At 36.3% G+C, this 922,746-nt stretch carries 822 protein-coding genes, 45 tRNA genes, 9 rRNA genes, 24 pseudogenes, 1 CRISPR repeat array, 3 riboswitches and 1 other annotated feature; of the genes and pseudogenes, 240 read left to right on the top strand and 660 right to left on the bottom strand.

What is annotated here, in order from left to right; all coding sequences use genetic code 11:
- Positions 1-71: 71 nt before the first annotated feature.
- From LN051_RS04475 to LN051_RS04465, 3 genes are all read right to left on the bottom strand, one after another.
- Positions 72-269: a hypothetical protein gene (locus LN051_RS04475; protein ID WP_229293357.1), complete on the bottom strand. Its 198-nt coding sequence runs from the start codon at positions 267-269 to the stop codon at positions 72-74.
- Between the two features lie 11 nt (positions 270-280).
- Positions 281-469: a hypothetical protein gene (locus tag LN051_RS04470; RefSeq protein WP_229293356.1), complete on the bottom strand. Its 189-nt coding sequence runs from the start codon at positions 467-469 to the stop codon at positions 281-283.
- Positions 470-644: 175 nt separating this feature from the next.
- Entirely contained in the window at positions 645-803 is a 159-nt protein-coding gene (locus LN051_RS04465; protein ID WP_229293355.1) for a hypothetical protein, read from the bottom strand.
- 730 nt (positions 804-1,533) lie between these two features.
- Between LN051_RS04465 and LN051_RS04460 the strand changes: the two are divergent.
- The 4 genes and pseudogenes from LN051_RS04460 to LN051_RS04445 all read left to right on the top strand — a co-directional run bounded on the left by LN051_RS04460 (position 1,534) and on the right by LN051_RS04445 (position 3,219).
- Positions 1,534-1,802: pseudogene (locus tag LN051_RS04460) on the top strand (helix-turn-helix domain-containing protein).
- 12 nt (positions 1,803-1,814) lie between these two features.
- A pseudogene (locus LN051_RS04455) lies at positions 1,815-2,278 on the top strand (ImmA/IrrE family metallo-endopeptidase).
- A 13-nt stretch (positions 2,279-2,291) separates the two neighbouring features.
- Entirely contained in the window at positions 2,292-2,723 is a 432-nt protein-coding gene (locus LN051_RS04450; protein WP_229293354.1) for a hypothetical protein, read from the top strand.
- Between the two features lie 91 nt (positions 2,724-2,814).
- On the top strand, positions 2,815-3,219 hold the full coding sequence (locus LN051_RS04445; RefSeq protein WP_229293353.1) for a hypothetical protein: 405 nt from the start codon (positions 2,815-2,817) through the stop codon (positions 3,217-3,219).
- A gap of 419 nt (positions 3,220-3,638) precedes the next feature.
- Here LN051_RS04445 and LN051_RS04440 read toward each other — a convergent pair.
- The 12 genes from LN051_RS04440 to hemE form a co-directional block, all read right to left on the bottom strand.
- Positions 3,639-3,727, bottom strand: a tRNA-Ser gene (locus LN051_RS04440).
- Between the two features lie 47 nt (positions 3,728-3,774).
- A tRNA-Glu gene (locus tag LN051_RS04435) sits at positions 3,775-3,846 on the bottom strand.
- Between the two features lies 1 nt (position 3,847).
- Positions 3,848-3,922, bottom strand: a tRNA-Asn gene (locus tag LN051_RS04430).
- A 10-nt stretch (positions 3,923-3,932) separates the two neighbouring features.
- A tRNA-Gly gene (locus LN051_RS04425) sits at positions 3,933-4,006 on the bottom strand.
- 13 nt (positions 4,007-4,019) lie between these two features.
- Positions 4,020-4,092: transfer RNA gene (locus LN051_RS04420), tRNA-His, on the bottom strand.
- 12 nt (positions 4,093-4,104) lie between these two features.
- A tRNA-Phe gene (locus LN051_RS04415) sits at positions 4,105-4,177 on the bottom strand.
- Positions 4,178-4,186: 9 nt separating this feature from the next.
- Positions 4,187-4,263 (bottom strand) — tRNA-Asp (locus LN051_RS04410).
- An 8-nt stretch (positions 4,264-4,271) separates the two neighbouring features.
- Positions 4,272-4,345, bottom strand: a tRNA-Met gene (locus LN051_RS04405).
- Positions 4,346-4,670: 325 nt separating this feature from the next.
- Entirely contained in the window at positions 4,671-5,225 is a 555-nt protein-coding gene (locus LN051_RS04400) for an RBBP9/YdeN family alpha/beta hydrolase (protein WP_229293352.1), read from the bottom strand.
- A 232-nt stretch (positions 5,226-5,457) separates the two neighbouring features.
- On the bottom strand, positions 5,458-6,855 hold the full coding sequence (hemY, locus tag LN051_RS04395; RefSeq protein ID WP_229293351.1) for a protoporphyrinogen oxidase: 1,398 nt from the start codon (positions 6,853-6,855) through the stop codon (positions 5,458-5,460).
- A 14-nt stretch (positions 6,856-6,869) separates the two neighbouring features.
- On the bottom strand, positions 6,870-7,793 hold the full coding sequence (gene hemH / locus LN051_RS04390; protein ID WP_229293350.1) for a ferrochelatase: 924 nt from the start codon (positions 7,791-7,793) through the stop codon (positions 6,870-6,872).
- A 22-nt stretch (positions 7,794-7,815) separates the two neighbouring features.
- Entirely contained in the window at positions 7,816-8,859 is a 1,044-nt protein-coding gene (gene hemE / locus LN051_RS04385; protein WP_229293349.1) for a uroporphyrinogen decarboxylase, read from the bottom strand.
- Positions 8,860-9,055: 196 nt separating this feature from the next.
- Between hemE and LN051_RS04380 the strand changes: the two genes are divergently transcribed.
- Positions 9,056-9,589: an antibiotic biosynthesis monooxygenase family protein gene (locus LN051_RS04380; protein ID WP_229293348.1), complete on the top strand. Its 534-nt coding sequence runs from the start codon at positions 9,056-9,058 to the stop codon at positions 9,587-9,589.
- Positions 9,590-9,634: 45 nt separating this feature from the next.
- On the opposite strand, the gene ecsB is transcribed toward LN051_RS04380, so the two are convergent.
- Together ecsB and ecsA are read right to left on the bottom strand one after the other, a co-directional pair.
- A complete protein-coding gene (gene ecsB / locus LN051_RS04375) occupies positions 9,635-10,849 on the bottom strand; it encodes an ABC transporter permease EcsB (RefSeq protein WP_229293347.1) in 1,215 nt (404 codons plus the stop codon).
- On the bottom strand, positions 10,846-11,583 hold the full coding sequence (ecsA, locus tag LN051_RS04370) for an ABC transporter ATP-binding protein EcsA (protein WP_229293346.1): 738 nt from the start codon (positions 11,581-11,583) through the stop codon (positions 10,846-10,848). Before ecsA ends, ecsB begins: the two co-directional genes overlap by 4 nt.
- 129 nt (positions 11,584-11,712) lie before the next feature.
- Here ecsA and LN051_RS04365 point away from each other — a divergent pair, with 129 nt between their 5' ends.
- The 5 genes from LN051_RS04365 to LN051_RS04345 all read left to right on the top strand — a co-directional run bounded on the left by LN051_RS04365 (position 11,713) and on the right by LN051_RS04345 (position 14,992).
- Positions 11,713-12,135: an HIT family protein gene (locus LN051_RS04365; RefSeq protein WP_229293345.1), complete on the top strand. Its 423-nt coding sequence runs from the start codon at positions 11,713-11,715 to the stop codon at positions 12,133-12,135.
- Positions 12,136-12,222: 87 nt separating this feature from the next.
- Entirely contained in the window at positions 12,223-12,573 is a 351-nt protein-coding gene (locus LN051_RS04360; RefSeq protein WP_229293344.1) for a YtxH domain-containing protein, read from the top strand.
- Positions 12,574-12,671: 98 nt separating this feature from the next.
- Positions 12,672-13,202, top strand: coding sequence for an HTH-type transcriptional regulator Hpr (locus LN051_RS04355; RefSeq protein ID WP_229293343.1), 531 nt, complete (start codon positions 12,672-12,674; stop codon positions 13,200-13,202).
- Positions 13,203-13,254: 52 nt separating this feature from the next.
- Positions 13,255-13,794: a DUF3267 domain-containing protein gene (locus tag LN051_RS04350; RefSeq protein ID WP_229293342.1), complete on the top strand. Its 540-nt coding sequence runs from the start codon at positions 13,255-13,257 to the stop codon at positions 13,792-13,794.
- A gap of 223 nt (positions 13,795-14,017) precedes the next feature.
- Positions 14,018-14,992, top strand: a complete 975-nt coding sequence (locus LN051_RS04345; RefSeq protein WP_229293341.1) for a foldase protein PrsA — start codon at positions 14,018-14,020, stop codon at positions 14,990-14,992.
- 74 nt (positions 14,993-15,066) lie between these two features.
- On the opposite strand, the gene yhaM is transcribed toward LN051_RS04345, so the two are convergent.
- From yhaM to xdrA, 6 genes are all read right to left on the bottom strand, one after another.
- The gene (yhaM, locus tag LN051_RS04340; RefSeq protein ID WP_229293340.1) at positions 15,067-16,008 is read right to left on the bottom strand and encodes a 3'-5' exoribonuclease YhaM; all 942 of its coding nucleotides are present in this window, start codon (positions 16,006-16,008) and stop codon (positions 15,067-15,069) included.
- Positions 16,009-16,026: 18 nt separating this feature from the next.
- Positions 16,027-18,954: an AAA family ATPase gene (locus LN051_RS04335; RefSeq protein WP_229293339.1), complete on the bottom strand. Its 2,928-nt coding sequence runs from the start codon at positions 18,952-18,954 to the stop codon at positions 16,027-16,029.
- Positions 18,955-18,957: 3 nt separating this feature from the next.
- Positions 18,958-20,145 carry a metallophosphoesterase family protein gene (locus LN051_RS04330; RefSeq protein WP_229293338.1) on the bottom strand — a complete coding sequence of 396 codons (1,188 nt, stop codon included), beginning with the start codon at positions 20,143-20,145 and terminating at the stop codon, positions 18,958-18,960.
- A gap of 232 nt (positions 20,146-20,377) precedes the next feature.
- Positions 20,378-20,722: a YlbF/YmcA family competence regulator gene (locus LN051_RS04325; RefSeq protein WP_229293337.1), complete on the bottom strand. Its 345-nt coding sequence runs from the start codon at positions 20,720-20,722 to the stop codon at positions 20,378-20,380.
- 87 nt (positions 20,723-20,809) lie between these two features.
- On the bottom strand, positions 20,810-21,940 hold the full coding sequence (locus LN051_RS04320; protein WP_229293336.1) for a DUF445 domain-containing protein: 1,131 nt from the start codon (positions 21,938-21,940) through the stop codon (positions 20,810-20,812).
- Between the two features lie 196 nt (positions 21,941-22,136).
- Positions 22,137-22,601: an XRE family transcriptional regulator XdrA gene (gene xdrA / locus LN051_RS04315; RefSeq protein WP_229293335.1), complete on the bottom strand. Its 465-nt coding sequence runs from the start codon at positions 22,599-22,601 to the stop codon at positions 22,137-22,139.
- 388 nt (positions 22,602-22,989) lie between these two features.
- Between xdrA and LN051_RS04310 the strand changes: the two genes are divergently transcribed.
- Positions 22,990-23,229 carry a hypothetical protein gene (locus LN051_RS04310; RefSeq protein ID WP_229293334.1) on the top strand — a complete coding sequence of 80 codons (240 nt, stop codon included), beginning with the start codon at positions 22,990-22,992 and terminating at the stop codon, positions 23,227-23,229.
- A 17-nt stretch (positions 23,230-23,246) separates the two neighbouring features.
- Here the strand turns inward: LN051_RS04310 and LN051_RS04305 are convergent, their stop codons facing one another.
- Positions 23,247-23,471 carry a DUF6007 family protein gene (locus LN051_RS04305; protein ID WP_229293333.1) on the bottom strand — a complete coding sequence of 75 codons (225 nt, stop codon included), beginning with the start codon at positions 23,469-23,471 and terminating at the stop codon, positions 23,247-23,249.
- Between the two features lie 440 nt (positions 23,472-23,911).
- Positions 23,912-25,306, bottom strand: coding sequence for a tryptophanase (locus LN051_RS04300; RefSeq protein WP_229293332.1), 1,395 nt, complete (start codon positions 25,304-25,306; stop codon positions 23,912-23,914).
- A 629-nt stretch (positions 25,307-25,935) separates the two neighbouring features.
- Here LN051_RS04300 and LN051_RS04295 point away from each other — a divergent pair.
- Together LN051_RS04295 and LN051_RS04290 are read left to right on the top strand one after the other, a co-directional pair.
- Entirely contained in the window at positions 25,936-26,421 is a 486-nt protein-coding gene (locus LN051_RS04295) for a hypothetical protein (RefSeq protein WP_229293331.1), read from the top strand.
- Positions 26,422-26,424: 3 nt separating this feature from the next.
- Entirely contained in the window at positions 26,425-26,616 is a 192-nt protein-coding gene (locus LN051_RS04290; RefSeq protein WP_229293330.1) for a hypothetical protein, read from the top strand.
- Positions 26,617-26,784: 168 nt separating this feature from the next.
- On the opposite strand, the gene LN051_RS04285 is transcribed toward LN051_RS04290, so the two are convergent.
- Positions 26,785-28,071, bottom strand: a complete 1,287-nt coding sequence (locus LN051_RS04285) for a dicarboxylate/amino acid:cation symporter (RefSeq protein ID WP_229293329.1) — start codon at positions 28,069-28,071, stop codon at positions 26,785-26,787.
- 417 nt (positions 28,072-28,488) lie between these two features.
- Here LN051_RS04285 and LN051_RS04280 point away from each other — a divergent pair, with 417 nt between their 5' ends.
- The 3 genes from LN051_RS04280 (at position 28,489) to LN051_RS04270 (ending at position 31,445) form a co-directional block, all read left to right on the top strand.
- On the top strand, positions 28,489-29,232 hold the full coding sequence (locus LN051_RS04280; RefSeq protein WP_229293328.1) for a trypsin-like serine peptidase: 744 nt from the start codon (positions 28,489-28,491) through the stop codon (positions 29,230-29,232).
- Between the two features lie 42 nt (positions 29,233-29,274).
- Complete coding sequence (locus tag LN051_RS04275; RefSeq protein WP_229293327.1) at positions 29,275-29,967, top strand: trypsin-like serine peptidase; 693 nt, start codon at positions 29,275-29,277, stop codon at positions 29,965-29,967.
- A gap of 608 nt (positions 29,968-30,575) precedes the next feature.
- Positions 30,576-31,445: a cation diffusion facilitator family transporter gene (locus LN051_RS04270; protein WP_229293326.1), complete on the top strand. Its 870-nt coding sequence runs from the start codon at positions 30,576-30,578 to the stop codon at positions 31,443-31,445.
- 117 nt (positions 31,446-31,562) lie between these two features.
- On the opposite strand, the gene LN051_RS04265 is transcribed toward LN051_RS04270, so the two are convergent.
- From LN051_RS04265 to LN051_RS04255, 3 genes are all read right to left on the bottom strand, one after another.
- A complete protein-coding gene (locus LN051_RS04265) occupies positions 31,563-34,277 on the bottom strand; it encodes a fibrinogen-binding adhesin SdrG C-terminal domain-containing protein (RefSeq protein ID WP_229293325.1) in 2,715 nt (904 codons plus the stop codon).
- Between the two features lie 339 nt (positions 34,278-34,616).
- Positions 34,617-35,243 (bottom strand): response regulator, encoded by a 627-nt coding sequence (locus tag LN051_RS04260; protein ID WP_229293324.1) that lies wholly within the window; start codon positions 35,241-35,243, stop codon positions 34,617-34,619.
- Positions 35,244-36,368: a GAF domain-containing sensor histidine kinase gene (locus LN051_RS04255; protein WP_229293323.1), complete on the bottom strand. Its 1,125-nt coding sequence runs from the start codon at positions 36,366-36,368 to the stop codon at positions 35,244-35,246. It lies immediately after the preceding gene.
- A 196-nt stretch (positions 36,369-36,564) separates the two neighbouring features.
- On the opposite strand from LN051_RS04255, the gene LN051_RS04250 reads away from it, so the two are divergent.
- Entirely contained in the window at positions 36,565-37,395 is an 831-nt protein-coding gene (locus tag LN051_RS04250; RefSeq protein ID WP_229293322.1) for an RluA family pseudouridine synthase, read from the top strand.
- A gap of 43 nt (positions 37,396-37,438) precedes the next feature.
- On the opposite strand, the gene LN051_RS04245 is transcribed toward LN051_RS04250, so the two are convergent.
- From LN051_RS04245 to bcp, 44 genes are all read right to left on the bottom strand, one after another.
- The gene (locus LN051_RS04245; protein WP_229293321.1) at positions 37,439-39,601 is read right to left on the bottom strand and encodes an RNA degradosome polyphosphate kinase; all 2,163 of its coding nucleotides are present in this window, start codon (positions 39,599-39,601) and stop codon (positions 37,439-37,441) included.
- 95 nt (positions 39,602-39,696) lie between these two features.
- Entirely contained in the window at positions 39,697-41,223 is a 1,527-nt protein-coding gene (ppx, locus tag LN051_RS04240) for an exopolyphosphatase (RefSeq protein WP_229293320.1), read from the bottom strand.
- 19 nt (positions 41,224-41,242) lie between these two features.
- On the bottom strand, positions 41,243-42,628 hold the full coding sequence (fumC, locus tag LN051_RS04235) for a class II fumarate hydratase (RefSeq protein ID WP_229293319.1): 1,386 nt from the start codon (positions 42,626-42,628) through the stop codon (positions 41,243-41,245).
- Between the two features lie 139 nt (positions 42,629-42,767).
- A complete protein-coding gene (locus tag LN051_RS04230) occupies positions 42,768-43,187 on the bottom strand; it encodes a hypothetical protein (protein WP_229293318.1) in 420 nt (139 codons plus the stop codon).
- A gap of 136 nt (positions 43,188-43,323) precedes the next feature.
- Entirely contained in the window at positions 43,324-43,479 is a 156-nt protein-coding gene (locus tag LN051_RS04225) for an SAS053 family DNA gyrase inhibitor (RefSeq protein WP_229293317.1), read from the bottom strand.
- Between the two features lie 19 nt (positions 43,480-43,498).
- Positions 43,499-44,098 carry a 6-phosphogluconolactonase gene (locus tag LN051_RS04220; protein ID WP_229293316.1) on the bottom strand — a complete coding sequence of 200 codons (600 nt, stop codon included), beginning with the start codon at positions 44,096-44,098 and terminating at the stop codon, positions 43,499-43,501.
- An 18-nt stretch (positions 44,099-44,116) separates the two neighbouring features.
- The gene (gene nagA / locus LN051_RS04215; protein WP_229293315.1) at positions 44,117-45,286 is read right to left on the bottom strand and encodes an N-acetylglucosamine-6-phosphate deacetylase; all 1,170 of its coding nucleotides are present in this window, start codon (positions 45,284-45,286) and stop codon (positions 44,117-44,119) included.
- A gap of 19 nt (positions 45,287-45,305) precedes the next feature.
- On the bottom strand, positions 45,306-45,776 hold the full coding sequence (gene trmL / locus LN051_RS04210; protein ID WP_229293314.1) for a tRNA (uridine(34)/cytosine(34)/5-carboxymethylaminomethyluridine(34)-2'-O)-methyltransferase TrmL: 471 nt from the start codon (positions 45,774-45,776) through the stop codon (positions 45,306-45,308).
- Entirely contained in the window at positions 45,773-46,906 is a 1,134-nt protein-coding gene (gene queG, locus LN051_RS04205; protein WP_229293313.1) for a tRNA epoxyqueuosine(34) reductase QueG, read from the bottom strand. The genes trmL and queG overlap by 4 nt, the downstream gene beginning before the upstream one ends.
- A 412-nt stretch (positions 46,907-47,318) precedes the next feature.
- On the bottom strand, positions 47,319-48,377 hold the full coding sequence (locus LN051_RS04200; protein ID WP_229293312.1) for a PTS sugar transporter subunit IIC: 1,059 nt from the start codon (positions 48,375-48,377) through the stop codon (positions 47,319-47,321).
- Positions 48,378-49,010: 633 nt separating this feature from the next.
- Complete coding sequence (gene lip / locus LN051_RS04195; RefSeq protein WP_274704574.1) at positions 49,011-50,312, bottom strand: YSIRK-targeted triacylglycerol lipase; 1,302 nt, start codon at positions 50,310-50,312, stop codon at positions 49,011-49,013.
- A 433-nt stretch (positions 50,313-50,745) separates the two neighbouring features.
- A tRNA-Leu gene (locus LN051_RS04190) sits at positions 50,746-50,829 on the bottom strand.
- Between the two features lie 39 nt (positions 50,830-50,868).
- Positions 50,869-50,943 (bottom strand) — tRNA-Gly (locus tag LN051_RS04185).
- A gap of 22 nt (positions 50,944-50,965) precedes the next feature.
- Positions 50,966-51,040: transfer RNA gene (locus LN051_RS04180), tRNA-Gly, on the bottom strand.
- Between the two features lie 21 nt (positions 51,041-51,061).
- Positions 51,062-51,135, bottom strand: a tRNA-Gly gene (locus LN051_RS04175).
- Between the two features lie 15 nt (positions 51,136-51,150).
- Positions 51,151-51,225 (bottom strand) — tRNA-Cys (locus LN051_RS04170).
- Positions 51,226-51,233: 8 nt separating this feature from the next.
- Positions 51,234-51,305: transfer RNA gene (locus LN051_RS04165), tRNA-Gln, on the bottom strand.
- 16 nt (positions 51,306-51,321) lie between these two features.
- Positions 51,322-51,394, bottom strand: a tRNA-His gene (locus LN051_RS04160).
- 2 nt (positions 51,395-51,396) lie between these two features.
- Positions 51,397-51,470, bottom strand: a tRNA-Trp gene (locus tag LN051_RS04155).
- 10 nt (positions 51,471-51,480) lie between these two features.
- Positions 51,481-51,564: transfer RNA gene (locus LN051_RS04150), tRNA-Tyr, on the bottom strand.
- 5 nt (positions 51,565-51,569) lie between these two features.
- Positions 51,570-51,645 (bottom strand) — tRNA-Thr (locus LN051_RS04145).
- A gap of 14 nt (positions 51,646-51,659) precedes the next feature.
- A tRNA-Phe gene (locus tag LN051_RS04140) sits at positions 51,660-51,735 on the bottom strand.
- 14 nt (positions 51,736-51,749) lie between these two features.
- Positions 51,750-51,826 (bottom strand) — tRNA-Asp (locus LN051_RS04135).
- A gap of 5 nt (positions 51,827-51,831) precedes the next feature.
- Positions 51,832-51,905 (bottom strand) — tRNA-Met (locus LN051_RS04130).
- Positions 51,906-51,925: 20 nt separating this feature from the next.
- Positions 51,926-52,018 (bottom strand) — tRNA-Ser (locus LN051_RS04125).
- Positions 52,019-52,027: 9 nt separating this feature from the next.
- A tRNA-Ile gene (locus tag LN051_RS04120) sits at positions 52,028-52,101 on the bottom strand.
- A gap of 29 nt (positions 52,102-52,130) precedes the next feature.
- Positions 52,131-52,204: transfer RNA gene (locus LN051_RS04115), tRNA-Met, on the bottom strand.
- 29 nt (positions 52,205-52,233) lie between these two features.
- A tRNA-Ala gene (locus LN051_RS04110) sits at positions 52,234-52,309 on the bottom strand.
- 25 nt (positions 52,310-52,334) lie between these two features.
- Positions 52,335-52,408, bottom strand: a tRNA-Pro gene (locus LN051_RS04105).
- A 14-nt stretch (positions 52,409-52,422) separates the two neighbouring features.
- A tRNA-Arg gene (locus LN051_RS04100) sits at positions 52,423-52,496 on the bottom strand.
- Positions 52,497-52,505: 9 nt separating this feature from the next.
- Positions 52,506-52,594, bottom strand: a tRNA-Leu gene (locus tag LN051_RS04095).
- 8 nt (positions 52,595-52,602) lie between these two features.
- Positions 52,603-52,677, bottom strand: a tRNA-Gly gene (locus LN051_RS04090).
- A gap of 4 nt (positions 52,678-52,681) precedes the next feature.
- Positions 52,682-52,763 (bottom strand) — tRNA-Leu (locus tag LN051_RS04085).
- A gap of 5 nt (positions 52,764-52,768) precedes the next feature.
- Positions 52,769-52,844 (bottom strand) — tRNA-Lys (locus tag LN051_RS04080).
- Positions 52,845-52,849: 5 nt separating this feature from the next.
- Positions 52,850-52,925: transfer RNA gene (locus tag LN051_RS04075), tRNA-Thr, on the bottom strand.
- An 8-nt stretch (positions 52,926-52,933) separates the two neighbouring features.
- Positions 52,934-53,009: transfer RNA gene (locus LN051_RS04070), tRNA-Val, on the bottom strand.
- An 8-nt stretch (positions 53,010-53,017) separates the two neighbouring features.
- Positions 53,018-53,132: ribosomal RNA gene (rrf, locus tag LN051_RS04065) — 5S ribosomal RNA — on the bottom strand.
- Positions 53,133-53,243: 111 nt separating this feature from the next.
- Positions 53,244-56,169: ribosomal RNA gene (locus LN051_RS04060) — 23S ribosomal RNA — on the bottom strand.
- A 290-nt stretch (positions 56,170-56,459) separates the two neighbouring features.
- Positions 56,460-56,535 (bottom strand) — tRNA-Ala (locus tag LN051_RS04055).
- A 17-nt stretch (positions 56,536-56,552) separates the two neighbouring features.
- Positions 56,553-56,629: transfer RNA gene (locus LN051_RS04050), tRNA-Ile, on the bottom strand.
- A gap of 84 nt (positions 56,630-56,713) precedes the next feature.
- Positions 56,714-58,264: ribosomal RNA gene (locus tag LN051_RS04045) — 16S ribosomal RNA — on the bottom strand.
- Together the 16S, 23S and 5S rRNA genes with 27 tRNA genes alongside form the textbook arrangement of a ribosomal RNA operon.
- Before the next feature lie 551 nt (positions 58,265-58,815).
- Positions 58,816-59,277 (bottom strand): peroxide-responsive transcriptional repressor PerR, encoded by a 462-nt coding sequence (perR, locus tag LN051_RS04040; RefSeq protein WP_229293311.1) that lies wholly within the window; start codon positions 59,275-59,277, stop codon positions 58,816-58,818.
- Between the two features lie 84 nt (positions 59,278-59,361).
- On the bottom strand, positions 59,362-60,312 hold the full coding sequence (locus LN051_RS04035) for a phosphoglycerate dehydrogenase (RefSeq protein WP_229293616.1): 951 nt from the start codon (positions 60,310-60,312) through the stop codon (positions 59,362-59,364).
- A gap of 5 nt (positions 60,313-60,317) precedes the next feature.
- Positions 60,318-60,776, bottom strand: a complete 459-nt coding sequence (bcp, locus tag LN051_RS04030) for a thioredoxin-dependent thiol peroxidase (protein WP_229293310.1) — start codon at positions 60,774-60,776, stop codon at positions 60,318-60,320.
- Between the two features lie 81 nt (positions 60,777-60,857).
- Here bcp and LN051_RS04025 point away from each other — a divergent pair, with 81 nt between their 5' ends.
- Entirely contained in the window at positions 60,858-62,153 is a 1,296-nt protein-coding gene (locus tag LN051_RS04025; RefSeq protein ID WP_229293615.1) for a glutamate-1-semialdehyde 2,1-aminomutase, read from the top strand.
- Positions 62,154-62,569: 416 nt separating this feature from the next.
- Positions 62,570-63,663, top strand: a pseudogene (locus tag LN051_RS04020) (FUSC family protein).
- Between the two features lie 150 nt (positions 63,664-63,813).
- Here the strand turns inward: LN051_RS04020 and LN051_RS04015 are convergent.
- The 4 genes from LN051_RS04015 to mutY form a co-directional block, all read right to left on the bottom strand.
- Positions 63,814-65,391, bottom strand: a complete 1,578-nt coding sequence (locus tag LN051_RS04015; RefSeq protein WP_229293309.1) for an FMN-binding glutamate synthase family protein — start codon at positions 65,389-65,391, stop codon at positions 63,814-63,816.
- Between the two features lie 170 nt (positions 65,392-65,561).
- Positions 65,562-67,298, bottom strand: a complete 1,737-nt coding sequence (locus tag LN051_RS04010) for an ABC transporter ATP-binding protein (protein WP_229293308.1) — start codon at positions 67,296-67,298, stop codon at positions 65,562-65,564.
- Between the two features lie 116 nt (positions 67,299-67,414).
- The gene (ntdP, locus tag LN051_RS04005) at positions 67,415-67,960 is read right to left on the bottom strand and encodes a nucleoside tri-diphosphate phosphatase (RefSeq protein ID WP_229293307.1); all 546 of its coding nucleotides are present in this window, start codon (positions 67,958-67,960) and stop codon (positions 67,415-67,417) included.
- A 57-nt stretch (positions 67,961-68,017) separates the two neighbouring features.
- Positions 68,018-69,070 (bottom strand): A/G-specific adenine glycosylase, encoded by a 1,053-nt coding sequence (mutY, locus tag LN051_RS04000; RefSeq protein ID WP_229293306.1) that lies wholly within the window; start codon positions 69,068-69,070, stop codon positions 68,018-68,020.
- Between the two features lie 89 nt (positions 69,071-69,159).
- Between mutY and LN051_RS03995 the strand changes: the two genes are divergently transcribed.
- On the top strand, positions 69,160-70,137 hold the full coding sequence (locus tag LN051_RS03995) for a metal-dependent hydrolase (RefSeq protein WP_229293305.1): 978 nt from the start codon (positions 69,160-69,162) through the stop codon (positions 70,135-70,137).
- Positions 70,138-70,304: 167 nt separating this feature from the next.
- On the opposite strand, the gene LN051_RS03990 is transcribed toward LN051_RS03995, so the two are convergent.
- From LN051_RS03990 to sgtB, 5 genes are all read right to left on the bottom strand, one after another.
- Positions 70,305-71,078, bottom strand: a complete 774-nt coding sequence (locus LN051_RS03990; RefSeq protein WP_229293304.1) for a teichoic acid translocation permease — start codon at positions 71,076-71,078, stop codon at positions 70,305-70,307.
- Between the two features lie 8 nt (positions 71,079-71,086).
- Positions 71,087-72,613, bottom strand: a complete 1,527-nt coding sequence (locus LN051_RS03985; protein WP_229293303.1) for an ATP-binding cassette domain-containing protein — start codon at positions 72,611-72,613, stop codon at positions 71,087-71,089.
- Between the two features lie 14 nt (positions 72,614-72,627).
- Positions 72,628-72,942, bottom strand: coding sequence for a YfhH family protein (locus tag LN051_RS03980; RefSeq protein ID WP_229293302.1), 315 nt, complete (start codon positions 72,940-72,942; stop codon positions 72,628-72,630).
- Positions 72,932-73,738, bottom strand: a complete 807-nt coding sequence (recX, locus tag LN051_RS03975) for a recombination regulator RecX (RefSeq protein ID WP_229293301.1) — start codon at positions 73,736-73,738, stop codon at positions 72,932-72,934. Before recX ends, LN051_RS03980 begins: the two co-directional genes overlap by 11 nt.
- A gap of 84 nt (positions 73,739-73,822) precedes the next feature.
- A complete protein-coding gene (sgtB, locus tag LN051_RS03970; protein ID WP_229293300.1) occupies positions 73,823-74,629 on the bottom strand; it encodes a monofunctional peptidoglycan glycosyltransferase SgtB in 807 nt (268 codons plus the stop codon).
- A gap of 166 nt (positions 74,630-74,795) precedes the next feature.
- Here sgtB and LN051_RS03965 point away from each other — a divergent pair, with 166 nt between their 5' ends.
- Entirely contained in the window at positions 74,796-76,541 is a 1,746-nt protein-coding gene (locus LN051_RS03965) for a pyruvate oxidase (protein ID WP_229293299.1), read from the top strand.
- A 114-nt stretch (positions 76,542-76,655) separates the two neighbouring features.
- On the opposite strand, the gene LN051_RS03960 is transcribed toward LN051_RS03965, so the two are convergent.
- Both LN051_RS03960 and LN051_RS03955 read right to left on the bottom strand, forming a co-directional pair.
- Positions 76,656-77,174, bottom strand: a complete 519-nt coding sequence (locus LN051_RS03960) for a type 1 glutamine amidotransferase domain-containing protein (RefSeq protein ID WP_229293298.1) — start codon at positions 77,172-77,174, stop codon at positions 76,656-76,658.
- 69 nt (positions 77,175-77,243) lie between these two features.
- Positions 77,244-77,405, bottom strand: a complete 162-nt coding sequence (locus LN051_RS03955; RefSeq protein ID WP_229293297.1) for an SE1561 family protein — start codon at positions 77,403-77,405, stop codon at positions 77,244-77,246.
- Between the two features lie 110 nt (positions 77,406-77,515).
- Here LN051_RS03955 and yfkAB point away from each other — a divergent pair, with 110 nt between their 5' ends.
- Positions 77,516-78,649 carry a radical SAM/CxCxxxxC motif protein YfkAB gene (gene yfkAB, locus LN051_RS03950; RefSeq protein ID WP_229293296.1) on the top strand — a complete coding sequence of 378 codons (1,134 nt, stop codon included), beginning with the start codon at positions 77,516-77,518 and terminating at the stop codon, positions 78,647-78,649.
- Between the two features lie 102 nt (positions 78,650-78,751).
- Here the strand turns inward: yfkAB and LN051_RS03945 are convergent, their stop codons facing one another.
- From LN051_RS03945 to LN051_RS03935, 3 genes are read right to left on the bottom strand one after another with little or no spacing between them, the layout of a single operon-like run.
- Complete coding sequence (locus tag LN051_RS03945) at positions 78,752-79,273, bottom strand: acyl-CoA thioesterase (RefSeq protein WP_229293295.1); 522 nt, start codon at positions 79,271-79,273, stop codon at positions 78,752-78,754.
- Between the two features lie 13 nt (positions 79,274-79,286).
- Positions 79,287-80,522, bottom strand: a complete 1,236-nt coding sequence (locus tag LN051_RS03940) for an aminopeptidase (protein WP_229293294.1) — start codon at positions 80,520-80,522, stop codon at positions 79,287-79,289.
- Positions 80,523-80,546: 24 nt separating this feature from the next.
- Entirely contained in the window at positions 80,547-80,756 is a 210-nt protein-coding gene (locus tag LN051_RS03935) for a DUF1128 domain-containing protein (RefSeq protein ID WP_229293293.1), read from the bottom strand.
- 141 nt (positions 80,757-80,897) lie between these two features.
- On the opposite strand from LN051_RS03935, the gene LN051_RS03930 reads away from it, so the two are divergent.
- The 4 genes from LN051_RS03930 to LN051_RS03915 all read left to right on the top strand — a co-directional run bounded on the left by LN051_RS03930 (position 80,898) and on the right by LN051_RS03915 (position 83,656).
- Positions 80,898-81,356 (top strand): low molecular weight protein-tyrosine-phosphatase, encoded by a 459-nt coding sequence (locus tag LN051_RS03930; RefSeq protein ID WP_229293292.1) that lies wholly within the window; start codon positions 80,898-80,900, stop codon positions 81,354-81,356.
- A gap of 5 nt (positions 81,357-81,361) precedes the next feature.
- The gene (locus LN051_RS03925) at positions 81,362-81,637 is read left to right on the top strand and encodes a YtxH domain-containing protein (protein WP_229293291.1); all 276 of its coding nucleotides are present in this window, start codon (positions 81,362-81,364) and stop codon (positions 81,635-81,637) included.
- Between the two features lie 144 nt (positions 81,638-81,781).
- Entirely contained in the window at positions 81,782-83,047 is a 1,266-nt protein-coding gene (locus LN051_RS03920) for a YihY/virulence factor BrkB family protein (protein ID WP_229293290.1), read from the top strand.
- Positions 83,048-83,089: 42 nt separating this feature from the next.
- Positions 83,090-83,656, top strand: coding sequence for a beta-class carbonic anhydrase (locus LN051_RS03915; RefSeq protein WP_229293289.1), 567 nt, complete (start codon positions 83,090-83,092; stop codon positions 83,654-83,656).
- A gap of 123 nt (positions 83,657-83,779) precedes the next feature.
- Here LN051_RS03915 and vraR read toward each other — a convergent pair whose 3' ends face one another.
- The 5 genes from vraR to map all read right to left on the bottom strand — a co-directional run bounded on the left by vraR (position 83,780) and on the right by map (position 87,396).
- Positions 83,780-84,409 carry a response regulator transcription factor VraR gene (vraR, locus tag LN051_RS03910; protein ID WP_229293288.1) on the bottom strand — a complete coding sequence of 210 codons (630 nt, stop codon included), beginning with the start codon at positions 84,407-84,409 and terminating at the stop codon, positions 83,780-83,782.
- Positions 84,399-85,442, bottom strand: coding sequence for a sensor histidine kinase (locus LN051_RS03905; RefSeq protein WP_229293287.1), 1,044 nt, complete (start codon positions 85,440-85,442; stop codon positions 84,399-84,401). The genes vraR and LN051_RS03905 overlap by 11 nt, the downstream gene beginning before the upstream one ends.
- Positions 85,439-86,140, bottom strand: a complete 702-nt coding sequence (gene vraT / locus LN051_RS03900) for a cell wall-active antibiotics response protein VraT (RefSeq protein ID WP_229293286.1) — start codon at positions 86,138-86,140, stop codon at positions 85,439-85,441. The genes LN051_RS03905 and vraT overlap by 4 nt, the downstream gene beginning before the upstream one ends.
- A 12-nt stretch (positions 86,141-86,152) precedes the next feature.
- Complete coding sequence (locus LN051_RS03895) at positions 86,153-86,542, bottom strand: hypothetical protein (RefSeq protein WP_229293285.1); 390 nt, start codon at positions 86,540-86,542, stop codon at positions 86,153-86,155.
- 95 nt (positions 86,543-86,637) lie between these two features.
- On the bottom strand, positions 86,638-87,396 hold the full coding sequence (gene map / locus LN051_RS03890; RefSeq protein ID WP_229293284.1) for a type I methionyl aminopeptidase: 759 nt from the start codon (positions 87,394-87,396) through the stop codon (positions 86,638-86,640).
- 249 nt (positions 87,397-87,645) lie between these two features.
- Here map and LN051_RS03885 point away from each other — a divergent pair, with 249 nt between their 5' ends.
- Positions 87,646-88,641, top strand: coding sequence for an FUSC family protein (locus LN051_RS03885; protein WP_229293283.1), 996 nt, complete (start codon positions 87,646-87,648; stop codon positions 88,639-88,641).
- A 42-nt stretch (positions 88,642-88,683) separates the two neighbouring features.
- Here the strand turns inward: LN051_RS03885 and gatD are convergent, their stop codons facing one another.
- The gene (gene gatD, locus LN051_RS03880; RefSeq protein WP_229293282.1) at positions 88,684-89,421 is read right to left on the bottom strand and encodes a lipid II isoglutaminyl synthase subunit GatD; all 738 of its coding nucleotides are present in this window, start codon (positions 89,419-89,421) and stop codon (positions 88,684-88,686) included.
- Positions 89,422-90,732, bottom strand: a complete 1,311-nt coding sequence (murT, locus tag LN051_RS03875) for a lipid II isoglutaminyl synthase subunit MurT (RefSeq protein ID WP_229293281.1) — start codon at positions 90,730-90,732, stop codon at positions 89,422-89,424.
- 150 nt (positions 90,733-90,882) lie between these two features.
- On the opposite strand from murT, the gene LN051_RS03870 reads away from it, so the two are divergent.
- Positions 90,883-91,386, top strand: a complete 504-nt coding sequence (locus LN051_RS03870) for a ferritin (protein ID WP_229293280.1) — start codon at positions 90,883-90,885, stop codon at positions 91,384-91,386.
- Positions 91,387-91,544: 158 nt separating this feature from the next.
- Positions 91,545-92,105: a 3'-5' exonuclease gene (locus LN051_RS03865; protein ID WP_229293279.1), complete on the top strand. Its 561-nt coding sequence runs from the start codon at positions 91,545-91,547 to the stop codon at positions 92,103-92,105.
- On the opposite strand, the gene dinB is transcribed toward LN051_RS03865, so the two are convergent.
- The 8 genes from dinB to gatC all read right to left on the bottom strand — a co-directional run bounded on the left by dinB (position 92,100) and on the right by gatC (position 101,378).
- Complete coding sequence (gene dinB, locus LN051_RS03860; protein WP_229293278.1) at positions 92,100-93,170, bottom strand: DNA polymerase IV; 1,071 nt, start codon at positions 93,168-93,170, stop codon at positions 92,100-92,102. The two genes, LN051_RS03865 and dinB, sit on opposite strands and share 6 nt — an antisense overlap.
- Positions 93,171-93,443: 273 nt before the next feature.
- Entirely contained in the window at positions 93,444-94,010 is a 567-nt protein-coding gene (locus LN051_RS03855) for a DUF3267 domain-containing protein (protein WP_229293277.1), read from the bottom strand.
- Positions 94,011-94,103: 93 nt separating this feature from the next.
- Positions 94,104-95,420, bottom strand: coding sequence for a carboxylesterase family protein (locus LN051_RS03850; RefSeq protein ID WP_229293276.1), 1,317 nt, complete (start codon positions 95,418-95,420; stop codon positions 94,104-94,106).
- A 15-nt stretch (positions 95,421-95,435) separates the two neighbouring features.
- Positions 95,436-96,800: a 23S rRNA (uracil(1939)-C(5))-methyltransferase RlmD gene (rlmD, locus tag LN051_RS03845; protein ID WP_229293275.1), complete on the bottom strand. Its 1,365-nt coding sequence runs from the start codon at positions 96,798-96,800 to the stop codon at positions 95,436-95,438.
- A 91-nt stretch (positions 96,801-96,891) separates the two neighbouring features.
- Positions 96,892-97,824, bottom strand: a complete 933-nt coding sequence (locus tag LN051_RS03840; RefSeq protein WP_229293274.1) for a diacylglycerol kinase — start codon at positions 97,822-97,824, stop codon at positions 96,892-96,894.
- A 347-nt stretch (positions 97,825-98,171) separates the two neighbouring features.
- The gene (gatB, locus tag LN051_RS03835; RefSeq protein ID WP_229293273.1) at positions 98,172-99,599 is read right to left on the bottom strand and encodes an Asp-tRNA(Asn)/Glu-tRNA(Gln) amidotransferase subunit GatB; all 1,428 of its coding nucleotides are present in this window, start codon (positions 99,597-99,599) and stop codon (positions 98,172-98,174) included.
- 13 nt (positions 99,600-99,612) lie between these two features.
- Positions 99,613-101,073, bottom strand: a complete 1,461-nt coding sequence (gene gatA / locus LN051_RS03830) for an Asp-tRNA(Asn)/Glu-tRNA(Gln) amidotransferase subunit GatA (protein ID WP_229293272.1) — start codon at positions 101,071-101,073, stop codon at positions 99,613-99,615.
- A 2-nt stretch (positions 101,074-101,075) separates the two neighbouring features.
- Entirely contained in the window at positions 101,076-101,378 is a 303-nt protein-coding gene (gene gatC / locus LN051_RS03825; protein WP_229293271.1) for an Asp-tRNA(Asn)/Glu-tRNA(Gln) amidotransferase subunit GatC, read from the bottom strand.
- A 507-nt stretch (positions 101,379-101,885) separates the two neighbouring features.
- Here gatC and putP point away from each other — a divergent pair.
- Entirely contained in the window at positions 101,886-103,430 is a 1,545-nt protein-coding gene (putP, locus tag LN051_RS03820) for a sodium/proline symporter PutP (protein WP_229293614.1), read from the top strand.
- A 274-nt stretch (positions 103,431-103,704) separates the two neighbouring features.
- Here the strand turns inward: putP and LN051_RS03815 are convergent, their stop codons facing one another.
- The 10 genes from LN051_RS03815 to LN051_RS03770 all read right to left on the bottom strand — a co-directional run bounded on the left by LN051_RS03815 (position 103,705) and on the right by LN051_RS03770 (position 115,082).
- Positions 103,705-104,901, bottom strand: coding sequence for a CamS family sex pheromone protein (locus LN051_RS03815; protein ID WP_229293270.1), 1,197 nt, complete (start codon positions 104,899-104,901; stop codon positions 103,705-103,707).
- Between the two features lie 14 nt (positions 104,902-104,915).
- Positions 104,916-106,916: an NAD-dependent DNA ligase LigA gene (gene ligA / locus LN051_RS03810; protein ID WP_229293269.1), complete on the bottom strand. Its 2,001-nt coding sequence runs from the start codon at positions 106,914-106,916 to the stop codon at positions 104,916-104,918.
- Positions 106,917-109,109 (bottom strand): DNA helicase PcrA, encoded by a 2,193-nt coding sequence (gene pcrA / locus LN051_RS03805; RefSeq protein ID WP_229293268.1) that lies wholly within the window; start codon positions 109,107-109,109, stop codon positions 106,917-106,919.
- Entirely contained in the window at positions 109,109-109,798 is a 690-nt protein-coding gene (gene pcrB / locus LN051_RS03800) for a heptaprenylglyceryl phosphate synthase (RefSeq protein WP_229293267.1), read from the bottom strand. Before pcrB ends, pcrA begins: the two co-directional genes overlap by 1 nt.
- Positions 109,799-109,956: 158 nt before the next feature.
- Positions 109,957-110,259, bottom strand: coding sequence for a YerC/YecD family TrpR-related protein (locus tag LN051_RS03795; RefSeq protein ID WP_229293266.1), 303 nt, complete (start codon positions 110,257-110,259; stop codon positions 109,957-109,959).
- Positions 110,260-110,328: 69 nt separating this feature from the next.
- Positions 110,329-111,624 carry an adenylosuccinate lyase gene (purB, locus tag LN051_RS03790; RefSeq protein WP_229293265.1) on the bottom strand — a complete coding sequence of 432 codons (1,296 nt, stop codon included), beginning with the start codon at positions 111,622-111,624 and terminating at the stop codon, positions 110,329-110,331.
- A gap of 368 nt (positions 111,625-111,992) precedes the next feature.
- Complete coding sequence (locus tag LN051_RS03785; protein ID WP_229293264.1) at positions 111,993-112,172, bottom strand: NETI motif-containing protein; 180 nt, start codon at positions 112,170-112,172, stop codon at positions 111,993-111,995.
- Positions 112,156-112,731: a DUF2179 domain-containing protein gene (locus LN051_RS03780; RefSeq protein ID WP_229293263.1), complete on the bottom strand. Its 576-nt coding sequence runs from the start codon at positions 112,729-112,731 to the stop codon at positions 112,156-112,158. Before LN051_RS03780 ends, LN051_RS03785 begins: the two co-directional genes overlap by 17 nt.
- A gap of 67 nt (positions 112,732-112,798) precedes the next feature.
- The gene (gene nadE, locus LN051_RS03775) at positions 112,799-113,620 is read right to left on the bottom strand and encodes an ammonia-dependent NAD(+) synthetase (protein WP_229293262.1); all 822 of its coding nucleotides are present in this window, start codon (positions 113,618-113,620) and stop codon (positions 112,799-112,801) included.
- Entirely contained in the window at positions 113,613-115,082 is a 1,470-nt protein-coding gene (locus LN051_RS03770) for a nicotinate phosphoribosyltransferase (protein ID WP_229293261.1), read from the bottom strand. Before LN051_RS03770 ends, nadE begins: the two co-directional genes overlap by 8 nt.
- Before the next feature lie 154 nt (positions 115,083-115,236).
- Here LN051_RS03770 and LN051_RS03765 point away from each other — a divergent pair, with 154 nt between their 5' ends.
- Positions 115,237-116,310: a nitric oxide synthase oxygenase gene (locus LN051_RS03765; RefSeq protein WP_229293260.1), complete on the top strand. Its 1,074-nt coding sequence runs from the start codon at positions 115,237-115,239 to the stop codon at positions 116,308-116,310.
- 43 nt (positions 116,311-116,353) lie between these two features.
- Positions 116,354-117,145, top strand: a complete 792-nt coding sequence (locus tag LN051_RS03760; RefSeq protein WP_229293259.1) for a prephenate dehydratase — start codon at positions 116,354-116,356, stop codon at positions 117,143-117,145.
- Between the two features lie 70 nt (positions 117,146-117,215).
- Here the strand turns inward: LN051_RS03760 and LN051_RS03755 are convergent, their stop codons facing one another.
- Positions 117,216-118,316, bottom strand: a complete 1,101-nt coding sequence (locus LN051_RS03755; protein ID WP_229293258.1) for a glycosyl hydrolase family 28-related protein — start codon at positions 118,314-118,316, stop codon at positions 117,216-117,218.
- An 82-nt stretch (positions 118,317-118,398) separates the two neighbouring features.
- Here LN051_RS03755 and LN051_RS03750 point away from each other — a divergent pair, with 82 nt between their 5' ends.
- The 4 genes from LN051_RS03750 (at position 118,399) to LN051_RS03735 (ending at position 121,800) form a co-directional block, all read left to right on the top strand.
- Entirely contained in the window at positions 118,399-118,950 is a 552-nt protein-coding gene (locus tag LN051_RS03750) for a cysteine hydrolase family protein (protein ID WP_229293257.1), read from the top strand.
- A 62-nt stretch (positions 118,951-119,012) separates the two neighbouring features.
- Positions 119,013-119,936 carry a manganese-dependent inorganic pyrophosphatase gene (locus LN051_RS03745; protein WP_229293256.1) on the top strand — a complete coding sequence of 308 codons (924 nt, stop codon included), beginning with the start codon at positions 119,013-119,015 and terminating at the stop codon, positions 119,934-119,936.
- A 20-nt stretch (positions 119,937-119,956) separates the two neighbouring features.
- A complete protein-coding gene (locus LN051_RS03740; RefSeq protein ID WP_229293255.1) occupies positions 119,957-120,238 on the top strand; it encodes a GNAT family N-acetyltransferase in 282 nt (93 codons plus the stop codon).
- 179 nt (positions 120,239-120,417) lie between these two features.
- Positions 120,418-121,800, top strand: a complete 1,383-nt coding sequence (locus LN051_RS03735; RefSeq protein WP_420853990.1) for an aldehyde dehydrogenase — start codon at positions 120,418-120,420, stop codon at positions 121,798-121,800.
- 59 nt (positions 121,801-121,859) lie between these two features.
- On the opposite strand, the gene pglS is transcribed toward LN051_RS03735, so the two are convergent.
- From pglS to LN051_RS03720, 3 genes are all read right to left on the bottom strand, one after another.
- A complete protein-coding gene (gene pglS / locus LN051_RS03730) occupies positions 121,860-122,900 on the bottom strand; it encodes a 6-phosphogluconolactonase (RefSeq protein ID WP_229293253.1) in 1,041 nt (346 codons plus the stop codon).
- A gap of 67 nt (positions 122,901-122,967) precedes the next feature.
- Positions 122,968-123,543 carry a hypothetical protein gene (locus tag LN051_RS03725; RefSeq protein WP_229293252.1) on the bottom strand — a complete coding sequence of 192 codons (576 nt, stop codon included), beginning with the start codon at positions 123,541-123,543 and terminating at the stop codon, positions 122,968-122,970.
- A gap of 117 nt (positions 123,544-123,660) precedes the next feature.
- A complete protein-coding gene (locus LN051_RS03720) occupies positions 123,661-123,834 on the bottom strand; it encodes a hypothetical protein (protein ID WP_229293251.1) in 174 nt (57 codons plus the stop codon).
- Between the two features lie 154 nt (positions 123,835-123,988).
- Between LN051_RS03720 and LN051_RS03715 the strand changes: the two genes are divergently transcribed.
- Positions 123,989-124,393, top strand: a complete 405-nt coding sequence (locus LN051_RS03715) for a hypothetical protein (protein WP_229293250.1) — start codon at positions 123,989-123,991, stop codon at positions 124,391-124,393.
- A gap of 276 nt (positions 124,394-124,669) precedes the next feature.
- Complete coding sequence (locus LN051_RS03710; RefSeq protein WP_229293249.1) at positions 124,670-125,710, top strand: C45 family autoproteolytic acyltransferase/hydrolase; 1,041 nt, start codon at positions 124,670-124,672, stop codon at positions 125,708-125,710.
- 67 nt (positions 125,711-125,777) lie between these two features.
- Here LN051_RS03710 and LN051_RS03705 read toward each other — a convergent pair whose 3' ends face one another.
- Together LN051_RS03705 and LN051_RS03700 are read right to left on the bottom strand one after the other, a co-directional pair.
- Positions 125,778-126,623 carry a DUF4097 family beta strand repeat-containing protein gene (locus LN051_RS03705; protein ID WP_229293248.1) on the bottom strand — a complete coding sequence of 282 codons (846 nt, stop codon included), beginning with the start codon at positions 126,621-126,623 and terminating at the stop codon, positions 125,778-125,780.
- On the bottom strand, positions 126,620-127,180 hold the full coding sequence (locus tag LN051_RS03700; protein WP_229293247.1) for an HAAS signaling domain-containing protein: 561 nt from the start codon (positions 127,178-127,180) through the stop codon (positions 126,620-126,622). The genes LN051_RS03705 and LN051_RS03700 overlap by 4 nt, the downstream gene beginning before the upstream one ends.
- A 186-nt stretch (positions 127,181-127,366) precedes the next feature.
- On the opposite strand from LN051_RS03700, the gene LN051_RS03695 reads away from it, so the two are divergent.
- On the top strand, positions 127,367-127,921 hold the full coding sequence (locus tag LN051_RS03695) for a thioredoxin family protein (RefSeq protein WP_229293246.1): 555 nt from the start codon (positions 127,367-127,369) through the stop codon (positions 127,919-127,921).
- Positions 127,922-128,069: 148 nt separating this feature from the next.
- Here LN051_RS03695 and LN051_RS03690 read toward each other — a convergent pair whose 3' ends face one another.
- From LN051_RS03690 to LN051_RS03650, 9 genes are all read right to left on the bottom strand, one after another.
- Positions 128,070-128,483 (bottom strand): DUF2188 domain-containing protein, encoded by a 414-nt coding sequence (locus LN051_RS03690; protein WP_229293245.1) that lies wholly within the window; start codon positions 128,481-128,483, stop codon positions 128,070-128,072.
- A gap of 49 nt (positions 128,484-128,532) precedes the next feature.
- A complete protein-coding gene (locus LN051_RS03685) occupies positions 128,533-129,894 on the bottom strand; it encodes a gluconate:H+ symporter (RefSeq protein WP_229293244.1) in 1,362 nt (453 codons plus the stop codon).
- A gap of 15 nt (positions 129,895-129,909) precedes the next feature.
- Positions 129,910-131,430, bottom strand: coding sequence for a gluconokinase (gene gntK, locus LN051_RS03680; RefSeq protein ID WP_229293243.1), 1,521 nt, complete (start codon positions 131,428-131,430; stop codon positions 129,910-129,912).
- 280 nt (positions 131,431-131,710) lie between these two features.
- Positions 131,711-132,439 (bottom strand): phenol-soluble modulin export ABC transporter permease subunit PmtD, encoded by a 729-nt coding sequence (pmtD, locus tag LN051_RS03675; RefSeq protein ID WP_229293242.1) that lies wholly within the window; start codon positions 132,437-132,439, stop codon positions 131,711-131,713.
- Positions 132,439-133,311 (bottom strand): phenol-soluble modulin export ABC transporter ATP-binding protein PmtC, encoded by an 873-nt coding sequence (gene pmtC / locus LN051_RS03670; RefSeq protein WP_229293241.1) that lies wholly within the window; start codon positions 133,309-133,311, stop codon positions 132,439-132,441. The genes pmtD and pmtC overlap by 1 nt, the downstream gene beginning before the upstream one ends.
- Before the next feature lie 13 nt (positions 133,312-133,324).
- Positions 133,325-133,972, bottom strand: a complete 648-nt coding sequence (pmtB, locus tag LN051_RS03665; protein WP_229293240.1) for a phenol-soluble modulin export ABC transporter permease subunit PmtB — start codon at positions 133,970-133,972, stop codon at positions 133,325-133,327.
- Positions 133,954-134,844 carry a phenol-soluble modulin export ABC transporter ATP-binding protein PmtA gene (gene pmtA / locus LN051_RS03660; protein ID WP_229293239.1) on the bottom strand — a complete coding sequence of 297 codons (891 nt, stop codon included), beginning with the start codon at positions 134,842-134,844 and terminating at the stop codon, positions 133,954-133,956. Before pmtA ends, pmtB begins: the two co-directional genes overlap by 19 nt.
- Positions 134,844-135,221, bottom strand: a complete 378-nt coding sequence (pmtR, locus tag LN051_RS03655; protein ID WP_229293238.1) for a PSM export ABC transporter transcriptional regulator PmtR — start codon at positions 135,219-135,221, stop codon at positions 134,844-134,846. Before pmtR ends, pmtA begins: the two co-directional genes overlap by 1 nt.
- 210 nt (positions 135,222-135,431) lie before the next feature.
- Positions 135,432-135,605 carry an SE1626 family protein gene (locus LN051_RS03650; RefSeq protein ID WP_229293613.1) on the bottom strand — a complete coding sequence of 58 codons (174 nt, stop codon included), beginning with the start codon at positions 135,603-135,605 and terminating at the stop codon, positions 135,432-135,434.
- 164 nt (positions 135,606-135,769) lie between these two features.
- Here LN051_RS03650 and LN051_RS03645 point away from each other — a divergent pair, with 164 nt between their 5' ends.
- The 3 genes from LN051_RS03645 (at position 135,770) to LN051_RS03635 (ending at position 138,493) form a co-directional block, all read left to right on the top strand.
- Entirely contained in the window at positions 135,770-137,059 is a 1,290-nt protein-coding gene (locus LN051_RS03645) for an aminotransferase class I/II-fold pyridoxal phosphate-dependent enzyme (protein ID WP_229293237.1), read from the top strand.
- Positions 137,060-137,142: 83 nt separating this feature from the next.
- The gene (locus tag LN051_RS03640; RefSeq protein ID WP_229293236.1) at positions 137,143-137,961 is read left to right on the top strand and encodes an SPL family radical SAM protein; all 819 of its coding nucleotides are present in this window, start codon (positions 137,143-137,145) and stop codon (positions 137,959-137,961) included.
- A 13-nt stretch (positions 137,962-137,974) separates the two neighbouring features.
- Complete coding sequence (locus LN051_RS03635; protein ID WP_229293235.1) at positions 137,975-138,493, top strand: methylated-DNA--[protein]-cysteine S-methyltransferase; 519 nt, start codon at positions 137,975-137,977, stop codon at positions 138,491-138,493.
- Between the two features lie 160 nt (positions 138,494-138,653).
- On the opposite strand, the gene LN051_RS03630 is transcribed toward LN051_RS03635, so the two are convergent.
- The 3 genes from LN051_RS03630 to groES all read right to left on the bottom strand — a co-directional run bounded on the left by LN051_RS03630 (position 138,654) and on the right by groES (position 141,543).
- Entirely contained in the window at positions 138,654-138,836 is a 183-nt protein-coding gene (locus tag LN051_RS03630) for a hypothetical protein (protein WP_420853989.1), read from the bottom strand.
- 722 nt (positions 138,837-139,558) lie between these two features.
- A complete protein-coding gene (groL, locus tag LN051_RS03625) occupies positions 139,559-141,178 on the bottom strand; it encodes a chaperonin GroEL (protein WP_229293234.1) in 1,620 nt (539 codons plus the stop codon).
- A 77-nt stretch (positions 141,179-141,255) separates the two neighbouring features.
- Positions 141,256-141,543, bottom strand: coding sequence for a co-chaperone GroES (gene groES, locus LN051_RS03620; RefSeq protein WP_229293233.1), 288 nt, complete (start codon positions 141,541-141,543; stop codon positions 141,256-141,258).
- A gap of 170 nt (positions 141,544-141,713) precedes the next feature.
- On the opposite strand from groES, the gene mroQ reads away from it, so the two are divergent.
- Entirely contained in the window at positions 141,714-142,469 is a 756-nt protein-coding gene (gene mroQ / locus LN051_RS03615) for an intramembrane glutamic endopeptidase MroQ (protein ID WP_229293232.1), read from the top strand.
- A 92-nt stretch (positions 142,470-142,561) separates the two neighbouring features.
- Here the strand turns inward: mroQ and LN051_RS03610 are convergent, their stop codons facing one another.
- Positions 142,562-143,554 (bottom strand): SdrH family protein, encoded by a 993-nt coding sequence (locus LN051_RS03610; RefSeq protein ID WP_229293231.1) that lies wholly within the window; start codon positions 143,552-143,554, stop codon positions 142,562-142,564.
- A gap of 181 nt (positions 143,555-143,735) precedes the next feature.
- Here LN051_RS03610 and LN051_RS03605 point away from each other — a divergent pair, with 181 nt between their 5' ends.
- The 5 genes from LN051_RS03605 to agrA all read left to right on the top strand — a co-directional run bounded on the left by LN051_RS03605 (position 143,736) and on the right by agrA (position 147,949).
- Positions 143,736-144,533, top strand: a complete 798-nt coding sequence (locus tag LN051_RS03605) for a carbon-nitrogen family hydrolase (RefSeq protein ID WP_229293230.1) — start codon at positions 143,736-143,738, stop codon at positions 144,531-144,533.
- Between the two features lie 651 nt (positions 144,534-145,184).
- Positions 145,185-145,748: an accessory gene regulator AgrB gene (locus tag LN051_RS03600; protein ID WP_229293229.1), complete on the top strand. Its 564-nt coding sequence runs from the start codon at positions 145,185-145,187 to the stop codon at positions 145,746-145,748.
- A gap of 2 nt (positions 145,749-145,750) precedes the next feature.
- Positions 145,751-145,885: a cyclic lactone autoinducer peptide AgrD gene (gene agrD / locus LN051_RS03595; protein WP_229293228.1), complete on the top strand. Its 135-nt coding sequence runs from the start codon at positions 145,751-145,753 to the stop codon at positions 145,883-145,885.
- Positions 145,886-145,907: 22 nt separating this feature from the next.
- Complete coding sequence (gene agrC, locus LN051_RS03590; RefSeq protein ID WP_420853988.1) at positions 145,908-147,206, top strand: quorum-sensing sensor histidine kinase AgrC; 1,299 nt, start codon at positions 145,908-145,910, stop codon at positions 147,204-147,206.
- Between the two features lie 14 nt (positions 147,207-147,220).
- Positions 147,221-147,949, top strand: a complete 729-nt coding sequence (agrA, locus tag LN051_RS03585; RefSeq protein ID WP_229293226.1) for a quorum-sensing response regulator AgrA — start codon at positions 147,221-147,223, stop codon at positions 147,947-147,949.
- A 98-nt stretch (positions 147,950-148,047) separates the two neighbouring features.
- Here the strand turns inward: agrA and LN051_RS03580 are convergent, their stop codons facing one another.
- The 4 genes from LN051_RS03580 to LN051_RS03565 all read right to left on the bottom strand — a co-directional run bounded on the left by LN051_RS03580 (position 148,048) and on the right by LN051_RS03565 (position 151,963).
- Positions 148,048-149,544 carry a sucrose-6-phosphate hydrolase gene (locus tag LN051_RS03580; RefSeq protein ID WP_229293225.1) on the bottom strand — a complete coding sequence of 499 codons (1,497 nt, stop codon included), beginning with the start codon at positions 149,542-149,544 and terminating at the stop codon, positions 148,048-148,050.
- 218 nt (positions 149,545-149,762) lie between these two features.
- Positions 149,763-149,987, bottom strand: coding sequence for a sulfurtransferase TusA family protein (locus tag LN051_RS03575; protein ID WP_229293224.1), 225 nt, complete (start codon positions 149,985-149,987; stop codon positions 149,763-149,765).
- Positions 149,988-150,008: 21 nt separating this feature from the next.
- Positions 150,009-151,091, bottom strand: coding sequence for a YeeE/YedE family protein (locus tag LN051_RS03570; protein ID WP_229293223.1), 1,083 nt, complete (start codon positions 151,089-151,091; stop codon positions 150,009-150,011).
- 224 nt (positions 151,092-151,315) lie between these two features.
- The gene (locus tag LN051_RS03565) at positions 151,316-151,963 is read right to left on the bottom strand and encodes a redox-sensing transcriptional repressor Rex (RefSeq protein WP_229293222.1); all 648 of its coding nucleotides are present in this window, start codon (positions 151,961-151,963) and stop codon (positions 151,316-151,318) included.
- A gap of 283 nt (positions 151,964-152,246) precedes the next feature.
- Between LN051_RS03565 and LN051_RS03560 the strand changes: the two genes are divergently transcribed.
- Both LN051_RS03560 and LN051_RS03555 read left to right on the top strand, forming a co-directional pair.
- Entirely contained in the window at positions 152,247-154,187 is a 1,941-nt protein-coding gene (locus tag LN051_RS03560) for an ABC-F family ATP-binding cassette domain-containing protein (RefSeq protein ID WP_229293221.1), read from the top strand.
- Between the two features lie 337 nt (positions 154,188-154,524).
- Complete coding sequence (locus tag LN051_RS03555; protein WP_229293220.1) at positions 154,525-156,153, top strand: MutS-related protein; 1,629 nt, start codon at positions 154,525-154,527, stop codon at positions 156,151-156,153.
- Here the strand turns inward: LN051_RS03555 and tsaD are convergent.
- Genes tsaD through tsaE form a run of 4 tightly spaced genes read right to left on the bottom strand, consistent with a single transcriptional unit; the run spans position 156,150 to position 158,734 of the window.
- Positions 156,150-157,196, bottom strand: a complete 1,047-nt coding sequence (gene tsaD / locus LN051_RS03550; RefSeq protein WP_229293219.1) for a tRNA (adenosine(37)-N6)-threonylcarbamoyltransferase complex transferase subunit TsaD — start codon at positions 157,194-157,196, stop codon at positions 156,150-156,152. The genes LN051_RS03555 and tsaD overlap by 4 nt on opposite strands.
- Entirely contained in the window at positions 157,193-157,657 is a 465-nt protein-coding gene (rimI, locus tag LN051_RS03545; protein WP_229293218.1) for a ribosomal protein S18-alanine N-acetyltransferase, read from the bottom strand. Before rimI ends, tsaD begins: the two co-directional genes overlap by 4 nt.
- Entirely contained in the window at positions 157,627-158,292 is a 666-nt protein-coding gene (gene tsaB / locus LN051_RS03540; RefSeq protein WP_229293217.1) for a tRNA (adenosine(37)-N6)-threonylcarbamoyltransferase complex dimerization subunit type 1 TsaB, read from the bottom strand. The genes rimI and tsaB overlap by 31 nt, the downstream gene beginning before the upstream one ends.
- Complete coding sequence (gene tsaE / locus LN051_RS03535) at positions 158,285-158,734, bottom strand: tRNA (adenosine(37)-N6)-threonylcarbamoyltransferase complex ATPase subunit type 1 TsaE (RefSeq protein WP_229293216.1); 450 nt, start codon at positions 158,732-158,734, stop codon at positions 158,285-158,287. Before tsaE ends, tsaB begins: the two co-directional genes overlap by 8 nt.
- Positions 158,735-159,150: 416 nt before the next feature.
- Between tsaE and ilvD the strand changes: the two genes are divergently transcribed.
- Genes ilvD through ilvA form a run of 9 tightly spaced genes read left to right on the top strand, consistent with a single transcriptional unit; the run spans position 159,151 to position 169,959 of the window.
- Positions 159,151-160,839, top strand: coding sequence for a dihydroxy-acid dehydratase (gene ilvD, locus LN051_RS03530; RefSeq protein ID WP_229293215.1), 1,689 nt, complete (start codon positions 159,151-159,153; stop codon positions 160,837-160,839).
- A gap of 3 nt (positions 160,840-160,842) precedes the next feature.
- Positions 160,843-162,612, top strand: a complete 1,770-nt coding sequence (gene ilvB / locus LN051_RS03525; RefSeq protein ID WP_420853987.1) for a biosynthetic-type acetolactate synthase large subunit — start codon at positions 160,843-160,845, stop codon at positions 162,610-162,612.
- Positions 162,609-163,082: an acetolactate synthase small subunit gene (gene ilvN / locus LN051_RS03520; RefSeq protein WP_229293213.1), complete on the top strand. Its 474-nt coding sequence runs from the start codon at positions 162,609-162,611 to the stop codon at positions 163,080-163,082. Before ilvB ends, ilvN begins: the two co-directional genes overlap by 4 nt.
- A gap of 36 nt (positions 163,083-163,118) precedes the next feature.
- Positions 163,119-164,123, top strand: coding sequence for a ketol-acid reductoisomerase (gene ilvC, locus LN051_RS03515; protein ID WP_229293212.1), 1,005 nt, complete (start codon positions 163,119-163,121; stop codon positions 164,121-164,123).
- A gap of 26 nt (positions 164,124-164,149) precedes the next feature.
- The gene (locus tag LN051_RS03510) at positions 164,150-165,676 is read left to right on the top strand and encodes a 2-isopropylmalate synthase (RefSeq protein WP_229293211.1); all 1,527 of its coding nucleotides are present in this window, start codon (positions 164,150-164,152) and stop codon (positions 165,674-165,676) included.
- Between the two features lie 4 nt (positions 165,677-165,680).
- Entirely contained in the window at positions 165,681-166,730 is a 1,050-nt protein-coding gene (gene leuB / locus LN051_RS03505) for a 3-isopropylmalate dehydrogenase (RefSeq protein WP_229293210.1), read from the top strand.
- A gap of 2 nt (positions 166,731-166,732) precedes the next feature.
- Entirely contained in the window at positions 166,733-168,109 is a 1,377-nt protein-coding gene (gene leuC, locus LN051_RS03500; protein WP_229293209.1) for a 3-isopropylmalate dehydratase large subunit, read from the top strand.
- Positions 168,109-168,678, top strand: coding sequence for a 3-isopropylmalate dehydratase small subunit (leuD, locus tag LN051_RS03495; protein WP_229293612.1), 570 nt, complete (start codon positions 168,109-168,111; stop codon positions 168,676-168,678). The genes leuC and leuD overlap by 1 nt, the downstream gene beginning before the upstream one ends.
- Positions 168,679-168,690: 12 nt before the next feature.
- Positions 168,691-169,959 (top strand): threonine ammonia-lyase IlvA, encoded by a 1,269-nt coding sequence (gene ilvA / locus LN051_RS03490; RefSeq protein ID WP_229293208.1) that lies wholly within the window; start codon positions 168,691-168,693, stop codon positions 169,957-169,959.
- A 94-nt stretch (positions 169,960-170,053) separates the two neighbouring features.
- On the opposite strand, the gene rrf (LN051_RS03485) is transcribed toward ilvA, so the two are convergent.
- From rrf (LN051_RS03485) to LN051_RS03385, 22 genes and pseudogenes are all read right to left on the bottom strand, one after another.
- Positions 170,054-170,168: ribosomal RNA gene (gene rrf, locus LN051_RS03485) — 5S ribosomal RNA — on the bottom strand.
- Between the two features lie 111 nt (positions 170,169-170,279).
- Positions 170,280-173,205, bottom strand: a 23S ribosomal RNA gene (locus LN051_RS03480).
- A 381-nt stretch (positions 173,206-173,586) separates the two neighbouring features.
- Positions 173,587-175,137: ribosomal RNA gene (locus LN051_RS03475) — 16S ribosomal RNA — on the bottom strand.
- Between the two features lie 132 nt (positions 175,138-175,269).
- Positions 175,270-175,343: transfer RNA gene (locus tag LN051_RS03470), tRNA-Gly, on the bottom strand.
- A 26-nt stretch (positions 175,344-175,369) separates the two neighbouring features.
- Positions 175,370-175,452: transfer RNA gene (locus LN051_RS03465), tRNA-Leu, on the bottom strand.
- A 352-nt stretch (positions 175,453-175,804) separates the two neighbouring features.
- On the bottom strand, positions 175,805-176,257 hold the full coding sequence (locus tag LN051_RS03460; RefSeq protein ID WP_229293207.1) for a SprT family protein: 453 nt from the start codon (positions 176,255-176,257) through the stop codon (positions 175,805-175,807).
- A complete protein-coding gene (locus LN051_RS03455; protein WP_229293206.1) occupies positions 176,250-178,400 on the bottom strand; it encodes a Tex family protein in 2,151 nt (716 codons plus the stop codon). Before LN051_RS03455 ends, LN051_RS03460 begins: the two co-directional genes overlap by 8 nt.
- A gap of 198 nt (positions 178,401-178,598) precedes the next feature.
- Positions 178,599-179,369, bottom strand: coding sequence for an RNA polymerase sigma factor SigB (sigB, locus tag LN051_RS03450; protein WP_229293205.1), 771 nt, complete (start codon positions 179,367-179,369; stop codon positions 178,599-178,601).
- On the bottom strand, positions 179,344-179,823 hold the full coding sequence (gene rsbW / locus LN051_RS03445; protein ID WP_229293204.1) for an anti-sigma B factor RsbW: 480 nt from the start codon (positions 179,821-179,823) through the stop codon (positions 179,344-179,346). Before rsbW ends, sigB begins: the two co-directional genes overlap by 26 nt.
- A gap of 2 nt (positions 179,824-179,825) precedes the next feature.
- The gene (locus LN051_RS03440) at positions 179,826-180,152 is read right to left on the bottom strand and encodes an anti-sigma factor antagonist (RefSeq protein WP_229293203.1); all 327 of its coding nucleotides are present in this window, start codon (positions 180,150-180,152) and stop codon (positions 179,826-179,828) included.
- Positions 180,153-180,232: 80 nt separating this feature from the next.
- Positions 180,233-181,006, bottom strand: a pseudogene (locus tag LN051_RS03435) (PP2C family protein-serine/threonine phosphatase); the annotation flags it as partial.
- Between the two features lie 3 nt (positions 181,007-181,009).
- Positions 181,010-181,237, bottom strand: a pseudogene (locus tag LN051_RS11490) (phosphatase RsbU N-terminal domain-containing protein); the annotation flags it as partial.
- Between the two features lie 57 nt (positions 181,238-181,294).
- Positions 181,295-181,648 carry a type II toxin-antitoxin system PemK/MazF family toxin gene (locus LN051_RS03430; protein WP_229293202.1) on the bottom strand — a complete coding sequence of 118 codons (354 nt, stop codon included), beginning with the start codon at positions 181,646-181,648 and terminating at the stop codon, positions 181,295-181,297.
- Complete coding sequence (mazE, locus tag LN051_RS03425; RefSeq protein ID WP_229293201.1) at positions 181,649-181,819, bottom strand: type II toxin-antitoxin system antitoxin MazE; 171 nt, start codon at positions 181,817-181,819, stop codon at positions 181,649-181,651.
- Positions 181,820-181,906: 87 nt separating this feature from the next.
- Complete coding sequence (alr, locus tag LN051_RS03420) at positions 181,907-183,055, bottom strand: alanine racemase (protein WP_229293200.1); 1,149 nt, start codon at positions 183,053-183,055, stop codon at positions 181,907-181,909.
- A gap of 172 nt (positions 183,056-183,227) precedes the next feature.
- Positions 183,228-183,578 (bottom strand): holo-ACP synthase, encoded by a 351-nt coding sequence (gene acpS / locus LN051_RS03415; RefSeq protein WP_229293199.1) that lies wholly within the window; start codon positions 183,576-183,578, stop codon positions 183,228-183,230.
- Positions 183,579-183,847: 269 nt separating this feature from the next.
- On the bottom strand, positions 183,848-184,369 hold the full coding sequence (locus tag LN051_RS03410) for a PH domain-containing protein (RefSeq protein ID WP_229293198.1): 522 nt from the start codon (positions 184,367-184,369) through the stop codon (positions 183,848-183,850).
- On the bottom strand, positions 184,353-185,855 hold the full coding sequence (locus LN051_RS03405) for a PH domain-containing protein (RefSeq protein ID WP_229293197.1): 1,503 nt from the start codon (positions 185,853-185,855) through the stop codon (positions 184,353-184,355). The genes LN051_RS03410 and LN051_RS03405 overlap by 17 nt, the downstream gene beginning before the upstream one ends.
- On the bottom strand, positions 185,845-186,318 hold the full coding sequence (locus tag LN051_RS03400; RefSeq protein WP_229293196.1) for a PH domain-containing protein: 474 nt from the start codon (positions 186,316-186,318) through the stop codon (positions 185,845-185,847). Before LN051_RS03400 ends, LN051_RS03405 begins: the two co-directional genes overlap by 11 nt.
- 311 nt (positions 186,319-186,629) lie before the next feature.
- Positions 186,630-188,117, bottom strand: coding sequence for a degradosome RNA helicase CshA (gene cshA, locus LN051_RS03395; protein ID WP_229293195.1), 1,488 nt, complete (start codon positions 188,115-188,117; stop codon positions 186,630-186,632).
- A gap of 249 nt (positions 188,118-188,366) precedes the next feature.
- Complete coding sequence (locus LN051_RS03390; RefSeq protein WP_229293194.1) at positions 188,367-189,737, bottom strand: UDP-N-acetylmuramoyl-tripeptide--D-alanyl-D-alanine ligase; 1,371 nt, start codon at positions 189,735-189,737, stop codon at positions 188,367-188,369.
- An 11-nt stretch (positions 189,738-189,748) separates the two neighbouring features.
- Complete coding sequence (locus LN051_RS03385) at positions 189,749-190,819, bottom strand: D-alanine--D-alanine ligase (RefSeq protein ID WP_229293193.1); 1,071 nt, start codon at positions 190,817-190,819, stop codon at positions 189,749-189,751.
- A gap of 164 nt (positions 190,820-190,983) precedes the next feature.
- Between LN051_RS03385 and LN051_RS03380 the strand changes: the two genes are divergently transcribed.
- Positions 190,984-192,198, top strand: a complete 1,215-nt coding sequence (locus LN051_RS03380) for an FtsW/RodA/SpoVE family cell cycle protein (RefSeq protein ID WP_229293192.1) — start codon at positions 190,984-190,986, stop codon at positions 192,196-192,198.
- 152 nt (positions 192,199-192,350) lie between these two features.
- On the opposite strand, the gene LN051_RS03375 is transcribed toward LN051_RS03380, so the two are convergent.
- The 5 genes from LN051_RS03375 to csoR all read right to left on the bottom strand — a co-directional run bounded on the left by LN051_RS03375 (position 192,351) and on the right by csoR (position 195,606).
- On the bottom strand, positions 192,351-192,491 hold the full coding sequence (locus LN051_RS03375) for an Lmo0850 family protein (protein ID WP_086375151.1): 141 nt from the start codon (positions 192,489-192,491) through the stop codon (positions 192,351-192,353).
- An 84-nt stretch (positions 192,492-192,575) separates the two neighbouring features.
- Positions 192,576-194,765, bottom strand: coding sequence for a heavy metal translocating P-type ATPase (locus LN051_RS03370; protein WP_229293191.1), 2,190 nt, complete (start codon positions 194,763-194,765; stop codon positions 192,576-192,578).
- Positions 194,766-194,874: 109 nt separating this feature from the next.
- Positions 194,875-195,078: a heavy-metal-associated domain-containing protein gene (locus LN051_RS03365; protein ID WP_229293190.1), complete on the bottom strand. Its 204-nt coding sequence runs from the start codon at positions 195,076-195,078 to the stop codon at positions 194,875-194,877.
- Between the two features lies 1 nt (position 195,079).
- A complete protein-coding gene (gene csoZ / locus LN051_RS03360; RefSeq protein WP_229293189.1) occupies positions 195,080-195,304 on the bottom strand; it encodes a putative copper chaperone CsoZ in 225 nt (74 codons plus the stop codon).
- A 14-nt stretch (positions 195,305-195,318) separates the two neighbouring features.
- The gene (gene csoR, locus LN051_RS03355) at positions 195,319-195,606 is read right to left on the bottom strand and encodes a copper-sensing transcriptional repressor CsoR (RefSeq protein ID WP_229293188.1); all 288 of its coding nucleotides are present in this window, start codon (positions 195,604-195,606) and stop codon (positions 195,319-195,321) included.
- 135 nt (positions 195,607-195,741) lie between these two features.
- On the opposite strand from csoR, the gene cls (LN051_RS03350) reads away from it, so the two are divergent.
- The 3 genes and pseudogenes from cls (LN051_RS03350) to LN051_RS03340 form a co-directional block, all read left to right on the top strand.
- Positions 195,742-197,232, top strand: coding sequence for a cardiolipin synthase (gene cls / locus LN051_RS03350; protein WP_229293187.1), 1,491 nt, complete (start codon positions 195,742-195,744; stop codon positions 197,230-197,232).
- A 12-nt stretch (positions 197,233-197,244) separates the two neighbouring features.
- Positions 197,245-197,877: an HD domain-containing protein gene (locus LN051_RS03345; RefSeq protein WP_229293186.1), complete on the top strand. Its 633-nt coding sequence runs from the start codon at positions 197,245-197,247 to the stop codon at positions 197,875-197,877.
- 183 nt (positions 197,878-198,060) lie between these two features.
- Positions 198,061-198,249: pseudogene (locus LN051_RS03340) on the top strand (transposase); the annotation flags it as partial.
- A 378-nt stretch (positions 198,250-198,627) separates the two neighbouring features.
- Here the strand turns inward: LN051_RS03340 and yidC (LN051_RS03335) are convergent.
- The 7 genes from yidC (LN051_RS03335) to LN051_RS03305 all read right to left on the bottom strand — a co-directional run bounded on the left by yidC (LN051_RS03335) (position 198,628) and on the right by LN051_RS03305 (position 204,366).
- Complete coding sequence (gene yidC, locus LN051_RS03335) at positions 198,628-199,494, bottom strand: membrane protein insertase YidC (protein WP_229293185.1); 867 nt, start codon at positions 199,492-199,494, stop codon at positions 198,628-198,630.
- 88 nt (positions 199,495-199,582) lie between these two features.
- A complete protein-coding gene (thiE, locus tag LN051_RS03330) occupies positions 199,583-200,221 on the bottom strand; it encodes a thiamine phosphate synthase (RefSeq protein ID WP_229293184.1) in 639 nt (212 codons plus the stop codon).
- 2 nt (positions 200,222-200,223) lie between these two features.
- Complete coding sequence (gene thiM / locus LN051_RS03325; RefSeq protein WP_229293183.1) at positions 200,224-201,018, bottom strand: hydroxyethylthiazole kinase; 795 nt, start codon at positions 201,016-201,018, stop codon at positions 200,224-200,226.
- 1 nt (position 201,019) lies between these two features.
- The gene (gene thiD, locus LN051_RS03320) at positions 201,020-201,826 is read right to left on the bottom strand and encodes a bifunctional hydroxymethylpyrimidine kinase/phosphomethylpyrimidine kinase (protein ID WP_229293182.1); all 807 of its coding nucleotides are present in this window, start codon (positions 201,824-201,826) and stop codon (positions 201,020-201,022) included.
- 4 nt (positions 201,827-201,830) lie between these two features.
- Positions 201,831-202,508 (bottom strand): thiaminase II, encoded by a 678-nt coding sequence (gene tenA, locus LN051_RS03315; RefSeq protein WP_229293181.1) that lies wholly within the window; start codon positions 202,506-202,508, stop codon positions 201,831-201,833.
- Positions 202,509-202,573: 65 nt separating this feature from the next.
- Positions 202,574-202,673, bottom strand: a riboswitch (TPP riboswitch).
- Positions 202,674-202,774: 101 nt separating this feature from the next.
- Entirely contained in the window at positions 202,775-203,518 is a 744-nt protein-coding gene (locus tag LN051_RS03310; RefSeq protein WP_229293180.1) for a LysM peptidoglycan-binding domain-containing protein, read from the bottom strand.
- Positions 203,519-204,048: 530 nt separating this feature from the next.
- Complete coding sequence (locus LN051_RS03305; protein WP_229293179.1) at positions 204,049-204,366, bottom strand: single-stranded DNA-binding protein; 318 nt, start codon at positions 204,364-204,366, stop codon at positions 204,049-204,051.
- 189 nt (positions 204,367-204,555) lie between these two features.
- Between LN051_RS03305 and LN051_RS03300 the strand changes: the two genes are divergently transcribed.
- Entirely contained in the window at positions 204,556-204,996 is a 441-nt protein-coding gene (locus LN051_RS03300; RefSeq protein WP_229293178.1) for a YwpF-like family protein, read from the top strand.
- 213 nt (positions 204,997-205,209) lie between these two features.
- Here the strand turns inward: LN051_RS03300 and fabZ are convergent, their stop codons facing one another.
- From fabZ to fdaB, 28 genes are all read right to left on the bottom strand, one after another.
- The gene (fabZ, locus tag LN051_RS03295; protein ID WP_229293177.1) at positions 205,210-205,650 is read right to left on the bottom strand and encodes a 3-hydroxyacyl-ACP dehydratase FabZ; all 441 of its coding nucleotides are present in this window, start codon (positions 205,648-205,650) and stop codon (positions 205,210-205,212) included.
- Between the two features lie 6 nt (positions 205,651-205,656).
- Positions 205,657-205,854 (bottom strand): DNA-directed RNA polymerase subunit beta, encoded by a 198-nt coding sequence (locus LN051_RS03290; protein WP_229293176.1) that lies wholly within the window; start codon positions 205,852-205,854, stop codon positions 205,657-205,659.
- A complete protein-coding gene (gene murA / locus LN051_RS03285; protein WP_229293175.1) occupies positions 205,841-207,112 on the bottom strand; it encodes a UDP-N-acetylglucosamine 1-carboxyvinyltransferase in 1,272 nt (423 codons plus the stop codon). The genes LN051_RS03290 and murA overlap by 14 nt, the downstream gene beginning before the upstream one ends.
- Positions 207,113-207,194: 82 nt before the next feature.
- Complete coding sequence (locus LN051_RS03280; protein WP_229293174.1) at positions 207,195-207,428, bottom strand: DUF1146 family protein; 234 nt, start codon at positions 207,426-207,428, stop codon at positions 207,195-207,197.
- Positions 207,429-207,687: 259 nt separating this feature from the next.
- Complete coding sequence (locus LN051_RS03275; RefSeq protein ID WP_229293173.1) at positions 207,688-208,092, bottom strand: F0F1 ATP synthase subunit epsilon; 405 nt, start codon at positions 208,090-208,092, stop codon at positions 207,688-207,690.
- Positions 208,093-208,114: 22 nt separating this feature from the next.
- Positions 208,115-209,527, bottom strand: coding sequence for a F0F1 ATP synthase subunit beta (gene atpD, locus LN051_RS03270; protein ID WP_229293172.1), 1,413 nt, complete (start codon positions 209,525-209,527; stop codon positions 208,115-208,117).
- Positions 209,528-209,551: 24 nt separating this feature from the next.
- Positions 209,552-210,418 carry an ATP synthase F1 subunit gamma gene (atpG, locus tag LN051_RS03265; RefSeq protein ID WP_229293171.1) on the bottom strand — a complete coding sequence of 289 codons (867 nt, stop codon included), beginning with the start codon at positions 210,416-210,418 and terminating at the stop codon, positions 209,552-209,554.
- A 34-nt stretch (positions 210,419-210,452) separates the two neighbouring features.
- Complete coding sequence (gene atpA, locus LN051_RS03260) at positions 210,453-211,961, bottom strand: F0F1 ATP synthase subunit alpha (protein WP_229293170.1); 1,509 nt, start codon at positions 211,959-211,961, stop codon at positions 210,453-210,455.
- 27 nt (positions 211,962-211,988) lie between these two features.
- Entirely contained in the window at positions 211,989-212,528 is a 540-nt protein-coding gene (locus tag LN051_RS03255; protein WP_229293169.1) for a F0F1 ATP synthase subunit delta, read from the bottom strand.
- Positions 212,528-213,034, bottom strand: coding sequence for a F0F1 ATP synthase subunit B (locus LN051_RS03250; RefSeq protein ID WP_229293610.1), 507 nt, complete (start codon positions 213,032-213,034; stop codon positions 212,528-212,530). Before LN051_RS03250 ends, LN051_RS03255 begins: the two co-directional genes overlap by 1 nt.
- 276 nt (positions 213,035-213,310) lie before the next feature.
- Entirely contained in the window at positions 213,311-213,532 is a 222-nt protein-coding gene (atpE, locus tag LN051_RS03245) for a F0F1 ATP synthase subunit C (protein ID WP_229293168.1), read from the bottom strand.
- Positions 213,533-213,571: 39 nt separating this feature from the next.
- Positions 213,572-214,294: a F0F1 ATP synthase subunit A gene (atpB, locus tag LN051_RS03240; protein WP_229293167.1), complete on the bottom strand. Its 723-nt coding sequence runs from the start codon at positions 214,292-214,294 to the stop codon at positions 213,572-213,574.
- Positions 214,295-214,312: 18 nt separating this feature from the next.
- Complete coding sequence (locus tag LN051_RS03235; RefSeq protein ID WP_229293166.1) at positions 214,313-214,678, bottom strand: hypothetical protein; 366 nt, start codon at positions 214,676-214,678, stop codon at positions 214,313-214,315.
- Positions 214,679-214,839: 161 nt separating this feature from the next.
- Positions 214,840-215,976 (bottom strand): non-hydrolyzing UDP-N-acetylglucosamine 2-epimerase, encoded by a 1,137-nt coding sequence (gene wecB / locus LN051_RS03230; protein ID WP_229293165.1) that lies wholly within the window; start codon positions 215,974-215,976, stop codon positions 214,840-214,842.
- A 27-nt stretch (positions 215,977-216,003) separates the two neighbouring features.
- Positions 216,004-216,633 (bottom strand): uracil phosphoribosyltransferase, encoded by a 630-nt coding sequence (gene upp / locus LN051_RS03225; protein ID WP_229293164.1) that lies wholly within the window; start codon positions 216,631-216,633, stop codon positions 216,004-216,006.
- A gap of 21 nt (positions 216,634-216,654) precedes the next feature.
- Positions 216,655-217,896 (bottom strand): serine hydroxymethyltransferase, encoded by a 1,242-nt coding sequence (gene glyA / locus LN051_RS03220; RefSeq protein ID WP_229293609.1) that lies wholly within the window; start codon positions 217,894-217,896, stop codon positions 216,655-216,657.
- A 25-nt stretch (positions 217,897-217,921) separates the two neighbouring features.
- On the bottom strand, positions 217,922-218,449 hold the full coding sequence (locus LN051_RS03215; RefSeq protein WP_229293163.1) for a TIGR01440 family protein: 528 nt from the start codon (positions 218,447-218,449) through the stop codon (positions 217,922-217,924).
- 125 nt (positions 218,450-218,574) lie between these two features.
- On the bottom strand, positions 218,575-218,994 hold the full coding sequence (locus tag LN051_RS03210; protein WP_274704572.1) for a low molecular weight protein arginine phosphatase: 420 nt from the start codon (positions 218,992-218,994) through the stop codon (positions 218,575-218,577).
- Positions 218,991-220,043 (bottom strand): L-threonylcarbamoyladenylate synthase, encoded by a 1,053-nt coding sequence (locus LN051_RS03205; protein WP_229293161.1) that lies wholly within the window; start codon positions 220,041-220,043, stop codon positions 218,991-218,993. Before LN051_RS03205 ends, LN051_RS03210 begins: the two co-directional genes overlap by 4 nt.
- Before the next feature lie 85 nt (positions 220,044-220,128).
- Positions 220,129-220,974, bottom strand: a complete 846-nt coding sequence (gene prmC, locus LN051_RS03200; protein WP_229293160.1) for a peptide chain release factor N(5)-glutamine methyltransferase — start codon at positions 220,972-220,974, stop codon at positions 220,129-220,131.
- Positions 220,961-222,037 (bottom strand): peptide chain release factor 1, encoded by a 1,077-nt coding sequence (gene prfA / locus LN051_RS03195; RefSeq protein WP_229293159.1) that lies wholly within the window; start codon positions 222,035-222,037, stop codon positions 220,961-220,963. Before prfA ends, prmC begins: the two co-directional genes overlap by 14 nt.
- Positions 222,037-222,639, bottom strand: coding sequence for a thymidine kinase (locus tag LN051_RS03190; RefSeq protein ID WP_229293608.1), 603 nt, complete (start codon positions 222,637-222,639; stop codon positions 222,037-222,039). Before LN051_RS03190 ends, prfA begins: the two co-directional genes overlap by 1 nt.
- Before the next feature lie 152 nt (positions 222,640-222,791).
- Positions 222,792-223,046 (bottom strand): type B 50S ribosomal protein L31, encoded by a 255-nt coding sequence (locus LN051_RS03185; protein ID WP_229293158.1) that lies wholly within the window; start codon positions 223,044-223,046, stop codon positions 222,792-222,794.
- A 120-nt stretch (positions 223,047-223,166) separates the two neighbouring features.
- On the bottom strand, positions 223,167-224,483 hold the full coding sequence (rho, locus tag LN051_RS03180; protein WP_229293157.1) for a transcription termination factor Rho: 1,317 nt from the start codon (positions 224,481-224,483) through the stop codon (positions 223,167-223,169).
- Between the two features lie 184 nt (positions 224,484-224,667).
- Entirely contained in the window at positions 224,668-226,095 is a 1,428-nt protein-coding gene (locus tag LN051_RS03175) for an aldehyde dehydrogenase family protein (protein ID WP_229293156.1), read from the bottom strand.
- Between the two features lie 344 nt (positions 226,096-226,439).
- Entirely contained in the window at positions 226,440-226,775 is a 336-nt protein-coding gene (locus LN051_RS03170) for a winged helix-turn-helix transcriptional regulator (protein WP_229293155.1), read from the bottom strand.
- Positions 226,776-226,821: 46 nt separating this feature from the next.
- Positions 226,822-228,087: a UDP-N-acetylglucosamine 1-carboxyvinyltransferase gene (locus tag LN051_RS03165; protein WP_229293154.1), complete on the bottom strand. Its 1,266-nt coding sequence runs from the start codon at positions 228,085-228,087 to the stop codon at positions 226,822-226,824.
- Between the two features lie 259 nt (positions 228,088-228,346).
- A complete protein-coding gene (gene fdaB, locus LN051_RS03160; protein WP_229293153.1) occupies positions 228,347-229,219 on the bottom strand; it encodes a class IIb fructose-bisphosphate aldolase FdaB in 873 nt (290 codons plus the stop codon).
- A 205-nt stretch (positions 229,220-229,424) separates the two neighbouring features.
- On the opposite strand from fdaB, the gene LN051_RS03155 reads away from it, so the two are divergent.
- Entirely contained in the window at positions 229,425-229,946 is a 522-nt protein-coding gene (locus tag LN051_RS03155) for a DUF2529 family protein (RefSeq protein ID WP_229293152.1), read from the top strand.
- 174 nt (positions 229,947-230,120) lie between these two features.
- Here LN051_RS03155 and LN051_RS03150 read toward each other — a convergent pair whose 3' ends face one another.
- The 3 genes from LN051_RS03150 to LN051_RS03140 all read right to left on the bottom strand — a co-directional run bounded on the left by LN051_RS03150 (position 230,121) and on the right by LN051_RS03140 (position 233,637).
- Positions 230,121-231,731 carry a CTP synthase gene (locus LN051_RS03150; protein WP_229293151.1) on the bottom strand — a complete coding sequence of 537 codons (1,611 nt, stop codon included), beginning with the start codon at positions 231,729-231,731 and terminating at the stop codon, positions 230,121-230,123.
- Positions 231,732-232,088: 357 nt separating this feature from the next.
- Entirely contained in the window at positions 232,089-232,619 is a 531-nt protein-coding gene (gene rpoE / locus LN051_RS03145) for a DNA-directed RNA polymerase subunit delta (protein WP_229293150.1), read from the bottom strand.
- A gap of 157 nt (positions 232,620-232,776) precedes the next feature.
- Positions 232,777-233,637 (bottom strand): GNAT family N-acetyltransferase, encoded by an 861-nt coding sequence (locus LN051_RS03140; protein ID WP_229293149.1) that lies wholly within the window; start codon positions 233,635-233,637, stop codon positions 232,777-232,779.
- 90 nt (positions 233,638-233,727) lie between these two features.
- On the opposite strand from LN051_RS03140, the gene LN051_RS03135 reads away from it, so the two are divergent.
- Positions 233,728-235,329 carry a BCCT family transporter gene (locus LN051_RS03135; RefSeq protein ID WP_229293148.1) on the top strand — a complete coding sequence of 534 codons (1,602 nt, stop codon included), beginning with the start codon at positions 233,728-233,730 and terminating at the stop codon, positions 235,327-235,329.
- Positions 235,330-235,415: 86 nt separating this feature from the next.
- Here the strand turns inward: LN051_RS03135 and LN051_RS03130 are convergent, their stop codons facing one another.
- On the bottom strand, positions 235,416-235,787 hold the full coding sequence (locus LN051_RS03130; RefSeq protein ID WP_229293147.1) for a VOC family protein: 372 nt from the start codon (positions 235,785-235,787) through the stop codon (positions 235,416-235,418).
- A gap of 107 nt (positions 235,788-235,894) precedes the next feature.
- Between LN051_RS03130 and coaW the strand changes: the two genes are divergently transcribed.
- Positions 235,895-236,692 (top strand): type II pantothenate kinase, encoded by a 798-nt coding sequence (coaW, locus tag LN051_RS03125; protein WP_229293146.1) that lies wholly within the window; start codon positions 235,895-235,897, stop codon positions 236,690-236,692.
- Between the two features lie 250 nt (positions 236,693-236,942).
- On the opposite strand, the gene LN051_RS03120 is transcribed toward coaW, so the two are convergent.
- From LN051_RS03120 to LN051_RS03110, 3 genes and pseudogenes are all read right to left on the bottom strand, one after another.
- Positions 236,943-237,614 carry a DUF2750 domain-containing protein gene (locus LN051_RS03120; protein WP_229293145.1) on the bottom strand — a complete coding sequence of 224 codons (672 nt, stop codon included), beginning with the start codon at positions 237,612-237,614 and terminating at the stop codon, positions 236,943-236,945.
- 98 nt (positions 237,615-237,712) lie between these two features.
- Positions 237,713-238,894, bottom strand: a pseudogene (ldmS, locus tag LN051_RS03115) (L-aspartate--L-methionine ligase LdmS).
- Entirely contained in the window at positions 238,895-240,016 is a 1,122-nt protein-coding gene (locus tag LN051_RS03110) for a M20 family metallopeptidase (protein WP_420854004.1), read from the bottom strand.
- Between the two features lie 475 nt (positions 240,017-240,491).
- Here LN051_RS03110 and LN051_RS03105 point away from each other — a divergent pair, with 475 nt between their 5' ends.
- Positions 240,492-240,965, top strand: a complete 474-nt coding sequence (locus tag LN051_RS03105; protein ID WP_229293143.1) for an S-ribosylhomocysteine lyase — start codon at positions 240,492-240,494, stop codon at positions 240,963-240,965.
- A 63-nt stretch (positions 240,966-241,028) separates the two neighbouring features.
- Here the strand turns inward: LN051_RS03105 and LN051_RS03100 are convergent, their stop codons facing one another.
- Positions 241,029-242,330 carry a pyrimidine-nucleoside phosphorylase gene (locus tag LN051_RS03100; protein WP_229293142.1) on the bottom strand — a complete coding sequence of 434 codons (1,302 nt, stop codon included), beginning with the start codon at positions 242,328-242,330 and terminating at the stop codon, positions 241,029-241,031.
- 213 nt (positions 242,331-242,543) lie between these two features.
- Here LN051_RS03100 and deoD point away from each other — a divergent pair, with 213 nt between their 5' ends.
- A complete protein-coding gene (deoD, locus tag LN051_RS03095; protein WP_229293141.1) occupies positions 242,544-243,254 on the top strand; it encodes a purine-nucleoside phosphorylase in 711 nt (236 codons plus the stop codon).
- 56 nt (positions 243,255-243,310) lie between these two features.
- Here the strand turns inward: deoD and LN051_RS03090 are convergent, their stop codons facing one another.
- From LN051_RS03090 to LN051_RS03065, 6 genes are all read right to left on the bottom strand, one after another.
- Positions 243,311-243,736, bottom strand: a complete 426-nt coding sequence (locus LN051_RS03090) for a thiol-disulfide oxidoreductase DCC family protein (RefSeq protein ID WP_229293140.1) — start codon at positions 243,734-243,736, stop codon at positions 243,311-243,313.
- A 113-nt stretch (positions 243,737-243,849) separates the two neighbouring features.
- On the bottom strand, positions 243,850-245,277 hold the full coding sequence (gene nhaC / locus LN051_RS03085; RefSeq protein WP_229293139.1) for a Na+/H+ antiporter NhaC: 1,428 nt from the start codon (positions 245,275-245,277) through the stop codon (positions 243,850-243,852).
- A gap of 381 nt (positions 245,278-245,658) precedes the next feature.
- Positions 245,659-247,023 carry an EVE domain-containing protein gene (locus LN051_RS03080; RefSeq protein ID WP_229293138.1) on the bottom strand — a complete coding sequence of 455 codons (1,365 nt, stop codon included), beginning with the start codon at positions 247,021-247,023 and terminating at the stop codon, positions 245,659-245,661.
- An 89-nt stretch (positions 247,024-247,112) separates the two neighbouring features.
- Positions 247,113-247,349, bottom strand: a complete 237-nt coding sequence (locus tag LN051_RS03075; protein WP_229293137.1) for a hypothetical protein — start codon at positions 247,347-247,349, stop codon at positions 247,113-247,115.
- 15 nt (positions 247,350-247,364) lie between these two features.
- Positions 247,365-248,303 carry a mannose-6-phosphate isomerase, class I gene (manA, locus tag LN051_RS03070; protein WP_229293136.1) on the bottom strand — a complete coding sequence of 313 codons (939 nt, stop codon included), beginning with the start codon at positions 248,301-248,303 and terminating at the stop codon, positions 247,365-247,367.
- A 172-nt stretch (positions 248,304-248,475) separates the two neighbouring features.
- The gene (locus LN051_RS03065) at positions 248,476-249,174 is read right to left on the bottom strand and encodes a FadR/GntR family transcriptional regulator (protein WP_229293135.1); all 699 of its coding nucleotides are present in this window, start codon (positions 249,172-249,174) and stop codon (positions 248,476-248,478) included.
- Positions 249,175-249,650: 476 nt separating this feature from the next.
- Here LN051_RS03065 and LN051_RS03060 point away from each other — a divergent pair, with 476 nt between their 5' ends.
- Together LN051_RS03060 and LN051_RS03055 are read left to right on the top strand one after the other, a co-directional pair.
- The gene (locus LN051_RS03060) at positions 249,651-250,424 is read left to right on the top strand and encodes a hypothetical protein (RefSeq protein ID WP_229293134.1); all 774 of its coding nucleotides are present in this window, start codon (positions 249,651-249,653) and stop codon (positions 250,422-250,424) included.
- Between the two features lie 506 nt (positions 250,425-250,930).
- The gene (locus LN051_RS03055; RefSeq protein WP_229293133.1) at positions 250,931-251,647 is read left to right on the top strand and encodes a hypothetical protein; all 717 of its coding nucleotides are present in this window, start codon (positions 250,931-250,933) and stop codon (positions 251,645-251,647) included.
- A 72-nt stretch (positions 251,648-251,719) separates the two neighbouring features.
- Here LN051_RS03055 and LN051_RS03050 read toward each other — a convergent pair whose 3' ends face one another.
- The 23 genes from LN051_RS03050 to LN051_RS02940 form a co-directional block, all read right to left on the bottom strand.
- Positions 251,720-252,571: an HAD family hydrolase gene (locus tag LN051_RS03050; RefSeq protein WP_229293132.1), complete on the bottom strand. Its 852-nt coding sequence runs from the start codon at positions 252,569-252,571 to the stop codon at positions 251,720-251,722.
- A 218-nt stretch (positions 252,572-252,789) separates the two neighbouring features.
- Positions 252,790-254,592, bottom strand: coding sequence for a glutamine--fructose-6-phosphate transaminase (isomerizing) (glmS, locus tag LN051_RS03045; protein ID WP_229293131.1), 1,803 nt, complete (start codon positions 254,590-254,592; stop codon positions 252,790-252,792).
- A 603-nt stretch (positions 254,593-255,195) separates the two neighbouring features.
- Entirely contained in the window at positions 255,196-256,545 is a 1,350-nt protein-coding gene (gene glmM, locus LN051_RS03040; protein ID WP_229293130.1) for a phosphoglucosamine mutase, read from the bottom strand.
- A gap of 27 nt (positions 256,546-256,572) precedes the next feature.
- Positions 256,573-257,505, bottom strand: coding sequence for a CdaR family protein (locus LN051_RS03035; RefSeq protein ID WP_229293129.1), 933 nt, complete (start codon positions 257,503-257,505; stop codon positions 256,573-256,575).
- Positions 257,506-258,312 carry a diadenylate cyclase CdaA gene (gene cdaA, locus LN051_RS03030; protein WP_229293128.1) on the bottom strand — a complete coding sequence of 269 codons (807 nt, stop codon included), beginning with the start codon at positions 258,310-258,312 and terminating at the stop codon, positions 257,506-257,508. It abuts the gene before it with no gap.
- Positions 258,313-258,476: 164 nt separating this feature from the next.
- A complete protein-coding gene (gene rocF, locus LN051_RS03025) occupies positions 258,477-259,382 on the bottom strand; it encodes an arginase (protein WP_229293127.1) in 906 nt (301 codons plus the stop codon).
- A gap of 292 nt (positions 259,383-259,674) precedes the next feature.
- Positions 259,675-259,747: transfer RNA gene (locus LN051_RS03020), tRNA-Lys, on the bottom strand.
- 3 nt (positions 259,748-259,750) lie between these two features.
- Positions 259,751-259,825 (bottom strand) — tRNA-Gln (locus LN051_RS03015).
- Between the two features lie 5 nt (positions 259,826-259,830).
- Positions 259,831-259,914: transfer RNA gene (locus LN051_RS03010), tRNA-Tyr, on the bottom strand.
- Between the two features lie 20 nt (positions 259,915-259,934).
- A tRNA-Val gene (locus LN051_RS03005) sits at positions 259,935-260,010 on the bottom strand.
- A 10-nt stretch (positions 260,011-260,020) separates the two neighbouring features.
- Positions 260,021-260,092 (bottom strand) — tRNA-Glu (locus tag LN051_RS03000).
- Between the two features lies 1 nt (position 260,093).
- Positions 260,094-260,168: transfer RNA gene (locus LN051_RS02995), tRNA-Asn, on the bottom strand.
- Between the two features lie 11 nt (positions 260,169-260,179).
- A 5S ribosomal RNA gene (rrf, locus tag LN051_RS02990) occupies positions 260,180-260,294 on the bottom strand.
- Between the two features lie 111 nt (positions 260,295-260,405).
- A 23S ribosomal RNA gene (locus LN051_RS02985) occupies positions 260,406-263,331 on the bottom strand.
- Between the two features lie 382 nt (positions 263,332-263,713).
- Positions 263,714-265,264, bottom strand: a 16S ribosomal RNA gene (locus LN051_RS02980).
- A gap of 589 nt (positions 265,265-265,853) precedes the next feature.
- Positions 265,854-266,918 (bottom strand): Mrp/NBP35 family ATP-binding protein, encoded by a 1,065-nt coding sequence (locus LN051_RS02975; protein ID WP_229293126.1) that lies wholly within the window; start codon positions 266,916-266,918, stop codon positions 265,854-265,856.
- Between the two features lie 90 nt (positions 266,919-267,008).
- Positions 267,009-268,451, bottom strand: coding sequence for an MDR family MFS transporter (locus LN051_RS02970; RefSeq protein WP_229293125.1), 1,443 nt, complete (start codon positions 268,449-268,451; stop codon positions 267,009-267,011).
- A gap of 399 nt (positions 268,452-268,850) precedes the next feature.
- Positions 268,851-269,318, bottom strand: a complete 468-nt coding sequence (locus LN051_RS02965) for a SepA family multidrug efflux transporter (protein WP_229293124.1) — start codon at positions 269,316-269,318, stop codon at positions 268,851-268,853.
- Positions 269,319-269,375: 57 nt separating this feature from the next.
- A complete protein-coding gene (sdrM, locus tag LN051_RS02960; protein ID WP_229293123.1) occupies positions 269,376-270,698 on the bottom strand; it encodes a multidrug efflux MFS transporter SdrM in 1,323 nt (440 codons plus the stop codon).
- Between the two features lie 104 nt (positions 270,699-270,802).
- Entirely contained in the window at positions 270,803-271,000 is a 198-nt protein-coding gene (locus LN051_RS02955; RefSeq protein ID WP_229293122.1) for a hypothetical protein, read from the bottom strand.
- Between the two features lie 12 nt (positions 271,001-271,012).
- Positions 271,013-271,699: a PAQR family membrane homeostasis protein TrhA gene (gene trhA / locus LN051_RS02950; protein WP_229293121.1), complete on the bottom strand. Its 687-nt coding sequence runs from the start codon at positions 271,697-271,699 to the stop codon at positions 271,013-271,015.
- Positions 271,700-271,710: 11 nt separating this feature from the next.
- Positions 271,711-272,901 (bottom strand): UTP--glucose-1-phosphate uridylyltransferase, encoded by a 1,191-nt coding sequence (locus tag LN051_RS02945; protein WP_229293120.1) that lies wholly within the window; start codon positions 272,899-272,901, stop codon positions 271,711-271,713.
- A gap of 48 nt (positions 272,902-272,949) precedes the next feature.
- A complete protein-coding gene (locus LN051_RS02940; protein ID WP_229293119.1) occupies positions 272,950-273,453 on the bottom strand; it encodes a metal-dependent hydrolase in 504 nt (167 codons plus the stop codon).
- Between the two features lie 185 nt (positions 273,454-273,638).
- On the opposite strand from LN051_RS02940, the gene LN051_RS02935 reads away from it, so the two are divergent.
- On the top strand, positions 273,639-273,899 hold the full coding sequence (locus LN051_RS02935; protein ID WP_229293118.1) for a SunI/YnzG family protein: 261 nt from the start codon (positions 273,639-273,641) through the stop codon (positions 273,897-273,899).
- A gap of 80 nt (positions 273,900-273,979) precedes the next feature.
- Here the strand turns inward: LN051_RS02935 and LN051_RS02930 are convergent, their stop codons facing one another.
- Together LN051_RS02930 and LN051_RS02925 are read right to left on the bottom strand one after the other, a co-directional pair.
- On the bottom strand, positions 273,980-275,038 hold the full coding sequence (locus tag LN051_RS02930; protein ID WP_229293117.1) for an alanine racemase: 1,059 nt from the start codon (positions 275,036-275,038) through the stop codon (positions 273,980-273,982).
- A 3-nt stretch (positions 275,039-275,041) separates the two neighbouring features.
- Complete coding sequence (locus LN051_RS02925; RefSeq protein WP_229293116.1) at positions 275,042-276,805, bottom strand: IucA/IucC family protein; 1,764 nt, start codon at positions 276,803-276,805, stop codon at positions 275,042-275,044.
- 897 nt (positions 276,806-277,702) lie between these two features.
- Here LN051_RS02925 and LN051_RS02920 point away from each other — a divergent pair.
- Both LN051_RS02920 and LN051_RS02915 read left to right on the top strand, forming a co-directional pair.
- Entirely contained in the window at positions 277,703-279,649 is a 1,947-nt protein-coding gene (locus LN051_RS02920; RefSeq protein ID WP_229293115.1) for an IucA/IucC family protein, read from the top strand.
- 120 nt (positions 279,650-279,769) lie between these two features.
- Positions 279,770-280,933 (top strand): MFS transporter, encoded by a 1,164-nt coding sequence (locus LN051_RS02915; RefSeq protein WP_229293114.1) that lies wholly within the window; start codon positions 279,770-279,772, stop codon positions 280,931-280,933.
- Between the two features lie 121 nt (positions 280,934-281,054).
- Here LN051_RS02915 and LN051_RS02910 read toward each other — a convergent pair whose 3' ends face one another.
- The 13 genes from LN051_RS02910 to LN051_RS02850 all read right to left on the bottom strand — a co-directional run bounded on the left by LN051_RS02910 (position 281,055) and on the right by LN051_RS02850 (position 293,468).
- Positions 281,055-282,596 (bottom strand): BCCT family transporter, encoded by a 1,542-nt coding sequence (locus tag LN051_RS02910; protein WP_229293113.1) that lies wholly within the window; start codon positions 282,594-282,596, stop codon positions 281,055-281,057.
- 73 nt (positions 282,597-282,669) lie between these two features.
- Positions 282,670-283,677, bottom strand: coding sequence for a zinc-binding alcohol dehydrogenase family protein (locus LN051_RS02905; protein ID WP_229293112.1), 1,008 nt, complete (start codon positions 283,675-283,677; stop codon positions 282,670-282,672).
- A gap of 181 nt (positions 283,678-283,858) precedes the next feature.
- A complete protein-coding gene (gene lacG / locus LN051_RS02900; RefSeq protein WP_229293111.1) occupies positions 283,859-285,262 on the bottom strand; it encodes a 6-phospho-beta-galactosidase in 1,404 nt (467 codons plus the stop codon).
- Positions 285,263-285,278: 16 nt separating this feature from the next.
- A complete protein-coding gene (locus LN051_RS02895; RefSeq protein ID WP_229293110.1) occupies positions 285,279-287,057 on the bottom strand; it encodes a lactose-specific PTS transporter subunit EIIC in 1,779 nt (592 codons plus the stop codon).
- A gap of 5 nt (positions 287,058-287,062) precedes the next feature.
- Positions 287,063-287,377, bottom strand: a complete 315-nt coding sequence (locus LN051_RS02890) for a PTS lactose/cellobiose transporter subunit IIA (RefSeq protein WP_229293109.1) — start codon at positions 287,375-287,377, stop codon at positions 287,063-287,065.
- A gap of 37 nt (positions 287,378-287,414) precedes the next feature.
- The gene (lacD, locus tag LN051_RS02885) at positions 287,415-288,386 is read right to left on the bottom strand and encodes a tagatose-bisphosphate aldolase (protein ID WP_229293108.1); all 972 of its coding nucleotides are present in this window, start codon (positions 288,384-288,386) and stop codon (positions 287,415-287,417) included.
- A 103-nt stretch (positions 288,387-288,489) separates the two neighbouring features.
- Positions 288,490-289,005: a galactose-6-phosphate isomerase subunit LacB gene (lacB, locus tag LN051_RS02880; RefSeq protein ID WP_229293107.1), complete on the bottom strand. Its 516-nt coding sequence runs from the start codon at positions 289,003-289,005 to the stop codon at positions 288,490-288,492.
- Positions 289,006-289,020: 15 nt separating this feature from the next.
- Entirely contained in the window at positions 289,021-289,449 is a 429-nt protein-coding gene (gene lacA / locus LN051_RS02875; RefSeq protein WP_229293106.1) for a galactose-6-phosphate isomerase subunit LacA, read from the bottom strand.
- A 299-nt stretch (positions 289,450-289,748) separates the two neighbouring features.
- The gene (locus LN051_RS02870; protein WP_229293607.1) at positions 289,749-290,501 is read right to left on the bottom strand and encodes a DeoR/GlpR family DNA-binding transcription regulator; all 753 of its coding nucleotides are present in this window, start codon (positions 290,499-290,501) and stop codon (positions 289,749-289,751) included.
- Positions 290,502-290,673: 172 nt separating this feature from the next.
- Positions 290,674-291,249, bottom strand: coding sequence for an STM3941 family protein (locus LN051_RS02865; RefSeq protein WP_229293105.1), 576 nt, complete (start codon positions 291,247-291,249; stop codon positions 290,674-290,676).
- A gap of 32 nt (positions 291,250-291,281) precedes the next feature.
- Entirely contained in the window at positions 291,282-291,908 is a 627-nt protein-coding gene (locus LN051_RS02860; RefSeq protein ID WP_229293104.1) for a lysophospholipid acyltransferase family protein, read from the bottom strand.
- A 17-nt stretch (positions 291,909-291,925) separates the two neighbouring features.
- Positions 291,926-292,864 carry a phosphatidate cytidylyltransferase gene (locus LN051_RS02855; protein WP_229293103.1) on the bottom strand — a complete coding sequence of 313 codons (939 nt, stop codon included), beginning with the start codon at positions 292,862-292,864 and terminating at the stop codon, positions 291,926-291,928.
- A complete protein-coding gene (locus tag LN051_RS02850) occupies positions 292,851-293,468 on the bottom strand; it encodes a CDP-alcohol phosphatidyltransferase family protein (RefSeq protein ID WP_229293102.1) in 618 nt (205 codons plus the stop codon). Before LN051_RS02850 ends, LN051_RS02855 begins: the two co-directional genes overlap by 14 nt.
- Positions 293,469-293,552: 84 nt before the next feature.
- Between LN051_RS02850 and LN051_RS02845 the strand changes: the two genes are divergently transcribed.
- A complete protein-coding gene (locus LN051_RS02845; RefSeq protein ID WP_229293101.1) occupies positions 293,553-294,122 on the top strand; it encodes a hypothetical protein in 570 nt (189 codons plus the stop codon).
- A gap of 130 nt (positions 294,123-294,252) precedes the next feature.
- On the opposite strand, the gene LN051_RS02840 is transcribed toward LN051_RS02845, so the two are convergent.
- The 11 genes and pseudogenes from LN051_RS02840 to LN051_RS11480 form a co-directional block, all read right to left on the bottom strand.
- Positions 294,253-294,408, bottom strand: coding sequence for a hypothetical protein (locus tag LN051_RS02840; RefSeq protein WP_229293100.1), 156 nt, complete (start codon positions 294,406-294,408; stop codon positions 294,253-294,255).
- Positions 294,409-294,837: 429 nt separating this feature from the next.
- A complete protein-coding gene (locus tag LN051_RS02835; protein WP_229293099.1) occupies positions 294,838-295,629 on the bottom strand; it encodes a Shedu anti-phage system protein SduA domain-containing protein in 792 nt (263 codons plus the stop codon).
- Positions 295,630-296,022: 393 nt separating this feature from the next.
- Entirely contained in the window at positions 296,023-297,642 is a 1,620-nt protein-coding gene (locus LN051_RS02830) for an ATP-binding protein (RefSeq protein ID WP_229293606.1), read from the bottom strand.
- Between the two features lies 1 nt (position 297,643).
- Positions 297,644-298,810, bottom strand: a complete 1,167-nt coding sequence (locus tag LN051_RS02825; protein ID WP_229293098.1) for an SIR2 family protein — start codon at positions 298,808-298,810, stop codon at positions 297,644-297,646.
- A 145-nt stretch (positions 298,811-298,955) separates the two neighbouring features.
- The gene (locus LN051_RS02820) at positions 298,956-299,720 is read right to left on the bottom strand and encodes a hypothetical protein (RefSeq protein WP_229293097.1); all 765 of its coding nucleotides are present in this window, start codon (positions 299,718-299,720) and stop codon (positions 298,956-298,958) included.
- A gap of 15 nt (positions 299,721-299,735) precedes the next feature.
- A complete protein-coding gene (locus tag LN051_RS02815) occupies positions 299,736-301,379 on the bottom strand; it encodes a restriction endonuclease (protein WP_229293096.1) in 1,644 nt (547 codons plus the stop codon).
- Positions 301,380-301,774: 395 nt separating this feature from the next.
- A complete protein-coding gene (locus LN051_RS11485) occupies positions 301,775-301,882 on the bottom strand; it encodes a DUF7695 domain-containing protein (protein WP_420853986.1) in 108 nt (35 codons plus the stop codon).
- A 128-nt stretch (positions 301,883-302,010) separates the two neighbouring features.
- Positions 302,011-302,292, bottom strand: coding sequence for a hypothetical protein (locus tag LN051_RS02810; protein WP_229293095.1), 282 nt, complete (start codon positions 302,290-302,292; stop codon positions 302,011-302,013).
- 2 nt (positions 302,293-302,294) lie between these two features.
- Positions 302,295-302,567 carry a hypothetical protein gene (locus tag LN051_RS02805; protein WP_229293094.1) on the bottom strand — a complete coding sequence of 91 codons (273 nt, stop codon included), beginning with the start codon at positions 302,565-302,567 and terminating at the stop codon, positions 302,295-302,297.
- Positions 302,568-302,870: 303 nt separating this feature from the next.
- On the bottom strand, positions 302,871-303,191 hold the full coding sequence (locus LN051_RS02800) for a hypothetical protein (RefSeq protein WP_229293093.1): 321 nt from the start codon (positions 303,189-303,191) through the stop codon (positions 302,871-302,873).
- A gap of 43 nt (positions 303,192-303,234) precedes the next feature.
- A pseudogene (locus LN051_RS11480) lies at positions 303,235-303,719 on the bottom strand (VapE domain-containing protein).
- Positions 303,720-303,751: 32 nt separating this feature from the next.
- Here LN051_RS11480 and LN051_RS02790 point away from each other — a divergent pair.
- A pseudogene (locus tag LN051_RS02790) lies at positions 303,752-303,874 on the top strand (IS3 family transposase); the annotation flags it as partial.
- A gap of 27 nt (positions 303,875-303,901) precedes the next feature.
- Positions 303,902-304,429 (top strand): site-specific integrase, encoded by a 528-nt coding sequence (locus tag LN051_RS02785; protein ID WP_229293091.1) that lies wholly within the window; start codon positions 303,902-303,904, stop codon positions 304,427-304,429.
- Positions 304,430-304,552: 123 nt separating this feature from the next.
- Here LN051_RS02785 and rpsI read toward each other — a convergent pair whose 3' ends face one another.
- The 37 genes from rpsI to LN051_RS02600 all read right to left on the bottom strand — a co-directional run bounded on the left by rpsI (position 304,553) and on the right by LN051_RS02600 (position 327,274).
- Positions 304,553-304,945: a 30S ribosomal protein S9 gene (gene rpsI, locus LN051_RS02780; RefSeq protein ID WP_002460040.1), complete on the bottom strand. Its 393-nt coding sequence runs from the start codon at positions 304,943-304,945 to the stop codon at positions 304,553-304,555.
- A gap of 19 nt (positions 304,946-304,964) precedes the next feature.
- On the bottom strand, positions 304,965-305,402 hold the full coding sequence (rplM, locus tag LN051_RS02775) for a 50S ribosomal protein L13 (RefSeq protein ID WP_037574745.1): 438 nt from the start codon (positions 305,400-305,402) through the stop codon (positions 304,965-304,967).
- Between the two features lie 221 nt (positions 305,403-305,623).
- Positions 305,624-306,421 carry a tRNA pseudouridine(38-40) synthase TruA gene (gene truA, locus LN051_RS02770; protein WP_229293605.1) on the bottom strand — a complete coding sequence of 266 codons (798 nt, stop codon included), beginning with the start codon at positions 306,419-306,421 and terminating at the stop codon, positions 305,624-305,626.
- 19 nt (positions 306,422-306,440) lie between these two features.
- Positions 306,441-307,244 carry an energy-coupling factor transporter transmembrane component T family protein gene (locus tag LN051_RS02765; RefSeq protein WP_229293090.1) on the bottom strand — a complete coding sequence of 268 codons (804 nt, stop codon included), beginning with the start codon at positions 307,242-307,244 and terminating at the stop codon, positions 306,441-306,443.
- Entirely contained in the window at positions 307,234-308,100 is an 867-nt protein-coding gene (locus LN051_RS02760; protein ID WP_229293089.1) for an energy-coupling factor transporter ATPase, read from the bottom strand. The genes LN051_RS02765 and LN051_RS02760 overlap by 11 nt, the downstream gene beginning before the upstream one ends.
- A complete protein-coding gene (locus tag LN051_RS02755; RefSeq protein ID WP_229293088.1) occupies positions 308,097-308,900 on the bottom strand; it encodes an energy-coupling factor transporter ATPase in 804 nt (267 codons plus the stop codon). The genes LN051_RS02760 and LN051_RS02755 overlap by 4 nt, the downstream gene beginning before the upstream one ends.
- 407 nt (positions 308,901-309,307) lie before the next feature.
- Positions 309,308-309,676, bottom strand: coding sequence for a 50S ribosomal protein L17 (gene rplQ / locus LN051_RS02750; RefSeq protein WP_229293087.1), 369 nt, complete (start codon positions 309,674-309,676; stop codon positions 309,308-309,310).
- A gap of 16 nt (positions 309,677-309,692) precedes the next feature.
- Entirely contained in the window at positions 309,693-310,637 is a 945-nt protein-coding gene (locus LN051_RS02745) for a DNA-directed RNA polymerase subunit alpha (protein ID WP_229293086.1), read from the bottom strand.
- Positions 310,638-310,720: 83 nt separating this feature from the next.
- Positions 310,721-311,110: a 30S ribosomal protein S11 gene (rpsK, locus tag LN051_RS02740; protein ID WP_014613235.1), complete on the bottom strand. Its 390-nt coding sequence runs from the start codon at positions 311,108-311,110 to the stop codon at positions 310,721-310,723.
- A gap of 24 nt (positions 311,111-311,134) precedes the next feature.
- A complete protein-coding gene (rpsM, locus tag LN051_RS02735) occupies positions 311,135-311,500 on the bottom strand; it encodes a 30S ribosomal protein S13 (protein ID WP_229293085.1) in 366 nt (121 codons plus the stop codon).
- Positions 311,501-311,522: 22 nt separating this feature from the next.
- On the bottom strand, positions 311,523-311,636 hold the full coding sequence (gene rpmJ / locus LN051_RS02730; protein ID WP_002509257.1) for a 50S ribosomal protein L36: 114 nt from the start codon (positions 311,634-311,636) through the stop codon (positions 311,523-311,525).
- Between the two features lie 32 nt (positions 311,637-311,668).
- Positions 311,669-311,887, bottom strand: coding sequence for a translation initiation factor IF-1 (infA, locus tag LN051_RS02725; protein ID WP_001118443.1), 219 nt, complete (start codon positions 311,885-311,887; stop codon positions 311,669-311,671).
- 167 nt (positions 311,888-312,054) lie between these two features.
- The gene (locus tag LN051_RS02720; RefSeq protein ID WP_229293084.1) at positions 312,055-312,705 is read right to left on the bottom strand and encodes an adenylate kinase; all 651 of its coding nucleotides are present in this window, start codon (positions 312,703-312,705) and stop codon (positions 312,055-312,057) included.
- 17 nt (positions 312,706-312,722) lie between these two features.
- Positions 312,723-314,015: a preprotein translocase subunit SecY gene (gene secY, locus LN051_RS02715; protein WP_229293083.1), complete on the bottom strand. Its 1,293-nt coding sequence runs from the start codon at positions 314,013-314,015 to the stop codon at positions 312,723-312,725.
- On the bottom strand, positions 314,015-314,455 hold the full coding sequence (rplO, locus tag LN051_RS02710) for a 50S ribosomal protein L15 (protein WP_037567130.1): 441 nt from the start codon (positions 314,453-314,455) through the stop codon (positions 314,015-314,017). Before rplO ends, secY begins: the two co-directional genes overlap by 1 nt.
- A 16-nt stretch (positions 314,456-314,471) precedes the next feature.
- Positions 314,472-314,651, bottom strand: a complete 180-nt coding sequence (rpmD, locus tag LN051_RS02705; protein WP_229293082.1) for a 50S ribosomal protein L30 — start codon at positions 314,649-314,651, stop codon at positions 314,472-314,474.
- Positions 314,652-314,668: 17 nt separating this feature from the next.
- On the bottom strand, positions 314,669-315,169 hold the full coding sequence (gene rpsE, locus LN051_RS02700) for a 30S ribosomal protein S5 (protein WP_229293081.1): 501 nt from the start codon (positions 315,167-315,169) through the stop codon (positions 314,669-314,671).
- 21 nt (positions 315,170-315,190) lie between these two features.
- Entirely contained in the window at positions 315,191-315,550 is a 360-nt protein-coding gene (gene rplR, locus LN051_RS02695) for a 50S ribosomal protein L18 (RefSeq protein ID WP_229293080.1), read from the bottom strand.
- A 30-nt stretch (positions 315,551-315,580) separates the two neighbouring features.
- A complete protein-coding gene (gene rplF / locus LN051_RS02690; protein WP_229293079.1) occupies positions 315,581-316,117 on the bottom strand; it encodes a 50S ribosomal protein L6 in 537 nt (178 codons plus the stop codon).
- A gap of 29 nt (positions 316,118-316,146) precedes the next feature.
- Positions 316,147-316,545, bottom strand: a complete 399-nt coding sequence (gene rpsH, locus LN051_RS02685; RefSeq protein ID WP_037574781.1) for a 30S ribosomal protein S8 — start codon at positions 316,543-316,545, stop codon at positions 316,147-316,149.
- Positions 316,546-316,576: 31 nt separating this feature from the next.
- Positions 316,577-316,762: a type Z 30S ribosomal protein S14 gene (locus LN051_RS02680; RefSeq protein ID WP_229293078.1), complete on the bottom strand. Its 186-nt coding sequence runs from the start codon at positions 316,760-316,762 to the stop codon at positions 316,577-316,579.
- Between the two features lie 21 nt (positions 316,763-316,783).
- A complete protein-coding gene (gene rplE, locus LN051_RS02675) occupies positions 316,784-317,323 on the bottom strand; it encodes a 50S ribosomal protein L5 (RefSeq protein WP_037574785.1) in 540 nt (179 codons plus the stop codon).
- Positions 317,324-317,347: 24 nt separating this feature from the next.
- Positions 317,348-317,665, bottom strand: a complete 318-nt coding sequence (gene rplX / locus LN051_RS02670; protein WP_037567116.1) for a 50S ribosomal protein L24 — start codon at positions 317,663-317,665, stop codon at positions 317,348-317,350.
- Positions 317,666-317,703: 38 nt separating this feature from the next.
- Complete coding sequence (gene rplN, locus LN051_RS02665; protein ID WP_014613222.1) at positions 317,704-318,072, bottom strand: 50S ribosomal protein L14; 369 nt, start codon at positions 318,070-318,072, stop codon at positions 317,704-317,706.
- A gap of 30 nt (positions 318,073-318,102) precedes the next feature.
- On the bottom strand, positions 318,103-318,366 hold the full coding sequence (rpsQ, locus tag LN051_RS02660) for a 30S ribosomal protein S17 (protein ID WP_037567114.1): 264 nt from the start codon (positions 318,364-318,366) through the stop codon (positions 318,103-318,105).
- A 24-nt stretch (positions 318,367-318,390) separates the two neighbouring features.
- Positions 318,391-318,600 carry a 50S ribosomal protein L29 gene (gene rpmC / locus LN051_RS02655; RefSeq protein WP_014613220.1) on the bottom strand — a complete coding sequence of 70 codons (210 nt, stop codon included), beginning with the start codon at positions 318,598-318,600 and terminating at the stop codon, positions 318,391-318,393.
- A complete protein-coding gene (gene rplP, locus LN051_RS02650) occupies positions 318,590-319,024 on the bottom strand; it encodes a 50S ribosomal protein L16 (RefSeq protein ID WP_037567112.1) in 435 nt (144 codons plus the stop codon). The genes rpmC and rplP overlap by 11 nt, the downstream gene beginning before the upstream one ends.
- Before the next feature lie 2 nt (positions 319,025-319,026).
- A complete protein-coding gene (rpsC, locus tag LN051_RS02645) occupies positions 319,027-319,680 on the bottom strand; it encodes a 30S ribosomal protein S3 (RefSeq protein WP_229293077.1) in 654 nt (217 codons plus the stop codon).
- A gap of 22 nt (positions 319,681-319,702) precedes the next feature.
- Positions 319,703-320,056, bottom strand: a complete 354-nt coding sequence (rplV, locus tag LN051_RS02640) for a 50S ribosomal protein L22 (protein WP_229293076.1) — start codon at positions 320,054-320,056, stop codon at positions 319,703-319,705.
- Positions 320,057-320,087: 31 nt separating this feature from the next.
- Positions 320,088-320,366 carry a 30S ribosomal protein S19 gene (gene rpsS / locus LN051_RS02635; RefSeq protein ID WP_014613216.1) on the bottom strand — a complete coding sequence of 93 codons (279 nt, stop codon included), beginning with the start codon at positions 320,364-320,366 and terminating at the stop codon, positions 320,088-320,090.
- A gap of 64 nt (positions 320,367-320,430) precedes the next feature.
- Positions 320,431-321,264 carry a 50S ribosomal protein L2 gene (gene rplB, locus LN051_RS02630; RefSeq protein WP_229293075.1) on the bottom strand — a complete coding sequence of 278 codons (834 nt, stop codon included), beginning with the start codon at positions 321,262-321,264 and terminating at the stop codon, positions 320,431-320,433.
- Positions 321,265-321,294: 30 nt separating this feature from the next.
- On the bottom strand, positions 321,295-321,570 hold the full coding sequence (gene rplW / locus LN051_RS02625) for a 50S ribosomal protein L23 (RefSeq protein ID WP_044359574.1): 276 nt from the start codon (positions 321,568-321,570) through the stop codon (positions 321,295-321,297).
- Complete coding sequence (gene rplD, locus LN051_RS02620) at positions 321,570-322,193, bottom strand: 50S ribosomal protein L4 (protein ID WP_229293074.1); 624 nt, start codon at positions 322,191-322,193, stop codon at positions 321,570-321,572. Before rplD ends, rplW begins: the two co-directional genes overlap by 1 nt.
- Positions 322,194-322,219: 26 nt before the next feature.
- A complete protein-coding gene (gene rplC, locus LN051_RS02615) occupies positions 322,220-322,879 on the bottom strand; it encodes a 50S ribosomal protein L3 (protein WP_229293073.1) in 660 nt (219 codons plus the stop codon).
- 27 nt (positions 322,880-322,906) lie between these two features.
- The gene (rpsJ, locus tag LN051_RS02610; RefSeq protein ID WP_001118667.1) at positions 322,907-323,215 is read right to left on the bottom strand and encodes a 30S ribosomal protein S10; all 309 of its coding nucleotides are present in this window, start codon (positions 323,213-323,215) and stop codon (positions 322,907-322,909) included.
- A 479-nt stretch (positions 323,216-323,694) separates the two neighbouring features.
- Positions 323,695-325,029: an NCS2 family permease gene (locus LN051_RS02605; protein WP_229293072.1), complete on the bottom strand. Its 1,335-nt coding sequence runs from the start codon at positions 325,027-325,029 to the stop codon at positions 323,695-323,697.
- 112 nt (positions 325,030-325,141) lie between these two features.
- Positions 325,142-327,274, bottom strand: coding sequence for a DNA topoisomerase III (locus tag LN051_RS02600; RefSeq protein ID WP_229293071.1), 2,133 nt, complete (start codon positions 327,272-327,274; stop codon positions 325,142-325,144).
- A gap of 121 nt (positions 327,275-327,395) precedes the next feature.
- Here LN051_RS02600 and LN051_RS02595 point away from each other — a divergent pair, with 121 nt between their 5' ends.
- Positions 327,396-328,256, top strand: coding sequence for a GNAT family N-acetyltransferase (locus tag LN051_RS02595; protein WP_229293070.1), 861 nt, complete (start codon positions 327,396-327,398; stop codon positions 328,254-328,256).
- A 144-nt stretch (positions 328,257-328,400) separates the two neighbouring features.
- On the opposite strand, the gene LN051_RS02590 is transcribed toward LN051_RS02595, so the two are convergent.
- A complete protein-coding gene (locus LN051_RS02590; RefSeq protein WP_229293069.1) occupies positions 328,401-329,315 on the bottom strand; it encodes an AEC family transporter in 915 nt (304 codons plus the stop codon).
- A gap of 146 nt (positions 329,316-329,461) precedes the next feature.
- Here LN051_RS02590 and LN051_RS02585 point away from each other — a divergent pair, with 146 nt between their 5' ends.
- On the top strand, positions 329,462-329,635 hold the full coding sequence (locus tag LN051_RS02585; RefSeq protein WP_229293068.1) for an SE1832 family protein: 174 nt from the start codon (positions 329,462-329,464) through the stop codon (positions 329,633-329,635).
- A gap of 44 nt (positions 329,636-329,679) precedes the next feature.
- Positions 329,680-329,997 (top strand): membrane stabilizing protein MspA, encoded by a 318-nt coding sequence (mspA, locus tag LN051_RS02580; protein WP_229293067.1) that lies wholly within the window; start codon positions 329,680-329,682, stop codon positions 329,995-329,997.
- 58 nt (positions 329,998-330,055) lie between these two features.
- Here the strand turns inward: mspA and LN051_RS02575 are convergent, their stop codons facing one another.
- The 3 genes from LN051_RS02575 to LN051_RS02565 form a co-directional block, all read right to left on the bottom strand.
- On the bottom strand, positions 330,056-331,210 hold the full coding sequence (locus tag LN051_RS02575; protein ID WP_229293066.1) for an aminotransferase class I/II-fold pyridoxal phosphate-dependent enzyme: 1,155 nt from the start codon (positions 331,208-331,210) through the stop codon (positions 330,056-330,058).
- A 201-nt stretch (positions 331,211-331,411) separates the two neighbouring features.
- On the bottom strand, positions 331,412-334,567 hold the full coding sequence (locus LN051_RS02570; protein ID WP_229293065.1) for an efflux RND transporter permease subunit: 3,156 nt from the start codon (positions 334,565-334,567) through the stop codon (positions 331,412-331,414).
- A gap of 173 nt (positions 334,568-334,740) precedes the next feature.
- Positions 334,741-335,991, bottom strand: a complete 1,251-nt coding sequence (locus LN051_RS02565; RefSeq protein ID WP_229293064.1) for a lipid II:glycine glycyltransferase FemX — start codon at positions 335,989-335,991, stop codon at positions 334,741-334,743.
- Positions 335,992-336,104: 113 nt separating this feature from the next.
- Between LN051_RS02565 and LN051_RS02560 the strand changes: the two genes are divergently transcribed.
- Entirely contained in the window at positions 336,105-336,359 is a 255-nt protein-coding gene (locus tag LN051_RS02560) for a hypothetical protein (RefSeq protein ID WP_229293063.1), read from the top strand.
- On the opposite strand, the gene LN051_RS02555 is transcribed toward LN051_RS02560, so the two are convergent.
- Positions 336,350-337,117, bottom strand: a complete 768-nt coding sequence (locus tag LN051_RS02555) for a VOC family protein (RefSeq protein WP_229293062.1) — start codon at positions 337,115-337,117, stop codon at positions 336,350-336,352. The two genes, LN051_RS02560 and LN051_RS02555, sit on opposite strands and share 10 nt — an antisense overlap.
- A gap of 184 nt (positions 337,118-337,301) precedes the next feature.
- On the opposite strand from LN051_RS02555, the gene LN051_RS02550 reads away from it, so the two are divergent.
- Together LN051_RS02550 and LN051_RS02545 are read left to right on the top strand one after the other, a co-directional pair.
- Positions 337,302-337,739: a MarR family winged helix-turn-helix transcriptional regulator gene (locus LN051_RS02550; protein ID WP_229293061.1), complete on the top strand. Its 438-nt coding sequence runs from the start codon at positions 337,302-337,304 to the stop codon at positions 337,737-337,739.
- Positions 337,740-338,001: 262 nt separating this feature from the next.
- The gene (locus LN051_RS02545; RefSeq protein ID WP_229293060.1) at positions 338,002-339,834 is read left to right on the top strand and encodes an endonuclease/exonuclease/phosphatase family protein; all 1,833 of its coding nucleotides are present in this window, start codon (positions 338,002-338,004) and stop codon (positions 339,832-339,834) included.
- 739 nt (positions 339,835-340,573) lie between these two features.
- Here LN051_RS02545 and moaA read toward each other — a convergent pair.
- From moaA to LN051_RS02515, 6 genes are read right to left on the bottom strand one after another with little or no spacing between them, the layout of a single operon-like run.
- Positions 340,574-341,596, bottom strand: coding sequence for a GTP 3',8-cyclase MoaA (moaA, locus tag LN051_RS02540; protein ID WP_229293059.1), 1,023 nt, complete (start codon positions 341,594-341,596; stop codon positions 340,574-340,576).
- 26 nt (positions 341,597-341,622) lie between these two features.
- Positions 341,623-342,222, bottom strand: a complete 600-nt coding sequence (gene mobA / locus LN051_RS02535; protein ID WP_229293058.1) for a molybdenum cofactor guanylyltransferase MobA — start codon at positions 342,220-342,222, stop codon at positions 341,623-341,625.
- The gene (gene moaD / locus LN051_RS02530) at positions 342,223-342,456 is read right to left on the bottom strand and encodes a molybdopterin converting factor subunit 1 (RefSeq protein WP_229293057.1); all 234 of its coding nucleotides are present in this window, start codon (positions 342,454-342,456) and stop codon (positions 342,223-342,225) included.
- A complete protein-coding gene (locus tag LN051_RS02525) occupies positions 342,453-342,908 on the bottom strand; it encodes a molybdenum cofactor biosynthesis protein MoaE (protein ID WP_229293056.1) in 456 nt (151 codons plus the stop codon). The genes moaD and LN051_RS02525 overlap by 4 nt, the downstream gene beginning before the upstream one ends.
- A 2-nt stretch (positions 342,909-342,910) precedes the next feature.
- Positions 342,911-343,390, bottom strand: coding sequence for a molybdopterin-guanine dinucleotide biosynthesis protein B (mobB, locus tag LN051_RS02520; RefSeq protein WP_229293055.1), 480 nt, complete (start codon positions 343,388-343,390; stop codon positions 342,911-342,913).
- Positions 343,387-344,646: a molybdopterin molybdotransferase MoeA gene (locus tag LN051_RS02515; RefSeq protein WP_229293054.1), complete on the bottom strand. Its 1,260-nt coding sequence runs from the start codon at positions 344,644-344,646 to the stop codon at positions 343,387-343,389. The genes mobB and LN051_RS02515 overlap by 4 nt, the downstream gene beginning before the upstream one ends.
- 68 nt (positions 344,647-344,714) lie before the next feature.
- Here LN051_RS02515 and moaC point away from each other — a divergent pair, with 68 nt between their 5' ends.
- The gene (moaC, locus tag LN051_RS02510; RefSeq protein WP_229293053.1) at positions 344,715-345,194 is read left to right on the top strand and encodes a cyclic pyranopterin monophosphate synthase MoaC; all 480 of its coding nucleotides are present in this window, start codon (positions 344,715-344,717) and stop codon (positions 345,192-345,194) included.
- An 82-nt stretch (positions 345,195-345,276) separates the two neighbouring features.
- Here moaC and LN051_RS02505 read toward each other — a convergent pair whose 3' ends face one another.
- The 5 genes from LN051_RS02505 to modA all read right to left on the bottom strand — a co-directional run bounded on the left by LN051_RS02505 (position 345,277) and on the right by modA (position 349,059).
- Complete coding sequence (locus LN051_RS02505) at positions 345,277-345,777, bottom strand: MogA/MoaB family molybdenum cofactor biosynthesis protein (RefSeq protein ID WP_229293052.1); 501 nt, start codon at positions 345,775-345,777, stop codon at positions 345,277-345,279.
- A 13-nt stretch (positions 345,778-345,790) separates the two neighbouring features.
- Entirely contained in the window at positions 345,791-346,795 is a 1,005-nt protein-coding gene (locus LN051_RS02500) for a ThiF family adenylyltransferase (protein ID WP_229293051.1), read from the bottom strand.
- Positions 346,796-347,011: 216 nt separating this feature from the next.
- A complete protein-coding gene (locus tag LN051_RS02495) occupies positions 347,012-347,620 on the bottom strand; it encodes an ATP-binding cassette domain-containing protein (RefSeq protein WP_229293050.1) in 609 nt (202 codons plus the stop codon).
- Positions 347,621-348,292, bottom strand: a complete 672-nt coding sequence (modB, locus tag LN051_RS02490; RefSeq protein WP_229293049.1) for a molybdate ABC transporter permease subunit — start codon at positions 348,290-348,292, stop codon at positions 347,621-347,623.
- 8 nt (positions 348,293-348,300) lie between these two features.
- Positions 348,301-349,059, bottom strand: a complete 759-nt coding sequence (gene modA / locus LN051_RS02485; RefSeq protein WP_229293048.1) for a molybdate ABC transporter substrate-binding protein — start codon at positions 349,057-349,059, stop codon at positions 348,301-348,303.
- A 186-nt stretch (positions 349,060-349,245) separates the two neighbouring features.
- Here modA and fdhD point away from each other — a divergent pair, with 186 nt between their 5' ends.
- Positions 349,246-350,070 carry a formate dehydrogenase accessory sulfurtransferase FdhD gene (gene fdhD, locus LN051_RS02480; RefSeq protein WP_229293047.1) on the top strand — a complete coding sequence of 275 codons (825 nt, stop codon included), beginning with the start codon at positions 349,246-349,248 and terminating at the stop codon, positions 350,068-350,070.
- 45 nt (positions 350,071-350,115) lie between these two features.
- On the opposite strand, the gene LN051_RS02475 is transcribed toward fdhD, so the two are convergent.
- The 4 genes from LN051_RS02475 to LN051_RS02460 all read right to left on the bottom strand — a co-directional run bounded on the left by LN051_RS02475 (position 350,116) and on the right by LN051_RS02460 (position 353,145).
- The gene (locus LN051_RS02475) at positions 350,116-350,883 is read right to left on the bottom strand and encodes a GNAT family N-acetyltransferase (protein ID WP_229293046.1); all 768 of its coding nucleotides are present in this window, start codon (positions 350,881-350,883) and stop codon (positions 350,116-350,118) included.
- 13 nt (positions 350,884-350,896) lie between these two features.
- A complete protein-coding gene (locus LN051_RS02470; RefSeq protein WP_229293045.1) occupies positions 350,897-351,454 on the bottom strand; it encodes a biotin transporter BioY in 558 nt (185 codons plus the stop codon).
- A 184-nt stretch (positions 351,455-351,638) separates the two neighbouring features.
- Positions 351,639-352,499, bottom strand: coding sequence for an ROK family protein (locus LN051_RS02465; protein ID WP_229293044.1), 861 nt, complete (start codon positions 352,497-352,499; stop codon positions 351,639-351,641).
- On the bottom strand, positions 352,480-353,145 hold the full coding sequence (locus LN051_RS02460; RefSeq protein ID WP_229293043.1) for a FadR/GntR family transcriptional regulator: 666 nt from the start codon (positions 353,143-353,145) through the stop codon (positions 352,480-352,482). The genes LN051_RS02465 and LN051_RS02460 overlap by 20 nt, the downstream gene beginning before the upstream one ends.
- Positions 353,146-353,294: 149 nt before the next feature.
- Here LN051_RS02460 and LN051_RS02455 point away from each other — a divergent pair, with 149 nt between their 5' ends.
- Together LN051_RS02455 and LN051_RS02450 are read left to right on the top strand one after the other, a co-directional pair.
- The gene (locus LN051_RS02455) at positions 353,295-354,176 is read left to right on the top strand and encodes an N-acetylneuraminate lyase (RefSeq protein WP_229293042.1); all 882 of its coding nucleotides are present in this window, start codon (positions 353,295-353,297) and stop codon (positions 354,174-354,176) included.
- A gap of 67 nt (positions 354,177-354,243) precedes the next feature.
- Entirely contained in the window at positions 354,244-355,758 is a 1,515-nt protein-coding gene (locus LN051_RS02450) for a sodium:solute symporter family protein (RefSeq protein ID WP_229293041.1), read from the top strand.
- 78 nt (positions 355,759-355,836) lie between these two features.
- On the opposite strand, the pseudogene LN051_RS02445 reads toward LN051_RS02450, so the two are convergent.
- From LN051_RS02445 to LN051_RS02415, 7 genes and pseudogenes are all read right to left on the bottom strand, one after another.
- Positions 355,837-356,751 (bottom strand): annotated as a pseudogene (locus LN051_RS02445) (ABC transporter substrate-binding protein).
- A gap of 432 nt (positions 356,752-357,183) precedes the next feature.
- Positions 357,184-357,570 (bottom strand): YbaN family protein, encoded by a 387-nt coding sequence (locus LN051_RS02440; protein WP_229293040.1) that lies wholly within the window; start codon positions 357,568-357,570, stop codon positions 357,184-357,186.
- Between the two features lie 96 nt (positions 357,571-357,666).
- Complete coding sequence (locus LN051_RS02435; protein WP_229293039.1) at positions 357,667-358,827, bottom strand: acyl-CoA dehydrogenase family protein; 1,161 nt, start codon at positions 358,825-358,827, stop codon at positions 357,667-357,669.
- A 229-nt stretch (positions 358,828-359,056) separates the two neighbouring features.
- Positions 359,057-359,380 (bottom strand): transcriptional regulator, SarA/Rot family, encoded by a 324-nt coding sequence (locus LN051_RS02430; RefSeq protein ID WP_229293604.1) that lies wholly within the window; start codon positions 359,378-359,380, stop codon positions 359,057-359,059.
- Positions 359,381-359,674: 294 nt separating this feature from the next.
- On the bottom strand, positions 359,675-360,028 hold the full coding sequence (locus LN051_RS02425; protein ID WP_229293603.1) for a DoxX family protein: 354 nt from the start codon (positions 360,026-360,028) through the stop codon (positions 359,675-359,677).
- A 17-nt stretch (positions 360,029-360,045) separates the two neighbouring features.
- A complete protein-coding gene (locus LN051_RS02420; protein WP_229293038.1) occupies positions 360,046-361,095 on the bottom strand; it encodes an LLM class flavin-dependent oxidoreductase in 1,050 nt (349 codons plus the stop codon).
- A gap of 240 nt (positions 361,096-361,335) precedes the next feature.
- Positions 361,336-361,659, bottom strand: coding sequence for a PH domain-containing protein (locus tag LN051_RS02415; protein ID WP_229293037.1), 324 nt, complete (start codon positions 361,657-361,659; stop codon positions 361,336-361,338).
- Positions 361,660-362,195: 536 nt separating this feature from the next.
- Here LN051_RS02415 and LN051_RS02410 point away from each other — a divergent pair.
- On the top strand, positions 362,196-362,909 hold the full coding sequence (locus LN051_RS02410; RefSeq protein WP_229293036.1) for a CHAP domain-containing protein: 714 nt from the start codon (positions 362,196-362,198) through the stop codon (positions 362,907-362,909).
- Between the two features lie 489 nt (positions 362,910-363,398).
- Here the strand turns inward: LN051_RS02410 and nhaC (LN051_RS02405) are convergent, their stop codons facing one another.
- Both nhaC (LN051_RS02405) and LN051_RS02400 read right to left on the bottom strand, forming a co-directional pair.
- Positions 363,399-364,823: a Na+/H+ antiporter NhaC gene (gene nhaC / locus LN051_RS02405; protein WP_229293035.1), complete on the bottom strand. Its 1,425-nt coding sequence runs from the start codon at positions 364,821-364,823 to the stop codon at positions 363,399-363,401.
- A gap of 20 nt (positions 364,824-364,843) precedes the next feature.
- Entirely contained in the window at positions 364,844-365,920 is a 1,077-nt protein-coding gene (locus tag LN051_RS02400) for an NAD/NADP-dependent octopine/nopaline dehydrogenase family protein (RefSeq protein ID WP_229293034.1), read from the bottom strand.
- 206 nt (positions 365,921-366,126) lie between these two features.
- On the opposite strand from LN051_RS02400, the gene LN051_RS02395 reads away from it, so the two are divergent.
- From LN051_RS02395 to LN051_RS02385, 3 genes are all read left to right on the top strand, one after another.
- Positions 366,127-366,504, top strand: a complete 378-nt coding sequence (locus tag LN051_RS02395; protein WP_229293033.1) for a DUF4870 domain-containing protein — start codon at positions 366,127-366,129, stop codon at positions 366,502-366,504.
- A gap of 424 nt (positions 366,505-366,928) precedes the next feature.
- Positions 366,929-367,498, top strand: coding sequence for a CHAP domain-containing protein (locus LN051_RS02390; RefSeq protein ID WP_229293032.1), 570 nt, complete (start codon positions 366,929-366,931; stop codon positions 367,496-367,498).
- A gap of 316 nt (positions 367,499-367,814) precedes the next feature.
- The gene (locus LN051_RS02385) at positions 367,815-368,771 is read left to right on the top strand and encodes an NAD(P)-dependent oxidoreductase (RefSeq protein ID WP_229293031.1); all 957 of its coding nucleotides are present in this window, start codon (positions 367,815-367,817) and stop codon (positions 368,769-368,771) included.
- Between the two features lie 165 nt (positions 368,772-368,936).
- On the opposite strand, the gene LN051_RS02380 is transcribed toward LN051_RS02385, so the two are convergent.
- The 7 genes from LN051_RS02380 to LN051_RS02350 all read right to left on the bottom strand — a co-directional run bounded on the left by LN051_RS02380 (position 368,937) and on the right by LN051_RS02350 (position 376,780).
- Positions 368,937-370,061 carry an FAD-dependent monooxygenase gene (locus LN051_RS02380; protein WP_229293030.1) on the bottom strand — a complete coding sequence of 375 codons (1,125 nt, stop codon included), beginning with the start codon at positions 370,059-370,061 and terminating at the stop codon, positions 368,937-368,939.
- Positions 370,062-370,146: 85 nt separating this feature from the next.
- Complete coding sequence (locus LN051_RS02375) at positions 370,147-370,929, bottom strand: N-acetylglucosaminidase (protein WP_229293029.1); 783 nt, start codon at positions 370,927-370,929, stop codon at positions 370,147-370,149.
- 27 nt (positions 370,930-370,956) lie between these two features.
- On the bottom strand, positions 370,957-371,199 hold the full coding sequence (locus LN051_RS02370) for a hypothetical protein (protein WP_229293028.1): 243 nt from the start codon (positions 371,197-371,199) through the stop codon (positions 370,957-370,959).
- A gap of 130 nt (positions 371,200-371,329) precedes the next feature.
- Positions 371,330-371,794 carry a helical membrane plugin domain-containing protein gene (locus LN051_RS02365; RefSeq protein ID WP_229293027.1) on the bottom strand — a complete coding sequence of 155 codons (465 nt, stop codon included), beginning with the start codon at positions 371,792-371,794 and terminating at the stop codon, positions 371,330-371,332.
- Positions 371,794-374,730: a formate dehydrogenase subunit alpha gene (gene fdhF, locus LN051_RS02360; RefSeq protein WP_229293026.1), complete on the bottom strand. Its 2,937-nt coding sequence runs from the start codon at positions 374,728-374,730 to the stop codon at positions 371,794-371,796. Before fdhF ends, LN051_RS02365 begins: the two co-directional genes overlap by 1 nt.
- 263 nt (positions 374,731-374,993) lie before the next feature.
- Entirely contained in the window at positions 374,994-375,947 is a 954-nt protein-coding gene (locus LN051_RS02355; RefSeq protein WP_229293602.1) for an LCP family glycopolymer transferase, read from the bottom strand.
- 80 nt (positions 375,948-376,027) lie between these two features.
- Positions 376,028-376,780, bottom strand: coding sequence for an inositol monophosphatase family protein (locus tag LN051_RS02350; RefSeq protein WP_420854003.1), 753 nt, complete (start codon positions 376,778-376,780; stop codon positions 376,028-376,030).
- Between the two features lie 565 nt (positions 376,781-377,345).
- On the opposite strand from LN051_RS02350, the gene LN051_RS02345 reads away from it, so the two are divergent.
- Positions 377,346-378,044, top strand: a complete 699-nt coding sequence (locus tag LN051_RS02345) for a helix-turn-helix transcriptional regulator (RefSeq protein ID WP_229293024.1) — start codon at positions 377,346-377,348, stop codon at positions 378,042-378,044.
- A gap of 107 nt (positions 378,045-378,151) precedes the next feature.
- On the opposite strand, the gene LN051_RS02340 is transcribed toward LN051_RS02345, so the two are convergent.
- Positions 378,152-379,039, bottom strand: a complete 888-nt coding sequence (locus tag LN051_RS02340; RefSeq protein ID WP_229293023.1) for a DMT family transporter — start codon at positions 379,037-379,039, stop codon at positions 378,152-378,154.
- Between the two features lie 140 nt (positions 379,040-379,179).
- Between LN051_RS02340 and LN051_RS02335 the strand changes: the two genes are divergently transcribed.
- Complete coding sequence (locus LN051_RS02335; RefSeq protein WP_229293022.1) at positions 379,180-379,995, top strand: LysR family transcriptional regulator; 816 nt, start codon at positions 379,180-379,182, stop codon at positions 379,993-379,995.
- Between the two features lie 99 nt (positions 379,996-380,094).
- Here the strand turns inward: LN051_RS02335 and LN051_RS02330 are convergent, their stop codons facing one another.
- Positions 380,095-380,823 (bottom strand): CPBP family intramembrane glutamic endopeptidase, encoded by a 729-nt coding sequence (locus LN051_RS02330; RefSeq protein ID WP_229293021.1) that lies wholly within the window; start codon positions 380,821-380,823, stop codon positions 380,095-380,097.
- 84 nt (positions 380,824-380,907) lie between these two features.
- Here LN051_RS02330 and LN051_RS02325 point away from each other — a divergent pair, with 84 nt between their 5' ends.
- From LN051_RS02325 to LN051_RS02310, 4 genes are all read left to right on the top strand, one after another.
- A complete protein-coding gene (locus tag LN051_RS02325) occupies positions 380,908-381,240 on the top strand; it encodes a hypothetical protein (RefSeq protein WP_229293020.1) in 333 nt (110 codons plus the stop codon).
- Positions 381,241-381,326: 86 nt separating this feature from the next.
- A complete protein-coding gene (locus LN051_RS02320) occupies positions 381,327-382,376 on the top strand; it encodes a MupG family TIM beta-alpha barrel fold protein (protein WP_229293019.1) in 1,050 nt (349 codons plus the stop codon).
- Between the two features lies 1 nt (position 382,377).
- A complete protein-coding gene (murQ, locus tag LN051_RS02315; protein WP_229293018.1) occupies positions 382,378-383,271 on the top strand; it encodes an N-acetylmuramic acid 6-phosphate etherase in 894 nt (297 codons plus the stop codon).
- 13 nt (positions 383,272-383,284) lie between these two features.
- Positions 383,285-384,694 (top strand): PTS transporter subunit EIIC, encoded by a 1,410-nt coding sequence (locus tag LN051_RS02310; protein ID WP_229293017.1) that lies wholly within the window; start codon positions 383,285-383,287, stop codon positions 384,692-384,694.
- 194 nt (positions 384,695-384,888) lie between these two features.
- Here the strand turns inward: LN051_RS02310 and LN051_RS02305 are convergent, their stop codons facing one another.
- Positions 384,889-386,280, bottom strand: coding sequence for an amino acid permease (locus tag LN051_RS02305; protein WP_229293016.1), 1,392 nt, complete (start codon positions 386,278-386,280; stop codon positions 384,889-384,891).
- Positions 386,281-386,637: 357 nt separating this feature from the next.
- Between LN051_RS02305 and LN051_RS02300 the strand changes: the two genes are divergently transcribed.
- From LN051_RS02300 to LN051_RS02290, 3 genes are read left to right on the top strand one after another with little or no spacing between them, the layout of a single operon-like run.
- Complete coding sequence (locus LN051_RS02300) at positions 386,638-387,468, top strand: formate/nitrite transporter family protein (RefSeq protein WP_229293015.1); 831 nt, start codon at positions 386,638-386,640, stop codon at positions 387,466-387,468.
- Between the two features lie 54 nt (positions 387,469-387,522).
- A complete protein-coding gene (locus LN051_RS02295; RefSeq protein ID WP_229293014.1) occupies positions 387,523-387,861 on the top strand; it encodes a hypothetical protein in 339 nt (112 codons plus the stop codon).
- 2 nt (positions 387,862-387,863) lie between these two features.
- A complete protein-coding gene (locus tag LN051_RS02290) occupies positions 387,864-388,046 on the top strand; it encodes a hypothetical protein (RefSeq protein WP_229293013.1) in 183 nt (60 codons plus the stop codon).
- A 193-nt stretch (positions 388,047-388,239) separates the two neighbouring features.
- Here the strand turns inward: LN051_RS02290 and LN051_RS02285 are convergent, their stop codons facing one another.
- From LN051_RS02285 to LN051_RS02270, 4 genes are all read right to left on the bottom strand, one after another.
- On the bottom strand, positions 388,240-388,416 hold the full coding sequence (locus LN051_RS02285) for a hypothetical protein (RefSeq protein WP_229293012.1): 177 nt from the start codon (positions 388,414-388,416) through the stop codon (positions 388,240-388,242).
- Complete coding sequence (locus LN051_RS02280) at positions 388,413-389,057, bottom strand: HAD-IA family hydrolase (RefSeq protein WP_229293011.1); 645 nt, start codon at positions 389,055-389,057, stop codon at positions 388,413-388,415. The genes LN051_RS02285 and LN051_RS02280 overlap by 4 nt, the downstream gene beginning before the upstream one ends.
- A 72-nt stretch (positions 389,058-389,129) precedes the next feature.
- Positions 389,130-389,399, bottom strand: coding sequence for a hypothetical protein (locus LN051_RS02275; protein WP_229293010.1), 270 nt, complete (start codon positions 389,397-389,399; stop codon positions 389,130-389,132).
- Between the two features lie 211 nt (positions 389,400-389,610).
- Positions 389,611-390,534, bottom strand: coding sequence for a bile acid:sodium symporter family protein (locus LN051_RS02270; RefSeq protein WP_229293009.1), 924 nt, complete (start codon positions 390,532-390,534; stop codon positions 389,611-389,613).
- A 179-nt stretch (positions 390,535-390,713) separates the two neighbouring features.
- Between LN051_RS02270 and LN051_RS02265 the strand changes: the two genes are divergently transcribed.
- Complete coding sequence (locus tag LN051_RS02265; protein WP_229293008.1) at positions 390,714-391,247, top strand: hypothetical protein; 534 nt, start codon at positions 390,714-390,716, stop codon at positions 391,245-391,247.
- 151 nt (positions 391,248-391,398) lie between these two features.
- Here LN051_RS02265 and LN051_RS02260 read toward each other — a convergent pair whose 3' ends face one another.
- The 5 genes from LN051_RS02260 to LN051_RS02240 form a co-directional block, all read right to left on the bottom strand.
- Positions 391,399-391,896: an SRPBCC family protein gene (locus tag LN051_RS02260; RefSeq protein ID WP_229293601.1), complete on the bottom strand. Its 498-nt coding sequence runs from the start codon at positions 391,894-391,896 to the stop codon at positions 391,399-391,401.
- A gap of 26 nt (positions 391,897-391,922) precedes the next feature.
- Positions 391,923-393,233 (bottom strand): Na+/H+ antiporter NhaC family protein, encoded by a 1,311-nt coding sequence (locus LN051_RS02255; RefSeq protein ID WP_229293007.1) that lies wholly within the window; start codon positions 393,231-393,233, stop codon positions 391,923-391,925.
- Positions 393,234-393,324: 91 nt separating this feature from the next.
- Positions 393,325-393,421: riboswitch (SAM riboswitch) on the bottom strand.
- A 647-nt stretch (positions 393,422-394,068) separates the two neighbouring features.
- Positions 394,069-395,304, bottom strand: coding sequence for an imidazolonepropionase (gene hutI, locus LN051_RS02250; protein WP_229293006.1), 1,236 nt, complete (start codon positions 395,302-395,304; stop codon positions 394,069-394,071).
- Positions 395,304-396,971 (bottom strand): urocanate hydratase, encoded by a 1,668-nt coding sequence (gene hutU / locus LN051_RS02245; protein WP_229293005.1) that lies wholly within the window; start codon positions 396,969-396,971, stop codon positions 395,304-395,306. The genes hutI and hutU overlap by 1 nt, the downstream gene beginning before the upstream one ends.
- Positions 396,972-396,989: 18 nt before the next feature.
- Positions 396,990-398,306 carry a YjiH family protein gene (locus LN051_RS02240; protein WP_229293004.1) on the bottom strand — a complete coding sequence of 439 codons (1,317 nt, stop codon included), beginning with the start codon at positions 398,304-398,306 and terminating at the stop codon, positions 396,990-396,992.
- Positions 398,307-398,509: 203 nt separating this feature from the next.
- Here LN051_RS02240 and LN051_RS02235 point away from each other — a divergent pair, with 203 nt between their 5' ends.
- Positions 398,510-399,388 (top strand): LysR family transcriptional regulator, encoded by an 879-nt coding sequence (locus LN051_RS02235; RefSeq protein ID WP_229293003.1) that lies wholly within the window; start codon positions 398,510-398,512, stop codon positions 399,386-399,388.
- An 85-nt stretch (positions 399,389-399,473) separates the two neighbouring features.
- On the opposite strand, the gene hutG is transcribed toward LN051_RS02235, so the two are convergent.
- Complete coding sequence (hutG, locus tag LN051_RS02230; RefSeq protein ID WP_229293002.1) at positions 399,474-400,403, bottom strand: formimidoylglutamase; 930 nt, start codon at positions 400,401-400,403, stop codon at positions 399,474-399,476.
- Positions 400,404-400,678: 275 nt separating this feature from the next.
- Between hutG and sdpC the strand changes: the two genes are divergently transcribed.
- Positions 400,679-401,704, top strand: coding sequence for a peptidoglycan release complex CPBP-like subunit SdpC (gene sdpC / locus LN051_RS02225; protein WP_229293001.1), 1,026 nt, complete (start codon positions 400,679-400,681; stop codon positions 401,702-401,704).
- 43 nt (positions 401,705-401,747) lie between these two features.
- Here the strand turns inward: sdpC and LN051_RS02220 are convergent, their stop codons facing one another.
- Positions 401,748-402,440: a ribose 5-phosphate isomerase A gene (locus LN051_RS02220; RefSeq protein WP_229293000.1), complete on the bottom strand. Its 693-nt coding sequence runs from the start codon at positions 402,438-402,440 to the stop codon at positions 401,748-401,750.
- Between the two features lie 127 nt (positions 402,441-402,567).
- Between LN051_RS02220 and LN051_RS02215 the strand changes: the two genes are divergently transcribed.
- Together LN051_RS02215 and LN051_RS02210 are read left to right on the top strand one after the other, a co-directional pair.
- Positions 402,568-403,218 carry an MOSC domain-containing protein gene (locus LN051_RS02215; RefSeq protein WP_229292999.1) on the top strand — a complete coding sequence of 217 codons (651 nt, stop codon included), beginning with the start codon at positions 402,568-402,570 and terminating at the stop codon, positions 403,216-403,218.
- 31 nt (positions 403,219-403,249) lie between these two features.
- Positions 403,250-403,717 carry an SRPBCC family protein gene (locus LN051_RS02210; RefSeq protein WP_229292998.1) on the top strand — a complete coding sequence of 156 codons (468 nt, stop codon included), beginning with the start codon at positions 403,250-403,252 and terminating at the stop codon, positions 403,715-403,717.
- 17 nt (positions 403,718-403,734) lie between these two features.
- Here LN051_RS02210 and LN051_RS02205 read toward each other — a convergent pair whose 3' ends face one another.
- The 5 genes from LN051_RS02205 to LN051_RS02185 all read right to left on the bottom strand — a co-directional run bounded on the left by LN051_RS02205 (position 403,735) and on the right by LN051_RS02185 (position 407,694).
- Entirely contained in the window at positions 403,735-403,965 is a 231-nt protein-coding gene (locus LN051_RS02205) for a helix-turn-helix transcriptional regulator (RefSeq protein WP_229292997.1), read from the bottom strand.
- An 86-nt stretch (positions 403,966-404,051) separates the two neighbouring features.
- Complete coding sequence (locus LN051_RS02200; protein WP_229293600.1) at positions 404,052-404,378, bottom strand: YnfA family protein; 327 nt, start codon at positions 404,376-404,378, stop codon at positions 404,052-404,054.
- A 174-nt stretch (positions 404,379-404,552) separates the two neighbouring features.
- Positions 404,553-405,791, bottom strand: a complete 1,239-nt coding sequence (locus LN051_RS02195; protein WP_229292996.1) for an ABC transporter permease — start codon at positions 405,789-405,791, stop codon at positions 404,553-404,555.
- On the bottom strand, positions 405,784-406,683 hold the full coding sequence (locus LN051_RS02190; protein WP_229292995.1) for an ABC transporter ATP-binding protein: 900 nt from the start codon (positions 406,681-406,683) through the stop codon (positions 405,784-405,786). The genes LN051_RS02195 and LN051_RS02190 overlap by 8 nt, the downstream gene beginning before the upstream one ends.
- Positions 406,684-406,998: 315 nt before the next feature.
- Complete coding sequence (locus tag LN051_RS02185) at positions 406,999-407,694, bottom strand: DUF805 domain-containing protein (protein WP_420854002.1); 696 nt, start codon at positions 407,692-407,694, stop codon at positions 406,999-407,001.
- Between the two features lie 261 nt (positions 407,695-407,955).
- Between LN051_RS02185 and LN051_RS02180 the strand changes: the two genes are divergently transcribed.
- The gene (locus LN051_RS02180) at positions 407,956-408,564 is read left to right on the top strand and encodes a DNA-3-methyladenine glycosylase (protein WP_229292993.1); all 609 of its coding nucleotides are present in this window, start codon (positions 407,956-407,958) and stop codon (positions 408,562-408,564) included.
- Between the two features lie 152 nt (positions 408,565-408,716).
- On the opposite strand, the gene LN051_RS02175 is transcribed toward LN051_RS02180, so the two are convergent.
- The 3 genes from LN051_RS02175 to LN051_RS02165 all read right to left on the bottom strand — a co-directional run bounded on the left by LN051_RS02175 (position 408,717) and on the right by LN051_RS02165 (position 414,170).
- Positions 408,717-411,113 carry a polysaccharide lyase 8 family protein gene (locus tag LN051_RS02175; RefSeq protein WP_229292992.1) on the bottom strand — a complete coding sequence of 799 codons (2,397 nt, stop codon included), beginning with the start codon at positions 411,111-411,113 and terminating at the stop codon, positions 408,717-408,719.
- 111 nt (positions 411,114-411,224) lie between these two features.
- Positions 411,225-412,592, bottom strand: coding sequence for a CitMHS family transporter (locus LN051_RS02170; RefSeq protein ID WP_229292991.1), 1,368 nt, complete (start codon positions 412,590-412,592; stop codon positions 411,225-411,227).
- A gap of 249 nt (positions 412,593-412,841) precedes the next feature.
- A complete protein-coding gene (locus LN051_RS02165; protein ID WP_229292990.1) occupies positions 412,842-414,170 on the bottom strand; it encodes a Na+/H+ antiporter NhaC family protein in 1,329 nt (442 codons plus the stop codon).
- A gap of 440 nt (positions 414,171-414,610) precedes the next feature.
- On the opposite strand from LN051_RS02165, the gene gltS reads away from it, so the two are divergent.
- Positions 414,611-415,822, top strand: coding sequence for a sodium/glutamate symporter (gltS, locus tag LN051_RS02160; RefSeq protein ID WP_229292989.1), 1,212 nt, complete (start codon positions 414,611-414,613; stop codon positions 415,820-415,822).
- A 39-nt stretch (positions 415,823-415,861) separates the two neighbouring features.
- On the opposite strand, the gene LN051_RS02155 is transcribed toward gltS, so the two are convergent.
- Positions 415,862-417,061, bottom strand: a complete 1,200-nt coding sequence (locus LN051_RS02155; RefSeq protein ID WP_229292988.1) for a GTP-binding protein — start codon at positions 417,059-417,061, stop codon at positions 415,862-415,864.
- Positions 417,062-417,213: 152 nt separating this feature from the next.
- Positions 417,214-418,248, bottom strand: coding sequence for a type 2 isopentenyl-diphosphate Delta-isomerase (gene fni / locus LN051_RS02150; RefSeq protein WP_229292987.1), 1,035 nt, complete (start codon positions 418,246-418,248; stop codon positions 417,214-417,216).
- Positions 418,249-418,373: 125 nt separating this feature from the next.
- Between fni and LN051_RS02145 the strand changes: the two genes are divergently transcribed.
- A complete protein-coding gene (locus LN051_RS02145; RefSeq protein ID WP_229292986.1) occupies positions 418,374-418,850 on the top strand; it encodes a thioesterase family protein in 477 nt (158 codons plus the stop codon).
- Positions 418,851-419,021: 171 nt separating this feature from the next.
- On the opposite strand, the gene LN051_RS02140 is transcribed toward LN051_RS02145, so the two are convergent.
- Positions 419,022-419,999 carry a PTS sugar transporter subunit IIC gene (locus LN051_RS02140; protein ID WP_229292985.1) on the bottom strand — a complete coding sequence of 326 codons (978 nt, stop codon included), beginning with the start codon at positions 419,997-419,999 and terminating at the stop codon, positions 419,022-419,024.
- On the opposite strand from LN051_RS02140, the pseudogene LN051_RS02135 reads away from it, so the two are divergent.
- Positions 419,962-420,057: pseudogene (locus tag LN051_RS02135) on the top strand (hypothetical protein); the annotation flags it as partial. The gene LN051_RS02140 and the pseudogene LN051_RS02135 overlap by 38 nt on opposite strands.
- A 623-nt stretch (positions 420,058-420,680) precedes the next feature.
- On the opposite strand, the gene LN051_RS02130 reads toward LN051_RS02135, so the two are convergent.
- Together LN051_RS02130 and LN051_RS02125 are read right to left on the bottom strand one after the other, a co-directional pair.
- A complete protein-coding gene (locus tag LN051_RS02130) occupies positions 420,681-421,586 on the bottom strand; it encodes an alpha/beta hydrolase fold domain-containing protein (RefSeq protein WP_229292984.1) in 906 nt (301 codons plus the stop codon).
- A gap of 54 nt (positions 421,587-421,640) precedes the next feature.
- A complete protein-coding gene (locus tag LN051_RS02125; protein WP_229292983.1) occupies positions 421,641-421,970 on the bottom strand; it encodes a thioredoxin family protein in 330 nt (109 codons plus the stop codon).
- Between the two features lie 113 nt (positions 421,971-422,083).
- Here LN051_RS02125 and LN051_RS02120 point away from each other — a divergent pair, with 113 nt between their 5' ends.
- A complete protein-coding gene (locus tag LN051_RS02120) occupies positions 422,084-422,707 on the top strand; it encodes a hypothetical protein (protein WP_229292982.1) in 624 nt (207 codons plus the stop codon).
- 68 nt (positions 422,708-422,775) lie between these two features.
- On the opposite strand, the gene LN051_RS02115 is transcribed toward LN051_RS02120, so the two are convergent.
- The 3 genes from LN051_RS02115 to LN051_RS02105 all read right to left on the bottom strand — a co-directional run bounded on the left by LN051_RS02115 (position 422,776) and on the right by LN051_RS02105 (position 425,433).
- Positions 422,776-423,333, bottom strand: coding sequence for a TetR/AcrR family transcriptional regulator (locus LN051_RS02115; protein WP_229292981.1), 558 nt, complete (start codon positions 423,331-423,333; stop codon positions 422,776-422,778).
- A gap of 373 nt (positions 423,334-423,706) precedes the next feature.
- Positions 423,707-424,825, bottom strand: a complete 1,119-nt coding sequence (locus tag LN051_RS02110; protein WP_229292980.1) for a TcaA second domain-containing protein — start codon at positions 424,823-424,825, stop codon at positions 423,707-423,709.
- Between the two features lie 149 nt (positions 424,826-424,974).
- Positions 424,975-425,433: a MarR family transcriptional regulator TcaR gene (locus tag LN051_RS02105; RefSeq protein ID WP_229292979.1), complete on the bottom strand. Its 459-nt coding sequence runs from the start codon at positions 425,431-425,433 to the stop codon at positions 424,975-424,977.
- Positions 425,434-425,723: 290 nt separating this feature from the next.
- On the opposite strand from LN051_RS02105, the gene LN051_RS02100 reads away from it, so the two are divergent.
- The 3 genes from LN051_RS02100 to LN051_RS02090 all read left to right on the top strand — a co-directional run bounded on the left by LN051_RS02100 (position 425,724) and on the right by LN051_RS02090 (position 429,242).
- The gene (locus LN051_RS02100) at positions 425,724-426,575 is read left to right on the top strand and encodes a YdcF family protein (protein WP_229292978.1); all 852 of its coding nucleotides are present in this window, start codon (positions 425,724-425,726) and stop codon (positions 426,573-426,575) included.
- A gap of 321 nt (positions 426,576-426,896) precedes the next feature.
- Positions 426,897-428,432, top strand: coding sequence for an AbgT family transporter (locus LN051_RS02095; RefSeq protein WP_229292977.1), 1,536 nt, complete (start codon positions 426,897-426,899; stop codon positions 428,430-428,432).
- A 129-nt stretch (positions 428,433-428,561) separates the two neighbouring features.
- Complete coding sequence (locus LN051_RS02090; protein WP_229292976.1) at positions 428,562-429,242, top strand: ATP-binding cassette domain-containing protein; 681 nt, start codon at positions 428,562-428,564, stop codon at positions 429,240-429,242.
- A gap of 876 nt (positions 429,243-430,118) precedes the next feature.
- On the opposite strand, the gene LN051_RS02085 is transcribed toward LN051_RS02090, so the two are convergent.
- Positions 430,119-430,790 carry an ABC transporter ATP-binding protein gene (locus LN051_RS02085; protein WP_229292975.1) on the bottom strand — a complete coding sequence of 224 codons (672 nt, stop codon included), beginning with the start codon at positions 430,788-430,790 and terminating at the stop codon, positions 430,119-430,121.
- Entirely contained in the window at positions 430,790-431,851 is a 1,062-nt protein-coding gene (locus tag LN051_RS02080) for an ABC transporter permease (RefSeq protein WP_229292974.1), read from the bottom strand. Before LN051_RS02080 ends, LN051_RS02085 begins: the two co-directional genes overlap by 1 nt.
- Before the next feature lie 178 nt (positions 431,852-432,029).
- Here LN051_RS02080 and LN051_RS02075 point away from each other — a divergent pair, with 178 nt between their 5' ends.
- Complete coding sequence (locus LN051_RS02075) at positions 432,030-432,707, top strand: response regulator transcription factor (RefSeq protein ID WP_229293599.1); 678 nt, start codon at positions 432,030-432,032, stop codon at positions 432,705-432,707.
- Positions 432,700-434,091: a sensor histidine kinase gene (locus LN051_RS02070; protein WP_229292973.1), complete on the top strand. Its 1,392-nt coding sequence runs from the start codon at positions 432,700-432,702 to the stop codon at positions 434,089-434,091. The genes LN051_RS02075 and LN051_RS02070 overlap by 8 nt, the downstream gene beginning before the upstream one ends.
- Before the next feature lie 78 nt (positions 434,092-434,169).
- On the opposite strand, the gene mqo is transcribed toward LN051_RS02070, so the two are convergent.
- Positions 434,170-435,672 carry a malate dehydrogenase (quinone) gene (mqo, locus tag LN051_RS02065; RefSeq protein ID WP_229292972.1) on the bottom strand — a complete coding sequence of 501 codons (1,503 nt, stop codon included), beginning with the start codon at positions 435,670-435,672 and terminating at the stop codon, positions 434,170-434,172.
- Between the two features lie 288 nt (positions 435,673-435,960).
- On the opposite strand from mqo, the gene LN051_RS02060 reads away from it, so the two are divergent.
- Positions 435,961-437,124 carry a glycosyltransferase family 4 protein gene (locus LN051_RS02060; protein ID WP_229292971.1) on the top strand — a complete coding sequence of 388 codons (1,164 nt, stop codon included), beginning with the start codon at positions 435,961-435,963 and terminating at the stop codon, positions 437,122-437,124.
- 56 nt (positions 437,125-437,180) lie between these two features.
- Here the strand turns inward: LN051_RS02060 and LN051_RS02055 are convergent, their stop codons facing one another.
- The 3 genes from LN051_RS02055 to LN051_RS02045 form a co-directional block, all read right to left on the bottom strand.
- Positions 437,181-438,782 (bottom strand): L-lactate permease, encoded by a 1,602-nt coding sequence (locus LN051_RS02055; protein ID WP_229292970.1) that lies wholly within the window; start codon positions 438,780-438,782, stop codon positions 437,181-437,183.
- Positions 438,783-439,044: 262 nt separating this feature from the next.
- A complete protein-coding gene (locus LN051_RS02050; protein WP_229292969.1) occupies positions 439,045-439,713 on the bottom strand; it encodes an LptM family lipoprotein in 669 nt (222 codons plus the stop codon).
- Between the two features lie 78 nt (positions 439,714-439,791).
- Positions 439,792-440,307 carry a GNAT family N-acetyltransferase gene (locus LN051_RS02045; RefSeq protein ID WP_229292968.1) on the bottom strand — a complete coding sequence of 172 codons (516 nt, stop codon included), beginning with the start codon at positions 440,305-440,307 and terminating at the stop codon, positions 439,792-439,794.
- 122 nt (positions 440,308-440,429) lie between these two features.
- Here LN051_RS02045 and LN051_RS02040 point away from each other — a divergent pair, with 122 nt between their 5' ends.
- From LN051_RS02040 to LN051_RS02030, 3 genes are all read left to right on the top strand, one after another.
- Complete coding sequence (locus LN051_RS02040; RefSeq protein WP_229292967.1) at positions 440,430-441,413, top strand: acrylyl-CoA reductase family protein; 984 nt, start codon at positions 440,430-440,432, stop codon at positions 441,411-441,413.
- 165 nt (positions 441,414-441,578) lie between these two features.
- Complete coding sequence (gene glcP / locus LN051_RS02035; RefSeq protein WP_229292966.1) at positions 441,579-442,919, top strand: glucose transporter GlcP; 1,341 nt, start codon at positions 441,579-441,581, stop codon at positions 442,917-442,919.
- Positions 442,920-443,049: 130 nt separating this feature from the next.
- The gene (locus tag LN051_RS02030) at positions 443,050-444,078 is read left to right on the top strand and encodes an NAD(P)/FAD-dependent oxidoreductase (protein ID WP_229292965.1); all 1,029 of its coding nucleotides are present in this window, start codon (positions 443,050-443,052) and stop codon (positions 444,076-444,078) included.
- 42 nt (positions 444,079-444,120) lie between these two features.
- Here LN051_RS02030 and LN051_RS02025 read toward each other — a convergent pair whose 3' ends face one another.
- The 4 genes from LN051_RS02025 to LN051_RS02010 form a co-directional block, all read right to left on the bottom strand.
- Positions 444,121-444,564, bottom strand: a complete 444-nt coding sequence (locus LN051_RS02025) for a DUF2871 domain-containing protein (RefSeq protein ID WP_229292964.1) — start codon at positions 444,562-444,564, stop codon at positions 444,121-444,123.
- Positions 444,565-444,630: 66 nt separating this feature from the next.
- Positions 444,631-445,260 carry a YcnI family protein gene (locus LN051_RS02020; RefSeq protein WP_229292963.1) on the bottom strand — a complete coding sequence of 210 codons (630 nt, stop codon included), beginning with the start codon at positions 445,258-445,260 and terminating at the stop codon, positions 444,631-444,633.
- A gap of 18 nt (positions 445,261-445,278) precedes the next feature.
- A complete protein-coding gene (locus LN051_RS02015) occupies positions 445,279-446,523 on the bottom strand; it encodes a copper resistance CopC/CopD family protein (protein ID WP_229292962.1) in 1,245 nt (414 codons plus the stop codon).
- Between the two features lie 201 nt (positions 446,524-446,724).
- Positions 446,725-448,386 (bottom strand): Na/Pi cotransporter family protein, encoded by a 1,662-nt coding sequence (locus tag LN051_RS02010; RefSeq protein ID WP_229293598.1) that lies wholly within the window; start codon positions 448,384-448,386, stop codon positions 446,725-446,727.
- Positions 448,387-449,088: 702 nt separating this feature from the next.
- Between LN051_RS02010 and LN051_RS02005 the strand changes: the two genes are divergently transcribed.
- The 4 genes from LN051_RS02005 to LN051_RS01990 all read left to right on the top strand — a co-directional run bounded on the left by LN051_RS02005 (position 449,089) and on the right by LN051_RS01990 (position 454,433).
- Complete coding sequence (locus tag LN051_RS02005) at positions 449,089-450,027, top strand: magnesium transporter CorA family protein (protein WP_229292961.1); 939 nt, start codon at positions 449,089-449,091, stop codon at positions 450,025-450,027.
- Between the two features lie 623 nt (positions 450,028-450,650).
- Entirely contained in the window at positions 450,651-452,777 is a 2,127-nt protein-coding gene (locus LN051_RS02000) for a helix-turn-helix domain-containing protein (protein ID WP_229292960.1), read from the top strand.
- Between the two features lie 88 nt (positions 452,778-452,865).
- Positions 452,866-453,735, top strand: a complete 870-nt coding sequence (gene galU, locus LN051_RS01995) for a UTP--glucose-1-phosphate uridylyltransferase GalU (protein ID WP_229292959.1) — start codon at positions 452,866-452,868, stop codon at positions 453,733-453,735.
- Between the two features lie 359 nt (positions 453,736-454,094).
- Positions 454,095-454,433, top strand: coding sequence for a DUF4889 domain-containing protein (locus LN051_RS01990; RefSeq protein WP_229292958.1), 339 nt, complete (start codon positions 454,095-454,097; stop codon positions 454,431-454,433).
- 52 nt (positions 454,434-454,485) lie between these two features.
- Here LN051_RS01990 and LN051_RS01985 read toward each other — a convergent pair whose 3' ends face one another.
- From LN051_RS01985 to LN051_RS01975, 3 genes are all read right to left on the bottom strand, one after another.
- Positions 454,486-455,388, bottom strand: a complete 903-nt coding sequence (locus LN051_RS01985; RefSeq protein ID WP_229293597.1) for an EamA family transporter — start codon at positions 455,386-455,388, stop codon at positions 454,486-454,488.
- Positions 455,389-455,554: 166 nt separating this feature from the next.
- Positions 455,555-456,628, bottom strand: a complete 1,074-nt coding sequence (locus LN051_RS01980) for a M42 family metallopeptidase (RefSeq protein WP_229292957.1) — start codon at positions 456,626-456,628, stop codon at positions 455,555-455,557.
- Between the two features lie 812 nt (positions 456,629-457,440).
- Positions 457,441-457,797 carry a DUF3139 domain-containing protein gene (locus LN051_RS01975; protein ID WP_229292956.1) on the bottom strand — a complete coding sequence of 119 codons (357 nt, stop codon included), beginning with the start codon at positions 457,795-457,797 and terminating at the stop codon, positions 457,441-457,443.
- 194 nt (positions 457,798-457,991) lie between these two features.
- Here LN051_RS01975 and LN051_RS01970 point away from each other — a divergent pair, with 194 nt between their 5' ends.
- On the top strand, positions 457,992-459,593 hold the full coding sequence (locus LN051_RS01970; RefSeq protein WP_229292955.1) for a M20/M25/M40 family metallo-hydrolase: 1,602 nt from the start codon (positions 457,992-457,994) through the stop codon (positions 459,591-459,593).
- Between the two features lie 74 nt (positions 459,594-459,667).
- Here the strand turns inward: LN051_RS01970 and LN051_RS01965 are convergent, their stop codons facing one another.
- From LN051_RS01965 to LN051_RS01865, 20 genes are all read right to left on the bottom strand, one after another.
- Positions 459,668-460,828 (bottom strand): nitrate/nitrite transporter, encoded by a 1,161-nt coding sequence (locus tag LN051_RS01965; RefSeq protein ID WP_229292954.1) that lies wholly within the window; start codon positions 460,826-460,828, stop codon positions 459,668-459,670.
- A 310-nt stretch (positions 460,829-461,138) separates the two neighbouring features.
- Positions 461,139-461,789, bottom strand: coding sequence for a nitrate respiration regulation response regulator NreC (gene nreC / locus LN051_RS01960; protein ID WP_229292953.1), 651 nt, complete (start codon positions 461,787-461,789; stop codon positions 461,139-461,141).
- A 2-nt stretch (positions 461,790-461,791) separates the two neighbouring features.
- Positions 461,792-462,850 (bottom strand): sensor histidine kinase, encoded by a 1,059-nt coding sequence (locus LN051_RS01955; protein ID WP_229292952.1) that lies wholly within the window; start codon positions 462,848-462,850, stop codon positions 461,792-461,794.
- Positions 462,850-463,311 (bottom strand): nitrate respiration regulation accessory nitrate sensor NreA, encoded by a 462-nt coding sequence (gene nreA, locus LN051_RS01950; RefSeq protein WP_229292951.1) that lies wholly within the window; start codon positions 463,309-463,311, stop codon positions 462,850-462,852. The genes LN051_RS01955 and nreA overlap by 1 nt, the downstream gene beginning before the upstream one ends.
- 20 nt (positions 463,312-463,331) lie before the next feature.
- The gene (narI, locus tag LN051_RS01945) at positions 463,332-464,009 is read right to left on the bottom strand and encodes a respiratory nitrate reductase subunit gamma (protein ID WP_229292950.1); all 678 of its coding nucleotides are present in this window, start codon (positions 464,007-464,009) and stop codon (positions 463,332-463,334) included.
- Entirely contained in the window at positions 464,002-464,577 is a 576-nt protein-coding gene (gene narJ, locus LN051_RS01940; protein WP_229292949.1) for a nitrate reductase molybdenum cofactor assembly chaperone, read from the bottom strand. Before narJ ends, narI begins: the two co-directional genes overlap by 8 nt.
- The gene (narH, locus tag LN051_RS01935; protein ID WP_229292948.1) at positions 464,570-466,126 is read right to left on the bottom strand and encodes a nitrate reductase subunit beta; all 1,557 of its coding nucleotides are present in this window, start codon (positions 466,124-466,126) and stop codon (positions 464,570-464,572) included. The genes narJ and narH overlap by 8 nt, the downstream gene beginning before the upstream one ends.
- Entirely contained in the window at positions 466,116-469,787 is a 3,672-nt protein-coding gene (locus LN051_RS01930; RefSeq protein ID WP_229292947.1) for a nitrate reductase subunit alpha, read from the bottom strand. The genes narH and LN051_RS01930 overlap by 11 nt, the downstream gene beginning before the upstream one ends.
- Before the next feature lie 269 nt (positions 469,788-470,056).
- A complete protein-coding gene (locus tag LN051_RS01920) occupies positions 470,057-472,447 on the bottom strand; it encodes a 5'-nucleotidase C-terminal domain-containing protein (RefSeq protein ID WP_274704569.1) in 2,391 nt (796 codons plus the stop codon).
- A 277-nt stretch (positions 472,448-472,724) separates the two neighbouring features.
- Entirely contained in the window at positions 472,725-473,678 is a 954-nt protein-coding gene (cobA, locus tag LN051_RS01915) for a uroporphyrinogen-III C-methyltransferase (RefSeq protein ID WP_229292946.1), read from the bottom strand.
- Positions 473,669-473,986, bottom strand: a complete 318-nt coding sequence (nirD, locus tag LN051_RS01910; RefSeq protein ID WP_229292945.1) for a nitrite reductase small subunit NirD — start codon at positions 473,984-473,986, stop codon at positions 473,669-473,671. Before nirD ends, cobA (LN051_RS01915) begins: the two co-directional genes overlap by 10 nt.
- A 2-nt stretch (positions 473,987-473,988) precedes the next feature.
- Positions 473,989-476,394, bottom strand: coding sequence for a nitrite reductase large subunit NirB (gene nirB, locus LN051_RS01905; RefSeq protein ID WP_229292944.1), 2,406 nt, complete (start codon positions 476,392-476,394; stop codon positions 473,989-473,991).
- Complete coding sequence (locus tag LN051_RS01900) at positions 476,387-476,848, bottom strand: precorrin-2 dehydrogenase/sirohydrochlorin ferrochelatase family protein (RefSeq protein ID WP_229292943.1); 462 nt, start codon at positions 476,846-476,848, stop codon at positions 476,387-476,389. Before LN051_RS01900 ends, nirB begins: the two co-directional genes overlap by 8 nt.
- A complete protein-coding gene (locus tag LN051_RS01895; protein ID WP_229292942.1) occupies positions 476,817-477,569 on the bottom strand; it encodes a sirohydrochlorin chelatase in 753 nt (250 codons plus the stop codon). The genes LN051_RS01900 and LN051_RS01895 overlap by 32 nt, the downstream gene beginning before the upstream one ends.
- Before the next feature lie 121 nt (positions 477,570-477,690).
- On the bottom strand, positions 477,691-478,236 hold the full coding sequence (locus LN051_RS01890) for a GNAT family N-acetyltransferase (protein ID WP_229292941.1): 546 nt from the start codon (positions 478,234-478,236) through the stop codon (positions 477,691-477,693).
- A gap of 105 nt (positions 478,237-478,341) precedes the next feature.
- Positions 478,342-479,160 carry a formate/nitrite transporter family protein gene (locus LN051_RS01885; protein ID WP_229292940.1) on the bottom strand — a complete coding sequence of 273 codons (819 nt, stop codon included), beginning with the start codon at positions 479,158-479,160 and terminating at the stop codon, positions 478,342-478,344.
- 236 nt (positions 479,161-479,396) lie between these two features.
- A complete protein-coding gene (locus LN051_RS01880) occupies positions 479,397-479,969 on the bottom strand; it encodes a hypothetical protein (protein ID WP_229292939.1) in 573 nt (190 codons plus the stop codon).
- 167 nt (positions 479,970-480,136) lie between these two features.
- Positions 480,137-481,663: an SLC13 family permease gene (locus LN051_RS01875; RefSeq protein ID WP_229292938.1), complete on the bottom strand. Its 1,527-nt coding sequence runs from the start codon at positions 481,661-481,663 to the stop codon at positions 480,137-480,139.
- A gap of 100 nt (positions 481,664-481,763) precedes the next feature.
- Positions 481,764-482,543, bottom strand: coding sequence for a nicotinamide riboside transporter PnuC (gene pnuC / locus LN051_RS01870; protein ID WP_229292937.1), 780 nt, complete (start codon positions 482,541-482,543; stop codon positions 481,764-481,766).
- An 18-nt stretch (positions 482,544-482,561) separates the two neighbouring features.
- Entirely contained in the window at positions 482,562-483,578 is a 1,017-nt protein-coding gene (locus LN051_RS01865; protein ID WP_229292936.1) for a PTS sugar transporter subunit IIC, read from the bottom strand.
- Positions 483,579-484,410: 832 nt separating this feature from the next.
- Here LN051_RS01865 and LN051_RS01860 point away from each other — a divergent pair.
- The 3 genes from LN051_RS01860 to sdaAA are packed head-to-tail and all read left to right on the top strand — an operon-like array spanning position 484,411 to position 487,049.
- A complete protein-coding gene (locus tag LN051_RS01860) occupies positions 484,411-485,442 on the top strand; it encodes a PTS sugar transporter subunit IIC (protein ID WP_229292935.1) in 1,032 nt (343 codons plus the stop codon).
- 14 nt (positions 485,443-485,456) lie between these two features.
- Positions 485,457-486,134: an L-serine ammonia-lyase, iron-sulfur-dependent subunit beta gene (gene sdaAB / locus LN051_RS01855; protein WP_229292934.1), complete on the top strand. Its 678-nt coding sequence runs from the start codon at positions 485,457-485,459 to the stop codon at positions 486,132-486,134.
- Between the two features lie 15 nt (positions 486,135-486,149).
- The gene (sdaAA, locus tag LN051_RS01850; protein ID WP_229292933.1) at positions 486,150-487,049 is read left to right on the top strand and encodes an L-serine ammonia-lyase, iron-sulfur-dependent, subunit alpha; all 900 of its coding nucleotides are present in this window, start codon (positions 486,150-486,152) and stop codon (positions 487,047-487,049) included.
- 58 nt (positions 487,050-487,107) lie between these two features.
- Here sdaAA and LN051_RS01845 read toward each other — a convergent pair whose 3' ends face one another.
- From LN051_RS01845 to opp4A, 7 genes are all read right to left on the bottom strand, one after another.
- The gene (locus tag LN051_RS01845; RefSeq protein WP_229292932.1) at positions 487,108-487,359 is read right to left on the bottom strand and encodes a hypothetical protein; all 252 of its coding nucleotides are present in this window, start codon (positions 487,357-487,359) and stop codon (positions 487,108-487,110) included.
- 212 nt (positions 487,360-487,571) lie between these two features.
- Positions 487,572-488,708 carry a hypothetical protein gene (locus tag LN051_RS01840; protein WP_229292931.1) on the bottom strand — a complete coding sequence of 379 codons (1,137 nt, stop codon included), beginning with the start codon at positions 488,706-488,708 and terminating at the stop codon, positions 487,572-487,574.
- Positions 488,709-488,938: 230 nt separating this feature from the next.
- Positions 488,939-489,832: an oligopeptide ABC transporter permease gene (gene opp4C / locus LN051_RS01835; protein ID WP_420853985.1), complete on the bottom strand. Its 894-nt coding sequence runs from the start codon at positions 489,830-489,832 to the stop codon at positions 488,939-488,941.
- Positions 489,833-489,842: 10 nt separating this feature from the next.
- A complete protein-coding gene (gene opp4B / locus LN051_RS01830) occupies positions 489,843-490,805 on the bottom strand; it encodes an oligopeptide ABC transporter permease (RefSeq protein WP_229292930.1) in 963 nt (320 codons plus the stop codon).
- The gene (locus LN051_RS01825; RefSeq protein WP_229292929.1) at positions 490,802-491,791 is read right to left on the bottom strand and encodes an ABC transporter ATP-binding protein; all 990 of its coding nucleotides are present in this window, start codon (positions 491,789-491,791) and stop codon (positions 490,802-490,804) included. Before LN051_RS01825 ends, opp4B begins: the two co-directional genes overlap by 4 nt.
- Positions 491,784-492,794, bottom strand: a complete 1,011-nt coding sequence (locus LN051_RS01820; protein ID WP_229293594.1) for an ABC transporter ATP-binding protein — start codon at positions 492,792-492,794, stop codon at positions 491,784-491,786. The genes LN051_RS01825 and LN051_RS01820 overlap by 8 nt, the downstream gene beginning before the upstream one ends.
- Before the next feature lie 173 nt (positions 492,795-492,967).
- Positions 492,968-494,689 carry an oligopeptide ABC transporter substrate-binding protein gene (gene opp4A / locus LN051_RS01815; RefSeq protein WP_229292928.1) on the bottom strand — a complete coding sequence of 574 codons (1,722 nt, stop codon included), beginning with the start codon at positions 494,687-494,689 and terminating at the stop codon, positions 492,968-492,970.
- Between the two features lie 657 nt (positions 494,690-495,346).
- On the opposite strand from opp4A, the gene pflB reads away from it, so the two are divergent.
- Both pflB and pflA read left to right on the top strand, forming a co-directional pair.
- The gene (pflB, locus tag LN051_RS01810; RefSeq protein WP_229293593.1) at positions 495,347-497,596 is read left to right on the top strand and encodes a formate C-acetyltransferase; all 2,250 of its coding nucleotides are present in this window, start codon (positions 495,347-495,349) and stop codon (positions 497,594-497,596) included.
- A gap of 50 nt (positions 497,597-497,646) precedes the next feature.
- Positions 497,647-498,411 (top strand): pyruvate formate-lyase-activating protein, encoded by a 765-nt coding sequence (gene pflA / locus LN051_RS01805; protein ID WP_229292927.1) that lies wholly within the window; start codon positions 497,647-497,649, stop codon positions 498,409-498,411.
- A 165-nt stretch (positions 498,412-498,576) separates the two neighbouring features.
- Here pflA and LN051_RS01800 read toward each other — a convergent pair whose 3' ends face one another.
- The 5 genes from LN051_RS01800 to LN051_RS01780 form a co-directional block, all read right to left on the bottom strand.
- Positions 498,577-499,647, bottom strand: a complete 1,071-nt coding sequence (locus LN051_RS01800) for a PTS sugar transporter subunit IIC (RefSeq protein WP_229292926.1) — start codon at positions 499,645-499,647, stop codon at positions 498,577-498,579.
- A 126-nt stretch (positions 499,648-499,773) separates the two neighbouring features.
- Positions 499,774-500,913 (bottom strand): glycerate kinase family protein, encoded by a 1,140-nt coding sequence (locus LN051_RS01795; RefSeq protein ID WP_229292925.1) that lies wholly within the window; start codon positions 500,911-500,913, stop codon positions 499,774-499,776.
- A 93-nt stretch (positions 500,914-501,006) separates the two neighbouring features.
- Positions 501,007-501,606: a class A sortase SrtA gene (gene srtA, locus LN051_RS01790; protein ID WP_229292924.1), complete on the bottom strand. Its 600-nt coding sequence runs from the start codon at positions 501,604-501,606 to the stop codon at positions 501,007-501,009.
- A 94-nt stretch (positions 501,607-501,700) separates the two neighbouring features.
- A complete protein-coding gene (locus LN051_RS01785; protein WP_229292923.1) occupies positions 501,701-502,984 on the bottom strand; it encodes a pyruvate MFS transporter in 1,284 nt (427 codons plus the stop codon).
- Between the two features lie 279 nt (positions 502,985-503,263).
- Positions 503,264-504,454, bottom strand: a complete 1,191-nt coding sequence (locus LN051_RS01780; protein ID WP_229292922.1) for an MFS transporter — start codon at positions 504,452-504,454, stop codon at positions 503,264-503,266.
- Between the two features lie 262 nt (positions 504,455-504,716).
- On the opposite strand from LN051_RS01780, the gene LN051_RS01775 reads away from it, so the two are divergent.
- The 5 genes and pseudogenes from LN051_RS01775 (at position 504,717) to LN051_RS01755 (ending at position 510,425) form a co-directional block, all read left to right on the top strand.
- Positions 504,717-506,675: a fructose-1,6-bisphosphatase gene (locus LN051_RS01775; RefSeq protein WP_229292921.1), complete on the top strand. Its 1,959-nt coding sequence runs from the start codon at positions 504,717-504,719 to the stop codon at positions 506,673-506,675.
- Between the two features lie 393 nt (positions 506,676-507,068).
- A complete protein-coding gene (locus LN051_RS01770) occupies positions 507,069-508,460 on the top strand; it encodes an alanine/glycine:cation symporter family protein (protein WP_229292920.1) in 1,392 nt (463 codons plus the stop codon).
- A gap of 239 nt (positions 508,461-508,699) precedes the next feature.
- A pseudogene (locus tag LN051_RS01765) lies at positions 508,700-509,128 on the top strand (pyridoxamine 5'-phosphate oxidase family protein).
- Positions 509,129-509,174: 46 nt separating this feature from the next.
- Positions 509,175-509,546 (top strand): VOC family protein, encoded by a 372-nt coding sequence (locus LN051_RS01760; protein WP_229292919.1) that lies wholly within the window; start codon positions 509,175-509,177, stop codon positions 509,544-509,546.
- 135 nt (positions 509,547-509,681) lie between these two features.
- Positions 509,682-510,425, top strand: a complete 744-nt coding sequence (locus LN051_RS01755) for a MerR family transcriptional regulator (RefSeq protein WP_229292918.1) — start codon at positions 509,682-509,684, stop codon at positions 510,423-510,425.
- Positions 510,426-510,540: 115 nt separating this feature from the next.
- On the opposite strand, the gene LN051_RS01750 is transcribed toward LN051_RS01755, so the two are convergent.
- Together LN051_RS01750 and LN051_RS01745 are read right to left on the bottom strand one after the other, a co-directional pair.
- The gene (locus LN051_RS01750; protein ID WP_420853984.1) at positions 510,541-512,319 is read right to left on the bottom strand and encodes an ABC transporter ATP-binding protein; all 1,779 of its coding nucleotides are present in this window, start codon (positions 512,317-512,319) and stop codon (positions 510,541-510,543) included.
- Complete coding sequence (locus tag LN051_RS01745) at positions 512,309-514,090, bottom strand: ABC transporter ATP-binding protein (RefSeq protein ID WP_229292917.1); 1,782 nt, start codon at positions 514,088-514,090, stop codon at positions 512,309-512,311. Before LN051_RS01745 ends, LN051_RS01750 begins: the two co-directional genes overlap by 11 nt.
- 135 nt (positions 514,091-514,225) lie before the next feature.
- On the opposite strand from LN051_RS01745, the gene LN051_RS01740 reads away from it, so the two are divergent.
- Positions 514,226-514,837: a GNAT family N-acetyltransferase gene (locus LN051_RS01740; protein WP_229292916.1), complete on the top strand. Its 612-nt coding sequence runs from the start codon at positions 514,226-514,228 to the stop codon at positions 514,835-514,837.
- Between the two features lie 37 nt (positions 514,838-514,874).
- Here the strand turns inward: LN051_RS01740 and LN051_RS01735 are convergent, their stop codons facing one another.
- Together LN051_RS01735 and LN051_RS01730 are read right to left on the bottom strand one after the other, a co-directional pair.
- Positions 514,875-516,143 carry a (Fe-S)-binding protein gene (locus tag LN051_RS01735; protein WP_229292915.1) on the bottom strand — a complete coding sequence of 423 codons (1,269 nt, stop codon included), beginning with the start codon at positions 516,141-516,143 and terminating at the stop codon, positions 514,875-514,877.
- Entirely contained in the window at positions 516,136-517,542 is a 1,407-nt protein-coding gene (locus tag LN051_RS01730; protein WP_229292914.1) for an FAD-binding oxidoreductase, read from the bottom strand. Before LN051_RS01730 ends, LN051_RS01735 begins: the two co-directional genes overlap by 8 nt.
- A gap of 158 nt (positions 517,543-517,700) precedes the next feature.
- Between LN051_RS01730 and LN051_RS01725 the strand changes: the two genes are divergently transcribed.
- Complete coding sequence (locus tag LN051_RS01725) at positions 517,701-518,129, top strand: 6-pyruvoyl trahydropterin synthase family protein (RefSeq protein WP_229292913.1); 429 nt, start codon at positions 517,701-517,703, stop codon at positions 518,127-518,129.
- Positions 518,130-518,178: 49 nt separating this feature from the next.
- Here the strand turns inward: LN051_RS01725 and LN051_RS01720 are convergent, their stop codons facing one another.
- The 9 genes from LN051_RS01720 to LN051_RS01680 form a co-directional block, all read right to left on the bottom strand.
- Positions 518,179-518,895 carry an HAD family hydrolase gene (locus LN051_RS01720; RefSeq protein WP_229292912.1) on the bottom strand — a complete coding sequence of 239 codons (717 nt, stop codon included), beginning with the start codon at positions 518,893-518,895 and terminating at the stop codon, positions 518,179-518,181.
- Positions 518,896-518,990: 95 nt separating this feature from the next.
- Positions 518,991-519,728 carry a tryptophan synthase subunit alpha gene (trpA, locus tag LN051_RS01715; RefSeq protein WP_229292911.1) on the bottom strand — a complete coding sequence of 246 codons (738 nt, stop codon included), beginning with the start codon at positions 519,726-519,728 and terminating at the stop codon, positions 518,991-518,993.
- Entirely contained in the window at positions 519,721-520,935 is a 1,215-nt protein-coding gene (gene trpB / locus LN051_RS01710) for a tryptophan synthase subunit beta (protein WP_229292910.1), read from the bottom strand. Before trpB ends, trpA begins: the two co-directional genes overlap by 8 nt.
- Positions 520,932-521,561 carry a phosphoribosylanthranilate isomerase gene (locus LN051_RS01705; protein WP_229292909.1) on the bottom strand — a complete coding sequence of 210 codons (630 nt, stop codon included), beginning with the start codon at positions 521,559-521,561 and terminating at the stop codon, positions 520,932-520,934. The genes trpB and LN051_RS01705 overlap by 4 nt, the downstream gene beginning before the upstream one ends.
- On the bottom strand, positions 521,552-522,343 hold the full coding sequence (gene trpC / locus LN051_RS01700; protein ID WP_229292908.1) for an indole-3-glycerol phosphate synthase TrpC: 792 nt from the start codon (positions 522,341-522,343) through the stop codon (positions 521,552-521,554). Before trpC ends, LN051_RS01705 begins: the two co-directional genes overlap by 10 nt.
- Positions 522,327-523,343 carry an anthranilate phosphoribosyltransferase gene (gene trpD / locus LN051_RS01695; protein WP_229292907.1) on the bottom strand — a complete coding sequence of 339 codons (1,017 nt, stop codon included), beginning with the start codon at positions 523,341-523,343 and terminating at the stop codon, positions 522,327-522,329. Before trpD ends, trpC begins: the two co-directional genes overlap by 17 nt.
- A complete protein-coding gene (locus tag LN051_RS01690) occupies positions 523,330-523,911 on the bottom strand; it encodes an anthranilate synthase component II (protein ID WP_229292906.1) in 582 nt (193 codons plus the stop codon). The genes trpD and LN051_RS01690 overlap by 14 nt, the downstream gene beginning before the upstream one ends.
- Positions 523,908-525,311, bottom strand: coding sequence for an anthranilate synthase component I (locus LN051_RS01685; RefSeq protein WP_229292905.1), 1,404 nt, complete (start codon positions 525,309-525,311; stop codon positions 523,908-523,910). Before LN051_RS01685 ends, LN051_RS01690 begins: the two co-directional genes overlap by 4 nt.
- A 670-nt stretch (positions 525,312-525,981) precedes the next feature.
- Positions 525,982-533,469, bottom strand: a complete 7,488-nt coding sequence (locus tag LN051_RS01680) for an Ig-like domain-containing protein (RefSeq protein ID WP_229292904.1) — start codon at positions 533,467-533,469, stop codon at positions 525,982-525,984.
- 421 nt (positions 533,470-533,890) lie between these two features.
- Here LN051_RS01680 and LN051_RS01675 point away from each other — a divergent pair, with 421 nt between their 5' ends.
- Positions 533,891-535,021 carry a sugar diacid recognition domain-containing protein gene (locus LN051_RS01675; RefSeq protein ID WP_229292903.1) on the top strand — a complete coding sequence of 377 codons (1,131 nt, stop codon included), beginning with the start codon at positions 533,891-533,893 and terminating at the stop codon, positions 535,019-535,021.
- 286 nt (positions 535,022-535,307) lie between these two features.
- A complete protein-coding gene (locus LN051_RS01670; RefSeq protein WP_229292902.1) occupies positions 535,308-535,709 on the top strand; it encodes a hypothetical protein in 402 nt (133 codons plus the stop codon).
- Positions 535,710-535,751: 42 nt separating this feature from the next.
- On the opposite strand, the gene LN051_RS01665 is transcribed toward LN051_RS01670, so the two are convergent.
- From LN051_RS01665 to LN051_RS01650, 4 genes are all read right to left on the bottom strand, one after another.
- The gene (locus LN051_RS01665; protein WP_229292901.1) at positions 535,752-536,138 is read right to left on the bottom strand and encodes an NUDIX hydrolase; all 387 of its coding nucleotides are present in this window, start codon (positions 536,136-536,138) and stop codon (positions 535,752-535,754) included.
- A 69-nt stretch (positions 536,139-536,207) separates the two neighbouring features.
- A complete protein-coding gene (locus LN051_RS01660) occupies positions 536,208-537,359 on the bottom strand; it encodes an FAD/NAD(P)-binding protein (protein WP_229292900.1) in 1,152 nt (383 codons plus the stop codon).
- A gap of 786 nt (positions 537,360-538,145) precedes the next feature.
- The gene (locus tag LN051_RS01655) at positions 538,146-539,597 is read right to left on the bottom strand and encodes a DUF6056 family protein (protein ID WP_229292899.1); all 1,452 of its coding nucleotides are present in this window, start codon (positions 539,595-539,597) and stop codon (positions 538,146-538,148) included.
- 254 nt (positions 539,598-539,851) lie between these two features.
- Positions 539,852-540,733, bottom strand: coding sequence for an SDR family oxidoreductase (locus LN051_RS01650; RefSeq protein WP_229292898.1), 882 nt, complete (start codon positions 540,731-540,733; stop codon positions 539,852-539,854).
- Positions 540,734-540,865: 132 nt separating this feature from the next.
- On the opposite strand from LN051_RS01650, the gene LN051_RS01645 reads away from it, so the two are divergent.
- On the top strand, positions 540,866-541,066 hold the full coding sequence (locus tag LN051_RS01645; RefSeq protein WP_229292897.1) for a VraH family peptide resistance protein: 201 nt from the start codon (positions 540,866-540,868) through the stop codon (positions 541,064-541,066).
- Between the two features lie 264 nt (positions 541,067-541,330).
- Here LN051_RS01645 and LN051_RS01640 read toward each other — a convergent pair whose 3' ends face one another.
- Both LN051_RS01640 and LN051_RS01635 read right to left on the bottom strand, forming a co-directional pair.
- A complete protein-coding gene (locus tag LN051_RS01640) occupies positions 541,331-542,482 on the bottom strand; it encodes a dicarboxylate/amino acid:cation symporter (RefSeq protein WP_229292896.1) in 1,152 nt (383 codons plus the stop codon).
- A gap of 345 nt (positions 542,483-542,827) precedes the next feature.
- Complete coding sequence (locus tag LN051_RS01635) at positions 542,828-543,958, bottom strand: hypothetical protein (RefSeq protein WP_229292895.1); 1,131 nt, start codon at positions 543,956-543,958, stop codon at positions 542,828-542,830.
- 257 nt (positions 543,959-544,215) lie between these two features.
- Here LN051_RS01635 and LN051_RS01630 point away from each other — a divergent pair, with 257 nt between their 5' ends.
- Together LN051_RS01630 and LN051_RS01625 are read left to right on the top strand one after the other, a co-directional pair.
- Positions 544,216-546,210 (top strand): catalase, encoded by a 1,995-nt coding sequence (locus tag LN051_RS01630; protein ID WP_229292894.1) that lies wholly within the window; start codon positions 544,216-544,218, stop codon positions 546,208-546,210.
- Positions 546,211-546,237: 27 nt separating this feature from the next.
- Positions 546,238-547,104 carry an SDR family oxidoreductase gene (locus tag LN051_RS01625; protein WP_229292893.1) on the top strand — a complete coding sequence of 289 codons (867 nt, stop codon included), beginning with the start codon at positions 546,238-546,240 and terminating at the stop codon, positions 547,102-547,104.
- A 75-nt stretch (positions 547,105-547,179) separates the two neighbouring features.
- Here LN051_RS01625 and LN051_RS01620 read toward each other — a convergent pair whose 3' ends face one another.
- Positions 547,180-551,745, bottom strand: a complete 4,566-nt coding sequence (locus LN051_RS01620; protein ID WP_229292892.1) for an Ig-like domain-containing protein — start codon at positions 551,743-551,745, stop codon at positions 547,180-547,182.
- A gap of 224 nt (positions 551,746-551,969) precedes the next feature.
- On the opposite strand from LN051_RS01620, the gene LN051_RS01615 reads away from it, so the two are divergent.
- Complete coding sequence (locus tag LN051_RS01615) at positions 551,970-552,179, top strand: hypothetical protein (RefSeq protein WP_229292891.1); 210 nt, start codon at positions 551,970-551,972, stop codon at positions 552,177-552,179.
- A 368-nt stretch (positions 552,180-552,547) separates the two neighbouring features.
- Here LN051_RS01615 and LN051_RS01610 read toward each other — a convergent pair whose 3' ends face one another.
- On the bottom strand, positions 552,548-553,015 hold the full coding sequence (locus LN051_RS01610) for a hypothetical protein (protein WP_229292890.1): 468 nt from the start codon (positions 553,013-553,015) through the stop codon (positions 552,548-552,550).
- A 436-nt stretch (positions 553,016-553,451) separates the two neighbouring features.
- Between LN051_RS01610 and LN051_RS01605 the strand changes: the two genes are divergently transcribed.
- A complete protein-coding gene (locus LN051_RS01605; RefSeq protein ID WP_229292889.1) occupies positions 553,452-554,066 on the top strand; it encodes a helix-turn-helix domain-containing protein in 615 nt (204 codons plus the stop codon).
- 121 nt (positions 554,067-554,187) lie between these two features.
- Here LN051_RS01605 and LN051_RS01600 read toward each other — a convergent pair whose 3' ends face one another.
- From LN051_RS01600 to LN051_RS01590, 3 genes are all read right to left on the bottom strand, one after another.
- The gene (locus LN051_RS01600) at positions 554,188-555,405 is read right to left on the bottom strand and encodes a Bcr/CflA family efflux MFS transporter (protein ID WP_229292888.1); all 1,218 of its coding nucleotides are present in this window, start codon (positions 555,403-555,405) and stop codon (positions 554,188-554,190) included.
- Positions 555,406-555,675: 270 nt separating this feature from the next.
- Positions 555,676-556,578 (bottom strand): alpha/beta fold hydrolase, encoded by a 903-nt coding sequence (locus tag LN051_RS01595; RefSeq protein WP_229292887.1) that lies wholly within the window; start codon positions 556,576-556,578, stop codon positions 555,676-555,678.
- Between the two features lie 114 nt (positions 556,579-556,692).
- Entirely contained in the window at positions 556,693-558,111 is a 1,419-nt protein-coding gene (locus tag LN051_RS01590; protein ID WP_229292886.1) for a phosphate--AMP phosphotransferase, read from the bottom strand.
- Between the two features lie 410 nt (positions 558,112-558,521).
- Here LN051_RS01590 and LN051_RS01585 point away from each other — a divergent pair, with 410 nt between their 5' ends.
- Positions 558,522-559,208, top strand: a complete 687-nt coding sequence (locus LN051_RS01585; RefSeq protein WP_229292885.1) for a transglycosylase family protein — start codon at positions 558,522-558,524, stop codon at positions 559,206-559,208.
- A 181-nt stretch (positions 559,209-559,389) separates the two neighbouring features.
- Here LN051_RS01585 and LN051_RS01580 read toward each other — a convergent pair whose 3' ends face one another.
- The 3 genes from LN051_RS01580 to LN051_RS01570 form a co-directional block, all read right to left on the bottom strand.
- Complete coding sequence (locus LN051_RS01580; protein WP_229292884.1) at positions 559,390-559,743, bottom strand: GNAT family N-acetyltransferase; 354 nt, start codon at positions 559,741-559,743, stop codon at positions 559,390-559,392.
- A 230-nt stretch (positions 559,744-559,973) separates the two neighbouring features.
- Positions 559,974-561,299 carry a YSIRK-targeted triacylglycerol lipase gene (gene lip / locus LN051_RS01575; protein WP_420853983.1) on the bottom strand — a complete coding sequence of 442 codons (1,326 nt, stop codon included), beginning with the start codon at positions 561,297-561,299 and terminating at the stop codon, positions 559,974-559,976.
- Positions 561,300-561,857: 558 nt separating this feature from the next.
- Positions 561,858-562,289, bottom strand: coding sequence for a MarR family winged helix-turn-helix transcriptional regulator (locus LN051_RS01570; RefSeq protein ID WP_229292883.1), 432 nt, complete (start codon positions 562,287-562,289; stop codon positions 561,858-561,860).
- Between the two features lie 133 nt (positions 562,290-562,422).
- On the opposite strand from LN051_RS01570, the gene LN051_RS01565 reads away from it, so the two are divergent.
- Both LN051_RS01565 and LN051_RS01560 read left to right on the top strand, forming a co-directional pair.
- Positions 562,423-563,043 carry a nitroreductase family protein gene (locus LN051_RS01565; protein ID WP_229292882.1) on the top strand — a complete coding sequence of 207 codons (621 nt, stop codon included), beginning with the start codon at positions 562,423-562,425 and terminating at the stop codon, positions 563,041-563,043.
- Positions 563,044-563,142: 99 nt separating this feature from the next.
- Complete coding sequence (locus tag LN051_RS01560; RefSeq protein ID WP_229292881.1) at positions 563,143-563,856, top strand: GTP pyrophosphokinase; 714 nt, start codon at positions 563,143-563,145, stop codon at positions 563,854-563,856.
- 44 nt (positions 563,857-563,900) lie between these two features.
- On the opposite strand, the gene LN051_RS01555 is transcribed toward LN051_RS01560, so the two are convergent.
- The 16 genes from LN051_RS01555 to LN051_RS01480 form a co-directional block, all read right to left on the bottom strand.
- On the bottom strand, positions 563,901-564,461 hold the full coding sequence (locus LN051_RS01555) for a M23 family metallopeptidase (protein WP_229292880.1): 561 nt from the start codon (positions 564,459-564,461) through the stop codon (positions 563,901-563,903).
- A gap of 272 nt (positions 564,462-564,733) precedes the next feature.
- A complete protein-coding gene (locus tag LN051_RS01550) occupies positions 564,734-565,570 on the bottom strand; it encodes a CHAP domain-containing protein (protein ID WP_229292879.1) in 837 nt (278 codons plus the stop codon).
- A gap of 783 nt (positions 565,571-566,353) precedes the next feature.
- Positions 566,354-567,388 (bottom strand): ferrated catecholamine ABC transporter substrate-binding lipoprotein SstD, encoded by a 1,035-nt coding sequence (locus tag LN051_RS01545; RefSeq protein WP_229292878.1) that lies wholly within the window; start codon positions 567,386-567,388, stop codon positions 566,354-566,356.
- 18 nt (positions 567,389-567,406) lie between these two features.
- The gene (locus tag LN051_RS01540) at positions 567,407-568,207 is read right to left on the bottom strand and encodes an iron ABC transporter ATP-binding protein (protein WP_229292877.1); all 801 of its coding nucleotides are present in this window, start codon (positions 568,205-568,207) and stop codon (positions 567,407-567,409) included.
- Positions 568,204-569,163 carry an iron chelate uptake ABC transporter family permease subunit gene (locus tag LN051_RS01535; RefSeq protein ID WP_229292876.1) on the bottom strand — a complete coding sequence of 320 codons (960 nt, stop codon included), beginning with the start codon at positions 569,161-569,163 and terminating at the stop codon, positions 568,204-568,206. Before LN051_RS01535 ends, LN051_RS01540 begins: the two co-directional genes overlap by 4 nt.
- Entirely contained in the window at positions 569,153-570,121 is a 969-nt protein-coding gene (locus LN051_RS01530; protein ID WP_229293591.1) for an ABC transporter permease, read from the bottom strand. The genes LN051_RS01535 and LN051_RS01530 overlap by 11 nt, the downstream gene beginning before the upstream one ends.
- A 152-nt stretch (positions 570,122-570,273) precedes the next feature.
- A complete protein-coding gene (locus LN051_RS01525) occupies positions 570,274-570,798 on the bottom strand; it encodes an SA1002 family membrane protein (RefSeq protein ID WP_229292875.1) in 525 nt (174 codons plus the stop codon).
- A 146-nt stretch (positions 570,799-570,944) separates the two neighbouring features.
- Positions 570,945-571,124: a hypothetical protein gene (locus LN051_RS01520; protein WP_229292874.1), complete on the bottom strand. Its 180-nt coding sequence runs from the start codon at positions 571,122-571,124 to the stop codon at positions 570,945-570,947.
- Between the two features lie 241 nt (positions 571,125-571,365).
- On the bottom strand, positions 571,366-571,788 hold the full coding sequence (locus LN051_RS01515) for a universal stress protein (protein WP_229292873.1): 423 nt from the start codon (positions 571,786-571,788) through the stop codon (positions 571,366-571,368).
- A gap of 301 nt (positions 571,789-572,089) precedes the next feature.
- Positions 572,090-572,989, bottom strand: coding sequence for a CobW family GTP-binding protein (locus LN051_RS01510; RefSeq protein WP_229292872.1), 900 nt, complete (start codon positions 572,987-572,989; stop codon positions 572,090-572,092).
- On the bottom strand, positions 572,989-573,534 hold the full coding sequence (dcd, locus tag LN051_RS01505; protein WP_229292871.1) for a dCTP deaminase: 546 nt from the start codon (positions 573,532-573,534) through the stop codon (positions 572,989-572,991). Before dcd ends, LN051_RS01510 begins: the two co-directional genes overlap by 1 nt.
- Before the next feature lie 292 nt (positions 573,535-573,826).
- Positions 573,827-574,372 carry a DUF5067 domain-containing protein gene (locus LN051_RS01500; protein WP_229292870.1) on the bottom strand — a complete coding sequence of 182 codons (546 nt, stop codon included), beginning with the start codon at positions 574,370-574,372 and terminating at the stop codon, positions 573,827-573,829.
- A gap of 15 nt (positions 574,373-574,387) precedes the next feature.
- Positions 574,388-574,939 (bottom strand): DUF5067 domain-containing protein, encoded by a 552-nt coding sequence (locus LN051_RS01495; RefSeq protein WP_229292869.1) that lies wholly within the window; start codon positions 574,937-574,939, stop codon positions 574,388-574,390.
- 193 nt (positions 574,940-575,132) lie between these two features.
- The gene (ureC, locus tag LN051_RS01490; protein WP_229292868.1) at positions 575,133-576,848 is read right to left on the bottom strand and encodes an urease subunit alpha; all 1,716 of its coding nucleotides are present in this window, start codon (positions 576,846-576,848) and stop codon (positions 575,133-575,135) included.
- Complete coding sequence (locus LN051_RS01485; RefSeq protein ID WP_229292867.1) at positions 576,845-577,201, bottom strand: urease subunit beta; 357 nt, start codon at positions 577,199-577,201, stop codon at positions 576,845-576,847. The genes ureC and LN051_RS01485 overlap by 4 nt, the downstream gene beginning before the upstream one ends.
- Positions 577,202-577,213: 12 nt before the next feature.
- Positions 577,214-577,516: an urease subunit gamma gene (locus LN051_RS01480; protein ID WP_229292866.1), complete on the bottom strand. Its 303-nt coding sequence runs from the start codon at positions 577,514-577,516 to the stop codon at positions 577,214-577,216.
- A gap of 247 nt (positions 577,517-577,763) precedes the next feature.
- Between LN051_RS01480 and yut the strand changes: the two genes are divergently transcribed.
- Entirely contained in the window at positions 577,764-578,675 is a 912-nt protein-coding gene (gene yut / locus LN051_RS01475; protein ID WP_229292865.1) for an urea transporter, read from the top strand.
- A 22-nt stretch (positions 578,676-578,697) separates the two neighbouring features.
- Here the strand turns inward: yut and LN051_RS01470 are convergent, their stop codons facing one another.
- From LN051_RS01470 to LN051_RS01450, 5 genes are all read right to left on the bottom strand, one after another.
- Entirely contained in the window at positions 578,698-579,633 is a 936-nt protein-coding gene (locus tag LN051_RS01470; protein ID WP_229292864.1) for a cation diffusion facilitator family transporter, read from the bottom strand.
- A 23-nt stretch (positions 579,634-579,656) separates the two neighbouring features.
- On the bottom strand, positions 579,657-579,794 hold the full coding sequence (locus LN051_RS01465; RefSeq protein ID WP_229292863.1) for a hypothetical protein: 138 nt from the start codon (positions 579,792-579,794) through the stop codon (positions 579,657-579,659).
- 165 nt (positions 579,795-579,959) lie between these two features.
- Positions 579,960-581,147: an ABC transporter permease gene (locus LN051_RS01460; RefSeq protein ID WP_229292862.1), complete on the bottom strand. Its 1,188-nt coding sequence runs from the start codon at positions 581,145-581,147 to the stop codon at positions 579,960-579,962.
- A complete protein-coding gene (locus LN051_RS01455) occupies positions 581,140-581,826 on the bottom strand; it encodes an ABC transporter ATP-binding protein (RefSeq protein ID WP_229292861.1) in 687 nt (228 codons plus the stop codon). Before LN051_RS01455 ends, LN051_RS01460 begins: the two co-directional genes overlap by 8 nt.
- Positions 581,823-582,884 carry an efflux RND transporter periplasmic adaptor subunit gene (locus LN051_RS01450; protein ID WP_229292860.1) on the bottom strand — a complete coding sequence of 354 codons (1,062 nt, stop codon included), beginning with the start codon at positions 582,882-582,884 and terminating at the stop codon, positions 581,823-581,825. Before LN051_RS01450 ends, LN051_RS01455 begins: the two co-directional genes overlap by 4 nt.
- Positions 582,885-583,287: 403 nt before the next feature.
- Here LN051_RS01450 and LN051_RS01445 point away from each other — a divergent pair, with 403 nt between their 5' ends.
- Positions 583,288-583,887, top strand: coding sequence for a hypothetical protein (locus LN051_RS01445; protein WP_229292859.1), 600 nt, complete (start codon positions 583,288-583,290; stop codon positions 583,885-583,887).
- A 39-nt stretch (positions 583,888-583,926) separates the two neighbouring features.
- Here the strand turns inward: LN051_RS01445 and LN051_RS01440 are convergent, their stop codons facing one another.
- Together LN051_RS01440 and LN051_RS01435 are read right to left on the bottom strand one after the other, a co-directional pair.
- Positions 583,927-584,400, bottom strand: coding sequence for a DUF1648 domain-containing protein (locus LN051_RS01440; RefSeq protein ID WP_229292858.1), 474 nt, complete (start codon positions 584,398-584,400; stop codon positions 583,927-583,929).
- Between the two features lie 30 nt (positions 584,401-584,430).
- A complete protein-coding gene (locus LN051_RS01435) occupies positions 584,431-585,294 on the bottom strand; it encodes a fructosamine kinase family protein (protein WP_229292857.1) in 864 nt (287 codons plus the stop codon).
- 158 nt (positions 585,295-585,452) lie between these two features.
- Here LN051_RS01435 and LN051_RS01430 point away from each other — a divergent pair, with 158 nt between their 5' ends.
- Positions 585,453-586,118 carry an NAD(P)H-dependent oxidoreductase gene (locus tag LN051_RS01430; protein WP_229292856.1) on the top strand — a complete coding sequence of 222 codons (666 nt, stop codon included), beginning with the start codon at positions 585,453-585,455 and terminating at the stop codon, positions 586,116-586,118.
- Between the two features lie 174 nt (positions 586,119-586,292).
- Here LN051_RS01430 and lip (LN051_RS01425) read toward each other — a convergent pair whose 3' ends face one another.
- On the bottom strand, positions 586,293-588,224 hold the full coding sequence (lip, locus tag LN051_RS01425) for a YSIRK-targeted triacylglycerol lipase (RefSeq protein ID WP_229292855.1): 1,932 nt from the start codon (positions 588,222-588,224) through the stop codon (positions 586,293-586,295).
- A gap of 264 nt (positions 588,225-588,488) precedes the next feature.
- Between lip (LN051_RS01425) and nagE the strand changes: the two genes are divergently transcribed.
- Positions 588,489-589,958 carry an N-acetylglucosamine-specific PTS transporter subunit IIBC gene (gene nagE / locus LN051_RS01420; RefSeq protein ID WP_229292854.1) on the top strand — a complete coding sequence of 490 codons (1,470 nt, stop codon included), beginning with the start codon at positions 588,489-588,491 and terminating at the stop codon, positions 589,956-589,958.
- Positions 589,959-590,092: 134 nt separating this feature from the next.
- Here nagE and LN051_RS01415 read toward each other — a convergent pair whose 3' ends face one another.
- Positions 590,093-591,574 carry a DUF6056 family protein gene (locus LN051_RS01415; RefSeq protein ID WP_229292853.1) on the bottom strand — a complete coding sequence of 494 codons (1,482 nt, stop codon included), beginning with the start codon at positions 591,572-591,574 and terminating at the stop codon, positions 590,093-590,095.
- Between the two features lie 22 nt (positions 591,575-591,596).
- The gene (locus tag LN051_RS01410) at positions 591,597-593,462 is read right to left on the bottom strand and encodes a glycosyltransferase family 2 protein (RefSeq protein WP_229292852.1); all 1,866 of its coding nucleotides are present in this window, start codon (positions 593,460-593,462) and stop codon (positions 591,597-591,599) included.
- A gap of 207 nt (positions 593,463-593,669) precedes the next feature.
- Here LN051_RS01410 and LN051_RS01405 point away from each other — a divergent pair, with 207 nt between their 5' ends.
- Entirely contained in the window at positions 593,670-595,844 is a 2,175-nt protein-coding gene (locus LN051_RS01405; RefSeq protein WP_229292851.1) for a bifunctional glycosyltransferase/CDP-glycerol:glycerophosphate glycerophosphotransferase, read from the top strand.
- Between the two features lie 227 nt (positions 595,845-596,071).
- Here LN051_RS01405 and LN051_RS01400 read toward each other — a convergent pair whose 3' ends face one another.
- The 7 genes from LN051_RS01400 to LN051_RS01370 form a co-directional block, all read right to left on the bottom strand.
- Entirely contained in the window at positions 596,072-596,761 is a 690-nt protein-coding gene (locus LN051_RS01400; protein ID WP_229292850.1) for an ABC transporter ATP-binding protein, read from the bottom strand.
- Positions 596,762-596,787: 26 nt separating this feature from the next.
- On the bottom strand, positions 596,788-597,534 hold the full coding sequence (locus LN051_RS01395; RefSeq protein ID WP_229292849.1) for an ATP-binding cassette domain-containing protein: 747 nt from the start codon (positions 597,532-597,534) through the stop codon (positions 596,788-596,790).
- Between the two features lies 1 nt (position 597,535).
- On the bottom strand, positions 597,536-598,339 hold the full coding sequence (gene nikC, locus LN051_RS01390; RefSeq protein ID WP_229292848.1) for a nickel transporter permease: 804 nt from the start codon (positions 598,337-598,339) through the stop codon (positions 597,536-597,538).
- Entirely contained in the window at positions 598,336-599,322 is a 987-nt protein-coding gene (gene nikB, locus LN051_RS01385) for a nickel ABC transporter permease (RefSeq protein WP_229292847.1), read from the bottom strand. The genes nikC and nikB overlap by 4 nt, the downstream gene beginning before the upstream one ends.
- Positions 599,312-600,799, bottom strand: a complete 1,488-nt coding sequence (gene nikA, locus LN051_RS01380; RefSeq protein WP_229292846.1) for a nickel ABC transporter substrate-binding protein — start codon at positions 600,797-600,799, stop codon at positions 599,312-599,314. Before nikA ends, nikB begins: the two co-directional genes overlap by 11 nt.
- Positions 600,800-600,929: 130 nt before the next feature.
- Positions 600,930-601,655, bottom strand: coding sequence for an epoxyqueuosine reductase QueH (locus tag LN051_RS01375; protein WP_229292845.1), 726 nt, complete (start codon positions 601,653-601,655; stop codon positions 600,930-600,932).
- Positions 601,656-602,067: 412 nt separating this feature from the next.
- The gene (locus tag LN051_RS01370) at positions 602,068-602,730 is read right to left on the bottom strand and encodes an IS6 family transposase (protein ID WP_229292844.1); all 663 of its coding nucleotides are present in this window, start codon (positions 602,728-602,730) and stop codon (positions 602,068-602,070) included.
- 212 nt (positions 602,731-602,942) lie between these two features.
- Here LN051_RS01370 and LN051_RS01365 point away from each other — a divergent pair, with 212 nt between their 5' ends.
- The 4 genes from LN051_RS01365 to LN051_RS01355 all read left to right on the top strand — a co-directional run bounded on the left by LN051_RS01365 (position 602,943) and on the right by LN051_RS01355 (position 604,723).
- Entirely contained in the window at positions 602,943-603,242 is a 300-nt protein-coding gene (locus LN051_RS01365) for a hypothetical protein (protein WP_229292843.1), read from the top strand.
- Positions 603,172-603,453, top strand: coding sequence for a helix-turn-helix domain-containing protein (locus LN051_RS11475; protein ID WP_420853982.1), 282 nt, complete (start codon positions 603,172-603,174; stop codon positions 603,451-603,453). Before LN051_RS01365 ends, LN051_RS11475 begins: the two co-directional genes overlap by 71 nt.
- A gap of 342 nt (positions 603,454-603,795) precedes the next feature.
- A complete protein-coding gene (locus tag LN051_RS01360; protein ID WP_274704568.1) occupies positions 603,796-604,023 on the top strand; it encodes a YozE family protein in 228 nt (75 codons plus the stop codon).
- 226 nt (positions 604,024-604,249) lie between these two features.
- Entirely contained in the window at positions 604,250-604,723 is a 474-nt protein-coding gene (locus LN051_RS01355; protein ID WP_229292841.1) for a hypothetical protein, read from the top strand.
- 136 nt (positions 604,724-604,859) lie between these two features.
- Here the strand turns inward: LN051_RS01355 and LN051_RS01350 are convergent, their stop codons facing one another.
- Both LN051_RS01350 and LN051_RS01345 read right to left on the bottom strand, forming a co-directional pair.
- On the bottom strand, positions 604,860-605,213 hold the full coding sequence (locus LN051_RS01350; protein ID WP_229292840.1) for a DUF2200 domain-containing protein: 354 nt from the start codon (positions 605,211-605,213) through the stop codon (positions 604,860-604,862).
- A 62-nt stretch (positions 605,214-605,275) separates the two neighbouring features.
- Positions 605,276-607,015 (bottom strand): YhgE/Pip domain-containing protein, encoded by a 1,740-nt coding sequence (locus tag LN051_RS01345; protein ID WP_229292839.1) that lies wholly within the window; start codon positions 607,013-607,015, stop codon positions 605,276-605,278.
- Between the two features lie 197 nt (positions 607,016-607,212).
- Here LN051_RS01345 and LN051_RS01340 point away from each other — a divergent pair, with 197 nt between their 5' ends.
- On the top strand, positions 607,213-608,535 hold the full coding sequence (locus tag LN051_RS01340) for a glucosaminidase domain-containing protein (RefSeq protein WP_229292838.1): 1,323 nt from the start codon (positions 607,213-607,215) through the stop codon (positions 608,533-608,535).
- Between the two features lie 99 nt (positions 608,536-608,634).
- Here the strand turns inward: LN051_RS01340 and LN051_RS01335 are convergent, their stop codons facing one another.
- The 8 genes from LN051_RS01335 to LN051_RS01300 all read right to left on the bottom strand — a co-directional run bounded on the left by LN051_RS01335 (position 608,635) and on the right by LN051_RS01300 (position 615,887).
- Positions 608,635-609,219 (bottom strand): hypothetical protein, encoded by a 585-nt coding sequence (locus LN051_RS01335; RefSeq protein ID WP_229292837.1) that lies wholly within the window; start codon positions 609,217-609,219, stop codon positions 608,635-608,637.
- Positions 609,220-609,362: 143 nt separating this feature from the next.
- Complete coding sequence (locus LN051_RS01330; protein WP_229292836.1) at positions 609,363-609,947, bottom strand: MFS transporter; 585 nt, start codon at positions 609,945-609,947, stop codon at positions 609,363-609,365.
- The gene (locus LN051_RS01325; protein WP_338061516.1) at positions 609,944-610,417 is read right to left on the bottom strand and encodes an MFS transporter; all 474 of its coding nucleotides are present in this window, start codon (positions 610,415-610,417) and stop codon (positions 609,944-609,946) included. The genes LN051_RS01330 and LN051_RS01325 overlap by 4 nt, the downstream gene beginning before the upstream one ends.
- Before the next feature lie 3 nt (positions 610,418-610,420).
- The gene (locus LN051_RS01320) at positions 610,421-610,558 is read right to left on the bottom strand and encodes a hypothetical protein (RefSeq protein ID WP_229292835.1); all 138 of its coding nucleotides are present in this window, start codon (positions 610,556-610,558) and stop codon (positions 610,421-610,423) included.
- 270 nt (positions 610,559-610,828) lie between these two features.
- Complete coding sequence (locus tag LN051_RS01315) at positions 610,829-612,796, bottom strand: fructose-specific PTS transporter subunit EIIC (protein ID WP_229292834.1); 1,968 nt, start codon at positions 612,794-612,796, stop codon at positions 610,829-610,831.
- Between the two features lie 186 nt (positions 612,797-612,982).
- Positions 612,983-613,705, bottom strand: a complete 723-nt coding sequence (locus tag LN051_RS01310; RefSeq protein ID WP_229292833.1) for a MerR family transcriptional regulator — start codon at positions 613,703-613,705, stop codon at positions 612,983-612,985.
- A 31-nt stretch (positions 613,706-613,736) separates the two neighbouring features.
- The gene (locus tag LN051_RS01305) at positions 613,737-614,693 is read right to left on the bottom strand and encodes an alpha/beta hydrolase (protein ID WP_229292832.1); all 957 of its coding nucleotides are present in this window, start codon (positions 614,691-614,693) and stop codon (positions 613,737-613,739) included.
- Between the two features lie 924 nt (positions 614,694-615,617).
- A complete protein-coding gene (locus LN051_RS01300; RefSeq protein WP_229292831.1) occupies positions 615,618-615,887 on the bottom strand; it encodes a hypothetical protein in 270 nt (89 codons plus the stop codon).
- Positions 615,888-616,143: 256 nt separating this feature from the next.
- On the opposite strand from LN051_RS01300, the gene LN051_RS01295 reads away from it, so the two are divergent.
- On the top strand, positions 616,144-616,992 hold the full coding sequence (locus LN051_RS01295; protein ID WP_229292830.1) for a class I SAM-dependent methyltransferase: 849 nt from the start codon (positions 616,144-616,146) through the stop codon (positions 616,990-616,992).
- Positions 616,993-617,194: 202 nt separating this feature from the next.
- A complete protein-coding gene (locus LN051_RS01290) occupies positions 617,195-617,545 on the top strand; it encodes a zinc ribbon domain-containing protein YjdM (protein WP_229292829.1) in 351 nt (116 codons plus the stop codon).
- 166 nt (positions 617,546-617,711) lie between these two features.
- Here the strand turns inward: LN051_RS01290 and LN051_RS01285 are convergent.
- From LN051_RS01285 to dhaK, 4 genes and pseudogenes are all read right to left on the bottom strand, one after another.
- A pseudogene (locus LN051_RS01285) lies at positions 617,712-618,952 on the bottom strand (aminoacyltransferase).
- 339 nt (positions 618,953-619,291) lie between these two features.
- Entirely contained in the window at positions 619,292-619,660 is a 369-nt protein-coding gene (dhaM, locus tag LN051_RS01280; protein ID WP_229292828.1) for a dihydroxyacetone kinase phosphoryl donor subunit DhaM, read from the bottom strand.
- A gap of 1 nt (position 619,661) precedes the next feature.
- On the bottom strand, positions 619,662-620,237 hold the full coding sequence (dhaL, locus tag LN051_RS01275) for a dihydroxyacetone kinase subunit DhaL (RefSeq protein ID WP_229292827.1): 576 nt from the start codon (positions 620,235-620,237) through the stop codon (positions 619,662-619,664).
- 13 nt (positions 620,238-620,250) lie between these two features.
- Positions 620,251-621,219 carry a dihydroxyacetone kinase subunit DhaK gene (gene dhaK, locus LN051_RS01270; RefSeq protein ID WP_229292826.1) on the bottom strand — a complete coding sequence of 323 codons (969 nt, stop codon included), beginning with the start codon at positions 621,217-621,219 and terminating at the stop codon, positions 620,251-620,253.
- 357 nt (positions 621,220-621,576) lie between these two features.
- On the opposite strand from dhaK, the gene LN051_RS01265 reads away from it, so the two are divergent.
- The 10 genes from LN051_RS01265 (at position 621,577) to glpT (ending at position 636,028) form a co-directional block, all read left to right on the top strand.
- Positions 621,577-622,299, top strand: a complete 723-nt coding sequence (locus LN051_RS01265) for a phosphoadenylyl-sulfate reductase (RefSeq protein WP_229292825.1) — start codon at positions 621,577-621,579, stop codon at positions 622,297-622,299.
- Positions 622,300-622,371: 72 nt separating this feature from the next.
- Positions 622,372-624,207 carry an assimilatory sulfite reductase (NADPH) flavoprotein subunit gene (locus LN051_RS01260; protein ID WP_229292824.1) on the top strand — a complete coding sequence of 612 codons (1,836 nt, stop codon included), beginning with the start codon at positions 622,372-622,374 and terminating at the stop codon, positions 624,205-624,207.
- A 49-nt stretch (positions 624,208-624,256) separates the two neighbouring features.
- Positions 624,257-625,984 (top strand): NADPH-dependent assimilatory sulfite reductase hemoprotein subunit, encoded by a 1,728-nt coding sequence (locus tag LN051_RS01255; protein ID WP_229292823.1) that lies wholly within the window; start codon positions 624,257-624,259, stop codon positions 625,982-625,984.
- Positions 625,985-625,997: 13 nt separating this feature from the next.
- Complete coding sequence (gene cobA, locus LN051_RS01250) at positions 625,998-626,765, top strand: uroporphyrinogen-III C-methyltransferase (protein ID WP_229292822.1); 768 nt, start codon at positions 625,998-626,000, stop codon at positions 626,763-626,765.
- A 35-nt stretch (positions 626,766-626,800) separates the two neighbouring features.
- Positions 626,801-627,697: a sulfite exporter TauE/SafE family protein gene (locus LN051_RS01245; protein WP_229292821.1), complete on the top strand. Its 897-nt coding sequence runs from the start codon at positions 626,801-626,803 to the stop codon at positions 627,695-627,697.
- Between the two features lie 4 nt (positions 627,698-627,701).
- Positions 627,702-628,892, top strand: a complete 1,191-nt coding sequence (gene sat, locus LN051_RS01240; protein ID WP_420853981.1) for a sulfate adenylyltransferase — start codon at positions 627,702-627,704, stop codon at positions 628,890-628,892.
- A 12-nt stretch (positions 628,893-628,904) separates the two neighbouring features.
- The gene (cysC, locus tag LN051_RS01235) at positions 628,905-629,513 is read left to right on the top strand and encodes an adenylyl-sulfate kinase (RefSeq protein ID WP_229292819.1); all 609 of its coding nucleotides are present in this window, start codon (positions 628,905-628,907) and stop codon (positions 629,511-629,513) included.
- 358 nt (positions 629,514-629,871) lie between these two features.
- On the top strand, positions 629,872-632,214 hold the full coding sequence (locus LN051_RS01230; protein WP_229292818.1) for a fibronectin-binding protein FnbA: 2,343 nt from the start codon (positions 629,872-629,874) through the stop codon (positions 632,212-632,214).
- A gap of 561 nt (positions 632,215-632,775) precedes the next feature.
- Positions 632,776-634,395, top strand: coding sequence for a poly(glycerol-phosphate) alpha-glucosyltransferase (locus LN051_RS01225; RefSeq protein ID WP_229292817.1), 1,620 nt, complete (start codon positions 632,776-632,778; stop codon positions 634,393-634,395).
- Between the two features lie 271 nt (positions 634,396-634,666).
- Positions 634,667-636,028 (top strand): glycerol-3-phosphate transporter, encoded by a 1,362-nt coding sequence (gene glpT, locus LN051_RS01220; RefSeq protein WP_229292816.1) that lies wholly within the window; start codon positions 634,667-634,669, stop codon positions 636,026-636,028.
- A gap of 116 nt (positions 636,029-636,144) precedes the next feature.
- Here glpT and deoB read toward each other — a convergent pair whose 3' ends face one another.
- The 4 genes and pseudogenes from deoB to argF (LN051_RS01200) form a co-directional block, all read right to left on the bottom strand.
- Positions 636,145-637,320 (bottom strand): phosphopentomutase, encoded by a 1,176-nt coding sequence (deoB, locus tag LN051_RS01215; protein WP_229292815.1) that lies wholly within the window; start codon positions 637,318-637,320, stop codon positions 636,145-636,147.
- A 35-nt stretch (positions 637,321-637,355) separates the two neighbouring features.
- Positions 637,356-638,018 carry a deoxyribose-phosphate aldolase gene (gene deoC / locus LN051_RS01210; RefSeq protein ID WP_229292814.1) on the bottom strand — a complete coding sequence of 221 codons (663 nt, stop codon included), beginning with the start codon at positions 638,016-638,018 and terminating at the stop codon, positions 637,356-637,358.
- A 392-nt stretch (positions 638,019-638,410) separates the two neighbouring features.
- Positions 638,411-639,187: pseudogene (locus LN051_RS01205) on the bottom strand (Csa1 family protein).
- Positions 639,188-639,462: 275 nt separating this feature from the next.
- The gene (argF, locus tag LN051_RS01200) at positions 639,463-640,464 is read right to left on the bottom strand and encodes an ornithine carbamoyltransferase (protein ID WP_229293589.1); all 1,002 of its coding nucleotides are present in this window, start codon (positions 640,462-640,464) and stop codon (positions 639,463-639,465) included.
- A 417-nt stretch (positions 640,465-640,881) separates the two neighbouring features.
- On the opposite strand from argF (LN051_RS01200), the gene LN051_RS01195 reads away from it, so the two are divergent.
- Positions 640,882-642,090 carry a cysteine protease staphopain gene (locus tag LN051_RS01195; RefSeq protein ID WP_229292813.1) on the top strand — a complete coding sequence of 403 codons (1,209 nt, stop codon included), beginning with the start codon at positions 640,882-640,884 and terminating at the stop codon, positions 642,088-642,090.
- Between the two features lie 24 nt (positions 642,091-642,114).
- A complete protein-coding gene (locus tag LN051_RS11470; RefSeq protein WP_420854001.1) occupies positions 642,115-642,432 on the top strand; it encodes a staphostatin A in 318 nt (105 codons plus the stop codon).
- A 910-nt stretch (positions 642,433-643,342) separates the two neighbouring features.
- Here the strand turns inward: LN051_RS11470 and betA are convergent.
- Both betA and betB read right to left on the bottom strand, forming a co-directional pair.
- Positions 643,343-645,037 (bottom strand): choline dehydrogenase, encoded by a 1,695-nt coding sequence (gene betA, locus LN051_RS01190; protein WP_229292812.1) that lies wholly within the window; start codon positions 645,035-645,037, stop codon positions 643,343-643,345.
- A gap of 21 nt (positions 645,038-645,058) precedes the next feature.
- Complete coding sequence (betB, locus tag LN051_RS01185) at positions 645,059-646,558, bottom strand: betaine-aldehyde dehydrogenase (RefSeq protein ID WP_229292811.1); 1,500 nt, start codon at positions 646,556-646,558, stop codon at positions 645,059-645,061.
- 216 nt (positions 646,559-646,774) lie between these two features.
- On the opposite strand from betB, the gene cudC reads away from it, so the two are divergent.
- The gene (gene cudC, locus LN051_RS01180) at positions 646,775-647,335 is read left to right on the top strand and encodes a choline uptake/conversion transcriptional regulator CudC (protein ID WP_229292810.1); all 561 of its coding nucleotides are present in this window, start codon (positions 646,775-646,777) and stop codon (positions 647,333-647,335) included.
- Positions 647,336-647,374: 39 nt separating this feature from the next.
- On the opposite strand, the gene LN051_RS01175 is transcribed toward cudC, so the two are convergent.
- Positions 647,375-648,994: a BCCT family transporter gene (locus LN051_RS01175; protein ID WP_229293588.1), complete on the bottom strand. Its 1,620-nt coding sequence runs from the start codon at positions 648,992-648,994 to the stop codon at positions 647,375-647,377.
- Positions 648,995-649,573: 579 nt separating this feature from the next.
- Here LN051_RS01175 and LN051_RS01170 point away from each other — a divergent pair.
- A complete protein-coding gene (locus LN051_RS01170) occupies positions 649,574-649,786 on the top strand; it encodes a hypothetical protein (RefSeq protein WP_229292809.1) in 213 nt (70 codons plus the stop codon).
- Here the strand turns inward: LN051_RS01170 and LN051_RS01165 are convergent.
- The 5 genes from LN051_RS01165 to LN051_RS01145 all read right to left on the bottom strand — a co-directional run bounded on the left by LN051_RS01165 (position 649,778) and on the right by LN051_RS01145 (position 655,657).
- Positions 649,778-650,014, bottom strand: coding sequence for a hypothetical protein (locus LN051_RS01165; RefSeq protein WP_229292808.1), 237 nt, complete (start codon positions 650,012-650,014; stop codon positions 649,778-649,780). The genes LN051_RS01170 and LN051_RS01165 overlap by 9 nt on opposite strands.
- 54 nt (positions 650,015-650,068) lie before the next feature.
- Positions 650,069-650,545, bottom strand: coding sequence for a GNAT family N-acetyltransferase (locus LN051_RS01160; RefSeq protein WP_229292807.1), 477 nt, complete (start codon positions 650,543-650,545; stop codon positions 650,069-650,071).
- A gap of 132 nt (positions 650,546-650,677) precedes the next feature.
- Positions 650,678-653,548 carry a DEAD/DEAH box helicase gene (locus LN051_RS01155; RefSeq protein WP_229292806.1) on the bottom strand — a complete coding sequence of 957 codons (2,871 nt, stop codon included), beginning with the start codon at positions 653,546-653,548 and terminating at the stop codon, positions 650,678-650,680.
- A 2-nt stretch (positions 653,549-653,550) separates the two neighbouring features.
- Complete coding sequence (locus LN051_RS01150; RefSeq protein WP_229292805.1) at positions 653,551-653,943, bottom strand: (deoxy)nucleoside triphosphate pyrophosphohydrolase; 393 nt, start codon at positions 653,941-653,943, stop codon at positions 653,551-653,553.
- A 265-nt stretch (positions 653,944-654,208) separates the two neighbouring features.
- Positions 654,209-655,657, bottom strand: a complete 1,449-nt coding sequence (locus tag LN051_RS01145; RefSeq protein WP_274704567.1) for an alkaline phosphatase — start codon at positions 655,655-655,657, stop codon at positions 654,209-654,211.
- Between the two features lie 214 nt (positions 655,658-655,871).
- Between LN051_RS01145 and LN051_RS01140 the strand changes: the two genes are divergently transcribed.
- Positions 655,872-656,525, top strand: coding sequence for a hypothetical protein (locus tag LN051_RS01140; RefSeq protein ID WP_229292804.1), 654 nt, complete (start codon positions 655,872-655,874; stop codon positions 656,523-656,525).
- A gap of 163 nt (positions 656,526-656,688) precedes the next feature.
- Here the strand turns inward: LN051_RS01140 and LN051_RS01135 are convergent, their stop codons facing one another.
- Both LN051_RS01135 and LN051_RS01130 read right to left on the bottom strand, forming a co-directional pair.
- Complete coding sequence (locus tag LN051_RS01135; RefSeq protein ID WP_229292803.1) at positions 656,689-657,306, bottom strand: DedA family protein; 618 nt, start codon at positions 657,304-657,306, stop codon at positions 656,689-656,691.
- Positions 657,307-657,444: 138 nt separating this feature from the next.
- The gene (locus tag LN051_RS01130; RefSeq protein WP_229292802.1) at positions 657,445-657,861 is read right to left on the bottom strand and encodes a hypothetical protein; all 417 of its coding nucleotides are present in this window, start codon (positions 657,859-657,861) and stop codon (positions 657,445-657,447) included.
- 270 nt (positions 657,862-658,131) lie between these two features.
- On the opposite strand from LN051_RS01130, the gene LN051_RS01125 reads away from it, so the two are divergent.
- Positions 658,132-658,392, top strand: a complete 261-nt coding sequence (locus LN051_RS01125) for a DUF2316 family protein (protein WP_229292801.1) — start codon at positions 658,132-658,134, stop codon at positions 658,390-658,392.
- Positions 658,393-658,579: 187 nt separating this feature from the next.
- Here the strand turns inward: LN051_RS01125 and LN051_RS01120 are convergent, their stop codons facing one another.
- Both LN051_RS01120 and LN051_RS01115 read right to left on the bottom strand, forming a co-directional pair.
- Positions 658,580-658,681 carry a type I toxin-antitoxin system Fst family toxin gene (locus LN051_RS01120; protein WP_229292800.1) on the bottom strand — a complete coding sequence of 34 codons (102 nt, stop codon included), beginning with the start codon at positions 658,679-658,681 and terminating at the stop codon, positions 658,580-658,582.
- Positions 658,682-659,010: 329 nt separating this feature from the next.
- Positions 659,011-659,874: pseudogene (locus tag LN051_RS01115) on the bottom strand (HoxN/HupN/NixA family nickel/cobalt transporter); the annotation flags it as partial.
- A 222-nt stretch (positions 659,875-660,096) separates the two neighbouring features.
- Between LN051_RS01115 and LN051_RS01110 the strand changes: the two are divergent.
- A complete protein-coding gene (locus LN051_RS01110; RefSeq protein WP_229292799.1) occupies positions 660,097-660,774 on the top strand; it encodes a response regulator transcription factor in 678 nt (225 codons plus the stop codon).
- A complete protein-coding gene (locus LN051_RS01105) occupies positions 660,767-662,236 on the top strand; it encodes a HAMP domain-containing sensor histidine kinase (RefSeq protein ID WP_229292798.1) in 1,470 nt (489 codons plus the stop codon). The genes LN051_RS01110 and LN051_RS01105 overlap by 8 nt, the downstream gene beginning before the upstream one ends.
- Before the next feature lie 292 nt (positions 662,237-662,528).
- Here LN051_RS01105 and LN051_RS01100 read toward each other — a convergent pair whose 3' ends face one another.
- Together LN051_RS01100 and cls (LN051_RS01095) are read right to left on the bottom strand one after the other, a co-directional pair.
- Entirely contained in the window at positions 662,529-662,960 is a 432-nt protein-coding gene (locus tag LN051_RS01100; RefSeq protein ID WP_229292797.1) for an antibiotic biosynthesis monooxygenase family protein, read from the bottom strand.
- A 200-nt stretch (positions 662,961-663,160) separates the two neighbouring features.
- Positions 663,161-664,651: a cardiolipin synthase gene (cls, locus tag LN051_RS01095; protein WP_229292796.1), complete on the bottom strand. Its 1,491-nt coding sequence runs from the start codon at positions 664,649-664,651 to the stop codon at positions 663,161-663,163.
- A gap of 220 nt (positions 664,652-664,871) precedes the next feature.
- Here cls (LN051_RS01095) and LN051_RS01090 point away from each other — a divergent pair, with 220 nt between their 5' ends.
- Both LN051_RS01090 and LN051_RS01085 read left to right on the top strand, forming a co-directional pair.
- Entirely contained in the window at positions 664,872-665,681 is an 810-nt protein-coding gene (locus tag LN051_RS01090; protein WP_229292795.1) for a DNA adenine methylase, read from the top strand.
- 9 nt (positions 665,682-665,690) lie between these two features.
- On the top strand, positions 665,691-666,473 hold the full coding sequence (locus tag LN051_RS01085) for a DNA-methyltransferase (protein WP_229292794.1): 783 nt from the start codon (positions 665,691-665,693) through the stop codon (positions 666,471-666,473).
- A gap of 42 nt (positions 666,474-666,515) precedes the next feature.
- Here the strand turns inward: LN051_RS01085 and LN051_RS01080 are convergent, their stop codons facing one another.
- The gene (locus tag LN051_RS01080; RefSeq protein ID WP_229292793.1) at positions 666,516-667,427 is read right to left on the bottom strand and encodes a type II restriction endonuclease; all 912 of its coding nucleotides are present in this window, start codon (positions 667,425-667,427) and stop codon (positions 666,516-666,518) included.
- A gap of 357 nt (positions 667,428-667,784) precedes the next feature.
- On the opposite strand from LN051_RS01080, the gene sph reads away from it, so the two are divergent.
- The 6 genes from sph (at position 667,785) to LN051_RS01050 (ending at position 674,016) form a co-directional block, all read left to right on the top strand.
- Positions 667,785-668,753, top strand: coding sequence for a sphingomyelin phosphodiesterase (sph, locus tag LN051_RS01075; RefSeq protein WP_420853980.1), 969 nt, complete (start codon positions 667,785-667,787; stop codon positions 668,751-668,753).
- Between the two features lie 706 nt (positions 668,754-669,459).
- Positions 669,460-670,620: a poly-gamma-glutamate synthase PgsB gene (gene pgsB, locus LN051_RS01070; RefSeq protein WP_229292792.1), complete on the top strand. Its 1,161-nt coding sequence runs from the start codon at positions 669,460-669,462 to the stop codon at positions 670,618-670,620.
- Between the two features lie 2 nt (positions 670,621-670,622).
- Complete coding sequence (gene pgsC, locus LN051_RS01065) at positions 670,623-671,075, top strand: poly-gamma-glutamate biosynthesis protein PgsC (RefSeq protein ID WP_229292791.1); 453 nt, start codon at positions 670,623-670,625, stop codon at positions 671,073-671,075.
- 14 nt (positions 671,076-671,089) lie between these two features.
- Positions 671,090-672,160, top strand: a complete 1,071-nt coding sequence (locus LN051_RS01060) for a CapA family protein (protein WP_229292790.1) — start codon at positions 671,090-671,092, stop codon at positions 672,158-672,160.
- Positions 672,150-672,434: a hypothetical protein gene (locus LN051_RS01055; protein ID WP_229292789.1), complete on the top strand. Its 285-nt coding sequence runs from the start codon at positions 672,150-672,152 to the stop codon at positions 672,432-672,434. The genes LN051_RS01060 and LN051_RS01055 overlap by 11 nt, the downstream gene beginning before the upstream one ends.
- A complete protein-coding gene (locus LN051_RS01050; protein ID WP_229292788.1) occupies positions 672,418-674,016 on the top strand; it encodes a gamma-glutamyltransferase in 1,599 nt (532 codons plus the stop codon). The genes LN051_RS01055 and LN051_RS01050 overlap by 17 nt, the downstream gene beginning before the upstream one ends.
- A gap of 81 nt (positions 674,017-674,097) precedes the next feature.
- Here the strand turns inward: LN051_RS01050 and LN051_RS01045 are convergent, their stop codons facing one another.
- The 3 genes from LN051_RS01045 to LN051_RS01035 form a co-directional block, all read right to left on the bottom strand.
- Entirely contained in the window at positions 674,098-674,298 is a 201-nt protein-coding gene (locus tag LN051_RS01045) for a hypothetical protein (RefSeq protein ID WP_229292787.1), read from the bottom strand.
- A 293-nt stretch (positions 674,299-674,591) separates the two neighbouring features.
- On the bottom strand, positions 674,592-677,195 hold the full coding sequence (locus tag LN051_RS01040) for a YfhO family protein (RefSeq protein WP_229292786.1): 2,604 nt from the start codon (positions 677,193-677,195) through the stop codon (positions 674,592-674,594).
- 226 nt (positions 677,196-677,421) lie between these two features.
- On the bottom strand, positions 677,422-678,129 hold the full coding sequence (locus tag LN051_RS01035; RefSeq protein WP_229292785.1) for a poly-gamma-glutamate hydrolase family protein: 708 nt from the start codon (positions 678,127-678,129) through the stop codon (positions 677,422-677,424).
- Between the two features lie 667 nt (positions 678,130-678,796).
- Between LN051_RS01035 and isaB (LN051_RS01030) the strand changes: the two genes are divergently transcribed.
- Positions 678,797-679,285 carry an immunodominant staphylococcal antigen IsaB family protein gene (gene isaB / locus LN051_RS01030; RefSeq protein WP_229292784.1) on the top strand — a complete coding sequence of 163 codons (489 nt, stop codon included), beginning with the start codon at positions 678,797-678,799 and terminating at the stop codon, positions 679,283-679,285.
- A 55-nt stretch (positions 679,286-679,340) separates the two neighbouring features.
- Here isaB (LN051_RS01030) and LN051_RS01025 read toward each other — a convergent pair whose 3' ends face one another.
- Positions 679,341-680,585, bottom strand: a complete 1,245-nt coding sequence (locus LN051_RS01025) for a mechanosensitive ion channel (RefSeq protein ID WP_229292783.1) — start codon at positions 680,583-680,585, stop codon at positions 679,341-679,343.
- Between the two features lie 116 nt (positions 680,586-680,701).
- Positions 680,702-681,886, bottom strand: a complete 1,185-nt coding sequence (locus tag LN051_RS01020; protein ID WP_229292782.1) for a YbfB/YjiJ family MFS transporter — start codon at positions 681,884-681,886, stop codon at positions 680,702-680,704.
- Positions 681,887-682,287: 401 nt separating this feature from the next.
- Between LN051_RS01020 and LN051_RS01015 the strand changes: the two genes are divergently transcribed.
- Positions 682,288-682,644 carry an aggregation-promoting factor C-terminal-like domain-containing protein gene (locus LN051_RS01015; protein ID WP_229292781.1) on the top strand — a complete coding sequence of 119 codons (357 nt, stop codon included), beginning with the start codon at positions 682,288-682,290 and terminating at the stop codon, positions 682,642-682,644.
- Positions 682,645-682,710: 66 nt separating this feature from the next.
- Here LN051_RS01015 and LN051_RS01010 read toward each other — a convergent pair whose 3' ends face one another.
- On the bottom strand, positions 682,711-684,306 hold the full coding sequence (locus LN051_RS01010) for an FGGY-family carbohydrate kinase (protein ID WP_229292780.1): 1,596 nt from the start codon (positions 684,304-684,306) through the stop codon (positions 682,711-682,713).
- A gap of 385 nt (positions 684,307-684,691) precedes the next feature.
- On the opposite strand from LN051_RS01010, the gene LN051_RS01005 reads away from it, so the two are divergent.
- On the top strand, positions 684,692-686,050 hold the full coding sequence (locus tag LN051_RS01005; protein ID WP_229292779.1) for an alanine/glycine:cation symporter family protein: 1,359 nt from the start codon (positions 684,692-684,694) through the stop codon (positions 686,048-686,050).
- 71 nt (positions 686,051-686,121) lie between these two features.
- Here the strand turns inward: LN051_RS01005 and LN051_RS01000 are convergent, their stop codons facing one another.
- Positions 686,122-686,751 (bottom strand): FMN-binding negative transcriptional regulator, encoded by a 630-nt coding sequence (locus tag LN051_RS01000; protein WP_229292778.1) that lies wholly within the window; start codon positions 686,749-686,751, stop codon positions 686,122-686,124.
- 115 nt (positions 686,752-686,866) lie between these two features.
- Entirely contained in the window at positions 686,867-688,252 is a 1,386-nt protein-coding gene (locus LN051_RS00995) for an MFS transporter (protein WP_229292777.1), read from the bottom strand.
- A gap of 279 nt (positions 688,253-688,531) precedes the next feature.
- Between LN051_RS00995 and LN051_RS00990 the strand changes: the two genes are divergently transcribed.
- Together LN051_RS00990 and LN051_RS00985 are read left to right on the top strand one after the other, a co-directional pair.
- Positions 688,532-689,470, top strand: a complete 939-nt coding sequence (locus LN051_RS00990; protein WP_229292776.1) for a ketopantoate reductase family protein — start codon at positions 688,532-688,534, stop codon at positions 689,468-689,470.
- Positions 689,471-689,931: 461 nt separating this feature from the next.
- Entirely contained in the window at positions 689,932-690,078 is a 147-nt protein-coding gene (locus tag LN051_RS00985) for a hypothetical protein (RefSeq protein WP_229292775.1), read from the top strand.
- Positions 690,079-691,295: 1,217 nt separating this feature from the next.
- Here LN051_RS00985 and LN051_RS00980 read toward each other — a convergent pair.
- The gene (locus tag LN051_RS00980) at positions 691,296-691,865 is read right to left on the bottom strand and encodes a hypothetical protein (RefSeq protein ID WP_229292774.1); all 570 of its coding nucleotides are present in this window, start codon (positions 691,863-691,865) and stop codon (positions 691,296-691,298) included.
- Between the two features lie 844 nt (positions 691,866-692,709).
- On the opposite strand from LN051_RS00980, the gene LN051_RS00975 reads away from it, so the two are divergent.
- Both LN051_RS00975 and LN051_RS00970 read left to right on the top strand, forming a co-directional pair.
- Entirely contained in the window at positions 692,710-694,500 is a 1,791-nt protein-coding gene (locus tag LN051_RS00975) for an acyltransferase family protein (protein ID WP_229292773.1), read from the top strand.
- A 329-nt stretch (positions 694,501-694,829) separates the two neighbouring features.
- Complete coding sequence (locus tag LN051_RS00970; RefSeq protein WP_229292772.1) at positions 694,830-695,537, top strand: hypothetical protein; 708 nt, start codon at positions 694,830-694,832, stop codon at positions 695,535-695,537.
- A gap of 110 nt (positions 695,538-695,647) precedes the next feature.
- Here the strand turns inward: LN051_RS00970 and LN051_RS00965 are convergent, their stop codons facing one another.
- The 7 genes from LN051_RS00965 to LN051_RS00935 form a co-directional block, all read right to left on the bottom strand.
- The gene (locus tag LN051_RS00965) at positions 695,648-696,448 is read right to left on the bottom strand and encodes an arylamine N-acetyltransferase family protein (RefSeq protein WP_229292771.1); all 801 of its coding nucleotides are present in this window, start codon (positions 696,446-696,448) and stop codon (positions 695,648-695,650) included.
- A gap of 266 nt (positions 696,449-696,714) precedes the next feature.
- A complete protein-coding gene (locus tag LN051_RS00960; protein ID WP_229292770.1) occupies positions 696,715-697,008 on the bottom strand; it encodes a hypothetical protein in 294 nt (97 codons plus the stop codon).
- Positions 697,009-697,012: 4 nt separating this feature from the next.
- Positions 697,013-697,339 (bottom strand): hypothetical protein, encoded by a 327-nt coding sequence (locus LN051_RS00955; protein ID WP_229292769.1) that lies wholly within the window; start codon positions 697,337-697,339, stop codon positions 697,013-697,015.
- On the bottom strand, positions 697,336-698,733 hold the full coding sequence (locus LN051_RS00950) for a hypothetical protein (RefSeq protein WP_229292768.1): 1,398 nt from the start codon (positions 698,731-698,733) through the stop codon (positions 697,336-697,338). Before LN051_RS00950 ends, LN051_RS00955 begins: the two co-directional genes overlap by 4 nt.
- Positions 698,730-699,482 (bottom strand): tandem-type lipoprotein, encoded by a 753-nt coding sequence (locus LN051_RS00945; protein WP_229292767.1) that lies wholly within the window; start codon positions 699,480-699,482, stop codon positions 698,730-698,732. The genes LN051_RS00950 and LN051_RS00945 overlap by 4 nt, the downstream gene beginning before the upstream one ends.
- Positions 699,483-699,521: 39 nt before the next feature.
- Positions 699,522-700,298 carry a tandem-type lipoprotein gene (locus tag LN051_RS00940; protein WP_229292766.1) on the bottom strand — a complete coding sequence of 259 codons (777 nt, stop codon included), beginning with the start codon at positions 700,296-700,298 and terminating at the stop codon, positions 699,522-699,524.
- Positions 700,299-700,303: 5 nt separating this feature from the next.
- Positions 700,304-701,044, bottom strand: coding sequence for a tandem-type lipoprotein (locus LN051_RS00935; RefSeq protein WP_229292765.1), 741 nt, complete (start codon positions 701,042-701,044; stop codon positions 700,304-700,306).
- Positions 701,045-701,279: 235 nt separating this feature from the next.
- Between LN051_RS00935 and LN051_RS00930 the strand changes: the two genes are divergently transcribed.
- Positions 701,280-702,173, top strand: a complete 894-nt coding sequence (locus LN051_RS00930) for a fructose bisphosphate aldolase (protein ID WP_229292764.1) — start codon at positions 701,280-701,282, stop codon at positions 702,171-702,173.
- Between the two features lie 44 nt (positions 702,174-702,217).
- Here the strand turns inward: LN051_RS00930 and LN051_RS00925 are convergent, their stop codons facing one another.
- Positions 702,218-703,222, bottom strand: coding sequence for a metal ABC transporter solute-binding protein, Zn/Mn family (locus tag LN051_RS00925; RefSeq protein WP_229292763.1), 1,005 nt, complete (start codon positions 703,220-703,222; stop codon positions 702,218-702,220).
- 194 nt (positions 703,223-703,416) lie between these two features.
- Here LN051_RS00925 and LN051_RS00920 point away from each other — a divergent pair, with 194 nt between their 5' ends.
- Positions 703,417-704,433, top strand: a complete 1,017-nt coding sequence (locus LN051_RS00920) for an alpha/beta hydrolase (protein ID WP_229292762.1) — start codon at positions 703,417-703,419, stop codon at positions 704,431-704,433.
- A 94-nt stretch (positions 704,434-704,527) separates the two neighbouring features.
- Here LN051_RS00920 and LN051_RS00915 read toward each other — a convergent pair whose 3' ends face one another.
- The 19 genes from LN051_RS00915 to LN051_RS00825 form a co-directional block, all read right to left on the bottom strand.
- On the bottom strand, positions 704,528-705,715 hold the full coding sequence (locus LN051_RS00915) for an MFS transporter (RefSeq protein WP_229292761.1): 1,188 nt from the start codon (positions 705,713-705,715) through the stop codon (positions 704,528-704,530).
- 329 nt (positions 705,716-706,044) lie between these two features.
- Entirely contained in the window at positions 706,045-706,746 is a 702-nt protein-coding gene (locus LN051_RS00910) for a type 1 glutamine amidotransferase domain-containing protein (protein WP_229292760.1), read from the bottom strand.
- A 295-nt stretch (positions 706,747-707,041) separates the two neighbouring features.
- On the bottom strand, positions 707,042-708,388 hold the full coding sequence (locus tag LN051_RS00905; protein WP_229292759.1) for a PTS ascorbate transporter subunit IIC: 1,347 nt from the start codon (positions 708,386-708,388) through the stop codon (positions 707,042-707,044).
- 18 nt (positions 708,389-708,406) lie between these two features.
- Entirely contained in the window at positions 708,407-708,691 is a 285-nt protein-coding gene (locus LN051_RS00900; RefSeq protein ID WP_229292758.1) for a PTS sugar transporter subunit IIB, read from the bottom strand.
- A 1-nt stretch (position 708,692) separates the two neighbouring features.
- Positions 708,693-709,136: a PTS sugar transporter subunit IIA gene (locus tag LN051_RS00895; RefSeq protein WP_229292757.1), complete on the bottom strand. Its 444-nt coding sequence runs from the start codon at positions 709,134-709,136 to the stop codon at positions 708,693-708,695.
- Positions 709,127-711,082, bottom strand: coding sequence for a BglG family transcription antiterminator (locus tag LN051_RS00890; RefSeq protein WP_229292756.1), 1,956 nt, complete (start codon positions 711,080-711,082; stop codon positions 709,127-709,129). Before LN051_RS00890 ends, LN051_RS00895 begins: the two co-directional genes overlap by 10 nt.
- Positions 711,083-711,373: 291 nt before the next feature.
- Positions 711,374-712,753, bottom strand: coding sequence for a YjiH family protein (locus tag LN051_RS00885; RefSeq protein ID WP_229292755.1), 1,380 nt, complete (start codon positions 712,751-712,753; stop codon positions 711,374-711,376).
- 519 nt (positions 712,754-713,272) lie between these two features.
- Positions 713,273-713,512, bottom strand: a complete 240-nt coding sequence (locus tag LN051_RS00880; protein WP_229292754.1) for a hypothetical protein — start codon at positions 713,510-713,512, stop codon at positions 713,273-713,275.
- A 137-nt stretch (positions 713,513-713,649) separates the two neighbouring features.
- The gene (locus LN051_RS00875; RefSeq protein WP_229293585.1) at positions 713,650-714,129 is read right to left on the bottom strand and encodes a peptide-methionine (S)-S-oxide reductase; all 480 of its coding nucleotides are present in this window, start codon (positions 714,127-714,129) and stop codon (positions 713,650-713,652) included.
- 184 nt (positions 714,130-714,313) lie between these two features.
- Entirely contained in the window at positions 714,314-716,278 is a 1,965-nt protein-coding gene (locus LN051_RS00870) for an acyltransferase family protein (protein ID WP_229292753.1), read from the bottom strand.
- A 780-nt stretch (positions 716,279-717,058) separates the two neighbouring features.
- Positions 717,059-717,973 carry a D-ribose ABC transporter substrate-binding protein gene (locus tag LN051_RS00865; protein ID WP_229292752.1) on the bottom strand — a complete coding sequence of 305 codons (915 nt, stop codon included), beginning with the start codon at positions 717,971-717,973 and terminating at the stop codon, positions 717,059-717,061.
- Positions 717,974-717,992: 19 nt separating this feature from the next.
- Positions 717,993-718,931 carry an ABC transporter permease subunit gene (locus LN051_RS00860; RefSeq protein ID WP_229292751.1) on the bottom strand — a complete coding sequence of 313 codons (939 nt, stop codon included), beginning with the start codon at positions 718,929-718,931 and terminating at the stop codon, positions 717,993-717,995.
- Positions 718,912-720,408: a sugar ABC transporter ATP-binding protein gene (locus tag LN051_RS00855; protein ID WP_229292750.1), complete on the bottom strand. Its 1,497-nt coding sequence runs from the start codon at positions 720,406-720,408 to the stop codon at positions 718,912-718,914. Before LN051_RS00855 ends, LN051_RS00860 begins: the two co-directional genes overlap by 20 nt.
- Before the next feature lie 12 nt (positions 720,409-720,420).
- Entirely contained in the window at positions 720,421-720,810 is a 390-nt protein-coding gene (rbsD, locus tag LN051_RS00850; RefSeq protein ID WP_229292749.1) for a D-ribose pyranase, read from the bottom strand.
- The gene (gene rbsK / locus LN051_RS00845) at positions 720,803-721,684 is read right to left on the bottom strand and encodes a ribokinase (RefSeq protein ID WP_229292748.1); all 882 of its coding nucleotides are present in this window, start codon (positions 721,682-721,684) and stop codon (positions 720,803-720,805) included. Before rbsK ends, rbsD begins: the two co-directional genes overlap by 8 nt.
- Positions 721,681-722,652 carry a LacI family DNA-binding transcriptional regulator gene (locus LN051_RS00840; protein WP_229292747.1) on the bottom strand — a complete coding sequence of 324 codons (972 nt, stop codon included), beginning with the start codon at positions 722,650-722,652 and terminating at the stop codon, positions 721,681-721,683. Before LN051_RS00840 ends, rbsK begins: the two co-directional genes overlap by 4 nt.
- A gap of 230 nt (positions 722,653-722,882) precedes the next feature.
- Positions 722,883-724,205, bottom strand: a complete 1,323-nt coding sequence (gene merA / locus LN051_RS00835; RefSeq protein WP_229292746.1) for a hypothiocyanous acid reductase MerA — start codon at positions 724,203-724,205, stop codon at positions 722,883-722,885.
- Entirely contained in the window at positions 724,205-724,630 is a 426-nt protein-coding gene (gene hypR / locus LN051_RS00830; protein ID WP_229292745.1) for a redox-sensitive transcriptional regulator HypR, read from the bottom strand. The genes merA and hypR overlap by 1 nt, the downstream gene beginning before the upstream one ends.
- A gap of 251 nt (positions 724,631-724,881) precedes the next feature.
- Positions 724,882-725,337, bottom strand: coding sequence for an AAA family ATPase (locus tag LN051_RS00825; RefSeq protein ID WP_229292744.1), 456 nt, complete (start codon positions 725,335-725,337; stop codon positions 724,882-724,884).
- A 324-nt stretch (positions 725,338-725,661) separates the two neighbouring features.
- Between LN051_RS00825 and fadX the strand changes: the two genes are divergently transcribed.
- The 9 genes from fadX (at position 725,662) to LN051_RS00775 (ending at position 736,129) form a co-directional block, all read left to right on the top strand.
- Entirely contained in the window at positions 725,662-727,239 is a 1,578-nt protein-coding gene (gene fadX, locus LN051_RS00820; protein WP_229292743.1) for a fatty acid degradation protein FadX, read from the top strand.
- Positions 727,240-727,335: 96 nt separating this feature from the next.
- Entirely contained in the window at positions 727,336-728,850 is a 1,515-nt protein-coding gene (gene fadD / locus LN051_RS00815) for a long-chain-fatty-acid--CoA ligase FadD (protein ID WP_229292742.1), read from the top strand.
- Positions 728,851-728,904: 54 nt separating this feature from the next.
- Entirely contained in the window at positions 728,905-730,113 is a 1,209-nt protein-coding gene (gene fadE / locus LN051_RS00810) for an acyl-CoA dehydrogenase FadE (protein WP_229292741.1), read from the top strand.
- Between the two features lie 33 nt (positions 730,114-730,146).
- Complete coding sequence (gene fadB / locus LN051_RS00805) at positions 730,147-732,408, top strand: 3-hydroxyacyl-CoA dehydrogenase/crotonase FadB (RefSeq protein WP_229292740.1); 2,262 nt, start codon at positions 730,147-730,149, stop codon at positions 732,406-732,408.
- 21 nt (positions 732,409-732,429) lie between these two features.
- Positions 732,430-733,620 carry a thiolase family protein gene (locus tag LN051_RS00800; RefSeq protein WP_229292739.1) on the top strand — a complete coding sequence of 397 codons (1,191 nt, stop codon included), beginning with the start codon at positions 732,430-732,432 and terminating at the stop codon, positions 733,618-733,620.
- 464 nt (positions 733,621-734,084) lie between these two features.
- The gene (locus LN051_RS00795; RefSeq protein WP_229292738.1) at positions 734,085-734,333 is read left to right on the top strand and encodes a hypothetical protein; all 249 of its coding nucleotides are present in this window, start codon (positions 734,085-734,087) and stop codon (positions 734,331-734,333) included.
- Between the two features lie 935 nt (positions 734,334-735,268).
- Positions 735,269-735,457, top strand: a complete 189-nt coding sequence (locus LN051_RS11465; protein WP_229292736.1) for a hypothetical protein — start codon at positions 735,269-735,271, stop codon at positions 735,455-735,457.
- A gap of 51 nt (positions 735,458-735,508) precedes the next feature.
- The gene (locus tag LN051_RS00780; protein WP_229292735.1) at positions 735,509-735,694 is read left to right on the top strand and encodes a hypothetical protein; all 186 of its coding nucleotides are present in this window, start codon (positions 735,509-735,511) and stop codon (positions 735,692-735,694) included.
- Positions 735,695-735,913: 219 nt separating this feature from the next.
- A complete protein-coding gene (locus LN051_RS00775; RefSeq protein ID WP_229292734.1) occupies positions 735,914-736,129 on the top strand; it encodes a hypothetical protein in 216 nt (71 codons plus the stop codon).
- 1,034 nt (positions 736,130-737,163) lie between these two features.
- On the opposite strand, the gene LN051_RS00770 is transcribed toward LN051_RS00775, so the two are convergent.
- The 11 genes and pseudogenes from LN051_RS00770 to LN051_RS11460 all read right to left on the bottom strand — a co-directional run.
- On the bottom strand, positions 737,164-737,337 hold the full coding sequence (locus LN051_RS00770) for a hypothetical protein (RefSeq protein WP_229292733.1): 174 nt from the start codon (positions 737,335-737,337) through the stop codon (positions 737,164-737,166).
- Positions 737,338-737,691: 354 nt separating this feature from the next.
- Positions 737,692-737,979: a PhzF family phenazine biosynthesis protein gene (locus tag LN051_RS00765; RefSeq protein ID WP_229292732.1), complete on the bottom strand. Its 288-nt coding sequence runs from the start codon at positions 737,977-737,979 to the stop codon at positions 737,692-737,694.
- 143 nt (positions 737,980-738,122) lie between these two features.
- Positions 738,123-739,463, bottom strand: a complete 1,341-nt coding sequence (gene gtfB / locus LN051_RS00760; protein ID WP_229292731.1) for an accessory Sec system glycosylation chaperone GtfB — start codon at positions 739,461-739,463, stop codon at positions 738,123-738,125.
- On the bottom strand, positions 739,456-740,964 hold the full coding sequence (gtfA, locus tag LN051_RS00755) for an accessory Sec system glycosyltransferase GtfA (RefSeq protein ID WP_229292730.1): 1,509 nt from the start codon (positions 740,962-740,964) through the stop codon (positions 739,456-739,458). Before gtfA ends, gtfB begins: the two co-directional genes overlap by 8 nt.
- Positions 740,965-740,979: 15 nt before the next feature.
- Positions 740,980-743,370 (bottom strand): accessory Sec system translocase SecA2, encoded by a 2,391-nt coding sequence (gene secA2 / locus LN051_RS00750; protein ID WP_229293584.1) that lies wholly within the window; start codon positions 743,368-743,370, stop codon positions 740,980-740,982.
- Positions 743,360-744,214, bottom strand: a complete 855-nt coding sequence (gene asp3 / locus LN051_RS00745) for an accessory Sec system protein Asp3 (RefSeq protein WP_229292729.1) — start codon at positions 744,212-744,214, stop codon at positions 743,360-743,362. The genes secA2 and asp3 overlap by 11 nt, the downstream gene beginning before the upstream one ends.
- A 42-nt stretch (positions 744,215-744,256) precedes the next feature.
- A complete protein-coding gene (asp2, locus tag LN051_RS00740; RefSeq protein WP_229292728.1) occupies positions 744,257-745,816 on the bottom strand; it encodes an accessory Sec system protein Asp2 in 1,560 nt (519 codons plus the stop codon).
- Complete coding sequence (gene asp1, locus LN051_RS00735; protein WP_229292727.1) at positions 745,806-747,362, bottom strand: accessory Sec system protein Asp1; 1,557 nt, start codon at positions 747,360-747,362, stop codon at positions 745,806-745,808. The genes asp2 and asp1 overlap by 11 nt, the downstream gene beginning before the upstream one ends.
- 10 nt (positions 747,363-747,372) lie before the next feature.
- Positions 747,373-748,596 carry an accessory Sec system protein translocase subunit SecY2 gene (gene secY2 / locus LN051_RS00730; protein ID WP_274704566.1) on the bottom strand — a complete coding sequence of 408 codons (1,224 nt, stop codon included), beginning with the start codon at positions 748,594-748,596 and terminating at the stop codon, positions 747,373-747,375.
- Between the two features lie 111 nt (positions 748,597-748,707).
- Positions 748,708-749,022, bottom strand: coding sequence for an LPXTG cell wall anchor domain-containing protein (locus LN051_RS11550; RefSeq protein WP_229293582.1), 315 nt, complete (start codon positions 749,020-749,022; stop codon positions 748,708-748,710).
- A 1,074-nt stretch (positions 749,023-750,096) separates the two neighbouring features.
- A pseudogene (locus LN051_RS11460) lies at positions 750,097-756,135 on the bottom strand (hypothetical protein); the annotation flags it as partial.
- A gap of 625 nt (positions 756,136-756,760) precedes the next feature.
- Here LN051_RS11460 and LN051_RS11410 point away from each other — a divergent pair.
- Positions 756,761-756,910: a hypothetical protein gene (locus LN051_RS11410; RefSeq protein ID WP_250646360.1), complete on the top strand. Its 150-nt coding sequence runs from the start codon at positions 756,761-756,763 to the stop codon at positions 756,908-756,910.
- A gap of 707 nt (positions 756,911-757,617) precedes the next feature.
- Here LN051_RS11410 and LN051_RS11455 read toward each other — a convergent pair.
- Positions 757,618-757,755: pseudogene (locus LN051_RS11455) on the bottom strand (KxYKxGKxW signal peptide domain-containing protein); the annotation flags it as partial.
- Between the two features lie 751 nt (positions 757,756-758,506).
- Here LN051_RS11455 and LN051_RS00715 point away from each other — a divergent pair.
- On the top strand, positions 758,507-760,099 hold the full coding sequence (locus LN051_RS00715) for an L-lactate permease (RefSeq protein WP_229292726.1): 1,593 nt from the start codon (positions 758,507-758,509) through the stop codon (positions 760,097-760,099).
- Between the two features lie 52 nt (positions 760,100-760,151).
- On the opposite strand, the gene LN051_RS00710 is transcribed toward LN051_RS00715, so the two are convergent.
- From LN051_RS00710 to bioD, 4 genes are read right to left on the bottom strand one after another with little or no spacing between them, the layout of a single operon-like run.
- On the bottom strand, positions 760,152-760,832 hold the full coding sequence (locus LN051_RS00710) for a 6-carboxyhexanoate--CoA ligase (RefSeq protein WP_229292725.1): 681 nt from the start codon (positions 760,830-760,832) through the stop codon (positions 760,152-760,154).
- Positions 760,825-761,937 (bottom strand): aminotransferase class I/II-fold pyridoxal phosphate-dependent enzyme, encoded by a 1,113-nt coding sequence (locus tag LN051_RS00705; protein WP_229292724.1) that lies wholly within the window; start codon positions 761,935-761,937, stop codon positions 760,825-760,827. Before LN051_RS00705 ends, LN051_RS00710 begins: the two co-directional genes overlap by 8 nt.
- 5 nt (positions 761,938-761,942) lie before the next feature.
- Positions 761,943-763,289, bottom strand: a complete 1,347-nt coding sequence (bioA, locus tag LN051_RS00700; RefSeq protein WP_229292723.1) for an adenosylmethionine--8-amino-7-oxononanoate transaminase — start codon at positions 763,287-763,289, stop codon at positions 761,943-761,945.
- Positions 763,264-763,956: a dethiobiotin synthase gene (gene bioD / locus LN051_RS00695; RefSeq protein ID WP_229292722.1), complete on the bottom strand. Its 693-nt coding sequence runs from the start codon at positions 763,954-763,956 to the stop codon at positions 763,264-763,266. The genes bioA and bioD overlap by 26 nt, the downstream gene beginning before the upstream one ends.
- A 213-nt stretch (positions 763,957-764,169) precedes the next feature.
- Here bioD and LN051_RS00690 point away from each other — a divergent pair, with 213 nt between their 5' ends.
- Positions 764,170-764,610, top strand: a complete 441-nt coding sequence (locus LN051_RS00690) for a LytTR family DNA-binding domain-containing protein (RefSeq protein WP_229292721.1) — start codon at positions 764,170-764,172, stop codon at positions 764,608-764,610.
- Positions 764,607-765,059 (top strand): DUF3021 domain-containing protein, encoded by a 453-nt coding sequence (locus tag LN051_RS00685; protein ID WP_229292720.1) that lies wholly within the window; start codon positions 764,607-764,609, stop codon positions 765,057-765,059. Before LN051_RS00690 ends, LN051_RS00685 begins: the two co-directional genes overlap by 4 nt.
- Before the next feature lie 31 nt (positions 765,060-765,090).
- Here LN051_RS00685 and uidA read toward each other — a convergent pair whose 3' ends face one another.
- From uidA to LN051_RS00645, 8 genes are all read right to left on the bottom strand, one after another.
- Positions 765,091-766,899 (bottom strand): beta-glucuronidase, encoded by a 1,809-nt coding sequence (gene uidA, locus LN051_RS00680; RefSeq protein WP_229292719.1) that lies wholly within the window; start codon positions 766,897-766,899, stop codon positions 765,091-765,093.
- A gap of 21 nt (positions 766,900-766,920) precedes the next feature.
- Positions 766,921-767,763 (bottom strand): SDR family oxidoreductase, encoded by an 843-nt coding sequence (locus tag LN051_RS00675; protein WP_229292718.1) that lies wholly within the window; start codon positions 767,761-767,763, stop codon positions 766,921-766,923.
- 11 nt (positions 767,764-767,774) lie between these two features.
- Complete coding sequence (gene uxuA / locus LN051_RS00670) at positions 767,775-768,821, bottom strand: mannonate dehydratase (RefSeq protein WP_229292717.1); 1,047 nt, start codon at positions 768,819-768,821, stop codon at positions 767,775-767,777.
- A 15-nt stretch (positions 768,822-768,836) separates the two neighbouring features.
- Complete coding sequence (gene uxaC / locus LN051_RS00665) at positions 768,837-770,240, bottom strand: glucuronate isomerase (protein ID WP_229292716.1); 1,404 nt, start codon at positions 770,238-770,240, stop codon at positions 768,837-768,839.
- A gap of 15 nt (positions 770,241-770,255) precedes the next feature.
- Positions 770,256-771,647 carry a glycoside-pentoside-hexuronide (GPH):cation symporter gene (locus LN051_RS00660; protein WP_420853999.1) on the bottom strand — a complete coding sequence of 464 codons (1,392 nt, stop codon included), beginning with the start codon at positions 771,645-771,647 and terminating at the stop codon, positions 770,256-770,258.
- Positions 771,648-771,674: 27 nt separating this feature from the next.
- Positions 771,675-772,688 (bottom strand): sugar kinase, encoded by a 1,014-nt coding sequence (locus tag LN051_RS00655; RefSeq protein WP_229292714.1) that lies wholly within the window; start codon positions 772,686-772,688, stop codon positions 771,675-771,677.
- 4 nt (positions 772,689-772,692) lie between these two features.
- Complete coding sequence (locus LN051_RS00650) at positions 772,693-773,319, bottom strand: bifunctional 2-keto-4-hydroxyglutarate aldolase/2-keto-3-deoxy-6-phosphogluconate aldolase (protein WP_229292713.1); 627 nt, start codon at positions 773,317-773,319, stop codon at positions 772,693-772,695.
- Positions 773,320-773,716: 397 nt separating this feature from the next.
- The gene (locus tag LN051_RS00645; RefSeq protein ID WP_338061515.1) at positions 773,717-774,940 is read right to left on the bottom strand and encodes a helix-turn-helix domain-containing protein; all 1,224 of its coding nucleotides are present in this window, start codon (positions 774,938-774,940) and stop codon (positions 773,717-773,719) included.
- A gap of 50 nt (positions 774,941-774,990) precedes the next feature.
- Here LN051_RS00645 and LN051_RS00640 point away from each other — a divergent pair, with 50 nt between their 5' ends.
- The 3 genes from LN051_RS00640 (at position 774,991) to LN051_RS00630 (ending at position 779,089) form a co-directional block, all read left to right on the top strand.
- The gene (locus LN051_RS00640; protein ID WP_229292712.1) at positions 774,991-775,839 is read left to right on the top strand and encodes an HAD family hydrolase; all 849 of its coding nucleotides are present in this window, start codon (positions 774,991-774,993) and stop codon (positions 775,837-775,839) included.
- Complete coding sequence (locus tag LN051_RS00635) at positions 775,840-777,564, top strand: glycoside hydrolase family 3 protein (protein WP_229292711.1); 1,725 nt, start codon at positions 775,840-775,842, stop codon at positions 777,562-777,564. It begins immediately after the preceding gene.
- Positions 777,565-777,766: 202 nt separating this feature from the next.
- Positions 777,767-779,089: an Nramp family divalent metal transporter gene (locus tag LN051_RS00630; RefSeq protein ID WP_229292710.1), complete on the top strand. Its 1,323-nt coding sequence runs from the start codon at positions 777,767-777,769 to the stop codon at positions 779,087-779,089.
- Between the two features lie 50 nt (positions 779,090-779,139).
- Here the strand turns inward: LN051_RS00630 and LN051_RS00625 are convergent, their stop codons facing one another.
- The 4 genes and pseudogenes from LN051_RS00625 to cas9 all read right to left on the bottom strand — a co-directional run bounded on the left by LN051_RS00625 (position 779,140) and on the right by cas9 (position 784,541).
- Entirely contained in the window at positions 779,140-780,141 is a 1,002-nt protein-coding gene (locus LN051_RS00625; RefSeq protein ID WP_229292709.1) for a hypothetical protein, read from the bottom strand.
- 14 nt (positions 780,142-780,155) lie between these two features.
- Complete coding sequence (cas2, locus tag LN051_RS00620) at positions 780,156-780,464, bottom strand: CRISPR-associated endonuclease Cas2 (protein WP_229292708.1); 309 nt, start codon at positions 780,462-780,464, stop codon at positions 780,156-780,158.
- A gap of 4 nt (positions 780,465-780,468) precedes the next feature.
- On the bottom strand, positions 780,469-781,371 hold the full coding sequence (gene cas1 / locus LN051_RS00615; RefSeq protein WP_229292707.1) for a type II CRISPR-associated endonuclease Cas1: 903 nt from the start codon (positions 781,369-781,371) through the stop codon (positions 780,469-780,471).
- A gap of 2 nt (positions 781,372-781,373) precedes the next feature.
- A pseudogene (gene cas9, locus LN051_RS00605) lies at positions 781,374-784,541 on the bottom strand (type II CRISPR RNA-guided endonuclease Cas9).
- 286 nt (positions 784,542-784,827) lie between these two features.
- Here cas9 and LN051_RS00600 point away from each other — a divergent pair.
- Both LN051_RS00600 and LN051_RS00595 read left to right on the top strand, forming a co-directional pair.
- A complete protein-coding gene (locus tag LN051_RS00600) occupies positions 784,828-785,244 on the top strand; it encodes a DUF1433 domain-containing protein (protein ID WP_229292706.1) in 417 nt (138 codons plus the stop codon).
- A gap of 158 nt (positions 785,245-785,402) precedes the next feature.
- Positions 785,403-785,834: a CRISPR direct-repeat array (repeat unit 36 nt; unit sequence GAATACCTTATACCTAAAATTACAGAGTACTAAAAC).
- 230 nt (positions 785,835-786,064) lie between these two features.
- Entirely contained in the window at positions 786,065-787,720 is a 1,656-nt protein-coding gene (locus LN051_RS00595; protein WP_229292705.1) for an FAD-binding dehydrogenase, read from the top strand.
- Positions 787,721-787,877: 157 nt separating this feature from the next.
- On the opposite strand, the gene mbcS is transcribed toward LN051_RS00595, so the two are convergent.
- Together mbcS and argF (LN051_RS00585) are read right to left on the bottom strand one after the other, a co-directional pair.
- Positions 787,878-789,458: an acyl-CoA synthetase MbcS gene (mbcS, locus tag LN051_RS00590; protein ID WP_229292704.1), complete on the bottom strand. Its 1,581-nt coding sequence runs from the start codon at positions 789,456-789,458 to the stop codon at positions 787,878-787,880.
- Positions 789,459-789,958: 500 nt separating this feature from the next.
- On the bottom strand, positions 789,959-790,966 hold the full coding sequence (argF, locus tag LN051_RS00585; protein ID WP_229293579.1) for an ornithine carbamoyltransferase: 1,008 nt from the start codon (positions 790,964-790,966) through the stop codon (positions 789,959-789,961).
- Between the two features lie 463 nt (positions 790,967-791,429).
- On the opposite strand from argF (LN051_RS00585), the gene spn reads away from it, so the two are divergent.
- The gene (gene spn, locus LN051_RS00580; RefSeq protein ID WP_229292703.1) at positions 791,430-791,750 is read left to right on the top strand and encodes an SPIN family peroxidase inhibitor; all 321 of its coding nucleotides are present in this window, start codon (positions 791,430-791,432) and stop codon (positions 791,748-791,750) included.
- Positions 791,751-791,910: 160 nt separating this feature from the next.
- On the opposite strand, the gene isaB (LN051_RS00575) is transcribed toward spn, so the two are convergent.
- The 6 genes from isaB (LN051_RS00575) to LN051_RS00550 form a co-directional block, all read right to left on the bottom strand.
- The gene (isaB, locus tag LN051_RS00575; protein WP_229292702.1) at positions 791,911-792,411 is read right to left on the bottom strand and encodes an immunodominant staphylococcal antigen IsaB family protein; all 501 of its coding nucleotides are present in this window, start codon (positions 792,409-792,411) and stop codon (positions 791,911-791,913) included.
- A gap of 282 nt (positions 792,412-792,693) precedes the next feature.
- The gene (locus LN051_RS00570; protein ID WP_229292701.1) at positions 792,694-794,493 is read right to left on the bottom strand and encodes an ABC transporter permease; all 1,800 of its coding nucleotides are present in this window, start codon (positions 794,491-794,493) and stop codon (positions 792,694-792,696) included.
- The gene (locus LN051_RS00565; protein WP_229292700.1) at positions 794,493-794,687 is read right to left on the bottom strand and encodes a hypothetical protein; all 195 of its coding nucleotides are present in this window, start codon (positions 794,685-794,687) and stop codon (positions 794,493-794,495) included. The genes LN051_RS00570 and LN051_RS00565 overlap by 1 nt, the downstream gene beginning before the upstream one ends.
- A 1-nt stretch (position 794,688) precedes the next feature.
- On the bottom strand, positions 794,689-795,438 hold the full coding sequence (locus tag LN051_RS00560) for an ABC transporter ATP-binding protein (protein WP_229292699.1): 750 nt from the start codon (positions 795,436-795,438) through the stop codon (positions 794,689-794,691).
- A 90-nt stretch (positions 795,439-795,528) separates the two neighbouring features.
- Positions 795,529-796,380, bottom strand: a complete 852-nt coding sequence (locus LN051_RS00555) for a sensor histidine kinase (protein WP_229293578.1) — start codon at positions 796,378-796,380, stop codon at positions 795,529-795,531.
- A 68-nt stretch (positions 796,381-796,448) separates the two neighbouring features.
- The gene (locus LN051_RS00550) at positions 796,449-797,114 is read right to left on the bottom strand and encodes a response regulator transcription factor (protein WP_229292698.1); all 666 of its coding nucleotides are present in this window, start codon (positions 797,112-797,114) and stop codon (positions 796,449-796,451) included.
- 131 nt (positions 797,115-797,245) lie between these two features.
- Here LN051_RS00550 and LN051_RS00545 point away from each other — a divergent pair, with 131 nt between their 5' ends.
- The 3 genes from LN051_RS00545 (at position 797,246) to LN051_RS00535 (ending at position 799,400) form a co-directional block, all read left to right on the top strand.
- A complete protein-coding gene (locus tag LN051_RS00545; protein ID WP_338061514.1) occupies positions 797,246-797,683 on the top strand; it encodes a VOC family protein in 438 nt (145 codons plus the stop codon).
- 333 nt (positions 797,684-798,016) lie between these two features.
- Entirely contained in the window at positions 798,017-798,289 is a 273-nt protein-coding gene (locus LN051_RS00540; RefSeq protein ID WP_229292697.1) for a hypothetical protein, read from the top strand.
- 343 nt (positions 798,290-798,632) lie between these two features.
- Complete coding sequence (locus LN051_RS00535; protein ID WP_229292696.1) at positions 798,633-799,400, top strand: hypothetical protein; 768 nt, start codon at positions 798,633-798,635, stop codon at positions 799,398-799,400.
- Positions 799,401-799,774: 374 nt separating this feature from the next.
- Here LN051_RS00535 and LN051_RS00530 read toward each other — a convergent pair whose 3' ends face one another.
- The 11 genes and pseudogenes from LN051_RS00530 to LN051_RS00480 form a co-directional block, all read right to left on the bottom strand.
- Positions 799,775-800,302, bottom strand: a complete 528-nt coding sequence (locus tag LN051_RS00530; RefSeq protein ID WP_229292695.1) for a tubby C-terminal domain-like protein — start codon at positions 800,300-800,302, stop codon at positions 799,775-799,777.
- Between the two features lie 59 nt (positions 800,303-800,361).
- On the bottom strand, positions 800,362-800,694 hold the full coding sequence (locus LN051_RS00525; protein ID WP_229292694.1) for a hypothetical protein: 333 nt from the start codon (positions 800,692-800,694) through the stop codon (positions 800,362-800,364).
- Positions 800,695-801,276: 582 nt separating this feature from the next.
- Positions 801,277-802,179, bottom strand: coding sequence for a sensor histidine kinase (locus tag LN051_RS00520; RefSeq protein WP_229292693.1), 903 nt, complete (start codon positions 802,177-802,179; stop codon positions 801,277-801,279).
- An 18-nt stretch (positions 802,180-802,197) separates the two neighbouring features.
- Entirely contained in the window at positions 802,198-802,947 is a 750-nt protein-coding gene (locus LN051_RS00515) for a hypothetical protein (protein ID WP_229292692.1), read from the bottom strand.
- Positions 802,940-803,854, bottom strand: coding sequence for an ABC transporter ATP-binding protein (locus tag LN051_RS00510; protein WP_229292691.1), 915 nt, complete (start codon positions 803,852-803,854; stop codon positions 802,940-802,942). The genes LN051_RS00515 and LN051_RS00510 overlap by 8 nt, the downstream gene beginning before the upstream one ends.
- Before the next feature lie 82 nt (positions 803,855-803,936).
- Positions 803,937-804,605 (bottom strand): response regulator transcription factor, encoded by a 669-nt coding sequence (locus LN051_RS00505; protein WP_229292690.1) that lies wholly within the window; start codon positions 804,603-804,605, stop codon positions 803,937-803,939.
- A gap of 102 nt (positions 804,606-804,707) precedes the next feature.
- Positions 804,708-805,871 carry an amidohydrolase gene (locus tag LN051_RS00500; protein ID WP_229292689.1) on the bottom strand — a complete coding sequence of 388 codons (1,164 nt, stop codon included), beginning with the start codon at positions 805,869-805,871 and terminating at the stop codon, positions 804,708-804,710.
- Between the two features lie 117 nt (positions 805,872-805,988).
- The gene (locus LN051_RS00495; protein ID WP_229292688.1) at positions 805,989-806,552 is read right to left on the bottom strand and encodes a DUF4064 domain-containing protein; all 564 of its coding nucleotides are present in this window, start codon (positions 806,550-806,552) and stop codon (positions 805,989-805,991) included.
- A gap of 166 nt (positions 806,553-806,718) precedes the next feature.
- Positions 806,719-807,246 (bottom strand): DUF4064 domain-containing protein, encoded by a 528-nt coding sequence (locus LN051_RS00490; RefSeq protein ID WP_229292687.1) that lies wholly within the window; start codon positions 807,244-807,246, stop codon positions 806,719-806,721.
- A gap of 361 nt (positions 807,247-807,607) precedes the next feature.
- A pseudogene (tnpA, locus tag LN051_RS00485) lies at positions 807,608-807,967 on the bottom strand (IS200/IS605 family transposase); the annotation flags it as partial.
- A gap of 286 nt (positions 807,968-808,253) precedes the next feature.
- Positions 808,254-808,532 (bottom strand): hypothetical protein, encoded by a 279-nt coding sequence (locus tag LN051_RS00480; protein ID WP_229292685.1) that lies wholly within the window; start codon positions 808,530-808,532, stop codon positions 808,254-808,256.
- 431 nt (positions 808,533-808,963) lie between these two features.
- Between LN051_RS00480 and LN051_RS00475 the strand changes: the two genes are divergently transcribed.
- From LN051_RS00475 to LN051_RS00465, 3 genes are all read left to right on the top strand, one after another.
- Positions 808,964-809,464 (top strand): isoprenylcysteine carboxyl methyltransferase family protein, encoded by a 501-nt coding sequence (locus LN051_RS00475; RefSeq protein ID WP_229292684.1) that lies wholly within the window; start codon positions 808,964-808,966, stop codon positions 809,462-809,464.
- A 159-nt stretch (positions 809,465-809,623) separates the two neighbouring features.
- Entirely contained in the window at positions 809,624-811,117 is a 1,494-nt protein-coding gene (gene lqo, locus LN051_RS00470) for an L-lactate dehydrogenase (quinone) (RefSeq protein WP_229292683.1), read from the top strand.
- Between the two features lie 16 nt (positions 811,118-811,133).
- On the top strand, positions 811,134-811,244 hold the full coding sequence (locus tag LN051_RS00465) for an SE2200 family small protein (RefSeq protein ID WP_229292682.1): 111 nt from the start codon (positions 811,134-811,136) through the stop codon (positions 811,242-811,244).
- Positions 811,245-811,317: 73 nt separating this feature from the next.
- On the opposite strand, the gene LN051_RS00460 is transcribed toward LN051_RS00465, so the two are convergent.
- Positions 811,318-812,451 (bottom strand): MFS transporter, encoded by a 1,134-nt coding sequence (locus tag LN051_RS00460; protein WP_229293576.1) that lies wholly within the window; start codon positions 812,449-812,451, stop codon positions 811,318-811,320.
- 320 nt (positions 812,452-812,771) lie between these two features.
- Between LN051_RS00460 and LN051_RS00455 the strand changes: the two genes are divergently transcribed.
- From LN051_RS00455 to LN051_RS00430, 6 genes are all read left to right on the top strand, one after another.
- Entirely contained in the window at positions 812,772-813,230 is a 459-nt protein-coding gene (locus LN051_RS00455; RefSeq protein WP_229292681.1) for an arginine repressor, read from the top strand.
- A gap of 241 nt (positions 813,231-813,471) precedes the next feature.
- A complete protein-coding gene (gene arcA / locus LN051_RS00450) occupies positions 813,472-814,704 on the top strand; it encodes an arginine deiminase (protein ID WP_229292680.1) in 1,233 nt (410 codons plus the stop codon).
- Positions 814,705-814,726: 22 nt separating this feature from the next.
- Positions 814,727-815,734, top strand: a complete 1,008-nt coding sequence (argF, locus tag LN051_RS00445) for an ornithine carbamoyltransferase (protein ID WP_229293575.1) — start codon at positions 814,727-814,729, stop codon at positions 815,732-815,734.
- An 85-nt stretch (positions 815,735-815,819) separates the two neighbouring features.
- Positions 815,820-817,238, top strand: a complete 1,419-nt coding sequence (arcD, locus tag LN051_RS00440; RefSeq protein ID WP_229292679.1) for an arginine-ornithine antiporter — start codon at positions 815,820-815,822, stop codon at positions 817,236-817,238.
- A gap of 16 nt (positions 817,239-817,254) precedes the next feature.
- Entirely contained in the window at positions 817,255-818,196 is a 942-nt protein-coding gene (gene arcC / locus LN051_RS00435) for a carbamate kinase (RefSeq protein WP_229292678.1), read from the top strand.
- Between the two features lie 21 nt (positions 818,197-818,217).
- A complete protein-coding gene (locus tag LN051_RS00430; RefSeq protein ID WP_229292677.1) occupies positions 818,218-818,922 on the top strand; it encodes a Crp/Fnr family transcriptional regulator in 705 nt (234 codons plus the stop codon).
- Positions 818,923-819,800: 878 nt separating this feature from the next.
- On the opposite strand, the gene LN051_RS00425 is transcribed toward LN051_RS00430, so the two are convergent.
- The 11 genes from LN051_RS00425 to LN051_RS00375 all read right to left on the bottom strand — a co-directional run bounded on the left by LN051_RS00425 (position 819,801) and on the right by LN051_RS00375 (position 830,332).
- The gene (locus LN051_RS00425; RefSeq protein ID WP_229292676.1) at positions 819,801-820,562 is read right to left on the bottom strand and encodes an alpha/beta hydrolase; all 762 of its coding nucleotides are present in this window, start codon (positions 820,560-820,562) and stop codon (positions 819,801-819,803) included.
- A gap of 15 nt (positions 820,563-820,577) precedes the next feature.
- Positions 820,578-821,255, bottom strand: a complete 678-nt coding sequence (locus LN051_RS00420) for an ABC transporter permease (protein ID WP_229292675.1) — start codon at positions 821,253-821,255, stop codon at positions 820,578-820,580.
- Complete coding sequence (locus LN051_RS00415; RefSeq protein WP_229292674.1) at positions 821,245-822,195, bottom strand: osmoprotectant ABC transporter substrate-binding protein; 951 nt, start codon at positions 822,193-822,195, stop codon at positions 821,245-821,247. Before LN051_RS00415 ends, LN051_RS00420 begins: the two co-directional genes overlap by 11 nt.
- Positions 822,196-822,211: 16 nt before the next feature.
- The gene (locus LN051_RS00410) at positions 822,212-822,847 is read right to left on the bottom strand and encodes an ABC transporter permease (protein ID WP_229292673.1); all 636 of its coding nucleotides are present in this window, start codon (positions 822,845-822,847) and stop codon (positions 822,212-822,214) included.
- Positions 822,844-824,022, bottom strand: a complete 1,179-nt coding sequence (locus LN051_RS00405) for a betaine/proline/choline family ABC transporter ATP-binding protein (RefSeq protein ID WP_229292672.1) — start codon at positions 824,020-824,022, stop codon at positions 822,844-822,846. The genes LN051_RS00410 and LN051_RS00405 overlap by 4 nt, the downstream gene beginning before the upstream one ends.
- Positions 824,023-824,361: 339 nt before the next feature.
- Positions 824,362-824,901 (bottom strand): TetR/AcrR family transcriptional regulator, encoded by a 540-nt coding sequence (locus LN051_RS00400; RefSeq protein ID WP_229292671.1) that lies wholly within the window; start codon positions 824,899-824,901, stop codon positions 824,362-824,364.
- A 237-nt stretch (positions 824,902-825,138) separates the two neighbouring features.
- Positions 825,139-825,858: a DUF3169 family protein gene (locus tag LN051_RS00395; protein ID WP_229292670.1), complete on the bottom strand. Its 720-nt coding sequence runs from the start codon at positions 825,856-825,858 to the stop codon at positions 825,139-825,141.
- The gene (locus LN051_RS00390; RefSeq protein ID WP_229292669.1) at positions 825,855-826,058 is read right to left on the bottom strand and encodes a helix-turn-helix transcriptional regulator; all 204 of its coding nucleotides are present in this window, start codon (positions 826,056-826,058) and stop codon (positions 825,855-825,857) included. Before LN051_RS00390 ends, LN051_RS00395 begins: the two co-directional genes overlap by 4 nt.
- 389 nt (positions 826,059-826,447) lie before the next feature.
- Complete coding sequence (locus tag LN051_RS00385; RefSeq protein ID WP_229292668.1) at positions 826,448-826,618, bottom strand: hypothetical protein; 171 nt, start codon at positions 826,616-826,618, stop codon at positions 826,448-826,450.
- Positions 826,619-826,978: 360 nt separating this feature from the next.
- Positions 826,979-827,149 (bottom strand): hypothetical protein, encoded by a 171-nt coding sequence (locus LN051_RS00380; RefSeq protein ID WP_229292667.1) that lies wholly within the window; start codon positions 827,147-827,149, stop codon positions 826,979-826,981.
- Between the two features lie 39 nt (positions 827,150-827,188).
- A complete protein-coding gene (locus LN051_RS00375; RefSeq protein WP_229292666.1) occupies positions 827,189-830,332 on the bottom strand; it encodes a DEAD/DEAH box helicase in 3,144 nt (1,047 codons plus the stop codon).
- A 222-nt stretch (positions 830,333-830,554) separates the two neighbouring features.
- Between LN051_RS00375 and LN051_RS00370 the strand changes: the two genes are divergently transcribed.
- Positions 830,555-831,289 (top strand): NAD-dependent protein deacylase, encoded by a 735-nt coding sequence (locus LN051_RS00370; protein ID WP_229292665.1) that lies wholly within the window; start codon positions 830,555-830,557, stop codon positions 831,287-831,289.
- Between the two features lie 99 nt (positions 831,290-831,388).
- On the opposite strand, the gene LN051_RS00365 is transcribed toward LN051_RS00370, so the two are convergent.
- The 3 genes from LN051_RS00365 to LN051_RS00355 all read right to left on the bottom strand — a co-directional run bounded on the left by LN051_RS00365 (position 831,389) and on the right by LN051_RS00355 (position 833,697).
- Complete coding sequence (locus tag LN051_RS00365; RefSeq protein WP_229292664.1) at positions 831,389-832,255, bottom strand: alpha/beta hydrolase; 867 nt, start codon at positions 832,253-832,255, stop codon at positions 831,389-831,391.
- A 191-nt stretch (positions 832,256-832,446) separates the two neighbouring features.
- Positions 832,447-832,935 (bottom strand): GNAT family N-acetyltransferase, encoded by a 489-nt coding sequence (locus LN051_RS00360; RefSeq protein ID WP_229292663.1) that lies wholly within the window; start codon positions 832,933-832,935, stop codon positions 832,447-832,449.
- A gap of 57 nt (positions 832,936-832,992) precedes the next feature.
- Complete coding sequence (locus LN051_RS00355; protein ID WP_229292662.1) at positions 832,993-833,697, bottom strand: GntR family transcriptional regulator; 705 nt, start codon at positions 833,695-833,697, stop codon at positions 832,993-832,995.
- A 177-nt stretch (positions 833,698-833,874) separates the two neighbouring features.
- On the opposite strand from LN051_RS00355, the gene LN051_RS00350 reads away from it, so the two are divergent.
- A complete protein-coding gene (locus LN051_RS00350) occupies positions 833,875-835,317 on the top strand; it encodes a 6-phospho-beta-glucosidase (RefSeq protein ID WP_229292661.1) in 1,443 nt (480 codons plus the stop codon).
- Positions 835,318-835,389: 72 nt separating this feature from the next.
- On the opposite strand, the gene LN051_RS00345 is transcribed toward LN051_RS00350, so the two are convergent.
- Complete coding sequence (locus LN051_RS00345; protein WP_229292660.1) at positions 835,390-836,199, bottom strand: alpha/beta hydrolase; 810 nt, start codon at positions 836,197-836,199, stop codon at positions 835,390-835,392.
- A 294-nt stretch (positions 836,200-836,493) separates the two neighbouring features.
- Positions 836,494-839,322, bottom strand: a complete 2,829-nt coding sequence (locus LN051_RS00340; protein WP_229292659.1) for a YhgE/Pip domain-containing protein — start codon at positions 839,320-839,322, stop codon at positions 836,494-836,496.
- A 208-nt stretch (positions 839,323-839,530) separates the two neighbouring features.
- On the opposite strand from LN051_RS00340, the gene LN051_RS00335 reads away from it, so the two are divergent.
- A complete protein-coding gene (locus LN051_RS00335) occupies positions 839,531-841,345 on the top strand; it encodes an amidase domain-containing protein (protein WP_229292658.1) in 1,815 nt (604 codons plus the stop codon).
- A 58-nt stretch (positions 841,346-841,403) separates the two neighbouring features.
- Here the strand turns inward: LN051_RS00335 and LN051_RS00330 are convergent, their stop codons facing one another.
- Positions 841,404-843,095 (bottom strand): hypothetical protein, encoded by a 1,692-nt coding sequence (locus LN051_RS00330; RefSeq protein ID WP_229292657.1) that lies wholly within the window; start codon positions 843,093-843,095, stop codon positions 841,404-841,406.
- A 238-nt stretch (positions 843,096-843,333) separates the two neighbouring features.
- On the opposite strand from LN051_RS00330, the gene LN051_RS00325 reads away from it, so the two are divergent.
- Positions 843,334-844,437 (top strand): helix-turn-helix domain-containing protein, encoded by a 1,104-nt coding sequence (locus LN051_RS00325; RefSeq protein WP_229292656.1) that lies wholly within the window; start codon positions 843,334-843,336, stop codon positions 844,435-844,437.
- Positions 844,434-845,078, top strand: coding sequence for a membrane protein insertase YidC (yidC, locus tag LN051_RS00320; protein ID WP_229292655.1), 645 nt, complete (start codon positions 844,434-844,436; stop codon positions 845,076-845,078). The genes LN051_RS00325 and yidC (LN051_RS00320) overlap by 4 nt, the downstream gene beginning before the upstream one ends.
- Positions 845,079-845,293: 215 nt before the next feature.
- Here yidC (LN051_RS00320) and LN051_RS00315 read toward each other — a convergent pair whose 3' ends face one another.
- Together LN051_RS00315 and LN051_RS00310 are read right to left on the bottom strand one after the other, a co-directional pair.
- Positions 845,294-845,866 carry a helix-turn-helix domain-containing protein gene (locus LN051_RS00315; RefSeq protein ID WP_229292654.1) on the bottom strand — a complete coding sequence of 191 codons (573 nt, stop codon included), beginning with the start codon at positions 845,864-845,866 and terminating at the stop codon, positions 845,294-845,296.
- A 192-nt stretch (positions 845,867-846,058) separates the two neighbouring features.
- Positions 846,059-846,184: pseudogene (locus LN051_RS00310) on the bottom strand (Csa1 family protein); the annotation flags it as partial.
- Positions 846,185-846,889: 705 nt separating this feature from the next.
- On the opposite strand from LN051_RS00310, the gene LN051_RS00305 reads away from it, so the two are divergent.
- Positions 846,890-850,297: an SdrD B-like domain-containing protein gene (locus tag LN051_RS00305; protein WP_229292653.1), complete on the top strand. Its 3,408-nt coding sequence runs from the start codon at positions 846,890-846,892 to the stop codon at positions 850,295-850,297.
- Between the two features lie 212 nt (positions 850,298-850,509).
- Here the strand turns inward: LN051_RS00305 and nrdG are convergent, their stop codons facing one another.
- From nrdG to LN051_RS00290, 3 genes are all read right to left on the bottom strand, one after another.
- Entirely contained in the window at positions 850,510-851,043 is a 534-nt protein-coding gene (gene nrdG, locus LN051_RS00300) for an anaerobic ribonucleoside-triphosphate reductase activating protein (protein ID WP_229292652.1), read from the bottom strand.
- A 1-nt stretch (position 851,044) separates the two neighbouring features.
- Positions 851,045-852,892: an anaerobic ribonucleoside-triphosphate reductase gene (gene nrdD, locus LN051_RS00295; protein ID WP_229293574.1), complete on the bottom strand. Its 1,848-nt coding sequence runs from the start codon at positions 852,890-852,892 to the stop codon at positions 851,045-851,047.
- Positions 852,893-853,154: 262 nt separating this feature from the next.
- The gene (locus LN051_RS00290) at positions 853,155-854,081 is read right to left on the bottom strand and encodes a lactate/malate family dehydrogenase (protein WP_229292651.1); all 927 of its coding nucleotides are present in this window, start codon (positions 854,079-854,081) and stop codon (positions 853,155-853,157) included.
- Positions 854,082-854,322: 241 nt separating this feature from the next.
- On the opposite strand from LN051_RS00290, the gene LN051_RS00285 reads away from it, so the two are divergent.
- Entirely contained in the window at positions 854,323-854,520 is a 198-nt protein-coding gene (locus LN051_RS00285) for a DUF6440 family protein (RefSeq protein WP_229292650.1), read from the top strand.
- Between the two features lie 460 nt (positions 854,521-854,980).
- Here the strand turns inward: LN051_RS00285 and LN051_RS00280 are convergent, their stop codons facing one another.
- The 11 genes and pseudogenes from LN051_RS00280 to sbnA all read right to left on the bottom strand — a co-directional run bounded on the left by LN051_RS00280 (position 854,981) and on the right by sbnA (position 868,323).
- Positions 854,981-855,874: a 5'-nucleotidase, lipoprotein e(P4) family gene (locus tag LN051_RS00280; RefSeq protein ID WP_229292649.1), complete on the bottom strand. Its 894-nt coding sequence runs from the start codon at positions 855,872-855,874 to the stop codon at positions 854,981-854,983.
- Between the two features lie 112 nt (positions 855,875-855,986).
- Positions 855,987-856,186: pseudogene (locus tag LN051_RS00275) on the bottom strand (IS6 family transposase); the annotation flags it as partial.
- 698 nt (positions 856,187-856,884) lie between these two features.
- Entirely contained in the window at positions 856,885-857,649 is a 765-nt protein-coding gene (gene sbnI, locus LN051_RS00270; protein ID WP_229292648.1) for a bifunctional transcriptional regulator/O-phospho-L-serine synthase SbnI, read from the bottom strand.
- The gene (locus tag LN051_RS00265) at positions 857,633-858,820 is read right to left on the bottom strand and encodes a type III PLP-dependent enzyme (protein ID WP_229293573.1); all 1,188 of its coding nucleotides are present in this window, start codon (positions 858,818-858,820) and stop codon (positions 857,633-857,635) included. Before LN051_RS00265 ends, sbnI begins: the two co-directional genes overlap by 17 nt.
- 80 nt (positions 858,821-858,900) lie before the next feature.
- Complete coding sequence (locus LN051_RS00260) at positions 858,901-859,677, bottom strand: HpcH/HpaI aldolase family protein (RefSeq protein ID WP_420853998.1); 777 nt, start codon at positions 859,675-859,677, stop codon at positions 858,901-858,903.
- Entirely contained in the window at positions 859,655-861,427 is a 1,773-nt protein-coding gene (gene sbnF, locus LN051_RS00255) for a staphyloferrin B biosynthesis protein SbnF (protein WP_229292646.1), read from the bottom strand. The genes LN051_RS00260 and sbnF overlap by 23 nt, the downstream gene beginning before the upstream one ends.
- Before the next feature lies 1 nt (position 861,428).
- The gene (locus tag LN051_RS00250) at positions 861,429-863,096 is read right to left on the bottom strand and encodes an IucA/IucC family protein (RefSeq protein WP_229293572.1); all 1,668 of its coding nucleotides are present in this window, start codon (positions 863,094-863,096) and stop codon (positions 861,429-861,431) included.
- Positions 863,086-864,360: an MFS transporter gene (locus tag LN051_RS00245; RefSeq protein ID WP_229292645.1), complete on the bottom strand. Its 1,275-nt coding sequence runs from the start codon at positions 864,358-864,360 to the stop codon at positions 863,086-863,088. Before LN051_RS00245 ends, LN051_RS00250 begins: the two co-directional genes overlap by 11 nt.
- Positions 864,353-866,119 (bottom strand): staphyloferrin B biosynthesis protein SbnC, encoded by a 1,767-nt coding sequence (sbnC, locus tag LN051_RS00240; RefSeq protein ID WP_229292644.1) that lies wholly within the window; start codon positions 866,117-866,119, stop codon positions 864,353-864,355. Before sbnC ends, LN051_RS00245 begins: the two co-directional genes overlap by 8 nt.
- Positions 866,120-866,170: 51 nt before the next feature.
- On the bottom strand, positions 866,171-867,181 hold the full coding sequence (sbnB, locus tag LN051_RS00235; protein ID WP_229292643.1) for a 2,3-diaminopropionate biosynthesis protein SbnB: 1,011 nt from the start codon (positions 867,179-867,181) through the stop codon (positions 866,171-866,173).
- 149 nt (positions 867,182-867,330) lie between these two features.
- A complete protein-coding gene (gene sbnA / locus LN051_RS00230; protein ID WP_229292642.1) occupies positions 867,331-868,323 on the bottom strand; it encodes a 2,3-diaminopropionate biosynthesis protein SbnA in 993 nt (330 codons plus the stop codon).
- A 218-nt stretch (positions 868,324-868,541) separates the two neighbouring features.
- Here sbnA and LN051_RS00225 point away from each other — a divergent pair, with 218 nt between their 5' ends.
- Genes LN051_RS00225 through LN051_RS00215 form a run of 3 tightly spaced genes read left to right on the top strand, consistent with a single transcriptional unit; the run spans position 868,542 to position 871,538 of the window.
- A complete protein-coding gene (locus LN051_RS00225; RefSeq protein ID WP_229293571.1) occupies positions 868,542-869,528 on the top strand; it encodes an ABC transporter substrate-binding protein in 987 nt (328 codons plus the stop codon).
- Positions 869,529-869,547: 19 nt separating this feature from the next.
- A complete protein-coding gene (locus LN051_RS00220) occupies positions 869,548-870,543 on the top strand; it encodes a FecCD family ABC transporter permease (RefSeq protein WP_229292641.1) in 996 nt (331 codons plus the stop codon).
- On the top strand, positions 870,540-871,538 hold the full coding sequence (locus tag LN051_RS00215; RefSeq protein ID WP_229292640.1) for a FecCD family ABC transporter permease: 999 nt from the start codon (positions 870,540-870,542) through the stop codon (positions 871,536-871,538). Before LN051_RS00220 ends, LN051_RS00215 begins: the two co-directional genes overlap by 4 nt.
- Positions 871,539-871,834: 296 nt before the next feature.
- On the opposite strand, the pseudogene LN051_RS00210 reads toward LN051_RS00215, so the two are convergent.
- The 3 genes and pseudogenes from LN051_RS00210 to LN051_RS00200 all read right to left on the bottom strand — a co-directional run.
- A pseudogene (locus tag LN051_RS00210) lies at positions 871,835-871,945 on the bottom strand (transposase); the annotation flags it as partial.
- 255 nt (positions 871,946-872,200) lie between these two features.
- Positions 872,201-872,905, bottom strand: coding sequence for a response regulator transcription factor (locus LN051_RS00205; protein ID WP_229292639.1), 705 nt, complete (start codon positions 872,903-872,905; stop codon positions 872,201-872,203).
- Positions 872,902-875,412 (bottom strand): sensor histidine kinase, encoded by a 2,511-nt coding sequence (locus LN051_RS00200; protein WP_229292638.1) that lies wholly within the window; start codon positions 875,410-875,412, stop codon positions 872,902-872,904. The genes LN051_RS00205 and LN051_RS00200 overlap by 4 nt, the downstream gene beginning before the upstream one ends.
- A gap of 279 nt (positions 875,413-875,691) precedes the next feature.
- Between LN051_RS00200 and LN051_RS11450 the strand changes: the two genes are divergently transcribed.
- The 4 genes from LN051_RS11450 to kdpC are packed head-to-tail and all read left to right on the top strand — an operon-like array spanning position 875,692 to position 880,044.
- The gene (locus LN051_RS11450) at positions 875,692-875,766 is read left to right on the top strand and encodes a potassium-transporting ATPase subunit F (protein WP_420853997.1); all 75 of its coding nucleotides are present in this window, start codon (positions 875,692-875,694) and stop codon (positions 875,764-875,766) included.
- 17 nt (positions 875,767-875,783) lie between these two features.
- Positions 875,784-877,442: a potassium-transporting ATPase subunit KdpA gene (kdpA, locus tag LN051_RS00195; protein ID WP_229292637.1), complete on the top strand. Its 1,659-nt coding sequence runs from the start codon at positions 875,784-875,786 to the stop codon at positions 877,440-877,442.
- Between the two features lie 11 nt (positions 877,443-877,453).
- Positions 877,454-879,448, top strand: coding sequence for a potassium-transporting ATPase subunit KdpB (kdpB, locus tag LN051_RS00190; protein WP_229292636.1), 1,995 nt, complete (start codon positions 877,454-877,456; stop codon positions 879,446-879,448).
- 14 nt (positions 879,449-879,462) lie between these two features.
- Positions 879,463-880,044, top strand: a complete 582-nt coding sequence (gene kdpC / locus LN051_RS00185) for a potassium-transporting ATPase subunit KdpC (RefSeq protein ID WP_229292635.1) — start codon at positions 879,463-879,465, stop codon at positions 880,042-880,044.
- A 409-nt stretch (positions 880,045-880,453) separates the two neighbouring features.
- Here kdpC and LN051_RS00180 read toward each other — a convergent pair whose 3' ends face one another.
- From LN051_RS00180 to LN051_RS00100, 18 genes and pseudogenes are all read right to left on the bottom strand, one after another.
- The gene (locus tag LN051_RS00180; protein ID WP_229292634.1) at positions 880,454-881,533 is read right to left on the bottom strand and encodes a hypothetical protein; all 1,080 of its coding nucleotides are present in this window, start codon (positions 881,531-881,533) and stop codon (positions 880,454-880,456) included.
- A gap of 867 nt (positions 881,534-882,400) precedes the next feature.
- Positions 882,401-882,952 carry a restriction endonuclease subunit S gene (locus LN051_RS00175; protein WP_476756119.1) on the bottom strand — a complete coding sequence of 184 codons (552 nt, stop codon included), beginning with the start codon at positions 882,950-882,952 and terminating at the stop codon, positions 882,401-882,403.
- 2 nt (positions 882,953-882,954) lie between these two features.
- Positions 882,955-883,144: pseudogene (locus LN051_RS11545) on the bottom strand (restriction endonuclease subunit S); the annotation flags it as partial.
- Between the two features lie 35 nt (positions 883,145-883,179).
- Complete coding sequence (locus LN051_RS00170) at positions 883,180-883,614, bottom strand: restriction endonuclease subunit S domain-containing protein (protein ID WP_250646359.1); 435 nt, start codon at positions 883,612-883,614, stop codon at positions 883,180-883,182.
- Positions 883,607-885,163: a type I restriction-modification system subunit M gene (locus LN051_RS00165; protein ID WP_229292633.1), complete on the bottom strand. Its 1,557-nt coding sequence runs from the start codon at positions 885,161-885,163 to the stop codon at positions 883,607-883,609. Before LN051_RS00165 ends, LN051_RS00170 begins: the two co-directional genes overlap by 8 nt.
- 114 nt (positions 885,164-885,277) lie before the next feature.
- Positions 885,278-888,070: a type I restriction endonuclease subunit R gene (locus tag LN051_RS00160; protein ID WP_229292632.1), complete on the bottom strand. Its 2,793-nt coding sequence runs from the start codon at positions 888,068-888,070 to the stop codon at positions 885,278-885,280.
- Between the two features lie 97 nt (positions 888,071-888,167).
- Positions 888,168-888,305, bottom strand: a pseudogene (locus LN051_RS00155) (IS3 family transposase); the annotation flags it as partial.
- 146 nt (positions 888,306-888,451) lie between these two features.
- The gene (locus tag LN051_RS00150; protein WP_229292631.1) at positions 888,452-889,465 is read right to left on the bottom strand and encodes a zinc-dependent alcohol dehydrogenase family protein; all 1,014 of its coding nucleotides are present in this window, start codon (positions 889,463-889,465) and stop codon (positions 888,452-888,454) included.
- Between the two features lie 95 nt (positions 889,466-889,560).
- A complete protein-coding gene (locus tag LN051_RS00145) occupies positions 889,561-889,863 on the bottom strand; it encodes an ArsR/SmtB family transcription factor (RefSeq protein ID WP_229292630.1) in 303 nt (100 codons plus the stop codon).
- A gap of 143 nt (positions 889,864-890,006) precedes the next feature.
- Positions 890,007-890,486: a 23S rRNA (pseudouridine(1915)-N(3))-methyltransferase RlmH gene (gene rlmH, locus LN051_RS00140; RefSeq protein ID WP_229292629.1), complete on the bottom strand. Its 480-nt coding sequence runs from the start codon at positions 890,484-890,486 to the stop codon at positions 890,007-890,009.
- A 755-nt stretch (positions 890,487-891,241) separates the two neighbouring features.
- Positions 891,242-892,534, bottom strand: a complete 1,293-nt coding sequence (arsB, locus tag LN051_RS00135; protein ID WP_229292628.1) for an arsenite efflux transporter membrane subunit ArsB — start codon at positions 892,532-892,534, stop codon at positions 891,242-891,244.
- A gap of 119 nt (positions 892,535-892,653) precedes the next feature.
- The gene (locus LN051_RS00130; protein ID WP_229292627.1) at positions 892,654-893,436 is read right to left on the bottom strand and encodes an MBL fold metallo-hydrolase; all 783 of its coding nucleotides are present in this window, start codon (positions 893,434-893,436) and stop codon (positions 892,654-892,656) included.
- A 27-nt stretch (positions 893,437-893,463) separates the two neighbouring features.
- Positions 893,464-894,240: a two-component system regulatory protein YycI gene (locus tag LN051_RS00125; RefSeq protein WP_229292626.1), complete on the bottom strand. Its 777-nt coding sequence runs from the start codon at positions 894,238-894,240 to the stop codon at positions 893,464-893,466.
- The gene (locus LN051_RS00120; protein WP_229292625.1) at positions 894,237-895,574 is read right to left on the bottom strand and encodes a YycH family regulatory protein; all 1,338 of its coding nucleotides are present in this window, start codon (positions 895,572-895,574) and stop codon (positions 894,237-894,239) included. Before LN051_RS00120 ends, LN051_RS00125 begins: the two co-directional genes overlap by 4 nt.
- Complete coding sequence (gene walK, locus LN051_RS00115; RefSeq protein WP_229292624.1) at positions 895,564-897,396, bottom strand: cell wall metabolism sensor histidine kinase WalK; 1,833 nt, start codon at positions 897,394-897,396, stop codon at positions 895,564-895,566. Before walK ends, LN051_RS00120 begins: the two co-directional genes overlap by 11 nt.
- Before the next feature lie 12 nt (positions 897,397-897,408).
- A complete protein-coding gene (gene yycF, locus LN051_RS00110) occupies positions 897,409-898,110 on the bottom strand; it encodes a response regulator YycF (protein ID WP_229292623.1) in 702 nt (233 codons plus the stop codon).
- Between the two features lie 251 nt (positions 898,111-898,361).
- Positions 898,362-898,435, bottom strand: a tRNA-Asp gene (locus LN051_RS00105).
- A gap of 6 nt (positions 898,436-898,441) precedes the next feature.
- Positions 898,442-898,516, bottom strand: a tRNA-Glu gene (locus tag LN051_RS00100).
- Between the two features lie 265 nt (positions 898,517-898,781).
- Between LN051_RS00100 and LN051_RS00095 the strand changes: the two genes are divergently transcribed.
- The gene (locus tag LN051_RS00095; protein WP_229292622.1) at positions 898,782-899,057 is read left to right on the top strand and encodes a YrhK family protein; all 276 of its coding nucleotides are present in this window, start codon (positions 898,782-898,784) and stop codon (positions 899,055-899,057) included.
- Positions 899,058-899,170: 113 nt separating this feature from the next.
- Here the strand turns inward: LN051_RS00095 and LN051_RS00090 are convergent, their stop codons facing one another.
- From LN051_RS00090 to hutH, 10 genes are all read right to left on the bottom strand, one after another.
- Positions 899,171-900,457: an adenylosuccinate synthase gene (locus LN051_RS00090; protein WP_229292621.1), complete on the bottom strand. Its 1,287-nt coding sequence runs from the start codon at positions 900,455-900,457 to the stop codon at positions 899,171-899,173.
- Between the two features lie 315 nt (positions 900,458-900,772).
- Positions 900,773-902,173, bottom strand: a complete 1,401-nt coding sequence (dnaB, locus tag LN051_RS00085) for a replicative DNA helicase (RefSeq protein WP_229292620.1) — start codon at positions 902,171-902,173, stop codon at positions 900,773-900,775.
- Positions 902,174-902,334: 161 nt separating this feature from the next.
- A complete protein-coding gene (rplI, locus tag LN051_RS00080) occupies positions 902,335-902,781 on the bottom strand; it encodes a 50S ribosomal protein L9 (RefSeq protein WP_229292619.1) in 447 nt (148 codons plus the stop codon).
- A complete protein-coding gene (locus LN051_RS00075; protein ID WP_229292618.1) occupies positions 902,778-904,745 on the bottom strand; it encodes a DHH family phosphoesterase in 1,968 nt (655 codons plus the stop codon). Before LN051_RS00075 ends, rplI begins: the two co-directional genes overlap by 4 nt.
- Positions 904,746-904,756: 11 nt before the next feature.
- A complete protein-coding gene (locus LN051_RS00070; RefSeq protein ID WP_229292617.1) occupies positions 904,757-905,695 on the bottom strand; it encodes a DUF2232 domain-containing protein in 939 nt (312 codons plus the stop codon).
- Positions 905,696-905,995: 300 nt separating this feature from the next.
- A complete protein-coding gene (gene metX, locus LN051_RS00065) occupies positions 905,996-906,961 on the bottom strand; it encodes a homoserine O-acetyltransferase MetX (RefSeq protein ID WP_229292616.1) in 966 nt (321 codons plus the stop codon).
- A 192-nt stretch (positions 906,962-907,153) separates the two neighbouring features.
- Positions 907,154-907,255: riboswitch (SAM riboswitch) on the bottom strand.
- A gap of 65 nt (positions 907,256-907,320) precedes the next feature.
- Positions 907,321-907,650 (bottom strand): AzlD domain-containing protein, encoded by a 330-nt coding sequence (locus LN051_RS00060; protein WP_229292615.1) that lies wholly within the window; start codon positions 907,648-907,650, stop codon positions 907,321-907,323.
- Positions 907,647-908,339, bottom strand: a complete 693-nt coding sequence (locus tag LN051_RS00055) for an AzlC family ABC transporter permease (RefSeq protein WP_229292614.1) — start codon at positions 908,337-908,339, stop codon at positions 907,647-907,649. Before LN051_RS00055 ends, LN051_RS00060 begins: the two co-directional genes overlap by 4 nt.
- 457 nt (positions 908,340-908,796) lie before the next feature.
- A complete protein-coding gene (serS, locus tag LN051_RS00050; protein WP_229292613.1) occupies positions 908,797-910,077 on the bottom strand; it encodes a serine--tRNA ligase in 1,281 nt (426 codons plus the stop codon).
- Positions 910,078-910,132: 55 nt separating this feature from the next.
- Positions 910,133-910,322 (bottom strand) — a binding site (T-box leader).
- A gap of 65 nt (positions 910,323-910,387) precedes the next feature.
- Positions 910,388-911,890: a histidine ammonia-lyase gene (hutH, locus tag LN051_RS00045; RefSeq protein ID WP_229292612.1), complete on the bottom strand. Its 1,503-nt coding sequence runs from the start codon at positions 911,888-911,890 to the stop codon at positions 910,388-910,390.
- Between the two features lie 273 nt (positions 911,891-912,163).
- On the opposite strand from hutH, the gene LN051_RS00040 reads away from it, so the two are divergent.
- Positions 912,164-912,976, top strand: coding sequence for an NAD(P)H-hydrate dehydratase (locus LN051_RS00040; RefSeq protein ID WP_229292611.1), 813 nt, complete (start codon positions 912,164-912,166; stop codon positions 912,974-912,976).
- A 73-nt stretch (positions 912,977-913,049) separates the two neighbouring features.
- Here LN051_RS00040 and gyrA read toward each other — a convergent pair whose 3' ends face one another.
- The 7 genes from gyrA to dnaA form a co-directional block, all read right to left on the bottom strand.
- Complete coding sequence (gyrA, locus tag LN051_RS00035) at positions 913,050-915,722, bottom strand: DNA gyrase subunit A (protein ID WP_229292610.1); 2,673 nt, start codon at positions 915,720-915,722, stop codon at positions 913,050-913,052.
- A 36-nt stretch (positions 915,723-915,758) separates the two neighbouring features.
- A complete protein-coding gene (gene gyrB / locus LN051_RS00030) occupies positions 915,759-917,690 on the bottom strand; it encodes a DNA topoisomerase (ATP-hydrolyzing) subunit B (RefSeq protein ID WP_229292609.1) in 1,932 nt (643 codons plus the stop codon).
- A gap of 12 nt (positions 917,691-917,702) precedes the next feature.
- Positions 917,703-918,818 (bottom strand): DNA replication/repair protein RecF, encoded by a 1,116-nt coding sequence (gene recF / locus LN051_RS00025; RefSeq protein WP_229292608.1) that lies wholly within the window; start codon positions 918,816-918,818, stop codon positions 917,703-917,705.
- The gene (locus LN051_RS00020) at positions 918,815-919,054 is read right to left on the bottom strand and encodes an RNA-binding S4 domain-containing protein (RefSeq protein WP_274704565.1); all 240 of its coding nucleotides are present in this window, start codon (positions 919,052-919,054) and stop codon (positions 918,815-918,817) included. The genes recF and LN051_RS00020 overlap by 4 nt, the downstream gene beginning before the upstream one ends.
- A 124-nt stretch (positions 919,055-919,178) precedes the next feature.
- The gene (locus tag LN051_RS00015; RefSeq protein ID WP_229292606.1) at positions 919,179-919,877 is read right to left on the bottom strand and encodes a DsbA family protein; all 699 of its coding nucleotides are present in this window, start codon (positions 919,875-919,877) and stop codon (positions 919,179-919,181) included.
- A gap of 212 nt (positions 919,878-920,089) precedes the next feature.
- A complete protein-coding gene (gene dnaN, locus LN051_RS00010; protein ID WP_229292605.1) occupies positions 920,090-921,223 on the bottom strand; it encodes a DNA polymerase III subunit beta in 1,134 nt (377 codons plus the stop codon).
- A gap of 182 nt (positions 921,224-921,405) precedes the next feature.
- Positions 921,406-922,746 (bottom strand): chromosomal replication initiator protein DnaA, encoded by a 1,341-nt coding sequence (gene dnaA, locus LN051_RS00005; protein WP_229292604.1) that lies wholly within the window; start codon positions 922,744-922,746, stop codon positions 921,406-921,408.

Below are 922,746 nucleotides of genomic sequence, written 5' to 3'. Positions count from 1 at the left end.
AGCATACACAAGTCTACGTGTTCACTAAAAATGATTAGGATAAGAGTAACTAGTATGTGTAATTATCGCTACTAAAGCCCTTTTCTTTTTATTTGTCTAACTAAAAATATAGTAATTAATATACCATTAATTATACTTACTCCTTTATATATAGGAGAGCTAAAAGTAACGAAAAAAACAGTCAGTAAAACTTCTAATATGAATAAAACGATAATAATAGCTAGTAAAACCTGTTGAGATTTAGGCATGTTATGTTTTTGTTTTTCCATAAAAATCTCCTTTATAAAACGATAAGTACAAAAGTATAGGCTACCGCATTAGCCACATTTTGATTGAACCCAAACTTATTAACTAAAATTTTGCTAATAGCGGTTTGTGCTTTTTCTTGAGAATTAGCGAGTAAATTTATAATCTGAGTCACTTTAGCATAATGAAACATGACTAATTCCGTTCCAGTCGAGTTTTCCACTTTTTTACAACAGCATCCCATGCAGCTCTAGCCATTTTTTCATAAGCGCTTGCATAGCTTTAGCAGCAGCTTTTGCTGTTAAAGTAATTTTCCTCATTCTTCTGTTTTTCTTATATTTTTCTTTAACAGGCGGGTCTATAAATTCACTAGAAGGTGTGGTTTCAATTGCTTTAATCTATGCTTCTTTGAATTTTATATACTCTTGTTGTTCATTTTCAAATTGTTTTTGAGAAATCGTAGCCGCATTAACCTGACCTCCATACACTAACACTACTTCTGATACAATTACAGATGATAATAATGCTATAATTTTAGAAAATTTCTTCATGCGCATCTATTCTCTCTCAAACATATACCCTATTATTTAATTTAACATACTAATAAATAATTTTAAATTTATCTTTAAATTGGATTATAGAACGCTTAATGAAACTTCGTAAATATAATAGTTCTCCCCCCTAATCTTTACTATATCCATTTGCTACTTCTCGTTCTTAATTTTTCAGCTTTATCTTCAGTATTACAAACAATGAAATAAACGCACGTTTTCATTAAACCTAGTACTTATTATTTAAAACTAATCCACCAAAAGTGTCTAGATAATCCTATTTAACTGTACTAATAATTTGTTCACCTATTGTTTTTAAAGCACCAAACAAATTATTCTTCACATCATATTTAACTGCCTCATCGTACAAATTAAAAATTTCGACAATCTTAACTTCACACTAGAATTCACTAGGTGTTACTGCGATTCTTTCAATATCATTAGACGCGAATACATAACTATTAGCCACCATCCCAACCTTGTAGATTTTACTTTGAATAAATTTATTAATTACTAAATCAACTGCATTATTATTAATCGTTATATCGGACTTATAAAGAAGAGTTAGTTTAGATAAGTATATTTCCTCCAAAAAAGGTTTCTACTCATATATTGTACTATTGCAAAAACATCGTTATAATCTAATTGTTCACAATTAAGAATAATTATTGAGTTCTGAGATACTAGAGCGTGAAAAATCATCACAATAATTGAGACAACATTGAGAGAATGAAATATGTCACTTAGTGATTTAGCTCGTCATGTAGGAGTTGCTATATCTGCTGGATAACGTTATTTAAACTCAACTAGAGAGTTCCCTTTAAACCGTGCGAAGATTTTGCAAAAGCTCTTGGTATCAGTACGGAATATTTACTTGATTTTGAAAAAAGTGAACAATACGCACAACCACAGCATCGTGTAGCTCATCTTGAAGGTGAATTAACTGACGAAGAGTGGCCACGTGTTTTAGATAAAGCAGATTTTATTAGAAGCAAACGCAAATAAAGGGTGTTTGGAATGGGATTATATGAAGAAACTTTAGCACAACATGATTATATCGAAGTGAGAGAGTCGGACATACTCCCAGAGGATTTACAAGGAGTTTGGTTAGGTGATTTAATTTTAATAAAACGTGATTTACCAGAAAGACAAAAAACTTAAAGTCTTTTCGAAGAACTTGCACATCACAAATTGATTCAAGGCAATATAGTTGACCTCTCTCAATTTAATAATGGGAAATTCAAAAACTACGCAAGACGGCATTCTTATGAAACTTCAATACCTTTAGAGGGTATAATTGATGCTTTTATGAATGGTATACATAATTTGTATGAGCTTGCTAATTTTTTGAAGTTACAGAAGGTCACGTACTAGATTGTATTGAACTTTATAAACGTAAATACGGTTTAAGTACTTTTAGTGGTGACTATTTAATACAATTTGAACTACTGAGAGTTTTTAAATATAAAAATATTAATTAAGGGGATGAAAAAAGTGAATTTTAAAAAAATAATTACAGTTTTATTATCATCGGCTTTATTACTATCAGCGTGTGGAGATGATGATAAAAAAGAAGAAACTAAAAAAGAAACTAAATCAAAAGGAAAGAAAGTCGAAAAAAATAAGCTAAAACAAAATGCAAAAGAAAACGAAGTCGAACAAAAAGTTACAAATGAAGAGCCATCAAGTGTACAAACAGAACAGCAACAATCACCTCAACAAGAGATCACTTACGAAGAACAAATGCGTGCTAACGCAGAAGTTGCAAAGAAAGAAGGTTATACAGGTATTCCTAATGGTGATGTAGGAATGATTGATTATGATGAAGTCGAAAGAATATTAGAGGAAAACAGAAACATTAATGAAAGCGAAGTCGGTGAAGCGCTTCCCCCTGAAGAAGAAGCAGCTATAATAGAACAACAGTAAAGATCATCAGAATCTGAAGGGTTAAAATTAGCATCAATTATATGAGGCGTTCCTCCCCCCCCTTTTATAAAATTATAAAGGAGTTTTTATTATGAAAAAAGTTTTATTTACCTTAATTGCATGTTTGTTTATTTTGAGCGCATGTGGAAATGACGAAAACAAGAAAGACGATAAAAAAAGTGAACCAAAACAAGAACAAAAAGATAAAAATAAGAAACGATCAAATGAAAATAATGAACAAAATGAGAAGTCTAATGAAGTAAATAATGAGAATACGCAAGAATATAATACACAAAATAATCAACAGCAAAATTTACAAAATCAACCTGTTCAACAACCAAATGATAATCAAGCAAATACTAATCTAAATGATGATCATGTTGTATCGCCAGGTTGGACTGAACAAGAACAACAAGCTGAATACGAAAAATATAAACAAGGCCAAAAAGAACAGATTGAAAATGGAATAGAACCCGGCGCCGAAGTGACAAATTAAAAAGCAATCACAAAAGTGTAAGCATTCTCACAAATTTTCCACCACTATTAATAAATACATTTTAATGGGTACCTCACCGTACCCTTATTATTTTTTACTTTTTTTGAGAAGGAATGGATAGGACATGCAGACAATACTACCACCCTATCGACGTATAGTCATTTATTAGAAGAAAGAAAAAGTGAAGAAGAAAACAAAACATTGAAAGCCTTGCGTAGCATGTGATTCAAAGAAACTTGGTCACAGCTTGTGACCAGAAATCTATTTGAGATAAAAAATCACTTTTCGTGACCATGATGTGGCCAAAATAAAAAGAAACGAATATTTACAGTTATTTACAAAAATAAAAAGAAACGCCGTAATATCAACGTTTCTTAGCAATTTAACTTATCAAATATTAACAGATACTTTCAAAAAAACGGAGAGTGAGGGATTCGAACCCTCGAGACGCTTGTGGCGCCTACACACTTTCCAGGCGTGCTCCTTCGGCCAACTCGGACAACTCTCCAAAATATAAAATAAAAAATCAGAAGCGATGTTTCACTTCTGATTTGATGACCCCTACGGGACTCGAACCCGTGTTACCGCCGTGAAAGGGCGGTGTCTTAACCGCTTGACCAAGGGGCCGTGGCTCCACAGGTAGGACTCGAACCTACGACCGATCGGTTAACAGCCGATAGCTCTACCACTGAGCTACTGTGGATTAATAAAAATGGAGCGGGTGATGGGAATCGAACCCACAACATCAGCTTGGAAGGCTGAGGTTTTGCCATTAAACTACACCCGCATTTCACGATAAGGGCGGCTGATGGGAATCGAACCCACGAATGTCGGAACCACAATCCGATGCGTTAACCACTTCGCCACAACCGCCGTGATTGAAAGTGGTTCAGGACGGAATCGAACCGCCGACACAAGGATTTTCAGTCCTTTGCTCTACCGACTGAGCTACTGAACCATATTATAATGGCGGTCCCGACGGGAATCGAACCCGCGATCTCCTGCGTGACAGGCAGGCGTGTTAAACCGCTCCACTACGGGACCTAAAACTATTGCGGGAGGCGGATTTGAACCACCGACCTTCGGGTTATGAGCCCGACGAGCTACCGAACTGCTCCATCCCGCGGTAATATTATTAAAATCGGCTACCTTTTAATAGTACCAATTTTCGTAATGAATGTCAACGTTTTTTTAAATTTATTTTAAAATTGTTAAGGAAAATAAATGGTGTCTTTTGCAATTTTTCAATTCGTACCATTGCTTCAAACCCTTACCTTAATCGGTTGACCTAAGCCTTACTGCGTTTGAACGCTTAAGACTTTCTTAGTATATATTTAGTTCTTTAAAAGGTCAACGCTTTTTCACAAAGAAAATGTGTAATTTCATCCCCTATGTAGTAAAAACTTCTCAATTCGTTTCGAATCATATCATTTTCATCTCTCAATGCCCTATCAGTCTAATTTTAAAATGATTTTCTGTTTAAGATAATTAAAGGTGTCATAGCCATCTACCTCACAAAAATGGCCACCTTTTTCAATCGTATACAATTTGGCATCTAAAACATTACTTAAATGTTGTGTATAAGCATACGGAACAATATAGTCATCTTTAGCTGCAATACAAAAACAATAATTCAGCTTTACTTTAAGTGTGTCATAATCAATCGTTTGATTTACAAATTCATCTAATTCTGGAAGTTGTTCTAATTCATCTTTAAAACCTGAAATAATTGCAATTCCTCCAATTAAAGGGATATCTAAATCATTAATAAATTTCAAAGTCGTGATTGCACCTAAACTATGCGCGACAAAAAGTGTATCACTGTTAACATGTGTCACTTGTTGTTGCATAGCCTCTAACCATTCTTCTACTCTCGGTGTATCTGGATTAGGAAACTTAACAATTGTGACATCATGCCCTTCAAGTTCTAAAGCATTTTTTAACCATTGAAACCAATGTTGATTTTCATCTGCTTGGTAACCATGTGCAATATAGACGTGTGTCATTCAAGTCATCTCCTTTTTAATACTTAATCAAATTTAAACCACAAGCGTTTGGGATTTAATCCAAAACGAGCGATAAAAAATTCTTAATACTCTGTTTGAAGTAATCACTTTAAAAAATAGCGCTTAGTTTATTAACCGATGCATACGTTTTAGTACTACTTTATGAAAATATAAATAAGCAAGACTTTAAACAAGCGTATCAAGCCTTGCTCATTACACAACGCGCTTAAATTTAAATTCTAGGGATAAGTCTTTCTACCGCATCTTGTGCTTGTTGAATACAGTCCGGTAATCCCACCGCTTCAAATGGCGCGCCCGTAATTTGAAGGTGCGGATATTCTTTATATATATGTTCTTGAATTTTCTTGATTTGGTTTATGTGACCTACATGGTATTGCGGACTTGCATGCGGCATTTTATTGACTATTGTAAAATCTGGTTCACCGTAAAATGTCATCATTTGAGATAAGTCTTTACGCGCAATATCAATCAATTCTTGATCCGTATGTGTTTCGACAATATCATCGCCTGGTTTACCGATGTATGCACGAATAAGCACCTTACCTTTCGGTGTCGTATGCGGCCATTTTTTTGTTGTCCATGTACATGCTGTTATAGCCGTATCGCTTGTTCTGGCAATTACGAACCCCGTTCCATTATGTGTGTTTTCGATGTTTTTTTCATCAAACGCAAAAACAATTGTTGCTACGGAAGAGGCTTCGAGTTGTTTAAAGTAATCAAAGCCTGGATCTGTATCAAACCATTGATGGAATACTTGATGCGGTGTTGCTACAATCACACCATTATAAAAGGTATTGCTTTCTGTATTTGTTTCTACATAGTAACCTTTTTGTTCAGCAATTAAATCCGTAACAGATGTTTTATATTTAAATTGAACATCATGACGCTTTAACCATAATTCTAGTTGTTTAATAAAATGAAAAAGACCATGTCGAAATTGTTTAAATTGGCCTTGTGGACCTTCAGAATTATGGTTTTCTTTTTTTTCACGTTCTAATCGCACTTTCTGCATGCCTTTGATAATACTTCCGTGTGTCTCTTCTAACGTTTTAAAGTTTGGAAAAGTGCTCATTAAACTTAATTCATCAATATTTGTGCCATAAATACCACTTAGTAAAGGTTCTATTAAGTTTTCTAAAATTTCATCTCCTAAGCGATATCTAAAAAAAGCACCTACCGACATATCTTCATCCATAGCCATTGGTTTGCGCTTCAAATCTTTTAATGCGCGTAATTTCCCTTTAAAAGAAATTAATTTTGTTGTCATAAACGGCTTTAAGTCTGTAGGTATGCCTAGTATTGAGCCGCCAGGAATTGGAAAAAGTTGATTGCGTGCATAAATATAGGATTGTCCTGTTTTATTCGTAATAATGTCTTCATCCGGTATACCAATATCTTTGGCAAGTTCTGTCATAATTGTTTTACGACCAAGATAAGATTCTGGCCCTAATTCAATCGTGTAACCGTCACGCTCTATGGTTTTTATTTTTCCCCCTGGTTGATCAGTCGATTCGTAAACCGTTACGTCTATGTGAGGATAATGCTTTTTGATAAAATATGCACTCGATAAGCCCGTAATTCCTGCGCCTATAATCGCAACTTTAGTCATATGGTTCACACTTTCTAATACAAATTTGTAATTTCATCCACAATCGCACCGATAAAAAGTGGATGTGTATCAGGCATCGGTGGTCGGTGATAAATAGCGCCTACTTCATCGCATACCCGTTTACATTCGTAATCGTTATCATAAAGGACTTCTAAATGCTCGGCAACAAACCCTACAGGTGCATAAATAAAATGTTGATATTTACCCTTTTGATAAAGTTCGCGTGTTAAATCTTGAACATCTGGCCCTAACCATGGTGTCCCTGTATTCCCTTCTGATTGCCAACCTGTCGCAACGTGATGAATTGCTGATTGCGTCTGTAAAGCTTTTGCTGTTTCCGCTAATTCAGACGGATACGGATCATTACTTTCTTTAATCATTCTTTCAGGTAAACTATGTGCTGAAACGACTAACATCGTTTTATCGTGTTCACTTTGTGGAATATTCGCCAATATTTCATTAACACGCATCGTCCAATACTCTGTAAACTTTGGTTGATTGTAATAGCGTTGAACATGATGAAGTTGAATGCCAAATTCGGCTGCTTTTTCATCTGCTCGTTTATTATATGCGCCTATAGAAAAGTTGGAATAATGCGGCGCCAATACAACCGTCACCGCTTCAGTAATACCGTCTTGATTCATTTTTGTCACTGCATCTTCGATAAAAGGATGAATATGTTTAAGACCAATATATAATTTGAATGTAACTGCTTCATAATGCTCGTTTAGAGTATCTCTTATCACTTCAGCTTGACGCTCTGTAATTTTCGCAAGTGGTGAAAGCCCCCCGATAGCTTCATAACGAGAAATGAGATCGTTCAACTCTTCCTCGCTAGGCTTGCGACCGCGACGTATGTCTGTATAATACGGCTCGATATCACTTTTTTGATACGGTGTTCCATACGCCATCACTAGTAAACCGACTTCTTTTTTCATCCAAATCCGTCCTTTTTCAACTCTATTTTAATTTTTCCCCTGTATAATCATGTACAAATTTTGATACACGTTGTAATGTTTCTGGTTTAACTTCAGGAAATACACCGTGACCTAAATTAAAAATATACTTACCATGGTTTAATCCTTGGTCTAAGATTGGCTTCAATCGTGCTTCAATAACCTCCCAAGGTGCAAGTAAAATACTTGGATCAAGATTACCTTGTACCGCCTTTGATACGCCCAATTGACCTGCTTGTTGAATAGATGTTCTCCAATCTAAACCTAAAACATCAATTGGCAGTTGATTCCACGACGTAATTAAATGGCTTGCCCCTACGCCAAATAATATGACTGGTACATTATAAGATTTGATCCCAGAAATTAATTTATCCATGCAAGGCTGAATATAGTAGTCATAATCAGCTTTATTCAAAATACCTACCCATGAATCGAACACTTGAATTAATTGCGCTCCCGCTTCTACTTGAGCACCAACGTAAGTCACTGACATTTCAGCAAGTGTATCCATCAACTTAAACCACGTTGCTTCATCACTGTACATAAGCGCTTTAGTTTTATTGTAATTTTTTGAAGGTCCTCCTTCAATCATGTAACTCGCCAATGTAAATGGTGCCCCTGTAAATCCGATAAGCGGCACATTTAATTTTTCCTGAGTTAATAATTTAATCGTATCTAATACATACGGTACATCTCGCTTAGGATCAATGTGTCCTAAACTTTCGACATCTGACATTTGTTTAATAGGATTTGAAATAACAGGTCCTATACCAGATTGAATCTCTACATCTACACCAATCGCTTTAAGTGGTGTCATAATATCTTTATATAAAACAGCAGCGTCTGTGTCATATTGTTCTACAGGTAAAGATGTAACATAGGCACACAGTTCAGGCTGATGCGTAATTTCAAATAATGAATATTTTTCTTTTAATTTTCGATATTCAGGTTGTGAACGCCCTGCTTGACGCATAAACCACACCGGCGTATGTGTGACTTGTTCCCCTTTTATCGCTTTTAATATCGTGTCATTAAACGGTATAACCATGAGAACCTCCTTCAAAAATTCATTCTTATCAACTATAGCACATTTGTGCATCATAACGCTTACATGGAACTCAAATGTCATAAAAGTTTAAAATCTCAAATAACACTTTTACAAACGATTCAAATGGGTAATATAAATTGTGGTCTTTTACATTTAAAAAAAGTATAATAAGTTCAATATTAAGGAGGGGAACACCATGAAACTCTATATCACTTATGGTACCTATGGTTATATACATCAAATTCAACTCAACAACAAAGACAGAAATTTACTCATTTTTGCTTCAGAAGACCGCTCTGTTTTGATGGAAGAGACAGAAAAAGAAAGTGTTTTCCAACAACCTAGAGCCTTCCGTTCATTATCTCGAGTTGGTGAAATTTCTGAAGATGATTTTCAAGCAGTTATTTCTATCCCAACTTCCGAAGATCATAAATATCAATTAGAAAAAAGACTCAACAGTTATTATCCAAATCTTGCCGATTTTGAAGGCTATAAAAGTTTCAGATTACTCAAACCTTTAAAAGACAATGTATATAAAGTGATGTTTGGATTTGAATCAAGAACAGCTTATGAAGATTTCAAAAAATCGTCAGTCTTTCGTAATCATTTTTCTAAAGATGCTGTACATTCTCTTGCTGGTGTTACAAGTACACATAGCTCTTATTTAGAACGTTATTTCTATCCAATTTCTGAAGAAGACATTTTACAACAGCAAGAATCAAATAATTAAAATATAAAGAGGCACGGATGAAAAATAATCCGTGCCTCTTTATGTTTAATCTCTAAGAAGCGTTTCTTGATATTTTAATTTTTTAATTGTAGATTTAACTGTTAAAATCCCCACAATAAAAAATAATGCAATGAAGTAAAAGCTTTGAGGATTTACCACTATATAAATCAAGCTTAATAACAGACCGACAATCACTACAGTATGATACAGAAATTTTTCATATCCTTTTATAACTAATAAATCAGAGACAGGCCAAACTTGTGGCCATAACCCATACGCCTCTTGTGTATAAAACTGTGACATTTGTAAAATAATAATGTACATGCCTAAAGCGCCAATCACAGCACTTACAATAGGCTGATGCAGCCACACCATTAATAAGGCAATAATCACAAATAACCGAATCGTTAAATGAAAGGCGTCTTTACCTCGCATAAAATTACGCTTAAAAAGATACAGGTACATCGCATTTTGATTGAACTGCTTCGGCTTTCTAAGAAAAACATCTAAATATTTGCGTCTTGCAGCTGGCGCTTCCAATCCTTTCACGTCCGTAAACATATTTACAAACTTATAATAATTAGAACGATGTTGTTTAGCCTGTTCAATCATAAAATGCCATGGAAAATGCCTTTTTTTATTATAACTTTTCAACAAATAAATAAGCACTAATATAGACACTATACTACCAAAAGCCATGTATGAATGGGCATCTAACCATACATAATAAGCAGAAAGCGAAAAGATGAATAGTACTAAATTAATTGTGACATTTTCTAAGCCACATAAAAACCATTGCCATCTTAAAACTAATCCCATATACGGCAAAATAATAGCAAGTATCGCTAGCACGATATATGTCACTAATTCGTTAGGGTGCAGTGCGTTCATCAACGGATAAGCCACTATCAAAACAATCATTTGTAATGGTATTCGCATAATATAACTTACATAAATACTTTGTTGAATATAGTGTCTCATCTGCTTTTCATAAGGAAGCAAAAAGAGTTGATCAGCATCTTGAAGTAGCGTTTTTAAAGGAAAAAGTGAAGTGACCGCTAAAACGACCGAGACAATAAGTGTGTAATTAATGCCCTTAGGAATCGAACGCAGCCACTCGCCATAACCTAAAATAAACGCGCCTAACAAAATAACGAGAAATACTGAAAAATGACCGTTAAAAATAAACTTATTGTAGTACCGCTTTTCTTTTAAATCATTTTGTCGTCGTGTTTGATACAACTTTTTGGCACTATTCATGATGAAGCTCCTCGTTGCGTCACTTCAATATAAATATCATCAAGCGTGCGATTCGGCATATTCGTTTGTGCTCGGAGTGCATCTAAGTCCCCCATTGCGACAATTTCACCTTGATCTAAAATAATAAACCGATCACAATATCTCTCAGCAGTTGCTAAAATATGCGTACTCATCAGCACAGTACGCCCTTCTTTTTTCTTTGTTTCCATTAAATCCAACATAGATTGTATGCCTAGTGGGTCTAGGCCTAAAAACGGCTCATCAATGATGTATAAATCAGGTTCAACAATAAAAGCACAAATAATCATGACTTTTTGTTTCATCCCTTTAGAAAAATGACTCGGGAATACATCCAATTGATCTTCTAATCGAAAAGTGTTTAACAACGGATGCGCACGACGCATTGCGGTTTCCGAATCAATACCATATGCCATTGCTGTCATTTCTATATGCTCTTTTAATGTCAACGTATCATAAATCACCGGAGATTCCGGAATATAAGATAAATGTTGACGGTACGCCTCTATATCTTCTTTAATATCAATATTTGAAATCGACATTTCTCCTTCCATTGGTGTTAATAAGCCAAGTAGATGTTTAATTGTTGTGCTCTTGCCAGCACCGTTAAGACCGATAAGCCCAACAATTTCTCCAGGTTGGAGTGAAAAATTAATGTTTTTTATAATGGGAGTTCTACCATAACCTCCCGTTAAATCAGTTACTTGTACAGTCATTATCCTGCACCTCCGTGAAACTTATTGTACAAAAAAACAGCTCATTTTACCATTTTTAAACGTCTTTCTCACATTACATGAATGTTAAACTAATGCTATAATAATTAAAAAATGATGGGAGCGAATACTATGTCAGAAACTATTTTTTCTAAAATCATCGATGGAGAAATCCCAAGTTATAAAGTTTATGAGAATGAATACGTATATGCCTTTTTAGATATTTCTCAACTTTCTAAAGGACATACTTTATTAATTCCAAAAAAGCCTTCCCCTAATATTTATGAAACAGATGCCGAAACGATGAAACATATTGGCGAGGCGTTACCTATTGTTGCGAACGCAATTAAAAAAGCTTTTAATCCAGACGGGTTAAATATCGTTCAAAATAATGGTGAATACGCGTCACAATCTGTATTCCATATTCATTTCCATCTCATTCCACGCTATGAAAATGACATGGACGGCTTTGATTATCAATGGGAAACGCATGAAGATGCTTTCGATGATAATGAAAAATCATCCATTGCTAAAGCAATTGCAGATCAGCTTTAAAACGAACCATACACTTCAACATACTTATGAATAAATATAGGTTATAATGGGTATGAAATATTAAAAGTGCTTCAGAGGAGGAAAAGTATGAGAGCCTTACAAATTACTTTAGGCCTTGCTGCAGGAGTAGCAACAGGACTCGGTATAGCATTAATGAAACGTGACAATCAAACACGTATTCAACATGCTACTGTTGAGCGTCCTAAATCAGAATTAGAAGTTGAAAATATTAAACGTAATTTCAACGATATTTTGAACTATGTCAATGATATTAAAACAGAAAGTAAAAGCGTAGCCGGCTCTATCGGTGATGAAGTTAAAACAATGATTGGTGAATTTCAATCGGATATCGACCCGAATATTAAACGATTACAATCGCACATTGAAAATTTACAGAATCGTGGCGAAGAAATTACAAATTTCCCGTCTAAAAAGTAAATTTGTAGTGTGTAACTACCAATAATTCGATATAATAGTATTAAAACATGATACCTAGGTATCATGTTTTTTTATAGTTTGAGAAAGGAGCGGTGACCTTGACTGAAAAACAAAAACAAATAGAGAGTATCCTTTTCACTCATAAGGCAGCTATGCTATCAAAAGTGATTTGGAAGAATGTTGAACGCGACTGGCAAAATTGGTTACGTCAATCAGGTATTACAATGAACGAACATCTGATTTTAATGACGATTTATGCATTCGGCCGCGTCACAATTTCTGATATTTCACGTTATGGTGTAATGCATGTTTCAACAGCTTACAACTTTGCTAAACGTCTTGAGCAACAAGGGCTTTTAACACTTGAAAAAGATACCAATGATAAGCGTAACACTTTTATACATTTAACCGATGAGGGTACAAAGCGCATCGAAGAAATATTTGAACAATATAACATCGAAAATAATACTGTATATCAAGCTTCTGAACAATTTAGTGCTGAAATGTTCCATAAACCTAATTTCAGTGACGCCCATTATTTAGTAGCCAAAATGTACGGCAAAGACTTTATCGACGATGTTAATGCATGTCATAACCACTTAAGAAAACATTTGCTTGACGCAGAGTAATTGAACGTAGATAATACAAGTTATCTATTACATGTTTAAAGGAGTATGTACGATGTTAAATTGCTCGCGCTCGATAGATATACATTCGCGATTTGGGTTACCACGTATTGCTTTTATTAGTTTTGTCACAATGGTCATTACATTTTTTATCAGCTTTGAAATTTTTCATTTTAGACATGATGTCCCATTAACAGACAAACATTTTTTATTTTTTCTGGTCTTATTATTTTTCTTATATCCAATTCATAAAGCTATACATTTATTAACGGTATTCCCTTACTTCAAGCATTTCCGAATGCACAAGTTAATCCGACACAGTTGGCTACCTTTTTATAATATCTACGTAGATAAGCCGATTAACAAAATATACTTTTGCATCTGTTTACTCATGCCTTTATTGACGATTACCTTAGCAATGGTTTTTCTCGCTCGTCAGTTTCCTGAGCACGGGCATTATGCAATGTTTTTACTCGCTTTAAACGCAGGATATTCTGTTATGGACGTACTTTATTTAAAAATCATTTTGTTTTCACGACAAGGAGATTACATAGAAGAGCATATCAATGGGTTTATGATACTCGAGAAAAAATAACAATGATGAAAAGCTTTATCTATTTCGAAAACGAAATTTAATATTTTTTGAACTCATTCAAAGTAGTGTAGAAAACTTTTAATATAAAGTTTCTATGCTACTTTTTCTGTTTTATGTAAAATTTCCTCGTAAAATAGTCGTAGATTTACCTTTCTTCTTTGGTATGATAACGACATTGTGGTAAGATAATTTGTGATAATTCAAAAATAAAGGAGCTAACACAATGAAGAAAGGTTTACAAAAAATGATTATCCCTATCACGGCAAGTGCAGTACTTTTAGGTGCCTGTGGTAACGATACACCCTCATCAAAAGATCAAACGCTCATTTCTTCAAAAGCTGGCGATGTTAAAGTAGAAGATGTGATGAAAGAAATTGGTAAAGATCAAATTGCGAGTAATTCATTCAAGGTACTATTAAGTAAGATTTTAAAAGATAAATACGAAGATAAAGTGAACGATGACGATATTGATAAACAAGTTGATCGTGAAGTTAAAAAATACGGTGGCAAAGATCAATTTGAAAGCTTGTTAAAACAACAAGGCATGACAATGGATAAATATAAAGAGCAACGTAAAATGGTGGAATATCAAAAAGCAATGTTAAATGAGAAAGTAGATATTTCAGACAAAGAAATTAAAGAAAACACTAAAAAAGCTTCACATATTTTAATTAAAGTGAAGCAAGACAAGCAAGATAAAGAAGGACTTTCTGACAAAGAAGCTAAAAAGAAAATTGATGACATTAAAAAACAATTGGACAAAAATCCAAAAGACTTTGATAGCATCGCTAAAAAAGAATCTATGGATTCAACTAAAGACAAAAACGGAAGCTTAGGTTATGTCATCAAAGGCCAAATGGTCAAACCATTTGAAGAAGCTTTATTCAAATTAAAAGATGGTGAAATTTCTGATGTAGTTAAAACTGACTACGGTTACCACATTATCCGAGCTGATAAAGCAACTGATTTTGATAAAGAAAAATCAAAACTCAAAGAAAAGTTCATCCAAAATAAGCTTCAAGACAAACCAGAAATTTTAACAGATGCTTATAAAAAATTATTAGACGAATATAAAGTCGACTACAAAGATAGCGACATTGAAAAAGCGATAGACGATAAAATCTTAAATCCAAAAGCCTTGAAAGAACAAGCTTCAAAAAGCGCGATGCAAGGTGGACAACAAAATATGGGCATGTAATACGCCTCAAAAAAGAAGGCTCGAACAATTTAGTGTTCGAGCCTTCTTTTAATGAATAGCGACTGATTCGTCGTTTAATCTAATTTTTCTGGTTTATAAAATTGTCTATTTTCAAGTCCAAAGATGCGTTCCGTAAATTGTCCTTTGTCAATCTTTTTAAATGCTTTATCGAACATATTCATACGTGCATCAATGTTATCAATCAAATTTAAAATTTCCGCTTCTTTAACATGCGGCAATTTAGGTGAACCATATTCTAATTTGCCATGATGTGAAAGGATTAAGTGACGCAATAATAAAACTTCTTCCCCATCAATGCCAAGCTCACGTGCTGCCTCTGCTACTTCGTCACTCGCAATTGAAATATGTCCTAGAAGATTCCCTTCTAGCGTATAACTCGTTGCGATTGGTCCAGAAAGTTCTCTCACTTTCCCCATATCATGCAAAATAACCCCACTGTATAATAAACTCTTATTTAAGTTTGGATAAATTTCGCATAAAGCTCTGGCAATTTGTAGCATCGTTAACACATGATAGCTTAAACCACTTACAAAATTGTGATGGTGTGAACTCGCAGCCGGAAACGTAAAGAACGCTTCTTCATGTTTGTGTAACAAATGACGTATAATACGTTGTAAATTCGCATTTTCAATCTCAAAAATAAATGATTGTAGTTCAGATTTAATTTCATTCGGTGGCATCGGCGCCCCATCTATAAAATCTTGAGTCTTCAAACCATCTGCTTCCGTCGCAACTCGAAATTGATTCACTTTCATTTGTTTACGCCCGCGGTAATTGATAACATCCCCTTTGACGTGAATAATCAATTCAGGTTTCAATGTAGCGATATCTTCTTTCGTTACTGTCCACACTTTCGCCTCAATTTCTCCACTTTTATCTTGAAGGTGCAAAGTCATATAATCCTTCCCTTGAGCTGTAACACCTTGCGTTGCCTTATGAACGAGGAAAAACTGGTTTACCGCATCCCCAGGTTGTAGTTTTTCTACATTTCTCATATAAAAACGCCTTTCTCACTAATGTTTCTCTATTTTTTCTAATGTTACCAATTGCTTAGCCGGTATATGGTTGTCTTTAGAACATGTAAAATATAACACTTGATAAGCCTCAGGCAGTGCTCTTAAATACTTCATCATTCGTGTACGACGTGTAGCATCGAAATGAGCGAAAGCATCGTCAATAATAATCGGTAAAGAATAATACGGTTTTAAAACTTTAATTAAGCTTAATCTCAATGAAATATACAATAATTCTTTTGTAGATTGACTTAATTCAATAGGCTGATACATTTGGCCATCTTTATGTTTAACCATCACTTGCTCATTTTGATATGTGACTTGTACATATTGACCTGCTGTGAGTTCGCTATAAATTTGTGTCGCTTCATTCACGACTTGAGGTAAGCGTTTGTCTTTAATTTGTTTAATATGTTCATCTACGAGTGCTTCTAAATAACTTAGAGCCGCCCAATCCTCAGCAGATTCATTTAATCGATTGCGCAATAATTGGTAACGATGACGAAGATGTCTTAACGTATCATCTGTTTCCATATGATTAATTTGCGCATTCAAATCACTTACTTCACTTTGTAACGTTAAAAATCTTTCGTTATAATCATCGATTTGAGAAGAAAGCTTTTCATATTCTTCTTCTAATTGAGCTGTCGTTTTCTCACTAAGTTTCGAACTTTCTTCATAACCATAATTTTGGTTTTCTAGATATTGTGTTAAATCATTAAAGCGAGATAAACGTTGATGATACGTTTGATAATTATCATGATGACGATAATAACTTTCCTCATCAATTGCGCCTATAAAGCTAAATAATTTTTGAATGATCGCTTTGTTTTCATTTAAACGATGATTTAAATGTTTCAATTCTTTTTCAAGCAACTGGATTTGCTCGTCATTACGTTGATATTGCGAACGATCATTGTGCGTACGTCCTACCCACTCTCTCACATCGTGGAAAAGCGTCTCATTATCTGAATTCGGTAAAACATCTGCAGTTTGTGCGTGTGCTTGATCATAAAATTGACTCAGTGTTGCTTTATGTTGTTGTTTCGTCACTTCTAACGATTGTAAATGTGCATGTTGTGATTTAATGTTATGAATCGTCATCATCGCATCTACTAATAAATCATCTGATAATTTATCCGAAACATGCATATCTACTTTCGCTTGAGTAATTTTTTGCGATACATGTTGTAAATCCGCTTCTGCTTCTTCTAGTTGCTGTGATAAATGCTGTTGTTTCGTTTTAAGAACGAGTAAATTTTGACGACGTTGTTGGATTTGATCACGTAACTGATATTGATCTGTTAAATCGAAATTCAAATCATATTCTTTCTCTAAGCGTCCGACTTCATTTTCAAGTTGTGCAATGTCTTCTGAAAAACGGCCGGCATAGTCTTCAGTTTTAGTTTTAACTACAAAACAACCTATCACAAATATAAGTGCTAAAATGGCAAAAACAGCAGCGAATACTATCGTTTGTGATACGAAAGAAAAGACGGCTAAACCTACTGAAATAATAGCTAATATTATCATTGCAATACGTAACGTGTTTTGCTGTTTTTCTTTTCGCTTTTGTTCTATGTCAAATGCTTCTTTCATTTTTGTAAAAAGCTGTTTCTTTTCACGTAATTCTAATGCACGTTTATCATATTCTTTTTTCTTCGCAAAATTTTCTTCAGAAACCAATTGGCTTTCCAATTCATTTATTTCTGATTCAGAAGATTGATAATCTACAGTTAAACTATCATAACTTTGTTGAAGTTGTTGTACAGAATGTGAGAGATCTCGTTTTTCTTTCAAAGCTTCACTTAAATGGCTTTTTTGTACTTCAGACGTATCCACATCAGCATGAATTGCTGTCCAACCAATGTTGGACATTAAACCATCTATTTGACGCTCCGTATTCTCAATTTCACGTTCAGTTTGTCTTAAATCTAACGTTTTTTGTTTGATCGTTTCTTCTTTTTTGGCAATCGCTTCAAGCGTTTGTGTTAAGTCCTCTGAAGGTAAGTACAATCCTTCATTTTCCCGAACTAATTGTTGGTATTTCTCATCTCTTAATCCAATATCTCGTTTTAATTGTTCCGTTTGAAATTTCGCATTTTCATAACGGTCAATACCTTGTTCTGGAAACTCTAATGGCTCTACATTTAAATCAGATTCTAAGCCTTTCCATTCTTGTACTTGATCATGTAAAGCAAGCTCTTTTTGTTTGGCTTCAAAAAAGCCAGTAAGTTGGCTTAAATTTGCTTTGACATGATCTAAACGGCGAGATGACTTGTCACGATCATCTGTTAAACGTTGATACGTTTCCAATTTCGCAGATTCTTCACGAATTTGAGCTTCGAGTTGTTTTAATTCTTCCACTTGTCTATTAATTTGTGGATTTTGCCCTGACTTTTTAAACAATGCTTGTTTCTTTTCATTAATTAAGTCACGCATTCCAATAAATTCAGTTGAGCCTAATGCACCTGCTTGCATTAAATAATTCTGAAGTTGTTGTTCATTCATATTTTGATGAATGTCTTGTAAGCCCATGACACTAAAAGAAAAAATATCTTGATATGTTCGCTTATTCATATAGTTAAGATGATGTTGAATCCAACTTTCATCTTTAATGGCACCATTTGGTAAAAAGACTTTTACGTCCCCTTGAGCACGCCCTTTAACACGTTCAACAACGACTTCTGAATTGTCATCCATTATAAGGGTCACACGTCCTCCATAATGGTTCCCCATGCGTGGTTCGAGTCGTGGTTCACTCTCACGTTTTGTAGGAAATCCAAATAAAACAGAATGAATAAATGCTTGAAGTGTGGATTTACCCGCTTCATTCTCACCATAGATTTCAGTGAAGTTAGCATTGAAGTCAACTTTACGTTGGACAAATTGACCATAGCCATAAATTTCAACTGATTTGATTTTCATGGTTTAGTTGCCCCCCTTTAATTCTGCGTCAATAATTTCTTCTGCACGCGCGATAAGTGCTTTACGATCTAAATCCGTAAATTTGTTAAGATAGCGAGAGGTCTTAGGATTCATATATAAATCGCTTAAAGCACGTTCAAACAACGCATCTTGGGATAACATTTCTTGAGAAAATTCTTTCATAATAGATGTTTTCTCAATATCTACATAGTTAACCGTTAACTCATCAATGAGTACAAAATGTTGTTCATTTTCTTCATATTCCGTAATCATTTCATTCAATTGTACTAATGTTTGTGGATCTATACGTTCATCCCCATGGACATCAAGACGCAAACGATAAAATGCTCTACCTTGTGGTCTAACACTATCTTTAAATGCTTGTATCATTTCATAGAGATGATGCTGATCGATTTGATCTGTTTCAATATTTGCTGATTCAAAGCGAATAAACTGCGTAGGTACAAAGCGTGTATGTAGTTCAACATGATCCCCTTCAGCAATTAAACATCCTTTTTCGCCTTGTTCATTAAAATGACGTCCCTGTATGTTGCCAGCATAATGGATTTGAGGTAAATCATTTAACTGTTGGCGTTTATGAATATGACCTAATGCCCAATAATGATACAACTTGGCATTTAAATCCTCTAAACGAAACTCTGTATAGCGCTCAGAAACACCAGATTTACTGTAAGTGCCGTGGAGTAAGCCAATATTAACAATCGAATGACTTTCACTTGTTGGATACTCATCAATTTTATTTTCATAACTTTCATTATGTTGATAACTAAAACCATGCAAATGAACATTTTCTCCATTTTTAGTAATGGTTTGATACGTTTCTACTTGATTAGAAAAAACAGTGACATTTTGAGGCCATTCCGACACTAAACTGTCTGAAAGTGGGTCGTGATTGCCATGAACAATATAAACAAAAATTTGTTCTTTGTTCAGTCTCTCGAATTGTTGCTTTAAAAATACTTCTGACTTTAGTGTACGGTTTTCAGAATCAAATAAATCACCAATAATAATCATGAAATCTACTTCTTCACGTAAAGCTAAATCAACAATCTTTTTAAAACTTTCATATGCACTATTTTCAACATCTTTAAGAATATTAGGACTTAAATATTGCTTGGAGGCAAATGGACTATCTAAATGTAAATCTGCGCAATGCAAAAATTTAACCATGAATGCATTCTCCTTTATAAAAATCTTAATCAAGTATTTTTAAATGTTATGTATTCATTTATTTTATCACATATATGAAGGTTTTTGCGATGACTTTCAAGCGTAAATCATCGCTATCACAATATTGACTCAATACATACTACTTCTTCTTTTTCGTGCTCCATATTCGTGACATAAAAAAACAGAGAGAATACATAAAGCATTCTCCCTGTTTTAACGAAACAATATACCTTTAGTCAGCGTAAATTTCGTCTAAAGGTTTTACGATGATTTGGTTGATTTCTTGGAATACTTGGCTCATTTTTTGTTCTGCAGCCATTAATTCAGAAATATTTTCGTCTTGTTCAATTTGTTGCGCTTGTTCTTGCGCTTTTTGTAAATCTTCTTCAGAGATTTCTTCACCTTGCATTTGTTTTTGTTGGAAACTTAATTGTGTTTCACGGAACTCATCAAATAATTTTTTAGAGTTTTCATTTTCGTTTACTTTAGCATATGCGTTTTGAATTGCTTTGTATTCATCACTTTCACGTAATGCTTGTTCTAATTTGTTTGCGTGATCATATAAATTTACAGCCATTGGAATCTCTCCTTAAGTTGTTTTGTTAGAAGATTGGATTAAACCTACCAATCTCACTCCTTGCTAACAATACCATATTTTGATGTGTTATACAAAAATTGCAATCAAACCTTGGAAAAATCCAATGATTCCTCCCAAAATAAACCCTAAAAGCATAATAAGTTTTAGTTCTTTGTTAGCAATTTCGAAAATTAATCTTTCAATGTAATCAAGATCAAAACGATCAATCTGTTCTTTAACTAAATTGGCAATATTGATTTTCTTTAAAATCAACGATAAACGTTGTGCTAACAGGTCAATAATTGTATTTGTAATTTTAGTTGCACCTTCATTTGAAAGATAGTCTAGCAACTGTGGTACTAGACGATTTAACGGTTGATGCACGTGCTTTTGAATATCAACTTGTCGCACTAACCCCTCTACAAATTGAGGCTTACTTTTAGCAAATTGCTCAGCAGACATAACTTCATTTATAGGTAATGATTTAAAACGTTCATATTCTGCTTCAATTTGTGCTTTTAAAATGCGTTGTGCTTTAGGATGATCTGCTAAGCGCAACAATTCAACTTGAATACGCTCAACAATCGCATCTTTCGTCATAAACATTTGTAATGCTGAAAAGATGCGACTTTTTTCAGTGAAAAAGGATTCAATCATTTCATACATATCTTGATAACCTTTATCTGAGGCGATATAAACTTTAGCTCTTTCTAACAAAAGCGAATCAACGTCACTAACTTTTTTATCCATCGCTTCAATGAGCGCTTGAGGCAGTACCTTTGCTACTTTTTCTGTTTGTACTTCATTATATTTTTGTTCGAGCCGTTCATCTAGAAAGCCGCTTAACCAAGGCGCTCCTCGCTTCGCTAAATCTATGTCAAAAGGTTCAACTAACGTTTGAAGTGTGACATGGTCACCTTTTAACGCATCAATTTGATGTTGAACAGTATGATAAATAGATGTGTGCACTTCATGACTTGCTAATTTTTCTCTAATTAAAGCTTCTGTTAATAAATGTTCTTCAACCACTTGCCCTATTTTCGTAGCAATTTCAGCTCTACGTTTAGGGACTAATCCAGGTGTAAAAGGGACACGTTTACCAAAGATATAATAAGGTTTAAACGGATGGAATAACATCTTTACAGCAATCATATTTGTGACGCCGCCAATCACTGCTCCGATTATCGTCATAAAAATGACTACAAGCAAGATTTTCATTTACATATCTCCTCTATCAATTTCTCATTAAGTACAATAAACAAGAACAGGACCTAAATTCAACTGTTTTGTTTACCTTTATACCGTCTTTAGTCTAGATTGTCACCCTATATAGCTGTATTTTTTTAAGTTCCATTCACTAAATAAGGGGATCGGTACACTACGTTGTCCGTCCCCTTTTAAATATATATGATATTTATGCGCGAATAAGATTCTCTTTCACATTACGTTGGAAATATGTCTCTGCTTCTCTTAATTTTGGTGTCCCGAAAACAGGTTGTTTTTCAGTATCTAATATACGGTACAGTTCACTGACTTTGTTACTTTGAAGGATAAATCCACCTTTTGTATCGATCGTATCCCAATAAATGTCACTAATTGTTGAATAATTAGGGTAAGCAGATTGTCCACGAGAAATCGTTTGAACCATTTCTAACGGATCACACCCAAATGTACTATTTAGTACTTCTGAGTCTCTGAATAATGAACAAATTGACACACATGTTGTCCAATTCGGTAAAACACGTTCTTTTTCAATTTGTACTAATGTTTTCTTTGATAAACCTATTGTTTGCGCCATTGTATCTTGCGTATATCCCGCTTCAATACGAACCATTTTGAACTTCATTTGAATTAAATCAGTAAAACTTTGTCTATCCATTACTATAACTACCTTTCTAGTTTAAAATTATCCGCACACAAGTAATTGCAATTCTACACAATTCTTGAAACACAAATTACATATTAATACAAAACACGACAAATGAAAAGAGCGTTTTTGTAGAAATATTATAATTTATAAATAGCCAAAATTGTCGCAAAAATCAAAAAGATAATTCATGTTGCACTTTATATAAAATCCCTTTATGACTTGTATTCACGCAATAATTATGCCTTTATAATCATTTTTACATAATCAAAAGCGTTGACTTCACATAAATATTATTATTCAATAAAATAGAAGTAACCAAAAAAATTGTAAATATTCTTATTTATTCATGTACATTTTATGAATTTAAAATGAATAGATATACATATTGAGGTGAATTATGTTTCTTATAATTATTTTATCTTTAATATTAGCGTGTCTTATAGTTATTGGTATTTTTCAAAGCACACATTGGCTATTTAACCTAAGCGCAGCAGCCATCACAATCGTTATATTCCTAACAGATTTATGGCTTAATAACTGGCATAACGAATCATTTAAAATCATTTTGCTCTGTTTAGTCATTATTATATTTGAATTTTATCATTTACAAGTTAAAATGCGACGTCAACGTAAATAACGTCACCTGTCTTGTGATTAACGCTTAGACTTTCTCTCTTTATATTTTTGAATGCACCAGTGTACTGTCGTGATTAAACCAATGCTCCAAAATATGACTATCAATAAATTGATTACAATAGCCCCGGGGAAATCATCCGGTAAATATGCTACGAGCAAAGCTGACGGGATTAATAAAATTAAATCGTACCAACCTATTTCCTTGAACACTTTGTCAAAGTCATCATGTTGAGGGCTTGTCATTAAAATCTCTCCTCATCCAAATATAAAAGCTTTTTAACGCTATTGATTGTATCGTTATTAAAAAGTTAGAGGTTAAGCAATGTCACATTGTTTAACCTCTTTTTGTTGTCAAAGTATCATCTTAGTATCTAATGCTTCCTTTGTCTTAGAAACTCATCTTATTACTTTTATTATAAGCAAGATTGCTTACTAATTACAGTGAATTCATTATGAACAATTTATTCAAGTGTTCTATTTAAACTTTGCCTACCACTTCTGAATAGCTAGAACCATTGATATTCTCAACTGCTATATCACTATTTGAATCGTTCAACTGACTGAAGTACTTCATAAAAATGTCGATAAAGCTTTTTTGCCTTATCGACATTTAAAAAATATAGTATATACACTTATTTTATTTATAAAAGTAATTGCTCTACGTATCTGGAAGCGCAGAATTCCTATTCATTGATTGGTTCTAGTTTAGCTTGGAAATGTCTCAATACTTTTGGTTCCCACGTAATACGGTAACCACGCTCTATTTTATTAGCGCGCTTGTTTATATTAATAAGCGCTTGAACAACAACATCAAGATGGGCTTTCGTATATACCATACGTGGGATAGCAAGACGCGTAAATTCAAATTCTGATTCGATTTGTTCTCCTGTGTCAGGATCGTTACCTAGCATATAAGAGCCTATATCACAAGTTCTGATTCCCGCTTCTTTATACAATTCAATCGCTAGCACTTGAGCTGGAAATTCATGATATGGAATATGTGGAAACATCGCTTTAGCATCTATGAAAATGCCATGACCCCCAACAGGACTTTGGTAAGCAATGCCAGCTTCGTCTAGTAGTTTAGCTACATATTCTAATTGTCCGACACGATAAGTTAAGTAATTAATATCTAAAGAAGACTCTATACCTACGCTGAGCGCTTCTAAATCACGACCAGACAATCCACCATAAGAAATAAAACCTTCATAGCTTATCGTTTGAGACTTTATTTGTTCTATTAATTCTGCATTATTTTCAGCGGTTCTAACTCCTAAGAGTCCCCCTATATTCACAATGCCATCTTTCTTCGCAGACATAATAAACATATCTGCATAACTAAACATTTCTTTAACAATTTCAGGAATAGAAAAATCTTTATATTTGGGTTCATCACGTTTGATAAAGTAAGCGTTTTCAGCGTAACGCGCAGCATCTAACACGAATGGGATATTATACTTTTTACATATATTAGACGTTTCTTGGATATTGCTAATAGAAACCGGTTGACCTCCCGCAGAGTTATTCGTGATTGTCATAACGACACATCCTACATTAGAAGCTTGATAATGTTTAATCATATTTTCTAACTCTTCGGTATTCATGTTACCTTTAAACTTTGTATTTTCTTGGATTTTCTTTGTTGAAGGGTGAATACAATCAATGGCGCGTGCATCCGTTAATTCTACATGAGCACGTGTCGTATCAAAGAAAGTATTCGAAATGGCTACTTTTCCTTTTTTTAGCAAAACCGGAAAGAGTACTTTTTCGGCAGCACGCCCTTGGTGCACCGGTTGTATGTAATCATAACCAAAGATTTCTTGCGCTTTATCAATTAAGCGATTATAACTTTTAGATCCAGCATAGGATTCATCGGCTTGCATGATATGTGCCCATTGGAGTTGACTCATTGCGCCTGTGCCAGAATCAGTCAGTAAGTCTATGTAGCAATCTTCGGAATTCAAATTAAATAAATTGTAGTTCGCTTCTTTTATCAGTTTTTCACGTTCTTCTAAAGTTGTTATTTTGATTGGTTCTACTACTTTAATCTTGAATGGTTCCGCAATGTATTTATCCATTTGAATAGCCCCTTTCTGTTAACGTAATAGTATCTAATTTTATTTGAAAATTCAAAAATAAAACGCTTATTTTAAAATATTTAATTTTTAATAATCATCCAAAATCTTTATTTTCAAGATCTCTACCCCTTTATTAATATTTAAGCCATCTCAAATTAATTCTACTCTTTATTAAGACTTATTACCCGTTAATAACTTGAAATAGATTCGGTCTCCTCTCCCTTATCCTAGTCATACAATCAACTCTTTTTTTCACTCTGCATAAATAATCAAATATCACCAATTTCCACTTCCATCAATCAAAATTAAAAACCTTAAAAACCTATATACTATTGCAGCTCAACCACCCATTACTAAAATTTTAATAAGCATTTTCCGCCCTTGAACAATCAATATTCTCTTAAAAATCTATTCGTTATTAATCAAAATTAAAAACCATTCGAAAATCTTTTATCATGTTTTAGACAGTTAGGAATTCTTTTTTCGTCCTAAATGTTTTTATCTCAAACCCTTAGGAATTGCGTCGCATTATTATACTTAAAATGTTATAGTGCCATAGTAATCAAAATTAAAGGAGCATTTATTTTCTTATGAAAAAAGGAATTCTTAAATGTGTAACAGCTCTAATTTTGACTACAGGAGTTGTGTCACATGCAACACCAATAACACATGCTGCTACTCAAGCAGATCACACTGGTAAGGTAAAGATTGCAAAAATTAATGATGCTCAATTCAAAGTAGCAATTAATAAGTATGCAACAGGTAAAGTAGTAGATGGAAAGGCTACTGTTACAGACAAAGCTACCAAAAAGTCAGAACAATTACCTACAACTGTTAAGACTAAAAATGGTGTTACAGCTAATATTGCTTACAAAATACATAATGGATACATCGTTGGTGATGTTATTCTTCCAGAGAATAAACAAATCACAACTTATAGCACTAATTGGAAAAAATGTGTCCTAGGAACAGGTGGAGGCGGAGGTGCCTTATCTGGAGCAACATACGTTGGAATGACTGCAACACCTATAGGAGTAGGAGCTGGTACAGCCATTGGCGCAACTATTGGGGCAGTTGGCGGTGGCTTAACTGGTGCTGCTACTTTCTGTTTCTAGTCTATGAGTTACGTTAAATTTATGTCGATTCTTGCCATTGGAATCGTGCTTATATCAATTGCAGCTCCATTTTTATTTGGAGTAATGGCTATCTTTTTTATAGCTCCACCTATTATGATGTTTTTCCTATATTTATTTAAAGACACCTTAGGTATCAGCACAGTCTTTGATAAAGATAAGGATAATAAAAAATAATTTGTTTTTAGGCAAGTTAACCTTCAAGGTGGCTTGCCTTTTAATATAAAAAGCCGACAAAGAATTAACGGCAGTGAACCCTATATACGACAATGGTATATAGGGTTCACTAGTTTAATTATTATTTAATTTTTGTAAAGTTTAGCGAATGTCTGTCTATTAATCAATTTATTCTGCATGTATATTACCTTTTAATTTTCTACCTTCATGTTCAGATAAAATTACTGCACATGCAGCATCGCCAGTAATGTTAACGGCTGTGCGTGTCATATCTAATAAACGGTCGATACCTAAAATGATACCAATCGCAGCTGGATTTAAACCAACAGCTGTTAATACCATTGCTAACATAATTAAACCGACACCTGGAACCCCTGCAGTACCTACAGAAGCTATTACCGCTATTGCAACAACGGTCACTAATTGAAGTAATGTTAAATCTGCTCCCATTAATTGTGCAATAAAAATCGTTGCTACACCTTGCATAATCGCTGTACCGTCCATATTAATGGTCGCTCCAAGCGGTTGCACGAAGGAAGCAATTTCTGGACGGACGCCCATACGCTTCGTACATTCCATCGAAACTGGTAATGCAGCATTTGAGCTTGATCCACCAAAACCAACTGTAATAGCTGGAATAAAGCCTTTAAAAAATTCAATTGGACTTTTCCTTGCTAATAATTTGATTGCGCCGCCATAAACTACAAAGAAATGAATGAATAACGCGGCTAATACAACGATAAAGTAAAGCCCTAATTGTCTCATCGCACCGAATCCTGCACCTGTAAATGCATGTGCAACTAAACCAAATGTTCCAATGGGTGCGAACACATTCATAATCATTGAGATAATGTACATGAGCACTTCATTAAACTGCTCGAAGAATTTATGTACAATTTTCCCTTTTTCACCTACCATCATAATACCGATACCGATGAAAATCGCAAACGTAATAATTTGCAACATGTTGCCTTCAGTCATTGCTTGAACGGCATTTTTAGGAAAGAAATTAATTAACGTTTGATCAAATGTTTGATTCATTGGCGAATCTTCGCCAGCTTTTTGGCTATCTAATTGTTTTTGATAAGAAGTCACTTCTTCACTTTTTAATAAATCAGAATGGCCAGCACCCGGTTTCACAATTAATGCTAAACACATTGCTAAAGTAATTGCGAGTGCTGTCGTCGTTAAAAAGAAGGCAAGTGTTTTCAGCCCAATACCACCTAATAACTTAGGATCCCCGACCCCAATAACACCTAAAACAATAGATACAAATACGACAGGCACTACTAGCATAAAAATGAGATTTAAGAATATTTGACCAATCACATTTAATATATATTTATCGATAAAAGTGACCCACTGTGAGCCTTCAAAAAAGTTAAATAATGACCCAATAGAAATCCCCAGAATCAAGGCAATGACAATCTTCATTGTTAGTCCTTTAAACTTCATAAATACATCCCCCTTTACTTAATAAACATATTATAATCTGAAAATTAGTAAAAGAGCAATACAAACTTTTTCCAAGGACAACAATAAATCGGACAACTATATTTAAAGTTAAACACATCCGACTCGGATTATTAGACTCTGTTTTAAATACTTAATTTAAAGTGAAAACAACTTATGTCATAAACGATTACTATCACCTTTATTTAAGGAGTAATTAAAGTTAATTAATCTCCACTTAATCATAAATATTCATTTTATAATATATATTATTTATAGGGAATGAAGTTTATCTTTTTGTATTACATTATTCTATGCGCCTTAGCGAAGTTATCTATACTCAAAACAACAATTTTCTCAATAAGAAATCGTAAAATTGTGTCATTAAAGTTAAATATATTATTAAGTAGGTGACGTAGTATGAAAATGAAATTTTTATTAATAGGCTTAATGTTTTTGTGTACTATTTTAAGTTTTACAAGTTCAATACATGCACAAGCAGCTTTTGAAGATGGCAAACTGACGCCTGTAGATACTTCAAAAGATGAAAAAAGTAAGCAGACTGCAAAATATGCTCCAGACAATTCCAATTACTGTTCGGCTATAATGATTACACCTAATGTAGGATTAACCGCAAAACACTGCGTTGGCAATATGAGTAAAGAAGGCTACGTAGGCGCTGTATACCCAGGCCAATCTGGCACAAGCACACCCTTTGGTTATATGAATATCAGTTCTTACATTCCTGATAGTGCTGAAGATATTGCCATTATCAAGGGAAAAGACAGTGATAAAAGTGGAGATTATAAACATTACATTCAAGGGTTCAAAACGAATCTTAAAGCTTTTAGTCTTGAAGAAAGGAAAAAATTAATAGGTAAAAAAGTATACTCTTACGGATACCCTTCTGATTTAACAGGGTCTCCTCAAGTTAAAGCTGAAGGTGTAATAACAAATTACAATCCCGTAACACGTGACATTGATACGACTATGCCCGTATCAAATGGGCAGTCTGGTGCAGGTGTTTTCCTAGAAGATGGTAATCAATTTATCGGTATTTTAACGAGCGGATACAAAAAGAACGATAAAGATTATGCTAGAGTCACTGTAATAGACAACCGATTATTGAATTGGTTTAACCAAAATATTTTAGAAACGGAATAATTTTACATCTTATTCTTAAGTAAACATTGTGGAGGTAAAGAAATGAAACAAAAAATATTTTACATCATGAGCATTATTCTCTTTACATACGCATTTATTATGCCAAATGCAAACGCTACAGAAGATAATCGAAAACTAGTAACTGATGTGTTTAATGAAAAAGGAAGTCTAGCGACTGCAAAATATGAAAGTGGCAAAGGACATCATTGTACAGCAGTCATGTTAACACCAACTGTAGGATTAACTGCAGCACATTGTAATGATCGTCAATTTGAAGAAGGTAATATAGGAACACTTTATCCAGGAGAATCAGGGCTAGCTACCGAAGCTGGTCATATCACCGTAAGTACATTTAATCCGTATAGCACACAAGATATTGCACTAATTAAAGGCACAAATCCAACTACTGCATACGCTCATTATATGCAGAATGTAAACACTAAAGTCGGCACTGTAAACGACAGTTTAAACGGCAAAGAAGTTTACTCAATAGGCTATCCGTATGAAAAAAGTGGTTATAAGCAATACAAAACCGAAGGCACTATCACTAATGTTGCGGGCAATGTCATACATTCAACTCTACAGTCTTCCCCTGGCCAATCGGGCTCTGGCGTATTTTTGAAAGAGACAGATGAACTAGTAGGAATCATCGTTCAAGGCAATCTTGACGGATCTATCATAGTAGGCATAACTCCTGAAATCCGTGATTGGATTAATACTAAAATGACTAGTTAGTTGTTTTCATAAATTTTTTGAGTTCCTATGAAAAATCTTTTTCTACCCAAATAGTACATGATACTTAGTCAAATTGGCCTAGTACATAATATTCATATATTGCTTGACTAGGCCAATTTATTATCCAACTCGATTCTACATAAACTTTAAGACGATCATTTTTAATAAACTCCTGTTTTAAATATGCAAGTCATTTATTAAATATATCAATTCCACTAAACGCATACTCACTCTTACTAACATAAGATCTTCAATTAGTACTCTACTATTCAAAAAGCACTACCGCTTTGTCATTCTAGGTTAGATCGCTACTATCTTATATATAATGATATTGTAGAAATATTTTGGAACGAAAAGGAAACATTAAAAATATATTAATTAGTGTACTCATTTTGTTGTTAAACGGGGTATAGAGAAACATCTTACTTTATTAATATTAAAATTTTTATTCATCAAAATTTACGATATACTTCGCTTTACATTCCATGGACTCTTTTTATGATAAATTCTAAAATAAAAATAGTGGCTGAATTTTTATATGGATTTACTAGCAATTCCATTGTTTTAATTGCATAATGAAAGAATGATACTTTTTGAGGTGTTTTAACGTGCAAATAGAGTATAAACTTTCACAAGCTAAAAAAGGCGCATATTTAAGTATAGCGACCTACACAGCTTTAACAATTTTAAAAATTCTATACGGTTGGATGGCGAACAGTCATGGTCTCACAGCAGATGGTATTAACAATGCAACGGATGTCGTGAGTTCTGTAGCAATTTTAATCGCGTTATACATTTCACAAAAACCCGTTGATAAAAATCATCCGTATGGTCATTATCGTGCTGAATTTATCGCCTCTCTCATCGCCTCGTTTATTATGTTTGCGGCAAGCATTCAAGTAATCACGACTGGCGTACGACACTTTTATGAAGGCTCCTTTAATGAGCCAAGTCAATCGGCAATTATCGTTGGGCTACTTTCTGCCGTTATTATGTTGAGTGTATTCCTTTATAACAGAAATTTATCTATAAAAGTAAATAGTAGCGCATTAAAAGCAGCAAGTTATGATAACTTGTCCGATGCTTTAGTTTCAATTGGTACTGTTATCGGAGTTTTAGGTGTTTATGCGGGGATTCCTATGTTAGATACGATTGCAGCGATTATCATTGGTTTACTTATTATGAAAACTAGTATCGATATTTTCAAAGAAACAGCTATTACGCTTACAGATGGTTATGATGAAGATGAACTTGACCAAATCCATGATATTATTGCTAAAATTGATGGCATTTATGAAATTAGAGATATTAAAGCTCGGAGTCACGGCGTGATGTCATTTATAGATGTAACCATTTCTGTTAATCCGATGCTTAGTGTCGTTGAGAGTCATAAAATCTCTGACTGCATTGAAACAGAATTACAACAACGATTAGGTGAAGTTGAAACTATTGTTCACATTGAACCCCACCATGAATAACATAAAATGCGAACACTAAATGATATAAAAAAGAGATTGCGATAATGCGTAGACATAAATTGTCCACATTCTATCGCAATCTTTTATTATATGCATCAATGATGATACATTATTCTATTATTTATCTTCTTTTTTACGTCTTCTGAATGCTAAAATTGCGCCTACCAAAGCCATCATTAAAGCAATAATGCCTGATGCGGTTTGGGTAGTTCCAGTTTCTGGTAATGCTTTCTCTTGTTTTGTTGCGTCTTTCTTGTCACTCTTACCTTGATTCTCATTAGAAATCGTGTTCTTGTCCTCATCAGTTTCCTGTATTACTTCAACGTTACCTTTCGTATGGTTCGATAGTTCCTGTTTGAATATTTTATCAGTGAATTGATTTACCTTTTGATGTGACTGACTTGTTTCTTTTGAAGTTGATTGGTTATTCACATTCGCTTCTGTCGACGCCTGAGGTGAATTGTTTAATACTTCAACAGTTTTATCTGTTTTTGATGTGCTATTGTTAGTTTCCGAATTATCATTATTCGCAGTTTGTACCTTCGTTTCTTGCACACCTTTATTGCTATTATGTTCTGTTGGGTTTTGTACCTTCGTTTCATTTGATGTGGATTCGTTATTTTCATGATCTACTTCATGAGATACTTCATTTTTTGGAGTGTTTGTATTTTCAACCTTTGTTAAAGGTGTTTTTTCAAATTTATCATCAGTAGTTGGTGATTTAGTTTGTTGTTCATACGTAAACCTTGGTGTATCAAACTTATTTACGTTATTAATCACCTTGTCATCCTCATATGTGCCATCTTCTTGGGTTGGTTGATTAGTATCTTCCTCTTCAACTGTGCCACTATTTGATCCACTCATTCCTTCTGGCGTTGTCTTTTCTTCGTACTCTACTAAGTTATTTTCATCGATCTCTTCAACAGCGCCACTATTTGATCTACTCATTCCTTCTGGCGTTGTTTCTTCTTCGTACTCTACTAAGTTACTTTCATCTACTTCTTCAACTGTGCCACTATTTGATCCGCTCATACCTTCTGGCGTTGTTTCTTCTTCGTACTCTACTAAGTTACTTTCATCTACTTCTTCAACTGTGCCACTATTTGATCCGCTCATACCTTCTGGCGTTGTCTTTTCTTCAAAGTCTACTGGCATGCTGTCTTCATACTCTTCAATTGTGGTTGTTTGGTTAGAACCACTTATGTCTTTCGTCATTGAATCGTATGTTTCTACGTATTCATTTTCTTCAGTTTCTACCATTGTGCCATTGTTTTGTCCGCTCATTCCGCCATTGCCAGTATCTTCAATGAACTCAAAATCATTTGATTCAATTATAGGCTGGTCTACACCATTACCTGTTCCGTTATTTTTATAAAATACCACGCCATTGTCCCATTTTACTGAAGTGTAATAATACGGGTATCTCTCTGGGTAACCTGCTAATTCTGTTCTAAAGTTAAGTTCATCCGCGTCATTCACATATTCGTCTTCATATGTGACGACATACGTTTTCGATAAATGATCCACTGTTAAATAATAACCTGTCTGATGAACCTTTAACTGTTCCGCAAATTCAGAACTCACATCTTTGAATTGTTGCGTATCCGTCGTATCAGCATAAACACTTTGATTTAAAGTGCCTGTACCAATGTATTCAAAGATTTTTACTGAAGGTTGGCTTGTTTGCGCACCACCGTTTGTAACGTTACCGATAAGTGTAGCGTCATTAACTGTTAGATAGGCTGGATTAACGTAAGCAATATGCTTAAAAGTATGATTATCTTTATTTATATATTCGATAGACCCATTAATACTTACACCTCTAAGATTCACACCTTCAAGGTAGTCAATTTTAACGTTTTTCGTTGTTGTTTGACCATTTAATGTACTCGTAATTGTTTGTGGCCCTTCATGTGTAACTGTTTTTGGATCAATAAATAAATTTAAGCTTAAATTACCTGTGACATTCACTTTATTTTCAATGTAATCCGTAAACGTATAACGAATTAAATGCTCGTTGATAAGTTGACCTGTTGCCATAATTAATGAGCCATTTTGAATGTTAGGCAAATAACGTGACGTTGAAATCCCATGTGTATTCACGTTATTTGAAATCTCAAAATCAAAATAATCTCCAGTATTAATGCCATCTGGAAATGCCCAGTTGTATTTTAATGTGACACGTTCTGCATTATGCGGATTGACAATTTCTTTTCCTTCAATAGAGGCATTGACGACTTTAACATTCGAAGTAATATTTGAACCTGTGCTTTTACTTGAAGTTGTGTTTTCTGTTGATTCAGTCACTGTAGTATCCTGCGAAGTAGTATAAGATGGTGTTGTTCCTTTTGTTGTGGCGATAGATGATGTCACATGAGGCGTTGTGTCTGTGGAAGTAGTTGTGTCCGTAGTTGACGCATTATCTGATGTACTTTCAAGGGAGCTTTTATCTGAAGTAGGTGGTGCGTCGGGTGGGGTTGTTGTCGATGATGTTTCATCTCTCTCGGTCGTTTTAGCGTTCTCAGTATGGGCTGTTGATGTGTCTTGTATTGTTTCAGCTGTCGGTATTGTCTGTGTCATTGTTGTTGCTTCAGTTGATGCGGGTGCTCCTTTGACACTTTCATTATTTGATGCAAGGTTCGTCTCAGTTTGGTCATTTGAGCTCCCTGTGCTTTTTTTCTTACTTGTTTCGCTTTGGCCAGGCAATATTTCAGCAGCGCTCACTTTTTCTTCAGTAATTAAACCAAAAAAGACGAAAAGTCCTAATAAGACGGATGATGCGCCCGCTTTATATTTACGTATACCATGCTTTTGTTTTATCTCTTTTTTCAAATTATATTCCTCCAATATTTCCCTTAATGTCCCTATCCATAAGCAACAGTATCAAATGTACCATCTTTAATTCAAAATAGATATCCTTAACTGCACGATTTAAAGTAGAATTAAAGTTACACTTTACACTCATATCCCTTATAATATTGTCATATTACACTACAAAAACAAAATCATCAATGTAATTGCTCAAAAAATTATCAAATATTGATATGTTATTTTCGTTACTTTAAAGGATTCATTTATCTAATATTCAACGATATGAAGATACACGTTATGACTTTCTTTTTAGACATAAAAAAGAAGACATCAACATCGTTTGTGTTGTCTTCTTAACGGTTAAATCAAATGATTTTCCATCGCATATATCGCAGCTTGTGTTCGATCTGAAACTTCAAGTTTATTAAAAATATGACTCACATGTGTTTTTATCGTTTTCTCAGAAACAAATAACTGTGCTGCGATTTCTTTGTTCGTTTTACCTTTAGCCATTTCTTTAAGTACTTCCGTTTCGCGTTTAGAAAGTTTATTTAGATGATGAGGTTTTGTCACAATATTATTCATAACCGCTTCCACTTCTTTATGCACGACACGTTCACCTTGAATAACACGATCAATCGCATTAATTAGTTGTTCTGCTTCTACATCTTTCATTTGATAACCATCTGCCCCTTCTTCTAAAGCAGACATCACATGTTCATCATCTACATAGCTCGTCAGTACCAAAACTTTAATATGCGCATAGTGTTGTTTTAATTCATGGATTAATTCGATGCCATTCATTTCTGGCATTACTAAATCAACAAGAATGAGATGGGGTTCGATATGCTTGTTGTTAAGTGCTTCTAGCACATCGTACCCTCTTCCATAGCTTCCAACTACATCAATATCTTCTTGAGTAGAAAGTAAAAATTCTAATCCTTGTCTTACAATAAAATGATCATCTACAAGTGCAATTCGTTTCATTTACTCACTTCCTTTATACTGTAATGGAACTTCTAAATCAATTTGGACATGAGGTAAAGATAAAATTGAAATATGGGCATTCAATAATGCTGCACGTTGCTTCATATGCGAAAGACCATGATGTCCCCCTTTATCCTCAAATTCATGTGGACTAAAGCCTTGTCCTTTATCATAAATTTGTACTTTTAAGCAATCTTGAACTTGAGTTAGATTAACGTAAACGACAGAAACATTTGCATGTTTTTTACTATTATTCATCGCTTCTTGAATAATACGATACGTATGCATCTCTACTTTTCGATCTAAATCGATTAAGCCGTGGACTTTTATTTCAACATGAATGTGAATTAATTTCGCATATTGCTTAATGGCATGTACGAGTCCTTGCTCTAATCCTACTGGCTTGAGTTGCCATATTAATGCGCGCATTTCATTTACGGCATTTTGACTCGTTTGTTCAATTTGTGAAAATGCCTTTTGAGAGGTCGGTTCATTAGAGATTTGACCTGCCGCATGTGCGGTCAATTTTAAAGAGAATAGCATCTGATTTACAGAGTCATGTAAATCACGCGCGAGACGATTACGCTCATTGATTAAAGCTGCTTCTTTTTCTTGATTTGTTAAATCAATACGTTTAATCGCTGAACCAATTTGAAAAGCTACAGACTCCAATAATTCTAAATCTTCATCTGAATAATGTGTCGTATGCGGCGTAGCTACATTAAGTAAACCGAACTGTTCATTACCTGAACGTAAAGGTACCGTCGCATGATGTGTAATGTCATCTGTTTCTTCAGTAAACTCTTGACTCGCCAAATTAATTCTCGAGCAATTAATAATGTTAGACGCTTTCGTTAATTTTTTATTATGGTATGACTGAACACACCAACACGCCCCTTCTGTCATATACTTACATTCATGATTTGTCAATGCACGTGGCAATTCGTATTCAGCTTCAAGGGTATGTGCGCCATTTTCGTCGATAAAAAAGACCCAGCCTGTCGTAAACTCACTCCCTTTAATTAACGACTCTAACGCCCCATGCAACATCGATTCAAGTTCTGTTTCCTCATTTAAAAATTCCGCAATTTCTTTTAACAATGCAAGACGTGTCGGTTTTTCCATACGTTTCACTCCAACATTTTACTTATCTATTAGTATACACATGAACGCATTATCCGCAAAACGCTTATACTTGATCTTTCACTATAATATGCCTATATCTCTTTCGCAAAATAACCTGCTTATCTGTTGAATAATAAAATTTTCTCACACTTTAAAGATATAAATATGGTATGATGATTGAGATAAGGAGGCTATTATGAAATTTACAGTAGCAGAACCGTTCAATCAAATGACTTTAAGAGAGATGTTCAAGTCATTAAATTTACCAAAAAAAGAACTACACTTACTTAACATGTCCAAAGAGATCCAAATCAATGGTGCGCCCGCTTCATTGAACGAAGTTATCCATACGGGTGATGAGGTGATACTTCCATCTTCTTCTGACAAAAGTCAATATGTCCCTAGCTATCGTCATGCTCAAATTGTTTATGAAGATGACTATCTCGCTATCGTATTAAAACCTAAAGGTGTTAAAACACACCCTAATGATTTAAAAGAAAGCAATACGCTAATGAATCATATTATCTACACGTTAGATACAGATTATGTTGAGCCGATTCATCGACTTGACCAAGAAACGGTTGGTTTGCTTATCGTTGCTAAAAATGCGCTTGTCAAAAAGGTTTTAGATCGCATGTTAGAAGATAACCATATTCACCGTATCTACCGTGCACAAGTGAAAAGTCTTTTACCGCTCAAAGCTCAAACAATTGATCAACCGATTGGTAAAGATAAATTTCATCCAAATAAACGCCGTATTTCGCCAACGGGCCAACGTGCTGTCACACATATTTTAAAATCTAAAATGATTAAAGAAGGTGTATGTGAAGTACATCTAAAATTAGATACGGGTCGTACACATCAAATTCGAGTGCATTTAGCATCTATCGGTTACCCTGTTATTGGTGACCCATTGTATAGTCAATCGACTTTGCGCCAATTGAAACTTGAAAGTTACCAAGTCCAATTTACGCACCCTATTTTACAACAAGAAATCAATGTCACTTTAGATGACGCCAATGCATAATAAAGCATCTGCCGTGTACGCATACACGACAGATGCTTTAAGTTTATTTTCGGTTGAATTTTTTTCTGAAACGATTGACCCAATTCGATTTAGGTCGCACAGGTTGTCCGGTTTCAACAATATTTTCTTTTTTCAAATTCAAACCAAATTCCACCGCTTCTTCCATTAACTTTTCTTGAGAATTGTTCGGCGGTAAATCATTTTGAATATAATGATAAACACCGTAACGATCTTGATAACGGCCTTTTTGGTTATCCGATAACTGTAATTCCAAATAGGAAACAAGGCGACGTGCAATTTTTTGATTTAACACTGGAAATAAAATTTCCACACGTTTAATCATATTTCGTGTCATCATATCCGCTGAAGATAAATAAACTTTTTCGTCTCCATTATTATAGAAATAATAAATTCGAGAATGTTCTAATAAACGACCTACAATACTCACGACTTCAATATTGTCACTCACACCCGGTATCCCCGGCTTCAAACAACAAATACCACGGATAATCAATTTAATTTGTACACCTGCTTGAGAAGCTTCAAATAATTTCTTAATCAATGCTTTATCTGTGAGTGAATTCATTTTCATTATCATTTTACCGTTACCATGTTTTAAATGACTTTGTACTTCTTCTTCAATACGTTCGATAAATAAATCACGTATTTCATAAGGCGAGACATTTAACTGTTGATAATCTGGCTTAATTGAATAGCCGCTTAAATAGTTAAAGAAACTCATCGCGTCTTTACCAATATCACTATTCGTCGTAATAATGCCCATATCTGTATACAATTTAGCAGTCTTATCGTTATAATTGCCAGTTCCAAGATGAACGAATGGAACGAGTTGGCCATTGATACGTTTTACAATAAGTGTAATCTTACTGTGTGTTTTTAGATGAGTCATCCCGTACATCACATGACATCCTGCATCTTCTAACATGCGTGCCCAATGGACGTTATTCTCTTCATCAAAACGAGCTTTCAATTCTACCAATACCGTAACTTGTTTACCATTTTCAGCCGCATTTTTTAACGCTTCAATAATTGGTGAATCACTACTTACTCGATATAACGTTTGCTTAATCGCAATCGTATTCGGATCTTCAGAAGCTTCTTGAATAAAGTCTACGATAGGATCAAATGACTCGTATGGATGATGGAAAAATATATCTCGTTTCATTGCTAAATCAAAAATATTATTATTTCCTAGAGACTGTGGTACTTGTGGTGTATAACGTTGATATTTTAGATGTTTTAATTTATGAGATAAATGGTCTACTAGTTCGAATACCATCGTTAAATCTAACGGACCATCCGTAAGGTAGACATCTTCTTTTTCTAATTCAAGAATACTTGCCAACCAATCCAAATTGTTTTCTGGATGATAACGGTTGTCTATTTCAAGCCTTACTGCTGCACCACTTTTACGTTCTTTTAAAAAGCGTTCAATTTCAATGAGTAAGTCTTCAGCACCGTCTTCATGTATCGTTAAGTCAGCGTTACGCGTAATACGGAAAGTATACGTGTGAAGAATTTCGTATCCTTGAAATAAATGACTCATAAAATAACTGATTAAATCTTCAATTAAAACGATATAATGCTTGTTCCCCTCGTTAATTGATATAAAGCGTTTTAACAGAGCAGGAATTTGAACAATCGCGGAGTTAATTTCATTTCCAGTATCTATATCCACAAAGATATTGAGTGTTTTATTGTTTAACTTTGGAAATGGTCTATATGCATCGATACCTAATGGTGTTAACGTAGGTAAAATTTCAGTTAAAAAGATGGCTTCTAATCGCTCAATCAGTTCATCGCTTAACGCTTCTGGTCGACTTAAGAAAACATCATAAGTCTTTAATTCTTCTACCAACTCATTAAACCTTTGGTATTGAAATGCAACATTTTTACGATTTTTCTTCTCTATTTCAGCGAGTTGTTCTAAAGGTGTCATTTGTGTTTTGTTCTCAGGCTTGTCAAATCCCATTTTGACTTGGTCTTTTAAACCCGCAACGCGCACCATAAAAAATTCATCTAAATTTGAACTTCCTATAGCAATAAAATTAAGCTGTTCCAATAAAGGATTGGATGTATCGCATGCTTCTTGTAGCACACGATAATTAAAATCTAACCAACTGACTTCCCGGTTATTATAATAACTTGGGTGATTAATGTCTAAATTATTATTCGTATTCGTCACTTGTTAATTTCACCTCATTAATATATCCCCAAAGGTCTTTTCATACTTAATTTTAGAATAACATACCATGCTTTTCTTTAAACATAGAGCCACGATTAAGATTTTGTAAAATTAATTTTAACATTCTCCTTGAGTACTTTTTCTAGGTGCTTTTTTTGCCGAAGTGTTTGGTATTCTTCAGCGATAGGTTCGCCTTGATAATATACATCAAGTTGGTATCCCTCTTTATCTTTAGATAATGCCAATTGATTCACTGTATTGGTATTCGAAATATTCATTGCATTTACAAACTTCACTATGCCCCCTAAAGTTTGTATATCACTTAATTCGTTTGAATCAAACCAACCTGTTTCATCACTATAAAATTTCAATAGTGTCTTATTTTTAAAGCTTGCTAGTAAAGCTAACGTGACCCGTTCCTTATGGGATAACCCATTGATACTTGAATTTGCGATAAGGTAATAAGTATGCTGTGAACTTGAGTCTGAATCTACAAATTTTCCAAGATAATACAAATAGGCAGCTTCTAAAAAAAGTTGCTTCAGCGTATCATCCATATCTACTTTTTTCAGTTTTACAATTTGATCAAACAACGAAGAAGCTAGTTTCACTCTTTGCTTCGCACCACTTTGCTCAATGTGATACTCATTTGCTAAATGTTTTAACGCATCTTGTCGTACATGATTTTTTGAAAATTCTCCCGGATAAGCATTCGCAATTTGATTCATAATAAATCCTTCACGAATACCTTTTCTTGAAAACGTAAAAGCTTTAGCATCAATCATTTCATACAATACATTAAAAACGGCAACTGCCGGTAAAATGATATCTGCGCGATCACGGCTTAACCCATCTAAATGCGTTAAATCTTCACGAGACGTCTTCTTTAACAATTGATATACTTCTTTTAAACCATCAAAAGCCATCGTATAGCCATGCACACCTGCAATAGGATATTGATGATAAGATTGATGGATACGTGCACAATTTCGAGCAGATCCTCCAATACCTACAAGCGTGATTGCTTTGTTGGCAATCCAATTTAATTTGTTAAATTCGCCTTTTAAAAACTTTTCCATTTTTTTAATAGCATCTTTGTCATTATGCGCTTTATCTTCAAAAAACATGCGCGATAAAGTCACGACACCAAAAGGAAAGCTTGTAGCTTGTTTAATTTTACGTTTTTCAAAATATGTTACTTCGGTAGACCCTCCACCAATGTCTACTGTAATACCATTGTCAATCCCAGTCGTATGTGTCACGGCATATGAGCCATAAAACGCCTCATCTTCTTCTGGGATAATGATGATGTCAATGCCAACTTTCTTTTTTACATGCTTAATAATTTCTTTTTGATTTGTTGACTGTCGAATGGCAGCAGTAGCGATCGGAAACAAATTTTCAACTTTGAATTTATCAGAAACTTTCTTAAAGCTGTGTAAAGCTTCTGTTAAAACTTCAATTCCTTCATCCGACATACGATGATCATCGTCTAAATATTGGCTTAGTCTTGCCGGTGTTTTAATATTTTGTATCTCATTAAGCCCTGTATCAGGATGAAATTGAAAAATAACTAAACGAATCGTATTGGATCCGATATCAATTAAACCGTTCCTTTCCATTGATGAAAAGCCTCCTTAATTATTTCGGATGAACCATATCTTCCGGCTTAATCCACTCATTAAACTGTTCTTCCGTAAGATGACCAGATTGAATGGCTGCTTCTTTTAATGTCAAACTTTCTTTGTGAGCTTTTTTCGCAATAGAAGCTGCTTTTTCATAGCCAATATGTGGGTTTAAAGCAGTAACAAGCATTAAAGAACGGTTTAAGTAATTATCAATATTTTCTTCGATAGGTTCAATTCCAACAGCACAATTATCATTGAATGTATTCATTCCATCCGCTAATAGATAAATAGATTGCAACGTGTTGTGTAAAATAACTGGTTTAAATACGTTTAATTCAAAGTTACCTTGAGAACTTGAAATACCTACTACTGTATCGTTACCCATAACTTGAGTTGCCACCATTGTTAACATTTCACATTGTGTTGGATTCACTTTACCTGGCATAATTGAAGAACCTGGTTCATTTTCTGGAATCGAAATTTCTGCTAAACCAGCACGAGGGCCTGAAGCTAACCAGCGGATATCGTTCGCAATTTTCATTAAGTCTCCTGCTAGTGCTTTTAATGAACCGTGTAATTGCACTACTTCATCATGCGCTGTTAAGGCATGGAATTTATTTTCAGATGAAACAAACGGATAACCAGTATTTTCTGAAATAAAATGCGCTACTTTATTGCCAAACTCTGGGTGTGCATTAATGCCTGTTCCTACAGCTGTACCACCAATTGCTAAATTAAGAATATGCTTTTTAGATTCTGTTAGTAATCGCTCACAAACATCCAGCATATAACGCCATCCGCTAATTTCTTGTCCTAACGTGATCGGTGTCGCGTCTTGTAGATGTGTGCGTCCAATTTTAATAATGTCTTTAAAATCTTGCTCTTTTTTGTAGAACGTATCACGTAATCCTTTTAATGCAGGTTCTAATTTTGATTCAATTTCATGATACAAAGCAACGTGCATTGCTGTTGGGAAAGTATCGTTAGAACTTTGTGATTTATTCACATCATCGTTTGGATGGATATGTTCCTCACTGCCATGTTCTTTTAAATATTCGTTCGCTACATAGCTTACCACTTCGTTAACGTTCATATTACTTTGCGTACCGCTTCCCGTTTGCCATACAACAAGTGGAAAATGTTCGTCTAACTCACCTTTTAATATACGGTCACATGCGTGGACAATAGCGTCTTTTTTAATATCACTTAACTTGCCTAACTCGTTATTCGCTAAAGCTGCACCACGTTTTAACTGTGCAAAACCATATACCACTTCAATAGGCATTTTTTCTTTACCTACAGGAAAATTTTGTTTACTTCTTTGCGTTTGAGCACCCCAATATTTATCTGCAGGTACTTCAATTTCACCAAAAGTATCGTGTTCAATTCTTACTGACATTTAGATTCGCTCCCCTTTAAAAAATATATCTATCTTCATTTAAATTATAGCATTAAATAAAAACAAGGTTCAATCGCCCTTCGCCTAAGAACACAAAAAAGATGAAAGCGTTTTTGTACTTTCATCTTTTTTGATATGCTTATTTATTTTTTATTGGTCCTGTTGCAAATTTATATTTTACAGCTTGGACAACAGCAATGGCTGTTAAAATATACAGCACTACTCCTAATGTGAGTGTCAATGGACTAAGCGTAATGAAGAACCCTAATACACCCGTAAGTGACAAGTAAAAATCCTTTAAATAGATGAACAGCGCAGCAGTAATCGCCAAACAACATAACACGCTAATCACAATACCTTTTTGATTATTATGTATAAATACGTTCGCATTTACCTTTTCATCCAATAAGCCTTTTGATAAATTCATTTGCATTTGAACAACTTTGAATAGTACAGGTAAATATAACGTACCTAATGCGAGTGGAAAGCCTTTTATAGATATTAAATTAATAATTGTAGACGCAATAAGTAACGGCACCCATAAACGTTGTAATTTCATAAATAAACACCTTTCATCATGTTAACAGTTTGTTTTATTATAATTTATCTTGTTTCATAAGACAATGACAGGTCAAAAGTAAAAAAAGCCAAGACATCACCATGCCTCAGCTCAATATTAACAATATGAATGATTTTTACTTATCTGAACGTACGTTAGGGTCGTGTGATTGATCAAACTTTTCTTGATCATTCGCTTCAGAAATTTGTTCCATTTCTTTTCCTAAATCAACAAGATCGTCAAAATCGTCAACCATTTCGTTCTCATGATCGATGTGCTTGTCCTCTGTCATGCTGTCCCCCCTATTCTCATTATGCATATAGAGAAGTGAAATATTCTCGAACATCATCCGGTAATCCTTGTGCCGCTGCTTCATCAAGCACAATATTTACCATACGATGTGTTTTTAAACTTGAAGGAATAAAACTTGTATTGCCATTATCCTCATATAATTTTTTAACGATATCTGCTTTGTCGCTACCCGTAACGACTACAAAAATTTCTCGTGCTGGTTTTAAACCATTATTCACAGGTACACCAAATTCACCTTTTTTGTCGATAGAAACGACTTGTAATGTCAATTTCCCTTTATTATCTTTCGTTTTCGCTTTATGCTCAATGAATTTTTCAACATCGTCATCTTCAGGAATCTCATGAATTTGTTTTTCAGGTACACCAAGCGCTTTGAAATAAGACGCATTTTTATCATAGTCTAAAATATGAATTTGACTAAAATCTACGGCATGGTCATCAACATTTCGTTTTAAGTAATCTAAAACTGGTGCATCTTCATTACTCAAATGAAATCCAGCAATTGTAGTTGGATTATTGTTGAATTGTTTTCTAATGATATCTGCTGTATAAATTGCTGCAGTATCTTTGTTTTTGAATACTTTAAAGTTCATTGCCATATTCGTACACTCCTCTATTTATGCATTCTTGTCATTAACATTATTAAATACATACCCCATCTTGATTGTTTTTAAAACATTGATATCATTATCTAAAATGACAATATCGGCATGTTTACCTTCTTGTAAACTTCCTTTTTGATGTAGTATGTTTAATGCCTTAGCTTGATTATAACTTGTTACTCTCCATAAATCTTCTAATGACTGTTTAGTAAAATGAATTAAATTTTTGAGACCTACATTCATTTTTAAAATACTACCCGCAAGCGCACCGCTTTCTAGTCTCGCTGTTTCATTTGTAACAACGACATTTTGTCCACCTAAATCATACTTACCAGGACCTAAGCCTTTTGCACGCATAGCATCAGTAATCAAAAACATGTTGGAAATACCATTCATTTTAAAAGCAATATTTACAGAATCCGGATGTGAGTGAATACCATCCCCAATCAATTCACAATGTAAGAAAGGATTGGTCCATGCTGCACCAAACACGCCAGGATCGCGGTGCGTAAATGGCGTAGCCGCATTATACAAATGCGTCACATGTTTCGCTCCATATTTAACCGCTTCATTCGCTTCATCAAATGTCGCCACCGTATGACCGATAGAAAAAATAATATCTTTACTAAAATGACGAATCACTTCGTGCGCACCTTCTACTTCAGGTGCAATGGTCACCACTTTAATTAAATGGTCCGCTTCTTTTTGAAACGTATCTAATTGTTGAATTGTAGGACGCTGTACAAATTTTGGGTTTTGTGCGCCTACTTTATTTTCAGAAATAAATGGTCCTTCTAAATGTACACCTAAAATTTCTGCCTCTTTGATAGATTGTTGTTGTTTATATGCAGCAATGCTATTTAAGGCTTTTGTAATGGCTTCATTAGATTGTGTCATCGTTGTAGCTAAGTAACTCGTCGTTCCTTCAGAAAGCAAATGCTCAGACAGGTGTTTTAACCCATCCATGCTGGCATCCATCGCATCATGTCCATATCCACCATGAATATGAAGATCTATAAATCCAGGAAGAATATGGCTATTAGGTACATGTATGACTTCTAAATCACCATTATAAAGTGAATGACCAATATATTCGATGATGCCATCTTTAATTTTAATATGGCCTTCTTCAATTGTGCCATCTTCTGTATAAATTGTGCCACCTTGAATCACATATTCTGACATGATTTATCTCCTCAACCTTTTATTGTAAATTTGGATATCCTTGTTGTCTCAAAGCTTCATATATTAAAATGGCTGCTGTATTAGATAAATTTAATGCACGTACTTTATCATTCATTGGAATACGTAATGCAGTGTTTTGATACGTATCTTTTACCCAATCTGGCAAACCTGTCGTTTCTTTACCAAAAATAAAAAAGTGGTTCGTTTGCGTATCCGAAAAATCTTGGGATGTATGATTTTTTGAGCCAAATTTTGTTAATAAATAATAGTTACCTTCTGTCGCTTCAAAAAATGCTTCTATACTATCATGATACGTAATATTTACATATTGCCAATAATCTAATCCTGCACGACGTAACATTTTATCATCTGTGCTAAAACCTAACGGGCGAATCAAATGTAAATGTGTTTCAGTAGCTGCGCAAGTACGCGCAATATTTCCAGTGTTTGCTGGAATTTCAGGTTGATATAATACAACGTGAATCGTCATCTTTTTTGTCTCCTCATTTCTAAACCTTTTACCATTTCTTTTTGAACTTCTTCAAGTTCATTATCATAATGTGACATCACATAATCTTTTGCTTCATCTCCTAATATCTGTCCAATTGCCCAAAAGGCTGTCCCTCTAATCATTGGCCTTGGGTCTTCTTCAGCAACGGCTTTTAATTCTGGAATTGCTGAAACTTCCTCAAAATGCGCAAGTGCGATAATCGCATTTCTTTGAATCGGCTTTTTCCCACGCCATGCACCTGCTAAATGCCCATAGGTTGCTTTAAATTCTTTATTCGACATTTGTAATAAAGGTACAAGTCGCGGCTTTAAAATATCAGGTTCAAGTATGATATCATCTTGTTCAGTATTAATTCCTCTATTTTTAGGACAAACTTGCTGACATGTATCGCATCCATAAAGTCTATTACCTATTTTATAACGATATTCATCTTTTAAATAGCCTTTTGTTTGCGTTAAAAAGCTAATACATTTTTGACTATTGAGTTGACCGTCACCAACTAATGCACTTGTTGGACATCGATCTACACAAATCGTACAATCTCCACAGCTGTCAATAATTTGTTCATCTGGAGGGAAAGGCAAGTTAACCAACATTTCTCCCAAATATGACCATGTTCCTAGCTTAGGATTAATCACAAAACCATTTCTTCCCGTAAAGCCTAATCCTGCACGTTCTGCTACTGCTCGGTCAGATAAAACGCCTGTATCTACCATTGACATCGTTTCAACGTCTGGCACTTTAGATTGAATAAATGCGGCCAAATCATCAAGGCGTCGTCGCATAATTGAATGATAATCTTGTCCCCAAGAAGCACGTGCAAACATACCTCGTCGGTCTCCTCTGACACTTTTCGGAGCGTTTTGGAGCTTGTTCGGATAACCTACAGCAATCGCAATAATCGATTGAGCAGAAGGAAGAGATAATTTAGGCTCTGTCCTTAAATTGATATCAGATTCTTCAAATCCAGATGCGTAACCTTTCGCATGGTATTCAATTAACTTGTTTTTCAGTTCATCAAATGGATCAGCTGTAGTAAAACCTATGTCATCTATTCCAATTTGATGCGCGTAATCAATGACTTCTTGTTTTAACGTCAGTATATCCATTTTTTCACCTCACAAAGTCACTCTATCATTTTAACATAATTTTAAATCGGCTCTTCATAAAATTGTTACGATTTATAAGTCCTTTCAGATGTAAATTAGCGTAAACATACCAACTAGTATGTTATTGGCTTACATGTAAAACGCTCGTTCAGACAAAGCCATTTAGTATGTAGAAAAAGGGAGTGGGACAGAAATCTATTTGATTTCGTTGTCCCACCCCCACAAGGCTGACTAGGGTTGAAAGGAGCTGCTAAGCGAAGTTTCAATCCAGACAGCTACTGTGACTTTTTAACTGTTATTCTCTCATTAAATGCGGGACAGAAATCTATTTGATTTCGTTGTCCCACCCCCTTCAACATCTTTCTATATCGAAGCTCGGAAACTATAAATAATACTTATCTTGATCATTTAACTATTGTTTAGGAATTTCGAAACGATAAATGTCATCAGAATAACCTGGTAACCATTTTTTACACAATTGATGCACAATAAACCCAAACGTAAACGGAATAATGAGATAACCAAATGTTAATAATACAATATTCATAATTGGTTCACCATTCATTCGTGCAAATGCATTCAGAGGTCCAACTAAGCCTGTATAGCCAAAACCAGCAGACATCGGTGTACCTTTAATCCCAATTAAGTAAGTCAGTGTCCCTGCAATCGCACCATTTATAGCGAGCGGAACCATAATAATTGGATGCTTCAAATAAACCGGAATCATCATTTTAGCTGCTCCAATAATAAGCACAATATTAACGCCGAGTTTATTGACACCTAATGAGCCAAAAATAAACGTAACACATGCAGCAACAATACCCATATTACCTGCACCACTGCCAAGACCTTCTAAAGAAATCGCCGTCGCAATCGCAACTAAAGATATCGGTGTTACCATTAACAACGCAAACGTCATTGAAATCAGGATACTCATCATTAAAGGATTCAAATCGGTAAATGACTGAATCATTGCACCTAATGCCTGCGTTACTTTTCTTACATGAGGCAATATTAATAAACCGACTAAACCAGAGAAAACTGGGATGAGTACAGGCAAAATAATCATTTCTAATGAGCCGAATTTATCTTTTAAAATAATAAATAGACAACAAGCAAGCATCACAACAAGGATAACATTAATAATGTCGCCAATACCTTGAAGTACAATTGCATTCCCTTTAAATTGGACCGCTCCTGAACCAAGCATCGCTGATACCCCTGTAATGACAATGCCAGGTCCAGAGAATTTAAAGGCATGTGCAGCTAGCGCACCAATAATAAATGCCATGAAAGATTGAATAATTACAACCAGCTGATACATTAATTCTAGTGTAGGTTGGCCATCTTTAAAAAATTTCAGTAATTCCCCTAATAATGCATTTGGCAACAATGCAATAACTACACCTGCACCTACCGCATTAAGTATGTTTGTAAAAAATTGCTTTCGGGATTGTTTCACTTTTGGCAATTTTTGCTCCTCCTCAACAAAACTAATATGTATATCATAATACATTCAAAGACATGCCACAATCGGATATCTATGATTTCTTTTATTTTTTAAATATGCAAAAATCAGTAAATACATAAGCATCAGTAAGCATAGTCATATACGCCTAACCTAAAAAGGGAGCGGGACAGAAATCTATTTGATTTCGTCGTCCCGCCCCCACAAAGCTGACTAGGATTGAATAAGCTGGCAAGCGCAGTTCAATCCAGACAGCTACTGTGCTTTTTAACAGCTATTTTCTCATTTTAAAGGCGGGACAGAAATCTATTTGATTTCGTCGTCCCACCCCGACAAGGCTGACTAGGATTGAATAAGCTGGCAAGCGCAGTTCAATCCAGACAGCTACTGTGCTTTTTAACAGCTATTTTCTCATTTTAAAAGCGGGACAGAAATCTATTTGATTTCGTCGTCCCGCCCTTACATCTCTAAGTCATTTTGGCCACAACAGATATGAAACATTGTTGTGTTAATATAGCTTTTAAAATTTTTGATAATTTTAGCTCATGTATACTACAATCGTGTCAGATTAGAAAAATAATACTTTTAACACTCTAAAAAATGATCCTATTAAATCTAATAAATCTCCAGACATAATTATTGCTCCTCTCCACTTTTAGATTTTTCAGCTTGTACTAAGCGTTCTGCTATATTTTTATACATATCTTCCAATTCTTCTTTTGTACGGTTAGTATCAACTTCATCCTGTCCAACTAAATCTGCATGATCCCAATCATGTAATGTTGGCATTACTTGCCAAATACCTTTCTCCTGTTTAGGTCCAGCTTTTTTAAAAGGCTGGTTATATGGATGTTGTGCTGACGTTATAGAAATTAATCCATCGTTTTCTCTCCAAGACGTATCGCTAACCTTGCCTATCACATTCGCTGTCAAAACAAGTGGGAAAAACATACTGTAATCTGCTTTGTATTTTCCCATTATATTTTTATGCGTAGCTTCTGCTGCATACGATGTATAGTATATTTTAGGGTTAATGTTCGTTTGTTGGTTGATTTTCCTTGCTCCTTCAGTTGTTAAATCATAGAAGCCATGATCTTTTGTTTTCCAAATCTTAGAATGCATCACTCTTTTAGCGTAGTCACTACTAGATTCACCTTTTTTCTGACGTAAACCCCATTGATCTAATCCAAAATTCACACGAGAATTAGCATTTCCTTTCAATACAACATAGAGGTAAAAACATTGTTTTACAAAAGCCTCATTCCCTAATTCATCAGAAGCATATGTGCCATTATGCGGGGCACTTAACGTTGTCATACTAAGTATTTGCGTGTCCGTTTTATTTCGGAATAAGTCAGACGCTTTTCCACCATGAACTTTATGATATTTTATTTCCTCCTGAGAACCATATCGCAATAAGTGTTCTAACATGCGAATTGTTTGTCCCCCCATACTATGTGAAACGAGATGAACGGGCTTTTCAGGACTCCATTCAGGATATACACCCTCATACGTTGCCCCATACCTTTTATGCCCATATTTTTTGGCATGAGCTGCTCCGTAGTCTACACGACCGCCTTTGATAAAATAGTATAATTCAACTGCCCTTTCGTAATTACTTGAGAGTGCTCCAATATCTGCTTCAAATGTACGATAACCTGATTTTTCTAAATTTTGAGGTATATCATATTTTGTTCCCCCCCAATATTTTGCCAAATATGAAGGTTTTTTATCATCAACATAAGAATTAAAACCAGGTACAAGAATGATAGGTGCCTTATTCTTGTAAAAGTTTTGATTATTCGAATTACTTTGATTCACACCGTACGTATTTCCACTAGATGTTGTCATTGCATTTCCTATAGGTGCAGTAATCAATGATGTTATTAATAATGCAATACTTAGATAAATAAATTTGTCTAAAAGCTTTAACTTCATATTATCTTCCCCTTTCTTTTCGGTTAAATGTGATGCTAATACATTAAGAATACTTTCAATGTGTCAGCATCTTTTATTCTAAAATGTTAGAATATTATAAATATTACCCAAACATTTTAAGAATAATCAAAATTTGTATTTTTTTACAAAATTTAAATAAAAATGTCTATATTTATCTATAGAATTTAGCAAGTAATACTTAATAAACTACTTAAATTACAAGCTGCTATCGTAGTAATAACGTGGGAAAGAAAGCAAATGAAGAAGTAAAAGTAGAGAAATATGCTGAAAATGAAAAGAGAATACGACATGTTAATTGTAAATTTAGCTTGGTGCCATTACAGTTTCAGATCAGAATTCTATTTTACAGCAAAAAAAGAAACCCTATTTATGTAGGGTTTCTAATACGCAACATTGCGCAAAAAAATATTTATACCGGTGGTCGGGGTCGAACCGACACGTCTGTAAAGACACGGGATTTTGAGTCCCGCGCGTCTGCCAATTCCGCCACACCGGCTAGTACAAAAAAACTCCCATTCAGGTTGGAAGCAACAATTGGAGCGGAAGATAGGATTCACACCTATACCTCTTTTCAGGAAGAAAAGTGTTCTAAAAGTTGAACTACTCCCGCAAATCTTAATAATAAATAAAATTGGAGCGGAAGATAGGATTTACACCTATATCACTTTCCGGGAAGGAAAGTATTCTAAGAGTTGAACTACTCCCGCATATTAATCATTGAATTAAATTGGAGCGGAAGATAGGACTTGCACCTATACCTCTTTTCAGGAAGAAAAGTGTTCTAAAATTGAACTACTCCCGCATATTTTAACTAAAATGGAGGCGGCAACCGGATTTGAACCGGTGAATAGAGGTTTTGCAGACCTCGGCCTTACCACTTGGCTATGCCGCCAAAAGGAACTGGGCTAGCTGGATTCGAACCAGCGAGTGACGGAGTCAAAGTCCGTTGCCTTACCGCTTGGCTATAGCCCATTAATTTTAAATAAAGGGCGGTTGATGGGAATCGAACCCACGAATGTCGGAACCACAATCCGATGCGTTAACCACTTCGCCACAACCGCCATGGCAGGGGCAGTAGGAATCGAACCCACATCAAAGGTTTTGGAGACCTCTATTCTACCGTTGAACTATGCCCCTATAAACATAATGGTGGAGGGGGGCAGATTCGAACTGCCGAACCCGAAGGAGCGGATTTACAGTCCGCCGCGTTTAGCCACTTCGCTACCCCTCCGATAATGGTGCCGGCCAGAGGACTTGAACCCCCAACCTACTGATTACAAGTCAGTTGCTCTACCAATTGAGCTAGGCCGGCAAAATGCAAAAAAATGGTGGTTCAGGACGGAATCGAACCGCCGACACAAGGATTTTCAGTCCTTTGCTCTACCGACTGAGCTACTGAACCATATCATATTATAATGGCGGTCCCGACGGGAATCGAACCCGCGATCTCCTGCGTGACAGGCAGGCGTGTTAAACCGCTCCACTACGGGACCAAATATTGCGGGAGGCGGATTTGAACCACCGATCTTCGGGTTATGAGCCCGACGAGCTACCGAACTGCTCCATCCCGCGTTAATAGAAATTTAAAATAATGGCGGAGGAAGAGGGATTCGAACCCCCGCGAGCCGTTAAGCCCCTGTCGGTTTTCAAGACCGATCCCTTCAGCCAGACTTGGGTATTCCTCCAAAATTATATGGACCTTGCAGGACTCGAACCTGCGACCGAACGGTTATGAGCCGTTAGCTCTAACCAACTGAGCTAAAGGTCCGAATAATCATTTCTATCAACTATAATTAGTGGCGGCGGAGGGGATCGAACCCCCGACCTCACGGGTATGAACCGTACGCTCTAGCCAGCTGAGCTACGCCGCCTTAAAAAAGTTGTATGATATTAATTTAAATGGTGGAGACTAGCGGGATCGAACCGCTGACCTCCTGCGTGCAAAGCAGGCGCTCTCCCAGCTGAGCTAAGCCCCCATACAATAATAGTGTTTTTAAGAAGTCGGGAAGACAGGATTTGAACCTGCGACCCCTTGGTCCCAAACCAAGTGCTCTACCAAGCTGAGCTACTTCCCGGAATGCTATGGTAGCGCGCCCGATAGGAGTCGAACCCATAACCTTTTGATCCGTAGTCAAACGCTCTATCCAATTGAGCTACGGGCGCATATTAAAATGGTGCCGAGGACCGGAATCGAACCGGTACGGTGATCTCTCACCGCAGGATTTTAAGTCCTGTGCGTCTGCCAGTTCCGCCACCCCGGCAAAATAAATGGAGCAGAAGACGGGATTCGAACCCGCGACCCCAACCTTGGCAAGGTTGTATTCTACCGCTGAACTACTTCTGCATAATGCGGGTGAAGGGAGTCGAACCCCCACGCCGTAAGGCGCTAGATCCTAAGTCTAGTGCGTCTGCCAATTCCGCCACACCCGCATAAATGGTGAGCCATAGAGGATTCGAACCTCTGACCCTCTGATTAAAAGTCAGATGCTCTACCAACTGAGCTAATGGCTCTCACATGGTGCCGGCCAGAGGACTTGAACCCCCAACCTACTGATTACAAGTCAGTTGCTCTACCAATTGAGCTAGGCCGGCTATTAAATTGGTGGAGAATGACGGGTTCGAACCGCCGACCCTCTGCTTGTAAGGCAGATGCTCTCCCAGCTGAGCTAATTCTCCAATATAATGCTTGGCAACGTCCTACTCTCGCGGAACGTAAGTCCGACTACCATCGGCGCTAAAGAGCTTAACTTCTGTGTTCGGCATGGGAACAGGTGTGACCTCTTTGCTATTGTCACCAAACAATGTTTTACTTTATGTCAAACGTTTTCACTTCGTAAAGTGACTTTGAATGTTATACATTCAAAACTAGATAGTAAGTAGATTTTCACAAGCATTACCTTATGAACTAATTTGATTAAGTCTTCGATCGATTAGTATTCGTCAGCTCCACGTATCGCTACGCTTCCACCTCGAACCTATTAACCTCATCATCTTTGAGGGATCTTATAACCGAAGTTGGGAAATCTCATCTTGAGGGGGGCTTCATGCTTAGATGCTTTCAGCACTTATCCCGTCCATACATAGCTACCCAGCTATGCCGTTGGCACGACAACTGGTACACCAGAGGTATGTCCATCCCGGTCCTCTCGTACTAAGGACAGCGCCTCTCAAATTTCCTACGCCCACGACGGATAGGGACCGAACTGTCTCACGACGTTCTGAACCCAGCTCGCGTACCGCTTTAATGGGCGAACAGCCCAACCCTTGGGACCGACTACAGCCCCAGGATGCGATGAGCCGACATCGAGGTGCCAAACCTCCCCGTCGATGTGAACTCTTGGGGGAGATAAGCCTGTTATCCCCGGGGTAGCTTTTATCCGTTGAGCGATGGCCCTTCCATGCGGAACCACCGGATCACTAAGTCCGTCTTTCGACCCTGCTCGACTTGTAGGTCTCGCAGTCAAGCTCCCTTATGCCTTTACACTCTATGAATGATTTCCAACCATTCTGAGGGAACCTTTGAGCGCCTCCGTTACACTTTAGGAGGCGACCGCCCCAGTCAAACTGCCCGCCTGACACTGTCTCCCAACTCGATAAGAGTTGCGGGTTAGAAATCCAATACAATTAGGGTAGTATCCCACCAATGCCTCCACGTAAGCTAGCGCTCACGCTTCTAAGGCTCCTACCTATCCTGTACAAACTGTACCGAATTTCAATATCAGGCTACAGTAAAGCTCCACGGGGTCTTTCCGTCCTGTCGCGGGTAACCGGCATCTTCACCGGTACTATGATTTCACCGAGTCTCTCGTTGAGACAGTGCCCAAATCGTTACGCCTTTCGTGCGGGTCGGAACTTACCCGACAAGGAATTTCGCTACCTTAGGACCGTTATAGTTACGGCCGCCGTTTACTGGGGCTTCGATTCGTAGCTTCGCTAATGCTAACCACTCCTCTTAACCTTCCAGCACCGGGCAGGCGTCAGCCCCTATACGTCACCTTACGGTTTAGCAGAGACCTGTGTTTTTGATAAACAGTCGCTTGGGCCTATTCACTGCGGCTCTTCGAAGCGTGAACCTCAAAGAGCACCCCTTCTCCCGAAGTTACGGGGTCATTTTGCCGAGTTCCTTAACGAGAGTTCGCTCGCTCACCTTAGAATTCTCATCTTGACTACCTGTGTCGGTTTGCGGTACGGGCACCAATCTTCTAGCTAGAGGCTTTTCTCGGCAGTGTGAAATCAACGACTCGAGGAAAACTTGTTTCCTCTCCCCATCACAGCTTGACCTTAATGAGTGCCGGATTTGCCTAACACTCAGTCTTACTGCTTAGACGTGCACTCCAACAGCACGCTTCGCCTATCCTACTGCGTCCCCCCATCGCTTAAAACGAATCATGGTGGTACAGGAATATCAACCTGTTATCCATCGCCTACGCCTGTCGGCCTCAGCTTAGGACCCGACTAACCCAGAGCGGACGAGCCTTCCTCTGGAAACCTTAGTCAATCGGTGGACGGGATTCTCACCCGTCTTTCGCTACTCACACCGGCATTCTCACTTCTAAGCGCTCCACATGTCCTTGCGGTCATGCTTCAACGCCCTTAGAACGCTCTCCTACCATTGTCCTGAAGGACAATCCACAGCTTCGGTAATATGTTTAGCCCCGGTACATTTTCGGCGCAGTGTCACTCGACTAGTGAGCTATTACGCACTCTTTAAATGATGGCTGCTTCTAAGCCAACATCCTAGTTGTCTGGGCAACGCCACATCCTTTTCCACTTAACATATATTTTGGGACCTTAGCTGGTGGTCTGGGCTGTTTCCCTTTCGAACACGGACCTTATCACCCATGTTCTGACTCCCAAGTTAAATTATTTGGCATTCGGAGTTTGTCTGAATTCGGTAACCCGAGAGGGGCCCCTCGTCCAAACAGTGCTCTACCTCCAATAATCATCACTTGAGGCTAGCCCTAAAGCTATTTCGGAGAGAACCAGCTATCTCCAAGTTCGATTGGAATTTCTCCGCTACCCTCAGTTCATCCGCTCACTTTTCAACGTAAGTCGGTTCGGTCCTCCATTCAGTGTTACCTGAACTTCAACCTGACCAAGGGTAGATCACCTGGTTTCGGGTCTACGACCAAATACTCATTCGCCCTATTCAGACTCGCTTTCGCTACGGCTCCACATTTTCTGCTTAACCTTGCATCAGATCGTAACTCGCCGGTTCATTCTACAAAAGGCACGCCATCACCCATTAACGGGCTCTGACTACTTGTAAGCACACGGTTTCAAGTTCTCTTTCACTCCCCTTCCGGGGTACTTTTCACCTTTCCCTCACGGTACTGGTTCACTATCGGTCACTAGAGAGTATTTAGCCTTGGGAGATGGTCCTCCCAGATTCCGACGGAATTTCACGTGCTCCGCCGTACTCAGGATCCACTCAAGAGGGAATATGTTTTCGACTACAGGATTTTTACCTTCTCTGATTAACCTTTCCAGGTTATTCGTCTAACATGTTCCTTTGTAACTCCATAAGAGTGTCCTACAACCCCAACAAGCAAGCTTGTTGGTTTGGGCTCTTCCCGTTTCGCTCGCCGCTACTCAGGGAATCGATTTTTCTTTCTCTTCCTCCGGGTACTAAGATGTTTCAGTTCTCCGGGTCTACCTTCTCACATGCTATGTATTCACATGCGGATAACACGACATAACTCGTGCTGGGTTCCCCCATTCGGAAATCTCTGGATCACAGCTTACTTACAGCTCCCCAAAGCATATCGTCGTTAGTAACGTCCTTCATCGGCTTCTAGTGCCAAGGCATCCACCGTGCGCCCTTAATAACTTAATCTAGACGTGTTGATAAGCGTTCGCATTCTTATTCATCACAGCACAAATCACTCAGTTACTTACGCAAGTAAGCGCCTTCGTTCTTGTTTGTGATTCATAGACTGATAAACGCTTTCAATCACGTCTATCCTATCTACGTTATAATGCTTAACTTATCTTCACCAGTTATTAATTATGTGAGTCGTCTGTCGACGACTAGCGATAATTTTTGTTTCAAGCTTTTCGCTTGTCACTCGGTTTTGCTTGGTAAAATCAATACTTACTTATCTAGTTTTCAATGTACAATTTAAATGGTGGAGACTAGCGGGATCGAACCGCTGACCTCCTGCGTGCAAAGCAGGCGCTCTCCCAGCTGAGCTAAGCCCCCAAAAAGAAATATTTAAATGGTGGGCCTAAGTGGACTCGAACCACCGACCTCACGCTTATCAGGCGTGCGCTCTAACCAGCTGAGCTATAGGCCCCTACTAAACAACCATTCAAAACTGAATACAATATGTCACGTTATTCCTTATCGCCTTAAGGCGATATTCCGTATATATCCTTAGAAAGGAGGTGATCCAGCCGCACCTTCCGATACGGCTACCTTGTTACGACTTCACCCCAATCATTTGTCCCACCTTCGACGGCTAGCTCCAAATGGTTACTCCACCGGCTTCGGGTGTTACAAACTCTCGTGGTGTGACGGGCGGTGTGTACAAGACCCGGGAACGTATTCACCGTAGCATGCTGATCTACGATTACTAGCGATTCCAGCTTCATGTAGTCGAGTTGCAGACTACAATCCGAACTGAGAACAACTTTATGGGATTTGCTTGACCTCGCGGTTTCGCTGCCCTTTGTATTGTCCATTGTAGCACGTGTGTAGCCCAAATCATAAGGGGCATGATGATTTGACGTCATCCCCACCTTCCTCCGGTTTGTCACCGGCAGTCAACTTAGAGTGCCCAACTTAATGATGGCAACTAAGCTTAAGGGTTGCGCTCGTTGCGGGACTTAACCCAACATCTCACGACACGAGCTGACGACAACCATGCACCACCTGTCATTTTGTCCTCCGAAGAGGAAAACTCTATCTCTAGAGCGGTCAAAAGATGTCAAGATTTGGTAAGGTTCTTCGCGTTGCTTCGAATTAAACCACATGCTCCACCGCTTGTGCGGGTCCCCGTCAATTCCTTTGAGTTTCAGTCTTGCGACCGTACTCCCCAGGCGGAGTGCTTAATGCGTTAGCTGCAGCACTAAGGGGCGGAAACCCCCTAACACTTAGCACTCATCGTTTACGGCGTGGACTACCAGGGTATCTAATCCTGTTTGATCCCCACGCTTTCGCACATCAGCGTCAGTTACAGACCAGAAAGCCGCCTTCGCCACTGGTGTTCCTCCATATCTCTGCGCATTTCACCGCTACACATGGAATTCCACTTTCCTCTTCTGCACTCAAGTTTTCCAGTTTCCAATGACCCTCCACGGTTGAGCCGTGGGCTTTCACATCAGACTTAAAAAACCGCCTACGCGCGCTTTACGCCCAATAATTCCGGATAACGCTTGCCACCTACGTATTACCGCGGCTGCTGGCACGTAGTTAGCCGTGGCTTTCTGGTTAGGTACCGTCAAGACGTGCACAGTTACTTACACGTTTGTTCTTCCCTAACAACAGAGCTTTACGATCCGAAGACCTTCATCACTCACGCGGCGTTGCTCCGTCAGGCTTTCGCCCATTGCGGAAGATTCCCTACTGCTGCCTCCCGTAGGAGTCTGGACCGTGTCTCAGTTCCAGTGTGGCCGATCACCCTCTCAGGTCGGCTACGTATCGTCGCCTTGGTAAGCCGTTACCTTACCAACTAGCTAATACGGCGCGGGTCCATCTATAAGTGACAGCAAGACCGTCTTTCACTATCGAACCATGCGGTTCGATATGTTATCCGGCATTAGCTCCGGTTTCCCGAAGTTATTCCAGTCTTATAGGTAGGTTACCCACGTGTTACTCACCCGTCCGCCGCTAACGTCAAAGGAGCAAGCTCCTCTTCAGTTCGCTCGACTTGCATGTATTAGGCACGCCGCCAGCGTTCATCCTGAGCCAGGATCAAACTCTCCATAAAAGAAGTAAGCTTGATATAGCTCGTTGATTGGTTGAGCCAATCACTCTGAAAGTACTTAACGTACTCAAATTATTGGAATTAACGTTGACATATTGTCATTCAGTTTTCAATGTTCGCTTTCTTTCTTTTTAAACCGTTACAAGAATCAATTATACTTTATTTCATTTTCTGTGTCAAGCGAAATTTAAAAGTTTTTTTAATTACTTTGTGTTCGGTTCGTTGTTTCAACACTGTATATTCTATAATGTTCTTTTCGAACTTACAAGCGTTAATTTTACACTTTTAACATTTTCTTCAAATCATTAAATTTAAATTAACGTTGTTGCGATGTCGTAATTTGACGACTTTTATATCTTACCAACCGTTGTCATTCTCGTCAATAAAAAACAAGAGAAAAATACGCTAAAAAACTCCCCTTACTTGAAATGTCACACCAAAAGTGTGAATCATAGTTTTTCTTATGCATTCTTATCTCTTCTAAAGCGCTAAAAATAAAAAAGCATAAAACCTCAAAACATTTTTGTTCAGGGTTTTATGCTTTTTATCGCTGATTATTTTTCATTATCTTGTACTTCTTTGCATTCTTGACAAACGCCATATATTTCCATTCGATGATGTGTAATATTGAAATCAGTCACATGTTGTGCGAGTTGTTCGATCTCATGTAAAGAAGGATAATGGAAATCTACAATCTTGCCACAGTTTTCACAAATGACGTGATAATGATTTCGGGTATCGAAATCGAATCGACTGGAAGCATCTCCATATGTTAATTCTTTAACAATGCCTGTATTTTTAAAAACTTTAAGGTTGTTGTATATTGTCGCTACACTAATATTAGGAAAATCAGGTGATAATGATTGATAGATTTCATCAGCAGTTGGATGCGTTTTAGAACGAATCAGAAAATTTAAGATTGCTTGTCGTTGAGGTGTGATACGAACGCCAGCCTCTCGTAGTGTCTTAATAGAGTCACTTAACTGATGTTCATAGGATTCCAATTCTGCAGCCATTTTATTCACCCGTCTTTCTAGTTAAGAATAATTATTACTTAATATTAATATAAAGGGTGTGCTTCAATTATGTCAATCATTTCGTTAATATCCCTTGTTTAAATCTACTACATTCTCATTTAGCGGTTCCTTATTGAGAAAATGGTGCAAATTGTTAATAAAAATGTCTGTTGCTAATTTTTTATTAAGGTCTCCATTACCTGTAATATGACTTGTCATGACTACATTGTTTAAGTTGTATAATTGAGATTCTGGCTTCAACGGTTCTTGCTCATAAACATCTAAATAGGCTTTTCGAATCAAATTTGATTTTAGTACATCTATTAATATTGACTCTTTAACTATCGTTCCACGTCCTAAATTAATAAATAAAGCTTGACCATTCATACATTCAAAATCATGACGTGTTAATAAATATTTTGTTTTTCCTGTTTCTGGCAAAAGGTTAACAATAACATTCGCTTTTTTAAGCACTTTTTCTCTTTCATCTATAGAATATGTTTCGTTGAATCCTTCCACTTGATGGCCAGATGTATTAAGTCCTACTGTATGCATACCAAACAACTGTGCAATTTTAGCAGCGCGTTGTGGTATCACACCTGTGCCTAAAAATAAAATCGTTTCTCCTGCAACAGAGGGCGTCGTTCTTTTATGGTTATAAATTTTAGATTGTTGTTCTCGGAACGTTTCCTTCATTTCCTTATAGTCATCTAAAATGAACGCAAATAAGAACTCAGCTAATTGTTGTGCATGCACGCCTTTCGCGTTTGTAACTTGAATGTGTTGTGCTTTTAAAGTTTCGAATGGTAAAGCATTGACACCTGTCGCATACCACATAATCCATTTTAAATTTGTTGCTTGTTTAATAAACGTTTCATTTACTTCTTGATGATATGACAAAAGAATATCCATCTTTTCTATTGATTCTTTTGGTACACAGGAAGGATGTTTGTAAAATTCAAAATGAAGCTCAGGAAATTGTTCCTGAAGACGCTCTTCTTGATCCCCTAAACGCATTAAACTTACAATCCGCATCATTATCACCCCTCTAAAATCGTTTTGAGTTGTGCCATTTGCTCTTTAACTTTAACTTTTTCAATGACATCGAGTACTTTACCTTCTTCATCAATAACAAATGTTGTTCTCACAATGCCCATTGTTTCTTTGCCAAAAGTCTTTTTTAATTGGTAAACCCCTACTGCTTTTGACAAACTGTAATCTTCATCAACTAACAAATCAAAATTCAATTGATGCTTATTAATGAAATTTTGGTGTTTGCGTTTTGAATCACCGCTTACACCAAAAACGTTAACATCTAAATCATTAAAATAAGCAAGATTGTCTCTAAAGTCACACGCTTCTGTCGTACATGTAGGCGTGTTATCTCTCGGATAAAAATACAAAATCGCTTTTTTACCTTTTAATGAAGCTTTTGTAATCACTTCACCATCTTGATTTTCTAATTCAAAGTCTGGAAATATATCGCCTTTTGCTAACATTGGTCTCCCTCTTTCTTAATCTGTTTTATTTTATGATACGATATGAGATGAAAATATTAAATAAAAGAGGCTGATATAATGATGAAGTTTTCTAAAAGCGAAGCGCTACAACAACAATCAAATGATTACATCCTAGGCGGTGTCAATTCTCCTTCTCGTTCATATAAAGCTGTAGGCGGCGGAGCACCGGTTGTAATGCAAAAAGGTGAAGGGGCCTATTTATATGATGTAGACGGTAATGAATATATCGACTACCTTCAAGCATATGGACCAATCATCACAGGACATGCGCATCCTCATATTACGCAAGCAATTCAAGAACAAGCTGCATTAGGTGTGTTATATGGAACACCAACTGAACTTGAAATCGAGTTTGCTCGTAAACTGCGTCACGCGATTCCTTCACTTGAAAAAATACGTTTTGTCAATTCAGGTACAGAAGCTGTTATGACTACGATTCGTGTTGCACGTGCTTTTACAAAACGAAATAAAATTATCAAATTTGCTGGTTGTTATCACGGGCATTCAGACTTAGTGCTTGTTGCCGCAGGAAGTGGTCCATCTCAACTTGGTTCTCCTGATTCTGCTGGTGTCCCTAAAAGTGTCGCTCAAGAAGTTATAACTGTGCCTTTTAATAATATCGATGCATTCAAAGAAGCAATGGCTCATTGGGGAGACCAAGTGGCTGGCGTTTTAGTGGAACCGATTGTAGGAAACTTTGGAATGGTGGAACCGCAACCTGGATTTTTAGAACAGGTAAATGAAATTACGCACCAACATGGAGGATTAGTCATTTACGATGAGGTTATTACAGCTTTCCGTTTCCATTACGGTGCTGCGCAAGATTTACTTGGGGTATACCCTGATCTCACTGCTTTTGGAAAAATTGTCGGTGGTGGTTTACCAATAGGTGGTTATGGCGGACGTCAAGATATCATGGAGCAAGTTGCACCATTAGGACCTGCCTATCAAGCGGGTACTATGGCAGGAAACCCACTTTCTATGAAAGCAGGTATCGCATTATTAGAGGTATTAGAGCAACCAGGTGTTTATGAGAAATTAAACGAGCTAGGCGAACAACTTGAAAAAGGATTGCAAGCTGCGATTGATAAATATCAAATTAAAGCGACTATCAACCGTGTACGTGGCGCTTTAACACTTTATTTTACTGATGAGAAAGTCACGCACTATGAACAAGCCGATCAATCTGACGGAGAACAATTTGCGAAATTTTTCAAAGCCATGTTACATCAAGGTATCAACCTTGCGCCATCTAAATACGAAGCGTGGTTCCTAACAACAGAACATACCGAAGCTGACATCGATCAAACAATTAAAGCAGCTGATTTCGCACTTCAGCAATTATCTCGCAAATAATGTTAAAATACTATATTATAAATATATAAGTACAGGTACGAGTTAAAGAAGTATTTTTCAAGGGGCTAGGACATCATGTTCTCGCCCCCTCATATTACATTGCGTTTAAAAATAACGGTAAATCTAGTATGGACATGTGCGGATTTCAAGCTTTTAACCTTAGTTAATGGTATATATGTGCACTTTCGTACAAATAAGACCGAATGTATCACTCATTCATTGTATACGTTCCATTTATCACGGGGATTGGAACACTATGCACTTAGCTTCTTAAAGTATAAACATGCGATTGCAACTTCTTATGAAAAATACGTTTCCTTCCAATCTTCCCTAATCATTGCCTTATAACGTCAATGCCATATTTTAAAATGCTTAATCACTTACCATACTTCGTAAAAAATAAAGGAGTGCTCTATTTGAAACTAGGTGCAAGAATACTTAAAACTGGTATTGCAATCATTCTGGCCGTCTCAATTGCATCACTGTTACCATCTAGTGCCGGTATGATTACTGTGGCAGGTATTTCTGCAGTAGTCGCCATGCAACCAAGTGTTTACCGCTCGTTTAAAACGATTATCGATCAATTCAAGGTAATGTCATAGGCGCCTTACTAGCTGTCGCAATGATTACCTTATTTGGAAATAATATTTTGATTATGGGCGCCACTGTGATTTTATTAATTGCGATACTATTTAAAATGAACATTGCGCACGTTGCTACGCTAGCAACAGTAACGGCATTGATTATTATGGGGCAACATGATGGATCATTTTATACTTCTGCTTTTTATCGCTTTGTTTTAGTAATGATTGGTGTATTAAGCTCATTCATCGTTAATATGACTTTTTTACCTCCAAAATTCGAAACTAAAATTTACTATAATTCGTTAAATATCACGACAGATATATTTAAATGGTTCAATTTAGTACTCAACGATGCAACTGAGTTTAACTATGTTAAGCAAGATTTAGAGCAACTGCGTCAACGTGTTGTTAAATTAGAGCAACTATTTGAATTTTATAAAGAAGAACGTGCGTTAACTAAAAAACATGCCCGTGCTCAAACTCGAAAGAAAATTTTGTTCAAAGAATTAGTGTTAGCTACAAGGGACGCTTATGATGTGCTTAGAAGAATGAATCGCTATCAAAATGACATGTTACATTTAAGTGAATCTCTATTTTTACAAATCAAATTAGAAGTTGACGAACTCAGTCAATTTCACGAACAAATACTGATTAGTATTACTAAAAAAGCTAAATTTGAAAATCCGGAATTCCAAAGTCATGTAGTCAATCCTTTAAAAAAGGATTTGCTTACAGCCTATCAAGAAGAGCTCAAATCCAATGCTTCTTCCGAAATTGATTTCAATCCTAACATTATCCATATTATTGCATCTTTAGAAGAATATCGTTATAACTTAGAACACCTCAACCGTTTGCGCATTAGTTATTTCAAATATCATTCAAATGATCCAGACATTGATATTATCAAAGAAGACTTTGACTTATAACAACACTAAGGAGGTTGGCGCTGTCGAATTGCTTCTAGACCACCGATTATCCGGTTCTAGAGCATTCCATCATAGCATGCCAACCTCCTTATTCGTATATTAAGTTTTAGCATTACAATCCTTAGACAATATGGCTATTCTATAGTTATATCATTGGATGAGTTTTAATTGGTAATCGTGAATCGTTTGAATCTCGCCACTTTTTTTCTTGATTGTCACATGTTCAGCCTTGATTTCTGTCGGACTCTTTACACCTACTGCAGCAGCTATATTAAACAGCCCTTCATGTAATGAAACGATATAATTTGCTACTCTATATTCTTTCTCTTCGACTACTAGCGCGCGTTCTTTTTTAGGATCGGTTGTTGCTACGCCTACTGGACACGTGTTTTTATGACATTGTCGACTCATGATACACCCTACACTTATCATCATTCCTCGCGCAATATTCACTAAATCTGCGCCTAAAGCTAAAGCAATTGCGATTTTATCTGGTGTTACGAGTTTACCGGAAGCGAATATTTTCACTTTGTTGCGCACACCTTTTGCCCTTAATAAACCATCTACTATCGGCAATGCTGTAAACAATGGCAAACCGACACCGTCTTGTAGTTCTTGGAAAGTTGAACCTGTTCCACCTTCACCACCATCAACAGTAATAAAATCAGGATAAATGTTGAGTGCTACCATGGTTTCTACTAATTCAACTACATCATTTTTATTTCCAATTACAATTTTAAATCCTACTGGTTTTTGACTGATTGTTCGTAAATAACTGACCCATTCCAACAATGCTTTAGGACTATCTATAAAATCAAAACGATTAGGTGAATTGATCGTTTCATAAGGTTTTACATTTCGAATCTTTGCGACTTCTTCTGTCACTTTATGCCCTTCAATATGGCCTCCTCGTGTTTTGGCACCTTGTGCTAGCTTAAGTTCAAACATTTTTATGCGTGGTTGCTCTGCTTTTTTCAAAAATTCTTTTTCACTAAATGTTCCATCTTCATTTCTTACTCCAAATAATCCAGGTCCAATTTGAAAAATAATATCCGCTTCTCCAGCTAGATGATAAGAAGATAGCCCGCCTTCTCCTGTATTCATCCATGTCCCTGCATGTCCTAGCCCTTTAGAAAGTGCTGTTATCGCTTTACTCCCTAATGCACCGAAACTCATGCCAGATTGCCCCACCAACCTTTTAGCTAAATATGGATGCTTCAAATCTTCACCAAATTTTATGTAATGCTGTTGTTCTAAATAATACGGTGTAATTTCTGTCGCTTTCACATTTTCTTTTCGATTAAATAAAGATTCTCGCTTAATTTCATAAATAAACGTTGAAATCAACTTTTGATTGTCCATCGCTAGTTCAGTTCGTTGTCTCGGAAACATTGCGTTATTAAGGTAAAAGCCCTCTTCATAATCTAATTCCGAGCCAAAGCTCGTGGCGCGTTCATTATATTTTCCGGCAAGCACAATGTGCTGATATTGATCTCGAGAAAATGGTTTATCTTCGTTATCATTTAAAAACAAGTATTGACGTAATTCTGGACCGATACTTTCTAAAAAATATCTTACCCTCGCAAGAACCGGATAGTTACGTAACACACTATGTTGTTTTTGTCTCCGGTCAAAAATTAAAAATGCAATGCAAGCAATAATACAAATTAAAAGTACACTGACGACAATAATATTGACGATAAGTTGTAAAATAGTTAAAAGCGTCATATGCTCGTCCCCCCTTTTTAATAACTATACCCTGAGTGATGTATAATATATAAGTTTTTTACCTGATTTAATGGATTTTTAAAGTAGAGGTTTTAAAAGTACGATATCAAAAACACGATACAATAGTAGTAGCATTTCGCCTCTATTGCATCGTGTTTTATGAATCAAAATTATAAATTTTGAATGTTATACAGTCTATGGTACGCGCCTTTTTGAGACATTAAAGTTTGATGTGAACCCATTTCAACAATTTGTCCGTTTTCAACGACTACAATCTTATCAGCATGAGTAATGGTAGAGAGTCGATGTGCGACAATCAATGTCGTTCGATCTTTACTCAATACATTAAGCGCTTCTTGAATAATCGCTTCACTTTCCAAATCAAGCGCACTTGTCGCCTCATCTAAAATTAAAATTGGAGGGTCGTTCAAAAATATCCGCGCAATAGCTAATCGCTGTTTTTGTCCGCCAGATAATTTGACACCACGTTCACCAACTTCAGTATCGTAACCTTGAGGTAAGTCCATAATGAAATCGTGTGCATTTGCTTTTTTAGCTGCTGCAATCACTTCTTCGTCTGTCGCTTCTGGTCGACCTAATAAAATATTTTCTTTAACTGTGTCAGAAAAAAGAATGTTATCTTGTTGAACCATTCCAATTTGTCGACGTAAACTTCCCATTTCGAAATCTTTAATATGATGTTGATCAATTAAAATTTCACCATCTGTAACGTCGTAAAATCGAGGAATTAAGCTGATTAAAGTTGATTTTCCTCCCCCACTCATTCCTACAAAAGCGACCGTCTCACCATGATGAATATTTAAATTGATTGCTTTTAAAATGTCTCTTTCATCATTATTGTATTTGAATGATACATTTCGAAATTCAATATTACCTTGTTTTATAGGAAGTGTTTGCGCATTTGGTGTATTTTTAATGTCATAAGGTTCATCAAATAATTGGAACACACGGTCCATTGATGCAAAACTTTGTGTCAATGTCGTAAATGAGGATACAAGTCGACGCAGTGGTCCATAAAGTTGCTCTAAATAACTTACAAATGCTGCTAACGTTCCGACAGTGATAGATCCTGAAATGGCAAGGTACGCCCCAAAACCGATGACAATTAATGGACCTATGTCCGTAACAGTATTGATTGCTGAAAAAGAGTAAGCATTCCAACGTGTATGTTTAAACGCTTTTTGTAAAAAATTCGTATTGCGTTTATCAAAATTTTTGGCTTCGTTTTCTTCAATCGCAAAACTTTTAATCACCGCCATCCCATTCACTCTTTCATGCAAAAAGCCTTGGGTTTCTGCGAGTTTCTGAGAACGTTGACGTGTTAAAGCACGTAAACGACCAAAAAAGAAATACACAGTTAAAATGTAAAACGGCAAAATTACGATTGCGGCTACTGTTAATTTCACATCTAAGAAAAACATCACTGATAGCGCAATTATGATTGTGATACAGTCAAGCCAAATATTCATTAACCCAGTCATAATGAAATCTTTCGTTTGTTCAACGTCGTTAATCACACGTGAAATAACTTCACCTGCTTTATTATTTGCATAAAAGCGCGAGCTCAATGCTTGTAAATGACTGTATAACTTTTTACGAATATCATATAGGATTTTATTACTTGTCCATTGCGCCATGTATTGCCTTAAAAATTCAATCGGCGGACGGACGATAACAAAGATAAATGCCGCAAGAAGCATCGCGTAAAACAAATGTGAATATTTATCTGCCATGCTCAATGCACCATTATTGATGACATCATCAATAACATATTTAATTAATAACGGGATAAGTAATGGAATACCAAATTTTAAAATCCCTACCAAAATCGTCCCAAAAATTAACCATTTATATGGTTTAACGAATTCTAAATAACGTTTTATCATTCACATTTCCCCTTTCTTAAAACACAAGACGAGTGAAACAGCAGAATGTTTTCATAACATTTCTCTATTTCACTCGTTTTTGATTAATGTTGCAGTCTAAGTTGTCTCAATACACGTTAAGATCGATTTCTTAATTTCTGGAATCGATTACGCCAAACTTTAATAAAATCTGGGGCAAATGGTCCTTTTTTATGCTCTATCCATTGTTGTAATATATCTACATTTCTTCTTAATATTACATCGATATCTTTAGGATATTTCATTTGATTCATATGTTGTTCATACTCATCTTCATCTAATAAATGGTATTTGCCATTAGGATATACTTTGATGTCTAAGTCATAATCTATATACTTCAGAGCCTCTTCATCACAAGCAAAAGGCGATGACAAGTTACAATAGTAGTAAACGCCATCTTCTCTAAACATACAAATCACATTAAACCAATATTCTGCATGAAAATACACAATCGCTGGTTCACGTGTAATCCATGTGCGCCCATCACTTTCAGTCACTAATGTATGATCATTCCCACCTATGATAACATGATCCGTCCCTTTTAATATTCTTGTTTCTGACCATACGCGGTGAATATTGCCATCATGTTTATAAGATTGAATTTTAATTGTGTCTCCCTCTTTAGGAATACGTGACTTAACCACTTGTCTCACCCCGCTTAACAAAATCTCACTCAGTTATTATATCACACTCGATAGCCTTTACTCATTCGTACGCTCACAAAAGGTATCGTAAATTTTTGACATTGACACAGGTAATGTCAATTGATGTCTATTTTCACGCGTTAACCACTTTCGATTCATAGTTACCGTGTCAAAATCTGCTGCATTGATTTTGGCACGATAAATGTTGAGCGTCCATGTCATATGTGTGAACTGATGTTTCACTGTGCCTAAACACGTCTCGTCAACATGAAGGGATTCACCAAATTCTTTTTTCAATTCTTGCTCCGTTGGCTTTGTGTCATACATCGGAAATTGCCACATGTTGTTAAGTAACTTTGAACTTCTTTGTTCAATCAAATATCCTCCTTGATGATTATCGATAAGATAGACATCATAAGTAAGTTGCTTTTTCTTTATTTTTTTCGTTTTTACTGGCAAGTCTAAAACTGTGCCTAGCGCATAACTCTCACAATGGGATTGCACAGGACAAAACATACATAGTGGTGTTTTAGGCGTACAAATTAACGCGCCTAATTCCATCATCGCTTGATTAAATGTGCCTGATTCAGAATCTACATAAGGTTGCAGTTCCGCTTCATAGGTTTTTCGAGTCGATTGTAGCGCTATATCTGATTCATCATTATTTAAGCGTGACCATACGCGAAAAACATTGCCATCCACCGTTGGCAAAGGATGATTAAATGCAATGCTCATCACAGCGGCTTGTGTATATGGGCCTACACCTTTTAAAGTTTTAAATACATCAGGTTGATAAGGAACTTGTCCTTCATGCTTTTCAACGACTTCTTTGGCAGCCGTATGAAAATTACGCGCACGACTATAATACCCTAGCCCTTCCCAATGCTTTAACACTTCCTCCTCAGATGCATTTGCTAAAGCTTCAATAGTTGGAAATCGCTTGATAAAACGTAAGTAATAACTTCTCACTGTATCCACTTGTGTTTGTTGGAGCATGACTTCACTCGTCCATATAAAATAAGGATCGTTCGTATCACGCCAAGGCATTTGTCGTTGATTTATTTTAAACCACTCGATTAAGTTCTTTTTAAATGTGGCCGGATAATGCATAAAATTCTCCTTCTAATTCTTGATTATTTTCGTTCTACCCAATTATAGATTATACTAATGAATAACATAGTTGGAAATGAGTGACGCTTATGGATACTGCAACACATATCGCAATAGGTGTTGGATTAACTGCTATCGCAACAACAGATCCTGGTTTAGGTCAAAATATTGCTGCTACTGCGACCGTTCTTATCGCAGGTTCGTTAATTCCAGACATAGATACCGTTTTAAAATTAAAAGACAATGCAACTTACATTTCAAATCATAGAGGGATTACGCATTCTGTGCCTTTTACTTTATTTTGGCCATTGCTTTTAACCTTGCTCGTTTACAGTGTATTCAGTGGAGTGAACCCACTACATATATGGTTATGGGCTCAGTTGGCAGTATTTTTACATGTTTTTGTAGACATTTTTAATTCATATGGAACACAAGCCCTCCGACCATTTTCTAATAAATGGATACAACTTAGCGTCATTAATACGTTTGATCCTGTCATATTTTTCATATTATTGCTAGGAATTATAATATGGGCTTTAGGCGTTCATCCTTATGTAGTATTTGGACCTATCCTCCTCGTACTCATTGGATATTACGCTTTACGCTTCGTGATGCAAAGTTGGCTCAAAAAACAAGCCTTAAATCAAGTAGAACATTTAGGTACACCAATCAAAGTTTTCGTTGCACCTACGATTCGTTTTTTTCAATGGCGTATTGCCATTCAAACTGAAAAACACGACTATGTTGGACGCAGTTTTGGTCGTAATATCGTTTTTAGCGACAAAGTAGAACGCCAACCTTATCCAAATGATATTATTATGAAACATGCACAATATGACCCAAATATACGCGCTTTTCTAGGTTTTTCTTCAATTTATCGTTGGCATATTGAACATATTGATAATGATACAACAGAATTGCGTTTTATAGACTTACGTTACTTAAAAAATGACCATTATCAATTCGTAGCCATTGTTCATCTAGATAAAGAAATGAAAGTTTTACATTCTTATACCGGTTGGGTTTTCACCGAAGAAAAATTAATGAAAAAATTATACGCTAATTAAAAAGACATAGTAAAAGGGAGTGAGACGTGGAAGTCATATTGATTTCCTCGTCCCACTCCTCTTCTATTTGTACGTAAAAATGACTGAATAATGTGGGGAGATGTAAGTCATTCTTTCTTTATTTAAGGTGGCATTTATGAGTTACCTAAAACATTGTATCTTCGTTTTTAGTGATTGATGTGTTCGTTCGGTCTTAATTGTGAAACATAATCATTTAAAGCAAAACCAAGCACAGCAATAAACCCTAACCAACACACAAAGTAAAAATGATATCCTAAATGATTGAGTGCATGTGAGCCAACAATAACAGATTGTTGAAATCCATTGATAATATAATACACCGGATTCAACATGAGCAAATGCGATAAGCCCCCATGGATGGTTTGACTCAAAAAGATAATAGGTAATAAACAAAATACGACAGCTACAACACAGTAAAAAATGAAATCCAATTTAGGATAAATAATTCGAATTAGCCCTAATAAATACGACATTAAAGCAATGAACACAAATGACACAAAAGTATAAAAGACTACACCTATTACTAAAGTACTTGCGTTTACAGGTTTTATTATTGCAATAACGCTAAGCATAAGCGCAAGTATAAAACTATATACCAAACTTGAAAATAAAATGTGTAACATTGGGCTACTATTAAAATGCCGCGTGACGTAATAATCTCTCGGGAAATTTCGATAATTCATCCAAATTGCCACAACGATAACCCCAAAAGCAAGTATTCCTACTAAACGATACATCATAGTAGCTTGCGTGATTTCTGTAACTGAAAAAAGTTTAAATGATAGCTTAAACATTACAATCAATGCCAAAGCAATCAAGACGGTGAGCATTAAAATGCTTTTCTGTTGAAAAATGCGGTAACGGCTATGTCTAATATGCCTTGGAATGTTTTTAAAAAATATGAGAAATTGTTCCAACATAGTTTCACCTACAATTTAATATAAATCCATTGTCCGTTTTGAAGATCAGCAACAAAATAACCTTCTTCTGTTTTGCCTATCCAATACGCGTCATCTGGATTAAATTTTTTCTTGAACTCATCTTGCTTAACCATTGGAAATGTGTAGCCAATTAATTTATTTTGATCGTTGAAAAGCATAGAAATCGGTTGTTGTGTAATTTGCTCAACAAAGCGGCCTTTAGACTGTGGTATGAGCGTATCATTGACTTTAGCGTGTGACTTATGTAGCTCACCGTTAAAGTAGTCGACGTAATTAATATAATTCGATTTCATAAAAGGTGCGATTTTTTCTCTATCTATCTGATTGTATAAAGCAGCTGGATTCAAATATTTAAATTGCGATTTTGAAGTAGTATACACGTCTCCATCAATATCAATGCGGTACTTCGTTTTATTTTCGCCAGTAATTGTCACAACGGCATATCTCGGTAATGTAACCGCTTTTTTCCCGTTAGAAGGATTAAGCTTAACTTCCTTTTCCTCCACAATACCATAAGCTAGTTTTTCAACATAAGGGTCTTTATTATTTTTAGCAATCGTATCTTCTGTTAATACTTTACGTGTTTCCAGTTCTCCAAAACCTGTAAAAATAAACATACTAGCTAAAAGAATACCTACAAAAAAAATAGCGAGCCATGCCCATATCCGAGCTAAAAAAGCAGGTGGCTGTGCATGATGATACCTTTCTATTCTTTTGAAATTGTAGGTCAACTCCGGCATACGTGAACGGTTGCGCTTCCAATCATCATCAAAATAAACCATTGCTTCTTCAGATTTTATCGAGGCACGATCTTTTTCATGTGCTTCGTAAGCAGAAATGACGCGCTTAACAGACCCTTCTTTTCTTAATTGTCCATGAGAAATCCATGCGATATAGTTGCTCACCGCCTGAACTTTTTGTATATCATTATCAATGGTTACCCAAGTTAGCCCCTCATCGATGTACTCACGAGACGTTTCCGCCGCTTTTTCCATATAATCATTATCTAAATACGATAAAATATGACTTAAAATGATGATTTCTGCTTTTGAAGCACGCGCAAGACTAAATAGTAATTGCGCATATTCAGGGTCAGATAAATTTTTAATTGCGTCGTTCGAGTGTGATTCTAAATGCGCGTACTTAATAATCTGGTCAACTTTATGATCGGGGACTTCATATTCATAAAGTTGAATCACGTCTTGAACATACGCTCTTACTGACATTGTTTCAACTGCTTTTTGATTCATATTGGCATAAAACATAGAAGCAATGCGTACCATACGCCCTTTATCAGGTTTTACAGTACCTGCAAGTATCTCACCTACAAGAGACTTCGAGGAATCAGCTTCACCAATAATGCCCAATGCTTCGCCTTGATAAATATGTAATGTAATATTATTTAATTCAATATCCTCAGGTTGATAACTAAAAGGCTTTAAGATATTTTGCTTTTTCTGATTACGATAATAATGCGTCACATTAATTATCTTAAGAACAATTGCACTCCCCATTTACTTAAACCCCTTTATAATTTTAATAATGACACTGGAATACCTTCTTCTAATTGTGGAGCGTTATTCCGATAGCCCCATGCAAAAACGCCTTTTAAACGTTTCACAGTAAAATGATCATTAGAGCCGTCTTGTATAGCATAACTTGTGCCTAACTTTATTAGCGTTGTATCAACTAAATAACTCTCTACAATAACAACTTTATTAGCATAAACATCATATTCATTCATAATGCCATTCATTTCAGCTTTACGCATTTGCTCTTTATAACGTTGTATTTCTTGATATATTTCATGGCGTTCCATATCACTTAAACGTTTATGATTCATCTACAATACCACTCTCTTCTAGTTTTAGCTTAATCGCATCATAGGCATAACCTTTTCTCATTAAAGCTTCTGTCGTTTTCATCTTCAACTGATAGCCGTCATATTTTTTGACATATTTATTATAGACTTTCTCTAAATCACGTTGCAATAAATTATCCATCATCTCTGGGTCTTCAGAAAAATCTAACGTTTCTAAAACATCTTTTATCGTTTCTAATGTATAGCCCTTTTGCATTAAACTTTGTTGCACATATTGTTGCCTTTTTTTTGAGGGTCCTTGCTTTTTCTCTTTTATTTTATTTCCCACTTTAACAATCTTATCAAAAGGCTGCTCCACTTCATATTGTGCTACTACTTGTTGAATTAAAGAATCTTCTATGCCAGCTTCCATGAGCTTTTGCCTAAATACTTCTGGTCCTTTGTCCGTCGTACGAATCATAGTATTTTTTAAACTTTCGACGTAGTCCTTATGATCAATTAAATTTTGCATTTTACAATATTCGATAGCGTGATTAATGACGTTTTCAGGGAAGTCTTGTTTCGCCAAATGATTATAAACTTCTCGCGTAGAACGTTTGCGATAAGACAGATGATTGAGTGCTTGTTGTATTGCTTGTTGTTGAAATTCTTGTTGTTTAATTTGCGTTAAAAATTCGGGAGTCACATCATCTCCTTTTTTTAAATTCAATTTGACGAGCGTATCGTCTGATATACCGAGTTCAAAGCTATCGTCTATATAAATATTAAAACGTGAAGCGTTATTTTTTTGGACCTCAATTTTAGTAATTTTACGCATAATTTCGCCTCGCTTAATAAAAAACTGGAAGGTCGTATCGACTTCTCCCAGTTCCCTTTTCATTCTATTATGCCATACTCTGGCCTACCCTCCAAGTTGTTGTAGTGCCTCAGTATATTGTGCTTCTGTGATTACATTTTCTTGCTTCATTTTTTCTAATGTCATTTTCGTACGATTAATAAATGAAGGTGACATATCATTCACATCATACATCGACGGTGCATTCACTTTACTTGCTAACATCGCACTTTGTAATACAGTAATTTGTGGAAGTGCGTGATTATTTTCATTTACCGTTGCACCAAAGTAATAATTAGCTGCAGATTCGATTGTATAATTGTTATCTCCGAAATAGATGTTGTTCATATAATAACTTAAAATCTTTTCTTTTTCATACTTCTTTTCTACGCGCTTTGCGACAAACATTTCTTTCAATTTACGCGTAATCGTTTGTTGATTATCGTAATAGTAATTTTTTACTAATTGTTGTGTGATGGTACTGCCGCCTTGAAGCCGATCACGATCTTTCAACGAAGCAAATATCGCTCTTACACTCCCTCTATAATCCACACCATTATGATTATAAAAACGTCTATCTTCCAAAGCAACAAACGCACCTTTAGTATAATCTGGCATCTGTGACGCATCAACATAAGTAGATTTTTGTTCGATACTTGATAAATCTGACACATCTGCTTTTTGAGATAATAAATACATAATTCCTATAAAAAGTGCTATAAGCAAACATGCGATAATAATCACTGTGCGAAAGATTTTACGAGGCCGTTGTTTACGTGGCGGCTGGCCAACCGGTTGATAATACGTATTATAATAAGGTTCATTAGGTGGCGAGTGCGCACCTTCTTTCTTAATTCGGTCAGTTCTTTTCATAAAATTGGACCTACTTTCTCAAAATTAAATCTCTTAATGTGAGTTTATCAATACATTTTAAATTAATCTATATGTTTTGAGCAAAATCAGTCCACAGCATGAGTGCATGAATCTGAAAAATACGGGTATAAGATTTAGAATGAAAGTTTAAGAAAGGAAGAGTAGTATGGTAAAAATGAAAGCAAACATGTCTTTAATTAAAGCTTTAGAAGCATGGGATATTGATCATGTTTATGGGATCCCAGGCGATTCTATAGATGCAGTTGTGGATGGTTTGAAAGCCGTAGAAGAACGTATTAAATTCATCCATGTTCGACATGAAGAAGTTGCTAGCCTCTCCGCAGCAGCTTACACTAAATTAACTGGAAAAATTGGTGTAGCCTTAAGTATTGGAGGACCAGGTGCGATTCACTTATTAAATGGGATGTATGATGCCAAATTAGATAATGTCCCTCAACTCATTTTAGCAGGTCAAGCGAATAGTGATGCATTGGGTACAAAAGCTTTCCAAGAAGTTAATTTACCTCACCTGTTTGAAGATGTAGCTGTGTACAACTATCAACTTAAAGAAAGCGATGCCTCTCGCGTTTTTGACATTGTAGATGAAGCCATTCGTACTGCGTATGCTAAAAAAGGTGTAGCTGTATTAACGCTCCCAAACAACATTTTGAATCAAAAAGTAAATGTTCACATTCCAGAAACTGTAGATAAAACAAAACCTGATCTTCCTGAAGCCCCTGAATCTGAAATTAAAAAAGCAGCAGAGTTAGTAAATCAAAGTAAAAAACCTGTCATTTTAGTAGGTGTAGGTGCACAGCACGCTAAAGATGAAGTTAAAACCTTTATTGAAAAAGCTAAAATTCCAACAATGATTACTTTGCCTGCTAAAACAGTTGTTCCAAATGATCATCCTTATCTGTTAGGAAATATAGGAAAAATTGGAACGAAACCTTCCTATTACGCCATGCAAAATGCCGATTTATTAATTTTAGTAGGTACCAACTATCCGTATACAGATTATTTACCGCATAAAGATATACCTGCAATTCAAATAGATGTAGCCAAAGAAGCCATTGGTCATCGTTTTAATATTGATGCTCCTATTGTCGGAGATAGCAAAAAAAGCTTACACACGTTGACTGAAATGATTCATCCTATTTCACAACGTGACTTTTTAGATGAAACGTTGAAACGTAAGCAAAAATGGGATGAGTGGATGACAGAAGATAAACATGATGAATCTGAACCTATACGCCCTGAACGTCTTATGGATGCTATTAATAAGGTCATTCATGAAGATACGGTTATTGCTGCAGATGTAGGAACATCTACAGTTTGGTCTACACGTTACCTCAATTTAGGCGTAAACAATAAATTCATCATCTCTAGTTGGCTGGGCACGATGGGCTGCGCACTGCCTACAGCGATTGCATCTCGAATCGCTTATCCTGGTCGACAAGTCATTGCAATCTCAGGTGATGGCGCTTTCGAAATGGTGATGCAAGATTTCGCAACAGCTGTTCAATACAATTTGCCAATGGTTATTTTTGTATTAAATAATCAAGAACTTTCATTTATCAAATACGAGCAACAAGCTGCGGGCGAATTAGAATATGGTATTGACTTCAGTGACATGGACTTTGCGAAATACGCTGAAATTTGCGGTGGCGTAGGTTACACGTTAAAAGATCCTAAAGATATCGACGCTATCGTGCAAACAGCTGTACAACAACATAAGCCTACGATCGTGAATGTCTATGTGGATGTCAACGCTGCACCACTACCTGGTCAAATCGTTCCAGAAGAAGCTCGAAATTATGCGAAATTTGCATACCGAAGCTTAACTGAAGAAGGAAAATTTGTTTTTAAAGAGATGCCTTCACTATCTACAGCTATAAAACGATTCTTATAAAATCATAAAAATAAAGAAGCGGGATAGAAACTTCATCGATTTCTATCCCGCTTCCTTTATTTTTAAAAATTATCACAATCAATACAAACGCTTTTCTTGCCTTATCTTAACAGATTACTGATTTAATAAATTTGTGATTTCTCTATTGAAATCATCTAAGTCGTCAGGAATACGGCTCGTTACAATATTTTTATCCACTACTACAGACTCGTCTTTTACTGTTGCTCCTGCATTACTTAAATCTTTACGAACATTTAAAACTGCAGTTAAAGTACGTCCATTGAGCTCGTCTGTATCGATTAAAATTTGTGGGCCGTGGCAGATTGCAAATGTTGGTAAATCTTCTTTTAAAAAGTATTTTGCAAATGTGCCGTAACGACCTTCTTTGTCACCACGTAAATGGTCTGGAGAAAAGCCACCCGGTAAAAGTAAGCCATCATAATCTTCTGGCTTAGCATCAGCAATCGCTACATCTACTGTAGCTTTCTCACCATGTTTACCAACAACTTCAGCATTTGCAGAATCGCCGATAATTACCACTTCGTGTCCTGCTGCTTCAATCGCTTCCTTAGGACTTGTTAATTCAATATCTTCAAATTCATCAGCTAATAACACTGCTATTTTTTTCGCCACAATTATCACCTTTCCTAATTCAGTTTCTATTCAATTAATAACCGGAAAAAGCGATATTTAAACAACGTTTTATTTACGCAGTTGGTTTACTTTCTTTTCCAATTGATCTAAAAGTGAAATCCATTCATCTACATCTTTAATATCCACTTCGTCTGGATTGACTTGGTCGATGTCCTCTAAAAATTGTGTTAATCGAACTTTTACTTGATTCATTGTATGAGGCTCTTCCATAGTTATTCATTCTCCTTTATAATTGCATTTATCAATGCTATCATAACATGATTTTGATATTCCTCAATGTTTAATATCAAATCAAACTTTAGTTTTAGAGGAGTCTTAAAATGCTATACACAAAAAAAGAACCCATCTCAATACTCAACGATCCATGGGAAGCCCACCGAGATGTTGATCAATTTGGGGAGCTGACATTGAGCAACATTGAATTTACGACAACCAACCTATGTAATATGCGTTGTAGCCACTGCGCTGTAGGTTATACCCTCCAAACAACAGATCCTACCCCTTTGCCTATGTCACTTATCACGCAACGATTGGATGAAATCCCGCATTTAAAAACCATTTCCATTACAGGCGGAGAACCTATGTTTTCTAAAAAATCCATTCGTGAAGTCGTTAAACCACTACTAGAGTATGCGTTTCATCGCGGTATTTATGTACAAATGAATTCGAATTTAACATTGCCATTAGACCGCTATTTAGAAATTGCTGAATATATCGATGTAATGCATATTTCTCATAACTGGGGTACTATCGATACATTTACTGAAGTGGGCTTTGGCGCTATGACAAAAAAACCGCCATTGAAAGCGCGAGAAAATTTATATCATCAAATGATTTCTAATGCACGCACGTTAAGTGAACAAGGGATGTTTGTTTCCGCTGAAACAATGTTAAACAAAAGTACACAACCTCACTTAGAACGCATTCATCACGAAGTTGTTCATGATATGAAATGTCAACGTCATGAAATACACCCCATGTACCCTTCAGATTTCGCGAGTCAACTTGAAGTTTTGTCACTAGCTGAAATTAAAGCTACGCTACATCATTTACTTGATATTCGCGATCCAAACGTATGGATGTTATTTGGTACATTGCCTATTTTTCCTTGCATTGAAAATGAAGATGATCAACGTCTTAGAAAGAGCTTATTAAATGCACCGAATGTATCACTACGCAATGATCCAGATGGGCGCAGTCGTTTAAATGTGAATGTTTTTACCGGAAATGTTATTGTCACTGACTTTGGTGATGAGACAGGAACCATTTCAAATATTCAAAGAGACAACCTCAATGATGTTTTTCAAAAATGGCTGAGTACACTTCTTGCTCAATCATTAAATTGTCATTGTCCTAAGTTTAAATGTTTAGGACCTAATGTACTTGTTAAAAATATGTATTATTCTAACCTCGACTTCAAAATAAATGAACAAAAAATGCATCAAAACCATTAAAAAATTAAAACGCTAAGAATCATGATAAACAAAGCATTACACATGTATGACATGCAATGCATCATTAATCATTTTTCTTAGCGTCTCTTTGTTATCTTTTACTTATTGGTGTTTGTTTTTTATTTCTTCTAAAAAGGCGAGTGTTTTTTTACTTTCATGACGACGCTCTTTACGTCGTTTCACACGCACTTGTGCATTTTCATGGAACCATTTTTCAGTCGCAGATTCCGGATAAACTTCTGGCACTTGCGTAGGTTTGCCTTTCTCATCTAATGCAACAAAGGTTAAAAAGCTCAATGCCGCTAAATGTTCCTCATTGTTGTATACATCCTCAATTAAAATTTGAACACAAACTTCCATTGACGACGTACCTGAATACGTTACCATTGCCACATAATTAACAATGTCACCCGTTTTGATTGGCCGAATAAAATCTACCGAGTCTGTGGACGCTGTGACTACTTGCGTATTCGCATGTTTACATGCGCAAATCGCAGCGACTTCATCAATATTTGCCATCATCGTCCCACCAAATAATGTCCCTAAATGGTTGGTATCTTGAGGGAACACTTGTCGTGATTTGTACGATTTAGCTTCTTTCATTGCTTTTCTTTTTATCGTCATATTTTCTCCCCCTCTATGATTCAACCCAATTGCCATTTTGGAATATCAGCTCTTCATCCCCATTTTCAGTGATACCAAATATGTCTAAATCCGCACTGCCAATCATAAAATCAACGTGTGTCAGCGAATCATTGAGTCCATGTGCTTTCAATGCTTCTTCTGACATTTCAGTACCTCCTTTTAAATTAAACGCATATGCAGAGCCTAAGGCAATGTGACACGATGCATTTTCATCAAATAAAGTATTATAAAAAATGGTTTTTCTATTTGAGATAGGTGAATCGTGTGGGACGAGGGCAACTTCTCCTAATCGTCTTGCGCCTTCATCCGTTTCTAATAAAGATTTCAATACATCTTCGCCTTTTTCTGCACTATAATCTACAACTTCGCCATCTTTAAATGTTAGTTTAAACCCATCAATAATCGTCCCATTATAGCTCAAAGGCAATTTATTTGTTACATAGCCATTAACACGTTGTGCATGCGGTGCAGTAAAGACTTCTTCAGTAGGGATATTCGCAACAAACGCTTGTCCGCGTGGTGTGTAACTTGTCGCATCTTCCCAAATATGCCCTTGAGGTAAACCAATATACAAATCGGTACCTTCTGACAAATAGTGTAATGTCGTGTATGCTTTTTCGTTCAACATATCTGCTTTTTCTTTTAATAACGCTGTATGTTGTTTCCAATTTTCGATTGGATCATTTCCATCTACACGTACAATTTCAAGAATATCTTCTAAAAAGCGATTAAATGCCGCTTCTGCATCTAAATTTGGATACACACGTTGTGCCCAAGCCTTTGATGGGTAACATGCGACAAGCCATGGAAATTCATTTTTTTGTGATGCAATCATATAAGGTTTGAAAGCCTTACTGCGTTGTATTTGGGCTGCTTTGAGCTTTTCTGACGCTATACCACTTAACAATTCTGGATCTTCAGTAATCAATGCTAATGAACATGCCCCGCGCTCCACGTAGTCCATACGTTCATCTATATCATATGCTTGAATTGCGCGATTAAAAAATTGAACATCTTCATATTCATAACTCAAGCGTGTTAACTCAGGATCCGTATATTTTACGCGGACATCTGACGCACCTAACTTATACGCTTCTTCAACAATGAGACGTGTAAAGTCAACCGCCTCAACTGTAGAACGAAGATACACAGGTTGACCTTTTTGTACATTCAAACCGACAGTTACTAATAATTTTGCATATTGTTGCAATTTCTCATTTAAAGTCATTCTAATTCTCCTCCCCTAAGATGTTTATTTTGATTGACGAAGTTCACCTAAAACTTCAGTAATACCATTCATTTCGCTAGGGGTGAAATCATTTTTAGACATTACAAATTCATGAATCTCTTTAATTTCATCGTAATGTGCTTCACTAAAATTTGCTGGATCAATCAAACCTCGATTGACTAAGTTTAATTGCTCTCTTATATCTGTAATCATTGTTTCAATATTTTTTGACATACTATTCATCCTTTCATTTCTTATATTCTAGCAAAATCGGTCATTTTTTTGAAAAATTTTTGTCAAATGCACTTTAGAGTTGTTTAAAAAAGGGATAAAATGGGCATATAAACTAAGACATGAAGACATGGAGGGAACAACATGACAACAGTTGCATTTGTATGTCTCGGTAATATTTGTCGTTCACCGATGGCAGAAGCCATTATGCGCCAACGTTTAAAAGAACGTCAAATTGACGGCATCGACGTCTTTTCAAGAGGAACAGGCCGATGGAATCTTGGCGAACCCCCTCATAAAGGGACACAAAAAATCTTAAATGAACACCATATTCCATTTGATAATATGATTAGTGAATTGTTTACGGAAAATGACGATTTTGATTATATTATTGCAATGGATCAAAGTAATGTGGATAATATAAGACAAATCAATCCACAACTTAAAGGTAAGTTATTTAAGCTACTTGATTTTAGTGATATGGAAGATACAGATGTACCAGACCCATATTACACAAATAATTTTGAAGGTGTCTATGACATGATACAATCGTCTTGCGATAACCTTATTGATTATATTTTAGAGGATCTTAGGAAGGAGTAACAGTTATGCAAAACAAATTAATTCCAGGTATTTTAATTGGCGCAGCAGTCGGAGGTGCTATTGCACTTATCGATAAAAACACACGTTCATCAGTGAAAAATCAAGTTCAAAACATCAAATCTGGTGAAGCTACTGGAGAAGGTTCAAAAGTAGCACAACTTACTGATGAGTTTAAATATTGGAAAAATACAATCGAAGAAATTCGTCGTAATAATCCAGAATTAGAACGTTCATTACGTGACGCGAAAGAAACTTTCCAACAACGTAAAAACAATAGATAATACGTATCAATAAGCTTTTAGAAATTGAACGGCAAAGGCAATTTCGACGGGAGTGAACGATGAAATCTATTTCAACTACTGATTTCTGGTTTTCTTCCCTATAGAGGTTGCTTTTTTTATACTAACTATTAGAGGAGTTACACTATGGCAAATAAACATCATAAATCATCCGGTTTTGTTGAAGAAGCTAAAGACAAATTCCAAAAAAAAGCATCACATGAAAAAGAAAACAGTCCAAACCCTAATCGCCAAGGGGATGCGAAAGGAGATGTTCATGAAGACCATAATTTTGTGAAACCTCAGCCTTTCCAATCTAAAGAGGCCAAAAAGGATAACCAAACTTTCTTTGTTTCTCGTATTAATAAACCCGCAAAATATACTGATCGACCTAACTTTTTTTCTTATTTGATTTATCGTATAGGTAAAGATGATGCTTCAGGATTAGCCGCACAACTTGCGTATTATTTCATGTTATCGCTATTCCCAATGCTTATTTTTATCTTATCGTTAATTCCTTTATTCAAGATTGATCAACAATCTATTATTAGTCAAATAGAATCCAACGCACCGGATCAGGCCTCATCCATTATTACGAACATTTTGACGGATGTCATGAGTAATGCAAATGGCGGTATTTTATCATTTGGTTTGATTCTTGCCTTGTGGACGGCTTCAAATGGAATGACGGCATTAATGAATTCATTTAACGTGGCCTACGATGTTGAAGATAGCCGTAACTTTTTAGTCTCTAAAGCAATGGCTGTATTCTTTACTTTATTAATTGGTATCACAATGCCAATTACTTTAGTCCTCTTTACATTTGGTCAACAAATCGGCAACATTTTATTTGGACCGTTAGGCCTTGATGAAGCAGTAAGATGGGTATTTGGTTTATTGCGCACAGTTTTACCGGTTCTTGCAATTTTCATCGTCTTCACATTACTTTATACGATGGCACCTAACGTCAAAATCAAATTAAAATCAGTGTTACCTGGCGCACTTTTTGCGACAGTCGCATGGATTTTAGGTACGCTTGCATTCGGATATTATGTATCTAACTTTGGAAATTACTCTAAAACTTATGGCAGTATCGGTGGTGTCATCGTGCTCATGTTGTGGTTATACATCACAGGCTTTATTCTTATTATAGGTGCTGAAGTCAACGCTATTTTCCACCACCGTAAAGTGGCTAAAGGTAAAACACCTGAAGAAATCACGTATGATGAGATGGATGAACGTGGCGAAGAAGATTTAGCGGAAGCTTATAACAATATGGGAGATGAAACACACCCTTCCCAAGAAAATGAAAACCGATCTAAATCTCAAAAGCATACACAATATGAGGCACCTGATGCAGTTGAACGTACAAATGACGGACACTCAAATCATATCAAAACAAAAGATAATTAATAACTTGAAACTTTTCAGACACACTCATGGAGGAACTGTATCATGACTTTACTAGAAAATATTCTAGAGTTTAATAAATCGTTTGTGGAAAATAAAGAATATGAAGCTTATAAAACAAGTAAAAAACCTTCTAAAAAAGCTGTTTTGCTTACTTGTATGGATACACGTTTACAAGACTTGTCCACTAAAGCTTTAGGATTTAATAATGGGGATTTAAAAGTCGTTAAAAATGCAGGAGCGACAATTTCTCATCCTTATGGTTCTACAATGCGTAGTTTAATTGTAGGTATTTATGCACTAGGCGCAGAAGAAATTATCATTATGGGACATAAAGACTGTGGCATGGGTAATCTTAACGTAGACGACGTGATTGAGACGATGAAATCACGTGGCGTTAATCCTCAAGTCTTCGATATATTAGGTCATTCTGGTATCAATGTCCCTAACTTTTTAAAAGGATTTGATGACGTTTATGAGAATGTCCGTCAAAATATTCAAATGATATACGATCATCCCCTATTTGACCGCACAGTTCCTGTACATGGGCTTGTGATTGACCCTCACACTGGTGAGTTAGAACTTGTTCAAGACGGTTATAAACATATATGATCAACAATAAAAAACTATCCAGTTTATGAATAGTTAAATCTAGGCTAGAACGTTACAACGTTCTAGCCCTTTATACTTAAAAAGCAGGATGCGCTTAACGCTCCCTGCTTAAAATAAAATATCTTATTCAATAAGACCATGTTGAAACGCATAAATTACTGCTTGCGTACGGTCTTGTACTTCTAACTTACTTAATATATTACTCACGTGTGTTTTAACAGTTTTAATCGTAATATGTGACGCACTGGCAATTTCTTGGTTTGAGTAGCCTTTAGAAATGAGTAAAAGAATTTCCATTTCTCTTTCTGTTAAAAGCTCATAAAGCTCTGCCCGTTGTCGCATACGATTTCTCATTTTAACGAGTACTTCTGCTTCAAATACCGATTCACCTTTAGCAGTTTTACGGATCGCTTCTGCAATATCACTTGCGCTTGTTGTTTTTAATATATAACTGTCTACACCAGCATCAAGTGCGCGATAAACCTCTTTATCTTCAATATAACTTGTGAGCATGACAACTTTTATACGCGGCAAATCTTTTTTAATTTGCATTGTAGCTTCTACACCGTCCATATCTGTCATCACTAAATCCATTAATATTAAATCCGGTTGCAGTTCGTGTGCTTTTTCAATCGCTTCTTTACCAGAAGCGCCTTCTCCAACAACTTCAATATCTGTTTGTGTAGATAAATAACTCGAAATGCCGATTCTTACCATCTCATGGTCATCTACAAATAGTACTTTAATCGTCATTATGTCCCTCCTTATCTAGTGGTGCTTTTACTTCAATCCTTGTCCCTGAATCAGGTAATGATACAATATGAAATGTTGCCCCAATTTCCATCGCACGTTCGCGCATATTTTTTAATCCATAACTTTGTTCCATCTTATCATCAACATTAAACCCAATACCATCATCTTGAATACGGAGTAAAATATAATCCTCACGTTGTAGCAATTCTACAGTCACTTCTGTGCCTTTAGAATGCCGCAACGTATTAGATATCGCCTCTTGCGTAATCCGAAAAAGATGATCTTCCATACCTTTTGGGACATCAAATTCTCCAATGTCTTGAACGACATTCAATGGGATTTTACGTTGTAAATCAGATACCAATGATTGAATACCTTCGCCCAAGGATTTGTCTTTTAATCCTATTGGTCGTAAATGGAGCAATAACGCTCGCATTTCCAGTTGAGAATCTTGAACCATTTTTTCTAAAGTTGGAATTTGTTGGCTTAGGGGTGGCTCCAGTGGCGTTTCTTTAATCGCAGACAGCATCATACTCGCCGCAAATAATTGCTGCGACACACTGTCGTGTAACTCTCGCGCCAATCGATGACGTTCATCTTCAATAATTTTTTGAACTTTGGAATCGTTAATATTGTAGGATTCATTCGTTAAATTCTGTGTTTTAATGCGCATTTTATGTAATTCTTGGTTTAACGGTACTAATGATTCGTACAATTCTAGCGTCTCTTGATAAAGCTCTATTTGATGATCGTTCACACCGACCGTTTCTCCTTCAATCGCACGCTCAATTTGAGCTTTTAACCAATCATTTTGTTGATTATTTTTATAAGCAAGTACACTTCCAACGATGATACATAAAAAAATCGCAATAAGGTTCAAAAACAAAAACACAGGTACTCCGAAAATTTGTGTATAAAACATACCTTGAAAGAAAATAATATTCGTAAAAATATTATCGATAAAGAAAAAAGCAGTGAATAAACTGTATACCAAAATAAGCATAGAGCCTATCGAGCGTACATATTGATTCATCGATAGATCACCTCTACATCACCTATGAAGGTTGAAACAAAAATATTCACGGTATAGCGATCTGATTTTTGCGTAGATTCTAATTTTATATTATTATTTTCAAGTTTCAAACGTTGATCTTCAAAACCGATGCTTCCATAAAAAGCAGCCACGTTAAGGTTTACATTATAATTTAAAGGCACAATAACCTGTACTTTTCCTACAATATGCCTAATTACAATATTATTTTGCGATTTTAAGTTAGCCGCTTTGGTCATATCAATATAAACGTCACCAATGCCGTGTTGCACTTGCAAATCTTCCCATTTGTAAACAAAAACAGGCGTTTTCTGTTCTCCAAACCATTTCTGTTTAATAAAAGATGTGGAAAATGCGGCATCATTCGATGCCATAATTTGCAACGGTTTACGTTTATAAACAATATAACGAATCGCAACGATAATCATAAATATAAACAATATTACAAGGGTGTATTTATTAGATAATAAAGTAAATAAAACCATTAAAACCCCTATCCAAAAACATAAGAGCCCTCTCACTTTATGGAAGTAAATGTACCCTACATACATAAGAATACTTCCTAATAGCAGCACAAAAAGAAAACCAATTTTTTCGAAGAAGATATAGTAAAAATTGGCTATAATCATTAATGCCGTAAAAATAATTAAGAGCTCAGTCGAAATATATTTTTGTGTCATATTTCCACCTTTCTAGTATGCTAATTTTAACGATAATAACAAATCACACGCTTGTTGTTTTTGCTTTCTTTCGTCGCTAAGGTGATTTAAGTATTGTTCTAAATGAGCATACTCGTATTCAATTTCATTTAAATCATGTTTCATTTTAGCAATGTTTTCATCATGAATTTTTTCGGGACATTGCATATGTTGCTCATCTAATAAGTCGATATATTTATTTTCTAATGCAACGGTCTGTCTGTCAATTAACAACTGCAGGTGTGTTTTCTTTCGTTGTGTGTAAAATATCGTATAATCTATTTCACGAATTTTATTGTAAAGTGAAGCTAAACAGTCACTCAATTCATGGTCATATAATTGTTTAAAAAATCGTTCAATATATTCTTTAAATTGTCTCATCATAGAATCACCTCATATAACGATTCTATTATAAAATGGCTCCATTCCCTTTGTAATAGGCCATGGAACCATCTTTTGTTAAGACTAAAGTCCGAATATTATTCTGTTTCGATTAATGTCGTTAATAATGGACCATCTTTTGTAACGACGATCGTATGTTCTACTTGAGCGACATAACTTTTATCTTTCGTCTCAAACGCCCATTCGTTTTTGCCCTCTGTTACAAAAGAAGCATTCGAAGAGATGAATGGTTCTACTGCTAACACCATTCCTTCCTTGAGTAATGTTTTATCTTGAGGTTCATAGTAATTCATAATGTGAGATGGCGCCTCGTGAAGCGATTGCCCCACACCATGTCCAGTTAAATTTTTAATAACTTTCAAATCATTTTTTCGTGCCGTAGCATGTACTGCTTTTCCAATTTGGCTTAATTTTCCACCTGGTTTGATTTTAGTCATTGCTGCATCAAAAGCCTCTTGCGCTACGTCGCATACCTTTTGTTTCATTGGCTCATCCGTTTCACCAACTACAAAGGAAATGCCTGTATCTGCATAAAAGCCATTTTTTAAAGCAGAGACGTCAATATTAACTAAGTCTCCTTCTTTTATAACACGTTTACTTGGAATACCATGCGCCACTTCCTCATTCACACTGATACAAGTTTGACCAGGAAAGTTTTCATCATGAATAGGCGCCGAAATGGCTCCTTTCTCCGCGAACATTTCTTTAGCTATGTTATCTAATTCTTTAGTAGTGACACCTGGTACTGTTGCTTTAACCATTGTATTTCTAATTTCAGCACAAATCGCGCCGATTTCTTTAAGTCCTTGAAGTTCTTCTTCTGTTTTAACAATCATTAATAATCCCGTTCCTTTTTAAATTTCTTATTCTTCTTTACTATATCATTATTTTTCAGAAATGCCATTCTGATAACTTTATTAATTTAAGAAACTATACTATAACTTCTGTGAAAAGACATAATTGTGAAAGCGATACACGAGAGATATGAAAGTCTGTTGCCATTTCTCATATTTCTGATCTCTAAGGTTCTTCACAGACTTAAAATTTGTTATACTTGGTTTAATATTATTACAGGAGCAAAAAAGATGAACGGAACACGCATCAAAAACGTTATTGGCGCTAGAACAATTAAGACAGGCCTCGCTGCATTTTTAACTGCTTTGTTTTGTTTATGGCTCAACCTCAACCCAATCTTTGCCATACTATCTGCAGTCGTTACGATTGAGCCAACAGTTAAAGCCTCTATCACAAAAGGTTACAAACGTTTACCTGCCACAGTTATGGGCGCTTTCATTGCGGTCGTATGTACCTATATTTTTGGTGATAACTCTGCTTTTGCCTATGGGATTACTGCAACATTAACGATTTTATTATGTATTAAGTTTAATTTGCACGTCGGTATTACAGTAGCAACTTTGACGGCACTCGCCATGATTCCTGATATTCATGAAGATTACATTTTTAATTTTCTTTCTCGCTTACTTACAGCGATTATTGGATTGGTCACTGCCGGTTTAGTGAACTTTATTGTATTGCCTCCAAAATACTACACTCAAATCGATACATTAATTGATGAAACTGAAATACAAATCTATGCGTTATTCAAACAAAGAATTAAAGAACTCCTCATCGGTCAATTTCACTCAGACAAAAGCGATCAAGCTGTTGAAAAGTTACATATTAATAATGCACGTATTGAAGAATTATTAGGATTTCAAAGAGATGAATTAAAATACCATAAATCTAAAAACCGTTCAGATGAATGGTTAAGAATACGAAAACTCACAAACCGTGCGCACGAAAATAGATTGTTAATTACACATCTATCTAATATTATTTACCTTCCAGAAGATGGTCTCATTTTATTTAATGACGCTGAGAAAAGAGCGATTATTGCGATCACAAATAGAATTGCTCAAATTAAAGAAAAAGGCACATTTGAACCTGAGCGTAAAGCCGCGACGACACTTAAAAACTCTGTTAAAGGGCTAAATGAATTTGATATTAACCAAGTTAAAAGTCATACGATCTATGAAATTTTGCTTATTTATCGTATTTTACTTTTACGTTTCAAAAAATAAGGAGCGCGAGACGAAATCATAATGATTTCTGTCTCACACTCCTTATTTTTTACTTTTTTGATTATTTTTACGTGCACGATCAATGAGCACTTGTTTGGCTTGTTCTTCAGCTGTATTATCAATTTGTTTCGGTTCAAAAGGAATGCCTTTACGTTTAGCTGCTGCTTCTAATAGATAATCTGTCATCTCATGATTTTTAGGTAATACAGGACCGTGTAAGTACGTTCCTAGTAAGTTTTTGTAATGAATACCTTCTTTTTGATCTGTTGCATTATTTCCATATCCATAAGTAACGTGACCTAACGTATCGAATTGGTGATACGTACGCCCACCATGATTCTCAAAACCAACAATCGTACCAAATGTCTCACTTTCAATAACGACATCCCCAGTTAAACGTTCTGGTTGTGATTCTGTATAAAAGTTTAAAATGTTTAAACCTTCTAATGTTTGACCATCTGGAGTAATATATTTTTCACCTAAAAATTGATATCCTCCACATACCGTCAAACCAGGTAAACCGTCTTCAATCGCAGTTTTAAGTTGTGTTTTAATTTTAGCTAATTCTTTAGTGGCTAAAGCTTGTTCTCGGTCACTTCCTCCACCAATAAAGAAAATATCGGCTTCTGATAAATCAATGCCTTCTGTTTCATTGATATCGACAACTTTCAGTTTAATATTGCGTTGTTTGGCACGATATTTTAAAGCCATAATATTACCGATATCGCTATACAAATTTAATTTATCTGGCATAAAATGAAAAACCGTTAACTCATACATTTATTTCTCCTCCTTAAACGAGCGCACTAACTGATCTAGCATAGGCGTTAAAGAGGTATAATTCGGAATCGCAACTGTAAATCCTTCAAACTCCATAGAACGCGCTGCAGCTTTATAGATGTCTTTTTCCAAAATAATAGGCGCATTAATTTCAGCCAACTTCAATCTTAACTGTAATTCTTCTGCACGTGATCCCGTAACAATAATGGCTTCGATATCTTGAGAAGACAATTTTTCAAAATCCGCGTCGTATATCCACGATGTATCACGACCATCAGCTGCAAAATCGTTTAAACTCATTAAATAAACTTTGCGTTCAGGTAATTTTTCGCCCATAGAAATCGATGCATTCATTCCAGCTGGATTTTTAGCTAAATTAATTAATGCTTTTTTCTGTCCTTGTTCAAAATACTGCATACGACCATTATCTGATGTATACGTTTCAAATCCTTTACGAATGCGCTCGTCGTTTAACCCTAGTTCTTTTAAAACTGCATACGCTGCTAAAGCGTTATATGCATTAAAATCACCTGCTATTTTCATATCAAATACAGTGTCATTAATATGAAGTTTAAGAAATGGATTAATCTCAAAACGCTCGATTTCATATTTAGGCTGTTTACGCTCAAAGCCGCAAACACAAGAATAATGCCCTAACTGATTGTAATGAACATATTCATAATTCAACATTTTGCCGCAGTTCGGACAGTAACGACTTTCGTTCATCGTAGACTGTTCAAAATCATATGCCTGTTTCGCCATACCGTAATAGGTCACATGTTGGCTTGCTTTTTTTAAACGGCTTACAAAAGGATCGTCCGTATTTAAAATGAGCGCAATACCTTTGTTTTCAATTGCTGAAATAATATTGTTAACCATGATATCTATTTCACCGAAACGGTCCATCTGATCGCGGAAAAAGTTGGTGAACACCATTTTAGTAGGTGTCATTTCTCTTAAAACACGTGGAATTGACCCTTCATCTATTTCAATAATAGCTATTTTAGTCTCAGGTTTGGATTGCACAATAAAAGCTGACGTAATTCCTGCAGCCATATTTGCACCTTCATTATTATGAATAATCGGAATTTGATTGACTTTTAACGTATGGCCGATAAGGTTAGATGTTGTCGTCTTCCCATTTGTTCCACTAATAAACACAACTTCATCTACTTTTTCGGCTAATTTACGCAATATATTTTGATCAATTTTACGGGCTACTTGACCTGGTAAGTCAGTCCCTTTTTTACCAGCAGCACGACTTGCTTTTCGCGCTAACTTGGCCATCTGAATCGCAGTCCATTGTCTCATAAACAATTCTCCTTCAATTTTCGCTTAGCATATTATACCATGCTCAACACTAATACAAAATCAAAAGCACAAAATGAGATTTTATTCTTTGCATACATTCTATTCCATTGGGTAAAATGGGAATGAAGGATGCATTTTTGGAGGGATATTATGATAGATAAACAATTATTAGAGAAATTAAATGACCAGATGAACCATGAATTTTTTGCTGCACATGCCTATATGGCGATGGCTGCATATTGTGATCATAACGCTTATGAAGGCTTTGCAAACTTTTTTATTCAACAAGCAAAAGAAGAACGTTTTCACGGTAAAAAGATTTATGATTATATTAACGACCGTGGAGAAAAAGCGGTATTTTCTTCACTCAATGCACCAAAAGTTGATTTCAAATCCATTTTAGAAACATTTGAAGATGGCTTAAAACAAGAACAAGAAGTAACAAAGCGTTTTTATAACTTATCTGAAATTGCCAATGAGAAAAAAGATTACGCGACAATATCATTTTTAAATTGGTTCTTAGATGAACAAGTTGAAGAAGAATCAATGTTTGAAACACACATCGACTACTTAAAACGTATCGGTGATGATTGTAATACGTTGTACTTGTATGAAAAAGAACTCGCAAACCGTTCTTTTACAGAAAGTGAATAAAAACGATTTGCTATAAATAAAAGTGCCACGATGTTGTAGTGAACTTAAAAGTCGAATTTCTGTTCAACATTTAAGTGCAAAACGTTCATTCGTTGGCACTTTTTTAGTTTTTATGATAAGATTTGTCTCTATTTTAAGAATAAGGAAGAGGTGTTTCAATGGCACATCCTAGTTATGTCGCTTTAGATTTTGAAACTGCCAATTATAAACGAACGAGTATCTGCTCTGTTGGTATGGTTAAAGTTGTCAATCATGAACTTACTGAAACCTTTTATACATTGGTCAATCCGAAAGACTTTTTTGCCACTAAAAACATAGCCATTCATGGTATTCATTCTGAGGATGTGCAAAATGCCCCAGATTTCAGTTATGTTTACCCTTATATGCTCCAATTCATCGAATCATTACCTGTCGTAGCACATAATGCTGCGTTTGACATGTCTGTTTTACATGCAAGTATAAAAGCCCATCAATTCGAGACACCGGACTTAACTTATTTTTGTTCTTATCAACTTTCCAAAAAAACAGTGGCGACGCAACGAAATGGCCTTAAACATATGATGCAATATTATAATTTGGATTTTCACGGACATCATGACGCTTTAAATGATGCCAAAGCATGTGCGATGATTACATATCGCTTACTCCAACATTATCCAAGTTTAGAAAGCGTATTGCGTGTTTATGGCAAGAATTTACAAGATAAAGATGTTCTATAAATAATCGTAAATCGTCATATTACGATAAAATGCATCTTCTAATCCTCCTACCGTAACACCTATAAGACGAATTGGCACATCCGCTTCTTTGACTTCATAATATAAGTCATAAGCGATTTGATAAATCTCCTCCGATTCTTTAATAGGAGCTATTAGGCTTTTTTGCTTAGACATATTTTTGAAATCTTTCGTTTTAATTTTTACTGTGACAGTCCGTCCTGATTGATTCAATTGTCCTAATCGCCGCTCAATCATTTTGCTAAGCTCTTCTACCTTGCCTAAAATTTGCTCGTCGTCATTCGTATCTAAAGAAAATGTGCGTTCTGCACCCACGCTTTTACGTATACGTTCAGATTTTACTTCGCGGTGATCGATGCCTCTTGCACGTTCATACAAATGATGACCTCTCTTACCAAAAAGAAAAATTAAATCACGCTCACTTTTATGATATAAATCTTCGCCTGTAAAAATACCGTGTTCATGCATCTTTTCTTTGGAGACCTTGCCTACTCCAGGAAAATCTCCAATGTCTAATTGCATCAAAGTCTCATGTACATTGTTATAATCAATTACTGTTAGCCCATTAGGTTTATTCATACCACTCGCTAATTTAGCTAAAAATTTATTGTACGAAACGCCAGCACTCGCAGTGAGTTTCGTTTTTTCGAAAATGTCTCGCCGGATGAATTGGGCAATTTGAGAAGCTGGTAAATCAGGTCGAACCAATTCTGTAATATCTAAATACGCTTCATCTAAAGATAACGGTTCAACGCTATCAGTATAGCTTTTAAATATATCCATAATCTCTTTAGACACTGTTCTGTATACTTCAAAACGCGGCGTTACATAATAACCATTTGGACATAGTTGATGGGCACGTGCCATGGGCATTGCGGAATGTACACCGTAGGCTCTTGCTTCATAGGAGGCAGTTGAGACAACGCCACGTCCACTTGCTTTCCCTCCTACAATAACTGGCTTCCCTTTAAGATGAGGTTGGTCACGTACCTCAACTTGCGCAAAGAAGAAATCCATGTCAATATGAATAATTCTCCGTTCTGTCATCAATGCCACCTCCTTAAAAATGCATCCTCTCCTCGTGTATTCACCTTGATGTTAACAATCATAAAAATTTATCGCTACTTTTATACATCTATACATTAAAAATGAAATAAATGATGTCAATACAAAGTATGGTCGTTAGTTAGGCTCATAAGCTTTGAAGTATATGATATAAATAAGGGGACTAGGACATTTTGGATATCCTAATCCCCTGTTGCACACATACTATTATGGACAACATGCTAAGCATTTCAATGATTGATACAACTTAACTTTTTAAACATTGCTTTCCTTAGTATCAACTTGCGTATTTGGCTTCGCTTCATTAACATATAATATTAAACCAAACTCTGCCAATTCTACCGTCTGAATTTGTTTATTACTCAACGCTAAAATGACAAGATAAATTGCCAAACATGAATACCCCATATGAAATGAAAATACAAAAATGACATATGTATTTGGCACGTTAATGAATAAAATAAGTAATAACATATTGATGACAATCATCGGCAACAACATGACGATCATAAACGAGATACGGTTCATTTTTACATTTGGTAAATAACTCATAATCATGCCAGAAATCACTTTATATTTAGGGCGTGTTTCTTTGTATAATCTTCTAAATAATACATAACGCAACAGTTCATGAAAAGCAATCAACACACATAACCCTATCGCACCAACAATCAAATTGGCGATAATATTTTTTTCATCTAATCCTGTAATGGCCATAGACCATTTATAGCTTAAAACAATAAACACAAGTGCAACGATAAATTGGGACAATAATAAACGTTTCAACACTTTAGGATTTGCAAATAAATCTAACGTATACAAGTTATCACCCTCTTACGGATAAGCTTATTTACAGTATACATGATTCATTTGCGTTATTGTAGCACATTCCTATCATCATTTAGTCTTAGAAGGTCACTTACTTAATATTTCTATAATCTCCCCATATTGTTGCTGCTCGATATGTCCACTTCTTGCAAAACTTCCCCAAATCTTTTTCATCGTTCGACCTGCAGTTTCGATAGTTTCTTCTGATAATAAGGTAAATAAAGGTGATTTCATATAAGGTTCTGTGTTAAATAACAATGCAAGTTCGGAACTATGTCCCGCGGAGAAGAAATGTTCTTTTTTTAACCAATTAAATTGATAATAATACGCGTGTCCTGATTGATTCATATATTCTCGATAAAAAGTATAAGCAGGTTTGGCATAAATGCTTCTTGTTAATAATTTAATTATTCCGCTTACACCCCATTTAAGCACCGGTAACGCGCTTACTTGACGTTGAAAAGTATTCATATAAATAAAAACATTTACTTCTCTTGACGTATGACCAATTAATAAATCAATATGTGGTGCACGTTGCGCTATAACGGATGGTAAATCTGCTTCTTTCGGTAAAGGATAGACGCCGTAATGAGGGCCAAACGGCATCAATTTTGTAAATCCCTTACCTTCATTGTTAGAAGCTAAAAAAGTTTGCATCTTTTTAAAGTCACTTAGATCTGCATGACGGTCAAGAGATTTAAGTGCTTCTAACATTTTAAGCGTCATCTGGTGACGCCCTTTCATCAGTCCTATAGGCGCACTTTGAATGATGGCTCTTTGAAACAAAAATTCCGTCCCATCTGCTACCATTAAGGCGCGCACCGATTCTCCACCCGATGATTGCCCAAAAATGGTAATGTTTTCTGGATTTCCCCCAAAATCTTTAATATTACGCTTCACCCATTTCAACCCTTCAATTTGGTCTAAAATCCCTAAATTAGCCAATTCGCCTTGTTGATTTCTTAAAAATCCTAGAACGCCTAATCGGTAACTAAGGTTAACAACAATGACATTCTCTTGTTCTACTAAAGGTGAAGGATCATATTCTGGATTTTCACCACTCCCATTAACAAATGAACCGCCATGTATCCAAATCATGACAGGAAGCGGTGTTCGCATCTCCTGGCTAGGCCTTGTTATAGATAGATATTGAGGGAATTCTGTTTGTTCCAGGGCTTCATAATCCGTGCCAATGTAAAAAGATTCAAAAGGTGAGTGAGATTGCAGAGCGATCGGTGCATGCGTGGTAGCTTGAATCGTTTCTGTCTTATATTGATAAGGTTCAGGGTTCCCAAAACGTGTTGCATAGGCGTAACGAATACCTAAAAATTGTTGAATTGCACCATGCTCAATTCCAATGATTTTGCCTATACGTGTCGGGATTTGGATTTCTTTACCTATCATGCATTCACCCCTTTTTTAATGTTTTTTACGTGTCATAAGTGCTACCGTCTCTACATGCGTCGTATGAGGAAACATATCAACAGGTGTCACTTCTTTTAAGTCATATTTATCTAATAATAACTGAATATCTCGCAATTGCGTGCTTGGGTTACATGAAATATAGACGATTTTTTCGGGCTCTAATTGATTTAATGTTTCAATAAAAGTAACATCACAGCCTTTTCTTGGTGGATCTACTGTCACAACATCTGGCCGAATACCTTGTTTTTGCCAGTCTAAAATGACTGTTTCAGCCGGTCCAGATACAAAAGTCGTATTATGAAATTCATTTAATTCTGCATTTCGTTTCGCATCTTGTATCGCTTCTGGAACTACTTCAACACCATATACATGTCGAGCTTTATTAGCCATTGATAAAGCAATGGTACCTATGCCACAGTATGCATCTATTACTGTTTCTTGTCCTGTCAAACCTGCGTACTTAACCGCAATATCGTATAGTTTTTGTGTTTGCAAAACATTGATTTGATAAAAGGATTTGTCATTAATTTTAAATTTCAAGTCGCCTAAAGTATCTTCTATCGTCGCTTCTCCAAATATCGTTTGACTTCGCTCTCCCATAATCACATTGGATTTTTCTTTATTACTATTAATTTTAATACTTTTAATTTGAGGGAAAGCTCCAGTCAATGCATGTGAAATTTCTTCTTGATAAGGGAGTGTGTCACCGTTAAGCACAAAAATAATCATAATTTCATCGGAATAGTACCCTTTTCTTATAACAACATGTCTCACTAATCCTGTATGTTTTAATTCGTGATACGGTGGGATGTCATACTGATTTAACAAATCTCGAATGGTCGTCATAATGTCATTTTGAGCTTGGTATTGGATCATGCATTTATCCATATTAATAATGGCGTGACTACGTTGACGATAATAGCCCATTTCTATTGCTCCCCGTTTGCCTCCAACTGGAATTTGAGATTTATTTCTGTAAAACCATGGCTGTACCATACCTACAGTTGGGTGAACAGGAACATGCGACATTTTCCCTTTTCTATGAAACAAATTCATCACTTGATTACGTTTCATTTCTAGTTGTGCTTCATAGCTTAAATGCTGCAGTTGACATCCGCCACATTTTTCATAATACACACAAGGCGGAAGTTCACGATCTGCACTTTCTTTTTGTATTTCAATCAATTTGCCAATTGCAAAATTTTTCTTCACTTTGATGACTTTATACTGTATTTGTTCACCAATTAAAGTTTGAGGGATAAAAATGGGATAGGCATCAATTTTAACTACCCCATGCCCTTCATGGGTGAAATCAATGACTTCTCCATCTAACATTTGATTTTTGTACACTACTGACATTTTATTTTCCCCGTTTCCTAACTTTGAAATTTGTCATAATTGAAGGGAGGAGACCAGCAATGATGACGTTCTTTTGCTGATCTACTCCCTGTTATTCAGATTGCTTTGGTTTATCAATTAATAAATCATTATCTTTTTTCGTTTGAGAGAATATTTCAATATGACGCACTAAATTCAAGAAATTTGCTGGTAATTGTCCGCCGTACTCCCCATCTACATTAAGAGACATATTGCTGTAAGATGAGATATTTACAGATTGGGCTTTGTAATAATGCACTTTAGGGTGATTAATATGTTCACCACGAGAAGCCAGTGTCATAATGTGACCCATCTCAGCAAGATTACATTTTTCCACAATTAACAAAGTAAAATTACCGTCATCTAGTTTAGCATCTGGCACAAGCTTTTCAAAGCCTGCCATTGAATTGGTTAACCCTAATAAAAACAACATAATCTCGCCTTCGAATACATTTTCATCGTATTCGATACGCACATCGACCGCATGCATTTGAGGTAGCATTTCAAAACCTTTAACATAATATGCAAAAGAACCAATAATGGATTTAAGCTTACTAGGTGCTTCGTAGGACACTTCGGTAGGTTTGCCTCCACCAGCTAAATTGATAAAATAGCGGCTGTTCATTTTTCCAATATCAACTTGAACTGACTTCCCCTGTATAATGACATCGACAGCTTCAAAAATATCATTAGGCAAGTGTAAAGCACGACCAAAATCATTTACCGTTCCCATCGGTATCAATCCTAGCTTAGGTCGATTAGGCTTTTCTGCAATTCCATTGACGACTTCATTTAAAGTGCCGTCTCCACCAGCCACAATGAGCAAATCGTAATCACGGTCAATGGCACGAGCAGCTTCTTCCGTAGCATCTCCAACTTTTTGGGTTGCATAAGCACTTGTTTCGTAACCAGCTTGTTCTAATTTAATTAAAACATCCGGTAAAGCTTTTTTGAATAATTCTTTCCCAGACGTCGGATTATAAATAATTCTCGCACGTTTTCTCATTTAGATCCCTCAATTTTTCTGTACTCAACATTTATATTATAGTAACTTGCCTTCTATTAAAAGTCATTTACACCAATAATTTTGAGGAAGCGCGCGTAGACAATAAATATCATGCTTGAACTTTACTTCTAATAGATTTTAAATCATTAAATCAAATGCACTTTGGATGTATGTTTCATATCATTGATTCGCCTTTGTAAGGGTGTTTTAACGTGAGCAATGATAGCGCGTGCCATCATAGGTAAAACTAATTAAGGGATGAGCGTTATGCCCATCCCTTCGTTCCATATAAAACTTAACACTCGTAATAAATAAAATATTATCTATTCTATGTGGTACGTTAAGTTTTACGCTTTATCTAATTCTTCTTTTAATAATTTATTCGCAAGTTGCGGATTAGCTTGGCCTTTAGATAATTTCATAATTTGACCTACTAAGAAGCCCATCGCCTTGCCTTTACCATTTTTATAGTCTTCAACAGATTGTGGATTTTGTTCGATTGCTTGTTGTACAAATTCTAATACTGCGCCCTCATCAGAAATTTGAACTAGTCCTTTATCTTTCATAATTTGTTTCGCATCGCCACCATTTTGGGCTAGTTCTGGGAAGACTTTTTTCGCGATTTTACTACTCATTGTGCCATCTTCAATGAGTTTAATCATGCCAGCTAAATTTTGAGGTGTTAAACCTGTATCTTGAAGTTCAATTTGATTTTTATTGAGATATTCATTTACGCCACCCATTAACCAGTTAGATGTCATTTTAATGTCTGCACCTTCTGCCACAGCACTTTCAAAGAAGTCCGACATTTCTTTAGTTAACGTTAACACATGTGCATCATATTCAGGAAGTCCATATGATTTAACATATTTTTCTTTACGTGCGTCTGGTAATTCAGGAATCGTTTCACGTACACGTTCTTTCCACGCTTCATCGATATATAAAGGTACGATGTCTGGCTCTGGGAAATAACGGTAATCATCAGAAGCTTCTTTGACACGCATTAAAATCGTTTTACCTGTAGACTCATCAAAACGACGCGTCTCTTGTAAAATTTGCCCGCCATTCAATAATTCTTCTTCTTGACGTTTTACTTCGTACTCTAAACCTTTTCTAACGTTATTAAATGAGTTTAAGTTCTTTAATTCTGCTTTAGTACCAAATTCTTTTTGGCCATAAGGACGTAATGAAATGTTTGCATCACAACGTAAAGAACCTTCTTCCATTTTACCGTCAGAAACGCCTGTATATTGGATAATCGCACGTAATTTTTCTAAATAGGCATAAGCTTCTTCTGGAGAACGCATATCTGGTTCAGATACAATTTCCACTAATGGTGTTCCTTGACGGTTTAAGTCTACAAGAGAATAACCATCTTTATGTGTTGATTTACCTGCGTCTTCTTCCATATGAAGACGTGTAATACCGATACGCTTTGTTTCTCCATTTACTTCGATGTCGATGTATCCTTTTTCACCAATCGGCTGATCTAATTGTGAAATTTGATATGCTTTCGGATTATCTGGATAAAAATAGTTTTTACGGTCAAATTTAGATTCTGTTGCAATTTCCATATTCAATGCCATTGCTGCACGCATTGACCAATCTACCGCACGACGGTTTACTGTTGGCAACACACCAGGATAACCTAAGTCTATAACAGATGTATTAGTATTCGGCTCAGCACCATATGCAACAGGCGCATTAGAAAACATTTTTGAATCTGTTTTCAATTCTACGTGGACTTCAAGTCCGATTACGGTTTCAAAATGCATTTACTGCCACTCCTTATAATTTTTGATAATGATCATGTAAATTGAATTGCGTTTCAAATTGGTATGCCACACGGTACAATGTTTTTTCATCAAATGGTTTACCAATTAATTGTAATCCTATTGGGCGTCCGTTTTCTGCTAATCCACATGGAATTGAAATACCTGGTAATCCGGCTAAATTCACAGGTGTCGTTAACAGGTCGTTCGCATACATTGTCAATGGATCATCAATCTCACTGCCTAAATCAAAAGCAACAGTCGGTGTTGTTGGCCCAATTACGACATCATAATTTTCAAATACATTTTCAAAATCGTTTTTAATTAATGTTCTTACTTTTTGTGCTTTTTTGTAATATGCATCATAATAGCCCGAACTTAATACATAAGTTCCTAAAAAGATACGTCGTTTAACTTCCTCACCAAAGCCTTCACTACGAGACAATTTGTAAAGTTCTTCCAAGTTCGTCGCTTCTTTAGAATGGTAACCATAGCGAATACCATCAAAACGCGCCAAGTTAGAAGATGCTTCTGCAGATGCAATAACATAATATGAAGGAATACCATAAGCCGTACGTGGTAGCGATACTTCTTCAACGATAGCACCTAAAGATTTAAATGTTTCTACAGCTTTAAGCACGGATGCTTTAACTTCTTCATCTACGCCATCACCAATGTATTCTTTTGGTAATGCTATTTTCATACCTTTTACATCTTTGCCGATGTCAGACGTAAAATCAGTAGAAACATCCGGTGCACTTGTAGAATCAAGCTCATCTTCACCTGTAATCGCTTCTAAAACAAGAGCGTTATCTTTAACGTTTCGTGTTAATGGTCCAATTTGGTCTAAAGATGAAGCGAAAGCAACAAGACCAAAACGAGATACACGACCGTAAGTTGGTTTCAATCCAACTACACCACAATAAGCAGCAGGTTGTCTAATAGAACCACCTGTATCCGTACCTAATGTGAATGGCACTAAACCAGCAGCAACAGCCGCAGCTGAGCCACCCGAAGAACCTCCAGGCACTGCTTTATGATCAAATGGGTTAACCGTTTGTTTGAAGTAAGACGTTTCAGTTGAACCGCCCATTGCAAATTCATCTAAATTCACTTTCCCAATTAAAACACCATTTTCTGAGTGCAACTTTTTCATTACTGTAGATTCGTAAATTGGTACAAATCCTTCTAACATCTTACTTGCACAAGTTGTTTCTAGACCTTCCGTAATGATATTGTCTTTAATGCCCATAGGAATCCCGAAAAGCTTACCTTCAATTTCTCCAGCTGCTTGCTTCGCATCGAGTTCCTCGGCTTTTTTTAGCGCATTTTCTTTATCTAAACCTAAAAATGATTTGATTTGTGGATCAGTCTCTTCAATCGCATCATAAATATCTTTTACAATTTCTGAAGGCTTAATTTTATTTTCTTTAATCATTGTTTGTAAATTTTCAATTGATTCGTAACGGATGCTCATAATTACGCGTCCTCCCCATTCATCACTGCAGGGACTTTAAACTGTCCTGCCTCTACCTCTTTGGCATTTGCTAATGCTTTTTCTTGTGGTAATCCTTTATGCGCCACATCGTCTCGCAAAACATTTTGCAAATCTAAAACGTGATTCGTTGGTCTTACATTTTCTGTATCTACTGAATCAATTTGATGACAAAAATCCAACACACCTGCTAACGTTTCTTGAATTTCTTTAGATTCTTCATCTGTCACATTTAAACGCGCAAGGTTAGCAATATGCGTTACTTGTTCATGTGTTATTTCAGTCATGACTGTATTATCCTCCTTAAAAATTCTCTTTTATCTTAAAATTGTACCAAACTTCATAGTAAAAATCTAAGTATTTTCTATGTCAATACACGCAAATAGACGCAAAAAAGAAAATATCACTTTACCCTCGTTCCTTTTAGTGTATAAGTACGCCTAGCCATCGTTTTAAGATGGTTATAACATCTTTTATTCAACAGAAACGTGCAAGGCGAATTTACGCTACTTCTCCCCTCCAACTACTGTCACTTAAATGAACGCTTTTATGTTACTCAAATATAAATAATACCCATAAAGTAATATGTCCAAGTTATATTTTTGCAAAAATGTCTATATGACGCATAAAAATTCAAAGTCTGTTGGTTGCAAATTTGAGTATTAATTAGTAAAAATACGCTTTTGCAACTGAATTTAATTGTGTTTTTGACGTTTTAGAATAAAAATACACTTTCCTTCCTAAGATATTTCTGTATAATTAACTTATGTAACAAAAAGGGGGATAAAATGAATATGTTCACATTGGGGTCAACATTATCTAGCCAAGTCAACCCAGATTGGCAAACGTACATTATGATAGCATTATATTTTATTATTTTACTTGGTATTGGTTATTACGGTTATAAGCAAGCTACGAGTAACCTAAGTGAGTACATGTTAGGTGGCCGTAATATCGGTCCTTGGGTGACAGCGCTTTCAGCCGGTGCATCTGACATGAGCGGTTGGATGATTATGGGGTTGCCGGGTGAAGTTTATTCAACTGGTCTTTCCGCAGCATGGTTATCTATCGGTTTAACACTTGGTGCATGGATTAACTACTTACTTGTGGCACCACGATTGCGTTTACATACTGAAATCGCAGGTGATGCGATTACATTACCTGACTTTTTCAAAAATCGCTTAGATGATAAATCTAACCTTATTAAAATTATTTCTGGTGGGATTATTGTCGTCTTTTTCACATTGTATACACACGCAGGATTCGTATCCGGCGGAAAGTTGTTTGATAGCGCCTTCGGTTTAGACTATCGCTTTGGATTATTACTTGTCGCTGTTATCGTCATTGCCTATACATTTTTTGGCGGTTACCTTGCGGTATCTATTACAGACTTTTTCCAAGGTGTTATTATGTTAATCGCCATGATTATGGTACCTCTCGTTGTGCTTTTAAAACTCAACGGCTTAGATACGTTCCATACCGTTGCTGAACTAAAGCCAACAAACTTAGATTTATTTCGAGGAACAACTGTAATTGGCATTATTTCATTTTTCGCATGGGGCTTAGGATATTTCGGGCAACCTCATATTTTAGTGCGTTTTATGTCTATCCGTTCGATAAAACTACTCCCTTTCACAAGACGCATTGGTATTACTTGGATGGCAGTCGGATTGATTGGCGCTGTTTTAGTAGGTTTATTAGGCATCGCCTTTGTTCCTGCTCAAGGTGTAGAAATTCAAGATCCTGAAACACTCTTTATTTTGATGGGGCAAGTACTCTTCCATCCGCTCGTTGGTGGATTTCTACTGGCAGCCATTTTAGCAGCAATTATGAGCACAATTTCTTCACAGTTGCTCGTCACTTCTAGTTCATTAACTGAAGACTTTTATAAGTTAATCCGTGGCGATAAAGCAGATACTAAAAAACATGAAAAAGAATTTGTTTTAGTAGGCCGCTTATCCGTTATTTTAGTAGCAATTGTAGCCATTGCAATCGCTTGGTCGCCAAATAATACAATTCTTAACTTGGTAGGTAACGCGTGGGCAGGATTTGGTGCTGCCTTTGGACCACTTGTTATTTTGTCACTTTACTGGAAAAATTTAACAAGAACTGGTGCGATTAGCGGTATGATGGCCGGAGCCATTACTGTGCTTTTATGGATTGTGTTCGCTCATCCACTTGGTGAAAAGTATGAAATTTTCACTTTATATGAAATTGTACCAGGATTTATTATGAGTTTACTCGTTACTGTCATCGTATCTAAATTTACGAAAAAACCAGATGCTTTTGTTATTGACGAAATGAACGAAGTGAAAAGACGTTTAGAATTAAACGAATAATCTTGATGCGTAAAGCATAGTGTCTGAACGATGTTAAAGCGATGGGATAAGACAGAAATCAGCTTGATTTCATTGTCTTGTCCCATCGTTTTTTCTTTGTTTTACTATGTTTTAACTGTATCCGCCTTTTCTAGCAATGATATGATACTATCGTAACTATTTCTCCACATAAAAAATAACGGTTAGCGCATTTTTCACCAACCGTTAAAAACAAATTTGTTAGAAAGTCGTCATCTTTCTTTGAAATCTTATTTTTTCTTATAACGTCATTTAATTAATTGTTATAAATATGAACTTGCGGTTCTTTATCGTCTTTTGTTTTGGTAATCAATGCACGTGAAGCATTGCCATCTTTAATGTGAATTTCATATTCTTCAACTTTACCAAAATCTTTTTCAGCAAGCTGTGTCACATATTGCGTTATTCCGATTAATTCAGCTTTACCATAATAATCAATCGGTAAATCTATTGACAGTGATTGAAGCTTTTTATCTTTAAATTTCGCTTTTCCTACTGCTTGTGTGAAATTTGTGAAATACGCTTGTAAATTATCATTGAAATCACGGAAGTTCGCATTAATTTGTTCATTCAAATCTGACGCTTCACTAGAAGGAACAAGCACCGTTTGTTCGTTGACTTTATTCCATTCTTTGAGCTTCGCCCCATTTTCTTCAGAGGTTGCATAACTCACGAATGAACCTGGTATAATTTGATCTTTTCCTGATTGCATATAAATAGCAAATGTAATCGGAATATCTTTCAACTTATCATTTTCACGTAGTCTTGATAGCATTTCTTCAGCCATCTCTTGACCTTGTTGCTCTACTTTTTTCTTATCTAAATTAACGCTAAACGTCTCTCCATATTTTTCTTTTTGATAATAATACACTTGATTCATCGCAAGACCAATTGTGAGACCTTTTATATCTTTGCCTTCCGTATCGCCATTATCATAAAAATTTTGTTCTAAAATGTTAGATAGCACTTGTGGCGTATTTTTAGCAATTTTTTCTTCTTTCTTTTCTCCATTCACTGAAGGATTTAATCCTAAGTTTTCTGAAGCCTGATGCGTATCTTTCTCTTTGTCACTCATCTTATCCAATTCAGTTTTACTTAGTTTTGGTTTTAAATAAGCTTGAATGGTCTTTTTATCTAAAAATTGCCCATCTTGATATAAAAATTCATCAGTAGGATAAACTTCTTTACTTATTTCCAATAAACCAGATTCGAAATCTTCACCGTTAAAATTGTTGGACATGTTTTCTTGCGTTAAGCCACGGGCTTGACTTTCTTTAAATGGCAAAATCGTACGATAGTTTTCCCCTTGAACATTTTTATCTGTCACAATTCTTTTTACATCATTTGTCTTTTCAGAAGATGTATCTTGAGAGGACTGACTATCATCATTATTGGGACCACATGAAGCTAACGCAAGCGAAAGTCCCACCACGATCAAAATCCTTTTTTTCATAGGCTATCTCCTCTTTAATTGATTTCTTTTTGCTTATCAATAAAGTCTTGCTCATTCCAAATCGGTGTACCTAAAGTCTCTGCTTTGGTTAATTTTGAACCTGCATCTTTTCCAGCAATGACAAGATCAGTCGATTTCGTCACACTGCTTGTCACTTTGGCGCCTTGAAGCTTTAGCCAATTAGATGCTTCAGTGCGTGTCATTTGTTCTAATTTACCAGTCAGTACAATGGTTTTCCCTTGGAAATCTGGATGTCCTGTAATTTCTGTTGTTTTTTGTCCGGTAAACGTCATATTCACATGTTGTGCTTTTAATTTTTCAATGAGTTTACGGATATCTTCGTTACCCATATACGTAACAAAAGATTGAGCTACTTTTTCACCTACGTCATAAATTTCAATGAGCTCCGCTTCAGTAACCGTCATTAAGCGTTCTATCGTTTCGTATTTTTCAGCAAGTACATGACTTGCTTTTACTCCTAAGTGACGAATTCCAAGGCCAAATAACAAGTGTTCTAAAGATTGAGATTTAGATTTTTCTATAGCTCGGATTAAATTATCAGCCTTTTTTTCACCCATGCGTTCAAGTGGTAACAAATCATCTTTAGCAAGGTAAAATATATCGGCGACATCTTTAATAAGATGATTATAATAAAGCTGTTCAATAATCTTAGTTCCTAATCCATCAATGTTCATTGCCTGTCTTGAAACAAAATGTTTCAAACCTTCCACAAGTTGTGCCTGACATTTTGGATTAATACAACGCAATGCGACTTCACCTTCTATGCGAACTAGTTCATGATCACAACTTGGACAATGTGTTGGCATATGATATGTTTCTGTATGCTCTGGTCGACGATCAAGAATGACCCGTACAACTTCTGGTATAATGTCTCCAGCTTTTTTCACTACAACTTGATCTCCGATACGGATATCTCGCTCATGAATTAAATCTTCATTATGAAGGGACGCTCTAGAAACCGTAGTTCCAGCTACATGTACAGGCTCTAGAATCGCAGTAGGTGTAACAACGCCTGTACGCCCTATACTTAATTCAATATCTTGCAATGTTGTCACGACTTCTTCTGCCGGGAATTTATAAGCAATTGCCCATCTTGGTGATTTTTGGGTAAATCCCATTGTTTCTTGATGCTCAATTGCATTGACTTTAATGACAATACCATCAATATCATAGCTCAAATGCTCTCGTTTTGCTGTCCAAGCTTCAATATACGCTAAAATATCTTCAATTGATTTTGCTACGATACGTTCTGGGTTTGTTTTAAATCCAAGTTGGTCTAATTCTGTTAAAGCTTCACTTTGAGACGTCGCATCAAGTTCAGTAAAATCATTAATGCTGTATAGAAAAATATCTAATTTACGTGCAGCTGCGAGTTTCGAATCAAGTTGGCGCAATGACCCTGCGGCAGCATTTCTTGGATTCGCAAAAGGTTGCTCTCCCTTTTTTTCTTTCGTCTCATTTAATTTTAAAAATGATTTTCGGGGCATATAAGCTTCGCCACGAACTTCAAATGAAATAGGTTTTTGTAACACTAATGGTATCGCATGAATCGTCTTTAAATTTTCCGTGATGTCCTCCCCCGTTGTACCATCTCCTCGTGTAAGCCCTTGGACAAAACGGCCATTTTCATATTTCAGTGATACTGCTAATCCGTCAATTTTCAATTCGCACATGTATTCGACTTCACCTACACTGTCTCTCACACGTTCATCAAAACGACGTAAATCCATTTCGTTAAAAGCGTTCCCTAGACTTAACATTGGTGTATCATGACGCACTTTTTCAAAAGTAGATTGTGCTTCTCCACCTACTCGAACAGTCGGTGAATCTGAAGTTTTGAGTTGCGGATGTTCCGTTTCAATCTCTATTAATTCGTGTAAAAGTTTGTCATATTCACTATCCGGAACACTAGGATTATCCATGACATAATATTCATAGTTGTATTGATGTAAACGCTCATGTAATAGTTGAACACGCGCTTTTAATTGTGTCATTTAGTCCTCCCCCTTCTTCTCAATTGGAGCAAATTGTGCAAGTAAACGCTTAGGTCCTTGAGATTTGAAAATAATATCCAATTCGACAGAGCCATTTTTTTCACTCACATTAGATACCATACCCTCTCCCCAACTTTTATGCGTCACTTTATCTCCAACTTTCCACTCTGATGTAGAAGGTTGCTTCTGATTCACAACTGTACGTTGACTGAATCCACGTTTTGGCGCTTGGCGTTGACGACCTATTGACGTTGGTTTCTGACGTTCTGGCAGTTCAAGTAAGTCGTCTGGTATTTCATTTAAGAAACGAGAACGCGGGTTAGATTGACTACGACCGTATAAGGTACGAGAAGAAGCGTGTGTTAAATACAATTCTTCTTCTGCTCGTGTTATAGCAACGTAACTGATGCGACGCTCTTCTTCCATTTCATGGTCCCCATCACTTTTGATTGCACGAATATGCGGGAAAATGGATTCTTCTAGGCCAATGATGAAAACAACTGGATACTCGAGCCCTTTTGCAGAATGCATCGTCATTAGCGTTACACCATCTTCTAAATTTGCTTCATCTACATCAGCCACTAAAGATAAATCTGTTAAGAAATTAATTAGCGATTGTTCTTCAATCGGCGTATTTTTTTCATAGTCTTTAGGTACCGACATAAATTCATCGATATTTTCTAAACGGCTACGTGCTTCTAAAGTTTGTTCACGCTCAAGCATTTCACGATATCCTGTTTTAACAAGCACCTCTTCAACAATATCACTGATTTCTAAAAACTCTTGTTCTTTCATCAAATGATTCATGAGTTGATAAAATTCAGATGCTGCTTGTGTCACTTTTTTGGATAAGCCAATAAAATCAACTTCAGCAAGTGCTTCAAACATACTAATATTGTTCGAAGCTGCATAAGATGCAATCTTATCAACAGAAGAAGGGCCAATGCCGCGCTTTGGCACATTAATGACACGTTGTAGACTAATATCATCTGAACTGTTAGCAATTAAACGTAAATAACTCAAAACATCTTTAATTTCTTTGCGATCATAGAACTTTTGGCCCCCTACCATCACATAAGGTAAATTTGATTTTAAAAATGTTTCTTCAAGCACACGAGATTGGGCATTTGTACGGTATAATACCGCGATATCTTTTAACTTTCTTCCTTTCTTTTGTTGTTTAAAAATCTCCCTTACAACATACTCACATTCATCTCGTTCACTAAAAGCTTCATAGTATTTGATTTTTTCACCCTGATCATTTGCCGTCCATAAGCCTTTAGGTTTACGCTCAGTATTATTTCTAATTACTTCATTGGCTGCATTTAAAATCGTCTTTGTAGAACGATAATTTTGCTCTAAAAAGATAGTTTTTGCATTTGGATAATCTTCTTCAAATGATAAAATGTTCTGAATGTCAGCACCACGCCAACCATAAATAGACTGATCTGAATCTCCCACTACACATAGGTTTTTGAATTTTTGAGCCATTAGGTTAACAAGCGTGTATTGCGCTTTGTTCGTATCTTGGTACTCGTCTACATGTATGTATTGAAATTTATTTTGATAATAATCTAACACCTCTGGCACGCGTTCAAATAATTTAATTGTCGTCATAATTAAATCATCAAAGTCTAAAGCTTGATTTCGAACGAGTTGCATTTGGTAGCCTTCATACACTTTTGCTACCATTTGCGTAAAATAATCATTAGCTGATGCTAAAGCATCTTGTGGTGTTTTTAATTCATTTTTCAAATTGCTTATCGCACCAATAAACATACGTGGTTCATAGCGTTTAGGATCAATGTTTTCACGTTTTAAAACGTCTTTAATTACAGATTTTTGGTCTGTTGGATCTATAATCGTAAAGTTACGTTCGATACCAATACGATCTGCATCACGACGAAGAATACGTACACACATAGAGTGAAATGTAGACATCCAAATGACTTCCGCCTCTTCTCCTACTAATGCTTGCACACGCATTTTCATTTCTTTAGCAGCCTTATTAGTAAATGTTATTGCTAAAATGTTGTAAGGAGATACATCTTTTTCATCTAATAAATACGCAATTCGGTGCGTTAATACACGTGTTTTACCTGACCCTGCACCTGCCATAATTAAAAGCGGTCCCTCCGTTGTACGCACCGCTTCACTTTGCTCCGTATTCATATTTTTTACAAGTGGATTCATTATGTTCTCTCCTTTATTTTAGTCGTCTTAATCGCTTTTTTAATATCTTCATACACCAAATCCCCTACAACGAGTGTATCTGCAATATCAGCAATTTTTTTAGCGGTTTCAAAACTGTCTATATCACCGCCATAAAATAACTGTGTCGTTGAAAGTAAAGCCTGAGCAGCACGCAACTCCTCAATTTGACCTTGTGTTCCGCGATAATCTAAATAAAATACAGGGAATCGATACATTTCATTTGCCATTTGCGCATAAGCCTCTATATCTTCTATCGAAAGTTGCGTTTTTGCTTTCGTATATTGTGCCACTTTACTTTCTGGATTTCGTACGACATAGCCTTCAAAAATCATCTCTTCAAAATGAATCATATGGCCATAAGTTTTTAATATTTCATGCAGCTGACCGTTATGATATTTCACATCTTTACTGTTGAGTATCGATGGCACAAAATAAAAGTCAAATCCTGGTACAGTGCTTTCTATATTTGAAATCTCTAAAGCAAGGGGTAATGGATAACGCCTCACTCGGCTCATAAGATGTAACACATTGTCTTCTGTCATATTGTCTTCTCCGCCAATAACAATTGCATCTGTGTCAGACATACAAAGTGTTTCTAAATCTGTATCAGAAATTGGTTTTGCTGGATCTAATTTAAAGACATGACGCCACTGTTTAATATCATACATGACCTTTTACTCCTTTAAATATCATAGCATATATTATAGCATTTTTAGGGGCGATATTCTAAGATTGGGCTACGAGATTTCGTTGAAAAAACATAAAAAAAGCAAGTGTGAAATAAGTATCTAATACTCATATCATCTCCTTGCTTTAAATCCCTTTGTTATTGTTTCGTTTCAATATCCATTCGTTCTAAAATCATCGTATATGCATCATTTCCCCATTGTAAAGAGCGTTTAACTCGAGAAATCGTAGCAGTTGATGCGCCAGACTCCGCTTCTATTGTTGCGTATGTGTAGCCTTGTTTAATCATCTTTGCAACTTGTAAACGTTGTGATAACGATTGAAGCTCGTTAACAGTACATAAATCATCGAAAAATTGATAACATTCCTCGCGCGTTTCTAATGTCAAGATTGCATCAAACAATTCATTTAATGCGGTTCCACGTAATTTTTCAATTTGCATGATATACAACCCCTATATTTTTATGTTTAAGGATATTTTAACGAATTAATACATTAAAGTGTAGTATTTTTATGCTAGACCTACTCTTTTAAATATTGTATCAACTTGATTCAAGTGATGTCTAGGGTCAAAACATGCATTCAATTCCTCTTCTGAAAGTTTATCAGTAATTTTGGAATCTGCTTCAACCAATTCTCTAAATGGCGTTTTAGATGCCCATGATTCCATCGCTTTAGGTTGAACCGTATCATACGCTTCTTCACGTACCATTCCTTTATCAATTAAGGCAAGCAGTACACGTTGAGAATAAATTAATCCGAATGTTTTTTCCATATTCTCAGTCATATTTTCTTCATAAACCGTTAAACGATCAACAATATTTGTGAAGCGATTCAGCGCATAGTCTAGTGCAATCGTCACATCTGGTAACATAATGCGCTCTGCAGACGAATGTGAAATATCACGTTCATGCCATAATGCCACATTTTCATAAGCTGTTGTAATATATCCACGAATGACACGTGCAATACCTGTAATATTTTCAGAACCGATAGGATTACGTTTATGCGGCATTGCAGATGAACCTTTTTGTCCTTTAGCGAATGCTTCTTCTACTTCACGCGTTTCAGTTTTTTGTAGATTTCTAATTTCTACTGCAAATTTTTCAAGTGATGTTGCAATCAAACTTAACGTCGCAATGTAATACGCATGACGATCACGCTGTAACGTTTGTGTTGATATTGGTGCTGCCCCAATACCTAAATGTTTACATACATATGCTTCTATTTCAGGTGGAATGTTCGCAAAAGTACCTACAGCCCCACTCATTTTTCCGACTTCAATTTCTTCACGTACACGCTTAAAACGTTCTAGATTACGTTGCATTTCGGCATACCAAAGTGCCATTTTCAATCCAAATGTAGTTGGTTCAGCATGAACACCATGCGTGCGTCCCATCATTAATGTGTTTTTATACTTTTTAGCTTTATTTGCTAGGACTTCAATAAAACGTTCTAAATCTTTTTCGATAATGTCATTTGCTTGTTTCACTTGATAACTTAACGCTGTATCTACAACATCTGTTGACGTTAAGCCATAATGTACCCATTTACGTTCCTCTCCTAAAGTTTCAGATACTTGACGAGTAAACGCAACGACATCATGACGTGTTTCTAATTCAATTTCTTTGGCACGCTCCACATCTACGCGAGCATTTTCACGTATTTTTTGAACATCTTCTTTTGGGATGTAACCTAATTCACTCCATGCTTCACAAGCTAAAATTTCAACTTCTAACCATGCTTCGTATCGGTTTTGGTCTGTCCAAATCGTTGACATTTCTTCTCTTGAATAACGTTCGATCATTATAAAATCTCCTAACTTATTTTTGGTATGCTAATTTTCAAAATATCCTTTGCGTTAATCACATTATAGCAAATGGACATTATATGTACATTATCTATATAAACAGATATATCGTTCGGAATCAATCCATTTATTCATTTTCTATCATTATTTTTTGTTTTTTAAACCTCTATTCACGAACATAATAAATCATACTGACTTAAAAGTTCGCATTTAAAAAGACGCTTGTCCATAATAAAATGATACAAAACGTCTTTTGTGGCTTCTATTAATTTGTGTTTCATTTATGATAAAGATGACAACCTGACATGTCCACATTTTAAATAAATAAGTTCAACTATAGCAAGCTTTCTACCACACCTTTCTATTTATTCTGTACTTATTTTCTTACCTGTGAAGATAATATCTTGTTTTAATACTTCTATGCTGCCATCTTTATTTTCCTTAAATACAGGTTTTTCAAATCTTTTAATAGGCATATATCCCGCTTCTCGCATACGTGTCAAACAGTCTTGAATTGTTTCTCCATCTTCAACTTTGAATTTCATCAGTATCATACGCCTTTACTTTTTTACTACGAACACCTTTAACCCAAAACCCACCATGAATGTTACGTGGTTCATAGGCAATTACAAACGCTTTAGGGTCTAGCGCTTTAATCGTGTCCATTAATTTTAACTCATATCGTTTAGGCGTTAGTATTTGCATAACGAGACGATCGCCATCTCGTCCATGTGCTGCAAAGTGCGTAACGCCATAACCTAAATCTCTAAGCTGTCTAGGTAAATCCAATTCATAATCCGCTGTCGTCACATTTACTACTGAATAGCCTAACGCTAATTTTTCTTCAATTTTCATACCTACAATGATACCAACAGAAAAACCTAAAGCGTATGCGATAACATTTTGAAATTGATCTAAACCTGACATTACCATTCCGAGCCCGATCACATAGACTAACACTTCCACAAAGCTCAGTGCAGCCGCAAAATATCTGTAACCTTTTAACGTCAAGATAAGTCGCATTGTTAACGCTGTGACGTAAGCAACATTGATTAAAAATATCGCCAATAACATTAACATAGGGTTATCATTTATTACATTCATAACTTACCTCACTTCTAAAAATTTAGCTCATTGTATCAAGGATACATTGAATTGTCATCAAAATTTTTTATTTGGGCCAAGTAAATCTCGTGTATGCGAGTTCTCTTTTGTGCGCATTTTTAACATAAAGCGCCTCGATTTTTTGGGCAGAAGCCTCCGAAATGGTTTTTCCTTCTAAGTAATCATCAATCTCGTTATACGTCACACCTAACGCTTCTTCATCCGGTAATTGCGGTTTATCGTCTTCTAAATCAGCTGTTGGTGTTTTTTCATATAAGCGTGGGGGTGCAGCCAAATGTTGTAAAAGTTGTCGCCCTTGTCTTTTATTCAATCCGAATATCGGTGCTATATCTGCCGCACCATCACCATATTTTGTGAAAAATCCAGTTACATTTTCTGCTGAATGGTCCGTACCAAGCACAATACCACTAGTATTTGCAGCAATAGAAAATTGCACTTTCATTCTTTCACGCGCTTTTTCGTTACCTTTTTGAAAGTCCGTTAATGTGATACCTGCATCTTTTAATGCAGCGACACTTTGATCTACTGCAGGTTTAATATTAACCGTGACGATTTGATCAGGTTGAATAAATTTAAGCGCTTGTTCCACTTCATCTGCATCTTTTTGTACGCCATATGGTAATTTTACAGCGATGAATTTGTACTGTTTATCCCCGCTTGCATTTAATTCATTTACTGCAAGTTGCGTCAATTTCCCTACTAAAGTAGAGTCTTGTCCACCAGAAATTCCTAACACTAATGTATGAATAAATGTATGGGAGCTTACATATTCTTTAATAAAATGTTTAATAGCTTCTATCGTTTGTTGTACATCAATCTCAGGTTGTACTTTCATTTCATTTACTATGATGGCTTGCATTTTATTCATGTTCTTCCTCCATTTCTTTAACATGTTCTGCTACTTCAAAAATACGACGCTGTTTATTTTCCCAACATGCTGTGCTTAAATCAACAGGATATTCTTCTGGGTTAAGGTAGCGCTTATTTTCATCCCACAGCAATTCTAAATTGCTTTGTAAAAAGCGTTGTGCTTCTTTTTCACTCGGCAATTCATAAACACATTTACCATTAATAAAGATGTCTTGGTGTAAATCAACTGCTTTAAAATGTTTAATGTATTTCATTTTATAAGTATGAATAGGATGAAACATTTTAAGTTTCTTCTCTTCATTAGGGTTTTCTTGTTCTAAAGTAATATAGTCTCCTTCAGATTTATTTGTTCTCGTATTGATAATACGATAGACGCGTTTTTTTCCAGGTGTCGTCACTTTTTCAGCATTATTAGAAAGTTTAATGCGATCTACAAGTTGTCCGTGATCATCTTCTACTGCCACCATTTTATAAACTGCACCTAGCGCTGGTTGTTGGTAGGCTGTAATTAATTTAGTTCCTACGCCCCAACTGTCGACTTCTGCACCTTGTGCTTTCAAATTCGAAATCGTTTCTTCATCAAGATCATTAGATGCGATGATTTTAGCATCTTTAAAGCCTGTTTCATCCAACATTTTACGCGCTTCTTTAGAAAGATACGCAATGTCTCCAGAATCTAGCCTAATACCAATAAAATTAATTTTATCTCCCAATTCTTTTGCTACACGAATTGCATTCGGTACACCTGATTTAAGCGTATGGAACGTATCAACTAAAAATACGCAATTTTTATGACGCTCTGCATATTTTTTGAATGCGATATATTCATCACCATACGTTTGAACGAACGCATGCGCATGTGTACCTGAAACTGGAATATTAAATAATTTTCCAGCTCTTACATTACTCGTTGAATCGAAACCTCCTATAATCGCTGCTCTTGCTCCCCAAACTGCGGCATCAAGCTCATGTGCACGTCGTGTCCCAAATTCCATTAAAGTATCGTGCGGCGCCACTTGCTTTATTCTGCTTGCTTTAGTCGTAATTAGTGTTTGAAAGTTAATAATGTTTAATAAAGTCGTTTCGATAAGTTGCGCTTGTATTAAAGGTGCTTCTACACGTAGCAGTGGTTCATTGCCAAAGCATAATTCTCCTTCTTCCATGGCACGAATATTGCCTGTAAATTTAAGTTTTTTCAAATAATGAAGAAAATCATCTGCATAGCCAATATCTTTTAAATAAGCTAAGTCTGATTCAGAAAAATGTAAATGCTCAATAAAATCAATCACTCTTTTTAATCCGTTAAATACTGCATAGCCACTTTCAAATGGCATCTTTCTAAAATACAAATCAAAAACGGCATTGCGTTCATGAATCCCATCATTCCAATAAGATTCAGCCATATTTATTTGATACAAATCATTGTGTAGCATTAAACTGTCGTCCTTGTATTGATACATAGTATTTCTCCTCGTCCTTTTATTTATACCTCTATGATATAACACGTTTAGCCTTTGTTTTCCACTTTTAATAAGAACATCGACAAAAATATGACAATTCATGCTTAATTTCAATAAATTTTCATTTTTACATTATAATCTATAATGAGGTGGTATGATGATAGAAGAAGCGATATCTTTTATAACGCAATTTTACGAAGAAACAAACCAATCGAGCACGAAACGGAACGAACGTTTAAAAGCCATTAAACAAGAAATAATCGAAAAAGGGTATTATCGTCATACAAAAGAAGAGCTCACTTTCGGTGCAAGACTGGCGTGGAGAAATTCAAATCGCTGTATCGGAAGATTATTTTGGGAAAGTTTAAAAGTGCAAGATGCACGAGACATACAAAATGAAGCAGAATTTCTTAACGCGATTACTTCACATGTTGAAAATGCAACAAATGGCGGGAGAATTATACCTTACATTACAATCTTTGCACCTTCCTTTGAAGCGCCACCTAAGATTTATAACAACCAACTTATTCGATATGCCGGCTATGAAAAGATCGGCGACCCTTCTGAAAAAAGTGTCACACACCTCGCAGAACATTTAGGTTGGCGCGGAGATCATACAAATTTTGACGTTCTACCATTAATATACCAATTTCCTAATCATCCTATTCGATATTATGAATATCCAAAATCTTTAATTTTAGAAGTGCCTATCCGACATTCTGAGTTCCCTAAAATTGAGCAACTCAACTTAAAGTGGTATGCCGTTCCTATCATTTCAAATATGGATTTAAAGATTGGTGGTATCACATATCCTACCGCACCTTTTAACGGATGGTATATGGTGAATGAAATTGCTGTTCGAAATTATTTAGACAGCTTCCGTTATAACTTGATGGAACCTTTAGCTCAAGCCATGAACTTTTCAAACTTAAAAAATAGTTCCTTCAATAAAGATCGGGTTTTAGTAGAGATTAATGATGCGGTTTATCAATCTTTTAAAAATACAGGCGTCTCTATGGTAGATCATTTAACTGCTGCCAAACAGTTTGAAAAATTTGAAGCTACAGAACATGCACATCATCGAAAAGTCACCGGAAAATGGTCATGGCTCGCACCGCCACTTTCGCCGACACTTACAGCGAATTATCATCACGGTTATGATAATACAATGCACGAAACGAACTTCTATTATAAGAAAAACGAATCGAGTGGGTGTCCTTTTCACTAGAATTGTGTAAAATGGGGACAAACGACCGATTCGAGGTGAGGCTATGTCTTTATATTATTTAGGACCAAAAGGAACTTTTTCTTACTTGGCTGCATTAAAATACCAAGCTCATCCTGATACTTTCATTCCAAAAGAAAATTTATACGAAGTAGTGACATCATTAAAAACGGATGCTTCGTCACAAGCTATCGTTCCAATTGAGAATTCAATAGAAGGTACTATAAATGTAGTCGCAGATAGTTTAGTTGAACATCCTTTAACTGTCATCAAAGAAATCCACTTAGATGTTGAATTTTCTCTTTACGGGCAAAGTGGAATGACTTTAGAAGACGTCAAACACGTCTATTCCATTGGCCCAGCCATTAGCCAAACGCAAAAATTTATACATCGTCACCAATTGAGCTATACGTACTCACAAAGTACGGTAGATGCTTTACAATTTATTAATTCATATACGGCTGCAATAGCCCCTAAAGGGAGTGGGGAAGCATATGACTACGTCCCACTCGTGAATAACATTGAGGACTATCCTCATAATGTCACTCGTTTCTTAGTACTCTCAAACCATCCAGTGATACATCAACAAGGCAACCAATGCTTATTGCTTATCACACCCTCACAAGATAAACCCGGGTTACTTGCAAGTATTTTAAACACATTTGCTTTATTCAATGTAAACTTAAGTTGGATTGAATCAAGGCCATTAAAAACGCAACTAGGTAGATATCGTTTCTTCGTTCAAGCGGATTATCCTAATGAAAACGTTATGAATAAAGTTACAACAATACTACAAACCCTTGACTTTGAAATTCGCAACTTAGGAAGATTTAATTAAAATAGAGCGGACAGGCAAAATCGATTTGATTTCGCTCGTCCGCTCTCCATTTTTAGCGTTCTCTTTTTCTTTAATCACACAATACGTCTTCTACATCTGTTTGTTTAATTGAAGGTATATTTTCGTTTTGTAATAAACATACATGTTGTACGCCTGTTAATTGAATCGGATGGTTTGCACCTATAAATGTATTTTTTAGAATCGAAATATGTTGATGCGGTGCTTGTTTGTGACTTCTAATATGCAAAGTGTCTAATGTTTGACAGCCTTGAATTGTATTGTTCATAAATGTGAGGCCTTTACCTCCCTCTTTCATTGCAATGCTTCCGTCAAATGAATACATATGCTTCCCTTTATATACGCCAAGATACCTTAATGCACCGGCACAATTTAAAAATATATTATTGGCGATAAACATATTTTTTGATTTTAAAGGTGTTAACGCGTAGTCTTTCGTACCTTCAAACGTATTATCTTGAATGACGATATTTTCGTAAAAATGGAATAAACGAGTTGCATGAGAACCTATTGCTCTATTCCAAGGTCCCATTTCTCCTTCATTTGAATTACCAAAATAGCATCGTTCTATAATAACATTTTTCGTAATAGTACCGTCATTAATGCCGAATTTGGGGAAAGCACCTTCTATAAATAAATCTAATTGAATCGCTTCCGAAAACGAACGGTCACCGACGTAATCAACAAACCCTAAAAAGCGACAGTCATGAATGTGCACACCATCAAGTCCACATGCATCGATACCATGTCCCCCTACTATATTTTTGAATGTAACGTGTGCGACTTCAATCTCACGTGCATGACCAAGACACATCGCCGTATTATTGAATGGATATTGATTGCCATTCATATCAAATGTGCCACCTTCAATTTTAATATGTCCGTTACCTTCATAACGATAATATTTTTTTCGACTAGAACCATTTTTCAATAAAGCATCTCGACCTTTTCTTAATAACACCGCTTTGTCATCTAATTTCAAAGTCGTATTTCCATAAATTTTCAAAGCTTTTGAAATATGGTAAACCCCTTCTGGAATATAAACAGTTCCTCCACCATTTCTAGCTACCACATTTAATGCACGTTGTATACCAAATGTATCTTTCCATTTATTTTTTGTTTTTGCACCAAAATCTCTAACATTTTTTAACATAGGTCTAGTATCCTTTCATATTTGCGTTATACTATAAACATCTCTTGTTACAGATAGTATACCCAATTTTTAGGAGGACATTATGTCAAAGAAAGCATTAATTATTGTTGACTATTCCAATGACTTTATTTCAGACACTGGAAAATTAACTTGCGGAAAATCTGGTCAAGCCATTGAAGGTTTTATTGTTGATCGTATTAAGCATTATCACGAGGCAAAAGAAAACATATTTTTTATGATGGATTTACACTTTGAAAATGATCCAACTCATCCAGAGTCTAAAAGTTTTCCTCCACACAACATTATCGGAACTGAAGGGAGAAATTTATATGGCCGCGTAGGCTCAATTTTTAACGACATCCAACATGATGAACATGTATTTTTTATAGATAAACGCCGTTACGATTCTTTCTTTGGAACACCTTTGGACACCCTATTACGAGAAAGAAAAGTAGATACTTTAGAAATCGTAGGCGTATGTACTGATATTTGTGTATTACACACGGCTTCAACTGCTTATAATTTAAATTATCAATTAATTATCCCTAAAAAAGGGGTTGCGACTTTTAATCCTCAAGGTCATGAATGGGCACTTACCCACTTCAAAAACACATTAGGCGCAACGGTGGAATAAAACCTGAGTACCATGCTAAAATATTTAATAAATCAATAGTTAAAAAATAAGGAGTTTGAAATATGACAACATATATTTTTGGACATCAAAATCCAGATACGGACGCAATAACATCAGCTATTATTATGGCAGACTTTGAACAATCACATGGAAACAAAGAAGCAAAAGCATATCGCCTAGGTGACGTAGCACCAGAAACACAATATGCTTTAAATTACTTTAATGTTGAAGCACCAGAGCTTTTATCAGACGACTTAACAGGCAAAGATGTTATTTTAGTTGACCACAACGAATTCCAACAAAGTGCAAAAACAATCGAAAATGCCAATGTAAAGCACGTCATTGACCATCATCGTATTGCTAACTTTGAAACAGCTGGGCCACTATACTACCGTGCTGAACCAGTAGGTTGTACAGCTACAATTCTTTACAAAATGTACAATGAACGCGGTTATGAAATTAAACCAGAAATCGCTGGACTCATGATTTCAGCAATTGTTTCTGATAGTCTTTTATTTAAATCACCTACATGTACAGAACAAGATGTAAATGCTGCGCGTGCATTAGCACGTATCGCAAATGTTGACGTTGATCAATATGGATTAGACATGTTAAAAGCAGGCGCATCTACTAAAGATAGCACTGAAAAAGAACTACTCAACAAAGACGCAAAATCATTCAATATTGGTGAAAATGTTGTGCGTATTGCTCAAGTTAATACGGTAGACATTGATGAAGTATTGGAACGTCAAGAAGCGTTTGAAAATGCAATGAACCAAGAAACTGCTGAACAAAATTATACGTCATTTATTTTAGTAGTCACTGACATTTTAAATAGTAACTCTAAAATTTTAGTGACAGGTGCTAATACAGATAAAATCGCAAGTGCATTTAATACGACATTAGAAAATAACACAGCCTTTTTACCTGGCGTAGTATCTCGTAAAAAACAAGTCGTTCCTCAAGTTACAGAAGCATTATCATAATACGAATTGAAGGTGAAAATATGCCAGTAACAGTAAACGAAGGTACAAATAAATTTTTTGTTGGTGAAAATGAACATGCTCCTAAAGCCGAAATAACGTATTATTTTGTAAGCAATGATACGATCGATGTCAATCATACGTTTGTAGAACCAAGTTTGAGAGGTAGTGGCGTCGCAAAGCAATTGTTTGATGCTGTCATTCAAAAAGCAAAAGATGAAAATTTGAAAATCATCCCTTCTTGTTCATATGCACGTGTACAATTCGAGCGAGATGATTCCCTATCGTATTTAAGAAAAAGATAAATAATTTGTTACATGTGGCAATGAGATTGGGACAGAAGCATTGAAGATTTAAACAGACTAAAATATGCTATCAGGACCAAAACTCATGATTCACCGTAATACACTCCTTACGAGGTTGAGACATATGTATGCTGGTTTGTCTCAACCTATTTTTTCAACCTAAAAATGAGGTGATAGTATTGGATTATCGATTGCTATTCGAAGCATCACAAAATTATTTTGATACTTTAGAGACACGCTCTATTGCCACTAGAAAACAAAAGCTTAAAACCTTAAAAAAGAGTATTAAAAAACATGAAAAAGCATTATTTGAAGCTTTAAAAGAAGATTTAGGAAAAAACTATGTAGAAGCTTTTGGTACCGAAATTGGTTATACCATTAATGTGATTAATCATTATCGTAAAAATTTAAAAAAATGGACTAAAAAACGTGCTGTTGAAACACCCTTTTTCTTATTTCCAGCAAAAAGTTTTATCGTAAAAGAGCCGTTAGGTACCGTACTCATTATCGGCCCTTTCAATTATCCTTTTCAGCTAGTTATGGAGCCATTGATTGGAGCAATTGCAGCTGGAAACACAGCCATTGTTAAACCTTCAGAACTGACACCTAATGTTTCTAATGTGATAGCAACGATTATCGAGGAAACATTTGAAAGTGACTATGTTTCTGTCGTTCAAGGTGGAAAAGCATGTCTCCAATCGTTATTACAATTACCTTTTAATCACATTTTTTTCACTGGAAGTACAAAAGTCGGGCAAATCGTCTATGAGTCTGCTGCTAAGCATTTGACCCCTGTCACATTGGAACTTGGTGGGAAATCGCCTACAATTATTGATAAAACGGCCAATTTAAAAGTTGCCAGTGAACGTATCTGTTTCGGCAAATTTATGAACTTAGGTCAAACATGTGTAGCGCCTGACTATGTGTTAATTGACGCAGCTATTAAAGAGGATTTTGTGCGTGCTATGAAGACTACAATTAAAGAATTTTATGGCGACAAACCAGCTGAAAGCGAAGACTTAGGTCGCATTGTGAGTCAGCAACATTTTGAACGGCTTTCTCGTTTATTAGATGTCCACCAATCAAACATCGTCATTGGTGGTTACCAAGACGCACAAACAAAATTAATTGAGCCTACAGTATTGGATGATATTCATCCTGATGACTTCATTATGCAAGAAGAAATCTTTGGCCCTATTTTGCCTATACTCACATATGAAACGCTAGATGAAGCACTAGCTTGGTTAAATACATTGCCGAAACCACTTGCATTGTATGTCTTTACAGAAGATGAAAATATATCTAATCGCGTCATAGAAATGTTGTCATTTGGAAGTGGCGCAATTAACGATACACTGCTCCAACTCGCTAATCCAAAGCTACCTTTTGGTGGTGTCGGTGCTTCAGGAATAGGGCGTTATCATGGGAAATACACTTTTGATACATTCTCACATGAGAAGCCATATATTTTCAAAACTACGAAACTCGAAACTGGCATTTTATTCCCTCCTTATAAGGGTAAGTTAAATGCGGTAAAACAATTTTTTACTAAAAGCAAATAACACAAATAAAGTCGAGAAGTTGAAAACACTTCTCGACTTTATTTTTAACTTTTAAATTTTTACTTTTTAAATTTAACACTAACGCCTTCTGCTGCGAAAGCATTATCATCACGTTTAATTAATGTGCCATGCTCCAAATCACGTTCAAATACTACGACGCGCGAATCATCTTCTTGATGTGCCACTACAAGATGTTGACCTGAAGGTGAAATATTGAAGTCGCGTGGAAATTCTCCACCTGTTGAAACGATGTCTACTAATTCTAGACGAGCACCTTCTTCTAAAATTTTAAAAATCGCAATGCTGTCATGTCCACGATTACTAATATATAAATATCTCTGATCTTCTGAAATACGAACCGCAGCCAATTTAGTAGGTTGTAAATAAGCTTCTGGAATTGTTAAATGACGTTCTATTTCTTTAAATTGTCCATCGTCATAAGCCATCACAACGACAGTATTCGACAACTCATTGACAATATAGGCATATTTACCAGTTATATGGTAAGCAATATGTCGAGGGCCGTCGCCTGGTTGCATAGTTGTACGATGTGCAACTTCCAAACCTTTTTGTCCGTAATGGTAAGAAACTAATAAATCTGCACCTAAATCAACTGCTACAACATACTTTTGTTCAGGTGTCACTTCTAAATAGTGTACATGCGATTGATCTTGACGACTTACATTAGGCCCCTTTGGATATTCATGATACACTTCTTCTATTAAGCGAACTACTTTTTGCGATTCAGCATCAAATTCATATATTCTTGCAATACCATCACCGTATACCGCTTCAAAAACAAACTGTCCATCTGGAGAGATTGAGACATAACATCCTGAACCCTTCAAAGACTCTAAACATTCTCCTGTTTTCTCCAATTGACCATCTTGCTTTATTTTAAATGATGCTACCCCACTATATTGGTCATTTTTAGTAATTGCTACAAGCGTATCTTCATAAATATCGAAATATGTGGATGCATTTAATTCATACGCTGTATCTATTTTAGAAATACAGCTTTTAGATTCATCTAATTCAAAACAATATAGTCCTGCACCCTCTTTTTTTGTATATGAGCCTATATAACCTTTTACAGTCATATGTATTCCTCCCTGTATATTTCAGTAACTTGGCTTTATTTTATCAAAGAATAACCACTTTAAGATACTAAGAAGATAAAATTTGTATTTCTCCCTGTTGTACTAACCATGGTTTTCCTGACGGCGTTAAGCCTTTCATGCCTTCAAAATACTTTCCTCCTAGCAACTCGAGTAAATGATTGGAACATAAATTACTAATACAGTACGTTCTTGAAGGATCAAAACGTTCATTGCGATACAAACGCTTCAATAATCTAGAAAAACCAAGTGCATTAGAAAATACAAACCATAAATCCGGGTCATTTTCTATAAAAGCACGTTCGAATTTCTTCATATTTTTACTTTCATCATTCCAAGTGACAATTTTAACAATATTTGTATAGCTACCACATGCATTAAGATATGTTTCTAACTGTGTTTTAAACTGTATTGCACTTGCCATCATTTGAGAATCTTGACTCACTCCTATCGTGATATTTCTAGCAAAAAGGTGTGCACCCAATATTTCTTTTATGAATGTTTGAGACACCACTTCATCTAAATGAGGATTCCCAAGTTGTCTATCTAATTGTTTAACTTGTTCAGCAGTTTGTTGATTTAACCGATACGATACTAATACGTTTTGATTTTGATACAAAATCATCACCCTATCTTTTATTTTGGTAACAACGTAACTCTGTTTGTGTAGACGAATAATTATGCAAGTGAACAATTTTTAAGACGAATAAAAAGACGAACACATCATAGTGTTCGTCTTTTCTTAACCTTGATTTGATTCAATATCAGAAATGATTTGTTTTGTTTTGTTTTCAATATCTTCAAAGTCTCTCTTAAACACAAATGCTAATACTGCAACACCAACACCTACAAGTACAGTCATTACAAGCATGATAGCAAAGAACGCTTTAAAGATTCCACCAATAAATTTACACATAAATGTTTCACCTCAAAATCCCAATGTTTATTCTATCTATGTAATATTATAACATAAATGTCATTCGTCAATAAACTTATACCCTTTTCTCATACGTTTATGCCTTAATATTCATATCGTCCAAGAAATATGTTACATTTAATACATCAACAGTATGAAAGAGGTTACGACAATGCCTTATATCTCATTTCTCAATTCTTGGAAGAATCATGACCTTAAACGCGTCACAGAAATGATTGATGATACGGTTGCCGCTTATTATATTAATGATTTGGGGGAGCCAATCGCTTTAAATAAAACCAGACTCATTCAATTATTAGCAACAAGAATGGCAGCTGTCGAAGCTGACCCTCACTCACAATGGAATTTCGAAATGATACATCGTGCGCATATACACGGTAATCAAATGATTATGTTTTATACGTACACGAATGAAAACCAAGATTATCAAAATACACCAAAAACACTCATCACACTAACATTTGGTGAATCTTCCAAGAATAATAATATTAATCAAATCAAATCCGTTTATATTACACCGAATGTAACTGATGTATGACAAAAAAGATTGTTACCCCTTGATACAATTGCCTCAAGTTTGTAACAATCTTTTTTTTCGTATGTGCCAGAGTTAACGATAAAAATTACGATATAACCATTGTTTTGCTATAATATATGGTTTCACCCACATGATTATCACTCCCTGAACAATGTTCTATAATTTTTAATTGAATATAATGTTATTATAAGCGTATAAAAAGTCAAATACAATTAACGATATATTACAACACCGTAACAAATTGTGTTAAATAGATTTCAGAAAGGACAGAAGTGTATGCAAGAGGTCAGTATAGATATTCAAACATTTGAAGGTAGCCATTATGATTACGGTGTACAAGTTGCTAAATGGATGCAACAAACGCAAATGTTAAAAAATAGAGAAAAAGAATGGAAAAAGCGTGTGCCTCGCTTTGACATTGATGTCCACGAAACCTATAAAGTATTCCAAGCTTTTGCTCCTGGTATTTGGGAAGAAATTAAAGGAATTCAAGATACTTTAAACCTCTCCACGAAACAAGCTATATTAAATTTTGCACATTATCGTTTCACTGATTTACCGGATAGCGGCTGTACGGTTTATATTGGTGACGACTATATGATTCGCAATTATGATTACCACCCCGCTACTTATGACGGACGCTATCAACTCTATCGTCCGACTGATGGTGGTTTTGCACAAATTGGACCAATGTCACGTACAACAGGACGCATGGACGGGATGAATGAACATGGGCTTGTTATGGCTTATAATTTTATGCATCGAAAAAAACCTGCCAACGGGTTTGTATGTTATATGGTTGGCCGTATTATATTAGAAACGTGTCGCAATGTAGCTGAAGGGGTTCAACTGCTAAAAACCATTCCTCATCGCAGTTCTTTTAGCTACATGTTACAAGAACAAACAGGTGCACATGCCATTGTTGAAGTTTCACCTCGAAGTGTGGATGTACGTTATGATCGCACGTGTACAAACCACTTCAAATTACTAACTCATGAAAATCGTAACTATATTAAAGAATCTGAAGAACGATTACAACGTTTAAATCTCAATTTGAATACTCCCTTAGAGCGTTTTGAAATTTTCAAGCGTTTTAACCAGCCTCACTATGGTGTTTATAGCAAATTATTTAAAAGTTGGAGTGGCACAATACATACGACAATGTATGACCCTAAAACATTGACTGCGTGGATAAGCTTAGGCGAAAATCAGTCTCCTACCGCTATTAATTTTCGCAGTTGGCTAGAAGGTCATCCTATCAAAACTACAAAACTGATCGGTAAGCTTGATACCGATATTCCTTTTGCATCAAAATAAAAGGTTAGGACGCTATAACCGCTTTGAAGCCCGGTAAACGGTATTTCAAAGCAGTTGTCCCAACCTCTTATAGAATATTAATATCTCCTTGATTCGTATAAAGTTCAATTAAATGTTGACCTGTTCCATTTTTCCCTTGATGCAAGTTAGGCACATTAACATGAATTTTGCCATTTTCTGGAACTAATTTTAACATCACATCTTTAGGTGATTTCAAGTAACGCATTGAAATATCACCATGATTCACTGACGCTTTTAAATCACACTCTGGCTGCATTTTATTCAATTCTATACTTCCTCGATCGACCTTGAAAACACTTTTTTTAACGAGCGCGTCATTAATTGCAATTTTACCTTTATTCACACTAATTTCTGAATTAGAAAGTGCGCTATTATTAACACTAATAAACGTCTCATTTGCCGTAATATTCGTATCATTAAATGTACAATTATTTACGTTAATCTGACCTGTGACTTCATTCCAAAATGTCGCATTACTACTTTGAATATCCTCCACATCTAAAATCCCGACTTGTGTTGTGACATTAATTTCATCAAGCTGTTTAGAAGGCACTGTAATAGTAAGTTGCGCTTTTGAACTATTAAAAGGATTAACATTTAACATTCTCTTTTTCACATTTTGATTATCCGAAACTTGCAATGTTTTATTTTGATTTGAAATATTCACTTTAGACTTTCCTTCGTAACTAACATGAAAAGTATCACCTTTTTTGATGTGAACATCCGCATTATCAGAGTGTACATTGATTCTTTTAATTTCATTAAGTTTAAATGATTTTTCTTTTGTTTCGATTCGATTATTTTTGTCCTCAACTGTAAACCATACGACTGTCCCAATTACAAAAAACACAAGAAACATAATTAAACCGGTCATAAATAATTTTTTCATCATTGAAATGTTCCTTTTTTAATAAAATTAATATTCCATTTTAGATAACGAATCAATCCATTACGCAATAGACATAGAAATTTTACAATTAATACAAATAACATTAGACCTAAACCAGAATAAGCAAAACTAAATAAGTAATTGGTCAGTGAGAATTGAGCCAAGCCTGCATAAATATTAGTTATAAATACAATTATTGGTGTTAAAATCATCCCTAATGCAATGAACGTACCTATAATAATAAATAAAAGAATGAAAATTAATGGCACAACGATAAAGAATAACGTAATAATACTCATTCCTATCGTTGCAAAAACCGCCCTTCTAATATGATTAAAATCCGGTTTGATTTCGGCATCTTTGACCGCATATTTAGCATACTTTTTCTTTGCAATTTGCTTCGGCTTATCTAAAGCTTGGATGATTTCTGAATCAGACTTCCCTTTTTCATTTTCTTTATAGAAATGCGTTTCATACTGATTCATCACATTATCTACAAGTTGATTCGGTAAGCGCTTTAACTGATGCTCAAGTTCATTTAAAAAAGTGATTTTATCCATTAATCTCCCCCCTTTTTTCGCTAAAATCATTTCAACACTTCAAATTATAATTTGAAACAATAAAAATTAAAACCTTGTACCATTATTTGTATTCTAAATGTCACATTCTTAATTTGTTGTAATCTTTTTAATTTTCTTTCAATAAGACGCTTGATATAATAAATATAATGAAGGAGGGTGTTATTTATGGCGAATTTAAAAACATATTATGCAGAAGCAAAACCTATTCACCAATATATTGATGATATGTCCGTAAACAAAGAAAACCTTTTAAGCATCTATAAAGAATTTGAACCGCCTACGAACAATCAACGGTTAGACAGTATCAACACGAAGGGTTATCACTATGTCTTAGTCATTACTGAAGACTGGTGTACAGATGCAATGATGAATAATGCTATCTTAAAGCATATTTCTGAACAATTGAATCTGGAAGTCCGTGCATTTTATCGTGATGCCAATACAGATTTAATCGATCAATATTTAACAAATGGTAAGGCACGTGCTATTCCTATTTATATATTCATGAATGAAAAGTTCGAACAACAAGCTGTATGGGGACCAAGAGCTCAGTCTGTTCAAAACTTTGTGAATAAACTTCGACAAACCTTACCAGATAAATCTAACCCTGACTTTGAAGATAAAGAAAAAACATTCCACCAAACTGTACGCAACCGCTACTTAACCGATCATACATTGTGGAATGATGTTTATGAATCCATTTTAAAAACATTACTATAAATTGAACCGAGAACATGCAAATAAGTATTCTGTGTTAGGAGATGATGTTGCGCTTATTTCAACATATCGTAACATTCTTGTTAGAAGTGGGACAGAAATCCGTTTGATTTCTGTCCCACGCTCTTTTTATTGTTATCCTAATCTCTTTTTAATCTGTCTTTGTGTGTTCAATTACTTTTGTATTTTTATTTTCAGCAATTTCTTTTGCTCGCGCAACCGCTTCTTTTTTATATTCAAAAGTATCAGAAGCTTGCTTTGCATGCGCTGTTTTAACTTTCCATACATCGTCTTCAAAGTAGACATGGATATCATTATCATTTAATTGTGGCGTAGCAGAATCATCTTTTTGATGTTGTGTAATTTTTTTGTTTTTGAGCTCATTCAATTCTGACTGCGTCGCATTGTTATACCATTTTTCTGCTTGCGATGTCGCAATCGGTATAATATCTGATTCTTTATAACCATCTTTCAACATTGCGTTACCAATATCAATCGCCTTTTTCCTCTCAAGTTCTTCTAAATTTTTCCAACTTGCTGGGTAATCTGACATTGTCCACGGCATTGTAAACACCTCTTTAATTTTTACTGTACCATACCCTCTAATAAACTTTTTACACAAATAAGCTTAAAATAAACACGAAAGTAAAGCCAGCAATTGAAATGATAGTCTCAACTAAAGACCACGTTAAAAAGGTTTCTTTTATAGTTAAGCCAAAGTATTCTTTAAACATCCAAAAACCCGCATCGTTCACATGTGAACAGAAAACACTTCCTGCTCCAATAGCGAGAACCACAAGTGCAAGGTTTACATCCGCCGTTTGTAATAAAGGTAAAATTATTCCTGTTGAAGATATCGCAGCAACAGTCGCAGAACCTAACGCTAATCGAAGGACTGCAGCTACTATCCACGCGAGCAATAGTGGCGAAATATGAGTATCCGTAAACCAATATTCAATACTTTTTCCAACGCCTCCATCGATAAGGATTTGTTTAAATGCGCCTCCTCCTCCAATAATCAACAACATCATACCGATTGGATTTATCGCTTGTGTTACTGAATCCATAATATGGCTCATTTTGCGTCGTTGCTTTAGTCCCATGCTATACATTGCAAATAGTACTGCAATGAGCATTGCTGTACCAGCTGTCCCAACAAAATAAAGGCCACTTTCAAAAACATTTGTAGCCTCGCCTTGATGACCTGAAATAAGTTGCCAAACTGTCGCCATTAACATTAAAATCACAGGAAGCAAAGCAGTAAACGTACTCAATTTAAAACTTGGCAATTCTGAAGCTTCAAATGATTTCGTCGCCCCAAGCGAAGCAATATTTCCTTCACGCCAAAATGCTTGTGACGTTAATTTCGGTGCGAGTTTTATGAATAATGGCCCTGCAATAATCGTGACCGGTATAGCCACTATAAAGCCATATAATAAGACTTCCCCAATATGAGCATTAAGTTCTTTTGCAATGACAACAGGTCCTGGGTGGGGCGGTAAAAACCCGTGTGTAACCGATAATGCTGTTACCATCGGCAGGCCAAGGGTCAGTTGTGAAATTTCCATTCTTTTCGCAATAGTAAAGACGAGGGGTATCAACAATACGAGTCCCACTTCAAAAAACAAAGCAATGCCAATAATAAAAGAAGCTAAAACCATAGCCCACATGACATAGTGTTGTCCCAAACGTGAAACTAACGTATCAGCAATTTGTGTGGCACCGCCTCCATCTGCAAGTAACTTACCTAACATCGCACCTAAACCAAAAATCAATGCAATATGGCCTAATGTATTTCCCATCCCTGTTTCAATGGTTGAAATAATCTTATCTAACGGCATCCCTAATAAAATCCCTGTTACCACTGCGGTGACAATTAATGCGATAAATGTATTCAATTTGATTTTCATTATTAATATTAATAAAACTAAAATACCTATCACTACGCTTATAATTGGCCAAATTTCTTGTATCATGATTTCCCCCTTTCATTACTTTTCGTTTTCGTAAGTAGCGATACTTTTGTAAGTACGCATGAGCTGTTGACGCGTCTCAACAAAAATAGAAGAAAGTTTTTGATATTGCAGGACAACCTCCTCATTCGGCTCATGGTAATAGGTCCTTCCGATCCACTCGGAAATGTGACAATAAGCTTTTGGATGCCCTAAAGCTTTGAATCCTAATGCAACTGCACCGAGACACGAACTTTCATAACTTTTTGGAATTTCAACGTGACAGTCAAAAATATCAGCCATCAATTGTCGCCAAAGCACACTTTTTGAAAACCCACCTGTCGCTTTAATTTTATGAGGTCGTCTACCTGTCATTTCTACTAAAACAAGCAAAACAGAATACAAATTAAATAGCACACCTTCAAGTACCGCTCTTATCATATGACCTTGATGGTGCGCTAACGTCAAACCAATAAATGAACCTCTTACTTCCGAAGACCAAATAGGCGCACGTTCCCCTGAAAGATAAGGATGAAACAACAAACCATTTGCACCTGGATTAACTTTTTGAGCTAATGCCATCATCTCATCAAAAGTCATCATACTATCATGATGGTTAGGCATTTGAAACACATGATCGCGCAACCACTGAAACGTTATCGCACCATTGTTCACAGGTCCTCCAATAACATAATGCGTATCATCTAATATGTAACAAAATGTGCGGCCTTTAGGATCTAATATAGGGTGTTTAACAACCGTTCTTATCGCGCCTGATGTACCTATTGTAACCGCAACTTCTCCTTGTTTATAACTATCTACACCTAAATTAGAAAGTACACCATCACTTGCCCCGATGATAACAGGAATATCGTGGGTTAGGTTAAAGCGTTGACATACTTCGTTTGTAAAAGATAATACATGTGTTGTAGGTACCACTTCTGGTAAGTGGCTATCATTTAAACCCACCAACTTTAGGGCTTCATCATCCCACTTTTTATCATGAATATTAAATAAACCTGTCGCCGAGGCAATAGACATATCCATCACACATTGTTGCGTTAATTGATAGATAATATATGTTTTAATGTCCATCACTTTATAAGCAGCAGCGTATAATGCTTGGCGTGCTTCTTTCATCCAAATCAATTTACATAGCGGGGACATCGCATGAATAGGTGTTCCCGTATTTTGATAAAGTCGCTTTCCTTTTTCATCGTTTTTTAAACGTAGTACCACTTCTTTCGCACGATTATCTGCCCATGTTATAGAATGTGTAATAGGACGCATAGCTTCATCTACCAACAATATGCTGTGCATTTGTGCGCTAAAAGCAATATGTGATAATGTACCGATTTTTTGAGATTTAGCTATAATTTCTTTGAGCGTTGCTTCAACCGCTTCCATCATCTCTGATGGATTTTGTTCGGCCGTATCAATATCTGGCGTCATTAACGGATACGCTTTTTGAGCTTTAGCTCTAACTGTTCCGCTTTCATCAAATAAAACTGCTTTTGTACTCGTCGTTCCAATATCGATACCAATACTGAGCAATGACATAGTTACACCCTCCTCTAATCCTTTTTAACTATTAGACTTATCCTTTTTTTACGCTATTAAGCGCTATGTAAAAGCTCGCTACTTTGAGATGCATATGTATGGTAGTCCAGTCCTATTAATCATACACCATCATCTTTAAAACACGTATCATTTGAAAATGGTACATTTTCAAATGAATGTGTCATCAAGCATGACAATTGCATTAAGCAATTTCCACCCTCCTTCATTCTACACATAAAATAAAGAGCGAGAACAACACTATGTCCTCACTCTTTCTCTATTAAATATCTTTTTTACTAATCACAAACATATTAGCAATAAATAATACTACAATACATGCGATATTTATGAACCATTGCCAATTCGTAAAATCTAAACCACTTTCTAAAGCTTTATCACTCAAATAACTAATAGGAATATATTTAAGCGATTTATTGATGTCTTCCCCAATTTCAGGAATTAAAGGTATAAATGGTTTTACAACTGGTAAAAGGAGTAATAGTAAAATCCCTAAAGTGAATACTAATGCTGGCTTTTGCACAAACATATTAATTAAGAATAAAAGTAAACCATACACTAAAAATAAAATAAGGTAAAAAACGATAAGTTCCCAAATGTTTTTCGTTTCAAAATCTTTTCCATTCGTTATCCAAATAATAGCATAAGTGATTAAAATGACTACACCAGACATTAATAACGAAAGCAGTATGATTGAGAAAAACTTAGCAATAAAATAACTTATACGATTTCTTAAATTATTAACAAAAAGTTGAATTGTACCTTGGCCTGAATCTCTCGTTAACGTTTTAATAATAAACATTAAGCCAATGAGAGAAAAGAACCATTTTGCAACACTAAACATCGTGTTAGGATTTACGTCGTTATGGTTCCCCATCATAATCCCTACAATAAGTGCGATAGGTGCAATACCTAAAAATAAAGCAATATATGTTAACGGGCTTTTTAAAACGCTAATGATATCATATTTAATTAATTGTAAGATGTTCATTATTTGTCACCTCTCTGATTAATATTGAAGTACGTATCTCTTAACGAAGTACGATGCGTCTCGATATATTTTGGAAAAATATTCTGAGCCGCTAATCCTTTCAATACGGGTTGGTAACTGCTTTGAACATTTAAAACAATTTCACCTAATTCCTTTTGGCTTTGAATAACTTGGAAATGCGCTTTAAGGTACTCGATTGCTTTGTCAAAGTCCTCTTGCTCAACTTGAATCATCGTTTGACCCGTTGTTTGATCTTCAGATAAATTGACATCTTGTACGAAATGGCCGTCACGAAGGAATACTGCACGGTCACAAATTAATTCAATATCTTCTAATTTATGACTCGAAATTAAGATTTTCATATCTAATTCTTTTACAAGTTTTTCGATTGTTTTTAATACGTCTATTGAACCATCTGGATCCATGCCATTCGTAGGTTCATCAAGGATTAAATATTTAGGTTTATTCATTAATGAAACCGCAATCGCTAATTTTTGTTTCATTCCCATCGAATATTTTTTCACTTTTTTCTTTATATACGTTTCCATTCCAAAAGCACGTATAATAGATTCTGTATATGCTGAATCGTAGCCTTTGCCTAAAACATGTGCAAACAACTTTAAGTTATATAACCCAGATTTATTATCATACAATTTAGGGTGTTCAATAAGATAACCAATATTATCCTCTTTGGCTATTTGAACTTCACCTGAATAATTGACGATGTTGCCATTCATAATTTTCATAATTGTTGTTTTACCAACACCGTTTTTCCCTATCAACCCTACAATTTTACTATCATTAAATGCAAAATCTATAGCGTCAATAACGGTATTATTACCGTATTGTTTTGTAATTTGTTTTAACTGCATACCTAATGTCCTCCTATACTCTCTTTAGACGTATCACTTGATAAAAATACATGATTGTTGCAGATAATGCACTTACTATAAAATACCAAAAACCAAAATCAATGTAATCATAGCGCAATGGGTTATCATATCTTACCATTCCGTAGCCCGAAACACCCAATCCTATCACTAATGGGATTAAAAAGTGCATTGTAATAATATATAAATAAAGCGGTATGTGGTCATTCATTTTTTCACTACATTGAGGAAATCCAAATAAAAAGCTAAATAAATTAACTGCTATAAACATCCAAAAGAAGTTAAAATGGATATCATTTATACTAATAAATGCATGATCCACTTCGTATCCCCAAAGCACTATTGTTCCCATGACAGTCACCCCCAAAACTGTTAAATAGTGGCTATTTAATAATTGCATTCGGGATACGGGTAAACTGTGTTGAAAAACATATGCAACGGTCTTGCCAAATCGATTAAACAATCGATAAGCCGTCGCACTCTCAAGAAACATGATGATTGTTACTAAAAATATAAAAGTTTGCCAGAATAATGGGTAAATGGATTTTGTAATCATATACCAAGGTAACAATAACAAAATTATCAAATAAAGTGCAACTGTCCACTTTCTCAAAAGAATATTTCTTAATAAAAGTCGACGCATTCCTTCTCCTCCTTTCCAATATTTTCGTAGTGCACCATAATCTCTTCTATCGTCATCGGAGAAATAACGACTCGTTCCCCAAATAATTCTTTAAATACGTGCGCTTCTTTCGTCATGCCTACATACATTTCACCAATAATGTCATATTGCAACATAAGCGCTTTGATTTCATCATCCAAATCTTCTAAACTACCTTTAACACGTTTATGTGTCCCTAACAAAACGTCTTTCGATTCGTTTACTATAATTTCCCCATTTTTTAAATGTATAATATAATCCACAATTTCTTCTAAATCGGAAATGATATGTGTCGACATCAACACTGATTTATTTTCATCCAATAGTTCTTCTTGAATGATTCTCATTAAATCTTTTCTTACAACGGGATCTAACCCATTCATAGGTTCATCAAATATCAATAACTCTGCATGATGACTCAAAGCAATGGCTAATGACAATTTCATTTTCATCCCTAAGGATAACGTGTTTATACGTGAGTGATACTTAATGTTAAAACGCATTAAATAGTTCATAAACATTGCTTGATCCCACTGTTTATAGAAATAAGAAATCGTTTCAACTAATTTTTTAACCGTCCATTTTTCATTCACGTATAATTCTGAATATACAAAACCTATTTTTTCCTTTATGAATACTTCATTTTTTAGTAGAGACTGATTAAAAATTTTTATCTCACCTTGTTGTGGCTGCAAAACATTCATGATTAATCGAATCATCGTTGTCTTTCCAGAACCATTTGCACCAACTAAACCTGTAATATAGCCTCTAGGGACATTAAAATGAATATCTTCCAAATTCAAATTTTTGTTTTTATAATGAATATGACGCATTTCAATTGCATAATCAGGCATTAGTTCTCCTCCTTGTACAATAGGGCTATAATATCTTCAAGCTCTTTTAATGACATGTCTATTGTTTTTGCTTCTTTTACCAATGATTGTGCGAGCGATTCAATCACGATAAATTGTTTCTCTTTAAGTATCGATGCATTTTGTTCTTTAACATAAGTTCCTTTGCCTCTGACTGTTTGTAAGTAGCCTTCTTTTTCTAAATCTTCATAAGCACGCTTAGTTGTAATTACACTTACGCTGAGTTGTCTGGCAAGTTCTCTCATTGATGGAAGTGATACGCCTGGTAGAAGCTTACCTTGTAAAATTTGCGCTTTAATTTGTTGTTTAATTTGTTCATAAATAGGCGCCGTACTATGCCCTTCTATTAATATTTTCATCATCCACCTCCAGAGTGTATATAAATAGTATATACAGTATATACAATTGAATCAATACCGCTTCCTCATTTTCTGAAAATATGCACTTTTTATCATTATGAAAAAAGAGACTTTAGCATAAAATTGCCAAGTCTCTGATTGAACCTTCTTCAATTTAATTTTAGTCTATGACTTTTAATCTTCATCGAAATCATCACTCGTTACGTCTCTCTATCTTTTTCGTTTACGATAGTTATTTCGACTTATGAATGCACAAATCATAAACATAATTGACGCAATAAATAGTTTGATAGCAGCAGCTTCTTCGTCTTGAAATTGGAAGAACGCACCGATTAAAAATACACTTATTGCTATGATTAAAAATATTTTTGTTAGATGTTTAATCATTGTTTCACCTCATTTCTACTTAGTATAGCAAATAGTATTGCACCAAACAAAATTAGAATGACACAATCAAATATATTCTGTGAATGCGTTTTCCATCTCTTTAACTTTTAGTCAATTCACGTTATAGTAAGAATATCTAAAATAAGGAAAGGTTGACATTTATGAACCCTCTAGCCCTATCATTAAATGATGCATTAAACCGCTCAAACCCTATCGTATTAGATATGCTTTCTGATTTAGGAAAAAGCATGTACTATCCCAAAGGCATTTTGACACAATCTGCAGAAGCGAAAACTGCAGAATATAACGCAACAATTGGTATGGCGACAAATAAAAATGGAAAAATGTATGCTGATTCGTTATATGATATGTTTAATCATATGACAACGGATGAAGTATTTTCATATGCGCCCCCTCAAGGACTTGAACAATTGCGTATTTTGTGGAAGCAAAAAATGCTAAAAGAAAACCCCGACCTTTCGGAAAACCAAATTAGCACACCTATTGTAACAAATGCTTTAACACATGGTTTATCTTTGGTAGGTGACCTTTTAGTCAATGAAAATGATACATTACTACTCCCTCACCATAATTGGGGAAATTACAAACTCGTTTTCAATATTCGCCATAAAGCAAATATTGAAACATACCCAATTTTTGATAATGAAGGCCATTACACAACGGATGGCTTAATTAACAAATTGGAGCAAGTGAACCAAGAAAAAGTCATACTTCTCTTAAATTATCCGAATAACCCTACAGGCTATACGCCAACAACATCTGAAGTTCAAAGCATTGTTAATGCTATTGACAAATTGGCACAACGTGGTGTTAACGTCGTTGCTATCGTAGATGACGCATATTATGGTCTATTCTATGAAGAAGTTTATGAACAATCTATATTTACTGCATTAACACAATTACAAAACGAACGTGTATTACCAATTCGTCTTGATGGTGCTACTAAAGAATTTTTTGCATGGGGCTTTCGCGTTGGTTTCATGACATTTGGAATCACTGATGAAGAAACAAAATCGATTCTCGAAGCCAAATTAAAAGGCCTTATCCGAAGCAATATTTCTAGCGGCGCTACGCCATCTCAAGCAGCTGTACAATATGTATTAGAAAACAATGAAAAATTTGATGCTGAAATTCAACAAAACATCGAAACACTAAATGCGCGTTACCGTATTACAAAAGAAATCGTCTACAGAGAGGAATACAAATCATTATGGCAACCTTATGATTTTAATTCAGGCTATTTCATGGCGCTCCAAGTGTTTGGTGTTGATGCTGAATCTTTACGTCAATATCTCCTTGAAAAATATTCTATCGGTATCATTTCATTAAATGATCAAGATATTCGTATTGCATTTAGTTGCATTGAAAAAGATCAAATTGAGCACGTGTTTAGTACAATTGCTCAAGCTATCAAGGATTTACAAGCTTAAATTACGCAAAGTAACGAGACACCTATATAAGACGACGAAATCAATACCACTGATTTCGTCGTTTCCTTTTAGGAGGAATGAATATGGAAATTGAATATAGACAACCTAAACAATTTTTAACGAAAGCCAGTGGTTTTTTAGCATATTATACGCATACGTTAAATCCATATATGGGTTGTCAATTTGGATGTCAGTACTGTTATGTACGCAAGTCACCTATTTCTTTATTTTCAGGAAAAAATTGGGGAGAATGGGTTACAATAAAACAAGATGTGACCCATCAATTCGAAAAGGAGCTTCGACGCGCAAAACAAAAAGGGAATGTTACGATTTTCATGTCATCTTCAACAGATCCATACCAACCTCTTGAAAAAAAGCATGAAATTACACGCCACCTACTCGAGGTTATGGCACAAGCGCCTCCAGATTTTCTATTTATTCAAACGAGAAGCCCATTAATTCAACGTGATATAGATATTTTATCTAGGTATCCCGGAAAATTCATTGTAAGCATGACTATTGAAACTGATCGAGAAGAAATTATCCGCCACTTTACGCCTCATGCCCCTAGTATCAAATCACGTTTGTTAACGCTAGCTAAATTAAAAGCGGCCAATATTCCTGTTCAAGTTGCGATTGCTCCTGTTTTGCCTTGTACTGATGATTTTGCACATATATTAAAGCCTTATACACATCAAGTCACCGTCGACGATTATTTTATGGGAGACGGGTCGCAAGGTCGCCGCACGAAGGCACTTGGTATCGATTCAATTTATAAAGCTATTGACGAAATGTCTTGGTACCATCCAGAAGCCTATCAAAATGTCGCAAACATGATGAAAAAGACATTTGGTGATGGGAATGTTGCCATTAGTATCGAAGGGTTTAAACCTAAAAATTAAGAGGAGCATTTCAATGAAACTTTATTTTCAAGACTTTCAAACACCTTTAGGAGAAATGTGTGCTGTCGCTACGCAAGATACACTCGTTATGCTTAGCTTTAAAGATTCAAAAGATTATCCTACGACAATACAAAAATTAAAAAAACGCGGTTCACTCACACGTGTTTCACATCACCCTATTATTGCACAAATTGCTAGCGAGCTTACCGCATATTTTTATGGAGAATGTTCCATATTTAAAACACCTACTCGTTATCTTACTGGTACTTCCTTTCAACAAAGTGTGTGGGAAGCACTACAACAGTTAAAAATAGGAAGTACCGTTAATTATAGCCACATAGCCCATATGATTGAGCGCCCTCAAAGTACACGTGCAGTAGCTACGGCAATCGGACACAATCCATTATCCATCATAGTGCCTTGTCATCGTGTCATACGTAAAGATGGCCAACTAGGTGGGTTTAACAGTGGTCTTTACCGTAAAAAACAATTATTAAAACATGAAGCACGTATTAAAACAACTATTTCTTAGAAGTACAATTTAGCATTGCGTAATGTTACACCGTAAATGTACTAAAAAATTCACCTTTAAGCACCTTGTTATCATTTCTTTTGCATCCTCATACAAATAAGAGGGCATAACGCCCTCTTATTTTGTAAATGCAGTATTACAAGTTGGTACTATAAAATTTTTACATGCCATTTAACTTTTTCGTTAAATGTACTTCAATTTTTGTTTTTGCAGAATCAACAATTTTATTATCACTGTAAATCATTAAATATCTAAACTGCTCAAATGTATTAGCAAGTGCTGGCATCATATCATACCAAAATGTCTCTTTACCTGCTTCTATAAATTTGAAGTTCTGCTGCAAACTTGAATAATAGATAAACAGTTATCATTTTAATGGTGTAGGTTCTCTTAATCGCCTTCCACATTACAAGGGAGTGGGACAGAAATCTATTTAATTTCGTCGTCCCACCCCCACAAGGCTGACTAGGATTGAAAAAAGCTGTAAGCGTATTTTCAGTCCAGACAGCTACTGTGGCTTTTTAATTATTACTTTCTCATTTGATGTGGGACAGATTTCGTTGTCCTCCCTTTATAATAGTACCACTGATAATATAATTTATACTAATGCACACATCATAAATGAGGAAGGCTAGAATGAGTAAAAAGATAACAATCGGTTTTATAGTATTTTTAATCATAATCCTAGTTTTTAACCTTCTAGATAATAAATTTATACAAAACCCACAAATCTCAATGGTCACTAACATAACAATCGGTTTTATTATCTGATATATCCTTTCTTATAAAAAGAAAAAGTAAAAGCATATAAGTAGTTCGTCTCTCCTACAGTCAGTATTCAGCATAACTAAAAGGTTACATTCAACATTCTTGTTGCGCATTTGACCATACAAAAAGACGCTTTCCAAAAGTTAATCAACTTATGGAAAACGTCTCTAAATGTTTATTTTAAATGTCCTTTTAGTTCATCTGAATTAAAGGGCATTTTTATTTTTTCGGATTTTATGTCATTATTATGTCATTCTGATTTGTAAAATGCCTTTAAATCAACGTTTATAAGCTATTTTACATCATACCTGGCATGCCGCCCATTGGAGGTGCGTCATTTCCTTTGTCTTCTGGAATGCTAGCAACTACCGCTTCTGTTGTTAAGAACATTGCAGCTACGCTTGCTGCATGTTGTAATGCAGAACGTGTTACTTTTGTAGGGTCTACAATACCTGCTTCTAGCATGTTTACCCATTCGTTCGTAGCCGCATTGTAACCCACACCTGGGTCAGCATTTTTCATGCGTTCTACAATAACCGAACCTTCAAGGCCAGCATTTTCAGCAATTTGGCGCACAGGTGCTTGTAACGCTTTTAGTACAATATTAATACCTGTTGCTTCGTCACCTTCAGCTTCTATTTCACTTACATTTTGGTACACGTTCATTAATGCTGTACCACCACCAGCAACAATTCCTTCTTCAACTGCTGCACGTGTAGAGTTTAACGCATCTTCAATACGTAACTTACGCTCTTTAAGTTCAGTTTCTGAAGCTGCACCTACTTTAATTACTGCGACACCACCAGCGAGTTTAGCAAGGCGTTCTTGTAATTTTTCGCGATCGAAATCTGAATCTGTTTCATCAATTTGTGCTTTAAGTTGATTCACACGTGCATCAATATTTGTAGCATCTCCATCGCCATCTACTACTGTAGTATTGTCTTTTGTCACTTCTACTTTGCTTGCTGTACCTAACATATCAATCGTTGCTTCTTTTAATTCAAGCCCTAAATCATCAGTAATCACTTGAGCACCAGTTAGAATCGCTAAGTCCTCTAACATCGCTTTACGTCTATCACCGAATCCTGGCGCTTTTACAGCTACTGCAGTAAAGGTACCGCGCATACGGTTTAAAACAAGGTTCGTTAACGCATCGCCGTCAACTTCATCAGCTACGATAAGAATTGGACGACTAGACTGTACCACTTGTTCTAATAGCGGTAAAATGTCTTGGAATGATGAAATTTTCTTATCCGTAATTAATATATACGGTTTTTCTAATTCAGCAGTCATTTTATCTGAATCTGTTACCATATAAGGTGACTGATAACCACGGTCAAATTGCATACCTTCGACAACGTCTAATTCTGTATTAAAACCGTTAGACTCTTCTATAGATATGACACCATCATTACCTACTTTTTCCATTGCTTCAGAAATGAAACGACCTACTTCTTCATCTGCAGCTGAAATGGCACCTACTTGCGCAATTTCTTCTTTGTTTTCAACTTTTTGAGAAATCTCATGTAATGCTTCTATCGCTACTGCTACTGCTTTATCAATGCCTTGACGGATTCCTACAGGATTCGCACCGCTTGTTACGTTTTTCAGTCCTTCTTGAATCATTGCTTGAGCAAGCACTGTCGCAGTTGTTGTACCGTCCCCTGCAATTTCGTTTGTTTTGTTAGCAACTTCTTGTACAAGTTTAGCGCCCATATTTTCATACGGGTCTTCTAATTCAATTTCTTTTGCGATTGTCACGCCATCATTTGTAATTAAAGGTGCCGTAAATTCTTTGTCTAATACAACATTACGTCCTTTTGGCCCAATTGTTACTTTAACTGCATTCGCAAGTTGGTCTACACCACGTAACATAGCTTGGCGCGCATCTTCTGAGAATTTTAATTCTTTTGCCATAATATATTAACCTCCGTAGCTTGTTGAAATATATGATTTCTAAATGGTGAATCTATTTCTATTTATCTGATTTTAAATTATTCTTCAATAATAGCTAAAACGTCTTCTTCTGTTAGAATGAGGTAAGCTGTTTCGCCTCTTTTTACTTCAGTACCTGCATATTGTTGAAACACAACACGATCGCCAACGCTTACTTCTGGTTCAATACGTTGACCATTATCTAAAATTCGTCCCGTACCTACCGCAACGACTTCACCTTCATTTGATTTTTCCTTCGCAGAATCTGTTAAAACGATACCGCTTTTTGTAGTTTGTTCTCTTTCTTTCTTTTCAATAACAATGCGGTTTCCAATTGGTTTAAGCATGTGTTGTTACCTCCTTATGTTGTTGCATGATTTAGCACTCATAACACTTAAGTGCTAATCTATTTTTAATAATAATCAAAGTTAGTCAAAACTTCAAGTATTAAGACTTAGTTTGTTGAGTCGGTTATCTAGATGCGATATGATGAGATTAACACTTAAGGAGGTCCATTATGAATCGAATACTCGTTTCTATTCTAACTCTCATACTCTATCTTTTTGCCCAATTTGCACCTACTATTGCCAATCACTTTGGGCTACTACCTCAGCATCAGAATCAGTTTGCACTTATGAAACAACTTATACATATTCAATTAATCATTTTTATTGTCGTTGCGGTTATTATTCTAATCATGCAATGGCGTGTAAAAAATCCATTACAACTTGAATTAGGCCATAAAGAACCTAAACGATACATACTCCCTTGGGTTATTGCGGGGTTAGCTATCGTATTAATCTTACAAATTGTCGTTAATGTCATTAGTGTATTTGTACTAAATAGTAATCCGGCAAGCGAAAATACGCTGAAACTAATGAAAATTGCAAAGGAAATGCCGATATTTATTTTGCTCATTGCGATTATCGGGCCACTTCTAGAAGAATTTGTTTTTAGAAAAGTAATATTTGGAGAATTATATCAATTCATCAAAGGTACTAATACAATCCGATTTATCATTGCAAGCATTATTAGTTCGTCTATATTTGCAATCGCACATATGGATTTTTCACATTTTTTAGCTTATTTTGTAATGGGTATCGTGTTCTCTGCTTTTTATTTCTACACTAAACGTTTGAGTGTCGCTATCGGAATCCATATGGCACAAAATGCTCTCGTAGCACTTGTCCAACTTACGATTCCTGAAAAAGTGATGGAAGAATCTCTAAAACAAACGCAATTTATTCATACGATCTTTGCCTTCCTTTTCTAAACTCTTCTCACTCATTAACACGTGACAAAGTTACAAATTACTTCAAATAAAAAAAAGACTTCCTTGATTAATCAGGGAAGTCGCGCTTACTATTAATTAAATTTTTTTATTCTTCTCCATATTGCATAACTAAATCCCACTATAAATAAAAGACTACCTATGCCAATACCTATATATTTTAAAATATTTAAACCTTCATGTTTGCCATTATGATGATTTCCATTTTGACTCGCCTCTAAATTTTCACCATTTTGGTTAATCTCGTGTACTTTATCTTCATTTTGAGAAGAGGCATTTAATCTTCCCGATGCTTTTTTATTATCTGTAATCGATCCAATTTCTCCAGTCATTAAAGCAAGCATTTTTCGATCTAAATTTTGATAATATTGACGCGTTGCTAAAGGATTAAAAGATTGATTGAGCAACATTTCATCATTCTTCGCTTGTTGATGTCTTAACCCTGGATTTAAAATAAAATCTGTTCCTGGATTTAGCCCACCAGTATTGCGATGAGTAGGATCAATCACAATTGGGCCCTGACGATTGTCTGTATTTGTGCCATTTCCTTGATTAGGTGGAATAGGTTGCTCTGTTGACGGTTCTTCTGTCGATGGCTGTTCCGTTGATGGCTCCTCTGTCGACGGTTGTTCTGTTGATGGCTCTTCTGTCGATGGTTGTTCCGTTGACGGCTCTTCTGTCGACGGCTGTTCTGTTGATGGCTCCTCTGTCGACGGTTGTTCCGTTGATGGCTCTTCTGTCGACGGCTGTTCCGTTGATGGCTCCTCTGTCGACGGCTGTTCCGTTGATGGCTCCTCTGTCGACGGCTGTTCTGTTGATGGCTCTTCTGTCGACGATTCTTCTGTTGATAAAGCTTCGAACAATGCGCGCGTAGAATTAGAAAGATGCGAAACATTTGTATATGCTAAAGTATGTGTATCAGTGAGTCCTATAATGGACGCTGTTAATTTATCCGTCGTTGCATTTGCGGAAGTAACGACACTTGTAGGAACATAAAAAAGAGTGCCTATAGTTAACAGTGCTACACTAACCATTTTTAATCGACGCGTATTTTTCTTTTTAAACAAATGAAAAGCACCTCCTTTTACAAATTTTATCAAATCTAGTATAAACAAATGTGACTTTAAATACCACCTTGCCCTTTCAAGACCACTTGAATCCGCCCATTCCTACACCATGAGGCACTTTTGTGTCTTTTTTTAAATTCTAGTACAATAAACATAAAATATGATAAATGGAGGTCCTTTCATGAATGTGCAAGTTTATCAATTTTATGTTGAACCCCAGTCGCCTTCAAAAAACGAAACAAAAATTAAAAAATTAATCGCCGAAAATATCCAAGATGAGACTGAAGTTATTGTACTTCCAGAAATGTGGAATAACGGTTATGCCCTTCAAGCTTTAAAAGAAAATGCTGATAGCCATTTACAACGTTCTTTTCAATTCATAAAGTCTTTAGCTTTACACTATAATGTTGATATTATTGCTGGATCTGTGTCTAATCGTGAAAATGAAAGTATTTTTAATACCGCTTTTGCTGTTAATCGTCACGGCGAAAAAATATACAACTATCACAAAATACATCTTGTTCCAATGCTAAATGAGCCGAACTATTTAGATGCAGGTCATAACGTTCCTTATATGTTTGAATTAAGTGATGGTACACCCGTTTCACAAATCATTTGCTATGATTTACGTTTTCCTGAGCTTACGCGCTATCCAGCCGCAAGCGGAGCCAAAGTAATGTTTTATGTCGCACAATGGCCCGACGTTCGACTCAACCATTGGTGTAAATTATTACAAGCACGAGCAATAGAGAATAATATGTATGTCATCGCAGCAAACACATGTGGAAGTGATGGTAACACAATATTTGCCGGTCATTCTTTGGTTATTAACCCAAATGGAGATATTATAGCAGAAGCAAATCAAGTGGAAACAGTTTTAAACGTCAAACTTAATTTAAATGAAGTGGATGAACAACGTAAAAAAATCCCAGTATTTGATAATTTACGCCCAGAAGTTTATCAACATTTTACCAAATAGAAAAAGACGAGCTTGGGAGAGGCCCGTCTTTTTTATTTAATATTAAGGGAATGTTTATTTGTTTACAGTTATTCTATTTAATTAATTGGGGATGTTATTAATTATGAAAAAATTTAGTGAATTTACCGATTATTAAATGTTTACAATAGTCTCAATATAGAAACCTGACTTTTAAGCTTCAATTACTAATGGAAAAAGATTTTTAGCATTTGGGAGAATGATTACTTTTTCAAGAATTTTTTAATTGTTTCAGCGATTAATTTAATGAATTCAATTACTGTGTTAATGATATCACCTGTCATTGTAAAGCACCTCCTCACTAGTAAGTATTCCAAGACTTTAGAGTTTGCACATGTGAAGTAAGCTGAGCGAAGAATACAACACAACGTGCGTCAATAAACACTTTAGGTATCACAAGGGCGTAATACCGAACCACTTAATGTGATTATGGCTATATTAAACCATGTGTACATACGTTTGTGTACACAAATGCCTAAATTACGCTTTTATATGCTTAAATGTACAGTTTATATATTAAATTTATATAAATTTCTGATTTATCGAACAGTTAGGCATTGAAATTCTACAGTTGGGCAAAAAATAGAATTATGAATTAATTGCGCTTTATAATATTGAGCAAGGAGGAGTGCCATGAAAGTCGTTGATAAAACCATCGATATGCTCGCATTAAGACTTCAAAAGAGACAAAATTTAGATCATGTTGATTACCTAAAAATACGTTTAGGCATGCAAGTGTTTGTAATTAATCTCTTCAAAGGTCTTATTACTTACGGATTGGCAATCCTTCTCAACATCTTTTTATACACACTCACTGTACACATTACGTATCTCGTTTTAAGGCGTTTTTCGCATGGTGCCCATGCGAAAACATCACTATTGTGTCATGTTCAAAATATTATATTCTTTATATTTTTACCATGGCTAATAGTTAAATATGACATACCATTCTTGTTTATGTTATTCTTATATATATTAGGATGGTTTTTGGTTTTAAAATATGCTCCTGCTGCAACACGTAAACAACCTATTAAACAATCACGTGTGAAAGGACTTAAAATGAAATCATTACTAGTTATGACATTGTATCTTGTATTGATTTTACTTGTCCCAAGCCCGTACAATTTGTTAATTGCGTATGGAGCGATTTTGCAGTCTATGACTTTATTACCAATATTTTTCCCTAAGGAGGAGTAACAATGCCTATTCTCGAAGCTATTTTCAATTTATTTACTAGTTTTTTTAAATCTTTAGGTACTTTTGCCTCAATTAACCCATGCACAGGTTTTTTTGATGAGCCTGAAGTTCCTCAAGAGTTAAGCAAAGCAGAATAATTTTAGAGAGTGTGTATAAGAATTGGAAATAATAGATGTTATTTTAATTACATTCTTCCAAGCTTTTGTGTTTTTTGCTGTAATTAACATTATCATAATTGAAAAAATCAATTATAGCTTTTGGGATTGCTTCTCTCTTTTATTCGGGGTGGTAATCCCTTCTACTATTTTATTCATAATCTACGATAGAGAAAGTCTACTTTTTTTAGTTATTAGCTCCCTTGTATTCTTCTATTATAAAAAAAGAATAATTGGAGTAATTGCAGTACTATCAAGTGTATTAATTCTTGTTATTTGTGATTTTTTAGCCACCTGGTTTTATTACCTAATCAATGGATTAACAATTAACTCTACTGTTTTATTTGTTATTTATTCATTCGTGTTTGCATTAATAACGTTTATTACTGCTCTTGTAGTTAGACTTTTGATGATTAAACTAAAATACACATGGCTATACGGCAATAAAATCTATTTTATAGTATTAATCATTTGTCTTTTAGTTTTCTTTTTAACGATGTTCTTTTTTCTGCCAGATCAAGTAGCGAATGTCGCTGAATTTAAAATGATAGGTATTTTCTACTTCACTTTTGCGGCTATTTTTATTGCGATTTTATTATTAGTAACGATTACTACATCACGGGAAATCAAATATCGCAAAAGTAAGCAAGAAATTGACGATTACTACAATTACACTTTAAAAATCGAAGAAGTCAATAATCGCATTCGAAAGTTTAGACATGACTACATCAATATATTATCTACGATGTCAGAGTATTTGCGTGAAGATGATCTCGAAGGACTCAAAGCCTATTATGCTAAACATATTAGTCCACTTAAAGATCATTTTGAAGCAAATTCATTGAAATTAAACGGGGTAGAAAACCTGAAAGTTAAAGAAATTAAAGGTGTAATTACTACAAAAATATTACAAGCACAAGAACGCCAAATTGAAATAAGTGTGGAAGTCGCTGACGAAATTAATGAAATTAATATGGAAATGATTGATTTAAGTCGTATACTTGGAATTATAATGGACAATGCGATTGAAGCATCTATGGACATTGATTCGCCGATGATTCAAATTGCATTCATTAAAACAGATACTTCTGTGTTAATCATCATTATGAATAAAGCACCTGAAAATCTTCCTAAATTACACACCTTGTATCGAGAAGGCTTTTCTACAAAAGGTAAAGAACGTGGTTTAGGATTGTCTACTTTAAAAGAAATTACCGACAGCAAAAATAATGTATTTTTAGAAACAACGATTGAAAATCATTACTTTATTCAAAAATTAGAAATCATGAATAGCAATGGTTAAGGATGTGAGCCGATTTGAAAATATTAATCTGTGAAGATGACCCAAAACAAAGAGAGCGAATGGAATCAATCATTCAAAATTATATTATGATTGAAGAAAAGCCTATGGAAATTGAAATTTCTACAAGTGATCCTTACGCCCTGCTTGAAGCTTCTAAAAATATGACGGATATTGGTTGCTACTTTTTAGATATCCAACTCGAATCCGATATTAATGGTATTAAGCTTGGCAGTGAAATTAGAAAGCATGATCCCGTAGGTAATATTATTTTTGTAACAAGCCACAGTGAATTAACCTATCTCACATTTGTCTATAAGCTAGCTGCTATGGATTTTATTTTTAAAGACGATATGGATGAATTACGCACACGAATTATTGATTGTCTTGAAACGGCATTAAAACGCTTAGACCTACTTACTAAAGATAATACAGTCGAAACGATGGAATTAAAACAAGGCAGTAATTCTGTTTATGTTAATTATGATGATGTGATGTTCTTTGAATCCTCACCAAAATCACATCGCTTAATCGCGCATTTGGATAATCGACAAATTGAATTTTATGGTAACCTTAGAGAACTTGCCCAAATTGATAATCGTTTCTTTAGATGTCATAATAGTTTCGTTTTAAACAGACATAACATTTCTCATGTTGATGCTAAAGAACGTATCGTTTATTTTAAAAATGATGAATTCTGTTACGTTTCAGTACGAAACATTAAAAAAATCAAAAAGCCAGAGTAACCGTAAAACACAAACAATAGAGCCTTTTCAATTTGAATTTTTGAGATTCAAATTGAAAAGGCTCTATTTATATATCTACAATGGTGACCTCTTTAAACTTAGTGTGCCCCATTCTCATCAACGATAATATCGTATTTCGTCATTTTTAAATAAACTTGACCAGAATCTGTCACTACTTTAATTTTGTTCGATTGAGGGTTTGGAAAAATGCGTGATGTTAATACTTTTTCCCCATCATTACAAAAAATTTCAATACTTGATGTGTCTACAAAAATACGGAGTTGTTCTAAATCTGATGATAGCTCTGTAATGCGCACAGTATCTTCAACTGGATATGGCAATTGGCCACTGTCAAAACGGTCAAGAATCACTCGGCGTGTTGCTGTTTCATAACGGATTACTGTAGCTTCATTTTTAGAAGCTCTTAGATGAAACTCAATTGCAGATGCTTCGTTTTCCAAAATATCAATATTCAATTCATATCGTTCACCTTCATAAGGATGAAGTTGCTTAATAAATTTGTTTGCATAGCCTAATGCCGTCTCTTTATTGTGACGCAACTTTCTCAAATCCATATGTGGCTTTTGTTTTAATTTTCCTGACTCGTACGTCAAAATGCGTGGCAATGTTAAACAATGTGCCCATCCTTCATTGTCTGTCGGATATTGCGTATCCGGAAGTCCCATCCAACCAATTAAAACACGTCTTTTTGATTCATCTAAAAAAGTTTGGGGCGCATAAAAATCAAAACCGTTATCCAATTCAACAAAAGATTCATGCTCAAAATGCAATGTATCAAAATCTAACGTTCCGATAATATAGCCACTTTGATAAATATTTTGATATCGATTTTCTTCTGATTCGATACCTTGAGGACAAAATAGTAACACATCTTTACCATTCAATTGAAAATAATCCGGACATTCCCACATAAAGCCAAATGCGTTTAAATCTGTTTGAATTTCGCCTTTAAATGTCCATGTTGATTCAGGATGGTCGGCTTCATAAACAAGGACCGTTCCTGTTCGATTTTCTCTTTGTGCCCCAATTACAGCGTATAAACGGTCATTTTTTTGAAACACTTTAGGATCCCTAAAGTGTTGTGTATAGCCTTTAGGGGGCATGGCGATGACAGGTGTTGTAAGTTTTTCAAGATCACCTTGCTCATTTATTTTGGCAAGCATTTGTGTACTTTTTCGTTGCCATGATGCTGTTCGTTGATTCGCTGTATACATGTAATAAAGTTGCCCTTCAAATTCGAATGCACTCCCGCTATAGACCCCATGACTGTCATAAGGTGTATCTGGTTTAATAATTGGACCTTGAGGTTTTAAATGCACTAAATTTTCACCCTTATAGTGGAACCAATATTTCAATCCATGTACAGCACCGAAAGGAAACCATTGATGTGATAATAAATACTGACCATTAAAATAAATTAAACCATTCGGATCATTTAATAACCCCGTTTGAGGTTGGATATGATACGTTTGACGAAACGCCGATACATCAATTTGCTTTTTGAGTTCTGCCATCGTTTCTGGACTCACGTCTTCGAACTTTTGATAGCGTTTCTCACGACTCCATTGTTCCATTAAAATACGTGTCCTCCTTTAAAGCGTTTATTCTTCTACTCAATTAATATGTATTCCTTTATATGAAGCTATACGATATGCTCAATATTGTCATACGTTAACTCATACAATCTCTATGCTATTTTATCATATAAAGTGAGAGTTTCTTTAGAAATTTTCTACAAAAAAATCGACTAACTCCTATCACTTTTAGGAGTTAATCGATGTGCTTTTTAATGTTAAGCTTTCTGAACCGTAATGGTCCAAGAAGCATCGCCTACTTGCTCATAATTTGTTACAGGGTAACCCTTTTCAGCAGCCCAATTAGGAATTGCTTCAGTGGCTTGCGTGCAATCAAAATCTATTTTAAGTGCGTCCCCTACATTTAATTCTTCCATTTTCTTTTGTGCCTCAATAAGTGGAAATGGACAAACCATCCCAACTGTTCCTAGTTCATATATCATGTTAACATCTCCTTCAATTCATTATGAAGCGCTTGCTGCTTGTGCTTGAGCTGTACGATTCTGTTTAGCCAACTTCATCGGGCGAATAAAAATAAAGTAACTCATAAACCATGTCCCTAAAATCATAAATGCAAGAGCAATCCATCCTTGCCAAGACAGAGCAGCTGTAGCAACTAAGCCGTTGCCAATCGAACAGCCTCCAGCCACTGCAGCTCCAAATCCCATACATGCACCGCCAATAGTGCTATTGCGAAGCGTCTTTTTGTCTGGTAAACGCCACGCGAATTCTCTCGATCCTCGAGCAGCAATATAGGAACCGAAGAAAATACCAATAACAAGGAAGACACCCCAATCTACAACACTTACATCCCCTGTCGTTAAAAATACGACAATATTAGATGATGGTGTTGTAATACCAAGTCCCCCATCTCGACCAGTAGATACTGACATCGGCCACGCAAGCAATGCGATTAAGCCAACAGCAACTGCAGCTGCAAACGGATGGAAACGTTTTTCGAATAAAAAGTGACGTACACCTGTATAGCGTTGCTTTAATTTAGGAACTGCAATTTTCGGTTTAGGTTTGCGCAATGTTTTTATGACTAAAACTGTTGTTACAGTTAACAACACAATTAAGAACACCCAACTCGGAACTCCTGTAGATTGTGCCATGTCGGCATTTGCCACAGTTTTGCTGTTTAGTCCTTCCATTAAAGGCGCTAAAACTCCCTTTTTTGTAATGGCAGCAAAAAGCCCATACATAATAAGGGCAATCCAGCTCCCAATCAACCCTTCACCTGCTCTATAGTATGTGCCAGTGGCGCAACCACCAGCTAATATAATTCCTATGCCAAATATAAATGAACCTATCATTGTGCCAATGATAGGAAAAGTCCCATTATCAATGGTAATAAGCCCCATCATATTTAAAACGAAAATCCCAATAGCTTGGATTGCTATTGCGATAAGCAAAGCATAAAACATTTTATTATTTTTTTGTACATACATATCACGGAAACCGCCCGTCAAACAAAAACGTGTCCGTTGCATGACAAATCCTAGTAAAAGCCCTACGATAAGACCACTAAATATCGTCCATACCATAACATTCTCTCCTATTCCGATTATTATGATAAGAATTATAGCAAAAACAGCTGAATTATCAAGAGCAAATGTTATTTAATTTTGTATCATCCTACTTTTCGATAGTGAAATTTGAAAGAAACTAGAAAAAAACTTACATTCATCATACATAAAAGCTCTGAGATACCAGTCATGGCATTCAGAGCTTTCTTATCCAAACCTATTTTAAATTTTAATCTCTTAATTTATGTGTTTGATTTACCGTAGTTTTTCATAAAGAATAATAACGATTGAAGTTCGACACCTAAATCAATTTGGTGTACTTGAACATCATTAGGAACGTGTACAGGTGAAGCTGTGAAGTTTAAAATTCCTTTGACCCCCGCTTCTACAAGTTGATCCGTAACATTTTGTGCGACTTTGACTGGCGTCGCAATAATAATCACTTCTAGCGCTTGTTCTTGAATGACTTGACGCATTTCATCTATTGATTTTACCGTAACTTCTCCAATTTGCTGACCAATCACTTCTGGATCGATGTCAAATGCTTCTGTAATCGTCATATCCTCATGAATCGAAAAGTTATACGAAATTAAAGCTTTTCCTAAGTGTCCGACCCCTACTAAACCTATTTTTATAATATCAGCATCACTAAGTTCAGATTTAAAAAACTCTAATAAGCTATCGATATTGTAACCATAACCTTTTTTACCTAATTCGCCAAAGTAAGAAAAATCTCGACGAATCGTCGCAGAATCAATACTTAAACCTTCACTGATTTCTTTTGAGTTCACTCGTGACGCCCCTTTAGCTTTAAGGCCATTCACAAATCGATAGTAAAGTGGTAATCGTTTTAGTGTTGCGCGCGGTATTTTATTTATTTCTCTAGTCATTTCCAATCCTCCATATTCTAGACACCTAATAAAGTGTATCACTTCAAGTCAATTAGGTCATGGAAACCTATTTTCATATTACAATTAGGTCATGGATGCTAGGCTACTTAATGAAGTTATGCTAATTATAATACCATTTTGACTTAATCTATTGTTTTGTTATAAATTTCACCAACTTTTATTCCATAATAATTATACCTGAATTCGTCATTTAAAGGAACTTAATCTATTTGATGCCCCTCTACTTTATTGTACAATAAAATAGAATGAAAGGAGTCTGAACATGATATTAATGCAACTAAGTCAAATCTCAAAATCATTTGATGGTGAGGAGATTTTTGATCATGTCAATTTCGAAATACAAACGGGAGAACGTATTGGCATTGTAGGTCGAAATGGAGCTGGAAAATCAACCTTAATGAAGATTATTGCGGGGGTTGAGGGCTATGATAGCGGTCATATTTCAAAAGTTAAAGGTCTAAAATTAGGCTATTTAACGCAACAAATGACACTAGATACAGATAACACAGTTTTTGAAGAAATGGCTAAACCTTTCAAAGAAGTTGAGGCAATTGCACAAAGGATGCAACAAGAAACAGATTGGTTAAGTCAACATGCTGACCACTATGAGACTTTAGAATATCAAAAGCATTTAAATAACTATGAATCGTTATCTAATCAGTTTGAACAAATGGAAGGCTATCAATATGAAAGTAAAATAAAAACAGTACTTAACGGCTTGAATTTTACTGAAGCAGACTATGATAGAGCCATTAATGATTTCAGTGGTGGCCAAAAAACACGCTTATCACTTGCACAAATGCTATTAAGCGAGCCTGATTTACTTCTCTTAGATGAACCTACAAACCACCTTGATATGGAAACGACAGAATGGCTTGAAGATTATTTGAAGTTTTTTAGTGGCGCAATTATTATTATTTCTCACGATCGCTACTTCCTAGATAAAATTGTTACTCAAGTGTATGATGTTGCGCTAGGTGAAGTAAAACATTATAAAGGGAACTATGCCAAATATGTTCAACTTCGTGATCAATATTATGAAAAACGTATGGCTGAATATGAACGTCAACAAAGTGAAATGAAACGCCTTGAAACTTTTGTAGAAAAAAATATTACTCGTGCATCAACGAGTGGTATGGCTAAAAGCCGACGTAAAATATTAGAAAAAATGGAACGTATTGAAAAGCCAATGTTAGATGCTAAAAGTGCTAATATTCAATTTGATTTCGAGCGTAATACTGGTAATGATGTCATGCATGTTCAAAATTTAGAAATTGGTTATACTACACCAATTACGCAACCGATTTCATTAGAAATTTCAAAAGGTGACCGCATCGGCGTTATCGGACCGAACGGTATCGGGAAGTCTACATTTATAAAAACGTTAGCTATGCAACTACCTGCCTTATCAGGCCATATTAGCCATGGTTCTAATTTAAAAGTAGGTTATTATGATCAAAAACAAGCTGAATTTACATCAAACAACTCCATTTTAGACTTTGTTTGGAATCAGTATCGTCATATGCAAGAAAAAGATATTCGAGCTGTTTTAGGCCGCTTTCTATTTACACAAGAAGAGGTCAAAAAGATGATTAGCGATTTATCTGGGGGAGAAAAAGCAAGACTACAACTTGCGCTACTCATGTTAGAAAAAAATAACGTCCTTATTCTAGATGAACCTACAAATCATTTAGACATTGACTCAAAAGAAATGCTAGAACATGCTTTACAACAGTTCAAAGGGACATTAATTTTCGTCTCTCATGATCGCTATTTTATCGATGCTTTAGCTAATAAAATTTTTGATTTAGATGTGGACGGCGGTCAGTTTATTCAAGGTGATTATACGTATTACCTTGAAAAAACAGCGCAGCAACGTGCTTTGACTGAACACGACGCTCAAAATCAAAGCCACTCAGAATCTTCCACCCTATCTACGACCAATGATTATCAAGATCAAAAAGCTTTAAGAAATGAAAAACGAAAAATCGAACGACAAATTGAAGAATACGAAGCATTAATCGAAACTTATGAAAGTGAAATCGAACATATCGACAATGAAATGGCTTCCGAAAATACGCTTAATGACTATGAAGAAACGGCACGTTTGGCAAATGTAAGACTTACGACCGAACAAAATCTAGAACAAACGATGCAGAAATGGGAAGAATTACAACTTATGTTAAGCGCATATGAAAATTAACACATCATCCAGAGTGTATTTTGTCACTCTGGATGGTTTTATTTTCACAAATTATAGACAATTGTCCCTTCCTACATAGCTTTAAATTTCAACTGTCCACACACCTATCCACAATATCCACATTTTTTAGTAATGATGCGCACTCTTTTATACACAAGTTACACACAAAACCATCGTAAAAATCCTCCTACTTATACACATGTTGTTAACAAACTGTGTATAAGCACGCATGTTCCCTATTGACTTTTCCAAATTTGTTATACTTAACCATTATGATATAATCTATTCGTAATATATATATAATTTATTCATTTTAATTATTTGAAGGAGTGTGAACATGTCTCCAGATTTTTATTTCTTTATTTTATTAATTATCGCTATATTGACGGTGATGCTTATAACTGAAATTCGTCAACGTTATCAATTTCGTAAATCTATCAAACAACATTTAAAACATAAAGATATCTACGATGATATTGAACGACCGTATGCATTTTATGATACTTATTTTAAAGTGTTTGAAGTTTTGACTACTAAAAAGCAAAATACCTCGCGTTGGATAGATGATAAAACTTGGTCTGACTTAAATATGAACCATGTTTTTCATTCCTTGAACTATACATATACTTCAATTGGAGAAAATCACTTATATCATGTATTAAGATTACAATCTTCCTTAACGCATTTTTCATTATGGGAAGAAATCAAGCACGATGAGACTTTACATCATAGATTGGTGACATTACTTGCGAAACTTGGCAAACAAATCTATCCTAAGTACGATTGGTCGCACTATCAACACCGCTTCCATTCCATTTATTACTTATTTTCTTTGTTGCCTTTATTAAGTATTGGCATAATGTTTTTTCATGTCCCAATCGGTATTTTTGCGTTCCTTTTTTCTTTACTGCTTAATTATGTAGTAAGTCTAAGGTTTAAACATTATGTTGAGAGAGATATAGACAGTCTATTTTTTACTGGACGTGTCATCTATACTTTAAAAGAATTAAAAAAACTACCTTTATCTTTCTCTTTTAAATCTGATTTAAGCGCGCTCAATCACGTTAATCGTTGGCGTTTTTTACTTTTAAAAGTAACTACATTGCCAGGTTATTTCGTGTTAATGGTTAAATATACTTTCTTGATAGATATTCATCTTTATCATTTACTTATCAAACGATTTAAAGAGAACCAAGAGACGATACACGCATGTTATCGCTATATAGGAGAGCTTGATAGTTTGCTTGCTATAGAACAATGGCGTTATCATCATGGTGGTTGCACAACTCCTACGCATCACGATAATTTCAAATTTAGCCGTTTAACACATCCATTAATTGAAGACGCTGTTCCGAATGACTTTGTTTTTAAACAGAATGTCCTTTTAACGGGATCTAATGCTTCAGGTAAATCTACTTTTATGAAAGCAATCGCTGTCAATTTGATTTTAGCGCAAGCAGCCAATACTGTAACAGCTGAACACTTTCAGTATCAACCTGGTATTATTAAAACGACGATGGCCAATGCAGATGATGTTCTTTCTGGAGACAGTTATTTTATGGCTGAAATCAAATCTCTTAAACGATTATTAGCAATTGATAGTCAATTGACACATTATTACTTTATTGATGAAATTTTTAAAGGTACGAACACAGCTGAACGCGTTGCCGCTTCAACTTCAGCGCTTACTTACTTGGCTCAATATCCGCAATTAAAAGTATTCGCAGCGACACATGACATTGAGTTAACGTATCAATTGAACAGTATTTATCATAACTGTCACTTTAATGAAACGATTGAGAAAGACCGTATTCATTTTGATTACACACTTAAAGAAGGACCTGCCAATACGCGAAACGCGCTAGAACTCATTCGACTTATGAAATTCCCAAATGAAATCTATACTGATGCTAAAAAGCGCGTTCAACGTTTTGAAGCCGCTAAAAAAACATCGCCGGACAGTTAAAACAACTGTTCGGCGATGTTATTGTTACGATACATTTCGATATCCATTTGGTTCTTACCATTTAAATCTAAATCCGCTAAAATTCCTTTTTGATAAATGTAATAGGCCGCTGCTCCTATCATTGCAGCATTATCTGTACAAAGTGAAGGGTTCGGTATTGTTAAAGTAATTCCACGTTCTGCCGTTGCTGATTTTAATGCTGTTCTCAAACCTTTATTACTTGCTACGCCTCCAGCAACAATCAGTTGCTTGACTTGGTAGGCTTCACAAGCGCGCATCGCTTTACCTACAAGCACTTCAACGACACTATTTTGAAAACTCGCAGCAACATTTTCTGGTATCGGCATTTCACCTTTTTGTTTGAGGTTGTGTATTTTGTTAATGACAGCACTTTTTAAACCACTAAAACTAAAATCATAACTGTCAGGTTCTAACCAAACACGTGGGAAATGATACGTATCTTCTCCGATCTGTGCTAAACGATCGACATGTGGCCCGCCGGGATAAGGAAGATTAATCGTACGTGCAACTTTATCATAAGCTTCACCTACAGCATCATCTCTTGTTTCACCGATAATTTTAAAATCAAGATGATCTTTCATATAAACAAGTTCTGTATGTCCACCAGATACGATTAAAGCAATGAGCGGAAACTTTAACCCTTCTTCCAATTGATTAGCATACACATGTCCAGCAATATGATGTACCGGAATGAGTGGTTTTTGATGCGCAAATGCCAGTGCTTTTGCAGCATTCACCCCTACAAGTAAAGCCCCTATAAGACCTGGGCCTTGCGTCACAGCAACAGCGTCAATTTCCTCCATCGTACACGACGCGTTTTGAAGTGCATCTTCAATCATTAATGTCATGTTTTCAACATGATGTCTACTCGCTACTTCTGGGACAACGCCTCCAAAACGTTTATGACTATCAATCTGACTTAACACACTGTTGCTCATTAAATGTGTACCATTATCAATAACACTAACACTTGTTTCATCACAGCTCGTTTCTATCGCTAAAATTCTTACATTTTGTGTCATTTTAAATTCACCCACATCACTAAAGCATCTTCTCCTTCTCCATAATAATTAGCGCGACGGCCCCCAAATTCAAAGCCCATTTTTTGATAAATGTGCTGAGCGACTAAATTTTCTGTTCTAACTTCTAAACTCATCATATTTGCTACTTGCGAACTGTAAGTCATCACATATTCTAACAATAACTGTCCTAGGCCATAGCCTCGATATTCTGGTTTTACGGCGACTGTCGTGATCTGTGCTTGGTCTACGACAATCCAAGAGCCTAAATATGCAATAATCTCATCATGATATTCAATCACAAAATAATGTGCAAAATTATTCTCTTCAATTTCATGATAAAATGCATCTTTTGTCCATGAACTGTCATTAAAACTAACGCGTTCAATTTCAAAAACAGATGGCACATCATCTGTTGTCATGCGTCGAATGTTCAATTCTCGCTTGATTGTTGCTTCATCCAATTTTGTTCCGCCTCCGATAGTTTTAAATAAGATGGGACAAACTTATGAACATTTACAGCTTCGCCTCGTAATTGAAACATTTTTTCAGCTTGTGGTACGTTGTTTTGCGTTTCAAAAGACGCAAGCTTTGTTTCAAATACTTGGACATCTTCACCAACAAATACAATATTGTCATATGCCGCTACTTGTGTAATCAGTTGATCCATTTCTATATATTGATCGGCGATTAGAGGCGTTAATATTTGATTATGCCATTGGTAAACACCTGCAAAAACAAATCCTCTACGTGCATTAAATATTGGAACAATCGTTTTTGTCTCATCACTAATCGTTGCAGCTAGTGCTTGCAAAGAAGAGACACCATATAATGGGATATTCAACGTATATGCTAAAGTTTTTGCTGTTGTGACCCCGATTCGTAAACCTGTGTATGATCCTGGGCCTTTTGCTACGATAATAGCCTCTAAATTTTGCGGTGTTAAGTTAAGTTTTTCTAATAACTTTTTCACTTTAGGCATGAGTTGGACAGAATGATTTCTTTTTTCAACTGTTGTTTCTGAAGCAAGCACGTTATCATTTTCCATTATCGCTACCGATAAAGATTGATTAGAACTGTCAATAAGTAAACTAATCATGTTCAAGCGCCTCCTTTATTTGTACATAATGGGCACCGGATGCATCAATTTGAATCGTTCTTGCATGATTATCTTCAACATGAATCGTCAATTTCAAAAATACCTCAGGTAAAAAGTCTTGAATAAATTGACTCCACTCTATCATCGTCACTGCTTCATCTTCGAAATATTCATCAAAACCTAAATCTTCATCCGAGTCTTCTAACCGATAACAATCCATATGATGAAATGCTAGATGTGTTCCTTGATAGGATTTAATAATGTTAAAAGTCGGTGAATTAATCGTACGTGTCACGCCTAGAGCACGTCCAACCATTTGACTCAGTGTCGTTTTGCCTGCGCCAAGATCGCCTTCTAATAATATGACGTCGCCTGCGCTTAATTGAGATGTCAATTTTTCTGAGAATATTTGTAAGTCATCTAAATTATTTATCTTAATCATTGATTTACTCCTGATTCGATTTTCTTATCTATTGTAACAAATTTTTTAATTCTTGACTGTATAGAGTTTTTAGCCTGCTTCGAAATTAATTTTTCAGAAATTTCAAATTTAATGTTGACATCCCATTTTGAATAAGGTAAATTAAAAACATAAATTTTTAGACAATTCTTTCAATTCTAACTATTGATATTGATATACCATTCAGGAGAGGAGCGTAATTCATATGACTTTCACAAATGTAAACGTCCAACAACAAAATATTGTCATTTTATTATTGCGCTCAGGACTAGAGTATTAGTAGCTTGATTACTAATCACTTAAGTCCTATTTCTACTTGAATGGGACTTAGCGGATGCGTCCCAATTTAAAATTGGGACGCATTTTTTATTTTCTAAACTGATAAGGGAGGTCATTCCATGAGAAGTGACATGATTAAAAAAGGCGATCATCAAGCGCCAGCGAGAAGTCTTTTACACGCAACGGGACAAATTAAATCCCCTACTGATATGAATAAACCATTTATCGCGATATGTAATTCCTATATCGATATTGTCCCTGGACATGTCCATCTTAGAGAATTAGGCGATATTGCTAAAAAAGCTATTCGAGAAGCTGGAGGCATTCCTTTTGAATTTAATACTATCGGCGTCGATGATGGCATTGCAATGGGTCACATTGGAATGCGTTACTCCTTACCTAGTCGTGAAATTATCGCAGATGCTGCTGAAACGGTCATTAATGCCCATTGGTTTGATGGTGTATTCTACATTCCAAACTGCGACAAAATCACACCTGGTATGTTGCTTGCAGCGATGAGAACCAATGTTCCAGCAGTCTTTTGTTCAGGTGGTCCAATGAAAGCTGGTTTGTCCTCGCAAGGTAAAGCGTTAACTTTATCATCAATGTTTGAAGCAGTCGGTGCTTTTAAAGAAGGTAACTTATCTAAAGAAGCCTTTTTAGAAATGGAACAAAATGCATGTCCTACATGCGGTTCTTGCTCAGGAATGTTTACAGCCAATTCTATGAACTGTCTTATGGAAGTACTCGGTCTTGCGCTCCCTTACAATGGTACAGCACTCGCTGTTGGTGATGAACGTAAACGTCTGATTGAACAAGCAGCGAAACAACTTGTTGAAAATGTAAAAAATGATTTAAAACCAAGAGACATTGTCACAAAAGAAGCGATAGACGATGCTTTTGCGTTAGATATGGCCATGGGCGGTTCTACTAATACGGTTCTACATACATTAGCAATCGCAAATGAAGCAGGTATTGATTATGACTTGCATCGTATTAATGAAATTGCCAAAAAGACACCTTATTTATCAAAAATTGCGCCAAGCTCTTCATATTCTATGGAAGATGTACATCTAGCTGGCGGTGTACCTGCCATTATCAATGAATTAATGAAAAAAGATGACGTTTTAAATGCGGATCGTATCACAGTCACAGGTAAGACACTTCGAGAAAATAATGAAGGAAAAGAAATTAAAAATGCGGAGGTCATTCACCGACTGGACAATCCTTATGATAAAGAAGGTGGATTATCTATTCTCTATGGCAATATTGCTCCAGATGGTGCAGTCATTAAAGTTGGCGGCGTAGACCCAAGTATTAAAACTTTTAAAGGAACAGCGATTTGTTTTAATAGCCATGATGAAGCTGTGAAAGCGATTGATAATCATACTGTACGCGCTGGTCATGTCGTTGTTATTCGCTATGAAGGACCTAAAGGGGGACCAGGTATGCCTGAAATGTTAGCACCTACCTCTTCCATCGTAGGACGTGGATTAGGAAAAGATGTCGCTTTAATTACAGATGGTCGTTTTTCAGGGGCAACACGCGGAATTGCTGTAGGTCATATTTCTCCGGAAGCCGCTTCAGGTGGACCGATTGGACTGATTGAAGATGGTGATGAAATCACGATTGATTTACTCAATAGAACACTTGATTTACATGTAGATTCGCAACTTTTAGCAGAGCGTCGTGAACACATTGCACCATTTAAAGCTAAAGTCAAAACTGGTTACCTTGCACGGTACACAGCATTAGTGACAAGCGCTAATACCGGTGGCATCATGCAAGTCCCAGAACACTTACTTTAAAAAATGGAGGGAAATTTCATGTCAAAACAAGAAAAAATAATAGACGCAATTGAATTTGAACCCTATACGCCAGAGGCCGAGTTAGAAACACCATTGTTAAAGTCTGGTTCAGAATTACTCATCGATGCATTTTTAGAAGAAAACGTTGAATATATTTTTGGTTATCCTGGTGGTGCTGTTCTGCCATTGTACGATTCCTTTTACGAAGGGCGCATACCACATATTCTCTATCGTCACGAACAAGGAGCAGTACATGCAGCTGAAGGCTATGCACGAGTTAGTGGAAAACCCGGTGTAGTTGTTGTCACCAGTGGCCCTGGCGCTACCAATACGCTTACCGGTATTGCTGATGCCTATAGTGATTCCTTGCCCTTAGTCGTTATTACTGGACAAGTCGCTACACCAGGTATCGGTAAAGACGCTTTTCAAGAAGCGGATTTACTCTCTATGACTACACCAATCACTAAACACAATTATCAAATTAATGATGTTAAAGAAATTCCTAGAATTGTTAAAGAAGCCTTTTACGTTGCCAATTCTGGTCGCAAAGGACCTGTTGTTATTGACTTTCCAAAAGATATGGGAATCCTTGCGACAGACACAACGCATGATGCTACTGTTCATACGCCTGGATATCAAGTTAATGAAGAACCTACTATCGATGAAATTCAAAAATTACGTGACTATTTAAAGTCTTCACATAAACCTTTAATTTTAGCAGGTGCTGGCGTCAACTTTTCGCGTGCCAATGATGCTTTATTAAAATTTGTCGATCGACATCAAATCCCGGTAGCCACCACACTTCACGGCTTGGGCGCCCTCCCTTACGAACATCCTTTATTTTTAGGCATGGGCGGGATGCATGGTTCTTATGCTAGCAATATGGCCATTACTGAATGTGATTTACTCATTAACTTTGGCTCACGTTTTGATGATCGTCTTGCAAGTAAACCAGATGAGTTTGCAAAAAATGCAAAAATTATTCATGTAGATATTGACCCATCTGAAATTAATAAAATCATCGAAACTGATTTAGGCATTGTCGCAGATGTAAAACTCGTATTAGAACAACTTTTAAAGTTTGAAGGTTTTTCATTTAAACATCAGTCATGGTTAGAAGAAGTGGCAAGCTTTAAACGTAAGCATCCTTTTAAATATTCAAACGACAATGACGAAACATTTAGTAAACCGCAACGTGCGATTGAATATATTGGTGAACTGACAAACGGTGAAGCACTCGTTAGTACTGATGTAGGACAACATCAAATGTGGGTTGCGCAATTTTATCCTTTCCGTTCTCACGGCCAGTTAATCACTAGTGGCGGCTTAGGCACAATGGGATTTGGTATCCCCTCTGCCATCGGCGCACAATTTGCCGAACCAGATTCAACAGTAGTGACGTTTGTCGGTGATGGTGGGTTTCAAATGACAAATCAAGAATTAGCACTTCTAAAAGAATATCAACTCAACATTAAAGTCGTGCTTATCAATAACGGTACACTCGGAATGGTAAAACAGTGGCAAGATAAATTTTTTAGTCAGCGCTTCTCTCACTCAGTGTTTAATGATCAACCAGATTTTATAAAACTCGTTGAAGCATATGGCGTTAAGACCTATTTGGTCGATACACCTTCCGTGCTAGAGTCAAAACTGGAAGAAGCGTTTAATTACGAGGGCCCTGCATTTATTGAAGTAAGAATTTCGCCTACCGAACCTGTTTTACCAATGGTACCAAGTGGCAAAGCCAACCATGAAATGGAGGGGCTATTATGAGACGCACATTCAAATTAAAAGTTTTTGATAAAGCTGGTACGCTCAATCGACTCACAAGCCTTTTTGTACGTCGTCAATTCAATATTGTGAATATCGCGGCCAGTCCAACACGTGAAGAAGGTTTAACTGAAATTACATTCGTAGCTGATGTGCCGAACGAACAAGTGACACGTACGATTATTCAACAACTCAAAAAACAAGTTAATACGCTCATTGTTGAAGATATTACAGATACTAATACATTCAATCGTGAATTGTTATTAATCAAACTTAAAACACCATCCGACTTTTCGCATTTTGAAAAAATCATTCATCCCTATGATGCGCTAGTGACCATTTTAAAGGAAGACCAAGGCTACATTTATTTACAAGCTGCAGGTCCACAATACACATTAGACAACCTTTTAGATGATCTATCATCATTGGATATTGACCAAGTCTCACGCTCAGGAACAGCAGGTATTATTTAAATTTACACAAGCAAACCATTTCAGGAGGAATTTATTATGACAAAAGTATATTACGATCAAACTGTAGAAAAAGATGCGTTACAAGGTAAAAAAATTGCAATTATTGGTTATGGATCTCAAGGTCATGCCCATGCCCAAAACTTAAAAGATAACGGTTATGACGTCATTATTGGTATCCGTCCTGGTCGCTCTTTTGATCAAGCCAAAAAAGATGGCTTTGATGTCTATCCCGTAAATGAAGCGACTGAACAAGCAGATGTCGTAATGGTGTTATTACCTGATGAAATTCAAGGCGAGGTTTATGAACAAGAAATCAAACCGCATTTACACGCTCACAATGCACTTGCCTTTGCTCATGGTTTCAATATTCATTTCAATGTTATTCAGCCACCAGAAGATGTTGACGTATTTTTAGTTGCACCAAAAGGTCCAGGACATTTAGTAAGACGGACATTTACGGAAGGTTCAGCTGTTCCGGCTTTATTTGCGGTACATCAAGATGCCTCAGGCCAAGCTCGAGATATCGCTTTAAGTTATGCAAAAGGCATTGGGGCAACACGTGCAGGTGTGTTGGAGACATCGTACAAAGAAGAAACAGAAACAGATTTATTTGGTGAGCAAGCCGTTTTATGTGGCGGGGTTACACGATTGATTCAAAGTGGTTTTGAAGTGTTAGTTGAAGAAGGTTATCAACCTGAAATTGCCTATTTCGAAGTCTTACATGAAATGAAACTTATCGTAGACTTGCTCTATGAAGGCGGCCTAGAAAATATGCGCTACTCCATTTCTAACACAGCAGAATTCGGCGATTATGTTTCAGGTCCAAGAGTGATTACAGAAGATACAAAAGCCAATATGAAAGCGGTCTTGAAAGATATTCAATCTGGCGCTTTTAGTGATCGTTTTATTCAGGACAATCAAAATGGATTTAAAGAATTTAAATCTATGAGACAACAGCAAGAAGACCATCAAATTACTCAAGTTGGCAAAGATTTACGTGAAATGATGCCATTTATTAAGTCCAAGCAAATACAAAAGTAAATCATTTATAAAAGGAGTTGTTCATTATGAAAAGTCATATTCAAATTTTTGATACCACATTAAGAGATGGAGAACAAACCCCTGGCGTAAGTTTTTCATTTGATGAACGCTTAGCTATCGCTAAACAACTTGAGCTTTGGGGCGTAGATGTTATTGAAGCTGGATTCCCCGCTTCAAGTCAAGGCAGTTTTGACTCAGTTAAAGCCATCGCACAAACTTTAAAAAAAGCAACTGTAACAGGCTTAGCACGCTGCAAGCAATCTGATATTGATGCCGTTTATGAAGCGACTAAAGAAGCCGTCAATCCGTCAATTCATGTCTTTATCGCTACAAGTCCAATTCATTTGGAGTCAAAACTGAATATGACAGAAAGTGAAGTCCTCTCCTCTATTACACAACATGTGACGTACGCTAAAACATTATTCGACGTTGTACAGTTTTCACCTGAAGATGCGACACGCACCCCATTACCTTTTCTTATTGAAAGCGTTCAAGCTGCGGTAGATGCAGGTGCAACAGTAATTAATATACCGGACACTGTAGGATATAGTTATCCTACAGAATACGGACATATTTTCAAAACACTCATTGAAACAAACCAATCTGAAAATGAAATTATCTTTAGTGCGCATTGTCATGATGATCTTGGACTTGCGGTTGCAAATAGTATGGCTGCAATTGAAAATGGCGCCAAACGCATTGAAGGTGCAGTTAATGGGATTGGAGAACGTGCAGGCAATACTGCTCTTGAAGAGATAGCTTTAGCACTCTATGTACGTCAAGACCATTATAAAATCGAATCTAACATTCAGCTCAATCAAACAAAAGCCACTTCAGATTTAGTCGCACGCTATGCAGGACTAGCCGTTCCACGCAACAAAGCAATTGTAGGTAGAAATGCCTTTAGTCACGAATCAGGCATTCATCAAGACGGTTTCCTTAAAAATCCGGAAACATATGAAATTATGACCCCTCAATTAGTGGGTATCAAACAAACTGAGCTTCCACTTGGTAAATTATCCGGAAAACATGCTTTCCAAGAAAAATTAAAACAACTTGGTTATGACATTGACGCCGAAAAACAAAAAGTATTATTTAAAGCATTTAAAAATATTGCAGATAAGAAAAAACAAGTGACTGATCACGATATTCACGCGTTAATTCAAGGTACGTCACATGAATTACATGCGCATTATCAATTGGATGCTTTACAATTACAATTTGTTTCTAATGGGCTTCAAAGTGCTGTTGTCGTCTTAAAAGATAAAGACGGTCAAACCTATCAAGATTCAAGTATTGGTACAGGGTCAATAGTTTCTATCTATAATGCTGTAGATCGTATATTTAATATTCAACCTGAACTTATAGATTATCGTATCGAGGCGATTACTGAAGGCTCTGATGCACAAGCTGAAGTACGCGTAGCCATTAAGTTTGAAAATGAAATATTCAACGGTGTCGGTTTTGACCATGATATTATTTATGCTTCTTGTAAAGCTTACGTCGAAGCATCATCAAAAGCTGTCACAACTAGAAAGGAAATAGAGGTGTAGCCTTATGACAAAGCGTCTTGTCGCACTAGCAGGTGATGGTATCGGTCCTGAAATCATGTCTGGGACACTAGAAGTATTACAACAATTATCTCAAAAATTTCAATTTGAATACGAACTTGAGGAACATCTTTTAGGTGGTTGCGCTATAGACCAACTTGGGATACCGCTTCCAGAATCTACACTAACTGCTTGTAAAAATGCGCATGCGATTCTTTTAGGAGCAATTGGTGGACCTAAATGGCAAATGGCACCCGTTCGTCCTGAACAAGGTTTATTGAAATTACGACATTCTTTAAAACTTTTTGCTAATATCCGTCCAACAAAGGTTTTGCCAGAAATGGTTAAACTTTCTCCACTAAAACCAGCGATTATAGAAAATACTGATTTCATTATCGTTCGTGAATTAACAGGAGGTATTTACTTTGGTGAACCCCGAATTTTAGATACGGACAGTGCTACGGATACACTAGTGTATACACAATCAGAAATTGAAAATATTGCACATGTTGCATTTCAACTTGCAAAGACACGGCGATATAAAGTCACATCTGTCGATAAAGAAAATGTCCTTGCAAGTAGTAAATTATGGCGCCGCACTATTGAAGCAGTCGCAAAACAGTATCCTGAAGTTGAACTTGAACATCTTTTAGTCGATGCCTGTAGTATGAAACTCATACAAAACCCACAACAATTTGATGTTATCGTCACTGAAAATTTATTTGGAGATATATTAAGTGATGAAGCCTCTATGTTGCCAGGTTCTTTAGGACTATCCCCTTCTGCTAGTTTGGGACAACACGGTCTTAGATTATATGAACCTATTCACGGTTCTGCGCCGGACATCGCCGGTCAAAATAAAGCTAATCCCTTTGGCATGCTTTTATCGTTATCGATGTGTTTAAGAGAAACATTTGAACTCAGTCATGTTGCGGATATGCTTGAAACTTGCATTCAACAACTCATCGCTCAAAATCATACAACCGAAGACCTTAACGGTCAACACACCACGCACGATATTTTTAAACTAGTAAAACAGTACATCAAGGAGGCGTAAATATGGGACAAACGCTATTTGACAAAATTTGGCAAAATCATGTCATTACCGGAGTAGAAGGTGAACCTCAACTGTTATATATTGATTTACACCTTATTCATGAGGTCACCTCTCCTCAAGCTTTTGAAGGTTTGAGATTGCAAAATAGAACCTTACGCCGACCTGATTTAACATTTGCAACTTTAGATCATAACGTGCCTACTGTCGATATTTTTAATATTCAAGATGAGATTGCAAACAATCAAATTCGTGCGCTACAGCAAAATTGTAAAGATTTTGATGTGAAATTGTTCGATATGGGTTCTGACGAGCAAGGAATTGTTCATATGGTTGGACCTGAAATGGGATTAACACAGCCCGGAAAAACAATCGTATGTGGAGACTCTCATACTGCCACACACGGCGCATTTGGAGCTATTGCTTTCGGAATTGGAACAAGTGAAGTGGAACACGTTTTCGCTACACAAACGCTCTGGCAAATTAAACCTAAAAATTTAAAAATTGAAGTTACAGGTGACTTGCCTCAAGGTGTATACGCAAAAGATATTATCTTGTACTTAATCAGCCAATACGGTGTCGACTTTGGAACAGGCTATGCGCTAGAGTTTGCCGGTGAAACGATAGAAGCACTTTCTATGGAAAGTCGAATGACACTATGTAATATGGCAATTGAAGCTGGCGCTAAATACGGCCTTGTACGCCCGGATGACACGACCTACACGTACCTTGAAGGACGACCTTATATTCATAACTTAGAGCATCAACGCACTCATTGGCAAAAATTGTATAGTGATAAAGACGCGCACTTCGATAAAGTCATTTCACTTGATGTATCACACCTAGAACCTCAAGTCACTTGGGGAACAAGTCCTGAAATGGGCGGTAACTTTTCCTCACCATTTCCTGAAATTAAAAATGGCAATGATGCGCGTGCGTATCAATATATGTCGTTACAACCCGGACAAACTGCTAAAGATATACCTTTAGGCTATGTATTTTTAGGCTCATGTACTAACGCGCGCTTGTCTGACCTTATTGAAGCCAGTCATTTTATTAAAGGACGTAAAGTCCATCCAAACATTACCGCTATCGTCGTTCCTGGTTCAAGACAAGTAAAAAAACAAGCCGAATCATTAGGTATTGATACCCTTTTCAAAGAAGCAGGATTTGAATGGCGTGAACCAGGATGTAGTATGTGCTTAGGTATGAATCCAGATCAAGTTCCAGACGGCGTCCATTGTGCGTCCACAAGTAACCGCAATTTTGAAGGTCGCCAAGGTAAAGGTGCACGTACGCATTTAGTTTCACCTGCCATGGCTGCAGCTGCAGCGATTCATGGGCACTTTGTAGATGTAAGAAAGGTGGCAAAATCACTATGATGGAAATTAAACCCTTTACACGATATTCTGGGAAAGTTGTTCCTTTATTTCACGACAATATTGATACTGACCAAATCATACCTAAAGTACACCTCAAACGCATAACAAAAACAGGCTTTGGACCCTTTCTGTTTGATGAATGGCGCTATTTAAAAAATGGTGAACCCAATCCAGCGTTCATTTTAAATCAAGCGCCTTATGAAGATGCCACAATATTAGTAACTGGAGATAACTTTGGCTGTGGCTCAAGTCGTGAACATGCTGCGTGGGCGCTTAAAGACTATGGCTTCCAAGTTGTAATTGCCAAAAGTTTTAGTGATATTTTTTATATGAATTGCACAAAAAATGCCTTGTTACCTATACGATTAGATGATGAAGCAAGGCAAAAAATCGTAGAAGCCGAAGTAATTACAATTGATTTGCCCAAACAAGTCGTTCATGCAAATGGACATCAATTCCATTTCGAAATTGAAGAACGATGGAAACATAAATTTATCAATGGCTTAGATGATATTGCCATCACACTAGCTTATGAAAAGGACATAGAAGCTTATGAATTAAACCATTAAAGGAGAGATACTATGACAGTGACAACCCCGACATTAAGTACAAATGAGATAGATGAAGCTTTTTTACGTATTAAAGATACCGTTAAAACTACGCCTCTAGAACGAGATCATTATTTGTCATTAAAATATCAATGTAATGTCTATTTAAAACGTGAAGATTTACAATGGGTACGCTCATTTAAACTACGTGGTGCTTATAATGCTATTTCTGTACTTACAACAGAGCAACAAGCTCAAGGCATTACTTGTGCAAGTGCAGGTAATCATGCACAAGGTGTGGCATTTACAGCACGCCAACTCAATTTAAATGCTGTGATATTCATGCCTGTCACTACACCTAACCAAAAAATTAATCAAGTGAAATTTTTTGGAGATACGAACGTTGAAATTAAACTCATTGGTGATACATTTGATGATTGTTTAAAAGAAGCATTGCACTACACTGAAAAGCATCAAATGACATTTATCGATCCTTTTGACAATCTCTATACCATCGCAGGCCAAGGTACAATTGCAAAAGAAATTATTAACCAAGCACATGACAATCAAATTGAATTTGATTATGTCTTCGGAGCAATTGGTGGTGGTGGCTTAATGTCAGGTGTGTCCACATATTTTAAAGCCTACTCTCCTTCTACACAATGTATTGGTGTGGAGCCATTAGGCGCAAGCAGTATGTTTCAATCTGTTTCACAAAATCGCATTGTGCGGTTAGAAAATATTGATAAATTTGTTGATGGTGCCTCTGTAGCTAAAGTAGGCGCACTGACTTTCAACATTTGTAAAAATTTCATAGATGATTACGTACTAGTTGATGAAGGCGCCGTTTGTTCTACAATTTTAGATATGTATTCTAAACAAGCCATTGTTGCTGAACCTGCAGGCGCACTGAGTGTAAGCGCACTTGAACATTATAAAGAACAAATAAAAGGCAAAACAGTAGTCTGTGTAATCAGTGGCGGGAACAATGACATTAATCGAATGAAAGAAATCGAAGAACGTTCATTGCTATTTGAAGAAATGAAGCATTACTTTATTTTAAACTTCCCTCAACGACCTGGTGCACTTAAACAGTTTGTAAATGATGTGTTAGGTCCTGATGATGATATTACTAAGTTTGAATATCTCAAAAAAGCGTCGCAAAATACAGGTACTGTCATTATTGGTATTCAGCTTAAATATCATCATGATTTAGAACAACTCAAAGCAAACATTAACCAATTTGATACTAAAAACATCTATATTAACGAAAATAAAATGCTTTATTCCTTATTAATTTAATAAAATGACCGGTGGGATACGATTGATAAAGCACGTCATCCCATCTCCTATATCACAAAAAACCCCAAGTACTTAAAGTACTTGGGGCAAGTTTGCTTGGCAACGTCCTACTCTCGCGGAACGTAAGTCCGACTACCATCGGCGCTAAAGAGCTTAACTTCTGTGTTCGGCATGGGAACAGGTGTGACCTCTTTGCTATTGTCACCAAACAATGTTTTACTTTATGTCAAACGTTTTCACTTCGTAAAGTGACTTTGAATGTTATACATTCAAAACTAGATAGTAAGTAGATTTTCACAAGCATTACCTTATGAACTAATTTGATTAAGTCTTCGATCGATTAGTATTCGTCAGCTCCACGTATCGCTACGCTTCCACCTCGAACCTATTAACCTCATCATCTTTGAGGGATCTTATAACCGAAGTTGGGAAATCTCATCTTGAGGGGGGCTTCATGCTTAGATGCTTTCAGCACTTATCCCGTCCATACATAGCTACCCAGCTATGCCGTTGGCACGACAACTGGTACACCAGAGGTATGTCCATCCCGGTCCTCTCGTACTAAGGACAGCGCCTCTCAAATTTCCTACGCCCACGACGGATAGGGACCGAACTGTCTCACGACGTTCTGAACCCAGCTCGCGTACCGCTTTAATGGGCGAACAGCCCAACCCTTGGGACCGACTACAGCCCCAGGATGCGATGAGCCGACATCGAGGTGCCAAACCTCCCCGTCGATGTGAACTCTTGGGGGAGATAAGCCTGTTATCCCCGGGGTAGCTTTTATCCGTTGAGCGATGGCCCTTCCATGCGGAACCACCGGATCACTAAGTCCGTCTTTCGACCCTGCTCGACTTGTAGGTCTCGCAGTCAAGCTCCCTTATGCCTTTACACTCTATGAATGATTTCCAACCATTCTGAGGGAACCTTTGAGCGCCTCCGTTACACTTTAGGAGGCGACCGCCCCAGTCAAACTGCCCGCCTGACACTGTCTCCCAACTCGATAAGAGTTGCGGGTTAGAAATCCAATACAATTAGGGTAGTATCCCACCAATGCCTCCACGTAAGCTAGCGCTCACGCTTCTAAGGCTCCTACCTATCCTGTACAAACTGTACCGAATTTCAATATCAGGCTACAGTAAAGCTCCACGGGGTCTTTCCGTCCTGTCGCGGGTAACCGGCATCTTCACCGGTACTATGATTTCACCGAGTCTCTCGTTGAGACAGTGCCCAAATCGTTACGCCTTTCGTGCGGGTCGGAACTTACCCGACAAGGAATTTCGCTACCTTAGGACCGTTATAGTTACGGCCGCCGTTTACTGGGGCTTCGATTCGTAGCTTCGCTAATGCTAACCACTCCTCTTAACCTTCCAGCACCGGGCAGGCGTCAGCCCCTATACGTCACCTTACGGTTTAGCAGAGACCTGTGTTTTTGATAAACAGTCGCTTGGGCCTATTCACTGCGGCTCTTCGAAGCGTGAACCTCAAAGAGCACCCCTTCTCCCGAAGTTACGGGGTCATTTTGCCGAGTTCCTTAACGAGAGTTCGCTCGCTCACCTTAGAATTCTCATCTTGACTACCTGTGTCGGTTTGCGGTACGGGCACCAATCTTCTAGCTAGAGGCTTTTCTCGGCAGTGTGAAATCAACGACTCGAGGAAAACTTGTTTCCTCTCCCCATCACAGCTTGACCTTAATGAGTGCCGGATTTGCCTAACACTCAGTCTTACTGCTTAGACGTGCACTCCAACAGCACGCTTCGCCTATCCTACTGCGTCCCCCCATCGCTTAAAACGAATCATGGTGGTACAGGAATATCAACCTGTTATCCATCGCCTACGCCTGTCGGCCTCAGCTTAGGACCCGACTAACCCAGAGCGGACGAGCCTTCCTCTGGAAACCTTAGTCAATCGGTGGACGGGATTCTCACCCGTCTTTCGCTACTCACACCGGCATTCTCACTTCTAAGCGCTCCACATGTCCTTGCGGTCATGCTTCAACGCCCTTAGAACGCTCTCCTACCATTGTCCTGAAGGACAATCCACAGCTTCGGTAATATGTTTAGCCCCGGTACATTTTCGGCGCAGTGTCACTCGACTAGTGAGCTATTACGCACTCTTTAAATGATGGCTGCTTCTAAGCCAACATCCTAGTTGTCTGGGCAACGCCACATCCTTTTCCACTTAACATATATTTTGGGACCTTAGCTGGTGGTCTGGGCTGTTTCCCTTTCGAACACGGACCTTATCACCCATGTTCTGACTCCCAAGTTAAATTATTTGGCATTCGGAGTTTGTCTGAATTCGGTAACCCGAGAGGGGCCCCTCGTCCAAACAGTGCTCTACCTCCAATAATCATCACTTGAGGCTAGCCCTAAAGCTATTTCGGAGAGAACCAGCTATCTCCAAGTTCGATTGGAATTTCTCCGCTACCCTCAGTTCATCCGCTCACTTTTCAACGTAAGTCGGTTCGGTCCTCCATTCAGTGTTACCTGAACTTCAACCTGACCAAGGGTAGATCACCTGGTTTCGGGTCTACGACCAAATACTCATTCGCCCTATTCAGACTCGCTTTCGCTACGGCTCCACATTTTCTGCTTAACCTTGCATCAGATCGTAACTCGCCGGTTCATTCTACAAAAGGCACGCCATCACCCATTAACGGGCTCTGACTACTTGTAAGCACACGGTTTCAAGTTCTCTTTCACTCCCCTTCCGGGGTACTTTTCACCTTTCCCTCACGGTACTGGTTCACTATCGGTCACTAGAGAGTATTTAGCCTTGGGAGATGGTCCTCCCAGATTCCGACGGAATTTCACGTGCTCCGCCGTACTCAGGATCCACTCAAGAGGGAATATGTTTTCGACTACAGGATTTTTACCTTCTCTGATTAACCTTTCCAGGTTATTCGTCTAACATGTTCCTTTGTAACTCCATAAGAGTGTCCTACAACCCCAACAAGCAAGCTTGTTGGTTTGGGCTCTTCCCGTTTCGCTCGCCGCTACTCAGGGAATCGATTTTTCTTTCTCTTCCTCCGGGTACTAAGATGTTTCAGTTCTCCGGGTCTACCTTCTCACATGCTATGTATTCACATGCGGATAACACGACATAACTCGTGCTGGGTTCCCCCATTCGGAAATCTCTGGATCACAGCTTACTTACAGCTCCCCAAAGCATATCGTCGTTAGTAACGTCCTTCATCGGCTTCTAGTGCCAAGGCATCCACCGTGCGCCCTTAATAACTTAATCTAGACGTGTTGATAAGCGTTCGCATTCTTATTCATCACGGCACAAATCACTCAGTTACTTACGCAAGTAAGCGCCTTCGTTCTTGTTTGTGATTCATAGACTGACAAACGCTTTCAATCACGTCTATCCTATCTACGTTATAATGCTTAACTTATCTTCACCAGTTATTAATTATGTGAGTCGTCTGTCGACGACTAGCGATAATTTTTTGTTTCAAGCTTTTCGCTTGTCACTCGGTTTTGCTTGGTAAAATCAATACTTACTTATCTAGTTTTCAATGTACAATGTTGAATCCTCAATCTATATGAGCATTCAAAACTGAATACAATATGTCACGTTATTCCTTATCGCCTAAGGCGATATTCCGTATATTATCCTTAGAAAGGAGGTGATCCAGCCGCACCTTCCGATACGGCTACCTTGTTACGACTTCACCCCAATCATTTGTCCCACCTTCGACGGCTAGCTCCAAATGGTTACTCCACCGGCTTCGGGTGTTACAAACTCTCGTGGTGTGACGGGCGGTGTGTACAAGACCCGGGAACGTATTCACCGTAGCATGCTGATCTACGATTACTAGCGATTCCAGCTTCATGTAGTCGAGTTGCAGACTACAATCCGAACTGAGAACAACTTTATGGGATTTGCTTGACCTCGCGGTTTCGCTGCCCTTTGTATTGTCCATTGTAGCACGTGTGTAGCCCAAATCATAAGGGGCATGATGATTTGACGTCATCCCCACCTTCCTCCGGTTTGTCACCGGCAGTCAACTTAGAGTGCCCAACTTAATGATGGCAACTAAGCTTAAGGGTTGCGCTCGTTGCGGGACTTAACCCAACATCTCACGACACGAGCTGACGACAACCATGCACCACCTGTCATTTTGTCCTCCGAAGAGGAAAACTCTATCTCTAGAGCGGTCAAAAGATGTCAAGATTTGGTAAGGTTCTTCGCGTTGCTTCGAATTAAACCACATGCTCCACCGCTTGTGCGGGTCCCCGTCAATTCCTTTGAGTTTCAGTCTTGCGACCGTACTCCCCAGGCGGAGTGCTTAATGCGTTAGCTGCAGCACTAAGGGGCGGAAACCCCCTAACACTTAGCACTCATCGTTTACGGCGTGGACTACCAGGGTATCTAATCCTGTTTGATCCCCACGCTTTCGCACATCAGCGTCAGTTACAGACCAGAAAGCCGCCTTCGCCACTGGTGTTCCTCCATATCTCTGCGCATTTCACCGCTACACATGGAATTCCACTTTCCTCTTCTGCACTCAAGTTTTCCAGTTTCCAATGACCCTCCACGGTTGAGCCGTGGGCTTTCACATCAGACTTAAAAAACCGCCTACGCGCGCTTTACGCCCAATAATTCCGGATAACGCTTGCCACCTACGTATTACCGCGGCTGCTGGCACGTAGTTAGCCGTGGCTTTCTGGTTAGGTACCGTCAAGACGTGCACAGTTACTTACACGTTTGTTCTTCCCTAACAACAGAGCTTTACGATCCGAAGACCTTCATCACTCACGCGGCGTTGCTCCGTCAGGCTTTCGCCCATTGCGGAAGATTCCCTACTGCTGCCTCCCGTAGGAGTCTGGACCGTGTCTCAGTTCCAGTGTGGCCGATCACCCTCTCAGGTCGGCTACGTATCGTCGCCTTGGTAAGCCGTTACCTTACCAACTAGCTAATACGGCGCGGGTCCATCTATAAGTGACAGCAAGACCGTCTTTCACTATCGAACCATGCGGTTCGATATGTTATCCGGCATTAGCTCCGGTTTCCCGAAGTTATTCCAGTCTTATAGGTAGGTTACCCACGTGTTACTCACCCGTCCGCCGCTAACGTCAAAGGAGCAAGCTCCTCTTCAGTTCGCTCGACTTGCATGTATTAGGCACGCCGCCAGCGTTCATCCTGAGCCAGGATCAAACTCTCCATAAAAGAAGTAAGCTTGATATAGCTCGTTGATTGGTTAAGCCAATCACTCTGAAAGTACTTAACGTACTCAAATTATTGGAATTAACGTTGACATATTGTCATTCAGTTTTCAATGTTCATTATAATAAAAATTAATGGAGCGGGTGATGGGAATCGAACCCACAACATCAGCTTGGAAGGCTGAGGTTTTGCCATTAAACTACACCCGCATAAATAAAAATGTATTTTGGGTTGATGCGGCCGAGAGGATTTGAACCTCCACGGGAATACTCCCACTAGGCCCTCAACCTAGCGCGTCTGCCGTTCCGCCACGACCGCTCGGTAAAAATCATTGATTTTTTCGACAAGATTTATTGTACTATCTTCTATATTCAAAGTCAACACTTTTTTAACTTAAAGTTAATATTTGTAATACTTTGTTAATCTTATTTTCGCAACGTATTTAATCATAAAACATTTCGGAAACTAAGTCAACAATAAACTTTAAATTTTACGTGAACTATTTTTTCGCTGCGTCATAACAACTAGCGACCTTTGTAATTATACTGACACATTACCTCCATGTCAACGGCTTATTTCAAAAAAGAAAGAATAAAAGGGACGTCTGTGTCTACCTTCTATTCTTTCTAAATTGGATTAATGATACTACACGAATTTTCAAAAGCTACTTTTATAAATGTTTAACTAATTTGATTTTCCCGCCACACTGTCCACATCTCATTTTATGTGTGTTCACACTTCGAATACGCATAAACGTTTTTTGGCATTTTTCACAAATATAGACATAGTTCGCCCGACTTTCATAACTGCTAAGCGACGCACAGTGTCTCGGTGCCCCTACTTTTTGGCTTAACGCTCGAAAATCGTTATCTCGATGTTGATAACCTTTGCCTTCTAGATGTAAAAAATAATGACAAAGTTCGTGCTTAATAATTGCTTGAATTGCACTTTTCCCAAAGTGCTCATACTGTTTTGGATTAATTTCAATATTATGTGACTTCAACAAATAACGTCCACCCGTTGTACGTAAACGTGAATTAAAATAAATTTGATGTCGAAAAGGCTTACCAAAATACCTCTTTGCAATATGTTCTGCTTGTTTTTGCAAGATTTCATTATCCATTTGGATTGATCATCGTTAATGCGACTTTTCCCTTTTCAGTATCTATGTCTTCTATCCATACTTCGACGATGTCTCCAACACTAACGATGTCCATCGGATGTTTTACAAATCGTTTGGCCAATTTCGAAATGTGCACTAAGCCATCTTGTTTGACTCCAATATCCACAAAAGCACCAAAATCAACTACATTGCGTACCGTTCCATTTAGCTTCATACCTTTATTTAAATCTTCAATAGATAACACATCTGATTTTAGTTGTGGTGTTTCATATTCATCACGTGGATCCCGGTGTGGGGCGATTAAAGATTTGACGATATCTTGTAACGTGGGTACGCCTATATTAAGTTTTTGGGCGTAAGCTTCAATATTTAAATTTTCAAGTGTTGCTTTATGTTTTTCGTCACCCAGTTCAGAAACTGCAATATTCAACTCACTTAATAATTGGTATGTTGCCTTATAACTTTCAGGATGAATCGCTGTATTATCTAAAGGTTCTTCGCCGTCTACAATTCTTAAAAATCCAATGCTTTGCTCAAATGTTTTAGCGCCTAAACGTTTGACTTTGTTTATTTCTTTATGATGGGTAATCATACCATTTTCATCTCGATACTGGATAATATTATCAGCAATAGGTTTAGAAAGACCTGCAACATGTTGTAATAATGTGCTTGATGCTGTATTTACATTTACTCCTACCTGGTTTACCGCTGTTTCAACGACGAAATCCAGTGCTTCTCCTAATTGCTTCTGATTTACATCGTGCTGATACTGCCCTACACCTATAGATTTTGGATCGATTTTTACAAGTTCACTTAACGGATCTTGTACACGGCGTCCGATAGAAACGGCACTGCGTTCTTCAACTTGAAAATCTGGAAACTCTTGGCGTGCAATTTCTGACGCTGAATACACTGAAGCCCCTGCTTCATTTACGATAATGTATTGTATGTTCAGTTCATGTTCTTTAATCATTTTCGCAACAAACTGCTCTGTTTCACGACTAGCCGTTCCGTTTCCAATTGCTACAAGTGCGATATCATGCTTTTGTATCATATCCACAAAAATACGTTCTGCCTCTTTTATTTTCGCAACTGGGGGATGCGGGTACATTACTCCTTTAGCAACAAACGCCCCAAAAGGATTAATTACTGCAAGTTTACAACCTGTTCGGTATGCTGGATCGACCCCTAAAATTTGTTTTTGTTTCAATGGAGGTTGCAATAACAAATGTTTTAAGTTTTCACTAAATACATCAATCGCTTTACTTTCTGCACGTTGTGTTAAATCACCCCGTATTTCTCTTTCTATAGATGGGAAAATAAGGCGTTTCATAGCATCTTCTATTGCATTTTCAACTACTTGCGCTAATGCGTTATCAACTTTTATTTCTTGTTGCTTTATTTGATTTATTAAAATCATTTTATCTGTATCAATTTTTACAGATAATACCTTTTCCTTTTCACCGCGGTTCATCGCTAAAATACGGTGGTTTGCTACACGTTTTAATGGTTCGCAATAATCGTAATACATCGCGTATGTTTCTTTTTCATCTTCCGCATTTTTCTTTTTTGACGTAACAACTGAACCATTTTTGTACGTTTCTTTAAGAATAAGTTGTCGATATTTAGGATGATCTGCAATTTGTTCAGCTATAATATCTTGCGCACCTGAAATTGCTTCTGATTCATTTGTGATTTCATCATTGAGGTACTTTTGAGCTTCCTCATTAAGCGGAGTGGTATTTTTTTGTGTATAAATCCATGTCGCAAATGGCTCTAAACCTTTTCGTTTGGCCTCTGTTGCGCGGGTCTTTTTCTTTTGTTTGTAAGGTCGATATAAATCTTCCACACGTTGTAGCTTGGTTTGTTTCAAAATATCTTTTTTTAGGTCTTCCGTCAGCAATCCTTGTTGCTCAATGTTATGAATCACTTCGTCTTTACGTTTTTGAAGATTTTGCATATAAGTATACTCATCTTCAATCTTTTTAATTTCGACCTCATCCAAACCGCCCGTCATTTCTTTACGATAACGCGCAATGAAGGGCACTGTGTTTTTTTCTTCAAGTAATTGTAAAACCGCTTCAATTTGTTTGATTGAAAATTGATATTCATTATGTATCGCTTGGACTAGTGCATTTGCCAAGGTGTTCACCACTTTCTTAATAGATTACTTTCTTATTTTATCATTGATACGCCTTAAAATATAACGATCTACCGTATCAAAAGTTTGAAATAAAAAAGACTAGAACGTCGATTGTTCTAGCCATAAATCACTTGTCATCTGAAAGTGGCACAAGATGAATGTAACACGATATCTCTCCATCTTGAACATTTCAATATTTTATTTTTTAGCTGCTTCTTGGAGTTTTTTAATAGCCGTACGCTGCAAACGAGACACGTGCATTTGACTTAATCCAATACGCTCTCCAGTCTCTTTTTGACTCAATCCATCAATGAAAGTGCATTGAATAATTTCACGCTCTCTATCTGTTAAAATTGGAATGATACGTTCTAAAATCATTCGCTTTTCCGTCAAATCATAGTTATCGTCTTGGTTCCCCATAATATCTAATAAGGTCACAGTTGAACCATCTTTATCCGCTTCAATGGAATGGTCTACACTCAATGCATTATAACTTTGACCCATTTCCATCGCTTCTAAAACATCTTCTTCTGTCACTTCTAAACGCGCAGCAATTTCTGATATAGAAGGCGAGCGTTCCAGTTCATTGGTCAATTCATCGCTTACTTTTTTAATTCGAGGTCCAATTTCTTTGATTCGTCTCGGTACATGTACACTCCATGTTTTATCACGCAAATACCTTTTGATTTCACCAATAACAGTTGGGACTAAAAATGCTTCAAATTTACGATCGAATGACAAATCGAAACGGTTAATCGCACCGATAAGCCCCACCATACCGACTTGTACCAAATCCTCATGATGAGATTGCCCTTTTGAATATTTATATGCCAATGATTCAATGAGCTTTTCATAATGTATGACAAGTTTTTCTTGTGCAGCTTCATCATGATGTTCTTGATGTCGCTTTATCCAGTCGTTGATTTGTTCAGGTGAAACCGAATTAACTGATTTCGACTCTTTCGTCATTATTTCGCACCTGCTCTTTTTTGATATACTTAATCATACTAATTGTTACACCAGTCTCTTTGTCTACTGTAACTTCATCCATTAACGACTCAATTAAGAATAAACCTAAACCTCCTTCACGTAAGAAGTCGATATTTTCATTCTCTTGATAAGGTCCGAGTTGCTGCTTTGTTTCTTGATAATTAAAGCTCTCACCTTGGTCAGAAACAATAATTTTAATATGTGTTTCAAATTTTTCAAAACCAATGTTGATATAGCCTTTTTCTTTTTTATCTTTATATGCGTGTTTCACTGCATTCGTTACCGCTTCACTAACCGCAATTTTCGCATCTTCAATATCATCGTACGATGCGCCTGCTTGTGTAAACACACCAGATAGTGTTAAACGAATTAAACTGACATATTCAGCAGATGCAGGAAGTCTCATTTCAATAAAATCATTTTTATGTGACATGTTTATTCGACCTCCGTCCCTTCATTCACGTGCATTAAATCACTCAGTCCTGTGATTTCAAATAATCTTTTAATACGATCATTTACCCCTAAAATATACAATTCTTTATTGTTTTGATTTAAAGATTTTAGAGTACCTACAAATAGGCCAAGTCCCGTTGAATCCATATACGTTAAATTTTCTAAGTTAACATGAATATCGTGTGTGCCTTCTTGTCTAATCGGAACTAAGACCTTTTCTAATTCTGGAACTGTAGCAACGTCTAACTCTCCACTTACCGTAACGTCATAATGTTTGTCATATTCTTGTGATTCTATATTAAGGTTCATTATTGTTTACACTCCTACAATTATACTCTACTAAGGGTTTTTACCCATTTCTATATTGCATTAATCTAAATTTATAGAATTTAATTGACTCTCTTAATAATTAATATCGTTAAATCGTCACGTTTACCACCGTTATGTATGCGTAATAGTTTCTCATACAACAATTGCACGATATCTTGGGGATGCAGCTCTTTATACCCTTTAATAAACTCTAATAACTTGTCTTTATTAATAAAATCGCCATCTTCTCGACGGATTTCCGTTACACCATCTGTAAAAATAATAATTAAATCATCAATGTTAATTTTGATTTCTTTTTGGTCATATCGAATATGGGTGCTTACACCTAAAATTCGACCACGTACATCAATTTCTTCGAATTCATCCTTTTCTGAACGGAAAATATATCCTGGTTCATGCCCTGCAGAACTACAATATAATATGTGATTCATTTCTTCATATAGTCCGTAAAACATAGTGATGAACATATTTTGGTTTACATTTTTTTCAACAACACGATTTAAACGTTTCAAGCCGTCATTTGGGAGTTGCGAGTGGCCATAAGAGTCCATGCCAAATTTAATCATACTCATCGCGAGCGCAGCTGGAATCCCTTTACCTATGACGTCAGCAACAGCAAAACTCATCGTACCGTCTTTATGATCAATCAGGTTAAAATAGTCGCCACTCACACGTTGTGCGGCAACAGATATCACGCCAATTTGAATGCTATCAAATTGAGGAATTTCTGTTTTGAGCATCGTCTGTTGTAACCGCGATGCCACATCTAATTCTTTATCATGTACTTCCATGCGGTCTATCAAATCTTTGTAGTCTGTATAGTTAAAGCCAAAACTTGAAATGACTTTTTCTAAAACATCCATGCTGTCAATAAGCTGTGCATGGGTTAACTGATTGAGTTCCGCATATTTTTTATGCATACGAACGATATCTTCTGGCGTTACCCCTTTTCCAGTAATATGATCTGCATATGTGGAAGCAGTTTCGATAACTTCTTTCTTATCGGTATGATTTGTAAATTTTTCTACTAAATCGAAGTAGCGTATTTCATTTTGACGCGTCAAATGGTCATCCCCCTTTTTTACAAGGTAAAAGGCTTTAGGAAAAATCAATCCTAAAGCCTATTTGTGTTGATTCATGTGCAATCCTAGACTAATTCCAAGTGCAGCGTTGACTTCTTTCATTTTTTCATCTGAAAGATAAGTGAGCTTTTCTTTAAGCCTCTTTTTATCGACTGTTCTTATTTGTTCTAACAAGATGACTGAATCTTTGTCGAGTTTGTATTTATTTTTTTCAATTTCAACGTGTGTTGGAATTTTTGCTTTGTTAATACGTCCAGTAATCGCCGCTACAATAACAGTTGGACTGTATTTGTTCCCAGTATCATTTTGAATGATTACGACAGGTCTGACTCCCCCTTGCTCTGACCCTTGGACTGGTGATAAATCTGCTAAATAAACGTCTCCACGCTTCATTTAGTCATCCTTGTGAATAGAAAGTAAGTGCGATTCATTACAATCACACGCTTCACATTCGACTGAGTATGCTTCTGTTGCTAGGGAGAGATTTAAATCTGCCATCTGAACATACCCTTCTTTTAATGATTGCTCTAAACTTTTTACTCTTGTTTGATTGAATGTTGACATACGTAAGACCTCCATCATCAATACAACAGATATCATTTTTTGCTTAATTCCACTTTATGATAACAAAAATCTTACATAATAACCATACTATTTTAACAATTCGTTGGATATTTCACTCAATTGTTGAGATTTGTACACTCTTGCGACACGTCTTCCTAAGTTACATAGTACTTCATAATTAATTGAATTTTGCTTTTCTGCTAATGCTTCAACCGCTTGTGGGGTATGTGCTTTAGCCGTTATAAGTGTCGCTACATCTCCTGGATGCGTGTGTTCAGGAACATGTATGGCTGTTTGATCCATACTTACACGGCCAACAACTTCACATTGCGTCCCGTTCACCTCTACATAACTTCCTTGCATACTTCTTAAGTAGCCATCTGCATAACCCACAGGTAGTAGCGCTATCGTCATCGGTTGTTCTGCTGTAAACGTCTCTCCATAACCTATCGATTCGCCTGCATCTAAGCTTTTTACTTGCGTAATACTTGATGTCCATTCCACTGATGGCGTTAGTTTTGCAGTTGCTTTCTCTTCGATAAATGGAGACGGATAGTATCCATACAGAGCAATACCTGGTCGAAAAGCGTTACAAATCGATGGATCAAAACGTAAAGCGCCTGCTGAATTTTGAATATGTACAATAGGTGGTCTCTCTGTACTTTCCACTAATGATTTAAAGTGCTCATATTGTCTATTAGATGTTTCGTTATCAACATCTGCTGAAGCAAAATGTGAGAAAACACCTTCAAATTTTAAATTTGGATGTTGTTCAATCAAATGAATGACTTCTTGATACGTATCTTTATTTTTAATACCTAAACGATTCATACCTGTATCAAGTTTCACGTGCATCCAAACGGTTTTCTTGGCTTCATCATCAATAAGTGAAATAGCCTCCTCAAGCCATGCTTTAGAAGGAACACCTATTGCCACACGATGTTGAATTGCTTTATTAATCGCATGCGGTGGAACACTTGATAAAATAAGAATTTTTTCCTTAATACCGTGCATGCGCAATTCAATGGCTTCATCTAATGTGGCAACGCAAAAAAATTCAGCGCCTAATGCTCTCAAATGTTGTGCAATCGGAACACTCCCCAATCCATAAGCATTTGCTTTTACAACAGGCATTATCATTTTATTGGGATGTAAGTTTGCTAACGCAAAATAGTTTTGCGTAATTGCTTCTAAATTAATCGTTAGTTCTGTTGAACGGTAATATTTTTCTGACATCACTGTCACCTTCCTAAAATAAATCGGTACTTAGAATGAGGCGTTAGTTATTCACTCACGCGCTTCTTGTCTAATATTCATCATAAATTCATAACAATGAAATTTGACATGCAATTCAAACGAAAACGATTGAAATCCAATGTATTTTTGTTAGCTCTTAAAACTAAGTGTTTTAATTTTCTATAATTACTTGGCTCATTGCATAGTGATCTGTATGTGTAATTGAAACATGTACTTTATAATCTTTAAAATGAATGTACGGTTTTCCATTTTCATCGTTATCACAATGAATATCTTTAAATGCAACCTGTTGTCCTAAACCACTGCCTAAAGCTTTGCTCATCGCTTCTTTACACGCAAATCGGCCTGCTAAAAATTCAACTTTTCGGCGTTCTAATTTAAAAGAGTGATATTTTTCGAGCTCTTTACTAGAAAGAATACGCTCTGGAAAACGCGCTTGGTGTTCCAACACTTTTTTGATGCGGTCAATCTCTACTAAATCGACACCAATACCATAAATCATAAATACTCCTCATTTTCTTATTAATGGGAGCAGGACAGAAATCTTTTGATTTCGTTGTCCTGCCCCAACAAGGCTGACTAGGGTTGAAATGAGCTGTTAAGCGAAATTTCAATCCAGACAGCTACTGTGCTCTCTTCTTTCTTTCACTTTTTTCAATGCAGGACAGAAATCTTTTGATTTCGTCGTCCTGCCCCAACAAGGCTGACTAGAATTGAATAAGCTGATAGGCGCCTTTCTATTCAGTCAGCTACTGTGCTTTCTTCTTTCATTTACTTTAAATCGTGTGAGGATTCATCTTCTACATCTCTATTTACGTAATCATCTCCATCGTATAATTCCATCATACCATGCTGTTTAATAAAGGCGTTTAATTTTTGCGCTTCCTCTTTATGAATAAGTTTGACTTGAATCACACCACCTGCGGTATATAACAAAATGTTAGCAAGGTTGAAACGGCGCATAATCCATCCTTCCTCAATCTCAACATTTTGTATACGGTAAAGGGGCGCCTTATACTGTTTGACAAAGAAAAGTCCTTTTTGAACAAATAGTTTATGTGTATCAAATTGATATCTAAAAATGGCATAACGATACTTAGGCGTAATGCAAATAAAAAAGATAATAGCGAGAACGACTAACACTGCACTGACTATCATAACAGGGTAAACAATTCCCCAATCAAAGAAATATGCACTTGCTGTGCTGCCTATTCCAAAAAGAGCAACAATTAATGAAAAGATGATACCTCTTAATCGCAGTACTTTTAATCCGTCTTTATGCATTCTTTTCATTATCTACTGCCCCCTTCAAATACCATTGTCGATAAGCTTTCACACGTTTAGCATCTTCAAATCGAATGCCTACTGATTGATGGGTAGCACCTTTAGCAAGCAGAAATTCAAAATGACTGAGGTTTGCTCGCGCCATTAAAGGATGTGCTGCTTGATGGTAACCAATGACTTTTTCAAGTTTGAAATGTGAAACTCTAAAACCAAAGAGCGTCACTTGTTTAACTGATATCTGATTGCCATTCATCGTTGTGCCAGACTTTTTAACGGCAATATAGCTATGAATAATTAAATAAGTAACAATCACAAGCGCAGGTAACCATAGCCAAGCACTAAAATAATAATGACCTATCCCTGCACCAATTAATAAAATAAGACTTACTATCCAAAAGCGACGATGAAAGCCTTGCCAAGGCAAACCTTCTGGGATAGCGTTAAAATTAAGGTGTGGCACAATATCAGAAATAATATTTCTCGCCTCTTTTTGTTTAATAAATGGTAAAATCATCACTTTGCCATCCGCATTGTCATCCTCTTTCACCACTTGCTCGCTCGTAATAATAAAAGCATAAGCTGTGTAGCCAAATAGACTTCTCACGAAAGACCTTTCTTCGACGGCAGCTTGTATACGCGTAATCGGCACTGTGAGACGACGTATATTAAACAATCCATAACGAATATGTAAATACGCGCCTTCTCGATGTAACGTATAGCCATAATATTTAATCATCGTAATCAAAATTCCTATAAAGTAGCTGATTAATATGATGACACTTATAGTTAATAATATCGAATAGATTTGATTTTGTAATATATGATTAACACTGCCAAACAACCAAGACCAATCGATGACATCTTGAAGTGTACTAATGATAGGCGCAACAGCAACAAACGTGACCAAAATTGCCCCACTTGTCATTGCCATTAATAGTAAATTTTTGTTCGATAACTTGTATAACATCTCATTAAAAACTTGCGTCTTATGCCTTTGAGGCGTATCACATGTTTCATCATGAGTGGCAGATGATTTACTTTCAATTTGAGCTTTTACTTTTTCAATTTCTTGACGAATCCAGTCACTTTGTTGTTTCGTGACGGTATCAAGTTCAATCCCGTCACTCGGTGTTTTAATTTGCAAACTGACGCCGCCAAAAATTCGATTTACGACAGATTGTGTCGTATCCATTGATTGAATCCGCTTAATATGTAACTCTTTGCGCTCGAGGTTAAATACTCCAGATGTGAGAATCAAATAATTATTTTCAATCCAATAACGTGTTTTATACACTCTCATTGCGTTAAGTATAAAACTTATAACAAATATAGTCGCTACAATAGCAGGTGTGATATAACTCCACGGATTCGACCACTCAAAACGATTCATCTGAAAGAACACAAAAATAATGATAAATAAAAAATTGCTTTTTATCGCTTCAATCACGCTTGTAACATACGATATCGGATGTAATTTTTGAGGATTATACATCATCTTCACCTCTCACCAAATGGGACATACAATGTTGCTCAATCCTTTCTATTTCCGTTACTTTTAAATAAGGCAACGCAATTTCATGACCTGCCGTAATCACTCTCAATTGTTTTAACGCGTGTCGTTTTGATAATGGATTGCTAACACTTTCCAAATATTGAATTCGTTCAATTTTAACAGCGTCATACTGCTTAAACCAAATATTGTGACGAATTTCAATCATAGATTCGCTCACGCGATACGTATAAAAGTGATAAGCGATTAATGGATATACTGTACGAATAGCAATGTCAAGTAACGCTAAACCACCAATGACATATAACCAAACGATTGGCCAATGAAAATAAATAGCTAAAAATAGAAACCCTACTACAAACCATACATCTATTAAAAGGTGTAGACATTGGCTTTGAATCATATATTTCTTCGTCGTTATCGGCCCTTTTTTCATCGAATCATCCACGCTCTATCGACTCCCCCTTTTTTAACTTTTATATTGATTATAACATAGAGCATAAAATATATAGTATCGAATTAAATATGTAATATTTAATAAATAGGTCCATTGGAATTGCCTTTAACATTGTGTATCTCATCTTATGCTTTTTCAAATCATCTTAAATAGTTAACATAAAAACATTGAACATTTATGGTCAATGATGTAAAACCGTATTCATTGCTATAGTGATGATATACATATAAAAACGCTCTCTTCACTATTATCTTTAGAAGAGAGCGTTTTTAATTTATTTGTTCGCTTTATTATAGAACATATTATTTTTGATGATCTGCAAATGTTCGGCCTTTTTTCACTTTAGAATCACGTTTTTCTTTATGTGTGTTGCCTTTTTTATTGAAGTTTGATTTGTTACCACGACGCGACTTAGAATAACGCTTTGCACCGCCACCTTTACGGTTGTTTTTCGGTTGACGACTTTTACGTGCAAGCGGCTTTTCAAATGTAAGTTGCACTTCGACTTCATCGTTTGATTCTACTAATTCTTGTAAAAGTGCAGTGACTAATTCAGTATGGTCGTATACTTCTAATAATTGTTGCGCGATGTTTTCAACACGCGGCTCTTTCGTCGCTGCCATCCAATTTTCTACTTTAGATTTAATTTCTTCTTCACGTGCACGCAGTACTTCTTTACGGTGCGGCGGACGTAATGCACGCATTTGGCGACGGTTCGCTTGTTCAATTTGACGGATATAGTCCATTTCAATTGGGTTAACAAATGTTACTGCCATACCTTGTTTACCCGCACGGCCCGTACGTCCAATACGGTGCGTATAGCTTTCAGTATCTTGAGGAATGTCAAAATTATAAACGTGGCTTACACCAGAAATATCTAAACCACGTGCAGCGACGTCTGTTGCTACTAAAATGTCAATTTGATCATTTTTGAATTTTTTAAGTACTTCTAGACGTTTAGCTTGTGTAATGTCACCGTGCAACCCTTCTGCTTTATAACCTTTTGAAAGTAATGCACCTGTAAGTTCATCCACACGACGTTTCGTACGTCCAAATACAATTGCAAGTTCAGGTTGGTGAACGTCTAAGAAGTTTGTAAACGTATCAAACTTTTCAAGTTCTTTAACAATTGTATAAAATTCATCAATTTGAGGGTCAGAAAGTTCATTATTCATCGTTTTAATAATTTGTGGTGATTTCATAAATTTTTGAACTAACTCTTGAATTGCTTTTGGCATCGTTGCCGAAAAAAGCATTGTTTGACGATTGTCAGATGGCAATTTATCCATAATGTAACGCATATCATCAATGAATCCCATATTCATCATTTCATCTGCTTCGTCTAATATTAACGTTTCAATATGTTGTGTTTTTAAAGTACGACGATTCAAATGATCAATCACACGTCCAGGTGTCCCTACTACAATTTGCGGTCCACGCTTTAAAGATTTAATTTGGCGGTCAATCGGCATACCCCCAAATACAGTCACGACTTGAACTTTTTGTCCACGGCTAAATTCACGTAATTGTTCTGCGACTTGCATTGCAAGTTCACGTGTCGGTGCTAAGATAAGTGCGCGGACACCTTCTTGGCCTACTACTTTTTCAATTAATGGGATACCAAATGCACCCGTTTTTCCTGTGCCCGTTTGTGCTTGGCCCAAAATATCTAAATTTTTAAGAGCAGATGGAATGCTATCCTTTTGTATCGGTGTAGGTTCCGTAAATCCCATCGACTCTAATGTTTCAGCTGTTTTTTCTGAAACACCTAAGCTTGTAAAATTTTGCAAAGTCATTCTCCTTTTTTTGGAATCTTTTTTCTCATAATTTATCTCAATAATGATTTTTCCAACTTCTCCATATTACCACCTGAAACCTAATTGCGCAATAAACCAAATCCGTCGCCACCTATGTTCTTATTAAAATACTTCAATTTTAGAAGTACGCTGAAACATATAAACAAAGCGTCATACTACCTTCTCGGTAATATGACGCTTTAATATTACAATATGAATTTCATGCGATTTATAGATGAAAAATTACTTATTTTCAGGTGCAATTAACGTATCGACAACCTCTTCTAATTTCATGCCTCGAGAACCTTTTACTAGTACGTTATCTTGTGGTTCAAGTATAGACTTTACGTAACGGATCATTTGAGATTTATCTTGAAAATGAATCGCTTCTTTTACAAAATGTTTCCCTTTTTCATGAATATCTCGTGCCGCTTCTCCATACGTATACAAAGTATCAATATTTTTATGTTCGAGATAAAGTCCTACACTCATGTGAAGTGCTTTAGATTGCTCACCTAGTTCTAGAACATCACCAAAAATCAGCACTTTGCGTCCTTCCAATTGACTTAATGTGTCAACAGCAGCTTTCATACTCGTTGGACTCGCATTATATGCATCATTGATCACTGTAGCCCCATTAGGCGCTTTAAATTTTTGCATACGCATACCTGTAAGTTTAAGGTGATTGAGTTGAGATTGAATTGTAGTATCATCTACCTCTAATAATTTGGCAATTGTGATTGCAATTGCCGCATTGCGCATATTATGTTCACCTAAAACAGGGATATGATATTGGATTTTACCATTGATGTTGAACGTTATGCCTGCATCATCATGTGAAAGTATTTTACAATGAATATCATTTTTTGTGTTCAAACCAATACTCACACATTGAGAGGACGTTAATGTTTCAACATGAGGCGTTAAGAGTGGTTCATCTCCATCAAAAAGCAGTTTTCCATGCGCTTTCAATCCTGCAACAACTTCGAATTTTGCTTGTGCAATCCCTTCTCTTGAGCCTAAGTCTTGCATATGTGACTCACCGATATTTGTAATCACTGCGTAATCGGGTCTCGCGATATTTGAAAGCAATTCTATTTCATGGAACCCTGACATTCCCATTTCTAAAATGGAAACTTCCGTATCATGATTTAATTCTAAAATTGTCAACGGTAGTCCGATTTCATTGTTGTAATTGCCAAGTGTCTTTTTCACACGATAATTCGCTGCCAATGTATTTTCAATCATATCTTTCGTTGTCGTTTTTCCGTTAGAACCTGTCACAGCAATTACTGTTGGGTTCACGTCACGGATATACGCTTGTGCCAATTGTTGAAGTGCGTGTAATGTATCTTTCACAAAAATGACTGGCCCATTTTTAGGCACATCACTGTCACTATCTGTTTGAAAAAAAGTAGCTCCTGCCCCATCTTGGATGGCTTGTTCGCAAAATCGATGTCCATCTACATTTTCACCAATAAACGGAATAAACAATTGCCCTTTTTCAATATGACGGGAATCTATAGAAACACCTTTAATCGAATGGTCTAAAAAGGTTGGATCAACTTCACAATCCACCCAGTCTTTTAATTGTCGTAATGTAATTTCAATCATATCGTCACCTACTAATCGATTTTATGCTTATTTTTCTGTTTTTCTTGGTGACGTGCTTTAGCAAGTGTGATTAATTTTGTAATTAATTCCGCATAGGATACGCCCATATTTTCCCACAACTTAGGATACATGCTGTATTGCGTAAAACCAGGCATTGCATTCGTTTCATTAATGTAAATCTGATCCTCTTCAGTTACAAAGAAGTCTGCACGTAGTAATCCTGAACAGTCTGTTGCTTTAAAAGCTTCTACCGCCATGTTTCTTAACGTCATTTGGACTTCTTCATCTAAATCTGCTGGAATAGACAACTGGACCTTACCATCTTTATATTTAGACTTATAGTCATAAAAAGCGACATCTTTAATCACTTCACCTGGCCATGTCGTCTCTGGATAATCATTACCTAGCACTGCAACTTCAATCTCTCTCGCATTCACACCCTGCTCAATCACGAGTTTACGGTCGAATAAAAATGCTTCTTCAATACCTTGAATCAACTGTGCTTCATTTTCACACTTACTAATCCCTACACTTGAACCTAGGTTAGCTGGTTTTACAAATACAGGAAATTCAAGTTTATCTTGAACGAGTTTTAAGATATTATGTTCATATTTTTCGTACTCGCTACGTAAAAAGCTAACATACGGTAATTGTGGTAAGCCACGTTGCGCGAACAACTGCTTCATCACTAATTTATCCATTGAACTTGATGCCGATAGTACACCATTACCTACATAAGGTAAGTCCAACACTTCGAATAAACCTTGAATTGTGCCATCTTCACCATTTGGACCATGTAATAATGGGAACACTGCATCATAGCGGCCACCCTGGCTACTTTGTGTTAACATTGATGAAATTTCACCTTCTCGGCTTTCGTCTAAATGTAACGTATTAATGTCGGTAATTTCATCGGTAATATTTTCTTTTTTTCTCCAAACACCTTCGTTTGTAATGTAAATAATATCGACATGATACTGCGCTTTATCTATTGCGTTGAGTACGTTTTGCGCAGTTAAGATGGATACATCATGTTCGGCACTTTTACCGCCATAAATAATACATAAAGCTTCTTTTGACATAAGTCCGCCTCCAAATCGTATTCTAAACTCCATATTACCACGAGAGCGCGTAGTAATGCATGTATTTTCAAAGGTGCATCAACTCATATTAGCAAAATGATGCGAAGTTCTGTACAATCATTATATAATTGATATATCATAATCTTTTCGTAAAGGAGATACTTATGGCTTCCTCACGTCAACAAACTCATAAATCCTTACGACATCGCTTAGACTGGAAACTGATTACATTAATTTTGATCTTATGTATGATTAGTGTTCTAACAATACAATCCGCTATGGGCGGCGGTCAATATAGTATGGACTTTGGAATTAGGCAAATATTTTATTACATACTTGGCGGCATTCTTGCATTTTTAATCATGCTTGTATCCCCAAAAAGAATTCGAAAATATACGTTTATGATTTATTCCATTTTTATTTTACTGCTAGTTGGATTGATTGTTCTTCCTGAAACTGCCATTACCCCAATTATCAACGGCGCTAAAAGTTGGTACCGATTTGGGCCTATCAGTATTCAGCCATCAGAATTTATGAAGATTGTCTTAATATTAGCGATTTCAAAGGTGGTTGCTCAACACAATCGCTTTACCTTTAATAAGTCTATTGAGACAGATTTGATGCTTATACTTAAAATCATTGGGGTAACGTTGATTCCTTTAGTCCTTATCTTACTACAAAATGACCTCGGTACAACACTCGTTGTCATGGCGATTATCGCTGGTATTGTCATAGTAAGTGGCATTTCATGGAAGATTTTGGCCCCCCTTTTCGGAGCTGTCATCGTTTTTGGTGGAAGTATCATTCTTTCAATTCTGTACAAACCGAGTTTGCTTGAAAATTTATCTGGTATCAAAACCTATCAACTTGGACGTATCAATTCATGGCTAGATCCATATACTTATAGTTCAGGAGACGGGTTTCATTTAACAGAATCTATGAAAGCCATCGGTTCAGGGCAACTCATCGGAAAAGGCTTTAACCAAGGCGAAGTGTATATTCCTGAAAACCATACCGATTTTATTTTTTCTGTTATCGGAGAAGAATTTGGTTTCATTGGGGCAGTCGTGCTCATCGTTATATATTTATTATTATTAATGCATTTATTAAAAAGCGCTTCACAAACAACCGATTTATTTAATAAATCATTCATTATCGGTTACACAAGTTTGTTACTCTTTCATATCGTTCAAAATATTGGGATGACCATACAACTTTTACCAATTACAGGGATTCCTTTACCTTTCATAAGCTATGGCGGAAGTGCCTTATGGAGTTTAATGGCAGGTATCGGTGTACTGTTGAGCATGCGTTACTATGCGCCAAAGAAATACGACGCATCTTCACCTCAACACAATGATACAACGACACAACATTAAATAAGGGACCAAGACTTGAACTGTCTTGGTCCCTTATTATCGCATCAAATCAAATGTGCCGTTCATTTAGTTCCACTAGCTAATATGTATATGCTAGTGACCGTTTCCTTGATGTTTTTCATGAAATCAACATCAAACAATGCTATGCGCTGTTATTTAAGTTTCTCTGTTGCAGGTTTTGCATTGGGTAATGATCGCATAATATCCAATCGTGATTTTGTTTTTTTAACTTTAACCCCAATTGATGATAACATATGGACCACATTTTGAATTCGTTCATTCTGTTTTGCCATAATATCACCCCGCATATGTCTAACTTCTACTTAATCATACCCTACTTTATTACTTGTGACTACATTAAATTGAAATTTTTTATTTTATTTTTGGACATGTTTTAATCGTAGCGCATTTAATACGACAGAAACAGAGCTGAACGCCATTGCAGTACCAGCTAACCACGGCGCTAAAAAGCCTAAAGCTGCAATAGGTATGCCAATCATATTGTAACAAAATGCAAAAAATAAATTTTGTTTAATATTTTTCATCGTTAATTCGCTCATTTTTAATACTTCTGGTATTTGTGAAACATGATTGTGTACGAGTGCGACATCCGCAGATTCTATAGCAATATCCGTTCCAGAACCCATTGCTACCCCAATGTCACTTTGTGTTAAAGAAGGTGCGTCATTGATACCATCGCCTACCATCATTACTTTTTTTCCTTCGTCCTGTAACTTTTCAATGACTTCAGCTTTTTGGTTTGGTTTAACACCAGCATAAATTGTCTCAATACCTAAGTCATTTGCGATAGCATTTACCGTCGTTTCACTATCTCCACTTAACATCACAATATTATAGTGTTGACGCAATTGCAGAATACTTTCTTTTACCTTATCTTTCGGCTCATCACGTAAGGCAATCATCATCACGATGTGCTGGTTGATTCGTACACCTATTACTGTAGCCCCTTTGGATTCAAGTTCATATTGCTGTGCTTTCATCGATTGCGTCACGGGTGCATGAGTAGCTAAAAATGACATAGAACCAATCTGAATACTTAATCCATTGACTTCCCCCGATATACCATTACCGATATGCGTTTCGTAATTTTGGACTCCAACTGTCTTAGCATCATTAAAATAACGTACAAGCGCCTTAGATAATGGATGTTCAGATTGCACTTCTAAACTTTTAATATAGCTTGCAATTCCCGGGCTTTTTTCAAGTTCAATAACCTCTATCACTTCTGGTATTCCAGTTGTAAGCGTTCCCGTTTTATCGAAGACAATCGTGTCAATTTGGCGCGTTTGTTCTAAACTTTCCGCAGATTTAAATAAAATTCCTGCTTCTGCTGCACGTCCAGAGCCTACCATAATCGATGTTGGCGTTGCTAGTCCTAACGCACATGGACACGCAATCACAATAACTGCAATAAAAATTTCAAGTGCCCGTGTAAAATCAAAAGGAATTAATACGAAATACCATAATAAAAACGAAAATAGCGCGGTACCTACGACGACTGGAACAAATATATTTGAAATTTGATCAGCTAAACGTTGTATATGTGGTTTTTTAGTTTGTGCTTCTTCAACGACTTTAATAATTTGGTTTAAAACAAGATCTTCTCCTACGTTTGTTACTTTTGCTTTTATAAAGTTCGTTTCGTTCAAAGTACTACCGATAACTGAGTCGCCAATATGTTTATCGACAGGAAGGCTTTCACCCGTAATCATTGCTTCATTCACTGTCGTTGCCCCTTCAATAATCTCTGCATCTAAAGGTATATATGAACCACTTTTAACACAAATGATCTCCCCTACTTGTACTTGGTCAACGGCGACATGCACCATCTTTCCATTTCTTTCGACTGTAGCTTCTTTAACCTGTAACGCCGCAAGTTTTTTTATTGCCTCGCTCGCATGCCCTTTCGCACGCTTTTCAAAATATTTACCAAGTAAAATAAATGTGATTAGTACTGCACTTGTTTCAAAATAAAGCGGAATATGCCCCTCATGACCTTCATGCCCTAGGTGAACAATCATTAAATAAATACTATAAAAATAAGCCGCTGACGTTCCCATCGCAACTAAAACATCCATATTAGCACTTTTATTTTTTAATGCACGCCAAGCACCTACGTAAAATTGCGCACCTAAAACAAATTGAACTGGCGTTGCTAATATTAATTGAAACCATGGACTCATCATAAATTGGGGAACAGGAACAAAGCTTAAGAAAGAAAAATGCGCAAACATCGTATAAAGCAATGGTAAAGCAAAAATAGCAGATATAATAAACTTAAATTTTTGTTTTTTTAATGCTTTATCGTCACTTAGCGTGTCAGTGTCATTATCTTCAATTTGGTGTGCTTCAAAGCCGATATGAGCTATTTTTTGAAAAATTGTATCTCTACTTATTTGTTTCGGATTGTATTTTACGGTCGCTTTTTCCATAACTAAATTAACCGTTGCTTCTTCTATCGCTTCATCTCTATTCAGAACCCGCTCAATCCGAGTTGCACAAGCGGCACAATGCATGCCTGAAATTTTATATGTTTCTTCTTTCATTATGACTACCTCCTATACCTAAGCGGGGTATATAAAGAAATAAAATGATAGGGCGTAAGAAGCCTGACCTGTCAGATTTTCTCTTCTCAGCCCTAATATTGTTCATCAATTATTTTACTTCATATCCTGCATCATAAATACGTTGTTTAACATCATGAAGTGCGCCATCGTCCGTTAATTCAACTTCTACTTCATCACGTTCAGGTGTTGCTATTACAGATAATACTTCTTTATTCTCTTTTACTGCTGTTTCAACAGCTGCTTTACAATGATTACAAGTCATGCCTTCAACATCAATCTTATGTTTACCCATATTAAATCGCTCCTTTTTCTGTACGAATCACTTTGTATCCAGTATCGTATATTTCTTTTTCTAATGTATTCAAATTCACAGGTGTATTATAAAGCAATGTAATAGATTGGCGTTCAATATCTATCGTTACTTCTTTAACACCTATCATTTGATTCAAACGTTGTGCTAAATTTTCTTTTTGTAAATCGGACTGAATACCTTCTACAAAAACAATATCTTTATACATGCGCTCTTCTCCAATCAATCTTTTAATAATTTTTGAAAAGTAACGAGTAGCTCCTCCATGGCTTCTGTCTCATGGCCCTCTTCAATTTTTTGAGTAATACAGCCTTTCATGTGATAATCCAATAATTTAGTCGCTACACTATTTAAGGCAGAGCGTGTAGCTCGAATCTGAGTTAATACATCATCACAATAGACATCTTCATCAATCATACGATTAATCGCACGAACTTGTCCTTCTATTCTATTCAAACGTGAGGTTAAGTTCTTTTTAATTTCCACTGAATGATGTGCACGTTCTTCCATGCTCGCACCTCCATCTTTAACTTCACACCCATTATATACCCCCACGTGGTATAGGTCAAGAAAAGAAATTTCTCCCAAAAATCACAGTAATACATGATATAATAACGAAAAGTTCAACATTCAGGGGGGCACAAAATGACTGATTTAAGCAATGTATTTATTCTTGAAGGTCTGATTAGAAACAATTACTTATTTATTGTTTTATTTTTATTAAACCTTTCATTTGTGTTTACAATTATATTTATGGAAAGGCGTAGCGCTGGATCGATTTGGGCCTGGATTCTTGTATTATCGCTACTCCCTATTTTAGGCTTTATTTTATATTTATTATTCGGTCGACAAATCCAACGTAAAGCCATCTTTGAAATATCAGAAAAAGACAAAAAAGGATTAAATCAACTTGTCAGTCAACAACTCAACGCTTTAAAAGAAGATAATTTCGATCCAGAAAATCCACATATTAAACAATACAAAACGATGATACGCAGTCTGTTATATAACAATGCAGCATTCTACACCAATCAAAATGAAGTCGAAATTTTGTTAGACGGCGATACTAAATTCAATCGCTTGAAAGAAGATATTCAAAATGCCCAATCTTATATCCACATTCAATATTATATTTTTCGAAATGATGCACTTGGAAAAAGCATTATCGACCTACTCGAACAAAAGTTAGATGAAGGCATAGAAGTCAAAATGCTCTATGATGATATCGGTTCAAAAAGCTTATCTTTTCGTGATTTAAAAACTTTTAAAAAAAGGGGCGGACTTGTTGAAGCATTTTTCCCTTCAAAGCTACCTATTATCAATTTTCGTATGAATAACCGTAATCACCGTAAAATTGTAGTAATCGATGGCAAGATAGGTTATGTCGGTGGATTTAATGTTGGAAATGAGTACTTAGGCTTATCCAAAAAATTTGGCAATTGGCGTGATACACATTTAAGAATAAAGGGTGGCGCCGTTCATGCGCTACAACTCCGATTCATTTTAGACTGGAATTCCCAATCCTCTCGTTATGACATCGAGCACGACTCAAAATATTTTCCTAAAGTTCAACTAGAAAATACTGAAAATATGGGAATCCAAATTGCATCAAGTGGACCAGACGAGTTTTGGGAACAAATTAAATATGGTTACTTAAAAATGATAAATATGGCTAAAAAGGACATTTATATTCAAACCCCTTATTTTGTTCCAGACGAATCTTTCATGGATGCGTTAAAAATTGCAGCGCTTGGTGGTGTTAATGTCCATTTAATGATTCCAAACAAACCCGACCATCCTTTTGTGTATTGGGCTACATATAAAAACGCAGCCGCACTTTTAGAAGTCGGCGCAAACGTGTATTTATACGAAGATGGCTTTTTACATGCTAAAACATTAACGATTGATGATGAGATTACAAGCGTCGGAACAACAAATATGGATAATCGTAGCTTTGCACTAAATTTTGAAGTAAACGCCTTTGTTTATAACGAAACAATAGCAAAACAATTACGCGAAAGTTTTGAAGAAGATTTAAAAGTATGCTCAAAATTAACTACTGAACGTTACGAGCAACGAAGTCTGTGGATTAAATTCAAAGAGTCTATCAGTCAACTACTCTCACCCATTTTATAAGGAGTGCACGCAATGAAAGAAAAACAATGTCAATTGGCGCACCACTACATGGAAAATGTGCACGCAAAAGATTCAAGCGGACATGATTGCGCACACGTTAGGCGTGTCGTTGCATTAGCTAAAACCATCGCCAAAGATTATGCTGAAGCAAATCTGTTTGTGATTGAGATGGCTGCACTACTGCATGATACGGTGGACGACAAAATTGTTCACGCTACCCATCAAGAAGCATTAACTCAATTTCTTACTGATATTCACGTTTCTGAACAAGATCAACAACATATTCTATACATTATAACCCATATGAGTTTTCGTAAATCAAAAGATGGTACGCGTCTTAAAAGTATCGAAGCACAAATCGTTCAAGATGCTGACCGCTTAGATGCCATAGGTGCAATAGGCATTGCACGTACCTTTCAGTTTGCTGGTCATTTTCATGAACCGATGTGGACAGGAGAAAAAACAATGTCAGAAATGGAAGGGATAGATTTAAACACGCTTCCCCCTTCAGCTATTAAACATTTTTACGAAAAATTAATTAAATTAAAAGACTTGATGAATACCCCAAAAGCTTTAGCATTAGCCGAGGAACGACATGCCTTTTTAAAATTATTTTTACAACAATTTTTCGATGAATGGGTCTAAGTTTTAGTATAAAAATAGCGCAAATGCCTCTATAATTTTAAGTGACCAAACCCAAAATAAAGGAGACATATTGCGCCTATGTGTAATGATATATTAAAGTTACTAAAAATTAAAGATAATCATAAATGATCTTAGAGAAGCATTGATAGCGTGTAATCAACTTCGTTTCATATCATTGCTTATACGATTGGAACTCCTCAATTCAACAATGGTTCGATTGAAGGAATTAATCAAAAAGTTAAACTGATTAAAAGAGTTTCATATAGCTATCGCAACTTTTATAACTTCAAATATCGCATTTTTATTATTTTTAGACTGTATAAAAGACCAAAGAAAAAAGCAATGCCACTTTTCAATAGTGAAATTGCTTAAATAGATTGCGTACCGAGTCGAGACTCCCGAGGCATATAGCCGAAACCGAAAATCCGGGAGAGATACAGAAATCACATAACATTGATTTCGTAGTATCTCCCCCGCAACTATGACTAGGTTTCTAATAACAGTTAGAAACCAGTCATAGACTGCGTTGAAAAGGAACACCTGCTCACTTACGTTCACATGTGTACTGAACACGTATATCATTACATTCAAACGTGTTCATGCAGAGGTAAGGCGCCTGGGAAAGCGAGACTCGAAGAAGCAATCGGAAGTTTGCTACTTAATTATTATAGATACATAACCACCATATAAAGTGTACAGCCTAAAAATAACCGTCCTTCCAACTTAATGGAAGGACGGTTTATTTTATGCTTATTTTTTCTTTTTCTTTGAAACGACTTTTGTGTTTTTACCTGATTTAGCGTTTGATTTCTTTTCTTCTTCAAACTTTCTAATCATAGGTTCCACTTCAGCTTTAGCTTTTTTACCATAAATAATATTGGCTACATAAGTTTGTACAACTAAGAATGCAGCAGATACTGACCAGTATAAACCTAATGCCGCTGCAGAACTGAATGAAATCCACACAATCATAATTGGTGAAATAATCATCATCATTACTGCCATTTGACGTTGTTCTTGTGGCATATGCATACTCGAAACATAAGCTTGAATGAAGTATAAAATACCTGCAATAATAGTAATCCAAATGTCAGGTTTATCTAATTGGAACCATAAGAAATCAGAGAACTTCGTAATGCCTCCACCTGATGGATATTTCAGTACGAAGAATAAGGCCATGATAATCGGCATTTGCAAGATAAGCGGTAAACACCCTAACATGCTTGCAACTGGATTCATATCATATTTTTTATAAACATTCATCATTTCTTGATTGGCAGCCATTTTATCTTCTTGTGTTCGAGCACGTTTAACTTTTTCTTGTGCTTCTGTAATTTCTGGCTTGGCAATTTTCATTTTTTCACGCATCATATGCATGTTCTTGTAGTTTGACAACATGAATGGTAATAATACGATACGTACTACTAACACGATAATGATAATTGCGAGACCATAGTTATTATTTAAATGATCACCTAACCAATGGATTAAGTGATCCATTGGTGAAACAAACGTGTTGTAAAAGAAGCCAGTACGGTTTTCAGGCTTACTATAGTCACATCCAGCTAATAACAGGACGACGCCTAGTAGTGTCGCCAATAACGCTTTGTTCTTCATTTTTCCACCTCTAAAGATATATTCACATAAGTGATATTTTATCATACATCCTAATTGTGTGGAAACATAAACGAAAAGATTTACGAATTTAATTGAAATACTGTAAATATTGCGTCACTGTTTTTTCAATATTTGCGCTATGCGTAATTGAAGAAATCGTCGCAATCCCATCAGCACCATTCTTTTTCAAAGACGCCACATTTTCTTCAGTAATGCCTCCAATGGCCACAATTGGAATGTTTTCATCATAATTCCTCATACGGCGAATCATTTCTACGCCACCTGATGGTTTAGCATCTGATTTAGAGAACGTTTGATAAACAGGACCTACGCCAATGTAATCGACATACGTTAAATCAGACTGATCATATTCTTTAAAATTACTGATACTTAATCCAATAATCTTATTTTTACATTGATGAATAAATGAATCTATTTTAGCGTCATCCTGTCCAACATGAATCCCGTCGGCATCAATTTTTAGAGCTAATTCCACATCGTCGTTCACAATAAACGGGACACCATATGAATGGCAAAGTTGCATTAATGTTCGAGCTTGTCGTTCTTTTGCTTCCCCTGTCAAAGCATGTGGGCCTTTTTCACGGAACTGAAACATAGTAATACCTGCTTCAAGTGCCTCTTTTAAAATCGCTTCTAAATTCCCCTTTTTAATATCTTGCGTGCCAGCAATAAAATACACGCGTAACTGGTCTCGTTGAAATCTCATGATTATTGCACTTCTCTCTTTTTAATTTCTTGGTGATAAGCTGCCGTATCCACTTGGCTTAAAGCATCTATAAATGAGACTAAAAATGTTCCTGGCGCATCCGCCCCCTCACTTAATTCGGCATGTTCTGCGGCAATGTTATAAATGGACACCGCTTCTACTAATGCTTCTAATTCTGGTTTTGGTTGTCGTAATAAAAATGAAGCAATGACCGCACCTAATAAACAACCTGCACCTGTAATTTTAGTAAGTAGCGGAACACCATTGTCCAATTCAATCACTTTGTTATCTTGAACAATCACATCTTTTTCACCTGAGACTACAATAGCTGTTTGAAATTGTTCATAAGCGCGTTTGGCAATAGTTATTGTATCTATATCATCTGAACTATCTGTGCCTTTCATCGTTGTCGATTCGTCTACTAAAGTTAATATCTCTGAAGCGTTTCCTTTTATAACAGCAACATCCACTTGAGCTAAAAATTGACGACAATAGTCTTTTCGAAATTGTGACGCACCTACTGCAACAGGATCAAAAACAATTGGAACACCTTGATCATTAGCTTGTTTCGCAATTTCGAGCATATCTTCTCCAGTTTTTCGAGTTAAAGTTCCTATATTAATGAGCAAACCTTGTGTGATTTTAAAAAAGTCTTTCGCCTCTTCTGGCGCTTCGCTCATCGCTGGACTCGCGCCTAATGCTAATAATCCATTCGCAGTAAAATTTTTGACGACATCATTGGTGTAACAAACTACAAGCGGTTGTGTTGCTCTCATTTTTTCTAAGTAACTCTTCATTCTAATCCCAACCCTTCAACTGTTGATAAGCGAAATGATTGACCGGGCCTCGCCCTTGCCCAATCTCAGGCGTATGCTCAATTGCTAATGAAATATAGGCTTTCGCTTTCGCTACCGCGTCATAAACAGACTTTCCTTTCGCAAGCTCAGCAGTAATGACTGCTGAAAAAGTACATCCTGTACCGTGTGTATGCAATGTATCAAAACGGGGTGCTGTAAATGTAAATTCTCCTTCTTTAGTAAACAAATAATCACGTGCATCCCCTTCCAAATGCCCGCCTTTTAAAACAACCCCTTTGGAGCCAATTTCATTGATAAAAAAGCGTCCAGCTTTTTTTATCTCTGCTTCTGTTTGCAGTTTCATTTGGGTAATTTCTTCAGCTTCTGGAATATTAGGTGTGGCAACATCTGCAAGTGGCAGCAACGTATTTTTTAAAGCTTGTCTCCCTTGTGGCGCCATTAACGAATCGCCACTTTTCGCAATCATAACTGGATCGATCACATAAGGAATAGACTTACTTTTAATCTGGTTTGCTATCATAGTCATCATATCTATAGTTGGTATCATACCTGTTTTTAAAGCATGTGGTGGTTCGTCAGAAAATACACTTTCAAGTTGCTCTTCCACCCACGTTTGCTCTAAATTATGAATGTGTTGTACACCCAAAGAGTTTTGAGCTACGATACTCGTTATTGCCGCCATTCCATAAACACCACAGGAATGAAATGACTTTAAATCTGCCATGACGCCGGCACCGCCAGAAGGATCTGTACCTGCAATCGTTAATGCGATTTTTAATTTATTCATTGTTTTATCCCCCAAAATTCCATGTTTCTTGGTGATACGACATATTGAAAAAGTTTCGCTCATGCATTGTACTTTCTAAAAAGTTTCGTTTTAGTTGTTCTCGCTCTGCATCAGACGCATGCTCTGCACATGCATTCAACCACGTATCAATGTGTTCCATTAATTCATCCATTCCCTCAGCATAAAATTCAAACCATGCTTTTAATGGGTGGTTAGCGTCAAAGTCTACTTCACGTAACGCGCGTTGCGCAATTTGTTGATAGACGTATGGACAAGGTGCCATTGCAGCAATCGTATAGGCCACATCATCATAATGATAGGCATTAAAGTACATGTGCTTAATATAATGATCCGCAGAAGGATACCATTCTCCTTCTTTAATAATTTCATTATACGGTACTTTGACATAATCTGCGAGAATATGATGCGCTTCAACTTCCCCAGAAGCTGCAAATGCGATCTGTTCCGTCAAAAATTCAATTTCTTCTTTAGAATCCACTTTAGGAATTAACAATGCATAAATTTTGGCAAATTCAAATAAGTAGCGTGCATCCGCTCTTAAATAATGTTTGATTGCCTCTTCAGGAATATCCCCTTGAATCATACCTTGAATAAATTCATCACCATAAATACCATCAATAATTGTTGACGCCTCACGTTTAACAATTTCAGAAAATAACATAAAAAAACTCCTTTCAAATGAAAAAAGACTACATGATAAAGTAGCCTAGTCATCATAAAAAGGATTTAATGTCTACGCTACTTCCCTACGCTAGTGTTAACTATATCAGGTTCAAAGGGTCTGAATATCATTCATCTCAACCATACGGTTCCCCTAGTAGTCTTTTATTTAATTAAATTAAACGTAACAAAACCATTACAGAATATCAATAAAAAAAAGCACCGACTCAAAAATAAGTCAGTGCTTCAGACGATTTCTACAATCGCCTACCACCATCCGTTAGCTAAACGGAATTGAACTGCACGCTCTACAGAACCGTAACGTGAGTTTGCATAATTAATCATACCTTGAGTTTGAGTAGCTACACTACCTGTTCCCCAAGCTTCTTTTGTTTGACCAAGCCCTCTGTAACCTGTTGGGCTAACGATATTAGGATTACCACCTGATTCAGGTAAAACGATAGAATTCCACATTGCAGGTGTACCACCAGCATTAATAAATTGTTGATATACAGAACCAGAACCAGCAGCTGTTGATGGTGCTTGGTAATGAGATGTTGGTTGAGTTTGAACATGTGAATATGACGGCGTTACATATTGAGTTGCTGGTGCTGTATAAGTTTCATATGAACCAGACGTCGTGTAATTTACAGGTGCTGAATAGCTTGTAGATTGGTTGTAAGTAGCTGTTTCGAATGAACCAAAGCTAGATGACGTTGGTAAAACAAAGTTTTGCGTTGAAGTAGCACTGTGTGCTGCTGCCGCTGCCTCTGTTACATATAATTTTTCACCAGCGATGATAAGGTCAGATTTTAAATTATTCCAGTCTTTTAATTGTTGTACAGTAACATCGTATTTCTTTGAAATTTTATTTAAAGTATCACCCCATTGAATGAAGTGAACACCTTCTTGAACTTGTGTATGCTCTTGATGCGCTGCTTCAGCATTAGTAGCAAATTGTGCCGCTGCTAATAAACCTACTGTTGATGTTGCTAAAAGTAATTTTTTCATTTAGTAATCCTCCAGTAATTGGTATGAAAATCTGTTATGTTCACAAATAATATAGCACCAGTCTTTTTCAAAAAGATGACATTGACATTAAATAAAGTACCATTTTCATTACAAATATATTACAAAGTAAAACGAGGACATATCGCGCCCTCGCTCAACTACGTATATAAAGCTTAAAAATAAGCGGAGATATCTACATATTTAATGTCAATACACGTAGATAAATCTCCGCTTTAAGTGAATAAATGAAACTATTTTTGAGCGACGGGCGCATAGGCTAACGAAATCAAAAGGATTTCTATCCCCTATTGTTTCACTCAATATAATAGGCATTAATACACATGTGAGAAAAAAGATTAAAGTGAAAATAAAATTGAGTAGAAATATACGATATCATTGTTCAATGGTTCGTGTTTCATGTCATTGGAAAGATCGGGAGTAGGAAAGTAAATGGTTATAAGGTTTAGTATAAATGGATGATATTATCGTTTAATAAGCTTGGATTATTGGAATAGTGCTTTTTCACAGAGCTATGAGGATAGATGTTCTAATTGGAAAATAACCAATTCAGTTGCATAGCGTCGCTCTCCTTGATACTCATATCTTCGGCTTTGTATTTGGCCACTGATTGCAACGCGTGTCTCTTCTTGACATGTTTCATGAATATAGGTTGCAACGGTTCCAAAAGCTTTACAATTTAAATAATCAAAAATAGGTTTATCATGTTTGCTTTTATAATCCCGTTTTACCTTTAATGAAAAAGTGACAAATGGGGTTTCACCAGTATCAAAATAGTTAGGGGCTTTAGTAATGATACCTGTCGCTTGAAACTGATTTATCAATGTCACCTCCTTTCTGTATGACACTATCATACGCATTTCATGCCGTTAATGGCAAGCTTTGAAAAATGGTATATTGCGTATCAAACTGATACTATTCATCATACATTTCAGGAATTTTTTCAAAATTTACGTTATAATTGAAAATAAATATTCTTATTTCGTAAAATTGAGAAAGTTTTAAGGGGGTACGAATCAATGAAGACATTTAAAGCCTTGCGTTTTCAAATTGTATCTGAAAATGGTGCAGTGACTGAATATGAATTAAAAGATGGCGTCATTATAAACAAAGAAAATAGTGGGACTGGTTGGTTATTGGAAATCGTAATATCCGATATCCATTTAGAAGAAATGCAAGCATATATGGACGCTGAAGCGTTGTTAGATATTCGCGTCGTCATTACACGACCATCGAACGATCCCGCTTTGTTTGATGCAACGATCAAACATATTACACCACTCAAAGAAACGATATCTGTCGTCTTTGAATGTCACATTTATACATTGCGTCAAGTTTATGCAGAAAATTTACTAGAACAATTAGTTAGTGAGGGCCTTGAAGGCGAAGCACTTATAAAAACATTTAATCGCATGATGCAATCTAAGCCTCGACTTAAAGATGAAAGACAAGAAGAATAAGTAAACAATAAGGCTAACAGATAGCACATACATTATCTAATGAGAAACCACTGTTTAATCATGCACCGTTTCATATACGCACGATGAGATTAGGATTACAATTTGTGTTAAGTATGTCATTTCCTTAAGCGCCCTAACACAATAATACGTGATACCCTAGCCTCATCGTTTTATTTTCTCAAAATATAAATGCTTTATCTGAGCCTCTAGCAATTATTGAGGATCTTGTAAGGCAAAAGTTAATTCGCATTGGCAAGCTACTTGTCCATCCACAGTAGCTTTTGCAGTACCTTTACCAATTGGACCTTTAATTTTAGTGATTTCAACTTCTAATCTTAACGTATCTCCAGGGACAACTTGCTTTTTAAAACGACATTTATCAATTCCTGCAAACAAAGCAAGCTTACCTTTATTTTCTTCACTATTTAACATCGCAACAGCACCCGTTTGTGCTAATGCTTCTGTAATCAGTACACCTGGCATTACAGCATATTCTGGAAAATGTCCTTGGAAAAAGGGTTCATTTCCAGACACTTGTTTAATACCTACACAACGTTGACCAGGTTCATATTCAACCACTTTATCAATAAGTAAAAAAGGTTGACGATGTGGAATGATTTGTTTAATTTCGTTGTAGTTAAAAATTGTTTCCATTATGAACTAACCTCCAATGATTTCTTTAAAATGTTCCCAAAATTTGGGATTCAGCGCATCCAAAATATTATCTTGGTTAATTAAAAAGCCCATCATTAACCCTATAAAGAATAAAGCAACGGCGACGATTATAAATAACGTGAGTTGCACACTAACTAATCGTTGTAACCACGACCAGAGTGCCCATGAATTATTTTTTAGCATTGATACGTTCAATATTTGCGCCTAAATCTTTTAATTTTTCATGGAAGTTCACATATCCACGGTCAAGATGCTTTAATTCTGTTACTGTTGTTTCACCTTTAGCAACTAATCCAGCTAAAATCAATGCAGCTGCTGCACGTAAATCAGTGGCTTTAACTTGCGCACCTTGCAGTTCACTTCTGCCTTCAATTTTAGCGCTACGGCCTTCGACAGAAATTTGAGCGTTCATTCGCTTAAATTCACCTACGTGCATAAAACGATTTTCAAAAACCGTTTCTGTAATGACTTTGTGCCCTTCAGCAGTTAATAATAACGCCATCATTTGTGACTGCATATCGGTTGGAAAACCTGGGTGTGGTAATGTTTTAATATCTACAGGATTTAACTTTTCAGGCGCCGTAACACGAATCCCTTCTTCTGTTGTTTCAAGATGAACGCCCATTTCTTCAAGTTTATAAACAAGGCTTGTCATATGTTCTTGAATGGCACTTTTAACTAAAACATCACCGCGTGTAATCGCTGCAGCAATCATAAACGTACCCGCTTCAATACGATCTGGAATGATGGAATGCTGTACGCCGGACAATGTTTCTACACCATTGATGATAATTGTATCTGTTCCAGCACCTTTAACGTCTCCGCCCATTTCATTGATATAGTTCGCTAAATCAACAATTTCAGGCTCTCTCGCTACATTTTCAATCACTGTACGGCCCTTAGCTAATGACGCCGCCATAATAATATTTTGTGTAGCACCTACACTTGGAAAATCTAAATGGATATCATTACCTATTAAACCTTGTGGGCTTTCTGCATAAATGTAGCCTGCTTCTTGATGAATTTCAGCACCTAAAGCTTCAAAGCCTTTTAAATGCTGTTCAATAGGTCTTGAACCGATAGCGCATCCACCCGGCAATGCTACTTTAGCTTTCCCAAGTCGCGCTAAAAGTGGTCCCATAACTAAAATGCTTGCACGCATTTTACTTACATATTCATAAGGTGCTTCCTCTTTTAACTCTTTCGAAGCATCTACAGTAACAGATTGTTTTTTCTCATTATATTTCACTTTAGCGTTTAAGACACTGATGACGTTATTGATTGTTTCAACATCGCTTAAAGCAGGTACATTGATAAGCTCACTTTTACCTTCACTCGCTAGCAATGAAGCTGTAATAATCGGTAATACAGCATTTTTAGCTCCTTCAACTTGAACTTCCCCTTTGAGGGTATTGCCGCCTTTTACAATAATTTTATCCATGTTATTTACATCCTCCACTATTTACACACTTACATAATTAATTATAAACTTCTTGCAATACGCTTAAACTTATCTTACAAATTTATTTGAATAAGTATTGAATTTGAGTTGAAAATTGTAATAAATCAATAATAAAATCACTCACGCTCGTTCCAAGCAAAATCGCAACAAATATCATTGCAACCTGAACTTGCAGTGGGTAACCTTTTTTAAAAAATTGATCTAATCGGATCGCATTTAAAAACCAATACGCAACACAAATACAGAGCACATGCATGATAAGATGTACAACCGCAAATTGTCCTAAATATTCCATTGCATTATGTTGCCCCTTTTAAGTTAATCTTATTCAATTTTACATGATTTACACGTTAATTCCCAATGTAATCGTCTATGTCTATACCTGTAGTGAATTTCTATCTTTTTATTAAAGAATCACATAAATAACATCATACGTCTTTTTGATTAATTTGTATATACAATTGTTCAAATTTTAATGTATAAATCGCCATCTTTCTTAATCCCCGTTACATGTTAAAACCCACTGATTTTCATCAGTGGGTTTTAATGTTAGATTATTTAAATTTTGCTACTTCAATACGGTTTTCAGCACGTTTTAATGCGCGTTCAGCACGTTTAAAATCCGTATCTTCTTTATCTCCATCTAGATAAAAAGTAGCGCGTTGTTTCGCAGATTTCGCTCGCTCTAAGTCGATATCATCAGCAGATTCAGCTGACTGAACAAGGATATTGACTTTTTCTTGACGAATTTCTGCAAAACCTTCAGTTACAGCTATATAATCGGATTGACCATTGCAGTTTACTTTAATATGTCCTATACGTAATGGTGCAACCGTCGGAATGTGACCATGCATCACACCCATTTCGCCTGCTGTTGTTTGTAAGACAACAATTTCAACATTGTCTTGTTTATAAACAGAACCATTAGGAGTGACGATATCTAAGGTTAATGTATTCATTATCCATGCCTCCTAATTTGTATTAAACTTCAACACCCATATCTTTTGCTTTAGCAAGAACATCATCAATACCACCAACAAGACGGAAAGCATCTTCAGGAATATGGTCATATTTACCATCTAAAATTGCTTTAAAGTCTTGTACTGTGTTCTTAACTGGTACGTAAGAACCTTTTTGACCAGTAAACTGTTCAGCAACGTGGAAGTTTTGTGATAAGAAGAACTGAATACGACGTGCGCGTTCAACAGTTTTCTTATCTTCGTCTGAAAGTTCGTCCATACCTAATATCGCGATAATGTCTTGTAACTCACGATATTTTTGTAATGTAGATTGAACTTGACGTGCCACTTCGTAGTGTTCTTGTCCAACGACTGTTGGCTCTAAAGCACGTGAAGTAGATGCTAACGGGTCTACCGCTGGATAAATACCCATTTCACTTAATTTACGTTCTAAGTTTGTTGTCGCATCTAAGTGTGCGAACGCTGTTGCTGGTGCTGGGTCCGTATAGTCATCGGCAGGTACGAAAACGGCTTGGATAGATGTTACAGAACCTTTATTCGTAGACGTGATACGTTCTTGTAATTGACCCATTTCTGTCGCTAGCGTTGGTTGGTAACCTACTGCTGAAGGCATACGTCCAAGTAACGCTGATACTTCTGAACCAGCTTGAGTAAAGCGGAAAATGTTGTCAATGAACAATAATACATCTTGACCTTGTTCATCACGGAAATATTCAGCCATTGTTAAACCAGAAAGTGCAACACGCATACGTGCACCAGGTGGCTCATTCATTTGTCCAAATACCATTGCTGTTTTCGCAATTACGCCACTGTCTTTCATTTCATAGTATAAGTCGTTACCTTCACGCGTACGTTCACCTACACCGGCGAATACAGAAATACCACCGTGCTCTTGTGCGATATTGTTAATTAACTCTTGGATTAATACAGTTTTACCTACACCGGCACCACCAAATAATCCAATTTTTCCACCTTTAATATATGGTGCTAATAAGTCAACAACTTTAATACCTGTTTCTAAAATTTCAACCTCAGTAGATAATTCATCAAATTGAGGTGCTTGACGATGAATTGGATCACGACGTACAGAAGCGTCGATTTCTGGATCAAGGTCAATTTTATCTCCTAATACATTAAACACACGTCCTAATGTCGCATCTCCAACTGGAACACTGATTGGTGCACCAGTGTCTTTAACTTCTGCGCCACGTTGAACACCATCTGTTGAGTCCATTGCGATAGAACGAACGACATCGTCACCTAAATGCAAGGCTACTTCTAATGTGAGTTGTTCCGTTTTACCATCTCTAGGCACATCGATTACAAGTGCGTTATTAATGTTTGGAATTTCATTATGGTCAAAACGCACGTCAATGACTGGCCCCATGACCTGAGTTACACGGCCTAATCCCATGTTAGTTCCTCCTTATTTTTAAACTTATTCTAATGCTGCTGCGCCACCAACGATTTCAGTAATTTGTTGAGTAATCGCTGCTTGTCGTGCACGGTTATATTGTAATGATAAATCGTCAATTAAATCAGTTGCATTATCAGAGGCATTCTTCATCGCATTCATACGTGAAGCGTGTTCACTTGCCTTAGCATCTAGAATTGTTCCATAAATTAAACTTTCAATATATTGTGGTAGTAATACCTTTAAAATTGATTCTTTATCTGGTTCAAATTCATATGATGACATGGCACCGTGACCTAAAGATGAATCCTCAGGTGATAATGGCAAAAGTTTTTTACTTTTTGGTGTGTTTTCAATCACACTGACATAATGGCTATAGTAGATATTGAGTTCATCAATTTTTTCTTCACTGTATAAATCGACCGCACGTGTCGCAATAGACTGAATCGCTTTGAACGATGGTTGGTCTGGAATATCAGTTAATGTATTCTCAATCGTATAGCCACGATTTTCTAAAAATGAGATACCGATTTTACCTAAAACAATAAGACGATATTCATCTTTACTTTTATGACGTTTTTCAATGTCACGAATCATTTTCTTAAGAACGTTAGCACTATAAGCACCTGCCAATCCACTATCACTCGTGATAATCATGTATCCTACACGCTTTACTTCACGCTCATTTAACATTGGATGATTGGTAGCAGTATTTGAACCCGCAATAGCTGTGATGGCATCTTCCATCTTTTCCATGTAAGGTCGAAATTGCTTCGTATTTCTTTCAGCTTTACGAAGCTTAGAATTCGAAACCATGTTCATTGCACTTGTGATTTGTTTCATCTTTTTCGTTGATTTTATACGTGAATCTATTTCTTTTAAAGAAGCCACTATCTCACCACCTTATCTCATCGTATATTTGACATTATTCAGATTTTTTAAAGCTTTGTTTGAATGCATTGATTGCATTTTCAAATTTTTCATCTGCAGGTAAGCCACCTGTTTCACGAATTTCAGTGAAAATTTCGTTTGCATTACCTTTCGTCCACTCGATGATTTCAGCTTCAAAACGTGTAATATCTTCCACTGGAATATCATCTAAGTAGCCACGTGTTAAGGCATAAATGATTAATACTTGATGCTCAACTGGTAATGGCTTGTTTTGGTCTTGTTTTAATACCTCAACTGTACGCTTACCTCTTTCAAGCTTTTTAGCCGTTGCTTCATCTAAATCTGAACCAAACTGAGCGAATGATTCAAGCTCACGATATGATGCAAGGTCTAAACGTAATGTACCTGCTACTTTTTTCATCGCTTTAATTTGAGCCGATCCTCCTACACGAGATACCGAAAGACCTGCGTTAATGGCAGGGCGTACACCTGAGAAGAATAAGTCAGATTGTAAGAAGATTTGTCCGTCTGTAATAGAGATAACGTTTGTTGGTACATATGCTGAAATGTCACCAGCTTGTGTTTCTACGAATGGTAATGCAGTAATTGAACCGCCACCTAAATCATCATTTAATTTTGCTGCGCGCTCTAATAAACGACTATGTAGGTAGAATACATCACCTGGATATGCTTCACGGCCTGGTGGACGACGTAATAATAATGATAATTCACGGTATGCTGCTGCTTGCTTCGTTAAGTCGTCATAAACAACTAAAACGTGCTTGCCGTTAAACATAAACTCTTCTGCCATTGATACCCCTGCATATGGTGCAATGTATAACATTGGAGAAGGTTGAGCCGCTGATGCAGACACAACAATTGTATAATCTAATGCGCCAGCTTGACGTAATTTTTCAACTGATGCACGTACTGTAGATTCTTTTTGACCGATTGCAACATAAACACAAATCATGTCTTGGTCTTTTTGGTTTAAGATTGTATCGATAGCAACTGTCGTTTTACCTGTTTGACGGTCACCGATAATTAACTCACGTTGACCACGGCCAATAGGAACTAATGCGTCAATCGCTTTAATACCCGTTTGTAATGGCTCATCTACTGATTTACGTGCCATAACGCCTGTTGCTTTTTTCTCGATTGGGCGTGTTTTTGTTGTATTAAGTGGGCCTTGACCATCAATAGGTTGTCCTAATGGGTTAACGACACGTCCGATTAATTCTTCACCTACAGGCACTTCCATAATACGTCCTGTACGCTTAACTTCAGCACCTTCTGTAATTTCATCGTAAGGTCCTAAAATAACGACACCTACGTTTGTTTCTTCTAAGTTTTGTGCTAATCCTAGAACGCCGTTGTGGAATTCTAATAATTCGCCAGCCATAACATCGTTCAGTCCGTGTACTAATGCAATACCGTCACCAATTTGGATAACTGTCCCTACATCAGTTACAGACATTTCAGACTCATAATTCTCAATTTGAGAGCGAAGTAATGCACTAATTTCCTCAGCTTTTATGGCCATCTATGTCACTCCTCTTTCATCTCGTATTTAATGTGCTCTACTGAATTTTCTAGCTAATTGCTCTAAATCATTTTGTACGCTTCCATCGTATACTTTTGTACCGATTTTGACTTTCATTCCACCGATGAGTGAAGTATCAACTGAAGTATGTAGGTTAAGATCTTTTAACCCTGTACGTTGAACTAAAGCATGTTTTAAATGTGCTAATTCTGGTTCGGATAACGCGCGTGCTGATACAACATATGCATCATCAAACCCATGAAATTCATTATAAAAACCTTCAAATGCATCATATACATCACTTAGTAAAGCTAAGTTGCGATGTCCAGCCATTATTTTTAACGTATTCATTAAATATGGGTGAACGCCATGGAATACATTTGAAACTAATGTTTGTCTTTCATTTAATGTGATTTTAGGTTCAAGGTCAATCGATTGAAGGCGTGAACCTTCACTTTGAATACCAGTGTTAATTTCAGTGAAATCTTGATAAATATCTGATAAAACTTCAGCTTTAGTAGCAACATCAAAAAGTGCTTGGGCATATTTTTGTGCAACTTGTGCCATTACTTATCCCCTACCTCTTTAATATACTTATCAATAAGGTCTTTTTGATCTTGTTCAGAAATTTCTTTACGTAAAACTTTTGATGCAATCAATACTGAAAGTTCAGATACTTGGTTGTTAATTTCAGCTAATGCACGTTCTTTTTCACTCTTGATTTCACTTTGTGCCGTTTCAATCATGCCATTTGCACGTTGGTTCGCCTCATGAATGATTTCTTCTTGTTGGCGTTGTGCTTGTACTTTGGCTTCTTCAAGCATTTTGTGCACTTGATTTTGTGTTTCTTTTAATGTTTTTCTATTTTCTTCTTCTAGACGTTGTGCGTTCATTTTTGCACGTTCTGCATCATCAATATCTTGATTAATAGCATGCTCACGATCGTCCATAACCTTTTTAAGTGGTCCCCATGCAAACTTTTTAAGCAAGAAAAGTAAGATGACAAAAGTAAAAATTGTAACAAGAATGTCACCGATATTTACGCCACCCGCACTAGCTGCAAGGGTAAACATGTTGGTTGTCAATTTGCTGTACACTCCTTTCAATCATTTCATCGTAAAACTGAAAAATGATGGAAGTAGGATGTTATATGAAATTCAAATTCCTACTCCGGTACGGATGATATCTTTTATGGCATTTACCTATTACACCATTTTTCAACCATCTGTAACCCATTTGTAAATTTTTGGGCTGAAACATATAGATGCCTCAGCCACTCAGGACAAAAATCCACTATTAAATAGCTTAAACTATAAATATTTTAAAAAACGGATAACGCGTGATTAATATTAGCTAGCACTAGAAAATAATACGATGAATGTGATAACTACACCGATGATTGGAAGCGCCTCAACTAAACCGATACCGATGAACATAATTGACATTAATTGTGTACGTGCTTCTGGTTGACGTGCTACACCTTCTACTGTTCTTGAAACGATTAAACCGTTACCAATACCTGCACCAAGTGCTGATAAACCAATTGCGATTGCTGCTGCGATTAAATTCATTATATAAATCCTCCTAATTTTAAGTTGTTATTTTTTATTTTAATGGTCGTCTGCCACTTTGTGTGACATGTACACCATTGATAACATAATAAAGATATATGCTTGGATAGAACCAACAAAGATTGAGAATCCTTGCCAAATAATTAAACCTGGAATTGCAATAATAAAACCTGCAACTACGCCAAATGCAACTTTTGCTAATAAACCTAATAAAATTTCACCCGCAAAAATGTTACCGTAAAGACGCAAGCCTAATGTTAATGTTGAAGCAAATTCCTCAAACACATTGATGACAACAAGCGCCGGATACGGTTGCGTGTAACTTTTTAAATAGGCTTTAGGTCCACGCATTTTAACACCATAGTAATGTGTAAGGATTACCATCATTGTTGCAAGTGTTAATGTAACGTGTGGATCTGCTGTTGGCGATTTCCACCATAAATAGTGGTTAACCAACAATTGCATAGGTAGACCTAACATATTTGCTACAAAAATAAATAAAATTAATGTAACTGCTAAGAAGTGAAAGTGCCCTCCCTTAGACCAAGCCATGTTACTTTCAATGATGCCGCGTACAAAATCAAATATCCATTCAATGAAGTTTTGAGCACCTTTGGGTCTTTTCTGAAGATTTCGTGTACATAAGACTGCAATCGTAAGCACGATAATTGCTGTGATGATTAACATCATTACCGTTGATAAGTTAAAGTTAATATCCAATCCTAGAAAATGCCAAGTTACTATTGGACTTTTATGATCCATTTAAATTTTCACCTCTTTTCAATTAGCATTATTTTCATCCTTCTTTATTAATGGACGAAAAATCATTAAAACATATGAAACCATTAGCCCTATACATACACCTAAAATATGTATCTGCTCTTGAAAAAGAACCCATGCCAAACAAGCAAGCACGGCAGTAAGAAAACGCCAACCACCGCCTGTTGATAGCGCACCAACATGCGTGACTTTAGCTCGATGAAGATAATATTCAAATATGATAGTATTCAACGTTGAAGCTGCTAATCCTACTATTAATCCAAGAACAAAAGCGTGGTGTATGCAAAAATAAAGCGTAATAAGGCCCACCCAGAGACAACTATAATATGTCAAAAACGGCTGAGTACAATTTAAAAAGCGCACCATAATGAACCTCTTTTCTACTTTTAGGAACAATTATGAAAGCCGTTCCATGCATACAACTTTCATAATAATATAGGGGCAAATGCGTGTCAATTATGCTTTTAATAGGACTGAACTTAAAGTCTTATAATGTCACAAATTCGACACATTTGACCCTATCTCTATTATTTTGTTCTAAATGGTTCCGGTTTCACATCTGTCAAACCAAAATAATGCTGAATGTGGTCACAAATTCTTTTTGAAGCATGGCCATCACCATATGGATTTTGTGCGACACTCATCTTTTGATATAGCGCCTCATCTGTGAGTAATTCTTTCGTATAGTGATAAACCTCTTCCTCATTTGTGCCCGCAAGTTTTAAAGTCCCCGCTTTTACACCTTCAGGTCGCTCTGTCGTATCACGTAACACAAGTACGGGTTTACCTAATGAAGGTGCTTCTTCTTGAACACCACCAGAATCCGTTAATATCAGATGTGACTGATGGGCGAAGTTGTGAAAATCAACGACTTTAAGCGGTTCAATTAATTCGATACGTTCATGATGACTTAAATGTTTATATGCAATTTCTCGTACTTTAGGATTTTTATGCATCGGATAAACGATGACTGCATCTTCTATTTCCTCAACAATTCGTCTAGCCGCTTTAAAAATATTTTCCATTGGCTGTCCGATATTTTCACGACGGTGCGAAGTTAACAGAATGATGCGCTTATCTTGATGGCGTTGAATAATTTCTGAATGATAGTCATTCGTTATCGTTGTATGCATTGCATCTATGGCTGTATTACCGGTCACTACGACTGTTTTAGGGTCTTTATTTTCATTTAATAAGTTTGCTTCCGCTTGTTCCGTCGGTGCAAAATGTAAATCTGCCATTACGCCTGTCATTTGACGATTCATTTCTTCTGGAAACGGCGAATACTTATGCCAAGTCCTTAGTCCTGCCTCGACGTGCCCTATACTGATTTCATTATAAAATGCAGCTAAACTTCCGGCGAACGTTGTCGTTGTATCGCCATGTACTAAAATCATATCTGGCTTAACTTCTTTAATGACACTTTCAAGTCCGGTCAAAACGCGTGAAGTTACTTCAGATAACGTTTGACCAGGCTTCATTACATTCAAATCATAATCTGGTTGAATATCAAATGTTTCCAAAACAGAATCTAACATTTCACGGTGTTGTGCCGTTACCACTACAATAGGTTCTAAATTTCTCTCTTTTTTTAATTGAAGTACTAATGGTGCCATTTTAATGGCTTCTGGACGTGTACCAAATATCGTCATAATCCTTTTCATTGATTAAGCGCTCCTTAATTAAAAAAATTATTTTGTACCGAATAAGCGGTCTCCTGCATCTCCTAAGCCTGGAATGATATAGGCATTTTCGTCTAATTTTTCATCAAGTGCTGCAATAAAGATATCTACATCTTCATGTGCTTCTTGTAACTTTGCAACCCCTTCAGGCGCTGCGATTAAACACATGAAACGAATATGCTTTGCACCACGCTTTTTCAATGATGTAATGGCTTCAATTGCTGATGCACCTGTTGCAAGCATTGGATCCACTACAATAATTTCACGTTCTTCAATATCTTGTGGTAATTTAACAAAATATTCTACCGCTTCTAATGTTTCAGGGTCTCTATAAAGTCCAACATGACCGATACGTGCAGCAGGAACTAAATTTAAAATACCTTGAGTCATACCTAAGCCTGCACGAAGAATCGGTACAAACGCTAATTTTTTACCTGATAAACGCTTCGCTTTAGCTGTTGTGACTGGTGTTTCAATTTCTACTTCTTGCAATTCTAAGTTACGTGTCACTTCATAAGCCATCAACATTCCAACTTCGTCTACAAGTTCACGAAATGCTTTCGTTCCGGTATTAACGTCACGAATGAAACTCAACTTATGTTGGATTAATGGATGATCAAATACATGTACTTTACCCATCGTTTTTAAGCCTCCAATATTTTATTTATTGTATAATGGGAATTTTTCAGTTAATGTTTTAACGCGTTTTTTCGCATGTTCTAAAACCTTGCTATCTTGGTGATTTTTAAGCACATCACTCATAATGTGAGCAACTTCTTTAAATGCTGCTTCGTCGAAACCACGTGTTGTTGCAGCAGGTGTTCCTAAACGGATACCGCTCGTTACGAATGGCTTTTCTTGATCGAATGGAATTGTATTTTTATTACATGTAATACCAATGCTATCAAGCGCTTCTTCTGCATCTTTACCTGTAATGCCTACTGAACCTTTTACATCGACAGATACAAGATGATTGTCTGTGCCACCAGAAACTATACGGAAACCATTTTCTTGTAATGTTGTCGCTAGCATTTTAGCATTTTTAATGACTTGAGCTTGGTAAGTTTTAAATTCTGGTTGTAATGCTTCACCAAACGCAACTGCTTTTGCTGCAATAACATGCTCTAATGGGCCGCCTTGAATACCAGGGAAAATTGTTTTATCTATTTCTTTTTTATATTTTTCTTTACATAAAATCATTCCACCGCGTGGGCCACGTAATGTTTTATGCGTTGTTGTCGTTACAAAATCAGCCACTTCAACGGGGTTTTGATGTAAGCCTGCAGCTACTAAGCCTGCGATATGTGCCATATCTACCATTAATTTTGCGCCAACTTCATCAGCGATTTCTTTGAATTTTTTGAAATCAATTTCACGAGAATACGCTGAAGCACCCGCTACAATTAATTTAGGCTTATTTTCTTTAGCTAAGCGACGAATTTCTTCATAATCAATGCGCTCTTCATCTTTTGTCACTTGATATTCCACAAAATTGTAAAACTTACCACTGAAGTTCACCGGTGAACCGTGCGTTAAATGACCGCCATGACTTAAATTCATACCTAGCACTGTATCACCATGATCTAAAGCTACGAGGTATACTGCCATATTTGCTTGCGAGCCAGAATGTGGTTGAACATTAACGTGTTCTGCTTTAAACAATTCTTTTGCACGATCGATTGCAAGTTGTTCAGTAACGTCTACAAATTCACATCCACCGTAATAACGACGACTTGGATAGCCTTCAGCATATTTGTTCGTCATCACTGAACCTTGTACTTCCATTACTGCTTCAGATACAAAATTTTCTGACGCAATTAATTCGATATTATTATTTTGACGATTAAATTCTTTCTCAATTGCATCAGCAACGGCTTTGTCTTGCTTTGAAATAAATGACATAAAACGGATTCCCTCTTTTCCTTTTTTAAAGTTGATACTTTGCACGTTCCCCACCTATTTTTTTAGGTCTTGTCGTTGCCACTGTTACAATCGCCTCGCCTATTTTATCCGCCGACGTACGTACAGGTACAGCGACATGTTTGAGGTGCATGCCAATTAATGTTTGCCCAATATCAATCCCTTTATTTGCTCTGATATGCTCCACTACAAGCGGTTCCTCAAGATGACGATAAGCGTATGTTGCCAGCGCACCCCCTGCATGCACATCTGGTACAACATCCACTTGTTCCATCAAGTATAGATTAAAGGCTTTGCGCTCAATCGTAAGTGCACGATTGATATGTTCACAACCTTGATATGCAAATGAAACACCCGTTTCTTTTGAAATATCTACGAGTGCTTCAAAAATTTCTTTCGCTATATCTAAGGAGCCAGTTGTACCAATTTTGTCGCCTAACACTTCTGATGTGGAGCAACCAATAACACAGATTTCTTCATCCACAAAAAACGATTGAGACTTGAGCTCTTCCAATAATTGTTTTAAACCTTCCATTCACAAAACCTCCTAGGACTATGTATGAATACAAAAGCAATTATCCAAAGAACATAGAAACGTGCTATATGCCTTATATTATAACGTATTTTCTTGTGAACTTATACTGATTATATAACTGATTTTCAATCAATTTGTTCTTTAAGTTTAAAAATATCCTTTTCAAGTTGATGAAAAAGCGTGAGATACATGTCATATGTGCCTCCAAATGGATCAGGAATATCTGTATCCTGATTTAAAAATTCTTTTAAAGTGAACACATTACCATTACATTTATAAATTTGTTCTATTACATGCTTATGTTCTCTAGTCATCGTTAAAATTAAATCCGCACTAGCATCTTCTTCTTGAAACCTTTTGGCATTCGTAGGTGTGGGATATTGATGCGCCGTTAAAACTGCTAATGTGTGAGACGATACATCATCACCATCGTGTGCCATAAGCCCTCTCGATTCAATTTGATGGTGTGGTAGTAATGCCAAAGCGATGCTTTCTGCCATAGGACTTCGACAGGTATTTCCGGTACATACAAAAATGATTCTCATAGCAATTCGTCCTTTACCACTTGATGATTAGCTGCTTTCGTCATTCGATTGCGTAATGCTTCTGTATCCCCATTCACAGGATAGCTGTACATATAAGCACGCTTAATTTCAGCCAATTCGTCTAATTGATGTAATGCAGCATATAAGTTTTTATTGGCATTTGGAATATCAAATTCATCCCGGCTCAAAATTATCGTTTTGGCTGCTTTCGGAATATATTTTGAAAGGCTTTCAGGTATGATAAAAGCAACTTCGTTCCAATTGTCATGAGCATCCTCACGAATGTCGTTTCCTATATGTTCAATCAGCACTAGAGGCGTATCGGGTGCATAGTGTTTATATTTCATTCCGGGTGCGATTGGTTTTTCTGTCATATCAATCACGGTATCATCTATCGAATTCGGTAATATTTCATTTAACATTTGACGTGTAATTGTCCCGGGACGCGCAATACGATATGGGAAAGAGGTACAATCAATCACCGTACTTTCTAAACCTGCATCACTTGGCGTTGAGTGAATAATGCCGTCCACTCGCCCATTTAAATCTTCATACGTATGTTCAAATGTAGTTGGTGATGGTCGACCACTTAAATTTGCACTCGGTGCAGCAATTGGGATTTTTGCTGTTTTTAAAATATAACGCGCTACTGGATGACTTGGCATCCGTACTGCAACAGAATTCAATCCGCCCGTCACTCGTTCACAAAGGTATCCCTTTTTTAAAGGTAAAATAAATGTAATTGGTCCTGGCCAAAAAGCTTCCATTAATTTTAACGTTGTTTCTGAAATAGACGTCACAAAATTATCCAACTGTTGCGTATCGTAAATGTGGATAATTAATGGATTATCCGACGGTCTACCTTTAGCTTCATATATTCCTTTTACAGTTTGTTCATTTAACGCACTCCCACCCAAACCGTATACAGTTTCTGTAGGCAAAACGATTCGTTTTCCTTCTTGGTACATTTGAATAATTTCTTCAAAGTGAGGATAATCTTTTAGGCGATAAGTATAATCACGAACATCCCATATTTTTGTGTTTAACACGAGATAACACCTCTTTCTTCATTTTATTTTACTTCATAACAAAAAGTTATGCACCCTAATAAAATGCATAACTTTTAGCGACATGTTATTTAGTTTCCCATTTAAAAGTGACGATTCTATCATGCCCATTAATATCAGCGTAAACCACCGGATCGAGATGTGCATACATTGCTGTAATGAGCGTTTTCAATTTTTCACCTTGTTGATAGCCGGTTTCAAACACAATTGGCGCATGCTCATTCATCACTTTCGGCAGTTGTTCGAGTATTGCACGGTAAATTTTCAGTCCATTTTCATCAGCAAACAAAGCCATATGTGGCTCATAAGTTAATGTACTATAACTCATGAGCGTAGCTTCAGACACATCGATGTAAGGCGGATTTGAAATTAAGCCATCTAATTTAACCCCACGTTCTATATAAGGATGCAATGTATCTCCTTTTAAGAAGTCAACATTAACATGATTGCGCACTGCGTTAGATTTCGCCACACTTAAAGCTTCTTCAGAAATATCAGATGCGATAACATTTAATTGTGGATATTCAGATTTTATCGTGATCGCAATCACACCGCTTCCCGTCCCAATATCAGCGATGTACCCTTCATTAGGGAGTTGCTTCATCAAGCACATCACTACTTCTTCTGTTTCAGGTCTAGGAATCAGTACATGCTCGTTCACAGTAAATGGTCTACCTAGAAAAGTTGCAGAACCAACTACATATTGCACTGGCTCTCCTTCGAGCAAACGCGTCAATCCTTGATTCAACCGCATTTCCATGTCTTCTGTCATCTCATCTTGTTGATGAACAAAATAAGCTGTGCGTGACCACCCTAGTATATCCGTAACAAGCCATTCAACTTGAGAAGCATCATACGCTTTCTCGCGAAGTTTGTCTTGCGCGTTTCGAATCCATTGATTAAATTTCACCATTGTTAAGCTCTTTGAGTTTTTCAGTTTGCTCGTGCATCGTTAGCGCATCAATAACTTCTTCTAATTTACCTTCCATAATTTGATCTAATTTTTGTAATGTTAAACCAATACGATGATCTGTAACTCGACTTTGTGGATAATTGTACGTGCGAATACGCTCTGAACGATCTCCAGTACCTACAGCCGATTTACGTTGCGCTGCATATTTTTGTTGTTCTTCTTGAACTTTCATATCATAAAGACGTGCTTTTAACACTTTCATTGCTTTTTCACGGTTTTGAATTTGAGACTTTTCAGAAGATGTCGCAATAACACCTGTTGGTAAGTGTGTAATACGTACAGCAGAGTCCGTTGTATTAACGTGTTGTCCGCCGGCACCACTTGAACGGTACGTGTCGATTTTTAAATCTTCATTGCGAATTTCAATTTCAACATCTTCTACTTCAGGTAAAACTGCTACTGTTGCTGTTGATGTATGGATACGCCCACCTGACTCTGTTTCTGGAACACGTTGAACACGGTGCGCGCCATTTTCAAATTTCAGCTTACTATATGCGCCTTCACCAGAAACTGAAAAGCTTATCTCTTTATATCCACCATGGTCACTTTCTGTCGCTTCTACAATTTCTGTTTTAAAACGATTTGCTTCTGCATATTTAGAATACATTCTAAATAAATCACCCGCAAAAATAGCCGCTTCATCTCCACCTGCTGCAGCACGAACTTCTACAATAACGTCTTTGTCATCATTTGGATCTTTAGGAATTAATAATAATTTCAACTCATCTTCAAATTCAGGTATTTGTGATTTGAGTTCTGACGCTTCTTCTTTCAACATCTCAATTTCATCAGCATCTGTTGTTTCGTTAAGCATTAAATCAATATCGTTCAAATCTTCTTTTACTTGTTTATATCGACGATAAACTTCTACAGTTTTTTGAAGTTCTGATTGTTCTTTAGAATACTTTCTTAATTTGTCTGAATCGCTAACGACTTCTGGATCGCTTAACAATTCATTAAGTTGCTCATATCTTTCTTCAACGATATCTAATTGATCAAACATTATTCTTTCTCCTCCTCAGTGTTATCACTTGGTAATATCACATGGTGTGCACGACAACGGGGTTCATAACTTTCGTTAGCGCCTACCATAATAATAGGATCATCTATTTTGGCAGGTTTGCCATTTATTAATCGTTGTGTACGGCTTGACGAGGCACCACATACTGCACAAACCGCTTGTAATTTTGTAATATGTTCACTAATCGCTAACATTTCCGGAACAGGTTCGAAGGGTTCTCCTTTAAAGTCCATATCAAGACCAGCGGTAATGACACGATAACCTTTTCTAGCTAGTTCCTGAACAATATCGACAATTGTGCGATCAAAAAATTGGATTTCATCTATACCAATAATATCCACACCTTTTAAATCATGTTGCCAAATTTCGCTTGCTTTAGAAATATTAATGGCTTCTATCGCATTGCCATTATGAGAAACGATTTTTTCTTTATGATATCGGTCGTCTATTGTTGGTTTAAATACGACAACCTTTTGTTTCGCATAAACACCGCGACGTAAGCGACGAATCAATTCTTCTGATTTACCGCTAAACATACTACCGGTGATGCATTCAATCCAACCTGAATGATACGCTTCGTACATTTTATTGCCACCTTTTTCAAAACATAATCGCTTCATTATATCATATTATGAAAGTAGTTTTGTTGATTTCATTAAAAAAGCACCCTCTATTTAAGAGGATGCCAGCAATAAAGTTCGTCCATAGTTCGAACTGTAACTCGTTAATACGATGATTAGTTGTTTGATTTGAGACCGAATTTCTTGTTGAAACGTTCCACACGACCATCTGCAGCAGCAAATTTTTGACGTCCTGTGTAGAATGGGTGTGAATCAGAAGAAATATCTAAACGAATAACTGGATATTCGTTACCATCTTCCCACTCCATTGTTTCACTTGAATACTTCGTAGAACCACTTAAGAATTTAAAATCTGTTGTAGTGTCTAAGAAGATTACTTTACGGTATTCTGGATGAATGCCTTGTTTCATTATTTTCAGCTCCTTTGCCCTGAACCATCTGGAACAGAGTTATTTGTGAGTTTTACCCAATACTTGTACATTATAAGGGCTGTATTTTTAAAAAGCAACCCCACTTCACAATTTCTTTTATTAAATAATCGGCTTGCCTGTTTTAGTACTTTCAATAGCACTTTTTTTCAATTCTTCAAAAAAGGCTTCATTGGTTTTCGTTTTCTTTAATCTACGGATAAAGCGCTCTGCGAAATCCGGCGTATTTGAAAACATATTGCGTAATTGCCATAAACTTTCAAGCTCATTTTTAGGAATGAGCAATTCTTCTTTTCGCGTTGAACTACGTGTAATGTCAATTGCTGGAAAAATACGGCGTTCTGATAAACGTCTATCTAAATGCAGCTCCATATTTCCAGTACCTTTAAATTCTTCGTAAATCATATCGTCCATACGCGAACCTGTATCTACAAGTGCTGTAGCTAAAATTGTAAGACTGCCACCAGCTTCTATATTACGTGCAGCACCAAAAAAAGTTTTAGGACCGTGTAAAGAGGCAGGATCTAAACCACCAGATAATGTTCTGCCACTAGGTGGCACTACTAAGTTATATGCACGTGCAAGACGTGTAATGGAATCCATCAGTACTATTACGTCTTCCCCAATTTCAACTAAGCGCTTCGCACGTTCTAACAACAGTTCTGCTACTTTAACGTGATGTCTTGGGTGTTCATCAAAAGTAGAGTGGACGACTTCCGCTTCTTCTACTGAACGTTCTATATCCGTTACTTCTTCGGGTCTTTCCCCAACGAGAAGGATAAATAATTTAGCATTCGGCTTGTTTTTTACAATCGCATTCGCAATTTCTTTGAGTAAAGAGGTTTTACCCGCTTTAGGCGGAGCAACGATTAAGCCACGCTGTCCTAATCCGATTGGCGTCACTAAATCCATGACACGTGTGGAGTATTTTTCGGGGTCTGTTTCTAATTTGATACGTTCTTCGGGATAAAGAGGTGTTAACGCTTGGAAATGTGGTCGTTTTTTGACTTCTTCAGCATTGTGGTCATTGACAAAGTCAACTTGTAATAATCCATAATATTTTTCGTTTTCTTTGGGTTGCCTTACTTTTCCAGTTACTTTATCACCCAATTTAATTTCAAAACGCCTAATTTGAGAAGCAGATATATAAATATCTTTTTCACCTTTAGAATAGTTAACCGTTCTTAAAAAGCCGTAGCCATCTTGTTGGATATCATCTAAAATACCCTCCATATAGTAGTTCCCGTCTTTTTCCATTTGTGCTTCCATTATGGCAAGAACGAGTTCTTTCTTATTCAACTTACTATAATTTGTTAACTTTAAAGACTTCGCTTTTTCAGTCAAAGCTTTTGTAGTGTGATTTTTATACAATTCATGAAAAGACTCATATTGCGGTGACGTTCTTTCCCTAGTCGCCATATTTAACACTCATTTCATAATAAATTCTTGAATCGCAGTATATTTGATACGATAACATCAATACTATAGCAAATTTTATGTTTAAACACAAAATTTGCTATAAATCACAACATAAATAAACCACGTTGTTAAATATTGTTCACAAATATTGCAACAACATTTAACACGTGGTTAGACAAAACAATTATTTAAAATAACCTGCGATTGATTTCACTTCTAAAAATTCTTCAATTCCGTAATCGCCCCATTCGCGACCGATACCAGATTGTTTATAGCCACCGAATGGTAAATCAGGTGTGCGACCTGCTTCGTTGATTTCTACTGTTCCAGCTTCAATTGAACGTGCAACTTTTTTGAGCGTTTCTTTGTCGCGACCGTATACGTAACCTGCTAAGCCGTATTTTGTATCATTCGCAATGCGAATCGCATCTTCTAAATCTCGATACGTAATTACTGACATGACTGGCCCAAAGATTTCTTCTTGTGCAATCGTCATTTTATTATCCACATTAGCAAAGATAGTAGGTTTTGCAAAATACCCTTTTTCTAAACCTTCAGGATGTCCTTTACCTCCATAGTAAAGTTCAGCTCCCTCATCTAAACCTTTTTGAATATAATCTTGCACTTGGTTATATTGTTTTTCATTAATAATTGGACCCATCTCTGTATCTTTTTGTTGTGGATCTCCAACTTTTACTTGTTCCATGTGCGCTTTTGCTTTTTGTAAAAATTCATCTTTCATCGATTCCGGAATTAACGTACGCGTACCTGCCGTACAAACTTGTCCCGTATTGTTTACGACTTTACCTACTGCAGCTTTTGCAGCTTCATCTACGTCAGCATCATCTAAAATGATATATGGTGATTTGCCGCCTAATTCTAAAGAGACTTTTTTAAAGTCTTTACTTGCTTTTTCCATAATTTTGGAACCTGTGCGTCCTGAACCAGTAAATGACATCATGCGCACATCTGGATGTTCACTAAGCGGATTACCAATACCTTCGCCATCACCGTTAACTAAATTGAATACACCTTTAGGTACGCCCGCAGCTTCGAATATTTCAGCTAAAATAATTGCAGCAAATGGCGTTTCTTCAGAAGGTTTTAAAACCACCGGTGCCCCTGCAGCAAAAGCAGCCGCTAATTTAAGCGACGTTTGGTTTGTTGGAAAATTCCATGGCGTAATTAAACCGGCAACACCAATCGCTTCTTTAACAACTAAACTATCGCCACGTTGCTCTTCAAATTCAAAGTTTTCTAATGCATCATGCGCTTCTTGGAAATGGTTAAGGCCCATTTGATAATGAATTTCTTCAGACTTCGTTACAGGTGTTCCAAGTTCAAGTGTCATCGCTTCAATTAAATCATCTTTACGATTTTTATATTCATCGACAATGCGACCAAGCATAGCTTGGCGTTCTTTTACAGGCGTATTTCTAAATTCTATATAGACGTCGTGCGCAGCTTGTACTGCTTGATCTACATCTTCTTTATTACCTTTAGCAATATGACCGAAAACTTCCTCAGTTGCAGGATTAATTACTTCAAGCGTTTCTCCGCTAGCACTTTCAACCCACTCACCATTAATATATTGCTTAATTTGGTCTCTCATTCATAAACACTCCTTTATCGAACTTTGGCTTTCTATATAAAGTATTGCCTAAAAAGGACATACTTAAACTATACGCCCAACCTATCTCCGTTGCATTGATTTTGCTTGTCATTGTATGAGAAATCACGTGCAATACACTTCATGAAGAACGCATTAGTAACTTAACTTTTGAAATGCTACTATTTTTAAACTCATTAGCGAAACCCTAAAACAAATAAGAGGTTTGGCTATGACGTACATACTTGAAACCACCGGTTAATGGTAGCTAGAAGCAGTAGTGTAACCGAACCTCTTATCTAACTTTATTTATTTTCATTTTGCACTAAAACCGTTTTAAGATGCGATTATTTCGTCTCCATGTCTTTTTTTAACGTCACATGATGATGCGCCCAATCTTCTAAAGGCTTTAATGCACGCGCTAAATCTATGCCTTTTTGCGTCAAATGATAACATACTGAAGGCGGATTTTCAGAAATGACATGTTTAGTAATCAATCCCCAATCAACAAGTTCTGTGACCTTTAAAGATAACGCACGATTCGTTATCGGTTTTAAATCTCTTTTCAACTGAGAAAAGTGTGCTTTATGTTCTGGGCAATTTGACAGATAATGTAAAATCAATCCATTCCAACTGCGCCCTAAAATTTTAAATGTTTCTTCTAAATATGGACAAACTTCCATGGCTTTCACCTCTTAAACGATATTTGTATGTCCAATATTTTATAGATTAAGCATTAACGGATTCTGTCCAAATGTTTGCACCTAAACTTTTCAATGTACTTACAATATCTGTGTAGCCTCTATAAATATGTTTGACATTATATATTGTTGTTTCACCTTCCGCAATTAAACCTGCAATAATCAAACATGCCCCTGCACGTAAATCACTTGCGTACACTTCGGCCCCTGTAAGACGAGAAGGTTTAACTGTAGCTGTACCAAGATCTGCATCAATGGCACCATTCATTTTTTGTAATTCCGGGATATGTTTAAAACGCTCTGGGTAAATGGTTTCTTTTACGAAACTAGGCCCTTCAGCTAAAAATAGTAATGGCGTCATCGGTTGTTGTAAGTCCGTCGCAAAACCAGGATATACTAATGTTTTAACGTCTACGCTTTGGTAAGGGTGATTACTTTGAACGACCATGTAATCGTCGCCCACATCAATATGAACGCCTAGTTCTTTTAACTTCACAGTAAGCGGCTCTACATGTTTAGGTATAATATTGTCAATCACTATACGTTCTCCGCTTGCTGCTGCAATACACATATACGTTCCTGCCTCAATACGGTCAGGAATAATGGTATGGCGACTTCCATGTAAATGAGGCACACCTACAATTTTAATGGAACTTGTACCAGCACCACTTACTTTAGCGCCCATACTATTTAAAAAGTTTGCGACATCTACAACCTCTGGCTCTTTTGCTGCATTTTCAATAATCGTTTGGCCTTCTGCACGCGTTGCAGCTAACATAATATTAATCGTTGCGCCTACACTTACAATATCTAAATAAATGTTTGCCCCAATTAAACGCTCTGCTTCAATTTTCATAGAAGTTGAGCTAGATTCATCGATTTTAGCTCCTAAAGCTTTAAATCCTTTAATATGTTGATCAATTGGTCTCGGTCCTAATGGACATCCCCCGGGAAGTCCAATAACACACTTTTTAAAACGGCTGAGCATTGCGCCCATCATATAATAAGAAGCTCTTAAAGATTCTACTTTATTATTAGGTAAAGCAGCATTTTGAATCTCAGTAGGATCTACATGTAACGTTGTTTCATCTAACTTAGTTTTGATGTTAAGATCTTCAAGTAAGCTCACTAACGTTTCCACATCAGAGATTTTAGGTAGACCATCTAAAGATACAGGTTCTTCAGCCATTAAAGTTGCCGGAATGATGGCAACTGCACTATTTTTAGCACCACTAATTTCTACCTTTCCCTTCAGTGTTTGACCGCCTTTAATTTTAATTACTTCTTGCGCCATGTGATTGAACTCCTTTTCCCTTGCTCAATTTCTCCATAAAATATCATAATATAGGCATTATAATGTAAAAATTTTCAAAATGCAAAACACTCAATCCATTTCATACCGCTTATGCTCTGCTTCTCAAGCCTTGCTTTTCCTGTATCAATAACTACCATATTAGGCTTATTTTTTTCACTATCTGTTTCGTATTGATTTTAAAAAGAGCCAAGACATCATCATGTCTTAGCCCATTAACGCACACTTTCAAATTTAACAATTAGCCTTTAATGTTGTCCGCTTTGTTAGAAGTTCCAAACTCTCTAATTTTACCAACAACTGTTTCTTTAATTACTTCACGTGCAGGTCCTAAATATTTACGTGGATCGTATACTTCTTTATCTGCATCTAATATTTCTCTTACACGTTTAGCAGAAGCAATTTGGTTTTCAGTATTTACATTGATTTTTGCAGTACCGAATGAAATTGCTTTTTTAATGTCCTCAGTTGGGATACCTGTACCACCATGTAATACTAATGGTAAACCTGTAGAAGCACCGATTTCTTCCATTTCTTTAAAACCTAAATTAGGTAAGCCTTTGTATGGTCCGTGAACTGAACCTAAAGCAGGCGCTAACGTATCGATACCTGTATCTTTCACTAAGTTTTGGCATTCGATTGGGTCTGCATAGATAACACCTTCAGCAACAACGTCATCTTCTTGTCCACCCACTGTACCTAATTCAGCTTCAACAGATACACCACGTGCGTGTGCATATTCAACCACTTTTGAAGTTACTTTTACGTTGTCTTCGTATGGCTCATGTGAAGCGTCGATCATTACTGATGTAAAGCCAGCATCAATTGCTTCTTTACATTTTTCGAAGCTGGAACCGTGGTCTAAGTGAATCGCTACAGGAATTGTGATTTCATAGTCATGCATTAAACCTTCTACCATTTTAACAATTGTGTAGAAACCACCCATGTAACGTGCAGCTCCTTCAGAAACACCTAAAATTACCGGTGCATTTTCTTCTTGAGATGCTTGTAAAATTGCTTGAGTGAACTCTAAGTTATTAAGATTATATTGTCCTACCGCATAACCATTCTCTTTTGCATCGATTAACATTTCTTTCATTGAAACTAAAGGCATGAAAGTTCCTCCTTGAGTGCATATTGCACATAAATTTTGTATTTACATTATAGCAAAATTGTACACGAAATGCATAAGTAATCCCGATAAAATACGTTTATTTCACCATTTAGACAATGTAAGCGCAATCATATTTCTGTATTGATATTTGCATTTATATTCATTAAAATATAACACAATGCTTTAAAAATTGGAGGCGCACTTTATGTCTAAAATGTTAGCAACACAATTAACAGGTCTATTTCATCGTTTAGATCAACAGGAACTAGAGATTCAAATGGCTGCTCAGTGTTTAATCCAAGCTATCGGCGGCGAAGGCCATGTATACGTAAAAGGTTATGACGATTTGAAATGGTTTGAATCCTATATTTTAAATAGTGAAGAACATCTTACCTCGAGTCGCGCATTAGATACCTTGAGTTCAATTGAAGCGTTAGATAGTACAGACCGTGTCTTACTATTTGGTCCCCATATGACATCTACTTTAAATGAAGATTTACAGCGTTTGATTGAAGCAGATCAAGAAGTTGTATTGATTACTAATCCTTCCAAAGCGTATGATATTCCAGACCATTTGATACATTTTATTAATCTTTCTACACCTAGAGCTATCGTGATGACTGAAGATTACGACAAAGTCGTCACGCCACATAATATCGCAATGAATTACATTTATTATGATATTTATACGCAAATGGTTGAGATGACCCGTGACTTAAATTTATAAGTAAATACTTATAATCCATTTACTGTTTAATATACGATGCACATTAGCGCAATATGTCTTCTTTATTTTTGTTTGACCACTTAAAATTATAGGGACATTTGCGCTATTTTTGTATAAAAAACAGCGAGGAATCACGGCCGTTTATCGCCTTGCTTCCTCGCTTATCTCAAAGATTTATAATTGCTTTTGTTGTTTTACTGCTGCTTCAATAAATGATTTAAAAATCGGTTGTGGACGATTTGGACGTGATAAAAATTCTGGGTGGAATTGACACGCTAAGAAGAATGGATGATCTTCAATTTCGACCATTTCTACTAATCGTCCATCAGGACTTGTTCCTGAGAATATCATACCAGCCGCTTCTAATTTTTCACGGTATTCATTATTAAATTCATAACGATGACGGTGACGCTCTTGAATCTCTTTTTTATCGTAGATACGCTCCGCTAACGTATTAGGCTGAATCGTACATGGATATAGGCCTAATCGTAATGTTCCTCCCAAATCCTCGATATCTTTTTGTTCTGGAAGTAAATCAATAACAGGATATGGCGTGTCTGGATCCAATTCTGCAGAATGCGCACCTTTTAATCCAACAACATGACGTGCATATTCTACTGTTGCGAGTTGCATACCTAAACAAATACCAAAGAAAGGTACTTTATTTTCACGTGCATATTTAATCGCCGAGATTTTACCTTCACTTGCACGGAAACCAAATCCACCAGGAACTAAAATACCATCTACATCATTGAAAAAGCTTTCTGCATTTTCATCTGTAACTTCACTTGAATCAATCCAACGAATTTCAATATCTTTCATGAATTGATAACCAGCATGTTTTAACGCTTCAGCAACAGATAAATAAGCATCTTTTAATGAGACATATTTACCTACTAAAGCAATTGTTACTTTGCCCTCTAAATTATTCACAACATTAATCAAATGATTCCATTCATCAAGTTGTGTTTCGTATTGCGCTTTTAGACCTAGACGATTAATCACGATATCATCCATATCTTGACGACTTAATTGTAAGGGGATTTCATAAAGTGACTCTGCATCACGACATTCAATAACACTCTTCTTATCAATGTCACAGAACAAGGCTATTTTATCTTTTAATTCTTCGCCCATTTCATATTCTGTACGAACCACAATTAAATCTGGTTGAATACCAAGCCCGCGTAATTCTTTAACACTATGTTGTGTTGGCTTTGTTTTCATTTCACCCGCCGCTTTTATGTAAGGTAATAACGTACAGTGCACATACATTACATTTTCTCGACCTAAATCACTTCGAATCTGGCGAATTGCTTCGATAAATGGTAAAGACTCAATATCACCTGTTGTCCCACCAATTTCAGTAATAACTACATCAGCATTTGTGCTTTCACCAGCAAGTAAAAGTCTTGACTTAATTTCATTCGTAATATGCGGAATGACTTGAACTGTGCCCCCGAGGTAATCCCCACGACGTTCTTTTTTCAGAACATGCGAATAAACTTTACCGGCAGTGACATTAGAATATTTGTTTAAGTTAATATCAATAAAACGCTCATAATGTCCCAAGTCTAAATCTGTTTCCGCCCCATCATCAGTGACGAAAACTTCACCGTGTTGATAAGGACTCATTGTTCCTGGGTCAACATTTAAATATGGATCGAATTTTTGAATTGTTACAGATAAACCACGGTCTTTTAAAAGACGGCCAAGTGACGCTGCCGTAATCCCTTTGCCTAGTGATGACACAACACCACCAGTCACGAAAATAAATTTGGTCATGTGTTATTCCTCCTCATTTCATATCAGAAGCATTTACTAAGGGGTGAATCCAATTCAAACAGTAAAAATGTTCTATACATTTATTTATAAAATAAAAAAGTCCCCCACTCACAATTATTTCATGTAAGGGGGGAACGAGTTTACGTCTCTATTTCTTAACGCAAACGCAATTTTGGTTGCGTGCTTTTTTCTACTGACGTATGCGTTTTTCCATTGTCCTATTTAAAGGAGCCCGAATAAAATTCTATCACGTTGTCGTAAAAAGTCAACAAACTTTATATCAAATTTACATTTAACATAAAAGATGCTAAAAATGGTTTAACGCTAAAGTTAACTGCGGAATCACATGCGTGAAGTTTATTCTTCCTCTTCTAAAATATCTTCATCGTCTTCATATTCTTCATCTAAATCCTCGTCGTCTTCTTCAACAACTAAATCAGACTCTTCGATTTCGTCTTCAACATGTTCATCTTCTGGATCATTTAATCCTTCTTGATCATCAGTGGCGTTTGGAATGTTGTCGTCACCATCATTGTCGTCTTCACCAAGTAATTTTAAGTTTTTATCTTCTTCATCATCTTCATCAAGAATTTCAAACTTTTGGATAGTCGGTGCGATTTTTTCTTCGATATCATCTACAGAGTACCAATCGCGTAATCCCCAAACATTATCTCCAACACTTAAAAATCTACCATCTGTATTTAAATCTGTGTAAAATTGAACAACGCGATTTTCAATTTGATTATCTTCATAATGCCCAATTTGTTTAAATTCATCGATAATATCATAAAGATTCATCGTTTCATTTTTTTCTGTTAATAGCGTATAAGCCATATCAATAAACGCTTTTTCGTCAACCATTTCTTGTGTGTAATCTTGTAATTTCATCGGCACATCTTCCTTTCAAAGATTCACGTTATGCTCGCAAATCAAGCCACATCTTTTTATTGCGAGTCAACATACTATAACAACCATTGATTATAAATGACTCTAGTTAATTACGCAATGTTTAGCAGTAGGTTTTTTGAAATGAAAGTCATTTATTCTAATAATTAATATATTTCTCAAACATCGTATAATCATCAGTGACGATGGTCTCAACAAAATTACTTTTTTGAAATAGTGGTTTCAGTTCATTTCTCGCCCCAAACAACATCACTTCAATTACATCTATATTCTCATAATTTTGACGGACATATGTTGAAAGTTGACGCAATGCATTTTGAGCAATTCCTACCTCACGATGTGCATCCTCAACTAATAACGCTCGAATAATTAGGCGTTCTTGGAATTGTTCAATCGCTAGAAAACCTACTTTTTCCTGATTAACTTTTAGATCGATAATATCAACTGGTCCTTGTTCTGATTGCTTACTGCTACTCAATTTTAAAGAGGAAACATATTTCGAACTTAAATCTAAATAATATAAACGCTCCTTACCAATCGGCCCCTCTTCTTTAGTAGCAGCATGCATAAAACCAGCGCGTTCATAAACATTCCAAGCTGCTTCATTTTCTGCATCAACTACGAGAAACAGATGGCCAAAATCTGGAAAAACACTTTGTACATATTCAGGTAAGTTCATCATTATTTTAGTCCCATAGCCATTCCCTTGATAACGTTCATTAATAGATAGCGAACGGATATATACGACTTCTTCAGGTGTATCATACCCTTCATGTTGGTAATGTTGATGTAGCACAAAAAAACCAACGACATCTCCATCGTCATTTAAAGCGACATTCGCTACACGGTTCGGATCATTTAAAGCATCGTCTAGTACTTCTTTCGGCAATGAAGAATAAATACGTTGACGTTCATTCAGTTGAAATTGAGAAAGTGCCTCTCGGTATTGCTCTTCATACAAATGTATAGTAATATCATCGAAGCGTTTACTTTTTATCATTTTGAAAATTCATCCTTTATTATGTTTTCTCGCACTTCTAACTATACACTATTTTCAGATTTTTCAAACTTGAATTCGAAAGGGGATATTATGAAAAAATCAAAACAATCATTAACTAAGAAGAAGAAAAATCGGAATTTTGTCTATATTGTTTCTTTTTCTATTATTTTGTTATTCACCCTACTTGCTGCTCTTTTTCCAAAAAGCTTTGGATTTTATGCACAAAATACATATAATGCTATAGCGTTAAATTTTGGATGGCTATTTTTAATTATCGTCTTCGTACTCGATTTATTCCTTATCTTCCTTGCCCTTTCTCGTTATGGTCGTTTTAAATTAGGACGTGATAACGAAGAACCTGAATTTTCCTTCATCTCTTGGATAGGCATGCTCTTCTCAGCTGGGTTAGGTGTCGGCATTGTATTTTGGGGTGTGGCTGAGCCGTTAACACATTACCTTCATTCACCTTTTCCTTCAGAAGCAAAGGGGCAAACTGTCTCTTCTGCACGGTTAGCTATGGGATATACTTTTTTCCATTGGGGCATCTCACAATGGTCTATTTTTGCAATGAGCGGTCTCATTGTCGCGTATTTCCAATTTCGAAAACAACGAGACGGTCTCATTTCAACTGCGATGGAACCCGTATTCGGCGAAACTTATAAGCGACCATACAGAAATATTATTGATATTTTAGCAATCATCGCAACAGTTATGGGAATCGCCACTTCTATCGGCCTTGGCATTATGCAGATTGCAGGTGGATTAAATCATGTCTTTAAAGTGCCGAATACGCACATTACATTAATTGTTATTACTGTAGTTATGACACTTATCTTTTTAGGTTCAGCCCTTTCTGGTTTAAACCGTGGTGTAAAATGGCTAAGCAATTTGAACATTTTAATAGGCACTGTGTTGCTTATTTTCATTTTTATCGTTGGTGATTTACGTTTTATCGTAGAGACATTCACGGTTTCAATTGGAGATTATATTTCTCACTTTGTGCAATACAGTTTACGCATGGATCCTTATACTGGAGATAATTCTTGGATTCAGAAATGGACTGTGTTCTATTGGGCGTGGGTCATTTCATGGTCTCCTTTTATAGGTGGTTTTGTGGCACGTGTTTCACGCGGCCGCACAATCCGAGAATTTATTATCGGTGTACTTATTATTCCTCCGATGATTTCTTTCACTTGGATTGCAGGCTTTGGTGGAACAGCAATTCATTATGCATTACACAAAAAAGATGGCATTGAAAAAGTAGTAGATCAAGATTACACTATCGCACTGTTTGAACTGCTGAGTAAATTCCCGTTATATGAGGTGACGAGTGCACTTGCTATCATTTTAATTTTTACTTTTATCGTTACAAGTGCCGACTCTACCACTCATATTGTTTCAGGAATGGCAACCGGCGGCGTTGAAAATCCAAGACGTAAACATAAAATGGTTTGGGGTATACTCATTGGGGCAATCTCGGTTGCCCTGACTGTAGCAGGTGGCTTAACAAGCTTGCAAACTGCTTCCGTCGTAACAGGTCTCCCGTTTTCAATTATTCTATTATTAATGATTTTTGCATTGATGAATGCATTGAGACGCGAACATACCAAACATTTCCAAATGACGCACATTGACGATGAAAAAGATTTTTCACGTACTATCGAAGAACGTGAAAGAGATAACGAAATGTAACAAAATAAAGGTTGAGACAAAACTTTAGCGACCGATAAACGGTGAACCTAAAATAACGTCTCAACCTTTTTGATATGACAATGCTATTATCCCTCTTTAATAAAACAGTTCAATAACCAATTGACACCATAGCGATCTGTCACTTGACCATGGAGCGCATTAAAAAATGTTTGGTTCAGTGGCATATGAGGGTTTCCTTGATCACTAAGCGCATCATAAATACGCTGTTGTGTCTCAGGATTATCAAAAGTTAATAAAATTTGTGTTCCCTCATTTCGAGCGGGTTTTCCATATGAATCTGAAAAGTGTAGTACAACATCTTCTTGAATTTTCAATTCAGCATGTAGTAACTTTCCTTGATGTTCATTTAAAGGAATCACTTCCCCTCCAAACGTTTCGCGATAAAAATCAATCGCCTCCTGCACATGATTGACTACAATGTACGGACTTAACTTCATGACATGACCTCCTATTCTATCATTACATTAAGAATTTTAACTTGTATTTTTGTGATTATCATATAGTATATATGATTGATAAACAATTATTTTGAGGTGACACGCGAATGCGAATCGGAATTGACGCTGGAGGTACTTTAATTAAAATCGTAACCGAAGATAACGGTCAACGTGAGTACCAAACATATCTTACAACAGAAATTCAAAACGTAGCACAATGGTTAAATGAACAAAACTGTTCAGACATTTGTGTTACAGGTGGAAATGCTAAAGATCTCAATGCTTATTTAAGATGTGAGCCTAAACATTTCATTGAATTTGATGCTGCTGATAAAGGTGTAGAAATTTTGTTGAAAGAACAAGGTATCGCGCTTGAACGCTATATCTTCACGAACGTCGGAACAGGAACTTCTCTTCACTTAGCCGATCAAAATGGTCAGCAACGTGTTGGAGGTATTGGTACAGGTGGTGGCATGATTCGTGGTTTAGGCTATTTGTTAACTGAAATCAAGGATTATACTCATTTAACAGATTTAGCCCAACTAGGTAACCGGGATATTATTGACTTAAAAGTGAAACATATTTACAAAAATGATACGCCTCCAATACCTGGAGAATTAACTGCGTCTAACTTTGGTCACGTACTGCTAAACTTAGATAAAACGTTTACTGACGCAGATAAATTAGCTTCAGTTATTGGCGTTGTAGGAGAAAGTGTAACGACGGTTTCTATTCACGTCGCTCGAGAACACGGTGTGAAAGACGTCGTATATATTGGCTCTTCATTCCATAACAATCCATTGCTTCAAAAAGTCGTAACAGATTATACTATTTTACGTGGTTTCACGCCTCATTATCTAAATAATGGCGCATTCTCCGGCGCTTTAGGAACATTGTATCTATAATAAAGTGGACAACAAGGCGAACTAAGTTTGAATAAAGTTGTTCAACGCGAGTTTAATCCGCTTGCCGACTATACTGTTTAACTTTAATACACATTGATTATAATGAAGCGGGACAGAAAACAGTTTGGTTTCCGTCCCGCTTATTTTTGTGCTATGCTGTTAACATTTTACAATAAACATTGTCATCAAGTATACACTAACACCAAATGACTCGAAATTCCGCTATTAGTAACGCGATAGTCTACACAAGTTAAAAAGTCAATTCATTTGCAAGTTTTTGCGCACTTACAATTGTGCCTACGACGCCTGGCTTTAAATCAATTGCGACGTAGCGATTATCATCGCGGAGTTCATCTAACCACTCTGCAAATACTTCCCCTTCCACATCAATTAATTCAAATGATTCGAAGTCTTCGTTCGCTACACGATTCGCTCGTTGACTTAAACTCCATACAGGCATAAAATGTGACTGCTCAAAATTGTCATTTTCATCACTAACAACCATAAACTGCTTCGTTCCCTTTTGCGTCAAACCATAAACAGTATCTGAATTTGAAACATCTTCAACAAATTCACGAATACGCAAACGATCCATATCTGTCATGATGTCGTTAAAAGCAGACAAAATACGAATTTCATGCCCTTCAGCATCCATTGTGACATTGACAACCGCTTCATCTTCATCATCAAACATATCGTCAAGTTCATAAGTCGTAAAACGGTCGATATCCATCACTTTAATCTTATCAAATTCAACATTTAGATTTTCAAGATATTCTTTAGCAAATGCTTCTCTTGTCCAGAAACAAAATAATTGCTTTCCATTATGCGAATGCTTCACAATTTTTTTATCTTTAACAGCGATAAAAAATTGCTCATTTGTCAAAATATCTTTGTAAAAACGTTCATTTTTATATGACATGCTTTTCTCCCTCTCTAAATGAGCTCTTTATGTTGAATATAAACTACAGTAATTATTTCGTCAATCCTCGCCTTGGCATTCACCTTTCTAATCCATAACTAGGCTAGCCCTACTTCTTGCATAAACGCTTTTTCTATCGTTTCTATAGCTTCAGCACTTTCTGCATGCCAAATACCCGCAAAGCGCGACGCTACATGCTCATCTTGATAATACGTTCCATCGTAATATGCAAGAGGATAGAGTACCCCTTGTTGTACATATTTGGCGATGACGTCAAAAAATGTTTGTTGATCTCCACGAGAGACATAGCTGTAAAACTTATGATATCGCCCTGATAAAATTGGATCTAATAGCAACAAACTTGTTGAACCATTATGTCTAAAATTTAAATCAATCGCATAAATGTTCTTATTTTTATCGACAAGAAAATCAAAGCCAGCAATGCCAACAAAGCCTTTATCCACACCTGTTTTCATGATGTCATAACCCGCTTTAATCACTGATTCAGGAATATCGAGCGCATTAATATTACCGCTATAAAACACATCGTCATTCGTAAGTTGCTTAGAAGCGCCAAGATATACGATGCCTTTTTCTGGATGTAAGGCATACTGCACGCAATAGTTATCAACTGTTTCGATGTATTGTTCAATTATTAATGTTTGCGTCGCAGATTTGGCTTTTTCAATGCGTGCCATCGCTTTGTCTAAATCTTCTTGGTTATGACAAATCATCACGCCATAGCCTCCTGCAGTTGGCAACTCATCTCCAGGTTTAATAACAAGTGGCAGTTCCCAATTTTGCAACGCCTCTTTATATACGTCGATTGCGACGATTTCTCTCCTAGGTAAATATTTACCGTCTGTCCATTCGGGGATGCGAGATTTAGCATTTAAATCAATGAAAACTTGCTTATTCATTGCGTAATCTTCAAATGCAATCAAGTCTTCTCCGTGCACATATTGCGTATAAATACGTTTATGTTCTTTTTGTGTTAAATCAAGCAACAACTGTTCATAACTTTCTTTATCTTTAAATGTATGAATGCTTGTAGGAAGGCTTTGATTAATATAAGAAAATAGTGTGCGTATTTTTTCAGTCAGACATGCCTCATGTACAATGATGGGCATATCGGCAATTAATATCTCTCTCCCACTCAAAAAATTAGATTAATGTTCCTCCGGTTCTAGCCATGTATTTGAAACATAGGATGGCCGTGCAGTATAAACGACGTCCTTATCATATAACTCTCCCAGTTTTAAAATTGAATGTCCCCTCATTTATAATTTCTCCCTTAATAGTTGATGTTCCTTGCGTATTGAACAAAGCAATGCATCATCTTGTATTAAAGACACCCCCATCAATGCGATAATTTTGGCACCTTTAATCAATGCTTTATCTCCCATAGGACTAGCTGCAGCTTCTCTGAAACGATGTGTGTGTCCTACTAAACTCCGCGGCCCAATTTTTATATGCGGATGAATCGTCGGAACAACATGACTCACATTCCCTGTATCTGTTGAGCCGTATCCAAAACCATCATGGCTCACTTCCTCGCCTAATTCCGTCGCATACGCTTCAAATAAAGCATCTAACGTCGAGGTTCTGACAAATTCGTTTACCCCGTTTTGTATAGGACCAAACTCATAATCACAACCTGTTTGAATCGCAGCACCTTTCGCAATTTGATGCACACGTTCAGTAAGTACGTCCAAAGATTTTCTTGTTGTGGCACGTGTATAAAAACGTGCATGTGTAAAATCAGGAATAATATTAGCTGCTTTACCACCATCTAAAATAACACCATGAACGCGTTCTGATTTAAGAATATGTTGTCTTAATTGTGCCACACCGTTAAAAAAGCTCAGCATTGCATCTAAAGCATTTCTCGCTTCTTCAGCATTTTCCGAAGCATGCGCACTGCGCCCGTAAAATTTGATGTCTAATACATCCACTGCCAACGTCGGAATCGTTGGATACGTTTCATTTCCTGGATGAATCATAAGTGCTGCATCTACACCATTTAAAAGCCCTTCTTTAACATACGATGCTTTTGCACTTCCATTTTCGCCGCCCTCTTCAGCAGGACATCCAAATACAATGACGTTGCCTCCAATATCGTCAATAACTTGTTTAAGTGCGATGCCAGCAAGGACACTTGATGTCCCTATAATATTGTGGCCGCACGCATGTCCTAATCCTGGTAAAGCATCATACTCAGCTAAATAACTGATTGTCGGACCAGGTTTGTCAGATTCATAGCGTGCAATAAACCCTGTAGAATGACCTGCAATATCTTTCTCTACCTCAAATCCGTGCTCAATTAAATGATCGATAAGCAACCTTGAAGCAAATAATTCTTCATTTCCAATTTCAGGCCTTTCATGTATTTGATGACTCATATCTAAATAATGCAATCGATGATTATCTATATAATCTAAAATGCGTTGTTTTATTTCTACCAAAATTAAATTCCCCCTTCAAAACAAAAAGCATCGTACCTTTGATACACTTCCACTTATTAATAGCAGTGCGTCAACTGTAAATACCTTTTGCATCGTCATTTATCTTTCAATAGGGTTAGTCTATTGTCGAAGCGCATCTTACTGATACGTTTACAAGGCTTCATAAGGCAATTCCCTCCACCACTCATAATAAACTACTATTAAATTATTACTTATTTTATCGGAAATATGGTACGTTGTCATGCTATTTTCTTTATATTCGCTATTTTTAGAATTTATGAAGTACAGTTTTAAAGTCTGTATAATCACCGTGCTCAAAAGTAGTTATCGCTCTCCTACAGCGCTTTTCTTCTCTTTAATCCCTCAAAAGATATGTTAAAATGAAATCAATGAATGAAGGAGGATGATAGTGATGCCAAAAATGAATGTTGAAAGTTTTAATTTAGACCATACGAAAGTCGTTGCACCGTATATTCGACTCGCAGGAAAAATGCAAGGTGAAAACGGAGATGATATTTACAAATATGATATTCGTTTTAAGCAACCTAACAAAGAACATATGGATATGCCTGGTTTGCATAGCCTCGAGCACCTTATGGCTGAAAATATTCGAAATCACTCTGACAAAGTCGTTGATTTAAGTCCAATGGGCTGTCAAACAGGCTTTTATGTTTCATTTATTAACCATAAAGATTATGATAATGTCCTTGAAATCATTGAAAAAACGATACATGACGTCTTAAATGCCAATGAAGTTCCCGCTTGTAATGAAGTACAATGCGGCTGGGCTGCAAGCCATTCTTTAGAAGGCGCTAAAGAAATTGCCCAAGCGTTTTTAGACAAACGCGCACAGTGGCATGATGTATTTGGAGAAGGACAACAATAAACAAATAAACCTGTTACACAGTTGATATACTGGCGTAACAGGTTTTTACAATATCTGCTTCAATTATTCTGTAATAACTTTATAAATCAGTTGTGGTGATGTTGCTGAATCAGAAATCGTAATGTTTTCATATAATTTTTCTTTAACTGACGCAACATCTTCTTGATTCGCATAAATTGTAAGTAGAGATTCTCCCTCTTCAACTCGGTCTCCTATTTTTTTATGCAAAACAAGTCCTACTGCTAAATCAATTGCATCTTCTTTAGTTTGACGTCCAGCACCTAACATCATAGAGGCTATCCCAATTTCATTTGCTACCATTTCTGAAACAACACCAGATTGTTTTGCAGGCAATTCAAATGTGTATTTTGCCGCTGTAAGCTTCGATGGGTCATCTACTACCGAAGCATCGCCGCCTTGGTTACTTAAAAATGTTTTGAATTTTTCAATTGCTGCCCCATTGTCGATGACTGCTTGTAATTTTTCACGTGCTTCTTCTAATGTTGTCGCTTTTTGAGCTAAAACGACCATTTGCGCACCTAATGTTAAGACCAATTCAGTTAAATCTTCTGGCCCTTCACCTTTAAGCGTATCAATCGCTTCTTTTAATTCTAATGCGTTACCAATTGCACGACCTAAAGGCTGATTCATGTCTGAAATAATAGCCATAGTTTGGCGTCCGACTTGATTACCAATTTTAACCATGGCATGTGCTAATGCTTCCGCTTCTTCAACCGTTTGCATGAACGCACCTTTACCCGTTTTCACATCTAAAACGATGGCATCTGCACCAGCAGCAATTTTTTTACTCATAATTGAAGATGCAATTAACGGAATAGAGTTCACCGTTCCTGTAACATCTCGCAATGCGTAAATTTTCTTGTCTGCTGGTGTTAAGTTGCCAGTTTGACCTATGACCGCAATTTTCGCTTCATTTACAAGTTTAATAAATTCGTCCTCTGAAATTTCAACATGGAAGCCTTCTACAGATTCTAATTTATCAATCGTACCGCCTGTATGTCCTAGACCGCGCCCGCTCATCTTCGCAACTGGAATATCTAAGGCTGCAACGAGTGGTGCCAAAACAAGTGTTGTCGTATCACCTACGCCACCTGTAGAATGTTTATCAACTTTAATCCCCTCAATATTGGATAAATCAATTTGATCTCCAGATTCTACCATTGCCATAGTTAAAGCTGCACGTTCTTCATCTGTCATATCTTGAAAATAAATTGCCATGGCTAAGCTCGACATTTGATAATCAGGAATATCACCTTTTGTGTAACCATCGATAATAAATTTAATTTCTTCTGCTGTTAACGCTCCGCCATCACGTTTTTTCGAAATCATATCCACCATTCTCATGGCAAATCCCCTCTTCTCTTTTGATTATTATTTATCGTACATCACATATCTATTATACACGATATATTCATTACAAGAAATTAAATCCCCCACGTAATATCACTTAAAAAGGCAAAGGACACAGCTTTGACATACATTGTATACATCGACAATTACCTAGCAATCTGTTATCTTTAAATGGATAAAACAATATATTAAAAGGAGTTACTTTCAATGACACAAGGTACACCACATATTCAACCAAATGGTAAAAAAATTGCAAAAACAGTGTTAATGCCAGGTGATCCTCTACGTGCAAAATTTATTGCTGAAAATTTCTTAGAAAATGTAGAGCAATTTAATGACGTGCGTAACATGTTTGGTTACACAGGTACTTATAAAGGTAAAGAAGTTTCGGTTATGGGTTCAGGTATGGGTATTCCAAGTATCGGTATCTATTCTTACGAGCTCTATAACTTCTTTGATGTAGATACAATCATTCGCATCGGCTCTTGTGGTGCAATGCAAGAAGATGTGAACTTATACGACATTATTATTGGTCAAGGTGCTTCCACAAACTCTAATTACGCCGATCAGTTCCAAATTCCAGGCAATTTTGCCCCACTTGCTGATTTTGACTTAGTCGTTAAAGCAAAAGAAGCTGCAGATAAAATTGGCGCACGTACGCACGTAGGAAATATCCTATCTTCAGATACATTTTACAATGCTAACGAAAACTTTAATCAAAAGTGGATTGAAATGGGCATTCTAGGTGTTGAAATGGAATCTGCCGGTCTATATTTAAACGCTTTGAAAGCGGGTAAAAAAGCACTTGGCATTTTCACTGTAAGTGATCATTTATTAAGAGATGAAGCAACGACAGCAGAAGAGCGTCAAAATTCATTTACCCAAATGATGGAAGTCGCATTAGAAATCGCTGAATAACATATTTAAAGCGTCCAACGATTACTTTTCAGTAAAAGTTGGGCGCTTTTTAATGGTTAATTCGACTTCTGAGCCAATCCTTTAATATCAACATACTGTTCCCCTATAAAATAGGCTTTTTCAGATTCTGTCGCTTGTGCCCATCTTGTTTGCCACATCCGATCTCGATTTTCCGCAAAAAAGCGATATCCTAGATTACGCAACGGTTTAGGCACTAGCCATATAAGCGCAGCAAGCCATTTGTATCCATGTAGTTGATAAATTAATTTAATAATCGCTGTAGATTGATAAGTCAGTTGGGAACCTTCTTGTAAAATAACGCTGTTATAATTTAAAACCTCAGGATTTGTTTGTTGAAGTTGTCTACCCGCGTCACTTTTTAAAGGGACAAATTGATAGTTTTTAGGCAAGCCATGACGAATTAACCAAATCACATAATTGTAGCAATAAATACAACGATCATCATAGTAAACGATTGGCATGCGAATCACCTCTTAATTTGAATGGATTTATTTATAATTTTAAAGACATTCTATAAATATTCAAATTTAATGCCCATAGAAGTGGCATCATTAAGCTGAAATTAAGATTGTGACTATGCCAATTTTTCTTGTTCTTTAAAATACGTTTGTTCTGATTTTGTAAGCTTTATAATTTTAAATCCAATAAATCCATAAATGATAGAAATGATTGGTACGACGAAATTCAGTATCGCATACGGTGCATATTCAGCTACACTCACACTTAAAGTAGACGCAATAAATACACCACATGTGTTCCAAGGTACAAAGACTGAAGTTAATGTCCCACCATCTTCTAATGCTCGAGACAAATTTTTCGGATGCAAGCCTTTATCTATAAACGTCGATACATACATGCGTGACGGTACAATAATTGAAATATATTGTTCAGAGCATGTTAAGTTTGTCCCAAAACAAGAAACAATAACTGAAGCAATGAGCGTGCCTGTACTTTTAGCAAACTTTAATACGACTTCTATTAAAGCTTTAAGCATTCCAGAGTATTCAAGTAAACCTCCAAATGTCATAGCTACTAATGTTAAAGAAATCGTATAGAACATGGATTCTAAGCCGCCACGGTTAAATAATTCATCAATCGTTTTATTTCCAGAATCTATTACATAGCCTGTTTGTAAAGACTTGACTGCGGTTACAAGCGAATCGCCTTGAAACCCAATTTGCACAAAAAATCCTAACACGATACCTACAACGATGGCTGGTAACGCAGGCACTTTAAGCGCTACAATCACAATGACAATTAACGGCACAAGCAATAGCCATGGTGAAATAATAAAAGATTGATCAATCGCATTCATGATTTTATCAATACGACCTTGATTTAAATGATCATTTCCATGCATTTGTCCCAGAATGAAAAACACAATTAAACTTATAATAAGCCCAGGTATTGTCGTATAAAACATATGGCGAATATGTTCAAACAAATCCACTTTCGTTAAACCTGATGCAAGGTTTGTTGTATCGGAAAGGGGGCTCATTTTATCTCCGAAATAAGCGCCTGAAATAACCGCACCTGCAACCATCCCAGGTGGTAATCCCATACTAACACCAATACCCATAGAAGCTACCCCCACTGTAGCCATCGTCGACCAACTACTGCCAATCGCTAATGCTACAATGCCACAAATAATACAAACCACAGATAAAAAGTATGTAGGTGAAATTAACTTCAATCCATAATAAATCATTGCTGCTACAATGCCGCTACCAATCCACGCTCCAATAATAAGACCGACAAGCATAATAATTACAACGGCTGGAAGTGCATGGCGTATCCCCTTATACATCATCTCTTCCACTTCTTCCCATTTGTAGCCATGACACATTGTAATAATAATTGCGACGCTTGTCCCAATTAATAAAGGAATATGCGGTGCTTGATCCAATTTCACAACAGTATACAACATAGCTCCAATCATCGCTGCAAGTGTCAATAGGGCATACAAAACCCCTATTGGCTTCTTTTGTCTTTCCTTATTCATTTGTTACCCTCTCCCTTTGTATTGTCTGAAAATTGAAAACGATTAGGAATATCATACTATGTAATATAATTTGCTTCAAGCAGTATATGGATAAAAACATAAAATCATTGGCTATTACTATTTCTTATTTTTCTTGAATTATAGCAACAATCTTAATTATATATATTATTATTACACTGTTAAAAAACATGATATGCATAGGTTTCTCATTTATATTTCAATATACACTAACGTCGTATATTTAGAAGATATAAAAAAACAGAGAAAGCTTTTTCCAATGGTAAATACTTTCTCTGCTCATATTTTATGAAATGAATAGACATCAAGTCTAAATATTAATGTTTTTACAAACCTTTAAACATATTCTAACGTGTATACGCTTTACTGCTTAACTTGTATGATACGTGCGTATTTAAGAAACTGTGAAGGATAGCGTTCTTTCACTTCTTGAGGCGTTAAATAAGTTACGCCTACAAGATGCCAGTTAGGATTCACATAGTAATAGGAATCTTTATTTAAACTCCATTTAACCATACTACCATCTCGATGATACCTTGGTAACGTCATTTCATAACCTTCCAAAACGTTAATAAACATTTGGAATATATCCGGGTCAATGCGTTCAAATTGGTCTATAATGAGAAAATGTCGATCCGATTTAGGCATAAGCTCGGTAATGAATCCTTCACGATAGTACAATGCTCCTGCTTCATTTGGCAAATAGCGCCCATATAACATTTCTTCAGAAAAATCAGGATGTCCTGTGGTAATAACCGGTGTGGCGTTGGCTTTTTCCACTAATGATTCAGCTGACTTCAAACCTTCTTCCTTATTATTTGAAAGTAAAAGGATAAAAGGTTTAATGTCTTCATTGGCAGTTTCCGACGTTGCTTGACCAATTGCTTCAAATCGACCTTTAACACCGCCATTTTCACTCATTTCCATAATAGCTTCAAATTGTGTTGGTGTTAAACTAGCAATCGCTTGTTTCGCATTTTCTTGAAGAAAATATAAGTTTTTCAATTTGGGATGTTTATTAAGTGTCATTAGACTCACAGGATGAATATCTTCAAGATAACGAATTTCAATCGCAGTACTATTGGTACGCCCCGCTTCTGGTGGTCGAGTATGAATGTGATGCGAAACTTCCGCGCGCCCTATCACTGACTGGTTACTATAGCGATTGTAAATAACAATTTGGTCCCCTACTTCAAGCTGTGTGTAATGATGATAACCATTACGTTTAATACCATTAATCGTATGTGTGTAAATCACATACGTTTCACCAGGTTCAAACGCAGTCGTTTCTGCCATATAAAAATAACGTGGTACAGTAACGTCACCAGTCCCTAAACCTTTAATTAATTCAAATTCATCATAAGAAATTTTGTTGAATAAAGATTCTTTCATATGGTTCATTCTGAATTCTAATGTTTCACTACGCTTTAAATATTCAGTCGTTAATGATTTAAATGTTTCTTTAAATTCAAATTGCACATGAATTTTATTTTGTGCGCCAGTCACTACGTTTACAATCTCGCCCCAACCGAGTAAACCTGCATCTGTTTGTACTTGATAAAAAACCACTTTGTCACCGATTTTCGCTTGTTTAAAAGCACGATAACCTTGCGATGGGTTAAATTGTGCACCAGATTCAAATACAGCGGTTTGCCCCACTAGAGGCTCATTGTGATTCCAACGATTGTAACCACAGTTAAGCCAAAAATAATTCGTTTCTGCTGTCATGGTGATTAAGTTCTCCTTCATAAATTTATATTAATACGTTCATCTTTAATTAAATATAGAAATAACTCTTTGAAGTCTACACTCAAAAATTAGGACTGTGTTAATGTCACAATCCCTACAATTACAGGAAATAAGTTAACCATAATACCACCGAATTTAAGCATATTGCTAATGTCCCGATTTGGAAATGTCCAAATCGTCGCAATCATGCCGATTAAACCAATGATGACTGGATATACTACGGATGGAAATAAAGGAACGTGAAAGAAAATAACCGCTCCTGAAATCATGCCGCAAATTAAAGCAATGTATAAGCCCACTTTCATTAATATGTCACCACCTTAAACGTAGCTGATCATGAGCGTAAGTTGACCTTCAAACACATTGTCTAAATCTTCTGCTGTTAAAACGAAATGGTTTCCTTTTTCGATAGGATAAATTTCACCATCCGCAATAAGTTCCCCTTTACCATCTAGGACAGATACTAAAACAAACTCTCTAGGTTTCATATAATTCAAAGTTCCATCAATATCCCATTTGACGACAGTGAAAAATTGATTTTGAACATACGTTGTTCTTTTATGTGTTTCAATCACTTCTGTCGTTGGTATGAGGTTAGGACTTTCGTCACCATAATTAATGACTGCCTTACTTTTTTCAATATGAAGCGGACGCAATTGTCCATTTTGATCACGACGATCATAATCATAAATTCGATACGTTGTGTCAGAAGATTGTTGTGTCTCTAAAATCATAATCCCTTCGCCTATGCCGTGAACTGTACCTGCTGGAACGAAAAAGAAATCTCCAGACTGTACCGGCACGCGTTTAAAAAGAGCATCAAATCGACGGTCATCGAGTAACTTTTCTAATTCGTCTTTCGTTTTGGCATGTGTACCATATATAATTTCAGCTCCAGGTTGAGCATCTAAAATGTACCAACATTCTGTTTTGCCGTATTCCCCATTTTCATATTCATATGCAAAAGTGTCGTCAGGATGAACTTGTACAGACAATTTTTGCGTTGCATCTAAAATTTTTGTCAATAAAGGAAACTTTTTAGTAGGAAACTCACCGAATAGTTTCGGATATGCGGCCCAGACTTCATCTAAAGTCATTCCCTTATAAGGACCATTCAAAATTTCATTTGCACCATTTGGATGAGCAGAAATACCCCATACTTCCCCTATGTGGTCGCTAGGCAAATCATAACCGTATTGTGATAAGTTCGTTCCTCCCCAAAGACGTTGCTGAAAAACAGGTTTTAACATTAAAGGCATGGGGGTACCACCTCGCATTCTTATACGTAGTTTTGTATATGTATTTCCATTGATTTTAAGCTCAGTTATACAGTGATTGTATCACAATTAAAAACAGCGTGCCTAGGTAACATGACAGAAATTAAGTAAAGCTACTTCATTCCTCCCCCTATACACGCTAATGTTTCCTTTTCTATTCAACAATATAATTTTCGACCAACGTTTGACGCACTTCTTGCAAGTGTTCCGACATTTTTTGAGCAGCTAATAGCGCATTTTGTGTAGTAATGGCATCATAAATGGCTGTATGTTCATTAAAAAGCTTTTCCATCCGCTTTTGACGGCTATACAAATAAATATGCCGTGTACCTCTCATTGTTTGCTGTATTTTATCAGCTATGTTATTTAAAAGTTCATATAAAAGTTGATTATCGGAAGCTTGTGCAATTACTAAATGAAACTTCAAATCTGCTTCTTCTCCTGAAGTATTATTTTGAATCGCACGCGCCATTTCATTGAGCGCCTCATACATTGCAGCCAAATGTCCCTCTGTACGACGCTGTGATGCTAAACTTGCTGTTTTAACCTCTACCGCTTCCCGAAGTTCTAAAATATCTTTCACCCGTTTTTGCGTTAAAGTATGATTACTAAAATCAAACAACTGAGGGTGTTTTTGTTTAACAAATGTGCCATAGCCATGTTTAATTTCAATTAAGCCTATCATTCTTAATGCATTTAATGCCTCTCTCATTGAAGCATTACTTACACCATATGTTTTAGCGAGCGCTTGTATAGAAGGTAAGCGTTCTCCTTCTTTCAACTTTCCTTCATCGATTTGTTCGATTAAATCATTTGCAATTTGCTCGTAAATCTTTTGATTTGAAATCTTCATCCCCCGTCTCACCTCGTTTTTATTTTAACAAATTCCAACATGTCTCGCTCGCGAAATTACATTTATTAATGAACAATCTATACTTTAAAATCAATTGATACATAAAATTATTACTCAAATTTCATCAATTTATGCTATTCTATCAGAAGCCCTGATTATACATAGTTATTTATGGGTTTCCTAAGTTATGTTGCGTAGTACGATCATGCGTGTGCTGCACGTCATATTATAAGAAATAGTTATTCAGCACTTTCTTATAACTAAAATAGTGCAACCTTATAATATTGATTTTCAAAAGCAATTTATTTTGATAAAGTTTAAAGTATTGAAAGGAGTGCTCACTAGTGTTTAAATTCACAAAATTATTCTGGCACAATTCTAAATCTCAAAGAAAAACCTTATTTTTAGCAAACCTTGTTAATTTCTTATTAATGTCATCAATTCTGATGCTCCTTACGTTTTCGAATCAAATCGTTATGCAAAAAGTATATTTATCCGTTTTGTATGGCAGTGAAAACACGCCACCGATTCTCTTAGTATTTGTTAGTTTCATCGTTCTAGCCATTTTATTATTTATATTCGTCATCTTTCCTTTATTTACAGGTACAATCCGTACATTTTACAATGCTATACAACCGGATGAAAGATTAAAATTCACGGATATCTTCAAAACTTTTACAGGTGCTAGATGGCTAAATGCTGTTAAATTAGGTGCGATGGTGACGATTTTGATTATTTTAACAGCCATTTTAAATTTTTTAATTAATAGGGGATTTTCATCACTCATCGAAAGTGTTCTATTTCCAATGCTAGGTTCTGATATCGACGAAAAACTTTTCAGGATAGTGGCTACCATTTTATTGTTAATTATTTCATTTCTCTCAAGTATCGTAGCATGGTTTGTTACAATCTTAGTTACAAATATGGCAGTAATATTTGTAGAAAATTCGCAACATAAATTTAAAGAAATCATTAAATCAAGTTGGCGTGGTATTTTTAACAAACAGAAAACATTTTTACTTTTCTTTATCACGCTTTTAATTTTAAACTTTATATTACTTTTAACTTCATTTGCAGTATCAGAAGTAATCCAAAATTATATCAGTGCGTTTTCATCATCAGAACTAAAAATTATCCAAGCTATTTCTGCTATTCTTTTCTTCTTTATGCGTTTCTTCATTTATTTCTTTATGATAGGTACAATCGTACAGTACATGGTAAAACGTGGTAAAAAAGAAGCTACTAATTAAGCCTATTTCATTGGCTCGAAAAAAGAATCACAGTAAAAAGGACAGGTCATTATGATCTGTCCTTTTTCATAATAATAAATGGCTTTCTAAAAATTTTGTTGCATCATTTTTTGAGGTCCTTATATATTGTAGTTAAAAGCCCCTATGTACAACACTTTCCCGCTGTTTTTAGATAGTTATTTGTTGATTTCCGGAGCTATGCTATGGAAGCCTATCTTGCTTATTCTTCACATCATATTATATACAACTGTTTCTCCTCCTTTCAGTCATAATAAAAATAGTATAATTTTACAACAAAGATTTCCAAAACCTATTTATTTTGGTAAAGTTTAAAGTATTGAAAGGAGTGCTCACAAGTGTTTAAATTTACAAAATTATTCTGGCACAATTCTAAATCTCAAAGGAAGACGTTATTTTTTGCAAACCTTGTTAATTGCTTATTAATGCTCTCAATTTTTATGTTATTTGTATTTTTATGCTATCAATCTATATTTAATGGTCTAATTATGTCATATAATCAAGATATTGTATTATTTTTCTTTTTTGCCTTGCTATATTTTATTCTCTTAATTTTATTATTTATATTCGTCATCTTTCCGTTATTTACAGGGACAGTTCGTACATTTTTTAATGCTGTCCATCCAGATGAAAAATTAAAGTTTACAGATATATTCAAAACTTTTACGAGAGGTAGATGGTTAAAAGCTGTTAAATTAGGTGCGATTATTACAGCCTTAATTATCTTACTACAGTTTCTATACGGTTTGGTTAAAGCAATATATTTTAGCTTTATAGATTACATCAGTCCATTGAAGAGTTATCATTATCAACCTACTTTAGTTTCAGTCACTATTTATTTACTTTTCTTTGGTTCAATCATGTTGTTTATTTTAATCTTAGTTACGAATATATGGGTCGCTTTTTCAGAAAATACTCAACGTAAATTAAAAGAAATAATTAAATTAGGTTGGTGTGGCATTTTTAACAAACAAAAAACATTTTTACTTTTCTTTATAGGTCTTTATATATTACATCTTCCACTTATTCTAATTGATATTGTGACAGAACCATTCAAAGCGTACATTGCAGGTTCAGACAGAAACGCCGTATCCATCATTATAGATATTATTTTCTACTTTGTGAGTTTCTTATTTTATTTCTTTATAATGGGTACTATCGTACAGTACATGGTAAAACGTGGTAATAAAGAAACTGCCCATTAAGCCTATTTCATTGGCTCGAAAACAGAATCACAGTAAAAAGGACAGATCGTTATGATGATCTGTCCTTTTTCACTATAATAAATGACTTTCTAAAAATTTTGCTGCGCCGTCTTCATTATTATCAAAATCTGTTTCATACATTGTGCGCGTTTTAATATGTTGTTTTGCATTTTTCATTGCTACTGTAACCTTACCTACCTCAAACATTGACCGATCATTATCACTGTCCCCTATAACCAATGTTTCAGAGATATCGATGTTGAAATACGCACACATTTCTTTAATAGCTGTCCCTTTATTAATTCCATATTTCATTGTTTCGATGTTATTTTGTGTAGAGTTGGAAACTTCAATTTTAAGTGTTTCCACCTGAGCTAACATTTGATTTCGAAATGCCTCAATTTTGTTTAATTCAGGATGAAACAAATAAATTTTGGAATATCCCATTCCTGTAGGCACATGTTGCCTCCACGTTAATTTCCCTTTAATTGCTTCATGTCGAGATAACCACTCACTTTCTGCAACTTGTTGAGGTTTTTCACCTTGTACTAAGGCTAACATCCATGCTTGATCTTCAGTTAACGCAAAACGGGGCGCTTTAAATGGAAATACTTCATAGTAAATCCCCTCTTTTTGAGCGCTTTGAACGATAGTATTTACTGCTGATTCACTTAAATCATGTTCAAATAAAACTCGATTACCGATATGCCCTAATGTACCATTTGAAGAAATAATACCGTCAAATTCAAGGTCTTTTGGAATTAATAAATATATCTCTTCATATGCACGACCTGTAGCTAAAAATACACGATAGCCTGATGCCCTAAGCTTACGAATCACACATGCTGTTTCTGCTGACGTACGGTTATTTTCGTGAAGTATTGTTCCATCCATGTCTAAAAATATTGCCTTTACCTCTTTCATCAACTCTATCCTTTCCACATAAGCTTACTTTCAATTATTTCATGTTTCACACTACCAATCAAACCTTCCACACCAACCAAATGTACCCATCTCTTTACTTCAAAATATACCATGCCCATATTCTAATCAAATAACACCCTACTTTAATATAAAGGGAGCGAGACTTTGTCTCGCTCCCTCAAGGATACCATAGCTTCTTAAGAACTATATGTTTTAGTTTATTCTACTGTTACTGATTTCGCTAAGTTACGAGGCTTGTCAACATCTAAATCACGATGTAAAGCAGCATAGTACGAAATAAGTTGTAACGACACAACAGAAACAAGTGGTGTCAATAAATCATATACGTGAGGAATAACGTAAGTATCTCCTTCTTTTTCAAGACCTTCCATAGAAATGATACATGGATTTGCACCACGTGCCACAACTTCTTTCACATTACCTCGAATAGATAAGTTAACACCTTCTTGTGTTGCTAACGCAATCACTGGTGTACCGTCTTCAATTAATGCAATTGTTCCGTGTTTTAACTCTCCACCAGCAAAACCTTCAGCTTGAATGTAAGAAATCTCTTTTAACTTTAATGCCCCTTCAAGGCTGACATTGTAATCCATTGTACGACCAATAAAGAAAGCATTGCGTGTTGTTTTTAAGAAATCTGTTGCAATTTGTTCCATTTTTGGTGCATCATCTACGATTGTTTCAATTGCCGTAGTTACTTTCGCCAATTCACGCAATAAGTCAATATCCGCTTCACGACCATGCTCTTTTGCTACAACTTGTGAAAGGATTGATAACACCGCGATTTGTGCTGTGTATGCTTTCGTAGATGCCACGGCAATTTCTGGGCCGGCATGTAATAACAATGTGTGGTCCGCCTCACGAGATAACGTTGAACCTGCAACGTTCGTAATCGTTAACGATTTATGTCCTAATTTCGTTGTTTCAACGAGTACTGCACGACTATCTGCTGTTTCACCTGATTGAGAAATATAGATGAACAATGGTTTTTCAGAAAGTAATGGCGTATTGTACACAAATTCAGATGAAACATGTACTTCTGTTGGTACGCCTGCCCACTTTTCTAAAAATTCTTTACCAACAAGCCCTGCATGGTAACTTGTACCTGCCGCAATGATGTAAATGCGATCTGCTTCATGTACATCTTTGATGATTTCTGGATCAATTTTTAGGTTACCTTCTTCATCCTGATATTCTTGAATAATACGTCTCATTACAGCGGGTTGCTCATGAATTTCTTTTAGCATGTAGTGACTGTATACACCTTTTTCAGCATCTGAAGCATCGATTTCAGCAGTGTAACTTTCACGGTCAATGTGATTGCCTTCTAAATCTTTAATAACCACGCTATCACGTTGAACTAATACAATTTCTTGATCTTTTAATTCTTTATATTCACTTGTCACTTGAATCATTGCTAAGGCATCTGAAGCGATAACATTAAAACCATTCCCAATGCCTACTAATAAAGGTGACTTATTTTTAGCAACATAAATTGTTTCTGAATCTTCACTATCTAATAAGCCAAGTGCATAAGAACCATGTAATAAACTGATTACTTTTGTAAATGCATCTTCTGTAGATAAACCTTCATTTGAGAAATGTTCTACTAATTGAACAATAACTTCTGTGTCTGTATCTGATTTTAATTCAACATTTGGAATATACGCTTGTTGTAATTCTTCATAATTTTCAATAACTCCATTGTGAACTATTGTAAAACGTTTACTTGATGATTGGTGTGGGTGAGAGTTGTCATAATTTGGTACACCATGAGTTGCCCAACGTGTGTGTCCAATCCCCGTAGAACCATCGCCTGCTTTTTCAGTTTCTTTACGTAATTCTGCAATTCTACCTTGCGCTTTCGTAACTGTCACACCTTGTTCGTCACGTGTTGCAATACCAGCTGAATCGTAGCCACGATATTCTAATTTTTCAAGACCACGTAATAAAATTTCTTTCGCATTTTGCGTTCCAATATAACCTACAATTCCACACATAATTTAAATTCCTCCACATTGAAATAACGGTGCTTAATTTTAAAATTTACAAAGGTCACCATTCTGATTTAATGATGAGACTCTTTTCTAAATTTAAGCATCGTTTTCCTCTTATTATTTTTCTAGTTGGCGATCTTACTAACTTTGTCCGACAAGTCACCTTATCGATTTAATTAATAAGCTAACGAATGAGCCACATCCGGGATAGCATCCGCCGAATCAGTTCGATCACTATCCTCCTCGTCTACAAGTCAATAAAATTAACCTCACATACCTTCTGCTATTAAGGTATTGAGTTATGTTAAATAACTAACTTGTGCTGGCGCTTTTATTGTTATACCTCTATCCTCCCTTCCTAAACAATATAATTTATTTTACACTTTCCGCTTTATGTATTGCAAATAATTCCTCATACATTCGCAGAAAAACGAACTTAATTAACTTTAGTAGTGCTTGAAAAAATTGACTTCGTAAAATCATGCTTTTAAATTAAAGCTATCATAGCCTCAGATGCATATCTTCACAGCTAAACTCATAAACATCATATTACAACAATATATATAATAAAACACGAGAGCATCCACTCTCGTGTTTTATTCGCCATTATAATCCCATTTTTGCTTCTACAACATCGGCAATCGTTTGTGCAAAACGATGTGCATCTTCATCCGTTTTCGCTTCAACCATAACACGTACTAAAGGTTCTGTTCCAGAAGGACGAACGAGTATACGACCTTCTCCGTTCATTTCTCTCTCAACGTCTTGCATCACAGCTTGCACATCTTCATTTTGTTCCACGCCATGTTTATCAGTAACGCGCACATTTACTAAAGATTGTGGATATTTTTTCATTTGTGCAGCAAGCTCACTTAACGGTTTACCAGAGCGTTTCACCACTGCGGCAAGTTGAATACCTGTTAATAAACCATCGCCTGTTGTGTTATAATCCATCATTACAATATGGCCAGATTGTTCTCCTCCTAAATTGTAATTTCCTCGACGCATTTCTTCAACAACGTAGCGATCGCCTACTTTCGTTTTGTTAGAAGAAATATTTTCTGCTTCTAACGCTTTGTAAAAGCCAAGATTACTCATGACAGTAGAAACGATCATATTATCATTTAATTCATGATTTTTTGCCATTTCTTGGCCGATAATGAACATGATTTGATCACCATCAACAATATGGCCATATTCATCCACAGCAATTAAACGGTCCCCATCGCCATCAAAAGCCAATCCGAAATCCGCTTCTGCTTCAACCACCTTTTCAGCTAAAGCTTCTGGGTGTGTCGAACCAACACCATCATTAATGTTGTAACCGTCTGGGCTACATCCCATCGTTACAGTGTCTGCTTCTAAATCACCAAATAAGAATGGTGCAAGTGAAGCTGTAGAACCGTGGGCGCCGTCTAAAGCGATTTTTAATCCTTCTAGATTGACATCTACCGTTGATTTTAAATAACTTAAATATTTTTGAGCACCTTCAAAATAGTCTGAAGTATGCACAATTTGTTGACCAGTTGGTCGTGGTAGGTCAGGTGATGCTTGATCTAATAGTTGTTCGATTTCGTTTTCTTGATCATCTGAAAGTTTAAAACCGTCCGAACCAAAGAATTTAATTCCATTATCCGCTACAGGATTATGGGAAGCAGAAATCATAACGCCTAGCTCTGCTTCCATTTCTCTCGTTAAATAGGCTACACCTGGCGTTGAAATAACGCCTAAACGCATCACTTCAGCGCCTATGGATACAAGACCTGCAATTAATGCGTTTTCAAGCATTTCACCTGAAACCCGTGTATCCTTACCAACAAGGACACGTGGATGATCTTTATCTTGATGATGCGCTAAGACATAGCCACCATAGCGACCAAGTTTAAACGCAAGTTCTGGAGTTAATTCTTGGTTAGCAACGCCTCTTACACCGTCTGTACCAAAGTATTTACCCATATTTCATTTCTCCTTTATTTCACATCATTAATTTACTTTAATTTTAGCTTTTGCCTCTGATGGTTTAGCATGAATCACACCACTTGGTAAGTCAAATTTAACATCCCTACTTGTGGTTGTCGAAACGCCATTTACATCAACTTCAGCTGATATTTCATCAATGTCTTCTAAATCTTTTCGATTGCCATAAATATCTATCGTATCTTCATCAAGACTAACATCTTCAATAGACGTCCCTTGTTGAGGTTCACCTTTACGGACCACTTTAACCTTCACTTTTTTATGATACGGTTCAACGTCTACTGTTAAATCTACAGATGATGGTACAATTTGAACGTCTAGCTTGTTCATATTTTTATCAAATACAGCAACTTTTGCTTGAGCTGTCGTCTTTTCAGATATACCTACATCGTTCGTATAACTTGCTTTAGCAAACGCTATGCGGTCCAATTGCTCTTTGCCGCCAACTACTTTTACAGTTTTAGGAGCTACAGATTCATCTTTGACCATATAATTCGGGTCTATCGCATAAGGACTCGTATTCGGTTCGACTGCAATCGTTCGACTTTCTTTCTTTTCAATAGATAGTGTCGCTTCTTTAGGATAAACACGATAATTAATATCTCTGTCTAATCCTCTTACTTCGAATTCTACTGTTTGCTCTCCAGGACTCGCATTAGATACATCTAATGTTACTTTATAATCTTCAATTTTTTGAGCTTGTAAAATTTTAGATTGAGGCCCGCTGAGCTCAACATCTACACTATCCGGTGCACCTGAAACATATAAATTTTTGTTGTTATTAATTACTTCAACAGGTACATTTTTAATTGTTTTATTGCCATCATTTGAAATGCTGTCTGTACTAAAAGACTCACCAAAGACATTCTTGACTGACAAAAAGAGCAATAGCGCTAATATAAATGCAAAAAATCGTAGTCCCCATTTTGACTCAAACATTTAATTCACGCCTTTCTTTGAAAAATGTGTTCCGAACCAATGTTCAGTTAAAAGTTCTTCAAATGCTTCAACAGAAATATCTTTACGTAATTTACCGTCAAATGTCACTGAAATAGAACCCGTTTCTTCAGAGACGACAACCGTAAATGCATCAGAAACTTCTGATATTCCTACAGCTGCACGATGTCTTGTCCCTAAACTTTTTGCAATTTTAGGACTATCTGACAGTGGCAAATAACTTGCGGCTGTTGCAATTTTATCCCCTTGAATAATCATTGCACCATCATGTAAAGGAGTATTAGGAATGAACACATTTGTTAACAGTTCTTGTGAAATATCAGAGTGCATCGGAATACCTGTTTCTATGTAATCTTGTAGTCCCGTCTCTTTTTCAAACACAATGAGTGCACCAATACGTCGTTTTGCCATATATTGAACTGCTTTAGATACGGATTCCACGAGTTTTGGTACTTCAACTGAAGATGTCATCGCATAACGTTTGAACAAACTCCCTCTTCCAAGTTGTTCTAACGCACGTCTAATCTCAGGTTGGAAAATCACAATAATTGCAAGGAACCCCCATTGCATTACTAAATCAAATAATCTTGAAGTCGTCGTTAAATGTAAATACTCACTAATCCCTTTACCTACCAGTATAAATAAAATACCCTTTAACAATTGAATTGCCTTAGTTCCTTTAAATACGGTAATAAGGAGATAAATGACATACCATACAATTAATAAATCTAGAATACCAGTGATGACCTCAAGTGTACTCAAATTTTGAAAGAGGTTAGAAATTTGCATAGCATCTCCTCCGGTAATCTATTCCCATAACCCATATTATACCAAGCATTAGAGTCACTGTCATATATCAAAATAGCCTTGATTTATTTTTATCTTCAAATAAAAAACTGTTATCGTATTTTCGTTACCATAACAGTTTTTTTAATGATTCATTTATAAAACAATTACAATAAGCTTTCGCCAAAGAAAGAACCTAATAATGCCACTGCTTGTTCAGCAGTTTTGTTGCCTTCGTCTAGTAATGGGTTAACTTCAACTAAATCCATTGAAGTAATTAGTCCTGATTTTTGAAGCTGTTCTAACGCAAAATGACTTTCTCTATATGTTAAACCACCTGGCACTTTCGTTCCTGTCCCTGGAATTTCTTCTGGGTCTAAAGCATCAACATCAAGAGATAAGTGTACGCCGTCTGTACGATCTTGTAGGTACGCTATACTTTCTTGAATAACAGTTTTAATTCCCATTTCATCAATTTCTGCCATTGTATACGTTTTAACATTGTGTTCTTTAATGTACGAACGTTCTCCAAAGTCTAAATCGCGCATACCAATTAAAACAACATTTTCTGGCTTCACTTTGGGCGCAAAGCCACCAAGTTGAACAAGCGCTTCTTCTCCCTCTCCCGCAAGCACACGTAATGGCATACCATGCACGTTACCTGATGGAGATTCTTCAGGTAAATTAAGGTCACCGTGAGCGTCATACCAGATAACTCCTAACTCTTTGTAATGCTCACTTACACCAGAAATAGAACCAATAGCTAAAGAGTGATCTCCACCTAAAATAACAGGGAAGTGATTGTTTTTTATACTTTCTGAAACTTTCTCTTTTAAATTATTTGAAAATGTTAAAATTTCGTCGTAATTTTGTAAACCTTGTTGTTGAGAATGGAACTTTTCCAAATCTATCGCAGGTGTATCGACATTACCGCTATCAATCACATCATGTCCAATACGTTTTAAACGTGCAACTGCACCTGCATAACGAATCGCATCTGGTCCAAAATTAACACCTAATTTCTTTTGACCAAAAGTTGTAGGTGCTCCTATGATTTCAATCGTTTTATTCATATGTATAAAACCCCTTTTTTTATTTTGGTTGTACCTAGAAATCTCCCCAAACCTTCTAAGTACAATCCTAAAAATATCATAAGTCTTTATATTCCCAATATCAAGCCTTCTTTCAATGCATATAAGCTATATAAATTCATTGTTATGTCATATTATGAATCTTTATTTAACTTATATAGCAAATAACTTCAAATTATGTATGCTACAGGTCCTTTTTATACATACAAAATTTTTGGAAAATTGAGATTAAAGAGCGTAAAAAAAGACCTTATCCTAAGATAAGGTCGATAAGTGAGCCATAGAGGATTCGAACCTCTGACCCTCTGATTAAAAGTCAGATGCTCTACCAACTGAGCTAATGGCTCTTATGGCTGGGCTAGCTGGATTCGAACCAGCGAGTGACGGAGTCAAAGTCCGTTGCCTTACCGCTTGGCTATAGCCCAATAAATGGTGGAGGGGGGCAGATTCGAACTGCCGAACCCGAAGGAGCGGATTTACAGTCCGCCGCGTTTAGCCACTTCGCTACCCCTCCGCGTATAAAATTTAATAAAATGGTGGAGAATGACGGGTTCGAACCGCCGACCCTCTGCTTGTAAGGCAGATGCTCTCCCAGCTGAGCTAATTCTCCATTAAATTAGTGACCCCTACGGGACTCGAACCCGTGTTACCGCCGTGAAAGGGCGGTGTCTTAACCGCTTGACCAAGGGGCCATGGCTCCACAGGTAGGACTCGAACCTACGACCGATCGGTTAACAGCCGATAGCTCTACCACTGAGCTACTGTGGATTAATCAAAATGCTTGGCAACGTCCTACTCTCGCGGAACGTAAGTCCGACTACCATCGGCGCTAAAGAGCTTAACTTCTGTGTTCGGCATGGGAACAGGTGTGACCTCTTTGCTATTGTCACCAAACAATGTTTTACTTTGTGTCAAACGTTTTCACTTCGTAAAGTGACTTTGAATGTTATACATTCAAAACTAGATAGTAAGTAGATTTTCACAAGCATTACCTTATGAACTAATTTGATTAAGTCTTCGATCGATTAGTATTCGTCAGCTCCACGTATCGCTACGCTTCCACCTCGAACCTATTAACCTCATCATCTTTGAGGGATCTTATAACCGAAGTTGGGAAATCTCATCTTGAGGGGGGCTTCATGCTTAGATGCTTTCAGCACTTATCCCGTCCATACATAGCTACCCAGCTATGCCGTTGGCACGACAACTGGTACACCAGAGGTATGTCCATCCCGGTCCTCTCGTACTAAGGACAGCGCCTCTCAAATTTCCTACGCCCACGACGGATAGGGACCGAACTGTCTCACGACGTTCTGAACCCAGCTCGCGTACCGCTTTAATGGGCGAACAGCCCAACCCTTGGGACCGACTACAGCCCCAGGATGCGATGAGCCGACATCGAGGTGCCAAACCTCCCCGTCGATGTGAACTCTTGGGGGAGATAAGCCTGTTATCCCCGGGGTAGCTTTTATCCGTTGAGCGATGGCCCTTCCATGCGGAACCACCGGATCACTAAGTCCGTCTTTCGACCCTGCTCGACTTGTAGGTCTCGCAGTCAAGCTCCCTTATGCCTTTACACTCTATGAATGATTTCCAACCATTCTGAGGGAACCTTTGAGCGCCTCCGTTACACTTTAGGAGGCGACCGCCCCAGTCAAACTGCCCGCCTGACACTGTCTCCCAACTCGATAAGAGTTGCGGGTTAGAAATCCAATACAATTAGGGTAGTATCCCACCAATGCCTCCACGTAAGCTAGCGCTCACGCTTCTAAGGCTCCTACCTATCCTGTACAAACTGTACCGAATTTCAATATCAGGCTACAGTAAAGCTCCACGGGGTCTTTCCGTCCTGTCGCGGGTAACCGGCATCTTCACCGGTACTATGATTTCACCGAGTCTCTCGTTGAGACAGTGCCCAAATCGTTACGCCTTTCGTGCGGGTCGGAACTTACCCGACAAGGAATTTCGCTACCTTAGGACCGTTATAGTTACGGCCGCCGTTTACTGGGGCTTCGATTCGTAGCTTCGCTAATGCTAACCACTCCTCTTAACCTTCCAGCACCGGGCAGGCGTCAGCCCCTATACGTCACCTTACGGTTTAGCAGAGACCTGTGTTTTTGATAAACAGTCGCTTGGGCCTATTCACTGCGGCTCTTCGAAGCGTGAACCTCAAAGAGCACCCCTTCTCCCGAAGTTACGGGGTCATTTTGCCGAGTTCCTTAACGAGAGTTCGCTCGCTCACCTTAGAATTCTCATCTTGACTACCTGTGTCGGTTTGCGGTACGGGCACCAATCTTCTAGCTAGAGGCTTTTCTCGGCAGTGTGAAATCAACGACTCGAGGAAAACTTGTTTCCTCTCCCCATCACAGCTTGACCTTAATGAGTGCCGGATTTGCCTAACACTCAGTCTTACTGCTTAGACGTGCACTCCAACAGCACGCTTCGCCTATCCTACTGCGTCCCCCCATCGCTTAAAACGAATCATGGTGGTACAGGAATATCAACCTGTTATCCATCGCCTACGCCTGTCGGCCTCAGCTTAGGACCCGACTAACCCAGAGCGGACGAGCCTTCCTCTGGAAACCTTAGTCAATCGGTGGACGGGATTCTCACCCGTCTTTCGCTACTCACACCGGCATTCTCACTTCTAAGCGCTCCACATGTCCTTGCGGTCATGCTTCAACGCCCTTAGAACGCTCTCCTACCATTGTCCTGAAGGACAATCCACAGCTTCGGTAATATGTTTAGCCCCGGTACATTTTCGGCGCAGTGTCACTCGACTAGTGAGCTATTACGCACTCTTTAAATGATGGCTGCTTCTAAGCCAACATCCTAGTTGTCTGGGCAACGCCACATCCTTTTCCACTTAACATATATTTTGGGACCTTAGCTGGTGGTCTGGGCTGTTTCCCTTTCGAACACGGACCTTATCACCCATGTTCTGACTCCCAAGTTAAATTATTTGGCATTCGGAGTTTGTCTGAATTCGGTAACCCGAGAGGGGCCCCTCGTCCAAACAGTGCTCTACCTCCAATAATCATCACTTGAGGCTAGCCCTAAAGCTATTTCGGAGAGAACCAGCTATCTCCAAGTTCGATTGGAATTTCTCCGCTACCCTCAGTTCATCCGCTCACTTTTCAACGTAAGTCGGTTCGGTCCTCCATTCAGTGTTACCTGAACTTCAACCTGACCAAGGGTAGATCACCTGGTTTCGGGTCTACGACCAAATACTCATTCGCCCTATTCAGACTCGCTTTCGCTACGGCTCCACATTTTCTGCTTAACCTTGCATCAGATCGTAACTCGCCGGTTCATTCTACAAAAGGCACGCCATCACCCATTAACGGGCTCTGACTACTTGTAAGCACACGGTTTCAAGTTCTCTTTCACTCCCCTTCCGGGGTACTTTTCACCTTTCCCTCACGGTACTGGTTCACTATCGGTCACTAGAGAGTATTTAGCCTTGGGAGATGGTCCTCCCAGATTCCGACGGAATTTCACGTGCTCCGCCGTACTCAGGATCCACTCAAGAGGGAATATGTTTTCGACTACAGGATTTTTACCTTCTCTGATTAACCTTTCCAGGTTATTCGTCTAACATGTTCCTTTGTAACTCCATAAGAGTGTCCTACAACCCCAACAAGCAAGCTTGTTGGTTTGGGCTCTTCCCGTTTCGCTCGCCGCTACTCAGGGAATCGATTTTTCTTTCTCTTCCTCCGGGTACTAAGATGTTTCAGTTCTCCGGGTCTACCTTCTCACATGCTATGTATTCACATGCGGATAACACGACATAACTCGTGCTGGGTTCCCCCATTCGGAAATCTCTGGATCACAGCTTACTTACAGCTCCCCAAAGCATATCGTCGTTAGTAACGTCCTTCATCGGCTTCTAGTGCCAAGGCATCCACCGTGCGCCCTTAATAACTTAATCTAGACGTGTTGATAAGCGTTCGCATTCTTATTCATCACGGCACAAATCACTCAGTTACTTACGCAAGTAAGCGCCTTCGTTCTTGTTTGTGATTCATAGACTGACAAACGCTTTCAATCACGTCTATCCTATCTATGTTATAATGCTTAACTTATCTTCACCAGTTATTAATTATGTGAGTCGTCTGTCGACGACTAGCGATAATTTTTTGTTTCAAGCTTTTCGCTTGTCACTCGGTTTTGCTTGGTAAAATCAATACTTACTTATCTAGTTTTCAATGTACAATGTTGAATCCTCAACCTATATGAGCATTCAAAACTGAATACAATATGTCACGTTATTCCTTATCGCCTTAAGGCGATATTCCGTATATTATCCTTAGAAAGGAGGTGATCCAGCCGCACCTTCCGATACGGCTACCTTGTTACGACTTCACCCCAATCATTTGTCCCACCTTCGACGGCTAGCTCCAAATGGTTACTCCACCGGCTTCGGGTGTTACAAACTCTCGTGGTGTGACGGGCGGTGTGTACAAGACCCGGGAACGTATTCACCGTAGCATGCTGATCTACGATTACTAGCGATTCCAGCTTCATGTAGTCGAGTTGCAGACTACAATCCGAACTGAGAACAACTTTATGGGATTTGCTTGACCTCGCGGTTTCGCTGCCCTTTGTATTGTCCATTGTAGCACGTGTGTAGCCCAAATCATAAGGGGCATGATGATTTGACGTCATCCCCACCTTCCTCCGGTTTGTCACCGGCAGTCAACTTAGAGTGCCCAACTTAATGATGGCAACTAAGCTTAAGGGTTGCGCTCGTTGCGGGACTTAACCCAACATCTCACGACACGAGCTGACGACAACCATGCACCACCTGTCATTTTGTCCTCCGAAGAGGAAAACTCTATCTCTAGAGCGGTCAAAAGATGTCAAGATTTGGTAAGGTTCTTCGCGTTGCTTCGAATTAAACCACATGCTCCACCGCTTGTGCGGGTCCCCGTCAATTCCTTTGAGTTTCAGTCTTGCGACCGTACTCCCCAGGCGGAGTGCTTAATGCGTTAGCTGCAGCACTAAGGGGCGGAAACCCCCTAACACTTAGCACTCATCGTTTACGGCGTGGACTACCAGGGTATCTAATCCTGTTTGATCCCCACGCTTTCGCACATCAGCGTCAGTTACAGACCAGAAAGCCGCCTTCGCCACTGGTGTTCCTCCATATCTCTGCGCATTTCACCGCTACACATGGAATTCCACTTTCCTCTTCTGCACTCAAGTTTTCCAGTTTCCAATGACCCTCCACGGTTGAGCCGTGGGCTTTCACATCAGACTTAAAAAACCGCCTACGCGCGCTTTACGCCCAATAATTCCGGATAACGCTTGCCACCTACGTATTACCGCGGCTGCTGGCACGTAGTTAGCCGTGGCTTTCTGGTTAGGTACCGTCAAGACGTGCACAGTTACTTACACGTTTGTTCTTCCCTAACAACAGAGCTTTACGATCCGAAGACCTTCATCACTCACGCGGCGTTGCTCCGTCAGGCTTTCGCCCATTGCGGAAGATTCCCTACTGCTGCCTCCCGTAGGAGTCTGGACCGTGTCTCAGTTCCAGTGTGGCCGATCACCCTCTCAGGTCGGCTACGTATCGTCGCCTTGGTAAGCCGTTACCTTACCAACTAGCTAATACGGCGCGGGTCCATCTATAAGTGACAGCAAGACCGTCTTTCACTATCGAACCATGCGGTTCGATATGTTATCCGGCATTAGCTCCGGTTTCCCGAAGTTATTCCAGTCTTATAGGTAGGTTACCCACGTGTTACTCACCCGTCCGCCGCTAACGTCAAAGGAGCAAGCTCCTCTTCAGTTCGCTCGACTTGCATGTATTAGGCACGCCGCCAGCGTTCATCCTGAGCCAGGATCAAACTCTCCATAAAAGAAGTAAGCTTGATATAGCTCGTTGATTGGTTGAGCCAATCACTCTGAAAGTACTTAACGTACTCAAATTATTGGAATTAACGTTGACATATTGTCATTCGGTTTTCAATGTTCATTTACATCTCGAATACTTTAACACAACTTAACGTTCTTTACAAGTTATTTACGAGACCTTTATAATTCTAAAACATTTTTCATTCACATTCAATAGTAACTTTTACACTATTTGAAGTTTTTTAGAAAATGTTTCTTTGTCGTTTTCAGCGACTTTTATATCTTAGCAACTTTGAATGTTAAAGTCAACAATTTTTTCAACTTTATTTTTCTAAGTTGTTGCAAGTTGTTTTCCAACACTCACAAGAAATTATTCTATCAGGTTATAATAGAAATTCAAGGTTTTTGTTTACACTATTTCATCTTTATTTACACTTGTTTTCACTTCTTTATATATTGAATTAAAAAAAGTCTCCCATTTCACAAAAAAATACGCGGTGGGGATAGTAATGATACAATATTGTAAAGGTACTATTCCCACCACGTATATAAAAATGTATAGTGGCAACAGAGTATCAAATACTCCATGTGATGTTATTTATTAGTCTTATCTATAATTTGATGTGCCATATCTAAATAAATTTGACCTAATTCATCTTCTGGTTGATATACAGATGGTGAAAAGTCTGTTGGTTTCCAAGATGGTTGCGCTAGCGGAAGTTGACCTAGCAATTCAGTTTGTAGCTCTTCTGCCAATTTTTGTCCTCCACCTTGTCCAAAAATGTATTCTTTATTACCTGTTTCTTTACTTTGGAAATAGGACATATTCTCTATTACACCTAAAATACTATGGTCAGTATGTTTAGCCATAGCACCTGCTCGAGCAGCGACAAATGCTGCAGTTGGATGAGGTGTCGTTACGATAATTTCCTTACTAGAAGGTAACATCGTATGCACATCAAGTGCTACATCCCCTGTACCAGGAGGTAAGTCAAGAATTAAATAATCAAGCTCTCCCCATTTCACATCAGTAAAGAAATTGGTAAGCATTTTCCCTAACATAGGACCACGCCAAATGACTGGCGCATTTTCTTCAACAAAGAAGGCCATTGAAATCACTTTAACGCCGTGGCGCTCAACTGGTATAACAGATTTGCCTTCAATGCCTGGTTTCACATCGATGCCCATCATGTCTGGGACACTAAAGCCATAGATATCTGCATCTATAAGCCCAACACGCTTGCCTGCACGTGCTAAAGCCACCGCTAAGTTTACAGATACCGTAGACTTGCCGACGCCTCCTTTTCCTGAAGCAATCGCTATAAATTCTAAGTCATTGCCTTTTGCCAGAAATTCTTCAATGGTTTGTTGTGGTTCGTCATTAGTATTTTGAAATTGTCGTGCTTTCTCTTCTGATAAAGATTCAAAACGAATTCCAACCGTTTTGGCACCATTTTCTTTTAATTTTTCAACAATAGCCATTTGTAAGTCGAGTTGCTGTTGTCCCCCTAATTTAGCCATCGCAACTTTGACACTTACATGTTCTTTTTCATCCTTAATAGAAACTTCTTGTATCCCTTCTGTCTCTTTTAACGGGACATTGACTGAGGGATCAATGATTTCACCTATTATAGATACCGCTTGCTCTTGAGTTAACACATTCTCCATCTCCTTTAGTGCACATTTTAAGTCTATTTTAACAGAGTTGCCGACGCAAAATAAGATGTATGCTTGAAATTATGTCTCTTATTAATGTGCGGTGTTTCCTCTGCGCTTGTTAGTTTTTTTACGATCTCGAATAAATAAACTTAAAATCAAACCAATCAAAACAAATACCGACGTCGCATAAAATGCAATTTCAACACCATAAGCTATTGCTTCTCTACCAATCATAGACTTTGCAACTGAAGCTTTCGGCTGATAAAGCGTTGAACCAATCGCCATGATGGTAACCATGATTGCCGTTCCCATTGAACCCGCTATCGTACGTAGTGTATTCATAATTGCCGTACCATGTGAAATCATCTCGTTTTCTAACGCATTGATTCCAGCTGTGTTTAGCGGCATCATAATAAACGAAATAGAGAACAATCGAATCGTAAAAACAATAATGACATACATATACGATGTATGTGCAGTGACTTGACTGAGCATTAATGTGGTAATCAGTAATAGTGTGAACCCCGGAATGATTAAAACACGTGCACCGACTTTATCATAAATTTTACCAGTAAATACAGACATCATACCGTTAAGGATGGCGCCTGGTAATACAACCAATCCAGAAAGAAACGCAGATAAATTCAAAACATTTTGGATGTAAATGGGAATTAATAACGCGGGTGCTACCATTGATGTGAAAGCAATCATTGATGCAATAGAAGTTAAAGTAAATGTTCGATTTTTAAATGCTTCTAAACGCAAAATTGGATTTGAAATAGAAAGCTGACGTTTAATAAATAGCGCAATGACAATGACACTTATTGCCAAACTGATTAAAACGATAGGACTATGAAAACCTGAAATACCAGCACTACTAAAGGCATAAAGCATGAGACCAAACCCAATTGTTGATAGAACAACAGACACTTTGTCGAGTTTTACATCTTTTATTTCACTGAAATTGCGCATATATTTAAAACCAAATAAATATCCAATGATGGCTACGCCTACGACAACAAATAGCGGCACGCGCCATGAAAAATGATCGACTAAAACGCCTGATAGTGTAGGGCCAATTGCTGGTGCAAACTGAATGACTAAGCCGGAAAGCCCCATTGCGAAGCCGCGTTGATTTTTAGGAAATAACGTAAACATCGTAAATTGGCTTAATGGCATAATAATCCCTGCTCCCATCGCCTGGATGACCCTAGCAGTCATTAAAACCATAAAATTAGGTGCTACGGCAGCGATAATAGAACCTAATACAAAAATACCCATCGCTATAATATATAGCGTTCTTGTTTTGATGCGATCCATAAAATACGCTGTTAACGGAATCATGATACCGTTAACTAACATAAAACCGGTTACTAGCCATTGCGATGTGCTTTCATCAATGTTCAATCCTTTCATAATATCAGGCAAGGCTGTATTTAATAATGTTTGATTCAAAATTGCTGTGAATGCACTAATTAACATTACGGCAACAATAATATTTCGTTCTTCTTTTTTTATTTGTAAACTCGACATCGATCGTCTCCACTTTTCTACATTTATAAAAACTGTATCTTCGTTTGTTTTTGGGGTTTCTATTTCCTCAAAAATGAATACATGCTATTTAAAAGATTAATGAAACATGAGATAACGATATCGTTTCTATTTTTGTCTCGTATGAAAAAATTCAGCTAAGATGACGATCTGAATTGAAAAAGACCTTCTTAAAACAAATGACTATCTATACGCTATCGTTCACATGTGTATGGTGTATCATTCCCATATCAAGAAAATGTAAAAATTACAATTACACGTTTTAGTTTACGCTTCTTATAAGAAATCAACAAAATTTTTGTTTATATGATTTCTAAAAAAGCTATAAATCCCCTTTCCTAAAAACGCTCTTGGCGAAAGGTCCATTTATAGCTTTTAAAGTTATTTTCGATTTTGATATAAATCCTTTGAATCTGGGTAAAAAATTTCTTTGCACAAATATAAGAATGCAAAAATAATCATCAATATCCAATAATCTATATGAATATGAGCAAAATGAATATGAACTATAAAGTAAAACATAAATACAATAATCGTGTACGTGATGAGGTGGAAAGTCATCCCTTGTAAATAAGGATTAGGGTGCAATTTCTTTTTTAACATATCCATCACATATTCAATGCAATAGATAAGAAAATAACCTAATAAAATATAACTACCGTAATAAATGAGGTTATCGTAAAAGCCCTCATTAAATGTAAATTCAGCGAGGTGAAAATAAATTAATATACGGCTTAGACCAAATAATCCAAATGCAAGCAATGTTAAAAAGATGCCACCTGATATCACAAATATTGTGATTACAACAAGTAACGTAAGGATATTGAATAAATTAAATTTTCCTTTCAACGTAAAGCCTCCTCACATTACAAATTAAACATTTTCGAATACTTACCTTATTCACATTTAAAACTGTCGTTTAGGCTGACACCACAAAAAGAATAAAACACCGATTAAAAGGATGATACATAACATCACATGTTGAATTGGCATGTGTAAAAAGGACCACGATAAACTATAGACGCTTCCCATAATAGTTGAACCTATCGCGTTTCCTAAATTTCGAGTTAATGTAAATAAGGACATCATCTTTTTCATTTGCGCACTGGCAACACTTTCTTGTACTAATACGCTATCTTTCGTATAAACACTACCAAAACTCATACCTGCCAAAAAGACAGTAATAGCAATAATAATAGGGTGATACACATTGATGATTACACTTAAACTTGCTAATGCAAGTATACTAAAGGCAATAATATAGAGCATTTTAATGGATAAACGCGCTTCAATTTTTTCTAAAGTAAAATTAATTACGAGCCATCCGACTGATAATGGAAAGATAATCAATCCACTTTGCAATGGAGAAAAATTTAACGCATCTTGAAGATAGGACGGGATAAATACATTAAAACCAATTAAAATCGCTGCAATAAACAAATCAGTTATAAAAACCAACCGCACTACAGGGCTAAACTCTCGGATTGGGATAAATGGGCGCGTTTTTTTCTTGAAGTAGTTTGTTATTCCCCAAATCCCAAGTAGAAGTAACATCAAACCGATGGCATAAAACCAGTTCATTTGAAAAGTTGTAATTATCCACATTAAGAGTCCGGTTAAAAAATAAAAACTACAAATCCCTAAGAAATCAATCGCAGGATTATCAATCGTTTCATTATGAAACTTGTAACTCATCAATACAAGCAAAATTGCTCCAACACCAATAGGTACATTGATAAAAAATAACCAATGCCATGTGGTCCATTCAAGAATAACACCTCCAATAAAAGGACCTATAATGCTCGAAATCCCCCAGACACTTCCGACGATACCCATCACTTTATATCGAAAAGGGATTTCAAAAGCGAGCTTCGGCACTATTTGTGCTAGCGACATATTCACACCTGCGCCAATCCCTTGAATAAAACGCGAAAATAACAATAATTCAAATGAGTTACTTAATCCCGCAAGTAAACTGCCTCCTATAAAAAAACCTAATCCAATCAATGTAATAACACGTACTTTAATACGTGCCATCATTTCACTAATCAAAGGTATAGCAAACACAATACCTATAAAATAAATCGTAAAAACCAGTGCAATGGATGACTCCGGTTGTAAATCTTTTCTCATCGTAGGTAAGGCAATCGAGACAATTGTTGTTTCAATTGCCGACATAAACATAATCAGAACTAAAGACACAATAATGTTAAATTGTTTGAGTTTCATCTGTTTGCCCACCTTTAATAATCCCTTCTTTTATTACTATATGACAAAATTAATCTCAATAAAAACGAATCACCCTGACACTATCAGAGAGATTCGTTTCGAAGTCATTTATGCTTTTGAAAATAATGACGTACTGCAAGCATGATTACTATAATAATCACCGCTAAAATAAGCGAGATCACACCAAGTATTGGTGAAGAAGTAACCGCCCCTTCACCTATTAAATAATAATATCCAAAATAAAATTGAAACAATAACAACACAATCAAACCGAACATGATGTAATGATAATTTGATAACATCGATACTCCCACCTACATAAAATAGACAATACCAATAAAATGAAAGATTGAAGCAATAAAAATGAAAATATGCCAAATCATATGGAAATAAGGGCGATCTTTTTGAGCGTAAAACCATGCGCCTATCGTATACGAAACACCACCAAGAACAATAAACAATAAAAAGAGCCAAGCTTGTTCTTTAACAATAATTGGAAAATAAATGACACCTACCCATCCCATAAATAAGTAAATAAATAAGCTCAATTTAGGATTAACATGTGTCGCAATCGCTTTGTATAAAATACCACCGATTGTAATTACCCATAACAAAATCATTACAATCCATCCGAGCCATCCACCAACAAGTACTAATGAAACGGGTGTATAGCTTCCTGAAATCGCAATATATATCATACTATGATCAATAATTCTTAAAACGTATTTATGTGGTGAAGCTTGTTGCATAGTGTGATAAATAGTTGATGATAGAAACATTAAAAACAAACTAATTACAAACACAGAGACACTGACTGCCATCGTCACCCCGCTCGTTGCATAACTATATACTGCTGCATAAGGGAGTGCGATGAGCATCAATAGCGCTGCAAAGCCATGTGAAACTGCATTTCCTATTTCTTCCCCAAACGATAATGGATTCATTTCTTTAAACGCACTTAATTTACGGTTTTTAATTTTTGTAACGCTCGTTTGTGACATCTCTCCACCTCTTATCCAATCATCTTCATTCGCTTCAAATCGTTTGTTGCAGTCTCTACACTATCTTTACCTTCTTTATTTTTTAAAGGACTAAACTCTTCTTCACGCAATACTTGTAAAGTAATAAATGAGGTAGCGTATTGGAATATATCAAAATAGAATAATTCAAATTTCAACGTCGGTCGTTTAACCGCTCCGAAGTCTTCATCTAGTTGTTCTAATTGCTTAATCGCCAAATGATATGGAAGTGGTAGATCAACCACTTTTTGAATAAAGTCTGTTTTAAAAGCGTGAATACCAATGTTCGCATTTTCAAATTGATCAGCAATTTCTGCATCAAGCTCAGAATATTCTAGAACTGTATCTTTGCCCTCTTTGCTTACTAATCGTCCTACACTTTCACCCGCTTTAGGTTGAATAGATTTCGATGTAACATCTTTATCAAAATGTACAGTAAAGCCCGCAAAAATTGGATCAAGTACACGGACAAGTACGTTATCGATATTATTTACGAATATAAAACGATTGCCTCGCGCAATCATCTGTTCTAATAAACCAGCTTTTTCCAATGATTTGAAGACACCACCATTACCATTAGGCGTCTCCATAATCTGGGCTTGTTTATCGAAAATAAGTTGTCCATCTTCATTTAAAGCAACAATGGTATCTTGTTTGTAGAAGTGAATATGCGCCTCATTATAGCCAAAATATTGTTGTGCCTCAAAAAACTCACGTGTTTCTTCATCATTGATATCACTTGTCATAATATACCAATCGATGTAAGTTCCAGTTTGTTCGTATAAATGAATTAATTGACGCGCTTGAAGTTCAAATAAACTCACACCTTCAATTTTAAAAGATCCTTTTGGTCCTTTATACCCTAAACGCGTCCCTTGTCCTCCTGCCATTAATAATACGGCAAATTGGTTTTGACGAATCGCTTCTAACCCTTTTTTTGTATACATGTCAATTTCAGACGTACTCAAGTCAGTTTTTCGCGCATAATTTACTTCTTCGATTGATGAGACGTCACTAATTATTTGACGGTTCACATAGACATCTTCATATAATTTTTGAATCTCTTCTAAATCTAATGACTTTAAACTGTTATCTAGTCGATCCTTTTCGTTTTGGCTCATCAATTTTTCATATTCTAATAAATGTTGTTGATTGTATTTTTCTAGCTTATTTTTTTCAAGCATAGCTATACGCTCCTTTATTCCAATGTTTTAGATAGTTGTCCTATTAATCTAAATCCACGTCGAAAGCACACGTTTAATAGGGGCTTCAAATAATATGTATAATGTTAAAAGACTAAATGTTGAAGCTAAAGATAAATCAACTAATCCCCCTGTTTTAAACTGAATCGGGAAACGGACACGTAGTGGAATCGGAAATAACAATCGGACACCTCTAGGCGTTAACATATCTAATAGTACATGTGAAAGCATACCACAAATTATGCTAATCATGTAGTAAAGCGGTGTTTGAATGAGCGTCAAAAGGTAATAAATAATTAGAACAAATAAAAAAGAATGTGTAAATGTACGATGGCCAAACAAATGTTTGATAATAAAACTTGTCAGTTTGAAACGTTGTCCCATCTTACTGCGTGTATGGCAAATGTCTGGGAACAGACTCGCAATACCTGCTAAGACAATTGCTGTCACAGACTCAAATACGTCAAGTTCAAAATGTGTTGCGACCATTGCACCTATTAGCAAACCTGCTGAGGAATGCGTTTTTCCGGTCATTTGTTTCTCCTTTCAACCTTTGTTTATATAGCCCTAGTATAGCACATTCCTTTATACAACACGAACATATTTTCGCTTATATTAGTATAACACATTACAACAATCGTATAACACATTAATCTTGCATTAACGTAAGAAATCGGTTACACTATAACCATCAATTAGGAAAAGGATGTGTCAGTCAAATGGCTATGACAGTTAAGAAAAATGACAAAGAAGTACAAATCCAATGGAGAGTTGCAGATATCCGTATTCCAAATGACGAAATTAAAACCGTCACAGAAGATCAAAATATTCATGCATTTCCTTGTACAGAAGAAAAATCAATTTCTCGTATTGGCTCAACATTTGGCAAAACGAACCGTGTAATTATTGATACGGATGACCATCAATACATTATTTATACACATAACGATAAAAAAGTTTATAACGAAATTACTAAATAATATAACAGTTAACCTTTCGTTAACACTAAAAAATCCTCCTTTCAAAAGGAGGATTTTTTAGGTAATGAAGTGCCCAAGATTTAGACTTTGTATGACTTGGTACTTTTGAAATTTCCAACTATCAATTCTATACCTTTATCACATTTATATTTTTTCTCAAGATGCTTAGAATGCATACTTTGTGCAATCGCAGCATATCCTAATTTAAAAGTGATGGCATCACCTATTTGATAACCATCAGCATCACCTAAATCAATGAGCAACAAATCACTGCTACTACCCAATATTTTTAACTTTTTATCATCAGGTGTTAATTCAGCTACCACAGTATCTAAATGTCCGATATCTACCAATGCTTGCATGTATGGTTGGTGTGTCGACATGTTTAATCTCGGCTTAATTTCTGTAATATGACCGACAAGTTCGATAGTATCCTCATACAAAATAGGTAAACGGTGTCCATGCGCCGTTTCATACCCTCTAAATAACGCTTCTCCCACACGTAATTCATTAATCATGCCTAAGTCATGATACATTGCTAACGTTAACATACTCGAATTTCCACCCGATACTGTCGTAAAACTCAAGCCCGTTTCTTGCTTTATACTATTTAAAAACTGTTCTATATAACTGATATCTTCTTCCGTAGGGGGCAAAGGTCGATGGCACATAAAATTAAACGCAATGCCTTTTAAATATATATTTTCTAATTGTATGATCTCATTTAAATAATGAACCGTTTCATAGGTTAAAATGCCTTCACGACCATCTTTCCAATCCACCATCAACAAAATATGGTGTCGTTTATTTTGTTTTTTCGCTTCATCATTAATCGCACGAATAACATTTAAATCCGTTTGAATACTCATCGTTGCGTTATTCACAAGTGTTGGTACTTCATTAGGTGTCGTACCCTTAATAATCATATAATTTAATTGCGAAGGCTTTGATTCAATGAGATTAAGCCTAGATTCTGCCACAACTTCAAATCCCATTTCTGCAAAGAGTTGTGCAATCTGACTATCGCCACCGGCACATTTTAAAACTGGTACCATTTGAATACCACGTTCGTTTAAAATTTGTTTTAAAACAAAGGCATTATATTTTATTTTACTGAGATGAATATTAATGTATGCCACAATTCACACCTCTTTTTGAATAGGGTTTTCTAATTCAATTTGCATATACGTTTTAACTTTTTGGTGCATGCGCATATTTAATAATGCTTTAACCGTTACGGTTTCACCAAATAATAGATTTTTCAATGCTTTCGCATGTGCAAGTTCGTCTTGAATTGCATCTTGAACACACACGCTCACAATATTATAAAGTTGTTGCTCATCTATATCATGACGGTAATGGAAATGATCAATTAGCGTTCCAAATTGATTTTGAATCACTGCATGTTGAAATTTTGAAATGACCGCTTCAATATTTTCAGCAATTAAGCTTTCATTTGTAATTGTCAAATTCGGTAGCGCCGCGGTCAATGTGTCAATATCAATGCGAGAACCTCCTAAATCTCTCACTACAAATGAAAATTCACGTGTTTGTTGATTGATTTGAAGAATCGTATTCTGTTGATGTGCTTCTAACGCAATACCATAAACCTGAATATAGGCGATAAGTGGCGGAATTAATGCTTCTGCATAATTTTTAATAAATCTTTTTATCCCCGCTTCATCCACCGTATCGTATAAAAACGCTATTAAACTATCCACAGTGATTTGTTCATCCACTGGATTTTGTTGCGTTAAAGCTGCTGTGACCATTTGCAACATATTTGAGTCTGTTGAGTCAGGCGATTGTCTCACTATCATTGCAAACTGTCTAGCAAGCGCATTCTCTTCTTTAACATAAGCGCCATAAGGTTCTAATGCAACGCGCAATGTCGGATAATTGTTCAACAATTGTTGCAGCTGCGCACTGAGTTGTGGCCCGTCAATTGTCGTTACGGGAGATACCATACGTACAGCACTTGTAGCTTGTACATTAACTGGCAATTTTATATGGTACGGTTTGTCTTCTAAAGCCATTGTTCTAAAAGATAATGTTGGCTTTGATGGTATCGTATATGGTGTAGCAATGATTTGTAACGACTGCATATGTTGTGCAAAATTTGCAGTAATATGATGCTCATATTGCCAAGGATGTACAAACATAATACGGTAATCGCTCAATTGGCAACCTAAGGGTTCTAAAAATTGCTTGAGTCGCCCATTATATTCAGGAATAATATGTTCGCCTACAAAACGCACATTGCCATCCATCGTTGTAATGGATACAATATCACGATGGACAAGCACAATACGAAGAAAAACCGTTTTCATAAATTCCGGCGCAAATTGTCTTACTTCCACGTCACTAAGTGGTAATTTAGTTTTTGTAAGCGGATGTGAAGGATGGCCTTCCCAAACCATCCCTTCTGTATATCCTAAAGCTGTCCAATTATCATTACCTTGCATATGACTTAACCATGACACAAAGTTAATCTTTTCTGGTAGACATGACATTTTTAACGAATGCTGAATTGCAGTTTTTCGCTGTTCTAATTGTCGGTAAGTTAAGTCTAGGCCTAGTCGACTATGTTGAAGCTCTTCTATAAGTTGCGCATGAAATGGAATATTAAATTGATTTTCCAATCGGTCAAGTAATGTTTCTAAGTCTGCAATGGTTTCCGTCATTTGTCCGACTTGATACGTAATGGCACCTTCAAGATGCAGTTGAAAAAACGCACTTTGAGCCTTGCATTGTACTCGTAACACATGTTGATGATGTTGAATTTCTAAAATATTATCATCTATATGAACATGTGTTTCATTTGGAAATAAAGACTCTTTGATACATGCAATTAGAACGCGATATTGTATGTTGCGATCCGCCAGTTGATTATTAATGCCTTTCATTTCTTAATTGACCTCCGTCATACTTTTAATTCGTTACTTCCCCCGAAATGATGCTACAAACTGCACGTTCCCCATTGTTCAAACTGTTTCACAGCTTTTGCTCTAAATTAAACTCAGTCGTATCATTATTAAAGGTTTACTCCTGAGCTATTACCATGCTACGTATGCCTTTTCTCACTTTTGGGCAACACTACCATTTGTAGAACAACGTTGCGTAATCCTAGTCAGTGACATTTAGATGTAGCGTTTAATTTACAATTTATCGAACTTATAAAATACATATGTTTGTTTTTAGTATAATCGATGATGTGTAGAAGCACCAATGTTGTAATTATCCAATGCTTATCGTTTGTAAATATGATGTTGACGTATCTTTTAAATCATGCGCTTTTCTAGTTAGTGACGCTATCTTTAATAGTAGTAAACTGTTCCAAGCTATAAAAATAGAAAAATCGCGTACTTCCTTCACTATGTATATTGAAAAAGTTTTTCTTTAATGCAAATAAACAGTGTGTAATTCTTTTTTGTTGTGTTGGTTGGAAATAACACGGTAAACTTAATAGCAGTGAAGTAAGATACAATAAGGCTTGTACTCTCAGATGCATAGACATTTCATATCCAATCTAAGCCAGTGTATCTATCAATCTATTAAGTCTATTTCTTGCATACTCAAATCAAGGACGAGAGATTGATCAAAGCCAGGTTACCCACCTCACGATTACATTGAAGTACGTTACAATTCAATGTAATCACTAAAATGGTGAGAAGAAACTAACAAGTATCATTTCATTCGAATTTCTATCATTTTATCTTAATTGATAACGATTCTCAATACTAATATTAAGGATTATACGAAGCTTCTATGCATTTGTAAAATAAAAAGAACGAGGTGCACGCATGAATTCAAAAAGTAATGTTAATCGTGATAAATTTGTTTTAACGCACGAAGAACAGAAAAGCTATGATACTTTAAAACATCGCTCCCCCGAGTGGGCAAATATGTTTTTACATATGCTTTTCAGCGGCCGTGATAAGATTACTGCACGACTTATGGGATCACTCTATAGAGAAAATTTAGTAGGGAGTTATCAACATAGCCAAATCATTCCCTCACATCATTTAAAACATTCACCTTTCAAAGATAGTGAGGTCTTATGCACCCGCTTCCCATCTCAAAACTTAACAATATTAGCTTCAATCACAGGAAAACATGCGTTTAACCGAATCGATGTTCAAGGCCCTTTTTATTGGTTAAAAGAGAATGTATATATTCGTGTTCAACATCCTAATGAATTATTAACTGCTATATTAACTGAAGACCCTTCATTAAAAGGACCGCACTGCCGTCAGTTTGAAGATGACTTAGAGAATAGCGCGACTCATATGACACTCACATTAAGTTATCAAGCTTTACGGCATCAACAAAATTCAATGTCTCTTTTACATTATTTGGAGGGGCAAACAGATGCCTATTTAACTTCCGAGCAATCAGTCGTTGAAGGCCATCCGGTTCATCCAGGGGCTAAACTCAGAAAAGGGATGACAACTGAACAAACCATCGCATATGCTTCTGAATATGGAAATGAAATCAATTTGCAGTTTGTACTCGTGCACCATTCATTAACGCGTAAACAAAGTCTCGGTAATTCCTACAATGCTATCGTCTTTCAAATGTTTACTGGTTTAAAAGAAGCCATTATTGAGCAGTTGCCTTCATCTATTAGTTTATCGGATTATGATGTGATGATTATCCATCCATGGCAATATTCAGAAGTTTTAACAAAAGCGTATTCAGATGAATTATCAACCCAACACATCATTCCAATTAGTTATTCAGCTCCATATTTTGCTGGATTATCATTTAGAACATTAATGCCAAAATTTCCAGATATGTCCCCACATATTAAGCTATCTACGAACGTACATATTACAGGGGAAATTCGAACATTATCCGAACAAACAACGCATAATGGGCCATTAATGACTGAAATACTCCAATCTATTGAGATGAATGATTCGTGGTTCAAAGCGCTTAATACGAAGAGTGTTCCAGAATGGGCAGGGATACACTTTTACAATGAAGCGGATGACGCAGCCATTCAAGAACAGCGTAGCGAACAATTGGGGACGCTTTATCGAGAAAACATTTATCATTATGTTACTGAAAAAGAATTACCCCTTATTCCTTCGAGTCTTGTCGTCACTTCAACCCAATCCGAGATACCTTTACTCGTTGAACTTATACAACGTTATCAACATCACCAATCACAAGCAGAACGCACAAGCATTTTAGATTGGTTTGAACACTATGCAACGTCGCTTATAGATTATGTCATTCCACTTCTGGTCAAATATGGTATCGCCTTAGAAGCACACCTACAAAATACAATTGCAATTATTGATTCAGACACAGGCGCACTATCTAAAATGTTAATTCGAGATTTTGAAGGCTTGCGTATCGATGAAAAGCAGTTAAATCTTTCAGGATACGATACACACCATTTCCACGAAAAATCACGTATTTTAACAGATAGTGAGACAACTGTATTTAACAAAGCTTTTTACTCCACAATTCAAAATCATTTAGGAGAACTTGTCGCTTGTATAGCAAAGTATTATCAAGATACTACATTAGAAAATGATTTATGGCATATCGTACGTCATCATATACATGATTTAATGACTCAATTCAAAACAAGCCATCTCGATGCATCACGTATTCAAAAAATTGAAGCGCTGTTTTTTAATCCACAAATTGATTATAAATGTGTGACCACAATGCGCTTATTAGATGAAGCCCATGCCTATACGTATGTCAAAGTAGACAATCCATTGAAAAAGTAATTTTGAAAGTCATTTATTCATTTATAAGGAGATTACGAAATTAAACAGATTTTTATCCCACATCATATGAATGTATGTTAATTTTAATAAGCACAGAGATTAAAAAAGGAGTTTTGAAATATGACAGTCATGCGTACAATCACATTTATGTTAAGTATTTTTATTGTAGGTATGGTTGAACTCGTAGTTGCAGGTATTTTGAGCTTAATGAGTCAAGATCTAAACATTTCTGAAGCATGGATTGGGCAACTTGTAACCATATATGCTTTTACTTTTGCAATTACAGGGCCCATTCTCGTAAAATTGACCGAACGTTTTTCTCCAAAAACCGTTTTACTCACTACAATACTTGCATTTATATTAGGAAATTTAATTATTGCTCTATCCCCGAACTTTACAATGATTGTCATTGGGCGCATCATTTCATCCGCTGCGGCTGCATTAATTGTTGTTAAAATTTTAGCCATTACTGTCATGCTTGCAAAACCACAACATCGCGGACGTATGTTAGGTTTAGTTTACACAGGGTTTAGTGGGGCTAACGTTTTTGGCCTCCCAATTGGAACTTTAATTGGAGATTGGATTGGTTGGCGATTCACTTTCGGACTCATCATCGTTGTTGCGATTATCGCAGGTCTAATGTTAATGATTTATTTGCCGCATCAATTTAATCCTCAATACGAAACGGTAAAAGACTACAGCATGCGTATCATTAATAAATCCGAAGTAATCAAGTTGCTTTCAATCACATTTATCTTCTTGACCGCCAATTCAGTAGCCTATATTTATATTAATCCGCTTATTCTTTCTGGTGGTCATACGATACAGTTTGTTTCTTTAGCGCTTCTCATTATTGGTATTGCAGGCGTTGTAGGCACCTCTTTAGGAGGCTATTTTACAGACATACTGTCTTTTAAAAAGTGGTTACTTATTAGTGGTTCGATTTTTTCAGTGATGATGCTTCTCTTAAATCAACTTTGGGCTTTTACCATTTTGTTATTACTTGCACTATTCATTTGGCACATTATTCAGTGGAGCACCAATCCAGCAATTCAAACTGGTTTGATTGAACAAATTGAAGGAGATCACAGTCAAATTATGAGTTGGAATATGTCCGCGCTCAATGCAGGTATCGGCTTCGGTGCTTTACTAGGTGGTATTGTTGTCGCTAATATTAACCTGTATGCCACAATCTATGTTGCTTTAGGTATTGGCCTTCTTGGCTTAATGGTCATTATTTCACTCAAAAAACCTGTCGGAAAAAAAGCGGATCATACCAAATAATAGCGAAACTCGTGCTATATACTCGTTCGAAAAGCAGATTTTTTAAAACTGGAACTATCCTAAAAATAGCGGCAAAGCAGTCTATCTTCATAGCATTGCTTTGCCGCTGTTTTAATGTATTTTATTTTGTACGCCGATGCGCGTTTACATTTTCCTCACATTGGGTTGTGTTGATACGGGGAGGCTGTTCTAAAGATAAAGCTTTAAATAGTGAACATATCATAAAAATGATAACAAAAGAAAATGGCAATGCTGCAATGATCAACATATTTTGTATCGCTTGTGTGCCTCCTGTCATAATCATGATGATTGCAAATAATGCAAGCATGATTCCCCAAGCTACTTTTACAAAAGAGGCGGGATTGTTGTCCCCTTTTGTACTTAGCATGCCTAAAACATAGTTGGCTGAATCTGCGGAAGTAATAAAGAATATGAAAATAACTACAAGCGTTAACAAGCTCAAAATAAAGCCCATTGGAAAATGTTGATACATCGCAAATGTAGCTGTTTCAGTCGCTTCTTTTGCCAAATTGGCCACACCGTGTTGTTGTTGATACATAGCCGATGCGCCAAATACAGCAAAGAAAATAAAACAAACGAATGATGGTACAAGCAATACACCTACAATAAACTCTTTAATTGTTCGTCCTCGGGATACACGTGCAATGAAAATACCAACAAATGGTGCCCATGAAATCCACCAAGCCCAATAAAAAATCGTCCAATTGTTCAACCACATTTTTTGATTTTCATTGTTGAGTGGAATCCGTAAACTCATATCAAAAAAATGTGCAATGTAATTGCCTAAACCGTTAGAAAACGTATTTAAAATGTAGAGCGTCGGACCTAGCACAAACACTAACATTAAAACGATAAACGCCAGCGCCATATTAAAATTACTCAAATATTTTATTCCCTTACTAATACCTGTCCAACTCGACCATGTGAAAACGAGCGCCGATACGAGAATAATGAGTAATTGTGCTATAAACGTAGGCTGAATTCCAAACATGAAATGCAAGCCTTGATTGATTTGTAATGCCCCAAATCCTAGCGTTGCTGCTACACCCGTTACGGTTGCAATTACAGCAAGTATATCGAGGACACTTCCAAGTGGTCCAGACATTAATTTTTCTCCAAACAGTGGTCTCAACGTTGCGCTTACAAGCCCAGGGTAACCTTTGTGGAAATTAAAATATGCAATAACTAACGCTACCATACCATAAACGCCCCACGCATGAATGCCCCAATGAAAAAATGAAAATTGAATCGCATCATCGATCGCTTGTTGTGAACCCGGCTGTGCTAGAGGCGCATTTGTAAAGGCATGACTTAATGGCTCGGCAGTTGTCCAAAATACAAGCCCCATTCCCATGCCAGCACTGAATAACATCGCAAACCATGATTTCAGAGAAAATTCTGGTGCTTCTCCTTCTTTACCTAATGTAATCGTACTATGCCTTGAAAAGAGCAAATAAACACAAATCAATAAAATTGCTAATACAAGCAATAAATAATACCATGCAAAATGGGTCGCAATTACTTTTGTCACATGCTGTGTTGCTGTTTCAACATATTTCGGAAAGCACGCACCTAATATAACGAAAAGTGCACATAACAGAAGTGATACCCAAAAAACGATACTCACTTTAACTTTTTTCATTATGCTAATTCCACCTTATATGCTTTTTTATGCCCTTTCCCTCTTGAATGTGTTTTAATCTGCTTTTAAAGCTTTAAATGATTTTGACTACTAACTTACCGATAAATTGTTGCTTTTCCATTTCTTGATGCGCATTATAAATTGTCTCTGTAGAAAGCGGCGTTAACGTTTGCGTACGCGTAGAGGTATAGATACCCTCATCTACTTTTTTAGCTACGTCTTTTAAATAGTATTGATATTGGTCAATTTCTGTTTGATATAACGCTCGAGAAAACATAAATTCATGTGAGAACGTAATACTTTTACTTTTTAACAAATTTAAATCTTGTTTCTCTTTAAATGCGACAATTGTTGCAATATGTCCACGCGGTTTGACTAATTCAATCATCTGTTCATAGTAATGATCAGTGTCGTATGTACAAAAGATATAATCTGGCGCGGGTAACTCGAATTGCTCCAATTCAGAAACAAGTGTATTATGATGATTAATCACCTTATCGGCTCCTTGTTTTAATGACCATTCCTTCGTCTCCGTTCGACCTACCGTTGTCACTACTTTTAAACCATACGCTTTGGCAATTTGCGTTGCAATACTTCCTACGCCTCCAGCGCCATTAATAATCAGTACCGTTTTCCCTTTGTTTTCCTCAGGGTTTGTAGAAATACGAAAAATATCAAAAAATGTTTCATAAGCTGTTATTGACGTAAGTGGTAATGCAGCCGCGTCTTCATATGATAAGCTTTCAGGCGCATGTGCTATATAATGTGCAGACACTACTTGATGGGTTTGGTTCGAACCACTCTGTTGATTGGACCCTGAATAAAAAACACGATCCCCTACTTTGAAATCTGTCACTTGTGACCCTACTTCAACGATTTCACCAGCTGCATCAAATCCTAAAATACGCGCATTCCCATTCAATGGCGTCTGTCTAATTTTAGTATCTACAGGATTGACCCCTGATGCGTGTACTTTTACAAGCACTTCATCTTCTTTTAATTGTGGAGAATCAATATTAATTTCTTGAAACAAATTTCCTTCTGCTAATTGGAACACTTGTCGACTCACGATGGCTTTCATAAAAAAACCTCCTTTAACTATTATACTATCGGCATGCAACAGTTGATTTGACAACAATGATAGCATTTACATTTTCCCGCTTCAAATGACAAATCGAAATCGTCACGTTATTTCATACATAAAAATAACAGAGAAGCACTCTGTTCCTACAGAATGTCTTCCCTGTTCATATTAAAATAAGTTATTCAATAATTTGTGTTTCAGCGAGTTTTTTGTACCAATAGGCACTTTTTTTCGGATAACGTTGTTGTGTTTCAAAATCAACATAAAATAAGCCGTAACGCTTTTCATAACCATTCGACCACGAGAATACATCCATTAATGACCATATAAAATAGCCTTTTACATTGGCGCCATCTTCAATCGCATCTGAAATCACTTCTAAATGTTGCTTCACATAATCGATACGTGCATCATCATAAACTGTATTATCCTCGAATTTATCTTTATATCCAAGTCCGTTTTCAGTAACATAGATTTTTTTATAATTAGGATAATCATTTTTCACACGCATAATTTGATCATATAAACCTTTCGGATAAATCATCCAATCCCAATCTGTTCTTGGCACGTCAATATCAAACTCACGTTGGCCTACACCTTTAAGCTGATACTTCGAAGCCCCTTTCTCTCCTTTGCCATTATGTGTAATTTCGCTTTCGCCCTCAAAACCACGCATCCAATCACTCATATAGTAATTAATGCCTAAAAAGTCATTGAGTGTTTTTGCTGCATCCAATATTTCAAAATCTTCATCACGTAAATCCAGTTTGCCACCATTGACTTTCAAAATATGCTGAACGCCTTCCATCGTCGCTTCTGAATATTTGCCAAGATAAGTCGCATCAAGAATGAACTTATTATGAATAATATCTTCTAACTCTGCCGCGCGTACATCTTCAGCATTATTTTTATCAAACGGATATTTTGTTGGCAACGCATGTACGATACCAATTTCACCTTCAAACCCTTGGTCTTTGTATAACTTAACTGCTTTTGCATGTGCCACCATCATATTATGATGCGATTGGAACACTTTTTCAAAATCATATTGAATGCCTGGTGGGAATTTACCTACAAGATATTGCCCATCACCAATTGGACCAATTTCATTGAAAGTTGTCCAATAGTTTACTTCATCGAACTCTTTAAAGCAAAATGCAGCATAATTTACAAAATGGTCGATATTTTGTCTATTTAAAAAATCACCATCTGAATGAAGTGTTTCAGGTGTATCAAAATGGTGTAACGTTACAAAAGGTTCCACTCCACACTTTAAACATTCTTTAAAGAGCTTGTGATAATATTCAACGCCTTTTAAATTAACCTCTCCATACCCTGTTGGAAATATGCGAGACCAAGCAATTGAAATACGAATGCCATTAATACCAAATTTTTCACTTAATTCTAAATCTACAGGATAACGGTTGTAAAAATCACTTGCAGGTTCAGCTGTATACCAATAATGCTTTTCTAAATAAGTATCCCATGCTACACGACCTTTACCCTCTGATTGTGTTGTACCTTCAGCTTGATAAGCTGCAGTAGCGCCACCGAAAATAAAGTCTTTTGGTAATTTTTTCATCGTTTAAAGCTCCTTTTTATTTGAATTGATCTTTTACGAATTGCAATGCACCTTCACCATCACGTGTTAATTTAATATATTCTGCACCTTGTGTTTTAGCTAATTTTATACCTAACCGTTCGGTATCTTGTTTAATATCCTCATAGTTAGATGCAACTTGTGGTGCCAAAATAATCAAATCATATTCTTTCATAATGTCCATATGCACACCGTAACTTCCCGCTGCAGCAGTAACAGGTTGTTGATGCTCAGTAGCAGCTTGATTTAAAGCGTTTGCAAGCAAACCACTTGTGCCTCCACCTGCACATAAGACGAGCACATGCGTTTGTTTTGTATTCTGTTGAGTTGACATATCTTCTTTTTCATGGATAGCAGCACCTGTCGTACCTCCGACGATGTCACCTTGTACTTCTGCTTCTTGTGTAACTGTTGTTCCTACTGATGCCGCGATTACTTTGTCCGCTTTCTTTGTATCAAAATGGTCAGATACTTTTGAACGTAATGCGTCAGAACTATCGACGCCTTTGAGCTCATCTTCCAAAATTTGTTTATCATATACTTTGAAGAATGGATAATAAATAAGTACATCCACAACAATTAACGTAACCGCTAAGACAAAAGCCCATAATTCAAATCCTGTTCCCATGATGATGCCTAACGGTCCAGGTGTTGTCCAAGGTAACACTACGCTAAAGCTATTCATCCCTAAAACATCTACGAAAAATTTAAAAATCCATACATTGGCTATCGGTGCTGTAATAAATGGAATAAAAAAGACAGGATTTAAAACAATAGGTGCACCAAATAAAATAGGTTCATTCACACCAAAAAATGTCGGTACAGCAGAGGCACGTCCAATCGCTTTGTTTCGCTTAGATTTAGAAAGCCACATGAATATAAATGGGACTACCAATGTCGCACCTGTTCCTCCCATCGTAACAATAAACATTTGTGTACCAGGTGTTAAAATTTTATCTGCATGTTCTCCTGATTGTAACAACTTAAAGTTTGTTTCGATATTGGCATACGTAATTGCCGCAATAGCCGGCTCAACAATTGAAGGCCCGTGAATACCAACAAACCAAAATAATGCAAAAGCACCGAAAATAATTGTAATGCCTACATAACCATCTGCCGCTGTGAATAGTGGCTCAAATAATTTCACAATGGCTTCAGCAACATTTGTATTAACGACTGCTCGCGTTACTAAATCAAAACTATATAATACGAGAATAACTAACGTAAAAGGAATTAAATCTTTAAATACTTGCGAAATATTAGGGGGTACTTCTTTTGGCATTTTGATTGTTACATTATTTTTTACACAAACGTTATAAATCATTACAGTAACAAAAGCAGCTAAAAATGCTGTTAAAAGCCCTTTAGTTCCCATAAATGCATTCGCAAATCCACCTTCTTCAAGTGGATTAGCTGCTAAAAATAGAAAACCACAAATAGATGCCAACATCGTAGACATAAAGTTGATTTGATTCGTACTTGCAAGACGTCTATTGTACGCATCTGTTAACGCTTTAGCGGTTGTTCCTGCTACAAGTAAACCGACAATACCCATCGTGTAGCCATAAGGTTTCATAATCGCTGTTTCAATATGTTTAGGCCATGTATACCCGAAAATATTTGGGACATAGGCAATTAATAAGAAAATACTTGAAAATAAAATGACTGGCATTGCTGAAATAAAGCCATCACGAATGGCTCTTAAGTAAATATTACGAGAGAGCTTTTCAAAAAATGGCTTTCCTTTTTCAATGAAACCAATTAATTTGTTCATCATACGCTTTAACGCTCCCTTTTGTATAATTCAATGATGTGCTTTAACATGTCTTTAAGTAACAATGTCGTCATTAAATGATCTTGACCATGCATCATCGTTACACTATATGCAATATCGTCTCCTGTTGCTTCTTTTTGTAATAAAGATGTTTGCGCTTTATGTGCATCAACAATACATTGATTGCCTTCTTCAATTAATTGTTCTGCTTTATCATAATTACCTGCTTGTGCTTCGTTCAATGCTTCTAAATATTTAGAACGTGCATCTCCCGCATAAGCAACAATTTCAAAACCTAACATTGTAACTTCTTCTCTATTCATGGAAATCCCCTCCAGTAAGTTAAGTAATTAATGGCAATTAGCGTTTATTTTTGTATGATACTGCTGTCTCTTTTAAAACTTTGTTCAATTCAGTAATGTTATGTGCACCTTCAGAACGCAACCATACACGTGCAGCTGTTGCACCTTCTTCGATATAGGCTTTCACGGAACCCGCCCAAGTTGCACGACCACATAATACGCCGTTGAATTGCGCGCCTGATTGATGCGCAAAACGTAAAGTATCTTGGAATAATTGGGCACTGACACCTGCACTTAAATAAATATAGGGTAAGTGCGTTGCTTCATTCTGTTGTTTAAAGTAAGCCGCAGCTTCGTCTTGCGAATACACATGCGTACCTTCACCAAATCCTTCTACATAATTCATATCTACTGGTACTTCTACTTTTAAGACGTCTACACCAAAGCGTTCTTTTGAAAATACACGCATGGCTTCAATGACTTTTCTAGGCTTAACTCTGGCATATTCTGGTCCTTTATTATCAGCAATTGTGTCATCATAAGCTAAAATTTCTAAGAAAAATGGAATATCTTCTGCTTTACATTCAGACCCAATGCGCTCAATATAAGCTTCTTTTTGCTGATTAATCGCTGCTTCATCGTCAACATCATAGTAAAGCAAAAACTTCACTGCATGGGCACCCGCTTCTTTAATGCGTTTCACTGACCAATCCACTAAACAATCTGGAAGACGACCTTTCGCATTCACGTCATAACCTGTTTTTTCATAAGCAAGTAACAGTCCTGAGTCAGGATGACGTACTTGTGTTGCTGGCAAACCGTATTCTGGATCTAACAATATGGATGATGCATACTGTGTTAATTCTTCAGAAACAAGTTTTTTAAGCGTTTCGATATCCTGAGTGCTAGGTGCTTCAGTTTGATATTTGGCCATCATACGCTTCAAAGCCCCGCGTTGATCAAAAGCGAGTGCTGAAATGATGCCTTCTTCATTACTAACTTGTTCTAAAAATGTTTGCTTTGTGCTCATCTCTTACACCTCTTAAATTAATGTTCATTTTTACGTTGAATCATTACGACTGTAATTGGTATCACTTTTATTTATCTGAATTTTCAAATAATAAAATTTAAAATTAATCCGTATATTCACCCTTATCCCATCGCTCTAAAAATTCATCAAAGAAATGTTCATCACTTTGTGCATGATTAATAGATTCGACTTTAGCGATTTTTTCAATTAACTTTTTATTCTCTTCTGTTGGCTGATATTCAGCATTTATAAATGCTTCTACAATGTCACACAATAATAGTTCGCCGATAATCTTTCCTCCAAAGCCAATAACGTTGGCATTCAATTGTTCTTTAGCATAAAGTGCAGAAGACATGTCTCTCACAAGCGCTGAACGTATCCCAGGCACTTTATTTACCGCATTGTTAATGCCTACACCTGTGCCACAAATGCAAACACCTAAATCTGCTTTACCGCTCGTAACCGCTTCGCCTACTTTTTTTCCATAAATTGGATAATGTGTACGTGTAAAATCATACGTTCCACAATCAATAACTTCATGTCCAAGAGATTTAATAAATTGTGAAACTGCCATTTTTGTATCTGTTACAATATGATCGCAACCGATTGCAATTTTCATCTTTAACGCCTCCTATTAGCACATTTTGTTTAACATATCTACACGGATTTGATGACGACCACCATCATAATGTCCCTCTATAAAACCCTTCACAATATTAATAGCTAACTTTTCTCCTACAAGCGCCGAACCTATCGTAATCATCTTTGAATTGTTATGACTTCGTGTCATGTAAGCTGAGCGTTCATCTGAAACTTCTGCAGCAATCATCCCTTTAATTTTCGTTGCAACCATAAAACTGCCTGCACCAAATTCATCAATCACAATTCCTAAGTTTTTTTCGTCTTTTTGGACTTCTTTGGCAACTGCAACGGTCACATCCACAAAATCAGATGTTTTATTTTCGGTTACATCTAACACTTCATATTGGTTATCTTTAAGGTATTTTTTAATGTGAGCTTTTAAAGACAAACCGTATTGATCCGCACCGATAATTACTTTCACCTTTATCATCCTTTCTTAGATGTAAATACTGTTGATTTAAACATCACAAAAAGCGCTTACATCTCTTTATGTTTAAATTATAAACTCAAACAAACATTTTTACAACATTATTTGTTCTTTTTTGTTTGAAAGTGTTTAGTCACTTCTATTTAAATAAAAAATACGGCCAAAATAGAAATTCTTAAGTCATCTCCGTTTTTCATTCCAAGTTTTTTAACATATATAAAGCGCTAGAACACGTTCATGTTCTAGCGCTTTATATATGTTTTTACTTTTAATTTAAAAATAACGAAACGCGTCTAAATCACTTCAATTTGATGTTGAACCATACGTTGTTGTTCCTCTGATAAATCATTTGTCACCATTGCTGTTAAATCCATCAAATTACAAAATGATACAAAATCCTCTTTGCCTAATTTTGAATCATCAACAAGTAAATATTTCTCATTTGAATGTGCAATTGCTAATTTTTGTGTATAAGCTTCTTCATAAGAAGAGGTCATTACGTCTTTGCCTTTTATACCATTCGCACTGAAAAAAATCTTAGAAAAACGCATTTTTTCAAGTAACGTGTTAGCCATCTCACCTACAAAAGATTCTGTAATTTCTCGTTGTGCCCCTCCAATTAAATACACTTTAAAGTGCTCAGAACGTTTGCGTAAAAGAATATGGAATACCGGCAAACAGTTTGTGACAACAGATAAATGTTTATTTTGTATTTCTTGCGCTAACATTTCAACCGTTGTGCCAGGACCTAAAAAGATATTGTTCCCCTCTTCAATCAATTTGGCTGCTTTTTTAGCAATTTCTTTTTTTTCTTCTATTTGTTGCGTATGTTTTTCATTATGAGACATCTCTTTATATTGAAATGCAGCATTACTTCGGGCGCCCCCGTGAATTTTAGTAAGTACACCTTGTTCTTCTAATTCAATTAAATCTCGACGCACTGTCATATCAGATACATTTAAATCATCAACGATGTCTTGAATGCGTATCGTCCCTTTTTCATGAACACGTCTTGCGATTTCATCTAAACGTTCATATTTATTCAAACTGTTCACAACCTTTTTATTTTTCATGACTTCAATTGAAATTTCATATTGATTATTCATTGGGATTACGTACAATTTACTACAAATCTTCACGAAAATAAATGATAGCGCATTTCTAAACCGTTTAATTCAACATAAATAAACACCTCCTTATTAGAAGGTGTTTATATTCTTATAAGTTTTCAATTGTTTTCATTGATTGTTCTGGTGTTTGAACAACCTCAGTTTGCATACCATAACGATGATGAAATGTTTCCATTAACTGCAATAACTCTTCTGTATTAATGCCTTTAGCCAGTTTTGTATCAATAAGGATACCTTCATAGCCTAATTTCTCATTTCCTTTAGAAAACATATTCCCCATAGATGTACGTGCTTCTTTAGCAATTTCAGGATGATGTAGTAAAACTTGCACGTAACGTTTCCCTAAAAAGCTTTTTAAGTTGATTGCTTTAACTTCATTCCAAGGAATTAATGTATCGTTCGTTGCTATAGCAGAAGAATAATCATAAAAACCATGTTCATCTAAGCGCACCAAACCTTTTTTATTAGTTAAAGACTTTATGAAAAACCACACAGCTATACTAAAAAAGCTCGCGCCAAGTAACCCTATGATAATAGGCAATAATTCACCTGAAATTAATAGAAGTAAACACCAAAGTACTAAAAGTATTGATAGACATAAAAGGACGATTTGCTGCCCCTTGCCTTTTTCAATTCGAACGACTGATAATTCATTATTATTCATCTAAATTTCTCCTTATATATCATATTTACGTATCACCATTCTTTAAAGTTACCTTCATCTCTCAAAATGTTTAAACGCTTCGTCACCTCATCCATAAAATCTTTGCGGTTCTGATCACATTTAAAAGTTTCTCCAATGAATATATCTACAAAAAATGGGACTAAGATAAAACTGTCTTTTGGTAATGCTTTCCCAAGTCCATGCATAAAGATAGGTTGGATTGGCACTTCTGGACGTTCACGCATTAAATAATAAATGCCAGATTTATACTTAGACAACTTTTCAGGTTCTCCTCTTGAACCTTCTGGATAAAGTATAATAATGCCATTTTTATCTAATTCATCTAATATAGGTTGAAACATACCTGTGAAATCTCTCGTCATTTTACGTTCGATAGGTATAATATTCATCACTTTTGTTGAAAACCATTTTAAAAATTTATTTTTCATAAAATAGTCGCCCGCTGCAACGGGTCTCACATGGTTAAAACTTTTGCCTCTGAATAAACTCATTAACACTAACGTATCTAAATGACTGTTATGATTTGCGATAACGACAAGAGGACCTTGACTTTTAAGTCTCTCATAATTTCTAATGTTAAGTCCAAGCACGATAAACACAATGGGACGTACAATAAGTGAAAATAATAAATTTCGCATCTCCTATTACCGCCCTTCTAAAAATAAAAGAATCTCGTAAAATGGAAGAATAAAGGCGCTGTATATGTTAACGAATCTACACGATCTAAAACGCCTCCATGTCCAGGTATGGCTTGTGAAGTATCTTTTATATTTAAATCTCGTTTCAATGCGGAAATGTTCACATCGCCGACAAAGCCACTTATACTAATGTACACTCCAGATGCAATCATCCCTAACAATGAAAATGGTGTAAGTAGTGGCCCTAAAACTAATGCCAACACTGTTGATAAAATAACGCCACCAATAAAGCCTGCCCACGTTTTATTCGGACTTACCTTTGGAATGATTTTGCGTTTACCAAACAGTTTTCCTGAAATATATTGAAAGACATCATTCGCCTGCGTAAGGATGACTAAGAATAAAACTAAACTTGCTCCAGAAACAGTACTATCTATCCCTGGCAATACAATTAAATAAGCCAAATGACTTAAACCAAAAACAAAAAACATAATTCCCCATTGAATCGTAGCCATCGAATGTAAAAATCCTTTCGTTTCACCTACAATTAAAGCTTGAATAGGGATAAGAAGGAAAATATAGACTGGAATAAATACGATAAAAAATCCATAAAAACCGTTGTAAATAAGAATAAATTGAACCGGTATCGTTAAATAAGCCCATAAGTAGACAAGTCTATGACTTCTATTCGTTGGAATTAAAGAAAAATATTCTTTTAAAGCAATAAAACATAAAAATGCCATAAAAATGAGGGAGACGGTTTGATGTATAATGAGCGCTAAAGAGAAGATAATACACATCACCCACCACGACTTCACCCGCATCCATATATTCTCTGTCACTTCACTTGGCTTTTTCCTAAGGAGAATTTGACTAATGAGTGTTGAAATTACAAGTACAACAAATACCCCTATTAATACGATAATCATTTCATAAGATAGTTTATTTAGGTTCATGCGTAGCTCCTTTCAAACCATTAGTCACACGCTTATATGTATTCCATACAATCAATAATGTCGCAATATATAAAATGATGTGAATCCATGGTGTCACGTTAATATTCAATGCACTTAAAAATGCAACTAATCCAATTAAAAAGGCGCGATCGCTTTTCCCCATCGGACCATCGTATCTTCTTTTTGAACCAATAACTTGTACTAAACTTCCCGCCATCTCACTAACGATAGCTAATCCAATAAATAACAGTACAGATATGCCTTTATCTTGAACAATTAATACAAACGGTAAAAATAAAGCTAAATCACTTACGACATCACCTAGTTCATTTAGTAACATTCCGAGATGAGACTTCATACGATATTTAGAAGCCATCACGCCATCAATCGCATTTAATGCCATCCGTACAAACATAACAATAGGCACTAACAAATAGACCCAATGATTCTCATAAAATAAACCAATACATCCACCTGTTGCGATAGATAAAATTAATGCACTCACCGTCACTTGATTCGGTGTTACACCCATATGCCGTAATTGATCGACAATAGGCATGAGTAATTTTTGAAATTTTGGTTTCAACTCATAAATACTAATCATAATAAGCACCTCATAAAAAAGCTATTTTATTCAATACAATTATACATGGTATTATTTACATTGACAAAAACATTTTGTGTTAAAATGATATTATTAAAATTATTAGAGGTGAATAGAGTGGGATTTTTTGCTTTTTTATGGGGATTTGCTGAGGCAACCGTATTCTTCATTATTCCTGATGTTTTACTTACATATATTGCAATAACTCAAAAAAATAAAGTAGTTGTAATTAGACTATTACTGCTTACCTTGCTTGGTGCCTTAGCAGGAGGCACAGTCGTTTATATGACTGCACAAAACCACCCGGATTATGTCGAAGAAATCCTTATGCGTGTACCCTCTGTACAAACTTACATGCTTGAACACGTTATTAACGCTATGAATAGTCATCCATTTATAGGCTTGATATCAGGTCCTTTATTTGGAGTACCTTATAAGTTATTTGCATATGCAGCACCACACTACATGACAATTTGGATGTTTATCATTTGTTCTATACCAGCAAGACTTTTTAGGTTTATCATTGTAACTACACTTGCTTATTACTTATCACATCACATATTTAAACAACTCAAACACGCTACTAAAATCATAATATGGCTCATCGTTTGGATCATTGTATACATCATTTACTTTGGCATACATGGGTTATAAAGCAGCAAAGTTAAAGAAGCGATTAAGAAAAATACAATTCTTAATCGCTTCTTATATGTATAAAATGTACGATCTTTATTACTGGATATCGCTAAAATAAATTTGTAAATATGTGCGCTTTCAAACTCTACTAGCCTTTATTAGTATACTTCGTCTTTAATTGTGCATAAGTTAATAATCCTAGGCCAAGTCCCATAAAAAGCCCTACGCCTGTTTTATCTACCAATATACCTAACGCCAAACCTATACATAAAAATGCAGGAATAATCAATTGTAATTGGTTCAAATCATAACCCCCTTATTCGTAGTAAATACGCTATTAATGATTATTATAATTATTAATTTAAAAATTACAGCCCCACTTCTACATGTCTAATGGCTACTTTACAAATTACAGACGTCACAACTAACATCACGGATAAAGTTAAAATGAATTCTCCATAAAACTAGGCCGTAAAATCTTAAGGTGCCGTATGGTTCTATAGACTGTCCAATATTCAACACAAAAAAGCACCTTCCAAAGTAAATTGGAAAGTGCTGTAAACGTTGATATAACTTGCGATTAACGTTTTGAGAATTGTGGTGAACGACGTGCTTTTTTAAGACCTGGTTTTTTTACGTTCAAAAAACTTTAGGGTTTCGTACGGTTGTATGTACTGGGGGTAACTAAAGGGTAACTAAATAAACTGCTGGCCGGTGGTAAAAATTAAGTAAATTAATTATTCATTGTTAAAAGATTATGTAAATTTTTGGCCCGTTCTAATAAATCGTCATAAGTCAGTATTAACAATGAATTTTTTAAAATGATGTTACGTCTTCTTAACCTTCTTCTATCTTTTTCTGAAAGATCTTTACTTCGACCAATTATAATGTAACCAGTGGGTGTATAAAATTCTTTTAATGTTTCTCTTGCATATGAATTATTATGTTCTATCCATTCTAACCAATCATATATTTGTTGCTCTGCATGGGTTAGTTTGCTCGAAGGATTACCATCTTTTGTATACAACTTATGTGTACTGGCTTCTAATTCTATAACATCATATAAACCATTATTTCTTTTTAAAACATAATCGGTTTCATACTCACCACCGAGTTTATGTTTCGGCATCACTTCCACATATTCTGTTCCAAATAAAATAGGATATTCACTAATACATTTTTGTATATCATTTTCATTTCTCACATCTTGCTTCAAAATATTTTCTAACTTTTGAATAGCTTCATATAAGTTGTTCAATAATAAATAAGCTCTATCATAGCGTTTGATTTTGTCTTGTAAAATATCTTTCAACAACTGTGTCTCTCCATATGATAGAGCTCTATTAGGCATTTTGAGTTCTAAGGAAGTTTGATCATTTAACAGAAACGTATCTGTAAATCTGTATTTAATATTATCTTCAGGAAATATAATATCATTATTATATATTTTTCGATAATAGTTTATTAATATAGGTTCTAAATCTTGGGTATTTGGATAGACAGGTATGTCATGCGCAATATACATTAGTAACTCTGCTAGGAAATCATCCTCATTAATATATATTCCTTTTAATGTATTTACTAACGCTAATCTATTGTATGTATCATTTATAGTGTAAGTTATTAAATAAGTAACTGGTTCATCATCATCAATATCAAAAATAACTTCTTTTATTATGTCGTATAGTGAACTAAGATCCTCATACTTTTCTAAATTAACTTCTAATTTTCCATCTGCATCACTTATAGGATTCTCATCACTAGTAATAAAAGTTCTTAATAATTTTGATTTATTATAAATATCTATTCTTTTAATAATTATCTTCCTTTCTAAATCAAATTATCAATATACTTTGAATATTATTTTGAAATATTATAAAAAAAGAGCTGAATTTTAATTTCACCCACTTTTAAATTATTATAAAGTGGGTGTTGAATTTGCATGTATTCTATTACTTTTTATTATTTCTATTTGGATATCTCTAATTAGATTTATACTTGTAAGTATAGCTTCACCTTGATTGAGTTTTTTTATTTGTCTAATTGATTGATCTGACAAATGGTTCTTTATAACTTCTATTTCGTTTTTATGAGTAAGTCTGTGAACTAAAAGCGTTCCGATTTGACCTAATAGTTCTTTTGGAACATCATGGGGATTTTGAGTGGTTAAAAATAAAAAAATACCTTTTTTTCTTCCTTCACGTGCAATATTTGTTAAACCAAATTGAAAATTATTCTCATCATTAACTTTGGAATAGCGATGAACTTCATCAATGTACATGACAAATGCTATATTATTTTTTGGCTTTTTGTCAATTATATATGTACTAATTAAATCTATTATCGTTCCCCCAATACTATCACTTACACCAATAGTAGAAGCATTAATATATAAACTATGATTATCTGTATTATTTAAAAATTTATCAATTTCTTCAATCAAATCGAATTTTCCATCAGTTTTTTGAGAGAAAAATTTCAATAAATTAGTGTTAGTTAATTTATAATCAATTTTCTGAACTAGCCATTGTTTTTGATTAAATTGAAATGATCCAGTAATATATTTTTTCATTAACTTATCAAGTTCAACTGCCTCTTCAGTAATCTGACTAGAAAGTAATGACAACTCAAAAGATGTATCTTCCACGCTTAACTTTGAAAGGTCATTTTCTACATCAATAGGAGTTTTCCCAACCTTTATATATGTTTCGTTAATACCCCTTTTTTTCTGATAACGCAGACTTTTTATTGCATCAGCTAAAACAGCAGGTTGACTTGAATCATTTGTTTCAAATAGTGTAGCCCATTGACTAAATGTTAATCTACCTGCATCTACAACTGTATCTATACCTAAGCTTAGATTTTTTATATTTTGATTTTCATCAAATGAATCAGAGTATTCCCCGGTAGGATCTATTATTAATAATTTTTTATTGTTATTAATTAGTTTATCTAGAATAGATAATGATGAGGTAGACTTACCACTATTTGTAGTGCCAATTGACATAAGATGTCTATCAAATAAAGTACTTGAATAAAGAGAAACTTCTTCAGATGGTGCGTTTGAAAATTTTGCGAACGATTTCAACTTACTATCGGTACTATCTGCATATTTTGATCTAAGTTCTATGGATTGTAAATAAATTTCTATTATTCTTTTATTTGCAAAGTAAACTCTATCTGTCAATCCTACATTAGAAAAACCCGGCAGTTTAAATTTATTACTATCACTAGACAACACACCTATTAAATCTATACTTAACTCAGGATAAATTTTTTCCGATATATTATTTAATAATGCATTATGAACACTATCTGAATTTGGGATTTTTGATTGATAAACTTCTCCTAAAAATAAATTTGACACTGATTCAACTATAACTAAATAATTTATTGTATTTGGTATAATTAACTCTTTCCGAAGTTTTTTAAATTTTAACCATGAAAGGTTTTCAATTTGAACGACACTGGTATCTTTATAAACCTGTGAAATCATTCCTAAATAATAATTATTTTTATCATTATCTGTATATAGCATATCAATCACTATTTTCACCCCTTGAGAAGAATAGTGTTAAATCACCATTCATTGTAGCTTGAAGAAATGAGATATTGTAGTCACTGTTCATTAATTTTAATAGTTCTTCCCAGTTTTCATTAGGATGTTCTGGTTCAATAATATAGTCTGTAACTAATAATATTAAACTTGGATTTGTCTTTATTGCTTGAATAATCATTTGAGAAATATGATTGTCTGCAAAACTAAATCCTGAGGTGATAAGAACAGTATTTGATTTACGAAGTAAAGATTGGAATTTTGTAAATAAATCAAAATAAGGTTTCTCATAGCTCTGCATGTATTTATTTGAACTAGGAAAAATCATTATTGGATTATTAACTTCTCCCTTATTTTTTCTAATAATATTATTATTTTGTCTTTCCCAAGTTAATGATCCGTGAATTTTCAATAAATTCATTACGTTTTTTTTATAAGATTCTTTTTGTGATTTTACTTCCGTTATTGGCTTAGATAAATACCATTCAAACATATCTACATCAAAAATAGGTTTATGCGCAAAAGAAAATCCATCAAATACTGTATAGTTTAAACTATATGCGCTTTCTTCAACTACAATATCATAGTTCGTAGTTACCACTGACAGACGATTTGGAGATTTATGTAAGTTTGTTAGCTGATTAATTAAAATTCCATGCTTAAACTTACTTTCATCATAGTCATAAGATGTTTTTTCTTTGATAATTTCTATTATTTTATTAAACGAAGCATCAAACTTTAATTTGTCTTTTTCTGATACAAATGGAAAAAATGATTGTAATTGAGATAGAAAATCTTCTAAATTAAAATCATCTTCTGAATTTTGATTGTATTTGCACATCAAAATTAGATCATCTAAGGTGAAATGATTAGGATCTTTTAATTGACGCTTGATCTCTTTACCTAACATATCAACAGTATATCCATAATTTTCATCTTTGTTCCCTACTACTGAAGCTCCAGCTCCAACTAAAAGTACTATATTATCAAAAGGACCCATAAAAGTAAAAATTTCATTAGCAATAAGTCTATTGAATATGTCCTCATTTATGAGTTTATCATTGTCTAGAAGTTCTTTTTTATCTTTATAATATTTATTACTATCATCTCTTGAAAATATTACCCTTTTACTTATAAATTTATTGTTCATCGTCATCCCTCTTATATCATCTCATTTTATGAACTTACTAAATAAACTCCTTTTCAAATATTATGGCAGCATTTGAAAATGATTAAGACAAAAATGCTTAATACATGATTATATTAGCTATTATTTATTGTTGAAATTAGAATTTTCAATAATATTCTTTATTTTCACCACTAATAATGAAGTGATTGTGAATATTATTGTTACTTAAATAAGGTGCAAGATTCTCTTGTTCCTTTGAAAAACCGGCTTTTTCTAATTCTATTACGATAGTTTCCATGGCAGAAGATACTGGATTATTATTTACGAAACTATACTCACTGAACAACGCTTCAAAAATAGGTTTTGTAATTAAATGTTGTGATAACATTTCAGTAGCTTGGCTTTCATCTATACTTTCATTGATATTATGTTGCAGAGAAGATACAAACTTTTTAAATTCAATTGAAATTGGATCTTTCTTATCTTCTAGCTTAGTTTTTATCCAACTAATCTGTCTTTGAGCTATCTTTGCTACATCAGCAGACCAGTTCTCTAAATATTTACGATTCCCTACTTTTTCTACGATTTTTCCGAATATCGCTTGCTCGTACTTATCCCATTGAAATTCTAATTGAGTTTCTTCAAACTCTTTAGGGTTTGGGATATCTGTATTCCCAATATTATCTTCCAAATCGTTTTCTTTATTAGGTGCACCTCCAACCCCAATAACTTTCAACTGTTTCGGCTTAGCTATATTAATTTTATCAACCATTGCTTCGAAACGTTCATCAACAGAGCGTAAGGCATTTATTATTTGCCATACTGCTTCATAGTTTTTATTATTATCTAGTATCGTCTCAGGTTTTTCACCTGCTCGGATAACTATAGGTAATATGATATAGCCATAATCTTTACTTTCAGATTTACGCATAATACGCCCAACTGCTTATACAATATCAACTTGAGATTTTTTAGGTGCTAAGAAGATAACAGCATCTAATGTCGGTACATCTATACCTTCTGTTAAGAATCGTACGTTTGAAACTATTCGTGCTTCATCAGATGATTTATTTGGATCTGCTAACCAAACCAATAATTCACCTTTTTGTAATGCATTCATTGTTCCATCTGCGTGTCTCATTGATAGCTTTTTAGATTGTTCTTCAATATCCGCACCAATATATTCATTAACAACTTCTTCAAACTGATGTGATACTTTTTTAGAATCTTCAATTGTTCTGGTAAATGCAATGGTGCTCTCTAATGGCGCACCATCATAAGGGCTATTTTTAATTGGATTTTTATATCCATTTCTACGCATCATACCCTTCCAAATACCTACGATTCTACCAACATCATCTATATTTAAACCATTTTCAGGATCAGCTAATGTTCGTTGCATATCTCTTTGAATTGCTGTTTCATCTATTGCCAAAACCATCACTTTATAATCCGTTAATATGCCACGTGATACTGCTTGTCCAAATCCCATGCGATAAATAACTTCACCATATTTTGATTCATCATCCATTGAAGAAAGTAAGATACTTTTATCTTTTGCATTCTTCTTAGCATTATCACCATAAATCTTAGGTGTTGCTGTTTGATACATGCGTAGGTTTCCTTTTACATTTTCATTATCATGAACTTTTGTAAATACACTAGCATCTTTATTCATTTCATGTGCCCCCGTAGTTCGATGTGCTTCATCCGAAATAATTAAATCAAACTCTGTAAAACCTTCTTTTTGAGCTTTGCCGATAACTTCAATACTTAGATAAGTACTAAATACTACAAATAATTCAGTATTTGATTCTTTTTCTTGAACGTCATTCCAGTTTTTAAGCAACTGATCTTTTGAAGTCGTTGCTGGATATCCTATATCTGTTGCTTTAATATCTTCAGTACCATCATCATTTCTAGAAGCATCTCTATCTGAAGTAACTGCCATACTCGTCATCGTGTATTCAGTATCGTTATTCCATCCTCTTAATGTTTGTGTAAGGAGTTGAATACTTGGTACTAAGTAAAGTACTTTAAATTGTTTATCTGTTTGTTTAGATAAGGCTTCAGCTATTTTTAAACTTGTGAATGTTTTACCTGTTCCTGGAGCCATGATTAATTGTCCACGATTTTTAGTTTTAAAGTAACTAACAGCACACTCAAGAGCATCAAGTTGATACGGACGTAATGATTTAGGTTGTTTAACCGTCGTTTGTTCAGGTCTCTCAAAACTGAAATCAGCCCAATTAATTTGTGAATTTCTCAAATCTGATAAACCAATTATCTCTATTCCTTTTGCATTCTTATCTATTGTCTCTCTCGCATTGCTATTCCACTCATCAACAGTTGAAATGATTAAACCTCTTGCATAATATGTTAAACCAAGTTCTGCGACGAAAGAATTAATTTCACTTTTACCTATTTTTCCTTTATTAAATTTCGCTTGTATAGCCACTAAGTCACCATTTTGTTGCTCTGCAACTAAATCCGCACCTAAATCTTTTTTAGAAATATTATATTCTGACGGGACATCTTTTAGTAACCATACATTTTTATACAAACTTCTATATGTAGGTTCATTTTTCAAATATGCTAATACTAATCTTTAAAAAAGTGTTCCACGTTCTCTTTGTACATCTTGTGCTGTTTCATTAATTTGTCTAATTAAATCATCAAAACTAGATGCATTGTAATTTTCTTATTTTTCCATGTCATACCTCCGTAAACATCTTTATTTAATTATCACATAGAAAGACATCAATAAAAATAAAAAACTGACTATTGAAAGTCAGTTTTTTTAATCATTATCTGTTTTTCAGAAAGTATTGTTCAAACTTATAATTCTTAACACTTCTATATGTCACATATTTTCATTTTATTCTTTTTCATACTATGACAAACTAAGATCAATTATTTCATCTCTACTTTTCCCCTCTGCTTTCTCTGGCCACCATCCGTACCTTTGATACTCTGTACCACCATCTAAAAAATTGCACCACATTTACACATAACATAATCATGTGTGTGCTTTGATTCAATTACATCATCGCAAATTTTACACTTTGCTATATTTCTTATTATTTTCTTCATTAAAATCCCTCACTTTATTATTACATTAATCATACAGTAATTCATTTTCATGACTAAACCTAAATATTAAAATACTCATTTTCTGCTTTCAGTCTCATTTTATCTTCTATTGCATTTTCTACTAATTGTTAAGCAGCATTATAAGAAGTGGACAAATTTTCTGTGTATGAAAAGTTAGGAACTAATCCATGAGTATCTAATTGCATCGTCATCATTTCAATTAAGATACAAATATTTTTATCCATAATATTTAATTTTTTTATAGAGCTTTCTAGTTCATTTCCATTCTTTTTTTCAAAAACTAAATATCTAAACACTTCGTTCATACTTCTAAAATTATGTTCAGTTTTTATTCTGTGTAACTCTTTATCAAGAATATCATCAACATACCACGTTCTTTTTCTTCCCATACTTATACCTCCAACAATTTCTTAATTTCATTTGTATAATCGTTAATTGCTTCCGTCTGTCTTTCAATTACTTCAATTAATTTATTATTACTTGTTGCAACATTTCTCAAAAGATCTTCAACTTCTTGTTCTTTCGTATCAAATCTTTGATGTATTAATGCCCTCTCTAATATGATATTGATTAATTTATTCTCAGAAATATTTTTATCATCACTGATTTCTTTGATTAAGTATTCAATTAATGGGTCACTAATTCTAATTATTTTTCTATTCATGACTACATCTCCTATCTATTTATACAGATAATAAGCGTATACTGCTTTATTCGGTATATTTATTTATGCTGTATACTCTTTAGCACCGTACATATATTCTAATTATATTTTCTTCACATGCTTGCTGTGTCTTAGGTATTTAGAAAAACAACTCGGCACTACCGAGTTCATCACATTTTGACACTGTCAAAATAATAAGTGATGTCGTTTTTCCTTATGCTCATGTTTTTAAAAAATAAGTTTTCAATTTTTTGTCCCGTTTGTCCCAAATTTCGGGACAACTGGGACAATAATTTTAGAAAGTTAAATTTTATATTCTCTTTCCAATCTTAAAATGTCTTCTTCAGTAATATAGAAACCTCTCTGCTGTCCATAATATTTTTTATAATGAACTTTTTCTGTAGTCGTTCTATTTAACAGTTTTTTTAGTCTTAGGTTGACCTTTTGAGTATAAGTTTTATTTTTAAATCGATCATCTTTCAACATTACTTCTCTAATTTCTTTAGCAGAAACTTTTTCTCTTCTTACTAAATATTTCAGTTCATGTGTCACTTCATCATAATCTTTTATATGCTTTCTTTTTTCTTCAAGCGATAAATAATCCCAATTTAATGGAACTCTCATTATTAAATATCTTGCTATCTCATTTTCAAGTTCATCAATTTCTTTAAAATCTTTTTGGTACTCTTCTAAATACTTTTTTCTTCTTCTGATAAATGATTTGTCTCTCCTTCAAAAAATATTCTTTAGCTTCTGCCCAAACCTGATCCACAATTTCCTGAGTTAAGTCGTGGATATTAAATTTTTTATTTTTATTTACACCTACTCTAATTGGAATAAATCTTCTATTTCCTGTTTCATCTTTTAAAAAAGTTTCTTCATTTGTTGTTCCGAAAAAATACAATCTCTAATATGTCCTTTGCTTTCTCCTGCATATTTGTCACGATAAGTATCAGTAGTTGATGTTAATACTTGTTTAATTCTTTCAATATTTGAATTGTTATAAGCTGTTAGTTCTGATAGTTCTATAATCCATGACTTCGACATTTTAATATAAGCTTCGTCACCTTTGAATGAATCAAAACAATCATTAAACCATTGAGCTGACCCCAAATATTGGGAATAATATAAAAACACTTTCGTTGAATTCATATTAAAATGAATCCTACGGAGGTGTTTTTTCTATGAAAAGAGTGGCTTATTCAGTAGAAACAAAATATAAAGTAGTTGAAATGAAAGTAGCTGGGTTTACGACAAAAGAAATTATGAACGCATTAAATATTAGAAATAAAACACAAGTGGATACTTAGTGGCGATGGTATCGAAAAGGTGAAGTGCTTGCCTTACATTGGTCTGATATAAACTTTGTTAATAAAGATTTATACGTTAAAAAGACTCTAGCAAAAGTAAACAATAAACATGTATTACAACCACCTAAAACACGTGAGTCACAAAGATGGATAGATATTGATAATCAAACCATCAGTAAACTTTTACAGTGGAAAGAAGAACAAAAACTTCAATATGAGGAATACGGTTTTTCAGTCGCTAGCGATAAAGAGCAACCTATTTTTTCAACTTACCATACTAGACTAAATGAAATGAAGTACATGCGTGTATCGACACCTAATGACAAATTAGAGGCATTCTTTAAACGTCATTCAGATCTTCGTAAGATACACGTACATGGCTTCAGGCATACACATGCTTCATTATTGTTTGAATCAGGTGCAACACTTAAAGAAGTACAAACTAGATTAGGTCATAGTGATATAAATACGACAATGGACATTTATACGCACATTACTCAATCATCAACAGAAAAGTTAGCTGAAAAATTACAAAATCACATAAATTTTTAATATATAATATGAACTTATTAAGTCCAGGGGTACTAGCGGGGTATTATTCATGCAAAAACCATATAAAAAAGCACCTCTCGAATAATTTCGAGAAGTGCTGTAAACGTTGATATAACAATGATATTAACGTTTTGAGAATTGTGGTGAACGACGTGCTTTTTTAAGACCTGGTTTTTTACGTTCTTTCATACGTGGGTCACGCGTAAGTAATCCAGCGCGTTTTAAAGAACCTCTGTATTCAGGATCTGCTTCTAATAACGCACGTGCAATACCGTGACGGATAGCTTGAGCTTGTCCAGTGAAACCGCCACCGTGAACGTTAACTAATACGTCATAGTTACCTTTTGTTTCAGTAACGTCAAATGGTTGGTTTAAGTCTAAGATTAATGATTCGAATGGTAAGTAGTCACGTACGTCACGATCGTTAACTTTAATGTTACCTTCACCTGGTACTAAACGTACACGTGCTACTGAGTTTTTACGACGGCCTGTGCCTCTATATTCAACTTGTGCCAATGTCATTTCCTCCTTCTAATTAACCACGTAACTCGTAGTTTTCTGGTTGTTGTGCAGCGTGTGGATGTTCAGCGCCACGATAAACGAATAATTTTTTACCTTGTTTTTCACCTAAACGTGAACTTGGTAACATACCTTTGATTGAGTTCTCTAATAAACGTTCTGGGTTTGTACGTTTTAACTCACCAGCAGTGATTGATTTTAAACCACCTGGGTGATTTGAGTGTCTGTAGTAAATTTTATCTTGTTCTTTATTACCAGTGAATTGGATTTTTTCAGCGTTGATAATGATTACATAATCACCTGTATCAACGTGTGGTGTATAAGTTACTTTATTTTTACCGCGTAAGATAGATGCTACTTCTGATGATAAACGACCTAATGTTTGGCCTTCCGCATCAACAACATACCATTTGCGCTCAATGTTTGATTCATTTGCCATAAATGTTTGACGCATATTAATTGTCCTCCTAGTGAATAAATGTTCTAAGCGTGATTTCAACCAGTTTTCGTACACAACTGTGAACGACTTGATTTATTCCGTTAACTGTTGACCTGTCCTGCTTCTATATCTTGTAACACAATAAGTTTCCGGGGCTTATCGTGGGGTGATATAAAACAATACCGTTAACTATGATATAATTTTTGCCTGTTATTGTCAATGTGTTTCATTGAATTTTATAATGATTTTTTCTGATGAATTGTAATGTTCTCGCCAAATTTTTTGACCAATTCATCTGCTGATAAATAGATTTTTTCTAAATACAATCCTTCAGCTGGTGCTGTATGAGGAACAAGATTACGATCTTTTGCTTCTAACAATTGTATGACATCACTAGCCGAGCGTTTGCCTCTTCCGACTTCGATTAAAAATGCCATGATGACACGCACCATATTATATAAAAAACCCGAGCCAGAAATGATAAAATCTAAACCTTCTTCTGTCCGAATGACACGACTTTCATAAATTGTACGCTCTTTGCTTTCAACTTCAGTTTTTTGAGAACAAAAACTCGTAAAATCATGTGTACCCAAAAACTGCTCTGCTGCTTGATTCATTTTCTCAATATCAAGGTCATCCGCAAGGTACGTTTTCAATTGTGCTTGAAAAGGGTTTCTATGAGGTGCTTGATAAATGGCATAGCGATAGGATTTTCCTACACAATCATAGCGACAATGAAAATCTTCATCGATAAATGTAACCTCGTGAACGTAAATATCTTGAGGTAACGCACGATTCATCGCATACTGCCACTGTGATGGCGAAATATTCAACTTTGTATCAAAATGAAAATACTGTTCTAAAGCGTGTACACCTCGATCTGTTCGACTTGAAGGATGTATACGCACGTCATGCTTATGCATACGTTTTAAAATTTTTTCGAAATATCCTTGCACAGTGCGCCCTTGATTTTGAATTTGAAAACCAAGAAATTGGCCACCATGATAACTTATTTTTACAAGTACACGTTGCATCACTGACAACCTTTCTCTGCTATAAATATGTTCGAATAAAATAAACACCTATACCAATTGGAATTAACAATATTAGTGTTATCGTATCTCGCCAATGCCATTCTAAACGTCGAAAGCTTGTACGCTCAAGGTGTGTATCATATCCTCTTACTTCCATTGCAATCGCTAAATCTTCAGCACGTTTAAACGCCGAAATAAATAGCGGAATAAATAATGGAATAAACGCTTTTATACGATGAAATAGTGACCCTGAATTAAAATCAGAACCTCGCGACTTTTGTGACATCATAATTTTATCTAATTCTTCCATTAAAGTTGGGATAAACCGCAATGCAATAGACATCATCATACTTAAAACTGCTACTGGAACCTTAATGTATTTCAACGGTTTAAACAGTCTTTCAAAAGCGGCTGTTAATTCTAAAGGACTTGTCGTTAATGTAAGAATCGTTGATGTGACCATAATAAATGTCAGACGTAGAACAATAAGTGCACCTTCATTTAATCCATGGCTATCAATAGATACAATGCCCCCCTCAAATAACCGTACGCCACCTTTAGTGATAAACATATGCATCACAAAAGTAAAAGCGAGAAATAGAAAAATAGGGGTTAGCCCTTTTAATAAGAAAAACAACGGTAGACGTGCCAGCTTTATAAAGCTGTATAAAATAATACCAAGCCATAAATATGCAAACCAATGATGGCTAAAAAAGATAATGATAATAAACAAAAATACAAATAAAAATTTAGCCCGTGGATCGATGCGGTGGACGATTGAATTCAAAGGTAAATATCGCCCGATAATCATCTTATCTTTCACGGCGTCCACCCCACTTTTTATACAATGACACAAAGCTTTCTTCAGTTAATGCAATACCTTCAAATGGTACACCTGAGCGCTGTTCTAAATCACGTTGTAATCGTACTGTGTCCGGTAAATCTAAATGTAAGGATTTAACTAGCGCCTCTTGCTCAAAAAAATGTTCCGGTGCGTATGAAGCGACAATACGACCTTTCTTCATTACTTTGATTTCGTCAGCATATTGTGCCACATCGTTCATTTCATGTGTAACTAAAATGACGGTCTTTCCTTCTTTTTTATTTAAATGTTGAATAAGTGCCATCACTTGTTGTTTACTTCTTGGATCAAGTCCTGCTGTAGGTTCGTCCAATACTAAAATGTCTGGATCACTTGCTAAAATAGCTGTAATGGCTACTTTGCGCATTTGCCCCCCAGATAATAGGAATGGCGATGCAGGAAGTAACGTATCGGGATTAACCCCCATCATGTTTAAATACGTTTTTGCTTTTTCTAATGCTTTTGTCCTATCTTGATTGAAATTTTTAGGGCCAAATAAGATTTCTTTTTCTACCGTTTCTTCAAATAATTGTGATTCTGGAAATTGAAAAACCATACCAATACGTTGGCGTATCTCTTTTAATGCACGATCTTTCGTTTTACGATTGATTTTCACATCTACGATTTGCATAGTGCCCCGCGAAGGTTTTAACAACCCATTTAAATGTTGAAGTAATGTTGATTTACCAGAACCCGTTTTACCAATAACTGCGTAGTAGCGTCCTTCTTCAAAAGAAGTCGTCACAAGGTTCAATGCTTGATAAGCATAAGGTGTATGTTGTTGATAAGTATAAGACACCTCGTTAAAATGAATCATAATAATCGCTCCACTAATGCGTCATAAGTTAATAGATGCGTTTCAAGTTGTAATTTTTGAGCTATTCGCATTTCAAAAGGTAAATCTAAGCCGATTGCTTTTAAAGTGTTGACTTCTTTAAATATCGTCCCAACTTCCCCTTGTAATGCAACAGCTCCTTCATTCATTACAATCACGCGATTGGAATCCACGACTTCACTTAAATCATGTGTAATAGAAAGTACAGTAACTCCCCATTCGTGGTTCAATTTCTTAATCATCTTCAATATCTCTGCTTTGCCTTCAGGGTCTAGCATAGATGTGGCTTCATCTAAAATAATCAATTTAGGATTAAGTGCTAACACGCCTGCTATGGCTACACGTTGTTTTTGTCCACCTGATAAAGCTGTAGGTTCATGATTTTGTTTGTCAAACATGTCTACATCTTTAAGCACTTTCGGAACAATTTCATGCATTTCCTCATAAGATAAACGTTTATTTTCTAAGCCGAATGCGACATCGTATTTTACAATAGAACCGACAAATTGATTTTCAGGATTTTGAAACACGACACCGATTCGTTGGCGAAAAGCCGAATGTTCTTCTGTTTTCACAGATGCTCCGTTAATCATTAATTGACCATCAAATTCAGTTTCAATACCGGCTATTAATTTTGTTAAAGTAGACTTACCAGAGCCATTGTGACCTACAATCGATACCCACTCTCCAGGGAAAACCGAAAAACAAATCTCTTTTAATGTAGGCTGTTCGGCAGTATCGTATTTAAATGAAACATTTTTAAATTCAATGATCGGTTGCATGATAATTCCTCACTTTTTTGACTTCTATCCTATTTTACCGAATAAAATATGTATTGTATACCGACTATGTTTCAGTGTTGACATACATTCATGATGATGCTCACTATTATTTTCAAATTATAAAATATGGCTTTCTCATCATTAGATTGTGGAAGACACCAGTATTTAGCCTACATAGCAACAAATTAAAAAGGGCGTCTCCACAGTGTGGATGCGCCCGTTATGACATTTTTTAGCCTTTCGCATCAAATGCGACTTCCAATAAAAAAGCGCGCACCCCATCTAAATTGAGTTCACGCTTTGTCGTCAATATTTAGTTAGATGGGGTACTTTGAGCTAGACAATATTTGTATGTGGCAAACATTATCGTTGCACTCATATGCTTTAAATGTAGTAGTGTGTATTTATTAAACTAATTCGATAATTACTGTTAACGCACCGTCACCTTTACGTGGTGCAACTTTAAGAATACGAGTGTAACCACCTTGACGTTCTTGGTAACGTTCAGCGATTTCACCGAATAATTTTTGTAATGCTGTTTGTGTCGTTTCATCTTCGTTTAAGATTTCTACATTACGTAATGTTTTAGCAGCGTTACGACGAGAAGCTAAGTCACCTTTTTTACCTAAAGTGATCAATTTTTCAACTACGCTACGAAGTTCTTTCGCACGTGCTTCTGTTGTTTCAATACGCTCATTAACGATAAGTGAAGTTGCTAAGTCACGTAACATTGCTTTACGTTGATCTGAAGTACGACCTAATTTTCTGTAACCCATGAGTTAACCTCCTTTATCAATCTTCTTTTCTTAGACCTAAACCTAAGTCTTCTAATTTGTATTTAACTTCTTCAAGAGACTTGCGACCTAAGTTACGCACTTTCATCATATCAGCCTCTGATTTGTCAGCGAGTTCTTGTACTGAGTTAATACCAGCACGTTTTAGACAGTTATAAGAACGTACAGATAAGTCTAATTCTTCGATAGACATTTCTAATACTTTTTCTTTTTGATCTTCTTCTTTTACAATCATGATTTCAGCATTTTGAGCTTGGTCAGTTAAACCGACAAAGATATTTAAATGCTCAGTCATAATTTTAGCAGCTAATGATACGGCCTCTTGTGGTGTGATTGAACCATCAGTCCATACGTCTAACGTCAACTTGTCGAAGTCAGAACTTTGACCTACACGTGTGTTCTCAACAGTATAATTCACACGTTCAACTGGTGAATATAATGAATCTACTGGGATAACACCGATTGGTAAATCACTAGAGTTATTTTGATCAGCTAATGCATATCCACGTCCCTTATTAGCGACTAAACGCATTTTGAAATGTCCACCTTCAGATACAGTGGCAATTTTAAGGTCAGGATTTAAGATTTCAACGTCACTGTCGTGTGTGATATCTTTCGCAGTTACTTCGCCTTCTTCTTTAATATCGATTTCTAATGTTTTTTCTTCTTCAGAGTAAATATTAAGCGCAAGCTTTTTAATATTCATGATAATCGTAGAAACATCTTCTACAACATTATCAATCGCTGAGAATTCGTGTAAAACACCTTCGATTTCGATATATTTCACAGCCGCACCTGGTAATGATGATAGTAGGATACGACGTAAGGAGTTTCCTAGTGTAGTACCGTAACCACGCTCAAGTGGTTCAACAACAAACTTACCGAATTTAGCATCATCACTAACTTCAATTGTTTCAATTCTAGGTTTCTCGATTTCTATCATTTACATATCCTCCTTAAGTACGTCGACTTGCATAAACTATAAATTTTCAGTGTTAAGTGAGTTGTGACAAAACAAAAATTTAATTATACGCGACGACGTTTTGGTGGACGGCAACCATTATGTGGAACTGGAGTAACGTCTTTAATCGCTGTTACTTCTAAACCTGCTGATTGTAATGCACGGATCGCTGATTCACGACCTGGACCAGGGCCTTTTACAGTTACTTCAACTGATTTTAAACCGTGTTCCATTGCAGCTTTTGAAGCTGTTTCTGAAGCCATTTGTGCTGCGAATGGTGTAGATTTCTTAGAACCTTTGAAACCTAATGCACCTGCAGATGACCATGATAAAGCATTTCCGAATTCATCTGTAATAGTTACGATTGTATTATTGAAAGTAGAACGGATGTGAGCAACACCGTTTTCAATATTCTTTTTCACTCTACGTTTACGTGATACTTGTTTACGTGCCATAGATTAATTTGCCTCCTTTACCTATTATTTTTTCTTGTTAGCTACAGTTTTAACTGGGCCTTTACGCGTACGCGCATTGTTTTTAGTTTTTTGACCATTTACTGGTAAACCACGACGGTGACGGATACCACGGTATGATGAAATTTCCATTAAACGTTTGATGTTTAAGTTCGTTTCACGACGTAAGTCACCTTCAACTTTGTAGCCATCTACAACTTCACGGATGCGGCCTAACTCGTCGTCAGTTAAATCTTTTACACGAGTGTCTTCTGAAACGTTTGCTTCAGATAAGATTTCTTTTGCTGATGTTTTACCGATACCGTAGATATATGTTAATGAGATTACTACGCGTTTATCACGTGGGATATCAATTCCTGCAATACGTGCCATATTATTTACACCTCTCTTTTAATTAACCTTGTTTTTGTTTGTGTTTAGGGTTTTCACAAATTACCATAACTTTACCTTTACGTTTAATGACTTTACATTTTTCGCAAATCGGTTTAACTGATGGTCTTACTTTCATTTTTTATACCTCCTTCAATGATGGAGTGACAATTATTTATAACGATATGTGATTCTTCCGCGTGTTAAATCATACGGAGACATTTCTACTGTTACTTTATCGCCAGGTAGAATACGAATATAGTTCATACGAATCTTGCCACTTACATGAGCCAGGATTTCGTGACCATTTTCTAATTCTACTTTAAACATTGCGTTGGGTAAAGTATCTAATACTGTACCTTCAAGTTCGATAACATCTTGTTTTGCCATGAATTAACGCCTCCTTTTCAGTTGTAAGGATCTTAGTATATCAACGAGATAATAGTTGGCTTGGTTTACATTGTCAAAGCGTATCGTTATAAGACTTGTCACGGAATTTTGATTACAGTTTCAAAGTTAACGACGTGTAAAGTCAAACACTTTAAACCAAGTCGTTATTATTTTAAAGATTCTAAAATAGAAATGACGTCTTCTGTAACTTCATTAATATTTTTGGAACCGTCAATATTTTTAAGAACGCCTTTTTGGCTATAGAAATCTAAAATTGGTTTAGATTGTTTAATATTCACATCTAAACGGTTAGCAACTGTTTCAGGGTTGTCGTCTTCACGCTGATAAAGTTTGCCACCTTCAAGATCACATGTACCTTCAACCTTAGGAGGATTGAAAACAAGATGATACGTTGTGCCGCAAATTTCGCAAATGCGACGGCCTGTTAGACGATTCATCAATTCCTCTTCCGGCACATCAATGTTCACAACCGCATCGATTTCTCTTCCAAGGTCTTCTAAAATCGTATTTAAAGCTTCAGCTTGTTCGATTGTACGAGGAAAGCCGTCTAGCAAGAAACCTTTTTTAGCATCGTCTTCAGAGATACGTTCCTTTACAATGCCTACTGTAACTTCGTCTGGTACTAATTCCCCACGGTCCATATACGATTTAGCTTCTTTACCAAGTTCGGTTTCATCTTTAATCGCTTTTCTAAACATATCCCCCGTAGAAATATGTGGAATTGGGTACTTTTTAATAATTTCACTCGCTTGAGTTCCTTTACCAGCACCAGGTAATCCCATTAAGATAATATTCATAAATGCCCTCCTATGAATTATCGTCTACCAAAGCCTTTATATTCTTTTTCATTCACTTGTGCTTCTAAACTTTTCATCGTTTCGATAGCAACACCAATAACGATGAGTAAGCTTGTACCACCCAGTTGAATCGCTTGAGGCAAGTTCATAAATTTCGTTGCAATTATTGGAAGAATCGCAATCACTGCTAAGAAAATAGAACCTACAAAAGTTAATCGATATAAGACCTTAGTAATATATTTTTTCGTCTGTTCACCAGGACGAATCCCAGGAACATAGCTACCTTGCTTTTTCAGGTTGTCTGACATTTTTTCTGGGTTAACTTGTACAAACGCATAGAAATATGTGAATGCAATAATAAGTATTACATACACAACCATTCCCATGTTATTTGATGGGTCAGCATAGTTACCGATTTTTTGCGCCCAATCTGCTTTAGGGAAGAACAATGTTAATGTTCTAGGTAATAAGAAGAATGCCATTGCGAAAATGACAGGAATTACCCCTGCAGAATTCACTTTTAATGGTAAATATGTTGCCTGTGAACCAAGACGCATATTAGATTGTTTTTTTGCATATTGAATCGGTATTTTACGGATAGCTTGTAATACGAAAACCGCACCTACTGTCAGTAAAATCATACCGATAATTAAGCCGATTACTTTTAACCAAGCTAACGTTACATCATCTTGTCCAACGAATTCTTGTTGATAGAATTGCATTAAAGCTGATGGTAACGTTGATAAGATACCTGCAAAAATGATAATGGAAATACCATTACCTACACCATATTGCGTAATTTGCTCACCTAACCACATTAAGAATGCCGTACCTGTTGTTAGTACAACTGCAATTAATAGATATGACCAAACGTTTTGTGTCTGAATCAAAGAACCACCTAAATATGAATTAAATTGATAAGACATACCGATGGATTGAATGAAAGCAAGTACAATCGTGAAATAACGTGTGATGTTATTTAACTTCTTGCGTCCGACTTCACCTTGTTTCGCCCATTCTGTAAACTTTGGAACAATATCCATTTGTAATAATTGCATCACAATGGAAGCAGTAATGTAAGGCATAATCCCCATTGCGAAAATGGAAAAGTTCTTCAAGGCCCCGCCACCAAATGTATTTAACAAATCAGTGACGCCTTGAGAACCTTGTTGATTATCAAATGCTGCTGGATTAACTCCAGGTGCTGGAATATACGTACCAATTTTGAAAATCACTAACATTGCAAGTGTAAAGAAAATCTTGTTACGAACTTCTTTTGTTTTAAAGAAATTCACAAGCGTGTGAAACATTAGATCACCTCGTGAGCTCCGCCTTTCGCTTCAATAGCATCTTTAGCAGAAGCTGAGAATTTGTGTGCTTTAACAGTCAATTTCTTTTCTAATGAACCATTACCTAATACTTTAATGCCAGATTTTTCACTTTTAACTACGCCTGATTCAATTAATAATTCAGGTGTAACCTCAGTACCATCTTCGAATTTGTTAAGTTGGTCTAAGTTAACAATAGCATATTCTTTACGGTTAATGTTAGTGAAACCACGTTTAGGAATACGACGGAATAAAGGTAATTGTCCACCTTCGAAACCTGGTCTTACGCCACCACCTGAACGTGCTTTTTGACCTTTTTGACCACGACCACTTGTTTTACCGTTACCAGTAGCCGCACCACGACCTACACGGTTACGTACTTTACGTGAACCTTCTGATGGTTTTAACTCATGTAATTTCATTCGAGCACCTCCTTGATTATTTTTCTTCTACTGTTACTAAGTGACTTACTTTGTTAATTTGTCCACGAATCGCATCGTTATCTTCAACAATTACAGAAGAGTTTAATTTTTTCAAACCTAAAGCTTCAACTGTTTTACGTTGTGTTTCTGGACGTCCAATAACGCTTCGAGTGAGGGTAATTTGAATTTTAGCCATTTTAAATGTTTCCCTCCTTAATTATATAATTCTTCTACTGATTTACCACGTAAACGGGCAACGTCTTCAGCATTTTTTAAGTTTTGTAAACCGTCAATTGTTGCGCGTACCATGTTAATAGGCGTGTTTGAACCTAAAGACTTACTTAAGATATCAGTGATACCTGCAAGTTCTAATACGGCACGAACTGGTCCACCTGCGATAACCCCTGTACCAGGAGCAGCTGGTTTCATGAATACACTTCCTGAACCGTAACGTCCAGTGATTGTGTGAGGTGTTGTACCTTCAACACGTGGAACTGTGATAAGATCTTTCTTCGCAGCTTCAACAGCTTTTTTAATTGCTTCAGGTACCTCTTGAGCTTTACCAGTACCGAAACCAACGCGACCATTTTTGTCTCCTACAACTACAAGTGCTGTGAAACGGAAACGACGTCCACCTTTAACAACTTTTGCAACACGGTTAATCGTAACAACGCGTTCTTCAAATTCTTTAACTTCTTCTTCTCTACGAGCCATTTATATTGTCCCTCCTTTAAATTAAAATTGAAGTCCATTTTCGCGAGCTGCATCTGCTAACGCTTTAACACGTCCGTGGAATAAGTATCCTCCACGATCAAATACAACTGCTTCGATTCCTTTTTCGCTTGCTTTTTTAGCAATCGCTTCACCAACTTTAGTTGCCATTTCAACTTTAGTTGCTGATGTATCAATATCGCTATCTTTAGTAGAAGCTTGAACTAATGTTACACCTTTAACATCATCAATAATTTGTGCATAAATGTGCTTGTTTGAACGATATACGTTTAGACGTGGCTTTTCGCTAGTACCTGACAATTTCGTACGAACACGTGCATGTCTTTTTAAACGTACTTTGTTTTTATCAATTTTGCTGATCATGTCAATACTCCTTTCTCTAGAGTTTATTTATTATTTACCAGTTTTACCTTCTTTACGACGTATATATTCACCTTGGTAACGGATACCTTTACCTTTATAAGGTTCTGGTGGACGTACATCACGAATTTTCGATGCTGTAGCACCTACTAATTCTTTGTCGATACCTTCAACTTTTACAGTTGTATTTTTTTCTACTGAGAAAGTGATACCTTCAGCAGCTTCGATTTCAACTGGGTGAGAATAACCTACGTTTAGTACAAGTTTAGAACCTTGTACTTGTGCACGGTAACCAACACCGATAAGTTCAAGTCCTTTAACGTATCCTTGTGATACACCTTGTACCATATTATTAATTAACGCACGAGTTGTACCATGAATAGTTCTATGTTCTTTAGAATCTGATGGTCTAACAACTTCAAGTGTGTTTTCTTCTTGTTTGTAAGTCATTTCTTCGTTAAGTGTTTGTGATAATTCACCTTTAGGTCCTTTAACTTTTACTGTATTACCTTCGATAGTTACAGTAACGTCACTTGGGATCTCGATAATTTTTTTACCAACACGGCTCATGCTATGGCACCTCCTTATTTAATTAATTATTACCAAATGTAAGCTAATACTTCGCCACCAACATTACGTTTTCTAGCTTCTTTGTCAGTGATAACACCTTCTGAAGTAGAAACTAATGCGATACCTAAACCGTTTAATACTTTAGGTACTTCGTTCGCTTTAGCGTAAACACGTAAACCTGGCTTAGAAATACGTTTTAAACCTGTAATAACGCGTTCATTATTTGAACCGTATTTTAAGAATAAACGAATAACACCTTGTTTATCGTCTTCGATATATTCAACGTTTTTAATGAAACCTTCTTTTTTAAGGATTTCAGCGATTTCTTTTTTAATGTTTGATGCAGGTAATTCTAATTTTTCGTGACGCACCATGTTTGCGTTTCTTACACGAGTTAACATATCTGCAATTGGATCTGACAATGTCATAGTTTGTTGCCTCCTTTCAAGAGTTAAATTTTTACCAGCTAGCTTTACGTACGCCAGGAATTTGACCTTTATAAGCTAATTCACGGAAACAAATACGGCAAAGCTTGAATTTACGATATACAGAATGTGGACGACCACAACGTTCACAACGTGTATATTCACGGACTTGGAACTTTTGTTTCTTTTGTTGCTTAGCAACCATTGATTTTTTAGCCACTTAATTAGCCTCCTTTAGAGATTATTTTTGAAATGGCATACCGAATTGTGTTAACAATTCACGAGCTTCCTCGTCAGTGTTAGCAGTAGTTACGATAACGATATCCATTCCTCGAACTTTTGATACTTTATCATAATCGATCTCAGGGAAAATTAATTGTTCTTTAACACCTAAAGTGTAGTTACCGCGACCATCAAATGCATTTTTAGAAACACCACGGAAGTCACGTACACGTGGTAATGAAACAGAGATTAATTTATCTAAGAATTCATACATTCTTTCACCACGTAATGTTACTTTAGCACCAATTGGCATACCTTCACGTAAACGGAAAGTCGCAACTGATTTTTTAGCTTTAGTGATTAAAGGTTTTTGACCTGTGATTGCTGTTAACTCCTCAACTGCTGTATCTAATACTTTAGAGTTTTGAACTGCATCACCAACACCCATGTTGACTACGATTTTATCGATTTTTGGTACTTCCATTACTGAGCTATAGTTGAATTTTTTAACTAAGTTCTCACTAACTTCTGTGTTAAATTTTTCTTTTAAACGGTTCAAAGTGGATCCTCCTTTCAACTTTTATTATTTATTAGACTTGATTTCTTCGCCTGATTTTTTAGCGATTCTTACTTTTTTACCATCAACAAATTTGTAGCCTACACGTGTAGGTTTGTTTGTTTTAGGGTCTAATAATTGTACGTTAGAAACATGAATAGCTGCTTCAGTTTCTAAGATTCCACCTTCAGGATTGATTTGAGTTGGTTTTTGGTGCTTTTTAACTACGTTTACACCTTCCACAACGACACGGTCTTTTTTAGGTTCAGTTGCTACAACTTTACCAGTTTTACCTTTGTCTTTACCTGCGATAACGATTACGTTGTCACCTTTTTTGATATGCATGTGGGCACCTCCTTGAATTGTGATTTAGATTTTATAAATTAAAGTACTTCTGGTGCAAGGGAAACAATTTTCATAAAGTTTCCTTCACGTAATTCACGCGCTACTGGACCGAAGATACGTGTACCACGTGGTCCTTTGTCGTCACGAATGATAACACATGCATTTTCATCAAATTTGATGTAAGAACCGTCTTTACGACGTACGCCTGATTTTGTACGTACCACTACAGCTTTAACAACATCGCCTTTCTTAACAACGCCTCCTGGTGTAGCATTTTTAACAGTTGCTACGATAACGTCACCGATGTTAGCTGTTTTACGGCCAGATCCACCTAATACTTTGATTGTAAGTACTTCACGAGCACCAGAGTTGTCTGCTACTTTCAAACGTGTTTCTTGTTGGATCATGTTTAAACCTCCCTTATCTTTAAATAGTCATTAAATAATTACTGATTCTTCGACAATTTCTACTAAACGGAAACGCTTTGTCGCTGATAAAGGACGAGTTTCTTGAATTTTAACGATATCTCCTAGTTTAGCTGAATTGTTTTCGTCATGTGTTTTATATTTTTTAGAATATTTAACACGTTTACCATATAGTTTGTGTGTTTTGTATGTTTCAACTAAAACAGTTACTGTTTTATCCATTTTGTCTGAAACTACTTTACCAACGTAAACTTTACGATCATTTCTTTCGCTCACTTTAGTAACCTCCTCTTTCAACTATTATTGGTTTGCTTTTCCTTGTTCTAATTCTCTTTCACGTGCAACAGTTTTAAGACGTGCAATTGTTTTTCTGACTGTCTTGATACGTGCCGTCTCTTCTAATTGACCTGTAGCTAATTGAAAGCGTAGGTTAAAAAGCTCTTCTTTCGATGATTTGATTTGCTCTTCGATTTCTGAAGTGGTTAAGTCTCTAATTTCCTTAGCTTTCATTTGTTTCACCACCCAATTCTTCACGTTTTACAAACTTCGTTTTAACTGGAAGTTTGTGGCTCGCTAAACGTAATGCTTCACGCGCAACTTCTTCAGATACGCCTGCAACTTCAAATAAAATACGACCTGGTTTTACAACTGCGATCCAGCCTTCTACCGCACCTTTACCAGCACCCATACGTACTTCTAAAGGTTTTTTAGTATATGGTGTATGAGGGAAGATTTTAATCCAAACTTTCCCGCCACGTTTCATGTAACGTGTCATAGCGATACGAGCTGATTCGATTTGACGAGAAGTGATCCAAGATGTTGTTGTTGCTTGTAAACCAAATTCGCCAAATGTTACGTAGTTACCGCCTTTTGAACGACCTTTAGTGTCAGGACGATGTTGACGACGATATTTTACACGCTTTGGTAGTAACATAATTATTTTCCTCCTTCACTATTTTTCTTAGTAGGAAGAACTTCACCACGATAGATCCATACTTTAACACCTAACTTACCATAAGTTGTGTCAGCTTCAGCATGTGCATAGTCGATGTCTGCACGTAATGTATGAAGTGGTACAGTTCCTTCAGAATATTGTTCAGCACGCGCGATGTCAGCGCCACCTAAACGACCTGATACTTGAGTTTTGATACCTTTAGCACCAAGTTTCATAGCTCTTCCGATTGCTTGTTTTTGTACACGGCGGAATGATGCACGGTTTTCTAATTGACGTGCGATATTTTCAGCAACTAAACGTGCGTTTAAATCAACTTTCTTGATTTCAACAACGTTGATGTGTACTTTTTTATCAGTTAATTGGTTTAACTTGTTACGAAGTTTTTCGATCTCTGAACCGCCTTTACCGATTACCATACCTGGTTTACCAGTATGAATTGCGATGTTAATGCGGTTAGCAGCACGTTCGATATCTACGTGAGATACTGCTGCATCTTTTAATGCATTATCAATAAATTTACGAATTTTTAAGTCTTCGTGTAATAATGATGCGAAATCTTTTTCAGCGAACCATTTCGCTTCCCAGTCGCGAATTACACCAACACGAAGTCCGATTGGATTAATTTTTTGACCCACGGTATTCCCTCCTTAGTATTTATTAAGCTTCTTGTGCTTCTTCTTTACCATCACTTACTACGATAGTAATGTGGCTTGTTCTTTTGTTAATTGCGCTAGCGCGTCCTTGAGCACGTGGACGGAAACGTTTTAATGTTGGTCCTTCATTAGCGTAAGCTTCTTTTACAACTAATTCGTCAGTGTTCATACCATAGTTGTGCTCAGCATTAGCTAAAGCGGACATTAATAATTTTTCTACTACTGGAGAAGAAGCTTTGTTTGTTACTTTTAAAATAGCTACTGCTTCTCTTACGTCTTTTCCTCTAATTAGATCTAATACTAATCTAACTTTACGAGGTGCGATTCTGATTGTTCTAGCAACCGCTTTTGCTTCCATTCGTTTTTCCTCCTCTACTTACTAGTCAATATTATCTTCTTGTTTTCTTGTCGTCTGCAGCGTGTCCTTTGAAAGTACGTGTTGGAGCAAATTCACCTAATTTGTGACCAACCATATCTTCAGTTACGTATACAGGTACGTGTTTGCGACCATCATATACTGCAAATGTGTGTCCAATGAAGTTTGGGAAAATTGTTGAACGACGTGACCATGTTTTGATTACTTGTTTCTTTTCGCTGTCGCCTTGAGCTTCAACTTTTTTCATTAAATGATCATCGACGAAAGGTCCCTTTTTAATACTACGAGCCATAGTGGCGCCTCCTTTCTTATTGTGTGCGTGCAGCTAAGAAGCCGCACACCCAAATAAGCTATTTTTATTTTTTCTTACGTCTACGTACGATAAGTTTGTCAGAATGTTTCTTACCACGACGTGTTTTCTTACCAAGCGTTGGTTTACCCCAAGGTGACATTGGAGATGGACGTCCGATTGGCGCACGGCCTTCACCACCACCGTGTGGGTGATCGTTAGGGTTCATTACAGAACCACGAACAGTAGGTCTTTTACCTAACCATCTAGATTTACCAGCTTTACCAACGTTTACAAGTTCGTGTTGAAGGTTACCAACTTGACCAACTGTAGCACGGCAAGTTGAAAGAATCATACGTACTTCACCAGAACGAAGTCTTACAAGAACGTATTTACCTTCTTTACCTAATACTTGAGCACTAGCACCAGCTGAACGTGCGATTTGACCGCCACGACCTGGTTTTAACTCGATATTGTGAATTACTGTACCTACAGGAATGTCTTTTAATTGAAGTGCGTTACCAACTTTGATGTCAGCTTCAGAACCACTTTCAATAATTTGACCTACTTGTAATCCTTTAGGTGCGATGATGTAACGTTTCTCACCATCTGCGTATACGATTAATGCAATGTTTGCTGATCTGTTTGGATCATATTGGATAGAATCAACTTTACCAGCAATTCCATCTTTATTACGTTTGAAATCAATCACACGGTATTGACGTTTGTGTCCGCCACCATGATGACGTACAGTCAATTTACCTTGGTTGTTACGACCCGCTTTTTTCGGTAGCGGTTGTAATAATGACTTTTCAGGTTTAGATTCTGTAATTTCAGCAAAATCTAAAGTAGTCATATTACGACGACCATTTGTAATTGGCTTATAATGTTTTAATGCCATTGTCGCTTACCTCCTTATTGGTATAATTTTTTAGTTGAATAAGTCGATTTGACCTTCTTTTAAAGTTACGATAGCTTTACGGCGTTTGTTTGTATAGCCTTGGTAACGGCCCATACGTTTCTTTTTAGGTTTGTAGTTAATGATGTTTACATTCGCTACTTTTACATCGAAGATTTCTTCAACAGCTGTTTTAACTTGTGTTTTGTTAGCACGTACATCTACATCGAATGTGTATTTGTCCTCAGCCATTGCTTCAGATGATTTTTCAGTGATTACGGGGCGCTTTAGAATGTCTCTAGCTTCCATTATCCGAGCACCTCCTCAACTTTTTTAACTGCTTCTTCAGTGATTAAAACACTGTCAGCGTGTGTTAAATCTAATACGTTTAATCCTTCAGGAGTAGTGATTTGAACACCAGGGATGTTACGTGCAGATAATTCAACGTTTACATCTTCACCAAGTGTTACAACTAAAACTTTCTTAGGTAATTCTAAGTTAGTTAATGTTGTTTTGAAGTCTTTTGTTTTTGGTGCGTCTAAGTTGAAGTTATCAACGATTTTAAGTCCATTTTCTTGAACTTTGTAAGATAATGCAGAACGTAATGCTAAACGACGCATTTTTTTAGGCATTTTGTAGCCGTAGCTTCTTGGTGTTGGACCAAATACTACGCCACCACCGCGCCATTGTGGAGCACGGATTGTACCTTGACGCGCACGTCCAGTACCTTTTTGTCTCCATGGTTTACGTCCACCACCACGAACAGCTGAACGATTTTTAACCGCGTGTGTTCCTTGGCGTAATGAAGCGCGTTGTAAGTTAATCGCTTCGAATAATACTTCATTGTTAGGTTCGATTGCGAATACTGCATCGCTAAGTTCAACTGAACCAGCTTTAGATCCGTCAACTTTTAATACATCATAATTTGCCATTATGCATTTCCTCCTTTCGCTACTTATTATTTGTTAGCTTTAACTGCTGTTTGGATTTGAACAAAACCTTTTTTAGGTCCAGGTACGTTACCTTTAACTAAAATCACGTTGTTTTCCGTGTCTACTTGAACAACTTCTAAGTTTTGAACAGTGACAGTATTACCGCCCATACGGCCTGGTAATTTTTGTCCTTTAAATACGCGTGACGCATCTGACGCCATACCGATTGAACCTGGTGCTCTGTGGAAATGAGAACCGTGTGACATTGGTCCGCGAGATTGGTTGTGACGCTTAATCGCACCTTGGAAGCCTTTACCTTTTGAAGTTCCTGTTACGTCAATAATGTCGCCTGCTTCGAATGTATCTACTGAGACTTCTTGACCTACTTCGTATGCTTCAGTATCAATGTTTCTGAATTCACGAATGAAGCGCTTAGGTGCAACGCCAGCTTTTTTAGCATGACCTTCAGCTGGTTTGTTTGCGTATTTGTTTGTTTTGCTATCTTTTTTGTAAGCTAATTTGTCATCAAAACCGATTTGTATAGCGTTGTAGCCATCGATTTCTTCAGTTTTCTTTTGTAATACTAAATTTCCTTTTGCTTCTACTACTGTTACTGGAATTAAGTCTCCGTTTTCACCGAATACTTGTGTCATTCCAATTTTTCTTCCTAAGATTCCTTTGGTCATCGAAAGTCCACCTCCTAAAATTTTCTATTATAATTTAATTTCGATGTCTACACCTGATGGTAAGTTTAAGCCCATTAAAGCATCTACTGTTTTTGGTGTAGGGTTAACAATGTCGATTAAACGTTTGTGTGTACGTTGTTCGAATTGCTCACGAGAATCTTTGTACTTATGCACCGCACGGATGATTGTGTACACTGATTTTTCTGTTGGTAATGGGATTGGTCCTGATACGTCTGCACCAGAACGTTTCGCAGTTTCAACAATTTTTTCAGCTGATTGATCGATTACACGGTGATCATAAGCTTTTAATCTGATTCTGATTTTTTGTTTTGCCATAATTTACCCTCCTTATTCGTCTTCATTAGTGATAAGACTTCTCCACGAAAACTATCTTACACAACGCCATGGCAAAGCGGCCGGGTGTGTCAGTAACCTTTCGCTTCATCGCATTAAAAGTCCAACATTAGACATTTTACACGAAAAGAATGGATAATTCAACCTTTTCTTGTAAAATCTTCTGTCTAATTCACATACCATATTATTTTACTTCATATAAGCCACTACATCAATACTTTTTTCCGAATTCCTTCAATATTTTTTAGATACGTTTTTCTTAACTTTTTTTAATCCCGCTATTTTTTTCCTATATAAATGAAAGAAAAGAGGCAATCCCGAAATCGTTTTGATTACGGGATTGCCTCCACAGAATTGTCTAGATTGAAAAAGCTTTGTAACTTAGACAACAACTATAAACTTTAAATGTCTAGTATGGCATAAGCGCTCACCTTCATGCGCTACCCTATCTTGTCTTAATTTTAACCGTGCACGAATATGAAATATAAAATGAATATTGCGAGTAAACCATACATGATTGGATGGACTTCTCTATGACGTTTCGTTAAAACCATTGTAATTGGGTAAAAAATGAACCCGCATGCGATACCTGTTGCAATAGAATAAGATAATGGCATCATAATAATGGTCACAAATGCCGGTACTGCTACTTCGAAATTCTTCCAACTAATAGATGCTAAACTTGATGCCATTAATACACCAACAACAACTAAAGCTGGTGTCGTTACAGCTGGTGTTACGACTGCCATTAGCGGGCTAAAAAATAACGCTAATAAAAAGCAGATACCTGTAATTATACTTGCGAAACCTGTGCGCGCACCTACCGCTACACCAGAAGTCGATTCAATATATGATGTCGTCGTTGTTGTGCCGAAAACAGCACCAACCATTGTCGCCAATGAATCTGAGAATAGTGCGCGTCCTGCTCTAGGCAATCGATTATTCTTCATAAATCCAGCCTGTGAGGCAACTGCCACAATCGTACCTGCTGTATCAAAGAAATCAATGAATAAAAATGTCAAAATAACAATCAAAAATTGTACTGTGAAAAGTTGTGCAGGATCTTGAAATGCTTCAAATGCGGCACCAAAAGTTGGCGCAATGCTAGGTACTTTACCAATAACACCTGACGGCGGTGCAATTTGATGTGTTACAAGTCCAGCTATTGCTGTTAAAACCATTCCAATAAATATCGCGCCCGGTACCTTTTTAGCATATAAAACAATCGTAATAATAATACCAAAGACTGCTAATAATACATGTGGTTCTGTTAATTTACCTAATGTGACGAGCGTCGCATCTTGTTTCGTAATAATACCTGAACTTTGCAAACCTACAAAAGTAATAAATAGTCCTATCCCTGAAGAAACGGCCATTTTCATTTCAAAAGGGATGGCATTAATTATCGTTTCTCGTAACCCTGTAGCTGTTAAGATAGCAAATATAAAGCCTGAAAAAAGTACGCCAGTCAAACCTGTTTGCCATGGGATTCCCATCGTTAATACAACTGTAAATGCAAAAAATGCATTCAGTCCCATTCCTGGCGCTAGTGCAATCGGATATCTCGCTATAATTCCCATAAATAAGCAACCTATAAAAGCGGCTAGTGCCGTTGCTACAAAGATAGCGCCTTGGTCCATTTTTTGATCTGCAGGCACCCCATCTACACCTGCTAAACTTAAAATTTGTGGGTTCACTGCTAAGATATACGCCATAGACAAAAACGTTGTTAATCCACCAAGGATTTCACGTTTATAATTCGTTTGATGTTCATCAAAACGGAAGTATCGCTTCACTTTAATTATCTCCTTTTATCAAAATACTTTCATATTTTAATATGTCAAAACGCAATTTTCAACAAAATTTCCGAACTTTATATACTAAATGATTATTTAAGTTCGATTTTCGTCATAATTTCAATCCTTTTAAAGCATCTTTAAATGGATTGTTGTCAATGTCATCTTCTTTCATATACTTCTTCATATCACGTTTCGATACTTTGTCCTTACCTTTTGATTTTAAGCGTAGATTCATTTGTGCTTGTGTTTCTGTATGACCACATACACAGCGATACGTTGCTTGAGGACCTGTTCCAAATTTAGTCAACCGCTTCTTACATTGCGGACATCTCGCTTTAGTCTGTGTTTTAACGTCTTTTTTTGTCTTACATGATGGATCTTGACATACAAGCATAGAACCATTCTTTGTTTTAACTTTAAGCATAAATTTACCACACGTTGGACATTCGGCTGATGTTAAATTATCGTGCTTATATTTTTGATCACTTTCTTTAATAGTATGAATCACGTTATTCGTAAACTGTTTCATTTCTTCAATAAATTGTTGACGTTTATATTGTCCTTTTTCAATTCGAAGCAACTTGTCCTCCCATTCAGCAGTAAGCATAGGAGAGGTCAACGCTTGAGGCGCCAATGATAAAATTTGAGCCCCTTTTGAAGTTACTTTCAATTTACCGTCATGACTTTCAATCGCATTCATATTAAATAATTTTTCTATGATGTCTGCGCGCGTTGCAACTGTCCCGATGCCCCCTGTCGCTTTGAGCGTTTCAGCGGACTGCTTATTATCCAGCTTGAAAAATTGCTCTGGGTGTTCCATAGCTTTCAGCAACGTCCCCTCATTAAAATAAGCAGGCGGTGTCGTTTGATGCGTAACAATCTGCACATTTGAAATTTGTTTTGTTTCATCTTTTGTAAATGTTACTCGCTGTTCATTATGTCGCTCCTCTTTATTCAACGCTTTATAACCTAACTGAACCGTTTCATCATTTTTATAGATGAAGTGATGTTTGCCGATTTGTCCTGTCACGCGACGTTCGATGTAACGATAAGGTTCAGATAACACTTCAAGAAAACGTTGTGCAACAAGGAGGTAAACCTTCTTTTCATTCGCTCCTAAATCATCCATATTCGGTCGTACTTCTGTAGGAATAATAGCATGGTGATCAGATACTTTTTGATTATTAATGCATGGATGTTTAGCAGTATATGATTTGTGCACAAGCGTTTGCGCGTGCGCTTTATACTCTGTGGCCATCGTCGCCTGAATTCGTTCTTTTATCGTCCCAACCATATCTGTTGTTAAATAATTTGAATCCGTTCTCGGATACGTTAACACTTTATGGCGCTCGTATAAACTTTGTAACGCATTTAAAGTCTGTTTTGCCCCTATTTTGTACCGTTGATATGCAGTTTGTTGTAAATCTGTTAAATTAAATAAACGTCCCGGATACGCTTTTTTCTCTTTTTCATGCACACTGACAATTTTCATCAATTGATGCTGCATGTTTGACACGATAGTTTCTAGCGGCTTTTTATCAAATTCACGTTGTTGTTGTTCTAACTTAAAACGCGCATCTCCAACGGTACATTCAAGCGTATAGTAGGCTTTAGGCGTAAAATTTTTGATTTCTTCTTGTCTTTGCTGAATGAGTTTAATTGTCGGCGTTTGCACACGTCCTAAAGAAAGTTGCGCATCATAACGTGTCGTCAATGCACGTGTGGCATTAATTCCGACAATCCAGTCAGCTTCACTTCGAGCTAAAGCTGCTTGATATAAAGGGTAATAATGCTTTGCATCTTTAAGCTGTCGAAACCCTTGCTGAATCGCTTTAGTCGTCACAGAACTAACCCATAAACGTTTAAGCGGTTTTTTAATACGAACTTTATCTAAGATGAGCCTTGCTACCAATTCACCTTCACGACCTGCATCTGTCGCTATAATCACTTCTTTAATATCATCTCTTTTCAAAAGATGTTGTACCGTATTAAATTGCTTTCTCGTCTTACCAATCACGACCGTCTTCATATATTTAGGAATGATAGGTAAATCTTCTAAACGCCATTGTTGGTACTTTTTATCGTATTGTTCTGGTGTAGCATTGGTCACTAAATGCCCTAAAGCCCACGTAATAATATAATGTTGATTTTCAATGTAACCATTTTTAGCATTGGTCACATTTAATGCTTTAGCAATATCCCTACCCACTGATGGTTTTTCTGCTAATACTAAAGATTTCATTGATATTCTCCTGTTCCGTCTTAATATTAACGTTATTGTAACATGCCATATGCGTGTATACTTCCATTTCCTAGTAAAACAACTTATAATTAGTTTAACGAAACCTTTAAGGAGGGACACTATGAAAGTTACACAAGTCACTTCCGTTGAACGTATTTCAGATTTTATTAGAGAAAATATAGCTACTTCTCAGTCCTATACTAATAAGCTCCCAATACATTATGAGAAAGCTTATCAAATGTATCTCGATGAAGCGATAAAAACAACAGGTATTTTTGTATTAGAAGATGAAGATAGCATTCAGATGGCGCTCATGTGCATTCCTTATATTGAAAAGCGTTATAAAGTTATTGGCCCAATTACTAAAAAAGGTTATGTCCCAACTGGAGAGGCTTTTGAGTATTTGTTTAACGCAGCCATCGCTAATAATGAGCAAGCAGCAACTTATTATTTTGCATATGCAGCTGAAAACGAACATATTAAAGCTTATATGAAAACGATAGGTGCATCTTATACGTTTACTGATTATCACCTTTCCACTCAGACAGACTTAGGCGAAACTGAAAATCTCCATCATATCATTGATTATAAGCCTGTTTATTTCAAATATTTTCAAAAATTACACGAAGAAACATTCTCTCATAATGCTATGAACGCTGAAGAAATAGTAACTTCACTAAATGAAAATCATCAACTTATGTTATATATGGCTGAAGGTTTACTTAAAGGCTATCTCTATTTAATTATCAATGAAAAAGAAGGCCACGCCGAAATCCGTTATTTTTCTTCCCATACACATTATCGTCTTAAAGGCATTGCTTTCGACCTTATTAAACATGCCATTCATGTGGCTTTGTCCCGTGATGGCATCGAAAATGTTCATTTCAAAATCCGTAGTAAAAACCATCGTCTTGTAGAACGTTTCCACGAGTTCGGGTTCGAAATGACTTCTGAATATCGCAAATTTAAACTCGTCCGCTAATTGAAATAAACTGATATCTTTTAATATTGTCCTTTATCCAACAAAATGGCTAGAAATGAAAAGAGCATATAACGCTCTTTTCATTTCTAGCCATCTTTTTATCGTCCATAAATTGCTTATGCTTTTATACGCCTTTCTATGCTTTCAAGACGTTAAAAAGAAATATTGATACATGTATAAAATACAAATGTTAATAACCACCGTAATATTACTTGCCATCGCAATCATCGGAAGTGTTTTATATTGAAATTGGACGGCATAGGATAATACGGCTACACCCACTGGCAGTAACCAAATTAATTGCAATGTTGTTTTGATCATATCGTCAGATACAGGTAGGAAAAAGTATACGAGCAGTCCGCATATGAGTCCTAAACCATAATGTAGGCTTAAATATTTTAACGTTAAAGGTAAAAAGCGGCGTTCGATTTTAAAATCGAGTAATACACCTAACAAAATCATAGACAATGGTAAGTTCGCTTTCCCCAGTATGTTAAAAAAATCTAACATAACCGTTGGCAGTTCGAAGTGTACTAAATTAAGTAAAAGCATAATCACATAAGTCATTAAAGGCACTGATTTCAAACAACTAATGATTATCGTACGCACAGTCACCATACTTTTAGCATTTTTATAATAGCCCGCTATAATATACGTTACACCAAACATGAGTAACGCTCCACCTAAATCTGCCATCCCAAAATATAAGAGCCCTTTCGTTGGCCACATTTCTTGAACTAAAGGATACGCAAAAATGCCAATGTTCAAAGAAGCTATTAACATGGCTACAGTCCCTTTCGTTTCGTTATCATATTTAAAAAATAGCCACAGTACGAAGCCTTTTGTAAGCAACCCATAAAGTATCATCATGAGCGGTAACACAGAAAGCGCGGGCGTTAACGTGACATTATTTAAATTAGCGATGACGACAGAAGGTAACGTGACGTTTAAAACCAATGTTGTTAATACTTTCGCTTCTGACCCTTTAACATATCCTAAACGCTTCAAAGCATAACCTAATACAATTAATACTATAATCATCACAAAGCGTTCTGTCATTCGTATTCGCCCTCCTTTTTAATTTGATTTCACAGAGGTTTCTTGATAAATTGAAATTCAATATATAAGCTTAAACATCAGTTTTCTTGTAATAATATGTTTTAAGCGTGTTATAATGATAACGATAAATAAGGAGGCTAACTTTTATGAATTTAGAATCCCAACTTCAAGAATTGAAAATGGATTACGTGCGTTTACAAGGTGATCTTGAAAAACGCGAATCTACTGGCCAACAAGTAGATCCTTTAATTCAACAACTGGAAGCCATTGAACATCAAATCGCAAACGTACGTCAACAACTTCAACAACAATCAAAATAATTAAGAATCTTTTGTGATAGGGATAGATTAGAAAGGACAAAGACATGCTTATTTATTTCCTTTTATTGCCATTATTGTATTTAATTGTAAGTTACCTCAGTATTTTTAAAATGAATTCGAAATTCGCAAGTGTATTACGCATAATTATGGCAGTTATACTCATTTTTGTTATTGCTACATCGCTAACATATCATCTTATGAATACATGGTGGTTATTCGTCGTTTTACTCTTGTTAATTGGTAACGTGGAAACAACCGCATTTAAGTTTTCAAAGAATGATGCTAAAGGTGTATCGATTTTAAATATGATGACGGTATTAATTTTTATAATTTACACTATCCTAACCATCGTACTCATTTAAATAGCGCATTAAAAACCGTGTTAAGGGAGCCTATATCGCACCTTAGCACGTTTTTACTTTAATTACGGTATAGCTCCGATAATCCAGAGAGTCGTTTTAAAGCTTCATTGAGTTGTACATCATCAATCGCAAAGGATATCCGAACGTAGCCTTCCCCTTCTTCCCCAAATGGGTGGCCTGGCGCAACCAAAATAGAGCACTCCTGAAGTAAATACGCTACAAATGCATCACTCGTATAACCTTTAGGACATGGCAACCATAAGAAAATACCGCCTTTAATAGGTGTAAATGGAATGTTCGCTTCAGATAGCTTTGCTTCAATTATTTTTCTCCTTAAATTAAAGCATTCTGCTTGAGCACGTAACACATCATCATATTCATTTAAAGCCACCGTACACGCATCTTGCAAGGCCCCATACATGCCCGCCTGTGTATGTGTATGATATTTTTTTAAATTGCGTATCATTGCTTCATTACCGACCGCAAAGCCCACACGATACCCCGACATGTTATAACCTTTTGAAAATGAAAACACTTCAATCGCACGAGACTTAGCGCCTTTTGCACTCAATATACTAGGGTTGGGGGCGTCAAAACCAAATGCTTGATAAGCAAAATCATGCACCAATAACGTCTCAGTACCTTTAAAATAATCGACAGTTTCTTGAAAAAATTTAGGTGTCGCTACAGAACCGGTTGGGTTATTCGGATAAGTTAAATAAACTAATTTCGTATTCGAGGTATCTAAATGAGACCACTTAGGCAAATAATCATTTTCAGGATATAACTTTAAAGGCTTCGGCTTACCACGTGCTAACAAAACACCTGCTTCATAATCTGTATACCCAGGATCAGGGAGTAATACTTCATCACCAGGTTCAATGACACATGTCGGCAATGCAACTAGACCGTTTTTCGTTCCATAAAATAAACAAACTTCTGTTTCTGGGTTGAGTGTCACATTAAAATGTCGATAATAAAAATCAACAATCGCCTGTTTAAAAGCTGTTTTACCATGAAACGCTAAATATTTTTGGTTTTCAGTTTTTCGTATTGCATGCGCTAACGCGTCTAATATTTTTTCTGGCGTATTCGCATCAAGAATACCTACTGCAAGATTAATTAACGGCAGTGGACCGTGTGTTACTGCTTTCCCCATCGTTTTACCAAAATAACTTTCCGGTATGCGTTTTAAAATTGACGTCTCGTCCATGGGCACTCCTCCTTTAATAACAAACATACACATTGGTTTATCAATAGAGACTTAATGTCTGCACTTCAAATACATAAAGGGGAAAGCGTATAGACCCTTCCCCCTTTTAAGTGTGTACTTAATGCCTTATTCACAGTGTACTATTAAGTTATACCCTTAATTGTTACATTACGCATGCGATTTAATATGCATTGTTGAAAATCACTTATTTTTACGTCTTAATTTAGCTTTAAGGGTAAATAAAATTTCATAAATGACAGGTACGACGATGAGCGTCAGTAACGTCGATGATAATAATCCGCCAATTACCGTTGCAGCTAAGCCTTTTGAAATAAGTACGGAACTGTTTTGACCAAAGAGCAATGGAACTAAAGCGCCAATTGTTGCAATTGCCGTCATTAATATTGGTCGAATACGCGTGCTTCCTGCCTCAAGTAATGCTTCTTTCATAGGCATACCACTTTTCTCATTGTTAATGACACGGTCTATCAGTACGATTGCGTTGGTTACTACTATACCAATTAACATTAGCAAACCAATCATACTAGGTACTGATAATGTTTCGCCTGTGGCAATCAAAGCTAATACAACGCCGATGACGGTATAAGGTAAGGAGAATAAAATTGTAAATGGGGCTAAGCCGCCTTTGAACGTCAGCACAAGCACTAAATACACGATAATCACAGCTGCAAGCATGGCAACAAGTAATTGCGTGAATGCTTCATTAATGTCGTCATTCGTACCACCAACAGATGTTTTAACATTGTTTGGTTTGTCGATATTATTAAGAGTTTTCATTACGTTTTGCGTAATCGTTCCTACGTCTTTACCTGAAATCGTTGCCGAAACTGTACTTGTGTAGTCTCCGCCTTCTTTTACAAACGAATTCGGTGTTGTCGTCTTTTCTAACGTTGCGATATCACTCAATTTGAGATTTTCATTTACCGGTGAAGGAACCGGTGTATTTTCTAGTTTAGATTGTGTCCATTGTGTTTCCTTTTTGTTTTTCACCACAACATCGTACGTTTCCTTACCTTCTTTCACTTTTGAAATCGTACTGTCAGGAATATTTTGATTCAATAACATAGCCAGTTGTCCTGCTGTAATTCCGTTCTCTCCAGCACGTTTTTGATTCACTTTCACTTCATATTGTTCGTACGTTTCAGAGAGGTCAGATTTTACATTCGTTAACCCATCGATTTTGCCTATGCGCTTTTCTACCTCTTTTACAGTGCCTTGAATTGCATGCGTTGAAGGTCCTGTAACTTGGACATCCAATTGGTTAGATCCAGCGCCTGAACTCATATCAAGATTTTTCCAGTCTCCGGGATGTTTATATTTTGCAATGTGTTTGAGTACACGTTCGGGTTCTGTTTCAAAATTCGGCGTATCAGAAGCATATTGCACCATCAATGCCGTGCTATTCGTACTTCCTGTTGGATCTGCAGGCGAAGGTCCTCCTACTGAATACTGGACATTGCGCACTTTATCTTTACTATTTAAATACTTTTGTACTTGCTCAGCATTTTTTAAAACATTTTCTTTCGTCTCTCCTGGCTTTGGTTTATACGTTAACGCCATAAATTTATCTTCTCCAGCAGAAATAAAGCTCGTCCCAATTTTCATACTGCCTAGTACAATACTACTTATTAAAATCAGTGTACTTAAAATAATTACAATCCACTTATGATCAAGGCTCCATCCTAAAACTTTACGATAGCCACGGCTTATTCGCCCTAAATGATGTTTAGGTTGACGTTTCAAACCGTTTTTAAAGAATACAGAGCCAAGTACTGGCACAATCGTAATTGAAATGAGTAATGACGCAAGCAAGCTAAAGGTTACCGCATAAGCAAAAGGCCTAAACATTTCTCCTACAGATCCTGTAACGAAAGCGAGCGGCGCAAATACAACGATTGTGACGAGCGTTGAAGACATAATAGGAATAAATACTTCTTTCGTCGCGTCAATAATCAAACGCTCTCCACTTAAAGTTTCGTCTTTTTTAGCCAATCGACGATAAATATTTTCAATAACTACAATCGCATCATCGATAACACGTCCTACCGCAACAGTCAGTGCTCCTAAAGTTAAAATATTTAAAGAGACATCCGTTAGTTTGAGTGCAACCATAGCAATTAAAATAGATAATGGGATAGATACAACCGAAATCGCTGTCATTTTAATATTTCTTAGGAAAAGTAAAATAACAATAATGGCCACGATAGCACCAAGAAGTGCTTTTTCAATCATTGTAGATAAGGCATCTTTAATCGGTTTCGCCGTATCCATAATCTTGACTGTTTTCAAATCGGAATTTCCGTCTACAAAGTCTTTTATCGTTTGGTCGACTTTGTTTGCTACAGCTACTGTATTGGCATCTTGTGATTTCACAATTTGTACATCTACCGCATCTTTACCATTTGTTTTTGAAATGGAGTTGCGTTCGTCTGCAAGTTTCACGTCTGCCAATTCACTTAACCGAACGGTCTTAGCGTCTGGCACTGCAGAACCGCTTGGCGGTGTGCTCATTGCTGTATTTTCACTTTGCTGGCCATCCTCATTTGTGTCGCTACTTTGACTTTGGGATGAGCCAGAAGACTGACGTGCAATAGCTAAAGGAATTTCTAAATTTTTTAATGCGTCAACAGAAGTCAGTTGTCCGTCCACAACAACTGATTTTTCATTGTTTCCAAATTGAAAAAGGCCTAATGGCGTTTCTTTCGTAGCACCTTTAATGTAATCCGAAACTTGTTGCTGATTTAAGCCTACTTCATGTAATTTCTTCTCATCGAAAGTAATGGTCGCTTCACGGGCCGTTTGACCATTAGCCGTAGCACGTTGTACACCTTCAATTTCTTGTAAACGTGGTATGAGATTGTTTTCTATTTCTTTTGTCGTCGTCTTAACATCGTTATCTTTATGTAAGAAAGAATAGGCCACGACAGGAAAAGCATACATAGAATTACGCTTAATCTCAGGGTCTTGAACACCTTCAGGAAACTTCATTTTTTGCAGTGTTTTCTGTATTTGTTGTTCTGCTTTATCTAAATCTGTTTGATCATCAAAATTCACTGTGACCATTGAAGCGTTAGATAATGACTCTGTTTTGACGTCCGTCACATCTGCCATACCTCTAATCTCTTCATCAATAGGATCACTGACTTCTTTCATGACAGTTTCAGGGGTTGCCCCAGGCATCGTTGTCATAATCGTCATCATAGGTGGCTCTGTATCCGGTAAAAGTTCTAGTCTCATTTTAAAACTCGAATAAACGCCACCTAAAATCACTAACAATACGATTAACACAATTGCGAATTTGTTTGATAGCGAAAAATCTATCAGTTTTTTTATCACTTGTATCTCTCCCTTGTCATCCAACTTAATGCTAAGTTAACACATTTCAACAGTTGTGAATATCCTATTTTTGTAAAATATTACCAATCTCTAATTTCTTTTAAACTCTTCGATTAAAAAAGCGATAAAGTGCTGTTTTTAATAAATTCACTTCATCGCTCTTCAAAAATGTTTTATCCTCTTTTAAGTTTACGTACAATTTTAATTTTAAGTTTTGTTAGTTGAGGTTTAAATTGTTCGATCGCTTTGTATACGATTGGATTTAAAACAAAGTCAAACTCACCAATTTTTTCACTTAAATATGTCCCCCACGCTTTTTTAAACGTCCATAAACCATAATGGCTAGAACTTTTATCCGGGTTGTTGTCTGTACCGCCAAAATCATACGTTTGCGCCCCTTTTTCACGCGCATATTGCATCATTTTGAATTGCATATGATGATTTGGTAAGAAATCACGATAATCGTTAGAAGACGCGCCATATAAATAATACGACTTATGTCCAGAAAACATGAGTAACGCACCTGATAAATAGCGACCTTCAGGATGTGTTTGTGCTAGCGCTTCTAAATCGCGAATCAAATCATCCGTTTTTTGCTGTTTATTTTTTAAGTCATTAATTTTGTTTAGCGTTTTCTTGTCTTGTTTTTTTGCTTTGAGTTTTGTTTCTTCTTCGTCTAATGTTTCTCGTTCTTTGCGTAAATCTACAAGTACCGGCTTAGGCTCTAATTTCACAAGAAATAGTTCTGCATCACCGTCGGCGTGCAATGCATCGTAAATAGTTTCAAAATAAGAAACATCGCGTGTTAAAAATCCATCACGTTCACCAGTTTCTTTCATTAAATCCGCAAAAATCTTTAAGTCTTCACGTCCTTTACGCTCAACTTTCGTACCACGCTTAAGCGCCAAACGTACTTTTGAACGATTGCGGTTGTCAAAACTTTTTATCAATGCTTCATCCGTTTGATCTAAAGGCGTAATCATCGTCATTCGAGGTTGAATGTAGTCTTTTGACAATCCTTCTTTAAAGCCTTTATGTTTAAACCCAAGCGCCTTTAAATCCTTAACTACTGTCATTCCTTTGTCAACTTCAACATCCGGGTCAATTTTAATCGTATAGGCCTTTTCTTGTTTAGCAATTTTAATCGCTTCTGCGAGTAATGCTTTAACGACTTCTATTTGCGTATAATCAGCAACAAAACCTCTTGAAGCATAGCATAACGTGAACGGTGTGTACGGTATTTTCTTGAAAAGCAGTTGAGCGACACCTTTCACTTCTCCATTTTCTCCTACAGCGATACGTTTCGTATACCAACCTGTAAGTTTTTTAGTTTCACCCCATTTTGTTAATTGGAGCAAATCTCCATTGGCATGATTTTTAACAAACGTATCATGTTCTTGATCTGTAATATTCATTAATTTCATGTATACTGACTCCTTTAAATCCGCTAAGACGCTATTGTTTAATGTAATATATAAACCACTCACCCCAGATAAGTTTCGTATGTTATACTTGGGGGAAATTGGAGGACTTATTGATGCGAAACATCGTCTTAATTATTTTAACATTCATTCATCTGATTGTATTACTGATTTCAATGATTTATAACATAAAAATCGACTATCTCAGCTTACGTATCCTACTCGTCGCACTCACTACGGTGCTTTCGATTTACATGCTTTTACTACATCAATCAAAATCTCAGCGCTACGTTGCCATCGGTGCGTTGTTTTTGGCATTCATACACGTTGGTTGGCTCATACACAATGTGTATAATGTCGTTTATTCATAGCTCGGGATAAACTGATAGTTCGCGCCGCGTGTTCTAATTAACACAGGCGCATTGATTGTGCTATCAACTAGGTGTAATGTATCGATCATATCTTGACGCCCTTCTGATATTTTAAATTTAACTTTTTGGGCTGGGCTATGTAAAATCGTATGTTTCTCATTCTCCTCAATGATTTTCATATCAAACCATTTCTGCCAACGACATACCATCGTTTGGCGTTGATGCGTTTTGAATTCTACCATGTCAATATCCAGATGCGTGTGGCTCGTATCTCCTAAATCTGCGCTTCGTGTTTCATCATCTTTATTCCACTGAATAAAAAATGGCATCATGACATCATATTCATGATTGTTGACGTATAGCAGTTGCCATTCAACGACATTACCTTTTTGATTATACCGCGTCATCTTTATAGGCCCCACTGTTTCAAGCCCTCTTTCTTGGAACTGAGACTTGAGTAAATGAATATCATATGTGCGAAAACAAATCTTTTTGAAGCCTTGTTTATAACCGTTTTCCATAATAGATGTTGCAAATGAATATTTTCCTTCTTGCGTTTTCGATTGGTGCTTCATTTTCCCTTTATCAAAAATATCGATTAACTCAATATACTTTAAATCAATAGGCACTAAACGATTGAATGTTCCTAACTTTTCATGTGCTCCTCCTTTTTGAATCTTCAAATATTCCCCAGGAAATTCAAAATGGTTTAATGCTTTAACATAATGAATAATATGATCGAACTCAATCTCTACCACATGTGCCCCTCCTCACTTAATAGATTACGTCTTATTTTACCAAAATTTTTGAGTATTAGCTTCAGCTAAGCCATGTGGATTGTTTAACTTGACACTTTCCTTAAATTTCAATTAGTATTCGTAAGCCCTTAAAAAATGCATGATATAATAAACTCAAAGTTTATGATTCGAGAGGAAGACGCCTGTGGAACCATCTTTAATTTTTGATAGCTTTACGAAACTTTATCGCCCTTATATTAAAATGGTACAACCTTTACTGGACGAGTTTGATCTGTATCCTGCACAATGGTTAGTCATGAAAGATATCGCAGTAAATGCAGACACCACCCTCGTACAAATTTCAAAACGACGTTCTATTGAAAAACCAACGACGCGTAAAATTTTAAAAGCACTCGAAGCGCGTGGCTTGATTATTACAAGAGTTGGTGAAGATCGACGAGAAAAATTATTACAGCTCTCAACTGAAGGGCACACGGTGCACCAACAACTTAAAACTCAAATTCAAACCTTACAACAATTTCACATTAACAAATTGAATCTTTCAGAAGAAGAATATACACGTACAGTCGCAATTTTAGAGCAACTGTATGACGCAATGATTCATCATCACACTTTGACTTAACAACACTGATTAACTTCAATACTGCTTATTATTTTTCTATCTTGTATTAACACATACACAAAAATATAAAGATGCTAGTCATTTAAACGTGCCAATGTAGGTGGTTTATGCCATTCTATAAAGCACGTTTTCTCTTTCTTTTCTCACTTCATATTCAAACACTTTAAAAATTTTACGTATTTTTTACATCATTTTCATCAACTTAAAAAATTTATTCTGATATACTTAAATAAAATAATATCTATTTAAAGGAGTGTATTTAATGAAGCGATTTTTAGCCCCATGCTTTTCAATAGGCATCATTTTTTCGGCGGTTGTCACGCATCCTACCGATGTAGAAGCTACGACTTCCAAAGTACAAATTCATGATATTCAAGGTGATACATATCAGTCCAATTTTGCGAATCAACATGTTCATGCAGTTGGGGGCATTGTAACTTATCAATATAAAATTAATGGTCAACATTATTTCCATTTACAAACTCCAGATCATTTAGCTGATAAAAACCCTAAAACTTCTGAGGGGATTATCGTCTTTACAGGCAAAGAACAACCTCAAGTGAAGGTCGGCGATGCGATAGAAGTCTCTGGTTTAGTTTCTGAATATGCAATTGAAGGTTATCCAGAAAAACAAAAAACAGATCAACCCATTACTGAAATTGACGCACGACATGCTAAGCAAGGGAAGATTGATGTCATAAAGTCTAATCAACCTCTCCCTAAACCTATTAAAATCAACCGTATTCCATCAAAAATCGCCTCTACAGATGGCACATTTGATCCTAAACGTTATGCGTTAGATTTTTGGGAATCATTAGAAGGTATGCGCGTTCAAGTAGATAACGTAAGAAGTGTTGGACCTCAAGAGCATGGGGACATTTTCACGGTCAAAAATAATGTAACAAAAGAAACAGAAAATGGTGGTATTTTATTAAAAGCGCGTAATGCGAATGGCAATCGTATCCCTTTTAAATTATATGATGACCAGCATCGAGCACGTCAGTTTGATGTCGCTACTGGAGATCAATTTAAAGGCCCTCTCATTGGCTATGTTAACTACGGTTATCAAAATTACAAAATAAACATTGATTATGACACAATGAAAAAAGCCCATGTCAAAGGACATGCGCAACCTGTAGGCACAAAGTTTACACCGTCAAAAAATAAATTAACGATGGCGTCTTATAATCTTGAAAATTTTTCTAACAATACAAATTCAACGACAAACGATAAAGCAGACAAATTAGCTAAAGGCATCGTAAGTCATATGAAACAACCAGACATTATCGGTGTGACGGAAGTTCAAGACAACGATGGTGGCGGGGCTGGCGGACCAGAAGCAAATCAGTCTTACGAACGTTTAATTAAGGCAATTAAGGCTGCTGGTGGACCTGAATACAAATATCAAAGCATCGACCCTGAAATGAACAAAGACGGTGGACAGCCTAACGCCAATATTCGTGTCGGTTTCTTATATCGCGCAGACCGTGTTACATTTAATGACGAAATTAAGCCTGGTGATGCTACAACTGCCGTTTCTTACAAAAACGGCAAGCTTACACATAATCCCGGACGTATTGATCCGAGTAACCCTGCCTTCACCCATTCAAGAAAGCCGCTCGTAGCTCAATTTACATTTAACGGTAAACCGATTATTGCGATTGTGAACCACTGGAATTCTAAAAATGGTGATGATGCACTTTTTGGTAGCAAACAACCTGTAGAACTTCGCAGTGAAGTACAACGTGTACAAATGGCCAAAGCCGTCGGTGAATTTGTAAAGCAAGTACAAAACGAAAACCCTAATGCTAACATTATCTCCGTTGGTGATTACAATGATTTCCAATGGTCAAAACCATTAAAAACCTATGAACAATATGGCATGACTAACCTTGTTAATAAAGTCCCTCCAAAATCACGTTATTCCTATAATTATCATGGTAATGCACAAACACTTGATCATATCTTTGTTTCTAAAAATTTAGCTTCACGTGCGCAATTAGACATGATTCATGTGAATAGCGATTTCACAGATATGTCTGGACGTGCAAGTGACCATGATCCGCTATTAACTCAAATTGACTTTTCAAAATAATTTATAATAAACAAAACAGAGGTGACGTTCACCGCGTCATCTCTGTAAATTTATTTTGGTTCTTCATTTTTTATTGTGGGATGACATAAGTCATCCTGCTTTTTTGTACAAAAATTGCGCAAATGCCTCTATAATTTTAAGTGACCAAACCAAAATAGAGGTAAGAAATCCAACGTCATCTTTGGTACTCTTTCATACGAATCCAAACCGAATACACAAACAGTGTTAAAAATGTTTCGGGATCATTGAGCTTCATATCATCGTTATATTCAGTTTATAAAAACGAAGTTTGTCCTAACTTATGAATAGTGTTACGTTTCTACAGAAAGTATGAGAATATCATTACTTATACGATTGAACCCCTTCAATTTAACAATGGTGCGATTAAAGGAAGTAATCAAAAAGTTAAAATGATTAAAAGAATTCATATGGCTAGCGCAACTTTTATAACTTCAGAAATTGTATTTTCACTATTTTCAGACTGTATAAAAGACCAAAGAAAAAAGCAACCCCACTCTTCAATAGTGAAATTGCTTAAATAGATTGCGTACCGAGTCGAGACTCCCGAGGCATAGAGCCGAAGCCGAAAATCAATTTTGGCTTCTTATTGAACTACTATAAAAGCCAAAATTAGTTGAGGTAAGGCGCCTGGGAAAGCGAGACTCGAAGTAGCAATCGGAAGTTTGCGCCTTAATTATTATAGATACATAACAACCATATAAAGGGTACAGTCTTTATTTTATCCACCAATATAATTCATATTGATTTTCTTTTTCCTTCTATTTTCAACGGTTTGTGCTGTGCGTTCATCTGAATAGCGATCTTCACGTACTTCCCAAAGTTGCTTCACTTTCGCCTCAATTGCTGCATCATTCAAACCACTTCGCAATAATTTTCGAATATCATAACCTTCACTAGTGCTAAAAAGACATCCGTAAAACTTGCCATCTGAAGAAAGTCGTGCACGTGTACACGTAGAACAAAAAGAATCTGAAACACTCGTTATCAAACCAAATTTAGACGTAGCTCCACTATGACGATAGTACTGTGCGACTTCACCAAAATATTGTGGTTGAACTGGTACAATATCAAAATGTGCTTTTACTATCTCTAACATTTCTGCTTTAGTGACCACTTTTGAAAAATCCCATCCATTGTCATTGCCTACATCCATAAATTCAATAAAACGAATCGTAACATCTTTATTTTTAAAGTAATCTAGCATCGGAATAATTTGATTATCATTTAGGCCTTTTTGAATCACTACGTTGACTTTAACTTGAAAGCCTAACTCTATCGCATAATCAATTTGTTCTAATACCGTGGATGCTTTAATATTTCGATTATTAATAGATTGAAAAATGGTATTATCAATAGCATCTAAACTTACGTTAATACGTCTCAAACCTGCTTCATACAATTTTTGACCATGTTTTTTTAATAATAAACCATTCGTTGTCAGTCCGATATCTTCAATGCCTTCAATTTGTACAATTTGTGCAATAAGTTGATCTAAATCTCTACGTAGTAAAGGTTCTCCACCAGTAATACGCACTTTTTTAACACCAAGTTTGGCATAGATTGCCGTAATTCGAACCATTTCCTCAAATGTGAGCAACTGATTTTTCGGTAAAAAAGCATAGTCATCTCCAAAAATTTCTTTCGGCATACAGTAATCACATCTAAAGTTGCATCTATCAGTTACGGAAATGCGCAAATCTCTAATTGGCCGTCCTAATTTATCTAAAATTTGTTCAGTCACCTTTGCGCCCCCCCTTTGTTATTTTATTACTCTATTTCTGCTTCCAAAGATGTGAGTTCTTCCTGAAAATTAATATTCCGATGCCAATACGACGGTCCCTCGACGTCGTTCACATCTAGCCAATCTGTTGAAACGGACTGATAAACGTGACGCATACTATAATCATCACTATTGAGCGCTGACTCAATTTTAGGTAGCGCTGCTTTATGGTAAAACGCGATTGTCGGAATTGGTCGGTTATTGGCTTTATAACCTGCAATGATTAACTGTTCTTCAATCAAATTAGAAATCAGGAATTGATAAAGTTGGCTAATGGCTTTATCTGTAACCATTGGCGTATCCACAGATATTACAAAGTAAAAATCATTGTCGTCTTGTGACATAATCGAATACAAGCCACTCAAAGGTCCTTTGTTTTTATGCGCAGGGTGGTCAACCACTGTACGATAACCTTCAAACTGTGCAGCTAATGTTTCATTCGTACTAATAATGATGTCGCTAAACATATTAGTAGAAACAAGTGTCTGGTAAATCTTTTCAAAGAAGTATTCTCCTTGTATTTTTGCGAATGCTTTTGGGGTACCGAAGCGCCTTGATTCGCCTCCAGCTAAAATAATGGCTTTCATTTAGCCCCCACTTACAGGAGGAATGAGTGCAACGACATCATTCGGTTTAATCATCTCATCAGATGGAACAAACTCTTCATTCACAGCCACTTGAAATTTTTTACCTTGTATCATTGGATACGTTTGATATAAATGTGTTTTTAAATCATCCACAGAAATGTCATAATCAAAATGAAACTGGTCTTCATGCCGATCAACCAATTCTTTTATTTCAGCAAAATATAATATCTTCATGATTGACCTCCTCTATTCACTGCATCGTCGTAATATCCGCGTTGATGGCCTTGCCACTCAGCGCCATCTTCCCATATTTCTTTTTTCCAAATCGGTACGATTTCTTTAATGCGTTCAATCGCGTATTCATTCGCACGATAAGCATCTTTACGATGTGGTGATGAGACACTAATGACCACTGCGATATCCTTTATATTTAATGCTCCAATACGATGTGCAATGGCCGTTATCGTTCCTGGCCATTTTTGGTTAATCTCTTCACCAATTTGTGCTAACTTTTTTTCTGCCATAGGCACATAAGCCTCATATTCCAAATATTCGGTACGAATACCTTTCGTCCATTCACGTACATGTCCAGTAAAAACCACTACAGCCCCTTGTCTTTCATTTAGCGTCCATTCACGATACTGATCTGGATTAATCGGCTTCGTAGTCACTTCGAATTGTTTCAAGTTTATCCATCCTCTACTTCTGATAACCATGTAGCAAGCATTTGATCAACGACATTAAAATCTATAGCGCGTTCGTCACGCTTTACCTTATACTTCACATGTGATAGTTGGCTTAATGCATGCAATTCTTCTTTATTTCGATACAAAATCATCTTATCGTAGTGCGCATGCTTATATCCTTCAACTAAAATAATACTGTTTTCAATGGTAACACACTCTTTTATTAAAGTCTCTAAGGTGATTCCCTCATTTTTCTGTATTGTCTCAATAACTTCATGGCCTTGTACAATACTTTGTTCAGCACCTGCATAAAAGTGCTTCATATGATCCAAACGCGCATCTGGTAAAGTGATTTCTTCTCCTATGTGACCGTGATGTTTAATCGTAACAACGGGATAACCTCGTTCCTTAAAAAATTGTACAGCATGGGCAACAAGTGTCGTTTTACCACTATTTTTATATCCGACAATTTGTAAAATCATAAATACAAGTCCTGTTGGTAATATTCTGTTTCAGTTAACAATACGTCAACTTGATGTCCCATAGAATAGCCACGTGTGCCTCCAGGTAGTATCATCATTGCATTACTATGCGCAATAGCAACAACGGCACCTGATTTATTGAATCCTGAAGGTTTGACCGTAGTCGCTCGACCGTCGAAGGTAGCTATGGCACGTACAAAGCGCGTAAATGGATTGGCTTTCTTGAAATCTTCCATTAAAATCGCTCGAACTAGCGCTGGATAATATCTCAATGCCCCCATCATACGGTAAATAGAGGGTTTAACAAAGAGTTCAAAACCTGTATAACATGCAGAAGGATTACCCGACAAACCAAATAAAAAGGTTTGTTCCGATACAGCTACGGTTGTGACGCTACCTGGCCGCATCGCTACTTTATTAAACAATACTTTAGCATCTAACGCACGATAAATATCAGGCAAGTAATCAAAATCACCTACAGAGACACCACCGGTTGTAATAACAATGTCATGTTGTTCCATCGCGGTGCGCACAACAGCTAAACTACTTTCAAAGTCATCTTGCTGAATTTTATATATTTCTGAATCGATACCTTCTTTTTTAAGGAGTGCATGAATCATAGGACCATTAGAATTTCGTATTTTACCAGGTTCAAGCGGGTCTTCTACATCTAATAGTTCACTACCTGTTGCGATTACACCAACAGACGGCTTTTGAAAAACTGGAACATTGCGATAACCAAATGTTGCTAAAACTGCTATAGCCCCAGCATTCAAACGTTGTCCCTTTTTTAGTACAACGTCCTCTGTCTTTGTCTCTTCACCTTTTAATGAAACATTTTCATATTGTGAAAACGCTTTGCGCAATGTAAAACCTTCGTCAGTTTGAACTGTTTGCTCCAACATTACGACAGCATCAGCACCTTTAGGCAACTCTGCCCCCGTCATAATACGCACCGCTTCTCTTTCGCTTAAAACTTCTGATGAAACTGCCCCCGCACCGATATGATCAATGACTTTGAATGCAAGACGTTGCGCTCCACTTGCCCCTTCACTATCTTGACTGCGAATCGCAAATCCATCATAAGGTGATTTATTAAACCTAGGTATATCATAAGTAGCTACGATATCTTCAGCTAAAATAAATCCTTCCGCTTCATATAAATCCACCGTCGTTTGAGATAAACGTAACGCTTGATTGGTACAGCGCTGTATGGCTTCACTCACTGGAATCGGTTGTCTTTTTTCTAATGTCATGATGCACACTCCTAACATTTTTATAATTTCGTGCTATACTATCCTTGATTTCATAAAGGAGGTATAACATGTCAGAATTCACTCACCTTAATACCCAAGGTAACGCTAAAATGGTAGATGTTTCAGAAAAAAACATTACAAAACGTACCGCTATTGCCCACTCAAGCATTCAAGTTAACGCTACCATTTACAATCAAATTATTAATAACACAGCTAAAAAAGGCAATGTGTTAAATACCGCTCAAATTGCCGGTATTATGGCTGCCAAAAATACGTCGAACATTATTCCTATGTGTCATCCTCTGCCTTTAACTGGCATCGATATCCAATTTGAATGGACAGAAGAAAAGGAACAATTCATACTCCACATCTCTAGTACAGTATCTACTACTGGTCAAACTGGCGTTGAAATGGAAGCCTTAACCGCCGCTTCTGCAACCGCACTTACGATTTATGACATGTGTAAAGCAGTTGATAAAGGGATGGTCATCGGTGAAACATATTTAATTCAAAAAACAGGTGGAAAGTCTGACTTCCAACGTAATTAAACGCTGTACATATGAGATAACGAAATATGCGTTTTGCATTTGATTTCCAATCCTATCGTCATTGATTTATCAACACTCCACGCTACTTATTAAGCTCATGTACGAGATGATTTAACTCTGGCATAATAAGTTTTTTCATGCCTAATGTCACAGCACCCGTGGAACCTGGAAGGCAAAAAATCAATTGCTGTCCCACTGTTCCACCGACTGCTCGTGAAAGTAAGGCTCTACTTCCTACATCTTCTGTATAACTTAAATATCTAAACAGTTCCCCAAAGCCTTCAATTTCTTTTTGTAATAAAGGTTGAATAGCCTCAATAGTACAATCACGTTGAGCGATGCCTGTACCACCTGTTGTAATAATAACGTCGACGCCTTCTTCTAACCATGTTAAAACTTGTGTTTTAATGGCTTCTTCATCATCTTTAACAATCGTATAGTGATTTGAAGCAACTTCTGTATTCAATTCGCCTAATAACGTTAAAACCAATTGCCCTCCTTTATCCGTCTCTTTTGTTCTCGTATCAGATACTGTTAATACGGCACATCGAATCTCTCTACCTACATTTACATTTGTATGCATTGTTCGTCTCCTTTTACCCAAATAATTGATTGATTAACTTATGTGCTTTATCGATATCTTTTAAATTATGAATTAAAAGCCGTCCATTTTGAAAACCAATGATACGATGTTGTTCAAATTGAAATTGCACGATATAGCCATTACTCTTATAGTCAATGCCTCGACGCTTTAAAAATGATAAAAGCGCATCAAATTGTAATTCTGAATGCTGATATTGCACCGTATCCCGCCCACAAAGTGTAGCGAAATGAGATTGTTGTTGTGTTAAAGAGGGATAATTCGGATGGTCACCGCATGTAGGACATGTACATTTTTTCACTTTATTAAAACTAAAAGTATAATGCGTACCTTCCCATATATCTCCGTAAGTTAATTTAGGTGTTAATGGCGTCTCTGCGAGTATTTTCAATGCATCCCTTAACTGGAAACTTGTCGTCATCGTGACAGCTGGTTGTATAACCCCTACTGTATCGCACGTCAAGTTCATCGATGGAATTTGAGGCACTAAACATTGAAAACATGGCGTTTGCCCAGGGATAAAAGGCGCCTCGACATAAGTACTTCTCACGACGCCACCGTATATCCAAGGAATTCCTTTTTGATACGCCATATCATTGATTAACATTCTTGTTTCAAAATTATCTGTGGCATCCATAATCACATCAACATTTTCTATTAACTGAGCAAGGACGGGCACATCAGCATGATCAATCACCGCTTCAATTTCTACATCAGCACGAATACGTTTTAATGCACGTTCAGCAGCGATGACTTTAGGAACCGCTTTTTGAGCGTCTTGTTCATTAAATAGCGTTTGACGCTGTAAATTAGAGGTTTCGATATAATCACGATCGATGATACGTAACTTTTTAATGCCAGCTCTTACAAGACCTTCTGCGAGATGTGTCCCTAAAGCTCCCATCCCTACAATCAATACCGTCTTTTGATTTATGTTTCGTTGACCTTGTGCGCCTATTTCTTGAAATAAAATTTGTCTTGAATATCGATTTTGCATCATTGTTTACCTTTCTCACATCATCCTATAATGTCTATTATACGGTTATCTTACTTAGGTCTCAAAGAAATAACTTGTGTCCCATCAAGCACAAACGAACACCACGCTCATATACAGATATGCCTTCCTTATAAATAAGAGGTGAGAACGTATCGTTGTCCTCACCTCTTATTTCACATGCTGTGTTCCGATGAATATAAGCATTGCTCTTGTCTCTACTTACGAACTTATTCTAATTACTTCATCTGCTAATTGCGTTGCTTCATATTTCGAATGCGTGACAAAAATAATTGGAATTTGCCATAAATCATAAATAAATTTGATAAGTTGGATACTTTCTTCTTTGGTTTCATCGTCTAAACTCGAAAATGGCTCATCCAATAAAAGCAAGTCAGGTTTTTGGCTCAATGCACGTGCCAATGCAATACGTTGTTTTTCTCCGCCTGAACAACGTTCTGGATACATATGTTTTAAATGTTCTATTTTTAAAGCGCGACATAACGTCTCTACATGTGTCAGATCCGGATGCATAAAATTAATATTTTGAAGTACTGTCATATGTGGAAAGAGTTGATAATCTTGAAACAGATACCCGACATTTCTAGCTTGTGGCAACAGATTACAACGCTGCTTTGTATCTAAAAGCGTTCTTCCGCCTAGCTGAATGTATCCTTCTTCTGGCGTTCGTAATCCCGCTATCATATTGAGTAACGTTGTTTTGCCCATACCAGAAACACCTGCGATTGCATAAATTTTAGGATGCTCTGAATGCAAATGTAATTGGATTAAATGCCCGTTAATATGGTGCTTTAATTGTACATTTAACATCTAATCCCTCTCTCTATAACCGTCTTTATTAAGCATATTCATCGTACCAATCACTGTAATTGAAAATGCAACTAACACAAGTACCCAAAGCCAAGCTTGATGTTCTCGACCTTGTTGTACTAAAAAGTAAATTTCTAAAGGTAACGTGTTCGTACGACCTGGTATATAACCTGCCACCATTAACGTCGCTCCAAACTCTCCAATCGCACGCGCAAAAGACAACATTGCCCCTGAAATCAACGCACGTTTCGATAAAGGTAAAATGAGCTTTAAAAAGATTTTAGTTTCTGAAGCGCCCATCGTACGCGCAGCATTTAACATTTGTGTATCAATATTTCGAAAGCCTTGAACAGTATGTTGATACATTAACGGAAAGCTAACAATAACAGAAGCTAACGTTGCTCCTACTAAAGAAAAAACAACTTGAATACCTAAATCTTTCGTGATGAGATGGCCTAATGGACCTTCGACAGAAAAAGTAATGAGTAGTAAAAATCCTAACACTGTTGGAGGTAAAATGATAGGCAATAACACAAAGCTTTCGATCAGACGCGTACACGTATTTTGCCTATGATATAAGACTTTTGCCAATAACACACTTAAAACGACTACGATAAGCGTGCTTATTATAGCCACACGCAGAGAAATCCAAAGCGGCGTTAAATCAGCCATAGTATCACCTATACTTCAAAATGATAATCTTTTAAAATTGCTTTTGCTTTTTTACTTTTCATGAATTTTGTCCATGCTTTACTTTCTTGACTATCTGAAATACGTCCCATGCGATAAGTAATCGGTTTATCTAATTGAACCGATGTTACTTTTTCAACGTTTGATTTTTGAGTCTCTCCAGCAAACAAATCCGTCTCATAGACAAAGCCATAATTTGCATTTCCTTTGTCTACATAGTTTAACACTTCTCGTACATCTTTAGTATAGACGATGTGAGGTTGTACTTTTTCCCATAATCCTTGAGATTCTAAATACGTTTTGGCATATTTTCCTGCTGGAACAGATTTTACCTCACCGATAGCAACATGCGCATCTTGTGACAATTGCTTTAAATCTTCTGCCGGTTTACCCTTTTGCTTAATTAAAACCAATTTATTATGTGCATAATCATAAGTATCTTTTACTTTATTTTGAGATTTTAAAGCATCCACATCTTTTGTATTCGCAGACATCAATACATCTGCAGGTGCTCCTTTTTCAATCTGTTGTCTTAAAGCTCCAGATCCTCCATAGTTAAATTCAATTTTCGTATCAGGGTATGACTTTTTAAATTCTTTTTCTAACGCTTTCGTAACATCTGTAAGACTTGCCGCCGCTGAAATCGTCAGTTGATTGTTTTTAGATGAGTTTGAATCATCTTTTCCACAGCCGGCAATAACTACCATTAATAAAATTAAGCTCACGCCCACTAACCATAATCTTTTCATCTGATGTGTCCCCCATTCAAAAGTTAAATTAAAACGCTTTCTATTATTATCTATCAAAACTGCATTTTACGCACGTCCTATCACAACATTTCATTAAAAAGTTTATCTCTCCTTAAAAAAACGAATCTGTTTTATAAATTCAGTTTTAAGCGTAAAATAAATATAAAGCTATAAGGGGGGCTTGAAGTGAATCGAGATATACGTTACAACCAAAAAATCATACGTTATGAGAATAATACATTATTTACCACATTTGATGATTACGTAACTGAATTCCCATTAACGATAATGATTAATGGTGAGGAATTTGCGACGATCATTTGCAGTCCTACGAATTTAAAAGAATTGGTCTTAGGTTTTTTAGCGTCGGAAGACATTATTCTTAAGCGACAAGAATTAAAGCAACTGGATATAGATGATAGTAAAGGATTTGCATATGTTGAAATTACGTATCAGTTACATGAGCGTACTCAACTTTCTACGAAAAGGCTCGTTGCCTCATGTTGTGGGAAAAGCCGTGAATTTTACTTTCAAAATGATGCTGCGATGGCGAAAACTTCAATGTCAAACATACAACTTTATCCGGAACAAATTTTAATGATGATGCAACAACTTCAAGATGAAAGTGCTACATTCCAAGCGACTGGCGGCTTACATAATGCTGCTATTAGTGATGGGCAACATTTTTTTATTCATCGTCAGGACATTGGACGCCATAATGCTTTAGATAAATTATATGGTTACTGTATTGACAATGATATCGCTGTTAGAAATAAAATTTTAATTTTTAGTGGGAGAATTTCATCTGAAATTTTAATCAAAGCTGCTAAAATTGGTGTAGGGATGATTATTTCTAAATCTGCACCGACAACACTTGCGGTACAACTCGCAAATGATTTAAATATTACAGCGATTGGCTTTGTTAGAGAAGGCCACTTCAACATTTACAGTCATGCGCATCGAATTATAAATGTAAACGAAAAAAATGAAAAGGAAGATGCGGAATCATAGCGAAGGATTGCTCAAATCCTAAACGCTGCTATTCCAACATCTTCCTTATTTCAATTCAAGTAAGGCACTGTATCGATAATGTAAATACGTATAGCCTTGCTTAATATACATCTCTTTTGCCGTATCTTCTGAATCTGCAACTAAAACTACTGTACGCTTGCCAGCGAGCTTGCCTACTTGCGCTTGAATCCGTGTGCCATATCCTTTTCTTTGGTAGTCAGTATGTACCGCAAAACCATCTAATTCTAAAGTTTGTTCACCTTGGATTAAATTTAAAATCCCCACTGGACAATGGCCATCATACGCAACATAATATTCAAGTTGTCCTTGACCATGTGCAATCTCGTTTTGAATATGGTGGTTTGCTTCTTCTATATATGCTTGACCATACGATGCGCTCAGTTCATTAAAAATTTTAAAATAATCTTCTATTTGAGCTACAGAAATTTGCTTTAATACGACCTCTTTTTCAGTAAGCTGCGCAAGCTCAGTACCTTCAATGGCGTACATTTCTACACACCCTAATTCAAAGCCGTTCTCCCTCAACATACGCAACATATCCGATGATGGACGTACGTCTACCGGAAATTCAAAATTAAGGTGTTGCGAATTCTGATTGCGATGTTGTTGCTGTTGATGTAACATATCCCCTTTAAATGTTAAAACATCTGGCATGTAATGATAACGCCATTTATTCGCATCAAATTTAAGTGGTTGTTCAGGGGTAAGGTAACGCGTATAACGCTCAGTTGTTTCGACGTTATTTCCATCTGTATAAATCTCATTCATTGATACATGATGCACTTGTCTCATCCCCTTTTTGGATTTATTGAGTCTGTTTTAACGCCCGTCCTGTCACTGGGTTTTTAATTAATGCTATTGCAATAAATGATGCAATTATCGCTTTAATGAGATCACCTGGTACAAATGCTAAAGAAGAATAAAGTGCATTTTTCGTCGGAATCTCCGCAATAAAGCCCATCACAATGGCACCAACTGTATCTAATAAAAGCACCCCAAATATAGTAATAATCGTAAAAGCTTTAAAAACATTTAATGATTCAATTTGACGATCACGCGCCCAACCAATCAAAAATGCGACTACTGGGTACATAATAAGAAATCCTGCACTTGGCGACATCAGTACACCAATGCCTCCACGACCACCACTTAACAATGGGGCTCCGCATAAAACTAACAATAAAAAGATAACTACACTAAGTGCCCCGTATTTTCGCCCTAATATCATTCCCGCTAAAAAAACACCAATGTTTTGCAATACAATAGGTACCGGTAAAAAATTGAGCGGTATGGGTGGCACTAATCCTAATACGGCAATGATTGCAGCCATTAATGCTGTATAAACAAGTAAACGTAACTTCACTTTATTTCCTCCCTTTAAGCTTTTGACGTTCAAATACAAAGTGAGTAGGTCAAAAGCAATGAGTAATAGGAATGTATATACTTTACTATTCCCATTTTTCCTTTTCTCATGAACTGGTATAAAATCGCTCACTTTATCGCCATTACCGTATTATACACGAATGTAAACATTTTTTATATAGTGTTTACAATTTTGAAACCGCACCAACCAACGCGGCGTGATTTTGTAAACGTGCCGTTTCAATTTTGGCACCTCCATAATGAGGTGGTAAAAACACTTGAACATAGGGACAAATATAATCTAATAGCGCTTGTCCTTGTTGAGAAATACCTCCGCCAATAATGATGACTTTAGGATCATACATAATTTGAATTTCTGCAATACCTCGTGCCACTTCATATCCCCAAGTTTCAAGTAACTGACGCGCTTTCGTATTTTGTTTCGCTTCTTCAAAAAGTTGTACGACATTTTCATGTCCATGACCGCTTTTTCTCATTAGACTTTTTAATGCTTGCGTTGAAGCACGTTGTTCATAGTTGGTTTTTGAAATCGGATCGTACAGTAAATTGCCAATTTGATTCGCACGCCATCTTGCGCCTTGTGAAAGCCCTATATCTTTATGAAAATAACTTCCACCAATCCCTGTACCTAACGTTAAACAGAATGCACTCCAAATAGGTTCTTTTCGAGAAATCAGTTCCCCTAACATTGCGGCGTCCACATCATTATATACATGGACATTTGTTGTATACGGTTTTAAGGCACGTTTAAAATTTGTTCCTGAATAATTCAAAATGTTATCGTTTGCGTACACAATTTTACCTTCTTTGCGATTGACAGCACCCGCTGTTGAAATGCCAATACTTACTTTTTTTAAATCGTAAGTCTCTACATATCTTTTTACCCTTCTCAAAACTTCATCTACGATTGGAGATTGTGAATTTTCAGGTGTCGGTTGCTTTTCATAGCCTCTAAGCTTAAAAGTCCCATCAATAATTGCTGACTTTAAAAATGTCCCTCCGATATCAAATGCGATTTTCGTCATAAAAAGTTGCACCTCTCAATAAATGTTGCGTTAATAATTCTTTTGCTTTAGGAAAATTTTGCGCTTTTAATGCATTATAAATCGCATTATGGTCATGAATACTTAATTCATTATCTTCTATCGTTGATTGGATAGGCGATTGATAAAAGTAAGCTTGTACTACTGTACTCATCTGTTTAAAAAGCGGCGAATTTACCGCTTCTAATATACTTTGATGGAAAGCTTTATCGTCTTCTCTAGTAAAACTAGAAGCATCATTAACTAGCGCACGCTCTATTGTATCCAAAGCCGTTTGATTACGTTCCATTACATCAATCGCAGCTAGCTCAAAGGTTAAACGTAACATCATCAAATCTTTAAGGCTCCCTTGTGACACTTGAAAACTAAATAAAAACCCTTCAATTAAAGAGGTGATGTCCTGAGCCTTCACAAGCGTGCCCTTTCCTTGAACACTTTCTGTTACCCCTGTATTTTCTAGATAGCTTAAAGCCTCTCTCACTACTGAACGACTCACTTGATAGTCTTCGGCAAGCTTACGTTCAGTTGGGAGTTTATCCCCCACTTTTAAATGCTCTTCCAAAATATAGGCTTTTATATTTTCTACCATTTTTTCTTTTAAACTTTGACGTCCGGATGCAGTTTCCATTTCAACGATATCCCCTTTCGTAACGTCTTTAGTTTATCATATCAACTTTTTCGACAATAAAATTATATATTGACCATTCTTATGGCAGCGCTTACAATTAAAGTATAAATTGGTCAGACCAATATTTCAACATATTTAGGAGGTTCATTATGAAACATGAATTAAAAGGTTTATATGCCGCACTTTTAGTTCCTTTCGATAAAGATGGACAAATTATTGAAAGTGGCTTACGAGAAATTGTGCGAAACGCTATTGATGTGCAACAACTCGACGGGCTCTATGTAAACGGTAGTTCTGGAGAAAATTTTTTAATGAATACCGAACAGAAAAAAACCGTTTTTCGCATCGCAAAAGAAGAAGCACAAAATGAAATTAAGTTAATTGCTCAAGTTGGATCCCTTGATTTAAATGAAGCCATTGCTTTAGGACAATATGCTACTGAACTTGGGTACGATGCATTATCCGCAGTAACGCCATTTTACTATCCATTTACATTTGAAGAAATTCGTGATTACTATTTCAAAATTATTGAAGCAACACAAAACGATATGATTATTTACTCTATTCCTGGTTTAACTGGCGTTAATATCACAATAGATCAATTCAAAACATTGTTTGAAAATGAACACATTATCGGTGTGAAATACACGGCACCCGACTTTTTCTTGCTTGAGCGTTTACGTCACGCATTTCCGGATAAGCTTATTTTCTCTGGATTTGACGAAATGTTAGTACAAGCGGCCATTTCAGGTGTAGATGGGGCAATTGGTTCAACTTACAATATTAACGGTGTGCGTGCTCAAGCGATTTTTAAGGAAGCGCGTTTAGGTAATGTTGAGAAAGCCTATGCGTTACAAAAAGAGTCTAACGATATTATTGAAAGTGTCCTAAATATGGGATTATATCCGACACTCAAAGCTGCTTTAGGCGAAAAAGGAATCAATACTGGCTTACCTAAAGCACCATTCCATCCATTTGACGAGTCCTTACGCCCACAGTTAAAGTCACTCATTCAAAAGTACAACTTATAGTTTCTAACGTCACAGCGTCATAGATGATTTCAATTGTTTTTAAACGCAATAGAGAGGGGTTTTGATTATGAATACCATTGGTTTTGGATTGTGGAATTGGATTGCTTTAATCCTTTATTTATTATTGATGCTTGCGATTGGGGCATATTTTACGAAGCGCGCTGGTAAAGATACAGATAGTTTCTTTACAGCAAGCGGCCGTTTACCTGCTTGGGTAGTTGGATTTTCAATTTATGCTACTACATTAAGTGCCATTACATTTATGTCGACACCTGAAAAGTCTTTTCTGACGGATTGGTCGTATATTGCAGGAAATATTGCTATCGTAGCTATTATTCCTTTACTCATTTACTTTTATATTCCGTTTTTTAAAAAATTACATGTTACATCAGCATATGAATATTTAGAAGCGCGTTTCAATCCAACCGTTTGCGTCATCGGTTCTTTACTGTTCGTGTTGTTTCATCTCGGCCGTATTGCTATTGTTATTTATTTACCAACGCTTGCCATCACAGCAGTTTCAGATATTAATCCATATCTCGTAGCTTGCTTAGTAGGTATTTTATGTATTATTTACACATTTCTTGGTGGATTTGAAGGCGTTGTATGGAGCGATTTTATTCAAGGGGTTATTTTACTTGGAGGTGCGGTTGTTATCATTGTAATGGCTGTCGTCCAAGTCGATGGTGGTTTATCGACAGTCGCTCACGACGCCATTGCAAACAAAAAATTTATTAGTGCAGATAACTGGAAATTCAGCGCGGCAGCGGCAGCAATTCCAATCATCTTTTTAGGAAGTGTTTTTAATAACTTACAACAATACACAGCAAGCCAAGACGTTGTACAACGTTACCAAGCTTCCGAATCCATGAAAGAAACATCTCAATCGATCTGGACCAATGGGATTTTAGCCCTCATTTCGGCACCTATTTTCTTTGGTATGGGTACGGCGTTATATGCGTTTTATGAACATCAAACGTCATTACCTAAAGACTTTAATACATCATCTATTGTGCCATATTTCATTCTTACAGAAATGCCTCCATTTGTAGGGGGGCTATTAATCGCTGCTATTTTTGCGGCAGCACAATCGACGATTTCATCAAGTTTAAACTCTATTTCTGCATGTCTATCGATTGATATTAAACAACGCTTTTTTGGCAAACAAAGCGATAAAGCGGAAGTACGCTTCGCACGATTATCCACTATTGTTGTTGGATTGATCAGTTTATTAGCATCACTTTACTTAATCGCGTCTAATTCAAGCGATATGTGGGATTTATTCTTACTTATTACTGGTCTTTTCGGAGTACCACTTGCTGGTATTTTTGCAGTAGGTATTTTCACTAAACGTACGCATGGTGTAGGTGTTATTGTAGGTTTACTCATCGCTGTTGTAACGAGCTATTTCTTACAAGGCATCGGTGGCGCAGGTTCTCCGTTTTATATATCAATCATCGCATTTTTCGTTGCCTTTATCGCAGCGTACGTTGCAAGTTTAATTATTCCTGTTCGACGCAAAGACATTACAGGTTTAACGATTTATGAAAAACATAAAGTAAGTAACTATGTTAGAAAATAATCAAACATATTAAAAAGGATGGAACAACAACGTTTGCCACTCATCTAGCGCATGCGTCTCGTTCCATCCTTTTTTACCTTATTTCAAAAATTGTTCTTTTAAATCCTTGCGAATCACTTCTAATGAATACGGATCGTTATACCAATAAATATTGGCATCCACTTCAATAAGTTGATGATTTTTTACAGCTGGTAAATTCGACCACATCGCTGTTTTAGAAAATTCTGGTGATGCTGCATCTGGTGCTTTAGTCATAACAATGTAATCACCAGCAACTTTTCTAATCTCTTCCTTAGATATTTCTTTCCAGCCATCTTTTTTCGTTGCTTTTTCTAATTCTGAAGGCATTTTTAAACCAAAGGCTTGATATATCACTTCACCGCCATGACCCCAGTTTTTACCATACGTGTAAATCTTTTTATCAAAACCTTCAAAGATAGATACTGACGCGTCATCGCCTATTTTTTGCTTAATGACTTTTCCATCATTTGCCGTTTGTTTTTCCCACTTTGCTTTCCACTCAGCAACTTCTTTTTCTTTATTCATGATTTTTCCCAAGAGTTCTTGTTGCTCAAGATAATTATACTTTGAATAATCTATCGCTAAAGTTGGTGCAATTTTTTCAAGCTTTTTAGTATTTTTGTCTGTATTATATGTAATGATTAAATCAGGCTTTAAAGAAGCAACTTTTTCAACGTCCTCAGTTCCTATTTTTTCAACATCTTTAAGTTGCTTTTTCAATACGGGGCTTTGTTCCACTTGATTTGAAACACCGACGATATTTGCATCTAAAAACTTTAATCCTCCAGCATATGTCGGTGCTAAAACTACAATACGTTTTGGCTTTTTAGGTATTTGTACTTTTTGTTGTCACTCTGCTGTTTTTAGATTTAATGTTTTTTGATTAGATTGTGATGCGTCATTACTATTATTTTGACCACACGCAGCTAAAACAACTACAAAAATCACTAAAGGTAAAACCCATCTTTTCATGAAATCTGCCTCCAATCATAATAATCATCACTATTGTACAACACCATATCTACACAGAGCAATTTAAGGGAGCAGGACAGAAATCTATTGATTTCGTTGTCCTGCCCCCACAAGGATGTCTAGAATTGAAGGAAGCTTGCAAAGCGCATCTTCAATTCAGACAACTACTGTACTCTTTAACTTTATTGCTCTTTTTATCATGCAGGACAGAAATCTATTGATTTCGTTGTCCTGCCCCCACAAGGATGTCTAGAATTGAAGGAAGCTTGCAAAGCGCATCTTCAATTCAGACAGCTACTGTACTCTTTAACTTTATTGCTCTTTTTTATCATGCAGGACAGAAATCTATTGATTTCGTTGTCCTGCCCTGATAAGTGTATTTCATTTTTATTTTATCTCTATGACATAATCTGTTTATAATTTCTAAAAAGTTTATTGTTTTTTCCTTATATCATGACTTTTGGGTAATGTACGTACCCAAGTAAATAATACTACTGTTTGAAGTAGAAGCATTAGCATTAATCCAATTCTAATTAAAGGTATTTCTACCACCCATATTGAAAAGCCTACTACGATATAAAGACTGATTAAAAGTTGAATTTTCTTTCTCATTGTATAACCGCGGTACAATTTAAAATCTTCAACGTATGCTTGATAAATCTTTGTTTGTACGAGCCAATCGTGAAAACGCTTCGAACTTTTTGCAAAGCATATTACTGCAACGAGTAAAAATGGTGTGGTCGGTAATAATGGTAACACCGCCCCTGCAAACCCAAGCAATGTGAAGGTAATGCCGACAGCTATTAATAAATAGCGCATATGCGAGTCTCCCTCTATCATCTTTCGTCTCATTATATAAAGCATAGCCTCATCTTTCAATCATCTAGATTAAAAATACGCTCTTTCGTAGGTGAGTCACGATTTTGATTTTGTCATTTCGATGCCAACTTGGGCTATTTTGCTAAAAGCTAAATCCTCCATAGGTGGATTATGCAGTCCCGCTCTCATATCACGATAATACCTTTGTAAAGGACGTGACATTTCTAAACTTTTCGCGCCTACAATTCTCATAGCTAAATCAATCACGTCTATGCCTTCATTCATCACAACTACTTTGCTTGCATTTGTTTCGCTTTGAATGAATTGTGCTGTAGGGTTTTGTTGGTATGCACGCGCAGTACTCCATAACATATGTCTCGCTGTTAGTAACTTTGTCTCCATTTTTCCTAAGTTTTGTTGGACAACTGGCAAGTCTGCAATCACGCCATCAATACTGTTAGGCTGATATGTTTTGGCAAACATAAAAGCATAATCTCTTGCGGCTTGCGCAATACCTAAATAAGTACTTGGAATATGCAACAACCAACCATTTTGATATTGTGATGCTTGGCCTTTTACTTCTACGAGATGTTCAAGAGGTACACGCACATTTTCTAAAATTAAATCGTGACTTTCTGTCGCCCGCATCCCCATCATATCCCAATTGTTCGCAATTGTTACACCTTTGTCATTCTGTTTCACTAAGAAAAAACCAACTGTGTCTTGTTCTGGAATGTGTGCCGCGACAAGGATATGTGTTAAAGCCGGGCTCATAGAAGTAAATGTTTTTACACCATTAATGACATAATGTCCGTTTTCACGCTTCGCATACGTCATGGGCTTTCCGCCTCGTGTTGGACTCCCTGTCTCTGCTTCACTCACTGCCCTATTAATCAAGGCACCCTTTTTAACATCATCCGCCAGTTGATTCAATAACTTTGAATCCCAACTTTGTTTTTCGAAAAGCTCACCAATTAATCCCATATGCCATCCGATAGAAAGCGCCGTAGCCCCATCGATTGAACCGAGCACTGTTTGAAGGATGACCATATCTTCAATTGTAGCGCCACCTCCACCATACGCTTTTGGAAGTGTAAGCTGCGTATAGCCACTGTCTATTAACCATTGGATATTCTTATATGGAAATGTCGCTGTTTGATCATTTTGATGCGCGCACGATTCAAACATTTCTCTTTGCGATTCTAATTTTTTGACCCATTCTCTTTGAATATCAGACTGAATTAACACCGATTGCATTTCATTCACTCTCTTTCAACATCATTTCTTACCTTAACACTCAACATTATAATACATTTTAAATACGGTGCCTAATAATGAAGAGAGTAAGACGGAAATCGTTTAGATTTCGTCGTCTCACTCTCTTTGATTTGAATGCCACATGTTTACAAGAAAATGACGCATCCTTTATATGGAAGAAATCTTTTTTACGATTTCAATAATGCATCCTTCTTTCAAAAATGACTGATTAAAACTGAGCTTCAATTTCGTTAAAAAGCTGTTTGATCTTTTGATACTGTTCTTGTGAAACTTCAATAATAACCGTCCGTTCATCATGTTCATTGCGCTTTTTAGATAAATAGCCATTTTCTTTAAGTTTTTGGAGGGCTTTAGTAATATAATACGGTTTAAAATTGGATACTGTGATGATGTCTTTAACATTATACGCTGGCAATTCGTTTTCATGCAGATGCACAAGAATATACAATTCTTCGTATGTAAGTGCATGTTCTTTCTTAATGTTGCTAAATACTTCTTTTGTTGTACGTGTAATCTCAATGAATTCTTTCATATTTTTGATTGGATATTTCTTCAATTTAATCACCTCAGCAGTTGTCTATCCAAGATGTATACGTAAATTTTCTATTTCTCTAAAAACTATATTGACTTGGAAATTTAATTTATTAACAGTTGTATTTTAAACCGTGCGCGCAGTTTTTTCAATTACTTTTTGAAGTTAAATTCAAAATATTCTCAAATCTCCAAATTTTTAGGTTCCATGTAAAATAACCACCCAAAAAAAGACGTTTTTATGTCTTCTTTTAGGTGGCTATGTTATGTTTACGTAGCGTTATACATCAACACTTTATTTACGACTTACTAAAGTGTCAGCTAAGCTTAAACCAGCTAAAGACACGACATCAATGGCATGTTGTGCACCTTCTTTACCATGTCCTGCTTTAAAATGTTTTTGAATTGCGACACCTAAAACAACAATCGTTATAATAGAGCCTAGTTGCGATAAACGTTTACTAAAAATACTTAACCCGAAAAGTACTGCCGCAGCTGTTTCAGCCGCCCCCACTACACGTACGAGTTCTGGTGATAGATTAAAAGATTCAAATGCTTCTCTTAATCCTTTATCATTTTTCAATTTTGGTTTAGCTGCCTCTAATAATTCTTTTGCTACTTTTAAATTTGCTGCATATCTTAATAACATCATACAACCTCTCCTTATTATTTGTTTTCAAAATATTCATCTACAATGGGTTTTACTTTTTCACCAAATAAACGAATCGCTTTAAGCGTGCGTTCATGTGGCATAGAACCAATTGGTAAATGTAACATAAATCGCGTTAGTCCCAATGCTTCAATCGTCTCTATTATTTTTTGCGCAACTGTTTCTGGACTACCTACATACATTGCCCCATTCGAACCAATTTCTCTTTGAAAGTGTTCATACGTAAATGGTGGCCATCCGCGTTCTTTGGCGATGATATTGTAATGTGCTTCAGTCGACGGCATATATTCTATTTGTGCTTTTTCATCTGTATCTGCAATATACCCCCAAGAGTGTGACGCAATGCGTAAATCTTTAGATTGATATCCATGAGACTCGGCCATTGCTTTATACATCGCAACATTTCTCGCAAAACGTTTAGGGTTGCCACCTATAATCGCATACGTAATCGGTAGACCCAGTGATCCTGCTTTAAGGGAAGACTCAGGTGTACCGCCTGTAGCAAGCCAAATTGGCATTGTTTTATCCGCTCTTGGATAAACTCCTAAACCATGAATACTTGATCTTAGATGACCTTCCCAATGTACAATTTCATTTTGATTAATTTCCATTAATAGCTGTAATTTTTCGTCAAATAATTGTTCATAATCTTTCAAATCATAGCCAAATAACGGAAAAGATTCGATAAATGAACCTCGTCCTGCCATAATTTCAGCACGTCCATTAGAAATAGCGTCTACTGTTGAAAATTGTTGATATACACGTACTGGATCGTCTGACGATAAAACTGTTACCGCAGAAGATAATTTAATATTTTTCGTTGTTGAAGCTGCCGCTGCTAGCACGGTAGCTGGGCTAGAAACTGCATAATCATGACGATGATGTTCTCCCAATCCATATACATCTAATCCGACCTCATCGGCAACTTGAATCTCTTCAACAATGTTCCGAATACGCTCAGCATTTGAAATTGCAGGAAATGAACCCTCTTCGGTATAAATTTCGTGATTATCTGCAAATGAACTTAACCCTAATTCTATTTTCATGAATTGTCACCTCTCTTAAGTATATTTTTTATACCTAAATTATAGTGCCGTTTTAACGGTGTGTCAATCAATTTATTTCGAATTAGAAATATCTACTTGATAAACCGTCTTTTTTCCCTTTTTTGTACGCTCTAAAAATTTTCCCTTAAACATGAAAATAGGCCGAGTCACAATCAATTACGACGCTCAAAAAACAGTAGCTGTAATTTAAGCGCACGATTGTGTCCCAACCTCTTCAAATTACTTCATATATTGTTTAACATAGTCGATAAATGCCTCAACATTTTGACTCTTAATCTCTTTCATTGCGATTTTCCCCACTTCAAAATCGAACCAAAGTACGCCGTCTTCGTAAGCAACACTTGAAATATCTTCATAAGGAATATTTCGATAATAAAATTGCCCGTTCATATCTACGTTCATAATCAGACGTTCATTCGTTGCGATATATGCGCCTTCATATTCACTTTGTCCTTGTACCTCATATTCAATAATACCTAATACAGCTGGTCCCTCTTTTTCAGTTGGAAATAAATCTTCTGGATTCACACGATCAAGAATCATTACAATCCGCTCCTTCAAAAATAGTCTTATCTTGATTATATCAAGGTCTGTTGGAAAATACTTAATCTGTGTTTTTATCAAAATTAAAGATCAAGACAGCATTGTATTCATAGATTTCATCGTTTTTTTGATAATTATCTGCGTCCTAAAGCCATTCTGAGCATGAAAATAGTAGGTATGGCGTCTTTTAATACACATCTTTAAATTTTAGCTCAATTTGAAACAATCTATTTTCGAATGACAAGCATATTACAAAACAGTAACAATTGTTTTCACACAAATCCAAATTTTATTTACTGAACACTATAAAGTCTATGAATAAACACTTTTACATATCATTTTATTCCAAAATAATTCATGGGAATTTTCTTAAAAATTACAAAATGTTAACGACACCCACAAACAACACTTTTTTTGTTAGAGTATTATTCGTTGTTAAGATAATGTAAATTATTACAAACACTATCGTCGTTCAGTCGCTTATGCACACAGTCTTTTAATCTAAACGTATTAACTTTTTAGGAGGACTTTTTCAAATGAAAAAATTAATCGCTACAACTACAATCGCTACTGCAGGTGTAGCTGCAATCACTTTAGCTCATGGACATGAAGCACACGCTTCAGAATACAACGGTGGTTATAACCCAAATGATCCAACATCATATAGCTATAGCTATACAATTGACCAAAATAACCAATACCATTTTACATGGCAAGGTAATTGGTCACCATCTCAATTTAATGGTGGTCAAGCTTCATATAATGGTTACACAACTCAAAACAACGTTGCTTATACAACATCTACTTCAGCTCCGGCACAACGCTACACAACATTAGCAACTACATCAGCGCCTAAATTAACAACGGCTTCAAACGACGCATATACAACATCAACTTCAGCAACACGTACTGTTTCAAAAGGAACATCTGGTTCTAACTTGTACACTGCAGGACAATGTACATATTATGTATTTGATCGTGTAGGCGGTACAATTGGTTCAACTTGGGGCAATGCAAACAATTGGGCAAGCGCAGCTGCTTCAGCAGGATATACTGTTAACAATACACCAAAAGCAGGCGCGATTTTACAAACTGCTTCAGGTCCTTTTGGTCATGTAGCATATGTAGAATCTGTAAATAGCAATGGTTCAATCACTGTTTCTGAAATGAATTATGGTCATGGCCCGGGTGTTGTTACATCACGTACGATTTCAGCAAGTGCAGCTGCAAGCTATAATTACATTCACTAATTCCGATCACTATTAAATATTTCAAATATCTTTTAGTTAAGGGGGCGGGACAGAAATCATATAGATTTCTGTCCCACTTCTATAATGAGAAGGTAACTGCTAATAAGCACAGTAGCTGACTGGATTGAAACTTCGCTTACTAGCTCATTTCAACCCTAGTCAGCCTTGTGGGGGTGGGACAACGAAATCAAATAGATTTCTGTCCCACTCCCTTATTTTTGTGTCATAACAGAACCATAAAAATAAGGGTTCCACTTTGTAAAGTACAATCGCTACAAAATACTAAACAAAGATGAAACCCTAACAATAGAAGGACTTTTTATAACTAGTAAATATTGATTAATAAATTGGTAAATTCCAGATTCTAATAGTATCCTCGCTACAAAGCACTATTGAGTAATATATGGATTTACCTCATTTACATTATTAGTATTACCGAAAATTGACATTTTAAACCTATAAATTGTACATATTATCAAAATAGTTTGTTCACAGCTTACCGTATCGGTGTGACACCTTCATTTTCTGCTTGGTTTTTTTAATACTGATACCTGTGAAACCATAAAATAATGCGATAATAATACATAAATAACAAGGAATTGCCCAAATGAAAAATTCACTTACTTCTACGCCTAATTGTTGTGTATAGTAAACTCCTGATGTCCCCCATGGAATTAATGGCAACACCATTGTCCCTGAATCTTCAAGTGTACGCGATAAATTTACGCGATCGTAACCCATTTTATTGTACATATCCATTAGCAATACACCCACCATAATAATCGCAATAGAAGCTACGCCTGCCGCAAGTACCATTGTTAACGTTCCAATAACTGTTACTAATATCAATGAACCTCTATGGTTAATCTTACTAGATATTGATTCTAATAATACGTCTAAACAGCCTGCCTTCTCAACAATTCCCGCAAATGCATAACCACAAAAAATCGTGACGATAATTTGAGTCATGCTCATAATGCCCCCTTGTTCAATAAGGGTTAATGCATTTTTAGAAAGCGCATCCGTTTTAGTGAGTAACATATCTGGTGTAAAAACTTTAAATGTTGCTTTAAATCCATCTTGAATTTTAAAACCGTGGTTAACTGCCCCTACTATAATCGCAGAAGCACTTGAAATTAACATCGCTGGGACAGTAGCCATTTTCAAAGCCAAACATATAATAATCACAAGTGCAGGAATCCAAATGAAAATGTTAATATGATACATCAAATCTATATCATTTAACAAATTTTGGATATTTTTAGTGTTCGCTTGATGCGCTAATCCCATTGAAGCAATATGCCAAATCACAATACCAATTAATGATGCTGGAATCGTTGTCCAAATCATATGTTTAATATGATTAAAAATGTTCACTCTCGTCACAAGGGCAGCCAAATTGGTTGTATCAGATAATGGTGACATTTTGTCACCAAACACAGCGCCTGAAATAATTGCACCTGCTGCCATACCGGCTGGAATGTCCATTTGTATCGCAATCGCAATTAACGCGATACCCGCCGTAGATGCAGAACCCCATGCTGTACCAGTGGCCACTGAACATACCGCTGAAATTAAAAAGGCAGAGACTAAGAAAAATTGTGGGCTTAAAAATTTCAAGCCATAATAAATCAAGCCCGGAACGGTGCCTGAATACATCCAAGTTCCTACAATAATCCCAACTGAAAGTATAATAAAAAGCGCTGGCATTGCTGTAGCTAAGCGTTCTGTAATCCCCTCTTCAAGATCTTTCCATCGTAAGCCCACTCGCCATGCAATAAAAGCGGCATATGCTGAAGCAATAATCAGTAAAGGTTGTACAGGTATTTTAAAAAAGAGAAACCCTACACAAACGACGACCATCATCACAACAATCGTTGATACAGAATCTAACAAAGTAGGTTGACGTTTCATTAATCATCTCCCCTTCACGATTAATAGGATGTTAAACCGACGTTTTCGCGGCCTAAATCTTCAATTGTTAAACCTTCTTTATAAAAATCACGTTCCAAAATCGTAGAAGCAATGACAATAATCGCATCTATATTAGGCGTTGGAACTCCGATTTCACGACCTAAACTAGACCATAAAACAAGACCATAGGCGATATCCTCTGTTAAATAACGATTATTTACTTGATGTGGACCTCGAATTTGAGAAAACACAGGACTATCATTAAATAAACTTTTAAGTGACTTATCTTCATCTTCACGTTCTAAGTAACCGCGTTCGATACGTCCTTCTTTAGCTGTTTCAAGTTCGAAGCCGAGCTTACGCCCTAATGTGAGTCGTTCTAATTCAACGGCATGTAATAATCTTACAGTATGTCTTGTAATACCCTCTTTATATAAAGCAAAATCACCACTGTAATCAATACGTCCGACATTTAATAACGTTGGTCCTGGGTGTACTTCTGGGTTACCATTTTCTAAATTTGTTCGCCATAAACTTTCTTCTTTAACGATATATGGATATAACGTTTCTATTTTTTTAAAGGTTTCAGTTAAATCTGCCTCATTAAAAGTGGAGAAATAAACTTTGCGTACATTTAACGATAAATTGACAATGGCATTATCAAAGTCAACACGCGTACCGTAAGTTAACGTATTCGCTTCTGCAAAAATCGGACGCACTTCATTTTTCAGTTCTTTGAGTACTTTAATAAATCGAGCCGAGCCCATTGCTGCTGCCATATTAAAGAAGATAATTTGATTCTCATGAATATACGAAGCCATCAATTCTGCATAATATTCGATAAATGAAGAAGGAATAATGAGCATAATCACTTCTGCCCCCTCTAAAACGTACGACATATCATCACTTATATCTGTAAATGGTATAAATGATTCTTGTCCCTCATCATTAAATTGAAAGCCTCCCTTTGCTTTCGCTTGATCAAACTTATGAATACTTTGATTTCTACAATACAAGCGCACGTCATGCCCTTTATCCATCATTTGGACAGCAGCTGTCACCGCGCCATTACCTGACCCTACAATCGCAATTTTCATAATGCTCTCCCCATTTCCTCAATTTTCTATAAATATGTCTCATAAGCATGTTAACAAACGTATGACTAAAATGAAATAGATAATCTTATATATTGTCAAACCCGCTTTGAAGGGCCTTTTCATACATCTCTTAAAATGAAATTTATCACAATATATGTTAATATGGATACATCACTAAAATTCCACAAATGGAGGTGAACTAGGGAATGACTCACTATGATGAAATAAAGAATGGTACGGTTTCTTCCCCTGGTGGTGTATATCCGACTGAAGAAGAACGTTTAATGGCCGTACTTATTTATGTAACATCATTCTTCACTACAATTTTAGGGCCATTGCTCATTTGGCTTATAAAATACGAGAACTCAAAATTTGTGGATGTTACGGGTAAAAACTACTTTAATTTTATAATCTCTTATACACTTTGGACCATTTTAGCTAGTATACTAATCATTGTTTTAATTGGACTTTTTGCTTTACCTATTATCCTTTTATTATCATTTATTTTTCACATTGTTGCGATTGTTAAAGCTTATAATGGCGAAGATTATTTGCCACCACTTTCAATTCGTTTCTTCAAATAATATGTACTAAAATTGTTACAAAAAACATTACAAAAAATATTTTAACAACATAAAAAACTCAAATTTTATCATGAGGTCAATGATGCGTTAGCGCTATCATTGACCTCTTCTATATGCGTAATTTTCCTTAATTTCAGTATATCTTCACAATGTTGAATGCTTATATCTTAAAAAATCCCCCACCTCTTTTAGTTCCATTTTTAACAAAAGTGTCTTATGTTACATCATTACAAAACGGAATAAGGCTTTTTAAATTTGATTACAAAACTGTAACATTTCACACAAAGCTTATTTTTTTTGATAAAGTGTGTTTTGTCGTTAAACAAGCGATTCAAAGTTATCGTTTTGAGTCAGATACTCAGTAAAACTTTTAGCAAATAAAGCATCAATACTAAAAATATTTAATCATTGGAGGACTTTTATTATGTTAAAGAAAATCGCTACAATAACAACATTAACAGCAGGAGTAGGTGCAGCAGCAATTGGTTTAAATCACCAAGAAGCGGATGCAGCTGAAGGTAGCTATCAATATACATGGAATTACAATTATAATACGAATGGTGGAACAACACAGTACGATTACACATCAAATAATGCCGCTTCATATACAAATGGTTCAAACACTACAACAACTTCAACATCAACACATTCTAAAGGTGTGACTTCTGCTGGTAATTTATACACAGCAGGTCAATGTACTTGGTATGTTTATGACAAAGTTGGCGGTTCGATCGGCTCAACTTGGGGTAACGCAAACAGTTGGGCAAGCGCAGCCGCTGCGGCTGGATTTACGGTAGACCATACTCCTGAAAAAGGTGCAATCATGCAATCTTCTGAAGGACCAATGGGACACGTGGCATATGTTGAATCTGTTAATGAAGACGGTTCAATTACTGTTTCTGAAATGAATTATGATGGTGGACCATTCAATATAAGTGAGCGTACAATTTCGGCTAGCGAAGTTGGTTCATACAGCTTTATTCACATAAATTAATATATTACAATCACTTAATAAGGAGGTTGGGACAAACGTATTAACATTGATCTGTTGATACACTATGTCTCATCTTCCTATTTTTTTGCTTTAAAAAGAGAAATAAAAATATCACGCTTCCAGTTTTTCATCTACCTAAAAACCACGTAATTCATCCCCTCGCATATATACTAAAATCGCATGGGTTATTTGACATTGGACCGTCACTCACGAATAACAACATTATATTGATACTTCTCGTATTTTTCTATAATCATCATGCCTTGCCATGAAGAAAGCGTTTACTTTATACTTGAACAGAAAGGTGGGAAACTCGATGAAAAAAATATTTGTTGCTGGTCCTATTCCAGATGCTGGCCTTAAGTTATTAAATGAACATTTTGAGGTTGAAGTCTATGAAGGAAAGGGCATTATTAGTAAAGAGGACTTAAAGCGAGGCGTCGAAAATGCTTTTGGTCTTGTAAGCTTATTATCTACAAACGTCGATCAAGACGTAATTGATAGTGGAAAACAGTTGGCTTTCATCGCTAATTATGGCGCAGGTTTTAATAATGTAGATATTGACTATGCTAAATCAAAAGGCATCGGCGTATCCAATACACCTAAAGCATCTACTAATGCAACTGCAGAATTAACGATGGGGATTTTACTTGCTGTTGCACGCCGTATTCCTGAAGGCGACCAATTAATGCGTCACGAAGGCTTTGATGGCTGGGCGCCACATTTCTTCCGAGGACGTGAAGTGTCAGGTAAAACGATTGGCATTATCGGCCTAGGTGAAATCGGTAGCGCCGTGGCACGTAGAGCTAAGGGATTTGATATGGAAATTTTATATACAGGTCCACATCGCAAAGAAGATAAAGAGCAAGCGCTTGATGCAACTTACGTGGATTTAGAAACGCTACTTCAAAGTGCAGATTTTGTTGTTATCAATGCAGCGTATAACCCTTCTATGGAACATATGATTGATGAAGCTCAATTAAAATGCATGAAACCAACAAGCTACCTTATCAACGCCTCTAGAGGCCCTATTGTTCATGAAAAAGCATTACTTGAAGCCTTACAAAACAAAACCATTGAAGGTGCTGCACTCGATGTATATGAATTCGAACCTGAGATTACAGAAGGCTTAAAAACTTTAGATAACGTTGTCATTACACCACATATTGGTAACGCCACTTACGAAGCTCGTGATATGATGGCTAAAATTGTAGCTCAAAACTTAATTAAAAAAGCGAATGGTGAAACACCTGACTATATCGTTAATGCATAATTAAAATGTGCGTAAATGGCAAGCGGAAAGCTTTTCCAATTTACGCACATTTTTTACATTTTTCATTTCATATTGTAGAGGTATAGCTATAAAGTTGTCATTGCACGCTTTGATTGCCCAATTGGGCCTTACTTTTCAGTGCACTCACTTTAATATATTTGTCTTTTATTCACTTTTTGTTTTGTATAAAAATCGCGTTTGTCTTGCGATCAGTTGATTTGGTATAGTGCGCATAAACTTATTTCTCATTTTAATGCCTAAACTTCCTTCTTTTTGCGCCATTTTGCCAATTTTTCTTGAACGTTTGATAACTTTAGCCGTATGCTTGACGCGCAATTGATTATAACGCTTGAGCGCTTGTAGCACGTCATATTTATTTAAAACGTTAGCTAAAACGATAGCATCTTCCATAGCTTGACCTGCACCTTGCCCCATATTAGGTGTTGTAGCATGCGCAGCATCTCCTATTAATACAACACGATTTTGATAAACAAATGATTTTAATGGTTTTAAATCGTAAATATCATGATGTAAAATGTCAGTTTCAGACTGCTTATCTAGTACTGTACGTACTTTTTCAGGGAAGTGATTAAAGTACGCTTGTAAGTATGGTTTGTTAAAATGTAAATATTTCACATCTTTTTCTTTAGCATTCATTGTCGCAAACCAATACGCTTTGCCATTGAGCAACGGTACAATTCCAAATCTTCCCTTTTTCCCCCAGTATTCTTCAGCCACTTGACCTATTTGACTCATATCGTCCACGATACCACGAAAACATGTATAACCTTGATACAAGACTTTACTATCTGGAAACACGGTTTGGCGAATTTTAGAGCGCAAACCATCTGCACCTACGACAAGATCAAAATGCTCGGTCGGTGATGAAGAGAAGTCGAGGGAGACACCGGTTTCGCTCACTTTAATATCTGTCACTTCACGATTAAAATGAATCACTTTTATATCAACATAAGACGCTATCGTTTCGACAAGAGATTGACGGAGCAACGCTAAATTGGTCGTCTCTTTAGAAAATGTAACATCACTTAGGACTTGACCTTTATCGTCACGCACACGCATCGTTTCTAAAAGTTGACCTTCATTTTTAAGCCCTTTAGCTAGATCGTGGCCCCCTAATTTTTGAAGTACGTTATCTCCAATACCTAAACCTGCACCTACTTCTTCTATATGTGTCTTTTTTTCAAACACATAAACATCGTATCCTTTACCACGTAATAAAGCAGCTAGTGTAAGACCTCCTATACCAGCGCCTACTATCCCAATTTTCATTTTCTTTCACCTCATTATACCTTTCCATCATTCCTAAGATGTTTTGTCACGATGTTTGGTCAACACTTAATATCGTTTTATTAAACTATGATTTTCGATAAAAATCTCTCCGGACATCTTCTTTTTTTATGCCAAATTTATCATAATATGGTTGCATATGTTCTGCAATTTTCGAAGGCCAATCAATATCACTCGCATATTGATTCGTGCCTGGGTTTTGTGGATTCCATTTCATCTGATATAGCGTAATTTGACCGTTTTTAAAATAGTTATCTCTAACAAAATGAGCGCCACCTTTTATCGCACGTTCAGGAGAAGTCCATTTCGCTTCAATTGCGTAACTCTTTCCAGTCTCAACCGCATGACTATCAAACGCGCCAATACCGAAAAAATTGTAATAACGTTGATTACCATGTTTCAGACCACGGGCAAGTTGCGAATGTCCCTCACCTGTCTCAATTAACGCATGGCTAACTAGGTAAATAACATTTACATCTGTTGCTTTTTGCGCCTCTAAAAATGCTTTACCTTGATTTTCTAATATACCTTTACCTTTTAACATTTGATTCACTTCTTCTTCAGATAAATGAACCGGTTCTGAAATATCCATATACTTTAAATCAGAATCACGCCATTTGACGCGCATCGCAGCTTTCACATCATCATTGCTCGCTTCAACGAATTGATTTTGATTGGACTTCGTATGATAAATCCCCTGACTTACTTGACGTTGAAAGGCTTCTTCAAAAGTTACTGTTTTATCATTCTTAAAAAATGTTGTTTCATTTATAAAAAGCAAAATAAAAAACACAGCTAAAATGACAATGATAAACACCCTAGATGGATGCTTTTTAATAAAAGCTTTCATCTATAACTCCCCTAAATACGATTTGGATTAAGTCATTGCTAATAATACACCTATCACTATCACTAAAACGATAGCATACGAAACATTCACAACGATCCGAATCCATTTTTTACCTTTAAACATCATATTAAATACAACTAGACTTAAACCTAACGATAGCAAAAAAAAGACAATTGCTACGATAGTATTTATGAAAAAAAGTGAGATTAAGCCAAGTACTATCAATACATTCGCAATCATTGATAATCGTTTAATCATTTTGATATCCATAGTTTCCCTCCTTAGTAACATCTCTCATTTTATCATGAAACATATGAGTCTGCTTTCTTTTCATCAATATTAAAGCTCCCTTCAAAGTTTACATTTTTCAATGATTTCTTTGAAGAGAGCCTACGACACACTATCTAGACATGCCTTTTAAAATATTTAAGAAATAGGTCAAAGTTTGGTTCATATCATCGTCTTTTAAAATACCCATTAAACCAGTTATTGATGTGCGCTGATTGGTACTGGCTTGGTGTGCTACATGTAATCCCTTATTCAATTTCTTAACTAAGATTTTTAAATCATCTGGATTTAAATCGCCAAGCAAGAAGGCCATTTGACCTATATTATGAATGATACCTGAATATTGATCTTTGTTTAACTCTGTGACAATCTTTTCAGTAATCGTACTCCGCTGTCGAACTGCACCTGTTAAAGCATCAAGGATTTTGGCTTCATCTAATGCTTCAACAAGTTTAATTGCTTTTAATATACTTTCGCTATTTTCAGCAATAGCATCCGTTACTTTTGCGACTTGTTCTGCCTTGATTTCTGCTTCTGATTTTTCAATGCGTTTAATTTTAGAGATTCTTTCAGCCATTATTTCATCACCTGATCCCCTGGGAAGACATAATCTGGTCTTTCCCATTTTTTCTCAATTGCTACGCTATACTGTGGTTTACGCTGTTGATTACGGAAGTTAGTAGGATTTATTGGAGATTTACCACGCTTGCTTAAAACTTCCATACGACAGCACGTTGATTTGTACGCTGGTGTATGTGTTTCTGGGTCAGTCACACTACTCGTAAGATAATTAATTGCTGATTCATTATTGTCATTTAACGGTAAATAAATTTGTTTCCCCTTCACACGATCTGTAATATGAACGTGACCTTTCGCTTCACCTGTTTCAGAAGTTAATCTTACAGCAGCACCTTCATGGATGCCTCGTTCTTCAGCAAGTTCTGGCGAAATTTCAATGAATGCTGACGGCATTTTATATTTAAGGCCTGGTACTTTATACGTCATATTCCCTTCATGGAAATGTTCAAGTACGCGCCCATTATTGACATGTAAATCGTATTCTTCATTAATTTTATAGAAATTATCAAATTCTAATGGGAAAAATTTAGCTTTACCATTGTCAAAATTAAATCTTTCTGTAAATAGTAATGGAGAATCCGTGCCATCAGCTTCTACAGGCCATTGTAAGCTATTGTATCCTTCAAGACGTTCGTACTTCACACCTGCAAATAGCGGTGCTAGATCAGAAGCTTCATCCATAATTTCAGATGGATGTGTGTAATTCCAATCAAAACCGAGCGCTTTAGCGATTAATTGTGTAATTTGCCAATCGGGTTTAGAATCCCCTAGTGGCTCTAAAGCTTGATATAAACGTTGAAAACGGCGTTCCGTATTTGTAAACGTACCATCTTTTTCAAGAGATGGACTTGCTGGTAACACGACATCGGCATATTCAGCTGTAAACGTCAAAAACTCATCTTGAACCACTAAGAAATCCACTTTTTCAAGAGCAGCTTGAACATAGTTAATATTCGAGTCAACAATGCCTGTATCTTCTCCTAAAATAAAGAGACTGTGCACATCTCCAGCATGTATATGATCCATCATTTGATGGTTGTCATACCCTGGTTCACTTGGCAATTGGACGCCCCATGCTTTTTCATAACGTGCACGTACAGCGTCATCCGCTACACCTTCATAGCCTGGGAATTTATCCGGCATACTACCAAAGTCAGAACACCCTTGAACATTGTTATGTCCACGTAATGGATAAGAGCCTGCACCTGGCTTCATGTAGTTACCTGTAGCGAGCAACATATTTGAAATAGCCGTGCTCGTATCTGAACCTGTTTCTTGTTGTGTCACGCCCATCGCCCAACATACAACTACGGTATCTACACTAACAATTTCTTTTGCTAAGTCCATTAATCGCTCTTTTGGAATGCCTGTCGTTTCTTCAGCAAATTCCATCGTATACGGTTCTAATGATTGATAATATTCTCCAGCATGGTCAACCCACTTTTCGATAAAAGCTTTGTCATGCCAATCGTTATCAATAATATATTTTGTCACTGCAGATAACCAAACCAAATCTGTTCCTGGATACGGTTGATAAAATGCATCTGCACGTTGTGCCATTTCATGTTTACGGATATCAAACACATGCAATTTTTGACCAAAAAGTTTATGAGCACGTTTAATGCGTGATGCAATAACCGGATGTGCCTCTGCAGTATTTGTACCAATTGTAATGACCATCTCTGCATTACCAATGTCATCGATTGATCCAGAATCTCCACCGTGTCCTACCGTACGGAATAAACCTTTCGTCGCAGGTGCTTGACAATAACGCGAGCAATTGTCGATATTATTCGTCCCAAAAACTTGGCGTGCCATTTTTTGCATTAAGTAAGATTCTTCGTTCGTTGCTTTTGAAGATGAAATAAATGAAAGTGCATTTGAACCATATTCATTTTTAATATCATTCATACGTTGAGCAACATATGGAATGGCTTCTTCCCATTCAACTTCTTCAAATTGATCACCACGTCGAATTAACGGTTTTGTGAGGCGTTCTTCTGAATTCACATAGTCCCAACCAAACTTTCCTTTTACACAAGAAGAAATTTTATTGGCAGGTGAATCATGAGAAGGTTGTACTTTAAGAATTTCGCGATCCTTAGTCCAAACTTCAAAACTACAACCTACACCACAATAAGTACAAACTGTTTTTGTTTTCTTAATACGTTCTTCACGCATTGCTGCTTCTGAATCAGAGACTGCAAATAACGGACCATAACCTGTTTCGGCTTTTTTCGTTAAATCAATCATTGATGCTAATGAGCCTGGTTCGATGTCTGTCATGTAACCTGCATTACCAACCATATTATTTTCCATCATGGCATTACATGGACAAACGGTTGCACATTGCCCACAGCCTACACAAGAAGATTCATTAATAGAAACGTCGTTATCCCAAATTACACGTGGTTGTTCACGTTCCCAATCAATCGTTAATGTTTCATTGACTTGGACGTCTTGACAAACTTCCACACAACGTCCACATAAAATACATTGATTTGGATCATAACGATAAAACGGACCAAAATCTACATCATAAGGTTTTGGTTTATACGCATACGTTTGATGTTCAAGGCCCCATTCATCCATTGTATTATGGATTTCACAGTTGCCGTTATTGTAGTCACATACTGTACAATACAGTTGATGCTTTTCTAAAATTCGATCTAACGCTTCTTTCTGACTCGTTTGTACAGCTTCACCTTGTGTATTAACGACCATTGAACGATCAATTGTTGTGCCACATGCACGTTCAATTTTGCCATCTATTTCAACCACACACGTATCACATGTTTGAATAGGTCCTAATGATTCGTTATAACAAATAGAAGGTACGAAGGTGTTTTGCTCTTTAATCAACTCAAGTAAATTTTTACCTGGTTCTACAAGATAATCATTACCATCTAATGTTACGATAAGATGTTCTTGCATAATCTCTCCCCCTATAAAACATTTTATATGCCTAAGATGCCCCCACATGCTTAGTCACTTCTATTTTAAACGCTTTCACACTAAATGTTAACTATTTACCAAAAATTGTACGATAGTTCACTTATTCAAAATAAAAAAGAATGGCACCACGAAATCTCACCGATATCCGTTCCACTCTTTTATTTTTTAAACTTATAAAACTATTGTGTTTTTTAAGAAATAAAGACCAGAACATTTTGATGTTCTGGTCTTTATTTCTATCCTTAAATCTCTAAGTTGTCACGATAACGTTGAACTAATTGTTGCTTACTATTTTCATCTGGAATGAAATAATACAAGCCATCACTTCCAGTTGAGTCCGTCCCTTGTAACTGATGTTTGTTTACTGTTTCATTGCCTTCTTTATAATTACTGCGGAATGTATTCAACTCACCTAGTGTCATATCTGTTTTTACATTATCGCTTAATTGGTTCATTAAAGCGTTAAAATTGGTAAGTGATGAAGCACTTGTCAATTTGTTCGCTAAACCTTGTAGGACCAGTTGTTGGCGTTCTTGTCTACCGAAGTCTCCACCTGCACCGGCTTCTTTACGACTTCTTATAAATGCCATGGCTTGATCCCCATCTAAATGCACTTTTTGACCTTCATTATATTGTTGGCCATGTACAGTGAAAGTGGCGTTACTTACGACGTCAATTCCACCTACCGTGTCAATCGTGTCTTTTAATCCATCCATATCTACAGTCGCATAATGGTCAATAGGAACATTCATTAATTTTTCAATTGATTTAACAGCCATATCGGGACCGCCATATGCATAAGCATGATTGATTTTTTCTGTCGTACCACGCCCGACAATTTCAGCACGTGTATCACGTGGAATGCTAATAATTTCTGATGTTTTCTTATCTGGATTGATTGAAAGTAACATAATCGTATCACTACGTTGTCCGTCGTGTTGTTGTTGTCGTTTTTGGTCAGAATCTATTCCAAAAAGTGCTATGGAGATAGGTTCCCCCTTGTCCATATCTACTTGACCTGATCTTAATGTTGAATGTTCACGATTGAGCGGATTATGAATCGCACCGCCTGTTGCAAAAACTTTAAAGGCTAAATAGGCTACTGCTACAATGGTTAAAATAAGTAAAATTCCTACAATCCAAAGTAATACTCTAACGATAGGATTTTTACGTTTTTTGGATCTTTGATAGTCCAAAGCATGTTCACTCCATTCTGTTGATTGCTCCACACATTTACATTTTCTATTACAATGCACTTATGTTATCGTATATTGAATTATTTCAAATCAGTCTTTAGACGCAACTGTTCCTTTTTATACCCTCCGTCGGCTAATAAAATATCCAGTATTTCCTCATGACAGCCAGGGTTGCTAATAATATAAGGGCCGCCTGTTACAAAATCTATCGGTTGTTTGTCAAAGTTCGTCATTTCTAATCCTAACTCCTCCGCAAACAAAAACTGTGCTGCAATATCCCAAGGTTTGGCATTGGTATGAATATGCGCACCAAATTGACCCGTAAATACACGTGCTGAATCTAGACCACACGCACCAATTAAACGGTATCCAAATGACGCTTTTAATAATTCATGCATCGTTTCATCATTTAACACTTTGTTATTAAATGAAATAATAGCTTCAGACAAAGGAAGCGACGTTACGGTCGCTAGCCGTTTGTTATTAATGAAAGCCCCTTTTCCTTTTTGAGCATGGTACAATATTTGCCTCGGCACATCATATATGTATGATAATGTTGGAGCCCCATCGACGAATAACGCCAAAATCACACAATAATCATCTTGTTGCTTCACTAGGTTAGCCGTCCCGTCGATAGGATCCATTACCCATGTATAACCTTCTTTTAAATTCAATGTTGCTTGATGTGCTTCTTCACTATATAACTTGTGAGTAGGATAATGTTTATTGATAAAACTTTCAAAGTCAGATTCTATCATTTTATCAACATTCGTGACCAAATCAAATCGGTTCTTTTTCGTATCCGTTTGCATCTCTTCAATCAACGATGGCATGCGCAAATTTAACTCCTGTAACCACGTTTTAATTTCGTTGTCTATTTCGTTAATATCATATTGAGAAACCACAATTATCCCCTCCTACGACCGCTTGTTTTTATTATACCTTGTTGCATATACATATACCAACGATTGTTTGACGTCGAGTAGAAATCTATAACCACTTTGATAGTTTATTGCTATTGAGTTCCTTTTAAAATATAAAAAACCGATTGGATAAACCAACCGGCATAGAAAGGAAAGTAAGTAATAAATATTGAAGATGTTTAACTAGCCATAAGTACAACTTATCACGTCAAACTTCACTATCATTTGATAGTTAACCCCTCGTTTGATGTTTGCTGTACCATCCCCTAGTAGCTAATTCATACTATAGCATAAACGAACAGAAAATGTAAGCGTTTTCTTTAAATTTTTGAAATTTTTTTGAATCTTGTGTAAAGCGCAACCTATTTTGTGATTCATATCGCTCCGTTATACTGTAAAAAATCTTATTAATAAGCATTATTAATTTAATATGGTAAACTATTGATAAGTCGTATTATGATGTGGAGGTGTGGTAATGAACAAAGAAGCGCGACAAACTAAGCTGATTCAACTGATTCAAAACCAAACACAAATGTCTGCCATCGATCTCGCACGTACATTAAATGTCTCTAAACGCACAATACTAAGAGATATTCAAGAATTGGAAGCGAAAGGCGTACAAATATTAGCACACTCAGGTAAACATGGTGGCTATGAAATTCAGTCCCATCAACAAAATGTAAAAATTGAACTTACGCATAAAGAAATTCTAGCACTTTACTTGATTTTAAAAGAGCGTACACACCAAAGTGCTTTACCTTACTATGCTGAAATGAATCAAATTATCCAAAAATTATTGCGCCAGCCTAATACATCACTAAGAAGAAGTATGAAACAATTCGATCATTATATCGACTTTGAAAGTGATGATACACCTCCACTTCCACCGCTTTTCAAAGATATTTTGATTTATAGCCATGAACGTAAAGTAATGGGCGTATATTTTCAACCATTAACACATCAAAGACCGCGATTCGCCAATGTCGTATTTATTGGCTTGATTTGTCATAGTACTGAATGGAAAGCAGTCGTTTATCATATCGGAGGCGATTATACCGAAATCATCGATTTAAAAATGATTGACGACATTGATTATTCATTCCATAAGTCGATACAAACGAATGACATTACAATGAAAAATTATAAAAAGTATTTAAAAACTGACGATTACTAATCGCACTCAGTCGAGCGGTAGAGGTATGCTATAAAACTAGCTATCTTTGTCGCTTTTTTGTGGCTTAGAAAATGTAATTTGTTCACACTCATTTAAAATATCTTTCTTTAAAATTCGTGTTTCCTTCTAATTCTTAATCTTTTGAACGAAAATTCACTTAAAAAAGTTGACGCAATCAATAAAACGCCTCCAATAATTTGTAAAATTGTAAATTGCTCACGTAAAACCAGTCCTGATATAAAAATTGCAACTAGCGGGTCTATGTAACTTAGGAGTGCTATGCTCTGTCCCTTTAGTTTTTCCATTCCAGAGAAGAACAGCCAAAACCCTATCCCTGTATTCATCACCCCTAACAAAATCACGTAGGGTAATGCGGAAATTTGTGTATGAATCTCAAAGCCCCCTTCCACAATAAAGACGAAACACAATAAAATCAATGAAGTCATGCCTAATTGTAAGACCGTTAAATCTAAACGATTACCTTGTGGCATCATTTTATTAGCAAGCATCAAACAAGCATAACAACTGCCCGCAAGCATACTGATGAGTATACCTAAAACATCCTCTAATCCCGGTTGCAAAAAACCACTACTTAAGATGAGTATCAATCCAATAAGCGATGCAATAATACATAATACACTTTTTCTACTTAATGCTTCTTTCAAAATAAATGGAGACAAGACTAACACAATAATAGGTCCAAAATAATAACCTAACGTCGCATTGGATATAGTAGTATATTGGTATGATTTGAAAAGAAAAACCCAGTTCCCAGCTAATGCGACGCTTGAAATGATCATGAGTCTTTTATAACCTAGCAAAAAAGCAACATTTAACTTTTTATGACATAGAACATAAACCAATATCAAAAATGTGCAACCAATAAAACTACTAAACATTGCTATTTCTATAGAAGATAATTGAATTTGCTTTATAATGAGGCCTATCGTTCCGAAAATTATCATAGAAGAGATAAACTGTATCGAACCTTTCATATTCCTCTCCTCTTGCAAACATTTAATAAAATATACATATCGCTTCCTCCTCTACTCACTCAATGCTAGCAATATATTGTAGTCCAAGGAATAACCAGTTAGTATAATGACTATAAACTATAAGTTAAAAGAGGGTTAATATGGATATTAAGTATATAGATGATTTGATTGCTGTTGTTGAATCAAAAAGCTATAACAAAGCAGCGATTAAAAGAAACATTAGTACACCTGGAATCAAAAAAAGGATTTTACAAATAGAGTATTATTTTGGATATAAGATATTTGATGCAACATCTAAAGGGGTTAGCTTAACAGAAGAAGGTATCACATTATATAAAGCGCTTAAATCAATCAAACAGCAAATTGATAATTTAAAAAAGCAGGATAGTGACGTTTTAAAAGTAGGTATTATTTCTAATTTCCCATTAGATATGCTATATGAAATGAACCAACAACACCAACGTATCAAACTATTCTCTTCAAACAGTACCCATAAATTAGTAAATCAGTTACAACAAGATGAATTAGATTTAGTAATTGGAGAACAAATTGAATTACAAGATGCCATACACTATGAAAATTGGTTTGAAGAACCTTATGAAATTGTTTTTTCAAAAAATCATTCTCTAAATAATAAATCAAATATTACGATGAACGACTTAACACAAGAACATTTTTATTTATTGGAAGCACCTGGAGATTCATTTAGCTTTAAAAACAATAAGATAAACCCAAAATCTATGAATCTATCTTATGTAAAAGATAGAGAATCTATATTAAACTTTATCGCAACCAGTCAAAGCTTAGCGATATGCCCACAATCCTATACGAAAAAAATTAATAACGATCTCTACACACATACAATTACCCCATACAAAAAGAAACATCGGCATTTATGCAAAAAAACAACAACATATCCATACACTCCATACTATTTTAAAAACATGCAAAAATAAATAGGGAGCAGGACAGAAATCTATTGATTTCGTCGTCCTGCCCCCACTTATCCAAGCACGATTATGTTTATGTAATGCTTAATTTTAAGGGCTTTGTTTTCACCATAACACGCTTATCAAAAATGAAACAAGGTTATTTAACATGTGATAAGCAATAGCGACGCCTAAGTTACGGCTATACTTCATATATAAAAATACTAATGGAATAGCAATAATCAAATAATCAAAGATATCTACCCAATTTGAGAAACTAACTAAATGAATGGCCGAAAATAGAATAACAGAGATGAGACTCATCACAATGAAATTGAATTTTTTTCCAAGTTCACCTATTAAAATGTGTCTAAAGAAAATTTCTTCAACGATAGGCCCCAAAAGTACAATCAATAAAAAATTAAATGGAAGCATCTGCGGAATTGAGAATAATTGTTCGATGAGTTGTTCATTTTGAGTCGTCTCATTTGTAAAAATCTGTGGAAAAAATTTTTTGATTTCTCCAAATGCATACATGACTCCTAACGATACTAAGTATAAGCCGCCAATCCAAAGCCAACCTTTTTTAATTCCAAACCACCATTCTTTCATCCAACGCTTAAATAAATCAATGTTGATTAAAAAGAATGCGAAAACAACAACGATATATGCTGTCAACTGCATAAGTACAGATAATGCTTCCCATTTCTGATGATTCACTGTAGTCCCAAAATATTCAGTAAATATAATTGCAAAAATGCCTGCTATCACTGCGATAATCATAAACGCAACAATTAAAATGGGAATAAGTAAAAAGTTACGCCATCTTATATCTTTCCATTGATACTTTTTCATAAAAACCTCCTAAGTATAAATAGCGTTATCAAAGTGCATAGTTATATGGTATAATATTATATAAATTTGTAAAGGAAGACAGCGATGAATCAATTCACTATACCAAATTTTACAGAAGCTATGCACCATTTAAACGAAATTCTCACTTTCGCTACAACTTTTCAGCTCTCCTATCATCAAAGAACTCAGTATGCTGATCATATTTTACATCAACTTCAAGACTATGTGGCAACGCTTTTTAAAACGTTACCTGAACCTCAAAAACCAACTTTCAATGTTTCTTATGACTATGCCACATTTTACCACTGCATTCAACAACTCCACGAAGGCCCTTTATACCGCATCGATATTGGAAATCAAGCACTCGTTACGCAAGGTTATATTGATATTATTCTTCAAGCGCAACGCCATCTTTAATAAAAAACCCCTTTAAATGTAAGCGTTTTTAAATACTTTACTATATAATTAAGTTAGGCTTATCACTTTAATATTAAGGAGGACTTATGATGTTAGGTTTCTCAATTTATTTGGGTGAATCATTCAATACTGACTATATACAACGTATGCTCAAACTTGGTTACCGTACTATTTTCACCTCGCTCCAAATTCCAGAAGAACATCATATTGAGGCACGATTTACCCAACTTCAAACGTACTTATCTCAATTTGAAACTGAGTTAATTATCGATATTAATGACGCACTTATTACTGCCGATTTATTTGAACGTTTAGCTCAATTTAATACGATACGTTATATCATTCGAATTGATGAAGGTACAACGCCTGCTATCATTCAACATATTATCAGTCACGGTCATACGTGTTGCATTAATGCCAGTACCGTTTCAGAACAATTTCTCACTGATCTTCAAGATTTTCCTCAACTACAAAAACATCTCATCTATTTACATAATTATTATCCTAGACCGGATACTGGTTTAAGCCGCACATTTTTACAACATCAAAACGCACGTATTCGTCACTATCATCATGATGCCATCATTTATGCTTTTATATCTGGTGAACAACTTCGAGGTCCACTCTATGAAGGCCTAACAACGTTAGAATGCACCCGTCAAATTGATCCATGTCTTGCTGCCCTTCTTTTACGCGAATTAAATATTAATGGCATGCTGATTGGCGATCCTTTTATGAGTGCCACAACTTCAGAAAAGTTGTTTCAAATGATTGAACATAATCATTTTATTCTACCTTGTCACGTTGATAATGGTGCAGATACTAAACTCATTTTACAAAAGCATATTTCAAGACCGGATTGTTCAGCACACGTAATTCGGTCAAAATATACACGTCAACAGGTTGCACGTCGTATCGAACCATTTAATATTCAACCAAGAGCCAAAGGAACAATCACTATCGACAATCATCTCAACGGTAGATATATGGGTGAACTTCAAATTACAAAAATCAATCTCAAACCGCATCCACACGTCAACGTCGTTGGTCATATCTCGAAAGACAGTTTACCTTATTTAAATTATTTTAATGCCTCAACCGCGTTTACCTTTATACAAGCGAAAGGGGAATTTTAACTTGAAAAAAATGAGTACTGAAACAAGACATCACCAATCAGAGCACTTAGACGATATGTCTTCACTTGAAATTCTTCAATTAATGAATACAGAAGACCAAACTCTGCCTGCTTTGATTGCATCACAGTTAACATCTATTGAAAAAGCAATTGGTTTAACAACACATGCATACCGACATGGTGCAAAAGTGATCTACATCGGCGCAGGAACAAGCGGACGTCTTGGTATACTTGACGCAGCAGAACTTGTTCCAACTTTTAATGCTGACCCTAAACGTTATTTTGGATTAATTGCAGGTGGTAGTAATGCCATGACCCAAGCAGTTGAAGGCGCTGAAGATCATACTGATCAAGGCATGTTAGATTTACAACAAGTTCATTTGACTTCTAATGATGTTGTTATCGGTATCGCAGCTAGCGGAAGGACACCCTATGTCATTGGCGCACTTTCGTATGCTCAAAATATAGGTTGTCAAACCGTTGCTATAAGTTGTAATACACATTCTAAAATAAGTGCGCATGCCGATATCCCGATTGAAATACCTGTAGGTCCAGAAATTTTAACAGGATCCACGCGTTTAAAAGCGGGTACAGCTCAAAAAATGATCTTAAATATGATTTCTACCGTCACTATGATTCGTGTAGGTAAAGTGTATGACAATTTGATGATTGATGTTCAAGCAACAAACGAAAAGCTCATCCGACGTGCTATTGATATCATTCAAACTATTACACAATTAAATACGCAAGAAAGTTTACAACTTTACGAAACCGCACAACGTCAAATTAAACCCGCTATTGTCATGCATTTCAAAGCACTACCCTATCGCGAAGCACAACAATTACTTCAACGCCATCACGGAAATATAAAGGATATTCTAAAGAAAAACAATTAAGGTGATGATTTTAATGACGAAAGAAAAACAACTTGCGATTCAAGTTTTGACACATGTTGGAGGCATTCAAAACATCAATTCAATCATACATTGTATGACACGTATTCGATTAGAAATACGGAATGAAGATAAGGTGAATTTAGATGCTTTAAAGCAAACCGAGGGTGTTTTAGGCCTAGTTCAAGACGAGCGACTTCAAATCATTGTTGGACCCGGAACAGTTCATAAAGTAGCACAATATATCACAAACGAAACAGGCGTCAAAATGGGTGATCAAATTCCACACGAGGACATTAACACGCTTCAAGCTACGACAAAGGCGAAATACCAAAAATCTCCGAATACTTTTAAACGTTTTACTAAAACGATAGCAAACATTTTCATTCCGCTTATCCCCGCTTTTGTAGGTGCTGGATTAATTGGAGGTATTGCTGCTTTGCTACATAATTTTATCGCTGCCGGCTCTATTGATGCGGAATGGATAAAACAACTCTCTTTAGTTCTAGATATGATTAAAAATGGCATGCTTGCCTATTTAGCTATCTTTACAGGATTTAACGCTGCCCGTGAATTCAATGCCACCCCTGGTTTAGGTGGTGTAATTGGGGGTACGACACTCCTAACTGGCATGCCACAAGACCATCCGTTGCCAAATATTTTTACTGGTGAAGCACTGATTGCAGGGCAAGGTGGTATTATCGGAGTGATTTTAGCCGTATGGCTATTAAGTCTTATCGAAAAACAATTACATCAAATTGTTCCGAATGCTATAGATATTATTGTTACCCCTACTGTCTCATTACTTTCTGTAGGCTTACTAACAATCTTTATTCTTATGCCGGTTGCCGGATGGGTCTCGGATGGTCTTTTAGGAATTGTTAATGGCATTATTGATCAAGGTGGTGCTGTTAGTGGTTTCTTTATAGGTGCCTTTTTCCTACCTCTAGTAATGTTCGGACTTCACCATATTTTCACTCCTATCCATATTGAGATGATTAATCAATCTGGTGCGACCTATCTTTTACCTATTGCTGCGATGGCTGGGGCTGGACAAGTGGGCGCTTGCTTGGCACTCTGGGTTAAAAGTAAACGGCATCCTATATTAAGAAATGTACTTAAAGGGGCCCTCCCTGTTGGTTTTTTAGGCATTGGTGAACCTTTAATATATGGTGTAACACTTCCTTTAGTTCGTCCATTTTTCACAGCTTGTATTGCAGGCGGCATTGGTGGCGCAGTCATTGGGGGCATTGGAGGTATTGGTGCTAACGCAATTGGACCAAGTGGACTTTCATTATTCCCTTTAATCGCTCACCAAATGTACTTAGGTTATCTTGCTGGTTTAGTATCTGCATACATTAGCGGTTTCATACTCACGTACTTCTTTGCTTCAAGTCATCGTTTAATGGAGCAATTTGGAAAATAGTTTAAAACAAGAAAGCAGTTAGGATATCAATTAAACAAACGCTTTTTATTTATTTGAACACTAACGCTAAACGTAGAAAGTGCACTCAAAGGCTATAAACTCAATCTTAGACATAAAAAAACTGCCGACAAAACTTAGACGTTGTCGACAGTTTGAAGCGGCTGCATAAATGCAACCGCTTCTCTCATAGTCATTTATAATTTGAATTCTTCTTTGTTATGTTTATGATAACCTTTCATAAAGAAGAACAGTGCCATAAATCCTAAGAAGATAAAGCCAATAATTACTGAAACACGTGTTTCTACATTGATGATCATTCCCATAAGTACAAGTACTAAAAACGCGATGGTTAAGTAATTTGAGAATGGCGCAAATGGCATTTTAAATGGATGCGTTTTAACCTTTTCAGGGAATCTTTTCCTAAATTGAATATGACTAAATAAAATCATAAACCAAGGAATCATACCTGGTAAAATCGAAGCGCTGTAAACATATACAAAAATATTTTCAGCACCATCAATAAGTAAAGGCAATACAATGTTTAAAATAACGCCAATAAAAATACCCATAGATACCGCTAAAACAGTATAAAAAGGGACACCATTGCTCATGATTCGCGTAAAGATACGTGGTAAATGTCCGTTTTGCGCTAATGTAAAAATCATACGACTTGAACTGAAGATACCGGCATTACATCCTGACATAGCTGCAGTAATAACTACAAAGTTAATTAAACCAGCAGCAATCGTGATACCTACTTTCGCAAATGTAGCAACGAAAGGACTTCCAATATTTTGTAACTCATTCCATGGATATACCGTTACAATAACAAAAATGGCACCTAAGTAAAATATTAAAATACGCCAAATAACACCATTTACCGCACGTTTAATATTTTTTTGTGGATCTTTTGTTTCACCAGCTGTTATCCCGATTAATTCTACACCTTGATAAGAACCAATAACTATAGAAAGCGCAAAGAAGAATCCTAAAATCCCATTAGGTAAAAATCCACCATGTTCCCATAAATTGCTTAAACCAATTGGATTGCCTCCATTACCTAAACCGAAGAAAATAAGACCGAAACCAGCCACAATCATTAAGATAATTGTGACAACTTTGATTGTTGCAAACCAAAATTCAAACTCACCAAAGGTTTTAACGGAAACCGCGTTCGCTGCTGCTAAAATAACAACAACAATAACACCAGGAATCCATGTAGGCAGTTCTGGCCACCAAAACTTCATATATTCTCCAACAGCAATAACTTCCGACATCCCAACAACTATCCATTGGAAAATGTTCGCCCATGCAGTGACGTACCCGGCAACAGGATGTAAATAGTCTGTTGCATAGTTAGCAAATGAGCCCGTGGTAGGATACAGATAAACCATTTCCCCCATCGCACGCATTACTAAAAACAGAAAAATTCCGGCAATTAAGTAAGCGAAAATAACTGATGGACCTGTCCAGGCAATCGTACTTGATGCCCCCATAAATAGGCCAACGCCAATAGTCCCACCAAGCGCGATCATTTGAATTTGTCGCGAACTTAGCCCTCTGTGTAACTCTTGATTATCTTTCATGGTAACTCCCCATCTCCTTATATAATATAAGGGTTTTCTTATTTTTTTGTCATGACGCTATTATACTACAATTTTGAAATGTGAAAAGTGTATTTTTTATTTTAATGTAAGTGCTTTCATTAAGTATTTTTTCTTAATTTGTTTGAATCAACGGTTTGAAGTCCCCGCGCTTTTCTCCTTTAAAGCGATATGAAAACGCTTCAAACAATTATTATTCACTTGCACAATACTTTCAAACTACTATATTTTCGCTTCCCTTCCAAATCCTTTTTAAATGTTAAAATAATGTGAAGTTATTCACAAAACATACAATTACCTTTATACTAAACTTTATTACTTAATAAGGGAGTTGCAACTATGAATGATACAAATATCAAATGGGACAAAATTTTTTACGGACGCGCATGGATTGCAAATATCATAGACATTATACAAACTAAAGATATTTTGCAAAGCTTCTACTTTAAACGTTACTTACTACGTGCTATGATGGCTGGTTTTATTATTAGCATTATTACTGTATTTGTATTAATGGTAAAAACAACCTTTTCCCTTGATTGGGGACCTGGACTCGTAAATATGATAGGTGCCATTACTTTTAGTTTTGCTTTAGTGCTCATTTTATTTACAAATTCCGAATTATTAACAAGCAACTTTATGTATTTTACAGTAGGTTTATATTATAAATTAATTAAACCTTATCGTGTGTTAAATATATTCATGCTTTGTTTTATAGGCAATATTATTGGTGCTTGTGTCCTATTTGGTTTAATGCGTTTAAGTGATGTTTTGACACCTGACATGGTGACGATGTTAGATCAAACGATAGAAACTAAAATTCATACATATACATTTCAAAATATTCTTGTGCGTGCTATTTTCGCGAACTTCTTTATCAATATTACTTTAGTCATTGCGATGCAAATTGATGATGTCGTTGCTAAAATGTTTGTCATGATGTTTGGCGTTACGATATTTGCTTTCATGGGTTATGAACACGTCGTTTATAATAGCTGTTTGTTCGTAGCTGGACTCTTTTATGAAGTAGATCACCTCGCTTTATGGCCTGCATTAAAAAATATCGTCGCCTCATTTATCGGTAACTACATTGGCGGTGGTTTAATTATCGGCTTGTTTTATGCCTATTTAAATGATCATGGGCAGTTCAAAACACATCGCAACAAATAAGTGACCAAGTAAGCTATGTTATAATGAATACAAACTCAAAAAAGGAGTCTCCACATGGAAAAACGTCGATTAATACGTGGACTTGTCATCACTCTATTATTAAGTATTTTATTTTATGTTATGAATACATCGCACTACCAAGGCCAGTGGGAAGCTTTACTATGGCGTACGCTCCTATTCGCTATCGTGTTTTATGTACTTTATGTTTTAGTATTCAGTATTTTCAGTTCTGAAGAAAGAAAGCGCCAATACGGGACACCTTCTATTTTTGGAGTCATCGTTGGTTTGCTCATTGGTATATGGCTTGATATGCCTCTTGTGGGATTACTTCTCGGATTACTCTTCGCCTTAATAGTCGGTTATTTCATAGGATTCAATAAAAGGAGAAACTGATTATGTCAACACAAACATTAGGAATCATTATTATCGCTTTACTAATTTTAAGTTTTATTCCGAATGCTTATATGCTCTATAAAGCAAATAAAGAAGGGACGCCTTCTACTCGATTTAAGCTGATGGTCGGTGTCGATGCCATCTTACTTGTACTTGTTGTGGCAGCACTGATACTTCTAACTTAAACGAAGTGCTGAAGTGCTAACGAACATCACTTAATTAATGAGCCTTTTGCGTTATTTCAGTCTAGACAGCTACTGTGCTTTTTTACAGTTACCTTATCATTATAAAAGTGGGACGACGAAATCTATTTTATTTAGTCGTCCCACTCCTATAAACAACTCTAACTTATCTTAATCTACTTTAAATTTTACCTTGTTATAAAAAGTAATAAGCAAGTACTGCAGCAATAGCATACAAAACAAGCCCGATAAGACATGAAACAACATGAACACGCATTGGAATATGACGCTGAAATTTCGGTGCTAATACTAAATTTCCAAACACAATAATTAGCGGCGCAACGATAAAGAAAAGTATCATCTCTAAACTCATTTTGTCACACCATTAAAATAACGTTCAACGACACGAGTCAAGTCTATGTCTTTGTCTAATAAATTTAAAGATGAAAAATCACTGACTTCTGTCATAGGATTCGTATTTACAATGACATCTAAACCTGCAACACTAGCTGCAGTCGCACCGTTAACTGAATCTTCAATCGCTAAACAATGTGTCGGACTAAAATTTAACGCTTGTACAGCACTCAAATATAACTCTGGATCAGGCTTCACTGCTTCAACATCTTCTCTTCCCTTTATGACTTGAATAAATGATTTTATACCTAAATCAGACACAATGGGCTCGATGTCCGCTCGCGCACTACTCGTAGCAATCGCCATTGGAACATGACGTGCGTGAAGTTGTTCCATCAAACTTTGTACCCCTGGCCTTAATACTAGCTGTCCCGCACTTTCATGATGTACTTTATACATTTGCATAACCTTTGCTTCTCCAAATATTTGAACCAAATGTTCATGCAACGCAAGTGCGCGTCCACCTATATTTGATCTATAAAAATCTATAGAAATAGGCCTTTCGTTTGCCTCAATAAGATGTGTATTGATGATTTCATATAAATGTTGCTCAGTATCTATAATCGTTCCATCAAAATCAAAAATAACTGCTCGATACATCAAGATGCCTCCTCGATTGTCGTTTAAACCTAGTGTATCAAATATGGCCTTTGCATTCACTCAAATTCCCCACTACATCATCATTATGAAACAAGTTAAACCAATGACAATAATGGAAAACGGAAATGCTATTGTTTGAACTAAACGCATTTGTCCAGAAGTTAACGTTGCTTTCAACAACCATGTTTCAATCGTAAAGTTGAGTGCAGTTAATACAACCATGAGTACAACAAAGAGTGCTAAGCCGTTTTCAAACTGGTTTACAAATCCAAATGAGAGAATAACCATCGTTAAAAAGATTGTAAGCGTAATAAAATAATTATGAAATAGCTTAATCACCATTTTTTAATTCCTTTCAATGGCAACAGAAATCCTATTAATTTCATCATACTGCCTTTTATTCAAAAAATATTTTCGCACAACCTAAAACGAAAGTAAAGATGCACAAAAACATTTAACAGATATAAAAATGCACACTACTACATTCTAGCGCTTTTAAAAGTAATATCTTTTGAGCGCGTTGAAACCAGTTATTGATATAAACACATTTTCACTATTTTTCATCACGTGATGACCAAAACCGAGCGAGCGTTGGTCCTGATAAACAGTGAACAAAACTAAATACTGCACCAGGTACTGCAGCAAGTGGGTTAAAATGTACTGTTGCCAGTGATGCAGCTAAACTTGAATTTTGCATTCCCACTTCAATAGAGAGTGTTTTCTTATCTTTATAATTCAGCTTGAAAAGATGTGCTAAAACATATCCAATTAAATAACCGAACAAGTTATGCAAAATTACAACAACAAAAATAAGCAACCCTGTCTCAATAATTAGTGCTTTACTATTTGCTACCACTGTCCCTAAAATAATAGAAATAGCCAGAACAGATACTAATGGCAAAATATCATCTGCCTTAGTCGCAGCTTTATAAAATACGCGTTGCACAATTAATCCTATCACAATAGGAATTAAAACGACTTTAGCTACTGATCCAAACATACTCGAAAAAGACACATTCATCCATTCGTGGGCCATTAAAAACATTAATGTTGGAGTCACAATAGGTGAAAGTAACGTCGAAACCGATGTGACTGCCACGGACAAAGCAACATTAGCTTTAGCCAAATAACTAATCACGTTGCTAGACGTTCCACCGGGGCAACACCCTACTAATAAAACACCAATTGCCACTTCTGGAGGTAATTGAAATGTTTTTACAATTAACCAAGCTAATAACGGCATAATCGTATATTGCAATAGTACACCGATAATCACTGGCTTAGGAGATTTAAAAACAATTTTAAAATCATCCAAACGAATCGATAACCCCATACCTAGCATTACAACACCAAGAAGATACGGAATCCATGGTGTCATAGCCGAAAAAGCACTCGGCACTAAAAATCCAATCACACTTGCAATTAACATCCATAGTAAAAATGTTTTAGATGCAAATTGTCCTACTTGTCTCAACATCGCTGTCACCTCATAGTTATTATAATATTCAGAATATTAACATAACTAATCATCGTTGACAACACTATTTACAAATAAAAATCATTTCTCACTTCGTAGATTTACGTCGATAGTCCTACTGATTTTTATAAAATAGAGTGGTACAATGAACGTAATAAATTATAGCTAAAAGAGGAATCATGATGCTTATTGATAAGTTAGAGTTCTATTCTATTCAAATTGCAGAATTACAACGCCGAAAAATACGACATCAATTAAGTCAGTTGCTTAAAAATGTCAACTTCCCTTCCCCAATACATCACGAATTTTACAAAAACCAAAACGCCTATCTGTTACGTGTGCATATGCAAAAGCAAGCACTACCCTACTTGCTTAGTTTCTTAAGTTTCCATCACTATACAATCTATCAAGTCATCCGAACAAAATCTGAAGCTGAATTACTTCCTATAGAACAATTGAAAAATATTGAACGTCGTTATGACTATTATATTGACGGTTTAACCGACCCATTTATTAAAGATAAGGTTATTGAAGTACTTCATCAAGCACCACAATTTCAGCTCAAGTATACGATACGCAAAAACTTATTAACACTTACGTCTACAGTTGAAGAAGCTAGCAATATTTTAAGCCTCTTAGCACGACATCACATTGATATTTGTCAAGTTTACTCACCTTCTCAACCTCAAGCCCACATGATACGCATTTCATAAAAAAGAAGAGACAAAAACATAATAAGTGATTCATCTGGACAATCAATACTATGCACCCAAAGCAACAGCTTGCCCCAATTTCATTTTGAACTATAACAATAAAAGACTAGAGTGACACACGTCTAATATCTACGTGCGCCCTCTAGTCTTTTTAGTGATTTGAGTCTGTTGATTGTGCTTCTATATAATTTTGCATTGCATCAAAAATATTTTCAAAGCCATGAACAACCTTGTCATGGTATTCTTTCTTTTTTTGTTTATATTCCAATTGAGATAGACGTCGTTCTTTAGGCACTTCACTCTTATAAAAGAACGTCATTTGCGTAATCCCTGGACTGCGTTCTTCAAAAAACACTTCGATATCATCTTGTTTTTCACTTACATCCGGCATTTGAATCGTTAAACCAATTTCTAGACCTGAAACAAGTTTATTATAAATTCCTTTAACACGTACCCTCTTATCTTGACGTTGATCTATAATTTCATAATGTCCGCCTTCGACAGCTTCATTATGCACACTTGTATTTGTTCTTGAAGTTGTCATAAACCAATGACGTAGCATTTCCGGATCTATCCATGCTTGATAAGCAAACGCTGGTGTCGTTTTAAGTAAACGTACGATTTTTACTTCGACCCATTCATTTTGCATGTTTTTCACAGTGTTTCTCCTCACTTTTAAGCTTCATTCTTTTTACTTTTCAAACGTGGCAAGTTAAATAGGATTGCAATAATTCCACAAATAGCAAGCATTACTGGGTAAATCGAATAAGGTACTAACATTACTGGTGATATACCTGCAACACCTGCCGCTGCAATAAGTTGCGGACTGTAAGGAATAAAACCTTGCCAAGCACTTCCAAAAATATCTAAAATACTCGCTGACTTACGACGATCTATCTGATACTCATCCGCGATATCTTTCGCAAGAGGTCCTGACATAATAATAGAAATCGTATTGTTCGCTGTAGAAATATCAGCAACACTTACCAAGCTAGCGATGCCAAATTCAGCACCTCGTCGTGATTTGATTTTGCTTTTAATTTTGTACAACAACCAATGAATTCCGCCATGGTGCTCAACCAACCCGATCATACCACCGATAAGCAATGCAATTATCGCAATATCTTCCATACCCACGATACCTTCTGATGTAGCTTTTAAAAAGCCTGCTAAATCAAACGAATGATCAATAAGTCCAATGATTCCTGATAATAGTATTCCCCCGAGCAAGACAATAACAACATTAATTCCTAGTACAGCTAATATAAGTACAAACAAATATGGAATAATTTTAATGAAATCATAATCATAGTTTTGACCATGATTAATATGGCTACCATGTGTTAGTGCCCATAATATTATAATCGTAATTAGCGCACCTGGAAGAACGATACGGAAATTCACTTTAAACTTGTCTGCCATTTGCGTACGCTGTGTTCTTACAGCTGCGATGGTTGTATCAGAAATCATAGATAGGTTGTCACCAAACATTGCACCGCCAACTACTGTTGCCATAGCGAGTGCGACTGGAATATCTGTTGCCTGACTCAAACCAAAGCCCACTGGCGCAATTGCTGCCACTGTACCAACAGATGTCCCCATCGATATAGAAACAAACATACATATGATAAATAAACCGACAACAAGTAGATTTTGTGGGATTAAAGAAAGTCCAAAGTTAACAATGGATTCCACGCCTCCCATTTGTTCTGCTGTTTTTGAGAATGCACCTGCCAATAAGAAAATAAACATCATTAATATAATGTTTGAGTGTCCTGCGCGCTTCGCAAAAATCTCTACTTTATGCGTAAATTTTTCTTTTCTATTCATTACTAACGCAATAATTACACCGACAATTGCAGCGACATTTAATGGCATAAATGTAAAGTCTTTCGTAATTATTCCTGCACCTAAAAAGATACAAATAAATACAATTAAAGGTAATAAAGCCCATCCATTAGCCTTATCTTTGATTTCTTTAGACATTGCAATCTCCTTACCAAAAATTTAAGGTCAAACACTAATAGTGTAACATGCGCATGAACACTATTAGGCTTGACCTGATTGATTTTCGAGTTTCTTATCTTCAGCCATACAGCTTCTGGAATTGGCACACGCATGATCATGTTGCCGAAGTATCACAGGGCCAGTCCCTCCACTTCTCTTGATATGAAATATTTAATTTTACTGTTAAACTTTACATGAAAATATGAGATACGTCAATCCTCAATGATTAAGGGAGCAGGACAGAAATCTATTGATTTCGTCGTCCTGCCCCCACAAGGATGTCTAGGATTGAAGAAAGCTTGCAAAGCGCATCTTCAATTCAGACAGCTACTGGGCTTTTTTCTTTAATGCACATTTTTGATGCAGGACAGAAATCTATTGATTTCGTCGTCCTGCCCCCACAAGGATGTCTAGGATTGAAGAAAGCTTGCAAAGCGCATCTTCAATTCAGACAGCTACTGGGCTTTTTTCTTTAATGCACATTTTTGATGCAGGACAGAAATCTATTTGATTTCGTCGTCCTGCCCCCACAAGGCTGACTAGATTTGAAGGAAGCTTGTAAAGCGCACCTTCAATTCAGACAGCTACTGTACTCTTTAACTTTATTGCTCTTTTTATCATGCAGGACAGAAATCTATTGATTTCGTCGTCCTGCCCCCACAAGGCTGACTAGATTTGAAGGAAGCTTGTAAAGCGCACCTTCAATTCAGACAGCTACTGTACTCTTTAACTTTATTGCTCTTTTTTGATGCAGGACAGAAATCTATTGATTTCGTTGTCCTGCCCCCACAAGGCTGACTAGATTTGAAGGAAGCTATTGAAGTGCCAAGTCACGATTCACAATGACTTTACCAGCTTGAATGACTTTTTCCACATGATTAATACCATAATGATACGGAATGTATTCATGGTTCGGCGCATGCCAAATGACAATATTCGCTTTGTCTCCTTCATTGATTGTTCCTGCATCCACATTGATTGCTTTAGCTGCATTAACTGTGACCGCGTTCCAAATTTCATTTGGTGATAATTTTAATTTGAGTGCAGCTATTGCCATAACCATTTGTAAGTTATTCGTTACACAACTTCCAGGGTTAAAGTCTGTTGCAACCGCAATTGCACCGTTGTTATCTAACATACCGCGCGCATCCGCATAATCATTTTTATCTAAATAGAAAGTCGTTCCAGGTAATAGTACCGCTACTGTATCTGTATCTTTTAATTTTTCTTTATCTTCATTACTTGAAGCGACAAGGTGATCTGCTGAAATCGCTTGTTCATCAATTGCTAAGCCTAATCCGCCTAATGGATCGATTTCATCAGCATGAATTTTCACTTGGAAACCTTGTGCTTTCGCCGCTTCCATATAACGTTTAGATTCTTCGATTGTAAACACTCCTGTTTCGCAGAAGATATCTGCAAAATCAGCGTATGCTTTCACTTCTGGTAATAATTCAATCATTTCTTCTAAGAACGCTTCATTCGACTTAGCTTCTTTAGGTACAGCATGTGGCCCAAGAAAAGTATGACGCATATCTAAGTTATACTTTTCTTGTAAGCGGCGTGATACTTTTAATTGTTTGAGTTCATTTTCTTTATCTAAACCATAACCACTCTTACTTTCAAGTGCTAATACACCGTGGTGAATCATCGTTAATAAGTCATGTTCTGCTTTTTTAAAAAGCTCATCTTCACTCGTTTGACGCGTCGCCTTTACAGTTGAAAGTATACCACCGCCTTGTTCAAGAATATCTAAGTATGACATTCCTTGGCGTTTTAAAGACATTTCATGTTCACGTGAACCACCATGAACGAGATGCGTATGTGCATCCACTAAAGCTGGTGATACTACTTTTCCTGAAGCATCAATAATTTCTTGCGCTTCATATGCATCAGTATAAGGTCCAGAATAAACAATTTTTCCGTCTTTAATGACAACTGTCCCATTTTTAACAATCTTTAATTCATCTAATTCTACACCTTTTAAAGGACGTTCTGTCGATTTCGGTAAAATTAATTCTTCAATATTTTGGATTATTAAATCATTCATTATTTTTCATCACCTTTACCTTTTAGCATTGGAATATTGACGCCTTTATTTTTTGCTGTTTCTATTGCAATGTCATAGCCTGCATCAACATGTCGCACTACACCCATACCCGGATCTGTCGTTAATACACGTTTTAAACGGCGTTCAGCACGCTCTGTACCATCAGCTACAACTACCATACCCGCGTGTAAAGAGTAACCCATACCTACGCCACCACCGTGATGTACAGAAATCCATGAGCCACCAGCTGCTGTATTGACTAATGCATTTAAAATCGCCCAGTCTCCTACAGCATCAGAACCATCTTTCATCGCTTCTGTTTCTCGGTTTGGCGATGCAACAGAACCTGAATCTAAATGGTCACGTCCAATAACGATAGGTGCTGAAATTTCACCTTTACGTACTAAATCGTTTAAAGCTACTCCCATTTTTGCACGTTCTCCATAACCTAACCACGCAATACGTGACGGTAAACCTTGGAAGGCAATTTTTTCGCTCGCCATATCAAGCCAGCGCATTAATTTTTTATCTTCCTGGAATAGTTCACGCATTAATTGGTCCGCGCGCTCAATATCTTTTGGATCACCCGATAATGCTGCAAAGCGGAAAGGTCCTTTACCTTCACAGAAAAGTGGACGAATGTACGCCGGTACAAATCCTGGGAAGCTAAAAGCATCTTCTAACCCTTCATCAAAAGCAACTTGTCTAATATTGTTACCATAGTCAAACGCAATCGCGCCTTTTTCTTGAAACTTTAACATCGCATCAACATGTTTTTTCATAGATGCTGAGGATAATTTGACGTATTGTTCAGGATCTGACTCTCTTAATTTTGTTGCTTCTTCTAGTGTGTAGCCTTCTGGTACATAGCCGTTTAATGGGTCATGCGCTGATGTTTGATCCGTAATAATATCAATTTTAAAATCACGTCTTAAAATTTCATGATGGATTTCAGCGGCGTTACCTACTAAACCAATAGATAATGCTTCCCCTTTATTTTTTGCCGCTTCTGCTTTTTCTAATGCTTCATCTAATGAATGTGTAAGAATGTCACAATAACGCGTATCAATACGTTTTTGAATTCTTGATTCATCTACATCTACGCCAATCACGACACCTTCATTCATCGTTACAGCTAACGGTTGTGCGCCTCCCATACCGCCAAGTCCTGCTGTTAATGTAATTGTCCCTTTTAAAGAACCATTAAAGTATTGGTTAGCACATTCTGCAAAGGTTTCATAAGTACCTTGTACAATACCTTGTGATCCTATATAAATCCAGCTTCCAGCGGTCATTTGACCATACATCATTAATCCTTTTTTATCTAATTCATGAAAATGTTCCCAATTAGCCCATTTTGGTACTAAAACAGAATTCGATAATAACACACGTGGCGCTTCTTCATGTGTTTTAAATACCGCAACAGGTTTCCCAGATTGTACTAACATCGTTTCATCTTTTTCTAATTGGCGTAATGTCTCCACAATGGCATCAAATGCTTCCCAATTTCGTGCTGCTTTACCAATCCCACCATAAACAACCAATTTATCTGGGTGTTCTGCCACTTCAGGATCTAAATTATTGTATAGCATCCGTAAAACTGCTTCTTGCTCCCACCCTTTACACTCAATATCAAGTCCTTTTTTTGCTTTGATTTCTCTAGCCATAATCCATCTCTCCTTTGATTAAAATATAAGTAAACTAATAGGAATCGTAATAAGTAATGTTAAAGTGACACGAATGAACCAAATCACAATTAATTTCCAAATTGGTATTTTTATATCCGTTGCTAAAATACATGGCACAAGTGCAGAAAAGAAAATAATCGCCGACACACTTGTAATCGCAACGACAAATTTCACTTCCAGTGTAGCTTTAGCAACGAGTAAGGAAGGTAAAAACATTTCAATAATTGAAATTGCCGAAGCTTTAGCCAACAGCGCCTGATCTTGAATTGGAAAGAGCATCACAATCGGATAAAAAATGTAACTCAACCAATCAATCACCGGCGTAAAGTTCGCAAGCAATAACCCTAAAAAGCCGATAGACAAAATAGACGGTAAAATCGCTATAGTCATTTCTAGCCCATCACGTACATTCACCCAAATATTTTTGGGTAACGGCAAAGATTGATGAGACTGTGCTTTAGCTGCATTCCATGCCGCTCTGATGCGACTTCCTGTCACCTCGATTTCCTTTTCGCCTTCTTGCCCTTCATAATAGGCTTCACTCTCTTTGGAAATAGGTGGTAAGTGTGCAGAAATCGCTGTCACAATAAATGTAATGATTAAGCATAACCAAAAATATAAATTCCAATAGGCCATTAAGTCTAACGTTCTTGCTACAATGACCATAAATGTCGCTGAAACCGTTGAAAAACCTGTTGCAATAATGACAGCTTCTTTTTTGTTATACATACCGTTTTTGTACACTCGATTTGTAATCAGTAGCCCTAACGAGTAACTCCCTACAAAAGATGCCACCGCATCTACTGCTGATTTTCCAGGTGTTTTAAAAATCGGCCTCATAACCGGTTGCATCAAAACGCCTATAAATTCTAATAACCCATAACCTACGAGTAGCGACAAAGCCACCGCTCCTATTGGAATAAGTACACTTAAAGGTAGCATCAGCTTTTCGAATAAAAAGGGGCCATAATCAGGTTGAAACAAAATCGATGGTCCTATTTTAAATACATACATGACACCAATGATTGCACCAAGTAGTTTAAAAATGACGATTACTGCTTCTGTTAGTGACTGTTGAAAATCTTTTCGAACGATTGGCAGTATCGCCCCCATCGATATCATGATAAGTGCAGCATACGGCATTAAATCTCCCAATAATGCACGAACCCCTAAATGTACATGATCTACTAAAATTGTACGCGAACCATTGATGGTCATAGGGACAAAAAAGCAAATAATCCCAATCACACTAAACACCCAAAATCGCCACATATTTCGCCCTTGAACCTTATTCAGTTGTTTAGACTGATTCATCTGTCATCCCCCTTTGTTTTGACATAGGAAATATCATGCTCAACATCCCCTTTTTAAACATGTCCATTTCTCCCATATGTCATTGATGATCCAAATCAGTTATAAGCTTGTCACTACTTTTATTGTATTATGGTAAGATATTAATGACTAATATAAATAAACTAATCATTAATAGATTTAGACTATAACTAAGAGGTGAAGCTATGAAAATTTTACAGTTAGAATATTTTATTGAAATCGTCAACCAAAATAGTTTTACTAAAGCTGCGCGTACTTTACACATAAGTCAACCTTCGCTCACTGCTACAATTAAAAAAATGGAAGCGCAACTCGGTTACCCTTTACTCAAACGCACTACAAAAGACATTTCTATTACTGAAAAAGGAATTCAATTTTATAAACATGCAAAAACATTAGTGCATCAATACCATCAAACTATGGAGCAACTGTATGATTTGAAATTAAGTCAAACGCCCAAAATTAAATTATCTATTATTGAATCTACAGCGCATTGGATTTCAACGGTCATAAAAGCGCATAATTTAGAAAATCCAGACCAACATTACCAAATTACCGAAATATTAGATTTAAATACCCTGACGCAAAAGTTACTTGATTTTGAAATTCATTTTGGTATTTCTAACGATAAAATTAAACATGAAGGTATTACATCTATACCGCTTTATAATGAAGATTATGTCGTCCTTACACCAAAAGACGAATATCAAAACCACACCTCAGTCTCAATTAAACATTTACCGTTGATTGTTCCTATTAAGCCTTATCAAGTTCGTATGCATATTGATGATTATTTCACGCACTTACAAGCACGACCTAACATCGTGATGGAAGTTGAACGTTTTGAAGTGGCAACAAACTTTGTTCACCAACGGATGGGCTATGCTGTTATTCCTAGAATTTACTATCAATCCTTTAAAACAAATCATCTCAATGCCATTCAAATTCGTCCGAAAATAGAACGTACGATCTACATTAATTTTGCTAAAAAAAGACAATTTTCACCTCAAATGACAGCACTTCTAGACCAAATCCAACATTTTTGGCGCTTCAAAAAACATTAAAAACATAGGGCACGTTACCTAAACCTTACTGATTCCAAGGTTCAATAACATGCCCTATTTTTTAAATTTATAAATGTTTCGTAGTTTAGTAGTGTATAAAATGCGACAAAAATTGACCTATTAACTTTGCGGTACGTTGGTCAATATCATATTTAGGGTTCATTTCTGCGATACTTACAGAAGTGACATTTTCAAATTGCATAATGCGTTTTGCTAGAGATAGCACACAATGCGGCGTTAGTCCAAGTACGGCACTTGCACTCACACCTGGTGCATAAGCACTATCAATCACATCCATACAAATTGTAAATAAAATAACGTCATGATCATGAATAAAACGTTCAATTTTATCTTTCACTTGTGGATCAATATAATCAATGATTTCATCTGCAAGGACATATTGCGTATCGGTTTGTTCAGCATATTCAAATAAACTTGGCGTATTACTCGGGCGTTGAATACCAATAACAAAATAATCTAGATTTGAATCTTGTTCTAACATTTGACGAAAACTTGTACCCGAGGTAGATTCTGACTCCTGACGATTATCAAAATGCGCATCAATATTAATCACGCCAATAGACTGATTAGGATTTGCGGCGCGTACGCCCAAATATTGAGCATACGCAATATCATGACCGCCACCTAATAAAAATGTCCGTTTATGATTTTCCAGTAAGCGTTGCACGTACTTTCCAAAAGTTTTTTGGGAATCGATGAGTTTATCCTCACTATGTTCGAGATTCCCGTAATCGACAATGGGGGTGTCTGTTGCTGCTGGCAAGCCCGCAAATACTTTTTTAATCGCATCTGGACCTTCTTTTGCACCTACACGTCCTTTATTCAATTCCACCCCTTTGTCTATCGCATAGCCTAAGAGCGCCACACCATCAGTTTGAGGTTGTATATCGTTAATATCTCGAAACTGTACAATTTGAAAATGGCGAAATGCTTGTCGATCCGTTTGGCTATCTAGTCTTCCTGTCCATAAATGTGCTTTAGGTTGTTGATACATTAAAATGAATCCCCCTTCATTCTTTACAACATTTGATAGATTACACACCATTATTATACCCTTAATAAATCACGAAAAAAACGCTTACATCCGTTTACTTTTATTACAATTAGATGATAAATTTCTTGCATCAATTTATTTATTGTAAATATACCGTTATAATGTAACCTAGATTCTTATGACAAATGAGATGTGAAGGTCCAATTTCAATAGATATGGCACATTTCATGATAAAATATGAACAATTCGCGCACCCTAAATATGGAGGATTGAATATGAACCATTCGCGTATATCCGGTTTTCAATGGGCAATGACAACTTTCATTTTCTTTGTTATCGCATATGCTAGCCCAGTGATTTTACGAGATTTCCAACAAGCGTCGGGCTTTAAAAATTTCGTTTTTTCTTTAAATAGCTTAGGCCCATTTATTGCCGCAATCGTTTGTTTACTCATTTTCAAACATAAAAAAGAACAACTTGAAGGATTTAAATTAGGTATTAATTTAAAGGTGATTGAACGCCTGTTACTTGCTTTAATCATACCTTTTGTTATTTTCACCATCGGAATGTACAGTTTTAATACCTTTGCTAATAGTTTTATTTTATTACAAGCTAAAGATTTATCAGAGACGATCTGGACGATTCTAATTGGTCATCTTTTTATGGCCTTTTTCATTGAGTTTGGTTTTCGTGCTTATTTACTTAATATTGTTGAACGACGCTTACCATTTTTATTTGCAAATATCGGCGTCAGTTTACTTTATTTGATATGGGATGTAAACACTGCATTTGGAATGCCTTATACGATGTATAGTGCCATTTATGTCTTCTCATTCTCAATGATCGCAGGTGAACTTGTAAGAGGGACTGGTGGACGTGCCATTTATATTGCAACGCTTTTCCATGCATTTATGTCATTTGCTAAAGTCTTTTTCTTTAGTGAAGAAATTGGTGACGTATTTTCAATGCAAGTACTTGCGTATGCCACTGCTGCTATCGCACTTGTAGTCGTTATTGTAAGTTTAATTAAACGTCTTCTCTCGCCGCGTCATAAAGGCGACGATGATGATACGCCTATCTTAAATGACCAATCACTTGAACAAGAAATCGAAGAAGCTGATGCTAATGCTAATACGGAAACGCATCATCATGCAGATTCAAAAGAAGCGCCGCATCACACACCAGAGGAGAAACGCCCTCATCAAGAAGAATCCGTTTCTCAAGAAACACGCGCGCGAGCAATTGTTCATGATGAAGAACCACAAACATTTAATACACGCCGCAACCGTTTACGAAGATAAAAAAATAAAAACTTGATGCAGCTTAACCGCATCAAGTTTTTATTTATGTTGATGGTTTTGTTAATATTTTTACGCCTGACTCTGTTCCTACAATCGCTTCATCAGCGATATCTAAAAAATAACCCGTTTCTAAAACACCTGTTAAGTGAATTAAAAATTCGTGAAATTCATATGGCTCAATTTGGGAAGACATACTTACGTCTAAAATGTAATTGCCATTATCCGTAATAAATGGTGTGTCTTCAACCATACGTCGATACGTTTGAACAGGGTAAGCCGCTTCTATTTGCTTGCCGATTTGATACCAATTGAACTGATCCACCTCTACCGGCAGTTTAAATGTTTCTCCTAAATATGAAACACACTTAGTTTGATCAGCGATGACTACGAAGCGGTCTGCAAAAGCATCAATCACTTTTTCTCGAAATAATGCACCGCCGCCGCCTTTTATCAAATTCAAATTTGTATCAATTTCATCAGCACCGTCAATCGCTAAATCGATTTTTTCTACGTCATTAATATCTAAGATTGGAATATTCAATACTTTGGCTTGATACGCAGTTTTTTCCGATGTGCATACGCCTTTCAAATCATAGCCTTTCTCCATTAATTTCGCAATTTCAGGAATCAATAATTCAATTGTACTCCCAGTTCCAATACCTAAGATCATGCCATCTTCAATTCGTTCCACTGCATCTTTAAGTGTCATTAATTTAAGTTGTTTTGTGTCCATCATTTGACGACCCCTTCTACGCTTAATCCTTTATCTTTATTTTACATAAAACTCATCAAATTGCCATCCTCTACAAGACGTTTTAAAATTTTTCATATACAATAAAAGAAAAACATACGGGAGGGGCTCTATGGAATATACGATAAAAGCCATTTGTTCTGGAAAAATTGAAACGTTAAACTATTATGGTAAATCGATGAAAAGTGCCATGAATAAACGACCACTTGAAAAAACAACATGGCTTTCTAAAGTAGGCTTTGAAGATGATGAACAAGAATACCATGGACATGGTGGACCAGATCAAGCTATTTGCCTATATAGCACCCAAAATTATACATTGTGGGAAGATGTCATTTCGCCTATTCCTGACTATGCATTTTTTGGTGAAAATATTACTGTCGATGGGATCGATGAAACTGAATTACTTTTCGGCAATCAATATCAACTCGGTGAGGCTATCATTGAAGTGTCTGAAATACGTGAACCTTGTTATAAACTCCAACAAAAATACAATTACAATGGCATTATGAAACGTATGATGGAAACAGGTAAAAGCGGTTGTTATTTTAGAGTTATTCAAGAAGGCGATGTGCATCCAGATAGTCACCTCAAACTTATAAAAACAGCACCTTCATCTACACAATTATCCGTTCAAGAATTAAATGATTTGTATTATAACGATCAAAAAAATAAAGACAGATTAACCTATGCTATACAAAACCCATTCATTACCGAGCGTAGACGCAAAAAGCTAGAAAAACTTTTATCACGTTGCTCATAAACCAACACACACTTTACAGAGGAGGGATAATTTGAAAATTCATTATTCGAAAGATAAAAAATATGTCTATCAAACACTAACACATACGATAAACACCGATGTAAAGACTCTATTCCATGCTTTAAGTACAACTGAAGGCATTCAACAATGGTTTCCAGAATTATATTTTGAAAATCACACTTTATATTTTAAAATGGCAGAACAACAAACCATTCCTATGGCTATTTTAGCGTATGAAGAAAATGCACAATTACAATTCGAATGGGCAACAGGCACTATTCGCTTCACTTTGACCCCCATAAATACAAATCAAACCACTGTTGAATTGTATGAGATCCTACCCTATGATTTTGAAAATATTGCGATGGATTTTGCAGGTTGGCAGTTCCAAATACTTAATTTAACAAAACGGCTTGAAACAGGAGAGGGATTAAATCGTCAACAATTTGACTTCAAACATCACGCCTCAAAAGTCACACAAGCTTTAAATCTTCACTAAACATTAAAAAACCAAGATCATTCATGTCTTGGTTTTTTCTGTGCTTCAAAATCTTCATTTTCAAATATAAACACATTTTCTACAGATTCTCCGAATACCTTCGCAATTTTAATCGCGGTGATAATAGAAGGCATAAAGTCATTTCGCTCTATTAAAGATACCGTTTGCCTAGAGATACCGACTTTTTTAGCGAGTTCTGTTTGGTTATATCCATCACGTGCACGTAATTCTTTTAATCGCGTACGCATGTCATCATCTCCTTATGGAGTATAGATTATTATAAAATTTTAATTTGATGTATGGCTTGTGCACTCATAGCACCTTATATCGCATACTAGCTTCTTCCAGGCAGTACCATGATACATATCCCTATAAGGCAAACGATGCCTCCGATAATATCATATTTATCTGGTGGCTCATGATCAATCCAATACGCCCATAGTAAACTTAGTACAATAAACACACCGCCGTAAGCTGCATAAACTCGCCCAAATGTAGGGAAGCTTTGAAAAGTAGCAACGATACCGTATAAAATTAAAATACTACCTCCAACAAAACCCAACCACATAGGTTTATCATCTCTTAACCAAAGCCATATTAAATAGCCGCCACCAATTTCACACAATCCAGCCAATATAAAAATGGCGATTGGATATAAAATGCCCATCTTTCCACCTCTAGCACTTTTTATATATTGTATCAGGTTCTATGACGATTGTGGCTAAAATTTTCAATACCTCCATAGGAAAAAAGAGCTGGACATAAAGCTGTCCTAGCCCTTTTTAATCCATTCTATTTAAAAGTGATTGGCGTTATAGCATTGATGACTTAACGTTTAATGCGACTTGCGAAATGTACGTTTAAGTACTTTCCACCAACCTTTTTCAAATGTCAGTACCGCATTTTTATACGTTTTTGTTGCTAAATAAAGTAAAACGAAGATTAAAGCGATGTGAATCGCTACGGCTATCAAACCTTCATATGTCGGTGTTTCAGAAAGTGAAAGACGCGCAAATGTAACAAACGGTGAGAAAAATGGCACGTAACTCAACGCTCTAATGATTAAATTATCCGGATTTGTTAAACCGCCAATATAGCCTGCGTAAAAACTTCCCATCATTAATAACGTTAAAGGCATTAACGTTTGTCCCATATCTTCAATTCTCGCTGTTAAGTTTCCTAAAATTGCCGCAAAAATCACATACGCAAAAATACCAACGATTAAAAATATTACGCCAAATATTAATAATCTCGTAATATGAGGTGTAACTACAAATTCAAAGCCTTTCAACATTTCACCAAAATCGAAAAACAGTATAGATGCTCCTATTGTGAGTCCTATTAAAATCAATTGCGTGAGTGCCACCGCTAAAACACCCATAATTTTAGCAAGAATATGCACAGACGGTTTAACGCTCGTAATAATCATTTCTGACACACGTGACGTTTTTTCTGTCGCTACTTCCATCGCAATTTGGTTAGCATAATTGAAAATGATAAACATCATTAACAAGCTACCAATCATCACAATGAACGTGCTAAAACCTTCTTCATTTTGATTCATCTCATTGCCTTTACCATCTATCACAACTTGTGTATCCACTTGACTTGGTGTAAGTAAACGTTGTTGATCTGCTGCTGATATACCAAGTTTTTTAGCCACTTGTTGAGACTGTAATTGTGTTAATAAAGTCTGCAATTCTTTTTGATCTTGCATAGAAGGGTGCTCTGTGGCTTTAATCGTAGCTGAAATACGTTCATCATTGGATTTAATGATATATGCTTGATCAATTTTTTCGTTTTTTAAAGCTTTATCAACTTGAGACGCCGTTAATTTTTCATATTTAACATCTTTATGTAACGCTTCTCCTTTAGATTTAACATGTTCATAAATTTGATTGTTTTGCGTTACAATCGCAATCGTTTGTTCTCCGTCATCAAATATTTTAATGATTTTATCCACATTAGCAATACCTATAATGACTAACATAAAAATAATTGTTGAAATAACAAATGCTTTTGACTTCAATTTGTTCATATAAGTTAACTTAAACGTAGCCATAAATTTATTCATGAATATCACCTACTTTTTCAATAAAGATTTCCTGTATCGTAGGATCTAAAAGTTCAAAGCGTTTGACGAAACCGCGCGATTGTAATTTTGTATACAACACTTGTGCCACTTGCTCATTTTCAATAAGAAATACGTATTCATGCGAAGTATGTTTTGTAGCAACCACACCCGGGTGCGTGTCAAAATCATGCAAATCAAAATCAGCATCAATTACCACACGTTGATAGCCACTTTCTCGTTTTACTTTTTGAATAGGTCCTTGAACTACCATTTTACCTCTATTCAAAATACACACATCGTCACATAGCTCTTCAATATGTTCCATACGATGTGAGCTAAAAATAATTGTTGTGCCTTTTTGATTTAGATCAATGACAGCTTTTTTTAGAAGCTCGACATTCACTGGATCCAATCCACTAAATGGTTCATCTAATATAAGTAATTGTGGTTCATGAAGCATACTAGCTAACAATTGAACTTTCTGTTGGTTCCCTTTTGATAATGATTCAATTTTTTTCTCACGATGTTCATTAATTTGAAAACGTTCCAACCAATAATCAATCGCTTTTTTAATGTCTTTCTTAGCCATTCCTTTTAATGTTGCTAAATAATAAAGTTCATCTACAACTTTTAATTTCGCATGTAGTCCACGTTCTTCGGGCAAATATCCAATCACATCATAACTTGAGGCGTCAATCGCTTTCCCGTTGAAGTAAACTTCCCCTTCTGTCGGTTCAGCTAACCCTAAAATCATTCGAAATGTCGTTGTTTTGCCGGCGCCATTACGACCTAAAAACCCTAACATCTTGCCTGTTTCAAGTTCAAAAGAAATATCATCGACAGCTGTAACATTTTTAAACTTCTTGCTGACATGAGATACCTTTAATGTCATATACTATCGTCCTTTCTTAAATTGTTAACTTAAGCATACTATAGCACAACCGATTCGACAAATATATTTGTCAAAAAGACACCCATACTTTACAAATCACTAAACACTACAGTATAACCAGATTGAAAAGGGAGCAGGACAGAAATCTATTTGATTTCGTCGTCCTGCCCCCACAAGGATGTCTAGGATTGAAGAAAGCTTGCAAAGCGCATCTTCAATTCAGACAGCTACTGGGCTTTTTTCGTTGATGCACATTTTTGATGCAGGACAGAAATCTATTTGATTTCGTTGTCCTGCCCCCACTGTACTTTTTAATTATGAGTGAGTATCATCTTTTTTGAACGCTTTATGATCTTGTTGCTCTACATCATTAAAGTCTTTTAACGGTTGGTGCTCATTTGATGCTTGCACTGATTGGGCGTCTTCGATTGTTTTTTGATGTTCAAAATGATGTGTTGGATTAACCATACCATGCCCATGATCTCCATGTATGTATTTAGGAGATGGTCCATATTTGTTCGTTTCTTGCTTACTATCGAGTAGATAAATCACGAATTGGAAAATTTGAAATCCCAAACAAATGACAAATAATATAAGCCCATATTGCCAAGGAATAAATCCGTCAAACGATGTCACCGTACTATTCCCTGCTTCAAATTGTGTGGTTCTTTCTGTAAATATATTAACAATGCCAAAAATAATCCCCACAATGAATGAGATGATTGGCACAAGCATCGACAAACCGCGATCATGAAAACGTCTTACGCTTAATGCTAAATTAGGAATAAGACATGCTATAGCAAAAAGAACATACACGAGCATTACCAATAAACCAAAAATTGGTGATGCGACAAGTAATATAAATCCAAAAAATACGAGCAGACTATTAATTATAGCTTGCCATAACATCGCCCACCAAAATTCACTACGTCGGCTACGACCTTTAAAATTCACATAATTAAGCCAAAACAATTTAAATGCTTCTACAAACCCCACTGGCTTCCTTTCCATCATGATTCAAAACACTCCTTTTCCTTTGCAATATATTTAAAGCCTTAATACAAGTATAGTAAACTTTTACAAAGAATAAAATATCAATCTCCGTATAATACGAATAAATTCAAAAATAACTTATTTTAATCAAGTATTAAATAAATCGTTCCTTTACTTCTATAGTGTTTATCATTTTCACATTCGAAGGACAACTTCTTTTACGATGGTTGTGCTTTTCGTTACACTAATATCAAACCAATATTGGAGGCAGAATTAAATATGGACTTTATTCATCGACCTACAGTTGAAATTGCCAAAGATTTATTAGGTGTTAAGCTCATTTACGAAGGACATCAAACATTGTTTTCTGGATATATTGTTGAAACAGAAGCTTATTTAGGATTTAAAGATAAAGCTGCACATGGTTATCAAGGTAAACAAACACATAAAGTGACTTCTTTGTATCAGTTGGGTGGAACCATTTATGGACATATAATGCACCGCCATTTATTAATCAACATTGTCACCCAACAACAAGGGGTTCCAGAAGGTGTTTTAATTCGTGCCATACAACCTGAAGAAGGTATTGAAGCAATGATTCAAAATCGTGGGAAAGCAGGTTTTGAATTGACAAGTGGCCCTGGCAAATGGACCACTGCAATGCAAGTTCCGCGCGCGATTGATGGCTCCCGTATCAATGAAGGGAGGCTAAAAATCGATACAAAAAATCGTAAATTTCCAAGAGACATTGTCGAAAGTCCACGTATTGGTATTCCAAATAAAGGAACATGGACGCAAGCGCCTTTAAGATTTACTGTTAAAGGGAATCCTTTTGTCTCACATTCGAGAAAACGCGATTGCAAGCTTCCAGAAGAAACTTGGAAATAACTAGAAAAGAGTCACGACCAGTCATTCCGCAACTTTAAAACGTAGTTAAAATTCCCTATATGCCACTATAAAAATAACGGTAAAGCAATCTAGCATCATCGCATTGCTTCACCGTTACTTTTAATATTTTAAGTTAGTGTGGCTCTATTTATCTATTTTTTCAATTCAAATTGAACATTCGTATGCTCTGAACTGTTCTTTGGCGAAATGGTATGTCCATCCATTGAAATTTTCGACTGAATATCTCTCACTGAATTTGTATCTTCTGGATTATGAAAACTACCTTCATAAGTGTTGTCGTCTTTCTTTTTAATGACAAACATCCCTTTCGCTTTCACTTCGACTTTAACACCATCTATTTCAAAAGTTTGCGTGTGCGCGCCATAGTTTACACCTGCCCAAACATTATTATTGTCTTTGACAACGTGAAATTGATCTTCATGCTTTACAAGTGTAACTTTATCTTTCTTATTTTTAAAGTCATCACGAGATAATCCAGGGTATAACACATATGCATATTTATCATCCGTTGCATGGGATTGTACTACTTCGTAATATTCATCACTCTTTTCAGCATCTTTTTGACTACTATTAATATCTTTCCACTTACCTGTATGCGTCGCTTTAGTGACAGTCAGCTTAGGTTTGTTTAAAAAGTGATAACCGATATTCTTATTTTGCTCATTTGCTTCTAAAAAGACAGATTGTGTTTCTTCATCAGTGGCATTTGTAGTTTCACTGTCATCTTTATATAATTTATAATCTTTTGCTTTACGATTTTCAACAGTTGTCAGCGCTTTTTTAGAGGTATCAGTATTTTTAATATTCGATCCTAAAAAAACGATTTTATCATTTAATATAAAGTAAGACTTGTGCGCCGATAACGTCTTTTCTTGATTTTCAAAGTCCATACCGACACTCGCATACTGATCATCAAACTTTGTACCACCCACAAAAGTTTTGCTGCTTTTTGTATTCTTACTTGGTTCATCTTCTAAAGCAGTCGTTCCCGCTAAACGTTTCATATCTGCAGTTGCCCAGAAATCATCACGATAATGTTTGACATCATGATTGTATAAATAATACATACCCGCACCAGTATGCCATCCTTTTAAGTTCTCACCATTAATCGACTCATAACGCGCTACATTTTTAGAAGTCATACTTAATCCAAATGCAAAGTCCAAAGTTTTATTGTAATATGTCACACGATCCATGTGAGGATACAACTTTAATTGTTGTGGTCGCTCATTTGTAGTAATTGATGTATCATCCATTAATTTTTTCATTTTGTCCATATCAGAATAAGCATGTAAATAATCATTTTGTTTGTAACTCGAATCTGAGTTAACAGACGTTTTCACAATTTGTTTGTACTTCGTTGCCGTCGATGTATCTACAGCATCACTTAATCGTAATAATGCCTTCATAACAGTAGCTGAAGCTGAATGGCTTGTCTCATTCTCTCGGCTCGTCGCTCTTCCTCTAGATAAATCCATCATTTCACCTTTGTAAATGATTGGCATAAACGCTTCCTCAATCCACGCGTTTAAAGTCGTTATTTCTTGAGTACCATTAAAAGGTGTTTCTTTAATCATAGGCATCATTTGGGAAATACCTTCCAACAATACAACACCGTATGCGCCAGTATAAGGCACATCTTGATGATCAATATATGAGCCGTCTTTAAAGAAGCCATTGCGGTCTTTATCCGTCGCTTTATTGTCAACATATGTAAATACTTTATTAAAGGCTTCGATGGAGGATTGCATCATCGCTTTATCTTCTTCTATAATACTTTCAACAAGTTTTACTTTAGATATATCTACTAAGTTGCCACCTTTTGCCTTTTCAGCTTTTCCAACTGAAGCTAAAATCTCATCACTTTTAGGCGCATACGTTTGAATCGGGCTAACATATTTTTTTCTTTCATCTTGAGAAAAATCGTCCTTCATCAAAATAAGGATATTCGTTAAAGCTCTTGGCGAACCAATTTCAAAATCCCACCAGTTTAATTTTGTATTTTTGGAATCTCCCTTTGAGAAATTCTCCGTTAATGTTTTTACTTTTTGAGCCGGGTCTTTACCAAAAGCATTGTCGTGCATCCATTTGACCGCTTCTTTTACTTTCTCTTTATTTTCATCTGTTTTTAACGTTGACTTGGGATGACGCATTGCTTCGGCGATTTTCTCTAAATTTCGATACGTTTTTGTCATATGTGCCGAATTATTTTCTAAATCTTTAGCGCTCTCCCACAAAAATGTTCTGGATGGCTCTGTTTTCATATCTGTTAATAACTTTTTAGCTTCCTTCTCCGTTGCATCAAAGCGCTTTTTCATGCTTTCATTATTTTCATCATATACATCGTAACCGTAATTTACTGCTAGCCATTTCTCGCTCAATTTTCCATAATCTGGATCTTGAACTTCTGCATTCACAATAGCATGTTGGTTTAAAATTTTGATTTCCCCGTCGTTTAAACAAAGTGCTCCTGTCATCAGTAGCATCATCGTTGATAATTTTTGCCAGTTTTTCATTCTGTTTGTCATAAGATGTCTCCTTTGGGTCATTAATAATTTCAAATTTGCTATTTAACATTTTTAGTGTTTACGTCACTTCACAACTGCTTATGGAAGGCTTGACACTGTATGTTTTAGAGCTTAAATCGTCACCACACCAATGCATACCGTAATGATGAGCATCATAACGGCAAATCCCCATATCCAGAAAAATGCGTATTTAATATACGTCCCCATATTCGCCTCTGCAAGACCAATTGCTAACCATAATGCTGGCGAAAATGGACTGACAAACGTACCGATAATATTGCCAATTAACATCGCATATGCTGTAGAAATTGGTGGCACACCAAATTGACTCGCCGTTTGTTCTACAATAGGTAATAAAGCAAAATAATATGCATCAGTACTCGTAAGCAAATCAAGTGGTACGCCAAAAATGCCAACAATAATATGTAAATAAGGTCCGACAGCATCCGGAATAATAGTGATGAGTTTTACCGCCACTGCTTTTAACATGCCGGTTTCATTTAAAACTCCTAAAAACATCCCTGCCGCTATAATAACGATAGCCATCATTAATGCGTTCGGAGCATGGGCTTTTATGCGACTCATTTGTTCATCTACATTTGGAAAATTAATTATCAGTGCAATGACCACTCCAAACAAAAAGGCGAATTCAGGTGGGGCAATATTAGCTAACATTATAACGATAACAATAATGGTTAGCACCGCATTCACCCAAATTATCCAAGGCTTATTCACCGCAGTTCCACGCACTGGAAATTTTTCTGCTTGTTCTTTTTCATAGTGCGCTATAATTTTATGAATATCTAGCGCTTGAGTTTGCGCTTCTTCACTAGCGTGACTATTTTTAATTCGCCCATTTTCTCTAATGCCTAAATATATCGCAAATAATATTAAAAGTACGAATCCAATTAACTGAACAGGAATTACGCCGTACCATAACGCATTAACATTTTTTATATTTAATACTGACGCTACACGAGCCATCGGTCCTCCCCAAGGCACCATGTTCATTATCGCTGCACTTAAAGCTAACAATAATAATAGTAAATAACGGCTCATATTCAACGCTTTATAAAGTGGCAATAGTGCAGGTATAGAGAGTAAAAATGTTGTCGCGCCCGCTCCATCCAGTTGTGCGAAAATACCAATTAAAACTGTCACGATACAGACGATAATGACATTCCCTCGAGTAAGTAAGATTAACCTTTTAACGAGTGACTTGAACATACCACTATCACTCATAATACCGAAAAATAAAATAGCGAAAATAAACATCATCGCAACATGAATCACTTTATCTAATCCACTATTAAAAAAATGTACTAAGTCTCCGATGTTGTAACCTAAAACAAGGGCACCCATACTTGGTATTAACACCATACCAACCACTGGGCTAATGCGTTGCGCAATTAATAACCCTACAATAGAAACAATAATGAGTAATCCTACAACTGTTAACCAAATACTTTCTTGTTGCATATTAACCCTCCCCTAAAGTGAAAGTTTCATAAAGAAACTGCACATCATTTAATGCATTTGTGATGATTAGAGTAATTGTATCAAAAATTAATATTATTAAGTAGTTATTCTTGAATTATTTAATATAAATTAAGAAAAGGATACATATACGTATGTGTAGTTTACACACTATCTATTTGCTTTATATTGAGACATTATAAAAAGCTAGGACATTTAAATGCCCTAGCTTAATTTTTGCGTTTATTACAGTTAAAGGTTTTGTCGTTTTTTATTTTTAAACATACCTAAGTGAATGGAAATAATCGTACATAAAATCAAAATAACAGGATAAAATGAATATTGTAAAACTTCAAGGTAGGATACTTTACCAAATTGTTCTGCCATTAACATCCCGCTATCATGTGGCAACACCATCAAAGCACTCGCCGCAAAAATATCTAGAAGGCTTGCCATACGCTTTGGAGGAATTTTTGAAGCTTCTCCTATTTCTTTAGCAATCGGTGCAGCAATAAGAATTGCCACAACATTGTTTACTAACGCTGCTGATAAAATTCCTGACAAAATCCCCATCGAATATTCGGCACTTTTACGTCCACGGGCTTGTTTTTTCATCGTTTCGACAATCCAATCAATACCGCCATAATATCGAATTAATGCGACTAAACCTGAAATAAGAAATGCAACTAAAAATATACTGAACGTGGATTCCATTCCTTCTCCTACTTTAGCCGTCCACTCAAAGAAGTGAATATTACCACGCAACATACCAATAATTCCCGTTAAAACAATGCCTGTGAGCAATACTAGCATAACATTCATACCTGCGATAGCTGCTACTAAGACAAATAAATATGGCAGAATATCAAAAAAGTTAAATGACAAATCTCCCGTTATTTTCCCTGTTCCCCCAACAATTGCGTAAATGACAAAAGTAATTATCGCCGCTGGGAGCGCAATCATAAAATTGGCTCTAAACTTGTCTTTCATATTAGCGCCTACACCTGTTGTGGCAGCGATAGTCGTATCAGAAATAATTGATAAATTATCCCCAAAATAAGCACCAGCAATAACCGCTGCTGCCGCTGCTGCTACATTTAAATCTGCTGATTGCGCTACTGCCACACCAATAGGAAGAAATGCAGCTTGTGTACCCGTAGAGGTTCCCATTGCTGTTGCTACAAACGCACTCATCGCAAAAATACCTGGAATTAATAAACTTGCAGGAATAATTGATAACCCCATATTTACAAGTGCATCTTGACCTCCTGAAGCGCTAGCAGCACTTGCAAAAGCGCCTGCAAGTAATAAGATTAATCCTAGCTCAGCAATGCCAGACGATCCCGCATTTTCTGTAAATATTCTCACCTTTTTAATTAAAGGCGTCTGTCGGTCATAAGCAAGCCATGCAATCGCGATAGCAATAAAAATGGCGACATGACGTGGTAATTTATCAAAGGCGCCCTCAGCCCCAATAACTGTAAAATACAAACCTACGCCAACATAAATCACTAGAAACACAACTAGCGGTAATAATGCTAAAGCCCCATAATGTTTCTGACTTCTTAAATTGTTTGACATGGGTATTTTCTCCTTAAATCATAGTTTTATGATATGAATTATACACTCATCTGCAATTTTGACAAGTGTAACTGTTCATTTTTTTATTTAAACGTTTTCATATAGGACACGCACTGCTTCTTCATTCAAAGAAACATAAATAATTTATATAAAATCGCAACAAAATATATAAATTATTCTCAAAAACATCTCGTAAAATAGCCTAAAGCAATGTAAAATTTGTAGGTTAAAAACCCTTTTATTTCAAGTGTTGTATCTTAAAAAAGCATTCTCTAAATAACAATAATTCCGCTAAATCGTTCTCTATATTATACCCACGTAAACCTGTATTAATATCTTTAACATAAATTTAATATAGATTTTTATATCAATTATAGTATAATTAATTGGCGTGAGCGTTAGAAGCGCTCTCATTATTTATACGAGGAGGATAACCCAGCATGATTGAATTAAATGAAATATCAACCTTGTGCCTTGCCGTGTTTTTATTATTAATCGGACATGCCATTGTCAACAGGGTCGCTATATTTAGCCGTTTGAGTATCCCGTCCCCGGTAATAGGTGGTTTAATATTTGCAATTTTAACAGCAATTTTATCAAGCACTGGAATTTTAACAATTAAATTAAACGGAAAGTTTTTCCAAGAATTTTTCATGTTAGCCTTTTTCACAACGATTGGTTTAGGCGCTTCGTTTAAGCTCCTAAAACTTGGTGGAAAGGTGCTTATTATTTATTGGCTTCTTTGTGGTGTGCTTGCTACAATGCAAAACGTTATAGGTGTCTCTCTTTCAAAAGTATTAGGTATCGATCCGCTACTTGGTTTAACAGCAGGTGCGATGTCTATGGAAGGTGGGCATGGGAATGCTGCCGCATATGGCCAAACAATTCAAGATTTAGGTATAAACTCAGCAGTAACGGCCGCCCTTGCAGCAGCCACTTTAGGTTTAGTAGCTGGCGGACTCATTGGTGGACCTGTAGTACGTTATCTTATTAAAAAACACGACCTAGCACCGAGGCAATTAGACAGCGAACAAAAAGATTACTCAGAAATCGAAGAAAATACACATTTACATAAGCGTTTTAATTTTTCAGAAGTATTTTTTATCCAAATTGCCATTTTACTATTCTGTATGGCACTTGGAACATATCTCGGAGATTTATTAAGTGAAAAAACAGGTATTAATATTCCACTTTATGTTGTTTCGATGTTTCTCGCAGTAATCATTCGAAATATCTCAGAATTTGGAAATCTTCATCTTATTGATTTAAAATTCACGAATCATATTGGTGACATTTCATTAAGCATATTCTTATCTATTGCACTTATGAGCATTAATATTGTTGAAATTTATGATTTAGCGTTACCACTTGTTATTATCGTTATTTTTCAAATTATCTTTGTCGCGTTATTCTCAATCTTTGTTGTTTTCCGTTTACTCGGCAAAGATTATGACGCTGCAGTAATGATTGGTGGTTTCATAGGTCACGGGTTAGGTGCGACACCAAACGCGATGGCTAACTTAGATGTTATTACTAAAAAATTCGGTAATTCACCAAGAGCATATCTAGTCGTTCCAATTGTAGGCGCATTTTTAGTTGATTTACTTGGTGTACCAATCATTACAACATTTATTAATTTTTTAAAACACTAAAAAAACAGTCTGGCTTATTTCTGCCAGACTGTTTTCCTATTATTGTTTCACAATTTCCCATTCATAAGGACTTTTTAATTGAGTCCAATCTGCATCGATTTCATGATGTTTTAACAAACACTCATCTAAATCTTTTTCTATTGCTTCTTTATCTAAATCGACACCAATCACTACAAACTGTGTATGACGATCTCCATATTCAGGATCCCAATCATTACGTACATCTTCTCGTTCTTGTAAAATAGCAGCACGCTCTGCTTTCGGCATTGCCGCAACCCAAAACGTTACTGGATGTATATCTACTGCGGTCCCAGCTTGTGAAACGAGACAAGCGACGTGATTGTATTGTGCTAGCCATGTAATACCTTTAGCACGTACAATGGACTCAGGCATATTTTCTAACCACTCGTTAAAACGTTCCGCATGAAAAGGTAAACGACGACGATACACAAAAGATGAAATGCCATATTCTTCGGTTTCAGGTGTGTGCGTTTCATGGCCACCTGCTTCCAATTCTTGTAACCATCCTGCTGATTGACTCGCTTTTTCAAAATCAAATTTCCCTGTATTCAATACTTTTTCTAGCGCAACTTGAGCATTAACAGTTCGAATAATCTCTGCATTAGGTTGTAATTTACGTAACATTGCTTCGAGGCGATTGAGTTCTTCTTCTGATACAAGGTCTGTTTTATTTAGAATAAGCACATCACAAAATTCTATTTGATCAATTAATAAATCAGCCACGGTACGTTCATCATCTTCTCCTACAGCTTCATTACGCTCTAACAATAAATCTCCAGATTGATAATCATGAATAAACCGATTCGCATCAACGACTGTAACCATTGTATCGAGTTGGCATAGCTTCGTTAAATCAATTCCTAATGTTTCATCAACATATGAAAACGTTTGTGCAACAGGGACAGGCTCTGATATGCCTGTTGATTCAATGACGATATGATCAATATTCCCTCTTTGTACGAGATGTTCCACTTCTTTCAACAAATCTTCGCGTAACGTACAACAAATACACCCATTAGATAATTCCACTAACTTTTCGTCTGTACGTGATAAACCCCCGCCTTCTGCAACAAGCGCTTTGTCAATATTTACTTCGCTCATATCATTTACAATAACAGCAATACGTCGTCCTTCACGCTGATTTAATATGTGATTTAATAATGTCGTTTTCCCCGAACCGAGATAACCACTCAAAACTGTAACTGGTATTTTTTGCATCCTTTAACCCTCCACTTTTAAATCGTAATTATTACGATTTAAAAGTATACGCCACATTGTACTACAATGCAAGAGGTGCAAAAAATAAAAAAGGCAATGAAAAAAGGGCCTTTCAAAACCACACAAACGGTTTCAAAAGATCCCTTTCCGCTTTAATAAAGTTGACGTTGCTGAATCCACGATTTAAGATATTCATCTATGACAATAGGAGACTGGCGCAATGACGTAATATCTTTAACACTTAATAATGTCATGATTTTTTGCATTTGTTCATGGAATGCATTTAAATAATCGATAGCTGCATCGACACCATCTTCTTGTACAACTTGTAGTACATTTCGAGACATTCCAACACCTTCTGCACCTAACCTAAGCGCTTTAATCGCATCTAAAGGATGACGAATACCGCCGCTTGCTAAAATATGAATGCGCGTATTTAAATTGCGCGCTTCTAACAAGGAAACTGCTGTGGACTGTCCCCAGTCTTGCATGTAAGACATGTCCTTGTGTTGTCGACGTTCATTTTCAATTGAGGCAAAGTTAGTCCCTCCTTTGCCACTCACATCGACATAAGCAACTCCGCAGTGTATCAAATCCACAATGGTCTCATAACTCATCCCGAAACCGACTTCTTTAACGATGACTGGCACATCTATCCCTTGTACAATTTCTGAAATCACTTGTTGCCAATGTTTAAATTTGCGACTACCTTCTGGCATCACGAGCTCTTGTGGCGCATTAACGTGGATTTGAAGCGCGTTCGCTTTTATCATATCGACCGCGCATTTCGCTTCCTCAAGTGAAGCGTCTGCACTAACATTTGCCCAAATCACACCATCTGGATTTTCTTGTCTTACTACTTTATATGAAGGCATAACCTCTTTATTATTCAATGCAGCGTGCATACTACCAACAGCCATTGGAACTCCGACTTCTTTTGCAATGCGTGCTAGCTTTTGGTTAATCTCTAAAGTCCAATTTGAACCACCTGTCATCGCATTAATATAAAGCGCCTTCGTTAATTTAAAATCTGAAAACGTAGACAGAAGAGACACTTCATCTTTATTAATATTCGGAATGGCATGATGAACAAAATGAATTCGATCGAAATCTGACATGGGTGCAGTGTTTTGAGCTAAGGCCAGCTTAACATGTTCATTTTTTCTTATTTCTCTTTGATTCTCCATCGCGCGCACGCCCCTCTATAATATAGTCTTACTTAAACTATATCATATTTGCCATAGGCTACATGAATGAATGTTATAAAATAGGTTAATATAGTATTACAACAACTATTGAGAGGGGCATTAAAATGTTATATTTTCCATTTTACGATAAAGATTATGTACGCGATGAATGGATAGATCGCAACGGCCATATGAATGATGCCGAATACGCTCGTGTTTTTAGCTTAGCAATTGATCATTTTCACGATCAAGTAGGCTTAACTAATGAGGAACGTGATCAACGGGAATATACTGTATTTACACTCGAAACACATATCACATATATAAAAGAAATGAAACAAGGGACGCCTTTTAAAATAGAAGTTTCAATTTACGATATGGACGAAAAACGTACCCATTTCTTTTTGACACTTATTAATGAACACAATAATGAAGTGAGTGCTACAGCTGAAACAATGATGATGGGCATGGATCGCCAATTAAGACAACCTGCACCGTTTCCAGATGATGTGTATGCACATATTCAAACTTATGTCGAATCACAAGGAGACGTGACTTTCCCAAAACAATTAGGTCACCGAATTGGCATCCCTAAACAATAAAAAAAGAAGTCAGGACAAACGCTTGCTCGGAATAACCACTTATCAGTTTTCCGTACCTTACATTCGTTATGTCCGACTTCTTTTATTTAATGACAAAACGTCGTAATACCCACGCTTTGCGCGCTTAATTGACAATCGTGCGAATAAGAGGTCAATCCCCTCTCTGCTCACTTATGCATCGGTCGCACCGCGAGCAATCATATCTTGCTTTGTCACAACAGGGTAATTTTTGAAAATTATTGAGCCAATGAACCCCCATATCGCACCGATGACAGCCATCACTACACCGTACATCACTACCGTCATCCAATCATTAAAACCAAACATGACTAAAAATCCTGCAATTGGCGTTGCCGTTCCAGTCGCATCATTAATCATTCCGCTCATTGCGATGACCAGTCCTGCTGTGGCACCACCTAAAAAGTTTGTAATATATACCGGTATAGGATTCGCTGATACAATATCTGCTTGTGATAAAGGTTCGATACTTACGGAAATTGTAGATTTACGATCCCCTAATTTTAATCTGTGGAAAAGTGTTCCATTCATGAAAGCAGAACTGAACGCAGCCATCGCCCCGACTGCCATTGGTACGCCAGTCAAACCTAACAATGCGGTAAGTGCCATCGAGCTCAATGGTGCAGTGCCAACTACTGTAATAATGCCACCTAAAATAATTCCCATTAGAATTGGATTCACATCCATAGAACTTTTAATTATATCACCAATTTTAACAAGTGTATTATCCACGACAGGCGTTAATCCTACAGCAATCAATCGCGCAAGAGGCGCAATAATGATGACTGCACCTAACAAATCCAAGCCATCTGGCACATACTTTTCAGTATATTTCATTAAATAACCAATAATATAACCTGCAAAAAAGCCGGGTAATAAATCCATGCCTCCACAGGCTGCTGCGATAACAAGCGCATAGACAGGTGAAACACCAATAGCAAGTGCTGTCAAGCCAGCAGCCGCAACTCCACCGAGTCCTCCTGCAGCATCTCCCAATTCTTCCAAAAATGGAATACCCAATACTTGACCACCAACGTATTTGTTAAAAGCTTCAACTAAAAATGAAGCGATAGCCGCATTCGCTAACGCCCCCATGGCACGCATGCCACTCGGCGCACGATATGTAAACAACGTAAAAATTACGAGCACTAAAACTAAAAATAGCGTTCCTATCAATAAATCCATAACAAACCCCTTTCTGCTATACATCTCCTATCTCAATGAGTAGAAAGTCTTTTTATAGCATTATTTTGATGTAAAAAATTTATCATAAATATAATTCTACTAAAAAAAATACATGATTGCACGGAACAATCATGTAAAAAGATATATTAAGATGCGCAGAAAGTTCATTAAATCTTCTTATTTCAGTTTGAATAATCATTGTCAGGACACTGATAGAAACGATCTTTAATTTTTAAAGCGATGGGAGTGGGACAGAAATCTATTTGATTTCGTTGTCCCACCCCCACAAGGCTGACTAGGATTGAAAGGAGCTAGTAAGCGAAGTTTCAATCCAGACAGCTACTGTGACTTTTTAACTGTTATTCTCTCATTAAATGCGGGACAGAAATCTATTTGATTTCGTTGTCCCACCCCCACAAGGCTGACTAGGATTGAAAGGAGCTAGTAAGCGAAGTTTCAATCCAGACAGCTACTGTGACTTTTTAACTGTTATTCTCTCATTAAATGTGGGACAGAAATCTATTTGATTTCGTTGTCACAGCCCCTTACATTTGATAGTTAATAAATCGTGGATATGCCGTAAAAAGCTAACATATCCACTTATCTATACGCTTCTCTTTATATAGCTTACGGTTGATTAATCGTTTTACGAATTTGTTTTAAAACTTTGCGAGATTCTACAATTGGATAAATCGGAAAAGCGGTTACCATATCTTTATATTGATAAAAATGGATAGGTTGTAGTTCTGCCTTAAAATACGATTCTAATTTAAGCATATCCGGATAAAATAATTCTATTGTGCCTCCAAACATAAATACAGGTGGCAATCCTCTAACGGGACCATACAAAGGTGAAACACGTGGATGTTTGATTTCCAAATCATCCGCCCACACTTTAGCAATAGATTGTAAACTTGAGACATTATGCAACGGATCTTTCTTTTGAACTTGTTCAGTTATGTCTGGGTTAGATAAAGATAAATCCAACCATGGAGAAATAAGATAAACTTGACTCGGTAACGGTAATTCTTGTTCTTTTAAGTGTTTCTGCACGAAGCTAAGTGCCATACTAGCGCCTGAACTGTCTCCCATAATGACGATATTGGAGGCTTCCGTTTCTTTAAGTAAACGGCGATATGCTTGTTCAATCGCTTCATGTGTTTCTCTATAAGTATATTCTGGCGCTTTAGGGTAGATAGGCAATACGACTTCATGTAACGTTTCATACGCTAATTTATCCATAAATCGCCAATGAAAAACTGAGGGTTGTAAGACAAAGGTGCCACCATATATATATAAAATTTTATTTTTGATATGATGACCAAAATTAAAGCGAAAAACTTGCATGTCATCAAACATATCTTTAACTAAATTCGATTTCACATTAATTTGGTCGGGCTGTTTATGCTTTTCTTTATTGAGCGCTTCTCTTTTTTCAAGAAACGCATTCACTTCGTCTTGTGATTTAAACTTAATATGCCGTTGATGAGATAAATAGCGTCCCATCAAGTTACTCATTACGTAACGTTTCAATATTATCCCTCACTTCTTACAAGATTAATTCTATTGCTTCTATTATAGTACGTTTTAAGAATGAATGCTTTCATAAATTCGAGAAAGTTGCTTCTCAAATTGTTCAAAATGAATAAATCGACCTTCGCGATGTTTTTCTTTTCCTTCATAAAAGATAATATCCACTGGAACAGTAAAAACATTCCATTGTCCTGCAATTTCTGGAACGTCTTCAGCGTTGATAAGCCCAAGCTCTACCCCTGGATAACGTTGTAAAAGAGATTCCAATTGTGGCAAAACCGCATGACAAACACTACAATTGTCTCGATAAATATGAACTACTGCTAACGAACGTGTTTTAAGCCAGTCCTCTAGCATATCTAAATCTAAAATATTGGACTTCATATTATCACTCCTTATTGAGTTATTTAAAATCTATGCTTTTGGAAATGAATATACTATAATATGAGTTGTATTTTAATATTAACTTTTTATTGATGAAACTGAAAGGAGACCTTATGAAAGCATCAAACCATCCACCACACGAATTTGAGCAACAATTTAAAGATCAACCGCTTCATCGTAGAAATTTTAACGCTAAGAAGCGTCGCTCGTGGGTAAGTTTCATTTTAACACTTATCGCACTCGTACTTTCTGCTATCTCTGCATATCACATATTTTACAAAACACTGTTTCGACTCGAATTTTTAGGTCAATCTGTCAATTACCAACAATTTAAAGAAACCATACACCAACTGACAAATCAAGCAACGATAGATACAAGTCAATTAGAACACAATTTAAATATATTATTAACAATGATACACGTCTTCTTTATCCTTGTTTTTATTAATATTGTTTTGGCAATACTTACACTTGTATTTAACCGAACGCTCATCAAATTGCTTAATCTCATTCTCGCCATTTGTGCAACACTCATCCCTGTGGCGATACTATATGTGATTCGTGAAGCTGCAAAAGCGTTTGCTGAAAAACTCTCTCAATACTTAGGTCACGTGGACGCGGCGGCATTACTTTCTGAAGCAAACGGATTACATAATGCAATCATATGTTCATGTATTGCTACGTCACTTTACTTCATCAGCTTATTCTTTAGAAATCGCCGTCCAAAGTTCAAATAATTAAAAGGATAAAATTAACGATATGTATGCGTTAATTTTATCCTTTTTTTGTTTGATTATATATACCATTAAAAATTCGATAAATAATAGCGCATTAACGTTTGGTAAATATGGTCCATTTGTGCTGCATCAAATTCTGTATTTGTATCAATACGCCATTGATTAAGAGAAAAAATAATCGCGGTTTGAACATATCCAAATACTTCAGAAGGGAAGCGTTGTTCATTAGGTAATTGATTAATATACACTTGCACGTCAGTGTTGATGGATTGTGCAAAAAAACTCACTAATACTTTATAAAAATTAGCATCGTCTTTTTGTTGTTTTAAAACATCTCTCATTGACATATTTAACGTTTGTTCAAGACACGTGAAAGGTTGAACCATTCGCCTATTTACATTGTGATTAAAATAAGGTCGTATCGCAGCTTCAAATGCATGTAATAGTAGCTCATTTTTATCTTTGAAATGCTTATAAAACGTTGTCCTATGCACATTGGCTTCTAAACAAATTTGATTTATTGTAATTTTAGAAAACCGCTGTGTGCGAAGTAGCGTAACAAGCACTTCATTTAATTTTGAAATTGTTTTTTTAACACGTAAATCTTGCTTCTGCATCCTAACCATCCCGTTCCCCCTTTTTAAATAATAATTTTTTGTGAATATAAATTTTTACCGAAAATTAATTATTGAATCCATTAACGACACACTTAACCCTACTATCCATATATCTACAATCAACCTAATCTTTATGTAAATTGTGTTTTAGCCAACTATTAAAAACCTAACTTCTCCTATATTAACTGATTCATTAGATTAATTCTAAAGATATGCATTGTTATTATTCCCTTTTTAAAGAATTCTCATCCTAATTTAGGGCATTTAAATTATAAAAAAGCACCCTAAATGTGCGTAACGCACATTTAGGGTGACTTATAACACTAATTTATTAAGGGCGAGTGAATACGTACACTAGCAAATAGCGATCTAAAAGACCATTTTAAGAACGCGTATGAGATTTGAAAAAGTCATTGATTTTGTTCACTAGTGTATCTTCTTGGTCTTTATTATATTCTTCAATCTCTTCTTTGTCGAACGACAATGTGACTGAGTTCACTGTTTTTAAGTCATTTTTTTTAATGGTTTTTTCTTCCGTTTTAAAAGTTTTACCATGACTTTTTCCTTCTGCTTGTACTGTTAAATCTTCATTTACTGGAAAAGGTCCGAAGCCTTGTTCGCTTGTATACGGCAAACGCTCACCATTAATGATGACTGTCTTTTTCTCAGTTAAGCCTGAAGTATTCTTTAAATTAACATCCACTTGAGCTGAATCGAAATCTTCAATGACTTTCATCGTTTCATTTTGACTCGATTTTGAACTAAAACGTAACTTTCCTTCGAATGTTCCTCTATCTGTTTCCTTTTGAGCAGCAATTGCATATTCTCCCGGTATGTAATTACCTAATGAGACAGTTTGACCTTTTTTTACAACAATATTTTTCTGACGCCCATTCACTTCGAAAGTATAAGACGCGTCCATGTTCGCTTTAATTTCAGCTTGTTTTGTAGGTGCTTGAAAACCTAAATTATCAAATAAGAAATAACGTCGCCCGTTCATACTAATTCGTAATACATCGACACCGTCTTTTGTTTTAATGTATTTCGCCACAGTACTTTTCTTATCTAATTGGTCCACAGTCTTATGAACTTCCTTTTCAAATTGACGTGTCCCTATTTCTTTCTTGATAAATTGAATATAAATCGTTGCCTCTTTTCTACCCACTTTATTTTCTTTTGAACTTAATAAACTGGATACACGTGAGGCATCATCATTATCAATTGCATTAATAAGCAAGTTCGCTTGTGCTTCGGGAGAATTATAATTACGTAGCAATAAAAATAAAATCATGAGTAAAATAATAATAAATACAAATATACCTAGAGGAATCATTTGCTTCATCTTCAATTGTTTTGCTTTTTTCTCAGCTTCTTCACGTGTTTTCAATCTTTGCGACGATTGCTCATATGCACTTTTTGAAAATGAAACCTGGTGTTGACATTTCGCGCATCTCATAGCTCCATCTAGCCGCTGATTCTGACAATGCGGGCATCGTTCCATTGGTTTATACACCTCCTTGCATCTCGATACAGTAGTATGTCTATTTTAAGTAATTCATTGATTTTTCACATCATACATAAGACGTAACACACCAATACCATATTTAAGATAGCATCATATTCACCTTGAATTGGTCACCGATGTTTGTGTTATATTTTTTTCAAATGCGACTTCACACGTTGATCAATTTGTTCTAATACTTCACGTGTTTGTTCAATTTGATCGATAGCTATATCTGACAACATTTCAGAGGCTAAATTGGCTATAATATGTCTTGACTCTCTCACATAATCTGTGCCTCGATCGGTCAATGCAACATATTTTAGCCGTTTATCATATGAATATTCCAATTGAACCCATTCAACCAGTTTTAATTCAACTAACTTTTTCACTCGTCGACTCACAGCAGCCTTATTCACACCTTGCCTCAAAGTAATTTCCGTTAACGTTAAGGCTCTGTCATGGGACAACATTAACAACACACTCGACTGTTCATTGGAAATTTTATATTTATTCCGCAAATCTTTTAATAGCGCTGCTGTTAAAGCATTTAAATTCACCATAAATTCGCCCATAAAACCGACATGTTTCGACATTTCTTTAGACATTCATTTCGCCTCGCCTTCTCCATACTTCTTCCTATAACAAAACCCTCGAACTTAAATTTTTTTATTTTCTTTATCGCAATGTATAATAACACTACAACATTATAGCTATGTATGGGATTGTCATCTTTTTTATCATTCTTTAAATCATTCCACCCATAAATCCATATTGAAAGGTAAAAGGGCGTGCATACATGTTTCTTGTCTCATCTATTATAACATCTCTCATCTTTTGTTTGCTTTTTATATTTAAAGTAAAACAAAAATTTAATATTCACATTGCGTTTTTTACGATGATACTTGTGCTTCATATGATTTTGGCTATAGGTTATCAACTTTCGTATCTTCACCCTTGGAGTCAATATGTGCTATGTATCATAGTGATGCTCTCTTTAGTTTGGATAACACGACACCATCTTTTCACCACTCAAGGTCGTATGTTTTTAGGGGATGTATTAAGTTTCACGCTAGTGATTAGCAGCTTATGTATCGGGGCATTTTGCGTTGCCACGCTCTTGCCTTCTTGGTGGTCTCTCCCATTTAGTTTATTAGGGCAGTTATCAATGGTCTTTTTAATGACTTGGCCTTTTTATTTATATTTCACGCATCTCATCTCTAAACGACCACCAAGTGACGCTACACATCAACTTATCATCTTAGGCGCTGGTATTTTCACAGAAGAAGTCACACCAATGTTAAAGTCTCGTCTAGATGCTGCACTTCACCTACAAACGCTCCATTCGAATACGTTTCAATTTATCGTTTCTGGAGGTCAAGGCCCTGATGAACCTATTTCAGAAGCATTGGCGATGCAACGTTATTTGATAAGTCGCGGTGTTCCTTCATCACATATTATTATGGAGGACCAGTCAACAAACACTGTCGAAAATTTAGTTTACTCTAAAAAGCACTTCAAAAACCCACGTGGTATCTGTGTGACAAGTGAGTTTCATGTTCTACGCGCATTAAAAATTGCACAACGACAAGGATTGACGTTAGTAGGTTTTGGCGCCCCTTCTCCACTCCATTTACGTGCACGTGCTTTAATTAAAGATTATTGTGGCCTTTTATTGCATCATTCAAGAACTTGGTGGATATTTAGCCTAATCGTCGTATATGTTAAGGCCTACCTCATTTTGTCATAAAATTTTAATTGATGAAAACAACAGACATAGTTAAAAGCATGATATGCATTGAACCTCATTTAAAATCAAGAAAAGGTTCATTTTGTATCATGCTTATTTGTGTTCGTCATTTTACCCTAAGCGTGTACCGTTAAAGTTTTTATACCTTTTATGAAATGATTACGTATTCAATTGCGTGTTTAGTTGGGGACTTTAAAAGGAAGATAAAATAACAAACTTTGGGGTTAGCCGTCAATCTACAAAAATCCATTGAACTAATGCATAAATTTAACGGATGAACGATTGTTAGCGCCTCGACACAATCCATTAGAGGGGGATGGGATGATGTCAAAATCACGAAAGTACACACTTATGACACGTTTTTTAAATTTGGTAGAAAAAACAGGCAATAAGTTGCCAGATCCTATTATTTTGTTTTTTAGTTTGTGCATTATTTTAGCGCTCATTACAGCCGTTGTATCTCAATTTGATACACACGTGAAGCATCCTGGTACGGGCGACGTCATAACTGTCAAAAATATTTTAAGTCATGATGGACTCGTCATGTTTTTAAATGATGCGATTAAAAATTTTTCCACGTTTCCTGCACTAGGTATCGTACTTGCTGTGATGCTTGGTATTGGTGTAGCTGAGAAAAGTGGCTATTTTGATACCTTGATGATTCACCTTGTGTCCATTGCACCTGAGAAAATCATTCTTCCTGTCATTATTTTTATAGGTATGATTGGGAATGTAGCAGGTGATGCAGCTCCTATTGTGCTTCCTCCGCTTGTCGCCATGATTTTTATGAAATTAGGTTATCATCCTGTCGCAGGATTGGCATTAGCTTATGCGTCTACTCTAGGCGGTTTTGCGGCAAATATTTTTATCGGTATGCAAGATGCATTAGTTTATGCGTTTACCGAGCCTTCCGCACATTTAATCGATAAAAACATTAAAATGAATGTGGCAATGAACTGGTATTTTATTGCCGCAAGTACATTCTTTTTACTTCCGATTTTGTGGTATGTCACAAAAAAGATTGTGATTCCACACTTAGGTCCCTATGATGCTTCACAATATACTCAAAGTATGCCACTAAAAAAAGCTACACTCACATCTAAAGAAACGCAAGCTGTACATTATGCGAATATAAGCTTTATAGGCACACTTCTTTTAATTGCACTTTTGGCCCTTCCTGAAAATAGTTGGCTTCGCAATGAGAAAACCGGAAGTTTAATTGAAGATGCCCCTTTAATGAATGGCATAGGCGTTATACTCATTCTCGTCTTTGTTATTCCTGGATTGGTATATGGCTTCAAAGCAGGAACCATTCAAAGCTCAAAAGATATAGGTCGCATGTTAACAGAAGCAATGGCTTCAATGGGAAATTTCATAGTAATTGTCTTTTTTGCTGCACAATTGCTTGCCTTTTTAACGTGGAGCAATTTAGGAATTTTTATAGCTGTTAAAGGTGCTGAAGCCTTACAACATCAAAATGGTGTCGTTTTAATTATTGGCTTACTCACATTAAGTGGTCTCATCAATTTATTGATTGGCAGTGCTTCTGCTAAATGGGCATTGTTAGGTCCAATATTTGTCCCTATGTTTCTGTTGCTCGGATTCCATCCTGCCTTTACACAAATGATTTATCGTGTCGGAGACTCTGTGACAAATCCTATTACACCAATGATTCCTTATTTACCTTTACTGCTCACTTACGCGCAAAAATATGATAAAACTATGAAGCTTGGCACATTAATTTCTAGTCTTATGCCCTACACGCTATTCTTAGCTGTTTTTTGGACGTTATTCCTACTCTTATGGTACTTTTTAGGGCTACCAGTAGGTCCAGGCGGTCCTATTTATCATAATTAATCTTAGCCACCCTTAAAATGGGTGGTTTCTAATTTAAATGAATAACTAAACCATTAATAGTGAATTTTAAGTTATAATAAAAATATAATCATAAGACGAGTTTTATTAATGTAATGAGGAGCGTATAATATGATAAAAGTTAGAAACCTCTATTTCAGCTTTGGTAAACAAAACATACTCAATGATATTTCTTTAAATATCAAACAAGAAAATAAAATAATTGGATTATTAGGGCCGAATGGAGCTGGAAAAACGACATTGTTCAACATTCTAACCAATTATTATCAAAAATTTCAAGGCGAAGTTAACAATAACGAATTCACCTATTTTTTATTACCAGATAGAGAATATATTCCAGGAAATTTAACTATCAAAAGTTGTCTAAAAGATTTTCAAAAATTATATGCTAATTTCAACAAAGATAGAGCTACAAGCATGTTAGAAAAATTGGACTTAGATTTTAATCAAAAAATATCAAATTTTTCAAAAGGTATGAAAGAGCAACTGCATTTAATTTTTTCTTTAGCACAGGATGTGGATTTATATGTTTTTGATGAACCATTAGCCGCAGTAGATCCTGTTACAAGAGATATTCTAATAGAGTTAATTAAAAATGGACGCAGAGAGAATAGTGTAGCAATTATTAGCACCCATTTAGTTCAAGATATGGATGAACTATTTAACGAGGTTATTATTATAAATCACGGCAAAATTAAGCTGCATGAAAATACTAAAAAGTTAATAGCAGAACATAATACTTCTTTGAATAATATTTATAAGGAGCGTGTGAAAATTGCTAACAATTACTAAATACATTGAAAAACGAATTATACCGCCATTTTTACTTGCTTTTTTAATAGAAATTATTTTTAAGATTTTGTTTCAAGTATGGTATGATAATAAATTAGATATGATTCATGGCGTTTGGATCATGATTTCTACGTCATTACTAGTAGTTTATTCTTTGTATGATATGTATACTTTAGTTTACTCTAGAAAACACTATTTTTACTATACAACGAGATATAATATTAAAACTATACTGCTTACGCACACTGTGTTATACATAGTTAATCACTTCATATTTTATTTATTGTATGTAGATTATGATCATTCGAATATATTCGGGAAGTTGGTTTCTTTAGTTAGCTTTTATGCTCTAAACTTAGCATTATTATTGATTTTTCGACTTATGGCTAATGTTAAAATAGGTGCCATACTTTATCTATTTGTATTAATGATTTTCACCTTAGCATACCCTGTATTATTTATATCAATTAATGAAAGTAAAGATCTGCTGAAACAGTTTATGATTGGCGCTGTAAATAGCGAAAATATCTATCAAATATATACAACCTTAATACCTATAACTGTTCTTAACGGAAGTAAGGATATATTAACGAACCATACACTACTAATTAACGGTATTGTTACAATATTTAGTTTCATATTATGTCTAATATTCAAAAGTAGAAAGTATAATTGGTAGAACAATAGTATTTAAGTAGAACTTATCAAACCAGACAAACGGCTCTGGTGCAATATTGAAAAACAAACTTCAAAACCGTTATATAATCTTTATTTGTATTAACTTGCAACATGATGCTCATTTCAAACTAGGACGACAAGTTGTAGATCTAAAACCATTAACTAAAAAGACGAGCCTTCAATTAAGGCCCGTCTTTTTTATTTACTTACAATTTTTCCATCATCTAGATAAAGCATGCGGTCTGCATAATCGAACAAACGCTCATCATGTGTAACCATAATACCAATTGTCCCTTTCGATTGAACCTGTGCTTTAATCATATCTACTACTTCAGTAGCACGCTTCGCATCTAAACTTGCTGTAGGTTCATCTGCTAATAACAATTTTGGTTGATTCATCCAAGCACGCATAATTGCAACACGCTGCTTTTCCCCACCAGATAACATGTGCGGATATGCATCTATGCGATGATTTAAACCGATGTCATCCAATAACTGCTTTGCACGTTTTTCTGCTTCTGCTTTTGACATTCCAGCTTCTTTTCCGACTAATATAAGTTGATCTTTCACTTTTAAATACGGTAATAAATGAGAAGATTGAAAGATAAAACCAATATCTTTTAATCTCTTGGATGTCAATGCTTTTTGCGATAACTGACTAAAATCTTCTCCATCCAAAATGATTTGACCTTCACTAGGCGAAAGTAAACCACCTATAATACTAAGAAGTGTGGATTTACCAGACCCTGAAGCACCATTTAATATGATAAATTCTCCAGGTTGAACTTCGAAATTAATGCCTTTTAAAACTTCTGTTTTTGCGTCACCTTTACCAAATGTTTTAATAAGATTATCAATTTTTAAACTCATTAATTGCCGCCTCCAATCGCTTCAATCGGATCTACTTTAAGTACACGTACAAGTGATAATAATGCACCTACAATCGCCACTACGATAAATACAACAACCATCAATATCATTAATTGTGATGTGAGATGGAATGGCATTGTGACTGGCATAAGTGTTGCTAATCCTGCAATTAACCCTAATGCAATGACAACACCTAACATAGTAACAAATAAAATTTGGAATAATAGCGAACCTAGTAAATGACTCGTTTTAATACCAATCGCTTTTAAAATTCCAATTTCTGACGTTTTTTGTATCGTCATAACATAGAAAAAGGCTGTAAGAACAATCGCTGTAATTACAAACAGACTCACAATCATCATGTTTAATGGTGCTTGTTCTGCTTGATAACTCGGTATGCCATCTGTTAAATCTGTTTTATTTACAATTTTCACATCTTTTATGTCATTTAATTTTTGTTGGTCTGATTTGCTAATGCCATTTAAAAAATACATCGATGTTGCAGATTGATCACCTGTGACATGATCTAATCCTTTATCTGTCACAATCGCTAAATCTGTATGGGCGTACATCGCATGATCAAAAAATCCAGATATTTTTAAAGTTTCATCTTTCCCTTTAATTTTTATAGTGTCCCCTATTTTTAAACCTTCACCTTCTAATTTGCTGTTTAGCGCCACTTCTTTATCATTTTGAGGCAAGTGCCCTGATTTTAAAGTCGGTTGCTCATTTTTCGGCATAGATGCAAATAGTAAGTCGCTGTTCGTACTTTTATATTCTGCAGTCGACATACTTACTTTTAAAGGCTTCGTTTTTACAATGTCGTCAATTTGTTTTTGAGCGTTTGGGTCAATGTTGGAACGCTGAATTTGATTATCCGAATCTTTTTGAACAAGAAATTGTTCTGATTTAAACTGATCTATCATCGAGACGTTTTCACGTGCCAAACCTTTTGCTAACCCTGAAATAAATAGCACCATACTCGCAAGCAATACGACGATAAACGTAATGAGTAAATATTTAAATTTGTAAAATTTTAACTCATTGAATGCGATTTTCATACTATAACTTCCCTTCTTTTGATATCGTAGTGTCATTATAAAAAGTGTTTGTGAACTGAATATGAACAAATGAAACAAAAATAAAAATCATGCTATTTTTTAGCATTCAAGAGAAGCTAAGATGTAATCATTTGGGTATGGTAAGATAGACTAAACTATTAAGAAAGGATGTGAGATGATGTCAGTGACCTGTTTAATCGTTGATGATGATCCTGAAATTTTAAACTACGTCGCGTCGCGTATCGAAAAAGAAGGCTATCATGCTATAAAGAAATCTAGCGGTGAAGCAGCAGAGGCATATGTCGAACATCATGATATTGATATTGCCATTGTTGATATTATGATGGATCAAATGGACGGTTTTGAATTATGCAAAATATTAAAATATGACTACAATTATCCTGTAATTATGCTTACCGCACGTGATGCATTAACAGATAAAGAACGCGCCTTTTTAGCGGGTACGGATGACTATGTAACCAAGCCTTTCGAAGTGACAGAACTCATTTTCCGTATTAAAGCCGTGTTACGACGCTATCAAATCCAAACAAATGTCCATTTAAACTTAGGGAATCTTGAAATTGACCAAACTCAACTCGAAGTAAAAGTGAATAATAAAGGGATGATTCTACCCAATAAAGAATTCGCTTTACTCAGTTTGCTCGTCTCTTATCCACGACAAGTATTTGAGCGAGAAGCATTAATCGAAAAAATATGGGGCTTTGACTACGATGGCGATACACGCACTGTCGATGTACACATTAAACGTTTACGTAAACGTTTAAAAAAATTAGGTGCAAATGTGCATATAGAAACTGTACGTGGCATAGGATATAAGGTGACAGACGATGCTTAAATCACTTTATTCACGCCTCGCTCTTTACACCATTACGGTCATGATTATTAGCTCCATTGCCAGTTTTTTATTAAGTAATATTTACTATCACTTTGAGTTAAAAGAAAAAAACGATGCTAAATTAATGACAACACTTCAACGTGCACACGATTATGATCGTGCGTCAAATGAAAAAGATTTAGATGCTTATTTTAAACTTTTAGGCAATCTCAATTACCAATTAAAGGTGTACGATGAAGCACATCATAGCCGCTTTTACGGTGAATCATTTCGAAAGGATAATTTAGAGGATAGCGCAGTGAATCAAGTATTAAGCGGCCAAAATTATCATGGGGTCAAAGAGCGACCTTTCAATCCTGTGATTACAGGCTTTTTTGATAATGAAACACGTAACACCGTTGGGACTTCGTTTCAAACGAACCACGGAAAGTATGCCGTATTTATGCGTCAAGATGTAGGACAATCACTAGGAGAATTTCGTATTTTTTTATTCGTCTTGCTCCTCTTACTCGTTCTATTTTCGATCGGTCTCGTTACTTGGTCCACATACTCTATCGTTAAACCCGTTAAACAATTAAAAATTGCCACACAACGTATGATGGATGGCGACTTTAAAACACCCATTCATAAAACACGCAAAGATGAAATCGGCATATTACAAGACCATTTTGATTCAATGAGACGGGCTTTAAAACAATTAGATGACATGCGCCAACACTTTGTTCAAAATGTGTCTCATGAAATTAAAACGCCATTGACGCACATTCATCAATTGCTAAGCCAACTTCAAACGGAGTCCTCTCAAACAAAACAATCACAATACATTGCTCAAATTTACGATGAGACGCACCGTTTAAGTCAGTTGACACGTCAGTTGTTACTCTTATCCGAAATAGACAACGACGATCATTTATCATTTGATGATACGGTTGAATTAAAGGCACTCGTTCTAGAAATCATTAAACACGAATCGTATGCGTTAGACCACAAAAATATCGTCTTGTTACACGATTTAGAACATGTTCACGTTCAAGGAAATGAACGTTTGTTAACACAAGCCATTGAAAATATTATTCGAAATGCCATCAAATATACAGATGACTATGGTATGATTGAAATACATTTAAATACTAACGATACACAGACTGAAGCGGTGCTCTCTGTCACAGATGACGGACCAGGCATGAGCAAAGCAACACAAGCACGTATTTTTGAAAGATTTTATAAATCGACTTCCCATACCGATAGTAATGGTTTAGGCTTAGCAATTACGCAAGATATTATTACACGCCATCATGGTCATATTTCTGTAAAAAGTGCACTTTCAGAAGGAGCTACATTCACTATCACTTTACCTTTAACATCAGTAAGTACTGACAGATAAAGACGCCTCTATATACATCAAAAAGCAGGCAAAACCAAAATACTTAGGTTTTGCCTGCTTTTTTGAATATCCTATTGATTAACTTAATAAACTACCTTCTTCATTAAGTTTTAATTGTTCGGAAATCTCATGATTTAATGACTTAAATAAGTCTACTTCATTTGTTAATTCTTTACCGAAGGATGGAATCATTTCTTTTACTTTTGGTTCCCAATGCTTAAAATCGTCTTTAAACGCACGTTGTAAAATGTCTAACATTACTGCTACTGCGGTAGATGCTCCTGGTGATGCACCTAACAACGCAGCTAACGTCCCATCTTGTGACGTAATCACTTCTGTACCAAATTGTAAAGTACCTTTTCCTTTTGCTTCCGTATCTTTAATCACTTGAACACGTTGACCCGCTACAACAACTTTCCAATCTTCTTCTTTAGCGTTAGGAATAAATTCACGCAATTCTTCTACACGCTCCGAATGGTTTAGCATCAGTTGTTGTATGAGATATTTCGTCAATCCCATTTCTTTTGCACCAGCTGCAAGCATCGTCGTTAAGTTATACGGTTTAACAGATTTCACTAAGTCAAAATATGATCCTGTTTTTAAAAATTTAGGCGAAAACCCTGCAAAAGGTCCAAATAAAAGCGCACGTGTGCCATCGATATAACGCGTATCTAAGTGTGGGACAGACATCGGTGGCGCACCAACTTTAGCTTTACCATAAACTTTGGCTTTATGTTGATTAACGATATCTTGATTTTTACATACTAAGAATAGACCACTTACTGGGAAGCCACCAATATGTTTAGATTCAGGGATATGCGTCTTTTGTAAAAGTGGCAAGCTCGCGCCTCCCGCACCGATAAATACAAATTTAGATTCTACTGTAAATGTTTTGTTTTCTTTTAAATCTTTAATTCTAATACGCCATGAGCCATCTTTATTTTGTTTTAAAGATTGAACCTCATGTTGATAATAAATTGCCCCTCCGTTACTTTCTAACTGATCCATTAATTGCTTTGTCAAGGCACCGAAATTAACATCTGTACCAGAGTCATCACGTGTCGCCGCAACGATTTCATCTTCTCGGCGCCCTTCCATCATCAACGGCACCCATTTTTTTAATGTCTCTCTATCTTTCGTGATTTCCATGCCACTGAACAATACATTTTCCTTGAGCGACTTTACACGTGCCTCAAGAAACGAGACATTTTTCTCTCCTGTTACAAAGCTCATATGAGGTACAGTTCGGATAAATGCGTCCGGCTTATTTAATTTGTTGTGCTTAACAAGATAAGACCAAAATTGTTTTGAAATTTGGAATTGTTCATTAACCTTGATGGCTTTTTTAATATCCATCGTGCCGTCTGGCATTTCATTTGTGTAGTTCAATTCGCATAATGCTGAATGCCCGGTTCCAGCATTATTCCAAACATTAGAACTTTCCTTACCACAGCTGTCTAACCTTTCAAATACGTTGATGTCCCATTCTGGTTGCAATTCTTTTAATAATACACCTAATGTCGCGCTCATAATGCCTCCGCCAATAAGCACAACATCTGTCTTGTTATGTAAATTGTCCACAACAATCCAGCCCCCTTTTGATTATCATCAAGTTTTGAATCTTAGTTGCCATTCGTTACGTACAGATGCTTCCTTAGGTCATTCTTTCACGTAATGAATGATTCTAACTATTTATGATCATTATGACCATTTTACCATGTGTTACTTTCATTATATACCTATTGGGAATAATAAAAAAGATGTGCCCCTTATTAAATACCTTCTCATACAATTTAATTACGCTTTATTATCGCTTCTAAATTTATGCATGATATAATTAAAACAAATTTACAAATTGAGGGATGCGTCATGAAGTCTATTACATTTCTAATGCATAATATATATGCTGTAGGTGGAACCGTAAAAACGATTACCAATTTAGCGAATCAGTTGGTACGCCAAGGCCATCGAGTTACAATTATTTCTGTTTTTCGCAATCAACTAGAGCCTTATTTCCCCTTAGATTCACATGTACGTGTACAATCACTTGTTAATTACCAAATAAAAATACAAAATGTTGTGCCTTTATTTGCCAATCGCATTCGTAAATATACGCCGCTTCTCAAACCGAAAACACTAACCCAACACGAACCAGGTATAAAACAATACTCAAGTTACATTGAGAAGAAAATCATCCGTGCAATCCAAAATAACGATAGCGATATTTTGGTTGGTACGCGTGCCAGCCATAATATGTTGATTTCTAAATTTGCTAGCCCTCATCAAAAAACTATAGGGATGGAACATATGAACTTTGATGCCCATTCAGATGACTTAAAAGCTGAAATCATCAATAGTTATCAAAATTTAACCGCTATTACGACACTTACAGAAACCGATCAACACCGATATCAAGCCTACCTCAATACACCTGTATACGTCGTATCAAATATGTTAGCTGAAAAACGACTCAAATTAATGAAAAAAAATACGATTATTGCAGCAGGTCGCTTTGAATATGAAAAAGGCTTCGATTTATTAATTGAAGCCGCCTATCATATTCAAAATGATTTGAGAGATTATGGTTTTACAATTGATATTTATGGCGATGGTAAAGAGAAAGAAGCCCTTTCTCAACTTATTGGTTATGCAGGGCTTCAAGATCTCATCTTTTTAAAACCGACCACCAATCAACTTAGTTCATTTATTGCGATGAGCAAGATTACGATTGTGCCATCGCGAAATGAAGGCTTCGGTATGACGATACTTGAAGCGATGAATCAAGGCAGTATCGTCATTAGTTTTGATGGCAATACTGGTCCAGAATCACTCATTACGCATGGTAAAAATGGTTTCCTCGTTCCAGCTAAAGACACACATAAATTAGCACAACAAATGCTTGAAGTGATTGAAATGGGTCATGCAGGACAAGCCCTTCCCGTCCTTAGTCAAGGCTATCAGACCGTCAATCATTACTCACCAGAACATATCTATTCACAGTTTAAGCGTGCGATTGACGCTATCATGACATAAAAATACAAAAGGCTGAAATGTTGAAAAACAAAACATTTCAGCCTTTTTCATTATTACTAACTTAAAAAGTAGGATAAGATGAGTGTCCAAATACAGAAGAAAACAAGTAGTCCTACACTGTATTTCAGCGTCATTTTTAATAGCACTGACTCTTGACCTACTTCTTTAACTGCTGCTGTTGCAATCGCAATAGATTGTGGTGAAATCAATTTTGCAATTGCTCCCCCTGCTGTATTAGCGCCGACAAGTAATGCGCCACTTGTACCCACTTGTGGTGCTACCGAAGCTTGAATCGGAGCAAATAAGACGTTGTTATTCACAACTGAACCAGTCATAAATACACCTATCCAACCAAGTATTGGAGACAAGAATGGGAAGATTGCGCCTGTTTTGGCGATTGCTTGACCCATCGCACTTGTTAAACCACCATAAGTTGTCAATTTAGCAATTGCTAAAATAAAACAAATCGTTAAAATTGGTAACCATAATTCTTTAAATGTTTCACCTAAAAGATTCAATGCTTCTTTAAAGTTTACTTTTTTAGAAAGTAAGATTGTAACCACACCTGCGATGAGTAATGCCATACCCGTTTGAGCGATAAGGTTAAATGTTAACATAATCGGTTGGTGTGTCACATCATTCATAGTTCCAGGAATTGGAAATTGAATGTTTAAGAATGACAGCCCGCCACCTTCAAGGAATAAACCTTTAAAGGACTTAGAACTCCAAATTAATACTAAAATAGTTAAAATAAAGAATGGACTCCATGCATATAAAATCGTTTTAAATGCGTGACGCTTCGTTTCTTGTACTTCATTTTCATTAAGTCTAAAAATATTTTTGGGTTGGAATTTTTTAGAGAATAAAGCTAATGCGCCCATCGCTGCAAGTGGTGGAATAATGTCTACAAGCTCTGGCCCTAAAAATTGATTAAAAATCACTTGTAATACTACGAATGGAATAACCATCACTAAGATAGCTGGGAATGTTTCTTTAATTCCTTTAAAACCGTCAATTATAAATACTAATAAAAATGGTGTCACAATACTTAATAATGGTAAGCTCAAGTTTAATGCTTGAGAAACACTTAATGCTGTAATACCTCCCGGTAAATTAAGTGTATCTACAACACCAACCGGAATACCAATCGCACCATATGCTCCTGCTGCACCGTTAGCTACGAGACAAAGCATAGCGGCTTGTAAAGGTTTAAAGCCAAGTTGAATTAATAAAACTGCACAAATAGCGATAGGTACACCGAAGCCTGCAACACCTTCTAAAAATGCATTAAAAGCAAAGCCAATTAATAATAACTGAATACGTTGGTCTCTCGAAATGGACGTAATACTGTCTTGAATGATCGCAAATTGTCCAGTAGCTGTAGTTAATTTATATAACCAAACAGCCATCATAACGATAAAACCTATCGGTAAAATACCTTGATAGAATCCTTCAGCAATACCTCCCGTTACAATACCTACTGGAAGTTTAAAGACAACTAACGTGAGAACAATCGTAACTGCTAGCGTCGTTATCGCTGCATATATACCTTTCATTTTAAATAATGTTAAACATAGTAAAAATAATATGATGGGGATACTTGCAATTAATGCAGAAATTGCAAGGTTGTGAAATGGATCATAACTGTGAACTAACATCCTTAATCATCTTCCTTTGTTTTATATTTAAGTCTATCCTTACTTACCTATGTGAATTATTTCACATTTAAAATATACCATTCGTTTGTATACAATTCAATAGATGAACGTGATTTTTTATATACCTTTTACACTAATATTAACCAATGATTATACATTCTTTTTTGTTTTCTAAAACTTTATGTATTCTCTTTAATAAAAAAGCTGACTTCAAATAACATGAAATCAGCTCTATTTTAAATGCATACAAATTAAACCTTAATTATTGACGATATGCTGGATCGACAATTTTAGAATTACCTAATTGGTCGACAGTTACAATCATATACGTTCCAGGTTGTGATTGATTGAGAAAACTAAAGATGTAACGATAGTTTCCACCTTCACCTTGGATCGCATAATCATTATATGGATTTTGTTGCCCATTCAATGATGTTGCTTCACGTTGAGCAGCATCTAAAGAAGTTTGGAAATTTGGAAGTTGTTTCAACGCTTGCTGTTGATCTACTGGGTTACGCGCAAGGTTTTGTGCTACAGGAACAACATTTTGGCCTTGGTAAGGTGGTACGTATTTGCTACCTTGATTAGGACCATTGGTTCCTGGATTTGAACCATTGGCTTCTGGATTATTTTCTGCTTGTTGTGATGATGCGTTATCCGAGTTTTGCGTATTGTGCGTTCCATTAGAATTCGTGTTGTTTTCATTTGTGTTATCGGAAGTTGCATTACTTTGGTCGTTTTTCTCATTTGATTTTGAATCTTCAGTCGTCGCTTTGTCTTTGTTATCTTTAGATTTCGAATGATCATTAGACTGTTTTTCTTCTGTTTTTGACGAAGGTTCGTCTTTTTTCGTCTTCTCATCATCACCCGTATTACCACATGCAGCTAAAACAAGAGAAATCATCATAAAACTTGCTAACCATTTTTTCATGACATTGTGCCTCCTTTTTTTAAACAAATTACTTTCACAAAGATTATAACATTTTTTTATACAATAAAACGATTGATATCATAATCTCAATTCCATCATCCAATCTATATCCACTTGTTCCCCTACTTTAAATGCATGTTCGCCTACTTTAATAAGCCCTTGTTTTTTATAAAATGCAATCGCTGATGTATTCTCAGACCATACTCCGAGCCATAAGCGCTTTTTGTTCAATGTTTTTGCAATTTGAATCGCCTGTTCAAAAGCAAATTGTCCTAACTTTAATCCTTGGTACTGTTTAAACAAATAGAGCCGTTGTAATTCTACATATTCTGAACTGAATGGCTCTGTCTGCGCATCTTCTATATTCATTTTAAAATAACCCGCAATATGCGCTTGATACACTATAAAATAAAATATAGAATTGGGATTTTGAATTTCCTCAGTTAGTTTTTCTATAGACAATTCTTCCTCTAAATATTGATTAAATAAATGTGGCTGATAATCTTCTTCATAAGTTTCTCTAAATGTCTTTATACTCACTTTTCTTAACATCGTTACGTCTTTAGGTTCAACTTTTTTAATTTCACAATGCATTCTTCAACCTCCTCCTTCCGCTTTTTTCTAACTATATTCGAATCTGTTTAACGTTGTAACATCGTTGTCATTCCTCTTCTCTCATGATAAAGTGTGAAAGAAAAAAACGAGAGGAGTTGCTTATGACACATTCATTTAAAGCTTATGTTGTAGAAGAAGCCAATGGAAAAGTTTCTGGAAGTTTCAAATCTTTAACGATTGACGACCTTCCGGAAGGCGATGTTACAATTCGTGTTCATTACTCTAGTTTAAATTACAAAGATATGTTAGCTGCCCAAGATCACAATAAAATCATTCATAAACATCCTATAATCCCAGGGATAGATTTAGCTGGTGAAGTGATTGAATCTCATCACCCTTCTTTTAAAAAAGGAGATGAAGTGATTGGAACAGGATATGATTTAGGTGTTTCTCACTCAGGTGGATTCAGTGAAGTTGCACGCGTTAACGGAGATTGGCTCGTCCCACTTCCAAAAGGATTAACACTTGAAGAAGCCATGATTATTGGCACAGCTGGTTTTACTGCTGCAATTTCCATACAATTACTCGAAGATAACAAAATCACCGCAGGCGGTGGCCCCGTTTGTGTCCGAGGCGCAACCGGAGGCGTAGGTATACTTGCTACTATGATGTTATCTACGTTGAACTATCAAGTAACGGCGAGCTCTGGTCAGACAGAACAACATGAATGGCTCCAACAACTGGGGGCACACCATGTCGTTGGTCGTTTTGAGCAAACGACAGACAAACCGCTTCAAAAAGGAGAATGGCAAGCGATTATTGACCCAGTAGGTGGCGAAACGGTTGGGGAATGTTTGAAACACATTCAACCACATGGCGCATTGGCACTAAGCGGCAATGTGAGTGGCGTCAACTTTCAAAGCTCTGTCTTCCCATTCATTTTACGTGGCGTCAAATTATTAGGTGCTGATTCGGTACGCTTCCCAATGAAACATCGATTATTGTTGTGGCGTCGATTGGCTACAGATCTCAAGCCTCAACAATTACATGACATTAAAACCGTCGTTCCTTTCGATCAAATAGAAACTTACATTCACGCGCTTGAACAAAATAAAGTACATGGACGCATAGTACTTAAAATGTAAATAACGTCGTAAACATTTAAAACTAAAAGTCATGTTTCATTTTTAAATGTCATAATTTCGTTATAAGCATACACAAATTATTCTCAAATGTTGAAAAATTATAATTTACGAATTATTTCTGAAAGCGTATACTTAATCCATACTTAATTAATTGGAGGTTACCTGATGAAAATCAATAAAAAGCTTATTTTCTTTATTGGTGCTTTAGGTGGATTACTATATGGATATGATATGGGAGTCATTTCCGGTGCGTTATTGTATTTACAAAACGACATTCCATTAACACCTAAATTACAAGGAATGGTTGTTGCATCGATGTTATTTGGTGCTATTTTTGGCTCAGGGTTTAGTGGCCCTCTTTCAGAAAAATTAGGCCGTCGACGTCTCGTCTTTATTATTTCAATTATCTTTATCGTTGGCACACTCATATTAGCACTTGCACCTACAGTTGAAATTGTCATCTTAGGCCGCTTTATTATTGGACTTGCTGTAGGAGGATCTACGGCTATCGTTCCAGTATATTTATCTGAACTTGCACCTACAGAAGCACGTGGTTCACTAAGCTCACTCAACCAGTTGATGATTACAATTGGTATTCTTTCATCCTTTATCGTCAACTATGCGTTAGCGCCGTTTGAAGCGTGGCGCTGGATGTTAGGTTTAGCAGTTGTTCCTTCATTAATCTTGATGATTGGTGTCATCTTCATGCCAGAAAGTCCACGTTGGTTATTAGAAAAACGTGGCGAGAAAGCAGCACGTGATGTCATGCAACTGACGTACCCTGCGCATGAAATTGACATTGAAATTGCAAACATGAAAAAAATCAATGCCATTTCAGAAAGCACATGGGATGTTTTAAAATCCCCATGGTTACGTACAACAATTATTATCGGTTCAATTTTTGCGTTACTTCAACAATTGATCGGTATTAATGCCATCATTCACTATGCTCCGACAATCTTCCATAAAGCAGGTCTTGGTGACTCAGCTTCTATTTTAAGTACTGTGGGTATAGGCGTAGTGAACGTTTTAGTTACGATTGTTGCAATTTTAATTATCGACAAAGTGGATCGTAAAAAGTTATTAATGGCAGGTAACTTAGGTATGGTCTTCTCATTATTAGCAATGAGTATTTTAATTTGGGCTTTAGGTGTTGAGGCATCTGTATGGATTATCATTATTTGCTTAGCCTTATTCATCGTTTTCTTCGGCCTTTCATGGGGTCCTGTATTATGGGTAATGTTACCGGAACTCTTCCCAATGCGTGCACGCGGTGCTGCTACAGGTATTTCTGCACTCGTATTATCTATCGGAAGCTTACTCGTAGCGTATTTATTCCCTATCATCAGCAGTATTTTAAATGTTCAACAAGTATTTTTAATCTTTGCTGTTATGGGCATTATCGCTTTCTACTTTGTAATGAAATTTTTACCAGAAACACGTGGTCGCAGTTTAGAACAAATTGAAGCAGATTTACGTGGTCGTACTGTAGAAGAAAAACATTAATAAATCGATATAAAGCATCTGTCTTTCACAAAAGTAACGTGAATCGCGCAGATGCTTTTTTGTAATATCCATTGATAATTGTTCTCATTTGTATGATAATAATGTTATCTAGAGAAATGAGGGAAATCACATGAAAGATGTCACGATTATTGGAGGAGGTCCTGCAGGCCTATATGCCAGTTTTTATGCTGGACTGCGTGGTATGGACGTTCAAATTATTGATGCGCAACCAAAATTAGGCGGAAAAATGTGTTTATATCCTGAAAAAATAATATGGGATATTGGCGGTGTTGCCCCTAAAACGTGTTACGAAATCACTCAAGATGTTATTCAACAAGGCTTGCACTTCAATCCTGATGTTCACCTCAATTCAAAGGTCACAGATATCCAAAAAATAGATCATCAGCACTTTAAAGTTTTGACTGATTCCGGTCAACAATTTTCATCCAAATCGGTCATTATTGCTGTGGGCGTTGGTATTATCCAACCTCAACGGCTCCAAATCTGTAATGCTAACCGTTTCGAACTGACGAATTTACATTATGTCATTCCTCAATATGAACATTTTAGAGATAAAGTTGTCCTAATATCTGGAGGCGGCAATACTGCACTAGATTGGGCAGAAGCACTTTCCCCAATTGCAAAATCGGTTATACTTGTTTATCGAAACAGTGATGTTAAAGGTCATGAAGCAACTTGGGAAAAGCTCAATCAACGCGATGTGATTTGTCATGCCAATACGGCCATTTGCGCGCTTGAAGGTAGTCCTGAACATTCATACCGTATTGGTACCGTTACACTTTCTGACACTCAAACGAATGAGCGGTTCCGATATAACGTCGACGAAGTGATTATTAGCCATGGATTCGAACGCCAACTTGACTTATTAAAAAATGCTTCTTTGGATATTGAAACACTTCCCGATGAACGCATTGCGGGGCAAGGAAATTCTCGTACAAATATAGACGGTATCTTTGCTTGTGGTGATGTGCTACACCATTCTGCTAAAGTTCACCTTATTACAAGTGCATTTAGCGATGCCGGTCATGCTGCAAATTGTGCGAAAAATTATATTGCACCAGATGCCCCAGCTGAAGGACATGTATCAAGTCACAATCCTATATTTAAACAGGCTAACAAACAATTTTTACCTAAATAAACAAAAAACCAGTTACAGATTAAACTGAAACTGGTTTTTTGTTTATTTTTTCTTACGTTTAACAAGGGGTTCGCCCTCGCGCGGCTCTGTGATAATCGCTTGTCTTAATAAAAAGAATAATAATATGAATCCAGCTGTTATCGTCACGTGACCAATACCAGCAAATCCCGAAATACTAGCTGATAGGGGTTGTTTAGACACTTGCATAAAGCCTTTTGTGAATTGCATACCTACCGTGACTAACACACCTAAATTATAGATGATATAAAACCAATTGAAGAGATAATAGCTACTAATTTTGAATAGCTTTTCAATCGGGATTAACATTAAAAACATAAACATCCCTAATGTTAATAAATGCGTATGCATGACACTCATTTGTGTCTCACCTGTAAAGTTGTAATGTACGGTTATTTCACGATAGGCAAAACCGCTAATTAAGCCTAATGCAGTGTAAGCCATGAATGTATATAGGATACGTTTCATTTGTCATCATCTCCTATCTTTAATCACATTTATTATGACGATTCCATCATCACGTGTCAATGTACATTATTTGTCTTTATTTCTTGGTAAATTACGTTTGAATAGCGCAATCAACGCTACTACTAAAGCTAAAATAGAAACGATCCATAATGCTGTATCTGAAACTCCAGTTTCAGATGATGCATGATCATCACCATGATGATGCCCGTGGCCACCTGTCGTTCCACTTCCCTTTTTCACTTCAGTAACCGGTGCTGGGTGCTCGCTATCAGCGTTTTCATCTGTCCACGATACTTTTTTACCATCTTTGTATGTTTGAACCGCTTTCCACATGAATTTACCCTCTTTTTCAGGATTCGCTACAACTATCGGAAAGTCAACATGCTCATGTTCACCAATGCCTTTTCCTGTCGCTTCCCATGTGATTTTCTTAATGTTACCTTGTTTATCTGTTTCAAACGTATGCTTGAAACCTGGAACTGGTTCTACCGTTGATAAAGACACACCGTCTGGAACTTCCAATTCTAATTTAGTTGTCGGTACAGCACGTTCAACTGGAACGCGAACACTATATTCATCATATGACCCCGGTTCACTTGCATTAGGCGTTAGTGTCACATGCGCTTCAACATTTGACAGACTTCCTAACAACACACTTGCAAATACGATACTGATTAACCATTTCACACTTTTCATTTGTCCACCTCTTAAATTTTATAAAATCTCAATTTGGCTCATAATTACGCCAGCAAGAATTAAAATAACGCCTAATGCCAATTCCAAGAACAGGATAGGCTGATGTATTTTCTTTTTACTTTTCATTACTTTAAATGTTTGATAACTGCCAAGTCCCATCATAATCGTCGTAACAATTACTTTCGTATACCACAATGTACTATATAACGTTAAATGTTCTAAAAGTTTAGAGAACGTCGTTTGGTCGATCGTCATTAATATTCCAGAAATTATAATCATCAGCACTGCTGTTACATTTAACTTAAATAAAAGTGCTCGTAAAATCGGTACATACGAATGGCGATGCCGTGCCAATACATATAGCACAAGATATAACAAACTGCCTAACCATAATGAAATACCTATTAAATGAATCATTCTAATCACGATTGAATAAATCGGTACAGTTTGAGACCAAACATGCCCTGATATTGCCATAGCTATCATAATTAAAAACGGCATACTATCATACCAAATTGACTCCATATTTCTTAAAGCAAACAATGTAACTAGTAATAAGAGTGCAACGATGGAAAAGACAAATGGAAACTGTAGCCATACCGTGAAATCCAGAGACAAAATTTGATGAATAACCGGTTGTGGCAAAGTCATAAGATATAAAATGCCTGTCCCTAAAGTGACCATTAATAAAATGGTTGTCACAGAATGATATTTCGGCAAAATAGGATGTATCGGCAGATCTTCTCGCTCCATAATACGATTCACTAAATACAAACCGACAAGCGTTAACAATAAACTTTGTAAAAGAAAGCGCATCGCTCCCCACCAAAATGACACATCTGACAATAATGGTTGCGTAGTATCAATAGACGTCGCTGTCTGTTTACCAACGGAAAATAAATATTTCCCCTGCATATCATGACCATCTTGAGCGATTGTTTCCCATTGAACTAAATAGGTCCCTTCTGTTAAATCATCCACGTCATATGTTAATGTTTTCGAAAAACCTGACGTATTTGGCTTTATATCCGATATTACTTTCCCTTGGTCATTGTAGAGCGTTATTTTCGAATATGCCGCATTGACCGGCTCACTCATTTCCAAATGAATATGGTTCGGTGATTCTGAAATCACTTCACTGTTAGCCGGCTGCGCTTTTTCTAAAGTTGCATGTGCAGATACAACATTAAATTGTCCCCCGAGTATGTAAATAAATAAAAACATTACGATACTCCAACATGAAATCGTTCTGACCAATGTCAATTTAACCCCCTCCTTAAAGTCATACAAGCAAAATTGTATCAAACACTGCATTGAATACAATAACTTTTGCTATCGTTCATTGAATTGTAAAAATATTAAATAATGCGCTAAAATGGTATTTCTTTTCCAAAACAACGCGCCGATAAAATCCATTTAGGGACTTTATCGGCGCTTTACATATATCAAATATATATTTTTATTTTAAATGTCATGTGTTGCAATCTCTTCATCTGTAGGAACGTCATCATTCAAGCCCACTAATGACTCAGAAATATTACGTGCATTATAACCGATACGTTCTAACACACCAATCATATCGATATATAACAAGCCACCATCTGTGGAACATTCACCACGATTTAAACGTTTGATATGGCCTTTACGTAATTTATGTTCAATGTTAAATGATTCATGACTGCGTTGCACAACTTCATCCTTTTTCGTCGTGTCGTACACATCTAACATGTCTATTGCTTTATCGAATGATTCAGTCACATGGCGAAACAACTTGTGAACTCCTCGTTCTGCGTCCTCTGTCAAACGAATGTCTTTCGTATGTTGACGCTCAATTTGCTCCACATATTCTTTAATTAAATTAGCCACTTTTAAAATAGAACGATTCACATCAAACATTACCGCTAAGCGTTCGACATCACTCTTATTAATATCCTTCGTAGAAATACGTACGAGATAGCTACGAATACTGTCATTGATAGTTTCAACCGCTTGATGTTTTTGTTCTAATTTTTTTACAAGTTTTTTATCTATCTTTGGTTCATCCTTAACATCATCAAACATAGAATTGACAATGTTCCCTACATTTTGCAATTCTTTTTGTGTTTCCTGTAATGCCACACCTGGTGCATGGTAAACAAGATCTTTATTTAAATGTTGCGGTTTGTAATCTTCAGTCACATCTTTGCCCGGAACAATTTTCGTTACAAGCCATGCTAATGCAGCTACAAATGGTAATTGAATGAGTGTATTTGTTACGTTAAACGCCCCATGTGCAAAAGCGATTGCCATCGCTGGCTTTAAGTGCCATGCTTCTTGGAGCATGCCAACAAGGTGAATAACGATAGGTAAAAATAATGAGAAAATCACAACGCCAATCACGTTGAAAATAACATGTACAAATGCCGCACGTTTGGCAGCAAGTGAACCTGCTAAACTTGCTAAAACAGCCGTAATCGTCGTTCCAATATTATCACCTAACAATACAGGAATGGCTGCGTCTAAACCAATCATATTTTGTTGGTAAAATTCTTGCAAAATTCCTATTGTCGCACTTGAACTTTGGACTAAGGCTGTTAAAACAGTACCTACAAACACCCCAAGAAGAGGATTTGCAGACATATCAAGCATTAATTGTTTAAACCCTTCCAGTTCTGATAAAGGTTTTACTGCATCGCCCATAAATTCTAAGCCGAAAAATAAAGAACCAAAACCAAATAAAATACGACCAATGTTATTGATTTTAGAACGTTTAAAGAAAAAAATTAAGAATGCGCCAATTGCCAAAATCGGCATAGCATATTCTCCTAAATCAATACCAATAATAAATGCTGTTACGGTAGTACCAATATTCGCTCCCATAATAACACCGATGGCTTGTTTCAATGTCATAAATCCAGCTGTAACAAGTCCGATAGTGATGACTGTTGTCCCTGAACTACTTTGAATCAACACAGTTACGACGATACCAGCAATTACCCCTAATACTGGATTCGATGTAAACTTGTTTAAAATATCGCGTAGCCTATCCCCTGCTGAAGCTTGAAGCCCATCTCCCATAACTTTTAAGCCGTATAAGAAAATACCTAGACCGCCTAAAAATGAAAAGATGACTTCCATAACCGACATTTCCATTATTTCACCTCTATTAAGCTTTATATAACTCGATTATCGCTCATTTTTGTAAATTTAATATTAAGATTTCGTAAAAAATAATTAAAAGTAGTGTTTTTTTACAAGTTAATCGTAAAATAAATCGCCTTAAACATAAATTTACTATATATAAGTCACATCATTTGAGTTTACATTAGTTACAGAAAATACACAATCCAAATTATGTGAGCTGCTTATATTCTCATGACATTAACTACAAAGTCAATTATAATAAAAGCATTATCGAAAAAGACATCACGTTATGCGTGAACAAAGCGATGATGCATATCGAATATTTCTAATGACAATCAACAACATGACAAGACAATCGCACCTCAAGAGATAACATCATCTTCTCAATTTTTACTAATAACCTGTCGGAGACGCCTACTAATAAGCAACTTGAAATCGAAAACTTTCTAAGCAAGGTTCATCAATCACTTTAAACGCAATGACGATGATTCTTTCCGCATCATCATTTAAAATGTTTATATCCTATTGAAAAAGGTAAAGCATTGATTGCAAAGTTAAATCAAGCGCAAAGTAAGTTGTTTTAAAAAGATAAAAAACGCTCGTGGCGATAATTGGTACGCTTTATATAGAAGGGTTTTGTTGGATGCAGACAAGACTTTCAAAGTATACCTCACTTAGGGTCGCACCACGAAGAAGGAGACGACAATGATTACAGCCTATCGTAATAATGAGGACTTATCTATTGTACAAACAAAAGATTGGTCTAATGCGCAATGGATAAATGTTGTGAAACCTACACAAGAAGAGAGTCAAATGTTATTAGATTTTTTCCCTTTTCCTAAAGACTTTTTAGAGGATGCATTAGATAGTGAAGAAAGTTCTCGTATTGAAAATGATGAAAGTGGTTATTCACTTATTATTAGTGACTTCCCTATCCTTAAAGATGACCAATATGAAATCAAAAGTTATCATACTTCTCCACTAGGCATCATCATTGGTAAAGGGATTATCATTACCATTTGTGGCCGCCCTTTTGATTATTTCGATCATCTCTTATATCAACGTATCAATCTTAAATTCAAAAGTCGCTTCGCATTAAATTTATTATATGAAATGTCTTCTGAATTTAACCGTGCTTTACGTCTTTTAAATAAAGAACGACGTCAAGTTGACATTAAGCTACAAAAACGTGTGACTAATTTACGCCTTTATTTTTTAAGTGAAATTGAAAAAAGTCTTGTTTACTTTATTGCATCGCTTAAAACTAACGCTTCAACCCATCGAAAGCTCTATCGCTTATCTACACTTAAGCGCTTTTCAGACGATGATGAATTGCTAGAAGACGTTCTAAATGAACATCAACAAGCTATTGAAACGACTGAACTATATTTAAGAATTGTTGAAAGTATGACCAATTCCTATGCCTCATTACTTTCAAATCAACTGAATACTACAATGCAAACATTAACGATTTTTACGATTTTACTTACGTTACCAACGTTAGTTTTTAGTTTCTTTGGCATGAACGTACCTTTACCTATTGATGCTCAATCTGGCATTTCATGGATTATTGTCATTGCCATTTCGCTTCTCCTAGTCGTACTAACATCAGTGCTATTATGGCGCAGTAACAGGCTTAAATGAATGAAGACAGCTAGGCAAAAGCAGTTAAGATTTGAACAGAATGTAGCCCATAAATATTGATCCAATTGTGTTGAAGCGTGAACATTCTGTTGAAAATCCTGCTTTTGAGCCTCTGCTTGTCGGTTTTATTCAACATATCTCTTTCTTTTATTCATTGTTTAAAGATTGTATTGGCTTTTCGCTTCAGCCCCATTTTAAACGATACCTTCGATCATTTTAAAAGCGCCTACGAACACTCACTTTAAAATCCACATATTAATGCAACGATAATTCATAATAGCTAAAATTCAACTTAATTTATGACATATTTACAAAACCAGTAAGCTGCTTACTACGAGTAATTCTCTATTTATCAAATTTTTCCCTCTTTTTTCTATTATCCTCCTACTTCTCTCATCCGTTCATGTGAAATAGTCCTAATTTTTATATTTATTTTTAAGTTTCATGTCTATTATTTACTACTATCAATACAAAATATGTCTAATAATATCAAAAAGTGCTAATAAAATTAAAATAAAAGTTTGAATATTGTTGTTCATTACATTTAGTTCTATAATACTAATTATTTATAGCCAAACTTTAACTGCAATAAGAATAAATTTTTAGTAAGTGAGGTTACATCCATGCAAAGCATCCATATTGAACTATTTGAGCAATTGCACACAGATTCATATCGTTGCTTTAATGCTGTAGAACTCTATTTCTCTCTAGATGGAAAATTAAAAATCCAACATAATGGTTTAAATAAAGAAATGTATTATCACGTTGCAATTATTAATCACAGTGATCTTATTAAAATACATCATGCTCAAGCATTGATTAAAGTTACGTTGCCACTTCACTTATTGATGGAGCTACATCCTACTTTTTTAAATGGTTATTTTGATGATTCAAAGCTAGGCGCTCATGAACACTTGCGCGACACAATCCAATCCATCATTACGCATCAAGATGAAGCCTACCAATCTAAAACATTGCACGCATTAATTCAAACGATGTTGAATGAATGTTATATACCTTGTGAAGGGATTTATACACCTGAAATACAAGTTGATTCTGAAATGTTCTCAAAAGTTTTAGATATTATACATCATAAAATCAAACAAAAAGTTACGCTTCAATCATTGGCAAAATCATTTTTTGTGTCGTCCTCTTATATATCAATTTTGTTTAATGAACAGCTCGGATTTAACTTTAAAAGTTATACGGTAACGTTAAAATTAAGTTTATCGCTTCCTCACCTATTATGGAGCAATGAATCTATCTATGATATCGCTCAAACTTTTGGATTCTCTAATTACAGTAACTATTCTAAACAATTCAAACACTACATCGGAGTAAGTCCATATACATATAAAAAAGCGCACACTGCTACCGATTCAAAGATTATCATTCATCATAAAAACTCTGATATTTTTCAGCAATTGAGTCAAACCGGTTTTGAGGACGCTAATGCTCCACTTTCAATAAATATTGATGCGATTACAAGTCCTACGCTTTTCAAGTTACCGTCAATTAGACTCAAAATGACCCATTTAGAGGAGATTTTGACACAGCAAAACTTTTTCAACTCTATTAGAGATATTCTAAAGGAGCAAACACATTATTTATACTTTGACGACAGTACGAATGTAAAACTGTCACACCTTAAAGGGCAAAAAACTGAAGAAATCTTTCGTATTATGCGTCATAATCATTTACATTTCAGTTTTAAGATGACATCACTGTATGATTATGAAATGCTTGAACTGCATTTTTTAAACGATATCCGAAAATTGACACGTCTTATTCCAAACTTTGATTTAAATCTTCCATCCGTCAATATTTTATTTGATTCAAAAAATTTAACACATAAAGATATCGATTATTTAGCCGAACGTTTCCAAACCGTATTTCACCGATGTGAATTTGAAATTTTAATCCCGTATGATATACAACCGAATGTGGATACATTCCTTCAACAATTCCAAAATTTAAAAACAACAATCACCGGTTATACTTTTGACCTTTCTCAAACCCAAGCGCTTGGAAATTCCAATATTGCGACGCTATCATCCTATGAACACATGTTTAAGAAGTGGCAACAAACGCTTTCGCATGCAACATCAACGGAATATATTACTTCCTATTCGCTCATTGGTATAGCAGCAACATTATCTAACCAAAGTAATCATCATTCTAACGCTTTAACACCAAACGCATGGCTAAACTTTATTATTAATCTAGATACTCCTTTGACCGCTATTGAATTACCTTTAATGACTGATTACGCTTCAGAACTCGGTTACATTAATAAGCAAAACTTAAATACAATGGTGGCTTTTATTTCAGAGTTGTTGCGTCCTTTTTCACAATCCTATGTCAAAAGGCAAGAATATGCCATGGTAAAACAAACCGATTACAATTATGAAATCTTATTAATTGCGTCACACTCGAATATGTTAAAAGAAGCTTCAGAAGCAACAACCTGTTTTCAAATAACTAGCAATTTAATTCACGACAAACATTTAGTTATTATTCGGACTTATGATGATGAAACGATGAATGTGCGTCGTCTCATACAACACGACGCGCATACTTACATCCCTAGTAAGCACATTCAAGCGATTCAAAAAACCCTTCATTTAAGGCAACATATTTTGATACATGACTTTAGCACAGGGCCTTTAGAAGTAAACGTCCAATCATCACAAATCAAAACAGTTCAAATTTATAAACAATCCACCTCTATTTTGAATGATTTAGATTAATATCGCCTCTAGCTCACTTTAGTATTTCTTATACTTTTGTACTATAATAGAAGTAATGACAAAGATTGAGCTAGGAGGCTATTTTTTTATGTCAAAAATAAAGAAGGCAATTATTCCAGCGGCAGGTCTAGGGACACGTTTCTTACCTGCGACAAAGGCAATGCCAAAAGAAATGTTGCCAATTCTCGATACCCCGACCATTCAATATATTGTTGAAGAAGCTTCTCGTGCCGGCATCGAGGATATCATTATTGTGACAGGTAAACATAAACGTGCGATTGAAGATCATTTTGACAATCAAAAAGAACTTGAATCCACATTAAAAGAAAAAGGTAAAACGGACTTACTTGAAAAGGTACAACATTCAACAGATTTAGCGAATATCTTTTATGTACGTCAAAAAGAGCAAAAAGGTTTAGGTCATGCGATTTGGACAGCCCGTCAATTTTTCGGGAACGAACCTTTCGCCGTTTTATTAGGGGACGATATTGTTCAATCTGAGACCCCTGCTATTCAACAATTGATAGAACAGTACGAAACAACACAAAAATCTGTAATCGGTGTTCAAGAAGTACCTTATGAAGATACCTATCGTTATGGTATTGTAGAGCCAAAAGCTCAAGATGGTCGTCGATATGAAGTCAAACAGTTCATTGAAAAACCAGCTGCTGGCACTGCACCATCCAATTTAGCCATTATGGGGCGTTATGTACTCACACCAGAAATTTTCAATTATCTGGGGACACAAGATGTTGGTGCTGGTGGTGAAATCCAACTAACAGATGCTATTGAACGTTTAAATCAAGATGATCAAGTTTATGCCTACGAGTTTGACGGTACGCGCTACGATGTCGGTGAAAAAATTGGGTTTGTAAAAACAACCTTACATTTTGCACTTAATGATCCGTCTATGAAAGAAGAAATTACAGACTATATCAAAACACTGTTAGCAGAATAACAACATATAACAAAACACAGGATTTAAGCAGTTCGAAATGATAGATATAGCTTTTTCAATTTTGTCTATTGTGAACGTTCTGTCGAAAATCCTGTTTTTTTCTTATATATACCAATTTCCCGGGAAATTATTCCACGTTTCAACATCTTATTTCATGATGCACCGTTAGAAATGACACAGGCGTTATCTTAATCTTGCCCCTTTTTATTTACGTATGATTTCATCTTTTACCGTTCATTTCAAAACAAATTTTTTCATTCTAAAATTTTTGTCACAATTTTGTCGATATATCTACCCCTTTTGATTTCTGCCAACTTCCTATACAATAGCATTATATTATTTAAAAGGAGCTTTATTTCATGAAAAACAAACAAACGCTAGGGTTTATTTTAATTGGTATCATGGTTCTTGCTACAATCATCGTTGTCGCTGCTATCATGATGTCAGGTCAAAAAGAAACATACTACGGTTATATGAAAGACAATACAACAGCTGAAAAAGTAGTAAGTGAATCTGAAAAAACAGTTGAAAAAGATGTAAAAATCCCAACGGACAGTGATTTCCAACCTAAAAAAGGCGACTTTGTAAAACTTGTGACGAATAAAGGCGATAAAGACGATTATGTGAAAAAAGAAGTTGTGTCACATGACGATGTACCTCATGGTTTAATGATGAAAATCCACGAAATGCACCATTAAGACATAAAAAAACGATTCAGTTAATTACTGAATCGTTTTTTATTTTACTTATTTATTTTTTCATAACAGAGAGCACGACTACCATCATAATAATGCACACTACACCTACAAATTGCCAAGCACCAAAACCAATATGAAGCCAAACAACAGAAGTTACTAACGCCATTAAAGGTTCAATGGTGCCTAGCAATCCAGTCTCATGTGGAAATAAATAATTCAAACTATCAATATAAAACCAAAAGGCTAGCATCGTACCAAAAATAATTGCAAACCAAAAGAATAGATGTGTTTCTAGCGTCCAACTGGACAGATCGATCACCCATGGCGGATGCATAAAACTAAGCGCAATGCCTCCGATAAACATCGCCCAACCAACAACATTGAGAGAGCCCCATCGTGCTAATAAATTCACAGGATATATCGTATAAAATGCTAAAGCAACAGCAGATAATAGCCCCCAAATGATTGCCGCTTTAGGCACTTGGAGGTTTTCAATGTTACCATTCGTTAATAGTAAAAAGGAGCCTACTAAAGCTAAAATAACTGCAATCGCTTCTTTACGTCCAAATGTCGTCACTTTCGTCATCACTAAATAAATTATCATAAAAATAGGGCCTAAATATTGTAACAATGTTGCTACCGCAGCATTTCCATGACTTATCGATGACATAAATGTAAATTGCACTGCTAGCATACCTACAATGCCAAAAATAATGATTTGCAACGCCGCACGCTTATCACGCCATATTAGAAACACTTTTGAGCCTTGTGTAAAAAAAGCAATGCCTATAAGTAATAGTCCTGATATGATTAACCTTACCGCAACAAACCAACCTACATTTATATTTGCGTATTGAAACAACCATTGAGACACTGTACCACCAACACCCCAGAACGACGCCCCAATAATTACTAACATGTATCCAAGCCATCGTTTTTGTACATGTTGCATGATACCGCCCCTTTCTCACATTGATGTATTGCAATTAATCTAACATGAACTTGAGTTGTATTACAATATTAATTTTTACATTATTTGTTAAAATGCTTGTTTTAAGTACTTGATACATCCGCTTCGTAAATCATTGTTGAAATACAATGGCATCGCTTATCTAAACGACTTACCAAATCATATTTTCAACGGTTTCATCATCCAAATCTTTAATGACTTCAGTCACTAGGCGCACCGCTTTTTGATAATCTTCTTGATGTAATACAGACACATTCGAATGCATATAACGTAATGGCACTGAAATACAAATCGACGGAATACCATCTAATGATGTATGAATGTTACCTGCGTCCGTACCGCCACCAGGCATCGTATCAAACTGTAACGCGAGATTATGCTTTTTAGCCACTTTTTTCACATGACGGACCAACCCAACATGCCCGATATTCGAACCGTCAAGCGCAATCACAGCAGGCCCTTGGCCAAGTTTCACATCGCCATCTTTCTCCATTCCAGGAGAATCATAAGCGATACAAACGTCTACAGCAATCGCCAAGTCAGGTTTAATTTTATGTGCCGCTACTTTAGCACCACGTAAGCCCACTTCTTCTTGAACATTAGCGCCCGCGACAACATTGACGTTCACTGACTCATTTTTCAATTCATCTAAAACATCTACCGCCAACGCACAACCAAATCGGTTATCAAACGCTTTAGCTGTCATATAATTGTCATTCAGCAACGTTTCAAATTCAGAATAAGGCGTAACCATATTGCCAATCTCAATACCCGCCGCTTCTGCTTCGGCTTTATCTTTTGCACCAACATCTATAAACATTTGCTTTATATCTACAGGTTTTTTACGTTCTTCAGCCCCTAATACATGTGGGGGCTTAGAACCAATAATCCCTCTAATTTTTCGTCCTTCTTCAGTAATAACCGTTACCTTTTGTGATAGCATAACTTGATTCCACCATCCACCGACAGGGGTGAATTTCAGATAACCATTTTCGTCAATTTTAGTGACCATAAACCCTATCTCGTCTAGATGGCCAGCAATCATAATCGTTTTACTTCCAGATTGTGCTTTTTTCTTTCCAAAAACACCACCTAAGTTGTCATAAATCATTTCATCACTGTTAGGCTCAAGCAAAGCTTTCATCGTATGCTTTACATCATATTCATGCCCTGCAATACCATCAATGTCTGTCAGTTGCTTCAATAATGTTTTCGTATCTTTCATTCTTTTTATCCCCTTTCAAAAATGTTTATCTCTATTATATCAAAAGTCTATACCGTCTACCCCATTCAAACGCGCGTTAAAAGATTAAAATAAAAAAGGATAGGACTTTCGTCGTCCCATCCTCTCATATAAAACTTATACACTTAGCATGTGTCGATTTCACTTTGTAATAGTGACATCTTTGTTGTTAAATCTACTTCAATTGTTATTTTTAAAGCGTCTACGTTTGGGTTGTTACGGTCAATTATCAAATCGCTATAGGGGGCTGCTAAGTGTTGAAATCATGACGTGCCAAAATGTCTTTTTATTGACTGCTAAAAATTTAATCTATCCTGTTTTATAAAATGTACGATCATGCTCATATAAAACACTTAAATCAATTTCAAAAAAAGTTGGGACAAACGTGTCTAGGAGGTGAAAAAACCAAAAGCTAAGCAAAAACGTTCTTCAATTTGGGTGTGTGTCGTGAACATTCTTTAAATACTTTAGGAAACCGCTTGGTCGATTTCCTAGCGCTTTGGTCCAACTCTGTCCCAACCCTATCTCTAATATAAAATCATTTGATAGTCTACTCAATTAAGTGTGAATTAAACGTTTCTTAAATATTATTAAATCTTCAAGGTACTTATAAATTGATGGCTATTATTTAACCTCTTCTTGTTGTGTATAAGGTTTTCTTTCATAAATTGTGAAACTGAAATCACACCACCGCGCTATAAAAACAATTTAAAAGACCTCAAAATCCATTTTGTCGAATTTTAAGGCCTTTGTGAGGTAACAAATACGCTATTGTTTCCCTATTATTATGTGTATTATTTGAGTTTGTATTCTTCATCAAAGAAGTTATATTTTGCTTTTTTGTCATGTTTCTTTGTTTTAGCATCGAAACCTTGCAAGAAAAAGCCTCGCTTTAAATGGATTGGCTGTGCGATGTAAACATTTTTTTCATCGCCTTTAAAACGCAGTTCTTTATAGAAAATGCCTTTACGTTGATCGTAGTCACTTTTTTCGTCAATAATTTTATCTTTTAAGTTCTTTTCAACTAAATATTGATCAATGAGCTTAAAATTTTGACTTTTTTGATACCCTTTATAGGCAAAGAAGCCAGCAGCGACTAAGACGAATAAAATGACAGCAACTAAAACAAAACCTAAAATTTTCTTTGCCATGCTTTCTCCAACTTTCTGTTCATAGTCATTAAATCTATATTATCATAGATTCTTTTTATGACGCTAATCGAACATAGGAAGTCACATAAATTTCATAAAGCACGTCTAAAAATTAATCGTTGTGCTTCAAAACTGAAAACCCTTACAATTGAAGTTGAATCATTATTATTTCATTTGACAAGGGGGATTTACAAATGAATATGAAATGGCAAACTGCCTCAGATAGAGAAGCACTGCTCAAACAACTTGTAGCACATTCTAGTGTGACACATTCTGCCGGAGAACGAACGTTTCCATATATGATTCGAAATAAGCTTATGACGATAGATTATTTTAAACAACATCCAGGACATGTACAACTCGTAGCCACAAATGATCAACGTCACGCTGTGGTCGCATTTTATAAAGCACCTCAATCTAAAAGTACCATCACACTTATCAGTCATTATGACACAGTAGGTATTGAGGATTATGGACCATTTCAGGACCAAGCGTTCGATATGGATGCCTTAACTGACGCATTCAAAGAAGATAACAGCTACCTTGGGGAAGTCAGTCGAGCCGATTTAGAATCAGGAGACTATTTGTTTGGCCGTGGTGCTATGGATATGAAGCCTGGTCTAATGTTACATATGGCATTGCTTGAGAAAGCTAGTATAGAAAACTGGGATGTCAATTTAATTTTGTTGACGGTACCCGATGAAGAAGTCACGTCAAAAGGCATGCATGCAGCTGTTGAATACGTAAATGAACTTCGAAAGCAACATCAACTTTCAATCCAATTGCACCTTAATAGTGAACCTACTTTCCAACAAGCGCAAGATGACAGCAACCATTACTATTACAGCGGTTCTATTGGTAAAATTATGCCTAGTGTATTAGTGTACGGCCGTGAAACACATGTCGGCACGCCTTCTAATGGCTTAAGTTCGAACTTCTTAATGAGCTATATTCAACAAGAAATAGAATATAGTTTAAATTTCAAAGAAACTTTTGAAGATGAACAAACGCCTATGCCCGTAAGTTTAAAGGTTACGGATATGAAAGATTATTATGATGTACAAACGCCTTTTCGCTCAGTCGCATTGTTCAATCTGTTTTTGTTTAAACGGAATGCGAATGAAGTATTCAAACATTTTAATGAAGCTGTTAAAAGGGCTGTTGAAAAAGGCATGACTCAATACGAAGCGCGTATTCGTGCTGAAGGTATTACATCTAATATAGACATCAATTACATGACTTATGACGAATTGTATGCACATGCTGTAGCGATTCATCAAGCGACAACCGTAAATCAAATGATTGACGATGTTATCGCACACGAATCCGCACCACATCTTCAATGCATTACTATAGTAGATACATTAATGACGCTGTGTCGTGATTTAGGGCCTTCAGTTATTACCTTTTTTACACCGCCTTATTATCCTGCAACAAATACATCATTTAATGCACTGACTGAAGCTATAGGGGAAACGATTCGTGAGACATCAAGCAGTCAATTTGAACGCCATTCAGAGCGTATTCATTATTTTAATGGGATCAGTGATTTAAGCTATGTGGCGCCTTCGCCAAATGGTTCGGGTTTTGAAGCTTTTGAAAATAACACGCCTATTTTTAACCAAACCTATAAAATACCTTTTAAAGCAATCGAAGAAATTCAAGCGCCTTTACTAAATTGTGGCCCAATCGGTAAAGATGCACATAAAGTCATTGAGCGTATTCATAAACAAAGCGCTTTTGTCGAATTGCCTGTAATTTTAGAATCTATCATTCGCAAACATTTTTTAGACTAAACACAAATAACGAGAATGTGACTAAGCATTGGCTGTTCAATTAGCCAATAACCCCGTCTCATTCTCGTTATATATTACACTGTTGCTTTTTCACGTTTTGTTAAATGCATCATTGTTAACAATGCGATTACACCAAAGACACTTAATAAAATAAAAGCAAGGTGACTTGTGCCAGTTATCGCCGCGACAACTGAAATGACTAAAGGTGGGAAAAATCCTCCAAGACCACCCATCATTGACACAATACCATTTGCTACGCCCGCTTCAGTTGTAAAGTAATGAGGGACAAGTTTGAAAATAAGGCCATTACCAATACCTGCGCAAATACTCACTGTAAGACAGCCGACAGTAAACAATACAATATTTTGTGAAATGCCTAATAAAAATGAACCACACACCATAATCGTAAAGAAGATTTTCAACATTGTAACAGCATTAAACTTATCTCCTAACATTCCTCCTACTGGACGTAGAAATGTCGCTAATGCGATAAATACGCCTGTACGAATTCCGGCATCTACTTTATCAATACCAAAGTGTGTCACTAAAAAGTTTGGTAAGAATAATCCAAATGCTACAAAAGCACCAAAAGTAATGAAATACCAGAAACTTAAGTAATACAACTTATAGTTTGCCATCAGTTTGCGAGATTGTTCCACGAGTGGCACTTTAACTTTTGGTTCCTTACTATCGCCTAAAAAGAACATGATAATCGCAAAAGCAGCCATAACAATAAGGTATAAACGAACTGTTGGTTGCCATCCAATGAGTCCTGCGATTGGTGGTGCTAAAAATGCCGATACTGCTGTACCTAAATTCCCCATACCATAAATCCCATTAGCTAGACCGACTTTGTCTTTTGAAAAATATTTTGGAATTGAAGTGACACCTACCGAAAAGATTGCGCCTCCAACACCTAAAAAGAAGCCTGCAAACATTAATGCACTTGGCGATGACGCTTGACTAAGCAGAAAAATTGGAATTAATAATACAATAAAGCTAGTAAAAAATACCCATTTGGCCCCGATAATATTCGTTAAATATCCGAAAGGGACACGCAGTACTGAACCTAAAATCACCGGTATTGCTAAAATAATAGATAACTGTCCACTTGAAATTTTAATATCTTGTGAAATAAACGGCATGAGTGGCGCAATAATACTCCATGCCATAAAACCAGCTACAAGACTAAGCGTTTGTAATCCGAGCTGAAGACTGCCTTTTGACTTATTCATTTTCTTTCACCCTTTTTACAACGTATGAAAATGTTAACTTTTTCTATATCGCTTCATTTTCATACATGTTATAGATTTCAATTTTAGTGTATCTTCTTTGTGAAATTTATAACATAAGGATTTACCCTATACACATAGCGGCGCTTCCCCTAATCCCAACCTTTATTCATGAGGCGTTATCACTAAAAACTTGCGAGATTCAAAAATTCATCCCTTGATCGTTACACCTCGTTATAAACAACAAAAATCAAAAAAGTGGCAAAGCGTGCTCAAATTACAGCATCCCTTTACCACTCATCTTTGATTGATATTAAAAATCTAATAATTTTTTCTTCAATGCGTATTCAACAAGTTCCGGCTTAGATTTCAAATTAAGTTTATCCATAATGCGTGTTTTATGCGCTTCGACCGTTTTGACAGAGACAAATAACTTTTCAGCAATATCTTTATTCCCATATCCTTTAGCGATTAAAGGCAAAATTTCCAATTCGCGTTTGGACAATATTTTAAATGGATCATTTGAAAAAGAAGCATCATCTGAAGATTGAACAAATTCTTTCACTAAAGATGTTGTCATCTTAGGGTCAATAAAAGTCTCCCCTTTATAAACCGTTCGAATCGCCAACAATAATTGCTCATCTGGGGCATTTTTTAAAATATAGCCACTTGCGCCACTACGTAAGACATGAAATAAATACTCTTCATCGTCATACATCGTTAAAATTAAAATTTTCGTTTTAGGAAAACTATCTAAAATTTTACTTGTCGCAATAAGTCCTGATTCCCCAGGTGGCATACTTAAATCCATGATTAAAACATCCGGTTCATATTTCATGACCATTTGGTAAGCTTCAACACCATCTGCCGCAGTGCCTACAACTTCCATATCTTCTTGAAAATTTAAAATCATTGAAAAGCCTGTACGCACAACCGCATGATCATCTGCTATTACGATTTTCAAGCTCAACGCCCCCCAATTTGTTCAAGCGGTACTTCTAATGTAACGATGGTACCTTTCCCTTTTTCCGTTTTAATATCTAGTTTGCCATTTACCAATTCCGCACGTTCATTCATTCCATAAAGTCCTAGACCAGAGCCTTTCGGATGATCTTTCGGGTCAAAGCCATTACCTTGATCTGAAACTTCAGCAAATAAGCGGTTTTTATCTTTTCTAACATTCACATCAATCGCGTCAACATTAGCATATTTCATCGCATTAAATGCTGCCTCTTGCACGACCCGATAAACGACCGTTTCAATTTCACTGTCAAAACGTTGCGTCGACAGGTCAAAATGATAATTTACTACGAGTCCATAATTGTTTTCGAGTTGTTTAAAATAACTTTTAAACGCTGCATCTAATCCTAAATCATCTAGCGAAGAAGGTCGAAGTTCAGACGATAAATTCCTAATATCATCAATAAGCTTCGACATCAATCCTTCAATGTGTTGTGATTGTGCCATCATGCTTTCCATATCTTGTTGATATTTCAATAAACGCATCTCTACATTAACATTAATCAATTCTTGAACGACACCGTCGTGCAATTCTCGAGAAATACGTTTACGTTCATTTTCTTGCGCCGCTATCGTCTTTTGGATCATATGACGTTGATGTAATTTTTCATGGCGCTCGAGTTGTTGCGTGACATTTTGAAGCGTGAAAACTTTAATATCTTGTTTTTCATCAATCATTTGATATGTGGCTATAAAAGGTTCTATTTTGTTGTCACGCGTTTTCATAAAAACTTGGAAAGTAGAATCACCCATGTCATTCGCATGCAAAAAGCAGTTATAACAAGTTTTCAAAGCATGTGCACTAGTAAAGCCTTCACAGCGACCACATATCGTATTAGAAGTGATTTCTTTAATATTGTTATCGTCAGATAAAATTCGTTTTGCGGCGTCATTCATCAATATCACTTCACCATTACGATTAATAAAAAGCATCATTTCAGTCGTATTTTGAAAGTATGACAACAACAAATGGGTTAAGGCTTGCTGGTCTATTTTAGGTTCCATTATAATCTCACCCTATCTTCACTTGTTAGAGAACCAATGCCTTTAATTTTGATAGCGTCATGTGTCCTATTAGGTAGAGGTTTACCATTCCTCTGTCCAAATAACAAGACCCCTTTGACACGGTGATGATGCCAAAGTGGGATTGCTACGAGTGCGGTTAATTGCTCACTCATGAGTATCGGAAAATTAAATATTGATTGTTGTATCTCTTCTTGATTTGTATCTGCAATCGTCATCGATTTTCCTGTTTTCATCACTGTTCCAGCAATGCCACGTCCATTGCGAAGAACGATGCGTTGGTACCGATTATTCAAATTACCTGACACGTAACGCCATTTGATTTTCATATCCATATGATCTTCAGTAGGTAATGCAATGCCTGCAAAGTCAAAATCATAACGCATACGTAATGCGTCTAATTCAGATTGATAATCATGCTTAGAAAAATCAATTGGGCTCACGGTCATCACTCCATCTCTATTTATACTTTGTGTTTACGGTAAATAATATAACTTCTGTTCACATAGGATAATGGAATACTCCAAACATGCACAAGTCTCGTAAATGGCCACAACGCCATGATTGAAAAGCCTAACAATACGTGTAATTTAAAAGCAATTGGAACAGTTGTCATTAAATTAGCATCCGGGCTCAATGTCAATAAACCTCTAAACCAAATCGAAATTGTTTGACGATAATCAAAATCAGGTGTTGTTGCATTTACTACAAGAGTTGCATATAGACCAGCAAATACAATAACGAGCAACAAAATGTTTACTAAAATATCAGAAGCTGAACTTAGACGGCGCACATTGGCTTTTGTAACACGTCTAGCTGTTAATAAGAACATACCGATGAGTGTTATTATACCAAAAATACTACCAATATACACGGCGCCGATATGATAGATATGATTGTTTATACCTATTGCTTCTAACCAATGCGCTGGTATTAACAGACCTACAACATGACCTACAAACACAGGAATAATACCTAAATGAAAGCAAAGACTTCCCCATTTAAGATGCTTTTTTTCTATAAACTCACTTGATTTTGCAGTCCATGAAAATTGATCGAATCGGTAACGTACGATATGACCAATGATAAAAATTGCAAGACAAAGATACGGGAATATGACCCATAAAAATTGATTAAACATGTTGTCTCACCTCATTATCTTGTAAGATACAGCGTTTTAACGTTTCACGTAATCCGCGTATTAAATGACTATAAGGATTTCCTTTTTCTTCAAGATATTTCATCATCGGATAAGTGCCATCTTCAATAATCATAATAAGCAATTGTAGATTTTCTTGTATACGACTATCCCCGTCAATAGGTGCTGCGTATAAAAATTCAAGCATTAATGGTAAATAATCCGACAGCTCAGAAGCAGGCATCTCCAAGCCAAACATTTCATATAACACTTTCAACTTTGCGAGCATCTGCCCTCTTTCTTTTTGCGTATCAAATTGATTAAAAGTCATATACAACGTCGTTTTTTTATTAAAATCAAACGTATCTGTATACAGCGCTTTAATTTCTGACAAGCTCAATTCATACATACATTCACGGTACGCTTTGATATGGCGATAGGCAGGGTGTTCTTCGTTCATAACCGCTTCAAACGTTTTAGGATGGAATGTTAATTTATCCGGAAAACTCAATTGTTGACTCATATATGCAAATGTTTCTTTATAATATTTGAGCGTATTAAGATTAATCACGGAAGATCCCTCCATAGAAGTTATCGTTATACATTTCTTGTCCTGTTTTACCACTCGCTCCTACAGGTACACCGCACCCCTCACAGTTTGCACCAAAATGTTCACCGCCATAACCTTGACTACCTTGCGCTGCATACGTATCCATATATTGCTCTTTATGTGACGTTGGAATGACGAAGCGATCTTCATACTTGGCTATCGCCAATAAACGATACATATCTTTAGCTTGACGTTCAGTTAATCCTACACGTGTTAAACGCGCCATATCAAATTCACGTCCTGTATTTTGGGCACGCATATAACTTCGCATCATAGCCATACGTTGTAAAGCCCCTTTTACTGCAGCTGTATCACCAGCAGTAAATAATTGTGCAAGGTATTGTACAGGAAGACGCATTTCTTCAATAGCTGGGAAAATTGCATCTGGATTGTGACTTGAATTTTTGCCTTCAAAATAATTCATAATCGGGCTTAATGGCGGGCAATACCACACCATTGGCATTGTACGGTACTCCGGATGTAACGGGAATGCGAGTCGATACTCAATTGCCAGTTTATAAATTGGCGAATTTTGCGCCGCTTCAATCCATTCTTGTGAAATACCATCTTTCTCGGCCTGTTCGATAACTGCTTCGTCAAATGGGTTCAAAAATAACTCAAGTTGCTTTTTATATAAATCTTGTTCATTTTCTGCAGAGGCCGCTTCTTGGACACGATCCGCATCGTAAAGCAGTACGCCTAAATAACGCATGCGACCTGTACATGTTTCAGAACAAACTGTTGGAATTCCCGCTTCTACACGCGGAAAACAGAAAGTACATTTTTCAGCTTTGTTCGTTTTCCAATTAAAATATACTTTTTTGTACGGACATCCTGTCATACAATATCGCCATCCACGACAGGCTTCTTGGTCAACAAGTACAATACCGTCTTCATCACGTTTATACATTGCACCTGATGGACAAGAAGCGACACAACTAGGATTTAAACAATGCTCACAAAGTCGTGGCAAATACATCATAAAAGTTTGATCGAAATTAAATTTGATTTCCTCTTCGATTTTTTGAATGTTAGGATCTTGCGGCCCAGTAACATGTCCACCTGCTAAATCATCTTCCCAGTTTGGGCCCCAATCAATATCCATACGCTCACCTGTCATAACAGAATGTGCTTTTGCAACTGGAGAATGTTCAGAAGCTTTAGCTGTCGTCAAATGTTCATAATTATATGTCCATGGCTCATAGTAATCTTTAATGACAGGCATATCTGGATTATAGAAAATCTTTCCTAATGCAATTTTTTGAATACGTGTGCCTGATTTTAACTCTAATTTACCCTTCTTATTAAGCGTCCATCCCCCTTTATAATGTTCTTGGTCTTCCCAGCGTTTTGGGTAACCAATCCCCGGTTTTGTCTCTACATTGTTAAACCACATATACTCCGCGCCAGGGCGATTGGTCCACGTACTTTTACACGTCACACTACACGTATGACAGCCGATACATTTGTCTAGGTTCAAAACCATTGCAACTTGTGCTTTAATCTTCAAGCCAATCCACCTCTTTCATCTTTCTCACCGCAACGTAAACATCCCGTTGGTTCCCTATTGGTCCATAATAGTTAAAAGAATAACTGATTTGTGCATATCCTCCCATAAGTTGAGTCGGTTTTAAGTGAATACGTGTAGGTGCATTGTGTGAACCGCCACGCGTGCCAGAAATTTCTGATCCTGGTGTTTCAATATGTTTATCTTGCGCATGATACATAAACATTGTCCCTCTAGGCATACGATGTGAGACAACCGCTCTTGCTGTCACGACGCCATTTCGGTTATAAACTTCTAACCAATCGTTGTCCTCAATATCATGTTGTGCCGCGTCTTCATTTGAAATCCATACTGTCGGACCTCCACGGAAAAGCGTTAGCATATGCTGGTTATCTTGATATGTGGAATGAATATTCCACTTACCATGAGGTGTCAAATAACGTAAAACAAGAGCGTCTGTGCCACCTTTAACTTGCTTATCTTTCGGACCAAATACCATTGGTGGTAATGTAGGTTTGTACACCGGTAATTGCTCACCAAACTGTTGAAATACTTCATGATCAATATAATAACTTTGGCGTCCTGTTAACGTTCTAAACGGGACTAAACGCTCAATATTTGTCGTAAAAGGAGAATAGCGGCGTCCTTGTTTATTCGATCCTGGGAAAACAGCAGTTGGAATCACTTCACGGGGTTGTGATGTAATATTTAAAAATGAAATCTTTTCAGATGCCCGCTCACTTGAAATATCTTTCAACTGCATTCCTGTTTGTCTTTCTAAATCTTCGTACGATTTTTGTGATACACGGCCATTCGCTGCAGATGACACATTTAAAATAACGTCTGCTACTTTTCGGGCTGTATCAATTCTCGGTTTGTTATTTTTTACTGTATCGTCTTCCCATGTGCCCACCATATTGCGCAATTCCTCATATTCTTCTTTCACCGAAAAATTCACACCGTGTGCGCCGACTTTGCCCGTTTCAAGTAGTGGACCTACTGAAATGTACTTATCATGTACGTCTGTATACGTACGATCAACGACTGCAAAACCTGGCATGGTTTTCCCTGGAATTGGTTCAATTTCACCTTTGGTCCAATCATGAATTTTGCCGTAAGCTAACGAAATTTCTTGTTTTGAATCATGTGCAAGTGGCGCTGTCACAACATCTTTATACGTTCCAGTTAAATGCACGCGTGCCATATCAGAAAATGTTTTACTCAGTGTTTTGAATATATCCCAGTCCGAACGTGATTCCCATAAAGGATCAATGGCGGGATTAAATGGATGAATAAACGGATGCATATCTGTAGAAGATAAATCGTGTTTTTCATACCACGTTGCAGCCGGTAAAACAATGTCTGAATAGAGCGGTGTCGCAGTCATACGGAAATCAAGGGAAACAAGTAAATCTAATTTACCAACTGTATCTTCACGCCACTGAATCTCGTCTGGCTTTTCACTTTCATTCGGTTCTGCCATTAATGCTGATTTCGCGCCAAGTAGGTGCTTCATGAAGTATTCTTGTCCTTTAGCTGAACTTGAAATCAAGTTAGAACGCCATACAAATAGAGATTTGGGGTGATTTTTTCGTAAATCTGGGTCTTCAATCGCAAATTTCGTTTTTCGCGATTTCACATCTTCTAATGCACGTTTGAGTATAGCTTCATTTGTGAACTCACCTGAATCTTTCGCTTCTTCTCCCCAAAGCAAGCTATTACGATCAAATTGTGGATATGAAGGTAACCAACCGTTGCGAGCAGCAAGCACATTATAATCTGCTGGATGTTGTAATTTCACGCTTTCAGCAAGTGGTGACGCCAGTTTATCTACGCCAGATGCTTCATATTTCCATTGATCCGTCGCAAAATAAAACCAACTTGTGCCGTTTTGTAAACGAGGAGGCCCTTGCCAATCTTTTGCAAAAGCAATCGTACTCCAACCTTCAATCGGACGGCATTTTTCTTGACCTACATAATGTGCCCAGCCGCCGCCGTTGACGCCTTGACAGCCACACAGTACAACAAGATTTAAAATAGAACGATAAATCATGTCTGAATTAAACCAGTGATTAATACCAGCCCCCATAATAATCATTGAGCGTCCACCTGTATCAATCGCATTTTGGGCAAATTCTCTTGCGACTTGTGTTACGAGACTGGCTTTGACACCCGTTACTTTTTCTTGCCAAGCCGGTGTATAAAAAGCATCTTTATCATTTAACCCTTTCGCTTCTAATGGATGATTAAATCGTTTCACGCCATATTGACTTGTCATTAAGTCATAAATTGTCGTTGCTAAAACTTCTTCACCATTCGCTAAAGTCATTTTACGCACCGCAATTGGTCTTTCAAACACGCCATTTCCTGCATTATCAAAATAAGGAAATTGAATCGTTACTATATCGTGTTCACCACTTACAACTGACATCGCAGGGTCAATCGTTTCACCGTGTTCATTTTCAAGTTTTAAGTTCCACTTTTTGCCCTCTTCCCAACGTTGCCCCATCGTGCCGTTAGGGACTTGAATCGTATTTGTCAAAGCATCGATAATGACAGGTTTCCATTCGCTATTTTCAGTTGTACTTCCAAAATCAGAAGAGCGTAAAAAGCGACCTGCTTTATAGCCTCTTTTATCTTGATCTAACCGAATAATAAAAGGCATATCTGAGTATTGTTTCGCATAATTAATAAACATTTCAGAAGGATGGTCTTCATAAAATTCTTGTAAAATAACGTGTGTCATTGCTTGTGCGATAGCCGCATCAGTACCTGGATTTGGTGCCATCCAATTGTCCGCAAACTTAACATTTTCAGCGTAGTCAGGTGCTACTGAAATGACTTTAGCCCCTTTATAACGTACTTCCGTCATAAAGTGGGCATCAGGCGTACGTGTAAGTGGCACATTCGATCCCCACATCATAATATACGAAGCGTTGTACCAATCACTAGATTCTGGGACATCCGTTTGTTCGCCCCAGATTTGTGGTGAGGCAGGCGGTAAGTCTGCATACCAATCGTAAAAACTTAACATTTCTCCCCCAAGTAAAGAAATAAAACGTGCGCCTGCAGCATAGCTAATCATCGACATTGCTGGTATTGGTGTAAAGCCAGCAATACGATCTGGCCCATCTTTTTTAATGGTATAAATTAATTGAGCTGCAATGAGCGTCGCAACCTCTTTCCAACTCGCACGAATATGGCCACCTTTACCACGCGCTGATTTATATGACATCGCTTTTTCATCATCTTCTATAATGGAAGCCCAAGCTTTAATTGGATCTTGATGTTCTTCTAATGCTTGTGTCCATAAATCCCATAATTTCCCACGCACGTATGGATATTTAATGCGTAATGGACTATATTCATACCATGAAAATGAAGCACCTCGCGGACATCCACGCGGTTCAAATTCAGGCATATCGGGACCACAACTTGGATAGTCAATTTGTTGATTCTCCCAAGTAATAACGCCATTTTTAACAAATACTTTCCATGAGCATGACCCCGTACAGTTCACGCCATGTGTCGTACGTACAACTTTATCGTGACTCCAACGTTCTCGATACATTTTTTCCCATTCACGGCTTTTATGTTCTAGCACCGACCAGTTACCATTGAATTTTTCTGTTGGCTTAAAAAATTTCAATCCAAATTTAACCATGTTCATCCTCCTCATTCCCAGGCTCTCCGAGTTAATTTAATTGTATAGTCCTTACTAAAGTCGCAACATTAGGGAAACACCTAATTCCCTTGTAAAATCCCCTAATGTTAAAAAATTCACAAGTTGATAAATACTTTTGGTTAGCCCCTTTTATTCCCTATACACCTCTTCTTTCATAACCTTTTACTAGACGAACGCGAGAGATTAAAAAAGCGATGAAGAACTCTTTTATAGAATTCTTCATCGCTAAACTTTGACGATTGTTATATTTATGCTGTGTAACGTCTAAACAATAAATAACCACCTATGACTAACAAACCGCCAATGATGATTGGTGATTCTTGTTGTTGGCCTGTATGAGGTAACGTATCTTGAATGTAGTGTTGCGCTACTGACACGTTTAAAAGTACTTCCCCAGTCTTCAAAGATACAAGTTCGCCTTTATCATTAACATATGCTAACTGACCTTTATAATGTTTCACTTTTGAGTTAGGTATAACGACTTGGCCTGTCGTTTTAGATACGATATCACCTTGATGGTTGATTTGCATACCTGACACAAGCGATGGGGTACCTTTATTTGTTGAAAGTGATGCAAGCTTGCCTTTTAATGCGTCTCCTTCATGACCTGGTACTGTTTGAACTTGATTTTCTTTTTCATGTGGTAATGATGGCGATTTTGGATTTGGAAACGGTATGATCTTACTCGGTGTTGACGGTTCAATCACTTCTGGCTCTCCATTGATAATTCGATGTGCTTGCGTCGTATCATATTGCGCAAGGTCTGCCTCTTTTAAGTAATCGGCAAATACTTTATCTAAAGATAATCCTTCTTCTCTTGGACCATTCAACATCGTAAAACCATCACCACCTGAAGCTGTAAAGTCATTCGTTGCAATACGATACGTACGATTTGGATCTAATGCTTCAAACTTACCTGTCTTTTGGTTAAGGATATGAATGGCTTTAATCCGTTGTCCCGATGGTGCATTGATGTCAAAATATACACGAATCGATTTGGAAACTTGTAACAATCCCCCATTTGCTGACAGTTGTGTTGTCCCCTGATCATTTTCTGTTGGTGCCCCTAAACTATGTTCAAATGCAGCACGTACATCTGAACCTTTCACTTGTATTTGCGCTATTGTATTCCCAAACGGCAACACAGTAATGATGTCATTTAACGTCACTTTACCTTTGGCAATAGACGCGCGAATACCACCACTATTTGTTACTGCAAAATCTGCAGGATGACTAAAATGTGTCTGACTGTACGCTTCCATCGCATCTGCAATTGCATTACCTAAATTTGTTTCATGACGGCGTACATCGTCACGTTCTCCTTGAAAATCAATCGTATTGTTAGGAATAATAACTTCTGATGTTTCTTTCAAAAAGGCTTCATTAGCTTTATCAATTTGTGCTTTTACAGTTGCGTCTGGTTGTACATCCAAAACGTCATTTACATTAATTAACGATGCTTTCATATTGCGCACAGTTTGGTCATTAAAATCAAATGTGATTTTACCAATATTCGCTAAAGCTGTGCCTGTCTGTGCCAATAAATCTTGACCGTACACTTGACCATGTTGCATCACCGTATGAGAATGGCCATCAATAACCATAATAGGAACCTTGAAACGCTCATTTTGACTAAGTTGTTGGGTTAAATAATCCGAGCGCCACGTTTCTTGTGTTGTAGAATCGACGCCTAAATGTGAAAGAATGACAAAAACATCTACTTTACGATTCAAATGATCCATTTCACGCAAAACGCTTTTAAGCGGATCTTCGAACGTTACACCTTGAATCCCTGTAGGACTTGTTTTCGTTTTTGTTTCAGGTGTTGTTACACCAATAATGCCGTAACGCACCCCATTTTTCTCAATAATCGTTGACGGTTTGAATGCTAATTGACCTTCTTTATAAACATTTGAGCTTATAATCGGAAAATGAAGCATACCTTCTAATTTTTTTAATTGGTTGTAACCAAAATCAAATTCATGATTTCCCGGTACCATTGCATCGTATCCTACTGCATTCATTGCTTTTGCCATTTCTTCACCTTTCGATTGATTCGATAAAGGCAAACCTTGGAATGCATCCCCTGCATCAAGCATCAAGTCAGGATTTTGTTGTGCTTTAATTGTCTTTGTTTTGGCCATGCCGATGACACGTCCTTTTTCTTCAACTAGGCGACCATGCATATCATTTGTATGTAAAATAGTACGCGTTGTTGATGATGGTGCTATGCCTTGTTTAGGTTGCGCTACTGTTTGCGCCTGAGTATCTGTTAAAGTCATAGGCTGTATAGTTTCATTATCCTCTTGACTTGTCGTCACATTAGTATCAGTTGTTGCAGTAGTAGCACTAACCTCTTTCGTCGGTGTAGCTTCCTTTGTTGTTAATGGTTGTGTTGATTCATTTTCTGTTGAATCTTTTTCTAATGATGATTCTTTCGTTGCTTGCGTTAATGATGATTCTGGTGCTTGCTCTGTCACTTGATGTGTTGGTGAAGATGCAACAGTTTCAGCGTCCGCCGCCTCAGATTGAGACTGCGCTTCTGTTTCAGCCGCAAACACACTCGTCTGATTTGCCATCCCAAAAATGACAAGCATCAAAATAACCGTTAAAAAACGGTAAACCCCTAATTGCTTCATATGTAACCTCCCTTAAATTGTACTCCTCTTTTATCCTAGCACAATCTTATTTCAGAATATGAAGCTTTTGTTAATTTTACATGTTTTTATTTTTAAAAAAACACGTTCCAAGGATCGTACACTATAAAATGACGCCTCGGAACTTGTCATCGCTATTTCAAGAAAGACTTTCTTCTCAGACGTTGTGCCCATATAAAAAAAGCAAGAGGACGAAACAACGCAATCAAATCTATCGTTGCTTCCTCTCTCTCGCTATAACCTCAAAACAATCGCAATGCTATACTTCAACTTCTGGCTTCATAACTATACGCGATGTAAAAGACGTCTCTCTAATCAATTGTGTAAGTATTTTATTTTGTGTTGGATGAAGTGCCGTCATATTACGATCATCTATGATGGCCCATCCCCCTGCTTCATAAATAGCCATTGCTTCATCAATACATTTAGAACGTTCTCCAACAATACAAATGCGTTCAGGAGAAGGTCTATTGGCTGTTGCTGCTAAAACGTCTCTCACTACATGGCCGACGATAGTGATGCCTGGCCCAGGCGTTTCGTTTAAGGCTGCCACTTGATGTGCAATCGTAGAAACACGTCCTGCTAACACCTGTTGATCGACACACGTGGCATTAAAAATGACTGCCACCGGCAAATCATCTTCAATTGCCTCACGCACTTCTTTCATTAACTTAGGAAGCCGTTTCACTCCCATATAGATGGCAAGTGTCCCTCCCTGTTGCAACGTCGTAATATCAAGTGGCTTTTCTTCATCATCCTTAAAGTGTCCTGTCGTAAAAGTAATATTACGTGCTATTCCGCGTTCAGTAAGACCGCACTGTAATTGACTCATAGCCGCGCTAGCGGCCGTAATACCCGGGACGACTTCAAATGTAATATGATGTTTTTTTAACGCTTCAACCTCATCCGCTAAACGACCAAATATTGCTGGGTCCCCGCCTTTTAACCGTACGACCGTTTGGTATGTTCGCGCTTTTTCAATCATTAGTGCATTAATGTCGTCTTGTCGCATATATGTCGTATAGGGCGTTTTGCCAACATGAATCCACTCTGTATTAGGCGCAGAAAGCTGTAGTAAAAAGGGATTGACAAGTTGATCATATAAAATAACATCTGCACGTCGAATACAACGCTCTGCTTTTTTAGACAAGAGTAAAGGATTTCCAGGTCCAGCTCCTACGAGATAAACTTGTGGCGTCTCGATTACAGACATACATAAACATCTCCATCAATGATTTCAACCGGGTACGTCGTTACACATCCTTTATCAGGTTCTTGAACGCGTCCAGTGTCTAAATCAATTTTTTGATCATGCAATGGACAAAAGATATAGTGACCACTGACTGTTCCTTCCGATAAAGGCCCTTGTTTATGTGGACATACATTATTAATTGCGCGCACCTCACCATTCTCCATTAAAAACAGTCCGATCTGCGTCTCTCCTATAATCACTTTCTTACCAATTAGAGGTTCGAGTTCAGAGATATGCAAGACTTTTACTTTTTCATATGTTAATGCCATCCTTACACCTTCTCTACTTCAAAAATTGAACGTTTGTGCTGTTCCGTCACGATTTCTTTCCACGGCTCGTCGTCATATGCGCGTTTTGCATCCATAATTCGCTCAAACAGCGTTGCTTGCTTTTCTGGATCTAAAACAACCGATTTGACATGGTCAAACCCTAATCGTTTTAACCATGGCGCAGTACGTTCTGCATAAATTCCAGTTTCACGATAATATTGCATGTAAGCGCCGCATAGTTTCACCACTTCATCTTCTGTAGCAACAGTTGTGAGCAGTTCGGCGGGCACCACTTCTGTGCCACCATTGCCTCCAACATAAATTTGGAAGCCGTTTTCTACACCGATAATACCGAAGTCTTTAACACCAGATTCTACGCAACTTCTCGGACAGCCAGAAACCCCTATTTTAAATTTGTGTGGCGTGTCAATATACTCAAACGTTTTTTCTAAACGAATGCCTAAGTTCGTTGTGTATTGTGTACCAAAACGACAAAATGCTTTACCTACACAACTTTTAACTGAACGTGTCTTCTTACCATATGCAGAAGCAGAACGCATATCAAGTGCTTCCCAAATATGTGGCAACATTTCTTTTTTCACACCATATAATCCAATTCGTTGCGCACCTGTCACTTTTACTAGCGGCACGTCATATTTTTTAGCCACTTCTCCTAAGCGAATTAACTGCTCTGCATCTGTTACGCCGCCACGCATTTGTGGAATCACTGAAAATGTACCATCCTTTTGAATATTCGCATGATAACGCTCATTAGCAAATCGAGAGGCACTTTCATCTTCATGCTCATGTGGATACACCATATTAAGGTAATAGTTAATCGCAGGACGACATTTTGGACAACCCCCTTTATCTTTAAAGTCCAAAACGTGTCGAACTTCTTTGGATGTTTTAAGCGCTTTAGCACGAATTTGCGTAACAATTTGGTCTCTCGTTAAATCCGTACATGCACAAATACCTGTCGGCGCTGAAGCAACAAAGTCCTCTCCAAGTGTATGTTCTAATAACTCTGCGATTTGTCCTTTACATTTACCACAAGAGTTACCTGCTTTTGTGATTTTCGTAACTTCAGATACAGATGTTAATCCTTGGTCTTGAATGGCTTCAACAAGCGTCCCTTTCGAAACACCATTACAGCCACAAATCGTTTCGTCATTGTCCATATCTGCAACACTAATAGCATCCACTTCGCCTGCTTTATGCAAAATGGAAACGAGCGTATATTCATCGATAGTAGCGCCTTTTTTCATCATATTGTAAAAGCGATTACCTTCTTCTGTATCACCATACAACACGGCACCAACAATCACTTTATCTTTAACGAAGATTTTTTTATAAATATTATCAATACCGTTAAACGTTTCAATTCCTCTGACATCATCACTTTCAGTAATCCAGCCCGCACTGAATAAATCACATCCTGAAACTTTTAACGATGTAAAAGTCGTCGATCCTTTATAGCCTTCAGTAGGAATGCCCGTAATATGATCTGCAAGCACTTTTCCTTGATCATATAATGGTGCAACTAAGCCATATACTTTTGAACGATGTTCAGCACATTCGCCAACTGCATAAATGTTTGGATCACTTGTTTTCATGAAATCATCGACAACTATCCCACGTCCGATTTCTAAACCTGCTGCCCGGGCTTCTTTTGTCACTGGTCGAATTCCAACAGCCATTACTACCATATCCGCTTCTAGTACACGACCATCTGACAATCGTATACCTTCAACGTATTTTTCACCTAAAATTTCTTGCGTATTTGCTTGAAGTTCAAATTGAATGCCTTGTTTTTCAAGATCTGCTTTTAACAATTCTCCCGCTTTACGATCAAGTTGAACTTCCATAAGCCATTCTGCTAAATGCACGACTGTGACATTCATCCCTTGATCTACTAAACCTCGTGCACATTCTAAACCAAGCAATCCACCGCCAATTACAATGGCATTTTGCTTTGTTTGAGCAATTTCTAACATTTTTTCAGTATCATCTATCGTTCTAAATCCAACGACACCTTCAAGCCTTGAACCATCAATCGGTAAAATGAACGCATCCGAACCAGTAGCTATAATCATTTGATCATAAGCAACCGTTTTGCCTTGTTCCGTCTCAACGTGTTTTGCTTCTCGGTCAATTTTGACTACTTTATCTCCAGTAATTAAACGAATGCCGTGTGCTTCATACCACGTGTATGGATTCATAATTGTTTCGTCAAGTGTCATTTTATTTTGTAAAATGTTGGATAACATAATGCGATTGTAGTTTGGGTAGGGTTCTTTACCAATAATCGTAATTTCAAAGCGCTCGCTATCGCGTTCAAGAATTTCTTCGATTGTTCGTACGCCTGCCATCCCATTTCCAATCATCAAAAGTTTTGTCTTACTCATGGAAATCCTCCTCATCTGCAGCTAAAAATGCTTCAATTTTGGCTGCATAACGTTTCGTCCGCGCTATATTTCGCCCATTTGAACTAATACTCACCGTTAGCCCATTATGCTCAATAGTGCGCATATTAAAAAAGTCAGATTGTGTTTGGTCTCCAGTATGATTCACCCATTGTGTAGGCAAAGCATCTTGAGCCACTTGGTTGTTGGTTTGGGGATGGTCCGTCGCTATAATAATTAAGTCTGCATTTTGAATATACGTTTTTTGATACGTATCATAAATAAGTCGGATACGCTCTGAAGGTAAAACTGTTTCAAACGCTGTATGAAATTCAGGACTTACAACATCAATCGTACAAGGTTCCACCACTAAATTAGAAAATTTGCGCCAAGCAATTTTACCGCCACCTATAATAACTACATGCTTATGTGCGAGGTTCAATTGAATCGGATACATTTGGAACCTCCTCACACTCAGCAATTCTAACTTGCACGATTTCTTTTAGTATAGGATGGAAGTTGATTGCTTCTGTATACACAATCTCATTCGGTAACTGCAACGCTGCAATCTGTCGTTTCGTTTTATTTACGAGATAGCCATCATAAAAGAAGAATGGAATGACTAATAATTTATTATATTTCTCAGCAACAGGTGGTAAGGTTTTTTGAAATTGCAATTCACCGTAAACCATACTTGGATAGCATGACATTTGAGGTGTAGACAATTTATCGCAAATTTTACGCAATGCTACATCAGGTTCATCAAACCTAGCATTCCCATGTGCTAGAACAACAATTCCAGTTTCATCGTTCACCTCATTTGAATAAGTTGCTATTTGTGACGCAACCCATTCCGCCATTTTCGGATGTGTACCTAAAGGTTTACCAAGAATAAAGTGTACATTAGGATAGGTTTGCTGGCATTTGTCATATAGTGCTTCAATATCTTCATAATAATGTGACGCTGTAAATAACAGTAACGGCACTAACTGAATACGCTTGTAGCCTGCATCAATTGCGTTTTGAATGACTTCTTCAAGTTGTATGACTTCGCTTTCTAAAAATGCGACTTCATAGTCAGTGACTTCTCCTTCAAATGTTTGATTGACAAAGTTTAATAGTGTTTCATTTAGTTTTCCTTTTCGCATCCCATGCACGACTAAAATGGTCTTACGCATGACGACACCCCCTACACGTTTATTGTAAATGAAATCTCCTTTTTAATGTGATTGTTTTCACAAGTTTTATAAAAATAGGGAATTTCCCCTCGGTTAAAGTAAGGGAATTCCCTAGCACAATTTATGCATCTTCATACCACGGTGGTGGTTCTAACAACGCCTTGTTGTAGCGCTCAGGAATGAGCACTTTAACCATCATTGCACCGCGATCACCGCTTGATTCTTCTAATTCAAAAAATGTTTCATATCCCCAACGTTCATATACCTCTTTTAACCACGCCATTTTACGCGCAGAAGTGCCTAAAACTACGGCTGGTGCTTTAAGTGTATCTCTTAAAATTGTTTCTTCTATATATGTCATCAATTGCTTACCGTATCCTTCTCCTTCAAAATCAGGATTTGTCGCAAACCACCATATAAATGGAAATTGTGATACTTTATACTTCGGCTCCCAAGGAAAGCGTATCGATAGCGTCGAAATAATTTTTCCATCTTTTTCAAGCACGTACGCCGCATTGTATTTAATATTTTTTTCAACCATTTCGATGTCTGCATTTACTGAAGGCCAATCTATTCCTGCTTCTCGTAACGGTGTAAAAGCACGATACATCAATGTCTGTAATGCCTCCGCATCTTTTAAGGTTGCCTTTCTAACATTCACTCGCATCCCCTCATCCCTTTTATTGCTGTAGAATACTCTAAGCGTAACAGATTTACAGACTATAAAAAACAAAAAAGTCCAAGTTATTCACTCGGACTTCCAAGACATGTATTAATATTGTTTACGGCTACCGTTTAAATAAGCATAGATTAAACCGACTAAAATACCCCCACCAATATAGTTACCGATAAAAGCAAATACGATATTTTTAAGTACGTCTAACCAGGAAACTGCATCTATGTTGTAAAAAATCATCCCCACAAATAAGCCAACATTATATATTACGTGCTCGTAACCCATAAACACGAAAATAATTACGCCTATTGCGATAAAAAACGTCTTTGTAAGCCCTTCTTTAAACATCATCGACACATATATACCGATATTAATAAAAAAGTTAGCAAAAATAGCTTTAACAAGAATTGCGTGCCACGTTGATGCTACTGTTTTAGCATCTACCGTCGATGTTAACGCTTGAATCATTTCAGGTGTCATTACTTTTGTAAAAATCATTAAACCAAATAATACAAATGCACCTAAAATATTACCAATGAAACAAACTGTGAAGAGCCACAAGATTTTTCCAAAGGAAATCGTTCTATAATAGGCGCCTACGGTAAGGTACATAAAGTTGCTCGTTAAAAGTTCTGAATGTGTTAGTACAATAAATACTAAGGCGATACTAAAAGCTGCTGCTCCCATTAAATTCACTACAGCAGGCAATGCACCATCAAGTTGCGTTTTCATCGCAAACATAAATACAGTGACGATAGTGAGCAAAAAGCCGGACATCATTGATTTCACCACGTATCTTGGCAACGCCCGATCAAGCATTACTTCTTTCATTGCCACTGCGCCGACAATACCTTCTACGATATTTCTTGAAGCATATGTATCTTTAAGATGTTTGGTTGGTTTTTCAATTCCCATACATGATTCTCCTTTACCTATTAATCATTCACACTTTTATTCTACAAGATTGCTTTTCATCTTGATAGACGAAACAAGAGAAAAATTTGAAATTACTTCATTATCTATTCTCTTTTATACGTGTAGACTCCTTTACAAAACTTAAGAACGCTATTGCACTTTTAAATACATACTATAAATTAAGAGGCTAGAACATTTTGATGTCCTAGCCCCATGTTCAAACGATTTCAAACCTCTTATACATACTTATAGATATCTATAGTTAGGCGTTGAATCGCTGCGTCCTTTTTAGTACTTTTAAATCGAATAAATACGTTACAAATTGTGATTTGATGATGGATATCCTGAATCACTACACGTGCGGCACCTGATTTTCCATGAGAGAGAATATCAGTAATCTCAACGTTTTTTAACAACTTAGCATTGCGCATCAGTTGTTTTATTGCCGGCTCCAAGCCTGATATCGTCACATGCTGATTCAAAATACATGTCACATCGGGCTGAACCGCTCCCGTTTGAAGTAGCGCCTTATCATACGATACACAACCCGCAATCAAGTCACGTATCGTTTGCATTTTAGGTGCATTGTTGCATGATAAATTGCATTTAAAAGGGACCTCCACAAAATGGGCATTATCTTCAAGTTGAGAAGGCGTGAGAAAAGTATAGCCTTCTTTTTGCATCGCTTGATCTAATGTCGTCATCTCACAATCAGTAAACTTCCCCACTCGTTGTGTCGCCGTTTTTGTCACATGTTGCAATTGTTGTAGATGATTAATATTTAATCGCTTTAATAATATTTCAACCATACTAACTAACTTCTTTCCGAATCAGTTTAAATTTCTCTTATCCTCATTACTTTTTACCTCTAATTAAAGCACAAGAAACGATGTTCAGAAAAGTGTTTTTTGGGCACACAATTATTTGAAATGCCTATCGCCTATATGATATTAATGCTTCACTTACAGCGTAACTTTTATAATAACCCAAGCCATTGCCAATAAGTCATACTTAAAATAATAACTAAAATATAACCTATTACAGTAATTGGGATCCCTGCTTTAAGAAAATCTTTTACAGTGAATGTTTCTGTACCATACGCCAACATGCCTTGCGGCGAACTTACAGGTAATAAAAAGCCAAAACTAATGACAAATTGTTGAATCAACACAAACCCGATAGCCATCTCACCTAAATCTAATGTCATCGTTAATGAAATAAATACTGGAATTAACGCAGACGCTAAACTCGTTGCACTTGCAAACCCAAGGTGAATCAAAATATTGAACAATGAAATTAAAGCAATTGTCGCTATGATTGGCATGTGTTGTAAACCTATCAAGCCAAAAGTTTTATCACTGAGCCATTGTGCTGCATGCGTTTGAAGTAATACGTTACCTAAAGCGATACCGACACCGAATACGATAATCGTTCCCCAAGGAATTTTACTTTCTGCTTCTTTCCAACTCATTACACCAATTTTTGGCGTTAACATAATTGCTAGTGCTAACAATGTAATCGATGCAGAATCAATAGGGTGCAATACTTTCTCAGTAGACCATAATAACAGTAATGCTAACGAAATAATGATAAGTCGCCATTCTTTCCCTGACACTGGTCCAAGCGATTTTAATTGCTTTTGTACCAGTTCTTTGCCGCCTTCAATTTCCGTTTGTTCTGGCGGAATCACTTTTAACATGATGAAATACAGTACTATTGACATGATAATTGACCACGGTGCAGCATATAAAAACCATTCGCCCCACGAAACGTCATGCCCAAGCTGTCCATTAATGAAATTAACAGCAACAATATTTTGTGCCGCTGCTGTTTTAATCCCAATGTTCCATATGGAGACCGCTTGAACAGCAGTAATAACTAATAAAGCTGCTAATTTACTTTGTTTAGAAGCACCAAAAGCCGCTACCATGCCAAGTAAAATTGGAACAACGGCTCCTGCTCTTGCCGTTGCAGACGGTACGAAGAACGCCAAAATGATAGAAACAAGAATCACACCAATAACGATACGCTTTGTTTTATTACCGACTAAAGATAACACCCATAAAGCCAATCGTTTATGCAGTTGTGTCACTTGCATGGCTGTTGCTAAAAATAAGGCAGCTGCTACAAGCGCGACAGCGCTAGTTGCAAAACCACTAAACGCAAGTTTCAGTGCATTCGCCGTTCCTAACATATCCGAACCACTTAACACATCTTTACCAATCTTTGGATTGCCTAATGATTCTGTTAAATTTTGTACCGGGCTAAACCCAAGTAAGAGAATCATTAATACAACAATCATTGTCGCAGAAACAGGATAACTTACCGCTTCCGTCACCCATAAAATTACCGCAAAAGCAAGTATAGCTAATGCACATTTCGCCATCACCGGTAAACTGTCCGACGAAGGTAAAAGTAAAATAATAATTAATGCGACAAAGCTTAACGCAAACCAAAACGGTTTAAACGTCGCTTTTTTTTGAGTTTTTTTAGCTGTTGTCATGAAAAACAACCCCTTTTATTTTAATCACCCTAAGTGTATCAATAAAAGAGGCTATGCATACTATTATGTTAAAACATTCACAAAAATTTTACATTTCTTTTCAAACGTGTGTATTTAAACTTTCTAATTGGCGCTGCTGGTTTTGACGCCATTGAATATAACCATAAATACTGTTAATTAAAAATGCGAGCCACATTAAAATCATAGCTACTGCGCCATAAGAAATTGCGTGCGTTTGAATTGCATCATAAAAAGCTTGTCCCCATAAAATGATGGAAATCACATTGACGGCTATCCAAAAAAACCACTGTTCTTTAAAGCGAAGCGTCATTAATATTTGACCTACAATAGAAAGTGCCGTTGAAGCACCATCAACCCACGGGTGTTGCGCATAAAAATCACCCGTTAAAGCATGTAATAACATGACGAGACCAAAATAGATAATTAGCGTTGTAACTACCGTTATCATCCATGTTTTAGCAGTTAGTCCTCTCGCATCCACTTCTTTAACAAACATTTCTGTCGCAGATGAATCTTTTTTCATATGACGAATCCATACTGCAAAACCAATAAATTGAAAGATAAGAAAAACCGCTTGCATTCCTACTTCTCCCATAAAATGGGCTTTAAAGCTAAGGTAGCCGTAGGTACATACCTGAATTATTCCAAAAAAGTAAGTTGAAATGCGCCCTTTAGCTGCCATAAACACACAAGCCACGCCTGAAATACTTGCGATAAGATTTAAAACCCCTTCCATTCCGATACCTTGCGCTTCACCTACCCATAACGGTAAAACAAAGACAAAAAGCTGTAAGCACATAAAAACACTAAAAAACCATTTTTCGTATAAAGAAAAACCTTTAAAGTCATTTAAAATCACGTCACCAGCCCCTTGTGTTTAACTTCTTGCTTCTACTGTTCTTAAAGTTTGATCTCCTGGTTGGATCATTTGGCGCTGCTTCATAAAATAATAAATTAAACCTGTTACGATAATTGGCAACACAAAATGAAAGACACCTATTAAAATCCAAGTTTCGATTGAGCTCCCCATAGTATGTATGGTCATAATTTGGCCTACAAAACCACTTGTACCCATTCCTGCGCCTGCTGCATTATTCGTCATCGGAAAGAAAAGCGTCATGATAGGTGCAATCACTGCACTTGCAAGTGTAGGTGGAATAAGTAAGACCGGTTTTAAAATAATGTTAGGTACTTGTAACATACTTGTCCCTATTCCAATCGAAATCACACCACTTATGCCATTGTCTTTATAACCCATCATTGCAAATCCGACCATTTGACATGCACAACCAATCGTGGCTGCACCTGCTGCCACACCTGACAAATCTAGCATTAGTGCCAGTGCCGCACTGGATATAGGTGCCGTCAAACAGAGCCCAAATATTACTGCTACTATGATTCCCATAACAAAGGGCTGTTGTTCTGTAGCTACGATAATCACAGAGCCAATCGCTTTCATCAGTTCATTTAAAATAGGACCTAGAAATTTAGCTATTGCTCCACCTATGATGAGCGTCAAAAGAGGCGTCACAATAATATCGATTTTCGTTTTACCTGCGTAAAAACGACTGAGTTCTACTACAACAAGCGTCGCAAGAAACGCCCCCACTGCGCCTCCTGCAAATGTGTCATAACCCATCATTCCTACAATTAATGCTGAAAAAACAACTAAAGGCTTACACTTAAAGCCATAAGCCATCGCAGCTCCAATCGCTGCACCAGTTAAACCTTTAGCCACGTTTCCAATTTCCACCAAAAAGCCTAGATTTAACTCTGGAAATAACGTTTGTTTACCAATAGTCTCTAAAATCAAGCCGATGATTAAAGAGCAAAATAAACCTAATGTCATGAAACTTAAGCCTTCTATAAACCAACGATGCAATAATTTTTTCAAGTTCACTTTCTCCTTGTTGTAAAATTTGTCTCGCTTCCGTACAAATTTTATATTACCACAGAACACTCTGTTACATCGTTCACCTTTCTATTTTTCTAAAGTCCAACTACACAAAGTACTTTTTCTGAATAAAAAATAAAAGCGTACTGTGTGGGGTCCACAGTACGCTTTTCAATCAACTTTAGTCCTACTTCTACTATTTAAGGAGGTCTTCTAGTATTGCTTTAGGGGTGTATGTTTTATCTTAATTGGGATTGAACAGTTAGGATTGGGAATTCATTTTTATTAACTGTTCTATACATACTATAACCTTTACCTTATCATTCTACATCGGACATAAGAACGTTTTTCATCTAAGACCTTAGTTCTACCTACGTAAACTTCATAATGGGTGCTGACAAACATTAGAAAAACCTCTATACATGTTTTTCCTATAACAGTGATTTTACGTGTTCACAATCTCCTACTATTGTTTCATCTCTCAAACCCAACCCATCACCTTTTACTCTTATTTGGAATTTTATCCCTTTCAGAAAATTCTCATTATTAAAACTTTTTAATTTCACAAAGATGTCATTTTGGCAATTAATACACAAATATTTTAACACTTTAATGTGAAGAAGCGTCGAAGCGTTGCGGTATCACAAGGTTTTGCAAAAAGATATTTTCACAATCTATATAATTTTTTTATTAAAAGTGTCTGCAATGATTAAAGCCCTTTCAATTCCCGTTATTATGCGGTTGCATACGCTTACAAAAAAGTCTAATATTTGATTTGGAAATTAAGCGCGCTTATAAAAAAATTAAATTTTGATAGAGAAGAGGAAAGTTTATGGATTTTATTTTAGGTATTGGAACATTACTCGTGGTTTTACTTGCCATGACTTTGTTTTTAAAATTCGCCCCAAACGGCAAAGTCAGTTTACAAGCATTATCGGGTGCCGCTTGTGCTACGTTTTTACCTGAAGCGTTCTTAAAATATGCGATTGGTGGCGTGTTCCATATTGAATATTTTACAAAACTCGGGGAAATCGCAGGGAGCTTAAGTGGTGTCGCAGTAGGTATCTTAACATGTTTAAAATTTGGCGTGAATCCAGTATTCGCAGTATTAACAGGCCTTGTGCTTTTTGACTTTAAATTATTACCAGCATTTATCGCAGCTTACTTTGTCGCTTTTGGTCTTAAATATTTAGAAAAGAAAGTGCCTGAAGGTCTCGATCTTATCGTCGTTATTTTACTTTCACCAGCGATTACTTACGGTATTGCTTCTATCGTTTCACCTAGTGTTATCGCTGTCCTTAAACAAATTGGTACTGCTGTAACAGCAGTAGGAGACAATAATCCATACGCTTTAGCCCTTGTAATTGGCGCTATCGTACCTGTAGTAGGTATGACACCTTTAAGCTCAATGGTTTTCACAAGCTTACTTGGCTTAACTGGTATTCCAATGGCGATTGGTGCACTAGGTTGTATGGGTAGCTCATTCGTTAACTTTGTTATGTTTAGAAAATTAAAAATCGGTAATCCTGGTAAAGCTTTCGCAGTAGCCATAGAACCACTTACTCAAATTGACATCATCGCAAAATACCCACTCCAACTCTATGGTACGAATGCAATTGTTGGCATGGTTAATGGCCTATTTGTCACATATATGGGAATTGTTGTTAACCAACCTGGTATGGCCACACCAATTGCCGGACCAATTGTCGCTTTAGGCTTTAATGATGCAACAAGTACTGTAATTACTATCGTTGTTGTTGCAATTATTAGTATTATCCTAGGTTACATTATTGGTACATTTATCAACAAAAAACAAATCGGTTTAAACTTCAATACACCTAAACTCGATAAACAAATGAATTAAAGGAGCGATAAATTATGGCACGTACAAAAGATTATCAAAGTGCATTTGACGTCATCGGTCCAGTTATGATGGGACCTTCTAGTTCACACACTGCAGGTGCAGTAAAAATCGGACAAGCTGCAAGAGCTGTTTTAGGCGATACACCAGACAAAATTCGCGTTCATTATTATGAATCTTTTGCTGAAACGCATAAAGGCCATGGAACAGATTTAGCAATCATTGGTGGCTTGCTCGGTTTCAGTACGTTCGATTCACGTATTAAAACTTCTACTACAATCGCTCGTGATCAAGGTATTCCTTTTGAGTTTATCGAAGAAAAAGGTGCTAGCCTTGGAGAACACCCTAACTGCGCCTTAATCATTGTAGATAAAGGTGACCGACATGTAGAACTTAATGGTATTTCAATTGGCGGTGGCGCTTTTAAAGTGAAAAGCATTCATGTCAATGATATGTGTATTTTACTTTCGCATACCCCAAATTTACTCGTTATTGATGGTGAATGCGGTATGTCACAAATTAACCACTTAATCAATGATCTAGTCGAAAAAAATGTCGACATCAATGAAGAAATAAAAACGATGAGCCAAAATCGTTGTTTACTTGCCTTACATTTAAATAAAGCAATCAAACCTGAATTATTAGAAGAAGTACGTCAAAAATATACGAATTTACAATTCTCATATATACAATAGTCTGGAGGAATCGACATGTTTGATTCAATGAAAGCATTAATTGAATACGCTGAAACACACAAAAAATCATTTTCAGAAATCATGATTGAACATGAAATGACAACACGTGGCCTCTCGCGTGATGCCGTTCTTGAAATGATGCAACAAAATTTAGATACAATGCGTGATGCCGTGGAAAAAGGTTCAACGGGAGAAGGCGTTAAAAGTGTCACAGGTTATACAGGACAAGATGCTATAAAAGTTGCGAAATACAATGAAACACATCAAGCACTTTCTGGACATGATATGATTTCTGCTGTTCAAGGCGCTATTGCAACAAATGAAGTAAATGCAGCAATGGGTATCATTTGTGCAACGCCGACAGCAGGTTCCTCGGGTACAATCCCGGGTGTATTATTCAAATTAGAAAAAACACACAATCTCGACAATCAACAAATGCTTGAATTTTTATTCTCAGCATCTATGTGTGGCTTAATTATTGCCAATAATGCTTCAGTTGCTGGCGCTACGGGAGGGTGTCAAGCTGAAGTAGGTACTGCTTCTGCGATTGCTGCAGCTGCTGCAGTAGAAACATTTGGAGGCTCACCAGCACAAGCTGGACATGCTATTGCGATTAGCCTCAGTAACTTGCTTGGTCTTGTCTGTGACCCTGTGGCAGGATTAGTTGAAATCCCTTGTGTTATGCGCAATGCCATTGGTTCAGGAAACGGTCTTATCTCTGCAGACCTAGCATTAGCAGGTGTCGAAAGTCGCATTCCTGTAGATGAAGTGATTATGGCGATGGATAAAGTTGGGCGTAATTTACCTGCCTCACTTCGCGAAACAGGTATTGGCGGCTTAGCCGGTACACCTACAGGGCAAGCCATTAAAGAAAAAATCTTTGGTAGCTCTAATCAAGAACAAGTCTTTTCGTAATATAATATAAAAAATGAGGCTAGAATAAGTGCAAGTACTTATTCTAGCCTCATTTCGTTTATTTATCTTTTTTCAAAAGTCTATAATTAAAGGATTCTCGCGGCGGCGATGACACTTGCTCTACCTTTTCTTGATCCGTTTGTTTATCTCTAACCGTAAACACGATGAAATGATAAATAAAAAAGATGATAATGCTTAATGAAAGAGACTGCATGAAGAGATATTGCCATGTACCTGCAATCAAATAGTTTTCAGCAATACTCGTTGAAATCACTAAAGCAATAAATAAGAATAGAAATTGTTTAAGCATTCTATTCACCCCTTTACTCCCCTTTTTTACCTTATACATGTTATACCACGAATCAAGTTGAAAAGATACCTTTTTCAGACAATTCTTACATCTATAACATTAATATTCTATTCTAAATATAAAAAACACTTTCTAAAGTGAGACAACAATTCATGTTAATATGAAGCCCCACTTCTAAGAAAGTGCTTATCTACCTTCTTAAATTCATACCACTATTTTTTATATTGATTAAAATCAATGACATTCGTTTGTTTATGACGCTCTTCTTGTTCTTTAAGCGCCATATATTCCTCAAATGTGTATCCATGGTACACCCAATTACGCATTTTCATATAAACCGGTTTCACTTTATTTTGAGCTGTTTGCTCAACACGTTTACGCAAAATGCCATCTTGGATAAGTGAATAAATAACGTCTATAACCATTTCATATTCAACAGCATGTTTCATCATCGTTAAAATTTCTACTGATAGTTGCTCGCCTGTAACATTGAATGGATTGTCTTCTCTAATATTTTTGGCTAGCCAAGAAACAAAATTAAAGTATGTTGGCTCATCTATTCCAAACACGTGTGTTTGATAATACAATAACTCTTGCAATGTATCTGGTTCGTAATATTTTGCATCTTTTAAAAAATATGCATATTCGTTAGGTTCAATTTCAAGCCCCACACTTGTAATGAAACCATCGCCCACCCTAAAATTAATCGTCTCAGGCATCAAACGCCCTAAACGATTCAGTTGCTTACGTATATCCAATAACGAATAATGTTTTTCTAAATATTGATTACATAAATGTTGAAGTTGGGAGAAAGAATACAGACCATATAAATTTGTCGCCGCTTCAATCAAATCTTGTTGTTGTTTCAGTTGCATAAGTTCCTTATGTTGTTTCACCCATTTTTCCACACGCTCGATGATTTCTTGAGGAATCCACAATAAATGTTTCCCTTGAGTATCTCGTTCAGTTTCAAAGATTAAATACGATTTAGGGAAAGTGACGTCACTTTCAACAGGTTCGCCTACAACATTAAAATTTAAAGTTTGTAAGAATAGTCGTTTTTGATCTTCATCCATTTTTTCTATCTCTGTATTAAAATAGGTCTTAGTTACAATCGACTTCTCAAATAACTTTACAATTTCGTCTTTTTTTAAATTTGAGTACCCTTTAACACGATTTGATTTACATAGCTGCTTTAATTCATCTACAGTAGGATTTCCCAATAAGCGAATCAATTGATTAGGCTCTTCTCTTTTTAATAATGTCTCGAATGCTTTTTCCAATTGTTTTTTGTCATCTAATCCTTGATTTTTGAGTAAATCTGTCAATGCTTTGTCCCATGTCGTCATATTTATCACCTATCCACAATAATGTTAGGTTCATTGTACTATTGAATGCGTCAAATGCAAAGTTTAACAAAACACATACGTCCGTGTCACAAAAACAAAACAAGGCATAAAAAGAATAGGCCGACCAACTTTAAATTTTATCGTCCTATTCTTTACATACATATTATTCTCATTCCAATAATGATAAGGTCTGTCTATGTGAAAAATGCATCACTTTTACACTCAAACCATCAACGTCTTGACTTAGGATTGAGCGCGTCTTTGAATCCTTCTCCGATAAAATTAATACATAAAATCGTAGTTGTGATTGCTAATGCTGGCGGCATCCAAATCCACGGCTTCCCACGTAAAATATCACCTTCTTGAGCATCACTTAGCATATTCCCCCATGTCGGAACTGTTTTATCAATGCCAAAACCTAAGAAACTCAATCCTGCTTCAGCTACGATTTGAACGGCAAAGAGTAATGTTGCTTGTACAATAATAACACTTAAAATATTCGGCAAAAGATGTTTGAATAAAATTTTATAAACCGGTGTGCCGATAGATTGAGCAGCTAAGAAATATTCGTTTTCCTTTTCTTGCATAACTTTTCCTCGTACAATTCTCGCGACACCTACCCAAGAAAGTGCGATCAATACCCCTGCAAGTACCATAGCAGAGCCGTATTGATTTTCAATTTTACCGCTAAATGTTGCATTTAAAACAACTGCAAATGGAATAAATGGAAATAGCATAACAAATTCAGTAAAACGCATTAACACTGTATCTACCCATCCGCCGTAATACCCTGAGATCATGCCGATTAACACGCCAATAATCATGAGGCCTATCGTCGTCACAAGTCCAAAAATTAGCGATACGCGCCCTGAATATAACAGTCGACTCAATATATCTCGACCACCAGAATCTGTACCTAACCAATGCTGTGCAGACATGTCGCCTTTGATTAATACGAGGTTTTGAACATTTGGATCAAGCGGTGCAATCCATGGGGCAATGAGCGAAATAAAAAATATTAACCCTAAAATGATACTCGCTGCCATGGCAGGTTTATTTTTCAAAAACTTTTGTCGCGCAATTGCTAACGGTGAACGATTTGCTACTTTAATTTTTTCAGCCATGTGACCCCTCCTAATTACTCTTGATTCTTGGATCCACAATACTGTATGTGATATCCGAAATCAGATTTGCTAATAAGCCTAAAAATGAGAAAAAGAGAAGTAACGCCATCATTAATGGATAATCTTTACCACTAATAGCATCAATTAGTAATTTCCCAATCCCAGGATAAGAGAAGATGGTCTCTGTAATGACTGCACCACCAAAGACAGATAAAACGTCTGCCCCGAAAAACGTAACAATTGGAATAACAGAGTTACGCAAAATATGTTTGTTATAAATTTTTGATTCTGAGAGCCCTTTCGCACGTGCTGTACGAATATAATCTTTTCTCGAATTCTCGATAATATCATTTCTTAAAAACTGAACGTAACTTGCCGTGGAGAGTAACCCGAGTACCGTCCCAGGTAATATCGCATGGTAAAGTTTACTAATGTAATAACTTAGGGAGCCTTCCTCAAGCCCTATTGCGACGGAACCTGAAAATGGAAACCATCCAAGTTGAAAAGCAAAAATGTATATCGCAAATACCCCTGCAACAAAAGAAGGAATGGCAAGCATAAGATAGTTCAAAAATTGAATACTGTAATCTAATTTGCTATAAGGTTTTCTTCCTGACAAAATGCCTAATGGAAAAGCGACTAAATACGTAATCACAATACTGACTACCCCTAGTAAAATCGTGTTCGGCATACGTTCTTTTACTAAATCCATTACAGGACGCTTATATCGAATAGAATCCCCAAGTTCCCCTTGTAAAACATTTTGCCCCCATTTCATATACTGTACAGGTATAGGGTCATTTAAACCGAGCTTTTCACGTTGTTCTTCATAATATTTTGCGTCAACTTTAGGGTCCATTTGTCCCGTAAATGCATCACCTGGTTGTAATTTTGCTAACAAGAAAATAACCATAGACATCCCGATGAGTAACGGAATCATTAATAAAAAACGTCGAATAATTAAAGTTGTCATTTTGCCAACACCTCATTTTCTAAAAGAATACATGCGGCATAATGTTCATGCCCTACTTCCCGATATGCTGGTCGCGCTTCAGAACATTCTGATTTTGCTACAGGACATCTTGTATGAAATGGACAACCTTTTGGAGGATCGCTCGGCGAAGGCAAATCCCCTTGTAACAAAATACGTTCTTTCTTTTCACCAGGTTTAATTTCAGGTATCGCTGATATTAAAGACTGTGTATAAGGATGTTTCGGATTGTCATAAATTGCATCAGCCGGACCTTGTTCAACAATATTTCCAAGGTACATCACACATATGTAATCACTAACGTGTTTTACCACGCTTAAATCATGAGCAATAAACAAATAACTCAAACCAAATTCTTCTTGCAATTCTTCTAGAATGTTTAATACTTGAGATTGAACGGATACATCTAAGGCACTGACCGGTTCATCAGCGATTATGAGTTTCGGTTTAAGCGCCAATGCACGTGCAATCCCTACACGTTGGCGTTGTCCTCCCGAAAACTCATGCGCATATTTGTAATACGCTTGCACATTCAATCCGACACGTTGCAGTAATTCTTTGACTTCATCTTCAATCTCTTTCTGCGATTTTTTATAATAATTGCGTATCGGTTCTCCGACGATATCTCCTACCATTTGCATTGGATTTAGGGAAGCATAAGGATCTTGAAAGACCATTTGGAACCCTTTACGTGCTTCACGTAATGCTTTCCCTTTCATTTTTGTAATGTCTTTACCACAAAAATGAATTTCACCAGATGTGACATTTTGCAAACGTAAAATTGTACGCCCAGCTGATGATTTTCCACATCCGGATTCACCTACTAGTCCAACAGTTTGCCCCTTCTTCACAGTAAATGAAATGCCATCTACCGCTTTCACTTCACCAATTTTACGTTGGAAAATACCACCTTTAATCGGATAATATTGCTTTAGATTTTTTACTTCTAATACGTGTTCATTAGACATTCAGTTTCCCCTCCTTACGCATTACTGCTTCATCATATAAATGACAGACCACTTTGTGCGTTTCATTGAGCGTATTTGTTTTCAAATTCACTTCAGTACAAGACGTCATCACATATGGACAACGATTCGCAAAACTACATCCCACTTCAGGTAGCTCATCTAATCCTGGCACTGATCCTTTAATAGTTTCCAATCTATCTTGTTTTTGATCTAAGCGCGGAATCGCCTTTAGCAATAATTTAGTGTAAGGATGTTTAGGGTGTTTAAAAATATCTACTACTGACGCGCGTTCAACAATTTCTCCGGCGTACATTACCGCCACCGTATCACAAATTTCAGAAATCACCCCTAAATCATGAGAAATAAAAATAATGCCCATATTCGTTTCATTTTGGATTTTTTTCAATAAGTCTAATATCTGTGCTTGTACGGTAACATCTAATGCTGTGGTTGGTTCATCAGCAATAAGCAATTCAGGTGAACACGAAATCGCCATCGCAATCATTACACGCTGTCTCATCCCTCCAGAAAGTTGGTGTGGGTATTCATTAATCACTTTATCCGCCCTCGGAATACCTACTTGTCTTAATAAATCTATAGCACGTGCATATGCTTCTTTTTGAGTCATTTTCAAATGTAGAATCATCATTTCAACCAACTGATTGCCTATCGTAAATACAGGGTTTAAAGAAGTCATCGGCTCTTGGAAGATCATCGCAAGCTCATTCCCACGAATCTTATTAAGTTGAGCCATCGGTAGATTATCGATACGCTTACCTTTGTATCGCACTTCCCCTTCATTAATTGAACCAATTTTATCAGGTAGTAAACGAAGAATAGACATGCTTAGTACGGACTTACCAGAGCCTGATTCACCTACAATGCCCATCACTTCTCCACTATCTAACGTAAGGCTGATTTTAGAAATTGCATTATAATTTTTACCATTAATATCAAAACCTGTACTTAAATTTTTAACTTCTAATAGATGCTGTTCTGTCATCATTAGCCCCCCTTATTCAAGTTTTAAATAGTATTGCGTTTTGCTATTAATTCGCCTATACGAATCGGATGTAACTCATAACGTGCATTTGAACTACTACTTTTATGCCCAATTGTATGATTTAGGGGCGAGAACATGATGATGTCCTTGCCCCGTTGCATACTTGTTATTTCTTAATCTTTTTCAACTGTCCACTCATAAATCGGATTCGTACCTTTAATTGATACTTCAAAGTTTTTCACTTTGTCACTCACAGCTGTTACATCTTCTAATTCTGTAATCGGAATAACTGGAACGTCTTCAGCCATTATTTTTTGCCATTCTAAATACTTAGCTTTACGCTTATCCTGATCGTCTCCAACAACTTTTGTATCTAATGCTTCTTTTAAGAGTTTGTCAGATTTAGGATTGTTGTATCGAGATTCATTCCATAGTGCTGTGGATTTATATAAACCTGACGGATCTGGGTCAGCACCTTGGACCCAAGTTCTAAAATACGCTTCCATGTCATCTGAAGCATTTTCTAAATCTTGTCCGAATTTGCCAAATTCAACCATTTCTGTTTTTGTTTTTAAGCCTACTTTTTCCCAATACCCTTTAATAGCCGCCGTTCTTGGTTCAAATGTTGGATTTGACCCTGCATAATGTTTTAAGTTCACTACAAATGGTTTACCTTTCGGATCTTCACGCCAGCCATCGCCGTCTTTATCTTTGTAGCCTGCTTCATCTAAAAGCTTTTTCGCTTTGTCAACGTCATATGGATACTCAGGAACATCCCCTTCTTTTGCACCACTCCAATGTGCCGATGGGATTAAACCATTTAATGGTTTACCGTAACCATAATAAAAGGCATCAATCCACTCTTTTCGATTAATCGCATGTGCCATTGCTTGACGCAATTTTTTATTTTGATATTTCGGACGTTCTTTACCTATAGTTTGAGCTTTTTTATCGTAATCGTTTAAAACAAAGCCGATAATCGCATAAGCTGTCGATGGCGATTCAAGTAACTGAACACCTTCAGAACCATTATCTTTAATTTCTTTAGCAATCGGTGGTGTAATACTTGCCATATCAATCTCGCCATTTTCTAATGCTTGTGTCATAGATGTTTGTTCAATTACACGAAGATTCACTTTATCTAGATTTGGCTCTCCTTGCCAATAATCTTTAAATTTCTCTAATTCAACGGATTCACCATCCACAATCTTTTTAACTTTGTATGGCCCAATACCAATAGGTGTTTTACGTACTTCTGGTGATTTAGCCATATCTTTCACTGGGATGTTTTTGAAAATCTTTTCGCTTAATGGTGCCCCTGTCCAAATTTCTAATAAATTATTCGCTTTATGCTCTTTAAATTTAATTTCTGCTGTATAGTCATCAATTTTTTTGATTCCTGACACATTGTCTGCTTGGCCTTTACGCTTAGCTTCCGCTCCTTCAATCACTTCAACACCGTTATAACGCGGTCCGTCATAATCAGGGTCTGCTAACGTTTCTAACGTGAAAATCCAGTCGTTAATCGTAAAATCATTGCCATCTTGCCATTTAATATCTTTTTTCACCTTAAATGTATATGTAAGGTCGTCACCTTTTTTTTGCTCCCACGATAAAATCTCCGGCTTAATGTTCAATTCATCATCATAATCTACGAGACCGTCATTAAAGTATGAAATCACACTTGAGTCACCTGTAGAACCTGCAAAAATGGATTGAAAATTCCCCTCGGGTGGTTCGGCAATCCCTACATTTAGTGTGCCACCTTTCGCGTCACTCGTTTCAGTTTTACTTTTCTTCTCTCCAGATGCCCCTGTATCCCCTTTACCACATGCACTTAACACTAGCGCAACACATGCTATAAGCACGATTAAAAAATTCCACTTCGCTTTCATTCGCGTTCCCCCTTCATTCATAGTAAGTAGTGTTAAGTTTAATTATTGTATTTGTCAGACAATTTTGTCAATAACAATATGCGTGGTAGGGCATAATTCATTAGGAATAATAGTCATTTATTAATATGCTTCAACATATATCTAACCCACTCATATCAAGGGATTTAAAGTTGTTTAACGCATTAAAGAAACCGGATTAAAATTTTTTATACTTGTTGTTTTTAGACGGTCATATCCATCATAAAAATAGATAATTCAAATAGAGTTTAAAATAATGTAAAATAGCTATTTATAAACATATACTATGTCATTTTGTCCTTCTCAAAAAGACAAATTGCTTTAATTTATGTTTTAACTTCATTTAATAATAGAAATCGTTTCTTTTCATTTTTCTCTAAAATGCTTACCTCTTTATATACATCCTCTTTAAATAATATCTGCAACGCTTCACACGACATTTTTCACAGCTATTTTTTCTTAATATAGTATTCTCTCTATGCGAAAACACCAATTTTATTTTTTAAAATATTTGTGGCAGTTTTATATACAAAATATATACAAATAATGACAATGCGCAAACGCTTTCAATTTAAACGTGATATTTTTCACATGAGTTGGTATACTGATTGTGAAATGATGAACAATGGAGGTTTGAGCATGATTCATGAAGCTAAAACACAACAAAATGCTTGGAAAGACTTTAAAACTGGACTTTGGTCACATCGCGTTGATGTCCGTGATTTTATTCAATTAAACTTCACTGGATATACGGGAGATGATTCGTTTTTAGAAGGTCCAACAGACGCTACATTACAACTCTGGGATCAAGTCATGGCCCTTTCTAAAGAAGAGCGTGAACGCGGTGGTATGTGGGATATGGACACGAAAATCCCATCTAGTATTACCTCTCATGACGCAGGTTATTTAAACGAAACACTTGAAAAGATTGTAGGCGTTCAAACTGAAAAACCTTTTAAACGTTCCATGCAACCTTTTGGCGGTATTCGCATGGCTAAAGCTGCATGTGAAGCATATGGCTATGAGTTAGATAAAGAAACAGAACGTATTTTCACAGATTATCGTAAGACTCATAACCAAGGGGTTTTTGATGCCTATTCAAAAGAAATGTTAGCTTGTCGTAAAGCAGGGATTATTACAGGTTTACCTGACGCATACGGTCGTGGTCGTATTATTGGTGACTATCGCCGTGTCGCTTTATACGGTGTAGACTTTTTAATGGCTGAAAAACAAAAAGATTTCGAAAACCTTTCTACAACGATGTCAGAAGATATTATTCGTTTACGTGAAGAATTATCTGAGCAATACCGTTCATTAAAAGAACTCAAACAATTAGGTGAAACTTACGGATTTGATTTGAGTCGCCCAGCAGAAAACTTTAAAGAAGCTGTTCAATGGCTTTACCTTGCATACCTGGCTGCAATTAAAGAACAAAATGGTGCAGCTATGAGTCTTGGACGTACATCTACTTTCCTAGACATTTATGCACAACGTGATTTAGACAATGGCACAATTACAGAGTCAGAAGTACAAGAAATTATCGACCACTTCATCATGAAGTTACGCCTTGTTAAATTCGCACGTACACCAGACTACAATGAATTGTTCTCTGGAGATCCAACTTGGGTAACTGAATCTATCGGTGGCGTTGGTTTAGACGGTAGAGCAATGGTAACGAAAAACTCTTTCCGTTTCTTACACTCATTAGATAACCTTGGACCTGCACCTGAGCCTAACTTAACAGTACTTTGGTCTACACGTTTACCAGAAAACTTTAAAAAATATTGTACTAAAATGAGTATTAAAACAAGTTCGATTCAATACGAAAATGATGATCTGATGCGCGAAAGCTATGGGGATGACTATGGTATCGCATGTTGTGTTTCTGCAATGAGAATTGGTAAACAAATGCAATTCTTCGGTGCACGTGCTAACCTTGCTAAAACTTTACTTTATGCTATTAACGGTGGTAAAGATGAAAAGTCAGGCGTACAAGTCGCACCAAACTTCAAAGCAATTGAAGATGAAATTTTAGATTACGACACTGTTTATGCACGTTTTGATGCAATGATGGAATGGTTAGCTGGCGTATATATCAATTCACTTAACGTTATTCATTACATGCATGACAAATACAGTTACGAACGTATCGAAATGGCATTACATGATACAGATGTTCACCGCACAATGGCAACTGGTATTGCTGGTCTTTCTGTTGCGGCAGATTCATTATCAGCGATTAAATACGGTACTGTACGTACGATTCGCGATGAAAATGGATTAGTTGTCGACTTTGAAACAAGTGGAGAATACCCTAAATACGGTAACAATGATGCTCGTGTAGATGATATTGCAGTACAACTTGTAGAAAGCTTTATGAAAAAATTACGTAAACACAAAACATACCGTGATTCTGAACATACAATGAGTGTGCTTACGATTACTTCTAATGTTGTTTATGGTAAAAAGACAGGTAATACGCCTGATGGCCGTAAAGCCGGAGAACCTTTTGCACCAGGCGCTAACCCAATGCATGGACGTGACGAACACGGTGCATTAGCTTCATTATCATCTGTTGCAAAATTACCATACGATTGCTGTAAAGATGGTATTTCAAACACATTCAGCATTGTACCTAAATCACTTGGTAAAGAAGACGACACACAACAACAAAACTTAGTTAGCATTTTAGATGGTTATGCGATGCAACATGGACATCACTTAAATATTAATGTCTTTAATCGAGAAACATTACTTGATGCAATGGAACACCCTGAGGAGTATCCTCAATTAACGGTACGTGTTTCAGGTTATGCGGTTAACTTTATTAAACTGACACGTGAACAACAACTTGATGTCATTTCAAGAACATTCCACGAGTCTATGTAAAAAAAATTACTAAAGTCACTTAACGATTTTGAAAAGATGGGGAGATAACAATGATACAAGGTCATATTCATTCAGTAGAAAGCTTAGGAACGGTCGATGGTCCCGGCCTGCGATATATCCTATTCTTACAAGGCTGTTTGCTGCGCTGCTTATATTGTCATAATCCAGATACGTGGAAAGTGAACACTCCCTCAAGAAAAGCATCAGCAGATGAACTGATTCATGAGATCACGCCTTATCTACCCTACTTTCAAAGTTCCGGTGGTGGTGTAACGGTAAGCGGTGGAGAACCCCTACTTCAAATGCCGTTTATAACAGAATTGTTTAAGCAATGCCATGCTCATGGTATTCACACGTGTATAGACACTTCCTTAGGGTGTGCCAATGAGACAGAAGCATTTAAAAAACACTTTGAATTGTTACGCCAACATACTGATTTATTCATGGTTGATATTAAACATATCAATGATGAGAAGCACCGGCATTTAACTGGAAAGTCTAATGAAGCAATATTGAAATACATTCAATATTTGAATGAGAAAAAACAACCGATTTGGATACGTCATGTGCTCGTACCAGGTCTGACAGACGCCCCCGAAGACTTGCGTACACTTGGTGAATTTATTAATTCACTTGATAACGTCGAAAAGTTTGAAATACTACCTTACCACGAACTTGGTGTACACAAATGGCAAGCACTCGGCGTACCTTATCAGCTTTCATCTGTTGAGCCTCCTTCAGATGAAGACGTTCAAAAAGCCTATGATCTTATTCAGTTCAAAGGAAGAGCCAAACAGAAATCGTTGGTTCATTGATTTCTTGGTCTCATACCAAAACATTAACTAGGATTCCACCCCACCCCCTAGTTAACGTACACAAAATATTGTAAATACTAACATCACTCCTTTAATGAGTAACCCGGAAGCATAGTTCAATGGTTCCGGGTTTTTTAATGCTATTATTCACAATATGAGGACTTTTTATTTGGACGCTTCTGCCGCTAAAAAACGATAAATCTCATTAGAATACAGTTTGAATACTTTCGTAAACAAAAAGTTAAGAATAAATCCAACAACGCCAGGAATGATAACAAATACAAGTGCGACTAAAAAGATATTCATTGCAACGGAACCTTCAAGCATCTCAATCGCTTTAATGGGCCCCACTAAACCGACAAGCCCAAAACCTGCTGTTTCTTTCGTTCCTATCACACCGATAATACTCCCCGCTGCACCTGCACATGCTGCAGTTAAGCCGATTGGCAACAACATAATCGGATAGCGAATCACATTAGTCATCATCATTTTCATCGCTCCTAATAAAATCGCGATGGGCACGCCAATTTTATTCACTTTCAAAGTACATATGAACAAAACAATACCTGTCGTCGCAACCCCGACTGCTGCAGCGCCTGCTGCCATTCCAGAAATCCCAATAGCGAGCCCTACTGCAATTGTCGACACCGGTGAAACAATAATAAATGAAAATAAAACTGCAATTAAAATACACATGATAACCGGTTGTAACGTCGTAAAAGTATTAATCAATTCACCAATGGCTAACGTAATTTTACTCACGTAAGGTAATGTCACAACCCCTATTAATCCAGGAATACCACCGACTAGTATAGGAAGTAAAATCATTTTCAAACTTCCAAATCGCTCTTCTAGCCATAAAACTAGTAATACTGCAATTGCTGCTGTAATCATCGTGTTGATTAAATCACCAATCCCAACAATTTGCCAACCCGCTTCAGTCACTTTGGCCGCACCTGAACCAACATAAGAGGCTGCGCCTATGACAACAGTAGCTAAAGCAGATAGTTTAAATTGCATCGCTATAAGTACACCGACCATCATCGGTAACATGAACTGTATCCCCATTACTACGTAAGAAAGTGTATTAAAAATATCCGAATAAGTGCTCAAATATTTAAATAGCCCACCGAGTACTGCATTAGGAATTAATCCTGCTACAATAGCAATCGCAAGCCCATTTAATACATTAAATGTAAATGTTTGAAAAGTAATCTTGTCCTTTGTTGTTTCCATCAATATTCCTCCTTTTGTCCATGTTTTCAAACACTATAATTTCGTCTATTTTACTTAACTCCATTTGTCCAATCAACCTTTTCAAAGAAGTTAAGTCGTACTTGTCTCATCGTCTCGCCGACAGTTTTATGACATATGAGCGTACACTTTTGCTAAATTAAATGCCCACTGCTCTAAATATTCTGGCCCCTTCTCTAAAGCTTCTTCTAAATTGTTAGGTCCAGGTACAAGTGAAAAGACTGCGTCAATACCGTGTTCATACACAGCTTCATGGCCTTCCCCTAACATACCCGCCACTGCAATCACAGTTTTTTTGTATAACTTCGCTGCTTGAGCTACGCCTATAGGGGTTTTACCATATATCGTTTGGCCATCTATTTTACCTTCACCAGTGATTACTAAATCAGCGTTCAAGGCATGTTGCTTAAACTTTGTCGTTTCTAAAACAATATCGATGCCCGAACGTAACTGTACATTCAATGCGGCGAGTAAGCCTGCACCTAGACCGCCAGCAGCACCAGCTCCCGGTTCATTTGCTACATCTTTTTTCAAATCTTTCTTAATTACGTAAGCGAACCGCTGTAGTGCCGCTTCAAGTTGTAATATGTGCTCTGGTGTGGCGCCTTTTTGCGGACCATAAACCATTGTTGCACCGCGCAGACCTAATAACGGATTAGACACATCGCACGCCACTTCAAATGTGACAGTGTTTAAACGTTCATCGCGTTGTGATAAATCTATCGTCTCTAAATCAATAAGCGCTGCGCCGCCAAAAGGAAGCTCGCACCCACTTTTATCTTTCAAACGACCACCTAAAGCTTGAATACATCCAGCACCACCGTCATTAGTCGCGCTTCCACCAATACCTAAAATAATATGAGACACACCTTGTTCTAAAGCATCGCGTACCAATTCTCCTGTTCCATATGTCGTCGTTAACAAAGGATTACGCGCCTTACACGCTACTAAACCTAAACCTGAAGCTTCTGCCATTTCGATAATAGCAAGCTCGCCTTGCTTCGCTATACTATATGTAGCTTCAACTTTATTGCCAAGTGGCCCAGTTACTGTAATTGTCCGCCACTTACCATGTAATGCATCATGCAAGGATTGAATCGTTCCCTCTCCACCATCTGCCATCGGAAGCTTTACATATGTCCATTCATCCTTAAAGACACGTTTAAAGCCACGCTCAATTGCTTTCGCTGCTTCCATCGCCGTCATACTTTCTTTAAAAGAATCTGGGGCAATTAATAACCTTTTCATGATGTCACACTCCTTTTTTCTTTAATATAGCACAATCAAAAAAGCGATGGGCCAACGAACATAAACATGTTCAAGCCGCATCGCTCATTGTTATTAAGCAACTTCTTCAGCAACATAAATACTACGCGTCAACCATTTTCCTGTTTTTTCATCATAATCATCGCACGTAATTAACGTAAGCTGCTTTTTATCTTTTTTCATCTCATCTAAAACTTCTACTGCATAAGGATCTACATCTTTAATCGATGTAATCTTATACTTTCGTGTTTCTTTGCCTACTTTAAAAGTGACCTCATCACCTTTTTTAGCTTTGTGCAACTTTGTAAATTGATAGTTCAGTGAATAATCTGTATGACCGGCAATAGCAATATTTTGATCATTCAATGATTCATTCGCCTCAGCAAAGCTCACGCCACGATTCAATTGTTCAGGCGTAGCTGGTCCCGGATAAACAGGTTCTTTAATCCCCACAGATGGAATGCTGAGCACACCCGCAACTTGAGATTTATCTTTAGGAATTTCAACTTTTTGAGATGCTTCTTTTTTCTGCTTCGTTTGATACTGTTCAATTTTGTTATTGTTTTCTTGCTTCGTAAAATAGGCATCAATCTGCGGACGAAAAGCAAGATACAACCCACCTAAAATTAATATAACACCGATTAATGGCATTAAAATACGTGACATTGGTTTCATATCTCAAACGCCTTTCTAAACTAAATTAGTTATATTTTACCATATTAAATTGGAAAACAAACCAAAAAGACTGGCTTCCGCCAGTCTTTTTATGTTATGCCTTTTCCGCTTCATCACGAATTAATGGTTGATCTGGTTTAACGAAGAACCATAAAACAATCGCTGCAACGACCAATACTAACATAGATAATAAAGTAGGTTTCCAACCAATACTTTCTGCTAACACAGCCGCAACGATTGGGCTTGTCATTGCTCCAACATTTCCCCAAAGGTTCATCCATCCAGATACAGAACCTGAGAAGTTACGCCCAATATCTGTCGCTGATGCCCAACTCATAACCATTGAAAGCCCTACACCTGCTAAACATAATGACATCCAAAAGATATTCATTACTAATGAACCTGCATTTACTGCAAATACTAATGAAATACCAAATACGATAAATCCAAAAATAGCAATTGTTGCACGTGCAATAAAGCGTGATTTTCCTGTGCTTAAAATTTTATCAGAAATTGCTCCCCCAACCATAATTAAAACGAACATTAATAACCATGGAATACCTGCTAATTTACTCATTGTGAACGTGTCAATTTTATATGTCTCAATGAGATATGTAGGATACCAAATTAAGAATAATGTGATAACAAACTGTACGACAAAATATTGTGCCGCAATAGCATAGAAACTAAATCTTGCAAAAAATTGTGCCCACGGTGCAGAAGATTTTTCCGTTTCCACAACATCACGATTTTCCATAATGTAAAGTTTTTCAGCCTCATTTACCATTTTGTGATGTTCTGGTAAATCTTTAGCAATAATCGCCCAAAGAATCGCAATTAAAAAGCCTACAATACCAAAAATAAAAAATACAGCTTCCCAACCAAATGTATTATAAATTGCGACTGTAATAAATGGTGCTAATACAGGACCAAAATAAGACCCTGCTAGTAATGCGCTTGATGCACGCCCTTTTTCATCCTTACTAAACCAAAATGTATTAAATACAGCGTTGGATGGATACATCGGTGCTTCCCCCACTCCAAATAAGAAACGTACTGCAAATAATAAACCATGGTTTTTAACGACTCCTGTTAATATCGTGAAAGCACTCCACCATACCAATGCAATCGATAACATTCTTTTAGGACCAAATTTCTCAGCTAAAAAGCCTGAAGGTACTTGCATTAATGCATATCCAAGTGAGAAGAACGTAGCAAGTAATGAAAATTGTTTTTTAGTTAAATCTAAGTCCTCCATCATCGGCGTCGCAATATAAGAAATATTTGCGCGATCCATATATGCAATAACTCCAATTAAGAAAAACATCCCTGCGAACATCCAACGGACTTTTGTTCTTTTCTGACGTTGTTGATTCATGATTTGCCCCCTCTTTTTCATTAGGTCATCTGATGACCTTTTCAGTTAGCTTTTTGAATATACCACAACAAGAAAGCGGTTACAATAGAATTTTGAAATTTTTATGAACAAAGAGATGTTAACAAGAAGTTAAAAGTTTAGAATTTATAATAATTAGGTCTAACTATTATAAAACAATGTTCCTGTAAACAAAGAACGAATTAAGCAAGCTATTTTGCATAATTCGTTCTTTTAAAAATTATATTTGAGCTCTAGTTCATTCACTTAAATTTTTAAAGCTTATTTTACAACGCTATCTTCTGTTTTCCGACCATGGACCATCCAATAGAGTCCTATACATATAAAGATTAAAATGGCTGTCATCACATACATCGTACTAAACCCTAATGTTGTTGTTGCAAAACCAAGGATGAAAGGACCAAACCCTAATCCAAAATCTAAACCGATATAAAATGTTGAGGTCGCAATCCCCATTTTATCTTTATCTGAAACTTTTATCGCTGCGACGTTGCAAACTGCCGTCATTGAACCGTATCCCATTCCTAGACATACGCCTGAAACAATTAACAACCATCCTGTTTGAGGTTGAAGTATCGCTAAAGCTATTAAACTGATACAGAAAAGTAAAAGCGCGGGGTAAGCGATGGCATTTTCACTATACTGATCTATAAGCTTCCCAACTAACGGACGTGTGATAATTGAAGCCACCGCGTATGCGATAAAATAATAACTTGCTAATGTTACTAAATTCAGTTCGCCAGCATAGCTTTGGATAAAAGACAAAACTGAAGCATAACCCAACCCGCAAATGAGCATGACACTTGCAATTGGCAATGCTGGTATAGAAACAAATTGCGAGAGTTTAAACGATTTTTCTTCTGACGTTAAAGTGGTTTTCTCAAATGGAACGTTTAAAACAAATGATAAAAGTAGCGCAAAAAATGCAATGATCACACACAGTGTAAATAACACATAAGTTGGATATTGATGTGACAATAATAAACCTAGAAAAGGGCCTATTGCTGCGCCAACTACTAAACTTAAACTAAACAAACTAATCCCTTCTGCGCGCCGATTCACCGGAGAAATAAGCGCAACGATTGTTCCTGTCGCTGTCGAAGCAATCGCTAATGCAAAGCCATTAAGTAGTCGCGTCATCATTAAAAACAGCAATGAGCTTTCCACAAAATAAAAACATTGTGTTATTAAAAATGCACTTAGACCAAGCAATAATACTTTTTTTGGTCCGATAACATTAATAAAACGACCAGTGATAAAGCGTCCCAGCAATGCGCCTACAATAAATATTCCCATCACAAGGCCAGCAATACTATCAGAAACATGGTACTTTTCAACCGTATATTCAGTCATCACAACGATAAGTAAATACATCGTCAAATAAAGTAATAAGCTGATCAAAAAATTAACGCTATAGTTTTTGGTGACTAATGGTACTTTAGAAGATGTCATAATTATCCTCCTTTAAAATAGTGAGCTTTGCTAACTATTAGCGTTATCATTTTAAACCTAAGTTTAAAAATTTGCAACAAAGTGGTGTTATCGCGCATCATCGTTTTAAGCACTCTGAATTTAATTTCCAACACAAATATGATTTAATAGAGTTGGAAGCGCTTAATTTTTTATACATAAATTAATCTCGAGCAATTACTCATAACATAAAGGGTTTCAACCTTGTTTAAATTACAAATTTCAAATCAGAGGTGGCAAATAAATGCAATCCATTAAAGAATCTGAATTAAAAAAACAATACTTAGATTTACTTGCTGAGAAGTTTGATTCAGAAGAAAAAGTGGCAACTGAAATTATCAGTTTAGAATCAATATTAGAATTACCTAAAGGGACAGAACATTTTGTAAGTGACTTACACGGTGAATTTAACGCATTCCAACACGTTTTAAGAAATGGTTCAGGAAATGTACAATCTAAAATCCACGACATATTTAATGAACGTTTATCAGTGGCAGAAATGAATCAATTGACCGCCCTCGTCTACTATCCTGAAGACAAGATTAAATTAATTAAAAATGAATTTAATACAAAGGCTGAGCGCGCGATATGGTATGAAAACACCATTCTTCAACTCGTTGAACTCATTAAATATACATCATCTAAATATACACGCTCTAAATTACGTAAAGCTTTACCGAAGCAATATGTTTTTATTATTGAAGAGTTGTTGTACAAAAGTAACAAATATAACAACAAAAATGATTATTACAACAACATTATTCAACAAATCATTAACCTTCACCAAGCCGATAAATTAATCATCAGTTTGTCTAATACTATCCAACGCCTTGTCGTGGATCACCTTCATGTTGTTGGTGATATCTATGATCGTGGGCCAGATCCAGATAAAATTATAGATACATTAATCGATTATCATTCTGTAGATATCCAATGGGGTAATCATGATGTTCTATGGATGGGCGCTTACGCCGGTTCTCAAGTATGCCTTGCCAACCTTTTACGTATCTGTGCGCGCTACGATAATTTGGATATTATTGAAGATGCTTACGGCATCAATTTGCGCCCGTTATTAACACTTGCTGAAAAATATTACGACGATAACCCGGCTTTCCGTCCAAAAAAACATCCTGAAAAAACACCTTCAGAATCGGAAAAGCTTCAAATCACAAAAATACATCAAGCTATCGCTATGATTCAATTTAAATTAGAAGGCCCTATTATTAAACGCCGTCCAGAATTCGAAATGGAAAATCGTTTAATATTAGACCGTATCAATTACCATGATCAAACGTTAGACATTGACGGCCAAACGTATCCATTGGAGCATACATGTTTCAGTACCATTGATCCGCGCAACCCAACCGCTTTATTAGAAGAAGAAAAAGAAGTTATGGACAAGTTAATTATTTCATTCCAAGAATCTGAAAAATTACGTCGTCATATCGACTTCTTAATGAAAAAAGGCAATTTATATTTGCGTTACAATGGTAACCTACTTATCCATGGTTGTATTCCGGTAGATGACAACGGCAATATGGAAGGTATGGAAATCGAAGGTACTTATTATAGTGGACATGAATTGATTGATGTATTTGAATATCATGTGCGTAAAGCCTACGCTGATTTAGATGCACAAGATGATCTTTCTACCGATTTGGTTTGGTACTTATGGACTGGAAAATATTCGTCCTTATTTGGGAAACGCGCGATGACCACATTCGAACGTTATTTCATCAGTGATAAAGCAACGCATAAAGAAGTGAAAAATCCTTACTATCATCTGAGAGAAGATGAAACAATGGTGAAAAAAATGTTGGAAGAGTTTGATATGGACCCTGAAACTGGCCGTATCATCAATGGTCATACACCTATTAAAGAACGTGAAGGTGAAAATCCTATTAAAGCAAATGGCAAAATGCTTGTCATTGATGGTGGATTTTCAAAAGCTTATCAAAGCACTACTGGCATTGCCGGCTATACATTGTTATACAATTCTTTCGGTATGCAATTGGTCGCCCATCAAGAATTCAACTCTAAAGAAAATGTTTTAAAAACAGGCGAAGATGAGCTCTCAATCCGTCGTGTCGTCGACGAAGAACTAGAACGTAAATTGATTCGTGATACAAATAAAGGCGCTGAACTTCAAGAAGAAATCGACATGCTAAAAGCGTTAATGGCGTATCGGTATATGAAAAAATAAGCATAAATGGAAGTAGGACAACGATATCTTCATTGATGTTTGACCTACTTCCTTTTTTTCTTTTAAACGACTCAATATTTTGAAACATAATACTTCTTAAAGTGTTATTTTGCTCTTTCTTCAAATATAATTGGCAATTTTTATCATAACAGTGTAAAATTTAGTAATGTGAATTTTTAAGTTTCACGTTGTTCTAATATATATGAATTGCTTTATAATGCACTTTGAAAGCTAAAAACATCTTCAAAATTTGCTAACATATGAAAACCACTTCTATCACATGGCATAGCGCTTGAAATGTTTTTCAAATTAAACTGTGGTTTTACAGCAAAGAACAACTATCTTATAATGATGAAAACGTTTTCTTCAACGAATACAAATGGAGGGGTTTTTGTGTTAGATGTATTAAATAAAATTAATGCGGTTTTATGGGGAGCACCGAGTTTAATTTTATTAGTAGGTACAGGATTATTTTTAACATTTATACTTAAAGGATTACAATTTAGCAAATTAGGCCATGCATTCAAGCTTGCATTCGTGCCTAATCAAAAAGATACTGACGAAAGCGAAGGCGATATTAGTAACTTCAAAGCTTTAATGACGTCTCTAGCAGGTATGATTGGTAACGGAAACATAGCAGGGGTCGCAACAGCTGTCACACTTGGTGGACCTGGCGCTGTATTTTGGATGTGGGTCGTAGGTTTACTGGGGATGACTACAAAATACGCTGAAGCGTTGCTCGCAATGAAATACCGTGATAAAAACCAAATTGGTGAATATATCAGTGGACCAATGTATTACATAGAAAAAGGTTTAGGGCACAAATTTAAATTTTTAGCTATCGCCTTTGCAATCTTTGGTGCTTTTGCTGCCCTAGGCATTGGCAACAGTGTGCAATCTAATACGATTGCCGATGTAATGACAAATAGCTTTAATGTTAATGGCGTTATAACGGGGATTGTTTTAGTAATTTTAATCTCGTTTATCATTTTTGGAGGCATTAAGCGCATCAGTGATGTTGCCGGCTTTTTCGTTCCGATGATGGCCTTTTTATACATTGGTGCTTCTATCATCATTATTATTATGAATTATGATAAAATTCTTCCAGCTTTTGGATTGATTTTTGAACACGCCTTTACACCGGTATCTGCAGCAGGCGGATTTTCCGGTATTATGGTAATGCAAGCGGTTCAACATGGTGTGTCTAAAGGGATCTTTTCAAACGAAGCTGGTCTTGGTACGGTCGCTTTGATTTCGGGTAATGCGAAAACCAGTCACCCGGTCATCCAAGCACTCGTTGCAATGACTGGAACATTTATCGTAACGATTGTTGTATGTACAATGACAGCACTTGTACTACTTGTCACTGGTTTTTGGGATCCTTCTGGCGGTCTTCTTTCAGGTGTGCCACATGATCCAAGTTTAGAAGCTGGTGCGCTTACTAGTAAAGCCTTTGCCTCTTCACTTGGCGTTGTTGGTGAATATGTTGTATCGTTATCCGTCATCTTCTTCGGTTTTTCAACAATTATTGCATGGTTTGTTTATGGTGCCAAATGCTTTGAATATTTATTCGGTGTAAAGCTTGTTATGATTTATGCAGTTATTTATGTCATTGCTACTTTCGTAGGTACAGTTGCTGACTTACGTTTAGTATGGGCTTTTGCTGACACAGCTAACGCTTTAATGATGATTCCAAACTTAATTGGCCTTTTATTCTTATATAAAGTTATCAAAAAAGAAACAGAAGATTATTTTAAGCCATCAACACGTCAATTAAATGAATGATTTAAATTTTACTTTTATGGGGCAGGACTACGAAATCAAATAGATTTCTGTCCTGCATTTAATGAGAGAATTACAGTTAATAAGTCACAGTAGCTGTCTGGATTGAAACTTCGCTTACTAGCTCATTTCAACCCTAGTCAGCCTTGTGGGGGTGGGACAACGAAATCAAATAGATTTCTGTCCCACTCCCCGTTTTTTCTGCTCTTTTCTTGGGTAACTGTATTGTGAGGTGATTATGCATGAAGCACGATGTGGTTCATAAAATTGGTGAAGTGATCAATCTATCACGTGTCGGTGTCTTATCGACTGCTTACAACAATCAGCCTCATAGTCGTTAGATGATTTTTTACAATGATGGCTTAGAACTATATGCGAAAACAAGTAAGCATACACGTAAATTTGAAGAAATAAAGCATAATCCATATGTACATGTTTTGTTAGGTTATGAAGCACAAAATCACTTACCTTATGTCGAAATTGAAGGTTCGGTTGAAATCGTCACAAAACAAGCCCAAATCGATTGGCTTTGGCAAAAACAAGAGCAAACACATTTTGAATCAAAAGATGATCCTAACTTAGCCGTTCTTCGTGTTATTCCTGAAAAAATTACATTACACGATAAAAATGACAAAACAGCCCCACTTGAAATTGATGTTAGTAACCTTTAATATATAGAGCAATACAAAATTCTTTTATAAACAAAGGAGTCCCGATATGATTAAACAATTACAAGAAGTCATGCTTTATGTAGATGATCAAGAAAATGCAAAACAGTTTTGGACTGAAAAACTAAATTTTAAAGTCGTATCTGACGATATCGCTAATGACATGCGTGTTATTATTTTAAGCCCTTCTGAAGATGCACAAACATCCATCGTATTACACGACAAAGCTAAAGTTGAAGCAATGGAAATGGGTGTGAATACAGGAACACCTTCTTTAATGTTTGTGACTAAAGATATTGATCAACTTTATGAAGACTTGAAATCAAAAGGTGTCACTGTAGGCGACAAAGTAGACATGCCAAGTGGTACAGTCTTTAACTTTTCTGATGATGAAGGGCACTACTTTGCAGTTAGAAATTAATATTTTATACACGAAAACGCATATTAAAGCAGTATAAACAGGTTATGAAACAATTTTCATAACCTGTTTAATTTTTTCTATTGACCTTGACGTTACGTCAACTTGTACATTGTATTTAGAAAGCGAGGTGAAAAGATGTATACGATTAAAGAAATGGCAGAACTTACACATGTCTCGACGCGGACGTTGCGCTATTATGACCAAATTGGATTACTTAAAGCGCACCGTAAACAAGATTCAGAATATCGTTACTATGATAGCCATCATTTGGATCGCCTTCAACAAATACTTATTTATAGGGATATGAATGTACCATTAACACAAATTAAAGCAATTTTAGATGATTCAAATTTAGATTTAACATCGACATTACAACGCCACTTAGATCATCTCATGAACCAACAATCGCAGTTAACGCATCAAATTAACTGTGTTAAAAAACAATTAGGAGGAACAAAAATGTCAGTAGAAGCACGATTTGAACAATACAAAAAAGCACAAATTGAAAACAATAACGCACAGTATGGTGCAGAACTTCATTCAAAATATGATACGGAAGAGCTGAAGGATTTTGAAACGCATTATTTAAATTTAGATAAAACTACTTTTGACAATGCAAAAGAAGCAGAGCAACAACTCTTCTCAGCACTTAAAATCATGTTACAACAGGAGCTCCCTATCGATAGTGATGAAGGCCGCTTCATTTTTAAAGCGCATCAATCATGGTTACAAGCAATGGCACCACATTATTCGAAAGCTTATCACTTACAATTGGCTACACTCTATGTTGAAGATACACGATTCGCTCAATATTATGATGACCATGCGGGTGACGGTGCAGCGATACTTTTATCCAACATCATACAACATTATGCCTAAGCTTAATGTATGCACGCTTTCCTAATAGAAGCCTAACTATCAATAGATAATGAATATTAAAAGAGCGAGGGACAGAAATCGATTTGATTTTTGTCCCTCGCTCAATGTTAAACACCTAGGAAACTTGACCACTTCGCTGTAATTGATACATTTTTTGGTAAATGCCACCCGCTTTAATTAATGATTCGTGTGTACCACGTTCTACGATTTCACCTTGATTCAATACAAGTATCAAGTCTGCATCTTGAATCGTTGATAATCGATGTGCGATGGCTAATGTCGTTCGTCCATGTCTCATTTTAGTTAAAGACTGTTGAATTTGTTCTTCTGTTTCAGAATCAATATTCGCCGTGGCTTCGTCTAAAATTAAAATTTTAGGGTTGATTGCCATCGTCCTTGCAAATGCGATAAGTTGACGCTGACCACTTGATAACGTGCTTCCCTTTTCTATAACTTCATGTTGATAGCCATCTTTAAAATTCATAATGAAGTCATGCGCGTATACAAATTTTGCAGCCGCTTCAACTTGTTCAAAAGTCATTGTCGGATGATACAGTTTAATATTAGATTCTATCGTTCCGTAAAACATGAACGGGTCTTGAAGTACTAACCCAATTTTTTGTTTCAATGCTTCTTTTGGATACGTTCGAATCGATTGACCGTCAATCAAAATTTCACCCCGTTCAAATTCATAAAAACGCATAAATAAATTAATAATCGAGCTTTTTCCTGAACCCGTATGTCCAACGAGCGCCACAGTTTGCCCGGGCTCAGCAGTGAAACTAATATCCTTCAACACGTCTCTTTCTCCATCATAACTAAATGACACATTTCGAAATTCTATACGTCCGTCGTTAATATAACCTTTGTCGCCTTCTTGTTTAGGGGCACTCTCTTCATTATCCATCATCTTAAACACGCGACTAGCAGAAACAACCGCTTGTTGAAAAATATTTAAATTCTGACTCACTTGGTTAATAGGTTCAAAAAAACGTTGCATATATTGGATAAACGCGTAAACCGTCCCTGCAGTTACCGCTGTTTTAAAGCTCAAAATACCAAAATAAGCTAAAATTGCAATGATAGATAAAGTTGAAATTAATGTAATGGCAGGCCTTAAAAGTAAACTATCTAAACGAATCGTTTTCATAGAATAATGATAGTGTGACATGTTAATTGCTTCGAACTCTGACTTTAAGCGTTTTTGTTGGTTAAATACTTGTATGATTTTCATACCTTCAATAGACTCGCCGAGTTTGGCATTCAAATCTGATAGTTTTCGACGTGTTTGATAAAAATAGAGTGAAGCATATTTACGATATATGCCTAATACTAAAACAATCAATGGCATGAAGCACATTGCAAAAAAGGCCATTTTAAAATCTAACACAAACATCATAATAAAGCTTGAAATCACCATAAATATGGCAACTAAAAATGTAGCTAAAACGCCTGTAAACATTTCCACTATCGCTTCCGTATCATTGGTTAATCTTGAAACGATACTTCCACTTGGGGTTTGATCGAAAAAACGCATTCCTAAGCTTGAAATATCTCTAAACGCATCAATCCGTAACTGTTGAATGACTTTTAAAGCTAAAAATTCTAAAAAGTAAATACTAAAATAAGATGCTAATGCGACGATGAGTTCAACCCCGATAAATAGCACAAGCAACATAATTATTTCATTTCCTGGGAAATGACGCGGAACAAGATATTGGTCAATAAAAACTTTAACGATGTACGGTACGAGCATGCTGCCTGCGGTAGACAAGACTAACATCGATAAAGCCAAGGCGATGAGCGGTTTGAAAGGTAAGGTATACTTCAACAAACGGCCTAGCGTTTTCATTTGGTCTTTAGACGACATCTGTAGTTGCGTTTCACTCATCATTCTTCCCCCTTTCTACTTGTTCCTCCAAGGCTTGATTTAAACGATTTTCCATCGCTTGAGCTTGGAAAGTGTCAGCATACCATCCCTGAAGTTGAAGTAATGTTTCATGTGAGCCTTTTTCAAGTATCGTTCCATCACGCATTACAATAATTAAATCCGCGTGCATCACTGCACTCATACGATGGGCAGTAATAATATTCGTTTTGCCTTGACGCTCTTGTTTTAAGTTTTGTAAAATTTGCGTTTCCGTTTCAGCATCTACTGCAGATAACGAATCATCTAATATGAGCACTTCTGGGTCTTTTAATAACGCACGGGCAATGGAGATACGTTGTTTTTGTCCACCGGATAGGGAAACACCGCGTTCGCCGACAACTGTGTCATATTGTTGTGGTAATGTCATAATATCTTGATGAATGCGACTCATTTCACTAGCGTGATACAACGTGGCATCATCAACTTGAGGTGCACTAAACGCAATATTTCCCCGAATTGTTGAAGAAAATAAAAAATGATCTTGAGGGACATAACCAAATTGCGCTCTTAATAATTGAATCGGATATTGCTGAATAGGATGTCCGCCATATGTGATATCTTTAGCACGCGGTGGATCGAATTCTCTTAACAGTAATCGAATCAATAAACTTTTACCTGATCCTGTACTTCCTACGATACCGACCGTCATCCCTGGCTCAATCGTAAAATGAATGTTATACAGGTCAGGCTTATCCGCTTTAGAAAATGCAAACTGATCGAGTTGAAATTGAATTGCACCTCGAGGTGGTACAGTTAATGTTTCATGATGATGAGTGTCATCTACGACCGCAAGTAAATCTAAAATACGATCATAAGACGCACGTCCACGTTGTACGATATTAAAGAAAAAGCCCAATGCTAATAATGGCCATATCATCATACCTAGATACGTTGTAAATGTGATAAGTTGGCCAATTGTAATCGTATTATCTATTACCATACGCGCCCCAAAAATCACGCTCAATAAGTAACTCGCTCCTATTACAATTTGTATTGTAGGATCGAATAATGCGTCTATTTTAGTCACTTTGAGATTTTTGGCTACAACACGATCACTTAATTGACGAAAGTCTTCTTCATCTGAACTTTCATAACCAAACGATTTCATTACTTTTACACCGGCAATACTTTCTTGTGTTTTGTCATTGAGCTCACTAAATGCCCCTTGTGCTTCTTTAAACCCTTTATGGAGTAGATGTCCATAAAATTGCGTTAAGATAACAAGGATAGGGAGTGGCAACATCGCAATGAACGTCAATTTAACGCTTATCGTCGCAGCCATCATAACCAGTGTCATCCCACCCATAATGACGGCATCCGATATCGTCATGACACCAATGCCCGCTGTACTTTGAACAGCACGGATATCATTGGTCGCATGCGCCATTAAATCACCTGTACGATACTTTTGAAAAAATGCTGGTCGCATGCTTATATATTTGTCGTACAATTGTTGACGCAATAACCGTCCTAACTTGGCACTCGCACCAAATAATTGTAAGCGCGAATAGTATCTCAAGCCATAGACAATCACGCCTGTGATAAAAATAACCATTAAATACATAATTAAAAGTTGCGGCGTCAATGTTTTGCCCGTCATATGGTCAATGACACGGCCGATGATTTGTGGTGGCATTAAACTACAAAATGCGGTAATAAGTAATGCAATCATCGCCGAACCAAATCGCCATTTTTCTTGTTTAAAAAACCATACTAATGTTCGAAAAACCTTCATAACATCCCTCCTTTAAAAATAGATGTTGTATCGATTCATGTGTTTGCTTATTAATTAAAATGTTTATTTATTGTTTTATGAATGCCGCGCTTGGGCATGTTATTACTATGAAAGGAAATATAAGGAGGCGACGACATGATTAAAAATATCGAGGTACACCCTGCCTATCCAGAACTCCCTGAAGTAGGCTTTTTAACAACACTTGCAATACAGGAAATGAGTTATCCTCTTTTTGGAACGACCAATTTAAATCAAATTCATCAATACATCCACACACTTTGGAAACATAAGCGTAATCGTTTCAGTCACGATTGGAGCTGGGTTGCCCATGCTGATGGTGAAGTGTCCGGACTTATTACTGCCATGCCAGCCAAACAATTGAATCGTGCTGATAAATATACATTTTTACATATTCTTCAAATGAAACAGTGGCAGATCTTTCCACATTTTTATCATTATGCTAAAAATATTCGAGCACTTCTTGCACTAGAAGAAGCTTACGACGATGAATTTCATATTTCACTCTTATCTGTAAAACCTGAATACCATCGCCAAGGCATTGCCTCTCTTTTACTTCAGCATATCGAAGCTATAGCTCAACATCACGGTTACAATAAACTGTCCCTTACTGTAAAACAAACGAATACAGACGCCCAACGACTCTACACTAAATCTGGATATACGATTGAATCTGCCATTAATCACGCACCTTATCATTTATATCGAATGGTCAAACCATTAACATAATTTTTTATGAACGAATGATGATATTATTTTTATTTTCTCAATTGATTTGACATGCCTCTGCGACAACTTCGACAAGGTGTTTAACTTCAATTTGGCTTGAAAGGCCTTCGCGTTCCACACCTAACTTCATTTGAAGGTGACAACCAGGATTTGACGTAATAATCAAGTTAGGTTTCACCTTTTGAACATGGTGCATTTTATCATCTAAAATTTGCATTTCAGCTTCATAATTCACCAAATTATAAATACCTGCCGAGCCGCAACAATGGTGTTGGTTTTCAAACGGCAACAACGTTAGCCCTGGAATCGCATTGAGTACATGTTCTAGGGCTTTAAAGACTTTTTGAACATTTTCTAAATGGCAAGACGGTTGGTAAATTGCTTGCGCATTTAACTGCGTGCGCCACACTAATGTTTGTGCAGCTAAAATTTCTGATATATCTCTTACCTTATTCACAAATTTCGTCGCACGCTCATGCCATGATGTTCCTTTTTCAAACAATTTGTCGTATTCTTTTAACGCTGCACCACAACCTCCAATCGTATTAACAATGTAATCAAAGTCGTAACGTTCATACGTTTCGATATTTCTTTTAGCGAGCGAAATGGTTTCTGCGGTTTGACCTGCATGATGCTGTAAGGCGCCACAACACGTTTGCATAGCGACATTCATCACTTGAATGTCATGCTGTTCCATAATTTTAATTGCTAAATCATTAATATGGCTAAATATGGCATCCATCATGCATCCTTGAAAAAAGCCTACCGTCATTGATTTTTGGCGAGAAAATGCTCCTTTGTGTTGTGGTGTTGTTTTATGAACTTTAGGCAAGATTTTTTGAAATTGTTGATATTTAGGCGCAAACTTTAAAGCACCTGTTGCTGTTATTATTGTTTCCACACCTGATTTTTGATAGAAACGTAGCCCTTTATTGACGAGACGTAATGCTTTTGGGTGTTTAAGTAAACCTTGAAAAGCCGTATAACGTATGACTTTTTCAACGTTGGATTGTGCCTTTTCCTCATAAAGTACCTCTACGGCTGAACTTAAAATGTCTCCATAGTTAACATGAGTTGGGCACACCGTTTCACATGCTCTACACCCCAGACATAATTCTATACTTTCAGCCATATCCTCCAAAGTCACTTTGTTTTCCGCAGCCAATTTCACTAAATTAATCCGTCCTCTTGGTGAATGTTTTTCATTTTTAAAAGAGACATATGTAGGACAAACCGGTAAGCAATAGCCACATTGCACACAATCAAACGTAGCTTGGTAATCGAGACGGGATTTTAAATTAGTCATTGTGCAACACCAATCTTGTTTCACCTTCAGCTGGAAAAATCTTTCCTGGATTTAATACGTTGTCAGGATCTAAAGCTTGTTTAATTGCTTTTTGAAAAGCAACGCCTTCTGTTCCGAGTTCTCGCGTCATGAAGGCTTTTTTCATCGTTCCAATGCCGTGTTCACCTGATAAAGTGCCACCGAGTTCAATAGCATAATTGAATATTTCTTCTACTGCTTGCTCTACATTTTGTATCGCCGTTTTATCTCGCATGTTGGCATTAATGGTCGGATGTAAATTGCCATCACCTGCATGTCCAAAAACAACAATACTTAACTGATATTTGTGCTTTAGTTCTGATATCTTTTTAAACATATGTGGGATTTTGCTTAATGGCACAGTCGCATCTTCAGAAATTTTAGTGTAGCCACTCTCCACCACTGCAGGTGACACTGCCTTACGCACACGCCACAATTCTGCCTCTTGTTCTTTTGTCTTTGCAATTTCAATATGCTCTACACCAATTTTTTCAAGTGCGACTCGAATCGTTTCCATTTCTTTTGTTAAAGCATCCGGCTCACCATCCACTTCCACAAGCAATATTGCAGCTGCTGCTCTTGGCAAATCTAATCCTGCATAATCAACCACTTTATTAATCGCATGATGATCTAAAATCTCCATTTTCGACGGTCTGACGCCCGAAGTTAAAATTTGAGAAATTGAACGCCCTGCACTTTCCAAATCTTTAAACACAATCATCGCCGTTTGTGTAGCTTTAGGCTTTGGAATTAAACGTAAAGTTGCTTCAGTAATAATGCCTAGCGTCCCCTCTGAACCTACTAGCAACTTTGTTAAATCATAACCTGTCACATTTTTAATTGTTTGACCGCCTGTCCGAATAAGTTCTCCTTGCGCTGTAACTACCTCAAGCCCTATGACATAATCTTTTGTCACACCATATTTTACGCCATGTGGCCCACCCGCATTTTCTGCAAGATTTCCTCCTATTGTGCATACCGCAGATGAAGAAGGATCAGGTGGATACATAAGTTGATGTGCTTCCGCTAAAGCGTGTATTGTCGATGTTTTCACGCCTGGTCGTGTTTTAATAATTAAATCGTTCGGATAAATTGTCACCTCATCCCATTGAGAAAAATCAATGACAATCCCCCCATGTACAGGCAGTGCGCCACCTGACAAATTTGTACCAGCACCTCTTGGATAAATCGGTTCGTTAAAACGGTTCGCCAGTTTAACTATCTCTTGAACTTCTTTTGTTGAAAGTGGTTGCGTCACAAATTCAGGCACGTACTGTCCAAATGATCCATCATATCCGTATGATATTCGAGAAGCCGTATCTAAAAAAAGTCGTTCGCCTAAAAGTAATTTTAAGGCGCTTTCAAGCGTTTCATGTTGCATCAAATACCCCCTCATTTGATAACTTACATGTTTCTAACCATTTTACACGATTTATCTCCTTTTCGCATGAGAACGAAGAAATTTGAGTATACGCGTATCTTTTCGTGATTATTTTGTATTGTGTTATGCTAATAAAAAAGTAGAAAAGAGGTCTTTTCATGGCAAAATTCGATGATGTCAAGCCACCCAAACACTTTGCAAGACACCAAAAAACCGTTTTAATTTTAAGACATTACGAATTCTGTGCGGACGCCCGCATCTTTTTTAACGAAACTTCGTACCATGATTTAGAAGATAATCGTTATTTGTTAGATATAGAACTTTGGTCTAAAACAGATGAACTTGGTATGGCCGTTGACTTTAGGATTATTGATAACATTTACAAAACCCATCTTGAACCTTCACTTGAGGGACAATTATTAAATGAAACTTTGCCAGATATGAATATTACTTTAGAAAACTTAATTCATTGGATTTGGGAAACTTTCAGTACACATCTCCCAGATAACGTCTCACTTAACGCTATTACTATGTATGAATCACCTGATCAGGGCGTCCGTTTTACACGCGACATTATGGCACAATAATCATAAAAATAACCACCTCAGTTTCAAAGTAAACTTCGGTGGTTTTGCATTATTTTAAGTGCTCATTTTGTAATTTTTCAATCACTTCAACAAGCCCTTCTTCTGAATCTACATAATAATCAGGTTGATAACCTTTAAGGGTTGCCGAACGATTGCGACGGTTAAACCAAATGGTGTGCCATCCCGCATTAAGTGCTCCAACGACATCATTTTCAAAATTGTCTCCGATGTAAAATGTGTTCTGGGGCTTTAAATCTAATGCTTGTTCAACCAGTTTGAATAGTGCGACATCTGGCTTATACATCCCTGTTTCTGCAGAAATAAATATATGTTTTTCTGGTATGATGCGGTCAAGCTCTAGAGCTTTTATTTTCATGCGTTGATGGTGCCCTTCACCATTTGTAATGACGCCCATTAAAGTGTGCTTTTGTTTTAACGCATATAACATTGTTTTAATAGGATGGGATAATGTGATACGCTGTTGCGCTTGTTCATAGTCTCTTTGAAATGCTAGTGCCTTTTTTTCTGGCAAAGCAATATCAAAATCATTCGCTGCTTCTGTGATACGGTATATTTGCATTTCAGTCACGGTCATATCGCCATTTTGTGTTTGATCAAAGACGTCATCACTGTAATGTCGAAAATGACGATACAGCGTTGCTACATTGATATCACTGTCCGCAAAATGATACTGATATGCAATGTTAAAAGCTTCAAGTTGATCGTATAACGTGTCATCTAAATCAAAAATAAACGTGTAAGCCATATGCACCACATCCTTTCCCTCTCGATAACCTCATTATAACGCGTTCAGTAACATTTCACACTTATCTTCGCATAAAATTGCAAGCACTTTCGCTGTTATGCATCTGTTTCATTTAAAACTTTTCGCATGTTTTTTAAAAATGGTCGTGTTGCCTCAATCCCGTCTTCATCTAATCGTCGGACAATTTCGCTTCCTATAATTACACCATCTGCCACAGACACGATATCAGTTACTTGTGTTTCATCACGAATGCCAAATCCAGCCATTACTGGAATAGACGTATACTGCTGAATCGCTTTGATTTTAGCTTTTAACTCTGGATGAAATTGCGCATTTTGTCCTGTAGTTTGATTCATTGTTACCGTATAAATGAAACCTTCTGCTTGTTCCGCTATTTGTTTCATACGTGCCTCATGCGCAGTCATCGCAATTAATGAAATGATTTTCACATGTCTTTGAGGGTAACGTGCTTTCAATTGTTCCGTATATTCAAATGGCATATCCGGAATAATTAAACCATACACATCGGCCTCATCTAGCGCTTGCATAAATGCCGCTTCACCATAAGCTTCTATCATATGCGCATAGGTCATTATAATTGTTTTCGCTTTAATTTCTTTTTGATGTATTTTCAATTGTTCCAAAATCTTTTCTAACGTCATCCTTGCTTGAATCGCTTTTTCGCCAGCTTTTTTAATAATAGGACCGTCAGCAACAGGATCTGAAAAAGGCACGCCTATCTCGACATAATCTGCCCCTTCGCTATCAAGAAGTTTTAACGACTCTATAAAGTTAGGACCTCCCATAATATATGCGACAAACTGTTTACGCATGAGACTCACCTCTCTTTTGCGCCGTATATTGACGTATCGTCTCCATATCTTTATCTCCACGACCTGATATCGTGACGACAATAATCTCATCTTTCTGCATCTTTGGTGCCAATTTTTCAACATAACTTAAAGCATGCGCACTTTCAATCGCTGGAATAATACCTTCAGCTTTAGTAAAACGAACAAGTGCTTCCATCGCTTCATCATCCGTGGCAGATGCATAGGTCACTCTTCCAATATCATGGTAATAACAATGTTCCGGCCCAACACCTGGATAGTCTAAGCCAGCTGAAATCGAATGCGCTAACTCAATTTGATGATGGTCATCTTGAATTAAATACATTTTCGCACCGTGTAAAATACCTTTCTTCCCTTTTGAAATTGCAAGCGCATGCCGATTCGTATGCGCGCCTTCTCCTGCAGCTTCAACACCATAAAGTTTCACATCGTCTGTAATAAAAGGATAAAACGTGCCAATCGCGTTTGAACCGCCTCCAATACATGCCACAACTGCATTTGGTAAACGTTGCTCTTTTTCTTGAATTTGACGTTTAATTTCGTCGCCAATAACCCGTTGAAATTCACGTACCATTGTCGGAAATGGGTCTGGCCCTAACGCCGATCCCAATAAATAATGGGTATCCTCAACATGTGCGACCCAATATTGTAAAGCTTTGTTTACCGCATCAGATAACGTTCCTTGGCCTTCTTCGACAGATACAACCTTCGCACCGAGCAACTCCATTCGAAAAACATTCAACTGTTGACGTTTAATATCTTCTGCACCCATAAATACGACAAGCTCCATATCAAATAATGCTGCTACTGTTGCACTCGCTACACCATGTTGTCCTGCACCAGTTTCTGCTACAAGCTTCTTTTTGCCCATGCGTTTTGCAATTAAAGCTTGCCCAATCGCATTATTAATTTTATGCGCACCTGTATGATTCAAATCTTCACGTTTCAAATAAACTTTTGCACCTCCTAATTGTTCTGTATACGATTGCGCATACGTTAACGGTGTTTCACGCCCAACATATTCTTTTAAATACGTCTGAAATGTTTCTAAAAAAGTGGGGTCTTGTTGTGCTTCATCAAATGCTTCTTTCAGTTCCTGAATTGCTGGCATTAGCGTTTCTGGTACATAGCGGCCGCCATAACCACCGAATAAGCCATTTTCATCTGCTTGTAATTGTATATGTTTCATTTCAATGCTCCTTTCACCGTGTCAATGAATTGTGCCATTTTCCTACTGTCTTTAATCCCTTTCGCTCGTTCTATACCGCTTGAAACGTCAAGCCCTTCAATGTGAGGGTAATGCTTGATTAACGTTTTAACATTATGATTATTCAACCCTCCTGCAACTAAAATTGGCGTTTCCGTACATTCAGATAACACTTTCCAATCAAATGTCTCTCCAGAACCACCAAACAATGCAGTCGGCGTATCTACTAAAATCTTATCTACTAAAGGGGCAAATGTTTTCACTTGTTGAATACAATCATTGTGCGCTGGAATCGCTTTAAAAATTTTAATACTTGGACAACTTGTTTTTAACGCTTTTACAGTTTCAACTGATTCATTACCATGAAGTTGCAACACATTAATATTGGAAGTTTGCACAAGATTTAATAACGCTTCTATAGGCGTATTAACAGTGACTGCTACACGATCAATATAAGAAGGGACATTCTCGAAAAGTTGGACAAGTTTGTCACGTTCGACATATCGTTTACTTTTGGGATACGTAATGATACCAATCGCATCGATATTAAGATGACATGCCACTTGAATATCTTTTTCGCGTGTAAATCCACAATACTTTAGATACATCTGCTTCCAACCCTTTTTCGTTTAAATGTTTGAAGTAATGTTGCTGGGTACTCCGCCTTCATAAGCGTCTCACCGACAAGCACGCCATGAATGCCTGACGGTACTATTTTTTCAACATCTGTACTTGTTTTAATGCCACTTTCCGAAATATAATAAATGTCATTGCTTTTATTTTTTAAAATCTTATTGGTATGTTCTACCTTCGTCACGAAATGTTGTAAATCTCGATTATTTACGCCAATTATTTTAGGACAGAGACGCTGTGCACGTTCTAGCTCTCTTTCGTTATGAACTTCAACTAATACTTCTAAATTAAGTTGTTGCGCATAACGGTATAAACGCTTCAGTTGCGCATCACTTAAAATATGCACGATGAGTAAAATAATAGACGCCCCCGCTCGCTTCGCAACATCAATTTGCCGTTCATCAATCATAAAATCTTTACATAAAACAGGAAGATCTGTTTGTTGTGTTAAATCCGCAAGACGTTCAAATGTACCATTAAAAAACTGCTCATCCGTTAAAATAGAAATTGCTGCAGCGCCTCCTTCACAGTACGCTTGAATTTGATGCTCTAAAGGGCGCTCAGGTATATCGCGCACCGTTGGACTTTGAGACTTAATTTCCGCTATAACTTCTACATGCCTACTTTGTTCTAACCGTTCTACTAATGTCGATTTATGATGTACGTCAACATGTGGTAGCGTTTTGAGTTTTGCTTCGTAATACCCTGTCTCCAATAACATTTTTTTATAAGTTACAATCTCATCCAATATAGACATCATGCTCCTCCTTTACCATCTTTTTATAGAGACGATAAGCTTGCCCACTTTGAATTAAATGTGCAGCTTGAATGACACCGTCTTGAAAATCAATCGCTTTTTCTGCCGCATAAAGTGCCAGTGCTGTATTTAAAATAACAACGTCTCTACGTACTGAAGTATCTGTGCCATCTAAAATGCCGAGCGTAATGGCTTTATTTTCTTCAGGTGTGCCACCTCGAAGCGCTGAATTAGGGGCATAACGTAATCCTAAATCTGTTGCCTTAAGTGTATAGTGTTTAATGATGCCATTATCAATTTCATAAAGTTGATTTTCTCCCGACAATGTCGCCTCATCCATGCCTCCAGCTCCATGGACAACGAGCGCCTTTTTTCGACCTAATTGCTTCAATGTTTCCGCTACGATTGCCATACGTTTCGAATCAAATATTCCCATCACTTGATAATCTAATTGAAAAGGGTTAATGATAGGACCTACTATGTTAAAAATGGTAGGCTTGGCGATAGAGCGCCGAACTGGCTGCAAATTTTTCATAATTGGATAGGCTTGTGTAGCACTTATAAATGCGAGGTTCGTCATAGCGACTTGACTTGAAACTTCTGACATCGATGTTGTAGGCACATGCAACGCCTTCAAAATATCGACGCTTCCAGATTTCGAAGTCACACTTTTATTGCCATGTTTGATGACTGGGACACCCGCAGCTGCCACAACAAACGATACTGTTGTTGAGATATTAAAACTATTTGAACCATCGCCCCCTGTCCCACATACACACATGCTACCGGGGTATTTAGGTTGTGGTAAATAGGTCGTCTGAATTAATTCTGAAGCAAGCGCAAATAATTCCTCCGACGTCTCGCCTTTGTCCGTATAAGCTTCAAGTAACGTCACTTTTTCAGTTAAATTCACATCTTCTGAAAGTAATGTTTGTACAAAAGTTGTTATTTCTTGTGGCGTAAGTGCATTTTTGTTACGTAGTGATTCAAGCAAAGTCATGAGGTTTAACTCCCTTCTGAGCAAGTTCCATGAAATTATGCACGATCTTTGTAACTTCTGGACTTGCGAATGATTCTGGATGATATTGAATGCCATAATGCAAATGTGTTCGATGTTCAAAAGATTGAATCGCATCCTCTGTGCGCCCTGTTATGATGAGTGCACTCGGACACGTTATCTCTTCACAAATTAAAGAATGATAACGCATGATGTCGGAATATTCAGATATATTTTGGTATAAAGGTGTTGCTTGTTCAAATTGAAGCCGATCTATTTTACCATGCATCACTTGTCGCCCTACCTTTACTTCGCCACCATAATACCTATACAAAGCTTGCGCGCCTAAACAAACCCCTAAAATAGGTAACGCATTGAAATGTTTAATAATTCTATTGAGATATGGGGTATCATCAGGATGCCCTGGTCCAGGAGAGATTACAAGCACGTCAGGACATAAATCAAAAATACTTGAATCATCTGGGTAACGCACTTTTACTTCATCATATGGATGAAATAAATCGACCAAATTATACGTAAACGAATCATAATTATCGATGACAAGAATCATAGCACCACCTCCAACAAACTTTTAGCTTTTAGCCGAATTTCTTCAAGCTCCTTTTCAGGAATAGAATCATAAACTACGCCACAACCAGCTTCCACATTCACAAATGTATCATCGATAACCATAGTACGTATGACAAGCGCTAAATCAAGTGAATGATCACAATTGATATAACCAATACCTCCACTGTAAACGCCCCGTTTGTATGGATGATAAGCATAAATCCGTTGTATCGCCCTTATTTTCGGCGCACCAGAAACGGTTCCGGTTGGCAATAATGAAGTAATCACATCCATAGGTGAAGTATGGTCATCTAACGTACCGACAACCTCACTTACAATGTGCATCACATGTTCATAACGTTCTACTGTCATTAATTTAGGAATTTTTAATGATTCAGGGCGTGCAATTCTTAAAATATCATTTCTACCTAAATCTACGAGCATACGATGTTCACTTAATTCTTTTTCATCTTGAATAAGTGCCTGTTCATTTGCGCTATCTTCTTCAACGGTAGCTCCCCTTTTTATCGTACCAGCAATCGGATTGGTCATGACCTCGTTTTGCTTCACTTTTACAAAACTCTCGGGGGAACTTCCGACAAGAATCGGCCCTTCCATATGGTAATAAAACATGTACGGGCTAGGATTATTGCGTTTAAGTTGTTGATACAATTGATACGCCAATCTACCACGAGAAGCTCCGAAGTGATGTTCATAGCGGTATATTCTTGAAGGTACAACTTGAAACATATCTCCTTGTTGAATTAATGATTTAAAAGCCGTTATTCGTTGTATTAACGTCTCGTCAGAAATATTACTTTGGATGTTTTTAGATGGTAGATGAACACTTTTTTCATTTTCAAACAACTGTACTTTTTCAAATTCTGAGATCATCCCATCTAATCGTTCATTCAATTCTGAGTCTGTTGCATTCGAGAAGAAATCCGTTGCGATAATATAAATTTGTTCCATATAATGATCGAATACATATACAGACTCTACCATGTGAAATAAGACGTCGCTCGTTTCTCCAACAATAGCTTGTTGCTTCAAAATTGGAAAAGCATGTCTTACGAGATCAAAACTACAATAACCTAAAAATCCCGAAATAAAAGGAAGTTGCGCTAACTCTGGATGTTCAATTGTTGCTTTACACTTGTCAATGTACTGCTTCAAATGTTCAAAAGGCTGAGTTTGAATCGTTTTTGTTTCATATGGCGTTTGAATGTAAAGTGCGTCTTCAACAAGCTCACATTTTCCATACGTATCAAAAACGACCATAGAATAACGTCCTTTTGTTTGATGTGTTGTTGTACTCTCTAAAATAATTTTGTGCTTTCGATGTCTAGCAAATGTTTCAGGGTTTACAGGTGCATTGATAATACGATATTTAATGTTCATACAATTAGACCCCTCCTTAAAAAATAAAAACCCGCGCGTCAACATCCCATATCAGGACGCTTCACGCGCGGTACCACCCTCATTAACAGCCATAACTGTTCACTCTTAGTATGCAATTGGTTGCTTTTAGAAAGACCCAATTCATTTCACAAAGGTATGAACTCACATCACCCGTTCATTTTCTGACACTACCTTGTTGTCAAATTACTTCATCTTTCCTCACAAATATAAAACACCACATTAACGCTTCGAAAAGGACGCGTTAACGTGGTGCCACCTTTATTAACATGCATAAACATGTTCACTTTTAAATCTTATTTAAAATGATAAAACTGCTGATTGCCCAATTCGCGATTGTGTCGTGCTAACTTACATCACCCGTTAGCTTTCTATATGCTACAACGACAAACGTTACTTATCAATCCGCTATAATTATTTGATAATTCATACTATACAGATAATAAAGTCACGTGTCAATATCAAAATTTCACCATTGATTTTGATTTACAAAATCGCGAATGCTCTAATTTATAACAATCGTGTATTACTGAAGAAGCCAAGACATTGAATGTCCTGGCCTCTTAACTTACTAAAATACATTGTGTGACAACTTTCATCTTCGAATCTCATTATAAATCAAACTATACTTTATAATTGAGTTTCTATAACATTATTTATCTTCTTTTTCTTTACGACGTCTACCTAATAAGAATAGAGAACCGAATGCAGCAATCAAGCCACCGAATAATGTTGGGTTTGTGCTTGTTGTACCTGTTTCAGGTAACGCTTTAGCCTCTTTTGAAGAAGCCACTTTGTGAGCATCTCCATCTTTGTCAACCGAAGCGTCTACTGATTTACCGTTCGAAGGTGCAACAGTCACTGTTGAATCTGGCTTTCCTGCTCCTGTGATTGTTTTGTCTTCCGGCTTAGTAGACGTAATACCTGGTTTTTCAGATGATGCTTTAGCAACTACTACACTGCTTCCTGGTTTTGATATGTTGCCATTACTATCTGTCAACACTGCTGTGATTACATCACCTTGTTTTAATTCTGTTCCTTCTGGTACTTCAACACTCCAGTTACCGTTTTCATCAACTGTTCCTGTCGCTGTTTCTCCATTCGGGAACGTTACTGTTACTGTTGATCCTGGTTCGCCTGTTCCTGTAATCACTTTATCCCCTGGTTGTGGCGCGTTTACTACTGGTGCGTCTGGCGCGATTGTATCATTTACTTTCACGCTGCTTGGTTCTGATGCATTTCCGTTACTATCAGTAACGACTGCTGTAATTACATCATCTTGTTTTAATTCTGTTCCTTCTGGAACCTCAACACTCCAGTTACCGTTTTCATCAACTGTTCCTGTCGCTGTTTCTCCATTCGGGAACGTTACTGTTACAGTACTTCCTGGCTCGCCTGTTCCTGTAATTGTCTTATCCCCTGGTTGTACTGCGTTTACTACTGGCGCTTCTGGCGCGATTGTATCATTTACTTTCACGCTGCTTGGTTCTGACGCATTTCCGTTACTATCAGTAACGACTGCTGTAATTACGTCATCTTGTTTTAATTCTGTTCCTTCTGGTACTTCAACACTCCAGTTACCGTTTTCATCAACTGTTCCTGTCGCTGTTTCTCCATTCGGGAACGTTACTGTTACTGTTGATCCTGGCTCGCCTGTTCCTGTAATTGTCTTATCCCCTGGTTGTACTGCGTTTACTACTGGCGCTTCTGGCGCGATTGTATCATTTACTTTCACGCTGCTTGGTTCTGACGCATTTCCGTTACTATCAGTAACGACTGCTGTAATTACATCATCTTGTTTCAATTCTGTTCCTTCTGGTACCTCAACGCTCCAGTTACCGTTTTCATCAACTGTGCCTGTCGCTGTTTCTCCATTCGGGAACGTTACTGTTACAGTACTTCCTGGCTCGCCTGTTCCTGTAATTGTCTTATCCCCTGGTTGTACTGCGTTTACTACTGGTGCGTCTGGCGCAATTGTATCGTTAACTGTTACATTTCCTGCTTCTGATACATTTCCATTACCATCAGTAACGACTGCTGTAATTACGTCATCTTGTTTTAATTCTGTTCCTTCTGGTACCTCAACACTCCAGTTACCGTTTTCGTCAACTGTTCCTGTCGCTGTTTCTCCATTCGGGAACGTTACTGTTACTGTTGAACCTGGTTCGCCTGTTCCTGTAATTGTCTTGTCCCCTGGTTGTACTGCGTTTACTACTGGCGCGTCTGGCGCAATTGTATCGTTAACTGTTACATTTCCTGGTTCTGATACATTTCCGTTACTATCAGTAACGACCGCTGTAATTACATCATCTTGTTTCAATTCTGTTCCTTCTGGTACCTCAACGCTCCAGTTACCGTTTTCATCAACTGTTCCTGTCGCTGTTTCTCCATTCGGGAACGTTACTGTTACAGTACTTCCTGGCTCGCCTGTTCCTGTAATTGTCTTATCCCCTGGTTGTACTGCGTTTACTACTGGTGCGTCTGGCGCAATTGTATCGTTAACTGTTACATTTCCTGCTTCTGATACATTTCCATTACCATCAGTAACGACTGCTGTAATTACGTCATCTTGTTTTAATTCTGTTCCTTCTGGTACCTCAACACTCCAGTTACCGTTTTCATCAACTGTTCCTGTCGCTGTTTCTCCATTCGGGAACGTTACTGTTACTGTTGATCCTGGCTCGCCTGTTCCTGTAATTGTCTTATCCCCTGGTTGTACTGCGTTTACTACTGGCGCTTCTGGCGCGATTGTATCATTTACTTTCACGCTGCTTGGTTCTGACGCATTTCCGTTACTATCAGTAACGACTGCTGTAATTACATCATCTTGTTTCAATTCTGTTCCTTCTGGTACCTCAACGCTCCAGTTACCGTTTTCATCAACTGTGCCTGTCGCTGTTTCTCCATTCGGGAACGTTACTGTTACAGTACTTCCTGGCTCGCCTGTTCCTGTAATTGTCTTATCCCCTGGTTGTACTGCGTTTACTACTGGTGCGTCTGGCGCAATTGTATCGTTAACTGTTACATTTCCTGCTTCTGATACATTTCCATTACCATCAGTAACGACTGCTGTAATTACGTCATCTTGTTTTAATTCTGTTCCTTCTGGTACCTCAACACTCCAGTTACCGTTTTCGTCAACTGTTCCTGTCGCTGTTTCTCCATTCGGGAACATTACTGTTACTGTTGAACCTGGTTCGCCTGTTCCTGTAATTGTCTTGTCCCCTGGTTGTACTGCGTTTACTACTGGTGCGTCTGGCGCAATTGTATCGTTAACTGTTACATTTCCTGCTTCTGATACATTTCCATTACCATCAGTAACGACTGCTGTAATTACGTCATCTTGTTTTAATTCTGTTCCTTCTGGTACCTCAACACTCCAGTTACCGTTTTCGTCAACTGTTCCTGTCGCTGTTTCTCCATTCGGGAACGTTACTGTTACTGTTGAACCTGGTTCGCCTGTTCCTGTAATTGTCTTGTCCCCTGGTTGTACTGCGTTTACTACTGGCGCGTCTGGCGCAATTGTATCGTTAACTGTTACATTTCCTGGTTCTGATACATTTCCGTTACTATCAGTAACGACCGCTGTAATTACATCATCTTGTTTTAATTCTGTTCCTTCTGGTACTTCAACACTCCAGTTACCGTTTTCATCAACTGTTCCTGTCGCTGTTTCTCCATTCGGGAACATTACTGTTACTGTTGAACCTGGTTCGCCTGTTCCTGTAATTGTCTTGTCCCCTGGTTGTACTGCGTTTACTACTGGCGCATCTGGGGCTGTTACGTCTTTGTTAGGATCTTCGATCACTGTTGTTGTTCCTGGCTCCGATACATTTCCTGCCGCATCTGTCGCAGTCGCTGTGATTGTTTCTCCTGGTGCTAATTCTTCTGTTGTTGGTACTTCTACACTCCAGTTGCCTGCTCCATCTACTGGTGCTTCTACTGTTTCACCGTTCGGGAATGTTACCGCTACTGTTGAATTTGGTTCCGCTGTTCCTCTTACTGTGCGGTCGCCTTCAATTGGTGCATCGATAACTGGCGCATCCGGTGCTGTTACGTCTTTGTTAGGATCTTCGATCACTGTTGTTGTTCCTGGTTCTGATACATTTCCTGCCGCATCTGTCGCAGTCGCTGTGATTGTTTCTCCTGGTGCTAATTCTTCTGTTGTTGGTACTTCTACACTCCAGTTACCGTTTTCATCAACTGTTCCTGTCGCTGTTTCTCCATTCGGGAACATTACTGTTACTGTTGAACCTGGTTCGCCTGTTCCTGTAATTGTCTTGTCCCCTGGTTGTACTGCGTTTACTACTGGCGCATCTGGGGCTGTTACGTCTTTGTTAGGATCTTCGATCACTGTTGTTGTTCCTGGTTCTGATACATTTCCTGCCGCATCTGTCGCAGTCGCTGTGATTGTTTCTCCTGGTGCTAATTCTTCTGTTGTTGGTACTTCTACACTCCAGTTGCCTGCTCCATCTACTGGTGCTTCTACTGTTTCACCGTTCGGGAATGTTACCGCTACTGTTGAATTTGGTTCCGCTGTTCCTCTTACTGTGCGGTCGCCTTCAATTGGTGCATCGATAACTGGCGCATCCGGCGCTGTTACGTCTTTGTTAGGATCTTCGATCACTGTTGTTGTTCCTGGTTCTGATACATTTCCTGCCGCATCTGTCGCAGTCGCTGTGATTGTTTCTCCTGGTGCTAATTCTTCTGTTGTTGGTACTTCTACACTCCAGTTGCCTGCTCCATCTACTGGTGCTTCTACTGTTTCACCGTTCGGGAATGTTACCGCTACTGTTGAATTTGGTTCCGCTGTTCCTCTTACTGTGCGGTCGCCTTCAATTGGTGCATCGATAACTGGCGCATCCGGCGCTGTTACGTCTTTGTTAGGATCTTCGATCACTGTTGTTGTTCCTGGCTCCGATACATTTCCTGCCGCATCTGTCGCAGTCGCTGTGATTGTTTCTCCTGGTGCTAATTCTTCTGTTGTTGGTACTTCTACACTCCAGTTGCCTGCTCCATCTACTGGTGCTTCTACTGTTTCACCGTTCGGGAATGTTACCGCTACCGTTGAATTTGGTTCCGCTGTTCCTCTTACTGTACGGTCGCCTTCAATTGGTGCATCGATAACTGGCGCATCCGGTGCTGTTACGTCTTTGTTAGGATCTTCGATCACTGTTGTTGTTCCTGGTTCTGATACATTTCCTGCCGCATCTGTCGCAGTCGCTGTGATTGTTTCTCCTGGTGCTAATTCTTCTGTTGTTGGTACTTCTACACTCCAGTTGCCTGCTCCGTCTACTGGTGCTTCTACTGTTTCACCGTTCGGGAATGTTACCGCTACTGTTGAATTTGGTTCCGCTGTTCCTCTTACAGTACGGTCGCCTTCAATTGGTGCGTCGATAACTGGCGCATCTGGCGCTGTTACATCAGGTGTATCAGTTACTGTTACTGGTACTTCAACACGATCTTGAGATCCATCGTTATAAGTAATAATAACAGCTGCCTTAATTGGATCGCCGTCTGCCGTTGGCGCATCTACATTCGGTACTACTTCCCAAGAATAAACCGCATCAGCTGGTAAATCCGCAATATTTGAAATACCGTCTCGTGGATCCGGTGTCACGCCTACTGGTGTTTCTACAGGTTGACCTACTGGTGTATAGTTATCCGCTGTTTGAACTGGTTGCGGTTTTTCTTCAATAGTAGGATCTATTTCATCTACGATACCATCTAAATCAATGTCTACAGCTTGATAAAATCCTGTACCATAAGAATTTGGAATCACTTCATTTTTACTATTTACAAAGTAACCTGTAAATCCGAAGTTTTCATCACGATTTTCTCCTAAGATTTTATTGATTGTGACATCATCACGTAATACAGCAACTACCCTTACTTTGGCTGGCTGAATTAAACCAGGGTTGAAATTCACTTGACGCGCATCGACATTGATTGCAATAGCATCAAGATTAATGTAACCTTGACCCGGTGTAAGTTCAACATCTGGTACAGAATAAGAGGCTTTATCGGCAGAACCTGTACGCGTGTCATTCCACGTAGTACCTGTTGTATATGCTGATTCAATATTGGTACCGTTATTAAAACGGTATTCAAAATTGTTCCATCCGCCAGTCTTATTAAGATTTGATTCCTTGTTGAAACGATCTTGTAATTCAGTACTTACTGACCAATCCGTACCATTTTGATTTAAATAATGAATTTCAACATCTTTAATGTATGGTAATAAACGAGGATCAATCTCAAAATGGTATTTCCAATCTCGGTTCGGTTGTCCACCATAACCATTCAATGTACCATTTGATGACTTATTAATATATTGGTCAAATACGATACCGCCGTTCGTACCTGCTTCTGGTTCGAACTGCGTAATAGAACCAGAACCAGTAAACCAGTTACGTTCTTGTAAATTAGTCGCATTAGTTAAACCATCTTTGTCATCTCTAGCAACTTGGAAATAGTTACTACGGTCAGTATTGTTAATCAGTTGACCTTTATTTGTTAATGTGTACGTTCTAAAGGCAAGGTCACCATTTTGTAGTAAAGGATCATCTGCAAAAATTTGTGATACAGGAACGTCTAAGTTGATTTTTGATTTACTTAGTTGAGAAATAGCTGGTTGATCACCAATGAATACAGATGTTTGGTTGTCTGTATAAGCTAACGCGTTAAATGTACGCATTTTCCAAGTGTTTGTTAACTCACCTTTAGCATTAACTACACGTTCCCATTCAAATGGACGTTGCGGCGCAGCTCCTCCAGCTGTTGAAGCAATGTTACCTGTAATAGAAGTCACATATTTAGCGATACGTTCATCTAGTTCAATATACGTCTCCATTCCAGAAGTAACACGGTTTAAGTTGAATACACTTGATAAATCAAAATCAATCGAATGATCTGCTTGTGCTTCACTTGAACTTAAATCTTCTAAAATTGGTGTAATATGAACATCTTCTTCAGTACGTGGAAAATTATTTTCTGCTGAATAAGGTACACCTGTATATGTTTGACCATTCTTGTCATAACCATAGCTTACATAAATAGGTGCTTGAACTTCATCTACAGTACCATCCGGATAAGTAGCTACAACTGTAGCTAATTGATGTCCCACTTGTTGAAATGCATTGTTATTTTTAAATGCATATTGTGTATTAGCAGGTAATTCATCTTTGTTTGAAATCGCTAATGACGCATCTCCTACTTCACCAAAACGGTAATTTGTCGCCGCTTGGTTTGCATAAGGTTGATACGTCGCATTATCCGCTAAACCATCTTGTGGTGTAACAACTGCACGAAATGCAGTTTTACCGTATGTTACTGAGCCAATGTCAGATAGTGCTGAAGTTTGGCGACGATCTAATGTTGTCGCTTCTGTCTTAGCAGCATTTTGAGCTGCTACTAAACCATCTAATAACGCTGCTTGTAACGCTTCAGGCGTCGTGTTGTTATAGTCTAGGTTTAAATCGCTTACTAAAGTTTCTGCTTCTGATGCTGATAATGGCGTTGTTGACGTTACATAGTCTACTGCTGTTGTTTGATCGTTTACTGAAGTAATATCCGGTTCAGATGCATGAGTTACTTCAGTTGATGATGTAGAGGCATCACTTGTTGTTGGTGCTGCTGGAATTGCTTCGGATGTTGGTGCTTCTTGCACAACCTCGTTCGAAGTTTCTTCTTCAACAGAAGGCACTTCGTTTGTTGTATCCTCTGAAGAAGTTGCTTTTGATGTTGGTTCTGGCGATTCTGAAGCTTCTGTTGTATTCTTAGGTGCTACTTCTGCCTCTACCACTTCTTCTTTTGTGACTGTTGACTCAGGTGTCTCTACTTCAGTAACAGTTTGCTCTGTTGTTGGCGCTTCTGACGCTTCCTCATCTGTTGTTACTTCTTCGACTTCAGCTGCTACCTCAGCTGTGCTCTTTTCTACTGGTGAGACTTCTAATTTTTTCTCATCTGTCGATGTTGATGCTTTATCTGCTGGTGCTTCTTCAGCTTGTGCATCATTTTGTGCACCGAACAATAAGATAGCTCCCACTAAAATAGAAGCTGTGCCTACTGTAAATTTGCGAATAGAATACTTATTCTGTCGATTTGGTAAGAAATCAAGACGTTTGTTTGACTTTTTCATGTTTGACGCAGGTCTCCTTTGCAAAAAATGTTTTTGCTCCCCACTAAATCTCTTTTTAAATTATAAGTAGAGCAATACACTTTTAATTTATCATACACCAACGTTAAAGTTGATAGTACGTAATTCTATTTCTAATTTTATTTAGTTAAAAAGTTTGTTGACTTCGAAACAAATTATGTTTATTCTCAATGTTTTTAGGCTATACATGCTATTGAAAGCTTCACTCAAGAAAAATTATTCTTGTATAAATGCACAATAACTTGAAAGCAAATTGCTCAACCTTTTTAACTTAAAGTGTTACTATAAATTTGTACATAACATTTCTTCTAACTATTTATTGTGTAAAACAAAGTGGTATCTACTGTTAAACTATATTAAAATATAAAAGATTTAGAATTAGACACGGAGGACGGAAACTTATATGAGAAAAGAATATTGGGCTCAAAAAACAATTAAAAAAACAGCATCCATTATAAAAAAAGATATTCTTGTCACTAACCTAAGTGGCCAGATCATTGCTTCTTCTAACACGAAATACTTAGGCCAATCTCATAAAGCCGCCATCCATTCTATTCGCCGTAATGTGCCGCTCGAAATTGAAGAAGAAGATATGAAATTTTGGCACGTTGACAGTCCATGTATTGTCGTCCCTTTTGAAGACGAAACTGATACACACGGTGCCGTAATTATTTTAGGCCATCCTGATGATATACGTGATTATTCTCATTTGCTCAAACTCAATGCAGAATTCATCGTTTCACAAGAGAAAGAAAGAGCGGACGAACACAACAGCCAATTATCTCGTACACAAACGTTGTCTTATATTTTGTTTAATCAAAATCGACAAATTCAAAATTATAATCGCAAAGGGATTCTTGAACATTTAGGGCTTAATGAAGCACTTACTGTTGGGCTCATTCAAATTGACACAACGAGTAAAGCGAAAATTAAGCATTTACGTAAAATGCTCAATAACTGGAAACTTCCTAACGATGATATTATTGAAATTATGCCTCAGGAATATATTTTCATCTTTAAAGCGAATAAAAATCGTGGGAGAACATTGAAAGAAATCAAACAGTTTATAGAAAAACAGCATGAAGAAGATACACTGAACAAAACACTTATTACGTTAGGCTCACTCAATACAGGTGTTCAAGGATTAATTCAATCCTACAATGAAGCTATTGCGCTACAAAAACTTATTCGTAGTTTAGGACATTTTGAAGGCGTCCATACTTATAAAGAATACGAGTTAGAAACGCTTTGTAGCAATATTAGTCATTTCACACCAAACAATGAGACGTCACTTGTTTCTAACTACAAAAAACTCCTTGATTTTGGTGAAGATAAATATTTAAATGAGACTGTTGAAGCTTACTTCCGCAATCATGGAAAACTGGTTAAAACTGCCAACGATTTGTATATTCATCGTAATACACTGAATTATCGTATTAAAAAAATTCATGATATAACAGGTTGGGATCCTAACACGATAGATGGTATTGTCCTACTAAGAATCGCACAAATGCTTTATACGAAATCAAAGTAATACGACCTGAGGCTTTGATAAATAGTCGTGACACATTGAAATAGGCGATGTAGATTTTAGCGCTAAAACTTATTCATACAACAAAACGCATCACGACTTCTATTGCTCATACCTTCTTTAATGTGACTCTTGTGCCAGGACATCATGAATGAACAGAAATCGATATACTCGACTTCCTACTAGTAAAACTTTCTACCAACTGTTCATATTTCTATAAAATATGTCTCTCGTCAGTGACACCGAATTATAGTATGCTATAAAAAATGAGACGGAGGCGTATACCATTATGATGAGAAAAATAAAAAGTGGCATATACAAAATAATGAACCAACTTGGCTCCAAAGCAATGAATGTCATATTTATTATTGCTTTCATCTTGTTAATTGCTTTCATCGGTATGGGGACTTTTATCCCTGAACACAACCGACACACTTATGAAGGACAGGTTGTAGAAAAATATGCAGAAAATCATAGCATTTCCACTGGAAGAACGTATTTTATCGAATTAAAAAAAGATCAGAAAACAACTAAAATCGAAAATGCAGACATCTTATTACGTCAAAAATTTAATAGTAGCGAGATTCAAAATGAAATTAAAGAAGGTCAATACGTCAAAGTTGAAACAATGGGTTTTAACCTTCCTCAACTGGGGCTTTATCCTAATTTAACGCATATCGAATCTAAATAAGACAAGCCCGACATTGAAAATATGCTCTATGTCGGGCTTATCTTATTTTTCATATTTATCTATCCATTTTAAAACAGCAGGTGCGATACGTTGTTGATCATCGATATCTACCCAATCAATATTAGTAATTTCTGAATCGATAGCGACTTGTGTCCAATCAATCTCTCTTTTTGCACGAAAGCCGTTTAATTCTGTTGTCTCATCGGGTTGCGGGTAGGCAGGGCCAACAACGCTACCGATAAATTCAATGTCATCCTCTGTTAAATCAAGCTGTAGTTCTTCTTTTACTTCACGAATTAACGCCGCTTCCAACGTCTCTCCTACGTCTATTTTACCTCCAGGAAAATACATTTTTTCACGATGGCGCACTTGAACAAGTCGCAATGCACTGCCCTTTCTCTCCACTAAACATACACAACGTATTGTCATTATTTCTCCTCACTTATCATCCAATGTTTAATTCAAATGATAGCTTAAATAGACAATTATTTTCAAAGACTAACTGGCTAAATGTTTCACTTTATTTTGGTACGTGTCACCAATACGTAATGCAGCTTGACGTCCACCCATAATATTTCTCGCGAAAGGTCCGAGTTCTAAATCCGCCATCATCCCTGCAACATATAAATTCGGCAACCATTCTAATTCTGTCGTCGTTTGAGGAAAATCATCAACACAACGCGCTTGTGGCATTGCACAAAGACGCTGCATTAATGGTTGTTGCATGACATCATACTTAAATCCAGTCGCAAGTAAGATACTATCGTAATAAATACGTTCCTTTTCAGTCACAATGTAGTGGTCCTCACAAGAAATAATAGGGGCATGATGGATAACTAAGCGTCCTTCTTGTTGATAATGTTTCAATGCCATCACCATATCTTTAGGCATTGAACCTTTATGACGCTCTTTTTGATTAATTGTTATACGTTTAAATAAATCTTGCTCCTGTTGAAAGCCGCGCATATTTTTTGGTCCTAACCAAGCAGGATCTGCATCAAAATCAAATATTTCAAAGTCTTTTTTCATCCACAAATGGATTTGTTTTTCAAGTTGCTCAGTAAGTAATTTTAACGTTAAATGTCCTGAGGATATTCCACTTCCTACTACGTGAGACGCCTCATAGTTAGGTGTCATCGTAGTATCGTGAATATGCATTACATCCGCACGGCCCTCAAAGATTTCTGGAATTTTAGGGTGGTGATGTGTCCCCATAGCTAAAATGACATGTTGTGTATGCAACCATTGCCCATTTCCAAGGCGCACATCCCATTGATTCCCTTCTTTTTTAATATCTATTGCTTTTTGTTGAATATGGCTTGCTTCTAAATTGTACTGTGCGATCCAGTAACGTGTATGGTCAAAGAACATATCTAACCTCGGACGTCGGTGTTGTCCTTTGAAAGGTTGCGCATAATGTTCTACTCTCGCAAATTTTTTTAAATCAAACGGACCAGGGTGGCAATGATGTACAATCGGTGAACGTAAATATTCCATTCCTATGCGCTGAGTTTGATTTTCAAATTGTGCCATTAATTTTTCATTGGGATCAATAATATATAAATTTTTCTGTGATAATCCTAAAGCTCTTAAATGTATTGCAATTGTAGTGGCTTGAACACCCCCACCAATAATCATCCATTTCGACATGCGAACACCTCATTTATAAATCGTAATCATTTCGTTTTATAAATGATAATGGATTTCAATTATAAATGCAACTCATCTTCAACCCAAAAAGAGTGTGACGACGAAATCTTATAGATTTCTGTCCCACTCCTATAATGAGAAGATAACTGTTAATAAGCACAGTAGCTGTCTGGATTGAAATTTCGCTTAACAACTCATTTCAACCCTAGTCAGCCTTGTCGGGGCGGGACTACGAAATCAAATAGATTTCTGTCCCGCTTCTATATTGAGAAGGTAACTGTTAATATGCACAGTAGCTGTCTGGATTGAAATTTCGCTTAACAGCTCTTTTCAATCCGAGTCAGCCTTGTCGGGGCGGGACTACGAAATCAAATAGATTTCTGTCCCGCTCCTATATTGAGAAGGTAACTGTTAATATGCACAGTAGCTGTCTGGATTGAAATTTCGTTTAACAGCTCTTTTCAATCCTAGTCAGCCTTGTCGGGGCGGGACTACGAAATCAAATAGATTTCTGTCCCGCTTCTATATTGAGAAGGTAACTGTTAATATGCACAGTAGCTGTCTGGATTGAAATTTCGCTTAACAGCTCTTTTCTACCCTAGTCAGCCTTGTCGGGGCGGGACTACGAAATCAAATAGATTTCTGTCCCGCTTCTATATTGAGAAGGTAACTGTTAATATGCACAGTAGCTGTCTGGATTGAAATTTCGCTTAACAGCTCTTTTCTACCCTAGTCAGCCTTGTCGGGGCGGGACTACGAAATCAAATAGATTTCTGTCCCGCTCCCCTACTTAAAATCTAGTTTGACGTGTTCGGGCACACCCCAATACGTTTTGAAAATCGTCGTCTTTTTTTCGTCATAAGGAGAAGAATGTTGCATATACGATTCGAATGGCAATCGTGAAACCGTGTATTCAGTCAGATGAGGATTCTGTTTTATTGCGTTTTCTAAAGCATTAATGCGTTTAAACTGTGCAATTGAAATTGTACTAAAAATAATAATCAAACTTAATGCCATCACAGCAGTTATTGCTAACACGATTTTGTATGGTCTTAAATTCATTTGAGAAATGAGTGCCATCGTTATAATGACATAAATCATATAAATTGAATAAAAATTTCGTGGCCCTATCGGTTGAACAATAAGTAAAGGCGCCGTCATGAGCGGAATCATCCATAATAATATGATGCAATATCGCTTCACTCGCCCTGAAGGTAACCCCTTAATAATTGCGAAATTAAGACTAAGAAAAAATATGACTGCAACGATCATATTAGTAATCGCTACACTCCACGCTTCATTACTTTGTTCAAAATGAAATGGAATACGAACCAACACTGTATATAACGGAGCAGAAAGTAACCCTATGATTAATGTACTTTTATTCAACCGTGTTAAATGACTGCGCTTTATGAGCATTATCATTAATAGTGCCATCACAGTGAGAATTACAATAGATTGAAAGATGATTTTATCTGGAAATTGTGAGAATAAAGTGCCTATGACTTTAGCAATAATACCATGCTGCTCATCCGACACTTTTTGATAATTAGATTTTCCAGCTATAATGTTTAAATAATTAGGGTTCATAAACATAATAAGCGCACCAATAACAGTGCTAAGGCTCATGGCTAATACAACGCTCGGTAATCGTTTGTATTTATAAATAACCCCTACCACAAGTAAAAATGAAATCATTACATTAAATAATGTCATATTTTCCATAAACCACTGACCAATGAGTGATACTACAATTAATGTTATACTTTCAGAAGGCTTTAAATGCCATCCTTCAAAAATTTTTAAACTACAACGTAAAATAAAAAACGAACAAAGTGTGGCTGGCACGTAATTATAAAACCCTGCAAACCATCCGTATGTTTGACTGTATATCGCTGTTGGAATGAGCAATACAAACATAAAAATCGTCATGTACATAAAACTACGTTCACTTTGTCGATGCTTCATGTCCGTAATATATTGAAAAATCATTGAAATCATAAGCACTGCACAGATGCTGTACGTCAAATATCGAAATAAAGGGATACGCACAGCAATAATTTCAAGTGTATTACCTAAGTACCGTCCATTAAGAGATTGAAATCCTTCTTTTAACATTTCTATCCCATAAGCACTTCCCCACTGTAAATCATCATGTATAAGTGGCGTCAATATACTCATTATTAAATAAAAGATAAAAATCGCTAATAAAATGTATTGATGTCGTTGGATTGTCATGTTCCCAATTCCTTTGCTGTAACATTTGGCCATAGTATATTAAAAAATGAATTGTTTATCTATTCCTACCGTTTGAATTAACTCGATTTTAACTTTTTATTCACATTAACTTCATAATATCCGCATAAAAGTAATGCAAACTCATCGTATACATACAATACGCATGCGAACTATCGTACGCATGCGTCGTTTTATAATCATAAAGCTATTTGAATACGCGTTCTTTTCTAACTCTCTTAAGGCTAAATCCTAATTTAATTAATTGGCGATCCACCTGTAACGCCATAAACTTGTCCAGTGATGAAACTTGCATTTTCTGAAGCAAGCAAGACGTAAACATCAGCCAATTCAACAGGTTGACCTGCACGTTGTAACGGTTCTTTCTTTCCAAAATCAGGAATATTTTTTTGAGGTTGACCACCACAAATTTGTAATGGCGTCCAAACTGGACCAGGTGCCACTGCATTTACTCTAATGCCTTTTGGTCCTAATTGTGCAGCTAAACCTTTTGTTAAAGAGATATTACATGATTTCGTCATCGCATAATCTAATAAATGTGCACTTGGTTTCACGCCTTGAATAGAGGACGTGATAATAATGCTCGAACCTGCGTCCATGTAATTGAGTGCTTCTTGAATAGAATAAACGTTTGAAAATACATTCACTTCAAATGTATCTGTCAATTGTTGCGCAGAAAGTTTTTGGATATCGTATTCATATTGTTGCATACCTGCATTAAGCACTAAAATATCGAGTCCACCAAGTTGTTCATGTGCATCTTTTACCATCTGTTTCGCATATGTTGCATCTCTTAAGTCTCCTGGCAATAATACAGCTTTACGGCCGGCTTTTTCAATGACTGCTTTCACTTCTTCTGCATCAGATTGTTCATCCGGATGGTAAGCAATCGCTACATCTGCCCCTTCTTTCGCATATGCAATCGCTGCAGCTCGTCCAATTCCTGAATCTCCACCTGTCACAAGTGCCTTTTTATCTGTAAGTTTATCTGAGCCTTTATAAGTCTCTTCACCACAATCAGGAACAGGTGTCATTTTATTTTGAATACCTGGGTATGGTTGCGGTTGTTCTTCATATTTCTCGTTATAAAATTGATTTAATGGATTTTGTTTTGTCATGCTTTTCCCTCATTTCTTCTAAAGTAATTATTATTTATATTCCCGTTCCTCCATACAAGAAACGTTGAAGTACTCGTGTTATAATACAGATAATAATTTCAAATGTAGAATGAGGTAAAAGGAGTATTTACTATGTCAATCAAACAATTTTTTGACGGTATGATTAACCGTCGTTGGACTTTAAAAGAAATTATCTTAATTGCTATTTACACTGTAGTCATTAGTATGATTTTGACACCGCTAATCGGTATTCCGGTAGGGATTGGTGTTTTCTATTATTTCCATATTTCAGAAGAAGAAAAACAAGCAATACGTAATCAATCCCGTTACTAAACTCAAATAAATATGAAAAGCACTACCGTTATTGTACACATCTTTCGTCTCAAAAAAGAAGGAGACCTTTTGTCTTTGAAAGAAATTATACAAAAATGTGTTGAACATCAGTAGTTTATCACCGATCTCATACTATTGATGTTTCCCCCTTATGGATTGGTACCTCTGTGGGCCTAGCTTTTTATGTTCATAGTTTTAGATGACGAAACATAACCTATAATAGATAAGGGACGTAGGCAATGTATGCCTTACGTCCCTTATCTATTATTTTTCACTATGTTTAAAACCTAATCGGTCAACAATGGCAGAAATTGCGCCATCTCCTGTAACGTTTGTTGCTGTACCTAAGCTATCTTGAGCCATGTAAAGGGCAATCATTAAGCCAATGGCCGCTTCATTAAAACCTAGAATTGATCCTAAAATCCCACTCGCCGCCATAACTGAACCGCCCGGAACACCTGGCGCTGCAATCATAATAATACCCAACATCAGTATAAAACCGATCATCGTTGAAATGCTCACTAATGATAAACTTGGCAACACGATCATAGCCGCCACAGAACAACTGACAAGTGTAATCGTAGAACCTGATAAATGAATTGTCGCAAGCAATGGTACACTAAAATCTGCTAGCGCTGGCGTCACATGGTTTTTCTTTGTTTGTTTTAATGTTACCGGAATCGTAGCAGCGCTACTCATCGTTCCCACTGCCGTAAAATACGCTGGTAACATCGTTTTCAACATACTGAATGGATTGCGTTGATTAAGCACGCCTGCAATGATGTATAGGATGCATAACCACACCCAATGTAAAACAATCGCAACGACTAAAACGAGACCAAAGACTTTCAAAATACTTCCCACTGTGCCTTGAGCAGTCATTTCTGCAAAAATAGTAGCAATATAAAGTGGTAAGAAAGGAATAATGACCTTTTCAATTAACACTTCAACAATGCGTTGCCCTTCATCGATGACTTTAATAATTGTCGTAGCATTCACCGCATGTGAAATAATACCGAACGCAAATGCGGTAATTAAAGCCGTTAAAACCCCCATTAATGGTTCGAATTCAAAAGTAAAAAACGGTTTAATTTCTGGTGGCTCCCCAGGTACTTTCCCTCCAGAAGCAATGACAGGCATCAATATATATGCCACTGTGAGTGCCATCAATCCCGCAATAATTGTAGAAGTGTATGCCACACCAACAGTCATGCCTACAAGGCGACCAGAACCTTTACCTAACGCAGTAATCCCTGCTGCAATAAAGAAAAAGATAATTAGTGGAATCATATAATTAATAAACTGGCCAAAAACGCCTTTAATTGTCACTAGGGTACGATTTAAAATTTCAATATCGAAGAACCCAATGATAATCCCCAAAATGATTCCTGCTATAAGCTTTCCTACTAACTTCATGAAACATGAACCTCCCTCATTTACAAATAAACCCCTTAACTGCAATATGTATAAGACGATAATGCGTTATAGCGCTTTATCTTATTTTGCTACACCAAAATACAAAAATCAACATAATTTCACACTATCTTTTATCCAAACTTACATAATGCTATTTTTACATAATAAATTTAAGCGCGCAGTCTAAAGTGAAAACAAAATATGCATGCTAAAGTTAGAAAAAAATCTTTTCAAATACAAAAAAGCCGGGACATCAACCTCCCTTGCTTTGGAATACCAATAAATGAATCCAAAAGGGCAATTTTGTCCCAACTTTAATTTGTATATTTCTTTATAGTAACTTTATTATCTAGGTTGTCTTGTTTTAAATAAATGTGCTCTAATCATTTGAAATGACTGCCAATCTTGTTCACTATAAAGTGCGATTTCATATTGTTCGAGCTGTTGTTGCACATAGGTTTTAACCTCTTCTGGCATATAATTCAAAACACCTGGATAATAGCGTTCATAAAAATCAAGAGAGATTTTACGCACCCATGTTTCTGCTTCTGTTGGAATATTTTGGACAAGATAAGACGCCCAAGCACGTCCTCGATGCTTTAAAATATAAAGTGCTAAGAAATCCAACTTTATATTTTCACCCCAAGAAATACCTGTCGGCTGAATCAACATTTTATCAAGCGGAAGTCCTAAATATGCCCGCTCATTTTCTATCGCGACGAGTAATTGTTGTTGGGTACGTACTTCCGGTTGAGAAACTTTGACCGTATTCATCGCGGTATTCAACTCTTCATCCCATCGTTTACAAGCAATCTTCGTGTGCCCTACTGCTGATAAGCCTAATGTATGTGGTAAATTGATCATACCTGCAATGGCTTGTTCTGCTTGAATTTTAGTCATATTAACCGTCAATGGGTCAAGTTGTAAACCTGTAATCATATAACGGGTATTAAAATAGTCTTTATATAATATAGTACCAATTGCATAATAATCCGAAGTAATAGAAGGAAAATGCGTCTCCATCACATTCGTCTTTACAATTCGGCTGTTCCAACGGTCAAACATTTCATACATATGTATTGCGTCTTTGCCAAAGTCCAATGACACTTTATTTGGGTTGCCTGGCGTTAGCGCTAAAGCAGATAAATTCGCAACATCACCACTAAAATTGAGCGTTTTCACATCATTGCTTATCATTTTATTAAAATTCCAAAAGCGTAGCCCCGTGCTACTAATTACAGACGCACCCGTACGGTTTTCAATTTCTGTTTTTGTCTTAGCAGAGATTTTCAATGTGATTTCAATTTCATCATAATATTGACCACATAATGCGCCAAACGCTTCTGCCACAAGGTCATTACGCACATGAATAGGGTCACTCATTTCAAAACGAATCTCTCCCCTGTGGCACTCGTCATAATAATATGCTCGAATAAAGCCTTGTTGATTAATGATGTCCTCAAAAGTAATTTTCATCACACACGTCTCCTTATTCATTTCCAATACTATTTTAACGTAAAAATGTAAATTTTTAATGAACTTAATAACTAAAGCGTTATATTGCCTATATCCCTCTTTTAATTTTATGCCGCTTCATAATAAATAACACTGACGAATTAAAACACTCCCAAAAATAGATGCGCCTCTCGTGTTTCATTCATCGATTGTAATGGTATAGAAAAGCGTATCGTATTTTACGAAATCAATATTAATAAGAAAGGGGCGCATCAACGTTGACAAACAAAAAAGATCAAAATTTAGAAGCATTCCGTAAAAGTAACGATGGCGAAGCAATGACGACAAATCAAGGCCTTAAAATTTCTGAAGATGAAAACACATTACGTTCACACGACCGTGGCCCCAGCCTCCTTGAAGACTTTCATTTCAGAGAAAAAATGACCCACTTTGACCATGAAAGAATACCAGAACGTATCGTACACGCACGAGGATATGGTGCACATGGCGAATTTCAAGCTTACGAAGACTTATCAGAATACACTTATGCAGATTTTTTAACTGACACAAATAAAACAACACCTGTTTTTGTTCGTTTTTCAACTGTTCAAGGATCTAAAGGTTCTCCAGATACCGTGAGAGATGTTCGAGGATTTGCGACAAAATTTTATACGGATCAAGGTGTTTTTGACCTCGTCGGCAATAACATTCCTGTCTTTTTTATCCAAGATGCGATAAAATTTCCAGATTTAATACACGCCGTTAAACCCGAACCTCATAACGAAATCCCACAAGGCGGTTCAGCACACGATACATTTTGGGATTTTTTCGCTCAAAATCCTGAGTCTACACATACGACGATGTGGGCGATGAGTGATCGCGGTATCCCTAAAAACTTCCGTCAAATGGAAGGATTTGGTGTCCATACTTTTCGTTTAATCAATCGAAATGGCGAGGCACATTTCGTAAAATTCCATTGGAAACCAAAACAAGGATTAGAGTCAATGGTTTGGGACGAAGCTCAAATCGTCGCAGGTAAAAATATTGATTTCCATCGTCAAGATTTATTTGAAGCTATCGAAAAAGGTGATTATCCAGAATGGGAACTCGGATTACAAATCATTCCAGAAAGCGACGAATTCCGCTTCGATTTTGATATTCTTGACCCAACAAAAATTTGGCCAGAAGATGAAGTACCAGTTAAAATCGTTGGTAAAATGACTTTAAATCGTAATGTAGACAATGTTTTCGCAGAAACAGAACAAGTCGCATTTCATCCGGGGCATATCGTACCTGGTATTGATTTTACAAATGATCCTTTATTACAAGGTCGACTTTTCTCATATACAGATACTCAAATTTCACGCCTTGGTGGCCCTAATTTCCATCAAATTCCAATCAATCGTCCTGTTACTCCAGTGCATAATAATCAACGTGACGGCATGCATCAAATGAATATCCATCAAGGCCAAACGGCTTACCATAACAACGCATTAAACCATAACAATCCACATACGACGCCACCTGAACAAGGCGGATTTGAACATTATCAAGAAAAAGTAGAAGGTCATAAAATTCAAAAACGTAGTGATAGCTTTAAAGATTACTACACACAACCAAGACTGTATTTAAATAGCTTAACTCAGCCAGAATTTGACCATACCGTCGCAGGATTTTCATTTGAACTTGGAAAATGTGCAGAAACTTCTGTAAAACAAAATGCAGTCAATCAACTTAATAAAGTGTCACGAAAACTTGCAGAACGTGTCGCAGAAAATATTGGCGTTTCCGTACCTAAAGATAATGAAGAAGTACAACTCGAACAATCAGATAGTCAACTGACTATGGAAAAATTTAAACGACCCCTTAGAGGTCATTCTGTCGGCATTATCGTAGATGGTAACCTCAGTCGTGACACGCTTAAAGCTTATGCTCAAGTAATGGTAGACAACCAATTAAACTATGCGTTTATTTCGGATAAACCACGAAACATTGAAGAAGATTTTGGCATTACCGAAACGTTTGATACTGTTCATCCAACGCTTTTTGACAGTTTAATCATTCTTGCTGAAAGTGAAAGTATTTTCGATAAAACTGAGGAATTTGCCGAATTAACGTATCAACATTTTAAACCACTTGTACTTAATGAAAATGCAAAAAAAGCACTTTCTAATAGTCGTGTAGATACGTCTCAACCTGGCGTATTGACGTCTGAAACGCCGGAGACAATCGTACAAGCATTTGAACAACCACGCTACTGGAATCGTAATTAACAACTAATTTTTTATGAGGTGACTACGATGGACTTACAAAAATTACATGATGAAATTAAAGGTTATACACAAGACACACAGCCAGGTTCTGAAAAAGATATGACTCCTAAACCTGTCTGCGAATTAGATAGTTATAAAGCAGCTGGTAAATTAAAAGGTAAGGTCGCGTTAATCACTGGTGGCGACTCTGGTATAGGACGTGCAGTAGCCATCCTTTTTGCTAAAGAAGGCGCAGATGTAGCGATTGGCTACCTTAATGAACATATCGATGCTGAAGATACTGTGAAACGACTTGAAGAACTTGGCGTTAAAGCCAAAGCTTATGCTCACGATTTACGAAAAGTCGATGAATCTAAAGTACTCATTGATAAAGTCATACATGATTTTGGACATTTGAACATTTTAGTAAATAACGGCGGCGTCCAATTTCCGAAAGATGATTTTGCAGATGTGACGCCAGAACAAATCCAAACAACATTCGAAACGAATATTTTTGGGATGATGTATTTAACGCAAGCGGCTTTACCACATCTTTCTGAAGGCGACAAAGTAATTAATACTACAAGTGTTACTGCCTATCGTGGATCAGATCATTTAATTGACTATTCTTCTACTAAAGGGGCTATCGTTTCCTTTACACGATCACTTGCCACATCGCTAATGGAAAAAGGCATTTACGTGAATGCTGTGGCGCCTGGACCTATATACACACCTCTTATTCCTGCTACTTTTGACAAAGACAAAGTCGAAAATCAAGGTGGCGAAACACCTATGGGTCGTCGTGGTCAACCAGCAGAACTTGCACCTTCTTATGTCTTTTTAGCTTCAACAGATAGTTCTTACATGACAGGGCAAACACTCCACTTAAATGGCGGAGATTTCTTAACATCTTAATGAAATTATTTTAAAAGAAAAACAGAGTGAAATCTTAATATGAGATTTCACTCTGCTTTTTGTTATGGTTTCAATTTACTTTGACGCTTTACGTCGCTTTAATGCGCGAACGAGTAATGGAACACCAAGTAATGATAATAAGATACCGACTTTAGTTGTTTCTACTTGTTGACCAGTTTCCGGTAACTTTTCTGCTTGTGTCACTGATTTGGAGTCAACCATCGTACGTTGTTGCACCATTATTCTTTTCGTCTTACTTAACATTTCATTTTGACTATTTACATTTCTAGTTAACTTTGATGCTTCATTTTCAATTGTGCTTTGCGAACGATTCAAACGTATCGAGCTAGGCTCATATACTTCATGATTGAAGTTGTCAATCGTAGATATTACTGGCGACACTCCATTATGCTCTTTATATCCCAATGAAGCTTCGGGTGCCTCTTTTTCTACCTTTGTATCTGTTTCACTTGGTTCTACCAGCACTTCTCCTGTTCCTTCCTCTATCTCTGGGGCTGGTTCACTTGGCTCTACCGGTACTTCTCCTGGTTCTCCCTCTATCTCTGGGGCTGGTTCACTTGGCTCTACCGGTACTTCTCCTGGTTCTCCCTCTACCTCTGGGGCTGGTTCACTTGGCTCTACCGGCACTTCTCCTGTTCCCTCCTCTATCTCTGGGGCTGGTTCACTTGGCTCTACCGGTACTTCTCCTGTTTCTTCCTCTACCTCTGGGGCTGGTTCACTTGGTTCTACCGGTACCTCTCCTGTTCCTTCCTCTATCTCTGGGGCTGGTTCACTTGGCTCTACCGGTACTTCTCCTGGTTCTCCCTCTACCCCTTGCTCCTCTTCTTTGAATTTTACAATCACTACTGTAGGTTCAGAAGAATTGTGATGAGAATCTGTTGCCACTACAATAAGTTCATCTTTGTCTGTCAAACGAATATTTTCAGGAATTGAGATTACAAAACGTCCCTCTTCATTTGTTTTACCTTCTAATATATCCCCGTTTGACATTGTGATCGTGATAATACTATACGGTTCACTCGTTCCACTTATTTCACTTTCGCCTTCCGTCACTACATTCACTTGTGGTGAAAGCGGTGGCGTTGTATCTACTACATAAATATAAGTAGGTTGTGAGCGGTTATTAGACGCATCATATTCAAACACCTGAATAACATCACCCACTTTTAGCTTCTCATAGGATTCGTATGGTACCCCTATCATCCAAGTACCCTTTTTCCCTACAAGTGTTTTATCAATTTGACCGTCTGGAAAACGCACTAAGATTTGATTGTGATGGGCTTCTCCTGTCCCTCTTATAATGCTTTTGCCGTATTCTAAATTCGTTGCCCCTGGTGGATTTGGGGGAATAGTATCTATCACTTGTACAGACATTGATCCCGATGTGTTGCCATTGGCATCTTCAGCATATACAGAGATACTTTCCCCTAGCTGCAGTGGGGCTGGCGCTAACACCGACCATACACCTTGTTCTGAAGCTACCGTCTCAACAACTTGTCCATTAGCAAATGTGATGAATACTTTCACACCAGGCTGTGCAGAACCTTTTATATTTTGACTTTTAGCTTGCGGGATAAAAATGTTTGGTATATTCGGCGCAATCGTATCAATCACTTTTGTCGTCACTTCTGGAGCGTCTTGTAAGCCTTCTAGCGTCGCTTGAACATACACGATATCATCCACTTTTAGCGGTGTTTCTGTTGGTATCGTAATGCTCCAGCGTCCCTGCTCGCTTGTCTTAGTTGTATAGCTTTCTCCGGCTGGTAACACGATAGTAATCGTCGCATTTGGCGTAGCAGTACCATAGACGTATCGTTGATCTAGTTGTACAGGCTGCACTTTTGGCGCTGCTAATTGTCCCACTTCTAAATAAGGTGATAACATTTCACGTAATCGTTTTTCATCATCGCGATTTGTATATTGTATACCTTGCGCAATGCGATGCAGTTGTACACGATAATCACGCTCTGGATATGCATCCATTCGTGCAATCATATGTTGAATATCTCCTTCTAACATTGCAACATAGCGTGATTCTGCATCAGCTTCCGTTTCATTATTTACAATAAAACCTTTGTCCGTTAACGTGTAAGTAACCGTTTGCATCCTTTCATCTGGCATTGCTAGACGTTCACCATTTTCCATGCGAATGACTTGTCTTCTTGATTCTGCTTCTCTGTGCATTACCGTAATCGTATCCCCATAATTCATAGTGAACGTTTGTTGCTCCTCTGATAAACGTTCATTTCCTAAAAATGATTGGTCTCGTAATACCTCTCCTTGTTGTGTTCGAATTGTCACATGCGCATATTCTTGTTCCCCAAAATAAACGTGAGGTTGCCCATTCGTATGTCGATAAATCACTTCTTTTGTAGCAGGATGATATGTGATTGATGATACAAGATTGTTGCCTAAACCTTTAATCGCAATTTGTTGCGTTACATTCGTTTGAGTCCCTTCTAATTCAGGATAATTTAACGTCACACTATTCTCACCTGACTCACGCACTACCATATACGCGTAATCCGGGATGGCAAGTGTTGTTGATGACGGTGCAAGGACTTTGTATACTCCTGCTCTCACATGGTTAAAAACCGCTTCTCCATTAATCACTTCTGCTTCAGCAACAATATCTTTGCCATCTTTTAACAACACTTTAGAATGCGGTGCCAATTGTTGGCCATTTAAGTTAAGTGTGACCGTAGCAGGTGCCTGAATGACTGTATCTTTAAGGTCCGATGATTTTACGAGTTCATAAATCGTTTTAAGATTTAGACGTTCCACATATTTTTGACGTTCTGCTTCATCGCTTATTAACATCGCAAGTGGATAAACATAACTGTTGTTATATTGATTTAAACGCTCTTTAAGTTGAGGTGATGTTGGAATATGATATAAATCAAAATAAGCTAGGCCATTTGCACCATTTTCAGCTAATAAATACTCCCCTAACCATCTTGGTACGTCTGCCGGGAGGCCTTCTGTTGCAGATTGTTTACGGATATGTTGATACATATGACTCAATGCATCAAATCCTGTTAAACGCGTCATACGTGTCACAAAATCTAATTTTTCTTTAGCGTCTAAACTATTAAAATTGAACGCTTTTGAACTAGAAAAGTATTTTTCATGAATTCGCTTTTGTAATGCTTCTGCGTTATTTTGATATAACCAGTCACTTCCGAGCTTTTGGACAGTTTGTTCATACTGATGTGCCAAAACATTGTTAATGACTTCAATCAACTGCACATTGTTGTCTCTTATCATTACGCCGTCATAACCGTGACCAATTTCATGTAAAATAAGCCATCCTTTATCTAAATAACCGTAGACAGATGGGCCGTTCATCCCCATATGGTCTCCTGACCAATAAGCTAAACCAAATCCATGTTTATTCGCTGTCGTAAAATATTTATGTCCTATGTTATAGTTGACGGATTGTGGGTCATCGTTTAACCCTACCCACTGGTCGTAATGTGTAATAACATCATCATAATACGTAATGAATTCATCTAAATTTTTAAATCCATATTTAGAGGTGTTCGTTTTCATTGCCAATACTCGGTCTCGATCAACACGCGGTATTAAAATTGCATGTTTTTCTCCGTCTACAAAAGCATAGCTTGCATCTTGATCCACCCACTGTGTCTCAAAGGTTTCTTGGTTTTGACCTTTACGATACGTCGGCAAAGCTTGAAAATGGTTATTTTCAACATAAAATTCAACCAAAGGCTCCGAACTTAAACCTCTCTGCAAATAGATAAACGCTGCACTATCAACACTCGTCTCGATATTTGTACAAGAACCATCACGTGGGACGACCACTGTTTTATTCGTCACACCATCGTCAGTCATTAAATTCACGCGTACATCAGATTCATTCGTTGATTTCGCTTGGCGTATATATACTTTCGTATCTGCTGGCACGATAACACCTAAGCTTTCACGACCTTGACTATTTCCTCTTCCCATACCAATCGTTTGCGCTACTTTTGAATCCGGCAATACTGGAATGGATTTTTGATACACGTTCTCTTTAATACCTTCTACAGTGATCTGTTTTGTATTCGCTTGAGGTGCAGGCGCATTTACAGGTGGAACGCCGTTAACGTCACTGGTTGTTCTAAATTGCGAAGCCACTTCTTGTTGCTTAGGTGTTGCCGTTTTGACAGTCGATTGGACACGATCTAAGCCTACTTCCTCAACTGTTGCAGATTTCGTTTCTTGAGATGACGGCGTTACTGTAGAAGATGTAGGCGTGTCATCTGATTTTATTTCAGAAGTTTCTTTGCTATTTTGTTCTGTAATATGCGCTTGTACTGCTTCCGCTGGATAATCTGCTGTTTCACTAACTTCGTTGGGAACTACATCATCTGCTAACGCTTCTGTTGAAGATTTAATATACTCATGACTTGTCTCAGATGGTGCATCAGCCATTCCTTGTCCATATCCTTCCGACTGACTAGATGCCTTTGCTTCAACTTCCGCTGCTTTTATTTGATCTGCCATGCTTAAATAAATGAAAGTGCCAAACAGCACTGACGCAATCCCAACATTTAATTTGCGTATTGCATATTTTTGACGTTTTTGTAAATGCTTTGTCTGCTCATGAATTTCCAAATATGCCAACTCCTTTAATATTTTCATCAATATAGTTTTAATAATTATATAGCATCAAGCAGCCAATCGCCACATCAAAAGCAATTTCACAGTTGATATTTTATATTCAACAACCTCAATTATCTGTCCAACCTAGGTTTGACTCGCCACTCTTTCTTGAGACTCATGCTTTATTTTTAGTCAATTGCTACGCTATATATATAATCTTTAAAGGATGTGAAGATATGAAAACCCTTCTTCGAGCTGGCATTGCTATCGTCATCATTGTAGGCGTTACACATTATCTAGAAAATCCACGTCATTCAGCACAATTCACACATTATAAAAACGAAATTTTGCAAAGTCGTGTCGCTCAAACGTTACAACAGTTACCTATCATTCAAAATATGAATCAGTTCGAACTGCGCAACGTGATTCCATATGATGCGCTATAAATAAACATAAAAATAGGGTGGACGACGAAACCAATAAGTTTTCGTCATCTCACCCCGATTCTTTATTTAGACTGAGAATTATATCCCACTTTTATTAAGGGTTTAGAGGCTCAACGTCCACAAAGCAATAAAGATTAACTGAACATTTTTACAATGAGTGTTGAAATGATTTTATAAACCAAAAACAAGATACTGACTTTAACTATAAATATAATTACAAATATGGCTATTTCACCGGCACTTTGCATATTAACAAAAGAGGTAGAAGAAGTGCTAAATGCTACAAACATTAAAGCTACAAATAGACTAAACCAATAGCTTGTTACCATTTCAGTTATTTTCATAGAATCACCCTATTAAAAATATTTTCACAAATGGCCATTTGTAGAACAATAATCATCAAAGGCTTCCCATTTACCTTTGTTGGACTGACAAGTTTTTTTAATTCCATAATTCATTATTTCATCAAGTAATTTAGTTGCTACTGCACCACCTATTACACCTAGTACTGCCGCTAGTGCTGGAGCTATGCGAGTAGATGGCCCTTCGTTTTTATTTGAGTTTAAATCAGGTTTTAAGCCTATCTGTTGGTTGAATTTTTCTATTTGTTCTTCATTCATACTTTCGAAGTATATTTTTAGATTTTCTGCTTGATTTTGGGTTAACCCATTATTTACGGCATATTCTGTATTAAAAGCATATTTTTCATTTTGAATATCATATCTAAGAGAATTTTGTATTGTATTTATTTGCTTTTCATTAATTGAATTACTATGCGCATGAGTTGGGTCACTGAATGTACCGAAAAAAGCAATAATAAGACTTAAAGTCAACAAAAAAATTTACCAAATAAAATTTCCCTCATTTTAATACCTACCTTTATTTAGTTTTACCCAAACTAAGTTTCGATAAACTTAATAAAGGGATATGAAACACGTATTTTGATAATAAGGGTATCTGATTCAAAGCAACTTTTGGCTAAAAAAGTCAGGAAATTGCTTTATACAATTTATATGGACAAGTATCCTGAGAAAAAGCACCGTGGGTCTTTTGAGATCTACGGTGTTTTGGTGTGCCACAAAATCTATGTCCTGTTAGCCTGTTAATATAGTACTGTCATGTTAAAATGTTATTAATCTATACTTTTTTCTAACTTTACAGTAGCTCCAATTTTTACTTTCGCCTGACTGTCAGGACGCTGTCGTCTAATTGTCAGGGTACTGTCGTCTGATTGTCGTGGTTCTATTTTAAAGAAGGAGATACAATTAATTTATGAATAATTCATTGGTTTCAAAAATTAGAAAAGAAAATTCTTTCACACAAGAGAACTTAGCAGAAATGTCACATGTGACTGTGAGAACTATACAAAGAATAGAGGCAGGTGAAGATGTAAGTAGGGAAACATTAAAAAGTGTTTCTAATGCTTTAGGTGTAACAGTTAGTGATTTGTTTGAATCTGTTGATTCGTTCGAGAAGGAGGTTGAATTAATGGAGTATTCTAAAGAACAAAAAAAGGAATTGGATTTTAGAAAATATGAGAAAAAGTCTTTCGAACTTTTTTCAATTGGAATCGCTGTTTTACTTTTAGGTTCCTTTGGACTTTTGATTAATACTTTGAGTCAAAGTTTACAGCCAGTTTTTGGTATTTTGTGGTTATTCTTGTTTTTTATCCTCTTAGGAAGTATTAGTTATTTTTTAAATATTTTCTTAACGAAAAAGCTAGATAGAAAATATCCTAAAACTGTGGGGATACCAGAAAAAAGTGGCCTTCCAAAAGAATTTATGGATAAGATATTAAATTTAGTGCTTAAGAAGTGGTGGGTTGTATTAATTGTTTTAGTGATATTAGTATCTTTAATTTTATATATTATTTTGCAGATATTCTGACGGATTTGAAACATGTGAAAGCGCGTTTCTTCTTGTGTTGATAATAAGGGTAACTATTCCTAGCGGGAGTAGTTACCCTTAAATTTTTAATATATCTTGTTTCAAAGCTCTTTTTTCTAATTTACAACAGAACTTTATGTTTTAAACGATGATATGTGAAATGGCCGAATGTAAGAAGTAAGATAATCGTCATACCTAAAACCATGCTGTAAGGTATCACACTTTCAGCACCTTGAATGCCCACTAACGGTGCGACGGCACTTCCTAAAATAAATTGGAATAACCCTAGTAGACTAGAAGCACTGCCACTACCACCTGTACGCATTTGCATTGCTAATGCAAATGCAATCGGTCCAATCGCTGTCACAGGTGTGACAGTTAAAAATAGAGTTATCACAAGTAAAGGCAACGGTAGATGGTACAATAACACGATAATCGTCATTATAGCTCCAACGACTTGTATCATTAAAAAGAGTGTTAGAACGTGCAATTGTGACATTTTACGTAAGCACAAGTTTGAAGCTTGACTCGACATAATTAAGCCAATACCAATAATGACCATTAAAAAGCTAAATGATTGTGGTGATACGCCATAAACATTTTGAATAATAAACGGCGCTCCGGCACCATAACTAAAAATGATCATATAAGTTACGCCTTGTAACAACATTGGTAAGACAAACGCAGGTGTTTTTAACAAATGCCCGAAATCCTTGAATACTACCGAGAGTTTGGGGGCTTTCGTTTGGCTTTGTTGTATGGATTTCATATATGGATGACCTGCTACAGAGGCAAACAATACAACGCCTATAGCTGCTAACGCAAAGAAAATATATCGCCACGTTCCGACAGATAATAAAGCCGCATTCGCAAGTGGTGCTAAAATCGAAATGGTACCATTCACTACCATTAAAGCGGTAAAGAAACGACTTAAGTGCTCACCTTTAAAACTCTCACCTGCGATAGCACGCGCAATAACAATTGAACCACCCCCAGCAAGACCTTGAATAAAACGTAATACTAATAATACAAAAACGGAAGTACTTAGCGCACTCAATAATGATGCCACAATCAATAGCGCTAAAATACTTAGTGCCAATTTCCGACGCGAGACGCGATCCGCCATAACTCCAAAAATAAATTGACCTAACGCAATACCAATCATTGCTATCGATAACGTCAATTGCGTTTGAGACGTTGACGTCATTAAATCCGCTTGAACTAAAGGTAAAGCTGGACTATACATATCAGATAATAGCGGTCCAAATGCGGTCATCGTACCTAACAATATAATGAATAAAATTGGCATTGGTTTTGCGTTGTTTTCAGTTTCTCTCATACAAATTTGCCTCGCTTCTTTCGTAACAATTTTAACTATTGTAACATATTCTATTTCCACAGTTTCCCAAATATAGCGAGAAATCGAATGTCGTTAATATACCAATACTCTATTTTAACAACCCTCATTTTCACTGTTGATTTTTTGGGAAAATCCATAATATTTAAAACGATGTTCTTAATTATTAATAGCATTATACCTTGCTATTAGCGTTTTTTAAACAAAAACAATACCCACTTTTTAGGCGGGTATTGTTTTATATTATGCGCATTATTCTGTTTCGTGAGTCGTTGGTTGCGGCATATTTAACCATGCATTGATATTATGTTCAATGCTTCCAAGATTCTCACCCATGCCCTTATCTAAAACGCGTAAGAAATCAAGATGTCCCACTTCTGGATAAATAATCGACTTCACTTCAGCGTTTCTATTTTCAAATTTTTGAATCGTCATCGCTGAGTCTTTGTTTGGGAAAATAACATCATCTTCACCTAACAAAAACAACACTTTTGGCATGTGTTCAATTTTATCTATATCTTCCAAATAATCCGCTTTTAATGTGTACATTAAATCCGTAATCATCGCATCGACTGGTGCTAAATATTCGGTGAAATTAAATTTATCCGTATGTTTTTTAGAGACGCCTTGTTCTAATATAAACTCAGGGATACTTTTAATCATGCCATCTTGATGATCCGGTTTAATATCTTTAATTAATTCATAAAATAACTTTGTAACTCGTAATTCTTTATAATCGATTTTTGCTGCGCTATTTAAATAAATCAAATGTGTAATTGGTAGCGTATTGTAGCCCGCAAGCTTCGTCGCTATAAGGCCTCCCATAGAATAGCCAATCATTGCTATACGTTTAACGTTACTATGTTGTATTTCTAACTCTAACGCTTCATTAATACGTGTCGCATAGTCTTCTAAATTGTGGTCTGCTCTCGTCAACGACGTACTTTTTCCACGACCTGGGCTATTAATAAATATTAGTTTAGTATGATGAAGATATTTGGCAAATACTGTCATAATTTTGTAGTTCATTATTGCACCGTGTAACAGCACAATCACATTTTCAGAATCGTTATCTCCTATAGTGACCATTTCTAAAACATCATCACCGTGTTGAGATAATTTAACAGTATATGGCTCGTAATGATTAAATAACATGAATGCTCCTCAGTCTCTCTTCTTACTTTTCTCTCACACAAAGTTCGTGCAAATTATTCATCTATTATTATAGTAGAAAATCGTCAAAATTGCATAAGTCATAAGCCGTATTTTTTAATAACGTTGAACGCCCCATAACTTTTCTTCACATTTTTGAATAATATATTTCAAAACTTCAATACGCGCTGATTTTTTATGATCAGCAGGTACAATTAGCCAGGGGGCATGTGGTTGATTTGTCTTCGTAATCATATCGTGACTTGCTTCAAGATAAAGGTCCCATTTTTCTCTATTTCGCCAGTCTTCTTCTGTGATTTTCCATTGTTTATCTACATTTTCCTCACGATCCTTAAATCGCTTTAATTGCTCATCCTTATCTAAAGTTAGGAAAAATTTCAGCACAATCGCGCCTTCGTTAACCCACATTTTTTCAAATGCATTGATTTCTTCATAAGCTCTAGACCATTCCTCTTTTGAAGCAAATCCTTCTACACGTTCAACAAGTACACGTCCATACCAACTTCTATCAAATATCTCAATGTGACCGCTTTTCGGCATGTCTTTTGCAAAACGCCATAAATAATGATGATTTAATTCCACATCTGTCGGTGCGCTGATGGCGTTAACTTCATATCCAGTCGGGTCAAGGTATTCTCTCACTCGTTTAATATTTCCCCCTTTGCCGGCTGCGTCCATCCCTTCATAAACTAAAATGAGTGGAATTTTACGCTCATATAATGCAAATTGTAACTCTCTCAAACGCAGTTGTAATGCCAACACTAAGTCTTCATACTCTTGCTTTTTAACTTTTTGAATATCTACATTAAATAAATCTGTTTCAAAGTTTTTCGCAAAATCCCCTGCTTTTTCATATGTTCGCATTTTATGTTGTTGAATGGCTTTTTCTAAGCGCGCAATAAAGTGTTCATACATCTGTTGAATCGCATGATCTCGTTTTGTATAATCAATCACTTTCCACGCTTCGTCAAGGATAGCCTCGAATTCTGCTTTGTACGTATCCGTCGGAATCACTTGTTCATATTCTTGTGCTTTCCAATTCGTTAGTGGATTTTCTTTCATTTGATTAATATGTTCTTGACGCTTTTCTTCATTAATTTGGATATAGAATTTAATGATTTCATGCCCATCTTTTTGAAGCATAGTTTCAAACGCATGAATTTCATCTTGAAGCTTACTATAATCTTTCAACGTATGCTTTTTAATTTCATGAATTTTATAATCGATAAAATGCGCATACCAACTTCTAAAATAAATGTTAATATGGCCTTTTGACGGTAACGTGTTCCAGAAATTTTGTAAAAACTGGAATCGTAAGTCATGTTCCGATGGTGTTTTAGTTGCAATAAATTGTGTGTATTTTGCATCTAACGTAAGCAACAAATCATTCGTCAATCGCGTTTTCCCAGATGCTGGTACGCCTTCAAATACAATCATCACTGGAATGCCTAAAGCGTGGCTTTCGCGTGTGAGTTTGGCAGCTTTAAGTTGTAATGCTTCGATTTTTTTGTTCATAAAAATTCACCTCGATTAGTCTCATTATACGATTAATAAAATCCCCATATCAATTTCTATTTTAAATCCGCGAAAATCACTATAGATTTCATTTTAACGTCGTCATCTAAATTACATTTAGATGAAGCAATGTAATATTTGTAATATTTATGCCTTTCATCTCAATTTTCTGATAAATAATACAAACTCGACAGTAGCCCTTTCTAAAAGAATATTTAAATAAAACATTTTTCAAAACTAATAACAAAAACATTACATAGCATTATTTTGAAATACCTTCGTAATCTTTTGTTATCTACTCGTAATTTACATATGTGTCATAGCCTGTTAGAGTGTGATTGTTGAAATTTTTAGCTAAGCAAACTTTTGAAAATGAAAATATAAAAAATTATTTTGGAGGACTTATAGTTATGAAAAAAACATTATTAGCATCATCATTAGCAGTAGCAATCGGTGCGACAGGTGTCGCTGCACATACAACAGACGCTCACGCGAGTGAAGCAACTCAAACTTCAATCGACAAAGCGGCTTTAGCTCAAAAAGCATTAAACAATGACCAATCATTAAATGAAGCGCCAGTTCATGCAGGTGCATACGACTACAAATTCAACTTAAAAGGTACAAACTTCCACTTCTGGTCAGATGGTACTTACTTCGGTTGGGCTTATAATGGTTACACTGGACAAGCTGCAGTAGCTCAACCAGCTCAAGTACAAGATGTGGCTGTTCAAGCATCTCAACAATCAGAACAAAATACAGCAGCTAGCGTTCAATCTAACAAACAAGCTTCTACACAAGCTCCAGCTGCAACTCAAGCACCAAAAACAGCTCAAACATCTACAAGTGGTTCAGGTGTAAACAGCCACTTACAATTAATCAAACAACGTGAATCTGGTGGCGACTACAGCGCTGTTAACCCATCATCAGGTGCTGCAGGTGCTTACCAATTCTTACCATCAACATGGAATGCAGTAGCGCAACAAGTTGACCCATCATACGTTGGTGTTAACCCAGCTCAAGCTCCAGCAGCTGTTCAAGACAAATTTGCACAACACTTATACAACACAGGCGGCGCAGGTCACTGGGTAACTGCATAATATCATAAATTACTCAAATAGAGGAGGAAGTATGTCCTCCTCAAACAAAGAACCGATAAAGTAAAGTTTACTTTATCGGTTCTTTTTATTTACATAGCTCTAGAAAAGTCACAACACTTTTTCTAAAATGATTAAATCTACACATTGAATATCGTTTTCGAAAATGGCTTCTGAATAATGATCAACAAAATAATTTTTGATAAAAAGCTAATTGGTTGATACTTGAATTTCCTGTTCCTAACGTTACTTTCTCATAATTTCTCTTTTTTAAAATGTTAAAGATGTGCTTCATTAGTATTTTTCCAAGTCCTTGATTTTGATATTTAGATTTTATACTGATGTTTAAAACTTCCACCTCTTTAGGTGAGCGCGCCTTCAATAATAGAACTTCTTTTATTGCTTCATTATCTTTCAACACATAATGTTCTGACGTATGATAGTCACACATTACTTTCTCTTTATCTGGATTAGCTTGTAATAATAAAGTCAAAATTTCTTCATTCCCACTCATATTATCACTTTTCATAATTTCCATTTTCAAACCCCTTTGTCTCGTTTTTTATAATGTAATGTTAGAACAATATACTTTACACTTTCTCCCACTTTAAAATACGCTACAATAAAAAAAGCCTGTAAACCCTTAGAGGGTTACAGGTCTCACATCATCATTTAAGAAAATAAAGTCATTAAAATTTTCAAAAATGAAGTAATTAATTGGAACATATCTCCTGCCATTGCTTTCACTCCTGATCATTAGTATGATTTCTATTCTGTTATCTTTTCACTTTGAACTAAATCTTCGGCTATCTTATGCCAGAACTTTTGTAACTCTTCACGTGTACGCGCAGTGTCACTACTATCTTGACCTACAAAATCCACATGATCCCAATCGTGCATTGTAGGTGTCACTTGCCATACACCTTTTTTATTTTTATCAGTGGCTTTAACGTAAGGTTCATTAAACGGATATTGGGAAGAAATAACAGAAATAATTCCGTCATTTTCACGCCATTCTTTTTCTGGCACTTTTCCAATAACGTTAGCAAGTATCGTCAACGGCAAGAACATATTGAGATCTGCTTTTTGTCTGCCGGTAAACGTATTGTGCGTTGCTTCGCCCGTATATGATTTATAAACAATATTCGGGTTAATGGACGTTCTACGGTTTAAGTCTGACGAACCTTCACGAGTTAAATCATAAAGGCTGTTATCTTTTGTTTTCCATATTTTTGATTTCTCAACACGATCACAATACGCATCATAAGATTCATTCGGCTTTTGTTTTAATCCCCATTGAGTAAGACCAAAATCTACTCTAGAATCTTTATTGCCAAACCTTTTGCCGATTTCCATTACAACTTGACGCATAAAGGCTTCATTGCCTATCAAATCAGAAGCATGCGACCCGTTATGTGGCGTGCCAAGCGTTGTAATCGTTGAAATCATATTATCGGAACCACCTTTAAAGAGTGGCGCGACTTCGCCTCCATGTGCTTTGTGATACGCTACTTCTTCAGGATTACCTTTTCTGAGCAACGTTTCGAGCTGTCGAATCGTTTGGCCTCCCATACTATGTCCTACAAAATGGACTTTTTTACCGGGCTTCCAATCTTTATACACACCTTCGTATGTTTTACCATAGCGTGAATGACCATATTTTGCTGCATGGGCAGCGCCATAGTCTACACGTCCACCTTTAAGGTAGTAATATAATTCCACTGCACGATCATAGTTACTTCCAAAAGCACTCACACTTGCTTCATGAGCTTCATAGCCATTTTGTTCTAAATCTTGGCGAATATTCATTTTATCGCCACCCCAATAGTGGGAAAGTAGAGCAGGACGATTATCATCCATAAATCCTGTAATACCGTGAACTAAAATAATAGGATCACGATTCTTTTTCGATGTTGCATTATTATGAGATGCTGTGATGTTTTGTATATTTTGATTATGAACTGCTTCATTTGAAGAAGCATCACGATGTGTTTGAACATTTGTTTTTTGTGGTGCAGGTTGCTGTTCAGCTGCTTGAGCATAACTCCCCTGTGCAAAAAGCGATTCAGTAATCAAGAGTGTTGATGCAACCATACTAAAAATTCTGATACGGTTTTTTCTATTTCTCGCCATCATAAACTCCTTTAAATTTATCTTTTAAAATGTCAAAGTATTACCTAAATGAATATATTAATCAATATTCTAGGAATAAAACCGAAAAGTTTGATAAAAAGGGCTTTTAAATATTCCATAGCAATTCTCCTTTCTGCCATATTGATCATAATGTTCCATATGGCATTAAAAAATTAAATTTTTAGAATAACTCTGAAAATAAAAAAAATAATGACTTTTGTGCTTAAAAGATTATCCTAACTTCACAAATTTGTCAATATTTTTTAAATAATTATAATAAGTGTATAAAGATTTGATGTGTATGGAATGTTTTATTTATATAGTAATTTATAACACAAAAAAATTCTGTATATTATCTTTGAATCAAAGTTTAAAAGGACCTAACCTAAAACATAAAAGTTGAGTTTTATTGATAATAGGCCTAAAAATATCAAACAAAAAACCATTAAACTCCAATATGAAGAAGCTTAATGGTTTAATGTGAAAAGTTCTGTAAGTAATAGTTTTTTTCCACTTATATTATTCAAAATTATTTTTGATAAAACGGTCAAGAATGCTAACAAGTTGTTCCATATCGTCGCCTTCAAACTTGAGTTCTTTATATACTTCATCGGTGACTTTATATAAATATTCTTGTACTTCTGCACCTTTATCTGTTAAAGAAATGTTGAGATTGCGTTCATCGTCTTCATTACGTACTTTTTGTACTAATCCTTTTTGATCAAGCTTTTTAATTAGTGGTGTTAGTGTACCAGAATTCAAATAAATTCTGTTTCCTAATGTTTTTATATTAACAATTTCATTAGGTTGAATTGATTTTAATGTAATATATGATGTATAGGTCAAATCATATGACTTTAAGTGTGTCGCATACTTTTTAATAACTTCTTTAGAAGCGACATAAAATAAAAAACAAAGTTCACTTTTTAAGTCATCATGTTTTAATGCCATAATTTTTCCCCCTTGATTTCTTTGTTACAGTATAACACTTTTTTCTTGATAGACGCAGAAGTGTTACATATAATTGGATAGAACTTGATTTAATTTAATTTTAAATTATTGCTTAAAGAGAGGGATATAGGGTATGAAAGAATTTAAAGAAGTGTTAGAAAGCCGTCGTTCGGTTAAACAATTTGATCCAAATGTCAAAATTCCACGTGAAGAAATGAAAGAAATGCTTGAACTAACTACTAAAGCGCCATCTTCTGTAAATATGCAGCCTTGGCGTTTTGTAGTCGTAGATACACCTGAAGGTAAAGCTGCGTTGCAACCCCTTGTTCAATTTAATACGCGTCAAAATGAAACATCTGCTGCAATGATTGTGCTTTTTGGAGATATGAAAAACTACGAATATGCAGACAAAATTTATGATGACGCTGTAGAGAGAGGATTTATGCCACAAGAAGTCAAAGATGTTCAGGTGGCTAAATTTGTTGAAATGTATGAAATTTTAGACCGTCAAGCGATGAATGATATTGTCAAAATTGATTGTAGTTTAGCAGCTATGCAATTTATGCTCGTCGCACGCTACTATGGTTATGATACAAATGCCATTGGCGGTTTTGATAAAAATAATGTTGCAGAAGTTTTAGGTCTCGACCCAGAACGTTATGTTCCTGTCGTCATGCTTGCTGTTGGGAAAGCAGCTGTTGAAGGACGTCCGTCTGTACGCCTTCCAATCGATGATGTAGTCTCTTTCCGTTAAATAATGATTTCTATTCAATCAACAATCCCCCGTATAACTACCAAATTTTTAATGAAAGTAGTACATTAGTAATGAGGATAGAAAGTACGGGGTGAATGTATGTTTGTAGAAAAAAATGTACCGATTAACATTGAAAACTTGAAAAATGAAGTGGCGCGTTATACGAATCAATCGGTTCAATCAGAAGACAACTTCGAACAAGTTGTTCAATTTATCAAATTAGAACATATATATGGAGCTGCTTTAGAGGAGATAAGTACTAAACTTCATATTTTGGATCAGGATTTCCAATTAAAAAATTCACATAATCCAATCCATCATATGGAGCGTCGTGTAAAAAAAATACCTAGCTTATTACAAAAATTAAAGCGTAAGGGACTGGAAATAACCGCTAAAACTGCCCAAACTCATATTATGGATATTGCAGGCATACGTGTCGTATGTAATTACATGAATGATATATACAATGTTGAACAATTATTGTTGCAACAAGCAGATATTAAGTTACTTAAACGTAAAGACTATATTCAGTATCCGAAAGCCAATGGTTATAAAAGCTTACACATTGTCGTCTCTGTTCCTGTTTTTCTAACCGATGGTACGATCGATGCCCCTGTTGAAATCCAGCTTAGAACAATTGGAATGGATATGTGGGCAAGTTTAGAACATCAATTGCATTATAAATCAGGAAATGTAGATAGAAATATTTATCGTCAAACTTTGAAAGAATGTGCGCTTGAAATTGGAGATGTTGAGCGTAAAATGGAACGTATTCATTTAAATATTCAACAAGATCAAATTAACGAACGCTAAAAAGTGTGTCCGATTATCTCAATATGCGAAATCGGACACACTTTTTAATTTAATTGATATAAACTGCGTTGTTTTTCAGGCAAAGTCTCAATAAAAGGTTCTGGATCCTCTGCAAAGCGATTTCCTATACCACCATGCATGCGCTGAAAGTGTAAATGAGGCCCTGTCGTTTGGCTTCCTGTATTACCTGATTTCGCGATAACATCACCAGCTTTAACACGCGCACCCGGTCGAACTTTAAATGTATTTAAATGCATATACCATTGATAATAAGGTTGATGAGCTTCTTTAATTTCTAAAACGTTACCTCCAAATTCATTTTTAAAGGTACGTGTAACAATACCATCGGTAGCAGCGAGTATATCTGTATTTTCAGGCAAACGATAATCTACACCGTAATGTCGATTGTCACCATTAAAACTCAAATCATGATTGTATGTGCCAAATCCATGTGTTTTGCGATCTTGACTGAAAATATGCTCCTCCGTAAAATCCTTTTGCAATGTACTCGTATACCTTTGGACACTATCAAAGTGTAGGATAAGAAAGCATATCATTAAAACAGTAAATATGAGCGCCAAAAGAATAGAAACATGTTTTTTCATGAAGCGCGCTCCTTTTCAAAAGTGTAAAAAACATTGTACAAAACTTCATCTTGAGTATCAACAAAGTTGCTCATCGGTCTATCCATCTACTATCTAAACAAAGAAGTTAGACATTCATATCATCCTAAAATAGTATGAAAAGAGCATCGCTCAGCAAGTCAGCCCGCTTGCGCATTAAAATTTTTCTCTACTCCCCTTTTAAATTCAGTATAAAAATAAGGAGTAAGAACATAGAAATGCTCTTACTCCTTTAGTTTATTTAAACTTATATCTTATTTGTAGATGTAGTTTTGTGAAGCAGCTTGGCTAGCTGATAAAGTACGTGATGTTACAACACCAGCACCGTGACCGTAGTTCATTTCTGATACTGTTACAGAACCGTTAGCACCAACGCTTTCAACGTATGCAACGTGACCGTAAGGACCTACAGAAGTTTGCATGATAGCGCCTGCTCTTGGTGTATTGTTTACTGTGTAACCAGCAGCACGTGCAGCGTTTGCCCAGTTATTTGCGTTACCCCAAGTGTTACCAATTCCGCCACCTACACGGTCATATACGTAGTAAGTACATTGACCAGCAGTGTAAAGGTTAGCGCCACCTTTTGAAGTAAAACGAACTGGTGTATTTGACACTGTTGAAGTAGCAGGAGCTGGAGCAGCAGTTGTTCTAGCTGTATAGTTATAGTTTGTAGTTGAAGCTGAAGGTGCTTCTACTGTACCTTGAGCGTTGTAAGTTGTGTATTCTGGTGTTGCAGCAGTTGTGTATGCAGTGTATTCACTGTTGTATCTTACAACTGGTGTAGCAACTGTATTGTAGTCTGTAGCGTAGCTATAGTTTGTAGCTTCGTTTGAGTAATAGTAGTAGTCATACACACCATTTTCATCATATGTGTAATATACGTATTGCATAGATGGGTTCCAGTTACCATCTAAAGTGTGGTGTTTGTTACCATTTTCGTCGATAGTTACATAGTCTTGAGTAGCTTCAGAATATGTTGTCGTGTATGCGTATGAAGTTGTGTTTTGTTCTGCAGCTTGTGCATCTTGTGCAGCAACTCCTAAAGTAACAAAGCCGAATGTAGCGATTGTAGCAGTAGTTAATTTTTTCATTATAAAAAGTCTCCCTATCTGAAATTTTAATATCGTTTTTCTATGTGCTTTATGCAATCCTCTAGAATCATAGCACAGATAAATTATAAGTAAACCCTTGTAAACATTTTTAAGTGTTTCTGTAACAGAACTGAAATAAAAGAAAACTTTTTGTCTCATTAATACTATTTTGGAAACATAAATTTATAAAAATTGGGGCGATAAATCTCGTCTTTTTGATGAGAATTTTCAAAAATATTAGACTTTAAATAGTGCTATGAAAGGAGAAGTTAATTTTAGAATAAATTTAAAAAAACAAAAAATGATTGATAAATTTATCGAATGTGCCTAATTCAGAATACGAGAAAATTTATTAAAGGTATGATAATTAAAATAACAACTATATAATAGAAAGAAAGCGTCACAAAAAAGGGAATATCTCTTATCGTTTTTGATTTCCACTTAATAATGGTCTACTGTTTCTCACGATATAAAGAGATATAAAAACACAAAAAAGCACATTATTTTTAGAAAATCTTCAAAACCCATTTTTAGTTTTTGATGACTCTTTTAAATATCCTTTACCAATTCACAGCAAAATACATCACTTAATGAAAAAAGTGATGAAAATAGCATTTCCTATACTTAATAAGTATCTACATAAGCCCATTCATGATTGAAAGCATACAAAAAAGCAATGCCACTTATTAAATCGTGACATTGCTTTAACAGTTTGAGTATTGTTGCGAGACGCCTCGAAAACCAATACGCATCTACGCTTCACACCTACATCAAATTCTGGTTTTATTTATCTAAATTCAATCCCTCTTCGATTTCTTCAATTTGTTCAATTGTTGTTGTTGTTGAACCTGATGCAAAGTACCAAAGTTTAGGATCTAATTCTAACACTTTATCATTTTTAATTGCTTTCACATTCTTAATAACGTCGTTACCTAATACTTGTTTTGCTGTTGATTTTTCACCAATTGCTTTTCCACGGTCCATCGCAAAAATGATGTCAGGATTTTTATCACTTACATATTCATTTGTAACGTTTTGACCATGGCTGCTTTTCTTAATGTTATTATCTGCTGGTTTGAAGCCAAGTGTATCAAATACAAGGTTACCGAAACGATCTCCAGCACCGAACGTAGATAATTCACCTTCATTTACTAAAAGGTACATTGCTTTAAGATTTAAGTTTTTCGTTTTTGCTTTTACTTCAGCAATTTTTTCATCTAATTCTTTGTTTAATTCTTTTGCTTTATTCTCTTTGTCGTAAATTTTACCAAGTTTCATTGTGTCGTCTTTCATTGATTCTACAAACTTGTCATTTTTAGCGCCCATGTATACAATTGGTGTGTTTGGTGCAGCTTTTTTCAATTCATCAATATTTTTTTGGTTTGCTGTACGTGCTGATAAATAAATAACATCTGGTTTCGCTTTAGCGACCACATCAAAATTAATTTCTTTTAATGACCCTGTATTTTGATATTTATCAGATTTAAAATCACCTAAGAAGTCTGGTAATTGAGCATTGCCTTCACCTTTAGGAAGTGCGACAACTTTGTCTTTAAGATCCATTTCTTCCATTGTTTTTAGTGCACCATAATCAAATACAACTGCTTTTTGAGGATTTTTAGGAACTTTAACTGTATCTGAATATGCTTTGTCTTCGCTACCATCATCAGCTTTACCACGTAATTTAAAATCGTTTTTTACTTCAACTGTTTCTTTAGTCTCACCCTTCTTAGATGAAGATGATTTATCTTCATCATTACCACAAGCGACTAATACAAATGCAATCGCAACCATTAACAATAAACCTAATTTTTTCATGTTGCCCTCCTAATATTATTAAAATGTTTTTTGAGACATTTGATGATACATACAAGGTAGTTCATCAAAATAAATACAAATTTGCTGACCTCGAATCGTTTCTATTTTGACATCCATATCATAAAGCTGTTTTAAAACAGAAGCTTCTATCACTTCTCTCTTATGTGCAGCTTTAACGACTTTACCATCTTTTAACGCGACAATATTATCAGAGTACACGGAAGCAAAATTAATATCATGTAAAACAACAATGATTGTTTTATTATGAAAAACGGCGAGTTCTCGTAAAGTTTGCATAATTTGAACAGAATGTTTCATATCTAAGTTGTTTAACGGCTCATCTAATAAAATGTATTCCGTATCTTGAGCAATCGTCATAGCAATATACGCACGTTGACGTTGACCTCCCGATAACGTTTTTAAATAGCGATGCCGTATATCTTCTAATTTTAATAATTCAATAGCTTCATTCACTTTAGCTTTATCTTCTTTTTTTAAATAACCTTTAGAGTACGGAAAACGGCCAAAATTCACTAACTGTTCTACGGTAATATTTAATTCCGTGTGGTTCGTTTGTTTTAAAATGGACAATTTTTTAGACAGTGTCTGATTTGCATAGGATTGGAGAGGTGCTCCATCAATTTCGACGTGTCCTTCTTGGAAAGCTCTTAGACGACTCACGGCAGAAAGTAATGTACTTTTTCCTGCGCCATTAGGTCCAATCAATGAAGTCAGTCTCCCTTTTTGAATGTCTACACTTACATCCGTAAGTATAGGTTTATCATCAATCCATTGATCTAAATTTTGAATACGAATCAAGCCGTTCCCCTCCTTTTCATTAAAAGATAAATAAAGTAAATTCCTCCAATGAGATTAATTAAAATACTGACTTGCGTTGTTGCTTCAAATACATTCTCTACAATCCACTGTGCTATAAATAAACTCATCCAACTGATACAAATTGTTGCTGGTAAAATATAACGATGCTCAAAATTTTTGATTAATTCGTGTGCTAAATTAATTGTTAAAAGTCCTAAAAATGTGATTGGCCCTACTAGTGCAGTCGCAATGGCCACCATAAGCGCAACTAATATGAGCAAACCTCTCGTCATTTGCGTATAATTGACACCTAAATTAATCGCTTGTGCTCTCCCGAGTAATAATACATCTAAGTAAGGGAGTATACTAATTGTAATTAGCAATAAAACGACTAAAACCACTGCACTGATGGTCACTAATGTGGGATTTGCCCCATCAAAATTGGCAAACATCGCATTTTGAATGACTAGAAAATCTTCAGGATTAATTAACAACTCCAAAAAGCCAGTAATACTTCTAAAAAACGTTCCTAAAATCACGCCAATTAATAAAATAAAGTACACCGAAAACTGTCCGTATTTAAAGATACCTTCAAATAAAATCAATGCGAATACGACCATAACAATCAACGTAATCGAAAAGTTAAGATAGAAATTCGTAATAAATATAGAACTTGCGCCAAAAATAAAAAGAATTAAAACTTTACTAAAAAGATATATTGCATCAAGTCCCATAATTGAAGGGGTTAAAAGACGGTTGACGGTAATGGCTTGGAAAATAACAGTGGAAGCCGCAATGGCCGCACCGACAAGGACCATTAAGAAGAGTTTTCTTAACCGACTATTAAACTGATATTCAAAAATTTCAAAATCAAGGCCGAGCAACAAATACATAGCGCCAACAATGAGTGTAGCAATAATTAAAATTATGAGCTTTTTCAAGGACTTATTGTGCATAATATCTGCGTCCTTTCATTAGCATAATGATAAAAATAACTGTCCCAAACATACCTATCGTCAGTCCAATATTAATTTCATATGGATACACGACAATACGACCTATAATGTCCGAAAACATTACAAATATCGCACCTAACATGGCAGTATGCGGTAATGCATTTTTTAAATGGTCTCCTTTAAAAATAGAGACAATATTCGGTACAATCAGACCTAAAAATGGCAGTGTCCCTACTGTCACTACTACAAGTGCAGTTATCGTTGCCGTAATAAATAAGCCGATATTAATGATTACATCATAATTAAGACCTAAATTTTTACTAAAATCGCGTCCCATACCTGCAATCGTAAATTGATTTGCAAACAGATAGGTCAACACGAGCAACGGAATACTCAAATACAACACTTCATAGCGTCCACTTGTAATTACCGCAAAATTACCGTTCATCCAATTGCCTAAACTTTGAACTGCATTCGTCTTTAAAGCAATAAATGTAGAAAAACTAGACACAATGCCGCCGAGCATAATTCCAATTAATGGTACAAAGATTACATCTTTAAAACGTATGCGTTGAATCATTTGGACAAACAAAAACGTGCCTGCCACACTTAACAGTACAGCAAACAATAATTTGATAAGTATATGTTCAGCAGGAAAGAAAATTAAAGAAATGAGGATCCCTAACTTCGCCCATTCCATAGTTCCTGCCGTTGTAGGGCTAACAAATTTATTTTGCATCATTTGTTGCATAATTAAGCCAGCCAAAGCAAGCGTGCTTCCAGAAATTAAAATACTTATAGTTCTCGGAATACGACTTGCCAATAATACATTCAGTTGGTCTTCATTAAGGTTAAATAGTGCAGTGATAGGCACACTGCTCACCCCAATAAATAAAGAACACACAGTAAGGATGGCAAGTAGAATAAACAACACATAGCCATTCATTAAATAGCGCATCATTCTGTCTCCTTTTCAACCTTACATCACCGACAATGAAAATCATTATCATTTAAAGTGTAGCATCAAACCATTCACCTTTCAATACAAACTTGTCCTATTCGTAAAAAACACCTCATAACGCAACAAAATCGTCACGTTTGAGATGCTTTTTAAGCGTTATGTTTCTGTTTACGGTTCATTCTCACCATAGATATGGAAATCCAACTTACTAGCAATGCTGGTAGTATGAAAAGATTAATGGTCTCTCCCGAAAGTATACTTGAAAAGATTTGATTAAAATCAACCTCTAAAAGCCCTTTAAGTTGATTTGTAATAAATTGATATAAAGCGAAATAGATTAATAACCATTGAATGAAATATTCTAAAATTGTAATTAACGTGTCACTAATAATTACATAACGACTCAAAACTTTTAACAAAATATATTGGAGGATACCACTTAATAACATTATAATTAGACCAATTTGAAAGAAACCGTCTGTATGTCCGAAAATTAAAAGAATAGGAAAACATACAACTAATGATGCAATAATAATCGTAATATAACTTAAAAATATAAGTAACCCGCCAATCGCTATGGCTTTTAAAAAGACGAGTTTCCCTTCCTCATGCCCGACTAAATAACCGATGATTAAAAATAAAATTAAAATGATGCATGTATTAAAATAAAACATATGTCACCGCCCGTATATTTATATCTCATTGTTTTCCTAATTTATGTATCTAATTACCTATCTTTAAAAATTTTAATCTAAATTAAAAACAGCGGCAATGTTTAATTTAAATATTACATTACCGCTTTGCAACGATTCAAATATATTTAATAGTTTTGAGATACGATAAACATTAAAAATAGTGAAAGAACAGTAAGCACCGCTCCCATCATTACCCATAAATTCAATTGCTTTTTCGCCGCTTCGCCTTCTTTTTTTGAAACACGAATTGCCATAATCCAAGCGATGACCATGAGTACAACTAATACGCCGATTACTATTGTCATAATATGGTACACCTCCATTTTAGTTAATCGTATTATCATTTTAGCATATCCATTGCTTTTCATAAGAAATAACGTTAACCTATCGGCACGCTGTCACATATTTGTCATAATAAGTTTCCACATTAAGCGTGGTCATAAGATGCACCTAGTACATTGATAAATAATATACAAACAAAAAGTGAGCCTGCCTCTCTATGGATGCACGCTCACCACTAGAATGATTAATTTCAAGATATGTTCGTCATTTTACAATTAATACCGGCACGTTTACCCGTTTCGCAATTTTATGCGTAACGTGGCCTAAAACATGTTTAATATCTACTTCTGCTCTTTTATTACTCATCACGACAACATCGTAGCTATATCCTTCTATTTCGTTGACAATTTCATGGGTAGGGCTACCTGTTGTGAATTTAAGTTGATAATTTAAACCATAATCATCTAAAGTGTTTAAAAATGGACGCATTTCCTCTTTCTTTTCTGCAACAACCTCTTCAAAATGTTTGCCTTGGTAACGTACATAATTGGCAAGCTCTGTTTCAGAAATTACATGAAATACGACAATTTTATACGTAGATGCTGCTTCAGTTAACTTTTTCAGTTGATCTGGCACATTTTTAAAGCTATTCCCAAAGTCATAAGGTACAAGTACATTTTCATACATTACGTGTCACCTCTCTCATTGTTCTCTTTCTACTCAAACATATCCTTTACACCTTTATTTTATCACTTTGTAAGCGCTTGCTCAACGTTTCACTTACTTGCTTTCTCTTCGAACTATGTTTCTATTCGTTCTAAATGATTGTGCTAAATCTCCTAATAAATCAGATGACTTTTCAAGCCTCGACCTCAAGCATATTACTGTTCTCCCTCATTGACCAAATCAATCAATCGGATCGCATGCTAAAAAAACGTGAGACAGAAATCGATTTGATTTCATCGTCTCACGCTCTATTTAAACACCGTTAAGAAGCTAGTTCGATACCATCGAACGTACTATTCACTTTTTTTGGACAAATCTCGTGACCTATCACGACTAAATACGAAGGCATATCGATATTACAAGGCCTAAGTTCTAAATGCCCTGGTACATACTGCATAATGCAAGGTTGATCCATCCCTTCAACCCATACAAAACCTTTAACACGATACACTTGTCCTTCAAGTTGTTTTAGACCTTCAACTAAGGCAGATTGCTTGATTGGTTTATGAAATTCATGAAAGCATTGTGTCAACGCACCATGTGTTTTCGAACGTTTTTCTTGTTGCACCACTGCTTGTTCAGGCATTTCATTTAATGTCACTTCACCATATTGCGTCAACACATATGGGATTTCAGGATAATCCGCTTCTAATTGATTGACTACTTCTAGTAATGTGTCCGTATCCATTAAATCAATTTTATTTAAAATAAGGTGACTACAAAATTGCGTTTGTTCCACAATTAAATTTTGAATATCTTGTGGATAGTCCTCTTTATTCAAATACACAGAGGCATCCATCACACCAATAATACGCATACGTTCTACGATAGGAGTTAGCACTGGTGTTAAACATGCGTCATATACTTCTAAAGGATGCGCAAGGCCACTACATTCTATAAAGACAATATCAGGTTGATGTTCTAAATAAATTTCATGTAGTTGTGAAGCGACATCATTTTTAAATGTGCAACAAATATAGCCATTCGTCAACGCCTTAATATGTATCTCTTCATGAATGAAATATTGATCCACGCTACGTTCACCAAAATCATTCATAATAACGGCTGGTTGCTGTCCTTGATCAATCGCATCTTGAATCAAAAAGTTCAACGTAGATGTTTTACCTCCACCTAAAAAACCTGTCATCACCACGATTTCCATTAGTAGCCACCATCCTTCATCCAGTCCCTAAACACACGACTTCCTGTAGTCGTCGCTTGACCTTGATACTTTCCAGTATAAACTGCGTCTGGTGTTGTTTTAGTCTCTGCTAAAACAATTTGACAAATACGTTGTCCTTTTTCAATCTCAAGTGGAAAATCATTGGCATTATAAAGCTCTAAAGTAATTGCCCCTTCGAAGCCAGGATCAACCCATCCCGCATTTTGTATAAATAATCCTGCTCGACCTATCGAACTACGTCCTTCCACGAAACCTGTTAAGTGGTTAGGCAATTTTAAATACTCCTCTGTCGTCGCTAAAATAAAACCATGTGCAGGTATCGTTATACGTTCTTGATATAGCGTTTCATATTTAATTGGCTCACTTAATTTTTGTGTCCCCTTTTCAGGCGGTAGTGGCTTCAAAAAATGTTCAGCTAATGTTAGGTCCATTGATGCTGGCTCTACATGTTGAGCATGATAAGGTGTTACTTCAAGTATTCCGGATTCAATATACGCTTTAATATCATTATCAGATAAGATCATGTGTATACCCCTATTCTTCTCTTTATAAATCGGAATTATTACGTTGGTAAAACATAGTTCTAAATTTATCATGTCTAAATTAACTATACAAGATATTCTTTAATTTCTGAGTTATGCATAAATTTTATATATTAAACCTCTTCTTTTGCTAGGCTTATATCACTACATCTTTTCTCTTCATCATTAAATAAAACTATGTGCAATTGCCAAATGCATAATGATGCAAAATTAGTGTAAATAAAAGCTACCAAAGAAGTATTTCACTTCACTTTGGTAGCTTTAAATCGTGCAATTATTTTTTGATATTAATTACTTTTTCACCTAATGTTTTAGATTCACTGTCACTCGTCTTATCGCTCGTATGACCACGCAAGATAACTTTGCCTTCCTTCTTGTCAATTTTATAAATCATCATAGAAGTGACATTATCTTTTGGCTTAACTAATAAATCACCGTTTTCTTTATACTTATAGTATTTAGAGTCTTTATCACTAACACTTACATAACCAGAAAATAAACGTTTTTCAACATTTTTGTCATCGTTATGCGCTTCGAAATAATCATCCCATTCCTTACTTGCAGATTTATTTTCTTTACTTTTATTTGTATACTCATAAATAAAAGCAATATAAGGGCCCTCGTCATCATCTTGAGAGAATGATTCCACTAATTTCGTTTCTTTAATTTTAAATTCGGCCTCTTTCGTTTTAAGGGTATCTTCTTTAAAATAACCTTCTCCGATATTTTCTTCTTCTGTTTCTTTTTTACTATTGCCCATAATATCGCAACCACTCAAAATAATTACAGATACACATAGTGCACTCAATAACTTTTTCATTTGATATTCCCCTTTTTAGATTTGGTTAGATTTCTTTTCTTTTAATTCGATTTTTTTCGCACCAATCGTTTCGTACTCACTATTTTTAGCAACGATGATGATTGGACTTGTCTTGTCTATTAATTCAAAAGTTTTAAAGCCCTTAGCTTTACCGCCTTTTTTGATTTCAACGTGAGTATCAGGGAAATCTTTAATTCTACGGTCGTCTTTCATTATCGTAGGTTTTAATTCTTTCTCTTTACCATTGATAACCTGATAAACATCTATACTTGTAATCCAAGCTGAAGAAGGATAAATCTTTTTGTCTTGTTTGTTTTTCACACTGTATTCAAATGAAGCTGCCTTTATATTTTTATCATCTATATTTTTACCTTCAGGAAACTCCAACTTTTCAAATTCAATTTCAAAATCTTTTCTAATTACTTTTTTATCTTTAAATTCTCCATCTGGTTTGTATTTTTCCGCTTTAGATAGTTCAAGTGTTTCAATAGTGTTTTCTTTTTCTTCACCATTACCGCATGCAACAAGTAATAACGACAAAAACAATAACGTCAATGCTTTCTTCATATGTTTTACACACCCTTATTAAATTTTTAAGCTCTTTTTAATTTACCAACTGAGAAATAATTTTTCAATACCATATTTTAATTTTCATTCCTTGTTTAGCTACGTTGTTTTTTTGATAAATAAAAAATACCTACAATTTTGGTTGGGGAAATCAAAATTGTAGATACTTGCTTTTAACTTATTTATATAAACATCAGAATAAGAAATAGCGTTGTGTCAATGGCAACTCCGTCGCAGCTTCACTTGTAATTTTCTCGCCATCTACAAATACTTCATATGTTTCTGGATCAACGTCTAGTTTTGGTAAAGCGTCATTATTCACCATATCCTTTTTAGAAAGTTGACGAATGTTTTTTACAGGACGAATCTGACGTTTGAGGTCTAAAGTACGTCGGATACCATTTTGATAAGCGACTTGAGAGACAAACGTCATTGACGTACTTTGCATGTTCCCACCATACTGTCCATACATAGGACGATATTTAACAGGTTCTGCGGTCGGAATAGAACCATTTGCATCACCATTAATCGCGACATTGATTAATCCACCTTTAATAACCATTGTCGGCTTCACACCAAAGAAACGTGGGTCCCACATTACTAAATCTGCAAGTTTACCTTCGTCGACTGAACCTACATATTCTGCAATACCGTGAGTGATTGCAGGATTAATTGTATATTTAGCAATATAACGGCGAATACGATGATTATCATTGTATTCACTATCTACCTTGAGTGCACCACGTTGTTCTTTCATACGATGTGCCACCTGCCATGTTCGTGTAATGACTTCTCCAACACGTCCCATAGCCTGAGAATCTGAACTAATCATGCTAAATACACCCATATCTTGTAAAACGTCTTCAGCCGCAATTGTTTCTTTACGAATACGCGAATCTGCAAATGCTACATCTTCTGGAATAGACGCGTTAAGATGATGTGTAATCATAACCATATCTAAATGTTCATCTACAGTATTGTGCGTATAGGGTAATGTAGGATTGGTAGAAGAAGGTAAAATGTTAGGGTAGCCTGCTGCCTTTATTAAGTCTGGAGCATGTCCGCCACCTGCGCCTTCTGTATGGTACATATGTAAAACTTTATCGCCAATTGCTTCCATCGTATCTTCCATGAAACCTGCTTCATTTAGCGTATCCGCATGAAGTGCAATTTGAATGTCATATTCATCTGCGACTGCAAGCGCATGACGCAATGCAGAAGGGGTTGCTCCCCAGTCTTCGTGCACTTTTAATCCAATAACACCTGCATGAATTTGTTCTACTAATGCAGTGTGGTTTACTGCTTGCCCTTTACCTGTAAATCCTATATTCACTGGTAAATTTTCTGCTGCTTGTAACATACGATGGATATGCCAAGGACCTGGTGTCACTGTTGTTGCTTTAGTTCCTTCTGTTGCACCTGTGCCGCCACCAATTTGTGTTGTCACACCACTTTCTAAAGCGATTTCTGACTGTTCCGGATTAATAAAATGGACGTGTGTATCAATCCCACCTGCTGTAATAATACTTCCTTCTGCTGCAATGATTTCGGTTGATGCACCAATAATAATATCCACGTCATCCATGATATCTGGATTGCCGGCTTTACCAATTTTCATGATATACCCATTTTTTACACCGATATCGCCTTTAACCACTTTGTCATAATCAATAATAACTGCATTCGTAATTACTAAATCTGCTACTTTTTTATGATCACGCGTCGCATTTGGGTTTTGTCCCATGCCATCTCGAATGGATTTACCGCCACCAAATGCCACTTCATCACCATAGTTAGCGTAGTCTTTTTCAATTTTGGCAAAAAGATTCGTATCTCCTAATCGAATAGCGTCCCCTACCGTTGGGCCATAGAGGCTCGTATATTGTGATTCAGTCATTTTAAAACTCATTTCATGTCACTTCCCTCTTTCATATTAGGAGCTGTAATCCGAGATTGGTCAAGCGGACCATCTACTTCTCCATGGAAACCATAAATTTTTTGCTCACCTGCATAACGCACAAGGCGTATTGCTTTTTCATCTCCGGGTTCAAAACGAACTGCTGCCCCTGCTGGAATGTCTAAATGCTTCCCATAAGCTTCAGCGCGATGGAATGACAACGCTGGATTGGCTTCAAAAAAGTGATAGTGTGAACCTACTTGAATAGGACGGTCCCCACTATTTTTAACAGTAATTTGTGTAATTTCTCGTCCTTCATTTATGATGACTTCCGTTGATTGCACAATGATTTCACCTGGTTTCATATTTATCTCCTCCTACACAATTGGATGATGAATTGTGACTAGTTTTGTACCATCTGGAAAAGTAGCCTCGATTTCAATGTCTGTGACCATCGCATCCACACCGTCCATCACATCATCTTTAGATAAAATTTCGCGTCCATAGCTCATTAATTCAGCTACCGATTTACCATCCCTTGCCCCTTCTAATATTTCATAACTAATCAAGGCGACCGCTTCCGGATGATTTAACTTTAATCCACGTGCTTTGCGTCGCCGTGCTAAATCCGCTGCTACAACAATCATTAATTTATCTTGCTCACGTTGTGTAAAGTTCATTAACATACACACTCCTCAATGGAATTTAAAAACCACACACAAATTATAATCCTTCGTATGCTGCTCTTCAAATAATTATACTATTTTAGAAAAGTATTTTATAATTAACTAGACTTCAGTTTTAGAATAACCGCCAATAACACACTTTTTAAAAATAGTAATAAATCTTTTCATAACATTAATAATATACTGGAGCCAATTTTTGAGAAAGAGGGTATTCAACTTGCCTTTGTCACTTCAAACTTTTTTGAAAAATATTTCACAAGTCGTGCTACTTGAAAATGTATGGACGGGATTACTTATTTTAATCGCCTTATGGATCGGAGATTGGAAAGTAGGCCTTGCAGCGATGATAGGCAGTACACTTAGCCTTCTAACTGCGCCATGGTTCGGATATACAAAAAGAGAGATTCATGCAGGTTTAGCAGGATTTAATAGTGTCCTTGTGGCCATCGCTTTAACTTTATTTATGGTTATGACATGGCAAACATTTATCGTATGTCTCATTGCCACGATTGTCGTAATGCCTGTGGCTAAAGCGATACAAACTGTTTTAAAGCGTTTTGAAATACCTGAACTTACGACACCTTTTGTAATAATGTCGTGGATAGTACTCTTGATGAAACCACAGTTCGAGTTTTTGAAAAGTACGATAAAAGTGTTACCACTTAAAAATGTCGTCACTATTGATTTGACTGAACCAGTTCATCCTATCGCAGCTTTTTTTAATAGTATGAGTCAAATTTTTCTCGTCGAAAATGTCCTTTCTGGAATTTTAATTATTGTCGCATTTTTTGTAGCTTCACGACGGGTTGGATTCTTTGTGATCATCGCCAATTTACTATCATTACTTTTCGTTTATACATTAGGTTCGGATATTACCTCTTTAAATCACGGACTTTTTGGTTATAATTTAATTTTATCGATTATTGCCATTAGCGTTACCTTTAAAAAATTGACACATCTTAATCGTTACCTTATGTTTTTACTTGTCGTCATTTTAACGCCAATGGTATACGGAGCAACAACCACATTTTTAGAGCCATTCGGCATACCAATTTTGACATTGCCCTTTATACTCGTCACTTGGCTACTATTACTAGCAGGTCAAAAACAACCAGAAAACCATAAAAAGGGAGCGGGACAGAAATCTATTTGATTTCGTTGTCCCGCCCCTTACGTTATTTTATATCACTAAAATAAGCTTCGTCTAAATGGTTCATTTCTAAATGTTCAATTTGAAGCGTCGTATGAGCTAAACCATACTTTTCTTTCAATAAGCGCTCCAATTTGTTAATTGTTTCATACGCATCTTGTCCACTTTTACTGTCCAATACGACATGCGCACTTAAAGAATAATGCTCTGTCGTAATCGACCATAAGTGAAATTCATGCACATCTAAAACTTGATCCACACTTTTCATGTCATCCATAATTTCATCCGTATCTAAATGAGCTGGTACAGATTCCATTAAAATGAAAGCTGCATTTTTCATGATTTTGTATCCACCGCGCAAAATGATGACCGCAATAATCATACTTAAAATCGGGTCAATCATTTGAATACCGGTAAAATAAATGAGTACAACGGCAACTATAACTCCTACTGAATTTAATAAATCGCCAATAAAATGCCAAAGTGCACTTTGAATATTGATGTTATTTTCATTTTTAAGTGAACGCATCAAAATAATAGTCAGTACAATGTTTACAATTAAGCCGATCGTTGCGATGACTAACATTAACCCACTTTCTACAGGTTTCGGATAAATAATACGCATAATGGCTTCGTAAAATATCCATAAGGAAATGATTGCTAAAGCTAAACCATTTAAAAAAGCTGCAATAATTTCAAATCGCAAATAACCAAAGGTGTATTTTCCTGTAGGTTTACGGCTCGCAAAGTAAATCGCCACCATGGACAAGCCAAGCGCAATCACATCACTTAACATATGGAATGAATCTGAAAGTAATGCAAGAGAGTTTGATAAAATACCGCCAACAAACTCCACAATTGTAAAAAATAATGTAATAATTAATGATATCCATAATGTCTTTTTAGAACTTTTTTGTCGCTTTCGATGTTCTACATGATGGAAATAATAGTTTCTTTGCATCCCCGTTGCCTCCTCAAATTTTCTTACGATGCTTTAATATCTTCAGCCATATGATCGTCTACACGATATTGCTGCACTGTTAAAATCGCGACTGCCCACATCATCGCGACGCCAATACCTCCAGCAATATAAGCACATACTTTAAAAAGTGTTTTCATCATTTTACGCCTCCAATATAAAATATGTATCTTTATTATATACCACTTCATTTTATAAGATAAAACGTGTTTGTGAATTTTAAATGCTTCATTAGGCGAACTTTTGAAAGTTCAAAAAGAGCTAGGAAACGTGCATTTGCGTTTCAACTAGCTCTTATACCTGTCACTTTATTTAATAATATCAATCAACTCTTTTTTAGAAGCTGCGCGTGCCGGCACCCATCCGAATACAATTCCAATAAATGTCGAAACACCTACTGCTAGCAACACAGAACCGAATGTGACAGAACTGCGAATATAATCTGGCGTTAAGGCGTCTACAATAGCAGCAATACCGATACCAATTAACAATCCTATAATACCACCGATTAAACATAAAATGATACTTTCAATTAAAAATTGCATTTCAATATCACGGCCTTTTGCACCAAATGCACGTCGAATAGCTATTTCTTCCGTACGTTCCGCAACAGAAATGTACATCACGTTCATTACACCAATACCCGCAATAAATAGAGAAATACCTGCGACGGCAGCGACAAAGTATGTAATGCCGTCGAACACTTTATTGATGTTTTTCATTAACGCTTCCATGTCCGTATATTGATATGTGCCGTCTCCTGCTGCTGATCCATTCTTATTCAGCTTATCCGCGACAGCATTCGCCACTTCTTTTTTATTTGTAGCACCATTAAATTTAATTTCCAATTGTGGCATTGACGGTTTTAAATTGGGTAAATAACGTTTGACCGTTTGAGGTGGAATTTGAACGAGATTCGGTACCATCATATCATCTTGAATACCTGCAACTTTAAAATCCATACCATCAATATAAATCGTTTTCCCCACTGCTTTACCTTTGAACAAGCTCTCGGCAACGTCTGAACTAATTGTTGCCACACGTTCTGCTATTTCATTTTCATCAGACGTGTAACCCGCGCCTTCTTGAACATCCGTCGCTGATTTTGGAGACTTTATCGTAATATCTGATTTTTTGTCCGTACTTTTCGCTTCACTTGTCAAACCATTTTTATTGTTTGTTTTAATAGAGGCATTCGTCACGCCTTTCACTTGGCGGGTAAGGTCTAAGTCTGATGCTGTAAAAGGATTAGTATTGGCAGGCTGTCCCCCTTGTTCTAAATGCTTATCTATGAAGTCAACGAGCACCGTATCTTTAGATGCACCTGCATCATCAAATTGCTCATTTGCAGACTCTTTAAATCCATTACCAAGTGCCATGATCGTAATTACTGCTGCAATCCCAATAATAATACCAATCATCGTAAAAATATTACGACGTTTATTTTTCATTATTGAACGTAAGGCGACATGGATAATATTGTTAAAATTACTCATGTACATTCACCTCTTCTTTTTGAACACGTCCATCTAAAATATGAATAACACGATCCGCTTGTGCTGCCACTTTAGGGTCATGTGTCACGATAATCATCGTAGTCCTTTGTTCTTTATTGAGCTTCAAGAAAAGTGCCATAATATCTTGAGAAGTTTTAGAATCTAATGCTCCCGTTGGTTCATCCGCAATAATAAATTTAGGTTGATTCACTATCGCACGTGCAATCGCGACACGTTGTTGTTGACCACCAGATAATTTATTTGGCACGAGATGTTCCTTATCAAAAAGCCCCACCTCATGTAACATCGCTTTAACGCGTTCTTTGCGTGCTTTAGCAGATAACCCTGCATAAAGTAAAGGAATACTCACATTTTCTAAAATCGTATTGTTTTGAATTAACTTGAAATTTTGAAAGACAAAACCAACTGTACGATTTCGTATGACCGCAAGTTCGTTATCAGAACGCTTTTGATAGTTGTTTTGGTCAAAAAGGTATTCTCCCTCATAACCTCGATCAATAAACCCTAAAATATTGATTAGCGTACTTTTACCAGATCCTGAAGGTCCCATAATGGCTACGAATTCTCCGGCATCGATGCGCAGTTTGATATCTTTTAAAATGTGATTCGTTTCATTCCCATTTTTAAAACTACGATTCACATTAATCAGTTCTATCATGATGACACCTCAACTTTTTTCCCGTCTTGTAAATCACTGTCTGGGTTTTTGATGAGTACGTCACCTTTCTTCAGACCTTTTTTCAAAATCAGGTCTCCGTTATTTTTGTCGTATTTAATTTTACGTTTGTGTACTGTATGGTCTTTGTCCACAACATAAACATAATCATCTTTTGTAAGTACTGAAGATGGGAATTTGATAGTATCTAAAGGAATTTCTGCTTCAACAGAGAAACCATTGCGCACATCAAAGTCTAAGTCCCCAATCATCACAGTATATTTTGATGAAGCACCATCGTCCCCTCCGCTCGGCTGATGTTCCGTCGGGTTAGACGTATTCAAAGTCGCTTGTGCTTCACCTTCTCCAGCTCCTGATGATTGCGCACCACTCATTGCTGCTTGACTGTTTCCTGATACTTCTTGTTCATAACTTGTCGGTAATTCTGAAATACTTTTAATTTTGCCTTTGCCTTTTTTTCCAGTACTTGTTACCGTCACATTGACATGATCGCCTACTGTAATTTTATTTAAATCATATTCTGAAACAGTGGTTTTAATTTGAGGGTCATCTGAAATTAATTTTAAAATCGGCTCGCCTTCGCCTACATTCGTTTTTTTAATGTTGGAGACAATGCCATTAAATGAAGCATAGATGCTGTCACTTACTTGGCTGTCATATTGATTTAATTGTTTTCTCGCTTGATTAATTTCAGCTTGATTCCCTTTTGCTTCAGATTCTTGTACTTGACGAGACAGTTGATTACGCTTTTCCGGGTCTGCCTGATAATTAATCAACGGTGTTCCTTGCACCACGCGTTGACCTTCATTCACTTGAACACTTACAAACTCACCAAGTTGCTTATTATTTTGATATGTTTTAATTGCTTCCGGCGATACTTTTCCCGTCACTTTAATAGGACTTTCCGGCTTTATTGTATATGTATCATACGCTGCCTCTTTTTCACCGTTGCTACCTGTTACTGCTTTTGCAATAAAACCTGCAACAATTAGAAATGCTACAGTCACTATTGACAAAATTATTAACGTTCTCTTTTTCAAACTATTCTCTCCTCACTTAAATAAAATAATTAAGGCGGGACATCACAAATGACTGTTTAAAAAAATGAGTAAATCAAGTCTAAAAATAAGCGTTTCATTGTATGATTCGACAAAATTTGAAAACGCTTATGTGCATCGTAAGCGTTTTACTCAAATTCTAAACGCATTCTCCCTACCTCATCAAACATTGCGTTACATTTTCATGAAAAATAAATTTCTCATAACACAACTTTATTAATTTAAGTTTATATGATTTTCCAGACATGCGAAACTATATCAAGTAATTTTTAGAGAATTTATTTTTAATTAACAGTCATTACTTTTAGAAATCGTATTGATTAGTTAAAAATATTATAGTATCGTTAAACTTGTATTATAATAATTTAAGGGGTTGTAACATATTTTGAGTAGCTTAAACTTATTACATATTGAATCATTCGAAAAACAACGTACGAATCCTAAAGTCCTTTGGAAAATTTTATTATTTATTTTCACTTCGATTTTAGTGGCATTAATTGCCCCTCAAATTACAGACATCATTTCTCCAATTAAAGAAAAAGGATTGTCACAAAGTAAAATAGATGAAGTAAAACCGATCCTAAGCCTAATTACTTCGATGTCTCTATTTCTGGGTAGTGCTTTCGTCTTTCTCATTTATTTTGTCCTTATTTTGATTATTACAAAGATTACTAAATTAAAGGTCGCTGCTAAAAGTATCTTCTCATCTACATTGCTTATGTTGATTATTACTTCTATCATTACTTTAGTTGCTATGTCCATTCAATGGCTTTTTGGTTTTCAATTACCGAACATTAACATTGCATCCTTAAATATTTTCTCACCCGGACAACCTCAACTTAGTGCGATTAGCCTTCAAAACATAGTTACCGCATGGTTATTCGGCGTAATCTTATATTCCACTTGTCGTATGTCTAAAAAATGGTCTGCCATTTTAGCGATACTTCATTTTATGATTTACTTCTCATTTTCATTTTTATCCTAATTATTACAAAAAGGCGTAACAGAAATATTTGAATTTCTGTTACGCCTTTGTTTTACGTGTTTTAAACCAACGTATAACCATGAGCACGATAAACACGCCTACACTAATGAACGGTAATAATATTAAATAACCCATTATTTCATGTTCACCCCGCTTCACATTGTAAAGCTGATTCATATACATAAGCCATACACTTATATGTAGAAGCAAAAAGAGTATTGTAAGAATGGTTATTTCATGTTGTCGTGACTTTGGTTTCTCTTCTAAAACATTTATGAGCTTAGGTAGTCCCCCTATCAATACAGTACATACGCTCCATAATACAAGAAAAATAATAGGTAATGCCCATAGATGACCTTTTCCTCCAAAATCATCCGCTTCTCCTGCTAAATTAAAATGTATAGCTACCGTATGAGGAAGTGCTTGATAATGAAATCCTAAATATAATAGCGCAATTACCCATAGTATCGGAATACTGAGGTTAAGATACTTTACTTTCTGTCCTACTGTCATGTTGTTACACTCCTATTTAAAATTGATGACTTATGCTTTGGCTACAATCGTTTCCATTTCTCGACGTACGCTACTTTCATACATCGTACCAAATTTCACAAGATGAACTAACAGTAAATATAAAATATAAAAATGAATTCTGAATTCCGCGCCCGCCTTGAGTGGGTAAGCTTTGTTATAAGCTTCATAAAATGTTTCTGAAAAGCCTCCAAATACTTTTGTCGCACCTAAATCAAATTCTCGATCACCATACAATGGTGCGGGATCAAAGAGCGCCGGGGTGCCATCCGTTAGAAACATATAATTCCCTGCCCATAAATCTCCGTGTAAGAGTGACGGGCGACTGTCATGATGACATAAAGTCTGATCCATAATGTCGTATACTTTATCCAAAAGATTAAGATCCTTTTCTGATAATAAATGACGAGAAGCAATCCTTGTTTTTAAAGGTGCAATGCGTTGTTTTAAAAATAATGTGCGCCAATCGTTCGTCCAATGATTATCAAAACGATGGTCTCCACCTTCATATGGTAAATGAAAGCCAAATTTACCATTGTCGCTTTCCGTCTGATGTAACTTCGCAACGAGTTTCCCTAATGCTTCTTGACTACCTTGTACGCCTTCTTCTAAATAGCTTAAAACCAAATATGCATCACCATCGATGACGCCATTTGCGATAACACGCGGCGCTGTCACCCCAGCCTTTTCAAATGCTTCGAGTCCTGCAATTTCAGCCGCATAAAATGCTGCTTGTCGCTGAGGTTGAACAAGTAAAAAATAGGTTTCTGATGTTGTTTCTATTTTGTAAGCTTCGTTCACATCGCCGCCTGAAACAGACGTTATATGGGTAATGCCGTCTAATGGCAAGTTTTCCATCCATTGTTGTTTTTTCATTATAGGCTTCCTTTCTTTAAAGGGTATTGCTTTTCATTACCCTAAATGATGCCCTGTCAAAATGAATTGTACTATTTCAACGATAAACACAACATTTTTATCTTCGGCACATTTTTTCTATACTTAAGTTACAGATGATGAAAAGGAGCAAATTTACAATGAAAGATAAGAAACAATTATTGCTTGATGCTTATCAATTCCGCTTTGCGACAAAACAATTTGATACTAATCGAAAAATTAGCGATGAAGATTTTCATACGATATTAGAAACAGGTCGCCTCTCACCAAGCTCGCTCGGTTTAGAACCGTGGAAATTTCTCGTCATTCAAAATCAAGACTTACGTGACGCTTTAAAACCGATGAGTTGGGGTGCAACTAAACAATTAGCGTCAGCAAGTCACTTCGTCCTTATTTTAGCACGTAAAAACGTCCGGCCTCAAAATCCGTATGTCCATCATATGTTAGAAGTCATTCATAATATGACACCTGAAATGGCACAACAAAAACAAGAAGCTACTATTAAATTCCAAAACGAAAGCAACGACCTTTATCGTAATGCGCGTACTTTACTCGATTGGGCGGGCAAACAAACGTATATTCCACTCGGTAATATGATGACAACTGCGGCCATCTTAGGCATTGATTCTTGTCCAATCGAAGGCTTTTTATATGAACCTGTAGCCCAACTTTTAGCCGAGAAAGGTTATTTAAACTTAGATGAATATTACCCTTCTGTAATGGTCGCTTTCGGTTACCGCCAAGAAGCACCTAAACGTCAAAAAACACGTCGTTCCTTTGACGACGTCGTCCAATGGATTGACTAAAAAATAAGGGAGTGGGACAGAAATCTAGTTGATTTCGTCGTCCCACCCCCACAAGGCTGACTTGGATTGAAAAAAGCCGTAAGCGCATTTTCAGTCCAGTCAGCTACTGTGACTTTCTAATTGTTACTTTCTCATTTGATGTGGGACATGTTGATGTCCCACCCCTTTTTAGTCTTATTTTTTCTCTTTTTCAATACGCATTAAGTAATCTGTAATAGAGTCATAAAATTTTGTCAGTTCGCCCGCTGGGTGCTTCCCATCAAGTGCATCATTACCGATGAAATCACTGTGATCCCAACCTTTCATTGTTGGCATCACTTGCCATGTCCCTTTTTGTAAAGCTGAATTTTCATTGACTTCAACATGTTTTTCATCAGAAGGGTACTGTGAGGAAATGACTGAAACAAGACCGTCATTCGGTCTCCATAATATATCTTTGACAGCACCAATATAATTACCTGTTAAAATTTTAGTGAACTCCATACCAATATCTACCATTTGTTTGCCTAATTGTGTTTCATGCGTAGCCAAGCCGGTATACGTTTTATAATAAATATTTGGATTGAGCTCCGTTTTTTTATTAATTTTTTCCGCACCTTCACGTGTTAAATCATAAAGTCCAGTATCTTCAGAATCCCAAATTTTACTTTTAGCTACACGTTTATGATAGTCAATTAACGATTCGCCAGCTTTACGTTTAAAGCCCCATTGATCTAAACCATAATCAATTGTACCTAAATTACTAGATGTTCTCGCGAATGAATATAACATGTGGCGAATAAAAGGGCTATTGCCTAGACCATCTGAAGCATGTGTGCCATTATGAGGTGTAGCGATCGTTGTAATGGACGTCACCATATTGTCGTGGCCACCTGTGAAAATATCACTAATTACGCCACCATGACTTTTTTGATATGCAATTTCATCCTCATTACCAAAACGTAAATAATGTTCAAGCAAACGAATGGTTTGACCACCCATACTATGTCCTATGAAATGAACTGGATTGCCTGGTTTCCAATCTTTTAAAACACCTTCATACGTTTTACCGTAACGTTCGTGGCCATATTTCGCTGCATGTGCCGCACCATAATCTACACGGCCCCCTTTTAAAAAGTAAAAGAGTTCGACGGCACGCTCATGATTACTTGCAAGCGCACTAATGCTCGCTTCATATGTTTCATAACCTGCTTTTCGTAAATAGTTTTGGAGATTAGCTTTCGTACCGCCCCAATAGTTTTGGCCTTTCGCTGCTACGTCACCGACAAATCCATTAAAACCATGTACAAATACGAATGGATTTTTATTTTTAGGATGTTCCGGATTTTGAACAGCTTCAGGTGCTGCTTTTACAGCTGGTTTTTTATCGCTTGCTTGTTTCGTAAATTGTGATTTTGTTGTCGTATCTTTCGTTTTAGGCGCTTCAACGGTTTTTAATTCACCTTCTGAAGCATTCGTTTTTTCAGGATTCGTTGTTTCTTTTTTAGCTACATCGTCTTTAGATGTCGTTGTTTCTTCTTGTTTTAATATTTTTCTACTGTATCCCTTATCTATAGATGGTAACTGCGCTTTTTCTTTTGCATCATTAGAAGCTTCTGCCGCTACTTCTTTAGATTCTTGGGATTGTGCTTCCTGATTTTCTGGTGTAGGCGCCTGTGTTAAACGACGTTCTGTTTTTGAATTGTCCGTATCTTTTGAGATATGTTCGGCAGGTGTGAGTGGCGTAGGTTCACTTTCTGTATGCTGACTTGTTGACTCTACTGCATGTGTATCAGGTTGCGAAGCTTCTTTATGCTGGGGCGCCTGTGATTGCGTTGAAGCATTTGATTGTAGTACTTCAGGTTCTTTTGGCGCTTCCACTGATGTCTTCGATTCAATAGACGTTTCATCATTTGTGTTATGTAACGCTAGAGATTGTGGCTCCTGTGACGCTTGATTATGACTTTGAACGCGCTCTGTTAAAACTTGTGCCGCCTGTGGAGTGGTTTCATCTGCTTGTGCAACCTCACCACTTGCGATGAATAAAAATGATGCGACCATAACAGATGCGGTACCTAATACCGATTTGCGAATAGAAAATGTGTGTTGATGTTGCGTTTGCTTCATTTAACCAGTCCTTTCAAATAGGAATTAAACCCCGCCGTAGCGAGTTTAAAAGTAGCATACCAAATTTTCCTAACTGTTTTGTATATGACAGTTAAAGCATCGATCAATCCCCAAGCGCTCTATCCTATCGCTCGCTACTAAATTTACAATTTTTAGAACTTTACTTATCTCACCTATCTTAATTGAAAGCGCTATTATATAATAAATGTGCTTCGTTCATACACTTAGTCATGAATTACATTTTAAGGAATAGAAGGTGTACATATGCTTAACTTTTTACAACGTATCGGTCGTTCACTTATGTTACCAGTAGCCGTCCTTCCCGCTGCTGCCATATTGATCGCAATCGCTAATACTATTGCTGCATTTTCCAATAACACAAATGCAGCGTATACATTTTTCTTTAGTGCCGGTACAGGTATTATTAGTCAATTAGGTCTGCTCTTCGCCATTGGTGTGGGTCTTGGTATGGCCAAGAAAAACGACGGTGCTGTTGCCTTAGCGACAGTAGTTGGTTTCTTTACGGTAACGACACTTTTAAAGCCCGAAAATGTTACCAAATACTTTAATATCTCATCATCAGAAGTCAACGCTGGGTTTACAACACTTAATAACGGTAATGTTTTTATTGGTATTTTAGTCGGCTTAATTGCAGCCTATGCTTATAATAAATTTGCTTCAACTGAGCTTCCTACCGCATTGTCATTCTTTAGTGGTAAACGGCTTGTGCCTATTATGACGGCACTATTTAGTGTAGTATTGGCTGGTATTTTATTATTTGTGTGGCCTTTTGTTTATTCAGGATTAGTTCATTTAGGAGAATTTATTTTGAGACTGGGACCAGCGGGCGCAGGTCTTTACGGTTTCTTCAACCGCCTCTTGATTCCAACAGGACTCCATCATGCGCTAAATGCCGTATTCTGGTTTGATGTTGCGGGCGTTAATGATATTGCGAACTTCCAAAGCCAACAAGGAACTCAAGGGCTCACAGGACGCTATATGGCTGGTTTCTTCCCGATTATGATGTTCGGTGTTCCTGCTGCCGCACTAGCGATGTACCATACAGCAGATAGTAAAAATAAAAAACAAGTGGCAAGTTTAATGTTAGCAGGTTCCATTTCAGCATTTGTGGTTGGGATTACAGAACCTATTGAATTTGCATTTATGTTTGTTGCACCACAACTGTATCTTATTCATGCTTTATTAACAGGTGCATCTCTGTTTATTGCAGCGCTTTTTCAATGGACTGCAGGATTTTCATTTAGTGCAGGATTGATTGACTATGTATTATCACTTGTAAACCCGATTGCAAATACACCTTTAATGCTTATTTTGCAAGGCCTTGTATTTTTCGTTTTATATTATACGATTTTCCGTTTCATGATTGTAAAATTTAACATTAAAACGCCAGGCCGCGGTACAGAGATTCCTGAGCCGGAAGTCGATTTAAATGAACACGAAACTGAAACAAGCAAGTCAAAATACAGTCATACTGCTTCTACAATTATTGCTGGTTTAGGCGGAGAAGATAATATCACGTCTGTTACCAATTGTGCTACACGCTTACGCTTAGAACTTCGCGACACTAGCCTTATGGATGAAAGCAAAATTAAATCCGCTGGTGCCGTTGGTATAATGAAAAATGGCAAACATCAAGCTCAAGTTATTATTGGCACACATGTCCAACAAGTTGCAGACGAAATTGAAAATCAAATGGAACATAACGAAAAATAAAAATGCCTGATGATGAACACTTAAAATATTAGAATTTGAAAAAACGCCCACGTCGCTCAATTTTTGAGAAGCGTGGGCGCTTTATTTAGGAAACAATGGCTCTATTTCAAACATGTTATGTTTCCCATTACGCTTTATTTTTGATTTGAAGGCGGGAAAGTAATTTTAATTTTTTGTGGTATTTCATAATAGGTTTTAAAAATTGATTTTCGTCGTTTCGTTTCTGGTGAAGAGCGTTGCATATATGCTTCAAATGGCAAACGCTGCATATGATACGTCTTTAAGTTAGGATTTTCCGCTGCAGCACGGTGAACCTTCGCAATTCTCATATGATCAGCAATCGCAATGATTAAAAACATTATTACATAGGCACTTGCAAAAGTAACAGCTAGCACTTTCACGAACCATTGCCACTCTAGTCTATGTAATTCTAAATAACGAAGTAATACGAAAGCAATCATAACATAAATGATAAATACCGAATAAAAATTACGGGGCCCTATAGGTTGAACTATCAATAATGGTGCTACCATAATAGGAATCGTCAGTAATAACATAATAAGATATGCTTTAATACGAGATGATAACGCCACATAATACACGCTAGCAATTAATGTTAAATAGAACAAAATTGCCACCGTAAAATCTATCATAATTACTGGTGCCTCTTGTAATCTCAATTTAAAATCTAATGGCATACGAATGAAAAACATATAAAGCGGCGCGCTCGCTAAACCAGCATACAATAATCCTTTAACATACAGGGGTAACGTACTCCGATAAAGTATAAAACCTAATAATGCTGCAATAATTATTAAGATGAGGATAGATTGATAAATAATGTGTTCCGGAAACTGTGTTAACAAAGTTCGAACCATGCGACTTAGTAACCCTTGGTCATCACTACTTACTTTTTGATAATCTGATTCCCCGCCAAAAATTTTAATATATTGTGGATTCGTAAACATTATTACGGCACCAACCAAGGCACTCACAAACGCAATGATAAGTTGTTTTAAATGCTTTTTGTATTTAATGTAAAATGCAATTGCTGCGATGGTAATAATAGCGATATTAAATAACGTAATGCTTTCCATAAACCACTGACCTAACAGCGCAGCTAGCATCATTATGCACATTTCCCACCAATATAGTTTGCCTCTATTCATTAGCTTTATACAGTAACGCAAAATAATCAAAGCGCCGAGCGTAGCAGGAACGTAGTTGAAAAATCCAGCAAACCAGCCGTATATTTGACTATAAATTGTAGAGGGAATGAGTAAAATCAGTGTAATTAGCAATAATACATGATAGTTTGGATGACGATCTTTACCCAAAATATCATCCACACTTTTTTGAATAATGATGAGGATACCTACCGCAAACAAGACATAAATAACATATCGAAAAAGTGCAATACGCGTCGCAATGACTTCAAATGTATTGCCTAAATAACGTCCATTTAACGTCTCATAAAACGAATGAAACATTTGTGTTCCGTAGGATGTCGCCCATTCTAAATCATCATGTGTTAACGGCGTTAAAACACTCATCACAAAATAAAAAATAATAATTGGTAATAAAATCCGATAACGTAATATACGTTCTAGCAACATGTGTCTTCGCTTCTTTCTAACACTATATTTCTTTAACAAATTTTTTGTTTGCTGTGAGGTACTCACCATTTACAGTTTTAAGTCGTGGTGTGTGGTTAGAAGTATAAATGATGTCATCAATTTCAAATGTTTCGCCCACTTTCACACCGCGAATCGGTTCTTTTTTAAACGAACGCTCTGTATATAATTTACATCCTTTAATCACTTCAATGCGTCGTGGCATTTTCGTAATATACGTGTCAGAATCGACCATTTTGAGTGGTTCTACAAAGTCAATATTGGCTGTCAAAACATAACCCTTGTCTGTTTCTAACCTAGGCGTATCCATTGAAGAATAGGAAAGCCCTTTAATTTGAATGGCACTTCCCGGTTCGAGTTCTGATACCATATGCATAAAATCGACATCTCCATACAATTTTACTTTTTTAATTGTAACAACTGTTTTAGGCGCTTCTTTAAAATAATGTTTGTTGCCTATTTTTATCGTATCTTGCGGTGTAAATTCAACTTTAAACGCCTTTCGTTTCATCACATTTTCAGTTTGTGTGGAAGGATACGATGCATACACCCGTTCCGTATCATATATTAAATAATCCACTGCCAAATTAAATGGCACTTCCGTATGATATTGTAATGCTTCTGTTGGAATATACAGTTTATTTCCTTTTAATTCAAAAGGAATCTCTTTTTCATTTAATTCATTATGCAATTCTACCGCTCTTACGCCTCGAATCGAAACATCCACGGGCTTTAACACTTCAATCACTTCATATTTTTGTCCATCTACACATTGCGTCCCTTGATATACAGGGTAGCACGCGACTTGCAGCGGTGGAATATCAGTACTACCACTCTCCAAATAAACCACGCCATTGTCAACATAACGTGAAAATTGTTCATCTGACATTAGCGTTTTAATAAACGCTTCTAACTGTTCAAATGCTTTATTTTTGAACAACGTGTATGTTACTTTATATTTTTCTATCGTAAATAATGGTTCAATCGCTGTACCCGTATTTTCAATCACTTGGCAAACTTCTTCAAAGAGTGCATAGTACTCTTGCTTACTTTGTGACTTCAAAAATGATTTTGTGAAGAAATAGCGTTTCATAAAATCTAATTCTAAAAATCTAGAAAGCACATTTACTAACGCTGCTTTTGGAATATCTAGTTGAATGATTTCTTTCAACAAACTGAAATTAATTTTAGCTTTTTCAAAAGCCGTTGTCGTTTTAATAAGTGACACGTTTTGGCTATACCGATTTACATGGTATGTCGGTAATGTCGACATTGTTGCACACGTTGCTTTACTAATGAGCTCTGTAAAAAAGAGTTTATCTTCGCCATATTTTAAATGTTTTAATTCGATTTGGTGCATCTCCACAAGCGCTTTTTTAAAAATCTTTCCTGGTGGTCCTACAGCACGAAACACCTTTTCCATCTCATAAGGTACAAGCCCTGATTGATTTTGAAATGATTGAAAACGAGCAATTTGTGTAATTCTTTTATCTGTATGTTTGAACGCTCTCCCGAAGCCAATGTCTGATCCATCCGCTTTGACACGTTCAACAAACTCTATAAAATGATTACAGTCTAACCAATCATCTGCATCTAAAAATGTAAGGTATTCTCCTTCAGCACGTTTCATCCCTTCGTTTCGAGGTTGTGCTGGACCTCCCGTATTTTTAGGCAGTTGAATACATTTAACCATGTCATAGTTTGATGCATATTTTTTAATAATCTCTAAAGAGTCATCTGTCGAACAATCATCTACAAAAATAGCTTCAATCTTTTCGTGATGCTTTAAATGAATTAACGATTCTATACAACGTTCTAAAAAAGGTGCTTTGTTATATACAGGTACAATCACTGAAATTAATTTTCCCACTTTTTCACCCACATTTTTATTATTTTTTTGATTTTACCAAAAAAAATTACTTATTAACAACCTAAATCCATTTTAAAACCTCCGTCATTAATACATCTCTTATAAATTATCAGTATCAAAAATATAACTGCTATTTTATATCTTCAAGAAATGCTATAATACGAAAGAATTAGAATTGAAAGAGAGACAGAGAGAGGATGATTCTTTATGAATGCACTATCAATTATAGTGCCATTCTATAACTCAGAAGAGTATATAGAGTCGTGTATTGACTATTTAAAACGCCAACGTAATCAGTCTTTTGACCTCATTTTCGTCAATGACGGTTCTACTGATAACAGCGAAAAGTTAATGAAAGCCGCACTTAAAGACTATGATAAAAATGTGAAATACGTAAAACTAGACTATAATTGTGGGCACGCACATGCAAGAAATGTAGGGATGACTCATGTAGAAACGCCATATTTCATGTTTGTTGATGCCGATGATAAGTTGGCAACTTATGCGGTTCAATTTTACCTTAAGCATTTAAATGGTTTAGATGGCTTAGTTGCACCTATACATGAATTTAGCCTCAAAATGCCACAATTTGTAGATCAAGACCGTGTACAAGTTCAATACTTTGATACGAAGCATAATCCTAATTCATTTTTACGTAAAAATACAGCATGCAACATCATTTTCCGTACAGGGATTGTAAAAGCACATGACATTCGTTTCAATGAAGATTTAAAAGTTTATACAGACTGGTCATTCGTGCTTGAATATGTTCAATATGTCAATCGCTTCGTACGTATTACTTATTTTCCATTTTATTTCAAAGGTGAAGTATATGATCCGTTTGAAACAAATACATTGTCTGAGCAAAGTTTTGACGTTCTTTTTGAAGATTACGTCAACAGCTTTATCGATGCGTTATCACGCGTCAAAAAAGGCCCTATTCGCAACTTCATCAAAGCAAAAATGATCCAAAAATTGCATCAAGACTTTATGCCTAATCTTGATGAAACACCACGTCGTACACAATTGCATACCGAAGCACTCGTTAAAGTCGCACGTCATTTAAATGTTGCTATTTTGAGTGAGAAAAAATTACTTTTCGGCTTAGAAATGTTGGCCTATGCTTTAAGAAAACCAGAACTCGGTTTACGCATTAATAAGTTCCGTTTTATGACACGTCATGCGAAACGTATTGCTTTACGTCAAAAAGGTAAAGAACGCTCAGAATACTTTTTAACTGATAAAGAAGACAATGTGACAGGGAAAACGGTCGTTTTCGAATCCTTTGGTGGCAAAAATTATAGCGATAGCCCTAAATACATCTACGAATACATGCAACATCATTATCCTGAATTAAATTATAAATGGGTCTTAAAAGATCCTGAACATTGCCAAATTCCAGGAAGCGCTACAAAAGTTAAAAAAGAATCTAAAGCTTACTATAACGCTTACTCAGAAGCAAAAGTTTGGGTTTCTAACGCACGTATTCCATTATTCTTAAACAAAAAACCAAATCAAACTTACATTCAAACGTGGCATGGTACACCGTTGAAGCGCCTTGCTAATGATATGAAAGTCGTGCGTATGCCAGGTACAACGACATCGCTTTATAAACGTAATTTCAACAAAGAAACGTCACGTTGGGACTATTTAATTTCGCCTAACCGTTACTCATCAGAAATTTTTAGAACAGCGTTTTGGATGGCGCCAGACGACATTCTAGAAATTGGTTATCCACGAAATGATATTTTAGTGAACCGTGCCCATGACTTAGAACTACAACAAGAAATTAGAGAAGAATTGAACATTCCTGAAGGCAAAAAAATTGTCATGTACGCTCCAACTTGGCGCGATGATGAATTTATTAAAAAAGGACAATATACTTTCGAACTTAAAATTGATTTACCAAAGCTTCAAGCAGCACTTGGCGATGATTACGTTATTTTATTACGTATGCACTACCTCATTGCGAATGCCATTGACTTGAATGGGTTTGAAGACTTTGCTATTGATGTGTCACATTATAATGATATTTCTAGACTTTATTTAATTAGTGATGCGTTAATTACGGACTTTTCTTCCGTCATGTTCGATTATGGTATTTTAAAAAGACCTCAGTTCTTTTTTGCTTATGATATAGAAAAATACGATAAAAATTTACGTGGTTTTTATATCGATTATCATAAAGATTTACCAGGCCCTATTTATACACAACCAAGTGAGTTAATCCAAGGTTTAAAACAACTCGATACAATCAAAACAGACTATACACCAAAAATTGATGCATTTTATGACCGCTTCTGTTCTATTGAAAATGGTCAAGCTTCAAAATTTATTGGTGATATGATTTATAATGAAATAATGAAAAAAGAAGCGGAGTAAGATTACGGCATCACAGATGATGACTTTAAAAACCGTATGATCCACCTTCTAGACTGCCGACTAAGCCTTAGTCGGCAGTTTTTTTACTACATATAAAAAGAAGCGGGACAGAAATCGATTTGATTTCGTCATCCCGCTCCCTCTAGCCTTGGAAAGCACTTTTTCAAGGCTAACAACTTTTTAATTAATAAGTGATAAATGTTATAAATCGTGTCATGCTTATTCTTCTATTGATAAACTTCTATAAGTCTTTGCGTTGCAATACGTCTCTCTTTATTAAACATATCTGCTTTCATAAAATCATCGACACATTCTCCATCTTCCAACACGATAAAGCGCTCCACACATTGTGATAAAAACGCAATATCGTGTGAAATCATGATAAGTGTTTTGCCCGTTTCTGCATGATATCGATTCAATTGCTGCACCATTTCATGCTCAACTAGCACATCTACATTCGCAGTCATTTCATCACATACTGTCATATCTGGTTCTACCATCAATGTACGAATAACATTTAACCTTTGGAGTTGACCTCCGCTGACTTCATGAGGGTAACACTTCCATACTTCTGGCGACAAACCAAATGTATGCAAAGCATGCTCACATCTATGCATCATTTTATTACGCTCATTCGGCCGTAAATTCACTGCTTCTTGCAACGCAAATCCTATCGTGCGTTTCGGGTTAAACGCTTGACTGGCATGTTGAAATATCGGTAAGCGCACTTGAAAATCATTGGTTAGTTTACCTTTAGAGGGTTGCCTTAGGCCTACTAATAATTCTCCGAGTGTCGTTTTACCAGAGCCACTCATCCCGATAATTCCTACCTTTTCCCCGTCTCTAATCGTGAGACTGACGTTTCTTAAACGCCATTGATGTGCATGGCCTATGGAAACATTTTCCATTTGTATCATGAGTCTGTGCCTCCTTGCAGCCGACGTTATTGTTTAAACAATTGTGCAACGATAGGATGAGGATGTTGCGCATCAAAGGTATCAAAAGTGCCTGAGGCCACTATTCTCCCTTGATCCATAACGTAAAGTTCATCACAAATTCGAGAAACATGGGACAAGTCGTGAGTAATGATAAACAAAGTCACTCCGTGTTCGTCTACTATGTGTTTAAGCAACTTGATCATACGTGCCCCATTAACAACGTCTAGTGAAGCAGTTGGTTCATCTGCAATAATCAACTTTGGTTCTAACATCATTACACTCGCGATAACTAACCGTTGCAATTGTCCGCCAGACAACATGAATCGATAACGCTTTTTCAGGTTCAAGTCTTCCAAACCTACCCAACCGAGTGCTTTTTGTATTTGCTGTTGTGCTTCTGTTTTTGAAACTGGAAAATGGTAACGATACAGTTGAAGGAGCTGTTGATCTAATGGTGTATGTTCATTAAAACTGTGCATGTAATCTTGATTCATATAACCAATACGTTTTCCTAGCAAAGACGTCATCTGTGTTACGACTTCACCTTCGTACTGTAAGGCGTTACAACTCATTCTCATCGTTTTAGGCAATTGTTGTAATAAGGCTTTCGTTAAAAGTGTTTTGCCGGAGCCACTCGGCCCAATTAAAGCCGTGATTTCATGTTTTAATAACGTCAAATTAACGGAATGAATATAAGTTCGTGACGATTGTGTGACCGTGAGTTGTTCAACTTCTAAATGTATATCGTTCACGTTAACGCCCCTCTTTCGCAAAATAGTCTCTTAACGCATCGCCAGTTAGTTGGAAAATTAAAATCGTCACTGTAATGAATAGGGCTGGCGCTAAAATCATTAGAGGCTCTGAAGTGATATAATCACGTCCAGCGTTCAACATTGCACCCCATTCTGGTGTTGGCGGTTGTGCACCAAGACCTAAAAATGACAGTGCAGCAATATAAAGCATAATTTTCCCAAAATCGACGGTAGCCACAACAAGGATAGATGGCAAAATATGGGGTGTCATATGGTGCCATAAAACTTTCCAAGTAGGAACATGAAATAATTGTGCCATTTGAATGTAATGTTCAGATTTCAGTCCAGCAACAATCTGCCGTGTTAGACGCGTATAGGTCATCCAACGTAAAAGTGCCATTGCCAACACTAAATTCCAAATGTTCGGTGGTAAAAAACTAGCCATCGCAAGCATGAGCACAAACTCAGGAATCCCTAAGCCAACATCTACAATACGCATCAATATGCTATCTATTTTTCCACCGTGATAACCAGACATTAAACCTAATGGCACACCAATAACAACACTGACTAAAAGCGTCAACAAACTGACTAAAAGCGTTTCTCGCGCACCAACAATCAATCGCGCCAATACATCTCGTCCATAGTCATCTGTACCTAGTAAATGATTAAAACTCATAGGTTCAAACACTTTATGAAGATGCACGTCGTACGCAGTCTCCGGTGCAACGAAAAATTGCGCAATAACGAGTATACCGATATAAGTGAAAAGGACCCAGACCATTTTAGGTAAATGTTGACTCATTTCAAAGCACCCTCACTTTCATATTTCAACGCTTCCTTTTTTAAATCGCACTTTGCCAAGCGTCTTTTAGGATCGAGTTTTGAAACGATAACATCTCCCACTGTATTTGCGATTACAACGATCAATCCTAAAAACAACACGATACCTTGAATCACAGGGTAATCACGCGCCCGAATACTATCCACCAAAAACTGGCCTAACCCAGGTATATTAAAGATGTTTTCAATGACCACTGTACCACCAATAAGACTTCCCATAGATAATGCAATCATCGTTACAATTGGCGTTAAAGCCGGTTTAAGTAAAAGATGCTTTAATATAAAGCGCTCCGACAAACCACGTAAACGTGCGATTTCAACTTCTCTACTTCGATACAACTCCAATAAAGTCACGCGCATTAAGCGTACATAATATGCACACATACTAATGCTCAAAGCTGCAACTGGTAAAATGAGATGTAACGGTGATGAGAAGCCCGCAATAGGTAACCACTGCAATCGACTCGCAAAAATATAAATTAATACGATAGCCAAGAAAAACGATGGCAAACTGACCGCAATAGAACTGCCAATACGAATGGCGTAATCTAACGTCCGCTGATGATGCCAAGCAGCAGTAATGCCTAACGGAATGCTTACGCAAAGGACTACACCAATCGTCAATCCTGCTAAAATCAATGTTGGCGGCGCATAATGTAACAATGCCGACATTACATCATGCCCTGTTTGGTAACTCTGACCGAAATCTAAGCGAAGAACGTGACTTAACCAATCAGCGTACTGCACGAGATAAGATTGGTTTAACCCATGTGCTGCTTTTACAGCTTCTAACTGAGTTTGAGAAACATTGACCTCACCTGCATGTAATTGTTTACTAATCGGGTCACCTGGCGTTAATTTCATTAAAATAAACGTAATGGTCGAAAGCACCCATAACACTAAAATCATTTGTCCAAATCGGCTCAAAAATGATTTAATGCGCATCTTCCATCTCTACCTTTTCATCAATCAGATAAATATCATTAGGCGTTGTTTCTAAATGTTTCACGCGCGACTGGGTCGCATGAATCGTTTCATTATACGAAATGTAACTATTCGGAAAATCCGCTTGTGTTTTCTTTATAATGTCATTACTTAAACGATGTCGTTGTGCATCTCCAACTGTTCGATTGAGCTGTTGAATCAACGGTGTCACCGTATCATCATGATAATCTCCTTTATTAATGCCGCCATCTTTTAAATACGCTTGATTAAAAAAGTAACCGGTATCTCCTCTTGGAATCGTACCAATGCTATATAATGAAGCATCCCACTGCTTACGGTTCGCAAGATAACTCTCAATATCTTCTACATTTCGTAATTTAATATGAATATGTGCTTTTTCCGCATCTGATTGAATGACTTGCGCAATTTTAGGCAATTCAGGTCGACCGTTATAAGTTGCGACCTCCAACTCTAACGGATGATGCGCATCGTATCCCGCTTTTTCCATTATACGACGTGCTTTTTCAATATTTTGCTTTGGCACAGGTGTACTTTGAATGAAATTAAGCGCAGTATTAAAAGGACCACTTGCAGGCTTAGCGTACCCTTTCGAAATTGTATCCACGATACTTTCACGGTTAATCACATTGTCTAACGCTTCACGCACGGATTTCGTCATTTTAGGACTGTCATGATTGTAAAGCAACATTTGCGTTCGATAACCATTAACATGTTGGACTTTTGTATCAGGATTTGCTTCTAAATGATCAACGTTAGTCACAGGAACATCAGTAATCACATCAGCTGCACCCGCTTCTAAATGATTGACGCGCGTTAAACCATCTTCTTGATAAGTCACGTCAATGCCTTTAAGTTTTGGTTTTCCATGCCAATAGTGCAGATTTGGCTTTAATGACATCCCTTGGGAAGGTTGGTACTTCTGAACTTCATAAGGACCTGTTCCAATAGGATGTTTGGAGACGTCTTCTTTAGCTTTCGTATCAAAAATTGCAGAGAACGGACTTGCTAGCTCTGACGTCAACTCTGGATAAGGTTCTGAAGTCGTAATTGTAAGCGACTGTCCATGTGCCTCTATCTTTTGAATAGGCAATGTAGATTTAAGCAAATCACCATGTGACAATGCGCTTTCTAAACTCTGTTTTACTTTTTCTCCAGTAAGATGTGTGCCATTTTGAAAATAAATGTTGGGTTTAAGTGTGAGTTTAAGTGTTTGAGGTGTCACTTGTTGATATTGTTTAACCAAATGTGGCGTGACCTTACCATCATTTGCAACTTTGAAGAGTGTTTCTGTTGCACCCATTTTGACAGAAGTGTCAGATTGATATGGGGCAATGTCGGTCGTTTTTAAAGGAAGTTCGACTTTTAAAATGTCATCTTCTGTTTTTGACTGCACGCTACATCCTGCGATCATTAATGGACATAAGCATGCAATCAAAAAAGATGTTTTACGATTCATAGCTGTGCCTTCTTTCATTTCATCAATTCTTAAATCTAAAAGGAAATAATATCCCCGGATATTATATCATAATAGTATTGATGACATTCACATTTTTATGTACTAATCGTAAAAATGACATTAATTCGTCTTATTTATGATTCATTTGTTCTAAAAAAAGTTTTGCTTGTCGATTAACCGTTTTAAAATCAATACCTTGTTGTTGTGCTGCAAAAACACAGCCACAGTAGCATTGACGGAAGATATCATATTCTTGACACATTGTAATCGAGCGCTCATAACCTTTATTTTTCTTGAAATCACTCGGTAAATAAAAGACATCATAAAGTTGTTGGACTTCAAGTCCGATTCCATTGATGAGTTGCGCATTTTTCTTTGGTGACAAAGTAATTGCACTTCCAAAATAATCGTAACCAAAGTCCACAGCTGCTTGCGCAACCATATCTAAACGCATCTCAAAACATGCCGAACATCTTGCGCCACCTTCTGGAGCATCTGTTACACCTTTTTCTTTTGCCATCTTCATAAATTCATGTGGACGATAAGGCGCTTCTATATATTTTACATTTGCACCTGTGCGCGCATTAAAATCTTCAACAAATTGTTCTTGAACTTTAGCACGTCGTAAATATTCATTTTTAGGATGTATGTTTGGGTTGGCAAAATAAATCGCAATATCCGCATATTCTTTTAAAAATTCTAATGTGTAAGTACTGCATGGCGCACAACAACTATGCAATAAAATTTTAGGACGTACGCCCTCACGCTCCCAATTTTGTATCATTTTTCGCAAAACTTTATCATAATTAATTTTTTGATTTTTCATCTTATCCAATATTTCATTCGCTTGAATCATTATAAACACCCCTTCTACTACAATTCGATAATATCGTCTATTTTAACATTGAAATGTGTGCTTTTGATATCTTTTCTAAAAATTATCGTTTTTGTGATACATTCTATGTCATTTCTAATGATACGGTACTTTTTATGTAAACATTGTCAAAACGAAAACGGTAGAAAATGTTATTGTCGAGAGAAAAATGCCAAACAGAGGAATATTGAAGCACATAACGACCCACTGATTTTGAAAGATCACACAAAAGAGAGTGGTACATCGAAATCAAACTGATTTTTGTCCCACCCCTATTCATCATTATATTTAACACTCACGTAATTCAAACATTCCTTATATATATATCTTTTAGGATTCTGTTGCAAAGCTAAAAAATAAATCTCTAGACTCATGTTTAAAATAATACTTCGTATTAACTTGCTAGCATGATGCTAATTTCACGGCATGGCGAAAACCCGTAGATCTGAAGAGATCTGCGGTTCTTTTTATATAGTCCATAAATACATTCAATGCCTTTGAACGTATTCTTTGCCGTATTGATACTTTGATAACTTATTTTCCTTACTTTGATATGACGATGATCTTGTTCAATGAGATTATTTAAATATTTAGAGGTACAATGACAGTTCGGGTTAAGTTTAAAATCTTTGATTAGTTTAGACATTGCGGCCTTCGTTGACGGTGCTTGATCTGTAATTATCATTTGGGGTTTGCCAAATTGCTTGATAAGACGCTTAATAAACGCATATGCCGCATGATTATCTCGCCAAATATCTAATGTATGGCCGTCTGCACCAATCGCACGATATAAATAGCACCATTTGCCCTTAATTTTGATATATGTCTCATCGGCACGCCATTTATAATAAGCTTTTTTATACTTTTTCTTCCAAATCTGATACAAAATCGGTGCATATTCTTGAACCCAACGATAGACTGTTGAATGATGAACATTGACACCACGTTCGCTTAATATTTCAGATATATCACGATAACTCAATGCGTATCTTAGGTAATAGCCAACGGCTACAGTGATGACATCTTTATCGAATTGTTTATATCTGAAATAGTTCATACAGAAGACTCCTTTTTGTTTAAATTATACTATCAAATCAACTTTGCAACAGAACCCTATAATACCTATTCCATAACAAATTTCTTCACACTTATTTAAGTTACTTACAATAACAATATAGCTTCACTTCTAATTAATAACTGTATAATTTGTTACAATTTCAAAAAAACTGTTACTATTTATACATAAATATGAAAAAGTAGGGGATTGTTGTGTGTGAATTACCTGAAATAACTCAATTAATTAAAAACAACAAAAAACTAGAGTTTTTAACAAAAGATATGATACAGACTACCGAAGAAAACTATTTATATTTCATCAATCAAGGGTTGCTAATATTAAAACAAGATTCTTTAGGTGGAGATACGATCATTCATAAAATTTTAAATGATAACTCTTTTTTTATTGGTAGCAAAAACAAATATATGTATCCTAAAACGGATGTTTCCTATTTTAAGCTTAATCTCCATCATTTTAAGATTAGCAAATACTTTTGGTGTTCAAGAGGGTAAAAATATTAGAATTTCTATCAAAATAACTCAAGAAGAGTTAAGTCAATACTGTGGTACAACTAGAGAAAATGTTGCGAGATCTATAAAGATGCTTAAAAACGCAAAATGTATGCGCTATTCTAAATCTAATATAATTATTACTAATATCGAACATATGAAATCAATGATTGATTGTGAAAATTGTATATCTGGAGTCTGTAACACCAAATAATAAAGTCCTTAAAACTGCTATAAGCCCTATTAATGTCTCTCGAAAAAACGAGCCGATACCTACTCTTTTTTCATTCATAGCAATACTAAAACGAATTGTCTACACTAGATTAAATGCCTCTTTTGAGAAAGTATTTGCCTAATCACGAAAGCAGACGATTTTTTATCACTTCTCGCCCCATTGCCCTAACAATATGTCACCTCAAAAAGCGTAGCATACAGCTGATATCTATACATTTTCAATTTTCAATTTTACCTACTAATATTTCTACATAACGCTTATATATTTTGCCCTATCCTTAGCCCATTTATATGTTATAATGTATGTCGGCTCGCAAATGAGGTGAACAATTTGAGCTTTTATGATTACATGCGAGATTTCTTAGATGATGATACGCCATTAGGTGATTTGGCACGGCATATGTATGCACACGCTGAGTTTCCTGAAGGACTTCATACTTCTGATGAGATTTTAGCGTGCTTTCGTGAAACTCAGTGGTATAGTCAAATGAATTATGCTGATCTCAAGCGAGCGATTGCATTATATATGCAGTTTGGATCCTTGAAATAGGATTGTATCATTCATTCTAATGAATGACCTAGTAGAGGTTGAGACAAAACGTTCTATGCGTTATGTCTCAACCTTTTTATATCCCCAACTTTCTACCCTCCCCACTTAATTTTTGAGGCGATGTCTTTTTTATGGCATAAAACCAAGTTTAACATCTTACCATTTATGAGAATATTCGCTATACTATAACTAATGCACAAGCACGTTCAAGGAGGCTACCACGAAAATGAAAAAAGTGACTTCTGTTGTTGTGATATTGTTTCTTGTTGTTTTACTTATCGCCGTATCTATTAAAGCTTTCACGCATACACCAAGGATCGATGATAGCACTCAGAAACAAGAACAATCCACAACAAAGGATAAAATAAAAAACAAGAAAACAGCTGAAGATGTAACAGACGATCACACAACGTCAGAACACGGCTACGAGCAACCAACGCAAGAATATTACCATCATCAGCAACCCACATACCCAACACAACGTCCTTCTCCACAGCCACACAAAACTGAGGAACCATCAACACAGCAAGCAAAACCTAAGACAGATGAACCAACGACTGAGCGCCCAACGACATCTGAACCAACACAGCGACCTGCTACATCAGAACGTCCAACTCAACAAGCACCTAGCAAACCTTCATCTTCAACAACGCAACCTAAAAATAACACAACGCCAAACGCTAACACTTCACAACCTTAAATAAAATAATACCTATAATAAGAAGCTCAAAATATCACAAACGGAAGTTTCAGAAAATCACATCCGCTTCTACTATAAAAAACAGCGGTGAAGCAATGTTCTTATGAACAATCGCTTCACCGCTGTTTTTAGTTTATTATGTGGACTTTCTAAAAATTTTATCTAACGTCTTGCCTTTAGCCAACTCGTCTATCATTTTATCGAGATAACGGACTTCTTGAACTATATCGTCTTCAATCTCTTCCACACGTATCCCACAGATGACCCCTTTAACTTTTTTACGGTCTGGATTCAACTCAGGCGCTTCTTTAAAAAATTGTTCGAACGTCACCTCTTGTTCGAGTTGTTGTTCAAGTGCCTCTTGTGTATAGCCTGTCTGCCACTTAATAATGGTATCTACTTCTTGTTTCGTTCGGCCTTTCTTCTCGGCCTTATTGATATAATGTGGATAAACACTTTTCACTTTCATACGATATATTTTTTCTGACATCCTCCCCCTCCTTCATACAACATCTCTTAAGGTTACTCTCTCAATGTATCATAATACACCATTTATTCAAATAACTTAGATGTTCCACGTTTTTCGATGCGTTTTAAACGCAATCGACGTAATAATGGATACAAGAGGAGTCCAGATATAAAGACACCAATTCCAAATAGCCCTAACCAAGCCATTTCAGTCACGAGTGCTTCGTAAACGACTCCACCTACTGCTTCACGAAACAGCATTAAACTATGATGGAATGGTAAAAAAGGTTGTATCTTTTGCACAAATGACGGCGCCACTGCACTTGGAAACACTCCATCTGTCCCTACAAATTGAAAAGCAAGTAAAAGGACTACACCAATTTTGCCGATATTGCCAAATAATGCCACTAATGTATAGACAATAAATACATAAATTAAGGCAACAAAGGCACTCACGCCAACAAATAGAAGACGACTTTGAATTGGAATTTCTAAAATAAAAAACAATGTGATGATAATTGTTGATGCTTGAAACAACGTTATCCATGTATATAATCCTATACGTCCAAGAAAATGAAATCTTGAGCTACGTGCTTCTATAGTTGTCTCATAAGGGTGACGTGCGTGAATTAATAACGTCGTTAATAATAGTCCAAGCCATAATGCCGTCGATGTAATGAAAGGAGTTAGACCACTTTGAAAGCTTTCGACCGTAAACAAACTTTGGCGCTCTAAATGAATTGGATTAGAAGCTACACCTGCTTGCTTTTTTAAGTCCGTGCGCATCAATTTCACAATATGCTCTAAAGTATTATCTTTGTCTAACGTTTCAAATTGCTGGTTGGCCTTATTAATATCTGTTTGCACTGACGGAAAATCTTTCTCTAACGTTTGTGCTAACGTGCTCAATTGTGCACGTGCGCCCGGCTGATGATTTTCTAAGTTAGTCCGCACACTATCATATTGATTAAACAAAGGTTCCAACGACTGATTAAATTGACCTGTAGCTACAGAAATATCGTAGGCTTGACCACTTAATACTGGCCCATACTTTGCAAGGTTTTGATTATGAATTTGATTTAATTGTTGATTCGCTGCCATTGCCTCATTTTTATATTGCGTCACTTGTTGTAAAGCCGTAAGATTTTTTTCTAAATCAGTTTGCTGTCGATCAAGTTCAATGACGGCTTGTTTAAATTGTTCGATTTTAGGCATTGCTTCATTAGCGAGCGCAATACTATCGCGAATTTTTTGGTAAGAAGGCAATTGATCTTCAAGTTGAATGCCCTGTTTATTCGCTTCATCAAGTAAAACTTTCATCACACTCGCATTAAACATTGCGTCCGCTTGTTTAATCGATTCTCCCATCGTCGCATCTGTCAATTTTGGTGTAATTGCATTTATTTTCTCGTTAACATGATATGTCACAGTCGTTTGTTTCGGCTTTTGCCGAATAATTCCGGTCACATCCTCTGAAAATGTTTGAGGTATATGTAAAACAGCGACGTAGTTTCCTTTTTTCAAAGCACTCTCTGCCGTTTGACGATCGACAAATTGCCAATCCCACTTTTTTTGTGTTTTTAATTGTTGTTCTACTGTCTTACCAACATTGATTTTACGTCCTTGAATTTTAGTTCCTTTATCTTCATTGACAACACCAATCTTCATATGTTCGGTTTGTTGAAAAGGATCTTTATTGGCACTCAAGTCATACCATGCGAAAAGTGCAGGTAAGACGGTCAACATTATTAAAGCAAGCCATGCAATTGGGCTTTTCACCAATTGCTTGATATCCATCTTAAAAATATCGATGGGGTTTTTCATAATTTCACCTCAGAATGAAAAAATCTTTATTAATCTATTATAATCATGTAAAATTTAAAATGTATATATTTGAAATTTATAAACCTTAAAAATTCATCCTTTGAAGGCGATGAACCCCGTTACATCAATGTTTTCATATTCTAATTTTTTTGAGGCACTTCATCAAATTGTATTAGGACTAAGGAAGGAGCACTTAAGTGAAAAGTAACTATGTTGTACGAATACTCATTGCGACTGCACTTGTCGCCCCCTCTTTTTCACCAGTAGATGCTTATGCCACTACTAAAAGTAATTCTACTGATGACACAGCAGACACAAAATCAGAAGCAAACACATCAAACGAAACACAACAAACAGAAGGAATGGACGCTTTTTTCAAAAAATATGGTGAAACATCTCAAGAGCACGACGACACTGAAAAGTCTCATCCTAATAACGATAAAAACAATCCACAACTCCCTTCAAAAGATGCCTTAACATCATCTCGAGAACACGCGCCACAACAGTCGTCTGATTCATCGAAACATGCTACACGTCAAACGACGATTTTTGAAAAACAACCTGAGGAAGCCAATGGACAACAACGCTTAAGTATTATAGAAGATCCTGAAACACGTGCATTTATTAACCGTATTGCACCCGATGCACATGAAATTGCTGAAAACGAAGGACTTTACGCATCCATTATGATTGCTCAAGCTATTTTAGAATCTGACTCAGGTCGTAGTGATTTATCTAAAGCACCCAATTATAACCTTTTCGGTATGAAAGGGGCGTACCACGGAGCTTCTGTTCCATTTCAAACACTAGAATCTGATGGTAAACAAATGTACCAAATCAACGCAGATTTCCGTAAATATCCAGATAATAAAGCATCACTTGATGATTATGCCACACTGATTAAAAATGGGATAGACGGTCATCCTACAATTTATAAAGATGCGTGGAAAAGCCAAAGTAGTGATTATCGCAAAGCGGCTAAAGCTTTAGTCGGTACATATGCTACAGACCCAGATTACGATCAAAAACTGATTCACTTAATCGAAACATATGATCTTTCACGCTATGATAACCCTGAACTCGCAAGTCCATTATCTGAAGGCTCTGTTCAAAAACCAGACGCTTTAAAAAATGTGAATTTCCAGCCTTTTAGAGTAGCAGGAGAAAGTGCCAACTATCCTCAAGGACAATGTACATGGTATGTTTATCATCGAATGGCACAATACAATGTACACATCGCGAAAGATATGGGAAATGCAAGTGACTGGAGTTACAATGCTTTAACGAAAGGCTATAAAGTAACAGATACGCCTGAACCACACAATGCTATCGTGTTCCAACCAAATCAATTAGGTGCAGATCGCTATTACGGTCATGTCGCTTTTGTTGAAAAAGTAAATGACGATGGTTCAATCGTCATTTCAGAAACAAACGTTAAAGGACTAGGCGTTATTTCTTACCGTACAATCGATGCAAATACAGCAAAACAACTAGATTACATTACAGGGCAACCTAGATAATACTTTTGTATTCTAGCATTACATTTAGCCAATATACTAAGGAGCCAAAGACTTATCTCGGCTCCTTAATTACGTTACATTATTAGTTTCGCTTAACATCTATGACTTAGGGTATGTCGTTCTTACTACCATTTTATTTACAATTTGTTGATACATTGGATCTTTATGATATTGTTGATAAAGTGGTGCAAGTGTTTGAACTTTTGCATTTTTGAGAAAGGCTTTATACGTAGATGAATTTTGCGTACCACCAATTACTACTTGTGTTTTGCTTACTCCTATCACTGTCGCAAAATTTCCTTTAGCGGGTAATACATGATAAAACACCATATCTTCAGGTGCCCCTTGCATATGTTCCATGCCTTTACTAAACCTAGGCTGTTTTACCAAATCAATTTTTTTAATAGGATAAACATATTTTTTTCCTTCCATCCAAAGCACAGTATATTTGCCCTTTTTGATTTCTTGTCTCGTAAATGTAAATCTGTCATACCCTTGAATATAATACGCAAGCGCTGCTTTTTGAGTTTGGCTTAACTTTGTCGTATCTTTCACATCTGTTGTGTAAGTTTTGGCCGCTTTCGTTGAATCACTTACTGCATCTGCTGTTCGTGGCACTGTAAATCCTAAAGTTATGACTACAACTAACATAATCAGAAAAGAAAGTTGAATTCTTTTTTTCACTTTAATACACTCCTTTAATATTTAATCTACTTACACTAAAAATTATAAATTTCTTATTTTAAAAACATTTGAATTTTTTGTAAACTCTCACTTCATAAAACCATATATTTTCTCTAACTTTCCAAAATTCATTTTAGATCCATTTACATCTCAAATTCAGTCTGGATCGGCTTCATTTTCATATAAAATACAATAATCATTAAAAGCATCACAATACTACATACAATTAAAGTCTCTGTAAAAAACGCCGGTAATAAGAAACCAAATAACGTATAGGATAATGGGACAAGTGAAGAAACCACACTTTGATTCACTGAAAACACTCGAGATTTATATGCTTCGTCCACTAAGTGTTGCAACATAATTTGATACGGAATATTCCCCAAAGTCACTGAAAAACCCAATATAAACTGTCCTATCAATACGAAACTATATATAACGAGTATCGAAATTGAAACAATTTGAGTAATGATTAGTAAAATAAATACCAATGCTTGCATAATAAAAGCCAGAAGAAAGCTGAGCTTTAAATTTTTTCTGATTGGCACAATCGAAAATACAAGTCCACTCAAAATTAAAGCGATACCTAACATACTCTCTGCCATGCCTAAATGTTTTGACATTAATGATAATTTTTGAATTATCAAAATGGGCATCCCAACAATTAATGCATTGACGATAAAGTTTAAAAAGATGCAAAATACTAATAAATACTTAACTTCTGTCATTTGATAAATATAACGCACACCTGCTTTAAAATCGCTCCAAAAGTTTTGTCTCTGACTTTTAGCACGCCCTCTTTAAATGCTAATAAAAAAATAAAAATTAAAGCTAGAAGCTCTGTAATTATATTGATTATTGCTACGTGTTGAATCGTTAAAATAGAAATAAGTATTCCTCCAACAATTGGAGAGACAAGTAATGCAGAAGATTGAATCAATTGTCTTAGTGACACAACGCGTTCTAAATGATCTCCTGTTATCCATTTCAAATTAGAGGATACAATCGTTTTTACAGTTACATCTACTACAGTAAGCAATATCATTAAAATGAAAATCATTTGATACTGATGGTTATAAAATAAAATGAAAGATAGAAGCGAAATAATACTTACTATTTGTCCTAATAAAAGGATGGATTTGTTATGGTGTCTATCAATGATATTCCCTATAACTGGTATTGTAAGACTATTTACGATTGCTTACATTGCGAGGTACACGCCAAATATTACGCCCGACCCCGTTTGTTGAAGTATGTAAAAGCTACATGTAAATGTAAAAACGCCTGAACCTATCGTTGACAGTGTATCAAAGAGTAATAAATATACTGATTTATTCATATTGTTCCCCCTTTGATGTTTATTTTATAAAAATTCAGAAAATTTAGAAAGTATTATTAGGCATTAAAAAGCGATTAAAAGCTAAGCGTTGGACAATGCTGTATGCGTTTTCTAAAAAACAGCTTCACTATCTTCTAAAAAATACGTTCGTCAAGACAACTTTCATGACGTAATAAAACAGAAAAACTTGTTTTATTACGTCATTCCGTTCTATTAAAACGTACTGTACTTTTTATCCAATCTTTACTTCTAATCGCAATTAATAAAATATTATGTCATCATTTTTTCAACATGTTGATAAAGTTCATCTTCTGTTTCACTTTGTAATAATGCTTCACGTTGAGCGTCATCCATAAGGTGTCGTGATAAGTTTTGTAATGTTTTCAAGTGCGTGTCATGACTGCTTTCAGGGACAGTAATTAAAAATACAATGTGAGGCATCGTGCCATCTAAACTCTCCCAAGTGATGCCTTCACTATTTTTCAAAACTGAAACTACAGGCTGAGCAATACCTGTCGTCTTCGCATGTGGCATCGCGATATTCATCCCTAATGCAGTCGTAGATTCCGCTTCACGTGCAAAAATATCATGTACTAATGTTTCTTTATTTTTAACATAACCTTGTTTCTCTAAATTCAAAACCATATATTCAATCGCTTCATCTCGAGACATAGTAGCTTGATGAATTATTGTTGTTTCTGGATGAATTAAATGTGTCGTGTCTGTTTGTTGGAGGGATGTTTGTCGTGTCTGTGTCTCTTCTTGTGTTGCTTCTTGAGGTGTAGCGTCTATTTCAGTAGACGCTGGTGTACCCGTTACAGTTGCGATTTGTGGTGATTGCTTTTTCAACACGAGCACAAGCGCTGTTGTCACTAAGCTCCCAACAATCACTGCAACAAAGAAAAACAACACTTTATCAATTCCTCCAAGCACTGCTACAATAGGACCACCATGAGCAACACGGTCACCTACACCACCTAGCGCTGCAATGACTGCTGCCACCATTGCGCCTATTACATTAGCTGGAATAATTCGTAACGGATCTTGTGCTGCGAATGGGATAGCACCTTCTGTAATTCCAAAAAGCCCCATCGTAAACGACGCTTTTCCCATTTCTATTTCGTTGTGATTAAATTTTCGACGGTTTATGAATGTTGCAATACCTAGGCCAATCGGTGGCGTACATACGGCCACCGCAACCATCCCCATCACACTGTAGTTCCCTTCTGCAATTAAAGCAGAACCAAATAAGAACGCTACTTTATTAACTGGCCCTCCCATATCAAAGGCAATCATAGCACCAATAATCATAGCTAAAATAATAATATTAGCACCTTGCATGCCTTTTAACCAAGCGGTCAAAGCAGCAAATATTCCTGCAATCGGTGCCCCAATTAAGTAAATAAAGATAAGGCCTACGATGACCGAAGCTATAATCGGTATAATGATAATTGGCATAATCGGCGCCATTGCTTTAGGCACTTTCACTTGTTTAATCCATTTAGCGATATATCCAGCAATAAAACCTGCAACAATACCACCTAAAAAACCAGCACCTGCATCACTGCCGTAAAAACTTCCGTCTGCTGCAATAGCACCACCTATTATCCCTGGGACAAGCCCTGGTTTATCGGCGATACTCATCGCAATGTAACCTGCTAAAATAGGTACCATAAAGCTAAAAGCGAGCGCCCCAATTTTTTCAAAAGGTTTCCAAAAAGAATCGTCCGGAACGACAATACCTTCAGTGGCTGTTTTGTGTCCACCTAATGACAGAGCAATTGCAATTAATAATCCTCCAACGACAATAAACGGGACCATAAACGAAACACCATTCATTAAATGCTGATAAACCTGTTGGATCCCTTTGTGCGCTTTGTCATCATTCGAATTTTGCGTCGTTGTCTGTGCTTCCTCGTTAGTATGATAGACAGACGCTTCGTTATTTTGTATACGTGCAATCAGTTGCTTTGGATGATGAATACCTGCCCGAACGTTTTCATGAATCAATACTTTACCGCTAAAACGTTGCAAATCAACTTGACGGTCAGCCGCAATGATAACGCCATCCGCTTCTTGAATGTCTTTGGAAGTTAACCTGTTTTCAACACCGACACCACCTTGTGTCTCTACTTTAATCTCAATACCTAGCTCTTCTGCAGCTTGTTCTAACTTCTCTTGAGCCATATACGTATGTGCGATACCGTTAGGACAGGACGTCACGGCTACAATTTTCATACAAACACTTCCATTCTGTGAATTTAAATACATGTTCATCATATAGTAGCGTTTGATGTGAATCAACATGAAATTAAAAGCGTTTTCATACAAAATGAGCTCAAGCTAAGACAACCGTGTTTCTTCATTTTCCAAAGCGTACTTTTGTAAAGCTCCTATCCCCTTTAAATTAAGCTACGTCGAGCATTATTTTTCCGTATCAACGACTTCCAAACAATAACCTGTAAACTGACAGTTCGGACAATCTAACTTTCGTGTACGTGGCGTATGTGGTGCAAGAAGCCACGTTTTGAATGGTGGTTTAAAAACATGCTGGCAGTTCGGACACATATAACTTACTTTGTGATAGTAATCGTGAGTAATGTACGCTGCAACAGCAATGCTACCACCAATACCTATAATAGATGGCCATACATTTTTTCGCTTATAACTTTGATAATAAGCTATTACCTCTAGAATCGTAGCGCCTCCAGCAAGCCCTAGCGTTTTGTAAGTTAAAAATGGATAATTAGTGTCTGTTTTCAAAATGGTATCAATGTCTTTTAGTTTAGTGAGGGGAGACAGACTTTCATCGTGAATCATCTTATTCATTGTTTTCATCTCCTTCAACTGCGCTTGTTTTTCCTCAATATCTTTTTGTAAATGTTCCATGTTTTCATTCAACAAAATTTTAACCGTTTGCAATGCATGTGTTTCTTCAACAATTTTACGAATCGCATTCAACTTAAAACCCAGTTTTTTTAATAACAAAATCGCTTTCAATTTTTGAATTTCCGTCTCGGTATATACACGATATTGTTTGTCATTCGTTTCTGCAGGTTTTAAAATTCCTTGCTCATCGTAATATTGCAACGTCCGAGTCGATATGCCACATAATTTTGCGACTTCACCTGTAGTATAGCGTTCCATTTCATCACCTCCATAATTTGAATTTACAGTATCACGTTACGTGAGGGTCAATAATTTCTTTCATAATAAATAAAAATTTTTCAGTTTCATCGATAAACGGGGCATGTGCTGCGTCTTGAAAGTAGTAATAACGCTTGTAGCGCGAACCTAACTTTTCAAAAAAGATACGGCTTTCTTCTAACGTTGTTTGTAAATCATGCACGCCTTGTATAATTACAACAGGCACCCATATTTCCTGGGCAATATCTAACAAGTTAGTTCGTGTCATTTCTTTTGAAAGACGTGGTGCACCTAACATGCCACTGCGTAAAACATTTAAACGTTCACATAACGTATAATTTGGTGTTTTCAAAATGACTTGTATCATTTTAAATAAACTGTATCCTCGACTCGAAAACCCTAATTTATAGCGTGCAGTATACCAATCACGCAATAACTGATAATATTTATTTTCGTGAAAATCATAATCCAAACGTACTTTTTCAAGTAATTCTAATCCTTTATGATCACCTTCTTGACGTGCAAATATTTTAATTTGATTTAAAATACGGTGTTCATTCTTTAACACATGACCTAATTGTCCGACACCAATATACGTCGCAATATATTGTGGGTATCGGTGTGCTAAATATGTGCCAATAATCGTGCCAAATGAATGACACATTAAATAAATTTTGGATTGCTGAAATTCAGTTCTTAAATATTGAATCAACTGATAAGCATCGTCTACTAAAGATTGAATGGTAGGTGCATTGCGCCATCCTGACAATCCTGTTCCAGGATGATCCCAGTACACTACCGTATATTGTTTGGTTAAGTCAACATTATGCGCACTCATAAACGGATATAAAGGGAACCCCGGTCCACCATGTATAATTAGAAGTACTGGATTGGACCAATCTCTCGTTTCGATTATCATTCCATGACGTTGATGATTGATTTTTAAATACGACTTTTTTACTTTTTTGGATTCTTTTGATTTCATCATTGATACACACCATTTCCTTCATCTAAATCTCCTTTATTATATCCTAGAAATGTTGTGGGTGTTACGGAAACGATTTACAAAGCAAAGGGAGCGGGACAGAAATCTATTTGATTTCGTTGTCCCGCCCCCACAAGGCTGACTAGGGTTGAAATGAGCTATTAAGCGAAGTTTCAATCCAGACAGCTACTGTGCTTTTTAACAGTTACCTTCTCATTATTGAAGCGGGACAGAAATCTATTTGATTTCGTTGTCCCGCCCCCACAAGGCTGACTAGGGTTGAAATGAGCTATTAAGCGAAGTTTCAATCCAGACAGCTACTGTGCTTTTTAACAGTTACCTTCTCATTATTGAAGCGGGACAGAAATCTATTTGATTTCGTTGTCCCGCCCCCACAAGGCTGACTAGGGTTGAAATGAGCTGCTAAGCGAAATTTCAATCCAGACAGCTACTGTGCTTTTTTACAGTTACCTTCTCATTATAGAAGTGAGACAGAAATCTATTTGATTTCGTCGTCCCGCCCCCACAAGGCTGACTAGGGTTGAAATGAGCTAGTAAGCGAAGTTTCAATCCAGACAGCTACTGTGCTTTTTAACAGTTACCTTCTCATTATAGAAGCGGGACAGAAATCTATTTGATTTCGTTGTCCCGCCCCGACAAGGCTAACTAGGGTTGAAACGAGCTGTGAAGCGAAATTTCAATCCAGACAGCTACTGTGCTTTTTTACAGTTACCTTCTCATTATTGAAGTGGGACAGAAATCTATTTGATTTCGTTGTCCCACCCCGACAAGGCTAACTAGGGTTGAAACGAGCTAGTAAGCGAAGTTTCAATCCAGACAGCTACTGTGCTTTTTTACAGTTACCTTCTCTTTAGATGTGGGACAGAAATCTATTTGATTTCGTTGTCCCACCCCCATCGTCTTGTATTATGCTTTTTTTATATATTTATGGATACGAATAAATGCCCAAATTGCAATTGCTATTCCTATAATTGGAACCGTAAAAGCAAACCCGCTAGTTGTAATCTCATACAAAATGATAGCCAATAATGCTGAAATAATCACACTCATTGCACTTAATATCCACAGATTCCAACCTTTTTGGACATATTGCTTAGGCAATTTTGACATATCAAAATTGGCGACTAAAGCATTACATTTTGTAAGGTAAACAATAAGTACTAACAAAGCAGCCATAATGAATACTACAATTGAAATAGTGATAACCTTCACCTACATTCTTAAAATTTTTGACAATCTTTATTTATATTATTTTTAAATCATACAATATTGTCAAGCGATAATATATTTATATAAAGAGTAAGATTGTTAAACATTTGAATATTTTAAATAACTACTGCATCCCAATCTCTCTATACTAAAAAATTGACAAAAAGAAATTTTGTTATATTATAATTGATAATGATTATCAATTATAAGGAGTGAAACAGCAATGACATTATTAAATGGGATACCTGAATCTATGTTAATCCCTCTCGCTTATAGAGCAACCGAAACTAATGAAAAAAGCCCGATAATTGCAGATTTGCATTCACAAAAAATCTTCAAAGAGATCGACTATCCTTTTGAAAATATTTCAAACTCTTGGCCAACTCAAGTGGGGATTAGTGTTCGTACATATCTATTGGATCAACAAGTCAGTCAGTTTCTCAAACAATCCTCTAAGCCTTTAATTATTAATATCGGTTGTGGTTTAGATACAAGAAGAACGCGCCTCGAATTAAACGACATACCATGGATAGATTTAGACGTGCCAGAAGTGATCGATATTCGGAAACAGTTTTTTTCAGAAACTAGCACATACAAGATGATTCCGGAGTCTATGCTAGATGATACATGGATGGATGATGTGCAAAAATTTGAATTTTATCAACACAATATGGAGATGCTTATTATTTTTGAAGGTGTTTTAATGTACTTTGATGCCCAAACGATTACCCAATTACTCAATAAAATCGTCTCTCGTTTAAAATACCAAAAATTAACATTTGCAATCGAATTCTGTTCTAAATTGATTGCGAAAAATACCCATAGGCACAAAGCTGTCTCTCAATTAGAATCAAAACCTCAATTTAAATATGGATATAATCGATTAGCTGAAGTGATGAACATCCTACCACTCGGACTATCTATTGAAACTGAATATAACTACTTTGACTATTTTACAGATAGATGGCGCTTGTTTGGTAAATGCCGTCACATTCCTTACTTAAAGAATCGATTGAACAATAAAATCGTCATACTGCAACATAGTGCGCCGGTTGAAAATAAGATTTCATAACACTACTGTTTCGTTGGCTATTTTAAGCTTTCTTTTTAGACCACTACATGCTAAGTCACCATTCATTAGCACACCAACTATAAAGCCAAGTTTTCAAACGATATTGTTTTTATCGCCATACTTTCTTAAAATTAATGCACATATTTAAGCAAAAATATGCTAGATTAATAGAGACACTAAAATAAGAAAGTAGGTCACATTAATGACAACTGCCTTACCTAACTGCCCAAGTTGTGGATCAGAGTACACTTACGAAGATGGCGCACTTTACGTTTGTCCTATGTGTGCGCATGAATGGACACCTGAGTCTGTTGCAGAAGCTGAAGAAGCTGCGATTATTCGTGATGCAAATGGTAATGAACTGCAAGACGGTGATACGGTTGCGGTTATTCGCGACTTAAAAGTTAAAGGTGCTTCAAGCACTATCAAACAAGGGACAAAAGTTAAAAACATTAAACTTGTGGATCCTGAAGATGGCCATGACATCGATTGTAAAATTCCTGGATTTGGTCAAATTGGCTTAAAATCCGAAGTTGTGAAAAAAATCAACTAATAGGGTTAGGACGCCCTACCTAGACAGAAAAGAAACTGATGAGCAAGTCGACTTTACTCATCAGTTTCTTTTTTATATTATTTCACACTTAAAACGTGCACGTATCATTTTAAATGACTGTACACTACGTAAAAAAATTTAAACGAATACTCTACATTGTTTTTTATTATTTTCGCTCCAACATTTGATACATACGGTAAAGTAAAGGCTTTATCGGTTTTACAAAATCACCAATATATTCTTCTACATGTGCATTAAAGCCTTCTTTAAATCGTTGCACGCCATAATCTTCTGCTGTTTCACTAAAGTCGCCTGTAATACCATAAAAATTGTAACGGTCGATACCTTGTGCTTTCGCAAATTGGATCATTTCCCATTGTAAACGATAAGCGCCCATATATGGGTTGTATTTTGGGTTAGAACCACTCGATAAATAGTACACTTCATGTTCATTATAAATGTATACTGCTGCTGCTAAATCTAAGACGTCTCCATCAGAAGCGATGCGCGCTTCAGTGTCTTCTATTTTTTTCTTTTGACTTGTGAGTTGTTGTTTCAATTGTTGATACTTCGTTTTCGTTTTTTAGAATTTCCATTTTCTGATAAAAGTGCTTCAACTTGTGAATATTCTTGATTTAATTCGCCCAAACGTTGTTGATAGGTGTCCAACAATTTTCTAAGATCAATATACGCTAGTTTTAACATGATACGTCCGTCATAGATACGTTGAAGTTGCTCAAAATACGGTAAATCACGAAACTTAAACCCATGTTTTTCTTCAGCCATACGAAATAATTTGAAAAAACGTGGCGTCTGTTCAAAAGGTAATGTTGTTACTTCTACGCCCATTTCGTACGTCTTTTTAATATTACGTCGCGTTTGATAGCTCATCTCTTTAAGTAATTCATCTTCTGATTTGTCCTTCAAATCCAACACCGATAACCAACGAATTTGACTAGTTGGTGAGTAACCAACTGAATAGCCTTGATGTTGATAACCTAACTTCTCCATCACCTTCATTACAGATCGATTATCATTTGAGTGTAATATCTCACCTCTAGCATTTCGAACATTTTCAACTAAATATGGATCTGTTAAAACATATAAACAACGGCGTCGCTTCAAATATTTTGTTAAATGTGCAAAGAAAAATTCCACTAGCGCCGTGTTTTTGTAATCCATAATAGGGCCACGTTGCGTATAAAAATACTTAAAATATTTCAAACAGCGTGCTTCAGTCAGTAAACATGCAGCTAAAATTTCTCCTTGCGCACCCTTAACGCCAACAAGATGCGCGACACCTTGTTGTTGTCGAAAAGAAGCATGTGCCAACGACTGTGTATAGTGTGAAAAATGCGTGCTCGAAAATGTTTCAAACTCTTTTGGAGTTAATGTTACAAATTGCATCATTTCAATATCCTTTCCTACGGTGTTTGTTTACATCCAATGACGTCTCCCTTGATGTCCAAACCCTTTATTCACTTACAACATTATAACATTACCAACTAAAATGCACACATACATTTTTGACACATTAAAATATTAAAAATATGTAGTTGTGATAAGTTAAAAGCAAAATAAAAGCAGTTTGAACATGTCGAACGTATGCATTCAGAAGCCGATACCCGTATTCCAAAAGCAAAGTTTCCATCAGAATTTTGGAGCGCCGACAAAAGTTAAACCATACTTTTGTCGATACTTAGTTCTGTAAAAATCTATACGCTCGTATCCAAACCGCTTTAACACTTATGATTGGCCGAATTCTTCTTTTACCGCTTCGATAGCTTGATCAAAATCACCATTCGTTGTCAAAGATACACTCGCGAGAAAACTACCTTCTACAATAGGCGCAACCACTTTTTCAATGCGATGCGCCCCTGCATACATTTCAATCGCCATATCTAAATTCATTTCAGCAGAGCCGATATCGAAAAAGCATAATGCATCATTTTCAAGTTGATTAAGTACATCTGAAATGGCATCAAAAGACGTTCCTATTTCACCGTTCGCTCCGCCTACTGCAATGACATCAACGTTAGGTGACATTTGACCTAACAACGCTTTCGTTCCTTCAGCAATCTCTTCACTGTGGCTCACAATAATTAAACTGGTCATCTTAATCCTCTCCAATCAATGCATTTAAAATATAAACAATGCTTTGTGCCCCGGGATCAACATGCCCTTTAGAATCTTCTTTAAAATATGCTGCGCGTCCTTTTGTCGCTACTAAGTCTTTCGTATCTTCGGCGTACTGTTGGAGTGTTTCAAGCGTTACTGTATCACCTTGTGCGACTGCTTCCTTAGCACGGTGAATCACATCATACATTGTTTTTTCGCCTCCAGACACCTTTCCTCTTGTGGCAATCGCTTCAGAAAATGCTGTTAGAAGTGCGACTAAACCGTCATGGTCGATGTCTTCTTTTGCGACTTGAGCCATTTTGACAAAGCTAAAACCGTAAAGCGGCCCGGATGCACCTCCAATATTAGACATCAATGTCATCCCTGTTGATTTTAAAATACTTTCTATAGAACGATCGTCTATTTTGTCTTGCAATGCTTCAAAACCGCGTAACATATTGACACCGTGGTCACCGTCACCAATTGCACGATCGAGTTCAGTTAAGTGTGCTTCTTCTTTTTTAAATGTCGTTGCAAGTTCAAGCAAACGTTTTTTCAATTCTTGTGCATTCATCTTGATGCCCTCCTTAATTATTGAAATAATGACTCGTAGTCGGCGCATTTAACGCTTCTACTACCGCTTTGTCATACGGCGCAAATGTGAGTGAAAAACCTTGCATATCAAGTGAAGTCATATAGTCACCGATAAACCAACGTTTTACTGTTTTACCTTTCTCCTCAAGTACTTCTGACACATATTTCGTAACGATATTTAATTCAGAAAGTGGCGTGCCACCCATGCCATTAACCATTACAACCAATTCGGATGCCGTAACTTCTGTTTCTAACGTTTCGATTAAACGTTTGGCAATCGCTTTAACGGGTTCCACAGCGGTGCGCTCTAAACCTTTTTCCCCGTGAATACCGATACCAATTTCCATTTCTGTGTCTTCTATATCAAACCCATATTGCCCCGTCGTAGGGACTGCTGGTGGTGTTAATGCCATACCAATAGAACGTACGCCTTCTAAAAAGGCTTCTATTTTTTCCTTAATCTCTGTGATAGAAGTACCTCTTTCTGAAAGATAACCTGCATATTTATGTACAAGCACCGTGCCTGCCACGCCTCGACGTTGTTCTACAACATCTATCGCAATATCATCTCTGACAATCACAGTTTCTACTCGAATACCTTCCATTTCAGCCATTTCTTGAGCCATCTCAAAATTCATTACATCGCCCGCATAATTTTTGACGATGAGTAATACGCCATCTCCATTATCTACTGCTTTTATCGCTTCTAAAACTTTATCTGGTGTTGGAGATGTGAATACCTCACCACACACGGCAGCATCTAACATACCTTCAGCTACATAACCCGCATGCGCTGGCTCATGACCACTACCCCCACCAGAAACTAGCGCAACGCCCGATTGTTTCTTAGATTGACGTACAACCACCGCGTCCGCGATAACGTCTAGTTCAGGATGGGTGATTTTCAAACCGTCGAGCATGTCGTTTAAAAAATGTGTTTTCTCTTGAATCAGTTTTTTCATAACTATCACCTCATAAAGAGATCGTTTAAAATCTCTTATTTTCTTAGTCTTGCCAACTTCATTATAACGCATAACAAAACAGCAACTCACGCCATATCTATTACTATATTGTGAAAGTGAGCTTGTCTCTTTTCTCCTGTTTTTATCGTACTATCTCTAAAAAAATCGTTATTTTTATTTTCAGTACAAAATAAACTTTTAAACCCCTTTAACACGCACTTTTTCGTTTTAATTTTCAGAATTTTTCTTTTTAAATCCGACAAAACAGGTTGACTTTATCTCGAAACCTCGTTAAATTAAGTACATATTATTCCGACTAAGTAAATAGGTTTTATTGAAGGAGGTTCATAATTTACGATGACCAACCAAATTACCTACGATACGTTTCAAGCTGATCCTTTCATCCATACACTCGGTGACGACGAAACAAAAGGTGCCCTTCCTTTACTAACATGGGCGTATGAAACGTATGGCGATCACCTCGTATATGCATGTAGCTTTGGTGCTGAAAGTATGGTACTCATTCATCTGATTTCACAAGTTAAACCTGATGCACAGCTTGTGTTTTTAGACACAGATTTACATTTCCAAGAAACATACGAGCTCATTGAACGTGTTAAACGTCGTTATCCTAAGCTACAAATCGAAATGAAAAAGCCAGATTTATCGTTGCGCGCACAAAGCCATCAATATCAACCTGAATTGTGGAGACACGATCCTAATCTATGCTGTTATATTCGAAAAATCAAACCGTTAGAAGACGTCTTAAATGGTGCAGTTGCTTGGATTTCTGGCTTACGACGTGCGCAATCAGAAAGTCGTGCACATACGCAATTTATCAATCAAGATGAACGCTTTAAATCTATAAAAGTTTGTCCTTTAATTTATTGGACGGAAGATGACGTTTGGAATTATATCCACTCACATCATCTACCTTATAACACACTTCATGACGAAAACTATCCGAGTATTGGCTGTATGCCTTGTACGTCACCTGTTTTTGATGGTCAAGATTCACGTGCTGGCAGATGGCAAGGCACGATGAAAACGGAATGCGGACTTCATTCAACCCGTCCCTAAAGTTAGGTATTCTAAACGCCTAAATGCCAAGTCTTTTTCAAACATTCTTATTTATTAACTGAGGTGAAACCATTGAATTTAAAAGTAACGAATAGTCCTTTTACTGAGGCGCAAGTCAATCAACTGAATGCGCTTTTAACCGAACTCACGCCTAATCAAAAAATTTGGTTAAGCGGTTATTTAACATCTGACATCACGCATAGTGACGTACCAGTTGATGATGTAACTCAAAACGCCCAAATATCAAATACATCACCCGCTTCTGACACTCCTAAAGTTCAAAGAGCCATTACATTATTGTATGGCTCTGAAACTGGTAATGCTCAAGGCCTAGCAAATTTATTTGAAACACGCTTAAAAAAGCTCAATTTTGATGTCACTACTAAAGCGATGGATGACATTAAACCAAAAGCACTCAAAAAGTGTGAAGATGTGCTCATCATTACCTCTACACAAGGTGAAGGTGACCCTCCCGACAACGCTTTAGAACTTCATGAATTTTTACATAGTCGTAAAGCGCCTAAACTAGACGGCTTACGGTATAGTGTTTTAGCTCTCGGCGATGTTACGTATGAATTTTTCTGTCAAACAGGCAAAGATTTTGACGCAAAGTTAAACGAACTTGGTGCGACACGTATATACGACCGTGTAGATTGTGATGTAGATTACGAAGAAAATGCAGAGAAGTGGATAGCCAACGTCATTAACGCCTTAAATGATCAAACGAGTGAAACTGCTTCTTCGCAAGAGCTCGTAAGTGAAACCATTCAAAACGAACGTGAAGCGACTCACTCAAAAGCCAATCCATTTTATGCTGAAGTTTTAGAAAACATCTCTTTAAATGGCCGAGGGTCAAATAAAGAAACACGTCATATTGAACTATCAATAGAGGGAATGAACGAGTCATATGAAGCTGGAGATTGTCTCGTTGTTCTGCCTGAAAATAAACCTGAACTCGTTCAGCAACTCATCGAAACGCTCGGTTGGGATCAAAATACTGACATCAAAATCAATGACGACGGCGACACCTTACCATTAATCGAAGCGTTGACACATCATTTTGAAATTTCAAAGTTAACCGTGCCACTCCTACAAAAAGCGGCACTTCATTTCGGCAATGATGAGTTAACTGCACTTTCTGAAAACCAAGCAGAAGCTCGGGATTATATTGAAGGACGAGATTTCATCGATTTATTGAATGATTTTGTGACCACAGACTTCGCACCTGAACATGTCTATCATGTTTTAAGAAAACTTCCACCACGTGAATACTCTATTTCAAGTAGTTACGCTTTAGAACCTAGCGAAGTCCATCTTACTGTAGGTGCTGTACGCTATGAAGCTCATGGAAGAGAACGTTACGGTGTGTGTTCCATTCACTTTGCCGAACGTTTACAACCAGGCGACACGGTCCCTGTTTATTTAAAACATAATCCAAACTTTAAATTTCCAAATAATCCGGATCAGAAAGTGATTATGATTGGTCCTGGAACTGGCGTCGCACCATTTCGAGCCCATCTCCAAGATCGAGAAGAATGGGATTGGAAAGGAAATACATGGCTCTTCTTTGGCGAACAACATTTTACGACAGACTTCTTATACCAAACAGAGTGGCAAACTTGGTTGAAAGATGGCTATTTAGAAAAACTAGATGTTGCATTCTCGCGTGATACAGACGAAAAAGTCTACGTACAACAACGTATTCTTGAACATGCTGATAGCTTTAACCAGTGGATTGAAGAGGGTGCTGCAATTTATGTATGTGGTGATGAAAAACATATGGCAAAAGATGTTCATGACACGATGATTCAAGTCATTACAAAAACGCGCAACATTTCAGAACAAGAAGCAGATGATGTATTAAAACAATTGAAAAAAGATAAGCGCTATCAACGCGACGTTTATTAAACTTAACAGGATTCGACATACAAAAGCACAGTGTGAAAGGATGAGAAACATGGCAAAAGATCATACCCAAATTGCGCAAGAACTAGATGAAAAGCTAGATGCAATGGAATTCATTAAATACCATAGCAACTATCTCCGCGGCACGATTATAGAAGGACTAAACGATCCTTTAACAGGGGCAATTTCAGAAGATGATACAAAATTATTAAAATTTCACGGCAGTTATATGCAAGATAATCGTGATTTACGCGATGAACGTCGAAAACAAAAGCTAGAACCTGCATACAGTTTTATGATTCGTGTTCGTGTCCCTGGTGGCGCTGCTACGCCTGAACAATGGAAAGCGATGGATGACATTTCAAATCAATATGCGAATGGCACTTTAAAATTAACAACACGCCAAGCTTTTCAATTTCATGGTATTTTAAAACGCCATTTGAAAACGTCTATGCAACGCATTAATAAAGCTGTTTTAGACTCAATCGCAGCTTGCGGCGACGTAAATCGTAACGTGATGTGTAACCCAAATCCTTACCAATCCAACGTTCAAAAAGAAGTTAATGACTACGCAACAGCTATCAGCAATCATTTATTACCTCAAACAGGTGCGTATCATGAGATTTGGCTCGATGGCGAAAAAATATTAAATACTCAAGAAGAAATAGAACCTATTTACGGTAAACGTTACTTGCCTCGTAAATTTAAAATTGGTATCGCTGTCCCACCTTCTAATGATATTGATGTATATTCACAAGATATCGGGCTTATTGGGATTATTGAAAACGAGGAACTGGTTGGCTTTAACATCGTTATTGGCGGAGGTATGGGCATGACGCATGGCGACACGCGGACATATCCACAAATTGGTAAAGTGATCGGCTATGTGGAAAAAGAGAACATTGTCGATGTATGTGAAAAGATTGTAACCATCCAACGTGATTATGGTGACCGACAAGAACGCAAACAAGCTCGTTTTAAATATACTGTAGACCGTTTAGGTGTTGAAAAAGTCATTGATGAATTAAATACGCGTTTAGGTTATTCCTTAGAAGATGCCCGAGATTTCAACTTTGAACATAACGGAGACCGTTACGGATGGACTGAAGGTAACGGCAACTGGCACTTCACTTTATTTATTCAAAATGGTCGTGTCAAAGATACAGAAGACTACAAACTGAAAACGGCTTTACGTGAAATTGCTGATATTCATACAGGAGAATTTATTTTATCGCCTAATCAAAACCTTGTCATAGCGAATATTTCCCCGAAAATCAAACCAAAAGTCGAACGTATTATCGAAACATATCACCTTTCAGATGGTCATCATAACAGTGGTTTACGTCGCAATTCTATGGCTTGTGTCGCCTTTCCTACGTGTGGTTTAGCCATGGCAGAATCTGAGCGGTATCTTCCTTCTCTACTTTCTAAAATTGAAGATACTCTTGATGAAGCTGGACTACGTGAAGAAGAAATCACTATACGTATGACCGGTTGTCCAAATGGCTGTGCGCGTCCGGCGCTTGCGGAAATTGGTTTTATCGGAAAAGGCCCTGGCAAATATAACCTTTATCTTGGTGGTGGTTTCAACGGACTTCGCTTAAACAAACTTTATAAAGAAAACGTTGGTGAAGAAGAAATATTAAACAGTTTACGTCCAATTTTAATGCAATATAGCAAAGAAAAACAAGCTGATGAACGCTTTGGAGACTTCGTTATTCGCGCAGGGATTATTGAAAAAACACATGATGGTCAAGATTTTCATAGCAATATTAAGTAAAGGAGGCGTGGCTATGGGAAAAGTATTTATCGTTGGTGCTGGTCCTGGTGACCCCGATTTAATTACCGTCAAAGGCATGAAAGCCATTCAAAACGCCGACGTCATCTTATACGACCGGCTCGTAAATAAAACATTACTTAATTATGCCTCAAAACATACTAAATTTTTCTATTGTGGCAAAGATCCTTATCATCATTCATTGCCACAAGAAGAAATCAATAAATTAATGGTGACGTTAGCACAAAAAGGACATACTGTCACGAGACTAAAAGGAGGCGATCCTTTTGTATTTGGTCGAGGCGGTGAAGAAGCACAAATTTTAAACCGGCATCATATTCCATTTGAGATTGTTCCCGGCGTTACTTCAGGCATTGCAGCCCCTTCTTATGCAGGCATTCCCGTCACCCATCGGGATTACAGTTCATCCGTCGCTTTTGTCACAGCAGTTACGCAAGAAGGAATAGATAAAAACACGCACTGGGAACATTTAGCACAAGGACCAGAAACATTATGTATCTATATGGGCGTCAAAAAATTACCGGAAATTTGTAACTTACTCATTCAAAACGGTCGCAACAAAGACACCCCTGTCGCGCTTGTCCATTTAGGTACAATAGATCAACAACAAACTGTCACAGGTACATTAACTACCATTCAGACACGTGCAAGCCATATTCAAAATCCTGCTATGATTGTCGTTGGAGAAGTCGTTAAGTTAAGAGACGAGTTAAGTTGGTTTGAAGAAAATGCATGCACTCTATCGCTAGAACAAACGCTTTAACTTCATTACAACGTTCGATAAGGGAGGGATTATAAATGCAAAAGCTCCTCATTTTTGCGCTAGCAGGTTTTGTTGCACAACTCGTAGACGGTTCTCTTGGTATGGGATTCGGTGCGTCATCGTCTTCCATTTTACTCACATTCGGCATCGCGCCCGCAGTGGTTTCCGCAACGGTCCACTTTTCGCAAATTGCTACCACGTTCGTTTCTGGAACCGCTCATCTTAAATTTAAGAATGTGCATTACCCTACTATGTGGCATCTTGCATTGCCCGGAGCAATTGCTGCCTTTATTGGCGCAGCTTTTTTGTCGGTGATTCATAGCGATATTGTACGTCCATATATATCTGTATTTTTACTTTCAATGGTCGTGTACATACTTTACCAATTTCTTTTTAAAAGAAATCATCCCAACACTTCTTCCAACAGTACGTTTCCAAAAAGACGTTGGATGATACCTCAAGGTGTTATCGCTGGATTTTTAGATGCGATTGGCGGCGGCGGTTGGGGACCAGTCAATACGCCCTTACTCTTGTCGAGTAAAAAAATCGAACCACGTTATGCGATCGGGACAGTATCAGCAAGCGAATTTTTCGTTACACTCTCAGCGTCTGTAAGTTTCATCATTTTTTTAGGATTCGGAAATATTCATTGGAGGACCGTTTTGGCACTTGCGTTAGGCGGTATTGTAGCCGCGCCGATTGCGGCGTATCTCGTTAAAATTTTACCTGTGAATATTTTAGCGATGGCAGTCAGTGGTTTAATTATTTATACCAATAGTAATGCTCTCATGCATTACTTTGAAGTCGATACTCATGTCGTTCATATTTTTCGTATAGGCATCATCGTTTTATTTATCCTACTTATTTTAATCATTACTTTTAAAAATAAAAAGGTGGCTTTTTCAAAACGTACACGAAGTCATCTGAATTAAATTAATGGAGGGATACACATTGTCAAATCAAAAAAACGTTCAAACGATTGAAGCGCATGGCGGCACTTTAATTAATCGTGAAGTTTCAGCTGAACAACGCCAAGTATGGTTAGATAGCGCACACGAACTTCCAAGCGTTACTCTTGATGCTTGGAGTTTGTCCGATCTCGAACTTATCGGCATTGGTGGTTTCAGTCCTCTTACCGGATTTATGGGAGAAAAAGATTATCTTAACGTCATCGAAAATGTACACCTTGATAATGGTCTTGTATGGAGTATTCCTATTACTTTACCTGTTTCACAAGATAAAGCTGATACATTGGACATTGGTCAAAAAGTCGCACTTTACGGTGAAGATCACGTATTATACGGGATACTTGAATTAACAGAGAAGTATCACTACGACAAAACAAAAGAAGCAAAGCTCGTATATGGAACGACAGATGAAGCGCATCCTGGTGTCAAAAAAGTTTACGACAAGGGTGCTGTCTACTTGGCAGGACCTATCCATTTAATCCATCGTCCTAAACACGATGCATTTACAGATTTTCACCTTGACCCTAAAGAAACGCGCGCACTTTTCAAAACATTAGGTTGGAAAACCGTCGTAGGATTCCAAACACGTAACCCTGTTCATCGTGCTCATGAATATATTCAAAAATGTGCACTAGAAATTGTAGATGGGTTATTGTTAAATCCCCTCGTTGGCGAAACGAAGTCCGATGATATCCCTGCTGACGTACGCATGGAAAGTTATCAAGTTATTTTAAAACATTATTATCCAGAACACCGAGCACGTTTAGTCATTTATCCTGCAGCAATGCGTTATGCGGGCCCACGTGAAGCAGTGTTACATGCGACAGTACGAAAAAACTATGGCTGTACGCATTTTATTGTAGGTCGCGATCATGCCGGCGTCGGTGATTATTATGGAACATATGAAGCACAAGAATTTATAAGTCAATTTGAAGCAGAACTTGGCATTCAAATTTTAAAATTTGAACACGCTTTTTATTGTGAAACTTGCGGTAACATGGCAACCGCGAAAACATGTCCACATGATCGTACACATCATTTACACTTAAGCGGCACAAAAGTACGTGAAAAATTACGAAATGGCGAACCTTTACCAGAAACTTTTTCTCGGCCAGAAGTGGCTCAAGTTTTAATAAAAGGATTGCAAAACTCAAAATAGGAGGTCTTAACAATGCGTCACGCTAACGCTATTACTTGGCATGCATCTGAAATACAAAAAACAGATCGACAAGCACGCTTTCAACATAAAAGTGCTGTGCTTTGGTTTACAGGACTCTCAGGTTCAGGTAAATCAACATTGTCCGTTGCGCTAGAAAAAGCGCTTTTTGAACGTGGCATAAATACCTACCGTTTAGATGGCGATAATGTCCGCCATGGTTTGAATCAAAATCTTGGGTTCAGTCCAGAAGATCGACAAGAAAACATTAGACGCATAGCCGAAGTAAGCAAATTAATGATCGATGCAGGTCTTTTGACATTGACTGCTTTCATCTCACCTTACAAAGAGGATCGAGCGCATGCCCGAGAAATTGTTGAATCAAGTGAATTTATAGAAATCTATACGAAAGCTTCTATTGAAACGTGTGAATCGCGCGACCCAAAAGGGTTATATCAAAAAGCACGTCGTGGTGATATCCCGGAATTCACAGGTATTAGTGCGCCGTATGAAGCCCCTGAATCTCCAGAAATTACGATTGACACAGAGCAGCAAACAATAGAAGAAGCGGTCAATACCATTCTCCATTATTTAGAAGTACACGAATATATCCCTAAAATTTAAGTATTTTTAGCGCCCTCTTCAAATCAACTTAGGGCGCTTTTATATTGCATTATTTTTTGGAAAGACAATGTAAAAATATACTTTCCCACTCCTTTCACACTACATTAGAGCTTCGGTTACTTCAACAAATTAAAGTGCTAACTTAATAACGCGATACTCTATTACTGTGATAAATAGCGGATGACAACCGTAACTACAACAATCCCTTATATGTGTCAATTAAAAATATTTATTATTATTAAAAAGTCTCTTTTTTAATTTAAATTAACTATTTCTGGGTATAAATGATTATGTTAGTATAGTACGAGTATATGAAAATATACTAACTTTTATACTATTTTTTAAGGAGTGGATACGTTTGAAAAATTCCGGTTTTTCCAAAAACAAAGTAAATAAGTATGCAATTCGACGCTTTTCAGTAGGAACAGCATCCATCATTGTAGGTAGTGCTTTATACTTTGGGATTGGCGACGAAGCAAATGCGAGCGAATTAGGCTCAGATACAGCATCATCAGAAAATACAGAGGCCTCATCCGAGACATCTAGCAATAATGAGACTTCTAAATCTTCCGTCGCTGCGTCAGAATCTCCAGCTGCGACAACGCCAAAAGCATCTAGCACTCAACCCGTATCAGAAAACACAACTGACAATACGTCAAGTCAAAATACAGCAAACGAGGCTGCGCCAAGCGTTTCTGAAACAAAATCAACGCAACCTACAACTCCAAAAGCAGAAACTGATAATACGGATGCACAAAAAACAGAAGCAACAGCTACTGATGCATCTAAAGATGAAACTGCTAATGTAGATGCGTCTGAAGCTCAAGCAACTGACGCCGATGCTCAAAAAGCTGAAACTACTAATGCAGATGCACCTAAAGCTGAAGCAACTGATGCTAATGCTCAAAAAGCTGAAACTGCTAATGTAGATGCGCCTAAAGCTGAAGCAACTGACGCCGATGCTCAAAAAGCTGAAACTACTAATGCAGATGCGCCTAAAGCTAAAGCAACTGACGCTAATGCTCAAAAAACTGAAACAAAAGCTGAACCACAAGCTGCACGTACACTTTCAGCTCAAAAACAACCTGTTATGCGTGCCGCAGCAGCTACAGGACAAAATGTTAACGATAAAGTTAAAGTCACAGATTTTAAATTTGATGACAAAGGCTTTAATCCAAATAACAGTGGTCACTCAACAATGTCTGCTAAATTTAAAGTAGAAGGTACAATCCGTTCTGGAGACCGTTTCACATTTATCGTACCTCAACATTTATCACTTGATGGTGATGTGGATTATAGTAACTTAAACAATCAAATGAAAATGGCAAACCTTACGAATAGCCAAGGTCAAGTCGTTGCTACAGGTGTGTACGATACATCTAAAAAGGTTGTAACATATACATTTACAGACTTCGTAAATGGTAAATCGAATATCACAGGTGCCTTTGAAACACCAATTTTTACAGACCGTAAAAACACACCAAAAAGTGGCACGTATCCAGTCAAATTCAATATCGCTGGCGAAGAGTTTGATTCAAATGTTGACATCAATTATGGTGACTATGCGCAAGGTCAACCTGGGTCTAACGGTGCTAACGTAACGTCATTCATTACTGACATCGATACACATTCAGGTGCAAATGAATACAAACAGTCGATTTACGTTAATCCAAAAGGCCATGATTTATACAACTCAAGCGTAACGTTGCAAGGTTATCATGATGACCCAACGCAAAGTAGTACTTTAATCAATGGTCAAAACACAAAATTACGTGTTTACGAAGTTGTTGACAAAAGTAAACTCACAGATAGTTATTATGTGGACCCACAAGATTCTAACCTTATTGACGTAACGAACGATATCGCTCCTTACATTGTTGATAACGGCAACAACACAATGACTATTAAATTCGGTAATACGAATAAAACATATGTTGTATTAGTAGATGGTCACTATGACAATAGTGGTAAAGACGTAAGAACACGTGTTAGAGAAGAAAATACAGATGCTTCTGGTTATAATCATAGTTATTACACTTGGGATAACATGAATATCGTTAAAGATGGTTCGGGTTCAGGTGACGGCGACGATACTGATGCGGATGCTGACGCTGACGCTGATGCCGATGCTGACGCCGACGCTGATGCCGATGCTGACGCTGATGCCGACACTGATGCCGATGCCGATGCTGACGCGGATGCCGATGCCGATGCTGACGCGGATGCCGATGCCGATGCTGACGCGGATGCCGATGCTGACGCCGACGCTGATGCTGATGCTGACGCCGACGCTGATGCCGATGCCGACGCCGACGCTGATGCCGACGCCGACGCTGATGCCGACGCCGACGCTGATGCCGATGCGGATGCCGATGCGGATGCCGATGCTGACGCCGATGCTGATGCCGACGCTGATGCCGATGCTGACGCCGATGCCGATGCTGATGCTGATGCCGATGCTGATGCCGACGCTGATGCTGATGCTGACGCCGACGCTGATTCAGATCATGACGGTGTAGCGGATGCTTCATCTCACAATAACCACCCAGGTTCCCCTCAAAAACATCACGTTACTAAAGGGAAAGATACCTTACCAGAAACAGGTCAAGAAAAGGCCTCTACAACACTTATTAGCACACTTTTCGCTGGTCTAGGTTCGTTATTATTATTTAGAAGAAAAGGCAACAAAGATAAATCATAAAATAATAGGTCTCATGACAATGAAATCAAATACTGTGCATTATTTTAATTAACACAGTAGCTGTCTGAATTGAATGTGCGCTTTTCAAGCGCCTTTCAATCCTAGTCAGCCTTGTGGGGGCGGGACAGAAATCATATAGATTTCTGTCCCACTTCTATAATGAGAAGGTAACTGCTAATAAGCACAGTAGCTGTCTGGATTGAAACTTCGCTTACTAGCTCGTTTCCCTTGTCGGGGTGGGACAACGAAATCAAATAGATTTCTGTCCCACATTTAATGAGAGAATAACAGTTAATAAGTCACAGTAGCTGTCTGGATTGAAACTTCGCTTACTAGCTCATTTCAACCCTAGTCAGCCTTGTGGGGGCAGGACAGAAATCAAATAGATTTCTGTCCCGCATTTAATGAGAGAATAACAGTTAATAAGTCACAGTAGCTGTCTGGATTGAAACTTCTCTTAGCAGCTCGTTTCAACCCTAGTCAGCCTTGTGGGGGTGGGACAACGAAATCAAATAGATTTCTGTCCCACTCCCTATAATACATATTCAGATGGAGGTTCGCATGTTTGATACAGTATTGAAGAAATTTGAAGCCGCAGTTGCGCCTTTAAGCCGCCATGTTTTTATAAGTTTAGGCACACCACATTCAAAAGCAACCATTAAACATATTAAAAAATCACGAAATTTAACAAAAGAACTTACACAAACACTTAAAAAGTTCAAATCACGTACAGGTATATGGCCAGAATGGGTCAAAGTAGATTTCGTTACTCAAGAAGAACAGCTGCCTTTTAAAGATGTGTTGGCAGAAATGTTAAATACGAGACGTAATTATATCGATTTCGGGGTTAGTTTTGACTCGAAATGGTTAATCTCATTTTTACCAGAAGTGATAAATGCTAACGCGTTTGTGCGCCCTCAAAAAGGTAAAGATCACACCTCACTCGAACTCGCAGTGAATAATATCAATCATTATTTAAAGCATTATACACAAGTAAAAAAACCGTTTACAATTGAGCAATACCAACACCAAAATGTCATACGCTTTCAAACATGTGGCTATTTACTCACGCCAGAAGATTATTACGAACTGGAAACATCAGGTGGCAATAAAGGTGTTCGAAAAACAACAAATTTACATAGCGAAATCGAAACGATGATTACAACTGCGACACACTATTTAAAAAATGAACTAGGTCCAAACGGAAAATACAATTACGGTCGTTTTCCCCACTTTGATAGAAAAATAAGCTTTTATAACATGTTAAGGCATTGTTCATCGACTTATGCCCTTATTGAAGGATTAACCTATCTTCAACAAGATTTAACACCGATTCAACACGCCTTCGATTACGTGCATCAGCATGCTTATTACGATTGTGGTGAAGTTGCATATATTTTTGATGATACACGTGAGATTAATGAAATAAAACTTGGACAAAATGCTGCTTATATTTTCGCAGTCGTAGAATATTTGAAACATAGTGAGCCTCATCCAGAACTATTACACCGTGCTCAAAAAGTGGCTGAAGGGATACTAACGATGATTGATCCTCAAACGCTAGAAACCATTCACGTGCTCAACTATCCTGATCTTACTATTAAAGAAAAACATCGTATCATTTATTATGATGGCGAAGCTGCTCTTGCTTTGTTGCGCTTATATCAGCTCGATCAAAATCCAAAATGGCTAGATACTGTGACGCTATTATTTGAGAAATTCATGTCCCAAAATTACTGGCAATATCACGACCATTGGTTAAGTTATTGTACAAACGAATTAATCAAAATACGCCCTGAAGCCCGCTACATTAAGTTTGGTTTAAAAAACATCTCACATTACTTAAAATTTATTTACCATCGTGAAACGACATTTCCGACATTTTTGGAAATGTTAACGACAACATACCAACTTATCGAACAAGCCAAATCACTCGGTTTTGAAAATGTGGTCAATACACATATTAATGAATCATTTTTAGTTGAAACGCTCCATCATCGCGCAAATTATCAACGGGCAGGTTATTTCTATCCTGAAGTTGCAATGTATTTCAAAAATCCGAAAAGTATACTCGGCAGTTTTTTCATTAAACATCACGGCTACCGCGTGCGTATTGACGATATTGAACACTACTTATCTGGCTATATTCAATATCAAAAATTATACCGTTCGATTACCTAAAAGAATAGAAATGCACACCTATAAACTTTTATTTTATTCGGTAGTTCAATAAAGTGCGTATCGATATGATGACCCCTTTTCAATGCTCACTTTGTACACATTTAAGTGGAACAGCAGTCGTTATGATTTCGTTGTTCCACTTCTTTGTATTTAAAAGGATTTAAACTTTATAATTATGTTAAAAAAGTTTGTTGACATTAAAATTACGAATAACTATTATTAAATTACACGCAAACGCTTTCATATTATTTTAGACATCGGAGGTTACATTATGGCAAACTTTTTAAAACCTGCCAAACATATCAAACCCATTCCAGCAGAACAGGTTGACGATACATATAAAAAACTGAGATTCCAAGTCTTTTTAGGTATATTTCTCGGTTATGCTGGATATTACTTATTAAGAAAAAACTTTTCGCTTGCTATGCCTGCATTGATTGCAGAAGGCTTCAGTAAAACCGATCTCGGCTTTGCACTCTCTGCAATTTCTATCGCTTATGGCTTCAGTAAATTTATTATGGGAACCGTGAGTGACCGTAGTAACGCCAGGACTTTCCTCACACTCGGACTTGTCCTAACTGCTATCGTAAACTTACTTATGGGCTTCATCCCGGCACTGACATCTAGTGTATTGATCATGTTCATCATGCTATTTTTAAATGGCTGGTTCCAAGGCATGGGTTGGCCACCGTCAGGGCGTGTACTCGTCCACTGGTTTAGTGTACGGGAACGTGGCGGTAAAACAGCAATTTGGAATGTTGCACATAACGTAGGTGGCGGCTTAATGGCACCGATTGCTCTCGCAGGGATTTCTTTAACAGGAACATTATCATTTGGCTATTTGAAAGGCTTTGAAGGTGCGTTCATTTATCCTGCATTAGTGGCACTTGTGATCGCATTTTTCTCTTACCTTCTTGTAAGAGATACACCACAATCTATGGGTTTACCTCCTATTGAGGCACATCGAAATGACTACCCTGACCACTCTCATCAAACGTTAGAAAAGGAATTAACCACAAAAGAAATCCTTTTTAAATACGTATTGAACAATAAATGGGTTTGGATGATTGCCATTGCGAATATATTCGTTTATTTCGTACGTTATGGTGTATTAGACTGGGCACCAACCTTTTTAAGTGAAGAAAAAGGGTTCGATTTAAAAGCTTCAGGTTGGGCTTACTTCCTTTATGAGTGGGCAGGTATTCCTGGCACACTTTTATGTGGTTACATCTCTGACAAAGTCTTCAAAGGTCGTCGTGGACCAGCAGGCTTTATCTTTATGTTAGGCGTAACAATAGCCGTTATTGTTTATTGGCTTAATCCTGCAGGAAATCCTCTAGTAGACAACATCGCACTCATTGCGATTGGTTTTTTAATTTACGGTCCTGTAATGTTGATTGGTCTACAAGCTTTAGATTATGTACCGAAAAAAGCAGCAGGTACTGCCGCTGGATTAACAGGTTTATTCGGTTACTTAGGCGGGGCTGTTATGGCTAATATCATTATGGGGTTGATTGTTGATCAATTCAGTTGGGATGCTGGTTTCATGTTATTAACAGGAATTAGTATACTCGCTATGTTAAGTTTTATTTTCACTTGGAATAAGCGTGGCCAAGAAGTAGTGAAATCTTAATATTTAACACATCAGAGGTATGGGACAACTTTTATCGATGTCCCATACCTCTTTTCAATTCAACATACAAAAACAGGGGAAGAACTTTCACTGTCCCTCTCCCTGTTTCATTGTGTTTATTTTAATTCACTTAAATAACTTCGGCCAAATTCGGGTGCTTTAACTCCGAAATTCTCTGCAATGGTTGCACCGATAGAACTAAACGTTGTATCGTCTTCAAGTGCCTTACCGCCTTTAAATTTAGGGCTATACCATAATACAGGAATGTATTCACGTGTGTGATCTGTTCCTTTTGCCGTAGGATCATTACCGTGGTCTGCTGTTATAATTAACAAATCATCTTCACGCATATGACCAAGTAATTCTGGCAAGCGCTCATCAAAATCTTTAATCGCTTGCGCATAACCTAATTGATTACGACGATGGCCATACAGCGCATCAAAGTCCACTAAGTTTAAGAAACTTAACCCTTTGAAATCTTTTTGAACGACTTTATTCAACTGATCCATACCGTCCATGTTGCTTTTCGTACGTACAGCTTCTGTTACACCTTCGCCGTCATAAATATCGTTAATCTTACCTAGCGCAATCACATCATAATTGTCCTCTTTTAACGCGTTCATGACCGTCTTACCAAATGGTTTTAACGCATAATCATGGCGGTTACTTGTACGCGTAAAATTGCCAGGTTCGCCAACATATGGACGGGCGATAATACGACCAATTAAATATTTAGGGTCTTTTGTAAGTTCTCGTACTTTTTCACAAATATCATATAACTCTTCTAGCGGAATAATGTCTTCGTGTGCCGCAATTTGAAGTACCGGGTCTGCAGATGTATATACTATCAAATCTCCCGTCTTCATCTGATGTTCGCCCCACTCATCAATAATTTGTGTACCTGAAGCTGGGCAATTCGCCACGACTTTGCGCCCCGTCATTGTTTCAATTTCATTAACAAGCTCCTCTGGAAAACCATTAGGATATACTTTAAACGGTTGCGTAATATTTAGACCCATAATTTCCCAATGACCTGTCATTGTATCTTTTCCGACTGAAGCTTCGCTAAGTTTATGATAATATGCCTGTGGATTTTCCACACGATCAATAACTGGTAAATCATCGATGTTACCCAAACCTAATTTTTGTAAGTTTGGCAATTCTTGGTCAAAATCTTGTAATGCGTGACGTAATGTATGTGCCCCTTTATCACCAAATTTGTCAGCATCTGGGGCTTCACCGATACCAACAGAGTCCATGACGATTAAATGTACACGGTTAAATGTTGCCATATTAATCACTCCTCTTGTGTGTCTTAAGGTTTACCTTAGTAGTCTGAGTCTGATTCCAAACCTTGCATAATTTGAACGCCTGCACTCGCACCAATGCGTGTTGCACCTGCATCAATCATTGCTTTAAAATCTTCTAAGTTACGCACGCCACCTGAAGCTTTAACTTCTAGTGCTTCTCCAACAGTCGCTTTCATTAATTTAACATCTTCAACTGTCGCGCCACCGCCAGCAAAACCTGTCGATGTTTTCACGAATGTCGCTTTTGCAGCTTTAGCCAATTCACATGCTTTCACTTTTTCATCATCTGTTAATAACGTTGTTTCAATAATTACTTTTACCGTTTTACCATTTGCAGCATTCACAACGGCTTCAATATCTTTTTGAACATCGTCATCACGGCCATCTTTTAATGCGCCAATGTTAATGACCATATCAATTTCGTCCGCACCGTTCTCAATCGCGTTTTTTGTTTCAAACGCTTTAACCTCAGGTGTATTTGCGCCTAATGGGAATCCGATCACAGTACAAACAAGTACATCTGAATCCGCCAACTGTTCATGCGCGTATGCCACATGCGTTGGATTCACACAAATAGATTTAAAATGATACGATTTCGCTTCTTCGATAATTTTGTCGATTTGCGCACGTGTCGACTCCGGCTTTAATAAAGTATGATCAATGTATTTTTCAAAATTCATAATAGAATGCTCCTTTATCTTTTCCTATTCACATGTATTATACAATGTGAACAACTAAAAGACGATTATTTACTACAAAGATTGTTTTTTTCTAAAAAATGTACCACTTGAAGTCCGTGACTTTCGAGGAGCGCTATATAGTGTTTTTTAGAAGAATGATTGAAGTGATATTTAGTAATACGATAACTTGCTTTGTCTAATTTTACGATGAAGCGATGGTTTAACTTTCACGCTATAGATTCTCCACAAAATGAGCACAATACTTCTATGTATTAAATTTCTGGAAGTTTTTTTATTTTTTGATGAATTGCTTCCATTTCTTTATTAGCAGCTGTTACCCAATCTCCTTTAGCAGATGTATTTAATTGTTCAGTAAAAGTTTCACAGATTACCTACTTTGTTGGTCTAAAACTAATACTTTCCAAATAAGAAACATAGGGGGTTTTTTTCAAAGTGAACTCCACCCTTTTATGACTAATTATTTTTTTATCTGTACTTCCTAAAATATGTAATTCCATTGTTCTTTTACTATCAGATTTAATGCCATACCATTTTTCTAACAATTTTAAATTGATATTATCTTTAGGTAATGCATATTCTACTGTATAGAGCGGCGCGTTATCATTCCATAAAACGTCTTTCGTACGCATTTTTGAAACATCTCGAAAATTACCATACTGAATTAAATACTTATAATTTCTAATTTTAGATTGGATATCTGAAGGAACTTGGTTTTTGAATTTTAATTCTCCTACTTCATACGTCTATAAATATGTTTTACTTTTATTTTCATTCGTTTCTAAATTCCTGTCTATCACTGTAAATTCACCACTAATACTCCGATTTTCAAGATTAATTCGTGTTGTCATCATTTCCGATTGTGAAAGTTCACTTTGGGTTTCGCTTGTAGTAGATAATTCGGAAATAATAATCCATTGACCTTTATCTCCTTTTTTAAATGCATCGCTTTTAGGACCTTCCATATTTAAAAAGTCTTCTAAGTTGCGAGTGGGGTATAGCTTAAATACTGGTTCAAACGCTTCTTCTACTTTTTTTCGGTTTTCTTGAGCACTTTTTTGATATTCATGTTCAAAATAGCTTTTCACACCCCATGTACCTAATATTGAACAAATAATGATGATACTTATGACTAGTTTCTTAGTGTTCATGTTTTATACTCCGCAAAACAAATTTATTCTCCTAGAATAATGCGTTTCTTCCAGAAAAACACCCCATCCCCTATCTATATTAAAATTAAGTATTATTATACTTAATTTATTGAGAATTGGACAACTTTTATTTTTTGGTATTTTTAAATGTCATCCGTACTTAGAACTATGATTAGCTTTGAAAAACTTTTCAATACATTTTAAAAAATAAAAGGGCTGGATATCACAATATCCTAACCCTTTGAATCTACATTTATAAAAAGAACGTTAACGTTTTAAAATACATCGCCTAATGTTGCAGCAAGTATTGCTTTTATAGAATGGAGACGATTTTCCGCTTGTTCAAAAACAACGGAATGTTTACCGTTAAAAACTTCATCTGTTATCTCCATCGCTTCAACGCCAAACTGCTGATATAACGTTTGCGCAGTTTTCGTTTCTAAATCATGAAATGCTGGCAAACAATGCATCACGATAGTATGGGGTTGATGTGTCTGCGCCAATAATTCTGCGTTGACTTGGTAAGGTAACATTAGCTCAATACGACTTCCCCATTCTGATGTTTCTCTCCCCATTGATAACCAAACATCCGTATAGATGACATCTGTTTGATAGACTGCTTCTTGAACATTATTTGTAATGTGTAGCTGTGCCCCACTCTTAGCCGCAAATGTTTCTGCAAGATGCTGCACTTCTAAATCTGGTTGTGCCGACTCAGGTGCGGCAATATGGATATTCACGCCTAATATTGCGCCTGTAACTAACAAATCATGGGCAACGTTATTGCGCGCATCTCCGACGTATGTCAGTGTTTTGCCTTCAAGCGTGCCAAAATGTTCTTTTAGTGTCATAAAATCTGCAATCATTTGTGTCGGATGCCATTCATCTGTAAGTCCGTTCCATACTGGCACTCCAGAAGCAAGACTTAATGTCTCAACATGCGCCTGTTGAAAACCTCTGAATTCAATACCGTCATACATACGTCCTAAAACTTGTGCCGTGTCAGCAATTGATTCTTTAACACCAAGATGAAAATCACCTGCACTATAAGTATCTACATGTGCCCCCAAATCTTTTGCTGCAACACTAAAAGCAGCACGGGTACGTGTAGAAGGTTTTTCAAAAATAAGCGCTATGTTTTTGCCTTTTAAATAAGGATGTGGCAATTGATGTCGTTTCTTATGTTTGAGTTCTATTGAAAAATCAATCAATGTTTCAAGTTCAAATTTCGTATAATCACTTGTTTTGAGAAAACTTTTTCCTTTGAAACCTGCAATCTGCTTTAAAGTTGTCGTGTACGTCCCATCAAGATCACGCCCTTTTAGAATTTTTATACAGAATACTTAATATTTATTCTATATAAAGCATAATTATACCGAAATGATTTCAGAAGTCAATGCTTCATTTTTACTTAATTCAAATTTACAAATACCGATTTCAAGAAAAATGTATTTTCCTTATTATCATCATTTAACTTAAACTTTCAAATCTCTCACAAATACCGTTCTAACCGCCTATCTCTTAAATTTCATATGTTATCTATCAGTTGAATTTTACTTAGAGTACAAGTCTTGTTTATCATTAAAATATCGTAAATTTATTTTAAATTTTAAAAAAATTACCCATTTTTTATAAAAATAGTATATACTGTAAATGAAAGGGTTATAATATACAAAAAACAAAGAAGATAAAAAATGAAAAGTGGACTAATATTAAAATCTGTTTTTATATTAAGCTTAGTTTCTGGAGCGTGTTTTGACAATGTACATGCAGAATCTACAACTGATAGTCAACCAGCAGCAAAAAGTTCTACGAAAGTAAATGTTAATCAAAAATCAATCCCTTCAGAAGTCCAAAAATTGGCTGAAGAAAATTATATTTCTCGTGTTACAACCCTTGATAAAGTAAACAATCAATCAAGCAATGGTTACACTTTAGGTGAACCGTTTAAAATTTATAAATTTGATAAGAAAAGTGATGGAAATTACTATTTCCCAGTATTAAATGAAGACGGCGATATTAAATACATCGTTACAGTATCACCTAAAGTTGCCGGTGATTCAGCTAAAGATGGTAAATATTCACTTAACGTCTCTGCTTTCCTTTCAAAAACATTAAACGAATATAAAAATCAAAAAATCACTATCTTAACTGATTCTAACGGTTATTATGTTTTGGGTGAAAAAGGCAGTGCTAAGCTTGTGTTAAGCACACCTCACGAAACAAAAGATTTTAAAGTTAAAGATAAAGCTGATCAAGCGCGTGAATTTAAACGTTCAGAAGAAAAAGCACCTAAATCTGATGAACTTAAAGGTTTAAACGAAACGGCTTCGATTACTAAACCTGTCACAAAACTCCACAATCCAAAGTATGCGAGTGACGTTGAGTATGTGAACAAGTTGAAAAACTTTTCTATTAGAGAAACTCAAGGTTATAATGGTTGGTGTGCAGGCTATACAATGTCAGCATTACTAAATGCCACTTATAATACAGATCGCTATAATGCAGAAGGTGTTATGCGCTATATCCACCCTGATTTGACTGGCGACGAATTTTTAATGACTGGTTTAACAGAGGGTGAAATGATTAATTTTGGCCGTTCACAAGGAAGATCACCTGAACTTCTTAAGAGAATGACTTCATATGATGAAGTAGACCAATTTACTAAAGACAATAAAGGTATCGCTGTTTTAGGTGAAAGTGTTGAAAAGTATGAAAACGGCTTACATGGCTACCATGCAATGGCTGTTGTGGGTAATGCTAAAGTAGACAATGGTCAAGAAGTTATCTTAATTTGGAATCCATGGGACAGTGATTTTATGACTCAAGATGCTAATAGTGATGTAATTCCAGTATCTGATGGTCATCATTACCGCTGGTATAGTTCAATTCATGGTTACTAAAAATAGTATTTAGGAGGTTTTAATATCTCTCAATTTAATACAATAAATATTGTTAGTACTCCTGTAAATAATATCGAAAAGAATTGGATTCAAACACTTGAAGGTGAATGGTATCCGAAATCCATCGATGTTGATCCTTTAAAATTCACCATTGATGAAAATTCATCAGGATACCATTGTAAAAAAGTAAATGAAGATTCAAAAAAGCTTATTCTAGAGAGCAAAGAAAATACAAATATAGTAAAAGAAATTAAATTTATTAACTCAAACGAAATAACTGTTAATATTATCAATATTGGATCTATAGGCGTTTCGCCTAGTATCACATTTATTAAATACTAATTGTATAGTAACCCTTTCAAACTTGGAATCTATTTTTTAAAGGGCATAAACGTGGGGCTCTAGTACGCAAAGGAGACTTAAAAAATTCTGAAAAAAATGAATTTTTTAGGTCTCTTCTTTTTTGTTATACTGACGACTTAATAAAACGGCTATACACTTTATATAGTTGTTATGTATATATAATAATTAAGCCGCAAACTTCCGATTGCTACTTCGAGTCTCGCTTTCCCAGGCGCCTTACCTCTGCATGAACACGTTTGAATGTAATGATATACGTGTTCAGTACACATGTGAACGTAAGTGAGCAGGTGTTCCTTTTCAACGCAGTCTATGACTGGTTTCTAACTGTTATTAGAAACCTAGTCATAGTTGCGGGGGAGATACTACGAAATCAATGTTATGTGATTTCTGTATCTCTCCCTGATTTTCGGCTTCGGCTCTATGCCTCGGGAGTCTAGACTCGGTACGCAATCTATTTAAGCAATTTCACTATTGAAGAGTGATATTGCTTTTTTCTTTGGTCTTTTATACAGTCTAAAAATAGTAAAAATATAATTTCTGAAGTTATAAAAGTTGAGCCAGCCATATGAATTCTTTTAATCAGTTTAACTTTTTGATTACTTCCTTTAATCGCACCATTGTTAAATTGAAGGGGTTCAATCGTATAAGTAATGATATTCTCATACTTTCTGTAGAAACGTAACACTATCTATAAGTTAGGACAAACTTCGTTTTTATAAACTGAATATAACGATGATATGAATCTATTCCGTGTCTACCATTCAATATCAACTTCCAATAATATTTGAGCTATTTTTGGATAAAAAAGCAGGATGACCTATGTCAACCTACCAAAAATTGAATAAAGTAGAAAACGCTTGAACCTTCTCCGGTCCAAGCGTTTTCTACTCTATTCAATTGCGCCTGATTTAGGGTCAGATTTACCGTGAACATAATAATCTACATATTCAGGTTCTAACGGTTTCACACCTTTAATAATATCTGCTGCTTTTTCTGCAAGCATTAGCACAGGTGCATGGATATTGCCGTTTGTTGTAGTTGGCATTACCGATGCGTCAACGACACGTAAGTTTTCCATACCGTGCACTTTCATAGTAAGTGGATCAACAACCGCCATTGGATCAGAAGCTGGTCCCATTTTAGCGCTACAAGAAGGATGTAACGCCGTTTCAGCATCGCGACGAACCCAATCTAAAATCTCTTCGTCTGTTTGTACAGATGGTCCTGGTGAAATCTCGCCACCATTATATTTGTCCATGGCAGGCTGATTTAAAATGTTACGAGCTACACGAATTGCTTCTACCCATTCCTGTTTGTCTTCTGGTGTTGATAAGTAGTTAAAGACAAATTCAGGTTTTTTATATGGATTCGTTGACGTAATTTTTAAATAACCACGAGAATTAGAATACATTGGCCCAACGTGAACTTGATAACCATGTGCTGTTGGTGCTTTTTGACCATCATAACGCACGGCTAATGGTAAGAAATGGAACATTAGGTTAGGATATTTCACTTTGTCATTTGAGCGAACAAATCCACCACCTTCAAAGTGGTTACTTGACGCTGCGCCTGTACGACGCGTTAACCATTCTAAACCAATGAACGGCATTTTAAATTTATTCAAACTTGGTTGCATTGATACCGGTTCTTTACATTTATGTTGAACGTAAACTTCTAAGTGATCTTCAAAGTTTTCACCAACACCTGGCAAATGTAAACGTGGCTCTACACCTACAGAACGTAAATGTTCAGAGTCACCTATACCAGACAATTGAAGCAATTGTGGCGTATTAATTGCCCCACCTGAAAGAATCACTTCTTTGGCAAGAACTTTATGAAGTCGTCCATTACGTTTAAATGTCACACCCGTCACACGCTTACCGTCAAAATGTAGTTTTTCTACAAATGCACGTGTTTTTACAGTTAAATTACGACGTTTCATCGCAGGTCGTAAGTATGCACGTGATGCTGACACACGTCTACCATTATGAATTTGGCTATCGAAAGGGCCAAACCCTTCTTGACGGTAACCATTAACATCTTTTGTTTTATGGTAACCCGCGTCCACCCCTGCATTAAAGAAAGCTTCAAATAAAGGATTATCCGCCGGTCCACGACGTAATTTAATCGGTCCATTTAAACCGCGAATCGGATCATCTTTTTCTGCACCGAAAGCTGTCTCTAAACGTTTAAAGTAAGGTAAACAGTGTGCATAATCCCATGTTTCCATTCCTTCAGGTTTTCCCCATTTTTCATAGTCTAGCGGGTTACCTCGTTGATAAATCATACCGTTAATTGAGCTTGAACCTCCAAGGACTTTCCCGCGAGTATGAAATACTTTACGTCCTCCCATATGAGGTTCTTCGGCAGTTTCATATTTCCAGTCATAAAAACGGTTACCAGAAGGATACATTAGCGCAGCTGGCATTTGAATGAGTAAGTCCCAAGGATAATCACTGCGTCCCGCTTCTAATACAAGTACTTTCTTATCTTTATCTTCACTTAAACGTGCGCCTAAAACGGACCCCGCACTTCCGCCTCCGATAATAATGTAGTCATACATTTTGTCGTATGCTTTGCTCATGAGCGAATTGCCTCCTCTGATTTATTCGTTGTTTTTGCCAAACCATTCAATCGGTTCTGGTTGAGTATTAAGCAAAATGTGTTTCGTCTCTAAATATTCGTCTAAGCCTTCATGACCTAATTCACGACCGATACCTGATTGTTTATAGCCGCCCCACGGTGCTTGCGCAAAATAAGGATGGAAGTCATTAATCCATACCGTTCCCATGCGCAATTTTTTAGCTACTCGGTTAGCTTTACCAATGTCTTTTGTAAATACACCACCAGCTAAGCCATAAATCGAATCATTCGCAAGTCGAATTGCTTCTGCTTCCGTATCGAATCCTTCAATGGTCATCACTGGACCAAATACTTCCTCTTGAACAATTCTCATTGACGTATCGCAATCTGTAATAATTGTCGGTTCAAAGAAGAAACCTTCTTTTAAATCATCACGTTCTGGACGCTTACCACCAATCGCAATCGTTGCCCCTTCTTTTTTAGCGATATCCATATATCCTTCGACTTTATCGCGGTGTTCTGCTGAAATGAGTGGTCCAAGTTCCGTTGATGCATCAAAACCATTACCCATTTTGATATTTTTAATGCGCGCGATAAGCGCTTTTTCAAAATCTGCTTTAATAGCATTGTGCACGATAATACGTGAGCCTGCTGAACATACTTGTCCTGCATGGAATAAGCCCCCATTTAAAGCTTGGTCAACCGCTAGATCAAAATCAGCGTCCTCAAAAATAACGTTTGGATTCTTTCCCCCAAGTTCAAGCGCTATGTTCGTCACATGATCTGCCGCTTGTTTCATAATACGTTTTCCTGTTTGAATGCCACCAGTAAATGAAACAAGATCGATGTCTTTATGTGTAGACATAATGTCTCCAATTTCTGAGCCGGCTCCTAATACAAGATTAATCACACCTTTAGGGAAACCAACTTCTTCCATTAGTTCAAACACACGAATTGTCGTTAATGGCGTAATTTCACTTGGCTTCATTACAATCGAACACCCTGTCGCAAGCGCTGGCGCAATTTTCCATGACGCTTGAAGCAATGGATAATTCCAAGGCGTAATTTGCGTCACTACACCAACAGGTTCCTTCACAATCTTACTGTCTGTGTTAGGAATTGGAGAATTTATAATTTCGCCGCCAACTTTATCAGCTAAACCAGCAAAATACATAAATACGTTATGAATATCATCCATATCTGCACGTGATTCTTCTAACGTCTTACCTGTATCTAACGTCTCAAGTTGTGCTAACTCTTCACGATGTGTTTTGATTTTATCTGCAATTGCACGTACTTTTTGTCCTTTAACATCACCGGTTTCATCGGCATAAACCCCTTCATCAAAAGAACGACGTGCAGATAATATCGCGCGTTCAACATCTTCTGTTGTACCTTCGGCCACTTCTAAAATAACTTCTTGATTGTAAGGATTAATAATTTCACGTGTAGCTTTGTTGCTACTTTCCACCCACTCGCCATCAATAAACTGACGACGTGATAACTGTTTAACAAATTCCATCAAACGACCTCCGTTAAGTTTGTTAAGTTTTTATTTAACGAATTTCACAAATTAAACTTTATCATGCACACATACCCTTGTCAACGTTCTAAAACGCACTTAAACATACGATCCGTCGTTAAGAAAGTAATAAATATTTCTAATTTGTTTAATTTTATGGTTATAATGCACATGAATCGTGATAGAATAAAACATGCATATTGGAGGTGTGTTGTCATGAAAAAAGCGAAATCTTATGAAACACAATTAGAAACAGCCAAAGACATTGTTATCAATTCGATTGCAGAAACAATGGACTTATATGGGATTAATCGTAGCGTTGGTAATTTATATGGCATCATGCTCTTTAAAGACAGCATGACATTAGATGAAATGCGACAAGAACTGCAAATGAGTAAACCAAGCATGAGCGCTGGTGTTAAAAAGCTTCAAGACTTAGATGTCGTCAAACAACGCTTTACACGCGGTAGTCGAAAACAACATTTTGAAGCTGAAAAAGACTTTTTCGACTTTTTCAGTAACTTCTTTACTAAAAAATGGCAGCGTGAATATACGATTAATTTTGCGGCAGTAACTGAAGCTGAATCAATTATTGACCACATTCTAGCGGCAGATGATGTGGATGACGCACTCAAAGCAGAAGCTGAAGAAATCAAAGCACATATGGCACATTCCCGCGTTTATTACCATTGGCTAGAAAACATTAGTAACGCTTTTAAAACAGGTGAAATTTTTGAACATTATCCTATTCCTGACCCTGAAGATACAAAGCATTAAAAAAGAGGATGCCGCGGCATCCTCTTTTTGTTTATCTTATTATAAATTGTCGTCGTCTTCCTCGTCTTCTCTCTTTTCTGCTACTTGAACAATACGCAATGAGCGACGTTCTATCTTTTTAAAACGCTCCGCACGTGTCTGTAACGCAATGCGGTCATGCGATAAGATCATCATAAATGAAACCATTATAATTATAAAAATGATAATCAATGGAACACCTGCTACAATCGAGGCGGTCTGCAATATTTCAAGCGCCTTTTCTCCACCAACTAACATAAGTGAAAACGGTAGTAAACACAGCGCAAACGCCCAGAACAAGCGATTCCATTTGAAAGGCTCTCCTTTAACTTTCATTTGAGTTGCGGCTGCAACAATATAAGAAGCTGAATCAAATGTCGTCACTAAGAACAAGAATGCAGACATAATAAAGAGCACCACGACAACTGTTGAAAATGGTAATTGACTAATCACTTCAATAATTGTCGCTTCTGTACCATGCGCATTTAAAAATTTAACAACATCAAATTGTCCTGAAATTTGTAAATACGCCGCGTAGTTTCCGAAAATACCGAAAAACAAGACACACCCAAACGTTCCATAAACGATTGTACCTAAAATGACTTCTTTTAACGTACGCCCTCTAGAAATTCGAGCGATAAATAGTCCGATAAATGGGGCGTATACAATCCACCATGCCCAATAGAAAATCGTCCATGTTTGTGGGAATTTCGTTTCTTCCCTTCCTCCTATACCGCCGAACGGTTCAAGCCAAGTCGCCATTTGGAAGAAGTTTTTCATCATATTTCCAAAGCCAGTGACGGTTGTTTCCATAATAAAAATGGTAGGTCCTACAATAAATACGAATGCTAGTAATACAAACGATAACCAAACATTTAAGTCACTAAGTAATTGAATCCCTTTTTTAAGTCCTTGATAAGAACTGTACGCAAAAACTGCGGTAATACATAACAGTACGATACTTTTTACGAGCATGCTGCTTCCATCAATACCGAACAGTTTTTCAAGTCCTGCTGTAATCATTGGAACACCTAACGCAAATGACGTTGCTGTTCCTCCCATCAAACCAAATATAAATAAAATATCGACAACTTTACCTAAAAATTTATCCGTTTGTCCTTTTAAAATCGGACGACACGCCTGACTAATTTTAAAGATAGGTTGTTTCTTTACGAAGACAAGATAGCCAATAGGTAGTGCAGGCAAAACATAAATAGACCAAGCAATTGGCCCCCAGTGGAACATGCCATACATCGTCGCATAACCTAAAGCTTCTTCACTCATAGGTTTAGCGCCAAGTGGTGGCCCTTGAAAATAATAAGCCCATTCTATGACACCCCAGTATAAAATATCTGATCCTATGCCGGCACAAAATAGCATCGAAGCCCAAGCAAAGTCACTAAACTCTGGTTTGTCACTCGCACGGCCAAGCGTGACAGATCCATATTTCCCAAAGGCAATATACAATACAAAACAAAAAATCGTTAAACCTAATACTAAATATATAGCGCCAAGTTTTGACGTTACAAATTCATTCATAGCCATAACAACAGATCGACTTTGATCGGGAAACACCATCATTGGTATGACCGTTAACAATAACGCCAATGCGGTGCCGACAAAAACGACCCAATCTATCATTTTTCGATTTCGAAGCAATTGAAGCTCCCCCTTTATGTATTCAATCCATTACATTGCTTTTCTTGCTGAAAATCTACGATGTGTTCGACTTAATACATGAAATAGGGTATCTAATAATTCATTTTAATGCAAATTACATACAGTATAGTTGTGACAACTTAATGAATATATATAACTTTCACACTAAAAAGATATTGTCAAAACGCCTTAATTAACTACATAAAGAACGTTAAGAATTCACTTAACAAACTATACAATGCATAAAAATACGCATATACAGAATATTTATTTATTTTAATTTTTTGATAAAAGTGAAGGTCCAAATAGGCATCTTCCTATAAATTAACAGTAGCTCATATAAACAATTTCATTTCTATTAGATAAATATATGGAGTTAGGAAAACGAAGAAAGTGAGTGGTGAATAAGTAGTGTTTTAGTAAGCCTTGAAAAAGTTTTATTACAAATTCTTTCATAGTGTAACTTTGATATAATATAAGTAACCTCAGAATAGAGACAGACGGAAAGTATGAAAAATTGATCTATTAAAAAGGCAGGGATGACTTATGCGATTATTTTTTATGATTATACTCATGTTTATTGTAGTGAACACTTCAGGAACCCTCACTTTGCGCATTCTTGAAACAACATCTCTAAATATTTGGATAGCACGTCTGATTGCAATTTTGGTAGCGCTCCTAGCCGCAGCCATTATGAGTTACCTATACATGCGTAAATATAAACAAAATAAAGAGAAGGAACGTCAAAATTTGAGCGATAAATCTTTAGATTAAATATGGCCACACCAACATTATGCCCCAAAAAATAATCAATATCCCCAAAATCCGTTGCGTTTTTAGCATGAGAATGCCCATCGAAATAAATAAGACAGCAATTAACGTATCTTTAGCAATTTGTGCTAATGGAATGATATGAAAAAGGTGGAGGACAGTAGCAAATAACACTATTAAACCCGCGACAATGGCAACATACTCATATGGTAAAAAGATTTGATTTTTCATCGTATGTCCTCCTTAGCTAATGAGACGCCTCTAACTATAAATGCTTTAGCGGCATTATAATGTTTTTAACATGCGTTGTTCGCGAAAACCTTCATCTTCCTCTTCTTTACCATCAAACTGGTAACCTTGACGCTCATAAAAGTGAATCGTATTCAAATTAGAATCGACAACCCATAATGCGACTTGTGCTGCCTTGTTCTTTATTTCACTTTCCACTTTATTTAAAAGTTGTGTGCCGATGCCTTGACCTTGATACTCGGGTAAGACGTATATCATGTAAATTTCATAACTTTTTTCAAGATCTTTATCTCTTGATGGTCCGTACATAATAACCCCTACAATTTCACTATTATCAATAGCTACCCAACACGCTGCGTTAAAACTCTGATGTTGCTTAACATATTCTTCCTCTTTTTGATTACTCAAATGTGCCTCAGGCAATAAACCTTTATATGTGTCAATATAGGTTACATAATGAACTTTAGCGATTTGTGGAATATCTTCTGTTTGCTTTCGTCTTATTTGAATCATAATCAATACCTCATAATTAAGATTTAAGATTATTGTACATTAAGCACTTTGCAATTTGAAATAACTTTGTGTCCACGCAAAAAAAGTAACGATTATTCGAAAAATTAAAAATCGTTACTTTTAAGGTGCTATTTAACTCTCTACTAAATATCGATAAATATCATCACGTACTGGCGTTTTTAATCCAAGATGCATTGTCACAACTGGTGCACCATTAGGCATTGCTGTTTGCTCCTCCGTACCTTGGATAACATGTGCAGTACCTAAATAATAAAATTGCGTACCTTCCGCATCCTCTTTTTGAACAAATACATAAATGGTTCTATTCGTCTCTTGATGATGCAATATCTTTTGTACTTCTTCAGTCATCATTTTACGATTCGATTTTGTAAACCATTTCATTTCATTTTGACTCAAAAATTCATCTTCATATTGTGTCGTTTCGCTAATATCATCTTGTTTATGATATGTCACAAAAATAGGTATCATATCTTCTTTAACTTTATATCCATATACAGTAGAAGATTCATCATTATGAAAGTTTTTGATTTTTAAAAAGTCTTTTCGTGAATATTTGTGATATAAAAGTAAATCGCTCTGACCATTTTGATGAATTTCATTATTATATTGTGACAACCTCAATATGTCTTCGATGTATCTAACATATCCTTCATCTTCAAGTTGTAGTTTAAATTCTGGGCTTAAATCAACAATCTTATCATGAACAATAATTAAAGGCTTCCCATATATTTTATCAATTGTTTTATTAAAGAAACTCAAATCAAATATGCGTAAGGCCATTTCAACATCATCCATGGTCACTGTTTCATCATATTCCTGTACAAAATCTAACAATTCTTCTTTTCGAGCTTCCCCTTCCATTAATCGAGTCAATAAATAATGTTCAACACTTTTCAAACCTGGTGCAACTTCCCTTGTGAGTAAGACTAGATTTTTTGAAGCATTATCTGATAAATCTACTTCTGTTTCTTTTAACTTTTGTAAAAACAAATGATAATTCTTGAATGGTGCTTTAGAGGTAATAACAAGCGGATCAATAGAATTTTGCTCAATAAAATCCATCATTAACGGCACTCTACCAATACGTTGTTTTACATTATTAAATGCTTCTACTAAATTTTTCATTGAATTGAGCTTAACCTCATTCAATGATTCAAAAATTTTCTTTTTAGCCACTTCTTCAAAGTTAATTGTCGAAACACCGTTTAATACTGCTGAATCGGTTAAAAATTTTCGGTAGGTGTCTTTATTTTGCGATTGATTACCTGACAATGCGATAGGAATAAGATAGTTGTTTTTGTAATTACCAATGAAATCAATCACTGTGACATATTCTTTATTACTACTTTTACGTAATCCTCGACCAAGTTGTTGGATAAAAATAATGCTTGAAGCCGTTGCTCTCAACATAATAACTTGGTTTACTTCTGGAATATCAATACCTTCATTAAACAGATCTACTGTAATAATATAATTGATCAGACCTTCTTTAAGCTGTTGGATAACTTCTAGACGCCTTACTTGCTTATCCTCACCAGTTAAAGCTACTGTCGGTAATCCTAATTCTGTTAACTTTCGTGCTAATTCATGTGCTTCATCTTTACGGCTTACAAAAATCAAACCTTTTAATGCTTCTCCCGAATACCCATAATAATCTATACGATCTAAAACATGTTTTAGCCGCTCATCAGATGTCAATTTTTGTAGTGAGTTGGTATCGTCAATCGTGACACCATCAGCAATATAATCAGTAACCCCAAAATAATGAAAAGGGCATAATATATCATTTTCTAATGCTTCTTGTAGACGAATTTCATACGCTACATTGTAATGAAATATTTCAAAGACATTTAATGTGTCATTACGTTCAGGGGTTGCAGTCATGCCTAGCATAAACTCAGGCTTAAAGTAGTCTAGAACCTTCTGATAAGAACCTGCAGCTACACGATGTGCTTCATCAAATACAATATAATCAAAGTGTTTTGGAGCAATGCATTCGAAAATATCAGGTTTCGAAATCGTTTGAATCGTTGCAAATACATACTTTGCATCTAAATCTTTTTGATTCCCAGTTAAAAGCCCAAATGAAGATGCCGGTTCATCTGCCAAGACTTTTTGATAGTCTTCCATAGCTCTCCGTAAAATACCTTCGTTATGTACTATAAAAAGAAAACATTTAGGTTGGTAACTACGTACATCTAAAGCTGACATAATGGTCTTTCCTGTTCCCGTTGCTGAAACAATAAGCGCTCGTTCCTCCCCACGCGCTCTTATTTCAGATAGAGATTTCAATGCTTCACTTTGCATTAAATTGGGAATTATCGCATGCGCTTCTCGCATCTTATTCTGTAACTTAACCTGCTCTTTTTCAACTTCTAATAATTGTTTGATTGGACGTGGTTGATACATAATTTGATAGTTTTCTATCCATTCAGATGAAAGCGGGGTACTCTCTTTCCAAAGTTGGTCAAATTGATTTTTCACTTTATGCACGATATCACCGTTACGATGCGATGACAATAATATATTGTGTTCATAATTTACTTTTAAAGCATTAGACGTTAAGTTGGAACTCCCAATAACTAATGACGTATGAAAATCATGATCAAAAATATAGCCTTTTGCATGAAAACCACTCACGTTTGTTACTCTGACTTCAACATTCTCAAGTTTTAGCAGCTCTTGATACATTTTGGGGTTATTAAATGCTAAATAATTCGATGTTAAAATGCGCCCTGTTACCCCACGTTGTTTTAATTCGTAAAGTTGTGTTTTTAGACTAGCAATACCACTTTCTGTAATAAAAGCGACTGAAATTGAAAAAGCATTGCACTTATGTAATTCATCTATAATCGTAGCAAGTACGTTCTCTTCACGATTATTAACCAACAATTTAGGCATAAAGTTGCCAATATGTTCTGATGAGCGGTCAATAAATCCTTTATGGAGTGACTGTGTCATTTCACGTATAAGATTTTCCATTATTACCCCTCATTTACAATAATATCGACAGCCGGAATATCTGCAGGAGCCCAATCCAACGATTTTAATTCTTTTTTCTCTAACCATTTGATAGCTTTGTGTTCTGTCAAAGTTGGTAATTGTGATTTTAGCTCACAACGATAGGTCGTTAATTGAATAATTGCAAAGTCATATTCAAATGTCGTAGTTGTCACTTTTTCTCCCACTTCTAAATCACATTTCATTTCTTCACGAATTTCTCGCTTTAAAGCTTCAACATCACTTTCACCATGTTCAATTTTTCCTCCGGGAAATTCCCAAGTTAAAGGTAAACTCATTGTCTCACTACGTTGAGCACATAAGACTTTATCGTTATCAAAAATAACTGCTCCAACTACTGCGATTTGTTTCTTCATTAGAAATATATCCCCTTTTCAAAAGATTAAGTTTATTATAAATGATCTCATAAAATGTTTAAATATCTCAAGTATAGTTCATACTATAGCGCATTACGTTAAATATTGTATGAACGACCAACCTATTAAATATGTATTTATATTTCTTAAATCTCTATTTCAGTCAAATACATTGCGTTACTATCCTAACATAAAGCCCCCGTTCCCTATAAATTGAGGAACGGGGGCTTTATCAAGAAGTTCATACTATTTTTAAAGAATCGATTTATTTCTTAACGTCTTTCTCGAAGAAGTCGAAAATGTTTTTGGCATTATCTGTATTATCGATATTACCTCTCCATTGTTTTGAACCTGGTCCGTATGCGTATGAATTGACATCTTCACCAGTATGGCCGTATGTTGTCCATCCTGTATGGGATTGATCGTTAATAGGTTTTTGAATTGCATCTTGTAATTTTTGAAGTTGCGCTTTGTATTTGCTATTATCTTTCTTTTCATCTAATGCTTTGATGGCATCCGCTTCTTTTTCAATCGCGCTCATTTGATCTTTTGAAACTTCAAAACCATAGCCAGCTTGAATTGTTTTTGTGACATCTTTGCCACTCGCAATTTCTTCAGTCATCCATTTGCCTGAACGCTTCATACTTTTTACAGCTTCTGCATCCCACTTATAGTCTTTGCCTTTACCAATTGTTAAACCACCTGTTGAATGATCTGCTGTCGCAACAACAAGTGTATCTGGGTTTTGTTTGGCATATTTCATCGCATTATCAAATGCCGACTCAAATCCTGACATTTCTGACATTACGCCTGTAATATCATTGGCATGACCTTGTTTGTCAATCGAAGCACCTTCAACCATTAAGAAGAAACCGTTTTTATTTTTAGAAAGCTTTTTCAGAGCCACCTCTTGCATGTCTGAAAGTAATGGATTTTGTTTTGGTGCATCGATTTGTAATGGCATATTTTTCTCCGCAAACAAACCTAATACTTTGTCACTTTTTGAGTTCACAAGTTGTTGCTTATTTTTAACAACATCGTAGCCATCTTTTTTAAATTTCTTATCAAGGTCACCGTTTTCTTTACCGAAATATTTAGCCCCACCGCCTAAAAGTACATCCACTTTGTGTTGACCTTTAATGCGATCATTGTAAAATTGTTTAGCGATTTCATCTTTTTTATCACGACTATCAATGTGCGCCGCGTAAGCAGCTGGTGTCGCATCTGTAATTTCAGCAGTTGAAACTAATCCTGTCGATTTCCCTTGCGCTTTTGCACGTTCTAAAACCGTTTCTACAGACTTTTTATCTGGTGTCACACCGATGGCGCCATTGTAAGTTTTATGCCCTGAGCTAAAAGCAGTTGCCGCAGCCGCTGAGTCTGTAATATTATCTTTTGGATCTTCTGCATTCGTACGCTGTGTTCCTACTAAATATCGATCGAAAGCCGTTTTTTCCATTTCTTTTGTATCCGGGTTATCTTTAAAATAACGGTATGCTGTATTATATGATGGACCCATACCATCTCCCACTAAGAAAATTACATTTTTTGGATTTTTAGTATTACCATACATCGATACATTGTCTTGCTTTTTTTGAGCTTCTGAATCTTTACCTTTTCCACTTGCGTATGTAGGTTGTGTGACTCCTAAAATTGCAGACGCTAACATCGTGCTCGCTAATGATATTTTCATAAATTTGCCAGACATTTTCATATGTAACAAACCCCTCTAAATATTATTATTTTCAGATTCATTGTACTTGTCATATTTAAATTAAAGGTTATTTAGATGTTAACTTTAAGTAAATTCATAGTTATACTTTTATAAAGCTTTTAAAAATATGAGTCATTTACGTGCATGGTCTATCCTAGCATCGAAAAATTGTTTTCATTATAATAAAGTTAACGATAAATACAGGAGGAATTTTATGGAGACTTGTAAACATTGCGGCGCCTCATTAAAAAAATATACGCGTATGTGTCCCCATTGCGGACACTCTCGTTTTGAACCTATCTCTCCTTCTAAGCCGAAATCCTCATTTTTATTTAAAGGGTTAGGTGTGTTGATTACTTTGATGATTATTGCAGTCATCATAGCCCTTATCATACTTGTGATACGACTTGTACATACAGATATTCAATTTGATTTCTCCACTAAAAAATCTGAACGCACAATACCTCAAACCCAAACACAACATATTGATGTTTTGTCCTCATCCTTTAGCACACACTATATGAACGCCAATCATGTTGAAGGGTATCGCAACTTTAAACGCAATCGCTCACAATCACAAATAGAACAACAATTTGGCAAACCTGAAAAAACTTTCTCTATTGACGGTCAAAAAGTATACCAATATGGCGATATCAGTATTGCTTACAATAACGACAAACGCGTCAACCACGTTTTTATTACCCCGACTAATGTAATGACACATGATTTTATTCAAGTCCATCAACGTCCTGACACCGATTATGGTCATTTTTGGTATTACGATAAAAATAGGGGCAACGGTTATACTATTAAAGTTTACGTTCAAGATGGTTACATTCAAGCGATTGAAAACATTCCACAAATATAAAACAGTAGACAGCTCAAAACTATTTTGACAGTTTCATCTATTTAAAAAACAACGTGGGTAGAACAGAAATCAATTTGTTCTACCCACATTGCTTAAAGAAATTGCATACCTCTTTTTGGCTTCCTATATTTAACATGCTATGTGTTCCACATGAAACACTTTTTTAGTTTGCTTGTGTCTTTTTACCTCGACGCCACCATCTATAAATAAGATAAAGTATCGCTAGTGCGATGATAACGACAAATATTTTAGAATAAACCCCTACATATTGAATGATTTGATGAATATGATCTCCTAATGTCATCCCCAGTGTAATTAAGAAAATGTTCCAAATTGCTGTTCCTATCGCTGTAAATAACATGAAATGAAAGATGTTCATTCGTGTCAAACCTGCAGGAATTGAAATTAATGTTCTTAAAATCGGTACGAGACGTGCAAGTAAAATCGCCCAATGGCCATACTTTTCAAACCAGGCTGTTGTTTTGTCTAAATCTTTGCGCTTAATACGGACATATTTACCATATTTATCAATCCAACGGTATAAACGCGCTTCACCAATTAACAAGCCGATATAATATAACACGACAGAACCTGCAGTTGCAGCAACTACTGCTATAAGGCATACTATCCCAAAATTCATGCTTGTTCGTGTTGTCATATAACCCGCGAATGTAAGGACAATTTCAGAAGGAAAAGGGTGCAAAATATATTCAATAAATATTAATAAGAAAGTACCTAAATAGCCATAATGGCTCATCACATCAGTAATCCATTGTTCCATGCTTTTCACCTATTTACTATGAGAATATAATTAATTATAAGTTGTCTTATTCTATTTTACCATAAACAATCTCTCAAATTTATGGTGTCCCTATTTGAACAAACAATACATGAGGAAGCACTATTATAGTTTCTAACATTAATCCATAACCTCTTTAAAAGGATTATCCATATTGTTGTAGTAATAATCATCTTCTTCATCTTGATTCCAATGACGTTGTTCATAGACTTCCCGAGACACAATACTCGTTCGTCGTTCTACGCCGTAACTCTCTATATAAATTCCGTTACGTGATTTAACATACGGAATGACTTTAGCTTTAAATTTAATCTCTTCACCAATCATGGATTGGCACCTCTCAAAATACCGTTCTCGTTCAAATAACCATAGGTGATCAACTTCTATGCCAGAAACGATGACATCTTTTAATAATATGCGTACATTGCGTTTCCAATGGATTTCTATATCTAACATGCTTTTATGTTCTACAGTTGTGATTGTTCCTACGACAATCACTTTCCGATTTTTATAAGGCGCTAATTGCTTTCGTTGCATCGCTTCACCACCTTTCGATACACCCTTATTACCTCTTTATATACCCGTTAATTATGTGAAAAATCCAAAAACTTTATATATTACACTGCTAGACTTTCAAATTATGAAAAATAGCGCACACTCTTAAGGTAGTCTTCCTTCACACTTACCTTAGAGATGCGCGCCGTCTAAAACAAGCTATTTCCCTAATTGACAACTGCTCTTTCTCTACTTATGATTAGACTATTCCATACATTTAAACACCATAGAATAAAGAAAGAAGGTCTCAAAATGTCACTGACTGACACACAACGTCAAACTACTCGGGCGGAATTATACGCACACTATGAAGATTCACATTTGAGCTTAGAAGGCCTTGCTACATTACTTGGAACAAGTCCAAAAGAAGTGCGCGATATTCTAGATATGAAAATGCAGCACACCTCTGAAACGTTATTTTACAATCGACTTAACACTTTAATAGATTTACTTAATACAAACATTATTCGAAATGGTGGCACGCCTGCCCCATACACTTTTCTTAAATTTTAAAATTTAGATTGTTTTTCAGATACGATTAGAATACGTTTGCGCCCAATGCTGCGTTTTCCTAGTCACTCACTTTGCATTTATCATATATTTAGTGTTATACTTTAGCCAACAAGGATTCTAACATAGAAACACCAATCCCCTCACTACTGCCATAGTGAGGGGATTTTTGGGTGCTAGCTAAAGTCGCCTATTTTTTCTTATTGTCACGCGTACGTAGCCAGTGCGTAAATAACGCAACAATACAACCACTGATGATGGTGGCCGTGATGTGAACAAGGATTTCTAACATAGATGAACACCTCCTCTCTACGTCAATTTGACGCCTGAGAGATAGGCGACGATTACAGTATAGCATCAGCACTACATTTAAGCACTCTAATATTGGTAATCTAAAATATGCCTCTTATTCATACCCCTCCTTTAAAGACAATATATCTTAACTAAAAATAATCCTTTTATTCATACATTTTGCATCCATTAATGGCTTTCCATTTTAAACACTTTCCAAATGATTAAGGAGATTAACCATGCCAAAACAAATATAATGACTAAACCATATCCTAACCAACCTATATCCAGCTGTGTAATCCATCCTCCTAATCCTGAAGACCAATTCTACTTTTCTCCAATTAGTTGAAGAATTTCCAACACACCAATAAATAATGCTGCGATTACTGAGACAGAAGTAATCGTAATATTGTAATAAATTTTCCTAATTGGTGTCTCAAACGCCCAATGATACGCTTTAGTCATCACTACACCATCTAACGTATCTAACAAACTCATACCTGACGCAAACAAAATCGGTAGCGCTACTATTCCTATCAACGGTAAAGTTTGTTGTGCTGCACCTGCTGAGAGCGCGAGGAGCGAAACCTCACTTGCTGTATCGAATCCTAAACCAAATAAAAAGCCTAATGGATATACGTGCCAACTTTTAGTAATAAACTTGAAAAGCGGACGTATAAAGCGTATTATGAATCCTCTAGAATCCAGTAACGCATTCAGTTCCAATGACGTAATGTGTTCACTTCTTACCTTTTTAAATAACTTTATGAGTTGGATTAAAATAATTAAATTTAGGATTCCAATCAAAATAAGAAAAAATCCGGAAACTAATGTGCCGATAAGTCCACCGGTATCTTGAAATGTAGGTAAATGTGCTTTAGCCCAATTTACGGCAATCCCTAATAATACCGCCATTAAAAACACGACGGACGAATGACCCAAAGAAAAATAAAAACCGACACCAGTTGGGTTTTCGCGTTGTTCTAATAACTTTCGCACCGTATTGTCAATCGCTGCAATATGATCTGCGTCAAAAGCATGACGTAGCCCTAAAGTATAAGCGATTACACCCATGCCTAATAACACAGGATGGTGCCACCCGCCTAAAAATAAAAAGCTTATCCCAATAATATGTAATAAGCCTACGATACCGAAGTAGCCTACTGAATGTTTCATTTTTTGTTTAATTTCCATAAAATCACCATTACTATTTTAGAATAATAAAATAATACACCCATACGTTGATAAATTAAAGTAAAAAAGCGATAATTATTTTTAAACAAACATAAATATTCGAAATTTCATAACAATTAACATAATTAAACGATTTATAAACCGATTTATACCTACCTTAATAGAAAAAAATATGCTTAAATGAGTGATATAAAGATACAGAGAAAGAAGAGGTGCCTAAATATGAATAATAAAATACTAATTATTGAAGATGATAAAGATATTCAAGAATTAATCCACTTATCCCTCACATCTCAACATATTGGTGAGGCAGATTGCGCAAGCACATTTAGTGAAGCGCTCAAATATTTACAATCTCATACATATGATGTGATTTTACTGGACTTAAACTTACATTCTGAAAGTGGTTATGAATTACTTAACGAAGTAGACTTAACACAAACAAAAGTGCTTATTGCTACTGCTAAAGATACAAGTTATGACGTATATCGTGGCTTTGAAGAAGGGGCTGTAGATTACATTAAAAAGCCTTTTGATCCGATGGAGCTTGCTTATCGTGTGAAAATCCATCTTAAACCTAAACGTAATCACTTATATCAATTCAAACATCTTAAAGTTAATTTCCATACCGCTGAAGTATGGGTTCAAGATGAACCAACTAATCTAACTGCTCGTGAGTATGACTTACTTGAATATTTCATTAGCAACCCTAACCGCATACTAAGTAAGGAGCAATTGTATGCTCAAGTTTGGGGCTATGAAACAGGTGTCGATGATAATACATTAATGGTGCATATTCGTACATTACGTAAAAAAGTAGAATTGACGCCTAATACACCACAGCTTATCCAAACTGCACGAGGTAAAGGTTACATTTATAGAGGGCAAATGAATGAATAAACGCTTCGTCTTAAAATTTGCGAAATACATGTCTTTATATTTCTTAATTACGACGACGTTAGCAATTATTGGTTTTATCGTTTTTGTCTATTTATCTTCAAAACCTTCACATATCAGTCAATTGGACAATATTGAGTTAGAGCTTTATCCACCTTATTCTCCTCAACGTGTGGAAGTTCCAAAGCCTATTCTTGAATTAGCCAAACAAAACGAAGCTGATGTATATGTGACGAAATTGAACGGTGAGATTGTATATCCTCATGATATTCATGCCAATATCAAATCTCGATTAATTAAAAATGCGTACCAATCGCATTCCATTAAATATAAATACGGAACAGAGCATTATTACTTTGTTTTTATCTATAGACAAGGTGAAAATCCTAATATTGTGAATGGTAAAGAGATCGATGTTCATAAACTGCTTGAAAGTATGCGTTCTAACGGTCTTAACCCTTATGAATTTAATATTAATAACGGACACCTTACTTTTTATGCTAATAGCGGTGTCGATCAAACTGATTCCGGCTTAATGCAAAAACAAGTCCAAGCCATCTTCTTAAGTTGGGTAGCCATTTTTATCGCTAATATTGTTTCCATCCTCATTATTTCATGGTTGATTGCACGTCGCTTATCCCAACCACTCTTTTATTATTCGCGTTGGATTCAAAACTTAAGTAAAGGAAAATTACATCAACCTGATGCGCGTATTAAAAACCGTGAACGGACACGACAAACTTATGAAGAACTTGATGATGCTATTTTCACACTCAATAAACAACTTGTAAAAGACCGTTTTTACCATGATCAAATTCAATATTATAAAACAAAATGGATTTCACAAATTTCACATGATTTGAAATCCCCACTGACATCTATTTACGGCTTTTCTAAACTCGTTCGAGGCGCCACAGAAACAGATCAACAACACCTTAAACTGATTTCAGAAAAAGCAGATTATATTCGAGAAGTCATTGATAATTTAAGCGCCCAGTTTAAATTCGAAACCGAGCAAATGGCCCATCATCGAGAAAGTTTCGAAATTCAATCTACCGTTGAACGCGTCATTTCGACGCTAGGTTTTGAAAAAATAACGACAGTGTTCAATTTCTCTAAAGAAATGACATTCTACGGCAATAAACTTTATTTTGAACGCATGTTATTTAACTTAATTAACAATAGTTTAGATCATAATGCCATTAACCCAAACATTCATCTTGCGTTCAAATTAGACGATACGCATTTGAAAATTGATTACAAGGATGATGGTAAAGGACTACCTTCATATAAACTTGATGAACTTATCCAAAAATCTTACACATCTAAAAAAGACAAATCTGAGCATGGTATCGGTTTGTCTATAATCAAAGATGCAGTTAAATTCCATCAAGGCGAATTAACATTAGTCCCTTCACAAAAAGGGGCGCATTTCAAAATTCATTTACCAACACAAACACAATAATCTAAAATGTGCCTCCTAAAAAACGCCATCGAAATGCCTTTTTAACATTTTGATGGCGTTTTATATTGATAAATCGTCTATACATCATCTTTTTAAAGTAAGCGCGATAGATGAATATGTTAAATCATAGAAAAACGGATTAAGCTAAATGTTTCAACTTAATCTGTTCTCTTATCCTTTAGTGAGGCAGCATCTTTTTTATACCTTTTCACCTTATTCAGTTTCAAACTTCTCATTTATAACGAAATTTTATCACTGTGAATATAAGTTGCACAAAACTTAAGAAACATAACTAATGTCGTTTAAATGCTTGATCATAAAACTTAATTCTGTAGGTTAAATAACGATTAACCACATTGGAATGAATCACTTCTTGCACTGCTTTTTGGTAACGCTCTGACTTAATCCAAGCATTAAAGTAGTGTGCATCTTTCCACAATGTAATGACCACATAATGATCTTGCACATTAATTGGTCTTAAAAAATGAAAAGACTGGAAACCTTCTAAACTTTCCATTCCAGAATCTTTTTCAATACATTCTTGTTCAAATGCTTCAGCATGTCCTTCTAAAACTTTAATATAATTCAATACCACTAAACAATTTTCTTTAGCTTCTCCAGAGCTTGAAATGATGGTATATGCTTTCGTTTCATTATTTTTATCTATATAAATGCTATCTTCAAAGCGAATACGATAATTTTTGTTAACATCAAGTATTTCCATAAGCTGCCTCCTTTTCAACTACTGTATTCCCCTCTTTAACCACAATAAAAGCGACATTTAAAAATTATTATTGATAATATAAAAAAGCTGTATGTTTTATTATTATAGATAAGCATTCATACCGAAATAATATACTATCTATCAAAAGCAAAAAAGCTCTAACGAATAGTTATGAGCTTTTCTAATATAGTAAAATTTAGTTATAAAATAGGAGAGACGAGCTTGGCGATAGATTGTTTGAATTTTACCCAATTCGAACGTGCTTCATAACGCTCTGGCGTGAGCTTTTTAGAATTTTTAACGTCTTGTTCAAATGCTTGAATAAGTTTTTTAGAAAGGTCTTGGTTATAAATCAACGCATTCACCTCAAAATTTAATTTAAAGCTTCGTTCATCCATATTTGCAGATCCAACAGATGCGACTTCTCCATCAATTACCATCATTTTAGAATGAATAAACCCTTTTTCATACGTATAAACGTTCACACCGTCATACATTAGCTGCGCAACTGTCGTTAAAGTTGCCCAATGCACAAAAGGTTGGTCTGGTTTATTCGGTACAATTAAATTAACTTCCACACCTGATTTCGCCGCAATGCGAAGCGCATTAACAAACCCTAATTCTGGTACAAAATAAGGCGTATGCATATAAATGGACTGTTTGGCATTCATAATCATTTTCATATATGCAAATTCCAATTGATGCCATGCATTGTTCGGCCCACTCAAACCGAGCTGCATCGCCACATGACCATCTTTTCGCGCATTTTTAGGAAAGTAACGTTGGTCGTATTCAAGTTTTCTATCTTCTGAAACTTGTGAATTCCAGTCATGAATAAATCCTAATTGTAATGCATCCACGCCATCCCCTTGAATACGAAGATGCGTATCACGCCAATAGCCAAGTTTTTTATCTAAACCTAAATATTCATCACCAATATTGAATCCGCCGACATAACCAATGTCCCCGTCGATAATAAGATTTTTTCGGTGATTTCTGTTATTAACACGGAAATTAACAAACGGGATAATCTTCGCATGGAAAAAAGCTTCGATAGAAACGCCTGCTTCAACAAGCCCTTTCATTTTTCCTTTGCGAAGTTGCTTAGAACCCACCGCATCATAGAGTAATTTTACCTCCAAACCTTCCCGGGCTTTATCTTTTAAAATTTCAAGAATTTCTGTCCCTAATCCATCCAAATTAATAATATAAAATTCCATATGAATGTATTGTTTGGCAGCTCGTAAATCTTGCTTCATACGTTCAAACAAATCGTGACCATCAGTAAAAATATGTACATGATTGTTTTCACTTAAAAATGACGCTTCACGTGTTAACATCATTTCCACCAAATCTGATTGCTTTTCAACAACCGGATTATTCGTTTTAAATGTCTTATTTGTGAATAGCCTCTTTTGTTCCATTACTCGAGAACGGGCATCTTCAATTTCTCCACCTGTATCCTCTTTCGTGCTCTTCATTCGAACAGCACGTCCAAAGAACAGATAAAGAAAGAAGCCTAAGACTGGCACAACAAAAAGTAGTAGTAACCACGCCCAAGTTGCGGTAGCTTCTCGGCGGTCACGCTCCATAAAAATGATAAAAAATGCGAGCACTAAATTAATCACAAAGAATGAACCTAAAAATACCCGATAAAATAAATTCACACTCGGATCAAATATTAATTGCATCTTAGTCACCTCGTTATTCCAAATCTTCCGTATAATATTTTTATTATACCCAAAAAGTAACGAAACATCATTGGAGAAGGTTGTATTTTTGAAAAACACAATTGTTAAGGATGCATATTTTCCTATTTTTCAATAAATACAAAATTTAGTTCTACTTGTATATTTAGTAAGATTGCCCTAACATTAAGTAAGCAAGTTTGTTTAGAAAAGAGGAGTATATATGCAACCGTTCGTTAAATGGGCAGGGGGAAAAAGACAATTCCTTCAAAAAATAATTGAAAATACCCCTGATAAATTTGAAAGTTATTACGAACCTTTCGTAGGAGGAGGAGCAGTGCTATTTGGCTTACAGCATACCCCTTCTATAATCAATGATATAAATACACACTTAATCCATGCATATAACATTATTAAAAATTCACCGTATGAACTTATGCATTTACTTGATGAGTTTGATAAAATCCCTTTAAATGATGAAAAGTATAAGGAGTTTCGTTCACTTTATAATGAACATATCATTAATAAAACTTACAACCATGAAACTGCCGCATTATTTATATATTTAAATAAGCATTCCTTCAATGGTTTATTCAGAGTGAATTCTAAAGGTTTATATAACGTTCCTTGGAATAAGAAAGAATTAGCACTATCTTATAATGAAACCAATATACTTGAAATATCTTCTTTCTTAAAAAATGTAAAAATACTGAATGGAGATTTTGAGAATGCAGTTGAAGATGCAAATGAAAAAGATTTTGTTTTTTTTGACAGTCCCTATGCACCTATAAAGGCGTCTAGTTTTGCTTCTTATGACAAATCAGGCTTCAAAATAGAAGAACATGTCCGCCTAGCTGAACTATTCAAACGTCTTACAGATAAGGGCGTATATTGTATGGCTACCAATCATAATACAGCTCTAATTCAAGAATTGTATTCTGATTTCAACCTAGAAGAAATTAACGTACGAAGAAGCATTAACTCAGATGCTTCGAAAAGAACTGGAAAAGAACTAATAATTAAAAATTATTAAGGTGATATTTTGAAAGAATATTTATATTTTAACGATGAAGTAACTTCCATTTATTTAGGAGACAGTTTAAAATTACTCAAACTGTTTGAAAAGAATACAATAGATATGATTTTTGCTGATCCCCCTTACTTCTTATCTTCAGGAGGTATAACGAACTCAGGGGGAAAGATGGTGTGTGTTAATAAAGGGGAATGGGATAAATCACTCTCCCTAAGCGAGAAAATAGAATTCAACAAGTCTTGGTTACAAGCTTGTCATGATTTACTAACTGACAATGGTACCATTTGGATTTCTGGTACATTACACAATATCTATAGCATCGGTGTGACATTAGAAGAAACAGGATACAAAATACTAAACAACATCACATGGCAAAAAACCAATCCGCCTCCAAATTTAGGCTGCAGAAATTTTACTCATTCAACTGAAACAATTTTATGGGCTAGAAAAAATTCCAAAAAAAGCAAGCACTTTTTCAATTATGATTTAATGAAAAGTTACAATAATAATAAACAAATGAAAGATGTATGGACAGGTTCTCTGACCTCTAAAAACGAGAAAAAATTTGGCAAGCACCCGACACAAAAACCACTCTATTTATTAGAAAGAATCATTGAAGCTTCGACTAAGCCAGGAGACATAATATTAGATCCGTTTTTAGGTAGTGGAACAACTGGAGTGGCATCTAAAAAATTAGATCGCAATTTCATTGGTATTGATATAGATAAGGCATATACCGAACTTTCCAAGCGCCGCATTGAAAACACAATAATTGAAAGTAAACTATTTTAAAAAACACGGGAAAACCCGTGTTTTTTAGATTACAACCAAACTTTAATTTGCATTGATCATATGATAGATGAAATCATTTCTTAACATCTCTAAATTAAAAATGTTCGGAATTTCCTGAAAAGCTTCAGACATCGGAATTTGAGCAGTTAACCAACCTTTACCATCAGTTACCCATGCAAATTCTATTTTATTCGGACTACTATCTATCAATCTCTTTAATGACTTAAATTCTCCTGCTACTGACTTTAGCTTCGAGCCACCACCATTATAGTAGTTTGTTTCAATAACAAATACTGCATTGTTTATAGAATCAAAAATAGCAACATCAAATCTTCTTTGCGATTTGTCAACAGGGACCTCTATGTCCCAATTTTCTTTCATCCAACTCGCAGTAGCTTGCTCCTTGAATTCATATCCTAAATCCATACATGTTTTTTCAACTTTTCTAGCCAGTATACTTTCCATAGTAGTTCCTGAACGATTTTTATGTGCGTTTGAATCTAAACCTGTCTCCACACCATAAACAAAATCAACTAAATTTTTTTGTACGGAATTTTTAAGAAAAGATAATAGTCCTGCATTATCAAGAAACTCTATATACTCATCTATTTTAAAAATATTAATATTTTTAAAATCTAAGTCAACAAACTCCATATTATCATCATCATCTAAAATTAATATTGATAATTTTCTATCTCTAGCAGCTAAAAGTGCAGGGATTGCTTTCAATAATTGTGGCTGCTGAATGAATAAGTCTTTAGCCACTTCTGCAATATTATCTTTCCCTATTAAATAATTTAAAGTTGTTAACTCCAGTTCATATTTCTGTGTTTCTCTTTCCACTTTTTCCCAATTAACAAAATATTCCGGTGTTTTATTAGTTTCACTAAGTGTGTTTAAAAACAACGCTAATCTACTTTGAGAATCAGAATTCACGTAATCAAAATAATTCATATGTTTGACCCCTTGACAATTAATTTAATATTTATGATCTTATATTACCATATTATCTTGCGCTTTATATTTTTGGGGTTCATTTATCTCGTAGCAAGTTGAAATTAGGATGTCTAACTTTAATAATATTTTTGAATACTCCCGCAAAACAAATGCTTTGTGCTTCAATCACCCCTCTCCCCCTTAAATATAAGACAAAACGTCCTACATTTCGTCGTTTCCTTTACCACTTCATTTTAAACGCACACTCCAAAATCCAAATTATCCTTATATTAATTTTAAAGTTTCTGTAAATTCTATTAAACATTAAAATTCATCTGCTATATTTATTTATATGATATTATTAAATTTAAAGGAGTGAATTTTTTGAAAAACATAATAAAATTCTTAATTGCTTGTACTTTATTTTTGACCCTTCCTCATTTTTCAGCTCATGCTGCAACAGAGGATACCAATTTGAAAGTCACAACACATAATGTCTATTTTTTGCCTCAAGCGCTCTATCCAAACTGGGGACAAATGCAACGTGCAGATTTAATTTCAAAGGCCCCTTTCATTGAAAATAATGACGTGATGATCTTCAATGAGCTTTTTGACGCGAAATCGACTGCGCAGCTAAAATCGAATTTAAAATCGTCTTATCCTCATCAAACGCCTGTTTTAGGTGAAGAAAAGGATAAATGGGACGCTACTCATGGACGTACTTCCGGCGCAAAATTTACTAACGGAGGCGTGAGCATTCTTAGCCGCTATCCAATTATGCGTCAAGAACAGCATTTTTATACCCAAGGTCGTGGTGCTGATGGCATGGCTAAAAAAGGTTTTGTCTATGTCAAAATCAATAAAAATGGCCATCCTTTTCATATTATCGGTACACATCTTCAATCTGAAATTGGAAAACGTCCCGAAGGAAAAGACGCGGAAATCCGTTCAACTCAAATGGCAGAAATCCGACAATTTATTAAAGAAAAAAACATTCCAAAAAATGAAATGGTTGTTATTGGCGGAGATTTAAATGTCATCAAAGGCTCAAGTGAATACCACGCTATGTTGTCTCAGTTAAATGTAAATGAACCATCGTATATCGGGCATAACCAAACTTGGGATACGACTACAAATAGCATTGCTAAATACAATTATCCCGATTTAAAACCTCAATATTTAGATTATATACTCGTAGATAAAGCGCACGCACAGCCGTCACAATGGTATAATAATGCGCATCGCGTTTCATCTCCTGAATGGACCGTGTCCTCTTGGGGGAAAACATACACGTATCAAGATTATTCCGATCACTATCCTGTTTCTGCTTCTAATGCAGAATAATATTTAAAAACATTACGGATAATTACGGCGTTCTTCGTTCGTAATTATCCGTATTCTTATCCCTTAACTTCAAAAATTGATATAAACTATATTGAAGTAAACTCACTTTAATTATTATTAAGTACATGTTACTTTTCTTACATTTTTTAACTTTTTCTCGTTGACACTGTTTAAAATATATATTAATCCAAACAATTTTTTTGTTAAGATTTTATTGTTGATTTACCAATAATGTTTCATAATTGCTCAAAAACGTTGTTATCTCAGCATTTCACCTCCACCACATACTTGTGCACGGCGCTGTAACTTTATACTTTTATAATTACAAAATGCACAAAAATTAATCGAACTTACACAACATTATTAATTTTTCTTATCATAATTTATAAAGGGCATTCGTTTGATTTGCTTACAATTTGGGTTATTTTTATATTTTTGATGTAAATTTACATCTATACATATTTTTATATCTTTGTCTATAAAGTTAACTTATTTTTCTTCAAACACGCATTCCTATGCGGTTAGTACGAATTAAACTCCGTTTATATATTGTGCACTTTTATAATTAAATTATTTAGCGTAAGGATTTAAATTAAAATATTTTTCATGATAATAATAAACAAACTTAAATATATGTAAATTTCCAATTTTAGCATCATATTTATGATAGCATAACGAGGTGACAAAAATAAACGAGGTGAAAAAATTGTTTTTGGTAATTTTCTTTACTGCTTTGATCTTAGTTTTGGCCATCAGAGAAATCTATGTCCACAACAAACGCATCAATAGTATTCCCGTTAGAATTAACATCAATGGGATACGTGGTAAATCAACGATTACTCGCTTGATTTACGGTATATTACGAGAAGACCAAATGAAGGTAATCGGTAAAACAACTGGAACTGACGCACGTATGCTTTATTGGTATACAGATGAAGAGTTTCCTGTTATCCGAAAACCTCAAGGTCCAAACATAGGGGAACAAAGGGATATTTTAAAAATAGTGAACAAGGAATGCGCGGAAGCCATCGTTAATGAGTGTATGGCCGTAAACCCTGACTACCAAATTATTTTCCAGAAGCAACTACTTAAAGCCAATATAGGGGTCATCGTTAACGTAATGGAAGATCACATGGAAACATTAGGTCCAACATTAGACGATGTGGCAGAGTCGTTTACTGCAACAATTCCATACAACGGAAAACTTGTAGTAATGAAAGATGAATACACTGAATTCTTCAAGAAAGTGGCAGACCAACGTAATACTGAAACGATTGTCGTTGATAAAAATGACGTAGACGAAGCTTTATTACGTCGCTTTGATTACATCGTCTTCCCAGACAACGTAGCTATCGCCATAGGGGTTGCCAAAGCAGTAGGTATTAAAGAAGACAATATGATTCAAGGCATGCTTAATGCACCGCCTGATAGTGGTGCTGTACGCGTTAAATATTTCCAAAAAAATAACACGCAAAATGTCTTCGTTAATGCGTTTGCCGCAAATGAACCAAAATCAACAAAAGCAATTTTACAAAAAGTTATAGATTATAAATATCCATTCAAAAAGATTGTTATTATTTTGAACTGTCGTGCAGACAGATTGGATAGAACGAAGTTGTTCGCAGAAAACTTTATTACAAACGTAGACTATGACACATTAATCTGTGTTGGTAAAAGTACACAAGCTGTAACAGAAACAATGAAAAATGAATGTCCAGATAAAAAATATTTAAACTTCGAAGGACGTCCATTTAGCGAAATCGAACAAGCCATTTTCGAAGAATGTCATGAAGCTCTAATTTTCACAGTAGGTAACATTCACGGTAGTGGTAAACATGTCATCAATTTAATGGAAGGGTTGGAGTAATTTTGATAGGTTCAGAGTTATATTTCTCACTATTCGTAGGTATTGTATTAAGTTTAATCTTTGCCGAAAAATTTGGTATCAGTCCCGCTGGACTTGTAGTACCGGGTTACTTGGCACTTATCTTTGATCAGCCAGTCATGCTACTTTCAATTTTAGTGATTAGCTGCCTTACATATTTCATCGTAGTTCACGGTGTAAGCCGTATCGCAATTTTATACGGTCGTCGTAAATTCGCCGCAATGATTTTAACGGGAATGATTCTTAAGTTCTTGTTTGACTTAATATACCCGTTAACGCCATTTGAAATCGTACAACTTTCAGGTATCGGTATTGTTATCCCTGGTATTATCGCAAATACAATTCAAAAGCAGGGCACAATTACTACGTTAGCTTCTTGTATGTTGTTAACAGGTATCACATATATCATTCTATTTGCTTATAGCTTTATTAAGTAATAAGGAGCTAGATTATGTCGAAAAAAAATAAATTAAATTTAGAAGAACGGATACTCCGTAACTCGAAAAATCAAAAAAAGCATAATTCCTTTTTAATGATTTTCGTGACAGTGATTGCAATTGCGTTGCTCGTATTCTTTATGCTTACGACTAAAACAGAAGATGTTAATGTCTTTGGCAAAGAAGATAAAGGGCTTCACATGACCTATCTTGGAAACATCACATTAAACGATAATATTCGTCAAAACGACTTAAAAAACATATTTAGTGCGGTCTCTAACATTATTAAAGAGAGTGATTATTCTACCGCAAGTCTTAACGTGAACAATTTCGCCAAAGACCCGCAACGTAACATTACTAAAAACATAAGAAATATTGCTTTCTTAGATCAATTAGGTTTTAGCAACATCAACTTAACAAACAACTCCGTAGACCTTGAACAAATCAAACAAATTACAAAACAAGCAGATGAAAAACACGGTTATAACTTTACAACAGGTAACGGTTCAAATTCATTGAACAGTAAAGTCTCTCAAAAAACCGTGAATGGCAAAACGATTGCTACTGTTTCTTTTACGGACGTAAGTTCAAAATATATGGATCCTAGAAAAGCTACAACATCTATTGCGCTTGAGCCTAAAATCTTTATGCCATTAATCCAAAAACTAAAAAAAGACAATGATATTGTTGTCGTAAATGTTGATTGGGGTATTCCCGATGAACCTAACGTGACAAACCGTCAAAAACAATATGGTCGTGCTTTAGTAGATGCTGGTGCTGACGTTGTATTAGGTCATAATACAGTCGTTCAAAAAATCGAAAATTATAAAAATGCAAGTATTTTTTATAGTTTAGGTAACGTGTCATCAGATAAATTCTTATCAGAGAACAAAAAGGGTATCGCTGTTCAACATACTATCGAAGGCGATAAAAGTAAATTCCTAATTACCCCTATTCGTATGACAGGAGACCAAGTCACTAAAGATAATATGAATATTATTGAAAAACAAAAATTCTATAACCGTATCTCTAGTCCGTCTGTTAATTTAAAAGAATCCAATGGAGGTTACATTTATGAGAACTAAAAATTATATTCTTTACGCTTTTATTGTGTTATTGATTTGCGGCATTTTCTTCTTAATCATTAATAGTAATGCCAATGACACATTAGATAAATATGAAAAACATGACTTACAACAAGAGCAACACGTTTCTCAACAACCTAAGCAAGCTCAAATAGAAAGCAAAAGTGAAGTTATACATACTTCTCTAAAAAATACTAAAAGTCAGTTATATTCGTCACAAAATAACCAACAGGTTGCCTTAGACGGAGGTCAATCCCATGAGTATTTACAATAAAAAATTACTCGGCGTGATTTTAATCGTCATGATTTTTGCTTCGATTGGTTTCTATTATTTGAACCTCGAAGAAAAAGTAGATAAAGATCAATTATATGAAAATAAACTTGCTTCTCAAACGAAAAATGATAATGCGACTAAAGCATATGGTATTTCAACCAATAACGAAATTGCACGTCAAGTCGGTAATAAGATTCTAAACGATGGTGGTAATTCTGCCGATGCTGCCTATGGCGTCGCATATACGTTAGCAGTTACTGAACCTTTTGCGGCCGGCCTTGGTGGTGAAGGGACTACCCTCTCCTATTCTGGTAAAAAAGGTGAACAACCGAAAGTCTATGATTACAATGCGATCTCATCTCACAATTACAAAAAAGGTGACACAATCGGTGTTCCTGGCTTTGTAAGCGGAATGTCACATATGCACGATAAAGAAGGTAAAATGAGTGAAAAAGACATTTTAAACTACGTCATCCCACTTGCCGAAGACGGCTTCCAAGTGAACTCTGACTTAGAAAAAATGTTGCTCAAATACAGTGCAATCATTGATAAAAGTTCTCCTTTTGTTAAAAACGGCAAAGTTTTAAAATCAGGAGATGTTGTAAAACAACCTAACTTAGCAAATACTTTAAAATACATTCGTGACAATGGTTCAAAAAGTTTCTACACTGACCTAGGATCTAAAATTGCTGAACAAACAAAAGGCACTTTAGATGCACAAGATTTTAAAGCATATAAAACTAAGGAGAAAAAGGCTCTTTCTACAGATTATTTGGGTAACAAAGTATACACTTCTCCTAACCCTACTGGCGGTATCCTGACACTTCAAGCTTTAAAACTCGACCAAATGATTAATGGTGAATTAGGTGAAGACGCACCGAAATCATTTGCTGAAAGTGTCGTTAAAGCGCGTAATGTAAACTATAAAAATCGTTACATTGTTAACGATGTAAAACCGATTGACAAAACGAAACTTAACGATGCTTATTTATCACAGCGCGCAGAAGAGTATAAAAAATTGAAAAACAAATTCAACTTACAAGGTGACACAAGCACAGCAGGTTCTCACTTTGTCGTTGTAGATAAAGACGGTAAAATGATCAGTTCAACGAATACCTTAAACAACTTCTTCGGTAATGGAAAGTATACAGAACAAGGTTTCTTTTTAAACAACGCATTAGACCGCTTCTCTAAATCACCATCAAGTGATAATAAAGGTGCTCCAAATAAAGCGCCACGTTCTTACATTTCACCTATGATTGTAGTGGGAGAAAACTACCACTTCGGTATAGGCACACCTGGTGGCAACAAAATACCAACACTCTTACAACAAACGATGTCAAACTATTTAAGAAATAAAGGGTCACTAACTGAGATTATTGACAAACCACGTTTCTATAATGATGGTGACAAGATTTACTATGAAAAAGGAATGAAAGAAGCAGATATCAAACGCTTCAAAAAGTTAGGTTATAAAGTTGAAAGTAGTTCAGATAACCCTAACTTCGGAAGTATTCAAGGCGCTACTTATTTCGACAAAGATAAAAAAGTAGAAATAGGTGATGACGTAGAAGTACGATAAAAGCAAAAGAAAGCGATCCTCAAACGGGTCGCTTTCTTTTTGTTTATTGGTACACTTCGTTCTATTTATGCAACATATGAATTAGAGTAAATTCGCTAAAATGATCAAAATCAAAGCGCAACTTAATGCTACTATGGCAAAAATGTATGCTTTTTTATAGCTCTTCTTTTGCTCATCTTTATTCCTATATTTATAGATACCATATAACGCAAAGTATACCGCACAAATGCCAAACAAAATATACCATATCCCTAATATATATCCAAAAATATCAAAAAGCATTTTGCGTGCCTCCCTCACAAAAATCCAATTCAGTTCATCTTATCATGTTAAAGCCACATTTATAACTTACAGTTTTGTAAGTTATAAATGTAGCCACAAGCTTTGAAATATAAAACTTTCTACACTCCTAAAAACAATACAAAACGTAAGAGCACGTTATCCACTTTTAAACATACCTATAAGAAGAACGAGGGGGGCGGGACATCTTAAATAACTGCTCAAAGCGATCTATAGCTTATACACGATTAGTAGAGGTTAGCCCTAGCCTCAACGGTTCATTTGCTTGTTAGTCATCAATGAGACTTGCGTTTGAATTTCAGACGTTGAGCAATAAATAGTGTATACATTACACCTGCGATAATACCTAAAATAGTCATGACAATAAGTAAATTTCTATGCGGCGGTGTATACGATAATTCAACTTGTTCATCCCCTTTTCGCACTGGAATGATAGTTTGCATGCCATTCCCTTTTTTCACTTCCACTGCCTTTGCATCTACCGTTGCATTAAATCCCTTCATATACGGTGTCGGAACGACTAAGTAACCTGAATCCTCTTTATTTTTTGTGAAGAGATAGCCATGTTGACTCGATTTAACATCTACACGTTTCACCTCATTTGTCGCTGCGTGTAATGTTTTGTAATCTTCACCATATATACCGTTCAAATGATAGCGATATGTGCCTTTTGACAACTTTAAGCGTAACGTTTCATCTGCTTTCACTCGAAATGTGATTGGCGTCACCACACGACGGTAAGTATAGCTTAACGAGCTTCGACTTTGTTTATATTCATTAAGCTGAACTTGATGCGCCTTATCTTTAGGTTTAACCATTTCCAAATCCATTTCTACGTAGAAGTCTTTATTAGCTTTAGCGATATCTTTAGGCAGTTTGAACTCTAATCCACCTTTATTTTCCGTAACTTTAAGCTTCTCATGCCCATCTATAAAATGTGCATCCTTCGTCGTCGTATTAACAAGACCAGCGTAATTGGTACTTTTCTGAACTTGGCTATTCGCTTTTGTTCCATCCTCTAAAACGACACCTTTTAACATCGCATGCTCACGATCAATCGGCGTTTTTAAATCTTTGGCATCATACACTTTATCTGTAATGTGTGTACTTGGATAATGAATCTGATCTTTTGAATATTGATATTGATTGGCTTTACCTTTAATAATTTTTTCTGTTTTAAAACCATACGGTATATTCTCATCTTCGGGATTTTTAAATCGATCTTTAGCATTCCATAGTGCCATTAAATTCGCACGATTACCAAGTAAACGGTGTGTACTGTTTTTATCAATAGGCTGTGCAATCTGCATCGTTTTATCGTAATAATGAAGCACGTCACCATTGAACAAGCTAGAGTAAATCGACAATCCATTATAACCATAAATAAAAGGTGAATTCTGTGCTGAAAATGATAAATAATCTATACGGCTAAATGGGTCCCCTTCTTTATGAATCCGATCAAATGCTTTTTGAAGCTTGTCGTTATGGTAACTGTCTTTTGACATTGAAGCAATAGGACGTTCATAGATGCGCATATGCGATTGATGGTAATCAATAATCATCATCGCTTGCTGGCATAAAATCAACCCTATCCAAACGTATTGAATAGTAGGACGACTAAATGCATTGTGACGCCATAAAAGTACCCCCATCCAAATGATGATGAGTAGCGTTACCCACATCCAATTCATGAATGGTTCGTACAGTGTGTACATCAATGCCATGACAATTACTGTAGGTATAGCCGTTAACATAAATTGTTTGATTTTAACTTCTGAAAAATGTTGGATGAATAAAGCGATAAGTATACTTGAAGACAAACATAAAATATAAATCCAACGTCGTGCTGGTAATGAAAAACCGTTAAAAAAGCTATCAAAATATGGCGTTAATGAACCAATTAACAGTATCCACGTCAAAATCGCAAATAAACGATAGTAATAATATTTATACAAGTTAAACGCAAATAATGCGATAAACGTAATTGTTGAAATCGTAATATAGAAACCATTAGAGAAAATATGATATTTTTCTGCAAAATCGATTAAAAATGTTAATTCTAAGTGCGGATTAATTTGTCGATCGTTTTCCATCACGGCAGAAACACCCGTATAAAAACCAATACTCCCTATTAACAAACTAATGAGCGTTGCTACCATAAGCATCCATAGTTTTTGAACGCGTGTGACAACGTCTCGATGAAATGGCACAATGACGCGATAGACAAAATAAAACCCTAAAATAATCATTTCATAATATGCAAAATAGAAGTTGGCAAACAATGTCACTGCAATTGCAATAATGAATAACCCGATTTTTCGCTCTCTAAAAAAGCGTTCCATCGCATAAATAGACAAAGGTAACAAAATCAAAACTTCGCCGTAAAATGACCACGTAAAGTTAAAATAAATCGTAACAACGGATACCGCATACATCAACGTACCTAGTATGGCAAATAAACGGTGTTGTGGTTGTAAATAACGCAAAAAATAATAGCTTACGATGATAGTCAAAAGCACTCTAATATATGAAATAATAACTTGGTTCATTGCCCAAAATTGTATATCGTGCGTCGGTAACTTAAAGACAATATCTAGCACACGTAATACAAAGAAATATGTAATCATTAGCGGGCTTGAAGCGTAATAATACGATAATCCTTTCGTATAATCCCCTCCTAAACCAAACCCGACATCATAAAAACCTTTAAAGTCGGTATAACGTTCATAGAGATATTTTTGAAATGGAATCAATTGACTGAAACCATCCCCCTTACCCGCAAAAGCGATGCCATTTACAAAAGTATTGTAGAAAAAAGGAATAAATAATACTAGTGTGAATATGAAACAGATTACTCCTATCTTAAAAAAACGGTTCAATTGCCGTTGAAAATGTCGAATGTGACTCGACCTCCTTCTCTTTCTTTATCAAGTGCGATTTTCAACATAGCAACGATACTATAAAATGCGTCAAGATGCACTTAAAATTATTAATTTTAATAATTTTTTTAAAGTTCATTGGTTTTGTTTTTTAATAATCATCAAAAATGACGATACGCAATTCGCGCATCGTCATTCAATGATTAAATTTATCATAATCATTCGATTACTCTTTTAAACCTGCTACAACGCCATCTGTGAAATGGTCCATCGTCGAACTCCAGTTATTGGCTCTCACTCGAGAGATTCGACTATAGTCACCATTTTTAAAGAACCTACTAATCGTTTTACTCGAGATTTCTAATTGTACGCCAGCCTGTCTTTTATTTTTATTAGTAATATTTTCAACACTTTTTCCTGAAATATCACCTGTGGCGTTTTCCACTTTAAACCCTCGTTTTGTTAAGTTCTTCTTTATTTTATGTTTTAAATCAGAATCACGTCCTCCAATATAGACGTCAGCACCTTTACGACTGGTTCTGTGTATCGTTACGGTACGTTTAGACTGACCAATCATTTTTTGTACTTTAGGTTCGTCATAATTACTAGACGTCACGTGTAATTCTGAATTGTTATCTTCACGTAATCCTTCAAATGTGTAGTAACCTGAGTTGCTCTTCTTCGCAATGCTCCCAGCAATTTCTGTAGTACCTGGCTCGATCCCACCACCATGCGGTGCCACTATAATCGTTGGGTTCTTTTCATCTTTCGTAAAAATCTTCCAATCTACCCCTTCTTTTGTCGATTTCATCAATGATGTCATTGATGGATATCGATCTAGTGCTTTACTTGATTCCGAAAAAAATGTTAAATACATCACGTTTGCCCCCATAACAACTACAAGTAATACAATTGAAATTATAACTTTTTTCATATCGATTCACCCCACTTATAAAATTTAAATATTGTAAATAACATCAACCTCCAAAGTAGTTCTATGATGAATAAAATCTTGTTGTCTTATTATTATTAACGTTTAACATTTTTTTAATCATCATATTTCAAAATAAGTAAATTAATTAATAGTTGATGCATCAGTTCAAATAAAAATTCAATGTGTTGGAGCACAATTTTAATAGTCATCGATACCGTTACAACACTTGTTATCACAGTAATGTATAGCCTCTCCCTATCATTTTGACTCTAACCATTTATAGAATTGGGGTGTTCTAATAAAAAAGACTTTTTACACTTTCTAAAAAGATAGAGCAAAAGCCCACTTGAAATTATACATTATTTTTATTCAATTTTGAAATATAACAGAATATTATTTTATAATATTTATTGCTTTTACCGTTTTTACAGCTTCTATAAAAAAATTATAATTATAAGGCATTGGTTGCTTTCATTTTCTGCTTCAGAGACTAGCATCACATACTAAATAAAAGGAGTACTATATGAAATTTTTGACATACTTTTACCGCTCATTCCTTTTCAGATACGTATCAATCAAAATAATTAACATATGCGCTTGCATTTTTGTAACATAAATGTAATAATGTAATCGAATTGTAATATAAAATATATGAGAAGGTGGTATTATGAAAAAAATCTCTAAGGTTATACTTGCAAGTACGCTTGTTACTGGTGCATTATTAGGAACTCAGGCAGCAACTCCCTATCACACTGTTGCAGAAGCTACGACTACACCTTGGTATACGTATAACGGTCAAACACAATTTGGCGGTGCATTTTATTTAAATACGCATTTCAAAAATGCTGTACAACATCGTGGACTTTCATTTAATGGTTATAAAATTTCTGCTCCTTTTAACAAAAAAACGATTAAGTATAAAAAAGTTCATGACCAAAATGTTGCGATCGTTTCAGGTTCAACAGCGAGCAGTGTCATGTTCCCTGTTACAAAAGGCACACCTATTCAAAAAGTAACTTCAATTTATGGCAAACCAACCAAAGTGTTCGAATCTACTCAAGGTACGGTATACCGTTACCAATACAAAAATGCTACTATTGAGTTTACAGAAGCACATAAGCAAGTAACGATGGTTTCAGTGTATAACGGTCATTAATCCAATAAAAAGCCAAGAAGCGCAATTGCGCCTCTTGGCTTTAATACTTTTTCAATTAATGACGATCGCGTGGGTCACGACGTCGTTCACGACGTTGTTCGCGACGCTCTTCAATATCTTCATCTTTAACATAGTTTGTTCTATGTTCTGCTTCACGACGTTCAATTTCACGTTGATCTGCATCGAATTCATTGTGTTGAGACTGATGATTCACATCGTCATTTGAACGATATTGTGTTTGACCGTAGTGGTTATTATAGTCTGTATTTGTATGATGATTGTTTTGATCATCTGAACCGAATAAATTTTCGTTTGGATCACCGTAATCTGGATTACGTTTATCTTCTTCAATACGGTCTGAAAGACTGCTTAATTGTTTTTCGGCAAAGCCACGACCGCCGATACCAAATGCAATTGCAAAGGCTACAGCAACAGCACCTAAGATTAATAAGAATGCTACATTAACAATGCTTTGTGCAAAGTTTAATTGGTCTAATGTCATAAATACTGCAACAATGATTAATAAATATTTTACTACTTGCGCGAGTAATGTGTGACCAGTCGCACGGCGAACAAGTTTTGCTAAAATGTTTCCACCGATGAGACCTAACCCTAAAATAATTAATCCAGAAATGACTAATGGTAAGTAACCAATAATTGCTTTACCGATACCATTTAAAATTTCTAAGTTTACTGTTGTTAATGCTTGTACAACAAAGAATAAACCGATAAGTGCTGTAATGATCCAACCTGCCGCTTCTGGAATGTCGATACCATCTCGAGAATTTTTACCAAAGTTCACATAGTGATTAAAACGACTCACATTTAAACTAGAAAGTAAGTTTTTCACTAAAGTACCTAACATTTTTGCAATGAATAAACCTAATGCTAATATAACCGCAGCAACAATGATACGTGGCGCAAATTCAAATACGCTGTTCATCATGCCTTTGATTGGTTCAGATACTGATTTCATGCCTAATGCATCAAATACTGGTGGTAAGAATAATAAAAATACTAAGAAGTATGCAAGTTTCCCTAAAGTATGAATTAAACCTTCTGATTCTGAGCGTTGGCCTTTACGACCATCTTGTGAATGATGTGCATTATTGTTTACTAAACCTTTACGTTCTAACCATCTATCCACACCAAGTGCACCTAAGCCTTTGACGATAACATTTTTAATAATTACCGCAATAATCCATGCAAGTAATAACAGTAATATCGCGCTAATTAAGTTCGGAATGAAATTGACAATTGTTTCAATCGCACCTTTAAAAGTTCCCCATAAGTTATGCATATGTACTGCCTCCTTTAAAATTAATTTCCTAACTCTTGTGTACCCTAGTTAAAACAAAATAATCATAAAATATAAAATTTTTGTATAAACTTTCTTTTTCCTAGGCAATTTTCAAATTAATTTTCAAAGTTCGCATGTTTTTGACTGTACACATGACTGCATAAACCAAGCATTAAAATGATACTCGCAAAAATGAGTGCTAATGCATAACCTGTAGTATGTACTAAAATGATTCCTGCAATGTACGGTGCCATCATCTGTCCGAAGCTATAAATAAATGTCATCATGGAAACGATATGGCCATTGCCCGTTTCATATGCCATTTTTTGTCCTCGCGACATAAACAATGTGGTTAACCCTAAAAAAGTACATCCAAATAACATTGAACTAATGATTAAGGCAAATGCATTCGTCGTTAAAATTGGTGTAAGAATTGCAAGGATTTGTATCATAAAACAAATTTGCGTCGCACGTCCGTTTCCTATTTTTTCGCCAATCATTGACCATACTACGGTCGACGGGATGGCCCCTAAACCAACGAACATCCAACTTAATGGCGCATAAGCTTCAAGATGAGGAATCGTCTTAACTAAAGCAACGAGGAATGTACCTGTTACAATATAACCTGCCCCTTCACTAAAGTAAGCAAAGTAATACGTTACATAATATCTTCTTGAATATCGGCGTAATGGTAATTCTGTCGCATTATTTTTGAATTCTTTTGATGAGGGAGCTTCTTTTAGCATCACCCATACAATTAGCGTTAATACAAATGAAAAGAGTCCTAATAAAACCCACGTCGTATCCCAATTATGTGTATCTGTATAGAAAAAGACAAAGATGCTACTTGCGAAAATGCCTGCCCCAACGGCACTATACAATAATCCTGAAATCGCTTCTTTGTTAGCGCGTCTTAATGCATCAAGAACAACGTTTGAAGCTAAAACAAACCCTACACCACTTGCAATTCCATTCAACAAGCGTAAAATACACCATACCCAATACGTAGTCGTTAAGCCTAATAACAACATCGTTACTACATTGAGCATCAAATATACTTTTAAATCAAATACTTTCGAGCGTATTAGACAAAACATCGGTATAATCGCGCCAATTAAATAACCTAAATAATTAAATGTCGCGAGTAAACCTGCCCCTTTATCCCCTAAATGGGTCGCCGCTTGCATATACGGCATAATCGGTGTATATGCAAAACGGCCTAGTGCAATAACAACAAACAATGTGATCATCCCCATTATCAGTTGCTGATAAGCTATTGCTACTTCTCTATTTTTTGTCATATCATCCATCCCTTCTGTTTATTCTTGACGTATAAGAAGTTAGAGTAAATCCTCTACCCCTTGCTATGATTGGATTTTACATTTAAACAAAAGACAGCGTCTTTAGAAAGCAGCACAAAGCCGGTACGCTTTCATAGATGCTATGTTGGCATATAATTTCTATCCTTCTGTTTCTTTCTGTTATTATCCACAAATAATATATTAATGTAATATTACTAAACTTCGAAATATTTTGTCTCATATTTGTTACAAAAGCCATAAATTTTTTATCTTTCTGTAACCCACTTAATCTTCAGACATGTTACTGTAGTATCATTCTTGATTTAAACCTTTCACATTGCGCGTATCTTTCCAGAGCGCTTGATTATTTTTATCAACATTTTTCTAGGAGGAACATCAATATGAAAAAATTAGTATTAGCCACACTCACTACAGCGACATTATCGCTAGGTACAGCAGGCGTTGTGTCACAAGTGGAGACGACACATGCTGCTACACAATCAACGAATGAAGTGTATAATCAATTTATTAAAGCTGGTGGCACAAAAGCGATGTGGGACAATATCGTTATGCCAGAGTCAGGGGGCAATCCTAAAGCTGTAAGTCCGGACGGCTATCGTGGACTTGGCCAAACGAAAGAAGCTTGGGGAACGGGTACTGTTGAGGAACAGACTAAAGGCATGATTCAATATGCTAAAAAACGCTATGGCTCTATAGAAAAAGCCGTTCAATTTCATATTGCTAATGGCTGGTGGTAAGCCATTTTAATAGATACAAAAGGGGAAGGACGACGTGAGCGTGTCCTTCCCCTTTTCTTTTTTGAATTAATCAAATGAAATATCGGCTTTATGTTGTAAAGCCAGTCCTTTTTGAAAACGTCTTGTATAGTGCGCTAATGCTTGAGTTTCTTCTGTTGTTGGTACAATTTGAGTTGTTCCTTGATGACTATAAACATGTTGATCTAAAAATACGTTTAACGGTTGTTCCGTTTCAGTTGCCATATAGCATGCGAGCAAAGCAATCCCCCACGCCCCGCCTTCATGGGCAGTTTTTAATACTTGCACAGGTGCATCAAGGGCAGCTGCGAGCGTTTTAATGACTGCTTCTGCTTGCAACATTCCTCCGTGGCCAGTAATGGTTTCAATATGCAAGTCTTCATCAGCTTGAAGCCGATCAATACCTATTTTCAAAGTCGCAAACGTACTATAAACATGGCTTTTCATAAAATTAGCCAATTTAAAGTGACTGCCTTTATGACGTATAAACATTGGGAAACCTTGTTTCACCTCAGTTAAATATTCACTCGCAACATAGTTATAGTTTAATAATTCACCAGCATTATTATCTGCCAACGTTACGGTGTTAAACAGACGCTCATATAACGTTGACTTATCCCACTTTACCCCCATAGTCTCTAACACTTCACCAAATAATTGAACCCATGCATCAATATCTGACGTTCCATTATTCGCATGAATCATCGCAACGTCAAAGCCTTCAGGTGTGCTAACAATATCCACTTCAGGATAGGGATTTGATAAAGGGTGGTCTAATACAAACATCGCAAAGATACTTGTACCTACAGAAACATTGCCCGTTTTAGGCTTCACACTATTGGTTGCCACCATTCCAGTAGCTGCATCTCCTTCTGGCGGGCATAAAGGCACACCTGCTTCAAGTCGTCCTGAAACATCTATACGTTTCGCTCCAGACTTTGTTAACCGTCCCGCACACATTCCTGCCTTTAAAATATGCGGCAAAAGCGTTTCTATTTTTTGTTCATGGCCTTCTTCAACTAATAAATCATTATAACAGTCCATTAAATCTGCACGATAATAGTGTCTCTCCGTATCGATTGGAAACATACCAGAAGCATCTCCAATACCCGTGACATGTTCTCCCGTTAATTGCCAATGTACATACCCTGCAAGCGTCATTAATTTCGCAACGTCGTGCGTATGCGGTTCTTTGTCGATAATCGCTTGTTCAAATTGCGCAATACTCCAACGTTCAGGTACATTGACTTGAAATTGTTCACTTAACAATTGACTCGCAAACTGGGCATGATTGTTACGCCATGTTCGAAAGGGTACGAGTAGCTCATCCGCTTCATTAAAAGCTAAATAACCGTGCATCATTCCACTAATACCAAGTGCCCGCACATCTGTTAAAGGAAGCCCATAGCGTTGTTCTAACTGTTCTGACATCAAACGATAGCTTTCTCGGATACCTTCCCAAACCTCGTCCAAATCATAAGTCCAATACCCCTCACAATATTGACTTTTCCAAGTATAACGTCCAGATGCAACAGGCTGATAGTCTGGACCAATCGCCATCGTTTTAATTTGTGTAGAACCGAGTTCAATCCCTACCGTGATGTCTCCAGATTGAATAGAAGTTAAAATATGTTGATTTTTCAAGTTTTTCACGTCCTTTGATGTGCTCATCATCTGTTATATGTGCTGATTTTAAAAGTAACTTTGTATTTCATCACTTTCGCTAAAACTAAAAGTTACCATTTCCCCTACGTTTTAATAGGATTTAATCATTATTTTAACTTAAATATAATATAAAACACTCTTAATTTTACAAATTTAATGTACATTATATTGAATTTTTACAAGAAATAGACAAAAGCATCCCTTTTGCAATACAATGTATTTTAAATCATACTTATACAAAATACTTTTAACCTATGCATTGTGAACTACAATTCACAACAAGCCAACACATTATGCTAACTTACTTTTTATGCATATCTATTACACATGGATGATGCACAAATCATTCAAAGGGGGAGACAACATGGCATCAATTGTCGCATTTACAGATTGGTTATGGGGGTTTCCTATAGTCACTTTGCTCTTACTTTCAAGCTTATTTTTAACGTTTTATTTAAAAGGTGTACAATTTCGACATTTTGGTTATATCATGAAACAAACTTTTGGGAGCATTAACAAAATCCCTAAAGGGGAAGGGACAATTACACCACGCCAAGCCTTAACCTCTGCTTTATCTTCAACAGTTGGGGCTGCAAATATTATTGGTGTCCCTACAGCGATTATGATGGGCGGTCCAGGCGCAGTATTTTGGATGATTGTTATTGCTTTTTTAGGAATGGCTTTAAAATTTAGTGAGAACGTCCTTGGTGTGCACTATCGTGAAAAAAACGCACATGGAGAATTTGTGGGCGGACCAACGTATTACATGAAAAATGGCTTTAAAAATAAAAAGTTAGGCATGATTTTTGCATCTATTTTTGCATTTGCATTAACCGTTGAAATTATTCCAAGTGTAATGGTGCAAGGTCATTCTGTTGCAAATACCATTCATGATACGTTTAATGTGAACACGTTTATCACTGGTTTAGTTATCGCGATTTTTGCTGCTTTAGTCGTCTTTGGCGGGGTCAAACGCATTGCCACTTTCACAGAATTTTTAGTTCCCATCATGGTCGGCATATATTTGATTTTAGGATTTATTATCATTGTGATGAATATTCAGCATTTTCCAAGCATTATTGGTTTGATTGTAGAAAAAGCATTTCGTCCAGATGCTGCGCTTGGCGGAAGCTTCGGCGCTGCATTAGCAACAACTATTCGTTGGGGCTTTGCGCGCGGTATTTATTCTAACGAAGCTGGTTTGGGGACTTCTCCTATCGCACATGCAGCCGCAAAAACAGATCATCCTGTCAGGCAAGCTTTTTGGGCAGTAAGCGAGATTATCGTTGATACGCTCGTTATCTGTTCTACCACTGCGTTTGTCGTATTAATGTCCGGCGTATATACCGCAAGTGACGCACGTGAAAAAGCCGCTGCACTGACAGCTCGAGCCTATGCGGATGCCTTTGGTGGATTCGGTAGTGCGATCATTTCCATCTCGATGGTATTTTTCGTCTTTTCAACCATTATTGTGGTAATGTATTATGGTTCACGTATGGCTGAGTTTTTATTTGGATTATGGGCTGGTACATTGATGAAAGTAATCTATACACTTTCTATCGTAATTGGTGCAGTAGGTGTTGGTACACAATTGTGGAATTTACTTGATTTGGCTTTAGCTATCGTTCTAATTCCAAATATCATTGCGGTACTTATTTTAGCGCCGCAAGTAAAAAAACTTACTATTGAATTCTTTAAAGATTACAAAGGCCGTCGGGACTGATTGTACAATTAAACAGACAAGTGCTCTAAAATACCATTTATTGGCATTTCAGAGCACTTGTGTTTTATGATTTAATCTTGATTTTTATTTTTTAAAACGTGACGCTTCATTTCGTCTGATAGTTGACGTTCTATTGAGTGGTTGGAATTGGCTAATTGTGTAATAATTGTATTTTTATCTATGTCTGTTTTAGTTTGACTCAGCTTATAACTTCCTTGCATTTCCGTCACTTGAATTTCAAATCCGATAATTCCTTTTACTTGTTTCAACGTTTGTTCTGATAAATTTTCCCAAGTAGCACCATTTGAACGATTTCCTTCATATTTCCCAAGCAATATTTTTAAATCTGCTTGCAATTCCTCGGGACTCAATAAACGACTTTTCCCATACAAATGGAGGCTTTGATAGTTCCACGTTGGCACATCTTCTTTTTCATACCATGTCGATGAAATGTAAGCATGCGGGCCTTGAACAAGCACAAGTACTGCCTCATTATGTACCAGGGTCTCTAATTGAGCATTTCCTTTTGCAAGATGGCCAGTAAGTCGTATCTTTTCCCCTTCTACATCTACATTCACCGGGACATGTGTCGCAATTGGACGTGTTCCCTCCATTGTAACGATCGTTACAAACGGATGTGCCTCAATAAAACGTACCATTTCTTCAAAATCGTGCATTTGATATTGTTTTGGAATATACATCCGAATCCCCCCTTTTTTGAAAATTATACATGATTCGTTCATAAAAAGGGAGATAGGGTCATATAGCGCGATGGTTTACCAAACGCCTAACATGCGTTTTCTTACCTTATACTTGTCATTGTACACCTTGTGATCGAGGCACAAGCAATACCACAAGTAAAAATGAAATCAATGCCATAAATACGTTAAACCCTAAGCCAAACATCGCCCCGATTTGTAAGTTAAACGCAGACGTCCCCATCGCAAAAACAGTTGTGGAGATGGCGATACCAAACGCATTACCGAGCGATGAAGACATTTTATAAATCCCTGATGCCATACCAATATGTGCTTCATCCGCATTCGCAATCGCTGTGTCCATAGATGGCGTTGCGTATAAACCAAGGCCTAAACCATAAATAAAATATCCAATCACACACGCGATAACATAAGCTGTCGTAGGTAAAAATGTCAGTGAGATTAAAATAATACCTACCATGTTTAATAAACTTCCGATATACATCGGCTTTTGTGCACCTAAACGTTGTAAAATTTTTTCTCCAACACGAATGGTAACTAATACCATAATGAGATACGTAATTGAGAGATAACCCGCTTGTGCAGATGTAAACCCTTTATCTTCTTGAACGAAAGTATTACTTACAATTAAAGTTCCTGCTACAGCATTCATTAAAAAATTAGATAATGTTGCTCCTGTATACCCTTTATCTTTAAAAATATTAAAATTCACTAATGGGTTTTTACGGTTCTTTTCCGTAATGATAAAAGTCAAAATTGAAATGACAAATATAGTAATGAGCGCCAAGATAAATGGAGATGTGATGCCATAATCAGAACTTTGAGTAATGATTAAATTTAAACTTAGAATAAAAACAAGAAAGAGCATTAAACCAATAAAATCAAATTTTTGGCGTGCTACAGTGTGTTTTCGAGGTACTTCTGGTGTCCCTTTAATTAAAATCATGGAGACAATGGCAACCATGATTGAAAAGATGAAAATCCAGCGCCATCCTAAATATGTAGCAGTAATTCCGCCAAAAAATGAAGCGATACCTCCACCGCCCCAAGATCCGATAGACCAATAACTTAAAGCCGCTTGACGGTGACGGCCATGATAATAGCCTTTTATGATTGATAAAGTTGCTGGCATAACAAACGCTGCCGATATACCTTGTATCCCGCGTCCGATGATGACAGGAATAATATGTGACGATAAAACAATAACTAATGATCCAATAATGCTTAAAGTTAAACCGACATAAGTCATTTTGACAGGACCATACTTATCTGCAATCCCACCAGCACCAACGATAAACATACCTGAAAAGAGGGACGTCAGACTGACAGCAACATTAATTAGTCCGAAATTCTCCCCTAATTCTTGGTGTAGGGTGGGTACTACATTGACTAAAGATAATGCAAATAGCCAAAACGTAATCACGCCTAGAACAATCCCTATAATAAGTCGACTATTACCTACAAACTCAGAATTATGTTCCATTATTTCATCATATCCCTTTAGTTAAATTTGTGTTCTGCCCGTTAATTCCATTTAAATATGTGCTACATGTTCACTAAAAATGCAAATTAAACACCAAAAAATATATTGCTCATTTTAATCTATAATTGTCATTTTTTCAATTTAGAAACTAAAACCAACGCCCTCATTGTGCAATTTTTCGAATATTTTGGTAACTTTTCTCATATACGATTGACATCGATTTCTATTGAAATTACGCTAAAAATACAACATTTTAGTTATTCAAAGGGGGAATTATAAATGAAAAAAATTGCAATCGCAGGTGCCGGTGCTATGGGAAGTCGCATTGGAAGCCAACTCAAAAAAGCAGGTTATGACGTCACACTCATCGATTTCTGGGATGAACACGTTCAAGCCATCAATGACCGCGGTCTTGAAATTCAAACTGAAACTGATACATATCACATTGATATCCCAGCATGTAAACCCGAGGATGCTGAAGCGCGTTACGATTTAATCATTATCTTAACGAAAGCAATGCACTCTGAAGTAATGCTTCAAACTTTACTTGATCGGGGCGCAATTTATGAAGATACAGCTATTTTGACTTTAATGAATGGTCTCGGTCATGATGAACGCTTTGCCCAAATTATTCCTACAACGCAAGTTTTCTTAGCTGTAACAGTATGGACAGCAGGATTACGTGGCCCTGGTCAAATCTTACTAGAAGGTACTGGTCGCATCGACTTACAACGTGCTGACGGTGAAAATGATGCACGTACAGAAGCTATTGTTGAGATGTTCAATCATGCTCATTTGAATGCCTATATCAGTGATAACGTTATTCAAACGGTTTGGGAAAAAGCAACTTTAAACAGTGTCCTTAATCCACTTTGTACGATACTTGATAAGACCATCTTTGAATTCAGTTCCTACCCTGATGCACGCCAACAAATTGAACCGATCATCGATGAAATCATTGCAGTCGCAAAAGCGAAAGGGATACAACTCAACGCTCAGACCCTTATTCAAAAAATTGAAAGTACTTATCCAAAAAACGCTCAAGGACTACACTACCCTTCTATGCATCAAGATCTCTATCGCGGTCGCTTAACAGAAATCGACTACTTGAATGGGCAAATTAGTGCTTATGGCCGTGAATTCGGTATTCCTACTCCTAATAATGATATGTTGCTTCATTTGATTCACCAGCTCGAAATGACGCACGTCAAAGGATAAGCGGCTTTAACTTAAACACATCAACACATTGCACTTATCGCAACGTGTTGGTGTTTTTTATACATTAAAAATTTTCCAACACTCATTGTAAAATCATTTTAAGATTATACAACTCTTTCAAAAAGATAAACTCCTCTCCCACTTACTAAAAATTTAGCGTTAATACTACACTCAACTTAATAATAAACACATTCCTCATAAATTTTTAGAAAAATCGGAAAATTTATATTGCAATCTTCATTTACACACTTTATAATCTAATTACAGAAAATATTTGATATTGTCACGCTTAATTTTTGACTTATCCTATATTTTCTTAGCACATGTCATCTTATCCAGCATAAGGAAACGTCTCACATATCTGTATGTCCTAACCTCACATATACTAGATTTATTAAGCAAGTATGTATCCTATATTAATAACTGGCCAATAAAACAGTCTTATTTCTTTAAAACAACTTTTGCGATATGGTCAATATGAACGCGGTATCTTACCTCATTTCTACCAATCACATACACTTAATGAAACAGCTTGGCACGTCTATACAGGTATCGTGTGTACGCTACTCCCCAGCTATGGTACATTTCCTTATGCGCTTATTGGGTAATTTCCCCCCATACAAATGAGCATCTTCAGATATATGACCGCGCGCGAAACCTTCAAACTTATTTCAACACTTAATCCCAAATAGCGATCAATTTCTGTTAGCACTCATTTCAGGCAGCTTTCATACACCTCAAAGTATACAAAGTCTCATTACAAATCGACGTACCCACTATTAAACACATCAACGTCACTATATTCGTATGAAAAAAGCCGTATCAAAGATGACATGTTGCTATTATTTACGTCAGCGTTTTTTCATAGTGTATTACTTACTAACACAATGGCTTTATTTTGATTATCAGTGCACTACAAATTCACAACAAGGTCATTTTGTTAAAACAGTTAAGGTGCACTTGTTATCACTTAACAATGACGTAAATTTAGTTAAGTTTATTGTTGATGCGCTGTACTCTTGATCACAGTACAACATCACTACACACATATTGAATCCTCGCAATGAGAGAAGCAAAATATAAGTTATACAACGATACGCATTTTGATTGTTGTCTCACCTTATTCATAGGCATATTTGGATGAAACTGCCTACATTTGATTTTACTCTATGAGATAAAGTAGCTTCTTCTAAGTTGTTTTATATCAATACGGTTGCGTTAGAGTTCACTTCATTTTGCGCCTCAACTTGCTTATCATCTTTGATCAAGCTTTTATACCGTTCAATATGTCCCTGAATGTGAGACTGTATACGTCCTATGAACCTGATATTTCAGACACATTTCTAAAAATCTTAGAAACGCCATCTCTGACACATCCACCTCGTGTCAGAGATGGTTTTTTTGTATATACATTGCGGTTATTTGTGTTCAAAATAAGCAACACACTTCTAACTAAAAATGTTAAAAGTGTGTCGCTTTCTATATTAAACATGTTTAGACACGCCACATTTGTCGATAATCGTTTGAATAAAAGAGGTTAGGACATCATAAATTCGTACTCTAGGAAACCGATAAATGGTCTTCCAAAAGTAACATTTTGTCCTAACCTCTTTATTGATACTCTACAAAAATTTTACCTACTGAGAACATGAACCACATCAAACAGCCCACCATACCTTAACATTTATGAAAGAATATCCAATGAATTTGTCGGTATGAAAAAATAAATATTATTATAATTTATGACTTTATATAAAAAGGATATGGTGAGCCATCTCATGTGTCAGTAGGTAAAATTAATTAAAAAAGGATTGCTTACAAAAAGCTAACTTGCGGTATATTGCGAATCATACCTCTTAAATTCTCGATAAAGTAAAATGAAGGTTTCTAGTGTAGTTATGGGAACACCGGTGTCTTTAGATAAATCATTCATAGATTGGTGTTCAAGGAGCTTTAAAATTTCTTCAACTTCTGAAGGGGTAAAACGGTAGCGGCCAAATGTAACGAGTTGATCTTCAACTAAAAATTGATACTGGTAATACTCATCTTCAAAATAACCGATGAGTGTTTCAATTACACTTTCAGTTAAAGCCTCAGGTTTGAAATAAAATTGATGGTCGAGTACTTTGAAGTTAATTTGACGACGTTGAAACATTCTTAAAATATTTTCAAACGTTTCGACCGAGTTGCACATCGACGTTAACTCTACAGTCACGACTGTGTCACCAGGGTTCAGTGGGTGCTTCAAAAAATCTAAATCATCTTGGGTGAAATCCTCGTAATACGCATCGCAATACGTAATATAAGTTTGCTCACAATTTTCTGCTTCTAACTTCTTTCGATAATTGTTTACCATTGGCAATGAATGTCGTACTAAAGCTGTTCCAATAATCATAGGAACACCTCCTAATTGAAAATTTCAATAATATCACATTACTAAAGTTAAAAATATGTTGCCCTCTTCACTGTTAGTCTCTCTTTTTTAACTTAATATGGATTATGATGAAATGGTATAAATTAAGATCATCAAATCGAGGAAACAATTTATTAAAAAGCAAAAGTGTTTCTTGATGAATTTAATATATCACACATTCATCAGTTACACAATATTATTTTAACATTTATTTAAAATAAATTCTAATTACATAATTTGATAAAATATCGGTATTCTTGTATTGAAAAATAAAGAAATCATGACAACATATGAAAAAATAAACTGAAGCGTGGGTTAAAAATTCATTTATTTTAAATGTTCAATTTAAGTTGAGAACTGACCGGAAACGTTCAATTCATCTTCTGCATTATCACAAATTAAGCAGTTATAGTCGGTTCGAAATAAAAGGATATATTGCGACTCATCGCCGCTTTAACGCTATATATTAGAATTTTAAATGGCATAACGCTACTATCAAGTGCTATAAATTATTTTGTGCTCAAGTCTTGCTGATAAGTTCGTTTATTTTCATATGCTAAGTCACTGAAATACGTATTTTACAAGAACTTGAAAACGCTATAAAATATTTCTTAATTTTTGACCGCTACTATTTGTACTAATAGTAAAAGTCATATATATTATTCATATATTCCCATTATTGAGATATAATAATTTTGATACACATAGGGCGTCGTGCTTTACGTAATGAAGTTTAATCATTAGACCCTATCAATTTTTAATAGCTATCATTTGTATTTGAAATGTTTTATCGCTGTTCAATTTTTAAAATTTAAGGATGTTATGAATGACACAAAAGGAATTAAAAAGAACGAAACCTGTTCATACTCAAAAGTATCTCCCTGGTCTCGACGGTTTTAGAGCGATTGCCGTCATCGCAATTATTATCTTCCATTTAAACCCTCAATGGTTGCCAGGTGGGTTTCTAGGTGTAGATACCTTTTTTGTAATTTCTGGTTTTTTGATTACATCATTGTTAATTTCTGAGTATGATAAGACTGGAAAAATCAACCTACCTGCGTTCTGGCTTCGCCGTGTGAAGCGTTTAATCCCTGCCGTGTTATTTATGTTGGCAGTTGTATTGACGTATACTATATTTTTCGAGCCTGATATTATATTAGCGTTAAAAAATGATGCCATCGCGGCTATATTTTACGTATCCAACTGGTGGTATATTGCACAAGATGTTGATTATTTTAATCAATTTTCTATCGCGCCCTTGAAACATTTATGGTCTTTGGCTATTGAAGAACAGTTTTATCTCTTCTTTCCATTTATTCTTTATATGATTTTCAAGTTGCGAAAAAGACAGTATACATTTATTATCTTTTTTATCGTTTCGCTCATTTCGTTAGCTTTAATGATTTTCTTATCAAGTACAACCAGCAGCACAGCCCGCGTTTATTTCGGCACAGATACGCGACTTCAAACCTTATTATTAGGTGCGATGCTTGCACTCATTTGGCCACCTTTTAGATTAAAACAAAAAGTTGCAATGCGGTTACGTACGTTGATTGATCTCGTAGGCGTACTCAGTTTTGCGCTTCTCGTCGTTTTTATTTTAAATGTAAGCGAACATGATACATGGATTTATCATGGCGGTTTTTACTTAATCTCTTTTGTAACGTTATTTACAATTGCAAGTGTTGTACATCCATCCGGATTTTTTGCAAAATTCATGGGGAATCCACTCTTTGTAGCAATTGGTAAGCGGTCATACAGTTTGTATTTATGGCACTATCCTGTCATCGTATTGTTACATCGTCACTTTGTGGCAGGGCAACTTCCTTATTACGTGTACATTATTGATGTCGTATTAATGTTTGTGTTTGCTGAAATATCTTATCGTTTCATTGAAAATCCTATTCGTAAAAATGGCTTCCGTGCCTTCTCATTCAAACCGAATCAAGTGTCACGCTTCATGCGTCTTGCGCTTATTCTTTTGTTGGCGGTTCCATCATTATTATTGTTAAGCGGTCAAGCCGACAACCTTGGTAAAAATCATAATACTCAAAAACAAACTTCTTTTACCAATAAGAAAACAGCGAAACCTAAAACACCCCCTGCTGATGAGAATGCAAAGCATGTTGATTCAAAACATTTAGCACCGCTTCTTATTGGAGACTCAGTAATGGTAGACATCGGTAATGTCTTCCAAAAATCTGTACCGAACGCGACCATTGACGGGAAGGTCGGTCGTCAATTATCAGAAGCCAATGCCCTACTTACCTCACAATATCGTGATTTTGCGAAGCCTAATAAAGATGTCGTGATGCAGTTGGGAACAAATGGTGCTTTTACAGAGGAACAAGTGAATCAAATTATCGGTGATTTAGGAGATGCACAAATTTATTTTGTCAATGTACGTGTGCCAAGAGATTACGAACAAAATGTTAATGATAGTTTGAAAAAAGCTGCAGATAAACATGAAAATGTTCATCTTATCGATTGGCACAAAGCCTCAAGCGGACATCCTGAATACTTTGCTTATGACGGTGTACATTTAGAATATGCAGGTCAAAAAGCATTGAGTAACCTTATTATTGACGAACTCAAAAAACAACATTCCAAAAATTAATCACATGACTTATTAAGGTTGAGACAAAAGCGTTCAAAATGCCAACAGAACTAAATGCTCTGTTGGCATTTTTCTTTTGTGGCATAGCGTATTCCATAACAGTATCCATGATGTCTCAGCCTGTTTTAATGTACGATATCGCACATCGTGTTTTTTGTATCAAAAATTAATATGTGTTAGGATAAAATAAACATTTTACCCTTGCTATTTTTAATTTCAACTTATTTAGCAGTAGGCCAACATATGTCTGCTTTCTACGCTTGTTCCTTCTTAAAATACGATAGCAGTAATTTACACTAATATGGCCAGACTGATTGGAGGGAGTTATTATGAAACGCCAAGAAAGAAATCGTGATTACCCTAGAATTGAGAAAATTTTAGATGATGGAACGATCATCGCGTATGATAAGTTCAACCAGTTAAATACAGATTTAAACATCAATACGTTAACCCATCAGCAACAGCAAGAAGTATTCGGTGGTATATTGATTCGCCCGCAGCGTCATAATGATTATAATGAAAGAGATTATCGACGCGAACAACAACAACAAGCAGAAATTGATTCGTCCAAAAGAAAAAACAAATTGCTTCTTTTGGCCTTATTTATCATCGCCATTGCTTTAGTTGCATTTATCGTTAAATCTTGCACATCTTCAGATGACCCAAATCAAGCAACCAACGATACAAATTCAACGGAACAAGCCAACCAAAATGATGCGCAATTGGTACAACAAAAAAATGACCAACTCCAACAACAAGTGGAAGATACAAAGAAAAGTATCGAAAATAATCAAGCAAATACACAAAGTAAAATTGATGCTTTAAAACAAGAAATCGCCGCTTTAAAAAATAAAACGAACGATCCACAAGCAGATAAAGTGGCGAATGACTATGACAAAACAGCAGACAATTTACAAAATGCAGAAAATCAACGCCAAAATGGCAACGAAGCTCAAATGCAAAAGGAACTCGATAAAGTAAACTCAAAACTTGAAGAAATCAAAGATAAAATCAGCGCATTTTTCAACAAAGAATAACGTATGCATACACAAAGCGCCCTCCCATATTCACAACGGAATATGAGAGGGCGTTAAACTTTTCCTTATCACTTAGCAATCACCGATAGCTAGCCAAAATCAAAGTACCTTTATTTATAAGGTCCTTCTAACCGATGAATGACACTATCTATATTAAAGTACTTTTTTAACAATGTACGATAATTGTCTGGTGTTATTTCCTTTTTGTATTTTTGCCCCTCTTCAGTAAGCGTTAAATGATGCTGTGACATAGTTACGTGACCTTTTTCTGTAGGTTTTGTGACGATGAGTTGTTTCACAAAAATAGAATTAGGATTCGTCTGATTATATACTAAGTTCTCCGCAAAATCAGCTAATTGTTTAGGCGTTAAATCCCCTTCGTATTTCGTCTTCCAAGCCTCACTGTCCCATTTTTGAACTTCAAACCGATCATATGTATCATCAACAAAAACCGCTCTAAATATTCCCATAGTATCTTCAACTACTTGTGCCTGATTTTGAGGCAATAATGGCATAACATGTAGCGGACGTTCGCCAAAGCCCACATCAGCGATATAATAATGCCCCTCTATCTCGACCACGGTAGACATATGAGAACCAGGTAAACTACGCCCACCGTCAGGCGTATGCACAGTGGCAGAAACATTGAATGCACGAAACCCTTTTTCAACTAAGTAATGGCGATATAACGTATTCAGTTCATAACAAAAACCACCCCGTTGACGGTTGACCACTTTATCATAAATTGCGGCAATCTCTACCGATATGCTGACACCATTTTGAACATCAATATTTTCAAACGGCACCTTGCGTATAAAGTGTTCCGTGTACATATCAAGTGCTTCACGTGTTGGGGCAGTAAAACGCGTTTCGTCTATATTTAAATAATATTCCAAACCTTTATGCTTCATACGTATCACTCCTTGCTTCAATGGCGTTAGTGCTCAACTTATCATTAACATACTTTTGAAGCCCACATACTAACACCTACTTGTGAAATATCAATGATACCTTCCTCTGTCATCGTAATACTAAAACTTTCCTTATGACAAACGGCAGGCCTTTGATATTGCGCAAATTAAAGAACCATTAAAACTCAATTACTCCTACGTTTATTTAATGTACGCTAAGAACGAAATAAAGGACGTGAACATCTCAATGTCCCGTCCCTCATTTACTATTTAATAGCTTCTAACGCTTTTTGAACCGCGGTCATTTCTCCCTTTGCAGCCTTAGTCCAATCCCCTTTAGCGTAAGCTTCAAATTCTGCAAAAAATGCGGCTTGACTTGCAATAATCTTATCGATACACTGGTCTTCTTCTGAATCTAACGCTTTCATACGTTCATCTCGATGGTCAATAGCATTAGGCGCAATCGTTTTAGTGATTATGAGATAATATGCTTTTTTCTTTAGGATATTAAGCGTTAATGAATAATGAATTATATCGTCATAGTAAGATTCTAATCCCATATTCTCACCCCTTTATTTCAATCTGCTTAATTTTTTGTTGATATTCATGTTGTATATGATCTCGCTCAGCTTGTAATTTTCTTTCCACCACTTTGATTTGTTGATTTGCATCATATTCCAATTCACTCATAATGTATTCAAACTCATGTTGATAATTGTGAAGATTAGTGTCTTTTTGTTGAAGACTGTGAAATATATCGTAATCTTTTTCAATATCTCTTCTCAAGCTATGTTTATAGTCTTGTAAAACATCAAAATTTTTGTCAAAACGGTGAAGTGCTTCTTGCATCTCATCTTCTATACTTTCAATTTTTCTTTTTAGTTCATTCATGATGACATCACTCCTAGTTGTTGCGCTAAATTTTGATCATTATTTACAATCTCATTAATCGCATTTTCCATTTTAGTAACTAAATCATCATACTTTTGACGTACCTCTTTTAATTTAGCTTCTTTTGTTTTAATTGTTTCTTTTGGCTCGTTAAAAATAGATTGTTCAGTTGCGCCCCCCTCTCTAAGTGCCTCTATAATTTCATCATCTGTTAGTAATCCATGTGCTACTTCTTGTCCTTTATGTTTTGTGTCTTGCCATAATACACCTAAATCTTCTATTGCTGATTGATATTCTTTGCATAATAACTGAATTTCCGCATCTAACAAATCATTTAACCCCTTTATTAAAGTCAATGCGATTGCGCTTTCAATAAGCTTTTCTTGAGAAGAGGACAATCCTCCACCATTTGTTCGGACCATATTAGCACGTAATGCGTCGATTTTTTCAAGTCGCTTTTGCGTTGTATCATGAACTTCTTTATGCTTATTTTTTAAAGATTTATCAAAAGGGTATTTATTCAATTTCTTTTTTATTTCTAATTGTTTTTCGTAAGTTAACATTGATGATAGTGAATGACTACCTGAACCAAGTACCACATCTTCCCCATAATACTTCCCACCCAAAAGCATTAAGCCAAGCGATAAAGGATCATCATTATTTCTAAAATGCGTTATTTCACCATTAAAATCTTTAGCTTTAGAATCAAAGATAGTCATTTTAATGAATTCATGAATTGAATTTTTTGGTCCAATTTTGGTGTCTAGCATTGATTGGTAACTAGAGAGACCGATAATAGGAGATGTCAAATACGGTGAGTATCCTTCTATCATTGAGGCGATTAAATCTTGATTAAGTTTGTTCGCAACAGTTGTGTTCGTAACATGAGTAGTTGCAGCATTAAACTCAACGATACTATCTACATTATGTTCTATCCCCAAAACAGCTGCATCACGACCACCTTTAGAATGACCCGTAAAACCTTCAATTTCATGATTCTTTTTAATTTTTTCAACAAATTTATTGGCTTCAACAAAATATGGGTCTGCTGCATCAACCATCCCTAGACCAATATTAATATCTGCTCCCACATCTTTTATTAAATCTAGTTTATTATCAACATTTGTTCCAGCAAAGCCAATCGTTACTCTATTCGTATTTGTATCTAAAAAAGCAGAGCCACTCATTCCTGTACTTTTATCAACAAATGAATCGATATATTTTAAGTTTGGAGGGAATTCTCTGTACTCTTTATCTTCCTCAATACTTATTTCAAAATCCGATTGTTTGGCACCTTTAAGCATTTCTGCTTCAATTTCATATGTTTTATAAGAAATAGCACTGTTTTTTTCCGTGTAACTGCTTATAGGTGATATCTCTCTTTTATCTTTCATTTAATGTACCTCTCTGGTCTATAGCCTACAATACTTGTGAAATAACTCTCATCTGCATCGTCTAATTCATAAGTGATTTTATTAGATCCTCCTACATCACTTTTAACTTCTCCTCTTCCTTTGAATATAAGCTTAGGATTCTTTTTGACTTTTAGACCATATCGTTTCTCTATTTCTTTTAAGTTGTCATCATTCTGATTTAAATTATACATAAGAAGATAATTGGGCAATTCAGGATTATAACTAAAGTCTTTAAATTCATATTGATTCCATTTTTTTAAATTCCCAAATTGAACAAAGAACTTAAATTTTTCAACTTTTTCCTTAATACGTGGGTCAACGTTAGAATCTTTTAAAACTAACTTGTTGTTTTTCATTGTGATAGGATATCTTTTTTCAACATCTTGCCTAACGTCTTTCATTCCTTTCTTTATAAAATAATCTCCTTCACTTGTCCTAGAATTTCGATTAATATGTAAAATTACTCCTTCAGTATTGAGTCTTCCGTGCTCATTTGTTTTATATAGAGCCGTGTAAATGGTCCATACACCTTTATCCTCTTTACTGAAATTGGCATCCCTATAACCTTCTTTATCGTAAAAATCTTCTAGGTTTTTCGTCGGATAAACAGATAAAGACTCTTGTAATTCTGCTTCTACTTCTTCTCTTTTGTTAAAACCACAACTACTTAATACTGTCATTGAAATCATCACTCCTAATATCAAAATTGCCGTTTTTGTTACCTTCATGAAGCCACCACGTTCCTTTTGATATCACTTCAATATCTTTTATTTGGTATATCTCTCTGGTCTGTATCCTACTGCACTAGTTAAAAAACAACTATCAACATCATCTAATGTATACGTTACGGTATTAGATCCTCCAACATCACTTTTTACGTCTCCTCTTCCTTCAAATATAAGCTCAGGGGCACTTTTAGTTTTAAGATTATATCGTTGCTCTATTTCTTTTAAGTTACTATCATTCGGATTCAAATTATACATAAGAAGATAATTTGGCAATTCAGGATTATAACTGAAGTTTTTAAATTCATATTGTTTTAGATCGTTTAACTTTCCAAACTGAACAAAGAGCTCAAAATTTTCGACTTTTTCCTTAATACGTGGGTCAACGTTAGAATCTTTTAAGCGTAACTTACCGTTTTTCACTGTGATTGGATATCTTTTTTTTACATCTTTTCTAACGTCTTTCATTCCTTTTTCTACAAAATATTCTCCTTCACTTGTCCGAGAATTTCTGTTTATATGTAAAATTACCCCCTCACTGTCAAGTTCATCCTGTTCATTCTTTTTATCTATAGCCGTGTAAATGGTCCATACACCTTTATCCTCTTTACTGAAATTGGCGTCTCTATAACCTTCTTTATCGTAGAAATCCTCTAAATTCTTCGTCGGATAAACAGATAACGACTCTTGTAATTCTGCTTCTACTTTTTCTCTTTTGTTAAAACCACAACTACTTAATACTGTCATTGTGATTGTCAGTCCTAATATAAATACCGCTACTTTTTTCAGCCTCATAAAGTCCCGCTTTCTTTTTGACATCTTATTCATTTAATGTATCTCTCTGGTCTATAACTTACAAAACTCGTGAAAATACAGTCATCTGCATCATCTAATGTATAAGTGATACTATTAGATCCTCCAACATCACTTTTTACGTCTCCTCTTCCCTCAAATGTAAGATCAGGGTTCTTTCCTATTTTAATATTGAGTCGCTTTCCTATTTCTTTCAAATTGTCATCATTTTGATTTAGAGTATAACTAAGAAAATAATTGGGGAGTTCATTATTATAACTAAAATCTTTAAATTCATATTGATTCAATTTTTTTAAATTCCCAAACTGAACAAAGAGTTCAAAATTTTCAACTTTTTCTTTGATACGGGGATCAACGTTAGAATTTTTTAAATGTAACTTACCGTTTTTCATTGTGATAGGATATCTTTTTTCAACATCTTTTCTAACGTCTTTCATTCCTTTTTCTACAAAATATTCTCCTTCACTTGTTCGAGAATTTCGATTTATATGCAAGACCACTCCTTCAATATTAGACCTACCATATTCATTTTCTTTAGATATTGAAGTATAGATTGTCCAAACACCTTTATCCTCTTTACTAAAATTGATATCTCTATAACCTTCTTTATCGTAGAAATCCTCTAAATTCTTCGTCGGATAAACAGATAAAGACTCTTGTAATTCTGCTTCTACGTCTTCTCTTTTGTTGAAACCACAACCACTTAATGTAATTAATAAGACTAATAGTAGAGTGACTATTTTTATCTTCATGTTTTTAATACCTCTATTCAGAAATGTACAATGTTTTAATTTTATTATACTGTATGATGAAGTTTAAAATCTATATTTTGTGATAATAATATTCTTGTTTTTCCCCTTGATTAATATGACAATTTATTGAATTAAAAGTCACTGAACGGCGTAAATACAGCTTAAATTATTTGAACGTATTTACCGTTTTATGCATACTGTAGATGTACGACATTTTAAATAAGGAGTGTAAGTGATGAATAAAGAACAATTAAATAAAATGAAAAATGATAAAGGCTTTATTGCAGCTTTAGACCAAAGTGGCGGTAGTACACCTAAAGCTTTGCGTGGATATGGTGTAAATGAAGATCAATACAACAACGATGATGAAATGTTCCGTCTTGTTCATGAGATGCGTACACGCATTGTTACTTCTCCTTCTTTTACATCTGATAAAGTGATTGGTGCGATTCTTTTCGAACAAACGATGGATCGTGAAGTTGAAGGACAACATACAGGAGATTACCTTGCGAATAAAGGTATTGTTCCTTTCCTAAAAATAGATAAAGGGCTCGCTGAGCAAAAAGACGGTGTTCAATTAATGAAGCCGATGCCTGAGTTAGATGCATTATTAGATCGTGCGACTGAACATAAAATTTTCGGTACTAAAATGCGCTCTAATATTCTTGAATTTAATAAAGATGGTATTGACCAAGTAATCGATCAACAATTTGAGGTAGCAAAACAAATTATCGCAAAAGGTTTAGTGCCTATTATCGAGCCAGAAGTTAATATCGATGCTGAAGATAAAGCAGGTATTGAAGCTTACCTTACTGAAGTAATTCAAAAACATTTGGATCAACTTAATGATGATGAACTTGTAATGCTTAAGTTAACGATTCCTACAAACAAAAATCAATTTGAACCTTTAATCAATCACCCTAATGTGGTTCGTGTTGTAGCTTTATCTGGTGGTTACAGTCGCGAACATGCAAATGAAGTTTTAAAAACAAATGACGGACTTATCGCGAGCTTCTCTCGTGCGTTAATTAACGACTTACGTGTCAGTCAATCTGATGAAGAATTTGATAAAATTCTTGGAGAAACTATCGATTCTATTTATGACGCTTCAGTCAATAAAGTACAATAATATTAATAAGCCACACCCTGTTTTCTCAGGGTGTGGCTCTTTAATTATTTATTTAAGGCTTTTTCAATATTTTTAATATTTTCTTTCATTAAAGATTGATATGTGGCATCTTCACTTTGTGATTTAGACACGGATTCCATATTGTTGAATTTCAATGGTTGTGCGTCTGTTTCTTGACGAATCGTATCTGTGACTTTATTGGATACATTTTCTTCATACAAAATGTATTTTGTTTTGGAAGCTTTAATAGCTTTCACAATGTTTGTCAGTTCTTTTTGTGATGGGTCTTCAGCATTCATATTTTGAACACCTTGTTGTTTAAATCCATAATGTTTCGCAAGATAGCCTAAAGATTCATGTGAAACATACAATGTATCCCCTTGGTGGCCTTCTGTTGCTTTTTTCATATCTTGGTCGATGCCATCGAGTTCTTTTAATAATTTATCTGCATTTTTCTTATACTCTGCTTTATGACTTGGATCTTTTTTACTTAATTCATCACGAATGGCTTTAACCATCGTTTCATTCATTTTTGGATCTAACCAAATGTGTGGGTCATACATTCCATGGTTGTGCGCTTCATGATCATGTTCTTCATGGTCCGCATCGTGATCATGCGCTTCATCCCCATGTTCGTGGTCATGCTCATGTGCTTCATCTTCGTCATCATGCTCATCTTTCAATAAATCATTTTTATTTAAATGCGATTCAAGTGATAATTTTTTGTCATCTTCTTTAATCGCACCTGCAACTTTTTTAGCGACTGGATCTAAATTATCCCCCGTATAAACAAACAAGTCTGATTTACTTGCATCTAAAATATCCTTTTGTGACGGTTCATAACTATGTAAGTCTGTTCCTTTTGGATAAATGGATTCGACTTCAACATGGTCGCCACCAATTTGTTTAATAAATGATTCAATCGGAAATACGGTTGTTTTTACTTGGAGTTTATCGCTAGAAGAGGATTGTTTTCCAGATTGACCACATGCGACTAAAAGTATGCTTACGACTGCAATAGTTAAAAAAGCTAAAATACGTTTCTTCATATTAGCCCAATCTCCTTCTTTTAAATAGTAATTATTACGATTTAAAATTATACAACACCTCTACGCACCTTGCAATCATTATTTATAACCACTTTTCTTTTGATACACACTATTGCATAGTAAAATAGCGATAGTAGGACACCTCGTCATTATTATTTCTGCATAATCATTTTACAATATAAGGAGGCATCACGATGAAACATTTCACTCCTCTAGTTAAAGTTGGACTTGGCGCAACAACGGCCTTGGCTGTATCTCTATATACTTTAAATCAATTGACACCTTTGCCTGGCGTATTACTATCAAAATTTTTATTTAATCAGCCTGTTAAAAAAGCATACATTAAACAAACTATGCGTGATGACGCTTGTTATGACCAAATCGATAAACAAGTGCTATCACTTTATGATGTAGTCTACGATTCAACTGAAAAAACAGGTCAAATGGATATTTTTATGCCTAAAGGAAACCAAAACACTTATCCAGTGTTATTTTGGGTACATGGTGGTGGTTATATCGGTGGAGATAAATCAGATTTCACGCCTTATATGCAGTTGATTACTTCTCAAGGCTACACGGTCATTAATATTAATTATGCGCTTGTTCCTGATGCGCGCTATCCCGAACCCATTTATAGCTTGGAAAAGGCTTACCAATCGGTTCAAGCAAATGCCAAAGCCTATAAAGCAGATATGACACGTGTTGCTTTTGGTGGAGATTCTGCAGGGGGTCAGATTATAGGCCAGTTTATTAATATTCAAGTAAATGAAGCATACCGTCAGACAACAACATTTACCCAAACTGTCGCCCCAGACACTATTAAAGCCGCTATATTTTATTCTGCATTATTAAATACCCAGCGTATGGACAAAACGGATGATGTCATGGCAAATATGCTTTTTAGCCGATTGGCATGGGCTTATTTTGATGATAAAAATTGGCGCGTCAGTCCTAAAACGATGGAAGCAAGCCTCACACTTAATATGGATGCACATTTCCCTCCGAGTTATATTACTGATGCAAAACATCGTTCTTTCGAAGATCAAGCACGCCATTTTGTAGAAACTATGAGACGCAATAATGTTCCAGTGGAAGCCACATTCCACGATAGCGCGTTATATCATGAATATCAATTTAATATGTCACTCTATGAATCTAAAATGAATTACGCTAAACTCATCCAATTTTTAAAAAAGCATCTTACCCTATGAAAATATCATCTCATGTGGAAACTGGAATCCTTTAAAGTAGGCGGGACAGAAATCTATTTAATTTCTGTCCCGCTCGTCATAAATATTGTTGCTCTTATGTCACTTCTATCTTTTTTCGTCTGTCTCTAATTAATATAATAAGTGATGCCACTAAGCCGATGCCCATCATAGCGGCAAGCATTAAAAATTGTGTCGCCCATGCCGATGACCGTTGCGCAAATCCTAACGTGATGGGAGCGACCGCAGTACCAAAAAAGATGACAAACGTGTTCAATGTAATATAGAAACCTTTATTTTCACGGATGGACAGTACCACTTTTGAAATCAATGTTGGCAACGAAAAGCCAATACCCATTCCAAACATGACACTTAGAAGAATGTAACCTAAAACACTTGTATTAAATGCCATTAAAACAATGGAAAGTACTGTAATTGATAGTGCACCGACGAGCACTTTTGACACCGAATAATGTTCCGAAAGTCGTCCTGCAGTGACAGAAATTAAAATGCCTAAAACACCGAAAAACTTGCTCACTGCAACAATGGTTTGAATACCATGCCCATCTTTCAGCATGACACTCTCTCCGACAATGACGTAAACGTTAATAAATGTCATTAGTAAGAAAAACGCAATAATGTAACAAAGTATAAGTGTTGGATTGCGAAAAACCGCTTTGACATTACGTCCAAAATCTCTAAACTGGACTGCTGTCTCTTGAAACGGCGCTTGTGGTAAAAGCCAGATGTTCACAACCGCTAAAATACCGTAACAATTCCCTAAAAATAAGAAAATCATACGCCAACCATAGGCACTGGCTATCATTTCACTAATGACTTGGCCAAATATGCCGGCAAATAAAAAGCCCATCGTCATAAAACTTGTTGCTGTAATTCGTTTCTTTTCAGGGAACAAATCGGAAATATAAGCAATAATAATCGGCGCATAAGCTGCAGCAGCAAGACCTTGGCAGGCTCGCAAAATGACAAACATCATAAATGTCGTCGAAAAAACAGACATAAGTGTGAAAAGTGTATGCGCAATTAAACCGTATAACATAATACGCTTACGACCAAATTTATCCGAAAGTATCCCATATATTAAACACCCTATCGCAAAAGCGAATGAAAAAGCCATGCTTGGCAAAGGTGCATCCGATACAGGCACCGAAAAATCTTGTGCAATCGTGGTACCTGTCGTAATCGTGCTGTATAAACTAAACATGACTAAAAGCCCCGTAATAAATAATACAAATGTTATCCAATGATAGTGGATGCTATTCATATCTATACCTGCCTTTCGTATGTATATCGTTTATATTAAACATATCGTTTAAAATATTTACTTTATTTTCCCACAAAATCGTATAAAAATGCTATTAAGAACCCTTTTTATATGTTCAAAAATTTAAAAGGGAGTGGGACAGAAATCTATTTGATTTCGTCGTCCCACCCCCACAAGGCTGACTAGGATTGAAAAGAGCTATTTAAGCGAATTTTCAATTCAGACAGCTACTGTGCTCTTTTACAGTTGCCTTCTCTTTAGATGTGGGACAGAAATCTAGTTGATTTCATCGTCCCACCCCCATACAAAACAATTTTACGTAAGTGGCCTTAAATTTCTTTTCCTCTAGATAACTTGTCTTTTACCGCTTCAGCTACTTTTCGTGCAGAAGCTGGATTCTGTCCTGAAATAAGTTGCCCATCTACTACTACGAAACCTTTCATAGGGATTTTAGACTTAACATAGTTTGCCCCTTTCACTTTTAATTCGGATTCTAATTGATAAGGAACCACTTTTTGGCGTTGTGCTAGTACTTCTTCTACATTTGAAAATCCTGTTAATTGTTTGCCATCAATTAAAAAGCGATGATTGGGGCGTTTGACGTCTAATAAAGCTGATGCGCCATGGCATACAGAAGCAATAATGCCTCCATTATCATAAATCGTATTAACGGCTTGTTGTATCGCTTCATTTCCTGGGAAATCATACATCACACCATGTCCACCAGTAAAATAAATTACATCATATGTCGAAGGATCTGCTGTATCGATACTTGGTGTCAATTTGAGTTGATCCATAAACAATTCGTTTTCATAATAACTTTTCGTCAGCTTGTCTATAATGATAGGTTTTAAACTAACGGGATCTAAAGGCGTATTTCCACCTTTAATATTATATAAATCGACTTGATATTGTTCATTTCCGTGAAATACATCATAAAAATGAACTAATTCACTTAACCATAAGCCTGTTGGTTGCTCTGCCCCATCAAATTGGGAATGGCTCGTGTTCACAATCATTATTTTCTTCATGACCTATTCACCACTCTTTAGAGATTTTACGTCTATTATAAAGTAATCTTTGGGATAATAACGATATATCTGTTTTTGTTTCGTCAAATTACGCTATAAAATTGGGTTCGGCTTCCACATCACACATTCTACTCATCCATTACCCCGTTCTCCTCTTATTTTCACATTTAACCTTTTCCATACAGCAAGGTTCCCTCCAAAACTATGAAAGCTCTGGGAAACTATTACAGAGTCTCACAGAGCCAAATTAAATTGTCGACAGAACCGTCACGCTTCGATTCTGACTTAATCTACTTTATGCTGTTTTATTGGAACGTTTTTGTAATGCTATCGCGAGGACTGCTATCGCTATGAGCGCAGTAATCACACCAAAAGTACCTAATGTTTTTACGATATTTCCAAAGACGATGCCGACAACTAAGAAATCGGTATCAGAAAATGTCGTTGATGCTAAACCTAAACTTCCTAAAAACGGTAAAAATAGCAATGGCAAAAATGTAATGAGTATCCCGTTCATCATCGCGCCAAAAATAGCACCTTTAATGCCACCACGAGCGTTGCCGAACACCCCGGAAGCTGCGCCGAGGAAAAAATGAGGGACTACTCCTGGTAAGATGACGACGCCAGCGAGTAAAAACATCAGCAACATCCCACCGACACCTGTAATAAAGCTAACGAAAAAGCCGATTAATACCGCATTTTGCGCATAAGGGAAAACAATTGGACAATCTAACGCCGGTTTAGAATTTGGGACTAATTTTTCTGATATCCCTTTAAATGCTGGAACAATTTCAGCTAAAATCAAACGCACGCCCGTTAGAATAATAAAAACGCCTGCCGCAAATGTAACGCCTTGAATAAGCGAAAATACTATGAAATTCTGTTCATGACTAATTTCTTTATGTACATAACCGATTCCAGCAAATAAACACGCAACTAAATACAATGCGACCATCGTAATAGAAATACTAATCGTACTTTCACGGAGGAAGCTAAGCCCTTTCGGGAACTTAATCTCTTCTGTCGATTTTGATTTTCCTTTAAAGCATTTGCCAATTTCTCCAGCTGCCCAATAACTGACCGTACCGAAATGACCGAGCGCCACTTGATCATTACCTGTAATTTTGCGCATGGTCGGTTGTGCCAATGCTGGAAAGATAGACATGAGCAATCCTAAAATAAGCGATCCAAGTACAATCGTCAACATGCTATTTACTTTTCCAACTGTAAGAATAATCGCTAAAAATGCCGCCATATAAAAGGTATGGTGACCTGTTAAGAAAATATATTTTAAGTTGGTGAATCGTGCGATTAAAATGTTTACTAACATGCCGAATACCATAATTAGCGCAGCTGTTGTGCCGTATTGCTCTAAAGCGATAGAAATAATAGCTTCATTGTTTGGTACAACACCTTGGACGCCAAAGGCATGTTGGAATATTTTTCCGAAAGGTTCTAACGATCGAACTACTACCCCTGCACCAGCACTAAGAATTAAGAAACCTAAAATCGTTTTAATCGTACCTGTCGTCACTACTGCGGCTGGCTTCTTTTGAACTAACAAGCCAATCAATGCGATTAAAGCGACCAATATTGCAGGTTGACTTAAAATATCAACGATAAAATGAAGTATACTTTTCATGGTGCCACCCCTTTAAAATTAAATTTGATGTCGTTCACTTAATTTTGTAGTGAGTTTCTCTTCTAACTCTTGTTTATCTAAAATATTGTCTAAAATTAATACATCACCTAAGCGTGACGCATTTTCTTCTAAGTCTCTCCCACAAATAAATATATCTGCCATTTCTGGACTGGCCGTCATAATGTCACTATGGTCTACTTCAATGTCTTGTTGAACATTTAACTTTTGCAACACTTCTTGCACATTCATATCCACCATAAAACTGCTTCCTAATCCATGTCCGCATACAACTAAAATTTTCATATTAATCTACTCCTTTTATAATTTGAATGATTTCATCTACATTCGTAGCATGTACTAAAGCTTCTATATTGTGTGACTCACCTAAAACTTGTGCTAAATTTTGTAACACGTTTAAGTGCGACGTACTATCAACCGCACTAAGTACAAAAATTAGTGAGGCGTAATGACTCTCTTTTGCAAAATTAATCGGTTGCTTAAGTTTTAATAAACTTAGACCTACTTGATGTACATTGTCGCTAGGCCTCGCATGCGCAATGGCCACCTGAGGCGCAATAACGATATAAGGCCCTAAATTTTGGACACTTTGTATCATCGCATCTATATAAGTTGTTTCAATGTACTTTTGTGATACAAGGGGTTGCGCCGCAATTTGAATCGCCTCTTCCCAAGTGTCCACGTAATCTTTCACAATGATTTTGTCTTTTGTCAGCCACTCTATAGCCACGATACCTCTTCCTCCATAGCGTTGATATTATTTTTAAATTCTGAAATATGTCCATTAAGCAATTTGTTTCGCAAATCTTCATTAAATAGCCGTTCACTTAATTGCTTTAATGCTTTTAAATGTACTGTTGTATTTTCAGTGGCGAGACATACAATCACTTTCACCGGATCGAATTTGCGATGATGAAACGTTACACCATTTTTAAAGTAACCTAAACTCATTCCCACGCCATTCACGTAAGTTGTACTTCCGTGAATCAAAGCAATATGTGGCCCAATGACCATATAAGGTCCTAAGTCATTTAATTTGTCGATAATTTCATTTTTGTATGCGTCAGTGACAATCCCCTCTTGTTCTAAAGGCGCGACTGTTTGAGCTACCGCTTCTTCAAACGATATCACACGCGTCGTTTCAAAAATACGAGAATCGGTTAGGAGCTCATTAAGTGCCATAGATTGGGATGTTGAAGGATTCACTTTCGACTCACGTTGTGCATTAATAATACGATTCAATTTTGAAATGTCATTTTGTGTTAATAAAGGAGAAATATTGACACTTCGAATCATTTGAAATGAGGTAGGCACTGTGGAAATCACAAGATCTACTTGCATATTGATTAACGCTTCCTCACTCATTTCATAAATTGAATAAGCTTCCATAATGTCAAATTCTGGATATACATTGGATAATTTGGCATTTAATAATTGAGAAGTGCCTACTCCTGAACCACACAATAAAATTACTTTCAAACGTTGATTTTTGCGACTACGTAATCTTTCAAAACTTGAAGCAAAATGTAGCGCAAGATAACTCATTTCGTGCGCATTAAATTGAACTTCGTAATCCGCTTCAAATAGCGTCACATACCTTTCAATCGTACGCATTAACTCGCCGTATTCTTCCACAATATTGTCATACAGCGGATTGACTTGATGGAGTTGGTGTTGAAAACGATAAATTGCTGGTGACAAATGAATCATTAGTCCTTGTATTAACTGTTGATCTGTAAAAAATTCGATACCCATTTCTGAACTGATACAGTTTACAAATGTATGAATCGTACGCTTAAGTGCTGCTTCTCGTTCACACTCTGGACTTAATATAGCGCTTTTGGATGCCATTAAATGCAGCGCTATCAAGTCCAATTCTGAAACAGGAAAAGTGATGTGAAAATGTGTTTCGATTTCTTGTTTTATGTACGTTGCAATACGATAGTGTTTTTCATGCTTTTGTTCAATTTGGCTGTTCGTAGCGCTTAATAAAGGATAGTTTTGTTTAATCCGCTTCACCGCTATTAATATATGTAATACGAGCCCTTCAATCGCTGTTTGAACTAGTGGGTACTTTTCTTGTTTAAGCACTTGAATGATTATCGTACGAATCGTTTTTAAATCAGCGGTAGCATCAAAGTATTTAGTAAGCATTCCATTCATATTTTCATAATACTCGTGCAACAGTTGCGCATAAGTTTTACGATAATCTGCTTCATTACCTTTCACTTCAAAACCTTTGTTATTGACATACGCCAGTTCCAAATGATGTGAAGTAAACCAATGTGTCATTGCTTTAATGTCACTCGCAAGCGTACGCCGACTCACACTTAAATGATTTGCTAAAGCTTGGGTGCTTAGCGGCACATCTTGTTCTAGCAACAATAATTTTAATAGCGTTTGCCGTTCCTCTTTCGTCAAATGACACTGTGAAAAATGAAGGTTGCCTATTTTATTTTCAATGCTTTTCACGTCATCACAAAGCGCTTTGATCCCTTCACCTTTACGCCTCACCATGTGATATCCAATTGTTTTGGCCATAGCCTCTAAATATTCAATGTCATATTGAATCGTTCTTTCTGAGAGATTGAATGCTTTTGCTAATTGATTGATAGTCACAAATTCGGGAATGTTGAGAATACGCTTCAAAATTTGATGTTGTCGATTACTTAACAAATTCATGCCTCCCACTCTTTTATTGTAAGCGGTTTCCACCTTTTATAGATGTGCAAACTATTGCATAAAAGAATCCGCAAAAGTGCACATCTAACTCTTTAACTTTTATTTTGGTGCATCACATTAGAAATTTCTATCCTTTTCATTAATAAGACACAATCATTTGCTACTTTAACTAAAAAAAAGCGGCGAGTCACTCTATCGTCGTAGAATGACTTCACCGCTATTTTTTAAATGAGAAGCATTACCTCACTTCTTATACGTATAGGTGTATTGGGTGCACACCTCGGATTAAAATGTAAATAATAAATGACCCATTAAAGCGATAATCGGTAATGCAATAAGCGTACGCATTAGAAAGATCGCAAAAAGTTTTGGTAAGCTTACCGGAATTTTAGAACCTAAAATTACACCGCCAACTTCTGATAAATAAATCAACTGACTTACACTCAGCGCACCTACAACAAAACGCGTTAAATCATCTGGTACACTTTCAATAAGTAATGACGGTAAAAACATATCCGCAAAACCAATAAGTACAGTTTCCGAAGCTTCTTTAGCTCCAGGAATTTGAAGCAATTCAAAAATAGGTAAGAATGGTAAACCTAAAAATCTAAAAATAGGCGTATATGTCGCTAAAATTGTCGCAATTGTACCGATAGTCATAACTACAGGAAGCACAGCCAACCACATATCAACTACAGTTTTACCACCATCTTTGAAAAATTGCTTCACTCCTGGCGCTTTAATACCTTGAACTGTTGCTTGTTCAAATCCATAACTTACCGGGTTTTTATTCCCGCGATTTTCTTCGTTTAACGTTTCATGCTTTTGATTATTTTTAAATGTATCTGGTACACGGTTTAACGGCCATAAGCGTGGCAAAATGATGGCACATGCTAAACACGCTACAATCACCGTAAGATAAAAATAATAAAAATGCTGAGATAAATGAATCGTCTCTGCGATAACAATTACAAATGTAATCGATACGACGCTAAACATCGTCGCAATCGTAGTTGCTTCACGACGTGTGTAATAACCTTGATTATACTGCTCACTTGCAATCATAACCCCAATCGTTCCATCTCCTAAAAATGACGCGAGGTTAATTACTGTTGAACGTCCTGGCAATTTAAATAACGGACGCATTACCGGTCTGAATATCGGCCCAAAAAATTCTAACAAGCCGTAAGACATTAAAAACGGTAAAAATAAGCCAGCAAAGAAGAAAATCGTTACAAGTGTTGGTAACAAGCTACTAAACACAAGGTCGCCAGTTTCAGAAGAGTAAATCATTTCAGAACCTGCTCTAAAATAAATCAACCATGCGAAAACTACGGCGAGTATACGTACAATTACCCATACTGGTCCCACACTAAATGTTTTCGCAAGTTGGCGTTCTGGGTCTAGTCTTTTTTTATAAATCGTACTACACAAAATAGTTATAATACCTGACACTGTAATAATGGTTAAAATCAGTATCGGCATCGCACTACCAATCAAATCTTTCATTTCATTCGCAAGCCATGCGATAGGGAGTGTTGTTTCTTCTTTCCCTTCATCATTTGTCACGTTAATAGGTAATAAAAATAAGAAAATACCGATTATAGACATTATCACAAATTTCAAGCGTCCTCGAAGGATATCTTTCTTACTATATGTATTCATAACTTCAACCCCTTTGTATATGAAACCCCTTTCATTAATAGTGTCATAAAATGCCATTCAAAGGGGACTTTTTTCTTAGCCATCAAATATGTATAATAGTGCGTCAATTTTATATTAAGTTCTAAATGCGTATCTTTATAATTCAAATTATGGCGTACTCCTTAGTTTTTTGTATAAATATTCAATAAAGTGCTTAATTGCCATTTTCTATTTTACATGAATTATTGGGCAAATGCACTATTTTAAATACACAGAAAATTGTAATTTTCCTCTTTTTCTTTCACACTTTGCATGTATATCGAATAAAAATCCATCTAACACACTTATATATACATTCCTAAAATGATGTACACTAGCCACTCCACATGCACACGTTCGGCTTTAAAAAACCACCTAAGTCTCTCAATCGAATCTTAGGTGGTTTTATTTATCTGCCAATATTTCGTTGTAACTAATTTCTTCACGCAATCTTATCGCAATATCCTGTTCAGTAATTTCACTGTTCAACACCATTTCATCTCAAACTTCGCGTTGCGTATATACCGCATACAGCTTCATTCGTCGCATTTGTTCATTCGCTTGTTGTGCCTTAGGTTTACGCAATGCTTTATTATGAACACGGGTGAAATATGACGTAATGATCATGCCAATCTCCAAAATATTATTGTCATTGCGCGCTTTCGCCAAATGTTGGGAGACGTTACGGTACACTTGCTCTAACGTTTGATCGACTGCTTTAATATCGCTTGTTTTTTTCACTTTTCCAGTACGCGCGCGGTAACGTAGCTAAAACATTTTTACTACTTTTTTACTTTCTCAATAAAATCCGCTTCTTTAAATTGTTGCGAATTGTCGACAATAACTTGTCCTCATTGTCGCCCTCTCCGTCAAAGCAATTATTGGCCTTGTCGATATCGGTTGAGTAGTGTTTGAGGGATATGGCAATAATCATTCGGAAAACGTTCCAAACGGTCTTGATGTTCTGGTGCACTTGGCACATATTGCGTTAATGGACAAACTTCTACTTTAATACGTGCCGCATCAACACGTTGTTCTATGTAAGCTCTCGCAGCGCTTAAATGCGCCTCCGTTTCACTGTAAACACCGGTACGATATTTCGGTCCCTTATCCTCACCTTGATGATTAATTGCGTACGGATCAATCGCTTCAAAAAGGTAAGCGACTAACCTTTCGACCGAAACATGCTGTGGATCAAAAATGGTTTTTACACATTCCACATATCCATCATACGGTGTATCTAAACGAGATGTTTGGCCATTTGCACGTCCAGCCTCTGTTTTAATCACACCCGGTAGCGTCTTCACATAAGCTTGAACGCCCCACAAACATCCACCAGCAAGATATATCGTTTCCATGAGACTCATCCCTTTAATTTTATTTTCTTTATTATACATGACAATGGCTTTTTAATTTACATGTAAAACATTGTACATTCAATAAAGAGCAAACTTGCCACTAGCTACAAGTTTGCTCTTTATATTTCTTACCAGTGTATTCAATTTAAATGCACGTCAAAAATGCTATGTTTCCTGTGGGCACTTAATTGCCTTTAATCTGTTTAAGTTCATACAATAAATCATCTTTAATAACTGGACCGAGTGTACGTGAAAATGTATTTGTCATATGATTGGAGTCAAAATATACGATTACATTTCCTCTAATCGGTCTAAATGTTTTATTTGGCGTTATATAGTTATTATAATCATAAATTTTCGCTCCCGTTGCTTCCATTTCATCAAAATTCTTTTCTGGAAGTTGAGCAGAAACATCCACACTAAAGTTTTTATTTTGTTCATAAGTTTCAATGGCATTTTGTTGCAATCTCGGGGTGTCCCGAACTGCAAAAATAGGCAGATTCAGTTGATTTAAATATTTAAATTCATCAATAAAGCCTTGTGGCACTTCCGGTTCATTAGCATTCCCAACATCTGCTGTTGTAAAAACCAAATCAAATTCTTCTTTATTTTTTTCGATATATTGATTCGCATTCTTTACCCAAGCTTCTGATAATGCATCTTGTTTACCCAACGTAAAACGTGCATTGGCTTTTCCTAGGTGCGTAATTTTTATTTTTTCTTTTTCAGCAATTTGTTGAAGCGCTCCAAGCCAGTGACTTGAATGAGAACCTCCCACTAATAAAATATGGTACTTATAATTAGATTTTTGACCATAAGTTAACGGCTTTACCTCTGCCCCTTTATAAATCATTCCACCATCTTTATACGCTTCAGATTTGTCTTCTGTAACTTTCCTAATATCCGGTAATATGTGCTCTTTATTTTTATAATGTGCATCTGCTGTTGCACCAGGAAATTCACGATTTGGAGGTGGATTATTGACACTTGCGTTACCCATCCATTTGTAATTCACGACGCTAAAACTAATCAAACAAAATGCAATAGCAAATAAAGTCCCTACTCGGATAAACGATATTTTCCCTTTAGTTTGACGTAAAGGTTTTTCAATAAAAGATGTTGAAAGCATACTTAAAACGATACTCATAAAGATAATCAAACATCCGATAATGAAAGACATATGTTGATCGATTGTATATTTATAAAATGACAACAACACCCAATGCCAAAGATAAATACCAAAAGAGATGCCGCCTAATTTCATAAGTATAGGTAGACTAAGTAAGCGTTCAACTCCCCAAGATGAAGGATGATTACCTGAAAGTAGGATGAATATTGCGCATGTCATTGGCCATAAGGCAATATATCCTGGGAACATCGTAGAAACATCAAAAATGATGCCAGTCATAATAAGACCTATTAAACCTAACCATCCTAATATATTTGAAATCATATTAGGAATTTTGAGACGGAATAAATTCAGATAAACTAACCCACCAAGCGCAAATTGCCAAACACGTGCTAGCGGATTAAAATAAGCAAATGGTTGATTATTATGTGTTTGTATAATCGAGAAAATAAATGAACTGACAAATATGAGAATCAGTAAAATGTTAATAACGGATTTAATATGTATTTTTTGGAATTTTTTCCAAATGAGTACAATCATTGTAAATAACAAAAACCATACGATATAAAATTGTCCTTGAATCGACATTGCCCAAAAATGTTCTAATGGCGTTTTTGCTTGTTCTGAATTTAAATAATCAGTATTAGAAAAGGCGAGTTGTAAGTTTTGATAATAAAACAAAGAAGCAATAAGTTCTTTAATGGTTTTACTATAAATCGATCCTGGAACGATAAAAAAGGTCGCCACGCCTACCACTATTAAAACTACAAGTACGTTAGGCAGTAACCTTTTAAGCAAACCTCCAAAGTATTTTTTTAATGATAAATACCCATCTTTATTGATTTTAGAAATAACAGAGGCTGTAATAAGATAGCCGGACACAATAAAAAAGACGTCTACACCTCCAGATACACGTCCTAACCAAATATGATAAATGGCTACAAGTAAAGCTGCTATAAATCGTAACCCTTCAATTTCTGGGCGAAACCGCTTTTCTAAACTTAAAAATTGTGGTTCCACTTGATACACTCCTCTTTCTTATAAATGCAAGTAGAACCATTCTACCAAAAATGATGTTTAGTTTTTCGCAATTTAAACAATCTTAATAATATTTACAAAAGCTTCACAAAACCAGTGTCATAATAGATTTTATATGAAATGATGAAGACACTCATTAAAGTTCATAAGCAATTTCACTTCTTTTTTATTAAAATAAGATCATGGTATTTTTATGATGCTTATATCTAACTTAGTGGCTCTTATTTACTTTGAAGTATATTTTTTCAACTAGGACAAAAAGCGTCAAACCGATATTCACCAGCATTTACAAAAATATTTTTAGGTTAACCTAACTTTTTGTTTTACATGAACAAAAATATGTGTTATCTTAAAGATGTTCAAGATGATACCCTTACATTTTGAACACATTTCCCTTCAAAAGTATGAGCTGTGCTTTTTTCTGGCATTACATCCTCCAAAAATGCATCGTAATTCAGAAATATTATGCACATGCTCGTCGTCCAAATCTGAAGGCCTTGGAGGTAGGTTGGGTCCCCTACATAACATCCACCTCACCCATACAAGGTCAATTAAATAGGGTGGTTATTGCGACAAAGCGATACACACATATGGTTCTCCTAAACATGCGGTATTGTTACATACGGTTGTAACAGCCGATACGTTCAACCTATTTTAAAACCCTCAATAATACCCCTGACGTCTGGTCGCGTCAGGGGTTTGTTGCGTTCAAAAGAGAAAATCTGGTGTATTTATTTTTAAAATATGATTTCAAATGCCTTATTACTTTTGAGTTTCTAGTTTTAACGGTATTTTTATTTCTTTATCTACTTTTTTGCCGTCCATTAATTTTAAAATCGTTTGTACGGCTGCTTTCCCCATCAATTGCGGTTGTTGCGCCACCGTAGCATCAAGCTTTTTGTTTTGAATGGCTTTCATCGCATCCTCGTTACCATCAAATCCTACTACTGTAATGTCTTTATCACCGATCGCTTCAATCGCTCCTAATGCCATTTCGTCATTATGTGCAAAAATCGCTTTAATATCTGGATGCGCTTGTATCATATTTTGTGTGACATTGAGTCCTTCTGCTCGATCAAATTTCGCACTTTGCTTAGAAACAATATTGAGTTGCTTATCAGCAATTTCATGAAAACCTTTTCCACGCTCACGCGTTGCGCTTGCACCTGGAACACCTTCAAGTTCTGCAACTTTAGCATTTTTACCTACTTTGTCCACAATAAATTGTCCGCCCATTTTACCGCCTTCAATATTATCAGAAGCGATAAATGACGCAACATCACCTTTGTCAACAGAACGATCTAATGTAATAACTGGAATCCCTTCGTAATTCGCTGATTGGACCGAACTTGAAATTGCACTTGAATCTGTAGGATTCACAATTAAATAATCCACTTGTTGTTGTACAAGGTCTTCGATATCATTCGTTTGTTTAGCGGAATCATCACGTGCATCTACGACTTTTACTTTCATTCCTTGTTTTTTAGCTTCTTTTTCAATATTGTTTTTAATCGTCACAAAGAAAGGATTATTTAAGGTCGAAATGCTTACCCCTATCGTTATGTCTGACTTACTTTTGTTTGTTTTTCCACTTTTATCTTTTTTGACAGGAGATTCTAATGTACAGCCTGCCAAGATGACCATACATGCCAGTATGAAAACGACTGCCTTTTTCATTCATATCGCCTACTTTCCATTATTTTTTACGATCAATGAGCACAGCGATTAAAATAACAACGCCTTTAACCACTTGTTGATAGAACGCAGAGACGCCAAGTAAGTTCAATCCATTATTCAATACACCGATAATCAGCACACCGATAAGTGTACCGACAATACGTCCTTTTCCACCTGTTAAAGATGTTCCTCCTAATACTACTGCAGCAATTGCGTCTAATTCGTAAGCTGTCCCTGCAGTCGGTTGTGCTGAGTTTAAACGTGACGTCAAAATAGCTCCGGCTAATGCAGCCATAAATCCTGAAATACCATAAATTAAAATTTTAACGCGATTGACTTTAATTCCTGATATTTTGGCTGCCACTTCATTTCCACCAATGGCGTAAGTGTGACGCCCAAATGTTGTTTTATGTAAAATGATAAAAAGTACAATAAACACGATAGTCATTGTGACCGCCGGCACTGGAATGGCTAACAAATACCCTTTTCCAAAAAGTTGAAATAAATAACTGTCACCTAAATTTGTTATCGGATTGCCGTCTGTAATGACAAGCGTAATCCCTCTAAAAATCGTCATTGTTGCAAGTGTAACGATAAAAGGTGCCATATTCCCTTTTGCTACAAATAAACCATTCAGCATACCTAATACCGCACCAGCTAAAACGCCAATAATAATGGCGATAATAGGATCTATACCACTCGTAATCATTAAAGCAATAAATGCTGAAGAAAGTGCAAGTATCGAGCCGACGGATAAATCGATACCTCCCGTTAAAATAACGAAAGTCATACCGAATGCAATTAATCCATTAATGGAAACTTGTCTAAGCAAGTTGAGTAAATTTGATAAATCTAAAAATGCTGGGTTTAAAACACTAATAATCACTACAAGTAAGATGAGTCCGACAAATGGAATTAACTTTTCAAATAGTGCTGTTTTAGCTGTTAACTGTTTCATTTAAAGTTCCTCCTGTTGCGAGCGTCATTATATTTTCTTCTGTTACACGATTGCCGGTTAAATCTCCAGCGATGCGTCCTTCGTGTACAACCATTACACGATCACTCATACCAATCACCTCGGGCAATTCCGATGAAATCATAATTATAGAGACACCGCGTTCTGTAAGTTCATTCATCAATTGATAAATTTCGCGCTTTGCACCAACATCAATGCCTCGCGTAGGTTCATCAAAAATTATGATGCGCGGGGCCGTACCGATCCATTTTGCAAGTACCACTTTTTGTTGATTTCCACCAGATAATGTCGCCACACGTCGCTGATGCGGTGTTTTAATATTGAGCCGTTCACGCATTTTATCGACAAATTGATTGGCTTCTTTTTCTTTAACAAAACCATTGCTAGCAAAACTTTTGAGTGATGGTAAAATCATATTGTCACGAATTGAAAAATCTAAAATAAGTCCTTCATCTTTGCGATTTTCTGTAATAAACGCCAATCCGTGTTTCTTGGCATCCTCTGGCGTTTTAATAGTGACCGGTTTCCCATTGATTTCAACGTGATGCGCACCATTATCCACTCCAAAAAGGCTGCGCATCATTTCTGTACGACCTGCGCCCATAAGTCCACTCACACCAAGAATTTCGCCTTCTCTCAACTCGAATGCCACATCTTTAATGTGATGTTTAGGATTACTCAAGTTCAACACTTTCAAAACAACATTTTGAGGGGCATAATGGCGTTGTGGATATTGGTCTTCCAAGTCTCTTCCAACCATCGCTCTAACAATTTCTTTGTAAGCGGTTTCTTTTGTAGGTTTATAAAAAACCGTGCAGCCATCACGCATAACTGTAATTTCATCAGATATTTCGAATATTTCTGCCATTCGATGTGAAATATAAACGAATGCCACGCCTTGCGCTTTTAACAGACGGATCATTTTGAAAAGTTCTGTAATTTCTGCGTCTGTGAGTGTAGCAGTTGGTTCGTCCATGACAATCACTTTGGCATCTGTCATTAAGGCTTTTGCGATTTCTATCATTTGTTGTTCACCGATAGAACAGTGTTTCGCTTCTTTATGTAGTGGAATTTTAAAATTTAGCTTTTCAAATGTTGTTGCAGCTTGCTTTTCCATTTCTGCTGTTTTTAACATTCCAAATTTATTTTTTATCTCTTTACCAATAAACATATTTTCGAGGACGGTTAATTCCGGCCAAATATTTAACTCTTGATGTATAAAAGTCAACCCTTCTTGTTCCGCTTCTTTCGGATTGTTAAATGCTTTTGGTTGTCCGGAAAAAAGAATGTCACCTTCATCTTTTTGATGAATGCCCATTAAAATTTTCATTAAGGTCGATTTCCCTGCTCCATTTTCACCCATAAGCGCATGAACCGTGCCAGGCTTTAGCGTAAAATCCACACCTTGTAACACTTTATTTTCTCCAAAAGCTTTATGGATTTGTCGCATCGTTATCATGTCGCATTCCTCCTAAAATAAGACATCACTTTGCAGAATAATATTGGCATAAGGTGTCGCTTCGCCCGTTCGTATAATGGCTTTCACATTTTTAGACAAATGTTTCAGCTCATCATGGGAAACGAATGTTAGCGACGGTATGTCATCTTGTATTTTTTGTAATAATTCTGCATTATGTTGTTGCATTTCTTCGGCTACCAAAGCTTTTTCAATCATCATATGTTGCATGATTTCTTCCAATACTTCTTCAAAAGAAGGTTGACCAAACTTTAAAGCTAAATCGATACGCTTCACACCTTCAGGTATTGGCAAACCACAATCAGCAATTAAGATACGGTCGGTATGTCCTAATTGGCTTAACACTGTCGAAATGTCACTGTTTAATGTGCCTGTTTTATACATTCAGTTCACCTCTTACTTCTTCCCACGTTGGCATGCCCCCTTGTGCTCCCATACCAGTAACAGAGAAACTTGCTGCAAGATTCGCAAGTTCAATGGCTTTATCTAGAGCAAATCCTTTTTGTAGTCCTACAGCAAGTGCGCCGTTAAATGTATCCCCAGCACCTGTCGTATCTTTAACTTCACGTTTGAAGCCTTTAACGGTAATATGCTCTTGGCCATTAAAATAACGCGCCCCTTTATCGCCTATTGTGACAATTAATTTGTTAGGATAGCGTTCTAATGCGTCATCAAGTTTTCCTTCAAATAGTGCCTTACTTTCTGTTTCGTTTGGCGTAATAATATCCGCATTGTCGATAACAGCTTCATCCACCGCTCGGTAAGGAGCAGGGTTTAAAATAGACGTAATGCCACGCTTTTTACAATGTGCGAGTACTTTTTCAACTGTATCAGCTGGAATTTCTTGTTGAAGTAGCACAATATCTCCAGATTGAATACTTTCAAGTTGTGCTTTTATATTGTCGTACGTCACTTCATTGTTGGCTGACGGCACTACAATGATACTGTTATCATTATCGGCTAATGTAATATGCGCTGTGCCTGTAGCCATTTCAGGAACAACGTTTAAACCTGTAACGTCGACTTGATTACGTTTAAAATTTTGTACAATTTCTTGTCCAAAATCATCATCTCCAATACGCCCAATCATATGAACATTGTTACCGAGACGGGCTGCTGCTACAGCTTGATTGGCACCTTTACCCCCAGTTGTTGTAAAAAATAAATCTCCTAATACTGTTTCACCTTTACGAGGTACTACAGATGTTGAAACTACTAAATCCATAGAGACGCTACCAATTACAAATATTTTTTTCATTGTTTTAACCTCCTCGTTGAACTTCGATGTACGATTTCGACTTTTAATTTTTTAGATGTTTTCGGTGCGATGCCTTCCAGTTCATCGATCATTTGTTGTGCAGCATATTGTCCAAGCGCATACGCAGGCTGACGTACAGTCGTTAAGCTAGGGATAAACATCGATGCAAATGAAATATCATCGTAACCGATAACTTGAACCGCTTCCGGGACTGCTAAACCGTGATTATTCAACCATTTCATGACTTTAAAAGCCATGACATCATTACTACAAATGACACTATCAATCGCTTCTCGCTGTATGTGCGCTACGAATGTTTCAGCATTAAGATGCTCCTCTTCCAATGTCACAACATGACACCTTGCTTCAGTAAGTACTTTTTTCGCAGCGTCAAAACGGGCTTTAAATGAGGTATAATCCAAATTTTGATGCAGTAATAAAACGGAAGTAGCTCCTCCTTCAAGAATGGTTTTAGCTTGTAACCTTCCTCCTTGAATATGGTCCGCCTCAACACATGCCGCCCCTTCATAGACGCGATCAATTAACACATACGGCGTATTTAAAGTTTGTAGTTGATTGAAGGCGTGTGCCGTAGAAAGTTGCGACGCAATCACACCGCTACATTGATTCACTTTGAACATCGATAAATAATTGCATTCTTTCGTTTCATCCATTGCGCCATTGCCAATCATAATGTGATAGCCGCGCTCCATAGCCTTGTCTTCAACGCCACGTGCAACAACTGTAAAAAACGGGTTACTCATATCTGGTAAAAGTAAGCCTAACATTTTAGACGTTTTCATATTAAGTGCACGTGCCACTTCATTAGGCTTATAATTCAACGCTTGAATGGCTTCTTCAATTTTTTTGCGCGTCTCCTGTTTGACGTATCCATTGCCATTGATGGCTCTAGATACTGTCGCAACAGAAACCTTTGCATAGTTTGCCACTTCTTTAATGGTTGCCAACGTATTCACCCTCCAATGTGTAAACGTTTACATATAAATTAGCATGCTTTTTCTTATTTAGCAAATGAATTTTTTATTGAATAGGGTTGATACAAACGTATTTTAAATTTAAAAATGAAACAAACGATTTCTTCTATTTGCCAAGTCATGAATAAAGTAACTTCATATAAAAACACCCCTATCATTGAATGCTAGATACAATGATAAGGGTGTCGATACTATTGATGTGCTTATATTTTAAATAAATCGTTAAATGATTCGGCCATTGTCGGATGTGTATACATCATATCACGTAATACGTCATACGTTGTACCTTGTTTCATCGCTAAATGAATTAAGTTTATCAACTCTTCAGAATGTGCACCGTAAAGCGTTGCACCTAAAATACGATGTGTTTGGGCATCGACAACGACTTTAAAAAGTCCTCGTGGATCCGCATTAATTTTATGACGCGGAATTTGATTTACTGGCAGTTTACCTTCTTTAATCGTATATCCTTCTGCTTGGGCTTCGTCAGCAGTAAGTCCTACTCTTGACAACGGTGGATCAATAAAGACTGTATATGGAATGTCTCCACGATTTTCTGTTGTACGTTGTCCCTCACCAAGTAAATGGTCGCTCACTATTCTGAAGTCATCTAATGATACATACGTAAATTGAGGACCGCCTTTAACATCGCCAACCGCATAAATATGCGAAACTGCCGTTTGTAAATGTGGATTCACTTTGATTTCGCCTTTATCGCCTAGTTGAATACCTACCGCATCTAAATTTAAATCTGTATTCGGTTGACGGCCAGTCGCAAGTAAAATTGCGTCCGCATGGAATTGTCCTTGTGATGTTTCAACAATTGTTTCATCATCTTGGTCTTTAATTGCTTTCGTTTCTGCTTCTGTAACAATTTGAACGCCTTTGTCTTTTAAGTCTTGAATCGCTTGTGCTGCAATATCATTATCTTCGTTTGTTAAAACGTGTTCATTGCGCTCAAGCACTGTTACTTCCGTACCAAAACTTGCGAAAAGTGATGCAAATTCTAACGCAATATAGCCGCCACCTACAATAACTAAACGTTTAGGTTGCGATGATAATTCCATAATTCCTGTAGAATCATAAATACGTTTTGATGTTGAGATACCTTCAATTTTGGGAATCACTGGGGAAGCGCCTGTATTAATTACGACAACGTCGCCACGAATCGTATCCTCAACCTCGTTATCCGCATTCACTAATGCAACTTCATGTTCTGTTTTGAACTGCGCTTTAGCATCGTACACATCAATTTTTGCTTCATCTGCGAGGTTGTGATAATTCTTTTTGTTTAATGCATTAACAACCTCACTTTTACGCGTCATGGCCTCTGAAAAATTCAATTGTGTTTCACTGGCATGAATGAGCGTCTTAGATGGGATACATCCAATATTAATACATGTTCCGCCATACATTTTGGGCGATTGTTCTATCATTGCGACAGACTTCCCTTTTGTCGCTGCTGTTTTTGCCAATGTTTTACCTGCTTTACCAAATCCTATGACAACAATATCGTATGTTTTCATTATTTAGACTCCTTTAATAATTTTTCTAAAATCATTTGAATCGTTTGTCCTTCATATACTGTTTTAGCGCGTTCACGTTCTGTTTCGTAAAAAGCGTGCATCGTCGTTCCAATTTGTCTTGAGATCAGGCATGTATTTTCTATTCCCCCTGTCAGCACACGATAATCTGTCATATGTTGCGGAATAAATACATCATAAAGTGCTGTTAACGGGACATGGGCTGTTTGTTGATTGGCTTGATAGCCCCCTTGCTTACCTCGATGACCTTCAATATAGCCTAGCTCTATTAACTTGGCTGTGACACGTCGAATTTGAACCGGATGAATACAGACTGAATCTGCTAACGCTTTACTACTCCATCTTTCTTCAGAATGTTTGACTAAAAAACACATCACATGAATCGCAATGTTAAATTCTAAATTCATTTTCTCTCTCCATAAATGTAACTATTATAGTTACATTTAAACATAGCATTCCACTAAATACAATTTAAATGCCCGCCCTGACAGTTGTCGTTGTTTTGGGACAACTGTAAAATGGCGGGGCTAGGTCATCAAGAATGACGATTTTGAAAACACATTTGAATCGTCGACGTTGCAACAAAATATTCATAATGTGACAAAAACGAACAACCTCTTTGGATATATTCTAAGTTCCTGACCTATCCCATCTTGTATTAAACTACTATCCAACGACATTCATTTTGATATTTTTCATAAATACGTTCCATTTCGGGGAAGCTATTTTGCGGGAAGTTCCAAATATATTTGAGAAATTTGAACTCTAAAATATTTGGATTATTTCCTGGCCCTTTTTGAAGCTTATCTTTGAAATAACGATAGATCACGCGCATGATGCATTTCCATCTCGGTGCTTTAAGCCAAATCACAACGTCTGCTTTAGCAACACGCATTTCTAATGTGTTTTTATAGTTGCCATCAATAATCCACGCTTCTCGATCCACTACACTTTGTAATCTTTCGATAAGCACTTCCTCTGAGATGTTCTTATTTCCTTCCCAAAACAAAGCATCCATATGATATAAAGGCAAACCTGTTTTTTGCGCCACTTTCATCGCAAGGGTAGACTTTCCACTTCCTGGCGATCCCATAATTACAATACATTGATTCATCTATTTCCCACCTCTCTAATATTCCGTTAAAATAACGTGAAATTCATCTATTGTCATACAAATCCAGATTCGTTCATTCAAACATTTGCCAAACGCCATTCTTCTCTAAAGGTTTCAATTCTCCCTTTAACCCTCGTTCCTTTCCTACTACCCTTTATTCACATAAAAAGTGCATGCAAATTTAATAAAATTGCAAATATTTTTGAGAATTATCAGAAATTAACGTCATAATATTTTTACAATTTTATGACATATGTTATATTTTTTGTAAGGGTTTACACGATAGAGAAGCAGTCCGTTTAAATTATACAAAGGGGTGAAGCCATGAAGCATATTAAGCAATCAGAAGTTAAAAACATTGTGCAAGATGGAGATGTCATCGGACTTGCTGCATTAACTGTGTCAAACCTTCCTGCCGAAGTGTTACAACTTATCTTAACGCAATATGATGAGACCCAGTCTCCGAAAAATTTAACAATGATGTTAGCAAACGATATTAGTAGTGGCGGTTTTACAGTAGAACTTGATGATTTCGTTGAGCGCGGTATGGTGAAACGCTTGATTATGAGCATTATGACCGCTTCTCCTAAAACGGCAAATGCGATTAAATCGAATGCTGTTGAAGCCTATTTCTTACCTCAAGGTGTTATCGCAACACATTATCGTCAAACGAATGCGATTACGCCCGGTGTGTTGACAAAAATTGGTCTCAACACAGGTGTTGATCCAAAATACCAAGGAGGCAAAGCCAACGCAACGACTACTGAAGATTTAGTAACACGGGTAGAATTGAAAGATCAGACGTATTTACACTATGTATTACCAGCTGTAGATGTAGCAATACTTAGAGGGACATATGCTGATACGAAAGGCAACATTTATATGACACATGAAGCACACTTAGGCGAAAGTTACAGTGTTGCTTTAAATGCTAAAGCACATGGTGGTAAGGTGATTGTACAAGTAAAAGAAATCGTTGATGCTGGTCAACAGAATCCGAATGACGTCTTCATTCCAGGGGCACTTGTAGACTTTGTTTATGTTTCTACAGACAAGCACTTTCATCACCAACTCATTCAAACTTATTATCAGCCAGAGCTTTCCGGCGAACGACATATTGCTACATTTCCAGAACCCCCGCTCCCTTTTACAACACGAAAATTAATTTTACGACGCGCCGCTCAATTATTAAATTACGGTGATACGGTTAGTATTGGTTTTGGCATTAACAACGAATTGACTAACCTCCTGCATGAGGAACATGTTGAAGATGCAGTACTCCCGTTGATGGATACAGGCATTTTTGGTGGATTCTTTGGAAGCCGAAACTATTTTGGTATGAACTATAATACTGAAGCGCGTTTACGTCACGAATTGACTTGGGATTTTATTTATAATGGTGGGGTCTCCGTCGCTTATATGAGCTTTGCAGAAGTCGATGCCAATGGAAATGTGAATGTCTCCTTTTTTGGTAATCGCATGAACGGGTGCGGTGGCTTTATTGACATTAGCCAATCTGTCCAAAGATTGGTCTTTTGTGGCGCTTTAGTTGCGGGTGGCAAACTGAATATTATTGAAGGAAAACTTGAACCTCAAGAGACGGTCACTACGCAAAAATTTGTTTCTGAAGTGAGCCATATCGACTTTAATGCAGCTTATGCAAAAGCGCAAAACCAAGAAGTCACTTTTGTTACCGATCGTGCAGTATTTGAATTGCAAGACGACGGTTTAACATTGACAGAAATTGCGCCCGGTCTTGATTTAGAGCAAGATGTCTTACAACATATGGCATTTAGACCGAAGATTTCTGAGACATTAACGACGATAGATCACACGATTTATAACGACGTATGGGGGCAATTATCTCAATCCATTCACAACCATTCTAACTCAACGCACTAAGTAGAAAGAGCAGTTCTATTCTAACGATGAGACGTGAAAATGTATCGCAACATCACACACCTATTTCACTATCGTCGATTGAAAGGGGTATACGTTATGAATTTTGATTGGATTAAAACGCGCTCCGATTTTGACATTGAAAAGCCTGCTGTCATTGATCCTTTAAAAAAGACACAGTGGACCTATCAACAACTTAATATTCGGGGAGATAACATGGCGCATTATTTAACATCTCAAGGCATTCGTAAAGGAGATGTTGTCGGCGTTTTTGCGCCAAACGATGTCGCACTACTCGATTTACTTTTTGCTTCATTCAAAATGGGGGCTGTTTTTCTGCCTATTAATTGGCGCCTCAACCCAAAAGAAATCGCAGCCATTGTTCAAGACTCAAAATTAAAAATATTATTTTATGCGCAAAAACATTTGAGTTCACTCACTGATGTCGATCCGCATCTGCTTCACATGGATATCGACAGTCCAGAATACGAAGACATCGTGAATCCAAACCATCATCGCCCGTTTAAAGCCATTAAAGTAGAAGCAAATGACTTAGCTGCCTTAATTTATACGAGTGGCACTACAGGCGAACCGAAAGGCGTCATGTTCTCATATGACTCTTTTGTGAACAACGGGACGAATATTGAATTGACGTACAAATTCAATTCAGATTATACGACCATTATTTCGACACCGATGTTTCATGTACTTGGCTTTAATGATACCGTTTTACCAACATTGATGGCTGGTGGCACCCTCATTCTCCAACGCTATTTTAATGGCGAAGCATTAAATGACTTAATCGCAAAATACGAACCTAGCTTTCTCATTATGATTCCTACCATGTATTATGCAACGCTCACACAACCCAACTTCAACCCAGAAAACTTTAGAAAAATGAAATACGTTATTCAAGGCGGTTCGCAACCTTTACCGAGTATTCAAGCAGCTTTCAAAAAATATGGCGTCAATATTATTAACGGTTATGGCCTAACAGAAGCGCCTCTTGTCATGGTCAATACACCTGAAAATGCCCGCAAAAAACCGATGAGTATCGGGAAATCTGTCATGTTTGTAGAAAGTATCATTTTAGACGACGCTAAAAACGAAGTCGGTATCGGTGAAATTGGTGAACTCGCAATTAAAGCGAAAAATGTGACGCCAGGTTATTGGGGAAAACCTGAAGAGACTGCCAAAATCTTCCATGGTGCTTATTTGCTCACTGGAGACTTAGCTAAAAAAGATGAAGATGGAGACATTTTCATTATCGATCGCAAAAAAGAGCTCATCATTACCGGCGGTGAAAACGTCTTGCCATCAGAAGTCGAAACGGTGCTTGCACAACACCCACTCATAGACCGGTGTGTTGTCGTAGGATACGACCATCCAAAATATGGTGAATCGATTGCTGCCGCTATTATTTTACGCGAAAAAGATCCAGATTATGCCACAAAATTAGATGGGTTTATGCGTGAAAAACTGGCAGGATACAAAGTACCGCGTATGTATCAACCTGTGACCTATATGCCATTGAATTCTACACAAAAACCAGACAAACTGGCAATCCAAGATATGATGAATAAAAAGGCCCAACAATTAGAGTTACAAGACTAAAAAATTTTAATTTCTTTTGTAAGCGTTTTCATTAATAAAAGGGAGGCTTTTCTTATGACAAATCGTGAAGACTTACTTAATGCTCTTTATCCTGAAGATATTTTAAGTATTGCCAAAGATTTAACAGATGGTGAACTCGAACTACTTAAACAACTCGATGATTTACTTGAATCAAAATATCGCAAAACGGTCAATCGTCATTGGGTAGAGGCGACTGTTCCTGAAGACTTTTTCGAAGAGATTGGAAAACTGAATTACTTTACCAACCCTCTGCTCTACAAAGATCGCGATGGCGCAAAAACCCCTAGCCAGTTATTTCAATTTTTTATGGCTTATACGTTAGCACGTTTTGATGTTTCCTTAGCAACATTGCTTGGTGTCCATCAAGGGTTAGGTCACAATACTTTTTTATTTGGTGGTTCTAAAGAACAAGTTGCCAAATATATTCCAAAATTGCAATCGCATGAATTACGGACATGTTTTGCTTTAACTGAACCTGAACATGGATCTGATGTTGCTGGTGGATTGACCACAACTGCAGAGAAAAAAGGCGATGTCTGGTTAATCAATGGCGAAAAGAAATGGATTGGTGGTGCACATGTTTCTGATGTTATTCCTGTCTTTGCAGTCAATAAAGAGACGGGTAAACCACATTGCTTTGTCGTCACACCTGACCAAGAAGGTGTTGATATCGATATACTTCAAGACAAGATTGCCTTGCGTATTGTACCGAATGCCCATATTAAATTAAATAATGTCCAAGTCAAAGAAGCAGATCGCCTACAAAATATCACCTCTTTCAAAGATATCGCCAAAATTCTTTACTCTACACGCGCTGGGGTTGCTTACATGGCGACTGGTGCGTTGGCTGGTACGTTACGTGCCACACTTGATTATGTTAAACAGCGTAAACAATTTGGCAAATCCATTAGCCAGTACCAACTCGTACAAGAAAAAGTATCGATGATTCAAGGGAATTTGGCACATGCTATGGCGATATGCGCAGCATTGGCACGTAAACAAGCTAATGGAGAATATGATGAAGTGGCTACGTCGACAGCAAAAATGATGAATGCACTGCGTTTAAGAGAATCTGTTGCCATGGGACGCGGCGTTACTGGAGGAAATGGGATTCTTGCTGGAGAGTATGACATTGCTCGCTTTTTCTCAGATGCCGAAGCGATTTATACCTATGAAGGTACACATGAAATTAATGCGCTCGTTATTGGACGTGCATTAACTGGTGCATCTGCATTTATTTAGACATCTCACTTTTTAAAGGAGGAATGAATCACTATGACTATTAATACAATTACTGTCTTAGGCGCTGGCACAATGGGCGCTCAACTTGCCGCCCTCTTTGTCAATGCAGGCCTTAAAGTGAAACTACTTGATATTGTCGTTGATGAAAATGATCCGAATAAAATTTCAAAAAAAGCATACGATAAAATTACAGACCCAAAGCGCCCACTACTTTTCGACTTACAATACGCTTCTAATTTGACGTACGGTAATTTCAATGATGATTTGGCACACACAGATGCTGATCTTTATATTGAAGCCGTTAAAGAAGATTTAGAAGTCAAACATACCATTTGGAAACAAGTCGCAAAAGTTGCGCGTAAAGATGCGCTATTCGCAACTAACACATCAGGAATTCCAATCGAAGCCATCGCACAAGTATTTAACGATAAAGATAAAACACGCTTTTTCGGATTACATTTTTTCAATCCGCCACGCATTATGAAACTCGTGGAGCTCATTCCGAACCGTCAAACAGACAAAACTTTGATTGATAACGTTCAAACATTTGCCCAAGACATTTTAGGTAAAGGCGTCATTATCGCTAATGATGTCCCAGGATTCGTTGCTAATCGCATCGGGACTCAATCGATGAATGATATTATGTACCGTGCTGAACAACAAAATCTTTCAATTCCTGAGGTCGACGCATTGACCGGCAAATCAATCGGACGTCCTAAAACAGGCACATACGCCTTAACTGACCTCGTCGGTTTGGATATCGCGGTATCTGTTATCAAAGGACTACAGCGTATCCCTGAAGAAGCACCATTTTTTAAAGATGTTACGCTTGTATCCACACTCTATGACAAAGGTGCACTCGGACGTAAAACAAAACAAGGATTCTATAAAAAAGACAAAGAGACAAAGACACGTCTCGTCTTCGATGCTCAAAAACAAGATTACATTCCGATTGAAAAACCTCAAATTGCGCTCTTGGCACAATTCAAAAAAGATTTGGCACACAATTTAGATGTCATATTTAATGCTGAAGATCAGGCTGGACAATTCTTATGGGAAACGTTGCGCAATAATTTCTATTATGCCGCACGTAATGTACCTTATGCCGCAAAAGATTATAAAGATATCGACAGAGCTATGGTTTGGGGATTCAACTGGAAGTTAGGCCCATTCCAACTTTGGGATTTAATGGGCTTTGAACGTGTGAAAACACGCATGCAACAAGAACTTGGCGAACTTCCAGAATGGCTTGAGTCCGTACGTGACCAATTTTATGAACAAGGCGAATCTATCGAGCGCGTCACACCTGTTTCTGAATGGATTACAGATACCCTTTGGGATCGCGATGATTCAAATTTAGCTGTTGCTCACCACCAACAATTGTTACTGAAACTTCAAAGTAACAACAATGTTATCACAGACGGCTTTACAGACGATTTGGTTGAAGCGATAGATTTACTTGAGTCCGAAGCTTATACAAGCATGGTTATTTATGCTGGTGGTCATAACTTTAGTGTAGGCGCTAACCTTTATCAAATGAAACAAGCACATGAAGAAGGTGTCGTCGATGACGTCGTCGGTCCAGCCATCGAAAAATTGCATCATAGTTTCAATCGTTTAAAATACAGCACTAAACCTATCGTCACAGCCATTCATGGTCGCGTACTTGGCGGCGGTTGCGAACTTGTATTGTATTCACCCATTGTTGTTGCTGCAAGTGAAACTTATATAGGCCTTGTAGAAGCTGGTGTAGGATTACTACCAAGTGGTGGCGGGCTTGCAGAAATGGCCAATCGCCTCTTACAAACTGCACACTTAAATAATGATAAGCAAGCAAGTATGTCTAAAGTGTTGATGACGATTGGCTTTGCGAAAGTATCAACCAATGCCTATGAAGCACGTAGATACGGTTATTTGCGCGATACAGATACCATCATTTTTAATACTGAAAAACGTGTTGAAGCGGCACTGAAACGTGCACAATATGAAGCAGACACAAATTACCTTCCTACACCTCAACAACAATACTTTGCGTTAGGTGCCGATTTTATAGCACTCGCACAAGGACAACTGGACGCACAAAAAGAAGGCCACTTTATTAGTGCACATGATTATGATATCGCTTTACGTATCGCCACTGTGCTCGCTGGCGGAGAATTGCCAAGAAATACGTTTGTGAATCAACGCTACATTCAAAAACTTGAAAAGCATCATTTCCTTGCATTACTAAAAACAGATAAAACATACCAACGTATTTGCCACATGCTAAAAACTGGTAAACCATTACGTAACTAACACAAGAAAGGGTGAAAAAACATGAGAGAAGCTTATATTGTCGCTTATGGCCGCTCTGCATCTGCCAAAGCGAAGAACGGTGCCTTATTCCATGAAAGACCAGATGACGTAGGCGCAGCAGTCCTCAAAGGTGTGTTGGACCGCGTGGATGGTCAGTTTAAACCTGAGATGGTTGAAGATGTGATTGTCGGAAATGCTTTTCCAGAAGGACTTCAAGGTCAAAATATCGCACGTACAATTGCGTTACGTGCTGGACTGCCTGATAGTGTGCCCGGCCAAACGGTCAATCGTTACTGTTCTTCCGGACTTCAAACCATCGCATTAGCAGCCAACCAAATTCTTGCCAATCAAGGTGATATCCTCGTTGCCGGGGGCGTAGAATTAATGAGTGCTGTGCCAATGGGCGGTAATGAACCGACGAATAACCCCACCCTTCAAAATCAAGATGCAGGCGTATCCTATCCGATGGGGCTCACTGCTGAGAACGTCGCTGTAAAATATAATGTTTCGCGCGACGCACAAGACGCTTATGCTGTAGAAAGCCATCAACGTGCGTCAAAAGCACAAACAGCTGGAAAATTTGAGGATGAAATTATCTCAATCCCTGTAAAATCAGTCTCATACACTACTGAAGGCCCAAAAGTCACTACCCAAAACTTTGATAAAGATGAATTTATTCGACCGGACACCAACGTCGAAACACTTGCCAAACTCCCTACCGTTTTTAAAGCGGATGGTACGGTAACAGCCGCTTCTTCTGCACCACTGTCAGACGGCACAGGATTTGTCGTTATAATGTCTGGTGAAAAAGTGAAAGCACTTGGCGTTACACCAATTGCACGTTTCGTTGCTTATGACGTCGTTGGTGTAGATCCTAAGCTTATGGGGATTGGCCCGGCATACGCTATTCCAGAAGTATTGAAACGTGCGAACTTATCTATTGAGGACATCGATTTAATAGAACTTAATGAAGCATTCGCCTCACAAACGCTTGCAACGATAAATGAAGTAGGATTAGATACACATAAAACAAATGTCAATGGTGGCGCAATCTCATTAGGCCATCCACTTGGCGCAACGGGAGCGATGCTCACTGCACGCTTATTAGCAGAAATGAAAAAACGTCCAGATACACGATACGGTATGGTGACGATGTGTATCGGTGTAGGTATGGGCGCCGCTGCGATTTTTGAATATGTCGGAGAAAGATAAAGTACGTTTTAAAATGATAAACCCAAGGGGCTAGTCAATCCGCTTCCCCTTGGGTTTATTCTATATACAACTATATCTCCTTATCGACAAGCTTTTGGGTATGTGAAGAGATTGGAGGCTCCATGTCAATAAAGCAATTGGAATATAAATAATAAAAGAAATTGGAGAAATAAAGAAAAGAGAAAGTAAGGACGCTTAGGCAATAAGTTTGAACACTTAAGGAATAATAATCACCTAATTTACTTACTTTGATATTCTTTAATTGTAATCAAATAATGATGAGAAGATATATTTTATGAAAAAAGTATCCTTTCTAAATTGTTATTAAGACTTGGATATTAACAGGCTCTTTAGCTGGAGCGGGTACCGTTTATACGGATTCAACTCAAGCAGCAGAGACACAAAATAATGGTCAAAATTCTGGTGAATTTAGACCTATTAATGAATCACAAGCTACTATTACATTGAATGAAGGCATTTCTTATGAAGTTAGTGACAATGGCAGTGCAAAATTAGTTTATGATACCACTGGTAAAATAGAAACATTACCTTCTGAGGCTAAAGATAAGCATGGAAAGCCAGTAGTATTAGCTTATGAAGCAAATGGAAAAGACTTAAAAATTAGTATTATTGATAAAAGTACTACTATTCAAACTAGAGGATGGAAAGAAGGATTGAAATGTGGCCTTGGCACTGCTGAGGTGCTGGTTTAGGAGGCCTTAGTGGTGCTGGTGCTGGTAGTGTAGTTCCGGCAATAGGAACAATTGGCGGTGCAGTAGTTGGCGCTGTCTCCGGAGGTATGAGCGGAGCAGCGGCGAGTTGTTTTTAAAATATAGAATAGTGGGTGAGTTTTATGAAAAATTCTATACTTTGGAAACCTAGTTTTATACCTGTTTATTTTATTGCGGCTTTCTTAGGCTTTATATTTTATAGGTTTTATATAGAGACAGATGTTTATTCTGTGTATATACTTCCGTTATTTTTAGTTGGATTAGGAATTGCATCTATAATATATAATGCTAAGTTCAGGTAGTGATAATCTACTTGTTATAAAAAGAAGTGATGATTTTATATTTTGGAATGAGTTTCTTCTTTTCTTGATAATAAGGGTGACTATTCCCGGTGATGGGGATAGTTACCCTTAAATCGTTGATATGACTGGCTTCAAGCGCGAAAATGTGGTTTTTTCATACCTATTAATGTATCGTTTAAGATGTCCAGTCATAAACTTTACAGAAAGGAGAAAAAGCAACCTTTTCATATACTTAGTTTTAGAAAAGCTAAGTTGTTTTTGTGTTTTATAACATGGATAAGTATACTGAGAAAACAAAGAAATCAAGTGTTTCAGAATTTTATAGTACGTCATATTGGGAAAAATCAAATGGAATTTGTAAGGGAATATAATAAGGCTTTCAAGAAAATGTTTGAGCGTAAAAAAGTAAGAACGATTCAAAAGGTTATAGGGTTATGTTTGAAAACTAGAAGTACCATATAAAAAAGAACGGCTTGAATCATGACGTGATGTAACATGTAATCAAGATATTATACAAGTTCATGTTCAAAAGATTAAACAAAATAATAAAAAGCTTTACAAAATAGCTAAATATTCCAGTAACGATACCGATTATTTGATGCATTTTATAAACCTTTGAAAGTTAAGCAAGTTTTGGTATATTCAGGTCTTTTTAAAGAGACAAGAAAGAAATTGAAAAATGAGGATTTGGATTATTTAACAGAGGTTGATTCTACAGAATGCATTTATCAAATTTTCTATATTTGGAATAAAAAAGAATACTTAGCAAGTGCATTACATGATTTAAGAGAACAAAGAAGTTAATAAGCAAATGACAGATGAAATTAATGAAGAGTAACAAAGGGGGAATTATAAATGAAAGAAAGATTTTTGTGGTTTTTCATTTTTTTAATTAGTTTAGTAATTATGATAATTATAAATATTGAATTTCAGTTTTTCTCTTGGTTTTCAGTAGCTGTTATTTTTGTGATATGTGGAACAGTTTCATATATTTTATTAGAAAAAAATATAGCAAGAAAAAAGAAAAAAACAGAGGATTAATCCTCTGTTTTAAATTGGTTTTGTGCTAAAATAACTTACTACATAATATTTATCGGTGCCATGTCTAATAAATTGATAATGATCTGTTAATTTAAATTTTTTAGCGATAGATTTTTTTATGTAGACTTTAGTTGATCAGATGAGTGTGGCAAAGCATGGGTTGCTATAGCTGTCGCTACCACAGCTGTTACACTTACATAAGGAGAAAGTGGACTTGTTATGAATCCTACTCCTACTGAATTTACTACATCTCGAATTCCTTTATTACTTGATGCTGCTTTGTCTATTTTAGTCAGTTATTTTCTTGATACAGTTTTTGATTACTTAAAACCGTTAGAACCGTACTTTTTATATAATTTTTTAGTCACAAATATAGTGTTTCCTGATGGTTCTACTTCGCTCTTTTTATTTATTTCTCCAAAAAAGACAAAATAAGACATTAAGACATCACACGCAAATTAAGATCGATATTTTTTAGCTGTGTAAGTGCGCCCGCGGATAGATAACAAATAAAAAATAATCTTAATTAAACAGGGTTTATCACGAGAAATTGAAGATGCGTTAATTCCGAGTTTCTTCAGTTGTGCCGTTTAAACAAGGAATAAATCGACTATAAACCAATATATCACACAGGATGAAATCAGAACATAAAACAAGCACGCATTTAAACCGAGAAAATTTATTGATATTGAGAGGTAATCCTTAACTAAACTTTTAGTCGAATGTCGGTATTGCGTGAGCTATTGAGCCGACCGTTCGACAAGCTTTTGGTTTGTTAAGAGGTCAGAAATTCAACCTCAGTAAAGCAATTGGAATAAATATAAAAAGCGCAGCCGAATCTAATTGGACCTGACATGTGTGAAATTTATGTTTTGAACGGGTGTAAATTTTAACTTCTGTTATTATTTTTAAGGTCAAATATACTTTCAAAAATGATATATCCTATAGTGATGCTTATAAAAAGTATAAATGCAGTATGTTGATTATCATTGAAGATTACATATAGCCCTAAAAGAGTTATTATTAATTTTATTATCAGCTTAACATTTTGCATATTTAACATCGCTCCTTTATCGAGTGAAAACGAGTCTCTTCTTTTCTTGATAATAAAGGTAACTGTCTCGCTGGGAATAGTTACTCTTAAATCGTTAATATACTTGGCTTCAAACACAAAAAATGGCTTTTTCATGTATAAATGTCGAGTTTCTTCAAATGCTCGAAATTAAGATATAAATTATGGTGTGATTGAGATTATGGAATAAATTTTCTTATATATAAGTACTAATTGTTCTTTGAAGAAAACCCATATATGACTAAATAAATAATAGCGATTATTACGAAATTGATAATACCTAAAAATATCATGAATTCATTTGTTGAAAAGGGTTTGAAATAATTTGAGGCATTGTAATTATTCAGAAACATTTGGGTAATCCCCAAAGAAACGATAACCCCCAAAATTCTGCTTATTAGTATAAACGCACTTTTTTAATCGTATTTTTAAATATATGTAAGCTAATAAGTGTAGAAATAATGAGGTAAGGAATATACCCAAGCAATGAACTTGATGTGTAATTAACATAGGCTCCTATAAATTCTATTGGCATAAGCGCTAATAATACGCATAAATACTTGTATTTCATTTTCAAACACCTTTATTTATGTTTTTGTCAACTTACTTTTGAAGTCACTTATGTAATATCAATTGTAAACGAAAGGAAAATACATGTGAAAAAATAATCACTTTTTGTTTAGCTTTAATATTTACAACTTCTTTTATTTTACTTTATTTTTCTGATTCTATAAATGCTGACGAGCTTGAAAATGTTAATTATCAAACATTACAACAAGAGGGTGTTTTGGACAATACAGTCAGTCAAGAGCAATGAAACCAGTTTTTACAAGAAAAAGTGAAACTTTTCCGTAACCATATGCATAGCGTATGGTTTACATTTAATACAATAATAAGGGTAACTATCCTCTCTGGATAGTTACCCTTAAATCTTTGATATGACTGGCTTCATCGCCTCACACAATTGACGAACTGAACTATTAAAAGGCTTAAATTGAGTAGGATTTTGTGTCATTGTCACCTTCCAACTTCCTGATGCTTTCTCAATAGCCACCGGAATGGTACCCGCGTTCGTTTCAATTTGTACTTCATGTGCAATAGCCTGCATTTCATCAGTTGTTAATACATCACCGTTTAATACAACATCAGCGGGGTTACCTTGGTTTGGTTCGCACAAAAAAGCATCGTATTGATACACTTTTACTGTTTTCATTGCGCTATGCCACTGATATTCGATTTAAATATCTTATTTTTAAATATTTCATTCTTAAGCAATACAACTTTATTAAGGGTAGAGACTTCCTGTCTATGATCACGTCTAAACCCTTTTTGAATCCTCTAGTTCTACGCTAGTTTTTATGTGTGTACCTTCGCCATGATTTGCTTAAATGTTTTTGAAGTGATTTCATTTACATGCTGTTTTTGGTAATTGAGACGGACTTTAAAATAACGTTTCTTCTGTTGAATATCTTTCAATGCTTGTTGAAGTGCCAAGCTACCATCTGCTTTACTAAATCGATTTTCAGGCGCCGTTACATTCACATTATGTGCGAGATCTTCGTAAGCTAAAATGAGCAACTCATAATCAAAGGCTTGGCGTACCGCATTAATGATTTCGCCACCTTCATTAATATCCAAGTAAATGTCACAGCGTTCATATAATTTTCGAACCGTTTCAATTTCAATTGTAGGAAAAAGTTTCACATTAGGGTATTGATCAAAAGCTGTTAAGTTCGCAGACATTTCTGTTACTGCGCCAATATGGAAAGTAGCAAATGGACATGCTTCGACAATTGACCCTAAATGATGTATTTGATCCGAGTTGGTCATTATCAAGACATTCATTGAATAACGATTCTTTTTTTGATAATCGTAAATGTAACCGGCTGAATGCACATGCGCACGCGCTTCCTCTGTCATATGTTCAGTTAAAAGATGATATTCTCGTTGATTCGGAACGACAACTTCAAACTGGCGCACACCTTGATTTTGCAACATAAGCGTCATATTTCCCGGGACATGACCCATACTTTCTTCTTGCCAAAAAAGAACGTCTTGCCCTTTTGCATCTAAATGATATAAAACAGTAAACGGTGTCCCAAGTGAATTGATAATACATTGGCTCAAATCAATATTTAGCGCTTTAATAAAAAATAAAAGGAAGCTCACTTTGTTATTGAAATGGTGATATTGGCCTTTCCAATTTAAAATAATGGAACGAACGACAAAGTTTTCATATATAACTTCATGACCTTGTTGATCGAAGTATTTACGCAAAATCAGTTGGCCAGTTAAATCGTATACCGATTGGGCAAAGTACACACCATGTTGGGTATAATGATCTACAAATTGTAATCGACCTTGACTGTCATACCAATCTACATGACTCACAACACGCGGTTTGCGGTCAGGGCGATAATTAATTTTGGCGCGTGTAATGCCCATATCTTTCACCCATGCCACATCATTGTTTCCTTCGATTTCCCAAAAGCGCGGCACCTCAATTTCGTTAAAGTAACGCGGTTTTGCGTGTTTCGGTGCTTGATAATTCGAGAAGTATTGATAAGGGGTCACAATTGTTTCAGGTAAAAAACCATCATCTTCAATCACGATCGGTGTCACTTTTTGATTGGAAAGACGCAATGTATCATACAAAGTACGGGCATTGAGATCAAAGTGTTCAAATAAACTAATCATGTGCCACCTCTTCTATTAATTTTTTCCATTTTTGTTGTATTTCTGGCGTTAAAAACGGTTGGGCCACTTTATAAGAGGCTTCGTGTGGTGCGGTAGGGCCATCATTAAAGTATTGAACAATCCGCTCCGCATAGCGCTTCACAATATCTTCAGATGCTTCTTCTTTAGCATTCACCGGGATAAGGTAACCATTGATACCGTCTCGGATGAAAGTCGGATTTCCATAATTCACATCAAACCCAATCATCCCGAGACCTGACCCTACTGCTTCTAACAATGTTAAGCCAAAACCTTCGCTCGTTGAGGCAGATACAAACAATTGATAGTTTTGGTACACCTCTTCCAAATGCACATGCCCTTTCAAATGAATATAATCTTGGGCGTGATGCGTTTGAATCAACGTTTCAAGCGTGCCTTTGACAGCACCCTCCCCGTAAATATCAAATTGCAGTTCTGGAACTTCTTTTTTAGCGATGATTGCAGCACGTACAAGCCAATCGATATGTTTTTCATTCGCTAAACGTGAAGCACTTATCATCGCATAAGGTCGTCGCGCATGCTGAGGTCGCTTAAGCTCATGTATACTCCCTACTGGAATCGTGTACACTTTCGGTGAAACGTGATGGTACTTTTGAAATTGTGCACTTAAAATTTGGTTTTGCAAGTCTGTTGCTGTAATATAAAAATCGATTTCTCGACTATTCATAAATTGATACTCATAATAGTTATTCCATAATACGTGTGCGTCATCCGTTGCATGCACACTAAAATGTTCCGCATGTACCACAACGCCCATTTTACTTTTCCCCTTATGTTGCAACAGCGCTTGACCTACTTCACTCGCACGATCTAAAATCACAATGTCTTCTGACGTTAAATTCAATTGTTCCATAAAATACGCAATAAATGCTTGGCGACTGTATAACTTCTTATCTTTAAAGCTATACAGATTTGTTTCACCATCGATATACTCGCTGTATGCCACTGAACCATCTTCATTGTAAAACGTTCTCATATAAAGCTTAGCTGTGTTATTGTGTGGGGCATAGTATTCTGAAAAAATACGTACGTAACTGTAAAAATCTTTGCGCACAAGCTTACCATCTATGACAAATTCTGCACGGTCGACAATATGCGTTCCAACCTCTTTTAAATAACAGGTAATAAACGTTTGTTGTTCATTTAAAAACAATCGATGTACTTTGCCATCCGTTTCTTCTCGGATAATTGGTTCATGCACATCGCTTTTTATTTTTTCCACTGTATAACTTGTGGGTGCAATCGGAATGTCCGTAAAGTATTGATACAGCCAAATCACTTCATCATCTTTAAAACCAATATTTTCAGTTAAAGTTTGAATGTTTTCAGCATTAATAAAATCTAAAAAAACAAACTTTAGTGGATAATTCAGCCCTCTTAATAATTTGGCACGATAACTTTGCGCATATTCAACGCCACTACTCGCCCAACTAATTCCAAAATTGATATTATAAATTGTCACGATTTGTCCACCTCTTTAATTTGGGAAATGTACTACGAGCTTACCTTCTTTATCAAATGTGGTCACACTTTGACAAAGATTACGAATGATATGCCCTTTAATCTCTGTGCTCATCACTTCAAAAGATTCTAATGCGACGCGATGATATTCGAAAATAGCGTTACGTTGACCATTTTGACGGTTTTGAACGCTACTTTTGAGTTGTTGTAAATGATCAACTTGCTGAATCCAATGACTGTCTATCGCTTTCAAAATTGCTTTTTGAACAAACCGAGAATAAAAATAAGGGTTATTCAATGCGCTTTTTTGTCGATGCAATGCCTTTTCAAATAATTGGACAAGAAACGTCACGACAGCTTGTTCTTGATTCAACGATAAATCACTCATATCTTCTTTAAATTGAAAGCTCACATTTTTATAGATATAATTCACAAGTTCCGCTTCCGAGTCTAATACCTCTTTACGATAATCACGACGAAAAACATCTCGTGCCAGTTGTGTTAAGTCTAAATCCCCTGTATCCCAGAGGTCGAGTACACGATCACGCTCTTGATAAATCAATTCACGTTGTATACTGATACTTTTTTCATATTCATTCGCCATTTCACGTTGTATGACACTCTGTTCTTCAGATACGCGTTGTGCACGTGCTACCGTATTCTGAACTCGCTTTTGAAAAAGACGGCTATTTTGAAGCGCCTCTCCATCAACTTGTTGTAATTTCTTATTATTCAACATGTTGCCTTTGCCCCAACGTTCTACCAAATAATCTTCTAATGAAATATAAATTTGAGAGGAACCTGGATCACCTTGTCTCCCCGAACGCCCTCGCAATTGACGGTCGACACGACTATTTTCCATATGTTCACTTATACTTACTGCAAGACCTCCGAGCGCCTTCACAGCATTATCGAGCTTAATATCTGTACCTCGTCCTGCCATACTTGTCGCAACTGTCACTGCTCCAAGTTGACCTGCTTCAGAAATCATTTGCGCTTCTTTAGCTACGTTCTGTGCAATTAATAAATTGTTTGGAATATCCATTTCAAAAAGCATCATTGAAAAATATTCTGCAACTTCTGCTGTTCGCGTAATAAGGAGTACCGGGCGCTTTGTCTCATATAAGGTTTGAACGCGCTGTAAAATCGCTCTATTTTTCTCTTCTGCGTTTTTAAATACGCGATCTTCATAATCCTTACGCGCAATCGGTTTATCTGTTGGGATTTGAACTACTATTTTAGAATATAAGTCGAAAAATTCCTTTTCACCCAACTTACTTGTAGCTGACATCCCAGAAAAAGCATTAAACTGACGGAATAAATTTTGAAACGTAATCGTCGCCATCACACTCATGTCTCGAGACAATTCTACATTCTCTTTTGCTTCAATCGCTTGATGTAAACCCGCTTGAAGCTTGGTACCTGGCAACATTCGACCCGTAATGCGATCAATAAGTACCACTTCGCCATTGTAAACAAAATAATCGAAGTTAGATTCAAATAAGTGATGCGCACGCAATGCTAGATTAATATTACGTACTAGGTCGAAATAGCGCTTGTCATAAATATTATCGACGCCAAAATAAGCATTTGCCGCTTCTATACCTTCATCTGTCAGCCAAATCTCTTTTTTTGTTTTTTTCATTTGAAAATGTACGGATGCTTCTAACGTCTCGACGAACGCTTTGACAATTTGAAACAAATTTGATTGAACACGTGGCGCACCAGAAATGACGAGAGGGGTTTGTGCAGAATCTAAAATAATCGAATCCGCTTCATCAATAATTCCAAAATTAAGTGACGGTAAAAATTTACCTTCTTTGCCGTCAGCTAAGTTATCAATCAAGTAATCAAACCCTAAACGTCCATTTGTCGTGTAAATAATATCGTGACTATAAATCGTTTTCTTTTCGCCAGGTAAATATTCATAATCTGGAATATCTACAAAACCTAATGCAATCGTCAAACCTAGCCACTCAAACAACGGTTTCATTTCTTCATAATCTCGACGCGCAAGATAATCATTCGTTGTAATAAGATAAGCCCCTTTGCCTGTTAATGCATTAAGATACAAAGGCATTGTTGCCGTTAACGTCTTTCCCTCACCTGTTTGCATTTCTGCGATATTGCCTTCATGTAACACAATCGCACCAAGCACTTGCACGTCTTTAGGATACATCCCTAATATGCGACGACTCGCTTCACGTAAAACGGCGTAAGCTTCAGGCAATAACGCCGTTAAAGTAGCACCGTCTTGTATGGCTTTTTTAAATTCAGCTGTCTTCGCTTGAAGTGCTTCATCTGTTAGTTTTGAAAATGCGTCGCTATAATGATTCACTTGTTTTAAAATTTTATGAAGGCGCTTCAAACGCATCGCATTAATCGTGCTAGTCATACTATATTTCATCATCCTTGCCTCCATTCAAGATTTCTTCATTGATGTATTTTAAAAAGCGACTTGGATTCAACATATTTTGAACCATCTTCATATGTGCTGGTGCTTCATCTTGTTCATACATATATACGACCGTTGGTGCGCCCTCTCTCAAGTGGAACTCAGGTTGACCCGCATCGTGATGATGCGTCACAAACGCGACACCTCCAAGTAATGTAGCCAATTTATACGCCATTTCATTAGACTTATGATGATAACCAATGAAATGTAATTGGTAATGTTGCTTCAAAGATACCAATTGATGCTTCAAAATTGGACTATCATCATAATGCCAATTTTCAATGCCTATCACATTTTTAAATAAGCGAATCGCATCGTAAGACAACGGTTGTTCCTCAACCACAATAATATTGGCCACTGGTATAGCCGAATCCTCATTAACCATACTTGACACGTATAAATCTGAAGCACTTGATGTGTCAGCTTTTTCTTGAATCGTAATTGTACGAAAACGAACGTGTTTTGCCGCAGCATTAATCATTTGTAATTCATACGAAAAAGCATCTATAGGATATGTCACCTCTATGTCTGGCTGTTGAATAATTTGAACTCCTGATTCTGTCCCATTCCGGCGTTTGAAAATCAATTTAAAATAAATACTTCCCAAAGGCTCAACTTCATAATCAAAAGTAAATTGATATTTTTGACCTCGCTTTAAAATAGGTAATGTGGGGATTGTTTTATCTGACACATAGTCTGTCATCATCTTCCATTCGTGTATGACAATTCCTGACGGCATGAGCGAGTTGTTAAAAACGGTATCTTCCGAATTAAACTGTAAGTGCGTCCCATACATAAATGTGTAGGGATGATTTGTGTCCAACGAATTTTATAGCTGTTATTTTGCACGTTGCGTCACTCTCCCAAACCGACTTTCCAAAATAATATTGTAAAAATTGACAAACCAACTTGTAATTGTGGAGGAATCATCATTATGTCTTCCAGGTACACCGCGGCTCATAATACGGGCATGTTGGCGTGTCATCACTGGCAATAACATCTCAAATGCACGCATATCATAATCATCATGTTCCATGTAGGCAATCGCAAATGTTGTATTTGAAAAATCTGCCTTTTCAACTTTATGCCAAAATTTACGATTCAGACGTTCAACATCTGATTTTTCAAGCCCACTTTCATTTTTCAAAAGGACATCTAATGCTGTGCCAAAATCTTCTGGACGTAATAAAGGCATATTTTCAGCAACTGTTCCTACATTAATTAAAGGTTTACCGACGACAATGCCCGCAGGATTTAGTTGCGCTCCGTAATACAATGCGCCGAATGAGCCCATAGAAAGCCCTGACAAAATCAGTTCGTCCCTATTAAATCCTAGGCGATTTAAGCCGTCTTGAATCACCTGTTTGATCGCTTGTTCGTATTCTTCAGAACCAAGATAAAACGCACCACCTTCAATGCGCGGATCTCCAATCAAAATAAAAGGTGCTTTAAAACGATTCATCATAAAGAACCCTTCAAACCCTTCCGCAGAACGATAACCACTAAAATACACATTAAGCGGTGGCTTCATATCTCCAGGATTAAAGTAATGGATAAATTCGTCACGATTTTTATCCGTATAACGTTGGCCTCCTAAAATAAACTGCCCCATTTCTAATCGTGACCATCGTTTGTGAACTGCCCTCATATGAAATGAACCTTCGCCCTTAGCTCGCGCACTTAAAACGATGTACGCATCGTGTGTACGTCTCGGAATTTCTAATGGTGTCGTTAACTCTGTATGATGCATAACAAATTCATCAACAACTGTATCTATGCTTCCTTTAGAAATGAGTCGAAATACAAATTCCACTTCTACACTTCCGGTTAGCGTAAATTCTGGCCATATTTGGATGACTTTACCTTCATCATAAAATAAGTTTTTTTGCCATGATAAAATTGGTGTCATCGTCTCACCAAAATTTCCCTTCAATTCTATCGCTTTATTGCCCACATAATGCGCCTCACCATTAAATGCAGGGTTTACTACACAAAACTTCGGAGAGACCTTATCACCATATTGCCCCGAAAATGTTACAGACTTTAACTTTTCATATAAATCATTAAGATCTTCATAGTCTAATGGTCGAATGATACGTTGATGCACGAGTGGATGTGATTCAAATTGATCATTCCAAAATCGTTGATCTATATAAGTCGTATAAGGTTGACTCGCTATTTCAAGCGTACACATTAACCCTTCCGAATACGCAGTTTGTACTAAAATAAAATCAAACTTACCATGAACATAAATCGTATCTTTAACCGCATGCGTATATTCACTAAAATCACTGAAAACATTCGGATCTAAATAATCCCAATCTGTATTTTTATTTTCTTCAAAATGAGGACCGTAATCTTTTCCTCCAATTTGGAGCACTCTAAATTTACGTGCCATCTCGGTCACCTTCAATCAATTGATCTAACTGTTCTATAATTTTTTTAGATGTGTAGTTTTTAGCAAGTCTCTGCGAATATGCATACGAACGGTTCCAATGTTTCAAATGCTCTAAATAATAATCTAATGCCGCAATCAAATCATTCTCAGTGGTAATCACAAGTCCATTTGTTCCATCTTCAACATAATCCGTGTGATTTCTGTTAATTTGAGGCAGTCCTGCCCCTAAACAACAAATTTGTAAGAATAAATCTGGTTCAACTGACAAATCAATTACAATGCGCAGTGTAGCAATGGCTTCAACGATATCCATTTCGAATGGCACGCTTTTCAGTTCCACATATACAATCGCTTCTTCGTCTTTCATTAATTCTGAAATTTCTTCTGGCACTTCTGATTTATCATTAAAGCGATCATTAATGATGGTGATTTCGTTTAATAGCCACGTTGAAACATGATGCCGCTCTAACTTAGTCAATAAAACGATACGTATCGCTTCTTTCTTTTCCATATAATGCACGAGTTGTGACATGATTTGTTTCACTTGTGTGTCGGTCAAACCATCAATCCACAACCCAATGTATGTTTCATAAAGTTGGTTACTAATATTCGGCATAACTTGGGCATCAAATGGTGTAATACGCATAAGCCGCTGAGTCAAATCATTTTTTTCTTTATAAGCTTCTAGAATACGTTCGCTTTCCAATGTGTCGACCAACCAACTTTGACCACCTACCATCGTTTCAAACTCAGTTTTTGGTACACCTTTATTACGCTGTTGAAAAATGGAAAAACATAGGTGTTGCGGCTTAAAAGTCTCTGCAATAAGTTGATTGTGTCGTATATCAGAGGCAACGATAATTGGATCGCAGTCATCAATATTATTTTCACGATAGTGATTAAGATGTTCTTGAATAACTTCTTCCATAGAAAGATAACGTCGGCAGTTAAAATGATGTTGATAATGATCATTGACTTCAACTGCGCCATCATTCACATTTTCTTGTAAAATCCAATCACCATCTTGCGTCATATAACGGATATTACTTGGAGCACCTTTATCATCAAACGCAATCACACTTGATAAAAATCCACGATCGTCAAACACATAACGTTGACGCTTTACTTTATGTTCAAAATCTTCAATCCATATAAGATAACCGTCTTGACTAAAATAAATATTGGAATAGCTGTTCTCACTTGTTATTGCGCGAATCAAATAAGGCGTATAAATAAATTCCGTTTCCTTTGGCCAATGAAGTTGCCTGTAATCTACAGATTGTGGGGTTTGATGTGTAAAACCTTGAATCTCATCAAATACTGACCAATAATTCGATTCAAACAACTCGTGACGATGTAAAAAAGTACGTAAATCAGGACTATAATTAAGGATAATCATTTCAAAATTATATTCATTTTTATGATGCATCGACATCAAACTGATTAAATCATCAAATTCTGTAACAGAACGTTTGCGATAAAAAGGTTCAGCTTTACTTTCCCACCACTGGTTCTGGCTATACCAAGCCGGTATAAAACGCTTCATAACAATCTCCTTACCAATATTTAGTCAAAAACTGCTGATATTTATCAAAATACAAATATGTGCGAATCGTTTCCGCAATGTTCATACTAATGTAAACTAGGATGATTAATTGAATTGCAAAATAAATTTGTTGTGAAAGTTGAGGGACAAATAACGTGCAATACAACGGAATACCGATAATCAGTCCTACAATCATTGCACCCGTCCAACATACACGCCGTGCTTTTTGATTTAAAAACGCCTCCGTCTCACGACCTGGATAAATGTTCTCAAAATAGTTCCCACTTTTTAAGAAATCTTTTGTTTTTTGCTTCGTGTTAATAAGTAATCTTGATAACAAGTAACCCAAAATGATTTGCATAATAAGATAGAATGTAATGCCTTCAACATTAGCAAAACTCAAAATCCCACTATCTGATGAAGTTCCTATAAACACACCCATCATTAAGCCAATAAAACTGTTTAAAAGGATAAACATAGACAGACTAATCATAATAGAAATACTGCCCGCTGGATTAAGCTTCCATGCGAGATAGGATTGTGTGCGTGTTTCAGTTACATGCATAATGTCACGATAATTTAATCGGTACTCTACAAGCTCAATCAGTAACAAAATGAGCAATGCTATCGCAATAAGGACAATGATAGTCACTAAAATGACTGTGTGAACATGAAGTTCGGGAAGCCTTTGATTAAAAATAGAACGAATAATGCTCAACAGTACAATAGGCATAGGCCCCGCAATACCATAACGCACATTTTGATCTGCAAGCCAAACGAGTAACATTGCGCCTGTAACTACAACTAAAATTAAGAGTGCTATATTTACCTCTTTAATATGTTCTTTGACAATGGATTGATTAATCACAAAATAGCCTTGTACGATACAAAACGCGAGTGTTAATAACTTTTCTTGATAATGCTTCTCTTTACGCGTTTGTTTCATCGCTTTATCTAAATTTCGATAGCGTAGTAACATTAACAAAATCATCGCTGTTAACCATGGACCAAGCCCAAGAGAAAAAATATTGAGCGAGTGAATGTCACCTCCCATATTTGACACTGCAAGTTTGTAAAATGAATCTTCATGACGATTTATTTTTTCCTGACTAACGATGTCAATATTACTGCCTGTTATGTATATCAATAAGATAAGCATCGTAAATAATATGCGTTTATGTAAAATTTTATATTCGTACTGTCCTAAAATACGAAAAAACAGATTATTCTTCACATTAACCCTCTTTTATAACATGTTGCCAAAGAGGCTAGAAGCACGAGTCTCTGGCGAATCTTTCCCAAAGTTCACTTGTGTCTAGCCTCTTTAACCCATGTTGTCTATTTATTATTTGTTAGACTTTGTTGCTTTCTTTTTATCTTTTTTTGATTTTTTGAATAAGCCAAGTCCTGCTAACATCGCTGCAACCGCTCCAACTAATCCATTGTTTTGTGTTGCTTGCCCTGTATCAGGTAACTGTGCTTTTTCAGTTGTTTTCGCATCTTTAGATAATGTTTCTTTAACGCCATCATTAATTGATGTACTACCAAATGATGGGGCTTGTGATTCTGATGTAGTGAGTGATGTGCTTGTTGAAGTTGACGCACTTGCACTTGATGACTCTGAACCACTTGTTGATGCACTTGTGCTTACTGAATCCAATGCTGATGTTGACGTGCTTGCACTTGCCGATTCAGATACTGATGTTGATGCACTTTCGCTTGTTGAGTTTGAAACAGATTCCGATTCACTAGTTGATGTTGATGTACTTATACTTTCGGATGCTGAAACAGACGTTGATGCACTGTTCGATTCGCTCAATGAAATCGATGTGCTTGTTGACTCTGATATTGATGTCGATTCAGAAGTTGATGTACTTGTACTTTCTGAAACCGATGTCGATTCTGATGTTGAGTCGCTCAAAGAAGTACTCAATGACGTACTGATTGAATCGCTTAATGAAATCGAAGCACTTGTTGACTCAGATTCTGATGTTGATGTACTTTCGCTTGCTGAGTTTGAAACTGATTCCGACTCGCTTGCTGATGTTGATGTACTAATCGATTCACTTAATGATGTGCTCTCAGATGTACTTGCTGACTCTGAACCACTTAACGAATCTGAAGCACTTGTTGAGTCAGAGGCTGAAATCGATGTGCTCACTGATTCACTCAATGAAATCGATGTACTTATACTTTCAGAAACCGATGTTGACGTGCTCTCACTTAATGACGCTGATCCAGAGATTGATACACTCGTTGATTCTGAATCGCTTAGTGACGTGCTTATTGAGTTTGAAGTACTAGTCGAATCACTTAAAGACGTACTTGTCGAACTGCTCTCTGATACGCTTGCCGATTCTGATAATGATGCACTTTCTGATTCCGAACCACTTAACGAAGTTGATGCACTTTCGCTTGTAGATATACTCAACGAAGTTGACTCACTGATTGATTCCGACACTGAAGTACTTGTCGATTCGCTGTTCGATCCGCTCAATGAAATTGATGTACTTGTTGACTCTGAACCACTTAATGAAATTGACTCAGATGCTGATGTACTTATACTTTCAGAAACCGATGTTGACGTACTCATTGATTCTGAGTTGCTTAGTGATGTGCTTGTTGAGTTTGAAGTACTAATCGAATCACTTAATGAGATTGAAGTACTTGTACTTTCAGACGTTGATGTACTCATTGAAGCTGAGTTGCTTAGTGATGCGCTTATCGATTCAGAAGTTGATACGCTTTCTGAATTACTCAATGAAATACTTTCAGATGCTGATGTCGATGCACTTGCACTCTCTGACTCTGAACCACTTAATGATGTGCTCTCAGAAATGCTTGTTGACTCAGATTCTGATATTGACACACTTTCGCTTGTTGAGTTTGAAACAGACTCTGATTCACTAACTGATGTTGATGTACTAATCGATTCACTTAATGAGATTGAAGTACTTGTACTTTCAGAAACCGATGTTGACTCGCTAATTGACTCTGACACTGATGTACTCAACGAAGTTGACGTGCTTACACTTTCTGATTCTGATGTCGATGTGCTTGTGCTCACTGACTCTGAACCACTTAATGATGTGCTCTCAGAAGTACTTGTTGACTCAGATTGTGATATTGACGCACTTTCGCTTGCTGAGCTTGAAACTGATTCCGACTCGCTAGCTGATGTTGACGTACTTATCGAATCACTTAATGAGATTGAAGTACTTGTACTTTCAGACGTTGATGTACTCATTGAAGCTGAAGTGCTTAGTGACGCACTTGTCGATTCAGAAGTTGATACACTTTCTGATGCTGAAATAGACGTCGATACGCTTGCACTCTCTGACTCTGAACCACTTAATGATGTACTCTCAGAAATGCTTGTTGACTCAGATTCTGATATAGACGCACTTTCGCTTGCTGAGTTTGAAACAGACTCTGATTCGCTTGCTGATGTTGACGTACTTATCGAATCGCTTAATGAGATTGAAGCACTTGTTGACTCAGATTCTGACGTTGATTCACTTACTGAATTACTCAATGAAATACTTTCTGATTCTGATGTTGATGCACTCTCTGATACTGATGTGCTCTCAGATGTACTTGCTGATGCACTTACTGACTCTGACGTTGACGTCGATGCAGAGTTAGATGCACTTATTGATTCTGAATCACTTAGTGAAACTGATTCTGATGCGCTTACAGAATCACTCAACGATGCTGACTCGCTGATTGACTCTGAAGTACTTTCTGACACTGATGTACTCATTGAAGCTGAAGTGCTTAGTGACGCACTTGTCGACTCAGAAGTTGATACGCTTTCGGATGCTGATGCCGATGCGCTTGTACTTACTGACTCTGACCCACTTAGTGAAATTGATGTGCTTGTCGACTCAGATTCTGATGTTGATGTACTAATCGATTCACTTAATGAGATTGAAGTACTTGTACTTTCAGAAACTGATGTACTCAACGAAGTTGACATGCTTACACTTTCTGATGCTGAAATAGACGTCGATACGCTTGCACTCTCTGACTCTGAACTACTTAATGAAATTGAAGCGCTTGTCGACTTAGATACTGATGTTGATGTACTTTCGCTTACTGAGTTTGAAACTGATTCTGACTCGCTAGCTGATGTTGATGCGCTCGTTGATTCTGAAGTAGATACGCTTTCTGAATTACTCAATGAAATACTTTCAGATGCTGATCCTGAAGCACTCTCTGATACTGATGCACTTTCGCTTGTTGAGTTTGAAACTGATTCTGATTCGCTAGCTGATGTTGATGCACTTGTACTTTCTGAAACCGATGTCGATTCAGAAACTGATGCGCTTTCGGATGCGCTTACAGAATTACTTAACGATGTTGACTCGCTGATTGATTCTGATGCTGATGTCGATGCGCTTGCTGAATTTGAAACAGATTCCGATTCGCTAACTGATGTTGATGTACTCATTGAAGCTGAAGTGCTTAGTGACGCACTTGTCGATTCAGAAGTTGATACGCTTTCTGATGCTGATGCCGATGCGCTTGTGCTTACTGACTCTGACCCACTTAGTGAAATTGATGTGCTTGTTGACTCAGATTCTGAAGTTGATGTACTTTCGCTTGTTGAGTTTGAAACAGACTCTGATTCGCTAAATGATGTTGATGTACTAATCGATTCACTTAATGATGTGCTCTCAGAATTACTTGCTGATTCTGATGTTGATGCACTTGTACTTTCAGAAACTGATGTCGATTCTGATAATGATGTACTCAACGAAGCTGACGCACTTGTCGACTCAGATTCTGATGTTGATGCACTTTCGCTTGCTGAGTTTGAAACTGATTCTGACTCGCTAGCTGATGTTGATGCGCTCGTTGATTCTGAAGTAGATACGCTTTCTGAATTACTCAATGAAATACTTTCAGATGCTGATGCTGAAGCGCTCTCAGATGTACTTGCTGAAGCACTTACTGACTCTGATGCTGATGCACTTTCGCTTGCTGAATTTGAAACAGATTCTGATTCGCTTGCTGATGTTGATGTACTAATCGAACCACTTAATGATGTGCTCTCAGAAATGCTTGCTGATTCCGAACCACTTAATGAAATTGATGTGCTTGTCGACTCAGATACTGATGTTGACGCACTTTCACTTGCTGAGTTTGAAACAGATTCCGATTCGCTTGCTGATGTTGAAGTACTTGTACTTTCAGAAACCGATGTCGATTCAGAAACTGATGTGCTTACAGAATTACTTAACGATGTTGACTCGCTAATTGACTCTGACACTGATGTACTCAACGAAGTTGACATGCTCTCACTTTCTGATGTTGAAATAGATGTCGATACGCTTGCACTCTCTGACTCTGAAGCACTTAACGAAGCTGACGCACTTGTCGACTCAGATACTGATGTTGATGCACTCTCTGATACTGATGTGCTCTCAGATGTACTTGCTGATTCAGATGTTGATGTGCTTGCTGAGCTTGAAACTGATTCTGATTCGCTAGCTGATGTTGACGTACTTGTCGATTCGCTTAATGAGATTGAAGTACTTGTACTTTCAGACGTTGATGTACTCATTGAAGCTGAATTGCTTAGTGACACACTTGTCGATTCAGAAGTTGATACACTTTCTGATGCTGAAATAGACGTCGATACGCTTGCACTCTCTGACTCTGAACCACTTAATGATGTACTCTCAGAAATGCTTGTTGACTCAGATTCTGATATAGACGCACTTTCGCTTGCTGATGTGCTTGCACTTTCTGATACAGACGTCGATGTACTGTTCGATTCGCTCAATGAAATCGATGTACTTGTTGACTCGGATATTGATGTTGATTCAGAAGTTGATGTGCTTATTGATTCTGAAGTACTGATCGAACCACTTAACGATGTGCTTGTCGAACTACTCTCTGATACGCTTGTCGATTCCGATACTGATGCACTCTCTGACTCTGAACCGCTTAACGAAATTGAAGCGCTTGTTGACTCAGATTCTGATGTTGATGTACTAATCGATTCACTTAATGAGATTGAAGTACTTGTACTTTCAGAAACTGATGTTGACTCGCTAATTGACTCAGATACTGATGTTGATGCACTTTCGCTTGTTGAGTTTGAAACTGATTCCGACTCGCTTTCTGAATTACTTAATGATGTTGATTCACTTATTGATTCTGACTCTGAAGTACTCAACGAAGTTGACACGCTTACACTTTCTGATTCTGATGTCGATGCGCTTGCACTCTCTGACTCTGAACCGCTTAACGAAATTGAAGTGCTTGTTGACTCAGATTCTGACGTTGATTCACTTACTGAATTACTCAATGAAATACTTTCTGATTCTGATGTTGATGCACTCTCTGATACTGATGTGCTCTCAGATGTACTTGCTGATGCACTTACTGACTCTGACGTTGACGTCGATGCAGAGTTAGATGCACTTATTGATTCTGAATCACTTAGTGAAACTGATTCTGATGCGCTTGTTGAGCTTGAAACTGATTCTGATTCGCTAACTGATGTTGACGTACTTATCGAATCGCTTAATGAGATTGAAGTACTTGTACTTTCAGACGTTGATGTACTCATTGAAGCTGAATTGCTTAGTGACGCACTTGTCGATTCAGAAGTTGATACGCTTTCGGATGCTGATGCCGATGCGCTTGCACTCTCTGACTCTGAAGCACTTAACGAAGCTGACGCACTTGTCGACTCAGATTCTGATGTTGATGTACTTTCGCTTGCTGAGCTTGAAACTGATTCCGACTCGCTAGCTGATGTTGATGTACTAATCGATTCACTTAATGAGATTGAAGTACTTGTACTATCAGACGTTGATGTACTTATTGAAGCTGAATTGCTTAGTGATGCGCTTGTCGATTCAGAAGTTGATACGCTTTCTGAATTACTCAATGAAATACTTTCAGATGCTGATGCTGAAGCACTCTCTGATACTGATACGCTCTCAGATGTACTTGCTGATGCACTTGCTGACTCTGATGCTGATACACTTTCACTTGCTGAGTTTGAAACAGACTCTGATTCGCTTGCTGATGTTGATGTACTTATACTTTCGGATGCTGAAACAGACGTTGATGCACTGTTCGATTCGCTCAATGAAATCGATGTGCTTGTTGACTCGGATATTGATGTCGATTCTGATACTGATGTACTCAACGAAGTTGACATGCTTACACTTTCTGATTCTGATGTCGATGCGCTCGTTGATTCTGAAGTAGATACGCTTTCTGAATTACTCAATGAAATACTTTCAGATGCTGATGCTGAAGCGCTCTCAGATGTACTTGCTGAAGCACTTACTGACTCTGATGCTGATGCACTTTCGCTTGCTGAGCTTGAAACAGATTCCGATTCACTAGTTGATGTTGATGTACTTATACTTTCGGATGCTGAAACAGACGTTGATGCACTGTTCGATTCGCTCAATGAAATCGATGTGCTTGTTGACTCAGATACTGACGTTGATGCGCTCTCAGATGTACTTGCTGATGCACTTACTGACTCTGATGCTGATGAACTTACGCTTTCTGAGTTTGAAACAGACTCTGATTCGCTTGCTGATGTTGATGTACTAATCGAATCGCTTAATGATGTGCTCTCAGAATTACTTGCTGATTCCGAACCACTTAATGAAATTGATGTGCTTGTTGACTCAGATTCTGATATTGACGCACTCTCACTTGCTGAGTTTGAAACTGATTCTGATGCAGAAATTGAGACACTCGTTGATTCTGAATCGCTTAGTGACGCGCTGTTCGATTCACTCAATGAAATCGATGTACTTGCACTTTCGGATGACGAAGCCGATGTCGATTCAGAAACCGATGTGCTTTCGCTAATTGAATCACTCATCGATCCACTTTCGGATATACTTGCTGACTCTGAAACGCTTAACGAAGCTGAAGCACTTGTTGACTCAGATACTGACGTTGATGCACTTGTACTTTCTGAAACCGATGTCGATTCAGAAACTGATGCGCTTACAGAATTACTTAACGATGTTGACGCGCTGATTGATTCTGATTCTGAAGTACTTGACGACGCACTTTCTGACACTGATGTACTCAACGAAGTTGACATGCTTACACTTTCTGATTCTGATGTCGATGCGCTTGTACTCTCTGACTCTGAACCACTTAATGATGTACTCTCAGAAATGCTTGTTGACTCAGATTCTGATATTGACGCACTTTCACTTGCTGAGTTTGAAACTGATTCTGATGCAGAAATTGAGACACTCGTTGATTCTGAGTCGCTTAGTGACGCGCTGTTCGATTCGCTCAATGAAATCGATGTACTTGCACTTTCGGATGACGAAGCCGATGTCGATTCAGAAACCGATGTGCTTGCTGACGCACTTACTGAATTACTTAATGACGTGCTTGCCGATGCACTTACTGAATTACTCAACGACGTGCTCTCTGACGCACTTACTGAATTACTCAACGACGTGCTCTCTGACGCACTTACTGAATTACTCAACGACGTGCTCTCCGACTCACTTACTGAATTACTTAACGACGTACTTGCCGACTCACTTACTGAATTACTTAATGACGTGCTTGCTGATTCACTCGCTGAATTACTTAATGACGTACTTGCCGATGCACTTACTGAATTACTTAATGACGTGCTCTCTGACGCACTTACTGAATTACTTAACGATGTGCTCTCTGACGCACTTACTGAATTACGTAACGATGTGCTCTCCGACGCACTTATTGAATTTCTCAACGACGTACTTGCTGATTCACTCATTGAATTTCTTAATGACGTGCTCGTTGAAGCGCTTAATGAGTTACTGAGTGATGTACTGATTGAAGCACTTAACGAATTGCTCAATGAAGCACTTTGAGAAGCTCTTATCGAGTTGCTGATCGACGTGCTCATGGATGCACTCAATGAGTTACTTAAAGAAGCACTAATTGATGCACTCGTTGAAGCACTTAACGAATTGCTCAATGAAGCACTTTGAGAAGCTCTTATCGAGTTGCTCAACGACGTACTTGTCGATGCACTCGCTGAATTACTAATTGATGTACTTGTTATAGGTTCATTACCTCTAATGGTATCTTGGAAATAGTTAGGGTAATATGCGTTATTTCCGCTTTGACTCGCGAATGGTGAAAAAGTCCAGTTTAAATTACCGTTAGGATTAGTAATTGGCACTGTAAAAGTAGACATCAGCGCACTTCCTTTACGGGCATAAAGACTATTTAATGTACGCCCATCTCCTTCCCAATAATATCCAGTAGCAGTATTTCTTATTGGTGTGTCAATTGCACTTGGCCTAACTTGAGGTTCTGGATTAGTCGAATAACCTGGCTGTGTAATAGATTGTGTTACCGACGAAGGTTGACCATAGCCATTACCTAGAGTGAGCATGGTAAACAAAGTATCATTGGCACTCTTTATCGTTGCTCGTGTATTTAATGTAGACGGTGCTTCAACAGTTGCTGTGTTAGGATTGTCATATGAAACAAAATACGTAAATTTTAATGATGTGCCATCACTTGTAACAATTAATTTGTAATAAATCGTATGCTTATACAATGTATCTGTCCCCACACCAGTATACGTTTGCGTCACTGGAGCCGTTGCCGCTGCTGTTGCAAATGTTGTTGGTGCAGCTCTTAAACTCAATGAACGTAATTTTGTAGGTGCAGTGCTTTGAGTTGTGCTATCTGATGAAGATAAAGATAGCGATGTTGATGTTGATTCTGTTGTAGAACTTGATTGACTCAACGTGGTACTTTTTTCAGATGTAGAACCACTTTGACTTACGCTTGTTGATTTACTATCTGAAGCTGTGCTGGTGCTCGATGATTGCTCGCTTGTACTTTCTTTCGTTGACGTACTTTGACTTTCCGTTGATGTTTCACTATCATGTGCGGAAGTACTTTGACGCTCTGATGACGTTGATGTCTGACTATCAGTAGACGTGCTACCTTCATCTACTGATGATGTTGATGCCTCACTTGTAGAGGAAAGTGTCGATTGGCTTTCTGTTGACGATTGCGATTGTTCGATGGCAACAGAAGTTTGGTCACCAACTGTTTGACTTTGAGCAGTTAACTCAGAGGCTACAGGTGCTTCAGAAGCAGCAAAAGCTTGTTGATCATGTAACATATTAACGGTAAACATTCCACCTGTTATGGCAGTTGTTTTGAGGGCATTTCGTTTAATAAAACCTCCGATATTTTGAGGTCCTTCTTCAGTTTTTTCTACTTTATCCGTTAAGAAAGGTAGCCCCATTAGACGGAGTAATTGAAATTCTTTAATCCCTGCTTTCACCCAATTTTTACCGGATTTGTACAATTTGACTCTTGCTTTTTCTTGACCAAAACTTCTTTTAAATTCCCTTAATTTTCTTGGCATTACAAAACTCCCGTTAATTTATTCGGGAAAAATTTTAAACCTCTTTTTCTCTTGAAAAATTCTCCCATGCATTGAATTTCTAAATACACTTTTACATAATACACTCATCTAAAGTTTTGTTCAATATTTATTCATTAAAAATCTAGTTCCACTATTTACAGTATTTAGAATTAAAGTTTGTATGAAAAAACAACTTATTGGTCGAATCTTTTTATTTGGATACTCAATCGTTAAAAGTTTCTCGAATATGCCTAAATAACGTATTTTTATTTTCAATGTATAAAGCAGACTGCTTATTCATATCACTTGTTATCCCATGTTTTGCTAATTTTTTTATACAAGCCATCTCAATTACTAATTCTAAAATTTTTTAAATTTGTAACTTTGACTGAGAAGTTTGTTGATGTTTTTAAAAGTATTCATAAGTATTAAAGCCGCTTTAGCCGTTTTTTATTCAAATCAAGATTAATACGTACATAAAATAGCGTTTGTGGCATGTGACAAATGCACAATACACTCCTTCAATAAAACCTTTTCATTTTGCAGAAAATTTCTATTTTGAAGATTGTAAAATTCCTCTTTAGGTTCAAATAATAATTTTTTGTGAAATCGTTTCGTTTAATTACAAAAACTTTAAATGTAAGGTTGAATAAATTGAGATAAACGCTTACAATTTCCATATCAATATCATCTGCTCATCAGATGTCTTTGGATGTTAGTTTATAAAATACGGGAATTTGAGGTGGAAACCATGTTAATGCTCGTTGCATTAAGTGCGGTAATTGTTCCATTTATTTGTTTAGTCTTACTACGTATGTCAGCGTTAGTCGGTATGACGATTAGTGCGATTGTAGTGATTATTCTAGGAACTTTTGCATGGGGCATAGAAAGTGGCGTTATTGCTGCGTCAATACTACAGGGGATACATAAAACATTAACGATTATTTTAATTTTATTCGGTGCACTAACGTTATTAAATACATTGAGGGAAACATCAGCTGTTGATCGCATTAATGCGGGCTTTCAAAATGTGTCAGGTGATATGCGTGTGCAAGTTATCATCGTCGCATTTTTGTTTGGATCTTTAATTGAAGGGGCTTCAGGATTCGGAACACCTGCAATGGTTACAGCACCATTAATGGTAGCATTAGGCTTTAAACCTTTAACAAGTGTCGCTACAGCGCTTATCGCTGATAGTGTTGCTGTTTCTTTCGGGGCGGTTGGTACACCTGTAATTGTTGGTTTAAGTACATTAAAAGATGCAGATGCATCACTTTTTTCTGAAACAGCAATTCGTATTACGATGCTTGATTTATTAAGTGGTATTTTAATTCCGATGATTATTGTTGTGACAATGATTGTTTTCTTTGGAAAAGAGAATAAACTAAAATCAATAATAGAAATCTTACCTTGGACACTGTTAATCGGGGCGACATACGTGATTTCAGCACTTGTTTATGCATTATTCACGGGTCCAGAGTTTGTATCTATTTTAGGCTCGTTAACAACAATTATCGTTGCTGTACTTACTGCTAAAAAAGGATGGCTCATTCCTAAAAATGAATGGAAAGATGCTTTATCTGAACTTTACGAATCTAAACCACAAACAACACATCAAATGAGTTTATTATCAGCGTGGTCACCATATCTTATCGTGGTAGCGCTGTTATTATTAACTCGTGTTGTAGAACCAGTAAAAGCATTTACAACTTCTGTTTTCAACTTATCTTGGAATAATATTTTAGGGTATGATTCTATTTCTTCAAGTTGGGAAGTTTTATACTCACCTGGCACAATTCTAGTCGTTGCTGCGTTCTTTGCGATTATTATTCAAAGAAAATCATTTAAACACTTTACGAAAGCATGTAAAGATTCAATCAAAACGATTCGTATTACAGGTATCACTTTAATTGCGACACTCGCAATGGTTCATGTCTTTAGTAACTCAGGCATCAACACGAAAGACTTAATCAGTATGCCTGAATACATTGCCAATGGTATGGCTGCTACATTTGGACAAATGTGGCTCTTCGTAGCACCATTTCTAGGCGCACTTGGTTCATTTATTACTGGAAGTGCGACGGTGTCGACACTAACATTTGCACCTGTCCAAGCTAATATCGCAGCTGCAATCGAAGGTAATACGACAACCGTTTTAGCCGCTCAAATCATTGGTGCCGCTGCCGGTAATATGATTTGTGTACACAACGTTGTCGCCGTTTGTGCAGTCGTTAATATGGCAGGTAAAGAAGGTAGCGTTATTAGAAAAACATTAGGACCCGCATTGCTTTATTGTTTACTTGCAGGTATTAGTGCCTATATCTTTACAACATTCTTCTTATAATTCAAAAAGGGGAGCGGGACAGAAATCTATTTGATTTCTGTCCCGCTCCCCTTTAATATATGACGCGCTTCGGTTGTTGTTGGCAAAAATAGAGAAATGTTTCCATGTTAAATTGATGATTCACAAAAATAACACGACCGCCTTCACGAGAGCCTTTCTTTTTCAACTCAAATAGTCTGTGATACCCCTTTTGGTTCGCAAAATAACCAGTCGTATAGTTTAAGTCATCGGAGACACATAACTCGCCAAGTACGCCTTCATTCGATTGTATAATAGAAGCGATAGACAACGCATCTTGAACACGCGCATTTAAAACGCTTTTTTCACTGCGCTGTTGAAAACAAAAGTGCGTGACACGACATCCTCGCACACCAAAATTGTCTAATCGCTCACCTGTTTGTGCATCAACTATAACCGCACCTCGGTAACATGTCTCATTTCTAATGATTTGCCATGCCTGTGCTATCGCCATTTGAGATATTCCAGTTTTTACCGCTAATGTTTCAAAGCTAAACTGTGGGTGCTCCATAATTGGAAGTGCATGCACATGCTTTACTGGCGAAGTGAGCTTTTCAATTTTCAAATTTAAAAAGTCTGCGTGACCATTTTCATGTTGAAACCCCTTTTGAAAATATGATTGAATCATATGTTCAATTTCACTTGCCTCACAAATCGTCTCAGCACCACTCAAATGTTCATGATCCTGAGATGCACGCATTTTAACACTATACACCGCCTACGCCTCCTTTTTGAAGCATATGTATCAGTTTCTGAATATCTTTACTTTTATGCCATGAAGATAGCGACATCCGCAATGTTGGTTTTTCAACTGTCGGATAACGGAATAAACTTACCCATATGCCTTCGGTTAATAATGCTTCATAAACGTCGTTCGCTTGCTTATTGTTTTTAACCTCTATTGCTTTAATCGCTGTTGACGCACCACAAGAACTCCCGAAATAATGATTAAATTCTTGAATATTGTGATGCAGACGTTCTCGTTCATTCTGCGCTTCTTCCAACGCTTCAAACTGCTGCTCGATTAAATACAAATTCATTGTCGGCATACAATTAGAATAAATAAGCGGTCGTGCCATATTAACGAGCATATCTTTAATCACTTTCGAACATAAAATAAGTCCGCCATGTGCCCCTAATCCTTTAGATAAGCTCGTCGTCACGACATCTATGTCATCATAACTCATATCATAGCCTAATCCGAAGCCATGTGAATCATCTACTACAATGATCGTATTGTCGAATTCCATCTTTAAACGACGTATCGCATCTAAATTTACCAAATGACCATTGGTAGAAAATACCGTGTCTGTCACAATTACTTTTGTGGCATTCGGATATTTTGCCATTTCTTTTTTTAACATGTCGTAATCCCGATGTGGAAAAATGACTTTTTTCACACGCGACAGATGAATACCATCTATAATGCTCGCATGATTCAATGCATCGGAAAATATGACAACGTCTTGTCGCTTAAAAATTTGAAATACCGCTAAATTTGCATCATAGCCACTGGCCATAATGAGCGCCGCTTCATACCCCAATGCTTCCCCCATCTGCTGTTCTAACTTCGTATACAATGCAGAGTTGCCACTCACTAAACGTGAACTTGCTAAATGTGACGCGTACTTTTCACCATAGGCTTGTAACTGATTAACGTCTAAAGGGCGCTGTCCTAGCCCTAAATAATCATTTGAGGTGAAGTTAAGCCATTCTTTTCCATCCTTATATATCCTTTGTTGTAGCACCGTTTCGACTTCCCTCAAATGACGATATTGTCCACGTGTTTTCAACGCTTCTAATTGCGCTTCAAACGCCACCTAAATCACTCCAAAACATCTAATAATACATTTTCAAATATTGATGTCATCTTTTTAATTTCACGTTTTGACATACTTAATACGGGCACGAACGTAACAATATTTTCCAAATTGCGTATCATTAGCCCACGTCGTTTACATTCCGAAATAATCCGTTCAACCGTCGCAATCGCTAGAGGCATTTTCTTGTCAGCATCAGCTACAAGTTCTACCGCGTACATCAAGCCTCTTCCACGCACATTACCAACATGCGGATGTGTTGCTAACTGACGTAATTGCTTGTCTAAAACTTTAGATGTTTTTTGGATATGACGGATGAGCTTGTTCTCTTCTATCATTTGAATATTTTCTAGTGCCAACGCACATACGACTTGGTTCCCCGTGTAAGTATGACCATGGAAAAACGTTTTAAGCCCGTGTTGGTCACTTAAAAACGCTTCATAAATGCGTTGAGATGTTAACGTCGCTGCTAAAGGTAAATAACCACCTGTAATCGCTTTTCCAAGACACATGATATCTGGTTCAACATTTTCATGCTCACATGCAAAGAGTGCCCCTGTTCGACCAAATCCTGTCGCAACTTCATCGACAATCATAAGTACATTGTATTTACGACAAAGTTGCTCTACCCCTTTTAAAAAACCTTCAGGATGAACAAACAAACCGGTTGCACCTTGAACAAGTGGTTCCATCACGACACCAACAATTTCATCAGCTCTTGTACGCAAAACGTGTTCAATTTGTGAAAGCACCGCATCACGCAACGCTTCTTCTGTTAGATACTGACTATGATAAAATGACGGACAAGCAACTTGAATATTTTCGAAAATCAAATCATTAAAAATCTGGTGAAATGTTTCGATTCCCCCTACACTCACAGAGCCAATAGTGTCACCATGATAACCATTTTTCAAAGTCACAAATTTATTCTTTTTACGATATTTCACTGGGTCAATATTTTTCCAATATTGATATGCCATTTTAATCGCTATTTCGACCGCTGCACTCCCGGTATCTGAATAAAATACTTTGCGCAACGACGCTGGCGTAATTTCAACTAATTTTTCAGCCAACAAAATTGATGGAATGTTAGAAGATCCCAACAATGTCGAATGGGAAATTGACTTTAATTGTTTCTCAATGGCTTTATTTAAGCGCTTATTGTTATGTCCATGTACATTAACCCATAGAGAAGCATAGCCATCTAAATAACGGCGACCTTTCGTATCATACAAATAGCTTCCTTTACCTTTTTCAATGATAATTGGATCATGTTGGCGATACACGCCCATTTGCGTAAAAGGATGCCATACATATTCTAAATTTTTATCTACAAGTGTTTGATGTTTCATGTGACATTGCCTCCTTAAAAAGCTCCAAAATATGTCCTGGGAAATCTTCTGCTTCTCCATGTTCTGGAAAAGTCAAAATGGGTTGTTGTAAGTAGGACTCAAGTGTTGTTCTGTTATCACGTTCAATGGATGTATCTTGATAACGATTCATCACAATAATATTCGACGGACACTGCTGCGTTTTGAGAAACGATTGATGCACAATCGTATCACTAATCGCACCAAGCTTTGCTGGTACAACACTTAAAATGACATCTGCCGTCGCGTTTATTAAATCCGTCGTCATAAAAAAGTGTTCTTCTGATACGTGAATGGGAACAGCAACACCGCCAGCACCTTCGATTAACACAATGTCATATTGTGCCTCAAGTGAAGTCAACTTTGCCATCACTTTATCCATATCAAAACGTTGATGTGGTTCTTGTTTAAATGCCAAATGTGGTGACACTGGCGCTTTAAACGTATACAGACTCGTCGTCTTATAATCTAAATGACATAACGTACGATAGGCTTCCAAATCTGGATACACCCCTTCTGATAATTCCTCTGTTTGAAAAGGTTTAAAAATGACAGCTGAGACGCCCATTTGGTTTAAACGTTGCCACAACCGTGTAATGACATACGTTTTTCCTACATCTGTATTTGTGCTCGTTATAAATATTCTCATTGAGATCACCTATATGTATAAAATACGTCCACCTCAACATCTTAAAACGTAAACGCATTATTGTAAACCTATTTATTATATAAGTTTACAATAGGTACACAAAACTTTTATAGCGCACTTCCTTCCGTTGAGTTTAAAAATATAACCGTTTAGTCAATTCTTCACTATTGCTAAAACTTTTATGATTTAATCAAGATGAAAGGAGTTGCAGCAATGAAACTGAGCCTTAATATCGATGAAAACATAACAGAACCTAACATAACGATTGAAGCACCAACATTAACAAACAATATTAAAACCATTATTCAATGTATTGAAGACATTGACCAAATTGAACAACTTCGCGGTTATCACGATGATTCTATTTCATTTATTAAAGTCGATGATATCTTAAGCATCAAGACTGAGCACAAACAAGTCGTCGCATTGACACAACATACGCAATATGTCATCAAATCAAGATTATATACTCTAGAAGATGTACTTCCTTCTCATTTTATTCGCATATCAAAATCGGAAATTATCAATATCAACAAACTACACAAACTATCTATCGAGCCCAATGGACTTATTAAAATGTATTTACAAAATGCGTATGAAACGTATTCTGCACGACGCTATTTAAAATCAATAAAGGAGCGATTAGAACTATGAAAAACATCAGAAAAAGCTTTTCCTTTGGTATCTTAATGGGCTTAACTTTGTCCATTATTTTTAGCCCTATTTTTGGAAGAGGCCACTATTACCCCCTATCTCCCTCTTCAACAATCGGCGAATGGTATTTTACTCATTTCAGTGAACCGATTGTTATGCTCATGATGGTCGTTATTTGGGGAATTATAGGGGTTTTATTTGGACAAACAAGTCGCATCTTTGAAGAAACAGACTGGAGTATAACCCGGATGACGTTAACCCACTTCGTTATTACGTATATCGGTTTTGTGCCTCTAGCTACATTGGCTGGATGGTTACCATTTCGTTTAGGTGGATTGCTCTCATTTACTATTATTTTTATAATGATATACATTATCGTATGGATATGTAACTATAAATCAAGTAAAAAAATGATTAAACAGATAAATCAACAAATTAAAAAAAGATAAACGAGCTAGCCTCTTCTAGCTCGTTTATCTTTTACGATTTGTAATTAAAATCAGGGATTTCATGCCATCTTTTTCTGAAATAATGTGCCACTGCTTTCGGCGCTCTTTCTCTCGTAAAAATGCCTTTTTTATTCCCTTTAACACGAATAATGCCATTACTCGTTTCAAAGTCAGCAAAATTCCAAACTTGTTCTCCTATGAAATGTTTAAATTGATCTACGACTTCATGGTTGGCTTCATAAAACTTAATTTGATATTCCTCAGTAAATAATTGATCATCTATGGCATGGAATCCAGACAATGTATCCGCCCCATATTCAGTGAACATTATTGGCTTACCTGGTTGCCGTTCTGTCCACGCTTCTAGTTCTTGATGCAATGCTTTTTTGGCAGCATCTAAATCACCTGTTTGTGTATACCATCCATAATATCGGTTTAGACATAACACATCTACTAAGTCTTGGACTTCACAATTATGTGGTTGCGCCATTAAAATTGTGACAATCGTCACCGGTCTATTTTGTGGGTCTAACTCACGCGCTAAATCAACAAAGGGTTCGAAATAGGCTTTAGCACCTTTAAGGTTTGATTCTGGTTCATTCGCAATAGACCACATGACAACGCAAGCATGGTTTTTATCACGTTCAATCAATCCTCTAATGACTTGTTCATGTGCTTCTTGTGTTTGAATCTCTTTCCAAGTATCAACAGGGTCCTTGACATCTCCTAGCGCTGCTAAGAAATTCAAATGAAGTCCAACGGCTGTGGTTTCATCAATCACTACAATACCTTGTTCATCTGCAAGTCTCATCATTTCTTCTGAATAAGGATAATGAGAAGTTCTAAATGAGTTTGCACCTAGCCACTTCATCAATTCGATATCCATAACATTCGCTACTTCATTCAACCCTCGACCATGATAATAAGTATCTTCATGTTTACCAAAACCTTTAAAGTAGAAAGGCTGATTATTGATTAAAAATTGCCCATCTTTAACTTCAATTGACCGTATACCAAAACGTTCAGTATACGTATCTATCAATTCACCATTTTGGTAAAGTTCCACTTTAAGGCGGTAAAGATATGATTTTAGCGGTTGCCACAAGTGGACGTCAGTAAGGTGAATATCACCTGATAATTGATTCTGTCTACCACAAACGTTTTGTGCTTCGTCAATAATTACAACGTTAACTTCGTCTATTTTATCGTCATTACTTGCTACTTTCACATCATAATGCACTGTACTCTCATTTGCACTTTCAACATGAGGAACAATAACAATGTCTTCAATATACGTTTTAGGTGTTGAATAAATTTTCACTGGACGATGCAAGCCAGCATAGTTAAAGAAATCAAAGTTAGGCGTATTTACTTTTTTTATTACACCTTCGTCATTTTCGATTTCTGAATAATTCCCTACCGGTAAAGTCTTATGCGTTAAAATATTATTTACTTTAACGGTTAAGCGATGCTGTCCAACCGATGCTATATCGCTAATATCCACTTCAAATGGCAGAAACCCTCCTGTATGTTGCGTAACATATTCACCGTCTAAATATACATCTGCATGATGCGTCGCTGAGCCAAATCGCAATACAATACGTTCATCTTTTAAATGCTTTGGGATTGTAAAATCGCGTTCATACCAAACATCTCCAACATGATGCCTGATTTCTTGGACAATGCCTTGATCGTTGTAAGACCCTGGAACCGCCATTACTTTATCTGTATCGAGTGGTTGTTTAATATCTATGTCCTCATTTGCAGTAGCTAATTTAAATTTCCAGATTCCTGTTAAATCGATGACTTGCCTCGTCTCCGTTACAATTGGATATAACATAATAAAATACCTCCCTTTTGTTTATACACCTGAATATGCATTAAATCCGCCATCAATAGGTAAAACTATCCCATTTACAAAGCTTGAAGCAGGGGCATAGGCTAAAAAGAGTAATGCACCAATCAGTTCATAGGGCTCACCAAATCTTCCCATCGGTGTTGCAGCTAAGATTTTTTGGGAACGTTCAGTATAATCGCCATTTTTATCTAACAGTAAGGCTTCATTTTGACTCGTTAATAAAAAACCTGGAGCGATGGCATTTACCCGAATGTTTGTTTTTGAGAAATATACACTTAGCCATTCTGTGAAATTGCTAACAGCTGATTTTGCCCCACTATACGCAGGAATTTTTGTAAGAGGTTTAAACGCGTTCATAGATGAAATATTAATAATTGTCGCTTCTTCTTTGTCTACCATATCCTTAGCAAAAACTTGCGACGGGATAAATGTACCTAAAAAGTTCAAATCAAAAACAAATCCTACATCTTTTTCATCAAGGTCAAAAAATGTTTTAGACTGACTTTTGCCATTCGGCTCATAACGTTCCTCATCCGTTGTGCCTCCAGGAGCATTACCTCCAGCACCATTAATCAATATATCAACTGTCCCAAAAACATCATGTATTTCTTTTTGAATATTTTCCATACTGGCTTTATCTGTAACGTCACCTAAAAACACTTCTACTACACCACCACTTGATCGAATTTCTTCAACAAGTTTTTCTGCTTTAGTATTCAGACTAACAATCGCAACTTTAGCACCACTTTTAGCTAAAGCTCGAGACATCTCGCTTCCTATGATACCTGCCCCGCCTGTAATCACAACAACTTTATGACTAAAATCAACTTTAAATGGTAATTTCATCCAAATGCCTCCTACAAATTGGCTTTCGTAATCGCTTCGTATAATCCATTAAGGTAAACAGCACCTAATGCTCTGTCATATAACCCATACCCTGGCTTGCCTGTTTCTCCCCAAATCATTCGTCCATGATCGGGACGAATCGGACCTTCGTAACCAAAACTATGCAATGCTTTTATCACTTCATACATATCTATAGACCCTTTTTCAGATAAATGTGCCGCTTCTTGAAAAGATTTCTCTCCTACAAGTTTAACGTTTCTTGCATGCACAAAATTGACACGTTCTTTATCACCAAAATACTTCAACATATCTACAAAATCATTGTTTTTATCTGCACCTAACGACCCTGAGCACATTGTTAATCCATTATGCTTAGAATCATAAATATTTATAAATCGTTCTAAATTCTCTTTATTTGTGATGATGCGTAGTAAACCAAATATTTTCCATGGGGGATCATCCGGGTGAATTGCCATCAATATGTCTTCTTCCTCTGCAACCGGCATTACTTTACGTACAAAATAAGTAAGGTTTTCCCACAACTGCGCTTCATCTACAGATTTATAGTCGTTGAATAAAGCTTCCAACCCTTCTTTCGTATAGCTAGAATCCCAACCCGGCAAAGTTAATTCTCCACTCAAGGGATTCATTTTCTCTATATCTGTTTCGTCATAAATTAATGCTGTAGAGCCATCTTCAAGTTTAAAATCCAATTGTGAACGCGTCCAATCAAAGACTGGCCTAAAGTTATAACATACCGTGCGGATGCCACATTGGCTTAAATGGCGTAACGTCTGACAATAATTCTCTATATATTTATCCCGAGTCGGTTTGCCGAGTTTTATGTCTTCATGTACTGGAACACTTTCAATAACTGAAAGTACTAACCCAGCATCTTCAATCTCTTGTTTTAAAGCTTTAATTTTCTCTAGTGGCCGTACTTCTCCTACTGGAACATCATAAATGGCACTGACAATCCCTTCCATACCAGGAATTTGTCGAATGTATTCAAGGCTGATTGGGTCCTCTTTACCATACCATCTGAATGTCATCTTCATTCATACTCACTCCATTTAAATTAATTTGAAATAACGATAAGCATTGTCATAGCATATATTTTCAATCATTCTCTTCAACAATGTTTCATCATTTGGGATCTCACCAAGTTCAACAAGTTCACCGATAAAGCTACATAAAATCCGTCTAAAATAATCATGTCTAGAATAAGAAATAAAGCTACGAGAATCTGTTAACATTCCTACAAAATGCATGATAAGTCCTTGATCCGCCAACGAAGACATCTGCTTTAACATACCTCGCTTAGTATCATTAAACCACCATCCAGCACCATGTTGCATTTTGCTCTGGATACCTGCTTCTGTTTGAAAGTTTGCTATAGTAGAACCTACGATGTCGTTATATACAGGATTTAGGTTGTAAAGAATTGTTTTGGGCAAATGATTTTCTCTTTCCATCATGTCCAACGTTGCATTTAAATGAAATGCCAAATTATCTTGGTCACGAATTGAATCAAATCCTGTATCAGGCCCTAATTTCACAAATGCATTATGATTATTATTTCGAATTGCCCCAAAATGAATTTGCATAGTCCACGCTTTTTCACTATACGCTTTACTCAATTCATTAAGTATAAACGTTTGAAATTGAAAATATTCGTGACTGGTTACTGCTGTACCGTGCAATGCTTTATCAAAAATAGCGTCAATTTCTGTCGGTTTAAATGATTCAAAATGAATGACTTCTAAACCGTGGTCTGCCAGACGCCCTCCTTTGTTATGAAAAAAATCGATACGTTTTTTTAGCGCATTAACAAACGTTTCAACATTCGTAATAGAATGTGTTTGTTTTTCTAATTTTTTTAGAAAGGCTACAAACTGCTTTGTACCAACTTTAAAAGCATCATCTGGTCGAAAAGCAGGTAATACAGTAGTTTGAAAATCTTTTTGCGCTTTAATTGCATCATGATATTCCAATGTATCCGTCGGGTCATCTGTTGTACAAATTAGCTTTACATTTGAAGATTCGATTAACGTTTGCGTTGTAATATTGTTTTCTTTTAAATAATGATTCGCTCGCTCATAAATTGCTTCTGCATTATTAGAACCGAGTGTCTCGTCGATACCAAAGTACATTTTAAGTTCAATATGAGACCAATGATAGAGCGGGTTACCAACTGAATTTTCTAAAGTTATTGCCCATTTTTTAAATTTTTCTTTAGGATCTGCATCTCCAGTAATGTATTTTTCTTCTATACCTTGAGCGCGCATCGCTCTCCATTTATAATGGTCTCCTCCCAACCAAAGTGACGTGATGTTATCAAAATATACATTGTCACTTATCATTTTTGGGTCGAGATGACAATGATAATCATAAATAGGTTTATGTTTTGCATACGTATGATATAAGTGCTTCGCTACATCATTAGTTAACATAAAATCTTCAGTAATCAATTGCATCGTATATTCCTCCTTTTAAACTTCTTCTCTTAATGTCAGTTCTTTTACTATTTGCTTATGCTTTCTATCTGTTAATGGATAGAAAAATAAGAAAATCAATAACGCCACTAAACTTGCTCCTGCAGGAATTACAAAGAATAAAAACTTTAATCCATGTAAAGTTTCAGCACTTTGTTGTACATTAGGTTGGTAACCAATGACAGTTAATGCCACACCCGGTACAAAACCTGCTAAAGCTTGAGACACTTTTCGTGTAAAGCTATAACTAGAATACGTGATACCTTCCGAACGAATACCAGACTTCCATTGCCCATACTCCACAACATCAGCAATAAAGGCCCAAGTAACGGTATTAGGAATAACAAGGAAAAATGATGAAATCGTGCTAATAATAAGAAATGGAATCAAGTGTTCTCCAAAGAAAGCATAGTTTAAAAGTTCAAATATGATAAATCCACCTACGCCAATTAAAGCTGTTGCTTTTTTACCAAATTTTTTACTTAATACAGTGGTAAGATATAACGCAGGAAATAACACAGCAAAATTCAGTGTACTTACAAGCCCTACTAAATTTGGATACCCCATTACATACTCAAAGTAATAAAGTTGCGCAGATTGTTTTAAAAATAGAGCCATAATAGTAAGTAACGTGTAAATCGCTAATACAGTAAACGCTTCATTTTTTAATAAACCTAAAAAAGCTTTTTTATTTGTCCCTTTAATTTCTTCTCTTTCAACGATATAGCGCTCTTTTACACCTTTATAACAAATCAGATGTAAACAAATACCTACTAATGCAAGCGCACCTACTACAATTGGATAACCTATAGCATGATTAGAAAATTTATCTACCATAGGAATCACTATTATTCCAGCAAAGAAAAGCGCGCCTTGTGACCCCATATTACGAAACACTGATAATTGCGTACGATCATCTGAGTTTAATGACATAGAGGCAGAAAGTGAGCCATACGGAATATTCACAATAGAATAGGCCATGTTGAATAATAAATACGTGGCAAAAGCCCAGACGACTTTTCCTGTATAAGACAAATCAGGTGAAATGAATGACAAAATGGTTAATAATGCTAATGGCACTGTTCCATATAATATAAAAGGTCTAAATTTACCTTTTGGTCCTATGTTGCGACGCGAATCTACAATTGTTCCTACGCCAGTATCTACGAAAGCATCAAAAATTTTAGCTACAAGGAAAACAAGTCCTCCATAAAATGCTGAAATTCCTAATATATCCGTATAAAACTTTAAAAGATAAATCATCCCCATATCAAACATTAATCCATTGCCTAAATCTCCCAAACCATATGATAATTTCTCTTTAAACTTCAAAATTGGTTTATCAATTTTCTCAAACTTTTTTAGCTTTTGTTGGTCTTTGTGAGTCATTTGAGATGTCATATTCTCGCCTTCTTTCTAACGATCAATATCGTTATCTTTGTGTATCACGGTTTGAATTTCTGATAGCGATGCAAAACAAAAATCTCCCGGAATCGTATGTTTAAAGCACATATTTTGTATCCCAAAATCAACCGTCTTTTCTAATGACCATTGCTGTATGAGACCATATAAAATCCCCACGCTAAAAGCATCTCCCGTACCGATACGATCCACTATCTCAACATCTACAAACTCTGTTTCTACTAAATTATTAATTGTGGATATATATCCATGTAAGCGGTTTCTTTTAGGACTAAAATTTTTTCGTTGTGTAAACGCAATATACGTAATGTCATAAGTTTCATGTATCTCTTTTAAAAGAGGTCTAAGCACATTTATCGGTGGATTACGTGTTAAACCTTCCTTTTTATCTTTACCGGTAACCTCATTAAGTAACGTAATCGGTTCGTAACCAAAAATGAGATCAACATCATATAAAAGTTCAGACATTTTTTGACGTGCTGTTTGAAAATCCCACAGCTGTGAACGAAAATTCAAATCACAACTTATTTTCATATTTTTACTTTTAGCTACACCTATGGCACGTTTAATAAGTGAAAATAACTGCGCATTGAGTGCTGGTGTAATGCCTGTAAAATGAAACCATTGATAGCCATCCATGAGTTGTTCTAAATCAAAGTCCTCACTCTGTGTGTGACTAAAAACACTTTGAGAACGATCGTAAATAATTTTGGACGGACGATTACCATAACCTTCTTCAACAAAATAAAGTCCTAGCCTTCCCTTTTTTTGATAAACCCCTTCAGTATTTACCGAATATTTTCTCAAAGTTTGAATAATCGTATTGCCAAAAACATTGTTAGGGACAGCTGACAGCATTGCTGTAGAAACACCTAACCCTGACAAACCAATTGCAACATTCATTTCAGCGCCACCAAAGTTTATCGCTAGCGCCTCACTATCTTGCAAGCGTTTATGCTGCATCGTAGATAAACGCAGCAATATTTCACCTAAAGTAATTACAGACATGCTATCACCCTTTTATTTCTTCAAGTTTTTGAACAAAGGCTTGTGTATTAGAGATAATTGAGTCTGATGCTTTTGTTAATGCACTTCCAATTCCCACCGCAAAAGCACCTTTTTCATACCATTCATGTAAATTATTTAATGATACGCCTCCGGACGGCATTAATTCAATGTGTGGAATTGGCCCATGTACATTTTTGATGAAATCTGCACCTAGTAAATCACCCGGAAACAGTTTTACGACTTCCACACCATAAGTCAGTGCTTCTGTTATTTCAGTGACAGAACCACAACCAGGTAAGTATGGGATGCAATACAAATTACATATTTTTGCGATCTCTTTATCAAAATGTGGGCTCACAATATATTCCGCACCATTTAAAATAGCCAAACGTGCTGTAATGCTATCCAGCACCGTCCCAGCACCAATAACCATCTGCGTGCCTTTTACAGTTTTTCTTATCTCTGCAATTACTTCATGCGCTTGTGGTGTTGTAAAAGTAATTTCAATATTGTAAATGCCACCATTAATGATTTGTTTGGCAGTACTTAACGCCTCTTCTTTTGAAAGGCCTCTTACCACTGCAACAAGATAATGATTATGCATGCGCTCCAGTATGTTACTTTTTTTCATTTTCTCCCTCCTAAACAAATTATTCTGCCTTGCCAACTCACTTTCATTATATTTTGAGAGAAAAGACAGTCAATTTTGCACAAGAAAAAACAACCTGTCTTTACATTGAGACAAAATAAAAAACACTCTTATTCAAGCTTTGAAAACCTTGAAATAAAAGCGTTTTTAAATTCCGACGAGCAACCTCTACTTTTCAAATGATTTTTCAGACAATTCTCAAATTGCTTTGCATTTTTAGAGGTTAATTTCAGTTGTTTTTGTTAAATTTTTGTCTTTTTATACAAAATAATGCTATATTTTGTTGAATTTTCACTACTTTTTTAATTTTTTTCAAAATAAAGTCGTTTTTTAGAGCCGACTAGTGATAATTTTAAGGTGAACGAAGGATGAACATTGTTTATGTTTGGGTTCCTTTGTTAACTTTTCTATATTGCATTGGTGTACTTCCATAAGCATCCTTAAAGCATTTACTAAAATAGCTTTGCTTATTGAATCCTACGTATTTAGCCACTTGTTCGATAGACATATCCGTGCTTTCAATTAAATTACATGCTTTCTTCAATCGAAGTTCCAAAATGTATTGTGGTATATTTTTTTCAGTTTCCTTACTAAATGTACGTGAGAGATATGCCGGTGATAGCTTGACGCTTTTTGCCAACTCATTCAATGTCAACGGTTGATCTAAATACATCTCAATATATTGAATCACTTTATTGATCTTTGGACTATACTTCAAAGCATTGACTTTAAGCGCTGTTTCAGCATAATCTCGAACCATCTCATACGTCAGTGATTCAAGTACATCTATGTTGTCCGCTTCATCAATCAACGCTGCGTATTTTGCAGATATTTCATCAATCGTTAGTAAATTGACATTCGCTTTTTCAATTGCTTTTCGAAACAATGTATTTTGTAAGTACGCACGATATTTAAAGTTTAATAAATCATCTTTTAATCGCTTTAAACCTGAAACAAATAAATTAACTTGAGCACATAGTGCTAAGGCTTCTTCAACATTTCCATTCCGAATTGCTGCTAACATTTTGTTTTCCAACTCATAACGTGTTTTAATATCTGCCAATATGTAGTTATAACGTAGTTTTTGTTCAGCATAACTTACCGATTCAGGATGGAAATTAAGGTCAATCTCTACCACCTGATAATGTGAAAATTTATTTTTTAAAAATCGGACAGATAAATATGCCATTTTTAAAGCATCATTGTAATGACACACAGGCACCTTGGTAAGATATTGTTTCAGCGACGTTAAATTAGAGATTGAAATATTCGCATTAAGTAGCATCTCATGACACATACGTTCACTCGGCCTCTTTTCTAAAAAAGGCCCTAATATAACAATTTGATTGTACTTTTTATATTTAAATAACAAATAATGAATGCCAAACAAGTTTTTATAATGATAAATTTTACGGCTTTCTAGCTGTGAAATAAACGTTTGAAATTCTTTTTTAAATTGTTTTCTTTTGGTATTAGTAAAAGGCGTTTGAAATAATTGAATGATGTTCTTAAAGTCATTTAATTCATAAACATTTACTTCTAACTTTAATAACTCAAGTGCATGCGCTTGCACTATTTCTAAATGCTTAATATCAATCATCATGTATCACCTCAACTTCATTATAGCAATTTTACTCGAAAGGAACGGATAATATGTCAATATCTTTCACCCAATATCAACCTTCACATCCTCAACTTATTTGTGTAGATTCAGATGGTTGTGGTATGAATACAATGACAATCAAACATCAGCGTGCTTTTGGTCCTGCTTTACTCGATATATGGGATTTAGAAAAATATAGGGAAAAGGTTCTAAATCGATGGAATGCATTTAACCTTTACGAAATTACACGTGGCATCAACAGGTTTAAAGGTTTAGAAAAAATACTTACTGAGCTGCATCATGAAGGCATTACCGTCAAAGGTTACGAGGATATCAAGGATTGGGTAGACCATACTACGGTATTTTCAAATCCTCAATTAGAAGAAGACTTTAAGCGCAATCCTAATAAAATCGGTCTCAAACTTGCCTTAGCGTGGTCTAATCGTGTAAATGAAAGGATTAAGCAATTGCCTAGTCTAGGCGCATTTTCGTACGTCAAAGCTTCTCTGGAAAAAGCAAGTCAATTTGCTGACATTGTTATTGTTTCATCTGCCAATCACTCCGCTGTCGAAACAGAGTGGCAAACGCATCATTTAATGCCATTAGTCACTGAAGTCTTTGCACAAGAGGCGGGCACTAAAGCGCATTGTCTTAATATGCTTAAAAAGCATTATGATGACGGTAACATTTTAATGATTGGCGATGCAGAAGGAGATTTAATGGCAGCAGATCATAACAACATCTACTTTTACCCAATATTAGCACATCATGAAAATGATTCATGGAAAGCTTTTTATGAGCATTATAGCGATATATTTAAATCTCAAAAATTTGATCAACGTATACAATCAGAGTTAATTCATAAATTTTATAAAAACTTCGAAAGTGAGGATAAATAAATGGCGTACGTAGATTTAAAAGAAAAACCTTATTATTTAAATGACCAACAAATCGAATGGGTTGAGTCTACAATACAATCATTAACGGATGAAGAAAAAATAGGCCAACTCTTCTTTCATTTATTTTCTCTAGAAAAAGACGGAAATTTTAATGATGACGCATTATCTAATCATGACATTTTAAAACAGTTTCACATTGGAGGCGCACGTTATCAAGGCGGTAACAAAGAGGATGTACAGGCCTTATTGAATGATTTACAAAAACATAGTAAAATCCCTTTGCTTATTGCTGCTAACTGTGATTCAGGGGGCAATGGTGCATGTAGTGACGGTACTTATATTGCGTCAGCTGCACAAAGTGAAGCTGCACAAGATACTAAAGTTGCCTATAATGCTGGATTCGTATCAGGGCGAGAAGCAAAGGCTTTAGGTGTCAATCTCAACTTCGATCCGTGTGTAGACATTTTAGAAAACTGGCGCAACACTATCGTGAATACAAGAAGTTATGGAACCGATGCAGATACAGTGATTCGTTATTCTAATGCTTATATCGATGGCTATCGTCAAACATCAGATATGCTCACATGTGTCAAACATTTCCCGGGTGATGGTACAGAAGAGCGCGATCAACATCTCGTTTTAGGTGTAAACGCACAAACTGTCGACCAGTGGAATCAATCCTTTAGAAAAGTCTACGAAAACCATATTCATCGTGGCGTTGAAATGATTATGGCAGGGCATATTGCTCAGCCTGCCTATTCTAAATTACTCAATCCTAATTTAGAAGATAAAGATATTTTACCTGCATCATTATCAAAAGAACTTATTACAGACTTACTTAAAACAGATTTAAAATTCAATGGTCTTGTTATCACTGATGCAAGTCACATGCTAGGTATGACTGCTTCTATGAAACGTGAAGAGTACGTACCCCTAGCCATCGCTGCAGGTTGTGATATGTTTTTATTTTTTAATGATATTGAAGAAGATTTTCATTTTATGCTTAAAGGTTATCAAAATGGGATTATTACTGAGAATCGACTACACGATGCATTGAGACGTATTCTTGGTTTAAAAGCTAAACTACATTTGCCAGAGAAACAGAAAAATAAAGCGCTTCTAAAACCTTCATCTGAATTAGACATTATAGGTTCGGAGTCACACCTCCAATATCAACAAGAAGCTGCAGATTTAGGAATTACATTAGTTAAAAACACGTTAAATCAATTGCCAATCAGACCTGAAACACATCCAAACATTCGCTTATACATGATAGAAGGAGAAAAGGATGGTATTTATAAAGCAGATAAATCTGTGACGAACCATATTATCGAAATATTGGAAGAACGTGGGTTTAACGTTACTTTAAATGACGGGTCAACCCGCATTAAAGGTAAAACACTCGAATACCGACAAAATGTAAATGCAGCACTCGTTTTTGCTAATATTGTAGGCTACGCGGCCGAAAACAATTACCGGATTCGTTGGTCTACCGCAATGAGTAATGAAATACCATGGTACGTTCACGAAGTGCCTACTGTCTTTATTTCTCTCAATTACACCACACACCTTCACGATGCAACGATGGTAAAAGCATATATTAATGCTTATCATTCAAATCGTACGACCCTTGAAGCAGTTGTCGATAAAATCATGGGTGAAAGTGACTTTAAAGGCCAACCTAATGACAATGTTTGGACTGAAAAGTGGGAAGCTAAACTTTAAGTCATCACTAAAATAATATTATACGCAACAACCATCCTTTTTCATCGAATGATTTAGGATGGTTCTTTTGTTGATACATATGTGATTATTATGATGGTGTGGAACTTTAAACCTAATATTAAAAACACAGCACTTTACACGCTAAAAAATTATTGTATAATAATTTTGTTAGGTTAACCTAAAATAATAGGAGGTGCTGAAAATGGGTAAAAGCCTCGAAGAAATTAATAATACTGTCAGCATTGATGAAAAAGGTTCTTATTTAACACGCCTTTCTAAATTTATAGGTCCAGGCTTACTCGTTGCAGTGGGTTATATGGACCCAGGAAATTGGATTACCTCCATGGGTGGTGGCGCAAGTTACGGTTACATTTTGTTATTTGTCATCTTAATTTCTAGTTTAGGCGCAATGTTTTTACAATCTATGTGCGCACGCTTAGGTATCGCTAGTGGCATGGATTTAGCACAAGTCACACGCCACATGATTTCTAAAAAACAGGCTCTACTTGCATGGATAATTGCGGAGCTCGCAATCATCGCTACAGACATTGCCGAAGTTATCGGTAGCACGATAGCACTTAATTTATTATTTCATATTCCATTGATTGTCGGTGCAGCGATTACAATTGTAGATGTTTTTTTACTTTTACTTATTATGAAATTTGGTTTTCGAAAAATAGAGGCCATTGTGGGGGTACTCATCTTTACAATACTAATTATCTTTTTATTTGAAGTATATATGGCACAACCAGGTGTAAGTGCAGTCTTAGAAGGCTTTCTTCCTCACAAAGAAATTGTTACAAATAACGGCATATTGTACATGTCTTTAGGTATTATTGGTGCGACAATTATGCCTCACAACCTATACTTACATTCATCTATCGTTCAATCAAGAACATACGATAGACATAGTATTTCATCTAAAAAATCTGCCATTCACTTTGCACAAATGGACTCTAATATTCAACTGTCCATCGCATTTGTCGTAAACTGTCTGTTACTCATTTTAGGTGCAGCACTCTTTTATGGTACCAACCAAGATCTCGGACGCTTTTATGAATTGTATGATGCGCTTAAAACTTCGCATGTTGCAAGTGCTATTGGCGGCGGTGTGACAAGTACTTTATTTGCGGTCGCATTACTCGCAGCTGGACAAAACTCAACAATAACAGGAACACTATCCGGACAAATCGTCATGGAAGGCTTCATCCATTTAAAAATGAAACCGTGGGTTCGTCGTGTTTTAACACGTCTGATAGCCATTCTTCCTGTTTTCTTATGTTTAATCGTTTACGGCGCTGACACACAAAAAATAGAAGATTTGTTAGTTTTCACCCAAGTTTTCTTAAGTATTGCCTTACCTTTAAGTATCATTCCACTCATTTTAGCAACGAATAATAAATCGATTATGGGTGATGCGTTTGTAAACTCCAAACGCGTTAATATTATCGGTTGGCTACTTACGATTATCTTGTGTATCTTAAACGTTTATCTCATTATTAGCACTATCATGGAAATGGTATAACAAACGCAAAAAGGTAGATGGATATTACATGCATACTACCTTTTTGGTGTTTATTGATGATCAAAATTTGAAATATACTTCTGCATAGGCGGACTTAATGCATCATAATTAATCTCTAATCTAAATGTTTGATTCACATGTTTCATATATTTTATACCTACATATAAATCAATCGGTTCAAACAACATGATGTCACCTAATTTATAATTCGTAATCACTGGATTTAGTTCCATTTTTTCTTGATAGAGTTGAATAAATGCGCTTAAACTTTGTTTAATTTGACTCTCCTCAAAATTTAATGGTGCGTCCCATACAAGTTGCTTTAAAAATTCAAGTGTTAACATTTGCCGTCCATTTCTCAAATAATTATTAGTGCCTAAATGAGAACTTAGAAAGTGTACAGAACCTGTCAGAACAATGATTGGAATATCTAACCTTTCTAAACAAGCACGAAAGCGTTGTTGTTCTTTAGGGCTTAGATTGGCTTCAGGATAATGATAGATTAAAAGTGTGCGTTGATGAGATAGTGCATTCATTTCTTCAACTAACAAAGGTAATAATTTTTCAAGTCTAACAATCAAGCGGTCATAATCTTCACAGCTTTCGTACTGGAATTCTAATAATTTTAGAAAGGCTTTGAAATCAAATCGTTTTATACATAATGGTAACTCAGTTTGAATGAGTGTCAGGACGTCTTCATTCAATGCATTTATCGAATTAAAATAGCTTTCTATTTCATGATGATTTCCTAACTTTCTTAAAATCTTTTTTGTTAAAATCGCAGTCGTAGCTAGACTATGTTCTTTTTCTACAATTTCATGATTTAAAGACCAACATTGATATGTAGAATGAGAAACATTTTCTTGATTTTGTGTGTCAAAAATAACCACTTCATTTTTATTAGAATTTCTTTTTTGAAAATAATTATGAATCACTTGGAGAATATCTTCCTCTTTCGTATCATACTCATTATAAATAGAAGTATAATGCCCTATATTCAATGTCACTTTCTCAATCTCTTCACACTTGATTTCCCAAGTCAGTTCATTCATCGATTGAATCTCTCCTAGAACAATATCGTTCGATTGTCACCTAACAATGCGATATTTTGATCTTCTTCACCGAGTAAAATCTGCATTTTCTCATACTGTTTCTCAGTAATGATAAGCACCCGTACGTGACCATCGGAAGGTAAAAATTGTTTAACTTGATTCACGCTAAAAGTGGCCGCATCTTTATTAGCGACACTTTTAATATAAATAGAGTATTGCATCATCAAAAATCCATTTTCGAGTAGCCTTTTCCTAAACTTACTATAAATTCTTCTTTGCTGTTTCGTTTCAACAGGCAAATCAAACATCAACATCACGCGCATAAATCTATAACTCATAAAACTCGTATTTATTAAGATTAGGAAATTTGATAATGTCAGGTCGACCTTCTCGAAAATACTCAATAATAGACTGAATCATAATTTCAATGGCACGGATAACGGTCTGCATTTTTCCATCTATTTCCACTCGCGCGTGTAACAAATTCACTAGCTTCAAGCGGTACGCCTTAGACATATAATCTTCTGGAGGATGCTTTAGTAAAAATAAATCTACCAATGGGCGAAAAGGTTCTATTAAATCAGATGCTAAATTAAAATGGTTGCGACTGCCAATATGATGAATACCCATAGATGGAATCAATCCTTTTGCAACAATTGTACGTGCAATCGCTGAATTTAGTATAGTATAGCCATAATTTAAAACGGCATTTTCTAATAAATCATCATTGTCTCGTGTAAACTCGGTAAAAAAGCTATTGAAGTAATATTTTGCTGCTTGACCTTCAATATTTTCTCTATCAAACAATTTGACAGAAGATTTTAATTGCTGCATTTTATTGATTCTTGTTTCATCAATTTGATTATGTTTCATGCACTCAATTTGATTTCCAATTTTCTGTCGAACTATCATTTTCCATAATTCGTCTTTCAAAGCTTGCTCCCAAATCAATTGTTCTTTCATTTGACTATATTGTTTAAAATGACCAGAAATCGGCTGTAATATACATTCTGGTAAATGCTTTTGATTACATAAAATGACTAAAATATTATAATCAGACAATTCCACCAGCAACCTAGCTGTTAAAGTCACTGTTAAATCTTCTATAACAATCGCAAAAATATCACTTAAGGGGATTTTAACTTCCAAATCCCCTTTTGTAACTTTCAAACTGTTCAAGTTTAACGACATTTTACCGACATCTGAAGCATATACAATCCGCCATGACATAGTTATATACCTCTTTTAAAAATAAGCTGTGGCTTTTTAGGCGGTGTCGCTTTGTAGAGATTACCTAAAATATCAGTCGTATACTTTTCGATTTGGTTTGTATTTTTACTGATTATTTTAATTATTCTTGGCGTCTTCTTAATATCATTCAATTCACAATACTCTTTATAACGAATGTCTATCATATCCAACTCTATTTTATTAGTTTTAATATTGTTAACTCCAATCACTTTAAACATCTCTTCGTTGAATTTAATTAAATCATTGTAGTAGAACGAGCCGATAAATTTTGCATCTTGATCTATGTTTTTTTTCTGTAATAACACTTTATATGTTTTGTCTGGAATATAATAGTATGTGTCTTTCTTTTTAACATCCAAATAGGTTAATGGGACCATCTTATAGCCTGTGGATGTATGATATACATCAAATCTAAATGATTTTTGGGATAGTTTCACCAGTTTGTTTTCTGAGTCAATATAATTGTTCGTAACATCTAAATGATTTCCTAGTTTTTTATCAGTATACTTCAACCGCTTGACTGCTGGCCCATCCCCTGATTTTGCATATTTAGTAATCATGGTTTCGTTTTCTTCATAATATTTAGCTAGCGGATTTTTTTCATTATTGTATTGCTTGATGACTGTCTGAATTTTTTTAAATGTTTTTGGATCATGATGATACATCAAAAATTTAGTAGGATCTTTTTCGATCAACTTTTTAATATTTGCATTATCTTTGGCATAAATGTTTTTTAACGTTTGAACTACGTACTCTGTATCATCAATTTTTCTTGTTGAATAGAGTGTATCGTTAATGAGTTGTCGGTTAGGTTTTTTATCCACACGGTGCGAGAATTTGATAGCTTTAAAATCTTTAATAGCTTGTGCCTTTTGTGTGTTCTCAAAAAGTTGTTGGTATTCCTGTTCGCTTTGCACATTCGTTCTAATATTTTCTACTTCTCCGCCCGGCTCATCCAAAACTTTTGTTATATTTTTTAAACTTTTATGATGCTTAAATAGAAAATCTGCATTCGCAATAATTAGTGCGTCTTCAGCATGATGCTTGTATCCTTTATTTCTTTCTTTATCAAACTTCCAAACTTTTCGTAAATAATTCGTAAAACCACCGTTAATCGTTTTAACTTTTACTTCTAAATCATTTGCGCTAAAATAAGCTTTTAGTAAATTAGACAATTCACGTGTCGCATAACGTGTATCCACAAGGTTACGATTAATAAATTCTTTTTGAACATCAAATTTACTAATATCACGTTCTTCTAACAAATACTCCTTCTTCTTTTTAGAAATACGATCTTTAGCTTTACTTAAATTCAATACATGTTGTTTAAAAGCTTCATAAGACAATGAAGCATCATTAGATTTTAAATATTGATATGGCGTACGATTATTTTTTTTTCGATTTTCTTCAGCTCTGACTAACACTTTATTTTGCATAGAATTATCAAATGATACTGAACGTGGAATGATATGGTCTACATCATAATGATGCGGATTTCTAATCAAATCATCTAGAGGAATATCTTTTAATGAATATAAGCATTTCCCTTCTTGCATATCGTGAAGTTTAATCTTTTGAATAATTCTTTTAGCGTTGTCATTTCCATATTCTTTGAGGAGCTCTTCTACACGTTGACGTGTTGCCTCATTTTCTTTTTGGAAATTTCTTAAAAACTTTTGTCGATCAGCACTATTGCTTTCTCTCGCGAGCTCTATAATAATATCGTTAGGCAACCCGTATTTTTGTATAACCGCATTGACGACTTCTATAGATTAAATAAATGCACGTTTTACAACAGGAGAAAGTATAAAATCATCTACTAAACTTGTAGGTATTTTTGATTGCTTATTCAATTCGATTTTTTTAGGTTTTAGATTCAACTTCGTAAATAACTCCATTTGGTTTAACGATGTTTCCCATAAATCATCAATAAGTAAAGTGATACATTTAAGTGACAATCGATGTGTTCCTGAATACCCTTTTAAAATACTTATTTTTTGTTTCTCATATTCGGTTAACTCTTCGGGCAATTGATTTAATTGCTCTATAATATGATCGGGTTCTTGATAAATCGTGATAATTTCAGCAATATTGTCCATAAGTTGAATATCATTAAGGTGTTTTGGATTTTCAAAAATATTTTTTAAATCATGATATAACTTAAAATTGGTGAATTCTGGTTTTTCATTTCGATTTACACGATACCCTTTGATATCTACTTCTTCAACATCAATCTCTGTGGCAATATGTTTCAACGTCGGTTTCTTTTTTTGTTTGAAAACATTTTCAATAATCTGAAATTTTTCACCATAAGTTAGTTTTGAATTTTCATCACGTGTAATAACAAGATTATTTAAATCATTTAATGCATTAAACAAGTCGGCACTGTAAGCATACTTCACACTTCTTAATTCATTCGGAAAATATGTACAACGTCCCATCATTTGTTCGTACCATTTTCGAATGTCGCCTTCCCAGCCATACGGACTTCCTTCACCAGGACCTTCAAAATATTCTCTTCTTGTTTCAATTAAATCAATGTATTTATCAATAAATGCTTGATCAATCGCATGAAATTTTGACTGCACCTTTAAAATTTGACGTGCTTCTTTAACAAAATCTTCCGTTTTAAATCTATTTTTTTCTCCTCGAACTTCAGCATCTTGTTCGAAACGCTCTAATTGTAATTCACACACATATTTATCTTCCAACGCTTGAGCATTCTTTTTTAACTGTTCTTTAGTCGAAAGCTCATTTTCATTTTCTTTATCATCTAGCACTACTGCTACGTTATGAATCCCTCTTCGTTTAGCAATATGTAATAACGCAATAACGAGTTCGTCTTTAGTGAGCGCTTCTCTTAAACCTTTTACTCGAATTTGATAAGGATTTGTACTTTGTGGAATATTAGAAGTGTCTAGCAAGTGATACGCTGACAACAATTGTTTTACTCTTGATAGCCGATGTACACGGCGTCGCTTCAAACGACGGGCGCCTCTTTTACTACGTCGACCTTCATTATTCTCAACGTTGGCTTCGGGAAAAAGACGCACGCCGGCATCTATCACTTCTCGTGTTTGGGCATCTACAATACCATATCCAACAGATGTAATACCTATATCGAGCCCTAGTATATAATTTCTTAACATATGCCTTACCCCTTTTTATTTTTAATTATAAAATAAAAAACAAAAAAATCCCACTAATAAATTAGTGGGATAAACACGACATAGTGTCTTGTTTTAGTAGGTTCTGTAATTTTAGGTATAAGCACAAATTAAGTACTTGTAAATTAAATATATCACACCCAATGGCAAAGTCAAGAATTTTCTGAAGAGCGACCTTATATAATTTATCCACTAATATTTCATAAGTAATATCTTTGTTATATAATTTATTCATATCTTCTTCATCTTAAACTTAGGAGCATTTATTATGTCTAAAAAACATATTGTATTATCTATTATTATTGTTATATTAATTATTATTGGTGGTGTCTATTTCAAAATGAAACACGATGAAAAAGAAAGAATTAAACAAGAATACTACAAAGAACAACAAGAACGTATTACGCTTTATCTTAAATATAATACTAAAGAACCGAACACAATTAAATCTGTCCACTTCACTAACATAGAAAACAGCCCTATGGGAAATATCTTTATTGAAGGCTATATCAATAATGATCCTAAAGCCACATTTTCAACACTCCAAACACCAGAAGATCGTTTTCAATTTGAAGGAGATTTAACGACAAGCCCTCCTATAAGTAATTCACTCAATCCTGCTCACAAGATGAAATCTCCTGATGAAATCAAAAAAGAGCTTGAACAAAAAAAGAAAGACCACTAAGCTTAGTAGTCTCAGACCGTAAACAAACTATCGTTTTAAATTGTAAATATAGCGATAGTTTGTTTTTTATATGTATAAAAATGTGGAGCTAAAGTCCTCTCTGGATTTTTATGTCACCCATGTCGCTACTTTTTTCAAACCTCATAATGTTATCTATCTCATACCTTATACCTAAAATTACAGAGTACTAAAACTGGTCTGTGTATGATTGTTTATATGGGAATGAATACCTTATACCTAAAATTACAGAGTACTAAAACTTGGTTCTCCGTATTCATTTCTGACAATTTGAATACCTTATACCTAAAATTACAGAGTACTAAAACGAGCTTCTTTAAGGCTCTCTTTAACGATTTGAATACCTTATACCTAAAATTACAGAGTACTAAAACTGATGCTTGAGTGATAATCACTTCGTATTCGAATACCTTATACCTAAAATTACAGAGTACTAAAACTGAACGTTACAGGGTTATTTGTACCCGATTGAATACCTTATACCTAAAATTACAGAGTACTAAAACAACCTCTAAACATTGTCGACCTTGTAATTAGAATACCTTATACCTAAAATTACAGAGTACTAAAACCTCTAGCTATAGTATACTATAACTCCAAAAATTGTCTAACCTCTTTATATCAACACGTTTTACACGCCTATATTTCAATATCTCTTCCTTCCTGTTCCAAACCCTCAAAATACTACTAAGGTTATTCACTGTACACCTCGTACTTCTCACACAACTACTTTTTATTTATGTTTTGTATCCTATCTAGCACCTGTGCGATACTATAATTATTAAATTTTCGAGGTGATGAAATGCAAAAGCATGTTCATATTATTGGCGCTGGCTTAAGTGGCCTTGTCGCTGCTACTGAACTTTTAAAAAAGGGACACCGTGTAACTTTAATTGACCAAGAACCGCCTCAAGCGATAGGTGGGCAGGCCTATTGGTCATTTGGAGGGCTCTTTTTAGTAAATTCTAAAGTTCAACGTCGTTTAGGTGTCAAAGACAGCTATGACTTAGCATTGAATGATTGGTTAGGTTCTGCTGGGTTTGATCGTTTAGAGGATGAAGATCGTTGGGCGTATGAATGGGCAAAGGCCTATGTGCGTTTTGCGACTTATGAAAAAGAAGATTATTTGCGACAAATGGGTATTAAACTTACGCCAATCCTTGGTTGGGCAGAACGTGGTGGCAGTTCCGCTTCTGGGCATGGTAATTCTGTACCACGTTTTCATATTACTTGGGGCACCGGGGTGGGTCTCGTTGAACCTTTCATTAATTTTGTTTTACAACATGAGGCAACCGGTCAACTCACATTTTTACCTCGCCATCAAGTAACAGAGATTCACATTGAAAATAATGCCATTACTGGTATTTCAGGAAATCAACTTGAAGCAAGCGATGTTCCTATCGGCGCACCTTCCTCTCGTAAGATCGTCGATACATTCCATTTTGATGTTTCCTACTTATTAATTACAATTGGCGGTATTGGTGCTAACGAAACACTTATTAAAAAACATTGGCCGAAAAGACTCGGAGCGCCTCCTAAAACGATGATTCAAGGTGTGCCCGATTCTACAGACGGCAAGCTACTTGAAATTAGTGAACGTTCGGGTATTCAGCTCGTCAATAAAGATCGTATGTGGCATTACACAGAAGGCGTTCAAAACCACACGCCAATTTGGAACAATCATGGCATTCGTATTATTCCAGGGCCTTCGTCCATGTGGTTCACCGCTACAGGACAGCGTATGCAAGCTCCAGACTATCCAGGTTTTGATACGTTACACACACTTGAAACCATTATGAAAACTGGCTACGATTATTCGTGGTTTATTTCAACAGAAGATATCGTCAAAAAAGAATTCGTCTTATCAGGCTCTGAACAAAATCCAGATTTAACTAATAAAGATATTCAACGCTTGATTAAAGAACGTTTAGGCAAGCAAGCTACAGCCCCCGTTCGCGCATTTTTAGAAAAAGGTGCCGATTTCGTCATAGCCGATGACTTAAAAACGTTAACTGAAAAAATGAACGCACTAACAGACACCGATTTAATCGATTATCATCACATTAAAGATGAAATTGAGGCACGCGATTTACAATTAAACAATACATTTAGCAAAGATCCTCAAATCACATTCATACGCAATGCGCGCCAATTTTTAGGAGACAAGCTCATACGCACAGCAAAACCACATCCTATTTTAAGTGGTAAAAACGGCAAATTGATTGCTGTGAAGTTGCATATTATTAGCCGTAAAACGTTAGGTGGCATTCAAACAGACTTAAATGGTCAAGCTTTTAACCAATCTGAACAACGTATAAAAGGCGTTTATGCTGCGGGCGAAGCTTCAGGTTTTGGTGGAGGCGGAGTTCATGGCTATCGCGCATTAGAAGGTACTTTTTTAGGCGGTTGTATTTTTAGTGGCATCCGTGCTGCAGAAGGTATTAACAAGGACACTTGATATAGAATTCATCAGAATACGAGCCATCCCATTTTTTCTTATCGCACATTTTCAGTTTAAAAATTACAGAAGCTGTCTAAGTTTGAAAAAACATTTTTCAATCCTAGACAGCTTTTTGTATATAGGAAAGAAACCGAATCGATTCCCGCTCTATCCTCTATTTTTTATATTTTCGTTTTTCTTCATTGCGTAGCTCTATACGTCTAATTTTTCCGGAATTCGTTTTAGGCAATGTGTCTACAAATTCGATAGCTCGGGGATATTTATAAGGTGCCACACTTTGTTTTACAAACTGCTGCATTTCATGAATCAACGCCTCGTCCCCGTCGTAGCCATCTTGTAAAATAACAAACGCTTTAACGATGTTCCCTCTTTCAGCATGAGGACTTGCGACAACCGCGCATTCTTTTACCGCTTCATGATGCGTCAATGCGTCTTCTACTTCAAAAGGTCCAATCGTATAACCTGAACTGATGATAATATCATCTTTACGTCCTTCAAACCAAAAGTAGCCGTCTTCATCTTTTTGGGCCAAATCACCTGTAACGTGATACCCCGCTACACGTGCTTCTTCCGTGCGGTCTTCGTCATTTAAATAACCTTTGAAAAGTGCTGGCAAGTCTAAAGGTACCGCAATATTCCCTTCTTCATGAGCACCTAATTCGCGCCCTTCATCATCGATGATTGTAACGCCTGTTCCAGGTATTGCTTTTCCCATTGAACCAGGTCTCTGAGGTGTGCCTTCTAAAAAGCCAATCAATAATGTACTTTCCGTTTGACCGTACCCATCACGAACTGTCAAATTAAAATGATGTTCAAATTTCGCAACCACATCACGATTAAGTGGCTCACCAGCTGAAACTGCGCTATGTAAGTGCGTCAATTTATAATCATCTAAATTTTGTAACTTAGCCATCATACGGTATTCTGTTGGCGTACAACATAGCGCATTAATTTTAAAGTCTTGAAGTAATTCAAGATAACGTGACGCTTTAAATTTTCCATTATACACAAACGCAGTGGCCCCTGAACCCATAATCGACAGAAATGGACTCCACACCCATTTTTGCCATCCCGGCGCTGCTGTCGCCCATACGAGATCATCTTCTTTAATATTTAACCATTGTTTAGGTGCCAATTGCATATGCGCAAATCCCCAACCATGCGTATGCATTACTGCCTTGGGGTTACCCGTTGTGCCTGATGTATATGATAAAATCGCCAAATCATTACGTGAAGTGGGATATTTTTCAAGTGATGTAGCATATTTTGATTTTTCTGTTTCGATAGAAGTCCAAGATGTATGTTCGCCTGTTACTAAAAGTTTAATTAAATCCGGATATTCTTTTACTTTTTCAAATTCTGGAATGTAGTCCGGCATTGTAATGACCGCAGACACTTGACCGTGTGAAATGCGATATTGTAAATCTTTTGTGCGTAACATTTCCGAGCTCGGAACAATCGTTAAGCCTAATTTTAAAGCTGCAATATACACTTCATATGTTTCAATCGCACGCGGGAGCATGACCAACACACGATCACCCTTTTTCAAACCACTTTGTTGTAAAACATGCCCGACTTGATTGGCACGTTGTATTAATGTGGCATACGTCACTTTTTCCGGCGCATCAAATGCATGTTCATAAATCAATGCTAACTTTTCTGGATTTTCAGCATATTTTTCAATTTCATCAACAATATTATAATTTTCCGGTGCAAGTAATTCGGATTGATTCATCGTTCAACTTCCTTTCTACTAACTATGTTCATGTTATCAAAGGACTTACAAAGACCATAGAAAATACACTTATAGAGTAAAAAGAATTGACATCAGGTACTAAAATATGTCCTAACTCGTTGACGTAACTTAACATCTCAGAAAATCTATTCGAAAAAGTAGAACATACGTTCGATTTATGTTAGTATGCACTTAGGCCATTGATGGAGAAACTTTAAATAGATGGGGTGATGCTTATAGATGACAAAAAGCAAAGGGGTAAGTGCCAATGACAGATTATGAAATACTAATGATCGTCTTTTCTGTCATGAGTCTCGTTCTCGTGACACAACAACGCAAAAAATAACCACTCAACATCGTGTTGAATGGTTATCATCATTACGGAATAGCCGTCAATAGGCCTAAAGGATTGTATGTGTCGGCATACAGTCCTTTTTATTAAATTCATAGATACTATAACAGTTGAACACAACGAAGTCAAAATATGTGTGTTTATTCTTTTACGATGGTTCACCAATGATACTCGCAATCATCAGTGCTTTTATCGTATGAAGTTTATTTTCGCTTTGATCAAATGATTTACACTTGTTACTTTTAAACACATCATCTGTCACTTCTAAAGCTGTTAAGCCAAATTTTTCATAAATCATTTGTCCAAATTCTGTATCTGTATTATGAATCGCAGGCAAACAATGGAAGAAAATGGTTTCTGGCTTTCCTGTTTTCTCCATCAACTGACGATTCACTTGAAATGCCTTAAGCAGTTCGATACGTTCCCCTATCTCAGATTCTTCACCTTTAGAGGCCCACATGTCCGTATAAAGTACATCCGCATTATGGACGGCTTCATCAACATTTGAAGTCACTGTGATCGTTCCCCCAGACTGTTGGACATAACTTTGTGCTAAATCAAACACGGCTTCGTCTGGTTGTAACGCTTCAGGTGCACAAATTCGTATATTCAATCCACATATTGCGCCAGCAACCATCAAAGAATGCGCCATATTGTTACGACCGTCTCCCAAATAGGTCAATGTGATACCTTCTAAACGCCCAAAATTTTCCTTTATCGTCATAAAATCAGCCAACATTTGTGTCGGATGCCAATCATCCGTCATACCATTCCATACAGGCACAGTCGCATAATGTGCGAAATCGTCGAGTAATGCCTGAGAAGAAATGCGATATTGTATACCATCAAAATAGCAACTTAATACCTTTGCCGTATCTTCAACTGTGTCCTTTTGACCCATTTTAATATCATCATCACTTAAAAACTCCGCATGCGCTCCTAATTCAGTTGCGGCACACATAAAAGCAGCCCGCGTTCTCATAGAAGGCTTATCAAACAGTAAAGCGATATTTCTCCCCTCTAAATAACGCTTTCGTACCCCTTCTTTTTTCTCAGCTTTTAACTGTATCGCAAAATCAATGAGAGATTCAAACGTGTCTTTTGTTAAATCTGTCTCTTTTAAAATAGAAATCCCCTTTAAATCAGTCATTTTCATTACGCCCAAATCTAACTTGCTCCTTTCCTAGTTCACTTGAATGAGGCAAAAATCAGTAACTAATTGGGTTGTTCATAAACACATTTCATTTTTGATTATTGTATAAAGCAAAAGTTTATGCGTATTGAACTAAAAACATTTCAACAATCAGCACGAACCCCACTCCTACCAAAAGACATATACCCTAAGCAATCAAAAATAAAGCTATATGAACATATTTCCAAAGGATAATCACGCAGAAAATGCATATGCATGAAAAAGGGACCTATTCTCTTGAAAGGAAGTCTTACCGCTCAGTTCCCTAAGCCTTCCAGACCTCTAAAAAACACCTATGCGCCGATACTTTAAATACAACTTAATAAAATTAATCATACTTAAATCACCTTTAAGTATGATTAAATAAAAACAATTTTCAAAAAAATCATGATATAGTTAACTCAATAAATAATTAGGAGTGATTACAATGAGTATAGACAAATTAATTTTAACTGCCGTAACAACAGGAGTTTTAGCCACTGGAATTTTCGTAGCAACACCTCACGAATCAGCAAACGCATCGGTTTCATCACAAAATGGTATTGTTTTACACGATAGTTCACGTATTTTAGAGCACGAACTTGACTACGTTGCAGTATTAGTAGATAAAAATGCTGACCCAGAAATCAAAGCAAACTTAAAAGCACACTTTAAAGCACAAGGTTTAAACTCAGTATCTGACATTGTAAAAAAAGCAAAAGCACAAGGCTTAGATACTTCTAAATACGACTACTTAATTAACAAATAATAAACTAAATCAATATATGTCTAACTTCAAATCTGCGCCGTGATGCTGTCACGGCGTTCTGTTTTTTGTAATCCTTACATGCTTTTCAAGTTCGGCATGAGAAAACCGGGTTGAGCGATACATGCTCAACCCGGTTTTGTATGATTATGCTTCACAACTACTACGCGTCGTGTGCGTTAATTTGAAAGTCTGTTACATAACCATCTTTGACAATAATTTGAATGACATTTTTGCCTAATTTATATTTGTAATCTAAGCCTTGTTGGCTTTCATATGGTTCCTCTACAGGTTGTCCAAATGTTTTGATAATATCATCTTTAGAAACTGTATTTTTCTTAACTTCAAAATTAACCATAGATGCAGTGTTATCACCAGTTTTACCAATGATTTGATCATAAATATCAACCATTGTTGTTTCTTGATCTTGGTTACCAGTTATTTTATAGCCGTTAATAACTAAGTTGTTGTTTTTAACAGCATCGATAAATTTTTGTTCTAAAATAAATGCACCTTTGTCAGAAGTGTTACCCTCAATAGTATAACCTTCTTCCGTTGCAGCGTGTACAACTGAAGGGTTGTGGCTCTCGCTTGTAACGTTATATGTGAAAAGTGCAGCAGTAGCAATGCAAGTAGCACAAGAGACTTTTAAAAGTTTTTTCATTGTCGTTATACCTCCGTTATTTTCTAATATTTTTAAATTAATACTCCCAATATTTATAATATAGCATAATTAACATTTTTGAACACCCATACTTTGACCACTTTTAATATAAAGTGTTTTTTTGCACATTCATATATAAAAAGGTGAAAATTACACACCATTCACACACTTGTATTTTTTGTACTAATCAAGCAAAACTGCTTTTACTAAAAAAGAGTAGGACAATGAAATTTAATTCATTTTAGTCCTACTCTTTTATAGAAACTTTTAATTTTTAATTCACTATTGCTTCATTTGTACAATTTTATAGTAGATCGTTGAAGTAATCCAATACATCAAACCATAAATAACAACTACTATAAAAATAATGGCAAAATAACTTGATAAAAATAACGAGATGTCCCGAACACCTAATATACCTAATAAATGATAAATGAGCTTACTTGCAAAAAGTGTATGAATGACTGCAACAAGAATAGGCAGCACAAAAACCCACATAATTTGTTTGTGAATCGTTTTTTTAATTAATTGATAATCAAGCCCTACTTTTTGCATAATGTCAAAATTGCGCTTATCCTCATATCCTTCAGAAATTTGCTTATAATACAACATTAAAAAAGTCCCTGCTAATAAAACGATAGAAACAATAATTCCTATAAAGATTAGACCGCCATTAAGTTCATATAGCATTTTTCTTACTTGTTCTTTAACTGTAATATGCGCATCATATTTTTCTTGAAGTTTTGGTATGGCTTTTTCAAATGCATGTTTGTCTGCCTGAATATTAAAATCGATGTCTGTACTTCCTAAATCGACTTCTGATTTACTTTGTTCGCCTTGATTTGAAGCATAATAACTTGAGATTTTTTTGAATGTCTTATCATCTTTAACAATGATATACGCCGAATCCCCTATAATTTGATTCCCCAACTCATCTTTGTCACTATGAATGACATTATAAACATTTCCTGCAATTTTTATCTTTTTTATATCCTTAAATATAGGTGAACTAGATGACAAAATGATTTCATCTTCTTTTAAACTCACATGTTGATTTTGAGATTGATTATAATCTTTTTCAGTCGTAATAATCCCGTATACCCAAGCGCTGACATACACGCCCGACTTTGAAGTAGTGGGCACCTTCTGCAATTCTCCATCCTTAAAATTAGAAGCAAACATTTGAGAAGCATGAACTCTATATTGATCAACTGTCGTAAGTTGATTAATCTCTTTTTGGAGTGTTTCTATGCGCTTATTTACTTTTTGATCAAAATTATAATTTCCACCTAACACAACTTTATAGTCTGTTTTCATCTGATTGACCACTTGACTTTCCAATCCTCGATACGTTATCAATGTCATCCCCATTGTGACAATTAAAAATGAACATAGCATAGTAATACTTGCTAATCCAATAGCATTGGTTTTCATTCGAGATAACAATCCAGAAATGAAAAAGAAGTTTTTAGGTTTGTAATAAATTCTAGGTATTCTTTTTAAACTTTGAAGTAATAAAATACTTAAAGACATGAATAAACAGTATGTCCCTATCATGACACATAAAATTGCCAAAAATATACGTGGAAATGCGCTTGCCACTGTTTCTGTAGTTAATGCTATATAATATCCATAAGCTAAAAATACAGATCCTACCACACATAATATGATAAGCAGCCATTTTTTCGTTGTTTTCTCGCCAGCATGACTTTCATTCATTAATTTAATAGGGCTACGCGTACTCGTGTGTATAATATTGATAATAAATAAAATAAAGAAAAGTATAGCATTGAGCACGAGCGTCATGACCATCGCATTTAAGCTGAATGGATAGTGCATAATTGAAATTTGTGTTTGACTAATCAATTTATTCAGTATCAAAAATAACAAATTGCCGAATAAATAACCGCCAATTATACTTAACACACTCGTCACTACAAATTGAGCGAATAATTCTAAACTTGATAGTAAATAAAGGTGTTTTTTCTCTAACCCTAGTACCATTTGTAGTGCATATTCTTTACGTCGACGCTTCATAATAAAACCATTAGCATAAATAATAAAAACACACGTTAAAATCATTAGATAGCATTAACAAATTTCAACAAACTTGGTAAGTCTTTATGACGTTCTAAAATATAATCATTATTAATAATCGATGTAATAATATATTCTAACCCCAACATAATACTAGCCGTAACAACAAAAGGAATAAACAACGACTTCAACGCAATAAAATTACGTTTTACAAGTTTTAAAATAAGTTGAAGTGTCATATTAAACACCTCTTCCGTTTAATAAAGCTAAGCTATCGGAAATACGCTTTTGAAACGCTTGTTGCGTCTCTTCCCCTTTATAAAGTTCGTGATATAAACTTCCATCTTTAATAAACAAAATACGATTGGCAAATGAAGCATCTCGGATGGAATGTGTCACCATTAAAATCGTTTGTTGATTATGATTAATTTCTTTGAACATATTCATAATTTCATCAGATGTTTTAGAATCAAGTGCGCCCGTAGGCTCATCTGCAAGAAGTAACTGAGGCTTATTTATTAAAGCACGTGCAATAGCCACACGTTGTCTTTGTCCACCCGAAACTTGATACGGATATTTTTCAAGCAACGTTTCAATACCTAATTGACGCGTAACGTGTACGATTCGATCTTGCATCGTTTTAACATCTACATTTGAAAGCACCAGTGGCATCAAAACATTATCTTTATTGCTCATCGTGTCTAAAACATTAAAATCTTGAAAGACGAATCCTAATTCATCCCGACGAAAACTTGCAACCGATTTATTTTTAAGTTGATGTAACGCTTGGCCGTTAATCGTAATCGTCCCCTCTGTTGGTCGATCAAATGTCGCAATCAGATTAAGTAGTGTAGACTTTCCTGAACCCGATTCTCCCATAATCGCAACAAATTCCCCTTCTTGTATGTCAAAATTCATATCTTTAAGTGCTGTAACCGTATTGATTCCTTTACCATATACTTTTTGTAGATATCTTACGCTTAATAGCATAGGATCGTTCCCTCCTTTTTCTTTGACTTAAGTGTATAAGATAAAGAAAACAGCAACATTTATAATTTCTTACAAAAGTTGCTGCGAAACTTACATTTTTGAAAGGTTTGAATCAACAGGGAAGTAAATCGTAAATGTCGTTGAAACCCCTTGCTCTGAATTCACTTCTATCGGATGTTGTAGCTTTTTTGAAATTTGCTTCACGACAAACAAACCTATCCCACTTGATTTTTCATTCAATCGTCCGTTAGTACCAGAATACCCCTTTTCGAATATTTTAGGTAAGTCTGCTTTACTAATACCTATCCCGTTATCACGAATGGAAAGTGCTTTTTGATCGCTATCATATGCTATCCAAATGTCACCACTTTTCGTATATTTCAACGCATTATTTAATATTTGTTCAATCATAATGCGTAACCATTGCGCATCCGTAGTTACTTTTTGATGAAGATTGTCTGTATGTATTCGCGTTTGATTTTCAATAAAATGTAAGGCATAACGTTTAATTAAAGGTTTAACAACCGCTTCAAGCGTGACACTTTTAGCGACCATGTCCGTTTCATGATTCAACAATTTTAAGTAATTCAATGCTAAATTGGTATAATTTTCAATTTCAGTTATTTCTTGACGGACACGATTTACTGTCCCTGCTTCGTGACGCTCTAACAACAATTTTGAAGCAGTGATCGGCGTTTTAATTTGATGTATCCATGTTAAGAAATAATTTTCAATATCTTTTTGATACATACGATGCGCCATTTTTTCCTCATGTAACATATCTTTTAACTGTTCATTCGCCTGCTTTACAGTTTCTTCTTTATGAAATGAGAGATACTTAAGTGCTAAAACAACGCCAAATACAAATATACCGATTGCTAATGTTAATAAATAAGCTTCCATCGATAGCGCATATACATAAAATGTAATCAAGAATAACATGTAGAATAAAATACAACTGATAATATCACTTTTAATGGTTCTCAAAAAACTCAAAGACGTCACCTTCTTTACACTTTATAACCCACGTTTTTCTTTGTTTGTATCAAATCCAATACCCCTAATTGCTTAAGCTTTTTACGTAAACGAGACATATTAACCGCAAGCGTATTATCATCTATAAAATTTTCTGATTGCCAACATTGTTCGATCAAAGCATTACGACTTACAAATTGACCTTCATTTAAAAACAGCAATTGCAAAATTTGCAGTTCCGTCAATGTTAATGCAACAGTTTCCCCTTCATAAGTTAGCAAAGCTTTCTCAACCAAAAGTTGACACCCTTTCACGTTGAGTTCCGTTTGCTCCACTTTAAAATCATAAGCGCGTCTTAATAATGCTTGTATTTTCATAATCGTTAAACTTAAATTAAAAGGCTTTTCAATAAAATCATCCGCACCCATTTGCATGGACATCATTTGATTCATATTGTCTGAAGCCGAACTAATAAAAATAATGGGAACTTTAGATACATTTCGTATTTCTTGGCACCAATGAAAACCATTCAAATGAGGGAGGTTAATATCTAATAAAACTAAATGGGGCTGCATATCCAAAAAACGTTCTTTAATGTGGTAATAGTCTTGAATATTGATTGCGTCATGATTCCATTTTTTTAGTTCTTTAACTAAACTCTCAGCAATAATCATATCGTCTTCAACAATCATGATTTTCATTTAGCTAACCTCCTTTTTTATCATATTAACATAAGTTAAGAAATCGCATTCATGTCTTTAACATCTTTACAATATGTTTTGTGAATTTGGGTATAGTAGTTGTATCAAATTACTTAAAAAGGAGCATCTACATGATTAAATCCGTTTCTTACTTTAATTTCGAAAATGCGTTAGAAGCCTTAAATTTTTACGAAGCAAAACTTGGTGCAGAAGTGGTCTCAAAAACAATGGGTGACGATGAAATGTTTAAAGATTTACCAGAAGAATATAAAATGCCCAAAGACGTGGCAAAACGCTTTGTCATGAATGCAGAGTTCAAAATTTTAGGTGAAACATTTATGGTAAGTTCCACACGAGATGAACGTCCAATTAGTAATGAAGGTACCAATGTATGCTTCACCTTCGATGGCAGCAATGACGCAGATGTCAAAGCGGCTACGGACTTTTACAAGCGTGCGATTGAAGCAGGTTGTGAAGAGACAATGCCTTTAGGAGAAACCGAATGGTCAAAACTTTATGGCATGTTCAAAGATCCATATGGTGTAACATGGATGATAAATGCTTGTTAAAAATATAAATGTGTGACGCGGTTTATGATACGTCTAAAAGACAAAAAACATCATAAACATAGTTGAAAAATGACTCAAAAGTAAAAGTTGAAAAAACATTTTTCAAAATCGAAAACATTGATTTTATTGAAATGCATCGCAACAACTTAAGGGTAACTATCTCAAATTGAAATAGTTATCCTTATTATTATAGACGAAAGTATAACAGACTCATGCTTTGACGAATTTTGCTTTAAAATACACCATAAAATAATTCGCATACTTTATCAATATTGTCACCAGCGCAAAAACGCTTCTAACCATGGATTAATATACGTTTTTGGAGGTTAACAGATGATAGTCGTCATATATCAATACATTTTGTTTTTTGTCATTTTAGGAGCATATGGCTTAATGGTTGGAGGTTATATGGACATAAGATGGAATTTTTTATTATCTGAATATGGCATGTTTGTAGGATTCCTTTATATGTTTTATATTTCAATCTATAAAAGTCCAGAATTTAGCAAGCGAAAAATTAAAATAATCACAATTATTAGTTCTATTTTAACAATTCTTATCCTTCTAGCTCTAGGCCATTTACTATTTATCTTACTCACCAAATAAAAACAATTTAAAATGTTTATGTTTTCTTCCCAATACCTTGTTACTTTAATTTGCCAAAATACTTAAGTTGGCGAATGATCGGTTTAATGGCTCATGCTATGCCGACATTCGTCTGCAAGTTTAGTTAAGGGTTCTTTAAAAATAAATAAAAATTTATATAAATAACTATTTCTTTACAACTTTATAATTCATAATTATAATTTAGTTGAATCTTATGAGAATACTTAACATGCTATAAAATACGTCCAAATTACAATCATTTTTTTAAATTTAATGGTTAGTGTATTCTGATTAGAAATAAAAAAATAAAAATTAATGATTTTTATTAAAAAGGTGAACAATAATGAAAGAAATAGTAAACTTTTTCATTTTAACTTTAGCTCTTTTAAAAGCTTTAGGGAAATTTTTGGATAATAAGAAATTCGATTTTTATTCAACAGTTTTTCTCCAAATAGCAGTTTTTTTGATTATAGGCGTAACTTTATTTTCTATAGATTTTATATTATTGTATTATTTTTACTATCATACAAGCTTTTCTTTCATAATACTCACTATAGATTTTTCAATAATATTATTCCTTACTTTCATGTACATTGCCACTTTTAGATTATCTTTAAATAGTTTCATACTATTCTTAGATAATGATAATTCGATTTTCGAAAGAAAAAGTATTATATCTCCGTTTAATAAAGAGTTATTGAAAGTTCAAGATGAAGAGGCATTAGTTAAAAAGTACACAAAGAAACACAGAATTTACCAATATATTTATAATTATCAGGTTGAACAATTTGACTATATTGACATAAATCGTCAAAAATATAAAGAGTTTGTGTGCCAACAAAAAAGATTCAGTTGGAAAAGAACTTTCAAATATAATTCAAAAATGGCATTATTGGTCGTGGGTTTTTGGGGAGTGTTTTTGATTACTTCAATCATTGCATTTATGTGGTCATTTTTACATTTTTCACCGATGCCAATAATAATCATCATACATATTTCAATATATATATTTAATGTTTACTTTTTATCAAAAATTTTTCCAAATCTATATAAAGAAAATTATAAAGACAAAGTAAAAATAATGAGGTATCTAAGAAGTTTTAGACATTAATGATAGTACGATTTCTCGAATTGATTTGGTTCACCCTAAATATGTATACTTCCTCGTTTGTTGGCGTTATTTCCAGCAATAAAATGCGATTATAAGTCTAATATTTTCCAATTATGTTGTATCTTGCAAACAAGAAAGCAAAATAACATTATAGTGTTTATTTTAATAATCAATAAATTTTATAGATATATATACATACAAATATTCCTTCTATTACAAGTTATCTACCTGAAAAAGCATTGAACTTAAATTACATATATCTACACGTACAGACAATACAGATACATATTTGTTAGATTATATTATTCAATTACATTTTTATAAAATGCATTAATACACGTTTTATTGCCATGTATTTAGTCTCTTTTTTAAAACTACTCGCCATACAAATAGGTATGGAATATTCCTAAGAAAAGAAGTTCATATTCTTTCAAAGAATCATCCAAAAGTTCAAAATAGTTAGATACGGGAGAGGTTAAAGGATTTTTCCATTTAGCTACTTTTTGATTTATTTCTTTATTAATGATGTATGCCCATTCTCCTATGTTTTTATGTAATTCATAGCTAGAATTCAAAAAGCGAAATTCGTTTTTTTCAGAGAGCTTAAACCAATGGCGGTCTACAATATTCAGAGAGATTGATTCCTTATTTTTCTGAGTAAAATGAATTATAAAATCTCTAAACTTAAAAGGACTTCTTTGTTTAGATACAAAAGCTAATTCGTTGTCTTTATTATAGACTTTAAAACTATTAAAAAACTTTCCGTCTCCTATTAAATCAATAGAACGTGTGAAAATATTAGCATAGCTTTTTTTAAGATACCCAATCGTCTCATCGGTATCTTCGTTTACTATTTTAGTACGTGCTGTAGATAGTTTATTGTATATTTTATATTTGTACATTGAAAATCAATCCTTTGCATAGAAATAAATTAACTAAGCGCAACAACGATTTCCTAACGTTAATAATTATCTTTCAAAATCTTATTAATCAAACTTACATATAGTTTACTATTGCGATAACCTTCTAAAATATCATTAACTTGCCCCATTGGGATTTCAGGAAGATTTCTAATTTCACATAACTTTGCCTTAAATTCTCTCTTTGTTACCTTTTCATTTTCAGTTGTTAATTTAAATAAATACTTATTTAACTTGTCAATTTCATCAACCTTATAACCATAACGTAATAATACCAAATCTTTAGTCTTCAAGTCAGGCGCTAATTCTTCCTGAAGCACATCTATAGACTGTTTAATTAATAAGAGCTTAGACTCTAACTCTTCGTTGTTCATTAAATCCATCCTTTCTTATATCAAATCTCCAGCATCCTATACGACAATCTAAAAATTTTTAATAATCGTACGCATCAGATTTTAAGCAACTTCCCCTTTTATGATACTTAAAGTAGCTTCTTTCGATTTTAAAATATAATTCAAAGTTGGGACTACATATTTTTTCAACGTTTTTCTATAGCTTTTTTCATTGGTACTTACTTGACAACAACAATACTATACTTATTATGAATGTTTCAAATGATTCCTTTTATTTAAAATTAACTTTCTATTTTAGTATTTAAAAACATACTAATAAAAATTCGTAATTTATAGCCTTATCGCTATAATTCAATCAATAACTAGTTTTTCTAGATATACCAATTTCCTCACTATTCACGATAACGAGGGGACTTTTGTAAACTAATATCGTCTATTTTCTTGTGCGGCATTATATGGTTTCCATGTTTAAAAAATGAAGCCATCCATGATATCTAAGGTCGAGATATATGGATGCCTTCATTGCTTATTTTAAATATGTTTAATGGTTCGTTTTGCCCTTGTGCTTTTCGTTTTCACTCTTACTTGTTTCACGTGTGACATTTACGCGCTTTTTAATGCGATTTCTATTTCAAAAATCGGCTTTTTAAATTGAACGCTCACTGATCCTTGTTGTCGCTCTACCAAACTTTTCACTATATATAATCCTACGCCTGATTGATAATCTGTACGGCTTTCGTCTAACGTATAGGAACGTTCAAAAAGCTTTAATAACTGTTCCTCATTCATGTTCAATTGCGTGCCATTTTTAATACAAACCACAATTTCACTGTTCGTTTTTCTAAAACTTATATGCGCTAAACTCATCCCATAACGGAGTACATTTTGTATCACATTACTCATGACCCTCATCATACCTTCTTTATGCGCGTACACGTTTAAAACTTGTGCTTCATCAAATTCAATTTGAATTTGTTTTTCTTCAAATTGATGAAAGTACGATATGAGTTGTGTTTTTGTAAAATCGACAATATCTATTTTTTCTAATTCTAAATCGTAATCAAACGCATTGAAATACGTCAGTTCATGAAAGAGATTCACACTTTGTATTAAATGCGATACTTTGCCATCTATCGCTTGAATATATTGCTTTATGTCATTTTCATTATTCGTTTCTTGAAGTAGCTCTGTATATCCTTTGATGGCTGTTAGCGGCGTTCTTAAATCATGAGAAACATTGTTAATTTCTTTGTTTAACATCAATTCTTTTTTTCTATAAAATTGGTGATACTTCTTTACTTGATTGATGTACGCATTCAACGCTTGAATCAATGATTTACTTCCTTGAAACCCCGTTGATGACCTTATATATTGATTAGATTCAATATCTTCATTTAATTGATTGAGTTGTAACTCAATATATTTTAATTCGCTTTTTAATCTCCAATAACATACCCCTAATATGGCGATAACTAAAACAAGTAATGTGATAACAACGTATAACATAAAACCTCTTCCTTAATATTAATGCTCTAATTTTTTAAATTTCAAATAGCCTAAAACTAAACTGAATAGGCCCATCATTAATCCAATAATCCAATACTCGATACCTAAATCCACATGGTGAGATATGTACATTTGTAAATTTTCATCTAATAAATATTGCGGTGTTAATTTGTAAATAGGCTCAAATCCTTTATTTAATAGCGTTAATCCGTAAAAGAGTTGTTTTAACCCTGTAAAAAGCAACAAAATCGTTATAACCACACCAACTGCATTCATTCTAGAACTGAATAACGCATGCCCCACAGCGAGTGCTCCAAATATCATAGGCGCCATATTAATAATGCTGTATACCAATAGCATAATATTTCTTGTTCCATCCTCAAATAGCAAACTTCCCATTGTGATCAAAATTAAAAAAGATACGAGACAAACAGTAAAAAAATAATATAGCAATGCGTAAAACTTCCCAAAGTATAATGTTTTTTTAGGCATATCAAAAGCAATGCTTACTTTTTCACTTTGATGAATTTCTTTTGTATGGAAAAATTGGTTAACAATAACACTAATTATAATAATTAATCCACTAAATCCTACCACATTCACATAATAAAATCGGGCATTATCGTAAGGAAAATAACTGCCTGATTGTCCCGTAAAATACAGTACTAACCCTGCTAAAATAATAAGCACATAACATACAGCTGCTAAAATATAGAATTTCTTACTTCTTAGCATAAGATAATTTTGGCTTTTTAAAAAATTAATCATGGGACTCACCCCTTTGTTCTTGTAAAAAATAATTTTCCAAATTAAACAACTCTTCTTTAATTTGATATACACGTATGCCTTGCTCCCACATGAGCGCATTCACTTCACTTGGCTCTAAAACATCAGACTTAATCATAATGGTTTCATCGCGAAGTACTTTATAATCTATGTCTGAATTTGTATTGTCTATGATTTGTACTGCTTTAGACGTTTGATCTACCTTTAAAGAAATGGCTTTTTTCGCCTTTTTAAATAGTGCCTCTCTACTCACTGATTCAACCAAGTGACCCTTTTCAATAAAGACGAATTGGGTAGCAATTTGCTGCAATTCACTTAAAATGTGACTAGAAATCAAAACGGTCATTCCGTACGTTTTATTCAATTGGACGATAAGATTACGAAAATCTCTTATTCCTTCTACGTCTAAACCATTAATAGGCTCATCTAAAATAATCAAATCCGGTGCATTAAGTAACGCTAATGCAATGCCTAATCGTTGTTTCATCCCTAAAGAATAGGCTTTTACTTTTTTAGATACTTGTCCCAGTCCCACTTCATCCAAAACATCTTGAATACGTTGTTTATCGATAAGTCCATATTGCGTCGCAAAATATTCTAAATTTTGCTTAGCAGTAAAGTGGGTTATAAAGACAGACGTATCAATTAAAAATCCTATCCGTTTTCGCACTTCCTGATTTGGTTTAGCTACACGACCAAATAGTTCTATCGTGCCTTCAGTAGGTTGAATGTGATTGGCAATCAACTTAATCAATGTAGACTTCCCTGCGCCATTTTTACCAATTAGCGCACAAATTTCTCCTTTTTTTAAAGTAAAATTCGTTGGATGTAGTGCAAGATGGGTTTGATACTTTTTACTTAAATGCTTCGTTTTTATAACAACATCCATAAAAAAACCTCCTTCTATAACTTTACTATAGAAGAAGGTTCTTCAAATTACTTTAAGCAAATTATAAAGAAAGTCTTAAGAATTAGACGAGCATAAAACCAATACCCCAAACTGTTTTAATATACGTATCTGTTGTATGTTGTGCTAATTTCTTTCTTAAATTAGAGACATGCACATTCACCGTATTGTCATCCCCTAAATATACACCTTGAATCACTTCATAAATTTGTCTTTTCGTAAAAGGGGTTTCTGGGGAAGCAATTAACAAAGCTAATATGTCAAACTCCGTATTTGTTAACGCAATCTGCGTCTGATTGAATGTTACACTTCGTTTAGATTTATCTAATTCTAACGCTTTCCATTTTAATTTTTGATTCGTTATTCGTTTGTTAAGATTGCGCAATTGCACTTGAATTCTTGCTCTAAATTCTTCTTTAGCAAATGGTTTTATAATGTAATCATCCGCTCCAGATAATAATAAATTGACCTTATCATTCACTTCTGATTTTGCAGATACTACTACAATTTTCGCTTCCGTTTTATTTTTTAGTTCCTTAATGATTTCGTCTCCGGATTTTCCTGGCAACATAAGATCTAATATAACAAGATCAAACGTATCTTTTTCTAACTTACTTAACCCTTCATCACCTGTGTATGCGAGCGTCGACTGTGTTTCCATATGTGCTAAATTCAAAGAAATGATATGCGCAATTTCAATATCATCTTCAATAATCAAAGCATTATACTTCATTCGTACACCTCTGAAATATTTAATTTAGCTTTATTATATCAAATGATTTATAGATGAATTTATTCTTTACGTCCCTCGATATAATGTTTGAACTTTTCTTACTTATTTTAAATAATCTAATACGACAGAACCTACTGCTTTCGCTGCTACAAGCAAGGCTTTTTCGCTAATATTAAATTTAGGATGGTGGTGAGGATACGCATCGCCTTCTTCAGGTTTTGCACCTACATAAATAAATGCACTCGGCTTTTCTTTAGCATAGTATGCAAAATCCTCAGATGGCGGTTGTGGATTTGCCTCTTGTATGTCTAAACCTGCTTGATCAATCGTTTCAGCAACGTAATGCGTAAAGTCAGGGTCATTATATAGCGCTGGATAATCATCGTGATAATCTAACTCGCACGTCACACCAAATGTGGCTTCAAGCCCTTTAGATAAACGTTTAATTTCCTTTTCAATCGTGGCTTTCGTTTCATCCGTTAATGCACGCACGTCTCCCTCAAGCTCAACGACATCTTTAATCACATTAAATTGTCCTTTACCATCAAATGACCCAATCGTTACGACGCCCGTTTCAAAAGGATTTAGCCGTCTTGAAATGATGGTTTGTACATCCATAACAAAAGCACTTGCCGCCACAATCGCATCGTTAGCAGTATGTGGAGATGAGCCATGTCCACCTCTCCCTTTTACTTTTAACTTGAAAAAGGCGCGGCCTGTTTGAACGAATCCAGGGCAATAAAATACTTTGGCCGTGTCCATTTGGCTCATCACATGTACGCCTAACACACGATCAACGCCATCTAATATGCCATCTTTAATCATCGCTTGTGCGCCGCCGGGAGGGACTTCTTCTGCCGGTTGATGAATCACTATAATTTTCCCTTTAAATTGATCTTTCATCTCTATAAGTGTTTCAACAAGTACAAGCATATACGCTGTATGTGCATCATGCCCACACGCATGCATCACACCATCAACTTGAGAAGCAAAAGGTAATTCTGTTTCCTCTTGAATCGGTAAAGCATCAAAGTCTGCGCGAATCGCAAGTGTTTTCCCAGGACGCCCCGAATCGATTTCAACTTTTATACCCCGTGGACCTACATTTTTTGTTACTTTTACATCTTTATCTTTGTAAAAATCTTCAATATATTTTGCTGTATTTTCTTCATGAAATGATAATTCTGGATGTTGGTGGAGATAGCGTCTAATTTCAATCATTCGTGCTTCTTTAGATTCTAATACTTCAAATAATGATTTTGCCATCGTGTAACCTCCCATTTTTAAATCCTCAATATTAGTTTATCGCATTTATCACTTATTTATAGAAAAAATGCTTAAAAAAGAAGCAAGGACATGTGCTATCCTTGCTTCGTTAATAGATTAATATTTGTATGGGTCTTTTTGAATTTCTTTTGAGCGTTGCGCTTCTTCTTGCGTTTCAAAATGTTGATTTTGATTGTGTTCATGACGTTGCGGATTATGGTTTTCCACATTATGAGGGTATTCAGTAGTAGTGTTTCTTTCCTCATAGTTATGGTAATATTGATGATTTTCTGCTGAAGTTTTTGGTTTTCTCACTAACAACATAATACCTGCAATGATCCACAAAATACTAGCAAAAGAGACAAATAAACTAAGAATACCTGCTACAAGCAATAAAATCCCTGCTAATTTTGCTTTCTTACTAATTAATATTCCCGCTACAATTGCTACAACCAATAAAATAACCCCTAAGAAGATACCAAAGCCGAAGATAAATCGAAATACCGCTATAACGCCTTCCGCTTCTTCATATGTATATGATCCATCTGCGACCATCTCCTCTTGTATTTCTTCAGGATTCGCTCCTATAACAAAAGCAAAGAAAGTAAAAAAGAGCACTCCGATAGTTTGTAATCCTACACCAATCCATGTTAAAACATGTTCACCTGTTCTTTTAATCATAATTAAAACTCCTTGTTGTTTTCTATAATGTTAAATGAAATTAAAGCCGACTTCAATACAGAATTATAAATATTTTCTAGATAATAAACTTTATTTCTCATTTATGATTTGGTGTAAAAAATAAGAATGTACAGATAAAACCCTTGATTCTACACTAGATTAATATTTATATAGGGCGTTGCGGATTGTGATTTTCTACATCATGAGATTGTTCAATAGTATCGTTTCTTCCCTCATGATTACGATGATATTGAGGATTTTCTACTGAAGTTTTTGGCTTCTTCACTAACAACATGACACCTGCAGTAATCCATAAAATGCTACTTATAGGGAGACCTAAACTAAGCGCACCTACAAAAGTCAATATAATACTAATTATAGCGCTACCTAAACTAAAAACACCTGCAATAATCAATAAAATTCCTGCTAATTTTGCCTTCTCATTAATCAATATTCCACCTACAATTGCTAAAGGAACTACAATGAGCTTTAATAATACACAATAGCCCAATATAAACTGGATTAGATCGACGCCACTCGTCCATCTATCAGAATTATATAAGCTTAAATTCTCTGGGAAGTTTAACGGGTTCCATCCTACTAATAACATGAAGAAACACATGCAAAAAAATATGGCGCTTTGTATACCTACACCAATCCAAGTAAAAATATGTTCATCTGTTCGTTTAATCATAATTAACCCCCTTATTGTTTTCATAATATTAAACCAAAGTATAGATGACTTCAATATTGAATTATAAATATTTTATAGATAGTAAATTTTATTTTGTAATTTAGATTCATTATACTAAAAACAAACCAAGTCACAACTGGTAATTCAATTTTTATTTTTTTAATTTATCAATAAATCCATTCCAATCAATAGTTAAAATGCCATCACTTATTCTATTTTTTGTCAATCATAACCATCCGTAAAACGGGTGGTTTGTTCTGCGGTTGAAAGCCTCTGTTACTAACCAGCCCTTATAAGGGCACTGAAGCCAACTGTACTACTTTCTCAGTAACCCTTAAAAGGGTTCTATTTTTTTCTCTACTTTTTTTCTTCCGACCGTGTCTACATAAAAACCCTTACACCAAAACTTTCTATTCCCATACTTGTATTTCAAATGAGCATGGCTATCAAAAATCATTAGACTGCTTTTCCCCTTTAAATAACCTACAAATTGGGAAACACTTATTTTGGGCGGTATACTTACCAACATATGAATATGATCTTTACATGCTTCGGCCTCTATAATTTCAACACCTTTTCTTTCACAAAGCTGTCTCAAAATTATGCCGATATCCCTTTTTATTTTTCCGTATATAATTTGTCTTCTATATTTAGGTGCGAAAACTATGTGATACTTACAATTCCACTTTGTATGTGCTAAACTGTTTGTGTCTTTAGACATTTAGGCATCTCCTCGTGTAGCTAGTATTGGTTGGCTGACCAAATATTATTCTAGCATGTTGAGGTGCCTGTTTTAATACAACGGTGAAATCTTTCCTGAACCACACGCATAGCGTATGGTTTACATTTAATACAAAAAAAGACTTTGAATTAGGGCTAGCTTAAGTCCCTCTTCAAAGTCTTATTCATTGTAATCCCGTCCCTTTATTAACCCAATAGCGTACTTAAACGTGACCATTTAAGGATGCTTTATAAATTCAAATCATTTGAAATCACAAGTTACTCACTTAAAAATTAGCGTAAAAAAGTATCCAAATCATTACGCCTATAAAAATCACATCAAAAACGGCAGCTGTAACATTTTTTCTCAAAAAATCAGGAATCGCATCAATAATTAAACTTAATATAAATATTGAAAATAGACCGTAAATAATATAACTTGAAATTGTCCATGCAAATAGTAATTTTAAAACTAAAGCCAAAAGTATTAAGCTCATGGATATAGCCATCATGATTTTAGACACTTTAGCATATTGTTCGTAGCCATTTCTCTCTTTTAAAAACATAAAAACCTCCTGGAAATATGATTTGAATTTTATTTTACTCCTTCTGTGCTAGCTCAAGCGCGACTTCATTTAACCGTTGTAATTCCTTGAAGAAATTTCTTCAATTTTTTCATATAATAGCATATCAACGTGCACCTTCACTATTATTTTCATTACACTTTGCGTTTAGTATGGAGCAGTTATATTAAAATCGTATCTATCTACTATCAACTTATGATGTCGATGCTTAAGCGCTCTTCTTTTTCTCAATCTATTAACTTAAATTAAAGGTACATTTAAGTTAGATTTAATGGTTTTATGAATAATTTCAAATTAAAATATAAACATAATGCGATACCGACGTGATACCTGTAGATGGCAACCTAGATCTCTCACCATTATCACGTTGGGTTGCATTTTTTTATTCTAAAAAGAAAGAGATGACAAACATCATGGTTGTAACACTTCTAGCAGCATTTTTCCTAATTCGTCTGTATACGTTATACATATCTATTAATAATGCTAAAGCACTTATTGTTGAAGGCGCAAAAGAATATGGACAAGCCAATTCCAAAGGTCTCGCAGCGACACATATTTTAATTTATGTCGGCGCCGCAATTGAAGCGTTGATTTATCACACAACACTCAGTTTTATGAATATTTTCGGTCTTATTTTACTCATCTTAAGTTACTTAGTGTTATTTCACGTTATTCGTACACTTGGCCGTATTTGGACGCTAAAGATTTTTATTTTACCGCATCATCCGATTGTAAAATCAGGTTTATATAAAATTACAAAGCATCCGAACTATTTCTTAAATATTGTTCCTGAACTTATCGGTGTATTATTACTTACAGGCGCTAAAGTCTCATGGTTATTACTGTTACCTTATGCTTTCTTTCTCTTCAAGCGTATTAAACAAGAAGAAAAATTAATGGAATCCATGATTTAATACCATACTAATCACAAATTGTCACATATTTATGCCATACATTTTAAAATTTCTTTATCTGTACAATTCCATAATAAAAGTAAATGTAATATAATTAAAGCATATCGTTTAATATAAGCTTATGCTAATGGTTATAACTAAATTTGAAAGGTGATAAATATGTCTAATCAGTCAGAACCTAGAAATATCATTGTCGTTGGTGCTGGGGTGCTTAGTACAACGTTTAGTTCAATGATTAAAGAACTTGAACCGAACTGGAATATCAAGCTATATGAACGCTTAGATCGTCCAGGTCTTGAAAGTTCTAACGAACGCCACAACGCTGGTACTGGTCATGCTGCACTTTGTGAATTGAACTATACGGTTTTACAACCAGATGGTTCAATCGACATTGAAAAAGCAAAACACATCAATGAGGAATTTGAAATTTCAAAACAATTCTGGGGATACCTAGTTAAAAATAATAACATTTCAAACCCACGTGAGTTTATCAATCCACTACCTCACATCAGCTTCGTACGCGGTGTTAACAACCGTAAATTCTTAAAAGATCGTTATGAAGCGATGAAAGGTTCTCCAATGTTCGATAACATCGAATATACTGAAGATATCGAAGTAATGCGTAAGTGGATGCCATTAATGATGAAAGGTCGCGACGCGAACGACATCATGGCGGCAAGTAAAATTGATGAAGGTACAGATGTTAACTTTGGTGAGTTAACACGTAAAATGACTTCAAACATTGAAGCGCATGAAAACGCTGAAGTGAAGTACAATCATGAAGTGATTAACTTCTCACAACGCGCAGATAAAAAATGGGAAGTTAAAATCCGTAACCGCAACAGTGGTGAAGTATTCACTGAAATCGCACATCACGTATTTATCGGTGCTGGCGGCGGCGCGATTCCTTTACTTCAAAAAACAGGTATTCCTGAAAGTAAAAACTTAGGTGGATTCCCTATTACGGGTCAATTCTTAACATGTACAAACCCTGCAGTTGTTGAAGAACACGGCGTTAAAGTGTATGGTAAAGAGCCACCGGGCACACCACCAATGACAGTACCTCACTTAGATACACGTTATATCAACGGTGAGAAAACATTGTTATTCGGACCATTTGCTAGCGTAGGTCCAAAATTCTTGAAAAATGGTTCTAATTTAGACTTATTCCGCTCTGTTAAACCATATAACATTATGACTTTACTTGCATCAGCAGCGAAAAACTTACCATTAATCAAATATTCAATCGACCAAATTTTAATGACAAAAGAAGGTTGTATGAATCACTTACGTACATTCTATCCAGAAGCACGTGACGAAGATTGGGAATTATACACTGCTGGTAAACGTGTTCAAGTTATCAAAGATACCGAAGATTACGGTAAAGGATTTATCCAATTCGGTACTGAAGTGGTTAACTCTCAAGACCACACTGTTATCGCTTTATTAGGTGAATCACCAGGAGCTTCTACTTCTGTATCTGTAGCTTTAGAAGTACTTGAGAAAAACTTCCCTGAACTTAAATCAGAGTGGACACCTAAAATCCAAAAAATGATTCCTTCATACGGTAAATCATTAATTGAAGATGTTGCGTTAATGCGTAAAACACGTAAACAAACATCTAAAGACCTTGAATTAAACTATTACGAATAAAAGGAGTCGTTGCGACATGAAAGCATTAGTGACACTAACAATCGTAGTTGGCGTCCTTAGCGGCGCATTTGTTGCTTTAAAACGTTATCAACAACACGTTAACAAAGCACCAAATATCGAATATTAAAGGCTAAAAAACGGCACGGAAATGAGACAGAAATCTGATTGATTTCGACGTCCAATTCCGTGCCGTTTTATGTTTATTTATAAATTTGATAACGACTTTCGTAAAAATAATTACCTATATTCAGTACGATGCCTATTAAAATAATGCTTCCGGAAATTAAAGTGATTTGGGCGTATGGTAACCCCATGCCGAGCAACCCTGACCCAATCATCGCACCTATAAAATTGGCAAGATTAAAGATGGATCCTACCATCGTACTCGCTAAAAGCGGTGCGTCGCTTGCACCGAATATAATTTTACTATTGAGTAATGGCGTCGTGCCAAACGTACCAAAACCAAATAAAAATACAATGATTAGTGCCAAAGCGCCGATAGGTAACGCGTAAACTAGTAAAATAATCGTTAAAAATAACAACAGAAACGAGATAAATAAACCTATTGTCAATTTTTCTTCTGTCACATTACCTGAAACGACATTGCCAATTACACCACCAAGTCCGAATGAAAAGAGACAAATTGTAATACCTAACGTTCCAAATGGTGAAATTTCTTTAAGCATCGGTTCAACAAATGTATAAGATGTAAACACACCAGAAAAGCCGAATACGATCATTGCTATCGTTATAATGATTTGTGGTTGTTTAAATGCTTTCAATTCTTTTTTCAAGTTCGGCTCTGCGCTCATTTCAACGTCCGGTGTACATTTAATTATCCCTATTAATGTTGCGATGGCCACTAATACCATAATGCCAAAAACAACCCGCCAGTTGGCCAAATCTCCTAAAAATGCACCAAATGGTACGCCGATCATAATTGCGATCGTAAGACCTGTTTGCACTAATGCAATCGCTTGTGTCCGTTTAGAAGGATGCACAATGTTCGTCGCCACACTCATGCTCACCCCAAAGAAAGGCGCATGCATCGCAGCAGATAATAAACGCGAAAGCAATAACACGTAAAAATTAGGTGCAAGCATGCCTAACATATTACTGGCAATAAAAATACCGACAAAGATAGGCAGTAATACCCTCGCACGGTAACGTAACGTTAAAATCCGCATGACTGGACCGATAAACGCTACACTTAAAGCATAAACACTTACAAGTAAACCCGCTGTAGAAATCGATACTTTCATATCTCCTGCGATTTGTGAAAGTAAACCGATGACGACATATTCAGACATTCCAATCGCAAATGTCCCTAACATAAAAAATAAAATTGTCACTTTTGGTGAAGTTCTTCGCACCCGCTTTCCCTCTCTTTCTCCTTTTTAACACGCTTGTTATATTACATAAAATAGATTCAAAATAACAGCGCACTGCTTAAAAACCCGCTTCACTTGTCTGCTTATTTTTTGTCACAACTTCGTAAAATCCCTTTTTCTTAAAGGCTTTAAAGCACTTTTTTCAGTTATTTTCGTCTGAATTTATCCTAGTTTTTTTGATTTAATCAATCAATTAGGTTAATAATTATCAGTGATAGTTGCTATATAAAATATATATCATAATTATAAAAGGAGGCCTTAAGATGAAACGCGAGGAACGACAAAAGTTAATCGAAAACATCGTGAAGCATCAGTGCATTAAATCTAAACAAGAAGTGATCGACATTATTGACGCACGTTTTGGCATTCACTTTAGCCAAACAACCATTTCAAATGATTTTACGCAGCTCAACATACATAAACTTCCGGCACAAAATATGCCAGCACACTATCAAATCATTCATAAAAACAATGCTAAATATCTCAAAATGCTAAAAAAGTTATATGCACATGAAATTAATCACATTTCAGTCATCAACAATTGTATATTAATTCAATCTTCTCCTGGATTTGGACAAACGGTAAATTTTTATATTGATGCGCTAGAAATCCATGACATTATCGGTACTGTAAGTGGAAATGACACGACAATGATTATGACACAGTCTAATGATATTGCACGTCTTGTCGTAAATGAACTTTTCCCCGACCATCCACTATAGTATTTTCATACAAAAATATGTATCAACGACAAATTTAACACGCTGACACTTTAAGATATACGGAAATTATTCACTTAAAAACGTATTAATTCGTATTTTCACTGAAAAAAAATAATTATTTTTGCATATAACCATCTTTAAAGCGAGAAATTTTCCTCCTTTTATTTGTGAAATAAATCACGATAAAAACGCTTAATTGGATTTATAGTAAAAGTACCAACAAATAAAGGAGGCAATAAAAATGCAACGCACGATTAAAGTAAACAGTGAAATCGGTCGTTTAAAAACCGTATTACTTAAACGTCCGGGCAAAGAACTTGAAAACCTCGTTCCAGATTACTTAGGCGGCTTATTGTTTGATGATATTCCTTATTTGAAAGTTGCCCAACGCGAACATGACTACTTTGCTGAAGTATTAAGAAATGAAGGCGTAGAAGTCTTGTATCTTGAAAAGTTAACAGCGGAAAGTTTAGAAGATCCTAAAGTCAGAGCACAATTTATTGATGACATTTTGAAAGAGTCACGAAAAACCGTGCTTGGTCATGAAGAAGAAATTAAAACGTTGTTTTCAACATTAGATAACCAAAGCCTAGTTGATAAAATTATGGCCGGTGTGCGAAAAGAAGAAATCAACTTAAAAACAACACATCTCGTCGAATATATGGATGACAAATATCCTTTCTATCTCGACCCAATGCCTAACTTATATTTCACGAGAGATCCACATGCATCCGTTGGAAATGGTGTTACGATTAACCGTATGTATTGGCGTGCACGCCGCCGTGAATCCATTTTCATGCAATATATTTTGAAATATCACCCTGATTTCAAAGATAGTGATATTCCAGTTTGGATTGACCGTGATAGCCCATTCAACATTGAAGGTGGCGACGAACTCGTTTTATCTAAAGAAGTGTTAGCTATCGGTATTTCAGAACGTACATCTGCGCAAGCGATTGAACGTTTAGCACGCAGTATTTTTAACAATGAACAATCTACATTCAAAAAAATTATTGCGATTGAAATTCCAACAAGTCGTACATTTATGCATCTCGACACCGTCTTTACAATGATTGACTACGATAAATTCACAATGCATGCAGCCATTTTAAAATCAGAAGGCAACATGAACATATTTACGATTGAACCTAGTGACGGTGATGATGACATTAAAATCACACATTCTAACCAACTCAAAAAAACATTAGAAGAAGCGCTTAATGTCGATAATATTGACCTTATCCCTACTGGTAATGGTGATACGATCGATGGCCCTCGTGAACAATGGAACGATGGCTCTAACACGCTTTGTATTCGTCCAGGTGTGGTCGTTACTTATGACCGAAACTATGTGTCTAATACATTATTACGTGAAAAAGGCTTAAAAGTAATTGAAATTCCTGGCGGCGAGCTTGTTCGCGGTCGAGGGGGCCCACGTTGCATGAGCCAACCGTTATATCGTGAAGATATTTAATACACTATAGGAGGCATTAATGATGACTGAATTACAAAAACCTGTCCCATTAAAAGGACGTTCATTATTGAAAGAAAACGATTTTACAAAAGAAGAATTTGAAGCTTTGATTGATTATGCAATCACTTTAAAATCTTACAAACATAAAGGCATTGCTCACCGCTTCTTAGAAGGCAAAAACATCGCCCTACTTTTTGAAAAAACGTCTACACGTACTCGCGCTGCTTTCACGGTCGCATCGATTGACCTTGGCGCTCATCCTGAATTTTTAGGAAAAAATGATATTCAATTAGGTAAAAAAGAATCCGTAGAAGATACGGCTAAAGTGCTTGGACGTATGTTTGATGGTATTGAATTCCGTGGCTTTTCACAAGAGGTAGTGGAATCCCTTGCTGAACATTCTGGTGTACCTGTATGGAATGGTTTAACAGATACTTGGCACCCTACTCAAATGCTTGCGGACTATATGACTGTCAAAGAAAACTTTGGTCATTTAGAAGGCATTAATCTTACTTATATCGGCGATGGTCGTAATAATATGGCACACTCACTTATGGTTGCTGGTGCTATGCTCGGTGTCAATGTTCGTATTTGTACACCTCAATCTTTATTCCCAAATCAAACATTTGTTGATATGGCACGCCAACGTGGTGAAAAAGACGGCGGTTCCGTTATGGTAACAGATAATATCGAAGAAGCTGTTAAAGATGCTCATGTTATTTACACAGATGTATGGGTATCTATGGGTGAAGAAAGTGAATTCGAAACACGCGTTAACTTACTTAAAGATTATCAAGTCAACAAACAATTAATGCGTCAAACTGGAAGAGAAGATACTATTTTCTTACATTGTTTACCAGCATTTCATGATACGCAAACACTTTATGGTAAAGAAATCGAGGAAAAATATGGCATTGGTGAAATGGAAGTCACTGATGAAGTGTTTAGAAGTCCTCAATCAAAAGTGTTCGACCAAGCAGAAAATCGCATGCATACGATTAAATCTGTCATAGCGTCAACACTCACTTAACACATAGGTTTAGGGCGGGCGGACAAGCTTATGTTTCATATGACTCCCCTCGCCCTTCATCCTTGATTAGAAGGAGATGAAACACATGGAAAATGGTCACCAACAAAAACTGAACAAATCTTCACTTATAGGACTTGTTATTGGTTCTATGATTGGAGGCGGTGCTTTTAATATCATCTCTGATATGGGAAGTCAGGCAGGGGGTCTTGCCTTAATTATTGGTTGGATCATTACCGCAATAGGCATGATTGCGCTCGCATTCGTGTTCCAAAGCTTAACAAGCGCTCGTCCTGATTTAGACGGTGGCATTTATAGTTATGCTCAAGCAGGGTTTGGAGACTTTATTGGATTCTGTAGTGCTTGGGGCTACTGGTTTGCAGCATTTTTAGGAAACGTTGCTTATGCGACTTTGCTTATGTCTGCGATTGGTAACTTCTTTCCTATTTTTAAAAACGGTAATACATTACCGAGTATTATTGTCGCTTCGATTCTTTTATGGGGCGTGCATTTCTTAATATTAAAAGGGGTCGAGACTGCTGCTTTTATTAATAGTATCGTAACTGTCGCAAAACTCATCCCTATATTTCTCGTCATCATTTGTATGATGGTCGTCTTTAACTTTGATACATTTATGGCAGGATTTAGTGGCACGTCTTCTGAAACAATCGAATGGCCGTCAATTCTCACACAAGTAAAAAGTATTATGCTTGTCACAGTATGGATTTTCACGGGTATTGAAGGCGCAGTCGTCTTCTCTAGTCGTGCTAAAACGAAAAAAGACGTCGGTACTGCGACTGTGGTCGGTCTCACTTCCGTCTTAATCATTTACTTTTTAATGACAGTACTCGCTCAAGGGGTCATTCATCAACATCACCTTTCTGAATTAGGCGATCCTTCAATGGCGCAAATCCTTGCACACATTGTAGGTCCTTGGGGTGCGGTATTCGTCAACATCGGTCTTATTATTTCAGTCCTTGGGGCATGGCTCGGTTGGACGTTACTTGCCGGCGAATTACCTTATGTTGTGGCCAAAAATAATCTTTTCCCAAAATGGTTTGCTAAAGAAAATCGCAATGGTGCACCGGTAAACTCATTACTGATTACGAACATTTTAGTACAACTGTTTCTTATCAGTATGTTATTTACAGAAAGTGCTTACCAATTCGCATTTTCACTTGCATCTAGTGCCATTTTGATTCCTTATATGTTCAGCGCATTTTATCTCGTAAAATACAACATCATTCAACATCAAACATCCATGAGTAAATGGATTATTGGTATCATCGCTTCAATCTACGCACTGTGGTTAATCTACGCGGCTGGTTTGGAATATTTATTACTCACAATGATTCTTTATATTCCTGGCGTGATCGTATTTATCAAAGTGCAAAACAACCTTAATAAAAAACCAAAAACGATTGAATGGGTCATTATCGGTTTAATTTTACTCTTTGCCGTTATCGGCATTATAAAACTTATGACACATTCCATTACAGTGATATGATTAAGGAGTGGTAGTTATGGCTAAAAAAATCGTTATCGCGTTAGGTGGTAACGCAATTCAAAATAAAGATGCATCTGCTGCTAGTCAACAAGCTTCTATTCGACAAACGCTCGAAAAATTGAAACCACTGTTTGAATCAGATGCTTCTATCGTTATCTCTCATGGTAACGGACCACAAATTGGAAATTTACTTATTCAGCAAGCAAAATCTCACAGCACACAAACACCTGCGATGCCGCTCGATGTTTGTGGCGCAATGACACAAGGCATGATTGGCTATTGGCTAGAAACTGAGACAAACCGCATGCTTCAAAAAATGAATAGTCACAAACATGTAGGGACTGTTATTACGCGTGTTGAAGTCAATGCAGATGACCCGCATCTTTCAAATCCTACAAAACCTATTGGCCCATTCTATTCAAAAGAAGAAGCCGAAAAATTACAAGAAACAGATCAAAATAGTGTTTATAAAGAAGATGCAGGTCGCGGCTATCGTAAAGTCGTCCCTTCACCTATACCCGTTTCAATTTTGGAACACGACCTCATCCAAACACTACTTGAAAATGATAATATCGTTATTGCTTGTGGTGGAGGCGGCATTCCAGTGATAAGAAAAGAAGATACATTTGAAGGGATAGAAGCGGTTATCGACAAAGACTTTGCGAGCGAAACTTTGGCAGAACTCATCGAAGCAGATACGTTAATGATTTTAACAGCTGTGCCAAATGTATTTGTTAATTACAATACACCTGAAGAAAAAGCCTTAACAGACGTAGATGTTACAACTCTAAACAACTATGTTAAAGAAGGACAATTCTCAGAAGGGTCCATGTTGCCTAAAATTGAAGCAGCAATTAAATTTATTGGGGAAGATTCACATCGAGAAGTCATTATTACAGATTTAGATAACGCATACGATGCAATAAGAAATGGAACAGGTACGCATATACATTTATAATCATGTAAGGATGTAATCGAAATGAATACTCATTGTAAAACTTTAGACGCTAATGATTTAAAGGTAGCTATTCAAACCTTCGCGCATTATATCCATGCTTCACCCTCGCAATTAAAGGTTTTTGCGGATGATTTTATATTGCGCAGTTTTGATAAAAATCAAGTGATCTACTATGACAAAACAGAAATGACACATTTAAAATTTTTAATGCGTGGCATAGTGGTAAGAGAAGCCTTTACAGATACCGGTGCACATTATAAATGGCTTAATAGTGAACATACATGTTTTCCATTAAGCCAAGTGTTCCGCATTCCATCTATTGATGAAACATGTTCTGCTTTGACTGAATGTGTCGTGTTAAGTATTCCGCTCTACCTCATAGAAAAAATTTCAAAGCATGATACAGAAGTATTGTCTCGCTTGTATGAGTTATTAGTAATGAGCGAAACACAACACATTCAACATAACATGATTTTAAACTGTAAAAATGCACGCGAAAAAGTGATTCATCTCATTCATTTGCTTTGTCGCCATGTCGGCAAAAACAATGAAGCGTATTATGAATTTACGAGTGCCATTACAATTCAACTATTAGCTGATCTAATTGGCATGTCGAGAGAAACGGTGAGTCACATCATGCACAGTCTAATAATGGAGAGCTTTATTTTAAAAGATAAATACACGTGGATTGTAAGCAAGAAACTATTTCAAATACGACCATCCTAACGATTCAATATATTCAAACCTTCCATTCATTTTATCCGTATATATAAAATCCCTTAATGAGAGTGCTAAGGTCCTTTCCTCCTCTGAGCCCTCTCGATAAGGGATTCTTTTTAGGCTATACACTTTATATGGTGGTTATGTATCTATAATAATTAACTCGCAAACTCCCAATTGCTACTTCGAGTCTCGCTTTCCCAGGCGCCTTACCTCTGCATGAACACGTTTGAATGTAATGAAATACGTGTTCAGTACACATGCGAACATAAGTGAGCATGTGTTCCTTATCAACGCAGTCTATGACTGGTTTCTAACTGTTATTAGAAACCTAGTCATAGTTGCGGGGGAGATACTACGAAATCAATGTTATGTGATTTCTGTATCTCTCCCGGATTTTCTGTTTCGGCTCTATGCCTCGGGAGTCTCGACTCGGTACGCAATCTATTTAAGCAATATAGGGCCTAATTCAAGTAAATGCGCTAAAATATCTCTTGAAGTTTTATACGTTTTAAATTTGTATGATAGCAGTGTGGATAAGTCTTAGACTTAAATGAAAGAGCGCCAAAGATGATGTTAGATTCCTTACCTTTAATGACTACATCTTCTTCAACTTTAGTAATTTTAATATGACTTCTTTAATTTTTAATAACTTTAATATATCATTACACAAAGGCGCAATATGTATCCTTTATTTTTTGTTTGGTCACTTAAAATTATAGAGACATTTGCGCTATTTTTGTACAAAAAAAAGCAGGATGACTTATGTCATCCCATCATAAAAAATGAAGAACCCTTTTATAGAAGCCACAATCCTCTCATTTAGCAATAGAAAAAGCGTCCATATACGACATATACCGCAATGAACGCCTAATGTTATTTATTTAATCTTCTACAAACGTTTTTATAACCATTTTGATAGCTTTATCCCAGTAGTCATAATCATGACCTCCAGCATTAGAAACAAATCCACAAGGAATATGATGTTTTTCTAAGTAATCCCAAAAGTCGAGATTACTTTGGTACAAATCATCCTCTGTGCCACACATCATTAGTATTTCAGGTATCTTGTACCCCTCTGAAACTGCTACATCTACTAAATAATACGGATCAAACGTGGTTCCTACCGCATTTATATTATCTCCGGCAATCGCTTGTGGTTTGAAATCTGGATAAACATAATGATGAATTTGAGACACATCGACCGCAGAAGATAACGGCGCCGCTTTCCCAAAGCGCTCTCCCGCAGTTAACGCAAATCTAATCGTGCCATAGCCGCCCATAGAATGACCAGCTATAAAATTATCTTTTCGCTCTTTAGATAACGGCAATACTTGATGAACGTAATCCCAAACTTCAAGAATATAATCATAATAACTGTGACCATATTTCATATTTGTGTAAAAGCTATGATCAGCATTGGGCATAATAATAGCCAATTGGTGGGTGTTCGCATAGCGTTCAATACTTGTATAACGCATATACGACGCATGATCACTCGACAGTCCATGTAATAACAACAAAGATTTTAATCGTTTAGGTTTTTCCTCTACTTGAAAATAACTGCGATCTTCAGGCAAGATTACCGTGAAAGATTGATGCATGCCAAGCGTTTTTGATTTGTAGTTCATTTCCATTAATGCCAAGAACGGTCACTCCTTTTAACTCGGTGTCGCTGTATTTTTTGTACGACGATTTACTGGATCTAATTTCTTCTCAAGCATACGTAAAAGTATATCAACAATCAACACAATCAATACGATTGGTAAAGCACCGGCTAAAATAAAAAGTGTGCCATCCGTCGCATTCGTTCCACGAATAATTAAATCACCTAATGTCGGTGCACCAATAAATGAACCTACTGCTACAACACCGATTGCAACTACTAGCGCGATACGCAAACCGCCAATAATAACAGAAAGCGATAAGGGTAATTCAATCATACGCAACACTTGATTGCGTGTCATTCCCATGCCTTTACCTGCATCTTTAATATTCGCATCTACACCTTGAATGCCTGTATACGTATTTTTAATAATCGGAAGTAGTGCATACAAAAATACAGCAAATATTACTGTATTCATACCAAGCCCCATGCCCAACATTAAAATCGCTAGCATCGCAATCACAGGCACCGTTTGAATAACATTTGCCACTGTTATCACTGCCGTAGATAATTTGCCATAACGTGCAATTATAATGCCTAACGGAATGCCTACAATCGCCGCAAATAATACCCCATAGAGCGACATTAATAAATGATTCAGAAACAATTCCCACAAATAGCCAAAATTCGTATGGTAATAGTCCCAAAGTTGTTGAAATAGGTTACCTTTCATTATTTTTGGCCTCCTTTGTATCATCAAAATAATGATGTTGCTCTAAAAACTTTTGTGCAACGATGGCAGGCTCTTTGCCTTCTCCATCTGCTTGATAATTTAAACGTTGCATGTCTTTTGTTGAAATTTTACCTTCTAATTTTTTAATAATTGGCTTTAATTCTGGGCGTTCTTTCAACAACTTATCTGATGCTAAAGGACTCGCATCATACGGTGGGAAGAAATGCTTGTCATCTTTAAGTACTTTTAAATTGTAAGCTGCAATACGTCCATCAGTAGAATACCCCACTGCTACATCTAAACTGCCACTTTGAAGTGCATCATAAACTAAACCGATTTGCATAGGACGGTTCTCTCCAAATTTAAAGCCATACTTACGTTGAAATGCCGGATAACCATCAACTTCACGGTTCGGCCACGTCGTATCCATTCCTAATCGTAAATCTTTGGCATATTTTTCAAGATCAGAGACCGTTTCTAAATTGTATTTTTTTGCTGTTTCTTGCGTAACCATTAGCGCAAAGGTGTTGTCAAAACCGTATGAATTAAAGAACGTTTGTTGATACTTGTCTTTAAATCCTTTTTGCGTTGCTGCCATCGCTTTTTGAGAATCCGTAATCGGAGACATTTTAAGCGTACCTGTTAAATCCGTACCTGTATAACGCGTTCCTGACATATTTGCTTGGCCGTTGACAATCGCATTATGTTGTATCGTACTAGAACCTAAGTTATTAATAATCGTCGGTTTAATTTTACCGTGAGTATCGTGTTCTATAAGCAATCTCAACATATGAGACATAATTTGTGATTCTGACGTTGCAAGTGCTGTAATTTGAACTTCATCTGGTGCGGTCGCATTCTTTAACCCCGGCAAGTTACATCCAGATAACACCGTGAGGCAAAGCACTAAAACGACAATATACTTTTGATAATGTTTCATCTTATCCCTCCAATGTTTATCTAGAAACTTTTAAACCTTTTGGTACAATCCATTTTTCAATACGTGACAAACAAAAATCGACGAGTAACGCAAGCGCAGTAATTAATATTGTTGCTGTAATAATCATATTTTCATCATATAAATTAAGCCCATTGAAAATATAATCACCTAAGCCTCCCGCACCGATAAAACTTGCGAGCGTCGCCCAACTAATCACGTATACCGACGATAATCTAATACCACTTAAAATCATCGGTAAGGCTAACGGGAACTCTACATCTTTCATCAACTGATACGCTGTCATTCCCATACTTTTTCCCGCTTCTCTCACATTTTTATCGATACTTTCAACCCCAATTACCGTATTATTAAGAATCGGAAGTAATACGTAGAAAAAGAGTGCGATAACTGCAGGTACTTTACCGACACCAAATAGCGGAATCATTAACGCTAACACCGCAAGTGTCGGTATCGTTTGAAGGATACTCGCAATCGTTAATGACACTTTGGCTATCCGTTTTGTACGTGTTAATAAAATACCGACAGGCACTGCAATGACAATAGCTAAGACGAGCGCAAGAATCGAAATGTAAAGATGTTCCAACGTTTTTGAGAACAAATCACTGGCATTATTCACAATGAACTCTATCATGCGCGATCAACTCCAGCCGTTTCAGTTGTGGTAGCTTGCTTTTCACCACTGTCAGTTTCTGGTTCGCCCCATATACTGTCATATACAATATCGACAAGATTAGCTCGAGTAATCAATCCCACAATATGATGTGCTTCATCTAACACAGGCACATTTCGTACATTTCGTTTTAAAATCGTACGCACAGAATCTTGAAGTTTACTATCATAAGGGACGGTGTAAACCTCTCTCTGAATCACATCGATAAGTTCGGCACGTGCACGTAAACCTTGATTAATATCTTCAATATCAAGAAAGCCTAACAATTTATTTTGATGATTCACTACAAACAATGTGTCAATACGCTTCTCTCTCATCAATTGAACCGCATCGTTTAATGATTGATCGGCCGTAATCGTAATTGGTTTAATCATCGCATCTTCAACTGTACGCACATTTGGTCGGTCTTGAATGAGGCGATTTTGCCCGATGAAATCACGCACAAAATCATTCGCAGGATTTCGTAAAATATTATCTGGTGTATCGTATTGAATCACTCGACCATGAGACATAATACAAATTTTATCAGCAAGTTTGATCGCTTCATCCATGTCATGTGTCACAAATATAAAAGTTTTCCCTAATTGTTTTTGTAGCTTTTTCACTAAATCCTGTAATGTATCACGTGTTATAGGGTCTAATGCGCCAAAAGGTTCGTCCATCAAAATGATATCTTGTTCAGCCGCAAGTGCTCTCACTACACCAATACGTTGTTGCTGACCTCCAGACAATTCAGAAGGATAGCGATCTAAATACGCTTCTGGTAAATCAACAAGTTTAATAAGTTCACGCGCCTTTTCATCTTTCTTTTCTTGAGACCATTTTAATAGTTTTGGCACAAGCACAATATTTTCTCTTACCGTCATATGAGGCATTAGCCCTATCTGTTGTATCACATAACCGATACTACGACGCAACTCTACAGGATTCATTTGACGTACATCTTTACCGTTAATCATAATCTGGCCTTCCGTTGCCTCAATCATCCGGTTGATCATTCGTAATGCGGTTGTTTTACCGCTACCGCTCGTACCAATAAACGCTACGAACTCCCCTTGCTGAATCTCAATATTCATATTGTCTACAGCTTTCTTACTCCCAGCATAGACTTTTGATAAGTTTTTAATACTTAACATATGTCCATTCCTTTCCCTTTTGAAATTTACCAATACAAAAAAGACTCCTTGTGAATGTCATACAAAGCGTACTTAGTAAAAACAAGGCACAAAAAGCCCTAATCGCTATTATTTACGTTAATGAAGCGTGCACATGAGCGCTACACCTTAGCTGACTGAAGTCAATTGTTGAAAATGATAACTGTCACGTGCCCACCTTATGTAAACAGTTCACCTTTTTACTATACCAATCGGTCAGTTTTATTTCAAATGTAACTCAAATATAAAAGCCGAATTATGCACATTTGCACAATTCGGCGATGACTCTATTTGAATGCCTTACTAACAAAGCATTCTTCTTTATTTTGGTTGTTGTGTGTACATTTTTAAACGATTGAGTACAGCCTCGCGCATTTCTTCATCAATTGCGCTAAATTCAAAGATTTCAGAGAGCCATAGCCCATCAACTGCTAAACGAATAATCGTTGCATCAACTGGATCTACACCTTCATTCACAATCGTATGTTGCCAATGTGCATATGTGTCTTTTAAAGGCGCTAAGTGATCTTTGTTTGTCCCATGTGCAGCCAACAATCCAGACGTAATCGGCGCATTTTCAGCACGATGTTCACGCGTTGCTTCTATTAAAGCATTTAAATATTGTCCTTGTGACAGTGCCGGCTCTAATGCTTTTTGAACGTTATGTTGGTACAACTGATTCGCATAGTGCACCAATGCTTCAATTAAGCCGTCTTTCGTTTTGAAATGATACAATAATCCACCTTTACTCACACCTGCTTGCTTTCCCACTGCATCAAGCGTTAACGCATCCACACCACGCTCAAAAACAATTTGGGCTGCTGCTTCTAAAATTTGAACTCGCTTAGATTTCCTTGCCAATTCGACCACCTGCCGTCATATACGATGTTTAAGCCTAGCCTACCGTCTTATTCATTAGAAAACAACAATATTTTAAGCAAATTTGATACAGATGGCAATAAAATGAGCGGAATATTCATTTTTTCGTACTTTATTATTGCGTTAGCCCGACTAGCACAAAAGGAATCACTTTAAAGGCAACATGGCTCACTCGAGGTCATAATATACGTTCCAGTCCTAGAAAAGCTTTGATTCAAACTACAAGTAGTGCTTACGTACTTTCAACAAATATCCGAAGACATTGTATATAAAGAGCACAATTAAAACAAACAATGCTAACGTTTGGTTGTTGTTACTGCCTAATGAATATATTCCCAAAATAATAATTGAAATGATAAGTAAGGAGATATTAATATGATAAACCTTATACATTGAAACGAGCGTGATATGGCGTTCCCCTTCATCCATGATAGACAATGTTTTTTCGGTGTATTCTTTTTCTCCTTGTTTAGGATAACGCGAATCGTATTTTCTAACAAAAAATCCATACGGAATTGAGAACAGAGATGCCAATAAAAACCCTGAAACTGGATAAAAAACATATATACTTGGCACATTTCCTAATACATAAATAAAGAATAAGAGGAACACAACGACATAAGATGTAAACATTAGAAACGACACATTTAAAAAGTATAATGCGGCTTTTCTCTCTATATTATCAGTGGCTTCATCCTCTATATTACTATCTAATAGCCTTTTTTGTTTTAACACCTTTTTTTGTGTGTAAAATGCCCATATTAATAAAGCCACAATAATGATTAAAAACAGAATACCAATCATATGAATAGTTGATGGATCCGTCATTTTAAATTGTGTAAAAAGCTTCAAATGGTCTGTATAGCTGAATAATAATCCTATTAAACCACCAATGAGGCCACCTACAAGTACCATCACTAAAAACCTAACTACTTTCATAAATCCTCCTCCTCAATAATAAAAACACTTTCCACCGTTTCATTGAATACACGCGCGATACATACCGCTGTTCTAATTGACGGTGTAAACTCATTACGTTCTATTAAAGAAACCGTTTGTCTAGAAATCCCAGCTTTTTTCGCAAGTTGTGTCTGATTATAACCATCACGCGCGCGCAATTCTTTAAGTCGATTTCGCATATCAGTCAACTCCTTATATATAAACATATAACAGATTAGTCAAAATGACAAATATAATTGTCATTTTGACGTATATAAGTTTCTTAAAATAACCATATTAAGCGCTTATGACAAGCAATGAGAAGTCCATGTACACCTTAAAATTGTTATAAAGCGCGATTGTCTTACGTTTTACCCCCTTAACTCAATTTAACGTTATCCCCATTTTTCGTTGCCCTCAATTAGCCATAGCACTTAATATCATTAAAAACGTTCCACATGAAACATTTCCAGATGAGAAACTTTGTAAAAAATGTATGCGGGAGTGAGACAGAAATCTATTTGATTTCGTCGTCCCACCCCTCTATATTTCAATATTAAATTGTTTTATCATTATTCGAGAGAAATGGTCAATCCTGTTTATCATCAGAACTAAACAGAAATAAAACAAAGAAAATAAACGGAATAATCTCAAATACTCTAGTAGAGAAATGATAGTTCCCTGTTATTTGTGGTAAAGCGTAAACAGCCAAAGCAGTTATGATCAATAAAATTAAATAAACTTTTCTCTTTTTAGCCATAAATCACAACTCCAATTAAGTAGTTTTATAATATGATGCTATTGTAACACCTCTCTTTTTTATCTTTAAAATATAAACTGACATTAATTTTGATAACAATTATTAGAAAGTGAGTTAGTTATGTTATTAAAAAATAAAATCTATGCTTCATTGGTAATTGTATTGTTTTTAGTAAATCTTATATTAGTACTGAATGGCGCTATTTTTTCCTATGAATTAGGTAAAAAATCGTAAATCTACTAAATCTCTTTCTTTTTGCGCTTTTTTTCCTAAAATTTTTAAATTCAAAAAGGACTTTGTACGATAGCGCACAAAGCCCTAGAAAGAGAAAAAACGACATGTCATCTTTTAGCACTTACGTTAAACATCCTTTTCTTTATATCCTAAAGAAAAACTAACTAAGATGCCTGATAAAATGTAACCTAAAGGCCTCAATATAGAATCGCCCAATTCCACTTTAAAATAAAACATAGCGAGAAAAAGTATCACTCCTAATATTAATAATGCTTTACTTTTTACATATAGCATCATATCTACCTCCACACGCTTACATCGAAATTTCGGTGTTTTTTAGCATTGAGATTCGCATTTGCTTAGGTTACGTTTGATAATATTGTAATACTTTAATTTACTGATTCGTTTTTCATCACCTATAATTACAAATTCTTTTTTTGCTCTTGTTACAGCAACATTAATTAAATTAGGCTTACTACAAGACCATTGGATCGCACCATTTTGCTTGTGGTCTGTTCCTGTAACAAAATAAACTTTATCCGCTTCCTTACCTTGGAATGTATGAACCGTGCCTATAGATGCTTTAACCCAATCATTAATATCAACTTCAGAAGTTTCAAATGACTTCAATTGTTTCCTTGCCAAACGGCTTATTTCAGTTTTAATGGCTGTGAAAGGAGAAATTACAAACACATTAGGTGCGATGTCACCATTTTTTTGAGCATGTAACCAGTCTCCTTTGAGTAACTCCAACACTGCTTTTCCTTGCTCTTCAACAAATTGTTTTTGTTTAGCATTACCTGTAACATTTAGCCACGTCACTTCTCCAGTTTTACCTTTTATTTCGCTATTTTTCACGTACTGCGGTAAAACCATCTTATTTTCATAAGCGACGCTATTACTAATTGTAAACATTGGATTCAAGCAACGCCTATGCACCCATAAAGGCATACCAATCCATTGTTTTTCATCTCCTTGTCCTTTCCAATACCCATAATTATTGGCATAGTCTGCTATCGTTTGAACAGAGGCATCTATGCTCACTAGTCTTTCTGGAACATTATATGCATTTCTCACAAGATCGATTAAATGACGTTCAAGCGTGACTACTGGCTCAATTTGAAGCGGATCTCCTACTGCTACCACATGACGCGATCTGTGTAGGGCACCTACTGCTGCTTGAGGAACCGCTTGACCCGCTTCATCAATATAAAGATAGTCTATAAAATCTTTACTCATATTCGTATAAAGCGTACTAAAACTAGCGAATGTCGTACTTATTACTGGGAAAATGAGATGAATGATATTCCAAGCATTTTTAACTTTTATTGGTGCTGACTTTAAATACTCATATCGTCTTTTAAAATCATACAAACCAGATTGAATAGATTTTGCATTACCAATTAATATATATTTATGTAATACCATTGCTTTCAAGAAAAGTAAGCCTCTTTGAAATTGAAGTTCATCAGATGTGAATAAAACCGATTCTTGTCGAAAACAATAAGCTTCATTACTATCTTTCCAAAACTTTTCATCTGGATACATTAAACCATTATGTGTAGTTTTGGCGTCTTCATAATCTACAATACGTGCATTCAACTTTTCAATATTTGCTTCGAGACCTTTCATTTCCTTCAAAATATTTGCTTCTTCTTTTTTACGATGATCTACATCTTTTTGAAGTTCATGCTTTTGGTGATTCAAATCAATTTTGCGCTCAATTAATGCTGCTTTTTGAGCGCTATATTTTGAAGTGTCTTCGTTGTCATTACTACCCACTACCCACTTTTTTAATTTTTCTTTTAATGAGCTAGAAGGTTGTATCGTTCGTTCATATTCGTCGATATCTTCAATTTGCTTGTTGATAAACTGTATTTCTTTGCTCATCGAAGCTATGTCACATTCAAGTTTATTACTATTTTCCATATGCTCCAATGTTTGCTTTAACTTTTGTACTTGGTTTTTAAACTGCTCCATCTTTGCAATGCTATGACTATAGTCTTGATACTTTTCATAACCGTTCTTTATTTCAAGTTTGATTTTTTGGATTCTTTTTAACGTGTCATTAAATGACTTTTTAGCCTCTTTCCAATTTTTAAGGACGTCTGATTGTGCTTCTTCACGAATGAGTATATGATTCAATGCTTTATCATCACCTAGCATTTGATCCATCACTTTATCAATATTACGCTTTTTACCTAAAACTCCTGAAAAAATACCCCAAGCCTCTTCATTGATTAAATGACTTGCTATACCTTTAAATATTTCAAGTTCTTTCGCTAAAAGTTGATATTCCGTTTCATATTGCGGATACTTGGTTTTTACTTCATTTCTAATAACTTCTGAAATTTTAGGCAAATCTTTTGATATGTTTTCAACCGCCCCATTATTACTTGAAGCTACTACCATTTTAAATTGCGCATGTACCTCTTTTAAAAAATGCGTCGGATGTTGATCGGTTTCATGAATTTTTTGAGCTTTAAACGCTTCTTTGGGATGTGATAATTCAGCAAATGTTTTAGCGCGTTCTACGATATGGTGTGCAAATAAATCTTTTAACAAAGTTGTCTTTCCAGTACCCGGCGGTCCATTTACAGAACTGATTAATTTATTATCATGTGTAATATGATTTACTGCTACTTGTTGCATTAAAGAAAGACGATGCTCAACTAAAGAAGGCCACCGACCATCTGGGTAAAATTTTGGTTGTAAATAATACTCAATTAATTTTCTATTTTCATCTATATTTGTTTTTTGATTCTCTTTTGTTCCAGTAATATATTGCTTTAACGTCTCATTTGGATTTTCTCTTGCAGACTCTATATCCGTAAGATAAAAGCTATTTAATTCTTGATCTACATCATTAGGTCTAACAAATTTCACTTTAACAGTATGCTGAAAACCATTTAGAAACTCTGTTTTGAACTTTTCAAAGTACTTACAATACAATTCATCCATTTTTTGAATTTTTGAAGCGTCTAGCGGATTACCCCCTAATACTTCTTCACATTCAAATTTAAATTTCTCAAAATTATCCTCATGTACTTTTTCAATATTTTTATCGTGTTTAAAATAACGCATAGCTGTCATGAGCATAGGAACAAAAAGTGAGTCTATCTCGACAAATCCTTTATCATCCACTGTAAATGTATAACCGTAACATTTTTTAGTGCTTGGATTATAAACTTCTTCATCATTGTATGCTGCTCTAAGACGTTTTTCTATCTCACCAAAGTTAAAACAAAAGCGATACATTTGAAATTTGATTGCGCCTTTATTTCTACTTTCTTTTTTTAAAACAAACGCTCTATTCTCCCAAATAGGATAAAAGTTTTCAAATTCACGCCCTTTTTCCTGACTCTCATTATTTTCAAATAAATGTGCACTCAAAATGCCTTTCAAATCACTTAATTCACCTGGCTGTAGGGTTTCAATTAATCCCCATGCTGACAATGTATTTTTAACTAGATCACCCATTACGTTTTCCTCCAAGCATTACGACATCTTAATTTATTATCATTTTAACAAAAATATTATTATAACGACGCAATTTTATGAATTATCCTATCATTTAATGTAATTATAACTATTTTTCAATACAGAGTGAAAATACTCTAACGTTTGCTTATTTCTTCGCACACTTTTACAATGTCACTGAATAAAGTCATTAAAGTAAAACTTTTTCTCGGAGTGATGGATATGAGTCAACAAATTAAACAATTGAAGCAAATAGTAGACAGCGCCAATAAAATCACTTTTTTTACTGGTGCGGGGATTTCTGTCGCAAGTGGTATTCCAGATTTTCGTTCAGTTGGGGGATTAAATGAGAAGATTGCAGAAAACGGCTATTCTCCTGAATATATGTTGAGTTCTGATTATTTGAATGCAGATCCTGAAGGTTTTATGCGTTTTTGTTATCAATATTTGTTGTTTGCAGACAAAGCGCCAAATGTTGTACATCAATGGATTGCACAACTTGAAAAAGAGGGACGTGCTTTAGGGGTGGTGACTCAAAATATTGATGGTTTGCATTCTGATGCGGGAAGCGAAAATGTAGACGAACTTCACGGTACGTTAAATCGCTTTTATTGTATCAATTGTAATGCGCAGTACACAAAATCGTATGTTTTAACGCATCAACTTCATCATTGTGAACATTGTGCAGGCACAATTCGCCCAGACATCGTATTGTACGGTGAAATGTTAAATCAAGCTACGACTTTAAATGCACTCCATAAAATCACTGCCTCGGACACGTTGATCGTATTAGGATCCTCTCTCGTCGTCCAACCTGCTGCAGGGCTCATTTCAAACTTTAATCGTGGTCAGTTAATTATTATCAATCAAGATCCGACGCCTTACGATTATCAAGCCGATTTAGTTATTCATGATGATATGACGCATGTCATCAATGCATTAAATGCCGTAGAATGAGGTTAAAATCACATAAAAAGGTACGATACTGTTTTAAGAATGACGCTTAGCGCCTTATGTAGTGCATGAATGCTTAGGACGCTCATCTCTCGCATAAACTTATGTATCCCATAAAAAAGAAATGAGGTCATTGGCGACATCTGGATTATCGTGAATTGCGCTATGTTGGGCGTTATCGCCTTCATATTTGATTTCTTTATAACTTTTTGGGCTATCTCCAAGTAAATATTTTAAAGATTTTGATGAACTTACTGAAACGACGCCATCAGAATGGGTGTCATCTAAAATGTCTCCATACATATTTAAAACTTCGATATTTTTACCTTTATACACTTCTTTCAGTTTAAGAAATCCTTGATATGGAGGAATCATACGACTCGGCTTACCTTGTTCATCCACTTCTATTTCATTGATACTTTCGTTCATCCCTAAAACACCATTATAGGGACCAGAGATATTCACTTGCTTTTTCAACTGCGGCAAAGATGTATCATTGCCGTAATTTAACATATATTGTGCAAAAGATGTATTTCCCATAGAATGACCTACAAAATTAAACGATTGAATATGATATTTATTTTGAAGTGTCGTTAACACATGCTTTATCCATTTGGCATTTTGATTTAAATCCATATTTTCATTATCTTCTAATTCTATTTGAATGATGGGATTTATTGCATCTTCAGACATGTTGCCCTCTAGATTAACCGTGCCATCCTTTGCGACATGTGCGATGATGACGTCTTTGGTTACGCCTTTATCTTCGGCCTGATCAATTAAATAACTTAATGAATTTAACGTTCCTTGTGTTCCGTGTAAAAATAACGTCGGTGTATGCGCATTAATAAAATTCGTATGTGCTGTTTCGTTACTTTTACCTTGCTTTTGAGCGAATGCCATGCCACCAGTGCCAACCATTATGACCACGATAATTAAACTACTCATCCAAATTTTCATTTTTTTCACATGCGTCACCTCGATTTTCCGAAAAGCATTAAGCTTTCTTGCCTCTCATCCACTTATTGTTGTTTTCCATAGCTCTATACCCGTTTTTCAACAACATAAAGTAATCCTATGAGATTAAGATTTTAGTGGTTGCGCTTCCACAGACTCCATATGTCCTATTTTTGACACCTACTTATTGCCATTCAAAGCGCTCAAGATATAGTATCGGTCACACTTTTAGAAAATACAATTTCATCCATAATCGGAATGCCATTTTCCGCAACCTCTGGAATAGTTGGCTTAAGTACTCTTGCCTGTGCTACAGCATTTGGAATAATTTTAGAGAATCTGAAACCGCGCTTTTGATAAAATCGCACCGCATTTATATTATCATTGGTAGTAATGACCTTAATTTCGCTCTTATTTAATTGTTTAGCACTATGTACGATACCGTTAACAAGTGCTGTACCAATCCCTTTATTTTGAGTCGCACAATCTAAAGAAATAATTTCAAGGTAGTCATCATAAATTTCATAAGTGATTAGTCCAAGGATTCGTCCGTTTTCTTGAGCAGCATAGCCATATAATTGAGATAATTTAAAATCACCCGAAGTAACCACCATTCTATCGCTACCACAATAATGCATAAAAAATGCTTGTCTGTCCGTTGAGTTTAATGTTTGCGCATCAACAATTTCCATTACATCACCTACATTCTATTGGTTGAATTTAATTAGTATAATGTGGTCCCTTTCCTATTACTTAATCGACGGAATGTAAAATTTAGCGTTCGTTTTTTCGAAAACAATTTGACTGTAATCAAATGGAACCCCTGTTTTTGTATAAAATACTTGTTCGTATCTTAGAGTAGGCGCTCCACTGCTTTGATTTAGTATTGCCGCTTCTTCCTCATTTAATGTGTCAACGTGAAAATAAATATCAGAATATCCGATATTTATTTTTAAGTTTTCTTCTATATATTTAAATATAGAGCCTTTCGCAATTTCTCCACTCATATAAGGCACCAATTTTCGGCTAAAATACGCTTCTTCTATACATAAAACCGCTTGATCAATATAGCGTATTCTTTTCACATAATATACTGCTTCCTCTTCAGTTAAATGTAATTGTTTGCGTACCACAGCATCTGGTTTTGCAATTTCACACACTTCAATTACACGACTCGTAATCTCATGATTTTTTAAATCCTCTGTAAAGCCATTACTAGTAAATAAATTGATGTATCCTTCTCTCTTAGGACTTCTAACAAAAATACCACTGCCTCTAGATTGATAAATATAGCCATTCTTTTCTAATATTTCGAGCGCTTTAATAACTGTACTTTTACTCACATGATATTCCGTTTTTAAATGTTCAATATTAGGTAGACGGTCTCCAGCGCTGTAAACCTCGTTCTCCAGTAAGTTACTTATTTTATGAGCAATTTCTTCATACTTTAACATTAAAATGCCTCTCTTTTATTAGATTCGTAAATATTATATCACTAAATTCCGCCACTAATTTAAAATGTATCTGCATTTACAAATTATACCGGTACAATTATAATATGCATGAACAATACAACACTTGAACAACAACGCTTTTAGCTCATATTCTATCAAGACGAAAGGATGAATCGTATGGCTCAACTACCGAAGCACTTTTTATGGGGCGGCGCTCTCGCTGCGAATCAATTTGAAGGCGGATATAATCAAGGAGGAAAAGGGCTAAGTGTCATTGATGTGATGACTGCGGGTACACATCACCAACCTAGACAAATCACGCAAAACATTGATAGCAACCATTATTATCCGAACCATGAAGGTATTGATTTTTATCATCGCTATCAAGAAGACATCGCATTGTTTGCGGATATGCATTTGAAATGTCTTCGTACATCCATAGCATGGACACGTATTTTCCCTAACGGAGATGAAGCAACGCCTAATGAAGAAGGGCTTCGTTTTTATGACAATGTAATCGATGAACTCCTCAAACATCATATTGAACCAGTCATCACATTATCTCACTTCGAAATGCCACTGCATCTCGCGCAACATTACGGCGGATTTAGAAATAGAAAAGTGGTAGAAGCTTTTGTGAAATTTGCAGAAGTTGTTTTTAAGAGGTACAAAAATAAAGTTAAATATTGGGTGACATTTAATGAAATCAACAATCAAATGGATACGCACAATCCTATTTTTCTTTGGACAAATGCTGGGGTCTTACTAGAAGCACATGAAAATCATGAAGAAGTGCTGTATCAAGTTGCACATCATCAATTAATCGCAAGTGCGTTAGCAGTCAAAGTAGGAAAAACCATCAATCCAGAATTTAAAATAGGAAATATGATTTCTCACATTCCTATTTATCCGTATTCTTGTCATCCTAAAGATATTATGGAAGCTGAAATCAATAATCGACTTCGATTCTTTTTCCCAGATGTTCAAGTTAGAGGCTACTATCCCAATTATGCGAAAAAGATGTTTACAAAGAAACATATTGATATTGGTTGGCTTGAAGGCGATGAAGCAATATTGGCACAGGGCACTGTAGATTTTATTGGCTTTAGTTATTACATGTCTACTACTGTCAAACATGCCAATACAACACGAAATGCATACAATAAAATATATGGAAGCTTACCGACTTCTATAGACAATCCGTATGTTGAAAAAAGTGACTGGGGTTGGGCTATTGATCCTATAGGCCTACGTTATACACTTAATACACTTTACAATCGTTACCAAATCCCATTATTTATTGTAGAAAATGGGTTAGGTGCTATAGATGAATTGGATGAAAATGGTGACATACATGACGATTACCGTATCGACTATTTAAAACAGCATATTGAGGCAACCATCCAAGCAGTTGACGACGACGGTGTAGAAGTCATGGGATACACCCCTTGGGGAATTATCGATAGCGTCTCTTTTACTACAGGAGAAATGAAAAAGCGCTACGGCCTCATTCATGTCGACCGTGACAATTCTGGCCACGGTACGTTAAAACGCACTAAGAAAAAATCTTTTTACTGGTATAAAAATGTCATTGATTCTAATGGTGAAAATTTAGGCTAAATACTTTGCGAACAAAAGCACGACTGAGTTTGGGACATCCTTGTCTTTACCTCAATCGTGCTTTGTTGGTTTTTATTTTTCCCACAGCAAATGAATCATCTGGCTTGCGACTTCGCTATTATCATGAATCGCACTATGTTGGGCTTCTTCGCCTTCGTACTTCAATTCCTTATAACGTTTAGGACTGTCCCCTAACAAATATTTTAATGATTTAGAAGAACTATTTGAAACACGTCCGTCAGAGTGCGTACCGTCTAAAAGGTCTCCATAAATATTTAACACTTCAATGTTTTTTCCTTTGTAAATGGATTTCAGCTGCATAAATTCCTGATACGGTGGGTTCATATGATTAGGTTTACCATTATTATCCACTTGAATTTCGTTGACTTCTTCGTTCATGCCTAATACTCCATTAAACGTCCCCGCTATATTGATTTGCTTTTTCAATTGCGGTAAAGTGCTATCACTACCATAATCTATCATGTACTGCGCAAAGGAAACATTTCCCATTGAATGCGCGACAAAATTAAAATTTTTAATGTGATACGTATGTTGCAATTTTTCTAAAACATTTCTAATCCACAGCGCATTTTCATGTAAATCTACTTGCGTATGATCTTCCAATACAATTTGTACGATTGGATTTACCGCACCTTTTGAAAGTTCTCCATCGAATGTGACGTCCCCATCTCGTGAGACGTTTGCGATAAGGACATCTTTCGTTACGCCGCTCTCTTCCGCTTGATTGATTAAATACTTCATAGAATTTGCTGTACCACTGTAACCATGTAAAAAAAGTGTAGGCGTTAAATCTTTCACATATTTTGCTTGTGCTTTATCTTCATTTTTCGCATGTTTTTGAAATAAAAAAATGCCACCCATGACTATTACTATCACGCCTACCGTTATAATAAACTTTCGCCAAAACTTGGTTTTCTCCACAAATACCAGCTCTCTTTTTATATTTTTTATAAGACAGAAATTGTTCCGTTGTTTTGAGTCCAAAATTACACAACGCCATGTAGCTTGAAACCAATACCACCCATTCCTTAAAAACTTATCTTTTCTATGATTATATAATAAAGTGCATTCATTGAGACATGTAATGATGCATTCACTACAAAAGCCCTCTAACATGATACTTTAAAATCAATGTCAAAGGGCTTTCTCGTTCAATTATTCCATAACATCACTTTTCTCAGCTTTAGCCGCGATTTTTTTCATAATCGGATCTGTAATTGGTTTCAATATAATACCGATAATTAAAAAGCCAATTCCAAATGCAAGAAGCGTCACTAATTTTTGCGTTAATATTTTAGGCACATATCCGCCAACCGCTTCTCTTAATGCATCAATCGCATAGGAGAACGGAATAAACGGATGAAGTTTTTGGAAGAACTCCGGTGTAACTTCAATTGGGAACGTTCCCCCGCCACCAGCTATTTGGAGTACGAGCAGAACAATCGCTAATGCTTTACCTGGATTTCCTAATAACGACACTAACGTATAAACAATCGTTACGAAAACCATAGAGGAGAGCACAGTAATGCCAATAAACCACGGCACACTTTCTACTTGCGCTTCTAAAATCACAATATCTCCGATAGACACAATTAACGCCTGAATGATTCCAATCATATAAAACAAGCCTAACTTGCCAAGATAAATTTCTCGTTTAGTTAAAATTGAAGCTAACTCTCGATGCTTGTTGTCTGTCGTTAATAAACTTACCATCAGTAACGCCCCAACCCATACGGCTAATGCAGTATAGAATGGTGTACTTGCGGAGCCATAATCTTTAACGGGAAACACATCTTCATGGTTCATTTTAATTGGATTTGCAATCACATCTGCTTGTTTTTTCAAGTCGTTCTTCAGTAGATTAACCAATTTGTCGATAGTGTCATCTTTATCAATTTCTTTAAAAAGTTTGTCGGCTTTAGCCAAATCTTTTTCTAAACCAGGCAAATCGTTTCTTATAAATTCAGCTAACCGATGTAAATCTTGTTTTGCTTGAGGCTGGTTTTCATTAAGTAGCTGCACTAAACGATCATACCGGTTGAATAAAATAGGCACATTTTGATTTACTGTCGCTGTCGTATCTGCCAATCGTTGTTCGAGACCAGGTAAGTCATTGCGTATAAATGTTGCTGCTCTTGCTACATCGCTCTCAAATTGCGCATAATAATGTTGCGCCACGGACATTGCGTCATTATAACGTTGTTCAATGAGTGGAAGCTCACTTTTTATGACATCGAGCCGTTCTTTAGTCTTACCTAAAACCGTTTGTCCATCTTTAATCACTTGATGAACGGTATTAAGCTTCGATTGAATCGTAGAAAGTTTAGCGTTCCCACCTTCTAAAGCAGCCATAATGCTTTTTGAAACTTCTAGTAGTTTTTGATTCAAATCAGATTGAATATAACGACTTAAATCTCCCAAGCTTTCATTCATTTTTGACAGCTCATTGAGTAAATCTATCGCTTCTGCTTTACCTGAGCTTCCACGAGATAATGCATTACGAAGTTGATTTTCTTTTTTTATAACTTGATTGATTTTATTATTTACAGATTCTAGCGCCTTAATTTCTGAAGTAAGTGGCACTCCTTCTTTATTTTCAAGTTCAGACAACGTATCAATCAATTGCTGATTGGTTTTGCTCGTTAACTCCAATCTTGATTTAAGATGGTCTAAAGTTGGCACGAAGTCTTTCGGGTGCTCTGACGCCATAATGCCATAAAGTACGTTTTCTAACGCTTTAATATCTTGTTGACTACTTTGGGCTTGTTGATCTGTTTGATGAGATAACGCTAATAACGCTTTGGACAACGCAGATTCCATAGCATTGGCGTCATCCATACCGTTACTCGGTGTGTCACTCGCATTCGTACTCATTTGTGCTGTTTGAATATGACTATACCCTGAGGTTGACAGCGTACTTTGCGGTGCCGTCTGTACATCATTTTGTGGCGCCTGTTGCGCATTTGGATTCACCTCTTGCGCATTTTGAATGTTGTTTTGATCATATCCTACACGTTGATCGATGGCATTTAAAAAGCTGTCTGCCTCTTTCAAACCTTGTAAACCATGGTCTACCCCTTGGCTCGCAATATCTACGCCTTGATTGATTTTCGGAAAAGCTTTCGGTACATCGTTAGAAGCCACATTCAATGCCTCTTTAATATGAGGCATATGTTTATTCAGTGCCAATATAAGTTTAGCGCGCTCGTTTAAGGCGGGAATCGCATTATTCACTCGATTAAGTTTATCTACCGCGTCTAAAACCGGCCCTTTGTAATGCTCTAAATTTCTGAAATCATTCGCATATTGATCTATTTGGTCTTGATGGTTATCTAAATATAGAATCTTCTTCGCAAATTCATTAATTTTAGGTACGGATTGATTCGCAGTGTAAACTGCATTTTTAACTTTATTTATAGTTGGTATTTCGTTTTCTAATTTAACGCCTAGACGATTGGCCTCTTTAAGCAATGACTTAGTTACCGTCTCATTAAATTTGTCATTCGCCTTTTGGACGATAGCGCTTGTTCCTGCATCCGTCATTTTAGGCGCGATCGCATTTAATTTTTGATTCACTTTATATTCGATATTTGCGCGTTGCGGCTTTTTGCGAAGGGTACCTGTAATTTGATGTGTGAAAGGTTTAGGTATGTAAATTGCTGCATAATATTTACCCATCTTTAAATCGTGATCTGCCTTTTCTCGACTTACAAATTCCCAGTCAAAATGATTATCTTTTTTCAGTTGATTAACTACTGTGTCACCAACATTTAACGGCTTACCTCTCACTTTATCTCCCTGGTCTTCATTGACCACCGCAACCTTGATATTCTTTGTATTCCCATACGGGTCCCAATTGGCGTCCAAATTAAACCATGCATAAAAGGAAGGAAGGAGCGCAAGTCCTGTGAGTAGCACAAACACTGCTGGTGCTTTAACAATCTTTCGTAAATCAGTCATAAATAGTTTAATTGCGTTTTTCATTTTACACCTCACTCACATTTTATATTTATTGAATATATGATTCAAATATTCATTTGTTTATTTTAAATAAATTGGTATAATAATTTCATTAAAAGGTATCTCTGAAAAAGTTGACGATGGTCAACTTTCATATCACCATACATATTTTAACAAGGACTTCTATTATTTGTACATAGTAGAATTTCATATATTAAAGCGAGGTAAGTTTATGAAAAAAGACAAATGGTTCATCTGTATACTGTCAACAACGTTATTATTCCCCTCATATACTGTCTACGAAGTCCACGCAGAAACCGCAAAAACCGTTTCTGAAAATGCTCAAACAGATGATACCAAAATATCTAAAGATCGTCAGACTTCAAAAGATACAAACGACACGTCAAAAGAGACAGTGAATGGCAGCAATGCAGATTCCAAATATAAAGATGCAAAATATTTAAGTACAACACATGACACCGCTCTAGAAAAATTATCTACAGATTATTTTTCAAATCCGTTTCTTCTATTTACATCTCAACCTGTGACAACAACATTTTGGGGCAACTGGTTGACACCAACATATGCTGAAACATCCTCAACAGGCGAAACACGCACACATGACGCGCATCCTTTGACTCAACAATCATTACAGACAAGTAACCAAAAAACACCTATCAATCATGCAACAACTCAAAATGGTACACTGACGTCGTCTCAAGATAGTCACCCTTTACCACAACGCGATCAAAAGGTCGCAGATGAACTTGATTCGATTACAGCTTCTATTCAATCAGAAACGTCATCACAATTAACAGAAGATACATCAAGTCGTTCAGAAGAAACTGATTCGACTGATGCGCATTCGAAAACGACGCCTACCAATGAGCACCGGTCAACAACACAAGCAAATGACCGTGATATCGAAGCACTACTTGATGAATACAGTGAAAAGTCCCAAAAACAACGTCAGCTGACAAATCCACAATTACCTTCTGACGTGGATATCGAACAAAGCGAAGTACCTAAACAATCTTTTGACAATGAATTAAAACAATCAAATATGCGTTCTACAGCAACTTTTGAAACACGACCTAACTTGTCGAGTCCAAACACACAGTCCGTTGATTATCAGATAACGGAAAATAAAGCGACGCGTGATTTTATTAAAAGTATTGCCAAAGAAGCACATGACATCGGTCAAAATGAAAATATTTACGCCTCAGTCATGATTGCGCAAGCCATTTTAGAGTCTGACTCAGGTAACAGTGCCCTCGCACAAGCCCCATATCATAATTTATTCGGCATTAAAGGGGCATATTATGGGCAATCTGTGACCTTTAATACATTAGAAGATAATGGGAATTCAATGTATCAAATTGCCGCACAATTTCGTAGCTACCCTAATCAAAACGCCGCTTTAAAAGATTACGCTACACTCATTAAACATGGTATTGACGGTAATCCTACAATGTATCAACCGACATGGAAAAGTGAAGCACGTACATATCGTGAAGCGACATCACACCTTTCCCATACTTATGCGACAGATACGCACTATGCTGAAAAGCTGAACAGTATTATTCATCATTATGATTTAACGCGATTCGATAAAAAAGCAATGCCCAAGTCAAGTGAGGATGACGCTACATATAATGAAACACCTATGGCTTTCAAAACATTCACAGAAAGTGGTCATTCCCCGTACCCTCATGGACAATGTACTTGGTACGTCTATGAACGCATGGCTCAATTTGGACTTCCGATTAGTGGCGATTTAGGCGATGCGCACAATTGGGATAATCGCGCAGCAAGTAAAGGTTATACAATCAGTTTAACGCCTACACCACACAGTGCAGTTGTTTTCGAAGCAGGACAACTTGGTGCCGATAGTCATTATGGCCACGTCGCATTTGTCGAAAAAGTGCTTTCAGATGGCACTATAATCATTTCTGAATCTAACGTTAAAGGGCTCGGAGTCATTTCGTATCGTACCATTGATGCGGATGATGCGCAGTATCTAACTTATATTAAAAGTAACAATTAATATAAATAGCGCCATTGAATTAACGTGATTCAATGGCGCTTTTTCAGCTCATATTGTATTAAGATTTTTTAGACTTCCGACGTATAGCCCGCACAATGAAAGCACTACCAAAAATAATTAATACGATACTTACAGGAAGCACAGATTTTTTGACCATCTGTCCCGTTGCAGGTAAATCAAGGTTCCCTTCATGATCAAACAAACCACTTAGGAATCCATCAGACGGCTTAACTAACGATAATGCGCGCCCTTGAATTGGATTTGGAATATCCGGAATATCATCTAAAATACTTTTTCCTGTTGAAAATTTGGAAAATCCGCCTAAAGCATCCCACAAGTCAGACTGCCCTCTGAGTAACCGGTAGTCTGACTTGCGAATCTTAAGGTCCTCTAACGGTTGTAAAATGGTTTGTAATTTGGTTTTAAGTCGGTGGGCTTCATTATCTACTTTTAGCATTTTATCTAATAATGCGTCTGGATTAGATCTCAATAAGCGCATTAAGTCCGACTTAGTATGTGCTTGATCAACAATACGCTCAGCAAGTATGCGCGCTTTATCTTCACTAAACTTTGACGCTAAAATCGTCTGAATGGCTTGTTGCTTATCATCTGCTTGGTCTAAAACATTTTCTAAAATCATATCTCCCGTAACGTTCTTACCATATTGTGTTTTTAACCGTTGTACCACTTGGACATTCGTCGGATGATCATGTAAGATTTGATTTGCGATCTTAGTTGCTTTATTACTATCAAATTGCGTTGACAGTAATGCTTCAATTAATGCTTTACGTTCTTCCGCATGCGCCATCATTGACCGCAACAAATCATCACTTGAAAGTACAGTTAGACTGTCTAATTGTCCGACGACTTGATTTGCAATTTGCACATTCGTCTTTCCATCTATTTGTATACGGCTCAAAATCGCTTTAGCTTGTTGCCCATTCATCATACTATCCAGCAGATCTTTCACAGCTTGGGATTTATCATCCGTATCATTTAAACGATTCAAGACAAGGTTATTTTTGTTGTTTAATTGTGCCTTTAATACGTGAATCTCTTTTTTTAATAAAGATTTTTGTTCAGGAGACATCTTTGCTTCTGTCGCTAACTTTTCTTCAAACTGTTCTAAATGTGCCCTTTTTGTAGATACATAATGATCTGAAGGAGCAGACATTTCGACAGGCTCTGTTAAAATAACATGCAATGCATTTCTTATCTCACTTGCTTGAGGTGCTTTCCGGTTTAATTCATCCACTAATTTTCGCGTTGATACAGCAACATCATCATTGAGATTATTTAGTTCACCCCTATCAACTTTATTCGTTGATTTAGTGATTTCTGCGACACATTGCGCAATATTTTGTTCTATCTTTTCAGTCTCTCTACGCACATCTTCACGTTGACGATGCAAATCTACCGCTTCGTGAGACAAACTCGGCATAGCTACGTGCGCTTCTTTTAAAATATGATTAATCTCTTCGACACTTTTAGACTGGCCAATATTCGCATTTAACTTTGCTTTTTGCTTTATGTTCATCTCTTTTACTTTTTTAACTTCTGCCTGACTTTTTTGAATATATGTTTCAAGAGACGGTTGTTTACCTATAGAAAACACCTCTTGAGCTGTAGCCATTGGTGCACATTGACTTCCGATTAAGCCCATCGTAATAAGCAGTAGTGCACTTGATGTCTTAAAAACATGTCTTAATTGATTAGTATGCTTCCATTGATGACCTCTCACCTTTTTCATAGCCTTCACCTTTCTAAAAATAACTCACTCATATTATAGACGTAATTTAATATAATTCCTAGAACAAAACATAAGGATAGATTTAAATGTAATGTTAATATTTTGATGAATTACATAGATGTAAAACGGTATCATTCGCATTATTGCTAAATTAGCAACATTGTTTCCAAAAGATGCTATATGAGAAATACATTTCGTTTCACAATTCTAGTAACATATGAACTGAGAGGTGCTACTAATGATACAAATTAATCAAACGATAAAAAGAGAACGTTTAAGATGTGGCATGACCCAAGACAATTTAGCTGAACATCTTAATATTACAAAAACAACTATATCTAAATGGGAAAATGGCATACTTTACCCTGATATTACTTTGCTTCCTAAGCTAGCTAAAATTTTTAATATCACAGTAGATGAATTATTAAACTATAAAAAGACATTGAACAACGCAGATATAAGAAAAATCTCTTTAAAATTGACACAAATGATTCCACAAACTAGTTATAAAGCTTATTTATTATCAGTAAAAGCCCATTACATTGACCATGCAAATGAATTCAAATTCCTTAATTCATTATTAGGTGTTTTAGCGAATAATATATTGTACTGCGATGATGAAATACTTTTTAAAGAAACACTTTCCTTAGCACGATCAATTATTAAAACAACAGAAGACAATTGTGATGATGTCTACTTAAAAAAACATGCTCAAGTGTATAAAACAATGCTATATGCTTTTGAAGGTGACTTTGAATCCGTTATAAATGCCACTCCTGATTTTGATTTAAAACTCGGTGAACACGCTTTATTAACACGCGCTTATTTACAACAAGGAAACCATTTAAAAGCTAAAAACGTGCTTCATACAGACATGTATCAATCATTAATGATTTTGATGTACGACTTTTCTTTAATGCTTACACATGAATTATATACTACGCCAATAGAAACTCTTGAATTAAAATTTTACCATTTGAACCAAGCATTAAATGTTGATGATTTATATCCTTATGTAAGCATTAATTGCTATTTTCAATTTGCGCTATATTATGCGAAGAAAGATGATCAAAAAGCTGAAACTTATCTTAATAAATATTGTGACTGTTTCGAGTATTTAGTGAAACATTTTATTTTTCAAAAAGACGATTTTTTTACGCATATTGATGCATGGATTGAGACATTGCCCCTAGGAGAAAAATTGCCCGCAAACTATGAAAATATGCTCAAAACTCTACTGACAACCGTTTTAGAAAATGCGCACTTTACATCCTTAAATGGGTTTGAACCGATAAAGCATAAATTACTCAATATTTATAATCAAAGGGGGATAACGTATTGAAAACATACAAAAGTATCTCAGTTTTATCGCTCTTTAGCCTGATTCTATTATCAGGTTGTAATTATTCCGGCGATCATCGTGAGAATAGCTTATATCATCAATTCTCTGCTCCGATGGACACCCTTTTACACTTGATAGCTACAACTTTTAATAATAATTATGGTTTAGCTATAATAACAATCGTGTTCATCGTGAGACTGGTTATGCTGCCATTTATGCTTATGCAATCAAAAAACGGTCATCAATTACGTACCAAAATGAATCTGATAAAACCAGAAATCACCCAATTAAAAACGGCACTTATTCAAGCCAAAACGCAAGAAGAAAAAAATAAGGCCAACAAAGCCCTAATGAAATTATATAAAGACAACCATATCAATCCTATACAATCCATACTCGGTTGTCTCCCTTTATTCGTACAAATGCCTATTTTATTCGGCCTATATGCTGCACTAAAATGGCCATCAAGTGGCGGACTAACAGCACACGCTGATTTTCTGTGGTTTAATTTAATTCATCCTGATATCATTATCACTCTCATTGCAGGTTGCTTGTACATTATTCAGCCATTAATCACCATAAAAAGCCTTCCTAAAACGCAAGCTCTATTAGCTATGGTATGGCCATTATATCTCCTATAATTATCGTGTGTGTTTCACTTACCTCTGCATCCGCATTAGGGTTATATTGGTCTATTAATGCAGGATTTCTTATAATTCAATTATTCTTCACGCATAAATATTATTTAAAAGACACTTTATAGCGGCTAAACGAAATAACTAGTTTAGCCACCAAAGTAAAAGAACGAGATAGAATCTCTGAATTCTATCTCGTTCTTTTTTCTACTATATAAGTGTTATAGCCATCCAAATAACCACATGCTTAATAGCATAATTATGACTGCAGAAACTATGAATCCTGTTACAATAAAAATTGTTTCAAAAATATACTTTGTTTTATTTCTTGGCGCCTTCGGGGTTGTATTATTATTCTCTAGATAGTCTACTATTTCTTTATATGTTTTTACATCATATTTTTTCTTTAAATATTCTATCTTCATTGCATAGCGCATCCCTATTATCCAAAACACAAAAGGCAATAATAAACCGAACCACCCATCGCTTAAACTCAATGCTGCACCTTCAGACACTGCAAATAACAACATGAAAATTACCATACGTTTTCCGTATTCATCCATGTTATTTCTGTCTAACGTATTTTTCATTACTTCTACATCTCCTTTAACAAGTTGATCAAGGGAAATGTTAAATAATTCAGTAAGACTAATTAAACTTTCTAAATCTGGATAGCTTCTTTCGTTTTCCCAATTAGAAATTGTTTGGCTAGAAACATAGACTTTATCTGCTAATGCAGTTTGAGATAAATCATGTGCTTTTCTGTAGTATTTGATTTGTTTACCTACTTCCATATTTAACAGCTCCCTTACTTTTAAACTAACTTGATAAAATGATGCATACCACCCAAACTCTTTATAATTCCATGTATTGATACTATAAAACTTTTTATAGTACATTATTTCCCAGGAAAAGCAATTGACGTCTGCCAATACTGGTGATTTAAAAGTAATTTACTTTTATTTGTGCCATTGTATTAGCGCAACTTTGAGATTGCCTATTCCTTTTAATGTTAATTTAGAGACTTTAACCGTAGGAATATCGTATCTGTTTCTCAGTTATTTAACATTGTAATCGTTATTCGTTAATTGGTTTTCTGCGGAATTATTAGGACATAAGCCTCTCTATTTTGGTAGTGCTTTAAATTTGGCTTATTGTGCAAAGATCTAAATTATTTTCTCTCTAAAACTTGCTTTCACATAACGTTTCTTTCAAAGCTTATTTAATCTCTTCTTTTTTGGGTTCGTAAAATTACACCTTAATGCTTTTAACAATAATACTGTTATTCGATTCGTTTCTTTCAACTTTAGGCCTCTCTTTTCCTTTACAGCACATCAAAGTTATTGATAATCACTATATATACTTTTACATTAGTAAATCTATTTTATCATTTCCATTTCATGTTTTTGCTTTTTAATTTTACACTTTTTAAAATGTTTATTTTGCTTTTTTCTATCCAAAATTTTCAATTACTATAGCTATTCAAAAGCGCACAACATTTGTGTTTTCATTAATTTTCATAGTGCAAATGCCTTATTTTTATTGCGTATAAATTTGAATATATAATCAAAAAAATCAGTATTTATGCCAGTTTTGTTTATTAAAAAAATTCAATAATTATTTAAGCAAAGTAAAAATTTAAAATCTATTGAGTTCCTCCAACATTCTGCTATACTGACCTATGCGTTACTCATCTGTTTTATTATGAAATTATATTCCGTGTCAAAAAGTAGTGCGATACTTATTGTATACATTCTGTCACACGCATAAACAACTGAGTAACTACAAAATTTTATGTAAACAATTGGAGGAATACCATGAAGAAATATGCTTTTCTTCCGAATAGACAAAATAAGTACTCTATTCGTAAATTTACTGTAGGTACTGCGTCTATTCTTTTAGGCTCACTTTTATTACTCGGCACTCACGATGAAGCCAAAGCTGCTGAAAATACTTCAGCCACTTTAACAGACGTAACAACATCAAAAACAACTAATGATTCAGAGGCACTCACTAAGACCACTGACTCAAATGCGAATCAGCAAGCAGCTGAAAAAGCATCAACACCTTCTACTGAGGCTAGTTCCTCTCCTGTAAATGAAGCAACTACTAAAACAGCAAAATCAAACGACAATGTTGATAGTACTACTGAGAAAGAAGCTACTAAAGCGTCATCTACAGAGTCTAGCACTACTACAGAACCTTCAGCTCAAACAACTAAAACTGATTCTGAAGCTGTTCCACAAAGCACAACAAAAACAGTCAAACCAGAGGCCTCTTCAGCTCCTGTAAAGGCTTCGGATACGTCTGCTTCTAGTGCAACAACTACATCAAAAACTCAAGCTGAAAATGATGTACAACCTGTTAATGTTGACTCAGCTCAAAAACTTCCGACTACAACTGTTTCTAGCCCAAGTGCAACTGATTTAACAAAAACACCTTCAAATGATAAGGATACAGATACAATTGCTAAAACAGCTCAAAAAGCACCAGCATTACGTTCAGCTAGTGTAAGATCTACGACAGCTACACCTACAAGATCAGCTGATGCAACAGGTTCTAACGTCAACAATTTAGTAACAATCAAGAATCCAAATACTTCTGAAACACAAATTGACCCTAATGCGAGTGGTAACTTCCGTTTAACTGCTCATTATACAGTTAACGGCAAAATTCATGGTGGAGACTATTTCACACTTCGCATGCCAAAATATTCAACACTTAACGGGGAATCAGATTTTTCTGCAAGCAATAATCAAGTACCTATAAATTTATATTCGCCATCAGGTTTCGTTATTGCTAATGGTGTATACGATACCCAGTCTAAGACACTTACTTATACTTTTACTGATTGGGTTAACAATAAAGAAAATATTTCAGGCCAATTTGATTTAACGCAGTTTGCTGATCGTAAAACAGCTCAAAATTCTGGAATATACGACTTAACATATGATTTAGCTGGAGAAAAATATACAACATCTATTACTTACGCGTATGATAGACATGACCACGGGGCATATCCAGCATCTGTTGATTCTATGATTACAAGTGTAGATGGTACTAAAAAAACGAATAAGTTTACTGAAACCATTTACGTTAACCCTAAAAACGCAAGCTTAAGTAGTGCGTATTTAGTACTAGGTAAAAATAAGCAAGAAAGTAATGCAATCATCAATTATGACATTTCTAAATTGCATATTTATCAAGTTTCAGATCCAAGTTATTTAACAGACAGCTACTACTTCAACCCAGAAGGCTATAAAGATTTAGCTCCAGATTTTTATAGAAATGGTAGCATATACACAAATTCTAACGGTAATTTAGAAGTGAACTTTGGTGCAATCAATACACCTTTTGTAGTTGTAATGGATTCTGAATTTGATCCTACATACAGCACTGAGTTGTCAACAAGAGTAAAATTAGCAGCAACCGATACGTGTGGCGCTTCATCAAGCTTTTACTTCGACAACGGTTTTATAGTTAAAAAAAGCTCTGGCTCTGGAGATGGCACTGATAAAACATATAGTTTAGGTGATTACGTTTGGAACGATTCTAATCATAACGGTATTCAAGATGTAGGTGAAACACCGCTTTCAAATGTCGTTGTCACATTAAAAGATAGTAATGGAGAAGTTGTTAGAACTGGCGTTACGGATCAATACGGAAATTACTTATTCGATAATTTATCTAACGGTAAATATACTGTTGAATTCACAGCACCTGAAGGTTATCTTCCAACAATCGTAAATGCTGGAAGTGACACATCTGTTGATTCTGACGGACAAGTTAAAGAAGTTACAATTAACGATGCTGACAATTTCACTATTGACTCTGGGTTCTACCAACCAGCTCCAGAACCAAAACCTGCACCTGCGACTTACAAATTAGGTGACTACGTTTGGAACGACTCTAACAAAGACGGTATCCAAAATTCTAACGAAATGGGTATCCCTGGCGTTACGGTTACTTTAACGAAACCAGATGGTTCTACTGTAACAACGACTACGGATGCTTCTGGTAAGTACGTCTTCGAAGGTCTTGAAAACGGTGACTACACGGTGACTTTCTCTCAACCTAAAGGTTATGAACCTACTCAATCAAATGTGGGTGATGACCATCTTGATTCTGACGGCTTGTCTGCAAAAGTAACGATCGAGAATAGTGATAACCTTACTGTTGACTCTGGGTTCTTCAAACCAACGCCAGAACCAAAACCTACACCTGCGACTTACAAATTAGGTGACTACGTTTGGAACGACTCTAACAAAGACGGTATCCAAAACTCTAACGAAGTAGGTATCCCTGGCGTGACTGTTACTTTAACAAAACCAGATGGTTCTACTGTAACAACGACTACGGACGCTTCTGGTAAGTACGTCTTCGAAGGTCTTGAAAACGGTGAATACACAATCACTTTCACTCAACCTCAAGGTTATGAACCTACTCAATCAAATGTAGGAGATGACCATCTTGATTCTGACGGCTTATCTACAAAAGTAACGATCGACAATAGTGATAACCTTACTGTTGACTCTGGGTTCTTCAAGCCAACGCCAGAACCAAAACCTGTGCCTGCAAAATATGAAATCGGCGATTACGTTTGGAACGACGCAAACAAAGATGGTATCCAAAACGCTAACGAAACAGGTATCCCTGGTGTTACTGTTACTTTAACGAAGCCAGACGGTTCTACTGTAACAACGACTACGGACGCTTCTGGTAAGTACGTTTTTAAAGGTCTTGAAAATGGTGAATACACAATCACTTTCACTCAACCTCAAGGTTACGAGCCTACTCAATCAAATGTGGGCAATGACCACCTTGATTCTGACGGCTTATCTACAAAAGTAACAATTAATAATAGCGATGACTTCTCTGTTGATTCTGGGTTCTATAAACCAACGGCTGAGCCGACTCCTGGACCAGCGCCAAAACCAACGCCAGAACCAAAACCTGAGCCAACACCTGGTCCGACACCACAACCAAAGCCGGAACCAAAACCAACACCTAGTTCAACGCCTAGTAAGTCTCAGTCACAGAAACCTGTGGCATCAAAAACAATGCCACAATCAGGTAAAGCGCATCACTCACCTGCAAAAGCGACATTACCTGAAACAGGTAGCGAAACAATGAACAGCGGTCTCGCTGGATCATTCATCGCTGGACTCGGTGCACTTTTCTTACTCAGAAGAAAAAAACACAATCAAGACAAAGCTAAGTCATAATTGTACTTAAGCATTACATTGAAATAAGTTCATATCCTGTGATTGATTAAATAAAATGGCCTCGTGAATCGTCTGTGACGTTTTCACGAGGCTTTTTTTATTATTTGAACTCGATACTATCCTACCTTCTTATTCTTATACTACTAAGCTATACGCCAGTCGCATCGTTGATCGATTTATCATTCTATCTTGATTTCCAAATCGCTTTTATATTAGGCGATATACGTGACAGGTTTTCCTTCATTGAGTGAGGCTTGGACGTCGATCACACGTTGATTTAATGAGCCTTTATACGGCAAGTTGGGTTGATATAATGCTTGTATAAATGGGCCGTCTATAAGCACATCAATTAAAGAAAGTAATTGAAAACGTTTGTTTGTCGTGCGACTTAAATATTCAAATAAAAAACCCGTCCACACCCATAAAGTTTTACGTTGTCCAAATTTTTGACGAAACGCTTGTGCGACTTTCAACGTAATATCTACATTACAAAACGGTTCGCCGCCTAGTATGCTTAATCCCGTAATATAATTCGGTTCACATGAAGCCAAAATTTCTTCAAGTAATGTTTCGGAAAAAGGTTCGCCATACGTGAAGTTTTGTGCTGCGACATTGTAGCAACCTTGGCATTGAAAAGGGCAACCTGAAACATATAAACTCACGCGCACGCCTTCCCCATCGACAAAACTATGTTGTTCTATTTTGGCGATATAACCGCGTCCTTCAACGATATTTAAGGCGCTCATACTATTTCGGTTCCTTCATATGTTTTACACGTGCACAAATTTCTTTTTGACGTCCTTCAATTACAGGGCGTTGAACAGGATTACCTAAATAACCGCATGTTCGTTTTACTACATCGATCGTTTTAGGATCTTGGTTACCACAATGTGGGCAAGTATAGCCTGTTTCTGTCGTTTCAAAATCTCCTTCATATCCACAGTCATAGCAGCGGTCAATTGGAATATTCGTTCCTAAATAACCTACTTTGTCGTAAGCATAATCCCATACCGCTTCAAGTGCCTTTAAATTATGATTCAACTTAGGATATTCACAATAATGAATAAATCCACCGCTCGCATACTGTGGATATGCTTTTTCAAAATCTATTTTTTCAAAAGGTGTGACGTCTTTTCTTACATCATAATGGAACGAATTTTGATAATAGCCTTTGTCCGTCACATCTGGAATAGCACCAAATCGTTCATAATCTAAGCGACAGAAACGGTCGGTCAATGATTCACTTGGGGTGCTGTAGATACTAAACCAAATATCCGTTTCCTCAGTCCACTTCAGTTGGTAGTCTTTCATTTCTTTCAAAATATCGAGTGTAAAAGCTTTAGCTTCAGGGTTTGTTTCCCAATTCGGACCATAAAAGACGGTTGCCGCTTCATATAGACCGATATAGCCCATTGAAATTGTTGCTCGACGGTGTTGAAACAATGCGGCTACCGATTCTCCTTCTTGTAATTTATATTTATATGCCCCGCTTTGATATAAAATCGGCGCATTTTCTGGAGTGGCCTGAAGCACACGCTCAATGCGATACAACAAGGCTTCATGTAAAACATCCATACGTTCGTGAAAACCGTTCCAAAATGCGACTTTATTTCCTTTCGATTCAATCGCAATTCGTGGAAGATTTAACGTGACAACACCTAAGTTACAACGGCCGTTGTTTTCAAAGTCGCCTTTTGCATCTTGCCATGCCGGAAGAAAAGAGCGACACCCCATTGGCGCTTTAAAATCACCTAAAATGTTAACCAATGCTTCGTAGTTTAAAACATCTGGATACATCCGTTTTGTGGAACATTCTAAAGCAAGTTGTTTAATATCATAGTTAGGGTCACTTTCACTAAAATTAACACCTTTTTTAATTGAAAATACCAATTTAGGGAAAATCGCAGTCATTCTATTTTTGCCCAACCCTTTAATCCGTATTTTCAAAATGGATTGTTGAATTTTTCTACTCAATTCGTCTGTACCTAATCCAAATCCTAATGTGACAAATGGTGTTTGACCATTCGATGTATATAACGTATTAATTTCATACTCTAAACTTTCAATCGCATCGTAAACATCTTTTGAGACTTGTTGATCCACATAATCGTCTATCGCTTCTGGTTTAACAAATTGTTCTGCCACTTCACGATGGTGCGCTTCGTTGTAACGCGCATATGTACTCAGTAATTCATCTACACGGTCAACCGTACAACCGCCATACTGACTGCTTGAAACATTCGCGATAATTTGTACGAGTTGCGCCGTTGCGGTTTGAATAGATTTCGGAGAAGTGACATTCGCATTTCCAATCTCAAACCCATGTTGTAACATCGAGTCTGCATCAATTAAGCAACAATTGGTTAATGGCTGAAACGGGTGATAATCTAAATCGTGAAAGTGAATATCTCCATTTTTATGTGCTTCTGCCACGCGTCGGGGTAACAAATGTTGTAAAGCATAGGTTTTTGATACGACACCTGCTGTCAAATCACGCATCGTTGAAAATGTATTACTATCTTTATTGGCATTCTCATTAACTACCGTAGGATCTTTAGTAATCAGACCTTGTAAAGCGACTTCAAGTTGTTTCATCATGTCATCCCTTTCTATATATAGTATCTATTATCAATTTAAAACACTATATATAGTTATTCAAATAAAAAAAGAGATGTTAACATAACTGTCAAAGCATTGTTAATAAATCTTGAACTTTGGACCGTAAACAATTCAACAATACTTTGGATTATAACAAATTCTAAATTTAACTTGGATGTTGCAAGCATGAAAAAACAACCAACAAAGTATGAAACAATGTTGATTGTTGATAGTAGTTATTCAAAACTGTGTTCGTGCACTATCGTTGGTTTTTAATATCAATTGTAGCTTTAATATAACTTTGCGCCGCTTCAAATTGTTGACGTTCATTGTCATCTAATGAAATATCAAAAACGTGTTCAATGCCCTGACTGCTGATACGTGTCGGTAAGCTTATAGCAACTTGTTGATGCGCATATAAAGACGTTATCGGTAAAATGGATTTTTCATTTAATACTAAACTTTTAATCAGTTCAATCGTCGTTTTAGAAATCGCAGTGTTCGTCCACCCTTTGCTTTTTAATACATCAAAAGCAACTTTAACAATCTGTTGACTTATCGTTGTTTTATCTATGCTCGGTTGATCGGACAATTGTTCAAACTCATCAAGCGTCATTCCAGATATAGTGACCTTACTCCACACTGGCACCGCATTTTTACCATGCTCTCCAATTACAAAACCTTCAACGTTTTTCGGATCAATATCATAATGATCCGCAATTAACGTTCGAAAACGTGCACTTTCTAACAAAGTTCCTGTTCCCATAATTTTTTTGTTCGGATAATCATTCGTTTGTGTCGCAATGTACGTCATCGCATCTACCGGATTCGAAATAAAGATGATTAATGGTTGCGTGGTCACTTGATAAATACGATTCATAATATTTTCAACAATAGCGATATTGCCTTTAGTTAATGTAGTTCTATCTGATATTTCAGCATCCATAGGTACACTTGCTGTGACAACTACGACATCTGCATCTTTTAAATCATCATAATCGCCGCTCACAATATCAATATGATTTGTCGATTTTAATCCTTGGGCATGACGATGATCTAAAACTTCTCCATACGCGCGTTCTCTGTTTGAATCAATCACTACAATCTGTGAAAATAAATTGGTATATTGTACATCTGTCAAAAGCTGACTACCAACTTTACCTACACCAATAATTCCTAATTTCATAATATCTTCTCCTTTATTTAGAAACGTCATCAACTGTCGCGGTTGCTTCGTACAAAAGAGAGAGTTAAGTAATACTTTAGCGCTAATCAGCATAGCCCTAAACTCGACTACTGTATCTCTATTATATTAAAGACAGTTTAATACAATACACATTAAATATAAAACGAAACCCCTAGTACCTTTAGAGAAAATGCTAATATGTGGTACGCTCAAGTAGAAGAATTCACGGAGGTGTCTAGTTATGTTTAAAAAAAGCCAAAATAATCGCTTTATCGTCGAAGAATGTGGTAAAGACAAAAGCATATCTTGTTACATATTAACAGATAAAAAAACAGGCATTCAGTACTTATCTAATTGGACAGGAGCAAGCGGCGGTATCACACCATTACTCGACGAAAATGGCAACATATCAAAAGTGGATACAAAAACATTGTCATAAAAAAGGGAGTGAGACAGAAATCTATTTGATTTCGTCGTCTCACCCCCACAAGGCTGACTAGGATTGAAACAAGCTGCTAAGCGAATTTTCAATTCAGACAGCTACTGTGCGCTTTATATTCAACGTCCTATCTATAGTGCGGGACAGAAATCTATTTGATTTCGTTGTCCCGCCCCCACAAGGCTGACTAGGGTTGAAATGAGCTATTAAGCGAATTTTCAATCCAGACAGCTACTGTGCTCTTTATATTCAACGCTCTACCTATGATGCGAGACAGAAATCTATTTGATTTCGTCGTCCCGCCCCCACAAGGCTGACTAGGATTGAATAAGCTATTAAGCGCGATTCAATCCAGACAGCTACTGTGCGCTTTATATTCAACGCTCTACCTATGATGCGAGACAGAAATCTATTTGATTTCGTTGTCCCGCCCCCTTTAGCGTCTTGCAATGCTAAATTTTTATTCCCCTTGATATGTTTTAACTTTGTTCGTCTTCATATCAAAATATTTCAAAGATTGCTTACGTTTCTCAACTTTTTGTTTAGCACTCATACCGTAATCGTTATTGTATAACGTTGCTTCCCAACTACCGTACATTGGATTTGGGAAAATAATGTATTTACTACCAAAATCATCTTCATGTTGTCTTACTAATTCCTCGCGCGATTTTTGCGTTGCCGCTTTAGGCTCATCAAAATCAAGTAAATTATCTCCGAACAACATCACCAAATTATAATCTGTGCGTACTTTATCACGACGTTCAGACTTACTTTTATCGCTTTCTTTTTTCAATAACACATGCTTTTTGTCTGCTTGTGGCAATTTTTCTTTCTTCAAGTTTTTAATCGTTGCATTTAAATCTTTTTCATGAGAACGATCAGAAACATAGAAAATTTCAACGTTATGTTTGTCTGCATACGTTAAAAAGTCTTTAGCTCCATAGACCGGTTTCGCTTGAGCACTTTTTACCCATTCGTGCCATCCCGTTGGGTAAGATTGTCCTTTTAAAGCACTTGCTGCTTGATATGGTGAATTATCAAGTACTGTCTCATCAATATCTAAAACGATGGCTAATTTTTTACCACCTTTATGTTGTTTAATCTTTTTGCTTAAGGCTTCTTTGGCACTGTTATAACCTTGCGCATAAAGTGCTTTTGCCTCTGCAGAATTTTGGTACCACGATACACTCGTAATATTTTGTTCACCGAGTTGTTTAACATATTTTGCATCCTCTTGCGTTTGCGTATGTTGCGTTGGCGCTTGTGTCGCTCCTGCAAATGTGTCTGTAGGTACAGTTGAAGTCATTACACCTAAAGCTAAAAGCGTTGTTGCTGTCTTTGTCCATTTGTTCATGTTTTCGATCACCTTTTTTATGTATTGTGTATAAAAGTTGGGCAATTAATTATTATTTTATACGTTTATATATTAATTGTTTTTATACTGAATCACAAGGTTTCTATAGACTTTTTTCGATTTTAGTCCAAAGTCGATACAAAATAGGTGCATATTCTTGTACCCACCGATAGATAGTAGAATGATAAACGTTCACGCCAGGTTCTCTTAATATTCAAATACATCACAATAACTCAATATGTATCTTAAATGGTAGACCAAAGGTATAGTTATGCCATCTTTATCGAATTGTTTATATTTAAAATAGTTCATACAAAATGCCCTTTTTGTTAAAATTGGACTACAAAATTAACTTTGTAACAGAATAGGGATGTTCTAAGTGAATCTTATTTAATTTCATAAGTTGTTTTAAAATTTTTAACTTTTTTGTATTTTTGGATCTGATATAAAATCGATATTTTTTGTCAAATTCATATATAAACTAGAGGGTGAGGGTATTATGATTAAATTTTTATTCATTTTAGTAGTAACCACTTTCATTTACCTTTTTTGTAAACACGCTTATATATTTTTATCTAAAAAATTAAAAGAAAGCACTATAACAAAAAACAACTATGTGGTCAGAAACATCTTACTTTCTTCTAATCATGAAGGTTTTGACCTTTTTGATATTATAGTTGTTCTTGTAATAGCTTTTTCTATTTTTTACAAATAACCATGATTTGACGCGCTTATTTTTCTAGCGCATTTTTTACTATATATATACATATCTTTAGCGAAAACGGTAGCTAGAATTCCTAACCAACATAGTAATCCCCCATATGTCCATGACTACGATTAGAACTGATGCCGCAAAATATGGAGTAACATCTTGTTGATTTTTATTTTGAGGATTGTCGAATTGTTTATATCTAAAGCACTTCACACAATACAAAACGGTAAAGTACACTATTTCCATAGTATTACTTTACCGTTCATCTTAATATTTTAGACGCATACACAACGTCGTATTATTGTTCTACTAGATAAACTTTTTCTGTGTAACAACGTGTGTTGGCCATTTTGTCTTTCAAAAATTGATACCACGCCATATTCATACTTCGGTTATGACCGTTTTTCAAAATTTCTAATGGAACTTGAAGGTTTAAACATCGGCCTGAGACATTAAAGCGTGTCACCCCTGCTGGGACGGTTTCGCTTCTCTCAACGACAGCTTCTATCTCTTTAATGTCTAACGGCTGGTATTTCATCATGATGTATGACGTATCGTGACAATAACCGTCACAATTTGTAACACGTTCAACTGCACAAGCATCACTATAACTGCCGACAACTTTAGCCCAAGCTTCTAACTTCTTATTGCCAAGATCTGCGAGATAAAGGTACTGTTCGTCTTGTCCTTTACACATTGTAATAAATGGTCGCTCTGAGCGCATTTCAGTCGTCCAAGGGAGTGAGCCATCTTGTTGTAGCTCTGTCCACCATGTTCCAAATGGCACTTTATGATTCCACGTACTAATAGAATATTGCGTTTCACTGATGACTTGAACCGGTACAACTTTACACCCAAGTGCCTTTAAGCTAGTAAAACGATGTACACCATCAATTACCATATATCTGCCTGTTTGCGTTAACGTTGCCAAAATAGGATGTCGTATAAACTGATCTGCTTCGATACTCATTTTTGTTTTTTCCAGTCGACATGGTTCGTACTTCTCATGTAAATCAATTTGGTCGACTGGAATGAGTTTTAAGTCTTTATACATGTGTTTCATAATTGTCCTCCTTTGTATCAGATAAGTAGACAAATGTTGGGTGTGGATGACTCAAGAAATCATGATGCGAAATGGACCAACCATACGCGCCAGCATATTGAAAGACGACGATATCACCTAGTCTAATCTGGGGCGTTTGTCGCTCTTTTGAAAAGACATCTTTTGGCGTACACAATTGTCCTACAAATGTGACCGCACGATTTTTTAATTCAGGACGTTTAAAATCATATTGGAAAGCCTCTACTTCGCATATTTCAAGCGGATGATTATGTTGCCACGAAACAGGGAGTCGGAATTGTTGTGTTCCCCCTTTTAAAATGGCGTAATGGGCACCATGAACTTGTTTAATGTCAATGACTTCTGTCGCATAATAACCCATATGCGCTGTTAAATAACGGCCACATTCAAAATTGATAGGTACGTGATGCATATCTGCTTCATCTATTACTCTGTGCAAACCTTCAACAAACGTCTGCCAATCGAACTGTGCGTCTAAATCTTTGTAGTTCACGCCAATGCCACCGCCGACGTTTAAATGTTTCAATGGAAAATCATACGTTTTTGCCCATTGTTTCGCTTTTTCAAAATACAAGCGCATCACGTTGACATGTAACTCAGCGTCTAAATTATTAGAAATGGAATGAAAATGAAAACCTTGTAATTGAACGTGTTTTAAATGTAATGCACGTTGGATCGCCTCATCGATTTCATTTTCTGAAATACCAAATTGCGTCGGACGTCCAGCCATGTGTAACGTCGCATTAGGGAAAGGACCAGACAGGTTCACACGTAACAAGATAGGCATCGTTGTTTCATGGTGTTCTAAACGTGCATTCAAACGCTCTAATTCGTGAATACTTTCAACATGTATACGTTCTATTCCTTTTTCAATCGCGTGATCAAGTTCTTCGTCTGTCTTACCTGGCCCACCAAAAATAATGCGCTGTGCCGGCAAATGTGCACATCCTTTATCAATTTCACCCATAGAAGCCACTTCGAACCCCACAACATGCGATGCCATTGCTTCTAAAATGCGTGATTCGCTGTTGGCTTTCATGGCATAATACATATCGCAATTGTTCGGTAATGATTTCACGATACGTGCGACATGTTGTTGCATCGCATCAAGGTCGTAAATGTAATGACAAATCGGTGTGCCTTCTGTCTTCATTTGACGTAGCGATGCATAAATTTCCTCACGCTTTTGTAATGTATGATTTTGTTGCTCGATGACATGCGTACGTGATGGCTTCATGCGCGTTCGCCTCCTTTAAATGATGCGAGTTCTTGTTTTAAATGACGATAAAATTTACCCCGATCATCACCTAAAACAAATGCTTGCACACCTTTACCTTGCCATGCGACATGTTGCGCTTTTTCTCGTGGTAATGCGATAAACCCTTTATGATGACGTTGAGTGATGTCAAACATACGTTGTGTCGCTTGTTCTACCACATCGCTCGTTGTTTGCCATGGTATGCCAAAAGATTGTGATAAGTCCGCAGCGCCTTCAATAATCATGTCGATACCGTCCACTTGTGCAATCTCCTCTAATGCGTCTAAGCCTTGTTGGCTTTCAATCATGGCGATGACGACAATACTCTCGTTCGCCTCCACCATATAAGTCGTTAGTGGCGTTTCACCAAATTTTGGCATACGTCCGCCGTTCAAACTACGCATACCTTCAGGGTAATAACGACTTAATCTCACAATTTCTTCTGCGCGCGCTTTACTTTCGACATGTGGGACGATAATTCCACGTGCCCCCATATCTAACACCTTTATAATATCGCGCTCGATCGCTTGTGATACACGTACAATAGGTGTAATCCCCGCTGTTTCTGCAGCACGTATGAGGTGTTCAATCGTTTCATCATTAATCGCTGTATGTTCAGCGTCAATAATGACAAAATCATAGCCACTCGCTGCTATCATTTCAATAACGAGCGGATTAGGAATGGAATTAAATAATCCGTAGACAACTTGATTTTGTTGTAATTTCTCTTTAAGAGATAACGCTATCATGATGAATCACTCCTAGCGGGTTCGACACATGATGAATACGTAATTCCGTATCTTCTTGTAATCGACGTGTCGTTAATTTTTCTACTTGAATGGTACGTTCAAATAAATCAAAGGTTGTTTTAAGTGGTAAGTCTGAAAAAGTTTCAAGGTAATCTTGAATGCAATCATAAACGTACTGCCACTGCTCTGTTTCAGATAGATGATAACTTTCTTTCATAAAGAGAATCATTTGTGCAATGTTAATAAAGAAAAAGGCATCTAAAACAAAATCTCTTACAAGCGCGACATCATCTGTCTCAATAAATGAATTACGATTAATACGTTGATGTTCAATTGGTGTATCTTGAAGTTTTGGATCTTTAGCGATATCACTAAGCAAGTCACGCTTAAATCGTACACCGTCATGAAAGTCTTTAATCGCAACACGTGTCGGCCATCCATTTTCATGGATTAACATCATATTTTGCGCATGAGATTCTAACGCAATTCCATGGTAGTAAAGCATGTGAATCAATGGACGTACTGCAACTTTTATAAATTGTGCCATCCATGTTTCTAAACCATACTGTTCAATCCACTGATTAATAATTGGCATGTCATTTATATCTTTACTGTAAAGGGCATTAAATGGAATGGCTTCTTCATTAGCTTCTAAATAATGATATAAATTCTCGCGCCATATCGCACCTAACGCGCCATAGGTTGCTGTTCTCTTGTCTGAAGATAAATGATGATTTATATATGACATACCAAGAACTTCACCTAAGAAAACCGTGCGCAAATCATCGCGTAAATAACGATCATCTGCTTGAATACGTTTCAACCAATCTGTAATTTGTGCAGCATTTTCAATTGTATGTGGCGCAAGTACGCGTTTCGTTGATGTATTCGTAATACTAAGCGGGACTTTAATGTAATATTTATCTTTCTCAACAGGCGACAACGTACGTATCGACTGTTGCGGCACATATGCTTCCTGTGATTCTCCGAGAAGTATCAACTCACCATTTAACCATTCTTCGGCTAAGTCGTTGGCGATGACATGGTCAAATTGCCACGGGTGTACTGGAAGCCACGCATAAGCTGAGATGTCATCTACATGACGGCGCAACGTTTTCTCAAATTTTTCAATCGTCGATGCACCGAGTTGTTGATGTAACAGCGTCGTAGGATCAACCGTTTTTGAAATCGTTTGTTGCACTTTATCTTTCGGTACAGCGACCCATTTTAAGTGAATGCTTGGCTTAAAATCTGGGCCATATTTCAAATTGTCTGCAAGTGTGAAACCGAGACGAGACTTATAGCTTGGATGGTACGTATGTCCTTCCATTGCGTAAGATTCAAGCGCATTAAAATCGCTAGGCACCGCTGCTTTAGCTTCATATTTATGCGTCAATGCTTGACGATCTTTCAACTCCGTTTGAATCAGTTCACAAATAAAGGCTTCTACTTTTTTCGGGTCTTTATCAAACGTGTAATGGACGTCTCTCAATAACCCTGCATAGTCTGTTGTTGCTCCTTCATCTCCGTTATGATGGACTTTCATCACAGGAGAAACGAGTAATAAGCGATCAAAACTGCGTGTCACGTTCACATCGAAGCGGTACGTTGCACGGTCACCTTGTATTTCAACATGTTGAATATTACTGTCCTTATTCGACATTTGATATTTAACAATGTCTTCATAAATCATCGACGTGATTAATTGTTGCATAATTCGTGTTTTCACACGTTGTTCGATTTGCCCCATCATATTACAATGCCCCCTCTTTTACACACATCGGATTCGGTATATTCGTATAGATAGGATTTTCACCACAATCTTTAATTTTACTTATAAAATTTGCTTTAGCTGAAAACGTTTCTGCATGAAGTAAATCTTCAACATACGCTGACATTACCTTTTCTTCTTGCCACGTTTGCATTTCGCGTTGGACGACTTGCCATAATGCTGCTTCATCACCAGTTGCCTTACCTAATGTTGCAACAAGGTGTCCAAGATGATTAACGATGACGTAATATTTAAAGCGGTGCCATGCTGTATCATGTGTACACACCACTGGACTATCTGACGCCACAACATGTGGAATCAATTGTCCCTCTGTCGCAATCGTTTCTGATATGCTAATGCCTTCAAGGTCTCGGACATAACACACTTTAGGTACACCTGCTTCAAATTGAACAAGCGTATTTTGAACGTGTGCTTCAAGACTAATCCCTGTCGTTGCAAAGAGTGATAACATAGGCTTTATCGTAATGTCTAAATAACGTTGTAACCATGTTTTAGCATTTAAATCACTTCGCTCTAACATTCGACTCAAAGTTGACGTTGTCTCATTCGGCATCGTTTCAAATAGACTCGCAAGCACATGTATATCCTTATCGGCGCCATAACCTGCAATGCCTTCCCGAACAATCATTGCTGTTTCCGTTAACAAATGAAGATCGTTTCGTGTCTCTTTATGTTGTACAGCACGATAACCTTGTTCAAACATTAATTTAAACGTTGCTGTTTCGACATCTTCCTTAACATGCGCAATCACTTCCGCTGCATCAAGTGTACGTTCGATTTGTTCATGATCATTGGTACGAATGAAGTTTGTAATTTTTACATGTATCGGTAACTTTAAATACACATTTAAATCTTTTTCAAAAACTGTACGTACTGAAGACGTCGGGTAGACTGAACGCCCACGTATGCCTAAGTCTTTAATGTAGCCTTTTTGCAACATATCATCGAATTTTGGATATGCTTTAAGCCCACGCATTTGATATGGGTGAAGCGGCAATAATATATGGTGCTCTGGTAAAGCACCTTTTTCAATGTTGGCAAGCGCATAAAGAGCGTCATCCACTGTATCTGCTAAGCCCTCTACGTAACGTGTAACACTTTGCGTTTTATCGACACTTAAGTAATGGAGTTGAAACTGCGTGTGACATTCCGGCGCATAATGATTTAAATCATTATCCGTAAATCCTTTTGAGCTTTTCGGCGTTGGATGAAAAGGATGACCTAAATATAAAGACTGTTCAGACTGAATATAGCCATCGATATGACGTGTTTCATCTTTGTAGTTAAGGTAGTGTGCCGTACGTGTAATACTATTTTCAATATCCTCTAAAATGCGAGAAACATTTGAATCACTTTCCGATTGCGCAAGTTTTGAGAGAATACGTTCGATAGCTTCTTGACATGAAACAGGAGCGGATTGTGTACCGTCACTAATATGAATATCAGAATGGTATACGTGATGTCCCATCTTAGACCAATAGAGGAAAGTGCCTGTCAATGATTCACTTTCGTTAAGCTTGATACACCATTGTGCGTTATCAGCGGCTTCATGATATAAATTGTTTTCTCTAAAATACACATTGAGAATGCGTTCTAATGCCGCCTGTTCTGCAATGGTTTTATTTTGAATGTTTTGCACGTTGTACTTTCAACTCCCATACTTGATTCATTAATAATTGATAGTCTTTCACACGACTCAATTGTGATGATAAGAGCACGAGGCTACTTGACATAAAGATGATACCCATCACAATAAAGGTCACTATAGGACTGTAATAACTTGTCACAAGTGCACCAATCATGCTTCCAGTCACTTGACCAATAACAAGCATGCTGTTCGTTGAACCGACAAAGCTTCCCTTTAAATCTTTATGACAAGCATTGACTACTACGAACATGACACTTTGAATTAATGCGCTATACGTAAAACCTTGAATCATACGAAAGAGGAGTAACACCCATAAACTGGATGAAACGCCTTGCAAGACGACACTCAGTCCACATACGAGCGTCGTCGCAATATATACATATTTCACATAATGTTTGTCATTCAGCATTCCCCATAACGGGGCACTTAAAATAGACGCAATCCAAAAAGCAGATTGAATTAGTCCTATCGCTGCCTTATCATCTAGCACTGTCGCATTCACACCAGACACAAGAGGCGCTAATGCCGTCATCATGCCGTACATCGCCAAGTTGGCTAAAATGCCGACAATGATAAAGCGACGCGTCACTTTAGTACAGAGTAGACATTTAAATGACTGGCTTACACTACATTGAACAGGTGGCGCTGCATCTGCATGATGTTTATGATGTGCCCTTTCAATGAGATACAGCATTCCTATCGCACAAACGATAAAAGTCATGATACCTATGCTCAATAATAATGTTTGAAAACCGACGATCGTTGCTAACACGCCACCAATCAAAGGGCCCACTAAAGAACCCGCACTAATCGAACTTTGTAAATGACCAAGAACTTTTCCACGTTCGTTTAAGGGCGCTTCACTTGTCGCAAAGGCATTAGACGCATCTACGACACCGCCAAATAAACCTTGAAGTAACCGCACTAAAACGAACTGTAGTGGCGTCGTACAAAATGACATCAAAACTAAACAAATGCCGAGTCCAATTAAGGCACGAATGACCATCCATTTTCGACTGATTTTGTCTCCGAGCTTGCCCCATAATGGTGACGAAATCATAGTCGTTACTGCGGGTGCTGCAATGGCTACACCACTCCACAACTGAATTTCTGTTACCGATAAATCCTTAAGTGAAGCAATATATATCGGTAAGAGCGGAACAAGTACGGTTAAACCAGCAATAGAGATGAACTGACTGCTCCATAAAATGCGAAAATTACGTTTCCAAAGTGCTTCGTTACTCATTAAACATCATTGGATTAGCGATTTTTCCAATACTAGAAGGCATACTGCCACCACCAGAATTTTTTTGATGTAATAACGGAAGTAAAATGCGTTTGAAAGGCCATGTTTCTTTTTCAAACAGTAGATTCATGACATCTTCTACACTGTTTTGAGGCCATACCGTCTCCTGTGCCGTTCTTTTCAGTGTTGTTCTCAAAAAGGCCATTAAGCGTTGTTCGTCAAGGTCATACAGATGCACAAGTGTATCAATCACCGCATATATATTGACCGATATGCCAAGCGTTTGGAAATACGTAAAAAACGTTTCCAAATTTTCATTAATTAACGTGTTAGGTGTATCTTTTCGAATCGTATAATCTGGCACTTCTAGTCCATTGTCTGCCATCCACGTTGGGTAAATACGTACAGTGTCATGATCACGCAATACAAAGCGCGTAACTTTGCCCGCTTTAAATGCGATTAAAATATTTTGGCCATGCACTTCAGGTAAGACGCCGCGTTGCATTAACGCAAACATCGTTCGTATAAAATGCGAAACGATGTCTTGATACATCATTTCAACGTCGGAAGATGTGTAATTCGAATGGCCGAAAATAGCATCATATACACGTCTATCTGGCATCGCGAGCGCAGCCATCGAAATAAGCGTCGTCTCTTCATCTTGAATCTCATGAGGATACTGACGTAATTGTGCTGTTAAATGACCAATTTTATCTTCAAAGATGTCTTTAGAAGGTTCAATAAACGACCACCAATGCTTTTCATCGCATAATGAAAGCGTGTTTGTCAGATGTTCAGATTGGTGTATGACTTTTTCAAGTAACTGTTCTGCCTTTTCACCGTTAAGCAAATAGCGTGTCGGTGTTAAACGTAACGCACCTAACGATTGCATTGAAAACGGCACTTTCACATGTTGATAAGGCTGCTTCAAGTCAATAAGCGAGCGCATAGATGACGAAGCTAAAAACGACCCGCATTCTATGTCCAATGGCACTACTATGCGCTGTTTAAACTCTTGCTCAAAGTATTCAGGCAAAACATGTTCAAGTTGCCAAGGATGCACCGGGAAAATCATAAAATCTTTCGCTTGTAATCCTTGCTCTTGCAACACCTTAGCGTATTGAGCTTCGTTGTCGAGACCTAAAGACTGTAGTAATTTTTCCTCATCTGAAAACTGACTCTTTATAAGGGCATCACGGTGAATCGCCACTGTTTTTAACGCTACAGGCTGATAGTATTCCGATTGATAACGCTCATAGTCATACGCACTTAATCCACGTTTCTCTTTAGCTAACGGGTGAAACGGACGATCTTTCAAACTCGCAAATTGCTCGGATTGAATAAAAGGATGGTCTGAAAGTGTTAAACGTTCATATTGTGCAGATAACTGGGCTTGTGCACTTACAAGCCCTTCTCTAAAGCGTGTCACATTCATCTGCTGCGCACTATGAGGATTCATATCCACAATCGCATCCCAAAGTTCCACTGCATTGAGGGTTATCTCTTGATGTTGGTGTTGCAACTTTACGTCTCCGTGCGTACGTGCATAACGATACACATTTAGTCCGCTAAAATATACAGGTATCGTGAGTACCTTGCCCATACGTTCGTAAACCAAGGTCGTCTCACTTTCCTCACGCACAACATCACTTTTTGAATGGAGCTCAAAAACATCTTCAAAGAGCAAGGCATCAATTAAATCACTCAAAATCGTGATAGCGGCACGTTGTTCGTAGTTGTTTTTCGTTATTTCTAACATATTTAGATGCTCCCTTATTTGTGTTAAGACATTGCTAACGGGTCCATTACATTAATAAAGACTCAGTGACGTACCGATGTTTTGTGCTTTCGCTGCTTTATAAATGTAATAAGCACTTGAAATGTCTTCAATCGCCATACCCATTGGGTTAAGTAAAATAATTTCGTCGTCGTTTTCACGCCCCGGCTTTTCACCAGTCAGTAATTGACCTAATTCAGCGTGTAAATCGTCTCTAGAGAAGCGTCCTTCTAATACAAGTTGGTTAATCGTTTTCTTCTCACGGTTAGCTTGAGACCAGTCGTCTACAAGTACTTTGTCCGCTTTAAGGAAGACTTCTTTTTTCACATCCATAATTGAAATGTTGCTCACGAAGGCACCTTTTTTCAACCAGTCATATTCGATATACGGTTGATCCGTTACTGTACATGTAATCACGACGTCACCTTGTGTAATCGCCTCTTTTGCAGTTTGCGCTTGTACAAAGTTAAGATCTGAGCGCGCTGCTTTCCATCTTTCAACAAATGCGGCACTTGCAGATTCAAATTGGTCAAACACGTAAACATTTTTAATGTGATCAAATTGTTCTAGCATGCTTTGAAGTTGACGGTCACCGATTAAGCCACAACCAATAATCGTTAAATCAGTAAAACCTTTTTTCGCTAGATGTTGTGCTGCTATCACTGATACCGCTGCCGTTCTCATACTACTAATCAAACTTGCTTCCATAACTGCGATTGGATAGTTCGTTTCAGGATCGTTTAAAATGATAACCCCACTTGCACGCTCCATTTGACGTTTTGATGGGTTGTCATGCTTACTACCAATCCATTTAATACCAGATACTGGGTCTTCAAGACCGATATAACTTGGCATCGCAATAATACGGTCTGCGATATGGCCGTCTTTACCATTTGCACGAAGGTAAGGTTTTAAAGGTTGAACAAATTTCTGTTCCGCATGTGCTTTTAACGCTTCTGTTAAAGCATCAACGTATACGCTTGAATGTGCACCTCCTGCTTGTTCAATATCCGTTCTATTTAAATACAATAATTCATAGTTCATGTTCGTAGCGCTCCTCTTAATCCTTTTATGTTTTTATTTGAATTGTGTTTTTGAAATCTTAAAAGGGACTGGACAACACTTTGCTTTTCGGTCACCCTTATCGCTTCCTCAAAGCATTCATCAGTGATGTCCTCATCCCCCATTTTCTTTTATATAGAATTGAGCACGGTATCCGTCTCATTTTTATTTTGTAACTGTTGCAACCATTCATCCGAATAAACGAGCTCTAAATAGCGGTCACCTCGGTCTGGTAGTATCGTGACAATCGTTTTATCGTGACCGACTGTCTCTACAAGTTGCTGAATTGCAGCAACGATAGACCCTGTTGAACCGCCCGCAAAAATGCCTTCTTTTGCCACCAACTCATGACAACCTAGTGCGGAACGATAGTCGTCAATATGTATCACATCATCAATTTCTGATGGATTTAATATTTCTGGAACTCGACTCGCACCAATACCTGGCAATTCACGATTTGTCGGTGCATCCCCAAAAATGACAGACCCTTTCGCATCGACAGCGATAATCTTAGCATTCGGATGATGTTCCTTAATCTTGCGACTCATCCCCATGATGCTACCAGTCGTACTCACTGGTGCAACAAAGTAATCAATCGCACCTTCAATCGTTTCGACAATTTCAGTCCCCGCACCGTGATAATGTGCTTGCCAATTTAATTCATTTGCGTATTGGTTAATCCAGTATGCATTGTCAGTTTCTTTTAACAACTGATGCACACGTTCAATACGTGTCATTAAATAGCCCCCATTTTCATCGGCTTGTTGGACCATATCAACATTCGCACCATAACTTTTAATAATTTTCAAATTCGTTTCAGAAATTTTCGGGTCAACGACACATGTCAGTTTTAGCCCTTTGATTTTGGCAATCATCGCAAGGGCAATCCCAAGATTTCCGGACGTACTCTCAATTAAATGTGTTTCTGGTGTAATATCGCCTTGTTCTAAACCACGCTCAATAATGTATTTTGCTGGCCGATCTTTCATACTACCGCCAGGGTTCATGTATTCTAACTTGGCATACACCTTATGATTCGGAAAAAGTGATGACAGTTGAACCATCGGTGTGTTGCCAACACAAGACAATATCGAATCATGACATTTCCGTTCTTTTTGTATCATACTTAATGCCTCCTAATAGGATAAATAGCGATAACACAACCTAAGTGAGAATGATTATCATTATCGATGTGGGTATTATATAAATAAGGATTTCAAAATGTCAAATGAAAAATTAAATTAAAAAAGTTAAAAATTACTATTGACTTGCGGGGCAAAATATAAGACATTATAAATGATAATGATTATCAATGAAAAATATAGGAGGTCTCATCAAGATGATGAAAAAACTATCTAAAATGTTAGTCATTGCAGTCGCAATGATTTTTGTTCTGGCAGCCTGTGGGAATGGGAGTTCCTCTTCAAGTACTAAAGAAGATGGCAAAACAATCGAAGTCAAACACGCAATGGGTACGACTAAAATAAAAGGTACACCTAAACGCGTTGTAACACTGTATCAAGGTGCAACAGATGTTTCTGTAGCGCTCGGTGTAAAACCTGTCGGTGCGGTAGAATCTTGGACACAAAAACCAAAATATGATTACATAAAGAAAGACCTAAAAGATACTAAAATTGTAGGTCAAGAACCTTCACCAAATTTAGAAGAAATTTCTAAATTAAAACCAGATTTAATCGTTGCTTCTAAAGTTCGTAACGAAAAGCAATACGAACAACTTTCTAAAATTGCACCAACTGTAACTGTAGGTACGGTTTATAAATTTAAAGATACATTAGACGTAATGGGTAAATCTTTAGGTAAAGAGAAAAAAGCAAACGAATTAAAACAAAACTATGAAAATAAAGTAGAACAATTCAAGAAAGATGCGAAAGCGTCACTTGGAGACAAATGGCCAATGAGTGCTTCAGTCGTGAACTTCCGTCCTGACCACACACGTATTTACGCAGGTGGATTTGCAGGAGATATCCTTCATGACTTAGGCTTCAAACGTCCAGAAGCACAACAAAAAGAAGTCGATAAAGGTAAAGACATCATTCAATTAACATCAAAAGAAAGCATTTCTATGATGAATGCTGATCACATCTTCATCTTTAAATCTGATACGATTCCAAACGATGCTAAATTAGCGAAGAAAACAAAAGAAGAATGGACATCTAGCGAACAATGGAAAAACCTAGACGCCGTTAAAAATGGTCACGTATCAGAAGACATCGATGAAATTACGTGGAACATGGCTGGTGGTTACACATCATCTATCAAACTTATCGATGACTTATATAAAAAATTAGACATTAAGAAACAATCTTAATGCATAAGGGAGTTACTTCATGTTACTTAAACCGCGCTATCAATTGATGCTTGCCGGTTTATGTCTTATCGTTGTAACAATATTAAGCTTAATAATTGGAAATACGCTTGTATCACTCAATGAGTTGGTACAAGCGTTATTCCACTTTAACGCTCATAACGATATACATATTCTGCTTGCTGAATCTAGAGGATCACGTACAGGCACTGCGCTTCTTACCGGTGCGGCTTTATCCGTTGCAGGATTGTTAATGCAAGTTTTAACGAGAAACCCTATCGCCTCCCCCGGTTTGTTCGGAGTGAATGCAGGGGCCATCTTCTTCGTTATTGTCGGCTTAACTTTCTTTAGCATCGGTTCGTTCGAAGCATTGATTATCATTTCGTTTATTGGTGCGATACTCGTCACATGTATCGTTATCGCACTGGGGATGTTTAAACAAGCACAGTTTTCACCGAATCGTGTCATCTTAGCTGGGGCTGCCATTTCAGCACTATTCAGCGCCTTCACACAAGGCATTTTAATTATGGATGAACGTAATTTACAAGGCTTTCTATTTTGGCTTGGAGGGTCTGTTGCCGTACGCAACTTATGGGAAGTCCCTTGGGTCATTCCTATCGTTATCGCTTTTATCGTACTTGCCTTTTTAATGTCGTCGCACATAAATATTTTAATGACAAGTGACGAAATCGCAACCGGACTCGGCCAAAATGTTAAATTGACAAAAGGCCTCATCATTTTAATCATTAGCGCACTTGCAGGTGTTTCCGTCGCTATTGCCGGCGCGATCATGTTTGTCGGGCTTATTGTGCCGAACATTATCAAAAAATGGTTGCCGCCGAATTATAAATATTTAATACCGATGACCGCCATGTGTGGTGCCATTTTAATGCTTGTCTCGGATATTATCGCAAGAATTATTATTCAACCACTCGAATTACCGATTGGGGTTATTACTGCTGTTATAGGTTCTGTGACATTAATCGCTATTATTAAGAAAGGAATTCAACGCTTATGAATGCTACGATTAACAAACGAGACAGTATCCGTTTAATTTTTGCCGTCATAAGCTTAATACTCCTTTCACTTTTAAGCTTAATGCTCGGATCAACCTTTATCACACCAGAAAGTTTATTCACGTATATCATGAACCCAATGGAAAGTGCAGACCAATTTACAATAGAAGTTTTAAGACTGCCACGTATCCTCCTTGCAATCGTCGCAGGCGCTTCCCTTGGCGTGAGTGGCTTACTTTTACAAAATGTACTGAAAAATCCTATCGCATCACCTGATATTATCGGTGTCACGGGCGGAGCGACGTTCGGTGCCGTAGCATTTATCGCTTTTGTAAGTGGCATTAGCATACATTTCTTGCCCGTATTTACATTGATTGGTTCAGCGCTTGCTATGATCATCTTGATGTCTTTTCAAACACGTGGCAATATACAACCGACAACGTTAATTATTATCGGGATTGCGCTACAAACCTTATTAATGGCACTCGTTCACGGGATGCTCGTAATGACCAATCAACTGTCCGCTTCTAAAGCGTATACGTGGATTGTAGGTAGTTTGTCAGGTGCCACGTTTACAGATAGTCTTATTATTTGTGCGTTCATCTTACTCATGTTGCCATTGTTGTTTATTATTATTCCAAGATTGAATATCGCAACGATGACAGACGATGTCGCTACAGGCCTCGGGCTCAACGTTAATCAGACGAAACAATTGGAAATGATTGTGACGACAGTATTAACCGCAGCAGCGATTAGTTTTGTCGGTAATATCGGATTCGTTGGTCTTATCGCACCTCATATCGCGAAAACATTGATTAAAGGCAGTTACTTCAAAAAGCTGTTGATGTCTGCCCTCGTCGGCGCTGCCTCATTAGTGATTGCCGATCTTATCGGTCGCGTTGCTTTCTTACCAAAAGAAGTGCCTGCGGGTGTCTTCATCGCGGCATTCGGCGCCCCATTCTTTATTTACTTATTGCTTACAGTGAAAAAATTATAAATCAAAAAAACAGCGACTTGCATTAGAACTCGGCAAGTCGCTGTTTCGTTTGTATTTATCGTTGTTTATCTTATGTGGTAGTTAGAATCTATTATAATTAAGTCGCAAACTTCCGATTGCTACTTCGAGTCTCGCTTTCCCAGGCGCCTTACCTCAACTAATTTTGGCTTTTATTGTAGCTCATAAGAAGCCAAAATGGATTTTCGGTTTCGGCTCTATGCCTCGGGAGTCTCGACTCGGTACGCAATCTATTTAAGCAATTTCACTATTGAAGAGCGGTATTGCTTTTTCTTTGGTCATTTATACAGTCTAAAAATAATAAAAATGCGATTTTTGAAGTTATAAACGTTGCGATAGCCATATGAAACTCTTTTAATCAGTTTAACTTTTTTCTCAATTCTTTCAATTTTAAATTACTAACTTGAGATATTCCAACAGTATACACAATGGTCTAGAAACATTTTTAACACTTTTAAGTTCATACATTGTGCTGTGTGATGGGAAGTTTATGGTTTATTAAGATTTCCAATACTTATTTTATAAATCGTGCATTTAACAGCAACTACAGAAACGTTGCAATCATTTTTGTACCAAAAAGTGAGATGAGAAAGTCATCTCACTTTAAAAAAGAAAAACTGTATTTATAGTTGTTTACTTTCAATTTAAGTATCTTGTGCTTCATGGTCTTGTTTCATCATTTGGTAACCTACGGAAAGGTGCGTCCGTATATAGTGTGGATTTTTAGGGTCATGTTCAATTTTTTTACGTAAAGTAGTCATAAAAACTCGCAATGACGGTAAATCAGATTCTAATACTTGCCCCCACACCGCTTTTAAAATAAATTTATACGTCAACACTTTACCTGTATGCTCTGAAAGCAAGACGAGTAATTTGTATTCGATTGGAGTTAAGTGTATCTCTTTACCCTCAATCGCAACGGTATGGCTATTATAATCAATGACTAAATCGCCATTCGTATAAATGTTAGATGGATTCATGCAATCTGTATATTTTCTTTTAAGTACACGTACACGCGCCAACAATTCCTCCGAATTAAACGGTTTTGTAACATAATCGTCTGCGCCATGATCTAAACATATCACTTTTTCTTCAGCATCTTCTCTTGCACTCAGCACAAGTATTGGCGTCTTGTATGATTTTTTTACTTTTTGAATAATACAAAGCCCTTCCATATCTGGTAATCCTAAATCAAGAATCATAATATCAGGCAACACATTATTAAATTGAAACAATGCATCTTTACCATCGCTGGCAAGATGTACCCGATAGTCGTTTTGTTCAAATAGCCGTTTAAGCAAATGTTGTACAGAAGGGTCGTCTTCTACAATTAACAATTGCGTTTTCAATTTATCACCTTCTCTAACGGGAGTTTAAATCCAAAGATTGCGCCATTAGGCTCGTTTTTCTTAATATAGAGACTAGAATCATGCCGTTTAAGAATCATTTGGCATAAATACAATCCAAGTCCCAATCCTTTACGAGAGCGATCTGACGTATTATCACTCGTATAATATTGGTCAAAGATACGTTCTTGCATTGCTTCATCTACCCCATAACCATTGTCTTGTACTTCAATGACAGCACTTTCCTGTTCTTGACGGCAACGAATCGTAATGACCGCATCTTCAGGCGTATACTTAATCGCATTTTCGACTAAATTAATAAGTACCTGTGTCATCATTTTTTCGTCTATTTTGACTAATAAAATTTCGTCAGGTTCTTCAATATGAATGGTTCGTATACCTGCTCTTTTTACAGTGAGTTGATAAGCGGTATAAATCACTTCGGACAACACGATAATTTGATGATGCGCATTGTCATCATCATGATCTATTTTAGTCACTGTTAGTATATTATTAACCATATTATTAAGCCAAGTCGCATCCTCTTTAATACTTTTTAAAATAGGCTTTTGTTGGGCATTCATACCCCCTTCAAGCACGTCGAGATTGCCAATCATCGCCGTCAATGGCGTACGTATATCGTGCGAAATCGACTTTAAAAATGTACTTCTCGCTTTTTCACGTTCCTTCTCTTTTTCTTGTTGTTTATTCTTTTTGTATAAATTGATTTTTTCAAGTGTATTCGTCATATCAATGGCCATAGATAAAATGATTTCTTTCTCAAACGCTAATTGCTCAGATGCTGGAATGACGATGATATGGGTACATTCTTGTTGGTTCACCGGTAGTAAATAATACGCTAAACCCGGAAAAGTTTCCGTCGAGTAACCCGCTTCTTGTTGATGATATACGACCCATTTCAAATGCGCTTCTAATTTTGGTAACGTCTGCGTTTGATCCGCAGAGATAATCATGACATTCTCTTGTGTTAGTTTAGAAAATTGTTGCGTCATCGTCTTTATTACGGCTTGTTCATCAACACTTTGTATAAGCAATTTATTGGTTTCTAATAATACTTCTGTCCGATATGTTTTTTCTTTCGCTACTTTAGTTTGTTCTGTCACTTTACGCACTACGGTACTCATAATCATGCCGCATATAAACATAACCGTAAACGTCGTAGGGTAGTCTTCCCGGTAGGCTTCAAATGAAAAGCGTGGTGTCGTAAAAAAGTAATTGAACATCAAGACCGCACTTATGGAGGACAGTAGCACATTTAATTTCGAACGTATCCATAATGCTGACAGAATGACACCGAGCATGTAAATGGTTATCGTATTAGACTCATTGAGGTTATATTCATACATGACTAAACTGATGACGGTACAGATCGTCATTATTAAAATTAATTTCATCAAGTCGACCGTTTGAAATTGGAGCCACGACGTAAATAACGGTTGCGTCTCTTTCTTTTTACCAGCACTTGGAATAATGTAGACGTCGATATTAGGATAGCGTGTATTGAAGTCTGAAATAATGTCATAACGTTGAAAAATATGCGTCTTAACTGGACGTCCTAGCACGACTTTACTTACTCTATTCGCCGTACACCATTCCCCAAGCTGTTCACTTTCTTCACCATAAAGGCTAATAAAGCGGCCTCCTAATGACTCTAGTAACTTACGGTTCATATCCAATTGTCTAATTTCTTCTGTTTCAAGTGCTCTACTTTCAATATAAATCCCCGTGAGATTACATTTAAAAGCTTGTGCGAGTCTCGCAGCATGACGAATGACCTTCATATTTTGCGCATATGGCGAAATACCTACTGCGATTACTTGCTCTTCATTATCTAGACCGACTTCCGCCATTTTAGCATCAATGAAATTGGCAAGTTCCCTTAAAGCAAGTTCTCGAAGTTGGATAAGATGATCTAACTGAAAAAAGCTATCTAACGCACGTTGTGCCTGTGATTCTTGGTAGATTTTTCCTTCTTTCATACGTGCTTGTAAATCTATAGGTTCAATATCTACAAACTCAAACGAATCCGCTTGTTTAATGATTCTGTCAGGCACACGTTCACTGATTTCCACTTTCGTAAAATGATGAATAATATGATACAACGATTCAATATGTTGAATGTTCAACGTCGTATAAACATTAATGCCTGATTGTAACAATTCTTCTACGTCTTGATAACGTTTATCGTGACGACTTCCTGGCGCATTATGATGGGCTAATTCATCAATTAAGACGACGTCCGGTTGCGCTTCAATAATCGCATCAATATCGGGCTCATGAAATGTATGTTGATTATAATGTATCGTTTTAAGTGGAAACGCATCAATCGCGTGGGTCAACGCTGTCGTCGCCGGTCTCTGATGCGGCTCAACATAACCAATACGCACATCAATCCCTTTGTCGATAAGATCATGTGCATCTCTTAACATGCGATACGTTTTCCCGACGCCTGCCGCATAACCTATATAAATCTTCAGTTTGCCCTTCATCTTCACGCCCTCCTATTCTTCATCAGTGTAGTCCTTTCACGACATGAAAACCAGTAAGAACCACAACGCGTTTTAAATCTTAATACCATATTAATATCTACAATCCATATATTAACGCCTTCTTAATATGTTTGGTGTTATATTTTTCACAGATTAAAAAGGGAGGCAAAAATAAGATGGAAGATATCATGTATATCCTTTTATTTTTTTGCATGTTCGGATTACCTATTTTAGGAATCAACGTTTTAGAAAAATATTTAACTAAAAAGGAGAAGTAACATGTTACTACTACTCATCATTTTATGTATCTTCATCTATCTCATTCACGTTTTGATTTTTCCCGAAAGATACTAATAAAGGAGTAATTTTTTATGGCTAGCTGGTTCATTTTAATCACTTTATTTCTTATTACATCAACGCTTATAGGCTGGTATCTCTACTATATTTATTTTAACTACAATGGTTTTCTCTATGTGCGTTATGCCAAATTAGAACATACACTCGCCAAGTTATTGCGACTGAAATACAAGCCACAATCCGCTAAAGATTACCTGAAAAGCTTACTCGTTACAAATGGGATTGCGGCGCTCATTTGTTATGTCATATTACGAACGCAACATGGCTTGTGGCTTAATCCAAACCATATTGACAATATGTCTCCGGATTTGGCATTTAATACTGTCATTTCTTTTATTACGAACACGAACTTACAACATTATGCTGGAGAAGCGAATTTAAGTTATTTTTCTCAAATGACAGTCATTACATTTTTAATGTTCCTATCAGCGGCTTCAGGGTTCTGTATCGCACTCGCCTTTATCCGTAGAATGATAGGCAATCAAGATGCTATCGGTAGTTTTAATAGTGATCTTATTAAATTTATTACGCTTGTATTGCTTCCACTCTCATGTATCATCAATTTGTTATTGATGCATAATGGCGTTATACAGACGTTCAGTAAAAATATTCAATTTGAGACAATAGACCATAAAATACAGGCGCTCGCCTTTGGACCTGTTGCATCGCTAGAAAGCATTAAACACCTTGGTACAAATGGGGGCGGATTTTTTGGCGCAAATTCATCAATGCCATTTGAAAATCCAACATTAATGACGAATATGCTTGAAATGATGTCAATGATGATGATACCAGGCGCTGTATTTGTTCTTTTCGGCATTGTGTTATTTAAAAAGCACTTGCCTTCAAAAAAACAGGCATTCTATTTTATCGGTTTATTATTAGCGATTTTCACATTGTTCTTTATCGTACATGTATCTGCGGAACATATGGGAAATCCACACATTCCTGGTGCCAATATGGAAGGCAAAGAAACCCGTTTTGGTATCACCCAAAGCGCCCTTTTCACATCAGTGACGACAAGCTTTACGACTGGAACAGTAGACGCGATGCATGACTCGCTCACTGCATTAGGCGGCATGGTACCGTTAATTTTAATGATGATTAATGCGGTTTTTGGTGGTTCAGGGGTCGGTTTTTTAAACTTTATGACTTATGTGTTATTAACCCTATTTATCGCAGGGCTTATGATTGGACGAACACCACAACTCTTTGGAAAACGTATGGAAAGTAAAGAAATGACATTAGTCTCAATCATTCTTATTATCCATCCACTGATTGTGCTCGTTTTTTCAAGTATTGCATTAAGCTTTCCAGATGCGATGGCAGCTATCACGAACCCTAGTGAACATGGTATTTCTCAAATACTTTATGAATACACTTCTGCTAGTGCGAACAATGGCTCAGGCTTTGAAGGATTAAAAGACAATACAACATTTTGGAACATCACTACTGGACTCGCCATGTTTCTCGGCCGTTACCCAGCGATGATTTTACAACTCTTTATCGCATCATTACTTGTACGTAAACCATTACAAAACACTGCTAATGAAATGGCGATTGATACACCAATATTTAACGTACTCCTTGTCGTAATTATACTTACAATCAGTGCGCTTACTTTCTTACCAGGACTTGTACTCGGCCCTATCGGTGAGTACCTTACTTCTTAAGGAGGATAATTATGAAACAGGAACTATTAAAATCGGCCATTTGGCAAGCTTTCGTCAAATTGAATCCTGCCAAAATGATTAAAAACCCAGTCATGTTTGTCGTATTAGTGACCTTTTTTATCACTGTACTCGGAGGCCTATTTCCATCTGTTTTTTCAATGCAACAAGCCAATCACTATCACTGGATGATCGCTATCATCTTGTTCATTACTTTATTATTTGCCAATTTTGCGGAAAGTCTTGCTGAAGGACGTGGTAAAGCAGAAGCCAATGCACTCCGTACAAAGAAAAAAGAGATGACTGCCCGCTGTCTTAAAGCACAAGGTGAAGTTGAAATCTCCGCGACAGAACTCAAAAAAGGCGATGTCGTTTTAGTAAAACAAGGCGAAACCATCCCTTGTGATGGTGAAATCATCGAAGGTATTGCGATGGTCGATGAATCCGCCATTACCGGAGAATCTGCGCCCGTCGCCAAAGAATCTGGCGGCGACTTTTCAAGCGTCATCGGCGGCACAGTTGTCGTTAGTGATCAGTTAAAAATCAAAGTCACAGCCGCTTCCGGAGAATCTTTTCTTGATAAAATGATTGCGCTCGTCGAAGGTGCTTCACGTCAAAAAACACCGAATGAACTTGCATTGTCGACATTATTAACGAGCTTAACACTCATATTTTTAATCGTCATCGTGACTTTAGTTCCGATCGCTAAACACTTGCAGTTCAATTTGCCAACAACATCATTAATTGCGCTATTTATTTGTTTAATCCCAACAACAATTGGCGGTTTGTTGTCAGCCATTGGGATTGCAGGAATGGACCGAGTGACCCGCTTCAACGTTATCGCGAAAAGCGGTAAAGCTGTAGAAGCATGTGGAGACGTCGACATGATGATTCTAGACAAAACCGGCACTATCACTTTCGGTAACCGTATGGCTCACGCTTTCTACCCAGTACAAGGCGTGGCACAAGAAGCACTCACAAAAGAAGCTATTTTAAGCTCATACGATGACGATACACCAGAAGGCCGCTCTATCGTAAGTTATGGAGAAACACAAGGCGCACACATAGACCCACCAGCTTCCTATACGCCCATCCCATTTACCGCAGAAACACGTATAAGTGGCATTGAAGTAGATGGTTGCTTTCATATTAAAGGGGCAGTCGGCGCCGTAATGAAACGTGCTAAAAAAATGAACATTGACATACCTGAAGACTTATTAACATTAACAGACGAAGTGGCACACCAAGGTGGTACACCGCTTGTTGTTATGGATAATACCCGCATCTACGGTGTCATTTATTTGAAAGATATCGTCAAACCGGGTTTACCAGAACGTTTTACATTACTCCGAAAAATGGGGATTGAGACTGTGATGTGTACAGGGGATAACCCCCTCACAGCCGCCTCTATTGCTCAAGAAGCAGGCGTAGACCGTTTTATAGCAGAATGTAAACCAGAAGACAAAACACGCGTCATTAAAGAAGCTCAAGGAAAAGGGAAAGTCATCGCAATGACAGGCGACGGTACGAATGATGCCCCGGCACTGGCGCTCGCCAACGTCGGTGTCGCCATGAGCTCAGGAACTATCGCCGCTAAAGAAGCCAGCAATATGATTGACTTAGATTCCGATCCAACAAAACTGATTGAGATTGTAGAAATTGGTAAACAATTATTAATTACACGCGGTGCCTTAACGACTTTCAGTATCGCTAACGATATCGCGAAATATTTCGCGATTATTCCAGCGCTCTTTTTACCATGGATGCCAAGTATCAATGTACTTAATATTATGCATCTTGAAACGAGCAATTCAGCGATATTATCCGCATTAATTTTTAATGCCATTATCATTCCGTTGTTAATTCCTATTGCGTTAAAAGGCGTTCAATTCAAACCAACAACGCAAAGTCGTTTACTGTTAAACAATACACTCATCTTTGGTCTTGGCGGTATCATTACCCCTTTTATTGGCATTAAATTAATCGATATCATCATCAATCTATTTTGAGAGAAGGTTAAGCTATGTTAAAAAGTTCGCTAATTACGACCCTATTGGTTTTAATCATGTGCGGGTTAGTGTACCCCTTAGTTACAACCGCAGTAGGACAAACGTTCTTTCATCATCAAGCTAATGGGAGCTTAATTGAAGAACACGGCAAAGTCGTCGGGTCATCACTTATCGGACAAGAATTCACATCGCCCGTCTACCTACATGGTCGTCCATCAGCACACCATTACAGCTCATATAATGTTTATGAAAAGAAAGCAAATATCCTCCCTGTAACAGGTGGTACAAACTACAGCAACACGAACCCAGAATTACTAGACCGTGTTGCGACGGACCGTAAAATATTTAGTAAAGAAAACGGAATCCCAGCAAAAGACGTTCCCGTTAATATCCTTACCGCATCTGGATCAGGACTAGATAACGCAATCACGAAACAAGCCGCAGACATGCAGATCAAGCGCATCGCAAAACATAGCGGCTTAACAAAACAACAAATACAATCTATTATTAACCAACACACAGAACGTCATTCTGAAACGAATACCGTCAATGTCCTCGCTGTGAATTTAGATATTAAAAAATTAATGGAACACTAAATGGACATACAAACGCCCTCCCTCATCAGACCACGCGCCATTATGCGTCGTGGTAGACTGAGGGAGGGCTTATTTTGTGGTGAATGGTGGGGATTATCGATATATTTTACGTTACTTTCTCCTATGATTTCGTTGTTTCAATTTAACAATAAAGATACACATATCACTATTACACCTATAAAGAGAGAAAAAGCTAATTTACTCACAAACCTTCCCGAAGTTGATCTAAGATAGGAATCGACCCTGATTTTAAAGCGTATTTTATTTTGTAAATATATCCCTCATAAAGTGTTAGCCTTTAAGGTAAATAGGATATAGATAGTCGATTAATTGCTAATATTGAGAATGTTTTACAGAAAACTTCTTCTTAAAAACTTCAAATAATGAAAACTTTATATATTTAGATTTACTATTTGTTTAATTCAATATCATAAATGAATTTATAAACTCCTGGTATTGAAAAAAGTTGTTCTTCATAGTACTGACCACCATAATAACTAATTTTTTGAAAATCCCTGTAACTAAATTTTTGATCTTCTATACTTTTTCTTCTAACTCCAAAAAGTAACTTTGCTGCTTTTTTATTATCATATGTCATTTTTATATTTAATAAAGCACTAAAGATAAAAATCATTACACTAATTATAAGGATATAAGTTGTTATGTCAGAAGTAACAACTGTCATTTGAGTTTGATAGATAATATCTCTTATAGTGTTTACAAATTCCTGATTTGAAAGAATGTTTTGAACTTCGTTAGGAAATTTGGAAAAATTAGGATCTTTAGTAAAATCAAGATCCGGTTTTTTTATATTATTCATTGAAAGTATCATAATTATCAAAAATATATTGGGGGCACTATTAATAAAAAACTGCTTATTATGTAAACTTCTAATAATATACGGTGGTATTCTAAGACATGCAAAACCAAAAAATATTGAAGAAATAATAATAAATAAAACTTCCAACGTAACAAAATTTTCTATTATTTTACTGTCATGTAAAAAGAGTACAATACCCAAAGAAAAGATAGGTATTGCTAAAAGCCTAATAAACGGAAACATACAAATGATATTTTTATAACCAATACAACCGATTATAATAAGTATTATAAGTAAAAATATACCTATGATAGGAGGAATTATTGTTGCCAATCTAAAAAAAAGAAGGAGAAGAATGAAAATACTACAACCAAATGTACCTATTATTATGTTAATTCCATCATATTGTTTTTTAACCATTTTTTTATGAAGTCTTTTTTTATCATCTAATATTATCCAATGTTCAAGACGTTTTGTATCTTTTCTATATTTATATAAATCTAACAAAAACATTTTTATTTTATTATTTTTTATATTTTTAAAAACGAAATAAAAATTTATCACTAAGAACATTATCAAAACAATAAAATTTATTATATAATTAGAATTTACAGACAGCGCGCAAATTATAAAAAATACAAAAATAAATATTACATATTTGTCATTCAATAAATTTCATCTCCAATAAATAAAGATAGTAACAATAAGGTTACAATGCAAAATCTCTTTTATAGCGTACATTCTATTCAACAATAAGGAGTATTATGTGTTAATTTTTTAACATAAACCGTTCAATAATACATGACAACTATAGCGCACTAACTAATACTCAGATACGTTCTCAGCTATTGTGATATATTTGAAATTCTAAGAGAAGGGGAATCCATATTCATCACTCAACTATCTATCATAGAATTCAAAATACTCTCTTATTTCGTATCAACTTTAGAATAAAAATATTCATGTTACAATTATATAAAAGGAGTGATACGTATGGCATTCGGTGCTGAAACTATAACTTTAAAGCAAAATAAAATTGTAAAAACAATGAAAGCTAATAACGCAATTTCTTCTGAAACCGCTCAATCATGAAATACATTAAACATCAAAAAAACACGTACTTTTAATCATTTAATCAAACAAGGTGTTATTAAAGAAACTGGAGATAAATATTATCTCGATATTGCAAACTGGGAAACATTCAGAAAATCATTAAAAAGATGGTTTTTAATATAGATAGGGTGTCGGAATTTACTGAGGTTGATGATAACTCACTTGTATTCCGGTAATTGTACTAATATCTATAATATAAAAAATGCTAAGTACTGGTGCTCATACCTAGCATTTTTTGATGTACATGATAACTTAATGCATATCTCCATAGTGTCACACAAAGACATTTTTGAGTTTTTATTGAGCTATTTAATATCTGAAATAATGAGCAATGGTTTTTTCATTGAAATTATGCTTTCTCTAACAATACTATCGTGATTCATTCTGGTAAATCACATAATATAATAAGCCGTTATCATAAGCTTAGATGAACATCTTCTGTAAAAAGCCCTTTTTTCTCTCTTTCAATAATTCAATTTTAGCTGATTGCTTTTCAATAAAAGTATCTAACTTACTGAAAAAATCACTGATTTTTATCATTTCATTAAATTTAGGTAAGTTGACATCTATGTTTTTCATAGTTGAAGCTGATAAGTTACTTTGAGTGCCAGTACCTACTAATTTATTAAGAATTCCTGTATCTCTTATATAATTAAGATAATAATATAAATATTCTGTTAAGTAGTAATTATCAAAAACCATATTAAAAATGGCCTGACTTGTAGCTACTTCAATTTTATTTATACTTAAATAGCCCACAGAAGCATACATAGCATAATTTATAGAATTCTTAGGCACTAACCATGCAGTACTATTTTCTAAACCAGCTTGAGTGATAGATTTTTCTGTTTGGTTTAAAAATTTACCTTGTTCAGTTATGTCACTAATTGATAAAAATGGTATGTCTCCATTGTAATATTTAGATTCAGTTGATTTTGGAGTGCCTCCTGCTTTTCCTTTATCATATAATTCTATTAATTTTTTCTCTTCCCACTCTGGATACTCATCCCCATTCTCATCTTTAAATCTTAATTCTTGAGAGAAAATCTTTTGCATATATCCCTTTTTCTGTTCTTCCAGCTTCTCTAATTTCTTTTCTTCGAGTTCAATTTGGCGGTCGAGTTTGTTGAAGAAAATACCTAACTTTTGTTGTTCCTCGTACTTTGGTATAAAACTTTTTATACTGTAAAAATCTGAATGATTTAAATCAGGATAGTAGAGGTTCCAGCAAATGATAAAATTTTATTATTAATCTTAGAAGATTTTAATAGTTCATATATAAATAATCTATCGTACTGTTCGTTATCAAATTTAATCTTGAAGAAATTATTATGGAAAGCTCCATGAACTCCTGTTATAACTTTTCCGGTATTACCAGTCCTAGTCATCAAAATATCGTCTTTATTAGCTATGACAGAATTCGGTGGATTTTTTATATAATATTTTATTTTGCTATTTGGTTTAAGAAATTCATTAGTTATATAGAAATAATACCCTTCTTTATATTGGGTTTCTCTATTACTTATTGCAATTTGAAGCCCTTGATTAGTTTTAGTAAAATCTCCAAATGCTTTTTCTATCCATTCATCTTTAAACTCTGGAAATCTTAGTTTTGGAGTATTTGTCTGCTTATTCATTTTTCAACACTCCTAGTTCTTTGAGATAGTTGTTAATCTCTGATTCAACATCTGCAATTTCTTTATCAATGTCTGTGAGTTGTTGTTGGACTAAATCAAGGTCAATGGGTTCTTCTTCTTCAAAGGTATCCACATATCTTGGGATATTGAGGTTATAATCATTTTCTTCTATTTCTTTCAAATTCGCCGCATAACTATACTTATCTATCGTTTCTCTGTTTTTATACGTATTAATGATTGTTTCGACTTGTTCATCTGTGAGATGATTTTGGTTTTTACCTTTTTCAAATTCGTTAGAAGCATCGATAAATAAGACATCTTGATCTGCTTCACGACATTTCTTAAATACGAGGACACAAGTTGGAATGGAAGTCCCATAGAAAATATTAGCCGGTAAACCAATTACTGCGTCTAAATAGTTTTTCTCTTCTATAAGATATTTACGTATCGTCCCTTCGGCTGCGCCACGGAACAAGACACCATGCGGTAAGACTACGGCCATTGTGCCCTCATCATCTAAATAATGTACCATATGTTGGATAAAAGCGAAGTCTGCTTTAGATTTAGGCGCTAATTTACCATAATTACTAAAACGTTCATCATCGTTAAATTTACTGTCCGCAGACCATTTGGCACTATATGGTGGATTCGCTACTACAGCATCGAATTTTTCATCTAAAAAGGCTGGATTTTCTAGCGTATCATCGTTTTGAATATCAAAGTTTTCATAACGCACATTGTGTAATAACATATTCATTCGAGCCAAGTTATATGTTGTATTATTACGTTCTTGTCCATTATAACGATAGACAGTTGTTTCTTTACCAACACGTAATAATAATGACCCTGAGCCACACGTAGGATCGTAAACGTTTCTCAATTTATCTTTACCTAATGTAACAATTTGAGCTAATATTTTAGACACTTGTTGGGGTGTATAGAATTCTCCGGCTTTTTTCCCTGCATTTGCCGCAAAGCGACCAATTAAGAATTCATAAGCATCGCCTAACATATCAATTTCTAAATCGCTGTGTACAAAAGGTAAGTCTGCTAAATTAACCATGACTTTGCTTAGTAATGCTGTTCTATCTTTAACGGTGTTACCTAATCTTGTAGAACTTAAATCCATATCACTGAATAAACCGATAAAATCATCTTCACTATCTTGTCCAAGTGTAGATGTTTCTACTTTTCTAATAGCTTGAGCCAAGTGTTCAATGTCAAAACGTTGATTCTCGATTTCTTTAATCATACTGCTAAATAAATCTTGGGGTTCAATATAGTATCCAACGTTTTCAATAAGTTCTGCCTTTAGATCCTCTTGGTACTCCGCATCTTCCCAAGCTTGTTCATACGTTAAATCTTCACCAGATAAAGCTTCAGCAACCTCTGCTTCTGCTTTTTCTGATAAGAAGCGGTAGAAAATAAGTCCTAAAATATAGTTACGGAACTCACTTGCATCCATATTCCCTCTTAAATCATTCGCGATAGCCCATAAGCGTTTATGTAGTTCCGCCTGTTGTTGACGTTGTTTTTCAGTAATTGACATTTCATTTCCTCCATTAATTAAATCGTTGTTATGCTGCTTAATAATGACGTATCTTTTCCTTATGTATATCAAAACCTCTGTAATACTTATGATCACAAAGGTTTGATATCATTTTTAGCTACTATATTTTTCTGTCACTTCTTCTATAAATGATGTCACTGCTTTTTTAGTTTGACGTTTTTCTCTAAGTTTTTTATCTCCAACAATGTCTTTCAAGTGGTCTTGATTCACAATACCACTATATTCAAACTCACCAGTAAGTTTTTTAAGTATTTGTTCATCGACAGCTTGGTGATAGGCGAAATCATTGAATTCTTGTTCTCGTTTCGCATTTTCAAACAATAGATAAGCTTCGTCAATATTATCTTCTTCAGATAATTTAGGTATCACTTCATCGATAAATTCACGAATTAAATCACGTTTCAATCGTAGTTTTGGATCATCCGCGTTGTCTAATATACGTCTTATTTGTTCGCGATTACGTTGTTGTTCTGCTTTGTCTTTCAAATCAATTTGTCGAACTAAGTCCATAATATAGGACACATTTATCATATCATTTCGTAAGATGTCTATCTCAAAATCAATATCGTTTAGGATAGAGACTTTTTCAATTTCACCACGTTTTGGCTTCACTTCATCATATATCGCAAAGTATTTACTCTTATAATCTTCGAATTCTTGTTCATCCATACCAATATTTTCTTCTGTAAAATTGAACTCATCGAATGCTTTTAATCTTAGTATAAGTTTTGAAACTAAACGGAAAGCTTCCACAAATGCTTTTTTCCCATTTTCATCTTGGACGTTATCCATATCTTGCGGCTTTAGAGCAATAGACTTTAATTCAGCTAAAGCATCTACAAATTCAGATTGATACTCATCAAAGCTTCTCATTAATACGCGATTTGTATCATCTGTTTGAGAGAAAAGTTTTAAAGCATTATCTGTATTACGTTTCAGGTCACGATAATTGACGATTTTTCCAAATGGTTTCGTTTCTTTTTCTACACGGTTTGTACGTGAATAGGCTTGGATTAAGTCGTGATATTTCAGATTTTTATCTACATATAATGTGTTTAATACTTTACTGTCAAAACCTGTTAGAAACATATTAACGACGATTAAAACGTCAATTTTGTTGTCTTTGACACCTTTTTTGACATTTTTAGAAATATGATTAAAGTATTCTTGGAAAGTGTCCGTTGAGAAATTCGTTCCAAAGTTATTATTATAATCTTGCATAATTTCTTCCAGTTTATCTCTAGAATGCGCTTCATCTAAGTCATTTTCATTACGTTCTTCATTGGCTGCATAGGTAAACACACCTGTAACTTTTAAAGGATGTTCATAATCCTTACTAATTTTTTTGAAAGTGTCGTAATATTTTATAAGGGCAGGAATACTTTGGACAGTTAAAATAGCTGAATACTGTCTATTTCTTGTATATTTATCGTGGTTTTCTGTGATATGTCGCGCAATGAGTTCTACACGTTTATCAGCGAGCCATACTTCATCTTTATTAATTCCTTCAACCAAATCTTCTTCGGCTGTTTCGATATTTTGTGACTTAAATGTATTGATGTAATCAACAGAAAAACCTAATACATTGCCATCGTGAATTGCATTCTTAATAAGATATGTGTGTAAACATCGACCGAAGATGTCAGCAGTGCTTCGCCCATCTTGACTTTGGTTTTCTTCAAAACGAGGCGTCCCAGTGAAGCCAAAATATTGTGCATTATTAAAATGTTGACGAACAACACGATGCATATCCCCGAATTGGCTACGATGACATTCATCAATGATGAAAACCACTTTGTCTGTCTTATATTGATCTAAGGCTTCAGAGTTATTTTGGATGGCTTTAGACATTTTTTGAATCGTGGTAACGATAAGCGGCAAGCTTTTATCGTTTAACTGTTTAACAAGTTGTGCTGTATTATTCGTCTTATCCACTGAACCTTTAGCAAATTTATTAAACTCCTCTTCCGTCTGGCTGTCTAAATCCTTACGATCTACAAGGAAAATGACCTTTTTGATATGATCTTGTTCTGATAAAACTTGGCTCGCTTTAAATGAAGTTAATGTTTTACCACTACCCGTCGTATGCCATATATAGCCGTTATTACGCGTTTCTGTTGCTTGATGTATTAAAGCTTCCACTGCATGTACTTGATATGGTCGCATCGCCATAAGAATATGATCTGTCTCATTTAAAATCATATAACGTGAGATCATTTTGGCTAAATGACACGGTCTCAAAAACGTATTCGTAAAGTCATTCAGTGTATTAATGCGGTTATTGTCTTTGTCACTCCAATAAAACATATGACTTTTTAATATTTCACCGTCATTGTTAGAAATATAACGCGTTTCTATCCCATTACTAATAATAAATAATTGTATATAACGGAAAAGACCTGTATAGTTTTGTTTTCGATAGCGCATCACTTGATTAAATGCTTCGTTAATCGCAACGCCACGACGCTTAAGCTCAATTTGAGCTAGTGGTAGGCCATTCACTAATATTGTGACATCATATCTTGCTTTATATGTATCCTCTACGGAAACTTGATTGGTAATTTGAAATTTATTTTTACACCAATTTCTTGTATCTAAAAATGATAAATAAACTTCAGACTCATCATCACGTTTTAAAGGTAATTTATCACGTAATATACGTGCACTTTCAAAAATCCCCTTACCATTAATCATCGTTAACAAGCGTTGAAATTCTTTATCTGTCAGCGGCTCTCCATTTAATTTTTCGGCATGACGCTCATTTAAAATTGAACGAAAGTTGTCTAACAGTTGTTGTTCATCCCTAATCGTTACAGTTTCATAGCCATTGGATTTCAATTGTTCCATCATTTCTTTTTCTAATGCAAATTCACTCTGATAAACCATAACATCCCACCTTTATTTCTGTTACAACCAATTATTATATATAAATAGATTTAGTGGTGTAATTTTTATGGTTAACTATTTTGAGTGTATTAGTTAAATACCATCTCCACCACGTATAAACTTGAGTTCTATTTCTAATATTTAATTCATTCATAAAATCTTTTGTAATCAAGATAGCAGCTCTAAGTTCAACACACTTCCACTTAATCTCACTTGAATATGAAACTCTTTTCATAGAAAAACACCTCCGTATGATTCATTTTAATATGAATTCAACGAAAGTGTTTTTATATTATTCCCAATATTTGGGGTCAGCTCGTCAAATAACCTACCTCTTTATTATAAAAGTTCAAACTAATAATTGTGTTCCAAAATTTAAAGTTATTTATTAAAGTCTACGACAATTTTACCAAAAGCGCCTTTAGCCTGGTGTTTATATGCCTCTTTAGCTTGATCAAATGAATAAATTGTATCTATAACCGGTTCAATATTGAGTTGGTCTAATGCTCTAGTAAAGTCTTCGAAAGCTCTGTGATGTCCAACATTAACACCATGAATTTTCGCTTGTTTAGCAAGTAATGAAAATAGATTAACTTCTGCAACCATATTTTCAAGAAATCCTATAACATAAATATTTCCTTGGTATGCTAAAGCTTCAATAGATTTAGCAATACTTGAACCTCCGACAACTTCAACTATATGTTCTACACCATTGCCATTAGTTAATTTTTGAACCTCATTTTCCCAATCTGGATGTGTTTTATAATTTATGACTTTAGAAGCTCCTAGCGCTTTTGCTTTTTCTAATTTTTCGTCACTGCTACTTGTAGCAATTACTTCTGCACCCAATGCCGATGCAATTTGAATAGCAAATATTGATACACCACCTGTACCTTGAACAAGGACTCTATCTCCAGCTTTAATACTTCCATACTCTACCAATGAAAACCATACAACAAAAGCTGCAACTGGTAATGTTGATGCTTGAATATCACTTAATATATCAGGCGTGAATACTGTAGCATCTTCATTTAAGACCATATATTCTGAAAGTCCTCCATCCACAGTAGCACCTAGCGCATGCAATTGCTCATCACTTTTTGGTTTACCTTCTAACCATTTTGTAAACATATGTGACGTAACTCGGTCACCTTTTTTAAATTTTGATACATCTGAACCAACTTCTACAACTTCTCCCGATGCGTCTGAAACTGGTATGAATGGAAATTCAAGTAAATCTGGTGTATATACTCCGTCTACAATTGCTGTATCTCTATAATTCAAAGATACAGAGTTTACTTTTATTAAAATTTGATTTGCTTCAATTTTCGGCTTTTCTACTTCCACTTGCTTCAAATTATCTAAACCAAAATTTTCTAATCGCCATGCTTTCATTATAAAAACTCCTTAGTAGAATATATTTATGGAACGTATCGTCATATAGTTAAACAACGATTTGTAAAAGTGTAAAAAAACTATAAGAAAACGACTTATAGTTCTTTAGCAATTATCTCACTTAAGTACTTTATACCTTGTTCATTTCTTTTATAATATGTCCATTTTCCTAAGCGTTGATAATTTACAAGACCTGCTTTATTTAGTATTGATAAGTGCTGTGAAGCAGTTGACTGAGTCATATTTAATTTATCTTTTATTTGACTAACACAAACACCAATCTCTACTAAGTCAATACCTTCTTGGTCACCGAAATTTCTTTCGGGATCTTTTAACCAATCTAAAATTTGAATTCTTGTGGGGCTTGCTATTGCTTTAAACATTTCTAACTTTTCCATGTTCACACTATACATCGTTAATTAACGATTTGTCAATGTGTTTGTGTTAAAATTTTTGTACTCTTATGTTACAAATACAAGTCTATAATATCCAGACAGCATGCTACGTTCAAATTCACTTTATGAATCTGCAAAAAACCGCATCACTTATGATACGCTTCTCCCCGATTTATTTTAAAAGCACGGTATACTTGCTCTAATAAAACCACTCTCATCATCTGATGTGGAAAAGTCATTTTACTAAATGACAAGGCAAAGTTGCTTCGATTCATCACATCTTGATGTAAGCCATTAGATCCACCAATGATAAATGTGAAGTCACTTGCGCCTTGTGTCATGCACTGGTCCAATTCTTTCGCAAGGGCTTCCGAACTTAACATTTTTCCTTGTATTTCAAGTGTGATAACTGTGGATTGTGGTTTAACTTTAGCTAGTATCCGTTGTCCTTCTTTAGCTTTAACTTGTTCTATTTCTTTCTCACTCATCGTTTCGGGTGCTTTTTCATCAGGTACTTCAATTATTTGAACTTTTGTGTAGGCGCTCAGTCTTTTTGTATATTCTGCAATGGCCTGTTTCCAATATTTCTCTTTTAATTTTCCAACCGCAATAATCGTTAATTTCATAAAAACCTCCAGTTTGTTCATAACTTCCTAGTTATCCACAAGTTATTCAGTTATGCACATATTTATCCTCATTATACCGAATATGCATAAATTATTTAATACGAAAACAGCAATTTATCCACCTTTATTGTGAATAAGTCTGTGTATATGTGTATAACTTTGTGTGTAATGTGGTTATTAACATGTGGATTGTTTATAACCTTTCTGTTTTGTGCACATATTTGGGGATAATTTTTTGGATAAAATGCACATTTATTCATGTAAATTTTTGAAAACAACTCACATAGAGCCGTTAAAATTTTCAGTTATGTATATTACTACGACACCACACAAAATAACCATACCCACTTTAAAATTCATCTATTTTACATCCAAAGCTTAGGGAGCGGGACAGAAATCTATTTGATTTCGTCGTCCTGCCCCTACAAGGCTGACTAGAATTGAACAAGCTGTTTAGCGCTGTTCAATTCAGACAGCTACTGTGCTTTTTTACTTTATTCCTCTTTATATCATGCGGGACAGAAATCTATTTGATTTCGTCGTCCTGCCCCTACAAGGCTGACTAGAATTGAACAAGCTGTTTAGCGCTGTTCAATTCAGACAGCTACTGTGCTTTTTTACTTTATTCCTCTTTATATCATGCGGGACAGAAATCTATTTGATTTCGTTGTCCCGCCCCCACAAGGCTGGCTAGGATTGAAGAAAACTTCTATGCGTATCTTCATTCCAGACAGCTACTGTGCTTTTTTACTTTATCACATTACTATCATTGTAAGATATAGACCTAACAAGGTCATAAACAGAACTGGAATCGTAATCACTATACCAATTTTAAAATATGTACCCCATGAGATTTTTACGCCTTTTTGCGCTAGAACGTGTAACCATAATAACGTAGCTAATGAACCTATCGGCGTAATTTTTGGTCCTAAGTCTGCACCAATGACATTTGCATAAATCATACCTTCTTTTAGACTGCCCGCAACTCCAGATTGGCTAATCGCAAGGGCATCAATCAACACAGTCGGCATATTATTCATTACTGAAGATAAGAAAGCAGAGATAAAACCCATGCCTATTATACTTGTAAATAAGCCGTGGGAGGAGAGTATTGAAAGTATTCCTCCAAGCAATGTCGTAATCCCTACATTTTTTAGTCCAAATACTACAAGGTACATCCCGATTGAAAAGAGAACAATATTCCATGGTGCGCCTTTTATAACTGCTTTAGTATGCACGGCTGATGAACGCTGTGCCAATAAAATAAAGATCAGTGCGATTGTCCCTGCAATCAATGATACTGGTATGTTAATCAGCTCACTGAGGAGATAACCTAATAATAAAAGGCCCAATACAAGCCAAGCGATACGAAACAATTTTTGATCTTTAATGGCTTCGCTAGGTTGTTTTAAATGTTGTGTATCAAATGTTCGTGGCATTGCTTTTTTAAAATATAACCATAACACGACTATACTTGCGATAAGTGAAAATATGTTTGGAATAAGCATACGGCTCATATATTCTACGAAGCCTATATCAAAATAATCTGCTGATACGATATTCACGAGATTGCTTACAATGAGCGGTAATGATGTCGTATCTGCGATAAATCCACTTGCGATAATAAAAGGGAAGACTGCGCGTTCTCTAAAACCTAAGTTGCGCACCATTGCTAGTACAATCGGCGTCAAGATTAATGCTGCACCATCATTCGCAAAAAATGCAGCGACGATAGCACCTAGTAGCATAATATAAAGAAACATTTTAAAGCCATTTCCTTTTGATGCATGGACCATATGAATCGCAGACCATTCAAAGAAACCAATTTCATCAAGAATAAGAGAAATTAAAATAATCGCATTGAAGGTCAACGTGGCATTCCAAACAATCCCCGTTACTTCTCCGACATCATTTAAACTTACGACGCCTGTCAGTATCGCCAATATCGCACCTACCAATGCCGTAATTCCAATGTCTAAGCCTTTAGGTTGCCAAATGACAAAGATGAGGGTCAATAAAAAGATAACAATTGCTAGTATCGTCATCATCTCCGTACACCTTTTATCGTTAATTTGATATGTTCCATTATTTCATTTCTCCTTTTTACGTTGTCTCGCAATACAAAAAGGGTTAAAAACGTTTGTGTCGTTTTTAACCCTTGATGTCGTTATAGCGTATAAATGGGTGTCGCTTGCGCTTTATCTGTATCACACAGTTTCACTTCATTTACGGTATCAATGTCGTGTTCACGTAATATTTGACCAACGCTCATGCGTGCAAGGTCTTTCATATTGTTGTCTTGTGAAAGGTGTGATAAATAGACGCGTTTCGTCTGTCCTGTTATGACATCTGTCATCGCATGGGCAGCATCTTCGTTTGAAACATGTCCCATATCGCTTAAAATTCGTTGTTTCGTTTTCCAGGGATAACGGCACATGCGCAACATATCTACGTCATGATTGCTTTCGAAGATGAAGGCATCGCTGCCTCGAATCATCCCTTTCATACGGTCAGATACATAGCCTGTATCTGTAATCAACGTTAATTTTTTGTAATTGTTATGGAAAATATAAAACTGTGGATCAATCGCATCGTGAGACACGTTAAAAGACTCAATATCGAAACCTGCAATTGATTTCGTTTCATACGGATTGAAAATAAACTTCTGTTCCATAGGAATGCGTGAATCTTTTTTATCAATACACGTCCACGTTTTCTCGTTCGCATAAATCGGCAAGTTGTATTTTCTTGCCAACACGCCTAAACCTTTAATGTGATCGGAATGTTCATGCGTAACAAGAATACCATTTAAATCTGAAATTTTTCGGTCGATTTGATCGAAAAGTGCTTCCATCTTCTTGCCTGTTAGACCCACATCGACTAACAAGCTGCCTTTATCACTTTCTACATAAGTGGCGTTACCTGTACTCCCACTTGCTAAGACACTCATTCGTATCAAGTGACCACCCTTTCTATGTTATTCTGTAATTTGCGGATTTGAAGATACCGCTTCAACGTAATACGTATGGGATTTTCCTTGTTTACTTACAGTAATTTCCCAGTTAGCCTGTAAAACTTGAACATTGGTTTCTTTCACTACCGTATAATAACCAAGTCGAATACTATCAACAGATTGACCCGATTTAAGGTATTGATTGTAATACAATGCTTCAATCGCTTCACGTGCGCTGATGACATTACGTGGTTTATTATTTTCTCCTTTAGACGGACGGATGTCTTCCATCTTCGCTTGCGTTAAGGATTTCGTTTTATTGCCGTCTACGTCAATTGAGAGACGTGCGCGGTTATTGTTCATGATTGGAAAACCGTCGTACGTTTGTTCATAAATGATTTTTCCTTTTTGCGTCTCATGGTATTGGTATTCACTACCACCATAAATATTCGCATCAATGTAAGGTTTTAATGTCGAAATGGGGTCTTGGCTTACATTAACAGCGTTAGACATTTTTTGCGTGAGTGTGAAACCATCTTTGCTGACTTCTGCATGATCATCATCTTTCGCTTCACTTTCAAAGTCATGTGAATCAGCAGTAATCAATTGCATTTTCACATTATCCACTTTTGGCATATCTTTCGGTAGCTTAATATCTTCTTGTTCGAAATTGACGGCATTGTCATTCTCTGAATCGTTTACGTGAGACTTATTCACTTTATCGACGTAAATATAGATTAAACAGAGGTTGGTCAGGAAGAAGACGACGATGAAAAGGGTTTTAGCACGTTTCCAGTTCATGGTTTAATCAACTCCCCGTTTTTAAATTCATACCAGCCACCATTGTATTTAATATACCAAGTTGGTACAAATTGACTATTGTGTTGAATTTCGAGACCGTCACTTGAAGCATCATTAGTAATCATGCGATAACCGACAACCATTTGTTGAACTTTAGAAAAATCAACACCACCATTACTCGCTAAATCAGAACGCACTTCTTCAGCTTCTGGCAAGGCTTTTGGTTTCTCTCCGTTATCTACCGTCACATTGGTTTTAAGCAAACCACGACTGTATTCAAAAATACCACGTTCTCCCCAAATCACTCGAATTTGATTTCGAATTGTCGAGTCAAATATAGGTCGACCATTCACAAACATTTGGTACACCATTTCACCTTTTTCGCTATTTGCTTTAAATAAACGAAAATCATCTGTGAAACCACCATGTTTGTTGATGTAATCGAATGTTCTAGGAATGCTCACATTCATATCGCGTGTACTGTGTTCATCTTCAGACAAGTTCGTATAACTGTACGTTTCATTATTTGCATCATAATTCACCATACCAGTGTTGTTATTATACGTCGTATTGCCACTTTTTGTCGCACGTACAATCGGTGTATCATCAAATAAAATGGAATTTAAATCTTCGACATTGATATTACTAAAAATCGTGCGGTACGTACGCAAATCTTTTGGCGCTTTCGGTGCGTATAAATAAGTGGCTTTATTGACTGTCGTTTGATCTGTAAGAATATCAGTATACGGCTCTAAATTCGTAGACATATGATTCAAATGTTTGTTTACTTTCGCTACTGGAACATCTGTTGACATTTTGATCGCACGTTGACGTTGCGCATCTATCGCATAAACATCGACATGGTTCCGTTTCCCTATATCTAAAACAATCCGATTAAATTTGAAATTTGAAGGTACTTTTGCTGGCACATTCATCACTTCATTCAAATACATCGCAAGCGGGGTGTCTGTCGGGTAGTCTAAAACGATTAAATTATTGCTTAATGCATCTAACGAAAGGACGTTATCATTTTGAAATTCTTCAACTTTTGAAATGTGCTGCTGATGAAAAATATTTACTAAACTATTCACATACGGTGTCGCCGCAGCTCCTTCAATTTTATCTCGGTGCACATGTACCATTTGTAACGGCGTCATGACTTGAACGGCATCTTTATCGTAACGCGCCCCAATTGCTTTAGTACTTTCTTTTTGTGTATCACTGTACGTATCTTTAACATCAGGAGAGAAATTCCATATCATCACAGTTAAAATAATACTCGTTAAAACCAGTATGCCTAAAATGATGGATTTGATGAGCTCTTTAGTCTGCATCCCAATCACCATCTTCTATAATTTCACAAGGTAATGTAATAAATATGGACGTTCCTTGACCTTCAACACTATTCGCCCAAATGCGTCCATTATGTGCTTCCACAATTTCTTTTGAAATCGCAAGACCAAGTCCCGTACCTCCCATTTTTCGTGTACGTGCTTTATCGACACGGAAAAAGCGATCGAATATTTTGTCCACCTTATTAATTGGAATCCCAATCCCATTATCTTTAATACGAACGGTTAAACGATTATGTACAGCGTTTTGTTTCACGTGAAACTCAACACGTTTTTCACCCCGTGAATACTTAATCGCATTAGTGATTACATTGTCGAATACTTGTGTCATCTTATCTGGATCAATTTCTGTAAAGATAGATTGTTTAGGAATGTCACGCACAAATGTTGTATCTTTCGCTGCCATTTCATGACGGTTAATTATTTTATTAATAAACATATTAAAATCAACAATTTCTTTTGTGATTTGTTCTGTTTCATTATCCATTTTAGATAAATGAAGAAGATCGTTAACGAGTCGAATCATACGCTCTGTTTCTTCGCGTGTAACAGATAAAAATTGTGGCGCTATTGACTCATCTTTCCAAGCACCTTCTTCTAAAGCTTCGATATAACTGTTCATAGAAGTCAACGGTGTACGCAATTCGTGCGATACATTCGCAACGAACTCGCGACGTTCATTTTCAACTTGTTGTTGTTCCGTAACATCATGAAGTACTGCGATGTACCCTGTGACAAAGCCTGTATGTTGCACGATGTTACTAAAATTCACACGTGCAATAATGCCTTCTTCTTCGTTAATATCAAGTAGAAAACTGTCATGGTTTTCGCTGAGTTCTTCTAATGTATACGTATCACGTAAGTCTAAAATATCAAAAACGTGTTGCCCCGTAACATCTTCTTTCATTTTACCGAGCATTTTTAGTGCCATATCATTAATAATACGCACGCGACCACGTCGGTCTGTCGCAATAATACCATCGCTCATATGGGTGATGACAGAGTCTAGACGTCGTTTTTCACTCTCTGTATTCGCTTGTGCTTCTTGCACACGTTTGGACAAGTTATTGAATGCCAGTGCCAACTCACCAATCTCGTCATTACCATAGATTTTTACACGTTGTGTGTAGTTCCCTTTGGACATCTCTACAGTTTGGTTACGCATATCTGTAATCGGTTTTGTAATTGTACGCGCAATAAAGAACCCTAGTACTACCGTAATAATGAGTGAAATTACCGTTCCAATAATAAAGATTTGGTTAATGTTGCTTAATTGGTCATAAACTTGATTGATATTAGATTCAATGTAAATATCACCAATAATCCCTTTGCTTGTAGTCACAGGCATGTTTTTAACCCAAACACGCTGTTTACCTTCCCCATAATCTTTAAGCACTGTATCGGAGTTTTCTTGCCCAAGTGACAGTGCTTTTTGAATTGAACTTTCATTTGCTTTTTGATTAATCATATGGCGATGAGACTGTTTTGACGTCGCCAATATGATTTGATCGGTATCGATGAAGCGAATTTCAATCATTTCATTGCGGTTCGCATATTCATTCAATAAATTTTGAATGTCTTTTTGTGTATTCGTGGTTCCATTTTCATCCGCATATATTTTCTCAATACTGAGCTCTATTTGTTTCGCATTTTGGGAAATATTTGTTTTAAATGTATCGGTCATTTCCTTTTCAAGGCTATTGGTAAAATAAAGACCGATAATTTGCATACCGATAATGATAAGTAAAACATAAACAATAACGAGCTTAGTGTGAAGGGATTGAAATTGTTTTAACCACTTCATATTAAGCATCCTCTAATCGTGTTGTTGAAGAAAGTATCCTACACCACGACGTGTAACGATATAGTCCGGGTGAGAAGGATCATCTTCAATTTTTTCACGTAAGCGACGAATCGTTACGTCTACTGTACGTACATCACCAAAATAATCATAACCCCATACAGTTTGAAGTAAATGCTCACGCGTCATAACTTGCCCCATATGATTCGCTAAATAATGAAATAATTCAAATTCACGGTGTGTTAAGTCGATATCTTCGCCGCGTTTTTTAATAGAATACGCATCTGGATAAATCACAATATCTTTAATCGTAATGTCATTCGATTGAACTTCAGCATCTTGTGTCGGTTGTGTATAGTGACGTCGTAAATTCGCTTTGACACGCGCGATTAATTCACGTGTACTAAACGGCTTCGTAACATAGTCATCCGCCCCTAATTCTAGGCCTAATACTTTATCAATTTCAGAGTCTTTCGCCGTTAGCATAATAATTGGCATATCATACTTTTTACGTACTTCACGGCAGACTTCCATGCCGTCTTGTCCTGGCAGCATAATGTCTAATAAAACGATGTCTGGCTCTTTTTCGTAAATCAAATCTACAGCATCATCACCGTCATATGCTACAAAGACGTCATAACCTTCCTTTTTCAAATTAAATTCTAATATATCCGCAATTGGTTTTTCATCGTCTACTACGACTACTTTTCTCGCCATATGCTTTGACCCCATTTCATATTAAAGTGCAAAATTATACGTTTCCAATTGGCATAATCCTATACCTTATAATGTATCACTTCTAAAGGTCGAATTCTATCTATTTACTTTATTTCACTTCTCTACAAATATAAAAAAAGCAACGTGTTAAGTAGTGTCTTAACACATTGCTAGATTAAAAAGTTATATTTTCACGATACTATTACTTTTAATAATAAAAAATGCCCATCCATATTTGGATGAGCAAGTAGCGGTCCCGACGGGAATCGAACCCGCGATCTCCTGCGTGACAGGCAGGCGTGTTAAACCGCTCCACTACGGGACCATATCATGGTGACTCCTACGGGACTCGAACCCGTGTTACCGCCGTGAAAGGGCGGTGTCTTAACCGCTTGACCAAGGAGCCTCTTTTGAACACAAGATTGATTATAGCACCCTGTATTACGGTTGGCAAGATAATTTTTAAATTTTTTTCAATAAACTTTCACATGTGCTTTACAAAAGCTTTTAAATCATTACAAATCCTGTCATATCAGCATTTTTCAAATGCGTCCTTCCAAAATAACACGACGTTCAACTGTCATTTAATCCACGTGATTTCATTTTTAGATGAAATGCTTTTAAGTACAATCGGGTAAAGTATATAAAATCGATAAAGGAGGATATTTAAAATGCCTAAAAAATTACAACCGCAACTGAATTTCACTGAACAAAAACATGCGAAATCTTTCATATATAAAGCACTCTATCAATTGAACGATGTCATTCTCGGTCTCATTTTTTTAATAGGAAGTTTTTTATTCTTTTCAGAGTCTACTGTTTTTCAAGGTACTGTACTTTTCGTAATAGGAAGTCTCCAAATGATTATACGTCCGCTCATTGCTATGCTTCATGATTTACATATGGCAATGCTTGATCGTAAAAAAGATGAAGTGAAGAAAGTGTAAAAAAACCGGAGAAGGACAGCACGCTGCCCATCTCCGGTTCTTGTCTATGTTCAATGTATTTCTATCCTCGCGTCAGTCTTACCGAAGCGTTGCGGTAAGACTTCCTTCAAGGATTAACCCCATAACGCTTCTACAACATTTGTTTGATTACGGTCAGGACCTACAGAGAAAATTGAAATATGCACATTACATAATTCTGCAATACGTTCTAAGTAACGACGTGCATTGTCAGGTAATTCATCTAAACTACGTACACCTGTAATATCTTCTGTCCAACCTGGTAATTCTTCAAAAATTGGCTTACAACGTTTTAAATCATTTAGGTTTGCAGGATATTCTGTGATTTCTTTACCATCTAATTCGTAAGCTGTACAGATTTTCACTGTCTCTAATCCAGTTAACACATCGATAGAGTTGATAGATAAATCTGTAATCCCACTTACACGGCGTGAGTGACGTAAAACAACAGAATCAAACCAACCTACACGACGTGGACGTCCTGTTGTTGTACCGTATTCTCGACCGACTTCACGAATGTGATGGCCTTCTTCGTTAAATAATTCAGTTGGGAATGGACCGTCACCTACACGAGATGTATAAGCTTTACATACACCTACTACTTTTGAAACATGCGTTGGGCCAACCCCTGTACCAACTGTTACGTTACCTGCTACTGGGTTACTAGACGTTACAAATGGATATGTTCCGTGGTCGATGTCTAACATCACACCTTGCGCACCTTCGAATAATACTTTTTCATCCGCTACAAATGCATCATCTAATACTTTTGCTGTATCAGTGACGTAAGGTGCAAGACGTTGTCCTGCTGCGTAGTATGTTTCAAAGATTTCATCAAATGATGGTGCCGCTTCTTTAAACATGCCTTGGAAATAATCATTTTTATATGCTAAATTTTCTTTTAAGCGCTGTTCAAAAATTTCTTTATCTAAAAGATCTGCCATACGAATACCAATACGTTGTGCTTTATCTACGTATGCTGGGCCGATACCTTTTTTCGTCGTACCGATTTTATTGTCACCACGACGTGCTTCTTCAAGCTCGTCTTGTTTTAAGTGGTATGGAAGGATGACGTGAGCACGGTTAGAAATGCGCAGATTATCAGTCGCTATTCCACGTTCATTTAAGCCATCTAATTCTTTCAATAAAGCAACAGGATCTACAACTACACCGTTACCGATAACAGATAATTTCTCTTTATAGAAAATACCTGATGGTACTAAGTGAAGTTTGTATGTTTCACCGTCAAATTTAATAGTATGTCCTGCGTTATTACCGCCTGAAAAACGTGTAATCACATCTGCTTGTTCTGCTAAAAAGTCTGTAATTTTTCCTTTACCTTCGTCTCCCCATTGTGTCCCAACAACTACGATTGATGACATAAGAGCACCTCCAACGTTTTCTCGATTAACCAAAGTGTATTTTACCAGTCTGTTAGATGGAATGCAAACCAAAAAACGAACTTTATAAAAGAAGGGCATTCGTTCACTTTATCAACATAAAAAAGCTGCACTATCCTTGTAACAGCGCTCTATTATAGGTTTTTGACTCAAAAATAGGTATGCTCAAAAACAGACTTAATATCAGAAAAGGTATAAAAATCAAATAAAAAACCGTACATTTAAAACGTTATAGTCATAAATGTACGGAATAATTTATTTTTACAGATGTTTTTTCTTTAATTTCTTACACGTGATTTAACCCATATCCGCATGTGCATAATCAATATCTGTAAATTTATTGTATTGTTTCATAAAGTGAAGTTTAACAGTACCTGTAGGGCCGTTACGTTGTTTTGCGATAATAATTTCAATTTCACCATTTTCATCATTCGTTTGTGGTTCAAAACTACTGTCATCATCATCTTCTTCACCATCACCACGATTATAGTAGTCATCACGGTATAAAAAGGCTACGATATCAGCATCTTGCTCAATCGATCCTGATTCACGAATATCACTCATCATTGGTCGTTTGTCTTGACGTTGCTCTACACCACGAGAGAGCTGACTTAACGCAATGACCGGACATTCTAATTCACGTGCAATGCCTTTTAGCATACGTGAAATTTCCGATACTTCTTGTTGACGGTTGTCAGAAGCACGAGAGCCGCTGCCTTGAATTAACTGAAGATAGTCAATCACAATCATATCAAGCCCGTGCTCTTGCTTGAGTCGACGACATTTCGAACGTAAATCCGTAATGCGAATCCCTGGTGTATCATCGATAAAGATTTTAGTACGCGATAATTTACCGACTGCCACCGTAAAACGATTCCAATCTTCTTCAGTCATCGTCCCTGTACGTAAACGGTTTGAATCCACGTTTCCAGAACTACAAATCATACGCGTCGCCAGTTGATCTGCACCCATTTCAAGAGAAAAGATACCGACTGTATATTGGTCTTCGTTTGTGGCAACTTTCTGCGCAATATTTAATGCAAAAGCTGTTTTACCTACAGATGGACGCGCCGCTAAAATAATCAAGTCATTGCGGTTAAAGCCAGCTGTCATTTGGTCTAAATCACGATAACCTGTAGGTATACCTGGTGTCTGGCCACTATTTTGATCAAGTGCTTCAGCATTATCATATACTTGACCTAAAACATCTCGAATATCTTTAAATCCGTCACTTTCACGTGTCGATGAAAGTTCCAATATACGACGTTCAGCATCATTTAAAACCGTATCAATATCTAATTCTTCATTGTAGCCGTCATTCGCAATACTATCTGCCGTGTGAATCAACTTCCGCTTCACAGCATTTTTGAAAACAACATCTGTGTAATATTGAATATTACGTGTCGTTGGCACGTTTGACGTGATTTCAGCAAGATATTGTGGTCCGCCAGATTCACTGATGACCCCGTCCTGTGTAAGACGGTCTAGCACTGTCACAATATCAATATCATTGCCATCTTCATTCAGGTTCATCATCGCACGGAAAATATGCTGATGCGCTGTGCGATAAAAAGACTCTGGTAGCAATATTTCCTGGGTGGATGACATTAATTCAGGATCTAAAAATATCGCACCTAAAACGGATTGTTCCGCTTCATTACTATGTGGCATTTGTTGATGCTCATACATTCCATCCATGCGAGTAACCTCCCTGCACGTTTTTGTCTACTTTGTCTACTTCACATATTTTAACACTATTCATGTTGTTACGTCATGTTTCTTCAAAAAAGAAGAGGCGTAGACATTCGTATGTCTTCCCCCTCAAATTATGACGACATTATAGGTTTATATGCGTTTTCTTATTGTTCTACAGTATGCACACGAATCACGCCTTCTACTTCTTTATGAAGTTTAACAGGGACATTCGTATAGCCTAACGCTTGTATTCCGTGTGATAATTCCATTTTACGTTTATCAATTTTAATACCGTGTTGCTTATTTAAAGCTTCAGCAATTTGTTTTGTGCTTACTGAGCCAAATAATTTACCACTTTCACCTGATTTCGCTGTCACTTTAACTTCAAGTTCTTCTAACTTTGCTTTTAAAGCTTTTGCATCTTCAAGTTCTTGTTGTTTATCTTTTTCAATACGCTTATTTTGTTGCTCTAACTTTTTGAGATTACCAGGTGTCGCTTCTACTGCATAATTGTTTTTGATTAAAAAGTTATTTGCATAACCAACTGGTACGTCTTTCACTTCACCTTTTTTCCCTTTACCTTTAACATCTTGTGTAAAAATTACTTTCATGCATTGTCACTCCTATCGATTTGTTCTTGGATGGCTACTTTTAATCGCTCGATGGCTTCTTCGACTGTGACGTCTTCAATTTGAGTCGCAGCGTTTGTAAGATGGCCCCCTCCACCGAGGGCTTCCATAGTCAGTTGTACGTTAAACTCACCTAACGAACGCGCTGAAATACCAACAAGATTGCCTTCACGCTTAGCAATTACGTAAGACGCTTTCACACCATCTAAACTTAATAATTCATCAGCAGCTTGCGCCACGGTCACAGGATGATAGATTTGATTCTCTTCACCATGTGCAATTGCAATGCCATTTTCTTGTAAGTCTACCGTACGTATTAACTCCGTTCGTTTAATGTACGTATCGATATCATCTTTTAAGAAATGTTGCGTTAAAATTGTATCTGCACCATGTGCACGCAAATAACTTGCCGCATCAAATGTACGCGAACCTGTACGTAATGTAAAGTTACGCGTATCGACAATTATCCCTGCATACATGACGGTCGATTCTAATCGTGTTAAACGTTGCTCTGTCGTTTGATATTCTAACAACTCTGTCACCAATTCCGCCGTTGAGCTTGCGTACGGTTCCATATAAATGAGCAACGGATTTGCGATAAAATCTTCCCCACGACGATGATGGTCTATCACTACTTTACGGTTAGCTTTATTTAAAATGTCTCGATCAATAACCATTTCTGGTTTATGTGTATCAACAATTACTAACGTTGTTTTGCTTGTCATCATGTCCCAAGCTTCATCTGAAGTAATAAAACGCGCTTTAAGCTCAGGCTTTTGGTCAATCTCATCCATAACACGACGCAAAGTAGGGTCGATGTCTGATTCATTTAAAACGATGTAGGATTCGAGATTGTTCATCATCGCAAAACGTGTCACACCAATTGCAGCACCAATCGCATCGAGATCCGGTCTTGTATGCCCCATGACAATCACTTTGTCACCTTCAAGTAAAATGTCTTTTAACGCGTGGGAAATTACGCGCGCTCTTACCCGCGTACGTTTTTCCATCGGGTCAGTCTTCCCTCCGTAAAAGCGCACATTACCATGCATACTTTTAATCGCGACTTGGTCTCCGCCTCGACCTAATGCTAAATCCAATCCAGATTGAGACATTTCCCCAAGGTCAATTAAATTTTCAGATCCTTCACCAATACCGATACTTAATGTCAGTTGCGCGCGATAGCCTACACTTTTTTCACGTAATTGACTTAAAATATCAAATTTCGTCGCTTCTAATTCACGCAATATGCGACGATTTAAATACGCGACAAATTGATCAGAGCTGTAACGCTTAAAATAAACGTTATGTTCTTGTGCCCAACGGCTAATCACACGTGTCACCATAGAGTTGATTTCAGAACGTTGTGTATCGTTCATATTTTGAGTGATTTCATCATAGTTATCTAAAAAGAGTGTTGCGATAATCGGCTGTTCATCCTCATACGCTTGCTTGATTTCCGCTTCTTCTGTGACGTCTAAAAAATAAAGGATACCTTCATCTTTTGAATACTTCACTCGATACGTATAACCATTGCTCGTCAGTTCAATTTCTTTCGCTTTGTCGAGTTGTTTTAAAATATTAGGATATACCTCATTAATAGGGTCAGAAATTACATTACGCTCTGTACGATCCGTAATAAATTTATTCATCCATTCAATTTGATCGTTTTGATTTAAAACAATCATTCCAATCGGCATATTTTTAATCGCACGGTCACTTGCAAGCGTCACCTTGCCACTTAAATTTTCTATATATGTGTCTAATTTTTTGAAAATCCACCTAAATAGAAAAACACAAATAATTAACACAATAAACAACGCGATCGCCGCAATAAAACCGAAAACAATGCTAAAGAAAAAACTCAAACCAACACTTGCAATCGCAATTAACGTGATAAATATAAAAGGTAGGAGTAACGATTTCTTTACCGATTGACGTTTCATATTGTCACCTCTTAACGTTTTTTAAGCATGCTTTTTAGATTCAATCCGAGATCTAATAAACCAATTAGGCGTGTAAGTGGATAAGCAACAATACCTACAACAATTAAAAGAACAGAAACACCTATTGGGAATTTTTTAATAGAACAAGCATAATGAATAAAACTTAAACCTTGGATGACAAGTAAGAAACCAAGTACGAGGATAAAGTTTAAACTGATGCTATGTGCGGTTGTTGCTGGTTCTGTCATAATGCTAACTAATAAAGCAATGGCATATATAATAAAGATAGATTTTCTTAATTGCCATAAATACAATGGTCGATATACCGGTGTTGCCACTTTAAATTGACGTAAAATCGGAAACATAATAAGCAATGACAACATAAAATATAAAGCGATACCTACCACGATAAAACTTGGCATTTGAATTGCCATTTGTTGAATAGACGCTTCCATTACTTTTGAAGCTTGGTCGTCTAAATTTTGCATTTGAATCGTTTCATTCATTATTCTTCTATATGGTTCTAGCAATTCATGCGCATAAGGAAGTTTTTTTATGCTCTGTAAAAGTATCATTGCTCCTAACGTCACAAGGCTCGTTACAATTGTGACGAAGTATAGAATACGTTCTTTAGAAGCTCGTTGAATTAACAATTGTCCAATTACTAAACTCGCTATAAGTATAATAATCATAAACGTTTGAACAAATAGACTGCCCGTCAATGTTGCGACCAATATTGAAATCAGTGCAGCAATACCAAACGAGTATTTAGAGCGATACCAAAGAATAATTCCCGGAAGCGGAGCAAAAAATACAACAATAACGCCTAATAATGGCATGAAATGCATTACTAAAGCGACCAAAATTAATGCAATTGTGCCTAATATGGTTTCTTTAGGTTTAATTTTTGAAAACAATAACGCCACTTCCAAACTTAGATTTATAGTCACTATTTTACAGGCTTTAAGAGCGGTTTACAATAGACGTCATTTGCTAACAAATTAGGTTAAATCTCCTGTTTTATTCCCTTTAAACATCCATTCATTTGAGCTCATTATGTCATACGAGTCTCATTTAAAACCATGCCAATACACACTTAAAATAGTCTGTAATGAGGCAATACGTACTGTACTTACACTACTTAAAAGCATCTGCTGAAAGCTCGAACATTTATCCGTACCCTAACGATGCTTTTTTGTGCACCTCATATTTACATGATTATAACAAAAATGTAACTTATTCGTCTAAATTTAGCGTCTAAATCTCGAAAGTTCTAAAAAATGATATAAGTAAGGGGCCCAATCATTAAAATTCAGCAGAAAACCATCATGCCCTACGTTATCTGGAACAAAGAAATGACGATGATATTGAAAGTACTCCCCTATCGCAGCAACTTGATCATCCGGATATAATAAATCATCTGTAAAGCCCATTGTTAATACTCTAGTATCTAAAGATTGGAACACTTGCTGAACGTCTTTGCGGCCACGGAACACATCGTGACTGTCTAAAACATCTAACAATGTAAGATAACAATTCAAATCAAAATGTACTTTAAACTTATCACCTTGGTACTTCTGATAAGATACCACTTCATCAGGTGTAAAACGTGCTTCATAACTTTTAGACGACCGGTATGTTAAAAAGCCTAGTTGTCGCGCAATACTTAAGCCTTCCCTCCCTCCTAAACAAATTGCTTGTCGTGCAATTTCATTGAAGGCACGAGAATAAGAAGACGTTTTTGCTGTAGATGCTAAAATAACCGCCTTTTTCACAGTGAATTTTTGATTATATAATAATTCTAAAACTTGCATTCCCCCGAGCGATGCCCCTATTAACACTTCAATTTTTTCAAATTTAAGCGCATTTAAGCCTAACTCAATCGCACGTACAATATCACGAATAGTCAATTTGTTAGGAAAATGATCATCTGTTAATCGGGAACTTGAACCAAAAGGACTTCCAATCACATTAAATGTTAAAAACTGATAATCATGTAATGGCATATAGCCGCCATCAATAATTTCACGCCACCATCCTGGCTTCTTTTCCGTCCCATAAGTTAAATGATTCCCTGTAAGCGCGTGACACACTAATACGAGCGGTTGTCCTCGATGCCCAACATGCTCATATTTTAACTGCAAATTTTGAATAGTCTCTCCAGATTCTGTCGTAAACTTACCTAAATGCAATGTGTCCACTGTATATTCCGTCATATAAGTGTGCCCTCCCTCTAAAATATAAATTTTAAGATGTATACAGAAATAGATATAATTAGCCATACTCAAGTGAATAATAAGACGAACCGCATATGAAACAACTGTAAACCTTATACAGATAGGCGCTTCTAAATAATAAGGGGCTAGGTCATTGCTATGACCCAACCCCAACGTACATTCAGAACAGATGACTTATCACTCGACGCTTTCGTTGGTTGTAGCACCTTACTTATCTCTAAGTGGTTGCTGAAGTGTCATAGGGCCAATTCCCTCAACTTCTCTTAATAAGTTTTCTATATTCATTTATCACATATCATAACGCATTCAGAATTTTCTTGCAAATTGCATTTAGATTTTTAATAAGGTAAGACTAACCTCAGTAACGCAACGCTACTAATCCCGACAAGGACAGATACTGTTAGACTACGGGAAAAGAAGCCAGCAATCACTGTTGGGATAATACTGATGAGAAAAATCCAGTTAAATTGATACCCCCAGTGGCCACTTTGTTGAATCATTAATCCATCTACTACAAGCGCTGTAAAAAGCGTAATCGGTATAAAGGAGAGCCACTTTAAAAATCGTTCAGATAAATCCAATTTAGAAATTGCTATAAAAGGTGTAATACGCAAAATTAAAGTTCCTAAACCAGACAAAAGTATTGTCCATAGTATATACGTCGTCATCGTTCCATCATCACCCCTATCCATGCTGTGACCATTGATGAAATGAGAATAGCGATATATGAAGGCATTACGATACTTAATACGCACATCATTATCGTCACGATACAGACTAAATAAAGATAAATATGTAATTTTGTTTTTGGTATCCCTTCAAATTGAGTCACCATTAAAAAGATAAACATCGCCACAATCGCATAATCTAATCCGAGTGCTTCTGGATGTTTCAGTATGTCCCCTAACAATGCGCCAAAAACACATATTAAAATCCAAAAAAGATAAGCCGTTAAATTAATGCCATGCATCCAACGCGAACCAATAAATTGCCCTTTTGAGTGCGGAGAAATCGCAATACCAAATGTTTCATCTGTTAATAATGCGCCGATACCTATGCGTTGTAACAACGATTCATTTTTAAAACTTGGTGCAAGTGTCATACTTAGCAAAAACATCCGACTGTTCACAATGAGCGCAGTAAGGACAATAATCCAAATGGGCGTGTGAACAGCCATTAAAGCGATAATGATAAATTGTGCTGCACCTGCATATACAAGAATAGACAATAGCGCTATTTCTAGTACGCCAAAACCTGACGCCACGCCAACAATACCAAACGAAAATCCCACACCTGCATAACCTAGCAATGTAGGAATACAATCTTTCACCCCTTGTTTAAACGTAGTGTATGACATCAGTTCACACCCTTTCGAGAAAAATTAAGCCTATTTTATTACAAATCCACTCAAAACGCTATAACGTCAGTCTAACCTCACAGAGATGTTAGACTGACTACCGTCTAAGAGTATTGATTTCTTAACATTTTATTATAAAGAATTTTCAGATTTTAATACCGCTATTTCCTTCATAAATAATCCAACCTTGAACAGGACTACCTGATGTCAGTCTTATTGCTTATATGCACTTTATAATTCAGTAAGCCTTTCTTATATCAATCAGACTCCCCTACCCCACTATGAAAAGGGAGCAGGACAGAAATCTATTGATTTCGTCGTCCTGCCCCTACAAGGATGTCTAGGATTGAAGATAGCTGTTAAGCCTATCTTCAATCCTAGACAGCTACTGTTATTGTATGAAATAGAAAGCACTATACCCCATATGTTTTAATGAAGTTTGTACGTACTTATATTATTATAATGCTTTTATTACTGTTTGACCGCCCATAAATGGTACAAGCGCTTCTGGCACTGTAATTGAGCCATCTTCATTTTGGTAATTCTCTACGATAGCTGCAAATGTACGACCTACAGCTAAACCAGAACCATTTAATGTATGTGCGTATTCCGGTTTCGCGTCTTTATCACGTTTAAAACGAATGTTAGCGCGACGTGCTTGGAAATCTACACAGTTAGAACATGAACTGATTTCTTTATAATCATTGTAACTTGGTAACCATACTTCTAAATCGTATGTTTTACTTGATCCGAAACCAATATCTCCTGTACATAAAATAACACGACGATAAGGTAAGCCTAACTCTTCTAAAATCGCTTCAGCATGACCCGTCATTTCTTCTAATGCATTCCAAGAATCTTCCGGTTTTTCAATTCGAACCATCTCTACTTTGTTAAATTGATGTAAGCGGATAAGACCACGTGTATCACGTCCAGCAGAACCTGCTTCACTTCTAAAACAAGCTGTTTGTCCAGTAAATTTTTCAGGTAAGACACCCGGCTGTATAATTTCATCACGGTAATAGTTTGTTAAAGGTACTTCAGCTGTAGGAATCGTATAAAGGCCTTCTTTTTCAACTTTAAATAAGTCTTCTTCAAACTTAGGCAATTGGCCAGTACCATACATCGCTTTAGGGTTTACAAGTTGTGGCGCTATCATTTCTCTATAACCATGTTGTGTTGTATGTTTCGTTAACATATAGTTCATTAATGCGCGCTCTAATTTTGCACCTTCTTCTGTTAAAAAGACGAAGCGTGCACGTGCAATTTTAGCTGCACGTTCAAAATCAGCCATTTTTAATGATTCTAATAAGTCCCAATGCGCTTTAGGTTCGAAACTGAATGTTCTTGGCGTGCCCCATTTTTTCTGTTCTACGTTTTCAGTATCATCTGCACCTTGAGGCACGTCATCATGTATTAAGTTAGGAATGCGTGATAATTTATCATTTAAAGCTTCATCAACTTCTTTTAATTCTGTGTCGATGGCTTTAATTTTTTCACCAACTTCACGTTGCGCTTGAATCGCATCATCCGCATTTTCTTTATTACGTTTCTTTTGTGCGATAGCTTCAGACGCTTTATTACGTTCTGATTTTAATTCTTCTGTTTTTTGAATAAATTCACGACGCTTCGTATCAAGGTTTAAGATATCATCTACAACCGATGTATCGTCACCGCGTAAAGCGATTTTCTCTTTCACATATTCAGGGCTTGTTCTAAACAATTTAATGTCTAACATATATTTCATCCTCTCTATAATTTTAAGGTAACAAAAAAACCACGCCCCCTCTACGACAAGGGACGTGGTTTACGCGTTGCCACCCTATTTAACAGACATATTAATGTCTGCACTCTACAAAGTTAACGGTTTGACCCGAATTGTTCTCAAACGTGGGTAGATTTCATATGCAACGTATTATTTGTTCACACCAACCACAAATTCTCTGAAATCGGTACATATTACTTTGTCCACAAAACAATTATCTATTAATTTAACTTCAATATAGCAAATTCAATTTCACTCCGCAAGGGCTAATTTGTGAACTCTTTTATGCAGAATATGCCTCATCTGCTAAATACTGTGCCATGCGATCAATATCTTTATGAAATTGACGATCTTCAGTAATCGAAGGAATGAATGCTCTTAACGTCTCGTATTTGTCACGTGTTTTAGGAGAGAGGCCTTCAACACCTTTTAATTCCACAGCTTGTAGCGCAATAATCGCTTCAATGGCAAGTACACGACGCACATTTTCTAAAATTTGGTAGCCATGACGTGAAGCAATCGTTCCCATAGAAACGTGATCTTCTTGGTTTGCTGATGAAGGAATAGAATCCACACTTGCAGGATGTGCTAATGTTTTATTTTCCGAAACTAAACTTGCTGCTGCATATTGCATAATCATCGCGCCACTTTGCAAGCCAGGCTCTGGACTAAGAAAAGCTGGTAATCCTCCATTAAGTTGAGGATTGACGAGACGTTCTAATCGACGTTCAGACACGTTAGCTAACTCACTTATTCCAATTTTAAGGAAGTCTAACGCAAAAGCTACAGGTTGACCGTGAAAATTACCGCCTGAAATGACTAACGTCTCATCACTTTCGTCAAAAATAAGCGGATTATCATTGGCTGCGTTCATTTCAAATTCTAATTTTTCACGTACATAATTAAAAACTTGGAAGCTCGCACCATGAATTTGAGGAATGCAACGTAACGTATACGGGTCTTGAACACGTACTTCCCCTTGGCGTGTCGTTAACTCAGATCCTTCTAGCCAGTCTGACATACGCCTCGCTACTGCCGTCTGTTCTTCAAAATTTCGCACCAAATGTACCTTTTCGTGGTAGGCATCTGTAATACCGTTTAAAGCTTGATGTGTCAGTGATGCAATCCACTCCGCTTCATAGCCTAAACTTTCTGCTTCTATGAAAGTAATCACACCTTGTGCTGTCATGGCTTGTGTACCATTAATTAACGCGAGTCCTTCTTTCGCTTGTAACGTTAAAGGCGCTCGGTTTAATTTTTGTAAGACTGACGAGCTGTCTAAAATTTCACCTTGATATGACACACGGCCTTCTCCTATTAGCGCAAGGGCTAAATGTGATAACGGTGCTAAATCACCTGAAGCTCCTAGAGATCCTTGTTGTGGAATAACAGGAATAATTCGCTCATTTATAAAATAAGTTAGTTGTTCTACTAGTTGTGTTGTGACACCTGAATGTCCTTTAAGTAACGTATTAAGACGTAATACCATCATCACTAACGCAACATCATTTGAAAAAGGTTCACCTACGCCACATGCATGTGAGCGGATTAAATTGACTTGAAGTTGGTTATATTTTTGTTGTTCAATAAGTACATCACTGAATAATCCAAAACCTGTTGTGATGCCGTAAACCGTTTCTTTATTTTCTATAATGCGTTCAACAGTTGCGCGACTTTGTTCGACACGCTGAAGTGCCGCTTCTGTTACGACAACTTTATCATTTTGTGCTAAAAAATCTCGAATTGCGTGAATGCTTAGTTGCTCCCCAGTTAAGTGTAATGTCATTTTATTGCCCCCTTTGTTTATTTCTTACCTTATTCAAGTATAGTAGTCGAAAAATTCAGTGACAATAGTTCAGAGCATATCCGTAACCTATTATCAAGGTAGTAGTTTAACGCGGTAAATGATTGTTATTTTTAACTATTGACGAAAAGTAAAGACAGGTATAATATATCTTGTTGTATTTAAGCTATTTTTAAATAAGCAAGTCTATACAAATCGTTAAAATATAAATAGTATATGTAATTGAGTAACTATTTGAAAAAGGAGGTCAACAGGGTGCAAACGTTAACAAGTGTTAAAATCCCTAAGCGAAAACAAGAAACGCACAAAGGGGATTATGGACGTATTCTTTTAATTGGTGGAAATGCAAATTTAGGTGGCGCCATTATGCTTGCAGCACGTGCATGTGTTTATAGTGGAGCAGGCCTTATTACTGTTGCAACGCATCCGACCAACCATGCAGCACTACATTCACGTTGTCCAGAAGCAATGGTAGTCGATATTAACGATACGAAAAAGCTTACAAAAATGATTGAAGCTTCAGATTGTATACTTATCGGTCCTGGTTTAGGACTTGATTTTAAAGGAAACAATGCGATGACGTTTTTACTTCAAAATATATTACCTCATCAAAAATTGATCGTGGATGGGGATGCTATTTCAATTGTGAGCAAACTACGACCAGAAATTCCATCATGTCATGTGATTTACACGCCACATCAAATGGAGTGGGAACGTTTGAGTGGTATTCCAATTGAAGAGCAAACTTACGAGCGCAACAGAGAAGCGGTAAACCGTTTAGGTGCCACAGTAGTGTTAAAAAAGCATGGCACTGAAATTTTCTTTAAAGATGACGAATACAAATTACAAATTGGTAATCCTGCCATGGCAACGGGTGGAATGGGGGACACACTTGCAGGTATGATAACAGGGTTTGTTGGACAATTTGATAATCCTATTGATGCGATTACTAGCGCAACATATACGCATAGTTATATCGGTGAAAAATTATCTACCACGATGTATGTTGTACCTCCTTCAAAAATGATTGACGAAATTCCATTTGCGATGAAGGCACTAGAACAATAATTGGCAATAGCTCATTTTTAAGCATAATAAGGGGCGAGGACATTACAAAGTCCTCGCCCCTTGGCGTTACATTTTATTCGTTCTCGTTATGGTCTGCGCTTTCAATATCTTCGTTGACACGCTCCATAAAATCTTGTCTTAACGTTTCACGTTCTTCCGACGATGCATCGTCTCCTGTAGTTTCTGTCTCAACAGTTTCAGTGTGGATAGTATCTCCAGCTATAGTGTCTTCAATGACATTTTCTGTTTGTGTTTCCATGCCATCTTTATTGATTTCACCTTCGCTATTCTCCTCTAAATCTTCAGGTTCTCGCTTCACTTTAGCAACTGTAGATACAAACTGATCCTCTGCCATCTTAATTAAGCGAACCCCTTGTGTCATACGACCATTTTTAGAGATGTCTTGAACTTCCATACGAATAATAACACCATGATTCGTCACAACCATAATATCTTCATCACCAGAAACGGTGCCGATGCTTATTAGCTGACCATTACGTTCAGTGATTTTAGCCGTTTTAACACCCATACCGCCTCGATTTGAAAGACGGTATTCACTTACAGGTGTACGTTTACCATAACCTTTTTCAGTTACAACTAATACTTCATCTTCGCTATCGATGTTAGCAACACCTAAACCGACCACTTCATCGTTATCGCGAAGTTTAATTCCGCGTACACCCGCTGCAATACGACTCATTGCACGGACATCCGTTTCTTTAAAGCGAATTAAAGAAGCATCTGCTGTTCCGATAAGAATGTGCTTCTCACCATCAGTAAGACGAACGGCTACTAATTCATCATCATCACGGAAGTTAATCGCGATTTTACCATTTTTATTAATGCGGTTGAAATTGCTTAACGCCGAACGTTTGATTAAACCTTTTTTCGTCGCAAAAACAAGGAAGTTGTCTTCAGACTCTAAGTCTTTAACCGCAATCATCGTACTGATTGTCTCGTCGTTGTCTAATTCAATCGCATTCACAATAGGGATCCCTTTAGACTGACGGGAGAGTTCCGGCACCTCATAACCTTTTAATTTATAGACTCTACCTTTATTAGTAAAGAACAGAATATGGTCGTGCGTACTTGTCGTTACAAGTTGACTGACAAAGTCATCTTCTAACGTATTCATACCTTGTACGCCGCGCCCACCACGATGTTGTGAACGATACGTCGATGCCGGCAAACGTTTAATGTAATTTTTATGGCTCAACGTGATGACAATTTGTTCCTCTGGAATTAAATCTTCATCCTCGAGATTGTCAACGCCACCAAGTTGAATTTCAGTACGGCGTTCATCGCCATATTTATCTCTAATTTCGATTAATTCTTCACGCACAATATCTAACAATTTTTCTTCGTCTGCTAAAATGGCTTCTAATTCTGCGATGTAAGCAACCAAGTCATGATATTCTTGTTCAATTTTGTCACGTTCTAAGCCAGTCAGACGTCTTAAACGCATATCTAAGATGGCTTGTGCTTGACGTTCTGTTAATTTAAAGCGCGTTTGTAAGGTTTCCATTGCAACTTTATCTGTATCAGATTCACGAATAATCGTAATAATTTCATCGATATGATCGAGCGCTACACGTAAACCTTCTAAAATGTGCGCACGATCTTTAGCTTTACGCAAATTATACGCTGTACGACGACGTACGACTTCTTTTTGATGCTCTAAATAGTGGAATAAGGCTTGTTTTAAATTAATTAACTGTGGACGCCCATTCACAAGTGCGATCATATTCACACCAAATGACGTTTGAAGTGGTGTTAATTTGTATAAGTTATTTAAAATAACATTCGCATTCGCTTCTTTTTTGACATCAATAACAACACGGACACCCGTACGTAAACTTGTTTCATCACGTAAATCGGTAATACCTTCGATTTTTTTATCACGTACAAGGTCAGCGATTTTTTCAATCATACGTGCTTTATTCACTTGGAATGGAATTTCTGTTACGACAATACGCTCACGACCACCACCGCGTGATTCGATTTCAGCACGTGCACGCATAATGATAGAACCACGGCCTGTTTCATACGCACGTCTAATGCCACTTTTCCCAAGAATTAAACCTGCTGTAGGGAAGTCTGGCCCTGTGATATCTTCCATTAATTCATTAATAGATATTTCAGGATTTCGACTTAAACTCAACACACCGTTAATCACTTCAGTCATATTGTGTGGTGGAATGTTAGTCGCCATACCTACGGCAATACCAGACGCACCATTTACAAGCAAGTTTGGAAAACGTGAAGGTAAAACACTCGGTTCACGTTCATTTCCATCATAGTTATCAATAAAATCAATCGTATCTTTGTTAATATCTCTTAATAATTCAAGTGCAAGCTTTGTCATACGTGCTTCGGTATAACGCATTGCGGCTGCACCGTCACCATCCATAGAACCAAAATTCCCTTGACCGTCTACGAGTGGATAACGATAACTGAAATCCTGTGCCATACGTACCATCGCTTCGTAAATGGAAGAGTCACCGTGAGGGTGATATTTACCCATAACGTCACCGACGATACGTGCAGACTTTTTGTATGGCTTATCTGGTGTCATACCTTGCTCATTGAGGCCATATAAGATACGACGATGTACAGGCTTCAAGCCATCCCTTACATCTGGTAAAGCACGAGAAACAATGACACTCATCGCGTAGTCTAAAAAGGACTCACGCATCTCGTTACTTATATTTCGTTCATTTATTCTTGATTCAGGTATTTCAGCCATCAAGATATCCTCCTTCTAATTGAGCCATTTACCATTTTAAAAATCTAAGTTAGCATAAACGGCATTATCTTCAATGAATTGACGACGATTTTCTACAACGTCACCCATTAACATTTCAAACGTTTGGTCTGCTTCTATCGCATCTTCAAGCGTCACTTGTAACATCGCACGATTTTCTGGGTTCATCGTTGTTTCCCAAAGTTGATCGGCATTCATCTCGCCAAGACCTTTGTATCGTGCAATCGCCCATTTCGGCGTAGGATTAAGTCTTTCTTTAAGTTTATCGAGTTCACGATCATTGAAAACGTAATATTTTTGCTTACCTTGTGTTAATTTGTAAAGTGGCGGTTGTGCAATATAAACATATCCCGCTTCAATTAACGGTCTCATAAAACGATAGAAAAATGTCAGTAACAGCGTACGAATATGTGCACCGTCAACATCCGCATCTGTCATAATTACAATTTTATGATAACGCGCTTTTGAAATATCGAATTCTCCACCAATGCCTGTGCCGAAAGCCGTCACCATTTGACGAATTTCATTGTTGTTTAAAATCTTGTCTAAACGTGCTTTTTCAACGTTTAAAATTTTACCACGTAAAGGTAAAATCGCTTGCGTACGAGAGTCACGGCCGGATTTTGTAGACCCCCCGGCAGAGTCCCCTTCGACTAAGAAAATTTCACTTTCAGACGGATCTTTACTAGAACAATCTGCTAATTTCCCAGGTAAGCTTGAAAAATCTAAAGCAGACTTACGACGTGTCACTTCACGTGCTTTTTTCGCTGCTAGACGCGCACGTGATGCCATAATTCCTTTTTCAACGATAACGCGACCGACTTGAGGGTTTTCATATAAAAAGCGCTCAAATAATTCCGAAAAGACACGATCGACAATTTGACGTACTTCAGAGTTACCTAATTTGGTTTTCGTTTGTCCTTCAAATTGTGGATCTCCATGCTTAATCGAAATAATCGCAGTAAGACCTTCTCTTGTATCTTCACCAGACAAACGTTCTGCATCGTCTTTTATCACTTTGTTTTGTGTACCATAACTGTTTAACACACGTGTCAATGAACGTTTAAAACCATCCTCGTGCGTTCCACCTTCATACGTATGAATGTTGTTGGCATAAGTTAGCAAATTCGTCGCATAGCCGCTATTGTATTGAAGTGCGATTTCTACTTCCACGTCATCTTTTGTTTCGTGGACATAAATAGGTTCTGGATGAATTGCCTCTTTATTCTCGTTTAGAAGCTCTACATACGACTTTATACCACCTTCATAGTGATACGTATCTTCTCGAGGAGATGCTTCCTCACGTTCATCTCTGAGCGTAATTCGAATACCTTTATTTAAGAACGCTAATTCGCGAATACGAGATTGTAATGTCTCGTAGTTATAAACAGTCGTTTCTTGGAAAATCGTGCCGTCTGCTTTAAAACGAATGACCGTTCCAGTTTTATCCGTATCATCAATTTGTTTTAAATCAAAAGCGGGAACACCTTTATGATAAGCCTGATGATGAACACGTCCATCTCGATGTACATATACCTCTAACGTATCACTAAGTGCGTTAACTACAGATGAACCAACACCATGTAGACCACCGGAAACTTTATAACCGCCTCCGCCGAATTTACCGCCGGCATGTAAGACAGTCAGAATGACTTCAACAGCCGGACGCCCCATTTTTTCTTGAATATCTACCGGAATGCCTCGACCATTGTCCGTTACTTTAATCCAATTGTCTTTTTCAATTACTACTTCAATTTCATTTGCGTATCCTGCAAGTGCTTCATCGATACTGTTATCGACAATTTCCCAAACAAGATGATGAAGACCTCGTTCTGAAGTTGATCCAATATACATTCCTGGGCGCTTTCGAACCGCTTCAAGTCCTTCTAAGACTTGAATCTGACTGGCACCATAGTTTTCTGTGTTGTTCACATCAGCCAATGCTTCCACCTTCACTTTCTACTATTTCTCAATATTTCCCTGTGCAATCTGATAAACTTTCGCATTTTTCATAATTTCGTGATCGATACCCTCTACTGACGTTGTAGTTACAAATGTTTGGACTTTATGTTGAATTGTACTTAGTAAATGGGTTTGTCTAGAGTCATCAAGCTCACTCAAAACGTCATCAAGCAATAAAATAGGGTATTCTCCCACCTCTTGATGCATTAATTCTATTTCTGCAAGCTTGATTGAGAGTGCGGTTGTACGTTGTTGTCCTTGAGACCCAAATGTTTGTGCATCCATATCGTTGACTTGAAAAGACAAATCATCTCTATGTGGTCCAAATAAACTGTTACCACGCTCTATCTCTCGCTCCATATGTTGTTGAATATAATCAAACACTTCTGCTGTTAAGACTTCCTCAGACTGAGAGACGTCTTCGAACTTAAGACTTGGTACATATTTTAATGTCAACGTCTCTTTATCATTCGTAATTCCAGCATGGATAGGTTTTGCTAAAGATTCTAATTCTTTAATAAAATGACGTCGCCGCTGTGTCACTTTTACTGCGTATAACGCAAATTGTTGATTTAGTACTTCTAGCATCGTTGTATCTTTTTTCTGTTTGAGTTGGAGCTGTTTTAAGTAATGATTACGCTGCTTTAAAATACGTTGATATTGTGATAAATCGTTTAAATATAAATTTGAAATTTGTCCCAATTCCATATCAATAAAACGACGTCGAATTTGTGGCGAACCTTTCACAATATTCAAATCTTCAGGCGCAAATAAAACGACATTCAAATGTCCAATATATTGCGTGAGCCGACTTTGCTCTAAGTGATTGACTTTTACTTTTTTACCTTTTTTCGTAATGAACATCGTTAGCGGCATCGAGCCATGACGAAAATTAAGCTCACCCTCTATTTTAGCATATTCTGCATTAAAGCGAATGAGCTCCCTATCATTAGATGTACGATGACTTTTCGCTAAAGCGAGTACATAAATCGATTCCAGTAAATTTGTTTTACCTTGTGCATTTTCACCAATCAAAATATTAACGTCAGGATGACACTTCAATAAAACCGAAGCGTAATTACGATAATTCTCAAGTTGGAGTGTTTTTAATTTCATTGCTCACCAAATTTGATAATAAATGAACCCACTTCTGGAATATCGAGTTGATCACCATCGCTAAGTTTTTTGCCACGACGTGTTTCATGTTCACCATTAAGGTATACTTCATATTCTTGTAAAAACCATTTCGCTTGGCCACCTGACTCAACAATTCCTTCATAGTTCAAAAATTGTCCTAAAGTTAGCTCGCCATCAACGATTATTTCCTCAGCCAAATTCATCACTCCATTCATAGTTACTCACTTATATATTATATCGATTTACCGCTAAAATTTCATGTGCAAAAGTGTAAGAAATGTGAGGTTTCATGGTGTAAACGTTTTACGTGAAACATTCTTCCACTTTTATCTCACTGCATCATTTAGATTTTTCAATTTCATCATCAATTATTTTCTTGATTTCCTCATAATCCGTTATATTTTCGACGTGCTTCCCATTCACGTATAGCGTAGGAACTTGTTGAAGTTGATATTTTTTGGCCAATTGATGATTTGCTTTGGCACGATCTAACGATGCATCAGATGGCGCTTGATATGCACGAATAATTGCTTGTTTTTGCGCGTCTGTTATTTTAACTTTATCCAATCCCTCTTTAATTAATTGATCATTAAGCCAAGGCTTTTCTGACGTATCCTTTTTTGATTTAGGCTGATGTTGATATAAAAAATGATGAAAATCCCAATACGCTTTTGGCGCGATGTTGTGAACAGCTAAAGCAGCACGAGAACCACGCATTGATGTTTCATGAATTAACACATTGACATATCGAAACTCTACTTTACCACTATCAATATAATCTCGTTTAAGTTGTGGCTTTATATTTCTTTCAAAATCTCCGCAATATGGGCATGTATAATCTCCAAATTCAATAAGTGTCACTTTACTGGTTGTTTTACCTTGTGTTGGCTGCGTTGCTGTGTCTTTTTTAAATGCTTCAACATTTTTTATGTCTTTCGGTGCGTTATCGTTCGAGTTGAACATCGCAACGATTCCAAATAGCGTTAAAACCAACAGTGACACAGCGATAATTAAAAGCATAGATGATTTAGATTTCATAGTTTTCCTCCAAGCCGCTGAATATTCTTTCAATACAGATAACTTACTTTTTATGATACACGTAATTTAAATCATAATTTCTTTTTATTTTTTAAATGTAACTTAAAAAAGAGGTTGGAACGCTTAGGGTCCAACCTCCTAACATTAATAATTTAAGTGAATAATATAACGTATCACACGCTTTTAATAAATAGCATGTAATTTTGAACAAACTAGTATGTTCGAATAGGTAAAATGAGTTGTGTAACGGTATCGTCACCTTTTGGTTTCAAAATAAATGGCTTCATCGTACCGAAAAATTCTACTTCTACTTCATCGTTATCAATGGCTTTTAATGCATCCATCATATATTTTGAGTTGAAAGAAATTTTGAGATTGCCACCTTCAACATCATTTGCTGTCACTTCTTCTTTTACAGTTCCGATTTCTGGCGATGTTGATGAAAGTTCCACGAGTGATTCCCCAGTACTTAATTTAATGACGTTATTGCCACCTTCACGTGCTAATAACGACGCACGATCGATCGCATGGTAAAAATCATGGTTGTTTAAGCCTAATTTAATTTCATAGTTTTCTGGGAAAAGACGAGAAGTATCTGGATAATGACCTTCAAGTAAACGAGAAATGAAATTGATATTGCCAACTCGGAATAAAACTTGGTTAGACGCAAAGAAAATATCGATATGTTCATCGTTTTCAGTCATGATTTTGTTTAATTCAGCTAAAGCTTTACCAGGAATGATGACATTTTTATTTTCGATTTCGTCTTCAAGCTTTAATTTTCTTACTGCTAAGCGGTGCGAATCTGTCGCTGTGCATATTAATTCATTTTCTTGTATAAGCCAGTTCACACCAGTAAGTACTGGGCGTGTTTCTGAGGTGGACACAGCGAAATTTGTTTGTGCAATCACGTTTTTAAGGACTTTAATAGGTAATTGTAATGCATCGTCGCTTGAAACTTGTGGCAATAATGGATATTGATCTGGATCTAGACCGCTTAGGTTAAATTCAGAATGCCCAGATGTAATTAACGTTTGGAATTGTTCATTTGTTGAGAGTTTAACGTCTTTTCCTGGTAATTTTTTAATGATATCCACAAAGAAGCGACCTGGTAATACGACTGAACCTGGTTCTTTAACTTCCACGATTTCTTCTCCATCTACTTGATTTGGAATCGTGATTTCGATTGAGATTTCAGAGTCAGAGCCTGTTAAGACAATGCCTTCGTTGGTAGCTTCGATTTTAATCCCCGTTAAAATTGGTAACGTTGTTCTTGGGGAGATTGCTTTTAATGTATCGTTTAATTGCGTGATAAAATAGTCTCTTTTAATAGAAAACTCCATCATTCAATAAACTCCTTTCAGTCGTTTATATTAATTATAGTTATATTAAAAATAGTAATCATAGTCATAGGGCTTGTGGATTAGTGGATAAGTCTAAAAATATAAGATTTTTCAAGTTTGTACGCATGTGGATAACCTGTGCACGATGTGTATAAACTTTTAACATTATCCACATGACCAAATTCCTATGCGTTGCGGATTTCTTTTTCAAGTGATTCAATTTCTTGTTTTAATGTTGGATCATTTTTAATATCTTTGTTGATTTTGTCATGTGCGTGAATCACTGTTGTATGATCACGACCACCGAATTCTTCTCCAATTTTTGGTAATGAAAAATCGGTGAGCTCTCTGGATAAATACATGGCGATTTGACGGGGATATGCGATAGATTTCGTACGCTTTTTAGCTGCAAAGTCTTCGATGCGTACGCCATAGTATTCTCCTACCACTTTTTGAATGTCTTGAATAGTAATTTTTTTAGATTTTGGAATTTGAATGATGTCTTTTAAAGCATCTGCTGTAAGTTCTGTTGTGATAGGTTTACCTTGCAATTTTGAAAATGCAAGCACACGTGTTAATGCGCCTTCTAATTCACGAATATTTGTTTGAATTTGGTTGGCGATATACGTTAATGCTTCTATAGGTATATCTAGGTTTTCTTCTTCAGTTTTTTTCTGCAAAATAGCCATACGTGTTTCAAAATCAGGTGGTGTGATATCTACGATGAGCCCCCACTGGAAGCGTGATTTTAGTCGTTCTTCAAGCGTGGAAATTTCTTTTGGTGGGCGATCGCTTGAGATGACAATCTGTTTATGATTTTGATGTAAATCGTTGAACGTATGGAAAAATTCCTCTTGTGTTTGTTCTTTCTTTTGGATGAATTGAATATCATCAATGAGTAGAATATCAATATTTCGATATTTTTCACGAAATGCTTCTGTGTCATTGTTACGAATAGATTGAATAAATTCATTCGTAAATTTTTCGCTTGATGTATAAAGCACTTTTGCATTTGGATTATTTTCTAGGACATAATGTCCAATCGCATGCATAAGATGCGTTTTACCAAGCCCTACGCCTCCATAGATAAACAATGGATTGTAAGCTTGTGCTGGCGCTTCTGCCACAGCTAAACTTGCTGCATGTGGGAAGCGATTGCCTGGGCCAATGACAAAGGTTTCGAATGTATTATTCGTATTAAACTGTTCACCGTTTGTCTCAGGATTGGCTACAGGTGGTGCTGTCTGTGCTGATGAAGCGGGTTTAAGTTCATCAAAATCAGCTTCTGTTAAAAATCGTACTTGTTTCACTGATTTTCCAGTAACGGTTTTAATAATCGCTTGAATGAGTTCCGTGTAATTGGTGCTTAACCAACTTGCAACGAAAGGTTGATTAACTAATACAATTGCTTCTTCATCAGACAGAGTATGCAACTGTGTGTCTTTAAGCCAAGTTTGATAAGAAATACTTGAAACTTCTTCTTTAGATAAGCTGAGAACTTTGTCCCAAATTTCTTGTTCTGACAT

The sequence above is a fragment of the Staphylococcus ratti genome, assembly GCF_020883535.1.
Classification (GTDB): Bacteria; Bacillota; Bacilli; order Staphylococcales; family Staphylococcaceae; genus Staphylococcus; species Staphylococcus ratti.
The sequence above is the reverse complement of the archived record's forward strand: the minus strand, read 5'-3'. Positions and strand labels throughout refer to the sequence as shown.

Excerpts from the sequence above, each read along its gene's own strand:
- LN051_RS04475 (WP_229293357.1), bottom strand. The coding sequence starts at position 269 with ATGGAAAAACAAAAACATAACATGCCTAAATCTCAACAGGTTTTACTA.
- LN051_RS04465 (WP_229293355.1), bottom strand. The coding sequence starts at position 803 with ATGCGCATGAAGAAATTTTCTAAAATTATAGCATTATTATCATCTGTA.
- LN051_RS04445 (WP_229293353.1), top strand. The coding sequence starts at position 2,815 with ATGAAAAAAGTTTTATTTACCTTAATTGCATGTTTGTTTATTTTGAGC.
- LN051_RS04400 (WP_229293352.1), bottom strand. The coding sequence starts at position 5,225 with ATGACACACGTCTATATTGCACATGGTTACCAAGCAGATGAAAATCAA.
- hemY (WP_229293351.1), bottom strand. The coding sequence starts at position 6,855 with ATGACTAAAGTTGCGATTATAGGCGCAGGAATTACGGGCTTATCGAGT.
- hemH (WP_229293350.1), bottom strand. The coding sequence starts at position 7,793 with ATGAAAAAAGAAGTCGGTTTACTAGTGATGGCGTATGGAACACCGTAT.
- hemE (WP_229293349.1), bottom strand. The coding sequence starts at position 8,859 with ATGGTTATACCGTTTAATGACACGATATTAAAAGCGATAAAAGGGGAA.
- LN051_RS04380 (WP_229293348.1), top strand. The coding sequence starts at position 9,056 with ATGAAACTCTATATCACTTATGGTACCTATGGTTATATACATCAAATT.
- ecsB (WP_229293347.1), bottom strand. The coding sequence starts at position 10,849 with ATGAATAGTGCCAAAAAGTTGTATCAAACACGACGACAAAATGATTTA.
- ecsA (WP_229293346.1), bottom strand. The coding sequence starts at position 11,583 with ATGACTGTACAAGTAACTGATTTAACGGGAGGTTATGGTAGAACTCCC.
- LN051_RS04365 (WP_229293345.1), top strand. The coding sequence starts at position 11,713 with ATGTCAGAAACTATTTTTTCTAAAATCATCGATGGAGAAATCCCAAGT.
- LN051_RS04360 (WP_229293344.1), top strand. The coding sequence starts at position 12,223 with ATGAGAGCCTTACAAATTACTTTAGGCCTTGCTGCAGGAGTAGCAACA.
- LN051_RS04350 (WP_229293342.1), top strand. The coding sequence starts at position 13,255 with ATGTTAAATTGCTCGCGCTCGATAGATATACATTCGCGATTTGGGTTA.
- LN051_RS04345 (WP_229293341.1), top strand. The coding sequence starts at position 14,018 with ATGAAGAAAGGTTTACAAAAAATGATTATCCCTATCACGGCAAGTGCA.
- yhaM (WP_229293340.1), bottom strand. The coding sequence starts at position 16,008 with ATGAGAAATGTAGAAAAACTACAACCTGGGGATGCGGTAAACCAGTTT.
- LN051_RS04335 (WP_229293339.1), bottom strand. The coding sequence starts at position 18,954 with ATGAAAATCAAATCAGTTGAAATTTATGGCTATGGTCAATTTGTCCAA.
- LN051_RS04330 (WP_229293338.1), bottom strand. The coding sequence starts at position 20,145 with ATGGTTAAATTTTTGCATTGCGCAGATTTACATTTAGATAGTCCATTT.
- LN051_RS04325 (WP_229293337.1), bottom strand. The coding sequence starts at position 20,722 with ATGGCTGTAAATTTATATGATCACGCAAACAAATTAGAACAAGCATTA.
- LN051_RS04320 (WP_229293336.1), bottom strand. The coding sequence starts at position 21,940 with ATGAAAATCTTGCTTGTAGTCATTTTTATGACGATAATCGGAGCAGTG.
- xdrA (WP_229293335.1), bottom strand. The coding sequence starts at position 22,601 with ATGGATAGACAAAGTTTTACTGATTTAATTCAAATGAAGTTCAAAATG.
- LN051_RS04310 (WP_229293334.1), top strand. The coding sequence starts at position 22,990 with ATGTTTCTTATAATTATTTTATCTTTAATATTAGCGTGTCTTATAGTT.
- LN051_RS04305 (WP_229293333.1), bottom strand. The coding sequence starts at position 23,471 with ATGACAAGCCCTCAACATGATGACTTTGACAAAGTGTTCAAGGAAATA.
- LN051_RS04300 (WP_229293332.1), bottom strand. The coding sequence starts at position 25,306 with ATGGATAAATACATTGCGGAACCATTCAAGATTAAAGTAGTAGAACCA.
- LN051_RS04290 (WP_229293330.1), top strand. The coding sequence starts at position 26,425 with ATGAGTTACGTTAAATTTATGTCGATTCTTGCCATTGGAATCGTGCTT.
- LN051_RS04285 (WP_229293329.1), bottom strand. The coding sequence starts at position 28,071 with ATGAAGTTTAAAGGACTAACAATGAAGATTGTCATTGCCTTGATTCTG.
- LN051_RS04280 (WP_229293328.1), top strand. The coding sequence starts at position 28,489 with ATGAAAATGAAATTTTTATTAATAGGCTTAATGTTTTTGTGTACTATT.
- LN051_RS04275 (WP_229293327.1), top strand. The coding sequence starts at position 29,275 with ATGAAACAAAAAATATTTTACATCATGAGCATTATTCTCTTTACATAC.
- LN051_RS04260 (WP_229293324.1), bottom strand. The coding sequence starts at position 35,243 with ATGAAACGAATTGCACTTGTAGATGATCATTTTATTGTAAGACAAGGA.
- LN051_RS04255 (WP_229293323.1), bottom strand. The coding sequence starts at position 36,368 with ATGGAAAAACCGACACGTCTTGCATTGTTAAAAGAAATTGCGGAATTT.
- LN051_RS04250 (WP_229293322.1), top strand. The coding sequence starts at position 36,565 with ATGAAATTTACAGTAGCAGAACCGTTCAATCAAATGACTTTAAGAGAG.
- ppx (WP_229293320.1), bottom strand. The coding sequence starts at position 41,223 with ATGGAAAGGAACGGTTTAATTGATATCGGATCCAATACGATTCGTTTA.
- fumC (WP_229293319.1), bottom strand. The coding sequence starts at position 42,628 with ATGTCAGTAAGAATTGAACACGATACTTTTGGTGAAATTGAAGTACCT.
- LN051_RS04230 (WP_229293318.1), bottom strand. The coding sequence starts at position 43,187 with ATGAAATTACAACGTTTATGGGTGCCGTTACTTATTGCGTCTACAATT.
- LN051_RS04225 (WP_229293317.1), bottom strand. The coding sequence starts at position 43,479 with ATGACAGAGGACAAGCACATCGATCATGAGAACGAAATGGTTGACGAT.
- LN051_RS04220 (WP_229293316.1), bottom strand. The coding sequence starts at position 44,098 with ATGGCAATGAACTTTAAAGTATTCAAAAACAAAGATACTGCAGCAATT.
- nagA (WP_229293315.1), bottom strand. The coding sequence starts at position 45,286 with ATGTCAGAATATGTGATTCAAGGTGGCACAATTTATACAGAAGATGGC.
- trmL (WP_229293314.1), bottom strand. The coding sequence starts at position 45,776 with ATGACGATTCACGTTGTATTATATCAACCTGAAATTCCAGCAAACACT.
- queG (WP_229293313.1), bottom strand. The coding sequence starts at position 46,906 with ATGGATATACTGACGTTAAAACAAGAAGTCATTGATTACGCGCATCAA.
- lip (WP_274704574.1), bottom strand. The coding sequence starts at position 50,312 with ATGAAGTTAAAGCTTTTAGACAAATTTATTTATCTAAGTATTGCATTA.
- perR (WP_229293311.1), bottom strand. The coding sequence starts at position 59,277 with ATGGCTGCAGAATTGGAATCCTATGAACATCAGTTAAGTGACTCTATT.
- LN051_RS04035 (WP_229293616.1), bottom strand. The coding sequence starts at position 60,312 with ATGCGGATTGTAAGTTTAATGCGTTTAGGGGATCAAGAAGAGCGTCTT.
- bcp (WP_229293310.1), bottom strand. The coding sequence starts at position 60,776 with ATGTTAGCAAAAGGCGATATATTTCCAGACTTTGAATTAGAAAATCAA.
- LN051_RS04025 (WP_229293615.1), top strand. The coding sequence starts at position 60,858 with ATGAAGTTTTCTAAAAGCGAAGCGCTACAACAACAATCAAATGATTAC.
- LN051_RS04015 (WP_229293309.1), bottom strand. The coding sequence starts at position 65,391 with ATGACGCTTTTAACTATTTTACAACTTATCGTCAATATTATTGTCGTC.
- LN051_RS04010 (WP_229293308.1), bottom strand. The coding sequence starts at position 67,298 with ATGATAAAACGTTATTTAGAATTCGTTAAACCATATAAATGGTTAATT.
- mutY (WP_229293306.1), bottom strand. The coding sequence starts at position 69,070 with ATGCATTATCCGGCCACATTTAAAAAGAACTTAATCGAGTGGTTTAAA.
- LN051_RS03995 (WP_229293305.1), top strand. The coding sequence starts at position 69,160 with ATGGATACTGCAACACATATCGCAATAGGTGTTGGATTAACTGCTATC.
- LN051_RS03990 (WP_229293304.1), bottom strand. The coding sequence starts at position 71,078 with ATGTTGGAACAATTTCTCATATTTTTTAAAAACATTCCAAGGCATATT.
- LN051_RS03985 (WP_229293303.1), bottom strand. The coding sequence starts at position 72,613 with ATGGGGAGTGCAATTGTTCTTAAGATAATTAATGTGACGCATTATTAT.
- LN051_RS03980 (WP_229293302.1), bottom strand. The coding sequence starts at position 72,942 with ATGAATCATAAACGTTTAAGTGATATGGAACGCCATGAAATATATCAA.
- recX (WP_229293301.1), bottom strand. The coding sequence starts at position 73,738 with ATGCGTAAAATTACTAAAATTGAGGTCCAAAAAAATAACGCTTCACGT.
- sgtB (WP_229293300.1), bottom strand. The coding sequence starts at position 74,629 with ATGAAAAGAACTGACCGAATTAAGAAAGAAGGTGCGCACTCGCCACCT.
- LN051_RS03965 (WP_229293299.1), top strand. The coding sequence starts at position 74,796 with ATGGTAAAAATGAAAGCAAACATGTCTTTAATTAAAGCTTTAGAAGCA.
- LN051_RS03955 (WP_229293297.1), bottom strand. The coding sequence starts at position 77,405 with ATGGAAGAGCCTCATACAATGAATCAAGTAAAAGTTCGATTAACACAA.
- yfkAB (WP_229293296.1), top strand. The coding sequence starts at position 77,516 with ATGCTATACACAAAAAAAGAACCCATCTCAATACTCAACGATCCATGG.
- LN051_RS03945 (WP_229293295.1), bottom strand. The coding sequence starts at position 79,273 with ATGACGATAAAAAGAAAAGCAATGAAAGAAGCTAAATCGTACAAATCA.
- LN051_RS03940 (WP_229293294.1), bottom strand. The coding sequence starts at position 80,522 with ATGACTTTAAATGAGAAATTGCAACAATATGCAAAATTATTAGTAACT.
- LN051_RS03935 (WP_229293293.1), bottom strand. The coding sequence starts at position 80,756 with ATGTCAAAAAATATTGAAACAATGATTACAGATATAAGAGAGCAATTA.
- LN051_RS03930 (WP_229293292.1), top strand. The coding sequence starts at position 80,898 with ATGACAACAGTTGCATTTGTATGTCTCGGTAATATTTGTCGTTCACCG.
- LN051_RS03925 (WP_229293291.1), top strand. The coding sequence starts at position 81,362 with ATGCAAAACAAATTAATTCCAGGTATTTTAATTGGCGCAGCAGTCGGA.
- LN051_RS03920 (WP_229293290.1), top strand. The coding sequence starts at position 81,782 with ATGGCAAATAAACATCATAAATCATCCGGTTTTGTTGAAGAAGCTAAA.
- LN051_RS03915 (WP_229293289.1), top strand. The coding sequence starts at position 83,090 with ATGACTTTACTAGAAAATATTCTAGAGTTTAATAAATCGTTTGTGGAA.
- vraR (WP_229293288.1), bottom strand. The coding sequence starts at position 84,409 with ATGACGATTAAAGTACTATTTGTAGATGACCATGAGATGGTAAGAATC.
- LN051_RS03905 (WP_229293287.1), bottom strand. The coding sequence starts at position 85,442 with ATGAATCAATATGTACGCTCGATAGGCTCTATGCTTATTTTGGTATAC.
- vraT (WP_229293286.1), bottom strand. The coding sequence starts at position 86,140 with ATGACACAAAAATATATTTCGACTGAGCTCTTAATTATTTTTACGGCA.
- LN051_RS03895 (WP_229293285.1), bottom strand. The coding sequence starts at position 86,542 with ATGATGAGACAATTTAAAGAATATATTGAACGATTTTTTAAACAATTA.
- map (WP_229293284.1), bottom strand. The coding sequence starts at position 87,396 with ATGATTGTTAAAACAGAAGAAGAACTTCAAGGACTTAAAGAAATCGGC.
- LN051_RS03885 (WP_229293283.1), top strand. The coding sequence starts at position 87,646 with ATGAACGGAACACGCATCAAAAACGTTATTGGCGCTAGAACAATTAAG.
- gatD (WP_229293282.1), bottom strand. The coding sequence starts at position 89,421 with ATGTATGAGTTAACGGTTTTTCATTTTATGCCAGATAAATTAAATTTG.
- murT (WP_229293281.1), bottom strand. The coding sequence starts at position 90,732 with ATGAGACAATGGACTGCGATTCAGATGGCCAAGTTAGCGCGAAAAGCA.
- LN051_RS03870 (WP_229293280.1), top strand. The coding sequence starts at position 90,883 with ATGATAGATAAACAATTATTAGAGAAATTAAATGACCAGATGAACCAT.
- LN051_RS03865 (WP_229293279.1), top strand. The coding sequence starts at position 91,545 with ATGGCACATCCTAGTTATGTCGCTTTAGATTTTGAAACTGCCAATTAT.
- dinB (WP_229293278.1), bottom strand. The coding sequence starts at position 93,170 with ATGACAGAACGGAGAATTATTCATATTGACATGGATTTCTTCTTTGCG.
- LN051_RS03850 (WP_229293276.1), bottom strand. The coding sequence starts at position 95,420 with ATGATAGGTAAAGAAATCCAAATCCCGACACGTATAGGCAAAATCATT.
- rlmD (WP_229293275.1), bottom strand. The coding sequence starts at position 96,800 with ATGTCAGTAGTGTACAAAAATCAAATGTTAGATGGAGAAGTCATTGAT.
- LN051_RS03840 (WP_229293274.1), bottom strand. The coding sequence starts at position 97,824 with ATGAGAAAACGTGCGAGAATTATTTATAATCCGACGTCTGGGAAAGAA.
- gatB (WP_229293273.1), bottom strand. The coding sequence starts at position 99,599 with ATGCATTTTGAAACCGTAATCGGACTTGAAGTCCACGTAGAATTGAAA.
- gatA (WP_229293272.1), bottom strand. The coding sequence starts at position 101,073 with ATGAGCATCCGTTACGAATCAATTGAAAATTTACAAACAATGATTAAA.
- gatC (WP_229293271.1), bottom strand. The coding sequence starts at position 101,378 with ATGACTGAAATAACACATGAACAAGTAACGCATATTGCTAACCTTGCG.
- putP (WP_229293614.1), top strand. The coding sequence starts at position 101,886 with ATGTTCACATTGGGGTCAACATTATCTAGCCAAGTCAACCCAGATTGG.
- LN051_RS03815 (WP_229293270.1), bottom strand. The coding sequence starts at position 104,901 with ATGAAAAAAAGGATTTTGATCGTGGTGGGACTTTCGCTTGCGTTAGCT.
- ligA (WP_229293269.1), bottom strand. The coding sequence starts at position 106,916 with ATGACACAATTAAAAGCGCGTGTTCAACTATTACATGAGCGTTTACAT.
- pcrA (WP_229293268.1), bottom strand. The coding sequence starts at position 109,109 with ATGAATCCACTTGTAAAAAATATGAATACGGAGCAAAGTGAAGCGGTG.
- pcrB (WP_229293267.1), bottom strand. The coding sequence starts at position 109,798 with ATGTATGATATTAAACAGTGGCGTCATGTCTTTAAATTAGATCCAGCA.
- LN051_RS03795 (WP_229293266.1), bottom strand. The coding sequence starts at position 110,259 with ATGCAAATTGAAAAATTACGTGGAACCGCATTAAATGAATTGTTTGAT.
- purB (WP_229293265.1), bottom strand. The coding sequence starts at position 111,624 with ATGATCGAACGTTATTCAAGAGAAGAAATGTCAACGATTTGGACAGAC.
- LN051_RS03785 (WP_229293264.1), bottom strand. The coding sequence starts at position 112,172 with ATGAAATTCAAAGTTGAAGATGGAGAAACAATTCAAGACTGTTTGACA.
- LN051_RS03780 (WP_229293263.1), bottom strand. The coding sequence starts at position 112,731 with ATGAATGTAATAAATGATAACCCTATGTTAATGTTATTGGCGATATTT.
- nadE (WP_229293262.1), bottom strand. The coding sequence starts at position 113,620 with ATGAATAAAATGCAAGCCATCATAGTAAATGAAATGAAAGTACAACCT.
- LN051_RS03770 (WP_229293261.1), bottom strand. The coding sequence starts at position 115,082 with ATGTATCAATACAAGGACGACAGTTTAATGCTACACAATGATTTGTAT.
- LN051_RS03765 (WP_229293260.1), top strand. The coding sequence starts at position 115,237 with ATGATGATAGAAGAAGCGATATCTTTTATAACGCAATTTTACGAAGAA.
- LN051_RS03760 (WP_229293259.1), top strand. The coding sequence starts at position 116,354 with ATGTCTTTATATTATTTAGGACCAAAAGGAACTTTTTCTTACTTGGCT.
- LN051_RS03755 (WP_229293258.1), bottom strand. The coding sequence starts at position 118,316 with ATGTTAAAAAATGTTAGAGATTTTGGTGCAAAAACAAAAAATAAATGG.
- LN051_RS03750 (WP_229293257.1), top strand. The coding sequence starts at position 118,399 with ATGTCAAAGAAAGCATTAATTATTGTTGACTATTCCAATGACTTTATT.
- LN051_RS03745 (WP_229293256.1), top strand. The coding sequence starts at position 119,013 with ATGACAACATATATTTTTGGACATCAAAATCCAGATACGGACGCAATA.
- LN051_RS03740 (WP_229293255.1), top strand. The coding sequence starts at position 119,957 with ATGCCAGTAACAGTAAACGAAGGTACAAATAAATTTTTTGTTGGTGAA.
- pglS (WP_229293253.1), bottom strand. The coding sequence starts at position 122,900 with ATGACTGTAAAAGGTTATATAGGCTCATATACAAAAAAAGAGGGTGCA.
- LN051_RS03725 (WP_229293252.1), bottom strand. The coding sequence starts at position 123,543 with ATGATTTTGTATCAAAATCAAAACGTATTAGTATCGTATCGGTTAAAT.
- LN051_RS03720 (WP_229293251.1), bottom strand. The coding sequence starts at position 123,834 with ATGTGTAAATTTATTGGTGGAATCTTTAAAGCGTTCTTTGCTATCATG.
- LN051_RS03715 (WP_229293250.1), top strand. The coding sequence starts at position 123,989 with ATGAAAGAGGTTACGACAATGCCTTATATCTCATTTCTCAATTCTTGG.
- LN051_RS03710 (WP_229293249.1), top strand. The coding sequence starts at position 124,670 with ATGCAAGAGGTCAGTATAGATATTCAAACATTTGAAGGTAGCCATTAT.
- LN051_RS03705 (WP_229293248.1), bottom strand. The coding sequence starts at position 126,623 with ATGATGAAAAAATTATTTATGACCGGTTTAATTATGTTTCTTGTGTTT.
- LN051_RS03700 (WP_229293247.1), bottom strand. The coding sequence starts at position 127,180 with ATGGATAAAATCACTTTTTTAAATGAACTTGAGCATCAGTTAAAGCGC.
- LN051_RS03695 (WP_229293246.1), top strand. The coding sequence starts at position 127,367 with ATGGCGAATTTAAAAACATATTATGCAGAAGCAAAACCTATTCACCAA.
- LN051_RS03690 (WP_229293245.1), bottom strand. The coding sequence starts at position 128,483 with ATGCCGTGGACAATGTCAGATTACCCAGCAAGTTGGAAAAATTTAGAA.
- LN051_RS03685 (WP_229293244.1), bottom strand. The coding sequence starts at position 129,894 with ATGATACAAGAAATTTGGCCAATTATAAGCGTAGTGATAGGTATTTTA.
- gntK (WP_229293243.1), bottom strand. The coding sequence starts at position 131,430 with ATGTCATTGCTCAGTATTGGTATCGATATTGGAACGACGAGTACAAAA.
- pmtD (WP_229293242.1), bottom strand. The coding sequence starts at position 132,439 with ATGAACATCTTACAATTAATTAAATATGATATCATTAGCGTTTTAAAA.
- pmtC (WP_229293241.1), bottom strand. The coding sequence starts at position 133,311 with ATGCAGTTAAAACAAATTACAAAACAATACGGTAATAATACCGTTATT.
- pmtB (WP_229293240.1), bottom strand. The coding sequence starts at position 133,972 with ATGCGTCGACTTTTATTAAGAAATATTCTTTTGAGAAAGTGGACAGTT.
- pmtA (WP_229293239.1), bottom strand. The coding sequence starts at position 134,844 with ATGCCTGATTATGCAATTGAAATGCGTCATATTCATTATAAAAACAAA.
- pmtR (WP_229293238.1), bottom strand. The coding sequence starts at position 135,221 with ATGAAAATATTAATAGAAGGGCATAGTACGGCGCCTATTTATGAACAA.
- LN051_RS03645 (WP_229293237.1), top strand. The coding sequence starts at position 135,770 with ATGAACCCTCTAGCCCTATCATTAAATGATGCATTAAACCGCTCAAAC.
- LN051_RS03640 (WP_229293236.1), top strand. The coding sequence starts at position 137,143 with ATGGAAATTGAATATAGACAACCTAAACAATTTTTAACGAAAGCCAGT.
- LN051_RS03635 (WP_229293235.1), top strand. The coding sequence starts at position 137,975 with ATGAAACTTTATTTTCAAGACTTTCAAACACCTTTAGGAGAAATGTGT.
- groL (WP_229293234.1), bottom strand. The coding sequence starts at position 141,178 with ATGGCAAAAGAATTAAAATTCTCAGAAGATGCGCGCCAAGCTATGTTA.
- groES (WP_229293233.1), bottom strand. The coding sequence starts at position 141,543 with ATGCTTAAACCAATTGGAAACCGCATTGTTATTGAAAAGAAAGAAAGA.
- mroQ (WP_229293232.1), top strand. The coding sequence starts at position 141,714 with ATGAATCGAATACTCGTTTCTATTCTAACTCTCATACTCTATCTTTTT.
- LN051_RS03605 (WP_229293230.1), top strand. The coding sequence starts at position 143,736 with ATGAATGTGCAAGTTTATCAATTTTATGTTGAACCCCAGTCGCCTTCA.
- LN051_RS03600 (WP_229293229.1), top strand. The coding sequence starts at position 145,185 with ATGAAAGTCGTTGATAAAACCATCGATATGCTCGCATTAAGACTTCAA.
- agrD (WP_229293228.1), top strand. The coding sequence starts at position 145,751 with ATGCCTATTCTCGAAGCTATTTTCAATTTATTTACTAGTTTTTTTAAA.
- LN051_RS03580 (WP_229293225.1), bottom strand. The coding sequence starts at position 149,544 with ATGGAACAATGGAGTCGTGAGAAACGCTATCAAAAGTTCGAAGACGTG.
- LN051_RS03575 (WP_229293224.1), bottom strand. The coding sequence starts at position 149,987 with ATGATATATGAACTAGGAACAGTTGGGATGGTTTGTCCATTTCCACTT.
- LN051_RS03570 (WP_229293223.1), bottom strand. The coding sequence starts at position 151,091 with ATGGTATGGACGATATTTAGTGGTCTTATCGTAGGGCTTTTACTAGGA.
- LN051_RS03565 (WP_229293222.1), bottom strand. The coding sequence starts at position 151,963 with ATGACTAGAGAAATAAATAAAATACCGCGCGCAACACTAAAACGATTA.
- LN051_RS03560 (WP_229293221.1), top strand. The coding sequence starts at position 152,247 with ATGATATTAATGCAACTAAGTCAAATCTCAAAATCATTTGATGGTGAG.
- LN051_RS03555 (WP_229293220.1), top strand. The coding sequence starts at position 154,525 with ATGTCTCCAGATTTTTATTTCTTTATTTTATTAATTATCGCTATATTG.
- tsaD (WP_229293219.1), bottom strand. The coding sequence starts at position 157,196 with ATGACACAAAATGTAAGAATTTTAGCGATAGAAACGAGCTGTGATGAA.
- tsaB (WP_229293217.1), bottom strand. The coding sequence starts at position 158,292 with ATGATTAGTTTACTTATTGACAGTTCTAATCAATCTTTATCGGTAGCG.
- tsaE (WP_229293216.1), bottom strand. The coding sequence starts at position 158,734 with ATGATTAAGATAAATAATTTAGATGACTTACAAATATTCTCAGAAAAA.
- ilvD (WP_229293215.1), top strand. The coding sequence starts at position 159,151 with ATGAGAAGTGACATGATTAAAAAAGGCGATCATCAAGCGCCAGCGAGA.
- ilvB (WP_420853987.1), top strand. The coding sequence starts at position 160,843 with ATGGAGGGAAATTTCATGTCAAAACAAGAAAAAATAATAGACGCAATT.
- ilvN (WP_229293213.1), top strand. The coding sequence starts at position 162,609 with ATGAGACGCACATTCAAATTAAAAGTTTTTGATAAAGCTGGTACGCTC.
- ilvC (WP_229293212.1), top strand. The coding sequence starts at position 163,119 with ATGACAAAAGTATATTACGATCAAACTGTAGAAAAAGATGCGTTACAA.
- LN051_RS03510 (WP_229293211.1), top strand. The coding sequence starts at position 164,150 with ATGAAAAGTCATATTCAAATTTTTGATACCACATTAAGAGATGGAGAA.
- leuB (WP_229293210.1), top strand. The coding sequence starts at position 165,681 with ATGACAAAGCGTCTTGTCGCACTAGCAGGTGATGGTATCGGTCCTGAA.
- leuC (WP_229293209.1), top strand. The coding sequence starts at position 166,733 with ATGGGACAAACGCTATTTGACAAAATTTGGCAAAATCATGTCATTACC.
- leuD (WP_229293612.1), top strand. The coding sequence starts at position 168,109 with ATGGAAATTAAACCCTTTACACGATATTCTGGGAAAGTTGTTCCTTTA.
- ilvA (WP_229293208.1), top strand. The coding sequence starts at position 168,691 with ATGACAGTGACAACCCCGACATTAAGTACAAATGAGATAGATGAAGCT.
- LN051_RS03460 (WP_229293207.1), bottom strand. The coding sequence starts at position 176,257 with ATGGATAATGAAATCTTGCAAAAACAAGCAGAACATATTGCAAAGAGG.
- sigB (WP_229293205.1), bottom strand. The coding sequence starts at position 179,369 with ATGACGAAAGAGTCGAAATCAGTTAATTCGGTTTCACCTGAACAAATC.
- rsbW (WP_229293204.1), bottom strand. The coding sequence starts at position 179,823 with ATGTCACATAAAAATGATTTTATTGAAATGAGACTTCCTGCATCTGCT.
- LN051_RS03440 (WP_229293203.1), bottom strand. The coding sequence starts at position 180,152 with ATGAACCTTAATATAGAATCACAAGAATATGACAAACATTATGACGTT.
- LN051_RS03430 (WP_229293202.1), bottom strand. The coding sequence starts at position 181,648 with ATGAAGCGTGGAGACGTTTATTTAGCAGATTTATCACCAGTCCAAGGG.
- mazE (WP_229293201.1), bottom strand. The coding sequence starts at position 181,819 with ATGTCAACATTCAATCAAACAAGAGTAAAAAGTTTAGAGCAATCATTA.
- alr (WP_229293200.1), bottom strand. The coding sequence starts at position 183,055 with ATGTCAGAAAAATATTACCGTTCAACAGAACTAACGATTAATTTAGAA.
- acpS (WP_229293199.1), bottom strand. The coding sequence starts at position 183,578 with ATGATTTATGGTATTGGTGTCGATTTAGTAGAGATTGACCGCATCAAA.
- LN051_RS03410 (WP_229293198.1), bottom strand. The coding sequence starts at position 184,369 with ATGAAAAGAATGCATAAAGACGGATTAAAAGTACTGCGATTAAGAGGT.
- LN051_RS03405 (WP_229293197.1), bottom strand. The coding sequence starts at position 185,855 with ATGATGTATAATCCTCAAAAATTACATCCGATATCGTATGTTACAAGC.
- LN051_RS03390 (WP_229293194.1), bottom strand. The coding sequence starts at position 189,737 with ATGATTGAAATTACATTACGACAATTAAAAGACTGGGTGGATTGTGAA.
- LN051_RS03385 (WP_229293193.1), bottom strand. The coding sequence starts at position 190,819 with ATGTCAAAAGAAGCTTTATGTATTATTTATGGCGGTAAAAGTGCCGAA.
- LN051_RS03380 (WP_229293192.1), top strand. The coding sequence starts at position 190,984 with ATGGCTTCCTCACGTCAACAAACTCATAAATCCTTACGACATCGCTTA.
- LN051_RS03375 (WP_086375151.1), bottom strand. The coding sequence starts at position 192,491 with ATGGCAAAACAGAATGAACGAATTCAAAATGTGGTCCATATGTTATCA.
- LN051_RS03370 (WP_229293191.1), bottom strand. The coding sequence starts at position 194,765 with ATGAAAGAAGAAACATATAAAATTTCAGGCATGCATTGTGCCGCTTGT.
- LN051_RS03365 (WP_229293190.1), bottom strand. The coding sequence starts at position 195,078 with ATGGGTAAACATAAGATTGATGTTGAAGGCATGACTTGTAATCATTGT.
- csoZ (WP_229293189.1), bottom strand. The coding sequence starts at position 195,304 with ATGTATAAAGATATTGTTTTTGTAGAAGGTATTCAGTCCGATTTACAA.
- csoR (WP_229293188.1), bottom strand. The coding sequence starts at position 195,606 with ATGGAAGAACGTGCACATCATTCAGTGGAAATTAAAAAGAACTTAACC.
- cls (WP_229293187.1), top strand. The coding sequence starts at position 195,742 with ATGACTGATTTAAGCAATGTATTTATTCTTGAAGGTCTGATTAGAAAC.
- LN051_RS03345 (WP_229293186.1), top strand. The coding sequence starts at position 197,245 with ATGAAAGAAAAACAATGTCAATTGGCGCACCACTACATGGAAAATGTG.
- yidC (WP_229293185.1), bottom strand. The coding sequence starts at position 199,494 with ATGAAGAACAAAGCGTTATTGGCGACACTACTAGGCGTCGTCCTGTTA.
- thiE (WP_229293184.1), bottom strand. The coding sequence starts at position 200,221 with ATGAGATTTCAACGAGACCAGTTACGCGTGTATTTTATTGCTGGCACG.
- thiM (WP_229293183.1), bottom strand. The coding sequence starts at position 201,018 with ATGAAGAGTTACTTAGAAAAAATGAGAGCAACACAACCGCTTGTAGTT.
- thiD (WP_229293182.1), bottom strand. The coding sequence starts at position 201,826 with ATGAATAAATTAAAAATCGCATTAACGATTGCAGGTACAGATCCTTCT.
- tenA (WP_229293181.1), bottom strand. The coding sequence starts at position 202,508 with ATGTTATTTTCTGAAATTGTTAAACGTGAGGCGTCAACAATTATTGAT.
- LN051_RS03310 (WP_229293180.1), bottom strand. The coding sequence starts at position 203,518 with ATGAAAAAATTACTTTTAGCAACATCAACAGTAGGTTTATTAGCAGCG.
- LN051_RS03300 (WP_229293178.1), top strand. The coding sequence starts at position 204,556 with ATGAAGACATTTAAAGCCTTGCGTTTTCAAATTGTATCTGAAAATGGT.
- fabZ (WP_229293177.1), bottom strand. The coding sequence starts at position 205,650 with ATGGAAACAATTTTTAACTACAACGAAATTAAACAAATCATTCCACAT.
- LN051_RS03290 (WP_229293176.1), bottom strand. The coding sequence starts at position 205,854 with ATGCTAAAAAATAATTCATGGGCACTCTGGTCGTGGTTACAACGATTA.
- murA (WP_229293175.1), bottom strand. The coding sequence starts at position 207,112 with ATGGATAAAATTATTGTAAAAGGCGGCAATACCCTCAAAGGGGAAGTT.
- LN051_RS03280 (WP_229293174.1), bottom strand. The coding sequence starts at position 207,428 with ATGGAATATTTAGGACAATTTGCGGTTGTACATCTTATCATGCATGTG.
- LN051_RS03275 (WP_229293173.1), bottom strand. The coding sequence starts at position 208,092 with ATGAATACATTAACCTTAGATATCGTCACTCCTAATGGTTCTGTTTAT.
- atpD (WP_229293172.1), bottom strand. The coding sequence starts at position 209,527 with ATGGGATTAGGCCGTGTAACTCAGGTCATGGGGCCAGTCATTGACGTG.
- atpA (WP_229293170.1), bottom strand. The coding sequence starts at position 211,961 with ATGGCCATAAAAGCTGAGGAAATTAGTGCATTACTTCGCTCTCAAATT.
- LN051_RS03255 (WP_229293169.1), bottom strand. The coding sequence starts at position 212,528 with ATGGCACAAGTTGCACAAAAATATGCCCAAGCACTTTTTGATGTTGCT.
- LN051_RS03250 (WP_229293610.1), bottom strand. The coding sequence starts at position 213,034 with ATGTTTACCCTTGCAGCTAGTGCGGGTGGCGTAAATATCGGTGACATT.
- atpE (WP_229293168.1), bottom strand. The coding sequence starts at position 213,532 with ATGAATTTAATCGCAGCAGCAATCGCAATTGGTTTATCAGCACTTGGT.
- atpB (WP_229293167.1), bottom strand. The coding sequence starts at position 214,294 with ATGGATCATAAAAGTCCAATAGTAACTTGGCATTTTCTAGGATTGGAT.
- LN051_RS03235 (WP_229293166.1), bottom strand. The coding sequence starts at position 214,678 with ATGGTGCGCTTTTTAAATTGTACTCAGCCGTTTTTGACATATTATAGT.
- wecB (WP_229293165.1), bottom strand. The coding sequence starts at position 215,976 with ATGAAAAGGATTATGACGATATTTGGTACACGTCCAGAAGCCATTAAA.
- upp (WP_229293164.1), bottom strand. The coding sequence starts at position 216,633 with ATGGGTAAAGTACATGTATTTGATCATCCATTAATCCAACATAAGTTG.
- glyA (WP_229293609.1), bottom strand. The coding sequence starts at position 217,896 with ATGTCATTTATTTCAAAGCAAGACAAAGCCGTTGCTGATGCAATTGAG.
- LN051_RS03215 (WP_229293163.1), bottom strand. The coding sequence starts at position 218,449 with ATGGAAGGTTTAAAACAATTATTGGAAGAGCTCAAGTCTCAATCGTTT.
- LN051_RS03210 (WP_274704572.1), bottom strand. The coding sequence starts at position 218,994 with ATGAGAATCATTTTTGTATGTACCGGAAATACCTGTCGAAGTCCTATG.
- prmC (WP_229293160.1), bottom strand. The coding sequence starts at position 220,974 with ATGGTGAAATTTAATCAATGGATTCGAAACGCGCAAGACAAACTTCGC.
- prfA (WP_229293159.1), bottom strand. The coding sequence starts at position 222,037 with ATGTTTGATCAATTAGATATCGTTGAAGAAAGATATGAGCAACTTAAT.
- LN051_RS03190 (WP_229293608.1), bottom strand. The coding sequence starts at position 222,639 with ATGTACGAAGCGTATCATTCAGGTTGGATTGAATGCATCACCGGTAGT.
- LN051_RS03185 (WP_229293158.1), bottom strand. The coding sequence starts at position 223,046 with ATGAAACAAGGCATTCATCCAGAATACCGTAAAGTAATCTTCTTAGAC.
- rho (WP_229293157.1), bottom strand. The coding sequence starts at position 224,483 with ATGGCGACTAGGGAAAGAACGTCACCGCAATATGAGTCTTTTCATGAA.
- LN051_RS03175 (WP_229293156.1), bottom strand. The coding sequence starts at position 226,095 with ATGAGAGACCAAATTAAGCAATATATTAATGGTGAGTGGGTTGAAAGT.
- LN051_RS03170 (WP_229293155.1), bottom strand. The coding sequence starts at position 226,775 with ATGGAAGTTTGTCCATATTTAGAAGAAACATTTAAAATTTTAGGGCGC.
- LN051_RS03165 (WP_229293154.1), bottom strand. The coding sequence starts at position 228,087 with ATGGCGCAAGAAGTAATTAAAATTAAAGGCGGTCAAACACTGAAGGGA.
- fdaB (WP_229293153.1), bottom strand. The coding sequence starts at position 229,219 with ATGCCTTTAGTTTCAATGAAAGAAATGTTAATCGATGCAAAAGAGAAT.
- LN051_RS03155 (WP_229293152.1), top strand. The coding sequence starts at position 229,425 with ATGTCTAAAATGTTAGCAACACAATTAACAGGTCTATTTCATCGTTTA.
- LN051_RS03150 (WP_229293151.1), bottom strand. The coding sequence starts at position 231,731 with ATGACCAAATTTATTTTCGTGACTGGTGGTGTTGTGTCATCACTAGGC.
- rpoE (WP_229293150.1), bottom strand. The coding sequence starts at position 232,619 with ATGAAATTACAAGATTACACACAAGAAATGGTTGACGAAAAAGCGTTT.
- LN051_RS03140 (WP_229293149.1), bottom strand. The coding sequence starts at position 233,637 with ATGATAAAAAGTAAACGCTTCGATGATATTACTATACATTTGTATGAA.
- LN051_RS03135 (WP_229293148.1), top strand. The coding sequence starts at position 233,728 with ATGAAAAAATCAAAACAATCATTAACTAAGAAGAAGAAAAATCGGAAT.
- LN051_RS03130 (WP_229293147.1), bottom strand. The coding sequence starts at position 235,787 with ATGAAGTTAAGTCCGTACATTGTAGTCAATCATGTGCAGGAGGCGATT.
- coaW (WP_229293146.1), top strand. The coding sequence starts at position 235,895 with ATGCGAATCGGAATTGACGCTGGAGGTACTTTAATTAAAATCGTAACC.
- LN051_RS03120 (WP_229293145.1), bottom strand. The coding sequence starts at position 237,614 with ATGTCATATAAAAATGAACGTTTTTACAAAGATATTTTGACAAATGAG.
- LN051_RS03110 (WP_420854004.1), bottom strand. The coding sequence starts at position 240,016 with ATGAGTCATCAAATACATGAAAGGCCTGAAATTGGAAATGAAGAATTA.
- LN051_RS03105 (WP_229293143.1), top strand. The coding sequence starts at position 240,492 with ATGCCAAAAATGAATGTTGAAAGTTTTAATTTAGACCATACGAAAGTC.
- LN051_RS03100 (WP_229293142.1), bottom strand. The coding sequence starts at position 242,330 with ATGAGAATGGTGGATATGATTTCGAAAAAACGTGATGGCGGAGCGTTA.
- deoD (WP_229293141.1), top strand. The coding sequence starts at position 242,544 with ATGACACAAGGTACACCACATATTCAACCAAATGGTAAAAAAATTGCA.
- LN051_RS03090 (WP_229293140.1), bottom strand. The coding sequence starts at position 243,736 with ATGCCAATCGTTTACTATGATGATCGTTGTATTTATTGCTACAATTAT.
- nhaC (WP_229293139.1), bottom strand. The coding sequence starts at position 245,277 with ATGAATAAGGAAAGACAAAAGAAGCCAATAGGGGTTTTGTATGCCCTA.
- LN051_RS03080 (WP_229293138.1), bottom strand. The coding sequence starts at position 247,023 with ATGACAGCAGAAACGAATTATTTTTGGCTTAACTGTGGTTACAATCGT.
- LN051_RS03075 (WP_229293137.1), bottom strand. The coding sequence starts at position 247,349 with ATGAAAGTGGGCTTATACATTGCTTTAATTTGCGGCATGATTTCAGGA.
- manA (WP_229293136.1), bottom strand. The coding sequence starts at position 248,303 with ATGCCTTTAATGTTAAAACCTGTTTTTCAGCAACGTCTTTGGGGAGGA.
- LN051_RS03065 (WP_229293135.1), bottom strand. The coding sequence starts at position 249,174 with ATGAAGATTTCAAATCAAAAGATTTACGAGCAAATTGCAAATGATTTA.
- LN051_RS03060 (WP_229293134.1), top strand. The coding sequence starts at position 249,651 with ATGCAAAAAGTATATTTATCCGTTTTGTATGGCAGTGAAAACACGCCA.
- LN051_RS03055 (WP_229293133.1), top strand. The coding sequence starts at position 250,931 with ATGTCATATAATCAAGATATTGTATTATTTTTCTTTTTTGCCTTGCTA.
- LN051_RS03050 (WP_229293132.1), bottom strand. The coding sequence starts at position 252,571 with ATGAAAGAGGTAAAGGCAATATTTTTAGACATGGATGGAACAATACTT.
- glmS (WP_229293131.1), bottom strand. The coding sequence starts at position 254,592 with ATGTGTGGAATTGTAGGTTATATTGGAACGCAAAATGCGAAAGAAATT.
- glmM (WP_229293130.1), bottom strand. The coding sequence starts at position 256,545 with ATGGGTAAATACTTTGGTACAGACGGTGTAAGAGGCGTTGCTAACCAA.
- LN051_RS03035 (WP_229293129.1), bottom strand. The coding sequence starts at position 257,505 with ATGTTTGAGTCAAAATGGGGACTACGATTTTTTGCATTTATATTAGCG.
- cdaA (WP_229293128.1), bottom strand. The coding sequence starts at position 258,312 with ATGCAAATTTCTAACCTCTTTCAAAATTTGAGTACACTTGAGGTCATC.
- rocF (WP_229293127.1), bottom strand. The coding sequence starts at position 259,382 with ATGAATAAAACGATTGAAATCATAGGAGCACCTACAACTTTTGGTCAA.
- LN051_RS02970 (WP_229293125.1), bottom strand. The coding sequence starts at position 268,451 with ATGTCGAGTTTACAAATAAAAAAAGAAGAACGAAATATTATTGTTGCC.
- sdrM (WP_229293123.1), bottom strand. The coding sequence starts at position 270,698 with ATGAAACTCAAACAATTTAACATTATTGTGTCTTTAGTTCTGATTATG.
- LN051_RS02955 (WP_229293122.1), bottom strand. The coding sequence starts at position 271,000 with ATGTTATCAAATTATCATTACATCATGTTCGGTTTGATTGTGTTGTTA.
- trhA (WP_229293121.1), bottom strand. The coding sequence starts at position 271,699 with ATGTCACAAACGAGCGTTACAAAAATTAAAAACCGTAAATTAAGTGCG.
- LN051_RS02945 (WP_229293120.1), bottom strand. The coding sequence starts at position 272,901 with ATGCTTGAAAAAAATAAGCTAGAAAAATACAATCAACAACATTTATTA.
- LN051_RS02940 (WP_229293119.1), bottom strand. The coding sequence starts at position 273,453 with ATGACCGGAAAAACGCATTCCTCAGCAGGTTTGCTAATAGGTGCAATG.
- LN051_RS02935 (WP_229293118.1), top strand. The coding sequence starts at position 273,639 with ATGGCTATGACAGTTAAGAAAAATGACAAAGAAGTACAAATCCAATGG.
- LN051_RS02925 (WP_229293116.1), bottom strand. The coding sequence starts at position 276,805 with ATGAAAGGCATTAATAATCAACTGGCGGATCGCAACATACAATATCGC.
- LN051_RS02920 (WP_229293115.1), top strand. The coding sequence starts at position 277,703 with ATGAATTCAAAAAGTAATGTTAATCGTGATAAATTTGTTTTAACGCAC.
- LN051_RS02915 (WP_229293114.1), top strand. The coding sequence starts at position 279,770 with ATGACAGTCATGCGTACAATCACATTTATGTTAAGTATTTTTATTGTA.
- LN051_RS02910 (WP_229293113.1), bottom strand. The coding sequence starts at position 282,596 with ATGAAAAAAGTTAAAGTGAGTATCGTTTTTTGGGTATCACTTCTGTTA.
- LN051_RS02905 (WP_229293112.1), bottom strand. The coding sequence starts at position 283,677 with ATGAAAGCCATCGTGAGTCGACAAGTGTTCCAATTAGCAGAAGGAAAT.
- lacG (WP_229293111.1), bottom strand. The coding sequence starts at position 285,262 with ATGAAAAAATTACCAAAAGACTTTATTTTCGGTGGCGCTACTGCAGCT.
- LN051_RS02895 (WP_229293110.1), bottom strand. The coding sequence starts at position 287,057 with ATGATGAACAAATTAATTGGTTTCATTGAAAAAGGAAAGCCATTTTTT.
- LN051_RS02890 (WP_229293109.1), bottom strand. The coding sequence starts at position 287,377 with ATGAATAGAGAAGAAGTTACAATGTTAGGTTTTGAAATTGTTGCTTAT.
- lacD (WP_229293108.1), bottom strand. The coding sequence starts at position 288,386 with ATGAGCACAAAGCAAACATTTTTAGAACAAGTTAGTAATGAAGAAGGC.
- lacB (WP_229293107.1), bottom strand. The coding sequence starts at position 289,005 with ATGAAAATTGCAATCGGTTGCGATCATATTGTAACAGATACAAAAATG.
- LN051_RS02865 (WP_229293105.1), bottom strand. The coding sequence starts at position 291,249 with ATGAATAATAATGAATTATCAGTCGTTCGAATTGAAAAAGGCAAGGGG.
- LN051_RS02860 (WP_229293104.1), bottom strand. The coding sequence starts at position 291,908 with ATGCGAAATTTATTATTTTCACTTATTGTACGTCCCATTGTGTTTATC.
- LN051_RS02855 (WP_229293103.1), bottom strand. The coding sequence starts at position 292,864 with ATGAACCTAAATAAACTATCTTATGAAATGATTATCGTATTAATAGGG.
- LN051_RS02850 (WP_229293102.1), bottom strand. The coding sequence starts at position 293,468 with ATGATTAGTATTTATGAGTTGAAACCAAAATTTCAAAAATTACTCATG.
- LN051_RS02845 (WP_229293101.1), top strand. The coding sequence starts at position 293,553 with ATGATATTATTAAAATTATTAGAGGTGAATAGAGTGGGATTTTTTGCT.
- LN051_RS02835 (WP_229293099.1), bottom strand. The coding sequence starts at position 295,629 with ATGTATATTGCGCATGACATACCTGTCTATCCAAATACCCAAGATTTA.
- LN051_RS02830 (WP_229293606.1), bottom strand. The coding sequence starts at position 297,642 with ATGCTATATACAGATAATGATAAAAATAATTATTATTTAGGAATGATT.
- LN051_RS02825 (WP_229293098.1), bottom strand. The coding sequence starts at position 298,810 with ATGAACAATAAATTTATAAGTAAAAGGGTAATATTTTCAAGAGATGAT.
- LN051_RS02820 (WP_229293097.1), bottom strand. The coding sequence starts at position 299,720 with ATGCGTAAATCTGAAAGTAAAGATTATGGCTATATCATATTACCTATA.
- LN051_RS11485 (WP_420853986.1), bottom strand. The coding sequence starts at position 301,882 with ATGAAGAAAATAATAAGAAATATAGCAAAGTGTAAAATTTGCGATGAT.
- LN051_RS02810 (WP_229293095.1), bottom strand. The coding sequence starts at position 302,292 with ATGGGAAGAAAAAGAACGTGGTATGTTGATGATATTCTTGATAAAGAG.
- LN051_RS02805 (WP_229293094.1), bottom strand. The coding sequence starts at position 302,567 with ATGAATAGAAAAATAATTAGAATTAGTGACCCATTAATTGAATACTTA.
- LN051_RS02800 (WP_229293093.1), bottom strand. The coding sequence starts at position 303,191 with ATGAGAGTTCCATTAAATTGGGATTATTTATCGCTTGAAGAAAAAAGA.
- rplM (WP_037574745.1), bottom strand. The coding sequence starts at position 305,402 with ATGCGTCAAACATTTATGGCAAATGAATCAAACATTGAGCGCAAATGG.
- truA (WP_229293605.1), bottom strand. The coding sequence starts at position 306,421 with ATGCAACGTGTACTTGTAAAAATAAGTTATCATGGTGGCCAATTTCTT.
- LN051_RS02760 (WP_229293089.1), bottom strand. The coding sequence starts at position 308,100 with ATGATTCATTTTAACGAGGTGTCTTATACTTATCAACAACATACACCT.
- LN051_RS02755 (WP_229293088.1), bottom strand. The coding sequence starts at position 308,900 with ATGCAACCGATCATTGAATTTAAAAATGTTTCATTTAAATACGATACT.
- rplQ (WP_229293087.1), bottom strand. The coding sequence starts at position 309,676 with ATGGGTTACAGAAAATTAGGTCGTACTTCAGATCAACGTAAAGCAATG.
- LN051_RS02745 (WP_229293086.1), bottom strand. The coding sequence starts at position 310,637 with ATGATAGAAATCGAGAAACCTAGAATTGAAACAATTGAAGTTAGTGAT.
- rpsK (WP_014613235.1), bottom strand. The coding sequence starts at position 311,110 with ATGGCACGTAAACAAGTATCACGTAAACGTAGAGTGAAAAAGAATATT.
- rpsM (WP_229293085.1), bottom strand. The coding sequence starts at position 311,500 with ATGGCACGTATTGCAGGAATTGATATCCCACGTGATAAACGCGTAGTA.
- rpmJ (WP_002509257.1), bottom strand. The coding sequence starts at position 311,636 with ATGAAAGTAAGACCATCAGTTAAACCGATTTGCGAAAAATGTAAAGTC.
- infA (WP_001118443.1), bottom strand. The coding sequence starts at position 311,887 with ATGGCAAAACAAGATGTTATCGAACTTGAAGGTACAGTATTAGATACT.
- LN051_RS02720 (WP_229293084.1), bottom strand. The coding sequence starts at position 312,705 with ATGAATATTATCTTAATGGGATTACCTGGTGCTGGTAAAGGAACTCAA.
- secY (WP_229293083.1), bottom strand. The coding sequence starts at position 314,015 with ATGTTTCACACGCTTGTGAATTTCTTTAAAACAAAAGAAGTTCGTAAC.
- rplO (WP_037567130.1), bottom strand. The coding sequence starts at position 314,455 with ATGAAATTACATGAGTTAAAACCATCAGAAGGTTCACGTAAAGTACGT.
- rpmD (WP_229293082.1), bottom strand. The coding sequence starts at position 314,651 with ATGGCTAAAATTCAAATTACCCTCACTCGAAGCGTTATTGGACGTCCA.
- rpsE (WP_229293081.1), bottom strand. The coding sequence starts at position 315,169 with ATGGCTCGTAGAGAAGAAGAAGTTAAAGAATTTGAAGAACGCGTTGTT.
- rplR (WP_229293080.1), bottom strand. The coding sequence starts at position 315,550 with ATGATCAGCAAAATTGATAAAAACAAAGTACGTTTAAAAAGACATGCA.
- rplF (WP_229293079.1), bottom strand. The coding sequence starts at position 316,117 with ATGAGCCGTGTTGGTAAAAAAATTATCGAGATCCCAAGTGACGTTACT.
- rpsH (WP_037574781.1), bottom strand. The coding sequence starts at position 316,545 with ATGACATTGTCAGATCCAATTGCAGATATGTTAACTCGTGTAAGAAAC.
- rplX (WP_037567116.1), bottom strand. The coding sequence starts at position 317,665 with ATGCATATCAAAAAAGGTGACAACGTAATCGTTATCGCAGGTAAAGAC.
- rplN (WP_014613222.1), bottom strand. The coding sequence starts at position 318,072 with ATGATCCAACAAGAAACACGTTTGAAAGTAGCAGACAACTCTGGTGCT.
- rpmC (WP_014613220.1), bottom strand. The coding sequence starts at position 318,600 with ATGAAAGCTAAGGAAATTAGAGACTTAACCACTTCAGAAATCGAAGAG.
- rplP (WP_037567112.1), bottom strand. The coding sequence starts at position 319,024 with ATGTTACTACCAAAGCGTGTAAAATATCGTCGTCAACATCGTCCTGAC.
- rplV (WP_229293076.1), bottom strand. The coding sequence starts at position 320,056 with ATGGAAGCAAAAGCGGTTGCTAGAACAATCAGAATCGCACCTCGTAAA.
- rpsS (WP_014613216.1), bottom strand. The coding sequence starts at position 320,366 with ATGGCTCGTAGTATTAAAAAGGGACCTTTCGTCGATGATCATTTAATG.
- rplB (WP_229293075.1), bottom strand. The coding sequence starts at position 321,264 with ATGGCATTAAAACATTATAAGCCAATTACAAATGGTCGTCGTAATATG.
- rplW (WP_044359574.1), bottom strand. The coding sequence starts at position 321,570 with ATGGAAGCTAGAGACATTCTAAAGCGCCCCGTAATCACTGAAAAATCA.
- rplD (WP_229293074.1), bottom strand. The coding sequence starts at position 322,193 with ATGGCAAATTATGATGTATTAAAAGTTGACGGATCTAAAGCTGGTTCA.
- rplC (WP_229293073.1), bottom strand. The coding sequence starts at position 322,879 with ATGACCAAAGGAATCTTAGGAAGAAAAATTGGAATGACACAAGTATTC.
- rpsJ (WP_001118667.1), bottom strand. The coding sequence starts at position 323,215 with ATGGCAAAACAAAAAATCAGAATCAGATTAAAAGCTTATGATCACCGT.
- LN051_RS02600 (WP_229293071.1), bottom strand. The coding sequence starts at position 327,274 with ATGAAATCTTTAGTATTAGCAGAAAAACCATCAGTGGGTAGGGATATT.
- LN051_RS02595 (WP_229293070.1), top strand. The coding sequence starts at position 327,396 with ATGAAAGTTACACAAGTCACTTCCGTTGAACGTATTTCAGATTTTATT.
- LN051_RS02590 (WP_229293069.1), bottom strand. The coding sequence starts at position 329,315 with ATGACAGAACGCTTTGTGATGATTATAGTATTAATTGTATTAGGTTAT.
- LN051_RS02585 (WP_229293068.1), top strand. The coding sequence starts at position 329,462 with ATGAATTTAGAATCCCAACTTCAAGAATTGAAAATGGATTACGTGCGT.
- mspA (WP_229293067.1), top strand. The coding sequence starts at position 329,680 with ATGCTTATTTATTTCCTTTTATTGCCATTATTGTATTTAATTGTAAGT.
- LN051_RS02575 (WP_229293066.1), bottom strand. The coding sequence starts at position 331,210 with ATGGACGAGACGTCAATTTTAAAACGCATACCGGAAAGTTATTTTGGT.
- LN051_RS02565 (WP_229293064.1), bottom strand. The coding sequence starts at position 335,991 with ATGAAATTAATGAATATTACAGATCAAGAACATGATACGTTTGTTAAA.
- LN051_RS02560 (WP_229293063.1), top strand. The coding sequence starts at position 336,105 with ATGCGAAACATCGTCTTAATTATTTTAACATTCATTCATCTGATTGTA.
- LN051_RS02545 (WP_229293060.1), top strand. The coding sequence starts at position 338,002 with ATGAAGCGATTTTTAGCCCCATGCTTTTCAATAGGCATCATTTTTTCG.
- mobA (WP_229293058.1), bottom strand. The coding sequence starts at position 342,222 with ATGAAAGCCATTATTTTAGCTGGAGGCGAATCAAGGCGCTTCGGTACC.
- moaD (WP_229293057.1), bottom strand. The coding sequence starts at position 342,456 with ATGAAGATATTATATTTTGCTGAAATAAAAGAATTGGTTGATCGGCAT.
- mobB (WP_229293055.1), bottom strand. The coding sequence starts at position 343,390 with ATGATTTTACAAATTGTCGGATATAAAAATAGTGGTAAAACGACACTT.
- LN051_RS02515 (WP_229293054.1), bottom strand. The coding sequence starts at position 344,646 with ATGACATTAGAAAAAAGACAACCGATTCCAGTGAGTGAAGCCATACAG.
- moaC (WP_229293053.1), top strand. The coding sequence starts at position 344,715 with ATGTCAGAATTCACTCACCTTAATACCCAAGGTAACGCTAAAATGGTA.
- LN051_RS02505 (WP_229293052.1), bottom strand. The coding sequence starts at position 345,777 with ATGCATACAAATGTAAATGTAGGTAGAGAGATTCGATGTGCCGTATTA.
- LN051_RS02500 (WP_229293051.1), bottom strand. The coding sequence starts at position 346,795 with ATGATGCAAAATCGATATTCAAGACAAATTTTATTTCAAGAAATAGGC.
- LN051_RS02495 (WP_229293050.1), bottom strand. The coding sequence starts at position 347,620 with ATGTTAAATGTACAATTAAAGCACCATATTAACGGGCATTTAATCCAA.
- modB (WP_229293049.1), bottom strand. The coding sequence starts at position 348,292 with ATGGCTGATTTAACGCCGCTTTGGATTTCTCTGCGTGTGGCTATAATA.
- modA (WP_229293048.1), bottom strand. The coding sequence starts at position 349,059 with ATGAAAAGATTATGGTTAGTGGGCGTGAGCTTAATTTTATTAATGGTA.
- LN051_RS02475 (WP_229293046.1), bottom strand. The coding sequence starts at position 350,883 with ATGAGACAAGTGCATCATGTATCAATGAATGAGATTTATACAGATGGA.
- LN051_RS02465 (WP_229293044.1), bottom strand. The coding sequence starts at position 352,499 with ATGACGAAAATCGCATTTGATATCGGAGGGACATTTTTAAAGTCAGCA.
- LN051_RS02460 (WP_229293043.1), bottom strand. The coding sequence starts at position 353,145 with ATGGAAACTGCATCCGGACGTCAAAGTTTAAAAGAAAAAATGGTAGAA.
- LN051_RS02455 (WP_229293042.1), top strand. The coding sequence starts at position 353,295 with ATGAAACATGAATTAAAAGGTTTATATGCCGCACTTTTAGTTCCTTTC.
- LN051_RS02450 (WP_229293041.1), top strand. The coding sequence starts at position 354,244 with ATGAATACCATTGGTTTTGGATTGTGGAATTGGATTGCTTTAATCCTT.
- LN051_RS02440 (WP_229293040.1), bottom strand. The coding sequence starts at position 357,570 with ATGCGCTATTTATTAATAGCTGTCGGCATTACCTTCACATTGCTTGGG.
- LN051_RS02435 (WP_229293039.1), bottom strand. The coding sequence starts at position 358,827 with ATGCAATCGGTGTTAATTCAGTCTGATATTCAAAGAGAATGGGTCAAA.
- LN051_RS02430 (WP_229293604.1), bottom strand. The coding sequence starts at position 359,380 with ATGAAAGAATTCATTGAGATTACACGTACAACAAAAGAAGTATTTAGC.
- LN051_RS02425 (WP_229293603.1), bottom strand. The coding sequence starts at position 360,028 with ATGTTATTAAGATATGCAGCAAATTTAAAAGTAGCAAAAGAATTATTA.
- LN051_RS02420 (WP_229293038.1), bottom strand. The coding sequence starts at position 361,095 with ATGAAAATAGAATTAGGGTTAAGTTCATTTGCAGATAATCACGAAATT.
- LN051_RS02415 (WP_229293037.1), bottom strand. The coding sequence starts at position 361,659 with ATGATTCTTGATCGTGTGAATCCAGAAGATTTATTTCCAACTGAAAAA.
- LN051_RS02410 (WP_229293036.1), top strand. The coding sequence starts at position 362,196 with ATGAAAAAATTAATCGCTACAACTACAATCGCTACTGCAGGTGTAGCT.
- nhaC (WP_229293035.1), bottom strand. The coding sequence starts at position 364,823 with ATGAAACGTCAACCTACTTTGTTAGATTCTGTATCAACGATTGTTGTG.
- LN051_RS02400 (WP_229293034.1), bottom strand. The coding sequence starts at position 365,920 with ATGAAAATTGCGATTGTAGGGTCAGGTAATGGCGCGGTGACAGCTGCT.
- LN051_RS02395 (WP_229293033.1), top strand. The coding sequence starts at position 366,127 with ATGACTCACTATGATGAAATAAAGAATGGTACGGTTTCTTCCCCTGGT.
- LN051_RS02390 (WP_229293032.1), top strand. The coding sequence starts at position 366,929 with ATGTTAAAGAAAATCGCTACAATAACAACATTAACAGCAGGAGTAGGT.
- LN051_RS02385 (WP_229293031.1), top strand. The coding sequence starts at position 367,815 with ATGAAAAAAATATTTGTTGCTGGTCCTATTCCAGATGCTGGCCTTAAG.
- LN051_RS02380 (WP_229293030.1), bottom strand. The coding sequence starts at position 370,061 with ATGAAAATTGGGATAGTAGGCGCTGGTATAGGAGGTCTTACACTAGCT.
- LN051_RS02375 (WP_229293029.1), bottom strand. The coding sequence starts at position 370,929 with ATGAAAGCTTTTATTAAAAAGCATCCATCTAGGGTGTTTATCATTGTC.
- LN051_RS02370 (WP_229293028.1), bottom strand. The coding sequence starts at position 371,199 with ATGGATATCAAAATGATTAAACGATTATCAATGATTGCGAATGTATTG.
- LN051_RS02365 (WP_229293027.1), bottom strand. The coding sequence starts at position 371,794 with ATGGCTGAAAGAATCTCTAAAATTAAACGCATTGAAAAATCAGAAGCA.
- fdhF (WP_229293026.1), bottom strand. The coding sequence starts at position 374,730 with ATGCAAGAACATCTTATCGTAACATTAGATGGTAATGATTATCTTGTA.
- LN051_RS02350 (WP_420854003.1), bottom strand. The coding sequence starts at position 376,780 with ATGCCATCGTTGATTGAAGAGATGCAAACGGATACGAAAAAGAACCGA.
- LN051_RS02345 (WP_229293024.1), top strand. The coding sequence starts at position 377,346 with ATGAACAAAGAAGCGCGACAAACTAAGCTGATTCAACTGATTCAAAAC.
- LN051_RS02340 (WP_229293023.1), bottom strand. The coding sequence starts at position 379,039 with ATGAAAGGTTCGATACAGTTTATCTCTTCTATGATAATTTTCGGAACG.
- LN051_RS02335 (WP_229293022.1), top strand. The coding sequence starts at position 379,180 with ATGGATATTAAGTATATAGATGATTTGATTGCTGTTGTTGAATCAAAA.
- LN051_RS02330 (WP_229293021.1), bottom strand. The coding sequence starts at position 380,823 with ATGAAAAAGTATCAATGGAAAGATATAAGATGGCGTAACTTTTTACTT.
- LN051_RS02325 (WP_229293020.1), top strand. The coding sequence starts at position 380,908 with ATGAATCAATTCACTATACCAAATTTTACAGAAGCTATGCACCATTTA.
- LN051_RS02320 (WP_229293019.1), top strand. The coding sequence starts at position 381,327 with ATGATGTTAGGTTTCTCAATTTATTTGGGTGAATCATTCAATACTGAC.
- LN051_RS02310 (WP_229293017.1), top strand. The coding sequence starts at position 383,285 with ATGACGAAAGAAAAACAACTTGCGATTCAAGTTTTGACACATGTTGGA.
- LN051_RS02305 (WP_229293016.1), bottom strand. The coding sequence starts at position 386,280 with ATGAAAGATAATCAAGAGTTACACAGAGGGCTAAGTTCGCGACAAATT.
- LN051_RS02300 (WP_229293015.1), top strand. The coding sequence starts at position 386,638 with ATGAATGATACAAATATCAAATGGGACAAAATTTTTTACGGACGCGCA.
- LN051_RS02295 (WP_229293014.1), top strand. The coding sequence starts at position 387,523 with ATGGAAAAACGTCGATTAATACGTGGACTTGTCATCACTCTATTATTA.
- LN051_RS02290 (WP_229293013.1), top strand. The coding sequence starts at position 387,864 with ATGTCAACACAAACATTAGGAATCATTATTATCGCTTTACTAATTTTA.
- LN051_RS02285 (WP_229293012.1), bottom strand. The coding sequence starts at position 388,416 with ATGAGTTTAGAGATGATACTTTTCTTTATCGTTGCGCCGCTAATTATT.
- LN051_RS02280 (WP_229293011.1), bottom strand. The coding sequence starts at position 389,057 with ATGTATCGAGCAGTTATTTTTGATTTTGATGGAACGATTATAGATACT.
- LN051_RS02275 (WP_229293010.1), bottom strand. The coding sequence starts at position 389,399 with ATGGTGATTAAGCTATTTCATAATTATTTTATTACGCTTACAATCTTT.
- LN051_RS02270 (WP_229293009.1), bottom strand. The coding sequence starts at position 390,534 with ATGTTGAGACAAGTAGGACAATTTGCATCTAAAACATTTTTACTATGG.
- LN051_RS02265 (WP_229293008.1), top strand. The coding sequence starts at position 390,714 with ATGATGCTTATTGATAAGTTAGAGTTCTATTCTATTCAAATTGCAGAA.
- LN051_RS02260 (WP_229293601.1), bottom strand. The coding sequence starts at position 391,896 with ATGCAAAATGAATGGGTCGAAGTAAAAATCGTACGTTTACTTAAAACG.
- LN051_RS02255 (WP_229293007.1), bottom strand. The coding sequence starts at position 393,233 with ATGTCTAAAGAAATCAAAGATAAGGCTAATGGATGGGCTTTATTACCT.
- hutI (WP_229293006.1), bottom strand. The coding sequence starts at position 395,304 with ATGAATGATTTAATAATCCAAAATATTGAAGAATTAATTTTACCGAAA.
- hutU (WP_229293005.1), bottom strand. The coding sequence starts at position 396,971 with ATGGCTAGAGAAATCAAAGCAAAAAAAGGACTTGATATTGAGTGTAAA.
- LN051_RS02240 (WP_229293004.1), bottom strand. The coding sequence starts at position 398,306 with ATGAATCAGTCTAAACAACTGAATAAGGTTCAAGGGCGAAATATGTGG.
- LN051_RS02235 (WP_229293003.1), top strand. The coding sequence starts at position 398,510 with ATGAAAATTTTACAGTTAGAATATTTTATTGAAATCGTCAACCAAAAT.
- hutG (WP_229293002.1), bottom strand. The coding sequence starts at position 400,403 with ATGTATCAACAACCTAAAGCACATTTATGGACAGGAAGACTAGATAGC.
- sdpC (WP_229293001.1), top strand. The coding sequence starts at position 400,679 with ATGAACCATTCGCGTATATCCGGTTTTCAATGGGCAATGACAACTTTC.
- LN051_RS02220 (WP_229293000.1), bottom strand. The coding sequence starts at position 402,440 with ATGATGGACACAAAACAACTTAAATTAATGACACTTAAAGATGCAGTG.
- LN051_RS02215 (WP_229292999.1), top strand. The coding sequence starts at position 402,568 with ATGGAATATACGATAAAAGCCATTTGTTCTGGAAAAATTGAAACGTTA.
- LN051_RS02205 (WP_229292997.1), bottom strand. The coding sequence starts at position 403,965 with ATGCGTACGCGATTAAAAGAATTACGTGCACGTGATGGATATAACCAA.
- LN051_RS02195 (WP_229292996.1), bottom strand. The coding sequence starts at position 405,791 with ATGAATAAATTTATGGCTACGTTTAAGTTAACTTATATGAACAAATTG.
- LN051_RS02190 (WP_229292995.1), bottom strand. The coding sequence starts at position 406,683 with ATGACATTAAAGGTATCTCATGTCAGCAAGAAGTTTAAAAATGTTACA.
- LN051_RS02185 (WP_420854002.1), bottom strand. The coding sequence starts at position 407,694 with ATGGAAAGGAAGCCAGTGGGGTTTGTAGAAGCATTTAAATTGTTTTGG.
- LN051_RS02180 (WP_229292993.1), top strand. The coding sequence starts at position 407,956 with ATGGACTTTATTCATCGACCTACAGTTGAAATTGCCAAAGATTTATTA.
- LN051_RS02175 (WP_229292992.1), bottom strand. The coding sequence starts at position 411,113 with ATGACAAACAGAATGAAAAACTGGCAAAAATTATCAACGATGATGCTA.
- LN051_RS02170 (WP_229292991.1), bottom strand. The coding sequence starts at position 412,592 with ATGCAACAAGAAAGTATTTGGTTAACAGTTGTAGGATTACTCATTATT.
- LN051_RS02165 (WP_229292990.1), bottom strand. The coding sequence starts at position 414,170 with ATGTCAAACAATTTAAGAAGTCAGAAACATTATGGGGCTTTAGCATTA.
- gltS (WP_229292989.1), top strand. The coding sequence starts at position 414,611 with ATGATTGAATTAAATGAAATATCAACCTTGTGCCTTGCCGTGTTTTTA.
- LN051_RS02155 (WP_229292988.1), bottom strand. The coding sequence starts at position 417,061 with ATGCAAAAAATACCAGTTACAGTTTTGAGTGGTTATCTCGGTTCGGGG.
- fni (WP_229292987.1), bottom strand. The coding sequence starts at position 418,248 with ATGGAGAATCAAAGAGAAATAAGAAAAAATGAACATGTTAAGCTGGCC.
- LN051_RS02145 (WP_229292986.1), top strand. The coding sequence starts at position 418,374 with ATGTTATATTTTCCATTTTACGATAAAGATTATGTACGCGATGAATGG.
- LN051_RS02125 (WP_229292983.1), bottom strand. The coding sequence starts at position 421,970 with ATGAAGTCCAATATTTTAGATTTAGATATGCTAGAGGACTGGCTTAAA.
- LN051_RS02120 (WP_229292982.1), top strand. The coding sequence starts at position 422,084 with ATGAAAGCATCAAACCATCCACCACACGAATTTGAGCAACAATTTAAA.
- LN051_RS02115 (WP_229292981.1), bottom strand. The coding sequence starts at position 423,333 with ATGGTTAGGATGCAGAAGCAAGATTTACGTGTTAAAAAAACAATTTCA.
- LN051_RS02110 (WP_229292980.1), bottom strand. The coding sequence starts at position 424,825 with ATGGAACGATGCCCGCATTGTCAGAATCAGCGGCTAGATGGAGCTATG.
- LN051_RS02105 (WP_229292979.1), bottom strand. The coding sequence starts at position 425,433 with ATGTCTAAAGAAATGTCGAAACATGTCGGTTTTATGGGCGAATTTATG.
- LN051_RS02100 (WP_229292978.1), top strand. The coding sequence starts at position 425,724 with ATGATACTTGTGCTTCATATGATTTTGGCTATAGGTTATCAACTTTCG.
- LN051_RS02095 (WP_229292977.1), top strand. The coding sequence starts at position 426,897 with ATGATGTCAAAATCACGAAAGTACACACTTATGACACGTTTTTTAAAT.
- LN051_RS02090 (WP_229292976.1), top strand. The coding sequence starts at position 428,562 with ATGATAAAAGTTAGAAACCTCTATTTCAGCTTTGGTAAACAAAACATA.
- LN051_RS02085 (WP_229292975.1), bottom strand. The coding sequence starts at position 430,790 with ATGAGTTTAAAAATTGATAATCTTATTAAAACATTTGGTAAAGGTGAC.
- LN051_RS02080 (WP_229292974.1), bottom strand. The coding sequence starts at position 431,851 with ATGAAAATCGCATTCAATGAGTTAAAATTTTACAAATTTAAATATTTA.
- LN051_RS02075 (WP_229293599.1), top strand. The coding sequence starts at position 432,030 with ATGTCAGTGACCTGTTTAATCGTTGATGATGATCCTGAAATTTTAAAC.
- LN051_RS02070 (WP_229292973.1), top strand. The coding sequence starts at position 432,700 with ATGCTTAAATCACTTTATTCACGCCTCGCTCTTTACACCATTACGGTC.
- LN051_RS02060 (WP_229292971.1), top strand. The coding sequence starts at position 435,961 with ATGAAGTCTATTACATTTCTAATGCATAATATATATGCTGTAGGTGGA.
- LN051_RS02055 (WP_229292970.1), bottom strand. The coding sequence starts at position 438,782 with ATGTTAGTTCACAGTTATGATCCATTTCACAACCTTGCAATTTCTGCA.
- LN051_RS02050 (WP_229292969.1), bottom strand. The coding sequence starts at position 439,713 with ATGAAAAAATGGTTAGCAAGTTTTATGATGATTTCTCTTGTTTTAGCT.
- LN051_RS02045 (WP_229292968.1), bottom strand. The coding sequence starts at position 440,307 with ATGCATTGTGAAATTAAAAAAGTTGAACCTAAAGACGTAACGATGTTA.
- LN051_RS02040 (WP_229292967.1), top strand. The coding sequence starts at position 440,430 with ATGACACATTCATTTAAAGCTTATGTTGTAGAAGAAGCCAATGGAAAA.
- glcP (WP_229292966.1), top strand. The coding sequence starts at position 441,579 with ATGAAAATCAATAAAAAGCTTATTTTCTTTATTGGTGCTTTAGGTGGA.
- LN051_RS02030 (WP_229292965.1), top strand. The coding sequence starts at position 443,050 with ATGAAAGATGTCACGATTATTGGAGGAGGTCCTGCAGGCCTATATGCC.
- LN051_RS02025 (WP_229292964.1), bottom strand. The coding sequence starts at position 444,564 with ATGAAACGTATCCTATATACATTCATGGCTTACACTGCATTAGGCTTA.
- LN051_RS02020 (WP_229292963.1), bottom strand. The coding sequence starts at position 445,260 with ATGAAAAGTGTGAAATGGTTAATCAGTATCGTATTTGCAAGTGTGTTG.
- LN051_RS02010 (WP_229293598.1), bottom strand. The coding sequence starts at position 448,386 with ATGTCGGTTATGGAAGTCATCTTTTCATTTTTAGGCGGTCTAGGTATT.
- LN051_RS02005 (WP_229292961.1), top strand. The coding sequence starts at position 449,089 with ATGATTACAGCCTATCGTAATAATGAGGACTTATCTATTGTACAAACA.
- LN051_RS02000 (WP_229292960.1), top strand. The coding sequence starts at position 450,651 with ATGCAAAGCATCCATATTGAACTATTTGAGCAATTGCACACAGATTCA.
- galU (WP_229292959.1), top strand. The coding sequence starts at position 452,866 with ATGTCAAAAATAAAGAAGGCAATTATTCCAGCGGCAGGTCTAGGGACA.
- LN051_RS01990 (WP_229292958.1), top strand. The coding sequence starts at position 454,095 with ATGAAAAACAAACAAACGCTAGGGTTTATTTTAATTGGTATCATGGTT.
- LN051_RS01980 (WP_229292957.1), bottom strand. The coding sequence starts at position 456,628 with ATGAAAGATACGAAAACATTATTGAAGCAACTGACAGACATTGATGGT.
- LN051_RS01975 (WP_229292956.1), bottom strand. The coding sequence starts at position 457,797 with ATGGCAAAGAAAATTTTAGGTTTTGTTTTAGTTGCTGTCATTTTATTC.
- LN051_RS01970 (WP_229292955.1), top strand. The coding sequence starts at position 457,992 with ATGAATATGAAATGGCAAACTGCCTCAGATAGAGAAGCACTGCTCAAA.
- LN051_RS01965 (WP_229292954.1), bottom strand. The coding sequence starts at position 460,828 with ATGAATAAGTCAAAAGGCAGTCTTCAGCTCGGATTACAAACGCTTAGT.
- LN051_RS01955 (WP_229292952.1), bottom strand. The coding sequence starts at position 462,850 with ATGGAACCTAAAATAGACCAGCAAGCCTTAACCCATTTGTTGTTGTCA.
- narI (WP_229292950.1), bottom strand. The coding sequence starts at position 464,009 with ATGTTTAATCAATTTTTATGGGTCATATTCCCGTATCTTTGTCTTGCA.
- LN051_RS01930 (WP_229292947.1), bottom strand. The coding sequence starts at position 469,787 with ATGGTTAAATTTGGATTGAAATTTTTTAAGCCAACAGAAAAATTCAAT.
- LN051_RS01920 (WP_274704569.1), bottom strand. The coding sequence starts at position 472,447 with ATGAAGCAATTAGGGGTTTACCGTTTTTTAACGGTTATTTTGATGCTT.
- cobA (WP_229292946.1), bottom strand. The coding sequence starts at position 473,678 with ATGTCTGTAATCGAGACGCCACAAGTTTATCTCGTAGGAGCTGGACCT.
- nirD (WP_229292945.1), bottom strand. The coding sequence starts at position 473,986 with ATGGCATTAACATATGAAAAAGTAAAAGTCTTGCATATCTCTGAACTC.
- nirB (WP_229292944.1), bottom strand. The coding sequence starts at position 476,394 with ATGAGTAAGACAAAACTTTTGATGATTGGAAATGGGATGGCAGGCGTA.
- LN051_RS01900 (WP_229292943.1), bottom strand. The coding sequence starts at position 476,848 with ATGTATCCGATTCAATTGAACCTCGCACATAAGCATGTAGTTATTATA.
- LN051_RS01895 (WP_229292942.1), bottom strand. The coding sequence starts at position 477,569 with ATGCGTAAGACCATTTTAGTCGTGCATGGGATGCGAAAAGGAAAACTA.
- LN051_RS01890 (WP_229292941.1), bottom strand. The coding sequence starts at position 478,236 with ATGCGAGTGAATGTTAGAAAGGCAACCTTAAAAGATGCGGAGGCATTA.
- LN051_RS01885 (WP_229292940.1), bottom strand. The coding sequence starts at position 479,160 with ATGGGAATTGAAAAACCAACCAAACATCTTAAAGATACATATGCTTCA.
- LN051_RS01880 (WP_229292939.1), bottom strand. The coding sequence starts at position 479,969 with ATGGTTGAAATATTATTAAAGCGATTAAATATTAATCATCTACAACAA.
- LN051_RS01875 (WP_229292938.1), bottom strand. The coding sequence starts at position 481,663 with ATGACAACAGCTAAAAAAACTCAAAAAAAAGCGACGTTTAAACCGTTT.
- LN051_RS01860 (WP_229292935.1), top strand. The coding sequence starts at position 484,411 with ATGGATTTTATTTTAGGTATTGGAACATTACTCGTGGTTTTACTTGCC.
- sdaAB (WP_229292934.1), top strand. The coding sequence starts at position 485,457 with ATGGCACGTACAAAAGATTATCAAAGTGCATTTGACGTCATCGGTCCA.
- sdaAA (WP_229292933.1), top strand. The coding sequence starts at position 486,150 with ATGTTTGATTCAATGAAAGCATTAATTGAATACGCTGAAACACACAAA.
- LN051_RS01845 (WP_229292932.1), bottom strand. The coding sequence starts at position 487,359 with ATGCTTAAACAATTTCTATTCTTATTTATTGCTTTAGTGATTTCAACG.
- LN051_RS01840 (WP_229292931.1), bottom strand. The coding sequence starts at position 488,708 with ATGACGACATGGGACAAAGCATTGACAGATTTACTCAAAAATCAAGGA.
- opp4C (WP_420853985.1), bottom strand. The coding sequence starts at position 489,832 with ATGGCTGAAAAAATTAAAGTAGCAAATCGTTCACCGTTAGCAATTGCG.
- opp4B (WP_229292930.1), bottom strand. The coding sequence starts at position 490,805 with ATGACAACTTTAATTATTCGACGTTTTTTATTAATGATTCCGTTACTC.
- LN051_RS01825 (WP_229292929.1), bottom strand. The coding sequence starts at position 491,791 with ATGTCTAATGAACACGTATTAGAAGTAAAAAATCTAAAGCAATATTAT.
- LN051_RS01820 (WP_229293594.1), bottom strand. The coding sequence starts at position 492,794 with ATGACAGAACAGCATCTATTAGAAGTTAAAAATTTAAGTACAGGTTTT.
- opp4A (WP_229292928.1), bottom strand. The coding sequence starts at position 494,689 with ATGAAAGCGAAGTGGAATTTTTTAATCGTGCTTATAGCATGTGTTGCG.
- pflB (WP_229293593.1), top strand. The coding sequence starts at position 495,347 with ATGATTCATGAAGCTAAAACACAACAAAATGCTTGGAAAGACTTTAAA.
- pflA (WP_229292927.1), top strand. The coding sequence starts at position 497,647 with ATGATACAAGGTCATATTCATTCAGTAGAAAGCTTAGGAACGGTCGAT.
- LN051_RS01800 (WP_229292926.1), bottom strand. The coding sequence starts at position 499,647 with ATGGAAACAACAAAGGACAAGATTACTTTTCAAACATTTACATTTAAT.
- LN051_RS01795 (WP_229292925.1), bottom strand. The coding sequence starts at position 500,913 with ATGAAAAGGTTATTAATTGCCCCAGATTCTTTTAAAGAAAGTATGACG.
- srtA (WP_229292924.1), bottom strand. The coding sequence starts at position 501,606 with ATGAAACCAATGTCACGTATTTTAATGCCATTAATCGGTGTTATATTA.
- LN051_RS01785 (WP_229292923.1), bottom strand. The coding sequence starts at position 502,984 with ATGAATCAACAACGTCAGAAAAGAACAAAAGTCCGTTGGATGTTCGCA.
- LN051_RS01780 (WP_229292922.1), bottom strand. The coding sequence starts at position 504,454 with ATGACATCTTCTAAAGTACCATTAGTCACCAAAAACTATAGCGTTAAT.
- LN051_RS01775 (WP_229292921.1), top strand. The coding sequence starts at position 504,717 with ATGCAATCCATTAAAGAATCTGAATTAAAAAAACAATACTTAGATTTA.
- LN051_RS01760 (WP_229292919.1), top strand. The coding sequence starts at position 509,175 with ATGATTAAACAATTACAAGAAGTCATGCTTTATGTAGATGATCAAGAA.
- LN051_RS01755 (WP_229292918.1), top strand. The coding sequence starts at position 509,682 with ATGTATACGATTAAAGAAATGGCAGAACTTACACATGTCTCGACGCGG.
- LN051_RS01750 (WP_420853984.1), bottom strand. The coding sequence starts at position 512,319 with ATGATGAGTGAAACGCAACTACAGATGTCGTCTAAAGACCAAATGAAA.
- LN051_RS01745 (WP_229292917.1), bottom strand. The coding sequence starts at position 514,090 with ATGAAGGTTTTTCGAACATTAGTATGGTTTTTTAAACAAGAAAAATGG.
- LN051_RS01740 (WP_229292916.1), top strand. The coding sequence starts at position 514,226 with ATGATTAAAAATATCGAGGTACACCCTGCCTATCCAGAACTCCCTGAA.
- LN051_RS01735 (WP_229292915.1), bottom strand. The coding sequence starts at position 516,143 with ATGACTAATTTAAAATCCCGTCTCGATTACCAAGCTACGTTTGATTGT.
- LN051_RS01730 (WP_229292914.1), bottom strand. The coding sequence starts at position 517,542 with ATGCAACATGAAACGCTTGAAAGCGCCTTAAAATTACTTTTAGGCGAA.
- LN051_RS01725 (WP_229292913.1), top strand. The coding sequence starts at position 517,701 with ATGGCAAAATTCGATGATGTCAAGCCACCCAAACACTTTGCAAGACAC.
- LN051_RS01720 (WP_229292912.1), bottom strand. The coding sequence starts at position 518,895 with ATGGCTTACACGTTTATTTTTGATTTAGATGACACGTTATACGATCAA.
- trpA (WP_229292911.1), bottom strand. The coding sequence starts at position 519,728 with ATGCGTAAACAGTTTGTCGCATATATTATGGGAGGTCCTAACTTTATA.
- trpB (WP_229292910.1), bottom strand. The coding sequence starts at position 520,935 with ATGAAACATATACAATTACAAGCAGATGAAAATGGCTTATTCGGTGGT.
- LN051_RS01705 (WP_229292909.1), bottom strand. The coding sequence starts at position 521,561 with ATGTATCTAAAGTATTGTGGATTTACACGCGAAAAAGATATTCAAGTG.
- trpC (WP_229292908.1), bottom strand. The coding sequence starts at position 522,343 with ATGTCTATATTGGATGAGATTGTAACTTATAAAAAAATGTTATTGGAG.
- trpD (WP_229292907.1), bottom strand. The coding sequence starts at position 523,343 with ATGACTTTGCTTGAATCACTACGTAACAAAAATGCACTTACGCCACAA.
- LN051_RS01690 (WP_229292906.1), bottom strand. The coding sequence starts at position 523,911 with ATGATTCTTGTCATCGATAATTATGATTCGTTTACGTATAATTTGGTC.
- LN051_RS01685 (WP_229292905.1), bottom strand. The coding sequence starts at position 525,311 with ATGAACATTAAATATCGTATTATCAATGCACCTGTAAACCCTGAAACA.
- LN051_RS01680 (WP_229292904.1), bottom strand. The coding sequence starts at position 533,469 with ATGAAAAAGTCAAACAAACGTCTTGATTTCTTACCAAATCGACAGAAT.
- LN051_RS01675 (WP_229292903.1), top strand. The coding sequence starts at position 533,891 with ATGAGAAAAGAATATTGGGCTCAAAAAACAATTAAAAAAACAGCATCC.
- LN051_RS01670 (WP_229292902.1), top strand. The coding sequence starts at position 535,308 with ATGATGAGAAAAATAAAAAGTGGCATATACAAAATAATGAACCAACTT.
- LN051_RS01665 (WP_229292901.1), bottom strand. The coding sequence starts at position 536,138 with ATGACAATACGTTGTGTATGTTTAGTGGAGAGAAAGGGCAGTGCATTG.
- LN051_RS01660 (WP_229292900.1), bottom strand. The coding sequence starts at position 537,359 with ATGTCGAAATGGATGATTATTGGTGGGGGTGTTCAAGCCACTACAATT.
- LN051_RS01655 (WP_229292899.1), bottom strand. The coding sequence starts at position 539,597 with ATGACAATCCAACGACATCAATACATTTTATTAGCGATTTTTATCTTT.
- LN051_RS01650 (WP_229292898.1), bottom strand. The coding sequence starts at position 540,733 with ATGACAAAACAAAATCCATTAAATCAATTTTATAACGAGAAATATGAA.
- LN051_RS01645 (WP_229292897.1), top strand. The coding sequence starts at position 540,866 with ATGTCAATCAAACAATTTTTTGACGGTATGATTAACCGTCGTTGGACT.
- LN051_RS01640 (WP_229292896.1), bottom strand. The coding sequence starts at position 542,482 with ATGAAGTTAGTAGGAAAGCTTATAGCAGGAATCATTTTGGGGATTATC.
- LN051_RS01635 (WP_229292895.1), bottom strand. The coding sequence starts at position 543,958 with ATGAAAATTACTTTTGAGGACATCATTAATCAACAAGGCTTTATTCGA.
- LN051_RS01625 (WP_229292893.1), top strand. The coding sequence starts at position 546,238 with ATGGACTTACAAAAATTACATGATGAAATTAAAGGTTATACACAAGAC.
- LN051_RS01615 (WP_229292891.1), top strand. The coding sequence starts at position 551,970 with ATGAAAACCCTTCTTCGAGCTGGCATTGCTATCGTCATCATTGTAGGC.
- LN051_RS01605 (WP_229292889.1), top strand. The coding sequence starts at position 553,452 with ATGAATAATTCATTGGTTTCAAAAATTAGAAAAGAAAATTCTTTCACA.
- LN051_RS01600 (WP_229292888.1), bottom strand. The coding sequence starts at position 555,405 with ATGAGAGAAACTGAAAACAACGCAAAACCAATGCCAATTTTATTCATT.
- LN051_RS01595 (WP_229292887.1), bottom strand. The coding sequence starts at position 556,578 with ATGTTATTTAATCATTACGAGCCATATACTGTTAAATTATCTCAACAC.
- LN051_RS01590 (WP_229292886.1), bottom strand. The coding sequence starts at position 558,111 with ATGAACAAAAAAATCGAAGCATTACAACTTAAAGCTGCCAAACTCACA.
- LN051_RS01585 (WP_229292885.1), top strand. The coding sequence starts at position 558,522 with ATGAAAAAAACATTATTAGCATCATCATTAGCAGTAGCAATCGGTGCG.
- LN051_RS01580 (WP_229292884.1), bottom strand. The coding sequence starts at position 559,743 with ATGGAAATTATGAAAAGTGATAATATGAGTGGGAATGAAGAAATTTTG.
- lip (WP_420853983.1), bottom strand. The coding sequence starts at position 561,299 with ATGGTTGCATCAACACTCTTGATTACTGAATCGCTTTTTGCACAGGGG.
- LN051_RS01570 (WP_229292883.1), bottom strand. The coding sequence starts at position 562,289 with ATGGCATTAAAACATGATGACTTAAAAAGTGAACTTTGTTTTTTATTT.
- LN051_RS01565 (WP_229292882.1), top strand. The coding sequence starts at position 562,423 with ATGAAAGAATTTAAAGAAGTGTTAGAAAGCCGTCGTTCGGTTAAACAA.
- LN051_RS01560 (WP_229292881.1), top strand. The coding sequence starts at position 563,143 with ATGTTTGTAGAAAAAAATGTACCGATTAACATTGAAAACTTGAAAAAT.
- LN051_RS01555 (WP_229292880.1), bottom strand. The coding sequence starts at position 564,461 with ATGAAAAAACATGTTTCTATTCTTTTGGCGCTCATATTTACTGTTTTA.
- LN051_RS01550 (WP_229292879.1), bottom strand. The coding sequence starts at position 565,570 with ATGAAAAAATTAACTACTGCTACAATCGCTACATTCGGCTTTGTTACT.
- LN051_RS01545 (WP_229292878.1), bottom strand. The coding sequence starts at position 567,388 with ATGAAAAAATTAGGTTTATTGTTAATGGTTGCGATTGCATTTGTATTA.
- LN051_RS01535 (WP_229292876.1), bottom strand. The coding sequence starts at position 569,163 with ATGCACAATAAGTCCTTGAAAAAGCTCATAATTTTAATTATTGCTACA.
- LN051_RS01530 (WP_229293591.1), bottom strand. The coding sequence starts at position 570,121 with ATGCGCTATTTAATGAATGGCTATGTGTTGTTTATTCTACTTGCCATC.
- LN051_RS01525 (WP_229292875.1), bottom strand. The coding sequence starts at position 570,798 with ATGTTTTATTTTAATACATGCATCATTTTAATTTTATTTTTAATCATC.
- LN051_RS01520 (WP_229292874.1), bottom strand. The coding sequence starts at position 571,124 with ATGACAATAGTAATCGGCGTATTAGTTGTACTCATGGTCATCGCTTGG.
- LN051_RS01515 (WP_229292873.1), bottom strand. The coding sequence starts at position 571,788 with ATGTATGAAAATGTACTTGTACCTTATGACTTTGGGAATAGCTTTAAA.
- LN051_RS01510 (WP_229292872.1), bottom strand. The coding sequence starts at position 572,989 with ATGGAAATCGTGGTGATGACAGGTTTTTTAGGTGGAGGTAAAACATCT.
- dcd (WP_229292871.1), bottom strand. The coding sequence starts at position 573,534 with ATGATCTTATCTGATAATGATATTAAAGCGTATATTGAATCCGGAATA.
- LN051_RS01500 (WP_229292870.1), bottom strand. The coding sequence starts at position 574,372 with ATGAAAAAGTTATTGAGTGCACTATGTGTATCTGTAATTATTTTGAGT.
- LN051_RS01495 (WP_229292869.1), bottom strand. The coding sequence starts at position 574,939 with ATGAAGAAAGCATTGACGTTATTGTTTTTGTCGTTATTACTTGTTGCA.
- ureC (WP_229292868.1), bottom strand. The coding sequence starts at position 576,848 with ATGAGTTTTAAAATGACTGAATCACAATATACGAGCCTCTATGGCCCA.
- LN051_RS01485 (WP_229292867.1), bottom strand. The coding sequence starts at position 577,201 with ATGAAACCAGGTGAAATCATTGTGCAATCAACGGAAGTCATCATAAAT.
- LN051_RS01480 (WP_229292866.1), bottom strand. The coding sequence starts at position 577,516 with ATGAACTTTACACAACGTGAGCAAGATAAATTAATGATTGTTGTAGCA.
- LN051_RS01470 (WP_229292864.1), bottom strand. The coding sequence starts at position 579,633 with ATGCAAAGAAACTATTATTTCCATCATGTAGAACATCGAAAGCGACAA.
- LN051_RS01465 (WP_229292863.1), bottom strand. The coding sequence starts at position 579,794 with ATGATGAAAACACTTTTTAAAGTATGTGCTTATATTGCTGGAGGTATT.
- LN051_RS01460 (WP_229292862.1), bottom strand. The coding sequence starts at position 581,147 with ATGAGTAATTTTAACAATATTATCCATGTCGCCTTACGTTCAATAATG.
- LN051_RS01455 (WP_229292861.1), bottom strand. The coding sequence starts at position 581,826 with ATGATAGAACTGATTAATGTGAATCGTAGTTTTAAAAATGGGAATGAA.
- LN051_RS01440 (WP_229292858.1), bottom strand. The coding sequence starts at position 584,400 with ATGACAGTAGGACAGAAAGTAAAGTATCTTAACCTCAGTATTCCGATA.
- LN051_RS01435 (WP_229292857.1), bottom strand. The coding sequence starts at position 585,294 with ATGAAAAAACAACAATGGATGGAAAACTTGCCATTAGACGGCATTACC.
- LN051_RS01430 (WP_229292856.1), top strand. The coding sequence starts at position 585,453 with ATGAAAGATAAGAAACAATTATTGCTTGATGCTTATCAATTCCGCTTT.
- lip (WP_229292855.1), bottom strand. The coding sequence starts at position 588,224 with ATGAAGCAAACGCAACATCAACACACATTTTCTATTCGCAAATCGGTA.
- nagE (WP_229292854.1), top strand. The coding sequence starts at position 588,489 with ATGCTTAACTTTTTACAACGTATCGGTCGTTCACTTATGTTACCAGTA.
- LN051_RS01415 (WP_229292853.1), bottom strand. The coding sequence starts at position 591,574 with ATGTTGCTAGAACGTATATTACGTTATCGGATTTTATTACCAATTATT.
- LN051_RS01405 (WP_229292851.1), top strand. The coding sequence starts at position 593,670 with ATGAATGCACTATCAATTATAGTGCCATTCTATAACTCAGAAGAGTAT.
- LN051_RS01400 (WP_229292850.1), bottom strand. The coding sequence starts at position 596,761 with ATGATACAAATGGAAAATGTTTCCATAGGCCATGCACATCAATGGCGT.
- nikC (WP_229292848.1), bottom strand. The coding sequence starts at position 598,339 with ATGAGTCAACATTTACCTAAAATGGTCTGGGTCCTTTTCACTTATATC.
- nikB (WP_229292847.1), bottom strand. The coding sequence starts at position 599,322 with ATGCGCATTAAATCATTTTTGAGCCGATTTGGACAAATGATTTTAGTG.
- nikA (WP_229292846.1), bottom strand. The coding sequence starts at position 600,799 with ATGAATCGTAAAACATCTTTTTTGATTGCATGCTTATGTCCATTAATG.
- LN051_RS01375 (WP_229292845.1), bottom strand. The coding sequence starts at position 601,655 with ATGATTCAAGCGAATGAAATATTGGATAAGATGAAAAATCAAAAAATT.
- LN051_RS01370 (WP_229292844.1), bottom strand. The coding sequence starts at position 602,730 with ATGAACTATTTCAGATATAAACAATTCGATAAAGATGTCATCACTGTA.
- LN051_RS11475 (WP_420853982.1), top strand. The coding sequence starts at position 603,172 with ATGTTTCCTATTTTAAGCTTAATCTCCATCATTTTAAGATTAGCAAAT.
- LN051_RS01355 (WP_229292841.1), top strand. The coding sequence starts at position 604,250 with ATGAAAAAAGTGACTTCTGTTGTTGTGATATTGTTTCTTGTTGTTTTA.
- LN051_RS01350 (WP_229292840.1), bottom strand. The coding sequence starts at position 605,213 with ATGTCAGAAAAAATATATCGTATGAAAGTGAAAAGTGTTTATCCACAT.
- LN051_RS01345 (WP_229292839.1), bottom strand. The coding sequence starts at position 607,015 with ATGAAAAACCCCATCGATATTTTTAAGATGGATATCAAGCAATTGGTG.
- LN051_RS01330 (WP_229292836.1), bottom strand. The coding sequence starts at position 609,947 with ATGACAGAAGTTAAGTATTTATTAGTATTTTGCATCTTTTTAAACTTT.
- LN051_RS01320 (WP_229292835.1), bottom strand. The coding sequence starts at position 610,558 with ATGAATAAATCAGTATATTTATTACTCTTTGATACACTGTCAACGATA.
- LN051_RS01315 (WP_229292834.1), bottom strand. The coding sequence starts at position 612,796 with ATGAAAATTGTAGCCGTGACGTCCTGTCCTAACGGTATCGCACATACG.
- LN051_RS01310 (WP_229292833.1), bottom strand. The coding sequence starts at position 613,705 with ATGGAACGCTATACTACAGGTGAAGTCGCAAAATTATGTGGCATATCG.
- LN051_RS01305 (WP_229292832.1), bottom strand. The coding sequence starts at position 614,693 with ATGATGAAATCAAAAGAATCCAAAAAAGTAAAAAAGTCGTATTTAAAA.
- LN051_RS01300 (WP_229292831.1), bottom strand. The coding sequence starts at position 615,887 with ATGGCTGCTTTGTTAGTACTTATTGTTTACCTTACAAAATGTAATGCT.
- LN051_RS01295 (WP_229292830.1), top strand. The coding sequence starts at position 616,144 with ATGACATTATTAAATGGGATACCTGAATCTATGTTAATCCCTCTCGCT.
- LN051_RS01290 (WP_229292829.1), top strand. The coding sequence starts at position 617,195 with ATGACAACTGCCTTACCTAACTGCCCAAGTTGTGGATCAGAGTACACT.
- dhaM (WP_229292828.1), bottom strand. The coding sequence starts at position 619,660 with ATGACCAGTTTAATTATTGTGAGCCACAGTGAAGAGATTGCTGAAGGA.
- dhaL (WP_229292827.1), bottom strand. The coding sequence starts at position 620,237 with ATGAATGCACAAGAATTGAAAAAACGTTTGCTTGAACTTGCAACGACA.
- dhaK (WP_229292826.1), bottom strand. The coding sequence starts at position 621,219 with ATGAAAAAACTGATTCAAGAGAAAACACATTTTTTAAACGACATGCTC.
- LN051_RS01265 (WP_229292825.1), top strand. The coding sequence starts at position 621,577 with ATGACCAACCAAATTACCTACGATACGTTTCAAGCTGATCCTTTCATC.
- LN051_RS01255 (WP_229292823.1), top strand. The coding sequence starts at position 624,257 with ATGGCAAAAGATCATACCCAAATTGCGCAAGAACTAGATGAAAAGCTA.
- cobA (WP_229292822.1), top strand. The coding sequence starts at position 625,998 with ATGGGAAAAGTATTTATCGTTGGTGCTGGTCCTGGTGACCCCGATTTA.
- LN051_RS01245 (WP_229292821.1), top strand. The coding sequence starts at position 626,801 with ATGCAAAAGCTCCTCATTTTTGCGCTAGCAGGTTTTGTTGCACAACTC.
- sat (WP_420853981.1), top strand. The coding sequence starts at position 627,702 with ATGGAGGGATACACATTGTCAAATCAAAAAAACGTTCAAACGATTGAA.
- cysC (WP_229292819.1), top strand. The coding sequence starts at position 628,905 with ATGCGTCACGCTAACGCTATTACTTGGCATGCATCTGAAATACAAAAA.
- LN051_RS01225 (WP_229292817.1), top strand. The coding sequence starts at position 632,776 with ATGTTTGATACAGTATTGAAGAAATTTGAAGCCGCAGTTGCGCCTTTA.
- glpT (WP_229292816.1), top strand. The coding sequence starts at position 634,667 with ATGGCAAACTTTTTAAAACCTGCCAAACATATCAAACCCATTCCAGCA.
- deoB (WP_229292815.1), bottom strand. The coding sequence starts at position 637,320 with ATGGCAACATTTAACCGTGTACATTTAATCGTCATGGACTCTGTTGGT.
- deoC (WP_229292814.1), bottom strand. The coding sequence starts at position 638,018 with ATGAATTTTGAAAAATACATTGATCATACTTTATTAAAGCCGGAGTCG.
- LN051_RS01195 (WP_229292813.1), top strand. The coding sequence starts at position 640,882 with ATGAAAAGTGGACTAATATTAAAATCTGTTTTTATATTAAGCTTAGTT.
- betA (WP_229292812.1), bottom strand. The coding sequence starts at position 645,037 with ATGAGCAAAGCATACGACAAAATGTATGACTACATTATTATCGGAGGC.
- betB (WP_229292811.1), bottom strand. The coding sequence starts at position 646,558 with ATGGAATTTGTTAAACAGTTATCACGTCGTCAGTTTATTGATGGCGAG.
- cudC (WP_229292810.1), top strand. The coding sequence starts at position 646,775 with ATGAAAAAAGCGAAATCTTATGAAACACAATTAGAAACAGCCAAAGAC.
- LN051_RS01175 (WP_229293588.1), bottom strand. The coding sequence starts at position 648,994 with ATGATAGATTGGGTCGTTTTTGTCGGCACCGCATTGGCGTTATTGTTA.
- LN051_RS01170 (WP_229292809.1), top strand. The coding sequence starts at position 649,574 with ATGATTATACTCATGTTTATTGTAGTGAACACTTCAGGAACCCTCACT.
- LN051_RS01165 (WP_229292808.1), bottom strand. The coding sequence starts at position 650,014 with ATGAAAAATCAAATCTTTTTACCATATGAGTATGTTGCCATTGTCGCG.
- LN051_RS01160 (WP_229292807.1), bottom strand. The coding sequence starts at position 650,545 with ATGATTCAAATAAGACGAAAGCAAACAGAAGATATTCCACAAATCGCT.
- LN051_RS01155 (WP_229292806.1), bottom strand. The coding sequence starts at position 653,548 with ATGGAAAATCTTATACGTGAAATGACACAGTCACTCCATAAAGGATTT.
- LN051_RS01150 (WP_229292805.1), bottom strand. The coding sequence starts at position 653,943 with ATGAAGAAACAAATCGCAGTAGTTGGAGCAGTTATTTTTGATAACGAT.
- LN051_RS01145 (WP_274704567.1), bottom strand. The coding sequence starts at position 655,657 with ATGAAAATGTCTGGCAAATTTATGAAAATATCATTAGCGAGCACGATG.
- LN051_RS01140 (WP_229292804.1), top strand. The coding sequence starts at position 655,872 with ATGGAGACTTGTAAACATTGCGGCGCCTCATTAAAAAAATATACGCGT.
- LN051_RS01135 (WP_229292803.1), bottom strand. The coding sequence starts at position 657,306 with ATGGAACAATGGATTACTGATGTGATGAGCCATTATGGCTATTTAGGT.
- LN051_RS01130 (WP_229292802.1), bottom strand. The coding sequence starts at position 657,861 with ATGCAACGAAAGCAATTAGCGCCTTATAAAAATCGGAAAGTGATTGTC.
- LN051_RS01125 (WP_229292801.1), top strand. The coding sequence starts at position 658,132 with ATGTCACTGACTGACACACAACGTCAAACTACTCGGGCGGAATTATAC.
- LN051_RS01120 (WP_229292800.1), bottom strand. The coding sequence starts at position 658,681 with ATGTTAGAAATCCTTGTTCACATCACGGCCACCATCATCAGTGGTTGT.
- LN051_RS01110 (WP_229292799.1), top strand. The coding sequence starts at position 660,097 with ATGAATAATAAAATACTAATTATTGAAGATGATAAAGATATTCAAGAA.
- LN051_RS01105 (WP_229292798.1), top strand. The coding sequence starts at position 660,767 with ATGAATAAACGCTTCGTCTTAAAATTTGCGAAATACATGTCTTTATAT.
- LN051_RS01100 (WP_229292797.1), bottom strand. The coding sequence starts at position 662,960 with ATGGAAATACTTGATGTTAACAAAAATTATCGTATTCGCTTTGAAGAT.
- cls (WP_229292796.1), bottom strand. The coding sequence starts at position 664,651 with ATGCAATTAATATTTGATCCGAGTGTGAATTTATTTTATCGGGTATTT.
- LN051_RS01090 (WP_229292795.1), top strand. The coding sequence starts at position 664,872 with ATGCAACCGTTCGTTAAATGGGCAGGGGGAAAAAGACAATTCCTTCAA.
- LN051_RS01080 (WP_229292793.1), bottom strand. The coding sequence starts at position 667,427 with ATGAATTATTTTGATTACGTGAATTCTGATTCTCAAAGTAGATTAGCG.
- LN051_RS01060 (WP_229292790.1), top strand. The coding sequence starts at position 671,090 with ATGTCGAAAAAAAATAAATTAAATTTAGAAGAACGGATACTCCGTAAC.
- LN051_RS01055 (WP_229292789.1), top strand. The coding sequence starts at position 672,150 with ATGAGAACTAAAAATTATATTCTTTACGCTTTTATTGTGTTATTGATT.
- LN051_RS01050 (WP_229292788.1), top strand. The coding sequence starts at position 672,418 with ATGAGTATTTACAATAAAAAATTACTCGGCGTGATTTTAATCGTCATG.
- LN051_RS01045 (WP_229292787.1), bottom strand. The coding sequence starts at position 674,298 with ATGCTTTTTGATATTTTTGGATATATATTAGGGATATGGTATATTTTG.
- LN051_RS01035 (WP_229292785.1), bottom strand. The coding sequence starts at position 678,129 with ATGAAAAAAGTTATAATTTCAATTGTATTACTTGTAGTTGTTATGGGG.
- isaB (WP_229292784.1), top strand. The coding sequence starts at position 678,797 with ATGAAAAAAATCTCTAAGGTTATACTTGCAAGTACGCTTGTTACTGGT.
- LN051_RS01025 (WP_229292783.1), bottom strand. The coding sequence starts at position 680,585 with ATGCATAACTTATGGGGAACTTTTAAAGGTGCGATTGAAACAATTGTC.
- LN051_RS01020 (WP_229292782.1), bottom strand. The coding sequence starts at position 681,886 with ATGACAAAAAATAGAGAAGTAGCAATAGCTTATCAGCAACTGATAATG.
- LN051_RS01015 (WP_229292781.1), top strand. The coding sequence starts at position 682,288 with ATGAAAAAATTAGTATTAGCCACACTCACTACAGCGACATTATCGCTA.
- LN051_RS01005 (WP_229292779.1), top strand. The coding sequence starts at position 684,692 with ATGGCATCAATTGTCGCATTTACAGATTGGTTATGGGGGTTTCCTATA.
- LN051_RS01000 (WP_229292778.1), bottom strand. The coding sequence starts at position 686,751 with ATGTATATTCCAAAACAATATCAAATGCACGATTTTGAAGAAATGGTA.
- LN051_RS00995 (WP_229292777.1), bottom strand. The coding sequence starts at position 688,252 with ATGGAACATAATTCTGAGTTTGTAGGTAATAGTCGACTTATTATAGGG.
- LN051_RS00990 (WP_229292776.1), top strand. The coding sequence starts at position 688,532 with ATGAAAAAAATTGCAATCGCAGGTGCCGGTGCTATGGGAAGTCGCATT.
- LN051_RS00980 (WP_229292774.1), bottom strand. The coding sequence starts at position 691,865 with ATGATTATTGGAACAGCTTTAGTACGACATTCATTGCCAATGGTAAAC.
- LN051_RS00975 (WP_229292773.1), top strand. The coding sequence starts at position 692,710 with ATGACACAAAAGGAATTAAAAAGAACGAAACCTGTTCATACTCAAAAG.
- LN051_RS00970 (WP_229292772.1), top strand. The coding sequence starts at position 694,830 with ATGAAACGCCAAGAAAGAAATCGTGATTACCCTAGAATTGAGAAAATT.
- LN051_RS00965 (WP_229292771.1), bottom strand. The coding sequence starts at position 696,448 with ATGAAGCATAAAGGTTTGGAATATTATTTAAATATAGACGAAACGCGT.
- LN051_RS00960 (WP_229292770.1), bottom strand. The coding sequence starts at position 697,008 with ATGGGATTAGAATCTTACTATGACGATATAATTCATTATTCATTAACG.
- LN051_RS00955 (WP_229292769.1), bottom strand. The coding sequence starts at position 697,339 with ATGAATGAACTAAAAAGAAAAATTGAAAGTATAGAAGATGAGATGCAA.
- LN051_RS00950 (WP_229292768.1), bottom strand. The coding sequence starts at position 698,733 with ATGAAAGATAAAAGAGAGATATCACCTATAAGCAGTTACACGGAAAAA.
- LN051_RS00945 (WP_229292767.1), bottom strand. The coding sequence starts at position 699,482 with ATGAAGGTAACAAAAACGGCAATTTTGATATTAGGAGTGATGATTTCA.
- LN051_RS00940 (WP_229292766.1), bottom strand. The coding sequence starts at position 700,298 with ATGTCAAAAAGAAAGCGGGACTTTATGAGGCTGAAAAAAGTAGCGGTA.
- LN051_RS00935 (WP_229292765.1), bottom strand. The coding sequence starts at position 701,044 with ATGAAGATAAAAATAGTCACTCTACTATTAGTCTTATTAATTACATTA.
- LN051_RS00930 (WP_229292764.1), top strand. The coding sequence starts at position 701,280 with ATGAATAAAGAACAATTAAATAAAATGAAAAATGATAAAGGCTTTATT.
- LN051_RS00925 (WP_229292763.1), bottom strand. The coding sequence starts at position 703,222 with ATGAAGAAACGTATTTTAGCTTTTTTAACTATTGCAGTCGTAAGCATA.
- LN051_RS00920 (WP_229292762.1), top strand. The coding sequence starts at position 703,417 with ATGAAACATTTCACTCCTCTAGTTAAAGTTGGACTTGGCGCAACAACG.
- LN051_RS00915 (WP_229292761.1), bottom strand. The coding sequence starts at position 705,715 with ATGAATAGCATCCACTATCATTGGATAACATTTGTATTATTTATTACG.
- LN051_RS00910 (WP_229292760.1), bottom strand. The coding sequence starts at position 706,746 with ATGAAGAAAATAATGATTGTGAACACGAGCCATTCCCAATTTGATGGG.
- LN051_RS00905 (WP_229292759.1), bottom strand. The coding sequence starts at position 708,388 with ATGAAAAGTATACTTCATTTTATCGTTGATATTTTAAGTCAACCTGCA.
- LN051_RS00900 (WP_229292758.1), bottom strand. The coding sequence starts at position 708,691 with ATGAAAATTTTAGTTGTATGCGGACATGGATTAGGAAGCAGTTTTATG.
- LN051_RS00885 (WP_229292755.1), bottom strand. The coding sequence starts at position 712,753 with ATGAATACATATAGTAAGAAAGATATCCTTCGAGGACGCTTGAAATTT.
- LN051_RS00875 (WP_229293585.1), bottom strand. The coding sequence starts at position 714,129 with ATGGAAACGATATATCTTGCTGGTGGATGTTTGTGGGGCGTTCAAGCT.
- LN051_RS00865 (WP_229292752.1), bottom strand. The coding sequence starts at position 717,973 with ATGAAAAAGGCAGTCGTTTTCATACTGGCATGTATGGTCATCTTGGCA.
- LN051_RS00860 (WP_229292751.1), bottom strand. The coding sequence starts at position 718,931 with ATGAAACAGTTAACAGCTAAAACAGCACTATTTGAAAAGTTAATTCCA.
- LN051_RS00855 (WP_229292750.1), bottom strand. The coding sequence starts at position 720,408 with ATGATAACGATGCGACAAATCCATAAAGCTTTTGGAGAAAATAAAGTG.
- rbsD (WP_229292749.1), bottom strand. The coding sequence starts at position 720,810 with ATGTATAAAACAGGCACATTAAACAGTGACATTTCGACAGTGTTAAGC.
- rbsK (WP_229292748.1), bottom strand. The coding sequence starts at position 721,684 with ATGAAAAAAATATTTGTAATTGGTAGCGTCTCTATGGATTTAGTAGTT.
- merA (WP_229292746.1), bottom strand. The coding sequence starts at position 724,205 with ATGAAAACATACGATATTGTTGTCATAGGATTTGGTAAAGCAGGTAAA.
- hypR (WP_229292745.1), bottom strand. The coding sequence starts at position 724,630 with ATGAATTTAGAATTTAACATTGCGATTCATGTGATGTGTTTTTTAGTC.
- LN051_RS00825 (WP_229292744.1), bottom strand. The coding sequence starts at position 725,337 with ATGAATCAATGTATTGTAATTATGGGATCGCCAGGAAGTGGAAAGTCT.
- fadX (WP_229292743.1), top strand. The coding sequence starts at position 725,662 with ATGAAGCATATTAAGCAATCAGAAGTTAAAAACATTGTGCAAGATGGA.
- fadD (WP_229292742.1), top strand. The coding sequence starts at position 727,336 with ATGAATTTTGATTGGATTAAAACGCGCTCCGATTTTGACATTGAAAAG.
- fadE (WP_229292741.1), top strand. The coding sequence starts at position 728,905 with ATGACAAATCGTGAAGACTTACTTAATGCTCTTTATCCTGAAGATATT.
- fadB (WP_229292740.1), top strand. The coding sequence starts at position 730,147 with ATGACTATTAATACAATTACTGTCTTAGGCGCTGGCACAATGGGCGCT.
- LN051_RS00800 (WP_229292739.1), top strand. The coding sequence starts at position 732,430 with ATGAGAGAAGCTTATATTGTCGCTTATGGCCGCTCTGCATCTGCCAAA.
- LN051_RS00780 (WP_229292735.1), top strand. The coding sequence starts at position 735,509 with ATGAAAGAAAGATTTTTGTGGTTTTTCATTTTTTTAATTAGTTTAGTA.
- LN051_RS00775 (WP_229292734.1), top strand. The coding sequence starts at position 735,914 with ATGAATCCTACTCCTACTGAATTTACTACATCTCGAATTCCTTTATTA.
- LN051_RS00770 (WP_229292733.1), bottom strand. The coding sequence starts at position 737,337 with ATGAAATACAAGTATTTATGCGTATTATTAGCGCTTATGCCAATAGAA.
- LN051_RS00765 (WP_229292732.1), bottom strand. The coding sequence starts at position 737,979 with ATGAAAACAGTAAAAGTGTATCAATACGATGCTTTTTTGTGCGAACCA.
- gtfB (WP_229292731.1), bottom strand. The coding sequence starts at position 739,463 with ATGATTAGTTTATTTGAACACTTTGATCTCAATGCCCGTACTTTGTAT.
- secA2 (WP_229293584.1), bottom strand. The coding sequence starts at position 743,370 with ATGAAATATAGTATGACTAGCACGATTAATGCGATGCGTTTGAAGCGC.
- asp3 (WP_229292729.1), bottom strand. The coding sequence starts at position 744,214 with ATGTATGGGACGCACTTACAGTTTAATTCGGAAGATACCGTTTTTAAC.
- asp2 (WP_229292728.1), bottom strand. The coding sequence starts at position 745,816 with ATGGCACGTAAATTTAGAGTGCTCCAAATTGGAGGAAAAGATTACGGT.
- asp1 (WP_229292727.1), bottom strand. The coding sequence starts at position 747,362 with ATGAAGCGTTTTATACCGGCTTGGTATAGCCAGAACCAGTGGTGGGAA.
- LN051_RS11410 (WP_250646360.1), top strand. The coding sequence starts at position 756,761 with ATGGTAAACAAAGTATCATTGGCACTCTTTATCGTTGCTCGTGTATTT.
- LN051_RS00715 (WP_229292726.1), top strand. The coding sequence starts at position 758,507 with ATGTTAATGCTCGTTGCATTAAGTGCGGTAATTGTTCCATTTATTTGT.
- bioA (WP_229292723.1), bottom strand. The coding sequence starts at position 763,289 with ATGAAACATCAAACACTTGTAGATAAAAATTTAGAATATGTATGGCAT.
- bioD (WP_229292722.1), bottom strand. The coding sequence starts at position 763,956 with ATGAGAATATTTATAACGAGCACAAATACAGATGTAGGAAAAACGTAT.
- LN051_RS00690 (WP_229292721.1), top strand. The coding sequence starts at position 764,170 with ATGAAACTGAGCCTTAATATCGATGAAAACATAACAGAACCTAACATA.
- LN051_RS00685 (WP_229292720.1), top strand. The coding sequence starts at position 764,607 with ATGAAAAACATCAGAAAAAGCTTTTCCTTTGGTATCTTAATGGGCTTA.
- uidA (WP_229292719.1), bottom strand. The coding sequence starts at position 766,899 with ATGTTATATCCAATTGTAACGGAGACGAGGCAAGTCATCGATTTAACA.
- LN051_RS00675 (WP_229292718.1), bottom strand. The coding sequence starts at position 767,763 with ATGAAATTACCATTTAAAGTTGATTTTAGTCATAAAGTTGTTGTGATT.
- uxuA (WP_229292717.1), bottom strand. The coding sequence starts at position 768,821 with ATGAAGATGACATTCAGATGGTATGGTAAAGAGGACCCAATCAGCCTT.
- uxaC (WP_229292716.1), bottom strand. The coding sequence starts at position 770,240 with ATGCAATTGATTACTGAAGATTTTATGTTAACTAATGATGTAGCGAAG.
- LN051_RS00660 (WP_420853999.1), bottom strand. The coding sequence starts at position 771,647 with ATGACTCACAAAGACCAACAAAAGCTAAAAAAGTTTGAGAAAATTGAT.
- LN051_RS00655 (WP_229292714.1), bottom strand. The coding sequence starts at position 772,688 with ATGTCTGTAATTACTTTAGGTGAAATATTGCTGCGTTTATCTACGATG.
- LN051_RS00650 (WP_229292713.1), bottom strand. The coding sequence starts at position 773,319 with ATGAAAAAAAGTAACATACTGGAGCGCATGCATAATCATTATCTTGTT.
- LN051_RS00645 (WP_338061515.1), bottom strand. The coding sequence starts at position 774,940 with ATGATGATTGATATTAAGCATTTAGAAATAGTGCAAGCGCATGCACTT.
- LN051_RS00640 (WP_229292712.1), top strand. The coding sequence starts at position 774,991 with ATGTCAATATCTTTCACCCAATATCAACCTTCACATCCTCAACTTATT.
- LN051_RS00635 (WP_229292711.1), top strand. The coding sequence starts at position 775,840 with ATGGCGTACGTAGATTTAAAAGAAAAACCTTATTATTTAAATGACCAA.
- LN051_RS00630 (WP_229292710.1), top strand. The coding sequence starts at position 777,767 with ATGGGTAAAAGCCTCGAAGAAATTAATAATACTGTCAGCATTGATGAA.
- LN051_RS00625 (WP_229292709.1), bottom strand. The coding sequence starts at position 780,141 with ATGAATGAACTGACTTGGGAAATCAAGTGTGAAGAGATTGAGAAAGTG.
- cas2 (WP_229292708.1), bottom strand. The coding sequence starts at position 780,464 with ATGCGCGTGATGTTGATGTTTGATTTGCCTGTTGAAACGAAACAGCAA.
- cas1 (WP_229292707.1), bottom strand. The coding sequence starts at position 781,371 with ATGTCATGGCGGATTGTATATGCTTCAGATGTCGGTAAAATGTCGTTA.
- LN051_RS00600 (WP_229292706.1), top strand. The coding sequence starts at position 784,828 with ATGTCTAAAAAACATATTGTATTATCTATTATTATTGTTATATTAATT.
- LN051_RS00595 (WP_229292705.1), top strand. The coding sequence starts at position 786,065 with ATGCAAAAGCATGTTCATATTATTGGCGCTGGCTTAAGTGGCCTTGTC.
- mbcS (WP_229292704.1), bottom strand. The coding sequence starts at position 789,458 with ATGAATCAATCCGAATTACTTGCACCGGAAAATTATAATATTGTTGAT.
- argF (WP_229293579.1), bottom strand. The coding sequence starts at position 790,966 with ATGAAAATGACTGATTTAAAGGGGATTTCTATTTTAAAAGAGACAGAT.
- spn (WP_229292703.1), top strand. The coding sequence starts at position 791,430 with ATGAGTATAGACAAATTAATTTTAACTGCCGTAACAACAGGAGTTTTA.
- isaB (WP_229292702.1), bottom strand. The coding sequence starts at position 792,411 with ATGAAAAAACTTTTAAAAGTCTCTTGTGCTACTTGCATTGCTACTGCT.
- LN051_RS00570 (WP_229292701.1), bottom strand. The coding sequence starts at position 794,493 with ATGATTTTAACGTGTGTTTTTATTATTTATGCTAATGGTTTTATTATG.
- LN051_RS00565 (WP_229292700.1), bottom strand. The coding sequence starts at position 794,687 with ATGACACTTCAACTTATTTTAAAACTTGTAAAACGTAATTTTATTGCG.
- LN051_RS00560 (WP_229292699.1), bottom strand. The coding sequence starts at position 795,438 with ATGCTATTAAGCGTAAGATATCTACAAAAAGTATATGGTAAAGGAATC.
- LN051_RS00555 (WP_229293578.1), bottom strand. The coding sequence starts at position 796,380 with ATGTTATTCTTGATTACATTTTATGTATATGCGCTATCGATGGAAGCT.
- LN051_RS00550 (WP_229292698.1), bottom strand. The coding sequence starts at position 797,114 with ATGAAAATCATGATTGTTGAAGACGATATGATTATTGCTGAGAGTTTA.
- LN051_RS00545 (WP_338061514.1), top strand. The coding sequence starts at position 797,246 with ATGATTAAATCCGTTTCTTACTTTAATTTCGAAAATGCGTTAGAAGCC.
- LN051_RS00540 (WP_229292697.1), top strand. The coding sequence starts at position 798,017 with ATGATAGTCGTCATATATCAATACATTTTGTTTTTTGTCATTTTAGGA.
- LN051_RS00535 (WP_229292696.1), top strand. The coding sequence starts at position 798,633 with ATGAAAGAAATAGTAAACTTTTTCATTTTAACTTTAGCTCTTTTAAAA.
- LN051_RS00530 (WP_229292695.1), bottom strand. The coding sequence starts at position 800,302 with ATGTACAAATATAAAATATACAATAAACTATCTACAGCACGTACTAAA.
- LN051_RS00525 (WP_229292694.1), bottom strand. The coding sequence starts at position 800,694 with ATGAACAACGAAGAGTTAGAGTCTAAGCTCTTATTAATTAAACAGTCT.
- LN051_RS00520 (WP_229292693.1), bottom strand. The coding sequence starts at position 802,179 with ATGTTATACGTTGTTATCACATTACTTGTTTTAGTTATCGCCATATTA.
- LN051_RS00515 (WP_229292692.1), bottom strand. The coding sequence starts at position 802,947 with ATGATTAATTTTTTAAAAAGCCAAAATTATCTTATGCTAAGAAGTAAG.
- LN051_RS00510 (WP_229292691.1), bottom strand. The coding sequence starts at position 803,854 with ATGGATGTTGTTATAAAAACGAAGCATTTAAGTAAAAAGTATCAAACC.
- LN051_RS00505 (WP_229292690.1), bottom strand. The coding sequence starts at position 804,605 with ATGAAGTATAATGCTTTGATTATTGAAGATGATATTGAAATTGCGCAT.
- LN051_RS00500 (WP_229292689.1), bottom strand. The coding sequence starts at position 805,871 with ATGGCAAAATCATTATTTGAAGTATTAGAATCTAAAGAAGCACGAATG.
- LN051_RS00495 (WP_229292688.1), bottom strand. The coding sequence starts at position 806,552 with ATGATTAAAAGAACAGGTGAACATGTTTTAACATGGATTGGTGTAGGA.
- LN051_RS00490 (WP_229292687.1), bottom strand. The coding sequence starts at position 807,246 with ATGATTAAACGAACAGATGAACATATTTTTACTTGGATTGGTGTAGGT.
- LN051_RS00480 (WP_229292685.1), bottom strand. The coding sequence starts at position 808,532 with ATGTTTTTAAAAGAGAGAAATGGCTACGAACAATATGCTAAAGTGTCT.
- LN051_RS00475 (WP_229292684.1), top strand. The coding sequence starts at position 808,964 with ATGGTTGTAACACTTCTAGCAGCATTTTTCCTAATTCGTCTGTATACG.
- lqo (WP_229292683.1), top strand. The coding sequence starts at position 809,624 with ATGTCTAATCAGTCAGAACCTAGAAATATCATTGTCGTTGGTGCTGGG.
- LN051_RS00465 (WP_229292682.1), top strand. The coding sequence starts at position 811,134 with ATGAAAGCATTAGTGACACTAACAATCGTAGTTGGCGTCCTTAGCGGC.
- LN051_RS00460 (WP_229293576.1), bottom strand. The coding sequence starts at position 812,451 with ATGTTAGGGACATTTGCGATTGGAATGTCTGAATATGTCGTCATCGGT.
- LN051_RS00455 (WP_229292681.1), top strand. The coding sequence starts at position 812,772 with ATGAAACGCGAGGAACGACAAAAGTTAATCGAAAACATCGTGAAGCAT.
- arcA (WP_229292680.1), top strand. The coding sequence starts at position 813,472 with ATGCAACGCACGATTAAAGTAAACAGTGAAATCGGTCGTTTAAAAACC.
- argF (WP_229293575.1), top strand. The coding sequence starts at position 814,727 with ATGACTGAATTACAAAAACCTGTCCCATTAAAAGGACGTTCATTATTG.
- arcD (WP_229292679.1), top strand. The coding sequence starts at position 815,820 with ATGGAAAATGGTCACCAACAAAAACTGAACAAATCTTCACTTATAGGA.
- arcC (WP_229292678.1), top strand. The coding sequence starts at position 817,255 with ATGGCTAAAAAAATCGTTATCGCGTTAGGTGGTAACGCAATTCAAAAT.
- LN051_RS00430 (WP_229292677.1), top strand. The coding sequence starts at position 818,218 with ATGAATACTCATTGTAAAACTTTAGACGCTAATGATTTAAAGGTAGCT.
- LN051_RS00420 (WP_229292675.1), bottom strand. The coding sequence starts at position 821,255 with ATGAAAGGTAACCTATTTCAACAACTTTGGGACTATTACCATACGAAT.
- LN051_RS00415 (WP_229292674.1), bottom strand. The coding sequence starts at position 822,195 with ATGAAACATTATCAAAAGTATATTGTCGTTTTAGTGCTTTGCCTCACG.
- LN051_RS00410 (WP_229292673.1), bottom strand. The coding sequence starts at position 822,847 with ATGATAGAGTTCATTGTGAATAATGCCAGTGATTTGTTCTCAAAAACG.
- LN051_RS00405 (WP_229292672.1), bottom strand. The coding sequence starts at position 824,022 with ATGTTAAGTATTAAAAACTTATCAAAAGTCTATGCTGGGAGTAAGAAA.
- LN051_RS00395 (WP_229292670.1), bottom strand. The coding sequence starts at position 825,858 with ATGAAAGTAGTTAGGTTTTTAGTGATGGTACTTGTAGGTGGCCTCATT.
- LN051_RS00390 (WP_229292669.1), bottom strand. The coding sequence starts at position 826,058 with ATGCGAAATCGACTTAAAGAATTGCGCGCGCGTGATGGTTATAATCAG.
- LN051_RS00385 (WP_229292668.1), bottom strand. The coding sequence starts at position 826,618 with ATGGCTAAAAAGAGAAAAGTTTATTTAATTTTATTGATCATAACTGCT.
- LN051_RS00380 (WP_229292667.1), bottom strand. The coding sequence starts at position 827,149 with ATGATGCTATATGTAAAAAGTAAAGCATTATTAATATTAGGAGTGATA.
- LN051_RS00375 (WP_229292666.1), bottom strand. The coding sequence starts at position 830,332 with ATGGGTGATCTAGTTAAAAATACATTGTCAGCATGGGGATTAATTGAA.
- LN051_RS00370 (WP_229292665.1), top strand. The coding sequence starts at position 830,555 with ATGAGTCAACAAATTAAACAATTGAAGCAAATAGTAGACAGCGCCAAT.
- LN051_RS00360 (WP_229292663.1), bottom strand. The coding sequence starts at position 832,935 with ATGGAAATTGTTGATGCGCAAACATTAAACTCAACGGACAGACAAGCA.
- LN051_RS00355 (WP_229292662.1), bottom strand. The coding sequence starts at position 833,697 with ATGTTAAAGTATGAAGAAATTGCTCATAAAATAAGTAACTTACTGGAG.
- LN051_RS00350 (WP_229292661.1), top strand. The coding sequence starts at position 833,875 with ATGGCTCAACTACCGAAGCACTTTTTATGGGGCGGCGCTCTCGCTGCG.
- LN051_RS00345 (WP_229292660.1), bottom strand. The coding sequence starts at position 836,199 with ATGGGTGGCATTTTTTTATTTCAAAAACATGCGAAAAATGAAGATAAA.
- LN051_RS00340 (WP_229292659.1), bottom strand. The coding sequence starts at position 839,322 with ATGAAAAACGCAATTAAACTATTTATGACTGATTTACGAAAGATTGTT.
- LN051_RS00335 (WP_229292658.1), top strand. The coding sequence starts at position 839,531 with ATGAAAAAAGACAAATGGTTCATCTGTATACTGTCAACAACGTTATTA.
- LN051_RS00330 (WP_229292657.1), bottom strand. The coding sequence starts at position 843,095 with ATGAAAAAGGTGAGAGGTCATCAATGGAAGCATACTAATCAATTAAGA.
- LN051_RS00325 (WP_229292656.1), top strand. The coding sequence starts at position 843,334 with ATGATACAAATTAATCAAACGATAAAAAGAGAACGTTTAAGATGTGGC.
- LN051_RS00315 (WP_229292654.1), bottom strand. The coding sequence starts at position 845,866 with ATGGAAGTAGGTAAACAAATCAAATACTACAGAAAAGCACATGATTTA.
- LN051_RS00305 (WP_229292653.1), top strand. The coding sequence starts at position 846,890 with ATGAAGAAATATGCTTTTCTTCCGAATAGACAAAATAAGTACTCTATT.
- nrdG (WP_229292652.1), bottom strand. The coding sequence starts at position 851,043 with ATGAGCGCCTTAAATATCGTTGAAGGACGCGGTTATATCGCCAAAATA.
- nrdD (WP_229293574.1), bottom strand. The coding sequence starts at position 852,892 with ATGAAACAACTTGAAGTCGCTTTACAAGGTCTGATTACTAAAGATCCT.
- LN051_RS00290 (WP_229292651.1), bottom strand. The coding sequence starts at position 854,081 with ATGAAATTAGGAATTATTGGTGTAGGTAAAGTTGGTAGTCAGCTTTTG.
- LN051_RS00285 (WP_229292650.1), top strand. The coding sequence starts at position 854,323 with ATGTTTAAAAAAAGCCAAAATAATCGCTTTATCGTCGAAGAATGTGGT.
- LN051_RS00280 (WP_229292649.1), bottom strand. The coding sequence starts at position 855,874 with ATGAACAAATGGACAAAGACAGCAACAACGCTTTTAGCTTTAGGTGTA.
- sbnI (WP_229292648.1), bottom strand. The coding sequence starts at position 857,649 with ATGAAACACATGTATAAAGACTTAAAACTCATTCCAGTCGACCAAATT.
- LN051_RS00265 (WP_229293573.1), bottom strand. The coding sequence starts at position 858,820 with ATGAAGACAGAAGGCACACCGATTTGTCATTACATTTACGACCTTGAT.
- sbnF (WP_229292646.1), bottom strand. The coding sequence starts at position 861,427 with ATGATGGGGCAAATCGAACAACGTGTGAAAACACGAATTATGCAACAA.
- LN051_RS00245 (WP_229292645.1), bottom strand. The coding sequence starts at position 864,360 with ATGAGTAACGAAGCACTTTGGAAACGTAATTTTCGCATTTTATGGAGC.
- sbnC (WP_229292644.1), bottom strand. The coding sequence starts at position 866,119 with ATGTTAGAAATAACGAAAAACAACTACGAACAACGTGCCGCTATCACG.
- sbnB (WP_229292643.1), bottom strand. The coding sequence starts at position 867,181 with ATGAACTATGAATTATTGTATTTAAATAGAACGGATATTGAACAAGCA.
- sbnA (WP_229292642.1), bottom strand. The coding sequence starts at position 868,323 with ATGATACAAAAAGAACGGAAATGTCATGATTCGATATTGTCTTGTGTT.
- LN051_RS00225 (WP_229293571.1), top strand. The coding sequence starts at position 868,542 with ATGAAAAAACTATCTAAAATGTTAGTCATTGCAGTCGCAATGATTTTT.
- LN051_RS00220 (WP_229292641.1), top strand. The coding sequence starts at position 869,548 with ATGTTACTTAAACCGCGCTATCAATTGATGCTTGCCGGTTTATGTCTT.
- LN051_RS00215 (WP_229292640.1), top strand. The coding sequence starts at position 870,540 with ATGAATGCTACGATTAACAAACGAGACAGTATCCGTTTAATTTTTGCC.
- LN051_RS00200 (WP_229292638.1), bottom strand. The coding sequence starts at position 875,412 with ATGAAGGGCAAACTGAAGATTTATATAGGTTATGCGGCAGGCGTCGGG.
- kdpA (WP_229292637.1), top strand. The coding sequence starts at position 875,784 with ATGGCTAGCTGGTTCATTTTAATCACTTTATTTCTTATTACATCAACG.
- kdpB (WP_229292636.1), top strand. The coding sequence starts at position 877,454 with ATGAAACAGGAACTATTAAAATCGGCCATTTGGCAAGCTTTCGTCAAA.
- kdpC (WP_229292635.1), top strand. The coding sequence starts at position 879,463 with ATGTTAAAAAGTTCGCTAATTACGACCCTATTGGTTTTAATCATGTGC.
- LN051_RS00170 (WP_250646359.1), bottom strand. The coding sequence starts at position 883,614 with ATGAATAAGCAGACAAATACTCCAAAACTAAGATTTCCAGAGTTTAAA.
- LN051_RS00165 (WP_229292633.1), bottom strand. The coding sequence starts at position 885,163 with ATGTCAATTACTGAAAAACAACGTCAACAACAGGCGGAACTACATAAA.
- LN051_RS00160 (WP_229292632.1), bottom strand. The coding sequence starts at position 888,070 with ATGGTTTATCAGAGTGAATTTGCATTAGAAAAAGAAATGATGGAACAA.
- LN051_RS00150 (WP_229292631.1), bottom strand. The coding sequence starts at position 889,465 with ATGAAAGCATGGCGATTAGAAAATTTTGGTTTAGATAATTTGAAGCAA.
- LN051_RS00145 (WP_229292630.1), bottom strand. The coding sequence starts at position 889,863 with ATGGAAAAGTTAGAAATGTTTAAAGCAATAGCAAGCCCCACAAGAATT.
- rlmH (WP_229292629.1), bottom strand. The coding sequence starts at position 890,486 with ATGAAATTAACGATTATTGCGGTTGGAAAATTAAAAGAGAAATATTGG.
- arsB (WP_229292628.1), bottom strand. The coding sequence starts at position 892,534 with ATGATGACGATACTAGCAATTGTTATCTTTTTATTGACCCTCATCTTT.
- LN051_RS00130 (WP_229292627.1), bottom strand. The coding sequence starts at position 893,436 with ATGAGTGTCTTAGCAAGTGGGAGTACAGGTAACGCCACTTATGTAGAA.
- LN051_RS00125 (WP_229292626.1), bottom strand. The coding sequence starts at position 894,240 with ATGAACTGGAAACGTGCTAAAACCCTTTTCATCGTCGTCTTCTTCCTG.
- LN051_RS00120 (WP_229292625.1), bottom strand. The coding sequence starts at position 895,574 with ATGCAGACTAAAGAGCTCATCAAATCCATCATTTTAGGCATACTGGTT.
- walK (WP_229292624.1), bottom strand. The coding sequence starts at position 897,396 with ATGAAGTGGTTAAAACAATTTCAATCCCTTCACACTAAGCTCGTTATT.
- yycF (WP_229292623.1), bottom strand. The coding sequence starts at position 898,110 with ATGGCGAGAAAAGTAGTCGTAGTAGACGATGAAAAACCAATTGCGGAT.
- LN051_RS00095 (WP_229292622.1), top strand. The coding sequence starts at position 898,782 with ATGCCTAAAAAATTACAACCGCAACTGAATTTCACTGAACAAAAACAT.
- LN051_RS00090 (WP_229292621.1), bottom strand. The coding sequence starts at position 900,457 with ATGTCATCAATCGTAGTTGTTGGGACACAATGGGGAGACGAAGGTAAA.
- dnaB (WP_229292620.1), bottom strand. The coding sequence starts at position 902,173 with ATGGATGGAATGTATGAGCATCAACAAATGCCACATAGTAATGAAGCG.
- rplI (WP_229292619.1), bottom strand. The coding sequence starts at position 902,781 with ATGAAAGTAATTTTTACACAAGATGTTAAAGGTAAAGGGAAAAAAGGT.
- LN051_RS00075 (WP_229292618.1), bottom strand. The coding sequence starts at position 904,745 with ATGAAACGTCAATCGGTAAAGAAATCGTTACTCCTACCTTTTATATTT.
- metX (WP_229292616.1), bottom strand. The coding sequence starts at position 906,961 with ATGACGGAATATACAGTGGACACATTGCATTTAGGTAAGTTTACGACA.
- LN051_RS00060 (WP_229292615.1), bottom strand. The coding sequence starts at position 907,650 with ATGACGACGTATATACTATGGACAATACTTTTGTCTGGTTTAGGAACT.
- LN051_RS00055 (WP_229292614.1), bottom strand. The coding sequence starts at position 908,339 with ATGTCATACACTACGTTTAAACAAGGGGTGAAAGATTGTATTCCTACA.
- serS (WP_229292613.1), bottom strand. The coding sequence starts at position 910,077 with ATGTTAGACATTAAATTGTTTAGAACAAGCCCTGAATATGTGAAAGAG.
- hutH (WP_229292612.1), bottom strand. The coding sequence starts at position 911,890 with ATGACATTACACTTAACTGGGGAGCAACTAAGCATTCACGCAATTCGA.
- gyrA (WP_229292610.1), bottom strand. The coding sequence starts at position 915,722 with ATGGCTGAAATACCTGAATCAAGAATAAATGAACGAAATATAAGTAAC.
- recF (WP_229292608.1), bottom strand. The coding sequence starts at position 918,818 with ATGAAATTAAAAACACTCCAACTTGAGAATTATCGTAATTACGCTTCG.
- LN051_RS00020 (WP_274704565.1), bottom strand. The coding sequence starts at position 919,054 with ATGAATGGAGTGATGAATTTGGCTGAGGAAATAATCGTTGATGGCGAG.
- LN051_RS00015 (WP_229292606.1), bottom strand. The coding sequence starts at position 919,877 with ATGAAATCTAAATCATCTATGCTTTTAATTATCGCTGTGTCACTGTTG.
- dnaN (WP_229292605.1), bottom strand. The coding sequence starts at position 921,223 with ATGATGGAGTTTTCTATTAAAAGAGACTATTTTATCACGCAATTAAAC.
- dnaA (WP_229292604.1), bottom strand. The coding sequence starts at position 922,746 with ATGTCAGAACAAGAAATTTGGGACAAAGTTCTCAGCTTATCTAAAGAA.